Here is an 809,278-nt window from a genome sequence, read left to right as displayed (position 1 = left end):
GGCCTTCATCACTCACGCGGCATTGCTGGATCAGGCTTTCGCCCATTGTCCAATATTCCCCACTGCTGCCTCCCGTAGGAGTCTGGGCCGTGTCTCAGTCCCAGTGTGGCTGATCATCCTCTCAGACCAGCTAAGGATCGTCGCCTTGGTGAGCCTTTACCTCACCAACTAGCTAATCCTACGCGGGCTCATCCCTGGGCGATAAATCTTTGGACCGAAGTCATTATACGGTATTAGCAGTCATTTCTAACTGTTATTCCGTACCCAAGGGCAGATTCCCACGCGTTACGCACCCGTGCGCCACTAGACCCGAAGGTCTCGTTCGACTTGCATGTGTTAGGCATGCCGCCAGCGTTCGTTCTGAGCCAGAATCAAACTCTCAAGTTTATGTCCGACCCAAGCGCCCCGAGGGAAAACCCGGAGCAATTAGGGCCGGCTTTCAAGGAGCCGTTCCTGCACTTCACATATACTGTGGATATGTAACGAGACATGTAAAACCGATCGCTGGAGCAAGCCCCGTACGATCAGTCCATGGAACGGCTTGGCTTTAACCGATCATCCAGCGCCTTGAAGCCGCTGGCGACCGGGGCCGCCGCCCACATGTCCCTTCATCTAAACCTACAATGTCAAAGAGCCGACGCGTTTCCCCTTCCCGTTTTGATCCGGGACACCGGGTTTCGGTTAAGAGAGACGCAAACGGGTCGGGCAGAAGCCCTGCCCCGTCGGTGAACGGCCATATATGGAGGAGGCTTTCCCCCGTCAATGGCTTTTTTTCGAAAAGTTCCCGGCGATATGGCGTGGCCGATTTGGCCCCGACGATCGCCGCGAAAGGATGCGCCGGCGACGAACCCGAAGGTCCAAGGCCGGCCCGTCCGTTCGAGCCTTTCGAAAAGCGAAACCGGCGTGGAAGCCGGCTCCGTCACCAAGCCTATTTGGGGAGGCTTTCGCCGCCCTTCAAGGCTTCGCGGATAGATTTTCAAAGATTCCAATGACTTGCCGCGACGCGGCTTGCCACTGGAGGGCGCCATATGGTCGGCCCGGCGGCGCCCGTCAACCCCTCGAATCGCGCCTCCTCAATGGGGACTTAACGCTTTGCGGCTAACGAGCCGGCACATGGACGCGCTTCCCCAGCAGACGGCCGACGCCGCCGATCCCGCCCCGTCGCAGGCGACGGGCGAGCCCGGCCCCGCGACGCCGGGCGCGGCGGGCTTCTCGGCGCGGGTGCGATCGGGCGTGCTGTGGAAATCGGGCAGCCAGCTGGTCGGCCAGCTGATCGCCTGGACATCGACCTTCCTCGTCATCCGGATGCTGACGCCCGCCGACTACGGCCTGTTGGCGATGACCGGCGTGGTGCTCACCTTCCTCGACCTGTTCAACGGCTGGGGATTCGCAAGCTCGCTGGTGCGCGACGAGCGGACCGACAGGCACAAGATCGGCCAGGCGTTCGGCATGCTGATCCTGATGAACGCCGCACTCGCCGCCGCGCAGCTCGCGGCCGCGCCGTTCGCCGCCGCCTATTTCCACCAGCCGCTGGTGGCGACCCTGCTCAGCGTCCAGGCGCTCTTCTACCTCGCCAACCCGTTCAACGCGCTCGGCCATGCGCTGCTGATGCGCCGGCTCGAGTTCAAGCGCCAGGCGCGGGTCAACCTCACCGCCGCGGTGCTGAGCGCGCTGACCGCGGTCGCCTGCGCGATCGCCGGCCTCGGCGTATGGACGCTGGTGGCGGCGCCCGGAATGCTCTGGTTCGCGCGCGCGGCGGGCTACGTCCACGCGGCGAAGATCTGGGAGATCCGCCCGCGATTCGCCTTCGCGGGCGCGTCCGAGATGCTCGGCTACGGAGCGGCGATGATCGCCGTCCAGGCCTGCTGGTTCGTCCAGAGCCAGGCCGACATATTCATCGCCGGCGGCCGATTCGATCCGCACACGCTCGGAATCTACACGACCGGCCTGTTCGTGACCCAGATCGTCGCCTCCAAGTTCGTGCCGCCGCTGAACGAGGTGGCCTTCGCCGCTTATTCGCGGATCCAGGCGCGGCCGGACATGATCCAGCACGCCTTCCTTAAGTCGATCCGGCTGATCATGCTGGTCGCTTTGCCCTTCTATTTCGGACTTGCGGTGACCGCGGGGCCCTTGGTCGCCGCCTTGCTCGGCTGGAAGTGGACTCAGGCCGCGCCGATCGTCCCCATGCTGTCGATGGCCATGGCGATGATGACCCTTCAGATCCTGTTCGCGCCCGCCTCCAACGCGCTCGGCCATCCGCGCATGGCGGTGAAGACCGGGTTGGTCGGCGCGGTGCTGATGCCGGTCCTCTTCCTGATCGGCGTGCATTGGGGGAGCATGGGGCTGGCCTTCGCCTGGCTCGGCGGGATGACCTTGCTTCTGATCGCCACGGTCGAGCTGTCGCTGCCGGTGATCGGAATCACCCGCTCCGCCCTGCTCGGCGCCGCCGCTCCGGGATTCGCGGCGTCGGGGATCATGGCCGGGATCGTCTGGGCGGTGGACACCCGGCTGCTGCCGGAGCTCGACGCGCTTACCCGCCTGTCGCTGCTCGTCGCGATCGGCGCGGGGGCTTATGCGGCGCTTCTGATCGTCTTCGAGCGAAGGGTGGTCGAGGAGGTGCTGGCCCTCGTCCGCCCGAATCGGACGGCGGCTCAGACGCTCTGAATATAGTTGAGCATCGCCGCCGCCTCGGCCTCGATCTTGTCCATGCGGAACTTGACCAGGTCGCCGATCGACACCAGCCCGACCATCGCCTCGCCCTCGACCACCGGCAGGTGGCGGATTCGCCGGCGGGTCATCAGCGACAGAGCGCTCATGATCTCGGTCGACGGGGTGACGGTGATCGCCGGCGCGGTCATGATTCGCTCGACCGTCCAATCGAGGATTCCCGCCCCGTCGCTCTGCAGCCGGTAAATGATGTCGCGCTCGGACATGATCCCGGCGATCGCGCCGCCTCGGGTCACCGGCAGGGCGCCGATCCGGCGCTCGGCGAGGAGGGCGACCGCGTCGCGCACCGACGTGTCGCCGCTAATGGTCAGCACTTCGCTGCCCTTGCTCTGGAGGATGTCCGCGATCGTCATGATTCTCCCTTTCGGCTCGAAGCGACTCGGGGTCCCTTGATGATCCCAGAAGCGAAGGCCAAAGGGAAGCCATGCCTCGACACGATCCTCTCCCGCTGCGCCGGCCGCCGAATTACGAAGGCGCGGCGGAGGCGTGGAAGCGCTACAAGCGGACGATGCGCTGGATGGCGCTCCTCGCTTTGGTCTGCGTCCTTCTGTCGCTGATCTATCTCAAGAGCTTCGGCGATCCGGTGCCGATCCACATGGTGATCGCAACGATCGCGGGCGTCGGTCTCACCGTGCTCGTCGGCACCGGCCTGATGGGCCTCATTTTTCTCTCCAACCGGACCGGGCACGACGAAGAGGCCGGCCGCAACGACTGGAACGACGATGACCGAAGCGAGAGGTGAGCCGACCCTGAGGGTCGTGCCGGGCCCGTCCGACATCAACGCCAACGGCCACATCTTCGGCGGCTGGGTGCTCAGCCAGATGGACATCGCCGCCGGAATCATCGCCAGCCGCGAGGCGGACGGGCCGGTGGCGACCGTGGCGATCGACGCGATGAACTTCCTCGAGCCGATCCTGCTGCGCGACGTCATCTCCGTCTATGCGCGGGTCGAGCGAATCGGCCGCACCTCGCTCGGCATCCGGATCGACGTGATCGCCAGCCGGGAGCGCGGCACGCGCGAGGTCAAGGTCACCGAAGGCCTGTTCACCTTCGTCGCCCTCGACGAGAATCACCGGCCGAGGCCGGTGAAGCGCGCCTAGGGTCGGTTCGTCGGCCTAAGATCCGGACTCGATTAGAAAATCGAGACGCGGTGGTCTGATTTTGGGAGTCATCCCGGCGAAGACCGGGACCCATGAACACAGGCCATCGAGGATATGCTCGGCTACGGGCTTGCATTTGCCCGTCCGAGTTCATGGGTCCCGGCCTTCGCCGGGATGACTCCAAATTGTGCGCAATCCGTCGAAGCCAATTGAGGCTGCCCGAGAGAAGAGAACCGGGCGAGCCGCGCGCGGCCGGCGATCAGCCCGGATATTTGCCCTTCGTCCACCCGACGCCTTCGTCGAGGCTCCATTCGACGCACTTGCCCTCGAACGAGCAATAGACCCGGACGTGATATCCGTTCTGCTGCCAGCAGGTCGCCGAGACGTGGTCCCCCGGCTGGTTGAACGAGCCGGCGAACCAGCCGCCGGGGCCATCGAGGCACATCTCGGTCACCTTGTAGCCGTCGCTGGAATAGACCCGGATGTGCAGATTGCCCGCCTCGTCGAACCAACTCACCGCAGCCGTCTGGAAACTATTGCTCATGCCTTGTCCTCGCCTGATTGCCGGGCCGCAGTTCGGCTCCGCAACAAGCTGAGGTCATGATCCGGAGGCGAATGCAAACGCCTTCTGTCGACGACGCGCGAGAAAGGTGGCCGGGGCTCGATCAGTTGATACTGAACCGCTCATCCCGAGGAGGGACCGAGCTTGTGCTTCGATACGGCATTGAGCCTGGCGAAGACGCGTATCGAAGGACGCTCATTCCGTGGTGTAGGCGCCCTGATACCAGCCGCCGCCCTGGTCGATGCACCATTCGGCGGTCTTGTCCTGGGCCGTGCAATAGACCCGGATCGACAGGCCCCCGCTTCCCTGCCACGCGGTCGCCGAGACGCTGGCGCCGGGCTGGGCGAAGGAGCCGGTGTACCAGCCGTTGCCGTCCCAGCAGCGCTCGATCACGTTGTAGCCGTCGGTCGAATATACCCGGATGTGAACCTGGCCCTGATTGTCGAGCCAGTTCACCGAAGCGGTCCCGACCGGATAATTCGGATTGTCCTGCGCCATATCATCTCCCCTCGCTGAAGGCCGGCCGCACCCCGACTCGGCCCGTAGGGAGAGATTAGGCGGGGATCGTTACGCCGCCAACATTCGCCTCGCACCCGCCGGCAAGGCGCGCTCGCGAAGCGGATCGCAAAAGCCCTCCCCCTTGATGGGGGAGGGTTGAGTGGGGGTGGAGTTGATGAAGGTCTGTGTCCCTGCGGATAGTCCACCCCTCCTCGGGGCCCCTCCCCCATCGAGGGAAGGGGAACCCGTTCGCGCGCCCCCCAATTTGGCGAACGCAACGGGGCGCCTATTCCTCCTCGGGCATGATCAGGCGATAGCGCAGGCTTACGTTGCCGTTGGCGGGGACCGTGACCGTCCACAGCGGATGCCCGTTGCGCCGGCCGAGGCGCGAGGACGGGCGGAAGCTCGGACCGGAATCCGCGAACTCGGCCTCGAAGCGGACCGCGGCCGAATGATCGTTGGTGACCAGCAACACATAGTCGCGGCGCCCCTTCCCGCGCTCGACGGAGGTGAGCTCAGTCCTGACCCCGCCCATCTCGCCAAGCTCGATGTCGACGTCCTGCCCGACCGCGAGATCCTCCACCGTGCCCTGACCGAGCAGGATCGGGCGGCCCTCGCCGGCCGCGAACAGGACCATCTGGCCGGCCGGCAGCGGCAGCCCGAGCCCCTGCCGCTCCCGGTTGCGGGTGACGAGGACCAGGGTCGCGGGCTGGGGTTCGGCGTCGCTGCCGTCGAAGAACCCGACATGCCGGCGGTAGACGAGATCGGCCTCTACCGAATCGCGGTGGAGCAGAGCGACCTGCTTCTGCCCGTTGGCGGCGACGGTGACCGGCTCCGGAATCCGGTAGAGCTTGACGTCGCCCAAGGCTTCAAGCTCGGCATTCACCACGGTGACCGGAGCCGCGGATTGGAGATTGGCGCGCCGAACCCGCGAACCGGTTACGGTGATCGCTTCGCCGGCGAAGTCCGCCGAAAGCGGGGCCGGAGGCGGGGGTAGACTGTTGAGAATGTCGCTCGTCGTTCCTTGCGGCCAGCATTGCAGGTTGAGCGGGCCGCCTTCGCGCGGCTGGATCCGGATCGGCTCGCGGTTGAGGCGCCCGGCGACGGCCGCGGCATCGGCGTCGGGGAAGCTCGTCTCGTCGTTGCTCGCGAGGGTAAGCCAGGCGAAGAGCTGGAGGTGGCGGCCGTCCTCGTCGAGATTGGCGATATAATTGGCCTGCCAGTCGAAGCCGCTGGCGAGATAGGAGAGCGTGACGGTCGCCGTCACCGAACCGGACGAACGGGCGCGAACCGACAAGGTCGGCCGCGCCGAAAGGCCCTGCGGCACCGAATCGTAGATCAAAGTTTCATTGAGACCGGTGCAGCGCAGCGATTCGAAGCCGTCCGCCGTCTGGAGCACGACCGCTCCGTTCGCGCTGCTTCGGATGATCGCCTCGGTCTCCCTCACCGCGCCGGTCGCCCGCGACGTCCGCCGGATCGTCACGCGCCGGCCGAGCGATCGGTCGAGCAGCGTTGCCGGCGACAGCAGATAAGCGTCGCGGTTGCGCTCGATCAGCCCTTCCGGAAGGCCGGTGACGATCGCGCTTTGCGGGATGATGCCGCCGGCGACGCCTTCGAAGCGGATTTCGGATTCGCCCGGTTCCAGCGTGATCTGTCGGGTCTCGCTGATCAGGGCGTAGCCGTTCAGCCAGTTGAGATTGAAGGCGTCGCCGGGCCCGCGATTCGGATCGCGATAGACGGTGACGGCGACGTGGCCGGGACCGGGGGAAGTCACGACCCGCTGGGCCTCTGCCGCTGCCGGACAGGCAGCGAGCGCGAGCAACAAAGCGTGGGCCAGCCGGCGCATCGGCGGGCTCAGTACCTGGTGTCGAAGGTCGCCGTGACGCTCGCCTCGCCATTGGCCGGGACGGTGACGTGCCACAAAGTATCGTCCGCGGACCCGCGCTGGCTCGGCTGGCTTTCCTGGAGAATGCGCGTGTCGGCCCACAGGCCCGCCTGGATCAGGTCGACGGTCACAGGGACGGGCGTGGCGTTGGTCAGCGTGTAGCGCATCGTCGTTCGGAAGCGAACGTCGGAGACGCGCTCGCGCCGCTCCACGACCGGATGGACCTTGACGTCGAACGCCTGACCCGTGCTGAGCCCGATCGCCGATCCCATCGGGGTGTGGCCGATCGGGCTTTCGCCGACGAATTGCGGATTGCCCCGAGCGTCGCGCTGATAGACGCGGACCGTGCCGGCCGGGAGCGCGTCGCCCAGGCCCTGCTCGCGCGCGCTGGAGAAGCGAAGCACGCTATTGGCGCTTTCCGGCTGGTCGGTCGTGTGCATCCAGGCGTTGCGATATTCGTAGGCCCGGCTCGCCGGCGAATTGTGGACGTCGAGGAAGCTCACCTGCTTGGTCTGCTGGTTGGCGATCGTCGTCCGCTCGGGGAGCGGATAGAGGTAGAAATCGCCCAGCCGCTCGCGGTCCGCGGTCTCAGTGCCCGCCTGCCGGAGCGGCGCGGTCGCGCCGCGCCGCGCCGGGTAGGGCTGCGGCTGGCCCATCACTCCGACGGCGCCGGCGACGAGCAGCACGTTGGCGTTGGTGTAGGGCGTTCCGCTGCTGTTGGTCAGAGTGATCCAGCCCTGGACGTCCATCCGCCCTGCGCCCTCGTCGAACAGGGCGACATAGTCGGCGCTCCAGCCGAGGCCGGGGGTAAGGTAGGTGAGGGTCAGCGGCCGCCGCCCGGCGGCCTCGCTCTGCACGGTGACCGAAAGGGTCGGGCGCGCGCGCAGATTCTCCGGCACCCGGTCGAAGATCACCCGAACCGGCAGCCCGTCGTCGCGAAGCACCTCGATCCGCTCGCCGATCTGGAGGACGACGCCGCCGTTCGCGGCGAGCACCCGGGCGCGCTCGCGGGTCTCGGCGCCGGTCGCGGGATTGACCCGCACCAGCGTGACCGTCTCGCCGACCGCCTTCTGCATCAGCGCCTGGGGCGAGAGCAGGTCGAAATCGAAATTCTGCTCGACGATTCCGATGCCGTCGCCGGTCAGGGTCACCGTCTCCGGGCGGATCTGGGCGGAAACGTCGGGAAATTCCTGGCGCGAGCGGCCCGAGGGGATGGCGAGCTGGCGCCGGTCCTGCACCAAAGCCAGATTGTTGTTGTAGATGGTCACCGCGACCTCGCCCTGCGCGCTCTGCGAAGGCGGCGGAATCTCGGCGCTGATCTGGGCGAGCGCGGAGCTTGCGAAGAGGGCCGACAGCAGAAAGACCGAACGCATCAGGACGCTTCCCTCATTGTTTGAGGGGAAGCGTCCTACAGTGCGGGTTACAGGTCAATGAACAATGCGCCCGGCCTTACGCCGCGGGAGCGATGTCCTCGTCATTGTCGCGCGGTCGGCGCGGACGGCGGACGCGGGGCGCTCGGGGCGCTTCGGCCTCGCCTTCCTCGTTCGCCGGCGAGATGGCCGGCGGGAGCACGTCGAGCGCGATACGCTCCTCGTCGCCTTCCTCGCGCTCCGGCCGGCGCTCGCGCCGCGGGCGCGTTCGATATTCGCCGTTGCGGGCGTCGCGGCGAGGCTCTTCCTGGCGAGGCTCTTCCCGGCGGGGCTCTTCGCGCACCTGAGACTCGTTGTCCTCGTCGTCGCGGTCGGAGGAGTCGCGGGAGCCTTCGGCCTCCTGGTCCTGATCCTCGTCATCGTCCTGATAGTCGTCGCGCGTGCGGCGCTGCTCCTCGAAGCGGGAGCGGCTCTCGTTCAGGACGCGGAAGTAATGATCCGCATATTGAAGGTAATATTCGGTCTGGACGCGATCGCCGCCCATCTGGGCGTCGCGGGCGAGGCCCTTATATTTTTCGAGCAGCTGGGCCGCGTTGCCGCGCTGCCGGTTGTCCTGGCGGTTGCCCGGATTGGGGTTGGCGCCCGGCGGACGACCGCCGCCGCTGCCGCCGCGGCCGCGCCTGCGGCCGCCCTGACGATTGTTGATCAAACGAAAATCCTTACCAAGCGAGTGCTATTGCCCCACGTTGCAGCCGGGCCTGTCCCGGCCTCCTTGTCTTGCGCGACCCGGGAGGCGAGCGCCGCATGCAGCGCCAGCCACCACTTCCGAAACCGCCTCTTCGCAAGCGACCAAGCCATCGGGGGTCGGCGACGTCAGGCCTTCACGCATCCGCTGCTGTGCTTGGCCCCGTCCCTGCGCCCTATGTAGACAGCGAAATACGGAAATCCAAGGAAAAAAGTCTTATTCTGGATCAACGCTCAAGACGAGGCATCGAGCGATCCCTTTAAGGTCCATGCGTGACTCTATCGTGAATCCCTCCGCCGCCATCAGCGCGCTCACCGCGCTTTCCTGCCCGGCGCCGATCTCGAGGCAGACGATTCCGCCGGGCGCGAGAAGGGCGCGAAACTGCGGCGCGAGGAGCCGGTAGCAATCGAGCCCGTCGGGCCCCGCATAGAGCGCGGCATCGGGCTCATAGCGCGCGACATCGGGCGGAAGGTCGGCCCCCGCTTCGACATAAGGCGGGTTGCAGAGGATGAGGTCGAAGCGCTCGGCGATCGCTTCGCCCCAGTCGCCGAGGCGGAATTCCGCGCGCGCATCGCCGTTTCGGCGGGCATAGGCCAGAGCGGCGGGCGACCCGTCGACGCCGAGCCCGCTCGCCTCGGGCCACTGGTCGAGCGCGGCGAGCAGCAACGTGCCCGGCCCGGTGCCGAGATCGAGGATCCGGCGCGGCCCGGCCTTTCCGAACCGCACCACCGCCGCCTCGATCAGGGCCTCGCTGTCCGGGCGCGGGATGAGCACGCCGGGGCCGACCTCCAGCGCGATCGTCCAGAAGGCGCGGCGGCCGGTGATGTAGGCGACCGGTTCGTGGGCGAGGCGGCGGTCGAGGAGCGCGGCGAAGGAGGCAGGGACGGAATCGTCCAGGCGGCGGAGCAGCAGCGTCTCGCGCTCGATTCCCAGTGCGTGGGCCATCAGCAGCTCGGCATCGAGACGGGGCGTGTCACTGACCGCGGCAAGGCGGGCCGCGCCGTCGGCGAGGACGCGGCGGACAAGCCCCTCCCCTTGATGGGGAGGGGTTGGGGTGGGGTGAACGTCAATGAAGGGCGGGGTCTTTCCGGAGACTCCACCCCCACCCAAACCCTCCCCCATCGAGGGGGAGGGCTTCTTGGGCTGCTCAGCTCTCATCCAGGCTCGCCAGCCGCTCGGCCTCGTCCTCGGAGCTCAATGCCGAGATCAGCTCGTCGAGCTGGCCTTCGAGGATTTCGGGGAGGCGGTGGAGGGTGAGGTTGATTCGGTGGTCGGTCACCCGCCCTTGCGGGAAATTGTAGGTGCGGATGCGCTCCGAGCGGTCGCCCGAGCCGACCATCGACTTGCGCGCTCCGGCCCGCTCGCTGGCCAGCCGCTCGCGCTCCAGCTCGTAGAGGCGGGTGCGAAGCACTTTCAGCGCCTTGGCCTTGTTCTTGTGCTGCGATTTCTCGTCCTGCTGGATGACGACGAGGCCCGTGGGCAAATGGGTGATCCGCACCGCGCTGTCGGTGGTGTTGACCGACTGGCCGCCGGGGCCCGACGAGCGGTAAACATCGATCCTGAGGTCCTTGTCGTCGATCTGGACGTCGACATCCTCCGCCTCGGGCAGGACTGCGACGGTCGCCGCGGAGGTATGGATTCGCCCGCCGCTCTCCGTCACCGGCACGCGCTGGACGCGGTGGACTCCGCTTTCGAACTTCAGCCGAGCGAACACCCCCTGGCCGGAGACCGAGGCGATCGCTTCCTTGAAGCCGCCGACCTCGGACTGGCTGGCGGAGATCATCTCGAAGCGCCAGCCGCGATTTTCGGCGTAGCGCTGGTACATGCGCAAAAGGTCGCCGGCGAAGAGGGCCGCCTCGTCTCCGCCGGTACCGGCGCGGATCTCGAGCATCGCCGCGCGCTCGTCGGCGGCGTCGCGCGGAAGCAGCTTCAGCGCCAGCGCGCGCTCGGCCTCGGGCAGCTGCGTCTGGAGCGCCGCCATCTCCTCCTGCGCCATGTCGCGTATCTCGGGGCTCGGATCGGCGAGCATCTCCTGGATCACCTCGATTTCGGCCCGGATCCGCCGGACCTCCCGCGCAGCCTCGGCGACGGGCAAGATCTCGGCATAATCCTTGGACAGGCGCACGAAGGTCTCGGCCGCGAGATCGGGCGCCGACATCGCCTGCTGCAGCTCTTCCTTGCGCGCCTCGATGGCGGCGATCCGTTCGGCCGAGAAAGGAGTCATGACGCGCCGAGAAACGCCGCAAGGCCGGCAAAGGGCACGTCGCGCTGCTCCCCGCTCGCGAGATTCTTGACCGTGGCGCCGCCGCGGGCGAGCTCGTCGTCGCCGATCAGCACCGCGTGCCGGGCGCCGCTGGCGCCGGCCTTCTGCATCCGCCGCTTGAGGTTGCCGCGAAAGGCCATGTCGCAAACCAGCCCGGCGCCGCGCAGCGCGGCGATCAGCGTCGTCGATTCCGCCATGGCCGCCTCGCCCATCGGCACCAAGGCGGCGTCGATCCCCGAGGCCTCGGGCATGTCGAGCAGCATCGCCATCCGCTCGATCCCCGCCGCCCAGCCGACCGCCGGGGTCGACGGGCCGCCCATGCTCTCGATCAGCCCGTCATAGCGGCCGCCGCCGACCACCTGGGCCTGGGCGCCGAGATCGCTCGTGACATATTCGAACGTGGTGTGCCGGTAATAATCGAGGCCGCGCACGAGCCGCGCGTCGCGGGTCCATTTGACCCCGATCCGGTCGAGCCCGGCGGTGACCGCGCCGAACACGTCCGCGGCTTCCTGGGTCAGGAAATCGTCGATCACCGGGGCGCTGTCGACGACCGGGAAATCCTGGTGCTGCTTGGAATCGAGGATCCTCAGCGGGTTCTTCTCGAGCCGCTCGCGGCTTTCGTTGGAAAGATCGGCCTCGCGCGCCGCGAAATGCTCGACCAGGGCCGCGCGCCAGGCCTCGCGAGTCGCCGGATCGCCGAGCGTGTTGATCCTGAGCTCGACGCGATCCGCAAGGCCGAGCTCGCCGAGCAATTGCGCGGCCATGGCGATCAGCTCGACATCGGCGGCGGGCTCGGCGGCGCCGATGATCTCCGCGTCGAGCTGGTGGAACTGGCGGAAGCGGCCCTTTTGCGGGCGCTCGTAGCGGAAGGCCGCGCCCCAGGTGGCGACCTTCATCGGCGTATATTGCTGCCAGCCGTCGGAGATGAAGGCGCGGCAGATTCCGGCGGTGAATTCAGGGCGCAAGGTCAGGCTCTCGCCGCCGCGGTCCAGAAACGTGTACATCTCCTTGGAGACGACGTCGGTGGTCTCGCCGAGCGATCGGGCGAACACCTCGGTCGCCTCGAACACCGGCACCTCGATATGCTGGAAGGCGTAGAGCCGGCGCACCCGATCGAACGCGTCGACGACGCGGTGGAATCGGTCCGCCTCCTCGCCGATCATGTCCTGGGTTCCCCGGACCTTCTGCGGACCCTTGCTCACAAGGCGGCCACTTAGCAGTTTTGGGTCGCTTGGGAACCGCTCAGGATTTGCGCGCGAGCCAGGCCTCTTTCTGCGCCTCGGCATCGGCGTTGGTAATCACCCGCTCGTGGATATGGCCGACCTCCCAGGACAGAGCATGGTCGACATGGACCTTGACCCCGGCGTCGGTCAGCTCGCGGAAGAAGGAGACGTCCTCGCCCATCCGCGCGTTCGTGCCCGGCAGCAATTTGCGGTCGAACGGCGCCCATTGATCCCAGCCGACGCCCTGCTCCACATGCGCCTTCACCTGGTGGAGGACGTTCATGTCCATCAGGCAGAAGGCGAGGCCGACGTGCCAGACCTCCTCGACCTCGCGCGCCGCCGCCTTGGCCTTGGTCGTCCAGACATATTCCATCTCGCCCGCCGCGTTCAGCTTGACCGCGACCGGGCCGGTGGGATCGGCGCGGCGCGGCTGGTTGCAGCCGACGACCGGCAATTTGTGGGCGAGCAGGCGAAGCAGAGCGTCGCGCGGGAACACATGATCGCTGTCGAGCCACAGCAGGTAGCGCGCCTGCCACTGGATCGCGCTTTTGAGCAATTCGGTGCGGCTCAGCGGCAAGTCGGACGACGAGACCGAGAAGATCTCGATCTCCAGCCTCGGGTCCTGCCGGGGCCCCAGGCTGTGGGCGATCATCCGCGCCAGGCTGATCGCGAAATCGCCCTTGGTGTCGCCGTAGCGGGGAATGCAGATCGCTATTTTCATCGCCCCGCCTCATGCAACGCCGCGGCGTGACTCGCAACAGCGGCCAGTGTAGGGCGCGCGCCATCATGAACATCGATCTCATCCCCGCGGGCGACCAGCCGCCCGGGCGAATCAACGTGGTCATCGAAGTGCCGCTCGGCGGCGAGCCGGTGAAATACGAGTTCGACAAGAAATCGGGCGCGATCTTCGTCGACCGCATCCTCCACACCCCGATGCGCTATCCGGCCAATTACGGCTTCGTACCTCACACTTTGGGCGAGGACGGCGACCCGCTCGACGCTCTGGTCATCGCCCGCTCGCCGCTGATCCCCGGCTGCGTGATCCGGGTTCGCCCGGTCGGCGTGCTGCTGATGGACGACGACAAGGGCGGCGACGAGAAACTGATCACCGTGCCGGTCGATTCGACCTTCCCTTATTATTCGGACGTCGACGAGGCGGACGATCTGCCGCCGATCGTCAAGCAGCAGGTCGAGCATTTCTTCACCCACTATAAGGACCTCGAGCCCGGCAAATGGGCCAAGCTCAACGGCTGGGGCGGCCGCGAGGTCGCCGAGCGGTTCATCATGGAGGCGATCGAGCGGGCCAAGGGGTAGGCGCGGTCGCCGTTGAGGGGCTCGGAAGACTCCCTCTCCCTCGTTCCCCGGCGAAGGCCGGGGCCCAGGAGCCGGAGGCTTTTTCTCCACCTTTACGCCCGAGTCCGGCTCGCGCCGGCCTGGACCCCGGCCTTCGCCGGGGAACGGGGGAGAGGTTATGCTCCGCGCGAACCCCCCAACCCTCTGGACGATGGCTCGGCCGAGGTTTTAGAGAGGCCGCGCCTTCTCTCGGAGTCCGCCCCATGCGTCTCGTCCTGCTCGCCGCCGCCGCCTGCATCGCCATGCCCGCCCTCGCCCAGGTCGGCACGGCAATTCCCCAGCCGCTGCCGATGGAAGCCGCCATGCCCGCGCCGCGCGACGTGCCTTATCCCGGTACCTTGCGCCTCGAGGTCGACGCCAGCGACACCAGCCGCGGCATCTACCGGGTCGTCGAAACGATCCCCGTCGCCGGACCGGGGCCGCTGACCCTGCTCTATCCGGAATGGCTTCCGGGCAATCACGGACCGCGCGGACCGATCAACTCGATCGCCGGCCTTCGGATCACCGCCAACGGCCGCCCCGTCGAGTGGCGGCGCGATTCCTCCTACGTCTACGCCTTCCACGTCGACGTGCCCGAGGGCGCCCGATCGCTGCGCGTCGAATTCCAGCATCTCTCGCCGACCGATCCCGGCCAGGGCCGGGTGACGATGACCCCCAACATGCTGAACCTGCAATGGGAGAAGATGTCGCTCTACCCGGCCGGCTATTTCACCCGCGGAATCCCGATCGAGGCGGTCGTCGCCTATCCCGCCGGCTGGAGCGCGGCGACCTCGCTCGACGTCGCCGCCAGAGCCGGCAACCGCCTGACCTATCGCACCGTGCCCTACGAGACCCTGGTCGACTCCCCGGTCTTCGCCGGGCGCTATTACCGGCGCGAGCGGCTGACCGAGAACATCAACCTCAACCTGTTTGCCGACGAACCGGGCGACCTCGCCGCGACTCCCGAGCAGATCGCCATCCACCGCCGCGCCGCCGAGCAGGAAGTCAAATTGTTCGGCACGGTCCATTTCGACGAGTACGAATATCTCGTCGCGCTGACCGACGAGCTCGGCGGGATCGGGCTCGAGCATCTGCGCTCGTCCGAGAACAGCCACCCGCGCGACTATTTCACCGACTGGAATTCGGGCTCGGCGGGACGCGACCTCCTGACCCACGAGTTCACCCATAGCTGGAACGGCAAGTACCGCCGCCCGGCGGACCTGTGGACGCCCAATTACAACGTGCCGATGCGCGACAGCCTGCTCTGGGTCTACGAGGGGCAGACGCAATTCTGGGGCAATATCCTCGCCGCGCGCTCCGGCCTGATGCCGACCGCCGACGTGCTCGACGAGCTCGCGCGCACCGCCGCCTTCTACGACACCCTTCCCGGCCGCTCCTGGCGCCCGCTGATCGACACGACCAACGACCCGATCGTCCAGGCGCGCCGCTCGCAGCCCTGGCCGAGCTGGATGCGCGGCGAGGATTATTATTCGGAAGGCATGCTGATCTGGCTCGAGGTGGATGCCCGGCTTCGACAGCTTAGCGGCGGCCGCCGCTCGATGAACGATTTCGCCCGCGCCTTCTTCGGCGTGAACCCGGGCGATCAGGGCGTCGCCACCTACACTTTCGACGACGTCGTCGCGACCCTCAACGCAATCGCGCCCTTCGACTGGGCGGCCTACCTCCACGAGCGCGTGGACCGGGTCCGCCCGCATGCGCCGCTCGATTGGATCGCCGCCGGCGGCTACCGGCTGGTCTATCGCGACACGCCTTCGGCTTACTTCAAGTCGCGCGAGAAGGACCGCAAGATCCTCGATCTCACCTTCAGCGTCGGAGCGGTGATCGGCGAGGGCGGGCGGATCAGCGGAGTGGCCTGGGATTCGCCGATGTTCGACGTCGGCGCCACCGCGGGGGCGACGATCGTCGCGGTGGGCGGCGAGCAATATTCCAACGACCTGTTCCGCCGCGCCATCGCCGCCGCCCACACCAGCCGCGATCCGATCCGCCTGCTGATCAAGCGCGGCGACCGCTATCGCGAGGTCGCGCTCGATTATCATGACGGGCTTCGCTATCCAGCGCTGGAGCGGGTGGGGACCGGGCCCTCGGGCCTCGACGCGTTGCTCGCGCCGCTGCCATAGGGGGACTTATGCCGCGCATCTTTTTGTTGGCCGCTGCCCTGCTGGCCGGAGTCTCGACCATGTCTTCAGGTCAGCAACCGGACAGCGCCGAGACTCAGACCCGCGAGGCGTTGCGCCGGATCGAGCAACTCAACCCCCGCGTCAACGCGGTGCTGGCTGTCGATCCGACGGCGCTCGATCAGGCGCGCGCGCTCGACCGCAACCGGCGCGCGCGCGGGCCGCTGTTCGGAATGCCGATCCTGATCAAGGACAATATCGAGACTCTGGGGCCGCTTCCGACCACCGCCGGAAGCCTCGCGCTCGCCGGCAACGTCACCGACCGCGACGCGCCTTTGGTCGCCCGGCTGCGCGCGGCGGGGGCGGTGATCCTTGGCAAGACCAACCTTTCGGAATGGGCCAACATCCGCTCCAACAACTCGATCTCCGGCTGGAGCGCGGTCGGCGGCCAGACTCGCAACCCGCACGCGCTCAATCGCAATCCCTGCGGCTCCTCCTCCGGCAGCGGCGCCGCGGTGGCCGCGGGAATGGTGCCGGCGGCGATCGGCACCGAGACCGACGGATCGATCACCTGCCCGTCGGCGATCAACGGCATCGTCGGCTTCAAGCCGACCGTGGGCCTGGTCAGCCGCAGCCGGGTCGTTCCGATCAGCCACAGCCAGGACACGCCGGGGCCGATGACCCGCTATGTGCGCGACGCCGCGCTGGTGCTGAGCGCGATCGCCGGAAGCGACCCGGCCGACCCGGCAACCGTCGAGGCCGACGCCCGGCGGACCGATTACGCCGCCGCCCTCGACGCCCATTCGCTGCGCGGCGCCCGGATCGGGGTGATGCGCTTCGCCTCGGGCTTCGGCACCAACGCCGCCCTCGACGAGGCTCTGGCCGTGCTTCGCGCGCAGGGCGCGGTGCTCGTCGACATCGCCGAATTTCCCGGTCGCCAGGAGATCGGCCGCAACGAGCTCGTCGTCCTGATGGCCGAGCTCAAGGCCGATTTGAACGCCTATCTCGCCACCACCGCGCCGGCCGTTCGCAGCCGAACGCTCGCCGATCTGATCGTCTTCAACCGCGCCCATGCGGAGGAGGAGCTGTCGCTGTTCGGCCAGGAGCTGTTCGAGCAGGCCGAGGCGACCGCGGGCCTCGACGAGGCCTACCGGACCGCCCGGGCGACCAGCCTTCGCCTCACCGGGGCGGAGGGGATCGACCGGGTGTTGCGCGAGCATAACCTCGTTGCCCTCGTCGGCCCGACCATGCCGCCGGCATGGCCGATCGACGCGGTCAACGGCGACCAGATTTCGGGCGGCGGAGCGGGCGCCCTCGCCGCTGTCGCCGGCTATCCGCACCTGACCGTCCCGATGGGCCAGGTCCGCGGCCTTCCCGTCGGCCTGTCCTTCATCGGCGCCAAATGGGACGACGCGCGGATCCTCTCGCTCGGCTATGCCTATGAGCAGGCCTCGCATCGCATCGTCGAGCCGAGATTCCTGCCGTCGATCGAGGAGAGCCCGGAGATCGCCCCGCATTTGCGGCCGCACCGGCCCTAGCGCGGAATCCGATCGGGCTGCACATGCTGTTCCCAGGCGAAGGCCGGGGCCCAGGCCCGGCGCTCGCCGGGCCCGGACGCGACGGCCTTGCGAAAAGCCTCCGGCTCCTGGAGGTCCCATCAAAGTACGACTTTGATGGGGGCCCTTTCGCCGGGGAACGATTCAGGCTGATCGGTTTCGAGGCTAGCGCTTCTTTCGGGTCGAGGCGGCGCGGGTTCCGGCCTCGCGGCCGAGGCTCGCCCAGCGCCGCATCGCCTCCGCGTCGTCATAGACGTCGCTCGGGGCGCTGCGATAGTTCATCGTCTCGGTCCGGCCGTCCTTGGCCCTGAAGGTGAAGCGGCCGCAACCTTCGCCGTCCCAGACCGCGTCTGTCTCGCCATCCGACTTGAACCAGATTTCGCTCTCGTCGAGCACCGCGAAGATTACGCCGTCGAGATAGAGCACGGCAGCGCCCATCATTCTGCGCATGGTGACGGGCCCCATCGGCTCCAGCGCCTCCTCCACCCAGGCGTAGAGGCCCTCGTCCACGCTCAAACGGTGAGCCTCAGCCCGGCGATGCAGGCGACCAGCGCGAAGATCAGCATCACGCGCACCGTCGTCGCCGGCTCGCCGAAGAACCAGATGCCGACGATCACCGTTCCGAGCGCTCCGATCCCGCCCCACACCGCATAGGCCGTCCCCATCGGGATCGTCCGCGCCGCATATTCGAGCAGCCCCATCGAGATCGCCACCGAGACGAGGAAGGCGAGCGTCCAGGGCAGGTTCCGGAAGCCGTCGACGAAGCGCAGCGAAGTGGTGAAGCCGACCTCGAAGCAGCCGCCTATGATGAGGAGAAGCCACGCCATGCGAAAGGATTAGCGGGGGCGGAGCGGCCGCGCTACCGTAACGACATGGCAAAGACGATCGGCAACCGGATTGCTCCGGCCAGGTTCATCCTCTTCGTGCTGGTGCTGCTCGTCGCCGCGCCGCTCGCCGCGGTCGCGCTGGGCGACCTGGTCGACGACCCGCTCCGGCAGGCGGCGGCCAAGGGCCTGATGCTCGGCTTCGACCTTGCCGCCGGCCTCTTCCTCGCCTCCTGCCTGCCGCTGCTCAGGACGGGCGATACCGAGACGATCCGCGCCCATGCGGCGGCCAACGATGCCAACCGGGCGATGCTTCTGGCGATCACCCTCGCCGTGCTCGCGGCCATCCTTGCCGCCGTGGCGGCGGAGACCGCGGGGGCCGAAGGGATAGGCTTCAAGACCAAGCTGCTGATCGTCGGCACGCTGCTCACCGCCTGGCTGTTCGCCAACACGGTCTACGCGCTCCATTACGCCCATCTCGACGTCACCGAGGGCGGGATCGATTTCCCGCCGGCGACTGAGCCGGCGCGCTACCTCGATTACGCCTATTTCGCCTTCACCCTGGGAATGACCTTCCAGACCTCCGACGTGGCGATCAGCTCGCAGCGGGTGCGCGACGTCGTGACCATGCACTGCCTGGGCGCCTTCGTCTTCAACCTCGGAATCCTCGCCTTCACGATCAACGTGCTGGGGGGATAGACTGTATCGACAGTCGGTACGACTAACTCCCTCTCCCATGGGGAGAGGGTCGGGGTGAGGGGATCCGGCGTCCGCGCATAATCAGGAACTCCGTAAACCCCCCACCCTACCCTCCCCCTCAGGGGGAGGGATTGAGAGGCTGATGTCAGCTAGACCCCCGTCGCCGGATCGGTCGCCCGGCTGCGCCGCGCGGCGATCAGGCAGGCGACGACGATCATCGCCGCTCCGAACACCGTCAATGGCCGCACCGGCTCGGCGAAGATCAGCACGCCGAAGGTCGCCGCCCAGATGAAGGCGGTATATTCGACCGGTGCGAGATATTGCGCCTCGGCCCGGGCATAGGCCCAGGAGAGCAGGATCAGCGAGGCGAAGGCCAGCGCCGCGGCGCCTCCGATCGCCGGCAACTCGCTCGCCGGCGGGATTTCCGCGAGTAAGGGCGCCGCGAGCATGAAGCCGCTGGTCATGATCAGGCTCATGAAGAAGGCGATCTCGATCGGGCGGGCGACCTGCGCCTGCTGGCGCATCAGGATGATGTTGTAGGCATAAAGGCCCGCGGAGCAGAGGATCGAGAGCGAGCCCTGAAGCGCCTCCGGCCCCAGCGCCGCCTCGGCCTGGGCCGCGAGGATGACGACCACTCCGGCGAAGCCGAGCATCGAGGCATAGATCGCGCGGCGCTCGATCTTCTCCTTGAGGATCAGGGCGGCAAGAAACAGGGCGATCAGCGGGGCGACGAAGGCGAGCGCCACGCCATGGGCGAGCGGAACCCGCGCGAGGCCCCAGAAGAAGGTCAGCGCCATGACCACCGAAAGCGATCCGCGGATGAGATGGAGTCGAAGCACTGCGCGCGCGGGCCAGGGCGTTCGAGTCGCCAGGAAGACCAATCCGCCGAAGACCGCGCCGGCCATCGTCCGCCACAGCAGCGCGTTGTAGGTCCCGAGCGCGAGCGCGAGATGCTTCATCAGCGCGTCCATCCCCGAGAACAGGGCGATTGCGACGGTGGCCACCGCGAAGGCGACGGGAACGGAGGATTTCTGCGCAGCGCTCAACGTGGCTTCCCGCTCTGGACCTGCCCGCCCACTCGCCTAAAACCGGGCCAGTGCGAAGCGAATTCGTTGGGAGACCGGCAATGACGTTCCTGTTCCTCGCCTTGCTCCTCGCGCCCGAGGTTTCCGCGTCCGTCCTGCCCACCAATATCGAGGATCCGGCCGCCCTCGCCAGGCTGCGCGGCAATAGCGGCATCACGCTGCAATGGATCGGGTGGGAACGGCGCGGCCGCCTGACCGTCACGGAGCGGGGCGGGCGGGTCCACCTCGCGGGCTCCCAGGCCGGCAACGGCGGACGGCTGACCATCGACGGCGACGTGTCGGGCATCGGCCGCGACAGCCTGACCTTCCACGGCCGAATCGTCATCACCGATACGCCCGATCGGGGCCGCGAATGCGTGCGCGACGGGATCTACGAATTCCGGGTCGTCGGCCGCCGCCGCTACTGGCGCCTTCAGCAGATGGAGGAGTGCGACGGGCTGACGGACTATGTCGACATCTACTTCTGAGGGCCGGGATCTTCCGGATCGCCGACCGTCTTGCGGCATTGCCAATATACCCGCGATCCCGGAAGATGCGGCGACCGACTCGTCGGTGATTTTCCAGCAAGGGGAGGCGCGGCATGGAGCATGTGGTCGACGCGAGCGTCAACGTGACCAAGGCGCTGAGTTGCTTCAAGGCAAACGGAATCAACACCGTCATCCGCTATTACAACCGCGACATGACTCGAAAGGTCATCCGGACGGAAGAATTCAATGCCGTCCTTGCCTCGGGTCTTTCCCTGTGCATCGTTCACCAGCGCGGCGGCCGCGATCCCGCCGAATATGGGGCGAAGAACGGGACGCTCGATGCGGCGCATTGCCGCAAATACGGCCATGATCTCGGCCAGCCGGCAGGAAGCGGCATCTATTTCGCGGTCGATTTCGACATATCGAGCGCAGACCTCACCCGGTTTGTCGTGCCCTATTTCGAAGCCGTCCGCGCCGAAATGGCCAACGGCGCGGCGCTCCCATCCTACCGAATCGGCGTCTACGGATCCGGCCTGACGTGCCGAACGATCCTCGACAAGGGCCTTGCCGATTTCACCTGGCTTTCGCAGTCGCGGGGCTTTCGGGAGACGCCGCAGTTCCGCGCATCGAATCGCTGGAACATGCTGCAATTGATGCCCGACACGCTGTGCGGAGTCGGCGTCGATCCCGACATCGTCAACCCGGGCATGAAGGACTTCGGCCAGTTCAGCGCGGCCGGCAACGCCGCTTCCGGCGGGACCGGGCACGCCGGCCTGCCGCGGTTTCGAGTGATCGCGCGCGACGGTCTTCGCCTGCGCAGCGGTCCGGGCGTCGAATTCCCGCAACTGCGCCTGCTCGCGCTCGGCACCCTCCTCACGGAGATCCGGCGGCAGGGCGATTGGTCCTTCGTCGACACCAATGGCGACGGCCCTCTCGACGGGGCGGTGCACAACGGGTTCCTCGAACCGGCTTAGATTGCGGAACGGCTATTCCGCGGCGCGCGCAGCTTCGGGATTGGCGGCCTCGATCTCGGCCGCCTTAGCCTCGACCAAAGCGACGATATGGTCGATCATCTCCGCGTCCTGGACGTGGTGATCGGTGAGGCCCGACAAATAGACCATGTGCTTCCCGTTGCCGCCGCCGGTGATTCCGATGTCGGTCTCGCGCGCCTCGCCTGGCCCGTTGACGACGCAGCCGAGCACGGAGAGCGACATCGGCGTTCGGATATGGCCGAGCCGCTCCTCCAGCTTTTCCACCGTTCGGATCACGTCGAAGCCTTGGCGCGCGCAGGACGGGCAGGAGACGACCCGCACGCCGCGGTTGCGGATTCCGAGGCTCTTGAGGATCTCGAAGCCCGCTCGGACCTCCTCCTCCGGCTCGGCCGAGAGCGAGACCCGGATCGTGTCGCCGATCCCGGCCCAGAGCAGTGAGCCGATGCCGATCGCGCTCTTCACCGTTCCGCCGCGAAGGCCCCCGGCCTCGGTGATTCCGAGGTGCAGGGGGCAATCGACCGCGCCGGCGAGCTGCTGGTAGGCGGCGACCGCGAGGAACACGTCGCTGGCCTTCACCGCCACCTTGTATTCGCGGAAATCGTGGTCCTCGAGGATCCGGATATGGTCGAGCGCGCTCTCGACCAGAGCCTCGGGGCAGGGCTCGCCATATTTTTCGAGCAGGTCGCGCTCGAGGCTCCCGGCATTGACGCCGATGCGCATCGAGCAGCCGTTGGCCTTGGCGGCATTGACCACCTCGCGCACCCGCTCGGCCGAGCCGATATTGCCGGGATTGATCCTCAGGCACGCGGCGCCCGCATCTGCCGCTTCGAGCGCGCGCTTGTAGTGAAAATGGATGTCGGCGACGATCGGCACCCGCGCGGCGCGGACGATTGCCCTAAGCGCCGCGGTGCTCTCGGCATCCGGGCAGGAGACCCGGACGATATCGGCCCCGGCCTCCTCGCAGCGGCGGATCTGGTCGATCGTGCCCTTGACGTCGGCGGTGACCGTGTTGGTCATCGTCTGCACGGTGACGGGCGCGTCGCCGCCGACCGGCACGGCGCCGACCATGATCTGCCGCGACTCGCGCCGCTCAATATCTCTCCAGGGCCTTACGGACATGGCGCGGATATAGGCGCTGGCGGGGCCGAGATCAAAGCTGGGGTCCGTACTTAATTGGAAGTCGCTTCACCGTTGCGATAAAGGGGAGTCATCCCGGCGAAGGCCGGGACCCATGCACTCAGGGCGCGCAGAAAGAGGCTGGCAAGCCTTCACCTCTCCTCACCCGGCCGTGTTCATGGGTCCCGGCCTTCGGGGTCCCCGCAAAGTACTACTTTGCGGGGTGCCCCTTCGCCGGGATGACTCTGAATTGCTCGCCAATCCGGGCAAGCCTATTGCGTACGAAGCCTCAGAGCACGAAGTCGGTCGCCACGAGCGGCACCACCCCGGTCAGCACGATCTCGAAATCGGCGTTGCCGTCGCCGTTGATGTCGGCTTGGATCCAAGTGTCGGTGCCGTCGTCGAACGTGCGCAGCTCCCCGGCGGTGTTGGAGAAGGCGGCGTTGCCGATGAAGGCGAAGGCCTGGTTGCCGGAGGTGGTGATGTCCGCGTCGGCGCCGCCGAGGTCGATCAGGTCCATGCCCTGGGTGAAATCGACGATCCGGTCGGCGCTGGCGCCGAGGCCCGATTCGAACGAGGTGTTCCAGTCGAACGTGTCGGCGCCCGAGCCGCCGGTCATCGTGTCGGTCCCGCTCGATCCGGTCAGCAAATCGTCGCCGTTGCCGCCGTCCAGCGTGTCGCCGCCGGTGCCGCCGACCAGCTCGTCATTGCCGTCGAGGCCGCTCAGGATATCGTTGCCGCTGCCGCCGACGATCTCGTTGTCGAGCGTGTTGCCAGTGCCGGTGAAGCTGCCGCTGGCGCCGTTGAAATAGAGATCCTCGACATTCGCTCCCAGCGTGTAGCTGGCGAGGCTGGAATAGACGGTGTCGAGGCCCTCGCCGGCGGCTTCGACGACGCTGTCGCCGACATTGTCGACGAGATAGACGTCGTCGCCTCCATTGCCCTCGAGATAATCGGCGCCGGTGCCGCCGTCGAGCGTGTCGCCGTCCGCGCCGCCGTAGAGGCTGTCGTCGCCGCCGAGGCCCACCAGATAATCGTAGCCGTCGCCGCCGGTGAGGACGTCGGCCGAGGCGCCGCCGAGGATTTCGTTGTTGAGAGCGTTGCCCGTTCCGGTGAAGCTGCCGACGCCCATGAAGCGGAGCTTCTCGACCTCGGCGCCGAGCGCATAGGCGGCGAGCGTGGTGCGGACCTGATCGGTCCCCTGGCCCGCCGATTCGTTCACGATATCGCCGATGTCGTCGACGAAATAGATGTCGTTGCCGGTGCCGCCGCTCATCGTATCGGCGCCGGTCCCGCCGTCGAGCTGGTCGTTGCCGCCATTGCCGTTGAGGATGTCGTTGCCGGCGAAGCCGAAGATCTGGTCGGCCGCGCTTCCGCCGTTCAGAATGTCGTCGCCCGCAGTGCCGTTGATGATGGTCATGTTGGACTCCCTCGCTCGATTTGGAGCAAGGACTAACAGCCGATCATGATCTTTTCTATGGCGCGACTCGGCGGCGTAACGAGTTTATTTAACGCCGAAAGTAAATCCATTTCGGTTATTGTCGGGTCAGCCGAACGGATCGTCGATCGAGCGCGGCGGAGTCGTGAACCAGCGCGGGCCTTCCGGCGTCATGTGGAAGCAATCTTCGAGGCGGATCCCGAACTGCCCGGGAAGGTAGATTCCCGGCTCGTTGGAAAAGCACATGCCGGCGGCGAGCGGCGTGGTCTCGCCGTGGACGAGGTTGACCGGCTCGTGCCCGTCCATGCCGATTCCGTGGCCGGTTCGGTGCGGGGTGCCGGGGAGCCGGTAGCCCGGCCCGTAGCCCCAGCGTTCATATTGGGCGCGCACCGCATCGTCGACGCTTCCGGCGAGCCGGCCGATCCGCGCCGCGCCCATCGCGATCTGCTGCCCCTGGCGGACCTGGTCCCAGACCCGGCGCTGCGCCGCATTCGGCTCGCCGAAGACGAAGGTGCGCGAGATGTCCGACTGGTAGCCATGGACGCTGCAGCCGCAATCGAGCAGCACGACCTCCCCGGCGCGAACCGCCTGGGGCTGGCCCGAGCCGTGGGGATAGGCGCTGGCCTCGCCGAGCAGGACGAGGCCGCCGTCGGTGCTGGCGCCGAGCGCGCGCACCGCGGCGACGTACAGGGCCTCGATCTGGCCGGGGTTCATGCCCGCCTCGATCCGCGGGTGGATGTGGCGGAAGGCGGCGATGGTGACGTCCGCCGCCTTCTGCATCAGCGCCAGCTCGTGCGCCGACTTGATCATCCGGCAGCCGCGGACGACGCCCGCGCCGGCCCAGAGCTCGATGTCCGACATGACGGGCCCGAGCCCGTCGAAGGCGAAGAAGCGCACCGTCTCCTCGATTCCGATCCGGCCGGAGATTCGGCGGTCGCGGAGGAACCCGGCGACCCGCTCGAACGGATTCTCGTCCTCGTTCCAGGTGCGCACCTCGGCCTCGACCTTGAGGCTCTCGCGAACCGAAGGCTCTTCGAAATGCGGCGTGACGACGCAGGGATCGCCCTCGCGCGGAATGACGAGCGCGGTGAGCCGCTCGCTGCGCCACCATTGCACGCCGCAGAAATAGGTCATGGAAGAGCCGGGCTCGATCAGCAGCGCCTTGAGGTCCTGATCGGCCATCAGCCGCTGGGCCCTGGCGATTCGCTGCCGGTGCTCCTCGCGGGAGATGGGGACGGCGTCGCCGGTCATCGGCCGTAAGGTTGCCCCGGCGTCCTGGGCAAAGGCGCGGAAAAGCGGCGTTGCCGCCAGCCCCGCCGCTGCACCCGCGATCATGAACCCTCGCCTGTCCAGCATGCCGTACCTCCCGTCCGGACGGATGGTTGGACTGCCTCCCCGGCCTTGTCCAGCTAGTCCCGCCTTCCCCAGCGCCATTGCCATCCTCCGCGCGTCTTCTGCGCGCAGATAGCAATAAGCGCGGCGGTCGCCGCCACGATGACGGCGGCGAAGGCGACCACACTGTAGAGAATGAGAAAGCCGGCCGCGGTGACCAGCGCGACATAGCCGATGAGCACGGCCCAGCCCTGCCAGGCGATCGGCAGGCCGGCGCCATAGCCGTAACGCTTCGGCGCGAACCAGGCCTCGTCGTCGTCGTTCATGTCAGCTCTCCTTCTTCGGCCGCCCGCGCTTGCGCTCGGCCGGCAACGCCACCTTCACGCCCCGGCGCCCGAGCGCCTCGCGCAGAAGCACCTCGATCTGGGCGTTGACGCTCCTGAAGTCGGCCGCCGCGCAGCGCTCGAGCGCGCCCCACAGGGCCGGCTCGATGCGCAGCGGGTAGGCCTTCTTCGGGGACTGGGCCACGCGCCCTACTCCTACTGGTACAGCGAGCCCGTGTTGACGATCGGCTGCGTGTCCCGCTCGGAGCAGAGCACGACCATCAGGTTCGAGACCATCGCCGCCCGGCGCTCGTCGTCGAGCTCGACCACGCCCTTTTCGGACAGCAGCTGGAGCGCGTTCTCGACCATCGAGACGGCGCCGATGACGATCTTCTGACGCGCCGCGATCACCGCCTCCGCCTGCTGACGGCGGAGCATCGCCTGGGCGATCTCGGAAGCGTAAGCGAGGTGGGTCAGGCGGCATTCGTCGACGGTGATTCCGGCCCGGGTGACTCGCTCCTGAAGCTCGCGCTCCAGCTCCTCGCTGACCACCTCGGCATCGGCGCGCAGAGTCACCTCCTTATGCTCCAGATCGTCGTAGGGATATTTGCCGGCGATCGCGCGCACCGCGCTTTCGATCTGGATCTCGACGAACTCCATATAATTGGCGACGTCGAACAGGGCCTGGGCGGTGTCGGTCACGCGCCAGACGACGTTGGTGGCGATCTCGATCGGGTTGCCGCGCAGGTCGTTCACCTTGATCTTGTCCGAGGTGATGTTGTGGATTCGGGTCGAGATCTTGGTCCGCGACAGCCAGGGCAGGCGCCAGCGAAGGCCGGCCTTGCGGTCGGTACCGCGATAGTCCCCGAACAGGAGGATGGCCGCCGCCTGGTTCGGCTGGAGCAGGTAGAAGCCGCACAGCACGAACAGGAAGGCGATCGCGATCAGCGCCAGCAGGAAAGCGGGCAAAGCCGGATCCGTCCCGCCCTTGTCGGCGCTGCTCACCAGCCAGCCGAGATCGAAGAAAACGGCGACGAACAGGACGAGCAGGAGCAGCAGCATGGCGAAGCCGCTCTGCGTCGCGGCCGGGCGCTCGTGCGTGTGGCTGAGCGCTGCCGCGGCCGAATCTGCATTGGTGGACATGTCATTCTCCTCCAAGAATGATGATATCATAATTATATGATTCGGTGCGGGCAAGCGAAATCGTTACGGTGCCGCGCACTGGCGGGGCGGGGACGATCTGCTATGGCGTCGCGATGTCCGGCATTGCTCAAGACGGAACCTGGCGCCTGGTGATCCACGGCGGGGCCGGCGTGATCGAGCGGGGGCGCATCTCGGCGGAGGAGGATTCGGCGATCCGCGCCGCGCTGGGCCGGGCGCTCGACGCCGGCAGCGCGATCCTCGAGGACGGCGGCGGAGCGCTCGACGCCGTGGAGGCGAGCGTCCGCGTGCTCGAGGACGACCCCCATTTCAACTCGGGCCGGGGCTCGGTCTTCACCTACGAGGGGCGGATCGAGATGGACGCGGCGATCATGGAGGGGAAGGACCGGCGCGCCGGCGCCGTCTCCGGAGTCACGGCGACCAAGAACCCGATCAGCCTCGCCCGCGCGGTGATGGAAGAGAGCCCGCACGTCTTCCTCGGGCGCGAGGGCGCCGACCGCTTCTCGCTCGATCACGGGCTCGAGCAGGCGTCCGCCGCCTATTTCGAGACCGCCGAGCGCCGCCGCCAGCTCGACGAGCTTCGCGCCCGCCCGAAATCCGAGCATTTCGACGTGCACCTCAAATACGGAACGGTCGGCGCGGTCGCGCGCGACCGGAGCGGCCACGTCGCGGCCGCGACCTCGACCGGCGGGCTCACCGGCAAGCGCTGGGGCCGGATCGGCGATTCGCCGATCATCGGCGCCGGCTGCTTCGCCGACGAGCGCGGCTGCGCGGTCTCTTCGACCGGCGCCGGGGAATATTTCATCCGGGTCGGCGTCGCTCATGAGATTTCGGCGCGAATCCGCCTCGCCGGAGAGAGCGCCCGGGCTGCGGCAGACTCGGTGATGGCCGAGGTCGCGGCGCTCGGCGGCTCGGGCGGGGTCATCGTCGTCACGCCGGCCGGCGACGGCATCTTCGCCTACAATACGCCCGGAATGTATCGCGGCATGGCGTCGCCGGAACGCCGCGCGGTCGCCATCTACGGCGACGATCCGGAATGATCCGCCGGCTTCTCCTCGCCCTCGTCCTGGCGCTCGCGCCCTCGCCTTCGCTCGCCTGGTGGGAATATGGCCATGAGGGCGTGGCGACGATCGCCTATCTGAAGGCGAGCCCGCGCACCCGGGCGGACATCGGCCGGTTGCTTCGGCAGGCGCGGCTGCTCGACACGCCGACCTGCCCGGCGCGGACGATCGAGCAGGCGAGCGTCTGGCCCGACTGCATCAAGACGCTCGGCGACCGCTTCAGCTACGCGGCGACCTGGCATTATCAGAATGTCGACGTCTGCCGGCCATTCGACCAAGCCTCGGCCTGCCGCGACGGCAATTGCGTCTCGGCGCAGATCGAGCGCAACATGCGGCTGCTCGCCAATCGCCAGCTTCCGATGCGCGAGCGGCTGTTCGCTTTGATCTTCGTCGTCCACCTGATGGGCGATCTGCACCAGCCGCTGCATACCGGCGACCGCGGCGACCTCGGCGGCAATCGGTTCGGCGCGAATTACGGCCTCATCGCGGGCCGCACCAACCTCCATACGATCTGGGACGGCTATCTGGCCGACCGCGGCATTTCCGAGCCGCCGGGCGGCCCGCGCGGCATTCTTTCCGCGCTCGGCGAGGCCGACATGGCGGCGATGCGCGCCGGCACGGTGACCGATTGGGCGCGCGAGAGCTGGCAGGCGGCCCACGATTTCGCCTACGCGACGGTGCTCCCCGATCCTTGCGGGCCGATACCGACGGAGCGGCCTGTGGTGACCGAAGAGACCACCCGCCGCCTCGTCCCCGTCGTCCGCCGGCAGATCGCTCGCGGCGGCCTGCGCCTCGCCCGGTTGCTCGACGAGGCGTTCATGGCCGATTCGCGCTGGCTGAGGCCGCCGGAGCGGCCGCGCAGCTAGCCTATTCCGGCACGACCGTCACCGCGCGCCGGTTCTCGGCCCAGGCCTGCTCGTTCGAGGCCGGGTTGGCCGGGCGCTCCTTGCCCCAGCTGATCACCTGCATCCGGGTCGGCGCGATTCCGCGCGACTGGAGATAGTCGCGCGCGGCATTGGCGCGGCGGTCGCCGAGCGCGAGATTATATTCGCGGGTGCCGCGCTCGTCGGCATGGCCCTCGATCGTGACGTGGACGCCCGAATTGCGCTGCAGCCAGGCGGCCTGAGCGTCGAGCGTCGCTCGATCCTCGCCGTCGAGCGAATAGGAATCGAGCTCGAAGAACACGCGGTCCGCGGGCACGCTTTGCAGGAAGTCCGCGCGCGATCCGGGGATTGCGGCGCCGGTGACGTTGCCGCTCTGCTCGCCGAGGTCGCCCTCCGCGGTGCCCGAGCTCGGCGGCTCCGGCGGAAGCTCCGCGGCGGTGCGCCGGTGGGCGCAGCCCGCCGTCAGCGCCATTGCCGCGGCGATCGCCAGCAGGCTGGTTGCTCTGTTCATTCTTCGCTCCTCTAATCGTTCGCTTCTTGAAACTGTTAGGGCCTGAGCGGCGACCAGGCCGGATCCGATCCGCCGAGCGGAGTCGGAACGCGCCGGGTCGCGCCGCTGGCGACGTCGACATACCAGAGCTCGCCGCTGCTCAAGCCCCGGGTGAACATCACCGCGCGGCCGTTGGGCGCCCAGGTCGGGCCCTCGCCGCCCCCGCTGGTCAGGATCCGCTCGGCCCCGCCGTCGGTGTTCATCACGCCGATCCGAAAGCCGCCGGTCTTGGTGAAGGCGATGAGGTCGCCGCGCGGGCTCCACACCGGAGTCGCGTAGCCGCCGCCGCCGAAGCTGATCCGGCGCTGGTTCGATCCGTCGGCGCTCATTACGTAGAGCTGCTGCGAGCCGCCGCGATCGCTTTCGAACACGATCCGGCCGCCGTCGGGCGAGTAGGAGCCGCCGGTGTCGATGCCCGGCGCGTTGGTCAGCCGCTGCGGCGTGCCGCCGGCGACGGGGATGCGGTAGATGTCCGTGTTCCCGTTCACGGCCATCGAGAAGATCACGTAGCGGCTGTCGGGCGAGTAACGCGGCGCGAAGGTCATGTAGGGCTGGCTGACGAGCGGGCGAGTCTGCCCCGAATCGAGCTCGTAGACCATCACCCGGGGACGATCGTCCTGGTAGGTCATGAAGGTGATGGTCTGCTGGTTCGGCGCGAAGCGCGGGGTCAGCACGGTCCACTGGCCGTTGGTCAGGAAGCGGTGGTTGGCGCCGTCATAATCCATGATCGCCAGCCGCTTGATGCGCCGCCGCGCCGGGCCGGTTTCGGAGACGTAGACGATCCGCGTGTCGAAATAGGCGCCCTCGCCGGTGAGGCGCGAATAGACCGAATCGGCGCAGCGGTGGGCGGCGCGGCGCCAGTCGCGCGGCTGGACGACATAGCCCTGGCGGGCGAGCTCGCTCTGGGCGGCGACGTCGTAGAGGTAGCAGCCCACCGTGAGCGAGCCGTTGGGATTGGCCTGGACGAAGCCCTGGACGAGGTTCTGCGCCCCGGTGGTCGAGAAATAGCCGAAATCGGGCGCGGTCACCTGCGGGAAGGAGACGGGCGCGAGGCCGCTCGGACCGATCGGCGTGAACAGGCCGGAATTGCGCAGGTCGGCGGTGACGATCTCCGCGACCTGGCGGCCGAGCGCTCCGGTATTGCCGGCGGCGGTATCCGCCGCTTGCGGCGTCGGCATGTAGGGCACGGCGATCGGCAGAGCGGCGCGCTGGCCGCCGGTGACGTCGACCACCAGCTGGCCCTCATCCTTGCCGCCCTGTCCTTCCGGCGGCGGAGGCGGCGGAGTCTGGGCGAAGGCCGGAGCGGTCAGGCTCCAGGCGGCGGCGATGATGATGGCGATACGCACGTCTCTTGCTCCTATCCGGGCAGCCGGTAGTTCATGGTGAAATTGGCCCAGCCGCGGGGCACGTCGTAAAGCTCCTGCGGCAGGCCGCGCAGCGGCGCGCAGGACGCGAAGGCGTTGATCGCGAGATCGGCGACGCGGCGCGCGTAGCGGCTGTTCTCGTCGTCGAGCCCGCGCTGCTCGCCGACCCGCGGCCGAGTCTTGAGCGACCCGTCGCGGTTGAGGCTGAGGATGATCGGAGTCACGATCCGCTCGGCCCCCGGTCCCGGATTGATCTGGCGGTCGGCGCAGGGCTGGACCTGCCTCGCGATGGCCGAGGCGATATCGGCCGCTGCCCGCGCATTCATCGTGGCCGCGGGCGGCGCGCTGCGCTGCGCGGCGGGATCGCGGCCGAAGCTGCGCGGATCGAGGTCGCCGAGGCCCGAGCGCCGGGTGGTGCGCCCTGTGCCCTCCGGCGCGGGCGGCACGGGGCGCTGCTCGGCCCGGCGCGGGGTCTGGGGCGCCGGGCGCTCGGCGCGGCGCGGAGTCGGCGGCGCGGGAGCCGCTTCCTCGGCGACCGGCTTGGGCGGCTTGACCTCCGCCTCGGGCGGCGCCGGCGCGGGGGCGAGGGGCGCCGCCGGAGCCGCGTCCTCCGTCGGGCCGACGTCAGGCGCCGTCGCCTGGGCGGCCGGCGCCGGCGAAGGCTGCGGCGCGGCCGAGGTCAAGGCGACCTCGTCGACGAACGACACCTCCATCGGCGGCGGCGAGAGGGGTATCCGGCCGGCGGTGACCAAAGCGAGCGACAGCAAGGCGAGGAGCGCGACGTGGCCGGCGATGGAAACGCCGAGCCCGGTGGCCTCCGCGCGGTCCATCAGCGCGGCTCCCCCTGCGCCGTGCTGACGAGGGCGACCCGCCTCAGGCCGGCGCGGTTGATCTCGCCCATCACCTGCATGACCCGGCCGTAATCGAGCCCGCGGTCGGCGCGCAGGAAGATTCGCGGGCCGCCCGCTTCATGGCTCGCCGCGGCGATCTGCTGCAGATGCGCGTCGATCGTGTCGAGCGGCACCGGCGTCTCGTCGATGAAGATGTTGCCGCCGGAATCGATCGAGATCGCCACCGGCTCGTTATTCTGGTCGAGCGACGCCGCCTTGCTCTCCGGAAGATCGACCTGGACTCCGGCGGTGAGCAGGGGCGCGGTGACCATGAAGATGATCAGCAGCACGAGCATGACGTCGACCATCGGCGTGACGTTGATCTCCGCCATCGGGGTACGCCGCCCGCGCCGGCCGGGGCCGAGTATGGGACCCATGGCCATTAATATTCCTCCCCGGAACGGGGAGGGGGACCGGCGAAGCCGGTGGAGGGGTCGGCGGCCTCGGATCGGCCCCACCACCACGGCGCTTCGCGCCGCGGTCCCCCTCCCCGTTCCGGGGAGGATTTGGGAGCAACCACCCTCATCCCTCCACCTCCAGCTCGCGCGACAGGGTGCCGTGGAAGCCGTCGGCGAAGCGCTGGAGGCGCGCCTCGATCCGGTTGATCGAGTAGCTGAAGCGATTGTAGGCGATGACCGCCGGGATCGCCGCGAACAGGCCGAGAGCGGTGGCGAACAAAGCCTCGGCGATGCCAGGGGCGACCACCGCGAGCGAGGTGTTCTGAGCGCCGGCGATGTCGGTGAAGGCGCGCATGATTCCCCAGACGGTGCCGAACAGGCCGACGAACGGCGCGACCGATCCCACGGTGGCGAGGATGTTGAGGCGCGAGGCGAGCTTGTCGGTCTCGGCGATCACCGCCGAGCTCATCGCCACGGCGAGCCGGGCGCGCGTGCCGTCGCGGTCGACCGCCTTGCCCGAGGTCGAGCGCCGCCACTCCGCGACTCCGGCGGCGAGCACCTTGGCCGAGGGGAATTCGTCGCGGCCGCGCGATTCGTAGAAACTGTCGATATCCTCGGCCTTCCAGAACTCGCGCTCGAACCGGTCGTTTTCGCGGGACGCGCGGCGCATTCGCATCCACTGGCCGACGATGATCGTCCAGGTCCAGATGCTGGCCAGGACGAGGCCGATCATCACCACCTTCACGACGATGTCCGCGTGAAGGAACAAAGCGACCGGCGACATCACGTCCGCGCCAAGATTCATTCGTCCCACTCAGTCTTCCTTCTTCAGCCGCTCATATGCTTCGACCCATGCGCGCGGCTGGCGCTTCGGCCGTCCCTCACAGATGAAGGCGGCGGTGATCATCGCCTCGGCGAGAATGTCATCCCTGCGCATGACTCGCTGATGAATGACGCACGAGGCCGCGCGCACCTCGCGAACTTCGCTGAGCACCACGAGCGCGTCGTCGAGCTTCGCCGAGGCGCGGTATTTGATGTTCGCCTCGGCGACGACATAGACTCCGGCGCCCGCCTCGATCGCCTCGCGCTGGTCGACTCCGGCGCAACGCAGCATGTCGGAGCGGGCCCGCTCCATGAATTTGAGGTAATTGGCGTAGTAGACGACGCCGGCGACGTCGGTGTCCTCGAAATAGACGCGCAGCGCGAAATGGTGCGTGCCGCCGACGAAGGCGCCCTCGTAGGGCCGATCGATCTCTCCGCTCACGCTCCGGCGTCTATCGGGCCGGGAGTCGCCCGCAAACCGCAAAAGACGAGCCGAGCCGATTTTGCGCTTGACGCGCGTGTAACGTGTAGGTTACATGTCACCTGTAGGTTACAGGGAAATGCTCATGACCGCTTCCGATATCGAGACCGCCGACCGCCTTTCGCGCCGACGTGCGCGGATGTTTCCAGCGCTTACCGTGATCTTCCTCGCCCAGCAGGCTTCCTATTTCTCCCAGCCCGACACCGGCATGCGCGCGGTGGATCATGTCAAGATCGCCGCCTGGCTGGTGCTCTCGATCGTCCTCCTGCTCGCGGTGGCGACCGGCGGCTTCTGGCTCAAGCCGAAGGCGGTGCGCGCTCTGATGGACGACGAGGTCACCCGCGCAAACCGGGCCGACGCCTTCCGAATCGCCTTTCTCGCGACCATGGCGGGGGCGATCCTGCTCTACTTCGTCAACCTGTTCGAGCCGATGAGCGGGCGCGAGACGATCCACTTGCTGACGACGATCGGAATCGCCGTGGCCCTGATTCGCTTCGCCATGCTCGAGCGGCGCGCCCACAAGGATGGCTGAAGCCCTCGCCAACCGGCTGCTCGACCTTAGGGCCGAGCGGGGCCTCACCCAGGCCGCTTTGGCGGAGATGGTGGGCGTGAGCCGCAAGACGATCAACACGGTCGAGAACGGGGTGTTCGTGCCCTCGACATTGCTGGCGCTGAAGCTCGCCCGAGCGCTGGGAAGGCCGGTCGAGGACATCTTCTTCCTCGAAAGCTGACTCGTCTCCCGCTCATCCTGAGGAGCCCCTTCGACTGCCTGCCAAGGCAGGCGCTCAGGGTAAACTTGCGAGCCTGTCGAAACGGCGTCTCGAAGGACGTACCCGGTCGGTCCTTCGATACGGGCCCTCGACAAGCTCGGTCCCTACTCAGGATGAGCGAATATGGGGTCATCCTAGCGCCGCCGCCTCAGCATCGCGTCGCGCTGCGCCTCGACGGCGCGGATCAGGTCGCCCTGCGCATAGGGAACGTCGCCGAGGTGAAGGCCCCAGCCGGCCTGGCGGCTCGCTCCGAGATAGACGTCGCCCGGTATCTGGTCCGTGCGCGCGTCGGCCGGATCGGCGTTGACGGTGATCGCCAGCCAGCCGGCCTGCCCGTCGTGCCGGCACTCGCCGGAGATCAGTCCGCGGGCGTGGAGGAACGGCGCGGGCGGAGCGCCCGCCGTCGACCAGGTGATGGTCGGGCCGCCGAACTGGCTGGCGGCGGCGTACCAGTAGGAATCGAGCGGCGCGCTGCCGCCGCTTAGCGCGGCCGGATTGACGCAGGCGGCGGTCATGCCCGGACGCGGCGCGCGGCCCATCAGCGATCCGGCCGGCGGAGGGGCGTCGGCCCGGAATGACATGTAGGTGATGACGCAGCCGGTCTGTCCCGCCCGGCTGCAGAGCGGCGTGCGCTGGAGGCTGCCGCCGACGAGCCTTCCTTCCGGCACCTCGACCGCATAGCCGATCAGAAGCGCCGAGAGCATGCGCGCGGCGGCCGGGCCGTTCTCGATCTCCCGCGCCAGCAACTGGGTCAGGTGGATCGTCCCCTGGCTGTGGCCGATCAGGACGAAGGGGCGGCCGTGATTGTAATGTTCGAGATAATAGCGCCAGGCGTTCGCCACGTCGGCATAGGCCATGATGAAGTTGGCGGTGACGTTCTCCCCCGCGAGCGCCCGCGGGATCGCGCCCAGAGTCACCTGCCGGTAGACCGGCGCGTAGGTCTTGCAGACCGAGGCGAAGCGCGCGAGCTGGACCGCGGCGGTGCCCTGCTCCTCGACTCCCGGGCTCATGTCGCTGTTGAGGCCTGGATCGCGCGAGACGGTCGGATAGACGTAGAAGCAGTCGATCGGCGGATCGGCGGCCGGCGTGCTTTGCGTGACCGGGCCGTAGCCGGCGGGAGTCAGGTCGGCGGTCGGCAGCGCGCGTCCGCAGGCGTCCTGGCGGCCCGGAAGGCAGAGCCAGGTCGCGGCGTCCGAATAGTCGATCGCGGCGCGCGCGGCGGCCGCCGGTGCGGGCGGCGCCGGTTGCGCCAGCGCGGGCGCGGCGCAAAGGCCGAGCGCCAGGAACAGCTTCTTCATTTATCCCTCCCTCATTTTCCTTCGAACAGGCCGGCCTGCCCGCCTTTGGGCTGAGGCAGGCCGAGATGGGTCCAGCCGGGGCCGTTGAGGCAGCGTCCGCGCGCGGTGCGGGCGATCAGGCCGAGCTGGATCATATAGGGCTCGATCACCTCCTCGATCGTGTCGCGCGGCTCGGAGAGGCCGGCGGCGAGCGTCTCGACCCCGACCGGCCCGCCGCGATAGATGTCGGCGATCATCGTGAGGTAACGCCGGTCCATCGCGTCGAGGCCGAGCTTGTCGACTTCCATCCGGTTGAGCGCGGCGTCGGCGACCGTCGCGTCCACCTCGGCGTCGCCATCCGAATGGGCGAAGTCGCGCACCCGGCGAAGCAGCCGCCCGGCGATCCGCGGCGTTCCGCGCGAGCGCCTGGCCACCTCTTTCGCCCCGTCCTCCGTCAGCGAAAGGCCGAGCAGCCGGCCGGCGCGGCGGACGACATGCTCTAGCTCCTCGACGCTGTAGAAATTGAGCCGCACCGGGATTCCGAAGCGGTCGCGCAAGGGGGTGGTGATCAGCCCCTGCCGGGTGGTCGCGCCGACCAGGGTGAATTTGGGCAGGTCGATCCGCACCGAGCGCGCCGAGGGCCCCTCGCCGATCATCAGATCGAGAACGCGGTCCTCCATCGCCGGATAGAGGATCTCCTCGACCGCCGGCGCGAGCCGGTGGATCTCGTCGATGAACAAAACGTCGCCGTCCTCGAGGTTGGTGAGCAAGGCGGCGAGATCGCCCGACTTGGCGATCACCGGCCCCGAAGTGGCGCGAAAGCCGACCCCGAGCTCGCGCGCGACGATCTGCGCGAGGGTCGTCTTGCCGAGCCCCGGCGGGCCGAAGAAGAGGACGTGATCGAGCGCGTCGCCGCGGCCCTTCGCGGCCTGGATGAACACCCGCAGATTCTCCCGCGCCGCCTTCTGTCCGACGAACTCGTCGAGCGTCTTGGGCCGCAAGGCGGCGTCGAGATCCTCGGGGCGCCGCTCGGGCGTGGTGAGGCGATCGGGGTCGGTCATTGCCAACCTCTTTCCGTCATTCCCGCGAAAGCGGGAATCCATCTTCCTTCAAATTCTTCCTTCGCGACCTTCGCGCCTTCGCGTGAACCCATACTTTTCCCTTTTTCACGCGAAGGCGCGAAGAGCGCGAAGAAGAAAAGCGGGATTCCCGCTTTCGCGGGAATGACGGGGGAACGGCTCATTTGGCGGCCTTCTTGAGCGCGGTGCGGACGAGCAAATCCAGCGTCGCTTCCGGGCCCACCTCCGCCTCAGCCTTGGCGACCGCGGCGGCGGCCTCGCTCGGGCGGAAACCGAGATTGGCCAGCGCGGAGATGGCGTCCTGGGCATTGCCGCCGCTCGGCGCCGCCGCGCCGCCGGAGCCGAGCGCGATGCCACCCGCCTTGTCCTTGAGCTCGTTGACGATGCGCTGGGCCAGCTTCGGGCCGACGCCCTGGGCCCGGGCGACCATCGCGCTATCGCCGCTGGCCACCGCGCGGTGGACTTCGTCGATCGACAGCGCCGAGAGGATGGCGAGGGCGACCCGGGCGCCGACGCCCTGGACCGAGGTCAAGAGGCGGAACCAGTCGCGCTCGGCGGCGGTGGTGAAGCCGACCAGGCGGATGAAATCCTCGGCGACCAGCATCTCGGTGTGCAGAACCACTTCCTCGCCGATCGCGCCCAGCGACGAAAGCGTTCGCGAGGAGGCGGAAACGAGATAGCCGACGCCGTTGACGTCGATCACCGCATGATCCGCGCCGAACGAATCGAGCAGGCCGCGGAGCCTGGCGATCATGCGCCGGGCCCGCCGGAAGTTTCCGAAGTTTCCGCTTCCATAGGCGAAAAAAACTTCCCCCCGCACAGACCCGTGCCGGGCAGCGGCGAACGGGCGAAAATCGGGCGCAAAACCGTCATGCCCGGTACATAAGCGGAACGATCGCCTGTAGGAAAGCGAAAGTTCAGCCGAAGCGCCGCGCGCTGGCGAGGTGGTGGGCGTGGGTGATCGCCACGGCCAGCGCGTCGGCCGCATCCGCACCCGCGATCTTCGCCGACGGCAACAGCCGCTGGACCATCGCATGGACCTGCGCCTTCTCCGCCGCGCCGGTGCCGACCAGCGCCTTCTTGACCAGCCGCGGCGCATATTCGCCGATCTCGAGCCCACGCTTGGCCAGAGCGAGCAGGACGACGCCGCGCGCCTGGCCGAGCTTCAGGGTCGATTGCGGGTTCTCGTTGAGGAACACCTCCTCGCAGGCGGCCGCTTCCGGCGCGTGGTCCGCGATTACCGCGCCCAGCGCCGCCTCGAGCGCCACCAGCCGCGCCGGCAGCGCCGCCCTGGCGTCAGTGCGCACCTGGCCGTTGGCGATGTGGGAGAGCCGGTTCCCCTCGGCCGCGATCACCCCCCAGCCGGTGCAGGCCAAGCCGGGATCGAGGCCGATGATCAGCACCCGAAATCCTCCCCGGAACGGGGAGGGGGACCAGCCGCAATGGCCAGGTCGCCCTGTCCCCCGGACAGGGCTGGACAGTGCGGGGCACTGTCCACCTGACCATGGTGGAGGGGTCGCGAGCGCAGCGAGCATGGCGAAGCCCCGGCCCCACCACCACCGGCTTCGCCGGCGGTCCCCCTCCCCGTTCCGGGGAGGATTGGGGTCAACCCAATTTCTCCAGCACCGCGTCGGACAGTTCGTAATTGCCCCAGACGGTCTGGACGTCGTCGTCCTCCTCGAGGGTCTCGACCAGCTTCATCAGCTGCTCGGCGTCGCCCTCGGCGACGTCGACATTGGTCTGCGGCCGCCAGGCGAGCTTGACGCTCTCCGCAGCGCCGAGCGCGCCTTCGAGCGCTCGGGCGACGCCGTGCAAATCGTCGACGCCGGTCCAGATCCGGTGGCCGTCCTCGTCCGATTCGACGTCCTCGGCGCCCGCCTCGATCGCCGCTTCGAACACCTGGTCCGAATCCCCCGCGGCGGCCGGATATTCGATCAGGCCGAGCCTTGAGAAGCCGTGGGTCACCGCGCCCGAGGCGCCGAGATTGCCGCCGTTCTTGGAGAAGGCGGTGCGGACGTTGGTCGCGGTGCGGTTGCGGTTGTCGGTCAGCGCCTCGACCACCAGCGACACGCCGCCCGGCCCGAAGCCCTCGTAGCGGATCTCCTCGTAATTCTCGGCGTCGGAGGCCGAGGCCTTGTCGATCGAGCGCTGGATATTGTCCTTGGGCATCGACTGCGCCTTGGCCGCGTTGACGGCGGCGCGAAGGCGCGCGTTCATGTCCGGATCGGGCACGCCCATCTTGGCCGCGACGGTGATCTCGCGGCTGAGCTTGGAGAACATCGCCGAGCGCTTCTTGTCCTGAGCGCCCTTGCGATACATGATGTTCTTATATTTGCTGTGGCCGGCCATTTTCGCTCGTTCTGGCAAGGGGTGGAACGTGGCAGCGCTCCTAGCGCGGACGCGCGCCCCCGCGCAACCTGAGCGCGGGCGGCGCGATGCGCCGGGCCCGGGCGCGCCGCGCCTGGGCGAAGAGCCGCGACGCGGCCGGCCCTCACTGCGTCATTGCGGGCCTGGCGAAGCAATCCCGTGCGACCTCCGAGGGCCGCCGGATTGCCGCCTCGCGATCCGCCCCTTGTATTCCCTTATTGTTCCTGTTAGGTTCGCTCTATGGACAGAGAGGAACCCGAGTCGCCGGAGCTCGAAGATCCGGAAATCGCCGCCCTGCTCGATTTCGAGCCGGTGGTCCGCAAGAACAAGCGTCACGACGGCTGGTCGGACGACAACCAGCGCGCCTTCATCCTCGGCCTCGCCGAGACCGGCAGCATCGTCGAGGCCGCGGCCCGCGTCGGCCGGACGCTCTCCGGCGCCTACACCGTGCGCGGCTCCGCCGGAGCGGCAAGCTTCGCGGCGGCGTGGGACGCGGCGATCGCCCTCCACAGGAAGCGGCGGGGCCGGCACGCCGTGCGCGGACGGCCGCCCCGCGCCCCGGATCGGCGAAAGCCCGGCCCGGGCAAGGCGGCGCTTGCGGCGCGGGCGTCGCTCAGGGTCGCGGCCGAGGATCTGGAGCCCGAGGAGGCGCTGGAGATCTGCACCCTGGCCGATCTGCTGGGACCGTTGACCGCCCAATATCTCGCCAAGCTGAAGGACGAGCGCAATTGCCGGCTCGAGGGGCGGATCGTCGAGGCCGATTATTGCGTTCGCCAGCTGACGGCGATCGAGATCATGCTCGACCTCGCCGGCGGGGCGGACGAGCTGATCGACCGCTGGCGGCTGCCGAACGGGATGCACATGCTCGACGTCGCGGCGACCCCGATGAGCGTATTGCTCGCCGGTATCCGCCGCGATTACTGGGCGGAGAAGGGCGAGCCCGAGCGGCCGCCGCTCGCCCCGCTCGGAATCGTGCGCCACGAACTCGCCCGCGGCGAGGACCTCAACTTCAACGCCGGCCGCGACGGCGACTATAAGCAATGGTGCCGCCGCCAGGACGAAAAGCATCGCAACGCCGCCGAGGCGCAAAAAGCGTGGGAGGAGAAGGCGCGGGCGGATGCGGCGGCTTGGGCGGAGCGGGAGAAGGCGGGGGAGGCTTCCGGCCAGACGTCCCAGCCGATCAAGCGGTCCCGAAAGGGGCCGGGGGCGGCGGATGATGCGCGGGGTGAAGGAAGGGATTCCCAATGAGCCATGAGGCGACGATCCGGGCCCTGCTCGATGCCGTCGGTCATGGGCCCGGCGAGCAGGCGAAGGCGAAAGCGCGGGTGGCGGCGCGCGTCGCCTGGGTGAAGGAGATCATGGCCGCGCTCAAGGCGGCGCAGAACCGCGTCGACGACGCCTGGAGCCGCATCTTCGATGCGCTCCCGGACGATCTCGACGAGGAAGAGCTGGAGGCGATCCCGGAGCCGTCCGAGCAAGCGGAACTGGACGCCATCTTCGCCGAGATCCATGCCGTGCGGGATCATGACCGGTGGCCCCGGCATGTGCATTGGACGGTGTAGACCGGTGGAGGCCGACGCGGAATGGGGCGAGCGGGAGAAGTGGGCTGAGGACGGCGGCGGGGGGCGGAGGATGCGTGGTGACGGTCGGGGTGGCCGGCGCGGCCTCGATGTCTTTGGAGCCTGCCCCGGCGAAGGTTGGGGTGTGCACCTACCGCCACGGCGTGTTCGAGGGGATGCCCTATGCGATTGGGCTCAACGATCGGTGGCGGGTGGTGGATTTCGAGAAGGAGTTGCGCGGGCTGGCGTGACGGCGCGCGACGGCGACCAACGCGACATTTAGAGCAGTCAGAGGGAGAGGCACACAAGGCGTCGAGGAGACGTTGCAAGGCGGGAAATCTATGCCCGCCCTGAACGGGGCTATTCGCTGTCGCCTTCGTCAATCTCATGCTGCACTGTCGAGCGCAATTCCCGAACTCGCCGGCTCAAGTCAGGAACCGGATTTGTGAGGTGGCGCCCCCGAAGCCAGTCCCCGAAGAGTGTTGCGAGTATTCCCAATCTCCCCAAGTGACTGCGCCGGTCATCGGTGGAACGATTGAATGTATCGTATCGCGAATAGACGTAGTCCCTCTCGTCGCTCAGGTTCTCGTCACGCGCCGCACGCGCACGCGCCTCAGCACGCTCTCCTTCAAATTGAACGAGAAATTCTCGAATATAAGAATACAAACTAGGATGGGCTACGCGCACGAACCAGTAATAGACCGGAAAGACACCGGCGGATGCGAGCAGGATATCGCGAGGCAGGAAAACCTGTGTCATCGAGTCGAGATGCGTGAGGCAATGGTTGCCAGCAAGGTCCAGCTTCTCAGCCTCAACACGCCGCAGCTGAGCAAATGCATCCAAGTCTGACTTCTTTGTGCTCGCCGGGGATCCACGGTACTCAAATAACACGATTTTCGCCGCTGCATTGAAATCACCGGCCCGCTTAGTGCTAAATCGAATGTAGTCGGTGAACAACTCATGTTTGGCGACGTTGCGTATCATATCCGGCACAGCGCCAATCATGGCGTTTCGAATCTCAGCGCCGGACAACGGCTTGCTTCTATTTAGACGAACAAAAAGCTCGTTAATGTCTTCAGAATCGTCCGTAACGACGGACATGACATCAAATGTCTCAGTTTCAAAAGCGTCCGCAATATCAGGATAGCTGTTGCGGAGGTCGCGCAGCGACAAACCGCCTAATTTGAGGCTGGGATCTCTCCTCCACACAAAATCTGCGTTTAACGTTAGCGCATGATCAAAAAAATCAAACACAGCTTCGAAACGCTGCTTGCCGTCGATAATGGCATATTCTTTCCCACTTCGATTGAGCGCCATCCCACCCATCTGGAAGTCGGCCATGTATAGCTTCGGTATATCAAACCCGTTTATGATTGAATCGATCAAATAGGCCTTGTCAGAGCGTGACCAAAGTCTGCCCTTCCGCTGATAGGGCGGGTCAAAGTCAATAACATCCCGCTGCTTGTACCACCACAAAAGTGGCTTACTCGGATGCGAAAGTATCCTGAGGCCTTTGTAAATCATTGCTCGAATCCAAACTCTCGCCTTATTTCCTTTGCGAGGCCATCCAGGTCGGGGAAGACCACCGATTCCGTGAATCCCTTCTTTAGAAGGGACGATCTGATGTCAGGGATGTGTTCCTTCTTGACGGTCACCTTCTGTAGGCACTCTGGCGCGAAGCCTCCTGTTTGGTGAATCTGCTCCATGGGATCAGGCAGGTTTCCAAAGAGAGCAAAGCCGCCGCGCTGCGCAACGATACGCGGGCTGTTGTATGTCCCATACATCATGATCGGGTGGTTGGGCACATCATCGACCAGCGCCTCGGGCGAGTATTGCGTCAGAAAACGGGAGCTCTGATCGAGAATTCCCTTTTTACCAGAATAGGAACTCATGACGTGGGAGTTCCACTTTACCGGATCACAAAGCCAGAGGGCGGCGTCTTTGTCTGGCTCGACCCGGAGCGGAGTCATCGCGAAGTATATCGCGACGAACGGATTTTCCGTCCAATCCAGCAGCCGAGTGGGCACCCCGTAGTGCTGCATGAAAAAGAGCTTATCCCACTCATCCATGAACGGCCGTGACACGAAGGGAAGAGACCGCTGCACAAACCGAGAAGCGATCTGCTTCTCCAATTCGTGTATTTCCTTGAAGGGTTTGACGGGCGCGTGCCTCATGATGGAGGGCTGGAGACAGTGGCCAGCGTTGCGGCACCCGCGATACCACGAGGCATCTGACGTGGACTGAAATTCTTCGATAACCTCCAATAGCTCCGAAAAACTTTTTGGCTCAGCTATCGTCGGCAAGTTAAATTCCCCACGCACTCATAAGATGCTGTTCATACCTGAATCTACTGTCCGTGCAACGCGTGCGCGATCTCAAGTCTCCGATGGCTAAACGCGTCCGGGAGAGACGGCCCCGGTACGTTAGGGCGGTGCCACTAACCCCCGGTTTCCCTCGCCCCCGCCCCCTGCTGACGCCCCGCGCGCATGACCGACCTTAGCCGCCTCCGCAACTTCTCGATATCGCCCACATCGACCATGGGAAATCGACGCTCGCCGACCGGCTGACCAGGAGACGGGGGGCTGACGGTGCGCGAGATGACGGGCCAGGGTGCTCTGCGTGAAGATAATCTGCTATAGTTGAGCGATGAGTAGAAACACCAAAACGCCGCCGAAGGGTTCGCCATCCGGGGTCAGCTCAGGGCCGGCCGAGCCGATGGCGCTCGCCGAAAGGATCATGCGCGAGGATCGCGAGATTCTCGGTGCTCTGGCCGACGGTCAGCTCGCGACGGCGCGCGAGGTGATGGTCCGGCGCAGGCGCGCCCTTCGCGATCTCGCCGAATAGGCGCTCTCGGCCGCTGCTTCACTTTGCGCCTTCGCGCCTTCGCGTGAACCGTCTCCTTCAGGGCGCCTGAGCGCCTTTGCCTCCCCGCCCCCCTCTGCTAGGGCGCGCCGAACCTTTCCGAAAATCGCGAAATGACCGACCTCAAAAACCTCCGCAATTTCAGTATCATAGCCCATATCGACCATGGGAAATCGACCCTCGCCGACCGGCTGATCCAGCAGACGGGGGGGCTGACGGCGCGGGAGATGACCAGCCAGGTGCTCGACAATATGGAGCTCGAGCAGGAGCGGGGGATCACGATCAAGGCGCAGACGGTGCGGCTCGATTACCGCAGCCAGGACGGGCAGGACTACGTGCTCAACCTGATGGACACGCCGGGCCATGTCGACTTCGCCTACGAGGTGAGCCGGAGCCTCGCCGCCTGTGAGGGCGCCTTGCTGGTGGTCGACGCGGCGCAGGGGGTGGAGGCGCAGACTCTCGCCAACGTTTACCAGTCGATCGAGCACGACCACGAGATCGTCCCCGTCATCAACAAGATCGACCTGCCCGCGGCCGACGTCGACAAGGTGCGCAGGGAGATCGAGGACATCGTCGGGTTGCCCGCGGACGACGCCGTGCTGACCTCGGCCAAGACGGGGATCGGCATCGACGAGGTGCTGGAGGCGATCGTCGCTCGCATCCCGCCGCCGAGCGGAGACTCCGCGGCGCCGCTGAAGGCGATGCTCGTCGACAGCTGGTACGATCCCTATCTCGGAGTGGTCATCCTGATCCGGGTGATCGACGGCGTCATCAGGAAGGGCCAGCAGATCGCCTTCATGGCCGCCGGCACCACGCACCTCGTCGACCGGGTCGGCGTGTTCCGGCCGAAGATCGAGCAATTGAGCGCGCTCGGGGCGGGCGAGATCGGCTTCATCACCGCGCAGATCAAGGACATCAGCGAGACCCGCGTCGGCGACACGATCACCGACGCGAAGAGACCGACGAAGACGCCGCTGCCGGGGTTCAAGGAGGTCCAGCCGGTCGTCTTCTGCGGCCTGTTCCCGACCGACGCCAACGATTTCGAGAAGCTCCGCGATTCGCTCGCCAAGCTGCGGCTCAACGACGCCAGCTTCTCGTTCGAGATGGAGACCAGCGCGGCGCTCGGCTTCGGCTTCCGCTGCGGCTTCCTCGGCCTGCTCCACCTCGAGATCATCCAGGAGCGGCTGACCCGCGAATACGATCTCGACCTCATCACGACGGCTCCCTCGGTGATCTACGAGGTGCATTTGAACAAGGCCAAGGACGCGGCCGCCTCGGTCGGCTCGCAGCGCCGGATCGGGACGGACGAGGCCGGGCTCGAGGTGATCGAGATCCACAATCCCGCCGACTGGCCGGACCAGAACCGGATCGCCGCGGTCGAGGAGCCGTGGATCGAGGCGGTGATCTACGTGCCCGACGAGCATCTCGGCGCGATCCTCAAGCTCTGCCAGGACCGGCGCGGGATCCAGAAGAATTTGACCTATGTCGCGGGGCGCGCGCAGCTGACCTACGAGCTGCCGCTGAACGAGGTGGTGTTCGATTTCTACGACCGGCTGAAGAGCATCAGCCGCGGCTATGCGAGCTTCGACTACCACCAGACCGGCCACCGCGACGGCGACCTCGTCAAGATGAACATCCTGGTCAACGGCGAGCCGGTCGATGCGCTCAGCATGATCGTCCATCGGGGGGCGGCGGAAGCGCGCGGGCGGCAGCTGTGCGAGCGGCTCAAGGATTTGATCCCGAGGCATTTGTTCAAGATCCCGATCCAGGCCGCGATCGGCGGGAAAGTGATCGCCCGCGAAACCATCGCCGCCCTCCGCAAGGACGTCACCGCCAAATGCTACGGCGGCGACATTTCCCGCAAGAAGAAGCTGCTCGAGAAGCAAAAAGAGGGCAAAAAGCGGATGCGGGAGTACGGCAGCGTCTCGATCCCGCAGGAGGCCTTCATCGCTGCCTTGCGGATGGGCGAGGAATAGAGGCACTTTGCGGAATGGGCTGTTTTGCGGTAAATTAGCGGCATGAACGAGTATTCCCCCATCGTCTCGGAATTCGATACGCCCGAGCAGGAGGCGTCCTATTTGGAGTGGCTGAAGCGCAAGGTCGCCGAGTCCCTCGCTGATCCGAGGCCCCCGGTGCCGCATGATCAGGTGATGGTGGAAATGCGCGAAGTGATTGCCAAGGCCAAGCAAAAGAAGCCGTGCTGAAGCTGATCTGGCGCGACAGCGCCCGAGACGACGCAAGGGGCATATTCCGCTACATCGCCGAACGAAATCCGGCCGCGGCCGAACGGCTGCTGGCGGTGATCGAGGCCTGCGCCGAGGGGCTGACCGACCACCCCTATATGTACCGGCCGGGCCGCGTAGCTGGCACTCGCGAGGCGGTAGTCCATCCCAATTACATCATTGTCTATCGGGTGACGGCGGAGGCGGTGGAGATCGTGAGCGTCGTCCACGCGCGGCAGGAATATCCGTAAGTGACCCCGCCTCGTCGGCCGAAGCTTCAGCGAAGCTGGGAGGAGGCGTTTATTGCGGCGCTGCGGATGGGTGAGGAGTGACGCAGGCTCGTCCGCTGAAGCTTCAGCGAAGCGGAAGGCGTTCATCGCGGCCCTGCGGATGGGGGGAGGAATAGGACTTAGGTGTTGTGTCCCCGAAATTGCCGAAATTGCGAACTCTAATCTCGACTTTTCCCTTGTTCGACACGGCTAGAGACGGGCGATTGCCGATCCGGGGGCGTTTATCCCTGCAAGGGAGAAAAAAAGGCTATTCCACAAAATCAGACCCCAGATCAGCACCTAGGCTTGCAACCATGTCTCCAATATCCTTTCCGTGGCCCGCTCTTCCGCCCACGGAGCGCAATATTGGGATCAGAATGCTCTCATCATCCAGAATTCGCGCGTGATAGGCAATCAGCGCCGCCGCACCGTGTTCACTTCTCCCCGTGTCGCTCGCCTCGCGATCTAGCGCTATCTCCAAGAGTTTGATCTGGGTAAAATCCAGTTTTGGGATCCACCTTTTTCGACGGAACGCGAAAGTAGCTCCGATCGCAAAATCTACTACTGATTCTTCCTTATTTGCTTCTACTTGGAACCATCGCCGCACCAAGATATCTAAGCTGCTAGTCTTCAATCGGTTGAGGTACTTGCTGCTTTCAGAATAAGCATGAAGTAGGGCAAGTGCCCAAGCCATATGTTCCCAAATATGCTCTTTGGTGCTATCTAGCCCAGCCTCAAGTTCTGGCTGCAATTTACCCAAAGCGGCTATAGACTCCTCGGCCCGCGTCCAAATAATCCCACAGATGGTCGCCGCAGTCTGGCCGTGCTGTTCCTGATCCTCGCCGATCAGTCTCCCGCGTAATTCGTCGATCGCAGAGTCACAGACCCACTGGGAAACATCGCGTCGATACACACCCATGAGAGCGGTCGTGTTGCGCATATATGCCTGACGGGGCAGGCCATGTGACGCGTAAAGAACCCAAGCTTTTTCAAATAGCGCTTGCCCAAAGGGACCTCGCATAAGTGCAGGCCAATTCTCGGGGCCTAGGCAGCCGTGCGCGAATGTGGCGACCAAGCGGAGCGCATCATCAATATTGCTAACGGAAAACTCGGCTTCCTCGATTAGACATTGCGTCAATCTGGATACCGGCGCGGGCATCCTATAAGACGGGGAATATGCATGCCTATGCTCGCTCGTATCTGACTCTACAAAGTCCTTTTCAGCTTCCATGCCCAGACTAATTAGCTTTGAGATTAGAGGGTCCGCTTGCTTTTTTGCCAAGACCGCCGCCATCGGGACAATTTCTTTCCATTCGTCGGAAGTTACTGATGATCCAAAGGGTGATAGGATTGACTCGCCCTGCCGATACCCACTGTAATGACCGTCCACGACGGCCACTGCGGCCAAATACTCTTGGAACGTAAGGTGCCTAAATTGATAAAACGGTACCGCTCGCCCGTCTTCTACCATTCTTCCTGCTTCCAGTAGCAAGCTGGAGCGCAACTCGACTCTCTTCAGGAATTCGCTTGGAGTGTCTCGGGCATACAGTCTAACTAAGGGCACGTCCTGCCGCGACTGCTCGATTAGTTCGAGAAGCTCGCGCTCGGTCGCAGTTTGCTTGCCTTGCTGCACAAGGCGGAGAGCGAGAAAAGCAAGCTGTGGAACTGCTTCCCGGGGGTTTAGCGCTGCGTGCCCCTTGATATTCCACGTATCAAGCAGGACTTCCACTGCCCTTTCGTAAAGGCTCACCCTATCCGGAGGCAATCTCCCATATCCGTGTTTAACGACGAGGAGCATAGTTAATAGCAAAGGATTCTCGGCCAGTCTCCTCAGCGCCTCGCTACCTAATATTGTCGTCGTTACTTGGAGCAATTCATCGGCCGCGTCTTTCCCGGATCCCCCCATTAAATTGTGCCAATGTGTGCATAAGGAGACGATGGCCTCTTCACTTAGGGGCGCAATTTTCCACTTCGAGCAAAATCTGGAAAGGGAGGGGGCAACGAGGGCGAAACCTGCTTCCCGACTAGTCACTACCATTCTGATTTTTGGGAACTCCTCCAAAAACTTGTCCAGATTCTCGACAAACGAAGATCGATCACTGTCGCTGTGAATTTCGTCCAGTCCGTCAACGAGGAGTACAATCCGACCGGACTTCAACCGAGCATCGAGAGCTTCAAGTAAACCGGCCAATTCCGGTCGTCCGCTGATCTCCGAAATCCGCCCAATCAATGTGGAGATCGGCAGCTTGATATGGTCTCGCCATTCACGGCATCTAATTAGAATCGGTAGGAGGTCCGTTGCCGGGAGCGCGTCAGCGATCGCCGTTCGCCGTTTTGGTTCTGCATAAGCGACCGCCAAGCGCTTAAGTAGAAGTGTCTTACCTCCTCCCGGCAGTGCTAGGAGAGCTAATCGCGGATGGGTCTTTAAGGCCTGTCCGAATGGTACAGGATCCGCGTACTCTTTCTGCCATCTCTTCAATTTTTCTTCGCGCTTCGGATCGCTTTCGGGAATTTCAGGAGGAATTGCTGCAACTTGCAACGGCACAAATAGTCGTTCAATATCAAACTTCTGCTTCGCAGTATCAGCGTCAGCCCTTACGCCTTCGATAGTCATTTGTCCGCAATCGGACACTAAGAACTCGCGATAGCGGTTGATTACGTCGGAATCCACCTTTGAAGGTCGATTTGTCCGAGCGCCGGCAGCCGGGACTTTTTTCAGGATTTCTCCGCTAATAAATTTAGGTAGATCCGCGTAGGTGTCGCCGTAAGATACGGGATCAATGAAGCCATGCCAGCGCGTGTCGCGGTGCCTAAGATCTACCTCATCACTCTTAATGAGCCCGTAGTGCTGGAGGGCAGCGCCCCCTACCGCTCGCCTGCTCCATTCAATCAGACTAGAGAAATTTGGGTCTTGTAGAGTTTCTCCACAGCCCACGAATAGCAAGCGATTGAACATTGACAGTGAGCGCTGCAGCGCTTCGCGAAATTTGTCGTCAACTGCCTCATTGTAATCTGAAACGCCCAAAACGACGGATTGGGGATTATCCCAGATGCCGTGCAAATGGAGGATTCCTGGAGCTTCTTTCCTCGCCCATTCCATGACCTTCCGTGTGTCGTGAAGGGTTAGGGAGGGCAGGCTTGCCGCCTGTTCGATCAACGTGTCATAGTTCAATGTGCAGATCGGGACGTTGGCGCGAACCAAGGCGGCAACGGCGCCTTCCATTGGTCCTTTGCCCGCTCGAAGTGGACCTAATTCCCCCTCCAACCAGCGCGCGTACAAAAGCCCTGCCCGACCTCCCAATTTTCGGATTATGAATTCGGCCGCCCCGAGTAGCTCGTCCATGTCTGGAGATGACAACGCTTCGGTCCATCTAGCCAACTGAACGTCATTAATTTTGCCTTTTTGCTTCGCGAATCGAAAGGCGCTTTCCAGAAGCCCTGCCCACGTTCGGGCCGGCCTTTTCCCATCGTTAAGGGCCAGGCTCACGCCGGCACCCATTACGACTACTAACTTTCCGGCAGAGGCGGACTCTTGAAGTTCATCGACAGCGTTCATTCATCCCCCCAGATTGTGCTTAAGGTAACAGTGCCATGAATACTTGCAACTCCGCATTGCAAAGAGCTGCTCCGGAAATATGCGGGCCCCACGAGACAGGTTTTTGAACGAGGACCATATTCGGCGGATTCCAGAAGGCTGCTCAACAGCCTCAAATTCTGAAGACATAGGCCTCTGAGGGCCTACGGGGCAGCTTGTCCGCCCATGGCCTTCTCGTAAGGCCGCGTCTAAGCTCGATCGTTGGATCCTCAGTCTACCACGCATCGGCAGCCGTCACGAAGTGTATCCGTGACGTCGGTCCTGTCGCCCGGTGGCGCAGGCTGTCCGGCCCCTTCGGCAAGCTCAGGACATGCTTTCGCGCCGCTCACTAAACGATCCAGTATAAGTGCCTCGGCCACTGGTCATGCTCCTGCACGGCCTCGATCTCGGCCCAGATGGCGTCCAGACACCTCGAAGCTCTTCCCTTGGGGCATTTCCCGGCGAAGCCCGTGCAGCCGTCACGGAGTGAATCCGTGACGTCGGTCCTGTCGCCAAAGGCGCAGGCCGTCCGGCTCGGTGCGGCGCTACGCCTATGAGGGGGCGCCGCTTCGCGTCGGCGTTCATAGGCTCCGCGCACCAGCGCTCGGGCGGCTCCGGGATCGCCCTTCGACTGCGCTCAGGACAGGCTACCAGCTCCTCCTCGTCGCGATCGTCCGTGAGCGCGTCGAAGATCCGATCCCAGGCCTCCTCCACGCGCTTCTGCGCCGCGGCGAGAGCCGCGATGCTCTCGTCCACCGAGGCGACGCGCGCCCGCGCGTTTAGTTTCGGCGGGACCTGGTTTTCCGCCTCTCCGCCTCGGCCTTCGCCTCCACACGCCGCTCCGTTTCCACCGCCGCCACGGCCTCGGCCTTCCGCGCCTCGTAGGCCGCGGCGTCGGGCGCGGTGAAGCGGGGCTTGGGCTGGCGTTTCTTGTAGGGCCCGCGCGGCCTGTGGGTTCGCTTGGGCTTGGGCTCCGGCGTGCTGATTTCCGCTGCCGAAGCGGCTGTGGCGCCACCCCCACCCCAACCCTCCCCCATCGAGGGGGAGGGGGTTCGGCGTTTCCGGGCCTGCGCCGGGACAGGCTCGAGCCCTTCGACAGGCTCGGGACAGGCTTCGCTCGGGACATGCCCAGGAGAGCGCTTTCGCGGGCGGTGGGTTCGTCTTTCGACAGGCTCAGGATGAGCGGAAGACGGCTCAGGCCCCTCGCCTTCGCTCAGTGCTTCCGCCGCCGGCGCGGCGGCCCCTCCACCAGCCGCCGCCGAAGGCTCCGGCTGGTCCCCCTCCCCGTTCCGGGGCGGATTTTGGGGCGACGTGTAGGCGCCTTCCTTCCAGTTCCGCCAATCAAGCATCGGATCGTCCGGATTGAGATCGGGCGCCGGCAAGGCCGGATTCGCGCCGCCGAGATAGCCGGGGAGCGGCCTGTTCTGCTTCTCGTGCTGGTCGCGGGCCATGGCGTCCTCGGCGGCGCGTTGGGCGGCGAGATCGTCGGGCGTCATCGCCGCCTTGCGGGCCTCGATGCCGGCCAGAACCTCGTCGATCTCGGCAGCTTCGCCGCCTTTGCCGAGGCCCTCCCAGGCATGCTCTCCCTCCGGCCTGTATTCGATCCAGTCGCTTTCGGCGCCGCTTTCGAGTTGGCCGAGATAGCCATTGGTCTCGGCCGCGCCGATCCAGATGCGGTCGCGGTCCTGCTCGGGGGTGGCGTCGAGGGCGCGGCGGCGCTCGGCGGCGGATTCGAGGGCGCAGTAGATCTCGGCCTGGGCCTGGGGGTCGAGATCGACGCCGGCGAAGTCGTTGATGAGGTTGGCGGCGGAGGCGTCGTCGATTCCGGGCGGGGTGGGGTTTCCGCTGATGACTGTCTTGACGGTGGTGGTGCTGCTTTCGGCTGCCGCGAGGGCGGCAGCGGCCCCCTCTCCCCGCTCGCCTTCGACGAGTCGACCCTCCCCCGCCAGGGGGGAGGGGCTGGAGGTGGCAGCACCGGCTGTGGCCTTCGTGCTGAAGTAGTTGATCGTCGTTTTGCGGCCCTGGGCGTCCTGGCCGTAGTGGCGCAGGATGAACATCAGGAGGCGGTCGTTCTTCTTTCTGCGGAAGCCCATCAGCTTGCCGGCGACGAAGACCGGGATGAGCTCGCCGTTCATCGCCCGATCGAACGCCTCGTCCTTGGCGCATTGCAGGCCGAGCGTCTGGGCGGCGTCGGCGGCGGCGCGGAAGCTTTCGGCGCCGGGCTGGCGGCGGAGCTGATAATAGCTCGGCTGGCTCATGTTCACCATCCGGCAGGCGATGCTGACGCAGCCGGTGTCGGCGAGGAAGCCGATGAACGCCCGCTGGCGCTCGGGCGTCCAGCCGTCGTGGCGCGGCTGCTTGCGGGGGACCGGGGTGAAGTCCGGCAAAGCGGATTTGGGGACGGCGAGGCGCTCGGCCTTTCTCACGACCATTCGAATCGGGCTCCGTCGAATCAAGGAGCCGATACATAAATAGAACGAAATCCTACATTGCAAGCCCTTCTGGTTCAAAAGACGAAAATTATTGGGCGCGGGTGGCGCGCCAGCCTTCGCCCTCCATGCTGGCGCCGCCGACCACACCCTCGAAGCGGCGATCGCCGGCGGTGAAGGCGAGGGCGGTTCCCGTCAGGGTGCCTTCCACCTCCACCACCCGCCCTTGCCCGCTCATCGTCCCCGTCACGTCCTGGAAGCGCTGGTCGAGATCCAGCGCCCAGGCCGTGCCGTCCGCCTCGCGCAGCGCCCAGCGTCCGCCGGCCACCGCGGGAACCCGCCAGAGCAGGATGCGGCGGCCGTCGTGGCGCTCTTCGGCCTCGGGGCGCCATTCGCCCATGTCGAAGGCGTGGGAGACGATCCGGGCGCCGGGGCGAAGCTCGGTGAGGAGGCGCGGGCGCAAGCGCAGGTTGATGGCCGGCAGGAGGTAGAGGGCGATGACGCTCGCCTCGCGGATCGGGGTGGCGAAGAGGTCCTGGCGGCGGAAGCGGACGTTGGCGCCTTCGAGATTGGCGAGGCTGAGGGCGAGGTTGGCGGCCTCGATGCGCGAGGGATCGATGTCGACTCCGAGGGCGCGGGCGCCGCGGCGGGCGGCGGCGATGGCGATCCTCCCGTCGCCGCAGCCGAGGTCGATGAGATAGTCGCCGCGCGCCACGCCGGCGAGATCGAGCATGGCCTCGACCAGTTCGGGCGGGGTGGGGACGTAGGGGACGTCATAGTCGGGCTCGGCGGCCGCGGCGTAGCTGGGCGTGGGCGCGGCCGGGAGGAGCGGCACAAAGGCGGCGGCGAGCGCTTCGCGGCGGGTCAGCTCCATCGGCGACACCTTAGCTTGCAACCAGGGAACGCCAAGGGCATTGGCTCGGTCATGGCTCCCAACCCGCCGATGAAGGTCGCGATCCTGCCCGTCACGCCGCTGCAGCAGAATTGCTGCCTGATCTGGTGCACCGCGACGATGCGCGGCGCCTTCACCGATCCGGGCGGCGACCTCGACCGGCTCAAGGCGGCGGCGGCGCAGCACCAAGTCACGATCGAGAAGATCCTGCTGACCCACGGCCATATCGACCATTGCGGTTCGGCCAAGATCCTCGCCGACGAGCTCGGCGTGAAGATCGAGGGGCCGCACGAGGACGACCGCTTCTGGATCGCCAGGCTCGAGGATGACGGGCGCAATTACGGGATTACGGGGAAGAGCTTCGAAAGCGACCGCTGGCTGGTCGACGGGGACCGGGTGACGGTCGGCGAGCTCACGCTCGACGTCTATCACTGCCCGGGGCACACGCCGGGGCACGTCGTCTTCCACCACCCGCCGTCCAAGCTGGCGATCGTCGGCGACGTCCTGTTCCAGGGCTCGATCGGGCGGACCGACTTTCCGATGGGCAACCACCAGGATCTGATCGACGCGATCACCTCGCGCCTGTGGCCGCTCGGCGACGACACGGCGTTCGTGCCGGGCCACGGGCCGATGTCGACCTTCGGGCGCGAGCGGCAGACCAACCCGTTCGTCGCCGACCGGGTGCTGGCGCGGGGCTGAGCCTACACCGTCATTGCGAGCGGAGCGAAACAATCCAGTGTTGACTCAGGGGCCCGCTGGATTGCCGCGGCCCCCGGCTTTCGCCGGGGCCCTCGCAATGACGAAAAAGGGGACTAGCGCGACGCCGTCCGGCCGGGGCCGATCCGCATCTCGTGGACCGAGGCCGCGGGCGGCTGGCGGTAGGCGTAGGACAAGGACCAGCCGGCGAGGCCGACGAGGACGAGCGTGCTTCCCGACATGCCGATCACGCGCAGGCGCAGGCGGTGATCGCCGTCCATTCCGAAGGCGTGCAGGATCCGGGAGAGGATGTAGAGGATCGCCGCCGCCCACAGGATCCGCCCGTCGCCGCCGGCAAGCTCGATCAGGCCGACGAGGATGATCGTGAGCGGCATCGTTTCGATATAATTGCCGTGGGCGCGGATTCGGCGAAGGAGCGCCTCGTTGCCGCCGTCGCCGACGCTGACCTTATACTGACGCCGCACGCGCGAGACCCGCGCTGCGAGCCAGATGGTGAGCAATGCGGACGCGCCCGCGAGCGTCATCGTGATCGGCAGGATCATCGGGTCCCTCCCCTCGTGTCCGACGAGCGTTCGCACGGCGCCGCGCCGCTTGCAACCGCGCGCGATTTCGCTATAGGCCGCTCCCTTCACGCGAGAGCAAAGGCCAGAAGGCCAGCGGCCCGGCGGCCGTTGACCCCTTCGCCCTGCGATCGATGATCCGAACTTCGAGAAAATGGAACAGGTGCCACGATGGCCGTCCCCAAGAGAAAAACATCGCCGTCCAAGCGCAACATGCGCCGCAGCCACGACGCTCTCAAAAACCCGCAATTTCAGGAGTGCCCGAATTGCGGCGAGCTTCGCCTGCCGCACAACGTCTGCGCCAGCTGCGGCCATTACAAGGGCCGTGAAATCCTCTCCGAGAAGGCGTAGGACGCTCCGGTCACCTAACGACGGGAGAAGCGGAAAGTGGGGAGCGCGCCGCGGATCGCAATCGACGCGATGGGTGGCGATGCCGGCGCCGCGGTGATGATCGCCGGCGCCGCGCTCGCCCATGAGCGCCGCGACGACCTTTCCTTCCTGCTGTTCGGCGACGAGGCGGCGATTCGCGGCGAGCTCGCGAACCGCCCGGCGCTCGCCGCGGTCTCCGACGTCGTCCACTGCGCCGACGTCATCTCCGGCGACGACAAGCCGAGCCAGGCGATCCGCCGCGCCAAGACGACCTCCATGGGCCGGGCGATCGCCGCGGTGAAGGAGGGCGAGGCCCATGCCTGCGTCTCCGGCGGCAATACCGGGGCGCTGATGGCCATGGCCAAGCTCGCGCTCCGCACCATGCCCGGAATCCACCGCCCGGCGCTCGCCGCCTTGCTTCCGACGCTGGGCGACAACGACGTCGTCATGCTCGATCTCGGCGCCAACACCGAATGCGACGCGGACAACCTCGTCCAGTTCGCGGTGATGGGCGCGGTCTACGCCCAGGTCGTGCTCGAGCTCGATCGGCCGCGGGTGCAGCTTTTGAACATCGGCACCGAGGAATTGAAGGGCACGGACGAGCTCAAGGCGGCCGCGGCGATCCTTCGCGGCTCCGAGCATCTCCACATGCGCTTCGACGGCTTCATCGAGGGCGACAAGCTGTCGCGCGGCGACGTCGACGTGATCGTCACGGACGGCTTCTCCGGCAATATCGCGCTCAAGTCGCTGGAGGGCACGGCGCGCTTCGTGACCGACCTTCTGCGGCGCGCCTTCACCTCCTCGGTGCGCTCGAAGATCGGATTCCTGATCTCGCGCCCGGCGACCGAGCTGCTTCGCCACCATCTCGATCCCAACAACCACAACGGCGCGGTCTTCCTCGGCCTCAACGGGCTCGTCGTGAAGAGCCACGGAAGCGCGACCGACCGCGGCGCGGCCAATGCGATCCGGGTCGCGGCGCGGATGGTGCGCGAGGATCTGACCCGCAAGATCTCCGAGGACCTCGCCAACATCTCCGCCCGAAGCGCCGAGCTGGCAGCCGCGAAATGAGGCGCTCGACGATCGTCGGCACGGGCTCTGCGCTACCGCCGCGCCGGGTGACCAACCAGGAGCTGGTCGAGCGCGTCGACACGACTCACGAATGGATCGTCGAGCGCACCGGAATCGAGGCCCGCCACATCGCCGCCGACGGCGAGACGACCGCGACTTTGGCGACCGAGGCGGCGAAGAAGGCGCTCGCGGCAGCGGGAATCGAGCCGCAACAGATCGGCCTGATCGTGCTGGCCACCGCGACTCCCGACCAGACCTTTCCCGCCAGCGCGACCATCGTCCAGACCGCGCTCGGAATCGACGATTGCATCGCCTTCGACGTCGCCGCCGTCTGCACCGGCTTCCTCTACGCGCTCTCGGTCGCCGACAATATGGTGAAGGGCGGGATGGCCGATTATGCGCTGGTGATCGGATCGGAGACGTTCAGCCGGATCCTCGACTGGGAGGATCGGGCGACCTGCGTCCTCTTCGGCGACGGCGCCGGCGCCGTGGTGCTGAAGGCCGCCGAAGGCGCTGACGTCGGAATCCTCGCGACCAGGCTCCACGCCGACGGGCGGCACAACGACCTGCTCTTCGTCGACGGCGGAGTCTCGACCACCGGAACGGTCGGAAAGCTCCGCATGAAGGGCAAGGAGGTCTTCCGTCACGCGGTCGTCAACCTCGCCGCGGTGCTCGGGGAGACGCTCGAAGCGGCCGGCCACCGGGTCGAGGAGATCGACTGGGTCGTGCCGCACCAGGCGAACAAGCGGATCCTCGACGCCACCGCACGGAAACTGGGGCTCGACCCCGCCAAGGTGGTGGTCACCGTCGACCAGCACGCCAATACCTCCGCGGCCTCGGTACCGCTGGCGCTCGACACCGCGGTCCGCGACGGGCGGATCAGGAAGGGCGACCTCATCATGCTCGAGGCGATGGGCGGCGGCTTCACCTGGGGCGCGGCCTTGGTGCGCTATTAGGATTCGTGCCCGGCCACGAGCCCTTTGGTTGCGGTCCCGCAACAAAGTCGCCACACTCCTGCACGGATGCGGTTGTGCTGGGCCTAAAGGTCGATTAGTGTTCCACTTTCTCGGTTGAGAGGGGGAAAGACTCGATGGCCGACGCAGGTACGATAAGGAAGCCGTCCGTGGGCACACTCACCCGAGCCGACCTCGCCGACATCGTCCATCGCGAGATCGGACTGTCGCGCGCCGAATCGGCGGGCATCGTCGAGGGCATTCTCCACCATATGTGCGCCTCGCTGGCCGATGGGCAGAACGTCAAGATTTCCGGCTTCGGAAGCTTCATCCTGCGCGACAAGGGCGAGCGGGTCGGGCGCAATCCCAAGACCGGGGTCGAGGTGCCGATCGCGCCGCGCCGAGTGCTCACCTTCCGCGCCAGCCAGATCATGCGCGAGCGGATCGCCCGCGCCGGATAAGGGCGGCATGGCGCAGCCCAGCCGCAAGAGCGACCTCGCCTTCCGAACGATCGGGGAGCTTGCGGCCGACCTCGGAGTCCCGCAGCACATATTGCGCTATTGGGAGACCCGCTTTCCCCAACTGAAGCCGCTGCAGCGCGCCGGCAACCGCCGCTACTACCGCCCCGACGACGTCGCGCTGGCCAAGCGAATCCACCGCCTGCTCAACCAGGAAGGCTATACGATCCGCGGCGTGCAGCAGGTGCTGCGCAAGGGGGATGCGGAGGAGGCCCCCGAGGTGATGTCCGCTGCAGCGCTGGCGCCGGCGTCCGCCGCGCAGGTCCCGGCGCTTGCCATCGGGGAGCTGCGCGCCATCCGCGACCTGCTCGTAGACGCGCTGGCGGAGAGCGGCGGCTAGGCGGCCGCACTTCCTATTCTTAATAGACAGACGAAATGGCGCGAGGGGAAAAGCTGTTAGAGCGCATGCGCGCGAATCACCGCGATTGGCGGATCGAGGATGTCATCGCGGTCTGCGCGGCCTTCGGCATTGCTTGCACGGCACCGCGAAAAGGGTCACATTACAAGGTGAAGCATGGAAGCCAGGCGGATATCCTGACCATTCCCGCCCATCGGCCAATCAAGCCGGTCTATGTCGCCGATCTGGTCAGGTTCGTCGACGCCGTCATGGCAAGAGGGAGCGGATGAGCGCGCAGGATTACGAAATTCGCATTCGCCCGTTATCGAATGAAGAGGGCGGCGGTTACCTGGCTACCGTGCCGGAGCTGCCCGGCTGCAAATCCGACGGCGAGACTCCGCAAGAGGCCCTCGAAAACGTCCTCGACGCGATCAGCTGCTGGATCGAGGCAGCGCGGGAGATGGGCAGGACCATTCCGCCGCCGCGGCGGCTCGTCGCCTGAGGGGCGTCGGGCGGGCTCCCCCGCATCCTTGCGGACGTTGCGGCGGGAGTGAGGATTAGCTCGATTTTTCCTCCCCATCGCCTTCGGCTGAATAGGTGGCTGGAGCGCCGATACAGCCCTGAGACTCTACGATGATCTACTCGATCGTTCGATCGCTTGGCGGTGAATTCCTGCCCTCGTCGATCAGTGCTTGAAGCCGGGCGATCGCTTTCGCCGTTTCGCGGTCGCTGCGCATCACCGAAGGTCCCTCGGCCTTAGAAACCGCTCCAGCGTTCCCGCCCCGTCGCCCGCGTCGCGCCAATGCTCGATCGGTAGCGCGATCTCCGCCAGCGCCCCCGTCGGATATCTTTCGGCGACCTCGTCGTGGAGCTTGCCGCCGCGGCTGAGCAGCAAGGCGAGGCGCTCCATGCCCGGATTGTGGCCGACGAGGAGCAGGCTGCGGTGCGGTTCCCCGGCCTCGCGGACGATCTGCAGCAGGGTTTCGGTCGAGGCGAGGTAGATGCGCTCGTCATAATGGACCTGGAGGGAGCCCAGGCTCTCTTCGAGGCCGGCGAGAGTTTCGGTCACCCGGGCGGCGGGGGAGGCGAGGATGCGATCCCAGGCGAGGCCGAGCGTGCGCATCTCGCGCCCCATCCGCCGCGCCGCCTCGCGGCCCCTGCCGTTCAACGGCCGGGCGAAATCGGTCAGCGAGGAATCGTGCCAGTCGGACTTGGCGTGACGCAGCAGGCTGAGCAGCTTCATTCGATTCTTTCGGCAATATCTCCAAGGCTTTCATGCCCGAGCGTGCCGCCGCTGGAAAGCCGGGCGCGCACCCGATCGACCGCTTCGGCGAGCGGCAGGCGGGTCACGCGAACGCCGGGCGGGAAGGCGGTGAGCAGGCGGCTCGGAGTCGCCGCGGAGAGGAGAACGAACAGGCCGCGATCGACCTGCCGGCGGATCAGCCGGCCGAACGCCTGGGCGAGGCGGGCGCGCACCACCCGGTCGTCATAGGCGGTGCCGCCGTTCGCCGCCCGCCGAGCGGCATGAAGCACGTCGGGCCGGGGCCAGGGAACGCCCTCCATCACCACCAGCCGAAGCGAATGGCCGGGCACGTCGACTCCGTCGCGAAGCGCGTCCGTGCCGAGCAGGCTCGCATGCGGATCGTCGCGGAAGATGTCGACCAACGTGCCGGTGTCGATCGGATCGACGTGCTGGGCGTAGAGCGGAAGGCCCGCGCGCGCCAGGCGGTCGGCGATTCGGGCGTTGACGGCCTTGAGCCGCTGGATGGCGGTGAACAGGCCGAGCGTTCCGCCCTCGGCCGCCTCGATCAGCCGGGCATAGGCGCCGGCCAAAGAGGGCAGATCGCCCTTTTTGACGTCGGTGACGACCAGCACCTCCGAATTGGCGGCATAATCGAACGGGCTCGCCGCCTCGAAGCGGCCGGCGGCATTGCCGAGGTGGCGCGCGCCGGTGCGCGCCTCGGCGGCGGCCCAGTCGCTCTCGCCGCCGCGCAGGGTCGCGGAAGTGACGAGCACGCCGTGGGCGGGCTTGAGCACCGCCTCGGCGAGCGGGCGGGTGGGATCGAGCCAATGACGGTGGAGGCCGAGATCATATTCGCGCCCCTCGACCCGCTCGACCGCGAGCCAGTCTACGAAATCGGGATCGGCCGGGCCGCCGATCCGAGCCGTCAGCGCGATCCAGGCCTGGAGCGTCTGAACCCGCCAGGCGAGGCCGCCGATGGCGCCTTCGACCCGGGCGCGGGCCTGCGGATCGAGCCAGTCGGGGGCGTCCTCGATCACCGCCTCGAGCCTCTTGCCGAGCGCGACCAGGGGGCGGAGCAGGGATTCGAGCGCCTCGAGCGCGGGCGCGGCGGCCTCGACCAGAGCGGGATCGGGCTCGGCCAGCTCGGTCTCCAGGCCGTAGCCCGCGTCCTGCGCGGTGGCGCGGGCGTAGACCGAGCCGCGCACCGCCGCGAGCAGGGCCTCGATCGGGCCGAAGGGCTGGCCCTCGGCGATCCGCTGAAGCCAGGAATCGCCGGGGAGCGCTCCGGCCATCTGCACCGCGGTGTCGAGCGCGAGCGATCCGGCCTCGTCATAGGAGGCGACGTCCATCAGGCGGGCCGAGAGGCCCCGGCGGCGGCCTCGGCTCTTCCCTTCCGGGCCGACGATCCAGCGGCGAAGCTCGATCGCCTCCTGGCCGGTGAAGGCGGCGGCGAAGGTCGAATCGGCGGCGTCGAACAGATGATGGCCCTCGTCGAACACGATCCGGGTCGGCGCCCGTCCCTCCTCGCGGCCGCGCGCGGCGTTGACCATGACCAGCGCGTGGTTGGCGATGACCAGGTCGGCGTCCTGGCTCGCCCGCGAGGCGCGCTCGATGAAGCAGCGGCGATAGTGCGGGCAGCCGGCATAGACGCATTCGCCGCGCCGGTCGGTCAGAGCCGTCGCGCCGGCGCGGCGGAAGAGCGAGGTCAGCCAGCCCGGAAGGTCGCCGCCGACCATGTCGCCGTCCTTGCTGTAGGCGGCCCAGCGGGCGACGAGCTGGGCGAGGATCGCCGCGCGGCCGGCGAAGCCGCCCTGAAGCGCGTCCTCCAGATTGAGCAGGCAGAGATAATTCTCGCGGCCCTTGCGCACGACGATCTTCGCCTTGCGCTGGGCGGCGTCGGGGAAGAGGCGGGCGCCCTCGCGGTCGAGCTGGCGCTGGAGCGCCTTGGTGAAGGTCGAGATCCACACCGCGCCGTCGGCCTTCTCGGCCCAGAGCGAGGCGGGGGCGAGATAGCCCAATGTCTTGCCGATCCCGGTGCCGGCTTCGGCGAGGAGGATGTTGGGCCGGTCCTCCTGCGCCCGGGGGGCGAAGACGGCGGCGGCGGCGGCGGCGTAATCGCGCTGGCCCTGACGCGCCTCGGCGCCCTCGCCGACCAGTTGTTCGAGCCGGTCCGAGGTTTCGGCGAGGTCGATTCGAATCGCTCGCGGTTGCGGGCGGCCGCCGCCTTCCTCCCATTCGGGCAATTTCGAGAAGAGCCATGGCTCGTCCCGCTCCGGTCTCTTGAGCCGCGGGGCGACGGCGGCGGCCCACGGCCAGCGCAGGCGATGGAGGGCCTGCGCCGAGGCCCAGGCGCCGGCGCGCTCCGGCCAGTTCGTCTCCAGCGTGGCGAGAAGGGCCGTAGCGGCCCCGCGCAGGAAGTCAGCCGCCTGGTCGTCGCCCTGCGGCTCGGCGAGGCCGAGGGCGTGGGCGATGCCCCGGGGCGTCGGAACCGCGAAGCGCGCCGGGTGGACGAAGGCGTAGAGCTCGAGCAGGTCGAGGCCCGACAGATCGGGATAGCCGAGCCGGCTGCCGACGAGCGGCGCGTTGAGCATGATCATCGGCGTTTCCGCCGCGCGGGCGATCGCCTGGCCGCGGCCGACCGCTTCCGTGCGCCCGTCGCCCCAGGCGATCCAGATGCCGCCATGGGTCGCGTGAAGCGCGGGATAAGGGAGCGAGGCCATGCGCTTGCTTAGGCCGAAATAGAACGAAACGGCAACGGGTTAGATCAGATTGTCGGTCTCAACCGCGAGCCCGGGGATGGTGAGGCTCTCCACCGGGTGGCCAAGAGAGACCTCGCGGCTCTCGCCATATTGCCCAGCCGCCGGCGACCAGAATTGGTGAATGCGCGCGCCACGCAGATCGACCACCCAATATTCGGCCACGTTGTGCCGAGCATAGAGCTGCCTCTTTTTGCCGAGATCATAGCGCAAGGAGGTATCGGAGACTTCGATTACCAGGGAAATGGCCGAGAGCGGCATATATCCGCTGGCGCCCGGTTCGAACCTGCCCACGGCGATATCGGGTTCGGGCGCACTTCGCGGCGGCATCGCCACCGTGCCTTCAACGAGCGGAATCATTTCCGAGCCGAGCGACTCCAGCATCGCATAGAGACGAAAAGCGAGCTTCGTCTTGGCGTAGGCGTGGCGCGTCTGTTGCGGAGTCATCGCGTAGAGCACCCCCTCTATCAGCTCCACCTTGCTGTAGGCATCGAAGGCCCCTGCCTCATGAAGCAGCGCGAAATCGTCGAGCGTCAGCTTGAGCGGACGGGGCACGCTGATGGGCCTGATCTCGGTCATGAGCGCCTCATATCACCTTGCGCCGCATCAACGAAGCGGCGAAGAGGCCGCTCCATGACGATCGATCGGAACCTGCGCGAAGCCGCCGGGGTCAGCAAGGCCTGGCCCTATGAAGAGGCGCGCAAGCTGCTCAAGCGCTATCCGGACGGGCCGGGCGACAAGGCGATCGTGTTCGAGACGGGCTACGGGCCGTCGGGCCTGCCGCACCTCGGCACCTTCCAGGAGGTGGCGCGCACGCTGATGGTCCGCCATGCGCTTTCGGAGATTGTCGACTGGCCGAGCCGGCTGATCGCCTTTTCCGACGACATGGACGGGATGCGCAAGGTGCCGCCCGGCGTTCCGCACCAGGACATGATGCACGAGCATCTCGACCAGCCGCTGTGCGGTGTGCCCGATCCCTTCGGCTGCGGGCACAAGAGCTATGCCGACCACAATAACGGCCTTCTGCGCCAGTTCCTCGACCGCTTCGGCTTCGACTATGAGTTCGTCGCCTCGTCCGACAGCTACCGCTCGGGCCGTTTCGACGAGGCGCTGCGGGGCGTGCTGCGCAATTACCAGGCGATCATGGACGTGATGCTGCCGACTCTGGGCGAGGAGCGGCGCAAGACCTATTCGCCGGTGCTCCCGGTCAGCCCGAAGAGCGGCAAGGTGCTGCAGGTGCCGATCGAGGTGCTCGACGCCGAAAAGGGGTTGGTGGCGTTCGAGGATGAGGGCGAGCGGATCGAGCAATCGATCCTGTCGGGCGGGGCCAAGCTGCAGTGGAAGGTCGACTGGGCGATGCGCTGGGTCGCGCTCGGCGTCGACTACGAGATGTCGGGCAAGGATTTGATCGACAGCGTCACTCAAAGCTCGAAGATCGCGCGCATCCTCGGCGCCCGCCCGCCCGAGGGCTTCAACTACGAGATGTTCCTCGACGAGAATGGCGAGAAGATCTCGAAGACCAAGGGCAACGGCGTGACCATCGACGAATGGCTGGCCTACGCCCCGGAGGAGAGCCTCGCTTTCTACATCTACCGCGACCCGAGGAAGGCGAAGCAGCTGAGCTTCAGCGTAATCCCCAAGGCGGTCGACGAATATTACCAGTTCCTCGCCGCCTATCCGGACCAGGAGTGGGACAAGCGCCTCGGCAACCCGGTCCACCACGTCCATGCCGGCGAGGTGCCGGCGGCCCGGATGCCGATCAGCTTCGCGCTTCTTCTCAACCTCGTCGCCGTCGCCTCGACCGACGACAAGGACCTGCTGTGGGGCTTCGTGAAGCGCTATTGCCCCGAAGCCGCGCCCGAGAGCCATCCCGAGCTCGACCGGCTGCTCGACTTCGCGCTCGCTTATTTTCGCGACTTCATCGCCGATTCGCTGCTTCATCGCCCGCCGAGCGAGATGGAGCGCTCGGCGCTGGCCGATCTCGATTCGCGGCTCGCGGCGCTGCCCGAGGACGCCGACGGCGAGGCGATCCAGTTCGAGGTCTACGAGTGCGGCAAGGCGCACCCGTTCGAGAGCCTGCGGGACTGGTTCAAGGCGCTCTACGAGACCCTGCTCGGCACCAGCCAGGGGCCGCGCATGGGCAGCTTCTTCGCGCTTTACGGGATCGCGAACAGCCGCAAGCTGATCGCCGAGGCGCTGGCGCGCACCCACCCCTAGCCCCTCCCTTTCAGGGAGGGGATCAGGTCAGCGGGCGCCGCTGCTCGGGCGTCACGCCCAACCGCCTCAGCGCCTCGTCGAGCGCCTGATCCGCGGGCACCGGGACGTCGGGCGAGACTCCGACGCCTTCCCAATCCCAATTGTTGTCGGGATCGAAGGTGCGGCCGACGGGCACGAACGCGGCGTAGCCCCCGAAATCGACCATCCGCCCGTAATGGCCGGCGCCGGCGGTGGTCTCGCCGATCAGGGTGGCGCGGTGGGTCCGCTTGAGGGCGAGCGCGAAATGCTCGGCGGCCGAGCCGCTTCGGCGCGAGGTCAGCAGGAAGACCTGCGCGCGCCTGAGCGGCGTGTCGGGCCCGGGAATCGCATAGTGCATGGTGCGGCTGATCCCGTCGGGAGCGGAGGCCCGGCGGATCGTGCCGCTCTCGCCCATCGGGTTGCCGCCCTGCCGCTCGGCGGCGGTGCGCGTGTCCATTCCGAGCAGCAGGGTTTCGCGCGGATAGATGTAGGAGAAGATCGCATCCATGTCGGCGAGGCCGCCGCCATGGTGGCCGCGAATGTCGAAGATGATGGCCCGGGCGTCCTTGTGCGCCTCGAGGAAGGCGCGGAAGCGCTCCACCGTCTCGGGCGTGCCGGGAAAGAGGCCGATATCGATATAAGCCACGCCGTCGGCGATCCAGCCGGACTGGCCGATCGCGCTGGAGGCATCGGGCCTGCGCATCACGCGCCGGGGGGCCGGACCGCCCGGGCCCGGAGGCGGTGCGCCCGCCGCGCCGGGAGCCATCATCACGCGGCGCGGACCTGGGCCCGCGGCATCGGGGCCGCCGGTCGGGCCGAAGCGGACGTGCCGGTCGGCATGGATCGCCTGGAGATCGGCGGTGACCGTCTCGCCGAAGCGATCGCCGAGATCGGCGTAGCCGCCGGCCGCCGCCTTCGTCCGAAGCGCCTGCGCGTAGCGAAGGGCGACGTCCGGGAAGACGTAGTTCCGCTCCAGCGCGTCGGCGAGCGCGCCGACGATCGTCCGCCGGTTCTCCTCGGTGTCGGGCAAGGCGGGCCGCGGCACCTCCCCGCCGGGCGGGCCGTGGCGGCCGACGATCTGGGGCTCGGGCGCCTGGGCACAAGCCACTCCGCCCGCCGCGAGGACGGTCCCGATCAACAAGGCCGAACGATCGATCATGGCATGTCCTCCCGAGCGACTACACATGTAGTCGGCATGCTGTATGGCGGATGAACGACCCTCAGCCCAAGCGCCGGGCTGCGATCCAGTCGTCGATCTTGTGCTCGAGCACGGTCAGCGGGAGGGCGCCGGTCATCAGCACCTGCGCATGGAAATCCTTGAGGTCGAAGCGGGGACCCAGCGCCTGCTCCGCGCGGGCGCGAAGCTCGAGGATCTTGAGCTGGCCGAGCTTGTAGGCGAGCGCCTGGCCGGGAATGGCGATGTAGCGCTCGACCTCGGCGACCACCTCGGTCCGGCTCATGCCGCTATTGTCGAGCATATACTGGATCGCCTGGTCGCGGCTCCAGCCCTTGGCGTGGATGCCGGTGTCGACGACCAGGCGCATCGCCCGAAGCATTTCGTCGTTGAGCCCGCCGAAGCGCTGCATCGGATCGGTTTCCATGCCGAGCTCGTCCCACAGGGTCTCGGCGTAAAGCGCCCAGCCCTCGACGAACGCGGTGTTGCCGCCGAAGCGCATGAAGCTCGGAAGCGCCTCGTTCTCGGCCGCGAGCATGATCTGGAAATGGTGCCCGGGAATGCCCTCGTGGAGATAGAGGGTCTCCATGCCGGTGATGCGGCGCGAGGGGAGGTCGTAGCAGTTGAAGTAGAAGACTCCGGGGCGGGTGCCGTCGGCGGTGCCGTCATTGTAGGAGCCCCCGGCCTCGGTCCGTTCGCGGAACGATTCGACCTGGCGGATGTCGAGATGCGAGCGTGGGATAGTGGAGAAGAGCTCGCGCACCCGCGCATCGACCCGGCGGCCGATCGCGTAATAGCCCTCGCGCAGAGTGTCGCAGCTTCGCGGCTCGAAGCGCGGATCGGTGCGGGTATATTCGAAGAATTGGGCAAGCGTGCCTGCGAAGTGGGTCTGCTGGCGGATAGAATCCATCTCGCCGCGGATTCGGGCGACCTCGCGCAGGCCGAGATTGTGGACCTCGTCGGCGCTGAGCGGGAGGGTCGTATTCTCCTCGATCAGCCGCTGGTAGAGACGGTCGCCGCCGCGCATCGCGCTCAGGCCGACACCTTCGCGCGCACGCGGCAAATAGTCGGTCTGGAGGAAGTCGCGAAGCCGCCGGTAGGCGGGGAAGATCTGATCCCGGACGGCGGCGAGGTAGGCGGCGCGCAGGCGGGCGCGATCGCCCTCCGGAACGCCGTCCGGGAAGGCCAGGACCGGCGCGTAATAAGGCGACGCCTCGGGCGTCTCGCGCAGCTGGGTGTCGAGCTGCTCGATCACGTTGCGGATGGTCAGCTTCGTTTCGACGACGCCCGACTGGAGCCCTTCGCGGAAGCGGCCGATCGCCCTGTCGACGATGACCGCGAACTGCTCGTGGCGCTTGAGGTTGTTCTCGTAATCGAGCGTGTTTCGGAACGGCGCGGCGCCGCGGCCGGAGGCGAAGACCGGGTAGAAGGTCTGGAAGCCGGAGAAATGGTTGATCGGACGGACCGCCGTCAGCGCCAGCATGTCAGGCTGGAGATCGGCCAGATCCTCGCTGCGCTGCCACTGGAAGACGTCGTAGGCGATCCGGTTGGTGGGCGTCAGGGCGTTGCGCGGGATGGCGTGGAGGGCGGCGAGCTCCTGCTCGGCCGCGGCGCGCTCGGCGGCGTAATAAGCGTCGCTGTAAAGGTCGCCGAGGCGGTCCGCGTAGCGGTAATCGCCGCGGAAGGTGGCGGAGAGCGGGTTGCGACGAAGGCTCGCCTCGTCGCTGTCGTGGAAGAGCCGGGCGAGGCGCGCGTCGGCGCCCTGCGGCGCTGCGCTGGCCGCCGCCGGCGCCGGCGAGGAGTGGGGCTGGCTCACGCAGGCGGCAGAAGCGAGCAGCAAGGCGATGGCGATGAGGGGGCGAGCGGCCATGAAGCGATCTTCCGGGGGCTGGAGTCGTGAGGCGAAGTGTATTGCGCCTCTATGTCGCCGACCCCATCGCCGCAAGCGCGATCAATAGGTCTGCACGTCGGAATAGCCCCAGATGTCCTCGCGGTGCCATTTGGTGATGATATATTTGACGCCTTCGGCGACCGGCATGCCCTGGTGAAGCGAATATTCGTTCGGCTCGCCGCGCGCGTCCATGTTGTTCCAGACGAGCAGGTTACCGGTTCTAGGCGTGACCTTGATCGCCGCTTGCGGAAAGGCGGTCTCGCCGCCCGAGTCCGGCTCGTTGAGGAAGGCCATCGCCGTCCAGGTGCGCTGCCCGCCGGTCTTCTGCATCGCCTCCCAATAGGCCTCGTCGCGATAGAAGAAATCGTGGTGCGGCTTGAACTGCTGGCCGACCGCATAGCGCTGGCCCTGGATCGTCTCGCCGAAGAAAGGATCGATTCCGAGCAGGCCGGTCAGCTTGGCCTCAATCGAGCGGATGAAGGCGTTGGTCGGATCGAGATTGCAGCTCTCGCTGGTTCGGAACTCGGGATCGGCGGTGGGGGCGAGAAGCTGCGAGGGGATTCGCGCGGCGTCGATCATCGCGATCAGCCGCTCGCACTCGGCTCTCGTCAGGAAATCGCGGACGATGAAGATGTCGAGCCGGTCCGACGGGATCCGAAGCGCCGCCGGATTGGCGAGCAGGCGGCTTCGGACCTCCGCGCCGATGCGGATCTTGTAATCGGCTTCGCCCATGCTCAGTCCACCGTATGGCCCCGCACCATGACGAAGCCGACGTGCTGGAGAACGCGCACGTCGGCGATCGGATCGCCGTCCACCGCGATCAGATCGGCGGAGAAGCCGGGCGCGATCCGGCCGACCTCGTTGTCGAGGCCGAGCAGGTGGGCCGCGCCGGTGGTGGCCGCGGCGACCGCCTCGGCAGGCGTGAGGCCGGCGCGCTCGACCAGCTCGACGAACTCGCCGGCGTTGCGCCCATGCTCGTAGACCCCGGCGTCGGTGCCGAAGATCACCGGAACGCCGGCATCGTGGGCGAGCCGCGCCGCGCGGCCGACGACCTCGAGGGTCATCCGCACCTTGCTCTCGACGATCGGCGTATAGACGTTGTGGCCCAGCCGCTCGCGGATTCCGACGAAGGCCATCAGCGTCGGCACCAAAGTGGTGCCGCGCTGGCGCATCAGCTGGATCGTGGCCGGGCTCGCGAAGGTGCCGTGTTCGATCGAATCGACCCCGGCGCGCACCGCCGCGGCGATGCCCTCGTCGGCATGGGCGTGGGCCGCGACCTTGAGGCCGAGCGCATGGGCCGTCGAGATGATCGAGCGCATCTCCTCGTCGGTGAAGGACTGGCCGAGGTGGCGATCGCCCTGGCTGAGGACTCCGCCGGTGGCGTGGAACTTGATCACGTCGGCGCCGGCGCGGGCGAGCTCGCGCACCCGGGCGGCGCATTGCTCCGCGCCGGTGCAGGTATTGTGGCCGTCGAGCACGGCCATCACTTCGGGGCGGAAGCCGGCGACGTCGCCATGGCCGCCGATGGTCGAGAGCGGAGCGCCTGAGACGAGCATCCGGGGCCCCGGAACCAGCCCTTCGTCGATCGCCCGCTTGAGCGAGAAGCCGGACGTGCCGCCGGAGCCGAGGTCGCGCACGGTGGTGAAGCCCGCGCGCAGCGTGGTGAGCGCGTTGCGAGCGCCGACCAGGACCAGATAATCGTCGGGATCGACCGCGTCGCGCCAATAGGCGCTGCCGGGGACGCTCATGAAGTGGACGTGGGTGTCGATCAGGCCGGGCATGACGGTGCGGGTCGTAAGGTCGATCAGCCGCGCGCCCTGCGGGGCCGGGCTGAGCCCGGGGGCGACGGCGGTGATTCGGCCGTCGGTGACCGTGATCGTCGAGGGTCCCTGGATCGGCCGCGACGGATCGGTCATCAGGCGGCCGGCGTGGATCACGATCGTCTCGGCGGCCGCGGGGACGCCCGCGAAGAGCATCAGAAGGGCGGCGATGAGGCGTGCGAGCATGGATCGAATCCCCCGTTTTTCAGGGGGCTTCCATGCGACACGTGCCGAGCCCCTGACAAGCGAAAAGCCCGGGGCGACGAGCGCCCCGGGCTTCCCATTCCCCCACCGAGGGGAGTCCTCTGCTACCAGAAGAAGCCGTAGATCACGTCGAGCACCTCGCCGGTGTAGACGTCGACGAGCAGGACGTCGTTGTAATAGCGGACCCACTGCGTGCCCGGGTAGGCGGGCGGCAGGCGATACTGCCAGGGATCGGCGATCCAGTAGTTCCGGCCGTAGAACAAGGGCTCCAGGAAGATGCCGATGTCGAACCGGTTGTAGCCGTAATTCCGGTAGGGCGAATAATAGCGCCCGGCGCGGAAGATGTTGCGGTTGGAATTGCGCCAGTTCTGCCAATCGTAGCGGCGGTCGTTGCGCCAGCTGCGGTTCCAGCTGGTGCGGCTGCCATTGCGGTCGCCGCGCCAATTGCCGTCGCGGTCGCCGCGGCGGTCGCTGCTGTAGCGTTGCTGGTTGCGGCGCTCCGTCTCCTGATAGCGGCGCAGCGCCGGATCGTTGGGATTGCCCTGCCAGGCCTGCGGATAGGCGCTGGTCTGGTTGTTGTTGCCGCGCCAGTTGCGCCGGTTGCCGTCGCCGCTGCGATCGCGGGTGGTGGCGGTGCCGGTGGCGGTGGTACCGGCGGTGCCGTCATTGCCGCGCCAGTTGCGGTTGCCGCCGCGGTCGCCGGTGCGCTCGCGCTGCTGAACCACGGGAGCCTGCTGGACCTGAGGCGCTTCCTGGACCGGGCGGACCTGGGGCGTCTGCTGGGCTTCGCGCTGCTGGCGCCGCTCCGAGCGCTCCTGGCGCTGCTCGCTGACGGTGCCGGACTCGTTCTGCTCGCGGACCCGGTCGCCGCCGCGCCAGCGCTGGGCCTGGGCGGCGACGGGTGACAGCACCGTCGCAGCCAAAATCATTCCGATCAATGCTTTGCGCATCGAATTCACTCCTTGTCGTTGTCCGCAGCGCGCCCCGCCGCGGGATGGACCAGACGTGCACCATTGGGGATGAGCGGTGGCTGAACCGCGCCGTAAGCAAAGGTGCAGAAAGTCAGCGGCGGGGCGGCGGCGCGCGCATCGAAGGAACGGCACGCGCCGCATCCTCGGGCGCGATCCCCGGCGGAGGCGCGGCCGCGACCTGCTCGGCGCCGGTCTTGATCCGCGCAGCGCGGCGAATCGATTCGCGAAGCCGCGGATAGATGCCGCAGCGGCAGATATTGGGGATGGCGGCGTCGATCTGCTCGTCCGTCGGGCTGTCGTTGCGGTCGACCAGGGCGGCGGCGGCCATGATCACGCCGGGTATGCAATAGCCGCACTGGACGACCATGTCGGCGGCGAAGGCCTGCTGCACCGGATGCGAGCGGTCGCGCGACAGGCCCTCGATGGTGGTGACGAAGCTGCCTTCGAGCTGGCCGATCGGCACCCGGCACGAGCACACCGCATTGCCGTCGATATGCACCATGCAGGCGCCGCAATGGCCGGTGCCGCAGCCATATTTGGTCCCCGTGAGGTTGGAGGCGTCGCGCAGCGCCCAGAGCAGGGGAGTCGCCGGGTCCATCCGGTAGTGGACGGGCTGCCCGTTCACGGTAAAGCTGGTCATCGACGCCTTCTAGAGCCGGTTCCGCGGCGGTGGAAGCGGCGCGGCCGCGGCTCAGCGTAACGCCGCGGCCAGCTTCTTGTGATAGGCGTTCACTGCGAAGTCGGAACCATTATAGGCCTTGACGAAAGGCACGCAGCTGGCCGGATCGCCGGCGCGGCAGGCGCGCAGCTCGTCGGCCAGATGGTTGCCCCGGACGAAACGCACGAAGCTCTCGAGATGCGCCTGCTCTCCGGTGGTGAGGGACAGCACCATTTCCAGCGTCGAGCGATAGCCGATCGGCACCGCATTCTCGCCGAGCACCTGAAACGCCCCCCAGGAGCAGGCGCGTAGCGCCGCCTCGGGATCGAGCGCGCAGGCGTCGAGCAGCTTGCCATATTGGGCGGAGAACTTGCCGTAGCCGCCCGACCCGTAAGGACCGCCGGAGATGGCGGGGTGAGCCGCGTTGAAGCGGCCCTTGGGCACCGTGTTGGCGGCGAACTTGTGCCGTTCGAAGAGAATCGTCGGCCGGCCCTTCTCGTCGAACGAGGCCCGCTTGGTTTCGACCTCGCGGACGGCGTCGATCACCTTAGCGCTGACTCCAAGGTCGGCCGCGGCGCGCGCGATGTCGGCCCCGGTGAGCTTGGTCGGGCTGGGGGCGGCGAGGCGCGCGAGCAGTGCCTTTTGCGCCGCGGCGTCGAAGCCTCCCGCGGCGGGAAGGCCGAGGAACGCGCGCAGCCCGCCCACGGTCAGCCGGCCGGCCGGGATCGTCGCCTCGGCCACCGGCGGCGGAGATGATGGGGCGCCCGCGCCGGCGTCGCGCGGGACTCCGGCGCGATCGAGCGCGGCATCGATCGCCGCGACCAGATCGAGAGAAAATTTGCCGCCGGAAAGATGGGGGCGGCAAAGATCGGTGAACGCCTTGCGGAACGGAGGCAAAGGCGGCTTCGCTTTGGGCGTGGCCAGCGCGCCGCCGTCGTCGCGGGGAACGCCGGCGCGATCCAGAATATCGTCGATCCCGCCCACCAGTTCGGGGGAGAACTTGCCGCCGGCAAGATTCGGCCTGATCAGGTCCGTGAGATCCTTTCGAAAGGCGGCCATTTCATCCTCCCCGTGACTTGCAATGCCTCGGACTGCTTAGCATCAACCGACCGGCCGGGCGAATCCCCCGGCAGTAGACGCGACCGCGCCAGCCGATAGAGTGGACATGACGGGAGGCGCTATGGCTGAGGACAGGATCGCGGTCGAAATCCGTGACGGAGTCGCCCATGTCGAGCTGGCGCGGGCGGACAAGCTCAACGCCATGGACAAGGCGATGTTCGAGGGCATCGGCGACACCTTCCGCTCGCTCGGGCGCGACGGGGTCGTTCGGGCGATCGTTCTTTCGGGACGCGGGCGGCACTTCACCGCCGGGCTCGACCTCGACTATGCCGCCGCCCAGTTCGCCCCGGCCACCGACGCCGCCCGCGCGGCCGAGGCGCGCCTTCGGCACATCGAATGGCTTCAGGACTCGTTCGGCGCGATCGAGGCCGCGCGCGCCCCGGTGATCGCCGCGATCCATGGCGGCTGCGTCGGCGCGGGGGTCGACCTCGCCTCGGCCTGCGACCTTCGCGTCGCCAGCGAGGACGCCTTCTTCCAGGTCGCCGAGGTCGACGTGGCGATCACCGCCGATCTCGGAACGCTGCAGCGGCTCGGCTATCTGATCCCGCAGGGCGTGCTTCGCGAGCTCGCCTATACCGGCCGGCGGATGGACTCCGGGGAAGCGGCGCGCCTCGGCCTGGTCAACCGGCTGCTTCCCGACCGCGAGCGAACGATCGAGGCGGCGATGGAGATCGCCCGAACGATCGCCGCCAAATCGCCCCTGGCCGTGGCCGGCGCCAAGCGGAATTTGAACTACAGCCGCGGCCGGCCGGTCGAGGAGGGCCTTCGCGACGTGGCGGCGTGGAACATGGCGACGCTCGCAAGCGCCGACCTCGGCGAGGCGTTTCGGGCGCGGCTGGAGAAAAGGGAGGCCAGGTTCGGGCCACTGGAGGACTGAGCGGCCGGCTCCGATCCGTTCAGCGATCGGGCATTGGAGCTGAATAAGTTTCCGAAGTTTCCGCTTCCTAAGAAGCAAAAAATCCCGAGCCTTCCGCAACGGGCCGGAGCCGGCGGCTCCTCGCTGGCGGAAATGATTCGGTTCCGGGCGCATCCCGCGAATTAGAACACAGCAGGAACAGGAAGGAAAGCCCAAAGGCAAGAAGGCTGGGCTCACGCGGAGACGCGGAGACGCGGAGGTAAGGCAGGGGGAAGGCTCTCGAAGCGAGCCCGTGCCGCTAGGTTGAGGAGAGCGGCTCGACCCGGGCCGCTGGAGGGCTAGCGAGCTCGCTCCACCAGTAAGCGGGCAGGTAGGCGAGCGACAGCAGGGACAGCGGCAGCGCCAGCGGCGTCGGCGCGCCCACCACCCAGGGCAAAGCCGCGTAGAACAAGGCGAAGAAGGCGAGCAAGGGGGCGGGCGAGGACTGGCGCTTTGGCTGCGCCTCGCGGCGCTCGATGACGTCATGAAGGCGGCGGATGGTGCGGCTGGCGGTGTCGGTGAACAAAGCCGGCAGCAGGCCGTGGACGATGCAGGCGAGGCCCGCGGCGACCATCGACCAGCCGACCGTCGAGGCGAAGCGGCGGTGCGCCCGGTAATCCTCCCCCACGGAGTCGAGATGGGCGCGGCAGCGCGCGGCGAAGTTGGAGTGCATCGGGCGTCTCTCCACCGATTCGGTAGATAAAGGCTAACCGACTACTCCCCCCGCGCAAATCGGTGTATCGACGAAATCGTGGTGGAGCGCGCCGAACAGTTCGATTTCTACATGATCAAGCCGTCGCATTATGACGACGACGGCTATCCGATCGTCTGGTGGCGGACGATCCTGCCCTCCAACTCGCTCGCCGCGCTGAACGGCCTCGCCCGCGATGCCGCCGAACGCGGCGTGCTGGGGCCGAACGTCCGCTTCAACCTCCATCCGATCGACGAGTGCAACGAGCATGTCGTTCCGGCGCGCATCGCCCGCGACATCGAGCGGCGCGGCTCCAGGGCGCTGATCGGGCTGGTGGGAGTCCAGTCCAACCAGTTCCCGCACGCGCTCGACCTCGCGCGCGAGTTCCGCGCCGCGGGCCTTCCGGTGGTGATCGGCGGCTTCCACGTCTCGGGATGCCTGTCGATGCTCAAGGAGATTCCTGCCGAAATGCGGGAGGCCCTCGACATCGGCTGCTCCCTGTTCGCCGGGGAGGCCGAGGAGGGGCGGCTCGACGCCTTGTTCCTCGACGCCTGGAAAGGCGAGCTGAAGCCCATCTACAACTACCTCAAGGACCTTCCGAGCATCGCCGGCGTGCCCTTCCCCTGGATGCCGAAGGAATCGCTCGAGCGGAATTCCGGCCAATGGTCGAGCTTCGATCTCGGCCGCGGCTGCCCGTTCCAGTGCAGCTTCTGCACGATCATCAACGTCCAGGGACGCAAGAGCCGCTTCCGCACCGCCGACGACCTCGAGAAGATCGTGCGCGAGAATATCGCCCAAGGAATAAAGGCCTTCTTCGTCACCGACGACAATCTCGCCCGCAACCGCCACTGGGAGGAATTCTTCGACCGCCTCATAAAGCTTCGCGAGGAGGAGGGGCTGAAGGCCAACCTCACCATCCAGGTCGACACCCTGTGCCACCGGATCCCGAACTTCATCGACAAGGCGAAGCGCGCGGGCGTGATGCGCGCCTTCATCGGGCTCGAGAACATCAACCCGGACAACCTTCTCGCCGCCAACAAAAGGCAGAACAAGATCACCGAATACCGCCACATGCTCCAGCAGTGGCACGAGCGCGGCGTGTTCACCCTGGCCGGCTACATCCTCGGCTTCCCCGCCGACACGAAGGAATCGATCCTTCGCGACATCGAGATCATCAAGCGCGAGCTTCCGGTCGACATCCTCGAATTCTTCTTCCTCACGCCCCTGCCGGGCTCCGAGGACCACCAGCGCATGCACCTGGCCGGCGAGTGGATGGACAGCGACCTCAACAAATACGACCTCCACCACCGGGTGTCTCACCATCCGGTCATGTCCGACGCCGAGTGGGAGGAGACCTACAAGGCGGCCTGGGCTGCCTATTTCACCTGGGAGCATATGGAGACGGTGACCCGGCGCCACGCGCGGCTGGAGGGCGGGCGGCCGAAGAAGGCGCTGCAATATCTGAACGAGTTCAGGATGCTCTACGAGAATGAGGGCGTCCACACGCTGGAAGGCGGAGTCGTGCGGCGCAAGCGCCGCCTGTCGCGACGGCCGGGCCTGCCGATCGAGCCGGCCTTTGTCTTCTATCCGAAATTCGCCTGGGAATCGGCGCTCAAGGCCTGGCGCTACTGGCGCGGCTTCCGCCGGGAGAAGGCGCTGCTCAGGAAGGTGGTGAGCGATCCGGCGCGCCACGCTTATACCGACCTCGCCACCCGCCCGCTCGAGGACAATGAGCTCAAGGCGCTCGACCTGTTCCACGAAACCCGCGGCGGCGCCGAAGCGGTCGAGAAGCAGCACAGGCAGGACGTGCTGATCGAGAGCGTGCGAGCGGCGCACGAGGCGGCTTAGGTCCGGACTCAATTAGAAATTGAGATGCGGTCATCTGATCTTGGGAGTCATCCCGGCGGAAGCCGGGATCCATAAACTCGGACGGGCAAAATGCGCGCCCGAAGCTGAGCGTCTCCTCGATGACCTGTGTTCATAGGTCCCGGCTTTCGCCGGGATGACTGTGAAATTGGACGCAAATCCTTCGAAGCCGATTGAGCACGGACCCTAGTGGGACGAAGACCGCTTCCCGATCCCCGTCCTCTACTTACGGCCGCGTACCGCCTTCAGCAGTTCGGCCCAGGATTCCGGCGGATCGCCCTTGTCGAGCATCGCCTTGAACACCGCATAGGCATCCCGCCTGCCGCCATAGGCGCGCAAAGTCTCGGCATCGTTGACCCAGGCGTAGATGATGACTCTTGCCGCGGAGTTGAACTGGAAGAATAGCCGGTAGCGGCCATTGCCGAACTTGGCGCGGAACCAGTGCTTGCGCGCCTTGCCGAGCGTGCCGCCCTGGCGGAATTGCGCGGCGGCGGGATCGGCGGGAATGATCTCCAGCGTCAGCCGGGCGATGGCGGCGAGCAATTTGGCCTCGGCGCTGCCCTGCCAGCCTTGCGGATCCTTGGCGCGCCGTTTCTCGACCGTGTGGAGCAGGCGGTCGCGTTGGTCGGCGAAGAGCGGGTGCTCATAGAGCGTCCAGCCGTTCGCGACAGCCATCTAAAGGCCCGCGCCGTCCCCGAAGTCCGAGTCGAGATCGACATCGATGCCCGCGCTCAGCGCCCGCATCCGCGCCGCCGTCTCGTCGGACAGGACGGACACCGCCTCCGGCCGCTGCTTGATGTCGTCGGAGAGAAAGGCGAGGAAGGCATCGACCGCGGAGTCCTCGCCCGGCGCCTCGTCGCGCGTCAGGCTGACCTTGCCCGCCTGGTCGACGCTGAACGCGATCTTGTCGCCGGGGCGAATGTTCAGCGCTTGGCGCACCGCCTTGGGGACGGTGGTCTGGCCTTTGGCGGTAAGCGTGCTGCGTTCGGTGATGTGCATGGAGACCAAGGTAAGGATTATTCCTTACCAGGTCAAGCTGCGCCTTGACATTGTGCGCCGCAGCATGCATATGGCTTCCAGCGAGGCGTCATGCAGCGTGAACCGGCGGGTTAACCGCCCAGGCTCCGTCTCGTCATTTCCCCAAGGTTTCCCTTTTCACGCGGGTCACCAAAACCCGCCGCGTATCCGCGCGCCATTCCGGCTGCGCGCTGCGCCGCATGATTTGTGAGTTTTATTACCATGTCATTCCCATCGCTCGGGCTTTCGCAGCCCGTCCTTCAGGCGCTCGCGTCGAAGAATTATTCCAGTCCGACGCCGATCCAGCTTCAGGCCATTCCGACCGTGCTGACCGGGCGCGACCTGCTCGGAATCGCCCAGACCGGCACCGGCAAGACGGCGGCGTTCATGCTGCCCTCGATCGACCGGCTCGCCGCCGCCCGGCGCGTGCCGCGTCCCGCCACCTGCCGGATGCTGGTGCTTGCGCCGACGCGCGAGCTGGCCAGCCAGATCGCCGAGAGCGCCGCTTCCTATTCCCAATTCGCCCGCCTCTCGGTCACCACCGCTTTCGGCGGCGTTCCGATCGGCAAGCAGCGCAGGGCGCTCGAGCGCGGAGTCGACGTGCTCGTCGCCACGCCGGGCCGCCTGATCGACCTGATCGAGCAGCGCTATTTGTCGCTGCGCGAGGTCGAGATCCTCGTCCTCGACGAGGCCGACCAGATGATGGATTTGGGCTTCATCCACGCCCTTCGCCAGATCGTGAAGTGGGTTCCGGCCAAGCGCCAGACGCTGTTCTTCTCGGCGACCATGCCCAAGGCGATTCAACAGCTGGCGGGCCAGTTCCTGACCGATCCCGCGACCGTCTCGGTCGCTCCGCAGGCGACCACCGCCGAGCGCGTCGACCAGTATGTCACCTTCTGCCAGCAGAGCGAGAAGCAGTCGCTGCTGACCATGATGCTCCGCTGGGGCTTCGGCGAGAAGGGCAATATGGACCGGGTGCTGATCTTCACCCGCACCAAGCACGGCGCCGACCGGGTCGTGAAGCTGCTCGGCGGAAGCTCCATCCCGGCCAACGCCATCCACGGCAACAAGAGCCAGCCGCAGCGCGAGAAGGCGCTCGCCGAGTTCAAGGCCGGCAAGGTGCGGATCCTCGTCGCCACCGACATCGCGGCGCGCGGAATCGACGTCTCGGGCGTCAGCCACGTGATCAACTTCGAGCTGCCGAACGTCGCCGAGCAATATGTCCACCGGATCGGGCGGACGGCGCGTGCCGGGGCGGCCGGGATCGCGGTCGCCTTCTGCGCCGAGGATGAGCGGGCCTATTTGCGCGACATCGAGAAGCTGACCCGCAACAAGATCGCGATCGAGCCGCTTCCGGCCGGCTTCCTCGCCGAGGCGGCGCGGATCAAGGCGTCGCGCGTCGACAGCGGCCCGAGCTTCGAGGAGCGGCTCGCGCCGCGCCATGACGACCGCGGCCGCCATCGCCCGCAGCGCCGCGCGCGTCATTCCGACGCCGTCAGGCCGATGGGCCAGCCCAAGCGCCGGGCGCGGGGCTGACTTGCGTTAGGGGGGCGCCTCTGTTAGGGGCCTCCCCCTGCGCCGCGGGATTCGTCTCGCGGCAACAATTTTTCCAGCAATCCGGCGTTTTCAGAACAAGGAAGAGTGGCGAGCTTTTATGCAAATCATCGTTCGCGATAACAATGTCGACCAGGCGCTGCGGGCGCTCAAGAAGAAGCTGCAGCGCGAGGGCGTCTATCGCGAGATGAAGCTCCGCCGTCACTATGAGAAGCCGTCCGAGAAGCGCGCCCGCGAGCGGGCCGCGGCGATCCGCCGCGCGCGCAAGCTGGAGCGCAAGCGCGCCGAGCGCGACGGAGTCCGCTAAATCCTGCCCCGGCCAGCGCCGGGGAAGCTTGGCTTCATGAGCGGGCGGCGGTAAACGCCGCCCGTTCTCGTTTGGGGGTCTTTACGCATGTCCGAAGTCACAGCCGTCCCGATTCGCCCCCTGCCGAAGGGGAGCGTGCTCAAGCTCTGGGCGGTTTTCGCGATCCTCGTCGCGCTCGCGGCCGGGCTCGCCTGGTGGACGACCGGCCAGTATCGCGAGGTCGTCCTTCCCTCCGGGGTCCGCTACCGCGTGATCCAGCAGGGGACGGGCCCAACGATCACTCCGGCCGACGCCTTCGCCGTGCGCTACAAGCTCCACGCCAACAGCCGCGGCAATCCGGTGCTTCAGGACAGCGATTCCACCGGCCAGCCGTTCGTCGGCACGGTCGGCGCGGTCTATCCGGGCTTCGGCGAGGGGCTCCAGCATATGCAGGCCGGCGGGCGCTACCTGCTCTCGCTTCCGCCGGGCACGCACGTCACCAGCGCTCCGCCGCCCGAAGCGGGATTCACGCCGGGCGACACTTTGGTGTTCGAGATCCAGGTCCTCCAGATCGCGCCGGGCCAGGCGCAGGCGTTCGAGGCGCAGCAGATGCAGCGGCTCCAGCAGCAATTGCAGGCGCAGATGGAAGCGCAGGGCGGCGGTGCGCAGGGCCAGGGAGCGCCGGGGCAGACCGCTCCGTCGGGCGGCGGGCGGCCGGGGCGCTGAGGCGAATATTTTCAATTTTCTATCGCTCATCCTGAGTAGGGACTGAGCTTGGGAGGGTTCCCATGAAAGTAATACTTTCATGGGGCCCGCGAAGGTCCGTATCGAAGGACGGTCCTTCGAGACGCCGTTTCGACAAGCTCGCAAGTTTACCCTGAGCGCCTGCCTTGCAGGCAGTCGAAGGGGCTCCTCAGGATGAGCGAGCCTGGATTCAAGCGGCGTCCTAGCCCGCCGCCTCCGCCTCCAGCTCGTCGGCTTCCGATTTCTGCTCGAGCGCGGTCTTGAGCATCGCTACCATCGGATCCGCGAGCGCGAGGCCCATGATCCCGAACAACGCGCCGAACAGCAGCTGCGCGCCGAGCACCAGCGCCGGGGCCATGTCGACGGTCTTGCGGGCGACGTAGGGCACGATCAGATAGCCGTCGACGGTCTGAACGATCAGGTAGACGAACACCGCCCACAGCCCGGCGTTGACGCTGACCGAGAAGCCGGCGAGCACGATCAGGACGCCCGAGACGATCGCTCCGATATTGGGCAGGAAGGCGAGCAGGCCGGTGAGGATTCCGAGCAAAGTCGCCATCGGAACGCCGCCGATCAGCAGCAGGAACCAGGTTCCCACCCCTTCCACCGCCATGCCGACGAGGCGCCCGGCCATCAGCCGCCGCATCGTGTGACCCATCCGCTCGGCCGTCTGGTAGAAGCGGTCGCGCCTGTCGAGCGGCAGAAGCCAGGCCACGCCGCGCTGGTAAAGGCGCGGCTCGACCGCAATGAAGATTCCGATGACGAGGATCATCACCATGCTGGTGATCGCACCGAGCGCGCTGCTGACCGCCGAGCCGAGCCGCCCGAGGCTGCCCATGAGTTGGCCGCCGAGCTGCTGGACGTCGACTCCGCCGGAGACCAGCCCCATCTGATTGGCCCAGGCGAGGATCCGGCCGACCTGGATGGTCAGGGTGGCGCTCAGCGCCTCGGCCTGGGCGACCACGGTGGTGCCGGTGAAGACGATCGTCCAGGTGACGAAGGCGACCCCGGAAAGGGTGACGATCGCCAGCCGCCAGCCGCGTCCGATCGGAAGCACCCGGCCGAGCAGCCGGGCGCCGCCGTCGAGCATCGAAGCAAGAACGATCCCGGCGAAGATCAAAAGCAGCGGCTGGGCGAGCACGATCACGCCGACGACGGCGAGGATCAGGCCGACCCATACGCCCGCCCGCTTGAGCTCGTGGCGGACGACCGGATCGCGCAGCTCGACCGGCCCGGCTTCCTCGACATGGGCGTCGAGGGGAGGCGCGGGCCCGTCCTCGCTCATTGCGCGGGCGCTGGAAGCGGAGGCCCGCGCTCGGCGTGGAGCGACGTGCCCGCGCGCCCGCCGCGAAGGGCCGTGAACCAGCTGATCGGGTTCCAGTAGGACGAGCTGCCGTCGAGGCTGAAGGTGAGGAATTCCGCGCGGCCGCCGAGATTCTCCCACGGCACCGGCCCGCCAAGCCCCTGCGCGGCGATCGAGAAGCGGCTGTCGGCGCTTCGGTCGCGATTGTCACCCATCAGGAAGACGTGGCCTTCGGGCACGGTCACCCGCGCGAAATCGTCGCCCTCGGTATGGCCGATGTCGATCGTGTCGTAGGAGCGCGTTCCGCCGTCGGTCAGGGGGATGGTTTCACGGACGATGGGCAGGCGGCAATAAGACCGGCCATCGGGCCCGGCGACGATATAATTGCCGAAGGCGTCGCCGACGCAGGGGGTGTTGGCGTCGACGGGGATCATCGACGGCGCCCGCTGCTGCCGCGGCAAGGGGCGGCCGTTGAGATAGACGGTGCCGTCGATCACCTCGATCGTGTCACCGGGCAGGCCGATCACCCGCTTGATATAATCCGACGTTCCGCCCGGCGGCGTGACGATGACGACGTCGCCGCGCTCGGGCAGGTGACCGAAAAGGCGGCCCTGGAAGTGCGGCAGGACGTGGAAGCTGGGGCTTACCCAGGACCAGCCATAGGGATATTTGGTGACCACCAGCCTGTCGCCGACCAACAGGCCCGGCATCATCGATTCGGAAGGAATGTAGAAGGGCTTGGCGACCAGGCTGTGAAAGGCGAGCACGCCGAGGATCAGCCAGAAGATCGCCTTGATCTCCCCCCACCAGTCGGTGCCCTTCCTGGCCGGAACAGCGGCCGCGTCGCCGGCCGCGGCGGGCGGGGCGACGACTTCGCTGGCGGCTACGGCCGCGCCGGTGCGGTCGGGATCGGTCAAGGCTTGGGCTCCTCGGGCAAGGCTTCGACGATCACGACGGCCATCGCGAAGGGATGATCGTCGGTCATGGTCAGATGTATGTGGGCGAGGTGGCCCGGCGGCACAAGCGCGTCAAGCCTCTCCTTCGCCCCGCCGGTGAGCGCCAGCGTCGGCTGGCCGGAGGGCAGGTTGACCACCCCGATGTCCTTCATGAACACGCCGCGCTTGAAGCCGGTGCCGACGGCCTTGGAGAACGCCTCCTTGGCGGCGAAGCGCTTGGCGTAGGTGCCGGCGCGGGTGAACGGGCGCTTCTCGGCCTTGGCGCGCTCGACGTCGGTGAAGACGCGGTTGACGAACCGCTCGCCGAAGCGATCGAGCGAGTTGGCGATCCGCTCGATGTTGCAGAGGTCCGAGCCCAGGCCGATGATCATCTATTCCTCTCCCATTTAGGGAGAGGGAAGGGGCCCAAATCGAAGATTTGGGAAGGGTGAGGGCAAGAGCGGGCGAGGTTCGTGCCCTCACCCTCCCACCGCTTCGCGGCGGGCCCCTCCCTCTCCCTAAATGGGAGAGGGGCTATCACCGCGCCTCATCCATCAGCGCGCGCATCCGGCGGATGCTCGCGTCGAGGCCGGTGAAGATCGCCTCGCCGATGAGGAAGTGGCCGATGTTGAGCTCGGCGATCTGCGGTATCGCGGCGATCGGCTGGACATTGTCGTAGGTGAGGCCGTGGCCGGCATGGGGCTCGATGCCATTCTTGGCCGCGAGCGCCGCGGCGTCCGCGATTCGCCGGAGCTCCGCCGCGCGCGCCTCGCCTTCGGCATGGGCATAGCGGCCGGTGTGGAACTCGACGACCGGGGCGCCGAGCATCGCCGCGGCCTCGATCTGCCTGGGATCGGGCTCGATGAACAGGCTGACCCGGATTCCGGCGTCGGCGAGCCGGGAGATCAAAGGCTGGAGGTGATTGTGCCGGCCGGCGGCGTCGAGCCCGCCTTCGGTGGTCACCTCCTCGCGCCGCTCGGGGACGATGCAGGCGGCGTGCGGACGGTGGCGAAGGGCGAGCCGAACCATCTCCTCGGTCGCCGCCATCTCGAGGTTCAGCGGCAGAGCGATCGCTCCGATCAGCCGGGCGATGTCGTCGTCGACGATGTGGCGCCGGTCCTCGCGCAGATGGGCGGTGATCCCGTCGGCTCCGGCAGCCTGGGCGATCTCGGCGGCGCGGATCGGATCCGGGTAGATCCCGCCGCGCGCGTTGCGGATCGTCGCGACATGGTCGATGTTGACTCCAAGGCGAAGGGGCCGGGTCACGCGCTCCCTTCGACTTCGCTCAGGATATGCTTGCGGCTCCCGGGTTTCTCCGCGGGGAGAGCGGCCAGCTCGTTCGGCAGCCGATCCGCCTCGTAGCTCGGCACATCGAGACGGATCAGCGGAAAGAAGGGCACGCCGAGCTTGGCGGCGCCGTTCGAGCGGTCGACCAGAGCGGCGGCGGCGATGACCTCGCCGCCTGCCTCGGCGATCGCCTTCATCGCCTCGCGCGAGGACAGGCCGGTGGTGACGACGTCCTCGACCAGCAGCACCTTCTGACCGGGGCGCAGGCCGAAGCCGCGGCGGAGCTCGAACGTGCCCGACGGCCGCTCGACGAACAGCGCCTCGACGCCGAGCGCGCGGCCCATTTCATGGCCGACGATCACTCCGCCCATGGCCGGGGAGACGACGATCTCGATCCGCGCGCGAAGCTCGGCCGGGATCGAAGCCGCGAGCGACGCGGCGAGGCGCGAGGCGCGGGCCGGATCCATCAGCACGCGCGCGCATTGCAGGTAAAGCGGGCTGTGCAGCCCGGAGGAAAGGATGAAATGCCCTTCGAGCAGGGCGCCGGCGGCGCGGAACTCGTCCAGGACCTCCGCTTCCGTCATTCGTCTTCCCCGGGGCCGGAATGGCTCCCCGGTTGATAGGGAGCGCAAGCGCGGGCTTCAAGCGGTCCGAAGGAGCGGTTATCCTGCTTGAGAGACGCAAAACCGCTGCCTATAAGGCGCGCGCAAGCGCCCCCGGGCGCCCGAATCCAGCCGCCCACCGGGCGGGACCCACAGGGGCCTAGATGAAGACCTTTTTGAAGCTCGTTGCCGTCGCCGCCGCCTTCGGGATGGCCCCCACGGCAGCCCTCGCGACAACCGCTCCCGCCGCTCCGGCCGCCACGGCTCCCGCCACCGCCGTCCCCGCGGCGGCGCCGGTCGCGGCGCCGGCGGGCAACAGCGTTGCGGCCCCGGCGGTTACCGCGCCGACCCCCGGCATCGGCCAGCCGACCGACGCGATCGGCCTGCAGCAGCAGTTCAGCCCGATCGGCGAGGAGGCGTCGTGGTTCCACAACATTATCCTCACCCCGCTGATCACGGTCATCTCGCTGTTCGTGCTCGCTTTGCTCGGCTTCGTCATCCTCCGCTTCCGCCGCAGCGCCCATCCGGTGCCGTCGCGCAACACCCACAACACCGTGCTGGAGATCGTCTGGACGCTGGTTCCGGTGCTGATCCTGGTGATGATCGCGGTGCCCTCGATCCGGCTGCTCGCCCACCAATATGATCCGCCGCGCGCGGACGTCACGGTCAAGGCGATCGGCAACCAATGGTATTGGGAATATCAATATCCCGATCTCGGCGTGAACCTCGTGTCCAACATGCTTCCGGACGCGCAGGCCGATGCGGGCCACGAGCCGCGCCAGCTGGCGGTCGACGAGCGTCTCGTCGTGCCCGTAGGCGCGACGGTGAAGGTGATCGTGACCTCCAACGACGTCATCCACGCCTTCGGAGTCCCCGCCTTCTGGACCAAGATCGACGCCGTCCCCGGCCGGCTCAACGAGACCTGGTTCCGCGCCGACCGCACCGGAGTCTTCTACGGCGTCTGCTACGAGCTGTGCGGCGCCCGCCACGGCTACATGCCGATCGCGGTGGAAGTCGTCACCCCGGCGCAATTCCGGGCGTGGATCGCCTCCAAGGGCGGCCACATGGCCGGAGCCGCGCCTTCCGCGGCGTCCCCGCCGGCGCCGGCGACCACCGTCTCGGCGACGGAAGGCACGGCCTCCACCCCAGCACCCGGCAATGTTGTCGCGGCGACCGAGGCACCGGCCGTCACGAACCAAGGCGCGACCAGATAAGGCGGCAGAAGAGAAATGACCGACACCACCGCAAACGCCGTCCATTTCGAAGCCCATCATGGGCACGACGCGCATCACGACGCCGATCACAAGCCGGGCTTCTTCGTCCGCTGGTTCATGTCGACGAACCACAAGGACATCGGCACGCTCTATCTGATCTTCGCGGTCACCGCGGGGATCATCGGCGGCGCGATCTCCGGCCTGATGCGGCTCGAGCTGGCCGAGCCGGGGATCCAGTATCTCGGCACCTGGGCGAACATGCTCCATTCCTTCCTCGGCATGTCCGAGGCGACGTTCGACGAATCGCTTCACATGTGGAACGTGCTGATCAGCGCCCACGGCCTGATCATGGTCTTCTTCATGGTCATGCCGGCGATGATCGGCGGCTTCGGCAACTGGTTCGTTCCGATCATGATCGGGGCCCCCGACATGGCCTTCCCCAGGATGAACAACATTTCGTTCTGGCTGCTTCCGCCCGCCTTCATCCTGCTTCTGTCGAGCTCGTTCGTCTCCGGCGGCACCGGCCTCGGCGCCGGAGTGGGCTGGACGGTCTACGCGCCGCTCTCGACCTCGGGCTCGGTCGGCCCCTCGGTCGATCTCGCCATCTTCGCGCTCCACCTCGCGGGCGCCAGCTCGATCCTCGGCGCGATCAACTTCATCACCACCATCTTCAACATGCGCGCGCCGGGCATGACGCTGCACAAGATGCCGCTCTTCGTCTGGTCGATCCTGGTCACCGCCTTCCTTCTGCTGCTGGCCCTGCCGGTGCTCGCGGGCGCGATCACCATGCTTCTCACCGACCGCAATTTCGGCACGCACTTCTTCGACGCGCCCGGCGGCGGCGATCCGATCCTCTACCAGCATCTGTTCTGGTTTTTCGGCCACCCCGAAGTCTACATCATGATCCTGCCGGGCTTCGGCATGGTCAGCCAGATCGTCGCGACCTTCAGCCGAAAGCCGGTGTTCGGCTATCTCGGAATGGCCTATGCCATGGTCTCGATCGGCGTGATCGGCTTCGTCGTGTGGGCCCACCACATGTTCACCGTCGGCATGGACGTGAACACCAAGATGTATTTCACCGCGGCGACGATGGTCATCGCGGTGCCGACCGGCATCAAGATCTTCTCGTGGATCGCGACGATGTGGGGCGGAAGCCTGACGTTCGAGACCCCGATGGTCTGGGCGCTCGGCTTCATCTTCATGTTCACCGTCGGCGGAGTCACCGGCGTCGTCCTGGCCAATGCCGGGGTCGATACGGTGATGCACGACACCTATTATGTCGTCGCCCACTTCCACTACGTGCTCTCGCTCGGAGCGGTCTTCTCGCTGTTCGCCGGCTGGTATTACTGGTTCGGCAAGATGTGGGGGCGCCAGTATAACGAGCTGCTCGGCCAGCTCCATTTCTGGACCTTCTTCATCGGCGTCAACATCCTGTTCTTCCCGATGCACTTCCTCGGCATGCAGGGGATGCAGCGGCGCGTTCCGAACTACACGCCGGCCTTCCAGCATTGGAACGAGGTGGCCTCGATCGGCTATGCGATCATGGCGATCGGGATGGTGTTCTTCTTCGTGAACATCGTCTGGTCGCTGATCGCCGGCAAGAAGGCGCCCGACAATCCGTGGGGCGAAGGCGCGACGACTCTCGAATGGACCCTGTCGAGCCCGCCGCCCTTCCACCAGTTCGAGACTCTGCCCAGGGTGGATTGACGGCGGTCGTTCGATACGGGCCTTCCTTCGATACGGGCCTTCGCCGGGCTCAGTCCCTCCTCAGGATGAGCGGGTAGGGAAGTGTCGAGGGGAAACCGCTCATCCTGAGTAGCCGTTGAGCCTGGCGAAACGGCGTATCGAAGGACCGTCTCGCCGAGCCTATATGACAACCGTGACCGCCTCGACCGACACCGCTCTCCCCGCCGATTGGCGGGACCTGCTCGCGCTGACCAAGCCGCGGGTGATGAGCCTCGTCGTCTTCACCGCCTTGTGCGGCCTGCTGGTCGCGCCGGTGAACATCCATCCGGTGCTCGGCTTCACCGCGATCCTGTGCATCGCGCTCGGGGCCGGCGCGGCCGCGGCGCTCAACATGTGGTACGAGGCCGATCTCGACGCTTTTATGAAGCGCACCGCCTCGCGCCCGCTCCCGGCGGGGCGGATGGACCGGCAGACCGCGCTCCATTTCGGCGTCGGCCTGTCCTTCTTCTCCGTCATCCTGATGGGCGTCGCGACCAACTGGCTGGCGGCAGCGATCCTCGCCGTCTCGATCCTGTTCTACGTCATCGTCTACACCGTCTGGCTGAAGCGCCGGACGCCGCAGAACATCGTCATCGGCGGCGCGGCCGGCGCCTTTCCGCCGCTGATCGGCTGGGCCGCGGCGACCGGCGACGTCGCGACCCTGCCGATCCTGCTGTTCGCGCTTATCTTCCTGTGGACTCCACCGCATTTCTGGGCGCTGTCGCTGTTCGTCCGCTCGGACTATGCCGCGGCCGGCGTGCCGATGCTCCCCGTCGTCGCCGGGCCCAAGGCGACGCGGCTGCAGATCGTCCTCTACACGCTGCCGATGGCCGCCGCTGCCGTCGCGCCGTGGCCGCTCGGCCTGACCGGCCCGCTCTACGGCGTCGCCGCGGCTGCGCTGAGCCTCGTCTTCCTCGTCCTGTCGCTCCGCGTCCTGGCCAACAAGGCGACCGAGCCCAAGGGCATGAAGCCGGAGAAGCAGCTCTTCGCCTACTCGATCCTCTACCTGTTCACGATCTTCGGCGCGCTCGTCGCCGACCGCTGGCTGCTCTCGTGAGCCGCCCCGATCCGCTCGAGGGGGTCCGGCCCGCGCCGCCGCCCGAGCCGTTCGCCGACCAGGTCCGCCGCCGCCAGCGGCAGCGCGCGCTGATCATGGCCCTGCTGCTCGGCGCGTTCGTGATCCTCGTCTATGCGATCAGCCTCGTGCGCATGGGGATGGGCGAATGATCCGGGCCCTGGACCGCAACGCGCGCACCGGACTGCTCGCCTTCCTGCTGGTCGCGGCGATGGTCGGCGTCGCTTATGCGAGCGTGCCGCTCTACCGCATGTTCTGCCAGGTGACGGGCTTCGCCGGCACTCCGCGGCGCGCCGCGACCGACCAGGCGCCGGGCGATGCCGGCCATATGATCTCGATCCGCTTCGACGCCAACCACAGCTCCTCCCTGCCCTGGCGGTTCGAGCCGGTCGACACCCACCGCAACGTCGCGATCGGCGCGCGCAATATCGCCCTGTTCACCGCCCGCAACCTTTCCGACCACGCGGTCACCGGAACCGCGACGTTCAACGTCACGCCGAGCCAGGCCGGGCAATATTTCACCAAGATCCAGTGCTTCTGCTTCACCGAGCAGACGCTGAGGCCGGGGCAGGAAGTGCAGATGCCGGTGGTCTTCTTCGTCGACCCCAAGATCCTCGACGATCCGGACGCCCGGAACATAAGCGAGATCACCCTTTCCTATACCTTTTACCCAGTGGACCGGCGCCCGAGCGGAAGCTAGAGGACGCCTGCAAAGCCCAAGGACGGACGGAAAATGGCCGGAGCGAAGACCCACCAATATCATATCGTGAATCCGAGCGTGTGGCCGCTGGTGGGCTCCATATCGGCGATGGCCTTCTTCATCGGCATGGTCCGCTGGATGCACGATCTGCCCTATGGCGCGTACATTATCGGCGCCGGCCTGATCGGGATCCTCTTCACCATGCTGTCCTGGTGGATGGACGTGGTGCGCGAGGCGCACACCGGCGATCACACGCCGATCGTCCAGCTCCACCTGCGCTATGGAATGATCCTGTTCATCGCCTCGGAGGTGATGTTCTTCGTCGCCTGGTTCTGGGCGTGGTTCAACGCCTCGCTCTTCCCGTCGACCGCGGAGAGCGTCGGCGGGGTCTGGCCGCCCGAGCATATGCACGTGCTCAACCCGTTCGGCTGGCCGCTGCTCAACACGCTGATCCTGCTCTGCTCCGGCTGCACGGTCACCTGGGCGCACCACGCGCTGATCCACAATCACCGCGACGGGCTGATCAAGGGGCTGTGGTGCACGATCGCCCTTGGCCTGCTGTTCACCTCGATCCAGGCCTATGAATATGCCCACGCGCCGTTCGGGTTTAAGGACAATATCTACACCTCGGCCTTCTTCATGGCGACCGGCTTCCACGGCTTCCACGTCATCGTCGGAACCATCTTCCTCACCGTCTGCCTGATCCGCGCCTACAAGGGCCACTTCACGCCGCGGCAGCATTTCGGCTTCGAGGCGGCCGCCTGGTATTGGCACTTCGTCGATGTCGTGTGGCTGTTCCTGTTCCTGTGCGTCTACGTCTGGGGCGGCTGGGGCGCGGAATATCACTAGGCGTCCTTCGATACGGGCCTTCGCCAAGCTCAGTCCCTACTCGGGATGAGCGGATAGGGTAGGAAACCGCTCATCCTGAGTCGCCCCTTCGACTGCCTGCCAAGGCAGGCGCTCAGGGTAACTTGCGAGCCTGTCGAAACGGCGTATCGAAGGACCCCGATGCCTCCGACCGAACCACCAGCTCCCGCGGCGGCGGCGCTCAAGGGCCTCTGCCCCCGCTGCGGTAACCGCACGCTGTTCGCCGGCCTCGCGACCTTCGCGCCGGCCTGCCGCGCCTGCGGGCTCGATTTCGCCGGCTTCAACGTCGGCGACGGTCCCGCCGCCTTCCTGATCTTCATCGTCGGCGGGATCGTCGTCGCTCTGGCCATCGCGCTCGAGCTCAGCGCCTCCCCGCCCTGGTGGCTTCACGTCGTCCTGTGGCTGCCGCTGACCGCCATCCTCACCGTCGGACTGCTGCGGATCGCCAAGGGATTCCTGCTGGCGCTCGAATACCGGCACCGCGCCCGCGAGGGGCGGATCCAATGAGGCGCGTTCCGATCGTCCCGACGATCGTGGTGCTCGCCGCGGCGGGCATCATGATCGCGCTCGGCGTGTGGCAGCTGCACCGGGCCGAGTGGAAGGAGCGCCTGCTCGCGCAATATGCGCAGGCCGCGACGATGCCCCCGGTCGACCTCGATCCGCTGCTCGACGGACGAACGGCGCTTCCGCCGCTCGGCTTCCGCCGGGCGCTCGTTACCTGCCATGCGCAGGGGCAGGAGCCGGACATCCATGTCGGCCGCAACGGCGCGGACGAGGTCGGGCAGGTCTATGTCGTCCCCTGCCGGCCGGGCGCCGCAGGGCTCGCCGGGCGCCTTCGAGTCAATCTCGGCTGGGCCGCGCGGCCCGACGCCGTGGACCGCCTCACGCTCGAGGGGATCGTCGCCGGCCGGCTCGGCGCGGTCGAGGAGGAGGGACCGATCACGCTGACTGCCGCCACGGCGCGGGCGCCGCTCGTCCCAAGCCAGCCTTCGAGCATGGAGAACATTCCCAACAACCACCTGGCCTACGCCTTGCAGTGGTTCTTCTTCGCCGCCACCGCGCTCGTCATCTATGCGATCGCACTGAGGCGGCGGGGCGCGCCCAAGTTGCCGCCCGAGCCCTGAGCGCCTAAATCCCCGCGTTCATGATGAAGCTTACCACCCTAGACAGCGGCCTCAGGGTCGCCAGCCGGACGATGCCCGGCTTCGAGACCGTGGCCGTCGGCCTTTACGCCGACGCCGGCTCGCGCCACGAGCCGGCGCGGGTCAACGGCATCGCCCACCTGTTCGAGCATATGGTGTTCAAGGGCGCCGGCGGCCGCTCGGCGCGCGAGCTCAGCGAGGCGATCGAGGACGTCGGCGGAGACCTCAACGCCGCGACCGACCGCGAGGGAACGAGCTTCACCGCCAGCCTGCTCGCCGAGCATCTGCCGCTCGGCATCGAGATCCTCGCCGACATGATCCAGCGCCCCCATTTCCGCGACGAGGATCTCGCCCGCGAGAAGGAGGTCGTGCTCCAGGAGCTCGGCGAGGCGCGCGACACGCCGAACGACATCATCTTCGACGATTTGTGGATGGCCGCCTATCCGGACCAGCCGCTCGGCCGCTCGGTGCTCGGTGACGAGGGAAGCATCGCGGCGATCGGAGTCGACGACCTCCACGCCTGGCGGACCGACCAATATCGTACCGGCAACCTCTATCTGGTTGCGGCCGGCAAGGTGGATCACGAGGCTCTGGTGGCGCTCGCGATGCGGCATTTCGCCGGCCTCAGCGCCGGCACGCTCGAAGCGGCGGAGGCGGCCCGGTTCGCCGGGACCGCCCGCACCCGCCGGCCGCGCGCCGACCAGGCCCATCTCACCGGCGCCTATGCCGCCCCGACCATCGGCGCTCCCGATTATCACGCGGCGCGGCTCTTCTCCGACGTGGTGGGATCGGGCGCCTCGTCGCGCCTGTTCCAGGCGGTGCGCGAGGATCGGGGCCTCGCTTATTCGGTCTGGTCGCAGCTCCAGCCCTATCGCGACGGCGCCCTCTTCTATTTCTACGCGGCGACCGCGCCGCGCGAGGCGGCGGCCGCGGCGGCGCTGATCGCCGACGTCATCGCGGAAACTGCGGTCGACGCGACCGAGCGCGAGCTTCAGCGCGCCAAGGCGCAGGCCAAGGCCGGCCTTTTGATGTCGCTCGAAACCGCCTGGGGCCAGGCCAATTACGTCGCTCGCCAGCTCTCGCTCTACGGCCGGCTCGACGAGCCCGACACGGTGGTGCGCGAGATCGAGGCGGTGACCCTCGACCAGCTCCGGGCGGCGGGCGCGAAGTTGATCGCCGGGCCGCTCGCCCGGGCGACGATCGGCGTTCCGGCGGTGCGCGCGGCGTGACGCTCGAAACGCTGATTGCCGAGCCCTGGGCCGATTACGGCCTCGTCGACAGCGGCCACGGCCGAAAGCTCGAGCGCTACGGCCGCTATCGCTTCATCCGGCCCGAGCCGCAGGCGATGTGGGCGCCCGCCTCGGCGGATTGGGCCGCGGACGGCGAGTTCGTCCCCGGCTCGGACGAGGAGGGCGGGGGCCGCTGGCGCTTCGACCGGCCGGTCCCCAAGGACGGCTGGGACCTTAGCTGGGAGGAGGTGCGATTCCGCGCCCAGGCGACGCCGTTCCGCCACCTCGCTTTCTTCCCCGACATGGCGCCGCAATGGACCTGGATGCGCGAGCGATTGGCGCCAGGCGGGGAAGCGCTCAACCTGTTCGGTTATACCGGAGTCGGCACTCTGGCGATGGCCGCGAAGGGCGCTCGGCTGACCCATGTCGACGCCTCGAAGAAGTCGGTCGAATCGGGCAAGGCCAATGCGGTGCTCTCCGGCATGGATGACAAGCCGATCCGCTGGATGGTCGACGACGCCGCCAAGTTCGCCGCGCGCGAGGTGCGGCGGGGCCGGCGCTATGACGGCATCATCCTCGATCCGCCCAAGTTCGGCCGCGGCCCGGCAGGCGAAATCTGGCGGCTCGAAGAAGGGCTGCCCGGGCTGATCGCCGACTGCCGGGCACTGCTCGACTCCGACAGCCGCTTCCTCGTCCTCACCGTCTACGCCGTGCGCATGTCCGCGCTGGCGATCGGCGAGTTGCTGAGCCAGGCGCTGGCCGATCTCGGCGGCAAAATGGAATGCGGCGACATGGCGGTGCGCGAGGAAGCGCGCGGCCTGCTGCTGCCGACCGCGATCTTCGCGCGCTGGAGCCGCTAGTCCCGCAATGCCCGGATTGCCGCGCCCGCCGCGAAGGGCGCGCCGGCGACCAGCAGCAGCGAAACGGCGCCGAGCAATTGCAGCGCGCCGCTCTCGTTGCCGCGCTCGAGATAGCCGGCGCCGAAGATCAGCAGCGGCACGGCGAGCGGCAAAACGAGGAGGCCGGCGAGCGCGCCGCCGCGCCTGAGGCCGGCGGTGAGGGCGGCGACCCCCAAAGTCAGCGCCGCGAGGCCGGGCGTGCCGATGAGCAGCCCGATCTCAAGCCGGACCAGCGCCTGCGCGGGCAGCTTGAGCAGGGCCGCGCCGGGGATGGCGGCGAGCATCAGCGGGGGCGCGAAGCTGAGCCAGTGGCCGGCGAGCTTGGCGAATGCGATTGCCTCTTCGCTGATGCCCGAAAGCGCCAGTTGATCGAGCACGCCGGCCGAGCGGTCCGGCTCGACCAGCCGGTCGATCGGCAGCAGGGCCGCGAGCAGGGCGGCCATCCACAAGGCCCCGCCGCCGGTGCGGGCGAGCAGCGGCCCGTCCGGTCCCACCGCGAACGGGAAGAGCGTCGCCACGAGGAGGAAGAAGACCAGCGGCAGAAGCGCCGCTCCGCCGGTCGCCGACAGGCGCAGCTCGCGAAGGATCAGGCGGGTCATCCGAGCTTCACCTGAGCCGCGCCGGTAAGGGCGAGCGGCTGGTGCGAGGCGGCGAGGATCGCGCCCCCTTGCGATCGGTGCGCCGCCATCGCCGCTTCGAGTCGGGCCAGACCCTCGCCGTCGAGCCCGTTGGCCGGCTCGTCGAGCAGCCAGAGCGGCGCTCCGGACGCCACCGTCCGCGCCAGCGCCGCGCGCTTGCGCTGTCCGGTCGAGAGCATCCGCACCGGCACGCCGGCGAGCGGCCCGAGGCCCATCGCCGCGATGCCGCGTTCGGGATCCGGGACCCAGAAAGCGAGGGCATCGCCGAGCCGTTGGCGCTCGTCGAGCGCGAGCCGCTCGTCGGTCAGCGCGGCTGCGGCCCGGCTCACCCTCCCGGACGAGGCGCGGAGCAAGCCTGCGGCCAGCCGGATCAGGGAGGATTTGCCGGCGCCGTTCGGCCCTGCGACGAGCGCTGCCTCGCCTGCTTCCAACCTGAGGCTGAGGCCTTCGAACAGCAGCCGCCCGCCGCGGACGCAGGCCACGTCCTCCAGGGAAAGCAGGCTCAACCCGCCTGCTCCTCGATCGCGTGCATGTCGGCGTCGGAAAAGCCGAAATGATGGCCCACCTCGTGGACGATGACATGGGTGATCAGCGCCTCGAGGCCGACTCCGGTCTCGGCCCATTCGTCGAGCAGGGGGCGGCGGTAGAGGTGGATCATCGGCGGCAGCTCGCCCGAAGCCCAGGCGCTTTCCTCGCGCATCGAGCGGCCGGAATAGAGGCCCGAAATCTCGAACGCGTCCTCGACGCCGAGCGAATCGAGCACCTCGTCGTCCGCGAATTCCTCGACCCGAAGCACGACGTTGGCGAGGTGGCGCCGGAAGCCCTCGGGCAGCCGGGCGATCGCCGCCTCGGCCAGCCGCTCGATCGCCGCCGCGTCGGGCGCGTAGGTTTGACCGTCGGCCATCGAGCGGGACATAGAGGGAGGACAACGAAGGAGGAAGAGGTGCTGACCGAGACCGAAAGGAACGAGGCGCTTGCGCTCCTGCCCGGCTGGGCCTTCGACGCGGAGCGAGGCGGCATCGCCCGGAGCCTGAAGTTCGCCGATTTCGGCGCGGCCTTCGCCTTCATGACCCGAGTCGCGCTCGAGGCGGAGAAGGCCGATCACCATCCCGATTGGCGCAACGTGTGGAACCGCGTCGACATCCTGCTTTCGACCCACGATGCGGGTGGCGTGACGGCGAAAGACATCGCTCTGGCGCAGAAGATCGACGCGATCTCAGCCAGCTTGCCCTGAGCGCCGGCTCTCCCTAGATGGGGCGCCTTCCAGTGCGAATTGGTTGCGAACCCGATTCACGCCCGCCGCTGCGCGGCGACCGATCGGGTTCGATGCGGAGCGGTGGCCGAGTGGTCGAAGGCGCTCGCCTGGAAAGTGAGTATACGGCAAAACCGTATCGAGGGTTCGAATCCCTCCCGCTCCGCCACCTAGTCTCTCTTTGCAGAGACTGCTCTACGCCCGGATGAGAAAGTCGCGCAGTTCTGCGCCATTTCCCTGTCTGCACGGTACTTCGGAGAGTCGATCGAAGGCGCGAACAGGCCCAGCAATTCCGAGAATTCTCCGACCCGGCCAGCCGCAGTACCGTTTCACACAATTCCCTGCACTGCAGGGAATATGCAGGGAATTTTGCTCCCCACCGACCCGTTTCGCGGCTGCCGGTCGGCACGAACTGGCCGAAAACTGCCAATGCCCAAGCTGAATTCCCTGCCTCGGGCGAGCAGAGTTTTCCCCAACTCGTTGCAGGGACGACGTGGCGAAACGGGCAATCTTGGGCTATGGCGCGCTCGGAGGTTTGAACACGTGCCGCGCCGTCGTCGCAACGATCCTGCCGGTATTTCCGACAATCCCAACGTGGTCACCGATCCGGAACGCGTCGCGAAGCGCGTCGCCGAATTGAGGCGCCGTCTTACCTATCTCGAACAGAGCTATTCGCTCGAAAAGCAGCTCGGTCTCGATATGAAGGGGTTCAACGAATCTCTTTCTCGACTGAAGCGCGCGGTGGCTCGTCCGCGCAAGATCGACGTACCGGAAACGCGGCTCAATCCCTGGTTGGAGCTTGCCATCAACATTCAAGCCCGGAAGCTTGCCGGTCTGGCGCCCGACGCCCTGCTTCTCGCCGATCACGATTGCTTCGTGCAGCAGGCCGCTAGAGAGGTTGCCGAACGGGTCACCGCCTTGCGAGGCAATCCTGGCGACCGCCTGCTTCGTCGCTACGTCGAGGGGCTGATGGCGCTCTGCCAGGAGTTTACGGGCACACCTGTCGTCGCGATGCGGCACAAGGACAGCGTGTATGACCCTCAGATTCCTGGAACGGCGGGCAGAGTGATTCGACTAATCGTGGACCTGCTTGAGCCCGGGATTAGCGAGACCAAGCTAGTTCACTGGATCTGTGCCGCGCGTCGCAAATATGCTGGCAAACCGATGCGGTTTCGCGACCTTTTTCCCGGCTATGGTGCGATCGTCGATGAGAGCACCGGGCTACCAACCCTTCCTGCTCCGTACCGCCTGGAGTTGCGGGCAATCAGCCAGCCTATTTCTTGTCCTTAGCGGACCCTCCCCCATCCCATAAGTGGATTGCTCCCCTGATTCGAAGGAGCAGTCATGGCCGACAATTCCAACCACCTGCAGATCGAGATGGTGCCCCACGGCTCCATCCATCCGAACCCCCAAAATCCCCGCAGGCACAATCGCAAGCAGCGCGGCCAGATGAAGAGCTCGCTGCGCCGCTTCGGCTTCAAGGGCGCGCTCATCGTCGACAAGGAGACCGGCATGATCCTCGCCGGCAACGCCTTGTGGGAGGCGGCAGGCGAACTCGGCATGGACGAGGTCCCGGTGATCCGGGCCAGCTTCGCGACCGAGGCCGATCGCCGCGCCTTCATCCTCGCCCATAACAAGCTGGCGGATCTGAGCAGCTTTGATGCCGAGATCGTGGCCGAGGAACTCAAGTTCCTGTTCGACAGCGGCTATGACTTCGAAGTCACCGGGTTCACCACCAACGATCTCGACTTCTCGATCGTCTCCGAGCCGGAACCCAATGAGATCATTGAGCTGCCGGATCCCAACGCGCGAGCGGTGAGCCGGCTCGGCGATCTTTGGCATGTTGGGCCGCACAGGATCCTATGCGGCAACTCGCTCGACACGGTGAGCTATGAGGCGCTGCTTGCCGACGAGCTTGCCGACATGATCTTCTCCGATCCGCCCTACGGTGTGCGCATCAACGGGCACGTGTCGGGTCTCGGCAAGATCCGGCATCGCGAGTTCGAGATGATGTCGGGCGAGCAGAGCCCGGCGGAGCTGATCGCATTCTTCCGCCGGATCTTCCGCAACTGCGTCCAGTTCTCCCGTGCGGCCTCGATCCACTATCACTGCATAGATTGGCGGCACGCGCGCCAGATGCAGGACGCGGCCGACGGCGTCTACACAGAGTTCAAGCAGCTGGTTGTCTGGGACAAAGGTTCGGGTGCGATGGGCGCCTTCTACCGCAGCCAGCACGAGCTGATCCTCGTGTTCAAGTCCGGCCGCGGTCGACATACCAATAATTTTGAACTCGGCCAGCAGCGCTATCGCACCAATATCTGGCGGTACGACGGTGCTGCCCAGTTCAGAAAGGGCCGACAGGAGGATCTGGAGGCTCATCCCAGCGTGAAGTCGACCGCCATGGTGATCGACGCCATCCGCGACTGCTCGAACACCGGCGATCTGATTCTCGACCCGTTCGCCGGCTCAGGGACGACCGCGGCCGCGGCCCATCACGCCGGCCGGCGCTGCGCCACGGTCGAGATTGATCCACTCTACGTCGACACCGCGCTCAAGCGGCTTTGCAAGGTCACCGGCCGCCCTGCCATTCACGCCGATGGTCGTACCTTCGACGAGGTCGCTGCCGATCGCGCCAGCGAGGAGGCGACCGATGTCTGACGACAACGATGATTATGAGGTCGGCTACGGCAAGCCTCCAAAGCACAGCCGTTGGAAGCCCGGCGAGTCCGGCAATCCGCGTGGCAAGGAGAAGGGTCACAAGGGGCTCAAGACCGATCTTGAGGCTGAGCTCAATGCGACTGCCACGGTCACTGGGAAGGATGGCTGGAGCAAGAAGGGACGTCAGCAGCGCCTTGTCATGGCGACCTTGTGCCGCCGCGCCGCGAACGGGGATATCAAGGCCCAGGCGCTCCTGATTCCAATGATCCTGAACATCTTCGGGGTGGAGGATCGTCGTGCCGGACCGAAGACTCTCTCGGCGCAGGACCAGACACTCCTCGATGAGCTTTTGGCGTCGGAGGCGGAGGAGGAAGACGAAGACGGCCTCGTAGCTGAGAGTGGTGGCGAAGATGGCCACTTGCCTCCTGCGCCTGACCCCACGCCCACCGATGACGAGGGGGACGACAATGCGTAAGCCCGTCGACGATCCCCACGCCTTGCTCCTCGCCTACATGCGTCAGGACTTTGGTGCTTTTCTGCGGAAGGCCTTTGCCTGGGTCAGCGCAGGCGAACCGCTCCTTTGGAACTGGCACTTCGATGCCATCGCCCATGAACTGCACCGCGTTGCGAACCGAAGGTGCCGCCGCCTGCTCGTCTCGCTGCCGCCACGCAACGGCAAGTCCAAGGCGATCTCGATTGCGTGGGTTGCCTGGATGCTGGGCCAGAACCCGAAGCTCAATTTCGTCTGTGTGAGCTACTCGAACGAGCTGTCGGCCAAGCTCGCCCGGGACTGCCTCGCGATCATGCAAGCGCCTTGGTATCGCGAGCTGTTCCCGCGGACGATCATCTCGGCCAAGCGGTCCGCGGCCTACGACTTCGAGACGACCGCAGGCGGCGGACGCCTTGCCACATCAGTCACCGGCACAATCACGGGCCGCGGCGGTGACATCATCGTTCTCGACGACGTCATCAAGCCTGACGAGGCGGATTCCGACACGGTCCGGGAGGCGGTCAACGAGTGGTACAAACGGACGCTGGCGTCGCGGCTCGACGACAAGGCAACCGGTGCCATCATCTGCGTGATGCAGCGTCTCCATCAATATGATCTAGCGGGGACGATGCTGGAGACCGGCAAGTTCAGGCAGCTGTCGCTGCCGGCGATCGCCCAAGCCGATGAGGTGATCCAACTCACGCGCGGGCGAAGCCATATTCGCCGGGTAGGCGATGTGCTCCATCCCCAGCGGGAATCGCTGGAGGTGCTGGAGGAGATCAGGGCGGAAATGGGCTCGCGAGCGTTCGCAGCCCAGTATCAGCAGGATCCGGTCCCCGCACTTGGCAACATCCTGAAGGCTGCCTGGTTCAGATCCTACGGTAAGCTCGAGAACGCGCCCGGCGGGGGCATGGTCGTCCAGTGCTGGGATACGGCGAGCAAGGCCGGGCTCCGGAACGACTGGTCCGTCTGCGTCACTGCAATCGTCGTCGGCAAATACGTCTACATCATCGATGTATTTCGCAAGCGGATGGAGTTCCCGGAGCTGAAGGCTCAGGCGATCCGCCTGGCGCGGCTCTATCGGGCAAGGGTCTTGCTGGTCGAGGACCAGTCGTCAGGCATCGCCTTGATCCACGAGCTGCGGAAATATCCGGAAGCCGGCGTGCCCGTTCCGATCGCGCGCAAGACGGAGGGAGACAAGATTTCGCGCGTGGAGGGAGTCAGCGCGATGGTCGAGGCGGGGCAGTTGCTTCTGCCCGATGACCCGCCATGGCTCGCCGAATTCAAGTCCGAGCTGTTGGGATTTCCGAGCGCGCGGCACGATGATCAGACCGATGCAGTTGCGCAGTTGCTGCACTGGGTCCGCAGCCGACACTCCACCAGCAGTGGACTGGCAGCACCGATCCTGTTCTGGACTGATGAATATGGCGGCAGGCACGTGAGTGGCGGCGAGGCATACTGCTTTGGCGAGGGCTCTTACGACTCGGATTTCGACCCTTGGCTATGATGGATCGGTACCAAGTCGCAGAACGGCAAGGAGTGGCCGAAAGCGGACTGGCAGGTTTCTCGAGCGATTTGCGGAAAAGCTGACATTCGCGACCCGCGATGCCTGGCTGGCTGAGGCTGCAATCTTCATCTTGCTAATCATGGCTATTTCGTCGGGACGCAGCGTCAGCACCGACACGCCGGTAACTGTAACGGCAACGGTGTGCGGAAAGCGATCCAGTCCATGCTGCGCTAAATCATCGTCGCATAGGCGCGCGTACCCCCCGCGTCCTAGCCTGCTTGCCGGCTAGGGTCGGGTGATCGAGCGGGCGGCCCTGGAGCTCTCCTGACAGAGCTTGGAAAGGAGGATTTCGGCAATCCAGCGCCTGCTGCCATGGGTACCGCCGAGGATCAGATAGTGCGCGCGGCGCCCATCGATGCGATAGGTTGATGCAGCATTTTGGAAGTGTGCGATTTTGTTGAGCGCCTCACGGAGGCTGATCGAGCGGTAGTTCGCGTGGGATCGAACGATTCGAGCGGCGGCGACCATCTCGGCCTGCTCTTGCTCGCCTACGCGATCGACCATGAACCCCGACGGAACGTTCATGTAGGCTGCGTCGAGAATTCCCTCGTCCTGGGCATTGCGCAATATCTCGAAAAGACTCGCGAGAGCGGTCCACGCACGCGCGGAGGTCGACTCCATGCGAACCGTATCACGCGCCGCGACCGCTGCCTTGAATCGGCTCGATGACCGGCGGATCGTCCGCAGGATCGGCATAGCGCGCCGGCCCCGCGGGATGATCTGGAAATACCCGGTCGCTCGTGCCATTCGCCTCCACTCCCAGCGCGACGATGGCAGAGCATTACGAGGAATGGCAAGCAAGGGCGAAGGTGGGGACTGACTCTCTCGGCTCTGGTGGCGAAGAAACCTTCTAAGCTTGGGGTCGCAGGTTCGAAGCCTGCCGGGAGCGCCAGTTTTCCGCCATTTCTTTGTTACCTAGCGTGGCGCTAGGTAACGCATAGGTAACATCGGGCAGAGCTTCAGTGGCATCTAGCCAGCGTCCACGACACGTCCGTTAAGCACTCTACACAGTGCGCGTGAAACCAGCCCTCGGTTCAGGAAAGCCCGTACCGTTTGCTCGACCGTTCCCATCTCGCGCATAAGGTCCGCCGGAGGGAACAAAATGCCGTTGTATTGGGACTGGTGCGAGTGCGTCGAAGAAGTGACAGGGCGCAAACGCCTGTGGCTGCTGACCGAACAGGCCGGCGGCCGCGAACAGATCTGGGCGCTGCTGCTCGAGACTGTCAGGAGCCATTACGATCATCTCGACCGGATCGCTGCCGACGCGGCGCGGCTCGGATACGAGAGGGCGGCGGAAATCCTGCGCACGCGCATGCCCACCGAGGAACGGGCGCGGTCGGGCGATCTAGGCGAAATCCTCGCCTCCTTACTAGCCGAAGACACGCTGGGATTCCGCATTCCGGTCAAGCGCCTGCGGTTCAAGGACGGCCGCAACATGGCGCTGAGGGGCGACGACTTTATCGGCGTCGTCGTCGCCCAAGGCGGCCAGCTCCGGCTTCTCAAGGGCGAATCCAAGAGCCGCCAGGAGCTGGCGAAACCCGCGATATCCGAGGCGCGCGAAGCGCTCGACCGCGACGACGGGCGATGCACGCCGGAATCTCTACTTTTCGTAGCCGATCGGTTGCTCGACAGCAACGACGTTGACGATCAGGCGCTCGGCCAGGCGCTACGCGACGAGATCGGCCAGAAGTCGCTGCCGCCGGGGCGGATCGACCACATGCTGTTCACGCTCTCGGGCAATGCGCCGCCGCCGTCGCTGAAGGCGGATCTAGACGGGGCCGGCGGCGATCGAAGCCACTATAGCATCAATCTTCGCGTCCCCGACCATGGTGCGTTTATCGGGAGCGTATTCGTTGAGGCAGGCAAACTTGGAAACGCCTGACGAACTGATCGTCTTTATTGTCGACGCAACCCAGGACGGCGTGTGGGGCGGGCTTCTCAAGCGCGGGGCGGCATGGTCGATTATCCGGCGCGAAGGCGTTCTTCCCGCGGACGCGCCGCCACTCGGCCGCACGATCGAAACCGATCTCGCCGAATATGGCTTCGCGCTGCTGCGGGCCGCGCTAGCGCTCAAGGAGCGCGCGGGCGAAAGCGAGATCGGGCGCAAGGGATTCGAGTTCGCGGCCAATGCGTTCGAGGCGCTGGTGCGGAACGGCACGCCGGATTCGGTGACGCGCAGCTTCTACCGCACGGTCGCTGCGGCCGCCTATCACCTCGCCGGTTTCTCGGCGATCGCCTTCTCGCTGTTCGGCGACCGGGCTGGCGGCTTTAACGAAAGCCCGGCCGAAACAGCGCTGGTCCTGCTGATGCTGCGCGATCTCGACGGGCTGCGGCGCCACGTGCGCGCGCGGCTGACCGATGACAGTCTCAGCGATGACGGCCTGTGGTTCGCGCTCGAACAGCATCATATCGACACCGATCAGGCTATCGCCGAAATTCTCAGTTCGACTGTCTGCCGCGCGCTGGCCTATTATGACTTCGCGCTCCAGACCGGCCAGGCGGCGCTGGTCGTCGAAGCGATAGCGCTGCTTGACGCGGGTCTGGCGCTTGCGGCGAACGCTGGTGTCGTCCCGGCTTGGTGGTTGCTGCGGCTCTGCCGCAACATGATCGACGATCTTTGGGCGCACTCGCTCCACGTCAATCTGCCGCACGATCCTCCCCCGGGCGGCGAAGAGAAGTATCCCGACCTGCGGCGGCTGTTCCTAGGTTCGCTCTATGCGCGTAAGAATGCAGAGGTCGAATTGTGGCCGTCGCAGCGCGAGGCCGCGCGGCGGTCGAGCGACCTGACCGATGATCTTGTCGTGGCGCTGCCGACAAGCGCGGGAAAAACGAGAGTGGCGGAGTTGGCCACCTTGATGACGCTGTCGACCGGCCGGCGCGTACTAATCGTCACGCCGCTGCGCGCATTGTCGGCGCAGACCGAGCGCTCGTTCCGCAATAGCTTTGCCCCGCTCGGTTTCTCCGTGTCTTCGCTATACGGCGCATCGGGCATGTCGCCGGGCGACGAAGATGCGCTACGCACGCACAAGATCATCATCGCGACGCCCGAGAAGCTCGACTTCGCGCTACGCTCCGATCCGAGCATCATCGACGATGTCGGATTGATCGTGCTCGACGAAGGCCATCTGATCGGTCCGACCGAGCGCGAGATCCGTTACGAGATCCTCGTTCAACGGCTGCTGCGCCGCCCGGACAATGCCGACCGCCGGATCGTCTGCCTGTCGGCGATCCTGCCCGGCGGCGACCCGCTCACTGACCTCACCGCCTGGATACGCTCCGATGCACCGGGGGACGCGGTGGAGTCCGACTGGCGGCCGACCCGGCAGCGGTTCGGAACAATCGCGTGGCAAGGCCAGTCGGCCAAACTTTGCTTCGACCTCGAAGCCGATGGCCCGTGGGTCGCGCGGTTCGTCGAATTGGCCGGCCCGATCAAGCCACACAAGAAAGCGCGGCCGACGAGTACCAAGGAGCTGACGCTGTTCGCGGCGTGGGAATTCGCTGAGCAGGACAAGCGCACCCTGATTTTCCAGCCCCAGGCCAACTCGGTCATCGGCTACGGCGCGACGATCGTCGACCTCTGTGCGCGTGGCTATCTTCCCCCCCTCCTCGACGATGAAGCCCCTATTGCCCGCGCTCTAGAGATCGGGCGTGAATGGCTCGGCGAGGATCATCCCGCGGTCGGCTGTCTCAGGCTCGGAGTCGCGATCCACCACGGCAGACTACCCAGTCCCTTCCTGCGTGAGATCGAGCGGCTGCTAGCCGACGGCGTGCTCAAGGTGACGGTGGCGTCCCCAACTCTGTCGCAAGGGCTCAATCTCAACGCGGCCGTGCTGCTTGCCCCCTCGCTCTATCGCGCCGGCGAACTCATCAAGGGTGAGGAGTTCGCTAACGTCGCGGGCCGGGCCGGCCGTGCGTTTATCGACGTCGAGGGTCTCGTGCTCCATGTCATGTTCGAGCCGGATGACTGGCGGCTCGCTACGTGGCGCGGACTGGTCAATTCTGCGCGGCACCGCGAGCTGCGCAGCGGCCTCATTCAGGTCATCAACCTGATCGTCGAGCGCATGGCGGCGCAGGGTGTCTTCGATCGTGCCGACGCCGCGGAATATCTCGCCAACTCCCGCGAAGGCTGGCTGCCTCCCGACGAGGCGCCGGATGACGTCGGCGAGGATGGGGACGCGGACCAGGCCGTCGAGCAAGAACCGCTGTCGCAGCTCGTCGAGAAGCTCGACGCGACTGTCTTCGGGCTGATCGAAGCGCTGGATTCGGACAGCGACGATCTGCCCCGGCTTCTGGACGAGGCGCTGCAGGGCTCACTTTGGGCGCGGCAGGTCGACCGCGAAGGCGATCATGCGCGGAACAACCATCGGTTCATCCTGCAAACGCGCGCCAAGCTGATCTGGAATTCGACGACGCCACTGCAGCGGCAGGGTCATTTCGCAATGGGGGTCGGACTGGAAGCGGGGCTTGCGCTCGATGCGATTGCCGACGAGCTGGCGGCGCTTGTCGACGAAGGCGATCTCGCGGCCTTGCGCGGCGACGCTGAGGCATTGGGTGATGCACTGGTCGCGCTTGCCGAACGGTTGCTCGCCATTCGCCCGTTCACGCCCGACGCCGACCTTCCCGGCAATTGGCGCGACGTACTGCGCGCCTGGGTCGCGGGCGCGGATGTCGGCGTGATCGGCGCGGACAATATGAAGCTGGTCGAGGACGTGTTCACCTACAAGCTGGTCTGGGCGCTCGAGGCGCTGAGAACTCGGCGCCTGACGCAAGGCTGGGAGCCGGACACGATCGTCGGCGGCGCGGCCGCAGCCTTGGAAGCCGGCGTGCCGGATTTCAAGATGTCGATGCTAGTCCGCGCCGGCTTGCCGTCGCGCCGCGCCGCGATGGCGGCGGTTCAGCTCGGCGGGGCGGACTTTCTCGACGGCACCGGAATGCGGGCGTGGCTGGAAAGCGACGCCATTGTCGCATTCGCCGACGCTGGGGATTGGCCCACGCTGGAAACAGCAGCCCTATGGAAGCGGTTCCGGGACGAAACGCTCAGCGCGGCGATTCAGCGCTGGCACTATGTTGGGGCGAACCGCGCCCTTGTCGATCAGGTTGCGATCCCACCGGGACTATATCGTGTCGAGCGCGACGAGGCAGCAGGCGACAACTGGCTTACCACACCCGATTATCGGCGGCTCGCCCGCATCGCCGGAAGCGTCCGCATGACGCGACCCAGCTTGATCGCGGCGCGCGTCACGGAGGGCGTAAACCATCTCCGCATCGAACGGCTTGGCCGCGGCATCCTGATCTGACGGCATGCAAATGGCGCTTGCACCGCGCTTCTTGGCGTCAGTAGTTCGGCGCTCTTGTGCGAAGGGCAACGAACAATCTATCGCTATCGCTTGCCCTATCCGGCGCGCCTAGCGGCGCAAAGGCGAGGGCTTAGGCTGCCGCCTGACATCCAAAAAGCTCCGTCTGGACTTGTGGCTCACATGACCGCTTCGTGTCTCGTGACAGGAGGTGTGATCATGGACGATGCGACTGAGCTGGTGCTGCGGCTTAGCACCGCGGCCGGCATGATCATGGAGGACGCGTGCCCGATGGCCATTTCGGTACCTACACCGGGTGGCATGAACCCAAATCTCGCCGACCTCGAGCAAGCGACACGCGATGCCAATCTGCTCATTCAGGCGGCTCAGGTTCTCGCGCGCCGCAATATCCGCTAGGATTCACCCCGCGGCATCAGGCGCCGCACCTGATCTGTCCAGCCCATGTCCACCGCGCCCGGCGAGGTGAGCGCCCCAGCATCGACTTCGGCCCGCAGGGCTCCGGCCAGGATTGCGTCCACGACCGGAGGGGCGAGGAAGGCCAGCCGCACGACGCGAGTCACGTAGGATCGGCAGATACCCTCGCGGTCTGCCAGCAACGTGACAGTAACGTTCCCGCTCCTGAGCTCTTGCCACCAGCTGCGGCCCCGGACCACCAGCCTTACAAGTGCCGCCTCCGGCAATTGCCCGGGAGATGCGCCATTTCCCTGCACCAGCCGCATCGCCCGTCCGGAGCGGGTCAATCTCACCTCCGATCCGAGTATGAAGGACGGCCGTGCGTTGCCGGCCTGGCCGACGCCAAGTGCGACGCCAACTGCCTTGCTGTCACATTCGATCTCGATGCGTGCGTCGAACACCTGAACCCGAGTTAGCAACGCACGTAGCATCAGGCGATCCCGGCGTTGGAGCTTCGTCGCACATCGCGCCGCGCGCTCCACGAAACCCACATAGTCTGTTGGGGCGACCGCGAGCCACGCCGTGGCGGACAGCCCGACAGGATCCTCGAACGCCCGGGCCAAGCAATCCGCCACGACCGTCTCGATCTCAAGCGCTGGTATCCGCAACGTCGGACTACCAGCCCTATCGACTGGTCGGCTCACATAGTAGCGATACCGTCTGCTGCCCTTGCAGGCATGGGAGGCGATGAGCGGCGCTGCGGATGCGTCGATGATCTTTCCGGCGAGTGGGCTCGGGCTGGCCGCGCGAGCCGCCCGGCGCTCACCCTGGAGATGGTCCGCCAGCATGGCCTGCACCCGGTCCCAGGTTTCGCGATCGATAATCGCCTCGTGCTGGCCGGGATGGATCGCGCCGCGATGTCCGATATTGCCGGCGTAGATGGGGGATTTGAGAATGGTGTAGAGCTGACCCCGCGAAAATGGCCCGCCTCCAAGTGCGCGCCCGGACGCGGTGACGCGAGGGGGTGCAAACAGCCCATCCCGTTCAAGCTGTTCCTTCACCAGCCGCACATTGCCGAGGACAAGGTAGCGACCATAGATGTCCCGGATAAGCCCGGCATGATCGGGGACGATCTTCAGCGTCCGGCCATCGGGCGCATAGCCCAGCGGCGGCACGCCGCCCATCCACATGCCCTTGGCCTTGGAGGCCGCGATCTTGTCTCTGATCCGTTCGGCGGTCACCTCGCGCTCGAACTGGGCGAAGGACAGCAGCATGTTGAGCGTCAGCCGACCCATGCTCGTCGTCGTGTTGAACGACTGGGTGATCGAGACGAACGAGACTCCCGCCCGGTCGAACGCCTCGACCAGCTTCGCGAAGTCCAGCAGCGAACGGGTCAGCCGGTCGACCTTGTAGACAACAATGATGTCGACCTTGCCGGTCGCAACGTCGCTCAGCAGCCGCTGGAGCGCCGGCCGCTCCAGCGAGCCGCCCGACAAACCTCCATCGTCATAAACGTCCGGCAGCTCGGTCCAGCCTTCGCTGGCCTGACTCAACACATAAGCGGCGCAGGCTTCGCGCTGGGCGTCGAGCGAATTGAAGGCCTGTTCGAGGCCCTCCTCGCTCGACTTGCGGGTATAGATGGCACAGCGCACCGTCTTCATGCCGCCAGCCTCTTCTTCAGCCCGAAGAAGGCGGGCCCTGACCAGCGCGTACCGGTGATGGCACGCGCGACCTCGCTCAATGAGCGCCACTCCCGCCCGTCCCAGCGGATCACCTCGTCCTCCCCGACAAGGACGACATGGGCACGCCCGTTCCACTCGCGGACCAGCCGCATGCCGGGCTGCGCCGGGCTGGTGCGGGTCTTGCCGCGCTTCTGCTGGTCCAGCTTCTGCTGCGTGGACCGGGACAGCCCGCCATACGCCTTGGCCTGGGTTTCCCAGGCAAGAGCCAGACGCAGCATCGAGGGGCTGATCCGAGGCAGCGGCCCGCCGGTCAGCCGCTGCCACTCGGAGCGCAACTGCGCCGGCGACATGGTCGCCAGCGCAGCCAGTTGGTCATCAACAGAGGCCATGGTCAGGCTTTGGTGATGCGGTAGCAGGTCGTGTCGCCACGCTTGCACTTGTCGATCACATGGCCCTTTTTCTTGAGCCCTGTGAGCGCGGCACGGGTCGTGTGAGGCAGCCAGCCCGTCGCCTCGACCATCTCGGCGAGCGTGGCGCCTTCTTCCCGCTGCAGCATGGCGACGACTGCGGCGTTCTTGGTCTGGCGCTCGGGTTTGGGCTCAGAAGTCTTTACGGGCTTGCCAGTGGTCGCAGGCCTGGAAGCCTCGTCGGCGTCGACATTGATGGCCAGGCGGCCGGCGTCGGTGATGAACATGCCGAAGCGGTTATCGCCGTCGGTCCGCCAGGTGCTGGCCGCGTCAGTCGCGGGGCATTCCTCGACGAGGCCGCGCTTCGCGAGCGAGGCAATGGCCTTGGTCAGGCGACCCTCCGCGTCGGCGATCGAGGCGGCGGCCGGCAGCAGGCTGCCGTTGTCGCGCGTGGAGGAGTTGGTCAGCAGGATCAGCTGGATGTCGTTCAACTTGGTCATGGTGGTGGTCCTTCTCAGGTGAACGACACCATTGTCGCTCCCACCACCAGAAGCCCGGCCGATCGGATCGGCGGGGCAGGGCGCCCTCATCCGGAGGGGCGATACACCAGACCAGCAATGCTCGGTTCGACGCGCTAGTCCAGCGAAACCTGCACTCTTCAATTGCACTGCCACAGAACGGCGCTTCCGGAGGCAGGGCTATCTTGCGAGCACATTCCTCTAGCATTTTTCTGTGGATAAGTCGGAAGAATAAATGTGGCTAAGCCTGCCGACACGGGATAATAATAAATGCGCCTCGAAGAGTGGGCGGGGACGCTGTATTTTGTCATGCTAGTGATCACAACCTGCACCAATCGGAAGCGTCAGCCGATCGCCGCGAAACTCCACGTCGCCTCGCTCCCGTATGCGGATCGGGACAAGCTCGTTGCCGAATGGACCCGTCGGCTCGCCTCCGAAAAGGCGCTGCGTCCCGTGACAGATCTCTATGCCGGTCGCGGCTTTCAGGAAGCCGTGCTTGCCGCCCGCCGACTCGGTGCCGAACTGTTCGTGGCCTCAGCGGGCTTGGGTCTGGTCCGCGAATCCGCGACCGTGCCGTCGTACGCCTGCACCATCCTTGCCAATGCCCACGACAGCATCGCGGACCGAGTTGGCGAGGGCTTTTCGGCGGCCGCCTGGTGGCGACAGATCAACCAGGCATCGCCATTCGCGGTTTCGTTGGCCGCGTCCGTCGCATCTTCGAGAGGCTTGGTCTGCGCGGCGCTTTCGGAGAGCTATATCGGGATGATCGAGGCCGATCTCGTCGGTCTTGACGACCAGGCGCGCGGCCGATTGCGCCTGTTCACTGGCGCGCCGCTTGAGCGAATCGCGCCGCAATTGCGGGCCTGTGTCATGCCTTATGATGACCGGCTCGAGGGAGCCGACAGTCCGATCCGCGGTACCCGCAGCGACTTTGCCAGCCGTGCCCTCCATCATTTCGCGCAGGCGATCGCGGTGCCGGACGACCGACGCTCGGAGGCGGAGCATGCGGATGCCGTTCGCCGCGCGACCCAAGGCTGGCAAGCGCCGGCGCGCGTTGCGCGCGCGCGGCATGACGACGAGTCATTGCGGGCACTGCTCCATCAGCATTGGGAGGCTGCTGGCGGCAGCTCTTCCCGCCTGCTTCGTCTCTTTCGCGATCAGCTCCATATCGCCTGCGAGCAGGGGCGCTTCGCTACGCTTGCCCGTGAAGTGCGGACCGAACGAGCATGACGCGACGCGAGTATCTTTCGGTGCGCGCGGTGCGCGCCGCGCAGGGAAAGGGGACGGACGTCTTCGCCTTCTTCTTGCTCGGCTCAGACATCACGCGGATTGCCGACATCAGCCGCATTCAGCGCGATGACAAAGAGCTGAAGGGTTTTCAGCGGGGTGAGATCCGCCAGCACGTCAATGCGATCACCGCCTTCCTCGACAGCGGCCCAGTGCTGTTCCCCAATGCGATCATCCTGGCGATGGCGCCCGAGATCGAGTTCGCGTCGGCCCGCGGGCGCAAGCCCGGTAACATCTGCGACGTCGGCGACGCCGGCACGCTGACCATCCCGATCTATCCGGAAGGACGGCGCGCAGCCTGGATCGTCGATGGGCAGCAGCGCTCGCTCGCGCTCGCCCAAGCCAAGGACAGGTCGATCGCCGTCCCGGTCGTCGGCTTTGTCTCGGCGGAACTGGAAACGCAGCGCGAGCAGTTCATATTGGTCAACAAGGCCAAGCCTCTGCCGACAAGGCTGATCAACGAACTGCTCCCAGAGGTTAGCGTTCTGCTGCCCCGCGACCTTGCCGCGCGTCGGCTGCCCAGCGCCTTGTGCGAGGCGCTCAATAACGACCCGGCTTCGCCATTCCATGGCCTTATCCGGCGGGAGTCGAACGCTAAGGCCAAAGGCGGCATCATCACCGATGCGGCTCTGATCGAAATCATGCGTCTCAGCCTACGATCGGCCATGGGGGCTTTGGGCCAATATAGGCGTAACGGTGACGGCGCCGACACTGAGGCGATGTACGAGGCGCTGCTCATTTATTGGCGGGCGGTGCGCGACACTTTTCCCGAGGCCTGGGGCAAGCCTGCGACCCAGAGCCGGCTCATGCACTCGGCGGGTATTCGCGCCATGGGCGCACTCATGGACCAGATCATCCTGCGCGCCGACGCTAGTGCGGACCGGGCTGGTGCCGTCAGTCAGATGCTGAAACGGATTGCTCCGCATTGCCACTGGACCGGCGGTCGCTGGGACGGGCTTGGCCTTGGCTGGAACGAGATCCAGTCGACCTCGCAGCACATCACCAAACTCACCGAACACCTCCTCCACCTAGAACGCGATCTGGCGAAGGCGGCGTCATGAAGTTCATCTTCGCCGACAGCCTCGACTATGTGGATCCCGCGTTCGATTTCCTTGCTGATCGCAGCCCAGCGGGGCGCCAGCCCTATTGGGATGACGCCTATCCGCATGAGATCCTGGGCTATGCGCCCTATGACGGCGTGCTGGTGTCGCGCGGGATTGTTGGGGATCACCGGGTCAAAGGCAAGTATACGGCGAGCCAGGCGCGCCGCTTCGCCCTGGTCGGCGCGCGCAAATTCCTTCGCCTCGACAAACCGGAATTTGCACATCTCGATATCTTCGGAGATTGCGGCGCGTTCACTTACGTCCAGGAGGATCGGCCCCCCTACACGCCCGCGGAAATGGCCGAATTCTACGATGAATGCGGCTTCACCCATGGCTGCTCCGTGGATCATATCATCTTCGACTTCGACCCCGCCGGCGTGGGATTGGAAGGCGGCTCCCAAGACGCCCGACACCGTTTCGAGATCACGCTCGAGAATGCGGACGGGTTCCGCCGTGAGTCGATCGCGATGGACGCCGATTTTACCCCGCTTGGCGTGATCCAGGGCTGGTCTCCGGGTAGCATGGCGGAAGCGGCCCGCCGGCTGGTTGCAATGGGTTATGGCTACCTCGCAATCGGCGGGATGGTTCCGTTGAAATCGCCCGAGATCAAACTATGCTTGGAAGCGATCCGCGGCGCCATCCCGGCCTCGACCCGGATGCATATCCTTGGCTTTGCCAAAGCCGATGATATCGACAGCTTCCATGGTTACGACATCGCGAGCTTCGATACGACATCTCCGCTGATCCGCGCGTTCAAGGACGCCAAGCAAAATTATTATCTGCCGGGGGACGGGCTGGCGTTGCGCTACTTCACCTCGATCCGCGTCCCTCAGGCGATCGAGAACCCCAAGTTGCAGCGATCGGTGAAGAAAGGCGTGTTCAGATCCGAGGATCTGGTGCGCATGGAGAGCGCAGCGCTTGGGTCGCTACGCGCCTTCGACCGGGGCGCAGCCGACCTTGAGGAGACCCTGCACCATGTGCTCGTCTACAGCGCACCGCTCTTCGAAGAGAAGCCTTACGAAGACTGCAGCGATAGTCCGACCCTCGCGCGCCTCGCCCGGCGCTATCGCGAGACTCTCCTTGAACGTCCTTGGCGACAATGTCCGTGCGCAATCTGCGCGGACGCGTCGATCGAGGTCATTATCTTCCGTGGAAGCAACCGCAACAAGCGGCGCGGCATCCACAACCTCGCAATCTACAAAGACCATATCGAACGATTGGACCTGAAGCGTGCTGTCATCCGAACCAATGAAATATCTCGCCCTTTGTGCGCGGCAGAGCAGTGAGCATCAGGTGCTCACCTTCGCGGCGAAAGCTGCGGATGTGTTGCGCTTCGCTGCAATCGACCGAATCGGCCGCGACGCGCATGGCGAGATCAGTGGCTTCCAGCGCCCGCAAGCGGCGGCGCACATCCGCGAAATCCGCGACTATCTCGAGAAGCCGAACGCCGTTCTCCCAAACCCGATTGTGGTGGCCTTCATCGACCACGTCATCGTTGAATATCGTGAAGATGGGTCAGCCATGCTGTCGATTGACGTGAGAGAGGGACCGCCCGGTCTCGTCGTCGACGGGCAACAACGTTTGTCGGCCCTCGTCGACATCGACCGGGATTTTGAAATCTTCATTTCGGCGCTGATTTGCCCCGACGAGGCAGAACTGCGCCGTCAATTCGTCCTCATCAACAATACGAAGCCCTTGCCGAAGTCGCTCATCTACGAACTGCTGCCGATGGTGGACGACCTCCCGCCCCGCCTGAGCCGCCGCTCAACCGCAGCCGACCTGACCGCTCGCCTCAATTTCGAGCACACGGCCCTGAAGGGCTATATCAAGCAGCACACCTGCCCGGACGGCATTGTCGCCGACACCGTGATGCAGAAGATCATCATGGAATCGCTTTCAAACGGCGTCATGCGAGAGCTCGTCAATTTACCCAAGGGAGCGGACAAATGCGTCCGGCTCATCTCCAATTTCTTTGAGGCCGTGAAGCGGGTCTTCCCTGAGGCCTGGTACGGCCAAGAACCATCGTCCTCCCGCCTCCTCCACGGCGCCGGCATTCAGGCCATGGGCGATGTGATGGAGGTCTTGGCACAGCGCGCCGGCGCGCGAAGCACCGACGAATTTCAGATAGGGCTCCAGTGCCTCAAGGGCCGGACCGCCTGGACCGAAGGCGAATGGGAGTTGGGCGGGGAGATTCGCCGCTGGAATGCGCTCCAGAACGTCAATCGCGACGTCGCCCTTCTCAAGCACTATCTGGTGAACCTGGTGAAGTCGGACTTGCGCAAGAAGCGACGAGCCGCGTCGGCCCAGCTTCGAGAAGGCGCGGTGAGCTGAGATGGCATATGCCGTCAAGGAGGTCTTCAAGACCCTACAGGGCGAGGGCGCCCAAGCTGGACGCGCCGCTGTCTTTTGTCGCTTTGCGGGCTGCAATCTTTGGTCAGGTCGCGAGCAGGACCGCGCAACAGCGATATGCACGTTCTGCGACACGGATTTCGTGGGCATGGACGGCACCGGAGGCAGCCGCTTTGCCGACGCCGAGGCACTGGCAGACGCCATTGAAGCCGAGTGGGCCGGATCGCGCGCGAGACGCTACGTCGTCTTGACCGGCGGCGAACCGCTTCTCCAGGTGGATGAGGCGTTGATCGACGCCCTACACGACCGCGAGTTCGAAGTCGGCGTCGAGACGAACGGCACCATTGCGGCTCCGGCCGGCCTCGACTGGATCTGCGTCAGCCCGAAAGCCGATGCTGAGCTCGTGCTGCGCGAAGGCGATGAGCTGAAGCTGGTATACCCGCAGGAAACCGCCCGCCCCGAGCAATTCGAAGGCTTGGCATTCCGTCACTTCTTCCTGCAGCCCATGGATTCACCGACCGCGGTCGCCAATTTGGCGGCAACGATCTCCTATTGCACCGAGAACCCGCGCTGGCGCCTCTCGCTTCAGTCGCACAAGATGATTGGAATTCGCTGATGTTCGAGCTCAGCAAGCAGTTCCTCTTCGACGCTGCCCATACGCTGGAGCGCTCGATCGATTCCGAGTCCAGCCGCCGCATTCACGGCCATTCCTATCGAGCAGAAATCACCGTTCGCGGCCGCCCCGATCCGACGACCGGCATGATCGTCGATCTCGGCCTGCTTGAACAGACCATGGCGGATGCCCGCAATGCCCTCGACCATCGCTTTCTCGACGAAATCAACGACCTCGGGCCTGCCACGATGGAGAATCTCTGCCGCTGGATCTGGGTGCGGCTTCGACCGGAAATCGCCAATCTCGCCAAGGTCAGCGTCTTTCGGGACAGCAGCGGCGAGGCATGTTCATATTGGGGCGAAGAGGTGGAGGCGTGATCGCTGAAGAACGCGCGCTGGTTCTGTTCTCAGGCGGACAGGATTCCGCCACCTGTCTCGCCTGGGCGCTCGATCGGTTCGCCCATGTCGAAACGGTCGGGTTCGACTACAGCCAGCGGCACCGCGTTGAACTCGCGTGCCGCTCCCAGTTTCGAGAGCAAGTGATCGGAATCAGGGCCGAATGGGCCGATCGCCTGGGCCCTGACCACATGCTTGACCTGTCCGTCCTCGGCCAAGTCAGCGAAACGGCACTAACGCGTGATGCCGAGATAGCTCTTCGCGACGACGGATTGCCGAACACCTTCGTGCCTGGACGCAACCTGCTCTTCTTCACACTGGCCGCCGCTTTGGCATCTCGGCGGCAGTTGCGACATTTGATCGGTGGTATGTGCGAGACCGATTATTCGGGCTATCCCGACTGCCGCGATGACACGATCAAGGCTCTGCAGGTGACGCTCAGTCTCGGCATGGGCAATCGCTCGGTGCTACACACGCCGCTCATGTGGCTCGACAAGACAGCGACTTGGCGGCTGGCCGAGGAACTCGGCGGAAATGCACTGGTCGAGTTGATACGCGTGCAGACCCATACATGCTATCGCGGCGATCACGGCGTTCTCCACGATTGGGGTTTTGGGTGCGGAACCTGTCCCGCCTGCGATCTTCGGGCTAAGGGGTGGGACGGTTATCGAGGCGCGAAAGCCGCTTAGCGCGAGTTACCCGCCTAAATGGCCGCCTTCGCCGCCGGGCGCTATGCGGTTAGACTAAGGCTCAAAACGACTCGAAGAATGGCGAGGGCATGGCGAAAGGACTCAGTGGATCCACGATTAAATCGTGGTTCCAATATCGATGTGAGCGCAAGACTCGCTACGAAATCATGGAGCCCTCGGAACTCGCCGCGGTGCCAGTAGCAAAAGACGATCGGGAAAAGCCCTGGGCGGTTCTCGGCGTCGATTATGAAGAAAGGGTGGTCCGGCGTCTTGCCCGCGAGACCGGCGTGTTGCGACCCTCCCTTGGCGATACGGATGGCCTCCGCGACGACGTTGCCGCCGCCTTTCTCCGTGGCAGGGGCGCCGCGGAATATGCAGCCCAGCTAAAGCTTCGGCCACGAACTAGACCCGCATTTCTTTCCGGCAACCTCTCCTTAAGACGCAGTTTCGCGGATCTGGTCCGCCGCGACACCTCGCAGGGCAGTCCGGTCTTCCGCGTGATTGACATAAAGGCGACGCGAAGCGCCCGGGCATTCCATAAGACGCAGGTCGCTTTTTACGCATTGCTGCTCGAGGCTATCCTAAAGGAGAACGGAATCGCGGGGCGGGTCGATGCCTTCGGAGAGATCTGGCGCATTCCCGATGATGGCGATGCTGAAGGGGATCGGTGGCAGACCGACGTCTTCCTGCTTGAGCCCTATTCGAGGCTGGTCGCGGATTTCTGCGGCACTGTCCTCCCGCAGATCGCCGACAAGACTGTCGATCATCAGAAGGACGAAACCTTCTTTCACGTCTACTTCAAATGCGAGCAATGCAGCTATCTTCCGCATTGCATTCAAAAAGTCAGTGCCGATCGTCTGGCGCGGGATCGCGATGTCTCGGCCGTCGCTGGCCTCAGCCATGAAGCGAAACGCAGTCTGCGGCGTGTCGGCGTCTCGACTGTGGCACAGCTGGCCGAAATGGGTGCCGGCATCGGTCAAATGGACGGAGCCGGCTGGTCGCTCGCACGTAGGGCGGAGACGCTGATCGCGCGGGCCAAAGCGCTACGCGACGATGATATCGGGACAGGCCCCGAGCCGCACAGCTTCCTAATGCCTCCGCGCTGCGATGCGTGCCTGTATCTGATTGCCGATCATGATCCTGTCGACGACGGCCTGGTCACCCTGGGCTATCTTTATGTTCGGGGCGAAGAGCGGCGCGAAGTCATCGAGGTGCTCCCGAGCGCTGACCGGCAAGGCGAGGCCGATGCATTGGTACGGATCTTCGCGCAGTTGGTCGCCGATCTTACGGCAATCGATGCGCACAATGCCGCCCTTGCCGCCGATGACCCCGCCGCCCTCTTCGCGCATATCTTCCTGTACGAACCAGCTGAAGCGATGGCCCTGCAAGAAGCGGTAGGTCGACACCTCGATGATCCGCGCGTGCGGACCGGCCTGCTCGATATGGTTCGACTCTTCCCGCCGGACGAAGTCGTGCCGGAGCCCGAATTTCGCGGCATGCAGCATTTGCCGGCAACGGCGCTGCGCAGCGTTGTCGAGCAGTTGTTCGCAGTGCCGGTGACCGTGTCTTACGACCTTCGCCAGGTGTCGGGTGCGCTGGAAAGGGCGGGGAAGATTGCGCGTGCCTACGACCCCGCCGAGGCCTTCATTCGTCCCTTCTCGTCTTTGCTCTCGATCGAAGTGAGCCGCGCCTTGCGCGAGGGACGTCGGGGTAGCGTCGCCATCGACGAGGTCAGAGCCGACGTCTCGGATCGCCTTCGAACGACACATGACATTGCCGAGTGGTTGCGCGCGGAACATCGACGCCGCCTCGAAGCCACCGGCCAGCCCATGTTGCGGTTGAACAAGTCGCCCTTCCGACTGCAGGCGACCTTCAATCCGCTGGCGGCCGACGATCTCGACGTGCTGCGCGCATTCGAGTTGCTCGAAAACCGTTCCGGCTTGCTCGATGCGCTCATCAAGCTGGCCCAGCCCCCACGAGTCCGGCGAGATACGGGCCGGGCGATCGGCGCGATGCGTCTCATTGGCGCTTACCCAAGCCAGCGCAATGTGCTGATGCTATTCAAGATGCCACCCGACGCGATGGACGCCGATCTGTCCGCCGGGGCTTTCGGCCTCGTCCTGAGTGACGGAGAACCCGATTTCGTGCTGGAGCCGCGACAATGGCCCCGCCTCGCCTGCCAGATGCTCGATCCCAAGCCGCAGGACACGCCGGACTTGTTGCGCGTGCGCGTCTTCAAGGGCGTCTTCGATGGGCCGGCCTTCAAGGAGTTGATGCGTCGCGCAGGTAAAGATGACTGGTGGCTGGACCAGACCTTTGTCGATCTCAACTCAGCCAAGGCGGAGAACTACCTGACCTATCTAGCGGCAGGAGTTGCCGCATGAGCATTCGCGACGACATCCTGAGCTTCCTGCGCGATCCGGGCGCTTTCGCGGCCTCAGTCCTGGACAATGCGGTCTGGCTTGAAGGACTCGAGAGTGTCGCCCTGCCTTGGATCGCAGCCAATGGCGATCGAACCCTTCGCCCGGCTCAGGAAGCGGCCTGGCGCGGCCTGGCTGACCAACGTGCCGGGCTCGTCTTGGGCCCGCCTGGCACGGGAAAGACCCATCTTCTATCCTGGCTGATCGCCGCGCACGGGCCGGCGCGCTGCGCGGCGGACCTCTCCTCGCGCATTTTCGTGACGGCATTCACCAAGAATGCCGTCGGCAATGTGCTGGACGCCGTGGCCAAGCGTCAGGCATTACACGAGCCGGACGCGCCGCACCCGATCTACTATGGCGCGCCTCCAGCCAACGGTCTAGCTCCCGGCGTCGATTTGATGGATCGAGGCGACGAAGCCTCCCTGCTGCAGGCCTTGGCTGGTGGCCGCGTGGTCGTGGGAGCCACCATCTGGTCGCTCTATCGGCTGCTGGCGTCCGGGCTCGCCCCCGGTGCGGATGGTCCGACCGCGCCGCTCTTCGACCTCATCTGCATCGATGAAGCGTCGCAAATGGTGCTCGCCCACGGACTGATGGCATTGGGCGGTATGGCGCCGGGCTGCCGCGTCGTGGTGTCGGGAGACGATCAGCAATTGCCGCCAGTGCGCGCATCGCGCGAAATAAAGGTGGCGGACCGCGAGACGGGAGGCTCGCTTTATGCCTTCCTGAAATCGGCCGGGACAGCCGAATTCCCCTTGGAGGAGACTTTTCGGCTGAACGCGCCGCTCGCGGCCTTCCCGGAGCGCAAATTCTATCCAGGCCGTTACGTGTCGGCGGACCCGAAGGCGAAGCTCGCGCTCCGCGAGGATTGGCGAGACGGGCTCGACCTTATCACCCGCTCCGCGCTCGATCCCGCTTTCCCGATCGTCATCTTGCTGCACGACGGCCCGCCGGCGTCGACGGCGAACCCTCTCGAGGCCAATTTGGCGGCCCGACTTGCCCTCGCTTTGTCTGAACGCGTCGTCGACAAGGATGGCGAACCGATTGCGTCTCAGCACTTCTGGACCGAGGTCGCTGCGGTTGTCAGTCCTCACCGCGCGCAAAACGCGGCCATCCGCAATGCGCTGGCGGATCCGCTTAAGGCGGATGCCTTCGTAGAAACCGTCGACCGGATCCAGGGTAAGGAGCGCGATGCGGTCATCCTCTCCTATTGCGTCGCCGATCCGGAATTCGCCCTTGCGGAAGCTGGGTTCATCTTCTCCTCCGAGCGGCTCAACGTCGCCTCGACCCGCGCCCGCTCGAAGCTCGTTCTGATCATCAGCAAGAGGCTGTTGGAGGCCGTCCCGACGGAGCAGGACTTGATGGACAAGGCGGAGATCCTCCGGGAGTTCGTTTTCTCCTGCGAAGAAATGGCCGAAACCGAGATCGACGGGCCCGCAGGCCGCCGCGTTCGAGTCCAAATCCGCGCCCAAGGCTTTGAAGACGAGGCGGCCCAGCTAGACCTGACCGACGAGCCCGCGCCGGTCGAAGCCGACATCGAGATGACTCCCAAATTGCAGGGCGTGCTCGAGGCTATCCGCCGCGTCGCCGGGCAAGGTAGAATGCCGGGCGCCTCGCTTTCGCGCGTGAAACAAGCGCTCGCGCACACTTCCGAACCCTTTGCCGAAGCGCGCATCCTCCATCAGCTCGGCTGGGTTTCGCTTCAGCAGCGCGACGGGCAATATGGGCCATTCTGGCTCGCCATCCCGTTCGATCAGCCCCGCCGGGTCTATTCCATTGACATCGAGACCGTGCGCAGCCGGATCGCCGTCATCGTGCGCGAAGCCAAAACGGGCCGCCACGCTTTTTACGGCACAGTCCGCGACCGCTTCGCCTGGATGACGGCTGACAAGCAAGACGAGCTTCTCCCGGTCCTTCAGCAACTGAGCGAGGAAGGCCTTATCGTCTTCGACATGGCGGGCGGCCACATGACCGTGGCGTTGCCGCAGCAGCCTTCCGAGCCAGTCGAGCCCGACCTACTGGAGCCAGTTCCCGATCTCACCGATGAGGACTTTCATTTGCTCAATCGGCTCGAGGACCTGGAGGCAGCCCGGATCAATTTCGGCGTGGCCGAGACGTGGACCTCGATCGTCGAGTTGGCCCGCAATGTTGACCGCGACGTGGATGACGTTACCGAGGCGCTGGCCCGGTTGGAAGCCGCCGGTCATCTGATGTTGGCGCAAGATGCGCGGGTGCGCAGCCGGATCGCGGAACTGGCGCGCGAGCTTCGCCATGTGAAACAGCGGTTTCGCTCGGACGATGCCGATCGGCGGCCTTATTTGGTTCGCAGTCTCAAGATCGAGCTCAAGGATCGCGACAAGCCGAGCCGCAACCTCGCGCTCGCCAAAGTATTCGGCCGCGCGTCGGCGGAGGCCGACGAGCCACAGCAGGCCGCCCTCGCCGGTCTGGAGCGTGCGCTCCCCAACCTCTGGGGCGATGAGGCAGCATTGGCCGCATTCCAGGAAAAGGGACTGCGCGCGATCCTGGCCGCCTGGCGCGGCGATGGGACCGCAAACCTCGCCATCGCGGCCGATACCGGATCAGGTAAGACCGAAGCGGCTTGCCTGCCGCTGATCGCTGGCGCGCTCGCCGACAGAATAAGCGGGATAAAGGGTGTTCGGGCGATCCTCGCCTATCCGCGCATTCGGCTCGTCGCCAATCAGGCGCAGCGCTTGGCCACCTATCTGGCGGCTTGCGCGCAAGTCGGCGACCTGCCGCTCCTGACCATCGGTCTCCAGGTCAAGGATGTGCCTGACCGCTTTCCGGACATGCACGAGCGTTACGAAGCCATTTGGCCGCTCGCGGGCCCCAACGCTTACCGTTTTCCATTCTTCGCATGCCCGGTTTGCGGGGACCCGCTCAACCTCGCGCCTGGCGAAGGCCAGGACGGCGCCGATGCCTTGATCTGCGTTCGGAAGGACTGGCGCTTCGATGGGTGGATCGGATCTAAAGAAGGCTTGAGTCTAAATCCACCGGCTCTGTTCCTGCCGACCACGGACAGCCTTCATCAGTGGCTGCACGATCCTCGCTATGGCAGGCTTTTTGGCGACGACCCTGATTTCGCACCACCGCGCGCCCTGCTGGCCGACGAAATCCACCTCTACACCCATATCCATGGCGCCCAGGTCGGCTTGGCGCTGCGGCGTTTGGCCGCCCGTGCCAAGCTCAACGATCCCAAATCCCGCGAGATCGTCGCAATCGGCATGAGCGCGACGATTGGAGATCCGGCGCGCGCATGGGGCCGCCTGTTCGGCCGGGACGATGTCGAGGTCATTCGCCCGCGAACCAGTGAAACTGATCCCAATCCGCGCGGCCGCGAATATTTCCTGTTCGCCCAGCCGGAGGTGGAGTCGCGCGGCGCAGATATCGCCGGCGCCTCGACGACCATTCAGAATCTGATGTGCCTCGGTCATGGCATGCGCCGACGCACGGGCTCGGAAGGGGGCTATCGCGCGCTCGTCTTCTTCGATTCGATCGACAAGATGCGTCGGTTGCATGGCGCGTTTCTCGATGCGGAAGAGGGGCGCGAACTCGCCGCCTTCCGAATCACCGCCTTTGGTGACGATGCCCAAGGCGCGCCGCAAGCCGAATGCTGTCGCGAGCCCATCGGCTGCGATCGCTTCCGTGACGGCGAATGTTGGTGGTTCGCGGCTAACGATAAGCGCCAATGTGGCGCGCGCGGTCGCCGCCTAGCAGGTTCGCCGCTGATCGTCGCGCGCACGCCCATCTATTCCGGCACCAGCGGCGATGCGGAAGCCCTGGTGAAAGGCGCCGACATCGTCTTTGCCACGTCCTCTCTCGAGGTCGGCTATGACGATCCCGACATCACCTTGGTCTACCAGCACTACGCGCCGCAGAACTTGGCGAGCTTCATTCAGCGTAAGGGGCGTGGCGGTCGCGGGGTCGACGACCGACCGCTTACCGCGGTGACATTGTCGATCTATTCTCCCCGTGACACGTGGTGGTTCCGCCAGCCCTGGGAGATGGTTTCGCCGACCAACTTCGAGGCGCCGCTCAATCCGGACAACGCTTTTGTCAGGCGGGGCCAGGCGCTCTCGGCGCTGCTCGATGGGTTGGCGCGCCAGGCCTTTTCCGATGGCGACATTTTGGGGCGCGACGGACAGCCTGGCCAATCGGCCTTGGCGCAGGCAAGCCCGCTTGTCGAAGCCGCGCTGGGAACCGGAATCTGGCAAGAACTGGGCTTCAACGACATCCATCAGTTTTGGGCCGAGGCCTACAAAGCACGAACCGATCAGGCCCCCGCCCGCTATTTCAGCCAGCTTCGGCTAAACCTCTCCTGGGCGCCCAATCTGCTCTTTGATACGATCAATCTGCCCGCGCTATCGGTCCGCGGCCCCGACGTGTCGGGTGGGGAGAGGGAAGATATTAGTCTCGCGTTCGCCACGGTCGCGCCGGGCAATGCGACCCGTCGATACGACGCGGCGGTCCTGCACTGGCGCCCGCCGGCGGAAGGCCACGCGCCATGGCTGACAAAGGAGGATTACCGCGTGGCTCAACGCGATCCGCTTCGCGCCACAAGTGCGGAATTGCTTGTCGACTTGCCGTCGGAGGCTCGCGAAGCCCTCGCCGACCTGCACGAAGATCTGTGCCGGCCAACCCAGGTGACCCTCGAACGTATGGGGTGGATGGCAGGCGCGCATTGGACTGGTGAACTGGGTTACACGGCCGGCGAAACCAATCCGATCGCGCCGCTGCGCGACGGTGCGAGCGAAATCAGGCACGATAGCCGCGGCGAGTTGCGCGGTTTCCTTCTGGTTTCGGCGCAGCAAAGTGGGCGCGCATTGGATTGTACGCCGCTCAACGGAGCAGTCACCGAGATCAACGCTTATGCCGGCAGCGGCGCCCAGATGATGGCGACGGGCCTGAATGTCGCGCGTGTCTACTGGGGCGCCGACGCGGAGGTCCGGCTGAATGTGGTCGGCAGTGACCCTGTGCCATTCTCGCAAACATTCGTGGCGCCCACGAGCGGACGCCCGTTGCTCCACGGCTATCAGGTCGAAACCGAGGGCCTGCGCTTTCAGGTCGACAGCGCGGCCCTCGACGCCTGCATCGCCGAAGAGGTGGCGGCAATGGAAGGCGATGAGCGCCTTCGCAAATGGCGCGCCGCCCAATTCACGCGTTATCTTGTCGAGAGCCGCGCGCGAGGACTTGGCCTGAATTCCTATGAGGCCAAGCGGGGCGCCGACCTTCTCGTTACGGCGGCCGGCCAGCCCGAATTGCGTAGCAGGCTCAACCATCTCCTAAAATTCTGGTCGAACGAGGAACTGGCGACTTTGCTCGAAGACACGCGCGCCCGCCTTCTTCATCAGCATCCGTTGATGACCGAGGCGCGCGTGCAAAGAACCGCGCGCACCTTGTCGGGGGAGCCCTTCCAGCGACTGATCCGCGATGCGCTGAAGGAGGTTGGCGATGCGCGGAGCATGGCAGGCTATTTGCGCAGCCTTATCCTTCATAGCTTGGCCGTGCGCGTGAAAGCGTGGGTCGCCCATGTCGGCCAGGGCGACGAGCAGCGCCTATTCGCCCACGTCAAACTGCCTATCCAGTTCGGCGAGGACGCCGAAGACATCATCACGATCTGCGAAGCTGGAGCCCATGGCGACGGCACCATCCGCAGCTTGATCGATCGGTGGACCGAAGCGCTGGCTTTATGGACGCGCGGCTTTGTCGGCGCCTGTCCGAATGCCGAGGAGGACGCGATTGTTCGTCGGTTCTGGACACTCGAGGAGCGCCATGCGGATTGGCGCGCAAGGGATCCGCATGACCCCAAGGCACTTGCCGCCATCGCAGCGGAGTTGATGCCGGACCAGCCGGACCGAGCGGTCCCCGCGCCCTTGCTGCGGATTCTCTATGATGTGGAATCGATCGAAGCGGAGTCTTTCGAACTCTACGACGTGGCGCGGGCCCTCGAGGACGTGCGCGCCGACGCCGAGGCGCGTGCCGGACGAGCGGTGCTCGATTGGGAATTGGCGACCGCGGCCGTTGGCGCGGCGACCGATGGCCAGTCCCCCATCTTGCAGCGCCTGCTCGCCAGCTATGCCGGGGTGGACGCCAATCTGGACGGCTCACTGGCTCCGGAAGCCCGCCTGGCCGAACAGGCTTTCCGGCTCACCGCTCCGCTTTGTATCGACGGTTGCCGCGGCTGCGTTCAGCAGGACAGCGACCTCATGAACGATTCACTCACGGCCTCGAGCGTGAGCCGGCAGTTGCTCCAAGGCTTCCTCGCTAGCGTGGATTGATCCCGAGTCGATCGAGTGCGTGGTGGGCTTCTAGCCATTCGTGCACCTTGACGGTCACCATCGCCAGCGTTGCGCGTTTCTCCGCCAACGCGTTGATGAATTCACCAACCTCGTCGTCTCCGATTTCCGAAGCGCGCTCCGCCTGCAGCATCTCAAGTTCGGAGAGCAATTCGCGCACGCTCTTTAGGAGGTCGGCAACCGAGCCTAGGTTGAGGGCCGCCTGACCCTTGCGTCCGCATTCCGCCAGGCGACCGCCAAGATCGTTGCGCACATTCATCGAGCTCAAGAGCTGGCCGAGGCCGACCAACGGCTGAAACTTGTCCGCAAAGACGGCCCTCCAGCGCTCGCGAAGCTGCCGGTCGAGCGCGGAGATCGCCGGCGGAAGAGTATGCTCATATTCATAGACCGCGGCGCGCAGCGTCTCTTCAGTCTCAGCCGCTTCGAGCTGCTCGCCGACTTCGCACGCCGTTTCAACCATCTCGTCGAGCACCACGCGCTGCTCGGCGGTGGCGCCAAATTCGGTGATGCGGGCCAATTCGACCAGCGCCGCCATCCGCCCGGCTTGATGTTCGGCGTTGCGCAGCGCCAGGACGGCTTGGCTGAGCCGCTCACCCAATTTACGCCGCTGGACGGCATCGGGGAGTTTCTGCAGCAAGCTTTCGGCGTCATCGAGGAGGTCGGTCATGCGACCGTCCCCTCGGTTCGCGCGCCAACGGCGACCTGGAGCGCATTGCCGGCCGCCCTGACTTGCGCCAGTGAGCCGGTGCCGCTCGCTTCGTGCACGCAGTCGCGGGCATGCTCCAGCAAAGCCTCGACGACTTTCTCACCCAGTTGCGCGGCGAAGAGCAGCTCCTCGAGATCGCGCGCCGGCGCGCTCGCCAGCCAGCTGAGCTTGAGCGGCATCTTGGGCGGAACCTCGTCCGCTTCGAGGGCGAGGATCAAATTCTCGGCTCGCCTCCCAGCCCCATCTTCGAGCCGGGCCTGCAGGCTCGTGTAGGTCATCCGCCAATTCGTGACCCGGTCCGCGGCGGCGGTCGGAAGCAGATCGGAGATTCCGATAATACAAAGGTCGAGCCGTTCCAGATGCGCGGCGACGCTCTTGTTGCGCAACAGATCGCCAAGCGCCTGCGCGCGATTGCTGAGTTGGCCAAATTCCGTTCGCTCGATCTGCGAGCGCCTGTCGCGCCACATCTGGGCGAGCTCGCGCGCCCGGCGGAAGGGCTCCGGAAGACGCCCGTCGCTGTCGGGAAACGGGTCGAAACTCGCGGTCTCGCGAAACCGTACGATCGCGCCGGCGAGCTCACTCGAATCGGTAAGCGGGGCACCGCCGCTGCCGTCCGAAATGGCAAGGCCGACCATGGTGCGCAAATGGGTGCGCAGCGGATCTTGGGCTTTGTTGGTCGCGTTGAGCCAATCCTGCCATGGCGTGCTGCGACCGGCGACGTCGCTTTCCGGACCTGTCTCATCGCTCAGCACCGCGCGGATCTGTTCGACGATGGGGGCGTCGGCAGTGGTTGCGCCGCGAAGCCAGGCCCGCGCGAGAAGGATTTGGGCGAACGTTGTGACCGGCGACCAGCGTGCCCCATCGGCAACGGTGGGAACCCGTCGATCGAGATATTGCGCTGCGCTGCGCTGAAGTCCTCGCATCATCGCCGCGAGGTTGCGCCGGTGGAAATCGGCCTCGTCTCCCGACGTGCGGCCGTCCGCGCGCAGTGAGAGATAGGCTTCGAGCCCGTTGCGCACCCAAGGCTCGGCATCGATCACAAGATAGTCGCGTGCGCCGCTCGTGCTCCCCTGGAGCTTGACCATTTCCGACGTGATCACTCGCTTGACCAATGCCGCAGGAGCGCCCAGCCGCCGCGCGTCGATGCCGTCGATGAGCGCATAAAGGAGTTGATTCCAGCGGCTTGGATTGTCGATCGTGCCGCCTGCCGCCCAACTGCGAATCTGCTCGCGCAATTGCTCGAGCTCGCTCTTGTTCGGGGTCAGCCGCTTCGGTTTGGGTGCCCTGGCCAATGGTTGCACCGGTCGGGGCGCGTCCGGCCGACCCGGAACGGGCGTATCCGGCGCCGTCTCTTCTTCCGGGTCCTGCAATTCCGGCAGGACCGGCTGGTTCTCCGCCGGCGGGGGAGCCGTTGCGCTTGTCGCTTCGCTAGTGACTGTGTCGCCTCCCAGCCAAGGGAGGCCGAACGCTTCGTAGAGCCCTCGTCGGGCGCCGGCAAAGGCGAACTCCCCATCAACCAAAGTGGTGTCGGTGCGTTCTGGGTCGGCCCAATAGCTGAGCACGCGGCGCATGCGCGCCTGCTCCGGTCCGCTGTCGATACGATTGGCCACGAATTGCTCGAGGCGATTGGACAGCGCGAAATTGGATCGGCGATCCTGACGAAACACGTCGGGCTCGACCGTCGCGGTTGGATAGGTGCCCGCCGCCAGCGTGTCGGGCCGGATCAGATTGGGATTGAGGATCGCCTGTAGAATGCCACGCGGCGTCTTCCAGGTCTGACCATTGTCGTTCTCCTTCAACGCCTCGAAGAAGCGGTCGAGGGCGTGAGCGGTGAATGGGAACAGTCCGACACCATGTTCGGCGCCGAACGTCGCAAAGCACGCGTCCTGCCTTGGACAGGCGTCGCAAGGGTTGGGCGGCGGCGCATCTTCACCGCTGCGATTGGCAAGGAGCCAAGCTTCGAGCGCTGCTGGCCCCGCGCGCACCGCGGCAAGATAGCGCGTCGCAAACTGCCGCCGGATCTCGCTGTCGCGCAGCGTCGCCACGTCCTGAAGCCCGCCCGTCGAATGGCCGAGCCAAATCTCGTGGGTGATGCGCTGTTTGTAATTGGCGGCGAGCTTTTCATAGTAAGCCGGCGTTACGCCCACGACGGAGATGAGCGGGCACACATCCTTGTCCTGGTCGCCCTTGGCGCCGGCATTGAAGACGAGCACGTCGATGAGGCTGTCGTCTAGGCCCTCCCAGGAGGTGATATCCTCGAGCAGCAACACCAGCCGTCCGCCGCGCTCGGCAAGGGCTTCGCGGACCTGGCGAAACAGCGTCTTGAGCCCTTGCGCCGAAACGCCGAGGACGTTCTGGATCGCGTCATTGCGCCGGCGGTTCAACGCGTCGATCAGCCTGAGGCTCGTCTCGAACCGGTCCGGATATTCTTGCGCGAGCTCATCCGGCAACCAGTCCTGCTCACGAAAGGCTCGGATGTCCTCGGCCTCTCGCACAAGTTTGCGAGCAAGCGCCTGTGAGTGCGCGATCGCGGCCGAGCCATTGAGGGGAGCGGCGAGTGCGGCGAGTTCGTCGATGTCGTAGAGATCGAAGGAGGCCGTGGCCGAATTGCGGTCGCCACCGGCGCCCTCGAGCAGATTGAGGATGCGCGACGGCGCTTTCCAATTGGCGCGGATCGCCGGAGTCCCGAGAAGTTCGGCCGGGTGATATTGCCGGCACCAGCCCTCGTCCGGGAGCGGCTCGTCGAAATGGCCGGGCTCGAGCGTGTTGACCAGCGTGCTCAGGAAGATGTTCGCCCGTCCCTGTGACGACGCACGCTGGCGTTGGCCGAGATTGTCGAATAGCGGCAGAAACTCTTCGGGCAGCCGGTCCTTGAGCTGGCCCAAAGCGCCTTCAAGGCTGCCGTCGACCCGTCGCAGCAGGAGCTTGATGTCGTTGGCGTGTGGCCAATTGACCGACAACCAGCGAATGAGATGCGACTTTCCGGAGCCAGGTTCGCCTTGGACCACGCAAAAGGCGTGTTGGCGGGTCTCGTCCGACAAGGTGTCGAGCACCGCCTGCTCGTCGGATCCGGCAAACTCCCCCGCATCGCGTCCGGCAACATCGAAGCCTTCGATCGGCGTATGCGTCGCAAGAAAGATCGCGTCATTGCCTTCGAGCGCCTCGGTCACGAAGATCGACCGGGCATCGTCGGCGCGCCAACAGGCGGAGACCGGCCCGGTCATGAGCTCGTCTCTGGAAAGATTTTCACTGCGGTGAAGGCCTGCATGGCATGGGCGGGGTCGGGCGCGAGCCGCACATGCGTCGACGCGTCGCCGCTCAAGCGCAGCTTGACGGTGTCGTCGTCATGAAGATCGCGAAGCGCGACGCTGAGCAGCGGAGAGAGTTGGCGCTGCAAGGATTGATGGCCGATGCGCTGACATGCCTGGATGAAAAGGCGGCCACGGTCGAGATAGGGCATTCGGCCCGCTAACAGGGTCAGGAACGCCTCTGCGGTGAGCTCGCTTCCCGGTTCGATCCCCGCGCGCTCGAGTTCGCGCGCAATCCGCACCGTTGGCGTTGGAAAGTCGGGCGTGTTGGTGAGCGGGAGAGTTGCGCCCAGGCCCAGGAAATTGAGCCAGCGGCGCCATGGCACGACCTTGGTCGTGTTCATCAGGCGCCCATCCTCGTCCTCGCCGACCAATGACTTATTGGCCTCATCAGCAAATTGGTCGCGACCCCAGTCGTAAATCCAGCCAAGGCCCTTTTGCCGATCGCTCTCGGCCGCCACCCAGGCATAAGCATCGAGGATCGCGCAATCGCTATTCCCGGACGGCAGCGCGGCCAGCCGGTCATGAACATGGTCGGCAAGCGCCGCATAGTCGGCGATCGCGACACCCTCTCCGAGCACTGCCTTGTCGCGGCCCGACTGGACGAGGCCGAGGCTCGATGCCGCGCCCAGGGCATTGGCCGCGAGCGTGTCCTTGGCGCGGATCTCGGCGCCATCCTTCACATAGCCGGGATTGATCAGTGCATCGAAGGTCGCGCGATCGGTCTCGCCGCCCAAGGCCTGGAGACCGGCGACCAGCGACCAGACGCGCTCGGGCGTCCCTTGGGGGCTCGATAACACGCTCATGCGAGCGCCCGCGGATCGGCAGCGACTTCTCGCAGCGTGGCTTCGGAATAAGGCGCGTGCCGCGACACCGTCTGGTCAAGCCTGCGGCCGCGAACAAGGCGCTCCGGACGGCCCACCACTAGCAGGGGTACCGTCGCCTCGCGCCCGAAGCTGGCCACGCGGTCGAGCATCGTCTCGGCAATCCAATTCTCCTCAGGAAGGAGCACCGCACTCGGCAGATGCGCGAGCTTTGCATCGCCTGACCACTCGCGCATATCCATCACAAGTCCCAGCCGTGCCGATGTGCCGGCCATGAGTTGGGCGGCGGCATGCGCCAGGGTCTGGGGCACGACAATCTGCTCCACCCCTACCGCCGTCAACGTCTCGATCAGCTTTGAAAAGCCGCGCTCGAAATGCGGATCGGTCGGTGTCATCAGCAAAATCTCCGCGGGCAGAGCGGTTCTTGCCGGGCCGGAAGTTTGCCAGACCTTCTCGAGCCCGGCGGAACTAAGCCGTGCTGGCGGAGCGATACCCATCGCGCGGCAGGCAGGACAGCGCCCGCAGGGCGGTGCATAGGAATTCGGTTCGATAAGTTCGAAGGCTGTGCGCGTGATGCACGCCTTCTCGGGGTGGCGCATAGCGTCGACGAAGACGTCAAGACCGGCGCGAACTTCGCCGATCTCCGCATCGCGCACCGCGCTGATCCGATTCCAGATCTCGTCGGCAACGCCCTCCATCAGTCGAGGGTCACGCACCTCGACGTCCCAGACGAACTCGGACTGATCACCTTCGGCCGCGACGGAGAGAACCTGCAGCACGCCCGCACGCTGCATTAAGGTGATCAATGTCATGTTCCAACCGCGATTCCAGTCGCCGGCTTTTGGGCGGAGGCCTTCGCGGAACGCGTCCAGATTCAGCGACATGATGCGGCGGGCGCCCTCCCAACGATGATCGCTCGCGGCCTTCAACAGCCCCAACCAGCGCTCCTCGGCGAGTTCGCGGCTCAGCCAGCCCGAGGTCGCTAGGCTATAAGCCTGCCTCACATCGTCGTCGTCACCGCCTGAGGTGAACAGGCACGCGGCGAGCCCCTGCCCGCCATCCCGCGAGGCACGGCCAATCTCCTGATACCAGCGCGCCGGGCCTTCCGGGAGGCAGGCGTGTACGATCGATCGAACATCGGCCTTGTCGATGCCCATGCCGAACGCCGAGGTCGCCACCACGATGTCATACTCGTCTTCGGCCCAGCCTTCGACGATCTGCTTGCGCTCATGGGCGCCGGTGTCGCCGGTAAACAAGGCGAACCGGCCATAGCCAAGTTCGGTGCGCAAGCGTGCGCATAATGTTGCCGCGTCATCGATCTTGGTCGTGTAGACAATGAGCGGGCGCGGCGCGCGATCGATCACATGGTCGAGCGCGGCCTGGCGCTGTCGATCCCATCCGAATTGTCCGATCACGACATCATGCTCGAAACGTGGCGTGCGGGCATCGACCTCCAGCCAGGCGCCGTCGAACCTCCAGCTGTCGCGCAGTATGCGGCGAGAGGTATCCGACAATGTCGCGGACAGCAGCACCGCGCGCAGATCGGGGTTTATGCCCCGGAGCCTGGCGAGCAAAGCCGGCAGTCGCTGGAAATCCGGGCGGAAGCTGCGTCCCCAAGTCTCGATGATATGCGCTTCGTCGACGAACATATGGGTGAGGCGCGCCTCAAGGCCATATTCGACTGGATGGGGCGCGGCCGCCTCCATCAGGTACGCCTGGGTAGCCGGAGCGAACGCCTTTTCGGGCGAGAGCAGCAGGATGGGCACCTCGCCGCGGCGAAAACCGTTGATGATCGCCTGGGCTTCGGTCGGCGACGTATCGCCCACAAGCGCGCGGCTGCCTTCAAGGCCTGGCAGGCCGGAGAGCGTACGAGCATGATCGAGCGCGAGAGCGATCGTTGGGGTGATGACGATCGCGCAGGCACCCGGCAACGTTTCGCGCTCAAAGGCCGCGGCAATCTGGAAGAGGAGGCTCTTGCCCGAGCCGGTCGGCATACTGACCATGAGACCCGAGCCCGGCGGCTGGGTGAGGAGGGCGCGAACCGCCGCTTTCTGCGTCGCCGTTCGATAGCGCCCATGGTTCGTTAGCCGCAGCAGGACTGCATCGGGAGAGGCGGGTTCGTAGATCTGCCGCGGCCGACTGTCAAAGACGAGTGCGGCGGGCAGTCCCGCGACGGTGGGTAGATCTTCCTCGTTCACAACCCGGATGGCCTTGCTCTCATTGGTCAGCGCGAGACCAAAGCGATCCAACAAGTCCGATTCAGCCTCTGACAGCCCAATATCTCTCGCCTGCAGATCGAGGCGCCCACCCAGCAACCGCGCCAATGAGCGAATAAGTGCGATCCGATCCGCCGGCGCTGTAGCCGCGAGCAGTGCGGTCTCGGTTCGTTGGATGGCCGCGACCACCCAGTCAGTATCACCAGCTGGAGGGCCGAACGGCTCAATGCTGGCGGAAGCGGATTTCAAAGTGACCAAACCCCATCTTCATCATGCCCCCGTCAAACCATAGCTGCCCTTTGCTAGACGTAGAACAATATAAGTTGGGTAGTGGCCGCTTGGTGGGATGGCGCCGCTTCGTTGGCGCTTGGCCTAAGCGGCTTGGGAGAGCGCGCCATGTGCGCGGCCTTCGAACGCGGCCGATGCGAGCATTGTCAGGTCAACTGCGCTCGAGCCCAGGGTGGCCGTACCCGCGTCTGACTTCCCTCACCCTCCCTCCCCTCGGGCGCCCACTGTGCCGAATTCATTCGCCAGGATAGCGATCTGGGTCCCACCAACTCGCTTGAGGGCAGGGAGGGGCACAGCCTCAAAAAATCCGAGACTCAGTACAAAGGTTCCGAAAGTGCTCTGGGCCATCGGCCGCTTCGCCCTATCTCGGGATGGACCAGCGCTTCGTCCTCGACACCCCGCTGATGTGGCGCGACAAGGCGGCGACCTGGGGCCTCGCCGCCCGCCTCGGCGGCGAGCCACTCGTCGAATTGATCGCCGAACACAGCCATACCTGCTATGTAGGCGCTCGCGCGCGGCGAGCATGACTGGGGCTATGGCTGCGATGCCTGTCCGGCCTGTGAATTGCGAGCGAAGGGCTATAGACGGTTTCGAAATCACTTGTGAGGCGGTAGCGCCATGAGCGACGGGCGGCCCCCGACAACCGAGCAACCGCAGCCGAGCGGCGAGGGCAGCGCCACCGGGCTCGGAATCTTCCGGGCCGCCTGGCATGCGCTTTGGAGCCACCCGCTCGACTATCATCCCCGCGTGGCCGCCGGCGGCGGCACCGAGACGCTGACGACAGCCGCGATGCTCGCAGAGATGGGCGTTGCCGCGTCGTCCTGGGAGAAACTCTCCCTCACCGACGAGCACCTGGCGCTGGCACGCCAGTCGCTCGATGAGGTCAAGGCCCAGACCGAGTACCAGGATCAGAAAGCGACCCGCCTGCTGACCGTAACCACCTTCCTTACCGCGCTTTCGGGCGTGTTCTTCACGCGCTTCAGCGATGCCTACCCGCTCGGCAGCGTGTTCGGTCAGGTCTGGTGGCATGCGGCGCTTATTCTCCTCAGCTTCCTCGCCTTCGCGCTGTTCGTGCTGGCGGCCTTGTTCGGGGCGCTGGTCACCTTCCATGCGACCCGCACCCGCTTCAAATATGGGGACATCAAAGAGCCGGCCGCCGACGAGGGCAACCCCAAGTCCCGCCTGTTCTACGGGCCGATCCTCGGCGTCCGCCCCCGCGCCTGGGTCAATTCCTTCGTAACCTGCCCGAACGCCGGTGCCCAAGACGCTCCCGCGGTCCACGCCGCACTTGGGCAGCGCTATTTCCGCGACCTGGTGCTTGAAACCTATCTGATCGCCGCCAAGACGGCCGACAAGCTCCGCTATCTGGGCCCCGCCCAAAGCCTGCTTGCCTTGTCGCTGCGCCTGCTGGTCGCCTGGCTGATCCTTATGACCCTCGTCGGTCTCGCTATTTCCCCAACCCGACCGTCCGAGCAGCCGCAGGTGAGCCTCGAGCAGCCGAAAGATGCGCGCCCGCTCCGGGTCGAAGTGACCCGGCCGACCGCCCCGCGCGCGAGTGGTAACCGGGAGCCACAACCGCGCCCGCCCGCCGGCGCTGAGCGATGAATGGACGTCCCGCCCCACGCGCAACCGTCTTCGTCGATGCCGACAACACCCTTTGGGAGACCGACAGCGTTTTCGCGGCCGCGCAGCTCAATCTGCTCGAGGGAGTTGAGACCCTGCTCAACAGGAAGGCGTCCGCCGCCGACCGGCTCGCCTTCGTGCGGTCAGTGGACCAACGCCTTGCGCAAAAGCACCATGACGGCTTGCGCTATCCACCGAGATTGCTGGTGCGAGGCATCGCCATCGCTTTGGACGGCATGGGCGCCGAACGCGCGGTCAAAGCCGCATGGCTGGGCAGCGCCTCCTCGCCGCTCCCGGAAGCCCGCGAGGCCGAGGTCGAACGGAACTTCTTCGGCGATATCGCGACGCTGCCTGAACCCAGACCGGGCGTGCTCGAGGGGCTCGATGCACTTCAGGATGCCGGCTGCCTGGTCCTCGTCGTGACCGAGGCGGCGAGCCGCAAGACCGAGGAGATCGCGGCGAAGCTGGGAATGGCGGACCATTTCGACCGCGTTGTCGAAGGCCGCAAGCGGCCCGCCCTCTATCAGCGAATCGTTCGGCTCGCCGGGACGCCCGACCGCTCCTTCATGGTCGGGGACCAACTTGACCGCGATATCGCGCCGGCCAAGGCGGCGGGTCTCGAAACAATCTACTATCCGGGCAACTTCAAGCCGCGCTGGCAGTTGGACGAGGACGCGGGCGCTCCTGATCACCGGATTTCGAGCTTCGCCGAGGTTCCGGGCATTGTCCTCGCACCGAGCCGGGTCGCGCGCGTCGCCGGCCGAAGGTGACAGCCGACGGCCCGGTAACATGGAAATCAGCGGCGGGCGGCAAGCTCTGTCGGAGCCTTGTCAGACGAATCTCGCATTCCGGCTGCCCCGCTGTTAGCGGGCGCGAATGACCAAATCCGACAGCCCGTTTCGTTGCTTCAACTCGTCGCCCGAGGTGATCCGCTTGGTGGTGCTGATGTACGTCCGCTTCCCGCTGTCGCTGCGGAACGTGGAGGACCTCCTGTTCGAACGTGGGATCGACATTTGCCACGAGACGGTGCGCTTCTGGTGGAACCGCTTCGGCCCGATGTTCGCCGGCGACATCCGCCGCCAGCGTGTCGGCCGGATGAAGGGCTTCCGCCATTGGCGATGGCGCCCCGACGAGATGTACGTGAAGATCGGTGGCGAGATGCGATAGGGGTGGCGGGCGGGCGAAGTCTTGCATCGCATGGATTTAGCCGCAGGATTTTACATAACATTCCATGCCGGCGTCTCGACGGGTATTTCGGGCGTTTGAATCGCACGAGACCGACCTGCTCGCAGGCTGGTCTAGCTCCGTCCGGATCTGATTGTGACCCGCTCGAACTAGGCGGTCGCTAGGGGAGCGCGCGAGTGTCCGATGACCGCAGCTCTCGAGAGTGAGACGGGATCTGAACCGTTCATGCGTGCGCTCTACCGCGATTCGGCGCGCCATATCATGGCAGTTCTTCGACTTGGGTCACGAAAGATTGCACATTCGGCCGCGATGACATCCCGCAGATGTGCCGGGCAACTCGCGTATTCAATGGCTTCGAATCCGAGCGCTCTATAAAAACCCAGGTTGGACGGCAGGAGTCTGTCCGTAGTGAGGGTAATCCCTTCGAGGGACCGTGTGACGCATTCCTTCTTTGCGGCGTCAATCAATGCGGTGCCCAGTCCTCTGCGCCGAAGGCGGCGCTCTACTGCGACTTCTTCGATGTGCAGGTAATTCCCAGTCTGTGTTGCAGCGAGGTAGGCTTTTGCAGAACCGGGGGCTCCCCCCTCGACGCCGAACAGCAGCCCGGCGCCCGACGACCCCTCAAGGATCTCCTGCAACATTCCTTCAGGGCGCGGCCCCGTCGTCACGCTTCCCCGCTGAGCAAGATCGGCGAGGGCTTGTCCGTCGATCGTGCTCAGCGCCTTGAAGTGCGCGCTGACGAGTTGGCTCACAGGATAGGTTGTCAATCGCAGTCTCCTCCCGCGAGATCTTTGGATGAGCGTTGATGCCCTCGTAGCCTAAGGGCGATGGCTCTGGCGAGGTAGACGCGAGTGACGAGACCCGGGATTGGCCGGCCACATTTGACTCAGGCCCCGCACCAGGACTTCTGCCTCGGCGCGGACCACGCTGGAAAGCCTCTCGATTGATCCCGCGAGCCTTCGTTCGTGTACATTTTCGCCCCTCGCCGTCCGCCCTTCGATTGGAAGGATCCTCTAGGTTGCTCACCGGACGATCGTGTTCCTTCGATAGGGATGCTTGAGTGCCTTGTAGGACGCCGCTAAGCCTTCATTCAGGGGGAGGGTCTCATGATGGACCGATGCTCGTTGAAGGATGACATCATAGACCCACGCACCGTCATACCCCTTGCCAACTTCATGGGGCAGGCCGGCTTCGGATCTTTTGCGCCGGTCGGCGAGCGGCTCCGATCGTCTCCCGTGGGTGGCCCTCGGCACTATCTGGCCGTTGAGATCGGTGAGGCGTGCCAACTCAAATGCAGGCATTGCATTTATCATAGAGAAAAGTCGCGGAACCCTCGTCCGAACTCGCTCGTCCTCGACGAGGTTTACGAAACTACACATGACGGTTTCGATCCGATTTGGCTCACCTTCGCGGGCAAGGAATCGACGATCTACCCGCGCACGCTTGTCGAGGCGGCGACCCGGCTTCGTCGGCCCGACACGCTTAGTATCCTGATGACAAACGGCCTTTTGCTCAATGACGACTTGATTGATTCGCTGGCCAACCAGATCGACTTGTTCGATATCTCGCTGGACGGTCCCAAAGCGGCGCACGACTGGATGCGAGGCGCTGGTACCTACGAAAGAACGTGGGAACGGATCGAGGCTGTGTTGGAAAGGACCACCAGCCGCGTCGGCATCATCGCGACGGCGGTTCGAGGAGAGGTTGCGCCGGGCGTCCAGCAATACGAGCAAATTGGCCAGCTCGCTGCGGAAGTCGTTACAAAATGCGGTACATCCGGACGTGTCGTTCTGACCCTGTCGCTCTATTACGGACCGGTGGGTGATCCGATGTTGCTCCAGCCCGAGGATATCGCGGGACTGGTTCGGACGCTCGCAGCGACCGAATGTCCATCACGCGTGCTGGTAACCGCGAACTACGCTCACCAGTGGCCGGCGGTCGCCAAGCAGCTGGGACTGACGGACCGTAAGGTCGGCTACGATGTCGCGACCGGCTTACCGGTGGTCCGGTTCGGGAGCGTCAATTTGATTTTGTTCAACCTGACCGAGGTTCCGCAGGTCAGCGCCCGCGTGTCCAATGACGGACTGGTCTTCATCGGGTGCAACCACCTCGTCCTTGGCGACGCTGCCGCCGGCCACGCCGTCGGTGATCTTGCGGAGGAATCCTTGCAAGGGGTTTTCGACCGGCTGTCCGACGGGCGTCACACAATCTACGATAACTTCCGCGAACCACCTGCTGCGTGCAACGGGTGCCCGGTGTTCGATTCATGCCGCGCCGGTGATAGATTGTCGGGCCTGCTTTTCGACATGGGGGCGATCGATCCGTACTGCCCCAGGATTCATGGGCCCGCTCCGCGGGCGAACGTCGCACATGAAACGGCGAACCTCGGGACTGTGGAGGTTTCGGACGATGCCCACTAGGAGGTCAGTGATCCTTGGCGGGGCCGCGGCGGTTGGAGCGGCAGCCACGGGCTACTGGTTTCTTGGTAGACCCGGCGAACGACGGCAGGGTCCATTCCGGATAGGGTTGATCGGACGCGGAGAGATCACGAGCCTGGATCCAGCTCAGGCCGGAACCGAGTCCCCAATCAGCATGGTCTGGAACATCTTTGACCGGCTGGTGCAGCAAGGACCAGATGGCAGAGTTGAACCGCGGTTGGCTCGAGAATGGTCGGTTTCGCCTGATCGCCGGGAATGGCGATTCCGAATCCGTCAGGGCGTCACGTTCCATGCTGAAGGCACGAACGCAGCGAAATCGCTGACGCCTGCCGATGTGGCTGATTCATTGACGAGGGCCGTGCGGATCCCAGGGTATGCGCGGACGCTTCTAGTTGACATCCTCCAGGGGGCTGCTGAGCTGGTCGCGGGCCGGGCGCGATCGATCTCAGGCCTTCGCGTCGAAGGCGATACGGTTGTCTTCAGCCTTCTTAAGCCATTCAATTTCCTGCTTGATCGGCTGTCGACCTCATTCTTGAGCATTGTGCCGGCTGGCACTCCCGACGAAGGCGGTGCGGTACGAGGCACGGGCGCGTACGAACTTGTCTCTTTCGACAGAGCCGCCCAGACCGTCACACTCCGTCGCTATCCCGGCCACTGGGCGGAAGTGTCGGGGGATGCACCGGAGACGATCATCGTAAGAGGGATCTCGAGCGAGGCGCTGGGTGCCGCCGAGTTGCGCTCTGGCGGACTCGACTACGCGGAGTTCAACTCGAGTGCGCTTAGCGTCATGCGAGGTCAGGCTGGAGACCGCTACCGGATAGAGGAATATCCGCATACCGAGCTTCGCTTGATAGCTCTCAATCAGACCAGGGCTCCCTTCAACGGTCCTCACGGGCCGGCGTTAGGGAAGGCGCTGAATCTCGGCATCGATCGGAACGCTCTGGTCGCGCGCCTCGGAGGCGGCAGCGCATATGGCGGTCCCGTTCCTGTCCCCGGTTTCGAAGGAAAACAACTTATCTTGGACGGACCCCGCGCCCAGGCGTTGGTCGCGTCGGTTCCCCCTCCCGCTCGCGTCCTAGAGATGCTGGTCGAGCCAGTCGACGAGGCACGCATCATTGCGGAGCTCCTGGTTCGACAATGGGCACAGATCGGCCTTACGGTGACCCCGATATATGGGAGAGGCGACTTCTTCTCTGTGGCTGCCGCCGGCAATTACCAGATGGCTCTAGCATATTATGGGCCCTATGTGCCTTCTCCAGAGCAGTATTTATGGATGTACCGAGCGGCCGCCGCGCCGATTCCTAACGTCATGCGCTTCAACGACCCCGCCTTTGAGGCGGCGTTCGAGGAATATGTCACGGTCGACGGCGCCGGCCTTCAGCAGGCCGCCCTCGGCCGGGCTCTTGATGAGCTTTTGGACCGCGCGCCGACGGTGTGGATCCTGAAGCCACCAAGGCTGCGCGCTTCCACTTCGCCAATGACCCTGCCGCGCAGCGCCGGGTTGCCCATCTACGCGGGATTGCGTTGGAGCTAGGTTGGGGCTTCTTTGGGGGGGCAGAATATGGAAGAACCAGACCCGTTCCGATTTTCGGCTGAAGTTCTTTATCATTTCTCAATTGACCCGAGCGAAGTCAAATATGCATTGCGGGTGAATAAGGAATTTAAAGACGATGATGTTTTAGGGTTCTTCTCAAGCCCGAAGCCAGATTGGGCCACGCCACCCCCCTACATTGTAGGGATAGTTAGCGAGCTTATAAATCAAAGAGAAATTCCAAAGTATTTTCACTTTACTCTTCAATATGTAACTTCTGGTACAGGTTCCTCGAACAGGGATAATGTCGCAATATCTTATGACGTAGTATTCGCGGGGGAGAAGGCCTTGAGGAGCGCCACATTCGAGGTTTTATCTAAAGATGATTGCGAATTATTTTTTGAAAATCAATTACAACCTATTTTTGAAGAGGTATATCCTGACGGGGGAAATAAGGAAGTAAGCCCATGGATGCGAGCCGAATTCCCTTGGCTATACGCCGGGTTTATTGATCACGAAATCGAAATTATTGGCTATGAGAAAAGCCCGACGGGCGGAGTCATTCTAAAGTCTCGCTGCAGGACCACGTTCCGCCGGGCTCCGTACGGTGAATATGCAAGCACCTATATCCTCCCGCGCTTCCCAAAACCGAATGGTAATAAGATGTGGCCGGTAGCGCTCGCTTGCTACGAATTGGAGGTTAAGCCCCCAGAGGGACCTGCGGATAACGGAACTGCTGAGATTACGGATCGAAAGCTCTCGCCTATCATGCAGCAGAATCTCGAAGCGCTTGAACTTGGGATGAGCGTATCCACTCCGAAAATCGTTTTCATCCAAGGTGAGCCCGGGTCGGGCAAGGAGGGCTTTGCAACCGCAATTCACAGCGGCTCGCGAATCGACGAGAGGAAGGGCGGGCCAAAGTTCAGCGCTAGGTCGGTTGCCGGCATGAATTTGGATCAGTTCAAACGCGAGGTCCTAGGAGAGGAGAAGGACGGTGCCGTGATCCAAGGATTAATCGACAAATGCCGTGGTGGTACGATCTTTCTTGATGAATTCGACAAGTTAGGATCTGACGCTGACTCAACTTATGCCGAGCTGTTGCGGGTTTGGGAGTCCGGCGAATTTGTCCCCGTCAACGCACGGAGCGTCCGCGAGACTGACGGGATCAATTGGATCGTCGCTGGGGCGTTCACTTCGACGCGCTCTACATCCGACCTACCGCAGGATATCTGGAGCCGCTTTTCCACGCAGATTGCGATCCAGAACCCGATTTCGTCGCCCCTTGTGTCGGATGATCACTGCCCAAATTACATTCAGGGCCTGATCTTCAGTTTCATGCTCGGCCTTGGTCTTTCTAAGTGTAATCAGAAGGAAGGGTGGGAAAAGTCGCTGCAAGCTCTTTGCAGGCCCCGGTCGCGGATTGACCGTGCAGCGCACGATCTTTTGTTCACTCGGGGTCAAAACGTGAACGGCGAGCGGCTTCAGCCTTCAGCGCTCATGATTTGCGTTTCGGAGGGGCTCTCTCGTTACCTCGGGACATATTCGGTATTCTCGTTGCAGCTTCGAGCGAACGACAGGAATACTAAAGAGGCGAAATTTGAGGAATATTGTTTGCCCGGCCCCGGCCGTCCGTCTCTGGACGGGCCTTCCCCTCTGAACTCGGTCCTTCCCGTGGTGACCACGCCACCATGCAAAGATCGCTATTTGCCTCCGTTTGAGGTTGGGGGCATCGATCGATGCCACGATAGTGTTCGCGCCGTGCGTCAGGCCTGCCGGGTCGTCTTCGACCGCCTTTTCGAACTTCGTATTCAGAGAGCGGACGGCGTGGCCGACATTGGATCGGCACAAATTCGGAAGCTTATGAATGAGGCTTTCACCACGATCGATCTCACCCGGCGCGGCAACGGACTCGAACGGCTGCTGTGCCAAGAGGATCTTGGCAATTTACGATTTGGAGAAAAGGGTGTCTTGCCTGAACGGTTCTTGAGTCAGATCGCCCGGGCGGCGCAAGAAGTTTGACGGGAGACCAATGGGCACAGCTCGCATCTGGTTCACCGTCCTGGCGAGGGCGATCATAACGGCGCTTCTCGTCTATTTGGTCGTGTTCCTAGCCTTTGCAGTGCTACCGCTTAACCCCGCGCGAGCGGTTCTCGGTCCATTAGCCGACGAGAGCGCGGTCGCGGCGCTCAACGCGCGGTTCGGGTTCGACGCTCCCTTGCACGAACGGCTGGTGCTCGTCGCGTCGCGGATGCTGCAAGGCGATTTCGGCGTCTCGATCGTATTCGGCCAGCCGGTTGTGCCCTTGGTCGCCGGTGCGCTTTCCACAACGCTGGCGCGGCTGGCGGTTGCTGTACCCCTTGGATCCTTGGCAGCTTTGTGGCTGGTGCCGCGCATCGTTACCAACGATTGGCGCGCGGGGAGGTTCGGCCTCGTGGCTGCTGCGGCTATGCCAAGCTTTGTGCTGCTTGCTCTGCTGCTGATGGTGTTCGGATCGTTTCTTGCGTTTGCGCCCTCACAGGCGCGGGTGCTTTATGAGGGGCTAGCCATCTTCGTATCTGCGCTGGTGGTTATGGCGTCCGTTTCGCTCATCCTTTTGGATCGCTTGGATTTTCGCGCTGACCGCTCGCGTCAGGCCGACTTTCTGATGCTGATGCGGGCTCCGGCCGACCGAATGGTTTCGATCCTGATGCGCGGTGCAATGCCTTCGGTTCTGGCCGCCACAGCCAATAGCGTGGCGCCGGCCTTGACGGCGTTGACCTTTGCGGAGTTCGTATTCGGGCTTCCCGGTTTCGGCGTCATGTTCATGCGGGCCTGCGACAATGGCGATCTTGCGATCGTCGCATTTGGAAGCCTCGTCCTCGCAGTCATCCTCACCTTTGTGCAGGGTATCGCCGATGCGGTGGCCGCGCGGGCAGATCGGCGGCTCAATTGAGCGGGCGGAGGCTCCGCTCTCGCGCAGCCCTGCTCACTGCGATGGCCGCGATTTGCGCGACCCTGATCGCAGCTGCCTTATGGGTACCGGATCCCGGGACCGGAATTGAGACTATGCCGCTGGCTTCGCCGGGATGGCCGCATCTTCTCGGAACCGACCGGCTCGGACGGGATGTGGCGCACGTCACGTTGTCGGCGGCGGCTTACTCAGTGCTATGGGCCGCGGTCGTGCTGGTGGCCTCACTCCTGCTGGGTCTCCTCGCGGCGGTGATATCTGCAAGTTGGTGGAAGCGGTGGCCGGACACTGTGCTTCTTTCGTTTGCTGATGCGATCCGTAGCTTCCCTTCGCTCGTGCTTGCACTTTTGTTTTTTACCGCCGGAGCGCCGGTGAACCTGATCCTGATCCTCTACTTCTGGATTCCAGTCTGGCGGGTCGTGCGTAGTCAATTAGCAGCGCAGCGTGAGCGGCCTTATGTCTTCGTTGGGCAGTTGTCCGGACACAGTAAATTGCGGATGCTTGCGGTCCATGCGCTCCCCAACGCGCTGCGCGGTTTCAGTGCCATCGTCCTTCTGGTGTTCGTCGAAATCCTGTCGGTTCAGGCCGGACTGGAATTCCTCGGGTTCACGGTTCCTCTGAGCCGCCCGACACTAGGTAACGTGACTTCGGAAGCATTGCGGCTGGGAGGTGGTTTTGCGTGGGTCTGGCTTCCGGCTGCCTTGGTCGCCTCTACCATCGCGATCGGCTTGGTGCTGATTGCCCGGACGCGACTGGGCGGAGATAAGGGGGGGCTCGAATGAGCCGCCTATTCTCCATCCGCTGGCCAGAATTCGATATCGCCATGCGCGGACGCCAACTGGTGGTGCGGTACGAGCCGGGGATGGCCTGTTTCGATCGGTGTCTGGCCGTGGTCGGTCGCTCGGGTGCAGGCAAGTCGCTATTCGCCCGTGCGCTGGCAGGGCTACTCCCGAGCGGTCTTTTTGCGTCCAACGAGCCGACCTCGGAGCGTTGGCTACCGTCGGGCGGTTCCCTTCCGATAGCGCATGACGACATCGCCTATGTTCCTCAGTCGCCGGCTTCCGCTTTACCGTCCGCGATTACTTGCAGTGCGCTTTTGCGGGAAGTGATCAGGTGGAGTCATGGCGATCCATGCTCCCAGCCAGGTCCCGAGGATCACTTGGAAAGAGTGGGCCTCGATCCCGCGACGACGAGCAATCTTCACGCGTCCCAGCTCAGTGGGGGCATGGCGCAGAGATTTGCGATCTGCCTTGCGGTCGCCCGACAGCCGCATCTTCTTGTGGTTGACGAGCCAACTGTCGGCCTCGATGCCGACGCTGCACGGCGGATGCTGGAGCTGATAAGATCACTGCCGAAGGACGGCCAAATGGGAGTTATTCTTGTGACCCATGATAGGCGCGCCACGGGAATCGCGGATGGCCACCTGTTGGTGGAGCGGCACGGCACGACGGTATCGCTAAAGAACGGCGAGAGCGGAAAGCTGGAATGGTAGAGCTGCTGCGACTGGAGTCGTGCAGCATTACTCGGGAGGGCCGTTTGCTCCCTGTGATGCGGGATATTTCCTTGGCGGTGAATGAGGGCGAACGCCTCTTGATCAGTGGTGCCTCCGGCGTCGGAAAAACGACCTTGGCCCTACTGATCGCGGGGCTACTCAAACCGAGCGCTGGGCGAAGGATTCAGCTGCCGCCTATGCACCAACAACCCGCGCCGATCCGAATGATCTTTCAAGATCCGTTCGCCAGCATGAACCCCCGCTGGAAAGTACGCGACTGGCTGAAAGACAATCGCGCTCTCCCGGCCGACCTTAGGCCCGCCCTTGACCTATGCGATCAATTGGAATTGCATCCCGACCTCTTGGAGAAGCGTCCGTTGGAGCTGTCGGGAGGCGAGTGCCAGCGCTTCAATCTGATTGGCGCGATGTTGGGCAATCCGCTGTTGCTGATCCTCGACGAGGCGACGTCGATGGTCGATAAGCAGACCGCCCTGGCCATGCAACGGCTGGTAGAGAAGCGTCGGGCGGATTCTGGGATGGCTGTTGTCGCCATCGAACACGACGCCGTTGTTTCCTCGGGTCAGCTGAATATCCAGGCCGGTTGAATAGCGGGCGCCTGCATCAGGGTCCTTTTCGTCCAACAACAATATCATATTTCCAGTTGGCGGCAGGGCCCTCCATCGCGCGGTAGACCGTGGTCGCGAACCCGGCGACCGCCATTCGGCGGCCGAGTTTCTCGACGGGAAGGGGATAGTAAGGGACCACGGCGGTTTGCGGCATCAGGCCTTCGCCGTGGACCGTAAGAACGATCAGGGCGCGGGGGACCTTTACCGGGAAGGCGGGATCGACGTCGTAGTGGAGCATCGTGTGGAACCGCACGTTGTCCAGCCCGGGGACCTGGCAATGTTCCTCCCGGGCTGTCCGGATTACCCAGTCCGGCGCCAGGTATCGCAGCTCCTTGTAGAGCGGCACGCCCTCGATTTCCCCCGCCCTGATGCACCGCTTGGTGTCGATGATCAGCAACCCGCCCGGCTTTAACAGGGCCCTGAAATTAGCCAACGCCGCGTCCATGTACTCGGCGATGGGCGGGACGTGGCAAAAAGAATTCGCGGTGTTCAACAGGACGTCGAACTCCGCGTTGCCGAAGTGCTTTTCGTAGCCCTCGGAGTCGGTCCAGTTTATCGGGTCACGGACTATCCCGCTCGGGTCTATGCCGTGGCCCTCGCAGTTCCTGGTGGCCTTCGCCAGCATCTTCCCGGAGCCGTCGCATCCCCTGATATCGTAGCCACCCCTCTTGAAGGAGACGTAGGTATTCCCCGTCCCGCACGCGGTATCTAGTATCTTGATGTTCGACGGGTTTGCCTTGGTAGAGTCCGAGTGCTTCGAGACGAGGGCGCGCAGTGTCTCGAACGGCTCCCTGTTGCACCAGTGGTCCTTGTACCAGTGATCGTACCACTCTGCGATGGAATCGTACGCCGACTCCCGGTGCCTCGCCGCGGCTTCCTCCTGGATTTCCTGCCCGCCTTCGCGGACGTCGTAGTCCCCGCCGTAGAGGTCGATCATGATCTTCATCGCGAGGTCGGGTGGCGTTGTGAACCAGGCGGGCGTAACTTGCTCGGCTAGGCGCTGCTTGAACGCGGCGAGGGCGGCGTGGTCTGGACCGACATCGAAGTACCTGGGCGGGATGGGCTGCTCGTCGTCGATGAAATAGGCGTGGACCGGGAGCCCGAGTTCCAGGGCGTGGTTGACCTCGTGTTCGGTGAACGAGATGTCGCTCCCCGGGGGGCGCGACCCGTAGCGGTGCCCGACCAGGCAAACGACGACGTCGGAGGCCTTGACCTGCTGGAGGCAAAAATCGAGGGTCTTTCGGGGAGACGACCCGAAGAACTCCATGCCCTTGTAGACTTCCTCGCACCGGGTGAGGGCGCGCAAGACGTGCTCGCGGTAATCGATCAAGTCGTCGAACGTACTCGACACGAATACCTTCATGGCGCCCCCTCCTTCTTGGTCTCTCGAACGACCCGCGTCTTGGCTTAACACGCGGGGCCTGGCCGTGCACTCGTGGAGTCCTAGGGGGCCGTTCCCGGCACCGGCGCCGGCCTGCCCGGGCGGTGCCCCGGTTTTACATAACGTTCATTCGCGGACCTGCCGGCCGGTCAGGGAGTACGGGCGTGAAGTCTTGTGAGCAGAGCGGCCGCTTGAGGGTTCTCGACAACATAGGCCTCGAAGGGAGTTCGCAACTCAGAGATCAGAACGTCAGTCGGTCGCGGGCCTTCGAAAAAGTCGATGTGCCGTCCTTTTATCGCGCCTCCGGTGTCCACTGCCATAACGTAACCATCGTGAGACGCGATCCGGCCATCCGGCATTGTAATTCGGGCACCTCTCAATCTTGGGATGAAGATCACTTGACCCAATCGCAACGGTGCTGCCGCCGCCAGATCGATGGCAATCGAGCGATAGGGGACTAGGCGATAGGACGATCGTGCGCCAAGCCCATAAGGCGCATCCGCGGGCGTCGGCGCAAACACGGAGTGTTCCACGGCCGAGCGAAGGTCCGGGTTCATGCTCCTGAATACATCGCTACAATCTGCCACGCGCGTGGGTCCCCGGCCGGCATAGGCATAGCCGCGTTGGCCACCGGCACGAACATTGACCGTCAAAGACCCTTCAACCGCCGCGAGACACCAGATGCGGCGCGGAATGCGCAACCCCAGTGACGCGCCACCTCGTCCGAGCAACCACGGGTCTCCAGAATGCACGCTTTCCTCAGCACCTTGCACGATATAGGCGGTCGCATAGAGCTGTATAGAATTTGGCAAGGTCTCGGGTGCCCGAAGGCTAAAGGTGTCTCCATTGTCCGTCTGCGCCGCTGTCGACGACTCAACAATTAGAGAAATTGCCATAAGGGCGATCTTGAGAGCGCTTCGGCTGTTCTGAGTAAACATTTACACTCCAAGTATTTATTCGGGTGATTACGTCGACACTTTCGGAAACGCGATAAGGGACGGGAATAGCTGCATCTAGACCAACTGTTCAGTGGAGCCGCAAACAGTGCAAGTTTGATCGGAGGCGTGCTTGACGTTGGCGAAGCCAAAAAAGGCGACCGGATCTTCACGCACAGTGGTCGCGGCAACCATCAATTCGAGATGGAGATGGTCTTCTATCGCAATCTTCCCTCCGCATTTGTAGGTACGGTGGCATGCGCCGGCGACGCCGGCATTGCCGCTGCAACCGGGATAACCGATCTCGGCACCGGCATTGACCGCCTTTACCCCTTGGAACGCGCTCCTGGCGTCGAGGTGGGCGTAAACTGCGATGTACGTGATGTTATTGCGTTTGAAGTAGAGATAGATGTGGTTGCCCCATCCTTGAGGGTCGTTGATCGGATTGTACTGGATTGACCCGGACGTCACCGCGACGATTCTGGTGCTGCGGTAGCTCCATAGATCGGCGCCCTTGTGCGGGCCATCTGGACGGGGCCCGCCGAACAGGCTCTGCTTCGGGCACCATCGGCTCTGTGCAGTGCCGGAAACATGATACCAGCCGCGATATGCCCGTTCGTCGCCATTCAGCGGAAAGACGTCCGTCGTGGGCGGCGCTTCAGGCTGTGTGTCCAGCGATGCAATGATTTCGCGATCGAAGGACCGACAGAGTTCTTCGCTGGACATCGCGAGCGCGGCACGGAACTTGTCATCGCTCATTGTCATCCTCCCCGTTGCGGCCATGATTACCTCGCCCGAATGTACGTCAAGAATCGACGCAATTCCAGAAAGGCTTCGGTTTCAGCTTGACAGGCTATTTGGCTTCTGGGCCTTCTTATGGTTCCGAATGGAAGGAGCAATGAGTCGGCCGGGCAGCCTTGTCTTCTTTCAGTCAAGCTGTTTCGCATGAAATCATGCGCTGATAAATATTTTCCCGAGTAACTAGTGTAGCCGCGTGACCTCGACAGTCAGGTCCGTTTAGGTCTTGCTGACGGCGTAAGTATTCTCAATTCGGACCAGGACCAGATGGCATGCCAGAAGGTGATCTGCCGACACCAACACTGTCGAACGAGCGCTTGGTCATTCATGCTCGTAACGGTAACGAGTCGCCCGACGAGACGTTCTGGGTTGCGAACGCGAAATGGGGTGATGGCGCGAACGCGGAACTTGGAGTCGTCATCGTTGCGCGCCGCCACACCAGCCTTATCGATCTCAAGCTGAGCCTGATCGGCTACCGATACGCGAAGCCGGACCCGCCGGGCCCGCAGCCGAGCCCCATCCCGCGCACACCAACGCTCGTACGCAAGCCTGGTCGACATATCCTGATCGTCGAGTTCCCGCCGCAACACATCGCCGAACGGATCGAAAGGGATGTCGGCGATGACGAGGTGCATTCGCCGGCTCCCGCACGGCTCTCCGGACCGTCCCGGCTGGTGTTCGAAATTCCCAGGGTGGCCGAGTGGAATCCGGTCATGTTGGAGCTCGCAGCCCTGACGGACTGGTCGAGGCTGACCCCCCTTGTCCATCCTCGGGCGGCGGGCGGCATCGGCACCGAAGTCGACCGGCAGCTTGCCGCTGTCTTCGGATCGGCCAGCGGCGGCGACGCGCTGACGTTCGAGGCCGTGACCGCGAAGATTGCCGAGAAGCTCCTCGCGCCTGCAGCCACCGAAACCGCGCTCGAACTCGCCGGGCGGCTGCTTTTCTCGCCGTCCGAAGGCGGCCGGTGGCTCCGCTCCGAAGTTGGTCCGGCAGAGTGGGCGACCGTCTCGGGCGCGCAGCGGGCGAGCGCCCCGCTCTGGACGGTCCGGCTGAACGACAGCGGCCGCAAGTCGGTCCGCGCGATCTGGTCGACCCAATTTAAGGAAGGAGGCTTCCCCGCCGGGCTCGCCGCCAAGGACAAAGACCATTCCGGGCCGGTCACGACCGAGCATCCCAATGGGACGCCAATGCTTTCGCTGGCGCCGCTGGATCATTGGGAGATCGTCGGCCAGACGTCGGTCTACGCATTGCCGGCCCTGCGCCGCATCGAGCGGGAGGGAACAGGCGCGATACCGGCCGGGCAAGGGCCCGCCGGTCTCGAGGCGGCGCCCAAAGGCAATGTAATTCGGCCTGACCGCGACATCCTCTACCTGCGCCAAATTGATTGCGCGGAAGGCTTCACCGAGCGGGACACCGGGATCGCCATTGCCACCCCGTTCCGCGACGCCAATGTCTCCCTTAGCACACTCGGCGGCATTGTTACCGCTGAATGGAAGGGCGAGCCGGCGCGGCTACTGCCACGCGCGCTCGCGACGTTCCCCGGCGAAGACAAATGCGGCCCTGGATGCGCCAAGCGCCGACCGTGGGAGGGTTTCTCGCTTGAGCGGCTTTTCCAGCAGGGCTGGCTCGGCCGCGACAGCCGGGTGGTCGCGGTCTACAAGGGCTTCCTGTTTCCGCTCGGCATCCGTGCGTCGTACACGATTGTGCATGAGCGTCAGATCCACATCGATCGGACGCGGGGGCCGGTGTCTTTCCTGGTCCGGCGCGAATTCATTGTCTCGCCGCCACGCCGCCGCCCCTATCCTGGACCCTATCATCCTTTCGACGCGCGCGGCTTCCCGGTGGCCGGGATACGTATGAAGACGCTGGTGACTCCGGATCTGGTCTGCGAGGACGTCTCTCAGCCGGCGATCGAACCGGGAAACATTTTCTGGCCGCGCGTCAGGCAGCAGGACGGAAGCATTGCAGACTTCCAGTTCGAATGGGCCACCGACGATGTCGAATCTGTAAAGTCCCCACTGATCTTCGTGCGCAACGATGCGCTCAGCCTGCCCAAAGCGATGGACGATCTCGTCAGGGCCTATTTGCGCGAAGGGACACGCCGCACTGCCAGCTTCGGCGGGGCGCGCCAGCGCTACGGCGTCGCCCTGAAGGCCGGGGACACGAGCTACGACACGGACAGTTGGCTGCTCGGCGTGAGCGGGCGGACCGACGGGTCGGACGACATCGACGAGCGGTTCCGGATCGACGGACGGATGGAAGGCGCCGACCAGCCGCCTTTCTATCCCTTCGTCGATAAAGCGACGGTCGGCATCCAGAGTGTCGATCGGCTGCTGGGGACGCCGCAAGGGCGCTACGACATCCTCTTCGACGAGGATTATCTAAAGCGCGGTTTCGAGGGGCCGGACATCTATCTCCGCCTCGCCGGGGCGGGCGCGGCGATGGACGCGACCAAGAAGACCGAAGCAACCGGCGGTCTTTCCAACCAGAACGTGCAGATTGGCGGCCTCTCGCGACTGACGGGCCCGGTGGGAGGAACCAAGACGACGACGTTGACCGGCGACGCCGTGGTCGACATCAGCGCCGCGAAGCAGGGGCAGTTCGACCCGGCATCGTTTTTCGGCAATCTCAACCTGCTCGGCATTCTCAACCTTGCCAAGATGCTGCCGAAGACGACGAATTTCGCGAACGACGCACCACATCTGCTGGAAACATTCGATTTCGGCGTCGAAGAGGCGGGGCTCGCCCGCCTCAGAGCCGCGGCGCGCGAGGCGAGGCGGGTCTTCTACGAAACAGGGCTCGATCAGCGGCTGCTCGAATGGATCCGCGATCCTCTGCCGGGAACGGACCTCAAGGTCGTTGAACTCTATCCGGTGCTGGTTGGCGCGATACGGGACCTCGTGGCGGGTCTGAAGGCTCAACTTCTGGCGATCGAGGGACTTCCCGATTCGGGCGGCGTCGGCGGCGTGATCTCGCATGCCAAAGCCATCTTGGATCTGGCGCAACCGGCGATCCGGGAGCTCGAGCGGATCCTCGGCGATCCGGTGCCCGAGCAGCTGAAGCTCATCTTCGAGCGCCTGCGCGCCGTCCCCAAGGCGATGCTGGACGAGGTGAGGAATCAGCTGACCGGCCTGGCCCGGGCGTTGGCGGAGGCCGCGAAAACATGGTTCAAGGACGCCTTCTGCACCGCCGTCGAGCAGCAGCAGCTCGGCGGCGTGCTGTTCGGCAAGCCGCTGACCTGCGCCGACCTCGCTAATCCGGCCGCCGCGCTCGACCGCGTCGCCGACAGCCTGCTCGCCAAGGCGATCGCCGAGCCGGTCGCGGAGCTTATCAGCGCGCTGCTGCTCTGGCTCGAGCCCGCCAAGGCGCTGCTGGCCCTGCGCGGCACGCAAGCCGAAGCGCTGATCGTGGCACGGCTGCAGGAGGCGGTGGAGATCGTCGCGGCGCGGCTCAAGGCGCCCGTTTCGGGCGACGACGCCGACATCCGGGATCCGCGACGTCAGCAGCAATTCGTCGAGGCGATCCGCGGCGACTTGGATCGGCTGCTCACGCCTTCGGAGGTCACGATCGAGGCGGTGGCCGCGCATGCGAAGACGCGCAAGGTGGCGCTTGAGGCGTGGGTTGCGGCCGGGCTCCGTGAGCAGGTCGACCGGCTGAAAACGGCGCTCCGGCCGATCGACGCGGGTGAGTTGGATGCGCTGTTCGAGGCCGTGCGGAACTCGCTGCTGGGCGATCTTGAACGCGCGCTCGTCCATCCGCTGATCGCGAAGGTTGAGATATTCAAGTCGGCCGTGGCAATGGTCGCGGAGGCGGTCGCGACCGGCGCAGCGGCCCACGGGCTCCTCGCCTATCTGGTCGATCTTGCCGCCAAGGCGACGGACCTGATCGACAAGGCCGGGACCTTCGCCGCGATTTGCGCGAAACGGACACAAACCTGCCAGTATCTCAACAGCGCCGCGAAGGCGCTGACCGAGGGACTGACCGGGCCGATCGGCGACGCGAGGAACCAAATCGACCTGCTGATCGCCGCCGCGCGAGGTATCGCGCCGTCCGGCACCAATGCCAGCGCGATCGCCAAGGCCCGCGCCGCGGTGATCTTGGAAGCGGAAGCGCTCAAGGCCCGGCTTTACGCCTTCCCCAATGCTGGCGCCTTCGATTTCTGCGCGGACGCATCCGAAGCCTCGATCCTCCAGGTTCAGGCCTATGCCGATTTGCGCCGCGAAGCGGTGGCCGCGCTGGGCCGCATCGCTGGCATGGCCCGCGACCTCGAGGGTTGGCTGGGCGCCAGCGACGCCGCCGTCAAGAAGATCGTCGAAAACAGCGCGAAGCTCTATCTGGGCGCGGCCGGAGTCGCGCTGACCGGCGTAGGCCAGAATTGGTCAGGGACGATCAGGACCGCGCTCGACACGGTCGGTGCGCTGATCGAGCCTATCCGCGCCGACTATACGGCCGATCTCGTGGCTGGATTCAATGAGGCGAAGAGGGCGGCGGACCAAATGCGGTCGCTGCTTTCGGACACGTCGCTGACCGCAGAGACACTGCACCAGGCGGCGGTGAAGGGAAACGGTCTCGTAGCCGCTCTCGATCGCAGTCTCACTGGCCCGCTGCTCCAGTCGGTCGCACTGAGCGAGGCACTGACCGCCACCGTCGGCACCGCCGCATCCAAGCTGGTCAAGAGCTTCGCACTCACCGCCGCCAAGCCGCTTCTGCTCGTCTACGACGCGCTGGCGGACGCGTTCCAGAAGCTGCACGAACTCGTTCCCGATCAGAGCCTGACCGACAAGCTGCTCCGCTTCGCGATGGGGATGACCTCTGGAAGCCCATCTCAGCAATTCGCGGCCATCGAGAGCAAGCTGCGAGCGGAGGCAGCAACGATCCGCGGCCTCGAGACGCTATCCGCCCCGGATGCGCTGGAGGCGATCCGGACGCTGGCCAAGAAGTTCCGGGATAAAGACGATGCCCTTCACGCCGCGGTCCCCGCAATCAATGCGCTGGCCATGGTGAACTTCGGCCAGAGCTTCATCGCCGGCATTCGCGAGGAGCTGGACCGGCTGCTCGAGCAGTTGCAGGGCCTGGTCCGTCAGTTCGTCCCGACCGCGGTGACGACCAGTTACGAGTGGGGCACGCAGGTGCCGCCCTTCCCGAACGCCACCGACCCAATCTTCCAGATGGCCGGGGAGCGGACTCTAAGGCCGGTCGATGCGCCTCCGGATCTGAAACTGAAGGGCACGTTCGGCGCCAATTTCGTAACCAGGCAGTCCTCGGCCCTCATTACCGGCGTCCTGCAGCCGTTCGAGATCATTCTCGTTGGCAAGAAATGGCATATGGCGACGATCACCTTCTCCGAGGCGAGGTTCGTCTCCGAGAATGGCGGGGCGCCGCGGTTCGACCTTACCGTCGATGACGTCGTCATTGGCGACTATCTCAAATTCGTCCAGGCGCTCCAGCAATGGCTGTCGCCGGCAGGCAGCGGTCTTTATGTGAAGCCGATCTTCGGCCCGCCGGGGATCGAGGTCGGCTATGTCTACGATGCCGGCATCATCCAGGTCGGTACGCTGCAGTTCATCAACGTCGCCTTCAAGATCGCAGCCAGGCTTTATTTCGGCGGCAAGAAGGCGGAGTTCAGCTTTGCACTCGGCAGCCCCGAATATCCGGTGCTGGTCGCCAATCCGCCTTATGGCGGCGGAGGCTGGATCGAGCTGACCTGCGACGCCAAGGGCGTCACCGGGATGGACGTCTCGATCGTGTTCGGCGGCGTCGCGGCATTGAAGTTCGGGCCGCTCAACGCCCAGGGCCGCGTCGTCGCCGGCATCCAGGTCACGACCAAGGACGTCGAAGATGTCGGCCCCGAGCCGCATGACACGCGCAAGGCGATGACCTTCGTCGCGATCTTCGAAGCGGTCGGCGAGGGCAGCATCGCCTGCTTCTCCATCTCGGTCAGCATCCGGATCACGCTGACCCAGCGCCTGGGCGGCTCGCTTTATGGGCGCACCGAATACCGCTTCTCGTTCAAGGTCGGCCAGTTCTTTGAGATCAGCTACCGGGTATCGGCCAGCTACCAGCTTTCGAACGGCGGCGGCGGCGGCGGAGGCGAGGTTGGCGTTGTCGCGGGAACGAGCGGCATTGTCCAACGAGCCGACGTCCCGAGAAAGGCCACGGAATGGAAGAAATACCATCCTCGCTTCCGACTTGATCTGGCAGCTTAACTATGCCCGATCAAAAAGTCAGCGCCCGGCTCCTGGCCATTCCCGACGGGATCGACTCCGCGGGGCTCATGATGACTGTTCAGGTCATGCCTTGGCACGACGACGCAATCGCCGGCACGATCGAGCTCGCCGACTGGCCGGCAAGGATCGCCGATTTCGGCGCGCGGATGCGCGTTTCCGTCGTCGACATCAGCGCGGCGCCACCGACAGCTTCGATCCGACATGAGCCGGCCGCCTCGATGCTGACCACTTTTCTCCAAGGCGATCATCCGCAGAATCCCGATTTGCCGTCGATGAAGCGCTTCGAGGCGGTCACGCGGCTGTGGAAGCGCATCTTCGCGACCCCCGGCTTCGCAATCCTCCATAAGGCGCTCCACAAGGACACGAACGCGCTCAACCCCGCCGCGCCGGACAGCGCAACCGGGATCCCGCCCGATCCCGGCTTTCGCACATCGCGCACCTCCGATTTGTCGGTGCTGCTCGATGCCATCGAGGCGATTGGTGCTGGTGTCTCAGCTCCCGGCGGCAGCGCCCGAGCCAAAGAGATCCTGCGCGCGTGGCTGGGGCCGGATCCCGCCGCGGCGGTCGCGGTCGCGCCGGCGCCCGACGCCGACTATTTCGCGGAACATGCCCGGTCTCTGCGCGATATCGAATTGATATCGGCGGGATTGCGGTCCGCGTTCGCTGATCCGGCGGTCCCCCTAGACTTCGGAACCTCACTCGCGGCGACACGGACGATGCTGGCTGAATTCGCTGCCGCAACCGAGCCCGAGGTGCCGCCCTTCCCGGAGACACTGACTGACCCCGACCCGCCGGCGATCCTCGAGATCGAAACCTGCAAGCGCAAGCTGGGCGCGATCGCGGCCATTCCCACCCTGGCTCATTATTTCGGGCTCGCGATTCAGCTCACGATCCCGGTCGGCGCGCTTGGCGGGCGCACGCAAGGCATGCTTCGCGCCGAGTTCGTCGATGCGGGCGGCAACCCGCTCGCAGGCCAAGCCTCGGCATGGACGGCATTTGATTTCCGCCCGGCCGCCAGTCTGTTCGCACCGCTCGACGGGCCGATCTCCGCCACCGAGGATCCCGGCATCCACCCCTATCGTGAAGGCTTCTTGAAGCTGAACGCACAGATCCAGACAAAGGATGGCCACGGCACCACCGTCGACCGCTTCCGCGTCGACAGTTGCGACGTGGTCAATACGTTCCACCGGCTGCAAGCGGCGCTGGCGCGCCCGGAAACTGCGGAGGGCGGAGACTGGCGGGGAATCGACAAGCTCCGGCGCGGCATCGCGCTCTTCGACCGCTATCAAAAGCCGGCTCTGCGTGAAAATTACGAGCGCCGGCGGGCGGCCGAGGCGCAGGCGGCGGCCGGCGCCGAGATCGTCTATCTGCGCGATCTGCTGGTTGGTCTGCGGCCCGATATCGGCGTCGCCCAATCCGGGATCGGCTCCCTGACGCTCGACCAGACGAAGTGGTGCGCGCTCACCTATCGCAAGATCGTCTGCAAGGACGAAGTGGAAAAGCTTCTCGACCCCGTCTTCTACAACGAGCCGGCGATTAAGCGCATCGCTCATCACGACCATGGCATGACCATGGTTCCGGAACGCATCAAGCCGACCAAGGCGGCGGACGGCAGGCCCAACCTCGACCTGATCAAGGAAGAGGAGCTGGTGACCTGGGCGGGGGAATCGCTGGCCCTCGCGCCCGGCAATCCCGACGGCATATCCGTCGATCCGAATCTCCATCTCGGCCTCACCATCGACTACACCTTTCCGGAAGGGGATGAGGCGCTGCTGCCGCCGCTGCGCGAAGATCGCGGCTATGTGTTCGGAGCGCGGCTGGTCTTCCCCAACGGCGTTAGCCGGACCTTCGCCGATGCGAAGTCCAAATACAGCAGCAGCAGCGATGTCGACCTACTGATTGGCAGGAACAAAAAGCCCTATCCATTCCCAGCGGAGACGATCCCGCCGCCGCTCGTCTTGCTGGACGCGCAAGATCCCTTGGTGGTCGCGCCGGACGCCGGCAAGCTGCATGGCGAGACGAGCGACCGACTGGTGGTTCGCGATGCCGGGCCGCTCGCGCGGGAGCGGACGATCAGGCTGATGTTGCCGCCACGGGTGAGTTTCGACCGTGCCGAGAGCGAACGTCAGTTCGACAACCGGATGCAGCGGCGCGAGGACAGGCCCATCGGCGCGTTCATGGACAAGGTCCATATCCGCAGGTCGAAGGACGATGGCGCCTTTCCCGAAGCCAGGCTCGGGTCGATCTGGTATGTCGAGGGCGCGAAGGACAACGTTCCCGGCAACGACGTGTGGACCAACGCCAACGACACAACGCAGCACAAGCCGGTGCCGCTCCCCAAGGACTCCCAGTCGCGCGGCAAGGTCGCATTGCTGTCCGCCCAAGCGTCCGTGAGCGATGGGCGCTATTATGCGAGCCGGCACGCGGGCACCGCCGTTGCCACTTTGCGGCCGGCGACTGTCCCCAAACCGACCGTCGCCGCGGCCGAGGTGGAGACCAGAATTGCCTTCTGGGGCGGGGCGGGCGGGCCCAATGATGCGCTGCCAGTGGTCATTGAACTGGTCCGTTCCGCCACCCCTGGCGCAAGCTTCAATCTGGCGCCCTTCAAACAGGTAAAAGTCGGCAGCGTCCGCCTGCCGCATTTGCGCGTGGACGTCGGCCCGGCCCAAGTGGTCAGTCTGGAGATTCGCGCGGAAGCGGCCCCGCTGGACGCGAAGAGCAGCACGGTCTTGCTCGTCAATGCATGCCGGCAGCCCCTACGGGCGCCGACGATCCGCTATGCGAGCCGCGAACCGCCGATCGACAAGGCACTCGGTTTTAACGCCCTCACAGTCACAGTTCGCGACCCCGATCAGGATGCGCAGCAGACTGGCCTGCCGACCTGGGCCGAGATCGTGGACGGGTATGAGCATCTCAAGCCCCCGCCGGACCCGCCCCCGCCAGCTAAGGATATGCTCGAGTGGCCGAGCAGCGAGGGCGGCAGCGTTACCTTCTTCGTCGGCCGCGTGCTGATCGACCGCAAATCGACTGGCTCGCTCCGCTGTGAGGCGACTTGGGACGAATATGACGAGCAACGCGTGACGCGCCTGAACGACCTGACTTGGACGGAGCGTGCCAAGACCGGGGCAGACGAGTTGTTCTCCTTCGAGGTCGAGGAAGCGGGTCCGCCCAATTGGGTGGACCTCCTGCGCAAGGGTACGGAGACGACGGGAGAGTTGCGCCAACTATTCCGCAAGTTTCCAGGCGACCGCGTGCGGGCTCGACGGCTGCGGCTGAGCCTTGTCGCCACCTCTCGGTTCGCCTCTTTCTTCTACGGAAAGGATGCCACCCTAGCAGAACGCCGCGCCTGCGAAGCTCAGGTCGCGACCGGCGACCGGCCCGAACTGTGGACCGAATGCACCTTCCGGCCACCGCCGCCTAGGATCGATCGCGTGGTTCCCATTTTCGACTGGGAAGCGAAAAGCGATTGGACGAGACGGACTGCGACGAGGCTGCGCCTCTACCTCGACGAAGGCTGGTACGCCTCGGGAGAGGGCGAACAGTTGGCAATCGTGCTGTCGATGGCGCCCCCGATTGACTGGTCGAGCACGTCCTCGCCGCTGCCGGTGAGGATCCTCAGCTCGATCTGGCGCAACTTGAGCAAGTGGATATTCCTGCAGAGGGGGACGAGGATAGCGCCGCCATCGCCTTACGAGAGTTTTCTCTCGCGTTCCGGCGTGGACCCGATTCGGCCAGGGGGCCGAGAACGCTCTTATTTAAAGGCGGAGGATTTTCCGTCCGCCCCGCCGCTGCCCAGCCCCCTACTGCTCTTCCTCAGCGACGATTCCGCCGACGGGATTCGCGCGCGGCAGGGGAAGCTCGCGGACACGAAAGCCGGGCTGCCGGTCACCGTGCTGCCGCTAGTCCCCAAGGCCGACGAAAACGGGGCCCTCTATTGCGAAGTTGAGATCGCGCCGTCGAGCGCCTATACCCCGTTCGTCCAGCTCGGCTTGGCTCGGTACCAGCCGCATGCCGTGGAGCATCTTAAACTGTCGCCGCCGATCCAGTTGGAAGTGCAGTTGCTGCCGTCCCGCGAAATCAATATCGGTGGCTCGGGTACAAATCGCATCTTTAACATGTCGGGCCCCGGATACGGACCAGTGGGAATGGGGCTCGAGGCTAGCCGCTCGACGGTCGACTTGCGACTGGTACAATGGGATGAAGCTGAGAAGGAATGGATTGCATCTCCCATCCTTAGCCCCACCGTCCACCTCGAGGTCGAACCGACCTCTTATGCGTCGAACCAGTTCACTTGGCGCACGCCGATCCGTCTGCCGTTTATTGATGACGCTCGCCGCGTGGCGCTGTTGGTGGAAGAATTCGAGCACCTTCCCGCCGAGAAGCCGACGGCTGAGATCAAGGACGGCTTGGTCGTGTTCCGTCCGACGACACACAAGCGGCTGGTTTTTTCCTATCTCCAGCGAATTCGGCGTCCATGACCGACCGTCTCCGATTCCATTCCCCCGTCAGATTTGTCGATGCTCCATGTGTTTCCGGTGGAGACGAGTTCGCATAAGACTGGTTCCACCGCCACATGCGCCGCAAGGCGCCGCCGCTTACCCGTGTTTCGTCGCAAGCTGGATCTTGTTGGGTCTGCGCAGTGCGCCCGATATCGGATGTGACATCGTCAGTCCGGACATCTCCTACCAGTGCTTTACGCTCGTCGTAGAAACCAATCCAGATCAGTACGTTGAGCCTGGAACCCGTGCTGCCTCTGCGCCGTTTCGGAACGGTCATTTAAAGTCAGGAGATTAGGATGGCGTCCGAGCTTCGCGACGACGCGCCGGCCGCGACGGCGCGAGATCAGGAAGACAAGCCCCTTCCAGACCGGCGCGTCCGGGAGGAAGAGATCGTGAGCCGGTCGGTGACGATCGACCGGCCGCGCGAGGAGGTTTACGCCTTCTGGCGCGATTTCCCCAACCTCGCCACCGTGATGGAGAATGTCGAGCGGATCGACACGATGGATGCGCGGCGCTCGCACTGGGTGGTCAAGGGTCCCGCCGGCAAGACGGTCGAATGGGACAGCGTGGTCACCGACGACGAGCCTGGGCGGCTGATCGCCTGGCAGTCGGTCGAAGGCGCCGACGTCACCAATTCCGGCCGGGTCGAGTTCAGCGACGCGGCGCCTGGGCGCGGAACGATCGTCACCGCGACGATCGCCTACGATGCGCCCGGCGGAGTGATCGGGCAGTGGATCGCCAAGCTCTTCCAGCGCGAGCCCAACGTCCAGACCCGGCGCGATCTCAGGCGGCTCAAGCAGTTTCTGGAGACCGGCGAGATCACCAGCTCCGCCAGCCCCTCGGGCCGCAAATCCGAATCCCCGACCGAGCAAAGCCTCTAGACAAGGAACGCATAGATGCGCGCGATCACCTGGCAGGGCCGCCACAAGGTCCAGGTCGACACCGTCCCCGATCCCGAAATCGTCAACCCCCGCGACGCCATCATCCGCGTCACCTCAACCGCGATCTGCGGTTCCGACCTCCACCTCTACGACGGCTACATCCCGACGATGCGCCAGGGCGATATTCTCGGCCACGAATTCATGGGCGAGGTCGTCGAGGTTGGGCCCAGGAGCACGCTGCAGAAGGGGCAGCGGGTCGTGGTCCCCTTCACCGTCTCGTGCGGCAACTGCTTCTTCTGCGGCAAGGAGCAATATTCGGCCTGCGACAACGCCAATCCGGCAACCACCGGCGATATGTCGGAGACGCTCTACGGCTACCCGATGGGCGGCGTCTTCGGCTACGCCCACCTGACCGGCGGCTATGCCGGCGGCCAGGCCGAATATGTCCGCGTTCCCTATTCCGACGTCGGTCCTATCGTCGTGCCCGAAGGGATGGAGGACGACAAGGTGCTGTTCCTCTCGGACATCCTGCCGACCGGCTGGATGGCCGCCGAGAATGCGATGATCGAGGAGGGCGACACGGTCGCCATCTGGGGCTGCGGGCCGGTCGGCCTGTTCGCGGTCCAGTCGGCGCTGATCCAGGGCGCTCACCGGGTGATCGCCATCGATCATTATCCACGCCGTCTCGAGCTGGCGAGGCAGATGGGCGCCGAGGTGCTCAACTATCGCGAGACCGACGTGCGCGACGCCTTGTTCGAAATGACCGGCGGGATCGGCCCGGACGCCTGCATCGATTGCGTCGGCATGGAGAGCCACGGGCTCGGAATCGACAATCTGGTGGACACGGCGAAGGCCCACACTTTCCTCGGCACCGACCGGCCGGCGGCGCTGCGCCAGGCGGTGCTCGCCTGCCGCAAGGGCGGGCGGCTCTCGATCCCCGGCGTCTATGGCGGCATGGCCGACAAATTCCCCATCGGTGCGCTGATGGAGAAGGGGCTGACGGTCAAATCCGGCCAGACCCACGTTCAGAAATACACCCAGCTCCTGCTCGACCTGATCGCCGAAAACGAGATCGACACCGAGTTCCTGATCTCGCACCGCGCCGGGCTGGAAGAAGGGCCTTCGCTCTACAAGCACTGGCACGACGACCAGAACGAATACACCAAGATCGTTCTGAAGCCCGGGATGGAGACCAGACATGAGCCAGCCTAAGCTCGCAATCGTCACCGGCGCGTCGAGCGGAATCGGCCTCGAGATCGCGAAGCTCGCCGCCAGCGACGGCTATGACCTGGTCGTCGCCGCCGACACCCCGCTCGTCGATGCTTCGGCCGCGCTCCAAGGCCTCGGAGTGGAGGTGCGCTCGATCGAGGCCGACCTCGCGACCGCGGCCGGGGTCGATCAGTTGCTCGACGCGACCGGCGGTCGGCCGATCGACGTGCTCGTCGCCAATGCCGGCCACGGCCTCGGCCGCGCCTTCCTGGAGCAGGAGCCGCGCGAATGGCGGCATGTGATCGAAACCAACATCACCGGCACCCTGTTGCTCGTCCAGCACGTGGCGCGGGACATGGTTGCGCGGGGCGAAGGGAAGATGTTGATCACCGGGTCGATCGCCGGGCATATCGCGGGCAGCTTCCAGGCGGTCTACAACGGCACCAAGGCGTTCATCGACAGCTTCGCCGACGCGCTCGGCAACGAGCTCAAGGACACCGACGTGACCGTCACCTGCCTCAAGCCGGGCGCGACCGACACCGAGTTCTTCGAGCGGGCCGACATGCTCGATACCAAGGTCGGCCAGGGGAAGAAGGACGATCCCGCCGACGTCGCCAGGACCGGCTGGGAGGCGATGAAGGCCGGCAAGCGCAGCGTGGTGCACGGGCTGATGAACAAGATGGAGGTCGCGGCGGCGAAGCTTTTGGGCGGCGGTGTCTCGGCCGAGATGCATCGCAAGGAGGCCGAGCCGGGGACTGCCGAAGCCTGAGCCATCCTATGAGCGGCGGGGCCCTGCCAGTCAGGCGAGAATGCCGCGATCCGCCTGCTCGACCTTCGTGATTCCGGTGAGCGCCATGGCGACGCGCATCTCGGCCTCGACGATGGCGAGCATCTTCGCCACCCCGGGCCCGCCTTGCGCGGCCAGCGCATAGGCCCAGGCCCGGCCGAGCAGCACGCCCTTGGCGCCCAATGCCAGCATCCGCAGCACGTCGAGGCCGGAGCGGATTCCGCCGTCGACGAGGACGGTCAGGTCATCGCCCGCCGCGTCGGCGATCGCCGGCAGCGCCCGGGCGGTGGAGAGCACGCCGTCGAGCTGGCGGCCGCCATGGTTGGAGACGACGAGCCCGTCGGCGCCGAGCTTGACCGCCTCGCGCGCATCCTCGGGGTCGAGCACGCCCTTGACGATCAGCGGCCCCTGCCAGTGCTGGCGGATCCACGCGATGTCCTTCCAGGCGATTCCGGCGTCGAAATTGCGGCCGATCCAGCCGATATAATCGTCGAGCCCGCTCGCCTTGCCCAGCACCGGCTCGAAATTGCCGAGGCTGTGCGGGCGGCCGCGAAGCACCACGTCCCACAGCCAGCGCGGATGGGTCAGCGCCTGGCCGAGGCGCTTGCGGCGCGCGTTGGGGCCGGCGAGGCCGGAATGGACGTCGCGGTAGCGCGCTCCGGGCACGGGCAGGTCGACGGTGAAGACCAGGGCCGAGCAGCCCGTCTCCTTCGCCACGCTCAGCAGCTCGCCCATATAGCCGCGGTCCTTGATCACGTAGAGCTGGAACCAGAGCGGATCGGCCCCCGCCGCGGCGACCTCGCGGAGCGAGCAGACCGAGAGGCTGGAAAGGCAGGCGGGGAGGCCCTTGCGCCCGGCCTCGCGCGCCGCCACCGCCTCGCCGCGCCGCGCGTACATGCCCGAAAGACCGACCGGGCCGAGCCCGACGGGCATCGCGATCTCGCGGCCGAACAAGGTCGTCTTGAGGTCGATCCGCGATACGTCGCGAAGCACGCGCTGGCGCAAGGCGATGTCGGCGAGGTCGTCGACGTTGCGGCGAAGCGTGACCTCGGCATAGGAGCCGCCGTCGATATAATCGAACAGGAAGCGCGGCAGGCGCTTCTTTGCGGCGGTGCGGAAATCGGCAACCGAGGCGACCGCCATCCTAGGGTTCGCCCTCGGGTCCGGAGGTGGCCGTGATCGGCCGGAGAAGTCGGCTGGGTAGGAGGTGGCTGAAGGCCGGGCCGGGCAGCCCGGACGAAGGCGCCGACGCACCCAGCCGGCTTCTCCGGCCGACCGCGAAGCGGCGGGCTGTCCTTTGCCGCCTGGCGGCGTCGCCGCGTCGGTCACGATGAATCTTCATCGCTCCCTCCTTACTCCTTGCCAGACAACAAATGCCAACCCGTCACGACCGCCTCCGGGCCCGAGGGCGGACCCTATAGCTCCTTGAGCGGCACGGCCGCATCGGAGAGCTTGGACCTGTCCGGGGCCGCGCCGTCAAGGATCAGCTTGCGCCCCTGGACATAATCCCTGACCGAATTGACGCAGTCGAGAGCGATCACCCGGCCCTCGCGAAGGTAGACGAGGCTGAAGCTGCGCGTCGCCGGATCGCCCCGGACGAGCAACTCGTCATGCCCGTGCATCAGGCCGACGGTCTGGAGCTTGAGGTCGTACTGGTTCGACCAGAACCAGGGGATCGCGTCGTAGGGCTCGGGCACGCCGACGATCGATTTGGCCGCGACATTCGCCTGGTCGTGGGCGTTCTGAACGGATTCAATCCGAACGCGCGCCCCCCCGGCGAAGCGGCTGACATGCGCGGCGCAGTCGCCGATCGCGTAGATGCCGGGCAGGCTGGTGCGGCAATATTCGTCGACGTCGACTCCGTCCGCGCCTTCGGCACCGGCTTCCCGCAGCGGTTCGACCGCCGGATCGATGCCGATGGCGACGATCGTGAGGTCGGCCGGGACGGTTTCGCCCCCGGCCTCCAGGCGGATGTCGACGCCATGACGCTGGTGCTCCGCCTCGTAGAAGCGCGACAGGGGCTCGCCGGCGACCCGGGCTAGGACCCGGTCCATCGCCTCGAGCAGGACGACGTGCTTGCAGCGCTTGCTCAGCACGGCCGCCGCCTCGAGGCCGATATAGCCGCCCCCGATCACCGCGATCCGCTCGGCGCCGGGAAGCGCGGCGAGCAGCGCATCGGCGTCGGCGCGGCTCCGGATGACGTGGCCGCCTTGGGGCAGCCGGCGCGGAGCCCCGCCCGCGGCCCAGATCAGCTTGCCATAGCCGATCGCGCTGCCGTCGGCGCAGCGCACCCGGCGCGCCTCCGGCTCGAGCTCGATCACCTCCCGCCCCGGCAGCAGGTCGATGCCGCGCTCGGCCCAGAAGGCGGGCGGACGGATCAGGATCCGCTCATAATCCTTCTCGCCGGCAAGATAGTCCTTGGAGAGCGGCGGCCGCTCGTAGGGCGGATCGGGCTCGGCCCCGGCGATGGCGATATTCCCCTCGAACCGAAGCTGGCGAAGGGCGACCGCCGCCTGAGCCCCGCCATGGCCGGCGCCGACGATCAGAACGTCATAGGATAAGGCCCTCGCCATGGGGCCTTGTATCCGGCGCGAAGTCGGTTGACCAAGGGGCGATGCGGCTCGTCTATCCCCTGATGTGGTCGCGGCCCGATCGCAAGGCCGACCGTCAGCAATCGATCGGCACCGCCGCCGCTTTGGCGCGGCTGGGAGTCGATGTGACTCTGCTCATTCCGCGCGGGCCGGACGATCCGATGCTGGCCCCCGCGGAGCTCCAGGATTATTTCGCGGTGACGGGCGCTTTCCGCCTCGTCCAGCGGCCGAGCCGCTGGGCGGGCGAGAGCCTCGCGCGGCAGCTGCTCTGGCTGCGGCAGGTCTTTCGCGATCCCGCGCTGGCCGAGGCGGACCTGCTCTATGCGCGAATCCCGGCCCTGCTCGGAGTCGGCGGCCGCTCGCCTTTGCCCCTCGCGCTCGACCTCTACCGCCCCTGGCCCGACGACTGGCCCGCGATCCGGCCGCTGGTCCGGCGCACCGTGCGCGGGAGGAACTGCCTCGGGCTGGTGCTCCATTCGCATCACGCCGCGGGCGCCTATCGCCGCGCTGGCGTGCCCGAGGCGAAGATGCTCGTCGCCCATAACGGCGCCGATCCTGTCGCCGCGGGGGGAAAGCCCGTCGATCTACCCACAGACCGCCCGATCGCCCTCTATGCCGGACGAATCAACGGCGAAAAGGGCCTGGATCAGATCCTGGCGATGGCCGCGCTTAGGCCCGGCGTGCTCTTCGTGCTCGTCGGCTCCGAGGGCGAAGGGCCGATCGAGGCCGCCGCCGCGCCCCTGGCCAACGTCCACGTCGTCCCGTGGCAGGCGCCCGCCGCGCTGCCCGCCTGGCTCGCCGCGGCCGACGTGCTGCTGATTCCGCCCTCCCGGGCGCCGCTGGAGACGTTCCGCAACTGCGTTCTGCCGCTGAAGCTGTTCGACTATTTGGCCGCTGGCAAGCCGGTCCTCGCCCCGCGCGCGCCCGACACGGCCGAGCTGCTGAAGGACGGCGAGAACGCCCTGCTCGTGCCGGCCGGGGATCCGGCGGCAGCGGCGGCGGCGCTCGACCGGCTGCTCGGCGACAAGGCGCTCGCCAGCCGCCTCGCCGGCGAGGCGCTGGCGCTCTCTCGCGCGCTTACCTGGGATTCGCGGGCGGAGCGGGTCGCGAACTTTCTAGAGCGGCGGCTAAATGCCGCGCGGCGGCGCGGTGCTGGACGATCGAGACGATGAGGATGAGGTTGAGCAGGACGAGGGTCGTCAGGAAATAATAGACCGGGCTGCCGAGCGCGATGGCAGCGGCGATGATCAGGGTCTTGGGATTTCCGGCGAGCGCCTTCTCGAGCAGGAGCGAAGGCCCCGAGGAGCGGCGCACGAGGGCGCGAATGCGCTCCGCCTCCGCCGGGTCCGCCGCCGCGAGCGCCTCGTCGATCGGGTTGGCCGCCGGGCTCATCCGCTCCGAAAGCCAGATATAGGCCTCGGCCCAGAAGCCGAACAGTCGGTTGAACCAGCCCTCTTTGCGGAACACGGCGTCGCCCTCGGCCGCCGCCGTCCGAAGCCACGGCACGCCGTAGGCGCGCCAGAGGTAGAGGCGCCGCTGGGTCTCGCTATGGTTGGTCTGGACGACGTGGCTCGCCCCCGCGCTCAACCCCAGGACCCAGGCCCAGCCGCCGAGCGTGTCGTCGGCCAGGAAACCGAAAGCGAAATACATGACGACGTTGCCGGCATAGTCGCACACGCCGTCGACCAGCTCGCCGGTCGCCGACGCACGGCCCGTCATCCGCGCGAGATCGCCGTCGGCCCCGTCGATGACGTGCCAGAGCATCATGAAGCCGAGGCCGGCCAGGGCGTTGTCCGGCCAGGGCAGCCGAACGAACGCCCAGGTCGCGAAGAGCAGCGCGACCAGGCTGCCGACGGAAACCAGATTGGGAGAGATTCCGGTCGGCACGAGAAGCCGGGCCAGCCGGGCTGCGAGCGGGTGATAGAGATAGTAATTGAGCGGGTCCTCCAGCTCGCGCGGACGCGTGCGAGGCCGAATGTCGCCGGCGCTTGCCGATGCCATGATGCGGCCTCCTTTCTGGTCGAGAACGGCTTCGGATCGTTCCTTGCGGTAAGGAGCCGCTCGATGGGAAGCGAAAAATCCGCGCGGGGGATCGCAGGATTCGCCTCTGCCACGGCTGCCGGCCGCCGGATCGCCGGCGTGAGCGCGATCGGCCGCACGGTCCACCGGCTCGCCTCGGACTCGGACGAGATCGAGATCAGGATCGGCGACGGATCGGCGCTCTCGACGGAGGCGCAGGCGGATGTCGAGCGGCTGCGTGGCGGCGTTCCCGTCTCGATCGTTCAGGGGGAAGCCGATCCGCTTCCCTTGCCGACGTCGTGGGAGATCGTTCGCAAGACCGGAAAGCCGAGCGACGGGCTCGTCTCGCGCTGGCTCAACCGCCCGATCTCGCAGAGGATCAGCTGGGTCATGCTCGCGCTGCCTGCCGCGAGGCCGGTTCACGTCACGATATTCAACGCGTTCCTCGCTCTGGTCATGTTCCCGATCGTGCTCGCGGGCGGCGAGGCCGGGCTCGTCGTCGGGGGAATCCTCTTCCATACCGCCTCGATCCTCGACGGAGTCGACGGGGAGATGGCGCGGGCGACCTATCGCACGTCCCCACAGGGGGCGACGCTCGACAGCGCGGTCGACATCGCCACGAACCTCCTGTTCGTCTCGGCGTTCAGCGTCCACCTGGCGCTTCGCGACCACGACTGGATCGGCTGGGTCGGCGCCTGGGCGGTCGCGGTGTCGCTGTTCGGCGGGTTGGTGATCGCATGGCGAAGCCGAGCCGAAGGCGGGCCGCTCGGCTTCGACCTGCTCAAAAGGTCCGCCCCGGTGCGAAGCGCCGCCGACCTCGCCTATTGGGCGGTGCAGACTCTGACCGGGCGCGACTGCTTCGCCTTCCTCTACATGGTCCTGATCGTCGCCGGCCTCGAGCGGACCGCCTTGTCCATCTACGCCGGAGTGGGCGCGATCTGGTTCCCCTACGTCCTTGTGACGCTCGTTCCCCGCGCGCGTGCCTCCTTTCGCGGCGCGGCATAGCTTCTTGACTTCCCCGGGCATTGTGACGAGCGTATGAAGCCTCGCGGGCGGCTGCAGCCCGCCAGATGAACCGGAGACATATGAACAAGATCAAGGTGGGGCTGGTCGGGGTCGGCAATTGCGCCAGTTCCCTGGTGCAAGGCCGCTATTTCTACGCCGGCAAGAGGGCCCCGGCGGGCCTCATGCACGAGCGGCTCGGCGGCTACGCCATCTCCGATATCGAGCTCGTCGCCGCGTTCGACACCGACGCGCGCAAGGTCGGCAAGGACCTCGGCGAGGCGATCTTCGCCATGCCGAACTGCACGACCGTTTTCCAGGGCGAGATTCCCCACACCGGCGTAACCGTGCGCATGGGCCGGGTGCTCGACGGCATGGCGCAGCACATGCTGGACGCCGGCGAGCGCGGCTTCGTCCGGGCCGACGAGCCCGAGGCGAGCGAGGAGGAGGTGGTCGCTCACCTCCGCGAGACCGGCGTCGAGGTGCTGGTCAACTATCTCCCCGTCGGCTCCGAGGAGGCGACCCGCTTCTACATGGAGTGCGCGCTGAAGGCCGGAGTCGCGGTGGTCAATTGCATGCCGGTATTCATCGCGAGCGATCCCCAGTGGGAGAAGCGCTTCCGCGACAAGGGCCTGCCGATCGTCGGCGACGACATCAAGGCGCAGCTTGGCGCGACCATCGTCCACCGGGTGCTTTCGAGCCTGTTCCGGGCCCGCGGAGTCCAGATGACCCGGACCTATCAGCTCAACACCGGCGGCAATACCGACTTCATGAACATGCTCGACCGGGGCCGGCTCGCGTCGAAGAAGGAGTCCAAGACCGAGGCGGTGCAGTCGGCGCTGGTCGAGCGGCTCGAGGCCGAGGACATCCATATCGGCCCATCCGACTACATCCCGTTCCTCAACGACAACAAGCTGTGCTTCCTGCGCGCCGAGGGCAATTTGTTCGGCGACGTGCCGATGAACCTCGAGCTCCGCCTGTCGGTCGAGGACAGCCCCAATTCGGCCGCCGTGGTGGTCGACGCGATCCGCTGCTGCAAGGTCGCGCTCGACCGCGGGATCGGCGGGGTCCTGACCGGCCCGAGCGCCTTCTTCTGCAAGCATCCGCCGCAGCAGTTCAGCGACGACGTCGCGGCTCAGCTCACGGAGGAGTTCATCGCCGGCGAGGCGCTGGCCGCCGAGTGACCCGGGCGGAATGAACTGCCTGATCATCGCCGCCGGCCATGGCAGCCGGCTGCGCGAGGTCTCGCCTTCCAAGCCGCTGACGATGGTCGCCGGGCGGCCGCTGATCGAGCATGTCGTGCGCGCGGCGCTCGCCGGCGGCGCCACCGCCTTCACCGTGGTCACCGGGCACGAAGCCGAGCGCGTCGAAGCCTTTCTCGCCGGGCTCGCCGAGACGCTCGCGGTGCCGATCGCGCCGGTGCGAACGAAGGATTGGGACCGGCCCAACGGCCATTCGGTCCTCGCGGGCGCCGAGGCGATCGATGGCGATTATCTGCTGACGATGTCCGACCATCTGTTCGATCCGTCGATCGTTCGGCGGCTGATCGCCGCCCCGGCGGCGGCGCTGATTCTGGCGGTCGATCGCGACCTCGCCAACCCGCTGACCGACATGGACGACGCAACCAAGGTCGCACTCGGCGAAGGGGGCGCGATCAGGGCCATCGGCAAGACGCTGGAGCGGTTCGACGCGGTCGATACGGGCCTCTTCCGGGCAACGCCGGCGCTGGCCGCGGCGATCGGGGAGGCGATTTCGGCGGGGGGCGGCGGCAGCCTGTCGGAAGGCGTGCAGCGGCTGGCCGACCAGGGGAAGGCCGCGACCGTCGAGATTGAAGGCGCGCGCTGGCTCGACGTCGACGATCCGGCGGCGCTCGCCAAGGCCGAGGCGCTGTTCGGCTAGGGCCCGGCCGCGCGATGGCCGTAGCTGAACACGCGCGCCAGCCGCCAGCCGTCCGGAGTCAGCGCCCATAATTGGGTGAAGCGGGCGCGGCCGACGAGCCGCTCCGGGCCGTCGCCCTGGCGCTCGTAGAAGACGTGCTCGCCGTCCTCGATCGCGCCGTATCCGGGCACCGGGTGGACGTTCAGCGTCGAAGCGACGAGCGCGCGCCGCGAGCGCCAGGCATTGGGCTCCCGCCTTTGCGTGCACCAGCGCCGATAGTCCGCAACGAAGGCTTCGGCCGATCGCGCGACGACGCCGTCGCGGTCGTGGTACATCTCGACATCGGGGGTGATCATCGTCGCGAGCCGCGCCGGATCGCAGCCCTCGAACATCAGCGCGAACAGTTCGGAGTCGCGGGCGCGGATGGCCTCGGTCAGGGCCGGTCCTTCGGGCAAAGCGGGCGGATCCGCCGCAGCGAGCGATAGCGCGACCAGCAAGAGCATGACGGCCTCCTGTGTATTATGCAACTAATACACGCGAGGCCCTCCAGGTCAAGCCGTCAGGCGGGCGGGGGCGGCGCGCCGGCGGGCCGCAAGGCGAGGACGTCGAGCAGCATCGCGGCGACGAGGGCGAGGATCGTCAGCCAGAAGCCGATTTGGGTCTCGACCCTGATCATCTGCGCCATCTCGGCGGGCGTCGGGCCCATCGACCCCGGACCTCCGCCCGGGATGGAGGCGCCGCTGTGCGCGGCGCCCGGGATCCGCACCAGCACCGTGTAGCAGAGCGCGGCGGCGGCCAGCGCCGAGCCGGCGATTGCGGCGACGAGGCCGTGGCGGCCCTTGAGGACGAAGGTCGCGGCGAGCGCAGCGAGGATCAGCACCGCGCCGAGGACGACGAGCAGGTCGCCGCTTTGGGCGCCGGGCGGGCTCTCCATCTGGTTGGTCATCGGGTTGTGCAGCGTCACATGGCCGGTCGCCAGGTCCACGCCGGTCATCGAAACCAGAGTCTGATCCGCGCAGGAAATTGTCACCCAGGGAAGAAAAAAGAAAAGAAGCGCCAAAACCTTGGCGATCCGCGCAAGATTGGCCTTGGAAAGCAGAGTCTCGGGCATCGGTTCACCCCTTGCCGTCACGGCCTCGGAGTTCCGCACCGATGGCGCGGCAAGTCAAGTTGAAACGCGGGCGAAACATGCGCTCGGGAGCGGCGCCAGGCCGCCCCCGAGCGACACGTCAGTAGCCGTAGCGCCAGCGATAGCCGTCCCAATAGCGGTTGGGCTGGGCGTAGCGGTAGGCGTTGCCGTAGGCGTTTCCGTAATTGTAGCCATAGGCCTGCGCCTGGGCGCGGGCGATCTCCCGCCGGCATTCGCGAAGCTCGCGATTATATTCGCGCCGGCTGTCGGCGCGACGCAGCTCGCGCTGGCATTCGCGCTGCTCGGCGCGGACGCGGTTCTGGCCGCCATAATAGCCGTAGCTGCCGCCGAAATATTGAGCGCTGGCGGCCCCTGCCGGCAGCGCCGTCGCTGCGGCCACAGCCGCAAGGATCAGTTTGCGCATGAGTTTCACTCCTTGTCGTCCGAACCGGGACTCCGGAAATCAGAACGAACGTCATTATGGCGGTGTTGCATGAACCCAGAACTACGTCGGGTTCAGCCGAGGTTTAGGAAGGTTGCGCCCGGAGAACGAAGCTGGGGTAGAAGGTTGCGAACCTCAGCCGATGCCGATCTAGAGCGGCAGCTCCAACTCAACGCCAAGCGGCCAGGCTTTGCGATCGGAAAGGCCCGACAGGGTCAGGCCGAGCAGGCGGATGCTCTTCGGCGGCGGCATCAGGCCGTGGAGGAGGGCGCAACCGATTTCGAGGAACTCCTCACGGCCCGCCACGGCGCGGCCGAGACTGCGCGCGCGGGTGACGATCTGGAAGTCCCGATACTTGACCTTGAGCGTCACCGTCCGTCCCACGATCCCCTTGTCCTCGATCCGCCGCCACACGGTCTGGCTGATGCGGTCGAGCTCGCCGCGGAGCGCGGCCTCGTCGGACAGATCCTCGAGGAAGGTGTCCTCGGCGCCGATCGACTTGTAGGGCCGATCGGGCTTCACCTGGCGGTGGCAGATTCCGCGGGCGAGGTTGTAATAATAGTCGCCCGAGCTACCGAAATTGTGGGTCAGGAAAGCAAGGCTTTGGGCCCGCAGATCGGCGCCGGTGAGAATGCCGAGCGCCGCCATTTTCTCCGCCGTCTTCGGCCCGACCCCGTGGAAGCGCTTGACCGGCAGCGGGCCGACGAACGCCTCGCCCTTGCCCGGGGGGACGACGCACAGGCCGTCCGGCTTGTTCTGGTCGCTGGCGAGCTTGGCGAGGAACTTGTTGTACGAGACCCCCGCGCTCGCGGTGAGCTGCGTCTCGGCGCGGATGCGCGCGCGAATTTCCCCGGCGATCCTTGTGGCGACTCCGATGCCCTTGAGGTCCTCGGTGACGTCGAGATAGGCCTCGTCGAGGCTGAGCGGCTCGACCAGCGGCGTGTAATCGAGGAAGATCGCCCGGATCGTCTGCGAGACGGCGCGGTAGACGTCGAAGCGCGGCTTGACGAAGACCAGCTCCGGGCAGCGGCGCTGGGCGGTGACCGCGGGCATGGCCGAGCGCACCCCGAAGCGCCGCGCCTCGTAGCTCGCCGCCGCGACGACGCCGCGCACCCCGCCGCCGACCGCGAGCGGCCGTCCCCTGAGCGCCGGATCGTCGCGCTGCTCGACCGAGGCGTAGAAGGCATCCATGTCGACATGGATGATCTTGCGCTGGGGCGGGGAGGGCGCGTCGTTCACGCTTTGTCTATAGCGCCTCCAGCGCGCCGCGCAGTCCCAAAATGGGGCTCGTGCGGCGAAAGCGTGGCGCGGCGCCGCAGGATTGCGGTAGGAGCGCCGGATGGCGCGAGGCAGGCGAGACGGAATCCTCATCGCGGGGGGCGGGATGGCGGGCTGCCTCGCGGCGCTGGCCATGGCGCGGACCCGGCCCGAAGTCCCGCTGCTGATCGTCGAGGAACGCGAGACGTTCGGCGGGGAGGGCCATCGCCTGTTCGCACAGGACGAGCTGGGACCGGAAGGGACGGCGCTGATCGACCCGATCGCGCCCGCGCTCTGGCCGGGCTTCTACCTCGCCTTTCCGGACCTCGCGCGCAAGATGAAGGGCGCGTGGGGCGACCTTGACGCGCAGAGCCTTCACCGGGCGATGGTCGCGACCCTCGCTCACGGCCAATACCGGCTGGGCACCAAGGTAGTGGCGGTGCGCGACGACGCTTTGGTCCTCGACGGCGGCGAGACGGTGAAGGCAGAAGGGGCGATCGACGCGCGGGGCGCGGCCAATTTGTCGGCGCTGGAATTGCTCTACGAAGCGCGGCTGGAGCGCGACTATCGCTTCGGAGCGCCGCACGGCGTCGACCGGCCGGTGCTGATCGACGCCACCGTCGATCAGGGCGCGGGCCTCAGATATTTCGAGTGCGTGCCGCTGTCGGAGGACCGGATGGCGATCGCGGACATCTGCATCTCGGAGCGTTCCCAGGGCGACGAGCAAGCCGGCGCTCGGATCGACGCCTATGTGAAGGCGCGCCCCTGGAGCAGGCCGGAGACGCTCGCCGAGCGGGCCGCGGCGAGGCCGCTGCCGTTCGGCGGCGATTTCTCCGCCTTCTGGCGGCTCGGCGGGGCGCGCGTCGCGAAGATCGGCCTTCGCGGCGGCTTCATTCATCCGGTCACGGGCCGCGCCGTCGGCGATGCCGCGCGCACCGCCTTGCTCCTCGCCCGCCACCAGAGCTTCGCCGGCCCCGCGCTCCAAGACGCGTTCGAGGTGGAGGCGAAGCAGCTTTGGAAAAAGCGCGAGCCGGCGCGCTCGATCGTCAGGGCGATCGGCGATGCACCGGCCGAGGCGCGGCCTGCCCTCGCGAAACGGCTCTACGGCCTCGACGGCGCGCTGCTCGACCGGCTGTTCGCCGACCGGCCGGGCCTGCTCGACCGAGGACGTTTGCAGCGGGCGCTGCGCGGGACCTAGGACGGGTCGACGTTCGTTTTCATCGTCATTCCCGCGAAAGCGGGAATCCAGCTTCTTCAATCTCCTAGACAAGAAAACAAGCTGGACCCCCGCTTTCGCGGGGGTGACGGGCAACGGAATATCCGAAGCGAAACAAGCGAATTACGCCGATGTCGATCCGTCCTAGCGAGGTTCATCATCCATTCAGCCGCGCCGATGTGATATTGTCACATCTCTCTTGCGGAGGAGGATGAACATGCGCACGCTCGGCACGATTTCATTGGCCGCCCTCATACTCACCGGTCTTCCCCCTGCCCCGATCTCCCCCGCACCCGCGGCGTTCCAGCGCGGCGAGCGAACCGTGCGCGGCGAAGATCCCGACGCCCGTTGCGCGCCCTTCCTTCGAGCATTCAACGAAGACCGCGACGGCTATTCCTATGGCCGCGGGCGGGGCCGAGCGCAGGGCGTCGCCGGCGCCCCGGTCCCGATGCCCAGCTATGCCCCTCCGCCTCCCCCGCCGCCGCCGCCACCTCCCCCAATGGCTCCGCCGCCCCCCTCGGTCTCGGCCCAAGACCAGATCGCGGTGACCGGATCGCGCGTCCGCCAGCCGAATTTGGGGGGCAATGCGCCGACCGGCTTCGTCGGCGGCGCCGAAAATCGTGAACGCTATGCGGGGCGCGAGGTCGCCGCCGTCCAGTCGGTTGCCGAGACTCCGGTTTCCACCTTCTCGATCGACGTCGATACCGGTTCCTACGCCAATGTCCGGCGCATGCTGACCGCCGGCGAGACGCCGCCCGAAGGCGCGGTGCGGACCGAGGAGATGCTCAACTATTTCCGCTACGATTATCCGCCGCCGACCGACCGTTCGCGGCCGTTCAGCGTCAACGCCGACATGACGACGACTCCGTGGAACGCGGAGACGCGGCTGCTTCGCGTCGGGCTGCGCGGCTACGACCTTCAGCGGCGCGAGCGGCCGGCGGCCAACCTCGTCTTCCTGGTCGACGTCTCAGGCTCGATGAACAGCGCCGACAAGCTGCCGCTGGTGCAATGCTCTTTGGCCTTGCTCGCCGACCGGCTCTCCCCGCGCGACCGGGTGGCGATCGTCGTCTATGCCGGCGCCGCGGGGGTCGTGCTTCAGCCGACGTCGAGCCGCGACGCCGTCGTGGAGGCGCTGAAGAACCTTCAGGCCGGCGGATCGACCGCGGGCGCTCAGGGCATCCAACTCGCCTATGACGTGGCGCGGCGCAACTTCGCCGAGAACGGGATCAACCGGGTGATCCTCGCCACCGACGGCGACTTCAACGTCGGCGTCACCGACAACCAGGCGCTGATCAACCTCGTCGAGCGGCAGCGCGCGGACGGGATCACGCTGACCACGCTCGGCTTCGGCACAGGCAATTACAACGAGGCGATGATGGAGCAGATCGCCGACCACGGGAACGGCAATTACGCCTATATCGATTCCCCGCGCGAGGCCTCGAAGGTGCTCGAGGACGAGCTCGCTTCGACGCTCTTCACCATCGCCCATGACGTGAAAATCCAGGTCGAGTTCAACCCGGCCTATGTCAGCGAGTACCGGCTGATCGGCTACGAGAACCGGGCGCTGCGCGAGGAAGATTTCGACAATGACGCGATCGACGCGGGCGAGATCGGCGCCGGCCACCAGGTGACCGCGCTCTATGAGATCGTCCCCGCCGGAAGGCGCGGCTGGCTGCCTGGACGCCGCTACGAGACCAACCAGCGCCCGGCCGGCGCAGGGCCGGACAATGGGGAGCTCGCCTTCCTTCGCCTTCGCTACAAGCTGCCCGGCGAACAGCAATCGCGGCTGATCGAGCAGCCGGTGAGCGCCGCGCTGGTCGCCTCGGCGCGCGCGCCGCGCGGCGACAGCGCCTTCGCAGCAGCGGTGGCCGGCTACGGCCAGTTGCTGAGGGGCGACGCCAATCTTGGGCGTTTCACCTTCGCCGACGCGCGGCGACTCGCCGAGGCGGGCGCCGGCGACAATTACTGGCGGCGCGAGTTCCTGCGCCTGACCGAGCTTGCCGAGCGGCAGCGCTTCGCCGCCGCCGACGGCGGCAAGTAGCCCCTCGCCTCTCCCGTCCCGGCATGGCAGAACGATCATGCCGGGAAAGGGGCAGGCGAATGGCATTGACGCGTTTCAGGATGGCCGCGGCGGGAATCTGGTCGCGCACCGCGGCCCGCGCCCGCAAGACGGACTGGGCCGCGGTTGCCGGCGAACTTCTGATCGTCGTCCTCGGCATCCTGATCGCCTTCCAGCTCGACCGCTGGGCCGAGCATTGGCGGCGGAATCAGGAGCGGCAGCTCTATTTCGAGCGGCTGGCCGAGGAATCGCGCGGCAACGCCACGGCGCTGGAGGAGCGGCAGGGGGAGTTCATCGAGGACACGGCGCAGGTTCTGGGACTGGCGCGCGCGATCGCCGATCCGGCGCAGCGGACCCGGATCGCGGCACGACCCAATTACGCCTGCGGCGCGCTTCGTCTTCCGGGCGCGCGGCTGCAGACCGCGGCGCTCGAGGAGGCGGGCGATGCCGGCGCGCTCGAACTCTTGCCCGACGCGCAGCTCCGGCAGCTCCTCCATGCCGCGGCGGCCACCGACCGGTTCGCGAACCTTCAGCTCGACTATTTCCGCGACACGTTCCAGCGATTCGGCGAGCATATCGATCCGCACACCATCTGGCGGGTCGATACGGTGAGCGGCAACTTCTCGTGCCACATAGCTCTCGACGCCCTGGCGGCGGACCGGGAGGCGGTTTCGCTGCTCGGCCGTATCTATCGCGACCGCGTCCGCTACGCCGAAATCCGCGCCGAGCAGATCGCCGCCCACCGCGCACTCGCCGCACGGGCGCAGTGCCTGTTCGACGGAAGCTGCTGAATCGCGGCGTCACGATTAAGGGCGGCGCCAGCCCTACGCCCGCCTAGGCGTGTCGGACCGGCAGCCAGCGGTTCGCCATCCACCTGTCGGCGGCCGCAGCCGCCTTTTCGGCGTATCCGGGATAGGTTGGGCCGACGAGGGGAAGGCCGAAGTCGGCGACGGTGGCGGCGATGCCTCGATCGTCAAGCGCGCGACCGGCGGCGCGGGCGTGGCGCGCGATCTCCAGCTCCTGGCCCCAGAAGTGGATCGAGGATGCGCGCACATTGGCCTGCATTGCGCGCACCTGCTCGACGCGATCGTCGCCGACAAGCGTCTGCCAGATGTCAGGGAGGAGCAGATCGACCGGCCTGTCGGCCGTATAGGCCAGCGCATCGCCGGCGACGATACGAAGCTTGGCGCGGGCCTCCGCCGGAAGTTGGGCGAGGATGTCGAGCGCCTCGTGCAGCGCAAGCACGTCCGCATCGCGTTCGACCACGGTGACGGCCGACACCGTCGGCAGCGCCGCGCAGGCCGCGGCGGCCCAGCCAAGGCCGAGGCCCATGAGCAGGACATGGCCGCGCGCGAAGCTGATGCCGACGCCCTGGCTTTCGATCTCGTTCGGCGTGAGCGACATCCAACTGACGCGATCGCGCAGCAGGATCGGCACGTCCCGGACCGGGGCGGGCGGGCTCCAATAGCCCGGCATGATGCCGAGCGGGAGCATCCGGATCTCCCAGGCGCCGCTGACGAGCGGGCGGTAGCGCGGCATGAAGAAGCCGCCCGGCCAGGGCGGCGGCGCGTTGCCGTCAGACGTCAAGATTGGCGACGTTCAGCGCGTTCTCCTGGATGAAGTCGCGGCGCGGCTCGACCACGTCGCCCATCAGGCGGGTGAAGATCTCGTCGGCCACGTCGGCCTGGGCGACCTCGACCCTGAGCAAGGCGCGGTTGGTCGGGTCCAGCGTCGTTTCCCAGAGCTGATCTGCGTTCATCTCGCCGAGGCCCTTGTAGCGCTGCACCGAAAGGCCCTTGCGGCCGGCGGCGAGGATCGCCTCCAGAAGCTCGGTCGGACGGGTGACGATCGCGCCGCGCGGATCGGGGGCCGGGGCTTTGGGCGCGTCGCCCTCATTCTCCCCCGTCTCCTCGGCCGCCTCGGCCTGGACCGGCGAGCCGCGCAGCGAGACGAGGCGCGAGGCGCCGGCATAGGTCGCCGCCTCCGGCACGGCGAGGCCGTGAAGCTTGCGCGCCTCGGCCGAGACGAGGAACTTGTGGTCGATCACGTGGTGATCGGTGACCCCGCGCCAGGCGCGGCGCAGGACATAGTCGCCGTCGGCGCCGATCTCGGCCGACCATTGGCCCTCCTCGTCGACCGCGTTCAGCCACTCCTGGGTGAGCGACAGCGCTCCGGCGCGCTGGGCGGGAGCGAGCTTCGGATCGAGCGCGCCGGTCAGCGCCAGCCCCTCGATGATCGCCGGATCGTAGCGGCGCGGCACATAGGCCATCAACATGCGGACACGGCGGCCGTGCTCGGCCAGCGCGCGCAGGTCGTCGCCCGAGCGCGGGCCCGCGGGAGTCTCCAGTGCGGTGAGGTTGACCCCCGCGTCGATCAGGTAATCGTCGAGCGCGGCATTGTCCTTGAGGTAGACCTCCGAGCGGCCCTTGGCGACCTTGTAGAGCGGCGGCTGGGCGATGAAGAGGTGCCCGCGCTCGATGATCTCCGGCATCTGCCGGTAGAAGAAGGTCAACAGGAGGGTGCGGATGTGGGCGCCGTCGACGTCGGCGTCGGTCATGATGATGATCTTGTGGTAGCGCAATTTCTCGATGTTGAAATCGTCGCGGCCGATTCCGGTGCCCATCGCCTGGATGAGGGTGCCGACCTCTTTCGACGACAGCATGCGGTCGAAGCGGGCGCGCTCGACGTTGAGGATCTTGCCCTTGAGCGGGAGGATCGCCTGGACCTCGCGGTTGCGGCCCTGCTTGGCCGAGCCGCCGGCGCTGTCGCCCTCGACCAGGAACAATTCGGACTTGGCCGGATCGCGCTCCTGGCAATCGGCCAGCTTGCCGGGCAGCGAGGCGATTCCGAGCACCGACTTGCGGCTGGCTTCGCGCGCCTTGCGCGCTGCCTCGCGCGCCGCCGCGGCGTCGATGATCTTCTGGATGATGGTCCGCGCGTGGCCCGGATTCTCCTCGAGCCATTCGGCCATCTTGTCGGCCATCAGGCTCTCGAGCGGCTGGCGCACCTCGGAGGAGACCAATTTGTCCTTGGTCTGCGAGCCGAACTTGGGATCGGGCAGCTTGACCGAGACGATCGCGGTCAGCCCCTCGCGCATGTCCTCGCCGGTGAGGCTGACCTTCTCGCGCTTCATGATGCCCGATTTTTCGGCATAATTGTTGAGCGTTCGGGTCAGCGCCGCACGGAACGCCGCGAGGTGGGTGCCGCCGTCGCGCTGCGGGATGTTGTTGGTGAAGCAGAGGACCTGCTCGTAATAGCTGTCGTTCCATTCGAGCGCGACCTCGATGCCGATATCGTCGCGCTGCCCGGAGACTGAAATGGGCTCCGGAATGAGCGCGGTCTTGGCGCGATCGAGATATTTGACGAAGGCGGCGATTCCGCCCTCGTAATAGAGCTCGTGCTCCACCCTCTCCTCGTGCCGGGCGTCGGCGAGGACCAGGCGCACGCCCGAGTTGAGGAAGGCGAGCTCGCGGAAGCGGTGCTCGAGCCGCTCGAAATCGAACTCGATGATCTTGAACGTCGCCGGCGAGGGCAGGAAGGTGACTCGCGTGCCCTTCTTGCCGCCGGCCGGGCCGACCACCTTGAGCGGGGCGACGGCATCGCCATAAGCGAAGCGCATGTAATGCTCTTCGCCGTCGCGCCAGATGGTGAGATCGAGCCATTCGGAAAGCGCGTTGACCACCGAGACGCCCACGCCGTGAAGCCCGCCCGACACCTTGTAGGCATTGTCGTCCGACGTGTTCTCGAACTTGCCCCCGGCATGGAGCTGGGTCATGATCACTTCGGCCGCCGAGACGCCCTCCTCGGCGTGGATCCCGGTCGGGATTCCGCGGCCATTGTCCTCGACGCTGACCGACCCGTCGGGGTTGAGGGTGATCAGAATACGGTCGCAGTGGCCGGCGAGAGCCTCGTCGATCGCGTTGTCGGAAACCTCGAACACCATGTGGTGGAGGCCCGATCCGTCGTCGGTGTCGCCGATATACATGCCGGGCCGTTTGCGGACCGCATCGAGGCCTTTCAGCACCTTGATGGAATCGGCGCCGTAGCTGTTTTCATTGGGGGTGTCTGTCATGGACAGGATATAGGGAATCGGGCCCCGAAACCCAAGGAAAAAGGGCGGAAATCCGGCACCGCCGAACGCCCGCATTCACCCGGCGTTCAGCGCCCTCCGGCGAGCTTCACCAAAGGCTTGGCAGGGGGCGATGGCTTTGCGAAACTTGAGGATTTGCCTTGCAGGCGCGCTGGCCGCGGCACTCGGCGGCTGTACCGCGGTGATCGACCAGACCAGCTTCTTCCCGCAAGTTGAAGCGCCGCCGCCCGGCGTCGCGCTGGTAGCGCCGGCCGGCTACGCGATCACGGAGGCAATGCTCGATCTGCCGGACCTCGGTACCATCCATGCTGTCCGGCTCGACAACCCGGCCAGCCAGACGGTGATCGTCTACAGCGGAGGCAATGCCAGCTTCGTCTCCGCTTCGAGCCACCTCGCCGCCGCGCTTGCAGCGGCCACCGGGGCCGATCTCATCTTCTACGATTATCCCGGGCGCGGCGGCACGAACGTGCCCGCTACGATCGATGCGTCGATCGCGACCGGGCCCGCGCTGGTCAGCGAATTGCGCAGGCGCGGGTGGATCGGCGGCGGGGCACTGTTCGCCTACGGTCTCTCGTTCGGCGGCAGCCAGGCAGCGGCGATGGCGCGCGCGGGCGGGTTTGACGGGCTGATCCTGGAAGGCACCGCGGCCGACATCGCCGCGGTGGGCCGCAATTTCGTGCCCGGCATCGCCAAGCCGTTCGTCCGGCTGCACGTCGATCCGGAGCTCCAGCGCTTCGACTTCCTGAGCTACGCCGTATCGGCCGGCGCTCCGATCCTGCTGCTCTCCTCGCGCGGCGACGAGGTGGTCCGCCCGCGCAACATGCAGGCCTTCGCCGAGCAGTTACGGGCGCGTGGCGTCGGCGTGAACATGGTGACGGTCGCGGGCACGCACGGCACGGCGCTTCGCGAGGCCGAGGCGCGCGCGGCGCTCCGCGAATTCGTCGCGGCGCATTCGCGCCGCTAAGCTATCCGACCGCCGCCGACCGTCAGGCGCGTGACGGCGCCGGCCTCTGCGGTCGGCGGCGACTCGTTTGAAAGCAGCCATCTGGCCGGGCAGAAATCAATCAGCAGGGTTGCGCGATGTCCGGGTTGGGCCGGATCCTCCAGCCTCACGCCCTCGAGAAAGTGCCCAACTTTCCGGTCGTCCACAACGAAACCGGCACCCACGTCCTTGAGCGTGAAACGTGCGAGCACGCGCGACGGGGCCAGCTCAGAAGGATGGTGGCCCACTCCGTCGAGCATGGTCACGGCGTTCCACCCCCCGATGACGTTACGAACGTCCAGCATGTGAACAAAGGTTGCGAGCTCGCCATCACGGTGGGTGGTATTGGGCGTGATATTGGACTTTTTTTGCCTGCGGGGCTGAAGCTTCTGGATATGCGCTCCGACCAGATACACGGTGCTCTCGGGCAGCACATCGGCGCGGCGAGCGACTCGCCAGTCCGCTTCGATGAGGGCCCGCAGAACCGGCGAGCGAAAGATAGGTTCGGTTAAGGCCCCGAACTCGCGTACCTTTCCACCCAGTTCGGGCTGAAAATCGGCCCCCTGAACGAAATGGGTAACGATCGCGCCAGCCACGTCGACCTCTCGAGCGACCGGAAGCAGGACGCCGAGAGAGGGTATCCAGAGAAACCGGCCATAGCGGCGCCTGCGTTGGCGCGTCGGATCATCGCGGTCCGCCGGCAGGTCGAGCAATGCGAGCTTCGCAAAACGCTCGAACTCGTCCAGCAGCCAAGGAGGGTATGGCAAGTCCGCCAGAGAATACCGGGCCCAGCCAGAGACCCGAAGACGGTCTTCGAGTCGCCCGTAATTCCCATTGAGTCTCGCTGCGAGATCATTGCTCGGAGCCAAGGCCTCCCGCCCAAATTGGTGCAAGTGTTTCATACCGTCCTTCCCTCCGATCCTGGTGGATCGTGATCGACGGCCGGCGCCCTTGGACCCTTCAAGGGCTTTTCGCCGGGAGGCGGCGGCGCTATGAGTCGCTTGTCAGCCGAGACTCGAAGCGCCGGCTTTGGCCGGCTGTCTTGGTGGAGAGGGGTCACGCCTCCCGGTGTGGCCCCTCTTCGCACGGAAGATCGTTTCGGGTCAAGTGCGCATTGAGAAATTTTGTAGTGAAATCAATCATATACGCTTGGGTCGATTTGTGGGAAAGCATGGCATCGAGCTTTTGTTTTTGACAACCTTCGCGTCCTAACCAGCGGGTTTTGGAACTATCGCCTGTACTCGCCTTGGCAGGCATGATTACGCCCTCTCAGGCCTAAGGCGGTTGACATGAAACTACGTGCACCTAAACCCGCAGGGCTTGCTTAAAACAATTACGATCAATCCTATTCAGTGAAAAATTTCTAAAAATTACGTCGGGGGCCCATGGATAGATTTGGAAGGTGGGGGATCGACCAGTCCCTACGCCGAGACATCCGAATCGTCTTTAAGACGGTCAAGGTTCTGGCTGCGGTGCTGCGCATAACTGAACCAACGTGGACGAAGTTGAAGTCCGAACAGGGCGTCCGATACAATACGGCAATAAACGTGGTGAAGCGCTTTTTCGAAGCGCTCCGGGAATTTAGCGAAGGCGACGAGATGCCTCCCGGCAGTTACGACACTTATGCAAAAGACATGCTCAAGAAATATGAGCAGGATATCGCCCAGCACGGGTTTGAGCGTTTCGTACACCCGATTGAGACGTCGGAAGAGTGCGACACGGAGGAAAGAGAGAGGGGCTGACCTAGTCCGTCCGGCGCGCGATCCCTTCCTCAATTGTAATCCAGCAGCCCGTGTCGTTCAGCCCCCGAAAGAGCGCAATCTCGGTTCCCGTCATCCACACCTGCCCTCCGGCCGCCGCCAGCCGTTCGAACAAAGCCGCGCGGCGGCTCGGATCGAGATGGGCGGCGATCTCGTCGAGGAGGAGGATCGGCCGCCGCCCCGTCCGCGCGGCGACGAGATCGGCATGGGCGAGAATGAGGCCGATCAGGAGCGCCTTTTGCTCGCCGGTCGAGCAGAGCGCGGCCGGCTGGTTCTTGCCGAGATGGGTGACGAGCAGATCGGTGCGGTGCGGGCCCACCAAGGCACGCCCGGCGACCGCATCGCGGCTTCGCCCGGCGGCGAGGGCACCCGCCAGGTCGCCGCTCTCTACGCCCTCGAGCGAAAGGTCCGCCCGCGCGAACGGGCCTTCCGGCGCGGCGGCCAGCCTCTCGGCCAGCGCGCCGACCGTCGCGGCGCGCGCTTCGGCGAGGGCCGTGCCGTGCTCATCCATCCGCGCCTCCAGCGCCGTCAGCCAGGAAGCGTCGGGCCGCTCCTCGGCGAGCAGCTTGTTGCGCGCGCGCATCGCCGCTTCGTAGCGCGCGGCGTTGGCGGCGTGATCGGGACGCAGGGCAAGGACGAGACGGTCGAGGAAGCGCCGACGGCCCCCCGCGGCCTCGGCGAACAGGCGGTCCATCGCCGGGGTCAGCCACAGGACCGAGAGCCGTTCGGACATCGAATTGGCCGAGGCCGGAGCGCCGTTGATGCGCACCTGGCGCCGGTCGGGCGCCTCGGCGGTCGTGCCGGTGCCCAAATCCACCCCTTCGACCCGCGCCGCGACGGCGAAGCCGCCCGCCCCGCCACGCCGCGCCATCTCGGCCAGGGCCGCGCCCCTCAGGCCGCGTCCCGGCGACAGCAGCGAGACCGCCTCCAGCAAGTTGGTCTTGCCCGCGCCATTTTCGCCGGTGAGGATGACGAAGCCCGGCCCCGGGGCGACGAGGGCGTCGGGATAGGAGCGGAAGTCGCTGAGCGTGAGGCGTTCGACGGGCACGCGCCGTTCGTAGAACAAGCTTCGCCGCCTTCCCAGCTTGGCGTCATGCGTCTAGGCAGCGCAGCATGAGCGAGGCGGACCCGAAAATCACTGCGCACGAAGTGGCCGGCAACCGGCTAACCCTGCTCGCGGAAGGCCCGGAGCGTCTCGAGGCGCTGATCGCCCTGATCGACGAGGCCCAGACGTCGCTTCGCCTGCTCTACTACATCTGGTGCGCGGACGAGGCGGGGACGCGGGTGCGCGATGCGCTGGTTCGCGCGGCGCAGCGCGGGGTCGATGTCGCGCTGCTGGTCGACGGCTTCGGCGCCGCGGGAGCCAAGGAGGGCTTCTTCGCGCCGCTCGCCGACGAGGGCGCGCGCTTCTGCCGCTTCGTGCCGCGCTACGGACGGCGCTATCTGCTGCGCAACCACCAGAAGCTGGCCCTGGCCGACAGCCGGCGGGTGATCATCGGCGGCTTCAACATCTCGGACGATTATTTCGGCCTGATCGAGGACGGCGCCTGGCGCGACCTCGGCCTGCTCGTCGAGGGCGACAGCGTCGATTGCCTGGTCGGCTATTTCGAGGCTTTGTTCGCCTGGGCGCTTCGCCCCGAGGCGCGCATGCGCGAGCTTCGCCGGCTGCTGAAGCAAAACAGCGTCACGGAAGGCGCGATGCACTGGCTGTTCGGCGGCCCGACCCGGCGGCTGAGCCCCTGGGCACGGGCCGTCCGGGTGGACATGAAGCGGGCGAGCAAGCTCGACATCATCGCCGGCTATTTCTCGCCCGGCCCGGTGCTGATGCGCCGCACGGGCGACGTCGCCCGGCACGGCGACGTGCGGGTCATCACCCCGGCCAAGACGGATCACCAGGCGAGCGTCGGCGCCGCCCGCCACACTTATTGGGCGCTGCTGAAGCGCGGAGCGCGGATCTTCGAATATGCGGCGACCAAGCTTCACACGAAATTGTTCGTGCTCGACGACGTGGTGCACATCGGCTCGGCCAATTTCGACATGCGAAGCCTGTTCCTGAATCTGGAGATGATGCTTCGCGTGGAGGACGCCGCCTTCGCCGCGGCGATGCGCCGCTACGTCGACGGCGAGGTCGCCAATTCGACCGAGATCACCCTGGAGGAGCATCGCAAGCAGCGCACGTTGCTCAACCGGCTGCGCTGGGCGATCGCTTATTTCGTCGTCGCCATCGCCGATTATCGGATCTCGCAACGGCTGAACTTCGCCGGCGAGAAGCCGCTGGATTAGGGCTCGGGGAAATCAACCCACCTCGCTCATCCCGAGTAGCCCCTTCGACTGCCTGCCAAGGCAGGCGCTCAGGGTAAACTTGCGAGCCTGTCGAAACGGCGTATCGAAGGACGGTCCTTCGATACGGGCCTTCGCGGGCCCCATGAAAGTATTACTTTCATGGGAACCCTCCCAAGCTCAGTCCCTACTCAGGATGAGCGGTAGTGTTGACCGGCTCGGCCGCCTAGGCCTTCCAGCCCCAGAACAGGTGGCAGGGCGGGATGTTGACCCATTCGAAGCCCTTGTCGATCCGGTCGAAATGGGGAGCCATGAAGTCGCGCACCCGGGCCTTGAACTGATAGACGAGGAACGCGCCGCCCGGGCGCAGCGCCTCGTAGGTTTCCTTGGCGATTTTGGGGCCGAGGCCGGCGGGCAGGGTCGAGAAGGGCAGGCCCGAGCAGATGTAATCCGCATGGTCGAAGCCGCAATCGGCGATGATCTGCTGGACGTCGGCGGCCGAGCCATGGACGGGCAGGAGCCGGTTGTCGCGGAACTTGCGGGACAGATAGTCGATGAAATCCGGATTGGTGTCGATCGCCAGCAAGGTCGCATCGGGCGCCATGCGCCGAAGGACATGCTCGGTGAACGTGCCAACGCCGGGGCCATATTCGACGAACAATTTGCAATTCGTCCAATCGACCGGCTCCAGCATCTTGTCGATGGTGGCCCTGGACGAAGGGATGATCGAGCCGACCATGACGGGATGCTTGATGAAGCCCTTGAGGAAATGCCACAGCGGGCCGCCACCGCCTCCGCGCGCAAAGGCGCCGTCACTACGTGCTTCGTTCCAGGATGCCGACATGCTGATTCCAACTTTTTGGGGTAAGGCCATGCGTTGGCAAATCGGGACGCGCTTGGCAAGGCGCAAGGGGCCGTCCCCCTCTGCGGAAATCCCGATCCGGGCGCGAGCCGCGCTGAAATGAACGGCTACGGCCTCTCGCGGGAACGATTCGCCCTGCTCTTTTCGGTGATGCTGGTCGCCGCGGCGGGCAACACGGCGATGCAATCGCTGCTCCCGGCGATCGGGCGCGAATTGGGCGTCGCCGACCTGTGGGTGGCGCTCGCCTTCAGCCTGTCCGCGGTGCTCTGGGTGGTGATGGCGCCGGTCTGGGCGCACCGCGCGGACCGCCGCGGACGGCGCGCGCTGATGCGGCTCGGCCTGATCGGCTTCATCGCCTCCAACCTGATCTGCGGCGGAGCGCTCGCCTTCGGCCTCGCCGGATTGGCCGCGCCGACCCTCGTCTTCGCGGTCTTCATGGCCGGGCGCGGGCTCTACGGCGCGTTCGGATCGGCCTCTCCGCCCGCGGTCCAGGCCTATGTCGCCGCCCGGACCGAGGGCGTGGCGCGGACCAGCGCGCTGGCCAGCCTCGCCTCCTCCTTCGGCCTCGGAACGATCATCGGTCCGGCCATCGCGCCGCTGTTTGTCTTCGCCCCCGCGGGCCTCTCGGGGCCGCTGTTCGTCTTCGCCGGAATCGCTGCCTTGGTCCTGCTGATGCTCGCCCTGAGGCTGCCCGACGACACGCCGCGAAGCGCCGCGCGCGGGCCGATCGTCGGCTATCCGTCGATCGGGGGCGGCGGCGACGGCGCGCAGAGCGAGGATGCCGAGCGGGCGCCACTGCGCTGGCGCGATCCGCGCGTGATGCGCTGGCACATCGTCGGAATCGTCGGCGGGCACGGGCAGGCGGCCCTCCTCGGCGTGATCGGTTTCCTCGTCATCGACCGGCTCGACGTTCCGCTCGCCCATGCCCAGGAATCGATCGCCGTCGTGCTGATGTCGGGGGCGGTCGCCTCTTTGCTCGCGCAATGGGGGCTGATCCCGCGCCTCCGGCTCGAGCCGGGCCAGCTCGTCCTGTGGGGCTCGGCGCTTGCGGCGCTGGGCGCGGCGGTGACCGGCCTCGCCGGCTCGGTCTACGGGATCACGATCGGCTTCGCGCTCGCTTCGCTCGGCTTCGGGCTGTTCCGGCCCGGCTTCACCAGCGGCGCCTCGCTGGCGGTGGAGAGGCACGAGCAGAACGCGGTCGCCGGAATGGTCACCTCGGTCAACGGCCTCGCTTACATTGCCGGTGCGCCGCTTGCGGTCGCGCTCTACCAGGGGGCCGCGGTGGCGCCCTTCGCCGCCGTCGCCGCGCTGATGCTGGGGCTTGCCGCCTGGTCGGCCGCGAAGCTCAGGACTTCGAACCCCGCGGCGTGAGCATTCCCGGCTGGACGAAGCCGATTCCGCTCGAGGCGCCGCGCGCGTCCTGCTTCAGGCTGGCCTGGATCTGCTCATACTCGCGCTCCATCTCCGGAGTCACCGAGGCCCGGGTCTCGCCGAGCGCGCGCTCGAACGCGGCCATCGTCACCTCGCTCGCCTCGATCGAGCCGCGAAGCGCGAACAGGCCGGCGCGGCGCACGAGATCCTCGAGGTCCGCGCCGGTGAACCGCTCGCTGCGCTCGGCCATCTCGTCGAGGTCGACATCCTTGGCGAGCGGCATCCCCTTGGTGTGGATGGACAGGATGTGCCGCCGGCCCTCGGCATCGGGCACCGGAACGTAGATCAGCTCGTCGAACCGGCCCGGGCGGAGCAAGGCCGGATCGATCAGGTTCGGCCTGTTTGTGGCGCCGATGACTACTACGGATTGGAGTTCTTCCAGGCCGTCCATCTCGGCGAGGATGGTGTTGACGACGCGCTCGGTGACGTGGGGCTCGCCGAGGCCGCCGCCGCGCGCCGGGACCAGCGAATCCAGCTCGTCGATGAAGATCACCGTCGGAGCGACCTGGCGGGCGCGGGCGAAGAGGCGTGCGATCTGCTGCTCGCTCTCGCCATACCATTTGGAGAGCAGATCGGACGACTTGGTGGCGATGAAATTGGCCTCCGCCTCGCGCGCCGTCGCCTTGGCCAGCAGGGTCTTGCCGGTGCCGGGCGGGCCGTAGAGCAGAAAGCCCTTGGCCGGGCGGATTCCGAGCCGGCGGAAGGCGTCCGGGTGGCGAAGCGGAAGCTCGACGCCCTCGCGAAGCCGCTCGCGGGCGTCGTCGACCCCGCCGATATCCTCCCAGCCGATGTTCGGCGCCTGGACCATCACCTCGCGCATCGCCGAAGGCTGGACCCGCTTCAGCGCCTCCTCGAAATCCTTGCGCGTGACCGAGAGCGTGTCGAGCACCTCGGGCGGGATCGTCCCGGCGCCGTCGGAAAGATCGAGCATCGGCATGATCCGCCGCACCGCCTCGATCGCCGCCTCGCGCACCAGAGCGGCGAGATCGGCGCCGACGAAGCCGTAGGTCTGCTTGGCGAGGCCGGCGACGTCGACCCCCTCGGCGAGCGGCATTCCGCGGGTGTGGATTCCGAGGATCTCGCGCCGCCCGTTCTCGTCGGGAACGCCGATCACGATCTCGCGGTCGAAGCGGCCGGGACGGCGAAGCGCCTCGTCGATCGCCTCGGGCCGGTTGGTCGCGGCGATGACGACCAGGTTCTGCCGCGGCTCGAGGCCGTCGAGCAGGGTCAGGAGCTGGGCGACGAGGCGCTTTTCGGTCTCGCCCTGGACCTGGCCGCGCTTGGGCGCGATCGAATCGATCTCGTCGATGAAGATGATCGAGGGCGCGGCGCCGGCCGCCTCCTCGAACAATTCGCGAAGGCGCTTCTCGCTCTCGCCATAAGCCGAGCCCATGATCTCAGGGCCGGCGATGTGGAAGAAGTTGGCGTCGCTCTCGTTGGCGACGGCGCGGGCGAGCCGCGTCTTGCCGGTGCCCGGGGGGCCGTGGAGAAGCACGCCCTTGGGCGGATCGACCCCGAGCCGCTCGAATATCTCCGGGTAGCGCAACGGGAGCTCGACCATCTCGCGAAGCTGGTCGATCGTCGTTCCGATGCCGCCGAGATCGTCATAGGTGACGTCGGCTCGGCGCTTCTCCTTGGCCTCGGTATATTCGGGCCGGAGCTCGATCTCGGTATTGGCGTCGATATGGACGATGCCCTTGGGCACGGTCGAGACGACGACGAGGCGGATCTCCTGGAGCGCGAAGGCCGGGGCGGAGAGCATCTGGCGAAGCTCGGGCGGGATGTCGCCGCGCGGCATCTGCTGCTGGCCGTGGGTGGCGACGACGTCGCCGGCGGTGACCGGCTTCATCCCGAAGCTTCGCTTCAGCGCGTGGGCCGAGCCGTGAAGCCGCAGATTCTTCTGCGCGGGGGCGAAGACGACCCGGGTGGCGGGCTTGGATTCGGCCTTGCGGATCTCGACGAAATCGCCGGCGCCGAGCTCCGCATTGGCGCGCTGGAGGCCGTCGAGGCGGATGATCTCCAGCCCTTCGTCCTCGGGATAGGGGCCGACCGCGCGCGCCGGAGTGGAGCGCTTGCCGACCAGCTCGATCACGTCGCCCTCGGCGAGGCCCATCTCGGCCATCAGCGAGCGCGGCAGCCGGGCGATGCCGCGCCCCGAATCCTCGGGCCGCATCGTCGCCACCTGAAGGCGCCGCACCCTGCGTTCGTCGTCGGCCATCGGCTCACATCTCCAGGAACGAAGCGCCCCACATAGGACCGGCCAACGGATCGGCCAACGCAAGGTTCAAAAAAGTTGGGGGGCGGAAGGAGCGGGAGCCGATTCCCGGCGGCGGCGGTGTGCAGGCGCCGATTTGACTCACGCAAAGACGCAAAGGCGCAAAGAGACCGAGCGGATGGGGACATCCGCCATTACTATCCAGCATCGGCGCCGAGCCGCTGGGGCCTTCGGCCCCAATTTTCTTCTTTGCGGCTTTGCGTCTTTGCGTGAGATAATTCAGACTTCGAAGGAGGCACGGAAGCGGCAGGTTCATTCAACTGAAAGGGGAAATGGATGGATGTCGAGAGGCTGGCGACGATTGCCGTCGATTGCGGGTTCAAGGTTCACGAGCGGCTGGGGCCGGGTCTGCTCGAATCCGTTTACGAGGCCGTGCTCGCGCATAACCTGATCCAGCGCGGGCTTGTCGTCGAGCGCCAGAAGCCGGTTCCGATCCGGCTGGACGGCATCATTCTCGACGAAGGATTTCGTGCCGACCTTCTGGTCGAGGGGGCGCTGCTGATCGAGCTCAAGTCGGTCGAGCGCACGGCCCCGGTGCATGCCAAGCAGGTGCTGACCTATTTGCGATTGATGGACCTGCCGCTGGGCTTGCTGATGAACTTCGGGGCAGCGACTTTCCGCGAGGGGGTCAGGCGCGTAGCGAACAATCACGATGCGCCTGAGGCGCCGCGCCTTCGTGCGGAGCATATTCCCGGCGCCTGAGCGGCTCGGGCTCGGATTTTATCTCACGCAAAGACGCAAAGGCGCAAAGGGGCTGAGCGGGTCTCGATCGGCGGCCACTGCTGCCGGTCTGCGTATAAAGCATTTCGGGCCTTCGGCCCCTTTCCCTTCTTTGCGGCTTTGCGGCTTTGCGTGAGCCTTTGCGGCGGCCGTGACGGCGAGGAGCATATTCCCGGCGCCTGAGCGGCTCGGGCGCGGGATGTCTCACGCAAAGACGCGAAGGCGCAAAGGGGCCGAGCGGGTCTCTATCGGCAGCGACTGCTGCCAGCCGCCCTAAGCCTTCCGGCCTTCCGCCCGTTTTCTCTTCTTCGCGGCTTTGCGGCCCTTCGACGTCGCTCAGGACAGGCTTTGCGTGAGACCTTGCGGCCGCCGGCCCGAGGGAAGGCGTAGGCGCGACAGCCGGCTGGTCACCGAAGGGCCGTCACGGCACCATTGTGCCGTGACGTCAGTCCTGTCGCCCGTGGGCGCAGGCTGGCCGGCCGGGTCCGGCTCTTCGCCCAAGGGCGGCGCCGCTGCGCGGCGGCGCTTTAGGCTCGGCGGACCTCGGCTAAAAAAAGGGCCGGCGCGGTGGCCGACCCTGGAAAGTTTTTAGGAGAGGATGCCTGAAAGGCAGGGTCTTTTTTGCGCTTGCGCAGGTTTTGTGCAAGTGCGAAGACGGCCTCTACAGGTGCAGAAACTGCACGCAGCGAGTGACGCATTTGCGTCACAAATGAGAGGTCGCCGAAATGTGCGGCGCACAAATAGCAGGCCAAGCGTCATGAAGCGGCTGCCGGCGCTGACGGCGGTCGAGGCGTTCGTCGAGACGGCGCGGCTGGGGTCGGTCAAGGCCGCGGCGGAGGCGCTGGCGCTGTCCTCGCCGGCGCTGTCCCGGCGAATCCAGTCGCTCGAGCGGCACGTCGGCCGGCCGCTGTTCGAGCGGCGCCACCAGGCGGTCGCGCTCAACGACGACGGCGCGCAATTGCTGGCCGAGATCGGGCCGGCGATCGACGCGCTCGGCAAGGCGGTGGAGCGCGCCGCCGGCCACGCCGAGATCATGCGCCTGAAGCTCGCCGTGCTTCCGCTGTTCGCCTCCTACCGGCTGATGCCGCGGCTGGGCGCGCTGAGGGCGCTCCATCCCGAGCTGCACATCGACATCGACACGCGCGGCCACGCTCTGGCCCGGCTCGACGAAGGGCTCGACGCGGCGATCGTCCTCGCCCGCGCGGTCGAGCCGCCGCTCTACAGCATGAAGCTCGGCGCCAACCGGGTGGTGGCGATCGCCGGCGAGGCGCTTGCGCACCTCAGGCACCCCGCCGAGATCGCCGGAGCGACGATCCTGCTCCACCGCGATTTGCCCGACGCGTTCGATTACTGGCGCGAGGCGATGGGGCTGCCGGACCTCGCGCCGGCGGCGATCGACCATTTCGATTCCGGCCAGCTGATCCTCGACGCCGCCGCCCAGGGGCTCGGAATCGCCTTCATGTTCGAGATGCACCTGGAGGGTGCCCACGACCCGCGCCTCCACCGCCTGTTCGACGCCGCGGTGGAGAGCCCCTATTCCTACTGGTTCGCCTGTAGGAAGGCGGCGCTGGGGCGGCGGCCAGTGCGGGTGTTCCACGATTGGCTGGTTGGGGAATTGGGGTAGGCCTTCCTCGTGCATTCTTCCCCGGCGCTTGAGCGGTTCGGGCGTGGATTGTCTCACGCAAAGACGCGAAGGCGCAAAGAGGCTGAGCAAGCTCCGGCCGAAGGCCATTGCTGTCCGTCTCCGTAGGTGGCCATACGGCCTTAGGCCTTTAATTTTCTTCTTTGCGGCTTCGCGGCTTTGCGTGAGATTCAAAGCGGCCGGCGAGGAGCTTCTGAATTAGGCGGATTGGGCGCCGAGGCGGGGCCGAAAATATTTTTGCGCGGAGAAAAATCGGGTTTCTGTCGGATTTCAAATCCAACAAATTTGCGGGCAAGCGATTGAGGGCACTGGCGGATTCCGATATTTTGTAGGACGTTGATTTCATTGACTTTTGTGGTTGACAGAGTGACTCTGCCGTGGCATGATTCAGTCATCGTGGAGACGTGCGAGTCGCGCCCGGGGGCGGCGATTCTCCCGAGCTAAGCCGACAGGAAAGACGGATCGACCCCCGACGGGAGTCGTCCACGGCTCCGGCCTTCGCCGGAGCGCGATGAGGGATCCACCCCCCGACGGGGTTGTCCACGGCTCCGGCCTTCGCCGGAGCGCGATGAGGGATTGGGCCGCAGGCAGGTTTGCCGGCGGCCTTTTTGTTGTCCGAAGGAGAGCGGGATGAATGAGGATGAAGGTGAAGAGATCGTGCCCAATTGCAACCGCAAGCTGCAGAAGCGGCGCAAACGGCACCAGATATTCGGAGTGCGGGCGCGGACGGTGTTTCTCGAGCATCTGGCGGCGACCTGCAACGTGCAGGAATCGACCAAGGCGGCGCGTGTGGCGGTGAGCACCGTCTACGCCAACCGGATGCGCGACGCCGGCTTTCGCGCCGATTGGGACGCGGCGCTGGAGCAGGGCTATGCGCGGCTGGAGGCGGCTCTGATCGAGCGGGCGGCGCGCGGGGCGGAGCGGATCGAGATCAGCGGCGACGCGATCGTGGAGGGGGCGGACGCCCCCGGCGAGATCGACTGGGAAAAGGGGATGGAGCTGCTGCGCCACCACCAGCGCGGCCTGGCGGGGTTCAACGTGCCCAAGCGGAATGTGCCGAAGCGGGTGGAGATCGAGGAGGTGACGGCGAAGCTGATCCGCAAGCTGAAGGCGATCGGAGTGCGGGTGGAGGGGGACGAGGCCTAGGTCCCGGTCCGGGCCTGAAAACCCTCTCCTTTGGGGAGAGGGTAGGGTGGGGGGTTCGGGCGTTTGCGGAAGTCTCCGACTCGGAACCCCCTCACCCCAACCCTCTCCCCACGGGAGAGGGAGCCAGGCAGCGCATTGACCATATCGAGGTTGAAAGATGAAACAGGATGGACGCGCGCTTCGCCGCTGGCTGGCGGCGGCGGGGCGGCAGCTCGACGAGGCGGCGCTGGAGCGGGTGATCCGCAGCCTCAGCCCGGGCGAGCGGATGACGATGAACGAGGATTGGGGCCTTTGGGCGCATGGCGGGCAGCGCGAGCCGGCGGGCGAGTGGCGGGTGTGGACGATCCGGGCCGGTCGCAGCTTCGGCAAGACCCGGGCCGGGGCCGAATGGGTGCTGGCGCGGGCGCGCGAGCATCCCGACGCGCGGATCGCGCTCGTCGCCGCGACGATGGACGAAGCGGTGAAGGTGATGGTCCGCGGCGACAGCGGGCTGATCGCCTCGGCCCGGGCCGACGAGGAATTGCGCTGGGTGGCGAGCCAGCGGATGCTGCTGTTTCCCTCGGGCGCCCGGGCCTTCGCCTATTCCGCCTGCTCGCCCGACTCGCTGCGCGGGCCGCAGCACCATTTCGCCTGGTGCGACGAGCTGGCGAAATGGACCAAGGCGGACGAGACCTGGGACAATCTGATGCTCGGGCTTCGGCTGGGCGAGCGCCCGCGCACGGTGGTGACGACGACGCCGCGGGCGATTCCCCTGGTCAAGCGGATCGCCGCCATGGAGCGGGCCGAGACGACCTTTGGCCGGACCTGCGACAATGTGCATTCGGCCGCAGACTATCGGCAGGCGATGGTAGAGATGTACGGCGGGACCAGGCTCGGGCGGCAGGAGCTGGACGGCGAGCTGATCGAGGATTTCGAAGGGGCGCTGTGGACCCGGGCGATGATCGAGAGGGGACGGGTGCAAATGGGGACAGTTGCCGGCAACTGTCCCCGAATCGTGATCGGGGTCGATCCGCCCGCTTCGGCGGAAGGCGTATGCGGGATCGTGGTGTGCGGGCTTGGCCGCGACGGGACAGGCCCCTCGGCTTCGCTCGGGACAGGCTATGTGCTGGCCGATTGCAGCGCCGGGGGGCTTTCGCCGGACGGCTGGGCGAAGGCGGTGGCCGGCGCGGCGAAGGCCTGGGGCGCCGATCGGGTGGTGGCCGAGGCGAACAATGGCGGAAAGATGATCGAAAGCGTGCTGAGGGCAGCGGATACCGGGCTGCCGCTGCGGCTGGTTCACGCCGCCGAGGGCAAGACGGCGCGCGCCGAGCCGGTCGCGGCCCTGTTCGAAGCCGGCAAGGCGAAGTTCGCCGGAGCCTTTCCGGCGCTGGAGGACCAATTGTGCGGTCTCTTGATCGGCGGCGGCTATGCCGGGCCGGGGCGGTCTCCCGACAGGGCCGACGCGATGGTCTGGGCGATGACCGAATTGATGCTGCGGCGCGTCCGCGAACCGAGCATAAGGTTTCTCTAGACCTTAATCCGCCCGACGATCCGCCGCATCATCGCGCGGGGGAGCAGGCGGCTCATCTGGCTGGTGATCTTGTTGGGCAGGCCGGGAACGACGATCGCCTTGCCTTTGGCGAGGCCGGCGAGGCCGGCGCGGACGACCGGGGCGGCGGGGACCTTCATCCGCTCGAGCGTCGGGCTGCGCGAGTTGGCGACCTCGGAAAACTCGCTCTCGGTCGGGCCCGGGCAGAGGCAGGTGACCCGGACCGGCGTGTCCTCGAGCTCGTGGTGGAGCGCTTCCGTGAAGGACAGGACATAGGCCTTGCTGGCGTAATAGACGGCCATGTTGGGCCCGGGCTGGAAGGCCGCGGTCGAGGCGACGTTGAGGATCGCGCCGCTCCCCCGCTCCAGCATGGCCGGGAGGACGAGCCGGCAGAGCTCGGTCAGAGCGCGGACGTTGAGATCGATCATCTCGCTCTGGCGCCCGGGCGGCAAAGCGGCGACCTTGCCGGCGAGGCCGAAGCCGGCATTGTTGATCAGGGTGGAGACGGTGAGGCCTTCCGCGGCCATTTCGGCGAGCAGGCCGGCGGCGGCGCCTTCGCGGGCGAGATCCGCCTCGAAGATGTGGACCTCGCCGCCGATCTCCCTGGCCAGCGCCTCCATCCGGTCGCGGCGGCGGGCGGCGAGAGCGAGCGGCTCGCCTTTGGCGGCAAGCTGGCGGGCGAATTCCGCGCCGAGACCGGCCGAAGCGCCGGTGACGAGCGTGACGAGGCGGCTCATTGCCTTGGTCGACATTTCCATGCTCCCTCTCCGATGGGCAGAGGGTTGGGGTGAGGGGTTACAGAGTCAACGAATAACCGCTTGCGCCGAACACCCTCACCCTACGCCCTCCCTGAGGGGGAGGGAAAAAGGGGTGGCTCCCGGACCTAATCCCTAAGGCTGGCCTTGACGATCTTGCCCGGATTGCGCGGCGGCTCGCCCTTGGGCAGGGCGTCGACATGCTCCATGCCCTCGGTCACCTCGCCCCAGACGGTGTACTGGCCGTCGAGGAAGCCGCAATCGTCGAGGCAGAGGAAGAACTGGCTGTTGGCGCTGTTGGGATTGTTCGAGCGGGCCATCGAGGCCGTGCCGCGCACGTGCGGCTCGCGGCTGAACTCGGCGGGCAGATCGGGCTTGTCGGAGCCGCCCATGCCCGATCCGGTGGGATCGCCGCCCTGGGCCATGAAGCCGTCGATCACGCGGTGGAAGATCACGCCGTCGTAAAAGCCTTCCTCGACCAGCTCCCTGATCCGATCGACATGCTGCGGGGCGAGATCGGGGCGCAGGCGGATGACGACGTCTCCGCCGGAATCGAGGCTGAGGACGAGATTGTTCTTCTCTTCGGACATAGGGAACTCCTTCGCGCCGCCGCTTAGGCTCCACGTATCGACAGGGCAAGCGCGCCAGCCTAGGAAGCGGCGGGATCAAGCCAAGCGAAGGAGGGCGAGATGAGCGACAGCGACCTCGATACCTCCGCCCCGGAGACGGCCGCCCCACCCGAAAGCCGCCACGACGCGGACGACCGGCTGCGGCCCGAATTCGTCCGCGAGGTGATGGAGCGGGTCGAGGCGGGCGATTCCGAACGCGCCCGCGAGCTGGTCGCGGCGCTCCACCCGGCCGACGTCGCCGACCTGTTCGAGCTGGTCGACAGCGGCGACCGGCGCGCGCTCGCCGCCTCGATCGCCGACGAGCTCGACGGCGACGTGCTCGCCGAGATGAACGACTGGGTGCGCGAGGAACTGCTCGACGCGCTGGAGCCTCACCAGGTCGCCGAGATCGCCGGCGAGCTCGAGACCGACGACGCGGTCGCGATCATCGAGGACATGGAGGAGGAGGAGCAGCGCGCCGTTCTTCGCGCGCTCGACCCCGACGACCGGGCGGCGATCGAGGAAGCGCTGTCCTACCCGGAGGAAACCGCGGGCCGCCTGATGCGGCGCGACACCGTCGCCGTGCCCGAGCATTGGACGGTCGGCCAGGTGATCGATTTCCTTCGCGCGGGCGACGAGATGGCGACCGACTTCTGGGAGGTGTTCGTCGTCGATCCGGCGCACCGGCCGGTCGGCACCTGCCTGCTTTCCTGGATCCTGAGGACTCCGCGGCGGATCGCGGTCGCCGACGTGATGAAGCGCGAGCAGACGCTGATCCCGGTCGACATGGACCAGGAGGAGGTCGCTCTGCGCTTCCAGAAATACGCCCTGATCTCGGCGGCGGTGGTCGATTCGGGCGGTCGGCTGGTGGGCATGATCACCGCCGACGACGTCGTCCACATCGTCCAGGAGGAAGCGAGCGAGGACGCGCTGCTGCTGTCCGGCGCCGGCGTCGAGGGCGACATCAACGAGCCGGTGGCCGACAGCTACAAGGCGCGGGTGCGCTGGCTGATCGCCAATCTCGGCACCGCTTTGGTGGCCTCGATCATCATCAGCATGTTCGAGGGGGCGATCGCCCGGATGGTGGCGCTGGCGACGCTGATGCCGATCGTCGCGGGCGTCGGCGGCAATGCCGGGACCCAGACGCTCGCCGTCACCGTCCGGGCGCTGGCGACCAACCAGCTGACGCAATCCAACCGCTGGCGCGCAGTGTGGCGCGAGCTTCGGGTCGCTCTGCTCAACGGCGCGACCATCGCCGTGGTGATCGGCGTGGGCGTCTCGCTCGTCTTCGCCAATCCGGCGCTCGGCGGGGTGATCGCGGCGGCGATGATGACCAACATCGTCATCGCGGGGCTGGCCGGCGTGCTCGTTCCGCTGACCCTCGAACGGGCCGGCGCCGACCCCGCCGTCGCCTCGTCGGTGTTCGTGACTATGACCACGGATTCGATGGGCTTCCTCGTCTTCCTGGGCCTCGCCGTCGCCACCGGCCTTGCGGGCTAAGTGCCTGAACATTAAGGGCCGACACATGCCCAGCCTCAATTTGTCCAAGGTCGCGGTCCGCTGCACCGGCTTCGACGCGCTCGACAAACGCATGCGCTCGCGCGCGACCGGCGGAACGGTGGCGATCGTGACCCGCTTCATGCCCAAGCGGGCGGACGAGCTGACCGGTGGATCGCTCTACTGGATCGTGAGGCACCGCCTGATCGGGCGCCAGGCGATCCTCGGCTTCGGCACCGCCTCGGACGGGCGGGCGATCATCCGGCTCGACGCGGACCTGGTCCGGGTCCGCGCGGCCTCGAAGCGCGCGCACCAGGGCTGGCGCTATCTCGAAGCGGCCGACGTGCCGGCGGATCTGGAGGGCGAGCCGGACGGGATCGACGCGCTGCCGCCGCGCCTGCTCGGCAAGCTGACGGGGCTGGCGCTGGTCTAGGGGCGGTACTCAATGAGCCCGGGCGGTTTCGTTTAGTTACAGAGTCATCCCGGCGGAAGCCGGGACCCATGAGCTCGGCATTGCCCCCAGAAGCTCCGGACTTTGCGACACTTCTCACTCGTCGGTGTGCATGGGTCCCGGCTTCCGCCGGGATGACTCCATTTGACGATCACGGCCATTGCCCAGCTATCGGTGCAGGCCCTCGCCGCCGCAGGCGACGACGTCGGGGGTCATGCCGCGGATCGTGCAATCCGGACGGCCGAGCACGTGGATCTCGCCGAGGCCGTTCGAGGTCACCGCCGCCGGGCCGTTGACGGTGAGCGTGATCGCCCCGCTATTGGTGGAGACGACCGAGGCGCGCGAGGCGCGCAGGGCGCCGGCGGCGATCTCGCCGGTTCCCTGGAAGTTGCCGGTCAGGGCCCGGGTCGCCCCGGAAATGTCGAGGCCGCCCGAACCGAGCAAAGCGAGCGAGAGATTCTCGACGTCGAGCCCGGCGGCGCGGAGCGAGCCGCTGCCTTCGACGCTGAGCTCGAGGTTCATTCCCCGCGCGCCTTCGAGCGCAAGCTGGGTCGGGCCGATGATCCGCGCCGAGCGAAGGCTTCGCGCGGCGAGCTCGATATGGACGACTCCGCCGGCGGCGACCGGGGTTCCGGCCGCGGCGGTGCGGTTGCGGCGGATGCGCAGCATCTGGCCCTGCTGGTCGAGCGCGAGCAGATCGAGCGCCTGGCGGCTACCGGTCGCGGTCGCCGCGGTCGCCCGGCCGACGACGATGTGGACGACATAGGGGCCCTCGACGATCACCCGGTCGAAATCGGTCAGCGGGTAATGCCGCTCGTCGGCGAGGGCCGGCGACGCGGCGCCGACAGCGAGGAGGAGGGCGAGGGCTATCCTTTTCATGAGGCGGGATGATGCGCCGAAATGGTTAAGGGTCAAGCACTGGCGCACCGGGGGCCTGTCCACTATCTTCGCGCGATGCCGCTTCCCCGCCCCGCATCCCCCCGCGCGCTCTGGTCCGACCTCCGGAATTTCTTCACCGACAAGCCGCGCCACAGCTGGATCGCGGCGGCGCTGGCGGTCGGGATTGCGAGCGGGATCGTGCTCGTCTTCTATCTCGATTCGAAGACCCTGGGGGAGACTCGCGAGCAGGTGATGTTCATCGATTCCTGGCCCGCCAACCGCACCGACGCCGAAATCGTGGCCAAGCAGAAGGCCGACAAGGCGGAGCGCGACGCGGCGATCGAGGAGCATCGCCGCCAGCTCCAGCGGCTCGACGAGAATCTCAACCGGTTGGGCATTTGAGCGACGAGCGCTGGATGGAAGCGGCGGTCGCGCTAGGCGACCGCGGGCGCGGACGGACGGCGCCCAATCCCAATGTCGGCTGCGTGATCGTCAAGGACGAGGTGGTGATCGGGCGCGGCTGGACCCAGCCCGGCGGCCGCCCCCACGCCGAGGCGATGGCGCTGGAACAGGCGGGGGACTCGGCCGAAGGCGCAACCGTCTATATCACGCTCGAGCCCTGCGCCCACCGCAGCGAACGCGGGCCGGCATGCTCGGAGCTGCTGGCCGCGGCCGCGCCGGCGCGGGTGGTGATCGCGCTGGGCGACCCCGATCCCCGAACGAACGGTGCCGGGATCGCCCGGCTTCGGGAGGCGGGCATCGCGGTCGAGACCGGCCCGGGCGCGGAGGAGGCCGGGCGATCGATGGCCGGCTTCCTGACGCGACTGCGCCTCGGCCGCCCCTACGTGACCCTGAAGCTCGCCATGTCGATCGACGGCAGGATCGCTCTGCCCTCGGGCGAGAGCAAGTGGATCACCGGCGAGGACGCTCGGGCGCACGTCCACCTCGAACGGGCGCGCAGCGACATGATCCTGGTCGGGCGCGGCACCTACGAGGCGGACGCGCCGAAGCTCGACGTTCGGCTGCCGGGGCTGGAGGATCGCTCGCCGCGCCGCGCCCTGCTCACGCGCGGCGACGCCGTGGAGGGCTGGAGCCGGATCGGCGCGCCGGAGGAGATTTACGGCCTGAGCGACGTCAACGACCTGCTGGTCGAGGGCGGATCGGCGACCGCGACCGCCTTCCTCGCCGCCGATCTGGTCGACCGCCTGCTGGTCTACCGCGCGCCGATCCTGATCGGCGAGGGCAAATCGTCGGTCGGCTATCTCGGCCTGGAGGCGATCGCCGACGCTCACGAGCGCTGGCGGATGACCGATTCGCGCCAGCTTGGCAGCGACCGGCTCGAAGTCTACGAGCGGCTCAGGGAAAAGCATGCCAAGCCCGCTCATCCTGAGTAGGGACTGAGCCTGGGAGGGTTCCCATGAAAGTATTACTTTCATGGGGCCCGCGAAGGCCCGTATCGAAGGACCATCACTGTGCGTCCTTCGAGACGCCGTTTCGACAAGCTCAACGGCTCCTCAGGATGAGCGGAAAGGGAGCAGACGCGACGAATGTTCACCGGGATCGTCACCGACGTCGGCCGGATCGAGGCGGTCGAGGCGCGCGGGGACCTGAGCGTCAGGATCGCCTGCGGCTACGACACGAGCGCCATCGATCTCGGCGCGTCGATCGCCTGCTCGGGCGTCTGCCTGACGGTGGTCGGCAAGGGAGAGGGCTGGTTCGCGGTCGACGTTTCGGCCGAGACCCGGAGCCGCACCGCCTCCGGCATGTGGGCCGAGGGCACAAGGCTCAACCTCGAGCGCGCGCTGAAGGTCGGCGACGAGCTTGGCGGCCATATCGTCACCGGCCATGTCGACGCCGTCGGCGAGGTGACATCGGCCGATCCATCGGGCGATTCGCTGCAGATCGCGATCGCCGCCCCCGCATCGCTCGCCCCCTACATCGCGGCCAAGGGGTCGATCGCGCTCGACGGGGTGTCGCTGACGGTCAACGAGGTCAGCACGCGGCGCGACGGCAGCGTCGCGTTCGGCGTGAACATCATCCCGCACACGGCGCAGCAGACCAGCTTCGGCAGCGTCGGCGTGGGCCGGCAGATCAATATCGAGATCGACATTCTCGCCCGCTATCTCGGCAGGATGATGGAAGCGCGCAACGCATAATGTGATTTCATATTGGCTGATCACATTGCAGTGTGATAGGCGAATGGCATGAGCACCCTGTTGATCGATCGCCTGTGCGAGCTCGTCGCCGAGGGCGAGATGAGCAGGGCCGGGCTGGCGCGCGCCGCCGGGCTTCATCCCAACTCCCTTCGCAAGCTCGGCGACGAGGACTGGAATCCGACCGCCGACACCCTGCTGAAGCTCGAGAAATTCCTCGCCAGCGGATCGAGCGGGGTGATGGCCAGCGCCGAACAGATCATCGACGAGGCGCGCAACGGGCGGATGTTCATCCTGGTCGACGACGAGGACCGCGAGAATGAGGGCGACCTGGTCGTCCCCGCGCAGATGGCGACTCCGGACGCGATCAACTTCATGGCCAAGCACGGCCGCGGCCTGATCTGCCTCGCGCTGACCCGCGAGCGCGCCGGGCAGCTGGCGCTGGAGCCGATGAGCCGGACCAACGGGACGAGGCTCGGCACCGCCTTCACCACCTCGATCGAGGCGCGCGAAGGAGTCACCACCGGGATCTCCGCCGCCGACCGGGCGCGGACCATTTCGGTCGCGGTCGACGCGGCGAAGGGCCCCGAGCATATCGTCTCGCCGGGCCATGTCTTTCCCCTGGTCGCGCGCGACGGCGGCGTGCTTGTGCGCGCCGGCCATACCGAGGCGGCGGTGGACGTGGCGCGGCTGGCGGGGCTCAATCCGTCGGGCGTGATCTGCGAGATCATGTCCGACGACGGATCGATGGAGCGGATGGACGGCCTCTTCGCCTTCGCCCGGCTCCATGGCCTGAGGATCGGAACGATTCGCGACCTGATCGCCTACCGCCTGCGCAAGGACCGGATCGTCGAGCAGACCGCCGAGGCGCGCTTCGAAAGCCGCTGGGGCGGGACGTGGACCGCGCGGACCTTCCTCAACAAGGCTTCGGGGGTCGAGCAGATCGCGCTGGTGAAGGGGCATGTCGATCCGGGCAAGCCGACCCTCGTTCGGATGCACGCGCTGTCGATCCTGTCCGACGCCTTCGCCGAGGAGGGCGCGCGCGGCGGACTGCTCGAAGGGGCGATGAAGGCGATCGCCGAGGAAGGCGCCGGAGTGATCGTGGTCATCAACCGGCCGATGCCAGGCGCGATGACCGACGCGCTGAGAGTGCGCGCGGGGGCCGCCGGCCCGGCCGAATATGCCGAGCTTCGCGACTATGGCGTCGGCGCGCAGATCCTCGCCGAGCTCGGCGTGCACGACATGATCCTGTTGACCAACAGCCACCATACGCCGGTGGCGCTGGGCGGCTACGGCCTCGCCATCGTCGGCGAGCGGCCGATCGCGATGGAGCGCTAGACCATGGCCCGTATCCTGATCGTCGAGGCGCGCTTCTACGCCCATCTGAACGACCTGTTGCTCGATGGCGCGAAGGCGGCGCTCGCGGGCCACCAAGTCGACGTGGTCACCGTCCCCGGAGCGCTCGAGGTGCCCGGAGCGATCGCTCTGGCCGCCGAGGGATCGGACTATGACGCCTATGTCGCTTTGGGCGCCGTGATCCGCGGCGAGACCTATCATTTCGAGATCGTCGCCGGGGAAAGCGCGCGGGCTTTGATGGCGCTGACTCTCGACGGCCTCGCCATCGGTAACGGAATCCTGACCGTCGAGAACGAGGCCCAGGCGCTGGCCCGGGCGCACCGCGCCGACAAGGACAAAGGCGGGGAGGCGGCGAAAGCGGCGCTGGCGATGCTCGCGCTCAAGGAGCGATTCTCAGCCTAGCTCCTCTCGCGAAAGCGCGGGGAGGCGAGGATTAACCGAGAGCCGGATAATCGACATAGCCTTCGGGGCCCTGGCTGTACCAGGTAGCCATGACGTCGTCGTTGAGCGGGGCGCCGGCGCGCAGCCGTTCGACCAGATCGGGATTGGCGAGGAAGGTGCGGCCGAAGGCGATCGCATCCGCCTCGCCCGAATCGAGCGCTGCCTGGGCGCGCTCGAGCCGGTAATCCGAATTGAGCACCAGCGGGCCGGCGAAGGCCTTGCGGATGTGCGGGTGGACCGGATCGACCTCGGCCTTGCCGAACGTGCCGTCGCGGGCCGGCTCGCGAAGCTCGAGGAAGGCGATGCCGATCTCCGACAGAGCGGCCGCCGCGGCCGGGAAGAGCGCGTAGGGGTCGCTGTCGTTGACGCCCTGCGAATCCCCATTGGGCGAGAGGCGGACGGCGGTTCGGGAGGCGCCGGCCACGTCGGCGACCGCCGCGGTCACCTGGCGCAGAAGGCGGATCCGGTTCTCGATGCTTCCGCCATAATCGTCGCCGCGACGATTGGCGCCGTCGCGCAGGAACTGGTCGATCAGATAGCCATTGGCGGCGTGGATCTGGACCCCGTCGAAGCCCGCCCGCAGCGCGTTGGCGGCGGCCTTTTCATAGTCGCCGAGCAGATCGGGGATCTCGTCGAGCCGCAGCGCGCGGGCCTCCTCGTAGGGCTGGCGGCCGTCATAGGTGTGGGCCTTGTGCGGAGCGGTTGTCGCGGACGAGGAGACCGGCTGGGCACCGCCCATGCTGGAATGGACGACCCGGCCCATGTGCCAGAGCTGGGCGAAGATCCGGCCGCCGGCCTCATGCACGCCCTCGACCACCGGCTTCCAGCCCTCGACCTGCTCGTCGGTCCACAGGCCCGGCGCGTAGGGCCAGCCGAGGCCCTGGCGGCTGATGCCGGTGGCTTCGGAGATGATCAGGCCGGCGGCGGCGCGCTGGGCGTAATAGGTCCGCATCAATTCGGTCGGGACATGCTCGCGGGTGGCGCGGCCGCGGGTCAGCGGCGCCATCAGCACCCGGTTGGGCGCCTCTACGGCGCCGAGCTTGATCGGATCGAACAGCGAGGGCATGGCGGCCTTTCGAAAAAATGCTGCGGTGCGGAAGGATATAAGGGTTGCAAAATGCAATGCACAACCCGCCCCGGCTCGCTTTCCCCGCTTTGATCGTCGCCAATCTCGTGCTGGCGGCGGGGCCGTGGCTGGTGCGGCTGTGCCAGCAGGAGGCGGCGATCGGGCCGGTGGCGGCCGGATTCTGGCGGCTGGCGCTGGCGCTTCCCTTTCTCGCCTTCATCGCCGTCCGCCAGCAGCGCGGGCAGCCTTTCCCGGCCTGGACCCTGGTCGCGGCGGTGGCGATCGGCGGGATCTTCTTCGCCGCCGATCTCGCCGCCTGGCATGCCGGGATCCTTCGCACCAAGCTCGCCAACGCGACCCTGTTCGGCAATTTCGCAAGCTTCATCTTCACCATCTACGGCTTCATCCTGCTTCGCCGGGCGCCGCGGGCGGTCCAGCTAGCGGCGCTCGCGCTGGCCGCGGTCGGCACGGTCCTGCTCATCGGCAACAGCTACGAAATGTCGCGCGCGCATTTCGCCGGCGACCTGCTCGCGCTTCTCGCCGGCCTGTTCTACGCTTTCTACCTCGTCGCGGTGGACAGGGCGCGGCAGACGATGAAGCCCTGGCCGGTGCTGGCCATCGCCACCGCCGGCGGCGCGCTTCCGATCCTGATCTTCGCGCTGGCGATCGGCGAGCCGGTCATGCCGCAGGATTGGGCGCCGGTAATCGCCTTGTCGGTGAGCAGCCAGCTCATCGGCCAGGGGCTGCTGGTCTACGCCATGGGCCATCTCTCGCCGGTCGTCACCGGCCTGTGCTTCCTCACCCAGCCGATCGCCTCGGCCGCGATCGGCTGGATCGCCTTCCAGGAGCGGCTGTCGAGCCAGGACTGGATCGGCGCGCTGCTGATCTGCGCGGCCCTGGTTCTGATCCGCGTTCCCGAGCGCAAGAATGGGGGCGAGGCGGCGGTCCGATATTGACGCTCGCGCGGGCTTGGCCATGATCTCCGCTCGGCCCGAGGGGGGAATGGAATGCGAAAACGGACCTTGTTCGGCCTTGTCGTGGCGACCTGGCTTGCGGCGGCGGCCGCGGCGCAAAACCCGGCCTGGTCTCCCGACCCCTGGCTCGCCGACCTCGCCCAGATGCGCTCGGCGCTCGACGAGAAATATGCCAATCTCGACTGGCTGACGAAGGAGCGCGAGGTCGATCTCGACGCTTTGTTCGATCGCGCCGCTTCCCGCATCCGAGCGGCGCGCGACGACGGCGGGGCGCGGGCGGCATTCGACCGCCTCGTTCAGAGGATCGGCGACGGCCATGTCGCGATCCGCTGGCCGGCGGCGCCCTCGGCGGCCGTGGCGCCAGCCGTGCCTCCTGCCACTGGCCCGGCGGCGCTATGCCGTCGGCTCGGCTATGATTCGGGGCAGAGCTCGCCCGGAGTCGCGCCGGCGCTGGCCGGCTATCGGCCGGTCGAGGGCGGCGAGATGTTCGCCACCGGTATGGTCGCCGCGGGGGGCGAGCGGATCGGAATCATCCGCATCGGCATCTTCCAGCCGCAGGGCGGCCCCGGCTGGTGCGAAGGCGCGATCGCGGCGCTCGCCATCGATCCGGACCGGCCGTGCGACGACGAATGCACCGATCATATTCTCACCTGGGCCTATCGGCGGATGATGGCCGAATTCGAGGCGCGAATCGAGCGGCTGCGCGCGGCCGGCGCGACGGTGCTGATGGTCGACATCAGCGGCAATGGCGGGGGATCGGAGTGGGCGGAGGCGGCGGCGCGAAGCGTGAGCCCGGTGCCGCTGACCTCGGAGCGGCGGGCCTTCGTCCGCGGCGCGCATTGGGCGCGACAGTGGCGCGAGCTCGCCGCACTGTTGCGCGAACAGGCCGCTTCCGCCGGCGCCGCGGATCGCGCGCGGCTGCTCGCCTGGGCGGCGGAAGCGGAGGCGGCGGAGCGCCGAGCGGGACCCTGCTCGCAAGGCGCCGATTGCCCCCGGCTGGTCGAGGCGGGCTATGCGACCGGGCTCGTCGGCGCGGCGCCCGCCGGAGCCTTCGCCGGCCGCCCATGGGCGCCCTATATCTTCAGCCCGGCCCAGCATCCCTACCGCGATCATGTCTGGCAGGGGCCGCTGATCGTTCTCGTCGACCAGGAGACATGGTCGGCCGCGGAGGAGTTCGCGGCGGTGCTTCAGGACAATCGCGCGGCGATCATCCTCGGCGCGCGCACGGGCGGCGCGGGCTGCGGCCATACCAATGGCGGCACGCCCACGGTCCTGAGCAACAGCGGCGCGACCCTGGAGCTTCCCGATTGCGTCAGGCTACGCGCCGACGGATCGAACGAGGTGCGCGGAATCATCCCGGACGAGCTGGTGGGAATGCGGGCGAACGACGGCAACCGGATGAAGGGCGCGATGGTGACGGCGGCGCTCGGGCGGGCGGTTGCGCGGGCGAGAGCATTGCGGCGCGGTGACTAGGACGGATCGGCGTTCGGCGCGATGCTGCTCCCTCTCCCATGGGGAGAGGGTTGGGGTGAGGGGTTCCGGCGTCGGCGGAAAACCACGAACTCCGTAAACCCCCACCCTACCCTCCCCCTCAGGGGGAGGGATCAGCAAAGCTGAACGTCAATACACTCCACGATCATTTTCTTGCATCCTTGGGCGGCGACGATCATTTGGCCTTCATGATCGCGCCCGCCGACATGAATCTGGACGAGCTTCGCGCCGAGCTCGCGCCGCGCCTGCCGGCCCATGCCGCGTTCGACGGATGGAGCGATGCGGCGATCGCCATGGCCGCGGGCGAGATCGGCGTGCCGGCGGACCGCGCGCGGCTTGCCTTTCCGGGCGGCGCGGTCGAGATGATCGACGCCTGGTTCGACTGGATCGACAAGGCGATGCTGCTCGCCTTTCCGCCGGAGCGGATCGCGGCGATGAAGATCCGCGAGAGGATTCGCGAACTGATCCTGTTCAGGCTCGAGGCGACGGCGCCGCACCGCGAGGCGCTGAGGCGCGCGCTCTCGATCCTCGCAATGCCCCAGAATGCGATCGCCGGCGCAAGGCTCGCCTGGCGCGGGGCGGACCGCATCTGGCGCGTGGCCGGCGACATGGCGACCGACTTCAACCATTATTCCAAGCGCGCGATCCTGCTCGGAGTCTATGGAGCGACCAGCCTCGTCTTCCTCGACGACGACAGCGCCGACTACGCCCAGACCCGCCTCTTCCTCGATCGCCGGATCGACGAGGTGATGCGCTTCGAAAAAGCCAAGGCGCGCTGGCGCGGAACGAAGCAGCGGCTGCCGAGCCTAAGCCGCTTCCTCGGAAGGCTCCGCTACCCGGCGGTCTAGCGTCCGCCTGGTTCCGTCCGGAGAGCGCGGATCGTCAATCCTTGCACAGCACCAATTTGAAGCTGTCGCGCATGTCGTAATGGAAAACGACATCGTAGCAGACGCCGAGCAGGTGCACCTCATAATCCCCCGGACGGGCGCCCCGGGTGCGAATGACGAACTCGCGGGAGACGCAGCCGGCGACATCGTCGCGGCAGGGAGGCACGGTGCCGAAGCAGATCGGCCCCAACGGAGCGATCTGCACCGAAGGCGTGCCATCCGGCAGTGTCGGCACGGAGGAGGCGCCGGGACCGGTGACGAGAACCGCCTCGATGGTCAGGTTGCTGAAGGCGACGTTGGAGTAGCAATTGCAGGCCGTGATGCAGACGATTTCAGTATCGTCGGTCTCGAAGCAATCGCAGCGGCTGTCCCCCCAACTGACCGAAAGGCATGGTTCGAGCCTGGGTGTCTCGATCTCTTCGCATCGCGGCAGGCCGCAGGACGCGCAAATGGCCTCGGCGAGCATGTCCTCATATTCGGCGCGCGACGCGGTATCGCTGAAATAGGCGCGCCCGCCGGTCTGGTTGCACAGATCGTTGTAGTTCTGGACGACGGCGGGGCCGCGGTGCTGATTGGTGATATGGTGGGCGAAGACCGCGACCTCGTTCGCCTTGCAGGCGGCAATGGCCTTGCTGACCTGCAGCGCCTCGTTGGCGGCGTCGCCGAGGGGGCTGATGCTGTCGAGCTCCTCATCGCTGATGTAGAAGATCGCCCGGCAGGCATCCGGCCGCCAATCGAAATATTTGGCAAGATCCTCGATCCCGTTGGCCCCCTCCTCGCCGGTATAGCCGTCGGTCGGATTGTCGGTTTCGAAGGCGGGATCGGGATTCAATATCCCCTTGAGATAGGCAAGATAGTCGGTGGTGAAGACTGTCCCGGGCCAGGTCCCCTCAATGCCCATATAATGAATCCTGAGATCGACCTTGCAGCGCGCCTTCGCGCCTTCGACCGCCGCCGCGGCCGCTGCGCTGACGGCCCCCGCTTCGTCGGACATCGATCCGCTGGTGTCGATCAGGACGATCAGATCGGCCATGAAGGGCACGTCGTCCGCCTTGCCGGTGCATTTGCAGCCGCTGTGCGGCTTGTCGAGATGGGGCAACGCGTTGAGCTTCTCCCCGCAGCGCCGCCGCAAAACCTCGCCCACCGCGGCATGAAGACGCTCGCAAGTGGGACGGCTCACCGCCAGCCCGGCCATCGATTCCGCCAGGCGCGTCACGTCGATTGTCGAGTCGGCCGGCTTCTCCGTCTTGTCCTTGTGCGATGCTGACATTTCTTCCTCCGCCGCAAATCGACTCGGCTATAGCCGAATTGTGCCAATAAAGACAGAGATGGTCCACAGTATCGCTAAAGTTGGCCGAATCCAGTTTATTAGCTGTCTTTTTTGGCTCCGTGGCAAATGCCATTTCGGTGATCTTGAACCTGCTTCGCTTTGCTGCGGTTCGCCGGCCGGCCGCGCCTCAGCGACTCCCATCCGGTAGCCGCGGCCCTGGGCCGTCGCTATTGATAATCAGTTGCAGTTTCTCTAATCGTTGGTGCGTCTCATCCTTCGTGCGGGGATTCATGCGCTTTAGTCTTTCGAGCCTGCGAGGGCTCCTGCCACTGCTCCTCCTGTTTCTGCCAGCGCCGCTTTTCGCCCAGGGCCAGGGCGCGCAGGTGGCGTGGCGGCTGCTCGATTACATGGCGGTCGACTATGCCGGCGCGGTCGGGCCGGACGGGCGGGTGCTTAGCGCATCCGAATATGCCGAGATGCGCGAATTCTCATCCAGCGTGACACAGCGGATCGCCGCCTTGCCCGCGCGGCCCGGGCAAGCGGCGCTGACCGCCGAGGCGCGCGGAGTCGAGGCGGCGGTCGCGCGCAAGGCGCCGCCGGCCGAAGTGCAAAGGCTCGCCCAGGCGCTCGGAACCCACCTGCTTGCCGCCTATCCCGTGCCCCGCGCGCCCTCCGCGGCGCCCGATCTCGCCGCCGGCGCCCGGCTCTACGCACAGCGTTGCGCCTCCTGTCACGGCGCCACCGGCGCGGCCGACACGCCCATGGCCCGCCAGCTCGATCCGGCGCCGGTCGCCTTCGCCGATCGCGCCCGGGCGCGCGAGCGGAGCAGCTTCGCGCTTTTCCAGGTGATCGGCCAGGGACTCGAAGGCACGGCCATGCAGAGCTTCGCCGAGCTTCCCGAGCAGGACCGCTGGGCGCTCGCCTTCCAGACCGGCCGCTTCGCCTATCCCGAAGCGCTGGCCGCCGCCGGCCGCCGCTATTGGGAGGCCGATCCGGCGCTGCGCGCCCGAATTCCCAATCTGGAGGCGCTCGTCTCGATCACCCCCGCCGCGCTCTCCCGCGAGGTCGGCGAGGAGAAAGCGAGCGCGGTGATCGCCTATCTCCGCTCCGATCCGGGCGCCGTCGCCCGGCGCGAGGGCGGCCAAACGCTGGGTATCGCCCACGAATTGCTGCGCCAGAGCCTCGCCGCCTACCAGAGCGGCAATCGCGACCGCGCGGCTGAGCTGGCGCTGGCCGCCTATCTCGACGGATTCGAGCCGGTCGAGGCGGTGCTCAATGCGCGCGAAGGCGGGCTGGTCGCCGAGGTCGAGACCGAGATGGGCGGCCTTCGCGCCGCGATCGGCCGCGGCGCGCCGGCTGCCGACGTGGCAGCCCGGGTCGAGCGGCTGCAAGCCCTGTTCTCCCGCGCCGAGACCGCGCTCGCGCCCGAAGCGGGAAGCGCCGCCTCGACCTTCCTCGGCGCGCTCGCCATCCTGCTGCGCGAGGGGCTGGAAGCGTTGCTGATCGTGGTGGCGATGATCGGCTTTTTGAGGAAGGCCGACCGGCGCGACATGCTGCGCTGGGTCCATGGCGGGTGGATCGTCGCGCTCGCCGCCGGAATCGCCACCTGGTGGATCGCGAGCAACCTGATCACCATCAGCGGCGCCGGCCGCGAGCTGACCGAAGGCTTCGGCTCCCTGCTCGCCGCCGCGATCCTGCTCTTCGTCGGCGTGTGGATGCACGGCAAGGCGCAGGCCGGCGCGTGGCAGGCCTATGTCCGCGACAAGCTCGACAAGGCGCTCTCCCGCGGATCGGCCTGGTTCCTGTTCCTGCTGGCCTTCGTCGCCGTCTACCGCGAGGTGTTCGAGACGATCATCTTCTTCGCCGCGATGGGCGGCGAGGGCAACGGAGCGCCGCTCGCGGCCGGAGTCGCCGTCGGCGCGGTGCTGCTCGGCCTGATCGCCTGGGCGATGCTCCGCCTCAGCGCCCGGCTGCCGATCGCCCAATTCTTCGCTTATTCGGCGGCTTTGATCGCGGTGCTTGCGGTGGTGCTCGCCGGCAAGGGCGTCGCCGCGCTCCAGGAAGCCGGGATGATCGGAGTGACGCCGCTCGCCGGCTGGCCGCGAAGCCCGATGCTCGGCCTCTTCCCTACGCTCGAATCGATGCTCGCGCAGGGGGCGATGGCGGCGCTTCTGGCGATCGGCTTCCTCTACATTCACCGCCGGCCGGCCGCCGCCTGAGTCCATTGAGACGCGGGGCGGCTTGGCCTATGCCGGGCGCATATAGCTTCCGGAGGATAGAATGGCGGGCGTGAACAAGGTGATCCTGGTCGGCAATCTCGGCGACGACCCCGAGGCGCGAAGCCTCAACAATGGCGGCGAGGTGGTGAACCTGCGAGTCGCCACGTCGGAGAGCTGGAAGGACCGGGACGGCAACCGCCAGGAGCGGACCGAATGGCACCGGGTCGTCATCTTCAACGAGAATCTCGGCAAGGTCGCCAAGTCCTACCTCAAGAAGGGCTCGAAGGTTTACCTGGAGGGCCAGATCCAGACCCGCAAGTGGACCGACAATAGCGGCCAGGACAAATATTCGACCGAGATCGTGCTCCAGCGCTTCCGCGGCGAACTGGTCCTGCTCGACAGCCGGGGCGGCGGTGGCGGCGGCTATGGCGGCGGCGGCGGCGACTTCGCCGACACCGGCGGCAACGATTTCGGCGGCGGCGCCCGCCCGCAATCCCGCCCCCAGCCCGCCTTCGACAGCGACCTCGACGACGACGTTCCGTTTTAGGGCCTGCCCGTCATTGCGAGCGAAGCGAAGCAATCCAGTTCTGCCTCGGAGGCCAGCTGGATTGCCGCGTCGCTCCGCTCCTCGCAATGACGGGGGTTTGCGTCAGTCCTTCCTGAGCTTGTCCTTGAGCCCGGCCAGCGCGGCGAAGGGGCCGGCCTCCTCCTCGCTCTTCACGCCGGCGGCCCTGAGCGCCTCCTCGGCGCCGGGCGCGCGCGGATAGGGATCGAGGTTCAGCAGCAGGGTTTCCGCCACGGCCTCGCCGGCGTCGACGGCCGCGGCGTCGTAGAAGACGACGTCCAGCTCGGAATCGTCGAGCTCGACCTCCTCCTCGCCGCTCGCAGCCTCGGGCTGGGGGCGGAAGAGGATTTCGAACGGCTCGTCGAGCGCGGCCTCCAGCGGGACGCCGGTGGCGACGCACGACTGGACCACGGCCGCCGAGAGCGCGCCGGCCATCGCCACCTCCTCGCCGCGGCGCCTGAGCGTGAAATCGGCCGCGAGCCGGTCGATCGCCACCAGGCCGAAGCGGCGGGCGAGCGCGGCCCGTTCGCCCTCTTCCGCCTCGATCCGCATGCGACGCTCGCCTTCGCCGAGCGTATCGAGCCGGACGAGGCGGCTGAATTCGGGCTCGCTCACGGCAGCTCTCCCGCGAGCAATGCCTCAAGCCCGGTCCGGTCGAGAGATTCGGCGAAGGTTCGCAGGCGCCCTGCCACCAGCGCCACCGCCTCTTCCGAAGGCGCCGCCTCATGGAAGACGTTGCGCCGCACCGCCTCTTTGAAATCGCGGCCGCCGGCGGCGCGGAAGGCGGCGAGGCGGCCGCCGAGCGCGCTCATCATCCGCCCGACATGCTTGCCCACCACATAGTCGCCGATGCCGATCTGGCGCAAAGTCGCGTCCATGTCGTCGATGAAGATCTCGGTGAGGACGACGGCGGGCCTTTTCCCCGCTTCGCCGAGCGATTCGAAGCGCAGCAGGACGAGCGCCGTCACCGCCGCGACCATGTCGAACCGGCCGTCGAGCGTGTCCGGAACGCCGCCTTCGCGATACCAGAAGGGATCGCGGCCCCGGGCGACGGCCGCGCGGTAGAGCGGCGCCAGCGCGGCGCGCTCTTTCTTCTCGCCGAAGATGTGCTTCAGAAAGGACAATCGCGCCTCTGTCTTACCGCGCGGCTTGCGCCGGTTGGGCGATGTTCATATTGGAATGGCTAGTCAAGCCCGCAGCCCTCGTTCGAGCGGCGGCGGGCGATCAGGAGATGGAATTCAACATGACCTTCCCTCGTGGCTCGCGCGCTCTCGTCGCGGTCGCCTTCGCCGCGGCCCTGCTCGGCGGCTGCACGCGCGTCGTCGACCATCAGGGCTATCTGGTCGACGAGCCTTTGGTCGCCGCGATCCAGCCCGGAGTCGACAATCGCGAATCGGTCCAGGGCACGCTCGGCCGGCCGACCTTCGTCGGCCAGTTCGACCAGAGCGACTGGTATTACGTGTCGCGCACCACCCGCCAGCTCGCCTTCAACATGCCGCGCCCCCACGAGCAGACCGTGCTTCGAGTCCATTTCGACGCCAGCGGCAATGTCGAGAGCGTCACCCGAAGCGGCCTGGAGCTGGTCTCCAACATCGATCCGAGCAACGAGAAGACCCCGACGCTCGGAAGCCACAGCAACCTGCTCCAGGAGCTGTTCGGCAATATCGGCGCGGTCGGCCAGGCCGGCCGAAGCGCGCCGACGTCCGACAATCCCAACGGGCGGTAAGGCGCTAAAGCATGATCGGCCTATGCTGAACCGCTCATCCTGAGGAGGGACCGAGCTTGTCGAGGGCCCGTCTCGAAGGACCGTCCTTCGAGACGCCGTTTCGACAGGCTCAACGGCTCCTCAGGATGAGCGGGGAGAGGCAGTTAACGGCGATCTTCCTCTAGCGCACCACCCGTCCGCCCGCGAGGACCGCCAGGGTCACCAGGTCCGAGGCGGTCGCCGACATCGGGGCGATCTGGACCTGCTTCTCCATTCCGACAAGCATCGGCCCGATCACGGCGTCGCCGCCGAGCTCGCGCATCAGCTTGGCCGATATGTTGGCCGTCTGAAGGCCGGGCATGACGAGCACGTTGGCCGGCCCGGTCAGGCGCATGAACGGGTAGAGCTTCTGAAGCTCCGGATCGAGCGCGGTGTCGGGCGACATCTCGCCTTCATATTCGAAGTCGACGTCGCTTCGCCCGTCCATGATCTTCACCGCGTCGCGGATGCGCTCGAGGAAGCTGCCCTCCGGATTGCCGAAATTGGAATAGGACAGGAAGGCGACTCGCGGCTCGTGGCCCATTCGCCGCGCGATCTGCGCGGTCTGCACGGCGATTTCGGCGAGCTGTTCGCCGGTCGGCCGCTCGGTCACCGTCGTGTCGGCGATGAAGACGGTGTGCGACTGGCCGACCATCAGGTGGATTCCGAACGGGGTCACCCCCTCCTGCGGATCGAGCACGCGGCGGATCTGGCGATAGCTCTGCGCGTAGGGCCGGGTGACTCCGGTGATCATCGCGTCCGCCTCGCCCATCTGCAGCAGCAGCGAGGCGAAGATGTTGCGGTCCTGGTTGACGATCCGCTCGAGCTCGCGGTGCATGTAGCCGCGCCGCTGAAGACGCTGGTAGAGAAAGTCGGACATCTCGCGGACGCGCGGATAGTTGCGGCTGTTGAACACGGTGAAGCTCTGCGGGTCCTCGACCCCGAGCGAGCGGAGCCGATCGTAGACGTCGTCGCGGCCGACCAGCAGCGGGATTCCGTAGCCGCCGTCGCGGAAGGCGATCGCGGCGCGAAGCACCACGTCCTCCTCCCCTTCCGCGAACAGCACGCGGCGCGGATTGGCGCGTGCGGCCTCGTAGGCGAGGGTGAGGACCGAGGTCGTCGGGTTGAGCCTCGAGCGGAGCGCGGTGCGATAGGCGGCCATGTCTTCGATCGGCTTTCGCGCGACTCCCGAATCCATCGCCGCCTGGGCGACCGCGGCCGGCACGATCTCCATCAGCCTGGGATCGAACGGCGCGGGGATGATGTAATCCGGGCCGAAGCTCTGCGCCTTGCCATAGGCCTCGGCGACCTCCTCGGGCACGGCCTCGCGCGCAAGCTCGGCGAGCGCGTTGGCGGCGGCGATCTTCATCGCGTCGTTGATCGTCGTCGCCCGGACGTCGAGCGCGCCGCGGAAGATGAACGGGAAGCCCAGCACGTTGTTGACCTGGTTCGGATAGTCCGAGCGGCCGGTGGCGATGATCGCGTCGGGCCGGGCGGCCTTGGCGTCGGGCGGCGAGATTTCGGGATCGGGATTGGCCATGGCGAAGATGATCGGCTTCTTGGCCATGTCCTTGACCATCTCCGGCTTGAGCGCACCGGCCGCGGACAGGCCGAAAAAGGCGTCGGCGCCCTTCAAGGCCTCCTCGAGCGTTCGCCGGTCGGTCTTCACCGCGTGCGCCGACTTCCACTGGTCCAGCCCCTCGCGGCCCTGGTAGATGACGCCCTTGCGGTCGCACATGATGACATGGTCGTGCGGCACGCCCATCGCCTTGATGAGCTCGGTGCAGGCGATCGCCGCGGCGCCGGCGCCGTTCACCACCAGCCTGATGTCCTTGAGCTTTCGCCCCGTCAGGTGGCAGGCGTTGATAAGGCCGGCGGCGCTGATGATCGCCGTGCCGTGCTGGTCGTCGTGCATCACCGGGATGTTCATCCGCTCGCGAAGCGCCTGCTCGATGATGAAGCATTCCGGCGCGGCGATGTCCTCGAGGTTGATCCCGCCGAAGCTCGGCTCCATCAGCGCCACCGCCTCGATGAACTTGTCGGGATCCTCGGTGTCGAGCTCGATGTCGATCGAATCGACGTCGGCGAAGCGCTTGAACAGGACCGCCTTGCCTTCCATCACCGGCTTCGCCGCGAGCGCTCCGAGATTGCCGAGGCCGAGAATGGCGGTGCCGTTGGAGATGACCGCGACGAGATTGCCCTTGGCGGTGTAATCGTAGGCGAGCCCCGGATTGGCGGCGATCGCGCGCACCGGAACGGCGACTCCGGGCGAGTAAGCGAGGCTGAGGTCGCGCTGCGTCGCCATCGGCTTGGAGGCGACGATCTCGATCTTGCCCGGGCGGCCCATCGAATGGAATTCGAGCGCCTCGGCCTCCGAGAATTTGACGTTGCTGCCTTCGCTCACAGGTCTCTCCCCAGTTTCGTGGCCCCGCTTAGGACTCAAGCCGTGACGGAAGCAAGGCAAAGCCTTAACGGTAGGGCGTGGCCACCAAGGTGAAATCCGAGAACGCACCCACGCCGATGATGGCGCAATATCTCGCGCTCAAGGCGGAGGCCGAGGGCTCTCTGCTGTTCTACCGGATGGGCGATTTCTTCGAATTGTTCTTCGACGACGCACGCGTGGCGGCCCAATGCCTCGACATCGCTCTGACCGCGCGGGGCGAGCATGAGGGCGCGCCGATCCCGATGTGCGGAGTCCCCATCCACGCCGCCGAGGCCTACCTTGCCCGGCTGATCCGGGCCGGCCACCGGGTCGCCATCGCCGAGCAGACCGAAAGCCCCGCGGAGGCGAAGAAGCGCGGCGGCAAATCGGTCGTCAACCGCGCCATCGTGCGAGTCGTCACCGCGGGCACGCTGACCGAGGAGGCCCTGCTCGACGCGCGCGCCGCCAACTGGCTGGCCGCGGTGGCCAAAGTGGGCGAGCGCTACGGCATCGCAGCCGCCGACGTTTCGACCGGCCGGTTCGAGCTGGCCTCGGTCGCCCCGGGCGCGCTCGACGCCGAGCTGGCCAGACTGGGCGCGGCGGAGATCATCGCCAACGAGGCGCTGGACGGCGCCGAGCTATGGGTGCGCGGGTTCGATTCGATCCAGGCCGAGCGGCGGCTGAAGGAACGGTTCGAGGTGGCGACGCTGGACGGCTTCGGCCAGTTCGACCGCGCGGCTCTGTGCGCCGCCGGCGGGCTGCTCGCCTATCTCGACGAGGTCGCGCGCGAATCGTTGCCCTTCCTTCGCCCGCCGGTCGCGCTCTCCTCGGGCGATCACATGATGATCGACGCGGCGACCCGCGAGAGCCTCGAGCTGACCCGGTCCGCCTCGGGCACGCGCGCGGGGAGCCTGCTCGCGGCGCTCGACGCCACCGTCACCGGCGCCGGCGCGCGGCTGCTCGCCGCCGATCTTGGCGCCCCCCTGCTCGATAGGGCGAAGATCGAGGCGCGGCTCGACCTCGTCGCCTTGTTCGAGGGCGATTCGGGCGCGCGCGAGTGGCTCAGGCGGCAGCTTCGCGCTCTTCCCGACATCGGCCGCGCCTTGGGCCGGCTGGTCTCCGGCCGCGGGAGCCCGCGCGATCTCGGGCAGTTGCGCGACGGGCTCGGCGAGGCCCGGCACCTGCACGACCGCCTCGCCATGCTGCCGGAGCCGCCCGCCCTTCTTGCCCGGTTGCTTCCCGCGCTCACCGGCCACGGCGCCCTGGTCGATCATCTGTCGCGCGCTTTGGTGCCCTCGCCGCCGATCGACACCGCTCAGGGCGGCTATATCGCCGAGGGCTATGACGCCGCGCTCGATACCCTGCGCGCGACAGGCGGCGAGGGGCGCCGGGCGATCGCGGCGCTCGAGGCGCGCTACAAGAGCCAGACCGGCATCGCGACTCTCAAGATCCGGCACAACAACGTGCTCGGCTTCCACATCGAGGTTCCGGCGCGCAACGCCGACAGGCTGATGGCCGCGGATTCGGGCTTCACCCACCGCCAGACGCTCGCCGGAGTCGTCCGCTTCAACGCCCCCGATCTGCACGACGAGGCGCAGCGGGTGAACCAGGCGGGGGCCCGTGCGCTCGCCGCCGAGGCCGCGCATTTCGAGGAATTGTGCGAAGCGGCGCTCGCCCGGGCCGAGCCGGTCGCCGCGGCGGCCGACGCGCTCGCCCGGCTCGACGTCGCCGCAGCACTCGCCGAGCGGGCCGCCGAGCGCGGCTGGTGCCGCCCGCGCTTCGAGGACCACGCCTGCTTCGAGGTCGAGGGGGGCCGCCACCCGGTCGTTGAGGACGCCCTGAAGGCCGGCGGGGCGCGCTTCGTCGCCAACGATTGCAAGCTTTCCGAAGACTCGCGCCTGTGGCTCGTCACCGGCCCGAACATGGGCGGCAAATCGACCTTCCTGCGCCAGAACGCCTTGATTATCCTGCTCGCCCAGGCCGGCTCCTACGTGCCGGCGGCGCGGGCGAAGCTGGGCCTCGTCGACCGGCTGTTCAGCCGCGTCGGCGCTTCGGACAATTTGGCCCGCGGCCGTTCGACCTTCATGGTCGAGATGGTCGAGACGGCGGCGATCCTCGCCCAGGCCGGGCCGAACAGCTTCGTCATCCTCGACGAGGTCGGCCGCGGCACATCGACCTATGACGGCCTCGCCATCGCCTGGGCGGTGGTCGAGGCGATCCACGACCGCGCCAAATGCCGCTGCCTGTTCGCCACCCATTATCACGAGCTGACGCGCCTCGCCGAGCGGCTCGACGCGCTGTCGCTCCACCATGTGCGGGCGCGCGAGTGGAAGGGCGATCTCGTCCTCCTCCACGAGGTCGCCGAGGGACCGGCGGATCGCAGCTACGGAATCGCGGTGGCCAAGCTCGCCGGCCTTCCGCCGCCGGTCCTCGCCCGCGCCAAATCTGTGCTCGCCAAGCTGGAGCAGGGCCGCGCCGCCACCGGCGGGATCGCCGCCGGCCTCGACGACCTGCCGCTGTTCGCCGCCGCAGAGGCCGAGCCGCCCGCGGCCGACCCGGTGCGCGAGGCGCTTGCGCAGGCCGACCCCGACAGCCTCGCCCCGCGCGAGGCGCTCGAGCTGGTCTACCGGCTCAAGCGCCTGCTCTCCGCGGACGGCGGATGACTCCGGTCGCCAGCCGCCGCGAGATCATCGACCGGCGGGCGATCGCCGAGCGGCTCGACGGCACCGACCGCAAGGCCGCGGCCGAGATCCTGAAGGAAGCGCTTGTCGCCGGCCGCGAGGAAATCGCTCGGCGGCTTGCGGACAAGCCCTACGCGGGGACGGAGGCCGCCGCCGCCTACGCCTTCCTGACCGACCAGGTCCTTCGCCTCGCCTTCGATCACGTTACGCTCCGGCTCCATCCGCTCGGCAATGCGACGACCTCGGAGCGGCTGCTGATGATGGCCGTCGGCGGCTACGGGCGCGGCGAGATGGCGCTCCATTCCGACGTCGACCTCGCCTTCGTCACGCCGTGGAAGCCGACCCAGTGGACCGAGACGGCGATCGAGGCGATCCTCTATCTGCTGTGGGACCTCGGCCTCAAGATCGGCCATTCCACGCGCGGCGTCGACGAGGTGATCCGCGCTTCGGCCGCCGACCAGACGATCCGCACCGCGACTCTCGAGGCCCGCTACGTGTGGGGCGACGAGGCCCTGTTCGACGAGGTCGTGGCGCGCTTCTGGAAGGAAGTCGTCGCCGGAACGGTCGCGCCCTACGTCAAGGAGAAGCTCGACGAGCGCGACGAGCGCCACAAGAGGATGGGCGACAGCCGCTACGTCGTCGAGCCAAACGTCAAGGAGGGCAAGGGCGGCCTGCGCGATCTCCACGCGCTCTTCTGGATCGGCAAATATGCCTATCGCCTGCACGGCGCCGGCGACCTCGTCGAGGCCGGCCTGTTCTCGGCCGAGGAGCTTCGCCAGTTCCGCCGCGCCGAGCGCTTCTTGTGGGCGGTGCGCTGCCACCTGCACCTGATCGCCGGGCGCGCCGAGGAGCGGCTGACCTTCGACTATCAGCGCGAGATCGCGGCGCGGATGAACTATGCCGACCGGCCCGGCAAATCGCCGGTCGAACGCTTCATGCGGCACTATTTCCTGCACGTGAAGACGGTCGGGGACCTCACCGGCATCTTCCTCGCCCATCTCGACGAACGCTTCGCCGGGCGCGGCCGCCGCTTCGGCTTCCCCGCCTTCCGCCGCAGGCCCGGCAAGCTCGAAGGCTTCATGCTCGACCGCGGGCGGCTGGCCATTCCCGACGACGACTTCCTCAGCCAGGATCCCGTGCGGCTGATCCGGATGTTCGCGCTCGCCGACCGCTACGAGCTCGAAATCCACCCGCTGGCGATGCGCGCCGCCGGGCGCTGCGCCAAGCTGATCGACGCCAAGGTGCGCGAGGACCCGGAGGCCAATTCGCTGTTCCTCGACGTCCTGACCAGCCCACGCGATCCCGAAACGGTGCTGCGCTGGATGAACGAGGCCGGGGTGTTCGGCCGCTTCGTTCCCGACTTCGGCCGCGTCGTCGCCCAGATGCAGTTCGACATGTACCACCATTATACGGTCGACGAGCATTCGATCCGGGCGATCGGCCTCGTTTCGAAGATCGAGCGCGGGCTGCTCAGGGAGGATCATCCGCTGGCGACGACCCTGACCCGGCAGATCGCCTCGCGCCGCACGCTCTATGTCGCGGTTCTGCTTCACGACATCGCCAAGGGGCGGGGCGGCGACCACAGCCTGCTCGGCGCGGAGGTCGCGCTGGCGCTCTGCCCGCGCCTCGGCCTCAGCGCCGCGGAGACCGAGACCGTCGCCTGGCTGGTGCGCCGGCACCTGCTGATGTCGGCAACGGCGTTCAAGCGCGACCTTTCGGACCCCAAGACGATCGAGGATTTCGTCGGCGCCGTGGCGAGCCTCGAGCGGCTTCGGCTGCTCTTCCTGCTGACGGTGGTCGACATCCGAGCGGTCGGGCCGGGCACGTGGAACGGGTGGAAGCGCCAGCTGCTGCGCACCCTGTTCGACGCCGCCGAGGAATTGCTCCGGCTCGGCCACAAGCAGAAGGGCCGCAAGGAGCGCATCGCCGCGGTCCAGGACTCGTTGTTCGAGACGCTCGGCTGGAGCGCGAGCCGCTTCGCCCGCTATATCTTCAACCTGCCTGACAGCTACTGGCTGGCGGAGCCGCCCGAGGCGCTCGAGGCCAATGCGCGGCTGATCGACCGGCTCGAGCGCGAACCCGGCGCCAGGCCCGTCGCGACGACCGTCCGAACCGAACGCTCGGCGACTTTGGTTTCGATATACGGCTCGGACCGGCCCGGCCTGTTCTATCGCCTCGCCGGAGCGATCAGCCTGGCCGGCGGCAACATCATCGACGCGCGAATCCACACCACGACCGACGGCATGGCGCTCGACAATTTCCTCGTTCAGGATTCGCGCGGCGGCCCGTTCGCCGATTCCCACCAGCTCGCGCGGCTCGAAAAGGCGGTGCTCGAGGCGCTTGAGGGACAGGAGCCCTCGGCCGACCGCCTCGCCGCGCGCGCCTTGCCGCTTCGCCGCGCCGAGGCCTTTCCGATCGCGCCCGCGGTGTTCGCCGACGCCCATGCCTCGAACCGCTACACGGTGATCGAGGTCAATGCCCGCGACCGGGCGGCTCTGCTGTTCGAGCTCGCCCGGGCGATCTCCGATTTCGGAGCGACGATCCACAGCGCGCACATCGCCACTTATGGCGAGCGGGCGGTCGACGTCTTCTATCTGACGGAGCTCGACGGCTCGAAGATCGACCGGCCCGAGCGGCTCAAGGCGCTTCAGCAGCGGCTGCTCGCGGCGGCGGGCGGCGGGCCCGCCGAAGGGCGCCGCGCGGCCTGAGACGAAAAAAGGCCCCCGCCGTCACCGGCGAGGGCCCTTTCCTCGATCTCGGGCCGATCAGAAGCGGAAGCGGCCGGTGATTCCGTAGGTCCGCGGCTCGGCGAGGAAGGCCGAGAAGAGCTGGCGCCCGCCCGGGAAGGCCGGATCGACGAAGGGCGCGGCGGTCGTGCCGGCCTGGAACGGGGTGTTGAACGCAACCTGCGCGTAATCGGTGTCGAACAGGTTCTGCGCCCACAGCTCGAGCGACCATTGCTGCCCCGGCCCGCGGATGCCGATGCGGGCGTTGACGATGGTGTAGGCATCCTGCGCCTTTTGCGGGAACAGGTCGGAGCCGGTGTTGTAATTGTCGGTCATCCTGGCGTCCGCATAGAGCAGGCCGGTCCAGCCCGAATTGCCGATCGCCGGAGTCCAGGTGAACGCGCCGGTGCCGACGATGTGGGGCGCGTTGGACAGGCGGTGGCCCGGCAGCATGCGGAGCGCAGGATCGAGCGGAACCCCGCTTTCGTTCCCGACCAGGTCATGCTGATACTTGGTGTCGGCGATGGTCAGGCCGAGATTGAGCGACATGTCGTGCCGCGGGCGGACCGAGGCCTCGACCTCGATGCCCTGCGAGCGAACGCCATAGGTGACGTCGTCGGGAGCGCAAGAGCCGGTGGTGGCCGCGGCGGCGTTGAAGTTCGAGCCGGAGGCGGAGAGGTTCTGATCCTGGTCCGCCAGCGACCCGCCGACGAGATGGCTGCAGCCGTTGATCGTCTGCACCAGGAACACCGTGCCGTTGAACGTATTGAGCTGGAAGTTCCTGAAGTCCTGCCGGAACGCGGCGACGTTGAGAACGAACGGCCCGTGCGAATATTTGACGCCGATCTCGTAGGCGTTGTTGATCTCGGGATCGAACTGCAGGTTGCCGGTCAGCGCCTGGGCGCCGCCCGGAGTCAGCGAGAAGGGAAGGATCGGCGATTTCAGCGCCGAGCGGTCGAGGTTGAAGCCGCCCGCTTTATAGCCGCGCGAATAGCTGGCGTAGAGCATCAGATCGTCGTTGGGCCGATAAGAAAGGATGCCGGTGCCGGTGAACTCGTCCTCGCTTCGGCGGTCGGTGATTCGAACGCCGTTGAGCTCGGCCGTCGAATTGCCCTGGCAGCCGAGGCCGATCAGGGCGCCCGCGAGGGCGCGGGCGGTCGCGATCTGCGTCGGCGTTCCGGCCGTGGTCGTCGTCAGGTCGTCGAGCAGGGAGGCCTGCAGCTGCGGGCAGATCGTGTTGTCGTTGCCGAAGGTGGTGTCGAACCGCTTGCGCTCGTTGGTGTAACGAAGCCCGAGGGTGAAATCCAACCGGTTGGTGATGTGAAGGATGTTGTGCGTGAAGAACGCGTAATTGCGGCTGTTCTGCGTGTAGCGGTCGGTCGTGCTGCCGAGATTGTTGAGGCTGTCCAGCCGGTTGAAGCCAGCGACGATGTCCGGGCCGCTCGCTCCGGTCGCACCCGCGAGCGTAGCCGGACCGACGCCCGGAATGACGCAGCTCGGGCTGCCCGGCGAGTAGAGGCCGGACAGGCCGCCGCCGGAGATGATGCGGCAGGTCGCGAAGCGGCCATATTGATTGCCGAACCGCAGATTGTCGGTCAGCTCCAGATCCTCGTCGGCGAAATAGGCGCCGACCAGCCATTCCAGATGCCCGTTGAAGGTGGTGCCGTTGAATCGGAGCTCCTGGCTGAAGGTCTGGAACTCGCGGACCACGCCGTCGCCGCCGCGGTAGAGGATGTCGACCGTGCCGTAATCGACGTCGCCCGGCTGCCCCGACGAATAGTCGCGATAGGCGGTGATCGAGGTGAGGTTTGCGCCCCCGAGGTCCCAATTGACCTCGACCGAGACTCCGCCATCCTCGGTCTCGCCGTTGAAGGAGCGACCCGGGCTCACGTAGATGTTGCGGCTGTAGGGGTTGCTGAACCCGGCCAGCGGCTGGCCGAGGTCGCGCAACACGTTGATGATGTTGTTGCCCTCCGGATTGGTGATGCCGCCGACGAGGAAGGGCGTGGCCGGGTTGTTGAGGTTGCCGATCTCCGGGGTCGTCTCGCGATCGAGATAAACGGCGCCGCAGCACGATTCGTCGCGCTTGGAATAATCGCCGATCAGGCGGATCGAGAGCGAATCGCTCGGCTCCCACAGCGCCTGGGCGCGGACGAAGAAGCGGTCGCGGTCGTTGACCCGGCTCTCGGTGCCGCCCGTGGGATTGACGACGTGGTAGAAGCCGTCCCGCTGCGCATAGACGGCGTCGATCCGGCCGGCGAAGGTCTCGCCCATCGGAATGTTGATCCCGCCGGCGGCGCGGATCTGGTCGAAATTGCCGTAGGTCAGCTCGGCGAAGCCGCTGAACGCGTCGAATTCCGGGCGGCGGGTGATGATATGGATGAGGCCGGCCGAAGCGTTGCGGCCGAACAGGGTGCCCTGCGGGCCGCGCAGCACCTCGACCCGCTCGACCTCGCCGAGTTCGTTGAGGCCGATGCCGCTGCGCGAGCGGTAGACGCCGTCGATGAACACTGCCACCGAGCTTTCGAGGCCGGGATTGTCGCCGACCGTGCCGATGCCGCGGATTCGGGCCGATCCGTTGGCCTCGGTGCCGGTGGAGGAGACGAGCAGCGACGGCGCGAGCTGGTTGAGCTGGCGGATGTCGTTGGCGCCGCTGTTCTGCATCTGGTCGCCGCCGACGGCGGTCACCGCGATCGGAACGTCCTGAAGGACCTGCCGGCGGCCCTGGGCGGTGATGACGATGTCCGGCTCGTTGGTCATCGGGGGCTGGACCGCGGCATTCTCGGTGCCGCTGTTCGTGGTGGTCGTGGTCTGATCGCTCTGCGCGTAGGCGGGCGCTGCAAAGGCGGTCAGGCCGGCGGACAGCAGCCAGAAGCTCTTCGACATATGATTTCCCTCCCCAAAGGACGTTTTATATTTTGCTGAAGAGCTAACCTGAATGTGGCTCTTTCGCCAGCCGAAAAACCGCAGTTTCCCGTTGGTTTGGACAAGTTCATTGCAAAGGCGCAACAGAATGGTTGCAGTCTGAAACGGGTCGCTGGTCCCTGCCGTTACGGAAAGCGCAGTTTCCGCCTCTAGGCGGCGGCGCGCCGGTTCGCGCCGAGGACGAGTCCGGAGCGGCGTTTCAGGTCCTCCAGGCAGCGCGAAGCGGTGTTTCCGTCCCAATATTCGGGCCGGCGTGGCGTCCCTCGGCCCGAGGCGAGAGCCGCATCGAGCATCGCGGCGGCGTTCTCGGGCGTTGCGAGGCGATTCGTGCCCTGCTCGATCGTGATCGGCCGCTCCGTGCTGTCTCTCAGCGTCAGGCACGGAATGCCGAGATATGTGGTCTCCTCCTGCAGCCCGCCCGAATCCGTGACCACGGCGGCCGCACTGGAGACGAGGCTCATGAAGCGTATGTATGGAAGCGGGGAGACGAGCAGAATGCCGGAGCGCGCGAGAGCCTGGTCGAGGCCGTGCTCGGCGAGCCGCGCCGCGGTTCGCGGATGAACGGGGAACACGACCTGAAGCCGGCGCTGGATCGCGGCAAGGCAGTCAACGAGGCTCTGCAACGCGGCGCGGCTGTCGACGTTGGAGGGCCGGTGGAGCGTCGCCACGCAATAGGATGCACCGCGAAGGCCGAGCGCCTCCGGCACCGCCGCCGCGGCGATCGCCGGCCGGCACCGCTCGAAGCTGTCGAGCATGATGTTGCCGACGCGCGTGATCCGCTCCGCCGGAACGCCCTCGGCGGTCAGATTGCGGTCGGCGTCGGGCGACGGGGTCCAAAGCACGTCGCCGACCGCGTCGGTCGCCATGCGGTTGATCTCTTCCGGCATCGAGCGGTCGCGCGAGCGAAGCCCGGCCTCGAGATGAACGGTGCGAATGCCGAGCTTGGTCCCCACCAGCGCCGCGGCGAGCGTGGAATTGACGTCGCCGACGACGACCAGCCAGTCGGGCCGCATGCTTTCCGCGATCCTGCCATATTCGATCATCACCCGGCCGGTCTGCTCGGCATGGCTGCCCGAGCCGATGCCGAGGTGGACGTCCGGATCCGGCAGGCCGAGATCCTTCAATATCTCGCCCGACATGTTGGCGTCGTAATGCTGGCCGGTATGGACCAGCACGGGGCGGAATTCCGGCGCCGAATCGAGCGCGTGCCACAGCGGCGCCACCTTCATGAAATTGGGGCGTGCGGCGGCGATCAGGTGGACGGTCTGCGGCGGCAATTGCGGCTCCTCGATGGAGCGCGCTTATGCCGAAGCGGAGTTAAAAGGGCCTCAACGTCCTTCGATACGCGGCTTCGACAGGCTCAGCCGCTACTCGGGATGAGCGGACAGAACAATCGTCACCGCTCATCCTGAGTAGGCATTGAGCGAAGTCGAAATGTCGTATCGAAGGACAATCTCACTTGGGCGCCAGCACCATCAGCATCTGGCGGCCTTCCATGCGCGGGTGCTGCTCGACCTTGGCCGTCTCCGCGACGTCCGCCTGGACCCGCTGCAGCAGCCGCATGCCGAGCTCGCCATGGGCCAGCTCGCGGCCGCGGAAGCGCAGGGTGATCTTGACCTTGTCCCCCTCGCCGATGAACGCGACGACCTTCTTCATCTTCACGTCGTAATCGTGGTCGTCGATGTTCGGACGCATCTTGATCTCCTTGATCTCCTGCGTCTTTTGCGATTTGCGGGCAAGATTGGCCTTCTTCTGCGCCTCGTATTTGTATTTGCCGACGTCGAGGAACTTGCAGACGGGCGGATCGGCATTGGGCGAGACCTCGACGAGGTCGAGGCCGACTTCGGCGGCCTGCTCGATCGCCTCGGCGGTCAGCAGAACGCCGATATTTTCGCCATTTTCATCGATCACGCGCACCCTGGGCACGGAGATGAACTCGTTGAAGCGGGGGCCGTGGAGCGGCGGCGCGGTGGGGCGCCGGGTGATGGGGGGACGTATGTTGGCTTCTCCTGATGCCGTTCGGAAGCGCCCCACCTAGTCGATGAGGCGCGCGATTGAAAGATGCGCCCGCCCGAACGGACGGATTTCCGCTCCATCGCCGATATTCAGCCGCGAAGGTCGGGCGCCAGGGCCTCTCCGCGAAGCCGTTCCACCAGCGCGTCGAGACCGATCACCTCCTGCCGCGCGTCGGCGCCGAGCGGGCGAAGCGCGACGGTGCGCTCCTCGGCCTCGCGCTTGCCGACGACGAGCAGATAGGGGGTGTGGGCAAGGCTGTGCTCGCGCACCTTGTAGTTGATCTTCTCGTTCCTGAGGTCGGTCTCGACCCGCAGGCCCGCGGCCTGAAGCGCCACGGCGACCTCGCGGGCATAATCATCGGCGTCGGATACGATCGTCGCCACCGCAGCCTGCACCGGGGCCAGCCACAGCGGGAAGCGGCCGGCATGATGCTCGATCAGCACGCCGATGATCCGCTCGAGCGAGCCGAAGATCGCGCGGTGGAGCATGACCGGCACGTGCTTCTCGCCGTCGTCGCCGATGTAGAAGGCGCCGAGCCGCTCGGGCATGACGTAATCGAGCTGGATCGTGCCCATCTGCCAGGTGCGGCCGATCGCGTCGGTCAGGTGGAATTCGAGCTTGGGCGAATAGAAGGCGCCCTCGCCGGGCAATTCCTCCCATTTGTACTGCTCGGTGGCGCGGCCGGCGGCGCGGACCGCCTCGCGCAGGTCGCCCTCCGCGCGGTCCCACATCTCGTCGCTGCCGAAGCGCTTCTCCGGGCGCAGCGCGAGCTTGATCGCGTAATCGGGGAAGCCGATATCCTTGTAGACCCGGTCGAGCAGGTCGCAGAACAGCCGCACCTCTTCGACGATCTGGTCCTCGCGGCAGAAGATGTGGCCGTCGTCCTGGGTGAATTGGCGCACGCGCAGGATGCCGTGGAGAGCGCCGTGCGGCTCGTTCCTGTGGCAGCAGCCATATTCGGCGAGGCGGATCGGCAGGTCGCGATAGGATTTGATGCCCTGGCGGAAAATGAGGATGTGCCCGGGGCAGTTCATCGGCTTCAGCGCCATGAGATCGGCGTCACCCGACAGGATCGGCGCGTCGTCCTCAGTGCCGGGCGCCTCGTCGGGGACGACGAACATATTTTCGCGATACTTGCCCCAGTGGCCGGACTGCTCCCATTGCCGGGCGTCCATCAGCTGCGGCGTCTTCACTTCGCGATAGTCGGCGGCGTCGAGCCGGCGGCGCAGATAGGCTTCGAGGCTGCGCCAGATGCGGTAGCCCTTGGCATGCCAGAAGACCGAGCCGTGCGCCTCGGCCTGAAGATGGAACAGGTCCATCTCCTGGCCGATCTTGCGGTGGTCGCGCTTGGCCGCCTCCTCGAGGCGCACGAGGTGAGTCTCGAGCTGCTTCCTGTTCAGCCAGCCCGTGCCGTAGATCCGGCTCAGCATCGCGTTCTTCTGGTCGCCGCGCCAATAGGCGCCCGACACGCGCGTCAGCTTGAACGCGTCGGGATCGACCTTGCCGGTCGAGGCGAGATGCGGGCCGCGGCAAAGGTCGAGCCACTTGCCGGTGCGGTACATGGTGATCGTCTCGTCGGCGGGAAGCTCCATCACCCATTCGGCCTTGAACCGCTCGCCCTGCTCCTCGAAGAATTTGCGCACCTCGTCGCGGGCCCAGACCTCGCGGACCAGCTTCTCGTCGGCGCGGATGATCCGCCGCATCTCCTCCTCGATCGCGGGGAGGTCCTCCTCGGTGAACGGCCCGCGCTCGGCAGTCGGCGCGAAATCGTAATAGAAGCCGTCGTCGGTCGCCGGGCCGAAGGTGATCTGGGTGCCGGGAAAGAGGTTCTGCACCGCCTCCGCAAGGATGTGCGCGTAATCGTGCCGGACCAGCTCGAGCGCGTCGGCCTCGTCGCGCGCCGTGATCAAAGCGAGCTCGCTGTCCTCCTCGAACGGCCGGGCAAGGTCGCGCACCTCGCCGTTGACCCGCGCCGCGAGCGCCGCCTTGGCCAGCCCCGGCCCGATCGCCGCGGCGACGTCCGCCGGCGTCGTCCCGCGCACGACCTCGCGGACCGATCCATCGGGCAGCTTGATCGAGAACATTTCGGACATTGGCGGTCGGGCTCCTGAAGATTGGCCTTGCGCCATAGATGGGCGTGCCGGGCGGTTCAAGGAAAGGGGGGTACGCCCCTGCAAAGGTCCCTTGACTCGGCGCGAACCGACCTGTAAAGCGTCCTTTACCAAGAGAGAAGGACCCTTGACATGATCAAGACGCCCGCCTGGAAGCGCTACAATTGGCGCGTCGTCTGGCTGAGCCTCGCTTATGCGACCCTGCTGATCGGTGCGGTGCTTGCGCTCAAATATCACCTCGTCTCCGGCGTCATGACCTACGCCATCGCCATCCTGCCCGCGCTGCCGGTGATCGGCATCATCGGCGCCATCGGCCTCTATCTCGCCGAGGAGCAGGACGAATATGTCCGCATGCTGATGGTCCGCCAGACGCTTTGGGCAAGCGGCTTCGCCCTCAGCGCGGCGACGATCTGGGGGTTCCTCGAAAGCTTCGAGCTGATCGGCCGGGTCGACGGCTATTATGTCGTCATCGTCTGGTTCTTCGGCCTGGGCGTCGGCGGCGTCATCAACAAGCTGACGCTCGGCGATGGGGGCTGCTGATGAAGAACCGCCTCAAGGTGCTCCGCGCCGAGCGCGACTGGAGCCAGGCTGACCTTGCCGGGCGGCTCGACGTGTCGCGCCAGAGCGTCAACGCGATCGAGACCGGCAAATACGATCCGAGCCTTCCGCTGGCGTTCAGGATCGCCACCCTGTTCGGCCTCGCCATCGAGGACATTTTCGAAAATCCCGCCAAGGAGACATTGTGATGAAGCCCGTTCGCCTGCTCGCTTTCGCCGCCTTCGCCTGCCTCGTTCCGCAGGTCGCCCGGTCGGAGCCCGCCGCCACTCCTGCAGCAGCCACCGAAGTCCGCCTGCCGCACATCTCGATCCGCGAGATCGGGCGCGGCGATCCGGTGGTCCTCATCCCCGGCCTCGCCACGCCGCGCGCGGTATGGGACGGCGTGGTGCCCGATCTTGCGCGCAACCACCGAGTGATCTTGGTCCAGGTCAACGGCTTCGGCGGCGACCCGGCCGGAGCGAACGCCGAGCCCGGAATCCTTGCCGGAGCCGTCGCCGACCTCGCCGGCTGGCTCGCCGCCAACCGCATCGGGCATCCGGCGGTGGTCGGCCATTCGATGGGCGGGCTGATGGGCATGATGCTCGCCCGCGACCATCCCGACGCGGTCGGCAAGCTGCTGATCGTCGACGCCCTGCCCTTCTTCGGAGTGATCATGGGGCCGAACGCGACCGTCGAGACGGTGAGCGCGACCGCCGCAAGCCTGCGCGATTCGATCCGCAACGGCCCGCCGGCGGCCGCGGCGCCGCCGAACATGTCCAACAGCGAGGCCGGCAACCGTCAGGTCCTCGAATGGCTGCGCGCGTCCGACCGGAACGTGGCCGCCGAGGCGCTCTACGAGGATCTCGGCACGGATTTGCGCGGCGACGTCGCGGCGATCGGCGATCGGCCAATCACCGTCGCTTATGCGGTGCCCAGCGCGGCTTCCGCGGAGATGATCCACACTCTCTACCGTCAGGCCTATGCCGCCGATCCCGACGCCCGGCTCGTGCCGGTCGAGAGCAGCGCCCATTTCATCATGCTCGATCAGCCGCAGCGTTTCGCGGCGATCCTCGCGGAATTCCTCGGCCGCTGATAAGGGGCCGGCATGACCGGCCTCTCCTATCTGCAACATGACGGGCGCCGCCTCGCCTACCGCCTTCGAGAGGGGCGGGGGCCGGCGCTGGTCTTCCTGCCCGGCTATGCCTCGGACATGGAGGGCGGCAAGGCGAGCGCGCTCGATTCCTGGGCGGAAGCGCAGGGCCGCTCGATGCTGCGCTTCGATTATGGCGGCTGCGGCGCGAGCGACGGCGAATTCGAGGATCAGACGCTGGAAACGTGGCGCGGCGATGCGCTGGCGATGATCGACCAGGTCGCGCCGCCCGGCCCGCTCGTCCTGATCGGTTCGTCGATGGGCGGCTGGCTGATGCTGCTCGCCGCGCTCGCCCGGCCGGAGCGGGTCGAAGCGCTGGTCGGAATCGCCGCCGCGCCCGATTTCACCGACTGGGGCTATAGCGACGAACAGAAGGCGGCGCTCGCGACCAACGGCCGGCTCGAGGAGCCCAATCCCTATGGCGACCAGCCGACGGTGACGACGCGCGCCTTCTGGGAGAACGGCCAGGCGCTTCGGCTGCTCGAGGGTCCGATCGCGATCGACTGCCCCGTCCGCCTGCTCCACGGCCAGGCCGATCCGGACGTGCCCTGGGCGCTGGCGCCGGACCTCGCCGGGCGCCTTCGTTCATCCGACGTGCAGACGATCCTCGTCAAGGACGGCGACCACCGGCTGTCGCGCGAGGGCGACCTCGCCCTGCTCATCGCCACCGTCTCAATCCTGCTGGAGTCGCTGTGATCCTTCTTCCCCTGGCGCTGCTCGCGATTCAGGCCGCCCCCTCGCTCCCGGCCAGCCCCGATCCGATGCCGCCGCGCCGCAATCGCCCCGAAGCGGCGGCGCCCGCCCCGCCCCCTCCGGCGCCCCAGGCGGACGATCCGGCGAGCGCGCGCTACCGCCAGTGCACCGACCAGATCCGCGCCAATGCCGAGGCGGCGGTCGCCGCCGCCAATACGTGGCGTCAGGAGGGTGGCGGGATTGCCGCCCGCCAGTGCCTGGGCCTCGCCCTCGCCGCGCTCGAGCGCTGGCAGGCCGCGGCGACGGCGTTCGAGCAGGCGGCGCGCGAGGCGGAGGGCGCGAACGATCCGCGCCGTCCGGATTTCTGGGCCCAGGCCGGCAATGCCTGGGTCGCCGCCGGCGACGGACGCAAGGCGCTCGCCGCGCTCGACGCCGCCTTGCTCAGCCCGAACCTGACCGACGAGCTTCGCGGCGAGGTCCACCTCGACCGCGCCCGGGCGCGCGTGGCCATGGCCGACAATGACGGAGCGCGGACCGAGCTCGACCGCGCCGCCCAGCTCGTCCCCAACGATCCCTTCGCCTGGTATCTCAGCGCCGCTCTCGCCCGCCGGGTCAACGACCTGCCTCGCGCCGCGGCCGACATCGCCCACGCCCGCCAGCTCGCGCCGGACAGCCCGGACGTGCTTCTGCTGGCCGGCACCATCGCCGGCCTGCAGGGCAATATGGCGGAGGCGGAGCGGCTCTACCGCCAGGTGGCCACTGCGGCTCCCAACAGCGATGCGGGGCGGCAGGCGCAGGAGAGCCTCGCCACGATGCGGGAGGTCGAGGCGCCGGCGGCGACTCCGACTCCGCAGGCACCCCACTAAGAAAAAGCCCCTCCCCTTGATGGGGAGGGGTTGGGGTGGGGTGGAGTCTCCACAGGCTCACTGCCGGGTCGAAGTCCACCCCCACCCAACCCTCCCCCATCAAGGGGGAGGGCTCAGTTCTAGTTCAGGTAGAATTCGATCGTCGTCACCACCCGCACCTTCTGCAGCGGCGAGGCGCCTGCGCCGCCCCCGCCTTCGCCGGTGTCGGCATCGCCGTCGCGCGCGCCGATCGAGAAATAGCCCTGGGTCGCCGAGCGGATCGCGCCGACCGCGGCGCCCGAATCCTGCGCGAACCGCTCCGCGCCGCGCCGCGCGTCCTGGATCGAGGCGCCGATCAGCTCCGGCTTGATCGAGTTGAGCTGGGTGTAGGAATAAACCATGTCCGAGCCTTCCTGGAGCTCGACTCCGCGGCGAATCAGGTCGAACTGGCGGCTGTAGGCGCGCTGCGCCCGCATCACGTCGTTGGTTCGGAATTGCAGGCGGCGGTTGATGGTCACGACATTGGCCTGCCGGTTGTTGTCGTAGAAGCTGTTGATCGAGCCGCCGCCGTCGGTGATCGCGGTGGCGGGAAAGCCGGCGGCGCGGATGAACTCGTTGATGGTGCGCGTATCCTGCTCGATCTCGGCCTGGACGGTCGCCGCGTCGGTGCCCGAGGCGGAGAAGTTCAGCGACCAGCTGGCGAGATTGGCGGTGACGTCGCGCTCGGCAAGGCCGCGCATGGTCACCGCGCGGTCGGCCATCCGAGCGCGCCTGAGGCCGTCGCCGAGCAGATAGCCGCCGGCGATGATCGCCACGCCAAGCACGAGCGCGGCGATGAGGATGATGTTGCGATTACCCGTCGAGCCCTCGGCCATGTTATGGTCTCCCTGACCCCGGCGGCCTCTTGCGGACGCCGGCACGGTTCATCTCGCATGTCGTCGATGAACCGTGCATTTATATCGATGAATTGAGGTCCCGCAAATGAAATATCTGCACACGATGATCCGAATCTCCAACCCTGAGGAAACGCTGCGCTTTTTCGAGCTTCTCGGCCTTCGCGAGATCCGGCGGATGGACAATGAGGCGGGTCGGTTCACCCTCATCTTCCTCGCCGCGCCCGGCGACGAGGATGCGCAGGTCGAGCTGACGCACAATTGGGACGAGGCCGGCTATGGCGAGGGCCGCAATTTCGGCCACCTCGCCTATGAGGTCGACGACGTCTACGAGACCTGCAAGCGGCTGATGGACGGTGGGGTGATCATCAACCGCCCCCCGCGAGAGGGCCGAATGGCCTTCGTCCGAACGCCCGACGGCATTTCGATCGAGCTGCTTCAGAAGGGCGGCAATCTCCCCGTCGCCGAGCCCTGGGCCTCGATGCCCAACGTGGGGCATTGGTGATGCTGGAGGTCGCCCGCATTCCCGCCCTCAGCGACAATTACATCTGGCTGGCGCACGAGCCCGAATCCGGCGAGACGGCGGTGATCGATCCCGCCGAGCCGGAGCCGGTGCTTGCGGAGGCCGCGCGCCGCGGCTGGCAGATCACCCAGATCTGGAACACCCATTGGCACCCGGATCACACGGGCGGCAACGCCGCGATCAAGGCGGCGACCGGCTGCCGGGTCACCGCCCCCGCGGCCGAGGCGGCGCGAATCCCGACGCTGGACCGCGGCGTCGGCGAAGGCGGCCGCGTGACGCTCGGCCAGCTGGAGGCGGAAGTGCTGGATGTGCCCGCCCACACCGCCGGCCACATCGCCTACCATTTTGGCTCCGAGGGCGTGATCTTCGTCGGCGACACCTTGTTCGCCATGGGCTGCGGGCGGCTGTTCGAAGGCAGCGCCGAGCAGATGCACTCCAATCTCCAGCGTCTCGCCCGGCTGCCGGCCGACACTATGGTCTATTGCGCGCACGAATATACGCTCGCCAACGGCCGCTACGCGCTCGTTGCGGAGCCCGACAATGCCGCGCTCGCCGAGCGGATGCGCGAGGTCGAGGCGGCGCGCGCGAAGGGCGTGCCGACCGTCCCGACCACGATCGGGCTGGAACGGGCGACCAATCCGTTCATGCGCGCCGGCTCGGTTTTAGAATTCGCGGAGCGACGGGCGGCGAAGGACGTTTTTAAAGGGTAAAGCCAAAAGGGGGCAATGGAGGTGAAGATGACCAAGCTTCTGACGCTCACCCTGCTCGGCTCCGCGGCGCTCGCCGCCGGCACGATCGTCGCCGCGCGCGCCGGCCCGCCGGCCGATCCGGAGGCCGAGCTGGCGCGAATCCTCGCCGGACGGGTCGAGCGGCCGGCCGTCGCCTGCGTCAACATCCGCAATCTCGGCGGCAACCGCACGGTCGGCGACGCGATCGTCTTCGGCGGCGGGATGCGGCGGATCTACGTCAACCGCCCGGCCGGCGGCTGCCCCGACCTCGAGCCCGGCCGAAGCCTGCACCTGCGGGCGACGACCGGGCAGGTCTGCCGCGGCGACATCGTCACCGTGGTCGATCACGTCTCGGGCACGAATTTCGGCGGCTGCGGCCTGGGCGATTTCACGCCCTACGATCGGGCGAACTGAGCGGCGGCGCGCACGCACTACTCCCCGCTCATCCTGAGGAGGGACTGAGCCTGGCGAAGGCCCGTCTCGAAGGACCGTTCGGCACCTCTGGGGTCCTTCGAGACGCCGTTTCGACAAGCTCAACGGCTCCTCAGGATGAGCGGATAAGGCGGTTGCAGTGCTCTACCTTTTGTAGAGCCCGTCCAGCCGCTCGCCGTATGCCTCCTTGATGACGTGGCGGCGGATCTTGATCGAGGGGGTGAGCATTGCGTTCTCGACCGTGAACGGCTCGTCGGCGACGATGAACCGGCGCACCTTCTCGATCACGCTCAAATCCGCATTGACCCGGTCCACCGCGGCGGAAAGCGCCTTCACATAATCGGGATCGTGGGCAAGCTCGTGGAACGCGCATTTGCGGTGCTGGCGCGCGCACCATTCGGCGGTCCATTCGGGATCGGGCACGATCAGCCCGACCAGATAGGGCCGCTTGTCGCCGGCGACCATCGCCTGGACGATTTCCGGCTGGAGCGTCAGCATCCCCTCGACCTTGGCCGGAGCGACATTGTCGCCCTTGTCGAGGATGATGATGTCTTTCTTCCGGTCGGTAATGACGATCCGGCCCTTGTCGTCGATATGGCCGATGTCGCCGGTGTGAAGCCATCCGTCGACGATCGTCCGCTCGGTCAGCGCCTCGTTGCGCCAATAGCCCATCATGACCAGCTCGCCGCGCACCAGGATCTCGCCGTCGTCGGCGATCCTGATTTCGGTATTCTTCATGGGCGGGCCGACCGTGTCCATCTTAAGCCCGGCGCTGGGCCGGTTACACGACATGACCGGGCCGGATTCGGTCTGGCCGTAGCCCTGAAGCAGGGTGAGGCCGAGCGAGTGGAAGAAAATTCCGACGTCCGGGTTGAGCGGCGCTCCCCCCGAGACCATCGCCTTGATCCGCCCGCCGAACCGGGCGGCGATCTTCCGCCTCAAAGTGCGGCCGAGCAGGAAATCCATCGGCTTGTCCCACAAGGGCACCGCGCCCGCATAATCCTTGGCCCCGATCGAAAGCGCCCGGTCCATCAGATAGTTGGTCAGCTTCCCCTGCTTTTCGACCTGCTTGAGAATGCGCTGGCGGAGCACCTCGAACAGGCGCGGCACGACGACCATGATCGTCGGCTTCACCTCCTCGATGTTCGACGCGAGCTTCTCCAGCCCTTCCGAATAATAGATCTGCGCGGCGAGGCCGATCGGGAAGAGCTGCCCGCCCGTATGCTCGTAGGCGTGGCTCGCGGGCAGGAAGGAGAGGAAAATCTCGTCGTCCCAGCCGAAATCCTCGGCGATCAGCGCCGTGCAGCCCTCGACATTGTGAAGCAGCGCCCCGTGATGCTGCATCACGCCGCGCGGGGCGCCGCCGGTGCCGGAGGTGTAGATGATGCAGGCGAGGTCCGAGCGCCTGAACGCCGCCCCGCGGGCCGTGGCCTCGACGTCGGCCTGCTCCGCGGCGATCAGGGCAGCCCAATCGTGGAAGGCGACGTTGCCGGACTGGCCGACGTTGAGCGGCTCGATTCCGATCGCCGCCTCGCACGAATTGGAGCGCAATGCGGCGGGAAGCAAAGTCTTGGCCAGCTTCGCCGTCGAGACGATCACCGCGCGGGCGCCGCTGTCGTCGAGAATGTGCTGGTGGTCGCGCTCGGTATTGGTGGTGTAGGTCGGCACGGTCACGCAGCCCGCAGCCATGATCGCCAAGTCGGAGATCAGCCATTCCGGGCGGTTCTCGGAGACCAGCATCACGCGATCGCCGGCCGTGAGCCCGATCCGCTTCAGCGCCGCCGCGAGCCCCGCGACCTTTTCCGCGGACTCGCGCCAACTGGTCGAGCGCCATTCGCCTCCCTGCTTGGCCCAGAGAAACGGCGAATCGCCTTTCTCCTTCGCCCGGGCGAAAAACATGGCGACCAGATTTTCGAAATGCTCCAGCTGACGCATCGCCCCTCCCGCACGGTTTGCCCGTGTCGAGCGTCCGTCTTAGCGAGCCGCCGGCCCCTGCGCCACCCAGACGCCCTCGCTGCGCGGGTCCGCCGCACCGACCCAACGGCCGTCCACGCGCTCGATCGCATTGGCCTTGTAGCCGGGCTCGACGATGACTGCGTTCTGGCCGAGCGCCTGGAGCGCCGGGATCATTGCCTCCAGCCTCGTGCCGCGCTCGATCGTCACCCGGTCGCCCATGCCGATGATCTGCGGAAGAGCGATCGCCTCCTCAGCGCTCATGTCCCAGTCGATCACCGCGATCAGCGCCTTGGCGACCTGGGCGATAATCGTCGAGCCGCCGGCGGCGCCGATCGCGATCCGCACGCGGCCGTCGGGGCCATAGACGATCGTCGGCGACATCGAGCTTCGCGGACGCTTCCCGCCCTCGACGCGGTTGGCGGTCGGAACGCCGTTCAGGTCGGGCGCGGAATTGAAGTCGGTCAGCTCGTTGTTGAGGTACAGGCCATTGACCGTCAGCCCCGAGCCGAACGCGCTCTCGATCGTCGACGTATAGGAGGCGACATTGCCCGCCCTGTCGACGGCGACGAAATGCGAGGTCCCCCCTTCGTCAGGCACCGGCGCCGGAGCGCGGGCGTCGGCGCCGGGGGGTGTGCCCGCGGTGACGTGGGCGATCGCGCGCTCGGGCGAGATGAGTCGGGAACGGCCCGCGAGATAGGCCGGGTCCATCAGCCCGGCGACCGGCACGCGCACGAAATCGGCATCGCCCAGATAGGCGTCGCGGTCGGCGTAGGCGAGCCGCATCGATTCGGCGATCAGGTGCCATGACGTCGCATTGTCCCGACCCAGCGCGCGCAGGTCGAAGCGCTCGAGCTGCTTGAGGATGGCGAACACCGTCGTCTCGCCCGAGGAGGGCGGCCCCATCCCGCAGATGCGGTAGCCGCGATAGGTGCCGCAGGGCGAGGCGAGCTCCTGCGCCTGATAGGTGGCGAGATCGTCGCGGGTCATGGTCGAAGGATTGCGCGGCGCGTTGCGCAGCGTATCGACCAGCGCCCGCGCGGCGGCGCCGGTGTAGAAATGCTCCGGCCCGCGCGCGGCGAGGGCCGTCAGGAAGGCGGCGAGCGCGGGATTGCGCACCAGCGTCCCCGCCGCCTTCGGAGTCCCGTCGGCCTGGTAGAAGAGCGCCCGCCCCCCGGGCGAGAAGCCGGCCAGCGAGCCCGGCGAGGCCAAAGCGCGGTAGAGGCGCGGACTGATCTCGAAGCCGTCGCGGGCGAGGCGGATGGCCGGCCGGAACAGCCGCGCCCAGGCGAGCCGCCCGTGCCGCTCGTGCGCCAGCTCCATCAGCCGGACATTGCCCGGAACGCCGACGCTCATCCCGCCCGCCACCACGTCGCGATGGTCGCGCGGGCGGCCATCGGGGCCGAGGAAATAGGAAGGCGTCGCCGCGTGCGGCGCGGTCTCGCGGCCGTTGAAGCTGGAAAGCCGGCCGCTCGCCTGGTCGTGATAGACGAGGAAGCCGCCGCCGCCGATGCCCGAGCTTTGCGGCTCGACCACGGTCAGCGCGAGCATCGTCGCGAAGGCGGCGTCTGCCGCCGTGCCCCCCTCGCGCAAGATCTCGACTCCGGCCCGGGCGGCGCGGGGATCGGCGGCGGACACGCCCTGCGCGATCGCCGCGACGGGGGCGAGGAATAGGGCAAGGGCGAGCAAGAGGCGGTGCAGCATCATTCCGGCTTTTCAGTCCCGATCGCATCCGTCAAGCGCCCGAAGCCGTGGAGCGTCAGCAAGCGCCTCAACTCGCCGATGATTTCCTCGGCCAGGCCGGGCCCATGATAGACGAGCGCCGAATAGAGCTGGACCAGGCTCGCCCCGGCGCGGATGCGGTCGAAGGCGTCCACCCCGTTCTCGATGCCGCCCGCGGCGATCAGCGGCAGCGCCCCGCCCGTCGCGCGCCGAAAGTCGCGCAGCCGCGCCAGCGCCAGCGCCTTGAGCGGAGCCCCCGAAAGCCCGCCCGCCTCGTCTTTGTGGCGCGATCTGAGCATCGGCCGGCTCAGCGTCGTGTTGGCGACGATCAGCGCGTCGACCTTGCGCTCGATCGCCACGGCGGCGATGTCGTCGATCTCGCCGCCCTCCAGATCCGGCGCGACCTTGAGGAACACCGGCGGCCCGGCGCCGCGCGCCTCCATCACGCCGGCGAGCAATTCGCCCAGCGCGCCTTTGTCCTGCAGGCCGCGAAGCCCCGGCGTGTTGGGCGAGGAAATGTTGACGGTGAGATAGTCGGCATGCCCCGTCATCGCCGCAATCCCCGCCGAATAATCCGCGACACGGTCGGCGCTGTCCTTGTTGGCCCCTATGTTGACGCCCACGATCCCGCGTCGCCGGTCGCGTCCCTCGAGCCGCCGCATAGCTGCGGCCTGCCCCTGACTGTTGAAGCCCATCCGGTTGATCACCGCCCGGTCCTCGACCAGGCGGAACAGGCGCGGGCGCTCGTTCCCTGCCTGCGGCCGCGGTGTCACCGTGCCGACCTCGACGAAGCCGAAGCCGAAGCCGAGCATCTGGCGGTAAACCTCGGCATCCTTGTCGAACCCTGCGGCAAGGCCGACCGGATTGGGGAAGTCGAGCCCCGCGACGCTCACCGCGAGCGCGGGATCGCGGTCGGCGGGCCGCCCCGGCGGAAGCAGCTTCAGCGCGGCGATCGTGGCGCGATGCGCCCGCTCCGCGTCGAGCGCGAAGGCGAAAGGCCGGACGAGGGGATAGAGCGCCATCGCCCTCTCCTGTCATTGCGAGCGCAGCGAAGCAATCCAGTCCCGTGCTGGATCGCCGCGTCGCTTCGCTCCTCGCGATGACGGTTGATTTTCGTGCCTAAGACGACCAAAGGTCCAATCGGAACGAATCGATCCGATTGAGCCCGAGCCCATGCGCCTGTCCAGCCTCGCCGATTATGCCGTCGTGATGATGTCGGCCGCCGCGCGCCATTGCGGCCAAGCCGGGCTCGTGCCGGCGTCCAACGGAAAGCGCCCGAAGGTCAACGCGACGACGCTCGCCGCCGAGACCGGCATCCCGCTCCCCACCGCGCAGAAGCTGGTCAGCCGCCTGTCGACCGCCGGCCTGCTCGAATCGAGCCGCGGCACCGGGGGCGGAGTCCGCCTCGCGCGGCCTCCCGCCGCGATCAGCCTCGCCGACATCGTCGAGGCGGTCGAAGGACCCATCGAGATGACCAGCTGCGTCGACTCGGAGCGCCACGATTGTGTCCTCGAAGGGGCCTGCCAGGTCCGCCCCCACATGGGTGTCGTCAACCACGCGGTGCGCGGCGCACTGGCGGGGGTATCGCTGGCACAATTGTCCCGCTCCCCGGCCCAGGCCGGGACGAAGTCCTGGACCCCGACCTTCGCCGGGGAACAAGCGCGATGAGCGAGGTGCGCAACAAGGAAGCCCAGGACGCGGTCGACCGCGCCTCGACCTACGAATGGGGCTTCACCTCCGACATCGAGCAGGAGTTCGCGCCCAAGGGCCTCGATGAGGACACCGTCCGCTTCATCTCCGCCAAGAAGCAGGAGCCGGAGTGGATGCTCGACTGGCGGCTCAAGGCCTATCGCGCCTGGCTGACGATGGAGGAGGTGAGCTGGGCCAAGCTCGACATCCCCGAAATCGATTTCCAGGACGCTTATTATTACGCCGCGCCCAAGGCCAAGCCCAAGCTCGCCAGCCTCGACGAGCTCGATCCCGAGATTTTGCGAGTCTACGAAAAGCTCGGAATCCCGATCGAGGAGCAGAAGGTGCTCGCCGGAGTCGAGGGCGCGCGCAAGGTTGCGGTGGACGCGGTGTTCGACAGCGTCTCGGTCGCCACCACCTTCCGCAAGGAGCTGGAAGCGGCCGGGGTCATCTTCCGCTCCATCTCCGAGGCGATCCGCGACTATCCGGATCTGGTCCGCCAATATCTCGGCTCGGTGGTCCCCCAGCGAGACAATTATTTCGCGTGCCTCAACAGCGCGGTCTTTTCCGACGGCACCTTCGTCTACGTGCCGGAAGGCGTGCGCTGCCCGATGGAGCTCTCCACCTATTTCCGGATCAACGCCGAGAATACCGGCCAGTTCGAGCGCACGCTGATCGTCGCCGACAAGGGCAGCTACGTCTCCTACCTCGAAGGCTGCACCGCGCCGATGCGCGACGAGAACCAGCTCCACGCGGCGGTGGTCGAGATCTACGCCCACGAGGATGCGGAGGTGAAATACTCCACCGTCCAGAACTGGTATCCGGGCGATGCCGAGGGGAAGGGCGGCATCTACAATTTCGTCACCAAGCGGGCGATGTGCGCCGGAGCGCGCTCGAAGGTCTCGTGGACCCAGGTCGAGACCGGAAGCGCGATTACCTGGAAATATCCGTCCTGCATCCTGAAGGGCGAGGGCAGCGTCGGCGAATTCTATTCGGTCGCGGTCACCAACAATCGCCAGCAGGCCGATACCGGCACCAAGATGATCCACATCGGCGCCGGCAGCCGCTCGACGATCGTCTCCAAGGGGATCAGCGCCGGCAAGTCGAACAACACCTATCGCGGCCTCGTCCGGGTCAACGGCGGCGCCGAGAACGTGCGCAACTTCACCCAGTGCGATTCACTGCTGCTCGGCGACCAATGCGGCGCCCACACCGTGCCCTATATCGAGGTTCGCAACCCCACCGCGCAGATCGAGCATGAGGCGACCACCTCGAAGATCAGCGACGACCAGCTCTTCTACGCGATGTCGCGCGGCCTCAGCGCGGAGGATTCGGTCGCCCTGATCGTCAACGGCTTCGCCCGCGAGGTGCTCAAGCAGCTGCCGATGGAGTTCGCGGTCGAGGCGCAGAAATTGCTGGGGATCAGCCTTGAGGGGAGCGTCGGATGATCCTTGTTGCCGCGCTGCTGCTCGCCCAGGCCTCTCCTGCCGTTGCGAGGCCGAACGTTCCTCATGACGGCGTCGAGATCCCCAATCCGATCGCGCCGCCGGTTGAACGTTACATGCTCTGCCTCAGGCGGGAGATGGACCAGCGCGGCGGCATGAGCACGGCCGATCGCCAACGCTACCGGGACGCTGTCGAGGATTCGATTGACGCCTGCGGCCACACGAGGCGGACTACGCTTGCCGAGGCGGACCGGCTGCTCTCCCGAGAGCGTGATTATCGCGAGTCAGCTTATCGCGCCGCCGAGGTTCACCGCGTCTTCCGGGAATCGGAGCAGCAGATGCGCGACATGCCCGAGATTCTGGACGAGGAACGCCGCTATGGCGCTGGAGCCGCGGCGCGGCGCGAAGCGATGGCGCCGATCGACATCCCCTATCAGATCATGCCCGCATTCCAGACTTATGCGGCTTGCGTCAGCGGTCGCCTGAACGGCGATCCGCGCTTCGACGGCGCCGATCCGCAGATGCTCCGCCAGGCAAATCAGGACGCGCTGGCCGGCTGCCGCGAGGTGCGCGCGCAGCAGCTTGCGCGGGCGCTCGAATTGCAGACCGACAACCGGCTGTATGGCGGTCAGGCCAACGCGCAGGCGGCGGTGCGGCGCGCCTTCGATCGGTTCGACAGCGACTATCTGATCGAGGCCACGGTGCCCGCCACGCCCGGCGAAGACGCGGCGCCCAAGGATAAGTGATGCTCCAAATCGAAAACCTCCACGCCAATGTCGACGGCAAGGCGATCCTCAAGGGAATCAGCCTCGCGCTGAATCCTGGCGAGATCCATGCGATCATGGGGCCGAACGGGTCGGGCAAGTCGACTTTGTCCTACGTGCTCGCCGGGCGGCCGGGCTATGAGGTGACCGAAGGCTCGGTGATCTTTACTCCGCCTGCGTGCTCCGGCGAAGGCCGGAGCGTTTCGTCGCAGGCTTCGGGCGCGGGCGAGCAGGGCTCCGGCCTTGGCCGGAGCACAAGTGAGCCTATCGACCTGCTCGCGCTGGAGCCGCACGAGCGAGCGGCCAACGGCATGTTTCTCGGCTTCCAGTACCCGGTCGAGATTCCCGGCGTCTCGGGCGTCCAGTTCCTGCGCACCGCGCTCAACGCCCAGCGCCGCGCGCGCGGCGAGGCGGAATTGTCGGCGGGCGATTTCCTGCGCCTCGCCCGCGCCCAGGCCGACGCGCTCGGGCTCGATTTCGAGATGATGAAGCGTAGCGTCAACGTCGGCTTCTCTGGCGGTGAGAAGAAGCGAAACGAGATGGTCCAGATGGGGATCATCGATCCGAGGCTCGCCATCCTCGACGAGACCGATTCCGGCCTCGACATCGACGCGCTGCGAATCGTCGGCGAAGGGATCAACCGGATCATGCGCAAGCCCGACAAGGCCGTGCTGCTGATCACCCACTACCAGCGCCTGCTCGACATCGTGGAGCCCGATTTCGTCCACGTCCTCGCCGGCGGCCGGATCGTCCGCTCCGGCGGCGCCGAGCTCGCCCACGAGCTCGAGCGCGAAGGCTATGGGGAGATCGCTGCGTGAGCGCGGCCTTCCAATTCCTCCCCGGAACGGGAAGGGGGACCGTGCGAAGCATGGTGGAGGGGTCGGGGCCTTGCCACGCCCGCTTGCGCCGTCGACCCCACCACCACGCCGCTTCGCGTCGCGGTCCCCCTCGCCGTTCCGGGGAGGAGTTTGCGGCCCCTTTCCTACATGCCCCGAATCGTGCTTACATCGCTCCGATGCGCGACCGTCGCCCAGGCCTGCAAACAGGGACTGGCGGCGCGCTCGGGTCCGTGACTTTTTTTGCCCCAGGGAACCGGAAACTTCGGAAACTTCCGTTCAGGTTCGGGCGCGCCTGATGCCCCTCGACCTTCCCTCGAACCGCACGGAAGGCTGGCGCTGGAGCGATCTCTCCGCGCTTCCGGCGCTGGCTGAGGCGGCGCCCTCGGGGAAGGTTCCGGACGCGCTGCCCTGGATCGATTGCGACAAGGGCGTGCGGCTGCTGTTCGTCGACGGCGCTCTGCGCTCCGGCGACGTCGAATTCGCCCCGCTCAACATCGAGACCCGCCATCCGCTCGGCGGCCTCGCGGGCAAGAGCGGCTGGTCGCTGCGTCTCGGGCGGGATCAGGCGGCGCCCGGCCTCGTCCAGATCGTCCACGTCTCGACAGGCGCCGCCGACCATCTCGCGGCCGAGATGGTGCTCGATGCCGACGCGCAATGCTCGGTGGTCGAGACCTTCGTCGGCCAGGGCTGGGCCAACCGCCTGACCGCGATCCGCCTCGGCAAGAGCGCCCGGCTGATGCTGAGCCGGCGGCTGCTTGGGGAAAGCGGCTTCGTCAGCCTCACCGACCAGGCGGAATTGGGCGCGGGCGCGAGCCTGACGACGACCATGCTCGCGGCGGGCGGCGCAGACACCAGGCTCGACGGCGAGATTCTCCTCACTGGGGAGGAGGCCTATGCCGAGGCCGGTGGCGCGCTGCTCGCCCGCGGCCGTCAGCGGCACGATGCCAACCTCGTCATCCGCCACGCGGTGCCGAACGGCGTGAGCCGCCAGGTCTGGCGCTCGGTGGCGGACGACCGTTCCGCCTGCTCGGTCGCTGCCCGGGTCGAGGTCGCGCGCGGTGCGCAGAAGACCGACGCCGAGCAGAGCCTCAAGGGGCTCCTTCTGGCCCGCTCGGCAGTAATCAACGCCAAGCCCGAGCTCGAAATCTTCGCCGACGACGTCAAATGCGCGCACGGCGCGACGGTCGGCGAGCTCGACCGGGGCGCGCTCTTCTACCTCGAAAGCCGCGGCGTCGAGCCCGCCGAAGCGAAGAGCCTCCTGACCCGCGCCTTCGTCGCCGACGCGCTCGACCGGATCGGGGAGGAGGAGGTGCGCGCGACATTCTACGCGGATGCCGAGGAGTGGTTCGGAGGAGCCAAGCCCCTCCCCTTCAGGGGAGGGGTTGGGGTGGGGCCTGTCACGCAGCACGGCGTCTCGTCCACATCCCCCACCCCCGTCTCCTCCCCTGAAGGGGAGGGGTGAAGTGGACATGGCAGCTTCCACCCGCCCGCTCGACTGGCTCGCCGACTTCCCGGCGATCCCCGAAGGCTGGGCCTATCTCGACAGCGCGGCGACCGCGCAGAAGCCCAAAATGGTGATCGACGCGGTCGCCCGCGCCTATGGCGAGACCTACGCGACCGTCCATCGCGGCGTCTATCAGCGCTCGGCGGAGATGACGCTCGCCTTCGAGGCCAGCCGCGCCCGGGTCGCCCGCTTCATCGGCGCCGCCGCGGCGGAGGAGATCGTCTTCGTCCGCGGCGCGACCGAGGGGATCAACCTCGTCGCGCAGAGCTGGGGCCGCGACCACCTCAAGCCCGGCGACCGGATTCTGCTCTCGACGCTCGAGCACCACAGCAACATCGTCCCCTGGCAGATGACGGGAGCGGAGATCGACGTCGTTCCACTGACCGACGATCATCGCATCGACCTCGACGCGATGGCGGCGATGATCCGGCCCGAGCACAAGCTGGTCGCCCTCGCCCACGTCTCCAACGTGCTCGGCTCCACGCTCGACGCGAAGCGCGCCGCGGATATCGCCCATTCGGTCGGCGCGAAGCTGCTGCTCGACGGCTGCCAGGCGGTGCCGCGCATGCCGGTCGACGTCCGCGATCTCGATTGCGATTTCTACGTCTTCTCCGGCCACAAGCTCTACGGCCCCACGGGCATCGGTGTGCTCTGGGCGCGCGCGGAGATCCTCGAGGCCATGCCGCCCTGGCAGGGCGGCGGAGCGATGATCGACAGGGTGACGTTCGATCGCACCACCTACGCCCCGCCGCCGGCCCGGTTCGAGGCGGGGACTCCGCACGTCGTCGGCGTTGTCGGCCTGCACGCGGCGATCGACTATGTCGACGGCATCGGCCTCGGCTCGATCCGCGCCCACGAGGCCGCCCTGGTCCGCGAGACGCGCGACGCCCTGCGCGGCCTCAATTCGGTGCGCCTGTTCGGCCCCGAGAATTCGGCCGGCATCGTCAGCTTCGCGGTCGAGGGGGTTCATCCGCACGACGTCGGCACCATATTGGACGAGGAGCATGTCGCGGTCCGCGCCGGCCATCATTGCGCCCAGCCGCTGATGGCCGCGCTGGGGGTCGACGCGACGGCGCGGGCCAGCTTCGGAGTCTATAACGGGCCGCGCGACATCGAGGCGCTGGTGCGCGGAATCGAACGGGTAACGAGGATCTTCGGGTGAGCATCGTGTGATGGAGCAGGAACGCAAGATCGAGGTCGAGGAGGTCGAAGGCGTCGCGCCGCCGCCCAAGGCGCGCGTCGAGGACGTGCGCGAGGGCTATGAGCGCAAGCGCGACTATCTCGAAGGCTTCCTCTCCAGGCCGCCGCCCTCGGCCGAGCCAACGCCGGCCGAGCCTGGCGGCGACCTCTACGAGCAGGTGATCGCCGCGCTGAAGGACATTTACGACCCCGAAATCCCGGTCAACATCTACGATCTCGGGCTGATCTACGACGTCGAGATCACTCCCGAGCATCACGCCCGGATCAAGATGACTTTGACCACGCCGCACTGCCCCGTCGCCGAGTCCATGCCCGGCGAGGTCGAGCTTCGGGTCGGCGCGGTGCCGGGCATCGGCGATGCCGAGGTCGAATTGGTCTGGCAGCCGCCCTGGGACCCGCAGAAGATGACCGACGAGGCCCGGCTTGAACTGGGGATGTTGTGATGGTGCGACCGCACGCCCTAACCCGTTCGTCCCGAGCGAAGTCGAGGGACCCCGCCGAGCGAAGCCGAGGCTCTTTCTCGCTGCCGCTCGAAGGGGTGTCTCGACTTCGCTCGACACGAACGGATCAGAGGGGCATCGGGAGATGACGGTGCAGCAGAGAGCCCGACCCGCCGCCGTCACCCTCACTCCAGCCGCCGAGGCCCGCGTCGCCGAATTGATGGCGCGCGCGCCCGAGGGCGCGATCGGGGTCAAGCTGTCGACCCCGCGCCGCGGCTGTTCGGGCCTCGCTTACTCGGTCGATTACGTCACCGAGGAGGCGAAGTTCGACGAGAAGATCGAGACGCCGGGCGGCGCCTTCTATATCGACGGCGCGTCGGTCCTCTATCTCGTCGGATCGACGATGGACTGGCGCGAGGACGATTTCGTTGCCGGATTCGTCTTCGAAAATCCCAACGCCAAGGGCGCCTGCGGCTGCGGCGAGAGCTTCACCGTCTAAGCCCAAACCTTCAAGGAGAATTCGACGATGGCAGACGTGCGCGGCCGCACCTTCACTGGCGGCGAACAGGTGCGGGTGGACGATACCGCCTTTTTCGATTGCACCTTCGACGGCGCGCAGCTGCGCTATGGCGGCGGCGGCCTGCCGCGCTTCGAGAATTGCAATTTCGCCGACGCGAACTGGTATTACGACGATGCGGCGCTTCGCACGATCCAGCTGCTCCAGGCCTTCGCCAACGAGGGCGGAGTCGGCCGCGCCTTCATCGAGGATCTCTTCAGGCCCGGAAATTATATCGGCGAATAGCTCAGACGGGGCGCGGCACGCCGGGCCGGCCGGGCGCGCAGTCGAGCGCCGCGCGGTCCCAGCCGGCGAGGTCCGCGGCCGCCGCGTAGGTCGATTCCAGGAAGGCGAGGAGCGCCGAATCGGGGTCGGGTGCGCCGCGGACCTCTTCGTAGTCGAGCACGAACTCGCCCAAAGCGGGGTCGAAACGGGCCTCGCCCGGAGCGACATCGGCCTCCCCGAAGCCGGAGGGCTGCGGATAGGCGTAGGAATAGAAGAACGGCCCGCCCGGAGCGCCCGCTCCGCCGGGCCAGAAGCCGGCGCTGGACACTTCGTGGCTATAGGCCTCGCGGGTCACGTCGTCGGGCAGGTTGGGAATGCCGCCGGGATGGAGCGGCGCCCTCCGGCCCGAGAAGCGGGTGACGGCGAGATCGAAGCTGCCCCAGAAGAAGTGGACCGGGCTCACCTTGCCGAGGAAGGACGAGCGGAACAGCCGGAAGACCCGGTCCGCCTGGAGCAGGGCGCCGTGGAGACGGCGGGCAGTGTCCCGATCGTAGGCGCGAGGCTCCCGGTCGGCAGCGAAGGGAGTGGCAGGTTCGACTTCGTTGGGAACGGCGTAGATACGGACGTCGTGGCCCGCCTCCAACAGCATCGCGAGTCCCCTGGCGTGAAAATCGGCAACCGACATCGGCGCCAGCGGGACTGCCCGGCGTCCCTGCGCGTCCTCCAGCACCAGCGCGTGATCGACGAGATCGAAGCCGAGCGTGAACGTGCCAGCCTTGGAATGGATCGGCTCGGTGATCAGGCCGCGCGGGGTCACGTGAAGAGTCAGGTGCCAGCCATGGTTGCGCCATGGCGACAGCGCCGTCGGCACCTTCCCCACCACCTGAGAGAAGAGGTGCAGCGCGACGATCGTCGGCCGATCGTCGGCGGTAAGGACGGGCCACGCGTTCATGCGCCATCTCTAGCCCAATGCTCGGGGGTTTTCATGCGCTCCCTTTCTCCTCTAGGGGCGAGGCATGGGCAGCGACCTCGACGTTATGAAAGACGACTGGCTCGGCCGGATCGAAGCGGCGGCTGATTTGCCGGCGCTCGAGGCGGCGCGAGTCGCGGCTCTGGGCAAGCAGGGCGCCGTGACGGGACTGCTCAAGACCCTCGGCGCCATGTCGCCCGAGGAGCGCCAGGCCGAGGGGCCGCGAATCCACGGCCTGCGCGAGGCGGTGACCGAGGCGCTTGCGGCGCGGAAGAACGCGCTTGAGGAGGCCGATCTCGAGCGCCGGCTGGCGACCGAGCGGATCGACATGACGCTGCCGGTCGCGCTTTCGGCCGAGGGCAGCGTCCATCCGATCAGCCAGGTGCTCGACGAGCTGGCCGAAATCTTCGCCGATCTCGGCTTCTCGGTCGCGACCGGCCCCGAGATCGAGGACGACTGGCACAATTTCACAGCGCTCAACATCCCCGAAAGCCATCCGGCGCGGGCGATGCACGACACCTTCTACTTCGACCGGGCGGACGAAAGCGGCCGCCCGATGCTTCTGCGCACCCACACCTCGCCGGTGCAGATCCGCGCCATGCAGACGCAGAAGCCGCCGCTCTACCTGATCGCGCCGGGCCGCGTGTACCGCTCCGACAGCGATGCGACCCACACGCCGATGTTCCATCAGGTGGAGGGGCTGGTAATCGATCGCGGAATCACGCTCGGCCATCTCAAATGGACTCTGGAGACCTTCCTCAAGGCCTTTTTCGAGCGCGACGACATCGTCCTTCGGCTGCGACCGTCCTACTTCCCCTTCACCGAGCCCTCGGCCGAGGTGGATATCGGCTACCGCATCGAGAAAGGCCGGCGCGTGCTCGGCGGCAGCGACCATTGGATGGAGCTTCTCGGCTCCGGAATGGTCCACCCGCGCGTGCTCGCCAATTGCGGGCTCGATCCCGACGAATGGCAGGGCTTCGCCTTCGGCTGCGGGATCGACCGGCTGGCGATGCTCAAATACGGAATGGACGACCTGCGCGCCTTCTTCGACGGCGACCTTCGCTGGCTGAAGCATTACGGCTTTGGCGCGCTCGACGTTCCGACCCTCTCGGGAGGCGTCGGCGCATGAAGTTCACCCTTTCGTGGCTGAAGGAGCATCTCGAGACGGATGCGACTTTGGACGAAATCGTCGCGGCGCTCACCCGCGTCGGCCTCGAGGTCGAGGGCGTCGAGAACGCGGCCGAAAAGCTCGCGCCCTTCGTCGTCGCGGAGGTGCTGACCGCGGCACCGCACCCGCAGGCCGACAAGCTCCAGGTGCTCACGGTCGACGCGGGCACCGGCGAGACGATCCAGGTCGTCTGCGGCGCGCCCAATGCGCGCGCCGGCCTCAAAGGCGTGTTCGGCGCCCCCGGCGCCTATGTGCCGGGCAGCGACCTGACGCTGAAGGTGGCGGCAATTCGCGGAGTCGAGAGCCGCGGAATGATGTGCTCGGTGCGCGAGCTTGAGCTCGGCGACGCGCATGAAGGGATCATCGAGCTTCCCGTCGACGCGCCGGTCGGTGCCGCTTATGCCGAGTGGGCCGGGCTCGACGACCCGGCGATCGACGTCTCCGTCACCCCCAACCGGCAGGACGCGATGGGGGTCCAGGGAATCGCCCGCGATCTCGCCGCGGCGGGTCTCGGCACGCTGAAGCCGGTCGAGGCGCCGCCGGTCGCGGGCACTTATCCCTGTCCGATCGAGATCCGCACCGACGACCCGCAAGGCTGCCCCGCTTTCTACGGCCGCGTCATCCGCGGGGTGCGCAACGGCCCCTCGCCCGACTGGCTGCAGCGGCGGCTGAAGGCGGTCGGACAGCGGCCGATCAGCGCCCTGGTCGATCTCACCAACTACATCATGCTGACCTACGGCCGGCCGCTCCACGTCTACGACCTGGCGACCCTGAAAGGCGCGCTCGTCGCCCGCCGCGCGCGCGACGGCGAGGAGGTGCTGGCGCTCAACGGCAAGAGCTACCGGCTCGATCCCTCGATGACCGTGATCGCCGACGATGAAGCCGTCCACGACATCGGCGGGATCATGGGCGGCGAGCATAGCGGAGTCACCGAAGCGACCGCCGACATCCTCATCGAATGCGCCTATTTCGATCCCGAGCATATCGCTCTGACCGGACAAAAGCTGGCCCTCTTCTCGGACGCGCGGAGCCGGTTCGAGCGCGGCGTCGATCCCGCCTTCCTCGAGGATGGGCTGCAGCTGGCGACGGCGATGGCGATCGATCTGGCGGGCGGCGAGCCGTCCCAAGTCGTCCGCGCCGGCGCGCCTCCGCAAGCGGCCAAGGTCATCGCCTACGATCCCGCCCGCTGCGCCGCCCTCGGCGGCCTCGACGTGCCGGACGACCGCCAGCAGGACATCCTTCAGCGGCTCGGCTTCACCGTGACTCGGGGCGATGTCTGGCAAATCGCGGTTCCGAGCTGGCGGCGCGACGTGGACGGCGCGGCCGACCTTGTCGAGGAGGTCGTTCGGATCGAGGGCATCGACAATGTCCCTTCGACCGCGCTGCCGCGCGCGCCCGGCGTCGCCCGCCCGACGGCGACCGCCGAGCAGCTGGTCGAGCGCGACGCGCGGCGGGCCGCTGCCGCGCGCGGGCTCAACGAGGCGGTCACCTGGAGCTTCATTTCCGAAGCCGAGGCCGCGCCCTTCGGTGGCTCCGCCTGGCTGCTCGCCAATCCGATCAGCGAGGAGATGAAGGCGATGCGCCCTTCGCTCCTGCCCGGTCTGCTCGCCGCCGCAGCGCGCAACATCGCCCGCGGCGCCGAAAGCGTGCGCCTGTTCGAGATCGGACGGCGCTACCTGGATGAGGGCGAGCGGCCGACGATCGGCCTGGTCCTCGCAGGCCCACGCGCCGCGCGCCACTGGAGCGGCAAAAGCAGTTCGGTCGACGCCTATGACGCCAAGGCGGAGGCGCTCGCTTTGCTTGCCGCCGCCGGCGCTCCGGTCGACAATCTGCAGGTCGTGGGCGAGGCCTCCCAAGTCTATCACCCCGGCCAGTCCGGCCGCCTGTGCCTCGGCCCGAAGAACGCGCTCGCCGAGTTCGGCGCCTTGCATCCCAGGACCGCCAAGGCGTTCGACCTCGACGGCCCGGTCGTCGCGGCGGAAATCTTCCTCGACGCGATCCCGCAGAAGCGCGGCGGCGCCGGCCATATGCGGAGCGCCTATGCGCCGCCCGCGCTCCAGGCGGTGAAGCGCGACTTCGCCTTCCTCGTCACCGCCGATCTGCCGGCCGACCAGCTGCTGCGCGCCGTGCGCGGCGCGGACAAGACGGCGATTGCCGGCGTGGGCCTGTTCGACGTCTTCACCGGCCAAGGCGTTCCGCAGGGCCGGAAATCGCTGGCGATCGAGGTCACGCTCCAGCCCGGCGAGAAGAGCTTCACCGAAGAGGAGATCAAGGCCATCTCCGAGCGCATCGTCGCCGCCGCTGCAAAGCTCGGGGCGAATTTGCGCGCCTGATGGCGGGCGAAGCGGACATTCGCGCCGCTTTCGCACAGCAGGCCTTTTACTGCGATTCGCTCTTCGCGCCCCTTACCGGACTGGTCTGCGCCTTGCTGGGAGAGCGGCTCGATCGCACCACCCTGATCGGCCGGCGCGTCCTGGAGTGGCCCGGCAATCCCGCCCCGATCGGCGACGCGCTCGCGCTTAGGGTCTACGGCGGCCTCCATTTTCTGGTCCGGAACGGCACGGCGCCCCACCTGGCGGCGCTCTATCCGCCCGCGCCGCTGCCGCATCCGGATCGGCTCTGGGACGCGCTGTCGCGGCTGCTCGACGAGGAAAGGCTCGCCGCCTGGCTCGACGGCCCGCCCCAGACCAACGAAGTCGGCCGCGCCGCGGTGCTGATGAGCGGGCTGCTGGTCGTCGCTCACCGGTTCGGCCTGCCGCTCCGGCTCTATGAGCTCGGCGCCAGCGCCGGCCTCAACCTCAACCTCGACCGCTATCGCTACGACCTCGGCGGCCGCGCGGCGGGCGACGCGGCCTCGCCGCTGTTGCTTAAACCCGATTGGTCGGGCCCGCCCCCGCCCGACGCGCGGATATCCATCGAGGACCGCGCGGGCGTCGATCTCGACCCCGTTCCGCTGCCCGCCGGACGCGAGCGGCTGCTCGCCTATGTCTGGGCCGACCAGACGGAGCGGATCGCCCGCCTCGAGTCCGCGCTGGAGATCGCCGCTATCGCGCCGCCGCGGATCGACCAGGGCGACGCCGCGGAGTGGATCGAGGCCGCGCTCGCGCCGGAGCCCGAGCCCGGCGTCGCGCGCGTCGTGATGCACTCGGTCGCCTACCATTACTTCCCCGTGGACCGACGCGGACGAATCGCCCGGCATATCGAAGCGGTCGGCGCTGCGGCGAGCGCAGGCGCCCCGCTCGCCTGGCTGCGCTACGAGGAGAATGAGGGTGAGGGCCGGTTCAGCCTGCGGCTGCGGACCTGGCCGGGCGAGGATATGCTGCTCGCCTGGACCCATCCTCACGGACAGTCGGTGGAGTGGCTCGCTACTGCGTCTGAACCAGTTCGTCGGTGACATTCCAATAGCCGTCCAGCCACTGCACGATCTCCTGCGCGGCGGGATGGGCGAAGGCCGAATAGCGCAGGTGCAGCGCCGCGCGCCGCTCGCCAAGCCGGTCGAGCCCGCGGTCCTGAAGAGTGAGGACGTCCTTCGCCAAGCGCCCGGCAAGCTCCTCGCCGAGCACCGCTCGGGCCGCGCGGTCGAACGCCGCGCGATATTGATAGGCGTCTCCTTGCGCGTAGCTTTCGGCCAGAGTCAGCAGCGGCACCCGGCTGAGCAAGGGCTGGGAAGCCGGGTTCACGCCGTGCCCCGCAATGTGCGCGCCGATCGCGGCCGGGCGGCCGGTGAAGGCGCGCAGGTGCAGATGCTGCGACATTCGGGCGCCGTCGTTGACCGGGTAATTGTCCCACAGCACGGGCTTTCTCCGAAGCTGCTCGGCGACTCGCGCGAGGTGGCCGGGGCTGAATTCGCGGCTGCACACCTCCTCGCCGGTCCAGAAGATCCGGATCGCGGGATCGAGCAGGCGGCCGAGCTGCTCGAGATAGAGGGGAGGCCTTTGGCCGAAGGCGACGTCGAGGATCGGATCGTCCGAATAATAAGAGGGGCAGCACAGGATCCGGCTCACGCCGCTGCGCTCGGCGGCGAAGTGAACGATCGCCGCCTGGCGCTGGGCGAGGTCGGGAACGTCGCCGCGCATGTCGTCGAACAGGATGGCGAGGTCGTCGGGCTTCAGGTGCGCGAGCGCTGCGAGCTTGGCCGCGAGCCGGTCCTGCCAGCCGCGCTCCGGATGGAGGTGAAGCTCGAACGGGCTGAGGCCGATGCCGAAGCGAACGCCCTCGCGCCGGCACGTCTCGCGCAGCGCGAGCAACAGCGCCAGCTCGGGCTCCGGGTGCGGCTCCTGCCAGCGGCGGCGGAGATAGGCGTCGGCCTTGGGCGCGTAGAGATAGGAGCGATAGCCGTGGGGGCCGAGGAAGCGCACGGCTTCGTCGCGCTGCGCCCACGTCCAGGGGCGGCCGAAAAAGCCTTCGATGATCCCAAGCTCCGGAGTCACGCCCCAGTCTCCAAAGCATTGATGGCGGCGTGGACCCGGGATTCGATCTCGTCGCGCTTGAGGCCGGGCGGAATCGTCTCGCCGAAGCGGAAGGTGACGATTCCCGGCCGCTTGACGAAGCTGTTGCGCGGCGAAAGCCGGCCGCTGTCGAGCGCCACCGGGACGACCGGCAGCTTCAGTGCGCGGTAGAGCCCGGCGAAGCCAGGCTGGAGCGGCGGAGTTTCGCCGGGCGGAACGCGTGTGCCCTCGGGGTAGATCAGGATCGGGCGGCCCTCGGCGCTCGCCTGCTCGGCGGCGCGCATCATCTGCCTGAGCGCCGTCGCGCCGGCCGAGCGATCAACCGGAATGACGCCATAGCGTCGCACCACCCAGCCCCAGAGCGGAATGCCGATGAGCTCGCGCTTCAGCACCATCGCCGGCTCGTTGAGCATCAGCACGATTTCCAGCGTCTCGTACATCGATTGATGCTTGACCGCGACGAGCACCGCCCCGCGCGGCGGATCGCCCTCAACGCGGGTGCGGATGCCGAGAATGTGGCGCGCACACCAGCGGTGGGCTCGCGCCCAGAGATGGGCCCAGGACCGCAGGGCATGAGTCCCCAACAGGCTGACGGGAAAGGAGAGGAGCACCGCCACCACCGTCCAGCCGTAGAAGACCAAAGCGAAGAGGAGCGAGCGCAAGAGCGCCATGCCGAAGCCCTAGATTCCGACGAGATCGGCGGCCCGGCCGAGCAGATATTTGTTATATTCGACGAAGATCGCCCGGAAATCGGCCTGGGTCGGAACCCCGTCGGCAACGATCGAGACCTCGTCGCCGACGCGCTTGCGCAGCTCGTATTTGGCACGGCGCATGTGAAGATCGTTGGTAACCAGCCGGATCGAACGGACGTGGCGCCGGTCGAGCCAGCGGGCGACCTCGTCCGCGTTGGAGCGGGTATCGAACGCTTCGCGCCCAAGCGTGATGCAACAGGCGAAAAGGCGCGGATCGACGCTATAGGCGGCCTCCAGCTCCTCCGGCCGAACGGTGCGGGCGACGCCGGAGATCAGCATCTGGCGCGAAAGCCCGCGTTGCATCAGCTCGAAGCCGCGGTCGAGCCGGCCCGAGCCGCCGGTGAGGACGACGATCGCCTCGGTCCGTTCCTCGCCCGCCGGGCGGGGGAGAAGGATGGCGAACAAGGCGTAGCCGATCAGATAGACCAGCAAGCCGAAAGCGATCAGGCGGAACAGCCAGCGGATCATAGCATCCGCCCCAGGGCTTTGAGAATCGTCAGGCGCGCGACCAGCATGGCGAGGAAAACGCCGAAAGCCGGCAAAGCGACCAAAACGCCCCATGCGGGCGCCGGCACCGCGGCCGAGCCGAGCAGCTCGGAGCCCAGCGCGGAGACTCGCTCGCCGATGCCGATCAGGACCAGCGCCGCGAGGATGAAGCCGAGCAGGCCGCCGAACAAAGCGTCGAGCGCGATCCGCCGCTGGAACAGCCGCGCGACCTGGACGTCGGTCGCGCCCATGAGATGGAGGATCTCGATCGTTCCGCGATGCGTGTCGAGCGCCGCGCGCGCGGCGAGCACCACGGTCGCCGCCGTCGCTCCGACCATCAGCAGGACGAGGCCGACCGCGAGCCATTTGAGCGCGCCGATCAGCGAGGCGAGCGGCGCCAGCCATTGGCCGTTGTCGTCGACCCGAGCGGCGGGCGCGGCGGCGGCGACTGCGCCGCGAAGGCGATCGAGCGAGCGATGGGCCTCTGCAGTCATGTCGACGTCGATCAGTGCCGGTACCGGAATGTCGCTCTCGAGCCCGCCCGCCCCGAGCCAGGGCTCGAGCAGCCGTTGCACCTCCGTCTCGGGCACCGGCCGCACCGCGGTGACTCCGGGAAGGTTCTGAACCGCGCGCGCGGCCGCCGCCGCCTGGGCGCGGCGCAGGTCCGGATTGGCTTCGACGACCTGGATGGTGATCCGGGTCCCGATCTGCGCGTCGAAGCGCGAGGCGGCGCCGGCGAGGCCGAGCCCCGCCGCCGCGGCGAGAACGGTCAGGAACATCATGATCGCGATGACCCACGGCATCGGCCCGGCCACCCGGCCTTCGGGAAGCAGACCCTTTTCGGCCGTTCCGAACTTGCGCGCGTCGGCCCTCATGCCTCGGGCCTCTTGGGCGGATGGCGCAGCGCCCCGGTGGGGTCCGCGACCTGGCCGCGGTCCAGCCGGAGCATCTCCGAACGCGGCACCTCGGTCAGCAGATGGAGATCGTGGGTCGCGACGATGATCGTCGTGCCGAGCTTGTTGAGGCTGTCGAACAGATAGAGCAGGCGCCGCGCCATGTCCGGATCGACGTTGCCCGTCGGCTCGTCGGCGACCAGCAGTTCGGGCCGGCCGATCACCGCGCGGGCGATGGCGACGCGCTGCTGCTCTCCGCCCGACAGGGTCGCCGGGCGAGCACTCGCCCGGTCTGCGAGCCCCACCCAGGCCAGCATCTCGTTGACCGGATTTTCCAAATCCTTGTCCTCGACCCCGGCCACCCGCAGCGGAAGCGCGACATTGTCGAAAGTGGAGAGATGCGGAACGAGGCGGAAATCCTGGAAGACCACGCCGATCCGCCGCCTGAAGCCCGGGAGCCGCCCGCGAGGCATCGTGACGATGTCCTCGCCGAACAGCCGAATCAGCCCGCGGCTCGGCCGGAGCGCGAGATAAAGCAGCTTCAGCAGCGAAGTCTTGCCGGCGCCCGACGGGCCGGTGAGGAAGTAGAACCCGCCTTCGCGAAGGGAAAAGGAGAGATCGGACAGCGTCTCGGCGCCGGTGCCGTAGCGCAGCCCGACATTTTCGAACTGGACGATCGACCCGGCGTTCAGAGCGGCCTCCCCGGCACCTTCATGGCCCCGCAATGGCATGACCGCAGCGCCCCAACAAGCGTCTCGCGCGCCTGTCGCGCCTTCCGGCGCGCTTGCCACGACGGAACCGACCGTGCTTAGAGTCGCTTCCTGCGTTCGGAGTGCTTGACGCCAATGATCCTCTCCTGCCCGTCCTGCAAGACCCGCTACGTCGTGCCGGACAGCGCGATCGGGCCGACCGGCCGCAAGGTGCGCTGCGCGAGCTGCCGCTTTTCCTGGGTGCAGGATCCCGCCCCGCTGGACCTCCAGGACGCCGCTCCGGCTGCGCCGCCTCCCCCCGCTGGGCCGGGGCCGCGGGAGGAGCCGCCGCCCCCGCCCTCCTGGCGCGAGCCCGCTCCCGAGGCGCCGCCGCCCGTCTATCCCCAATCGGGGCGGCCCCGGCGCAACTGGGGACGGATCTGGACGATCGTCGCGGTGGTCGCGGCGGCGCTGATGATCGGTGCCGTGCTCGCGCTCCAATATTTCGGGCTGCCCGGAGTCGGCCGGAGCTTCGGCATCCCGGTGCGCACGGTCAGCAACCTCGACATACGCGGCCAGGCGGACCGGCGGCGGCTGGAGAGCGGCAACGAGCTTCTCGCCGTCCATGGCGAGATCGCCAACCAGACCGACGAGGTGCAGCGAGTCCCGCAGATCCGCGCCGAGCTCAAGGACGGGCAGGGCCGGGTGGTTTACGCCTGGTCGATCGCTCCGCCGGTGCGCGAGCTTCAGGCGCGCGGCCGCGTTCCGTTCGACAGCGCCGAGATGGACGTGCCGCGCGGCGGCCGCACCTTGAGCCTCAGCTTCGGCCCGATATCCTGAGCACGAAGGCCAGCCGGCCGAACTGAAGCGAGGCACAGGCGAGCATTCCCAGGCCCGCCGCATAAGCGAGCCCGTCCGGCCCCCATCCCCGAGCGACCAGCAGCCAGCCGAGGCCGCCGGTGACGACGAAGAAGCCGGCGATCCCGTTGAGCCCCGCCCAGACCTGCTCGCCCAATGAGCGCAAGGCCGCGCCGAACACATATTGAAGCCCGTCGAAGACGAGGAAGGCGGCCATGATCCCCAGCATCGAGGCGGCGAGCGACAGCACCTCGGGATCGTCGGAGAAGGGCAGCACCAGAATTCGAGCGAACAGGACGAGCGCGAGGGACAGGATGCCCAAGGTTCCCAAAGCGAGCCCGCCGGCGATCAGGCTTCGCGACCACGCCCGATCGCGCTCGCCCGCGCCGACCGCGTTGCCGACCCGAACGCCGGCGGCCGAGCCGAAGCCCATCGACAGCGCGAAGACGAGGTTGTGAAGCGAGAGCATCGCCTGGAAGCCGGCCGCGGGCGCGTTGCCGAGCCGTGTGGAGAGCACCATCAGCCAGGCGAAGCCCGCCAGCTCGAGCGACGCGCCGATCGCCGGAACGAGGCCGAACCAGGCAAGCTCCGGAACGCCCTTCAGCGCGCGGCGGAGCGCCGCCGGTCCGAAATCGCGCACGCGGCGCTCCCCGGCGCGCGGCAGCAGCCAGATCAAGGCGAGCATGAAGACGGTGCCGAGCCAGGAGGTGGTGGCGGTTGCGTAAGCGGCGCCCACCGCGCCCAGCGCCGGCAGCCCCAGATGCCCGCCGACCCACGCCCAGGCCAGCACGGCGTTGACCGGCAGCATGCACAGATTGACGGTCATCACCCGCCGCGGCCGGCTGATTCCTTCGAGGAAGTAGGACGAGGCCGCGAGCACCAATTGCGCCGGAAAGGCGAGCGCCATCGCCTGAACGACCGCCGCGCCCGGCCGGAGCAGGCTCGGCTCGACGCCGACCAGGGCGAGAAGATCGTAGGCCCACAGCCCCAGAACGGCGAAGATCATCACGCCGAGGACGAGCCCGAGCGCGAGGCCCGAGCGAAAGATATCGCCCGTCTCCGCGAGCCGGCCGGCACCGTCTGCGCGGGAGGCGTAGACCAGAACCCCGGAAAGCCCGGAAAAGCCCATGACGATGGCGATGAAGGTCAGCGTCCGGCTCGCCGCCAGCGCGGCCAACTCCCCGGTCCCGTAATGGCCAACGACGGCGACGTCGACGATGTGCATCATCGTCCAGTTGAGGCTGGTCAGCATGATCGGCCAGGCGAGCCGCAATATGCGCTTCGCCTCCGCGATTGCAGCAGTCCGGTTGTCGTCCATCGCGCCGGCCGATAGACGGTCCCCATGCGGATCGGAATACTGACCGGCGGCGGCGACGTGCCAGGGCTCAACGCCTGCATCCGTTCGGTCGTGCTTTCGGCCGACGCGCTCGGCTGGGAGGTGACCGGCTTCCGGCGCGGCTGGGAAGGCGTGATGAAGCTCGATCCCGCCGACCCCGAAAGCCTCGCCGCTCACACGACCGCACTGACCCGCGAGGCGGTGCGCGGAATCGACCGCGCCGGCGGCACCATCCTCCACACCTCGCGCCGCGACCCGCGCACCGAGGCGGGCGGCGACCGCACCGGAGACGTTCTCTCGGTGCTCTCCCGTCTCGGCATCGACGCGATGATCACGCTCGGCGGCGATGGGACCTTGCGCTTCTCGGCCCACCTGGCGGCGCAGGGCGTGAAGGTCATCTCCATCCCCAAGACGATGGACAACGACGTCTTCGGCACCGATTATTGCATCGGCTTCTCGACCGCCGTCAGCCGCTCGGTCGAGGCGATCAACGCGCTCCGCACCACGGTTGAAAGCCACGAACGGATCGGAGTGGTCGAATTGTTCGGCCGGCGCAGCGGCGAGACGGCCTTGCTGGCAGGCTTCCTCGCCCAGGTCGACCGGACGGTGATCGCCGAGGTGCCGGCGGATCTCGGCGTCCTGCTGCCGCTGCTCGCCGAGGACAAGGCGTCGAACCCGCATCATTATGCGATGTGCGTCATCTCCGAAGGCGCTCGGATCGCCGGCGACGATGGCGGCGACGGCGACATCGCCAAGCCGGCCGCCCAGCGCGCCGACGCGGGCGTCGGCCAGCGGCTCGGACTCGCGATCCGCGAGAGACTCGGCGACGGCGTGGTCGTCCAGGAGCTCGCCTACCTGATGCGCTCGGGCGAGCCGGACGCAATGGACCGCATGGTCGGCTTCGCCTTCGGCGGCCTCGCCGTCCAGCTGCTCGATCGCGGCGAGGGCGGGCGGATGGTGACACTGTCCGACGGCAAATACGATCACGTGCCGATCGACACCTTACTTCACGGCACCAAGTCGGTCGACGTCAGCGCGCTCTACGATCGCGAAGCCTATCGCGCCCGCCTGATGCGGGTCGAGGGCATGCCGATGTTCCTCTACTGAGGGCGTTGCTTGGGCGGGAAACCGCTGCTAGAGGCCCCGCTCCTACCGGCCCGGGGCGTCCCCGGGATGCATGACGTGCGGTCGTGGCGGAACTGGTAGACGCGCAGCGTTGAGGTCGCTGTGGCCGAAAGGCCGTGGAAGTTCGAGTCTTCTCGACCGCACCAGTTTCGGCATCGCCGAGACTCCCAAGCGAAGCGCCGGGTCGTTGCTAATCCCGAGCGATGAGCGCAATCCTCCCTGAGGGGGGGGCCATTCATGACCGACGATCCATCGCCGCAAGCCGGCCGCGCGCTCGGTTTCTGGCTGGCCCTCGCGCTCATCGTCGGCAATTTCATCGGCTCGGGCATCTTCCTGCTGCCGGCGCAACTCGCGCCTTATGGCTGGAACGGCTTCTTCGGCTGGGTCGTGACCATCGCCGGCGCCCTTTGCCTCGCCTACGTCTTCGGCCGCCTCGCACGCGCAATGCCGCTCGCGCCGGGGCCTTTCGCCTATGTCGAGCGCGCGTTCGGGGCTCTGCCCGCCTTCGTCGTCACCTGGAGCTACTGGATCTCGATCATCGTCGGCAACGCCGCGCTCGGCGCCGCGGCGGTCAGTTATCTTTCGCTGTTCGCGCCGGGCCTGGCGGGCGTGCCCGGCGCCGGCGCCCTTGCCGCGATCTCGATCGTCTGGGCACTGACCGCCGCCAATTGCGTCAGCGTGCGCGCCGGCGGCGGAATCCAGACGGTGACGGTCCTCGCCAAGCTGGTGCCGCTGATCGTGGTGATCGCGGTCACTCTGATCATCCTAGCCGAAGGGCGCCAGGACGCCGCCCCGGCTTTGCGCGGGAGCGACCTCAGCTTGGGCTCGATCAGCGCCGCCGCGACTTTGACTCTCTGGGCGCTGCTCGGCGTCGAATGCGCGTCGGTCGCGGCGCGCAACGTCCGCGATCCCGGCCGCAACATTCCGCGCGCGACGATGATCGGCACACTCGTCGTCGGGCTCATCTACATCAGCGTCTCGTCGGCGGTGGCGATGCTCCTGCCGCAAGGCGAGGTCGCCCAGTCGAACGCGCCGATCGCACTCTTCGTCAGCTATTATTGGAGCGACGGCCTCGCACTCTTCGTCGGCCTGTTCGCGGCGGTGAGCTGCATCGGCGCGCTCAACGGCTTCATCATGCTCCAGGGCGAGATGCCGCTGCTGATGGCGCGAAGCGGCGGCTTTCCCGCCTGGTTCTCGCGAACGACCAGTGACGGCATTCCGGTTCGCGCGCACATCCTGTCGAGCCTGTGCACATCGCTGCTGCTCGCCGCCAATTACAGCAGCTCGCTGGCCGAGCTGTTCCAGTTCATGATCCTGCTCTCCACCTCGTCGACCCTGGTGCTCTACCTCGCCTGCTCGCTGACCGCGCTCCGCCTTCAGCAGGTTCGGGCCATTCCCTTCTCGGGCACATTGGCGCTGATCGCCCTGCTCGGCGCGGTCTATTCGGTCTGGACCCTGGCCGGCGCCGGAAAGGACGCGCTGAAGTGGGGCGCGGTGCTGCTCGTCGTCGGCGGCGCGATCTACGCGATCATGCGACTCACGCGTCCCAGCGAGCCGGCGGCGACTGCTCCCGAGTCTCCGGGATCAGCCGCCTGAGCTTGCCCGCGAAGCTGCGCAGGCAGACCTCGCTCCGCCCCAGCGGCCCGGGCGTGTAGCTGGCGCTCTCCATGCCCTGCTGGACCCGGCGGATGAGCGCCGTGTCCTCGGCGTTCACCCGCCGGTTGATCCGCCAGTTCAGGTAGCGCGCCGCCTTCATCTCGCGGCGCCACTGTTCGGGAATTTTGGCGTCCGGCAACGCATAGCTGATCTCGCGGATCAGGGTTTCGGTCGGCCCGACCGGCACGAAGTGCATGAAATCGACCTGGTCCGGATAGATGTCGATCGCGACGTTGGGCCACAGCTTGTAGTAAAGCCAGCGCCTGTCCGCGCCAGGCAGGAACGCCTGATAGGCGCGCTCGGAAAGGTTGGCAGAGGGCTTTTCGGCGAGGTCGCCCGACATGCGGTCCACATGCTCGCCTGCCTCGATCCGGTAGTCGCCGCCGAACAGCCGGGTTAGCCCGGGATGGGCGACCGTGATGTGCAGACCGTCCGAATAATTGTCGGCGACGTTCTTCCAGTTGACGTCGCGCGAGCGCAAGGTGATCCGTCCGATCGCCTCGAGCTCCTCAAGGCGATAGGGCGCGGCCTCCTCCTCGTATGGCGCCATCATCGCCGCAACGCTCGGCCCGCCGCCCTCGAGCCGGACGAAGAGGAAGCCGTGCCAGCTCTCCATCTCGACAGGGTGGAGTCCGAGCGCCGCCGGATCAAGCGCCGGATAATCCTCGCGCATCGGCACGCCGACCAGCCGCCCGTCGATGGCGTAGGTCCAGGCGTGATAGGGACAGGTCAGCCGCTTCGCGCAGCCGGCTTCGCCGTCGAGGAGGCGCGAGCCGCGATGGCGGCAGACATTGGCGAAGGCGCGAACCTGCCCGTCCTGCCCGCGGATCGCGATCACGCTTTCGCCCAGAAGCTCCAATGTGCGCCAGTCCCCGGCTTCGGGAATGTCGTTCGCATGGCAGACGATCTGCCACGAAGGCCGGATCAGCCGCGCCATCTCGACCCGGAAATAGTCGGCGTCGTGATAGACCCAGCCCGGCAGGCTCATATCGTCGAGCGTATCGGGCTCTGGATGAAGGAGGCGCACGATCTCGGACATGGCGCGGGCCTAGCACAGCCGGGCCCGAAAGTCCCCGTGGCCCGATTGACCGCGGCGGCGGGCGGCTCCACATTCCTATCATGGAAAAGATGGACCTCCCCGAAGAGGAATGGCGCAAGCGCCTGTCGCCCGAGCAATATCGCGTGCTCCGCGAAGGGGGGACGGAACGGGCCTTCGCCGGCCTCCTGTGGGACAATCACGAGAAGGGCGGGTATCGCTGCGCGGCCTGTGGGGAGATGTTGTTCAACAGCGACACCAAGTTCGACAGCGGCAGCGGCTGGCCGAGCTTCACCGGCCCCGAGGCCCGGGACAAAGTGACTTTGCACCAGGATACCGCCCACGGAATGGTCCGCACCGAGGTGCGCTGCGCCAAATGCGGCGGGCATCTCGGCCACGTCTTTCCCGATGGCCCGGGTCCGGAGGGCCTGCGCTACTGCATCAACTCGGCCGCTCTGGATTTCGAGAAGCGGGACGAGGCGAAGTAAGCCGCGGTTAAGGCCCTAAGGCTTCTGCTTGCCGCCATGACTCGCCGACTCTATCCCTGACCGTCGATGGCATCTGCCCCTCCCCAGCGCTCCCGCTTCCGGCGCATCGTCGTCACCGGCCTGAAGGTCGCGGCCTATGGCCTGGTGGTGGCGCTGATCGCGCTCGCAGTGGCGGTCGCGGTCGCGGTCAGCCAGCTGCCGAGCTATGCCGAGCTGACCCGTCGCGACAATCTCGGCCAGATGGTGCGCGTTCGCGCGGCCAACGGGGCGATCATCCAGTCGATGGGGCCGGTGTTCGGCGAATGGCTTGCCTTCGACCGAATCCCCCCGGTGATGCGCGACGCGATGGTCGCGGTCGAGGACCGGCGCTTCCGAAGCCATGTCGGAGTCGATCCGATCGGCATCGTCCGAGCGTTCATGATCCGATTCCAGCAGGGACGCTGGCGGCAGGGCGGATCGACCATCACCCAGCAGCTCGCCCGAAACATCTTCCTCAACAACGACCGCAGCTTCGCGCGCAAGCTTCGCGAGGCGATCCTCGCCATGGCGCTGGAGTGGCGCTTCTCGAAGGACCAGATCCTCGAGCTCTACCTCAACCGCGTCTATTTCGGCGGCGGCGCCTACGGCATCGATGCCGCCTCGCGTCGCTTCTTCGGCCACAGCGCGACCGAAATGAGCGTCGCCGAGGCGGCGATCGTCTCCGGCCTCGTCAAGGCGCCCTCCAACTATTCGCCGACGGCCGACCGCGAGGCGGCGCGCGGGCGCGCTTCGGTGTCGCTCGACCTGATGGTGCAGAACGGGACGATCACTCCGGCCGAGGCGGCCGACGCCCACCCGGAGGACGTCCAGTTCGTCCAAACCGTCGAGCGCCAGGACGAGATGCGCTACTTCACCGACTGGGTGCTGCCGCAGCTCGACACGCTGATCGACGAGAGCATCGCACCGCTCGACGTATGGACCACGCTCGATCCGAACATGCAGCGCACGGCGATGGCGACGATCAACGCCAACGCTCCGGAGGGCGCGCAGGGCGCCCTGGTCTCGCTCGACCGGGACGGGGCGGTGCGCGCGATGGTCGGCGGCCGCGACTATGTCCATTCGAGCTACAACCGCGCGACCCAGGCGATCCGCCAGCCCGGCTCCTCGTTCAAGCTGTTCGTCTACATGACCGCGATCGAAGCCGGCTTCCGGCCGGACACGATCGTCCACGACGATCCGATCACCATCAACGGCTGGACCCCGCGCAACGACAATGGCCGCCATGTCGGCCCCGTGCCGATGCGCGTCGCCTTCGCTTATTCGATCAACACCGTGGCGGTCCGCCTCGCCCAGGAAGTGGGCACGCGCGCGGTCGCCGACATGGCCCAGCGCTTCGGAATCACCAGCCGGATCGATACCAACCCGAGCATGGCGCTCGGCTCCTCGGCCGTGCGGCTGATCGACATGGCCCGAGCCTACGCCTCGGTCGCCCGAGGGGGCGTGGCGGTGACTCCCTACGGCATTCGGCGGGTAACGACCGCCGACGGCACCTTGCTCTACCAGCATCAGGACGATCAATCGCGCGTGCTGGTGGCGCCATGGGTCGCGGCGCAGATGACCGACCTGCTCCAGGGCGTCGTCCTGCACGGCACCGGGCGCGCCGCCGATCTCGGCCGGCCGACGGCGGGCAAGACCGGGACCACGACCTCGAACAAGGACGGCTGGTTCATCGGCTTTTCAAGCGGTCTGACCACGGGCGTGTGGTTCGGCCGCGACGACAATCGCGCGCTCCCGGGCCTCGCCGGCGGGCGCAACCCGGCGCGCGCCTTCCACGATTTCATGATCCGCGCCGTCGCCCGGCGGCCGGTCGAGCCTTTCGCCACAGAGGCGGCGGCGCCCGACTGGCAGAGCGAGGGCGGCAACGAAATCTGGTACGCTCCCCCCGAGGACCAGCCTTTGGTCGATGCCGACGGCAACCCGGTGGAGGCCGCGCCTCCGCCGCCCGAGGAGGAGCCTGCGCCGGACGTGCCCGACGAAGCCGTTCGCCCGAAGGAGGAGCGGCCGGACCGGCTCGACCAGGAATGGCTCGACCGGGCGATCGACCGTCCCCGCCGCCCAGAGCCGCGCCCGCGCGAGCCTCGGCGGAGCGAGCCCCAGGACCGCCGCGAGCCTTACCTCACTTGATTCCGTAGCGGTGCAGGGCTGCGCCTTCGCGCCTCAGCCAGGCGCGGGCCGGCGCGGGATCGGCGCCGAGCAGCTCGGCGACCAAGGCGTGGAACGCAGCGCCATGGTTGAGGTGCACGCGGTGCGCCACTTCGTGCGCGACGGTCGCGCGGCGAACGAATTCGGGCGCGAGGATCAGCCGCCAGCTGTAGCGGATAGCGCCACCGGCAGAGCAGCTCCCCCAGCGCGACACCGGATCCCCCACCCCGACACGGGCCACGGTAACGCCCGCCAGATGGGCGAATTCGGCCGTTTCCCGCCCCAGCAGGTCGAGCGCGTGGCTCTTGAGCCAGCGGATCATTCTCCCCTGCACCCCTTCGATCGGCCCGCCGACGAGCAGCCGCCCTTCGCCGCGCTCTATCCGCCGCGGCCGCTCCGGATCCCAATCGATCCGGTGGGGCAGTCCGTAGAGCGGGACGATGCTTTCGGGAGCGAGCGGCACCGATTGCGGCACCGCCGCGAGCGCGCGCTCGACCCACTCGCGATGGCCCTCGGCCCAGGCCAGAGCGCGGCGATGGGACATGCGCGGGGGAACGGTCAGGGTCACGGCGCCGGTGCGCGGATCGACCCGCAGGCGCAGCCGCCGCGCGCGCGGCGATTCGCGCAGCACGAGCGGCGCGCCGCTGAGCGTCAGCTCAGAGCGGGCGGTCGACGAGGTGATGTTCGAGATCGCCCGCTTCATCTTCCGAAACCGTCCAGCCGCGTACCGACATGCCCGCCTCGTGCACCGTTTCCCGGCTGCCGCTGATCAGATGGTGCCACTCGTATAGCGGTTGGCCCTCCGCCCTCAGGCGGTAGGCGCAGGTCGAGGGCAGCCAGTCGATGCCGGCGACATTGCCGGCGTCGAGCCGGACGCAATCGGGGACGAAGGCGCGCCGAAGCCGGTAGTTGGAGCATCGGCAGCTGCGCCGGTCGAGCAACCGGCAGGCGACGTTGGTCGGCAGAAGCTCGCTGGTCTCCTCGTCCTCGAGCTTGTGGATGCAGCACTTGCCGCAGCCGTCGCAGAGCGCTTCCCACTCCGCCCGATCGAGGGCGCCCAGCGGCAATTCCCAGAAGCGCTCCCTCATCGCACCCAGCGCGCGAGCTCGGCGGCCACCCCGGCCGGCCCCTGGTCGTGAGGAATCATCGCGATCGGCTCGCCCTGCGGACCGTAGAGCACCATCATTCGCGTGTGATTGACCATATAGCCCCCGCCGGCGCCGGGCTCGCCCCGTTCGTAGAAGACCCGGTATCTGCGCGCCGCTTCCGCGATTTCCGCCTCGCTCCCGGTGAGTCCGATCAGCCGCGGGTGGAAATGGGCGACGAAGGCGCGAAGCACGGCGGGCGTGTCGCGCGCCGGATCGACGGTGATGAAGATCGGCTGGACCCTGGCCGCGCGCGCGGAGTCCTCCGCCTCGAACTGCCGGAGACCGGCGCCGACCACCTGCATGTCGACCGGGCAGACGTCGGGACAGAAGGTGTAGCCGAAATAGACCAGTCTATATTTGCCGGCGAAGGCCGAGTCCGAGACTCGCCTACCGTTCTGATCGGTGAGCGTGAACGGCCCGCCCATCGTCGCGCCCTGGAGCGGCGGCGCGGGCGGCGCCCCGGAGCAGCCTCCCAGCGCGAGCGCCATCGCGGCAAGCGGCAAGAGGAAGAGACGCAAGGGCATGCTTTCGTTCATGACAGGCTTAGCCGTGCTTTGCTAAGGTCCGCGCTCAAAGTCGAATGAAATCGGGGTTACGGACAATATGGACAGGACCAACGGGCTGCGGCTCGGCTTCGCCGTGCTGGCGCTGATCGCGGCGCCGCTGGCGGCCCAGGGCTTCTCGGAAGGCTATACCTTCCTCAAGGCGGTGCGCGAACGCGACGGCGCCACCACCGAACGGATCCTTTCCAATCCATCCTCGACTGCGGTCAACGCACGGGATTCGGGCAGCGGGGAGGGCGCGCTCCACATCCTCGTGCGCGGACGCGACCTCACCTGGCTCTCCTTCCTGCTCAGCCGGGGCGCCCGGCCGGACGCACCGAATAACGACGGCGCGACTCCGCTGATCCTCGCGGCGCAGATCGGCTGGACCGACGGCGCTCAGGAGCTGCTGGCGCGCGGCGCCAACGTGAATCTCGGCAACCGCCGCGGCGAGACTCCGCTGATCGTCGCCGCGCAGACTCGGGACGTCGCGATGGTGCGCCTGCTGCTCGCGGCTCGGGCCGATCCGAACCAGAGCGATCACGTGTCGGGCAATACGGCGATCGATTATGCCCGCCAGGATCCGCGCGCGGCGCAAGTGCTCCGCCTGCTCGAGCAATCCGCCGCCCAGCGCCGCCCGGCCAACGCCGCCGGGCCGACCCGCTAGAGTCGGCACTCGATTAGCCTGGGTGGTTTCATTTGATTGCAGAGTCATCCCGGCGAAAGCCGGGACCCATGAACGCGGCCTTCGATGTGAAGCGGGACCGCCGCCGCCAGCCATCGACCGCTTCGGTTCATGGGCCCCGGCTTTCGCCGGGGTGACTCCTGCATTGGCAGCGACACTTCGACTTTCTAATTGAGTCCGGACTCTAGTCGAGCCCCCCGAGCCCCGGATCGAGGCTTCCGGCCAGCCGCCGCGCGGCGCGACGGGCGAAGCGCAGGGTTTCGACCTTGCGGCGCGCGGCCGCGAGCGGGATGCAGGGCGCGGGTCGAATGACCTCGGCGTCGTAGCGGTCGGCCACGATCAGCCCTGCGCAATCAGGCCCATGGCAATCCCCGTCGAACGGCGTCAGGTCGAAACCGACCGGCACGGCCCAGAAGAAATAGTCGCAATAATCGAGATAGTCGGTCCATTTGCCGTCGCCGAGCAGATCGGCCCGCGACACCTTGATCTCGACGATCGTCAGCTTCCCGCCCGGATCGACCGCCATCATGTCCGCGCGCCGCCCATTGGGCAGCGGCACTTCGCACAAAGCATAGCTGTCGCCGCGGAAAAGCAGCCGGCCGACGCCTCGCGCGACGTCCCGCGCAATCAGCGGGGCGTCGGCGAAGCAGGACGAATCGGGCAGGCTGGCCATGCGCCAGCCTAGAATGAAACGGGAACGGTGAAAACCGGCTAGCGGTAGAAGATGTGATTTCCCACCGCGGCGACCCGGGTCAGGCGCCAGCCGGGATGAGCGCGGCGGGCGTGGAAGAACAGGGCGCGGGGTGCCCCGCCGTCGGCAAGGTCGCGCTGCGCGATCTCGGCGATCGCCACCGCGGTGCGCCAGTCGCGCGACGCTTGCGGAGCGGCGGGGATGTGGCCGCCGTGGACGAAGGAGAACTGGCCGCGCTGGCGCACGACTCCGCAGACGGTCGAGGCAAACCGGCCCGAATGGGAGCGGTTGATGATCACCTCGGCGACGGCCAGCTGGCCGGAGAGCGGCTCGCCCTTCGATTCCCAATAGACGGCGCGGGCGAGGCAATCGGTCTGCTCGTCCGAAGCGTCCGAGCTGGCGAGATCCTGAACGAGCTGGCTCAGGCTGCGGCCGTTCCGCTCGGAGGCCTGATCGTCGGATTCGTCCCCGGGGGTGGCTTGCGGAAAGGCAGGGGCTAGGGCGTGGGTAACGACCGGGGCCTGAGCTTCGAAGCCCCCTGCGGGGCGAGGCGAATCGGTCAGGTCGTTGAGGCCGAGATTCTGGGCCGTGAGACCGGCGCTCTGGTGAGCCGTATAAGCGACCGCCGGGGCGGTATCCGCCTGGGAGGCGATCGACGGGCCGGCAAGGCCGCCGGCGGCGCAAAATGTAAGGGCAGCCGCGGTCAATGCCGCAGCGCGGGAAAGGCGTCGCATTGGAACTCTGTTCTTTGCGGTGAGCGGATCGAACACGGTGGGTCACTCAACCACCGCTGATCGCCCCCCGTCTCGCGTGGCCGCCCAGCCCTTCACGTCAGGGAATGGGCGCCCCCCGCTCTACGCTCGAAGTGCTGGGGACGCCTTCGCCCGGCCGCGAAAAGGGGTCAACCTGAGTCGTTCATTTCAGCGGCGAACCGTTCGGCTGATGCGATATCCAGTTCCAAAATCCACAGGTCAGGATCCGATTTTTGGCGCCGCTGAAGGAACTTTTCGAATTCTTCTTCGTTTTCAACATCTTCGCGCGTGCACTGCCAGGCGTAGCCCCCGTTTGCGTGCATGACTCGCTCCAAAAAGCGCGCTTTTCTGCCCTTTTCGGCGAGAATAACGGCGATCGCCCCCGCAGTCGCATCGCCCTTTGCCAGCACCGCGCCGAATCCTCCGGACTGTTCCGCACGCCGCAACAGGGCGGATGCCAGAACGGAGCTCGCGAGGCGCGTCATCAGCCGGGCCGATAGCCTTCGAGGCTGCTGAGCGGAATGTGCGAGCGCATGAAGGTGCCCGTGCCGCGCGCAGCCTCCTCGCCGTCCGCAGAGACCAGCCGCGCCTCGCCGACGAACACCCGCCGCCGGCCGCTGACCCATCTACCTTCGGCGATCATCGGGCCGGGCTTGAGCGGGCGGGTGAAGACGAGGTTGAAGGCGGTCGTCAGGAGGAAGCGGTCGCTGACCATCGAATTGCAGGCGTAGAAGGCGGCGTCGTCCATCATCTTGAAGTAGAGCGTGCCGTGCGCGGCCCCCGCGGCGTGATTGGTGTCCGGGGCGACGTCGAAGCGGATGCGCGCGAAGCCCGCCTCGACGATCTCGATCTCGGACTGGAACAGGCGGTTGATCGCCGCGTGCCGGTAGAGCGATTCGAGCGCTCGGAAATGCGCGGGTGCACCCGCCTCAGGCGGCATCGCGGGCTTCGACGCCGGCGAGAAGAGCGAAGATCGCGTCCCTCGAGCGCGCGCCGCGCAGCTTGGCGACCGTCGCCCGGTCGCGGAACACGCGGCTGACCGAGGCCAGCGCCTTTAGATGGTCGGCGCCGGCGTCGGCCGGCGACAGCAGGAGGAAGACGAGGTCGACCGGCAGCCCGTCGACCGCCTGGAAATCGATCGGCGGAGTCAGCCGCGCGAAATAGCCGAACACCTTGGCGAGCCCTTCGATCTTGCCGTGCGGGATGGCGGTGCCGGCGCCGAAGCCGGTCGAGCCGAGCTTCTCGCGCGCGTTCAGGGCGGCGACGATCTGCTTGGCCGGAACGCCGAGCTGCCGGGCCGCCGCGGCGCCGAGCTGCTGGAGCAGGGCCTTCTTGTTGGCGACCACGAGATCGGCGTCGATCGCCTGGATGGATATCAGATCGGAAAGGTCGGTCATCGTCTCGTGCACCGGTGGGGGAGCCGGCGGCCCCCTTTTGAAGGAATGGATATAGGAACGGGTCCGCTAGGCGCCAGCCCGCGCGGGTTCGACCCAGCCGATCGTGCCGTCGCCGCGGCGATAGACCATGTTGTAGGCGCCCGTCCCGCCGTTGCGGAACAGGAGCGCGTTGGTGTTCCTGAGATCGAGCAGCATCACCGCGTCCGAGACGCTCGCCGTGGGAATATCGACCTTCGTCTCGGCGATTACCGGCGGATTGTCCGCCGGCTCCTCCTCCTCCGGAGGCGGCGCGAAGACCGTATAGCCCGCGTCGGGCTCGGTCTCGGCATGGGCGCTCTGCGCGTGGCGATCCTTCAGCCGCCGCTTGTAACGGCGCAGCTGTGTCTCGATTCGGTCTGCCGCGAGCTCGAAGGCGACCGGCGCGAGCGCTCCGGCGCCCGAGCCCTTGAGAACGACGCCCTGGGGAACGTGAGCGACGATGTCGCAGGTGAAGCTGTGGTCGTAGGGGCCCCGGCCGAAGGTGACCTGGGCGGAGATGGCGCGCGAGAAAAACTTCTCGGCGAGGGCCTGCAGCCGTTCATCGACCTGCGCGCGCAGTGATTCGCCCGTGTCGATCTGATGACCCGAGACCCGGATGTCCATCTCGCTCTCCGATGTGGCTACGGGCGCGGGCCTTAAGCCCGCGTCAGCCATGCCGTCAACCGCGCGGGGCCAGCCGGTTCCAGAGCGGATCCGCGATCCTGCTCATGAACGCGGCGTGCCGCGCGAGTTCTTCCTCGGACGGGCCGTGGGGGCGAGCGGGGCGCACCGTCAAAGTGACGGGGGCTTCAGCCGTGCCCGGCACCTTCTCTATCCTTTCGTCCTCGATCAGCTCGGCGACCAGCGTGAGCCCGATCTGGCGGCCGCCGGTCAGCTCGACATAGACTTGCGCGAGCAGCTGCGCGTCGAGCAGAGCGCCATGCTTGACGCGCTGCGAGCGGTCCACGCCGAAGCGGGTGCAAAGCGCGTCGAGGCTGTGCTTGGCGCCGGGAAACTTTTGCCGGGCGATGGCCAGCGTGTCGACCATCCGCGAGGTGCAGACGAGCGGCCGGCCGCACGATTTGAGCTCGTGGTTGATGAAGCCGAAATCGAAGCTCGCATTGTGCGCGATCATCGGCGACTCGCCGATGAAGGCGAGCAGCTCCTCGCAGCGCTCATGAAAGTTCGGCTTGTCGGAGAGGAAGCGGTCGGAAAGGCCATGAACCGCCTCGGCCTCGCTCGGCATCGGGCGACAAGGATTGAAATAGCTATGGAAGGTACGGCCGGTCTCGACGCGGTTGAACAGCTCGACACAGCCGATCTCGACCATCCGGTCGCCGCCAGCCGGGCTCAGGCCGGTGGTCTCGGTGTCGAAGATGATTTCCCGCATCCCGTTCCTATGAATCCGCCGGGCCCGCAAGGCAAGCCATGATGCGCCGAACCGAAGCCCTTGTTTCTTCGAGAGAACAATCGGTCGGGATGACGAAATCGGCACGCGCGCGCTTTTCCGCGTCGGGCATTTGGTAGGCGAGGATGCGCAGGAATTTCTCGGCGGTCATGCCCGGGCGGGCGAGGGTGCGTAAGCGCTGAGTCTCAGCATCGGCTGAGACCACCGCGATCTTGTCGACCAGCTCTGCAGCGCCCTTCTCGAACAGCAGCGGGATATCGAGCACGACCACCGGAGCCTCGGCATGCGCGGCAAGGAAGGCCTCGCGCTCGCGCGCCACCGCCGGATGGATCAAGGCCTCCAGCCGCTTCAGCTCTTCGGGTTCCCCAAGCACGCGCTCCGCCAGGGCGGTCCGGTTGACCCCCTCGTCACCGGTCGTCCCTGGAAAAGCGGCCTCGATTTCGGCCACGAGCGCACCCTCGGATCCCTGCAGCCGATGCACCGCCGCATCGGCATCGAAAACCGAAACCCCCTCGTCCGCGAACATCTTCGCTACGGTCGACTTGCCCATGCCGATCGAACCGGTGAGACCGAGGACGATCATGATTCCAGCAAGGCCCGCAACTCCTCGCTTCGCCCGGCTGGCGGATAGCGCTTGAAGAAGACCGAGAAAGCCTCGGCCGCCTGGTGAACAAGCATGGTCAGACCATCCACCGCCCGCAATCCGCGGCGCCTGGCTTCGGCCAGCAGGGCTCCTTGGGCCGGATCATAAATCATATCGAACACCACCGCGGCCGGATCCAGGGCGTCCAGCCTGAACGGGGCATAAAGCGGCGCGGCATTGATCACCAGATCCGCCGCCGCAATCCGGGTCTCGTCCGTGGCCCGGCCAGCGAGGTGGAAATCGCGCAACAGCTCTTGCCCGCGTTCGACCGAGCGGTTGATCACCGTGACGTGAGCGGCCGAATAGGTGCGCAGGATATACGCTGCCGCTCTGGCGGCACCGCCAGCGCCGATCACGATGGCGGTGAGGCCCGAAGAAGCGATGTGGTCCAGACAGCGCGCAACGCCGTGAACGTCGGTATTTCTGCCGTGGAGCCGCCCATCCTCGCCCCGCCCGATCGCGTTGACCGCGCCGATCTGTCGCGCTTGGCGATGAACCGTATCCAGCCGGTTCACCACGCATTGCTTGAGCGGCATGGTGAGGTTGCAGCCCCGCCAATCCGGGTCGGCGCGCCGCGCGTCGAGATAATCGTCCAACTCGTTCGCCGTCACCCGAGTCGCGCGATAATCGCCCTCGACGCCGAGCGCCTTCAACCAGAAATTGTGAATCAGCGGCGACTTGCTATGGGCGATCGGATCGCCGATCACCTCGGCATAAGGGACGCCCATCAGCTTTTGAGCACGCCGCGCTCGCGCAGATAGGCGAGCAACGGAAGCAGCGGCAGACCGAGGACGGCGAAGTGGCTGCCGTCGATCTCATCGAACAGCTGCGCCCCAGGCCCCTCGACGCGGTAGCCGCCGACATTCCAGCGGACCGCTTCATATTCCGCGTCCAGATAGGCTTTTAGAAAGGCCTCGCTCAGCGGCCGAACATCGAGCGCGACGCTCTCGGTTTCGCCCCAGACCCGCTCGCCATTCTCGGCAATCGCCGCGGCGCTGTGCAGATAATGGGTAGCGCCGCCGAGGCGCCGCAGTTGCTCGTGCGCTTCTTCGCGCGAGGCGGGCTTGCTCAGCATCGTGCCGTCGTCGAGTTCCAGCACCTGATCGGCGCCGATCACCAGCGCATCGGCCGCCGCGACCACGCTCTTCGCCTTCATCTCGGCGAGCATCTCCGCCATGTCGCGCGGCTCGAAGCCGGCGGCGGCGAGGCCGGCCTTGGCCTCCTCCTCGTCGAGCGGCGCCGCGACGCATTCGAACGGCACGCCGGCCGCCTCCAGCATCTTGCGGCGCGTTTCGCTCTGCGATGCGAGAAGCAGCCTCACGCCCGCGACGCCTCGAGCCGCTCGGTGCATAGCCGAATGATCGCCACCGCGGTTTCTTCGATCGAACGACGGGTGACGTCGATCACCGGCCAGCCCTGATCGGCGAACATCCGGCGGGCGAAGGCGAGCTCGGCGTTGACCGCCTCCATGTCGACATAGTCGGTCTCCGGCGCCTGGTTGAGCGAGAGCAGGCGGTTGCGCCGGATGGCGATCAGCCGCTCGGGGTTGGCCGTGAGCCCGACGACGAGCGGATGCTTGAGCTGGAAGAGGTTCGGGGGGGGCGGCGATGAAGGGACCAAGGGAATGTTCGCCACCTTGTAGCCGCGATTGGCGAGATAGATGCTCGTCGGTGTCTTCGACGTTCGCGACACGCCCGCCAGGACGATGTCCGCTTCCTCCCAATTCTCCGATCCGATGCCGTCGTCATGGGCGATGGTGAACTGGATCGCGTCGACCCGGGCGAAATAAGCGGCGTCGAGCGCGTGCTGGCGGCCGGCGCGCCCTTTCGCAGCCTCCCCACTGACCGCCGCCAGAGCGTCGATCACCGGATCGAGGACGGAGACCGCGTTGATCTTGCGCTGCCGGCATTTGCGCTCGAGCTCGCGCCTGATCGTCGGATTGACGACGGTGTAGAGGACCAGCCCCGGCCGGGTCTCGACATCGTCCAGCACGCGGTCGAGATGGCCCTCGGAGCGCACCATCGGCCACAGGTGGCGCAGCGCCTCGACTCCGTCGAACTGGGCGAGACAGGCCTTGGCGACCATGTCCAGCGTCTCGCCGGTCGAGTCCGAGAGAAGATGCAGGTGAAGCTGCTGCACGCGCCCCGCGCCCCTGTGGAAAAATATGGGGAAATCGCTAGCGGAAGGCTCGGGGCAAACTCAAGGAAAGCTTTGGTCCAGAGTCGCGCATCGATTCGCCCACAGCGGCGCGCACAATGGAAAAAACCCACACGGCGCCTGTGAATTGCGGGGAAGGCGCGCGCGACTCCGCGCAAACCCGCGAGTCTCGCGCCGTCAAGCTGTTGGCAAAATCCGTGGGAGCCAATAAACCCCGCTCATCTCCCTACTATCACCTTCAACAGACTCTCTTAGAATCTAATATAATAGATAAGGGAGCGGAGCTTCCCGCCTTGACGCCCGATATCTCCAAGCCTCTTCTCAACGTCCTAAGGGGCGGAAAACAAAGCGTTCCTCCGATATGGCTGATGCGCCAGGCCGGGCGCTACCTTCCCGAGTATCGGAAGCTGCGGGCGGAAAAGGGGGGCTTCCTCGCGCTGGCATACGATCCGCAAGCTGCGGCGGAGATCACGCTCCAGCCGGTGCGCCGTTTCGGCTTCGACGGGGCGATCCTTTTTTCCGATATCCTGATCGTGCCCCACGCGATCGGCCAGGATTTGCGCTTCGAGGCGGGCGAAGGACCGCGCCTTTCACCGCCGCTGATCGACTCTGCGCTGACCGCGCTGGAGCGCGTTCCCAGGCGACTCGAGCCGATTTATCGGACTGTGGAGAACGTCAAGGCGATGCTGGCGCCCGAAACGACTTTGCTGGGCTTCGCGGGCAGCCCGTGGACGGTCGCGACCTATATGGTGGCGGGACAGGGAAGCCGCGACCAAGCCGAAGCGCGCGGCTATGCCTATGCCGATCCGAATGCCTTCGAAGCCATCATCGAGGCCATCGCCGAGGTCACGATCGACTATCTGTCCGGCCAGATCCGCGCCGGCGCCGATGCCGTTCAGCTGTTCGATTCGTGGTCCGGAAGCCTTGCCCCCGCGCAGTTCGAACAATGGGTGATCGCCCCGACGGCGCGGATCGTCGCGGCGCTCAAGGAGCGCCATCCCGAAACGCCGCTGATCGGCTTCCCCAAGGGCGCCGGGGCCAAGCTCGCCACTTATGCGCGCGAGACCGGCGTCGATGCGCTGGGCCTCGACGAGACGATCGATCCCGAATGGGCGGCCCGAGAATTGCCGCCGGATCTTCCGGTCCAAGGCAATCTCGACCCACTCGCCTTGCTCGCCGGCGGCGCTGCGCTTGAAAGCGCGGTGGATCGCATCCTATCTAGCTTGTCGGGGAGGCCGCACGTCTTCAACCTCGGCCACGGAATCATCAAGGAAACGCCGATCACCCACGTCGAGCAGCTGCTCGCTTTGGTGCGCCGGTGACCTTTCAAGTCGGATCGATCCTGATCGTGACCTACGCATGGCTCAAGGCCGGCCATCTGATCTTCGTGATCTTCTGGATCGCGGGACTGTTCATGCTTCCGCGATTCTACGTCTATCACCAGGAATCGGCCCCCGGCTCGGACGAGGAGCAGCGCTGGATCGAGCGCGAAAAGAAGCTGAGGAAGATCGTCATCACCCCGGCGATGATCCTCGTCTGGACGTTCGGCCTTCTGCTCGCCTGGACGATCCAGGCCTGGACCCAATATTGGTTCCTCGCCAAGTTCGCGATCGTGATCGCTTTATCCGGCTATCACGGCTGGATGATCGATTACGGCAAGAAGCTGGAGCAGGGCCTTCGCCCCGTCAGCGGGCGGGCGCTGAGGATCATGAACGAGGTGCCCGGGATCGCGGTCGTGCTGATCGTCGTGCTGGTGATCGTGAAGCCGTTTTGAGCCTTGCGCTTGCTTGACTCGGCCAAGGGCGGAGCATAGGGCGGCCTCAGTCGTTGCTCCTGCCGTCCGCGCGGGTGTTCAAGCACCACATTTTCCAATCGTTCCGAGCTTCGACGCCCGGAATCCGTATTCCAAGAGTTTCCCAAAATGCATCTGAACGATCTCAAGCAAAAGACCCCGGCGGAGCTGGTGGCGATGGCCGAGGAGCTCGGCATCGAAGGCGCCTCGACGCTGCGCAAGCAGGAGCTGATGTTCTCGATCCTCAAGGTCCGCGCCGACCAAGGCGGCGAGATCATGGGCATGGGCACGATCGAGGTTCTGCAGGACGGCTTCGGCTTCCTGCGCTCGGCCGATTCCAACTATCTGGCCGGCCCGGACGATATCTACGTCTCGCCCAATCAGGTCCGCAAGTTCGGCCTGAGGACCGGCGACACGGTCGAAGGCGAGATCCGCGGTCCCAAGGAGGGCGAGCGCTATTTCAGCCTCGTGCGCGTCTCCCAGGTCAATTACGACGATCCCGACGCCGTCCGCCACAGGGTCAATTTCGACAATCTGACGCCGCTCTACCCGGACGAGAAGCTGACGCTCGATTCGGCCGATCCGACGATCAAGGACAAGTCGGCGCGGGTGATCGACATCATCTCGCCGCAGGGCAAGGGCCAGCGCGCTCTGATCGTGGCGCCGCCGCGCACCGGCAAGACGGTGCTCCTCCAGAACATCGCACGGGCGATCACCGACAACCATCCCGAAGTCTTCCTGATCGTCCTCCTGATCGACGAGCGGCCCGAGGAAGTGACCGACATGCAGCGCTCGGTGAAGGGCGAGGTCATCTCCTCGACCTTCGACGAACCGGCCAGCCGCCACGTCCAGGTCGCCGAGATGGTGATCGAGAAGGCGAAGCGCCTCGTCGAGCACAAGAAGGACGTCGTGATCCTGCTCGATTCCATCACCCGCCTCGGCCGCGCCTACAACACCGTCGTGCCGAGCTCGGGCAAGGTGCTGACCGGCGGCGTCGACGCCAACGCGCTGCAGCGGCCGAAGCGCTTCTTCGGAGCGGCGCGCAACATCGAGGAGGGCGGCTCGCTCTCGATCATCGCCACCGCCCTAATCGACACCGGCTCCAAGATGGACGAGGTCATCTTCGAGGAGTTCAAGGGCACCGGCAATTCGGAGATCGTGCTCGACCGCAAGGTCAGCGACAAGCGCATCTTCCCCTCGCTCGACGTGGGCAAGTCCGGCACCCGCAAGGAGGAATTGCTCGTCGACCAGGCCAAGCTTTCCAAGATGTGGGTGCTGCGCCGGATCCTGATGCAGATGGGAACCGTCGACGCGATGCAGTTCCTGCTCGACAAGATGAAGGATTCCAAGACCAACGAGGATTTCTTCGCCTCGATGAACCAGTAGCGGGGCTCGCGGCGCGATGTTCAATTTCGCCGACATTTTCACCACCGCCGGCCTTGTCACTCTGGGCCAGGTGGTGCTGATCGACCTCACCATGGCCGGCGACAACGTCGTGATCATGGGCACGCTGACCTCTGGGCTTCCCGAGAAAGAGCGCAAGCGGGTGATCATGCTCGGCGTCGGCATGGCGCTGGTCTTCCTAATCGCCTTCGCGCTCATCGCCACAAGGCTGCTCCATTTCACGGGCCTGGTCCTGGCCGGGGGGCTGCTGCTGCTGTGGGTCGCCTACAACATGTACCGCGAGCTCAGGCACGCTCCGCCGCCCGGGGCGGTCGACGATCCCGACACTCCGGCGATCGAGGGCCCGCCCCGCAGCAAGTCCTTCCTCCAAGCGGCGATCCAGGTCACGCTCGCGGATCTGTCGATGAGCCTCGACAACGTGCTGGCGGTGGCTGCGACGGCGCGGGACCATCCCGCGGTCCTGTTCATCGGCCTCGCTTTGTCGGTGAGCCTGATGGGCCTCGCCGCCAACCTCGTCGCCAAGCTCGTCCAGCGCTACCGCTGGATCGCCTGGGGCGGCCTGCTCATGATCCTCTACGTCTCGCTGCGGATGGTCTATGACGGCGTGGTGGACGAGCATTACGGCATCCTGCACCTGTTGATCTGAGACCCTTTCGATGGACCTGGCGGCGCTGCTGACGACTGGCGGTTTCGCCGCTCTCACCGAGGTGTTGCTGATCGATCTCGTCCTCGCCGGCGACAATGCGGTGGTCGTCGGAGCGCTCGCCGCCGGCCTCCCCGACGCTCAGCGCAAGAAGGTCATCCTGATCGGCATCGCCGCGGCGCTGGTCCTGCGCATCCTGTTCGCGCTGCTGGTGACCCAGCTGCTCCAGGTCATCGGCCTCATTCTCGCCGGGGGCCTGCTGCTGCTCTGGGTCGCCTGGAAGATGTTCCGCGAGCTCAGGCACGACGGCCAGTCGTCCGGGGCGGGCGAGATCGAGGGCGACGAGCGTTCCGGCATCCGCAAGGCGAAGAGCTTCGCCGCGGCCGCCTGGGCGGTAGCCCTGGCCGACGTGTCGATGAGTCTCGACAACGTGCTTGCGGTCGCCGGCGCGGCGCGCGAGCACCCCTGGGTGCTCGTTGGCGGCCTGATCATGTCCGTCGCCCTGATGGGCGTCGCGGCCAACTACATCGCCAAATATATCGATCGCTACCGCTGGATTGCCTGGATCGGGCTCGCGGTCATCGTCTGGGTCGCCGGGCGGATGATCTACGACGGCGTCGTCGACCGCGAGGTCGGCGTGCTCCACTATCTTCCAATCTGATCAGGGGATCAGCAGGGTCGATCCCGTGGTCTGGCGCGCCTCGAGCGCGCGGTGCGCTTCGGCGGCATCGGCGAGCGGGAAGCGGGCGCCGATTCGAATCGGCACCGCGCCCGATCCGATCATCGCGAACAGGCGCGCCGCCGAAGCCTGCAACTCCGCCGGATCGGCGACATAGTCGGCCAGCGTCGGCCGGGTCAGGAACAGCGACCCGCCGCGCGCCAGCTCAAGCGGGCTCAGCGGCGGCACCGGGCCCGAGGCATTGCCGAAGCTGATCATCAGTCCGCGCCGTCTCAGGCAAGCCATCGAGGCCGCCCAGCTCGCCGCGCCGATGCCGTCGAAGACGCAGGCGACGCCGTGGGCGCTGACGGCCTTCACCTGGGCCGCGAGCTCGTCGAAAGTACAGGAAAGGGCGTGATCGGCACCCAGATCGGCGGCGATTCGCGCCTTCTCCTGCGACCCGGCATGGGCGATCACGCTGGCGCCGATCGCCTTCAGCCACGGCACAAGGATCGACCCGACTCCGCCGGCGGCGGCGTGGACCAGGACCCAGTCGCCCGGCTGCACCTTGGCGCAACGTTCGATCAGCATCTCGGCCGTGCAGCCCTTCAGCATCGCGGCTGCGGCGATTTCGGCATCGATGCCGTCCGGCAGCCGAACCAGCCGCTCGGCCGCGATCAGGCGGTGCGTGGCGTAGGCACCGGGCGGCGCAAGCGCGTAGGCGACCCGCTCTCCCGGTGCGAATCCGCTCTTGTCGCCGGCCTGCTCGACGATCCCGGCGGCCTCGCTGCCGAGGCCGGAGGGGAGCGCCAGCGGATAGAGGCCGGAGCGGTGGTAGGTGTCGATGAAGTTGAGGCCGATCGCCTCGTGGCGGATCAGCACCTCGCCCGGACCCGGCGTGAGCGCACCGAGCGGCTCGCGATCGATCACCTCGGGCCCGCCGGTGCGGCGAAAGACAAGGCGGTAGCGCTCCATCTAGCCGATATGCTCGGCGAAGAAGGCTTCGGTGCGGCTGTCGGCGAGCATCGCGGCGTTGCCGCTGCGCCTCTTGCCCATCTCGGCGGCGAATCCGTGATCCTCGCCCGGATAATCGTAGAGGGTAACTTTCGGATGGTCGTCCAGACCGTCGTGGATCATCGCCTGCTTGTCGGGAGTCACGAAATGGTCGGCGCCGGCGATGTGGAGCATGAGCGGGCGGGCGATGGCGTGCTTCTCGCTCATCAGCCCCTCGAGGCCGACTCCATAATAGCCGACCGAGGCGTCGATGTCGGTTCGCGCTGACGTCATGAAGGCGAGCCGGCCGCCGAGGCAATAGCCGACGCAGCCCACTTTGCCGCCTTCGGGCAGCCGCGCCCGAGCCGCTCGAATGCTTGCCTCGATATCTCTTATCCCATTGTCCTGATTGAATTTCTGCATCAGGCCGAGCGCCTGCTGAAACTGCTCGGGCTGGTCGGGATCGAGCTCGACGCCCGGCTCGAGCCGCCAGAACAGGTCGGGCGCCAGCGCGACATAGCCGAGGGCCGCCCAATGCTCGCACTTGCGGCGGATGCCCTCGTTGACCCCGAAAATCTCCTGGATGACGACCACGGCGCCGCGCGGGCTTCCTTCAGGCTCGGCCAGCCAGGCGCCGAACGCGCCGTCGCCGCCCAGCGTGTCGATCGCTATGTTGGGCATGTGATCCTCCACTTGCGTGAGCGGCGGCTATAGCCATAGAGCCGTTAGCCCAAAAGGTGCGAGAGGGAGAGAGCCGATGAAAGTCAGCGTCGACGTCGATTGCACACCGGAGGAAGCGCGGCGTTTCCTGGGGCTTCCGGATCTTACGCCCGTGCACGAGGCCTATATCGAGCGAATGAAAGCCGCCCTTGTCGACGGCGCCGCCGCCGACGGCATGGCCGAGATGATGAAGGCGTGGGGGCCGATGAACGAGGCCGGCATGGCGATGTGGCGGCAGATGCTCGGCCAGGCGGGCGCGAAGGGCGACCGCTGAGCGATTGCGGAACCAGCGCGGATACCATCTACGCCCTGTCCTCGGGCGCGCCGCCCGCCGCGGTGGCGGTTGTGCGCATCAGCGGGCCTCGCGCGGATGCAGCGCTCGCCGATTTGGCGGGGGCGCTTCCGGAGCCGCGCAGGACGCGGCTGGCGACGCTCAGGCACAATGGCGAAGTTCTTGATAAGGCGCTGATTATTCGTTTTCCCGGCCCAGCGAGCGCAACCGGCGAAGATGTCGCCGAGCTCCATCTCCACGGCGGACGAGCGGTCGTGACGGGCGTGCTGGCCGCGCTGAAGGAGATTCCCGGCTTGCGGGAGGCTGTCCCGGGAGAGTTCACTCGGCGCGCGTTCGAACATGGGCGAATCGACTTGGCCGAGGCCGAGGGCCTCGCCGATCTGCTCGAGGCGGAAACAGAGACGCAGCGCCGCGCGGCCATGAGGCTTGCGGGGGGAGCGCTTAGCCGGGAGGTCCAGCGCTGGCAGGAGCGCCTGCTTGGATTGGCCGCGGAGGTCGAGGCGGCGCTCGACTTTTCCGACGAGGACGATGTCCGTCCGCTCGCCGCCGATTTCGACGAGCGTCTCGGGACGCTTCGGCAGGAGCTTGCGAACTGGCTGGCGCGCCCGCCGGCGGAGCGGCTGAAGGACGGGATCCGGGTGGTTGTCGCCGGGCCGCCGAATGCCGGAAAATCCAGCTTGCTCAATGCGTTGGTGGCGCGGGACGCGGCCATAGTCACGGCCTTGCCCGGCACGACGCGCGACGTGATCGAAGTGCCGGCGGCCATTCGTGGGGTCGCGTTCCTCTTTATCGACACGGCCGGTCTCCGCGAGCCGGCGGATGCGATCGAGGCCATCGGCATCGACCGCGCGCGCCTGTCGCTCGAGGCCGCCGACATCCTGTTGTGGCTTGGTCCCCCCGCGGAGAGGCCCGTCAACGCGATTCAGATCCATTCCAAGGCCGACCTCGGGGCGGCGGTGCGCGAGCCGGGACTTCGGTTGTCAGCACCGACCGGCGAGGGCTTGGACCGTTTGATCGACGTTCTGGTCGAGGAAGCGCGGGCCTTGCTTCCGAGGGAAGGGGAGATTGCGCTCAACGCCCGGCATCGGACGGCCGTGGAAGACATGCTGGCCGGAATCGCGGATGCGGGCAGCGACGACCTGTTGATCGCGGCCGAGGGGCTGCGCGGCGCCCGCGCGGCAGCCGATCGGATCACTGGCGCGGCCGGCGTGGAAGACATGTTAGACGCGTTATTTGGACGGTTTTGCATCGGCAAGTGAATGTTCCACGTGGAACATCGACAGGCGGTGGATCGCGCCGGCAATTTCTTTTAAGGCGCGGTCGTGAAGTGCGATTTCGACATCATCGTCGTCGGCGGAGGCCATGCCGGCACCGAGGCTGCGGCCGCGGCGGCCCGGATGGGCGCGTCGGTCGGGCTGGTCAGCTTCAGCCGCTCGCAGATCGGCGCCATGTCGTGCAACCCGGCAATGGGCGGCCTCGGCAAGGGCCATCTGATCCGCGAGGTTGACGCGTTCGACGGGCTGATCGCCCGCGCCTCCGATCAGGCGGCAATCCACTATCGGATGCTCAACGCCAGCAAGGGCGCGGCCGTGCGCGGTCCGCGAGTCCAGGCCGACCGCAAGCGCTACAAGGAGGCGATCCACGCTCTGCTCGATGCCCAGGACGGCCTGACGATCGTCGAGGGAGAGGCCGCCGCGCTTCAGCTTCGCGGACGGCGGGTCGAGGGCCTCGCGCTGGCCAACGGCCGAAGTCTTTCCGCGCGAGCGGTCGTTCTGGCGACCGGCACTTTCCTCGGCGGCAAGCTCCATTTCGGAATGTCCGCGCGCGCGGGAGGACGCGTCGGCGAGCGCGCGGCGACCGCGCTGGCGGGGCAGCTTCGGGCGCTCGGCCTGCCGCTCGCCCGGCTGAAGACCGGGACCCCGCCTCGCCTCGACGGCCGGACGATCGACTGGTCGGGCCTAGAGCGGCAGGACTCGGACCGCGAGAGTTGGACGATGTCCCCGGTGAGCGAAGGGCGCGTTCTCCCTCAGCTGTTTTGCGCGATCACCCGCACCAACAGCCGGACCCACGACATCATCCGCGCCAATCTCGATCGCTCTCCGCTCTTCGCCGGCGAGATTAGTGGCGTCGGCCCGCGCTACTGCCCGTCGATCGAGGATAAGGTTCACCGCTTCGCCGATCGCGACGGCCACCAAGTCTTTCTGGAGCCGGAGGGGCTGGACGATCCGGCCATCTACCCAAACGGCATTTCGACCTCGCTGCCCGAGGATGTGCAACTGGCCATGGTCCGAACGATGGCGGGTCTGGAGCAGGCCGAGATCCTGCAGGCGGGCTACGCGGTCGAATATGACTATGTCGACCCGCGCATTCTGGGGCCCGACCTTTCCGTGCGCGACGTGGACGGTCTCTATCTCGCGGGCCAGATCAACGGCACCACCGGCTACGAGGAGGCCGCGGCCCAGGGGCTGGTGGCCGGTCTCAACGCCGCCGCCCGGGCAGGCGATCGTCCGGCGGTGCTGTTCGATCGCGAGGATTCCTACATCGGCGTGATGGTCGACGATCTCGTATTGCAGGGCGTCACCGAACCTTATCGGATGCTCACCGCCCGCGCCGAATACCGGCTGCGCCTCCGCGCCGACAATGCCCCCGCCAGGCTGACTCCCAAGGCGATCGCCGCCGGTTGCGTCTCCCAGACGCGCAGGAGGCATTTCGATGAGTGGCGCGCCGCGCGCACGCGCGTCGAAAATATTCTTTGCCGCAGCCGCGAGAACGGCCGCCTTGCGGACAGGCTGCGTTCTCCCGAGACCGGCGCCGAGACGCTGATCGCTGTAGAGCCGGAGCTCGCCGGAGTGCCGCCGCAGCTCCTGGAGGAAGCGATTCAGGACCATCGCTACGCGCCCTATGTCGCGCGCCAGCAGGCCGAGATCGACCGGGTGCGGGCGGACGATGCGGTGTGCCTGCCTGCCCAGCTGGACTATTCGGCCTTACCCGGCCTTTCCAATGAGATGGTCGAGCGGCTTTCCGCCGCGCGGCCGAGCACTCTTGGGGCGGCTTCGCGCGTCCGCGGGGTCACGCCTGCGGCCCTGGCGGCGATATTGGTCCATGCACGGCGTCGGGCTGCATGAAGAGCGAAGAAGAGGCTCGCGCCTGGGTCGAATCGGCGTTGGATGTTCCACGTGAAACAATGGCGCGCCTCGACCGGTTCGCGGCGCTCGTGCGGGAGGAAAATGAGCGCCAGAACCTCGTTGCCCGAGCCAGCGTTGGCCATATGTGGCTTCGGCACATAGCGGACTCGGCGCAGTTGCTGCGATTCGTTCCCGCCCGGGATTCGACCTGGCTCGATTTGGGCACCGGGGCGGGCTTTCCGGGCATGATTGCCGCCCTGCTGCATCAAGGACCCGTCACCTTGGTGGAGGAACGCCGGCTTCGCGCCGGATTCCTGAGCCGAACCGCCGAAGCGCTGGGCGTCCGAGTCGAGGTGGTCGCGGCGAAGGCGGAACGCATTGCGCCCCGTCCGTTCGACGTCATCAGCGCTCGCGCCTTCGCGCCGCTGGGCCGCCTGCTCGAGTTGGGCACAGGATTTTCCACAAATAAGAGCATCTGGCTGCTTCCAAAGGGCATAAACGCCGAGTCCGAACTGGCGGCGCTCGATCCGTCGTGGCAGGGTAGCTTCCGGCTCGAACCGAGCGTGACCGATGCCGACGCGCAGATCATCATTGCCGAGGGCGTTCGGCGCAAGGCTGGAAGGAAGAAGCCCAAGTGATCCGGATCGCGGTTGCCAATCAGAAGGGCGGCGTGGGGAAGACCACCACGGCGATCAACCTCGCGACTGCGCTGGCAGCGACGGGAAGCCGAGTGCTGCTGATCGATCTCGATCCGCAGGGCAACGCTTCCACCGGCATGGGCATCGGCCAAGCCGAGCGCGGCAGCTCGAGCTACGAATTGCTTACCGGGCGGTGCACGATCGAGCAGGCGGTCGTGCCGACCTCGATCCCCCGTCTGGACGTCATCCCGGCAACCGTCGATCTTTCCGGCGCGGAGATCGAACTCATTGAATTACAAGGAAGAACCCACCGTTTGGACACCGCGCTGGACGGCTCGGCCGACCTGCGCTGGGATGTATGCCTGATCGATTGCCCGCCGTCGCTCGGCCTTCTCACGGTCAACGCCCTGATCGCCGCCAATTCGATCCTCGTCCCGCTCCAGGCCGAATTCTTCGCGCTCGAAGGGCTTAGCCAGTTGCTGCAGACGGTCGAGCGGATCCGCGCACGGTTCAATCCGGAGCTCTCGATCCTTGGAGTGGCGCTGACCATGTACGACAAGCGCAACAACCTTTCCTCACAGGTGGCGGAGGACGTTCGGGCCTGTCTCGGCAAGGTGGTGTTCGACACGGTCATCCCGCGCAACGTCCGGCTCTCCGAAGCGCCGAGCCATGGCGTGCCCGCGCTGATCTACGATCATCGCTGCCCGGGCTCCGAAGCCTATATGGCGCTGGCCCGCGAACTGATCGCCCGCCTGCCCAAGAAGGAGAAGGAAGCGGCATGAGCGACCCCCTGCCTGCGAGAAAGCGCCCCTCGGGCCTCGGGCGCGGCCTCTCTTCGCTGCTCGGGGAGGTCGCCGTGGAGGCGCCCGTGCGCGGCGGCGAGAATGCGCAGGGTTCGGTGCAGATGATCCCGGTGGCGAGCATCGAGCCGCACCCGGGCCAGCCGCGGCGAATCTTCCAGGAAGAGGCGCTCGCCGAGCTCGCCGAATCGATCCAGGCCCGCGGCGTGATCCAGCCGATCGTCGTCCGCCCGCACGGCCACCGCTTCCAGATCGTCGCCGGCGAACGCCGCTGGCGGGCCGCCCAGCGGGCGCAGCTGCACGAGCTTCCGGCGATCGTCCGGGACTTCTCGGACGAAGAAACGCTCGAGATCGCGCTGATCGAGAATATCCAGCGCCAGGACCTCAACGCGATCGAGGAGGCACAGGCCTATCAGCGGCTGGTCGCGGATTACGGGCACACCCAGGAAGAGCTCGGCCGGATCGTCCACAAGTCGCGCAGCCATGTCGCCAACCTGTTGAGATTGCTCGATCTTCCTGCCAGCGTGCAGATCATGGTCGGCACCGGGCAGCTGAGCATGGGCCATGCGCGCGCACTGATCACCGCCAAGAATCCCGAGGCCCTGGCCGAAGAGATCGTGCGCCGCGGCCTTTCCGTGCGCGAGGCGGAGAAGCTGGCCCGCGCCGGCAAGGCGAAGAAGCCGCGCCAAGCGCCGATCGAATATAAGGGCAGCGACACCGACATTGCCGCGCTAGAGCGGCAGCTCGGCGACATGCTCGGCCTCAAGGTCGCGATCCGGCACAGCCCGCAGGGAGGCATAGTCGCGCTCGCCTATTCGAGCCTCGACCAGCTCGACATGATCTGCCAGCGGCTTTCCGGCGACAAGTTTTAGTCGGGGCGCGTGCGGGGCACGTGGCCCGGCGGAACTAGGATCCGGACTCAATCAGGAAGTCGGGTGTCGCTGCAACTCAGGGGGAGTCACCCCGGCGAAAGCCGGGGCCCATGAACCGAAGTGGTCGAGAGGCTCCCGGCGGCGATCGCGCTTCACCTCGAAGACCGTGTTCATGGGTCCCGGCCTTCGGGGTCCCCGCAAAGTACTACTTTGCGGGGTGCGCCTTCGCCGGGATGACTCTGTGAATCAAACGAAAACCGCCCGGGCCAATTGAGTACGGGCTCTACCGCAGCCGAGCCGCCTGTCGGCAGACGGCGAACAATTCCACGTCGGCGGCGATCGGGCCGACTCCGCCGGAGCTCTTCACCTGCCGCTCGGCCTCGGCGAGGCGGGCGATCGCCTTGGCCAGAAGATCGGAGGGCCAGCGCCTGAGCTGCGCCTCGATCCGGTCCTTCTCCTTGAAAAAGATCGACTTGCCCGATGACGCCATGACTGCGCCCGGGCTTCGGCCGGAATCGACTTCGGCCCGGAGGCGCGCCAGCAGCGCCATTCTTCGGAGCAAGGCGCGGATCAGCGTGACGCCCTCCATCCCCATAGTGTGCAGCCGCGCAAGCTCGCTCTCCAACGCCGCCGCGTCGCCGCCGATCGCGCTGTCGGCCAGCCGTCCGAGGTCGCCCTCGTCCGCGGCGGCGCCGAGTGCGTCGATGATGTCGTGGTCGAGCGTGGCGGGAGCCGCCGGCGAGGCGTCGAGATAGAGCGCGAACTTGGCGAGCTCCTGCTCGGCGATCGCGCGGTTGCCGCCGCTCGAATCGAAGATGCGCTGGGCGACGTCGGCGCGCACGGTCAGGCCCTGGACGCGGGCGAGCTCCGGAACCAGCTTCCACGCATGCTCCCCGTCGGGGACGTAGGAGGCGTGGGCCAGCGCATCGGACGAGGCCAGAGCGAGCTTGAGCAGCTTCGAGGCGGGCTTGAGCGGGCCGGCGACGATGGCGACCGGGTTTCCGGCGGCCGGCGCCTCGATCAGCGCCTCCAGCGCCGGGACGATCTCGTCGCCGGCCTGTTCGACGAGGATCCAGCGAGCGCCGCCGAACATCGAGATGGAGGCGGCCTCATCGGCCAATCGCGCCGGATCGGCCCTGAGATCGGCGCCGCTGAGATCGATCCGCTCGGCATCGGCGCCGACGGCGGCGGCCAGCGCCTTGACCATCGCCCGGCTCCCGGCCTCGTCCGGCCCGTGCAGAAGGAAGAAGCGGGTCTCGGCGGGAGCCTTGAGCGCCTTGGCGATCTGGGCGGCGTTCGCCTTCACCGGCCGCCGGCGCCGCCCCGCTGGGCGAAAAGCGCGATCCGGGCGACGATCTGGTCGGCGATCTCGACCGACAGCCGCTCGAGCGCGGTCTGTTCGGCCGCGACCGTGGCATATTCGCTGGAGACGACGTCGATGCCGGCGTCCGAGCCCGCGGTGGCGTCGAGGACCACCGTCCCGCGTTCGGCCTCGACCAGCCGGTAGCGCGCGCGCAAGGTTCGCCGCTCGCGGGTCACGGCATTGTCGGAGCGGATGCCGAAGCCGGTAATGTCGTCGCTGAGCTCGACCTCCAGCCGGTAGACCGGTTGGCCTTCGCCGCGCCCGAGCCGGTCCTCGAGCGCCGTGCGCACCAGCCAGCCGCCGCGCCCGGCGATGGGCGCCACCTGCACGCCGCGCAACGTCTGGACGACGGCGCCGGAAGCGCCGCCCGCGTAGAGCGGGCGGAGCGTGCATCCCGCCAGCGCAAGCAAAAGGAGAGCGAGGGCGGCGCGGCCGTTCACGCGACGAGGTTCACCAGCCGGTCGGGAACGACGATCACCTTGCGCGGCGGCTTGCCCTCGAGGATCCTGGCGACCTTCTCGGAGCCGAGCGCCATCTCCTCGAGCGCCTCCTTCGGCGCGCCCTTGGGGGCGGTCAGCGTGTCGCGCAGCTTCCCGTTGACCTGGATCGCGATCGTCACCTCGTCCTCGACGAGCAGCGCCGGATCGGCCTTCGGCCAGGGCGCGTCGGCGATCAGGCCTACCCGGCCGGCCGCCGCCCAGGCCTCTTCGGCCACATGCGGGACCATCGGCGCGACGAGGCGGATCAATGCCTCGGCAGCGCCGGTTCGCGAGGCGCTGGGGGGCGCCTTTTCGATGGCGTTGGCGAGCTCGTAGATATTGGCGACCGCCTTGTTGAAGGCGAGCGATTCGATGTTCGCGCCGACTGCGGCGATGGTCTGGTGGAGCTTGCGATCGAGCGCCTTGTCCTCGCCTTCGGCGCCCTCGCGCGTTTCGGAAATTCGCCACAGCCTCTGGATGAAGCGCCAGGCGCCCTCGATCCCCGCCTCGCTCCATTCGAGGTCGCGCTCGGGGGGCGAATCGGACAGCATGAACCAGCGCACCGCGTCGGCGCCGTATTGGTCGACGATCGGCTCGGGATCGACCGTGTTGCGCCTGGACTTAGACATCTTCTCGACCCGGCCCGGAGTCACCGCCTTGCCGGCCTGCATCGCCGCCTCGGCTTCCTCGGGCAGAAGCCAGTTTCCGGCCTCGTCCTGATAGGTGCGGTGGGTGACCATGCCCTGGGTGAAAAGGCCGCGGAACGGTTCGGCCACGTCGATCATCCCGATCCGCTGCAAAGCGCGCGTCCAGAAGCGGGCGTAGAGCAAATGCAGGATCGCATGCTCGACGCCCCCGATATACTGATCGACCGGAAGCCAGCGCCCGGCGACGGCCTTGTCGAACGGCCTGTCCTCGGGCTGGCTGGCGAAGCGCATGAAATACCAGGAGGAATCGACGAACGTATCGAGCGTGTCGGTCTCTCGCCGAGCCTCGCCGCCGCAGCTCGGGCAGGCGACTTTCGCCCAGATCGGGTGGCGCTCCAGCGGGTTGCCCGGGATGTCGAAGCTGACGTCATCGGGCAACACGACCGGAAGCTGCCGCTTCGGGACCGGCACGGCGCCGCATTTCGCGCAGTGGACGATCGGGATCGGCGTGCCCCAATAGCGCTGGCGCGAGACGCCCCAGTCGCGCAGCCGCCAGACCGTCGTTCCCTCGCCCCAGCCCTCGGCCTCGGCGCGCTCGATCACCGCCGCCTTGGCGCTCTCCACGGTCCTGCCATCCAGGAAGCGCGAGTTGACCAAAATGCCGTCGCCGCTTTCCGCCTCGCCCACGACCGGCTTGTCTGCCTGCTCGGCGCTCGCCGCAACCACGCGCCGGATCTCCAGGCCGTATTTGGTCGCGAATTCGAAATCGCGCTGGTCGTGCGCGGGCACGCCGAAAATGGCTCCGGTGCCGTAATCCATCAGCACGAAATTGGCGATGAAGACCGGCAGCTCCCAATCCGGATCGAGCGGGTGATAGGCCTCGCCGATCTCCAGGCCGAGCTTTTCCGCCGTCTCCAGCTCGGCCGCCGTCGTTCCGCCCTGCTTGCAACGTTCGATGAAGGCGGCCACCTCGGGCGAGCGGGCGGCATATTCCTGCGCGAGCGGGTGGTCGGGCGAGACGGCGACGAAGCTGGCGCCGAAGATCGTGTCGGGCCGGGTGGTGAACACCTCGACCGACTTGATGGCGCCGCGCTCGGCCGGCTCGACCGCGAACCGGAACTTCATGCCCCGGCTCTTGCCGATCCAATTCTCCTGCATCAGCCGGACCTTGTCCGGCCACTGGTCGAGCGTCGCCAGGCCGTCGAGCAGCTCCTCGGCGAAATCGGTGATCTTCAGGAACCACTGGCTCAATTTGCGCCGCTCCACGAGCGCGCCGGAGCGCCAGCCGCGTCCGTCGATCACCTGTTCGTTGGCGAGCACGGTCATATCGACCGGGTCCCAATTGACCTCGCTTTCCTTGCGATAGACGAGCCCCGCCTCGAACAGATCGACGAACAGCGCCTGCTCATGCCCGTAATAAGCGGGATCGCAGGTCGCGATCTCCCGGCTCCAGTCGAGCGCGAAGCCGAGCCTCTTCAGCTGCGCCTTCATCGTCGCGATGTTCGACCAGGTCCATTCGCCCGGATGAACCTTGCGCTCCATCGCCGCATTTTCGGCCGGCATACCGAAGGCGTCCCAGCCCATCGGGTGGAGCACCTCGAAACCGTTCATTCGCCGATAGCGCGCGAGCACGTCCCCCATCGTGTAATTGCGGACGTGCCCCATGTGGATGCGTCCCGACGGATAGGGGAACATCTCCAGGATATAGGCCTTGGGACGATCGCTCGCGTCGGACGCGCGGAAGCTGCCCGCATCGTCCCACACTTTTTGCCAATGGGCATCGGCTTTGAGAGGATTGAAGCGCGATGCCATCGCGAACGCTTACTCCGGTTGCCTAGCCCGCGATCGCGGCGCGGCGCAGGTCGCGCGCTCTGGTGAGGATGATCTCCTCGATCCGCTGGACGGTCGCCGCGGCCAGCGGAGCGTCGATCCACTGGCCGTTCTGCAGCGTCTGCCGCGCCCCGGTGACCCGAAGCGCGTCGGCGCGCAGGTCGCGGTCGAGGATCACGGCGGTCAGCTTGACCCGCTCGGAGGGGTTTTCGGCGTTGACGTACCAGTCGGTGACGATCACGCCGCCGTTGGAATCGGTCTGCGCGAACGGCGCGAAAGAGAGCGTGTCGAGCGCGGCGCGCCAGAGATAGGCGTTGACGCCGATCGTCGTCACCTGGCTGGCGGCGATGTCGCTGCGCTCGGAAGTCGTGGCGCTTCCGCGCGGCCGGCCGAATTCGAGCGACGAACAGGCCGGCAGGGAGACGGCGACAACGGCGGCCAGGCCGAGGGAAATTAGGCGAGCCATATGGGATCCTTGGAAACGAAAGGGGCGCTTGCCGTTATAGGTATCGCCGCGTCCCCGGCAAGCGCCCTCTTGAGCGCCGCCGGGGGTGGGTCCGGGCAACCGGCGGTTCAGGGGAAACCCTTATTGTGGGAATGTTGCAACAGAGGGAGAGATTCAGGTGCGGGAGGACCGGCTTCGCTGGGATTCGCCACTGACTCATACTAAGTCCCGGTCAAGAGGGGAGAAAGGTCGTTTGAACAAAGTGCGGGCCCTAGGCACGACGGCAAGCGCATCGCTGATCGCGATGGCGCTGCTCATCGCGCCCGCATTCGCGACCACCACCCAGAGAACCAAGGGTAATCGCCCAGCCGCCGTGGCGAGCGCAAGCCGCCCGGTCGGCGCCTTCACGCCGGCCGTTTCCGATCCGCGACTCGCAGCGGCCCTGGCCCGCCGGGGCACCAGCCTGGGCGGCGATTTCCGCCTGACCCCGGCGGCGACCGCGGGGCGCGAGCGCCAGCGCGGCATCCAGGTCGCGATCCGCGGCCAGACGAACAGCATGGCGGCCGCGCAGCGCGACGCGGGGCCGACCTCGGCCTCCGCGGTCACCGCGATCACGCCGAGCTCCTACAATCTCGGGGTTTCCCTGGGGTGGCGGCGCTTCGCCATCACCGGCGACGTGGCCCAGGCCGATGCCGGCCTGATCGCCGGCACCCGCGAATCGGCCGAAGTCGGCATGAGCTACCGCGCCACCCGCCGGATCACCGGCCGAGTCGCGGTCGCCGCCGAACGGGCGGAGGGCACGCAACGCATCCTCTCCGAGGACCAGGCCTATCAGCTCGACGTCGGCGGCGCCTTCTCGATCGCCCGCAACGTCGACGTCACCGCAGGCGCACGCTACCGAATCGCCCGCGACCGGCTCGAGCCGCTGGCCCCGGTCGGCCGCCGCGACAGCCAGGCCGTCTACGTCGGGACCGCGTTCCGCTTCTAGCGCCTCAGGCGCTCCAGGCGTCTATTCCCGCCCAGCCGTAAGCGCCGAACGAGGCGAGCCTTCGTCCGCGCCTTCGATTCATGCCGCCGAGCGCGATCACCGGCAGCGGCGTTCGGCGGGCGAGCCAGGCGAAGCGGGCGAGGCCGAGCGCCTTCGCGTCGGGGTGACTTCGCGTGGGATAGACCGGCGAGAGGAAGACGAGGGCGGCTCCGTCGCGCTCGGCGGCGCGTAGCTCCGCATAATTGTGGACGGGGGCGCTCCTCAGGCCGCGCCCAGGGCCTCGGCCGTGGCTTCCGTCGGCGCCCCAGCTTTCCGCGAGCGTGGCCGGTCCGGCGAGCAACAGCAGGCCGGGATGCGCGGCCCGCACCGCATCGAACAAGTTGCGCCGCGCGACTTCGATAAGACCGTAATGGCGAAAGACGATCCCGCCGTCCTCGGGCAGGCGCTCGACCGCGTCGGCCAGCCGGTCGCCCTGCCGTTCGTCGGTCATCAGCCAGAGGCGCGGCAGAGGGTGGCGGGGGCGCATCGCCCTTCCTATAGCATAGGCCATGGCGCTTTCCCCGCTGGAAGAGATCAGGAGCCGGATCGCCGCCGCGGAGCAGCGCGCCGGGCGCCCGGCGGGCGACGTGACCCTCATCGCCGTATCGAAGACTCAAGGCGCCGAGGCGATCGAGGGGCTCATCGCCGAGGGGCAAAGCGTCTTTGGCGAGAACCGGGTCCAGGAGGCCCAGGAGAAGTGGCCGGCGCTGAGGGCGCGGCGGGGCGATCTGCGCCTCCACCTGATCGGCCGGCTCCAATCGAACAAGGCGGAAGACGCGGCGGCTTTGTTCGACGCGATCCACTCGATCGACCGTCCCTCGCTGGTGGAAGCCTTGGCCAAGGCGGTCGCCAAGCTCGGCCGCGGGCCGGATTGCTTCATCCAGGTCAATATCGGCGACGAGCCGCAAAAGGGCGGTTGCACAGTGGCGGAGCTGCCGGGCCTGCTCGATGCGGCCCGGGGGAAAGGGCTGCGCGTCCTCGGCCTGATGGCGATCCCGCCCGAGGGCGTCGAGGCGGCGCCCTATTTCGCCCTGCTCGCCAAGCTGGCGCGGCGTCATGGCCTCAAAGGCCTGTCCATGGGCATGTCGGCCGATTTCGAGACCGCCATAATGTGCGGCGCGACCCATGTGCGCGTCGGCACGGCTTTGTTCGGCGAGCGTAACGCTTGAAATTCGACGCGCTCATTTTCGATTTCGACGGCGTCCTCCTCGAGAGCGAATGGGCGGGCAACAAGCAGATCGCCGATTACCTGACCGAGCGCGGCTATCCGACCAGCGTCGAGGATTCGATGCGCGAGTTCATGGGGCTGGCGGGCCGCGACTTCCTCGGCGCGATCGAACGCTGGATCGGCGGCGACCTGCCGGGCGACTTTCACGACGCCCGCGCCGAAGAGGATGCCCGGGCCATCGCCGAGGGATTGGAGGAGGTTGCCGGCGCGGTCGCCTTCATCCGGGGCCTGCCCGCCGATCTCCCCAAGGCGATCTGCTCGTCGAGCTCTACCCACTGGATCGAGAGCCACCTCGCCCATCTCGGTCTCGCCGGGGTTTTCGAAGGCAGGATCTTCTCGGGGCGCGAGCATGTCGAGCGCGGCAAGCCGGCGCCCGACCTCTATCTCCACGCGGCCGCGGCGATGGGCGTTCCGATCGAGCGCATCGCGATCATCGAGGATTCGCCGGTCGGAGTCGAAGGCGCGCTTGCGAGCGGGGCGACGGTGATCGGGCTGGTCGCCGGGCGTCATTGCCTGGAGGGCCATGAAGAGCGGCTGCGCGGGCTGGGCGTAACCATGATCGCCCACGACTTCGATGAGGTCGCCCGGCTTCTTCGCTAGAGCTGGTGCCCGCTCCGATCACGCTTGGTGGCGAGGTAGGCGCGGTTGTGCTCGCTCTCGCCGATTCTAAGCGGGACGCGTTCGACGACGGCGATGCCGAGCCGCTCCAGCGCTTCGGCCTTGCGCGGATTGTTGGTGAGCAGGCGGATGCGCGGCTGGCCGAGTTTCTCGAGCATGCGGGCGGCGACCGAGAAATCGCGCTCGTCGTCGGCGAAGCCGAGGCGCAGGTTCGCGTCGACCGTGTCGAAGCCCTGGTCCTGCAGCGCATAGGCGCGCAGCTTGTTGACCAGGCCGATGCTCCGGCCTTCCTGGCGGAGGTAGAGCAGGATGCCCCAGCCCGAAGCGGCGATGGCCTCGAGCGCGGCGCTCAGTTGGGGTCCGCAATCGCATTTCAGGCTGCCGAGCGCGTCGCCGGTGAGGCATTCGGAATGGACCCGGACCAGCGGCGGCTCTCCGGCCGGGTCGCCGACGATGAGCGCGACATGCTCGGCGGTGTCGCCGTCCGAGCGGAAGGCGACGATCTCGGCCTTCTCGGCGAAGCGGCTGGGCAGGCGGGCACGCGAGACGATCCTGAGGTCCGCGCCCGACCCGAACGTCATGACGTCATCCGCCGCGACGCGCATCTCGGCGGGCGCGTCGCGGCGCGTGAACAGCGCGGGGAGCAGGCCGGCGAGGCGGGCAAGGCGCATCGCCGCCTCGGCGGTCGGCGGCGAGCAGAGCGGCGCGGTCTTGAACGGGCCCTTGAGCGGGTATGCGAGGTCGAGCGCCGGATCGGCGACGGCGATTGCGGCGGCGAGATCGATCCAGGGCGCGCGGACGATCAGCACGGGCTCCGTCGGCAGAGCTTCGCGCTGGTTGGTGAGCTTCAGGGTCGCGGCGCGATTGCCGGCGATGAGCAGGCCGGAGGGCGTGTCGCCGTCGAATTCGGCAAGGCCTTCCTCGTCGGCCGTCTCGACGGCGAGGAACGAGATTTCGCCGACCGCCACCGGCCAGCCGCGCCGGAGCGCGTCGATCGCGCGGGCGACATCCCGCGCGCCGCTCAAAGAGCGAATTCCGTCATCAGCGGCACGTGGTCGGACGGCCGCGTCCAGTTGCGGCAGGGTTCGTAGACCTTGTGCGCGGAAGCCAGGGCGGCGACGTCGGCGGTCGCCCACATATGGTCGAGCCGGCGGCCGCGGTCGTTCTTCGTCCAGTCCGGCGAGCGGTAGCTCCACCAGGTATGGAGACGCTGCGGGGCCGGATGGAAGTGGCGGCCCAGGTCGACCCAGTCGTTGCTCGCCTGCAGGCCCGTCAGCGCTTCGACCTCGATCGGCGTGTGGCTGACGACATTGATCAGCTGCTTGTGGCTCCACACGTCGCATTCGAGCGGCGCGACGTTGAAGTCGCCGACGACGATGGTCGGGCAGCGCACGCCCTCGGACCAGCGCGTCATCCGGCCGATGAAATCGAGCTTCTGGCCGAATTTCGGGTTGACCGCGCGGTCCGGAACGTCCCCGCCGGCCGGGATGTAGACGTTTTCCAGCCGGATCCCGCAATCGAGGCGCACGCCGACATGGCGCGCCTCGCCATTGTCCTGCCAGTCGTGCCGGTCGTCCTCGCGCATCGGCAACCTGGAGACGATGGCGACGCCGTGGTGCATCGGCTGGCCGCATATGATGATCTGATCATAGCCGAGGCGGCGGAACAGTCCCTCCGGGAATTCGGAATCGCGGACCTTGGTTTCCTGCAGGCAGAGGATGTCGGGCGCCTCCTGGGTCAGGAACTTCTCGACGATCTCGACGCGCGCGCGGACCGAATTGATGTTCCATGAGGCGATTTTCAGAGAGGAGGACATTGCGGCGGGCTTAGCGGCAGGTTGTTTGGCTGTCGATTCGGCAGGGCGCGAAGGCATGAAGGGCCCCCGCTCCGGGGGCGTGGAGCGGAGGCCCACCAAGCGTTGCTACGCGAGGTCAATTGCGCGGTTGCGACACGAGCAACAGGGGGAAAACCCGCCCCGCAACCGGCAATTGCAGGCTGATTCTATGCCCGGCGACCTGTCGCGCCGATGAACGAGGATTAACCGCGCGGGCCGCGCCGCGTCGGGTTGCGGTAGGTGAAGGCGCTGTCGGCGACCGGCACGTTGAAGCGCTGGTTGGAGAGCCGAACCGTCGTCAGGTGGTTCTGCGCGTCGCGCATGTTCCACCCCTGGAGCATCAGGCCGGCCGGAGCGCTGGCGACCTTGGCAAAGGCGATGCTGATCGTTCCGAACTCGCGGCGCCGCGGATCGCGGGCCTCGATCATCAGCACCTGCGCGTCGTTCTGCACCACATGCGCGTAGCGGGCGAGGTCCTGATTGGGGTTGAGCAGGACGGAGAGCGGGGAATCGTTGATCGGCCAGCGCTGGCGCTGCCCGACGTCATAGTCGATGAAGGTCAGCGCGTTGCCGTCGCCGACGATCAGGATGTTGGCGGTGCGGCCGTAATCGAAGCGGACGCGGCCTGGACGGCGGATGGTCAGCGTGCCCGCGAGGGTCCGGCCCTGGCGGTCGCTCTGGCTGAAGTTGGCGGTCATCGTGTTGACCGCGCGCAAATGGGCCTGGACCTGAGCCAGGCCGGCCGGGGCCGCCTGCGCGTGGAGCGCGACCGGCGCGGCGACGGCGAGGGTCGCGGGAAGGGTCGCGAGGGCGAGGGCGCGAAGACGCAGCATGAACTATCCTTCTCGGGCGGGGATGGCGGGCGATATGTCGCTTGCCGCTTGAATGTCCAGTGAACCCGGCAGTTCCCTCAGACCAGCGGCCGCCCCTCGGGGTCGACCAGCACCTCGCGGCGGCCGACGTGATCGGGCGCGCTGACCACGCCTTCCTTCTCCATCCGCTCGATCAGGCGCGCGGCGTTGTTGTAGCCGACGCGCAGCTGTCGCTGGAGGTAGGAGGTCGACGCCTTCTGGCTCTCGGCGACGATCTGGATCGCGCGGCGGAACAGCTGGGTTTCGGCATCGTCCTCGCCGACCGGCTGGCCCTCGAACATATAGCCGCCGTCCTCGGGCTCCTCGGTCACCGCCTGGACGTAGTCGGGATGGCCCTGGGCGCGCCAGAAATCGGCGACTGCGCGCACCTCCTCGTCGGAGACGAAGGGCCCGTGGACCCGGGCGATCTGCTTGCCGCCGGGCATGTAGAGCATGTCGCCGCGGCCGAGCAGCTGCTCCGCGCCCTGCTCGCCGAGGATCGTACGGCTGTCGATCTTCGAGGTGACCGAGAAGGAGATTCGGGTCGGAAGGTTCGCCTTGATCACGCCGGTGATGACGTCGACCGAGGGCCGCTGGGTGGCCATGATCAGGTGGATTCCGGCGGCACGCGCCTTCTGGGCGAGGCGCTGGATCAGGAACTCGACCTCCTTGCCGGCGGTCATCATCAAATCGGCGAGCTCGTCGACGACGACGACGACCTGGGGTAGCACGTCGTAGTCCAGCTCCTCCATCTCGTAGCGCGGCTGGCCGGTCTCCGGATCGTAGCCGGTCTGAACCCGGCGGCCGAGCGGCTGGCCCTTCATCTTCGCCTCGCGCACCTTGGCGTTGAACGAGGAGAGCTGGCGAACGCCCACCGAGGCCATCATCCGGTAGCGCTCCTCCATCTGCTCGACCGTCCATTTGAGCGCGCGGATCGCCTTGGCGGGCTCGGTGACGACCGGAGCGAGGAGGTGCGGGATGTCGTCGTAGACGCTGAGCTCGAGCATCTTGGGGTCGATCAGGATCAGTTTGCACTGCTCGGGAGTCAGCCGGTAGAGCAACGAGAGGATCATCGCGTTGAGGCCGACCGACTTGCCCGAACCGGTGGTGCCGGCGACGAGCAAATGAGGCATCGGCGCGAGGTCCGCGACGACCGGATCGCCGGCGATGTTCTTGCCGAGGATGATCGGAAGCGAGGCGACCTGATCCTCGAAGGCGGGGCTCGACACCAGCTCGGAGAAGCTCACCATCTCGCGCTTGGCGTTGGGAAGCTCGATGCCGATCACCGACCGGCCCGGAATGGTCGCGACCCGGGCCGAGAGCGCGGACATGTTGCGGGCGATGTCGTCGGCGAGCTGGATCACCCGGCTCGCCTTGATGCCCGATGCGGGCTCGAGCTCGTACATCGTCACCACCGGACCGGGCCGGACCTCGACGATCTCGCCCTTGACCGAGAAATCGTCGAGCACCGATTCGAGCAGACGGGCGTTGCGCTCGAGCGCCGCCTTGTCGAGCACGACGTTGGTCCGCGGCGGCGGCGGCGTGAGCAGGTCGACCGAGGGAAGAGTGTAGCTGTCGCCGAGGGCGAGCGAGGGCTGGCGCTCGCGCAACGGGCGGCGCACCGCGTCGGGCGCGCGATCCGCGATGACCGGACCGCGCGGCTGGGTCGCCGGTACGACCGGAGCCCGCGCCGGGCGCTCGGGAACGGCCGCCGGATCGTCTTCGTCGGCAGCCTCGCGCGCCAGCCGCCGCGTGCTGAGCCAGCGGCGCTCCTCGGCGGTGAGGCCGAGGCCGATCAGGCAGAGCGCCAGGCCGCAAGCGGCGGCGATGGCGATGATCGCGATCCTGAACGGGCCGACGATCCCGGAGTCGCCGAGGAAAGCGAGCCCCCAATCGATCAGACCGGCCAGCGCGAGGCCGAACGCGCCGCCCCAGCCCGCGGGCAGGCCGTTGACCGCGCCGCCCGCGAACAGCCCTGCCCCGGCGCCGATCAGGGCGATTCCGATGGCGGTGACGACCAGCGCGCGCAGCCAGCGGCCGGCATCGCTCCCACGCGTCAGCCTGAGGCCGATGACGAGGATCACCGGCAGCAGCAGCGCCGCCGGCGGCCCGAGCAGCATCAGCATCAAATCGGAAGTCCAGGCGCCGATCGCGCCCATCCAATTCTGAACCGGGCCCGCAGCGTCGGTGTTCAGCGAGGGGTCGCTCGGATGGTAGGTGATCAGGGCGACGGCGCCGCCCAAAGCGCCAAGCGTGAGGGCCAGGCCGCCGAAGAAGCTCCGCGAGCGGCGGACGAGCCGCACCGTGCCGTCGCGCCACTGCGCGATACGGCCCGGCCCATCGCTGTTCGCGGTTGCTGCCGCCATCGGATATGTGCCCCAAATGTTCCCAACAGGCTTAATGCGCCCGCTCGGACTCCCCGGTCAAGCGCTTGGCGTTGCAGCGGGGCAACGGCGGAGCGCTTTTCAGCAAAAGTGGTCCGGTTTTGCGGCCGAAAAGCGCTCCTTTGAATGATCTGGACCGTTTTCGGGAAAACGGTCTAGGGGAAGGAAATGAGCCAAGCGGACGTGATCATCCTCGGCGGCGGCCTGGTGGGACTCAGCCTAGCGCTCGCGCTCGACCGGCATGGGCTGGCGACGATCGTCGTGGATCCCGCCGATCCCGCCACCCAGATCGCCAAAGCCTATGACGGGCGCGCCACCGCCGTCTCGAGCTCCTCCTGGCGGATGCTGGAGGCGCTCGGCGTGGCGGACCGGCTCGAAGACCGAACCTGCGCGATCCGCGCCATCCGAGTCAGCGATGGCCTCGCACCAGGCGGCATCGCCTTCGAGCCCGAGGAGAACGACGATCCGCTCGGCGTGATGGTCGAGAACCGGCTCCTGCGCGGCGCGCTGCAGGAGAGCGCCCGGGCGGCCGAGCTTATCCAGCTCGTTATGCCGGCGCGCCCGGCCGAGACTGTGCGCGACGGCAACGGAGTTCGCGTGGCGCTCGACGACGGCCGCCTGCTCACCGCGCCGCTGCTGGTCGCGGCCGAAGGGCGCAACTCGCCCATGCGCGAGGCCGCCAACCTGCCGCTCGCCCGCTGGAGCTACGATCACGTGGCGATCGTTGCCACGGTCTCGCACGAGCGGCCGCATGACGAGACCGCCTATGAAATTTTCTATCCCGCCGGGCCGTTCGCCATCCTGCCGATGCTGGCGGGCGAGGACGGACGCCCCCGCTCGGCGATCGTCTGGTCGGTCTCCAAGCGGGATGCGTCCGCGATGCTGGCGCTGCCGGAGCGCGCGCTTAGCCATGAGATCGAGAAGAGAATGGGGGGCTTCCTCGGCACGGTGTCGCTGGCCGGGCCCCGCTGGAGCTATCCGCTCGGCTTCCACCACGCAGCGCGGCTCACAGACCTTCGGCTCGCTCTGGTCGGGGACGCCGCTCACGGCATCCATCCGATTGCCGGCCAGGGCCTAAACCTCGGCTTTCGCGACGCCGCCGCGCTCGCCGAGGTGCTTGTCGAAGGCGCCCGGCTCGGCCTCGATCTCGGCGACGCGCAATTGCTCGACCGCTACGAGCGCTGGCGCAGCCTCGACACCTTGATGGTGGCGATGGCGACGGATTCGCTGACCCGGCTCTACGGCGTGCCCGGCAAGACCGCCTCTGCCCTTCGCCGGCTGGGCATGGGCGCGGTGCAGCGGATCGGGCCGCTAAAGGACCGGCTGATGGCCGAGGCGCGCGGCGAATCGGGCGATTTGCCGCTGCTGCTCAGGGGCCTGCCGATCTGATCCTAATCCTCCCCTGCAAATGCAGGAGGATTAGGCTATTGCATCGTCTCCGGCCCGTCCGCTCCGCCGGGCGCCATGCGCTGGAACTGCATGAACTGGACGAGCAGGTCGGCGCGGTCGGCGAGGTCCGTTGCCTCGAGCAACGCCTGCTTCGAACCGACGTCGAGCGGGGCGATCTGCGAAATCCCGTTGACCAGCATTTCGTCGTCGAGCCGGGAGACCTGCTCCCATTCGATCATGTAGCCGAGCGCGTCGGCGTAGCGCCTCGCCTCGCGCTCCACCTCGGCGCGCTGGGCGAGGCCCAGAACCGGGTCCCCCTCCTCGTCGAAAGGCTCGCGATCGGCATCGACCTGGCGGTAGGGCGTGTCGACCTTCGCCTCGCGCGCGACGCGGAAGCGGCTGAGCCCTTCCAGGACGATGTCGAAACATCCATCCTCGCGCTCGTCGCAGGTCCCGATCCGGCCGATGCAGCCGACGTCGAACAGGTCCGGCTGGGCGCCGCCGCCCCCTTCGACTTCGCTTGGGGCAGGCTTCGGCTGGATCATTCCGATCAGGCGGTCGCTCGCCAGCGCGTCGCGGATCATCGCGCGGTATCGCGGCTCGAAAATGTGCAGGGGGAGCTGGCTGCCGGGAAAGAGCAGCGCGCCCGCCAGAGGGAAGACGGGGATGCGCAGGAGGCTGCCTTCCATCAGCCAAACAATATCGACGACAGCCGGCGCCGCTGAGCGCCCGCCCAGGAATCCTCCAGGCCGACCGCCTCGAGGATCTGAAGCAGCTTCTTGCGTGCCGCCCCTTCATCCCAGTCGCGGTCGCGCCGGATGCTTTCGAGCAGATGGTTCGCCGCCGCATCGCGGTCGCCGGCGGCCATCAAAGCGCCGGCGAGATCGATTCGCGCCTGATGATCGTCGGGATCCGCGGCGAGCCTCGCTTCGAGCTCGGCCGTCTCGCCGGCGGGCGCGGCCTCGGCGAGGGCGAGCGCCGAACGGGCCCGGGCGATGGCCGGGTCCTTCTCCACCTTCTCAGGCAGGCCCTCGAGCTTCGCACGCGCTTCGTCCGGCTTCCCCGCCCCGATCAGGGCGCGCGCCAGGCCGGAGACGACCTCGGGATTCTCGGGCGCCATCTCGAAAATCTGCTGGAAGATATTGGCCGCCCGCTCCGCATCGCCTTCCCCGAGCACCTGCTCGCCCATCGCGATCAGCGGTTCGATCTCGGCCTCGATCTGCTGCGCCTCGCCCGCGACGGGAAGCTGGGCGAGGATCTGGTCGAGAGCGCCGGTCAGCTGGCCCTCGGTGCGCGCCGAGGAAAGATCGGCGACCGGCTGGCCCTGGAAGAAGGCGTAGACGGTCGGGATGGACTGGATCCGGAACTGGGCCGCGATCAGCTTCTCCTCGTCGACGTTGACCTTGACCAGGGTGACGCCGCGGTTCGCATAATCGGCGGCGACCTTCTCCAGCAGCGGGGCGAGCTGCTTGCAGGGGCCGCACCATTCGGCCCAGAAATCGAGGATGACGAGGTTCGTCATGCTCGGCTCGATGACATCGCGCCGGAATTTCTCGACCGCCTCGCGCTCGGCTTCGCTCAAACCCAATGTCGCCACTTAAACTCTCCGAAGGACGGCCTGTCTTAGGCCCTATGTGGGAAGGCGGCCCGTCCTGCCAACCCCATTCGTTCGGGGCCCTTCGACTTCGCTCAGGACAGGCCCTTCGACTTCGCTCGGGACAGGGTTGCGGGGCGATCAAGCCCATGCTAGCAGCCGCCGCCTTACCCGGACCGGGCCCTACCGGTTCCGCCAGTCGAGCGGGCGTAGCTCAGGGGTAGAGCACAACCTTGCCAAGGTTGGGGTCGAGGGTTCGAATCCCTTCGCCCGCTCCATTTCTCGGACCCTCGAGGTCGAACTCTGGGAGGGCCGCTTTCTGCGGTGAGCAGGTGGGCCGAACGTTCGAACCGCCATCGTGGGGCCGGTCGGCTGGCCGGATTTTGGACCGTCAAATGAACGAGATAGGAAGCTCAGCTAAGGTCCGACCGGAACGTTTTGGCAATATACGCGCTGCATAAGGTCTGGAATCCGACGTTCAGCATCACAAAATGATCCTCAACGTAGATTGCTCTTGACCTCGAATCGCCGTTGATTCAGGATGTTATTGGAAGGAACTGAAAATGCGAATTCCGTATGGATGGGAAGACGCCAGGGGCACCAAGAAGCTCTAGTCGGTGTGTGTCGAACTGCTTTCGAGTTCCGCGAGGCGCGTGCGTGCGCAATAATCATGATAATCCAAGGCCAACCCTGCGATCCTCTTAACCTGCGCGGGCACATGGCTGTGAATGAAGCCAAGGCGCTCGCGTGCCGAGCGGAGCCGCTCCTCGCTGTTCGAGGTCTGGATCGCGACATAGGCTTCGCTGTCGAGGGCGAAGAAGGCCTCCGCAGCGATCGGTGAGGCCGCAAGCAGTGCGCGGAGATCCGCGTCGGGGGCGTGGATGCCCAGAGTTGGAAATCCGATGGAAGGGTAGAGCGCGATACTGCGCTCCATGTAACTCCGACCGCACGCCACCGCGTTGCGCTTGTCGCCGTCATGCGAGCCGATGATGTCGGCATGGAAATAAGCGAGATTAGAGTTCATTTCGACTGCGATACGATCCAATCGCAGGACATTGGAGACCGCGGCCCGATTGGCCTGCAGCTCTCTCATTAGCTCCGAGGCATTCTCCGCCATATCGATCGCCTCCCCTACATCTCCCGCGGCAAAGGCGGCCAGCGAGCCCTCGAACTTTATTCCCAAGCGGTCCAGCGGATCGGTGCACAGTTGCTCGCGTGCCGAAATCGATTCCTGAGCATGCTCGATGTAGGTTGCCCGCTGAAGCATGGCTGCGAGGAAGCATAACAAGCTCGATGAGGCGACCTCCTGCCCGACAAACACTTGAAGAAGGCGGTTCGCCACCGGTTGGGCGTCCTCGTCTGCCGTGTCGGTGTCCATGGCCGCTATGCACGAGTGCAGGCCAACAAGCTCAAGGCGCAGTTCCGCATCAGCCACGGAGTCGAGCACGCCGGCCGAAAGATCGTGCAGCACGCAGGTCTGGACTCGGCGCCGCTTCGCCTCGCGAACGCTGGCGTTCCGCACGATGCTGGTCTTCAAAGCGTCGCTTTGCTGATCAAGATTGGCGAGACTTGCGCCAAGAAGGTCGAAGCTAGTCAACAACTCGGCGCCGATCCTGCCCGCCGGCTTGTAGGTCAGATCATGGGTCTTCGCGCCCCACGCATCGTGGAGGAGGGTCTTGATTTGGATCTCGCAAATGGGGCGGGCGATCCCGACTCCGGGCAGCCTCACATTGTAGTGACAGGCGAAATATCCGCCTGTTTCTAAGGGGCGGCCATATCTCGTGGTTATTACGGAGCTAGGCGCTGGGGCGCCCATCGCGACTGCCAGGAGTTCTTTGCGGTCGATAGCGTTGTCAAGGACGGCGGCGATCGCCGAAATATCGGACGGATAAGAGACCACGATCCTCAACCCGACAATGTCTGGAACGTCGAACAACGATGCCTGAGCGGACTTCCTCTTTTCATTGAAGTCATTGAATTTCAATCGTATCTTTCGAGCGCTCTTGAGCTCATCTCCGGCTTGAGCTTCTCCCCTGCTATATATTTTGTAGACGTGGCGAAGCGCGCGCTCTTTGCGACGAAGGCCGGAAAGGACGAGCTGAAGGCGCTGCAAATCCTGCTCGTATTTGCGCCGATTGCCGTCGAGAAATCGACGCACGTCATCGGGTGTTGCAGGAACGGATACTATGCCGGTCATTTTTCTGGCCCCGTTTCGACCGGTCATCGCCGGTTTCCGGGAGCAACCTAATCGGGAAGCGTGTTTCGACAATGCTTTTTATGTGGCAGCATCCAAGTACGTCTCGCGACCGGTGCGCCGGCGCGCGACTAGAGAGGCTGGAAGGCTCCCTGACGACTAGTTGCGGCGGAACGACCCGGCAGCCCGCCCGTTCAGCCGCGCGATGAGCACCCAGCTTCCAACACTCGACTCCTCCGCTTTCGAGCCGCCGCCCGAGGCGGTCGACTTCTACGTCGAGAGCCTTCGCCTGCTCGACGAATCCGGCGTGCCGTTCCTGCTGTCGGGCACCTATGCCCTGTCCTGCTACACAGGCATCACCCGGCCGACCAAGGATCTCGACGTCTTCTGCAAGCCGTCCGACGCGCCCAAGATCCTCTCCTTCTTCAAGGAGCGCGGCTACCGCATCGACATTGAGGACGAGCGGTGGATCGGGAAGGTGTGGAGGGGGGAGTTGTTCTTCGACGTGATCTACAACATGTCGACGGCGAGCATTCCGATCACCGACCATTGGTTCGAGCATGCCTACGAATCCGAGGTTTACGGAACCAACGTCAGGATCACGCCGCCGACCCAGTTCGTGCTCTCCAAGCTCTTCCTCCAGGACCGCTACCGCTACGACGGCGCGGACGTCGCGCACGTCATCCTCAAGAAGCATGACGAGATCGACTGGGAGCATCTGCTCGGCGCGCTCGAGCTCTATTGGGAGGTGCTTCTGATCCACGTGCTCAATTTCCGCTTCATCTATCCGACCGAACGGGAGTGCATTCCGCGCTGGCTGTTCGACGAGCTGATCTCGCGGTTGCAGGCCCAGGCCGACATGCCCGCGGCGCGGATGCGGGTCTGCCGCGGCCGGCTCTTCTCGCCGCGCGACTACATCATCGACATCGCCCAGTGGGGCTTCGCCGACGTCGTCGGCAAGGGGATCGAGGAAAAGCATGAGCGGCACTGAGACGCTGACGCTGGCGGCGATCGGCGATCTCCACGTCACCGAGGCCAGCGAGCATCGCTACCGCGACATGTTCGAGGAGATCTCCGAGGTCGCCGACGTGCTCGCCTTGTGCGGCGACCTGACCAATTTCGGCAAGACTCGCGAGGCCGAGATCCTGGCCGAGGACCTGCGCCATTGTACGATTCCCAGCGTCGCAGTGCTCGGCAACCACGATTACGAGTGCGGCCAGCCCGAGGAGGTCGCACGAATCCTCCATGCCGCGGGAGTCACCGTGCTCGGCGAGCAGGCGGTGGTGATCAAGGACGTCGGATTCGCCGGGGTGAAGGGCTTCCTCGGCGGGTTCGGGCGCGGCGAGCTCGGCGCGTTCGGCGAGGCGCCGATCAAGGCGTTCGTCGACGCCGCGCTCGACGAGGCGCGAAAGCTTGAGAACGCCTTGCGCTCGCTCAAGACCGAGCGAAACGTGGCGGTGATGCATTATTCGCCGATCGCCGGGACGCTCGAGGGCGAGCCGCTCGAAATCTACCCATTCCTCGGCTGCTCCCGCCTCGCCGACGCGGTCGACCGCTTCGATCATGTCGCGGCGGTCGTCCACGGCCACGCCCATCGCGGCGCCTTCACCGGAGCGACTCCTCGCGGCACGCCGGTCTACAATTGCGCGCAGATGGTGGTCGAAGCGGCCGAGGGCCGCCCCTACGCGCTCATCGAGGTCTAGCGGGCGCAGGAGCGGCGGGCACCGGCGCGGGCGCGCGCGGTTCGAGCAGGGCGGCGGTCTCGATCGTGTCGAGCGCGGCACGGGCGGCCACGTAGAGCCGGGCCTTGCGGATCCAGTCGGACGCCGTGGCGTTGCCCGGAATCCGCGAAACCTCGGCGAGCGCGACGTCCACCTGGCCCGCGTCGAGCCGCTGAGTCGCCCGGCGCAGCCTTTCCTCGGGCTCGGGCGAAGGCGTGTCGCGGCGGCGAACGGTAATCAGCGCGCCCAGCTCGGCCTGGATCGCCGTCCACCAGGTGGCGTCGGGCGGCGTTCCGACGAGCCGGGGGCCGGCCTCCTGAAGGCCGAGCTGCAGCTCCTGCAGCGTGATGGGGTTGCGCGCGGCGAGAAGGATCATTCCGACCGCGCGCGGCTGGCTGGCGCCGAACCGCTCGCGCAGCAGCGCCTCAAGGAAGCCGAGCGCCACGCCGCGGTCCAGCGCGCGGCGCGCGGCGAAGGCGACCAGCAGGCCCTCGGCGCGGTCGGCATTGCCCACCGCGGCGCGCGACTGGGTGTCGAGCTGGGCGATGCGCTGCTCGAGCGCGGAGACCCGCCGCCCCACTTCGGGGTCGATCAGGATCCGTTCGGGCTCTTCCGCGGGCGTTGCCCCGCTTGCCGGCGGAGCGGCGACGGCCTGCGCGGGGGCGGGGGCCACAGGCGCGGCCAGAGCGGCGGGGGGCGGCGCTGGCTGGACCCCAACCACTCGGGCGGCGGCGTCCCAGCGGGCGAGGATATAGCCCATCGCGCCGAGACCGAGCAGGAACGCGACGAGCGGCAGAATCAGCGGCCCAAACCAGGAGCCGCGCCGGACGGCGGGAGAGTCGAGCGGATCGTAATCGCCGTTCATACGCACCTCATATGGCGGCATCCTGACACAGCTTGGCGGCAAGCTCCAGCAAGGCATGATCGCGGGGGGATTCGGCCACCCGGCGGGAGCGCCACCCCGCACCTGCGGCTTCGGCCGCCGCCGGGCTGATCGCGACGACCTGGACCGCTGAGCGCAACGGACCGGCGAGCTGGGCGAAGAGGGCGGCGGCGCGCGGCGAATGGAGCAGAGCGATCGCGCCCTGAGCAATCGCCGAGGCCGCCGGGTCGGGCAGGTGTTCGGCCGCGTCGGCGGCATAAACAGGGAGCGAAAGGACGTTGTCGAACGCGCGATGCTCCCGCCCGCAGGGATGGAAGGCGGGGCCTGAGCCCTCGGCGGCGATCATGCGCGACAGCGCCTCGCCGTCTCCGGGGCCGGTGCGGATGTCGCGGAACCCGGCCTCGCGCGCGGCGGCGGCGGTGCGCTCGCCGACCGCATAGCAGGGGAGCGAAAGGAACGGCGTCATGCCGCCGCCGGCCAGCCGCGCCGCATTGGCGCTCGTCAGCAGGACCGCGCCGAAGCCGGCGGGAGCGGGCGGCGTCCAGGCGATCGGCCGAATCGTGAACAGCGGAGCGACGACCGGATCGAGCCCCATCGCCCCGGCCCGCGCCGCGGTCTCGCCGGCGCCGGGCTGCGGGCGGAGGATCAGAACCTTCACGGGTGGAACATCGCCCGCAACGCCGGGCTCGCTTCGGCGAGCAGCCGCCGCGCCAGCGCCTCCGGCTCGCCCTCACCCGCGCTGACCTCGCGCCCGTCCGCGCTCAGAAGTTCGGCACGCACCAGGACATCGGAGGCAAGCGCCGCCACCGCCGAATGGCAGTCGCCGCCAAGCGCGGCGAGAAAGGCGCGTTCCGCCGTGACCGCCTCGTGCGTCGGCCGATGATCGATGGCCGCGAGCAAGTCGCGCAAGTCGCCGCGCTCGGCGAGGATTTCGATCCCGATCGCGCCTTGCGCGGGCGCGGGCAGCAGGTCGAGCGGCGCGCCGAGGTCGAGGCCGAGACGCGCGAGGCCCGCCGCGGCGAGCAGGGTCGCGTCGAACTCGCCGCGCTCTATCTTGGCGAGGCGCGTCTGGACGTTGCCGCGGATGGGCGCGACCCTAAGGTCGCTCCGCCGCGCGAGCAACTGCGCCGCCCGGCGGGGCGAGGAGGTGCCGACTAGCGCGCCCCGCGGCAGCGCTTCGATGCTTTCGGCGCCGATCAGCCGGTCGCTCGTGTCGGCGCGCTCCAGCATCGCGGCGATGGCGAAGATGGCGGGGCGAAGCGTCTCCACGTCCTTCATAGAATGGACGGAAAGGTCGGTCCGCCCGTCGGCGAGGCAGGCGTCGAGCTCCTTGGTCCACAAGGCCTTTCCGCCCACTTCGGCGAGCGGGCGGTCCTGGATGATGTCGCCCGAGGTGGTGATCGGGACGATCTCGCTGTCGAAGCCTTGGGCAGCCAAAGCATCGGCGACGAGGCGCGCCTGGACGAGGGCGAGCGGCGAGCCGCGGGTGCCGATGCGAAGGGGGCTGGCCATGGCGCGCTTGTGCTAGACGCGTTCAAGGTGGCAGGGAAGGCCGCGATGAGCCTGATCCTCGGCATCGAATCGAGCTGCGACGAGACGGCGGCGGCGCTGGTCGCCTCCGACCGGCGCATCCTCGCCCACCGCCTCGCCGGGCAGGAAGCGGCGCACCGGCCGTTCGGCGGGGTCGTGCCGGAGATCGCCGCGCGCGCCCATGTCGAGATCCTGCCACGCCTGATCGAGGAGGTGCTTGCGGAAGCGAAGATCGATCTCGCCGAGGTCGATGCGATCGCCGCGACTGCGGGGCCGGGCCTGATCGGCGGCGTGATGGTCGGCCTTCTGACGGCCAAGGGGCTCGCGCTGGCTTGCCGAAAGCCGCTGGTCGCGGTCAATCATCTCGAGGGGCACGCATTGTCGCCGATGCTGAGCGAGCCCGATCTTCAATTCCCCTATCTGCTGCTGCTCGTCTCGGGCGGCCATTGCCAATTGCTGTTCGTCGAAGGGATCGGGCGCTATCGCCGTCTGGCGACGACGATCGACGATGCCGCCGGCGAGGCGTTCGACAAGAGCGCGAAGCTGCTCGGCCTCGGCTTTCCGGGCGGGCCGGCGGTCGAGCAGGCGGCGGCGCGGGGCAATCCCGCCGCCGTACCGCTGCCGCGGCCGCTGGCCGGATCGGGCGAACCCCATTTCTCCTTCGCCGGCCTGAAGAGCGCGGTGCTTCGAGCGCGCGATGCAGAGCTTTACGCGGCCGACGATATCGCCGCCTCGTTCCAGCAGGCGGTGGTGGACTGCCTCGTCGACCGAACGGCGCGGGCGCTCGAGCGGGCGGGCGGGGCGACGGCTTTGGTCGTCGCCGGCGGCGTTGCTGCGAACCAGGCGGTGCGCACCGCACTCGCCGATCTCGCGACGGCCCATGGTCTGCCTTTCGTCGCGCCGCCGCTGTGGCTGTGCACCGACAATGCGGCGATGATTGCCTGGGCTGGTGCGCTGCGCTTCGACGCCGGTTTGGTCGACGGGCTCGACGCGCCCGCCCGCGCGCGCTGGCCGCTCGATCCGGAGGCCGAGAAGGCGCGCGGCGCGGGGGTCAAGGCGTGAGGCTTGGAATCCTCGGCGGCGGCGCCTGGGGAACGGCGCTGGCGCAGGTCGCGGCGGCCGGAGGCGAGGAGGTCTTGCTCTGGGCGCGCGAAGCGGAAGTGGTCGAATCGATCAGCGCAAGGCATGAAAACGAGACGTTTCTCAAAGGCGTGCCGCTTGGGCCGACGATCCGCGCCACCGGCGATCTCGTGGCGCTCGAGGCGTGCGACGCTTTCCTGGTCGTGGCGCCGGCGCAGCATTTGCGATCGGTGCTCGGCGGCATGGATGCTGCCGGCAAGCCGCTCGTCCTTTGCGCCAAGGGGATCGAGGATTCGACCGGCCTTCTCATGCACGAGGTCGCGAGCGAAGCGCAGCCGCGTTCTCCGATCGCCGTGCTTTCCGGGCCGACCTTCGCGCACGAGGTCGCGGCGGGGCTGCCCACGGCCGTGACTCTGGCGGCCGAAGACGAGGCACTCGGGGAGGAGTTGATCGCGCGGATCGCCCGACCCGCCTTCCGTCCCTATCTCTCGGACGACGTCGCCGGGGCCGAGATCGGCGGCGCGGTCAAGAATGTGCTGGCGATCGCCTGCGGCGTGGTCGAGGGCAAAGGCCTCGGGCAGAACGCCCGCGCGGCCCTGATCTCACGCGGCTTCGCCGAAATGACCCGCTTCGGCCTCGCCAAGGGCGCGCGTGCCGAAACGCTGGCGGGGCTCGCCGGCTTGGGCGATCTCGTGCTCACCTGCTCCTCGACCAGCTCGCGCAATTTCAGCCTCGGCAAGGGCATAGGCGAAGGCCGCCGCCCGGCCGATCTGCTCGCGGACCGTCGGACCGTTGCGGAAGGTGCCTCGACCGCCCCGGTACTGGAGCGGGTCGCCGACGCGCTCGGGATCGACATGCCGATCGTCGCGGCGGTCGCCGCGCTCCTGAAGGAGGAGGTGTCGGTCGACGAAGCGGTCGAGCGGCTGCTGGCGCGGCCGCTGAGGAGCGAGGGCGTCTGAACGATGCTGCCGATGTTTCTAGCTTTGCACGTGGCGGCGCAGCCAACATGGGCGCCGGCGGGCGAACATGAATTCCGGGTAGCGCGGGTCGTGCGCTACAATCCCATGCCCACTATCGGATCCGGGATGCTGATGGTGCTGCGGGGCGTGGAGATTGCCACCCGCGACGGCCGCGCCCTCAAGGTCTTTTTCATTCATATGGGCGGCGGCGCGGACCGGTATCCGGAAGTCGGATCGGTTTGCGACTTCACCACGGTTACACATCGCATCGCCAACGAGGCGTTCGGCGACGGCGGCCCTGCTGGGCGCCCAGCCGAGCTGGTTCGATCCGCCGACTGTCCCGCCGAAGCCGTAACGCCTCCTAGAAGTCCCATGCGATCCCCCTGTTCTCCCAGTCGCCGTAACGGGTCGGCTCCAGCCCCTTCGGCCCGCCGCTCTCCGCCTCTTCCTTAACCTCGGCGGGATCGGGCAGTGGCGGGCTCTTGGAGAGATAGGCCGGCGGTTTGAGGTGGGGCGGGCGCTCTGCCATTGCGGATTTCCGTTTGAATTGACTTGGGTCCGCTACCACATCCCGGCGACGGAGAGGCGCGAAATTCGATGAGCAGGGTTCAGACGACGCCTCCCGATCCGCCCGGCACGCCCGCGCGCCGGGCCGCCTTGCGTCTGCTGGACGCCGTGCTGCGCAAGGGCCTGCCGCTGGAATCGGCGATGGACAGCGCAACGCGGGACCTGGAGCGCACCGACGACCGCGCCTTCGCCCATGCCATCGTCGCCGAGACTCTGCGCCGGCTGCCGGATCTCGACGCCCTGATCGACGCCGCCACGCACAAGCGCCTGCCCGACGACGCCAAGGCGCGCTTCGCCCTCAGGATCGCCCTCGTACAGGCGCTTGCGCTGGGCACGCCGCCGCACGCCGCCATCTCCACGGTGCTGCCTTTGGTCGACGGCGGGCCGCGCAAGCTGGTCCACGGGGTGTTCAGCGGCGTGATGCGGACGAAGCCGACGCTTCCCGAAGTGCCGACGCTGCCGGAGCAGCTCGCGACGCGCTGGCGCGAATCCTGGGGTGATCCGGTCGTCGCGGCCGCGGCGCGGCTGATGGCTGAGCCGCCGCCGATCGATCTGTTCGGCGATATTCCCGAAGAGCTGGAAGGCGTCAGCCTGATGCCGGGTCACCTCCGCCTTCCGCGCGGAACGGCGATCGCGTTCGGCGAGGGTGCGTGGTGGGTCCAGGACATCTCCGCCGCCATGCCCGCGCGGCTTCTCGGCGAAGGCGGCGGCCGCAGCGTGCTCGACCTGTGCGCCGCGCCCGGCGGCAAGACGATGCAGCTCGCCGCGGCCGGCTGGGACGTGACCGCGGTCGACATCTCGGAAAGTCGTCTGGCGCGACTTTCGGAGAATCTGGCCCGCACCGGTCTTTCGGCGCGGGTCGTCGCGGCTGATGTGATGAGCTGGTCGCCGCCCGCGCAAGTCGACGCGATCCTGCTCGACGCGCCCTGCTCGGCGACCGGCATCTTCCGCCGCCATCCCGACGTCATCCACCGCGTCCGCCCCCGGGCGATCGCCGAGCTGGCCGAGGCCCAGAAGGCGATGCTGGGACGCGTCGCCGGCTGGCTCAAGCCCGGCGGCGCCCTCGTCTATTCGGTCTGCTCGCTGGAGCGCGAGGAGGGCGAGCGGGTCGCCGCCGACTTCCTCGACACCCGGCCGGATTATGCGATCGAGGAGGAGCAGCGGCTTCTGCCGGGTCTCTACGAGGCCGAGGGCGGGGCGGACAGCTTCTACATCGCGCGATTCTCACGAAATAAAGGGGGATAAGTCGGCCGCTTTCCTTGCCCCGCGACTCGGGGCCATTTAGGCTGAGAGAAGTGCAGCAGCCGGTTCGCATCTCCCCTTCGATCCTCTCCGCCGATTTCGCGCGGCTGGGCGAGGAGGTGCGCGCGATCGACTCGGCCGGGGCCGACTGGATCCATGTCGACGTGATGGACGGCCATTTCGTGCCGAACCTGACGATCGGGCCGGCGGTGGTGAAGGCTCTGAGGCCGCACACGCAAAAGCCGCTCGACGTCCACCTGATGATCTCGCCGGTCGACCCCTTCATCGAGGCCTTCGCCGAGGCCGGGGCGGACATCATCACCGTTCATCCGGAGGCGGGACCGCACCTCCATCGAACGGTCCAGAAGATCAAGGCGCTGGGCAAGCGCGCCGGAGTCTCGCTCAATCCGGCGACTCCGGCCAAGGCGCTCGATTACGTGCTCGACGAGGTCGATCTCGTGCTGGTGATGAGCGTCAATCCGGGCTTCGGCGGGCAGAGCTTCATCGACAGCCAGCTGAAGAAGATCGAAGCGATCCGCAAGCGGATCGACGCGAGCGGCCGGGCGATAGACCTCGAGGTCGACGGCGGTATCGACCAGTCCAACGCGCGGCGCGCGATCGACGCCGGAGCCGACGTGCTGGTCGCGGGGACGGCGACGTTCCGCGGCGGTCCGCAAGCCTATGCGGACAATATCAGGAGTTTGAGAGGGTGAGCCGCCACGCGCGGGTGGAGAGCGATACGGGCGCAGGGGAGATCGAACCGGGCAAGAGGCTGATCCGGGTCGGCGACGACCGCGGCCTCTCGCTGTTCGAGCGGCTCAACCACCGCCTCCACCGCCTCGCCTGGCGGACTCCGCTGCACAAGATGCGCCTGCGGGGCCGAGTGCCGCTGAAGCTGATCGCGGTGCCCAAAGACCCGATCGCCGGCGACAAGGCGGCGGGCGAGGCGCTGCTTGCCGGGCGCTTCTCGCACAACGGCACCGAGGTGCCGATCGCCGAGCTCGATTTCGCGACGATCGGCCTGCCCGAGGATTTCACCGCCTATCTGCACAGCTTCGCCTGGTTGCGCGATCTTTCCGCCGCGGCGACCCGGGAGCGCGGCGCCAAGATCGCCGAAGGGATCGCGCGCAAGTGGCTGGCCGCCTTCGCCGAGCAGATCAGCGAACCGGCCTGGCGCGCCGATTTGTGGGGGCGCCGCGTCCTCTTCTGGACCGCCTATGCGCCCTACATCCTCTCGAGCTCCGACCTCGTCTACCGATCGAGCCTTCTCTACACGCTCGCCCGCGGCGCTCGGCACCTCGAGCGCAGTGCCGACAAGGGACCGCCGGGCCTGGCGCGGATCGCCGCCTGGAGCGGGGTGATCGCCGCGGCGCTCGTCGTGCAGGGCGGCCCCGGGCGCCTGAAGACCGGCGAGGCGGGGCTCGCCCGAGCGATCGGTGCCGCGTTCCACGACGATGGCGGTCTCGTAAGCCGCTCGCCGACCGAGCAGCTCGCCGCGGTGGAGATATTGAGCCAGCTCCGTGCCGCCTATGCCGCCGCCCGGCGCGACACGCCCGAATGGCTGACCGAAGCCCTGGTCGCGGCGGTCGGCGCGCTGCTTTCGGTGACTCTGGGCGACGAAGCGCTGTCGAGCTGGCAGAGCGGCCATATGGCCAGCCGGCGGCGAGTGATCGCCGCGGCGGAGGGTGCGGGAATGGACGCCGCGCCGCTGCGGCAGGCCCGCGGCTGGGGCTATCAGCGCGTCCAGGCCAGGACGACGGTGCTGGTGCTCGACGCAGCGCCCCCGCCGCCGCCGCGCGCGCTCAAGGGCGCCTGCGCCTCGACCCTGGCCTTCGAGCTCAGCGACGGGGGGGACCGGCTGATCGTCAATTGCGGCGGCGCCGGCGAATCCCACGGCGCGCTGCCGCCGGGCCTGGTTCATGCGCTGCGCACCACCGCGGCCCATTCGACGCTGACTCTCGGCGACCGCAACTCGACGGCGATCCACGACGACGGCTCGCTGGGCAAGGGTGTCGGCGAGGTCGAGCTCGTGCGCGACGAGACCGGCGGCCTCGCCCGGATCGAGGCGAGCCATGACGGTTATGTGCGCCGCTACGGCCTGATCCACGAGCGCCGGCTCAACCTCTCCAGCGACGGTCGGCACCTCAGCGGCGAGGACCGGCTGTTCGCCGCCCGCCGCCGCCGCCATTCGGGGCCGATCCCCTTCGCGGTGAGATTCCATCTCGCGCCGGCGATCGAGGTTACCTCCACCGCCGACGGCCAGGGCGCGCTGCTGAGGCTGAAGGGCGGCGTCTGGCAGTTCCGCTGCCGCGGCGGCCAGCTCCAGGCCGAGGACAGCTTGTGGATCGACGGCGTGGCGCGCCCGCACGCGACCCTCCAGCTGGTGATCACCGGGGAATCGCCGGCCGAAGGCATGACCATCTCCTGGGAGCTCAAGCGGGCCTCCTGAAACGAACGGGTTGAAGGATCGAGATGTCGGACGTGAAGATCGCGCGCGCCTTGCTGTCCGTGTCGGACAAAGCGGGGCTCGGGGAGTTGGGCCAGGCGCTGGCGCGCCACGGCGTCGAGCTGATCTCCACCGGCGGGACGGCGAAGGCGCTCCGCGACGCCGGGCTGGTGGTTCGCGACGTTTCCGATCTCACCGGCTTTCCAGAGATGATGGACGGACGGGTCAAGACGCTCCACCCGATGGTCCATGGCGGCCTGCTCGCCGTCCGCGACGATCCCGAGCATGCAGCGGCGATGGCCGCGCACGGCATCGGCGCGATCGATCTCGTCGTGGTCAATCTCTACCCGTTCCTTCAGACGGTGATGAGGGGCGCGGAGCGGGCCGAGATCATCGAGAATATCGATATTGGCGGCCCCTCGATGGTCCGCTCGGCGGCGAAGAATCATGAATATGTGGCGATCGTCACCGATCCCGCCGATTATGGCGCGCTGATCGCCGCGCTCGACCAGAACGGCGGCAAGACGTCGCTCGAACTTCGCAAGCGCCTAGCCGCAAAGGCTTTTTCCGCCACTGCCACGTATGATTCGATGATCGCCAGCTGGTTCGGCTTCGCCGACCAGGGGCAGCTCTTCCCCGAGACCCTGCCGCTGATCCTCGAGCGCGGCGATGAACTACGCTACGGCGAGAACCCGCACCAGAAAGCCGCCTTTTACGCGCCTGCCGGGCCGCACAGCCAGGGCATCGGGCAGGCCGAGCAGGTCCAGGGCAAGGCGCTCAGCTTCAACAATCTGGCCGACGCGGACGCGGCGCTCGAGCTGGTCTCCGAATTTCGCGACGCCGATCCGACCTGCGTCATCGTCAAGCACGCCAATCCCTGCGGCGTGGCGACCGCGGGCACGCTCGCCGAGGCCTATGCCGCCGCCTTCGCCTGCGACACGGTCTCGGCCTTTGGCGGGATCATCGCGGTCAACCGCCCGCTCGACGGTCAGACGGCCGAAGCGATCGCGGCGATCTTCACCGAGGTCGTCGTCGCCCCTGATGCGGACGAAGCGGCGAGAGCGGTATTCGCGGCGAAGAAGAATCTCCGTCTGCTGCTGACCGGCGCGCTGCCGGATCCGGCGCGCGGCGGGCTTGCGGTGCGCTCGATCACCGGCGGCTGGCTGGTCCAGTCGCGCGACAATAGCCGCGTCCAGGCCTCGGACCTCAAGGTGGTGACCAGACGCGCGCCGACCGAGCGCGAGCTGGCCGACTGCCTGTTCGCCTGGACCGTCGCGAAGCACGTCAAGTCGAACGCGATCGTCTACGCCAAGGACGGGGCGACGGCGGGGATCGGCGCGGGGCAGATGAACCGCCTCGAATCCGCGCGAATCGCCGCGTGGAAGGCGAAAGACGCCGCCGAGAAGGCCGGCTGGGGCGAGCCTCGCACGATCGGCTCGGCGGTGGCCTCGGACGCCTTCTTCCCTTTCGCCGACGGTCTGCTCGCGGCGGTCGAGGCGGGGGCGACGGCGGTGATCCAGCCCGGGGGCTCGATCAGGGACGAGGAGGTGATCGCCGCCGCCGACGAAGCGGGATTGGCGATGGTTTTCACGGGAATGCGGCACTTCCGCCACTAGGGCGTCGGCAGGTCCCTCGTCGGCAGGCTGGGCTCCTCCGGCCCCTGCTTGCGGAACAGGGCGCGGTCCTCCTGGGTGAAGCCGCGGTACCAGACGACCAGCCCGAAGGCGAAGAGGATCGCCGGAGCGCCGAGGCCGAGCTCCATCCATTCCGGCAGCTGGATGGCGACGAAGCCGACCACGGTCGCCGCCGCCGCAGCCCAGATCAGCGACCAGCGCCAGCCCTGGACCGGCGCGCCGAGCAGCCGGCAGAGCAGCCGTGCCTTGAGGACCGAGGCCAAGCCGAGCGCAAGCGCCAGAGCGAGCGCGGCCCCGGCCGTCTGATAGGCCTCGGACCAGTGGAGCGCGCGCATGGCAAGGATGATCGACACCGTCAGCACGGCCTGGGCGCCGATCATCAGCGCCGAGATCATCAAATTGCGGTGCCGGGCGACGTAGACGAGCGCGGCCTCCGATACGGCGGCGGTCGCGGCGATGACCTCGGCGGCGAGCAGGAAGCCGAGCGCGGCCGTACCGCCGACGAATTGCGGGCCGACCAGGCCCATCACCGCCTCGCCCGGTATTCCGAGCGCGAGCGCGATCGCCGCCTGCGCGGCGATGATCCAGAAGCCCACCTGGCGCACCTGGCGGGCCACCGCCGGCTTGTCCCCCTCGGCCAGCTTCTGGGTGATGACCGGCGCTAGGATGGGATCGAAGCTGGTCTTCAGCTTTTGCGGCATCGAGGCGACCTGCTGCGCCACATAATAGAGGCCGACATAATAAGGGGCGACGAACAGGCCGAGGATGGCGATGTCGAGCCGGCGCGAGCCCCATTCGATCGCGTCCGCAGCGGCGAGCGGGATGTTGCGCCGGGCGACCGCGTTGACCGCCGCGGGGTTCGGCTTCCAGCCGTAAGCGACCCCGTAGCTTCGGAACAGCCGCCACAAGGCGGCGCCGAGCCCGGCGACGACCGAGACTGCGTAGGAGAGGATCAGGCCGTCGCGCCAGAAGAGGGTGTAGTGAAGCACGCCGGCGGCGATGCTGATCACCCAGGGCTCGACGAGGGCGCGGACGTGGACGGTCGAGGCGACGTCATGGCGGTAGGCCAATGCGGCGAGCGCCACGTCGGCGCCGGCGATGCCGAAGATGACCAGGGGCAGCAGCCACTCCGCGCCCCTGATGTCGCCGGCGGGGAACATCGCCTGGGGAAAGAGCATCAGGATCACGCTGGCGATGGCCGAGGCGATGAAGGCGGCGAGCAGCCCGTCGGCGACGACGCAGGCATGGGGCTGGTCGGTGGTCGACAGCTGCTGGGCGAGGCCGCGCTTCAGCCCGAGCGTGGCGAGCTGCGCCGCAAGCTCGGCGACGATCACCGCATAAGCGAAGCGCCCGAGCAGCTCAGGCCCGTAGAGGCGCCCGGCGATGAACAGGAACGGGATGCGCGCCGCGAGCCGCAGAAGGAAGCCGAAAAAGTTGGTCCGCCCCCCCTTGGCGAGCGCTGCGATATCGTCGTCTGGGCGGGCAGTCGCTTCGCTCAATGCGCGGCGCCCCAGTTCGCGCCGGTGCCGATCTCGACGCCGAGCGGGACGTTGAGCCGAACCGCAGGCTCCGCCGCGCTCTCCATGACCCGCCGGATCACGGTCGTGGCGCTCTCCACCTCGGCTTCGGGCACTTCGAACACCAATTCGTCATGGACCTGCATCAGCATGCGCGTGCCGCCGAGGCCCTCGGCGGCGAGGGCCGGCCCCATCCGCGCCATCGCCCGCTTGATGATGTCGGCCGCGGTACCCTGGATCGGGGCGTTGATCGCCGCCCGCTCCGCGCCCTGGCGCTCGTGCTGGACGTTCGACTTGAGCCGCGGGAAGTGCGTCTTGCGGCCGAACAGGGTGGTGGTGAAGCCGGTTTCGCGGGCGTGGGTCAGCGTGTCGCCGATATAGGCGCGGATGCCGGGGAAGCGCTCGAAATAGCGATCGATCATCGCTTGCGCCTCGTCCGGCGTCAGCTCGAGCCGCTGGGCGAGGCCCCAGCGGGAGATGCCGTAAAGTATAGCGAAGTTGATGGTCTTCGCGCGCGCGCGCGTGTCGCGGTCGACGGTGCCGAACAATTCCTGAGCGGTGCGGTTGTGGATGTCCTCGCCCGCCTCGAACGCCGCCCTCAGCGCCGGAACGTCGCAGATATGGGCGGCGAGGCGAAGCTCGATCTGGCTGTAGTCGGCGGAGAGCATGACGTGGCCGGGCTCGGCGATGAAGGCGTCGCGGATGCGCCGGCCGATCTCCGTGCGTATGGGGATATTCATCAAGTTCGGGTCGGTCGAGGCCAGCCGCCCGGTCTGCGCGCCCGACAGGCTGTAGCTGGTGTGGACCCGTCCAGTGTCGCGGTTGATCTGCTCCTGCAGCGCGTCGGTGTAGGTGGATTTGAGCTTGGTCAGCTGGCGCCATTCGAGCACGAGCCGGGCGATCGGCACGCCCTCGCGCTCCAGCCGCTCGAGCTCGTTCTGGTCGGTCGAATAGACTCCCGACTTGCCCTTGCGGCCGCCGGAGAGCCCCATCTGGTTGAACAAGATGTCGCCGAGCTGCTGGGGCGAGCCGATGGTGAACTTGCAGCCGGCCTCGCCGCAGATCCGCTCCTCCAGAGCGGCGATCTGGACGTTGAACTCGGCCGAGAGGCTCTTCAGCACCTCGCGGTCGACCTTGACCCCGTCCCGCTCCATCGCGCCGACGACCGCCACCATCGGCCGGTCGACCAGCTCGTAGACCCGGGTCACCCGCTCGAACGGCATCCGCGCCTTGAAGCGCAGCCACAGGCGAAGCGCGACGTCGGCATCCTCGGCCGCATATTCGGTCGCCCGGTCGAGCTGGACTCGGTTGAAGGTGATCTGCTTCTGCCCCGTCCCGCACAGCTCCTTGAAGGCGATGCAGACGTGGTCGAGATGCTTCTTCGCGAGATCGTCGAGCGAATGGGAGTTGAGCCCGCCCGCGTCGAGGTTGAAGCTCATCACCAACGTATCGTCATAGGGCGCGACCGAAATGCCGCGCCTGTTCAGCACGACCCAGTCGAACTTCAAATTGTGCCCGATCTTGAGCACCGCCGGGTCCTCGAGCAGCGGCTTCAGCTTGGCGAGCACCAGCTCCGACGGCAATTGGTCCGGCCGCTCGGCGAACATATCGTCGCCGCCATGCTCGAGAGGAATGTAGCAGGCCTTGTTGCAATCCGTGGCGAGGCTGATTCCGACCAGCTTGGCGGAGACGCAGTCGCGCCCGTCGGTCTCTGTGTCGAACGCGACCAAGCCCCTTTCGCGCGCCGCGGCGATCCAATCGTCCAGCGCCCCCTCGGTCGTCACCGTTTCATAGAGCGAGCGGTCGATCCTGGGCTCCGGCCTCACCTCGCGCTGGGTGGTCGTCTCGTCGGCGACCGGGGCGCTTGCCGCCTGGCCCTGCGCGCCGAGCCGGGTGAGCAGGGTGCGGAAGCCGTGATGCTCGAGAAACTCGCGCAGCGGCTCCTCGGGAATCCCCTTCAGCGCAAGCTCGTCGAGCGGCTCGGGCAGCGGCGAGTCGCAGATCAGCCTGACCAGCTCGCGCGACAACCGTGCCTTGTCCTCATGCTCGATCAGATTGTCCCGCATCTTCGAAGGTTTCATAGACGGCGCGGCGGCGAGCACGGCATCGAGGTCGCCAAACTCGTTGATCAGCTTCGATGCCGTCTTCGGCCCGATTCCGGGCACGCCCGGAATATTGTCGACGCTGTCGCCCATGAGGGCGAGGACGTCGCCCAATTTGGCTGGCGGAACGTCGAACTTCTCGACCACCTGATCGGTGCCGATACGCCGGTCCCGCATGGTGTCCAGCATGTCGACGCCGGGCTCGATCAGCTGCATCAGGTCCTTGTCGGAGGAGACGATCGTCACGTCCCATCCCCGCTCGCGGGCCGCCTTCACGTAGCAGGCGATGATGTCGTCGGCCTCCAGCCCCTCCTCCTCGATGCACGGAATGGAGAAGGCGCGAGTGGCGTCGCGGATCAAGGGAAATTGAGGCACCAGCTCCGGCGGCGGCGGCGGCCGGTTCGCCTTGTACTGGTCGTACATCTTGTTGCGGAACGTGCTCTCGGAGGCGTCGAGGATGACGGCGAGATGAGTCGGCCCGTCCTCCTTCTCGAGGTCGCCGGCGAGCTTCCACAGCATCGTCGTGTAGCCGTAGACCGCTCCGACGTTGAGCCCGAACTTGTTGGTGAGCCCGGGCAGGACGTGGAAGGCGCGGAAAATATAGCTCGATCCGTCGACGAGGTAGAGATGCGGGGAAGGCATAGGGGCGATCTCTAACCTACTCCCTCTCCCATGGGGAGAGGGTTGGGGTGAGGGGATTGGCGGCAGTGAATAATCTCGAAGGTCCGAACCCCTCACCCTGCCCTCTCCCCATGGGAGAGGGTATTTGGAAAGGTGGCGTTCAAACATATGGCAATAGGAGGCGGGGGATGAAACGCCGAAGCTTCATTCTCGCCGCGCTAGCCTTCACGCTCCTTGGGGCGCCCGCCGACGCGCAACGCTTCCAGCCGACCCGCTTCTCGGTCGAAGTCGTCGGCCGCGGGCCGGACGTGATCCTGATCCCGGGCCTTACCTCGGGGCGCGAGGTGTGGCGCGGCACGGTCGCCGCCATGCCCGGCTATCGCTATCACCTGATCCAGGTGGCCGGCTTCGCCGGGGAGCCGGCGCGCGGCAACCGCACGGGCGCGATCGTCGCTCCGCTCGCGGAAGAGATCGCCCGCTACATCGCCGATCGGCACCTCGCGCGCCCAGCGATCGTCGGCCATTCGATGGGCGGCACGCTGGCGCTGATGATCGCCGCGCGCAATCCGGCGCTGGCCGGCAAGGTGATGGTGGTCGACATGTTGCCGCAGCCCGCGGGCCTGCTCGGCGGCACCGCGAGCGACTTCGGCCCGCTCGCCCAGATGCTGGACTCGCAAGGCGGCCGCCGGCTTTTCGCCAATCTGATGGGTGCGTTCAGCCCGCCGGGCACGGTCGGACGAAGCGACACTGAAGTGGTCGGCCGGGCGGCGCAGGAGCTGGCGGTCACCGATCTCACCGCGGAGCTGGCGAGAATCCGTATCCCGCTGACGGTTGCCTACGCCTCGCCCGACGCGCGGTCCCGCGCCGCCATCGACCGCCAGTTCGCCCGCGCCTATTCCAGCGCCCGCAACGCGCGGCTCGTCCGGATCGACGGCAGCGGCCATATGGTGATGCTCGATCAGCCGGCGCGGTTTCGCGCGGCGCTCGCGGACTTTCTAGGGCGCTAGAATCGTGTCCACCGCCCTGGCCAGCGTCTTCGGATAATCCAGCGTGTAATGAAGCCCCCGGCTCTCCTTGCGGTGGAGGGCGGAGCGGACGATCAGCTCGGCGCTTTGAAGGAGGTTGCGAAGCTCGATCAGGTCCGGGGTGACCCGGAAATGGCCGTAATAATCCTCGATTTCCTCGGTCAGCAGCGCGATCCGGCGCCTGGCGCGCTCCAGACGCTTGGTGGTGCGAACGATGCCGACGTAATTCCACATGAAGCGGCGGATCTCGGTCCAGTTCTGCTTGATCACCACCTCCTCGTCGGAATGGGTGACGCGGCTCTCATCCCAGGCGCGGATCGGCGGCGGCGGAAGCAGGTCGTCCCAATTGGTGGTGATGTGCGTAGCGGCCGCGTCGCCGAAGACGAAGCATTCGAGCAGCGAGTTGGAAGCGAGCCGGTTGGCGCCGTGAAGGCCGGACTGGCTGACCTCGCCGACCGCGTAGAGGCCGGGAAGGTCCGTCCGCCCGTCGAGGTCGATGACCACGCCGCCGCAGGTGTAGTGCTGCGCCGGGACGACGGGGATCGGCTCCCTGGTCATGTCGATGCCGAGGCCGAGCAATTTCTCGTGGATGTTCGGGAAGTGGCCCTTCACGAAGTCCGGGTCGCGGTGGCTGATGTCGAGATGGACGTAGTCGAGGCCGAGCCGCTTGATCTCATGGTCGATCGCCCGGGCGACGACGTCGCGCGGAGCGAGCTCGGCGCGCTCGTCGAAATCGGGCATGAAACGATGGCCGGTTGCGGGAATCTTGAGCTGCCCGCCCTCGCCGCGCACCGCCTCGGTGATCAGGAAGTTCTTGACCTCCAGATTGTAGAGGCAGGTGGGGTGGAATTGCATGAATTCCATGTTGGAAACTCTGGCGCCCGCCCGCCAGGCCATGGCGATGCCGTCCCCCGTCGCCCCGCGCGGGGCGGTCGAGAACAGGTAGACCCGGCCGGCGCCCCCCGTGGCGAGGATCGTCGCCCGCGCGGTGAAGGTCTCGACCTTGCCGGTCGCCTTGTTGAGCGCATAGGCGCCCCAGACGTGGCCGTCGCCCGAGTAACGCTGGCCGTTGCGGCTGGTGACGAGGTCGATCGCGACCATTTCGGGGACGATCGTGATGTTCGGATTGGCCGCAGCGGCCTTCTCCAGCGCTTGCTGGACCGCCCAGCCGGTCGCGTCGTCGACATGGACGATCCGGCGGTGGCTGTGGCCGCCTTCGCGCGTCAGGTGCCAGCCCTCGCCGTCGCTGTCGCCGGTGAAGGGCACGCCCAGCTCCGCGAGCCGGGCGATCGCCGCCGGCGCATTCCCGACGACGAACTCGACCGTGTCGCGGTTGTTGAGGCCCGCGCCGGCGATCATCGTGTCCTCGACATGCGCCTCGAACGTGTCGCCGGGCTCCAGAACCGCCGCGATCCCGCCCTGCGCCCAGCCGGTTGCGCCCTCGCCCTTGAGGAGGACCGCGACCCTGAATCGCTGGGCGAGGTTCAGCGCCGCCGTCAGCCCGGCCGCGCCGGCGCCGACGATGAGGACGTCGTAATCGCGCGCACTCACAGGCCATTTCCAGTCGGACGGATCACAATGCGGCCGAGACGCGCCTCCGCCCGGCAAAGCACCCCTCGAACGATACAGGCATGGTCGAAATAGGGCTCGCCAGTGTCGGCATAAACCGCCTCATATCCGTCGGCCTCCCAGGGACTCCGGAAATAGATGGGTCGGCCGTTCAATGCGAGGGCGCGGCCAACGCAATCGCTGCAAAGCGCAGGCGGCTGGCCTTTGCTCTTCGCCGCGCCCGCGCCGCATAACGGGCAGCTCTGGTCGCTCAAGCCGCCTCCGTCCGGGTAAGATTGAGGAACACGTCCTCGAGGTCAGCCTCGCGGGTGGATACATCGACGATGCCGAGTCCTTCCCGCTGCAGCGCGGCGAGCACCTCGCCGGCGTTGACCCGGTCCTTGCGGTAGGTGATGGTCAGCGTGCGCTCTCCATTGAACTCGACCTTGTCGAAACAGATTGCGTCGGGCGCCGCGGTGAGATCCCGGTCGACCACGACCTCGACCACCTTCTCCTGGGCCATCCCGACCAGCGTCCGCGTGGTCTCGTTGGCGATCAGCTTGCCGTGATTGATGATCGCGATCCGGTCGCAGAGCTGCTCCGCCTCCTCGAGATAATGGGTGGTGAGGACGATGGTCACGCCCTGCGCGTGGAGCGAGCGGACATAATCCCACAGCTGCTGGCGAAGCTCGACGTCGACCCCGGCGGTCGGCTCGTCGAGCACCAGGATCGGCGGCGAGTGGACCATCGCCTTCGCGACCAGCAGGCGGCGCTTCATGCCGCCGGAGAGCGTGCGCGCATAGGCGTCCTGCTTGTCCTCCAGCCGCACCGCCCGCAGAAGCTCCATCGTCCGCCGGTCGGCCTTCGGAATGCCGTAGAGTCCGGCCTGGATTTCCAGCGCCTCCTTCGGCGTGAAGAAGGGATCGAACAATATCTCCTGCGGCACGACGCCGATCGAGCGCTTGGCGTTGCGCGGATGCTCGTCGATGTCGAAGCCCCAGATCGAGGCGCTGCCGCCGGATTTGGTGACCAGCCCGGCGAGGATGTTGATCAGGGTCGATTTGCCGGCCCCGTTCGGGCCCAGCAGGCCGAATATGCCGCCGCGCGGCACGTCGATCATGATGCCGTCGAGCGCGCGCTTGCCGCCGGCATAGGTCTTCTGCAAATCGCGGATTTCGATCGCGGCTTCGGTCATGGCTCGCGGGAATAGCGGCACTTTCGCGCCTAGCGAAGCAGATTGTCCTTCGCTAAGGCGGCTTCATGGCCACCGATCCCTTCACGCCTGAAATCGCCTACACCGACAAGACCCGCATCGCCTGCGATGGCGCCACCGAAATCTCGCCGGCGCTCGGCCATCCGCGCGTCTGGCTTCAGATTGGTGCCGAGGGCTTCGTCGACTGCGGCTATTGCGACAAGAGATTCATCCTGAGGGGTGGGGTAGCGGACAGCGCGCCGGACGAGCGGATCGACCCCGGCGCCGGAGAGAATAGCGCCGGCAGCCTGCCGAGCGAGCCCGGCGCTTAGACTTCCGTCCTCCGCCTTCCTATATGGCAGGCATGACCTCCGATCCCCGCCGCTTTCTCTACCGCCCCGACGGCCTCGATCCCGACGCCGCTCTCCGCCTCACCGCCGACGCGCTGAAAGGATGCGACGACGGCGAGCTCTACCTGCAATATATCGCCTCGGAGAGCTTCGGCTTCGACGACGGGCGGCTGAAGACCGCCGATTTCAACACCCAGGCCGGCTTCGGCCTGCGCGGCGTCTCGGGCGAGACCACAGCCTTCGCCCAGGCCAACGAGCTCAGCGAGGCCGCGATCCGCCGTGCCGCCGAGACGATGGCGGTGCTCGATCCGGCAAAGGGCGCGCGCCCGGCCCCGCCGCGGCGGACCAACGCCAGCCTCTACACCGATTCCGACCCGCTCAGCCTGATCCCGTTCGCGCGCAAGGTCGCGCTCTGCCAGCAGATCGACGCCGCGGCGCGGGCGCGCGACCCGCGCGTGTCGCAGGTGACGGTATCGCTCGCCGGATCGTGGAGCGTGATCGACATCGTGAGGCCGGACGGCTTCGTCGCGCATGACGTGCGTCCGCTGGTTCGGCTCAACGTCCAGATCGTCGCGGAAGCGAACGGGCGCCGCGAAACCGGTTCCCACGGCCTCGGCGGCCGCTACCTCTACGATGCTTTGTTCGAGGAAGCGGCCTGGAACCGGGCGATCGACATGGCGCTCGCCCAGGCCCTGGTGAACCTGGAATCGGTCGCCGCACCGGCGGGTGAGATGACGGTCGTGCTCGGCCCAGGCTGGCCCGGTGTTCTGCTGCACGAGGCGGTCGGCCACGGTCTCGAGGGCGATTTCAACCGCAAGGGCACGTCGGCTTTCTCCGGCCGGATCGGCGAGCGCGTCGCCGCGCCAGGCGTCACCGTAATCGACGACGGCTCGATCGGAGACCGCCGTGGCTCGCTCACGATCGACGACGAGGGCACGCCGACCCAGCGCAACGTGCTGATCGAGGACGGAATCCTCAAAGGCTATATCCAGGACCGGCTCAACGCCCGGCTGATGGGCGTGGCGCCGACCGGCAACGGCCGCCGCGAGAATTTCTCCCACGCGCCGATGCCGCGGATGACCAACACCTTCATGCTCGGCGGCGCGGACGATCCCGCCGAGATCCTCTCCCGCGCGAAGAACGGCATCTACGCCAAAAGCTTCGGCGGCGGGCAGGTCGACATCACCTCGGGCAAGTTCGTCTTCTCGTGCACCGAGGCCTACCGGATCGAGAACGGCCGGCTTGGGGCGCCGATCAAGGGCGCGACCCTGATCGGCGACGGGCCCAGCGTGCTGACCCGGGTCAAGGCGATCGGGAACGACATGGCGCTCGATGAGGGCGTAGGGGTTTGCGGCAAGGGCGGCCAGTCGGTGCCTGCCGGAGTCGGCCAGCCGACCTTGCTGATCGATGGGATAACGGTGGGCGGAACCGCGGCGTGAACCAGGCGCAGGTCCGCGCGATCCTCGATTTCTGGTTCGCGCTCGGCTGGGACGATTGGTGGAAAGGCGGCCCGGAGCTCGACGCCGATATCCGCAAGCGCTTCGAGGCGCTTCGGGAACAGCAACGCGAGAACGTGCCGGAGCATTTCCTCGGCTCGGCCGACGAGGCGCTGGCGGCGGTGCTGCTGTTCGATCAATTCCCGCGCAACATGTTTCGCGGCCACGCCGATCAATTCTCGACCGATCCGCTCGCGCTCGCAGTGGCCAAAGGGGCGGTGGAGCGGGACTATGACGACGGCATGACGTCAGATCGCCGCGGCTTCCTCTACATGCCGTTCCAGCACAGCGAGGATCTGCGCGACCAGGTCCGCTCGCTGCTGCTGTTCACCGCACTCGGCAATGCCGAGCAGCTGCAATATGCGCGGCTCCATCACGACATGGTCCAGCGCTTCGGCCGCTTCCCGCACCGCAACGCGATGCTGGGGCGCAAGCCGACGGCGATGGAGCAGGCCGCCGGCGACGTGGTGCCCTGGTAATGGCTTTGGTCGAGGCCGCGCGCTTCTACACCTCGTTCGAGGCGCACGTCGCCAAAGGCGCCCTCGATGCCGAGGAGATTCCGGCGATCCTGTTCGACGCGGAGATGAATTGGGGCGGAGTCGATCTCGGCGTCGTTCCGGTGCGGCTGATGGTCGACGAGGGCGATCTGGCGCGGGCTCGGCGGGTACTCGACAAATAATTGAAGTCCCGTCCCGCTCATCCTGAGGAGCCGTTGAGCTTGTCGAAACGGCGTCTCGAAGGAGTGATCAGGTGAAACATGCCCCCGGCATGTTTCAGGATCGTCCGGGGGACGATCCGACCTGATGCACCCTTCGAGACGGGCCTTCACCAAGCTCAGTCCCTCCTCAGGACGAGCGGGCAGAGTTGTCCGGGCGCCTAAAGATAGGGCCTCAACGGCTCCAGATCGTATCCGGCGGCGGCTGCCTGGGCGATCAACGCCGCTCCGCTCGCCCCGCGGCTGGCTTCCGCCATGGCCCAAAGCCAGGTCGATCGCGTGCCGGAGCGGCAGAAGGCGAGTACCGTGTCCTCCTCGTCCAGCACACCGGCCATCCGCTCGACCGCCTCGGACTCGATTCCGCCGGCGATGGGAATGTGGTGGTAAGCGAGGCCCGCCGCGCGCGCCGCCGCCTCGATCTCGGAATCGAGCGGCTGGCCCGGCTCCTCGCGGTCCGGGCGGTTGTTGACGATCACGGTGATTCCCCAGGCGGCCGCTTCGGCGACATCCTCCGGCCCGATCTGGCCCGCGACGAGCACCTGATCGGAGAGCCGCCTGAACATCTCAGCGCTTCAGCGCGGCGAGCGCGGCGAAGGCGTGAGAGGCTTTGTCCGGCCCGCCGCGAGGCGGCTTGCGACGCTCCCGGCCGCGCCAGATCCAGCCGGCCGCCTCTTCGGTCGGCTGGAAGCCAATGTCGCGCATCAGCCTGGCCACCGCCGCCGGTTGAAGGCCGAGCGAGGTGACCAGGTCTGGATCGACCGCCTCGCCTTGCCCGCCTGCCCGCGCCTCGTGCGCCTTGGCGGCAATCCGCTCCGCCATGTCGACCCGGATCATCTGCGGCCCCGCCGCTCGGAAGCCGAGCCGAGTCAGCAGCGCGCGGTCCTCCGGCGTCGGCAGGACGACGCTCGAATGGGGCGGCATGTCCGGCATCGCGGAGTCCGCCGCGGCGGCGCGCAAGGCGGCCCGCCAGCGGCGCGCCTCGGGCTTCAGGACCGCGGGCATGAACAGGTCGAGCGCGCCGATTCGGATGCCGAGCCGGGTCACCGCACGCCTTTGTTCGCGGTCGAGCGCTCCGAGCGGCGCGGCGACGGCCTCGCGCGGGATGATTCCGCCCTCGTCAACCAGCATCGCCAGCAAGGCGCGGACAGCAGGCGCGGCCGCCGGATCCTGCGCGGCGTGGCCGGCGGCGCGGAGCGGCCCGAGCACCTTCTCCGCGCCGGCGCGCACCCAGCTCTTGAGCCGCTCGATGACCGCCTCGCGCCCTTTGTCCGACACCCGGTCGATCCGCCGGTCGAGCAGGACTCGCGGGGAGAGCAGATTCTTGCCGGGGCCGAGCCGCGCCACCTCGTGCCCGCGCCACAGGATGGCGATCGGCTGGCCGGCGTCGGTGCGCAGCGTGAAATGCTCGTCCGTGTCGGCGACGAGCGCGCCCGCGCGGCGCTCATATTCGTGGCCAAGCCGCCGCTCCGCCGTCGCCAGCAGCATCTTGCGGTCGGCGTGGCGCGCTGCCGGATCCACCTCGAAGGCGAAGCCCTGGAGCCGCCCGATCGCATAGGTGCCGACACTCACCTCGCCTTCGGGATCGATGGCCACCGGGAACTCCCCCGCCCCCTTGCGCCCGACGTCGCGCATCAGCACCGCGGTGCGCCGGTCGACGAAGCGCTGGGTCAGCCGCTCGTGCAGCGCGTCGGACAGTTTTTCCTCGACCGCCATCGTCCGCGCCGCCATCCCCTCCGGGTCGGCCAGCCAATCCCGGCGGTGGGCGATATAGGCCCAGGTCCTGATCCCGGCGATTCGGTCCGCGAGCGTGTCGATGTCGCCCTGGACGTTGTCGAGCCGCGCGACCTGCTCGGCATACCAGGCCTGGGGGACGTGGCCCTCGGCGAGATAGGCGAAGAGCCGACCGACCAGCCTCGCGTGATGCTCCGGGCCGGTCTTGCGGAAATCGGGCAGGCCGCACACCGCCCAGAGCCGTTCGACGAGGTGAGGCGTCGTGGCGAGCGTCATGACGTCACTGTCGCCGGCAAGCACCTTCAGCACGGCGAGGTCGATCGCCTCAGGAGCCGCGCGCACCTCGCGCCGCACCGGCCTCCGCTCGAGCGATTTGATCAATGCCCCGACGCTGGCGAAATCCAGCTTGCTCTCGCGCCAGTAGAGGAATTCGAGCGGCTCGAAACGATGCTCCTCGATCCGCTCGATTTCTTCCGGGCGGAATTCGGCTAGGGCATCGCCCTCCAGCGTCAGGGAGCCGAACGTGCCGTCGCGCTGGTGGCGGCCGGCGCGCCCGGCGATCTGCGCCATCTCCGCCGGGGTCAGCCGCCGGCGCCGGTTGCCGTCGAACTTGGAGAGTCCGGCGAAGGCGACATGGTCGACGTCCATGTTGAGGCCCATGCCGATCGCGTCGGTGGCGACGAGATAATCGACCTCGCCCGCCTGATACATCGCCACCTGGGCGTTGCGGGTGCGGGGAGAGAGCGCGCCCATGACCACCGCGGCGCCGCCGCGCATCCGCCGAAGCATCTCGGCGACCGCGTAGACCTGCTCGGCCGAGAAGGCGACGATCGCCGAGCGCGGCGGCAGCCGCGAGAGCTTGGCCGGGCCTACATAGGACAAGGTGGAGAAACGCGGCCGCGTGGTGATCTCGGCCTTGGGCAGCAAGGCGCGAACCATCGGCTTCAGGCTTTCCGAGCCGAGAATCATGGTTTCCTCGCGCCCGCGCGCATGGAGCATGCGGTCGGTGAAGACATGGCCGCGCTCCGGGTCGGCGCCGAGCTGGGCCTCGTCGATCGCGACGAACGCGACGTCGCGATCCGCGGGCATGCTCTCGGCGGTGCAGAGCAGCCAGCGCGCGTCCTTCGGCAGGATCTTCTCCTCGCCGGTGATCAGGGCGACCTGGTTCGCGCCCTTTAGCTTGACCACGCGGTCGTAGACCTCGCGCGCGAGCAGGCGCAGCGGAAAGCCGATCATTCCGGAGGAATGGCCGCACATCCGCTCGACCGCGAGGTGGGTCTTGCCGGTATTGGTGGGGCCGAGGACGGCCTTGAGCTCGGCGTTCATGCGCGCAAGATCGTTAGCCCGAAGGCAAAGCACAAGCATTTCCGCGTGTTGTGGCGCCGGCTCGGCTCATCCGGCGGCTTCGTCGCTTCGCCGCAGGAAGCGTGTCGCACCCGAATCCGTAATTTGACTTTAACCTGTTTTCTTCACAACCCTCGCCACCTGCCGGGCGAACGCGCGGCGGGGGGAACATCAGCGGCGCGCGAGGGGCGAACGCCTTGTATCAGATCGGCGATATCGGCGCGGGATCGGGCAGCGGCACGGCCGCGCTAGCCCTGGACGGCCCCTTCGGCCGCCCGGCGCCGCGCCAGCCTTTCGGCCAAAGGCTCGACGATATCCGAACGCGCACGGGCCGGTTCGATCTCGTCGTCGATCTCGGCCAGCGGATCGGCTCGCGCACCTGGCTGCGCGGCTTCGCCACCTGCTTCGCGCTCTGCTACGGCGCCTGGTCGCTCGGCGCCGGTGTGCAGCCGCTGTGGGGCCGCTCGCCGCCGCCGCTCGCCGACCTGCAGTTCGAGGAGTCGCGGGCGATCGCCATCGCTCCGCTCGCCTACGGAGCCGACACCGGCCGCCGAATGGCTCCGACCGATGCCGTGGAGACGCTTGCCGAGAGCCCGGAACGGCCGATCGTCGACCTTCGCGCCACCTTGGGCCGCGGCGACGGCTTCGCCAGCGTGCTCGAGCGCGCCGGGATCGGCTCCGCGGAGGCGGCACAGGTGGCTTCGCTGATCGGCGGCGTCGTCCCGCTCTCCGACATCCGCGCCGGCACGACGATGGACCTGACGCTTGGCCGCCGGCCGAACCGCAGCGTTGCGCGCCCGCTCGAAAAGCTCACCTTCCGCGCCCGCTTCGATATGCGCGTCGAGCTGGCCCGCGCCGACGGCGCGCTCAAGCTCACCCGGATCCCGATCGCGGTCGACGATACGCCGCTGCGCATCCAGGGGCTGGTCGGACCGAGCCTCTATCGCTCGGCGCGCGCGGCCGGCGTCCCCGCCCGAGCGGTCGAAGCCTATATTCGCGCGCTCAGCACCCAGCTCAGCGTGCCCGGCGGGATCGGCTCCGGCGACAAGTTCGACATCATCATCGAGCATCGCCGGGCGGCGACGGGCGAGGTCGAGACCGGGCCGCTCCTTTATGCCGGCCTCAAGCGGGCCAGCGGGCGCGACCTGCAATTGATGCAATGGGAAAGCGACGGCCGAAGCCAGTGGTTCGAAGCCTCCGGCGTCGGCCGCCAGAGCGGCGGCATGACCCAGCCGGTGCCTGGCCCGATCACGTCCAACTACGGCCTTCGGATGCACCCCATCCTCGGCTATGCGCGGATGCACCGCGGAATCGACATGCGGGCGAGCTATGGCACGCCGATCCTGGCGGTGGCCGACGGCAGCGTCGCTCGGGCAGGCTGGGCGGGCGGCTACGGCCGGCAGGTCCGGCTCAACCACGCGAGCGGCCTTTCCACCTCTTATTCCCACATGAGCCGAATCGCTGTGCAGCCCGGCGCGCACGTCCGCCAGGGCCAGGTGATCGGCTATATCGGAACGAGCGGGCTATCGACCGGCCCGCACCTCCATTTCGAGACCTATCGCAATGGAGCGACGGTCAATCCGCGCTCGGTCCGCTTCGTCGGACGCGCCCAGCTGAGCGGCACCGCGCTCGCCAGCTTCCGCAGCCGCCTGCGCAGCCTGCTCGGAACGCCGCTCGGCGGTGCGCAACAGGCGAGCGGCGGCGCCGGTGCGAGCCGCGCCGCCCGCTGAGTTTCGAAAATAAGGGAGCGTAGGGTCTGATCCGGCAGGATGAAAACCCACTCCGTTCGCCCTGAGCCTGTCGAAGGGCTTTCCTTCTTTTGGAGCAGAGAAGAAGAGGGCTTCGACAGGCTCAGCCCGAACGGGCGAAGAGATTCAGAGCAAGCGAATCCGACTCTAGCGCCCCTGGGCGCGCCAGCGCTTGACGACTCGGGAGACCATCGCCTCTTCCTCGCCGGTCTGTTTCCACAGATGCGAGAACATCGGATCGGACGAGGCCGGGCAGCGGTCGCGCTCGAGATCGTCGAACGCGACCCGGATCGGGATCGAGACGCCCTCGCCGCACACGATGCACTCGCGGTTGCGAAGCGCCGGGATGACGTCGAGGAACCCGCGCGAGCCTTCCGGCATCGCCGACTTCACGAACGCCTGGTCGCGGTCGTTGTTGAGGCGCATGGCGATGATCGTGCCGCATTGCGAAAGCACGCCCTCGGCCAGATCCGACGGGCGCTGGGTGATCAGACCGAGCGAAACGCCGTATTTGCGGCCCTCCTTGGCGATCCGCTCGAGGATCTTGCGCACCGCCTGGCCGGTCGAGGTCTTGTCCGACGGGATGTAGCGGTGCGCCTCCTCGCAGATGAGGAGGACCGGCCGCTGCGCCTCGCTTCGCGACCAGATCGCGTAATCGAAGACGAGGCGCGAGATTATCGCGACGACGACGGAGACGATGTCGGATGGCACGCCCGAGACGTCGATGATCGAGATCGGGCGGCCCTTGGCGGGCAGGCGGAAGATCTTGGACACGAACGATCCCATCGAATCCGCCACCAGCATTCCGGAGAACATGAACTGGTAGCGCGGATCGGACTTGAGCTCGTCGATCTTGCCCCTGAGACGCATGAAGGGCGCGGTGTCGGTCGCCTTGTTGAGCAGGCCCATTTCATGGGTGATCGCCGTCGTCAGGTCCGACAAGGCGTAAGGGATCGGCGAATCGACGGTGAGCTTGGAAAGCCCCTCGGCCGCCCGGTTCTTGGCCCGCGCCTGGAGGAGGCACTTGGCGAGGATGTCCATGTCCTGCTGGCGGTCGGCGCCCTGCGAGGTGACGAAGACCTCGCAATGCTCCTCGAAGTTCATCAGCCAGTAGGGCATTGCGAGATTGTCGACGTTGAACAGCTCGCCATGACCCTTGAACGCGGCCGAATATTCGCCGTGCGGATCGATCATCACGATATGGCCCTCGGGCGATTGATCGCAGATCCGGTGCATGATGAGCGCGGCCGCGGTCGACTTGCCGGTGCCGGTCGATCCCAGGAGCGCGAAATGCTTGCCGAGCAGGGCGTCGATATAGAGCGCGCCGCGAACGTCCTTGGTCGGATAGACGGTGCCGATCTCGATATGCGCGCGCTCGTCGGCGGCGAACATCTGCTTCAGATCCTCGGCGGCGACCGGATAGGCCTTGCTTCCGGGGATCGGATAGGAGGTGATTCCGCGCTTGAAATTGGCGAGCTTGCCAGACGCCGAATCTTCGTCGCCCTCGCCGAGGAAGTCGATCTCCGCGCTGACCCTTCCGGCCTCGGCGTCGATCACCCGCAGCCGGCGAACGTTGGCGAGAAGCCAGCGGCGGCCCGACGCGATCTTGATCTGGCTGCCGACCTGGCCGGACATGGCGATGCTCGGATCGGGATCGTCGGCGAGCTCGACGAGCCGGCGTCCGATGATCTCGACCTGAGCGCCGCTCCCGCCCACCTCGACGACCTGTCCGATCGCCTCATGACTGGCGACCAGCGGCCTTTTGCCACGAGCGGCCGGCTGGATGTTGCCGGTGCCGCCCTCGTTGGCGGGAAAGCTGTGAAGGTTGATTCCGTCGGTCATAAAGGGCCTTGCAGCTGGTCCAGCCGCCCGTCCTAATGGAATAGGGTAAACAAGAGTTTGACAACGAGAACACGCGCTTATCCGTAGCGGCGCTGGAAAAACGCGCTGGCCGCCCAGCCCAGCAGCAGCGAGAGGGACACGGCGACGATTCCGTAGGTCAGCGACCAGCGCTCGGCGGCCTGGGCGATGAAGCCTTCGAAGCCCAGCTTCTCGATCCGGATCTCGCGCGCCGCGCCGGCGATCACCCTTCCGTCGCGGATCAGGAAGGTCTCGGCGGAATAGGTGCCCACCGGAACCCGGGCGGGAATGGCGATGCGGGCGCGGTAGAGCACGCCCTCGCTGATCTCCACGCCACGCGGATATTCGGCGTAGAGCTGGTTGCGCCGCCTGAGATCGATCAGGCCCTGCTCGAAGCGGCGCAGAGTGTCGGGGGAAGCGCCGCCGCCGGGCGAAAGCTGGAGGTTGTCGAGGCCGAGCTCGTAGATCGCCGCGGTCCTCTCGTCGACCAGCCGGGACAGCGGGCGCGAGGAGGCCACGGCGTAGAAAGCGGGGGCCGAGCGGAACCGCACCCGTTCCACGTTCATCCAGATGCCGGCGACCTTCTGCTTCTCGCGCAGCACGATCCGCTCCAGCGGCCCCTTCAGAACCACGGCGATGTCGGGGGTCGCCTGCGGCGTGCGGCCGCCCGGATAGAGGATGGCGCCGAACAGCAGCAGCTCCGCGCCCGAGAAGCTGTAGCGGATCTCGACGTTGCGCTGCGACACGTCGGGCACGAGCCGCGGCTCCGCCTGGCCGAGCGCCAGCGGCGCGATCAACGCGAGGAGCAGGACCTTCGGGCGCCTCACAGCATCTGGACCGTGTAGATTTCCTCTGGGCGGTAACCGAGCTGGAGCGCCATTCGGAACGCGACTCCGAGAACGACGATCGCCAGGATCATGCGCAGAAGCTCCGGCTTCATCTTCTGGGCGAAGCGCGCGCCATATTGCGCGCCGATCACCGATCCCAGCAGAAGCAGGCCGGCGAGCACGATATCGACCGAACGGGTGGTGGTGGCGTGGACCAGGGTGGTGACCGCGGTGACGAACAGGATCTGGAGCAGCGAGGTGCCGACCACGACCTGCGCCGACATGCCGAGCAAATAGATCATCGCCGGGACCATGATGAAGCCGCCGCCGATGCCGAGCAGGACGGTGAGCAGGCCGGAGATGAAGCCGAGCCCAAGCGGGGCGAGCGGCGAGATGTAAAGGCCGGAGCGGTAGAAGCGCCAGCGCATCGGAAGCGCGGCAATGATCGGATTGTGGCGCTTCGCCGGGCGGGCCAGAGCGCGGGCCGACGGCTTCAATATGTCGAGCGCGGTCGCGGCTTCCTTGGCCATCATCAGCCCGACCGCGCTGAGCAGAAGGACGTAGAGGACCGAGATGACGGTATCGATCTGGCCGGAATTTTGCAGCAGACGGAAGATGAAGCCGCCGAGGATCGATCCCAGCACGCCGCCGGCGATGATCACAGCCCCCATCTGAACGTCGACCCCGCGCCGCCGGCGGTGGGCAAGCACCCCTGAGATGCTGGTGCCGGTGATCTGAGTCGTCGCCGAGGCCACGGCCACCGCGGGCGGGATTCCGTAGAAGATCAGGATCGGCGTGGTGAGAAAGCCGCCGCCGACCCCGACCATTCCGGTCAGCAGGCCGACCAGCCCGCCGAGGCCGACGATGACCAGCGCGTTCACCGAAAGGCCCGCGATCGGCAGGTAAATGTCCATTGCCGGCGGACCCTAACCGCGAATGCACCCGCGCGGAAGGCGCGGAAGGCGACAAAGGTTCGGCTTCCCGGCTCAGAAATCGGTGGCGATGACCAAGGCCGGGCCGGAGGCGGGCCGCGCGTCGCCGGCGATTCGAAAGCGCCAATCGGCCTCGATTCGTATCGCGCTGTTCGAAACGGGGAGCCGGTAGGACAGGCTCGGGCCGACATCGAGCCGAGCGGCGCCGGGCTGGGCCGCGCCCCAGGCGCCGCCGCCCGCCTCCAGCCGGCCGAGCGTCGCGACGGCGCGAGCCGAGCCATCGACGAACCCGTCGCGCGAGCGCAGGCCGACGATACCGGCCTGCGCATAGCCATCGATGCGGAAGAGCTTGCCGACGGCGTGGGAGAAGCCGCCATAAAAGGTGATCGAGAAAGCGGATTGCCCTTCGTCTCCAATCGCCTGTCTCCGTTCGGCGAGCAACGACACGGGTATGGAGGCGAAAGGACGCCAATCGACACCGGCGGCAGCCTCCGCTCCCTCCGGACGGCGCAGCGGGAGATAGGCCCGCGCGCTCAGCGACCAGTGCCGGCCGAGACCGTATGTCAGCCGCCCGCCCGCCTGGCTGCCGCCGAGCGTTCCGCCGGGCGCGAGCGAAGGCTGCCCGATATCGCCGCGCGCCAGCAACCAGGCCGATCCGCTCCAACGGCTCGGGCGAGCGGGAGGCGGAGCGGCCATTGCGGCAGCCGGGCCGATCCCGGCCGCTCGCGGCGGCTCCGTGGCGACGACGGGTTCGAGGGGCATTGGGGCGAAAGCGGGCTCGCCCGCCCCGGCCATGGCGACGATCGGTGAGGCAGGCCCGCGTGAGACAGGCGGAGCGGAAGGGGTTGGACTCGCCATTCCCGGCGAAATCCATTCCCGCTGGGCGATGGCGGTCACCGCACGATCGGGCGGCGGCCGCTGCGCCATCGCCGCCGCCGGCACTCCGAAGGCCAGCGAGGAACCGGGAGCAAGGGAAAGAAAGGCCGCGCGGACAACGACCCAGCCGCCAAGCAGCATGCCAAGAAAGCGGAACGGCGCGGCGCGCCTCATTCGCCCTGCCCCGGACCCGGAAAAGCGTGCGCCGTCTTGTCCCACGCCGTTGGCCGCCCGGTCCGCACCATCGTCAGATAATTGCCGGCCGCTCGTCTCGCCGCCATCATCGCGATGATGTTTCCGGTCACGGTCCGCGGCAGCGCGCGGAAGCCCTCGCGCCAGCCATAGGCCGCGGCGACGAAGGCGAAGCGCATGGCCAGCCGCCACAGCAGCAGAACCGAGTTCGTGGCCAGCAGGACCAGCATTGGCCGGGAAAAAGGCTCGGCCGGGCGGCCCACGCTCCACCCCGCCAACGCCAGCGCCGGGCCCAGGATCAGAGCCAAATAGCCGGTGAAGAGCAGCAGCGCGGCGAACACCGACTGCCGGTCGCGCAGCCGCATCCAGAATTCGGCCGGTCCGCCCTCCCAGCCGAGCCGGTCCCAGCCGGCCAGCGCGATCCCTGCCATCCATCGCGCCTTCTGCGTCACCGCGGCGTGGATCGTGCCTGGGAAATATTCGCGCGTGGCGACGACCGCGCGGCCCGTGCCACCCGGCAACCGGACGAACGCGGCCGGGTAGCCGGCGGCCCGCAGCCTTAGGCCGAGCTCGTAATCCTCGGTCAGGCTGCCGGGGTCGAAGGGAAGGCCGTAGCGCCGCGAAAGCGCATCGAGCACCCGGCGCGAAATGGCGCAGCCGACGCCCGCCGCAGGGATGCTTGCCCCCAGCGCCTCGCGAACGACCATCTCCTTGCCATGCGCTTCGGCGAACTCGTCGATATAATGCCCGGCGATCCAGCGCGACCTCTGGTCGACCAGCGGAAGCACCGGAAGCTGGACGAGGTCGAACTGCTCGATCAGCGCGTCGAACAGGCCAAGCTCGTCGGCGTGCACCACATCCTCGGCATCGTGGAGCACGACCGCCTTGAAGCGCACGCGCTCGTCGCGCTCGTCCGCGCGCATCCGCGACCACATGGCGTTGAGGCAATCGGCCTTGGTGGTCGGTCCCGGCGACGGCGTGACGACCAGCCGAACCTTCGGCCCGGCCGCCGAACGCACCGCCGCGATCGTCGCCGGATCGTTCGGGTAGCAGCCGACGTAGAGGCGATAGTCCGAGTCCCCGAACGCCCGCTGCGCGTGGTCGAGCATGGGCGCGATCACCTCCGATTCGTCCCATGCCGGAATGAACACGGCGATTCGGCCCGGTTGCATCGCGGTCGGGGGCGTGGCAGCGGATTGCGGTCCGCCGCCCAGGACGAACCTCTTCAGCCGGAGGGCGAGATAGAGAAGATCGACGCCGAGGTCGCTAACGCCGAGAAAAAGGAAGCCGACGGCGGCGAACAGGATCAGTTCGCGAAGGATCATATCCCCGGCGTCGAGCAGCGTAAAAAGCAAGTTCCGAAACCCACCCTCGATTCGGAGTTCAAAATGGACCAACGTCCGGCGGATTGGCAAGAGGAGAATAGGGGACGCATGAATAGGGACGCCGTCGCCGCAATATTCGGCAAGGACCGGGGCTGATGCGATGCTTTTTCGACTTGCGACAGTCCGCCCACGCGCCGACGCTGGAGCTGCACAATGGCGGCTTCGTGCCGTTCGCCGAGACTCCGGCGCGCGCCGAATCGATCCGCGCCGCGCTCGGCGGGACCGAGCCGGCCCGCGACCATGGCGAGGCGCCGCTGCGCGCCGTGCACGGCGAGGCCTATCTCGCGTTCCTGCGATCGGCGCACCGCGACTGGCGGGCGGCCGGGCGAGAGGGCGATGCCGGCGGCTATGCCTGGCCCGTCGTCCGCCGCCGGCCGCTCGACCTGAACCGGATCGACGCCAGGCTCGGCCTCTACAGCTTCGACGCATCGAGCCCGATCGCGGCCGGGACTTGGGAGGGCGCCTATTGGTCGGTGCAGACGGCGCTCACCGCGCTGGATGCCGTGCTCGACGGCGAGGGGCCGGCGTTCGCGCTCTGCCGTCCGCCCGGCCACCATGCCGGGGCCGACTATCTCGGCGGCTATTGCTACCTGAACAACGCCGCGATCGCCGCCGAGGCCGCGGTAAAGTCCGGCAGGCGGGTGGCGATCCTCGACATCGACTATCACCACGGCAACGGCACGCAGGACATTTTCTACGATCGCGGCGACGTGCTGTTCGTCTCGATCCACGCCGATCCCGTGATGGATTACCCCTATTTCTGGGGCCATGCCGACGAAAGCGGCGAGGGCGACGGGCAAGGCGCGACGCTCAACCTGCCGCTGCCCCGCGGGACCGATCTCGGCGCCTATATCCCGGCCCTCGAGCGGGCGCTGGCACGGATCGACGCCTTCGCGGCGGATCTGCTCGTCATCTCCTACGGCGCCGACACCTTCTCCGGCGATCCGATTTCACACTTCCGGTTGGAGACGGGGGATTATCGCGCCGTCGGGCGCCGTATCGCATCGCTCGGTAAGCAGAGCCTGATCGTCATGGAAGGCGGCTATGCCGTCGACGCGCTCGGCACCAACGTCGCATCGTTCCTGGCGGGATTCCGATAAGCGCCACATGCTCGTCCTCGTCCTGGTCTCGGACGCGTTTCGGGCGGTGCTCTGCGTCCCGGTCAACGCCGGGACTCGCCGGGCCGCTCCGGCGGCGCGGACAAAGGGCAGTGCCAGCTGGGCCCACAGGCTGTTGGCATCGCCGGCGTCGATCTCGTCGAGGCCGTAGCGATGAACGATTTCAGACCCTGGCTCGCGATAGGTCGTGAACAGCCGATCCCAGCAGATCAACAGGCTGCCGAAATTGCTGTCGGTCTGCGCGCGCTCGGCGGAATGATGGAGGTGGTGGACCTCGGGGGTCACGAACAGGAGGCGAAGCCATTGCGCCGCGCGCGGCGGCAGGCGGACATCGAGATGATCCGAATAGCCGGCCGCGATCAACACCGCCTCGACCAGGGCGACCGACCATACCGGCAAGCCGAGCAGCAGGGTGCCTGCCGAGAAGACCAATAGTCCGGGGAGCAGCTCAAGCGGATGATGGCGCAGGCTGAGCGAGATATCGACGTGCGGATCGCAATGGTGAACCTTGTGGAGTCGCCACAGCCAAGGGACGGCATGGCTCAGCCTGTGCACCAGATAGCCGAGGCCGGTCCGCGACAGCATCGCCGCGATCAGTACGATCAGCGCCGGCGCATCGATCTGATGGAACAATCCCCATTGCCGCTGCTCGGCGAAATAGGCCGACGTGGTGACTCCGAAGGGAATGATCAGCGCGATCAGCCCCGATGCGATTGGCAGGCTGAAATTGACGATCAGCCGGCCGTGCGCCGAGGATCCCGGATCGCGCCCCTTGCTGAACGCGGCCTCCAGCCCCGCGAAGGCGACGAAAAAACCGACATAGGCGATGGCAAGGTTGCCGGCGAGCAGCATGCCCAGACGCTCGAGTTGGTTCGCTTCCTGCACGCCCGGCCCTCCCGCTTGCCAAGTAGCCCGTCCGGCTCTAGCCTTCAATCTGAACCGGCACGTGCGCCGCCTGATCGGGAGGATTTCGATGGCCAGACACACTGCGCTTTTCGCCGCTGCGTTCGCCGCCGGCATCTGCCTTGGCGCAGCCCCGGCAATCGCCGGGATCCCGGTCCCGGCCCCGGAGGCGGGGGTCGGAATGGGCGCGATGGCTTTGATCGGAACTGGCTATCTCTACCTCAAGAGGCGGATCGCCCGCCGCTGATCCGCGTCGCGACGTGACGTCGAACGTTGCCGATGTGCGCGGCGGCTGGCCCGCCCGCACCGACCTGTTCGCGCTCCTGCTGGCCCTCGCTTTGCTCAACGGTCTAGCGGCGCGCATATCCGGCGCTCTGGCGACAGGCTATGAGACTGCGCTTTTCTCGCTGCTCGGCGTGGACGCGGTTCTTTGGTTCGCTCTCTATGCGATCATCAAGAGCGCGCTGGGCGACGGCGTCGCCGCACCACTGCGCCGAGCCGACAAATATGTCGCTGCGCTGCTGTTGATCTGTTGCTTGCTCCCGGTGGTGGCCGCTGCATCGGTCGCCCTGTTCTCCACGGCGCTCTATTTGCTGCGGACGACGGAGCCGCGAACCCCGCTGCGCAAGTTGGCGCTGATCGCGCTGGCCGCCACCGGGCCATTGCTCTGGGGGCCTGCCTGCATCAACCTGCTTGGGCCGGAGATCACGCGACTCGAGGCGGTAATCATCGGCGCCGGAACGGGGCTTCCGACCGCAGGCAATGTGTTTCGCTCGTACGACGGCAGCGCGACGTTCATCGTTGCTGGAGGCTGCTCGTCACTGGCGAATGTCTCGATCGCCCTGCTGCTTCTCGTCGTGCTCACCCAGCTGCTCGATATCCCGCTGTCGCGCCGGCTGGTGCCGGTCGCGGCCGCCGCGATCGCTGCGACGATCCTCGCCAATACCGGCCGTCTGGCGGCGCTCGGCCTGTGGCCCGAACATTATCATTATCTGCATGAGGGCGGCGGCCGCCAATTGGCCGCCTGGGCAAGCCTGATCCTGACCGGCGCAGTGATCGGCGTTGGGCTCTATCGTGTCGCGCGCGCTCCGGCTTAGCCTTGTCTTCGCCGTGTTGATCGGCCTCACGATTACACCGAAGCTGATCGGCGTCGGGAGGATCGGGGAGCCGGACGCCGCGCGGCTGGCGCGGGACATGGCGGCGGCGCTGACCGCGCGGGGCTTTCGCACGGCCGTGGTGGCGCACCATCTGTTCGATCATGTCGTGGCACGAAGGGGAAGCTGCACCCTGGTCGCGACGAACGCGCTCACCCAAGGCTATTTGCGCGAACGCTTCACCGAGGAGACGGCCGCCATCGGCCCCACCTATTATCATTATCGCGGCGCGACCGGCCCGAGCTTCCCGCGCTTCATTCCGGTGGTCTCGGAGCGTCTGCAGAATTGGGCCAATCGGGTCGGAATCGCCGTGCCGCGGGCCCCGGTGATCGCGATCGCTGCGTCGCCGGCCTGCCGACTCGATACCGTTGACTGGGCCGCGTTCCGGATCTGGCCGATGCCGCAGCCCGGCCGGCGCTAGAGTTTCTCCGTCAGCTCCGGGACGATCTTGAACAGGTCGCCGACCAGGCCGACGTCGGCGACCTGGAAGATCGGGGCGTCCTCGTCCTTATTGATGGCCACGATGACCTTCGAATCCTTCATGCCCGCGAGGTGCTGGATCGCGCCCGAAATGCCGATCGCGATATAGACTTCGGGGGCGACGATCTTGCCGGTCTGGCCGACCTGATAGTCGTTCGGCGCGTAGCCGGCGTCGACCGCCGCGCGGCTGGCGCCCACTCCGGCCTTGAGCTTGTCGGCGAGCGGATCGAGAAGCGCGTGGAACTGCTCCGAGGAGCCGAAGGCGCGGCCGCCCGAGACGATGATCTTGGCGCTCGTAAGCTCGGGCCGCTCGGACTTGCTGAGCTCTGCGCCGACGAACGAGGACAGGCCCGAATCGCCGCCGCCCGCAAAGGGCTCGACGACGCCGTTGCCGCCCTCTTTCTCGGCCTTCTCGAACGCCGTGCCGCGAACGGTGATCACCTTCTTGGAGTCGGACGATCTAACCGTGGCGATCGCGTTGCCGGCGTAGATCGGCCGGGTGAACGTGTCCGGCCCTTCGACGGAGAGGATCTCGCTGATCTGCATGACGTCGAGCAGGGCGGCGACGCGCGGAGCGACGTTCTTGCCCGTCGTGGTGGCGGCGGCGACGAAATAGTCGCAATGGTCGCGCACCAAAGCGGCGGCGACCGGGGCGACATTCTCGGCCAGCTGGTGGGCGTAAGGGGCGCCGTCGGCGACATGGACCCTGGTCACGCCGGCGATCTTGGCGGCGGCCTCGGCGACGGCGCCGACGCCCTGCCCGGCGACCAGCGCGTGAACCTCGCCGAGCTGCGAGGCGGCGGTGACGGCGGCCAGGGTGGCGTCCCTGATCGCCCCGTCTTCGTGCTCGACCAGAACCAGCGCGACGCTCATGCCACCACTCCCAGAGTCTTCAGCTTGCCGATCAGTTCTTCGACGGACGCGACCTTGACGCCGGCCTGCCGCTTCGACGGCTCCTCGACCTTCAGCGTGGCCAGGCGCGGATTCGTATCGACGCCGAAATCCGCGGGCGTCTTGGTCGCCAGCGGCTTGGATTTGGCCTTCATGATGTTGGGCAGCGAGGCGTAGCGCGGCTCGTTGAGCCTGAGGTCGGTGGTGACCACCGCCGGCACGCTGAGCTTCACCGTCTCCAGCCCGCCGTCGACCTCGCGGGTGACGTCGACCTTGTCGCCCGCGATCTCGACCTTGGAGGCGAAGGTGCCCTGCGGCCAGCCGAGCAGGGCGGCGAGCATCTGGCCGGTCTGGTTCGAATCGTCGTCGATCGCCTGCTTGCCGAGGATGACCAGGCCGGGCTGTTCCTCCTCGGCAACCTTCGCCAGCAGCTTGGCGACGCTAAGCGGCTCGACCTCGTCGTCGGTCTGGATCAGGATCGCCCGGTCGGCGCCCATCGCGAGCGCGGTGCGCAAAGTCTCCTGCGCCTTGGCCGGGCCGATCGAGACGGCGACGATCTCGGTGGCGACGCCCTTCTCCTTCAGGCGGATCGCCTCCTCGACGGCAATTTCGTCGAACGGGTTCATGCTCATCTTGACGTTGGCGAGATCGACTCCCGTGCCGTCGGCCTTGACCCGCGGCTTGACGTTGAAATCGATCACCCGCTTGACGGCGACCAGCAGCTTCATCGCTTCAATCCTTCTCTTCGACCCTCTCCCCTTGTGGGAGAGGGCGACTCACGCGAAGCGTGAGCGGGGTGAGGGGTGCGCTCGCCCAAGCGAGCGCGCGACGCTTCGCGTCGCCACCCCTCATCCAACTTCGCCTAAGCTCGCTTCGCTCGCTAAGGCTTCGTATCCTTCCCCCACAAGGGGGAAGGTTGTTACGCCGTCACCGTGCCCTTCACTTCGGCGACGATCTTCCGCGCCGCATCCCCCAAATCCTCCGCCGGGACGATCGCCAGGCCGCTGTCGGCGAGGATTCGCTTGCCCTCTTCGACGTTGGTGCCCTCGAGGCGGACCACCAGCGGCACCTGGATGTCGATCTCGCGCGCGGCGGCGACGATTCCCTCGGCGATGATGTCGCAGCGCATGATTCCGCCGAAGATGTTGACCAGGATGCCCTCGACCGCGGGATCGGAGAGGATGATCTTGAACGCCGCGGTCACCTTCTCCTTCGAGGCGCCGCCGCCGACGTCGCAGAAATTGGCCGGGAAGGCGCCGTTCAGCTTGATGATGTCCATCGTCGCCATGGCGAGGCCAGCGCCGTTGACCATGCAGCCGATATTGCCATCGAGCTTGATGTAGGCGAGGTCGAATTTCGACGCCTCCAGCTCCATCGGATCCTCCTCGCTCTCGTCGCGCAGCGCTTCGAGATCGGAGTGGCGGAACTCGGCGTTGGAATCGAAGCCGACCTTGGCGTCGAGCACGAGCAGCTTGCCGTCGTCGGTGACGGCGAGCGGGTTGATCTCGATCTGCGCGGCGTCGGTGCCGATGAAGGCGTCGAACAGCAGCTTCGCCACCGTCTGCGCCTGCCTGGCGAGGTCGCCGGAAAGGCCCAGGGCGTGGGCGACCGCGCGGCCGTGATGCGGCATGAAGCCGGTCGCCGGATCGACCGAGAAGCTGTGGATCTTCTCCGGAGTCTCGTGGGCGACATCCTCGATGTTCATGCCGCCCTCGGTCGAGGCGACGAAGGCGATCCGTCCCGTCTTCCGGTCGACCAGAAGCGCGAGGTAGAATTCCTTGTCGATGTCGACTCCGTCGGTGACGTAGAGGCGATTAACCTGCTTGCCCTGCGGCCCGGTCTGGACCGTCACCAGAGTGTTGCCGAGCATGTCGGCCGCAGCGGCGCGGACCTCGTCGGCGGTGCGCGCGAGGCGAACGCCGCCCTTGGCTTCGGGGCCGAGCTCCTTGAACTTGCCCTTGCCGCGCCCGCCGGCATGAATCTGCGCCTTGACCACATAGAGCGGGCCGGGGAGCTTCCCGGCCGCGGCGACGGCCTCCTCGACGCTCATTGCGGCGAAGCCGGCGGGGACCGGGACGCCGAACCTGGCGAGCAAATCCTTCGCCTGATATTCGTGAATGTTCATGGGCCGGGCCTAAGCACAGGGGCGGGCGCGAATCCACCCCCGCGTCTGCACATGCGTGCCTAGACCGTCGCGCCAGGAAGCGTGATCATGAAAAATGACGCCGCGGGTGCCCGGAACGAGAAAAGGGCGCCCCCGCGGGGACGCCCTCTCCTTCATCCGTCGAGCGGATTAATGATTGTCGCTGTTGCGCACCGCGTCGGCAGCATTCTCGCCGGCGTTACGGGTGGCTTCGGCGGCGTTTTCCGCGTTGTCCGTGATGGCTTCGGAGGTATTGGAAGCGTTCGCTTCGATGACGTCCGCAGCGTTCTCGGCGTTCGCCTCGATGGCGTCGGCCTTGTTCTCGGTCGGGCTCTGGTTGCACGCGCCGAGCGCGATGAAACCGGCGGCCGCGGCGATCGTGACGATGACCTTCATATGTATCCCCTCTCAAAAAGAGGGCGCCCAAGCCAAGCCCGGACACCCCGGATGTTGCGTAAGACACCCGCACGCACAATTCGCGGACGCATCTTATGTTCCGGCACCGTTACTCTTTTTCGCTTGCCGGCTCAAGCGGCGCGTCCGAGCGCCTTCTGCCGGCGGCGCTGGACCGACGAGCCGAAGCCGATCGCCTCGCGATATTTGGCAACCGTGCGCCGGGCGATGTCGAATCCCTCCTGCCTCAGCATCTCGACGAGCTGGTCATCGGAGAGGATACGGTCGGCATCCTCGGCCGAGATCAGCGCCTTGATTCGGCTCTTCACCGCTTCCGAGGAAGCCGCGTCGCCGCCGTCGTTGCTCTGGATGCCGCTGGTGAAGAAATATTTGAGCTCGTAGAGGCCGCGGTCGCACGACAGATATTTGTTCGAAGTGACCCGGCTGATCGTCGATTCGTGCATTCCGACGGTCTCGGCGATAGCCCGCAGCGTCAGCGGCTTCAGCTGCGAGACGCCGTGGCGGAAGAAGCCCTCCTGTTGCGTCACGATCTCGCTCGCCACCTTGACGATCGTCCGGGCGCGCTGGTCGAGCGCCTTCATCAGCCAGTTGGCGCTTTGCAGGCATTCGTTGAGCCACGCCTTGGACTGGCGGTCCTGCGGGCCGGACGAGAGCTCGTTATAATAGCTGCGGTTGACGAGCAGGCGCGGAAGCGTGGCGCTGTTGAGCTCGACCCCCCAGCCGCCGCCGCGGCGCGTGACGATTACGTCGGGGACGATCGTGTTGACCCGGTCTGCGGTCATGAACCGGCAGCCGGGCTTGGGATCGTAGGCGCGAAGCTCGCGGATCATGTCCGCCATGTCCTCGTCGTCGACTCCGCAGATTCGCTTCAGCGCGGCGACATTGCCCTTCGCGAGATAATCGAGATTGTCGATCAGCCGCGCCATCGCCGGATCGTAGCGATTGGCATCCCTGGCCTGGAGCGCGAGGCATTCGGCAAGGCTGCGCGCGCCGATGCCCGCGGGATCGAAGGTCTGGACGACGCCAAGCACGCGCTCGACCTCGCTATGGGGGTGGCCGAGGCGTTGGGCGATATCGAGCAAGGGAACGAGCAGGTAGCCGGTCGCCTCGATCTGGTCGATCAGGTGATGGGCGACGATCAGATCGGCGCCCGAAAGAAGCTCGCCGGCCTGGCGCTTGAGGTGGTCGTGAAGCGAAAGCTGCGCGCCCTCGAAGCTGTCGAAATCCGGGCCGTCCTCGAACCCGCCGCCGCCGCCGATGTCGTTGAGGCCGAGCCCCCCCGACGGCCCCTGCATGGTATCGGCCGCGCTGTCCTGGTGAAAGTCCTCGCTGTTGGCGTCGATGTCGAGCGCCGAGTCGCCGCCCCCCGAATCGATCTCGGGGAGCGCCGGCTCGGCATCGAAATCCTCGCCCTCCGCGGCGGATTCCGGCGCCGGCTCGCTTTCGACCGCCCCGGCCTCGAGCAGCGGGTTCTTCTCGATCTCCTCGGCGATGAACGTCTCGACCTCGAGGTTGCTGAGCGCGAGCAGGCGGATCGCCTGCTGCAGCTGCGGAGTCATCACCAGCGACTGGGATTGCCTGAGGTCGAGGCGCGGACCGAGGGCCATGATCCCTACCCCGCCACCCCCGCGGAAGCGGGGGTCCAGCTTACTTCCTCCGGCTCGCACAAGAAGCTGAATTCCCGCTTTCGCGGGAATGACGAAGGACGGGTTGACCGGCTCACAGCTCGAAGCTCTCGCCGAGGTAGAGGCGGCGGACATTCTCGTCGGCGACGAGCGCCTCGGGGCTTCCGGCGAAGAGGACCTGGCCACCGTAGATGATGCAGGCGCGGTCGACGATGTCGAGAGTCTCGCGGACATTGTGATCGGTGATCAGCACGCCGATGTTGCGGGTCTTGAGCTGGACGATGAGGTCGCGGATGTCGGAGATCGAGATCGGGTCGATGCCGGCGAACGGCTCGTCGAGAAGCATGATCGAGGGATTGGCGGCAAGCGCCCGGGCGATCTCGCAGCGCCGCCGCTCGCCGCCCGAAAGAGCCATTGCAGGGGCGTCGCGAAGCCGCTCGATGTGGAATTCGGCGAGCAATTGCTCGAGCCTCTCCTCGCGGGCCCTTCGGTCGGGCTCGGCGACCTCGAGCACGGCCATGATGTTCTGGCTGACGGTGAGGCCGCGGAAGATCGAGGTCTCCTGCGGCAGGTAACCGAGGCCGAGGATCGCGCGGCGATACATGGGGAGGCCGGTAATGTCCTGGCCGTCGAGCAGGATTCGGCCAGAATCCGGCTTCACCAGCCCCATGATCGAATAGAAGCACGTCGTCTTGCCGGCCCCGTTGGGCCCCAGCAGGCCGAGCACCTCGCCGCGGTCGACGCCCAATGAGACGTCGGTCAGCACCGCCTTCTTGTCGTAGGACTTGGCGATCGACACGACCGACAGGCCATGGTCGAGCTCGCCCGCCGCCTCGTGCGGATCGGGCAATTCGATGGCAAGGGTCTCGTTCATGGCGTGTGGCTATCCCCTTGGCCTCGTTAGGCGATCGGGCGCGGGCTCACAACTGGCAAGCTTTGTGCATGGACGGTTTTCGGCGGTCAGTTGCCCTGGCGCCGCGGCACGGTGAAGCGCCCCGTGACCCGGCCGCCGCCGTCGAGCACCGCCCGGTGCGTGTCGAGATCGAGCACGAGGCGGCCGCCCTGGACGTGGTTCGAGCCCTGGTCGAGATTGACCCCCCCGATCATCGTCACGATTCCGCGCGGGAGATCGTAGATCGCATATTGGCTCCGCGCCGTCTCAGTCGGCGTGCGCAAGGTGACGCCGCCGGTCGCCTCGAGCCGCTGGATCTGGACGTCGTCGCCATTGGCGTAGACCACGGTCAGCCGCGACGAGCTCAAGGTCATATTGCCCTGGCGGGCCTGCACGTTGCCCGAGAAGATGGCGCGATTGGCCCGATCCTGCACTTCGATCCGGTCGGCGCCGACGTCGACCGGCGCGGCGCTGTCGTGGCCCTTGAGGGCGGAGCCGCTCTGGCCGAGAGCGGGCGCTACGGCGAGCAAGGGGATAAGAGCGAGTAGGCGTTTCATCGTCCCGATCTGAGGCCCCCCTGGACAATATGCAAGCGCGCGCGCCCGTTGAGGACGACTCGCCGGTCGGGCAGGTTCACCTGCAGCTGGTCGGCGCTGAACTGGCCCATCGGCATCTGTCCCTGGACCCGGCCGCGGCTGACGAGCTGCTGGCGGCGAAGGTCGACGTCCACATCGTGGGTGCCCATCCGGTAGCCGTCGGCGGCGGTCAGCCGGATCGGCCCGACGACCTGCACGTGATCGCTGTCCATATTGTAGCGCGCATGCCCGGCCTCGAGCCGCGCCGGGCCGGTGTCGAGCTGGATCTGGGCGTTCATGTCGGCGATCTCGACCACCGGGTTCGACGACCGCTCCTGAAGCGCCGAGCGCGCGTTGAGAACGAAGGGGCGGCCGGAATCGTCCTGGCCGCGGTACTGGGCGGCGGCGACCCGCAGTCGCTCGGGCGCCTTTTCGACCTCTTCCTTCTTGAGCAGGAAGCTGACCTCCTGCTTGTCCTCCAGCGGAGAGAAGAAGAGGAAGGCGAGAATCACGCCGATCAGGGCCGGAAGGCCGAGCTTCAGCGCCTTGACCACCTTGTCGTGGCTGCCGCCCGGGACCGCCCAGCGGCGCTTTTCCCGCCGCTCCGCCTCGGCGAGCCTAGACATGGGCGAAGATGTCCTGCTCGGCCCAGCCGGCCAGATCGAGCAGGGCGCGGTGGGGCAGGAAATCGAAGCAGGCCTGGGCGATCTGGGTGCGGCCCTCGCGCGCGAGGCGCTCGTCGAGCTTCTCCCTGAGCGCGTGCAGATAGCGGACGTCGGACGCGGCATAGTCCTTCTGGGCGTCGCTAAGCTCCGGCGCGCCCCAGTCGGAGCTCTGCTGCTGCTTGGAAATTTCCTGGCCGAGCACCTCCTTGACGAGGTCCTTGAGCCCGTGCCGGTCGGTATAGGTGCGGATCAGGCGCGAGGCCGTCTTGGTGCAATAGCAAGGCGCGGCCATCACGCCGAGATAGGCGCGGATCGAGGCGAGATCGAAGCGGGCGAAATGGTAGAGTTTGAGCCGCGCCGGATCGGCGAGCACGGCCTTCAGGACCGGCGCGTCATAGGCGCTGCCGGGGCCGAAGCGGACGAGATGCTCGTCGCCGCTTCCGTCGGAGATCTGGACCACGCAGAGCCGGTCGCGGCCGAGCTGAAGGCCCATCGTCTCGGTGTCGACGGCGACGGCGCCCGGGGCGAGCACGCCTTCGGGCAGGTCCTCTTCGTGGAAATGAACGGTCATGGGGACCGCATAGGCGCTGGGGCCTTAACGCTCAATGGCTTCGCCTCCGCTCCCTCGCCCGGCGCGCCCACATGTTGAGGCCCTCGACCACCGCGGAGAAGGCCATCGCGGCGTAGATATAGCCCTTGGGCACGTGGATGCCGAAGCCGTCGGCGATCAGCACGGTGCCGATCATCAACAGGAATCCGAGCGCGAGCATGACCACCGTCGGGTTGCGATTGATGAAGTCGGCGACGGGATTGGCGGCGAGCATCATCACCCCGACCGCGATCAGAACGGCGGCGATCATGATCGGCAGATGCTCGGTCATTCCAACGGCGGTGAGGATCGAATCGATCGAGAAGACGAGATCGAGCGCGAGGATCTGGACGATCGCCGCGCTGAAGCCCATCGTCTTGCGCGACGTGTCGAACAGGTCGTCCTCGGGGCCGGGCGAGACGTTGTGATGGATCTCCTTGGTCGCCTTCCAGATCAGGAACAGCCCGCCGGCCATCAGGATCAGGTCGCGCCAGGAAAAGGCGGTCTCGAAGCCCGGCTCCCCGTGCGCGCCGATCGGCCCGGTGATTCCGAGATCGAACACCGGCGCGGTCAGCCCGACCAGCCAGGCGATTCCCGAAAGGAGGACGAGGCGCATGACCAGGGCCAGGCCGATGCCCAGCCGGCGCGCCTTGGCCCGCATCTTTTCGGGCAGCTTGTTCGACAGGATCGAGACGAAGATCAGGTTGTCGATTCCGAGCACCACTTCGAGCACGACCAGGGTGGCGAGCGCGACCCAGGCTTCGGGGTGGGCGAAAATGGCAAGGGCGTCGATCATGGGTGCTCCCTGTTCATGGCGTCGGAAGCGCATGGCACGAAGGGCGGCGCCGGGGCAATCGCGGCAAAACAATCCACAGCCAAAAGCGCTCGCGGGGCTCGATTTTTTCCGCTATGTGAGTCGCCAGCGCGCCGACAGACGGCGCGAAGGCCGTTGCGCGCTTTGCCCGGCGCGGTGGTTTTAGACAGGGGACGGGCGTACGAAAGTAACTGAACGAGATGGGTTTCGATAAAGGGCGCCGCGGCGAGCGCGGCGGGCGCGGCAGAGACAAGCGCGACGGCTTCGGCGACGACAATTTCAGCGGCGGACAGGAACGAGGCGGCTTTGGCGGCGGCGACCGCTTTGGCGGCGGCGGCGGTTATGGCGGCGGCGGTGATCGCTTCGGCGGCGGCGGCGGCGGTGGCTACCGCGGCGGCGGTGGCGGCGGCTTCGGCGGCGGTGGCGGCGGCGGGTTCCGCGGCGGCGGCGGCGGTGGCGGAGGCATGCCCCCGCAGGTCGTCGGCGAGGCCAAGGGCGTCGTGAAGTTCTTCAACGGCCAGAAAGGCTTCGGCTTCATCGTCCGCGACGATGGCGGCGAGGACGTGTTCGTGCACATCAGCGCTGTCGAGCAGGCGGGCCTGACCGGCCTCGCCGAAGGCCAGCCGCTCGAATTCACCCTCGTCGATCGCGGCGGACGAGTTTCGGCGACGGACCTCAAGATCGAGGGCGATCCGCTCCCGGTCGAGGACCGCGGGCCTCCGCGCGAGCGCGGGCCGCAGCGCGAGCTGACCGGCGAGAAGGCTTCGGGAACGGTCAAGTTCTTCAACGCGACGAAGGGCTTCGGCTTCATCACCCGCGACGACGGCCAGCCCGACGCGTTCGTCCACATCTCGGCGGTCGAGCGCGCCGGAATGATCTCGCTCAACGAGGGCGACCGGATCGAATTCGAGCTCGAGGTCGACCGGCGCGGCAAGACCGCGGCGGTCAACCTGGTCCCGATCCAGTAACCACAGGTTGCCGGTTGAATCGGGCGGCGGCGCCAAGAGCCTGATCGTCTTAAGTGAACCGCTATTCCGCGGTTCACTTGAGGCGTGAATCAGGCTCCAGATATAGCGAGACCATGATTCACGCCTCAGGCCGATCGGCCTGAGACGATCATGGTCTGGGCGCCGCCGCCTTTTTCATGCTTAGCGCGCCGTAAACCAATTCCGGCGAGGAGCCGTCCACCTTTGCCGTTTACCAAGAACGGCATGGAAAGCGTGCTCATCGCGGTTGTTCTCGCAGCCGCCTCGCCCTCCGCACCGGCCGCAGACGCCGCAACGGCGCTCGACCAGAGGTGCTTCGGCCTGATGGCCCAGCTCGCCGAGGAGGACGACCCCCGGGTCCGGTCCCTCGGCCGGGTGGCGGCGCAATATTTCCTCGGCCGGATCGACGCGGCAGCGCCGGGCTTCGACCCGGCCGGGCTCGCCGCGCCGCGGACCTCGGAGCGCGATTCGCTGCTGCGCCGCTGCGGCGATGCCATGCAGGCCGGGGGCCGGGATTTCAGAGCGATCGGCCGGCAACTGGCCCAGCCGCACCGGCGGCCGACGGTCTGACCAAATCTCCGTTCGCGCACTGACATAGCTCTCTCTCCCATGGGGAGAGGGCTGGGGTTAGGGGCTGCGGCGTCGGCACGCACTCACGGAATCCCGATCCCCTCACCCAACCCTCTCCCCATGGGAGAGGGCTTTGCGGGCTCATGACGTCACCATCCGCTTTAGCGTCTCGATCGTGTCGGCCTCCGCCGCCGGCTTGTCCGTCCGGATTCGCGAGATTCGCGGGAAGCGCATGGCGAGGCCGGATTTGTGACGCTTGGACAGGTGGATCGAGTCGAAGGCGACTTCGAGAACCAGCGTCTTCTCCACCTCGCGCACCGGGCCGAAGCGGCCGATCGTGTGGTTGCGCACGAAGCGGTCGAGCCATTTCAGCTCCTCGTCGGTGAAGCCGAAATAGGCCTTGCCCACCGGCAGCAGCTCGCCGCCGCCCTCCCCGGTCCAGCAACCGAACGTGTAATCGGAATAGTAGGACGAGCGCTTGCCGCTGCCGCGCGCCGCGTACATCAGCACGCAATCGGCGACGAGCGGATCGCGCTTCCATTTGTACCACAGGCCCGTCTTGCGGCCGCCGACATAGGGGCTGTCGCGGCGCTTGAGCATGACGCCCTCGATCGAGGCGTCGCGGGCGCCCGCACGGATTTCCTCCAGCGCCTCGAAGCTCTCCGCCCCGATCAGCGCCGAAACGTCGAAACGCTCCGGATCGAGCCGGGCGGCGAACGCTTCCAGCCTCGGCCTTCGCTCGACCAGCGGCAGCGCCCGCAAATCCTCCGCGCCGTCGAACAAGATGTCGTAAAGCCGGACGAAGGCCGGATAGTCGCCGAGCATCTTTGCGGAAACGGCCTTGCGCCCGAGCCTTTGCTGGAGCGCGTTGAAGCTCGCCGCCTCGCCGCCCTGAAACGCGCCCTTCACCAGCAGTTCGCCGTCGAGCACGCCCGGCTCGGCGAAGGCCTCGGCGACGTCGGGGAAGCTTCCGGTAATGTCGTCGCCGGCGCGGCTGTAGAGCCGCGTCTCGCCGCCGGCGTGAACGAGCTGGACGCGTATCCCGTCCCATTTCCACTCCGCGAGATAGTCGTCCATCGAAACTCGCGCCTCATCGAGCGGATGGGCGAGCATGAACGGGCGGAAAACCGGCACGTCCTTCGCCGTCGGCTGGCCGGCGCGGCCCTCGGCCCAGTCGAAGATCGCCGCATAAGGCGGGCCGATGCCGTGCCAGACCTCCTCCACTGCATCGACGTCGAGCCCGAACGCCTCGGCCAGCGCCACCTTGGCGAGCCGGGCGGAGATGCCGATGCGTAGCGCCCCGGTGGCGAGCTTGAGCAGGGCGAAGCGGCCCGAGGCATCGAGATGGTCGAGCATCGAAGCGAGCGCGCCCGGCGCCTCGGCCCGGCCCAGCGAGGCGAGCCGCTCGACCACGTTCGACAGCCTCAGCGTGCCGTCGTCGAGCTCGGCCGTCTCGCTCTCCCGCTTCGGCCAGAGCAGCGACACGGTCTCCGCCATGTCCCCGACATAGTCCCGGCTCATGTGCAGAAGCACGGGATCGACCCGCTCCTCGGCGATGGCGCGGATCGCGGCGGGCTTCACGGCGGGGAGGTTGAGCTCGCCGGTCAGCGCCGCAAGCGCGTAGCCGCGGTCGGGATCGGGCGTTCGGCGCAGATAGTCGCCGATGAGCTTGAGCTTCCCGTTGCGCGAGCGGGTGTAAACGAGCGCATCAAGGAGCTGCGAGAAATCGCGCATGGCAATGCAACGAAGGAGGCGCCAAGCAGTTCGCTGTCAAGCGAAGCCGGTCAGGCGATCTGCAGCGCCTTGACCGCGACGATGAAGCCCGTGACCAGGAACAAGGCCGCGCCGGAATAGCGGATCGCGCGCAGAGGCAGGACTTCCCGGAAGCGCTCGCCAAGCGCCAATGCGGGCAGGCAGGCGGCAAGCATCCCGGCGGTGGCCCCGGCGGCGGCAAGGGGCGCGCTGTCGTAGCGGCCGGCCAGAGCGAAGGTGAGGAACTGGGTGCGGTCGCCCATCTCGGCGGCGAGGCAGAGGATGAAGGCGGCGGGCAGCGCCCAGCGCGGGGCGGCGCTTTCCTTCGCCTTTTTCGGGATCAGGCCGGAAATGCCCGCGACGAGGAGCGCGAGCGCGGTCATCATCGTCATCGCGCGGATGGTCAGGGTTTCGGCGACCCAGATTCCGGCGGCCGCGGCCACCGCATTGCTGAGCAGGGCGGCGAAAGCGAGGCCGAGGAAAACCTGCAGAGGGCGGCGGGTGGTGGCGGCGAGGAGGGCGACGATGAGCTGGGTGCGGTCGCCCCATTCCGCGAGGAAGGCGGCGACGAAGCTTGTGAGGAGGGCCTCCACGCCGGTTGGGGTCAGGCGCTGAGGCGGATCGAGACCGAGGCGAGCAGGGCCTCGCTCGCCGCCTCGTCGCTCCGCTCGCAGCCGATCGCGTCGCGAAGCCGCTCGAAATAGAGCGCGGCCGGGCAGTGACGCGGCTGGGCGCGCACCGTCCGGTCGAGCGCGTCGCAGACGCAGACGACCGGCATCAGCCCGTAGGCGGCGGCCATGGTGCGGATTGTGGCGATGCGCCGCGAGAAATCGCGCCCGTTCATCCTCGCCGCTGAACGCTGAAGGCTGTCGAGCCGGTCGCAAAGCTCGGCCCGCACAACCAGCATTCCGTCACGATCCGCCTGCATGGCTCACCCCATCAGCCTTAGTCTCTGCGGGAGAGGGATGCGCCTTTATGGTTACCGGATGGTTAAGGTGCGCCGGTCTTGACAGAATCGGCGGCGCGGGGCAGAGGGCCACGCGCACGAGGCGGCGGAAAGCGCCGCTTTATTTTTTCGCACCCTTATTTTTTCAGAGAGGCTGTCATGGCCAAGCCGACCACGGTCAAGATCAAGCTCGTCAGCACCGCCGACACCGGCTTCTTCTACGTGACCAAGAAGAATCCGCGGAACATCACCGAGAAGATGACCTTCCGCAAATACGATCCCGTCGCGCGCAAGCACGTCGAGTTCAAGGAAGCCAAGATCAAGTGACGGCGGGCCTTAGGGCGTTCCGCCCTTAGGTCCTGCGTCATCCCGGCGAAGGCCGGGATCCACCTCTTCCACCCCTTCGCCTTCGGCGCCTGGACCCCGGCCTTCGCCGGGGAACGGTTCAGGAGCGGCCTCGCCTTCGGGTTCGGCCGCTTCTTGCGTTTCCGGAGCGTCAGTTGCGATCTCCTCGGCCGTCTCCCGTTCCTCCGGCTCCGCCGCCTCCGCCGCCCGCGCCGCAGCGGCGTCGAGCAGTGCGCGCACCGCCTCGACGAACTTTAGCACCGAGATCGGCTTGGAGACATAGCCCTCGGCGCCCGCGTCGCGGATTCGCTCCTCGTCGCCTTTGGCGGCGTAGGCGGTGACGGCCATGATCGGCGGGCGGCGAAGTTCCTCGTCGCCCTTCATCCGCTCGATCAGCTCGAGACCCGAAATGTGCGGCATCTGGATGTCCATGACGACGAGATCGGGGGCGAAGGCGCGGGCGCGCTCGATCGCCTCGCGGCCGTCGCGCACGGGCTCCGCCTCGTAGCCGTGCGCTCGAAGCAGGTCGCAAAACAGCCTCAGATTGAGCTCGTTGTCCTCGACAACCAGGATTTTTTGTCCCACGCGCGCCGGTGTAAGCGATGCGACGGGATGAGACAAATGACGATGAGGCGCTCGCGCTGGGCGCGCTCGGCTGGACGCTGAGCGACGATTCGCGCGCGCAAAGGCTTCTGGCGCTGACCGGAATGACCGTCGCGGGCCTTCGGGAGCGACTGGAGGAGCGCGCCTTCCTCGCCGCGGTGCTGAGGTTCCTCGAAGGGCACGAGCCTGACCTCATCGCCTGCGCCGACGAACTCGGAGTCTCCCCGGCGCGGCTGGTCGCGGCACGCGAGGCGCTCGACGCATGAGCCGGCCGCTTCTCATCTCCGATTGCGACGACGTGCTGCTCCACTTCGCGCCGCATTTCGCCGAATGGGTGGCGGAGGCGCACGGCCTGACATTCTCGCTCGACGTGCCGGCCTTCGGCGGGGCGCTCAAGGACGCGAAAGGCCGCCGGGTGCCGGCGGAGCAGGTGTGGCCCCTGCTCTCCATCTTCTTCGACCGCGAGATGCACCGCCAGCAACTCGTCGCCGGGGCGCTCGATGCGTTGCGGGCGATCAGCGCCGAGGCGGACATCGTCATCCTCACCAATATCGGCGACCAATATCACGCCAACCGCGTCGCCCAGCTCGAGCGATTCGACATCCGCCACCGCGTGCTCTGCAACCAGGGCGGCAAGGGGCGGCCGGTGCTGGAGCTGGTCGAGAAGATGCGGCCGAGCGCGACGGTGTTCGTCGACGATCTCGCGCCACACCACGAATCGGTCGCGAAGCACGCGCCGGACGTCTGGCGGCTGCACATGATCGCCGAGGCGCGGATCGCCGCGGCGACACCGCCCGCACCGCACGCCCACGCGCGGATCGACGATTGGGAAAGCGCGCTGCCCTGGATAAGGGCGCGGCTCAATGGAGAGAGCGAATGACGAAGACGGCCTTCATCACCGGCGCGACCGCCGGCTTCGGGGCGGCGGCGGCCCGGCTGTTCGCGCAGGGCGGCTGGCGTGTGATCGGCACCGGGCGGCGCGAGGACAGGCTCGAGGCGCTGGTCGCCGAGCTCGGCGATTGCTTCACGCCGCTCATGCTAGACATGCGCGATTTCGCCGCGCTCGAAGCCGCGGGGACGCAGGCCGGCGCGGTCGACCTGCTGCTCAACAATGCCGGGCTCGCCTCGGCCATGGCGCCGCTTCAGGACACCGACTTTCCATCGCTGGAGACGGTGATCGAGACCAACGTCACCGGCCTCGTCGCGCTGACCCGCGCGCTGCTGCCCGGAATCATCGCCCGCAAGGGATCGATCATCAATCTGAGCTCGGTCGCTGCGACCTATCCCTATCGCGGCGGCGCGGTCTATGGCGGAAGCAAGGCCTTCGTCCGCCAATTCTCGCTCGACCTTCGTTGCGACCTCGCCGGGACCGGCGTCCGCGTGACCTCGATCGAGCCGGGAATGGCGGAGACCGAGTTCACGATCGTGCGCACCGGAGGCGACAAGGCGGCCTCCGACGCGCTCTACGCCGACATGGACCCGATGACCGCCGAGGACATCGCCGGAACGATCCACTGGATCGCCACCCTGCCCCCGCACCTCAACATCAACACGATCGAGCTGATGCCCGTCAGCCAGAGCTTCGCCGGCTTCACCGTCAATCGAAATACTTGAAGTTCCTCGCATTTTTCCGTAGCCGAGAGGCTCGCCGAACCGCACGAAAGATCAGCCCGATGAACCTGCGCACTCCCCTGTTCGCCCTGGCCGCGGGGCTTGCGCTCGCCGTGCAGATCCACGCCCAGCCGCCTGCGGCCGCGGAGCCCTGGCCGCAGGCCAAGAGCGACCTGCAGGCCGATCCGGACGTGCGCTTTGGCCAGCTTCCCAATGGCATGCGCTTCGCGATCCGCCGCAACACGACTCCGCCGGGTCAGACCTCGTTGCGCCTGAGGATCGACGCCGGCTCGCTGCAGGAGCAGGACGACCAGCGCGGCCTCGCCCATTTCATCGAGCATATGGCGTTCAACGGAACCACGCACGTGGCCGAGGGCGAGTTCGTCCGGCGGCTCGAGCGGCTCGGCCTGCGTTTCGGCGCGGACACCAACGCCTCCACCGAATTTACCCAGACCGTCTATAAGCTCGACCTGCCCGAGAGCGACGCGGCCAAGCTCGACGAGGGTTTGTTCCTTCTTCGCGAAGTGGCGAGCGAGGCGACCTTCGCGCCGGCGGCGATCGACCGCGAGCGCGGAATCATCCAGTCCGAAGAGCGCACCCGCGCCTCCCCCGCCTACCGCATCTTCGTCGACGAGATCGGTTACCTGCTGCGCGGCCAGCGCGTTCCGCAGCGAATCCCGATCGGCACTCCGGAGGTGATCTCCCAGGCGCAGCGCGACCGCTTCCAGGCTTTCTACGACGCTTATTACCGGCCCGAGCGGGCGACGCTGATCGTCGTCGGCGACGTCGACGTCGATGCGATGGAGGCGCGCATCCGCGCCAAGTTCGGCGACTGGCGCGGCCGCGGGACCGCGGGGCGCGACTCCGATCTCGGCACGGTGGCGCCACGGCGGACCGAAGCGCGGCTGATGGTCGAGCCCGGCGGAACGGCGCGGGTCGAGACGAGCTGGGTCCGCCCGCCCGACTTGAGGCCCGACACGAGCGCTCGCCGCGCCGAGCATCTCGCCGATTCTCTGGCGCTCCAGATCCTCAACCGCCGGCTGGAGCGGATCGCCGCCAACGTCAGCCCCGCGCCCTATGTCGGCGCGCAGGCGGCGCGAAGCGAGGTCGAGGAAAGCGCCGAGATCACGCAGATTTCCGCCGTGGTTCAGCCCGGCGAATGGCGGCCCGCCCTTAACGTGATCGAGGCGGAGCAGCGCAGGCTCCTGGAGCACGGAGTCAGCCAGGCCGAGCTCGACCGGGAGATCGTCCTGTTCCGAACCGCCCTCAACGCCCAGGTGGCGGGCGCCTCGACCCGGCTCTCGCCGGCGCTCGCCGAAGGGCTGGTGTCGACGGTGGACATCGGCAACGTCTTCACCACCCCGGCGGAAAGCCTGCGCCTGTTCGAGGCGGCGGTTCCGGCGATGACCGTGGCGCGCGTCAACCAATCGGCCCGGACGATCTTCGCCGGGGAACCGGTGCTCTACATGACCTCGCCCGCGCCGGTCGAGGGCGCCGACGGCGCGTTGCTCGCCGCCTACCAGGCGGCCCGCGCGGTTCCCGTCGCCGCGGGAACGACCCGCCAGGCGCAGGCCTGGCCCTATACCAGCTTCGGAGCCCCCGGCCGGGTGGCCGAGCGCCGGACGATGCCCGGCGAGATCGACGCCACCATGGTGCGCTTCGCCAACGGCGTTCGCCTGACCGTCAAGAAGACCGATTTCGCGGCCAACCAGGTGATGGTCCAGGTGCGCTTCGGCGAAGGCCAGCTCGCCATGCCCGCCAACCGGCCGTCCCCGGCCTGGGGCCTCTATCCCGGCTACCAGGCCGGCGGTCTCGGCCGGATCGACTTCGAGGACATGCAGGAGGCGCTCAACGATCACGTCTACGCCAGCCAGCTTTCGATCGACGAGGACGATTACCTGCTGAGCGGAGTCACGCGGCCGGGCGACCTCGCCGTGCAGATGCAGGTGCTCGCGGCCTATATGACCGACCCCGCCTGGCGCCCGACCGGCTGGAACCGGGTGCGCTCGCTTTCGGGCTCGATCCACGATCAGCTCGCCTCGACCCCGAGCGGCGTCTTCTCGCGCGAGGCGGCGGTGCTGCTCCACAATGGCGACCGGCGCTGGGCGACCCCGACCCGCGAGCAGATGGCGGCGATGAGCATCGACGACGCGCGCACGGTCCTCGCCGACGCGCTCGCCCATTCGCCGATCGAGGTGGTGATCGTCGGCGACGTCGATATCGAGGAGGCGATCCGGCAGACGGCGGCGACGTTCGGCGCTCTGCCGCCGCGCCCCGATGCCACCCCGAGCGTGCCCGCGATTCGCTTCCCGAGCCCGACGCCCGAGCCGATCCGCCTGACCCACCGGGGGCGCGCCGACCAAGGCCTCGCCTATATCGCCTGGCCCACCCAGGGTTTCTTCGACAGCCCCAGGCAGGCGCGGACTCTCAACCTGCTCTCCTCGGTCTTCCAGCTTCGCCTGATCCAGAAGATCCGCGAGGAGCAGGGCACGACCTACAGCCCGCAGGCTTCGCACAATGCCTCGGAAGCCTATCCGGGCTACGGCGTGTTCAGCGGCCGGATCGAGGCGCGGCCGGAGGCTTTGGCCGGCTTCCTGCGCGACGCCGAAAGCATCGCCGCGGACCTTCGCGACCATCCGATCGGGGCCGACGAGATGGAGCGCGCGCGGCGGCCGCTGATCGACACGATAAGCCGCCAGCGCACCGGCAATGCCTGGTGGGTCGCAAACCTGACGCGCCTCCAGACCGACCCGCGGGTCCCGGCGATGATCTCGAGCCAGCTTTCGGACTATGGAGCGATGACACCCGCGGACCTGCAGGCGGCGGCGCGCGCCTTCCTGGTGCCGGGGCGGGCGTTCAAGCTGATCGTCGTTCCGGAGGCCGGGGCCGCCGCGGCTCCGGCCGCGACGCCGGCCACGACGCCTTGACGCACGCGCGCCGGCGGTGCTTAGCGGCGCGATGACCGACGCCGTTTCCAACCGCCTCGCCGAGCTCGACATCCGCCTGCCGGAGCCCGCCGCCCCCGTCGCCGCTTATGTTCCGGCGGTCGAGATCGCCGGATTGCTCTACATTTCCGGCCAGCTGCCGTTCCGCGAGGACGGCTCGCTGATCACCGGAACGCTCGGCCTCGACCAGGGGCTCGAGCAGGGCCAGGAAGCGGCGAAGCGCTGCGCGGTGATGCTGATCGCCCAGATCAAGAAGGCGCTCGGATCGCTCGACCGGGTCGAGCGAATCGTCAAGCTGGGGGCGTTCGTCGCCTCCGATGCCGGCTTCACCGACCAGCCCAAGGTCGCCAACGGCGCCTCCGAGCTGATGGAGCGGGTGTTCGGCGAGGCCGGGCGGCATGCGCGCAGCGCCGTCGGAGTCCCGGTCCTCCCGCTCGGCGCTGCCGTCGAGATCGATGCCATCGTCGCCGTCAAGGCAGGCTAGGCTCCAAAGCCTGATCGCGAAGCCCTTCGCGCATCGCGGCCTGCACGGGCCCGGGCGCATCGAGAACAGCCGCGCCGCCTTCGAGGCGGCGATCGCCGCGGACCATGGGATCGAGCTCGACGTGCAGGCCAGCGCGGACGGCGAAGCGATCGTTTTCCACGACTCCACCCTTGATCGGCTCACCGGCGACGTCGGTCCGATTTGCGGTCTCGTGGCCGGGGAATTGCAGCGGATTCGGCTGAAGAATTCGGACGAGACGATTCCCACCCTCGAAGAAGCGCTGAACCTCATCGCAGGACGCGCCCCGCTGCTGATCGAGATCAAGAGCGGCAGGCCGCTCTATCACCAGCTCTGCTATTGGGTCGCCGGTGTCCTGCGCTCCTATGGAGGACCGGTCGCCGTGATGTCGTTCAACCCCCGTGTCGGCCATTGGTTCGCGCGCCACCACCCGGACGTTCTGCGCGGCCTGGTGGTCACGGAGAACGGCAAGCCGTCGCGCGGCCGCCTCAAGCGGCGTCTTGCGCGCTGGTGGTCGAATCCCGATTTCCTCGCTTATGACATTCGCGATCTTCCCTCCGCCTCCGCCAGGGGCCTGCCGGTGCTGACCTGGACAGTGCGCAGCGCGGACGACCGCGCGCGGGCCGCGCGGCATGCTGACCAGATAATCTACGAGGCATTGCCGGGATGAGCGGCGAGCCCGTCTTCGCCCGGTTGCGCGACGGCGTGGCGGCTTTCGAAGCGGCGGATTGGGACCGCTGCGCCGGAGCGGACGATCCGTTCCTCAGCCACGCCTTTCTCTCCGCGCTGGAGGATTCGGGGAGCGCGGCGGCGGAGACCGGGTGGCAGCCGCTGCCGATCTCGATCGACGGCACCGACGCGCGGCCGGCGGCGGTGATGCCGGCTTATGTGAAGAGCCATTCGCTCGGCGAATATGTGTTCGATCATGGCTGGGCCGACGCCTATGAGCGGGCCGGCGGGCATTATTATCCCAAGCTTCAGATCGCGGTGCCGTTCACGCCCGTGCCCGGCCGCCGACTGCTGGCGCGCGAGGCGCGGCTTGCTCCGGCGCTGATCGGCGCGGCCGAGCAAGTGGTCGATTCCAACCGCCTCTCCTCCGCCCACGCGACGTTCATTGCGCCGGAGGAGGTCTCCCTGTTCGAGCAGGCCGGCTGGCTGATCCGCGCCGACAGCCAGTATCACTGGCTCAACCAGGGCTTCGGCTCGTTCGACGATTTCCTCGGCGAGCTTTCCTCGCGCAAGCGAAAGCAGATCCGCAAGGAGCGGGCCACCGCGATCGAAGGCCTCGACATCGTCCATCTAACCGGCGCCGGGCTGACCGAGGCGCATTGGGACATATTCTGGGCCTTCTACCAGGACACCGGCGCGCGCAAATGGGGCCAGCCCTATCTGACGCGCCGGTTCTTCTCGTTATTGGGGGAGCGGCTCGGAGAGCGGGTGCTCCTGATCCTCGCGCTTCGCGAGGGGAGCCCGATCGCCGGAGCGCTCAACCTGATCGGCGCCGACGTGCTTTACGGACGCTATTGGGGCTGCGTCGAGGAGGTCCCCAACCTCCATTTCGAGCTTTGCTATTATCAGGCGATCGACGTGGCGATCGTCCGCGGCCTCGCCCGCGTGGAGGCCGGCGCGCAGGGGCAGCACAAGCTCGCCCGCGGCTACCGGCCGGTGCCGACCTGGTCGGCCCATTATATCCGCGACGTGCGCCTTCGCGACGCGGTGGCCGGCTTCCTCGAGGCCGAGCGGCGCGCGGTGGCGCGGGAGATCGCCGCGCTCGATGAAATGACCCCCTTCCGCCGGGCATGAATCCCCCGCCGTCATTGCGAGCGAAGCGAAGCAATCCAGTACGGCGCAGACGCCCGCTGGATTGCCGCGCCGCTTCGCAGCTCGCAATGACGGGGTGGCGGCGGACAAGGAAGCCGATATGATCGCCGTTTCCTCAGGGGAGTGGCGGGCGATGCGGGACTATCTCTGGGCTTGGGCGATCCTTCTGGCCGTGCCGGCTCTGGCCCCCGCGGAGGTGCCCACCGGTCCCGAGCGCAATTTCACCGCGCGCGACCTGTTCGACCTCGAGGCCGCGGCCAATCCGCAGATCAGCCCGGACGGGCGCTGGATCGCCTATGTCCGCCGCTCGGGCGACATCATGACCGACCGCTTCCGCCCCTCGATCTGGCTGATCGACACCCGGACCGGCGACCAGGTGTCGCTCGCATCGGGGGCGAGTCAGCCGCGCTGGTCTCCCGATTCCACCCGCCTCGCCTACATCGCTGCCGGCGAGGGCGGGCGATCGCAGATGTTCGTACGCTGGATGGCGTCGGGCGAATCGGTGCGGATCACCGGCCTTCCCGAGGCGCCTTCGAGCATCGCCTGGTCGCCCGACGGGCGCCGGATCGCCTATGCGATGTTCGTCCCCGACGACGGCGCCCGGCTCGGCGCGCCGCCGCCGGCGCGGCCGGAAGGGGCGCAATGGGCCGATCCGCTGCAGGTGATCACCGCCGTCACCTACCGTTTCGACGGCCAGGGCTATCTGCACGCCGGATACGACCAGCTGTTCCTCGTCTCTTCGGAAGGGGGCGCGCCGCGCCAGCTTTCCTACGGACCCTATAATGACGGCGGCCCGATCTCGTGGACCCCGGACGGGCGGACGATCCTGTTCAGCGGCAACCGCTCGGCGGATTGGGAGCGCGAGGCGGTCAACACCGAGATCTACGCGCTCGACGTCGCCTCGAACGAGATCAGGGCGCTGACCAGCCGGGTCGGGCCGGACGCCGAGCCGGCCGTGTCGCCCGACGGGCGGCTGATCGCCTATACCGGCTTCGACGACCGCGAGCATCGCGGCTACGACAATGCTGTCCTCTACGTGATGAACGCGGACGGGTCGAACCCGCGCGCGCTCACTTCATCGCTCGATCGAAGCGTCGGCTCTCCCGCCTGGTCCGCGGACGGGCGCGCGATCTACGTCCAGTATGACGACCGCGGCGAGACGAAGGTCGCGCGGGTCGGCCTCGACGGCTCGGTGCGCACGGTCGCCGAAGGTCTCAGCGGCTCCGACTTCGACCGGCCCTATACCGGCGGAAGCTTCAGCGTCGCGCGCGACGGATCGCTGGCGATCTCCGCGGGAAGCGCGACTCGGCCGAGCGACGTGGTGATCGTTCGCGGCGCCACCCGGCGGCAGCTCACCCGCCTCAACGGCGAGCTGCTCGACAACAAGCGGCTGGGCGAGGTGCGCCACATCGCCGTCACCTCTTCGGCCGATCAAAGGCCGATCGACGCCTGGATCACGCTTCCGCCCAACTACGTGCAGGGGCAGCGTTACCCGTTGATCCTCGAGATTCACGGCGGGCCGTTCGCCGCCTACGGCCCGCATTTCTCGACCGACGACCAGCTCTACGCGGCGGCCGGCTATGCCGTGCTCTCGGTCAACCCGCGGGGATCGACCTCCTATGGCGAGGCTTTCGCCAACCTCATCCACCACGCTTATCCCGGCCAGGATTACGACGATTTGATGAGCGCGGTCGACTCGGCGATCGCCCAGGGCTTCGCCGACCCGGACCATCTGTTCGTCACCGGCGGCTCCGGGGGCGGGGTGCTCACCGCCTGGATCGTCGGCAAGACCAACCGCTTCCGCGCCGCGGCGACCCAGAAGCCGGTGATCGACTGGGCGAGCTTCGTTCTGACCAGCGATTCGCCGCCCTTCTTCTCGCGCTACTGGTTCGGCAATTATCCGTGGGAAGATCCGCAAGGCTTCTGGGCGCGCTCGCCTTTGTCGCTCGTCGGCAACGTGCAGACCCCGACCTTGGTGGTGGTCGGAAGCGAGGATTACAGAACGCCGGTCAGCGAAGCCGAGCAATATTATACGGCGCTTCAGCTTCGCGGCGTGCCGACGGCTTTGGTGAAGGTGCCCGGCGCGAGCCACGGAAGCATCGCCGCGCGGCCTTCGCAGAGCGGCGCCAAGGCCGGCGCGATCCTCGCCTGGTTCGAGCGCTATCGGGAAGGGGCCCCGCAGCAGGCGGCGGGGGCGGCATCGACCAACCATTGAGTCACCCCGGCGAAGCATGTCCTGAGCGCCTGCCTTGGCAGGCAGTCGAAGGGGCCGGGGCCCATGAACCGAAGAGATCGAAAGTGGGACGAACGGCTGCGCTCGCGAACATGCCGCGGTGTTCATGGGTCCCGGCCTTCGGGGTCCCCGCAAAGTAGTACTTTGCGGGGTGCCCCTTCGCCGGGATGACTCGAAAGATCAGGCGGCGCGGCGCTGGCCGGCGATGGCGCCGAGCCAGGCGCGGGCTTGGCGCTGCGCTTCGGCGATCTCGCAGGCGGTCATGTCCTCGGCGATTTCGGCGCGGCATTCCTGGGCGAGCGTGCTGCCCTTGAGCGCCGCGAGGTTGAACCATTTGTGGGCTTCGATCAGGTCGACGGTGACTCCGCCGGTTCCGGTCGAATAGGCGATGCCGAGCTCGTAGAGCGCTTTGACGTCGCCGGCCGCGGCTTCGATCATCCGGCTTTCGGCCAGGAAGGCGGCGGATTTCAGACTGTGCCCCATAACGTCGTGCCCCTTTTTTGAAGGCTGCGTGTCAGGAGCACTGTCTGGGGCAGCGCGCGTCAACAAATGGTTAACGCCGCGGTTACGATCTCAATCGGGGCTGACCGGCAGATTGTCGATCAGCCGCGTATTGCCGATCCGCGCCGCCGCGAGCAGCCGCGCCGGGCGATCGAGGCGGTCGAGCGGCCGCAAAGTCTCGGCGTCGCACAGGGCGACATAATCTACCGGATCGAAGCCGGCCTCCGCGAGGCGCTGGCGGGCCCGGTCGAGCGCCTCGGCGACCGCGGCGCCGCCCTTGATCGCCCGGGCGGAGTCACCCAGCGCGCGCGGCAAGGCGCGGGCGGAGCGGCGCTCGTCGGGTGTCAGATAGGCGTTGCGCGAGGAGAGGGCGAGGCCGTCGGCGTCGCGCTGGGTCGGAACGCCGGCGATCTCGATCGGCAGGCCCTGTTCGGCGACCATTTGCCGGATCACGGCGAGCTGCTGATAATCCTTCTCGCCGAACAGGGCGACGTCGGGACGCACCTGCCCGAACAGGCGAGCGACCACCGTCGCCACGCCGTCGAAATGACCGGGCCGGGCGTCGCCGTCGAGGCCCTCGCCGGCGCTACCCGCGCGAAGCGAGGCGGCGGGGCCGTCGGGATACATGGTCGAAACGTCCGGAGCCCAGAGGATCGCCACCCCTTCCGCCTCGAGCATCGCCGCATCGCCGGCCTCGCGCCGGGGATAGACGTCGAGATCCTCGCCCTGGGCGAATTGGGTCGGATTGACGAAGATCGAGGCGACGACGTGGTCGGCCCGCGCGCGCGCTTCGGCCACCAGGGCCATATGGCCGGCGTGGAGCGCGCCCATGGTCGGCACGAAGCCGATCCTCGCGCCGCCCTCGCGCAGCTCCGCCAGGGCCTTTTCGAGCGCCTCCGGCTCACGGATGATTTGCACGGCCGGAGGGCCTCCGATAGAGGAAGGAGGCGGGCTGGTAGCGGCTCGCGACCCGCAAGATCAAGTGTCCGGAGTAGCCCGAAGCGTGCCGCATTTCATCACTTTCGCCAACGAGAAGGGCGGCACCGGCAAGTCGACCACCGCGGTTCACGCCGCGGTGGCGCTCGCCGCGCAGGGCAGGAAGGTCGCCGCGCTCGATCTCGACACCCGCCAGCGCACCCTTGGCCGCTATCTCGACAACCGCGCAGCGACGATGCGGCGGCAGAACGTGGACCTGCCGATGCCGGTCCACGCGACGTTCGATCCGGAGGCGGGAGAGCCGCTCGAGGCGGTGATCGAGCGGATCGCCGGCGGCGCCGAGTTCGTGGTGATCGACACGCCGGGACGCGACGACGCGCATAGCCGGGCGGCGATGATCCGCGCGGACACTTTGGTCACCCCGATCAACGACAGCTTCGTCGATCTCGACCTGATCGGCGAGGTCGACGCCGAGACCTACCGCGTGCGGCGGCCGAGCTTCTACGCCGAGCTGGTCTGGAACAGCCGCACGCAGCGCGCCAAGGCCCACGGCGCGAGCGTCGATTGGGTCGTCCTGCGCAACCGGGTCCAGCATATCGAGGCGCGCAACAAGCGCCGGGTCGGCGAGGCTCTGGGCGAATTGTCGCGCCGGGTCGGTTTTCGAATCATCCCCGGCCTCGGCGAGCGGGTCATCTACCGCGAGCTGTTCCCGAAAGGGCTGACCCTGCTCGACCTCAACGAGATCGAGGACGTCGCCATGTCGCATATCGCGGCGCGCCAGGAGCTGCGCGAGATGGTCGCCGGATTCGCCTTGCCGGAGCCGGGCGACGAGGCGCCCCGCCAGGCGATGGCCGGGTGATGGGCAAGCTGATCGTCGGCCTGGTCCTCGCGGGCCTCGTCTATCTCTGGTGGCGGCGGCAGACGGTGCAAAGCGCGCCGATGCGCCCCGCCGAGGCGCGCACTTTGCTTGGATTGACCGAAGGGGCGAGCTCCGACGACATCCGGGCGGCGCACCGCCGGCTGATCGCCAAGGTCCATCCGGACGCGGGCGGGTCGCAGGGCCTCGCCACCCGAGTCAATGCGGCGCGCGATGCGCTGCTCGGCGAACTCAAGAAACGATAAGGACGAAATGAGCCACCAATTCCACGCCAGCTCGCTGCGCGAATACGACATTCGCGGAATCGTCGGAAAGACGCTTGGGGAGGCCGACGCCTACGCGATCGGCCGCGGCTTCGGAACGCTCGTGCGCCGTAGCGGCGGCGCTCGGGTCGCGGTGGGGCGCGACGGGCGCGAAAGCTCGCCGATGCTCGAGCAAGCGCTGGTCCGCGGCCTCACCGAGAGCGGCGCCGATGTCGTGCGGATCGGGCTGGGGCCGACGCCGATGCTCTACTTCGCCGAGGCCGTGCTCGAGGTGGACGGCGGGATCATGATCACCGGCAGCCACAACCCGGCCGATTATAACGGCTTCAAGATGGTGATCCGCGGCCGGCCCTTCTACGGCGAGGCGATCCAGCAGCTCGGCCGCGATGCGCTGGACGCGGACTGGGATGAAGGCACGGGCACGGTGAGCGACGCCGAAATGCTCGACCTCTACGTCGACCGGCTCGTCCAGGGCTTCGACGGCGGCGCCTTCCGGATCGGCTGGGACGCCGGCAACGGCGCGGCCGGGCCGGCGCTGGAGAAGCTCGCCGCCAAGCTGCCGGGCGAGCATCATCTGCTCTACACGGAAGTCGACAGCCGCTTTCCCCACCACCATCCAGATCCGACCGAGGAGGCCAATCTCGCCGACCTCAAGCGGCTGGTCGCCGAAAAGAACCTCGATTTCGGCATTGCCTTCGACGGCGACGGCGACCGGATCGGGGCGGTCGACGGCGAGGGGCGGGTGGTCTGGGGAGACCAGCTGCTTTCGATCCTCGCCGAGCCCGTGCTGGCCGACGTGCCGGGCGCGACGATCATCGCCGACGTCAAGGCGAGCCAGGCGCTCTACGACCGGATCGCCGAGCTCGGCGGAACGCCGCTCATGTGGAAGACCGGGCACAGCCTGATCAAGTCGAAGATGAAGGAGACCGGCGCTCCGCTCGCCGGCGAGATGAGCGGGCACATCTTCTTCGCCCACGATTATTACGGCTTCGACGACGCGCTCTACGCCGCGGTGCGGCTGATCCGCGCGGTGAGCAGGCTCGGCGGCTCGCTGACCGCGCTCAGATCGGCCATGCCGGCGCTGGTGAACACGCCGGAGATGCGTTTCCAGGTCGACGAGACCCGCAAGTTCGCGGTGGTCGATGAAGTGCTCGATCGGCTCGCCGCGTCCGGCGCGGAGGTCAACCGCACCGACGGCGCACGGGTCAACACCGACGACGGCTGGTGGCTTCTTCGCGCCTCCAACACCCAGGACGTGCTCGTCGCGCGGGCCGAGGCGAAGGACCAGGCGGGGCTCGACCGGCTCGTGGCGCAAATCGACGAGCAGCTGGCGCTCTCCGGCGTCGAGCGCGGGCCGCAGGCGGGCCATTGATGCCGCGGCTTCACGCCGAGCCGCTGATCTTCTGCCTGGCCTGGGCCGCGCTGGCGATCGCCGCGGCGATGACCGCCAGCATCTGGATGGGGATATTGTTCTCGGCCGGTCTCGCCTTTGTGCTGATGCCGCTCAGCGCGATCGTCGTCTCGCGCACCGAGAGCATGGAGCTCGAGCGTCAGGTGCGCTGGGGCCTGCTGGTGATTGCCGCCCTGGCGCTGGCGCTATTGCTACAGTTCGCCTGACGTTCGCTCATCGGCCTTACAGCCGCGCGGCATGCCCAAGCTGGGCGCGTCCGTTGGGCCGTCATTGCGAGGAGCGTAGCGACGAAGCAATCCAGCGGGACTCAGAGGCCGCACTGGATTGCTTCGCTACGCTCGCAATGACGAAGAGGCGGTTCCGGCCAAGCGACAATGCTCTACGACTGCCACCCTGCGGCGATCAATCGTCCTCGTCCTCATAGCCGACGAGGTTGAGCTCCCGGGCCTTGATCTGGCGGGTCATGCACCAGTGCATCAGCGCTTCCTCGCGGCCGTGGGTGATCCACACCTCGCGCGGGGCAAGCTCCTGGATGGTCTGGGTCAGCTCGTCCCAATCGGCATGGTCGGAGACGATCAGCGGCATCTCGACGAGGCGCTGGCGGGCGCGCTGGCGAACGCGCATCCAGCCCGAGGCCATGGCGGTGATCGGATCGGGCAGGCGGCGCGACCAGCGGTCGTTGAGGCAGCCCGGCGGCGCCAGCACGATCTTGCCGCGCAGCTCCTCCTTTGACGCGCCCGTGGCGGGGCGAAGCTCGCCCAGCGGCACGCCGAACCGCATGTAGAGCTCGCACAAACGCTCCAGGGCGCCGTGGATGTAGATCGGATCGTGATGGCCGCGGCAGCGCAGCTCGGCGATCAGCCGCTGCGCCTTGCCCAGCGCATAGGCGCCGACGAGGATGCAGCGGTCCGGATTGTCGTGCAGCCGCTGGAGCAGCCGGTCGACCTCGCCGCCCGTCGCGGGATGGCGGAAGACCGGAAGGCCGAACGTCGCCTCGGTGACGAACACGTCGCAGGGGACCGGCTCGAACGGGGCGCAGGTCGGATCCGGCCGGCGCTTGTAGTCGCCGGAGACGACGATCTTTTCGCCCGAATGCTCGAGCACGATCTGGGCGGAGCCGAGGACGTGGCCGGCGGGGACGAAGGAGACGTCCACCTCGCCGAGGCGAATCGTCTCGCCATAAGCGACCTCCGTGCCTTGCTGAGGCCCGTAGCGGCATTCCATGATCGCCAGCGTCTCGGCGGTGGCGAAGACCTGGCCGTGGCCGCCGCGCGCATGATCGCCGTGGCCGTGAGTGACCAGCGCCCGCGGCTTGGGCTGCGAGGGATCGATCCACGCGTCGGCCGGCTTCACGTACATGCCTTCGGGGAAAGGCTTCACCCAGGAACCGAGACGGGGCATGGAAGCTATATGGCTTCGATGCCCGACGGTTCCCAGCTTCTGCCGAATGTTATTACCGACTGGTTCTCCGCCAAGGGCTGGGAGGTTCGGCGGCACCAGCGCGAGATGCTCGAAGCGGCGCGGGCCGGGCGGAGCGCCTTGCTCGTCGCGCCGACCGGGGCGGGCAAGACTCTGGCCGGCTTCCTGCCGACGCTTGCCGAGTTGATCGAGGCCCCGACCGACGGGCTGCACACGCTCTACATCTCGCCGCTCAAGGCGCTGGCGGTGGACGTGCAGCGCAACCTGCTGACGCCGATCGCCGAGATGGGCCTGCCGATCCGGGTCGAGACCCGGACCGGCGACACGCCCGCCGACCGCAAGGCGCGCCAGCGCGTTCGGCCGCCCCAGATCCTTCTGACCACGCCGGAATCGCTGAGCCTGCTGCTCAGCCATCCCGACAGCTTCACCTTGTTCGAGTCGTTGTCCTGCGTCGTCGTCGACGAAATCCACGCCTTCGCGACGGGCAAGCGCGGCGATCTTCTCAGCCTTTCGCTGTCGCGCCTCCAGGCAATCGCGCCGAACCTCAGGCGGGTCGGCCTCTCGGCCACGGTTGCCGATCCCGAGGCGTTCCAGGGCTGGCTCGCGCCGCACGGCGACCCGGAGATGGTCGATCTGGTCCGCGGCGATCCCGGCGCCGAGGCCGAGATCGCGATCATGCTGCCCGAGGACGAGAAGATCCCCTGGTCCGGCCATAGCGGCCGCTGGGCGGCGCAGCAGGTGATGAAGGAGATCGAGCGGCACAAGACCAGCCTCATCTTCTGCAACACGCGAAGCCTCGCCGAGCTGATCTTTCAGGACCTCTGGGCGGTCAACGAGCGGACCCTGCCGATCGGCATCCATCACGGCTCGCTGTCGATCGAGGCTCGGCGCAAGGTCGAGGCGGCGGTCGCCTCCGGGCGGCTGCGCGGCCTGGTCTGCACCGCCAGCCTCGATCTCGGAGTCGACTGGGGCGACGTCGATCTCGTCATCCAGATGGGCGCCCCCAAGGGCTCGTCTCGCCTGCTCCAGCGGATCGGGCGCGCCAACCACCGGCTCGACGAGCCTTCGCAGGCGATCCTCGTGCCCGGCAACCGCTTCGAATATCTCGAGGCGCGCGCCGCCCTCGACGCGATCGACGAGGGCGAGCTCGACGCCGAGCTGTTCCGCCCCGGAGCGCTCGACGTGCTCGCCCAGCACGTCATGGCCTGCGCCTGCGCCGCGCCATTCGGAGAGGCGGCGATGCTCGACGAAGTGCGCGGCGCCGCGCCTTATGCCGGGCTGTCGGAGGAGCTGTTCGGCCAGGTGCTCTCGTTCATCGAAAGCGGCGGCTATTCCCTGCGCGCCTACGACAAGTTCCGGCGATTGACTCGGGAAGCTGACGGAACATGGCGGGTAAGCCACCCGCGGTTTGTCCAGCAGCACCGGATGAACGCCGGCATCATCGTCGACGTCCCGCTCTACGACGTGCGCTTCAAGGGCGGGCGAAAGCTCGGCACGGTCGAGGACAATTTCGCCGCCACGCTTTCTCCTGGCGACACTTTCTTCTTCGCCGGCCTGGTGCTCGAGGTTGAGCGGATCGACGGAATGGACCTGATCGTTCGCGCCTCGTCCAAGTCCGCGCGAATCCCCACCTATCTCGGCGCGCGAATGGCGATGAGCACCAACCTCGCCGAGCGGGTCCGCCACTTCCTCCACGACCGCGAGCAATGGCCGCGCTTCCCGGACGACGTGCGCGATTGGCTGCAGGTCCAGGATTACCGCTCGAAGCTACCGGCTCCGGATGAGCTTCTGGTCGAAACCTTCCCCCACGAGCATCGCCACTACATGGTCGCCTACAGCTTCGAAGGCTGGAACGCGCACCAGTCTCTCGGCATGCTGATCACGCGGCGGATGGAGAGCGCGGGGCTTAGGCCGCTCGGTTTCGTGTCCAACGATTATGCGCTCGCCTGCTACGGGCTCGATCCGATCCCCGATCCCGCCGCCCTCTTCTCGTCGGACATTCTCGAGCACGAATTCGTCGAATGGGTTCAGAATTCGAGCCTCTTGAAGCGCGCCTTCCGCGAGGTGGCAGTGATCGGCGGACTGGTCGAGCGGCACCATCCGGGAAAGCGCAAGTCGGGCCGCCAGGTCAGCTTCTCGACCGACCTCATATACGACGTGCTGCGCCGCTATGAGCCGGACCATCTGCTGCTCAAGGCCGCGTGGAACGACGCGCGGACCCGGATGACCGACGTCGGCCGCCTCGCCTCGCTGCTCGACCGCGCGCAGGGGACGATGGTCCACGTCGCGCTCGACCGCGTGTCGCCGATGGCCGTGCCGGTGCTGGTGATCATCGGCCGCGAGCGGACCGCGACCGGAACGGTCGACGACAGCCTGCTGATCGAGGCGGAAAGCCTCGCCGAGATCGCGATGCGGGTAGACCGGCTTTAGACGAAGATGTCGGTGTGGCCGGTGAGGTCCGCGAGCGGAGAGCCGCCGACGGCGAAGACGTAATCCTCGCCTTCCTGGTAGCCGGCGATTCCGTTGGCGTCGACGACGAGGAAGATCGTTCCGGCGAGATCGCCGCTGTCCGGGGTGAACCAGGCCGCGTTTGCGGCGCCGAGACCGGCCATGGCGCCGGAAAGATCGGCGCCGAAGCTCGCATGCGAGAGAGCGCCGCTGGTGACCGGCGCGCCGAAGCCGGCGACCGAGCCGGGGAGGTCGATCCGATCCTCGGAAGCGTTGAAATCGCCCAGCGTGTCGTAATGATCCCCGGTCGACTGGCTGGCGCCGAAGTAGACGAACGTGTCCGCGCCGCCGCCGCCGGCCAGCGTATCGGCGCCGCCCAAGCCCAGTATCTGGTCGTCGCCGGCTCCGCCGATGAACGTGTCGCCGGCCTGGCCGCCCAGGAAGACGAAGCTTCCGTCGGTCTCGGCGCTGCCGTCGAAGATCACCTGATTGCCGGCGCCGAGCGGCACGCCGTTGATCGTCATCGTCTCGCCGGCGCCGACATTGTCGTCGCTCGAAATCAAATTGTAGTCGTGCCCGGGGCTAAGAAGGACGGCATCGATGTCGCCGGGCTGGGACGGCAGCGCGAAGCCGGCGGAAAAATCGCCGGTCAGCTCGAGCACGTCGTCCGGCCCGCGGCTCAGTTCCGGGAAATTGCCGGGTCCGCCCTCGAGCAGAGTCTTGTTGAGCGTGTTCATGACCAGCGCCGACTGGAAGTCCTCGCTGTACAGGACCGCGAAATTGGCCGCCGGATCGGCGATGATCTGGCTTTGCGCGCCGAACGTCGCCGTCGCGCCCCCGGCGAACGAGACCGTGCCGCTCCGTTGCGGCGCATCGAGGCCTGGCGCGTCGAGCGGGGTATCGGCCGAAAGCGTCGCGGCATGGTCGCTGCGCGCCGAGTCTTCGCGCAGATCGTCGGCGACCGACGGGACCGGGATGAACATCGAAAGGGACGGACGGTCGAGCGTCAGGAACAGCGGCTGGACCGATTCGCCGCGAATCAGCGCCTCGACGGAGGGCTGGGCGCCCTGCGCGGCGAACTGGACGAGGCGGATGCCGGCTTGCCGCTGGGGCAGGCTCGCGGTCCACTCACTCCAGAGGGAATCCCACACATGCTCCAGGCTTGAGCTGGCGCTACGCGAAAAAAAGCTGGCCCAAGAAGGCTTTGCCACCCGATGATCCCCACAGCCAAGAATTAGACAGTCGGGCGCTGGCCTAACATAAGGCGGCGCGCGCGTCCACATTGTCGGGCGGGTTCGAGTCTGCCATGGCCGGACCGGCCCTTGAGGGTTCTTTGGGCTTCGGGAGTCGCGAGATGGACGTTTCGGTCGAAATCCACTGCGAAGCCTGCGGCAGCGCCAATTACAGCCTTCCGCCGGCCGGCGAGCCCTCGGACGCCGATCCGATTCGCTGCAACGACTGCGGCGCTCCTCAGGGCACGATCGGCGAGCTCAAATCCGCACTGCTGCAGCAGGTGCTCGATCATAGCGCGGAGGCCTTGCGGCGGGACCTCGACCGGCTGCTCGCGAAGCCTTAGGGTCGGGCTCGCTAGCCGGAGCCGAACTTATGCGCATGCTGTCATTCCCCGCTTTCGCCATGCTCCTCGCCATTCCCGCCTCGGCGCAGCAGCCAGACATCAGCGCCGCCGACCGCGCCGCTCACCAGCGGATGATGGTTATCGACACGCATCTCGACACGCCGACCTATTTCGAAGTGCGCGGCTGGGATTTCGCTCAAAGGCATCGCTACGAGGAGGACAACAGCCAGATCGATCTGCCGCGGATGGACTCGGGGGGCCTCGATGGCGGCTTCTTCGTCATTTACACGCCGCAGGGGGCGCTGACGAGCGAAGGCTATGCCGAGGCGCGCGACGCGGCGCTGATGCGGGCGATGGCGATCCAACGCACCATGGCCGCCAATGCCGGCCGGATCGGCCTCGCGACGACTCCGGACGAGGCCGAGCGCCTCGTCGCGCAGGGGCGCCACTTCGCGTTCCAGAGCATCGAGAACAGCTGGCCGCTCGGCGAGGATCTGTCGCTTCTCACCACCTTCTACCGGCTCGGCGTGCGCATGGCCGGGCCGGTTCACAGCCGCACCAACCAGCTCGCCGACAGCGCCACCGGCGAGGCGCGCTGGCACGGCCTTTCGCCGCTCGGGCGGCAATGGGTCGCGGAGATGAACCGGCTGGGGATGATTATCGACGGCAGCCACAGCTCGGACGAGACGTTCGATCAGATGCTGGCGCTCTCCCGGGTGCCGATCATCCTCTCCCATTCCGGCCCGCGGGCGATCCACGAACATCGCCGCAATCTCGACGATGCAAGGATGCGGCGGCTCGCCGAGGCCGGCGGGCTGATGATGATCAACAGCGTGTTCCTGGTGGAGAACGACCTGTCCGACGAGCGCGAGGCGCTTCAGGACCGGCAGAAGGAGTGGGGCAATCTCGACGCCGCGCAGCGCCGCCGGCTCACCGCCGATCTCGCCGCGCTGAACGCCCGGCGCCCCTACACCACCGCCGATTTCGACGCCTACATGCGCTCGATGCTGCACGCGATCCGGGTGATGGGAGTCGACCATGTCGGGCTCGGCGCGGACTGGGACGGCGGCGGCGGGGTGATCGGCATGGAAGACATCGCCTCCCTCCCCCGGATCAGCGCCCGGCTGCGCCGCGAGGGTCTGAGCGAGGCCGACATCGCCAAGGTGATGGGCGGCAATCTGCTGCGGGTGATGCGCCAGGTCCAGGCTGGCGCGACGCGCTGACATCTAGGCTGGGCGCCGGAGAAAACCAAAAGAGTCACCCCGGCGGAGGCCGGGGCCCATGAACCGGAGCCTTTTTTGAGGGTTCGCGAAGGTCAGCGGCTCTACCGCCAATACCGTGTTCATAGGTTCCGGCTTTCGCCGGAATGACTCTGAATTGAGAGCAATCCCCTTGAACCGCCAACCTCTTGAACCGCCTTCTGCCCTTCCTAAATTTCCGCTCGGCCGGAAGGCTTCGGCTTCCGGTCATTCACCCGAGGGGCCGGCCCTTCGCGGCGGCCCATCGCAAATGTCGCTTTAAGGAGGACATGAGATGAGAGGCTATGACTTCACCCCCTACCGGCGCTCCACCGTCGGCTTCGACCGCCTGTTCGACTTCCTCGAGGATTCGAGCCGCGCCGAGCAGGACAATTATCCGCCGTTCGACATCGAAAAGCTCGGTGACGACAGCTACCGGATCACCCTCGCCGTAGCCGGGTTCAAGCGCGACGAGATCGAGATCGTCGCCCACCAGAACATGCTGACGATCAGCGGCCGCAAGTCCGAGGAGCGGGGCCGCGACGGCAATTACCTGCACATCGGCATCGCCACCCGGGCGTTCGAGCGGCGCTTCGAGCTCGCCGATTTCGTCCAGGTAACCGGCGCCGACCTCGCCGACGGCCTGCTGCGGATCGAGTTGCAGCGCGAGGTGCCCGAGGCGATGAAGCCGCGCAAGATCGACATCGGCGGCGCCCAGCCGGCGACGATCGAGGCTTCGTCCGATCGCAACGAAAAGGAAGGCGAGCTGGCGACCGCCGCGTAAACCTGGTTCCGGCGCCGGATTCGTTCGGCGCCGGCCCCTCGTCGTGCGAATCGCGCGTCTCGTCGAACCGATTCACAGTCTGTTTATCTTCAGGCCGCGATGGTCGAATTCACGAGGTGCGCCGCGCAGCGTGCCCGATAAGGAGCCGGCCGCCCGAGGGCGGACCGGATGAAGAGCGAGGAAAGACGTGACCAGGTTCTGGAAGAAGCTGCAAAGCCCGTTCGCGCTGGTAGGCCAGGGTTTCCTTGCCGGCGGCCTGCTCTTCTGGACCACCCGGGCGGACGCTTCGTCCTTCCTCTCGCTCATCACCCTGCACTTCTGAACGCTTGAAACCGGCGCCGGAGCGGCCTTATAGCCGGCCGATGGTTCGCTTTTCGTTCTGTGGCCACGAATTGATGGCGCTGTCCCAGGGCGCGCTCTTCTGGCCGGCGCGCCGGGCTTTGCTCGTCGCCGACCTCCATCTCGAGAAAGCGAGCTGGTTCGCCAAAGGAGGGCAGATGCTTCCGCCCTACGATTCGGCGGCGACGCTGGCCGATCTGTCGCTGATCGTCGCGGCGACCGCGGCCGAGGAAATCTGGTGCCTCGGCGACAGCTTCCACGACCGCGAAGGCTGCGATCGCCTGCCCGGGGATGCGCGACGCTCTCTGATCGCGCTCACCTCGACGACTCGCTGGACCTGGATCGTCGGCAATCACGACTCGGGTTTCGTCGACCATTGTGGCGGCGCGCTCGTCGAGGAGGCGGAGGTCGACGGACTGGTGCTTCGGCACGAGGCGGAGCCTTCCGAGACCCGCCCGGAGTTGAGCGGCCATTTCCATCCTAAGCTCAGGATCACGCATCGCGGCCGCCAGGTCTCGCGCCGCTGCTTCGTCGCCACCGCGACCAAGCTGATCCTTCCCGCATTCGGGTCGCTTACCGGGGGGCTCGACGCCCATCATCCGGAGATCGTTCGGGCCGTGGGCACCGGCGCGCAGGCCTTGGTGCCGGTGCAGGACCGGCTGTTGAGATTCCCGATCGCGGCTTGAATATTCCTCCCCGGAACGGGGAGGGGGACCGCGGCGCGAAGCGCCGTGGTGGTGGGGCCGGCTCGGAGTCTGTCGAGCCCTCCACCGTCCTTCGGACGGTTACCCTCCCCGTTCCGGGGAGGATTTTCGCTACGCCGCGCTGAAGATCATAGCATCGCCGTTCATGCAGTAGCGCAGGCCGGTCGGGCGCGGGCCGTCGTTGAAGACGTGGCCGAGATGGCCGCCGCAGCGGGCGCAGAGCACTTCGGTGCGGGCCATGCCGAGCCCGCGATCCTCGCGGGTGACGACCGCTCCGGCGAGCGGCCGGAAGAAGCTCGGCCAGCCGGTGCCGCTGTCGAATTTGGTCGTCGAGGAGAAGAGCGGATGGGCGCAGCCGGCGCAGCGGAAGGTGCCGCGGCGGTGCTCGGCGTTGAGAGCGCTCGATCCCGCCCGCTCGGTCGCCGCCTGACGAAGGACCGCATATTGGCGCGGGCTGAGGCGCCGGCGCCACTCGGCATCGGTCAGGCGGACGGGAAAACGCCCGGCCTGGGCCTCGGCGCCCCGGCCGGGCAAGGTGGCGGCGACGGCCACGGCCATGGCCGCGGCGCCCGAGGCCAGGAACGCGCGTCGATTCATGTTCATCGGCGCTTTCTGGCGCTCACGACCTTAACCGGGCGCGAACGAGGCCGCGCAGCGCGTTGCCGATGAGGAAGCCTTCGGCGAGGTCCGCCGGAACCAGGTCCGCCTCGCGCGCGCGCCCTTCGTCGATCAGCGCCCCGCGAAGCACGCCGGGCAGCAGGCCGCGCGCCAGCGACGGCGTCAGCAGCGCGCCGTCGCGCTCGACGAACAGGCTGGTGAAGCTCCCCTCGGTCAGGAAGCCCTCGCCATCGGTGAACGCCACCTCGAACGTGCCCGCTGCATCGCGTGCGGAATCGTAGAAAGCGCGGTCGCTCGTCTTGTGGCGAAGGCGGAAATCGTCGGGCGACACCGGCAGGGGCACGAGCGCGACCTCGATCGGCTCGGCCGGAGGATCGCCTAGAGGACTGAGCTCGATAGACAGCGCGCCGCTACGCGAAAGCGCCAGCCGGATGCGCCCGGGCGCCGCGCGGAAGGAGGCGGCCTGAAGGTCGTTGCGCGCCTCGTGCCGGTCGAAGCGGAAGCCGAGCGCGTCGGCGCTCGCCTTCATCCGCGCGAGGTGGCGGTCGAGATGGGCGATGCCCTCGCGTGGATCGAAGCGCATCGTCTCGATCAGGTCGAAAGTGCGCGTCGTCGCCACGAACAATCCTTTCGCCAGGCACTCGCGCCACTCGTCGTCCGCAACGCTGTCCGCAACGATTCCCGAGCCGAGTCCGATCCTCGCGGTGCGATCGCCCTCCTTCAGCACCAAGGTGCGAATGGCAACATTGAACGCGCCCGATCCATCCGCGCCGAGGGCGCCGATCGCTCCGCAATAGACCGAGCGCGGCGCCGCCTCGAGCGCGCCGATCACCTCCATCGCGCGGATCTTGGGCGCGCCGGTGATCGAGCCGCAAGGAAAGATCGTCTCGATCACGTCGACCGGGCCGAGGCCGTCGGCGAGCGCGGCGGTCACCGTCGAGGTCATCTGAAGGATGGTCGGATAGGTCTCGACCGCGAACAGCTCGGGCACCGCGACCGTGCCGGGCCGGGCAACGCGCGAAAGATCGTTGCGCAGAAGGTCGACGATCATCAGATTCTCGGCGCGCTGCTTGGGATCGGCGCGGAACGCCTCGACGTCCGCGCCCGCAGGCGCGGTGCCCTTCATCGGCCTGGCGGTGAGGCGGCCTTCATCGAGCGTGAAGAACAATTCGGGCGAGAGGCTGAGGATCCAGTGGGCCCCGGTGAAGGCGATCGCGCCGTAGCCGGCCCGCGCGCGTTCTCTCAGCGCCGCATAGAGCGCCAGCGGATGGCCGGCGAACGGCACCTCGGCGGCGAAGGTGAGATTGGCCTGGTAGACGTCGCCCGCCTCGATATGGGTCTTCACCGCGGCGAAGGCCGTCCGATATTCCGCATTGCTGATCAAAGGGCGGGCCGCGCCGGCCCAGGCGCCGGCCCCATCGGGCAGGAAGGACTCGGGATCGATCGCTTCCTCGCGTTCGAACAGGCCGAACCACAGCAGGGGCGGCGCCTCGTCCGACGGCGGGCGGCGGAGCGGCGCGAGCTTGTCCTCGAGCGCATGGCCGGCCTCATAGGTGATGAACCCCGCCGCGCTCTTGCCGCGCAGGCTCCGCAGGCAATCGCGCACCCGCGCGAAGTCGCGGGTTTCGACCACGTCCTCGAGACCGGAAAAGAGGCGCGTGCGGCCGCCCGGGCGCGCGTCGTCGATCAGGACGAAGGGCGCGCTCACGCTTGCCATGCGCGCGCCACAGGCCCATTTGCCGCCCACAGGAGAGAAATCTTGGTCTGCAGCGTCTTCGACCTCTTCAAGATCGGGGTCGGTCCTTCAAGCTCGCACACGATGGGCCCGATGACCGCTGCCTGCCGCTTTGTCGAGGGGCTGCGTGACGCGGGCCTGATCGAGCGGACGGCGCGGGTCGAGGTCGATCTCTACGGCTCGCTGGCGCTGACCGGCAAGGGCCACGCTACCGACCGGGCGATCCTGCTCGGGTTTACGGGCCATCGGCCGGACCGGATCGATCCCGACGCGGCGGACGAGACGGTGCGCGGGATCCGCGACAGCGGCCGCCTGAAGCTCGGCGGAACCCGCGACATCGCCTTCGACGAGGCCGCCGACGTCCGCTTCCTCCAGCGCGAGCGCCTGCCTCACCATTCGAACGGCATGCGCTTCACGGCCCGCGACAGCGAGGGTGCCGTGCTGGACAGCAGGATCTCCTATTCGGTCGGCGGAGGGGCCGTGGTCGACGAGGCCGCGGTCGCGCGCAACGCGCCGCCGGAAGGGGCGTGGGACGTGCCCTGCCGGTTCAGCTCGGCCGAGCAGCTGCTGGCCTTCGCCGCCGAGCGCGCCATGAGCATCGCCGACGTCGCCCGCGCCAACGAGCGGGCCGGGATGAGCGACACGGAGATCGACGCCCGGCTCGACGAAATCTCCGCCGCAATGTCCGCCTGCATCGACCGCGGTATCGGCCAAGCCGGAATCCTGCCGGGCGGCCTCGGCGTCAAGCGGCGCGCCCCGGGGCTGCACAAGCTGCTGACGGAGCGGGCAGAGCGCGCACTGCAGGACCCGCTGACGGTGATCGACTGGGTCAATTTGTGGGCGCTGGCGGTCAACGAGGAGAATGCAGCCGGCGGCAAGGTCGTCACCGCGCCGACCAACGGCGCCGCCGGGATCGTGCCGGCGGTGCTTCGCTACTACCAGCGCTTCACCCCGCGCGCGACCGACGAGGGCACGCGGATCTTTCTGCTCACCGCCGCGGCGATCGGCTCGCTGTTCAAGGAAAACGCGTCCATTTCCGGCGCCGAGGTGGGCTGCCAGGGCGAGGTCGGAGTGGCCTGCTCGATGGCCGCCGCAGGGCTCACCGCCGCGCTCGGCGGCACGCCCGGACAGGTCGAGAATGCGGCGGAGATCGGCATGGAGCACAATCTCGGCCTCACCTGCGACCCGGTCGGCGGGCTCGTCCAGGTGCCGTGCATCGAGCGCAACGCGGTCGGCGCGGTCAAGGCGATCGAGGCCTCGCGCCTCGCTTTGGTCGGCGACGGCTCTCACCGCGTCAGCCTCGACCAGGTGATCGAGACGATGCGCAAGACCGGCCTCGACATGAACGAGCGCTACAAGGAGACCAGCCTCGGCGGGCTCGCGGTCAACGTGGTGGAGTGCTGAGGCCCTAGAAGACCTCGGTCAGCCAGAAGGTCAGGGCCGCGATCGCCGCTGCCGCGGGAATGGTGATGAACCAGGCGATGATGATGTTGCCGGCGACTCCCCAGCGCACCGCCGAGACCCGCCGCGCCGCGCCGACGCCCATGATGCAGCCGGTGATGGTGTGGGTGGTCGAGACGGGGATTCCGAGCCAGGTCGCTCCGAACAGCATGATCGAGCCGCCGAACTCGGCGCAGGCGCCCTCGCGCGGGGTGATTCGGGTGATCTTGGAGCCCATCGTGTGGACGATCCGCCAGCCGCCCATCAAGGTGCCGAGGCCCATCGCCGCCTGGCAGGCGATCACCACCCAGGGAGGCACGTGGAACTCGCCCTGCAGCAGGCCCTGCGAGTAGAGCAGGACGGCGATGATCCCCATCGTCTTCTGCGCATCGTTGCCGCCGTGGCCGAGCGAGTAGAGCGCCGAAGTGAACAGCTGGGTGCGGCGGAAGACTCGGTCGGCGCGGTTCGCCGCCATCCGCCGGAACAGCCAGGCGACGATGGTCATCAGCAGGACGGCGGTGACCATTCCCAATATCGGGGCCATGAAGATACCGAGCGTCGTCTTGATCACCCCGGACCAGACGACCGCGCCGACGCCCGCCTTGGTCACTCCCGCGCCGAGCAGTCCGCCGATCAAGGCGTGGCTCGACGAGGAGGGAATGCCGAGCAGCCAGGTCATGACGTTCCAGAAGATCGCGCCGATCAGGGCCGCGAAGATCACTCCGGGCGTGACGATGTCGGCCTCGATGATTCCCTTGCCGATCGTCTCGGCGACGTGGAGGCCGAAGAAGAGGAAGGCGATGAAGTTGAAGAAGGCGGCCCAGGCGACGGCGAGCTGCGGAGACAGGACTCGGGTCGAGACCACGGTGGCGATCGAATTGGCGGCGTCGTGAAGGCCGTTCAGGAAATCGAACAGCAAGGCGACGCCGATCAGCGCGACCAGCAGCGGGAAGGCGAGCGTCCCGTCCATCAGGCGTGGTCGATCACGATGCCCTGGATCTCGTCGGCGACGTCCTCGAAGCCGTCGAGCACGCGCTCGAGATGGCGGTAGACCTCGCGGCCGACGAAGAAGGCCATCGGCCGCTCGGCGCCGTGCTGCTGGAACAGCGCCTTCAATCCGGCGCTGTAGAGGCCGTCGGCCTTGCCCTCGAGATGGACGATCGACTCGGTGATCTCGTGAAGCCGGCCGGCATTCTTGCCGATGTTGCGCATCAAGGGGACCGCCTCCAGCACCAGCCGGGCGGCCTCCACCGCGGCGTCGCTCATCTCGCGCATCTGCGGCTCGAAGCTTTCGACCTCGTAGAGCGTGACCGCCTTGGCCGTCTGCCACATCTCGTCGATCGCATCGTCCATCGAGGAGGCGAGCGCGGTGATCGCGCTCCGGTCGAAGGGGGTGATGAACGAGCGGCGCACCGCGACGAGCACGTCGCGAGTGACCTCGTCGGCGGCATTTTCGTGCGCCGCGATATGCTTGCAGGCCTCGGCGATCGGCTCGTTGCCGGAGACCATCTTGGCCAGGGCGTCGGCCCCGGCGACGAGAATATGCGCGTGGCGCTCGAACATGTCGAAGAAGCGGTCCTCCTTCGGCATGATCGTTCGGATGAAGCTCAGCATCCTGTACCCCCAGGAGAATCGGTTGACGCCCATAACAACCAGTGAGGCGCGCGGATAGTGACCCTCTTCCGCGCTGAACGACCGGATCAGCGCCTTGAGCTCCGGCTCCTCGACCGCGTCGGCCGCGTCTTGCGGCTTGAACCAGCGAAGGACGCGCTGGCCGCGCTCGGGCCAGCGATGCGCCTCGCGGGTGACGAGCAAAGGGAAGACGGTGACGCTGGCGCGGGCCGCGCGGCCGCCACGCCTCTTGTCGTAGCGGAAGGCGCCGATCGAATTGACGGCGATCTTGCCTTCCACGCCGGCCTCCTCGAACGCTTCGCGCGCGGCGCATTCGTAGTTGAGGAAGAAGGGGATCGGATTGCCCTTGGGGATCACCCAGCGCATCCGCTCCTTCGACGTGATGAGCAGGATCTCGATCCGCCCCTCCTCGTCGATCCGGTAGGGCAGCGCTCCATATTGGGTGATCAATCCGAACGCTCCGGCCATTGCGGGCGCTGCGCACGCCCCCTATCAACCGAATAACCATCGGGAGAGGAATTTCCATGCGTTTCAGGCTCGCCGCAGCTCTTTTGTTGACTCCGCTGGGAGCGGCCCTGGGCCAGCAGGCCGCCGCCCCTCCGGCCGTGGAAAAGCCGGCGGCGCTGACCGCGGACGGCATTCCTCCCGTCCCGGCCGAGCTCGCCGCGCGCACCCGGCCTTATATGGAATACCGCACCGCCGGCTTTTCCGGCTGGAGCCCGAGCGACCGTTCGATGCTGATCACCACGCGGTTCGGCAGCACCGCCCAGCTTCACCGGGTCGCGATGCCGATGGGCGCGCGCGAGCAATTGAGCTTCGAGGCCGAGCCGGTCGGCGGCAGCTGGTCGCCCGCCGGCGACGTGCTCGCGGTGCAGAAGGATGTCGGCGGGAGCGAATTCTTCCAGCTCTACACGCTTCAGAACGGCCAGCTGAGGCTGCTCACCGACGGCCGCAGCCGCAACGAGATGGGCGCCTGGAGCCATGACGGGCGCTGGATCGGCTACAGCTCGACCCGCCGCAACGGCGCCGATTCCGATCTCTACGTGATCGACCCGCGCGATCCGGCGACCAACCGCCTCGTCGCGGAGGTCCATGGCGGCGGCTGGCAGATCGCCGATTTCGCTCCGGACGGAAGGCGGGCGGCGGTCTTCAACTATATCTCCGTCACCAAATCGAATCTCTATCTGATGGACGTCGCGAGCGGCGTCATGACGCCGATCGGCGATCCCGCTCGCGATATCGCCTATGGCGGCGCGGGCTTCGCGCGCGACGGGACGCTGTGGGTCACCTCCGACGAGGGCTCCGATTTCCAGCGCCTGGGCACGATCGACCCGGCGACCGGCCGGTTCACCGCCGTCGTGGGCGACATCGACTGGGACGTCGAGAATTTCGACATCTCCCCCGACGGGCGCCTGATCGCCTTCACCACCAACGAGGCCGGGATCAGCCGGCTTCGGCTGCTCGACACCGCGACCCGGCGCGCCCGGCTCGTCGGCGCGCTACCGGCCGGGACGATCGGCGGCCTCGAAATCGCTCCCTGGGGCGCGATCGGCTTCAGCCTGAGCTCGGCGCGAAGCCCTTCGGACGCCTATTCGGTCGATCCGCAGACGCTCGCGGTGACCCGCTGGACCAGAAGCGAGACCGGCGGGCTCGATCCGGAGCGCAATGTCGAGCCCGAGCTGGTGCAGGCGCGCAGCTTCGACGGCGAGCGGATTTCGGGCTTCCTCTACCGGCCCGATCCCGCGCGCTTCCCGGGCCGCCGGCCGCTGATCGTCAACATCCACGGCGGCCCCGAGGGCCAGTCGCGCCCGGGCTTCCTCGGCCGCAACAACTATCTGATCAACGAGCTCGGAATCGCCGTCTTCTACCCCAACGTGCGCGGCTCGACCGGCTACGGCAAGCGCTTCGTCAGCCTCGACAACGGCCCGGCGCTGAGGGAGAATTCGGTCAAGGACATCGGCGCCTTCCTCGACCTTCTGCAGGCCGATCCGGCGCTCGACCGGAGCCGCTTCGCGGTCACCGGCGGCTCCTATGGCGGCTATATGTGCTACGCCTCGGCGATCCGCTTCGGCGACCGGCTTCGCGCCGCCAATTGCGTCGTCGCCATTTCGAACTGGGTCACGTTCCTCGAAAACACGCAGGCCTATCGCCGCGACCTTCGCCGGGTCGAATATGGCGACGAGCGCGATCCGGCCCAGCGCGCGGCGCTGACCCGGATCAGCCCGCTGAGCCGGGTCTCCGAGCTTCGAATCCCGCTGATGGTGGTGACCGGCGCCAACGATCCGCGCGTTCCGCAGTCCGAGGCCGACCAGATGGTCGCCGCGGTCCGCGCCGCGGGACGCCCGGCCTGGCATCTGATCGGCCAGAACGAGGGCCACGGCTTCGCCAAGAAGGAGAACCAGGATTATCAATTCTGGGTCGGGTTGCTGTTCTGGCAGGCCAATCTGCTGGGCGGGACGCGGTGACCGGAAAGACTTGCGCGGGAGGGCGTTTGGGCTAGGTCGTATCGATATTCGGCTGTCTAATCCCTCCCCCTGAGGGGGAGGGTAGGGTGGGGGTTTACGGCGTCGGTGATTGTTCGACCACGCCCGAACCCCTCACCCCAGCCCTCTCCCCATGGGAGAGGGAGCGTGTCGATACAGCCCAGGTCCGCACCCTCCCGTCTCCGGAGCCCTTCGATGCGTGTTTTTGCCTTCGCCGCCCTGCTGGTTCTATGCGGAGCCATGAGCCCCGCGACGCCGCCGGCGCGCCAGGTGGCGCCGATCCTGACAACGCCGGAGGCTCGGGACTCGGCGAGCTTCGCGAGGCCCGAGGTGGCGCGGGTCACCCATGTCGCGCTCGACCTCGACGCCGATTTCGAGGCGCATCGCATGGCGGGCACCGCAACGCTCGATATCGCCGCCGCGCCCGGCGCGCGGGAGATCGTCCTCGATTCCAAAGGGCTGGAGATTCAGGGGATCGCCGATCAGCGCGGCCGGGCGCTGCACCACGCGCTGGGCGCCGGCGACGCGCGGCGGGGGCAGCCGCTGACCGTGGAGATCGGAGCGGCGCGGCGGATCGTCATTCGCTATCGCTCCGCCCCCGGGGCCGAAGCGCTGCAATGGCTGACTCCGGAGCAGACCGCCGGGCGCCGCCATCCCTATCTGTTCAGCCAGGGACAGGCGATCCTCAACCGAAGCTGGATCCCGACTCAGGACAGCCCCGGCATCCGCCAGACCTGGGAAGCGCGGATCACCGCTCCCGAGCCGTTGAAGGTGGTGATGTCCGGCGAACGGCTGACTCCGGAGGGCGAGCCGGCGGGCCGCGGCCGCCGCGCCTATCGATTCCGGATGACTCATCCGGTCGCCCCCTATCTGATCGCGATCGCGGCCGGCGACATCGCTTTCCGCGCGCTCGGGCCGCGCACGGGCGTGTGGACCGAGCCGGCGATGCTCGACCGGGCCGCGGCCGAGCTGGTCGACACCGAGCGCATGGTCGAGGCGGCGGAGCGGCTCTACGGCCCCTATCGCTGGGGCCGCTACGACGTGATCGTTCTGCCGCCCTCCTTCCCCTATGGTGGTATGGAGAATCCGACGCTCACCTTCCTGACGCCGACCTTCATCGCCGGCGACCGGAGCCTCGTCGCTCTGGTCGCGCACGAGCTGGCGCACAGCTGGTCGGGCAATCTCGTCACCAACGCGGTCTGGCCCGATTCCTGGCTGAACGAAGGCTTCACCTCCTATTTCGAGAACCGGATCATGGAGGCGCTCTACGGCCGCGCCCGCGCCGGCCAGGAGGAATCGCTTTCGTGGGACGAGATGCAGGCCGCCCTGCGCGAGCTCGGCCCGACCTCTCCGGCGACGGCCCTCCACGCGCCGGACGAGGATCCCGACGGCGGCAGCAGCGGCATCGTCTACGACAAGGGATCGATCTTCCTGCGCACGCTGGAACGGACCGTCGGGCGGGAGCGATGGGATTCCTATCTCCGCTCCTATTTCGACCGCCACGCCTTCGAGCCGATGACTTCGGCGCGCTTCCTCGCCGATCTGCGCGCCAACCTGATCCGCGGCGACTCTGCGCTGGAGCGGCGGCTCGATCTCGACCGCTGGGTCTATCAGCCCGGCCTTCCCGAAAATGCGGCCCGGCCCGATCCCGCGGCTTTCGCCGCGGTCGATGCCGCGGCGAGCGCGTTCAACGCCGGCGGAGCTGCGCGCGCCGTGCCTTATGCCGCCTGGAACTGGGCGGAGCGAGTCCGCTTCCTCAAGGCCCTGCCCCGCCAGCTTCCGGCGGCGCGCCTGGCGGAGATGGATGACGCTTTCCATCTCTCGGAAAGCGGCAACAGCGAGGTGCTTTTCGCCTGGCTTCAGCTCGCGCTCGGCAATCGCTACGAGCCCGCGATCCCGGCCGCGGAGCGGTTTCTGCTCGGCCAGGGGCGGCGCAAGTTCGTCCAGCCGCTGTATCAGACGCTGGTCCGCCAAGGAGGGTGGGGCCGGCCGATCGCCGAGCGGATCTATGCGCGCGCCCGGCCGACCTATCACAGCGTGAGCCAAGGGCCGATCGACCGCCTGTTCGGCCGTTAAGGCTAAGAAAGACCTTGTTTCACGAATGTTTTAGGGGCGGAAACGAAGGGCGATTTCCGCGCCGAATTTAACCTTCCATCAAGCCTATCGGATTAGGGAGATTCCACACCTCTCGAGCCGATGGATTTCAATGTACCACGCGCCTGTTTCCCCGGATCCGGAGCTGCCAGCGGCCGACCATGAGTTGGAGGCGACGGATTCGGTCGCCCTCGACCTCGACAACGAGCAGCTGCGCGACACCCACCTGCGCAACGGGCAGGTCGAGGCGCGCGCCCTGTTCGCCCCCTTCTTCGCCGTTTCGGCCGTGGCCGCGGCGCTGCTCACCGCCTGGGCGATGTACCGCTCGGTCGATCTCAAGCTGATCGTTTGCTGGGCGGCGCTGGTGGCCTTCGTCAACTGGGCCTCGTGCCGCCGGGCGCTGGAAATCGCCGCCTGGGGCAACAGCCGCACGGCCAAGCCCGGCGCGCGATGGTTCGCGATCGGCGAAGCGGTCGGGCTTGCCGGCCTGTGGTCGTCCCTTCCCACCTACGCCTTCGCCACCCAGCCCGCGCATGTGCAGGTGGTCATCGGCGGGGCGATGGCGGCGATGATGGGCGCGGCCGTCGCGCTCGCCGCCTTGCCGGCCGCGGCTTTGGCCTGGATCGCCACTCTGGTCGGCGCCTTCTGCCTCGCTTATTATTTCGGAAGCTGGACCCTCGAGCCCAAGCTCGCGCTCGCCTTCATGCTGGTCGCCGGCACGAGCGCCTTCGGGATCGCCCGGCTGACCCGCTGGATCTTCGGCCAGCTCAAGGTGCTCGCCCGCGCCCGCGCCCAGGCGGAATCGATCCGCCTCCTGCTCAACGAGTACGAGCATCGCGGGGTCGGCTGGCTGTGGCAGGTCGATGCCGAGAACAGGGTGGTCTACATCTCCACCCGGATGACCGCCCTTCTCGGCCGATCGAGCACGCAGATGATCGGCCATTCGCTGCCCGCCTCGCTCGGCGGAACCAGCGCTCTGGGCCGGATCCTCCTTTCCCGCCAGCCCTTCGCCAATCTCGAGATGGAGCTCCAGACCCGCCGCGGCTCGCGCTGGATCAGCCTGTCGGGCGATCCGATCGTCGACATGGCCGGCACCTTCCAGGGCTTTCGCGGAGTCGGCCAGGACGTGACCGACGTCCGCCGCACCCAGGAGCGGCTGACCAACCTCGCCAACATGGACGTGCTCTCGGGCCTGCCCAATCGCGGCCGCGTGCGCCAGCTTCTCGGCGAGGCGCTGTCGGGCTCCGCCGAAGGCGAGGCGCCGTGCGCGATCATGTTCCTCGATCTCGACGGCTTCAAGCCGGTCAACGACACGTTCGGCCATCCCAAGGGCGACATCGTGCTCAAGAGCGTCGCCCAGCGGCTGGTCAAGGAAGCGGGCGGGATCGGCCATGTCGGCCGGATGGGCGGCGACGAGTTCGCCATCGTCATCAAGGACGCCGCCAGCCGCCGCCTGGTGGAAACCTTGGCCGACCGCCTGATCGCGGCGATCGCCGAGCCCTTCCACATCGACAAGGCGGAGATCCGCATCGGCGTCTCGATCGGCTGCGCGTTCGGGCCGGTGGACGGCCAGAGCGTCGACGATTTGATCCAGAAGGCCGATCTCGCGCTCTACCAGGCGAAGAACCAGGGCCGCGGCACCTGCTGCATGTTCAACGCCGACATGCAAAGCGAGGCCGAGGACCGTATCCGGCTCGAGCAGGACATGCGCGCCGGAATCAAGGCCAAGCAGTTCCGCCTGCTCTACCAGCCGCTGATCAGCGCCGCCGACCAGAGCCTGACCGGCTTCGAGGCGCTGATCCGCTGGCACCATCCGACCCGCGGAATCGTGCCGCCCAACATGTTCATCCCGCTCGCCGAGGAATCGGGCCTGATCATGGAGCTCGGCGAATGGGTGGTCGAGGAGGCCTGCCGCGCCGCTTCGAGCTGGCCGGACCACGTCTCGGTGGCGATCAACGTGTCGGCCAAGCAGCTCATCTACCCGGCCTTGCCGAACACGATCCACGAGGCGGTGCGCAAATACCGGCTGAAGCCCGACCGGCTCGAGCTCGAAGTGACGGAATCGATCTTCCTCGGCGATTCGGCCAACGCGGTCGACGTGCTGAAGCGGCTCCGCGCCTTGGGCGTCGGAATTGCGCTCGACGATTTCGGGACCGGCTATTCCTCGCTCGGCTATCTCAACAAGGCCGTCTTCCACAAGCTCAAGATCGACGGCAGCTTCGTCCGCGAATCCGCCGACAACAAGGAAACTGTGGCGATCATCCAGTCGATCGTCCAACTCGCCAAGAGCTTCCGGATGACGGTCACCGCGGAGGGCGTGGAGACCGCCGACGATTTCACCCGCATGCGCGAGCTCGGCTGCCACCAGATCCAGGGCTATCTGTTCGGCCGGCCGATGAACTTCGAGAAGGCCAGCGAGCTGGTCCACGGCCTCCAGCAACGGCTGAGCGCCTAAGGCGCCCAGCCGCCGCGGGTTGTCAGCGGTTGCCGGCGGCGAGCTGGCGGTCGTTTCCGCGCGCGGGATCGAACGAGGCGGCGACGATCCGCCCGGCCCGGTCCGCGGCGCATTCGAACCTGTAGCGCCGGTCCGCATCGACGTAGAAGGTGACCCGCGTGCTTCGCGCGGACCCGGCGATCTCGCCGATCCGGTACGAACGGATCGCGCCTTCGTCGAACCGGCCGAGCAGCTCCGCCCGGCACTGCGCGACGGCGCGGCCGTCGGAGTCCGAAACCGCTGCCGCCGGGACCGATGCCAGGGCGGCCGCGAGCGGCAGCGCCGTGAGAAAAATCGATCTGGTCATTGCAACCTCCTTCTGCTATTTATATACCATACCGTATAGTATACAAATGCGGGCCGCAAGGATTATTTAACGTATGGTACAGAAAGCCGCCGAACGAAGCGCCCCGCCCCGGGGACGGCCGCGCAGCTTCAACACCGACGAGGTGCTGCAGCGGGTGCGCGACACGTTCTGGAAATACGGCTTCACCGGCACTTCGATGGACCAGCTCTCGGCGGCCACGGGCCTTCACAAGCCGAGCCTTTACGGCGCGTTCGGGGACAAGAAGGCGCTCTATCTCGCGGCGCTCGACAATTACCTCGCCGAGGTGCGCGCCGAGTTCGCCGCCGCCTTTGCGATGCCCGGCCTGTTCGAATCGCTCTACGAGGTGACCGAGCGCTCGATCGACAAGTTCCTGCGCGGCAAGGGCGACGGAAGCGGCTGCTTCATGATGTCGACGGCGATGCCCGAAGCTTCGGAATGCCCGGAGATTTCAGCGGTGGTTCGCGGATCGATGGAGTCGCTCGAGCGCGCCTTCCTGCGCCGAATCGAGAAAGGCGCCGAGGATGGCGAAATCCCCGCCACCGTCGATCCTCGGACGCTGGCGATGATCCTCGTCGCCAACCATTACGAGCTGTCGGGCCGGGCGAGAGCCGGCTATTCGCGCGAGGAGCTGCGCAGCCACGCCGACCGGGCGCTGGACCTCGTCAAGGCGCTGGTCGGCCACCCCACCAACGATCGCTGAGCGGATAGAAATATCCGGGAGGGGCGGTTGCGGATCCACCCCTCCCGGCGCCTCACCCTGCCGTGAGGCGATCGGTCAACGGTCCTCGGAACCGTCGTTCTGAAGCAATTCCCATTCGCGCGCCGTCCGGCAGACGCGCCGCGGCATGCGCGACCCGCTCAGCCGCTCCGTCACGCAAACCTGGCGGTTGGGATCGGGCGCCGCCTCGCGAGCGGGCGCTTGCTGGGACGTTGGGGGCGAAGCGCCGGCGGCGTTCGGGCTCGCCGTCCCGGCCCGGGCCGGCACGGCGGCCGGAAGCAGCGCGAAAGCGAGACTGCCGATCAATATCTTACGCATGACCATCCTCTTCTCAAGTGACGTTTCACGTGCGCCGGCCCCCTCGCAACCGCACGCGAACTGTATTATATCACTAAGACGGAAAAGGGATTGATCGGAATTGCTAAATTTGTAGCAGCAATGAATTCAGCGACTTGACGACGATATCAGCTGCCGCGCCGGCGGCTCACGTACCATTCGCGGAGCATTTGCTCGCGGCAGCCGGTCTGGCCGAAGCTGCCGACCGGCGAGCAGCTGCCGGGCCGCGTGGCGCGCGAGACCTCGTCGAGCGTTTCGACCCGGCTGCCCCATGCGTGCTCCGGGTTGCGGCTGCTCCGGCGAAGCGGCGCGGGAATGCGGTAGCGTTCCTCCTCGGGGCGGCGGTGGCAGACCACGATCTCGTCGTCGGACGAGGCCGGGCAGGCATCGGCGCCGTAGACGGTGAGCTCCGAGCGGCGCCCGGCCAACTCCTCCTGCGCCGCCGCCGGCACTGGGGCCGCGACCAAAACGGCGAGAAGAGCGAGGCGAAGCACTCAACCTTGTTGTCCCGCCTTTCCTGAACGCGCCATTGCTTTCTTCGTCTTGAGCGTCGGATCGGCGGCGGCGGGATCGTCGGGCCAGGGATGCTTGGGGTAGCGCCCGCGCATCTCCTTCGCCACCGCCGCCCAGCTGCCGCGCCAGAAGCCGGGCAAATCGCGGGTCGTCTGGATCGGGCGGCCCGCCGGGGACGTAAGCGCGAGCACCAGCGGCACGTCGCCCGCTTTGGGATGGCTATCGAGACCGAACAGCGCCTGCACCCGAACGGTCGCCGTCGGCCCCGCCTCGGCCTCATAGTCGATTTGGTGGCGGCTGCCGGCAGGGGTCTCGAAATGGCTCGGCGCGAGACGGTCGATCGCCCGGCGCTCGCTCCAGCCGAGCGGCAAGTCCACCGCCACGTCCTCGAGACGGCGCTTGCCGGCGAGCAAAGGCGGCAACCATTGATCGAGCGTGGCCAGCAGCGCCTCGTCGGAGAAATCGGGGAGAGAAGGATTGATCCGTCGAGCGAAGGCGGCACGGCGGCGCAGGGATATCGCGGCCTCGCTCCACGGCAGCAAGCGCAGTCCGTGCTCGCGCACCCCCTCGAGCAGCGCCGTCTCGATCGCCTCGGGATCCGCCCGGCTGTCCTGGCCGCCGGACAGCAGCACCGCGCCCAGCCGCCGCCCGTGGGAGGCGCGAACGCCGCCGCTCGCCGGATCGAAGCGCACCTCGGTTCCGGTCGCGATCCGATCCGCGAACAGAGCCTCCACCGTAGCCTGGTCGATCGCGGACGCAGAGAGGATGCGCGCACCGCCGGCGGCTCCGGCGACCTCGGCCACTGCCAGCCAGGCTTCGCGCGCGAGCGGCGAGGCGGGATCGAGCCGGAACGCTCGGCCGCCGACGCTGATCCAGTCCGCGCCGGTGGAATCGCGGCGCTTGGCCAATCTGTCCGGAAACGCCAATGCAATGCACGCCCCCACATCGTGCTCCGGCGAAGGCCGGAGCGTGGCGGGATTATCGGCCGGCGCTCCGGCCTTCGCCGGAGCACGAAGGAGGGAGCGCCAGCGCTTGGCCAACCCTCGCGCCGCCACCGCCCTTTGCCCCTTCTCCCCCCGCCAGCGCCGGAGCCTGAGCTCCAGATCCGCGTCCTGCCCGCCGAGCCCGCGCTCGGAAAGCAGCACCGCGACCTCGGCGGCGGTCTCGGCCCAGCCCCGCTGCGCCGCCTCGATCAGCATGTGCGCCAGCCGCGGCGGCAGGGGCAGGGCGGCGATGGCGCGGCCGTGGGTGGTTGCCCGGCCGTCCTCAAGCGCGCCGAGCGCCGTCAGCCGCTTGCGCGCCTCGTCGAGCGCTGCGACCGGCGGCGGATCGAGCCAGGCCAGAGCGCGCGGGTCGGCAACGCCCCAGATCGCGCAATCGAGCAGCAGGGCCGAGAGGTCCGCCTCGAGGATTTCGGGGGGATCGAAGCGGGGCAGGCTCTGAGTCGCCGCTTCCTCCCACAGCCGATAGACGGCGCCTGGCCCCTGGCGGCCGGCGCGGCCGGCGCGCTGCGCGACCGCCGCCTGGCTCGCGCGCTCGGTCACCAGCCGGGTCAGCCCAGCCGATCGGGCGTAGCGCGGCCGTCGCGCAAGCCCCGAATCGACCACCACCCGGACTCCGTCGAGCGTCAGGCTGGTCTCGGCGATCGAGGTGGCGAGGACCAGCTTGCGCACGCCGGCCGGCGCCGGGGCGATCGCCGCGCGCTGCTCGGCGGGATCGAGCGAGCCGTGCAGGCGATGCAGCGCGACCCCGGACGGGAGCGCGCCGAGACGTTCGGCCGTGCGCTCGATCTCGGCCACTCCGGGAAGAAAGGCGAGAACGCCGCCCTCGGTCTCGCCGAGCGCGCGGCGGATCGCACCGGCCATCTCGTCCTCGATCCGCCGCTCCGCCGCTCGGCCGAGATGAATCAGCGCGATCGGATGCGCCCGGCCTTCGCTCTCGATCGCCGGGGCGCCGCCCATCAACGCAGCGAAGCGCGCTCCGTCGAGCGTCGCCGACATGGCGACGAGGCGCAGATCGGGGCGAAGGCCCGCCTGGGCATCGAGCGCCAAAGCGAGGCCGAAGTCGCTGTCGAGGCTCCGCTCGTGCACCTCGTCGAACAGCACGGCGGATATGCCGCGGAGCTCCGGATCGTCCTGGACGCGCTTGAGGAAGATGCCTTCGGTCAGCACGGTGATCCGCGTGCGGGCGGAGCGCCTCGTGTCGAGACGGGTCGCGTAGCCGATCGTCCCGCCGGGCTTCTCGCCGGCGAGCTCGGCCATTCGCTCGGCGGCCGCGCGCGCGGCCAGGCGGCGCGGCGAGAGGAGCAGGATTTCTCCGGCGCACCACGGCTCGCCGAGCAAGGCGGGGGCGACCGCAGTGGTCTTGCCAGCGCCGGGCGGGGCGACGAGCACGGCGTTGCTGCCCTTGCGGAGCGAGTCGCGCAGCGCCGGCAGCACCGCTTCGATGGGAAGGCCTAGAAGTCGATCCACTCGCTGCCGCCGGGCCAGATCAAGTCCTCGGCCCGGTCGCCGGCCCAGGCCAGCACGGCCAGGATCAGCAGCAGGCCGAGGAGGTCGAGCGCGAGGATCGCCGCGTAGACCAGATAGGGATGGAACGGGCCGATTCGGTCGAGATCGCCTTTCCGCGGCCGGCGCATGGCCATCAATAAGCGCGGGCGATCGCGAATTCGACCGCCTCGGCGAGCGCCGACCGCGCGCGCCCCGCGGGGAAGGAGGCGAGCGCGTCGATCGCCCGCTGGCCGAACATCCGGGCCCGCTCGATCGTGTCGTCCAGCGCGCCGCTGGTCCTCAGGAGGCGGATCGCCTCGACCAGGTCGGAGTCGCTCGCGCGAGCGCCGCTCATCGCGTCGCGCCAGAAGGCGCGCTCGGCGCCGGTGCCGCGCGCGAAGGCGAGGATCACCGGCAGCGTTACCTTGCCGTCGCGAAAATCGTCTCCGACGCCCTTGCCCATGGTCTCGGCATCGGAGGCATAGTCGATCGCGTCGTCGACCAGCTGAAAGGCGATTCCGAGATTGCGGCCATAGGCGTCGAGCGACAGCTCGTCGGCCTCGCCACGCTCGGCGACCACCGCCGCGATCCGGCAGGCGGCGGCGAACAGAGCCGCGGTCTTGGCCGCGATGATCGAAAGATACTGGTCCTCGCTCGTCTCGATCCGCCGCTGGGCGGTGAGCTGGCTGACCTCGCCCTCGGCGATCACGCTCGAGGCCCGGCTGAGGATCTTGAGCACCTTGAGGCTGCCGTCCTCGACCATCAGCTCGAAGCTTCGCGAGAACAGGAAGTCGCCGACCAGGACGGAGGCCGGATTGCCCCAAATGATGTTGGCGGTGCGCCGCCCGCGACGGAGGCCCGAGCCGTCGACGACGTCGTCGTGGAGCAGGGTCGCGGTATGGATGAACTCGACCGCCGCGGCGAGCTTGTGGTGGCGGGCGCCCGGATAATCGAGCAGCCGCGCGCAGGCCAGAGTCAGCATCGGCCGCATCCGCTTGCCGCCGCCGGCGATGAGGTGCCCGGCCAGCTCCGGAATCAGCGCGACCTCGCTCTGCATCCGATCGAGGATCACGGCATTGACGTGATTGAGGTCGGCGGCGACCAGCTGAACCATCGGCTCGAGCGACGGCGCCCGGGCGGCGCCGATCGGGTGGATCGTGGCGCTCATTTCAACAGCTCTACGGGCACTGGCGACTGGATGCCGGCCTCTTTTGGAATTCCAGTGTCGAAGGTCACAAAGGAATCATTGCCGCGAGCCGCAATCAGATGAAGCATGTCGGCCCAATCGGCCCCACGACCATGCCGGTCAAGTGCCCAGGCGAGACGCTCGGGTTGCGCCACCGCGACCATGTCCAACGCCAGCAGCGCCGCGAGCGCATCATTGACTTGCCTTCGGTCCCACCCGGAGCGTCGCCTCAGCGCCCACTCGGTTTCCATAAGGACTCCGTCCGAGACGAAGACGCCCTGCTTTATGCATTTTTCGGCCAAGGGGCTTTGCACCGCATCATCCAACAGGAGGAAGCGGAGAATGACGTTGGCGTCGACTGCCTTCACTTTCCGCGCGACGTCTTGGCGCGATAGCGCGCCGCCGCCTCCTCCAGAACGGCGTCCTCCATGTCATCGAGCGAGATGCGAGGCCCGTTATAAGGAGGGACGCGTTTCCTGAACTCCTCTATGGTGATGCGCTCGCGCTTCCTCTCCGGCCGGCGCAGCAGGACGCCGCTGGCGGTTTCGATGACCTCCAACTCGGCGCCCGCATCCCACTGAAGCCGGTCCCGCACCGCTTTGGGGATGACGACCTGGCCCTTGGCCGACATTTTGGTCTGTGCGTTCATCAGGGTAAGATACGTCTTACTGACGATCATTGCAACGATCACGGCGCCAGCGGGAGCCTCAGCCGCGCCAGGAGGCCGCCCAGATCCTCGCTCTCCTCGAGATGGATCGAACCGCCGTAGATCTGGGCGACGTCGCGGACGATGGCCAGGCCGAGGCCGGTGCCGGGCTTGCCGGTGTCGAGGCGGGCGCCGCGGTCGAAAATCGGCTCCCGCTCGGCCTCCGGAATACCGCGGCCGTCGTCCTCGACCTCGATCTCGACGCAGTCGGGAGTCGTCGCGACGGTGACGAACACCCGTCCGCCGCCATATTTGGCCGCGTTCTCGATCAGATTGCCGAGCATTTCGTCGAGGTCCTGGCGCTCGATCCGGACCATCGCGCCGCGATCGCCGACGAGGTCGATGGTGACGTGCCCGTAGAGTCGAGAGACCGCGCGCTCGACCGCCTCCAGCGACTCCCAGACGGGCGCCCGCGCGTGGGCCGAGGCGCGCCGCCCGATCGCCCGGGCGCGGGCGAGGTGATGGTCAATCTGCCGGCGCATCGTCGTCGCCTCGCGGCAGACCGTGTCGGCGAGATCGGGGCTTCGCGCGGTTGCGGCGTTGGTGATCACCGTCAGCGGCGTCTTGAGCGCGTGGGCGAGATTGCCGGCGTGCCGCCGCGCCTCCTCCGCCTGGGTCTCGTTATGGGCGAGAAGCACGTTCAGCTCCTCGGTCAGCGGCTCGATCTCGCGCGGCAGCCGCTCCTCGATCCGCGATTTCTGCCCGGACCGGATGGCCGCGATCGCCCGGCGCACGCGGCGCAGCGGCCACAGGCCGTAAATCGCCTGAAGCGCGACCAGAACGATCAAGCCGAGGCCGAGAATCCCGAACGAGCGGACCATCGTCCGCCTGAGGATTCCGATCTGCTGGTCGATCACGTCGCGATTCTGCGCGACCTGGAAGCGCCACTTCACGGGCGAGCCCGGAAGGCGAACGTCGCGCTCGATCACGCGCAGCCGTTCGGACGGAAATTCGTCGCTGTCGTAGAAGTGCACTTCGGTGTCGCTGTGCGGTTGAACGACGAGCCGCCGGTCCCACAAGGATCGGGAGAGATAGGGCTCGAAGCCTTCGCCGGTGATCTGGAAATAGAGGCCCGAATAGGCTTCGAGGAAGCGCTGGTCGGCGGGCGCGCGGTTGAACAGGACCTCGCCTTCGGGGCCGATCTCGGAAGAGGAGATCATTGCGGTCAGCACATAATCGAGCTGGGCGTCGAAATTGCTGGTGATCGCCGCGGTCAGCACCCGGTCGAGGCCAAACCCGCCGAGGCCGAGCAGGACCGCGATCCAGACCGTCGAGATGACGATCATCCGCTGGGTCAGCGAGCCTGAGCGCCGCCTGGCCGGCCGATCGGCGGTCCGGCGGGAAAAAAGGCGCGGCAGCTTCATCGGCCGCGCCCCTTAAGCGCGCGGATCCTCGAGGCTGTAGCCGAGGCCGCGGATGGTGGTGATGACGTCGGGGCCGAGCTTCTTGCGGATGCGGGTGACGAACACCTCGATCGTGTTCGAATCGCGGTCGAAATCCTGATCGTAGATATGCTCGATCAGCTCGGTGCGGCTGACCACCTTGCCCTTGTGGTGCATCAGGTAGGAGAGCAATTTATACTCCTGGGCGGTGAGCTTCACCGGCTCGCCGTCGAGCGTGACCTTGCCCGAGCGGGTGTCGAGGCGGACGTCGCCGGCGGTGAGCTCCGAGGAGGCGTTGCCCGAGGCGCGGCGGATGAGCGCGCGCAGCCGGGCGATCAGCTCCTCGGTCTGGAAGGGCTTGGCGAGATAATCGTCGGCGCCGGCGTCCAATCCGGCGACCTTGTCCGACCAGCTGTCGCGCGCGGTGAGCACGAGGACGGGAACCTTGATCCCCTCCTTGCGCCAGCGGTCGAGCACGGTCAGGCCGTCGACCTCGGGAAGGCCGAGATCGAGGATGATGGCGTCATAGGTCTCGGTCGAGCCGAGATAATGGCCGTCCTCGCCGTCGGTGGCGAGATCGATCGCATAGCCGGCGCCTTCCAGAGTCGCGCGCAGCTGGCGGCCCAGATTCGGTTCGTCCTCGACGATCAGGACACGCATTCGAATTCCCTTCGCGCTTTACCGTGCCGCTGAACCCCCGCGGACGGCAGATTGTTTCGTATCTGATATGGGAATAGCAGCCGCGTGACGCCAGCGCCAAGAGTCACATGCCGAAACGGGCGACGATCCGCCCGGTGGCCGCGTCGACGTCGATCCAGATGACGTTGGCCCCGCGCATATATTTGAGCCGATAGACGGTGGGCCCGAGCATCTCGGCGCCGATATATTCGGCGTTCGGCACATGGATTCGGGCGCGGATCTCGGGCAGCGAGAGGATCTGGCCCTGCTGCATGGCGCGATAGGCGTGGTTCTGCTCCCGGCTCAGTCCGCGCGTATTCTGCCCCGCCGCGGGGGCGGACAAAAGGCCAAGCAGGGTCAACCAACGCATCACGTTCACGAACTCGACGTTTCCGTAAGGATAAGCAAGCGGATAGGCCCAACGCATTGAATAGGCCATGAATGCGCGCGCGGGGGTTCGTTAAGCTCCCGCCCCCGCGAAACGGCATCGCCACCCCGGGCGGGGCGGCCCCGTCCCTCAGCCCTCCGGCTCCCACAATTCGATCGGATTGCCTTCCGGATCGTGGATTCGGGCGAAGCGCCCGACGCCTTCCATGGTCTCCTCGCGCTCGATCGCGATGTCCGCCGCGCGCAGACCGGCGAGCAGGCCGTCGAGATCGCTCACGCGAAGGTTGATCATCGCGGTCCGGTCGGCCGCGAAATAATCGCTGTCCTGCTTGAACGGCTCGAACACCATCGGCCCGGCCCCTGTGTGCCAGACCCACTCGTTCGACTCGCCCTTCTCGTCCGTGCCGCACCCTCCCCCGACGCCGAGATGCTCACGATACCAGGCCTTCAGCTTCGGCGGATCCTTCGCCCGGAAGAAATAGCCGCCCATTCCGATTACCGGCATGTCCGTTCCCCTTCGCTTTGACGTTTGGATGCTAATGGAATTGGTGGGCGCCGCCTACCGTCCTGATGGGTGATTTGGCGGAATCCGCGGATGATCGTCAGCGCCTTGCTATACCCGCGCCGGAGCGACCCGCTGTTCTTCCGCTTCGACGAGGCATAAGAAGTCAGACCGGCGGTAAGCGGCCGAGCGGGGGAATCCACAAGAAAAACCTGGCGTTATGTTTTTGCATAGGCTGCCTGTGCTAGGCATAGGCCAGCGTCTCACTCCAGCCCGCGGGTCCGAATGTCCGACCTCGTCCCGATCCTCGATATCCTTGCCTACGGGATGATCGGCGCCGCCGTGCTCGCACTGCTCGAGCGACTTGTGCCCGTGGTGCCCTCCTATGGCCTGTTCATCTTCCTCGGCGGCGCGCTGGCGCAGCGGCCGATCGACCTGCCTTTGCTGATCGTCGTGACCACCCTCGGCTCGACGCTCGGAGCGGTGTGCTGGTACGGGCTGGGCTTCGCGCTCGGAGAGGAGCGGACTCACCGGATGGTCAAGCGCTACGGCCGCTATGTGTGGCTCAAGGAAGATCTCTATCTGTCGCTCGCCCGGCGCTACAGCCGCAACGCCTTCGTCGCGACCTTCATCGGCCAGACCGTCCCGGTGGTCCGCGTCTATCTCTCTTTGCCAGCGGGCATACTGGCGCTGCCGCTGGGGACCTTCGCCCTGGCGGTGTTGGCTGGGAGCCTGATCTGGGTCGGCGGCTTCATCACCCTGGGCTACGGCCTTCACGCTTTCGGCTGGAACCCCTTCGTCGCGACGATCTGCGCGGTCGCAGTCCTTCTCGTCGTCGAGGGCGGCCTGGTGTGGCTGGTGAAGCGGCGTCGGCGTTTGGGTTGAGTTCTGATGTCCCTTCTTCCGCAGGGGCGCGAGATCTGAGGCCGGAGTGGAACTCGACTGGGGTCGCACATGCTGTTCCCCGGCGAAGGCCGGGGTCCAGGCCCGGCGCTCGCCGGGTTTCGTACGCGAAAGCCTCGCGGAAAAGCCTCCGGCTCCTGGGCCCCGGCCTTCGCCGGGGAACGATTCAAGCTGGTCGGGTTGGAGGCTAGTGACGCGGCGTCTCTTCGTCCCTAGATCGCCCGCATCATGGCAGCCCCCGTCCTCGCTTACGAAAATCTCGGCCTGATCCAGGGATCGGGCTGGCTGTTTCGCGGACTCGACATCTTTGTCGGCGCGCGCGACCGGCTGGCTTTGATCGGCCGCAACGGGGCGGGCAAGACCACCCTGCTCAAATGCCTGGCCGACATGATCGAGACCGACGAGGGCCGCCGCACGATCCAGCCCGGCACCAGGGTGGTGCTGCTGGAGCAGGATCCGGACGTTGCCGCTTGTCCGACCTTGCGCGACTTTGCGCTGGCGGGCGGCGCGGCTTTGCACGAGGTCGAGGCGATCGCCGACCAGATCGGGCTCGACCTCGGCCGCGAGGCGGCGACGGCCTCGGGGGGAGAGCGGCGCCGGGCGGCGATCGCGCGGGCGATCGCGGCCGATCCCGACGTGCTTCTGCTCGACGAGCCGACCAACCATCTCGATCTCGCCGGCATCGAATGGCTGGAGGACTGGCTGTCGCGCTACACCGGCGCGTTCATCGTCATCAGCCACGACCGCACGTTCCTCAAGCGCCTCACGCGCTCGTCGCTCTGGCTCGACCGCGGCCAGATCCGCCGCGCCGAGGTCGGCTATGGCGGCTTCGAGGCGTGGACGGAGGCGGTCTATGCCGAGGAGGCGCGGGCGGCGGACAAGCTCGACGCGAAGCTGAAGCTCGAGCTTCACTGGCTGCAGCGCGGGGTCACCGCGCGGCGCAAGCGCAACCAGGGGCGGCTGGCCAAATTGGGAGAGATGCGCGCGGCGCGGGCGGCGATGCTGGGGCCTGCAGGGACGGCGAAGCTCGGCCTCGCCAATGACGAGGTCCGCACCAAGATGGTGATCGAGGCCGATCATGTCGTGAAGCGCTTCGGCGACCGCACGATCGTCAAGGATTTCTCGCTGCGCATCCAGCGCGGCGACCGGATCGGCGTCGTCGGGGCCAACGGCACCGGCAAGACGACCCTGCTCAAATTGCTCACCGGCGACATCGCGCCCGACGAGGGCCGGGTCACGCGGGCGAAGACGCTCTCGGGGATCATGATCGACCAGCAGCGGCGATTGCTGGATCCCGCCAAGAGCGTTCGCGACGTGCTGGCCGATGGCGGCGACTGGATCGAGGTTCGGGGCACGAAGAAGCACGTCCAGGGCTATCTCAAGGAGTTCCTGTTCGAGCCGACTTTGGTCGACGCGAAAATCGGCTCGCTTTCGGGCGGGGAGCGCTCGCGGCTGCTCCTGGCGCGCGAATTCGCCCGGGCCTCCAACCTCCTCGTGCTCGACGAGCCGACCAACGACCTCGACATGGAGACGCTCGACCTGCTTCAGGAGGTGATCGCCGATTATGACGGCACGGTGCTGATCGTCAGCCACGACCGCGACTTCCTCGACCGGACGGTGACCATCACGCTCGGGCTCGACGGGTCGGGCAAGGTCGACATCGTCGCCGGCGGCTACGAGGATTGGGAACGCAAAAGGCGCCCGCACGTCCACAACCCCAAGGTCGCGTCGCCCAGGGCGGCGGCGCGGGACGAGCGCAAGCCGACCAAGCTCACCTACAAGGACCAGCGCGACTACGACCTCTTGCCGGCGCGGATCGACGCGCTCGAGGCGGAGATCGCCCGCGACGAGGACATCCTGTCCGATCCCGATCTCTACGCCCGCGATCCCGGCCGCTTCGCACAGCTCACCGAGGCGATCGACAAGGCCCGGGCGGAGAAGGACGCCGCCGAGATCCGCTGGCTGGAGCTCGCGGAGATGGCCGAGGCGCTGCAAGCTTGACGCCGCCCGCGCCCCGGCCCAGCAATGCGGCGGGCTCGGGAGGCGTTTGAAATGAAGATGATGTTCCGCGCGGCGCTGGTCGTGCTGCTTGGCCTGGCCGCGCCGGCGCTGGCCGAAGACTCCACGTCGGTGCCCGCCCTTCGCTATGTCAGCCGCACCTTGCCCAACGGGCTTCGCGTCTATTCGGTCCGCGATCCAGCGAGCTCGCAGGTCTCGGTGCAGGTCTGGTACGACGTCGGCTCGCGCGACGATCCGCGCGGGCGCTCGGGCTTCGCCCACCTGTTCGAGCACATGATGTTCAAGGCCAGCCGGAACCTCGTGCCCGAGCAGTTCGACCGGCTGACCGAGGATGTCGGCGGCTTCAACAACGCCTCGACCAACGACGACTACACCAATTATTACGAGGTCGTCCCGGCCAACCATCTCGAGCGGCTTCTCTGGGCCGAGGCCGAGCGGATGGGCAGCCTCGTCGTCGAGCAGAGCTACTTCGCCTCCGAGCGCGACGTGGTGAAGGAGGAATATCGCAGCCGCGTCCTCGCCCAGCCCTACGGCAAGATGTTCTACCTCTATTTCCCGCAGATCAGCTACGATGTGTTGCCCTACGGCCGGCCCGGAATCGGGTCGATCGAGGATCTCGACGCGGCGACGATCGACGACGTGCGCGCCTTTCACGCCACCTACTACCGGCCCGACAATGCCGTGCTCGTCGTCGCCGGCAATTTCGATCAGGCCGAGCTCGACCGCTGGGTCGACCGCTATTTCGCCCCGATCGCCCGGCCGGCGGGGACGATCCCGCGCGTGACGGCCGAGGAGCCGGTGCGGACCCAGGCGCGCCATTATACGGTCTACGAGGCGAACACCCCGCTTCCCGCGGTGATGATTTCCTATCCCGTCCCGCCAGCGGCGCATCCGGATTCGGCTGCGATCGAGGTGCTCGACGGCATTCTGTCCACCGGCGAAAGCTCGCGGCTGCACCAGAGCCTCGTCTACCGGGACCAGGTCGCTTCCCAGGCCAGCTCCTATGTCGATTCGAAGCAGGGGCGCGGCAATATCGCGGTCTACGCCATTCTCGCCAGCGGCCGGACGGCCGAGGATGGCGAGGCGGCGCTGCGCCGCGAGGTCGCCCGCTTCCGCGACACGCCGGTCACCGAAGCCGAGCTCACGGAGGCCAAGAACGAGCTGCTCACCGCCGCGATCCGCGAGCGCGAGACGGCCGACGGCCAGGCCTCGGCGATCGCCGAGGCGGTGATCGTCGAGGGCGACGCCGCTGCGGCGGACCGCCGTCTGGCGCAGATCGCGGCGGTCACCCCCGCCGACATCCAGCGCGCGGCGCGGACCTGGCTTCGCGACGAGCGCAGCGCCTCCCTTCGCTATTTGCCCGAGGAATCGCGCGGCACCGCCCGCGGCGACGCCATCGCCACCGCGGCCACCGTCCAGGCGGCGCCGCTGAGCCGGCCCGAGCATATCGCGGTCGTTCAGCCCGCCCCCGAAGCCGAGCGCGCGGCGCCTCCGGCACCCGCGCCGGACGTGGCTCCCGCGGTTCCCGCGCCGGTCACCCAGCGTCTCGCCAACGGGCTGACAGTGATCACCGTCCCCAGCCGTTCGCTGCCGCTGGTGACCATCTCGCTCGTCGCCCCAGGCGGCGCGTCTCGCGATTCGGAAGGCCGGGCCGGCACCGCCTCGCTCGCCGCGTCGGTGATGACCGAGGGCACGGCGAGCCGCTCGGCGACCGAGATCGACGCCCAGGTCGAGGCGCTCGGCTCTTCGCTCGGCGGCGGCGCCGGCTGGGACGGCTCATCGCTCGGCCTCACCGTGCGCACCGCCAATGCCGACCGCGCAACCGCCCTGATGGCCGACGTCGCGCGCAACGCGACCTTGCCCGCCGAGGAGCTCGAGCGGCAGCGGGCGATCGCCGCCGACGCGGTGCGAGTCGTGATGCGCGATCCGGGCGATCTCGCCGGCATGGCGACCGCTCGGGCGCTCTACGGCCTTTCCGATTACGGCCATCCGGCAGGCGGCACCGAAGCCTCGCTCGCGGCGATCACCCGCGCCGACATCGAGGCCGCCTACCGCGCCCAGTGGCGGCCGGACAACGCCACCTTGGTCTTCGCCGGCGACATCGCGCCCGCCGAGGCGCTGCGCCTGGCCGAGCTTCATTTCGGCGGCTGGCGCTCCGGTGGGGCGCCGGCGGCGCACGTCTCTTCGCCGCGCCCCGCGCCGCGCACCGGCGTGCTGGTCGTCGACATGCCCGGCGCAGGCCAGGCGGCGGTGGCCGTCGCCCGCGACGGCATCGCCAGGCGCGACCCGCGCTTCTACCGCGCTTTAGTCGTCAACGCCGTGCTCGGCGGAGGCTACAGCGCCCGGCTCAACCAGGAGATCCGGATCCGCCGGGGCCTTTCCTACGGCTCCGGCAGCAGCATCGACGCACGTCGGGAGGCCGGGCCGTTCGTCGCCTCGACCCAGACCCGCAACGACGCGGCGGCGGAGGTGCTCGGGCTCATACTCGGCGAGATGCGCCGGCTCGGCGCGGAGCCGGTGCCGGCGGCCGAGCTGAACGCCCGGCGCGCCTCGCTGACCGGCGATTTCGGACGCGACGTGGAGACGACCTCGGGCCTTGCCCAGCTGGTCAGCTCCTACGTCATCCGCGGCGTCGATCCGGCCGAGATCCTGCGCTACCAGGCCTCGGTTCTGGCGGTGACTCCGGCCGGGGCGCAGGGCGTGGCCGCCGACCTGCTTCGGCCGGAAGGCGCGACGATCGTCATCGTCGGCGACTCGTCGAAGTTCCTCGAAGCGCTTCGCCGCACCCAGCCGAACGTGACCGTGATACCGCTGACCGAGCTCAATCTGGACCGGGCGGCTCTGCGCTAGCCGGCGCGCGCCTGCGACAAGCGCCGCTGCACGTCCGCGTCGCTCGGGGCGCCGCGCGCCGCGCGTTGCAGGAGCGCAAGGCCTTCGGCGCGGTGGCCGTTCTTGAACAGGAGCCAGCCGAGCGTGTCGGCCGTTGCCGGATTGTCGCGGTCGAGCGCCCAGGCGCGCCGGGCGAGCGGGACCCCGCGAACCGCCTCGCCGCTTTCCGCATAGGCCCAGGCGAGGTTGTTGAGGATCGTCGCGTCGTTGTCGCCGATCCGCCGGCGAAGGCTCTCGTAGACATTGATCGCGAAGGCCCAGTCCTGCCGCTGCATCGCCCGCCCGCCGAGCAGGATGAGGCCGGCGACGCTGCGCGGATTCTGCTCGACGAACAGGTTCAGTACGTTGTCCGCCGCGTCGATCTGCCCGGAGCGCTCGAGCGCGTCGATCAGCCGCAAGGCGACATTCTCGGTGAAGGCCAGATTGGCCGCGAGCCGATACGCCTGCGCGGCCTCTTCGAAATTCCCGCCGATGCCGAGCGCGTCGCCGAGCAGGATGTGGACTTCGGGCACGCCGGGATTGGCGTCCCGCAGGTGCCGGGCGCGGCTGACCGCCTCGCCGATATCGCGCCGCGCGAGGAGCGCGGCGATCAGGCGCACCTGGGCGGGGCCGTTCGTCGGGTTTTCGAGGGCCGCCGAGCGCACGGCGGCGAACTCGCCCTCGCTCAGCGTTTCGAGCGAGGCGAGCGAGCCGGGCTGCGGCCGCGCCGCGCGGGCGAGATAGAGCGCTCCGGCCTGGTTGTCGCCGAGCCGGGTCATCGCCCGGCCCATCAGCGAAAGGCTGTAGCTGTCCGCGTCCGGCATGTCGGCGATCGGGCGGAGCGTGTTCGCCACGCTTTGCGAATCTCCCATCCGCCACTGGGCGGCCGCAAGCAGGCGGCGCGCCCGGCGGTTGCGCGGCTGCTCGTTCACCAAGGCGATGAGGCGGCGCGCCGCCTGCTCCTCGTTGCCGGTCTCGAAGTCGATCGCCGAAAGCAGCAGCCGGCCGGCGGGAATAGTGTCGAACTCGCCGCCGGTGCGGGCCCACAGGCTCTTGGCGAGCTGGAAGTTGCGTGCGCGCGCGGCGAGCACCGCCTCCAGATAATAAGCGGTGCGGTGGCCCCCGGTCAGCCGGTGGACCGCGCGGGCGTCGGCCAGCATCTCGCTCATCCGCCCGAGATCGCCGAGAGTCGCGGCGCGCGCGAGCAAGGCCTCGACATTGCCATGGTCGACCGAAAGGGCCTGGTCGAACCAGGGGATTGCCGCGGCAAGGCCATATTGGCTGCGCGTCAGGGTGCCGTGGAGCACCAGCGCCTCGACGTTTGACGGGCGCGCGGCGACGGCGCGGTCGGCCGCCTCGAGGGCGCCGGCGAGATCGCCGCTGCCGCGCCGGAAGCGGGCGATGTCCGCCCAGACGTCGCTGTCGTTGGGTGCGAGCGCGAGAGCGCGGTCGAATGCCCCGCGAGCATTGTCGTCGTCGCCGGCCGCCATGTAGGCGCGGCCCTCGATTCGCGCGGCATAGGCCTGGTGCGCGGGCGCCGCGAGCGGGGTCTCCGTCAGCGCGGCCTGGGCGTCGCCCTGGAGCAGCTTGGCATGGGCGAGGAGATGGGCGGTCTCGCCGACCGGGGCGCCGGCCTGGCGCGCCCGCGTCACCTCGGATTCGGCGGCGATTCCGTCGCCCAGCGCGAGATCGACCTGCGCCTGCATGATCCGCGCCGCGCGATTGCCGGGATCGGCCTCGATCGCGTTGAGGAACTCGACCCGGGCGGTGCGCACGTCGCCCGCGTTGAACGCCGCGAGGCCGCGCTGATAGGCGTCTCCGCTTTTGCCGGAGCAGGCGGCGAGCAAGGCCAGCGCGACCAACAGAGGAGTCATCCCGGCGGAGGCCGGGACCCATGAACGAAGGCAGGAGAACGAACGCGAAGGCGCCTTCGCCTGATCGATGAAGGCGGTGTTCGTGGGTCCCGGCTTTCGCCGGGATGACTCGGTGGGGCGAAGGCGCCAGGTCATCCCGCTTACCCCTGCAGCCCATATTGCTTGAGGAGGTCGTAGAGGGTGGGCCGGCTGATGCCGAGCAGCTTGGCGGCGGCGGAGATGTTGCCGTCGGCCTGGGCCAGCGCCTTGCGGATCACCTGGCGGTCGGCGCATTCGCGCGCGGCCTTGAGGTTGACCGGCAGAGTCTCGCCGTCCGGCGCCGCGAGATCGAGATCCTCGGCCGTGATCAGCTTGCCCTCGGCCATGATCACCGCGCGCTTGAGCCGGTTCTCGAGCTCGCGCACATTGCCGGGCCAGGCCCAGGTCTCGATCGCCGCCAGCGCCCCGGGCGCGAAGCCTTTCACCTGCGGGTTCATCTCGCGGGCGAAGCGCGACAGGAAATGCTTGGCGAGCAGGGCGGCGTCGCCGTGCCGCTCGGCGAGCGACGGGATCCGCACCACGATTTCGGCGAGCCGGTAGTATAGGTCCTCCCGGAACGTCCCGGCGCGGATCATCTCCTCCAGATTCTGGTGGGTGGCGCAGACGATCCGCGTGTCGACCGGAATCGTCCGCCGGCCGCCGATACGCTCGATCACCCGCTCCTGGAGGAAGCGAAGCAGCTTGACCTGCAAGGGCAGCGGGATGTCGCCGACCTCGTCGAGGAACAGGGTGCCGCCATGGGCGAGCTCGATCTTTCCCTCGGTCGTCTTGATCGCCCCGGTGAACGCGCCCTTTTCGTAGCCGAACAATTCGGCCTCGAGCAGGTTTTCGGGAATCGCCGCGCAGTTGATCGCGACGAAGCCTCCCGCGCGGCGGCGGCTGGTGCGGTGGACGCCCTGGGCGAGCAGCTCCTTGCCGGTGCCCGAGGCGCCGAGCAGCATGACCGAGACGTCGGTGCCGGCCACGCGCTCGATCGTCCGCGCGACCTTCACCATCTCCGGCGCAGCGGTGACCATCGAGCCGAGCACGGTGCGGTCGTCGCCGACCCGGCTTTCAAGCCGGCGGTTCTCGTCCTCCAGCCCGTGAAGCTGGAAGGCGCGCTTCACGATCAGCCCGAGCTGATCGATGTCGACCGGCTTGTGGTAGAAATCATAGGCGCCCGATGCGATCGCCCGAAGAGCGCTTTCCCGAGCGCCGTGGCCCGAGGCGACGATCACCTTGGTCTCCGGCTTCAGGGTCAGGATCGTCTCGAGCGCAGCGAAGCCTTCCGAGACTCCGTCCGGATCGGGCGGCAGGCCGAGGTCGAGCGTGACCACCGCAGGCTCGGCCGAGCGGATCAGCTCGATCGCCGCGTTCCTGTCGGAGGCGACGAGCACCTCGTAATCGTCATAGGCCCAGCGCAACTGGCGCTGCAGCCCCTCGTCGTCCTCGACGATCAGCAGCTTTGGCTTGAAGCTTTTGGGGTCGATCGGGGCATTCATGCGCGCATCCGTTCATAGACAAAGGCGGCCCGATCCTCGGCCGCCGGAAGATAGAGGGTGAAGCAGGTGCCGTGCTGCTCGGCGCTCTCGACGTCGAGGCGGCCGCCCATCGCGTGGATCAGCTCGCGGGCCTCGAAGGCGCCGATTCCGAAGCCCGATTCCTTGGTCGACACGAACGGCTGGAACAGCCGGTCGCGGACGAAGGCGGGAGACATCCCGTGGCCGCGGTCGACGATGTCGATGGCGACATCGCCGCCGCTCTCGTAGAGCCGGATCTCGACCGGCTCCCCGGCCGGGCTGGCTTCGATCCCGTTCTGCACGAGATGACCGATCGCCTGTTCGAGCGCGGCCGCGTCGGTCAGAGCGATCAGCTCCGATTCGCCGGCGAAGCGGACCGGATGGAGCCGGCTCTTCGCCGCGGCGATCGCCTCGATCAAGGGGCGGACGGCAACCGGCCGGGCGGGCTCCGCGCCGCGGGCCGCGCCCGGGGACAAACGGGCGAGCATGTCGTTCATCTTCCTGACGGAGCTTTGCAGCGTGGCGATCATGTCCGCGCGGAATTCGGGGTTCTCCGCGTGCCGCTCTGCGTTGCGGGCGACGAGGCTCAGTTGGCTGACGAGATTCTTGATGTCGTGGAGGATGAAGGCGAATCGGCGATTGAACTCGTCGAAGCGCCGGGCGTCGGCGAGCGCCTGCTGGCTTCGCGCCTCGGCGATGTAGGAGGCCGCCTGGATTCCGGCGTTGCGGAACAGGTCGAAATCCTCCCAGTCGAGCGCCCGGCGCACGGCGGGGCAGGCGAGGATGACGAGCCCGGCGAGCCGCCCGCCGTGGATCAGCGGAACGCCGGCCCATGCGCTCTCGATTCCGGCGAGCCAGGCGGGAACCGGCACGCGCAATTCGCCGTGGGCGAGCCAGCCGCCGCGGATGGACTCGAATTCCAGGACGTAGCCGCTCTTCTCGATGTGACGCAGCAGCGGCTCGGCGTCTTCCGCGGTCGCGACCGGCTGGGTCCAGTTCCAGCTGCCCGCGCTCGACAGGCGATAGCCCTCGTCGCAGGCGATCAGCAGCCCGGCCGGCGCGCCCGCAATGTCCGCGATCGCCTTGACCGCGCGTTCCTCGAGGCTCGCGCCGCTCTGGCGCCCGACCGTGTCGGTGAAGCGCAGCCATTCCTGGCGGTAATCGTAGCGATGCTCGAACAGATGCTTGAGCAGCACGACCCGGGTCCAGGCCCGAAGCTTGGCCGAAGGAAGGAGAACGAGCGCCGTCAGCGTGGTGACGAAGACCACCCCGACCTGGCCGATCCGGACCCAATCTCCGCCGACGATCTCCATCGCCCGGGCGGCGAGCATCATCGCGACGAGGTAGACGAGGATGGCGATCAGCGAGACCGACTGGAAGGTCGCGGCGCGGGAAATCTGGATTTTCCAGGTAGCGTTGCGCGCGGCCATCGCGAACAAAGCCGCGAGGGCGGAAAGGACGATGCCGCGAAGCGCGAAGAGGTCGCCGGCCGGCGAGCGGGAGAAGAAGGCGATGGTGTAGAGGTGGAGATCGTAGGCCCACATGCCCGCCAGCGCGAGCATCGCCAGGCTCAGCGCCGGCCGCGAGCCGGGGGCCGCCTGGCCGTAAAGATTGTGGACGAGTACGAGCGCTCCGGCGGCGATGATCAGCCCGATGGCCTGGCTCGACGAAGCCAGCATCTCGAAGATCAGCGGCGCGCGCTCGAATTCGGGCATCACTCCGCCGACCACGATTTGAAGGCCCACGACTGCGGCCACGGCGGCGAACAGCCCCTTGACCGCCCGCTGCCCGCGATGGTCTTCGGCGGCCGTGAGCAGGCCGTACATGAAGGCCAGGAAGGCGAGGTTTCGGCCGCTCTCGGCGAGCTGGGCGAGATAGGTGTAGGGGCCGAGCAGAGCGAGGAATATCGTCCACACCGCCATGGCCGCGAAGGCGGTGACGAGCGGGCGGCTCAGCGGATCGCCGTGCCAGCGGCGCAGCTGATAGACGGCCAGCGCGCCGTAGAGCGCCGCGGCGAGCAAATGGCTCCACAGGGCGACGAAGCCGGTCATCGCGCGCCCTCCGGCCAGATCACGACGCGCGCGGTCTGGAGCAGGATCAGGAGATCGAGGAAGGGCGAGTAATTCTTGGCGTAATAAAGGTCGAACTCGAGCTTCTCGCGCGCATCCTCGACGCTCGCGCCATAGGGATAGTTGATCTGCGCCCAGCCGGTGATGCCGGGCTTCACCACATGGCGCTCGGCATAATAAGGCAGCCGCGCCTCGAGGTCGGCGACGAACTGGGGCCGCTCGGGGCGGGGCCCGACGAAGCTCATGTCCCCCTTCAGCACCGACCAGGCCTGGGGCAGCTCGTCGATTCGAAGCTTGCGGATGATTCGCCCGACCCGGGTGACCCTGGGATCGTCCTTCTGCGCCCAGACGGCCTTGCCGCCCACTTCGGCGTCCTCGCGCATCGAGCGCAGCTTGATGACGTCGAACGGCTGGCCGTAGAGGCCCACGCGGCGCTGGCGGAAGAAGGCCGGGCCGACGCTCTCGATCTTCACCGCGAGCGCCGTCAGCGCGACGAGCGGCAAGGTGAGCACGAGCAGAAGCCCGCTGGCCACGACGTCGAACAGCCGCTTGGCGATGGTCGACAGGCGCCGCCCGGCCGAGAAGCCGTCGGAGAAGATCAGCCAGGAAGGGTTGAGGCTGTCGAGGTCGACGCGGCCGGTCTCGCGTTCGATGAACGAAGAGAAATCGTGGACCTGGACCCCGGTCGTCTTGATCTTGAGCAGATCGCCGAGCGGCAGGGCATTGCGCCGCTCCTCCAGAGCGAGGACCAGCTCGCCCGCGCTGAGGCGGAGCGCCTGGGCGGGGAGACCTGCGCTGTCGTTCATGTCGACTACGCCGACCACCGCGAAGCCCGCGCCGGTCCGCGCCGCCAGGGCCTCGATCCGCTTGGCGCGCACGCCCGTTCCAAGCACCATCACCCGCCGCTTGAACCGCTCGCTGCCGAGCGTGTCGCGAAGCGCCGTGCGCACGGCGATCATCCCCAGCAGCGCGAAGGCCGTCGCGTAGAGCAGGCTCGATCGCCAGAAGCTGACCGGCGGAAAAAGAAAGAAAAGAACCGAAAGCAGCAAAATGCCGAGCGCGACCGCGACGAGCAGACGCGCCGTCGCGAAGCGCACCGATCGGATCGCCTCGATCCCGTAGACTCCGACGGCGACCATCGCCGTCTGGAGCGCCGCGGCGAAGGCGATCATGCTGGGAAGCGGCGCGGATTGCAGGTCGAACGTCCCCGAAACCTGCCAGAAACGAAGCGCCCACCCGGCCTCCGCGCCGAACAGGAGCAAGGCGAAGTCGATCGCTCCCAGCAGCAGGACCGCGAAGGGCACATAATGCTTGAACAGCCGGATCATCGCCGGCCTGCCCGCCGCAGCCTGGGTGTAAGCCTCTCCGACATGCCGGCACTGTCGGATAAATTGACAAAGTTTCGGTAAAGACCGCTGCGGCCTTGCGGCTGAAGCGCAAGGACGACTTCGTCGTCACCGCGACGATGGACGGCTACCAGCCGGCCGAAGCCGAGGTGCACAGCCGCATGCGCGCCGGCGGCGGCACCGCGCTCGCCGGCAACGCCATCTTCGGCGGGATCGTCGGCGGCGTGGTCGACGCGAGCAACGGCTCGCTCAACGATCTTCGTCCCAATCCGCTACACATCACGATGATTCCGGTCGGCGGCGCGGCTCCGGTCGCGGCATCGCAGACCACGCCGGGCGAAGCGCCCGCGGGCGCTCCGGCAGAGACGGCAGCGGCTCCGAGCGGGGCTCCGCAGTCCGAATAAGCCGTTCGACCGGCTTGCGAAATCGGGAAGGGCAGCCGCGGCAAAATGCGCGCGCCGTCCTTTCCATTGCAACTTCCTCCCGACGACCGGCGTTGATGCGCGCAAGTGGGTTTGGAAGGAGCCGATGTAATGGCGACGAATGTTCTGGAAGCGCGGGGCGGGAGCCTCGTCCCCCCGGTGGCGATGCGCGGGTATCACATCTGCTATCGCGACGATCAGACGAACCATTGCCCGGGTTGCGGGCGTACGCACTGGTATATCGGCCGGATGATGGCCGAATGCGCCTTCTGCGGCACTGCGCTGCCGCTCGAGAGCGCGCCTCTGGTCGCCGGCGGGCAGATCGTTCGCACCGTGCGCCGCCGGTATATCCCGGAATCGCACGCGGCCTGATCAGGCAGGAATCCCTCTCCGCTGCCCGGCCAATGGCGGCGGAAGCGCGCCCCGCCTGCGCTCGAAGTGCCAATCAGCCAGGAGAGGCGTTGGCGCCCGTCGGATAATATCCGGCGGGCGCCGTCTTTTCGCCCGCGTTAACCGGGCATTGGCCGGCCAGGCGCTATGAGCGGGCTATGTCCGCGGGAAGCAATCTGCTCTGGCTCGGAGTCGCCGCGCTCGGCGTCGCGCTGATCGCGCCGAACCTGTCCGGCGAAGCGCCCGAGGCCGAGCCTCGGGGGGCGCTCCAGCCGGCCGCCCCGGCGCCCGCGCCCAGGGCGGGCAATGGTTATGCCCGGCGCGAGATTCTCCGCGCCGCGGACGGCCATTTCTACGTCGACGCCCAGGTCAACGGAGCCTCGGTCCGCTTCCTCGTCGATACCGGCGCCTCGGTCGTCGCCCTGACCGGCGCCGACGCGCGCCGGGCCGGCATCGCCTTGCCCTCGACACGCGCCTCGGCGCGCGGGGCGGGCGGTGTGATCGAGGTGATCCCGGTGACGATCGACCGGGTGGCGATCGGCCCGCTCGAGGCGCGCGACGTGCGCGCCGCGGTGGCCGACCAGCTGCAGGTCTCGCTGCTCGGCCAATCCTATCTCGAGCGCGTCGGCACCGTGGAGATCAGCGGCGACCGGATGGTGCTGCGCTAGGCCGCCGCCGGACCGGCACGTTGACGTTGCAGATGTCGACGCCGCCCGCCGGCACATTGAAGAAGGCCCCGCCCCGGTTGGCCCGGCCGCGGACGTAAGCGGAAAAGGTTTCCGTGTCTGTGCGCATCGCCTCGAATTGCGGGCGCTCCGCGGCCGGCATGTCCGCGGCCACGCGCACCGACCGGATCGGGACCGGAGTCTCTCCGCGCTCGGCCTGGTAGAAGCCGAGATTGCCGGTGCCCCGCTGGCGGGCGGCGAGGGCGGCCATGCCCTCGATCACCCGCCCGACATTGGCGATGTTGCGGTCGAGCGGGCGCGGAGCGTGGCCGATCACCGCGTAGAGCTCGCCGCCCGTGCCGGTGTCGGGCGCCAGGTCTCGGCCGACGCCGACGCTGGCATAGCAATGGGTGAGCCAGGCGCTGGAGCGCTCCGGATCGTAGGCGACCGGCCAGCCGTTAACGTGGCCGGCCGCCGGTGCGTAGCTGTCGGGAAAGCCGAGCGGGCGGATGGCGAGGCCTTCGCTGCCGCGCTCATATTCGGCCGGGGGCCGGGCCACCACGCCCTGGGGCAGCGGCACGCTGGCATCGCCATTGCCCCACTGCGTCACATAATTGTCCTGCACCCGGTAGATCGTCGCTCCGTTCCACCAGCCGCCGCGGGCGTAGCGGCGGATGTTGGCGACGTGGACCGGCGCGAAATCCGGCGCCAACTCGATATAGACCTTGGCCCCGTCGGCCAGCTCCATCACCAGCAGATTCTCGGGATCCACCGGCCGCCAGTCTGTCGCCGCCGAATGCGCGACGACCTCGGACGGCTCGGTCGCCCCGGTGACGGGGGCGGGCCGCCAGGCGCCGGGCTGGGCCGCCGCGGCGGTGGCGAAAAGGACGGCGAGAGCGGCGAAGCGGCGCATGATCGTGACCCCATGTTGCGTTGGCGCGATGGTTCGCCGGAAAGGGCGGCGCGATCAAGCCGGAACAGTCGGCCCGTCCGGGCGGTTCAGCAGGCACACCCAGTTTCGATAAGGAGAAGCGCCATGGCTGCCAGGGACGACATTCGCGAGCATATGGAAGTGATCGGCGCCGACGGCGTCCGCGTCGGCACGGTCGACAAGGTCGATGGCGACCGGATCAAGCTGACCAAGGCCGACAGCGGCCAGGGCAGCCACGAGGGCCACCATCATTACATCTCGCTCGGCCTCGTCGCAGCGGTCGATGGCGATCAGGTGCGCCTTTCCGCCAATGCCGACGTCGCGACCGAATTGTTCGCCGAGGAAGAGAACGACTGACCGCCCGATCCGTCATTGCGAGGAGTGAAGCGACGAAGCAATCCAGTGGAGCGGTGATGCCGCACTGGATCGCTTCGCTTCGCTCGCGATGACGAGGTGCTTGCAATCAGCCTCCCGCTCGCGCTCATTGCGCGCCGGGGAGGAATGCGATGGGCAAGCTCTTTCTGATTCTGGCGGCTCTGATGCTCGCCGCATTCGCGGCCCCGCAACCCGGCGTCGAGGATCCGCGCGCCTTCGTGGCGCAGGTTTACGAAGCTTATCGCGCTCATCCGGATTCGCCGCCGCCCGATTCGTCCTACGCCTATTCGGATCGCCTGCGCGCTTTGTTCGAATCCTACGATTCATGGCAGCGCGGCCACGACGATCTGGTGGGAGCGCTCGATTTCGATTGGTGGGTCAACGCTCAGGATTGGTCGATATCGCGCGTCAGCTTCGTCCAATATGATTTCGGCCCCGATCACCGGGTGATCGAGGCGCACTGGACCAACATCGACCGCGCGGATTCGACGCGCTTCTTCTTCGTGCGCGACGGCGGGCGCTGGTATCTGGACGAGGCGGTCAACGGCCGGGGGCGGGGCCGCGACGGCTGGACTCTTTCGGCCCTCCTGCGCGAGCGGGAATGAAAAAGGCGGGCGCTCCCCGAAGGGAACGCCCGCCCGGCCCCGGGGGACGGGGGGAAGCTTAGCGGCGCGCGGCGATGCGCAGGGCGCCGCCGGCCGAGGCGAGCTGGCCGGAGCGGGCCCGGGCGATCGCCTGGTCCATCTGGCTGCGGGCGTCGCCATAGGCGGCGATCTTGCAGGCGCTGGACTGCGAAGCGGCGTTGAGGTCGATCGCGAAGCCCGCCGGGCAGACATTGTCGACGGCGCTGCGCACGCGGTCCTCGAGGCGGGCCTGGCCGGCCGGGCTCGACAGGTTGAGATCGCCGTAGCGGACCACCTGCACCAGCACATCGGAGGGGAGCGTCGGGGCGAGGATGGTGACGTCGCGGCCCTGGGCGGCGGCGGCGGTGCCGGTGGCGATGGAAGCGACGGCGGCGGCGATCAGGAGGGTCTTGGACTTGATGGTCATGGCGGTTTCCCTTTGATTGGCGTTGAACGGTGAAGCCTTCTTCGCCGCGGCCGCCGGGAGATTCATTTCCGTTTCGGCGGAGGCGCACCGCGCTTAGGCGAACCGCCGCGCCCTTCGATCAACCGCCGCCGCGGATCGACGGAAGGGCGATGCGCCGGACAAAAACAAAGGGGCCGGTTTCCCGGCCCCTTTCGAAAGGTCGCGATTCGCGGGCGGCTACCAGATGTGCACCCGCTGCTCGGGCGGGAGATAGAGCTGGTCGCCGGGCTGGACGTTAAACGCCCGGTACCAAGCGTCGACGTTGCGAACGACTCCGTTGACCCGGAATTGCGGCGGGCTGTGCGGATCGGTCAGCACCTGCTGGCGAAGCGCGCCCTCGCGGACGTTGTTGCGCCAGGCCTGGGCGAAGGCGAGGAAGAAGCGCTGATCGCCGGTCAGGCCGTCGATCACCGGCGCCCGGCCGTGCCGCGCCTGGTAGCGCTGGTAGGCGGCATAGGCCATTTCGAGCCCGCCCAGATCGCCGATATTCTCGCCCATGGTCAGCTGCCCGTTGACGTGCTGGCCGGCCACCTCGAACTGGTTGTACTGCTCGCCGAAGCGGCGGGTCAGCTCGGTGAAGCGCGCGCGGGCGGCGTCCGACCACCAGTTGCGCAGGCGCCCCTGGGGGTCGAAGCGGCTGCCCTGATCGTCGAATCCGTGGCCGATTTCGTGGCCGATCACCGCGCCGATCGCGCCGTAATTGACCGCCGGGTCGGCCGTCGGATTGAAATAAGGCGGCTGCAGGATCGCGGCCGGGAAGGTGATCTGGTTGGTGAGCGGGCTGTAATAGGCGTTGATCGTCTGCGGAGTCATCGCCCACAGCGAACGGTCGACCGGGTTCGGATAGCGCGAGAGCTGCAAATTCCACTGGAATTCGGACGCCCGCAATACGTTACCGAGCAGGTCGTGCGGATCGATCCGGATCGAGGAATAATCGATCCAGCGCACCGGATTGCCGATTCTGGGATCGAAGGCGTCGAGCTTGGCAATGGCGGCGGTGCGGGTCGCCTCGTCCATCCAGCTGTTGGCGCGCAGGCGATCGCCTAGCGCGGCGCGAAGATCGCCGACCAGCTCGGTCATCTGCTGGCGGCTGGTGTCGGGGAAGTGGCGCTCGACATAGATTTTGCCGACCGCCTCGCCGAGCGCTCCGTTGAGCACGCCCAGGCCGCGCTTCCAGCGATCGCGCTGCCGCTCCTGCCCGCGCAGGGTGTGCGAATAGAATTCGAAATCGGCCTCGTCGAACGCGCGCGGCAGATATTGCGCGTAGCTGCGGATGAAGTGGAAGGCGAGCCAGTCCTTCCAGGTCTGCAGCGGCACTTCGGCGAACAGCTGGCCCTCGGCCTGAATCGCCGAAGGCTGGCGAACGATAATCTTCTGGACGTTGGTGAGCCCTTGAGAGGCGAGAGTGACGGGCCAGTTGAACTGCGGCGCGAGCTCCTGGAGCTGGGCCGGAGTCATCGGGTTGATCGACTGGGTGACGTCGCGGTTGCGCTCCGGCGTCCAGTGCGCCTCTGCGATCCGCCGCTCGAGCGCGATGATCGCGTCGGCCTTGGCTTCCGGATCGGGGATTCCGGCGAGCCGCTGCATGGTGATTACATAATTGCGGTAGGCGGCGCGATAGGCGTCGAACTGGGCGCCCTCGCGCAGGTAATAATCGCGGTTCGGCATGCCGAGCCCGCCCTGGCCGGCGCCGACGACATAATGGGTCGGATCGGCCGGATCGGGGGTGATTCCGACTCCGACCGGCGAGGGGAAGCCGGGCTTGGCGAACAGCCGCAGAAGGTCGTCGCGGGTCTGGGCGGCCGCGATCTGGTCGAGATAGGGGCGGAGAACCGCCGCGCCGCGCTGCTCGATCCCCGCCTCGTCCATGTAGCTGGCGTACATCGCGGCGACCTGGCGGCTGGTCGGGTCGGTGCCGCGATTGGCGGTCTCGACGATGTCGCGAAGCTGCGCCTCGACGTCCTCGGACAATACGGTGCCGACGCCCCACGCGGAGCGGTCGGCGGGGATCGGGTTGCCCTGGAACCAGGTGTTGTTGGCGTAGCGCCAGAAATCGTCGCCGGGCTTGATCGAAGGATCGCGCGCGGAAAGGTCGACGCCCCAGGGCGCGTAGCGCGAGGCGGCGCTCGGCCGCTGCGCGGCGTTGGTGGAGCCCTGCGCCAACACCGGCGCGGCGGCCGCGAGCAGGAGCGCCGCGGCCAGCTTCAAGCGATTGCGATTCATGAACGATTCTCCCATGCGGCGTGACGGGGATTGCCCCGCCGCTCCCGAATTGAGTCCCCGCCGCTCCGTTCCGGCTGGCCGCGCTTTTGGCAAGCGCTTTTTGACGAAACGCTTGATCGTTCTTGCGATTTTGCGGGCGCCCGCCGTCATTGCGAGGACCCCGGCGAAAGCCGGGGGCCGAAGCAATCCAGCGGACCTCGGGCCCAGCACTGGATTGCTTCGCTCCGCTCGCAATGACGGGCCGGGCTCAGCTTGGCCGGGCGATGTCGCGCTGGACCTGGTCGAGGTGGAGGTAGATTTCGCTGAAGCCGGCGACCTGGCGGAGCGCCCCCCAATCGGGGATGGCGACGAAGCGGCGGTCGCGCCGGATCAGCCCCTCGCGGTCGAGCGTCTTGAGCACCCGGTTGACGTGGACCGGGGTGAGGCCGGTGCAATCGGCGATCTGCTCCTGGGTCATCGGCAGCTCGTAGCGATATTCGTCGGCGAGGCCCGCCACCTCCATCCGCCGGGCGAACTCGCACAGCAGGTGGGCGATTCGCGAGCGGGCGTCGCGGCGGCCGACATTGACCACCCATTCGCGGAAGATCGAGCTGTCGATCAGGGTATCGATCCACATCGCCATGGCGACTCTCGGATGGGTGAGGATCAAGGCGCGCAGGGCGTCGCGCGGAACGAAGGCCAGCTCGCAGCGGGTCAGCGCCTGGACGTTGTGATCGGCGACGTTGAGCAATGCGCCTTCGAGATCGACGAAATCGCCCGGGACATGGACGCTGACGATCTGCCGCGAACCGTCGACCGTCACCTTGTGGCGATAGGCGAAGCCGGAAAGGATCAGGCAGGCGCGGTCGGGCCGGTCGCCCTCGCGAAGGATGTAGCTCGCGGGCTCGACGGTCTGGACCCTGTGCGGAAGATCGAGCAGGGCCTGGCGGTCCCCCTCGTCGAGGGAGGCCCGGCGCTCGAACTTGCGCAGCATCAGCCTCAATGTTGGATCGGTGGTAATGGCGCATCTCCGCATCGAGCGAGGGCGGGAGCGCGAGCAAGGGGGTCTCTCAGCCGTCGGAGCCCGGAATATCCGCCCGACGATTTTACATCCTTAACACATTTTCGCGCGACAATCTTATCCTATGATGGTTTCGCGTAGCCAATCTGCATCATAAACCGTTGAGCGATCACGGATTTGGGTTTATGAGGCGGCATCGCCGAGCGGGATTTCCAGGCCTCGGCGGCTGAGAGACCGATTTTGCGCTCCCGCCTGGCACGCGAGGAAGCGCATGGCCCATTATTTCTTTCACCTCCGCGACGGCGAGGACATCCTTCTCGATCCGGAAGGCTGCGAGCTGCCCGACATCGCGGCGATCGTCGCCAAGACGTTGGTCGCCGCACGCTCGATCCTCAGCGCCGAAGCGCTCGAGGGACGAATCCCCTTCAACATGCGGTTGGACGTGGAGAATGAGGGGGGCGCGATCGTCCACTCGCTCCCGTTCGCGGACGCGGTGGTGATCGTGCCGGCGCACTGAACAGATCTGACTCCCCCGCTGCGCTCATCCTGAGGAGCCGTTGAGCTTGTCGAAACGGCGTCTCGAAGGACGGTCCTTCGAGACGGGCCTTCGCCAAGCTCAGTCCCTCCTCAGGATGAGCGGTTCAGCATAAGCGAATCCGATCTACGTCCGAACGTCCACCGCCTCGTCGAACGGCACGGTCAGCGCGGGATCGCCGCTGCCTTCCTCGACCACCTCGATCCGGCCGGCCAGATCGATGAATCCGCCGAGCACATCCTCGCTGAGGATCGAGCGAATGCCCTTGATCGCCTCCTGGCGGGCGACGTCCCGGTCGGGCAGATCGCGGCCTTCCTCGTCCTCGACGAAGCCGATGCTGTTGTGAACGTGGAAGTAGTAATGGGGCATCGTGCCTTCCGCGACTCCTTACCGGCCCCGCCGCTCGAGATGGAGATAGGCGGGATCGAATTCGGCCACGCGCTCCAGCCCCGCGAGATCGTGAATGGAAACCCGCCCGCCGCGGAACTCGACGAGACGGCGCTCGCGCAGCTCCTTCAGCGTGCGGTTGATGTGAACGGACGTCAGGCCGAGGCACTCGGCGAGGTCGACCTGGGTCAGGTTGAGCGGATAGCCGTCGTCGTCGGCGAGGCCGACCAGGCCCAGGCGGATGCGCATCTCGCAGAAGAAATGCGCCGTGCGCGACAGCGCCGAGCGGCGGCCGAGCGAGAGCATCCATTCGCGGTGGATCGCGGCGTCGAGGTTGGTCGAAAACCACAGGACGCGGGTGAGGTGGGGGTAATCGGCGGTGATCTTGCGCAGGCCCTCGTGCGGCGCCATCGCCAGGCGGCAGCGAGTCAGGGTCATCACATTGTGGTCGAGCCGCTTCAGCGTGAGGCTGTGGAGGTCGGCGAAATCGCCGGGCACGTGGAGCTCCATGATCTGCCGCTGTCCGTCGCGCAGGTCCTTGTAGCGGCAGAGCAGCCCCTCGATCAGCAGGGTGCTCTCGCTGATCTCGTCGCCGGCGCGGATGATCGTCTTGTCGGGGCCGATTTCGCGGACCTCGCCGATCGCCGCGCGAAGCGCGCGCTCCTCCTCGGCCGAGACGTCGTCCCGAGCCCGCAATTTCATGAGAAAGGCTTCGATCATCGCGCTTTCGTTGCCGCGGCTCGGGGAAGGGAACGCGGCACGCGCCGGATCGCTCCCTCAGGCCGCTTCGCGTTCGAGGTGCAGATAGGCGCGGTTGAAGCCCCCGGCGCGCGCCAGAGAGGCGAAATCTGGGATCGTGAGGCGGCGGCTCTGGAGGGAGATCAGGCCGTCGCGGCGCAATTCCTGAAGCGTCCGGTTGACGTGAACCGAGGTGAGGCCGGTGGCCTCGGCGAGGTCGGACTGGGTCAGCGGCAGGAAGCAGCTTCCCTCCGCGGCGAGCCCGACCGCCTCGAGCTTGACGACCACTTCGCACAAAAGGTGCGCGATCCGCTCATAGGCCGTACGCTGGCCGACATTGGTCGTCCACTCGCGGTGGATGCTGGCGGTGACCAGCTCGTGCCACCAGATGGCACGGGCGATCTGCGGGCTCTGGGCCATCGCCGCCTCGAATTCGGCGGGCGGGATCTCGGCATAGACGAGGTCGGTGATCGCGCCGATCGAATGATCCATTTCGCGAAGGATGAAGACGTTCGCGTCGCCGAGATCGCCGGGGACGAGGAAGGAGACGATCTGGCGCCGTCCGTCCGGCAGCTGCTTGTAGCAGGAGGCCCAGCCCTCGACGATGACGATCACGCCGCGCGGCCGCTCGCCTTCGCGGATGAGGTCGCGCCGCGCCCCGGCCTGCCGGATGTTGTTGCGGACCAACGCATCCAGCAACGCGCGGTCCTGCTCCGAAAGCCGGGTGAACGCTTCCAGATGTCGTTGTAACGCGCCAGCCAATTCCACCGCCCCTGCTTTTCACCACTGGTAACGGCCATCGACGAGCGGATCGCTCATCTATGTTATGCTATAGCTATGTTTTCTCCGGATTCTTCGCAAGATGGCGCGCGCGCAAAAATCAGCGCGGAACCTCTCCGATCCCCTCTGGAGTAACCGCGAACAGGCGCTGGGGATCGCCCGCGACGACGGCCAGCGGATGGCCGATCCAGATCGCCAGGAAGACGTGAATCTCGGTGGGCAGCGGATCGAGCAGGTGGTTGACCGCGATCGGCGCGGGCTGTTGCCCGGCGGCGGGCTCCGCCGCGGCGACGTCGAGGCAGGCATTGGTGAAGCCGCGCGAGGCGACGACGCTGCCGTCGGCGGCGATGGTCGATTTGAAATGGCCGCCGATCGGAAAGTGGCCCCGGCTGGTCTGCGGGCTGATCTGGTAGACGTCGATCGGCGCGTCCGGAGCCGAGGGCGGAACGACGAGCACGTTGAAATCCTGGCCGCCGCAGGCGCGGTGATCGAGCCCCTCGGTGGCCCGGCGCGCCGCCGCCATTCGGGCGAGGTGGCCAGTCAGCGGCGGATGGTTGCCGGCGAGGAAGACCTCGCGCGCCGTCGGCCGCCCGCCGAGGATGGTGACCTTGTAGACCGCGGCCGGCGGCGCTCCGCCGTCGCCGTCGGCATAGAAGGTGACCGTGACGGCATTGCCTTCGGCCTCGGCGAGCCAGCCCGATATGCCGGCGCCCGCGGGGTCGGAGACCCTGCTCAGCATGTCCTGGGTGGCGAGGATCCCGGCGCGGGCGATCGCCCCCAGAAGCCGGCCGCGCCGCACGGCGGCGTCGAGCGTCGCCCGCTGCTCCGGGCTCAGCGGCTCGACGAAGGCGGGCCGGGCGCGCGGCGCAGGTGTCGCCGGAGCGGCCCGTTCCGGAGCGGCCGGCGCCGGCATCGTCGGCACGGGCACCGCGGGAGGCTCCGCTTCACGCGAGGGCGGCGCGGCTGCGGGCTGCTCGTCGCGCAGCTCGCCGACCGTATTCTCGAGCCCGGACAGGCCCGGCTGTGGGCTGGGCTGCGGCGGGGCGTTCTGCGCCGCGGATGTCGCGGCGAGGCCGAGGGCGGCAAGGCCGAGCAGGGGGCGGGTCACGCGCATGGTGGTTCCTTCTTGTCCGTCGCCCCGTCGCAGCCATAAGCGGGGCCGGGCTAGGGGATCAAGGCTTGGCTGTCCTCAGCCGTCATGCTGAAACAAGTTCAGGGTGACGGAAGGGGCGTGCTCAGAGCGCGATCGCCACCTCAGAGCGCGATCGCCACCGTCTTGAGCTCGGTATAGGCCTCGATCCCGTAGCGCCCGCTTTCGCGGCCGAAGCCCGATTGCTTGTAGCCGCCGAAGGGCAGGGTGACGTCGGCGAGCGAGGGGGCGTTGCCCCACACCATTCCGGCGCGAAGCCTGGCGGCGAGCCTGTGCATCGCCGAGACGTCGCGGGTCCAGATCGAGGCGGCGAGGCCGTAGCTGGTGTCGTTGGCCGCCTTGGCGACCTCGTCGAGGTCGTCGTAGCGCTGGGCGGCGAGCACCGGCCCGAAAATCTCCTCGCGAACCACGCTCATCTCCGGCTTCACGTCGACGAGGATCGTCGGATTGACGAAATAGCCCTCGCTCCCCGGCGCGTCGCCGCCGTGGAAGACCGAGGCGCCGGCCTTCCTGCCCTGTTCGATATAATCCATCACCCGCTCCTGCTGCTCGGTCGAGACGAGCGGCCCCATGATCGTGTCGGGGGCGAGGCTTGGGCCGACCTTGAACTGGGCCGCCGCCTTCGCGACCCCCTCGATCAGGGCGTCGAAAATGTCGCGGTGCGCGTAGAGCCGCGAGCCGGCGATGCACACCTGGCCCGAATTGGCGAAGATCGAGCGGGCGGCGCCGGCCGCGGCCCCCGCCACGTCCACGTCGGGCAGGACGATCACCGGCGATTTGCCGCCGAGCTCGAGCGTGACTCGCTTCAGAGTGTCGGTCGCGGCGCGGTTGATGATCTTGCCAACCTCGGTCGATCCGGTGAAGGCGATTTTGTCGACGTCGGGCGAGCGCACCAGCCGGTCGCCCGCCGTCTCGCCCATGCCGGTGACGAGGTTGAACACGCCCGCCGGAATGCCCGCCTCGGCCACCAGATCGGCGAGGCGGAGCGCGGTCAGCGGCGTCTGCTCGGCCGGCTTGAGGACCAAAGTGCAGCCCGCCGCCAGCGCCGGGCCGATCTTCTGCACGGCCATCATCAGCGGGAAGTTCCACGGCACGATCTGAACGCAAACGCCGACCGGCTCGCGCCGGACATAGGCGTGGACCGATCCGGTGGGGAAGGAAGCGGGCTCGACATGCTCGCCCGAAATCCGCGTCGCCCAGCCGGCGCAGTAGCGCAGGGTCTCGACGCACCTCGGCAGATCGTAGCCGCCCGACGCGATCTTCGGCTTGCCGTTGTCGATCGATTCCAGCTCGGCGAGCTCGGCCATGTTGGCCTCGATCAGATCGGCGAGCCGCATGATCGCCCGCTCGCGCTTCGCCGGCGGAAGGCCGGACCAGCGGCCGTCGTCGAACGCGGCGCGCGCCGCCGCCACCGCCCGGTCGCAATCCGCGTCGGAGGCATCGACGATCCGCGCGATCTCGCGGCCCGTCGAGGGGTCGTAGACCGCGATCGTTGCGCCGTGGCTCGAATCGACCCAGGCACCGTCGATGAACAATTGCGGCCTGCGCTTCAGCAAGGCCGCGACCCCGTCGGAATAAGCGGGCTGGGCGGAAATGCCGGTCATCTCGTTCATGGAATCGTCCTTCAGGCGAGCATCGTCCTGGCCTTCTCGACCAGCGCTTCGGCGTCTTGCGGGCGCGGCGGAATCTGGAGCCCGCGCTGGACGGCGGGGCGGACGGCGATCAGGTCGATCCAGCGCTGGAGGTGCGGGAGGCCCTCGATCGACACTCCCGGCCAGTCGTGGGTCTGCGCCCAGCAGAAATTGGCGATGTCGGCGATCGAATAGTCGCCGGCGAGATATTCGTGGCCCGACAGGCGGTGGTCGAGCACCTCCAGCAAGCGCCGGCTCTCGCGCCGGTAGCGCTCGATCGCCGCCGGGATGATTTCGGGGAAGTAGCGCGAGAAGACGTTGGCCTGGCCCATCATCGGGCCGAGACCGCCCATCTGGAACATCAGCCACTGGATCACGCGGCTTCGATCCTTCTCGTCGTGCGGGAGCAGGGCGCCGGCGCGCTCGGCGAGGTAGATCATGATCGCCCCGCTCTCGAACACCGGGAAGTCGCCATTGCCGCGATCGACGATCGCCGGGATCCGGCCGTTGGGGTTGATCTCGGTGAACCAGGGCTCCTTCTGCGCGCCGCTGGAAAGGTCGATCGCGTGGACCGCGTAGGGGAGGCCCAGCTCCTCCATCAGGATCGTGATCTTGTAGCCGTTGGGCGTCGGCGAGGTGTAGAGATCGATCACAGGCGCCTCCTTGCCGGAGGCCCTAGACCTTGCATCCTAGGCGTTCAATGGGCCTCGCCGAGGATCATCTCGCAGCCGAAGTTGAGCCCTAGCCTTCCATCGCGCATCCAGCGGACGAAGGCGTAGATCGGGCTGCAGCCTTCGAAGCGGATCATCACGCTCTCGCCGAGCCGCGGCTCGATCGCGCTTTCGATCATCGCCCCGCGGGTGGAGATGTTGATCACCGGGACCGGGTATTCCGCGCCGCGGAAGACCAGCACCCCATGCTCCACGATCCCCTCGTGGCGGGGAACCGCGCGCTGTTCGACGAACTCTTCGTGCAACTGCAAAGCCAACCTGCGTCTCCCCCCGGAAGCGCTGAAGATTGGACAGTGACAGCAAAGGCTTACTCAAATGCTACCGAAGCCGGCCGGGAGAGTGCGGGGTGCACTGGGAGTCATCCCGGCGAAAGCCGGGACCCATGAACACGATGGTCTGAAACTGTGGCGACGCCGTCAGCCATCCTTTCCGCCGCTTCGGTTCATGGGCCCCGGCTTTCGCCGGGGTGACTCCTTGGCCTCAATCCGCATCCCGCCCGATGGTCACCGGATTCGCCCCAGTGCCGCCGCCGTCGCGCTCCCAGAAATAGGGCTGGCGCACCCTATTGCCGGTGACCGTCTCGTTGAGCGTCGCGGCGTCGTAGAGCCTGCCGTTGAGCATCACCTGGTTGATATGGTCCGAATTGCGGATGTCCTGCGTGGGATCGGCGTCGAGGATGACGAGGTCGGCGAGCTTGCCGGGCTCGAGGCTGCCGATGTCGGTGAAGCCGTACATCCGCGCCGGATCGATCGTTCCGTGGCGAAGCGCCTCGATCGGCGTGGCGCCGCCGCGGACGTGGCTCCAAAGCTCCCAATGGTCGCCGATTCCCGGCTGCTGCCCGTGCCCGCCGATTCCGACGAGAACGCCGCGCTGGTTGAGCCGGCGCGATTCGCGGGCATTGTACTGGTCTGCGAACTGGTCGGCCGGAGCGGTCGTCGCCCGAACGCGCGCGGCGAGCTCGGCCGGAGGGGTGTGGCGGGTCAGCAGGGGATGGCTCCACACCGGAGTCGCCTGGGTCCAATAGGGATCGCCGGCGAGGCCTCCGTAGGAGACGATGAGGGTCGGCGAATAGCCGACCTGGGTCTGCGAGAAGAGACTAACCACGTCTTCGTAGAGCCGCTGCTGCGGTATGTTGTGCTCCAGCGTCGAATTGCCGTCCTGGATCAGCGTGATGTCCATCTGGAACAGCGATCCGCCCTCCGGCACGACGAGGATGTTCTCGGCGCGCGCGGCGGCGACCACCTGCTGGCGCTGGTTGCGGCGCGGCTGGTTGTAGTTCTTGATGGAATGCGCGCCCTCGAGCCGAAGGCGGCGGACGTGGGCCAGCGCGTCGCCGTAATTGTCGATCAGCGCGTAGCGGCCCGGCGAGCGGGCGCCGTAGACGATCTCCGCCGAGGAGAAGGTGCGCGGGGCGACGATGATCCCGGCGCGCTGCATCTCCGACGACGGGAAGATTTCCGAAGCGGTGCTCGACGGGTCGTGGACGGTCGTGACGCCCATGGCGAGGTGCGACATGGCCGACCAGTTCTGCTGGGGGATGAGGTCGTCCTCGCCCTGCGGCCCGTGCGCGTGGCCGTCGATCAGGCCCGGGATGATCGTCTTGCCGCTGACGTCGACCGTCCGCGCTCCGGCGGGGATCGCCACCTGGCCGCGCGGGCCGACCGCGCGGATGCGGTTGCCGTCGATCAGGATCACGCCGTCGTCGATGATCCCGCCGTCCTGGTTGGACATGGTCACGATCCGGGCGCCGACCAAGGCGGTGAGGCCCTGCGGGACGTCCGCGGGGACGGTCATCGACAGCGAAATTCCCGAGGCCGGCGGCGCATAGGCGCCGCCGCCGGGAGCGCTGCGCAGCATGTCAGCCACATTGGCGCCGTAGAGCGTCGGCCCGAGGCTCCACGACAGGCGTCCGTTCGCGGTCCAGGCCGGATAATTGCCGCCATTGGCCGTCACCCGGGTCACCGGCAGCTGCGATCCGCGCGCGCTGACGTCGAGCGCATGGGCCGCGCCCGGGAAGGGCGTGACGAACAGATTGTAATCCTCGCGATAGGCGAGGGTGCGGCCGTCGGGCGACAGCTCGTACTCGGTCACCATCTCGCCCTGGGCGTGCTCGCGCCGAGCGCCGCCGCTCAGGTCGACGCTGATCAGCTTCTGCTTCTGCTGCTCGCTGACCTCGACGAACAGCCGGTCCGAAGCCGCGCCGAATTGCGGATTGCCGCCCTCGGCGAGGATCCGGGTCGACGCGCCGCCATTGGCCGGCACGCGGAAGATGCCGGTCGAGTCGGACCAGCGGTTGGAGGTCAGGCCGCCGCTGCCGCTGGCCTCGTAGACGATTATCTGGCCGTCGGGGGAGAAGCGCGGGCGGCGGTAATGGCCCGGATTCTGGGTGATCGTGCGCAGATTGCCGCCGTCGGCGGAGACGGTGCGGATTTCGCCGAGCCGCTGGTCGTTCCAGGAGACGAACACGATCCGGCTGCCGTCGCGCGACCAGCTCGGAAAGAGCTGGAAGTCGCCGTCCTGCGCGGTCAGCGGCCGCGGCGCGCCCGAGCCCGCAACGTCGCGGACGTAGAGGCGCCCGAGAGTCTCGAACACGATCCGGCGGCCGTCCGGAGAGAGCGAGGCGAAGCGCGGCATACGCGTCGTCACCGTCGGCGGAGCGACCTCGATCAGCGGGCGCGGCGGATCGACGACGACCCGGGTGTCGCTGATCCGGAAGGGGATTTCGGCGGCGCCGGTTCCGTCGCGGTTGACCCGGCGGATCTTGCCGCCGGCCCAGAAGATTATGCTGTTCGAATCCGGGGTCCAGTCCATATCCGGATAGACTCCGTGGACCGCCCAGGTCTCCTGAAGATCGAGGTCGAGATCGGCATAGACCTGCTGCTCCTCGCCGGAGACGAGATCGCGCACGAACAGGCGCGAATGGCCGCCGGTGCGGTGGACGTAGGCGAGGTAGCGGCCGTCGGGCGAGGGCGTCGGGCGGACCGCGCCGCCGGGCCCGCCGGCGATCCTGGTGCGCTCGCCGCTCGCCATGTCGTAGCGCTCGATCGCGAACACTTCCTGGTTCGAATCCTGGGCATATTCGAAGACGTCGCCGGGCGTGGTGTTGCGGCTGAAATAGATGGCTTGGCCGTCGGGCGAGAAGGTGGGCTCGCCGAGCTCCTTCTGGAAGCGCTGGTTGGGCCGCTCGACCAAAGGCACGCCGTCGCCGACGCCCGAGACGTGGTAGAGCCAGATCTCGCCGGTGCCGAGCGAACGCTGGGTGGTGAAATGCTTGCGCGCGGCGATATACTGGCCGTCGGCGCTCCAGGTCGGCGCGTTCAAGAGGCGGAAGGTCTCGCGCGTGATCGCCCGCGCGCCCGATCCGTCCGTGTTCATCACCCAGATATTGTCGCCGCCGCCGCGGTCGGAGGTGAAGGCGATCAGCCGCCCGTCGGGCGAGAAGCGCGGCTGCATGTCGAAGGCGAGGCCGGACGTGATCCGCGTCGGCGTGCCGCCGCCGATCGGCATCGTGTAGATGTCGCCGAGCAGGTCGAACGCGATCGTCCGCCCGTCGGGGCTGACGTCGACGTTCATCCACGTGCCCTCATCGACGTTGATCGGCACCTGCCTCAGACGCGCGCCCGGCGGCGCGTTGACGTCCCACGCATCGGCGTCGCGCGCCGGCCGCTGGGCCAGCGCCGTGGTCGAGACGAGCAGAAGCGAAAGCGCGGCGAAGCTGCGGATCATCTGGGAGCACTCCGGGTGGAATCGGGGTCAGGAAACCCGGAGGTGGTGCACTATTCCGCCAATACGGGCAAGAAGCTAGGAGCGGTGGGCGCGCGCCCGCGCCACCATGCCGGCGATGCCCTGCCGCCAGTGGGTGCGCTGCTGCTGCATCGCCTGGGCCGCCCGCGCGGCGCCGACATGCTGGACGAGCGCGGCGCGGATCGCAGCCTCGCGGCTGGCGCAGCCGGCAAGCGCGCGATCGACGATCTGGGCGCTGGTGAACCGGCCCGGCGCGTCGCGGCGGACGATATTGCCGTGGCAGGCCGCCAGCGCCGCCCCCAGCCGCTGTAGCCGCGCCCGCTCTTGGGCCGAGATTTGCGGCTGCTGGGCGATGGTGGCCGTGGCGGCAACCAAGAGGGTCGCCGCTATCGCTTCTCGAAACATGCTCACTCCTCGAATGCTTGCCTGAGTTCCTCGAGCCATGGGTCGGCATTGCCGTCGCTCGGCGCCCGCCAGTCGCCGCGGGGGCTCAATGCGCCGCCGGCCGAGACCTTGGGCGAGTTGGGGATGCAGCTGCGCTTGTACTGGCTGAGCTGGAAGAAGCGGAAGAGGAACACCTCGAGCCATTTGCGGATCGTGGCGAGGTCGTATTCGCGCTTGAGCGAGTCCGGATAGCCGGCCGGCCAGCCGCCTTCGCCCGAATCCTTCCACGCCTGCCAGGCGAGGAAGGCGACCTTCGACGGCGGCAGGCCGTGGCGAAGGATGTGGAAGAGGAAGAAATCGTGCAGCTCGTAGGGGCCGATCCGGTCCTCGGTCGATTGAATCCCGCCCTTCTCGTCGGCGGGGACGAGCTCTGGGCTGATCTTGGTGTCGAGGATGGCCTGGAGGATGGCGTTGGTGTCGTCATCGAACTGGCCCGAGCCGATCGCCCAGCGGACGAGATATTGCATCAGCGTCTTGGGCACGCCGGCATTGACGCCGTAATGGCTCATCTGGTCGCCGACCCCGTAGGTCGACCAGCCCAAGGCAATCTCGCTCAAATCGCCGGTGCCGACGACGAAGCCGCCATGATGGCCGGCGAGGCGGAAGAGATAGTCGGTGCGAAGGCCAGCCTGGACGTTCTCGAAGGTCACGTCGTAGACCGCCTCGCCCTTGGCGAAGGGATGGCCCATGTCGGCGAGCATCTGCCGGGCGGCCGGCTTGATGTCGATCTCCTCAGCCGCAATGCCGAGCGCGTTCATCAGCTTCCAGGCATTGCCCTTGGTTTCCTCGCCGGTGGCGAAGCCCGGCATGGTGTAGCCGAGGATCGTCGAGCGCGGAGCCCCAAGCATGTCGCAGGCCTTGGCCGCGACGATCAGCGCGTGGGTCGAATCGAGCCCGCCCGAGACGCCGATGATGAGGTGCGTGCCGCTGGTCGCCTTGAAGCGGCGCGCGAGGCCCTGCACCTGGATGTTGAACGCCTCGTAGCAATCCTGATCGAGCTGGTCAGGCCGGTTGGGGACGTAGGGGAAGCGGCGCAGCGTCCGCTCGAAGCCGATGTCGGCGATTTCAGGCTCACGCGCGAAGGCAACCCGGCGGAAGCGCGTTTCGGGATGGCCGGCGGCTCGGGCGCTGTCGTTGAACGTGCCGTTGCGCATCCGCTCGAGCCTCAGGCGCTGGACATCGATATCGGCGACGGCAAGCTCCGATTCCCAGTCGAACCGGCCGGTCTCGGCGAGCAGCTCGCCCATTTCGTGGATCGAGCCCTGCCCGTCCCAGGCGAGGTCGGTGGTGCTCTCCCCCGGTCCCGAAGCGGAAAAGACGTAGGCCGCGACGCAGCGGCTGGAATGGCTGGCGCAGAGCAATTTGCGCTCGTCGGCCTTGCCGATGGTGATGTTCGAGGCGGAGAGATTGGTGAGGATCAGCGCGCCGGCCATCGCGCCCATGGTCGAAGGCGGCAGCGGCGCCCAATAATCTTCGCAAATCTCGATGTGGAAGACGAAGTCGGCCAGGTCTTCGGCGGCGAAGATCAGGTCGGTGCCGAACGGCACGTTCTGCCCCGCGAGCACGATCTTCAGCCCCTCCAGCCCCGTCCCGGAAGCGAACCAGCGCTTCTCATAATATTCGCGGTAATTGGGAAGGTAGGATTTGGGCACTGCGCCCAGGATCACGCCGCGCGCGATCGCCAGCCCGCAATTGTAGAGGCGCCCGTTGCGGCGAATGGGCGCCCCGACGACGAGCACGGTCTTAAGCGCGGCCGTCTCCGCCGCGAGCCGGGCGATGCCCGCCTCGACGGCGTCGAGGAAGGCGTCCTGAAGGAACAGGTCGTCGACCGCGTAGGACGAAAGGTTGAGCTCGGGAAAGACGGCGAGGTCTATGCCGCGCGAATCCGCCTCGCGGGCGACCTTGATCGTCTCCTCGACGTTGAAGGCGACATCGCCGGCCGAGGCGCGCGGGCTGGCCGAGGCGGTGCGGACGAAGCCGTGGCGGTGGATCGCGCCGAAGGCCGGGTTCTTCGCCATCTAGAGCATCTCCGTCATCATCTCGACCGCCACGCCCAAAGCGGCGACGCGCACCGCGCCGCGGCCGATCGCGCCGAAATGGGCCTCGCGATGCGCGGTTATACGGCCCTGGCGCGCGCAAGCGAAGTGGACGAGGCCGGGCTCGTCGCCGCTGTCGGCGAAGCCGGTGATCGCCAGCGCGATATGGGCGCGCGAGCGCTCCAGCGCGCCCTCGGCCATCGCCACCGCGACCTCTTTGGAAACCGCGCCTTTCTCCGCGATCAGCTTGGCCGGGACGCCGATCAATTCGGTCTTCGATTCCGCGCTGTAGGTGACGAATCCGCGGTCGAAGGCGTGGGCGACGCCCTGAACGTCGGTCAGCAGCGAGGCGAGCATTCCCCCGGTGCAGCTTTCCGCGGTGGCCAGCACCAGATCGCGCTCGCAGGCCTTGGCGAGCAGCCGCCTCGTGGCCTGCTCGAGCGCGTCGGGGAGGACTGGCGAGAGGGTCTCCGTTTCGCTCAAAGATTCTTATCCTCATCATTCCCTAGGGCGGGAACCGGCCCAATGGTCCGGTTGTTCCGATGGCGCAATCAAGGAGAACGAGAATGGCCGCAGAAACGCAACCCCGCGACGGTCTTCAGCTGCTCGCCGAAGATCATCGCAAGGTCGAGGAGCTGTTCGCCGCATTCGAGAATGCCAGCGGAGCCTCGGCCAAGCAGAAGCTGGTCAAGCAGATCTGCACCGAGCTCAAGGTGCATACGATGATCGAGGAGGAAATCTATTATCCGGCGATCCGCGGCAAGGTCGAGGAAGACGCGCTCGACGAGGCGTGGGTCGAGCATGACAGCGCCAAGACCCTGGTCAACGAGCTCGAGGCGGCGGATCCCGACGAGGAGTTCTACGACGCCAAGGTCAAGGTGCTCCAGGAGCTGATCGAGCACCACGTCAAGGAAGAGGAGAAGCAGCGCGACAACCTGTTTCAGCAGACCCGCGCGGCTGAGATCGACCTCGAGGCGCTGGGCGAGCAGCTTGCGGCGCGCAAGGCCGAGCTGATGCAGCAGGCCGAGACGAGCGGCCTGCCCCCGGCTCAGCCCGCGACCCTCCAGCACGAAGGGGCCTGAACCATGGCATGGTCTCGCAACCGTACCATCGTCGCCGGAGCGGGCGCCGCCCTCGCGGGCTTCGCGGCGGTCGTCTTCGGCCGCCGCTGGTGGGGCCCGGGAGGCGAGGGGGAACGTCCCGCGCCCGCGCTCGGCAGGGGCAAGGCGGCCCCCGGCCCGGTCGGCCACACGGGCGCGGCGCGCTCGGCGGGGCCCGAGGCGATGCGCGATCCGCCCAAGGATTGGGAGAAGGTCGACCAGGCCTCGGACGAGAGCTTCCCGGCGAGCGACCCGCCCGCGGTGAGCCCGCACGTCGACTAGAGCCTGACTGTTCCCCGGCGAAGGCCGGGGCCCAGGCCCGGCGCTCGCCGGGCTCGGCGCAATGAAAGCCTCCGGCTCCTGGACCCCGGCCTTCGCCGGGGAACAGCCCGGTCGGACTCCCAGCTAATTATTAGCCGACACTAATTGTTCGCCGGGCGTGCGGGCTCGGCCTGAAGCGCCCTCGCGTTCGCCGCGCCCTCGGCGCTCAGGAAGGGCTGGAGACGCGCGAAGGACATGGTGAAATCCTCCTCGCAGGCCTGCACGACGTGCGGCAGCGAGGGGGAGAAGGTGATCCCCTGGCGGGTGAGGCCGATGTTCCAATAGTCCGAATCCCGGACCACCTCCTCGCATTCGCTCGCCTCCGCTCGCCAGCCGGCGAGGATCGCCGCGCGCAGCGCCGGGGTCAGCGTCTTGCTTTCCTCGCCCGTCCCGCGCGGCCCCTCGCGCCGGACCGCGCGCGCGTTCAGCCAGTCGTAGAGATCGGCTTCCCGCCCGCTTTCCAGATCGAACAGGCGGTAGGTGTTGCTCGAATCCGGATGGGCCCCGCCGCAAAAGCCGTCCCAATGGTGGGACACGCTCAGCCAGCGGCGCGACACCATCGCCGGGGCGAGAATCTCCGCGAAGCTACCCTCGAACCCGCCGTCGGAAAGCGAATCCTGGATGCATCCCAGCCATTCCGGCGGGTCGCCGGCGAAGCCGCGGGCGAGCGCGGCGTTGATCTGGCGGATCGCCGCGCCGTCGCCGTCCAGCGCGAAGCTTTCGACCGTGACGTCGAAGCGCCCGCCATGGTCGAGCGCAAGCTTGGTGTAGACCACGCCCTCGGCGGAGGCGCGGGTGCGGGCGACATGCACGCCTTCGAGGCGCGGCTGGTGAAAGGCCATGCTGCCGCACGGGCTGTCCTCGCCCTCCTGCCGGGCGACTCGCCGCAGCCGCACCGGCAGCGTTCGCGCCCCTCCGGTCCAGCGTCCGGCCAGCCGGTCGCCCGCGGCGTTCTCGATCAGCCAGCGAGGCTGGGCGGCGAGCCCTCCATTGCCTTCGTAAAAGGCGCTCGCGCTTCCCTCCACCTCGTTCAGCGCGATCAGCTGGCGCCTGGAAAGATAATAATAAGCGCCGAACGTATAGCTTTCCCGCCCGGTGAAGCAGGCGCGGACCGGCAGGTCGCCGATCGTCCCTTCCCACACGCCGGGAAGCCCCGCGGGCGCCGCTGCGGCGGCGGCTGCGAGAGTGAGCAGCGGGGCGATCACGCGGCCGAGTCCTTGTCCGGCCCGGCGCCGAAGATCGTGTCCCGGGCGATGGTGAGCTCGTGCATCGCTCCCGCCATCGACGAGCCCCAGACGAAGTGGACTCCGATCATCAGCGCGTCGCGGCGAAGCGGGTGGCGGGTCGCGGGCTTGAGCACCGCCAGCGCCGGGATCCAGCCCATATAGCTCGCCAGCCAGACGCCGCCGCCGGCGAGCGCACCGCCGAGCTTGCCAAGGCGCGGGTTGGCGGCGGCGATCAGAGCGCCGCAGCCCGCGCCATAGGCGAAGTGCGCGGCGAGCGTGAGGTCGGGGGAGATTGCCGCGGGCGGCGCCAGGGCCTGGTCGACAATCTCGCGCGGCGGGAGCGGGTAGCGTTCCTTGGCAGGAAGCTTCGCGTGGAGCCGCTTCATCGCCGAGGTCATCGCCATCGTCGCGACGAAGCCGGCGATGCCGCCGATCACCAGCCGCGAGCCGAGCCCGATCGCTGCCTTCTGCTTGCCCATTCCCGCCTCATAGCGGGGAGGCGGGCGCCCGCAAAAGCTAAAGCTCGACGCCGCTGGCGATCGCCTCCAGCTTCTTCAGCCGTTCGCGCACCGACGCCAGCTCGATCCGGGTCCCGATCTCCTCGGTCTCCGCCGGGTCGTCGCCTTTCGCCGCCAGCTCGAGCCGCTTGAGGTCGAGCCAGCCGCGCCAGGCGCGGCCGGCGGCGATGCAGACCATCGCTGCGATCCCAAGCGAAGTGGCGGCAAGAATGAAGGTCGAATCCATCACATATCATCCCACCTGGCGGGGATGACGGCCCTGCGCCGCCCATCCCCTTCTCTTTCGACAGAACGCCCGCTGGCTTCGACGAAGGCCATGATCGGTCTTGCTTTTCTACTCGTAGCGAAGCGCGAGGATCGGGTTGGCCCGCGCCACCTTGAAGGCGTGGCCGGCAATGGTCCCGATGGCGATGACCAGCGCGAGCAGGCCGGCGAGCAGGAACGGAGTCGGCCCGAGGTCGATTCGCGCGTCGAACGTGTTCAGCCAGCTGCGCATCGCCCACCAGGCCACCGGCCAGGCGATCAGGTTGGCGATGATCACCGGCTTCGAGAATTGCCAGGCGAGCAGGCGGATGATGTCGCGGGTGCGCGCGCCGAGCACCTTGCGGATCCCGATCTCCTTCGTCCTGCGCTCGGCGGTGAAGGCGGCAAGGCCGAACAGGCCGAGGCAGGCGACGATCACGGCGAGGATCGCGAAGCCGGCGAACACCTTCGCCCGCGCCTGCTCGATCGTGTAGAGCTCGGCGATCTTGTCCTCGCTGAACACGCCGTCATAGGGCACGTCCGGAGCGAGCCTCTTCCACGCCTCCTCGACGTTGCGCCGGGCGCCGGCCGGGTCGCGCGCATCGTAGCGGACGAGCAGGGTTCCGGCGAAGGTGCGGTCGAGCCGGAACAGGATCGGATCGATCGGCTCTCGGATCGAGCGGAAGCGCGAATCCCGAACGACCCCGATGATGTGGGTCGGAACCAGCCCGATCTCCTCCTCGAAATAACTGACCCCCACCGTCTTGCCGACCGCGTCCGCGGGGTTGCGGAATCCCATGCGGTGGGCGGCGAGCTCGTTGATGACGACGTTGATTCCGCGCGCGGCCATTGCCCGCTGCTGCTCGGGAGTCGAGGGGTAGGGCATGGTCGAATCGTCGCCGGGGCGGTTTTCGTCGAACATGCGTCCGGCGACGAGCTGGATGCCCATCGTCGGCATGAACCCGACGTCGACCGAGTAATTGCCGATATTCGCCGGTTCCGGCTGGCCGGGCACCTGCACTCCGGTATTGTTGTTGTTGTCGGTGGCGACTCCGATTCCGGAGCGGCCGACCGAGATGACGCCCGGAACGTGAGACATCTCCTCGGCGATCGAATCGGCCCGCGTCTCCAGCTGGCGGCGGCCGAGATTCTCGATCTGGATCAGGCCGTCGCGGTGGTAGCCGGGATCGACCGTTCGGGCGTAGACGGTCTGCGCGTAGACCACGGCGGTGCAGATGATCAGGCCGATCGACACCGCGAACTGGGCGACGACGAGCACGTTCCTGAGGATCCCCGAGCCCTGCGCCTCGGCCGAAGACTTGTTGGCTTTGAGGACCACGGCCGGCTGGAAGCGGCTGAGGTAGAAGGCCGGATAGACTCCGCCCGCCGCTCCGACGAGGAGGGTCAGCACCACGATCGGCAGCAGCATGCCGTCCCAGCCGAAATAGTGCATTGCGAGATCGGCATCGAGGAAGTGGGAGAGCGGCGGCAGAAGCAGCTCGACCAGCGCCAGCGCGAGGACCATGGCGATCGCCGCGATCAGCACGGATTCGGCGAGGAACTGGGTGATCAGCTGCTGGCGGTTGGCGCCGAGCACCTTGCGCAGCGCCACCTCGCGGGCGCGCTGACTGGCCCGCGCGGTTGCGAGGTTGGTGAAGTTGACGCAGGCCATGCCGAGGATGAGGAAGGCGATGATCGTGAAGGTGACGATCGTCTGCCGGTCGTTGCCCGGCTTCATCGTTCCGTCCTGGGCGATGCCGAGGTGGACGTCGCGGACGTTGACGAGGCGCCAATCCTCCTCGTCGCCGTCATTGTAGCGCAGCTGGCCGAAATTCTGGGTCGGGATGTTGCGCCGCTCCCAGGCTGGAAGCTGGGCCTGGATCGCCGCCGGATCGGCGCCGGGGCGCAGGGTGAAATAGACCCAGCCCGACTGGCATCCCCAGCAGGTCATGAATTGCGGATTGTCGGCGAACCAGCGGTTGAAATCGATCCGGGCGACGATGGTGAAGCGCACATGGCTGTTGCGCGGAAGATCGCGGGCGACTCCGGTGACCCGATAATCGATCGTGTAGCCGCGCGAGATCATCGTCAGGGTCCGGCCGAGCACGTTCTCGGTGCCGAAGACCCGGCGCGCCTCGCTCTGCGTCAGGACGACCGAATTGGTCTGCGCCAGCGCGGTGCGGGGATCGCCTTGGGCGAGCGGAAACTGGAGCACGTCGAAAAACAGATTGTCCACGAGCAGCGCATTCTCGGTGGGAAGAACGTCGCTGGCGCGCTTGATCACCGGCTCGGCGCCGAGCGCGTAGACCATCCTGTCGACCTGCGGGAAATCGGCCTTCAGCCGCTGTCCGGAGACGTAGGCGGCCATCTGCAGATCGCCTTCCTCGCCGGTCTGCTTGGACTTGTAGTGGGTCTGGAACTGGTAAGTGTTCTCCGCATTGGGGAGCCACTCGTCGTAGCTCGTCTCATAGCGGACGTAGAGGAGCAGCATCAGGCAGGCGGCGAGGCCGATCGCTAGGCCGAAGATGTTGATGAAGGCGTAGGTCCTGTTCTTGATCAGGGCCCTCACGCCGACCGTCATGTAATTGCGCCACATTGGCTCGTGTCCTCTTTCCAATACCTCTCCCCTCCGGGGAGAGGGAAGAGCCGCGTTAGCGGCGACGGGAGAGGGGGTGTCGTAGTCCTGCCCCTCTCCCCGACCCTCTCCCCAAGAGGGGAGAGGAAGGTTGTTCACGCCGCCCTTCGGTGCTCGACCAGGATCCGCCCGTCGAGCATGTTGACCACCCGGCCGGCATAATCGGCGTGGCTCGGCGAGTGGGTGACCATGACGATGGTCGAGCCCTCGGCGTTCAATGCCTGGAGCATCTTCATCACCTCCTCGCCATGGGCGGTGTCGAGGTTGCCGGTCGGCTCGTCGGCGAGGATCAGCTTGGGCGCGGCGACAAGGGCCCGGGCGACGGCGACGCGCTGCTGCTGTCCGCCGGAGAGTTGCGACGGGCGGTGCTTGGCGCGGTGGGCGATACCCACCTTGTCCATCACCTCGTCGACCCGGCTGCGCCGCTCCGCCGCGGGGACATTGTGGTAGAGCAAAGCGAGCTCGATATTCTCGCGGACGGAAAGCTCGTCGACGAGATTGAACGACTGGAAGATGAAGCCGATGTTTCGCTTGCGGAAGTCCGCGAGCTTGGATTCGGAAAGGCCGGCGACCTCGGTGCCGTTGAAGATGTAGGAGCCGCTGGTCGGCGAATCGAGCATCCCGATCACGTTCAGCAGGGTCGATTTGCCGCAGCCCGACGGCCCCATGATCGCGACGAACTCGCCGTCCGCGACGTCGAGGAAGATGCCGTCGAGGGCGGTCGTCTCCACCGTGTCGGTGCGGTAGACCCGCGAGACTTCACGCATGTTCAGCATGTTCGATTCCCTTCATTGCCCACTGATCGAGAGGCGATCCCGCTCGACGAAACCCGTATAAGGCGAGGTGATGACCCGCTCGCCGGGATCGAGCCCTTCGAGCACCTCGATGAAATCGTTGTTGCGCCGGCCCAGGCGGACGTTGCGGCGTACGGCCGAGCCGCCGTCGGGCGCGACGACGAATACCCAGGCGCCGCCGGTGTCGTTGTAGAAGCTGCCGTTGGGGATCATCCGCGCCTGGCTCGGAGCGCCGAGGACGAGGCGGACCTGGATGGTCTGGCCGCGCTGCAGGTCGGCGGGCTCCGCGCCGACGAACTGGAGGTCGATCTCGAACGCGCCGTTGCGCACCTGCGGATAGATTTTGCTGACCCGCATCCGGTAGTGGCGGCCGGCGACCTCGCCGTCGGCGACCTGGTTTACGGCGACCCGGCCGAGATAGAATTCGTCGACCTGGGCGCGAAGCTTGTTGTGGCCGGCGCTGTCGATCTGGCCGAGCCGCTCGCCGCGCTGGAGCGACTGGCCGATCTGGATGTTGAACGAGGTCAGCTGCCCGGCGACCGGAGCGCGCAGGTTGAGCGCGTCGAGGCTTTCGCGGGCGATTTCGAGGCTCTGGTTCATGGCGCTGGTCGAGGAGCGCAATTCGGCCAGCTGGCTCGATTGCAGCCGCTCGTCCTCGCTCTGCTGGCGGCGCACCACTTCGGAGCGGTGGCGGTTCGCCTCATAAGTGTCGCGGCTGTCGGCGAACTGGCGGCCGGAGACGAAGCCGCGCGCCGCGAGCGGGCGCTGCATCTCGTATTGCCGCCGCGCCGTCCCGGTGGCGAGATCGGCCTCGATCCGGGCGCGCTCGTTGGCGAGCCGGGTCTGGTTCAGCGCCAGCTCCTGGCTGCGCATCGAGTTGAGCTGCTGGGTGACCTCGGTCTGGCGGGCGAGAACGTTCAGCTGCAGCTCCGGATTGGTGAGCACGGCGAGCAGCTGGCCCTGCTGAACCATCGTTCCGTCCTCGACGACGACGCGCTCGACCCGCCCGCCCTCGACCGCGTCGAGGAAGACGGTGAGCAGCGGTTCGACCCGCGCGCGAAGCGGCAGGAAATCGTCGAACCGCCCCTGCGTCACAGTCGAGATCGTGAGCCGCGCGGCGGGGACGGTCTGGCTGTTGGCGCTTGGCGAGAACCAGTAGAAGAGGGCGAGTAGCAGGATCGCGGCAACTACGCCCAGAGCGATCTTGGCCTTGGTCGGCAGGCCCTTCTTGACGACGACGCGGTCCATCTGGCCGCCGCTGACGGGCGCTTCATTTTTCGGCATGCGTACGACGCTCATTGATTTCGGCGGTGCTGGCAAGGCTGGGTGGCGGAAGACTGTCCGGAACCGGACATCGCCTGTCCGCCACCGCACACCTTGGCGCGCTTACGCAAGCGGCACCGAGGCGATGAGGGTCAGCACCCCCGTCGCGACGAACCCGAAGGCGAATGCGAACGCTTCGAACTTGTCCATCTTCCTGTCTCCCTGAACTCGGATGAGCCCCTGTGCCGGAAAGGGAGCATGAGCCGTGCCAACCGCCGAAAGCGGCAGAAATCCGCCATTTTCCCGAAATAGGGGTTCGCCCCGATGGCGGCCGGGGCGTTCGCGGGCGGACACTGGCACGATATTTGATTGTCCGTTATCGAACACAGGGAGGGCTCCCCGGTGACCGACCAGACGAAGCGCTTCCGGCGCTGCATCATCATCGACGACGATCCGGACATCCTCCTGTCCGCGCGCCTGTTGCTGCGCGATCTCTTCGCCGACGTCGCCGCATTCCAGGATCCGAACGAGGCGCTCGCCGCGATGGAGCGCGAGCTTCCGGACGTGATCCTCCTCGACGCCAATTTCGGCCGCGGCGCGACCAACGCGGCGGAGGGCTTCCACTGGCTGTCCGAGATCCTCGCGCGCGATCCGCACGCGGTGGTGGTGATGATCACCGCCCATGCGGGGATCGGAGTCGCGGTGGACGCGATGAAGCGCGGCGCGACCGACTTCGTCTCCAAGCCCTGGTCGAACGAGCGGTTGCTCGCCACGGTGCGCACTGCCGCGGCTCTGCGAACCTCGCGCGAGGAGGCGGTGACCGAGCGCAGGCGCACCGCGGCCGTGGTCGCTCCCGCCGCCGGCGGCGAGGCGCCTCTGCTCGGCAACTCGCCGGCCATGGCCAGGGTCTGGTCGCTGATCGAGCGGGCCGGGCCGACCGACGCCAACGTCCTCATCCTCGGCGAGAACGGCACCGGCAAGGAGCTGGTCGCGCGCGAGCTTCACCGCCGCTCGCGCCGCTGCGATCACCTGCTGGTCTCGGTCGATCTGGGCGCGGTCGCCGAGAATTTGTTCGAAAGCGAGCTGTTCGGCCATGTGAAGGGCGCCTTCACCGACGCCCGCGCCGACCGGATCGGGCGGATGCAGGCGGCCGACAAGGGGACATTGTTCCTCGACGAGATCGGCAATCTCCCGCTCCACCTCCAGCCCAAGCTCTTGACCGCTCTGGAGCAGCGCCAGGTGGTCCCCGTCGGCGCCAACAAGCCGGTGCCGATCGACGTTCGGGTCATCGCCGCGACCAATTGCCCGCCGGAGCAGCTCGCCAGCGAGAGCCGCTTCCGTCAGGACCTGCTGTTCCGGCTCAACACGGTCGAGATCGACCTGCCCCCCTTGCGCGAGCGGCGCGAGGACATCGCAGAGCTCGCCGGGCACTTCATCGGCCAATATGCGAAGAAATACGGCAAGCCCTCGCGCGATCTGCCCGCCGACGTCGCCGCCGCTCTGGAAGCTTATGATTGGCCCGGAAACGTCCGCGCGCTTCGCCACGCCTGCGAGCGGGCCGTGATCCTTTCCGACGGCGAGGCCTTCTCCAGGGAGGATTTCTCGCTCTCGCGGGGCCTCGCCCCGTCGCGCTCCGCGCCGGTCCCGGCGCCGGTCGCCCCGCCGCGCGACGATCTCAACCTCGACCGCGCCGAAAAGCAGCTGGTCGAGGAAGCGCTGAAGAAGCACAGCTACAATATCAGCCTCGCCGCAGCCGAGCTCGGCCTCACCCGAGCCTCGCTCTACCGGCGGATGGAGAAGCATGGGTTGTGACCCGCTGGACGCTCCCTGATCCTCCCCTGCATTTGCAGGGGAGGGGGACCGCACGAAGTGCGGTGGAGGGGGTTCTTTCACCGCAAGAGGCCCCCCCACCATCCTGCGCATGGTCCCCCTCCCCTCGAAATCGAGGGGAGGATTTGAGCGCATGACCATCTTCGGCCAGCGCTTCGTTCTCGGGCTGATGTGGCGGCTGGCGCTGCTCGTCGTCACCGCGTTCGTCTTCGCCGCCGCTTTGGGGCGGCCGGATCTCGGCGCTGCGCGGCTCGTTGCCGCTGCCTTCGTCGCGGGCGCTGCGGCCCTGCTCTGGCGCCACGTCCAGCGCACCAACATGGAGCTTTCCCGCTTCATCGATGCGGTGAAGTTCGGCGATTTCAGCCAGGGCTTCTCGCATCGCGGCCAGGGCAGCGGCTTTCGCGAGCTTTCCGGAACGCTCGACGAGGCGATCCGGAAGCTTCGCGACGAGCGCCACAAATTGATCGACGCCAACCGCTTCTACGAGGCGGTGCTCGACGATGCGCCGACCGCCCTTCTCACGGTCGACGCGGAGGGCAAGGTCGAGCTCGCCAACAAGGCCGCGCGGCGCCTCCTCATTCGCCACAAGGGCGTCCGCGTCGAGGATTTCCGCGAATATGGCGATGCCTTCGCCAGGGCGCTCGCCGGCGGAGCGGTCGGCCGGCCGCGGCTCGTTCCGCTGCTCAGCGACGGCGTTCCGCAGACGATGCTGGTCGGCGCGGCGATCGTCCACCGCTTGGGCGGGCTGGTCCGGGTCGTCGCCGTCCAGCCCATCCAGGGCGAGCTGAACGCGATCGAGATCGCCGCCCAGTCGGATCTGATCCGGGTCCTCACCCACGAGATCATGAACTCGATGACTCCGGTCACCAGCCTCGCCCACAGCGCGCTCGACCTGATGCGCACGGCCGATCGCGGGGAGGACGCCGCGGTCTCCGATGCCCGGACCGCGGTCGAGACCCTGGCCCGCCGCGCCGACGGGGTGATGCACTTCGTCGAAAGCTACCGCCAGATCAGCCGGGCGCCCGAAATCCGGATGCGCGCGATCGACGTCGCCGCCTGGGGCCGCGAGCTCGAGGCGCTGTTCCGCGCCAGCGACCGCGCCCAGGGAATCGGCCTCACCCTGACGATCGACGAGACTCTCACCCTCGATGCCGATCCCGACCTGATGAGCCAGGTGCTGATCAACCTGATCCGCAACGCCGCCCAAGCCGCGCGCGCCCACAGCGAAGAGCCGCATGTCTGGATCGGCTTCGAGCGCACCCGATCGGAGAAGGTGCAGATCGAGGTGGCCGACAACGGCCCCGGAGTCCCCGAAGGCCTCAGGCAGGACATCTTCCTTCCCTTCTTCACCACCCGGCAGGAAGGGACCGGAGTCGGCCTAAGCCTCGCCCGCCAGGTCGTCCTCGCCCACCGCGGCTCGATCAGCGTGGCGGACCGTCCGGGGGGCGGCGCGCTGTTCAGGATCGTGATTTGACCTCTTCCTCGTCATTGCGAGGAGCGCAGCGACGAAGCAATCCAGAGGGCGGACGTGCCGTGCTGGATTGCTTCGCTACGCTCGCAATGACGGCTTGGCCGCAATCCGCCCCGCAACCTTCACCGCCTGCGTCCGAATATCCGGCACCGCCACGCTCTCCCAGAAGGTGCCTCGGGTCAGCGGGCCGATCACATAGAGATCGTCGGCGCTGGCGCCGTCCGCGCCGACCGCCCGGCAATCGAGATCGACCTCGACTCCGACCTTGAGCGGATCCGGCCGGATCCGGCCCGCGGCGAGCAGGTTCAGAAGAAGCGGCTCGCCCGAGCGGACGATATCGAGCTCGGGCCCGGTGCAATTGACGATCCTGGCAACCCGCATCGCCTCCACCGCGTCGCTGCCTCGCGCCCGGAACCGCACCAGTGCATGATCCTCCTCGCGCTCGATCGAGACGATCCGGCCGGCGGCCACCGAAAGCCGCGCCGCGCTCTGCATCGTCTCGAGCGTCTCGCCGACCGCGGGGGCGATCTTGTGGCGGTGGACGTCCCACCAGGCGCGCAGGTGACGAAGGAAGCGGCTTTTCTCCCCCTCGCTCGCCGCCACCCACAAATCCTGGGTCACGGTGCGAAGCTCGTGAACCGCGCTTCGCCAGCCGACCTCCGCACTACGCCTGCGCACCCGCCGAAGCATCTTGGTGCAAGACGGCTCCAGCGCCTCGACCGGCGCCACCACCGGCTCGCGCGGGCCGTGGGCGCGGGGCGCGAGGCCGCGGCGCGACAAGGCCACGATTCGCCCCGGAAAGCCGAGCGCCTCCAGCGTCAGCGCGACATCGACTGCGGTCAATCCGGTGCCCAGCAGCAGGACGATGTCGCCTTCGCCGAGGCCTTCGGCGATGCCCTCGGCCCACGGATCGGCGACCCACAGCGGCCCGAGCGCTTCCGGATCGATCCCCGGCGGAGTCGCCGGCTTGAAATTGCCCGGGGCGAGCACGTATCGGTCGGCGGGGATCCGCCTGCCGTCGGCGAGGATCGCCGCGCCCTCCGCGATGTCGACGGCCTCTCCTTCGATCGTCGGAATTTCCGCCTCGTAGAGCAGGCCGGCGATATAGTCGCCGTAGATCATCCGAGGCGCGAAATCCTCGTCGGTCCCGCCGGCCCTTTCGGCATACCATCGGCTGAAATGGTCGAGATCGCCGGCCAGCGCGCTCATCCGCCGGGCGGGGACGTTGAGCAGATGCTCGGCCCGCCGGGTCGAATAAGCGACGCCCCTGCCCGGGATCATCGCCCGCTCGATCAGCACGACGTCCGAAAGGCCTGCGGCCTTGAGGTGAAGCGCCTGGAGCGCGCCCGCGGCCCCGCCGCCGACGATCGCCACCGCGGTCACGCGGTCTCCCGCTCGCCGGCCGCCTCGATCGCCACCGGATCGGCGAGGCTGAGCCCGTCGAGGATCCGCGCGGTCTCGTCGCGCACCTTCAGCATCGCCCGGTGGAGCCGGCACTTGTCCTCCGAGATGCAGTTCTTGCACTGCTCGTAGGCGAGCCGGCTGGCGCAGGGCAAAAGGCCGAGCGAGCCGCGAGTCAGCCGAACGATCTCGCCATAGGTGATCTCGGCCGGCGGGCGGGCAAGCCAATAGCCGCCCTCGCGCCCGCGCATCGTCTCGATCAGGCCGGCGCGGCGCATCTGCGAGAGGATGACGGTGAGGAACTTGGGCGGCAAATTCTGCGCCTGGGCGATCTCGCCGAGCTGCACCGGCCCCTCCCCGTAGCGGTCGGCCAGGTGGAGGAGCGCCCGGATTGTGTACCGCGTGCGTTGAGAAAGCATCGCCTCCCAATGGACCCCCCGGCCCCGAATCGCAACCGGAGGAAAATCAAAGGTGAACCGCGGATAACGAGGCGTTCAGCATGCCGCCAAGCGCCGGCTGGCAAAGGCACCGCGAGCCCGGTTGGCGTCCCTTAGCGCCCCGGGCTCACCTCCATTCTTTCTCACCGATTCCCTCGGGTCGCGTATCGAGGGAAGGGGCCGGCGTCGCGAGGCGCCGGCCCCAATTTCCGCCGCCTCGCCTCGGTTCGCGACTCGTCTCGTCGCAGCCGATTTATGCGACGAAACGAGGCTTTGCCGCGCATTTATCATATTGCATCCCATTGTAGATGAGGCACAATGGGTAGTGGCGCTTCACAGGGGGAAACGCTAAAGGTTGTGGGGATGCCCTGCCGCCGGTCCTTGGCCGCGGAGGGAGAGGCCGAGTCTCTGTGGATATCGGGGACAAGCCGAAATTAGCCCACCGCTCCCCTTCGGATTCGCCTAAGACGGGCGTTGAGCCTATATAGAACGAATTAGGAACGAGGGACTCGAAATGGATCTGTCCGGCAGCAGCGAGGTGAGCGCGAGCGACGTGGCGACGGTGGCGGAAGTGCCGCCGAAGAGAAAGGACGCGAAGGCGGCGACCGATTCGCGATCGATCAAGCCGCAGACGTTCGACGTCCAGATCGACCACGCGCGCGATTCGCTGCTGACCGATTTCGGCAAGGACACGCTTCAGGACCGCTATCTGCTCCCGGGCGAGAGCTTCCAGGACCTGTTCGTCCGGGTCGCCTCGGCTTACGCGGACGATGCCGCGCACGCCCAGCGGCTCTACGATTACATTTCGAAGCTGTGGTTCATGCCCGCTACCCCCGTGCTGTCGAACGGCGGCACCGGGCGGGGCCTTCCGATCTCCTGCTACCTCAACAGCGTCGACGACAGCCTCGAAGGGATTGTCGGCACCTGGAACGAGAATGTCTGGCTCGCCGCGCGCGGCGGCGGCATCGGCACCTATTGGGGCAATGTGCGCGGAATCGGCGAGGCGGTCGGCCTCAACGGCAAGACCAGCGGGATCATCCCGTTCGTGCGCGTCATGGACAGCCTCACGCTGGCGATCAGCCAGGGCTCGCTCCGCCGCGGCTCGGCCGCCTGCTATCTCGACATCTCGCACCCGGAGATCGAGGAGTTTCTCGAGATCAGGAAGCCGTCGGGCGATTTCAACCGCAAGGCGCTCAACCTCCACCACGGCGTGCTGATCACCGACGCCTTCATGGAGGCCGTGCGCGACGGGACCGAGTGGATCCTGCAAAGCCCCAAGGACGGCACCGAGCGCGGCAGCGTCGACGCCCGCGCCCTCTTCCAGAAGCTGGTCGAGACCCGCCTCGCGACCGGCGAGCCCTACATCATATTCATCGACCAGGTGAACCGCTCGATGCCCCGGCACCAGCGCGAGGTCGGCCTCAAGGTCACCACCTCGAACCTGTGCTCGGAGATCACCCTTCCCACCGGCAAGGACCAGCACGGCCAGGACCGCACCGCGGTCTGCTGCCTCTCCTCGCTCAACCTCGACACGTGGGACGAGTGGAACGGCGAGAAGATGTTCATCGAGGACGTGATGCGCTTCCTCGACAACGTGCTTCAGGACTATATCGACCGCGCGCCCGACGAGATGGCGCGGGCCAAGTACAGCGCGGCGCGCGAGCGCAGCGTCGGCCTCGGCGTGATGGGCTTCCACTCCTTCCTCCAGGCCCGCGGCCTGCCGTTCGAAGGGGCCATGGCCAAATCGTGGAACATGAAGATCTTCAAGCATATCCGCCAGCAGGTGGACGAGGCCTCGATGATGCTCGCCCAGGAGCGCGGGCCGTGCCCCGACGCGGCCGATCAGGGCGTGATGGAGCGCTTCAGCTGCAAGATGGCGATCGCTCCGACCGCCTCGATCTCGATCATCGCCGGCGGCACCTCGGCCTGCATCGAGCCGATCCCGGCCAACATCTACACCCACAAGACGCTGTCGGGCTCGACCTCGATCCGCAACCCGCACCTCGAGCGGCTGCTTTCCGAGAAGTCCAAGAACAGCGAGGGCATCTGGTCGACGATCCTCGAGCGCGGCGGATCGGTCCAGCACCTCGATTTCCTGAGCCAGGAAGAAAAGGACGTGTTCAAGACCAGCTTCGAGATCGACCAGCGCTGGCTGATCGAGCTCGCCGCGGACCGCACGCCCTATATCGACCAGGCCCAGTCGCTGAACCTGTTCATCCCGGCCGACGTCGACAAGTGGGACCTCTTGATGCTCCACTATCGCGCCTGGGAGCTCGGCATCAAAAGCCTCTATTATCTGCGCTCGAAGAGCGTCCAGCGCGCGGGCTTCGCCGGCGGAGTCGAGGCCGACAACACGCCCGAGCTTCGCGAGATCAACGTCGAGAGCACGGACTATGACGAGTGCCTGGCGTGCCAATGACCGGACCCCTCGGTGGGGGGAGCCGGCGGGAGGGCGCAGAGTCCTCCCGCCGGCTTGATCGCCATGCATAGCCTTCGCGCGCTCGCCCCGCTCGGCGTCCTGCCGCTGGCCGCCTGCGCGACCCAGAGCGCGGCCGCGGTCGCGCCGGGAGCGCCGGGCTTCCTGCTCGGCCTCTGGCACGGCTTCGTCTTCCCGGTCGCCTGGGTGATCAGCCTGTTCGTGCCCGAGGTCGCGGTTTATGCCGTGCCGAACGAGGGCGGCTGGTACGATTTCGGCTATTTCCTCGGCATCGCCGTGTTCGGAGTCGGCGCGCGCAAGAGCACCAAGGTGGTCTACCGCACCCGCACGGTCCGCGAGACGAGCGTCCCCGGCACCCACCGGATCATCCGCGAGGAGGAGCTATGAGCATCACCTTCGGCCACTTGCTCGCGATCGCCGCTCTTCTCGCCGGCCTTTACGGCCTGTGGCAGCTTTCGATCTGGCTTCGTCACCGCGGCTACGGCCGCGGCACGCCCCAATATGCGATGGGCCGCGACGGCCGCCGCTACGCGCTCGTCTCGCTCGCCTTCGCCTTGCTGTTCGCGGGCCTCTGCCTGACGCCGCTCTGCCGCGTGGCGCTGGGGGGCTCGTGAGGCTGAGGACGACGCCCCATCTCAAGCGCTCCACGCTGGCGCGCGCGCGAACGCTGAGGCGCGAGATGACCGAAGCGGAGCGGGTGTTGTGGAACGGCCTGCGCGAATGCTTTCGCCCGGCTTATTTCCGGCATCAGGTTCCGTTCGGGCCCTATTATGCGGATTTCGCCTCGCACGGCGCCAGGCTGGCGATCGAGGTCGACGGCGGCCAGCATTGCGAGGCGCTGGATTATGACGCCGCGCGCACCAAATTCCTGGAAGGCGAAGGCTATCGCGTGCTTCGCTTCTGGAACAACGAGGTGCTTGAGAATCTCGACGGCGTTCTAACCGTGATCGCCGCCGCAGCGCCTGAAAGCCTCTCCCCCCTTGTGGGGGAGAGGTTGGAGAGGGGGGTGCGGGGCAAAGCCCCGCGCGCGCCTCGCGGCGCGCACCCCCACCCCAGCCCTCCCCACAAGGGGGAGGGAGGAAATGACAACCTCCGGTTGGAGTCTGACTGATGCCCCTCCTTCAAGCCCGCAAGCAGTACAAGCCCTTCGAATATCCCTGGGCGTTCGATTTCTGGAAGCGCCAGCAGCAGATCCACTGGATGCCGGAGGAGGTGCCGCTCGGCGAGGATTGCCGCGATTGGGCGCAGAAGCTGACCGATCACGAGCGCAATCTGCTGACCCAGATCTTCCGCTTCTTCACCCAGGCGGACGTCGAGGTGCAGGATTGCTACCACGAGAAATACGGCCGCGTGTTCAAGCCGACCGAGATCAAGATGATGCTCGCCGCCTTCTCCAACATGGAGACGGTGCACATCGCCGCTTATTCGCACCTGCTCGACACGATCGGCATGCCCGAGAGCGAATATGGCATGTTCCTTCAATATAAGGAGATGAAGGACAAGCACGATTATCTCGCCACCTTCGGGGTCGACACCGACGAGGACATCGCCAAGACCCTGGCCATGTTCGGCGGCTTCACCGAGGGGCTCCAGCTCTTCGCCAGCTTCGCCATGCTGATGAACTTCCCGCGCTTCAACAAGATGAAGGGCATGGGCCAGATCGTCAGCTGGTCCGTGCGCGACGAGAGCCTCCACTGCGAGGGCATCACCCGCCTGTTCCACGCCTTCGTCAAGGAGCGCGATTGCCTGACCAAGTCGGTCCGCGACGACATCCTCGATGTCTGCCAGCGCACCGTCAGGCTCGAGGACGCGTTCATCGACCTGGCGTTCGAGCAGGGCCCGGTCCCCGGAATGACGCCCAAGGAGATCAAGAAATACATCCGCTACATCGCCGACTGGCGGCTCGGCCAATTGGGCTTCTCCCCGATCTACATGATCGACGAGCACCCCCTCCCCTGGCTCGCGCCGCTGCTGAACGGAGTCGAGCACGCCAATTTCTTCGAGCAGCGCGCGACGGAATATTCCAAGGCCGCGACAAGGGGCAATTGGGGCGAGGTCTGGGACAGCTTCGACAAGCGGCAGAACGCCAAGGCGGCGAACGACGGCGGGGGCGAGGTGGCGAAGGCGGATGGGGATGATATGTTCACGCGGGCCGGGGTGGCGGCGGAGTAAAAAGCCAGACGTTACCATGGCGGAAAACATTCAATTATGAGACACAAACTTTCGCGTCATCCACGACACTGAGCGCCACGCAGCATGCGAAAGATCATAAGCCGAGGGTCTTCAAAAGAGGCTGCGTTATTCTTTGACGAAGTTTTCCCGAATGATGTCTTGGTGTTTGCTCTCGCGCACGTGTCTAAAGGTGATGTGAGTGGTGATGGCTGCGTTCCTATGAATGCGGGCGCTCCAGATAAAGACGTTATTGCCAGTCTTTTACCTAAGGATAAAAAGGCTCAGAGGCGGGCCTACCGAGTCGGATTGCTAGAATCTGCGGCATTGATAATTGGGCTTTCAAAGAGCAACCCGCCTTCATCCCCAGAAGAGTTTGACACTTTGAATGAGCCAATCGCGGAGGCTATGAGGCGAGAGTTCAATTTTGATTTTTCATACAGTGCCATTTCAGCCGATGTTGATGGCTGGCTAACGCATCTTTCTAACCTTCAGGACGCAATCTTTCGACAGGCGGGATTTGGGAAAGCCCCGGAATGGGTCTCTGAGAGCTTTTTGGTTGAAAGCGATAGCTCCGACAACAGAAGCGATGAAGCACTTTTTGCGATGAGCTTGAGCAACTTGGCGTTGGTTGATTCGCAAAAACTGACTTGGGATCAGATCATTGAGTTTCGCAAAGATAATAAATCGAGATCTGCATTGAGAGATCTTCGGCTATTTTTTCAGGATGATCTCTCTGGAAAGAGTCCTGCCTATATTAGTGATAAATTGGGGCAACTTGTTGATCGGCAGGAAAAAGCCAGCAAACTTTGGGGATTTGAAACTACCCAGAAGACATTGTCTGTCGCGTTCACGAACCGCAGCATCCTTGCCACGTCTGCGGGGGGTATAGCGGCCGCTGTTGCTGGAGCTCCCCTGTCGGTGGCTGCCGCCGCGGCACTGGCAATTCCACTGGGCGGATGCGTCCTTGAGTTTTCCAAGGCTTGGATCGAGGCTAAGAAATCTCAGATCGAGAGACCGACAAAGTTTCTGACGCAACTAAAGAAACTCGGGATGAGCGCCAACCTAGGAGACTAGGCAATTCCGGGCATTTCGGTGACACTGCACTGATCCGGAGGCAAAGCGTGTCCCGCGCCCACAAGCACACCCTCGCTCCCACCGCCCTACCTCAAGCGCGTCTCGATCGACGAGGCGAAGGTGCCGAACGGCGCGCTCTATCCCTTCTGCCTGCCCTTGTTCCGCGATCCGGGCTTCGAGCTCGCCTTTGATCGAATTACGGAATTCCGGTGACAGCGCACTAATTTGCGCCCGTCGCCTCGAACTCTTCGCCGGCGAGATACAGCGTTTCAGCGCGCCCGCTGCTCAGCGAGAAAATGGTAACGCCGTGGCGCCCGTCTAAACGGGGCGGGGCGTCGCGCAGGCCGATGTCCGCCGCCTCGTCGAGTGGCACGCGCCGCAAGACATAGGTGTCGAGCTTTTCGGTCACGATCGCGGCCGCGACATAGGCCAGTTGCCGCTCCTGATTGAGCAGAATCCGAACCTCGTCGTCCCGGCCGTCGCCGTTCAAATCGGCAGTCAGTGAAAGGAGCCCGTCGGGCGCCGCTCGCCGCTGCGCCTGGCCCGGCGTCCCTTCGAAATCGGCCAGCCGCGCTTCGCGATACCCGATCGAAAGCAGGGCCGTTGGGGGGAAGGGGCCGGCAAGAGCAGCGGTGGAAGCAGCGCAAAGAGCTGTCAGGACAGGCAATATCGATCGCATGGGGCAAGCCTACACGCTGGCTCCTGCCATGCAATCGGCCGCACCGCTCCAGCGGCGATACAGCGGCATTCCCGCCCTCCGGTTCGTCCGCATCGTCCTCGTCATCGTCATCGGAATTACGGCGACAAAGCATTTTGACACCATCGCCTGAGACCCGTTTCCTCACCCGAGTCGGGCCGGATTTTGTAGGATTCGGATTCGCTAAATCCCTCAAAGAAAACAAAAACTTCCACGTTTTCATTTCCCGACAGCCCCCTGAATGAGATAAATGGTTCGCTCCTTTTCGCGACTCGAAGGAGCAATTCCCATGAAGCACGGTGCACGAGACTGGACCCCCGAGGAGTACGACGCCTGGGCCGCGGCGAGCGGCCGCGAGGAGGCGGTGGCCGAGGCCGCGGACGAGGAGGGCGGGCCGCGCCTCTCGCTGGTGCCGCTGACCGAGCGGGAGGAAGCCTGGCCTACTGATTTATTACCTCCGGCGCCCGCATCCGCCGTGGACAGCGAGCGCCACCACGAAGCGCCCGTCGAGCCGCCAATCCCCGCCACCCCCTTCGACGGAGTCCCGCTGGAGGACAGCCGCAAGCGCCTCGCCGGCTGGAGCGCCGAGCGGCAACGCCTGTTCCTCGTCACCCTCGCCGAGACCGGCTCGGTCCACCTCGCCGCCGCAGCCGCGCGTCTCACCGCGCGCTCGGCCTACCGCCTGCGCGCCCGCTCTCCCGCCTTCGCCGCGGGCTGGGACACGGCGGACCAGCTGGCGGTGGGGCGGCTCTCCGCCATCGCCTTCGATCGCGCCATCCATGGCCGCACCGAGCAGGTCTGGCAGGAGGGCAATCTGGTCGCCGAGAAGCGCGTGCCGAGCGACAAGCTGCTGATGTGGCTGCTCGCCCGCCTCGATCCACGCCGCTTCGCCGCCCCGTGGGAGCTTCGCAAGGGGGATTCCGGCGATCCTCAGGCCGAGGCGAGGGAGAGCTTTCCGGCTTTGCTCGACGCGCTCGGGGACGTGGTATCGGAGTAGAAGCGGAGGCCCCATGGCCAGTGCGAACATTGGGACCATTCGCGCCGGAGCGAGGCGCGCAGCGCAGCAGCGCGCCGGTCCCAAAGGGACGCGATCGGCCGGCCGACGGGCCGACGAAGCCGGACCCGATCGACGTCACGCCACGATGGTGGCGTGGCGGACCTTCCGGTCAATCACGGCAGCACAAAACCTAATTCCCGCCCTCCGGCTCATCCCCATCAGGCTCCGGGCGCGCCGGACCCGCAGGCGCCCCCGCGCACCCCTCGGCGCGCGTAACGACGCTCGGCGCCGGCCCCGGCCAGGTCTGCGCGGTTTCGGTCGAGCGGGTGCAGCCGGTCTCGTCCGTGTGGGAGCTGTAGGAATAAGCGGTCGCCGATCCGGCCGCCGCTCCCGCCCCCGGCCCGCCCACCCCGGCAAAGCCGGGTGCGCCCGAGTCGATGGAAAGCTCGCCCCACGCCGGGTCGCCGGTGAACGGCGCGCCGGGGGCGCCCATTCGGCGAAGCTCGGTCATCCGGCGCCGCATCGAATCGGCCACCCGCGCCGCCTCGCGCGGGTCGGCCGGCATGGTCGGCATTCCGAGCACCGGATCGGCGTCGAGGCTGCTCCACATCGGGTCCTCGAGCAATGGATCGAAGGCGAAGGCCCAGGCGGGGTCCATCGGCATCGGCGTTCCCGATACGCGCGGCGTGGCGACGTTCGGATAGGCGCGCTGAGCCTGCGCGGCGCCGCCGGCCAAAGCCAGCGAGGCGAAAGCGGCGGCGGGGAGAATGAAGCTGCGGGTCGGGCGCATGGCATGAGGCCTTTCGCGTCATGGGAACGACGGAGCACGAAGGACGAGGGCGCGCCGCAGGGAGCGGGTCCCATCCCCTGCCGGAAGCGTGCAGCCTCTGCCGGCCGGCGCAGTCTACGCCTTCGCGGCGATTGCGGGAAGTCCGGGGGAATCCGGAGAAGCACGGCCGATCGCGCTTTTTCTCCCCGGCGCCTCAGGCCGGGAACGGCATGATCGCACAAGCCGAAAGCCCCGCCATCGGCGGAGCCTCGGCCTGCGCGGCGGGAGCGCCGTCGCCTGGGCCTTTATCGGGAGAAGAGGGCGCCCCTCTCGGCAACCCTCGACATCCTCAACTTTTCAGCCTTCCGGGCAAGGTCGTCGCCGATGACAGGTGTCATCTTCGTCATCTTCGGCGCTTCGCCCGCGCCTCATTGCGGCGGGGCGACCACCACATATTGGCCGGCCTGCGATTGGTACCAGCTGCTTCCGCAATGATAATAGCTCGCGCCGCCGACCATCACCGCCGGCGGGCAGCCGCCCGGAAGGGCGCGGACCAGGGCGCCGAAGGCCATGGCGTTGCGCACCGGACGGCGGTCGATGTCGCCGTCGCCGTAACGGTAGTTGCCGTTGCCGTTCGCGTTGACGTTGACGTTGCGGTTCACGTTGACGTTGGTGTTGTTCACATTGGTGTTGCGGTTGGTGTTCCGGTTCGCGTTCGTCGTGCTGCGGCTGGCGTTGGTGTTGCGGTTCGCATTGGTGTTGCGGTTGGCGGTGTTGGCGCTTCGGCCGGCAGTGCTCGCGCTGCGGCCGCCGCCGCCGCGTTGCTTGGCGATCGAGTCGGCCTTGGCGAGGCCGGCGGCGGCGGGCGCCGAGGCGAAGGCGAGGGCGCCGGCGAGGGCCAGCAGCGGCAAAGCGTGGGATACTCTCATGGCACGACTCCTCGAAGGCGGGTTGCGGTCGGCGCACTGGTGGGCGCGCAGGCCGGCGCGGCCTATCGGGTGATGTGCTTAGGGTGGCGCAAGGGTTTGCCCCTAAGCCCCGGGCGGGGCTCAGAACGGGATCCTGAAGGTGAACATGATTCGGTTGGCGACGGCGCCCCGGTCGAGCACGACGGTCTCGGCGTCGAGCGACGCGACGGTGCCGCCGCCGATCCCCCTCTGCGCCCGGAGCGGCCCCTGGGGGGGGAAGATCCGATCCCATTCGGCCATCGGATAGTCGCCGGCCGCGCGGCGGCCGCAGACGACGATCGCGCTGCCGTCGCCCCGGTCGCAGGGCCGAAGGGTGATCGGACCGCCGACGTCGTAATGGGGCCGCTCGACATTCGCGAGATCGAAGTCGATCGGCGCTGCCCCGGCCTGCGGGGCAGGCGGGGACGCCGCCTGGAGCGCCAGCCAGAATGCAACCGCCATATGCGCCTCTCCTCGAGCCGCCTCCTCAGTCGCTCCGCAATCGGGCGAAGTTATGGCGGCGGCGGACCTTGTGCGCCGCCGCTCCGGCGGGCATCCTCCAAGGGTTCACGGGAAGGGGAGAATCGCCATGTCGGAGGAGAACGTCGCTTTGGTCCGCGGCATCTACGACGCGTTCGCGGCCGGCAACGTGGCCGGCGTGGTCGGCCGGATGAACCCGGACATCGAGTGGAACGAGGCCGAGAACTTCCCCTATGCCGACAACAATCCTTATCGCGGGCCCGAGGCGATCCTCTCCGGCGTGTTCGCCCGGCTCGGCACCGAATGGGACGGCTTCGCCGCTCTGCCCGAGGAATATCTCGACGCCGGGGATACGGTCGTCGTCCTCGGCCGCTACCGGGGCGCCCACCGCGCCACCGGCCGCGCACTCGACGCACAGCTCGCCCATGTCTGGCGGATCGAGGACGGCAAGGTCGCGCGCTTCCAGCAATATACCGACACGCTCGCCGCCGCGCGGGCGACGGGGCGGGCCTGAATTCCTTTGCGGCAGCCAGGCTCTCGCGAATGGCGTCACTGTTGTTCTCGAGGCCGGGAACCCCCCGCAACGACACCGATCATTTCGATATTTTGCGCCGTCGATTAATCGTGCTCGCGCCCGTCAGCCCCGACATAGAGCTCGCCTCCGGTTTCCCTGAACACCTTGCTCATCTCGGCCATGCCGGCCTCGGCTTCCGCCTCCGGGAGGGGGGTCGCCGCGAGGAACGAGTCCGCCGACTGGTTCTGCTTCGCCGCGAAGTCGCGCACCTCCTGCGTGATCTTCATCGAGCAGAATTTGGGGCCGCACATTGAGCAGAAGTGGGCGGTCTTGGCGCCTTCGGCGGGGAGGGTCTGGTCGTGATATTGTTCGGCGGTGTCCGGGTCCAAGGACAAATGGAACTGGTCGCGCCAGCGGAATTCGAACCTTGCCCTCGAGAGCGCGTCGTCGCGCATCCTTGCCGCCGGGTGGCCTTTCGCCAAATCGGCCGCGTGGGCGGCGAGCTTGTAGGTGACGACGCCCACCTTGACGTCGTCGCGGTCGGGGAGGCCGAGGTGCTCCTTGGGGGTGACGTAGCAGAGCATCGCCGTGCCGAACCAGCCGATCATCGCGGCGCCGATGGCGCTGGTGATGTGGTCGTAGCCCGGCGCGATGTCGGTGGTGAGGGGCCCCAATGTGTAGAAGGGCGCCTCGCCGCAGGCCTCGAGCTGCTTGTCCATGTTCGCCTTGATCTTGTGCATCGGCACGTGGCCGGGGCCTTCGATCATCACCTGGACGTCGTGCTTCCAGGCGATCTGGGTGAGCTCGCCCAGCGTGGCGAGCTCGGCGAACTGGGCTTCGTCGTTGGCGTCGGCGATCGAGCCGGGACGCAGGCCGTCGCCGAGGCTGAAGGCGATGTCGTAGGCCTTCATGATCTCGCAAATCTCTTCGAAACGCGTGTAGAGGAAGCTCTCCTTGTGGTGGGAGAGGCACCATTTCGCCATGATCGAGCCGCCGCGGCTGACGATGCCGGTGACGCGCTTCGCCGTCATCGGGATGTAGGGGAGGCGGACTCCGGCGTGGATGGTGAAATAGTCGACGCCCTGCTCGGCCTGCTCGATCAATGTGTCGCGGTAGATTTCCCAGGTGAGGTCCTCAGCGACCCCGCCGACCTTTTCGAGCGCCTGGTAGATGGGGACGGTGCCGATCGGGACGGGGCTGTTGCGGATGATCCATTCGCGCGTGTCGTGGATGTTGCGGCCTGTGGAGAGGTCCATGACCGTGTCGGCGCCCCAGCGGATCGACCAGACCATCTTGTCGACCTCGGCCGCGACGTCGCTCGCGACGGCGCTGTTGCCGATATTGGCGTTGATCTTGACCAGGAAGTTGCGGCCGATCGCCATCGGTTCGCTCTCCGGGTGGTTGATGTTGGAGGGGATGATCGCGCGGCCCCGGGCGACCTCGTCGCGGACGAATTCGGGGGTGACGTAGTCGGGGATGCTCGCCCCAAAGTCTTGGCCGTCGCGGGCCTGCGCGGCGAGTTGCTCGCGGCCCAGATTCTCGCGGACCGCGACATATTCCATCTCCGGCGTGATGATGCCTTTGCGGGCGTAGTGCATCTGGCTGACGTTGGCGCCGGGGCGGGCCCGCAGGACTTTGCGGCGGATGTTGGGGAAGGGCTGGACTCCGCCCGAGCGGTCGGGGCCGAGTTGGCCGTTGTCCTCCGGGCGGACCTCGCGCTGGTCGACCTCCTCGACGTCGCCTCGGCCGCGGATCCAGTCGCGGCGAAGCTCGGGGAGGCCGGCCATGATGTCGATCCGCGCTTCGGGGTCGGTATAGGGGCCGGAGCAATCGTAGACGCGCAGGGGCGGCTCGCCCGAGGACGACTCGAGGTCGATCTCGCGCATCGCCACCTTGAGCGGGCCGACGTGAATCTTGCGGCTCCCGCGGATCGGGCCGCTGGTGACCTTGAGTTCGGTGCGGGCAGGGGCGTCGGCCATTGTCACTCTCCTATGCGGAGGGAATACGGCCCTTCGACGTCGCTCAGGGGCGCTCCCTCCCTACGCCGGTGTCAGCCGGATCAGGTTCAGCGGGTCGCGCGGTTCGCCGCGCCTCTCAACCGCCCATCAGCGGTCCCCCGGGGAAGGCCTTGCTCTAGCCCGTCGGGGCGGCGGGGGAAAGGGGGCCGCCCGCGGCCACCGCATTTCGCTGGGATGCCGGCCACCGGTGGTCCCTCAACCGACCTCGGTGAATGGATAGGCATCGCGAATGTGCGCGTTGAAGTAACGGCCCTTGCTGAACGCGGCCTGGAATCCGTCGGCCCTGGATTGCGGAACGTCGCGATAGAGATAGCGCCGGCCGGTGGTGAAGACGATGTCGAGGATCTGCCGGTCCGGGTCGTAATGCGCCTTGCGAATCACGCTCGAGGGCATTTTAGCCTCTGTCGCCCGGCCCGACCGAAAGCAGCTCGATAATGGCTCCGCCGTCGAGCTCGACCGTTTCGCCCGGCAGCGCCCCGTCGAGGGCGCGGGCGAGCGGCGAGGTCCAGGAAAGCCGTCCCTGCGCGGGATCCGCCTCGTCCTCGCCGACGATCTCCAGCACCTGGACGGCGCCGCCCCGGCGGATCGTGACCTTGGCGCCGAAGCCCGCCGCCGCGGGATCGGGATTGTGCGGCACGGGATCGGCGGAGGCGCGGCGCTGGGTCCAATAGCGCAGATCGCGGCGAAGGACGGCCTCGTCGGCGGCGTCCTGTCCGGCGGCGAGGGCGGCCTCGAGGCGGTCGATTTCGGCGTCGATCAACCGCATTCCGCGCGGCGTCACCCAGTTCGGCAACGTGCTGACCGGCCGCTCCGGCGGGCCCGGCTCGGGTGCGTCGCTGTCTTCCTTCACGAAGGCTCGGCTCATCTCCACCTTCCTCGCCCTCAAACGCGCGTCCTGCAACAGATTTCCTTGCGATCCATGATAGGCTCTTCACGAAAGCGATGATATAATATAGCATCCAATCATTCGATGGAGGAGCTGAGGAAATGGCACGATCCCCGAGGCGCCGCGCGACAAGCTACATTCCGCCGCAATCGAGCTTCGCCCCGATCGCGGCGATCAACACTACGCCGCTGATCGACATGATGCTCGTAATCCTGATCATGGTGATCGTCGCCATCCCGCTCAGCAACCACAAAGTGCCTTTGGATCTGCCGGTTCCCGGGCCGGGCGCCGCGCCGCCGCCTGTCCATGTGCTGGCGATCGCTCCCACCGGCGCGCTGGCCTGGGACGGCGATCCGCTGGGGGCGAACGAGCTCGGAGCGCGGCTGGCGGCATTTCGGGCCGATCCGTCGCGGCCCGTGCTGCAACTCGATGCCGACGGCGAGGCGCGCTACGAGCGGGTCGACGAGGTGCTCGGCGAGATCGCCCGCGCACGAGTCACCCGGCTCGGTTTCGTGGGCAACCAGCGCTTCGCCGAAACGCTCGATCGCTAGACCATGATCGTTTCAGGCTGAATCGGCCTGAAACGTGAATCATGGTCGCGCTATATCTGGAGCCTAGCGGGGAACTTCGATCGTCGGACCCAGATTCTGGATCACCTGCCGGGCATCGAAGCTCCGGTTGCCCTGAGGCGCGCCGCGCTGCAGCACGATCTCGGCATTCGCCTCGAAGCGCTGGACGGTGCTGATGTCGACGGAATTGGCCCAGAACGGGCCGCCGTACCAGGGATCCCAGGCGCGCCAGCCGTAAGGCCCGCCATAATAGCGCCAGGACGGGCGCCAATAGCCATAGGGTCCAGTCGGGAACGGATCGGGATAGACCCGGGTCTCGACGTTGCGGTCGGTCGCGTGGTCGACGATGGTGAAACTGTCGAAGCCGTTCTCGAGCGTCAGCTCGGCGGCGCGGTAGAGCAGATAGTTCTCGACCCGCTCGCGCGAGGTGAGGCTGTTGCCGGCGAAGAAGACGCGGTAGCGGTTGGCCTCGATCCGCTGGCTGGCATAGCCGCCGGCCGAGCCGGTGAGCGGCTGATAGGGGGTCGGCGTGGCGCAGGCCGCCAGCGCGAGGATCGCCGCCGAGCCGAGGGCGAGAAGGGCGCGGCGGGGCCCTGAAGTCTTTGAGTTCATGACGTTGGTCCTGCCAAGGGGGTGCGTGGCAAGGAACCCGCGCGGGCGCGCGAGGTTCCCGCGCCCTAGCGGCGGCTGCGGTTGGGCGCGTTCGGCTCGGTCTTGATCGCCGGAGGCTCGCCTTCGCCCTGGGCGGCGGCGCCGAACAATTCCCGCGAGCGTGCAACCAGCCGCCTCGACTTGGCGAGGCCGGCCTTGATCGACTCGCGGAGCTCCGCGAGCTTCTCGCTTTCCTTGTCCCGCTTGACCACGCAATCTTCCCGGCTTGACGGCTATTAACCTAGATCAAGGTTAAAGGTTCCGCCCGACGCGAGAATCAACGATGAATCAGCGGCAGGTCATCCGCGCGTGAGCTTCACCAGCGCCTCGTCCAGCGCCTGGAGGAAGCGCGAGCGGTCCGCTTTGGCGAAGGGCGGCGGACCGCCGATCCCCTCGCCCAGGGCCCCGGCGCGCAGATCGGCCATGATCGCCCGGGTGGCGATCGCCGCGCCGATCGAGGCGGTAGTGAACGGCTTTCCGGCCGGGCCGATTACCACCGCGCCGGCCTTGAGGCAGCGGTCGGCGAGAAGGATGTCGGCGGTGATCACCACGGCGCGCGCGTCGGCGGCCTCGGCGATCCAGTCGTCGGCCGCGTCGAAGCCGTCCGAGACGACGACCCGGTCGATCAGCGGATGATCGGGCACGCGCAGCCGGCTGTTGCTGACCACCGCCACCGGCACTTCGTGGCGCCAGGCGACCCGGTAGACCTCGTCCTTTACAGGGCAGGCGTCGGCGTCGACCAGGATGCGCACGGCGATCGCCGCGCCGCCCCGCTTAGCGGCTCGCGTCCTTGACCAGGCCCTTCATCGTCGGCTGCGAAGCGTTCGTCTTGGGCTTCTCCGCCTTGGGCTTGCGGACTTCCTTGTTCGATTTCTTCTGTCCCTTGGCCATCTCATCGGTCCTTCGTTCTGGTGATCCGCGCAGGCATAACGGCTTTCCGCGCCAAAGGCTCACGCAAATCGCGCGGCCAATCAGGCCTCGCTCACGGCATAATCGTCGCCGTAGAATTTGGCCGTGCTCGCGGTGTGGAAGGCGATCGCCTTGACCGGTGGGTATTTGGGCGTCCCGAGGCCAGGCAGAACCTCGAGCAGCTCATCCTCCCACAGATAGACGGCCATCGGGAAGGAGACGCGCGCCAGCGCCCGGTGCGATCCGTCGCGCGGCTTGCCGACGCGGTGGGTGGTCGAGGGGTAGAGGTCGTTGGAGAGGCGCTGCATGTAATCGCCGGTGTTGATGACGATCGATCCCGGCGGCGCGTTCAGCCGCACCCACTTGCCCGTGCGGTGGTTCCACACCTGAAGCCCCTCCATCCGCGAGGCCGGAAGGAGGGTGAACAGGTCGACATCCTCATGGCCGAGCAACCGTCCGGCCCCGGAGCGGTCCTGATCCTCGGTGAGCGGCGGATAATAGTTGAAGCGAAGCCCGAAATTGGTTCCGTCCAGCCTGTCGTCGAGCAGGTGCGGATCGCAGCCGAGCCCCTGGAGCATGGCCTGGGCGATCGGCTTGAACAGCGCTTCGTGGGCGAGGACCAGCGGGCGGATGCCGGGCTCGAGGTCGGCGCTCGGCCAATAATCCTCCGCCCGGAACGGCGCGTCGCGCGGCTGCGCAATGTCGAACGCGCGCCGGCACCAGACCCAGCCCTCGACCAGATCCGGATGGATCTCGCTGGTCTCCTCAATCGGAAAATAGCCCTGGCTGACCGAGCCGTGCCGCGCGGCGCGGAAGCGCATCTTCTCCTCGAGCGGAGTCGCGGTGAAGAGGTCGAGGATTCTTTCCTCCATCGCCTCGTAGAGCGCGGGATCGACGCCGTGCCCGGTCAGCACCGCGAAGCCGATTTCCTTGAGCGCCGCGCCGAACGCCTCGGCGAAGCGCGCCTTGTCCGCCGCATCGCCGCGCAGATACGCGCCGAGATCGAGCGTCGCGATCTCGTAATCCTCGTCGAACGCGTCGCCCTCATGCTCGGCCAGGCGATAGGTGTGCGCCTTGGTCACCTGGTCGTATTTAGCGAAGTCGCGGTTGAGCGCCTGCGTGTCGGTCATGGCAAAGCGACCGCGGCCGTGGCCCCCTCGGCCTTGTGCTCGCGCCGTCCCTTCACCGCGGCGATGATCAGCACGCTCGCCGTGTAGAGCACCACGGCGATCACCATCCAGCGCAGCCAGAAAACCGGCATCTCCTTGACGATGAACGCCGCCACCAGCACCGCCGGAATGCCGCCGATGGCGAGGCCGAGGCAGACCCGAAGGTCGACCTGGCCGATGCCGATATGCTTGACGCTCGCCCCGACGCCCATCAGCGAGGCGCCGGTCGCCATCACCGGGAAGCTGGAGCGCGGGTTCATGCCCATCAGGCCGAACATCACCATCATCGGCGCGTAATTGCCGACCCCGAAGTTCATCAGCACGCCGAGCACGAAATTGACCACGATTGCGATGACCGTCAGCAGCGGCGACACTCCGGTCGCCGTGCCGCCCGCCGGGATCAGGTCGAGATTGGTCATCGCATAGGCGCCGGCGGCGAGCACCAGGCCGACGGCGACGACCAGCTGCACGATCCACACCCGCGCCCTGACCACCAAAGGCGCGCCGAGCAGCCCGCCGAGCACGTTGGCGATGATGCAGCCGACCAGCAGCACCCAATCGACCTCGACGATGCTCATATAGATGATCGACTGGACCATCGCCTGAGCGGTCAGGCCCACGAGCAAAGTCGGCGGGATCAGCCGGTCGGGCACCATCTTGCGGAAGCGAAGCCATGCCGTGGTCGGCGCGAAGCAGCCGATCCCGAGCGTGTCGAAGAAGCTGACGATTGCGCCGAGCGCGAGCGCCTCCGCGGTGGGGGTGGCGCGCTTGGCGAGCGCGGCGCGGCCGAGCGCGAAGCCGTAGAGCAGGATGCCGAGCCCGAGCGGGACGAGGATGGCAATCAGCATCGGCGCGTTTCCCCCGAGCGCGGTGTGAGGTGGGGTTGGGGATACGCCTCAATTGGAGGGCGGGGCAATGGGGCGACTGCTAGGTTCGACCTAAGCTTACCGGCCCTTTACCGGAGCCCCGCCGCCCGCGCCGTGTTGAGCGCCGCCGCCGCCCGGACCAGGGCTTTCAATGCCTCCCCGTCGACCGCCTCGCCCTCTTTCACGTCGATCGCCCGCCGCGTGCCGCCGTCCAGGCTGGCGTTGAACAGGCCCGCCGGATCGTCGAGCACCGCGCCGTGGGCGAAGGTCAGCTTGACCTTGTCCTTGTAGGTCTCGCCCGTGCAGAGGATTCCGTCATGCTCCCACACCGGAACGCCGCCCGGGTTGGAGGGCTTGCGCCACTTCACCGCCTCGACCACCTCCGGATCGGCCTCGCGGATCAGCGCGCGCAGCCGCGCCAGCGTCTCGCCGCGCCAATCGCCCAGCGAAGCGATCTTCGCGTCGATCAGCTCGGATGGGTCTTCCATGGCTCTGCTCCCTCCTCGCTCAATAGCTTCGGAGGAGACGGCGCGCCAGAAGCGCGCGACCGTGGCGCGTCAGGGGCCGCCGACGAACGCCCCGCGCTCGAGCAGCAGCTCGCCCGCATCGCCGCCGTCCCAATAATGCGCCCGCTCGCCATGGACCTTGATCAGCACCAGGCCCGGGGTGTCGATCCCTCGCTCGAACCAGAGGTCGAGCCCCTTCGTCCAATGCTCGGCGAACTGCCCCTTGTCGCGGATCAGCGTCGCCCGGCCCTCGACGGCGAGGAAGAAGGGGCGAAGCCCGAGCATCCCCGCCTTGCCTTGATAGGCCAGGCCGACCTGCGGGTTCGCGGCGATCTCTTCGACCATGCGCGTGTCGTCGCAGGTGAAGAACCAGCTGTCCCCGTCATAATCGACCTCGCGGTTGTTGCTCATCGGCCGCGAGGCGATGGCGCCGCTTTCGGTGCGGGTGGAAAGCATGCAGAAATCCAGGTCGCGCATCTTCTCCGCGATCTCGGCGAGCGTCCTGTCGGCCATGTCCCTCTCCTTCGCCGCCATAACGAGCAAAGGGCGGCGCGGGTTCAGGGAAGGCGGCGCGCGGTCCGGATCGCGACCGGCGCCGCGATCATCTGCCCGCGCATCGCGCCGCTCCCGGCATTAGGAATCGTCGGCGCGGCGAGAATCCGGCGAACCGCCTCCATCCCCTCGGTGACATGACCGAAGGCGGCGAAGCCCTGATCCGATCCGTGCGCGTCCATCTGAGGCATCGCGTCGGTGGTGATGAAGAACTCGCCCATCGCCATGCCTGGCTCGGAACGCGCCATGGAGATGGTGCCCGGCCCGTGGCGGATTCCGGTGTGGCTGGTCGGCTCGTGAGCGATCGGCGGAAGCATCCGGCGGTAGTTGCGGCGGATGCCGCCCTGGATGAAGCCGCGCTCCTCGAAGCCCCGGGTGCGCGCCGCGCGGTAGAAGGTGGTGCCGTCGAAGCGATGCTCGTCGACGTAGCGGACGAAATTCTCGACCGTGACCGGGGCGTGGGCGTGATCGAGCTCCAGCGTGATCGGCCCGGCTTCCGTTTCGAGCCTCACCCTCACGCTATCGCCCAGCGGCGCCCGGACCGCCTCGTGTCCGGCGGCCGCGTTGGCGATACTCTGGTTGGGCGCTTCGCCGCCGCACGCGGCGAGGGCGAGGAGGGCGAGCGGAAGGACGGTGCGAATCATAGCGTGCAGTGTAGAGCGCGGTCTCCTTCGCTTGAACCGTCATTGCGAGGAGCGCAGCGACGAAGCAATCCAGTGAGCGCCGACGCCGCACTAGATTGCTTCGCTTCGCTCGCAATGACGACGATGGGACCATCAGGCGCAGGCGGGAAGGGCCCAGTCGATCGGCGCCAGCCCCCGGCTCTCGAGGAAGGCATTGGCTTTCGAAAAATGGCGGCAGCCGAAGAAGCCGCTATAGGCCGAAAGGGGGCTCGGATGCGGGGCCTTCAGCACCAGATGCCGCCCGCCTTTCTCGATGCTGTCGACGAACGCCGCCTTCTTCTGCGCGTGGCTGCCCCAGAGCATGAACACGACCGGCTCTTCCTTTGCGTTGACCAGCCGGATCACCGCGTCGGTGAAACGCTCCCAGCCCTGCCCCTGGTGGGATGCGGCGCGGCCCATTTCCACCGTCAGCACCGCGTTGAGCAAAAGCACGCCCTGCCGCGCCCAATGTTCGAGGAAGCCGTGCCGCGCGGGCGCGATGCCGAGGTCGCTCTCCAGCTCCTTGTAGATGTTGACCAGGCTCGGCGGCGTTCGGACGCCCTCGCGGACCGAGAAGCACAGGCCGTGGGCCTGGCCCGGCCCGTGATAGGGATCCTGCCCCAGGATGACGACCCGCACCTCTTCCAGCGGAGTCAGGTCGAGCGCCCGGAACCACTCGCCGCCGGCCGGGAAGATGCGCTTGCCCGCCTGCTTCTCGCCGACCAGCCAGCGCCGAAGCGCGCGCATGTAATCGCTGTCGAACTCGCCTTTGAGCGGCTCCAGCCAACTCGGGTGCAGCTTCACCTCGCCCATGCGGGCTTCATTGTCCGAAGGGCGCTTGCGCGCAAGCCTGTGCGAGCGCCCGCACCCGATTTGGAAACGGTGCGCGCGAGCCCAAGAGAGTCACCCCGGCGCAAGCCGGGGCCCATGAGCCGAAGCGGTCGAGGGAGCGCGGCGGCGACTTCGTCCCATCCTCACACGCCGCGTTCATGGGTCCCGGCCCCAACCGGCCAGCAGGAAATCCGTATATGGGGTCGGCCCGGGCTCAGCCCTCCCAGCCGGCGACGACCTCGACGAAGGCGTTGCCGTAGCGCTCCAGCTTGGCCGCGCCGACGCCGGAGACTCGCGACAGAGCGTGGAGCGTGGTCGGCTTCAATTCGGCCATCTCGCGCAAGGTGCTGTCGTGGAAGATGACGTAGGGCGGCACGCCCGCCTCGGCCGCCAGCTCGCGGCGCCGGGCGCGCAGCGCCTCGAACAGCGGATCGTGCGGATAGTCCCTGGCCGTGCGGTCGCGTCGCCGCGACCGCTTCGGCGGCAGCACGACCTCGACCGTCTCCAGGCCCTTGAGGATCGGCCTGGCGGCGGGACCGAAGGAAAGGCCGCCATAATCGTCGGCGCGCAGCGCATCGCGGGCAAGCAGGGCGCGGGAGACCGGCTTGACCAGCGCCAGCTCGCCCTCGTCGGCGATTCCGAACACACTCAGCCGGTGATGGCCGAAGCCCAGCACTTTGTCGGTCTCGCGCCCGGCGAGCACGTCAGTGAGGTGGCCGAGGCCGAAGCGCATCTCGGTTCGGAAGGCGGCGGAAAGCAGCTTCCGCGCGGTCGTCGTCGCGTCGATCGCCTGCGGCGGGCTCAGGCAATTGTCGCAATTGCCGCAAGTCCCCGGCGGATCCTCGCCGAAATGGCGCAGAAGGATGGCGCGCCGGCACCCGGCGCTCTCGACCAAAGCGGCGAGCGCGTTGAGCCGCTCGCGCTCGCCGCCGCGCCGCCCCTCCTCGATCTCGGTCTCGATCCGCCGCCGGGCGCGGGAGAAATCCTCGGCGCCCCAGAACAGCCAGGCCTCGGCCGGCTCGCCGTCGCGGCCGGCGCGGCCGGTCTCCTGATAATAGGACTCGATCGATTTCGGGATTCCGGCATGGGCGACGAAGCGGACGTCGGGCTTGTCGATGCCCATGCCGAAGGCGACGGTGGCGACCATCACCATGTCCTCGGACGACACGAACGCCGCCTGGTTGCGCGCGCGGATCTGCGGCTCGAGCCCGGCATGGTAAGGCAGCGCCGGCCGTCCCGTGGCGGCGAGCTGCTCGGCGAGTTTCTCCGCCTTGTCCCGGCTCTGCACGTAAACGATTCCGGCCCCCGGCTGGTCGGCGAGCAGCGCCTTGAGCTGGGCCGCGACCCCGTCGCGCGGCCGCACGTGATAGCGGATGTTCGGCCGGTCGAAGCCGGCGACGATCAGGCCGTCCTCCGGGATTCCGAGCTGGACGAGGATGTCGGCTTGCGTGCGCTCGTCGGCGGTTGCGGTCAGCGCAAGCCGCGGCACGTCCGGGAAGGCGTCGAGCAGCGGCAGCAGCAGGCGGTAGTCGGGCCGGAAATCGTGCCCCCATTCGGACACGCAATGGGCCTCGTCGATCGCGATCAGCGCCAGCTTCACCTGACCGATCAGCTCGCGGAAAGCGCCCCCCGTCGCCCGCTCCGGCGCGACGTAGAGCAGCTCGAGCTCCCCGCGCTTCAGGCGCTCGATCGTCTCGCCGCGATTGGCGTCGGCCGAGGTCAGCGAAGCGGCACGAAGCCCGAACGCCTCGGCGGCGCGGATCTGGTCGTGCATCAAGGCGATCAGCGGCGAGACGACCAGCACAATCCCGTCGAGCGCCAGCGCAGGAACCTGGTAGCAGAGCGATTTGCCGGCCCCGGTCGGCATTACGGCGAGCGTGCGCCGAGCGGCCATCACCCGCGCGATGACGTCTTCCTGGACGCCGCGGAAATCCGAAAAGCCGAACGTGTTGCGAAGGATCTGGAGGGGCGATGTCACCGCGCCTCCAAAGCCGCCGGGCGAGGCAAAGTCGAGTCGCATCGGCACATTATAGTTCGGAACACATATAGAACAACTATTCGCAGGTCGCCGGATCGCCTTCATTCCAGGGGACAAGCGCGAAATCGGTCAATTCGAGGCGGTCGATCGGGTGGGGCCAGTGCTCGTAGCTGCGATTGGATGGCAGCACGACGCACACGTCTGTGGGCCGCGTCTGGCCGTCGCGGGTCATCCGCGCCCGGTAGAGCAGCGCCGCCCCGTAGCCATTCTCGACGATCAACAGCGAGTGCCGCCCGGCGATGCTCATGAAGCGCAGATGGACCGCGTCGCGCGCCACCGGTGGCGGCGGGGCGCTTGCAGGCGCGCTCGGCAGCGGCGACGCCTCCGGCACCGGCGCATCCGGGATCGGCCGGCCGACGAGATGGCGCGCAGCGGCGAGGTCGTGCGGCGTCCATTCACCCCGCCCGCGTTGAACGACGCGGGCCTCGCCCTTCCCGGCCACGGTCAGCACGGCCGACTGGCCCGGGGTGAGCGCGACGATCGAATCCGCTTGCGCGAAGGCCGGCGCGTAACAGGCAAAGCTGGTTGCCGCGATGATGGCGAGGCCGAACCGCATGTCTCTTCCCTCCCTTGCGCTCTTCAGAAAGCCCTATTCGCAAGGATGATCAAGCCTTTCCGCCCCAATCCCGCCGCAATCGCACGCCAGCTTTTCGCGGGGCGCATTGGTGGGAGATCTGGCGATGATCGGACGGCGCTCGATAGTCTTTGCCTTGGCAATTCTGTTGCTTGGGGCGCGTCGGCCCGAGCAGGAGCTGGTGGTCGCTCCGGACGGCATCGTGCCGGCGACGGTCAACGGCGTGCCGGGCCGGCTGCGGATCGATCCTGCGGTGCCGGCTCTGCCTCTGCTCTCCACGCGATGGGCCAACCAGGCCGGGCTCAACCCCGGTCCCTTCGCCTTCGCTCTCCTGGTCGGGCCCCGGCAGGTCGACGGAGTCACGGCGATCGGGCGGATCGGCGTCGGCGAGGGCGGCGAGATTCGGCGGCGGCGGATTGGCTGGACCCGGATCGACTATACCGAGGCCGCCGACGGTGTGATCGGCCCCGGAGGATTGCCCCAGCGCGTGATCCGTTTCCAGCTGCGGCCTTCGCTGCCGGGCGAGCGCACCGTCGCGCTTCCGCTGGCCGACGAAGGCGGGCTGCTCGGCGGCTGGGGCCATAGCTATGCGGTGATCGATCTTGGCGGCGCGCCGCTTCGGATCGGCTTCAACCCCCATCATCCGCGCACGCTCGCTTCGGCCGGAGCGGGCGTGCGCCTGGCCGCTTCGCACGATGCCCGCGTCGCCGGCGAAACCGAGCAGGTCGAGATCGCCTTCGGCATCGCCCGCCCGGTGAGGACTTTACGTCTCGGCCGTCCGCTTGAGATCGGCCCGCTGTCGATCGGCGCGCTTGGCGTTCGCACGTCGGATTTCGGCAATGCCGGCTCGATCCGCGAGGAGGGCGGCGATCCCGACGAGATCGTCGTCACCGCCGACCGCCACCGCAACAGCGACCGCGATCGGATTTCGATCGGCGCGGATTTCCTCGCGCGCTGCTCGAGCCTCGTGTTCGACAAGCCCGCCCGGCAGGTTCGGCTGACCTGCGCCTGATCTAGGGTCTGTCCCCGATAGCGGTCCTTGCCGCCGCGGCCTACGCCTCGATCGAGGAGGTCGGGGAATGCGCCAGTCTCGCCCGCACGTCGCTCTTGGGTTGCTGATCGCGGTCCTGGCCGCACCGGCCGCCTCGGCGCAGAGCCACGAAGCGTCCGGGCCGCAGTCGCCGATCGACATCGACCGGGCCCATAGCTGCGTCGCGGCGCTGCCGCCCCTCGTCCTCGCCCGGCGTTCGCCGGTCACGGAGGTGTGGCGCAACACCGGTTCGCCCGACCACGAGGCGACGATCCGGGTCAGCGCCGATCCACCCGCCGGAACGCTCGAGCTCGACGGCAAGAGCTACGAGCTGCGCCAATATCATTTCCACACGCCCGCCGAGCACAGGATCGACGGCGCGGTCGCCGCGATGGAAATCCATTATGTCTTCGAGGCGGCCGACGGATCGTTGGCGGTCGTCGCCCGGCTCGTCGACGAAGGCGCCGCCAGTGCCGAGTTCGATCCACTGCTCGCCGCAATGCCCAGCGGGCGTGACATGTCGGTGACGATCCATTCCGCCGATCCGCTCGGCCACGTGCTTCGCCCTTGGCTCGAGCGGCCGCGGACATTCCGCTACCTTGGCTCTCTGACGACGCCGCCCTTCACCACCGGCGTCAACTGGATCGTGCTTGCCGACCGGATCACGTTCAGCGGCGCACAAATGGCGCGGTTCAAAAACATCTTTCCTCACGGCAACATCCGCCCGGTCCAGCCGATCGAGGGCCGCACGGTCAGGACCGACGTGGCGGGATTCTCGAGGCCCTGCTGACTATTCGGCCGCGGCCTGCGCTTCCTCTTCCTCGCGCTCGCTTTGCTGGCGCGTCCACATGTCGGCGTAGAGGCCGCCGCGGCGGAGCAGCTGGGCGTGGGTGCCGCGCTCGGCGACCTGGCCCTCGCTGAGCACGACGATCTGATCGGCATCGACCACGGTCGACAGGCGATGGGCGATGACGATCGAGGTGCGCCGCGCGGCGACGCCCTGCAAGGTTTCCTGGATCGCCGCCTCGGTGCGGCTGTCGAGCGCGCTGGTGGCCTCGTCCAGGATCAGGATCGGCGGGTCCTTGAGCAAGGTGCGGGCGATCGCCACGCGCTGCTTCTCGCCGCCCGAAAGCTTGAGCCCGCGCTCGCCGACCATCGCCTCGTAGCGCTTCGGCAGGCTCATCACGAAATCGTGGATCGCCGCGCCCTTGGCGGCCGCCTCGATCTCGGCCTCGCCCGCGCCTTCGCGGCCGTAGCCGATATTGTAGCCGATCGTGTCGTTGAACAGCACGGTGTCCTGAGGAACGATGCCGAGCGCGGCGCGCAGGCTCGCCTGGGTGACCTTGGAAATATCCTGCCCGTCGATCGTGATCCGGCCCGACATGGGCTCGTAGAAGCGGAACAGCAGGCGCGAGAGGGTGGACTTGCCCGCGCCCGACGGCCCGACGACCGCGGTCATCGTCCCCGGCTTCACCTCGAGGTCGATGCCCTTCAAGATCTCGCGCCCGGGATCGTAGCCGAAATGCACATCCTCGAAGCGGACATGGCCGGCGGCGACGGAGAGCGCGGGCGCCCCCGGCACGTCCACCACCTCCGCCGGCGTGTCGATCAGCGCGAACATCGCGTCCATGTCGATCAGGCCCTGGCGGATCGTGCGGTAGACCATTCCGAGCAGGTCGAGCGGGCGGAAGAGCTGGGCGAGCAACGTGTTGACCACCACCACGTCGCCTGTGGTGAAGCGGCCCTTGCTCCAGCCCCAGACCACGAAGCCCATCGCTCCGGCCATCATCACGTTGGTGATCAGCGATTGGCCGACGTTGAGCCAGGCGAGGCTGGTCTCGTTCTTCACCGCCGCGTCGGCGTAGCGCCGCACCGCCCGGCCGTAGCGCTGCGCCTCGCGATCCTCGGCGCCGAAATATTTGACCGTCTCGTAATTGAGCAGGCTGTCGACCGCGCGCGCCACCGCGCCGGTGTCGAGATCGTTCATCCTGGCGCGAAGCTTGGTCCGCCAGTCGGTGACCATCCGCGTGTAGCGGATATAGGCGGCGACCATCACGCAGGTGGCGACGACGAGGCCGAGGCCGAACTTGATCCAGAACATCGCCAGGACGATGGTCAGCTGAAGCACCGTCGGCGCGATGTTGAACAGCAGGAAATAGAGCATCATGTCGATGCTCTTGGTGCCGCGCTCGACGATCTTGGTGACCGCTCCGGTGCGCCGCTCGAGGTGGAAGCGAAGCGAGAGATCGTGGAGGTGGCGGAAGGTCGTCTCAGCGAGCCGCCGCGTGGCATCCTGCCCGACCCGCTCGAAGATGCCGTTGCGCATATTGTCGAGGAGGACTCCGCCGAAGCGGGCCGCCGCATAGGCCGCGACCAGCGCTATGGCGATCGCCGCCGCGGGCTCCATTCCGGCGGTCATCCGGTTGATCGCCGCGCCGTAAGCGAGCGGCATGACCAGCGTGGTGATGCAGATCGAGACGACGACCAGCAGCAGCGAGAAGACGACGCGCGCTCGCAGCGCCGGCTCGCCCGCTGGCCATAGATAAGGGAGGAAGCGCCTCAGCGCGGCGAAGCCGGGCTCGGCCTTCGTTTCCGTCTGATCCTCGTCCTCGGCCATCCTGTCGTAGATAGGGGCGCTGGGCCCCATCCCCAAATCGGCGGTGAAACGAGTGGAACGTGCGATGGGCTCAAGCATTGAGCGCTCATGGGACCGGCGCTCTACCTGATCGCGATACTCGGCTGCGGCGAAGGCGATGCTTCCTGCCAGGAAGTCCAGATCGCCGAACCGCGCTACGCCAGCGAGGCCGCCTGCGCCGCCGCCACCGCGAGCGTGCTCGAGCGCTACGTGGACCTCGCTTATCCCTCGGTTGTCGCCCAGTGCCGCCCGGCCGGCGCCGTGCCGGCCCAGGTTCGGGGCCGCGACGTGCTTTTGCCGGAGCCGGCCCCCGCACGGCCGCAGCGCTTCGCCGACGCTAGATCGTCCCGGTAATCGTCAGGCTGAAGATCGGGCCGTAGAAGCGGTCCCGCGCCTCGGTGGCCAGCGGGCCGTTGGTCCTGAGGCCGTTGTAGAACGTGCGCGTGAAGCTCTCGTTGGTGTCGAGGAGGTTGTCGACCGCCGCGCGAACGGTCAGCCCGAATACGTCCTTGTGCTCGACGAAGGCGCCGAGGCTCCCCGGCGTGTCGAGGAAGTGCCAGCGCTGGTCGAGCCGGTAGAGCGGCGCCTGCCGATATTGGAAGAAGCCGCCGCCATAGGCCCAGTCGGTACGCGGGATATCGTGGCGGAAGCTGATGTCGATCTGCCGGGTCGTATTCTCGTTGATCGGCCGGCGCTCGCCGGTCAGTGGATCGGTAAGCCGGCTCTGCTGGAATTGCAGGTTCATGTCGATCTTGGCGCCGGGCACCCCGATCGGATCGAGGTTGAACGTGCTGGTCCATTGCACGCCAAGCACCGTGGCCGTCCCCTCCAAATTGCCCGGCGATTGGCCGCCGCCCACCGGAATGATGTCGACGATGTCGCTGATCAGCCGCCCGTAGATCCTCGCGGTCGCCGTGCCCCAGCGCCCAAGGTTGCGGGTCGCCTCGATGCGTGCGTCCCAGCTCTGCGGCGGCACGAGATTGGCGTTGCCGGCGTTCTGCGTTCCGGAGCTGACGTTGCCCGAGGCGACGAAATCGAAGAAGTTGAGCTGGCCGACGACGCGCTCGATGCGGGCGCTGACGTCGAGCCCGGCGCGCGGGCGCCAGGCGAGGTTGAGATAGCCCTTGGGCCGGTAGAAGGTTCGGCTGAGCCCGTTCGGCCCGCTCTGGCTAAGCTGCGAATATTCCCCGCCCAGCGAGGCTTGCAGGCTCAGCTTGGGAGACAGCGGCCGGCCGTAGGTGAGGCCGATCTCGGCCCGCTGTTCCTCGACCGTCGCCGCCGAATCCGGGAAGGGCACGTTGATGAAGTCGCCGCCGGAGTCTCGCGTGTAGAGCGCGTTGACGACGTCGAGCCGGTTGAGCACGCCTTCCAGGCTCACCTGCCAGTCGGCGCCGCCGCCGCGCCAGCGAAACTCGCCGCGCCCGATCGTCTCGCTCTCGTCGGCGAGCTGGGTGAAGCGCTGGCCTTCGGCCGGCGTCGCATCGGCGAACGTCTGGATCAGCGTCTGCCTGAAGTCGGTATGGGTTCCGCGGGTCACTCCGATCAGCTTCAGCCGCCCGCCGATCAGGCCGAGCTCGTAATCGCCGCCAAGCTCGAAATTGTGCTGGCGGTTGCGCTCGACCAGGTTGCGGTTGCGGTCCGGCTGGCCGGGGCCGGAGCGCAGCGAAATCTCCTCGAGGTCCTGCGGCGAAATCCCGAACAGCATGTTGAGGTTGAGCACGGTGTCGTTGCCGAAGGCGCGGTGGAGCGTTCCGCTGAGCCGCACCCGCTCGCCGTTCACGCCGAGCACCTCGTCGCGAACGTCGAGGATGTCGCCGGCGGGGTTGGTGACCAGCTCCGGCCCCGCATTGCCGTTGCGGAAACTGTCGTTGCGCAGGCTGAGCGTATAGTCCGTGCCGCTCAGCGATCCGTTCAGCGAGACTTCGCCGCTGGTCAGCCGCGCCGGGGTGCGGTGGGCGCGGATCTGGGGCCGCCAGATATAGTTGCCGGAAAGGCCGCGCGAGAGCGTGATCACGTTGGCGACCTGCCCGCTGAGGCCGGGAATGTTCAGCGTCGAGCCGTCGACGACCTCGATCCGCGCGACGTTGGCGGCGCTGATCCGGCGAAGCTCGGTGAAGATGTCGGTCGATTTGCCGGAGAAGCGCTCGCCGTTGATCAGCACGTTGCCGGTCGCCTGCCCAAGGCCGCGCCGTTCGGTGTCCGCCTCGTCGATGGCGAAGCCGGGCACGTTGCTCAGCATGTCGAGTGCGTTGCGCGGGTTGAAGCGGGCGAAGTCCGCCGGCGTGTAGGTCCGCGTGCCGCTCGCCGGCGCGGTCTCGCCCGCGGGAGGTGGCGCGTCCGCATTCTGGGCGAAGGCGGCCGATGTCGAGCTCAGCAGCGCCACCAGGAGCAGGTGACGGCGCGCGTGAAAGACAGGCGTGGACATTCGTGACCCCCGGTTGAGCCCGCTACATTTGTAGCATGTAAGATGAACGCGAGCCTAACGAGGCGTGGTGCGCGCGGCGCTCATGGCTGGGAACGCCCTTTCGACCAAGCGGTTTTTCCCTTCGACTACCGATGCGAAGGAAAAACGCGATGAGCGGAGCCGAAACGGAAATTGTCGAAATGGTTCGGGAAGGCGATCTTCCCGGTCACGAAAGCGAGCTCGAGCCCAAGCCGGATTGGGAGCCGCGCTATCCCGGCTCCGGGCGCCTGGCGGGCAAGGTGGCGCTGGTCACCGGCGCCGACAGCGGCATCGGCCGCGCGGTCGCCGCTCTGTTCGCGCGCGAGGGCGCCGACGTTGCCATCCTCTATCTGTGCGAGCATGACGACGCCGCGAAGACGAAGCGGATCGTCGAGGCCGAAGGGCGCAAGGCGGTGACCATCGCCGGCGATCTCGGCGACAAGGATTTTTGCGACCGCGCGGTGAAGGAGGTCGTCGAGAAGCTCGGGGGGCTCGACATCCTCGTCAACAATGCCGGCGAGCAGCATCCCGACAAGGACATCACCGACATCAGCGAAAAGCAGCTGAAGCGGACCTTCCAGACCAACATCTTCTCGATGTTCTTCCTGACCCAGGCCGTTCGCCCGCACCTCAAAAAAGGGTCGGCGATCGTCAACTGCACCTCGATCACCATGTATCAGGGATCGAAGGAGCTGCTCGATTACTCGGCGACCAAGGGCGCGATCACCGCCTTCACCCGCTCGCTCTCGGAAAATCTGGTCGGCGAGGGAATCCGAGTCAACGCAGTCGCCCCAGGGCCGATCTGGACCCCGCTCAATCCGTTCGGAGGCTCGACGCCGGAGAAGATGAAGGATTTCGGCAAGGACACGCCGATGGGCCGGCCGGGTCAGCCGAACGAGGTCGCTCCCGCGTTCCTGTTCCTCGCCTGCGAGGATTCAAGCTACATGTCCGGGCAGGTACTCCACCCCAACGGCGGAACGGTTGTCGGAAGCTGAGCGCCGACCTATAGCTACGGGAACCAATGGGGGAGGGATTGATGCGCGCTGTTCTCGGGATCGTCGCCGGCCTGATCGCCGGCTATCTCGTTCTGATCCTGATCGGCATAGTGGCGGTCGGCGCCACCTATTCGGTTCCGCATGACGTGAACCTCTACAACAGTCGTCAAGTGGTCGAATTGGTGCTGAACATGCCTGCCGGACCGAAGATCGGCCTGCTCGTCGCCATCTTCGGCGGCACGCTCGCTGGGGCCGCGCTCGCCAAGCTTATCTCCCGCCAAGCGTGGCCTGCCTGGACGGTGACAATCGTCTACGCGATCCTCGCAGGACTCGGTGTGATGCCATTTCCGATAGCAGCATGGATGCAGGCGGTTACCGTCGCCGCGCCGCTGCTCGGCGGCCTTATCGGCAACCATCTGGTCAAGACAGCGCCGACTGTCGTCGAGCCCGTCGGAGCGAGCGAGCCCGCGCCGCCCGCGGCCTGATCGGTCAAAGCCCGCCATCGTTCGCAATCGGACGCCAATTCTTGGCGCAATTTGCCGTGAGTTGGGACTCGTAAATCCAAGGTTCATCGGGCGATGCACCGGAAACGGCGAATTTTCGCCGTTTTCCGCACTTGGCACGGCGGATGCATATCTTTTGGCATGACCCCGGGATGGTCCCGAGGTCGACCAAAGGAGACAAGAAATGACCCTTTCCATCCACAGCCTGCAGACGCTGGCTTTCTCGCTCGTCGGCGCGCTGGTCGCTTCGAGCCTGTTCCTTTCCGCCGCGATCGGCCCGGTTCCGGTCATCTGATTGACCGGACCGGACCCGGTCCTGCGGGACCCTCCACACCCACTCATTCGGACTTGAAACGATGAACAGCAGCTACGCCCTCGACAAGAGCAACGCTAAGGCCCTCGGAGTCTGCGCCGGCCTCGCCCGCACCACCGGCTGGGACCCGCTGGTGATCCGCGTCGGCGCGATCGCCGCCACCCTGCTCCTTCTCGGGCCGGTCGCGATCGTCATCTATCTCGCCACCGCCTTGCTGGCCGAGAGCCGTTGAGCCATGGCCCGCCTGTTGCTGATACGCCTCGCCGAGGTCGCGCCGATGATGATCGCGCTCGGCCCCGTCGCCGGCATCGCCTGCCTGGTCACGGCCTTCCTGGCCGACCTGCGCCCGGCGCAAGCCTCTAGCTGATCGGCAGGAACAGGCCGAGGATCGCCAGCGCGAGCGCCATCGCCGAGACGATCAGCGCCACCCGCGCCAGCTGGGCCGCCTGCCCTCCATTCTCATCCATGCGCGCACAAAGCGCATAACCGCCGCAAAGTTCAACCTGACAGCCGCCGCGCGTGCCACTAGGGTTTCGCCCGGGGCGCCGCCGAAGAGCGCCGGGGAGGGGACGATGGCGAAGCCCGCGCGGCCGTTCTGGCGCACGCTCTATTTCTGGGTGCTGGTCGCGATCGCCGCCGGCGCCCTGCTCGGCTGGCTCTCGCCGGAGACCGGGCGGGCGATGAAGCCGCTCGGCGACGGCTTCATCAAGCTGGTCAAGATGATCATCACCCCGGTCATCTTCCTCACCGTCGTCACCGGAATCGCCGGAATGGCCGATCTGAAAGCCTTCGGGCGCGTCGGCGCCAAGGCGATGGGCTATTTCCTCGCCGTCTCCACCTTCGCGCTGGCGGTCGGCCTGATTGTCGCCAACCTCGTCCGGCCCGGGGCGGGACTGAACGTCGCTCCGGCCGGCCTGAACCCGGCCTCGGTCTCGACCTATGTCAGCCAGGCGCACGAACAGAGCGTCACCGGTTTCCTTCTCCACATCATACCCGACACGCTGGCCAGCGCGCTCACCGGCGGCGAGATCCTCCAGGTCCTGCTCGTCGCCATCCTGTTCGGAATCGCCCTCGCGCAGCTGGGCGCGGCCGGCGATCGGCTGCTCGACCTGCTGCGGACGCTGACCGCGGTCGTCTTCAGGATCGTCCACATCCTGATGTACGCGGCGCCGATCGGCGCATTCGGCGCGATGGCCTTCACCATCGGGCAATACGGAATCGGCACGCTCGCCAACCTGGCCGCCCTGGTCGCCACCTTCTACGCGACGGCGCTGCTGTTCGTGATCGTCGTGCTCGGCCTGATCGCCCGAGCCGCCGGTTTCTCGATCTTCGCGCTGGTCGGCTACATCAAGGACGAGCTTCTGCTCGTGCTTGGCACCTCCTCCTCCGAAAGCGCGCTACCGCTCCTGATGGAGAAGCTCGAGCGCGCCGGCTGCCCCAAGCCGATCGTCGGCCTGGTCGTCCCCGCCGGCTATTCGTTCAACCTCGACGGCACCAACATCTACATGTCGCTTGCCGCCTTGTTCATCGCCCAAGCCTGCGGGATCGACTTGTCGCTCGGCGATCAATTGCTGCTGATGGCCGTCGCCATCCTCTCCTCCAAGGGCGCCGCCGGGGTGACCGGCTCGGGCTTCATCGTCCTCGCCGCCACCCTTTCGGTGCTGCCCGCCATCCCCGTCGCCGGCATGGCTTTGATCCTCGGCGTCGACCGGTTCATGAGCGAATGCCGAAGCCTCACCAACTTCATCGGCAATGCGGTGGCGACGATCGTCGTCGCCCGCTGGGAGGGCGCGGTCAGCCCGGCGCAGCTCGCCGCCGCGTTCCATGGTCAGGGAGCGGAGCTCACCGAGGCTGAAAGCGACGCGCTTCAGATCGCGGGAAAGAGCGACGTTCAGCCGCGGCGGTGAGGCATCAGCGCGCGCCGCACGCGGAGCGATCGGACGGCGAGCCGCACCTCCCACAGGAACAGGATCAGGCCGAGGATCAGCAGCAGCATCGTCAGCACGAACAGCCAGGCGACGGGCCGGCCGAAGGCCGCGTCGGCAAGGCTTCCGGTGAACATCAGGGCGACGGTGACGCAGACGAACAGGGCCGCCGCGGTGCAGGCGGAGAGCGAGAGGTTGACCACCGTCATCCGCTGGTCGAGCAGCCTCAGCTCGGCCGTTGCCGCGGCCCGCGTCTCCTCGTCGAACGAGGCGAAGTCGCGCTCGAGCATGCGCGCGCGCTCGACCACCCGCGCCAGCCGCCCGGCGAGAACGTTGAGGATCGAGCCGATGCCGGCAAGCAGGAAGACCGGCGCGACGGCCAGCTGGATCTGGTGAGCGATGGTCGAGACGGCGGGGCCGGGATCCATCGCTCCGGGGTAGCCGCTCGCGGCATTCGTGATCAAGCGATCAAGCTTGTCCGGGCGGCCAAGCCTGCACTATCCTTCGTGCCATGATCCGCGCGCTTGGCATGGGCCTCTGCCTCGGGATGATCGCGGCCGCCGGCGCCGCGCAGGCACCAGCGCCGCGCTTCGACGGCATATGGGATCTGACCTGGCAGACGCGGCATGGCCCCGAACGGCGCGGATATTTCGTGCTGCGCCGGCAGGGTTCGGCCCTGCGTGGCCAAATTCACGGCCAGGGCAGCGTGACGGCGAATGGCAGCATCGAGGGCAATGGCTTCGTCCTGCGCGGCAGCCGGATGCTCGTACCCTACCGGATCGAAGGCCATGTGAGCGGCGATCGGATGGAAGGTGCGCTCAAGGTGATGAGCGTCGACCGCCGCTTCACCGGCGTGCGGCGCCCATGAGGCCTTGGCGCAATTGGAAAAGCGTCCGGCCAACCAGGAGAGTCATCCCGGCGAAGGCCGGGACCCATGAACGCCGCCTTCGAGGTAGAGGCGATGTCGCCGCGGCCTGCTCACAACGGCTTCGGTTCATGGGCCCCGGCCTTCGCCGGGGTGACTCTGAGAATGTCGGGCGGGAATCCGGCCAGCGCGAAGTTCCGACGGAGTATCGACCTACGGCCCCACATCCTCTGCGCTGCAGCCGGCGGCGCCCGGGTTGCGCCAGCAACGCAGCGCGGCCTCGACCGCCTCCTGAGTCGGCGGCGGGCCTCCGGCGAAGGCGAACTCGATGATGAGGGCGCCCGGCTGCTCCTCGGCATCGTCGTAGATGTTGGGCTCGTTGGCGCCCTCGGCGTTGCGCACCAGCAGCCGGCGGTAGCGTGCGAGGTTGGCGGGGCGGACGACTCCCGAGGCGCACAGATGCGAGGCGGCGGAAGCAAAGAGGGCGCCGGTCTGCTGCGCCGAAGCGGCGGCGCCGCTGTGGCCGGCGCCGGCGAAGGTCTCGGAGTCGGGCGATGCCGGGAGCGAAAGGTGGCAGGAAGCCGCCGCGCGCGGCTGGGCCGAGTGCCCCGGGGAGACGGCTACCGCGCCTGCCAGAGCCAAGCCGATTAAGGCGATACGCATGTCCACTCTCCCCAGCCGAAGGGCCAGAGGCAGACTAGCACTGCCGCCGGCGACCGCCAATGGCGGCTGGCGACATCCGGCCTTTGCGCCTATCGTGCCGCCGCATCCAGCCAGGGAGTTTTCCGCCATGCGTTTCGGTTCCGCTCTTGCCGCGCTTTCCCTCGCCCTTCTTCCCGCCGCGGGGCTCGCCGCCCTCGCCGTCGGCACCGCCGCTCCCGATTTCACCACATCCGGCGCGCTTGCCGGCCGTCCGTTCCAGCTGCACCTGCGCGAGCAGCTGCGCCACGGCCCGGTCGTGCTCTATTTCTATCCGCGCTCCTTCACCCAGGGTTGCACGCTCGAGGCGCATGCCTTTTCCGAGGCGGCGCTCGAATTCCGCCAGCTCGGCGCGCGCGTGATCGGCCTGTCCGCCGACGATTACGACACGCTTCGGCGCTTCTCGGTCGAGGCCTGCCGAAACGCCTTCCCGGTCGCCACCGCCACTGCGACGACGATCCGCGCCTATGACGTGCTTCTGCGTCCCGGCCAGCCGATGACCAACCGCACATCCTTCGTCATCGCGCCCGACGGGCACATCATCTACGCTTATTCGGATCTCGATTATCGCAACCACGTGGCCAACACGCTCGCGGCGGTGCGCGAATGGCGCGCCCGGCAGCGGAGGCGCGGCTGACCCGCTAGCGGGCGCAGGCGCGAATGGCCGACGCGCTCCCGAACGGCCGCAGCCGTTCGGCGGCGACGCGCTCGATGAATGCGGGCAATTCCGCGGCGGTCAGCGTGAGCATCGTCGGCTGGTTCGGCAGGCTGCGCCCGCTGTGACGGAAGATGGCGACGCTGTAGTCGCCGGCCACTGCACCGTGGAGTCGTTCGACCGATCGCCCGAAGGCGTTGGTTTCCGGCTGGGTAGGAAGCTGCGAAACGCCGCGTATCCTGGCCAACAGCGCCGCGGAGCCTTCGTCGAGATGGCCACCACCGTCACCGATGATGAAGGCAAACGAATGGCCTTGCGCATCAACGACGAGGCCGACGTCGCCGGGCGTGGCATCCCAAGGCAAATGCCGAAATGCTCCGGGGATTACGAAATAAGGTATCTGGAGAGAATCCAGTTGCCCCTCCTGTCGCCTGGCCCAGTCCGCCGGACGAGGCCCGGATGGTGCCGGGTGAACCGACGTTTCACTAACGAACCAATCTTGCGCCGGCGCGGGCTGGAGCCTCACATTTGGGGTGCCGCACCCGGACCCGCCGAGCCCGATGCTGCACATCACACGGCCGAGATGTTCGGTCTGTCCGTCCCAGCTTCTAAAAGCGGCCTTGCAGAAGCTCGCGCATTCTCCGCGGTTTCGACCTCGGCAGCGCGGCGGCTCCAGGGGTCCTAAGCCATTGCAAATATTTTCTGTGCCCTGATCCTGGACGCCGTAGGCTCGCGGCGACCCGTCAATGTCGAGCTCGATATTGCCAGTCCTGAACAGCAACGTATCGTTCATCAGGAATATGGGCCGGTCGATCTGCTTATCGACGAAGTGCGCAAGAGGACTTCGGCCGGAGCAAGCAGAGTTCTGCGCACCTATTTCCGCAGACGAAGCTATGGTGGCGGCAATAGTCATGAAAAGCAGGAGTGACCGTTTCATGGCACTTACCCTCGAGCGAGTCCGATCGTTTTCTACAGCAGAAGCCTATGCCTGAGAAGTTGAAACGAAAGTTATCGCTCCAAGCATGGGATCGCGATCGCCAGTCGACACCTCATGGCGTAGCGCCCGCCAAGCGCTGCGTTGGTCATCGCTTGTCGTTCGCCGCCTTCAACGGCAATAAGTAGAGGATCGGCAAGCTCGGGGCGACGGGAGACCGAACCATCCGGTTCGCGCGGCACACGGTCTGGATCACGGGCGCCTCGTCAGGCATTGGCGCGGCAGTTGCCGCGGCATTCGCGGCGGAAGGCGCGGCACTGGTCCTCTCCGGCCGTCGGCGTGAGGCGCTCGAAGCAATCGCCGGCGACAGGCTCGTGCTCCCGTTCGAGGCGACCGACTGGGCGGCGCTGCCCGGCGCGGTCGAGACCGCCTGGGGCTGGCGCGGCGGGATCGACATCCTCGTCAACAATGCCGGGATCAGCCAGCGCAGCCTCGCCGTCGACACGGCGCCCGAAGTGTATCGAACGCTGCTCGAGACCGACCTGCTGGCGCCGATCTGGCTGACCCAGCTCGTCCTGCCGCTGATGGCCGGGCGCAGGGCCGGCCATATCGTCGCGATCAGCTCGGTGGCGGGGCGGATCGGGCCTGTGCTTCGAACCGGCTATGCCGCGGCCAAGCACGGCCTGATCGGTTATTGCGACTCCCTGAGGGCCGAGGTCGAGGCTGCCTACGGGATCAAGGTGACGACCGTGCTGCCCGGCTCGGTGCGTACGAACGTCGCCGCCAACGCGCTCCAGGCCGACGGCTCCGCGCGCGGCGAGTCCGACGCCAATATCGAGGCCGGCATGGAGCCCGCCGAATGCGCGCGCCGGATTGTCGACGCGGTCGCGGCGGGGACTCGCGAACTGGTCGTTGCGGAAGGGGCGGAGGCTTTCGCAGCGGGGCTGCGCTGGCAGGACCCCGAGCGATTGTTCGATCTCCTCGCCGTCGAGGGCGCGCGGCTCGCCAGGGCGCGCGAGGAGGGCGAGCGGCCCGATCCGGCGCCGGTCAGGATTCGATGAGCTTCGATCTCGACCGGTTCGTCGCGGCGCAGGAAGGGATTTGCGAGCAGGCGCTCGACGAGCTTCGGCGCGGCCGCAAGCGCAGCCACTGGATGTGGTTCGTCTTCCCCCAGCTCGCCGGGCTCGGCCGCAGCGAGACGGCGCGCTTCTACGGCATCGCCTCGGCGGGCGAGGCGCGGGCCTATCTCGCTCATCCGCTGCTGGGAGGCCGGCTGCACGAATGCGCGGCGGCGCTGCTGCCTCATCGGGGCGCGAGCGCGGAATCGATCCTCGGCCCGGTCGATGCGCTCAAGCTGCGCTCTTCGATGACCCTGTTCGAGGCGGTGGCCGGCGACGGCGCACCCTTCGCCGCGGTTATCGACACCTTTTACGGGGCCGAGCGCGACCCTGCGACGTTATCCTTGCTCGATGGCTGATCACCTCAGGCTCGACAAGTTCCTCTGGTTCGCGCGGATCGTGAAGACCCGCGCGCTCGCCCAATCGCTCGCCGGGGAGGGGCATCTTCGCCTCAACGGCCGCGCCGTCGACAAGGCCCATGCCCCCGTCCGGATCGGCGACGTCCTCACCTTCGCCCGGCGGGGCGAGGTCCGGGTGCTGAGGATCGAGGCGCTGCCGCTCCGCCGCGGCCCGCCGGCCGAGGCGCGCGCCCTCTATTGCGAATTGACGAGCGAAGCCGGCGCAGCCTAGGGAAAGCGCTTCAGGAGAGACATGCGCTTATGACCTACGTCGTCACCGATGCCTGCATCCGCTGCAAATATATGGACTGCGTCGAGGTCTGCCCCGTGGACTGCTTCTACGAGGGCGAGAACATGCTCGTCATCAATCCCAGCGAGTGCATCGATTGCGGCGTGTGCGAGCCGGAATGCCCGGCGGAGGCGATCCTGCCCGATACCGAGAGCGGGCTCGAGAAATGGCTGGAGGTCAACGCAACCTATTCGGCCGAATGGCCCAACATCACGCGCAAGAAGGACAGTCCCGCCGACGCCGACGAGCATAAGGGCGAGGACGGCAAGTTCGACAAATATTTCTCGGCGACGCCGGGCGAGGGCGACTGATGGCCCCGCGGGCCTCGTCCTTCGCCCCGATGGCGCTGAGCCTGCTGCGGATCGTCTCCGGCCTGCTGTTCCTGGAGCACGGAACGCAGAAGTTCCTGAGCTTCCCGGCCGGCCAATATGCCGGGAGCGGCCTCGCGCTCAATTCGATGCCCGCTTATGCCGGAATCTTCGAATTCCTCTGCGGCCTGCTGATCGCGATCGGCCTGTTCACGCGGCCCGCGGCCTTCGTCGCCTCGGGCGTGATGGCCGTGGCCTATTGGATGGCGCATGCGCCGCGGGGCTTCTTCCCGGTCAACAATATGGGCGACGCGGCGATCCTCTATTGCTTCGTGTTTCTCTACCTCGCCGCGGCCGGACCGGGGCCGTGGAGCCTCGATGCGCGGCGCGGCCGATCCTAACTTGCCGCAAGGGTAGATTTCCGGCCGATTTCCTGATATATGGCCTGCCATCGAAGCGGCTGCCTTCGCATCCGCACACGGTGATCAACGTAAGAATTGCCGCACAGCCGGAATCTTAAACTGCGTCTTTTGGGGCGGATGCGGGTTTACACCGGTAATGGCGGCCATTTCCATGGGAAGGTCTCAATTGATGGCAACGAAAGCGTTGAGCTTCGACGTTGGCGATTATGTCGTTTACCCCAAGCACGGCGTTGGCCGCGTGATCGAGCTTCAGAGCACGGACATCGCGGGCATGGCGCTGGAGCTTTATGTGCTCCGCTTCGAAAAGGAGAAGATGACTCTGCGCGTTCCGACCAACAAGGCGGAAAGCGTCGGCATGCGCAAGCTTTCGTCCGACAAGACGATGCAGGAGGCTCTGACCACCCTGAAGGGCAAGCCGAAGGTGAAGCGCACCATGTGGTCGCGCCGCGCCCAAGAATATGAAGCGAAGATCAACTCGGGCGACCTGGTGTCGATCGCCGAGGTGGTCCGCGACCTGTTCCGCCCCGACGACGCGCCCGAGCAGAGCTATTCCGAGCGGCAGATCTTCGAGGCCGCCTCGACCCGCCTCGCGCGCGAATTGGGCGCGATGGAGGAGATCGACGAGCGCGCCGCGCTCGAGAAGCTGCTCGACATCCTCAACAAGGCCGCGGTCGTTCACCACAAGGTGAAGATCGAGGCCTGAACCGGCGCATTGCGCCGAGGCAAAAGGGGCGGTCCGCGCGCGGGCCGCCCTTTTTTGTTGCCGCCTGCGCCGCTCTTCTGTATTAGCATCATAATACAGCTAGGGAGGATAGAATGCGGGCTCCACTGATCATCGGCGCGGCAATGATCGCCAGCGCCTGCCACGCCGGCGGCAATGCCGAGGAGACCCGGCCGACCGCGCAACGCGACTTCCAGGTCGGCGCGTTCGACCGCATTGCGCTGGGCGGCTCGCCGAACGTCATCGTCGCGGTCGGCGGAGCCCCGTCGGTCCATGCCGAGGGCGACGCCGAGCTGATCCAGCGGCTGGAGGTGGCCGTTCAGGACGGCCAGCTGCGCATCGGCTATCGCGAGGGCTCATCCCACTGGTTCTCGTTCCGCAACCACCGCCCGGTCACGATCCACGTCACCGTTCCGAGCCTTGCCGGCGCCCAGATCGGCGGCTCCGGCGACATGCGGATCGACCGCGTCCAGGGGCCAAGCTTCAGCGGGCAGATCGGCGGCTCGGGCGACATGGAGATCGGCACTCTGGCGGTCGGCCAGGCGAACTTCTCGATCGCCGGATCGGGCGGCATTCGCGGCGCCGGCCGCGCCGAAAGCGCCATGGCCTCGATCGCCGGCTCGGGCGACATCGATCTCGGTGCTCTGGAGGTGGGCGACGCGACTCTCAGCATCGTCGGCTCGGGCGGAATCAACATCCGCGCCACCCGCACCGCCGCGGTGGAGATCCGCGGCTCGGGCGACGTCAACGTCGCCGGGCCGGCGCGTTGCACGATCAGCAAGGCGGGCTCCGGCGACGTCCACTGCGGCGGCTAGACCTATCTAGAGGTCGACCAGCCGGAAGTTGAGAGTCATCACCTTGCTGTCCTCCACCGGGCGGCCGTCGAGCGTCGCCGGGCGGAAGCGCCAGTGGTGGCGCGCGTGCTGCTCGGTGACCCGCCAGAAGGCGTCGCTGGTCGCCGATAGCCGCTCGATCGCGACGACCCGGCCGTCCGGCCCGATCGTCACGCGCACCCGGACGAAGCCCTCCCGCTCGGCCCGCTGCTCCGTCGCCGGATAAGGCGGCTGGAGCTCGCTTGCATAGCGCGGGTCGAGCTCGGCGGCGCGGCGGAAGGGGAGCGGAGGCGGCGGAGGCAGGATTCTGTCGCCGGTCCCCGTGTTCTCGGCCAGCTCGGTCGGATGCTGACCGGTGTCGACCACCGTGCCGGCATTGGTATTCGTCTCGATCACCCGCTCCACCTGGTCGATGCGCGACACCGGCTGTTCGGTGCGGTGCCGCGGCGGCGGCGGATCGACGATCGGATCGGGCGGGATCTCGATGGAATCGACCACAAGCGGCGGATCGACCAGGCGCGTGAATTGCGGCGACTTGATCATCACCACGGCGGCGATCAATCCCGCGTGGAGCGCGATCACCAGGGCGAGCGAGCTGGGGCTGTTTCTCTTTTGCGCGAAGAACCCGGCTTCGGTCATGACGATTCTCCTCATCCTTTCCGCCGGCCCGGCCGATTCGGGCCGGCTCCCGAGGATGATACATTATCTCGTCATGTTATACTATACCATTAATGGCGCCCGCCGCTCTCAACCGGGAGACCGCTTCGTCGCGGCCGATCAGCGGCAGTAGCACGGCCATTTCCGGTCCGCTGTCGCGGCCCGTCAGCGCCCGCCGGAGCGGGTGGAACAGCGCCCGGCCGCTGCGCTCGGCCTTGAGCCGCGCGGTGAGCGCCGCCCAGGGCGCATCCGACCAGTCGACTTCGCCGGCGACGCTCGCGGCGAGCGCGAGAAAGGCGCGGTCTTCCTCGGCGGCGGGCGCGGCGACATGGCCGTGCAGGATTTCCCACCAGTCCGCGGCCTCCGCGACGCTGCGCAGATTCGGCCGGATCGCCGCCCAGTCGCCCTCGGTCATCCCCTCGGGCAGCCGGTCCGCGACCGCCGCGAACGGCAGCTGGTGGACGATCCGCGCGTTGAGCCCGGCAAGCTCCTCCATGTCGAACCGCGCCGGCGCGCGGCCGAAGGTGGCGAAGTCGAACGTCTCGATCAGCGGCGCCACCCCCGCCACCGCCTCGACGGGGAGCGAGGTGCCGATCCGCGCCAGCTTGGCGACAAGCGCGAGCGGCTCGATCCCCGCCTCCTTCATCGCCTCCACGCCCAACGAACCGAGCCGCTTGGAAAGCTTGCCCTCGGACCCGACCAGCAGCGCTTCGTGGGCGAAGGCGGGAGGCGCGGGGCCCAGCGCCTCGAACATCTGGATCTGCAAGCCGGTGTTGGTGACATGGTCCTCGCCGCGCACGACATGGGTCACTCCCATGTCGATATCGTCGACGACGCTGGGCAGCATGTAGAGCCAGCTTCCGTCCTCGCGCCGCACCACGGGGTCCGAGAGCAGGGCGGGATCGAGATGCTGATGGCCGCGGATCAGGTCGTGCCACTCGATCGGCGTTTGATGCTCGAGCTTGAACCGCCAGTGCGGCCGCCGTCCCTCGGCCTCGAGCCCCGCCCGGTCCGCCTCGCCCAGCGCGAGCGCGGCGCGGTCGTAGACCGGCGGCAGGCCTCGCCCGAGCTGGACCTTGCGCCTGAGCTCGAGCTCCTGCGCCGTCTCGTAGGCCGGATAGACCCGCCCCGCCGCGTGCAATCGCTCCAGCGCGGCCTCGTAGCGGCCGAACCGGTCCGACTGGCGGTCCTCTTCGTCGGGATCGAGCCCGAGCCAGGCAAGATCCTCGCGGATCGCCGCCACGAACGCCTCTTCGCTCCGTGCCTGATCGGTATCGTCGAGCCGAAGGATGAACTTGCCCCCCGCCTTTCGCGCCCACAGCCAGTTGTGAAGCGCGGTGCGGATGTTGCCGACGTGGAGCCGGCCGGTCGGCGAGGGGGCGAAGCGGGTGACGACGCTCATAAGGGATCCATGCCTTCTCCGCTCATCCTGAGGAGCCGTTGAGCTTGTCGAAACGGCGTCGCGAAGGATCCTTCGAGACGGGCCTTCGCCTTCGCTCGGTCCTCCTCAGGATGAGCGAAATGGGTGGGCGGCCACTCGCGCCTTAGACGATGGCACGCAACTCCGGCAACGGCTCTTGCCTTCGCCCGCCCGGCTCTCCAGAGAAGGGCCATGAAGCTGATGACGGGAAATTCGAACCTGCCGCTCGCCCAGGCGATCGCGCAATATCTCGAAATCCCGATCACCGAGGCCAGCGTCCGGCGCTTCGCCGACGAGGAAATTTTCGTCGAGATCAATGAGAATGTCCGCGGCGAGGACGTATTCGTTGTTCAGTCGACCTCCTACCCGGCCAACGACAATCTGATGGAGCTCTTGATCTCGATCGACGCGCTGAGGCGCGCCTCGGCCAAGAGGATCACCGCCGTCCTCCCCTATTTCGGCTATGCGCGGCAGGACAGGAAGCCGGGGCCGCGCACGCCGATCTCGGCCAAGCTGGTCGCCAATTTGATCACCGTCGCCGGCGCCAACCGGGTCCTTTCGGTCGATCTCCACGCCGGCCAGATCCAGGGCTTCTTCGACATCCCGACCGACAATCTGTTCGGCGCGCCGGCCATGGCCGAGGACATCAAGGCGCGCTTCAAGGGGCGCGCGATCACCGTCGTCTCCCCGGACGTCGGCGGCGTCGTTCGCGCCCGAGCCCTGGCCAAGCGGCTCGACAACGCGCCGCTGGCGATCGTCGACAAGAGGCGCGAACGGGCCGGCGAATCCGAGGTGATGAACATCATCGGCGACGTTTCGGGCCGCTTCTGCATCCTGATCGACGACATCGTCGACAGCGCCGGCACGCTCTGCAACGCCGCCGCCGCGCTCAAGGAGGGCGGAGCGGAGGACGTCGTCGCCTATTGCACTCACGGCGTCCTCTCGGGCGCAGCCGCGGCGCGGGTCGACACTTCGGTGCTTTCCGAACTGGTCATCACCGACACGATCGCCGCCTACGACGCGGCCGACGCGACTCCCAAGATCCGCCTGCTGACCATCGCTCCTCTCCTTGCGGAGGCGATCCGGCGGATCGCCGACGAAAGCTCGGTATCGAGCCTGTTCGACTGATGCGCTGGATCCCGCTTCTTCTTCTGTCGCCCGCGCTCATCGCCTGCGATGGCGCCGGCGCTCAGCCTGGGTCGAGGGATGAAGCCTTCCGCGAGCATGTCGCGCGCCAGTTCGCCGCGGACTGCCGGCGCACGCGCGCGCCGGACGCCGGGCAGACACGGGTTCTGCAACGCCTGTGCTCCTGCTCGGAGCAACGCATCCGGTCGAGCGGCATTGCGTATGGCGAAAGCGAGGATGCGATCACCGCGAAGGTGCAGGGGGTCCAGGAGGTCTGTCTGCGGGAAGTCTATGGGGAGGCGCCCCCTGAAGGCAATGCCGCCCACTGAGGCGCCCGACGGCTTGCCTTTTCCGCCTCCTCCCCATATAGGCCCCGCTCTTCCAGAGTCTGGAAAAACCGAACCGCCCGGCCAAAAGGGCTGCCGTGGCTGTTCAAAGACGTCCGCCGACGTGCGGCAAAAGGAGACGAAAATGCCCAAACTGAAGACCAAGAGCGGCGTGAAGAAGCGCTTCAAGCTCACGGCGACGGGTAAGGTGAAGCACGGCGTCGCCGGCAAGCGCCACCGCCTGATCAGCCACAACGCCAAGTACATCCGCCAGAACCGCGGCACCGACGTGCTCGCCGACGCCGATACGGCGCGCGTGAAGCTCTGGGCGCCCTACGGCCTGAGATAAGGGAGTACTGAGACATGGCACGCATCAAGCGCGGCGTCACCACGCGCGCCAAGCACAAGCGGATCCTCGAATCGGCGAAGGGCTATTACGGCCGCCGCAAGAACACGATCCGGATCGCCCGCCAGGCCGTCGAGAAGGCCGGGCAATATGCCTATCGCGACCGCAAGGTGAAGAAGCGCTCGTTCCGGGCGCTGTGGATCCAGCGCATCAACGCCGCGGTCCGTGCCGAGGGGCTGACCTACGGCCGCTTCATGCACGGCCTCAAGCTCGCCGGAGTCGATCTGGACCGCAAGGTCCTCGCCGACATCGCGATGCACGAGGGCGAGGCGTTCAAGGCGATCATCGCCCAGGCCAAGGGCGCTCTGCCCGCCGAGGCCTGAACCTTCTCGCTTAGAGGCAAGGAAGGCGCGGGGATTCCCGCGCCTTTTTTGTCGCCCTTTTCATTCCGGCTCCGGCACGGCACTCTGAGGCCATGAACCGCGTCCCGATCCTGCTCGCTCTGGCCCTCGCCGCGCCCGCTCTGGCCAATGACAGCGTCGCGGTGACCGCCGCGGGCGGGCTCGTCCTCGTTCCCAATGACGCGATCGATATGCTGTCGGAGGATCTCTACGTCTCCCGGCTCGAAGTCCGCGTGCGCTACGTCTTCCGCAACCGCACGCGCGCGCCGGTTCGGGTCACCGTCGCCTTCCCGATGCCCGACCAGCAGCTGGCCGAGGACGAAGACGGAGACGTCGCCTGGCCGGGCGACTTCCAGACGCGCGTCGCCGGCCGCGAGGTCGCGATGCGGGTCGAGCGCCGCGCAGTCCTCGGCGGAGTCGACCATACGGCGCTGCTGACCCGGCTCGGGATCCCGATCGAAGGGCGCGGGGGCGACCGCATCTGGAGCGCGCTCGCCGCTCTCGCCCCGGCCGATCAGGACCGGCTCGAGCGCCTCGGCCTGGTCCGGCTCTTCGCCGATCCCGGCCTGTCGCGGCGAAGCGCCCAGCCGCTCTGGACGATCCGCGAAACCTGGCACTGGGAGCAGACTTTCCCGCCGGGGCGCAGCCTGGTTGTCGAGCATCGCTACCGGCCCGGCCTCGGCGGCACGGTCGGCACCGGCCTTTACGGTCCGAACCTGCGCGACAGCGACTATGAGCGCGAGGCGATCGCCCGCTATTGCGTCGACGAGGAGCTCCTCGCGGCGATCGCGCGCAACGCGGAGCGCCACGGCGGAACCCCGTCGCTCGCCGAGGATTGGCTGAGCTACATCCTCGTCACCGGCGCCAACTGGCGCTCGCCGATCGGCGATTTCCGCCTCGTCGTCGACAAGGGCGATCCGAACGTCCGGGTCAGCTTCTGCGGGCAGGGCGTCCGCCGGATAAGCCCGACCCGGTTCGAGGTGCGCCACCGAAACTGGCGGCCCACGCGCGACCTCCACGTGCTCTTCCTGCATCCGCTCGGCGACGAAGGGCTTGCGGAATAGGAAATCTTATGTCTTCTGGCAGGCGATGAACATAGCGGAAACGGACTGAAGGGGGCTCTGATCGATCTGGTTGCCCGATGGGCAGGCATCGCGCGGCGAGAAACCATGGTGACTGCGAACATTGGGACCTTTCGCGGCTCAGGCCGCCTTTTGACTCGACCCTCAGTCGACTAGGGCGGCGCCCATGACCCCCGGACTCGCCCATGTCGAAGCCTGGATCTTCGATCTCGACAACAGCCTCTATCCGCACGATTGCAACCTGTTCGAGCTGATCGACGTCAAGATGGGCGCCTATATCCAGCGCCTGCTCGGCGTCGACGCCGCCGAGGCGCGGCGCATCCAGAAGGGATTCTTCCACGCCCACGGCACCACCCTCGCCGGGCTGATGGCCGATCACGGGGTCGATCCGCACCACTTCCTCGATTTCGTCCACGACGTGGATCTCGCGCGGCTCTCCGCCGACCCGGCTCTGGTCTCCGCGCTCGACCGGCTGCCGGGGCGCAAGTTCGTCTTCACCAACGCATCCGAGGATTATGCCCGCCGCGTGCTCGATCGGCTGGGCCTCGCCAACGCCTTCGACGGGATGCACGACATCCACGCCATGAACTATGTGCCGAAGCCCGATCCCTCGGGCTATGAAGCGATCTGCGAACGGCATGCCATCGATCCGGCGCGCGCCCTGTTCGCCGACGACATGGTCCGCAACCTCGCGCCCGCCAAGGCGATAGGAATGACCACGCTTTGGGTCGACAACGGCTCCGAGCAGGGGCCGGACCTCGCCGAGCCCGATTTTGTCGACTACAGGACGGCCGACATCGCCGGCTGGCTCGGCACGGTGCTGGGAGAGGACGTGGAATGACGGGCGATTTGCAGCGGGTGATCGACGCCGCCTGGGAGGATCGCGACCGGCTCGGCCCCGAGGTCCGGGAAGCCGTCGAGGAGGCGCTTGGCCTGCTCGATTCCGGCGCGGCGCGCGTCGCCGAGGAGGGGCCTGACGGGGCCTGGCTGGTCAACCAGTGGCTGAAGAAGGCCGTCCTGCTCTCCTTCCGGCTCAATCCGATGGAAGCGATTTCGGGCGGCCCCGGCGGCGCCTGCTGGTGGGACAAGGTGCCGTCCAAATTCGCCGGCTGGAGCGGCGACGATTTCGCCGCCGCGGGCTTTCGCGCAGTGCCCGGCGCGATCGTCCGACGCGGCGCCTTCGTCGCGCCCGGCGCGGTGCTGATGCCGAGCTTCGTCAATATCGGCGCCCATGTCGGCGAGGGAACGATGGTCGATACCTGGGCGACGGTGGGCAGCTGCGCGCAGATCGGCAAAAACGTCCACATTTCGGGCGGCACCGGCATCGGCGGCGTGCTCGAGCCGCTTCAGGCCGGGCCGGTGATCGTCGAGGACGATTGCTTCATCGGCGCCCGCTCCGAGGTCGCCGAAGGGGTGGTCGTCGAGCAGGGCGCGGTGATCTCGATGGGAGTCTTCCTCGGCGCCTCGACCAAGATCGTCGACCGCTCCACCGGCGAGGTGATGTACGGGCGAGTCCCGGCCTATTCGGTCGTCGTCCCCGGAACGCTTCCCGGCAAGGACGGCGGCCCGGGCCTCGCCTGCGCGGTGATCGTGAAGAGGGTGGATGCCCAGACGCGGTGGAAGACGGGGATCAACGAGCTGCTGCGGGACTAGGGCGTTCCCGACCGTTCGCCCTGAGCCTGTCGAAGCCTGTCCCGAGCGACGCCGCAGGCGTCGTCGAAGGGGGCCTTCCTTTCTTCAACGAGGAGAAAGAAGGAGAGGGCATCGACAAGCTCAGCCCGAACGGAGCAGGAGCTTTCGCGGATAAGCTCTCGCCCCTGGGAGAGGGAGATAGAGGCATTCTTCGCTTGGATCGTTCCCCGGCGAAAGGGCCCCCATCAAAGTAGTACTTTGATGGGACCTAAGGCCGGGGGCCCAGGAGCCGAAGGCTTTTCGCAAGACTATCTCGCCCAAGCCGGGCGAGCGCCGGGCCTGGACCCCGGCCTTTGCCGGGGAACAGCATGGTGTTTGAGAAACAGCTGCGCCAATCGCTTTGGCCGCATGTTTCGTGACGCCGTGGGCCGGCGTTCCGGTATGGCGCTGCCATGCAAGTGAATCAGGCCATGAACCGCCAGGATTGGGCGACCCTTCTGCTGCTCTCCGTCATCTGGGGCGGGTCGTTCTTCTTCATCGAGATCGCGCTTCCGACCACCCGGCCGCTCACTCTGGTGCTGATCCGCGTCGCGCTCGCCGCCGCCTTCCTCTGGGCCTTCCTGCTCGCCCGCCGCCAGCCTCTGCCGATGCCGCCGGGCGCGGCGCTCGCCTTCCTCGTGCTGGCCTTGCTCAACAACGTCGTCCCCTTCGTCCTGTTCGCCTGGGCGCAGGAGGCGATCGACGGCGGGCTCGCCTCGATCCTCAACGCGACGACTCCGATCTGGGGCGTGCTCGCCGCCCATCTCTTCACCGCCGACGAGAAAGCGACGCCCGGCAAGATCGCGGGCGTGCTGCTCGGCTTCGGCGGAGTCGCGCTGATGCTCGGCGGCGACCTGCTCGGCGAGGTCGGCCGCGGCGCGCTCGCGCAAGCGGCCTGCTTGGCCGCGACGCTCTGCTACGCTTTGGCGGGAGTGTGGGCGCGGCGCTTCCGCCGCATAGGCGTGCCGCCGGTGGCGGTCTCGACCGGCCAGCTCACCGCCTCGGCGATCGTCATGTTGCCGCTGGTGCTGATCTTCGAGCCGCCCTGGCTGACGCCCGCGCCGGCGCCCGAAGCCTGGGCGGCCTTGATCGCTCTGGCGCTCGTCTGCACCAGCCTCGCCTACATCCTCTACTTCCGCCTGCTCGCCTCGGCCGGAGCGACCAACTCGCTGCTGGTCACCTTCCTCATCCCGGTCACCGCGATCCTCTTGGGCGCGCTGTTCCTCGGCGAACGGCTCGAGCCGCGCCACTTCCTCGGCATGGCGCTGATCGCGGCGGGGCTGGCGGCGATCGACGGGCGGCTTTTCCAGCTCATAAGGAGTCATTCCGGCGAAGGCCGGGACCCATGAACACCGTCGTCCTGAGGGCGCGCAATCGCGTCTTCGCTTCATTCCTACCACCGGTTCATGGCCCCGGCCTTCGCCGGGGTGACTCATCCCGGCGGAATGTATTGAAACTCGACCAGGTAGACGTTCGTGCCGCTGCCGTGCCTGGCGGTCTTGAGCAGGTCGACGACTCCGAGGAAGCCCGAGCGCCGCGCCAGATCGCCGGTGACGTCCTCGATCGCGATGGGCCGGATCGATTCGACGAGGACGTGGCCCTCCTCCATCGGATAGACGCCGCCGGCCTTGACTCGCGGGCCTCGCCAGATGCGGACGGTGCAGGTGATCCGCCCGTCCTTGATGCCCTGGCGCAGGCGCTTGGCGAAGAGCATCGCGGGCTCAGCCGCCCCCGGCCTCGCGCAGCAGCGCGGCGGCGTCGGCGCCCAGCCAGTCGGCCGCTCCGGTCATCCGCCACACCTCGCGGCCCTCGGCGTCGAACAGGATCGTCGTCGGCAGGGTGTCGACCCGGAGCGCGGCCATCAGCCGGTTCTCGCCGTCGAGATAGGGCTCGATATGCTGGAAAGCGTGCTCGGCGAAGAAGTCCGTCACCTGCTGCCGGCCATTGAGGTCTTCGCTGACGGTGAGAATCGCGAGATTGCCGGTTTCGCGCGCGGCAAGCGCTTCGAGCGACGGCATTTCGACGATGCAGGGGCCGCACCATGTCGCCCAGAAGTTGACCAGCATCGGCCGGCCGCGGAACGCCGAGAGGCGGATCGGCCGCCCTTCGCCGTCCTCGAAGACCTGGTCGGGCGCCGCAGTGCCGCGGTGCGAACGGTCGAGCCGGCCGCTCGGGGCGGGCTCCGCCGGCGCCGCGGCGTTGGCGCTCGCCGCCGCTGCCGCCTCCGGCGCCTTGCCTTGCGGGGCCGGGGCGTTTTGCCTATCGCATCCAGCCAGCGCGAGGGCGCACAGAGCGGCCGGGATGAGGCCGGGGAGACGGGCGATTACGAGCCGCAAGGATCAGCACTCCAACGCCATGTGGGGCGGGCGGTTCGCCGAGGGGCCTTCCGCGCTGATGCGCGAGATAAATGCCTCGATCGGCTTCGACAAGCGATTGTGGCGCGAGGATATCGAGGCCAGCCGGGTCCACGTCGCCATGCTCGCCGCTCAGGGCATCGTCGCGCAGGAGGATGCCGACGCGATCGAGGAGGGGCTCGACAAGATCGAGGACGAATATGAGGCCGGAGGCGTGACCGAGGATGCCGCGCTCGAGGACATCCACATGCATGTCGAGGCGCGGCTCGCCGAACTGATCGGCCCCGCGGCCGGACGGCTTCACACGGCGCGCTCGCGCAACGACCAGGTGGCGACCGATTTCCGCCTGTGGGTTCGCCGGGCGATCGACGAGGCGGACGAGGGATTGGCGGCGCTGCAGCGCGCGCTGGTCATGCGCGCGGAGGAGCATGCCGCCAGCGTGATGCCCGGCTTCACGCACCTGCAGACCGCCCAGCCGGTGACGCTCGGCCATCACCTGATGGCCTATTACGAGATGGTGCGGCGCGACCGCTCGCGCTTCGCCGACGCCCGTGCGCGGATGAACGAATGCCCGCTCGGCGCCGCGGCGCTCGCCGGCACCGGCTTTCCGATCGACCGCGAGGCGACCGCTCTGGCGCTCGGCTTCGAGAGGCCGACCGCCAATTCGCTCGACAGCGTCTCCGACCGCGACTTCGCGATCGACTATCTGATGGCCGCGACCCAATGCGCCCTGCACCTCTCGCGGCTGGCCGAGGAGTTCGTGCTCTGGGCGAGCCAGCCGTTCGGCTTCGTAACGCTCTCCGACGCCTTCTCGACCGGCTCGTCGATCATGCCGCAGAAGCGCAATCCCGACGCCGCCGAGCTGGTCCGGGGACATTCGGGACGGATCGCCGGCGCGATGGTCTCGCTGGTGATGACGATGAAGGGCCTTCCCCTCGCTTATTCGAAGGACATGCAGGACGACAAGCAGCCGGTGTTCGAGGCGCACGACCTTCTCGGCCTGTCGATCGCGGCGATGGCGGGAATGGTCGAAAGCAGCACGTTCGACGCGGAAAGGATGCGCGCCGCGGCCGAGGCCGGCCACGCCACCGCCACCGACCTCGCCGACTGGCTCGTGCGCGAGGCCGATGTGCCGTTCCGCGAGGCGCACCACATTACGGGCCGGGCCGTGCGCCTCGCCGACGAAGCGGGCGTTCCGCTCTGGGCGCTGCCGTTCGAGGCTCTGAAGGGCGTCGACGAACGTATCCAGCCCGCTGTTTTCGATGTGCTTTCGCCCGAGGCCTCGGTTAGAAGCCGGACCAGCCACGGCGGCACCGCGCCCGCCCAGGTGAAGAAGCGGATCGAGACGGCGAAGAGAGTGCTGGGGATGAAGGAATGAAGCGGATCGCGCTCGTCGCTTTGGCTCTCGCGCTTGCCGGCTGCGGCATTCGCGAGCCGCTGCGGCCGGCCGAGGGCCAGGCGATGCCGCCGGCGCCGGCCATGGCCAGCCAGGCGATGACCACCGACGAGCTGCTCGCCCCGCCGCCCGTCGCTCGCCCGGGCCGGGTCGACGAATTGTTGCGCCGGTCCGAGGAGCGGGAGGACGACCGCTTCAACCTGCCGCCCGCCGACATTCCTACCGATTCCAACACCTCCGGCGACAAGCCCCAATGAAGCCCGTTCGCAAGGCCGTCTTTCCCGTCGCGGGCCTTGGGACGCGCTTCCTGCCGGCGACCAAGGCAATCCCCAAGGAGATGCTGACGGTCGTCGACCGCCCGCTGATCCAATATGCGGTCGAGGAGGCGCGCGAGGCCGGGATCGAGCAGATGATCTTCGTCACCGGCCGCGGCAAGGACGCGCTCGAGGATCATTTCGACATATCTTACGAGCTCGAGGCGGTGATGACCGGGCGCGGCAAGCCGCTCGATGCGCTCGCCGGAACGCGTTTCCCCCCCGGCGCGATCGTCTCGGTGCGCCAGCAGCAGCCGCTCGGCCTCGGCCACGCCGTCTGGTGCGCCCGGGAGATCGTCGGCGACGAGCCGTTCGCCGTGTTGCTGCCCGACGACCTCATGGTCGGAAAGCCCGGCTGCCTGGCGCAGATGGTCGAGGCCTATAACAAGGTCGGCGGCAACATCGTCTGCGCGCAGGACGTGCCGCGCGAGCGGACCGCGAGCTACGGAATCATCACGCCGGGTGCGCAGGATGGATCGCTGACCGAGGTCAGGGGGCTGGTCGAGAAGCCGAAGCCCGAAGAGGCGCCGTCCACCCTCGGAGTCGTCGGCCGCTACATTTTGCAGCCGGAGATCATGCCGATCCTGGAAACGATCGGGCAGGGGGCGGGGGGCGAGATCCAGCTCACCGACGGAATGGCCGCCTTGGTCGGCAAGCAGCCGTTCCACGGCGTGACATTCGACGGCGAGCGGCACGATTGCGGCGACAGCAAGGGCTTCGTCATCGCCAATCTGGCACTTGCCCTGCAACGCGATGACCTGGCGGCCGCCGTCCGCGTCTTCCTGGCGGAGCGCTGATGGAAGGGGCGCTGCTCATCGCGGACGGAGAGGTCCGCCGCCTGACCATCGAGGAGGCCGATTCCTATGCGGGGCCGGGCTTCCTCTGGCTCCACCTCGAAGGGCGCGACGAGGAGGATCTCGCCTTCCTTCGCGGATCGGCCGAGATTCCCGACGTCGCCGCGGGCGCGCTCGTGGCGACCGAGACCAGGCCGCGCTGCGACCGGATGGATCACGGCGCGATCCTCAACCTGCGCGGTCCCGGCGATCTCGATCCCAACGATTCGGACCGGCTCGTCTCGATCCGCATGTGGGTCACCGCCCACAAGGTGACGACGGTCAGCCGCCGCCGGCTGGCCGCGACCGACACGGTCCTCGCCAAGATGAACGGCCGGCGGATCCACGATTCCGGCGATCTCGTCGCGGCCTTCGCCTGGGCGATCAGCACCCAGCTCGATCCCGAGGTCGCTGCGCTCGGCGACGCGCTCGACGACGCCGAAAGCGACCTCGAATCGTCCCAGCTCTACCGCCTCCGCCGGACGATCACCAAGGTACGCTCACAGGCGATCGGCTTTCGCCGCTTCGTCGCGCCCGACCGCGACGCGCTTCGAATGCTCGCCGAGCTCGACTTCGACTGGCTGGCCGAGGACGACCGGCTGCACATCATCGAGGCCGCCGACCGCTTCGCCCGCATGGCCGAGGAGCTGGAGGCGGTGCGCGAGCGGGCGGCCCTGCTCCACGAGCAGATCACCGACCTTCGCGCCGAGGAGATCGACCAGCGCTCGCTCTACATCTCGATCGTCGCCTTCATCTTCCTGCCGCTGACCTTCATCACCGGCCTGCTTGGAATGAACGTCGAAGGCATACCCTATGCGCACCATCCGGCTTCGTTCTGGGCGGTGGCCATTTTCTGCGTCGCGGTCGGGATCGTCGTCTTCGCCTGGTTCTACTGGCGGCACTGGATCAAGAGCTGAGCCCTCAGGCCTCCAGCTCGATGTCCCAGTAGAGATAGTCGCGCCAGCTCTCGTGGAGGTAATTGGGCGGGAAGGAGCGGCCGTGCTCCTGCAATTGCCAGCTGGTCGGCCGGAACGGGCGGCGGTGGATGTGCATGTGCGCCTGCTGCGGCGTTCGGCCGCCCTTGCGCAAGTTGCAGGGGGCGCAGGCGGTGGCGACATTCTCCCAGGTCGTCCGCCCGCCCTGGGCGCGCGGGACGACGTGATCGAAGGTCAGCTCCCTCAGGTCGCCGCAATATTGGCACTGGAAGCGGTCGCGAAGGAACAGGTTGAACCGGGTGAAGGCCGGATGCTCGGAGGGGCGGACATATTGGCGAAGCGCGATGACGCTCGGCAGCCGCATCGCGAGGCTCGGGGAATGAACCTCGCGCTCATAGGCGGCGACGATGTCCACCCGCTCCAAAAAGACCGCCTTGACGGCGGTCTGCCACGGCCACAGGCTCAGCGGGTAGTAACTCAGCGGCGTGTAGTCGGCGTTGAGCACGAGGGCTGGGCAGCCTTCGGGGTTTCGGAGAAGGTCGGGATGGTACAAGGCCGCAAAGCTCCCGTTTTTCGAAAGAACATCCGAAAAACGCCGTCCCGAACCTGTCGCACCCAGAAACGGAAGAATGGGCTTCCCGGCCGTCCTCTCCAGTCCCGCCACCGGCTCGCCGAGCCGGGTGACGCCGTCATGACACCATAAGCAGCGACTCGCGGTCAAGACTCCTCATGCAGCCGGTCACCCGATTTGCGCCAAGTCCCACCGGACGGTTGCATCTGGGTCACGCTTATTCGGCGCTGCTCGCGCACGATTATGCGCGCGAGCGGGAAGGATCGTTCCTGCTGAGGATCGAGGACATCGATCCGGGCCGTTCGCGCGCCGAGCATATCGACGGGATCCTGGAGGACCTGCTCTGGCTCGGCCTCGAATGGGACGGGGAGATGATCTACCAGTCGGAGCGCCTCGCGCTCTACGCCGCCGCCCTCGACCGGCTCAAGGCCGAGGGCCTCGTCTATCCCTGCTTCTGCACCCGCGCCGACATCGCCGCGAGCGCGTCGGCGCCGCAGGGGCCGGAGGGCGCGCCAGCCTATCCGGGGACCTGCCGCGGGCTGGCAAAGCCCGATCTCGCCGTGCCGCACGCCTGGCGCCTCGACGTTGCCGAGGCCGCGGCGCGCGCGGGCCCGCTCTACTGGATGGACGGCCACACCGAGGTCCAGGCCGAGCCCGGCCGCTTCGGCGACGTCGTTCTCGCCCGCAAGGACGCTCCGGCGAGCTATCATCTCGCGGTCACGGTCGACGACGCGGACCAGGGAGTCACCGACATCGTCCGCGGGCGCGACCTCTACGCCTGCACCGACATCCACCGCCTGCTCCAGGCCCTGCTCGGCCTGCCGACGCCGGCCTATCACCACCATGCGCTTCTCGCCGACGCGGCCGGCGAGCGCCTCGCCAAGCGCCACAATCCGCCGACGCTGGCGGCGCTCAGGGAGGCGGGGGCGGATCCCGTGGCGCTCGTCGAAGCGCTGCGCCGCGGCGAATTGCCGGCTGGATATTCGCTCGCGCGGAGCTAGAAGGCCGGCATGAAGTGGCCGATCGTCCTCCTGCTGGTCTTCTTCGCCGGCGCCACCTTGTTCATCCTCGTCAAGGGGGTGATCGGAATGGCGCAGCAGAAGGATTTCACTGGCGAGCGCTCGCAGCAGCTGATGCAGAAGCGAATCCTCTTCCAGGCGATCGCCATCGGCCTTGCCGTCCTTCTCCTGCTGATGGCCAGCAGCTAGGAGCGCCGCGCTGGTCCGGCTCAACAAGATCTACACCCGCACCGGCGATTCCGGGGAGACCGGGCTCGTCGACGGCTCGCGGGTCTCTAAGGCCGATCCGCGCCTCGCAGCGATCGGCGACGTGGACGAGGCCAATTGCGCGATCGGCGCCGCCCTGCTCGCGACGAGGAACGACGACGCCAAGGCAATGCTCGGCCGGATCCAGAACGAATTGTTCGATCTCGGGGCGGACCTCGCCACGCCCGCGGGAATCGAGGGCGCGCTGCGGATCGAGCCCGGCCAGGTCGAGCGGCTAGAGCGCGAGATCGACCGGATGAACGAGGATCTCGAGCCGCTGAGGAGCTTCATCCTGCCCGGCGGCGGGCCGGCGGCGGCGCAGCTGCACCTCGCCCGAGCGGTGGCCAGGCGCGCGGAGCGCTCGGCCGTGGCCGCCGCGGGCGCGTTGAACCCGGTCGCGCTCACCTATATCAACCGCCTGTCGGACCATTTGTTCGTTCTTGCACGTTGGGCGGCGAGAGAGGAGGGCGGGGATGTACTCTGGCAGCCCGGAGCGACGCGCTCGGCCTGAGGCGACTTCGTTGTCCGAGCGGTTTCGTGCGGTGCGGCAGCTGAGCCTCGACATCGCCGCACCGCTCTCCGACGCCGACGCAACGATCCAGCCAAATCCCGACGCCTCACCGGCCAAGTGGCACCTCGCGCACACGACATGGTTTTTCGAGACCTTCCTGCTGCGCGACCACGTTCCTGGCCACCGCGTGCACGACGAACGCTGGGCCTATCTCTTCAACTCCTATTACGAGGGGGAAGGCGAGCGCCACGCCCGGCCGCGCCGAGGAATGCTGAGCCGGCCTTCGCTCGACGAAATCCGGGCATGGCGCGAGGCGGTCGATGCGGCGATGCTGAACGCGATCGACGGTCTGCCAGCCGACCTCGTCGAGCTCGGCCTCAACCACGAGCAGCAGCATCAGGAGCTGATGCTGATGGACCTCACCGCCACGTTCTTCGAGAATCCGCTCCATCCGCCGGTGTGGGACGCAGCGCCGCCCCGCGCGCCTGCCTCGGCCCTCGGGGAGCATGAATGGATCGACCATCCGGGAGGCCTGGTCGAGATCGGCCATGATGGCGCCGGCTTCGCCTTCGATTGCGAGCGGCCGCGCCACAAGGTGTGGCTCGAGCCCTTCGCGCTGGCCGACCGGCCGGTGACCAACGCCGAGTGGCGCGCCTTCACCGAGGATGGCGGCTACGCCGATCCGCTGCTCTGGCTGTCCGACGGATGGGCTTGGGTGCAGGAGAACGCAATCGCCGCCCCGCTCTACTGGGTCGGCGAAGGCGAGCGCTTCGGCCTCGACGGGCTTCGGCCGATCGATCTTGCCGAGCCGGTCTGCCATGTCTCCTACTACGAGGCGGACGCCTTCGCCCGCTGGGCCGGGGCGCGGCTGCCGACGGAGGCGGAATGGGAGCACGCCGCCGCCTCGCAGGACCCCAATGGCGGCAACCAGCTCGACGAAGCCGGCCCGGTCCGCCCGAGCGCCCGCGACGGCGGGCTGTTCGGCAACGTCTGGGAATGGACCCGAAGCGCCTATCTCCCCTATCCCGGCTTCCGCCCCGCCGAGGGCGCGGTCGGCGAGTATAACGGCAAGTTCATGTGCTCGCAGATGGTGCTCCGGGGCGGCTGCTGCGCCACCCCGCGCGGCCACCTTCGCGCCAGCTACCGCAACTTCTACTATCCCCATCAGCGGTGGATGTTCTCCGGCCTTCGGCTGGCGCGTGACTCCTGATCCCGCGTTCAGGGCCGACGTGCTGGCCGGGCTCGCGGCGCCGGTTCCGGCGGTGCCCGCGCGCTGGCTCTACGACCGTCGCGGGTCGGAATTGTTCGAGCAGATCACCCGGCTCGCGGAATATTATCCCACCCGGACCGAAACGGCGATGCTGGAGCGGCACAGTGCCGACTTCGCCCGCCTCTCGGCCAAGGGCGCGGCGGTGGTCGAGTTCGGCTCGGGCTCCTCGGCCAAGACTCCCATCCTGCTCCGCGCGATCCGGCCCGCGGCCTATGTGCCGATCGACATCAGTGGCGATTTCCTGCGCGAATCCGCCGACGCGCTCGCCGCCGAATTTCCAGCGATCGCGGTCCACCCGGTCGAGGCCGATTTCACCAAGCCCCTGACGCTTCCGCCGCAGATCGCCGGCTTGCCGCGCCTCGGCTTCTTCCCGGGATCGACGATCGGCAATTTCGTCGCCCGAAGCGCGGTCGATCTCCTTCGGGCGATGAAGGAGACGCTGGGTGACGGCGCGCGCCTGCTGATCGGCATGGACCGGATCAAGGATGTCGACATATTGCTTCGCGCCTATGATGACCCGGCGGGCGTGACTGCGGCGTTCAACCTCAACCTGCTTCACCGGATCAATGCGGAACTCGGCGGCGACATACCGGTCGACGCCTTCCGCCACCGCGCGATATGGAACGATCCGCTGAGCCGGATCGAGATGCACCTCGAGGCGGTGTGCGAGGTTTCCTTCACGGTCGCCGGGCAGCCTTTCTCGTTCGCGCAAGGCGCCACGATCCACACCGAGAACAGCCACAAATACGGCCATCGCGACAGCCGCCTGATGCTCCGCGCCGCCGGCTGGGGCGTGATCGAGGAGTGGGTTGACGAAAAAGAATGGTTCTCGCTCCTCCTCGCCGAAGCCGAGCCGCCCCGCTTCGCGCCTTAGTTCCGCTCGGCGGTCTCTGCCCGTTCGGCCTTGCCAATCCGGTGCCGGCCTCCCCGGCGCTTCGCAGCGCGATTTCGATCCGGCATTCGGCCCGCGGATCGCTCGACGCATCGGTGGAGGTCATGCCGCAACGCCCGTTCGGCCTCGTCGGCGCGCGCCGATGCCGGCTTCCGAACGAGGCGGGCCGGATGAGAAGCCCTCCAGAAGCCGGGGGATGGGCTGCTGGAGGGCTCCGTTCTCGCCCCGGCGCGTCTCTCTCAATCGGCAACCGGTCTGGCATAGGCGTAACGATCCGCGATTCGCCCGGTTCCGCCGGGAGAAAGCCGGACGCCGCTGCGTTGGACCCGACGATGGCAGGATCGAATACCATGAAGGCGTGGGAGGCGCTTCGCGACGAGGCGAGCGGCTGTACGCGCTGCGATCTCTACAAATGCGGAACGCAAACCGTGTTCGGCGAGGGGGCGCTCGACGCTCGGATCATGTTCGTCGGCGAGCAGCCGGGCGACCAGGAGGATTTGGCGGGCCGGCCCTTCGTCGGGCCCGCGGGGCAGCTGTTCGACAAGGCGATCGAAGAGGCCGGGATCGACCGCAAGCGGACCTACGTCACCAACGCGGTCAAGCATTTCAAGTTCGTTCGGCGCGGCAAGCGGCGGATCCACGACAAGCCGAACGGCGGCGAGATCGCCGCCTGCCGCTGGTGGCTGGAGCAGGAGCTGGCGCTGATCCGCCCGCCGCTCACGGTCGCTCTCGGCGCCACCGCGGCGCGCTCGCTTTTCGGCAAGGTGGTGACGATCTCGGCGCTGCGCGGGCGCGGCCATGCCCTGGCCGAAGGCGGCGAGGCCTGGGTCACCGTCCATCCCAGCTTTCTGCTTCGCGTTCGGGACGACCGGGAGGCGCATTACCAGCGCTTCGTCGAGGATCTGCGCCGGATCGGAGAGCGGGCCGCGCGGGCTTAGGCTGGCGGCGGCGCCCATCGCCAAGCCCCCCCAATCTGTTGCGAAGCGGGCTTTTTCGGCTAGCCTTGGCCCGATGAGGGGGCTGGCATGACCGGATTCGAATATGCGCTGGCGCTGCTGTCGGTGCTCATCGGACTGACGCTAAGCGAGATCGCGACCGATTTTCACCGATTGGTCCGCAACGCCGGCACCGTCCGCTGGGACGGGCGGGTGCTGCTGTCGGCGGCGCTGGTGACCGTGGTCGTCGTGCGCATGTGGTTCACCTATTGGCGGATCAAGGACGTCGGCCTTGTACTCGTCTTCCCCTTCTACCTCTCGCTGTTCGCCGGGCTGATGGTCCTCTACATGCTCGGCGCGAGCTGCCTGCCCGAAGACCCGCCGGCCGATTGCGACCTCGGCGCCTTCTATGAGCGCAACCGGCGAAGCCTGTGGACCTTGTTCGCGGTGTTCCAGGCGGACTATTTCGCCCATGGGCTGTATTTCGCCGCGGGGGCCCCGCTCTGGGCGCGGCTGCCGGTGCTCTTGACGCTCGGCCTATATGTCCTGCTCGCCGCGGTGCGCACGAAATGGCTCCATTACGCGCTGCCGGCCGCGTTGCTCGCTTGGGAGCTCTATTACAATTGGGACCGGGTGCTCGGCGCGCCGGCGGGGTGATCCCGAGCAAGGGAGGACTCTTTACTCAATGGAAGACCGCCCATGCCAATCGAAGCCGGTACCCTAAGCCAAGGCTTCGTCCCCACCTTCGAGCGAGACGAATTGCCCGTGCGGGAGCGTCCAGCGGATCGGCTTGAGGGCGAGCAGGGCCGCGACCAGCAAGAGAGCGAGCAGGGACAGCAGCAGGTAACGCAGCGGCGAGAGCATGCGCGGATCGCGCGCCGCCACCAGCGTGAGGAGGAGGAGCAGCGCCCCGCCGCCCATCAGCGCATAGGCCGGATAATATTCGGGCCATGGGGTCTGAACGAATTGGGAGGCGAGGCCCAAGAGCATGGAAAAGGCGGCGATAGTTCCGGAACAGATCAATATATTCCGGTCGGAGAACATGGACATTGAGCGGCCCCGCAAGAAGAACACGACGCAGATAGGCGACATGTCTTTATCAGGACTTAATTTCTGCGCCTGTCAACGGCCTAGGCCAAGTTTTCGCACGATCGGCGGCGCGCAATCCGAGAAAAACCAGTACAAACCCCTAGGGGTCTAGAGACGCACCAGCATCTTGCCCATGTTGCCGCCGCTGAACAGGCCGAGAAAGGCCTCGGGCATGGCTTCGATGCCGTCGTGGATCGTTTCGCGCGAGGTCACCTGTCCGTTCGCGATCCAGCCGCCCATCTCGCGGTAGAACTCGCCCATTTCCGAGAGATAGTCGGTGTAGATGAAGCCCTGAACGCGGATCCGGGCCGCGATCACGCGCATGATGTAGCGAAAGCTCATCGGCGCCCCGGCATTGTAATTCTCGATCATCCCGCAGATCGCGAAGCGCGCATTCTGCCGCGCGGCGGCGAAGGCGGCGTCGAGATGATCGCCGCCGACATTGTCGAAATAAACGTCGATGCCCTTGGGCGCGGCTTCCATGAGCAGCTTCACGATCGGCCCGGATTTGTAGTCGAGCGCGGCGTCCGCGCCGAGCGAGCGCACCCATTCGCACTTCTCCGCGCCGCCCGCAGCGCCGATCACTGTCATCCCTTTAGCCTTGGCGATCTGGACCACGGCGGAGCCGACCGCTCCCGCCGCCGCGGAGACGAACACCGTGTCGCCCTCCTTGGCGCTCGCCGCCCGGAGCAGGCCGAAATAGGCGGTGCCGCCGGTCAGGCCGAGATTGCCGAGCCACTGATGGTCCTCGACCGGCAGCGGCGGCGCCTTGTTGAACGCCTCGGCGGGCCCCGCCGCCTGCTCGCGCCAGCCGGCCATGTGGAAGACGGTGTCGCCGACGCTGAAATTGGGCGAGCGGCTCTCGGCCACCTTCCCGACCGCGCCGCCCTGCATCGGCTCGCCGATCTGGAAGGGCGGGACGTAGCTCTTCACGTCGTTCATCCGCCCGCGCATGTAGGGATCGACCGAAAGCCACTTGTTCTCGACCCGGATCCAGCCGTCCTGAAGCTCCGGAAGCGGGGCCTCCTTGAGGGCGAATTCGTCCATCGTGGGCATGCCCTGCGGGCGCGACATCAGGTGCCAGGCGCGGTTGCTCATCTCGTCGTCTCCTCAGTGCGTGGGTTTCGGGCCAACGGCGCCCGAAGTCAAAAGGAGGTTAAGACTGCGCGCGACCGCTAGCGCCCGAGCATCGTCTCGGGCTTCACCACGCGGCCGAACGTCTCCTCGTCGACGAGGCCGAGCGCCACTCCGGCCTCCTTCAGGGTCAGCCCGTTCTTGTGGGCATGCTTGGCGATCGCCGCGGCATTGTCGTAGCCGATCTCCGGCGCCAGCGCGGTCACCAGCATCAGCGACTTGCCCATCAGCTCGGAGATTCGCCGCTCGTCCGGCTCCATCCCCTCGAGGCAGCGCGCGGTGAAGCTTTCCATTCCGTCGGCCAGCAGGTTGATCGAGCGGATCACATTGGCGCCGATCAGCGGCTTGAAGACGTTGAGCTCCATGTGGCCCTGGAGGCCGCCGATCGTGATCGCGACATGGTTGCCCATCACCTGCGCGGCCACCATCGTCAGGCTCTCGCACTGCGTCGGATTGACCTTGCCGGGCATGATCGAACTTCCCGGCTCGTTTTCGGGCAGCTTGAGCTCCCCGATGCCGCAGCGCGGGCCCGAGCCGAGCAGCCGGATGTCGTTGGCGATCTTGGAAAGCGAGACGGCGAGCACGTTGAGCGCGCCCGACAGCTCGACCAAAGTGTCGTGGGCGGCGAGCGCCTCGAACTTGTTCGGCGCGGTCTCGAACGGGAGGCGGGTCAGCTGCGCGATCTCGGCCGCGAAGCGCTCGCCGAAGCCCTTCGGCGCGTTGATTCCGGTGCCGACAGCGGTCCCGCCCTGGGCGAGCTGGTGGAGCCGAGGCAGCACCGCCTCGACCCGGGCGATCCCGGATTCGATCTGCCAGGCATAGCCCGAAAACTCCTGGCCGAGAGTCAGCGGAGTCGCGTCCTGCAAATGGGTTCGGCCGATCTTGACGATCCGGTCCCAGCTTTCCGCCTGGCCCTTGAGCGTTCGAAGGATCGTGTGCAGCGCGGGCAGCAGCCGAGCATCGACCGCCCGCGCCGCGGCGACGTGCATCGCGGTCGGGAAGCTGTCGTTCGACGATTGCGCCTGGTTGACGTGGTCGTTGGGGTGGACGGGCGACTTGCCCCCGCGCTGGCCGGTCAGGATCTCGTTGGCCCGCCCGGCGATCACCTCGTTGGCGTTCATGTTCGATTGAGTGCCGGATCCGGTCTGCCAGATGACCAGCGGGAACTGGTCGTCATGCTCGCCGCGAGCGACCTCGCCGGCGGCCTGCTGGATCGCCTCGCCGAGGCTCGCGTCCAGTGCTCCGTCGCGCGCATTCACACGGGCCGCGGCCTGCTTGACGAAGCCCAAAGCGTGGACGATCTCGGTCGGCATCCGCTCGCGAGGGCCGAACGGGAAATTCTCGATCGATCGCTGGGTCTGCGCGCCCCAATAAGCGTCGCTCGGGACCTCGATCTCGCCGAAAGAATCGCTTTCCGTACGGATGCCGCCAGCCGTCATGTCATTCCTGCTCGTGAACGCGTCGTGGGGAATCCGCGACGAGGCGGCGCTACTATTTCTTGCGGCTGAAATCCACCGAGACGACGTTGGAGCCGTCTTCGATCGGCTCGGCCGCGGGCGGATCGTTCTCGGCCCGCTCGTGCTCGTCGAGGTCGGTCTCGTCGCCCTGGGCCTGGAACTGAAGCGCGAAGTTGACCGCCGGGTCGACGAAGCCGGTGATCGCCGAGAAGGGAATGGCGAGCCGAGCGGGGGCCTGGTTGAAGCTCAGGCCGACCTCGAAGCCGTCGTCGCGCACCTTCAAATCCCAGAAGCGGTTCTGGATGACGATCGTCATCTCGTCCGGGAAGCGCTCGGTCAGGTGCCTCGGGATGTCGACTCCCGCGGCGCCGGTCTTGAAGGTGATGTAGAAATGGTGCTCGCCCGGCAGGCATCCGGTCGCCTCGACCTCGCCCAGCACCCTTCCGACGACGGCGCGCAACGCTTCCTGCACGATCTCGTCGTAGGGAATCAGGCTGTCTGGCGTCTCTTCGCTCATCTTGGTCGATCTGGTAGCGCTGTGGATAAGGGGGTCAAGCGGGTTGCGCACCCCTAGGGGTGGCGTTTTACGCTCCCGCGCAGGAGAATGCCATGCCGATCGACGCCACCTTGCCCTATGACGAGAGCAACATCTTCGCCCGAATCCTGCGCCGGGAGATTCCGGCGAAGAGGGTCTACGAGGACGAATTCGCGCTCGCCTTCCACGACATCAATCCTCATGCGCCGGTCCACATCCTCGTCATCCCCAAGGGCCCCTACGTCTCGTGGGACGATTTCTCCGAGCGCGGCAGCGAGGCGGAGATCGCGGGCTTCGTCCGCGCCGTCGGAAAGGTCGCCCGCGACTCCGGGCTGGTCGCGCCGGGCTACCGGCTGCTGGCCAATGTCGGCCCGCATTCGGGCCAGGAAGTGCCCCACCTTCACGTCCATCTCTTCGGTGGGCGGGGACTGGGGCCGATGCTCGCGCGGTGACTGACTTGGCCAATTGCGGCTCCCGCCGCGCGGGCGTAATGATCTGGGGCGATGCTGAACCCGCCGCCGAGTGTTGCAGGTCTCGCGCCGCCGCCGGACGCGGCGCGGGCGCAGTCCGGCGCCGCCGGCGTCTCCGTCTTCGTCCTGACCCGCGATGAAGAGGTCAACATCGCTCGCTGCCTCGAATCGGTGCGCTGGTGCGACGACGTGGTCATACTCGATTCGCTGAGCCGGGACCGAACGGTCGCGATCGCCAGTGCTTTTCCCAACGTGCGAGTGTTCGAGCGGCGGTTCGACGATTTCAGCGGCCAGCGAAACCATGGGCTGCACCAGCTCGGCTTCCGCCATTCCTGGGTGCTGGTGGTCGACGCGGACGAGGTGGTCGAGCCACAGCTGGCGGTCGAGGTAACTGAGATCGCCCGGCGCGGCGCGGCAGTCGCCGCCGACGTCTTCCTCGTCCGGCGCAAGGTGTTCATGGATGGGCGCTGGGTGCGGCGCAACATCACGAGCGACTTCTGGATCGCCCGCCTGATGCGGCCCGGCAAGGTCCGCTACGAGGGCGCGGTCCACGAGCGGCTCCGCTTCGACGGCCGATCGGGGCGACTGCAGGCTGCGCTCGAGCATCATCAGTTCAGCAAGGGCGTGGACGATTGGCTGGCGCGCCGCCTCCGCTACGCCCGGCTGGAGGCGGAGGCGCGCGCCGCCGGCCTCTATCCGCGCGGCCGCGCCGGCGATCTGCTCAGCCGCGATCCGCTCGCGCGGCGCGCCGCGCTCAAGGCGCTCTACACCCGCCTGCCCGCGCGCTGGCTCGTCTATCTGGTCTATAATCTGCTGTTCAAGCTCGCCTTCCTCGGGGGCAGGGACAGCTTGCGCTATATCCTGCTCGAGGCGCACAGCCAGCGCTTCGCCGCCCGCCGTCCGGGAGCGGCGGTGGAGGGCCGGGCCAATGCTTGAGCTGCTGAAGCACGTGCCGCCGCTGGTGCTGGAGCACCGGCTGACCGAGCTGACCTATTTCACCACCGACATCTGCAACATGAAGTGCAGGCACTGCTTCGTGAACGACGCGCTGAATCGAAAGCAGCCCCATCTCAGCGTCGAGGAAATCAGCCGGATGTCGGCGCATATCCCGGCGATGCAGCGAGTCCATCTCGGCGGCGGCGAACCTTTCACCCGCGCCGACCTCGGTGAGCTGGCGGTGCGCGTCTCCAACGAATGGCGCGCAGGCGTCGTCTGCGTGCCGACCAACGGCTGGTTCACCGACCGCATTCTGGCGGGCATGACGCATTTCGGCGAGCATGGCCGCGGCAATCTGCGCCTCCATTTCTCGATCAACTCGGCCGATCCGGTAGAGATGGATCGCTTCACCCAGCTCGAGGGCAGCTTCGCGCGCTGGCGGCGCTCGATCGACGCGGCGCTGAACCTTTCCGTTCGTTTCCCGCAGATCACCGTGGTCGCGCTCGCCACGTTCAACGAGCACAACCAGCACAATTTCGAGACGCTGATCGATTTCCTCCACGACGATGTCGGGGTCGAGGATTTCAGCTTCCAGCTGGTCCGCACCCATGGCGATTACGCTCCCGCGCTCGACATCGCGCGCTTCCGCGAGATGAACGCTTATTACTTCCGACGCTGGAACCGGCAGAATCCGGTCCTCGCCAGCTTCCGCGAGGCGACGCGCGAGCGCAGCGCCGACTATTTCCAGGCGCCGCGCTACGTGAAGCGCTGCACCTCGGGCAAGATCCGCGTCGTCATGTCGCCCGCCGGCGACGTCTATCCGTGCGAGAAGCTCGGCTATCCCAATCTCGGCAAGATGGGCGCCTGGCGGATGGGCAATGTGCGCGATTTCGATTACGATGTGAACGCGCTGGTCCGCAGCCCCAAGGCGCGCGCTCTCTATCGCCGGATCGTCGACGGCCATTGTCACTGCGACCACAATATCGATCAGAGCCTCAGCCTGCTTTCGACCGGCGCCTTCCGCGGCCGCGTGCTGAAGCGCGCGGCTCAGCGGCTGGCGGCGGGAGAGCCGGCGGCATGAGGCCCGCGCTTCCGGCCGCCGGCGAGACCGGACCGATCACCCACGCCATGTCGATCGACGTCGAGGACTGGTATCACAGCCTCGATCCCGATCCCGCGAACTGGCCGGCCTACGACCACCGCATCCTTGCCTCGACCCGCAAAATGCTCGACATTTTCGAGCGCACCGGCACACGGGCGACCTTCTTCGTGCTCGGCCCGGTCGCCGAGCGCGAGCCCGGCCTGATCGCCGAAATCCACCGCGCCGGCCACGAAATAGCCAGCCACGGCAGCGAGCACCGCATGGTCTATGCCCAGAGCCCGACCGAGTTCGAGGCGGACGTGCGCCGTTCGGTCGCGGCGCTTGAGGCGGCCACCGGGGTGGCCCCGCGCGGCTATCGGGCGCCCTGCTTCTCGATCACCAAGCGGTCGCTTTGGGCGCTCGAGATACTCAAGGCGCTCGGCTTCAGCTACGATTCCAGCATCCACCCGGTCCACAATCCGCGCTACGGCATCGCCCGCGCGCCGCGGCTGCCGCATCTCGCCGCGCCGGGTCTGATCGAGGTGCCGATCTCGACCTTCCCGCTCGGATCGCTCAACCTGCCCTGCGCCGGGGGAGTCTATTTTCGCACCTTGCCCTGGTTGCTGCTCGAGCGGATGTTCCGCCGGCTGGAGGGGCGCGGGGAGCGGATCGTCTTCTATTTCCACCCGTGGGAGCTCGATCCCGGGCAACCGCGGATCGCCGCGCCCTGGCCGCTCAGGCTCCGCCACTATCATGCACTCGCCGGCTCGGCGGCAAAGTTCGAGCGGCTCTGCCGGACGTTCCGCTTCGGAACCATCTCGGAGGCGGTGGGCGCATGAACTCGCCCGAACTGATGGCCCGCCTGTTCGATGCCAAAGCGGCGGATTTCGACGGCATCTATTCGCGCCGCAAGAATGCTGCGCGCCGCGCCTGGGATCGACTTACCCGGCGCAATATCCACGATCGGCTCGCCTTCGCGCTCGACCGGCTGGAGCCGGTCGCGGGCAAGGCGATCCTCGACGCAGGCTGCGGCTCGGGCCGCTATTGCGTCGAACTGGCGCGGCGCGGCGCTGCGCGGATCGTCGGGCTCGATCTCTCTCCCCGGATGCTGGCCATGGCGCGAACGCTGGCTGACGCGGCCGCCGTCGGGGGCCGTTGTGACTTCGTCGAGGGCGACGTTCTGAGCTTCGCACCGGCCGAGGGGTTCGACGCGGTCGTGGCGATGGGCTTCTTCGACTATGTCGAGGCGCAAGAGGAGATGCTGCGCCGACTGGCCGCGCTGTCGCGCGGGCCGATCGTCGCGTCCTTCCCCTGCCTGTGGGCCTGGCGCATTCCGGCGCGCTGGCTGTGGTGGAAGCGCAAGGGCTGGGCGATCACCCTTTCGACCCGCCGCCAAGTCCTCGCCTTGTGCGCCGCTAGCGGCCTCGACGTGGTCGAGCTGAAGCGCGAAGGGCCGCTCTACCTGCTGGTCGCGACGCCCGCCGATGAGGGCTTGCCCACGGCGAATTAGAGGCTAGGCTCCGCCGCACAACGCAAAAAGCGGAACCAAGGGGACAGTGAATGGCAACGGCAGCACCCAGCGGCTTTCTTGCGCGAATTCTCGCGCGCAAGAGCGTCGCGTTGGTCCAGGAAGAGACGCGGACGAGTGAGCTCAAGCGGTCGCTCGGCCCGTGGAACCTGGTCTTCCTCGGCATCGGCTGCATCATCGGCGCGGGCATTTTCGTGCGCACCGGCAACGCCGCGGCGCTCCACGCCGGGCCGGCCGTCCTAATCTCCTACGCCATCGCCGGAATCGTCTGCGCCTTCGCCGGCCTGTGCTATGCCGAGCTGGCCTCGACCCTGCCGGTCTCAGGATCGGCCTATACCTACAGCTATGCGACGATCGGCGAGTTCGCCGCGTGGATCATGGGCGCCCTGCTGCTGCTCGAATATGGGCTCGCAGCCTCGGTCGTCGCGGTCGGCTGGTCGGGCTATATGGTGAGCCTGCTGGGCGACATCGGAATCCACATCCCCGCGGCGCTCACCGGGCCCGCGGGCCATCATCTTCAGCAGGACGGCGTCGACGTGCTGGTCAACGGCGCTCCGGTGGTCTTCGTCTTCAACCTGCCCGCCTTTCTGGTCTGCGCCGCGCTCGCCATGCTGCTCTGCATCGGCGTCTCGGAAAGCGCGAAGTTCAACAACGCCATCGTGGCCATCAAGGTCACGGTGCTGGTCGCCTTCATCCTCGTCGGCGGCTTCATCATCCTTTCGAATCTGCCCCATTACACGCCGAACTGGGACCCGTTCATTCCCGAGCCCACCGGCAGGGACGGTGAGTTCGGCTGGAGCGGAATCCTTCGCGCCGCTTCGATCGTCTTCTTCGCCTATATCGGCTTCGAGGCGGTCTCGACGGCCGGCCAGGAGGCCAAGGATCCGGGCAAGGACATGCCGTTCGGGATCATCGGCAGCCTCGTCGCCTGCACCGTCATCTACATCCTGGTGTCGATCGTCCTGACCATGATCGTCCCCTACCAGAGCCTGAACGTGCCCGATCCGGTGGCGGTGGCGGTCGACGCCTTCGGGCCGCAATGGGCGTGGTTCGCCAAGACCGTGAAGGTCGGCGCGATCATCGGCCTGACCTCGGTGATCCTCGTGCTGATGTACGGCCAGACCCGAATCTTCTACACCATGGCCCGCGACGGCCTGCTCCCCAAGGTGTTCGCCCGGGTCCACCCGAAGTTCCGCACGCCCTGGATCAACACCCTGCTGGTCGGGATCATCGTCGCCTTCGCCGCCGGCTTCTTCGACATCAACAGCCTCGGCGACATGACCTCGGTCGGAACGCTCGCCGCCTTCGCGGTCGTCTGCCTTTCGGTCATGTGGCTTCGCAAGACCCATCCGGAAATCCCGCGCGGCTATCGGGTCCCGCTCTATCCGGTGGTTCCGATCCTGGGCATCGCCTCCTGCCTTTGGCTGATCACGACCGTTCCCGGATACGTGCTGATGATCTTCCTGTGGTACACGCTGGCGATGATCCTCCTCTACTTCGTCTACGGGATGCACAATTCCGAAGTGCACAAGGGCCGCGCGGTCGCCGCGGACGGCGATTTGCCGATCTTCCCGGAGGACGCGCCGACCGACGCTTCGGGCGAGCCGACCGTCCGGCCGTAAGGGGTCATCGATCCGGAATTCGGGAAAGGGGAGCTTCGGCTCCCCTTTTTCGTTGGCGGCTCATGGCAACGAACCCACCTTCGCCCGCGCCGGCGCAACCGACCCAACCCCAGCCGGAAGTCGCGCCGCCCGGCCCCGACATCGACGTGCCCTCGCCGGCGCCCGCTCCTCCGGAGCAGCCGCGCGTTCCGCCGCCGCCTGGGTGAGGAATTAAGCAGATCGGGCTGATCGTCATTGCGAGGAGCGAAGCGACGAAGCAATCCAGAGTGCGGAGGCGCCGCGCTGGATTGCTTCGCTACGCTCGCAATGACGAGCCAATTCAGACGCGCCCGATAACGCCTTAGCCGAACCGCGCCGCCGCCAGCGCCTTGAGATCCGCTTCCGGCCGGGCGCCATAATGGGAGATCACCTCGGCCGCGGCGATCGCGCCCAGGCGGAGGCTCTCCTGCAGGCCGCGGCCCTGCGCCTGGCCGGCGAGGAAGCCGGCGGCGAACAGGTCGCCGGCGCCGGTCGTGTCGACCACCGCCGCGACTGGTTCGGCGGCGACTTCGGCGCGCACCCCGCGCTGGACGGCGATCGCGCCCTTCTCGCTGCGGGTGACGACCAGGGTCTCGACCTTGTCCTGCACCGACGAAACGGCGCTCTCGAAATGCGGCACGCCGGCCAGCGCCTGGATCTCGGCCTCGTTGGCGAACAGGATGTCGATCTTGCCGCCGTCGATCAGGCCGTTGAAGCCGTCGCGGTGGCGGTCGATGCAGAAGGTGTCGGAAAGGGTGAAGGCGACCTTGCGCCCCGCCCGGCGGGCGACGTCGATCGCCTTGACCATCGCGTAGCGCGGAGTCTGCGGATCCCACAGATAGCCTTCGAGGTAGATCGCCGCGGCGCCTTCGATCTGGGCCTCGTCGAGCGCCTCGACCGGCAGATGCTGGGCGGCGCCGAGGAAGGTGTTCATCGTGCGGTGCCCGTCCGGGGTCACCAGGACCATCGATCGCGCCGTCGGAACGCCGAAATCGGCGGGCGCCGTGGTGAACTCGACGCCGGTGGCGGTGAGGTCGTGGATGTAGAATTCGCCGAGCTGGTCGGGCGCGACCTGGCCGACGAAGCCCGCCCGCCCGCCGAGGGCGGCGATTCCGGCGGCGGTATTGCCCGCCGATCCGCCGCTGACCTCGCGTGCCGGCCCCATATGGTCGTAGAGCCGAACCGCCTCGTCGGCGTCGATCAGCCGCATCATGCCCTTGGTCAGCCCCTCGGAGTCGAGAAAGGCGTCGGTCGCCTCGGCGATGATGTCGACGATGGCGTTGCCGATGCACAGGACATCGAGGCGGGTCTCAGGCATGAACGGCTCCGGCTTTCGGGGAAAGCGCGCCGTTAGCCGCCGGCGCTGGCGGCGGTCAATGGTTGGAGCAAGAGCGCCACATCAACCATGTCCTCATCCTGAGTAGCGGCTGAGCTTGTCGAAGACGCGTATCGAAGGACAGGCTCAGTCCCTCCTCAAGGATGAGCGAGAGAATGATTCGAACGCGGCACCTCAAAAAAGCCTTCCCTACAGCATACCGCTTATGTTCTATCCTGCCGGATGAACTCCCCGCTCGAATCGCCCGCCTGCTTGTCGCTGGGCTTGGCCCCCGTTTCCGCGGCCGTGCGCCCCGCGGGCGGCCCTGCTTCGGCCCGGCCCGTAACCGACTGTTGGCAAGCCTCAACTTCCTCAACTTATTCTCCGTCCGCGAGCGCGCTTGACGGTCCCGGCGGCGCCTCGGTAGCGCCGCGAAAATGAAGGCCCTTCTGCTCTCCCTCCTCGCGGGCCTCGTCTCGGCGCTCGGCTTCGCTCCGCTGGGCCTGTGGCCGCTGACGCTCGCCGCCTTCGCCGCCTTTCTCTGGCTGGTCGGCGAGGCGCCCTCGCTGCGCTCCGCGCTCGCGCGGGGATGGTGGTTCGGAGCCGGGCAGTTCGCGCTGGGGCTCAACTGGATCGCCACCGCCTTCACCTATCAGGCGGCGATGCCGGCCTGGCTCGGCTGGCTCGCGGTGGTGCTGCTCTCGCTCTACCTCGCCGTCTATCCCGCGGCGGCGGCCGGCCTCGCCTGGCGTTGGGGAAGAGGGAGCGCGCCCAAGCTGGTCCTAGTCCTCGCCGCGGCCTGGATCGTCACCGAATGGCTGCGCGGCACCTTGTTCACCGGCTTCGCCTGGAATCCGGTCGGAGTCGCCCTTCTTCCCACCGGCGCATCCTGGCTGGCGCCGATGATCGGAACCTACGGCCTTTCCGCCGTGGCGGTTCTCGCGGCGGGCGCGCTGCGCCTCGCGCTGGGCAATCTCGGCGGCAAGAAGGCGGCCTGCTGGCTGGTCCTCGCGATCTTCGCCGGCTCCGGCCTCGCCTGGGCGCTGAACGCAGCGCCGTCGGGCGAGCGCGGCGCGGCGATCCGAATCGTTCAGCCCAATATCGGCCAGCAGAACAAGTGGGAGCCGGGCTACGAGGAGGAAAATTTCCGGCGGCAGGCGAGCCTTTCGGGCCGCCCCGGCCCCGAGCCGCGGCTGCTGCTCTGGCCGGAAGCGGCGACTCCCGATTTCCTCTCCGTCGAACCGGGCGCGCGACAGCGCCTCGCCGCGCTGCTCGGTCCGCGCGACCTGCTGCTGCTCGGCGGAGTCGAGCCGGTCTTCGGGCCGGACGGCCATGCGGCGGCGGCCTATAACAGCCTCTACGTGTTGACTCCCGGCAGCGAGCTGCGCGGGCGCTACGACAAGGCGCACCTCGTTCCCTATGGCGAATATTTGCCGATGCGGCCGATCCTCTCGGCGATCGGGCTGTCGCGGCTTGCCCCGGGCGATCTCGATTTCCGCGACGGCCCGGGGCCGCGCACGCTCGATCTCGGCGTCTTCGGCCGCGCTGGAATCCAAATCTGCTATGAAATGATCTTCTCCGGAAACGTCGTCGATCAGGCACACCGGCCGGACTTCATCTTCAATCCGTCGAACGATGCCTGGTTCGGCGCCTGGGGCCCGCCCCAGCACCTCGCCCAGGCGCGCCTCAGAGCGATCGAGGAGGGGCTGCCGGTGCTCCGGGCGACGCCGACCGGCATTTCCGCCGTGATCGACGCGCAGGGGCGCCTCCTCCACAGCCTCGCACTCGGCCAGGCGGGCGCGATCGACGCGCGCCTGCCGCTGGCCGCGCCCCCGACGCCGTTCGCGCGGTTCGGCAACCTCCTCTGCTTTGCTTTCGCTCTGCTGCTCGTCGCAGCGGCGATTGCAGTGGAGCGCAAAAGGCGCTAGCGCGCACCGCACATAAAGATATCTTTATATCCGCAATTCCCCTTCACGAAGGACCGAGCCCAGCAATGCGCAGCAATTATCTCTTCACGTCCGAATCGGTGTCCGAGGGCCATCCCGACAAGGTCAGCGACCAGATTTCCGACGCCATCGTCGATCTGTTCCTGTCCAAGGATCCCGAGGCGCGCATCGCCTGCGAGACTCTGACCACGACCCAGCTCGTCGTGCTGGCCGGCGAGATCCGCTGCAAGGGCGTCTACGAGAACGATCGCTGGGCTCCCGGCGCCGAGGAGGAGATCGAGCGGACCGTCCGAGCGACGGTCAAGCGGATCGGCTACGAGCAATCGGGCTTCCACTGGGAGAGCTTCCGCTTCGAGAACAACCTCCACGGCCAGTCGGAGCATATCGCGCAGGGCGTCGACGAGAAGGGCAACAAGGACGAGGGCGCCGGCGATCAGGGGATCATGTTCGGCTTCGCCTGCGACGAGACTCCGGACCTGATGCCGGCCACGCTCTATTACAGCCACAAGATCCTCGAGCGCATGGCCGCCGACCGCCATTCGGGCGCGGCCCCGTTCCTGGAGCCCGACGCCAAGAGCCAGGTGACCCTGAAGTTCGAGGGCGGCAAGCCGGTCGCCGCCACCGTGGTGGTCGTCTCGACCCAGCACGCCAAGGGCTACGACCAGGGCGACAAGGAGGCCGAGCTCCACGCCTATGTGAAAGGCGTCGTCGCAGACGTCATCCCGGCCGACTTGCTCTCGAACGACACCCAGTATCATATCAATCCGACCGGCAGCTTCGAGATCGGCGGGCCGGACGGCGACGCGGGCCTCACCGGGCGCAAGATCATCGTCGACACCTATGGCGGCGCGGCGCCGCACGGCGGGGGCGCGTTCAGCGGCAAGGATCCGACCAAGGTGGACCGCTCGGCCGCCTACGTTACCCGCTACCTCGCCAAGAACGTCGTCGCCGCGGGCCTCGCCAAGCGCTGCACGATCCAGCTCAGCTACGCGATCGGAGTGGCCGAGCCGCTGTCGCTTTACGTCGATCTTCACGGCACCGAGCTCAACGGCGCCACCGCGGAGAAGCTGGAGGCCGTGCTGCCGACCTTGGTCCGCTTGACGCCCAAGGGCATCCGCACCCATCTCGGGCTCAACAAGCCGATCTACCAGAAGACCGCGGCCTACGGCCATTTCGGGCGCAAGGCCGAAGGCGATCTGTTCAGCTGGGAGAAGACCGACCTGGTCGATCGGCTGAAGGCGGCGGTCTGACCGGGAATCTCTACGGCCTGTTTTCCGCGGCCGCCGAGGCGGCGGGGGACAGGCCGGCCTTCATCGAAGGCGACCGGATTCGGCTGACCTATGCCGAGCTGGACCGTGCGGTCGGCGGCTATGCCGCGGCGCTGGCTCGGCTTGGCGCTCGGCCCGGGGAGCGAATCCTCGTCCAGGCGGAAAAGTCGGTCGAAAGCGCCCTGCTCTATCTGGCCAGCCTCAAGGCCGGGCTGGTCTACGTCCCGCTCAACACCGCCTATACAGCCGTCGAGTTGGCTTGGTTCGTCGAGGACTCCGAACCGGCTTTGGTCTTCGCGTCCGGCCACCGCGCCCTTGACGATCTCGAAGGCGAGGCCGCCGAATTCGAGACGGTCCCGCGCGGACCGGACGACCTCGCGGCGATCCTCTACACCTCGGGAACGACCGGGCGCTCCAAGGGGGCGATGCTCTCCCACGACAATCTCGCGTCGAACGCTCTGGTGCTGAAGGATGCCTGGCGTTGGCAGGCGGGCGACGTGCTGATCCACGCGCTTCCCATCTATCACGTCCACGGCCTGTTCGTGGCGCTTCATGGCGCGCTGCTCAACGGCTCGGCGATGCTCTGGCACTCGGCCTTCGAGTCCGACGCGGTGATCGACGACATGGCCCGCGCCACGATCCTGATGGGCGTCCCCACCTTCTACACGCGGCTGCTCGCCAGTCCGCTCCTGACCCGGGAGGCCGCGGCGAACATGCGCCTGTTCGTCAGCGGTTCGGCGCCCCTGCTCGATGCGACCTTCCGCGAATTCGAAACGCGGACCGGCCACCGCATTCTCGAACGCTACGGCATGACCGAGGCCGGGATGATCTGCTCCAACCCCTATGAAGGCGAGCGCATTCCCGGCACGGTAGGCTATCCTCTCCCGGGCGTCGAGGCGCGCATCGTCGATGAGGTGCTTCAGATACGCGGCCCCAATCTGTTCAGGGGCTATTGGCGCCAGCCGGAGACGACGGCCGAGGAGATGCGGCCGGGCGGCTGGTTCGTCACCGGCGACATGGCGACGATGGCGCAGGACGGGCGAGTCTCGATCGTCGGCCGCGCCAAGGATCTGATCATCGCCGGCGGGCTCAATATCTATCCCAAGGAGATCGAGCTGGCGATCGACGCGCTTGCCGGCGTCGGCGAAAGCGCGGTGATCGGCGTGCCCCATCCCGATCTCGGCGAAGCGGTCGTCGCGGTGGTGACCCGGACGGACCCTTCGCTCGACGAAGCTGCGATCCTCGCCGGAATCGCCGATCTCGCCCGCTTCAAGCGGCCCCGCCATATTCTCTTCGCTGACGCGCTGCCTAGGAACGCGATGGGCAAGGTTCAAAAGGCGGCGTTGCGCGAGGCGCACAAGGGCCTGTTCGGAAGTCCCTGACTCTACTTTTTGGCCTTCGCTCGGTGCCGGAGCACACCCCACTCCGTCAGGATGTCCCGAACACGCCTCCCGAGAGGCGTCGGCGAATAGCGAGTGCCTTGATAACGACCCTTGAAAGGACCGTTTGACACCATCACTCGCTGCCTATCGCAGAGGATCTCCAAGGGCGACTCCTGCCAGGGAGCAAACTTGCGCAGCGCTTTTGAAAGTGCGCCGGTCGCATTGCGTAACGCCGGATCAGACTCACCATTCTGATCGAACCACGTGTTACCCCCGTTCAAAACGAACTCAAGTGTTTCGAGGCGCATAGGCTGGTTCGAGCGCGGCCTGATCCATTTTGCGATCGCTTGAGCGCGGTCCTCGAACTCCCTTTCTGCGCTTGGCAAGTCGGGCACCTTTTCAATCTGAAATACCTTAGCGTTTCGGCTCAAGCCCTTCACGGCTTCCAAAATCTCAATGTGCTTCCCGTCCTCGCATTCAAGCTGAACTATCTTCATCTGGCTTCTCCTTTGCATTTTTATATGAGCATGTTTCATATGAAAATGCAAACGGGACGTCGATGTGTCGCTTGCTGACTCGTGTCAAAGCAGGATAGCAGGCCCCGCATTATGAACGATCCCGCTGCCATCCGCCGCCTCTACGGCCGCTCCAAGGGACGGCCGCTGCGCGCCGGCCAGAGCGACTTGGTCGAGCGCCTGCTGCCCCGGCTCAGCGTGCCGGAGGAAGGCCCGCTCGACTCCCGGACCCTGTTCGGCGATGCCCGCCCTCTGCACTTCGAAATCGGCTTCGGCGCGGGCGAGCATCTCGCCTATCGCGCCGACCTGCTTCCCGATCACGGCTTCATCGGCGCGGAGCCCTTCCTCAACGGCGTCGCCGGCGCCTTGATGCACATTCGCGACAAGGCGCTTGGCAATGTACGGCTGCACATGGGCGACGCGCTCGAAGTGTTGGAGAGAGTGCCCGACGCCTCGCTGCGCTTCGTCTACCTGCTCCACCCCGATCCCTGGCCCAAGGCGCGCCACGCCAAGCGGCGCATGATCAATCACGGTCCGCTCGACCTGATCGCCGCCAAGCTCGAACCGGGCGGCGAATTCCGCCTCGGCACCGACGACCGCACTTATTGCCGCTGGGCGATGATGATCATGAACCGGCGCAGCGACTTCGAATGGCTCGCTGAGAGCGCGAAGGATTTTCTGACGCGTCCGGGCGGCTGGCCCGAGACCCGCTACGAGGCCAAGGCCCGGCGCGAGGGCCGCGAGGTCTGGTATTTTCGCTACCGAAGGGTGTAGCCTCCGCTTCGGAGCGGAGGGGATCATGGCCGACATCAGCACCTGCCTGTCACCGGTCTGCAATGCGACGGCCGAAGGCAATGTCGCGAAATGCCCCCGATGCGGGTGGGTGATGCGAAGCTCGCGGAACATCCGCATGCGCGGCGTCCTTCTGCTGCTCTGCGGCGTGCTTCTGCTCGGCCTGATGGGCGCGATCACCTGGAACATGACGCCAGCGCTTCTCCACGCCGGGGAGGAGGTCGACGGATCGACCTTCGAGGCCAAGCCGGAACAGGCGCAAATGGTGCTGACGCTGTTCTGGGCGATCCTCGCCTTCGGGGCGGTCGCAGCGGCGAACGGCACTTATCAGATCGTCAGCGGCCGCAAGAGCCGTGCGATGGTGCTGATCTCGCTTTTGCTTGCCGCGGCCGTGATCGCTTACGCCTGGGTTACCTATCGCGGCCTGAAATAGGCGCGCTTCACCGGCGCGGTGTCAGCCTCAGCATCCGCCCGCCGCTGTCGCCGTCGGTCAACAGGTAGACCGAGCCGTCCGCCGCCTGCTCGACCTCGCGGATGCGCGCGGCCATGGCCCACTGATCGGCCTTGCGCGCGCTCGTGCCGTCGATGTCGACGCGGATCAGCGCCTCGCCCGAGAGCGCGCCGATCAGCGCGTCGCCGCGCCACGCGGGGAACATCGCGCCGCTGTAGATCATCAGGCTCGACGGGGAGATTGACGGGTTCCACCAGACTTTCGGCGGCTCGAAACCGTCGCCCGGGGTGTGATTGGGAATGTCGCGATTGTCGTAATGGCTGCCGTTGGAGGCGCGCGGCCAGCCGTAATTGCGTCCCCGCTGGATCAGGTTGAGCTCGTCGCCGCCTTGGGGCCCCATCTCGACCTCCCAGAGGTTGCCGTCGGGTGCGAAGGCCAACCCGAGCAGGTTGCGGTGGCCAAGCGTCCAGATCTGGTCGGTGACTCCGCCGCGGCCGGCGAAAGGATTGCCCGCGGCAGGGCTGCCGTCGTCGTTGAGGCGCACGACCTTGCCGAGATTGGCGGCCATGTCCTGCGCCGGATCGAATTTCTGCCGCTCGCCCGAGCTGATGTAGAGCAGGCCGTCCGGCCCGAAGGCGATGCGATGCGAGAAATGGCCGCCGCCCTCGACCTTCGGCTGCTGGCGCCAGATCACCGCGAAACCGTAGAGCCGCGCTTCGCCGCCCTCGAACGTGAGGCGCCCCCGGCCGACGGCCGCGCCGCGGATTCCGTTCTCGCCGGCCTCGACGAAGCTCAGATAGACGATGCGATTGGCCGCAAAGCCGGGATGAAGGACGACGTCGCCGAGGCCGCCCTGGCCGCCGTAGGAGACCGCCGGAACGCCGGCCACCGCAATTGCCGTGCGGTCCCGGCGCCACAGCAGCAATCGGCCGCGCCTCTCGGTTACCAGGGCCGAGCCGTCGGGAAGGAAGGTCATCGCCCACGGCTCGTTGAAACGGGCGACGTCCTCGACGAGAAAAGGACGGTCCGCCGTTTGCGCCTGGACGACGGCGTCTCCACTGCTGCAGGCGCCAAGAAGGAGCGGCACGAAAGCGAGGCGAAGCAAGGACATGGGCGCAGCTCTAGCCTCGGGCGCTATCGTATTCAACGCGGCCGGATCGCGCAGTCCATGCCAGCGGACGAAGCTCGCTTCACGTCCGCGCCACCACCGCTTGGGGGTGATTCGCTGCGCAAGCCGGGGAAAGCCCCTAGGGAGCGGCGGCGCTTGGGGCGCTATAGCCGTGGAATGAAGCTCCTCCTGCTTTCCATCTCCGCCGGCCTGCTGGCAATGACCCCCCTCGCGGCCCAGGACCCGGAAACGATAGAGGGGCTGACGAAGATCGAGGGCGCACGCGCCGACGTGCTCTACCTGCTGCCCGACGTCGACTTCCGCGCCTATACGAAGGTGATGCTCGATCCGACCGAGGTCGCATTCCGGCGCAACTTCGTGCGCAACTACAACCGGACGGTCGGCACAGGCCGCCGTATCGGCGACGAAGCCGTCCAGCGCGCGGCCGATCAGTTCCGCACCGGCTTCGGCCAGATCTTCGCCGACGCCTATCGCAACGCCGGCTACGAAGTGGTGACCCAGCCAGGTCCGGACGTGCTTCGGCTCAGGACCGGCGTCCTCAACCTCTACGTCGCGGCGCCGGACCAGATGAGCGCGGGCCGCACGCGCAGCTATTCGGTCGAGGCGGGCGAAGCGACCCTGGTGATCGAAGCGCGCGATTCGCTGAGCGGAGCGCTGCTCGGCCGCGCCTTTGATCAGCGCCTTGCCGGAGACAACATGGCGGCCCTGCGCACCAGCGTCAGCAACCGGGCGGACTTCGAGCAACTCTTCCGCCACTGGGCCCGCGCCAGCGTTCGCGGACTGGAGGAACTGAAGGCCAGCTCCCCCGTCAACGTGGCGGCGCCCAGACGATAACGAAATCGGCGGCGGGCGCTGCGATGCCCACCGAAGCCGCTTGCCGATACGGCTTGCCCCTCCCTCCACTGCCTCCTATATAGCCCCTGCCTTTCTCGACATCGTCAGACGTTGAGGTCGGTCCCGGAGACGGGGCCGGCGGCGGGAAGGCTTTGGTTTTGGAGATCGGATGGCGGACATCGCCGAATTGACGCGGTTGATTGCGCCCGAGGTGGAAGCCGAGGGGCTCGCGCTCGTGCGCGTCAAGATGACCGGTGGCACGTCCGACCCGACGATCCAGATCATGGCCGAGCGCCCCGACACGCGCCAGCTGACGATCGAGGATTGCGAACGACTGCACCGGCGCATCGCCGAGCGGCATGAGCACCTCTCCGAGGATTATCGGCTCGAAGTCTCCTCGCCCGGAATCGACCGGCCACTGACCCGGCGCCAGGACTATGAGGACTGGAAGGGCCATGAGGCGCGGATCGGCCTGGCCGAGAAGGTGAACGGCAGGAAGCAGCTTTCGGGCGCGTTGCTCGGCATCGCGGGCGACGACGTGCTGATCGACGTTCCGGGCGCGGGCGAGACCCGCCTGCCGCTCGACTCCATTCATTCGGCCAAGCTGATCTTGACCGACAGGCTCATCGCGGCGACCGCCCCGCTCAGCGCGGACGGTGCCGACACTATCGAACAGATCGAAGACACAGAAGGACAGGATTGACCGATATGGCTACCGAAGCACCCGCAGCGCCCGGCGCCGTCTCCGCCAACAAGGCCGAGCTGATCGCCATCGCCGACGCCGTCGCGCGCGAGAAGCTGATCGACCGGATGATCGTGATCGAGGCTATGGAGGATGCGATCCAGCGCGCCGCCCGTGCCCGCTACGGCGCCGAGAACGACATCCGCGCCAAGCTCGACCCGACCTCGGGCGACCTTCGCCTGTGGCGGGTCGTCGAAGTGGTCGAGGAGGTCGAGGACTATTTCAAGCAGGTCAGCCTCGAGGACAGCCAGAAGCTTCAGCCCGGAGCGGTGGTCGGCGATTATATCGTCGATCCGCTGCCGCCGATCGAGTTCGGACGGATCGCCGCCCAGGCCGCCAAGCAGGTCATCTTCCAGAAGGTCCGCGATGCCGAGCGCGAGCGGCAATATGAGGAATTCAAGGAGCGGGCCGGAGAGATCATCACCGGAGTCGTCAAGCGCGTCGAGTTTGGCCACGTCGTCGTCGATCTCGGCCGCGCCGAGGGCGTCATCCGCCGCGACCAGCAGATCCCGCGCGAGGTGCTTCGCGTCGGCGACCGCACCCGCTCGATCATCTCCAACGTCCGCCGCGAGAATCGCGGGCCCCAGATCTTCCTCTCCCGAGCCCATCCGGACTTCATGAAGAAGCTGTTCGCTCAGGAGGTCCCGGAGATTTACGACGGCATCATCGAGATCAAGGCCGCGGCCCGCGATCCGGGCAGCCGCGCCAAGATCGGCGTGCTCAGCCACGACAGCTCGATCGATCCGGTCGGCGCCTGCGTCGGAATGAAGGGCAGCCGGGTCCAGGCCGTCGTCCAGGAGCTTCAGGGCGAGAAGATCGACATCATCCCCTGGTCCGAGGACCTCGCCACCTTCGTCGTCAACGCGCTTCAGCCGGCCACGGTCGCGCGCGTCGTCATCGACGAAGAGGAGAGCCGGATCGAGGTGGTCGTCCCCGACGACCAGCTCAGTCTCGCCATCGGCCGCCGCGGCCAGAACGTGCGCCTCGCCAGCCAGCTGACCGGCTCGGCGATTGACATCATGACCGAGGCGGATTCGAGCGAGAAGCGCCAGCGCGAGTTCGTCGAGCGCTCCGAGCTGTTCCAGAAGGAGCTCGACGTCGACGAGACTCTGGCCCAGTTGCTCGTTGCCGAGGGCTTCGGCGCGCTGGAAGAGGTCGCCTATGTCGAGCTCGACGAGCTTTCGGGCATCGAGGGCTTCGACGACGAGCTCGCCACCGAGCTTCAGAACCGCGCCCAGGAAGCGCTGCAGCGCCAGGAGGAGGCGGCCCGCGAGGAGCGCCGCGCGCTCGGCGTCTCCGACGAGCTGGCCGAGATGCCCTATCTCACCGAGGCGATGCTGGTCACTTTGGGCAAGGCCGGGATCAAGACGCTCGACGACCTCGCCGACCTCGCCACCGACGAGCTGGTGCAGAAGAAGCGCCCCGAGCAGCGCCGCCAGCGCGAGAGCAACCGAACCGAGGACAAGGGCGGCGTGCTCGCCGACTACGGCCTCAGTGACGAGCAGGGCAACGAGATCATCATGGCCGCTCGCGCCCATTGGTTCGAGGACGAGGACGAGAAGTCCGGGGAGGACGCGAATGCGGAAACTCCCCAATGAGACGCTAGAGCGGAATCCTAATTCCGTTCGTCCCGAGCGAGGTCGAGGGACCCAGCCGAGCGAAGCCGAGGCTCTTCATCTCGCTTCGCTCGACAGGATGTCTCGACTTCGCTCGACACGAACGGCGGGAGGTGGCCTTGGATAAGGCTGAACCCCACAGCCCCGAGCGCACCTGCATCCTGAGCGGCCGCAAGGCTTCGCGGGACGAACTGGTGCGCCTCGCGCTCGGCCCGAACGGCGAGATCGCGCCCGACGTGCGCGCCCGTGCGCCGGGCCGGGGCGCGTGGATCGGGGTCGACCGTCCGACGCTCGATACGGCTCAGGCCAAGGGCAAGTTGCGCGGCGCCTTGTCGCGGGCGTTCAAGACGGGCGCGCTCGCCATTCCGGAGGATCTCGGCGAACGGACCGAGGCGGCGCTGCGCCAGTCCGCGCTCGACCGGCTCGGCCTCGAAGCGCGCGCCGGGTACCTCATCCTCGGCGCCGAGAAGATCGAAGTCGCGGCGCGCCGGGGCCAGGTCGAGCTGCTGCTCCACGCCGAGGATGCGCGGGAAGAAGGGCGGCGCAAGCTCGATCAGGCCTGGCGGGTCGGCCTCGAAGAGGAAGGCAGCGGCCGTCAGGGGCTGGTTTTGCCGGCGACGAGGGCCATATTGTCATTGGCCCTCGGTCGCGAGAATGTGGTACATATCGCCATCATCGATCGGGCCGCGGCGGCGCGTGTCGGCCACGCGCTCGGCCGGTGGCGCGCTTTTATCGGACGTGAGGTTGGGCTAAGTGCCGCGTCGGCGGAAGCGCCGGATGCTGCGGCTTTGGATGAAAAGAAGGATTTTGAGTGAGCGATACGACTGACAAGCCGAAGCTGGGTGCCCGCGCGCCGCTGGGCCTCAAGCGCACGGTCGAGACCGGCAAGGTGAAGCAGAGCTTCAGCCACGGCCGCTCGAACACCGTCGTCGTCGAGGTCAAGAAGCGCCGCATCCTCGGCCGTCCGGGCGAGGCGGAAGCGCCGAAGCCGGAACCCGTCGAGGCGCCGGCCCCGGTCGCGCGCGCTCCCGAGCCGGCACCCGCGCCGAAGCCCGCGCCGCGTCCCGCCAGCAGCGAGACCGCGCAGGAGCGTTCGGCGCGCCTGATGCGGGAGGCCGAAGAGCAGCGCATGCAGGCGCTCGAGGACGCGCGTCGCCGCGAGGACAAGCAGGCCAAGGCGCAGACCGACGAGGAAAAGCGCCGCGCCGAGGACAATCGCAAGGCCGAGGAAGACGCCGCCGAGGCCGCTCGTCTCGCCGCCGAGGAGGAAGCGCGCAAGGCCGCGGAGCCGCAACCGGCACCGGCCGCGCCGGCCGCGGCCGAGGAGGACGACGATCGTCCCCGTCCGCGCCACGGCCACGGCCACGTTCCCGCCAAGCGCCCAGAGCCCGCGCGCCCGACCCGCGGCCGCGAGGAGCACCGCCGCGAGCGCGGCAAGCTCACCGTCAGCCGGGCGCTCGGCGAGGACGGCGACGCCCGCGCACGCAGCCTCGCCGCGCTCAAGCGCTCGCGAGAGAAGGAAAAGCGCGCCCACATGCAGACCGGCCCGTCGGCCAAGCAGGTCCGCGACGTGGTGGTGCCCGAGGCGATCGCCGTCGGCGAGCTCGCCAACCGGATGGCCGAGCGCGCCGCCGACCTGGTCAAGTCGCTGTTCAAGATGGGCATGCCGGTCACCGTCAACGAGGTCATCGACCAGGACACGGCGGAGCTGCTGGTCACCGAGTTCGGCCACAACATCAAGCGCGTCAGCGAGGCCGACGTCGATATCCAGCACGAAGAGGACGTGGACGCGGCCGAGACTCTGCAATCGCGTCCGCCGGTGGTCACGATCATGGGCCACGTCGACCACGGCAAGACGAGCCTGCTCGACGCGATCCGCGGCGCCAACGTCGTCTCGGGCGAGGCCGGCGGAATCACCCAGCATATCGGCGCCTATCAGGTGGGCCTGCCCGACAAGTCGAAGATCACCTTCCTCGACACGCCGGGCCACGAGGCCTTCACCGAGATGCGGGCGCGCGGCGCCAACGTCACCGACATCGTCATCCTGGTGGTGGCTGCGGACGACGGCCTGAGGCCGCAGACGATCGAGGCGATCAACCATACCAAGGCGGCCGGCGTGCCGATGATCGTGGCGATCAACAAGATGGATAAGCCCGGCGCCAACGCCCAGAAGGTCCGCGAGGAGCTGCTCCAGCACGAGGTGATCGTTGAGGAGATGTCCGGCGACGTTCAGGACGTCGAGGTCTCGGCGCTGAAGAAGACCAATCTCGACAAGCTGCTCGAGGCGATCGCGCTCCAGGCCGAATTGCTCGAGCTCAAGGCCAATCCCGACCGCCCCGCCGAAGGCGCGGTGGTCGAGGCCAAGCTCGACAAGGGCCGCGGCCCGCTCGCCACCGTGCTCATCCAGCGCGGCACGCTCAAGGTCGGCGACATCTTCGTCGCCGGGCCGATCTCGGGCAAGGTCCGGGCGATGATCGACGATCACGGCCGCCAGGTGAAGACGGCCGGTCCGAGCTTCCCGGTCGAGGTGCTCGGCCTTTCGGGCGTGCCCTCCGCCGGCGACGTGCTCAGCGTCGTCGAGAACGAGGCGCGCGCCCGCGAGGTCGCCGCCTACCGCCAGAGCGTGATCGACACCCGGCGCACCACCAACGCGCCGGCCAGCTTCGACACGATGTTCTCGGCGCTCAAGGAGAAGCAGGCGGTCGAGTTCCCGCTGGTCATCAAGGGCGACGTTCAGGGCTCGGTCGAGGCGATCGTCAACGCGGTCAACAAGATCTCCAACGAGGACATCAAGGCCCGCGTGCTCCACGCCGGCGTCGGCGGAATTACCGAAAGCGACGTCACTCTGGCGGGCGCTTCCGGCGCGCCGATCATCGGCTTCAACGTCCGCGCCAACGCCAAGGCGCGCGAGATTGCCGAGCGGCAGGGCGTCGCCATGCAATATTACGACGTCATCTACGATCTGACCGACGCGGTGAAGGCGGCGATGGCCGGCGAGCTTGGTCCGCTGATGATCGAGAACGTCGTCGGCCGCGCCGAGGTCCGCGAGGTCTTCTCGGCGGGCAAGCACGGAAAGGCGGCCGGGCTCCTGGTCACCGAGGGCTTCATCCGCAAGGCGCTCAAGGCCCGAATCACCCGCGACGACGTGATCGTCTACAACGGCTCGATCGCCTCGCTTCGCCGGTTCAAGGACGACGTGGCCGAGGTTCGCGCCGGCCTCGAATGCGGCGTGACCTTCGAAGGCCATACCGACATCAAGGCGGGCGACTTCCTCGAGACCTACGAGGTGGAAGAGCGGGAGCGCACGCTGTAATACCCTCCGCCCCTTTGGGGAGAGGAAAGAGCGGCGAAGCCGCGAAGGGAGAGGGGCAGTCTCCTTAAGATTGATCGGCTGGGGACTCCCCCTCTCCCCGGCCCTCTCCCCAGAGGGGAGAGGGAGTGGAAATGGCGCGTCAAACCGAAACCCCCGAAGGCCGTTCGGTCCGGCTGCTCCGCGTCGGCGAGCAGGTGCGCCATGCTTTGTCCGACATCCTGATGCGCGGCGACGTCCATGACGAGACGCTGGCGAGCCACATGGTCTCGGTCAGCGAGGTGCGCATGTCGCCGGACCTCAGGCACGCCACCGCCTTCGTCATGCCCCTCCTGGGCTCGAATGCGCAAGAAGTGCTCAAGGCGCTCAGGACCCACACCGCCTACCTCCAGAGCGAGGTCGCGCGACGGGTGAACACCAAATATGCCGCGAAGCTGAAATTCCTGCTCGACGAGAGCTTCGACGAGGGAAGCCATATCGACAAGCTGCTGCGCGCGCCCGAAGTGGCGCGGGACCTGGAACGCGATGCGGATTAGGGTCCTGTTCCTCGCCGCGGCCATGCTCGCAGCACCGCTTTCCGCGCAATCCGCTGACGACGCGCGCGCGGTGATCTCCGCAGTACTGGCCCAGGAAGCCAGGGCGCGCGGCCCCGAAAGCGGGGCCCAGACCTGCGTCGCGGCGCCGCTCGCCGGCCTGCCGCCCGCTCCCGGCGAGGAGGACGGGATGGCGCCGGACCGGGCGGTCCGCATTCGCTTCCAGTGGCACGAGCCGCCCGTTCCCGCGGTGCTGCGGCCCGTCCGGCCCCAGCCCGAGCCCGGCGAGCGCCGCCAGCGCCGCCGCGAGCCGCGGCAGGAGCCGGTGCCGCTGCCGGCCGCGCTCGCGCCGGACCTGGCGGCCCAGCTCGACGCTCGCCGCGCCGAGGCCGAAAATGCGGTCGCCGTCAGCCTAAGGCAGGTCGATGCGGCGATGGTCCCGGCCCCGCTCCGGCTCCAGCGGCCGAACGACGATTGCGCGCAGCTTAGCCTTTCAATCCCCGCCATCGTCGGCGACACCGCCTTCGTCGCGGTCGATTTCGCCTGCGGGCCGATCTGCGGCAATGGCGGCATCTATGCTCTGCAGCGCAGCGAAGGCGGCTGGCGCGTGGTGGGCATCGGGGACACCTGGATCCGGTGATCGAGCTTGGCGACGCGATGGCGGCCGGTGAGATACGGCTTGAGCCGCTCGTCGAAACGCACCGCGACGCGTTGAGAGCCGCCTGCGCCGAGGATCCGGAAATCTGGCCGATCTACGCCACATCCTGGGATCCCGACCATTTCGACGAGACCTTCGACAAGGTCATGGGCCTCGAGCGCTGGCGCCGTTTCGCGATCCTCTCGGACGGCGCGCTGGTCGGCATGAGCTGCTACATCAACGTCGATGCCGAGCGCAGGGCGTTGGAGATCGGCAATACCTATTACGTGCCCAAGATGCGCGGCACCGGCTTCAACCGCCGGGTCAAGGACCTGATGATCCGCCGGGCGGTTGGGTGCGGCTTTCGGCGGATCGAGTTCAAGGTCGATTCGCGCAACGGGCGAAGCCAGGCGGCGATGGCCAAGCTCGGCGCGGTGCGCGAAGGCGTGCTCCGCGCCGACCGGATCACCTGGACCGGCCACGTCCGCGACACCGTGCTGTTTTCGATCCTGGCGGGGGAATGGGAAAATGGCCGCGATCGCCCCTGACCATGTCCTGTTCCACGCGGCGACGTGGATCGTTCCGCTGGTCTTCGCGATCGTGCTTCACGAAGTCTCGCACGGCTGGGCCGCGCTTGCGTTCGGCGATCCCACGGCAAAGCGAAAAGGGCGCCTCAGCCTCAATCCGGTGCGTCATGTCGATCCGGTCGGCACCGTCATCCTTCCGCTGGTGCTCGCGGTGAGCGGCGCGCCGGTGTTCGGGTGGGCGAAGCCGGTGCCGGTTGTGGCCCGCCGGATGCGCAGGCCAAGGCTGCACATGATGCTCGTCGCGCTCGCTGGGCCGGGGATGAACCTGCTCCTCGCTTCGGTCGCGGCCTTCGCCCTGGCATTGCTGCGGTGGATCGCTCCGGTGGAGGGGATCGGCTGGATCTTCCTCGAGACGAACCTGATCAATTTTCTGCTGATCAACGTGTTTCTAGCCGTCTTCAACCTTCTGCCGATCCCGCCCTTCGACGGCGGCCATGTGGTCGAAGGCCTGCTGCCGAGATCGCTGGCCCTGCGCTACAGGCGGCTGGGCCGGTTCGGCTTTCCGCTGCTGATCTTTCTCCTGGTGATCGTGCCCTGGATGGCGCCCGAGGCGGACATCGTCGCGCGCCTGGTCGTGCCGCCTGTGCAATGGGTGATCGCCCTGATGGCGTGGCTCGCCGGCCTGGGCTAGACCCGCTCATCAGCCGTTCATGCGCGCGCGGGCACAGGCGCGCGCGAACAATGGGAGGATCGGGATGCTCAAACAGACCTTGATCGCCGCGGCCCTGATCGGCGCCGCCCCGGCCGTGGCCGGCCCGTCGGCCGCCGATGCGCCGCGCGAAACTCGCGTGCCGCGCATGGGCCATTTCCTCGACTGGCGCCCCGACGGCGTTCGCGGCCTCTACATCCAGGCCGACACCGGCCGCTGGTATTACGCCAGGCTGCAGGCCGAATGTCCCCGCCTCGCCCAGCGCTCCAACGTGCGCTTCGAGGCTGCGCCGAACGGCGATTTCGACCGCTACAGCGCGGTTCGCGCCCAGGGATGGCGCTGTCAGGTCGCGAGCGTGACCGATTCGGAGGCGCCTCCGGGCTACCGGCCCTAGCCCAGGCTTCCCAACCGGCGCTGGCGCGCTAAGCTGCCGCGCGTGGCCAAGCTCTATTTCTATTATGCGTCGATGAACGCCGGCAAATCGACGACCCTGCTTCAGGCGGATTTCAACTATCGCGAACGCGGCATGCACACGATGCTCTACACCGCGGCGATCGACGACCGGATCGCGCAAGGCGTGATCGCCTCGCGCATCGGCCTTCAGATCGGCGGCAATCTGTTCGATCGCGAGACCGACATCCGCGCCGAGGTCGAGGAGGAGCTCAAGAAGCGCAAGCTCCACTGCCTGCTGCTCGACGAGGCGCAGTTCCTGACCCGGGCCCAGGTCGTCCAGCTCGCCTCGATCTGCGACGAGCTCGACATTCCCGTGCTCGCTTATGGCCTCAGGACCGATTTCCAAGCCAATCTGTTCGAAGGCAGCGCCCACCTGCTCGCGCTCGCCGACACCCTGGTCGAGCTCAAGGCGGTGTGCGAGTGCGGGCGCAAGGCGACGATGAACCTGCGCGTCGATGCCGGGGGGCGCGCGGTCAGCCAGGGCAAGTCGATCGAGATCGGCGGCAACGACCGCTACATCTCGCTCTGCCGCCGCCATTTCATGGAGCGGATCGCCGAAGTGGAGGGCGAGCAGCTGCGCCTCGCCATCGCCCGCGAAGCGCAGCTTATTGAAGCCGAAAAACCTGTCCCCATATCCACCTGAGGCTCGGGGAGGTTTTTCATGGTCAGTCCGCTTTTCACCGCATTCGCGCTCATCGCGGCCGGCCGGGTCGAGGTGCCGCCCGCGCCGCAGCACCCGCCAATCCCCCAGATCAGAGGCCTGCTTCCCGAGGAGCTCGCGCCCAGAGCCGATAGGACCAGCACGCGCCGGTAAGCGGCGACGTGCACGGCTGGATCATCATCGACAAGCCCGTCGGGGCCGGCTCCACGCAGGTGGTCGGCGCGGTCAAGCGCGCGCTTCGCGAGGGCTGCTATTCCAGGGTAAAGGTCGGCCATGGTGGGACCCTCGATCCGCTGGCCAGCGGTGTCCTTCCGATCGCGCTCGGCGAAGCGACCAAGCTTTCCGGCCGGATGCTCGACGCCGACAAGGTTTACGAATTCACCATCCGCTTCGGCGAGGAGACCGATACGCTGGACCGAGAGGGCGTCGTGGTCGCGACCTCCGACAAGCGCCCGACGCGGGCCGAGATCGAAGCGGTGCTGCCCCGCTTCACCGGCGCCGTCGAGCAGGTTCCGCCGGCTTTCTCCGCGCTGAAGGTGGATGGGAAACGCGCCTACGATCTGGCGCGGGCGGGCGAAGAGGTGGTACTGGCGAGCCGAAGGGTCACGATCCGCGACCTCGAAATCCTCCCCGGAACGGGGAGCGGGACCGCAGGCGAAGCCGGTGGTGGTGGGGTCGCGAGGACGGCGAGCATGGCAAGGACCCGGCCCCTCCACCATGCTGCGCATGGTCCCCCTTCCCGTTCCGGGGAGGAATGCGTCACCCTCGTCGCCCGGGTCTCCAAGGGTACCTACATCCGCTCGCTTGCCCGCGACATCGCCCGGGCCTTGGAAAGCGTCGGCCACGTTACCATGTTGCGGCGGACGAGGGCCGGCCCGTTCGGCCTCGATTCCGCGATTTCGCTGGACAAATTGGCTGAGGCCTCTAAGGGCCGCACCCTTGAACAACACCTCCTGCCGCTGACGGCGGGGCTGGACGACATCCCGGCTCTACCCGTCACGCCCGATCAGGCAGGGGCGCTCCGCCAGGGGCGCGTTTTGATCGGGATCGCCGCACAGCCGGGGCTCCACCTCGCGATCGACCAGGAAAGACCGGTCGCGCTTGTCGAGCTCAGCGAAGGAATGCTTCGCGTGGTGCGCGGCTTCAACCTGTGACTTTCGAAAGGAATTGACGATGTCGGTGACAGCCGAGCGCAAGCAGAAGATCATCAAGGACAACGCCCAGTCGAAGGGCGACACCGGTTCTCCCGAGGTGCAGGTCGCGATCCTCACCGAGCGGATCACCAACCTCACCGAGCATTTCAAGACGCACGCCAAGGACAATCACTCCCGGCGCGGCCTTCTGATGCTCGTCAACAAGCGTCGTTCGCTGCTCGATTATCTGAAGCGCGAGGACAGCGAGCGCTACACCGCACTCATCGCGAAGCTCGGCCTTCGCAAGTAACCAGAAGCGGCCCTAGAGGGGCCGCTTCGCATATCCGGCGCCTGCAATTCGGCGGGCGGCGGGGACGGACCATAGGGGTCCGAGAAGACGCGGGCCATGGAGCCCGCAATAGAGGCCCCCGCCGCATAGGGCGCGCGGGAGTTTAAGGAAATCAGATGTTTGACATGAAGAAAGTTGAAATCGAGTGGGGCGGCAAGACCCTCACTCTCGAAACGGGCCGAGTTGCCCGCCAGGCCGATGGCGCGGTTCTCGCGACCTACGGCGAGACGGTCGTTCTCTGCGCGGTGACCGCCGCCAAGAGCGTCAAGGAAGGACAGGATTTCTTCCCGCTGACCGTTCACTATCAGGAGAAATTCTCGGCCGCCGGGCGAATCCCGGGCGGCTTCTTCAAGCGCGAGCGCGGCGCCACCGAGAAGGAGACTCTCACGAGCCGCCTGATCGACCGGCCGATTCGGCCGTTGTTTCCGGAGGGGTTTTACAACGAGATCAACGTGATCGCTCAGGTGCTCTCCTATGACGGGGAGACCGAGAGCGACATCGTGGCGATGATCGCGGCTTCGGCGGCGCTGACCATTTCGGGCGTTCCCTTCATGGGCCCGATCGCCGCGGCGCGAGTCGGCTACAGCCAAGGCGAGTATCAGCTCAACCCGAGCATGGACCAGGTCAGGGAAGGCCAGCTCGACCTCGTCGTCGCCGGCACCCACGACGCGGTGATGATGGTCGAATCGGAGGCCAAGGAGCTTTCCGAGGACGTCATGCTCGGCGCCGTCATGTTCGCCCACCGCGAGTGCAGGAAGGTGATCGAGGCGATCATCAAGCTCGCCGAGAAGGCGGCCAAGGATCCCTGGGACATGGCCGAGCAGGCCGACCTCAGCGACGCCAAGAAGAAGCTCAAGGACCTGATCGGCAAGGACATCGCCGCGGCCTACAAGCTGACCGACAAGTCGCAGCGCTCGAACGCCCTGAACGAGGCCCGCGCCAAGGCCAAGGCCGCCTTCGCCGACTCAGCGCCGCAGGACCAGATGGCGGCGATGAAGCTCGTCAAGAAGCTCGAGGCCGAGATCGTCCGCACCGCCATCCTCAAGGAAGGCAAGAGGATCGACGGCCGAACGACGACCCAGATCCGCCCGATCGAGGCGGTGGTCGGCTTCCTTCCCCGCACCCACGGCTCGGCCCTGTTCACGCGCGGCGAGACCCAGTCGATCTGCACCACCACGCTCGGCACCAAGGAATCCGAGCAGATGATCGACGGCCTGACCGGCCTCTCCTACGAGCGCTTCATGCTCCACTACAACTTCCCGCCTTATTCGGTCGGCGAAGTGGGCCGCTTCGGCGCCCCGGGGCGGCGCGAGGTCGGGCACGGCAAGCTCGCGTGGCGCGCGCTCAAAGGCGTGCTCCCGACGCATGACGAGTTCCCGTACACGATCCGGATCCTCTCCGACATCACCGAGAGCAACGGCTCCTCGTCGATGGCCACGGTCTGCGGCGGATCCTTGAGCATGATGGACGCGGGCGTTCCGCTCACCCGTCCGGTCGGCGGAATCGCGATGGGCCTGATCCTCGAAGGCAAGGATTTCGCGGTGATCAGCGACATCCTCGGCGACGAGGATCATCTCGGCGACATGGACTTCAAGGTCGCCGGCACGTCCGAGGGCATCACCACGATGCAGATGGACATCAAGATCGCCGGGATCACCGAGGAGATCATGAAGGCCGCGCTCGCCCAGGCGAAGGAGGGACGCACCCACATCCTCGGCGAGATGGCCAAGGCGCTCGACCATACGCGCGAAGAGCTTTCGGCCCACGCGCCGCGGATCGAGACGATGCAGATCGACAAGGCGAAGATCCGCGACGTCATCGGCACCGGCGGCAAGGTGATCCGCGAGATCGTCGCGGAGACCGGCGCCAAGGTCGACATCGACGACGAGGGCGTGATCAAGATCTCGTCGTCCGACCTTTCGCAGATCGAGGCGGCCCGCAAGTGGATCGCCGGGATCGTCGAGGAGGCCGAGGTCGGCAAGATCTACGACGGCAAGGTCGTCAACATCGTCGATTTCGGCGCCTTCGTGAACTTCATGGGCGGCAAGGACGGCCTCGTCCACGTCTCGGAGATCAGGAACGAGCGCGTCGAGAACGTTCGCGACGCCCTGAGCGAGGGCCAGGAGGTCAAGGTCAAGGTCCTCGAGATCGACCCGCGCGGCAAGGTCCGCCTGTCGATGCGCGTCGTCGACCAGGAAACCGGCGCGGAGCTGGAGGACACCCGTCCCCCGCGCGAAGGCGGCGGCGACCGCGGCCCGCGCGGCGATCGCGGCCCGCGCCGTGACGGCGGCGGCGGCGACCGCGGCCGTGGCCCGCGGCGCGATGGCGGCGGCGGTGGCGGCCGCGACCGCGACCGCGGTCCGCGTCGCGAGGGCGGCGGCGAAGGCCGCGGCGGCGAAAGCCGTGGCGACCGCGCCCCGCGCCCCGAGCACGGCGGCGGCGACAACGGGCCGGAGCCCGAGTTCGCGCCGGCGTTTTTGACGCGGGATGACGATTGATCCCATCGAAGTGGGTACTTTGACGGGTACCCATGATTGAAGACAAGGAAAAGGCCCCGCGAGCAATTCGCGGGGCCTTTTCCTTGACATAAGGGCCGCCATTTTCTAGGTTACATGTAACCGAGGAGAGTGACATGGCGACCGGCGCCGCATCGTCCCGCGACAAGGTTCGCGATCACCGCGCCCGGATGCGGGCCAAGGGGATGAAGCTCGTCCAGTTCTGGGTGCCGGACATGAATTCGCCCGAATTCCAGGCCGAGGCGAAGCGGCAATCGCTGGCCGCCGCCAACAGCCCGACCGAGGCCGACGACCAGGCCTTCGTCGATTCGATCTCCGAATTCTGGGACGACGAGGCCTCGTAGCGTCTTGAAACGGGGTGAAGTCTGGAGTGCGGCGGGCGGGCCCGATTATGCGCGCAAGCCGCGGCCGGTGGTGATTGTCCAGGACGACAGCTTTTCCGAAACCGCCTCGATCACCGTCTGCGCGCTCACCACAACCGACATCGGCCCCGCCGAATTCCGTCCGCCGATCGAACCCGACGCGAGCAACGGCCTGCGCCATCCCAGTTGGGCCATGGCCGACAAGATCACCACCCTTCCACGCGGCAAGCTTCGCGAGCGGCTCGGGCGCCTTTCGCCTGCGGACATGGGGCAGCTCAACCGGGCGATGATGGTGTTCCTCGGCTTGGCGAGATTGCCCCGTGGTTAGACATGCGCGGCGGCGTCCTTCGACCCCGGCCTGCGCCGGGGCAGGCAGGCTCAGGATGATCGGAACGGGCCCGAGCCGGGGTTTGCCCCGGCGTTTTTGACGCGGGATGACGACTGATCCCATCGAAGTGATGAGAGCGGATCCAAAGCGGCATCCGGGGGGATGCCGCGCCCCTCTCATTTTTGACGGGTACCCGACGGCTGAAACAAGGAAGGCCCCGCGAGCGATCGCGGGGCCTTTCGTTTGGCGGCAGTTCGCCACCAGCGGTCAATGGCGTCATTTCTAGTACTCAACAATTTCCCCCGACGGACGGGCAGTGTGACCGGGGACTGTGACCAGCTTACCCTGTCTCGCTGTTTCACGCGTCAAATTGCCAAACGATTTCAAAGGTATTCTCTGATCCCAAAAAAGAGATGCAGGGGTACATGTACTCATGTTATTAATAGCGCAGTGTGACAATGGTTATTAATAGCGCAGTGTGACAATGGGTTTTCACCTTGGCCGATCTCGTTGAAAACATTCTCAAGATGCGAGGGCCCGCGCTGTCGAGCGATGTCGCTGCGCATCTGTCGAGGCACGCCAAGATCGCCCCAGCTACGGCGCGAAAGCGGCTCTCACGCGCTTGTGGGAATGTACGACGGCTCGCCGGCGTGTCCTTCCCACGTAATGCACGATTTATGTATCTTGAGGAGCAGTTTGGCTCACCGGCCTATTGGAAAAATCTCGCCGATGCGCTGATGAAGAACAACTCGGCGTTGGGTTACGCGATCGCGGCGCTGCGGCAATGCGACGGCATGGTGCCCGCCCGCCAATTTCCAATCGTTTGCGGCGCGCCCATGCGCCAACTCAAACACCTTTCACCGGAAACGATCCTCCAGCGCTTGGGTGAAGCGGGCCTCGTCAAAACGATTGTCGTGCCCGTGCTGGGTGACTGCGTGGCACTCGTGCAGGAGGATGAATTCTACGCGACACACAGCGTCCAAATGCGCGCGCGCCTCATCACCGAGAACATCCTCCTCGCAGCGGTCCGAGACTGGCTCCGCAAGCTTGGTATCGCAAGCTACAACTTGGTCGCCACGCGCTCGGACATTCCGCTACCGCACGTCGGCACCCATGCGTGGGACCTGAGCGCCCCCTCTTATCTCGGGCCGATGGTCCGGTTCACAAGGGAGGGTGAAACTAAGCCGGGGTTTGTCGTCTGCGACGTCAACCTGACCGCGCGCATGACCTTGGCGGGCGTCATGCCATTCATCCGCAAGTGCATAACGCTGCGCGCCCTGCGCAATGTTGGCTTCTGCCTGCAGATTCTCGTAGCCGAACGCTTCGACAACGACGCCTTCGCTGCGCTCCGCAAGCACGGTATCATCGCAGCTACGCCGGCTTCGTTGTTTGGCACCGAGATAGCGGACGCCCTTCGCGAGCTTACCAGCGTCCTGGTCAATGCGGCCTATTCGCTATTCGATGCCGAAAAACTCGAAGAACTATTTAGCACGCTTGGCAAGATCGAAGGCGCGGCCTACCAGCTTCGCGGCACTCTATTTGAATATATGGTAGCCGACGCCGCTAAGCGAAACGGGCTCGGGGATATCTGGATGAACCGGATATTCAAGGTGCCGGATAGGGGCCAAGCCGAAGTCGATGTGCTCGCGATACGTGCGAACCATTCGGTCACGGCGATCGAGTGTAAGGGATACAGCCCGAGGGCGACCATCCCTGACGAGCTGTTTCAACGCTGGCTCCAGCACAATGTGCCGATCGCCTATAAGGCCATCCGGGAGCATCCCGATTGGAAGCATCTGCCGATTACCTTCGAATTTTGGACTACGGCCCCAATCAGCGAGGACGCGCTCGCGCTATTCGAGAAGGCCAAAGGCCAACTCAAGGAGACCCGCTACGGCATCGCACTGCGCGGCCCGAAGGAGGTGTCACAAGCATGCTGGGAAACCGGAGAGCATACTCTCATCACCGCCTTCGAAAAGCACTTCATGATGCCCGACGGGACAATTCCGCCTCTAGCCCGATCGCCACGACCAAGCCCGGTCAAGCCGGCGCTAGACGACTGGCTCTGACCGGCGACCGCGGCTAATTGCGGCGACTAAAGTGGCCCTTCTAACTCGACTGAAACGAGAAACCCCGCGAGCGGTGGCGGCGTTTCCTTGTTTGTGGCGACATGTGTTCCAACGGTTCGCCGCGCTAGATATTACGCCGGAGCAAAGGTGTGAAGCCCGCCGATGAACGTCAATTTCACCCTCCGTTGCGACACATGCGGCGAAAACACGAACGTTCGGTTCGGCATGTCCAATCGCGCCGTCCAGCCGGTACGCTTCGCGTGCCAAACCTGCGGCTCACCGATTGATATTGTCATCGGGGGCCCGAAGGCTGGTACAATCCCCACGATTACGGGAGCCACGCGAACCAAGGACAGGATGCCGTTCGACGCTGAAACCAATTTCGTCGATCTCCACCTCGATTTTCCCGTTTCTTTCGAGCCTTATCAGATGGGCATGACGCCCTTCATGCGCGCGTCGCAGCGGATCAGCTTTAAGGACATGAGCCTGCATTCCATGAGGCTCCGGCACCTTGACGCCGAGATGGATAAAGCCCGGTATTTCCAGACCCTGCTGAAGCTATACGCGAAAGAGAAATTTGTCCCGTTCAAGCTCAATATCGAGCGCACCTTCGGAATTAAGGTTAAATCCGACCTTCCTCAGGATATCAACGCCGCGCTCTATCTCCTCATCGCGCATATGATGATTGCCTATGAATATCCCCATCAAAGCTTTGAGGCAGCACAATCGTATTACGACATTATTTGTGAGGCAGCGGAAACGCATCAGGCGAAACTCGACGCCTTTGTCGGCGATTTGCTAGCGGGCGGTTTTTTGAAAAACCTGCAACTCGATGTCTTGGAGATTTATCCCAAGATGCTCGATGCAGAACTCGCGATCCGGCCTGCTTTGTTTCTCGATTTCGACGAAGATTATTCGGCCAACCCCATTCCGATGCGAGTCTCGGCCAAGGAGTTTCAAGACTATAAGGATCTCTACAAGGACATCTCGGAGATTATCTCGCGTCAGCTCGTTTTGGTGGCCGGGCTTAATAACGTGTTGAAGCGCGGCGACGCTGATACGTTCAAGCCCAAACTGAACGCTAACGGGAAGAACCTTGCGCCAGCCGATCTTCATGCGTTTGCGGACGTGGCTTTTGGGCAGAAGCAGGATTGGATCGATGACTCTTGGTATGACGTACTGGAAGGCTCCATGAGCAACCGCCTTCGTAATGCTATTGCGCACTATAAGACTGAGTACGACGAGATTACGCAGCTAGTTACCTACTACCCAAAGAAGGAAGGCATGGAGCAGGCGCAGGGGGAGGAAATCTACTTCTTGGAATTCGTGCGGCGACTGCTCATCACTTACCGGGAAATGCACCGTTTACATCACCTGATAAAATCGCTGTTCTACTACAATTACCTAGCTCGCCAGAAAGGAGAGGCAAGCCCAGCCGCTTGAAGTGCCGCTTTCGAGCGTGCCCGCATATTGAGAGCCGAAGGAAGCCGTCATGGACTGAATTCGTGACGTCGAACGCGTCGGCTTCGCCGCACGCCGGCCGAGCTCAAATTGTATCTTCGCGCTGGTGTCAGCGCCGCTCCGCGTCGGCTGCGCTGTGCTCGGCATTTTGTGCTGTCTACAACCGCCGACCTGCATATATGAATGATCTTCGTTTGTTCTCATTCGGAGGCCACATGTCCCGCAGGACCAGCCCACAGCGCCGCGCCGCCTTCCTGAAGGCCCTCGCCGAAACCGGCAACCAGACCATCGCCGCCGAGCGCGCCAAGGTTTCGCGGTCGTGGGTGCAGCTGCACCGCTCCAGCGATCCCGCGTTCGATGCCGATGTGCGCGCGGCCGTTGCGGAGGCGCGTGCCTCTCTCTCGCAACGCTCCGCATCGAGTGCGGAGCACAGTGGACGAAAGCCGCCGCGCGGATGGGGGCATCTCGATGGGGAGGAGCTGGTCGTCAAGGGGACCAATGGGCGGCGGACTCAGGTGGCGCGGGCGCGGCTGAAGCAGTGGACGGCGCGGATCGAGGACCGGTTTCTGGCGGTGCTGGCGGCGACCTGCAACGTCAAGGCGGCCTGCGCCGAAATCGGCATGACGGCGGCCTCCGCCTACGCCCATCGCAAGCGCTGGCCCGCCTTCGAGCGGCGCTGGGACGAGGCGCTCTCGGAAGGGTGCCTGGCGCTGGAGACGGCGCTGCTCGAGGCCGGCGCCAACCTCTTCGCATCGCCCGAATTGCCGCCGGCCGGGGCGGCCGCGCCGCCGGCGCCGGCGATCGCGCATATGGACGCGCACCAGGCGCTTCACCTGCTCTACATGCACAAGCATTATCTGCCGCGGCCCGGCCGGCTTCCCGGGCGCGCGCCGACCCGGGCGACGGAGGGCGAGACAGCGGCGGCGCTCGAGCAGTTGCTGGCGCAGCTGGAACGGCGGGAGAAAAGGAAGGCGAAGGGGAAGGAAGCAAGGAAAGGGCGCCACGGGACCATTGTCCCGTGACGTCGGTCGCCTCTCGCAGCGCGGCCTAGACCGCTCGCTCCGGCGCCGTCCGGACGCGAAATGTCTCTACGCGCAAGTTGACGTTTGCTGCGCAAACGCCCCCTTGCGCTCGGCATTGCGTTTCACTTCGCGTTTGTCGCCGCGTTCTCGATCGCGTCGGCGCGGTTGGCGAACTCGCCCGCCTCGCGCTCGAGCGCGTCGGAGGCGGCGCGGGTGGCGTTTTCGGTCTCCGCCTCGAGCGTGTCGGCGGTGTTCTCGATCGCCTTCTCGGTGCGATCGAAGGAATTGGCGACCGAATCGTCGGCTTTGGGCGAGCAGGCGGCGAGCGCGGCGATGGCGCAGGCGGCGAGGAGGAGGGGGCGGATCATGCAAGTCTCTCCCTGACGAAACGCGGAATCAATCGCGGGGAGGGTAACAGGTTCCGCCGGATTGGGAGAAGTGGGGATGAACAGGTTTCAACGTCCCCCGGACGTTGAAAGCCGCGCGCAAGGCGCCGCGACCTGTTCATTCTGTTGCCCGGCGCGAGTCTTTGAAGGGAAGTGGAGGGTTTCTGTTGCCCGGCACCCTCCAAGCCGCTGGAATCCGCTTCTGTTGCCCGGTGCGGCCCGAACCGCGCTTTTGTCCTAATAACCTAGTCCGTGAGGACTTTGGTTACGCGGCAATCGCGAGCGCCTCGTTGTCGTTGGCACTTGTGGTTGTGAACGGTTTTACGGCGCATTCAGGCCGGGCAAAAATACCGTCTTTCAATACACGTCGATCCTGGTTCGGCCCCGTCAGAAGAAGAACCCGCGTAGCCGACACGCATGAAGCGTGCCGCCACTGCGGACTCAGCTTTTGGTGGAGCCGCCGGGTACTGCCCCCGGGTCCGCTGCATCTATTACACGGCACAATTTATCGCCATAGCCGGGCAAGCCCGGCACCGCCTTATATAGGGAATTGCGGCTTAATGTGAAGTGACCGCGCCGTTCAGCGCTTTCGGAGCTCGTCCCTGATCTCGCGCAGGAGGGCGACCTCGGCCGGATCCGCGGCCGGCGCCTCCTCGGCCTTCCGGTTCAGCTTGTTGGCCGAGCGGACGATCAGGAAGATGACGAAGGCGAGGATCAGGAAGTTGATCACCACCGTGACGAACTGGCCCCAGCCGAGCACCGGCGCTCCGGCGGCCTTCAGCGCGGCATAGTCGGTCGGCGCGCCCGCATAGCCTTCGGGGACCGGGCCGAGCAGCATGAAGTAGCTCGAGAAATCGAGCCCGCCGAACGCCGCGCCGACGAGCGGCATGATCACGTCCTCGGTCAGCGAGGTGGTGATGGTCGCGAAGGCGGCGCCGATGATCACCGCCACCGCGAGATCGAGCACGTTGCCGCGCGCGATGAAATCCCTGAATTCCCCAAGCATGACGCCCTCCCCGTTGCGGAGCCGAAAGAGAATGCTTACGTCGCTATTCGCCCGATTAGAAGGGAGGGGCTCAAAGATGCACCGCAGCCGTAACCGCGTCCTCCTCGCCATGCTGATGCCCGTGGTCCTGTTCCTGGCCGCGTGCGGAGTCAACTCGATCCCCACCGCCGAGGAGAACGCCAAGGCCAGATGGGCCGACGTGCAGGCCTCGTTCCAGCGCCGCGCGAACCTCATCCCGAATTTGGTCGAGACCACCCGGGCGGCGGCGGCTTCGGAACAGGCGATCCTCACCGGAGTCACCGAGGCGCGGGCGAACGCGACCCGGATAACGGTGAGCCCCGAGCAGCTTTCCGACCCCGCCGCGATGGCGCGCTTCTCCGAGGCGCAGAGCCGCCTCTCGGCGGCGATCATCCCGCTGCAGCGGCTGCAGGAGGCCTATCCGAACCTCCAGAGCCAGGAGAATTTCCAGACCCTGATGAGCCAGCTCGAAGGCACCGAGAACCGGATCAACGTCGCCATCCGCGACTATAACGAGGCGGTGCGATCCTATAATACCGAGATCCGCACCTTCCCCTCCGTGATCGGTGCGCGGGTGATCTACGGCTCTCAGCCGATGGTGCCCTACCAGGCGGTGACTCCGGGCGCCGAGGTCGCCCCGACGGTCAATTTCGGCAACCGCCAGTAACGGCGGACGGGCCTTGATCCGCTCCTTCCTGCTGCTCGCCGCCTTCCTCCTCGCCGCCCCCGCGGCGGCGCAGAGCTTCCCGCAGTTGACCGGGCGCGTCGTCGATCAGGCGGACCTGCTCAACCCGCAGCAGGAAGCGGAGCTGACGAACAAGCTGGCGGCGCTCGAGCAGGCATCATCGCGCCAGCTCGTCGTCGTCACCGTCCCGAGCCTGGAAGGCTATGACATCGCCGATTACGGCTACCGGCTCGGCCGCCGCTGGGGGATCGGCCGGCGCGGCGCGAACAACGGCGCGCTGCTCATCGTCGCCGTGAGCGAGCACAAGATCCGGATCGAGGTGGGCTACGGGCTCGAAGGCATCCTGACCGACGCCTTGTCGGACCAGATCATCCGCGAGCAGATGAGGCCCCGGTTCCGCGCCGACGACTATCCGGGCGGGATCAACGCCGGCGCCGACGCGATCATCCAGCAGCTCCAGGCGCCGCCCGAGGCCGCCGAGGCGCGCGCGCGGGCCGCGACGGCCGCGAGCCGGAACGACGACGGCGGCACGATCATCACGATCATCTTCTGGCTGGTCGTGGCCGGCTTCATCCTCATGTCGATGTTCGCCCGCCGAAGGGGCCGCGGGCGCAGATACGGGCGTGGCCGGCGCGGGCCGGTGATCATCTGGGGCCCTGGGCTCGGCGGCGGCTCCAGCAACTGGGGCAGCGGCAGCTCTTGGGGCAGCGGCGGCGGAAGCTCGTGGGGCGGCGGAGGCGGCGGCTTTTCGGGTGGCGGGGGATCGTTCGGCGGCGGCGGCGCTTCGGGAGGATGGTGATGCGGCTCTCAAGGGAGGACCACGACATCGTCACCGCGGCGGTGACCGCGGCGGAACGGATCACCGACGGCGAAATCGTTCCGGTCGTCGCGGCGCGCTCCGACGCCTATCACGACGTCGCTCTCCATTATGCGGTGCTGGCGATGCTGCTCGTGCCCGCGGCGCTCGCGGCCGTACCCCAGCAATGGATCGACTGGTCGGCGGCGATGCTGCTGGGGTGGGACTGGGAGCTGAGCCGAGGCACGGTGATGCTCTATCTGTTCGCCAAGCTCGCCGGCGCATTCCTGATCGTTCGGCTGATCCTCGCCTACCAGCCGCTGCGCATGGCGCTGACTCCGGGCGCGACTCGAAGCCGGCGGGTGCGCCGCCGGGCGATTGAGTTGTTCCGCACCTCATGCGAGCTGAGGACGCGGGGGCGGACCGGCGTTTTGCTCTACGTCAGCCTCGCCGAGCGCCGCGCCGAGATCGTCGCCGACAAGGCGGTCACCGACGAGGTCGGCGCCGAGGCCTGGGGCGAGGCGATGGCCGCGCTGGTGGACGAGATCAAGGCCGGGCGGCCGGGCGAGGGCATGGCCCGGGCGATCGAGCGGATCGGGGCGGTGCTCGCGGGGATATTGCCCCCCAAGAGCGACAATCCCAACGAGCTGCCGGACCGGCTGGTCGAGTTGTGAGCCACGGCGAGGACGAGCCCGAAGAAACGGTCTGGGAAGGCCGCTTCATCGCCGCGAAGCGTCGCGGCAAATGGGAATATGTCTCGCGCACGCGCGGCATCCAGGCGGCGGTCATCCTCGCCATCGACGGGGGGGACGTGATCCTCGTCGAGCAGCATCGCGCCGCCTTGGGCTGTAACTGCCTCGAGCTGCCCGCCGGCCTCGTCGGTGACGATGCCGAGGGCGAGAATCCCGAGGCGGCCGCGATCCGCGAGCTCGAGGAGGAGACCGGCTATCGGGCGCGGCAGATAGTCGATCTCGGGCGTTATTTTTCCTCGCCGGGAATGCTCTCCGAAGGCTTCACCCTGGTCCGCGCCGAGGGGCTGGAGCGCATCGGCGAGGGCGGGGGAGTCGAAGGCGAGGATATCGTCGTCCACCGCGTGCCGCTCGGCGAGGTGCCGGCGTTCGTCGCGATGAAGCGCGCCGAGGGCTGCGCGATCGACGTGAAACTGCTGCTATTGTTGGGTGGCGAACTGCTGGCGTGACACCCCTCCCTGCAAGGGAGGGAAGGATCAGCGGAAATTGTCCGCGTAGGCCTGGAGCTTGAGCTTGGGCTGTGCGGCGGGGATGACATGGGCGTCGATGCCTTCACGGATCGCATAGGCCTGGGCCGCCTCGAGCGTCGGGAAGGTGAGGACGACCTGCTCGACCGTCTCGGCGCCGCCCGACCAGCCGGTCAGCGGATCGGGCCTCTTGGCGCGGGCGGATTCGAATTCGAGGACCCACTGGCCGACGCGCGCCTTGCCCGATTGCATCGCATTCTTGGAGCGCTGGTAGATCCGTGCGGCCATGGCCGCGCCCTGCCCAAGATGGAGTGAGGAATCAAGCACACACCGTCATTGCGAGCGGAGCGAAGTAATCCAGACTGCACTGGATTGCCGCGTCGCTACGCTCCTCGCAATGACGGCTCTGAAGGCTAGCCCCTTGCCTCACGCCCCATTATCAACGCTCGCGATGGCGCGCGCTGTGGACGAGACCAGAGGGATCAGCCGCCGCACGCTGCTGATCGGCGGCGGGGCGGGGATCGGCCTCGTCGTCGCCTGGCGCCTGTGGCCGCGGACCTACCGGCCGAACTGGCGCGCGGCGCCGGGCGAGACCTTGTTCAACGCCTTCCTCAAGATCGGCAGTGACGGCCGCGTCGTCGTCGCCGTGCCGCAGACCGAGCTCGGCCAGGGCGTGTGGACGACACTGCCGCAGGTGCTCGCCGACGAGCTCGGCGCCGACTGGCGCACAGTCTCGGTCGAGCCGGCGCCGCTTTCGCCGCTCTACGCCAATGGGCTGCTCGCCGACGAGGCGGCGGACGACAGCGCCCTGCCCGGCTTCCTCCACGGCATCGCCCGCTGGGCAGCGCAGGATTTCGCCCGGCGGAACGCGCTGATGATGACCGGCGGATCGACCTCGCTCCGCGCGTTCGAAGAGCCGATGCGAGAGGCGGGAGCGGGGGCCCGGGCCCTGCTCAGCATGGCGGCGGCGCGGCGCTGGGGTGCCGGCTGGGAGGATCTCGACACCCATGACGGCTTCGTCTGGCGGGGACGGGACCGAATCCCGTTCGCCGCTTTGGCCGAGGAAGCGGCGGGGCTGGAGCTGCCCGACGACCTGCCGATCCGCGGCGGCGAGGCGAACCGGCTGGCCGGCGCGGCACTGCCTCGGCTCGACGCCCCTTCCAAGATCGACGGCTCGGCACGCTTCGCCGGCGACGTCAGGCTGCCCGGCATGGTTCATGCGGCGGTGCGCGGCGGGCCGGCCGGAAGCACGCTCGCGGGCTTCGACCGGGCCGCCGGCCGCCAGGTGCCGGGCGTGCTGGCGATCCTCGAAAATCCGGCATGGATCGGAGTCGCGGCGACCAACTGGTGGGCCGCGGGGCGCGCGCTCAACGCGATGCGCCCCCGCTTCCACCATCCAGGCGGGGCGGCGACCAATGCGAGCATTTCCGCGGCACTGGCCGCCGCGCTCGAATCCGGAAGCGCCGACCGGATCGTCGCCAGTGGCAACGTCGACGGTCCGTTCGAAGGCGCGAGCCCGATCAATGCGCGCTACGAAGTGCCGCTCGCCCCTTCGGCGCCGATCGAGCCGCTGACGGCGACCGCGCGGATCACCGGCGACCGGCTCGAAGTCTGGGCGCCGACCCAGGCGCCGGGCCTCGCCCGTTCGGCCGCGGCGCGCGCCGTCGGTTTCGCCGAGGACCAGGTCGTGATCTATTCGATGCCCGCCGGCGGCGGTTACGGGCGCAAGCTGGAGACCGATGCGATCGAGCAGGCGGCGATCTTCGCGCTGCGCCTCCAGCGCCCGGTCCAGCTCACCTGGCCGCGAATCCAGGAGATCGCGAACGACCGCTGCCGCCCCGCCGCCGCGGCGCAGATGACGGCCTGGGTGGCGCAGGGGCGGATCCATTCCTGGCAGGCGCGGATCGCGGCGCCCGCGACGAGCAGCGAGGTCGCCGGGCGGCTCGGCGCGAGCGGCCTGCTGGTCCGGCCGGACGGCGCGGCGGTGGCCGGCGCGGCGCCGCCTTATGCGATCCCCAATGTGGCGGTAGACCATGTCCCGGCCGATATCGGCATTGCCACGGGCTATTGGCGTGGGGGCGCGCACAGCTACACCGGCTTCTTCACCGAATGCTTCATCGACGAGATCTGCCGAGCGGCGGGGATGGAGCCGCTGTCGTTCCGGATGCAGATGCTGGAGGGCAATCCGCGGCTCGCCCGGGTCCTCGCCACCGCGACCTCAATCGGCGGCTGGGACGGCGGCGGCCGGGGAAGCGGGATGGGGATCGCCTGCCACGCCGCGTTCGGGTCCTATATCGCCACCCTGGTCGAGGTCGAGGTGACCCGCGAGCAAAGGCTGCGCGTCGTGCGCGCGGTCTGCGCGGTCGATTGCGGGCGGGCGATCAACCCCGAGATCGTCAAGCAGCAGATCGAAGGCGGGCTGATCCACGGCATTTCCGCGGCGATCGGAAAGAAGCTGGAGATCGTCGCCGGCCAACCCGCCGCGCAGACGATCGGCGCCTACGGCCTGCCCGTCTTGCGCGACTCGCCGGACGTCACCGTCGAGCTGGTCGACAGCGACGAGGAGCCGGGCGGGGTGACCGAGCTTGCGGTGCCGACCGCGGCGCCGGGGGTGGCCAACGCCTATTTCTCGCTCAGCGGGCAGCGCGCGCGGACCCTGCCGATCGTCGTCGGGGGGCATGGATGAGCCGGATCGGAATCCTGCTGGTCAATCTCGGCACGCCCGACGCGCCGGAGCCGGCCGCGGTTCGGCGCTATTTGAAGCAGTTCCTCTCCGACCGGCGAGTCGTCGAGATCCCGCAAATCCTGTGGCAGCCGATCCTTCGCGGGCTGGTCCTGACCACGAGGCCGCGCAAGTCGGCGCGCGCTTATCGCGAGGTGTGGACCGAGGAGGGCTCGCCGCTCGCGGCGATCACCGCTCGGCAGGCCAAGGCGCTGGCCGGCGCGTTCGGGCCGGACGCGATCGTCGACCATGCGATGCGCTATGGGACCCCGGCGATCGGGGAGCGGATCGACGCGCTGATGGCTGAGGGGTGCGGGCGGATCCTGATCGCTCCGCTCTACCCGCAATATTGCGCTGCGACGACCGCGACGGTGCTCGACTCCGCCTTCGCCCATCTCTCCGCCAAGCGCCTGCTGCCGGCGGTGCGCACGCTGCCGCCTTATTGCGAGGGTCCGGACTATATCGGCGCGCTGAAGGACAGCCTCGAGGGCGCATTGGCCGCACTCGATTTCGAGCCGCAGGCGATCGTCGCCAGCTTCCACGGAATGCCGGAGCGCACCCGAGCGCTGGGCGATCCCTATTACGACCAGTGCCTGCGCACCGCGGCCTTGCTGGAGAAGGCGCTGGGGCGGCCGCTCAGGCTTGCCTTTCAGTCCCGCTTCGGCCGCGCGAAATGGCTTGAACCGGCGACAGACCGGATGCTCGAGGAATTGCCCGGCCAGGGGGTGACGAAAGTGGCCATCTTCGCCCCGGGCTTCGCCGCCGATTGTCTCGAGACGCTGGAGGAGCTGGCGATTCGCGGGCGCGACTCGTTCGCCGCCGCCGGGGGCAGCGATTTCGCCTATCTGCCCTGCCTCAACGACTCGGCGCCGGGAATGGCGATGCTTCGTACGGTGATCGGGCGCGAGCTTGAAGGTTGGCTCCCCCCGCAATAAGGGCCTTTGCACAACGAAAACGGCAGGAGTGGAGCATGGCACGCGTCGCAATCGTCACCGGCGGATCGAGGGGCATTGGCGAGGCGATCAGCATCGCCCTTCGCGACCAGGGCGTCACCGTCGCCGCCAATTATGCCGGCAACGAGGAAAGAGCGCGCCAGTTCACCGACCGCACGGGCATCAAGGCCTATAAGTGGGACGTTTCCGACCTCGACGCCTGCATCGCCGGCGTGGCCCAGGTCGAAGGCGAATTGGGGCCGGTCGACATCCTCGTCAACAATGCCGGGATCACCCGCGACGGGACGATGAAGCGTGGGCGGCTGCTTCAACATGGCGAAAGCGGTGTGGAACGGCATGAACGAGCGCAAATACGGCCGCATCGTCAACATCGGCTCGATCAACGGCCAGGCCGGGCAATACGGCCAGGTCAATTACGCCGCGGCCAAGTCCGGCATTCACGGCTTCACCAAGGCGCTCGCGCAGGAGGGCGCGCGGGCCGGGATCACCGTCAACGCGATCGCTCCGGGCTATATCGACACCGACATGGTCGCCGCCGTTCCGCCGGAGGTGCTCGAGAAGATCGTCGCCAGGATCCCCGTCGGCCGTCTCGGCAAGGCCGAGGAGATCGCGCGCGGCGTCACCTTCCTCTGCGCCGAGGATGGCGGCTTCGTGACGGGCTCGACGCTGAGCATCAACGGCGGGCAGCATATGTATTGAGCGCCCTGGTGCCGGGGGAGGATTGATGGGGCCGGTGAAGCGCTCGATCATGATCGCGGGGCACGCGACCTCGATCAGCCTGGAGCCGGTTTTCTGGGAGGCGCTGTGTGCGGCGGCGGAGGCGGACGGGCTGCCGCTGAACGCGCTCGTCGCCCGGATCGATGCCGAGCGGATCGGGCAGAGCGACCCGCCCAACCTCGCGAGCGCGATCCGGGTCTGGCTGTTCGAGCGGCGCTAGCGCCCGGCTTCGAGATTGGCTTGGACGAGCGCCTCGGTGGCGTTGGTGGCCGCGGCGGCTTCGGCGCGCTGCCTGGCGGCGGCGACGATCGCCGCCCGACGGTTCTTCTCGGCAACATGCTCAAGCGCGGACGGGGGCGCGGCGGGGGGCGTGCGGTAGCGGTCGAACGACATCAGGGCGGAGACCGCGACGACCACCGCCAAGGCGGCCGCGGCGATCAAGCCGAGCCGCGATCTTCCGGCACGGCGCCTCATTTGCGGATTTTTCTCCACGACGCCGAGCGCTGGGCCGCGGCCTGAGCAGCGGTGAGGATCAGCCCGGCGGGATCGGCCGCGGCGCGGGCGGGGGAGGCGAAAAAGATCGGCATCAACCAGGTAAGCGCTTGAACTCGCGTCCTGTTCCAAGGGGGCTTCGCGGCGGCGATGCAGACGGTTAGGAACGGCGGATGAAGCCGATCATCCCCGTCATCCTTTCCGGCGGCTCGGGCACGCGCCTGTGGCCCCTGTCGCGCGCCGGGCAGCCCAAGCAAATGCTGGATCTCACCGGTGCGGGTTCGATGCTCGGCATGACCGCCGAGCGCGTCGCCGATCCAGGCCTGTTCGCCGCCCCCTGGGTGGTGGCCGGGACGAGCCAGGCGGACGCGATCGAAGGCGCGCTGCCGGCGCTCGGCAGCCTGATCCTCGAGCCCGCCGCGCGCAACACCGCTCCGGCGATCGCGCTCGCCGCGCTGGCCGCCGCGCCCGACGATTTGCTGCTGATCCTCCCCAGCGACCATCTGATCGCCGACGCCGCCGGCTTTCGCGCGGCGGCCGAGCGGGCGGCTCCGTTCGCGCGGGAAGGCTGGATCGTCACCTTCGGGATGAAGCCCGAACGGGCGGAGACCGGCTACGGCTATATCGAGCGCGGAGCGGCGCTGGGCGCGGGCGTCCACCAGGCCGCGCGGTTCGTCGAGAAGCCCGACGCTGCGACCGCCGAGGCTTATGTCGAAAGCGGCCGGCACGACTGGAACGGTGGCATCTTCCTGATGCGCGCCGGGGCCTATCTGGAGGCGCTGGAGGCGCACGCGCCGGATATCGCCAGCGCCGCGCGGGCGGCGATGGACGGTGCCCGGCGCGAGGGCGCGCGAATCTATCCGGAGGAGGCGGCTTTCGCCCGCTCCCCCGCAATCTCCATCGACTATGCGGTGATGGAGAAGGCCGGGAAGGTCGCCGTGGCTCCCGTCGCGGTGGGCTGGTCCGACGTCGGCAGCTGGGAGGCGCTGATGGAGGTTTCCGCCAGCGACGCCGAGGGCAATGCGCTGTCCGGCGACGTCGTCGCGCTCGGCGCGAGCGGCTGCCTGATCCGCTCGGAAGGGCCGCTGGTCGCTGCGATCGGAGTCGAGGACCTGGTCATCGTGGCAACCGCAGACTCGGTGCTGATCGTTCCCAAGGCGCAGAGTCAGCGGGTCAAGGAGGTCGTCGAGGCGCTCAGGGAAAAGGGACGCGACAAATGGATTTGAGACCCCTCGGCGGCAGCGGCCTGGAAACGCCGCGCCTCGTGCTCGGCGGCAACGTGTTCGGCTTCACCGCCAAGGGCGAGGACGCCTATCGAATCCTCGACCGCTTCGCCGATGCCGGAGGGACGATGATCGACACGGCCGACGTCTATTCGAAATGGGTGCCCGGCCATGTCGGCGGCGAATCCGAGACTCTTCTGGGCGAATGGCTGAGGCGGCGCGGCGGCAGCAAAGGCGTGACGATCGCTACCAAGGTCGGCTTCGACGCCGGCCTCTCGGCCGCCGAGATCGAGCGCGCCTGCGAAGGATCGCTTCGCCGGCTCGGGGTCGAGCGGATCGACCTTTATTACGCCCACAAGGACGACGAAGAGACTCCGCTCGAGGAGACGCTGGGCGCGTTCGACCGGCTGGTGAAGGCCGGCAAGGTTCGGGCGCTCGGCGCGTCCAATTACAGCGCCGCGCGGCTCGCCGAGGCTCTCGACCTCTCCGAAAGGGCGGGGCTGGCGCGCTACGAGGTGCTTCAGCCCGAATATAATCTGATGGTCCGCGATTCCTTCGAGGGGCCGCTTCAGCAGGTCTGCATCGAGCGCGGCCTCGGCGTTCTGCCCTATTTCGGACTCGCCTCGGGCTTCCTCACCGGCAAATACCGCTCCGCGGCCGACAAGGCGAAGAGCGTCCGCGGCCCGCGGATGGACGCCTATTTGAACGAACGCGGCTTCGCCGTCCTCGCCGCGCTCGACGAGGTCGCCGCCCAAACCGGCGCGACTCCGGCGCAGGTGGCGCTCGCCTGGCTCGCCGCTCAGCCCGGAGTCACCGCCCCGATCGCCAGCGCGACTTCCGCGGCGCAGCTTGAGGAATTGCTGGGCGTCCTTACCTTGGAGCTGACGGCCGATCAGGTCGCGAGGCTCGACGCATTATGAAGAGGCGCGTTCTTGTTGCTCTGACGCTCGCCGCTGCCGCATGCGGCCAGGGTGCGGACACCGATGCGGCCGCGCAACGCCCGCGCCCTTCCCACACCGAAACTGCGCTGTTCGCCGGCGGCTGCTTCTGGTCGGCGGAGAGCGACATCGAGCATGTGCCGGGCGTGATCGAAGCGGTTTCGGGCTTTGCCGGCGGGACCGTCACCAATCCCAGCTACGAGCAGGTCGTGCGCGGCGGCACCGGGCATGTGGAGGCGGTGCGGGTGACGTTCGATCCGGCGCGGATCGGCTACGGCCAGCTCGTCCGGCGCTTCCTGCGGACGATCGATCCGACCGACCCCGACGGGCAGTTCTGCGACCAGGGGCCGAATTACCGCACGGCGATCTTCGCGCTCAATCCGGCGCAGCGGCGGGCGGCGGAGGCGGCGGTGGCCGAGGCGAACCGGATCCTGCGTGGCCATGTGGTCACTCCGGTCCGCGCCGCGGCGCCTTTCTATCCGGCCGAGGCCTATCACCAGGATTATGCGCGGCGGAACGCGGTCAGCTACGGCCTCTACCGCCGCGGCTGCGGCCGCGACGCCCGGCTGCGCGCGGTGTGGGGCGCCGAGGCCGCGGTGCACTGAGCATGATTCAGGCGGTCAGCGCCGCCGTCTCCGTGCCCGGACGCCGCAATTCCTGCCAGCGGCCGTAGGTCGCGGAGCGCCACAGCCATTCGACCGGACCGAAGCGACAGCGCGCCAGCCACCAGCGGCTGAACGCGATCTGCAACGCGAAGAAGACCAAGGCCACGATCAGCGCCAGGGTGGAACCGAGCCATGGCAGAAGGCCGAAGCCGAAGCCGTAAAGCAGGAACATGTAGAGCAGGCTCTGCATCAGATAGTTGGTCAGCGCCATTTGCCCGACCGCGCCGAGCCCCGACAGCCGTTCGCGCCAGCGCTCCTGCCGGCAGAGAACGACGATCCCCGCCGCATAGCCGAGCGGAAGAATGAATTGCGCCAGGCGGCCGAGCAGCTGCGTCCCGTAATACCAAGGCGGAGGGGCCTTGATGCCCGCAAGGTTCAGCGCCGGCCCAACCAGCGCGATCAGAAGCCCGGCGACAAGCAGGATCGGGGCCCATTTGCGAAAGCCCGCCGAATATCGCTCCGTGTCCTGCATCCAGCCCTGGCGGTAGATCCACGATCCGATCATGAACCGCCCCAGGATCCAGGCGAGGAACACGATCCCGATCGGCTGGCCGTAAAGCTCGGCCCAGGAGGCGTGGAACAGCTCGCGCACATAAGCGGCGTAATCGCTGCCCTGGAACAAGGCGAAGCGGCGCAGGGCGCCGGCATCCTGGATCGCAGCCCAGGGCGGCGGCGCGCCCGGCGCGGAGATGGTGTGCTCGACGACGAAGCGAAGCGCGACGGTGCCGAGCAGGGTCAGCGCCAGCCCGGTGCCGAGCAGGAGCCACCCGGGCCAGCGCCGGGTGAGCATCAGCACGAACCCCATCATCGCATAGGCATTGAGGATGTCGCCGATCCACAAAAGCCACAAATGGGCGAAGCCGAGCACGAGCAGGAAGCCCAGTCGCCGAACGTAGAGCAGATTGCCGTTGGCTCCGCGTCCCTCGGCGCGCTCGAGGAACAGCGCGAAGCCGAGCCCGAACAGGAAGGAGAACAGGGCCTGCGCCTTGCCCGCGGCGAGCCAGGTGGTGAAGAAGGTGACCCACTTGTCGACCGGCGCGCTCGCCAGCGTCGACATGTGCTCCTCCGGAATGACGAGGCCGATATGGCCGAACAGGTTCATCCAGAGCACGCCGAACAAGGCGAGCCCGCGGATGATGTCGAGCTCGGTCAGGCGATCCCGCCCGCTTACCGGCGCACCTTCCTCCGCGGCCATGGCGTCTCCCCCGTTATTCGGCGCGAATAAGCCACGATCCTTGCGGATTCACAAGAGGAAGGCCGGCGCGCACCGGTGCCGCGCCACATCGAGGCCGGGCCAAGGTGAAGTCGTCATTGCGAGCGTAGCGAAGCAATCCAGTGCGGACTTGGAGGTCCACTGGATTGCTTCGTCGCTGCGCTCCTCGCAATGACGGCTAGGCTTGAACGATCCGCCTAATGCCGCCCGAGCACGCCCATCGCCGCCACCGTCATCGCCTCGGTGGCGGTGGCGATCACGGTCTCGGCCTCGGGCGCCCAGAAGGGGCTGTGGAGCGAGGGGAGCTGCGTGACGTCGCCGTGGACGGCGTCCCAGCGCGCCTGGGGAACGCCGCCGACCCAGAAGATCAGGCTCTCGATGCGCGGATCGGCGATGTGGTAGCGCGAGAAATCCTCGCCGCCCATGACCGGCTGGGCCTGCTGCACGCGGGCCTCGCCGAAATGCTCGCGAAAGCGCGCGGCGGTGCTTTGAGTGAGCGCCTCGGTGTTGACCGTCGCGGGCGTGTACTGGGCCTCGACGACGGTGACCACGGGCATCCGGTCCTCAGGGACTCCGGCGGCGAGCGCCTCCCCGCGGGCGATTCGCGCAATCCCTTCGAGCAACTGGCGGCGGACCTCCGGAGTGAAGCTGCGCACGGTCAGCTGGAGCCGCGCGTCGTCGGAGATGATGTTGTGCTTGGTGCCGGAATGGAAGCTTCCAACGGTGACGACTGCGCTGTCGAGCGGGTTGATCTCGCGGCTAACCAGGGTTTGCAAGGTGGTGACGATCCGGCTGGCGAGGACGATGGGATCGCGGGTGGTGTGCGGATAGGCGCCGTGGCCGCCGACTCCGCGAACGTCGATGTCGACCGAATCGACGTTGGCCAGCGCCGGGCCGAGCGAATAGCCGATGATTCCCGCCGGGAGGCTCGCCGAATCGTGGAAGGCGATGGCGTGGGTCGGGTGCGGGAAGCGGGTGAACAGGCCGTCGTCGAGCATCGCCCTGGCGCCGGCGCCGATCTCCTCGCCCGGCTGGGCGATCATCACCAAAGTCCCCGACCATAAAGACCGCATCGCCGCCATCCGCCGGGCGGTGCCGACCCAGGTCGTCATGTGCGTGTCGTGGCCGCAGGCGTGCATCACGCCGCTCTCCACGCCGGTGAGGCTGGTGCCCCGAACGCGGCTGGCGAAAGGAAGGCCGGTCTGCTCCTCGACCGGCAGAGCGTCCATGTCGGCGCGCAGCAGCAGGACCGGGCCGGGGCCGTTCTCCATCACCGCGACGACTCCGGTGCCGCCGACCCCGGTGGTGACGGTGAAGCCGGCGCGGCGCGCCTCCGCGGCCATCCGCGCGGCGCTTCGGGTCTCCTGCATCGACAGTTCGGGATGGGCGTGAAGATCGCGGTAAAGGGTCATCAGGTCGCCCATGTCGCCGGCGATCGCCTGCCTGAGGTCCTGGGCGGAGACCGGGGCGCTCATGGCGCAGGCCAAGAGCATGGCGGCGAAGATCTTGCGTCGCATAGGGAAGGCCTCATCGCTCGGGGGTGAGCTCGATCACGTCGAGCAGGGATTCGAAATGGGGATAGGGCAGGACGAGCCGCCAGCGATTGTCCCCGACGCGCTCGACGATTCCGGCCATGTCGCGCTCGTCGTCGCGGCTGTAGCGAAGCGAGAGGCGCTCGTCGCCGAGCTGGAGCGTGCCGAGGAAGATCTGCCGGCGCGCATTGTCCGGGAAGAGCGCGCCGATCGGGCGCTGCGGACCGTCGAGCCGCGCGAAATGGAGCCGGCCGCGGTCCAGCCCGACCCGGCAGCGATCGGCGGGGAAAGCGGCGAAATCGGCGTTGGCGGGGGCCTTGCCGCCGAGCTTGATCGTCCGGCAGCGGTAATTGCCCGGCGCCAGAGCGGCGCCCGTCAGGGCCGCGTCGGGATCGAGCAACGCGCCTTCGCGGGCGATCTCCTCCCCATGGCCGGCGGCGCGCGCCTTGGCGAGCGCGTCGACCCAGGCGTTGCGCCAATGCCTGATGCGGGCGAGATCCGCATCGGTCACCCGGGCGCGCCAATTCTCGCTCGGCTGCTCGGCGGTCGCCGGAGCGACGACCTCGTGCGAGGTGGTGCAGGCGGCGAGCGCCAGGAGGACAGCAAGGGGCGGGAGCCGCATCGGGCGAGCTTATTGCGCCGTCCAGCCGCCGTCCATGGAGAGATTGGCGCCGGTGATCGCCGAAGCGTCGTCGCGGCAGAGGAAGAGGGCGAGCGCGGCGACCTGCTCGGGGGTGACGAACTGCTTGGTCGGCTGGGCTGCGAGAAGGACGTCGTCGATCACCTGGTCGCGCGTGAGGCCGCGGGTGCGCATCGTGTCCGGAATCTGGTTCTCGACCAGCGTCGTCCAGACGTAGCCGGGGCTGATGCAGTTGACGGTAACGCCGGTGCGCGCGGCCTCGAGCGCGACCGATTTGGTGAGGCCGGCAATGGCGTGCTTGGAGGCGACATAGGGCGCCTTGTTCGGGCTGGCGACGAGGCTGTGGGCCGAGGCGGTGTTGATGATCCGGCCCCAGCCCCTGGCCTTCATCCCCGGAAGCGCGAGGCGGATGGTGTGAAAGGCGGCGGAGAGGTTGAGGGCCAGGATCAGGTCCCACTTTTCCGGCGGGAATTCGTCGATCGGGGCGACGTGCTGCATGCCGGCATTGTTGACGAGGATGTCGACCGCGCCGGCTTCGGCCATCATCGCCTCGATCGCCTCGGGGCGGGTCAGATCGGCGTTGCTATAAGCCGCGCCGAGCTCCTCCTGGAGCCGGGCGATCTCGTCCGGGTCGCCGAAGCCGTTGAGGATCACGCGGGCGCCCTCCGCCTTCAGCGCCCGGGCGATGGCCAGGCCGATGCCGGAGGTGGAGCCGGTGACGAGCGCTGTTTTGCCTTTGAGAAACATGAACCGCCTTTCAGGTTGAGCCGGTCCTTTGAACGCCGAAGCCGGTTGAATGCAACCCGGCGCGCGCTCAAAGGTTCGGCGATGTAACGAGGAGGATCGAGGCATGCGGTTCGGTGATCGCGGGACGAGCGACAATGTGGAGAGCCAGCGCGGCCAGAGCTTCGGCGGCGGCGGCCTGGGTGGCGCCGGCGCGGGCCTGATCTTCTCGCTCGTCGCCAGCCGGTTCGGCATCGGCGGGGTGATCGTCCTGGTCATCGTCATGGCCCTGTTCGGCGGGCTCGGAAGCCTCACCGGCGGCGGCCAGCAGGCGGTGTCGCCGAACGGGCAGGGCCAAGCCGGGCAGCCGGCCTCGAGCGTCTGCGCCTCGGATTCGACGACCCATTTCGCCTGCCAGGTGCTCGGCTCGACCGAACAGCGCTGGGGCGAGCTGTTCAGCGCCGCGGGGCAGCGTTACGAAGCGCCGCGGATGGTGGTCTATACCGGCGGCGGGCGCTCCGGCTGCGGTGCGGCGCAATCGGCGATGGGACCGTTCTACTGCCCGGCCGACCAGCGCATCTATCTCGACACCGCCTTTTTCGACGAGCTTTCCCGGCAGTATGGGGCGCCCGGCGATTTCGCCCAGGCCTATGTCATCGCCCATGAGGTCGGCCACCACGTCCAGACCCTGATCGGCACCGAGGGGCGGATCCGCCAGGCGCAATCGGCGATGGGCGAGAGCGAATCGAACGCGCTTCAGGTGCGGATGGAGCTCCAGGCCGATTGCTATGCCGGAGTGTGGGCCGCCCGCGAGCGCGGCGCGATGGAGCCGGGCGACATCGAGGAAGGGATGCGCGCCGCGGCCGCGATCGGCGACGACACGCTCCAGCGCGCCAACCAGGGCGTGGTCGTTCCCGAAAGCTTCACCCACGGCACCTCGGCCCAGCGGCAGGAAGCGCTGATGCGCGGCTATCGCGGCGGCACGATCGAGTCTTGCGCCGGATTCATGCAGGGGGTTTAGGGTCTGACCAGCTCATAATGAGCCGCTCATCCTGAGGAGGGACCGAGCTTGTCGAGGGCCCGTCTCGAAGGACCGTCCTTCGAGACGCCGCTTCGACTTCGCTCAGCGGCTCCTCAGGATGAGCGGAATGAGCTCAAGACAACTATTATCTAGCGCTTTTCCACCTCCGCCAGGCCCTGCCGCGCCCAAAGGCGGGAATAAGCGAGGGAGCAACCCAGGGCCCAGGCCGCGCCGAACGCCCAGCCGGCGACGACGTCGCTGGGCCAGTGAACGCCGAGATAGACGCGCGAGACGCCGATCAGCAGGACCAGCAGCCCCGCCGCCCCGAGTATGTAGAGACGCAGCGCCCGCTGCGGGACGGTGCGCGCGAGCAAGGCGGCGATGGTCAAATAGACGATCGCCGAATCCGCCGAATGCCCGCTCGGGAAGCTGGCCGTGCTGACGTCGACGAGATGGGGGACGAGGCCCGGCCTCGGGCGGTCGTAGAGGAGCTTGAGAAGCTTGGCGGCCGTGGTGCCGCCGCCGGTGGCGAGGAGGACGAACAAAGCGGTGCGGTGGCGGCGCGAGATGAGCAGAAAGCCGATCACCGCGGACATCACCAGGAGCAGGCCCGTGACGCTGCCGAACGCGGTCGTCTCGGTCATCGCCTCGGTCAGCCAGTGCGGGCCGGCCGGGATCGCCGGGTTCGCCGATGTGCGCAGCCAAAGCAGGATCGCTCCGTCCAGCGCCATCGTCTCGCCTTCGCCGACCTCGGAGGCGAGCTTGAAGAAGGTGAACAGGGCCGCGGCGATCAGCACCAGCGCCAGCAGCAGCGCGCGATCGACCGACAGGAGCCGGCGCCAGGGGATCATGCGCGGCGCTCCGCACCGGGATGCGTTCCCGCCCGCTGGGGGATGATGAGAACGAGGAGCAGGATCGCGACGGCGAGGGCTGCCGTCGCCAGCGGCCGGCTGACGCCGAGACCGCCGTCGTCAAGCGGCTTGTCGAGAAGGTCGCCGACCGTCGCTCCCAGCGGCCGCGTCAGGATGAAGGCGGCCCAGAACAGGAAGACGCGATTGACGCCGGTCCAGAAATAGAGGCCGGCGAGCACCGCCAGCAGCGCGCCGAAGAAGAGCGCTCCGCCGCCGAAGCCGAGCCCGTTCGTGTCGGCCACCCAGTCGCCGAGCGCGGTGCCGAGCGTCTGCGAGAAGGTGATGGTCAGCCAGTAGAAGGCTTCGCTCCCGGGCGTGCTGACGCTTTCGACCCGGATGGTGCCGGTCGCCAGCTTCCACGAGGCCAGCGAGGCGAGCACCAGCGCCAGAAGCAGCGCCGATCCGCCGGCATAGCCGATCCCCAGCGAGCGCGTGGCGAAATCGGCCATCGTCGTTCCCGCGGTGGTCGAGGCGATGATCGTCGCCCAATAGATAAGGGGGTGGAAGCGCCGCGTGCGGATCTGCCAGGCGGCGAGGGCGAGGAAGATGGCGAGAAAGATCGCGGTGCCGACCAGATAGCCGTTGAGGCCCGCCTGGCCGGCTTCGGGCGTCGTCTCGCCGAGCCAGCTCATCGAGACGCTGTCGCCGCCCGTCTCGCCGAGCGTCGTCGCCAGGATCTTGACGATCCAGAAGCCCAGCGTGACCGCGGGTACCTTGCTCAAGGCTGCTTGGTACTCGCGCCCGTCGATCGTCATCCCTCGTCCCTTCCTTCGCCTGCGCAGGAACGAATGGGCGGCGCTTCGGCCTCAAAACGCAAGCCCGCGAAAGCCATGACGACACAGAAGCTAGATGCGACCGCTTCGCAATTGAATTGACACTATTGAGAATGAATTGCAATAGCCGGTGTGCCGACCGGAATGCCGGCGGAGCCAGCCAGGGGTTTTCGAATGCCGTCCCGCCCTCCCGCCGCCAGCGCGCCCGTCTTTCTCGCGCTCGGCTGCGTCGGCTTTTTCTCCTCGCCCGCGCTCGCGTCGGACGTCGTCCCGGTCGCCGCCGACACCCAGAGCGGAGTCGCCCAGCGCACCGACGAGGCCATCGTCGTCACCGGCACGCGCGAGCAACGCGAGCTCGAATCGCCCAAGGCGACCAGCGACCTGCTCGACACACCCCAGACGGTCACGGTGATCTCCGACCAGACGCTGCGGCGGCAGAATCTGCTGACCCTGCGCGACGCGCTCTCGACCATCCCCGGAATCACCTTCGGCGCCGGGGAAGGGGGCGGCGGCTATGGCGATTCGATCAACCTGCGCGGCTACAGCGCGAGCAACGACATCACCCAGGACGGCGTGCGCGATTCCGCCCAATACAGCCGAACCGACCCCTTCAACCTGCAGCAGATCGAGATCTACAACGGCGCCAATTCGGTGTTCAACGGATCGGGAAGCGTCGGCGGCACGATCAACATGGTCTCCAAGGTGCCTCAGGGCGACGACCTGACCATCCTCTCGGCCGCGATCGGCACCGACGATTATTATCGCGGCACTCTCGATACCAACCAGCGCCTCAGCGAGTTCGTCGCCGTGCGGCTCAACGCCATGTGGCACCGCAACGACATTCCGGGCCGTGATTTCGAGGCGTATCGGCGCTGGGGCGTCGCTCCGGCGATCACCTTCGGCATCGGCTCGCCGACCAGCCTGACGCTCGCCTGGGTCCATCAGGAGGACGACAATATTCCCTTCTACGGAGTCCCCTATTTCCTCAATCAGGTGAACGATGGGCCGCTGCCGGAGGCGCATGACAGCGACTATTTCGGCTATCGCAATCTCGACACACAGCGGATCACGGTCGACCGGATCACCGCCACCTTCCGCCACGAGTTCAGCGACAGCCTGCTCTTGCGCAACCTCACCCGCTGGCAACAGGTCGATCAGTATAGCCAGACCAGCTCGGCGGAAGGCACATGGTGCCTCACCGGTACCGGCCTCCAGCCCGTCCCGGCCGGCCCGAACGCGACTGCGGGCGCCGCTTGCCCGGCCGGCCTCGCCCCCGGCTTCTACCGTCCGTCGGGCCCGCGCGGCCGCGTGCGCGACCAATCGAACAGCCTGATCCACAACCAGACCGACCTCAGCTGGACCGCCGGCGAGGCAGGCCGGCTGCGCAACACGATGGTCGTCGGCGCGTCGCTCAGCCGGGAGGATTACGGGATCGAGACGGCCGAATTGGCCCGCAACGCCGACGGCTCCGCCTTCACTCCGCTGCCGATCGACAGCATCTCCAATCCCGCGGCGATCTATGCCGGCCCGATCAACTACACGGTCACCGCGCGCCAGCGCAGCGAGAGCAGCGACGCTGCGGCCTATGCGTTCGACACGCTCGAGATCGGCACGATGTTCGAGCTCAACGGCGGCGTCCGGCTGGAGCGGGCTCGGGGGCGGTTCGTCAACGTCCTTCTCCCCGCTTATCCGCCCGGGGCGGCAATGCCGGGCGCGGCCGATCTGGCGCCGCAGGTCAGCGAGGAAACTTTGTTCTCCTATCGGTTCGGCGCCGTCTTCAAGCCCACCCGCGCCACCAGCCTCTACGTCGCCTTCGGCAATGCCCGCACGCCTTCGTCGGCGACGGTGCGGCTCGGCTGCACCTCGGGCTCCGGGGCCACGCTGGTCAATTTCTGCGACGTCGCTCCGGAGACCGCGGTGAATTACGAGATCGGCGGCAAGGCGGAGCTGTTCAATCGGCGGCTACAGCTGACCGCGGCCCTGTTCCGCAACGAGCGCAGCAACTTCCGCGTGCCTTCAGGCGACCCGGTCAATCCGGCGGTCCAGCTCGTCGACGGCCGCTCGCGGGTCGACGGGATCGCGCTCGGGGCCAGCGGCAACGTCACCCGTGCCTGGTCGGTCTTCGCCAATTACACCTATCTTCGCTCAAAGGTACTTCAGAGCGTCTCCGATTTCTGCCTCGCCAATCCGGGGCCGTCCTGCCTCAACAGCGCGGCGCTGCCCGATCCGCAGGCCGGCGACCGCCTGATCCAGACGCCGGCGCATTCCGCCAGCCTGTTCACCACCTGGCGGGCGCCGTTCGGGCTTCAGGTCGGCTACGGCTTCACCTATCAGGGCGCCGTCGCCACCTATCAGCGCACATTGCTCCAGCGGACCCAATATCTGACCGACGACTGGCTCACCCACCGCCTGTTCCTCTCCTACGAGATCCGCCAGGGCCTGACGGCGCAGCTCAACGTCACCAACGTCACCGGCGAGCGCTATTTCACCAACGTCCGCAACAATGTGAACGCGACGAGCGGCGTGATCACCGGCGGCTGGGCGGCGCCCGGCGAGGCGCGCTCGGCGGTGCTCAGCCTGTTCTACAGCTTCTGATGCCCCCGCCGTCATTCCCGCGAAAGCGGGAATCCAGCCTGCCTCCCGGTCGCGCGAGCGAAAGAAGCTGGACTCCCGCTTTCGCGGGAGTGACGATGATTGAATGAAAGGTCGCGTCCGCCCATGATGCTCGCCATTCCCGATCTGCTCGATGCCGAGGGCGTGGCCCGGGTGCGCTCGATCGTCGACGCGGGGGAGTGGATCGACGGCAACGCGACCTCGGGCCACCAATCGGCGCTGGCCAAGAACAACCGGCAGATCGCCGAGGATTCCCCGGCCGCGAAGGAGGCCGGGCGGATCGTGCTCGAGGCGCTGGGCCGCTCGCCCTTGTTCATCGCTGCCGCGCTGCCGCTCAAGATCTTTCCGCCCCTGTTCAACCGCTACGAGCGCGGCGAGGCGTTCGGGACTCATGTCGACAATGCCGTCCGCATCCACGCGCGAAGCGAGTTCCGCGTCCGAAGCGACCTTTCGGCGACGCTCTTCCTCGAGGATCCGGAGGCCTATGAAGGCGGCGAGCTGGTGGTCGAGGACAATCTGGGCGTCCACGCCACGAAGCTGCCGGCCGGCCACCTGCTCCTCTATCCCGCGTCGAGCCTTCACCGGGTCGAGCCGGTGACGAAGGGCGCGCGGATCGCAAGCTTCTTCTGGATCCAGTCGATGGTCCGCGACGACGCAGCGCGCACGCTTCTCTTCGATCTCGACCGGTCGATCCAGGCGCTGGGTGCCGAGCGCGGCCATGACGACCGCGAGGTGATCCGCCTCACCGGCATTTATCACAATTTGCTGCGGCGGTGGGCGGACAGCTGAGACGGCGGAGACATTCTGCGACAATCCAGCCGTTGCAACCCATTCGCATTAGCTTTTAGGTTTGGCGAAACTTCCGAAGGACTTTTCGTGGCCCAATCGACGATTCTTCGCCTGCGTGGGTTTTGGCTTCAGGTCCACAAGTGGATCGGCCTGCTGCTCGCGGTGCTGATCATCCCGGTCTCGCTGACCGGCTCCGCCTTGGTCTGGCACGACTGGCTCGACGAGGCGATCAACCCGCAACGCTATCTCGTGTCGAGCCCCACGCCGGCGCGCGATCCGGGCGCCTACGCCTCGGCGGCGCAGGCGGCTCTGGCGCCCGGCGAGCGCATCGCCTCGATCCGTTATCCCGAGCATGGAGGCGGGCCGGTCGTCGTCTCGGCGACCCGCGCCTCCGCTCCGGGCGCAGGCGGCGGGCCGCCCGCGCGCACCAGCGTCTGGCTCGATCCCGGCACGGCGCGGGTGCTCGACAAAGCCTCGTCGAACGCCGGGCTCGTCCGAGTCTTCCACATGCTTCATGGAAGCCTGATGGTGCCGGGCTGGGGGCGGACGATCGTCGGCTGGGTCGGGGTGTTCATGTTCTGCTCGTGCCTCACCGGCATCTGGCTGTGGTGGCCGGCGACCGGCAGCGTCAGCCGCGGCTTTCGCTGGCGGCGGCAGAATTCGACCAACGCCAACATCCACCATCTGCTCGGTTTCTGGGTGCTGCTGCCGCTGGCGATGCTCAGCTTTACCGGCTTCTGGATCTCCTTCCCCTCCGTGTTCGGCGCCTTCGAAGCCAGCCAGCCCAGAAGCGGGGCCCAGGGCGACCGCGCCCGCGCCGGCCGGGCGCTGCCGCTCGAGCAGACGGCCACCACCGTCGATTCCGCGCTCGCCGCGAGCCGGCGCCATGCGACGGGCGCTCTCACCGGCATCACCTGGCCGACCGACCAGCAGCCCACATGGAAGATCGCTTATGCCCGTCCCGGTGGGCCGGCGGAGGTCGCGGTCGACGACTCCACCGGGGCGGTCACGCCGCCCCGTCCGCCGCGGCCCGAGACCAACGCCCGGCTGATGCGCCGGCTGCACGACGGCACCGGCATGGGGGCGGTGTGGCAGATCGTGATCTTCGTGGGCGGGATCGTTCCGGCGGCGCTCTCGATCACCGGAATCGTCATGTGGCTGCGCAGCCGCGGCTGGCGCGCGGCGCTGGCGAGGAAGCGAAAGGCGGGCAAGCTCGTGCCTGCGGCGGCGGAATAGGCCGCGCGCCGATCAGGGCGCAGGCGGCGTATCCCCGCTTGAGAAGAGGAAGCGCACGGCTATCGCTCCGAGCGCCACGATCTGGAGGAAGGTTTCCACGGTGACCGCCGTGATGAACCAGTGATATTCGCGAAAATCGAGGCCTCCGAGCCCGACCAGCACGGTCAGCGCGGCGTTGAACATGATCAGGATGCTGATCCACACGATGATCGCGCTCGACCATCGGTTCCGCAGGTCGAAGAAGCCCTTCCGCCCGCCGGTTTCCACCTCTTGCCGTGCCGCATCGACCACCGCATCGGCGATGGCCTGGTCCTTGGTCTCGTCGGTTGGCGACGGCGCCAGCGCCTGGACGTCGGTGCGGCTGATGCTCACGACAGCGGCGGCCCCAATTGGGCGCGGATCACCTCGATCGGCGCGACGAACAGCGAGGCGAGGCTTTCGGGATCCTTGCTCCTGAACCTGTCGAGCAGCTTCCTCGGCACGAGCAGCTCGGCGGCGAAGGCTTCGGCTTCCTTCTCCTCGTTCGATTTGCCGGCGCCGACGAACGTGTTTCGCAGCAACAGCTGATATTTGCTCGATTCCACATAGCTGGGGTGGAGCAGCAAATGGCCCAGCTCATGCGCGATCGCATAATTTTTGTGCTCGGGAGGCTGGTCGCGGTTGACGTAAATGACGCGGTTCGGCTCCGCATAAGCGGACACCTTGTCCTTCACTTCGTCATTGAGGCCGGCGTAGAGCACGCTGACTTTCTCGAGGCGGGCGATCCGCTCGGCATCGACCGGCGGAGACGTGAGCCTGTTCTTGCTGATCAGCTCGGCGGCCTTGCGCCGCGCCGGGTCCAAGTTCGTCAACGATTAGGTCTCCTCTTCGCACCGCCGAAGCGGCGCCGTCCGGCGGGGGAACCGGCTCATCCGGGAGCCAGGATAAGCCATCCGCCTGCCAATGGCGACCCTCTCGCGGACGCTAGCGCGGCCCCAGCATCAGCGGCAGGCCGCCCGCCGGCCTGAGCGTGACCATGCCGGAGGCGCGGACCTCGCGGCCCGGCGCGGGCGCGAACGACCAGTTGCCGAGCCAATGCGCAAGCACGGTCAGCGCCTCGGCGGTGGCGAAGCGCATTCCGACGCACAGGCGCGGCCCGCCGCCGAAGGGGATATACTGGAAGCGGTGGCGGGCGGCTTTGGTCTCGGGCCGCATCCTTTCGGGATCGAAGATATCGGCGTCCTCCCACAGCGCCCGGTGGCGGTGGATCAGCCATGGCCAGATCGAGACGATGTCGCCGGCGCCCACGGGTTGGCCGTCCAGCGCGTCGTCCTGCGCCGCCTGCCGGTCGAAGCGCGGCACCGGCGGATAGAGTCGCATCGATTCCTCGAGGACTCGGCGAAGCAGCGGGAGCCGCTCGGGCAACTCGGCATCCTCCTCGCCCGCCGCCAGCGCGGCCCGCGCTTCCGCCGCCGCCTCGGACTGCAGCTCGGGTTGCTCCGACAGCAGGTAGAGCGTCCAGGTGATCGCGTTGGCGGTGGTCTCGTGACCGGCGAGATAGAAGGTGGCGGCATTGTCGACGGCGAGCGCCAGCGCCTCCTCGCCCGCGAACTTGCCGTGGAGCGCGCGGATCAGGCGGCCGAGGAAATCGTCCGGGCCGCCGTCCGGAAGGCGGTCGCGGACCACCTGCGTCAAAGTCTCGCGCAGGTAGACCTGGCCTTTGTGCGCCCGCCGGCCGCGAAGGCTCCAGGGCATGAGCGGCAGGCCGAGCAATATTTGCAGCCGGGCCTCGCTCACGCCGTCGAGCGCGGCCGTGATATGGTCCATCGCCGCCTGTGTGGTGAGGCGGGGATCCCCCGCGAACAGCGCGTCGGAGATGATCCGCATCGTCGTCTGGGTCGCCTGGGCGGCCATGTCCTCGGCGCCGCTCCATCCCGCCATCGCCCGCCGTGCCGCGCCGGCGAAGACGGGAACGAGCGCCTCGATCGCCGCCGGGGCGAAATTCGCGGCCACGATCTTGCGCTGGTCGCGCCACAGAGCGCCGTCCGAGGACAGGAGGCCGCGGCCGATCGTCGGCTTGAGCAATTTCTTGACCAGATCGGGCTTCACGTAATTGGCCGCGTTGTCGAGCAGCACGCGTTCGATCGCGGCCGGGGTCAGCGGGATGAGGACATTGTGTCCGAACACCCGCCGGCGGAGAAAAGGCTCGGTGAACGCCTGCTCCGACCAGCCGTAGACCGCGGTGCGGGCGCGCTCCCCCATGAACCCGCGCCAGACGGGTACGGGGCTCGCGCCGCGCGCCGGGTAAGGCGGGACGAAACGGATTGTCATTTCCAAGCCCCCGAGTCATCCCGGCGAAGGCCGGGACCCATGAACACCACCGCGCGCGTTTCGGGCAACCGTGCCAATTATCGCCTCTCAGCGTTCCTGGGTCCCGGCCTTCGGGGTCCCCGCAAAGTAGTACTTTGCGGGGTGCCCCTTCGCCGGGATGACTCGCATTATTCCGCCGCCAGCAGGCGCTCCGCTCCGCCGAGATCGACGCTGACCAGCCGCGAGACGCCCTTCTCGATCATCGTGACGCCGAACAGGCGGTGCATTCGGCTCATCGTCACCGCGTTGTGGGTGACGATCAGATAGCGCGTGTCCGTCTCCCCCGTCATCCGGTCGAGCAGGTCGCAGAAGCGCTCGATGTTCGCGTCGTCCAGCGGCGCATCGACCTCGTCCAGGACGCAGATCGGGGCCGGGTTGGTGAGGAAGAGGGCGAAGATCAGGGCGACCGCGGTCAGCGCCTGCTCGCCGCCGGAGAGAAGGGTCAGAGCGGAGAGGCGCTTGCCCGGCGGCTGGGCCATGATCTCGAGGCCCGCCTCGAGCGGATCGTCGGATTCGACCAGTTCCAGATGCGCCTGGCCGCCCTCGAATAAAGTGGTGAACAGGCTCCGGAAGTGGCGGTCCACCTCCTGGAAGGCGGTCAGCAGGCGGGCGCGGCCCTCGCGGTTGAGGCTTCCGATCGAGCCGCGCAGCCGGTGGATCGCCTGGCCCAGCTCCTCGCGCTCGGCCTGGCTGGCGAGGCGGCTTTCCTCGAGCTCGCCAAGCTCGCTCTCCGCGACGAGGTTGACCGGGCCGATCCGCTCGCGCTCCAGCGACTGCCGTTCCAGCCGCGCCGATTCCTCGGCGACGCCCTGGATCTCGTCCTCCCTGAAGCCGGCCTTCTCCGGAAGCAGCGGCGGCGGGCATTCGAACTTCTCGCCCGAGATCCGGGCCATCTCGACGCGGCGTGAGTCCTGCGCCTCGGCGCGAGCGACGGCCCCGGCGCGCGCTTCGCGGGCCGCGGCCTGAGCCTCGCCGGCCTCGGCCAGGCGGCCCTCGGCGACGCGCAACGAATCCTCGCCGGCGCGCTCATGGGCGGCGGCGGCGCGGGCCGCCTCGGCCGCGGCGGAAGCTTCGTCGGTGAGCGCAGCGATCTTGCGCTCGAAATCCTCCGGAGCCTCGGCGAGCGCCTTCGCCTCCGTCTCGGCCTCGGCGGTTCGGCGGCCGAATTCCTGATGGCGTTTGTCGGCGTCGCCGGCCCGGGCGCGCCAATCGGCCTGCTCCAGCCTCGCCGCGTCGGCCCGCTGCTTGTCGGCGCTGACGGCGCGCGCATGGGTCGCCGCCTCGGCGCGGATTTCGGCGAGAGCGGCCTGCGCCTGCTCGGCATGAGCGCGAAGCTCGGCAACCTTCGCCTCGGTCGCTGCGGCGTCGGGCAGAGCGGCGGCGACGGCCTCGGCCTGATCGAGGCTCTTGCCGGCGTCGGCGAGGTCGGCGGCGGCGAGATCGGCGCGCTCGCTTAGGCCCGTGCGCTTCAGCTCGAGCCGTTCCAGCTCGACCGCGGCGCTATCCTCGGCGCGCCCCGCCTCGCGGATCGCCGCGCCGGCCTCGGCCTCGGCCCGCCGCGCCGCTTCGGCGGCATCGCGCGCGGCCTGCATCGCCGTTCGCGCTTCGGCGGCGGCCGTCTCGGCGCTGTCGACCGCCGCGGAGGCGCCCGGAAGCGCGGTCTCGATCTCGGCCAGCCGGTTGACCCGGATCAGCCGCTCGGCGGCGGCGGCGCCCATTCCCGTTGCGACATAGCCGTCCCACCGGCGAAGCTTGCCGCCCGGCGTGACGAGCCGCTGGCCAACGGCCAGCGACCGCCCGTCATCGTCGTCCGCCACCGCGATCTGCCGAAGGCGGCGGAGCAGGGCAGCCGGCGCCTCGACATGATCGGCGAGCGACTGGGTTCCGGATGGGAGCGCGGGATCACCGGGAAGCGGCTCGGCGCCGGCCCAGCGGCGCGGCCCGTCGCCGGTCAGCGCCGCGTCGAGATCCTCGCCCAGCGCCGCGGCGAGCGCGCGCTCATAGCCCGGGGCGGCCTTGATATGATTGATCGCCCGGTCGCCGCCCGACGTCTCGACCGCTTTGATCAAGGCCTCCCGCTCGGACTGGACGGCGGCCAGCGCGGCGCGCGCCGAGGCGGCCTCGCTCTCCGCGGAGTCGCGCGCCGCCGCCGCCTGCTGGCGCTCCGCTTCGGCCCTGGCGATCGCCTCCCCGGCGGCACGGAGCGCGGCTTCCGCCGCCTCGCGCCTGGAGCGCGCCTCGCTCAGCGTGCGCAGCGGACCGGAATCGTCGCCGAGGCCCGACATCTGCTCCGCGATTCGAGCGGCCTCCGCCTCGGCGCGGTCGCGCTTCGCCCGGGCCGCTTCCAAAGCCGCCCGGGCAACCCGCTCCTCGGCCTGCTCGGCGGCCTGGACGGCGCGGGCCTGGCCGAGCGCCGCTTCGGCGGCGCGCGCCTCGTCCTCCCGCTCGACGGAGCGGATGTCGATCGTTCCCCTTGCCTCCTCGGCGGCGGCGAGGCGCCGGGCGATGTCGCTCAATTCCTGCTCGAGCCTGCCGATGGCGGCGGCGGCGTCCTGCCGCAACGCCTCTTCGCGCGCCCGGTCTGCGGCGAGCGTTCGGCGGCGCTCCTCGAGCTCGGCGATCCGGCGCTGGACTCCGTCGCGCTCGGCGCGGAGCGCGGCGAGCTTGTGGCCGAGCTCGGACGCGCGCTCACGCGCCGCCTCGGCGGCCCGGCGCTTGTCGGCGAGGTCGGTCGCGGCCTGGTTCTGGTAGGCGGCGGCGGCGCGCTGCGCCTCGGCGGCGAGGGCCACCGCCTTCTCCGCGGTCTCCGCTTCCGCGCGCGCGGCTTCGGCCGCCTCGGCGGCCTCGCGCCAGCGGGCGAAGATCAGCCGCGCCTCGGCCACTCGGATCTGGTCGGAAAGCTTGCGGTAGCGCTCGGCGGCCTTGGCCTGGCGCCTCAGCGCGAGCCCGCGCATCTCCATGTCGGCGAGGATCTCGTCGAGGCGCACCAGATTGGCCTCGGTCGCGCGAAGCTTCTGCTCGGCGTCCTTGCGGCGGACGTGCAGGCCCGCGATGCCCGCCGCCTCCTCGAGCATCAGCCGCCGCTCGGTCGGCTTGGCGGCGATCACCGCGCTGATCTTGCCCTGGCTGACCAGCGCCGGGCTGTGCGCGCCGGTCGCCGCGTCGGCGAAGAGGAGGGCGACGTCCTTCTGGCGAACGTCGCGGCCGTTGACTCGATAGGCCGAGCCCGCGCCGCGCTCGATCCGGCGGGTGATCTCGACTTCGCCCGCGCCGATCGAACCGTCGCCCCCGATGTCGTGGCTTCCGCGCTCGACCAGCAGGCTGACCTCGGCGAAGTCGCGCGCGGGCCTCAGCGCCGTGCCCGCGAAGATGACGTCGTCCATGCCGGCGCCGCGCATCGACTTGGGCGAGCTTTCGCCCATCACCCAGCGGATCGCCTCGAGCACGTTGGATTTGCCGCAGCCATTGGGGCCGACGACTCCGGTCAGCCCCTCCTCGACGCAAAGCTCGGCAGGCTCGACGAAGCTCTTGAAGCCGGAAAGCTTGAGTCTCTTGACCTGCACCTTGCTCTGACCGCCCCCCCGCCTAGCCGCTACTGCGCGCGCAGCAGCGGCTGAATCCCAGCCCAGTTGTTCTCCTGCACCAACCGGCCGTTGACGAAGAAGGTCGGCGTGCCCGTGACTCCGGCCGTTCCGCCCGCGCTGTGCAGGGCGTCGAGCTGGTCGAGATTGGCCTGAGTCAGGCACTGCGCGCGCACCTGCGGCGTAATCCCGTAGCGCTGGCCGATCGCGTCGAGGCCGAGCATCGAGATCAGCCGCCTGGCCACTTCGAGCGGCGGCAGCGCCTGGAGCTCGGTCCGCTGCGCCGGGGTGATCGCGTTGACCCGGCCCATCCACTGCGGCTGAGTGCCGAGCAAGGCGTGGCTCATCTCGAAATATTGGCGCGGCTGGGCGCAGCGGCTGAGCAGCGCCGCGGCGATGTCGACGCCGTTCAGATAGTAATTGCGATATTCGAGGCTGACTCGGCCGCTGCGGACATAATCGCCGATGAGGACGTCCGCGCTCTCGTGCGCGAAGGTCGCGCAGTGCGGACAGGTGGTCGAGAAATATTCGACCACCTTCACCCGCGCATTCGGATTGCCGATGCGAAAGCCGCCTTCCGGCGTGCGCTCGGCGGTGGTGCGCCAGTCGTGACCTTGCGGGCCGCGAGGACGAGCCCCCCCGAAACCCGGCCCGATTCGATCCTGGGCGAGGGCAGCGGCCGGAAGGGCGACGGTAGCGGCCGCGGCCGCGATGGCGATGACAGCGTGCAGCTTCATGGCTCAGCCTCCCACCGCGTTGCGCAGCAGCGGCTCGAGCTGGGCCCAGGTGCCGGCTTCGGTCTTCTCGCCGTTGATGAAGAAGGAAGGCGTTCCCTGAACATTGTCCTCCTGAGTCGCGCGCCGGGTGATCTCGCCGAGCTGCTGGAGGTTGGATTGATCGGCGAGGCAGGCGTTCATCCGCGCCTCGGGCATACCGCGCTGGCGGAAGAAGGCGTCGAGCCCGGTGGCCCGGATCAGCGCCGCGGCCTGCTGCGGCGGCGGCATGCCCTGCAGCGCCTGGGCCTGTTCGTCGGGCATGCTCTGCAGCCGGGTGGCCCAGTTGCGCTGGTCGGCATAGAGCTGCTCGGAGACGTGGAAGAAGGGCTGCGGGCCGAGGCAGCGAAGAAGCATGAAGATGCCCGGATCGGTCGGGAAGATCATGTAGGGCCGGTATTCCCAGCTGACCTGCCCCGAGCGGACATAGGTGTCGCGCAGGGCCGCGCCGCCCTGTTCGCTGAACTCGGCGCAGTGAGGGCAGGTGATCGAGGCATATTCGAGCAGCTTAACCGGCGCATTGGGATTGCCCATCAGGAAGCCGCCGCGATCGGTCATCGTCACCGTCTCGGTCCAGTCGCCATTGTTCGGCGCGGCGATCTGCTGCAGCGGCGCGGCGTTGGCGCCAGACGCGGACGAGAGGTTGGCCTGGCTCGAATCATTGCCGCCGCCGCAGCCGGCGAGGGCGAGCGCAAACATCGCGGCGCCAAGGGAAAATGCAGCTTTCATAGCTTCTTGCCTCCACCAATCTTGCCGACGACCGGGATCGTCGTGACCACCGGCGTTCCATCGCCCTCGATAAGCCCGCGCGCAAGCGATTCGAGGCAGGCGCGAAGCTCGGGATCGGCCACCTCGCGCAGCGAATCGCCGAGATCGGCGGGGATCGGGCGCAGCGACGGCGGCGCCGGACGGGGCTTCGCCCGCGCCGCCTGAACGATGCCTTGCCGGAAGGCGATGCGATCGACCGCCGGATAGCCGAAGAAAGTGTTGACCCGCTCGACGATGGCCGGAGTGACGTGCTGCATCATCGGCGCATGAGCACCCTCGACGACGAGCGTCAAAGTGCCGCCGCTCTTGCGGCCGGGGGGGAATCGGATCGATTCGGGCGAGGAGACGGCGGCGTAGCGCACTCCGACGATCTCCCTCCAGCGGCTGACGATCGAGGATTGGACGAAGCCGAACTTGCGGAAGGCCGCTCCGCCGGCCTGCCCGAGCAGGTCCGAGACGGGGCGGACGCGCTTCGAGCGCGGCGCCACGACAGCCGCCTTCTTCCCAGTCCCGCCCGCTTTGGTCACGCCACTTTCCACCTTGGCCGCGAGCATGGCATAGGCCGCCCATGCCCGCCAATGCCTCGCGCGCTCTTTTGTGTTGGTATGCTGTGGATAAGCGGCGGCTTCCCTGGCGCGCCGAAGGCGGCGCCGCGCCCGATCCCTATCGCGTGTGGCTTTCGGAGGTGATGCTGCAGCAGACCACGGTCGCGGCGGTTAAGCCTTATTTCGAAGACTTCACCCGCCGCTGGCCGACGATTGAGGCGCTTGCCGCGGCGGAAGACGGCGAGGTGATGACCGCCTGGGCGGGGCTCGGCTATTACGCCCGGGCGCGCAACCTGCTCGCCTGCGCCAGGATCGTCGCGAGCGAGCATGGCGGGCGCTTCCCGGAGGACGAGGCGGCGCTTCGCAAGCTTCCCGGCATCGGCGTCTACACCGCCGCCGCGATCGCCGCGATCGCCTACGGCCGGCGCGCGGTGGCGGTCGACGGCAATGTCGAGCGGGTCGTCGCGCGGCTGTACGCTGTGAAGCAGCCGCTCCCGCCCGCGCGGGCCGAAATCCGCGCGCTGGCCGACGCACTGACCCCGCAGGAAGGCGCGGGCGACTTCGCCCAGGCGATGATGGACCTGGGCTCGGCCATCTGCACGCCGCGCAACCCCGATTGCGGCCGCTGCCCGGTGCAGGATTGGTGTGCGGCTTATGCGGAAGGCGATCCCGCGCGCTATCCGCTGAAGGCCGCGAAGGCGGCCAGGCCGAAGCGCGAAGGCACGGCTTACTGGCTCGAGCGCGAGGGCGAGGTGCTGCTGGTGCGGCGGCCGGCAAAGGGCCTGCTCGGCGGAATGCTCGCTCTGCCGACCGACGCGCCGTCGGACGCGGAATGGCGCGACGCCGGGGCGGTGGATCACGTCTTCACCCATTTCTCGCTCACCATGCGCCTCAAATGCGCACGCGCCGACGCTGGCGAAGGGGGAATCTGGTGGCCGGTCGAGCGCATCGGCGAGGCCGGGCTGCCGACCTTGTTCGCCAAGCTCGCCCGCCGCGGCGTCGCTTGGCGCGAGGCGGCAGCATGAGCGCTCCGGGCTTCACGGGCGCCGGGCTCGACCGCGCCGATCATCTGCGGCTGGACGCCGAGCGGATGGCGCAGCTGATGGCCGACGGCGACGCACGGCTGCTGAGGCTGGCCGAGCTCGATCCGGTGCTCGACGAGGAGGGGCGGCTGGCCTGGGGGCCGCTCGAGGAGGGGGAGCTGCTGTTCCTCGGGCTCGACGAGGGCGCGCCCTTGTTCGCGCCGTTGCTGCGCGAGGCGCCGATCGGGCAGCGCGCCTGGGGCGTGTTTCGCCTGCTGTCGATGATGAGCCCGAGGGACGCAGCGATCTGGGGCGCGGCGCGAAGCCTCAACGAATGGCACGGCCGGCATCGTTTCTGCGGCATTTGCGGGGGCGCGACGCTTCATCATCGCGCCGGCTGGGGGCGCAAGTGCGGCGCCTGCGGCGCCGAGCATTTTCCCCGGGTCGATCCGGTGGTGATCATGCTTGCCGAGCATCAGGGTCGCGTTCTGCTCGCCCGCCAGCACCAATATCCGGCCGGCCGCTATTCGGCGCTCGCCGGCTTCGTCGAGCCGGGCGAATCGATCGAGGAGGCGGTGGCGCGCGAGCTGATGGAGGAGGCCGGCGTCCCGGTCTCCGAGGTACGCTACGTCGCGAGCCAGCCCTGGCCGTTCCCCGGATCGCTGATGATCGCCTGCATCGCGCGTGCCGAAGCCGATGACATCCGCCTCGACACGACGGAGCTCGAGGACGCCTTCTGGGCCAGCCGGGCCGAGGTCGAGGCCGCGCTGGCCGGCGAGCCGGACGCGCGTTTCGGCGCACCGCCGCCTTTTGCCATTGCCAACACGCTGCTGACGCGCTGGAGTGCCGGGGAATGACGAGGGGAAACGGGATGAGGGTTTTGCTGCTCGCGGGGACCGTCCTGCTCGCCGCCGGCTGCGCGAGCCGGCCGCAGAACGAGAATGCCGAGCTTCAGGTTTCGCTGACCGGAATCCAGGAAGTGCCCGGCCCCGGCGATCCCGACGGCAACGGCACCGCCCAGGTCAGGGTCAATCCGCGCAGCGGCGAGGTCTGCTGGAACGTCTACGCGCGGGCCATCGGGCCGGCGACCGCGGCGCATATCCACCGCGGCGAGGCGGGCGCGGCCGGGCCCGTCGTCGTGCCGCTGACGACTCCCGACGCTGCGGGGCACAGCCAGGGCTGCGCGACGGTCGACCCCGCTCTGGCGCATGAGATCGGCTATCGCGGGCACAGCTTCTATCTCAACGTCCACGATTCCGAACACCCGAACGGCGCCATACGCGGGCAGCTGCGCGGCGGGCCGAGGGTGCGCGAACGCGGCTTCACGGTCAGGCCGAGCGCCGGCTAGACTTCTTCCCGCCCTCGTCGCGGCCCTTCATTCCGCGAAGCCCTTCCTCGAAGCCCTCCAGGAAGCGCTGGAGGCCGGCGACCGCGGCGCTGCGGAACGCCTCGCCGATCTCGCCGCCCTCGAAGTGGATTCGCGCTCTCCCGCCGCCTTCCGAACGGCGCGCGGAGCCGCCCGTGCCGGCCGCCTTTCCCGCGGCGGCGCCGATCGCGGCCGCCGCGATCTCGCGAACGACCGGGCTCGCGCCCATCTTGATCGCCTTCTTCGCCCGCTTGCGCACCTTCTTGGGCAGCTTGACGCCGGCGACCGTCTTCGGGATCTTCAAACCTTTCGTCATGGCGTGAGCCTCCTTGTGTATTAATCTAATAATACACTAGCCGAAATTCAAGGGCTCATTCGACCCGGATCTCGGCGCGCATTCCGAGCGCTCGGTGGACGAGGTTGGAGCTCAGCGCGTCGTAGCGGCCGGCTGCGGGGACGAGCAGGACCGAACGGCGCTCGCCCGGGGCGAGCCGGAAGCCCCCTCGCGCCGCGACGTCGCGGTCGCGCTCGCGCAGCCGGGCGGCGCGGAAGAAGCGCGGCGCGGTGAAGGCCATCGTCGCTCGGCTGTTGTTGACGAAGCGGAGCCGCACCGGCTCGCCCGCGGGCAGGCGGATCAGCCGCGGCTCGTAGGCCCAGGCGCGCAGAAGCACGTCATATTCGCTCGCGGCGCGCCATTCGGGCTCGCGCTGCGCCGGAGCGGGCGCGGCGAGAAGCAGGGCGGCGAGCGGCAGAAAAAGGCGCATCTCCTCTCCAATACACCAGGTTCGCAAGCGTTCCCAATCAGAAGCGCAGCGGCTTGACCCGCTTGACGCCGGAAATGGCCGCCAGCCGTTCGACCACCCCGGGCGCGATATGGCCGTCGACCGAAACCAGAGCGACCGCCTCGCCGCCGGCCTCGCGCCGGCCGAGGTGGAAGGTGCCGATGTTGACGCCTTCCTCGCCGAGCGCGGTGCCGAGCCGGCCGATGAAGCCCGGCGCGTCTAAGTTCACGATGAAGATCATCTCCCCACCAAGCTCCGCCTCGATCGCGATTCCGAACATGTCGACGAGGCGCGGCGCCGAATTGCCGAACAGTGTGCCGGCGACCGAGCGCGGACCGGCCGGCGTGTCGACGGTCACGCGAACCAGCGTGTGATAATCGCCCTCGCGGTCGTGGCGGATCTCGCGCAGGTCGAGCCCGCGCTCCTTGGCGAGCCAGGGCGCGTTGACCATGTTCACCGTGTCGGAATAGACCTTCATCAGCCCGGCGAGGACCGCGCCGGTGACCGGTTTCTGGTTGAGCTGGGCCGCGGCGCCCTCGACCTCGACCGAGACTCCGGTGATTCGGGTCCCCTCGATCTGGCCGATCAGCGATCCGAGCTTCTCGGCCAGCTCCATATAGGGGCGAAGCCTCGGCGCCTCCTCGGCGGTCAGCGAGGGCATGTTGAGCGCGTTGGTGACCCCGCCGCGGATCAGGAAGTCCGACATCTGCTCGGCGACCTGGATCGCGACGTTGACCTGCGCCTCGGTGGTCGAGGCGCCGAGGTGCGGCGTCGCCACCAGGCCGGGCGCGCCGAACAAGGGGTTTTCCTTCGCCGGCTCCTCGACGAATACGTCGAGCGCGGCGCCCGCGACATGGCCGCTGTCGAGCGCCGCCTTGAGCGCGGCTTCGTCGATCAGCCCGCCGCGCGCGCAGTTGACGATCCTCACGCCCTTCCTGGTCTTCGCCAGATTCTCGGCGGAAAGGATGTTGCGGGTCTGGTCGGTCAGCGGCGTGTGCAGGGTGATGAAGTCGGCGCGGGCGAGCAATGCGTCGAGCTCGACCTTCTCGACTCCAAGCTCGACGGCGCGCTCCGGGGTGAGAAAGGGATCGTAGGCGACCACCTTCATCCTGAGGCCGAGCGCGCGGTCGGCGACGATCGAGCCGATATTGCCGCAGCCGATCAGGCCGAGCGTCTTCGAGGTCAGCTCGACCCCCATGAAGCGGTTCTTTTCCCACTTGCCGGCCTGAGTCGAGCTGTCGGCCGCCGGAAGCTCGCGGGCGAGCGCGAACATCAAGGCGACCGCATGCTCGGCGGTGGTGATCGAATTGCCGAACGGCGTGTTCATCACCACCACGCCGCGCGCCGTCGCCGCCGGGATGTCGACATTGTCGACTCCGATCCCGGCGCGGCCGACGACCTTGAGGTTCGGCGCCGCGGAGAGCAGGTCGGCGGTGACCCTGGTCGCCGAGCGGATGGCGAGGCCGTCATAATCGCCGACGATCGCCTTCAGCTCGTCCTTCGATAGGCCGGGCTTCTCGTCCACCTCGATCCCGCTCGCTCGGAATATCTCGGCGGCTTTGGGGTCCATGGGATCGGAGATGAGCACTTTGGGCATTGTCGTTCCTTCGTCATTCCCGCGAAAGCGGGAATCCAGTTTGAGTCGGCGGGAGGCAATGAGTCCGTCTGGATTCCCGCTTTCGCGGGAATGACGGGTCAGGTCGATCGCGCCTCCTCGAAGGCCCAATCGAGCCAGGGGCCGAGCGCTTCGATGTCGGCGGTCTCGACCGTCGCCCCGCACCAGATGCGAAGGCCGGGCGGGGCGTCGCGATAGCCGGCGATGTCGTAGGCCGCGCCTTCGTGCTCCAGCGAAGCGGCCATCCGCTTGATGAACGCTTCGTCGGCGCCCTCGACGGTCAGGCAGACGCTGGTCTTCGAGCGGCGGGCGGGATCGGCGGCGAGATGGCCGAGCCAGGGCCGAGCCTCGACGATCCGGTCCAGCGCGGCGGCATTGGCCTCGGTCCGTGCCAACAGGCCCTCCGCGCCGCCGACTTCCACTGCCCATTCCATCGCCCAGATCGCGTCCTCGACGGCGAGCATCGAGGGGGTGTTGATCGTCTCCCCCTTGAACACGCCCTCGCTCAGCGCGCCCTTCGTCGTGAGCCGGAAGATCTTCGGCAGCGGCCAGGACGGCGTGTAGGTCTCCAGCCGCTCGACCGCGCGCGGGCCGAGGATCAGCACTCCGTGGCCGCCCTCGCCGCCGAGCACCTTCTGCCAGGAGAAGGTCGCGACATCGATTCGGTCCCAAGGCAGCTCGTAAGCGAAGACCGCGCTGGTCGCGTCGGCGAAGCTGAGGCCCTCGCGGTCCTGCGCGATCCACTCCCCGTCGGGCACGCGGACGCCCGAGGTCGTGCCGTTCCAGGTAAAGAGGACGTCGTCCGACCAATCGACCTGCGACAGATCGGGAAGCTGCCCGTAATCCGCGCGGATCACCTTCGGCTCGAGCTTCAGCTGCCTGACCGCATCGGTCACCCAGCCTTCCCCGAAGCTCTCCCAGGCGAGGCAGGTCACCGGCCGGGCGCCCAGCATCGTCCACATTGCCATCTCGTAGGCGCCGGTGTCGGAGCCGGGGACGATGCCGATCCGGTGCGTCTCCGGCAGCCGAAGCAGCTCGCGCATCAGATCGATTGCGCGCTGAAGCCGCGCCTTGCCCAGCCTGGCGCGGTGCGACCGTCCCAGCGAAGCGGTGGCCAGCTTTTCGGGGGCCCAGCCCGGCGGCTTCGCGCAGGGGCCGGAAGAGAAATAAGGGCGCGCGGGAAGCGCGTCCGGCTTGATCACATTCATTTACGACTCTCCTCGCAGAGAGCCCGCACCGCGTTGGGGCGGCGTGGCCCGTCGACGGGCTTAGGGGGTGCAGGGGGGCGCGGCAAGCCATCCTCGCCGGCGCGCGGAAGTTTCCGAAGTTTCCGCTTCCACAAGGCGAAAAAAAGTCCGCCCCTGCGCAAAAATAAGTTGAGGAAGTTGAGGGTTGCCGAGAGCCTGCCCGATCCCCGCGCTTCGCGATGGGGCGGGGCCATTTCTTCTCCGCGCGCAAAAAAAGAAGGTCGGTTCGCGCGGAGGCGCGGAGAAGGAAGGGGGGCCGGCTGGTGCGGCCGGCGGCCTGGCGGAGACAATAGCGAATCGTCCTGTCCGGTTCGGAGGAAGCGATGAATTTATCGCATAAGCCATGTATGGGAAAGCCGGTTTGGTTCTTTTTTCAACTTCCGCGTGGGAACCTATTGTATCGAAATCGACCTTCCAATCCCCTCCCCCTGAGGGGGAGGGTAGGGTGGGGGTTTACGGAGTTCGTGGTTATCCTCTTACGGCGGAACCCCTCACCCCAACCCTCTCCCTATGGGAGAGGGAGTCTGGCCTCGAGCCGGCCCCCATCCCGGCGCGCTTGACCGCCGCGCTTGCGATCTGTCAGCGTCGACCGATGGCTCGGGGGGCGATTTTCCTGTTGATGCTGGCGCTGGCGAGCTGCGTTCCGCGCGGGAACGAGCGCGAGCCGCCGCGGGCGCACGTCCCGGAGCAAGCCGAGCGCAACGCGCCCGAGACCCTGCAATGCCATATCGATCTCGCCCGCGAGCGGATCGGCTTTCGCGCCCTGCCGGACCAGCGCTTTTCGGGCGGCTGCTCGGCGCTCGGCGCGGTCCAGCTGCTCGACATCGGCACGCCGGTGACCAATTTGCGCGCGATGACCTGCCCGCTGGCGCGCCAGTTCGCGCGCTGGAGCCGAGAGGCGGTGCAGACCGCCGCCGACCAGTGGCTGGGTGCGCGGGTGATCCGGATCGAGACGTTCGGCACCTATGCCTGCCGAAGCGTCAACAGCCAGCCCGGCGCCCGGCTTTCGGAGCACGCCTTCGCCAATGCGGTCGACGTTTCCGGCTTCGTGCTCGACGACGGGCGGAGGATCACCGTCGAGCAGGGCTGGAACGGTTCCGACGAACGGGTGAGGCGCTTTCTGAGGGCGGTCCACCAGGCGGGGTGCAGAAGGTTCGCGATCGGCCTTTCGCCGGATTCGGACGCCTTCCACTACAACCATATTCATTTCGACATGGGACGCGGGCCCTATTGCCGGTAGGCTTTGCAGGAGAGCGATTGCAGTGCCGTTCCCCCGCGAAGGGGCACCCCGCAAAGTAATACTTTGCGGGGACCCCGAAGGCCGGGGCCCAGGAGCCGCAGGCTTCTCGCGCGTTTACGTCTGAGCCCGGCTTGCGCCGGCCTGGGCCCCGGCCTTCGCCGGGGAACGAGTTGGCGACGTAGGCGCGGTCCTTATTGCCGCCTGCCGCCGCGCTGCTACAAGCTCGCCGATGACAGACCCAGTTCCCCCCAAGCGCGTCTTTCAGGGCGCGCGCGAAGAGGCCGAGACGGCCGCTTCGGCCACGCAGAGCGCGCAGACGCTCGATCCCGCCTATCGGCTCGCCTTCCAGGACATGGACTTCCTGCTTCGCGAGGATTTGCGGCCGGTGCGCTTCCAGCTCGAGCTGCTGAAGCCCGAATTGCTGCTCGACGAAGCCAAGATCGCCTCGACCTTCGTCTTCTACGGCTCGGCGCGGATCCCCGAGCCGGCCAAGGCCGACGCCCTGGTCGCGGCTGCGGCGACCGACAGCCAGCGGCTGATCGCCGAGCGGCTGAAGGAGAAATCCCGCTATTACGACGAATCGCGCAAGCTCGCGCGGCTCGTCAGCAAGGTCGAGCGCGACGAGGAGGGACGGCGCCATTTCGTCGTCTGCTCGGGCGGCGGCCCGTCGATCATGGAGGCGGCCAATCTCGGAGCGCTGGACGAGGGCGAGGAATCGATCGGGCTCAACATCGTCCTTCCGCACGAGCAGCTTCCGAACCCCTACGTCACCCCGAAGCTCAGCTTCCAGTTCCACTATTTCGCGTTGCGCAAGATGCACTTTCTGCTGCGCGCGCGGGCGGTGGCGGTGTTCCCCGGCGGTTTCGGCACGTTCGACGAGGCGTTCGAGCTGCTGACGCTGATCCAGACCGGCAAGGTCAAGCCGATCCCGATCGTCTTCTTCGGCCGCGCATTCTGGGAGCGCGTGATCGACTTCGAGGCGCTCGCCGAGGAGGGCGTGATCTCGCCCGACGACCTCAAGCTGTTCACCTTCTGCGAGACTGCCGAGGAAGCGTGGAGCTACGTCTGCGGGCATTATGCCGGGTCCGAGGACGATCCGGGCTGCGCCTAGACCGGGTTCAAATCACTTCACCGCTCATCCTGAGGAGCCGTTGAGCTTGACGAAACGGCGTCTCGAAGGACGCACGACGCGGGGTCCTTCGAGACGGGCCTTCGCCAGGCTCAGTCCCTCCTCAGGATGAGCGGATAAGGACTCAGTGCCGGTTGCCTTCCTGGCCCGCGCGGCCGCTGACGTCGGGCGCGCCCGGGCCGCCGGTCGAGGCTTCGGTCCGCGCGGTCGGCGCGGCCGCGGCGGCGTTCGCATCGGCGGCGGCAGCGTTGGCCTCGGTGGCGTTGCCGGCGGCGGGCGCGGCTTCGGCCGGGGGCGGCGGGATGGTGAGGGTGCCGCCGTGCTGGTTGAGGAACAGCATCACGTCGGCCCGCTCCTGCGGATCGGAGAGGCCGGCGAAGGTCATCTTGGTGCCCGGGGCGAAGCTGCGCGGGCTGTGCAGCCAGGCGCTCATCGTGTCCCAATCCCAGCGGCCGCCGTGATTCTTGAGCGGGTCCGAATAGGAGAAATCGGCGCGGTGGGCGATGTTGTTGCCGGCCGTGCCCCAAAGGTTGGGGCCTAGGCCGTTGGCGCCGCCATTGTCGGCGTTGTGACAGGCGGCGCACTTGCGGAACACCGCCTCGCCGCGCGCCGCGTCCGCGGTCTGCATGAAATGGGCGATCGGCGGCTCGGCAGCGGTCGCGCCGCCTTCGCCTTCCTCCTGAACGCCGGCGATCGGATAGCCCATCGTTTCCGGCCGCTCGGACTTGTAGACTTCGCCGACGACGAGGGTCGATCCGAGGAGGACGATGCCCGCGCCCAGCACCCATCCCGCAATCGTGTTGAACCGACCGTCCATGCCCGCAAAACCTTTCAAGGGAGCGTTGATTGGCGCTTCCTTTATGCGGGCGGCGCGCAAGGAGCAAGCCGGTGAGTCGGGCGCGCCGCCGTGCGATCGAGGGTAGGTACTTACCCCCATTATCCTCGTTATCCACAGCCGAAAGGCGCGCGAATCCGCTTGGTGCGAATCGGATTCCATGACAGCTTTCGTTCGTGGCCGAGACGATCTCCCGGCAACGGGGGAAAGCCTTCCCAGCCACAGCCAAAGATTAGCCTGCTGCCGCCTTCGGGCGAGAAGCGGGCGAAAGCGGAGGCAGGGCGGCTGACGAAGCCGCCGCCAGGCGGAAGCTGCGGGCTTGCCCTTTAGCGGATGCGAAAGCGGCATGCTTCGTTAAGCGCCCACACGGCGACCAAGCGGCCTTCGGGCACGCTTGCAAGCCACAGGCGGGACCTGAGCCTTCGGGCTCCGGACCGGCCCGGCGGAAGCGGGACTTCGGTTCGCGCGCCGCCACCGGCGAGGAGGAGCTTCGGCTTCGAATTGCCGGGCAGGACCGGGCTTCGGCCCGGGAGCTGCGAAACCCGGCGGGACCCAGGGCTTCGGCCCATGGACCGTCAGGCGGAACCGAGGCTTCGGCCGAGGATCCCGTCTTTTCCGGGATTTTGGCTTCGGCCAGGATGCCGAAAAGGTGGGAGCGGGGCGCAAGCTCCGGTCTGCCGAGCGGCGAACCGCCAGGGCTTCGGCCCTGTCGGGGAGCCGGCGGGGAAACCGGAAAGCGGCTTCGGCCGAAGGAAGGACTCCGGAGAAAGCGGCGCGGGAACCCCCGGTTTCGGCGCCGCGGACTCGAAAACGCCCAGCGCGGGACGCCTCGCCTCCCAGGCAAGGATTTCGCGCCGGGACAGTGGGGGCCGGCAGCGATGCCGGCCCCCATTACTGTTTCAGGGCCTCGCGAAGAGGGTGGCAGCAGCCTTCGTTTTCGGGCATGTCATGACGGGCCCGGTACAAAGAAGCCTTTGTGTTCGGGCTCGGGGGCGCGCGGCATCCGCGCGGGAGCGCAAGGAGCATCAGATGTTCGCGAAGACTCAAGCCGCGGCGGGCATGCCGGCCAAGGGCGCCAAGAGCGGGCCGGGCCTGTCGATCATCGGACCCGAAGTGATCATCAGCGGCGATCTCGCCACCGACGCCCAGATCCACGTCGACGGCCGGATCGACGGCAACGTCCATTGCGCGACCCTGTGCCAGGGGCCGGCCGGAATCATCGCCGGCAACATCATCGCCGACGAGGCGAGGCTGTGCGGAACGGTCGAAGGCACGGTCTCGGCGCGCAACATCGTCGTCGAGGCGACGGCGCGGATCATGGGCGACATCGCCTACGAGACGATCAGCATCGAGGCCGGCGCCGGGATCGAGGGGCGGCTCGCCCGGCGCGCGGCATTGGCCAAGCCCGGCGCGGAGGCGCTGACGGTCACTCCGGTGACCTTCTCGCCCGCCAGGACCGAGACCGAGACGAACGCCCTGTTCCCCCAAATTGGAGCCTCATGAGCCGCCACGTCGCCGAAATAAGCTGGCGCTCGGACGGCGAATTCGCCAGCGGCCGCTACAGCCGCCGGCACGAAATCCGTTTCGACGGCGGCGCGGTCCTCGCCGGCTCCTCCTCGCCCGACGTCGTGCCGGAGCCGATGTCCGATCCCGCCGCGGTCGATCCCGAAGAGGCGCTGGTGGCGGCGGTCGCCTCCTGCCACATGCTCTGGTTCCTCTCGCTGGCGCAGAACGCCGGGCTCGAGGTCGCTTCCTATCGCGACTCGGCGGAAGGGGAGATGGGCCGGATCGGCCCCGGCAGGATGGCGATCGTTCGAATCGCGCTCCGCCCCGACGTCGCCTTCGCCGGCGCCGCGCCCGACGCCGCGACGATCGATCGGCTCCACCGCGAGGCCCACGAGCGCTGCTTCATCGCCAACTCGCTGAACAGTGAGATTGTGATCGAGCCGCCCGCCCGATAGGCTCGCCGGCAAAGGGGAGGGCGCGATGGCGGCGGGCAAGACCGATCACACGCTGGAGCGGCTGATCTTCTTTTCGGACGCCGTCTTCGCGATCGCCATCACCCTGCTGGTGATCGAGATCCATCCGCCGCATCTGGCCCATCATTCGAGCGCCGCCGCGCACCTTCAGGCGCTGGCCGAATTGATCCCATCGTTCGTCGGCTATTTCGTCAGCTTCTGGGTGATCGGCTCCTTCTGGATGGGCCACCACCGCGCCTTCGGCCTGGCCTCGCACTACAGCCCGCAAATCCTCGGCTGGAACATGGCCTTGCTCAATGTCATCGCCTTCATGCCCTTCGCCTCGGCCTATCTCAGCCTCAACGAGGGCGAGGCGGTGCCGACCGTCTTCTACTGCATCGTGATGAGCGCTGCGGCCTTGCTCAACTACAAGGTCAACCGAACCGCGACGAGCCCGCCGATGCTCGACGAGAGCGCCGATCCCGAGGCGGTCCGCTATGTGCGCCTGCGCTCGGTCTCGGTGCTGCTGGGGGCGCTATCGGCGGTGGCGCTCTCGTGCGTGTGGCCGCAATTCGGCCAGCTCGCCCTCATCAGCATTCCGCTGTGGCGCCGGGGCCTGGTGCACTGGGCGGCGCGGCCGCGGCCCGCCTAGCGCCCCCGCGCAAGGCAATTCTTCCTTAAAACCCTCCGCTTATGCTGCGCGAAACGGTGGAGGGACGATGAAAGCGGCTTTTTGCGGACTATCGCTGATGGGCGCGTGCGGCGCCTACATGCTCGCCGGCTCGGCCGGTCCCGATTTCGACCGGGTCGTCGGCCGCGAGCCGATGGCCGTCTATGCGGCCTTCTCGGCGCTCGGGCCGGAGGGCACGATCAGCCTCGGCCCGAGCGCCGATTCGAAGCACCGCGTTACCCAGCGGATCGAGAAGACCCTCGGCGAGGAGATCCACTACGAAATCCTGGTCGACGATCGGCCGGTGATCGACACCAGGCTTCACTTCGAGCCCGGGCCACAGAACAAGGGCACCCGGCTCACCGCCGAGTTCGACCTCGACGCCTACGCTCTCGGCTCCGCCTATGAGACCGAGGCCGGGGTCGCGCTTTCGATGGTCCCGGACGGCTATATCGACCAGCAATTCGCGAGCTTCATGAATCACCGCGTCGCGGACATCGAGGCTGGCCGGCCGCTGCCGCCGCTCGATCTCGACAGCTCGGGGATGCACCAGGCGCGCCAGTCCGGATCGAGCCTCGCCGCGCGCCGGAGCATCGCCGAGGAGGAGCGCCGGGCGGCGGCCGCGCCGATGGTGCGGGCGAGGCCGATGATCGATCCCGACCGCGCCGCCCGCGATCATATCGAGGGGCGGTAGGGCGGTTCGACATTTCAGCGGGCGCCGCTTGTTTGGCTTGGCTTTTTTGTCGTCACCCCCGCGAAAGCGGGGGTCCAGCTTGTTCTTTCTCCGGAGCATTTGAAGAAGCTGGATTCCCGCTTTCGCGGGAATGACGAGGGAAAATCGAATGTCGATGCGCTCCAGCGCTGGACATCCCGGCTGATCGGGGCGCGCGCCGCGGCTGGGCCGATCGGCCGCCCACGATAGCCCCGGAATCAAAATGGGGGCTGATGTCGCCATCAGCCCCCACTTGTCCCGAGTCCGAACTTGCCGCGCCGGTGAGGGCTTGGCGTCTTTCGCGGGCGGGTGGAACTCCATGAGAGCAAGCTCCCTGGGGGTTCGCAGGTTCCGGCCGGGGTCTGACGACCCCGGTCGGTTCCCTACGGGCACCTGTCAGGCGAACCTGCCGGTTGTCCGTCACGGTCCCTTCGGCCGAAGCCTCCGGTCCCGCCGGACCTTCGAAGAAAGTGGGATCGGCTTGCGCCTCACGCTTCTTCTTCTGGGTCCTTCCGCCGCCTCCGTGGCCTGCTTCCCCGAGGGGAAACCGCCCGCTTCCGCGGTGGCCGCGTCTTGGTTCTTTCCTCCGTTGCCGGAGGTCCGTTCCTCATCGCGGACCTACTAGGTGCACCAGCGATCCGAGTCGCGCCAAGCCGATTCTCGCGGAGTCCGCCTGTGGATAACGGGGATATCGTGGATAACAGGCTCACGGCGCGGATTCCCTTTCCCGCCCGCCTGCCCTAGGCTCCTGCCATGCTGACCAGCGCAAGCCTCGTCTGCGGCGTTTCCCGCTCGATCCTCGGCCAGCCGTGGCGCTGGCGGGCCGGCGCTGCGGACGCGACAGACGCGGGCTTCCAGCCCGACGATTTGGTCGACCAGCTTCTGCTCGCCCGCGGAGTCGGCCGCGACGAGCTGGCCCGCCACCGCGCTCCGACCCTGCGCGGCTTCATGCCCGACCCTTCCGTCTTCCGCGACATGGACAAGGCGGCGGAGCGGCTCGCCGGTGCGGTCGAGACCGGCGAAGCGGTCACCATCTTCGGCGATTACGACGTCGACGGCGCGACCTCCGCCGCCTTGCTCGTCCGGCTGCTGCGCGGCCTCGGCCTCGAGCCCCGGGCCTATATCCCGGACCGGCTGATGGAGGGCTACGGCCCCTCGGGCGAGGCTCTGGTGCGGATCGCGGAGGGCGGCGCCCGGCTGATCGTCACCGTCGATTGCGGCGCGCAGGCCTTCGAGGCGCTGGAAATGGCGCGCGGCGCCGGAGTCGACGTGATCGTCGTCGATCACCACAAATGCGCCAGCCGCCTCCCGGACGGCCACGCCATCGTCAACCCGAACCGGCTCGACGAAAGCGACGAGGGCGCCGCCCACGGCCACCTCGCGGCGGTCGGAATGGCCTTCCTGCTCGGGGCGGCATTGCTTCGGGTCCTGCGCGGCCGCGGCTTTTTCGCGAGCCGTGAGGAGCCGCGGCTGATCGACCTGCTCGATCTGGTCGCGCTTGGAACGGTCGCCGACGTCGCCCAACTGAGGGGGCTCAACCGCGCCTTCGTGACCCAGGGGCTGAAGGTCATGGCCGCGCGGCGCAATGTCGGCCTCGCCGCTTTGGCCGACGCTGCCCGGCTCAACCGGGCGCCCGAATGCCGCGATCTCGGCTTCGCTTTGGGGCCGAGGATCAACGCCGGGGGCCGCGTCGGCAAGTCGGACCTCGGCGTTCGCCTGCTGACGACCGAGGACCGCGATGAAGCCGAATCGATTGCCGCCGAGCTCGACCGGCTCAACGAGGAGCGCCGGGCGATCGAGGCGGCGGTGTGCGAGGCGGCCGAGGCGTTGTGCGCAGCGCAGGGGAACCGGGCGGTGGCTGTGGTCTCCGCTCCGGGCTGGCATCCCGGAGTGATCGGCATCGTCGCCGGCCGGCTCAAGGAAAAGCTGCACCGTCCCGCGATCGTCGTCGCCATCGGCGCGGACGGGCTGGGCAAGGGCTCGGGCCGCTCGATATCCGGAGTCGATCTCGGCGCGGCCGTGCTTGCCGCGAAGGAGAGCGGATTGCTGATCGCAGGCGGCGGGCATGCGATGGCCGCCGGGCTGACCGTGGCGGGCGACAGGCTGGAGGCGCTCGTCGAGTTTCTCGACGACCGGCTGAGTGCGGATGTCGCGCGCAGCCGCGACGATCGGGCGCTGCTGCTCGACGCCTTGATCTCCCCGGGCGGGATCAACGCCGCTTATTGCGACGCGCTCGACGCCGGAGGGCCCTATGGCGCCGGCTGGCCCGGCCCGCACGTGGCCGCCGGGCCGGTCGGCATCGTCAAGGCGGATGTCGTGGGCAACGGCCACCTGCGCGTCATCGCCGCCGGCGCGGACGGGCGGCGGGTCAAGGCGATCGCCTTTCGAATGGCCGAAAGCGCGCTGGGCGAGGCGCTGCTCGCCGCGCCTCCGCACCGCAAGCTTTGGCTCGCCGGTCGGCTCAAGCGCGACGATTACAACGGGGGCGGCGCGGCCGAGCTTCACCTCGAGGATGCGGCCTGGGCCGATTAGGGCCGTATCGACGCCTGGCGGGCCGCTTGTTCGGCTTGAGTTCTTCCTTCTGCCGTCACCCCCGCGAAAGCGGGGTCCAGCTTGTTTCTTCTCGTCAAAGAAGCTGGATTCCCGCTTTCGCGGGAATGACGATGAAATGCATTCCGTCCCCCCCGATTTGACTCGACTCGCCCGCCATGGTCCCCTGCCCAAGAAAAGGGGAAGCAGCATGGCCGGGGCGCATCTTTCCATTCCCATCGATCGCAAGAAGCTCGCTCCGCCCCCGGGCGCGGCATTCGCTTTGGCGGGGCCTTCGGAGGACGGCGCCGTCAGGCTCCAGTTCGTCGATTCGGCCGAGCGTCCCATCGGTAAGGCGCGCCTGCTCGCGCGCCCGGAAGCGGTGGCGGTCGAGGTTCCGGGCGGCGCCGGCGGCATGGACTGGCACCAATCGCATCCGCCGCTGAGCCTCCCGGTCTCCCGCATTCCGGCGGCTGCGGCGGCCGTGCACGCCTTTTCCGGTCCCCAACTGGTCGCCGCCATGGCGCTCGGGTCCGCACTCATGCCCGCGCCCAGCGCGCCGGTTTCGCGCAGGATCTTCAATCCGGCCGGCCGCTGGAAGCTGACTTTGGTCTCCGACCTGTTCGCGGTCGAAAAGGACTTTTTCGACGCCGCCGAGGCGCTCGATACGTTCATCCGCGGGCAGCCCCCGTTCGACGAGGCCGCCACCGGCGCGCGACTCCAGATCGAGGCCCTTTTCTGGCCGAGCCCCCCGGGCGGCCTGTTCAACACCAAGGTCGACGGCCGCCTGGTCACCGGGGACAACGCGCTGGTCGGGCGCTACCTCAAGAAGGCCAAGGCGAAGGGGAAGCTGACGGTGGTGCTGGTCAATCTCGCCACGCGCGGCGGCGCCGGCGGAACGAGCGAGCGGCCGGCCTGGGTGACGATCACCAGCGAGCCGACCGAGGTCTGGCAGGCGGTCGCCCTGCACGAGCTCGGCCACAGCTTCGGCCTGGCCGACGAATATGACGATTCGAGCCAGACCGTGCCGGAGGGGAGCAAGCTCGAGCCCAACGTCACCGATAAGCGCGACGCGACGAAGGCGCCCTGGGCGCCGCTCGTGACTCCCGGAATCGCGGTGAACCCGACCTGCCCCGCGGGCGTGATCCCGCCGGCCCCGGCCGGAGTGGTCGGAACGTTCGAAGGCGCGCGCTACAGGAAGACGGGGCGCTACCGGCCGACCGCCGAATGCCTGATGCAACGCACCGACAGGCGCTTCTGCCCGGTCTGCCAGGCCCAGATCCGCAAGCGGCTGGCCGAGGCCTGAGCACAAGGTTGACCGGCGAAGGCGCGGCCCTTAAGGCGCGGCCTCGCTACACGGCCCCATCGTCTAGTGGCCTAGGACGTCGCCCTTTCACGGCGAAAACACGGGTTCGAGTCCCGTTGGGGTCACCAGCCGGCCAATATCCTGGCGAGCTCGGCGCGGTCGATATTGCCGCCCGAGACGATCGCCACCGACCGGTCGATCCCCGCTTTCTCCGCCGCAGCCACCGCCGCCGCGCCGGCGCCTTCGGCGATGACGTGATGCTCGGCGGCGAGGCGTCGGATCACCTCTTCGACCTCGGCGAGGCTGACGACGATCACCTCGTCGACCAGGCGCTTCAGCAAGGACCACATCTCGTCGAGCACGCGGGTGCTGCCCATGCCGTCGACGAAGCTTGGCGTTCGGGGAACCGTCACCGGCTCTCCCGCGTCCAATGCCGCCTTCAGTGGCAACGCGGTTTCGGTTTCGACGGCAATGATGCGGCAGCCCGGCCGCTTGAGGCGCACCGCCTGGGCGATTCCGCTGGCGAGCCCGCCGCCGCCGATCGGGATCAGCACCGCCTCGACGTCGGGCAGGTCCTCGGCGATCTCCGCGCCGATCGTGGCGGCGCCGGCGATCACCTCGCGCTCGGCGACAGGGTGGAAGAAGGTCCCCGCGCCACCGGTCTCGCGGGTCTCCATGATCCGCCACCATAAGGCGAAATCGTGTTCGTGGACGGTGGCGCCGAGCCGCCTGAGGCTCTCCACCTTTACCCGCGCCGCGCCGTCGGGGACGTGGATGGTGACCGGCAGGTGGTGCCGCGCCGCCGCGGCGGCGATCGCCTGGCCGAAATTGCCGGCGCTGGCGCTGACGATGGCCGCGAGCGCGCCCCGCTCCAGCCGAGCCTTCAGCGCGTTTGTCGCGCCGCGGATCTTGTAGGAACCGTAGGGCTGCAGGCATTCGAGCTTCAGGAAGGTCCGTCCGTCGCGCATCGGCGCCAGCGGCGTGCGCATCGCGAAGCCCTGGATCCGCGCCCGCGCCGCGGCGATCTCGGCCTCCGTCAGCGGATCGGCGAGGCTCATCGCCGCCGCGCCGTTTCGAGCGGCTCGGAGGTGACCGGATAACCGATCCCCTCCGGGATGCAGACGTGCGGGGCGCCGTGCCGCTCCTCGACCCAGGGCGTGATCCGGGTCACCGGATGGCGCGCCGCATCCTCCAGCGCCTCGGCGATCGAGCCGAAGCGCGCCAGCCGCTCGAGGTTGCGCCGGGTCGGGAAGATGACGTGCGCGCGGCCGGCATCGACCTCGGCCAGGATCTCCGCCGCGCCGGCCCAGAAGGCGCGGACCGCCTCATGCTCGCTGATCCTCGGCTCGGGCGTATCGGCCGGCGCCTCGGCGAGGAAGAAGAGCGTGTCGAAGCGGCGGGTCTCGCGGAAATTGGGGCACCAGCGCGCGAACGGCGTGAGCGCGGCCGCCTCGATCGTCAGGCCATGCGATTCGAGCAGCGAGGCGAACGGCTCCTCATCCGCGAGTCCGCCGCGAAGCGCATCGACCGTCGCCGGGTCCGGCGAAGGCGAGAGGCCCGGCGCGAGGCCGGTCTCCTCGATCGTCTCGCGGATCGCCGCGATCCTGGCGGAGTCCGTCCCGAGCAGCCCGGCGGTCAGATGATCGTCGGCGTCGATCCGCCCGCCGGGGAAGACCAGCGCCCCCGCGGCGAAGGCCATCGTCCCGGTCCGCTCGGTCACCAGCAGCTCGGGCGGCCCATCGCCATTCGGGCGCATCAGCACCAGGGTCGCGGCGGGGATCGCGTCGGGCAGGTCCGGCATGGCCTGGATGCCTAGGCGGGAAGGCGGAGCGATGCTAGGCCTTGGAAATGGTTCGGGGGTTTCTGGTCGCGTTGCTTCTTTTCGGGTCGGCCGCCGCGCGCGCCGCCGATCCGCCTTACGCGCCGGCGCAGACGGGCCAGCGCGTCGTCTATCGCGGCGCGACGCTGATCGACGGCACCGGCAGCGCGCCCCGGCAGGCGATGGCTGTGATCGCCAATGGAGAGCGGATCGAGGCGGTCCTGCCCGCCGCGCGCCTCACCCGGCGGATGACCGAGGACGCCGAGATCATCGACCTGTCCGGCCGCTACCTCATCCCCGGGCTGATCGACAGCCACCAGCATATCGCCACGCCGCCCAACCGGGCCCGCGCCGAGGCGCTGATGCGGCGCGACCTCTACAGCGGAATCACCGCGACCCGGATCATGGCCGACGATCTGCGCTCGGTGGCGGAGCTGGACCGGGCCGCCCGCGCCGGCGAGATCGCCGGCCCCGACCTTTTCTACGCCGCGCTCGTCGCCGGCCGCTCCTTCTTCTCCGATCCCCGGACGCAGGCCGTGAGCTTCGGCTACACGCCCGGGGAGGCGCCCTGGGCGCAGGCGGTCGATGCCGAGAGCAACCTTCCGCTGCTGATCGCCCGGGCGCGCGGCACCGGCGCGGCGGCGATCAAGATCTATGCAGATCTGCCGCCGGTACTGGTTCGCGCCATCGCCGCCGAGGCCCACAGGCAGGGTTTGCAAGTCTGGGCGCACGCAATGGTCTTCCCGACTCCGCCCGATCAGGTGCTGGCCGCCGGTCCGGACGTCGTCAGCCATAGCTGCTACCTCGCCTATCAGGTCTCGGCCCATCCGCCGCAAACCTATCGCGAGCGAGTCCCGGTCGATCCGGCGCAATTCGCGCAGGGCGACAATCCGGCGATGGAGGGGCTGTTCCGGACGATGCGGGAGCGGGGAATCCTGCTCGACGCCACCTTGCGCGTCTATCGCGAGGGCGAGCGCCGGGCGACTCCCCAGCGGCCCGCCAATTGCAGCCTCGATCTCGCCGCGCGCCTGACCGCCGAGGCCCGGCGCGCAGGCGTCCACGTCTCGGCGGGAACCGACGGCGACACGCCCTACGCAGCGGCCTATCCCGCCCTGTTCGAGGAGATGGAGCTGCTCGTCCAGCGGGCCGGCTTCACCCCGATCGAGGCGATCAGCGCCGCGACTCAGGTCGGAGCGATGGCCATGGGCCAGGGCGAGGCGATGGGCGTCATCGCCCCCGGCCGTCTTGCCGACATGGTCGTGCTCGAGCGCGATCCCGCCGGCGACATCGCCAACCTGCGCTCCGTCCTGTTCACGGTGAAGCGGGGGCGGCGGTTCGAACGGAGCGATTATCGCCCGATCAGCGCACAGGAAGCAGGCGCCGATGACGACTGAGCTCGACCGCCGCAGCTTCCTTGCCCTCGCCGGCGCCGGCGCGCTGGCGCCCGGAGCGGCGCTGGCCCAGCCGGCGGTGCGGGACCCGATCATCGTCAATGCGCTGGGCGGCCTCGACGACCCGAACATGGAAGAGAGCGGCGATCCGCGCGCGACCTCGGACAGGATCGTCCGCGACGCGCGCGCCTCGGGGCTCACCGCGGTCAACGTCACGCTCGGCTATGTCGCGGGCAACGAGGAGCCGTTCGAGCAGAGTGTGCGCGAGATCGCGCGCTGGGACGCGCGGCTTCGAAGCCGGCCGGACGACCTGCTCAAGGTGCTCTACGCGGCGGACATCCTGCGGGCCAAGCGCGAGAGCAAAATCGGAGTCATTTACGGCTTCCAGAACGCGGCGATGATGGGCGCCGACTCCAGCCGGGTCGAGGTCTTCGCCAATCTCGGGGTGCGCGTGTTCCAGCTCACCTATAATCCCGCCAATGCTCTCGGCGACGGATCGATGGCGCCCGAAAATCGCGGTCTCACCCCGTTCGGCCGCGAGGTGGTCGAGCGGATCAACGCGGCGCGCGCGATGGTCGATCTCTCCCACAGCGGCCAGCGGACCTGCCTCGAGGCGACCGAGGCCTCGAAGGCGCCGATCTCGATCAACCACACCGGCTGCCGCGCTCTGGTCGACCTTCCGCGCAACAAGACCGACGAGGAGCTCAGGGCGGTGGCCGGGCGCGGCGGCTTCGTCGGAATCTACTTCATGCCCTTCGTCAACGCTCAGAGCGTGTGCACCGCCGCCGATGTCGTCGCGCATATCGAGCATGCGATCGATGTCTGCGGCGAGGACCATGTCGGGATCGGCACCGACGGCGGGACGACCGGAATCGACGACATGGCCGCCTACCGCATAAACATGCGCAACGAGGTCGCCGCGCGGCGCTCCGCCGGTATCGGCGCCGCGGGCGAGAATCCGGACACCTTGCCCTTCTGCGAGGAACTGTCCGGCCCGGGCCAGTACCGCCGCCTGATCGGCCTGCTCGAGCAGCGCGGCCATTCGACGGGCCGGATCGAGAAGATCATGGGGATGAACTTCGTCACTTTTGCGCGCGAGGTCTGGGGCGCATGAGCGATTCCTGGGTCCAGTTCGTGAACACCGCGGTCGTGCCGATCGGGCTGATGCTGATCATGTTCAGCCTTGGCCTGACTCTGACCCTGCGCGATTTCGCACTGGTCGGGCGGAGGCCCTTGCTGGTCGGCGCAGGCTTCGCGACTCACCTGTTCGTCCTGCCTTTGCTCGGCCTCGTCGCCGGCACGCTGTTCCGGCTTCCGCCGCAGATGGCGCTCGGCCTGTTCATCGTCTCGCTCTGCCCGGCTGGGACGACCTCCAACGCGCTGACCTTCGTCGGCCGCGGCAACGCCGCCCTCGCGGTCGTGCTGACCGCACTGACCAGCCTGGTCACCGTCTTTACCATCCCGATCGTGCTGAGCTGGGCGGTGCCCTGGTTCCTCGGCGGGGAGACGGGGACTGTGCCGACCCTTTCGGTGCCGAAAACCATCGGCCAGCTGGTGAAGATCACATTGGTGCCGATCGTCGCCGGAATGATCGTGCGGCACTTCGCGCCAAATTTCGCCGCCCGGATGGCGAAGTGGCTTCGACCGACGGCCTTCGTCATTCTCGTCGTCGTGATCGGCTTTTCGGTGGTCGTCAGCCTCAGGCTGGTGCTCGACAATCTGCTGCTGGCGACGCCGGCGATCGTCGCCCTCAACCTTTCCGCGATGGGCTTCGGCCTGTTGCTCGGCCGGCTGCTCGGCGTCGGCGCGCGCGACGCGATGACTCTGGCGATCGAGACCGGCGTGCAGAACGTGACGCTGGCGATCTTCCTCACGTTGACGGTGCTCGGCAGCCTGCCGCTGGCGGTGACCCAGAACATCTACGGCGTGGTCATGATCCTCAGCGCGAGCCTTTTGATTCGCTGGTGGCGGCCGCGGATCGAGGCCGAAGGCTGATGCTCTACGTCACCGCCGAGGAGGTGGCGAAGCTGCTTCCCTACGAGGAGTGCATCTCGCTGATGCGCGAGGCGATGATCGCCCTGTCCGCCGGCCGCACCCGCCAGCTGCTGCGAACGATCCTCGATCTGCCGGAGGGCCGAGCCTTCGGATCGATGCTCGGCGCGATGCTCGACGACGGAGTCTTCGGGGCCAAGCTGGTCAGCGTCTATCCGGACAATTTCGATCGTGGCGGCCCCTCGCACCAGGGCGTGGTCGTCCTGTTCGACGCGGCCGACGGCGCGCCCTCGGCGATCCTCGAGGCCGGCGAGATCACCGCGATCCGCACCGCCGCGGCCTCGGCGGCGGCGACCGACGCGCTGGCGCGGCCGGAGGCGGCTTCGCTCGCGATCCTCGGCTATGGCGAGCAGGCGCGCCGCCACGTCGCGGCGATTCGCTGCGTGCGCGACATCGCGCGCCTGACCGTCTGGGGCCGCTCGCCCGAAAAGGCCGCGGCTTTCGCCGAGGCGCATGGCGGCACGGCTTGCGCGAGCGTCGAGGAGGCGGTCGCGGCCGCGGACATCATCTGCACCGTAAGCGCGGCGCGCGACCCGATCCTGATGTCGGATTGGGTTCCCGACGGTGCCCATGTCAACGCGGTCGGATCGTCGCGCGCTGGGCCGAGCGAGATCGACGTGGCGCTGGTCGCGAGGGCCCGCTTCTTCGCCGATCATGAGGAGGGCGTCCGCGCGCAGGGCGCGGAATATCTCTACGCTCTGGATTCGGGCGCGATCGGCGAGGATCACCTTCTGGGAGAGATCGGAGCGGTCATGGCCGGGACGATCGAGGGGCGCCGAGCGGCGAGCGACGTCACGATCTACAAGTCGCTGGGCAGCATCGTCCAGGATCTGGCGTCCGCCCGCCACATCGTCTCCCGGCTCCGGGGCCGCTGACTTCCTCTTGCTGAGATTGAGCAGGCCAGGCCTTTCGCCAGTTGAACCCGCGTCCCCAAATCGATTATAATCTATTGTTTACTAACATAGGTCATATTTCGGTATGAGGGGGTAATGGATCACGGCAGAAAGCGAAAGTCATTGGCGTGGGCGAGCAAGTGTTGGTCGAATTACTACCTGCCGAACGCCGACGCACCGAGCGCTTTCCTTCGATGATTCGCGGCGTGCTTCGCAATTTCAGGCGCGGCGCCGAATTCATCGAGCTCGTCGACATATCCGCTGAAGGCTGCGGCTTCACCTCGCGCTGGCCGTTCGAGGTCGGAGCGCGTGTGCTCCTCGGGCTGCCGGGCCTCGAACCCTGGCCCGGCACCATCGTCTGGCATGAGGCGGGGCAAGGCGGGGTCCAGTTCGACCGGCCGCTTCACCCGGGCGTCGTCAGTCGCTTCGCGGCCCAGATCAAGGATGCAGGCCCGTCCCGCGCCCACCTGACCCCGCCCGAAAAGGATTAGCGGCAACGGGCGGGATGGAATCGCGGCGGTCCGCGCTTCGCCGATGATCGGGCCGGCCGACGAGGCCGCTCCCGCACCCGGCTCAACCCGCGTCACCAAATGACCAGGACCTGGCACGAGAAGTGCCATCGTCCGGAAAGCCGCCGCTAGGCCTGTCCCGAAGCTGGACAGGGAAGGCATATGCGGAAGGCCGCCGATATCGTTACGGGCCTGATACCGTGAGATTTCTACATTCTCGCCTTGACTCTCTACCGTATTGGCCGCAGCGTCAGAGTCGTTGATTCGCAACGCTAAATTAACCGTCTGTTTTGCGAGCTGACGAGTGGGCCGTTGAGGCGCCGTTCGCCTGATTTTGGCTGTCGAGTTCAAGATGATGGTTTCGTCGGCGCGCTGCGCGGCGATCCCTTTCGCTTGTCTCGATCGGTGCCTCCCGGAGGGGCGGGAAGAAGTGCCGAGTAATGGGGAGGCGAGTATTTGCGTAAATCACGGCCGATGAGGTCCATTCCCGGTGAATGGGCCGAAACATCTTTCTCGTGTCCTGAAAAGCGGGCGCGTGAAGCCGTGTCGACCCGTCAGTTCTTCGCGCCCGGTTCGCCGATCAAGCCGCGAAACCATCCATGTCTCCAGCTCGAAAATCGCCGGCCTGATCTCGCGGTGCCGCGGCAGATCGGCCGCAGCCCCTCACCGATACGTGGCGGCTATTCGCCTTTCACGGGGGCGCGCCCCGGTTCGGCCGGGTCGAGGCTCGCCGGATCGGGAGCACCGGGAGCCGGCGCGCCGCCGGGCCGGGCCGCGGCGATCTCGCCATATCCACCGCAATATCGCCTGCCGGCCGAGCCGCCGAGCACCTGCACCCCGCAAAAATCGCCGGGGCGCATGACGACGTCGCGGAGAACGATCGCCCGGCCGTCGCGCAGCTCCACCGTCAGATGCCCATCGGGACCGACCCTGACGAAGGCCGTGGACAAGGTCCGGCGCCCCTCGGCCTCCGCCGGCGAATCTCCCCGTGGATCCGAAGCAGCGTTTTCGGCCGGGCTTGGGTTGCGCATGGTGGCTTCCTTAGGCGGAGGATTGCAGGCGACGAGCGCCGCGATTGAGGGCAGCAAGAACCAGGCCATCACGCCCTTCGCGAGCTTGAACACAGCCTTTGCTACACGAACCGCGCCATCGAGTCACCGGGCGGGGGGCGTCTGCCTCGGCCGCGGCCGGGAAGATGCCGAAGCGGCGATTTCAACCAAGGCCTGCGCCGGAGATCGGTCCGATCTCCAGCTCACGGCCGGCACGCATCGACTTCATATCATGAAATTCCAGAGGGGATACCAATGAGCACTTCCAACCGCGGCAGCAACACGCCCCTCGACGACAATTCATCGGTCGGCGACCAGTTCAACCGGCTCGAGGCCGGCACCGGCACGCCCGCCGGCGACGCGGGAGAGCCCGGCTTCGAGGTCGGCATCGGCGCCCCCGCGGACGCGGTGAGCGACCCCGGTCCGGAGATCGGCATCGTCGCGCCGACGATCGACGATGCCGTTCCCGCCGATGACGCGCCTGCCGGTAACGATACGTCTTCCGGCGGCGTGGACGGCAGCCTGTCGGGTCTCGGGACCTGGGAATCGGTCGAAACACTGGCGGTCGTGGACGACAATGACGAGGCCGCCAACCAGAAAGGCGGCGGCGGAACCTTCGACCCGCGCGCGGCCAACACGCCCGGAAGTCCCGGCCAGCTCCTGACGCTCGGCACCAACCCGGACGGAAGCCACTTCTTCACCGGCATCCGCAACGTCGATGCGGTCCTGATCGGATCCAGGTGGGGCACCACCAACCTCACCTACAGCTTCCCGACCTCGGGCTCGAACTACAACGGCCCGACCTTCGACAGCAACGGCGTCAGCAACTACCATATCGACCTTGGCACTCAGCAGCAGGCGTCGGCGCGCGCCGCCTTCGCCCAGCTCTCCGCTCTGACCGGGCTGACGTTCACCGAAATCACCGACACGGACACCGTCCACGCGAATATCCGCATCTCGCAGACCGCCGACGCCGACGTGCCGTCCGCCTACGGCAACTTCGCCTCCGATACCAAGGCAGTGGCCGGCGACATCTGGTTCGGCCGCAACAACCAGCCTTATTACGATCTCACAGGCAGGGGCACGTGGGGCTTCGCCACCATGATGCACGAGATCGGCCACACCATGGGGCTCAAGCACGGGCACCAGGATTATACGAACAGCGACCTGTCCGGCTTCCTCGGGACCTCGCCGCGTTTCGGCAGCCAGTCCCTGACTCCGGACCGCGACGGCCAGGCCTGGTCGCTGATGACCTATACGCCGGCGCCGTTCACCAACAGCAATTTCGCCGGAGAGAAGATCAGCCAGCCGCAGACGTACATGCAGTACGACGTCGCCGCGCTGCAGTATCTTTATGGGGCCAATTTCAACACCAATTCGGGCGACACCGTCTACACGTTCAGCCAGACGACCGGCGAGATGTTCGTCAACGGCGTCGGCCAGGGCGCGCCGGCGGGCAACAAGATCTTCCTCACCATCTGGGACGGCGGCGGCAACGACACGATCGACGCCAGCAACTACGCGAACGGCGTCACCATCGACCTTCGCCCGGGCGAGTTCTCCACGGTCGACCAGAATCAGCTGGTCAACAATTTGGCCTATCAGAACCTCGTCAACCTGGCGCCCGGCAACATCGCCATGTCGCTGCTCTACAACAATGACGCCCGTTCCCTGATCGAGAACGCCACGGGCGGCGCGGGCAACGACATCTTCATCGGCAACGTCGCGAACAACGTGCTCGACGGCGGCGTCGGCGGCAGCGACACCGTGATCTTCACCAGCGCCACCGGCGTGAACGTCACTCTGAACGACACGAATACCGACGTCATCGTAAACCACGACGGCGAGACCGACACGCTGCGCAGCATCGAGAATATCGGCGGCACCAGCGGCAACGACACGATCACCGGCAACAGCCTGGACAACATCCTGACCGGCGGCTCGGGCGGCACGGACGTGCTCTCGGGCAACGACGGGAACGACCGGCTGGTCGGCGGCGGCTTCACCGTCACCACGAATTTCATCCCCGGCTCCCCGCCCTCGCAGCCGGACATCACCAAGCCGGCGGCCACCAACAACAACAGCATCGCCAACGCGGTGAACACGGCCGGCGCCTACGATATCGACGCCAACCCGAACATCGCGAACGCCACCACGATTCCGCACGCGACGATCAACGCCACGGCGACTGGCGGCTCGCTCGAATATTACCGGATCGACGTGACGGCGGCCGGCGCGCAGGCGATCTTCGACATCGACGGAGCCGGATCGCTCACCGACAGCATCATCGAGCTGGTCGACAGCGCGGGCAATTTGCTGGCCACCAACGACACCGGCCCGGGCGATCCCGGCACCACCGTCAACGACGACGCCTACATCACCTATACCTTCGCCGCGGCGGGGACCTATTACATCCGCGTCGGCCGGTTCATCAGCAACAGCGTCGCCCAGCCGATGCTGGCCGGGCAGACCTATCAGCTGAACATCTCGCTTCAGGGCGCCGCCGGATCGACCACCTTCACTGTCAACAACACCAGCAGCCTCGTGGCCGATGGCGGCGAGGGGAACGACTACCTTCAGGGAACGGTCGCCGACGACACGCTGACCGGCGGCAACGGCAACGACACCGCGTCGTTCGCGACCGCCTATAACGGCGGCGGCGCCGGCACGACCGGCGTCACCGTCGATCTGAACATTCAGGGCGTGGCCCAGAACACGGTCGGTGCGGGCAACGACACGCTGACCGGCATCGAGAATCTGGTCGGTTCGCAGTATAACGACACCCTGACCGGCGACGGCAACGACAATGTCATCGAAGGCGGTCTTGGCGCCGACACTTTGGCCGGCGGCCTCGGCAGCGACACCGCCTCCTATGCCGGCGCCGCAGCCGGCGTGACGGTAAGCCTCGCCCTCCAAGGCGCGGCGCAAAGCACGGTCAATGCGGGCTCGGACACGCTCAGCGGATTCGAGAATCTGGCGGGCTCCGGCTTCAACGACAGCCTCACCGGCGACGCCAACGCGAATATCCTTTCGGGCGGCGCGGGCGACGACACGCTCAATCCCGGTGCGAACGCGGGCGCGGTCGTGGACCTGCTGGACGGCGGGCTCGGGACGGACACCGCGTCCTTCGCGGGCAACGCTTCCGGCGTCACGGCCACGCTGAACGGCGCGCTGGACGGCGCCGCCTCCATCGCCGGCGGGACGATCGCCACCTTGCGCAGCATCGAGAACCTGATCGGCAGCGCGAACGCCGACATCCTGACCGGTGACGGCAACGCCAATGCCATCGAGGGAGGGCTCGGCAACGACACGCTCGACGGCGGCCTGGGCGTGGACACTCTGGTCTTCACCGGCTCGACCGCGACGACGGTCAACCTGGCCACTCTGACGGCCCAGAATACGGGCTGGGGCAGCGACACCATCACCAATTTCGAGAATGTCCGCACCGGCTCCGGCGCCGACAACATCACCGGCGACGTCAACGACAACACCTTCTTCGAAGGCGGCGGCAACGACACCTATAACGGCGCGGGCGGCTTGGGCGACACGGTCGACTATTCCGCCGCCACCTCGACGGTAACGGTCAACCTCAACACCGTCACGGCTCAGGTTACCGGGACGTTCGGCGGCAGCGACACGATTACCAACATCGAAAACGTGGTCGGCGCGGCGGCCTTCGGCAACACGCTGACCGGCAACACCCTGGCCAACCGGCTCACCGGCGGCTCCGCGGCGGACACCATCCAGGGCAACAACGGCGCGGACGTGATCTTCGGCAACGCCGGTAACGACGTCCTGCTGGGCGGCACGACCGGCGCGCTGGACGACGGCAGCGCTGACACTCTCGAGGGCGGCGCGGGCGCCGACTTCCTGGGCGGCGGCCAGGGCAACGACATCCTGCGCGGCGGCGATGGCGACGACGTGCTGGTCGGCGGCATCGTGAATACGATCCAACAATTCTTCACCGGAGTCGACGGCGGCGACGACACCTACGACGGCGGCGATGGGGCCGACCGCGCGATCATGGTCTACGATACCCGCGCCGGCGTCGGCGCGAGCACCGTCGGGGTCGCCTTCGACATCGGCAACCTCGCCGGCAACAGCGCGATCACCTTCAACGGGGTCAATGTCGGTTCGCTGACCAGCATCGAGTTCGTCACCTTCCGCGGCACCAACGTCAACGACGTCGTCAAGGGCGGCGGCTCGCTCGACAGCCTCACCGGCCTCGCCGGCGACGACGTGCTCGATGGCTGGTACGGCAACGACCTGCTGTCGGGCGGGCTCGGCAACGACACCCTGATCGGCGGCGAGGGCCTCGACACGGCGACCTACGTCAATTCGACGGCCGGCGTGAACGTCGATTTGCGGATCGATGGCGTGGCCCAGAACACGGGCGGCGAAGGCATCGATACGCTGTCCGGCATCGAATATCTGGCCGGCTCGAACTTCGGCGACACCCTGCGAGGCAATGACGATTTCAACCTGATCACCGACACCGCGGCGACGGGCCCCGCCGGTCAGACCGACTCGATCTTCGGCTATGGCGGCAACGACACCATCCAGGTGACGCGCGCCGCCGCGGCGCTGGCGACGAACATCAACATGGACGGGGGCGACGGCGACGACTTCATCGAGCTGCGCGGCGGCACGCTGTCGGCGGGCCTGGCGGTAAACCTCGACGGCCTGGTGGCTGCGAGCAACGGGGCCAGCCTCACCTATATGGCGCTGGGCACGACCTCCACCGACCGCAACCTCGATGTCGTGACCGTCGACGGCGGCGCTGGCAACGATCGAATCGTCCTGAGCGGCGTCGCCAGCGCGACGATCAACGCCGGATCCGGCAACGACACCGTCAGCATCTCCATGCGCGGCGCGTCCAGCGTCAACAACTACCAGATCACGCTGGGCGCCGGCGCGGACATCCTCCAGCTCGGCGGGACCACGTCCGACGTGACGACCACCGCCCGCACCAGCCGCGTGACCGACTTCGATCGCGGCGATGCCGGCGACAAGTTCGAGATGTCCACCTACCTGAACAATGGGCTGACCGGCTACACGGCGAACAGCAACGCCTTCGCCAGCGGCCATCTTCGCCTGACCCAGTCCGGTAGCGACCTGCTGGTGCAGGTCGATCGCGATGCCGGCGGCGCGACCAACGGCTTCGTCACCATCTTCGCGATCAGCAACGGCTATACGGGTGGGTTCACGGCCTTCAACTTCGACGGCTTCATCGGCAATTTGACTCTGACCGGCATCGGCGCCCTGGACGAGACGATCACCGGCGCAACCGGCAACGACACTCTCAGCGGCGGGGACGGCAACGACCTCCTGATCGGCCTGGCCGGAACCGACACGCTCAATGGCGGCAACGGCGAAGACGTGCTTCGCGGCGGCACGGGCAACGACGCTCTGAACGGCGGCGCCGGCAACGACACGGCGGATTATGCGGGCCCGCGCGCCGGCTACAGCTTCACCTACACGACCGATCCGGCCACCGGCCGGGCGACGAGCTTCAGCTCGGTCACCGACACCAACGCCGGCAATGGCGACGAGGGTGCCGACACCCTGACCAGCATCGAGAAGCTGACCTTCTCGGATCAGACCATCGACCTCGGCCAGCCGGTCCAGCTGTTCGACGGCAGCAACAACCTCGTCGGCACGTTCGGCACCATCCAGGCGGCGGTCAACGCCTCGTCCAACGGCTATCGCATCTCGGTCGCGGCGGGGACCTTCAACGAGAACGTGACGGTCGACAAGGACGTCACGATCGAGGGCCCGAACGCGGGCATCGCGGGCACCGGCGCGCGCGGCGCGGAAGCGGTCGTCAACGGCCTCTTCTCGATCACCGCCGACGGCGTGACCCTCGATGGGCTGACCATCACCGGCGCTCCGCTGTTCGGGCAGGACATCACCGGCGTGTGGGTCAACAATGACGGGGTCACGCTGACCAATCTCATCCTCGACGGGCCGAACAACGGCTACGGCATCCAGACCACCTACGGGACGACGACCACCGGCCTCGTCCTGAGCAACAGTCTGGTGACCCAGTGGGGCACCGGCGGCTATTTCAACCCGACGACGACCTTCACCGCCAGCGGCAACACGTTCGACGGCAACGGCAACGCGCTTCTCGGCGACGATTTCGGCACCGGCTCGATGATCTCGGGCAACATCTTCTCCAACAGCGCCGGCAGCCACGTCGGCATCGGCTCGTTCGACAGCATCGAGGACGTGCGCGTCTATTTCGGCGCGAACACCTTCAACGGCTCGAACCGCGCGGTCTCGATCTTCGCCTACGGCGACGGCGACGCCGGCGGCCAGGTGCTCACCGGCACCAACGAGGCGAACGGCATCTTCGCCAGCGAGTTCGTCCCCGGCTCCGGCACGGATTCCACCTTCAACGGTCTCGGCGGCAACGACTATCTCTACGGCGGCTCGGGCAACGACACGCTGAACGGCGGCACCGGCATCGACACCGCCGCTTATGACGGAGTCGGGTCGATCAACCAGGTGGGGACCGGCTGGACCGTCAACGACGGCAGCGGCACCGACACCCTCGACCGGATCGAGATCGTCGACGACGTCGCATCGGGCGTGACCAGGCTGGTCGGCAATGGCGGCTATGCGACGATCCAGGCGGCGATCAACGCCTCGAACGACGGCGACGTCATCCGGATCGCCTCGGGCACGTGGAACGAGACGCTGACGGTCGACAAGGACGTCACCATCGAAGGCTTGAACCACGGCATCCCGGGCACCGGCGCGCGCGGCACGGAAACGGTCATCACGGGCGGCATCAACATCACCGCGAGCGGCGTGACCATCGACGGCGTGAAGCTCACCGGAACGATCGACGGCCTCGGCGCGCCCTGGCCTTCGGGCATCTTCGTCGCGGGCAACAATTTCAGCCTGGTCAATTCGGTCATGGCCGGCGCCGGAACCCCGACCAACGGCAGCGGCGACAATTCGGCGATCATCACCCAGTCGGTGAGCGGCCTCAACGTCGGCAACAATCTGATCAACGGCTATGTGATCGGCGCCTATGTCACGGCCGGCTCGACCGGATCGATCCACGACAACCGCTTCCAGGGCGACGGCGGCCCGCACACCGGCATGAGCAACGGGGTCAACAGCGAGACCTCCACCGTCGCCATCTCGGGGAACACGTTCGACGGCCTCTATTCCGGCGTCCTCAACCTCTTCCCCAACGGCCCGGACTCGATCGACCTCGACACCTATGTGATCGGCAACACGTTCACCAACAACGCCTTGGCGCGGCCGATCCAGATCTACCCGACCGACCTCAGCCACAATTTCATCGGCACCGACCATAACGAAGCCTTCAACGGCGATTGGGGCGTGACCGGTCCGCTCAGCTTCGACGGCCAGGGCGGCGACGACCGCGCCTACGGCAGCGCCCAGGGCGACAATCTGCGCGGCGGCGCGGGCGACGACCAGATCAACGGCAATGCCGGCAACGACATTCTGGCGGGCGACGCCAATAACGACGTCGTGAACGGCGGCGACGACAACGACACGCTCGACGGCGGCAGCGGCAACGACATCCTGAACGGCGACAACGGCAACGACTCGCTCCACGGCGGCACCGGCAACGACCAGCTGAACGGCGGATCCGGCACCGACACCGCGGTCTATGACGGGCCGCGCGGCGATTATTCGTTCACCGTGACCACCAATTCGGCGGGCCGGGTGATCGCCTTCACCCAGGTCGGCGACAACGTGTTCGGCAACGGCAACGAAGGCTTCGACTCTCTGAACAGCGTCGAGGTCCTGCAATTCTCGAACCTCACGCTCGACACGAGCAAGAACGTCCAGCTGTTCGATTTCAACAACGCCCTGGTCGGCACCTTCGATACGATCCAGGCGGCGATCGATTCGGCGCAGGACAATTACACGATCCGGGTCGCCGCGGGCGTCTATCACGAAAATCTCGACATCGACGTCGGCGTGCGAATCCTCGGCGCGCGCGGCAACACCTCGATCACCAGCCTGAGCCGCGACGCGGCGAACGGAGTCGGCGAGACGACGATCATCGGCAACGCCCATGTCACCGCGACCGACAACGTGACCCTGAACGGCCTTCGCTTCGTCAACGACGGAAGCATCGGCCACGGCCCGTCCAACGCCCCGCTTTCCTTCACGACCGCCGCCGGGCACCAGGTGATCAACTCGATCTTCTGGTCGACCATCGCCGGCGGCGCCAATGGCGTCGACGACCGCGCGATCTTCGTCTCGCCCAACGCGAGCGGCTCGATCGACATCACCGCCAACCTGATCTCCGGCACGTCGCACGGCCTGTTCGGCACCGCGTCCTGGGGCCGGGGCATCTGGTCAGACGGCGGCGGGGCGACCCTCACCGTGACCGGCAACACCATCGAATGGACCCGCAGCGGCATCAACCTCGACATGTCGGGCTCGTCCTTCGCGAGCGTGGACAACAACCTGTTCCAGCATGTCGGGACCGGGGTCTCGGTCGGAGTCAGCGACGACAACGTCTCGCTGACCAACAACGACTTCACCGACGTCGGCGACGACTTCAACTTCCGCAACCTCACCGACGACGTGAACTTCGACGCCGAGGTCGCTGTCGACCTGCTTACGCCGGTCGTCAGCCCCAACGACCTCGTCGTCGTGCTCGGCGGGTCCGGCAACGACCACATCACCGGCACCTCGGGCGCCGACCTCATCGACGGCAACAACAGCCCGACCAACCCGGGCGCGCTCGATACCGACGTGCTCAACGGCGCCGGCGGCAACGACCTGCTGTTCGGCCGCGGCGGCAACGACACGCTCACCGGCGGAACGGGCGACGATACGATGGACGGCGGCGCCGGCATCGACACCGCGGTCCTCCCCGCCGGAGCGACCTTCGTTTCCAACGGCACCGGCTGGACCGCGACGTCCACCGACGGCACCGACACGCTCATCAGCATCGAGATCGTCCAGACCGGCGGCGCGCACACATTGCTGGTCGGATCGGGGGGCTTCGCCACCATCCAGGCGGCGGTCGACGCCTCCGTCGACGGCGACACGATCCTCGTCGCGGCCGGCACCTATGTCGAGCAGGTCGTGGTCAACGGCCGAAACAACCTCACCATCGTTGCCGAGACCGGCGCGCAGGTGACGATCCAGGCCCCGGCCGACGTTCACGAGACCGTTCGCTCGATCAGCGACCGCGAGATCCACGCGGTCTTCACCGTGATTGGCAGCACCAACGTGACCCTGAGCCACATCGACATCGACGGCGCGGGCGCCGGCAACACGGTCGACGAGGGCGGCGGCGCGGGCCAGGCCAATTTCTACGGCGTGTTCTACCGCAACAGCTCGGGCGGCCTGACCGCGGTCGACGTCGCCCATGTCCGCGACCAGCTGGTCGGCGGCCAGATCAGCGGCGTCCAGCGCGGAGTCGGCGTCGGCGTCGACAATAACAGCCTGATGGCCTTCGCCATGACCGGCGGCTCGATCACCGACTTCCAGAAGAACGCGACGGTGTTCAACGGCGCCGACCTGCTGGTCACCGGAGTGACGATCACCGGCTCGGGCCCGATCACCACCAATGCCCAGAACGGCCTTCAGGTTCTCAACTCGACCGGCACGATCGACGGCAACACGATCACCGGCATCGGCTATGCCGGCGCCGCCAACGCCTATTCGGGCGCGATGCTCCTGTTCGCCAACGAGGACCTCCACGTCACCGGCAACACCATCGTCGGCGCGAACATTTCCAACGCCGCCGCCCGCGTGGTCGGCATCTGGGTCTTCCAGAACGGCGCGCCCAACAACGCGCCCAACAGCGGCGGCGAGATCAGCGGCAACGACATCTCCTATGTCGACGAGGGCATTGACGTCACCGGCGATGTCACGCCCGACGGAATCCTCATCCAGAACAACGACGTCACCAATATCGACGGCTCGGACAACGCTCCGGTGGGCATCTATTTCGAGCCCAATGCGGCGCTGACCACCGCCCACGACGTCGACGGCACGGTCGGCAGCGACTACATCGCCGGCGGCGCCGGGGACGATCACTTCACCGCGCTCGGCGGCAACGACACGCTGCGGGGCAATGGAGGCGACGACGATCTGGAAGGCGACGGCGGCACCGACACCGCGGTCTACGCCGGGGTAATCGGCGATTACACGATCACCACGGTCACCGACGGCAACGGCCACGTCATCGGCTTCAGCGCCGTCAGCGACAACAATGCCGGCGACGGCGACGAGGGCAGCGACACGCTCGACAGCATCGAGGTGCTGCAGTTCAACGGGGTGACTCTCGACCTCGCCCAGCCGGTCCAATTGTTCGACGGCGGCGGCAATCTGGTCGGAACCTTCGCGACCATCCAGGCGGCGGTGAACGCCTCGCAGAACGGCTATTCGGTGAACGTCGCGGCCGGGACCTACAATGAGACGGTCACGGTCAACAAGGACATCACCATCGAGGGACCGAATGCGGGGACTCCGGGCACCGGCGCTCGCGGCACCGAGGCGATCATCGACGGCGGCGTCCACATGAACGCGGCCGGCGCGACGCTCGACGGCCTGACGGTGCTCGGGGGCGGGATGCTCGCCGGCAACCCTGCCGGCATCTACGTCGACGCCGACAATGTCACTCTGACCAACCTCGTCGTCCAGGGCGACGGCACTGCCGGCACCGGCATCCTCACGCCCTATAATGGCGGGGTCACAGGCCTCGAGCTCAGCGACAGCCGGATCGACGACTGGACCAACGGCACCTATTTCAACCCGACCACCCAGTTCACCGCCACCGACAACAGCTTCGACGGCAACGGCGTCGCCCTGACCGGCGACGATTGGGAGGACGGCACCGTCATCTCCGGCAACGACTTCACCAACAGCAGCTTCGGCCATGTCGGCTACGGCGCGCTCGACGCGGTCGAGGATGTCGGCGCGTTCTTCGGGGCGGGCAACGATTTCGACAGCAGCGGCGGCCGTCCGGTCGGCATCTTCGGCTATGGGGCCGGCCAGGAGATCACGGCCACCGACTATGACGATTATATCGCCGACACCACGGTCGGCGGCGCCAGCACTCTCCACGGCGAGGGCGGCAACGATTATATCGACGCCGGCTCGGGCGACGACGCGCTCGAGGGCGGCGCCGGGAACGACATCGTCGTCGGCGGCAGCGGCACCGATACCGCGCTCTTCGCCGACACGATCACCATCGCCGACATCGCCGCGGTGGCGGACGCCGATCCGGAGACCGCAGGCAATCAGGCGGGCTGGACCGTCACCACCGCGACCGAAGGCACCGACAGCCTGACCGGCGTTGAAGCCGTCGACGGCGGAGGGCCCGGCGGCAGCCGGATCCTGCTCGTCGGCTCGGGCGGCTTCGCCACCATCCAGGCGGCGGTCAACGCTTCCGTCAACGGCGACACGATCCTCGTCGCCGCGGGCACCTACAACGAGACGGTCACCGTCGATAAGGACGTGACCATCGTCGGCCCGAACGGAGGGACTCCGGGAACCGGAGCGCGCGGGGCCGAAGCAGTCATCCACGGCGGCGTCTACATGCACGCCGACGGAGCGACTCTCGACGGCTTCACCGTGCTCGGCGGCGGAACGCTCGCCGGCAATCCGGCCGGGATCTATATCGACACCGACAACGTCACCCTGACCAACCTCGTCGTCACCGGCGACGGCACCCACGATCCGGGCCTCTCGACGCCCTATCTGGGCGGAGTGACCGGCCTCGTCATCAGCAACAGCCTGATCCAGGATTGGGGCCAGGGCACCTATTTCAACCCGTCGACCCAGTTCACCGCCACCGGCAACACGTTCGACGACAACGGCAACGCGATCATCGGCGACGATTGGGCGGCGGGAACGTCGATCGACAACAACGTCTTCACCGATTCGACCGGCTCGCACATCGGCTACGGCTCGTTCGACGACACCGAGGACATGCGCGACTATGTCGGCACGAACAACAGCTTCGGCGGCACCAACCGGCAGGTCTCAGTCTTCGCCTATGGCGACGGCACGCCGGGCGGCGTGGCCGGCCAGGTCATCACCGGAACGGAGGGCCGCAACGGCTTCTTCGCCTCTGAGAATGCGGGCTCGGGCACCGACTCCACCTTCAACGGTCTCGGCGGCAACGACGATTTCTTCGCCGGATCGGGCAACGACACGCTGAACGGCGGCACCGGCACCGACACCGCCTTCTACGACGACGACCGCGACGACTACACCGTGGTCACGACCACCGACGCTCATGGCCGAGTCCTCAGCTTCGTTTCGGTCACCGACGACGCCGCGACCGGCGTTGACGAGGGCACCGATGCGCTGAACAGCGTCGAGCTGCTCAGCTTCGGCAACGTTACGCTCAACCTGACGGACCCGATCCAGCTGTTCGACGCGGGCGGCCAGTTCGTCGGCACGTTCACCACCATCCAGGCGGCGATCGACGCGGCTTCGGACGATTATACGATCAGCGTCGCCGCGGGCACCTATGACGAGGATCTGACGATCGACGTCGGCGTGACCATCCTCGGCGCCCAGTCCGGCGTCGGCGGGACCGGCGGCGGCCGCGACGCGGCCGGCGGCACCGGCGAGACGACGATCATCGGCAACGCCCGAGTGACCGCGACCGACAACGTGACCCTCGATGGCCTTCGCTTCGTCAACGACGGGACGATCGGCCACGGCCCGTCCAACGCGGCGCTCTCCTTCACCACCGCGGCCGGCCACATCGTCACCGACTCGGTCTTCTGGTCGACCATCGCCGGCGGCGCCGGCGGAGTCGACGACCGCGCCATCTACCTCTCGCCGAACGCGAGCGGATCGGTCGAGATCAGCGACAACCTCATCTCGGGCACGTCGCACGGCCTGTTCGGCACCGCTTCGTGGGGCCGCGGCATCTGGTCCGACGGCGGCGGGACGGATCTCACCGTCTCGGGCAACACCATCCAGTGGACCCGCAGCGGCATGAACCTCGACATGTCCGGCAATTCGACCGCGACCGTCGACGGCAACGACTTCCAGAATCTCGGCACCGCGATCGCGGTCGGCGTGGATTCGGTCGGGCTGACGGTCACCGACAACGACTTCTTCAACGTCGGCGACGAATTCAGCTTCCGCAACCTCACCACCGACGTCACCTTCGACGCGGGCGCGGCCATCGACACGCTCAATCCGGCCGGCAATTCCAACGACTTCGCGGTGATCCTCGGCGGATCGGGCAACGACACGTTCACCGGCACCGATGGGGCCGACTATATCGACGGCAACAACAGCCCGACCGCCCCCAACGCGACCGACAGCGACTCGATCGACGGCGGCGCCGGGGCCGATCTGCTCTTCGGCCGCGGCGGCGACGACACTCTGACGGGCGGCGGCGACGACGACCAGCTCGACGGCGGCTCGGGCATCGACACGGCGATCGTCGGCGCCGGCGCGACCTATGTCGCGAACGGCACGACCTGGACCGTCACCTCGAGCGACGGCGTCGACACCCTCACCGGGATCGAGATCGTCCAGAGCGGCGCGAACCACACTTTGCTCGTGGGCTCGGGCGGCTTCACCACGATCCAGGCGGCGATCGACGCGGCCTCGGACGGCGACACGATCCTGGTCACGGCCGGCACCTATGCCGAGGATCTCCTCGTCAACAAGGACGTGACGATCTCGGGCGCCAATGCGGGCGTGGCCGGCGACGGCGCGCGCGGGGCGGAGACGATCATCGCGGGGGGCGTCAACATCGTCGTCAACGGCGTGACCATCGACGGCGTCAAGATCACCGGCGATGCCGACGTTCCCGGCTCGATCTGGCCCGCGGGCGTCTACGTGGCCGGCAACGGCCTCAGCCTGGTCAACTCGATCCTCGACGGCTCGGGCGTGGGAACCAATGGCGACGGCAACAATTCGGCGATCCTGACCCAGACCACGACCGGCCTCGACGTCGGCCACAACCTCATCACCGGCTTCGTCATCGGCGCCTACGTCTCCGGCCCGGGCTCCACCGGCTCGATCCACGACAACCTCTTCCAGGGCGACGGCGGCCCCGCCACAGGCCTCGGCAACGGGGTCAACAGCGAGACCTCGCACGTCGACATCACCGACAACACGTTTGACGGGCTCTATGCGGGCGTTCTGAACCTGTTCCCGTCGGGCCCCGATTCGATCGACCTCGACGATTATGTCAGCGGCAATACGTTCACCAACAACGCCGCCGAGCGGCCGATCCAGATCTACCCGACCGATGGCAGCCACAATTTCGTCGGCACCGACGAGAACGAGGCGTTCGTCGGCGATTGGGGCGTTGTCGGGCCCTTGAGCTTCGACGGCCAGGGCGGCGACGACCGCGCCTGGGGCAGCGCACAAGGCGACAGCCTCACCGGCGGCACCGGGAACGATCAGCTCCACGGCAATGCGGGCGCGGACTTCCTCGATGGCGGCACGGGCGACGATTTGCTCGACGGAGGCGCGGGCATCGATATCGCGCTCGTCTCGACCATCACCGGCTTCAGCTACGCCGCGGGGACGTGGACCGTCGCGACCACCAGCGGAACCCAAACCTTGACCGGCGTGGAGATCGTCATCGACACGACCAGCCAGCGCTACCTGCTGATCAGCCCGAACACCTTCGTCACGCTCCAGGATGCGGGCAGCTCGGTCTCGGCGCATGACTTCGATTACATCCGCCTGACTCCCGTCCTCCACAGCGGCACCTTCAGCTATAACCATTCGGGGCTGGTGGTCTTCGGCGAGGGCGCCACGCTCAACGTCACTTTGAACGCGACCGGCAATCAAGGGATCACGCTCAACGCCGGCGACAATAACGACGTGATCACCACCACGGGCGGCGTCGACCATCTGAACGGCGCGGGCGGCAACGACAGGCTCGACGGCGGCGCGGGCTCCGATGTCCTGACCGGCGGGCTTGGCGACGATGCGTTCTACGTCGACACGTTGGGCGATCGGGCCTTGGAGAATTCGGGCGAAGGCTACGATACGGTCTACGCGAGCGTCAGCTTCGCGCTCGAAGCCGGCTCGTCGATCGAAGAGCTTTCGGCCGACCCCCAGGCCGGAACGGCCGCGATCGACTTGACCGGCAATGAGTTCGCGAACACGATCAACGGAAATGCTGGCGTTAACACGCTGGACGGTGGTGTCGGGGCCGACGTCATGCGCGGCTTCGGCGGCAACGACCGCTACTTCGTCGACAATGCCGGCGACCTCGCTCTCGAGGCTGCCGGCGGTGGCCTGGACATCGTCTACGCGACATCGTCCTACGAGCTGGCGGGCGGCTCGGAGATCGAGATCCTCTCGGCCGCCGATCAGGCCGCCACGACGCCCCTGGTCCTGGTCGGAAATACGCTCAATCAATCGATCTACGGCAATGCCGGCGCGAATTTCCTCGAAGGCGGCGGCGGCGCTGATGTGCTGATCGGGCTCAACGGCAGCGATACCTTTGTCGTCGATGGCAATGACGACATCGTTTTGGAGGCCGTCGGCGGCGGCGGTCGCGACGTGGTCCTGGCGAGGTCCAGCTACACCCTGGGGGCCGGGCAGGAGGTGGAAGTACTCTCGACCATCTCGCAATCGGCGACCAACGCAATCAACCTCACTGGCAACGGGTTCGTCAACGAACTCTACGGCAATGCCGGCCTCAATTATCTCGATGGTGCCGGGGGCGGCGATCTCCTGGTCGGCTTTGGCGGCAACGACACCTATGTCGTCGATGATGCCAGCGATGTGATCTACGACTTCGTTGGCGAGGGCACCGACATTCTCTTTGTCCAGGGTGATTACGAGCTGAACATTCAGGCCGAGATCGAGCTCATCACGGCCTACAGCCAGGGATCGACCGCGGCGCAGTCTCTGGTCGGCAACATATTCGGCCAGACGATCTACGGTAGTGCCGGGGCCAATTTCATCGACGGCAATGGCGGGGCCGACGTCCTGATCGGCCTCGGCGGCAACGACACCTACGTCGTCGACGGCGCCGAGGACTATGTCGCGGAAAGCGCGGGCGGCGGGACCGATGTCGTTTACGCCAAGGCGAGCTACACTCTCGCCGCCAGCCAGGAGATCGAAGTTCTGTCGACCTCCTCTCAAGGAAGCACGACGGCGATCGATCTGACAGGCAACGAATTTGCCAACACCATCTATGGCAATGCCGGGGCCAACATCCTGAACGGTGGCGGCGGAGCCGACTTCCTCCAGGGCTTTGGCGGGGCAGATACCTTCGCGTTCACAACGGCTCTCGGCGGAGGCAATGTCGACCAGATCGGCGATTTCCTCTCCGGCACCGACAAGATCGCACTGGACGATGCCGTCTTCAGCGCGATCGGCGGCATGGGCGCTCTCAACGCCAACGCATTCTTCGCTGGCGCCGCGGCGCACGACGCCGACGATCGGATCATCTACGATGCGACGACCGGCAACCTCTTCTACGATGCCGACGGCAACGGCGCAGGCGCGGCGGTGCTGTTCGCCAACGTGGTCAACCACCCGCCGATCATCGCCAGCGACTTCACCGTAATCTAGCGGGAGGGCGGCGGGAGCGGTTCCACATTTGTGGAACCGCTCCCGGCCCGTCGAGGGCGATTTCAGTGCTGCCCGGGGTCACCGCGGGGTGTCGGAAATTTCAGGCCGGCCAATGCGGTGACCGCTCACGCGCTCGCGATGCCGCCCGCGCGGCGCGCGTCTTGCAGAGCCTTGCCGCGCCAGGCGGAGCTTACTTACCGGGTTTCAGCCGCCGCCGCGTACGCCGCGGCTTCGAGTGGATGGGGCACAGGAAGGGTGGCGCTCAAGCTGAGCGGGAACTGCCGTTAGTGCGCCTCGGCGACGAGGGCGGCGGCTTTCTTGGCCTCGGTCTCGGCGCGCATCCGCCCGGTCCGCTCGACCCGCGCGGCCATCTGCTCCCAGGCCTCGGCCGCGCGCAGGCAGCGGTCGCGAACGTTCTGGAGCTGGGTTGCGTCGGCGTCGCGGCGCGCCTCGGCGGCGCGCTCCAGGTAGAATTCGTGATGGGTGGACATGGAGATTCCTGATTCCTAGGGGATTCCCCTAGGCATAGGAGCAAAAGCCCAAAATCGCAAATCAGGGAGCGTCCTGATCCGGCACCAGCGCGGCGAGCTTCTTCGGCGCGACGGCGCGATAGCTCTCGGCGAACCAGCGTTTCATCAGGTCGAGATCGACCGCCTCGCCGGCGGCGAAGCGGCAGCTGATCCAGCCCGAGCGGCCGAGGCCGTAGCCGGCGGGGGACGCGAAATCGAACGTCTCGGCGAAGTCGCGGCTGACCGGCAGCTTGACCGTCAGGCTGAACGTGCCGTCGCTTTCGTCGAGCCAGGCGAAGGTCTTTCCGCGCAGCTTGAGCGCGGTGTGGCCCCAGGGGAAGTCCTCCTCGGCCTCGGGAAAGCCGAGACCATATTCCCGGAGCGTCTCAAACGCCGTCACCGGCTTAAGATCCGAAGAGCAAGCAAAGCGGGGCGGGCGTCAACGCGATTGAAGGCTTCTGGGCGCAGCTAAAGCGCGGGATCAACGGAACGCATATCCACGTCAGCGCGCGAAGCATCTTCCGAAGTATCTCGTGGAGTTCGAGTATCGCTGGAACATGCGTCAAGCCTCACCTGATGCTTGATCGGCTCATGCACTCTTTCGTGCGCTAGGGGCTTCCCCATGCGCCATTGCTTCCAGAAGGCGGTCGAAGCGTTCACCTAACTTGCTCATCCCTCTCTTATACACCACTCTGCCCTAATGGTCAGGGCCTTGATCCTAGCGAGTCTCGCGCTGGCGCTCTTAGGGGTCAGTCCAGCTCCAAAGCAGGAAGGACAGAACCAGCAGGGCAACGCTGCCAGCGAAGTCGGAGACCGCGCTGAGGCGGTGCGGAGCGACGCTCCGCAGGTCCCCCGTAGAGTTGAATCCGTCGAGCCGATCCACCCCCCGGAAATAACCCAAGACTGCCAGCGCACTGAGGATAATCGCAAGTCCGATCTTTGCGCCCAATGGAAGGCTGCGGACTCCGCTTTCGATGCCGCCTTTTGGGCGAAATGGTCGTTCGTCCTGGGAATGATCGGAACGTTCGGCCTGTTTGCCACCCTGTATTACACTCGCGCTGCGGTACGGGTGGCGCAGGAAGCGACGAGGGACGCCGACACGGCCTTGGAAATCGCCGAGCGCAACGCGAACGCGGCGGCGAAGGGCGTCATTGTCGCTCAGGAGACGGCCAAGCACGAATTGCGGGCCTATGTGGGGGTGAAGGAGATCGAACTCTCCCAGCCCGTGCAATCGCCAATCCGCCCACAAATCCTGGCGAGGCGAGGAGGGGAGTTCCTCAACGTAACTCTGAAAAACTATGGAAAGACCCCGGCTGTGCTCACGTTCCACGCTGCCGCCCAACATGGCGGGAAACCGCCGCGCCCCAAGTCCCTTCCCAAGCCCGGAGGCGCTCCGCAAATTCTGCAACCGGGTCGTTCGATTTTCAGATCGTTTCCGGTCAAGGAGATCGAAGGGGAGGATCGTCTCTTTTTTGTGATCCTCCGTATCTTTTACACCGACATTTACGGAGTCGGCTATGGACACCGGTTGGACTACTCCACCAAGAAGCCCGGGAGTTTCGCCCTGCAATGCACACATGAGAAGGAAGGCGTTCATCCGCCCACTCCCCAATAGAAACATGGGGGAGACTGAGTTTGACTTAGCGCACCTGCCCGTCCGGACTCTGATACAAGATTTAGACGTAAATGTCTAAGCGGGATAAACGCCAACTTGTTTCAGGGTCCAGCTCTCCACCCGCCCAGTGGTTCGATGCTGGATCCTGAAACAAGTTCAGCATGACGTGGAAGAAGATGATGCCGGATTCCAATTGGGTACGGATCCTAGCCGAGGTCGGCCATGAAGGGGGGATCGGGGATGATCGCCGCGGCGTCGGACAGCAGATCGCCCCAGCTTGCCGAAAGGTGGTCGAAATAGGCGTCTTCGTCGCCGATCCGCCGGGTCAGCACCTTCGCCTCGGGCGCGGTGGGCATGACCATCACGTCGAGCGGGCGGCCGACGGCGAGGTTGGACCGGATCGCCGCGTCGAACGAGAGGAAGCCGATCTTCATCGCCTCGGCGAGCGATGTGTTGGGGTGCATGATCCGGTCGAGGATCGGCCGACCGTATTTGGTCTCGCCGATCTGGAAGAAGGGCATGTCCGGCTTGCATTCGATGAAATTGCCGGCCGAGTAGATCAGGTAGAGCGAGGGCGGCGAATCGCCGATCCGGCCGCCCAGGAGGAGCGAGGCGGCGCCGCTGATCTTGAGCGTGGAAAGCGCCTTGCCCACCGTCTGGTTGGCGAGCTGCATCGCCTCGCCGACCAGCTGCGCGGCGCGGAACATGCTGGAGGGCTCGGCGATCGTCCGCACCAGCTCCTCGCCTTCGCCCGCCGGAATGCCCTGGCGCAGCAGGCTGATCACCGTCTGGCTGGTCGAAAGATTGCCGGCCGTCGCTGCGTAGATGCAGCGGTCGGGGCCGTCGGCGAGGCAGTGAAGCTTGCGGAACGAGGAGATGTCGTCGACTCCGGCATTGGTGCGCGTGTCGGCGATCATGATCAGGCCGGCGTCGAGCAGCATGCCCAAACAGTAAGTCATGGGGCCTTGGTCTCCATCAACGCTGCCTCAACTCTGCGACTGGAATTGCGCCTGCTGCTGGGTCTGGCTGACCGCGACCTCTACCGCCAGATGCTCCTTGCCGCCACCCGAACGTGTGCCGGCGACCGGCGCCGCGTCGCGATAGTCGAGGCCGCAGGCGATCCGGACATAGGCGTCGTCGGCGGAGATTCCGTTGGCCGGATCGAACGCCACCCAGCCGAGATCGCCGACCCACGCCTCGGCCCAGGCGTGCGACGCCTCTTGGACGTGTGCGCCGTCGCGGCGGAACAGGTGGCCGGAAATGTAACGGGCGGGGATTCGCAGCAGCCGCGCCGCGGCGACGAACATATGCGCGAAATCCTGGCAGACCCCGTGCCCGGCCGCGCAGGCCTGCTCGGCGGTGGTGTCGGGAGCGGTCGCCTCGGTGTCGAATCGCATCGTCTCGTAGAGCCGGGCGTTGAGCGCGTGGAGCCGGCCGAGCGCGGGATCGGGCCCGGCGGCCAGCATCCGGGCAAGCCCGGCGATCGCCGGCCCGGCCTCGGTCAGCGGCGTGGCGCGAAGGAAGACCTGCGGCGGAAGGTCGTAGGGCAGGCCCTGGACGATTCCCGCCCTGTCCTCCGTGAGCACCCGGCCCGAGACCGAGACCGAAAGCCGGCCGACCGGCTTGTCGACGTAGAGCATGTGGGTGACGTTGCCGTAGCCGTCGCGCCCCTCGCGAAGGCGAGCGTCGCAATCGACGTCGATCCGCCAATCGAGCACGTTCAGCCCGGCAAAGCTGACCGGAGTCGCGCGGAGCAGCTGGATCAGCCCGCGCGCCGGGGCCGCATAGCTGTAGGTCGTGACGTGGCGTACCGAGAGCTGCATCAGGTGAACCTGAACTGGTCGGCGATGGCGACGCCGATGGCGTTGTTCTCGCGCACATAGGCCTGCAGCCACTGGTGCAGGCCGCGCTGGAATACGGTGTCGATGTCGAGCGCCTGGAGCTTCGACAGGCGTTGGCGGGCGAGCCTGTCGGCCGGTCCCTGCCGGCCCGAGCGCGCGCCGAACTCGCCGAGCAGCTCGACCGTCTCCTCGGCGGTCCAGGCCAGCGAGCGCGGCAGCTCGCGGCGGAAGATCAGCATGTCGGCGACCAGCCAGGGCTTCAGCGCCTCGCGGTAGAGGTGGCGGTAGGCGGTCTTGGCGGAGACGATCTGGAGGATCGTCGTCCACTGGTCGCGGTCGAGCTTGCCGCCGACCTTCTGGCCTTCGGGCAACAGCAGGAAATATTTGACGTCGAGCAGGCGCGCGCTCGCGTCGCCGCGCTCGATCATCGAGCCGAGGCGGACGAACCAATAGCCCTCGTTGCGCATCATCCGCGCCATCGCGCCTTCGAAGCCGCGAAGCTCGGCCTTCAGCTCCTCGACCAGGTTGAGGGTCGCCTGAACTCCGCCCGGGCTGGTTCTGGCCTGGATCATCAGCCAGGCGCGGTTGATCGCCTCCCACACCTCCCGGGTCAGCGCCGTTCGGCCGGCGCGGGCGTTGTCGCGCGCGCTGACGATGCACGAGCGGATCGAGCTCGGATTGTCCTCGCTCAAGGTGAGATAGCGCCGCGCCATGCTGCCCTCGCGGCTGACGTCGAGCGGCGGTCCGCCGACCACCGAAAGCGCGCTCATCCAGGCCTTGGAGACATGGTCGTGACCGCCCAGAGCGGCGAGCCGGATGGTCGCCTCGACCAGCCGGGTGGTGAACTCGGCCCGCTCCATGTAGCGGCCGATCCAGTAGAGGCTGGAGGCGGTGCGCGAGAGCATCAGCCTTCGCCGGCCGCGGGCGGAGCGAGCACGAAACTGTCCTTGGTGCCGCCGCCCTGGCTGGAATTGACAACCAGCGATCCCTCGCGAAGCGCGACCCGGGTGAGTCCGCCGGGAACGATGGTCACGCCCGAAGCGCCGGTCAGGACGAAGGGGCGGAAATCGACGTGGCGGGGCGCCATGCCCTCCTCGTCCAGCGTCGGAACGGTCGAGAGTGCGAGAGTCGGCTGGGCGATGTAGCGCTCGGGCGTCGCCTTGATCGCCGAGCGAAAGGCCTCGATCTCCTTCTTCGACGCGGTCGGGCCGACCAGCATTCCGTAGCCGCCCGATCCGTCGACCAGCTTGACCACCATCTTGTCGAGATTCTCGAGCACGTGGCGGCAGGCCTTGGGCTCGCGGCAGCGCCAGGTCTCCACATTGGGCAGCTTCGCTTCCTCGCCGGTATAATAGCGCACGATCTCCGGCATGTAGGAATAGATCGCCTTGTCGTCGGCGATGCCCGTGCCCGGCGCGTTCACCAGGGTCACGTTGCCGGCGAGATAGGCGGCCATCAGCCCCGGCACGCCGAGCAGGCTGTCGGGGCGGAAGACGAGCGGATCGAGGAAGGCGTCGTCGACCCGGCGGTAGATCACATCGACCCGAATCCGCCCGTCGATCGTCCGCATCCAGACGATGTCGTCGTCGACCACCAGGTCGCGCCCCTCGACCAGCTCGATGCCCATATTGTCGGCGAGGAAGCTGTGCTCGTAGAAGGCGCTGTTGTGGTGACCGGGGGTGAGCAGCACGCAGCGCGGCTCGCGCGCGCCCTCCGGCGCCACCGAATAGAGCGTCTCGCGAAGAAGCTCCGGGTAGGAATCGACCGGGCGCACCGGGAAGAGATCGAACAATTCGGGGCAGAGGCGAAGCATCGCGTCGCGATTCTCGATCATGTAGGAGACGCCCGAGGGCGTTCGGGCATTGTCCTCGAGCACGAAGAAATCGTCCGCGCCGGTGCGGACCAGGTCGATTCCGCAGATGTGGGCGTAGACACCGTGGGGCGGCCGTGCCCCCGCGACGGCGACGCAGAATTGCGGGTTGGTCAGCACGATGTCGGACGGGATCACGCCGTCCTTCAGGATCTTGCGGGCGCCGTAGACGTCGTCGATGAAGGCGTTGATCGCGCGGACGCGCTGCTCGAGCCCCGCCGACAGCCGCGCCCATTCGGCAGCCGAGAAGATTCGCGGGACGATGTCGAACGGGATGATCCGCTCGGCCGAGGCCTCCTCGCCATAGACCGAGAAGGTGATTCCGAGGCTTCGGAAGGCGGCTTCGGCCGCGTGCTGGCGCTTGACGAGCTCGGCCTGCGGAGTGGTCTCCAGCCACCGCGCGAGCGGCTCGAAGCCGCCGCGCGCCGCGCGGCCGCTCCTGTTTCCCCGAAGCTCGTCGAACGCCCTAGGCTCCGCCATCGCGCCCACAATGCACGAAAGCGCAAAAAGCGCCAATGGACGCGGCGGCTCGGGGAAGTTATCGTTTCGCCATGACAACGGAACTCATCGTCCTCGCCTGGGGCTGCGTGCTGGCCCTGGTCCACATCCTGGCCGCCGCGCAGGTGAAGACCCGGCAATACGGCTCGAAATGGAATGTCGGGCCGCGCGACGAGGAATTGCCGCCGCCAAATCCCCTCGTCGGCCGGCTTTCGCGGGCGCAGGCCAATTTCTTCGAGACGTTTCCGCTGATGGTCGCCGCGGTGCTGATCGTCAGCGTCGCCGCGCTGCGCAACGAGACGACCGCGCTCGGGGCCTGGATCTGGCTCGGCGGCCGGATCGCCTATCTGCCGCTTTACGCGCTCGGCATCCCTTATCTGCGCTCGCTGGCCTGGGCCGCGGCGGCCGCCGGGATGTTCATGGTCATCTGGCCCGCGCTCGGCGCCGCGGTCTAAGGGCCAACGTCGCTTCCCGACCGGCTTTCGTCTGCGGGGGCCGATTGTGCAAGACTAAGCCTATGAAAATGTTGATAACCGAGGCGCGATGAGCCCTGCGCGGCCCCCGCCCAGGCCTTCCGGCGCCCGCCGCCGGCGACTTCACGGTAATATGACCCGAATCCGGACGGGGCGCCTCAGCCATCGCGTTGATCCGATTCGCGAAATCCGTCATGGCTGAAGCGACAGCCACGATGCCGGAGCGCAGAACATGCCGACCTTCACCGGGACGCCAGGCAACGACACGATCGCCGGCACCACAGGCGACGACACCATTTCGGGCCTCGCCGGAGACGACAATCTGACCGGCGGCGCCGGCAACGACAATCTGAACGGCGGCGACGGGAACGACACGCTCGACGGTCAAGCCGGCCACGACACGCTGGAAGGCGGCGCCGGCAACGACACGATCAGCGACACCGGCGGCGGCAACGACGTCCTGGCCGGCGGCGACGGCAACGACGTGCTCACCGATTCGGCGGGCGGCAACGACATTTTGGGTGGGGGCGCGGGCAACGACACGATCACGGCCCGCCGCGCGAGCAGCGCGAACCTGGTGGTCGACGGCGGCGCCGGCAACGACTTCATCACGCTCGAGGGCGTCAACGGCGTCGCCGCCGGCGGCGACGGCAACGACATCATGGTGATCGACACCGCTTCCTCGATGGTCGTCGACGGCGGCAGCGGGGACGACGACATCACGATCACCGACACCGCGACGGTCGTCGGCGGCACCGGCAACGACATCATCCGCTCGCGGGGAGGGACCCAGACGCTCGGCCTGGGCGGCGGCCGTGACGTGGTCCAGGTCCAGCACGTCGCGACGACATTGACCGTGCAGGATTTCCAGGCCGGCGAGGACGGCGACCGGCTCGACCTCGCCGTCTTCGGCGCCAATCCGTTCGGACCCGGCGGCGGCCTGACCATCGCCCAGGTCGGCGCCGACACCCGCATCCGAAGCAGCTCGGGGCTCGTCGACATCCTGCTCAAGAACGTCGCCGCGAGCGATCTTTCGACCTACAATCTCGGCGCTCCCAGCGGCCTCTTCAACCCGGCGGGTCGGACCTTCGTCGGCACTCCGGGCCAGGACGAATATGTGTCCGCCGACGGCGACGACCGGCTGGACGGCCTCGGCGGCAACGACTTTCTGTCCGGCGCGGGCGGCAACGACGTGATCGACGGCGATTCCGGCAACGATGTGCTCCGCGGCGGCAGCGGCAACGATTTCCTCCACGGCGGCTCGGGCACGGATTTGATGATCGGAGGGACGGGCGACGACGTCTACGTCGTCGACGATCTCAGCGACGAGATCCTCGAAAGCGCCGGCGAGGGCCGGGACCTCATCTATGCGCGGGCAAGCTACGTGTTGCGCGCGGGGGTGTCGGTCGAAGTGATCTCGGCGGTGAGTCAAGCGGCCACCACCGAGATGGTGTTGGTCGGCAACGACCTCGACCAGGAGATTTACGGCAATGCCGGTGCCAACTTCCTGTTCGGTGGGGGAGGCAATGATTATCTCGTCGGGTTGGGCGGCGACGACCGCTACGGCGTTTCCGGGCAGGGCGATCACATCATCGAGGGTGTGGGAGGCGGCCGCGACGCCGTCTACGCGCTCGACAGCTACGTGCTCGGAGCGGGCGTCGAGATCGAAATCCTCTCCGCGGCGAGCCAGGACGGGACGACCCCGCTGGCGCTGATCGGCAACGAGTTCGGCCAGGAGATTTACGGCAATGCGGGGGATAACTTCCTGGCGGGCGGCGGCGGCGCCGATTATCTGATCGGGCTCGGCGGCAACGACCGCTATCTGGTTTCCGGCACAGGCGACACCGTGATCGAGAGCGCGGGCGGCGGAACGCGCGACGTCGTCTATGCGGTTGGCGATTATGCGCTGGCCGCGGGCGTCGAGATCGAGATTCTTTCCTCCCTGAGCCAGGCGGGGACCGCCGCACAGAACTTGACCGGCAACGCGCTGGCGCAGGAAATCTACGGCAATGCCGGCGCCAACGTGCTGAACGGCGGCGCGGGAGCGGACTATCTGATGGGCTTCGGGGGCGCGGATACGTTCGCCTTCACCACCGCGCTCGGCGGCGGCAATGTCGACCAGATCGCCGACTTCGTCTCCGGCACCGACAAGATCGCGCTGGACGATGCGGTGTTCACGGGGCTCGGCTTCGGCGCTCTGCCGGCCGGTGCCTTCGTCACGGGCACCGTTGCGGCCGATGCCGACGACCGGATCTTATATGACAATGCCACTGGCAACCTGTTCTTCGACGCCGATGGAAACGGCGCCGGCGCGGCCGTGCAGTTCGCCACGCTGCAGGGCCATCCTACCCTCACGGCCAGCGACTTCACGGTGATTTGAGGCGCCCGCCTCGACCCATGGTATTCACTGGATTGACCCCGATGCGGGTCCCGGCCAACGCCCCCCGAAGATGACGCGAGAACGCGGAGTCGCGAGGGAGCAAAACAAAGTTGACCGTAATCGACCTCTCAACCCTTGGGCCGGATACCGGTTTCGTCGTCCAAGGCGACGAAGCGGGCGATTCCGCGGGTTTCTGCGTTTCTTCAGCGGGTGACGTCAACGGCGATGGTTTTGAGGATTTCATCGTCGGCGCCTTTTCCGGAGACCAGGGCGGAGTCGATGCCGGCGAAGCTTATGTCCTGTTCGGCCACGCCGGCGCCTACGGCACGGTCGACGTCACCGGCCGACGAGTGATCGACCTGACTTCGCTCGCCCCATCCGACGGCTTCGTGCTCCAAGGCGACGCGGCAGGGGACTTCTTCGGCCGCTGGGTCGCCTCGGCCGGCGACTTCAACGGCGATGGCTTCGGTGACATCATCGTCGGTGCTTCGCTCGGCGACGACGGCGGCCTCGATGCCGGCGAAGCCTATGTCCTCTTCGGCCACGCAGGCGACTTCGGCACAATCGATGGCGCAGGCCGCCGGGTTCTGGACATGACTTCGCTGGCTCCCAGTGAGGGATTCGTTATTCAGGGCGACGCCGCGAATGACGAAACGGGCGACAGCGTCGCTTCGGCCGGCGACATAAACAATGATGGCTTCGCCGACCTCGTCATCGGCGCTTATGGCGGTCTCTATGGCACCGGGACCGGCAAGGCCTATGTCCTCTACGGCCACGCCGGGCCCGTCGGCACGATCGACGGCAGCGGCCGCGCGACGATTGACCTCGCCTCCCTCGCGCCTTCCGACGGTTTCGTCGTGCAAGGCGACCAAGCGCTGGATTTCGCCGGTTTTTCGGTCGCTTCGGCCGGAGACATCAATGGCGACGGATTCGCCGATTTCATCGTCGGTGCGGATGGCGGCGACGATGGTGCCCCTGAAGCGGGCGAGGCCTATGTCTTTTTGGGCCGCGCGGGCACCTTCGGTGCGGTCGATGGCACCGGCCGCCTCGTCGTGGACTTGGCTACGTTCGCCCCGAGCGATGGATTCATAGTTCAGGGCGACGCGATGACCGACCTCGCCAGCCGCAGCGTAGCTTCGGCCGGCGACATCAACGGCGACGGCTTCGATGATTTCATCATCAGCGGCCATTTCGGGGACGATGGCGGCCTCGACGCCGGGGAAGCCTATGTCCTGTTCGGCCACGCCGGCGCTTTTGGCACGATCGACGGCACCGGCCGGCGGGTGATTGACCTTGCCTCGCTCGCGCCTGTCGATGGCTTCGTCATACAGGGCGACGAAGCCGGTGATCTCGCTGGCCGCAGCGTTTCGCCGGCCGGGGATGTCGACGGCGATGGCTTCGACGACATCATCGTCGGTGCCCATTTCGGCGACGATGGCGGAGTCGATGCCGGTGAGGCCTATGTCGTGTTCGGCCGCGGCGATGCCTTCGGAACGATCGACGGAACCGGCCGCCGGATCATCGACCTGACTTCGCTCGATCCGACCGACGGCTTCATTATCCAGGGCGATGAAGCGGGCGATCTCGCCGGCAACGTCTCTTCCGCCGATATCAATGGCGATGGCTTTTCCGAGATCATCGTCGGGGCATATCGGGGTGACGACGGCGGCACCGATGCCGGCGAGGCCTATGTCCTGTACGGCATTGCGCCCGCCACCGGAGTCGTCCGCAGGGGCACGATCGCCGGCCAAACGCTCGCAGGCGGCGGCGGCGACGACCAACTCGACGGCCAGGGCGGTGACGATCGATTGTTCGGTAACGACGGCAATGATTTGCTCGAGGGCGGTGGCGGCGCGGACACCATGAAGGGGGGCGCGGGCGACGACGTCTACATCGTGGATGGTGTAACCGACACGGTCCTTGAACGCGCGGGGAAGGCTTCGACGTGGTCTATAGCCGCTCCGACTTCCACTTGGGCGACAAGGCAGAGATCGAAGTCCTGTCCGCCATCAGCCAGGATGCGGCCACCGATTCGGTGCTGGTCGGGAACGGCTTCGACCAGGCCATCTACGGCAATGCCGGCGACAATTTCCTCGAAGGCGGCGGCGGCACCGACTATTTGATCGGGCTTGGCGGCAACGACCGCTATTTCGTCGCCGGCCCGGGCGATCACGTGATCGAGAATGCCGGCGGCGGCGCCCGCGACGTCATCTACACGCCCGGCGATTATACGATGGCCGCGGGCCTCGACATCGAGGTCCTGTCCTCGTCGAACCAGGCCGGCACCGGCGCGCAGACCTTGATCGGCAACGCGCTGGCGCAGGAAATTTACGGCAATGCCGGCGCCAACTTTATCGAGGGCGGCGGTGGGGCCGACTATATGGCCGGCTTCGGGGGCAACGACGTCTACGTAGTGGACAGCGCCGACGATTATGTGGCGGAAGCTGCAGGCGGCGGGCGAGACGTCCTCTATGCGTTGGGCGACTATGTGCTGGCTGCAGGCAATGAGATCGAGATTCTTTCCTCCCTGAGCCAGGCCGGGACCGCCGCGCAGAACTTGACCGGCAACGCGCTGGCGCAGGAAATCTACGGCAATGCCGGCGCCAACGTGCTGAACGGCGGCGCGGGAGCGGACTATCTGATGGGCTTCGGGGGCGCGGATACGTTCGCCTTCACCACCGCGCTCGGCGGCGGCAATGTCGACCAGATCGCCGACTTCGTCTCCGGCACCGACAAGATCGCGCTGGACGATGCGGTGTTCACGGGATTGACGCCGGGCGCGCTCCCCGCCACGGCTTTCGTCGCCGGCACCGCCGGGGGTGACGCGGACGACCGGATCATTTACAACAGCGCCACCGGCCAGATCCTGTTCGATGCGGACGGCACCGGCGCGGGGGCGGCCGTGCTGTTCGCCACCGTGCAGGCTGGAACGGTGCTCGCCGCGAGCGATTTCACGGTGATCTGACCCCTTCTCGAATGTGAGTGAAGACTATGCCCGGCTTTCCCAGTCTGATCGATCTCGGCCTCCTTGGCAGCAACGGCTTCGTCGTCCGTGGCGCGGTCATCACCGACAATGTCGGCTTCTCGGTGGCCTCTGCCGGCGACGTCAACGGCGACGGCTATGACGATTTCCTGTTCGGCTCGCCATCCTCGACGGCCGGCGTCTCGGGCGCCGGATCGACCTGGGTCGTGTTCGGCAAGGCGAGCGGGTTCGGCACGGTCTTCCTCGGCTCGCTGACGCCCGCGGACGGCTTCCGCATCGACGGCGAAGCGCAGGGTGACGCCGCCGGCTACAGCGTCGCTTCGGCCGGCGACGTCAACGGCGACGGCTATGACGACATCATCATCGGCGCGGAGGACGTCGGAACGAACTCCATCGGCGCGGCCTATGTCGTGTTCGGCAAGGCCTCGGGCTTCGGCAACGTCTCGCTCGCCACCCTCACCCCGGCCGACGGATTCGAAATCGGCGGAACCGGACAGATCGGCCGGCTCGGGCACAGCGTGTCCTCGGCGGGCGACATCAACAATGACGGCTTTGACGACATCATCGTCGGCGCGCCGGACGGCAACACGAACAACACCGGCACCGCCTACGTCATCTTCGGCAAGGCCACCGGCTTCGGACCGCTCAACGTCACGACCCTCACCCCCGTGGACGGCTTTTCCATCGTCGGCGCCGCCACCGCCGAGCGGGCCGGCATCAGCGTCTCTTCGGCAGGAGACATCAACAATGACGGTTATGCCGACATCATCGTCGGCGCCTATGCCGCCGACGTCGGCGGGACCAACCGGGGCGCCGCCTACGTCCTGTTCGGCAAGGCCGCGGGCTTCGGCAACGTCAACCTCGCCGCGCTCGCGCCGGCCGACGGCTTCCGCATCCAGGGCGCCGCCAACGGCGCCGAGGCCGGCACGGCGGTCTCGAGCGCGGGCGACTTCAACGGCGACGGCTTCGACGACCTGCTCGTCGGCGCGCCGCGTCAGACCGAGCCGGGCGCCACCTCGGCCGGCGACACCTATCTGATCTTCGGCAAGGCGAGCGGATTCGGTTCGATCGATCTCGCCACGCTGGCGCCCGCGGACGGTTTCAAGCTGGCCAACAACCACCAGTTCGACTTCGCCGGCTCGGCGCTCGGCGCCGGCGACGTCAACGGCGACGGCTATGACGACGTCATCATCGGCGCCAACGGCACCGACGGCTCGGGCAACGATGCCGGCGGCGCCTTCGTCGTGTTCGGCAAAGCGAGCGGCTTCGGCACCGTCGACCTCGCCTCGATGACCGCGAGCGAGGGGTTCAGGATCATCGGCGACAATGGCGGCGACCTCGCCGGCATCAGCGTCTCGGCCGGCGGCGACCTCAACAATGACGGCTATGACGACATCATCGTCGGCGCGCCGGGGGCGCTCGGCTCCGACGAGGGCGCGGGCTATGTCATCTTCGGCCGCTCGACGGCCGGCATTCCCACCCTCGACAACGGCGCGACCGACGCGCGCTTCACCACCAGCTACACCGAGGGCGATCCTCCCGTTCCCATCGTCGCCGGCGGCTTCACCCTGACGTCGAGCGTGCCCATCGGATCGATGACGATCGCCGGCGGCAGCGCCTTGACGCTGGCCGGGCCGATACCGGCGGGGATCGTCGCGAGCGGCGCGGGTACCCCAACCCTCATCCTCAGCGGCAGCGCCTCCGCGGCCGATTATGCCACAGCGCTGTCGATGGTGCGCGTCTCCGTGGGCGGCGATAATATCACGACGGGCACCAGCTCCGGCGTCACGATCACGGTCGATACCGGAATCGGCGCGCAGCTGATCGGAGTCACCACCCTCGCGCTTACCGGCGTCGACGACGCCCCGGTGGCGGTGAACGACTCTTTCGGCCTCCAGGAGAATGCCGTCAGCAGGACCGGAAACGTCTTCTCCAACAATGGCCAGGGCGCCGATGTCGATCCCGACGGAGGCCCGAAGACGGTAACCGCAGTCAACGGATCGCCGGCCAACGTCGGCACGCAGATCATTCTCCCTTCGGGCGCGATCCTCACCCTCCAGGCCAATGGCAGCTTCGTCTACGAGCCCAATCACGCCTTCGACGCGACGCCGGCGCCGGGTTCCGGCGCCACCAACCAGCCCGCGCAGGACTCCTTCACCTACACCCTGAACGGCGGCAGCACGGCGACCGTGACGATGACCATCAACGGCGTCGACAGCGAAGATTTCCTGATCGGCCCGGCCGGCCCGAGCGGAATGGCCGGGGGTAACTTCAACGATATCTACCTCCTCGACCATCCCGACGACGATGTCGTCGAGTTGGCCGCCGGCGGTCTGCGCGACGTCATCTACGCCCAGACCAACTACAAGCTGGATCCGAACGTCTTCGTCGAAGTGCTTTCGGCGGCCAACCAGGCGGACACGGCGCCGCTCGAGCTGGTCGGCAACGAGGTCGGCCAGGAAATTTACGGCAATGCCGGCGATAACTTCCTCGAAGGCGGCGGCGGCACCGACTATTTGATCGGGCTTGGCGGCAACGACCGCTATTTCGTCGCCGGACCCGGCGATCACGTGATCGAGAATGCCGGCGGCGGCGCCCGCGACGTCATCTACACGCCCGGCGATTATACGATGGCCGCGGGCCTCGACATCGAGGTCCTGTCCTCGTCGAACCAGGCCGGCACCGGCGCGCAGACCTTGATCGGCAACGCGCTGGCGCAGGAAATCTACGGCAATTCCGGCGCCAACTTTATCGAGGGCGGCGGTGGGGCCGACTATATGGCCGGCTTCGGGGGCAACGACGTCTACGTAGTGGACAGCGCCGACGATTATGTGGCGGAAGCTGCAGGCGGCGGCCGAGACGTCGTCTATGCGAAGGTAAGCTATGCCCTCGGTGCGGGCCAGGAGATCGAAGTCCTGTCAACCGACAGCCAATCGGGTGTCGCTGCGATCGACCTCACCGGCAACGGACTTGCCAACGAGCTGTACGGCAATGCCGGCGCCAACGTGCTGAACGGTGGCGCGGGAGCGGACTATCTGGCCGGCTATGGCGGGGCGGATACCTTCGCCTTCACCACCGCGCTCGGTGGCGGCAATGTCGACGCGATCGCCGACTTCAACGCCGCCGACGATACGATCGCCCTCGACGACGCAGTGTTCACGGGGCTGACCCCCGGGGCCCTGCCCGCGGGCGCGTTCGTCACGGGCGCCGCCGCCGGCGACGCCGACGACCGGATCATCTACAACAGCGCCAACGGGCAGATCCTGTTCGACGCCGACGGCAATGGCGCAGGTGCAGCGATCCTGTTCGCGACCGTGCAAGCCGGAACGGTGCTCACCGCGAGCGATTTCACGGTGATCTGATAGGCCACAAATGAAGCCGGCGCCCGCGAGGCTCGCGGACGCCGGCCGTGGCACCAATCGGGAATTCGGATCAGGCGACCTGGGCGGTCTCCACGTCCTCCGGCTCGCGAAGCACGTAGCCGCGGCCCCAGACGGTCTCGATATAATTGTCGCCTTCGCAGGCCAGCGCCAGCTTCTTGCGCAGCTTGCAGATGAAGACGTCGATGATCTTGAGCTCCGGCTCGTCCATTCCGCCGTAGAGATGGTTCAAGAACATCTCCTTGGTCAAAGTCGTGCCCTTGCGCAGCGAGAGCAGCTCGAGCATCGCATATTCCTTGCCGGTCAGGTGGACGCGGCTGCCGTCGACCTCGACCGTCTTGGCGTCGAGGTTGACCGAAAGCTTGCCGGTCTTGATCACCGACTGGCTGTGGCCCTTCGAGCGGCGGACGATGGCGTGGATGCGGGCGACCAGCTCGTCGCGGTGGAACGGCTTGGTGACGTAATCGTCGGCGCCGAAGCCCAGCGCCCGAACCTTCGAATCCATCTCGCTGACGCCCGAGAGGATCAGCACCGGAGTGCCGACCTTGGCCGTGCGGAGCTTCTTCAGCACGTCGTAGCCGTGCATGTCCGGAAGGTTCAGATCGAGGCAGATGATGTCGTAATCGTAGAGCTTGCCGAGGTCCAAGCCCTCCTCGCCGAGATCGGTGGTGTAGACGTTGAAGCCCTCGCTGGAGAGCATGAGCTCGATCGCCTTGGCGGTCGTCGGCTCGTCTTCGATCAGCAAAACACGCATTGGGAAGCCCTCCTGTCGCGTGGCGACCCTCGCCCCTCGACCTTCATTAACCTTTAGAGATGTGAAGGCAAAAGGTTAATTTCGTATTAATACGGTGATGCAGCACGCTTTTTTGCGGGCGTTGCGCGCGTGCCACGCGCATGGCAGGGCGGGCCATGAGCTATTGGGAAAGCCGGGTTCTCTTCATCGACGGCGAGGCGATGGTGATCGACAAGCCTGCGGGCCTCGCCGTCCACCCGGGCGGCAGGACCCCCGAGAGCCTGGAAGATTATCTTCACCATCTTCGTTTCGGATTCAAGCGCAGGCCGCTGCCGGTCCACCGGCTCGACCGCGACACGTCCGGCTGCCTCCTGCTCGCGCGCAATCCCAAGGCGCACAAGGCGTTCCAGCGCGCCTTCGAGGACAAAAGGGTGGCGAAAACCTATGTCGCGGTGCTCGACGGCGTGCCGGAGGCCGAGGAAGGCACGGTCGACATGGCGCTGGGCAAGATTTCGACCGCCGAGGAGGGCTGGCGGATGGTCGCGGACGAGGCCGGGCGGCCTTCGGTGACTCACTGGCGCGTCGCCGCAATACGCGATGGCCGCGCCATCCTCGTTTTCTCGCCTGAAACCGGGCGTACCCACCAGATCCGGGTCCACGCCGCCTCGGGAATCGGGATCCCCATCGTCGGCGATCCCGTTTACGGCGCGGGAAAGGGGCCGATGCTGCTCCATGCCCTGTCGCTCAAGGTCGATCGCGGCGCCAAGCCGCCCGTCGAAGCGACGGCGCCGCTGCCGCCCACCTTCGTCAATGCGGGCTACGGCGATGTCCTTTGAGCTTCCGGAAGAGGCGCTGTCGGAGACCTTTCTGGCTTCCACCGGGCCAGGCGGCCAGAACGTCAACAAGGTGGCGAGCGCCTGCCAGCTGCGTTGCGACGTGTTCAGGCTCGGTCTCGCGCCCGACGTCTACCAGCGTCTCAGGTCGCTCGCCGGCAGCCGGATGACTGCGGCGGGCGAGATCGTCATCACCGCCCGATCCTACCGCACGCAGGAAGCCAATCGCGAGGATGCCCGCGCCCGGCTGGCGGAGCTCATCGCCAAGGCCCATGTCCGCCAGGCCAAGCGCAAGCCGACCAGGCCGAGCCGGGCGGCCAAGGCGAAAAGGGTGGATTCGAAGAAGCAGCGCGGCTCGGTGAAGGAAAAGCGGGGCAAGGTGCGGCTGGACTGACCGCCGTCATTGCGAGCGGCGCGAAGCAATCCAGAGCCGCGCCGGACTGGATTGCTTCGTCGCTTCGCTCCTCGCAATGACGGGCTTGGGAGAACGAGATGTACGACTTCAGGATCGAGGCGGGCGACAAGCCGTCTCTCTATCGCGAGCTGATCGAAGCGGCGGACTCGCTGACCGCCGGCGAGCCGGACGGGATCGCCAACATGGCCAACCTCGCCGCCTTGCTCTGGGAGAGCCTGCCCGACCTCAACTGGGCCGGCTTCTACCGCAATGTCGGCGGCGAGCTCGTACTCGGCCCGTTCCAGGGGCGGGCGGCCTGCATCCGCATTCCCTTCGGCAGGGGCGTGTGCGGCGCCGCGGCGGAGACTCGCCTGCCCCAGCTGGTCGAGGACGTTCACGCCTTTCCGGGTCACATCGCCTGCGACGCCGCCTCGCGCTCGGAGCTGGTCGTGCCGATCGTCATCGATGGCGCTCTGGTCGGAGTGCTCGATCTCGACAGCCCGAGCCCAGCGCGCTTCGACAAGGAAGACGAGGCGGGGTGTGTCGAATTGATACAGCGCGTCGGGAGGCGGCTCAGCGGCATGGAAAAGGCCTGATCCAAAGCGTAAAAGATGCGTTCACCGTCCTGCCCGGCCACTTACCGGCCATTGCGAACAGGGGACACGTTATGCGCAAGTTGAGCCTTTCCGTTCTGGCCGCGAGCATCGCGCTCACCCCGTCGGGCGCTTTTGCCCAGGCGATGCCGGCGCCCGGCTACGGCCCGCAAATGGCGCCGCAGATGCAGATGATGCCGCCGCAGATGATGGCCCAGCAAATGGCGCCGCAGATGGCGCAGATGCCGGTCCCGCAGGGCGTTCCCCACCGCCTCGAGCGCGGCGGAATGGTCAATCCCTATTGGATGGGCCCCCAGTTCGGCATTTCCAACTGGCAGGCCTACGGCTTCGCCGATCCCGGCCCCGGCCGCCGCTGGATCCGCTATTATGACGACGCCTACCTGATCGACGGCAGCGGCCGGGTGGTCGATACGAGGGGCGGGCTCGATTGGGATCAATATGGCGAGCAGTGGGACATGGTGAACGGCATTCCCGCCTATCGCGGCTCGCGCGCCTTCCAGCCCGGCGCCCAGGATTATGCCTATTACGCCGCCCACGGCTCCGCGGCCATGCCCTATGGCTACGGCGCGGCGATGCCCGCCGGCTACGGCTACGGCCAGGGATATGGCTATACCCAGGTCTATGGCGGCGGCTACGGTTACGGCGCCTACGCCTACCCCATCGTGATCGAGACGGTGTCGATGAGCGCCGCCTCGGCCGGCTACACGGAAGTCATCACCGAGGAATATCAGACGGTCCACCGCCGCGCGCATCGCCGCCCCCGCTGCGTCTGCCGTCGCCCGGCCCCGCCGCGCCGTCCGCCGCCGGGAGAGCGCGGCTAGGCTGTATCAAGATTCAGCAAGCCTGAAGACTCCCTCTCCCATGGGGAGAGGGTTGGGGTGAGGGGTTCCGGCGTAGGCGGAAAACCGCGAACTCCGTAAACCCCCACCCTCCCCTCCCCCCTCAGGGGGAGGGATTAGAAAGCTGAGTATTGCTTCACCCGAGGCCCTAGACGGCTGCCAGCCGGATCAGGGCCTCGTCGTCGAGGCCGCCGGGGACGATGATCAGGGGACAGGGCAGCGATCCCGCCGCCGCGCCGGAGAAATGGCTTACGAGCGGGCCGGGCCCGTTCTCCGCCGCCGCGCCCAGGACCAAGGCCGCATAATCGGCACGCTCGGCGAGCAGCTCGGCGGCGGCCTTGACCGGATCGCCCTGCCTCACCGTGATCGAGGGCTTGATCCCGGCCTCCTCCATGATCGCGCCGGTCGCCTGGACGAGCATCGCCTCGGCGCGAAGCCGCGCCTCCTCCTCCATCGCCTCCTGGACCGCGCCCCACTGGACGAATTCCTGTTGCGGGATGAGGGCCAGGATCTCGACTCCGCCGCCGGACAGCGCCGCTCGGCGCGCGGCGAAGCGAAGCGCGGAGAGCGCCTCCGCGGTTTCGTCCATGACCACCAGATAGGCGCGCATCGCACTCCCCCTTCGGTGGAACGGTTGCGCCAGATCGATCATTCGCGCAAGCGGGCGCCGCTATAGGCTTGACCATAAGGCCGCCTTTGCTGTTTGGACGCTCCGGCCCTTCGCAAGAGGAAACCCGTTTCGATGCCGATCGAGCTCAAGATGCCCGCTTTGTCCCCGACCATGGAGGAGGGGACGCTCGCCAAATGGCTGGTGAAGGAGGGCGACAGCGTCAAATCGGGCGATATCCTCGCCGAGATCGAGACCGACAAGGCGACGATGGAGTTCGAGGCCGTCGACGAAGGCACGATCGCGCAGATACTGGTTCCCGAGGGCTCGGACGGCGTGAAGGTCGGCACCGTGATCGCGATGATCGCAGGCGAAGGAGAGGACGCCTCCTCCGCCAAGGCCGCTCCCCCTCCAGCCAAGGAACCGGTAGCCAAGGACGGCGGCGAGACGGGCGCCGGCCAACCGGCCAAGGAAACGCCGGCGCCTGCACCACCCCCGCCCGCGCCGGCGCCCGCGCAGCCCGCCGCGAAGTCGGGCGGCGATAGGGTGAAGGCAAGCCCGCTCGCGCGCCGGCTGGCCGAGGCGCAGGGCATCGACCTGGCCTCGCTAACGGGCTCGGGCCCGGGCGGGCGGATCGTCAAGGCCGACGTGGACGGCGCCGCGGGCAAGACCCCGAGGGCAGCCGCCGCCCCGTCCGCCCCGAGCGCGGCGCCGCCGGCGGTCGTCGACACCGACATACCGCACGAGGCGGTCAAGCTGTCCAACATGCGCAAGACGATCGCTCGCCGCCTGACCGAGGCGAAGCAGACGATCCCGCACATCTACCTCACGGTCGACATCCGCCTCGACGCCCTGCTCAAGCTGCGCGGCGAGCTCAACAAGGGCCTCGAGAGCCGTGACATCAAGCTCAGCGTCAACGACATGCTGATCAAGGCGCTCGCCGCGGCGTTGATCGAGGTGCCGGAATGCAACGTCTCGATCTCCGGCGACCAGCTGCTCAAATACAGCCGCGCCGACATCTCGGTCGCGGTGTCGATCCCCGGCGGCCTGATCACGCCGATCGTCGCCGGCGCCGAGGCGAAGTCGATCTCCGCCATCGCCACCGAGATCAAGGAGCTCGCCGGCCGCGCCAAGGAAGGCAAGCTCCAGCCGCACGAATATCAGGGGGGGACCGCGTCGCTCTCGAACATGGGGATGTACGGGATCAAGCAGTTCGAGGCGGTGATCAACCCGCCGCAGGGGATGATCATGGCGATCGGCGCAGGCGAGAAAAGGCCCTATGTGATCGACGATAGTTTGCAGATCGCCACCGTGATGAGCGCCACCGGCAGCTTCGACCACCGCGCCATCGACGGCGCCGACGGGGCGCGGCTGATGCAGGCGTTCAAGCGGCTGGTCGAGGCGCCGCTGGGGATGCTGGCGTAATGGGGGACACCCACTCTAGCCCCTCTCCCCTCGCGGGAGAGGGGTTGGGGAGAGGGGGCGGTGGCGATAGCCGCCAGAAAAGTCTCGCCCGGCTCAGGGCGCGTCACGCGCTGATGCTTCAACGCGCGAAGCACATGCGGACTAACCCAACCGATGCCGAAGCGCGGCTTTGGACTATACTCCGCGCGAAGCGCCTGGGCGCGTTCAAGTGGCGGCACCAAACGGTGTTTGACGACCGTTACATTGCCGATTTCGTTTGCTTCGAACATCGCTTGATCGTGGAGGCAGATGGCGGCCAACACTCGGAGAGCGATCGCGACCTCGAACGCGACGCCTGGTTCATGGAGCAGGGCTTTCGCGTCTTACGCTTCTGGAACAACGATATCCTGGCGAACAGCGACGGCGTGGCCGCAGCGATCATGGCGGTGCTTGAGTCTTCCAGCGCCGCGGACGCGGCGCAACCCCTCTCCCCCGACCCCTCTCCCGCAAGGGGAGAGGGGCTTAGCTGACGGAGCCCCCAATGCCTGACACCTACGATCTCATCGTCCTCGGCTCCGGGCCCGGCGGCTATGTCGCGGCGATCCGCGCCTCGCAGCTTGGGCTCAAGGTGGCGATCGTCGAGCGGGAGAAACTCGGCGGGATCTGCCTCAACTGGGGGTGCATTCCGACCAAGGCGCTGCTGCGCACGAGCGAGATCAACCATTATCTGACGCATGCCTCCGCTTATGGCCTCAGCGCCGAGAAGGTGTCGTTCGACCTCGCCAAGATCGTCGAGCGCAGCCGCAAGGTCGCCGGGCAGCTCAACATGGGCGTCAAGGGGCTGATGAAGAAGAACAAGGTGACGGTCGTCGAGGGGGACGGAATCATCTCGGGCAAGGGCAAGCTGACGGTCACCAAGGATGGCAAGACGACCGAGCTCGCAGCCAGGCACATCATGATCGCCACCGGCGCGCGGGCGCGAGATTTGCCGTTCGCCAAGGCCGACGGGGAGCGCGTCTGGACCTATCGCCATGCGATGGTGCCCAAGGAGATGCCGGGCAAATTGCTGGTCATCGGATCGGGCGCGATCGGGGTCGAGTTCGCCAGCTTCTATTCGGACATGGGCGCCGAGGTGACCATCGTCGAGATGCTGCCGCGGATCCTCCCCGTCGAGGACGAAGACGTCAGCGCGTTCGTCCACAAGGCGCTCACCAAGCAGGGAATGAAGCTCCATGTCGGCTCCGGCGTCGACAAGCTGGAGGTCGGCAAGACCGGCGTCAAGGCGACCATAAAGGGCGCGGGCGTCCAGGACTTCAGCCACGTCATCGTCGCCATCGGCATCGTCCCCAACAGCGAGGAGATCGGGCTCGAGGCGCTCGGCGTGAAGACCGAGCGCGGCCATATCGTCACCGACGGCTACGGGCGCACCAATGTCGAGGGCATCTACGCGATCGGCGACGTCACCGGCCCGCCCTGGCTGGCGCACAAGGCGAGCCACGAGGGCGTGGTCTGCGTCGAGGCGATCGCTCACGAGATGGCGAAGGCGAAAGTGGGGACAGTTACTAGTAACTGTCCCCTGCCGCACCCGTTCGAGACCTGGAACATCCCCGGCTGCACCTATTCGCGCCCGCAGGTGGCGAGCGTCGGCCTGACCGAGGCGAAGGCGAAGGAAGCCGGCCGCGAGGTCAAGGTCGGCAAGTTCCCCTTCATCGGCAACGGCAAGGCGATCGCGCTCGGCGAGGCGGAAGGCTTCGTCAAGACCGTGTTCGACGCCAAGACAGGCGAGCTCTTGGGCGCGCACATGGTCGGGGCCGAGGTCACCGAGCTGATCCAGGGCTATGTCGTCGCGCGCCAGCTCGAGACCACCGAGGCCGAGCTGATGGAAACGGTGTTCCCGCATCCGACGCTCTCCGAGATGATGCACGAGAGCGTGCTCGACGCTTATGGGCGGGCGCTGCATTATTGAGCGAGGGCCTGTCATTTTTATTTGACACTGGAGGGCATGTCAAATACAACTGACACATGTCGCGGATCGAAAAGACCCGAATTTTCATCGCTTGGCAGCGCAAGCTGCGGGATGAAAGGCCGGCGGCTAAGATCGCTATCGCGATCACCCGCCTCAGTTTCGGCCTCGGCGACGTCGGCAGCGTGGGAGACAAGGTCAGCGAAGTTCGGATCGACTATGGCCCGGGCTATCGTCTCTACTTTACGCGGCGCGGCGACGAGTTGATCATCTTGCTCTGCGGCGGCGACAAGTCGTCGCAGGATCGAGACATCAGGAAGGCGAAGGAGATGGCCGCCGCCCTATGAAATTGCGGCATGGACAAATGTAATGCCAAGGAAGGCAATCTAATCATGGAAACGACCCCTAGCCGGGCTACCACCCCCTATGACGCGTCCGAGTTTCTCGGCGGCAGCGAAGCGCAGGCCGAGTTGCTCAACGACGCGCTCGAGTCCGGCAATCCCGCTTATGTCGCGCATGCGCTCGGCGTAATCGCCAAGGCCATCGGCATGTCCGAGATCGCCCGCAGGACGGGGATCAAGCGCCAGTCACTCTATGCAGCGCTCGACGAGGAAGGGAATCCAACTCTGGGAACCTTCTTTTCCGTGCTTCAGGCGCTCGGCATCGTGCTGCAGGCGGAAGGAGCGGCAGCCGCGGCGGGAGCAAGAGTCGAGAAGCGCGAAAAGGTGGCGGCGGCCGGCTAGCATCAACAAGAGATCGCACATGGTCGGCGCCGAGGTCACCGAGCTGATCCAGGGCTATGTCGTCGCGCGCCAGCTCGAGACGACCGAGGCCGAGCTGATGAAACGGTGTTCCCGCATCCGACGCTGAGCGAGATGATGCACGAGAGCGTGCTCGACGCTTATGGGCGGGTGATCCATATGTGATGAGGCAAGTGGCGCGACGGGGGCGTCGGCGCGACCGCCTATACCGCCCGCTCTATCGTGATTTCATTGGCATGGTCGCACCGCTGGCCTTGCTTGGCTTTTGCTTCGCCCTTGTCTTTTCGCATGCGTTTCGCGTGAGGCTCGGCCTCGACCAACTTTCTCTTCATGTCGGCGTTGGCCTGATGACCATATTCGTCCCTCTCTCATGGTCGTATCGCGCTGCGAGCCGATTCTTTGCCGACGCGCCGGTGCTCGCCGTGCAGGGCGGGAAGCTGACGGGCCACTGGAGCATTGGCGGCTTGCCAGTGAAATTGTCGGACATCCTGTCCGTGTCGATCGAACAGAGCTTTTCGCGCGCGACGGGCGACAGCGCGTTTGGTTTTGAGCCCCCGTACTGGCTCCACATCGCTGTAGGCGGGGAGAACCCACGGGCGATCTGCCTTGCCCCCCGACAGGTCCTTGGAGGTCTCCTGGCCCTACGCCGTTTCGCCGAAGCTTTGCGCCGGCGGGCGGAAGAATGGGAGAAAAGGCCCAAGGAGCGTGACATATACGATGAGATTTGGGGCGATGCAGATGAGCCTGCCGCCCCGGTGCGCCCATAGTCGAAATTTTTGGGGACAGTTACTGGTAACTGTCCCCATTTTCATTTAGCCTCGCGTGATGCCGCGGGTTGGACGAACGGTATTGGCGGGCGTCCCGCACCATGTGACCCAGCGCGGGAACCGACGGCAGCCGACCTTCTTTTCAGAGGCCGACTACGCCCTCTATGCCGGGCTCCTGCATTACTGGTGCGTGAGAGCGAACACGGCCATATGGGCCTGGTGCCTGATGCCAAACCATGTCCATCTGGTGCTGGTGCCTTCGCATGAGGACGGGCTGCGCGCGGCGCTGGCGCCAGCCCACCGGCGCTATACTTGGGAAATCAATCAGCGCGAGGGATGGCGCGGACACCTCTGGCAGAGCCGCTTCGCCTCTTTCCCGATGGATGAAGGACATGTTCACGCCTGCTTACGCTACGTCGAGCTCAACCCGGTTCGGGCAAGGCTTGTCGAGCGCCCCGAGGAATGGCGCTGGTCGAGCGCACGGACACATCTTGGGCTCGGCTTTGACGAACTCACCGACATGGCGGCCGCCCGCGAGCGCGTCGACGACTGGCGTGCCTTTCTGGACGCAGGGCTCGACGACGAGGATCGCGATGCGATCCGTGCCGCGGAGGTGAAAGGGCGACTGAAGTTGGGGAAGTAGGGGGACGGTTACCAGTAACTGTCCCCTAAGACGAAGGGCGCGGGAAGAGGGGGACAGTTACTAGTAACTGTCCCCTAAGACGCCCTAAGACGAAGGGCGCGGAAGGCTTTGATCCACAGCATTTTGAGTCCGATCATCGTCCGGATCGCATGGGACCCGGTCAATCTGCTGATCGGCGCGTCCGCGGGTCTCGCCGCGCTCGCCTATATCCTGTTCGCTTCGGTGCAGGGCCGCAGCGGGTCGAGAATGTTCGAGGCGCCGGGGCCCTTGCCGGCAGCCGCGATCCATTACGACTATCCCCATCTGGGCAAGGGGCGCAAATTGCTGCCGGCGTTCGTCGCGGCCGCCTTTTGGCTGATGGACCTGTGGGACATGGAGCGGGGCAGGTTCGATCTGGAAAAGCTGGCCTTGCTCGGCCTGCCGAGCCTCGTCGGCATGCTCCTGATCGAGCGCCGGCGGCTTCGCGCCCGGCCGGCAGTCGCGGTCTATGGGCACGGGATCCTCCTCGATTCCTGGCGCGGCGAGACGTTGGTGCCCTGGAAGGACGTCGACTATGTCGCAACCGATCCGGCGGTCTCGACGGGCTACCAGCCCGGCACGCACCTGCGCCTGCTGATCGGGCGCAAGGACGGCCGCGCCTGGCGCTATTCCGAACGCGACTTCGGCGACGAGGCGACGAGCCGGTTCGATACGATCGTCGAGCGGGCGCAGCGCTATCTTCGCTGAGTCCGCTCCATGCCAGCATGATCGCTTGCATCAGGGGTTCTGCAAGCTTTATATGCTAGCGTGAACAGCAAGCAGAAAAAGACCCTGCGCGCCGTCTTCACCGATCCGGTGTCGCCTTCCATTCCCTGGTCCGACATCGAAAGCCTGCTGGCATCTGCCGGTTGCCGGACGATCGAGGGCAGGGGATCGCGGGTCAGGTTCGAGAAGGACGGGATGGTTCAGACGTTTCACAGGCCGCATCCGGAACCCGCGGCGAAACGCTATCAGGTGCGCGAGGCGCGCGAGTTCCTGATCAGGCTGGGAGCAAGGCCATGACGAGCATTCTGAAGCACAAGGGCTACGCGGCCCGGGTGGAGTTCGACGCGGACGACCGGATCTTTTTCGGCCACATCGCGGGGATCGAGGACGGCGTCGGCTTCCATTCGGACACGGTCGACGGTTTGGTCGCGGCGTTCGAGGAGGCCGTCGAGGACTATCTCGAGACGTGCGCACGTGCCGGCAAGCAGCCCGACAAGCCCTATTCGGGCGTGGTCTATCTGCGCGTCGACCCCGGCACGCACGCGGAAGCCGCTATCGCCGCGCAGCTGGCCGGCATGAGCCTCAATCAGTTCGGCGAGGAGGCGCTCAGGAAAGCCACCAAGGAGCAGATTGCTCCCTGACCGCTCCGAACCAGCGGGGGCGCTGCATCATCGAGCAACCTTGGTGTGCCGCGGCTCCATGCCTTGTCGCCCGAATTGGTGTAAGCCCGGGATAGCGTGCGCAGATAGAAGGGAGGGCGGCGATGCAATATACCGATCAGCAACTGATCGAGCGGGTCGAATCCAAGGCCGGAGGCTTCGAAGGCTGGAAACGCGGGGTCTATCTGGTCGCGGTCCGATCCAATGCCGACAAGATGGATGCGTTCGACGACAAAGCCTATGTGTTCGAATGCAAAGCCGATGGCCAGCGACCCGACTTCGCCATGGTCGCGACATGCACCACCAATGCCGGTTCCTACGGGCTGAAGAAGTTCGACAAGGACGGCCTGCCGGGCTGCGCCGTCCTGAAGGCGGATACGATCGTCTACGACAGCCACCACCGGCTGACGCACAAGGGCTACAAGGCCTATCGGCAGGTCAAGTCCTTCCCCTATTTCCGCGACAGCGACAAGGACGACCGAGCCGAGCAGCTCGGGCCCGAGAAGAGCGGCGTCATCCTCGCCAACATTCACCGCGCCAGCCCGGCGCGCGTTTCGAGCGTGATCTACAATTGGTCTGTCGCCTGCATCGTCCTCAACAATCCGAACCAGTTCAACGCCCTCATGGCCTTCGCCAACGAACGGCCGGTTTCGCTGTGTATCCTCCAGGAATTCTAGGGCGGCGAGCGGCGCCCCACCGGCACGAGAGCCATCCTATTTGGTTTATCGATTTGACAAATAGGAAATGATCTGGCCTTATTCTCGGGGCGAGTCGGAGGACGAGGATGAACGAGAGGGGCGGAGGCAAGAAGCCGCGCCGCCGCAAGGTGAAGCGTTTCACGGCGGAGCGGCGGGCGGATTATCTGGAGCATTTGCGGCGGACCGGGAACGGATCGGCGGCGGCCGCGGCGATCGGGATGCATCGGGACTGCACCGAGAAAAGGCGCCGGCGCGATCCCGCGTTCGCCCGCGATTGCGCGGCGGCCGAGGCGGAGGCGGCGCGGACGCTGGCTGGGGCGCGGGATTGCTTCGACGGGGTCGACGACCCCGCCCGGCAGATCATCAAGCGCGGGCCGAACGGGCGGACGATGATCGTCGCCACGCGTCAGGGCAAATGGAGCAAGAGCGTCGAAACCGTCTTCCTCGACGCGTTGCGCCAGTGCGGCAATATCTCGGCGGCGGCGCGGGCCGCGGGCGTGTCACCCAGGCTGATCTATCGAAGGCGGAGCGAATGGCCGGCCTTTGCCGAGAAGCTGGAGCAGGCGCTCGACGACGCCGAGATCGCGCTCGAGTTTCGGCTGGCGAGAGAGGCCGCCGGGAGCGCGGACAAGGGTGAACCCGATCCCCGCGGGGCCGGATTCGAAACCGGCGGCGAACCGCCCGCACCGCCGCAAAGGTTCGACCCCGATCTAGCGTTTCGATTCCTCAAATGGCGCGAGCAGAAGAGGCGCGGAACGGCGCCGCCGAGAGGCCGTGTGGCCGCGGGACCCTCGATCGAGGAGGCGGGGGACGAGATCGTGAGGCGGGTGGCGGCGATCAGGCGGCACCGGGAGAAGGAGCAGCTCGCCGAGGGCTGGACCAGGGACGAGGAGGGCCGAATGATCCCGCCCGGCTGGGTGCGGGCCGCGCCGGCGGCGGGCGAGGGCGGATCGGGCGATGCGCAGGATTGACCGCCGGCCGCGGCGGCGGCCGCCGGGGCGGCGGTGACGAGCGGGCTGCCGGTTTCCCGGAGCGATGGCTTGGCCAAAGGGAGCCATCCCGGCGGAGGCCGGACCCATATGCTCAGATTTGGGATCCGGGTTCTGCGGCGTCACCTCTCGCAGGATCGGTGTTCATGGGTCCCGGCTTCGCCGGGACGACTCTGGCCGGGGTCTATCCCCCGCTGCGGGCTAACCCTGATTGACGCGGCCCGGTGTTAGGACAAACCCCAAGCATGGACGAATTCGAGCTGTTCCGCCGCGTGGGCCTGGCGATCGCCATCGGGGCGATGATCGGGGTCGAGCGGCACTGGCGCGCGCGCGAGGCGGAGGACGGGACTCGCACCGCGGGGCTCAGGACCTTCACCCTGATCGGCATGTTCGGCGGCCTCGCGGCCTTGATCGAGATCGACCTCGCCGGAGGCGCTCAGCCGAACGGGGCGGTCTTCGCCACCCTGTTCGCGATCCTCGGCCTGGCCCTGACCGCATTCGAATATCGCCAGGCGGTCGCCCGCGAATCGTTCGGAGCGACGACCCTGATCGCCGCTCTGCTGACCTTCGCGCTCGGCGCTCTGGCGGTGGCGGGGGACAGGGCGATCGCCTCGGCCGGCGCCGTCGTTCTGCTCGCCATTCTCGCCAGCCGCGAGATGCTCCACGCCTTCATGCGGCGGATGAGCTGGGCCGAACTGCGCTCCGCGGTGATCCTGCTGGCGCTCGCCTTCGTGCTTCTGCCGGTGATCCCGGACCAGCCCTACGGGCCCTATGGCGGCATTTCGCCGGCGCGGACGGTGACGCTGGTGATCGTGCTCGCGACGATCTCCTACGCCGGCTACATCGCGGTCAAGTTGCTCGGCTCGACCAAGGGCGAGATCGTCGCCGGGGCGGTCGGCGGGCTGGTCTCGTCGACCGCGGTGACGGTGACCAACGCCCGGCGATCGAAGGACGAGGCGGCGCACCGGGCGCTGGCCTCGGGCGCGATCGCCGCCGGGGCGATCTCGTTCGTTCGCACCGCTTTGCTCTCTGCGACCCTCGCCCCACCGCTCGCGCCGGTGCTGCTGCCGGCGTTGGGAGGCGGCGCGGCGGTACTGCTCGTCTACGCCGTGCTGCTGGCAAGGAGCGGCGGGGCGGAGCATGCCGAGCAGGCGCAGAAGAATCCGTTCGATCTCGGCTCGGTGCTCAAGATGGCGGCGATGCTGGTGGTCATCTCCTTCCTCGCCCGGGCGGCGGGGCAGATGTTCGGAAGCAGCGGCGTGCTCGTCGTGTCGGGACTTTCGGGGCTCGCCGACGTCGACGCCGCGGTCGTGGCGGTGACCAGCATGATGGGGAGCATCACGGTCCAGGTCGGCGCGGCGGCCATCGCGCTCGCCGTGCTGGTCAACGCGGTGGCCAAGGCGAGCTACGCCACCGCGCTCGGCGCGCGCGGCTTCTTCGCCCATATGTGGCTGGCGTCGGTGCTGGCGGCGGCGGCGCTCGGCGCGGGTCTGTGGTTCAGCCTGCCGGGATGACCGGCCCCGGCTCGCGAGCCTGCGGGCCGCGGTCGTACCAGAGCAGGGCGACGACTTCCCAGCCGCGCCGGGTCAGCCGGTAGCCGCTGTCGCCGACCGCCGAAGCCCCGCTCGGACCTCGCTCGATCAGGCGGCATCCCTCGAGGGCCGCGAGCTCGCTGTCGCTGAGCAGGTGAACCACGAACGGCTCATGGTCCTGGCAGGCCGCGGCGATCGCCCCCAGGCGCGGCGCGATATCGGAAGGCAGGCGGGCTGCCGTCAGCTCCGCGGTGAGGCTTTTCGAATAAGACACGCGATACCCGCTCTTTCTACCGAACCATTGCTAGTAGCCGGCTTCGGGCCGGGCAGTCGGGCGAATCCCTGGGAGCGGCGGCCCAAAGGCCCTAGGGGCATCCCCCGATTACGCCGGGCGGCCCGGCGTGCTTGCCTGTCCGCCATGAACGTCGAAAAGCACGCCCGCTCGGGCAACGGCAAGTCGCACCCGCCCGCGAGGCTCAAGCCCGGCGCCGGCGCCAAGGCGGACAAGCTGTCGCGCAAGGATTACGAGAAGAAGCTGGAGAAGCTCCAGATCGAGCTCTGCCATTTGCAGGACTGGGTGCGCGAGAAGCAGGCGCGAGTGGTGATCCTGTTCGAGGGGCGCGACACGGCCGGCAAGGGCGGAACGATCCGCGCCATCACCGAGCGCGTCTCCCCGCGCACCTTCCGGATCGCGGCGCTCTCCGCCCCCGTCGGCGAGGAGGGGCGCAAGCTCTTCATGCAGCGCTACATCGAACATTTCCCGCTGGCCGGCGAGGTCGTGATCTTCGACCGCAGCTGGTACAACCGCGCCGGAGTCGAGCGGGTGATGGGCTATGCCGACAGGAAGAAGGTGAAGACCTTCCTCGACGCCGCGCCGCGCTTCGAGCGCTGGATGGTCGAGAACGGCATCATCCTCGTCAAGCTGTGGCTGGAGGTCGGCAAGGACGAGCAGGAGCGCCGCTTCCGCGCCCGGATCGAGGATCCGCTGCGCCAGTGGAAGCTGAGCCCGATGGACCTCAAATCCTATTCGCGCTGGTACGATTATTCGCGCGCCCGCGACGACATGCTGAAGGGCACCGACCATGAGCATGCGCGCTGGCACATCCTGCCCAGCGACGACAAGAAGCGCGCGCGTTTGAACGGCATCGCCCACATCCTCTCGCTAATCCCCTACAAGAAGATCAAGCGCGCCAGGCACAAGCTGCCGAAGCGTTCGGAGAAGGAGCGCTACGACGACCGGCTCGATTTCACGCAGCTGAGCCTGGTGCCGCAGATCTATTGAAGTCGGCCCAGCGCTCGTCATCCGGTCCTCTTGGGTCGACAGCCAAAAAATACCGTAATTCCCGGCCATTGATTCCGCCACCAAATCGTCATCTGATGCGGCCGACTCATCGGCGAGTCGCGAGCCCGATATCGCGTCAAAAGATATTGGCTCGGACAATAGGGGTTCTGTCAAAAGCGTGACATCGCCAAGTCGAGCGCCAGCCGGTTGACTGCCGGGCGCGGGGGCTTGTCTGATGAAGGGGGAGCTGCGCGTGAAAATGAAGCCGGCTTTGCTGCTGGGGACGACGATCGGCGCCGTCATCATCCCGGCCAGTCTCCTCGCCCAGGAAACGGTCGTCTACAAATATGACCCGCTGGGCCGGCTCGTCGAGTCGACAGTCACCGGCGGAACCAGCAACGGACAGTCGACCGGACTTGCCTACGATCCGGCGGGAAATCGCTGCATCTATGCCGTGTCCGGCGTGGGCGGCACCGCTCCTTCGCCGCCCCCGACATCCTGCTCGGGCTCGCCACCGCCACCGCCGCCGCCACCTCCGCCGCCGTCGGGAAACCAGCCGCCGGTCGCGGTCGCCGACAGCGGCGGAATGACCAAATGCGTGGCGACGACGTTCGCGGTGCTGGCCAACGATTACGATCCCGACGGCAACACACCGCTTTCGCTGGTCGGCGTTTCCGGCGGCGGGACCCGGGGCACGCCGTCCATTTCGGGCACGAGCGTGCTGTTCACGCCGAACGAGATCACCGGCACGGCCAACGTCAGCTACGTCGTCCAGGATTCACTCGGCGCCCAGGCGACGGGATCGCTCACCATCACCATCACCAGCGGCACATGCGGCAACAACTAACGCGGGCGGAGTTCGACATGTTCGAAGGGGGCAGAATGGATCGGGCGAAGAGGTGGTGCGGTCGCACTCTACTCGCATTCGCCGCGGCGATCGGGATGGGCGCCGCCGCACAGGCGCAGGACATTCCGCCGACGGTGTCGCCGCTCCGCGTCGAGAGCGACCTCAACGGGGTGAACCTGACCACCGGCAAAACCACGATCGAGCCGCCGGTGCTGTCGGTGCCGGGCGCGCCCAACCTCCGGTTCGACCGGGTCCAGAACGCAGCCCCCTATGTCATCGGCCGCAAATATGGCGGTCCCGGCGAATATCCGACCGGCAACTATACGGTGCACACCGGCACCGGCGGTTCCGAATCCTTCCGCTGCATCGACGTCGCGGACTGCACCAGCGTCACGGGAACGGGATCCTATTTCCGCCCGAACGCCACGTTCCGCCAAGCCGGCACCGCAGCCAACTGGAATTTCACCAATGTGCATGTGAACACGACCGGCAATCCCGGCGTGTTCCAGGCCTATGCGTCGAGCGTCACCCACCCGAACGGCGAATCGATCAGCTACAGCTACGACACCGCCATGCTCGCCGGCGACTTCATCCCCAACCGTCGCTTCTACCGGCCGATCCGGGTGACGAGCAGCTACGGCTACGAGATATCGATCACCTATCAGGGCAACGACTTCAACGGCGATCCCGGTGCATGGGGCACCCCCTCGGTGGTCACGCTCTATTCGCTGTCGGCGCCGACCATCCCGCTCGGCCGGCTGACCTATTCCGGCAGCACGATCACCGACCTTGCCGGCCGGGTCTACACCTGCAGCGGCTGCAACAACGGTCTTGGAGCCGATATCGAGACGACGGCCGGAAGCCTCACCTTGCCCGGCGAGAGCGCGCCGGCCCGGCAGGTGACGGCCGCGACGCAGCCACTCGTCGCCTCGGTCGTCCGCGACGGCGTCACGTACAATTACAGCTACACCTACAATGGCGGCGCGCCCTATTTCCACGCGCAGACGGGCAGCTATTGGTATACCCGCCTTGCCGTCACCGGCCCGAACGGGTTCAACCAGGTCTACACCTTCGCGATCTCCAACCAGCGCGTCGTTCTGACCGGCATGACCGATTCGATCGGCCGGACCACGGCCTATCAGTTCGATGAGGCCTACCGCCCGGTCCGGATCACCTCGCCCGAGGGCAATTACGCGAACGTCCTGTACGACGAGCACGGCAATGTCGTTTCACGGACGACGACGCCGAAGCCTGGCTCGGGCCAGGCCGCGGCCACCGAGACCGCGTCTTTCCCCTCTTGCGACACGATCATCGCCCCCGACGTGTCCTGCTTCCGCCCCACATCGTCACGCGATGCGCTGAACCGGCAGACCGATTATGCCTATAACAGCGGCGGCCAGCTGACCGAGCGGATCGACCCCGCCGACGCCACCGGCGTCCGGCGCCGGACGTCGACGATCTACGACGGCTTCGGCCGGAGAAGCGAGGTTCGCGTCTGCAGCGACACGGGCGCGACCTGTGCGGCCAACGCCCCGATCCGCACCGCTTACGATTATCTCGCGCCCAACCTTCCGGCCGCGGCCCCGCTTCCGAGCGCGATGCGCCAGACCGATGCCGCGACCGGGCTAACCTTGACCACGGCCTACGCCTACGACGCGGCCGGGCGGCTGACGATGACCGACGGACCACTCGATGGAACCGCGGACGCCACCTATGCCCGCTACGACGTCCTGGGCCGCAAGACCTGGGAGATCAGCGCAGCGGCGCCGAACGGCGTCAGGGTGGCGACGCGCATCACCTATCGCGATGCGGACGACAAGCCGCTTTATTCCGAGATCGGCACCATCCCAACCTTCGACAGCGCGAGCCTCACCGTGCTCAACCGCACCGACGTCAGCTATGACAGCCACCGAAACCCGATCCGCGCGGCGGTGTCGTCGGGCGGGACCACCTACGCGGTCACCGACAAGGCTTATGACGACCGGGGCCGGCTGACCTGCACCGCGGTTCGGATGAATCCCGCCGCCTTCGGCCAGATGCCGGGCGCCTGCGCCCATACCACCGCCGGCAGTCAGGGCCCGGACCGGATCACGGTCAACAGCTACGATGCCGCCGGACAGCTGCTCCAGGAGATCCGCGCCTATCTGACGCCGCAGCAGCAGAATTACGCCACCTATACCTACACCGCCAACGGGCAGCGCGATCATCTCTACGACGCCAACACCAACGTCACGACATTCCTCTACGACGGCTTCGATCGTCTGCAATATATGGTGATGCCGAGCCCGACGTCCCCGGGCGGCGTCAATTGGTCCGATTACGAACAATATGGCTACGACGCGGTCGGCAACCGCACGAGCCTGCGCAAGCGCGACGGCTCATACATCAGCTATCAGTACGACAATCTCAACCGGATGATCCTGAAGCTCGTGCCGGAGCGCTCCGGGCTCGACCCGAGCTTCACTCGCGACGTCTATTACGGCTACGATCTGCGCAACGCGCAGACCTACGCCCGGTTCGACAGCACGGCGGGCGAGGGCGTCACCAACGCCTATGACGGCTTCGGCCGGCTCGCCTCGACGACAACCAACATGGGCGGCACCTCGCGGTCGCTAACCTACGCTTACGATGCCGCCAGCCGGCGGGGCAGGATCACCCATCCCGATGGGGTCTTTTTCACCTACGACTACGACGCGCGTTCCAGGCTGAACATCGTGCGGGACCAGGGGACGGGCTGGCTCTCGGGCTTCTCCTACAGCGATCGCGGTCCGGTGACCGAGCAATCCTATGCCGGCGCCCTCGCGGGCAATTCGGGCTATGGTTACGACGCGCTCGACCGGCTGAACTATGTCGGCCACAATATGGGCGGCGCGGGGAGCGTCGGCTACAGCTTCGGCTACAATGCGGCGAGCCAGATCACGTCTCGCTACCGCAACAACAATGCCTATGCCTGGGGCGGCGCCTACAACGTCAACCGCACTTACAGCGTCAACGGGCTCAACCAGTACACCGCCGCCGGCGGCGCGAGCTTCACCTATGACGGCAACGGCAATCTGACCTCGGACGGGACCCGGACTTTCACCTACGACGTCGAGAACCGCCTCGTCACCACCTCGACCGGCGCGACCTTGCGCTACGATCCGCTGGGCCGCCTGTGGACGAGCTCGGCCCCGGGCTTCGAGACGATCCGCTATCTCTACGACGGCGACGCTTTGGTCGGCGAATATGACGGCTCCGGCAACCAGCTCGCCCGCTACGTCCACGGCGCCGATTCAGGGGCCGACGATCCGCTGGTCTGGTATGGCGGCAGCAGCGTCGCCCAGTCCAACGCCCGCTACCTGCGCCGCGACCACCAGGGCACGATCGTCACGGTCACCGACGCGAGCGGCAACCCGCTGGCGATCAACGCCTACGACGAATGGGGCATCCCCGGCGCGAACAACCAGGGGAGATTCCAATATACCGGCCAGGCGTGGATGGGCGAGCTCGGCATGTATTATTACAAGGCCCGCATCTACTCGCCGACGCTGGGACGGTTTTTGCAGGTCGATCCGATCGGGTATGACGATCAGATCAATCTCTACGCCTATGTGGGCAATGATCCGGTGAACGGAGTCGATCCGACCGGGATGGCGACGGATGATGAAATCCGCAGAGCGCGACAGACAATAAGATCTTTGATGGGGGCTATCCGACGCGACATACGAGCGGCCGATCAGCCCGCTGAGGGAAGCAGGTTGCGAGCTGGTTCTGATAACGCCCGTATCGCTACTCTCAGAACCCAGCTCAATTCATTGGGTCGGCTGGACCCTGCGGTTGTCGCTGACATGAGGGTGAATGCCCCCAGTGGGGCAATTGGCACCGGCCTCACGAATGCTATGAGCGGGACAGTGGAACAGGTCTTTACCGCCACGACTTCGAGTGGTGGCGTCGCGATCGGGAGGGCGGACCAGTCTTCGCAAACGGATGATTCGGGCCGGGCAGTTGCACCGAGAGGCCTGTTGGCCATCGGCCACGAACATGGCGCGGGCGCCGGCCGCGAATATCCGGGCGTGGGCGATCCGGGGAACGTGCTGTTGCAGCGAGTTCCGAGCATTTATGCGCAAGGAGGCAATAGTAATGCGATCGGCTGGAATGGCTCGAGATTCACAATGACGAATGTCGCAGGCAGCACGCCCCCTTACGCCTCGGCCCCCCAGTGGATTCGTGATACCTTCGCTCCTTGGTGATTTATGAGACGCATCATGTTCAACCTGACAGCATTGGCCCTGGCATTCCTGTCGCCGGGATGCGCCACAACCGCGGCCCAAACGAGTGGAAATTATCTTTCCGAGGACGAGGTGCTGCATCTGATGGCGCACCCCCGGGACTGGGATGGGCGGACGGTTACCGTGAGGATATGGCCTTACGATAACGGATTCGCAGCGTCCTATCTGGTTTGCTTCGAAGCGTGCGATCGCGAGTACGCGGACAGCAGTCCGTTCATAGTCTATACCCGCGAGAACAGATTCAGAGGCTATCGAGGCGATCGGCCTGTCGTGATAACCGCGCGATATTCCTCCGCGTGCTTTTATAGGTCCACGCTGTGCCCCGACATGAGAGCCGGGCAATTTACCGAGGTTGCGGCTCCATAGGCCGGGGAATTACGGTGACAGTGCACTAATTGCATCCGCGCAGACGCTGCGGTTTTGAGTTCTTTTCCGCATCGACCCCCGGATCGAGCCCGGGACAGGCTAATGCCTTTTCCTGGGGCGGCACCTACAACGTCAACCGCACTTACAGCGTCAACGGGCTCAACCAGTACACCGCCGCCGGCGGCGCGAGCTTCACCTATGACGGCAACGGCAATCTGACCTCAGACGGGACCCGGACTTTCACCTACGACGTCGAGAACCGCCTCGTCACCACCTCGACCGGCGCGACCTTGCGCTACGATCCGCTGGGCCGCCTGTGGACGAACTCGGCCCCGGGCTTCGAGACGATCCGCTATCTCTACGACGGCGACGCCCTGGTCGGCGAATATGACGCTTCGGGCAACCAGCTCGCCCGCTACGTGCACCGCGCGGACGGCGGCGCCGACGATCCGCTGGTCTGTACGGCGGGAGCAGCGTCGCCCAGTCCAACGCGCGCTACCTGCGCCGCGACCACCAGGGCACGATCGTCACGGTCACCGACGCGAGCGGCAACCCGCTCGCGATCAACGCCTATGACGAATGGGGCATCCCCGGCGCGAACAACCAGGGCCGGTTCCAATATACCGGCCAGGCGTGGATGGGCGAGCTTGGCATGTATTATTACAAGGCCCGCATCTACTCGCCGACGCTGGGGCGGTTCCTGCAGGTCGATCCGGTGGGGTATCAGGATCAGATGAACCTGTACGGCTATGTGGGCAATGATCCGGTGAACGGCCTCGATCCGACTGGCCTATGCCGTGATCGCATCGATGGAGAGTGCATCGTTCGCAATCGCGCTGGTGAAAGCGGAAATGAGGCGACTCAGATGCTTCAGGATTCGGTCAGGGTTATCGACCACAAAATTCAGGGACTGGACCCAAATGAGGCTATCCCCGTCCGAGATGCAGAAGGCAATGCCCAAGGGACTGTTAGTGGGGCAAATATACAGAGGGAATGGGCACGAACAAGCTGGGCCGTGATCTCGGATCCCGCGCCCGGCCAGCCTGGACCTGGCCCCAGCGGCGAGGGCGGAAAGACGTCATCGATGGGCAATATCTCAATAACCGTCAGCAGAGTCATGCAGGCCGGCCAGTCGGGTATGAGTAGCAACCTGCATTCTGCGGCGGCCGGAGTAACCACGTTGGCTTTGCACGAGGTTTCGCACAACACCTCCATGGGGCGTCAATTGTTCAATCAGTATTCAACACGAACAAATCGACTGGGGCAGTACGGGCTACGATATTCGTGAGAGAGGAACAAGCCGAATCGGCCAAGCAATTGCTCGTAGTCTTCAGCTTCCTTTTGTATGCAGCGTTTTTTATAACGGATGTTAAACATGGGTTTCAGAGCCATTATCGCGCCATTTATATTCTTTGCCTGCAATTGTGCGTCGACGGTTGCTAAAGTGCCTCATCTGGGCGATGCGTCAGTTGCGGTATTCGTAAATGAACGCGGGAGCATTGAGATAAACTTGACCGACCTGACCATTACGATCGCGTCTCAAGTGCGACCGTTGGAAGATTGTTCGACGTCTATCGTGTATTGCTTCAAGAACGAGGAATTGGGATTCCATATCGCAGTTCCGCGCCTGTGTCGCACTCCCCACAATGTCGAGGGCCTCATGGCCGGAGGACACCGTTTTTATGAGATTTCGATGGTAGAGCACGGGGATCCCCGGCAAGGCCGCTATGTCAGCACCTTGGGTGACGCTTTCGCTTTCAGCTATTTCCTCGATCGGGGTATCTTCGAGATACGGTACGACCCGGCCGGTCAATGGCAGTTTGGACCGAGATCAAACGGGACTTCCATGCCTTCCAGCGAGGTAGAGCGCTACACCTATCAGATGCCGGCAAATCAGGCATTTCTCCGCTGCAGATGACAGGCGCTGAATTAATTTTCCTAATTACGGTTAAATTACGGTGACAGTTTACTAAATGCACTAACGCGCCCGTGATCGAGCTCTCGACGATTCCGGCGACGATTCCGGGGACACGATATCCAATCACCTGACTGGGCTTAGATGCACGGCACGACCGCTCTCGGAACAAAACCCCCCGCAACCAGCTAATCCCCCGCATGAGCGCCGAGGCCCATAACAACCGCACCCTGCTGATCGCCTTCGCCGCGAACCTCGGCATCGCGGTGTCGAAGTTCGTCGCGGCGGGCCTGACCGGCTCGTCGGCGATGCTCACCGAGGGGATCCACTCGGTGGTCGATTCGCTGAACCAGATCCTGCTGATCTGGGGGCGGCGGCAGTCGCGCAAGGCGCCGGACGAGAACCATCCCTTCGGCTACGGGCGCGAGCTCTATTTCTGGAGCTTCGTCGTCGCCGTCCTGGTGTTCGCGCTCGGCGCGGGCGTTTCGATCTATGAGGGCGTGATCCACATCCTCGAGCCGGAGCATGCGGTGTCGCCGCTGGTGGCCTATGGCGTTTTGCTCGTCGCCTTCCTGCTCGAAGGCGGATCGACTCTGGCGGCGTTCAAGGAATTCCGGGCCGCCAAGGGGCCGCTCGGCTGGATCCAGGCGGTGCGGCAATCGAAGGACCCGCCGGCCTTCATCGTCCTCTTGGAGAACGGCGCGGCGATGGCCGGAATCCTCGTCGCCGCTGCGGGCGTGGCGCTTGCCCAGGCGAGCGGCGATCCTTTCTGGGACGGCGCCGCTTCGGTCGTCATCGGCCTCATCCTCGGCCTCACGGCGTTCGTCCTGGCGGTCGAATCCAAGGCCCTGCTGATCGGCGAGGCGGCCGATCCCGAGCTGATCCGCTCGATCCGCGCCTCGGCCGAGCGCCAGCCGGGCGTGGTCGGCGTCGGCCACATCCTCACCGTCCACAGCGCGCCCGACCAGGTGACGGTGGCGATGAGCGCAGACTTCGACGATTCGATCAGCGCCGGCGACGTCGAGCGGATCGTCGCCGCGATCGAGGCCGAGGTCGAGACCCACTGGCCGCACATCAAGCGGCTCTACATCCGGCCCCAGCAGGGCGCGGGCAACGAGAAGCCGTTCGCGTGAACCTCGACGACCAGCTGCGCCAATATTTCGGCACGGCGGACCTCGAAAAGGTGCCGCCTGCCGCGTTCGAGGCGGGGATCGAGCGGATGGGCGTCGACCTCGGCCTCGCCCGCGACCCCGCCCGCCGCTTCGCCCTGTGGGCGCTGATGCACATGATCGATGTCGCGCCCGACGTGGACGTGGCGTTCAAGTCGGCGGACGAGCGCGCGGCGGCGCGGCGCTTCATCGAGGTGGCCGGCGACGCGGAGGCCTGAGGCCTTGCCAAGCGCGAGGGCGCGCTGCACCCTCCGTTCATGGCCCAGCCGATCCACGACAGCGCCTCCGATCCGCGCAACGCGCAGATCCTGATCAGCGTCAACGGCGTGCTGAAGCCGCGGGCCGAAGCGATGGTCTCGGTGTTCGATTCGGGCTTCGTGCTCGGCGACGGGGTGTGGGAGGGGCTTCGGGTCCACAAGGGGCGGATCGCCTTCCTCGATGCGCATCTCGACCGGCTCTACGAGGGCGCCAAGGCGATCGCGCTGGACATCGGGCTCAGCCGCGAGGCGCTGACGAAGCGGCTCTTCGAGACGCTGGCCGCCAACGGGATGGACGGCGATGGAGTCCATATCCGGCTGATGGTCACCCGCGGGCTTCGCTCGACGCCGTACCAAGACCCGCGCGTGGTCGTCTCGGGCGCGACGATCGTCGTCGTCGCCGAATATAAGGAAGCCGCTCCGGAGACGGCGGAGCGCGGGATCACCCTGTTCACCGTCCACGTCCGCCGCGGCTTTCCCGACGTTCAGGATCCCAAGCTCAATTCGCATTCCAAGCTCAACTGCATCACCGCCTGCATCCAGGCGATCGAGGCGGGCGCGGACGAGGCGCTGATGCTCGATCCGCACGGCTTCGTCGCGACCTGCAACTCGACCCATTTCTTCATCGTGCGCAAAGGCGAGGTGTGGACCTCGACCGGCGATTATTGCCTCGGCGGGATCACCCGGGCCAACGTCATCCGCCTTTGCCGAGACAACGGGATTCCGGTGTTCGAAAAAAACTTCTCCCTGACGGACGCCTATGGCGCCGAGGAGGCGTTCGTCACCGGCACCTTCGCCGGGGTCGTGCCGGTGCGGACGATCGACGGGCGGCACATCTCGGGCGGGCGCGGGCCGATGGTCGAGCGGCTCCAGCGCCTCTACCGCGCTCTCATCGAGGCGGAGGTGGCGGGGGGGATAGATGGGGACAGTTACTAGTAACTGTCCCCATCTATCCTGGCCGTGCCGGTCATGACCGTGCGCATCGCCATGTGGTCCGGGCCGCGCAACCTTTCGACGGCGATGATGCGAAGCTTCGGCAACCGCGCCGACACGTTCGTCTCCGACGAGCCCTATTACGGCGCCTTCCTCAAGGCCAGCGGCGCGCCGCATCCGATGGCGGCCGAGGTGATCGCCGCGATGGACTGCGACTGGGCGAGCGTCGCGCGCTCCTTAGCGGGGCCCGTGCCGGACGGCCGCCGGGTCTGGTACCAGAAGCATATGTGGCACCACATGGTCGGTCCCGTGGGTTATGAGGATTTCGCGGCCGGCTTCACCCACGCCTTCCTCATCCGCGCGCCGGAGCTGATGATCGCCTCCTACCTGCGCAAGCGCGAGGCGGCGCGGTTCGAGGATTTCGGCCTCGCCCGCCAGGCGGAGTTCTTCGAGCGCGAGGCGGACCGGCTGGGGAAGCCGCCGCCGGTGGTGGACGCCAACGACGTGCTGGCCGACCCGCAAGGCACGCTCACCGCCCTCTGCGCCGCGCTCGGCATCCCATGGGACTCGGCAATGCTCCGCTGGCCCGCCGGCCGCCGCGCCAGCGACGGCGTGTGGGCGCCGCACTGGTACCAGGCGGTCGAGGCTTCGACCGGCTTCGGCCCGCCCGAGCCCTTGCCGGTGCTGGAGAGCGAGGCGGCGCGGCTCGCCGACCGCTGCCGACCCTATTACGAGCGGCTGGTGCGTCACCGTCTTGAGCCGGCCGCCCTCGATTGAGAGGCCCAAATGGGCCGCTTACCGGCTTGGTTGGAACGGTGATGGGCTCGGTCCCTCAAGCCAGGACAAATAGCGCTCCTCGTCGGCCTCGGCGATCGGTTGCGCGCGCAATATCGGGGCATCGGAAAGGTCGAGAAGCCAGGGTTGCTCTCCGCCCAGGCTGGCGGATCGGTCCTGCTTCGCTTCGCCCGTGACGCGGACCAGGATCATCATGCCCTCGCTCCGAAACCGCTCGCCCAGATCCCCGAGCCGGCGCAGGCCGGGGGTCCGGCCCCCGCGCCATGTCACCCCTATGCCGTAGCCGCAGCGCGGATCACCGACGCTGCTGCCATGCTGGCTGGCCAGAAAATAGCCTTCGATCATGAGCGTTCGGCCGGCATAGTCCGAGCGGTGCTCCGCGAGTTGGCAAAGGGTCGGTTGGTCGGGCAGCCCGGCTGGCCCCGGCAACGGACCGCGCACGAAGACCAGATAGGCGGAGACCAAAACCAAAGGCGCAACGATCCCGACCAGACCGGCCCACGGTAGCCGCCTCCTGCGTCGGTCGAGCTCGCGCCGGACGAGGATCCGTTCACGAGACCCTTCGCCATATCGCTCTCCATGGGCTTTCAGCTCGTCCTGCGTCAGCTTGCGCGCGAAAGCCTCCGGGTCGGGAAGCGGCAGAAAGCGACGATCGGGGCCGCCGGGCCAGCGAAGGGCGCCGGCATCGACGGTCTCGCCGCCCATGCAGCGAACGAAGGCCGCCCGAATCTCCGCTTTGGCCCGCTGCCACATCGCCGAATCCTCCCGGGCGTCGTTTCCCGATGCGCGGAAGACCCATTCCACGAACTGATCGGCGGTGACCTGGCCGCTCTTGGGAATGAAGCGCCTCACGTCCGATGCGTTGCCGCCGCTATCGATGGACTGGCCGAGGCACCACTGCTCGCACACCAACCGCATCAGGGGTTCGAAACCGGTCTTGGGCATCATTGGCGGAGCATGACATTGCGGGCGGCGGCGGACAATGCCGGCGGCACGCTCGAACATGATCGCGCTTGTCAGGCTCGCCAATTTCCCGCTTGAAGTTGACGCAACGTCAAGTGCTACGACGCGCGTCATGGACGATGCGATCGACATCAGGCAGGTGGTGCGGCTGACCGGGCTGACCTCGCGCGCATTGCGCTTCTACGAGGCGCGGGGGCTGGTCGCGCCGCTCCGCACCAACAGCGGCCAGCGGCTCTACGGCGCCGCTTCGCTGGAGCGGATCAACCAGATCGTCGCCCTGAAGCGGGCCGGGCTGACGCTGGCCCAGATCGAGCGCCTGACCGCGCGCGGCCCGCTGGACCTCGCCCGCCTCATCGACGCCCAGCTCGAAGCGCTCGAGGCGCGCCGCGCGGAGATCGCCGAGGCCAGGGCGCTGCTCGTTTCCGTCAAGTCACGCATCGGCCGCGGCGAGCCCGTCGATGTCGCGACCTTCTGCTCGCTGATACGCCAAGGAGAATCGATCATGGAGCCCGAAAACTGGAAGGCGGTCACCGACCGCTACTTCACGCCCGAGGAGAAAGCGCGCTGGTCCGAGCGGATGAGCGCCGTGCCCGGCGACTTCGACCAGGAAGCCTATAGCCGCCAATGGGCCGAGCTTTCGGCGCGAATCGAGGCGGCGCTTCCACTCGATCCGGCGAGCGACGAGGCGCAGGCGCTGCTCGGCGAATGGCAGGCGTTGCTCGCCCCGTTCACGTCGGTGGCCACGCCGGAGATGATGGCCGGAGCGACCAAGCTCTACGACCGCATGGACGAATGGAAGGGCGAGCAGAAGCCGCCTTTCTCGACGGACGTGTGGCGCTTCATCCAGGAGGCGGGGAAGGCGCGGGCCGGTTGAACGAGGGGCGGGGCAGCCTCAAGCGGGCCGTCCCGCCCTTGCCCCGGCGCGCCCACGTCCCAACTTTGCGGCCGGAGGGGAAAGCGAATGGCGGACGACCGCAAGCGCCGCCGCCATCCCCGCCGATCCCGGCCCCAGGCCCGTTTGCCTCGAAAGCAGAACCGAAGCCCCGCTCGATTAGCAATCCTCCCCTCGCGCAGATGGACCCCTATTGCCCGCAGCAGCGCCGACGGGCGGGCGGGGCAGGCTGCACGCCCCCAGCGCTCAGCCGCGGTCCGGGAGGCCCCGGGGTCGGCTTTCGTCGGATCAGATAGAAGACGCCGTGAACAAGGACGAGGACGCCGAACATGACTGTCCCCGCCAGTCCCGCCATGGCGAGCGGGAACAGGGGGATTGTCGTACCCAGCCCATAGACGAGCAGGCCGAGCACGAACCAAGTGGCGCACAGGCCGAAGCAGATCGGACAGGTTCCGACCCTGTCGAAGCCCGGCCTCATAGCTTCAGGCAGTCCTTGAAGAAGTTCGCCGTATATACCGCCATCACCGCGAGCACGACCGTGTAAAGGCTGATATCGATCGTGATGCCGAAGATCACGAAACTGAACAGGGAGAACAGACAACCCGAGGTCGCGCCGATGCCACTCGAGTTGATGTTGATGCCGAGCAACAGGCCGACGAAGACCAGCACGGTCACGTCGATCCAGAGCACGATCTCGCCCCTGAAGCGGCAGTCCGACACGCAGCATTTCTTCTTCCATGCCCTGAGCAGGAGATAGGCGAGAATGACGAGCAGTGCACCGATCAGCACGCTCACCCACTGATAAGCGCATTTGGCCCAGATGGCATAGAGCAGCCCCGCACCGGACAGCACGCGCCATCCGAGCCGCAAGAGCCAGCCGCACGCGCATTTGGTGCAAAAGATGAGGTAGAGGCTTAACATCGCCAGCCCGGCGATCCCGAAGACGTAGAAGGAGTATTGGACGAACACCGGTATGATGAAGGGCAGGCAGGCGACTGTGCATCCCGGCGGCGTGCTGCTGCCGAGGTAGAAGAGCAGGAACAGCACCGCCATCGTCAGCGTCCATGACATGGCGGTGAAGAGGTTCTTGCACCAGCGCGCCCGCGTCTTCTTGCAGCAGGACGGAATTTCCGCCTCGCCATAGCTGCCCGCGCATTCGGACGGCGCCAGGACGTTGAGCGTGGCGGTGGTGCCCTGCTTCGCGTGCTGGCCGGTGTAGGTGTTGGATTCCTTGTAGCTGTAGGATCCTCCGCCCATGGGGATGGTGACCTGCTGGCCCGTGTTGCCGTCGCCGAAATCCATCCGGAAGGTGATCGGCTTGGCCGGGCAGGGCGCGGGCTTGGGCGTGACGCTGATCTCGAATTCGACCGTGCGCTCGGGCCCGTCCACGCAGTCCCGGATGCACGGCGTGATCGTCACGTCGGGACAGCAATCGGGGCATTTCACCTTGATGTTGACGGGCATCTTTCCGCACCCGGGTGGCGAGAGGATGTTGAGCATCGCGACATGCGGGCCGCCGGCGTAGGGCAACGTCTCCTGGAAGGTTCCGGCGCCGGTGTGGAGCTGCCCCAGATGGCCGCCGCCGAAATCATATTGGACCTCGGGGACCGGGCAGTTCGGATCGGCGGCGGGCGTGACGGTGGTGGTGATCGTGACGTCCGCGATCCCGGAGGCGTCGCACGGGCCATAGCTCACCGCGGTGCTGATCTTCGGGCAGCAGGGCGGGGGCGGGCATTGCGCGTGAATTGCGAGCTCCTCGGACTCGCACCCCGGCGGCGTGATCACCTTGACTTCGGCGGTATGATTGCCGGGCGCATAGAGGTGCGGCGGTTCGGTGAAGGTGCCGTTCCCGCTCAGCGTGTGCACCGCGCCCTGGCCGCCATTGCCATAGATCACCACCACATCGGCGGGCGCGCATCCGTCGGGAACGACATAATCGACCTTGAGCGTCGCGGGCACCAGGCCGTCACTGTCGCACGCGCCAAGGGTCACGCTCGGCTCGAGGATCGGGCAGCAGTCAGGGTCGGGGCAGATCACCTCAAAATTGAAGGGCGTCGCCACGCAACCCTGGGGGCTGTCGACGAGGACATAGACGGTGTGCTGGCCGGCGGCGTAGGTCCGGTGTTCGATGAAGGCCCCGCCGGGCGCGGCGAAGGTCTGGAAGCCGCCGAGCGGACCGCTGTCGTTGAAATCCATCCGTACCCGAACGGGCTGACAGACCGCCGCAAGGCTGACCGTCGTGGTCAGGATGACAGTGGCCCTGCCGTCGCTGTCGCAGTCCCCATATTCAGCGCTGGTCGTGATTGCGGGGCAGCAATTCTGCTTGTTGCACGGCGCGGTGATAGGCAGGCTGACGAACATGCACCTGGGTTCGTCGATCACGAAGTGGGCGATATGCGTTCCCGGCGTGTAATTGTGCGCCGGGAATGTGAAGGAGCTCGTCCCAACGAACGTGTGGGGCACACTTTGCGCGCCGTTGCCGTAGACGATCCTCCCGACCACGACGCAATCCGAAAAGGCACCGGCCGCCAGGTTGATCGTGAAGGTCGTCGGCACCATGAAGTTCGGGTCGCACGGGCCATAGCTGACGCTCCACGCGACCTGCGGGCAGCAAGGGTCGTTGCATTGAATCGGAAGCGAACGCTGGTCTTGGCACCCGCATGACGGGCAGGACGCGACGACGTCCACGGTCTCATTGCAGCAACAGCCCATTTCCATGGAAATCTGCCATTCGTGATTGATCAGATAACCCGAAACGACATTGCTGCCGGTCAGCACGCCGTTCTTGTTTACGGTGCAGGTGCTGTGGCAGTTCGCCCCGTTGCAAGGGCAACTGACCGTTACCCCGACTTCGCCACACGGGGAGACTTCATCGAAGGAAAGTGTTCCGAAAACCGTGACGATCATCCGGCACTCATGGGGCGAAACACTCTGATCAACGCCGCCGACCGCCAGGATAGCCATGCTGCAATTGGCCATGGCCCTCTCCGTTTGTTGCTTTGACGTAACGAATGTAACTAGAATTGTGCGGACGCGATAGTTCAATCACCTGGGGATGACTTTCAAACAATCGCCGGGGATCAGTGCGCCGATTCCCCGATTTAAGGCGCGGGATGGGCACGTCGATGCGAGCAAGAGTCGGCGAACCTGGCCCTCGGGGTATTCACAAACGCGCCCTGTTGACCCATATCCCCCTCGCGGTTATAGGCCGCCGCGCCCCGAGGCTGGTGGTGGCTGACAAGCCAGACGCTGCCTGACAGGGCGTTTATTGAGCTGAACACTGCTGCATGTGGAAGCAAGGGCCTGGGGGGCCGTTAGAAGCCCGCCACGGCAATCTTGCGCATTTTGCATTGCAGTAGAGTAACTTAGGTGAAGGGTTCCAATGCCGACGATCAACCAGCTGATCCGCAAGGGTCGCGACCCGCAGAAGGCCAAGTCCAAGGTCCCTGCGATGGAGCAGAACCCGCAAAAGCGCGGAGTCTGCACCCGAGTCTATACGACGACCCCGAAGAAGCCGAACTCGGCTCTGCGCAAGGTGGCCAAGGTCCGCCTGACCAACCAGCGCGAGGTGATCAGCTACATTCCCGGCGAGGGCCACAACCTCCAGGAGCACAGCGTCGTGCTGATCCGCGGCGGCCGTGTGCGCGACCTTCCGGGCGTTCGCTATCACGTGCTTCGCGGCGTGCTCGACACCCAGGGTGTGAAGGACCGCCGCCAGAGCCGTTCGAAATACGGCGCCAAGCGCCCCAAATAAGCAAGCGAGTAAGCCCCGGGCAGGGCTCCCATCAAAATGGCATTTTGATGGGTTCCGCAGGTCCCGGACCAGGCTGAAGAGAAAGGAACGTTCAATGTCCCGTCGCCGCCGCCCAGAGAAGCGCGAGATTCTCCCCGATCCGAAGTTCGGTGATCTCGTCCTGTCGAAGTTCATGAACAACATCATGCTCGACGGCAAGAAATCCACCGCCGAAGGAATCGTCTACGGCGCGTTCGAGACGATCGAGCAGCGCGCCAAGAAGGACCCGCTCGGGATCTTCCACGACGCTCTGAACAACGTCAAGCCGGGCATCGAGGTCCGCAGCCGCCGAGTCGGCGGCGCGACCTACCAGGTCCCGGTCGAGGTGCGCACCGAGCGCGCCCAGGCCCTCGCCATCCGCTGGCTCATCTCCGCCGCCCGCGCGCGCTCGGAGAAGACCATGGCCGGCCGCCTCTCGGGCGAGCTGATGGACGCCGCCTCGAACCGCGGCAACGCGGTGAAGAAGCGCGAGGACACGCACCGGATGGCCGAGGCCAACCGCGCCTTCTCGCACTACCGCTGGTAACAATTTAAAGCCGGGCCGGACGCTCGGCCCTGGAGACAAGTCATGGCCCGCAGCCATCCGCTCGACAAATATCGCAACATCGGCATCATGGCCCACATCGATGCCGGCAAGACGACGACGACCGAGCGAATCCTCTATTATACCGGCAAGTCCTACAAGATCGGCGAGGTCCATGAGGGCACGGCGACGATGGACTGGATGGAGCAGGAGCAGGAGCGCGGGATCACGATCACGTCCGCGGCCACCACCTGTTTCTGGAACGACCACCGCGTCAACATCATCGACACGCCGGGCCACGTCGACTTCACCATCGAGGTCGAGCGCTCGCTTCGCGTCCTCGACGGCGCGGTCGCCTGCTTCGACGGAGTCGCCGGCGTCGAGCCGCAGTCCGAGACGGTGTGGCGCCAGGCCGACAAATACAAAGTGCCGCGGATGTGCTTCGTCAACAAGCTCGACCGCACCGGCGCGAACTTCGACATGTGCGTGGGCATGATCAAGGATCGGCTCGGCGCCCGCCCCGCCGTCCTCTATCTACCGATCGGCCTCGAGGGCGACTTCAAGGGCCTCGTCGACCTGGTCGAGAACCGCGCCATCATCTGGCTCGAGGAGAGCCTCGGCGCGAAGTTCGAATATCAGGACATCCCGGCCGACCTCGCCGACGCCGCCGCGGCAGCCCGGATGGAGCTGATCGAGATGGCCGTCGAGCAGGACGACGACGTGATGGAGGCCTATCTCGGCGGCGACGAGCCCGACGTGGCGACGCTCAAGGGCCTGATCCGCAAGGGCACCCTCAATTTCTCGTTCGTTCCGGTGCTGTGCGGCTCCGCGTTCAAGAACAAGGGCGTCCAGCCTTTGCTCGACGCGGTGGTCGACTATCTCCCGAGCCCGCTCGACGTGCCCGCCATCAAGGGCGTCGGCCTCGACGGCGAGACCGAGGATTCGCGCCCGGCCGACGACAATGCGCCGTTCGCCGCGCTGGCGTTCAAGATCATGAACGATCCCTTCGTCGGCACGCTGACCTTCGCCCGGATCTATTCGGGCAAGCTCGAGACCGCGTCGCAGGTCATGAACTCGGTCAAGGACAAGAAGGAAAAGGTCGGCCGCATGCTGCTGATGCACGCCAACGACCGCGAGGACATCCAGGTGGCCTATGCCGGCGACATCGTCGCCCTGGCGGGCCTCAAGGACACGACCACGGGCGACACGCTCTGCGCATCGAACGCGCCGATCATCCTCGAGCGGATGGAATTCCCGGATCCGGTGATCGAGCTCAGCGTCGAGCCGAAGACCAAGGCCGACCAGGAGAAGATGGGCATCGCGCTCAATCGCCTGTCGCGCGAGGATCCTTCGTTCCGAGTGACCTCGGACGTCGAGAGCGGCCAGACGATCATCAAGGGGATGGGCGAGCTCCACCTCGAGATCCTCGTCGACCGCATGAAGCGCGAGTTCAAGGTCGAGGCCAATGTCGGCGCCCCGCAGGTCGCCTATCGCGAATATCTCAAGAAGCCGGTCGAGCTCACCTACACCCACAAGAAGCAGTCGGGGGGCTCCGGCCAGTTCGCCGAGGTGAAGGTCAAGCTGAACCCGGGCGAGCGCGGCTCCGGCTTCGTCTTCATCGACTCGGTCAAGGGCGGCAACGTGCCGAAGGAATATATTCCGTCGGTCGAGAAGGGCATGCGCGAGACCGCCGAAACGGGATCCCTGATCGGCTTCCCGATCATCGATTTCTCGGTCGAGCTGGTCGACGGCAAGTACCACGACGTCGATTCGTCCGCTCTGGCGTTCGAGATCTGCGCCCGCGGCGCGATGCGCGAAGGCGCGCAGAAGGCCGGCATCACTTTGCTCGAGCCGATCATGAAGGTTGAGATCGTGACCCCGGAGGACTATCTGGGCGACGTGATCGGCGACCTGAACAGCCGGCGCGGCCAGATCCAGGGAACGGACAGCCGCGGCAACGCGCAGGTGGTCGAGGCGATCGTGCCGCTTGCGAACATGTTCGGCTACGTGAACGAGCTTCGCTCGTTCACCCAGGGAAGAGCGCAATATACGATGCAATTTTCCCACTACGACGAAGTGCCAGCCAACGTGGCCGAAGAGGTCAAGGCAAAGCTGGCATAAGCCGGAAATTGCAGTTATGGGCGCGTCCGCACCGGGCGGCAGCGTCTCGGAAAATCTCGTTTGATAAGAAGGTAGGAAGAAAATGGCGAAAGCTAAGTTCGAGCGCAACAAGCCGCACGTGAACATCGGCACCATCGGTCACGTCGACCATGGCAAGACGTCTCTGACGGCCGCGATCACCAAGGTGCTCGCCGAGACCGGCGGCGCGACCTATGTCGACTATGCCAATATCGACAAGGCCCCCGAGGAGCGCGAGCGCGGAATCACCATCTCGACCGCTCACGTCGAGTATGAGACCGAAGCGCGCCACTATGCGCACGTCGATTGCCCGGGCCACGCCGATTATGTGAAGAACATGATCACCGGCGCCGCCCAGATGGACGGAGCGATCCTGGTCGTGTCGGCCGCCGACGGCCCGATGCCGCAGACCAAGGAGCACATCCTGCTCGCCAAGCAGGTCGGCGTTCCGACCATGGTCGTCTTCCTCAACAAGGTCGACCAGGTCGACGATCCCGAGCTGCTCGAGCTGGTCGAGCTGGAGATCCGCGAGGAGCTTTCCAAGCGCGACTTCGACGGCGACAACATTCCGATCATCGCCGGCTCGGCGCTCGCCGCCCTCGAGGACACCAACGAAGAGACCGGCCGCCAGGCGATCCTGAAGCTGATGGCCGCCGTCGACGAGTGGATCCCGATGCCGCAGCGTCCGCTGGATCGGCCGTTCCTGATGCCGATCGAGGACGTGTTCTCGATCTCGGGCCGCGGCACGGTCGTCACCGGCCGCGTCGAGACCGGAATCGTCAAGGTCGGCGAGGAAGTCGAGATCGTCGGCATCAAGGACACACGCAAGACCACGGTCACGGGCGTCGAGATGTTCCGCAAGCTGCTCGATCAGGGCCAGGCGGGCGACAATATCGGCGCACTGATCCGCGGCGTCGGCCGTGAGGAAGTCGAGCGCGGCCAGGTTCTGGCCAAGCCGGGTTCGATCACCCCGCACACCGATTTCTCGGCCGAGGTTTACGTCCTCTCGAAGGACGAGGGCGGCCGTCACACGCCGTTCTTCGCCAACTACCGTCCGCAATTCTACTTCCGCACGACCGACGTGACGGGCGAAGTGGTCCTGCCGGAAGGCACCGAGATGGTCATGCCCGGCGACAACGTCACGCTCGGCGTGAAGCTGATCGCCCCGATCGCCATGGACATGGGCCTGCGCTTCGCGATCCGCGAAGGCGGCCGGACCGTCGGCGCAGGGGTTGTCGGAACGATCACGAAGTAATATAGGGCCGCAGCCGCCCGGCTCTTTGGAGATTCGGGCGGCTTCGGTTTTAGACAGTTTTTGGCCGATCCGGGGCCCCAAGCCCCGGTGAAACCGTGTTGCCCCGCAAGGGGCTGGCTCTTTCGCATCGGTAAGACGGACATGGAAACGCAGAATATCCGCATTCGCCTGAAGGCGTTCGATCATCGTGTGCTCGATCAGGCCACGGGCGACATTGCAGACACGGCACGCCGCACAGGCGCGCTCATTCGCGGTCCCATTCCGCTGCCGACGCGGATCGAGAAGTTCACCGTGAACCGGAGCCCTCACGTCGACAAGAAGTCGCGCGAGCAGTTCGAGGTTCGCACCTACAAGAGGCTGCTCGATATCGTGCAGCCCACGCCGCAGACGGTCGATGCGCTGATGAAGCTCGATCTCGCCGCCGGCGTCGACGTCGAGATCAAGCTGGCCTAAGGCGCCAGCGTCCCTGCGAAAGCAGGGACCCAGTTCTTGGCTCCTGTTTTCGCAGGAGCACGGGGACACGGGAGATACCGCGGGAGCATGCTCCCGGTCTGCGTCCCCGCCGTTCCGCTCTCGCGGAACTCAAGCCCAGGCGGGGCACGCATGGATTTTGGGCTAACGGGGTCCCAGCGAAGCAAATGCTTCGATGGGTGCCCTACACGCCCCCGGCAATGGTGCCGCGGGGCCTCTGTATGAGGAGTTTGGTCATGCGCACCGGCGTGATCGCTAAGAAAGTCGGGATGACCCGCTTGTTCCAGGACGACGGGCGCCACGTGCCCGTCACCGTCCTGGCGCTCGAGAATCTTCAGGTCGTCGCCCGCCGCGAGGAAAGCCGCGACGGCTATACCGCCGTCCAGCTGGGCGCCGGCACGGCCAAGGCGAAGAACCTCAGCAAGCCGCAGCGCGGCCATTTCGGCAAGGCCGAGGTGGAGCCGAAGGCGCGGGTCGTCGAGTTCCGGGTCGCCGAGGATGCCCTCCTCGACGTCGGCTCGGAGATTTCGGCCAACCATTTCGTTCCCGGCCAATTGGTCGACATCCAGGGCGTGACCCAGGGCAAGGGCTTCGCCGGAGCGATGAAGCGCTGGGGCTTCGCCGGCCTTCGCGCCACCCACGGCGTTTCCGTCTCGCACCGTTCGCACGGCTCAACCGGAAACCGCCAGGATCCGGGCCGCGTCTTCAAGAACAAGAAGATGGCCGGCCACATGGGCGCCCGCAACCGCACCCAGCAGAATTTGGAAGTCGTCCTGACCGACATTCCGCGCGGCCTGATCTTCGTCAAGGGCTCGGTGCCCGGATCGAAGGGCGGCTGGCTGATCGTCAAGGACGCCGTGAAGGTCGCCCGTCACGCCGACGCGCCCTACCCCGCGGGCCTCAAGGAGCTGCTGAAGAAGGCGGACCTCGAGGAGCAGCCGATGGCGGGCCTGGTCGACGAGGCCGCGGTCCACGAGATTCCGGCGTTGCCGAGCGACGAGGAAGTCGCCGCCATCGCCGCCGAGCAGGAAGCTGGCGCCGCCGCTGCCGATGCAGCTGCCGCCGAAGAGACTCCCGCTGCCGATCAGGCCGCCCCCGAGGGTGACGCCGGCGCGGCCGACGAGAGCAAGGAAGGCTAATCATGAAGGTCAAGGTTCAGACCCTCGACGGCGGCAAGGCCGGCAGCGACATCGATCTCGACGAGGCCGTGTTCGGCGTCGAGCCGCGCGCCGACATCCTTCACCGCGTCGTCACCTGGCAGCTCGAAAAGCGCCGCGCCACCGCGCGCGGCGCCCGCGAGCGCTCGGATGTCGCCCGCACCGGCAAGAAATACGGCCGTCAGAAGGGCGGCGGCACCGCCCGTCACGGCGATCGCCGCGCCCCGATCTTCGTCGGCGGCGGCAAGGCGCACGGCCCCCGGGTCCGCGATTTCGATCCGTCGCTGAACAAGAAGGTCCGCGCTCTGGGCCTCAGGATGGCGCTTTCGGCCAAGGCCAAGGACGGCAATCTGATCGTTCTCGAGAGCCTCGACCTCAAGGAAGCCAAGACGGCGGCCCTGAAGGCGCAGCTCGGCAAGCTCGGCTTCGGCAAGTCGGCGCTGGTGATCGACGGCGACGCGCTCAACGTCGGCTTCGCCCACGCCTCGTCGAACCTCTCCGAGATCGATCTGCTCCCGGCGGTCGGCGCCAACGTCTACGACATTCTCAATCACGAGACCCTGGTGCTGACCCGCGCCGCGGTCGAGAAGCTGGAGGGCCGCTTCAATGGCTAAGGCTGCGAAGAAGGCGGCCCCGGCGAAGGTCGACGTCAATCATTACGACGTCATCCTCGCCCCGCACATCACCGAGAAGTCGACCCTGCTTTCCGAGCACAACGCCGTTGTGTTCAAAGTCGCGGGCTCGGCCTCCAAGCCGCAGATCAAGGCGGCCGTCGAGGCGCTGTTCAACGTCAGCGTGATCGGCGTCAACACGATGAACGCCAAGGGCAAGACCAAGCGCTGGAAGGGTCGCCCCTACACGCGCTCGGACGTCAAGAAGGCGGTCGTGACTCTGGCCGACGGCCAGTCGATCGACGTCACCACCGGTATCTGAGGCTAGGGCACGATGGCACTCAAGCAATATAATCCGACGACCTCGTCGCAGCGCGGCCTGATCCTCGTCGACAAATCGGCGCTCTGGAAGGGCAAGCCGGTCAAGGCGCTCGTCGAAGGCAAGCGCAAGACCGGCGGCCGCAACAACAAGGGCCATGTGACGTCGCGCGGAATCGCCGGCGGCCACAAGCAGAAGTACCGCTATGTCGACTTCAAGCGTCGCAAGTGGGACCAGCCGGCCACCGTCGAGCGGCTCGAATATGATCCCAACCGCACCGCGTTCATCGCGCTGGTGAAGTATGAGGACGGCGAGCTCGCCTACATCCTGGCGCCGCAGCGTCTCGCCCAGGGCGACAGTGTCGTCGCGGGCAGGAAGACCGACGTGAAGCCGGGCAACGCGATGGAGCTCGGCCAGATGCCGGTCGGAACGATCGTCCACAACGTGGAGATGAAGCCGGGCAAGGGCGGCCAGATCGCCCGCGCCGCCGGCACCTACGTCCAGGTCGTCGGCCGCGACCGCGGGATGGTGATCGTCCGCCTCAATTCGGGCGAGCAGCGTTACATCCGCAGCGATTGCATGGGGACGGTCGGAGCGGTCTCGAACCCCGACAACCAGAACCAGAATTTCGCCAAGGCCGGCCGCACCCGCTGGATGGGCAAGCGCCCGCTGACCCGCGGAGTCGCCAAGAACCCGGTCGACCACCCGCACGGCGGCGGCGAAGGCCGCACCTCGGGCGGCCGTCACCCGGTCACTCCCTGGGGCAAGCCGACCAAGGGCGCCCGCACCCGTTCGAACAAGGCGACGGACAAGATGATCATCCGCTCGCGTCACGCGAAGAAGAAGAGGTAACAATGGCCCGCTCCGTCTGGAAAGGTCCGTTCGTCGAGTTGTCGCTGCTGAAGAAGGCAGAGACGGCGCAGGAGGCCGGTGGCCGCGCTCCGATCAAGACCTGGTCGCGCCGCTCCACCATCCTCCCGCAGTTCGTCGGGCTCACGTTCAACGTCTACAACGGCCGCAAGTTCGTGCCGGTGTCGGTCAACGAGGACATGGTCGGCATGAAGCTCGGCGAGTTCGCGCCCACGCGCTACTTCCCGGGCCATGCGTCCGACAAGAAGGGCAAGAGGTAATGGGCAAGGCAAAGTCCCCCCGCCGAGTCGCCGAGAACGAGGCGCTGTCGGTCGGCACGCAGATCCGCGGATCGGCGCAGAAGCTGAACCTCGTCGCGAGCCTGATCCGCGGCAAGAAGGCCGGCGAGGCGCTGAACATCCTCAGCTTCTCGCCCAAGGCGATGGCGCGCGACGTCCGCAAGGTCCTCGCAAGCGCGATCGCCAATGCCGAGAACAACCACAATCTCGATGTCGACGCGCTCGTCGTCGCCGAGGCCTCGGTCGGCAAGTCGATCTCGATGAAGCGGTTCACGCCGCGCGCCCGCGGCCGCGCCAGCCGCATCGTCAAGCCGTTCAGCCGCGTGCGCATCGTCGTCCGCGAGCAGCAGGAAGCGTAAACATGGGTCAGAAAACCTCCCCGATCGGCCTCCGGCTGCAGATCAACCGGACCTGGGACAGCCGCTGGTACGCGGACGGCGCCGATTACGGCCGCCTGCTCCTCGAGGACCTGAAGATCCGCAAGTTCATCATGAAGTCGCTGCCGCAGGCGGCGATCTCCAAGGTGGTGATCGAGCGTCCGGCGAAGCTCTGCCGAGTCAGCATCTATGCCGCGCGCCCCGGCGTGATCATCGGCAAGAAGGGCTCGGACATCGAGAAGCTGCGCAAGCAGCTCGGCGCGATGACCTCGTCGGACGTGTCCTTGAACATCGTCGAGATCCGCAAGCCGGAGATCGACGCCCGGCTCGTGGCGCAGGGCATCGCCGACCAGCTCGAGCGCCGTATCGCCTTCCGCCGCGCGATGAAGCGCGCGGTGCAGTCCTCGATGCGCCTCGGCGCCGAGGGCATCCGAGTCGTCTGCGGCGGCCGCCTGGGCGGCGCCGAGATCGCCCGGACCGAGGGCTATCGCGAGGGTCGGGTGCCGCTGCACACGCTGCGCGCCCATATCGATTATGCCGAAGCCACCGCGCAGACCACTTACGGCACCTGCGGCGTGAAGGTGTGGATCTTCAAGGGCGAGATTCTCGGCCACGATCCGATGAGCCAGGACCGGCTGATGATGGAGGCTCAAACCTCCGGCGTCCGCCCGGCCCGCTGAAGCCAGGAACCAGGAAAAGACCATGCTGCAACCGAAGCGCACCAAGTTCCGCAAGGCCCACAAGGGCCGAATTCACGGCGACGCCAAGGGCGGCACGCAGCTGAACTTCGGCGCCTACGGCCTGAAGGCGCTGGAGCCGGAGCGGATCACCGCGCGCCAGATCGAGGCGGCCCGCCGCGCGATCACGCGTCACATCAAGCGCCAGGGGCGCTTGTGGATCCGGATCTTCCCGGACGTGCCGGTCTCGTCGAAGCCCGCCGAGGTCCGCATGGGCTCGGGCAAGGGCTCGCCCGAATTCTGGGTCGCCCGGGTGAAGCCCGGCCGGGTCCTGTTCGAGCTCGACGGCGTTCCCGGCCACATCGCCAAGGTCGCTTTCGAGCGCGCGGCGGAGAAGCTGCCGATCAAGACCAAAGTGATCGCCCGACTGGGCGAATCGCTCCTCGAGGACGCGTAAGATGCCGCAGATTGACGATCTCAAGACCAAGACCGACGACCAGCTCGTCGAGCAGCTTAGCGAGCTGAAGCGCGAGGCTTTCAACCTTCGCTTCCAGGCCGCGACCAACCAGATCGAGAAGCCGTCACGGGTTCGCGAGGTCCGTCGCGGCATCGCCCGGATCAAGACGCTTCAGGGCGAGCGCTCGCGCGCCGCCACGAAGGCTTAAGGAGTTTATCGATGCCCAAGCGCGTCATGACCGGCACCGTGGTGTCCGACAAGACCGACAAGACCGTGGTCGTAAAGGTCGAACGGCGGGTGAAGCACCCGCTCTACGGCAAGATCATCAGGCGGTCGAAGAAGTACCACGCCCACGACGAGGGCAACGAGTTCAGGGAAGGCGAGACCGTCCGGATCGAAGAGACCGCGCCGATCTCCAAGCTGAAGACCTGGACCGTGCTCGGCCGGGTCGACACCCACGCCACGCCGGAAACGGCGGGCGAGGGCAAGAAGCCGGCCAAGGCCAAGAAGGCCAAGGACGAAGCGCCCGAGGCCGAGACGGCCGAAGCGTAAAGCGTTTTAACTGATCGCCGGGCGTTCGCGTCCCGGTTGAAGTGAAGAGAAGGAATTGGATCGATGATCCAGATGCAGTCCAACCTTGAGGTCGCCGACAATAGCGGCGCCAAGCGCGTCCAGTGCATCAAGGTGCTGGGCGGTTCCAAGCGGCGCTTCGCCGGAGTCGGCGACATCATCGTCGTCTCCGTCAAGGAAGCGGCGCCGCGCGGCCGCGTGAAGAAGGGTGACGTCCACAAGGCCGTCATCGTGCGCACCGCCAAGGACATCCACCGTCCCGACGGCTCGACCATCCGCTTCGATTCGAACGCGGCCGTGCTCGTCAACAACAACCAGGAGCCGATCGGCACCCGTATCTTCGGCCCGGTCGTCCGCGAGCTGCGCGCGAAGAAGCATATGAAGATCATCAGCCTCGCGCCGGAGGTGCTGTAATGTCCGCTGCGAAGATCAAGAAGGGCGACAAGGTCGTAATCCTGTCCGGAAAGGACAAGGGCCGTCACGGCGAGGTCACCCAGGTGATGCCGAAGGACGGCAAGGTGCTGGTTTCCGGCATTAACGTCCACGCCCGGCACACCAAGCCGACGCAGGCGCGTCCGCAGGGCGGAATCGTCCGCACCGAGGCGCCGCTGCACGTTTCGAAGGTCGCGCTCGAGGATCCCAAGACGGGCAAGGCGACCCGGGTGCGCTTCGAGGAGCGCGATGGAAAGAAGGTCCGGGTTGCAGTCCGGTCCGGGGAGCTGATCAATGGCTGAAGCCAAATATGTGGCGCGCCTGCGCGCCGACTATGACTCGCGGATCGTCCCCGCGATGATCGAGAAGTTCGGTTACAAGAACCGCATGGAGGTCCCGCGCCTCGACAAGATCGTCATCAACATGGGCGTCGGCGAGGCGACCCAGGACAAGAAGAAGGTCGAGACGGCCGCCCAGGAAATGGAGCTGATCGCGGGCCAGAAGCCGGTGGTCACCAAGGCCAAGAAGTCGATCGCCCAGTTCAAGCTGCGCGAAGGCATGCCGATCGGCGTGAAGGTCACGCTTCGCCGCGAGCGGATGTACGAGTTCCTCGACCGGCTGGTCACGATCGCTCTTCCGCGCGTTCGCGACTTTCGCGGGCTGAACCCGAAGTCGTTCGACGGCCGCGGCAATTACGCGATGGGCCTCAAGGAGCAGCTCGTGTTCCCCGAGATCAACTATGACCGCATCGAGAAGGTGCGCGGAATGGACATCATCGTCACCACCACCGCGAAGACGGACGACGAGGCGCGCGAGCTGCTGCGCCTCTTCAACTTCCCGTTCCCGCAGGACCAGGATCAGAAGCAGGCCGCGTAAGCGCGCCCGCCGAGCAAGAGGAAAGAGAACTTAAGTCATGGCGAAACTGAGTTCCATCAACAAGAACGAGCGTCGCAAGAAGCTGGCGAAGAAATATGCCGGCCAATATGCGAAGCTGAAGGCGATCGCGAACGACGAGTCCAAGGACGAGACGGAGCGCCTGATCGCGCGGCTGAAGATGGCCGAGATTCCGCGCAACGGCAATCCGACGCGCGTCCGCAACCGTTGCGAGCTGACCGGGCGTTCGCGCGCCGTCTATCGCAAGTTCCGTCTCTCGCGCGTGATGCTGCGGGAATTGGGCAACAAGGGCCTGATTCCGGGCCTCACGAAGTCGAGCTGGTAAGGGCTAGAAGATGCCGATGACCGATCCACTGGGTGATATGCTCACCCGTATCCGCAATGGCCAGCAGGCGAGGAAGGACTCCGTCCTCACGCCGGCTTCGAAGCTTCGCGCCCGAGTGCTCGATGTGCTTCAGCGCGAAGGCTATATTCGCGGCTACCGCGAAGAGGCGCTGGGCGACCATGCCGGCCTTCGAATCGAGCTGAAATATTTCGAGGGCCAGCCCGCGATCCAGCACGTTTCGCGCGTTTCGCGCCCCGGCCGCCGGGTCTATTCCGGCGCGCAGGAGCTGCCCCGGGTCCGCAACGGCCTGGGAATCACCATCGTTTCGACGCCGAAGGGCGTTCTGTCGGACGCGGAAGCGCGCACGCAGAATGTCGGCGGCGAAGTGCTCGCGGAGGTGTTCTAGAATGTCTCGCATCGGTAAGAGGCCGGTTCCGCTGCCTTCGGGCGTGTCGGCGACCACCGAAGGCCAGATCCTCTCGGTCAAGGGTCCGAAGGGCACCTTGTCGCTGCAGATGCGCGACGAGATCCGCTACGACATCTCCGAGGACGGAATCAGCGTCCAGCCGGGCAACGATACCAAGCAGGCGCGGGCCTTCTGGGGCATGCAGCGCACCTTGGTCCAGAACCTGGTCACCGGAGTCTCCGAGGGCTTCACCAAGGTCCTCGAGATCACCGGCGTCGGCTATCGCGCCGCGGCTCAAGGGCGGAAGCTGAGCATGAAGCTCGGCTACTCGCACGACGTCGACATCGCGGTGCCCGAGGGCCTGGAGGTGAAGACTCCGGATCCGACCACGGTCGAGATCAGCGGCATCGACCGCCAGAAGGTCGGCCAGCTGGCCGCCGAGATCCGCCGCTGGCGCAAGCCCGAGCCCTACAAGGGCAAGGGCATCAAGTATCGCGGCGAGTATATCTTCCGCAAAGAAGGCAAGAAGAAGTAAGCCATGGCGAGATTCAACCCCTTCATCAAACGCGCCCAGCGCGTTCGCACGGCGATCCGGCGCAATGCCGGCGGCCGCGCCCGCCTGTCGGTCCACCGTTCGGGCCGCCACATCTATGCGCAGGTCATCGACGACAAGAACGGCGCGACCGTCGCTTCGGCTTCGACGCTCGAGAAGGACGCCCGCGCCTCGACCGGCGCGACCGTCGCCTCGGCGCAGGACGTCGGCAAGCGGATCGCCGAGCGCGCCAAGGCCGCGGGAGTCACCAAGGTGGTGTTCGACCGCGGAGGCTTCCTGTTTCATGGCCGCGTCAAGGCGCTGGCCGATGCCGCCCGCGAAGGCGGATTGGAGTTCTGATGATGGCTGACGAAACCAACCAGACCGAGGCTCCGGTCGAGGCCCAGGCCGAAGCGCCGGCTTCCACCGATGTCGCCGGCGCTCCTCCCGAGCAGCGCCGCGAGCGCGGCGCCCGTGGCGGGCGCGGCGGCGGCGGTGGCCGTGACAATCGCGGCGGCGGCAATCGCGGCCGGCGCGACGACAATCGCCGTGGCGGCCGTGGCGGCGACGACGAGGGCGGCGAGGAGCTGATCGAGAAGCTGGTTCACATCAACCGAGTCTCCAAGACGGTGAAGGGCGGCAAGCGCTTCGGCTTCGCGGCCCTGGTCGTGGTCGGCGACGGCAAGGGCCGGGTCGGCTTCGGCCACGGCAAGGCCCGCGAGGTGCCCGAGGCGATCTCCAAGGCGACCGCGGCGGCCAAGAAGGCGATGGTCCGCGTTCCGCTGCGCGACGGCCGCACGCTTCACCATGACGGCCTCGGCCATTTCGGCGCCGGCCGCGTCTACGTCCGCTCGGCTCCGGCCGGCACCGGAATCATCGCCGGCGGCCCGATGCGCGCCGTGTTCGAGAGCCTTGGCGTCGCCGACGTGGTGACCAAGTCGATCGGCACGTCGAACCCCTACAACATGATCCGCGCGACCTTCGAGGCGCTCGGCGAGCAGACCTCGCCGAAGAGCGTCGCCCAGCGCCGCGGCAAGAAGATCGCCGACCTGATGGCCCGCCGCGAAGGCGTCGCCAGCCCGGCCGAGGCTTCGGCCGAGGCGGAAGCGGTCGCGGAGTAAGAGAGATGGCCAAGATCAAGATCACCCAGACCGGATCGCCGATCCGCCGCACGGACGATCAGCGCGCGACGCTGAAAGGCCTCGGGCTCAACAAGATGCACAAGACGGTCGAGCTCGAGGACAGCCCCGAGGTTCGCGGAATGATCCGCGCCGTGCGGCATATGGTGTCGGTGGCGGAGTAGCAATCTCCCTCTCCCCTCTGGGGAGAGGGCCGGGGAGAGGGGGAGTCGGCGGAAACGCGCAGGACTCCCCCTCTCCCTTCGCCGCCATTCGGCGGCTCTTCCCTCTCCCCAAAGGGGCGAGGGTTGGCGCGACAAAAGCGAAAGCGAGTGCACGACATGAAACTGAACGAAATCCGCGACAACAAGGGGGCCCGCAAGAGCCGGGTGCGAGTCGGCCGTGGCATCGGCTCCGGGCTCGGCAAGACCGCCGGCCGCGGCCAGAAGGGCCAGAAGAGCCGCTCCGGCGTCTCGGTCTTCGGCTTCGAGGGCGGACAGATGCCGCTCCACATGCGAATCCCGAAGCGCGGCTTCAACAACATCTTCGCCAAGGACTATGCCGAGGTGAATCTGGGCGCGATCCAGAAGCTGGTCGACTCCAAGAAGCTCGACGCCAAAGGCGTGATCGACCATGCGGCGCTCAAGGCCGCCGGTGTCGCGCGCGGCGGCAAGGACGGCGTTCGCCTGCTCGGCAAGGGCGATTTCTCGTCCAAGCTGAGCTTCAAGGTCGCCGGAGTCTCCAAGGGTGCGAAGGAAGCGATCGAGAAGGCCGGCGGCTCCGTCGAGGTCATCGAGCTCGTCTCCGCCGCCGACAAGGCCAAGGCCAAGAAGAACAGCGTGAAGAAGCGCAAGGACGCGCCGGCGGCCTAGCGTCACTGCGAGCGCAGCGAAGCCATCCAGCGGCGCAACTGGATTGCTTCGTCGCTTCGCTCCTCGCAATGACGGGGGAGCGCCTTATATAGCCCCCCATATCCTATCGGGGTGAGGGAAAAATCGAACATGGCATCCGCAGCCGAACAGATGGCCGCCAACATCAGCCTGGCGAACTTCGCCAAGGCGACCGACCTCAAGAAGAGGCTGTGGTTCACGATCGGCGCGCTGATCGTCTTCCGCCTGCTCTCCTTCGTTCCGCTGCCGGGGATCGATCCGGTTTCGCTGAGCTCGCTGTTCCAGCGCACGCAGGGCGGCGTGCTCGACTTCTTCAACATGTTCTCGGGCGGCAGCCTTCAGCGGATGAGCCTGATCGCTCTCGGCGTGATGCCGTACATCACCGCCTCGATCGTGATGCAGCTGGCGACGACCATGTCGCCGCAGCTCGCCGCGCTCAAGAAAGAGGGCGAGAGCGGCCGCAAGAAGATCAACCAATATACCCGCTACGGCACCGTGCTGCTGTGCGCGATCCAGGGCTATTTCATGGCCGTCGGCCTCGAGGGCTGGGGTGCGAGCGACGGACAATCGGCGGTGCTCGATCCGGGCATGCTGTTTCGGATCACCACCGTGATCAGCCTGGTCGGCGGAACGATGTTCCTGATGTGGCTCGGCGAGCAGATCACCACCCGAGGCATCGGAAACGGCGTGTCGCTGATCATCATGGCCGGGATCGTCGCCCAGCTTCCGCAGGCGCTGGCGCAGATGTTCGAGGGCGGCCGTTCGGGCAGCCTCGATCCGATGGTCATCATGATGATCGTCGTGATGGCGCTCGCCCTCATCCTGTTCATCTGCTTCATGGAGCGCGCGCAGCGGCGGGTGCTGATCCAATATCCCAAGCGGCAGACGGCGCGAGGCCAGATCCAGCAGGAGCGCTCGCACCTGCCGCTGAAGGTCAACACCTCGGGCGTGATCCCGCCGATCTTCGCCTCGTCGCTGCTGCTGATGCCGCTGACCATCGCCCAGTTCGCCGGCAACCGCACCGCGGGCCAGAGCACGTGGGACGATTTCATCATCACCATCACCACCGCGCTCCAGCACGGCGCGCCGCTCTATATGTTCCTCTACGGGGCGGGGATCGTCTTCTTCTGCTTCTTCTACACGGCGGTCGTGTTCAACCCCGAGGAGACGGCGGAGAACCTCAAGAAATATGGCGGCTTCATCCCCGGCATCCGCCCCGGCAAGCGCACCGAGGAATATCTCGATTACGTGCTGACGAGGATCACGGTGGTCGGCGCGGCCTATCTCACGATCATCTGCCTTTTGCCCGAGTTCCTGATCGCCCGCGCCGGCATCCCCTTCTACCTCGGGGGCACCTCGCTGCTGATCGTCGTCAACGTGACGATGGACACGGTGACGCAGATCCAGAGCCACCTGATCGCCCACCAATATGGCGACCTGATCAAGAAGGCGAAGCTCAAGGGCGGAATCGCCCGGCGCTAGGGGGCTAGCACATGAACATCATCCTCCTCGGCCCTCCGGGCGCGGGCAAGGGCACCCAGGCGAGCCGGCTGGTCGAGGCGCGGGGCATGGTCCAGCTTTCGACCGGCGACATGCTTCGCGCGGCGGTCGCCGCCGGAACGGAGATCGGGCTCAAGGCCAAGGCGGTGATGGCCGCTGGCGAGCTGGTCTCGGACGAGATCGTCGACGGCATCCTCTCGGCGCGGCTCGACGAGCCGGACATCGCGCGCGGCTTCATCCTCGACGGCTATCCGCGAACCGCGGTCCAGGCCGCCTCGCTCGACCGGCTGCTGGGCGAAAAGGGGCTTAGGCTCGACCATGTCATCGAGCTCGAGGTCGACGAGGACGCTTTGGTCGACCGCATTTCGGGCCGCTTCTCCTGCGCCGTGTGCAACACGCCCTATCACGACCGCTACAAGCTGCCCAAGGCCGAGGGCGTCTGCGACGTCTGCGGCTCCAGGGAGTTCAAGCGCCGGCCCGACGACAACGAAGCCGCGGTCCGCACGCGCATGGCCGAATATCGCGCCAAGACCCAGCCGATCCTGCCCCATTACGAGGCGCAGGGCATCGTCCGGCGGGTCGACGGCATGGCCGAGGTCGAGGCCGTGAGCGCGGCGATCTGCGCCATTCTCGACGGCGGCTGACCCGGCCGGCTTTGGGCATCATCGCCTTAAGCTGAGCCGCTCATCCTGAGGAGGGACCGAGCTTGTCGAGGGCCCGTCTCGAAGGACCGTCCTTCGAGACGCCGTTTCGACGAGCTCGCAAGTTTACCCTGAGCGCCTGCCTTGGCAGGCAGTCGAAGGGGCTCCTCAGGATGAGCGGAGCGGGCAGTCAAAGCCGATCAGGCCTCAGCGGCCGCGGTGGGGCTTCGCGGCCTTGCGGTAGGGCTTGGCCTGGTGCCGGACCGGCGGCGGGCCGCCGCGCCGGTTCTCCCGCTCCGCGTCGCGCGGCTTTCCCTGCACCGCCTCGATGGTGATTCCGCCTTCGCCGTCGGAATCGCCGCCGGCGGTGCGCTTCAGCGCCGCGGCGAACTTGGCGGCGGTGGCGCGCGGCACCTCGAACATCGTCTCGCCCGCGGCGATTCGGATCGCGCCGATCTCGTTCTTGGTGATGTGGCCGCGGCGGCAGAGCAGAGGCAGGATCCAGCGCGGATCGGCATTGTGCCGCCGGCCGATGTCCATCCGGAACCAGATTGTATCCTCGAAGCCGGGGCGCGGCCCTTCCGGACGGCCCTGCGGGGCCGAGCCGGCGTCGGCCAGCTCCTCGGCGGCAGGCATGCGCGCGCGGTGGACCCGGACCAAGGCGGCGGCGATCTCCGCGGGCGTCTTGCGCTCGAGCAGGCGGGCGGCGAGCGCGCGATCCTCCTCCTCGATCTCGATGGGCTCGAGCAAGGCCGCGAGAAGCCGCTCATGGTCGTTTCGACGGATGTCCTCGGGGCTGGGCGGCTTGATCCACTCGGCCTCGATGCGCGCGCCGCGAAGCACCGATTCCACCCGCTTGCGGCGCGGATAGGGGACGACCAGCACCGCGATTCCCTTCTTGCCGGCGCGCCCCGTTCGCCCGGAGCGGTGCTGCAAAGTCTCGGCGTCGCGCGGAAGCTCGACATGGACCACCAAAGAGAGGTTGGGCAGGTCGATGCCGCGCGCGGCGACGTCGGTCGCGACCAGCACCCGGGCGCGGCCGTCGCGCAGGGCCTGAAGCGCCTGGTTGCGCTCGTTCTGGCTGTGCTCGCCGGACAAGGCGACGGCGTTGAAGCCGCGCTCGGTGAGGCTCGAATGGAGCCGCCGCACATTGTCGCGGGTGGCGCAGAAGAGGAGCGCCGATTCCGCCTCGTGCAGTCGAAGCAGGTTGACGACGGCATGCTCGATCTCGGCCGGGGCAACGGTCATCGCCTGATAGGCGATATCGCCATGGCCGCGCTCCTCGCCGACGGTCGAGATGCGCAGGGCGTCGCGCTGGTAGCGCCTGGCGAGCGCGACGATCGGCTTGGGCATGGTGGCCGAGAAAAGCAGCGTGCGCCGCTCGGACGGGGTGGCGTCGAGAATCTCCTCGAGATCCTCGCGGAAGCCCATGTCGAGCATCTCGTCGGCCTCGTCGAGCACGGCGACCTTGAGCTGGGAGAGGTCGAGCGCCCCGCGTTCGAGATGGTCGCGAAGCCGCCCCGGCGTTCCGACCACGATCTGGGCGCCATGCGAGAGGTTGCGCCGCTCCTTCGAGGGATCCATGCCGCCGACGCAGGTCGCGATCCGCGCGCCCGCCTTGCCGTAGAGCCAGATCAGCTCGCGGCTGACCTGAAGCGCAAGCTCGCGGGTCGGCGCGATCACCAGCGCCTGCGGCTTGAGGGAATAGGGCAGGGCACCGTTCGAATCGAGCAGCTGCGGGGCCATGGCCAGGCCGAAGGCCACCGTCTTGCCCGAGCCGGTCTGGGCGGAGACGACGAGGTCGCGCCCTTCGGCGTCGGCTTCGAGGACGGCGGCCTGAACCGGTGTCGGCTTTTCATAGCCGCGCGCGGCGAGCGCTTCGCCGAGAAGCGGCGGAAGGGTTTCGAATGTCATATCAAATCCAGATGGGGCGCGCGATCCGCCCGGCAAGAGCGTGGGGCTAAAGAACCTGCGCAGCGGCCCAGCCACTAGCCCATGCCCACTGAAAATTATAGCCCCCAAGCCAGCCGGTGACGTCGACCGCCTCGCCGATCGCGTAGAGGCCGGGGACCTTGCGGGCCTCCATTGTCCGCGAGGACAGGCCGTCGGTGGCGATTCCGCCCGCCGTCACCTCGGCCTTGGCGAAGCCTTCGCTGCCGCTCGGCCGGAAGCGCCAGTCGGCGAGCCGCGCCGCCGCCGCGCGGAGCTTCGCGTCGGGCAGGTTGGCGAGCTCGCCCCACAGGCCGATCTTCTTCGCCAGCGCCTCGGCCAGCCGGTCGGGCAGCAATTCGCCAAGCAAGGTGTGGAAATGCGTCTTCGGCCGCGCCCGCTTGGCGGCGAGCGCCCAATCCGCGGCCTGATCGGGCAGGAAGTCGATCCCGATCTCCTCGCCGGGGCGCCAGTAGGACGAGATTTGCAGGATCGCCGGGCCCGAAAGGCCGCGATGGGTGAACAGGGCCGCCTCGCGGAACGCCGCCTTGCCGGCCCGCGCGATCACCTCGGCCGAGACGCCGGAAAGCTCGCGGAACAGCAATTCCTCGCCGCTCAGCGTCAGCGGCACGAGAGCGGGCCTCGGCTCCACCACCTTCAGCCCGAACTGCCGCGCCAGATCGTAGGCGAAGCCGGTCGCGCCCATCTTGGGGATCGAAGGGCCGCCGGTGGCGATGACCAGTGCCGGAGCGGCGGCGGTCTCGTCGCCGTAGCGGACTGTAAACCGCCCGTCCGCATGGCTCACGCCGGCGATCGCCTTGCCGAGCGAGAGGCGCACCTGCCCCTTGGCGCATTCGGCCATCAGCAGGCCGACGATCTCGCGCGCCGAACCGTCGCAGAACAATTGGCCGAGCGTCTTTTCGTGCCAGGCGATCTTGTAGCGTTCGACCAGGCCGAGGAAATCCTCCGGCCGGTAGCGGCCGAGCGCCGACTTGGCGAAATGCGGGTTGTCCGAAAGGAAGCGGTCGGGCGCGCTGTGGAGGTTGGTGAAGTTGCAGCGCCCGCCACCCGAAATCAGGATTTTCTTCCCCGGCCGGTCGGAATGGTCGATGACCAGCACGCGCCGTCCGCGCTGCCCCGCCACGGCGGCGCACATCAGCCCAGCGCCGCCCGCGCCGAGGATTATCGTATCGAAGCTGCGGTCCTTGCTTATCATCGCGGCCCCATGCCACGCTGGCCCCGGCAGAGGGAGCGTTGATTTGGCAAGCGCAGCGAACACTGGTGGCGAGCCCAGCGTAATCCTGTTGTGCCGGTTGGCAAGGCGGGCATGGATCGCCGGCAGCTTGTTGGCCCTGCCAGCAATAGTGGCATCTGCGCCGGTGGTAGCCCAAGGCGACGGGTCGCCGCACGGCGCGGGACCGATCCGGATCGAGCTCGATCGAGGCGCCTGCTTCGGCTCGTGCCCGGACTATCGATTGATCATCGAGAGTTCTGGCCTGGTCACTTACGAGGGCAGGGGCAGCGTTCTCGTTCCAGGCAGGCTGCAATGGCGGGTCGATCCTGAGCAGGTGAGCGCGCTCGCCCGCCGGTTCGAGGCCGCCGGCTTCTTCCAACTTCGCGATTCCTACCAAGGCACGTCCTCTGACGGACCGACCCAGACAATCACCTTGACCATGCCGGGCCGATCGAGGCGCGTCGTCGACTATCGTGGAGAAGAAGACGGTATGCCAGCCGCGGTGACCGAGCTCGAGCGGCTGATCGACGAGATCGGGCAATCCCGGCGGGGGACCGAGGGCGATGCGGGGACGGTCGGAGCGATGCGTGCCGCGGGCTGGAACTTCCGGTCACCGGAGGCGGCCGCCGCGATGGTCGTCGCGGCCGCCACGGGCAAGCTGGAGATCGTCAGGGAGTTGCATGCGGCCGGAGTCCCGGCCACGGCCCGCGTCCGCGAATTGACCGCCGTCGAGGCGGCGGCGCGCGGCGGCCGTTCGGACATCTTCCAGTTCCTGGTTTCATCCGGGGCATTGGCGGAGAGTGGAGCAGACCTGCACAGGCGGATCGCGGATGCCGCCGCCGCCGCCGGCAACGTGGATATTCTGCGGGACTTGTTGCCGTTCCGCTTCGACCCGCATGCCGGACGGCGTCCGCTGCTCAGCGAAGCGATGGGGACGGATTGCGAACACCTTTCCCAGTGCGATCGCACAGCCGTGATCCGCCTGCTTCTCGCCAGCGGCGTCGATCCCAATCACCGCGGCAGGTTCGGCTCTACCGCGCTCCACCTTGCGCAGACGGTCGAGGACGCGCGCCTGCTGGTCGCGGCGGGTGCCGACGTCAATGCGCGCAACGACGAAGACGAGACTCCCGCGATGGTGATGTACCAGGATTGGGAGGATATCGTCCTCTACCTGCTGGAGGCGGGCACCGATCCGCGCATCCGCTCGGTTCACGGCGAGACTCTCGCCGACAAGGCGCGCAATAACGGATGGCGCCGGGTCTCGGCCCGGCTCTCCGCGCGCTCACCGTCCTGATTGGCCTCCTCTTCCTGCCCGAGACGTTCCGGCGGCCGATCGAGGATTGAGCCTTCATCCCCCAACTAAATGCGTCAACCAAGGGTTTCACCTGATGGGAGGGCCGGCACGGCGGGGTAACCTGATTCTAGCAATTCGCACTCTATGGCGGGGGCCATGCGCCGCGGCTTATGCAAGATATCGATCACATCCCTGCTCGGCGCGCTGCTTGCCGCATCGCCCTCGGCGCTGCGCGCGCAGACCTCGGGGACGGCGGTCTACGGGGCATCGCCGCGCGAGGTTTCGTTAAGCATCAACGTCACGGCCAGCGTCAGCGCCGCCTGCTCCTTCTCGAGCGGGGCGGTGCCCGGCGGGACCTATTCGGTCGGCAATGTCGAGGGCGCCTATTCGCTCGACGTCGCCTTCTCGCTTCGCTGCAACTCGCCGAGCCGGGTCGGGATCGTCTCGGACAATGGCGGAATGAAGGCCAACGTGCCGACGGTGCCGAACGGCTATTCGCAGCTCGCCCCCTATCAGATCACGCTCAGCCTCGCGGGCAACGCGACCAGCGCGTCGGCGACCTGCCAGTCGGCGACTCTCACCGCCGGGACCGGCGGCTGCGTGTTCCGCGGTCCGGCGACGGCGACGGCGGGCCTGCGCCTCCCCGGCGCCTCGGACAACGCGCCGGGATCGTTCATCCGCATCAGCAGCCAGGGCTATACCGATCCGGCGATCCTGATCGCCTCCAATTCCTACGCAGACCGACTGACGGTCACCATCAGCCCCGCCACCTAGGGTTCATTCGGGCCCTCCGGCGAAAGGAGGTCCCATGAAATATCTGGCGACGGCGGCGGCCTTGCTGGCCCTGCCGCAAATGGCGTTCGCCCAGCAGGTGACGGGCACGATCAACCTCACCGGCTCCGTCGCCGGACGCTGCAGCGTTCTCGGCGGCGGCCAGGCGTTCAGCGAGACGATCAACCTCGGCGAGCTTTCCGGCAATGACGGGCGGCTTCGCACCGATCTCACCGACGCTTCGCCGGACGCCGTCCGAAGCTTCAGCCTGGTCTGCACCAGCGCGACTCCGAGGGTCAGGCTCTCCGCCACCCGCCTGTCGACCGGCACGACGGCGCCGGCCGGATACGCCAACAATATCGATTTCACGGCCCAAGTGGCGGTTCTGCAAGCCTCGGGATCGCCGCCCTCGATTACCTACACGACCGCCAGCTCATTGCCCGCGCCGACCGACGTGCAGCTGACGGCGCCGCTGGCCAACGCCGCCGACAACGTCACGCTGCGGGTCTACAGCTTCGGCACCCCGGCCGGGGCGCTGCTCGTCGCCGGCGCCTATACGAGCGTGATCCTGATCACGATCTCGCCGTCATGATTGGGAAGGAGAGGGGCATGCGCACCATCTTGAAGACGATGCTTGCGATCACCGCGGCGAGCGCCATCGCGATCTCGTCCGCTCCGGCGACCACCGTCCAGCCGATCGTGATCGACCTCAACGCCGTGGGGCAGGGCACCAGCCGCACGATCACCGTGGAAAACACCAACGCGGCGCGGCTTCCGGTCGAGATCCGCGTCGAATCGCTGACCTTCGGCGACGACGGCGTGTCGGTCGAAGGCCCGTCCAGCGATCTTCGGGTCTTTCCAGCCCAGGCGGTGATCGAGCCCGGGCGAACCCAGACCTTCCGCGTGCAATGGGCTGGCGGCGCGATCGACAGGGGCAGATCCTATTACGTCACCGTCGCCCAGGCCCCGGTGACGCTCCCGGCCGGGCAGTCGGCGATCCAGGTGCTCTACAATTTCCAGGTGCTGGTCAGCGTCTCGCCGCCGCGGGCGCAGGCGAATCTGCGGGTGGAATCGGCCTCGATCGGACAGGGAACCGACGGCAATCCGGCGCCGGTCGTGGTGGTCCACAACGATTCGGCCACCCACGCTTATGTTTCGCGCGGCACGTTGAGCCTGGTCGAGCGCGACTCGTCGGGGCGGGCGGTCTTCGAGCGCACCCTCTCGCCGTCGGAAATCCAGCAAACCATCGGCTACGGCCTCGTCGGGCCGGGCCAGCGGCGCAGCCTGATCCTGCCGATCAGCCTGCCTTCGGGATCCGGGTCTCTTGAGGCGCGGTTCCTTCCGGCGACGCGCTAGCGGCTGCGCCATAGGAGCGCTCGCCGCGATCGTCGCCGCTCCCGCCGGCGGCCAGACGCCCGCGCCGGCGAGCGCTCTTGGGGAAAGCCGCGCCGAAGTTGGCATCGTGACCCTGCCGATGACCGACAACGGCCGGCTGATCGGCGAGGTCGACGCCCATAGCTCCCCCTCGGGCGAGCTCAGCCTTCCGTCCGCGCGGCTGATCGAGCTGGTGGGATCGCGCCTCAGCGAGGAGGCGCGCGAGCGGCTCCAGGCGCAGCTCGCCGGGCGCGTCTCGATCGACCTGGCGACCGCCGCCGCGCTCGAGACCCCGATCGCCTACGATTCCGAGCGCCTCGAGCTCAAGCTGACCATTCCGGTGGCGCTTCGCGGCCAGCGCGGAGTGTCGCTGGTCGACAACGATTTCCAGCATCGCGGCCCGGCCGAGACTCCGGCCGGCTTCAGCGCCTTCCTCACCGCCAACGGATCGATCGACTATGTCCACCAGAGCCAGAGCGACGAGACCGGCTTCGGCAACGCCTCGATCGTCCTGACCGGCGCGGTCCGCGCGGGGGGCATCGTCGCGGAGACGCTCGCTCTGTGGCGGCCCGATCAGGCGGGGCCGGACTTCCAGCGCCAGGCCTCCCGCCTCGTCTATGACGACGTGAGCTCGCCGCTCAGGATCATCGCCGGCGACCTGCTCGTCGTGCCGACCTTGTTCCAGAACGCGCCCGACGCCGCCGGCATCGCGATCGTCCGCTCCTACCAATTGCTCCAGCCGATGCGGATCGTTCGCCCGAGCGGGGGGCAGAGCTTCCAGCTCAACACGGCCTCTTCGGTCGACATCCTCGTCAACGGCCGAAGCGCTCGCCGAATCCGGCTTGAGCCCGGCAATTACAACGTGCGCGACTTTCCCTTCGCCCAGGGAGGCAACAATATCCGGGTCCTCGTCGATCAGGGCGCCGGGCCGCGCGAGGTGCTCCGCTACAGCGTCTTCTACGACACCCAGCAGCTCCAGCGCGGGCTGGACGAGTTCGCTTTCTACGCCGGGGTGCGCTCCGAGCTCGGGCCGAGCGGCCCCGAATATTCCGACGACTGGCTGGTCTCGGGCTTCTACCGGCGCGGCTTCAGCGATTCGCTGACCGCCGGAGGCCATTTCCAGGCCGATGCGGACAGCCAGATGGGCGGCCTCAACGGCCTGCTCAGCACCCAGCTCGGCCTGTTCGCCGGGGATTTCGCGCTCTCGAACGCCGACGGCTTCGGCATGGGCTGGGCGGGCTCGCTGACCTTCGAGCGGACCTTTTCCGGCGCCGGCACGATCGACCTGAGGTTCGAGACCCGCTCGCGCGATTTCGCGCCGCTGGGTTCGGTGCCTCCGGCCAACCCGTTCGCATGGGAGGCGAGCGGGGCCATCTCGCACACCTTCAGCGAACGCTTCTACGCCGGGGCGGACGTCTCCTACAGCAAGGGGCGCGGCATCCTTCCCGACCGCTCCTATTACCGCGCCAATGCCGGCTTCCAGATCAGCCGGCGGCTCGAGTTCGAACTCAACGGGACCTACGAGGACTCGCCCGAATATAGCGGCTTCTCGGTCTTCGCGACGCTCACCTTCCGCGCCAGCGAGCGGTCCACGGCGCGGGCCGAATATGACAGCCGCTACCAGCGCGGCCGGCTCGCTTATTCGATGTTCCACGGGCAGGACGTCGGCCAGTGGGACCTGTCGGTCGACGCCAATCACGGCGCGTCGGGCGGCGATTTCAACGTCGTCGGCAATTACACCAGCGAGCGCGCGCTGTTCGGACTCACCCATTTCACCACCTGGGACGAAGGCTTCAGCCAGATCGCCGACCAGCGGACCTCCGCCCGGGCGGCGGCCTCGATCGTCTTCGCCGACGGCCGGCTCGCCCTGGCGCGGCCGATCCTCAACGGCTTCGCGATCATCGAGCCGCACGGCAGCGCCCGGGGCGGCAGGCTGGTGGTCAACCCGATCGGCAACGGCCATCTCGCCGCATCCGGCTGGCTCGGGCCGGCGGTCGTTCCCGACCTCAGCGCCTATTCGGAGCGCGAGGTGTTCGTCGAGCCGGAGGGCATGCCCGCCGGTTACGACATCGGCGCCGGCGCCTATCGCTTCGAGGCGCCTTATCGCGGGGCCTACCGGATCGTCGTCGGCTCCGATTACTGGATGACGGCCTCGGGCCGGCTGCTGCGCGCCGACGGGAGCCCGCTCACCTACGCGGCAGGGGAGGCGTACGAAGTCGGTGGCCCGGAGGATCGCGCGCCGGCGACCTTCTTCACCTCGTCGGACGGGCATTACGACATATCCGGCGTCAAGCCCGGGCGCTGGCGGCTGACCATGACCACCGATCCGCCGACCTTGTACGAGATCAATGTTGGAGAAGCGGCGGACGGCCTCGTTTCCGTCGGCGATGCTTCGCCCGTGGAAGGACCTTGAATGGGTAAGCTCCTACCCCGCCTTGCCGCTTTTGCCCTCCTCGTCTGCTGGTCGGCGACCGTCATGGCCCAGCCGCCAAGGCGACGGATCGGCGACGTGTGCAGCGTCGGCTTCGATCCGGTGTGGATCAGCCAGTCCTACGATCCCATGTCGCCCAACGATTATGTCGTCTCCTTCACCGCCACCGCCCGCCGCGGCGGCCAGAGCTTCGGGACGAACTACAGCGCGCTGTTGCTGAGGGCGGCCAATTACCGGCTGTTCACCCAGGTGTTCCTGATCAGGGACGACGGCAGCGGCAGCGGCGGGAACGTCGTCTACGAGCGGCCGGGGCCGAGTCTCGAGCCCGGCCTAGACGATGCCGGCGAGATCGACCTCACCTTCGCCGCCTCGGGCGGAGCGAGCTCCCGGACGTTCGACATGCAGTTGCGCATTCCGGCCGGCACCGCCATCGAGCCCGGGACCTTCGAGCATGTGTTCGACGTGCGGTACCTGTGCGACTATCTGGACGGGCGGTCGGATCGCGGCACGGTCAACCGCGGCTTCTCGATCTATCTGAGCGTCAACGGCTCGGTCCAGGCGAGCCTCGTCGGCACCGAGCCCGATTTCGGCGAGATCGGCATGCTCAGCGACACCGACGTCGCCGCCGCCGGGCCTTCGGTCAACCTTCGGCGCCACTATCTGCGGGTCGCCGGCACCGGCCCCTACGAGGTCGGAGTCTCCTCCCAGAACGGCTGGCGGATGACGGCGACCGGCGCCCCGACCGGCAACGCCGCCGAGCGGATCGCCTATCGCTACGAGCTGCTCGGCCAGCAGGTCGACAGCAGCCGGCCCAATTTCACGCCCGTGCGCTGCCAGGCCAGCGGCCTCGCCGGCGAGAATATCGCGATGACCGCCATCCTGACCCAGGGCGGGCTCGGCAAGGTCCCGTCGCCCGTCTACCGCGACATCATCACCATCACCATCGCCCCGCTGGCGACCTGGGTGACGGATACGCAGCGGTGTACTTAGGGCGATTGGCGATAGCTTGAATCTCTCCCCCGCTCATCCTGAGGAGCCGTTGAGCTTGTCGAAACGGCGTCTCGAAGGACGGTCCTTCGAGACGGGCCTTCGCCAGGCTCAGTCCCTCCTCAGGATGAGCGGTTCGACGTAAGCTGATCATGCCTGCCTGTGGAAAAGTCCGCTTTGCCCTTCGACTTCGGCGCGCCTGCGCCTTAGGCTCGCGCCCGTGAGCGATTTCGACGACTCCTTCGAGCTGGATTCCGCGCCGACCGCGGAGGCCGACCGGCTGACGCTCGATCTCGACGGCTGGGAAGGCCCGCTCGACCTGCTGCTGACGCTGGCGCGGACCCAGAAGGTCGATCTCGCCAAAATCTCGATCCTCGCTTTGGTCGAGCAATATCTGACGTTCATCGCCGACGCCAAGAAGCTGAAGCTGGAGATCGCCGCCGATTATCTGGTGATGGCCGCCTGGCTCGCCTACCTCAAATCCTGCCTGCTTCTTCCCAAGGACCCGGGCGTCGATCCGAGCCCGGACGAGCTGGCCATGCGGCTGCAATTGCGCCTCCAGCGGCTCCAGGCGATGCGCGAGGCGGGCGCCCGGCTGATCGGGCGCGACCGGGTCGGCCGCGACGTCTTCCTCAGGCGCGCGCCCGAGGGGCTGAAGGTCGTTCGCCGCTCGGCCTGGCAGGCCGACCTCTACGATATCATCTCCGCTTACGGCATCATCCGGGCGCGCACCGAGCCTTCGGTGCACGTCATCGCCCGGCGGCCGGTGATGACGCTCGACGAGGCGATCCACCGGCTGGAGCGGATGATCGGGACCAGGATGGACTGGACGGCGCTCGAGGCCTTCCTGCCGGAGACGCAGGACCGCGAGTTCCGCAAGTCTGCTTTGGCTTCGAGCTTCGTCGCCACGCTCGAGCTCGCCCGGCTCGGCAAGGTCGCTCTGCAGCAGGAGGGGAATTTCACGCCGCTCTACGTGAGGGCGGCGTGAGGGGGTTGAAACCGCCCCTATGCTGTTCCCCGGCGAAGGCCGGGGTCCAGGACTTCGTCCCGGCCTGGGCCCCGGCCTCCGCCGGGGAGCAAGGGGTCGGCCGGGAATGAGGGAGATGGACGACGCCCTGCGCGCGGTTGAGGCCACTTTGTTCGCGGCCGAAGAGCCGATGAGCGCCGCCGATATCGCGCTCTATGTCGGCGATGGAGTGGAGGTGAAGGCCGCATTGGCCGAGCTTCAAAGCCATTATGCCGGGCGCGGCGTCGAGCTGGTCGAGCGCGGCGGACGCTGGCATTTCCAGACCGCCGCCGATCTCGCCCATATCCTTCGGCGTGAGCGCGAGGAGAGCCGCCGTCTCAGCCGCGCCGCGGTCGAGACTCTGGCGATCATCGCCTATCACGAGCCGGTCAGCCGCGCCGAGATCGAGGCCATTCGCGGCGTGCAGATATCGAAAGGCACGCTCGACGTGCTGATGGAGGCCGGCTGGGTCCGCCCCGCGGGCCGGCGCGAGGTTCCGGGGCGGCCGCTCACCTACGCGACGACTCAGGAATTCCTTACCCATTTCGGGCTAGAGAGCCGGCGCGACCTGCCGGGAATCGACGATTTGAAGGCGGCGGGACTGCTCGATCCGGTCGACACCGCGCTGGAGCGGCTGGGCCTCGAACGGGACGAGGACGACGCCGAACTGGAAACCGGCGCCGAAGAGGCCTAGACTGGCCCGGCACGAGGAGATTGAGAGAAAATGGGTGGTTTCAGCATCTGGCATTGGCTGATCGTCGGCATCGTCATCCTGCTCTTGTTCGGCAAGGGCCGCTTTTCCGACATGATGGGCGACGTCGCCAAGGGCCTGAAGAGCTTCAAGAAGGGCATGTCGGACGACGAGGAGGCCGAAGCGCGCCGCCTCACCGCCGAGCGGGCGGTCGAGGCGCGGCCGGTTCCGCCGGTCGAGCCGGTGCCGGTCGAGCCGGTCCGAGCGCCCGAGACGGACCGGCAAGCCTAGCCGGTCCCCGCCGGAAAGGGCGTCATGTTCGGAGTCGATTCCAGCGAGCTGCTGATCATCGCGGTCGTCGCCCTGGTGGTGATCGGCCCGAAGGACCTGCCGCGCGTGATGCGCACGATCGGCCAGTTCGTCGGCCGGGCGCGCGGCATGGCCAAGCATTTCCGAAGCGGCCTCGACACGATGATGCGCGAATCCGAGCTCGAGGAGATGGAGAAGAAGTGGAAGGCCGACAACGAGCGGATCATGCGTGAATTCCCGGCGGTCGCCGCGCCCGAGCCGTGGCCCGCGCCCCTCGCCGCCGATCCGGCCTCGCCCGCGCCGGAGGCTTTGCCCCCTCCGCCCGCGCCGCCCCCGCCTTCGCCTAAAGCCTCGCGGCCCAAGGCCCCGCCGCCACGCGGCGCGGCGCCCGCCCGCGCCGCAGCGCAGCCGCGGCCCAGAACGCCTCCGGCGGACGACTCGCAGTGAGCGAAATGGAGCGCACCGAGGCCGACGAGCTCGAGAAGAGCAAGGCGCCGCTGCTCGACCATCTGATCGAGCTCAGGCGGCGCCTGCTGTGGAGCATCCTGACGCTGGGCGTGACCTTCGCCATCTGCCTCTATTTCGCGCGGCCGATCTACGCCTTCCTGCTCCGGCCGCTGATCGCCGCAGGCCAGAGCAGGCTGATCTACACGGCGGTGTTCGAGGCCTTCTTCGTCGAGATCAAGGTCGCCTTCTTCGCCGCCGGGATGATCTCCTTCCCGATCATCGCCGCGCAGCTGTGGCTGTTCGTGGCGCCGGGACTCTACGCCAAGGAGAAGAAGGCGTTCCTGCCCTTTCTCCTGATGACTCCGGTCCTGTTCCTGTGCGGCGCCTCGCTGGCCTATTTCGTCGCCATGCCGCTCGCGCTGACCTATCTGCTCGGCTACGACGGCAATATCGGCGGGATCGAGCAGATGGCGCTGCCCGGCGTCGGCAATTATCTCGATTTCTCGACCCGCTTCATCTTCGGCTTCGGAGTCGCCTTCCTGCTGCCGGTGCTGCTGATGCTGCTGGAACGGGTCGGGATCGTTAGCCGGGCCCAGCTGAAGCGCGGGCGGCGCTACGCGATCGTCGTCGCTTTCGTCGCCGCCGCGGTCCTCACGCCGCCCGACGTGGTTTCCCAGCTCCTGCTCGCCGTGCCGATGGTTCTGCTCTACGAGCTTTCGCTGGTCGCCATCTGGTTCACCGAGCGCCGGCGCGCCAGGCAGGCCGCATAAAAAAGGGGCGCCCGAAGGCGCCCCGCAAGCAGAAATGCCGCATTCGGCCTCAGGTCGCGTTGTCGACCGCGTTGGCGGCGGATTCGACGTCCTCGCCGGCGCCGCGAACCGTATTGCATGCGGTCGCTGCGACGAGCGTCCCGGCGAGCGCGAAAATCGCGAACAGCTTCTTCATGTGCAGTCTCCTGAACCAGTGGGCTCGGAGCGAGAGGCGCCGGGCCGGTTATGGTCGCTCAATGCCCGCGCGGCCGATTCAGTTCCGCGCGGCAACCAGAGTGGGAAGGGAGAGCGGCCCAAAAAGAAGTTGAGCCCGGATGCGCTACCGGGGGGGGGGAGGTTAGCGCGTCCGGGCCCATGTTCTGGATAGCGAGAGCGGGGGGGCAAAAGGTCACTATCCGAATTGCTAAACGGAGGGGCGGACGGTGGGTTCCACGGTTGGCGAAAATTTTTTGAAAAAAAAGATTCAGGCGTCGGACGGGAGGACGTTGAGCAGGACGGAGTAACGGCCGCGCGCCGAATCCCTCTCCAGCGCCGAGCGGAGCTGGCGGGCGAGGCCGGTGACGATCCGCTCGAACCGGTCGGCAAGCGCCTCGTCGCAATCGACGGTCTGCGACAGCGCATCGACCTCGACCGCGAGGCGGGCCGTCCCACCCTCCTCGGGCTCGATCACCACCGAGACCATGGTCGAGCCGCAGAACATACCGAACTCGACGATCTCGGTGACCAGGAAGGCGACCGAGACGGCAACGTCCTGAGTCACGTAGACGGGTGCGACGTCGAGCCGGATCTGCGTCCCCGAGGCGGAAGACGGGGCCGTGGCGCGCAGATTGGCGGCAAGCTCGGAGATGAGCGGCTTGAGCGCGACGCCGCGATTGGCCTCGAGCTCGGCATAATGGTTGCGGTGGACCACGGCGAGCGCGTCGACCCGGCGCTGGATCGAGGCGTAAGCGGCGGCCACCTGCTCGTTGGTCGAGCCGCGCGAGTGGAGGTTGAGAAGCGAGGCGACGACCTGGAGGTTGTTCTTCACCCGGTGGTGAACCTCCCGAACCAGCCGGGTCTGGCGCGCGACGGCGGCCTCGAGCTCCGCCTCGTGGCGGGCGACCGTTTGCGCCGCCTGGTCGAAGGCCTGGCCCAGAGCGTCGATCTCCTGCGCCGGGCTGCGGACGGCCGGCAGGTCGAAGCTGGTCCCCGGGCGGTAGGCCGAAATCACGCCCTGAAGCCGGCCGAGCGGGCGCAGAAGGAGCCACTGGACGATGATCCAGCCGACCAGCGAGGCCCACAGCCACATCAATACGGGGGTCAGGATGACCAGCAGGTCGGTCGCGGTGACCGGCGGAATCAAGGCGTTGAGCCGTATCGCGTAACCGGCGTTGGAGACCGGAAAATCGACGGTCACGCCGCTTTCGAACGCGCTCGCCGCGGGGCCTGGACGCAGGAGCATCCGGTGGCCTCCTTCGACCAGCGAGACCGCGAAATTGCCGGGCACGACCGGCTTGTTGACGACATCGGCCAGAGTGGCGCGATCGTATTCCGCGACGCCCTCGATCGTTCCGTCCGGCTGGTAGAGAAAGATCGTCAGCCGCTGGCCGTCGGGCGAGATCAGGCCCCGTCCCACCGCTCCCCGGCCCGGAGGCGCGGGCGGGGGAACGAACCCTTCGCTCCGGCAGCGCGGCTCCGGGCCTTCGCCGAACAGGGCGAAGCGGCCGGGCGTGTTTGGCGCGCGCGCCAGGCGCGCCAGCGTTCGAGCGCAGACCCCTTCGGGGTTGTTCGCCTCGATGATTGCGTCGCGGGCCGAGCGAATCGTCGAGCCGTTGCGGGACAGAGCGAGGGTGAAGCGCTGGACGTGCGTGGTCAGCGTCGCGCGCGCCTCGATCTCCGCCTTGTCACGGTTGGCGCGGGCATTGTCGAACGAGGCGGAGACGGCGATCAACCCGAGCGGAAGCAGCCCGATGCTCAGGAAGAAAAACATCTTTAGGCCTGTCGAAAGGGCCGCCCAACGCCCCGCCGCCCAGCTTTGCGTGCGGCCGCTCATTTCGCCTGCGAGCCCTAGCCAAGCTTGCCGAGGAGATCGAGCATTTCGGGCGGAATATCCTCGGCGAGCGCGCGATCGTAGACGCTGCGCAAGGCGCTTCCGACCTCGCCGGTCGCGGGGCGCCTCTTCGCACGCCTGGATGGGTTCGAAATCTCCATGTCTCCGTCAGCGGCGGGCTTGCGCTTGCGCGGTCCGTCCGTGTCCTTTTCAAAGCTCAATGACTATACCCCCGAGCGACGCCCCGCCTGGAATCGAATGTCTGGGCGAGCCAGCTCGTGCTTCCCCGCTTAACAGACGCAAGAATGTCGCGGCACCGAAATAATCGGCCCACGCGACCATTGAAACAAAAAACTCCGACGATTGTTCCATAGGGGCGTACAGCGGGGGCGGCTCGGCATTTCCCCGTTTGGTGCGTGTCGTTGCGCGACCGTCACGGGGTTGCAATCGCGCAGGCGTCCACACATTTAACCCGTGATTGACCGAAGGAGTCGCAAACCCATGTCGCTTGGCCAGGAACTCGCGCCGCATCTTCCCTTTCTCCGCCGCTACGCCCGCGCCCTGACCGGCACTCAGGCCCATGGCGACGCCTTCGTCCGGGCCACGCTGGAAGCGATCGTCGCGGCCCCCGGCGATTTTCCGCGGGACGTCGACCCCCGGCTCGGCCTGTACAAGACGTTCCATGCGATCTGGTCCACCGCCAATGTCGAGGAAGAGCCGGGCCACGCGGGCGCCGAGGCGCCCGAGGACATCGCCCGCGCCCGCCTCTCGCGAATCACCCCGCTGTCGCGCCAGGCGCTGTTGCTGACGGCGATGGAGGGCTTCACGCCCGAGGATGCCGGCTATCTGATCGGCGCGTCGGGCTCCGAGGTCGAAGCGCTGGTCGCCGAGGCGCTGGCCGAGATCGAGCGCCAGACCCGGGCCGACGTGCTGATCATCGAGGACGAGCCGATCATCGCGATGGATATCGAAACGATCGTCCGCGACCTCGGCCACAACGTCACCGGAGTGGCCGTGACCCGCGACGAGGCGGTCAGCCAGGCGCTGGCCAAGCGCCCGGGCCTGGTCCTGGCCGACATCCAGCTCGCCGACGACAGTTCCGGAATCGACGCCGTGAAGGACATCCTGGCCGAATTCGCGGTGCCGGTGATCTTCATTACCGCCTTTCCCGAGCGCCTGTTGACCGGCGAGCGGCCGGAGCCGACCTTCCTGATCACCAAGCCCTTCCAGCGCTCGACCGTGAAAGCGGCGATCGCCCAGGCGCTGTTTTTCGACGCGGCGACGGTTCCGGCCTGAACCCTCCGGTCCGCGCTTCATCGGGCGCGGACCGGAGGGAACCGGTTCCGCGGGCGGGCGTTGCCCGCCTGAAACGAATGGAACCGGCGGACGGCGGAATGGACGGATCTGAGCATATCAATACCGAGGAGGCACGGGCCGGCTCGACCCCCCGGATGACGCGCTACATCCTTGCGTGGAGCATTGCGCTGGTGGTCGTCATCTTCGGGGCGCTGCTGCTTTTCTGGCTATAATCCTTGTCTTGACTTTGGTTGTGGCGGGACCCGTCCGGGAACCGTAGATCGTCGAAATTGAAGCGTGAGGGGCATTTGATGGCGGGCGAACAGCCGGCACAGGTTCAGGCGAATGACGGCGATTGGGCGCCTTTGCCCGACGATGAGTTCAAGCAGCAGCTTGGCCAGGTCATTCCGCATTTGCGCGCGTTCGGCCGCTCGCTTTCGGGCAGCCGCGATCTCGCCGACGATCTGGTACAGGAAACCCTGCTCAAGGCGTGGGCGGCGCGCAAGCGCTTCCAGGCCGGGACCAACATGCGCGCCTGGACCTTCATCATCCTCCGGAACCTGTTCCTCAGCCAGATGCGCCGGGCCCGGTTCAAGGGCGAGTGGGACGAGCTGACGGCCTCGAAGCTGCTCGCCGCCCCGGCCAGCCAGGACCGCCACATCGAGCTTGGCGACATGCAGCGCGCCCTGCTCCACCTGCCGCAGCCGCAGCGCGAGGCGCTGATCCTCGTCGGCGCGGGCGGCTTCGCCTATGAGGAAGCCGCCGAGATCTGCGGCTGCGCGGTAGGGACGATCAAGAGCCGGGTCGCCCGCGGCCGGGTGGCGCTCGAAGCGCTGCTTAGCGAAGGGAAGTTGCCCTCGCGCCGGTCGCACCATACGCCGGACAACCAGACCGCGCTGCAATCGATCATGAGCGAGGTCGACGAGCTGAGCCGGGACCGCGACCCGGATATCGACGAGGCCCCCGAAGCCTAATCGAGGCGGGCGAGGAGCTGTTCGAAGACCGTCAGCGAACGCATCTCGCCGTCCATCCGGAACGCCTGGCGCAGGGCATCGCCCACGCCGGCGTGAACGGTGGGCGGAGCCACCTTCACATATTGGCGTGTCGCGTTGTCGGCACCGGCCTTCATGCTCGAATTCCATTCCTTCACAGCAATGTTAACGTGCGTTGGCCCGCGCAGTTGCAAACATTGCGCAGGCCGAACGGTCATTGGTGGCCGATGTTGCCGGAGAGAGACGATCGGTTTCGTGAATCTTAACAAGGCGATGGAGCGGGCCCGGGCGCATTCGCCGTTCCTCGCCCAGGAGATGGCGCGATTCGGCCCGGTCGTCGATGCGCTCGCGAACGGGGGCGTCGGCGCCGCTCTCGATCTGGCTCGAAGCGAGGGTCGCGCAGAGGAGGCCGGGCGCGCGATCAGGCGCGAGCGCACGGCCTTCGCGCTGGCGCTCGGCCTCGGCGACCTGGCCGGCCTGTGCACGCTCGAACAGGTCACGGGCGACCTCTCGGACCTCGCCGACCGGCTGATCGCGCGCGCCCTTGGGCAGGCGATCGCCGAGCGGACGCCCGACGCGGCGCCGGCGGGCTTCGCGGTAATCGGTCTCGGCAAGCTCGGCGGGCGCGAGCTCAATTATTCGTCCGACGTCGATCTCCTCTTCCTCTACGATCCCAGGACCCTGCCCAGAAAGCCCCGCGAGGAAGCGGACCAGGCCGCCGTGCGGATCGCCCAGCGCCTGACGGAATTGCTGCAAAAGCGGACGGAGGACGGCTACGCCTTCCGGGTCGATCTGCGCCTGCGCCCTTCGCCCGAAGTGACTCCGATCGCGCTGCCGGTCGACGCGGGCATTTCCTACTACGAATCCGCCGCTCTGCCTTGGGAGCGGGCGGCGTTCATCCGCGCCCGCCAGGTCGCGGGGGATGCCGACGTGGGCCGCTATTTCCTGGAGGCGATTCACCCCTTCGTCTGGCGCCGCTCGCTCGATTTCGGCGCGATCGGCGAGATCCGCGCGATCAGCGCCCGGATCCGGGACCATTATGCGCAAGGCCAGGCCTTCGGCCCCGGCTACGACCTCAAGCGCGGCCGCGGGGGAATCCGCGAGGTCGAGTTCTTCATCCAGATCCATCAATTGATCCACGGCGGGCGCGAGCCCGAGCTGCGCACTCCGGCAACTCTCGACGCTCTCGCGGCGCTGGAGAAAAGGGGCCTCGTCGCCGGTGAAAGCGCCGCGCTTTTGAGCGAGGCCTATCCGCTGCTGAGGACGATCGAGCACCGGCTGCAAATGGTCGACGACCGCCAGACGCACGTCCTGCCGGCCGGCAGCGACGCGCTCGACAATGTCGCGAGGCTCCACGGGCTGGAGGGCGGAGCCGCCCTGCTCGATCTGCTCCGCGTTCCGACGTCGCGCGTCGCCGCCCTCTACGACACGCTCGGCGGCGGCAGCACGGCGAGCCTTTCCGCCGATCCCCAGGTGATCGAGGAGCAGCTCGGCGCCGCCGGCTTCGCCGACCGGGCTTCGGCGCGCCTGCGAATCGACGGATGGCGCTCGGGCCGGATCCGTTCGCTGCGCGCGCCCGCGGCGATCCAGGCGTTCGAGGCGATGCTTCCCGGGCTGATCCAGGCGCTGGGCGCGGCGCCCGATCCGATGCGCGCGCTCAACCGTTTCGACGATATCGTCGAGGGTCTTCCCTCGGGGGTCAATTTCTACCGCCTACTCGAGGCGCGGCCGGCGCTGACCCAGCATCTCGCAGCGATCCTCAGCCATGCCCCGGCCCTCGCGGAGCAGCTCGGCCGGCGGCCGGAGCTGCTCGACGGCCTGATCGACGCGAGCGCGTTCGACCCGCCCGGCTCGGTCGAGGAGCTGGCGGCGCGCTTCGGCCAGCCGGACCGGCGCGGCGAGGATTATCAAATGCTGCTCGACCGGGTCCGACGCCGGGTCAACGAGACTCGCTTCGCGCTTGGCGCTCAGCTCGTCTTGGGGCGGACGGATCCGATCGAGGTCGGCGAGGGCTATGCCCGGGTCGCGGAGGCGGCGCTTCAGGTGCTCGCCGCCGCGACCGTCGCCGAATTCGAGAATGCTCATGGGAAGGTGCCGGGTTCGGAGCTCGTCATCCTCGGCCTCGGCCGGCTTGGCGGCGGCGCTTTGACCCATGCCTCGGACCTCGACCTCATCTATCTGTTCAGCGGCAGCCACGAAGCCGAATCCGACGGCCCCAAGCCGCTGCGCGCGACCGACTATTTCAACCGCCTGGCGCCGAGGATCGGCGCCGCGCTCAGCGTTCCGACCGCCGCCGGGCCGCTCTACGAGGTCGATACGAGGCTTCGGCCTTCGGGCACCGACGGGCTGATCGCCATTTCGCTCGAGACCTTCGCCGATTATCAGCGGACCAAGGCCTGGACCTTCGAGCATATGGCGCTGGCCCGCGCCCGGCCGGTCTACGGCTCCTCCGCCGACCGGGCGGAGCTGGCGAGGATCGCGCAAGGCGTCCTGACCATGGAACGCGAGGCGGGCAAGGTCGCGGCCGACGCGGCGAAGATGCGGCTGGAGATCGCCCGCCACAAGCCGCCGCGCGGGGCCTTCGACATCAAGCTCGGCGCCGGCGGGCTGGTCGATCTGGAATTCGCCGTCCACACGTTGCAGCTCGTGCACCGCAAGGGCCTGACGCCCCGGCTGGGCGAGGCGATCGAGGCGCTGGCCGCCGAGGGGCTCGTTGCGCCCGATATCGCCGCGGCGCATGTGCTTCTGACCCGAATGCTGGTCACCTTGCGCCTCGTCGCTCCGGATTCGGCCGAGCCGGCGCCCGCCTCACGCGACCTGGTGGCGCGCGCCTGCGGGATGGACGGGTGGGAGGAACTGCTTGCGGCTCACGAGGATGCGCGGCAAAGCGTAAGCGAGCTGTGGGGCGCGGTGGCAAAGGCGGTGTGATGCTGAGCGAAGGCGATCCGATTCCAGACGTGAGCCTGACCGGAATGGACGGCGCCCCGGTGCGCCCGGCCGATTTCAGGGGCCAGAAGCTCGTCCTCTATTTCTACCCCAAGGACGACACGTCGGGCTGCACCCGCGAGGCCCAGGATTTCACGGCTCTCGCGTCCGAGTTCGAGAAAGCGGGAACATGGATTCTCGGAGTCTCCAAGGACAGCCCGCAAAGCCACGCCAAGTTCACCGGCAAATACGATCTCAAGGTCAAGCTCGCCACCGATCCGGACGGCAGCGTCTGCGAGTCGTTCGGAACCTGGGCGGAGAAGAGCCTCTACGGCCGCAAATATATGGGCATCAGCCGCGACACCTTCCTGATCGACCGCGACGGCACGGTGGCGCGCGTCTGGCGCAAGGTGAAGGTGCCGGGCCACGCCGAGGAAGTTTTGGCCGCGGCGCGCGAGCTTCCCTGAGGCAGCGATGGTCGTCCGCGCCCTCCGGTCACGCCTCGGCGGTCGGCGGCGCGGAACGCGAAGGCCGCGCGCTCGTTGGGCGCGCATGCTGGGACATTCCATCCTGTGGTCCGGACTTGGCGCGGTCGCTCTGGCCGTCGGGATCGGAGTGCAGCTCGGCGAAGGCGCGGTGAACCAGATCGATCCGCTCTACTTCCAGGGCCCGGCGCTCCACCCGCGCGACCGCGGCGCGGCGCTGGATCCGAACAACCTGCCCGGCCCGATCGTCTCTCCCTATCTGCAGGCTTATGGCTGGGCGCAGGGCAATGCGGCGCTGGCAGCCGATGCGACGCCGCGGGTGGATTATCCCTATGCGCCCGATCCCGCGCCCATACAGCGCGTGGCCGAAACGCAATGGGAAATCGTGGAGGCGCCGGCGGCGCAGCCATGGCCGGCCGCACCGGCCGCCGAGAATCCCGAAGTCGAGCGCTATGCGCGCTACGCGATCGAGGAAAAGCCTGAGGCAGCGCCGCAGCCTGCCGCGCAGGAAGAGACTCGCACGCCGGTTCGGGTCGCCGCGCAGCCTGCGGCGGCGCTCACCACCGCCCCCGTCCTGGTCTACGACAAATAGACGATCCTGACGCAGGCCGCGGCTTCGCGGGCGCGTTCCCTGGCCTGATCGACGCTGTCGCCGCGCGCCAGCGCCACACCCATGCGGCGGTTCTTGCGGGTCACCGGCTTGGCGAAGAGGCGCACGTCGCCCCCGAGCGCCAGCGCCTCGTCGAGCCCCTCGTAACGGAATGCGGTGCTCTCCCGGTCGGCCAGAATCACGGCCGAGGCGGAAGGGCCGTAGAGGGCGATCGGCGGGATCGGCAGCCCCATCACGGCGCGGGCGTGGAGATCGAACTCGCTCAGCTCCTGCGAGACGGAGGTGACCATGCCGGTGTCGTGCGGGCGCGGGCTCAGTTCCGAGAAGATCGCCTCGTCGCCGGCGATGAAGAATTCGACTCCGAACACGCCGCGCCCGCCCAGGTCGTCGACGATCCGGCGCGCCATGTCCTGCGCCTGGACCAGCGCGGCTTCCGACATCTCCATCGGCTGCCAGCTCTCGCGATAGTCGCCGAGCTCCTGGCGGTGGCCGATCGGTGGGCAAAACAGGATTCCGTGGGCCGTCCGCACGGTCAGCAGCGTGATCTCGTAATCGAAGGCTATGAATTCCTCGACGATCACCCGCGGCCGGTCCCCGCGCATGTTGGCGACCGCATAGTCCCACGCCGCCTCCAGCTCGGCTTCGTCCCTGACGGTCGACTGCCCCTTGCCCGAGGAGGACATGACGGGCTTGATGACGCAGGGGAGCCCCGTGTGGCATGCGCCTTCGCCGACTTCGTCGAGGCTCTCGGCGAAACGGTAGCGCGAGGTGCGAAGGCCCAAGGTCTCCGCAGCCAAGGCGCGGATCGCGTCGCGGTTCATCGTCATCTGCGCGGCTCGCGCGGTGGGGACGACGTGCCAGCCCTCGGCTTCGAGAGCGACCAGCTCCTCGGTCCGGATCGCCTCGATCTCCGGCACGATGAAATCGGGGCGATGCTTCTCCACCGCCGCCCTCAAAGCTGCGGCGTCGAGCATCGGAAAGACCTCGCAGGCGTCCGCCATCTGCATCGCCGGAGCGCCGGCATAGGAATCGCAGGCGACGACGAAGGCGCCGAGGCGCTTGGCGGAGATGGTGAACTCGCGTCCCAGCTCACCGGAGCCGAGCAGCAGGATTTTGGCGGTGAAACTCATCGCTTCGGCCGGTACAGCGCGGGCCATGGAGAAGGAAGGGGCGACGATCGCCGAAGCCTGCCGAGCGGTGCTGCTCGCTGCCGAGCCGGGCGCCAAGATCAAGGCGGCGCGCGGCGCGGCGCGGGCATGGCGGCTCGGACGGCTGGAGCATCGCTTCGACGTCGCGATGCCCGACCGGCCGGCGCGGCCGTCCGAGCCCGTCCTCATGCCCCCATCGCGCATGCCCAAACGGGGCAAGGCGGGATCGGAGCGCAGCCGAATCGCCATGCTCCACGCGCTCGCCCATATCGAGTTCGGGGCGATCGATCTCGCCTTCGACATGGCCGGCCGGTTCGGCAGTGCCCAGCCGCGGGCGTTCATCGACGACTGGATCGGCGTCGGCGCCGACGAAGCGATTCATTTCGCCCTGCTCGACCGGCGCCTGCGCCCGCTCGGCGCCCGCTACGGCGCGCTGCCCGCCCATGACGGATTGTGGGAGGCGGCCGCGCAGACCGCCGACGATCTGCTGGCCAGGCTCGCCGTGGTGCCGATGGTGCTTGAGGCGCGGGGCCTCGACGTCACGCCGGCGACGGTCGCGGCGTTCGAGCGCGCCGGGGATGCCCGATCGGCGGCGATCCTTTCGCGCATCTACCGCGATGAGATCCGCCACGTCGCGGCCGGCACCTTCTGGTTCAAATCCGGCTGCAAGGCTCGCGGATTCGACCCGGTCCCTTACTGGCAAGAACTGATTCGGTCGCACTTTCGCGGGATGCTTAAGCCACCGTTCAACGACTCGGCGCGGGGTGAAGCCGGTCTGTCCCGGGAATTCTACCTAGGGGTTGCCGGGCAAGAGGTTGTTTAACACTCTGCCGTCAGCAGTCGGGGGGCAATCCGACGCGCAAGCCGGCCGGAAGGCCAAGAATTTTCAAGCGGTCGCCTTAAGCGTGGTCGCGCCGGCCCTTAGGGGCCGACCGGGGAAAACGATGACGACGTACGCCAAAGCAAACGCCGGCTTCACTTCGAAGTTCCGTAATGTCTTCAAGCCGCGTGATATTTTCCTTCACGACGGCAAGAGCCTGCGCCGTTTCACGATCGGCGCTCGAATCCAGTTCGCGGCCGCTTTCGCGGCCTTTGTTTTGCTCGCATGGTCGGCTTTCGCGACCTTCCAGGCGGTCCATGCGATGCGCGGGGACGTGGCGCAGATGGAGCGCCGCCTGAGCCAGATGCAGAACGACGTGGACGCGATCCGCGCCGCCACCGCCCAGCGCGCCGCTTTGCTCGAGCAGCGCCAAGCCTTCCTCTCCGCTATGGTTTCCGGCCGCGCAGACGCCAGCCGGCTCGCGGCGATGCTCCCGGCCTCGGCGCCGCGCTCCGACAACCCCGCGGTCCAGCAGGCGACCGAGACTTTCGGCGCGGTCGAGGGCATGCAGGCGGAGTTCGCCGGTCGAGTTCAGGCCGCGACCCGCCAGCGCTATCGCGAGACCGCCGGCGCGCTCAAGCGGCTCGGCTTCAATCCCGCCCGCTTCCACCGGGTCAGCGGCGCCGTCGGCGGCCCCTACGAGCCGGTCGCCGCCTCCGACAACAGCGATCCGCGCTTCCGCGAATTGTTCACCACCTGGCGCCAGCTCGACCAGCTCGAGCAGGGCGTTGCGGCCATCCCCTCGGCGATGCCGCTCCACAACGCGGCCAACTTCACCTCGGGCTACGGCGTGCGCTCCGATCCCTTCCGCGGGCGCGCCGCGATGCACGCCGGGATCGATCTCGCCGGCCCGATGGGCACCCCGATCTACGCGACCGCAGACGGCGTCGTCGGACGCTCCGAATGGAACAATGGCGGCTACGGCAATCTGGTCGAGATCGACCACGGCCAAGGCATCCAGACCCGCTACGGCCACCTCTCGCAGCGGATCGCCTTGCCCGGCCAGCGCGTCCACCGCGGCGATCTGATCGGCCTGATGGGCTCGACCGGCCGCTCGACCGGCAGCCACCTGCACTACGAGGTCCGGATCGACGGCCGCGCGGTCAATCCCGTGCCCTTCCTCCAGTCGAGCAACACCTTCGTCGCCCTGCAGAACCGCGCCAGCCAGCCGATCGCCATCGGCGGCCCGACCGGCGGTTCGCGGTAAGGCTGAATTTAGCGTTTCAGAGTCATCCCGGCGAAGGCCGGGACCCATGAACTCGGTATGGTAGGGGAGGCGACGTTGTCGTCACACCAGCCCTCACTGGCTTGTGTTCATGGATCCCGGCTTTCGCCGGGATGACTCTTTTGTTTTCGGGATTCCAGCTTTCGCTGGAATGACGGTTCTACTCGCTAATCCTGGGCCTACTTGCCCCGCTTCTGCCTGTGCTCGGCGAGGTCGAGAACGGCGTTGGCTTCGCCCTCGGGCAGCAGGCCGAGCCGGCGGGCGACCTCCTGATAGGCCTCCGCCTCGCCGCCGAGATCGCGGCGGAAGCGGTCCTTGTCGAGCTTCTCGTTGGTCGTCATGTCCCACAATCGGCAGCCGTCCGGGCTGATCTCGTCGGCGAGGATCACGCGGGCGAAATCGTTCTCCCACAGACGGCCGAACTCGAGCTTGAAGTCGACCAGGCGAATTCCGATCGCCGCGAACAGGCCGCAGAGGAAGTCGTTCACGCGGATCGCCATGTCGGCGATCTCGTTCATCTCCTCCTGGCTGGCCCAGCCGAAGCAGGCGATATGCTCGTCGGCGATCATCGGATCGCCGAGCGCGTCGTCCTTGTAATAATATTCGATGATCGTTCGCGGGAGCTGGGTGCCTTCCTCGATTCCAAGCCGGGTGGAGAGCGTGCCGGCGGCGACGTTGCGGACGACCACCTCGATCGGCACGATCTCGACCTGGCGGATCAATTGCTCGCGCATGTTGAGCCGGCGGATGAAGTGGGTCGGGATGCCGATCGTTCCAAGCAGGGTGTAGAGATGCTCGGAGATGCGGTTGTTGAGCACGCCCTTGCCGGCGATGCTGCCGCGCTTCTGCGCGTTGAACGCGGTGGCGTCATCCTTGAAATACTGGATCAAGGTGCCGGGCTCGGGACCCTCGTAGAGGATCTTGGCCTTGCCTTCGTAGATCATCCGGCGGCGGGACATCGGCGCTTGGGGCCTCCGGCTGGGAAAAGGAAGGCGGCTCTATAGGGGAGCGGGCGCGCGAGGGCAAACCGCCGTCACGTGACCTTGCCGCGGACGGCGAACCTCGGCTCGCGCCAGGTCTCGCGCTTCATGATGTCGGCGATACGGTCGACTGCCTGCCAGATGTCCTCGAAGCCCAGATAGAGCGGGGTCAGGCCGAAGCGGACGACATCGGGGGACCGGAAATCGCCGATCACCTGGGCGGCGATCAGCGCCTGGCAGATCTCGAAGGCATTGGGGTGCTGGAAGGAGATGTGGCTGCCGCGCGAATCCGGCCCGCGCGGGCTGATGCAGACGAGCTCGGGGCAGCGCTGCTCCATAAGCCCATGGAACACATCGAACATCGCGCGCGACTTGGCCCACAGCCGCTCGACGGTGACGCCCTCGAAGGCATCGAGGCCGCATTCCAGCGCGGCGAGGCCGAGCACCGTGGGCGTTCCGGCGAGGAAGCGGTCAATGCCCGGCGCCGGCTGATAGTCGTCGGTGAAGGCGAACGGGCGCGCATGGCCCATCCAGCCGCGCACGGGGCTGAGCAGCTTCTCCTGGAGATGCTCGGCGACGTAGAGGAAGGCCGGCGCGCCGGGGCCGCCGTTCAGATATTTGTAGCCGCAGCCGACGGCGAGCTCCGCTCCCGACTCGCCCAGGTGGAGCGGGACCGCGCCGACGCTGTGGCTGAGGTCCCAGACCGTCGTCGCTCCGGCCGCCTTGGCGCGGGCGGTGATCCGGGCCATGTCGAAGCGCGCGGCGCTCTTGTAGTGGACGTGGGTGAGGAGGAGGACATTGGTGTCGGCGCCGATCCGTCCCTCGATCGAGTCGCGCTCGGCGATGTCGAGCGTCAGGCCGAGCAGATCGGCGACTCCGCTGGCGATGTGCAGATCGGTGTGGAAATTGCCGGCCTCGGTCAGCAGCACGGGGCGGTCCGAGAGGCGCGCGGCGGCGACCAGCAGCTTGTAGAGGTTCACCGAGGTCGAATCGGCGACGATCACCTCGTTCGGCCTGGCGCCGATCAAAGGCGCGATCCTGGCCCCGAGGCGCTGCGGCAGGCCGATCCAGTCGCGTGTGTTCCAGGCGCGGACGAGCTCCGCGCCCCATTCCTCGCGAACGACGGCGTCGAGCCGACCGATGGCGGCCTTGGGCAGGACCCCAAGCGAATTGCCGTCGAGGTAGATCAGCCCCTCGGCCAGCTGGAAGCGGTCGCGGAAGGGGCGAAGCGGATCGGCGGCGTCGGCGGCGCGCGCCTCGGCGAGGGTGAAGGTCATTTCAAAACCCGAGTCACCCCGGCGAAGGCCGGGGCCCATGAACATATTGCCACGAATTGAGGCGAAGACGCCATCGCCGATCCTGCAACAAAAAAGGTGTTCATGGGTCCCGACTTTCGTCGGGATGACTCCCGTTGCCGAGCGCCCCTTCGATTTCTTCCACCGCCGCGGCCCAAGCCGCGGTCTCGGGGGCGATCAGTTCGACATGGCCGGTATGGTCGATCATCCGCACCCTCACGTCGTCCCCGGCCGCTCGCATCGGCGCGGCATAGCCTTCGGCATAGGCGGTGGGGATGATCCGGTCCTGCACACCGTTGATCAGCACCTGGGGCAGGCCGAGCGGGGCGAGGCGCGGCACCGAGGTGTCGGCGAAATGGCCCGACGTCAGCCGCCCGATCACTTCGTTGCCGCAGCCATTTTCCGACCGCGCGGCCTCCTCGAGATCGGGCAGGCCCCCGAGGCTGACGACGGCCCGGACCGGGATCGGATAAAGGGTTCGTAGGGGTGAGCCCTCGGGTAGCCGCGCCCGTCCCGCCAGCCAAAGTGCGAGGTGCCCGCCAGCGCTGTGTCCGGTCGCGACCAGATTTCCGACGTCGAGATGATATCGCCCGGCATAGCGCCGCAACGAGTCGGCAGCGGCGGCGACATCTTGGAAAGTGCCAGGATAGCCCCCGCCGGGGCGGTCGACGCCGCGATAGTCGATGTTCCAGACCGCGATTCCGCGGCGGCGCAGGTCGTCGGCGATCCAGTTCATGATCGTGCGGTCGGCGATTTCGGTCTGCCAGCAGCCGCCGTGGATCATCAGGACTGTGGGATGGGGGCCGTCACCTTCGGGCAGCCAGAGGTCGACCACCTGCAGCGCGTCGTCGCCATAGCGGATCGTAGCGCCGGGTTCCGGGCGCGGCCGTTCGAGCAAATCCGGCCAGATCATCAGCCCATCCGGGCGGCGCGGCGGGGTCTGGCTGGTCTGAGGCATCGCGCAGGCGGCTAACGCCAGCGCGAGAGACAAGGCAAGCGGCTTGTGAGGAGGCATGGCGGTCCTTCGCGGGGTCGATCCCGCGAATAGACCGCTACGCTAGGGGATCAAAGCCCCCGGCCGGCGCATCGGCCCGGCCTGGGATTCCACGGAGAGCTGAACTGCATCTCGTTGAGCTTGCACAAAGCGAGGCCGATCGAGGCGGCGACGCGGGCGAGCGCTGCGGCGATGGTGCGAATGGTCATCGATCATCTCCTTTGGATCTGACGCGGTCAGGCGGCGCCGCTGGTCGAGCCGATGCTGAGGCCGGTGAGCGCGAAAGCGGCGATCAGCGCCAGCAACTGGTGCGTGGTCCCGTCCCAACCGGCGAACCGGGCGAGGGCCGAGCGGACGGTGCCGGCCGCGTCCTGCACCCATAGGTTGAACTGATCGTGGTGGTCCGCCCACATACGGCCGTCGAGTTCGTCGCGCATTTCCTGGTTCCTTTCCCTGACATTGCCGAATTGCCTTTCGGCGCGAGCAGGGAAATCGCATCTCCACGAACGTGACGCCAACGAAACTCTCGACAGAGGGCATAAGCGCAGCTTATAGGATTGCGATGGCACGTCTGCCTCCGCTGAGCGCCGTTCGAGTCTTCGAGGCGGCGGCGCGCCGCCAGAACTTCACCCAGGCCGCGGCCGAGCTGGGGATGACGCAGGCGGCGGTCAGCTATCAAATTCGCTTGTTGGAAGAGCGGCTTGGCGTGCCCCTGTTCGCGCGCATCAAGGGCCGGGTCTCGCTGACCGACGCCGGGCGCCGGGTCGCGCCGCTCGTCGCCAGCGCGTTCGAGACCCTGGACGACGCCTTCTCGGGGCTCGTGGCCGAGGACCAGGCGCTGCTTTCGATCAGCACCGCGCAGACCATGGCAACGCAATGGCTGGCGCCCCGGCTCGGCGATTTCCAGGTGCGCCATCCCGCTCTCGCGGTCCGCCTCAGCACCGACAACCGGCTGGTCGATTTCACCACCGGCGAATTCCACGCCGCCATCCGGGTCGGCCGGGGCGATTGGCCGGGGCTCAAATGCCATTTCCTGTTCCGCCTCCACTTCAGCCCCGTGTGCAGCGCCGAGTTCGCCGCCCGCTACAGCCTCTTCCGGCCCGAGCAATTGCTCGACGTCCCGCGCCTGACCGCGACCGACCAGTGGTGGGCCGACTGGTTCGCGGATCTCGGCGTAGAGGCGCGGGAGGGCGTCCCCGATCCCGGCCTGCTGCTCGACAATCAGGTGATGGAGGCGAATGCGGCGTTCGCCGGCGCCGGGATAGCGCTGATGACCCCGATGTTCTGGCGGCGCGAGTTGGCGGAGGGGCGGATGGTCCAGCCCTTCGCCCACGTCCACGTCACCCGAAACAGCCATTGGCTGGTCTATCCCGAAGGCCGCCGCAACCAGCCCAAGATCGCCGCCTTCCGCGACTGGATCCTGGCCGAGGTCGAGCAAGAGCGCGGCCGCGGGCCCGCCGAGGTCTTCCGCCCGCCGGCCTGAGCGTTTAGCGTCGGGCGGTGGCTCACTCCCATTCGCACCCGCACGGCGGCCATCACCATCACGGGCACGCTCATGCGCACGCCCCGGCCGATTTCGGCTGGGCCTTCGCCGTCGGAATCGCGCTCAACCTCGGCTTCGTCGGCGTCGAGGCGGCCTACGGCTTCTGGGCCAATTCGATGGCCCTGCTCGCCGATGCCGGGCACAACCTTTCCGACGTTCTCGGGCTCGCCACCGCCTGGGTCGGCGCGATTCTCGCCAAAAGGCCGCCGTCGCGTCGGTTCAGCTATGGCCTGAGGGCCTCGTCGATCCTGGCGGCGCTCGCCAATTCGGTGCTGCTGCTGATCGCCGTCGCCTTCATCGCCTATCACGCCGTGTTCCGGCTCATCATCCCGGACCTGGTCGAGGGCGGGACGGTGACGGTCGTCGCCGCGATCGGAATTGCGATCAACGGGGCGACCGCCTTGATGTTCGCCCGGGGCCGGCGCAGCGACCTGAACATCCGCGGGGCCTATCTCCACATGGTCGCCGACGCGCTGGTCTCGGCGGGCGTCGTAGTCGCAGGAATCCTCATCGCCACGACCGGCTGGCTGTGGGTCGATCCGATCGCCAGCCTGATCGTCGCCGCCTTGATCTTCCTCGCCGGCGCGGACCTTCTGCGCGAGTCGGTGACGATGGCGCTGGCCGGAGTTCCGCGCGGCATCGATCCCGACAAGGTCGAGGCGCATTTGCTCTCGCTTCCCGGGGTGGCGGCGATCCACGACCTTCATATCTGGCCGATGAGCACGACCGAGTTCGCGCTCACCGCCCATCTCGTCATTCCCGGCGGATTTCCGGGAGACGCCTTCCTCGCCGGCTGCGCCCACGACGTCGCGCATCATTTTGGCATCGGCCACGCGACCTTCCAGGTCGAGACCGGCGAGGATTGCGCGCTCGAGCCGGCCGAGCGGGTTTAAGGCCCGGCTTGGCCGCAAGAGGCCGTCATTGCGAGCGCAGCGAAGCAATCCAGTGCTGAATACGAGGCCCGCTGGATTGCTTCGTCGCTGCGCTCCTCGCAATGACGGTTATCCTGAAGCGATCACTCTATCGAGTTACGCGGCGTGTGTCGCATCGGTCCCCGTCTCCTCGCGGAACCAGCGGCGCCGCACGTAGCGGATGAGGAGCGCGATCAGTCCGAACGCGATCGCCCAGGGCAGCAGGGTGATGATCACGACCAGCAGCATCGTCGCACCGTCGGCGAAATTGTTGCCGGCGCGGTGGAACGCTTGCCCGATGCTCGGCCGCTGCGCCGGCCCGGGGACGAGATTGCCCGAGCCGTAGCGGAAGACCATCGGCGTCGTGGCGAGGCTCTCCTGCCCGGCATGGCCGGCCTCGCGCAAGGGCCGCAACTGCTCGAGCAGCTCCGTCCGGCGCGCCTCCAGCCCGGTCTTCTCGGCGGCCATCGGGCCGAGCCCCCGCAACCGGGTCTCGATCCGGGCGAGCTCGGCTTCGATCTCGGCGCGATCGCGCTGGTTGGCGCGCAGCGGCGTGCCGGCATCCTCGCCGGTGATCTCGCTCTGGGTGACCGTTCCGTCGGCGGCGTTGACTCGCTGGACGGCGTCCCGCGCGAAGGTGCGGGCGATGGCCGGATCGAGGGCGAAGGTCAGGCTCGCCTCGACGTCGTCGGAATTCGCGGCGCGATAGGTCATGCCGGTGATTCGGCAGCGGGCAAGCGTGTAGCGCTCGCAGATCTGCTGGTGCTGATCCTGCACCTCGGCGATCCGATCCGCGGCAAGGCCGAAGCCGTAGCGATAGGCGAAGGCGACGTCGGGGGCCGCAACGGTGCCGATGTTCGGGCCGGCTTCCTGGGTGGCTTCGCCTTCCGGGACGACGATGTCGCCGCTTTCCTGGGCCGTGTTGGCGGCATTGGCAGGTTGGTCCGATCCACCGGGGCCGTTGCGGCCGTTCGGATCGCCGGCTTGGCCGCACGCGGTCGTGGCGAGCAGCATAGCAAGGAAGGGAATCGCACGTTTCATGGCACTTTCCTCTCTTGGTTGACCTTGAGCGAGCGGATAGTCGATCAGATCAGTAGACAATGCAATATAATTCTACCGATACAGTTGAGAAAGGCCGCGCAACCCACTCGCTTCCCCGAATCCCGCCTGCTAACGACTCGCCATGAGTGACATTCCCGATTCCGTCGTCGACGCGCCGTTCGACGACGCCCTTTCCCAGCGCTACCTCGTCTACGCCCTCTCGACGATCACTGCCCGGTCGCTGCCCGACCTGCGCGACGGGTTGAAGCCCGTCCACCGGCGGCTGCTCTGGGCGATGCGGCTGCTTCGGCTCGATCCCGCCGCCGGCTACAAGAAATGCGCCCGCGTCGTCGGCGACGTGATCGGCAAATACCACCCGCACGGCGACCAGTCGGTCTACGACGCGATGGTCCGCCTCGCCCAGGATTTCTCGCTTCGCTATCCGCTCGTCGACGGGCAGGGCAATTTCGGGAATGTCGACGGCGATAACGCCGCGGCGATGCGCTACACCGAGGCGCGGCTGACCGCGGCGGCGGGCGAGCTGATGGCCGGGCTCGACGAGGGCACGGTCGGCTTTCGCCCCACCTATAATGGCGAGGAGGAGGAGCCGGAGGTCTTTCCGGGCCTGTTCCCGAACCTGCTCGCCAACGGCGCCAGCGGGATCGCCGTGGGCATGGCGACGAGCATCCCGCCGCACAACGTCGCCGAGATCGTCGACGCCGCGATCCTGCTGATCGACAGTCCGGGCGCCGACGACGCGGCGCTGATGGAGAAGGTCTCCGGCCCCGATTTCCCCACCGGCGGGCAGATCGTCGACAGCCCCGAGGCGATCGCCCTGGCCTATGCCACGGGCCGCGGGGCGTTTCGCGTTCGGGCGCGCTGGACGGTCGAGAAGGGGCCTCAGGGGTCGTGGACGGCGGTCGTCACCGAAATCCCCTATCAGGTGCCCAAATCCAAGCTGATCGAGCAGATCGCCCAGCTGATCGCCGACAAGAAGCTTCCGATCCTCGCCGACGTGCTCGACGAATCCGCCGAGGAGATCAGGATCGTGATCGAGCCGCGCAGCCGCACGGTCGATCCCGATCTGCTGATGGACAGCCTGTTCCGGCTGACCGACCTCGAGGTGCGGGTGCCCCTGAACCTCAACGTGCTGGACGCGGAGCGCACGCCTCGGGTGATGGGCCTGAGGCAGGTGCTGGGCGAGTGGCTGAAGTTCCAGATCGAGGTCCTGATCAATCGCTCGAACCACCGGCTGGCCAAGATCGCCGACCGGATCGAGCTGCTCGACGGCTATCTGATCGCCTATCTCAACCTCGACCGGGTGATCCAGATCATCCGCGCCGAGGACGAGCCGAAGCCGGTGCTGATCGCCGAATTCGCCTTGAGCGACCGCCAGGCCGAGGCGATCCTCAACATGCGCCTTCGCTCCTTGCGCAAGCTCGAGGAGATGCAGATCCGCGGCGAGCGCGAGAAGCTGGAGGCGGAGAAGGCCGACCTCGAGAAGCTGGTCGCCGACCCGAAGCGGCAGCGCAGGCGCCTGACGAAGGACCTGACCGCGCTCAAGGACCGCTATGGCGGCTGGACCGAGCTCGGCCGGCGCCGGACGTTGATCGAGGCCGCCGGCCCGGCCCGGGAGATCCCGCTCGAAGCGATGATCGAGCGCGAGCCGGTAACCGTGATCCTCTCGAAGCGGGGCTGGATCAGGGCGATGAGGGGCCATGTCGACGCCTCCAACGCCGAGGCGCTGAAGTTCAAGGAGGGCGACGGCCTCGCTTTCCCCTTGCTCCACGCCCACACCACCGACAAGCTGCTGCTCGCCTCCTCGGACGGGCGCTTCTACACGCTCGCCGCCGACAAGCTGCCGGGCGGGCGCGGCTTCGGCGAGCCCGTGAAGCTGATGGTCGACATCGAGGGCGAGGGGAACGTCGTCGCCCTCCTTCGCGCCGCCGGCGCGGACAAGCTGCTCGTCGCCTCCTCGGACGGCCGCGGCTTCGTCACCTCGGCCTCGGGCGCGGTCGCCGAGACCCGCAAGGGCAAGCAGGTCGTCAATTTGCGAGCCGGCGCGACGCTCAAGGTCGTTCGGCCGCTTCGGCCCGAGGACGATTTCGTCGCCGCGATCGGCGACAACCGAAAGCTGGTCGTCTTCTCGCGCGAGGAGCTGCCCGAAATGGGCCGCGGCCAGGGCGTCCAGCTGCAGCGCTACCGCGACGGCGGCCTGTCCGACGCCAAGGGCTTCAACAAGGAGGCGGGCCTCTCCTGGCCGATGGGCGGCGAGGGCAATCGCGTGCGCACCGAGAACATGGATCCGTGGCGAACGGCGCGCGGCGCGGCGGGCCGGATGCCGCCGACCGGCTTCCCGCGCGACAACCGCTTCTGAGCCGCTTTGGGAACGGCCCCTGATTAGTCATTCCGGCGAAGGCCGGAACCCATGAACACGAGATTCGACGTGAAGGGCGCTGCCGTCCCCACTCCGTCCGCTCCGGTTCATGGACCCCGGCTTGCGCCGGGGTGACTCGAAGGGGTGACGTGCCGCCGAAGCCGAATGGTTACCGCGTTAGCCGGGGCCATTCCTCAACGGAGCGTTAACCCTGTTCCTCTATCGCCTGATCCATGCAGGCTGGAGCGGTGCGCAAGAAGGGGAAGGGGTCGGCGTTGGCGGCCGTGCCGGCGTTCGACATCCCCGCCGACTTGCGCGAGCACATCCTCGGCCTGATGGAATCGGTGCGCCAGGGCTATCTCGATGCCCTGCCCATCGCCGCGGCGATCATCACCGTCGACGGCGGGGCGCCGTGGATCGAGTGCGCCAACGATCATTTCCGCTTCATCGCCGAGTGGGACGAAAGGCTCGGCGACCGGCACATCAATCAGGTGCCGCTGCTCCGCTCCGGCCCGGTCGGCACCCGCCTCGCGGCCTTCCTGACCGGCAACGAGAGCGCCCACCAGTTCGACACCGCGGACGGGCGCAGCATCGGCGGGCGCCATTTCACGGTCCGCTTCGCCCAGCTCAAGGTCGTCGGCGGGCAGCCTCCGCGCTACCTCGTCACCCTGATCGACAAGACCGCGCAGATCGAGACCGAGCGGAGCCTGCGCTCGGAGATGCTTCGCGACACGCTGACCGGCCTTCCCAACCGCTTCGCCTTCAACGAACGGGTCGACGCGGTCCTTGCCGATCCCAATTTCCGGGAGGGCAGCTACGCCGTTCTGGCAGTCGACATGACCCGCTTCAGCCGGGTCAACGAATGCATGGGCGCGATGGCCGGCGACGAGCTCCTGATCACCTTCGCCCGCCGTCTCGTCTCCGCGCTGAGGCCGAGCGACGTGCTCGCCCGCACCTCCGGCGACGAGTTCGGCATCCTGATGCGGCTCGACCGCGGACCCGGAGACGCGCTTCGCGCCGCCGAGCGCATCAAGGCCGTGCTGACGCTGCCGTTCCGGCTCTCGGAGCTGGAGATCCGGGTCGACTGCGCGATCGGCTGCGCTTTGCTCAACCAGGGCGTCGCAAGCGCGGACGAGGTGTTCCGCAACGCCCAGTTCGCGCTCAAGAACGCCAAGAAGCTCGGCACCACCCAGGTTTACGAGGCGGTCCAGGCCGCCGAGGTTCGCCGCCGCTTCTCCATGGAAACCGAGCTTCGCGTGGCGATCGAGAGCGACCGGCTGACGCTCGCCTACCAGCCTCTCGTCGAGCTTCGCACCGGGCGGGTCGCCGGCTTCGAAGCTTTGGCGCGCTGGACCGACGATGACGGGCGGGTGATCCCGCCCGCCGATTTCATCCCCGTTGCCGAGGAATCGGGCCTGATCGTCCAGCTCGGCCGCTGGGCGCTCGAAACCGCGATGCGAACGCTCGCCGAGTGGGACCGGGCGACCGGCGTCGAGCTGCCCATCGGAGTCAGCGTCAATATGTCGCCGATTCAGATCAGCCGCGACGACGTCGCCGCCGCCGTCTCGGGCGCGCTCGCGACCAGCGGCATCTCCGGCAAGCGCCTCACCGTCGAGCTGACCGAAAGCGCGATCATCCAGGACCCGGATCGCGCCGCCAAAGCGCTCAACGCGCTCAAGCGGCTCGACGCCCGGGTGGCGATGGACGATTTCGGGACCGGCTATACCAGCCTGGCCTCGATGCAGCTGCTGCCGATCGACGCGCTCAAGATCGACCAGAGGTTCGTCGCGGGAATGATTGAGGACGGCGATTCGGCGGCGATCGTCCATGCCATCCTCAGCCTGGCGAAAGCGCTGGGGATGGAAACGACCGCCGAGGGGATCGAGACGGCCGAGCTCGCCCACGGCCTCGCCGAACTGGGCTGCACCTACGGGCAGGGCTATTATTTCGCCCAGGCGCTGACCGCCGACGAGGCCCTGGCCTACTGGCTCGCGCGCAGCGCCTGATCGACGTGCCGCCGGGCCAGCGCGCGGACCGCCTGCGTATCGCCCGAAAACCCGCCTGCGATCCAGTCGCGCTCGATCGCCTGGAGCGTGGCTGCGACTGCCGGGCCGGCCTCCAGGCCCATCGCGAGGAGGTCGCCGCCGCCGACAGGCAGGCGCGGCCGCTTCCACTGTTCCAGCGCTGCGAGATCGGGTGGGGGCGAATCGGAATGGAGCAGGAAGCGGTCGATCGCCTCCGCCGCGCCGATCCGGTAGGCGAGCACCTCCGGCGCGGCGAGCTCGGCCCGCGCCGCCGAGACAAGTCTTTTGGCCAGCCGCCTGGAAAGGCGCAGCCGCGCCGCGACGTCGGCGGCCGCATCCGGATCGGGGGGGAGCAAGGCCGCCAGCCGCCGGACCGCCTCGGGCGCTATTCCGGCCGTCCGTTCGGCGGCGACCAGAGCGGCGAGCCGCTCGGCCGATTCGATCTCGGGCAAGACCGGCCTGAAGATGCCGCGCGAGACCATCAGCGCCGCGGTCGGCGCCGGATCGGGCAAAGCGAGCAGCTTGAGCAGTTCGTCCGCAATCCGCTCGCGCGACAGCGCCATCAGATCGTTGGCCCGCCCGGCGCAGGCCTCCAGCCCTGCCGGCTCGGGCGCTCCGCTGCCGAAGCGGGCGTGGAAGCGGAAGAAGCGCAAGATGCGCAAATGATCCTCGGCAATGCGCTGCAGCGGCTCACCGATGAAGCGTACCGTGCGCTCCTCAAGGTCTTCCATGCCGCCGAAATAGTCGAACAAGGCGCCGTCAGCCGGGCTCGCCGACAATGCGTTGATGGTGAAGTCGCGCCGGGCGGCGTCCTCGCGCCAATCGTCGGTGAAGGCGACCGTCGCGCGGCGGCCGTCGGTGGTCACGTCGCGGCGCAGGGTGGTCACCTCGACGGGCGCGCCGCCGATCACGGCCGTGATCGTGCCGTGGGCGATGCCGGTCGGCACCGCCTTGATCCTGGCGCGGTCGAGCCTTGCCATCACCTCCTCGGGCGTGAGCCGCGTGGCGAGATCGACGTCGCTGACCTCGAGCCCGAGCAAGGTGTCGCGCACGCAACCGCCGACGAAGCGGGTCTCGCCCGAATCCGCGCCGAGCGTCCGCAGCAACCGGTCCATGCCGTGGCGGCTCCGCCAAGGCGCGTCGGGCAGCTTCATGCCAGCACCAGCCGCCGGCCGAGATTGACGATCATCGCCGCCGTCGCCCCCCAGATCCGGCGCCCTTCATAATCGATCTCATAATAATGACGCTCCCGCCCGCGCCAGATGGCCGAGCGTTCGCGCTGATGCGCCGGATCGAGCAGATAGTGAAGCGGGGCCTCGAACAGGTCCGCGACCTCGCCCGGGTGCGGGGCGAGCGGAAGATCGGGGGCGACGATGCCGACCACCGGCGTGACCTCGAAGCCGGTCACGGTGCGGTAGACGTCGGCGAGGCCGATCACCTCGACCGCCTCCGGCGGCAGCCCGATCTCCTCCTGCGCCTCGCGCAAGGCGGCGCCGATCGGCCCCTCGTCCCCGGGATCGATTCGGCCGCCCGGGAAGCTGATCTGGCCGGGATGCTTGCGCATGGTCTCCGGGCGCAGCGTGAGGATCACGGTCGGCTCCGGCCGGTCGACCACCGCGACGAGCACCGCCGCGGGCGTGATTCCGGCGCCACGCTCCTCCTCGTCGAGCACATCCCCGGCGATCAGCTCGGGCGAGCCCCGGTGGCCGAGCTCGAGCGCGGTCCTCAGGCGCTCCGCGAGGCTCATACGGATGGCTCGAACGGGAAGAAGAGGCCGCCGCTCCAGAGCCCGGCCGGATCGGAGCCTTCCGCCAGGGCGATCTCGGCCAGTTCGTAATAGACCGGTCGCGCCACCAGAGCGTCGAGCCCCGAGCGCACCTCGAGATAGGGATGCGGCCCCTCGTCGAAGCGCAGCCGGTGATCGGGGCCGGCGACCACCAGATCGCCGGTGTTGAGGCGGAAAGCGAGATTGCGCGCCTGGCCTTCGCCCTCGCTTTTCAGCTCCACCGCCACGAACGGTGCGTCCTCGACCGCGATGTCGAGCTTCTCCGCCGGCGTGACGAGCACGAAGCGCCCGTCTTCCTCGCGCCTCAGGATCGTCGAGAACAGCCGCACCATTTCAGGCCGGCCGATCGGGCTGCCCTCGTGAAACCAGGTCCCGTCGCGGGCGATGCGCATGGCGCTGTCGCCGCAATGGCTCGGGTTCCACAGGTGGACCGGCGGAAGCTTGCGCTCCTCCGCCAGCCGGGCGATATCGCCGAGGCTGAGGCCGGCAAGATCGGCAGGGGCGGGAGCCATGGGCATGACCGGGGTTTAGCGGGCCGGCTGGCCATGCGCAAAGCGGAGCGCTAATCGCACCTTCATGGAATTCGAAGGCCCACGGACGGCGATCGTCACCGGCGGCGCGAAGCGGATCGGCGCCGAGATCGTCCGAGCGCTCGCCGCCGACGGCTGGCACGTGCTGATCCACTACAATCGCTCGGCCGCGGAGGCGGAGGCGCTCGCGCGGGAGGTCGGCAACGCTTCGCTGGTCGAAGCCGATCTCGCCGATCCCGGCGCCGCGGAAGCGATCCTCGCGGCCACACGAGCCTTGCCGCCGCTACGATTGCTGGTGAACAACGCCTCGCTCTTCGCTCATGACGACGTGCGCGATTTCACCGTGGAAAGCTGGGCGGCCCACCTCGACGTGAATCTGCGCGCCCCGGCCCTCTTGTCGCGCGCTTTCGCGGTGCGGACCAAGCGGGGCCTGATCGTCAACCTGCTCGACGCCAAGCTCGCCGCGCCCAATCCCGATTTCTTCAGCTACACGATCTCAAAAATGGGCCTCGCGGGGCTGACCGAGCTTTGCGCGCGCGCCTTCGCCCCCGGCATCCGGGTCAACGGCATCGCGCCGTCGGTGACCATGGTCTCCGGCCCGCAGAGCCGGGAAAATTTCGACAAGGTGCATGGATTGAACGCGCTTGGGCGCGGAGTCGACGTCGCCGAGATCATCGCCGCGCTGCGCTTCCTCGTCGCGACGCCGAGCATGACCGGGCAGACGATCCTGCTTGACGGGGGGCAGCGATTCCTCTCCCTGCCGCGCGACGTGCAGTTCCTGGAGCGGATATGAACGACCTCGCGGCCGGCCTCGACGGGCTCGTCCCCGACCGGCTCGCGCCGAAGACGCGCAAGATCGTGCTCGAGGGCTATGAGCTCCCGGTCGACATCGGCTTCCACGATTTCGAGATCGGCGCGCCGCAACGGCTGACTGTGACCGTCGAGGTGTGGGTGGACGAGGCGAGCTTCCCCGCCAGCGACGAGCGCACGGGCGCCTGGGATTATGATTTCCTGCGCACCGAGATCGGCGCTCTCGCCCGAAGCCGCCGGTTCAACCTCCAGGAGACGTTCGTGCGCGAGGTCTACGACGTGATCGCCGCCCGGCGCGGAGTCACCGCCCTTCGAGTCTCCTCGCGCAAGCCGGACATCTATCCCGACTGCGCCGGAGTCGGGGTCGAGCTTTCGTCCTTCTAGCGCCGCGCGCGGGCCCGCACGCAGCGGCCGAGGCCTTCGACGACGACCTGGTAATCCGCCTGGATCGCCCGGGCTTCCTCCGCGCCCGCCTCGCTCAGCGATTGCCTGGGCAGCCGCGCCGGCAGGGTGCAGGCCAGCCGGTACCACAGCAACGTGTCGGGCGCCGGCGGCGCGGCGGCTTCGTCGACGATCTCCGACAAGGCCACCGACCAGCGCGGCCGCTGGCCGGGACGGCGCAGGATGTTGAGCGAGATCGGCCGCTGATCCGCGGTCTGAAGGAAGATCTGCGTTTCCCCTTCGCCCCGAATCGAGCCTTCGACGTGAAAGGCGCGGCCGATGCCGGTGATTCGCGGCGGCGCGTTCGCCGCCGACGATTCGCGAAGGATGGCGCGCAACCGCTCGGCGGTTTCGGGCGCATAGGGAATTTGCGCGTCCGGAGCGGCGAGCCGCAATTCCCCCTCCCGATTCGGGACTCGGCTGGCGAACACCAGCACTTCGGAGCGCCGCTCGACGCGCGCCGGGCGCCCGCGCGAATCGTTCGGCAGATCGACGAGATAGCTGACTCGCGCCGGAAGGCCCCCCGAACCGCGAATCAGGGCGACGACGTCCGCCTCGATCAGGAAACGGCGATGGCCTTGGGGCACGTTCGGAGCCTGCTGCGCGTCGAGCAGGTCGGAGTCGCGAAGGCGAAGGTGAGCGGCGACCGGAGCGCCCAGCGCCAGATCGGCGAGATCGGCGTAGGCCGGCGCTTGCGAACCGGGTGAAAGCAGTTGCGAATCAACGGCTTGGGCGATCAACAGAGCGGCCGCGGCCGCGAATGTCCTGGCCTTCATAATCTTCCTTCGGCTTCGTTCCGCGGGCGGGCTAGGAGGCGGCGGATTAACCGGCGATTGCGGCCGAAATCCGCCGCGGGTGATATGGTAACCAGAAGGATTGCGTCCGCCCAAGTGTCACGATAGAGACCACGACCGCAATTATCCGTTACACGGATGAACCGATGCCTGCCCGCGGCGTTAACGCGGGGTCGGCCTCAGACCGGTTTTGAGAGAGGGAGCGTGGCTGGTTAATGTCATACGTTGATCAGGGAATGACCCAGGGGAGGATATATTCGATCATCGCGGTCGCGGTGTTGCATATCATTCTCGCCTATGTGGTGGTCACCGGTCTCGCCTACAATTTCGTCAAGAACGTAGCCGAGGATCTGAAGACGTTCGACGTTCAGGAAGAGCCGCCGCCCCCCGAGGAGCCGCCGCCCCCCGAGCAGCCGCAGGTTCAGCCGCCGCCCGTCGTGTCGCCGCCGCCGCTGGTGCGCATGCCCTCGCCGGCGCCGCCGATCCAGACCGTGCAGACCGCGCCGCCGCCGCAGATCACCTACACTGCGCCGCCCGCGCCGCCTCCGGCTCCGCCGGCTCCGCCCCGCACGGTCGAGCCGGCACGCGCCCGCGCCAACCTCGCCTCCTACGTTTCGGACGCCGACTATCCGGCCTCCGCGATCCGGGCCGAGGAGCAGGGGACGACCGGCTTCACCTTGAGCATCGGCACCGACGGGCGCGTGACCAATTGTTCGGTCACCTCCTCGAGCGGGTCGTCCGCGCTGGATCAGGCAACGTGCCGGATCATGCGCAGCCGCGCCCGCTTCACCCCGGCGCGCAACAATCTTGGCCAGCCGACCACCGATTCCGTGAGCAGCCGCATCCGCTGGGTGCTGCCGGCTGAATGATCTAAACTCGTTTTCACCGATTTCATTTTTTAGACTGAGAGGGAAATTACAATGGCAGCACCAGCAGCAGGCGGCAGCAACCCCTATGGCCTGATTCCTGCGCTTCAGCAGGGCGGTCTCGTCGCGCAGTTCACCTTCGGTGTCATGGTCATCATGTCCGTCGGATCCTGGTACATCTTCTTCGTCAAGCTGTTCGAGCAGCAGAAGATCATCAAGGAGGGCCGCCGCGCCCGCTCGGTCTTCTGGCAGTCCGCCAATCTGCGCGAGGGCGCCAACAAGCTCGACAAGAACGGCGCCTACCGCCAGATCGTCGACGACGGCCTCCTCGCCGAAGAGCAGCACAACAAGCTGACCGATCCGATCGACCAGCACGACTGGATGACCAACTCGCTGGCCCGCAGCCAGGGTGCGATCACCGCGAAGCTCTCCTCGGGCCTCGCCTTCCTCGCCACGGTCGGCTCGACCGCGCCGTTCGTCGGCCTGTTCGGAACCGTCGTCGGCATCATCCGCGCGCTGATCAAGATCGGCTCGGCCGGCCAGGCGTCGATCGACGCCGTCGCCGGCCCGGTCGGCGAGGCGCTGATCATGACCGCCATCGGCCTGGTCGTCGCCGTTCCGGCGGTGATGCAGTACAACTGGCTGATGCGCCGCAACAAGTCGATCAGCGAGGAGCTCGCCAAGTTCGCGAACGACGTGCACGGCTACATGATGTCGGGCGGCGCCGTTCGCCCGTCGGCCACCGCCGCGCGCCCGGCCGCGAGCCGCCCGGCGGCGACGTCCACCGGCGCAGCGACGACCGCGCCGAAGGCATAAGGAAGCAAGCGGCGGGACGGTTCGTCGTCCCGCCGCGCCCTTCCCGGGGCCGCCCGCAAAGACGGCGCCGAACCAGAATAGGAAGCTACGAACATGGCAATGCAGGTCGGCGAATCCGGAGACTCAGACTCCCCGATGTCCGACATCAACACGACGCCCCTCGTGGACGTCATGCTGGTGATGCTCATCATCTTCCTGATCACCGTGCCCGTCGTGCTGCAGTCGGTGCCGGTGCGTCTCCCGAAGGTCGAATACGAGCCGACGATCACCAAGCCGGAGAACGTCAACCTGACGGTCAAGGCCGGTCCGGGCGGCACGTGCGAGGTCTATTGGGATCTGACGCGGATGAACTCCCAGCAATTGCTGGACCGTGCCGTCTCCACGCTGGAGGAGCAGATCCGCAACGTCGGCGGCGTTCAGAACCTTAACGAGGACAATATGCCCGAGGCGCATATCCGCGCCGACATCGACACGCCCTACCGCTGTGTCGGGGGTGCCATCTTCACCATGCAGCGCGCCGGTTTCGCCCGGATTGGCTTCATTTCCGAGCCGGAGCCGCACGGCGGCACCCGCTTCTGATTGGGACGAGACAGGAGTAAACCCAGATGAGCGCAAGCGTTCTCAATCCCGAATCGTCCGAACCGATGATGGAGATCAACACGACGCCGTTGATCGACGTCATGCTGGTGCTGCTGATCATGATCATCATGACCATCCCGGTACAGTCGCACGCGGTGAAGCTGGACCTTCCGCAGGACCAGCAGAACCGTACGCCGCCTCCGGTCGATCCGGTCAAGAACAAGATCGTGATTACCCCGCAGGGCGCCGTCCTGTGGAACGGCTCGCCGGTCGATCTCGTCACTCTGCGCCAGTATCTCGATCTGACGACGACGATGAATCCGACCCCGGAGCTGCATTTGCAGCCCGACCCTCAGGCGCGCTACGAGCTGGTCGACGAGGTGCTCGCGGTCACCAAGCGCGCGCAGGTCACGGCGATGGGCTTCGTCGGTAACGAGGCGTACGGCAACTTCTAGACGGGTGCTGTCGGCAAGAGATCAGGGCGGTCCTTCGGGGCCGCCCTTTTCCTATCCGGTTCGCATCGTCGCGCGCGGCTTCCGACCTGGGGCTGGCCGCAGGAAGCCAAGGGGCGCCAGTCCAGGGAGTCACCTCGGCGAAAGCCGGGGCCCATGAACCGAAGCGGTCGAGGGTTGGCGGCGGCGATCTCGCTCCACCTCGAAGGCCGTGTTCATGGGTCCCGGCTTTCGCCGGGATGACTCTGTCATCAAACGAAAAACGACCTAGCCGAATCGAGTGGCGGCGGCGCCGGACCTTCTGACGACCTTCTTAATTGAGTGCGGACCCTAAGCCGCGATCCCTTCGAACTGGAGCCGGGCGAGGCGGGCGTAGAGGCCGCCCTCGGCGCTCAGCGTGTCGTGCGTGCCCTCGCCAACGATTCGGCCATGGTCCATGACGATGATCCGGTCGGCGGCGCGCACGGTCGCGAGCCGGTGGGCGATGACGATCGTGGTGCGGCCCTCGACGAGCCGCTCGAGCGAGCCCTGGACGAGCCGCTCGGATTCGGCGTCGAGCGCCGAGGTCGCCTCGTCGAGCAACAGCAGCGGCGCGTCCCTGAGCAGCGCTCGGGCGATGGCGATGCGCTGACGCTGGCCGCCCGAAAGGCGGGCGCCGCCCTCCCCGAGATAGGTGTCGAGCCCCTCCGGAAGACGGCGCAGGAATTCGGCGGCGTTCGCCGCCTCGGCCGTCGCCCAAAGCTCGTCGTCGCTCGCCTCCCATCGGCCGTAGCGCAAATTGTCGCGCGCCGAGGCGGCGAAGATGATCGTTTCCTGCGGCACGACGGCGATCCGGGCGCGGATCTCGGCCGGATCGGCGTCGCGAAGCTCGACTCCGTCCATCGTCACGGAACCCTCGTCCGGATCGTAGAAGCGCTGGGCGAGCTGAAAGATCGTGGTCTTCCCCGCGCCCGACGGGCCGACCAGCGCGAGGCGCTCCCCCCGCCGCACCGAGAGGCTGAACGCGTGTAGCGCGCTGACGTCGCGCCGGGTCGGATAGCGGAAGGTGACTGCGTCGAAGGCGATCAGTCCCTGTGCCGGGGAAGGCAACGGCTTCGGGTTTGCCGGCGCCCTGATCTCGGGAACCTGCCCCATCAGTTCGGCGATCCGCCCGGTCGCCCCGGCGCCGCGCAACAGGTCGCCATAAACTTCGGTCAACGCCCCGAACGCGCCGGCGACGATCGCCCCGGTGACGACGAAGGCGACAACGGTTCCGCCGCTGACCACGCCGTGGGCGACGTCGAGAGCCGCCTGCCGTACCAGCAGGGTGATCGATCCGAACAGCAGAGAGATGACGATCGCGGTCATGATCGCCCGGATCGAGACGCGCCGGCGCGCGGTGAGGAAGGTGCGGCGGACCGCCTCGCGGAAGCGGCTGCTTTCGCGCGCCTCCTGGCCGAAGCCCTGGACGATCTTCATCGCCCCGAGCGTCTCGGCGACGATCGAGCCGAGGTCGGCGATCCGGTCCTGGCTGCTGCGCGAGATGGTCCGCACCCGCCGGCCGAGGACGACGATCGGAATCATGATCGGCGGGATGAAGACGAGCAGCTTGGCGGTGAGCGCAGGCGCGAGGGTGAACAGATAGATGACACCGCCCACGCCCAGTACGATGTTGCGCAGCGCCACGGAAACGGTGGTGCCGACGACGATCTCGACCACCGCGGTGTCGGATGTCACGCGCGAAGCGATTTCCGACGGTCGATTCTCTTCGAAGAAGCGCGGCTCGAGCCGAAGCAGATTCTCGTGCACCGCGATTCGGATGTCGGCGATCACCTTCTCTCCGAGCATCGAGACGAAGTAGAAACGAGAGGCGGTGGCGACGGCGAGAAGGGCGACCATTCCAAGGAGATAGTTGAACTGCCGGTTGATATCGCCGCCCTGGGCAACGAAGCCCTGGTCGATCACCCGCCGGAAGCCGTCGGGGATGGCAAGCGTGGCTCCGGCCGCCAGCAGGAGGGAGGCGGCGGCTGCGGCGATCGTCCATTTGTAGCGGAGCGCGTAGCCCCAGATCAGCAGCAGACTGCCGATTTTTCCCTTGGGAAGATCTTCGCGAACGCGGGCCATGTCGATCGCGTAGCAGCGCACCCCCACCTGCTCAATGCGGAGCCTTTGACCGACCGGTCGGTTTATTCCTGTGGACCCGAGTCGCGGGCGCGCTAAGATGCTCTCCACAACGGGGGCGGAGATTTGATGCTTTACGACGCGTATGAAATGCAGCGCTCGCTGCTCGCCGGTGCCAGCACCCTTGCCAATATCGGCGCCGGCTGGATGACCAACCCCGTCAATCCCTTCGCTTATTCGCAAATGGGCCCGATCGTCGCCTCCGCGCTCGACGTCTTCGCTCATGCCTCGGCGCCGCGCGGCAAGCCCGATTTCGGAATCGAAAGCACGGTCGTCGAGGGGAAGAGGGTCGCCGTGCGCGAGGAAATCGCGCTGCGCAAGCCGTTCGGCCAACTCAAGCACTTCCGCCGCGTCGGCGTCAAGGGCGGACCGAAGCTGCTGATCGTCGCCCCGATGTCGGGCCACTACGCCACCTTGCTTCGCGGCACGGTCGAGCGAATGGTTCCCGGCCACGACGTCTACATCACCGACTGGCGCGACGCGAAGCTCGTCCCGCTTTCCGACGGCGGCTTCGATCTCGACGATTATGTCGACTATCTGATCGCCTTCCTCGAGCATATCGGCCCCGGCGCCCACATGCTCGCGGTCTGCCAGCCCTCGGTGCCCGCTTATGCCGCCGCGGCGCTGATGAGCGCGGACAAGCACCCCTGCCGGCCGAAGACGCTGACATTGATGGGTGGGCCGATCGATACCCGCAAGGCGCCGACGGCGGTCAACACGCTCGCCACCCAGCGCCCGTTCGCCTGGTTCGAGCACAATGTCGTCGCCACCGTGCCCTATCTCTATCCGGGCGCTGGGCGGAAGGTTTACCCCGGCTTCCTCCAGCTCGCCGGCTTCATGGCGATGAACCTCGGCGAGCACCTCACCAGCCATTGGGAGATGTTCAAGCACCTCGTCCAGGGCGACGGGGAGAGCGCCGAGAACAGCAAGGATTTCTATGACGAATATCGATCGGTCTGCGACATGACCGCGGAATTCTATCTTCAGACCGTCGACACCGTCTTCCAGCGGCATTTGCTGCCCAAGGGGCAGATGATGCACCGCGGCCGCCGGGTCGATCCGTCGGCGATCGAGGATGTCGCTTTGCTTGCGATCGAGGGCGAGCGCGACGACATTTCGGGCATCGGCCAGACCAAGGCCGCGCTGACCCTGGCGAGCGCCCTCCCGGCACCGATGAAGCATTATCACATGGCCAAGGGCGTCGGACATTACGGCATCTTCAACGGCTCCAAATGGCGCACGCGGATCGCGCCGGTAGTCGAGCAATGGATCGCCAGGTTCGATTGACGGCCGCTTAGGGCTGCGGCTCCAGCAGGCGCGCAAGCTTTTCCGCATTGGCCGGGTTGAACGGGTTGATCACCGTCATGCCGTCGATTGTCAGGCCGTCCTGGAGATCCTCGGAAACGAAGACTTCCGCGCCGGCGGACTCGGCGACTTGCCAAATCAAGCTGTCCCAGAATTGAAGGCGATACCGGGCGGCAAACGTTGCCGCCGCAGAAACATGGCTCCACTCCGTCGGGACGGAGGGCATGGACTGGGCCCAGCGATCGCCTTGAGCGCGCGCGGCATCGGAATGCGCCGGATATTTTCTCCCGATTACAGTCAAGAATTCCGCGAGCGCCTGAACGGCTAAGACGGCGTCAGCATAAGGGGCGCGCTCCATGAGATCGAGCGCGGTCGCGTGCTTTTGAGAGGTGGCAACGTCGATCGCATAGATGAGGATGTTCGAATCGAGCGTGAACCTCACCCGGCCAGATCGCCATATTTGTCCTCGGCCGTCACCTTGCCGATGCCGAGCGGCAGGCCCTTGCGCATGAACGCCACGCTCTCGTCATAGGCCTTTTGCCAAGCCGCATCGCGCACCGGCCGCTTGGGGCGCAGCTCGGCGATGACCTTGCCGTTGCGGCTGATGTCCAGCACCTCGCCGGCTTCGACGCGCGCGAGGGCCTTCGAAATGTTGGCGTTGAGCTCGCGGACCGAAAGGACGCCCATGGTGCGCTCCATTTGCTAATGTAGCAACAGTAGCAACAGTAGCACCAATGTCAATCCGCGACCGGCGGCGGGGCCGCGCCGCGGCTCTTCTTCAGCAGCAAAAGCAGCGGCGTGGCGAGGAGCGAGATGATCATCATCGCCTTGAAATCGTCGATATAGGCGATCATCAGCGCCTGCCGGTTGATCTCCATGTCGAGCATGGCGAGCACCGTCTGGGTCGCCGCGGGGGCGCCCTCGGTGATGGCCGGCGGCACCGGCGGAATCGAATAGCGGGTGATGTGGGACGCGAGGTCCGAATGGCTCACCTGGACGTTGCGGGCGAGCAGCAGAGTCATGATCGAGATTCCGATAGAGCCGCCGATGCTGCGCGAGAGGTTGAACAAAGCGGCGGCCGTGGTCCGGTATTTCGCGGCGAGCGTGCCGAAGGCGACCGTGTTCAAAGGCACGAAGATGAGGCCGAGGGCCAGGCCCTGAACCGCGCCGCTGACGATCACCGGGCGCGAATCCATCTGCAGGCTGAAGCCCGACATCAGCCACAGCGACAAAGACATGACGAGGATCCCGGTCAGCACCAGCAGGCGGGCGTCGACCTTGCCCACGAGACGGCCGACGACGACCATCGAAACGAGCGTGCCGACCCCGCGCGGCGCCGTCAGGAAACCCGATTGGAGCACCGAATAGCCGAGCAGGGTCTGGAGCAAGGGCGGCAGCAGGGCGAGGCCCGCGAACAGCATCAGCCCCATGATCGCCATGAACAGAAGGCCGGTCGTGAAATTGCTGTCGGCGAACATCTTCCGATCGAACAGCGGGTAGCGCGCGGTCGCCATGTGGACTGCGAACATCCAGATCCCGGCGACCGCCACGGCGAACTCGATCCTGATCTCCCAGCTCGCGAACCAGTCCGCCTGCTCGCCGCGATCGAGCATCAGCTGAAGGCCGGCCAGCGCGAGCGCGAGCATCGCGAAGCCGAACATGTCGAAGCGCCGCCGCGCCCTGGGGATGGCGGGCATGCATCGCGCCATGAGCAGCGCCGCCAGCGCGCCGATCGGAAGGTTGATCAGGAACACCCAGCGCCAATCGAAGCTGTCGGTCAGCCAGCCGCCGAGGACCGGCCCCGCGATGGGGCCGATCATCACTCCGGCGCCGAAGATCGCCATCGCCGTTCCGTGCTTCTCGCGCGGATTGATGTCGAACAACGTGGCTTGGGCGAGCGGGACGATGAACGCCCCGGCGACTCCCTGGACGGCCCGGAACAGCACCATCTCGGTCAGGTTCTGGGCGACGGCGCACAGCAAGGACGCGCCGGTGAAGACGATTACCGACCAGACGAACAACGGCTTGCGCCCGATCCTGTCGGCGAGCCAGCCGGTGATCGGAATGGCGATGGCGGAAGCGACGATATAGGAGGTCAGCACCCAGTTGATCGTCTCGCGCGTCGCGCCGAGGCTCGCCGTCATGTGCGGCAAGGCGACGTTGGCGATGGTCGTGTCGAGGACCTGCATCAGCATTCCGAGGATCACCCCGGCGGTGACCATCGCGTGCCGGCCCGGGCTCAGCTGGTAATGCTGCGCCGCTGCGGGGGCGGAGGCCACGGCCCTAGCGCCGCGAGGCTTGCTGCTGGCGCGGCCGCTCGCCGGTGTCGACGGTGACGCTGGTCGAAAGGCCGGCGATCATCGGCCGGCCGGGATCGCGGTCGATGGCGATCCGGACCGGCACGCGCTGGCGCACCTTGACCCAGTTGCCGCTCGCATTCTGCGCCGGAAGGACCGAGAATTGCGATCCCGTGCCCGCCCCGATGCTGGCGACGCGGCCCCTGACGTCCAGCCCCGGATATGCGTCGACCTCGATCTCGGCGGGCTGGCCGACATACATGTTGGCGAGGTCGGTTTCCTTGTAGTTGGCCTCGACATAGGTCGTGGCGCTTCGAACGAGGGTGACGACCGGAACGCCGATCACCACCGCCGCGCCGACCTGCAGCCGGTCGGTCTGGCTGACCACGCCGTCGGCGGGCGCCCGGACCTCGGTTCGCGACAGGTTGAGCAGGGCCTGCTCGCGGGCGACCCGGGCCGCCTCCACCGCCGGCTGGCTTGCATCCCCGCCGCCGCGCAGGGCGGCTCCGGCGGTCGCCGCCGCGGCGCGGGCATTGGCGAGGCGCTCGCGCGCTTCCTGGAGGTTGTGGAGCGCCTCGTCGTGGCGGCTGCGGGTGATCCAGCCCTGGCGCAGGAGAGCATGAATCCGCGAATATTCGGTTTGCTGATAGGCCAGATTGGCCTGCGCACCCGCGATGTCGGCGCCGGTCCCCGCCGAACGCGCTTCGAGCTGGTTGACCTGCACCTCGGCGGCGGCGATCTGCGCCTCGGCCTGGGCCAGCGCGATGCGGAACGGCCGCGGGTCGATCCGGAAAAGAAGCTGGCCGCGGCGAACCCGCTGATTCTCGTGGACCAGGACCTCCTGAATCACGCCGTTCACTTCAGGGGCGACCGAGACCATGTCCTGCTGGACATAGGCATTGTCGGTCGAGACGTAGCGGCCCGAGGTCAGCCACAGATAGCCGCCAATGGCGAGCAGGATCAGCGGGACCGAAAGCATCAGGATGAGCTTCCACGGCCTCTTCTTGCGCTCAGCCTCGGGCGCCGCTTCGACCGCGGTTTCGGCCTGCACCTTGGGGTCCGCTTCGCTCATGACGCTTCTTCAAGTCCCTGTTCGATCTGGTCGAGATTGCGGCGGATACGGGCGAGAACGCGCAGCGCCGCCTCCCGGTCCGACTCGGTGATGCCGGCGAGGATGTCGGCGTTGAAGCTGAGCCCCATCGCCTCGAGCTTCGCGAGAACCGGCGCGGCCTCTTCGGTGAGGTGGATTCGCCAGGCGCGCCGGTCCGCCTCGTCGCGCCGGCGCTCGACCAGCCCGGCCTCCTCGAGCCGGTCGATCATTCGGCAGAGCGTGATCGGCTCGACGTCGAGCGCCTCGGCCAGCTCCACCTGGCGAATTCCCCCGCCGCCGCGGTGAAGCCGTGCAAGCACTCGCCACTGCGCCTTCGTCGCGCCCAGCACGGCCGCGCGCTTGTTGGCCTCGCGGCGGATGAGCCGCGCCGTCTCGACAATCTCGAACGCGAAATTTTCCATGGCGGCCCGCATATAATAAGCAGGCTTATTAAATCAACCGGGGGGCTTCCGGCTTCCTTGATCAACTGGCGACGCCATCGCCCCGGTTGCCCGCCGGAGTCGCCGACGTGAGGTTGAAGATCCGGGCGATCAGCGCCTCGATCGCCTGGAAGACGGCTTCAACTCCGAAGCCGGCCACGAAGGAAATGGCGGACGCCGAAAGGGTGACCGGGCCGAGGATGTTGTCGCCGTCCCCCTCCCCGCCGGGCGCGGAGACGAACAGCCCGATGCAGGCGCCGATGACCGCGCCGAGCGCGAGCTGCTGGAACGACAGATGCAGGTCGCGCGGGCTCAGCAAGCTCGCCCTGATCTTGCGCGAGAGCGAGCGAATGATCGCCGCGCCGGCGCCGAGCAACCCGTAAAGGAAGGGCAGCACGGCGGTGCCCATGATCGTCGCCATCGCCGCAGCCCGCGAGGTCGCGTCGGCGACCTTGGCCGGGTTGGAGCAATCGCCGAACAGGTCCCAGCACAGCCAGTCGGCGAGGCGGCGCTCGATCCGCTGCTTGTCGGCCAAGGCGTTGTCCCTGGCGTTGCACAACCGGGACTGATCCGCGGTCTGGTAGGGCTTGGTTGCGCAATAGGCGACGAAGGGCCTGGTTGCGGCGGCGGGAGCGCTTGTCGCCGCCTGGCCGGTCGCCAGGCCGGCGGCGGCGCGGGTGGCGCGCTCCCCCCGCGGGGTGGCGGCAGGGGAAGGCGAGACGACGCCCGCTTCGGCTTCGTCCACCCGATCCTGAGCCGTTGCGACCGCGACGCGCGCAGTTTCCAGTTCGGCGAGCGCCGCATTGCCATAGGCGACGTACCAGGAAATGGCGCACGTCAGGAGCAAGGCGAAGACGAGGCTGAGGCTGATCCACAGCATCGCCCGGCGAAACCCGGCTGCCTTGCCGATCAGGTCGGGATAGGCGGTCTCGGCGAGGGACCGGCGGGTCGGGGGGCGATGCTGAGGGGCCTGGTCGCCCTCATGCTGACCCCAAAGGGAGGCCAGCCTGGATCGCTGCGGCGCCGCGTCGCCCTGGGTGACCAGCAGGGTGAAGGCAATGGTCGATCCGCTCGCCGGGGCGGACAAGCGATTGAGATAGTCCTTGGCGCGGATCAGCAGCGCGGCATCGTCGGCCTTTTCTTCGTTGGAGCCGTCCGGCGGCCAGCTGATTTCGCAAATCTTCTCGATCCAATCCGAGTCGAGCCCCTGTTGCTTCAGCTTCTCCTCGGTCGTCCGTTCGGAAACGGTGGTGTTGGGATTGCCCGAGACGTTGTCGAGCAGCAGGTGAACCTCGCTGAGCTCGCGCAACAGGACGAAGACCTTGGGATCGCGGCTGCCGCCCTTGCGGAAGCCTTGCGGGGCCGTCTTGCGGCCACCGGCCTCGTCCAGGCTGTCCCCGACGCCCGCCGCATCCTGGTCAGCCATTTGAGCCTCCCTCGCGCAAGACCCGGTGCAATGGTCGCCGGGTTCGGCCGCGTGAGGCGCAAGATGACACTCCCCACCCTTTGAGGCAAGTTCGGTCGTTACTCCACCGCAATGCCTGAATATTGCGCCGTCAGCCGACCGTTTCGAGCAAGCCTTCGAACAGCCGGCGTCCATCCTGGCCGCCGTGGGCGGCTTCCACCATTCGCTCGGGATGCGGCATCATGCCGAGCACGTTGCCGGCCTCATTGAGGATGCCGGCGATGCCGCGCGCCGATCCGTTGACGTCGGCGCGATAGCGGAAGGCGACTCTCCCTTCGCCCTCGAGCCGGTCGAGCGTCTCGGGATCGGCCTGGTAATTGCCGTCATGATGGGCGACGGGGATGACGATCTCCTCGCCCGCCTGATAGCGGGCGGTGAAGGCGGACTGGCTGTTCTCGACGGTCAGCGCCACGTCGCGGCAGACGAAGCGGATGCCGGCGTTGCGCATCAGCGCGCCGGGCAGAAGGCGCGCCTCGGCCAGCACCTGGAAGCCGTTGCAGACGCCGAGCACGGCGACTCCACGGTCGGCGGCTTCCTTCACCGCGCGCATCACCGGCGACTGCGCGGCCATCGCCCCCGATCGCAGATAGTCGCCATAGGAAAAGCCGCCCGGCACAGCGATCAAATCGAACCGGTCGGGCAGCGCGCTCTCGCGGTGCCAAACCATCGCCGGCTCGGCGCCGCTCACCAGCCGGATCGCCTCGGCCATGTCGCGATCGCAATTGGAGCCCGGGAAGACGATCACGGCGCTCCTCACGCCGCTTTCTCCCCCCGCTCGATCCGGTAATTTTCGATCACCGTGTTGGCGAGCAGCTTGCGGCACATCTCGTCGAGCGCGTCGTCGCCGGTGGAATCGTCGACCTCGAGCTCGATCAGCTTTCCGGCGCGAACGCCCTTCACGCCTTCGAAGCCGAGCCCTTCCAGCGCGTGATGAATCGCCTTGCCCTGCGGGTCGAGAACGCCGTTCTTCAGGGTCACGTAGATGCGGATTTTCATCGTCCGGCCTATGGCCTCAAGCGGGAACGGCCGCAAGCGTTCACCGCTCCTTTACCAGCCTGTGCGATCCTCCTTTGTGCCGGATCTAGGGAGGTCCTCATGCTTGGCGTCGGATTGGTCTGTTTCCTTGGGCTGTTCGCCTTCGGCGGTAAGATGCTCGGCTGGAGCGACCCCGCCGGGCAGGTGCAGATGGGGCTGTTCATGTCCTTCATCTTCGGCATCGTCTGCGGCTACCGCACCAGGAGCTGAGCCGCGGGGCTGGTTTCGCGGCCCCCGACGCCCTATTTTAACGCCATGAGCGAAATCGCCCTTTCCCCGTCCGCCGCCGCCCGGGTGGCGGCGATCGCCGAGCGCCAGAGCAAGCCGGCGATCCTGCGCCTTTCCGTCGACGGCGGCGGCTGCGCCGGCTTCCAGTACCGCTTCGGCCTCGCCGAGGAGATCGACGCGGAAGATGCGCGCGCCGTACAGGACGGCGTAACCCTGGTTGTCGACCCCATCTCGCTCGACCTCGTGCGCGGCTCGGTGGTCGATTTCGTCGAGAGCCTCGGCGGCGCCGCCTTCCAGGTCACCAACCCCAACGCCGCCTCCGGCTGCGGCTGCGGCACCAGCTTCGGAATCTAGGACCAAACGGAGTCACCCCGGCGAAGGCCGGGGCCCATGAACGCGGCCGATAAGAAAGAGGCGAGAACCTCGTCGAATCTTCCCAAGTGGTTCGGTTCATGGGTCCCGGCTTTCGCCGGGATGACTCTCGCTAAGGCCCGTCAGCGAGTCCCGTAGGTCCGGTCTCCGGCGTCGCCGAGGCCGGGGATGATGTAACCGTGATCGTTGAGCTGCTCGTCCATCCCCGCCGCCCAGATCGGAACGTCCGGATGGGCGGCGCGGACGGCCTCGGCGCCCGGCCGCGCGGCGAGCAGGCAGACGAAGCGCATGTCGCACACGCCCGCCTCCTTCAGCCGGTCGATCGCGGCGATCGCCGTGTGTCCGGTCGCGAGCATCGGATCGACGATGATCACCAGCCGCTCCGCGCAATCCTCCGGCGTCTTGAAATAATATTCAACCGCCCCGAGAGACACCGGGTCGCGGTAGAGGCCGACATGGGCGAGGCGAGCGGAGGGCAACAGATCCAGCATGCCCTCCGCCATCTGCAGGCCGGCGCGCAAGATCGGGGCTATGACCAGCTTCTTGCCGGAAATGGCCGGCGAACGGGTTGCCGCGATCGGCGTCTCGATGTCGATCAACTCGGTCGGCAGGTCCCGCGTCACTTCGTAGCAGAGCAGCGCCGCGGTCTCGCGCACAACCGAGCGGAACAATTGGATCGAGCTGTTCCTGTCGCGGAGCAGGGTGAGCTTGTGCTGCACCAAAGGGTGCGAAACGATCGTCAGTCCGTCCATCTAGAATACCGTCCCGTCGCTGATGATGGTGAAAGGGGGGCCCCCGCCCGGGCGTAGCTCGGCCGCGATTCGGCGGCCGGCGAGCCAGGAGCCGCCCTCGAGCATCCGGGCGAGAGGAAATTGGGTCGCCGTGACGCCGAGCCGCTCGCGCACCAGCGGCGCCATCCGGTCGAGCAGGGCGACGGTCATCGCTCGCCAGGCGACGATCAGCGGATCGGAGACGTTGTGCGCTCGCGTCGCCGCGTCCGGATCGGCCAATCGAAGCACGCCGGTGTCCACGAAGAGGCCGCCATTGCGATATTCGGCCAAGCCGGTGAGCCCGTCCACATCGACCACCTCGATGCCCGATTCCTCGAGCGGCTCGATCAGTGAGTAGGACAGCCATTGCGAAAGCTTGTGCAGGGGCACGAGTCCGTCGCTGGCATCGTCGCGGCGGATCGCCGGGTGGCGCCAGCAATCGCCGAGCGGAACGCCGCCGATCGTGAGCCTGTCCGCCCAGATCGGGCCGAGCGCCTCAAGCAGAGTCTCGAGAATGGCCGGTGCGGGGAGGCGGCCGCCCTGCGCGCGCCCCGCGAGCGTATCGTAGAGGCCGCCGGGACGGCCGTTCGGGAACAGGTCGGAGCGGGCGCGCACCTGCTCTCCCAGCCGGCGAAGCAAGGCGGCTCGGCCGTCGAGGCCGAGGAGGGGATTGTCCTCGCCGGCCTGAAAACCCTCGGCGAGAGTCCGGGCGTCGAGCGACGCGGGGTCGTCGAGCGCGCCGGCCTCGAACATGCGCTGGCTGGCGACGGCGAGGCCTTCGGAGCGGGTATAAGTGCCGCCGCCGACCGGATCCACGAAGCGCCAGCCGGGGCCGGTGCCGGCATCAAGCAGCACGGAGAGGATGACGAGATCGAAGGCGGCGCGCGCGCGGCTCGCCGGGTCGCCCTCGGGCAGCTTCGGCCGCCCGGCGACGAAATGGCGGGCGCGGGCGTGGAAGGGAATCTGGAGATCCGGATATTGGTCGCGCGTCGTCGCGGCCGTCAGGTCCGCCGCGGCCGGGAGGCGGTCGAGGTCGACCGCCCATCCCCCGACCCCCCCGACAAGCGCGATCTCCAGCATCTCGTGCGCCCGCTCGCGGACCGCGGCAGCACTCAGCAGAGAGCGCATTGCATCAGTCTGCATGCCTGTATCCGCCGTCACTCAGGCGACCCGTGCTCCGGCGAAGGCCGGAGCGGTGGATAGGGCGCAGTGACCTCCGGGGCTTTGCTCATGGCCAGCGCTCCGGCCTTCGCCGGAGCACGGAAGGCGCAAGAACATCAGAATTTCCCGAGGTCGCGGCCGACGGTGGAGCGCAGCTGGTCCTCGCTCGGCGCTCCTTCGGGCGTGAAATAGCCGGCCGCCTTCTTGGCCTCCATCTCGACGCTGGCGTCGGGCGGAATGAGGTCGTCGGGGATTGGCACACGCTCGCCGATCTCGACTCCGCCGCCGACGAGCGCGTCGTATTTCATGTTGGACATCGAGACGAAGCGGTCGATCCGCTCGATCCCCAGCCAGTGGATGACGTCGGGCATGAGCTGCTGGAAACGCGCGTCCTGCACCCCGGCGACGCACTCGGTCCGCTCGAAATAGGTCGCCGCCTGGTCGCCGCCCGGCTGGCGCTTGCGCGCGTTGTAGACGAGGAACTTGGTCACTTCGCCCAATGCGCGGCCTTCCTTGCGGTTGTAGACGATCAGGCCGACTCCGCCTTCCTGCGCCGCCCGCGTCGCCTCCTCGATGCCGTGGGTCAGGTAGGGCCGGCAGGTGCAGATGTCGGAGCCGAACACGTCCGATCCGTTGCATTCGTCGTGGACCCGGCAGGTCAGCTTCTTCTGCCCCAGCGCTTCGGGATCGCCGAAGATGTAGAGCGTCATGCCCCCGATCGGCGGCAGGAACACGCTGAGATCGGGCCGGGTGACGAGCTCGGGATACATGCCGCCGGTCTGCTCGAACAGGCAGCGGCGGAGCGCGCCCTCGCCGACCCCGAACCTTTCCGCGACGCCGGGCAGCCACCAGACGGGATCGACCGCAATCTTGGTCACCGAGACGTCGCCCGCCTCGTGGACGATCTCGCCGTCCACCGCGAGGCGGCCGTGGGCGATCGCCTCCTTGATCTCGTGCAGAGTCAGCCGCGCCTTTGTGATCGCGATCGAGGGGCGAAGATCGATCTCCTCGGTGATCAGGTCGGCGAAATCGTGAGCGACGCGGTGGCCCCATGGATCGAGCGAGACGATCTTCGTGGCGTCGCCCCATTGCTTGTGCGGCCCGATCTCGCAGACTGGCGACGTATCCTGCAGGTCCGGACGCGCCTGCGGGTCCATCGCCCCCGAGGAGATGGCGAGCGCGCGATAGATCGAATAGGAGCCGCCATGGGCCCCGATCGCGTTGCGCAGGCTGCCGGAATTGACGGTGGCGATCACCGGCCCGCGCTCGGCCGCGCTGGCCGCGCCCCAGTGGAGCGGAAAGCGAACCGGCCCGCGCGACCCGGGGTGGGATGTGAGGCGGATGTGCCCGCTCTTCGCCTCCGGCGTTGAATTCATTCCATTATCCTCCCCCGGGCTCATTGCCCGCTTGCGACCACGCTACGCCGGTAATGCGGCGCGTGCTAGGCTTTGCGTTTCCGCGCGGTTAGAGCGGCCCGATGAAGATCGTCAGCTACAACCTCAACGGCGTCCGCGCCCGCCTGCCGCGGCTGATCGAATATCTGGACGAGCAGAAGCCCGACGCGCTCTGCCTTCAGGAGATCAAGTGCGACGACGATTCCTTTCCGATCATGGATATCCGTGCCGCCGGCTATGACGGCGCATGGCACGGTCAGAAGGGCTTCAACGGAGTCGCCATCCTCGCGCCCGCGGGCAGCCCGGTGGCGCTCCGCCGCACGGGCCTGCCCGGCGACCCCGACGATACGCACAGCCGCTATATCGAGGCGGAGGTGGCGGGGGTGACGATCGGATCGATCTATCTTCCCAACGGTAATCCGGTGGGCACCGAGAAGTTCGCCTACAAGCTGGCCTGGATGGATCGCCTCCGCGCACACGCTTTGGAGCTGCTGGCCGAGGAGCGGCCGACGGTGCTGGCCGGCGATTGGAACGTGATTCCCACCGACGATCCCGACGACGTCTTCTCGGCCAAGGCGATGCGCCACGACGCATTGATGCAGCCTGAAAGCCGCGAGGCCTTCCGCCGGATACTCAACCTCGGCTTCACCGACGCCGTCCGCGCCCGCTATCCCGAAGGCGCGGTCTACACCTTCTGGGACTATACCGCGGGCTGCTGGCAGCGCGACGCGGGCTTCCGCATCGACCACCTGCTGCTCAGCGCCCAGGCCGCCGATCGCCTGCGCGACGCCGGCGTCGACAAGGAGTATCGCGGCCGCGAAAAGGCCAGCGATCACGCGCCGACCTGGGTGGATATCGACTGACTTCGTCCGGTTGACAGGCGCAGCGCCGAGGCTGACAATCCCGGATGGGGGAGACGCGGCCGATGTCGATTGCGCGCGTGCCTATCCTGTTGCTGGCATTGAGCCCGGGCTTGGCCGCCGAGGGCGTCGCTCAGTCGCCTCCACAGCCGCAGCAACAATCGCCCGTATCCCGCGGCGCGATCGTGCAATTGGGGACGGAGTTCGAGTGGACCGACACGCGTATCGATGTCGGCGAAGGCGACCAACTGACCATCACTGCAAGGGGGCTTGCTCGCGAAGCATCTCCGGCCCAGCAAGCGCCCGTCGATCCCGACGCGCTCCAACCCGACGTGCAGGAAGCCGATCCTTCTCCCGCCGATCCGTCTGCGATGGGCTCCGCTACGCCCGCGCCTCCGCCGCTCGACCCAGCGGGGCAACCGGGTTCCGACAATCTGAGCCGGCCGCTTCAAGGCGCTCCGCTTGGTGCCGTCATTGCCCGCATCGGCGGCGGCGAGCCGTTCGTGATCGGAAGATCCTATTCGGCAGTCTCGCGCGCCGCTGGCCGGCTCGAGCTCGGCATCAACATCAATCGCCAGCTGGGAGCGCGGCTCGGCTTCCGCCCGATATTCGAGGTGGTCGTGCAGGACGCCACGCCGCCGCTACCCTCGCCGCCGCCCCCACCTCCGCCTCCGCCGCCGCCACCCCCTCCACCGCCGCCGCCTCGGCCCGAGGAGCCGGACTGGCTCATCCCGCTCTTGCTCGGGGCGGGTGGGATGCTCGTGCTCATGACGGCGGGATGGTCGATCAAGCGCCTCCTCTGGCCTAAGCCGGTCCCGCCGCCCCTGCCGTTGCCGCACGTCACAGTGGATCCGTCGCTAGACCGCAACGCTGGCGCAATCAGGGGTCACGAAATCGGCCTCGCGGGTCCGGACGTCCGGCTCGGCGCGGTCCTGGCGCCCGGCGCCACGATGTTCGAAGGCGGCGAACCCATCGTCGAACGGGAGGAGCGGGAATGACTGAACGGAGGGCGATCAGAATTTCCGATCTCTTGCCGGAGGGGCTCTCGCTCGGGCCGGCGGTCGATCAGGAGATGCGCGACAATCCGAATTCGTGTCCGGCGGGCCTCGCCTGGGATTTCATCGCCGATGAAGCCTCCGGCGTGTTGCGTGGGCTGCTCGACTGCGACCTGATCGCCCTGCTCGCGCAGGGCTGGGCCAAGGCGAACGCGATCCGGGCCTATGCGGATCCGGCGAAGCATCCCCCCGGGGAAACCGCCATCGTCCATCTCGCCGAGCACGAGTTCGTGCGCGAGGTCCACCCGGTACTGAAGGTGAGCGTGGCCGGCTGCCCGCCCTTTTCGATGCGCTTCACGCTCGCGCTCACGGCGAAGGTGCGCGGCCTCGCTCTGTCGATCGAGAGCGGGCACATCCTCGCCGGGTCCGCGGGCGACGCGTCGGTCAGCGCACAGCTCAAATATGGCGCGTGCGATCTGACCGACGCGAAGGAATCCCGGAAGGTCGCCTTGCCCGGGCGCTTCGTGTTCACACCCAGCATTCCGATCCCGCCTCCGGCCAATGGAGCCTAAAAGTCGATCGAGGCGCGCGCGTAGAGGAAGCGGCCGTTGAAGCCGAAGGGCGAGAAGCCCGAATAGGGCAGATAATATTGGTTGATCGGGTAGACGCCGCCCACCGACGCCGGGCGCGCGCCGAACGGCGAGCGATCCGGGTAGACGTCGAAGATGTTGTCTGCGCCGATCGCGAGGTCGAGACGGCCCGCCGCGCGGTAGCGAAGCTCGAGGTCGGTGATCCACTTGGCCCCCAGGAGGATATCGTCGGGTCCGAGCAGGACGAGGCTGTTCGGATCGGCGATCGGCGCCGTAGCCCCCGGCGCGACCACGTCTCCGAACCGGGTCGTCCGAACCGTAAGGCCGAAATCGCCGAGTTCGCCGTCGGCGCTGAGCACGATCTTGTCGCTAGGCTGGCCGTCGGTGAAGCGGATGCCCTCGACCCGGCCAAACAGGACTATCCCGGGAATGGTCGCGAGCGGCCCGAGATTGTTGAGCCGGCGCTCGATCGTCGTGTGGTTGTAATTGTAGGCGGCGGTGAGCGTCCAGGAGCCGACGTCGGACGTGCGGAAGTGGTAGGAGGCGACCGCGTCGACTCCGCGGGTGCGGGTGTCGAGGCCGTTGACGAAGAAGCGCGCGGCGCCGACGCTCTGGAAGCCGTTGGCGTCGAGCACCGCCTTGACCGCCGCGTTGACCGCCGCCGTGCCGCTTCCGGCGGCGCCGAGATTTTCGGTCAGCACGATCCGGTTGTCGATGTCGATGCGGTAGAAATCGACCGTGAGGGTAAGGCCGGGGACCGGATTGGCGGTGCCTCCGAAGCTCAAGTTGAGCGACTTTTCGGGCTCGAGATCGCGCGAGCCGAGCGCGCGCGCCACCGGGCTGTTGACGGCCAGGGTCGAGATGTCGACCGGCAGGCCATTGATGAAGTTGGTCGAGGTCGTGGTGAAGAATTGCTGGTGCAGCGAGGGGGCGCGGAAGCCGTTGGAGATCGATCCGCGAAGCGCGTAGCCGCTGACCGGCTCGTAGCGCACGGCCAGCTTCCCGTTCACGGTGCTTCCGAAGTCGGAGAAATGCTCGAAGCGGCCGGCGAGGACGGCAGTGAAATTCTCGAACAGATCGGCATCGAGCTCGACATAGCCGGCAAAGCTGTGCCGGCCCTCGTCGGTCGTGCTGGCCGTCGGGATGCCGGGGAAGCCCTGGGCGCCGGCCGGGGCGGCGCGGCCGGGGAAGCTGCAAATGCCGGTGCCGGCATTGTAGACGCCCTGCTGGGTCGCGCAATTGGCGGCCGTGGTCGCGAACGAGGCGCGGAACAGCGGGCCGGTCGCGAAGGACTGCGTATCCCCGGGGCGGATCTGGAAATTCTCGCTTCGATATTCGGCGCCGACCGCGACCGAAAGCGGCGTTGCCAGGCCGACGTCGTACTGGCGCGAGAAATCGAGGTTGGCGACCGTCTGCCCGTAGCGAAGGCCGCCCGCGTCGAACACGTTCTGGCTGTTGGTGCCGAACGAGGTGTTGAGCGTGTTCCTGACCGTATAATCGAAGCTGTTATGCCCGTAGCCGATCGAAAAATCCGCGTTCCAGCCCGCCACCTCGCCGCGCACGCCGGCCGTGCCCGCATAATCTTGCAGGTCGGTGTCGATATAGGGGAGGAAGCCATCGGCCGTCAGAGGTACGAAATTGGCGGCATTGGGCGTCTGGTTGGGCAGTAGCGCGCCGAAGTCGCGATTGGCGGCGGCGTTCTGGTTGCGGTAGTTGGCGGCGCTGAGGCCGTCGCGCTCGCCGTAGGAGCCGAAGGCGTAGAGCTCCCAGCCGCCGCCCACTTCCAGGCCTGAATTGACGAACAGGTTGATGTCCTGAGTCTCCGCATCGCCATAGCGGAATTCGAGCCGGTTGAAGCTCAGCTCGCGCGGATCGAAGGCCGGGGGCGCCGGCCGGTTGTAGTTCGGCCTGAGATCGTATCCCGCGCGATTGGTGGGATTTCGGTCGCGATACTCGGCGGTCAGGTTGACGAACCCGTTCGGGCCGATCGGAAGGCCGATATTGGCGCCCAGAGTGTAGGTCTGCCCGTCCCGCGCGTGGCGCTCGCCGTCGGCGGTGGCGGCGAAGACCCGATTGTCGGCGGGGTCGAGCAAGGGCTGGCCGCCGCTGGTCTGCAGGCCGGTGACGTTGGCGACGTCGTTCAAGGTGGTGTGGTAGCGGCCGTAGGTCGCGGTCACGCGCCCACCATGATCGGCGCCGCGCAGCTGGATGTTGATCACCCCGGCAATGGCGTCGGAGCCGTATTGCGAGGAGGCCCCGTCACGAAGCACCTCGATTCGGCTGATCGCCATGCCCGGGATCATGTTGAGATCTACAGCCGCGCTTCCGCGGCCGACCGTGCCGTTGATGTTGAGGAGGGCAGAGACGTGGCGGCGCTTGCCGTTGACCAGCACCAGCGTCTGGTCCGGGCTCAGGCCGCGCAGGGTGGCCGGGCGGAGCGCGTCGGTGCCGTCGGCGATGGAGGGCTGCGGGAAATTGAACGAGGGCACGAGATTGTTGAGGATCTTGTTCGTTTCGGTCTGGCCGCTGTTCTGGATCGCCTCGGCGCCGATCACGTCGACGGGCACCGGGCTGTCGGCCACGGTGCGATCGGTGCGCCGGGTGCCGGTGACGATGATGGCGGCGTCGGGAGCGGGATCCTCGTTCGCGGCGGCCGGCGGCGCCGCGGGCTGCGGGTTCTGCGCAAGCGCCGGCGAAGCGGCCAGGGCGAATGAAGACAAGCTCGAAAAAAGCGCCACGCGCGTCGGATTGATCATGATTGCCCCCCTCGGAAACGAACGTTTCGAAGGTGAGCTTAGAGTGTTTTCGCGTTCTGCAAAGCAAGTTCTTGAGAAAGAGAAAAATTGAGGCTTACGCGCCTCTTGCGAAGCTTCTGCGACGGCAAGAAAATAGTCGCTGCTGAAAGAGTGGCGCGCGGTGGGACTTGCGTTCCCCACGATGCGTTCGGTCGGCCTGAGGGCCGGACCCGTGCTACGGCAGCAAGATTTACCGTGTCACGCGCGCCGCGACTCACATAGCACGGTCGCCGTGGGGCACGAATGCCCCACGGGGCGGTTTTGCGGTGAAGCGAGCCGCTTTGCGCTCAACCGCGTTTCTGGTCGCCGCGATCGCCCTGGCCCGAAGAAACCTTCGTCTTGGCCTTCTGCCGCCGGTCGGCGGCGAGGCTGCGGCCGACATCGTCCGATTCCTTGAATCGTCCCTTGCTGTCGCGGCGGACGTAGCGTTTGTCGGTGCCCGTATCGATCAGTTCGCGTGCGCTGCCCATTTGGTTGCTCCTTCAAAGCATTGGAGCAAGAACGGGCGGATTCCACGCCGGTTCCGGTCGGCGCCGCGGCCCTCGAGCCGCGGCGCCCGCGGGTCAGCAGCGCGTCGAGCGGCCGAGCGAGCCGTCGGCGTTGATGACCGTCATCGTATTCTGGTCGATCGGCGAGAGGCGGATCGTCGCCGTCGCCCGGCCGGTCATCGTCAGCCGGTCGCCGTCCAGGTTCCACAGGCCGCCTGCGCCGTTGGCGGTGATGAAGCGGCCGTCTTGGGTGAACTCGATCACGTCGCTGCAATCGCCGTCGTCCGACCAGCGGCCGACGACGAAGGCGCGGTCGAGAGTGACGGGGCCGGTGCCGGCCGGCGCCGCGCCGCCCGAATCCTTGCCCCCGGAGACGCCGGCGATTTCGTTTGAAGCCGCGCTGTTGCCGTTGGCCGAATCCTTGCCGCCGGACGCATTGCCCGCCGCCGCGTTCGCCGAACTGTCGTTCGCGCCGGCGCCGCGCTGATTGCAGCCCGCCAGAGTGATCAGCACCGCAGCAGAAGCCAGAGCCAAAACCTTCATCTCGATTGCCCCCTTAGTTGCAAAAAAGCGAATCATAATCCGGCGGAAAGAGGAGGGGAAGCTTCGAAAATGCGCCGCCTAGAGCGGCTTTTCGTAGATCCGGTAGCGCCGGTTGTTCCTGCTTTCGATCGCGTCGGCGATGGAGATCATCGGCGTGTTGTCGTCGAGGATCCAGCCGACCTCGGCGCGGACGATTCCGTAATGGCCGTAGCCCGCGCGCCGGATATATTCGATCATCATGAAGGCGAGCTGGCTGGCGAGCCGGGTCGCGTGCAGCTTGCTCACCACGCCCATCAGCGGCACGCGCCCGCCCTTGGGCCGCATCTTTCGAAGGCGCCACAATAGCTTGAACACACCGAACGGAAACAGCTCGCCCTTCAGGTCCTTGATGAACTCGTTGATGTCGGGAAGGCCCATCATGAAGGCGACCGGCTCGCCGTCATATTCGGCGATGAGGATCATGTCCTCGAGCACGATCGGCTTCAGCTTCTTGCCGGCATAGGCGATTTCGCTGTCGGTCAGCGGGATGAAGCCCCAATTGTCGGACCATGCCTCGTTGAGGATCGAGAGGATCAGCGCCGCCTCCTCGTCGAACTTCTTCTTGTTGACCTGGCGGACGCGGATTCGCGGGTTCTTCTCGCCCGAGGCGACGATCCGCTCGATCAGCGGCGGGAAGCCGTGCGAGGACGGCACGTCGTAGGTGAAAAGATCCTTGATGCCGCGATAGCCGGCGCCCTCGACCCAGGCTTCGTAAAGCGGCGAATTGTGGCCCATCATCACCATCGGCGGGTGATCGTGCCCCTCGACCAGCAGCCCCGGCTCGTCCCAGATGCCGAGCGAGAAGGGGCCCATGGAGCGGGTCATGCCCTTGGCGCGGAGCCAGTTCTCGGCCGCGGCGAACAAGGCCTTGGCGATCTCCTCGTCCTCGGCCTCGAACATGCCCCATTGGCCGATCCCGGCGCCCATATGCTCCTGGACGAGGCTGTCGACCTGGGCCGAAATCCGCCCGACGACCTTGCCGGAGCGCCTGGCGAGGAAGAAGGCGGCCTCGGCATGCTCGAACCAGGGATTCTTGCCCGGCGTGATCAGGCCGCGCACCTCGTCCTTGAGGGGCGGCACCCAATTGGGATCGGAAAGATTGAGCCTGTAGGCAAGCTCGACGAAGGCTTTTTTGTCGGCCTTGGACGCGACGGGGACGATGGTGATTTCGCTCATGAGTGGCTGATAGCCGCTCGCTTCGGGCGAGTCACCGCGCGGCGAGCAATGTCCCAAAAGCGCCATATTGCAGCTTTAGGCCGCGCTCCCATATGGAAACGGCAAAGCGCTCGCCCGCCGCGGCTGAGCGCGCTACGACGACAAATGGAAACACATGACGTGAAGACTGCACAGGAAGCCTCGGTCCTTTGGCGCCCCTCCTTCTGGAGACGCGAGCATCATCTCGACAAGATGACTCTGCGCGAGCTGGTGATCGCCTATTTCCAGTATCCGGCGATCATCGCCTATCTCGCCTTCGCGGCCCTTTCGCTCGGCCTCTACGCGTGGCGCCCCGCGCCGGCGGCGCCGACCTTGCTCGCGATTCTCGCGGCGAGCCTCGCCTACCCGCTCTTCTGGTACCTCATCCACCGCTACGTCCTTCACAGCCGCTGGATGTGGCGGCACAAATGGGCGGCGTCGACGTGGAAGCGGATCCACTACGATCATCACCAGGATCCCAACCATCTCGAGGTCCTGTTCGGAGCGCTCCACACCACGCTGCCGACGATCGCGCTGGGCGTCTTCCCGATGGGCTATGCGATCGGCTCCTTCTGGGGCGCCGGCCCCTCGGCTGCGCTCGGGACAGGCTTCATGGCGCTGGCGACGGGCATGGTCACGACCTGCGTCTACGAGTTCGTCCACTGCATCCAGCACCTCGCCTACAAGCCCAAATCGCCGCTGATCGCGGAAATGAAGAAGCGCCACATGGCCCACCATTTCCACGACGAGAACGGCAATTACGGGATCACCACCTTCTTCTGGGACAAGGTTTTCAAGACCTTCTACGACCGCCCCGAGCGGCCGAAGAAGAGCCCGACGGTGTTCAACCTCGGCTATGACGAGGAGGTGGCGCGGGAGTTTCCCTGGGTGGCGGAGCTGAGCGGGGGTGTGGCCACCGGGCATCCACGGCAGCGGGAGAAATCGGCCTGAAGTGGTACTTCAGGCCGAGCGGCGATCGTTAATCGCGCAAGAGCCTTCACTCATGGCGAGCTACCACCAAAGGGAGAACCTCTTTCAGCTCTGGGAGGCCAACGGCCGTCGCCTACCTTTTCGTGCCTGTAAGGAAACCTGGAACCCCTCGGTGTCGCAGGTTGAAGTGGAAACGATCGAGATCAAGAAGTGGCCCTATGGGACAGCGTGGGGCTGTTTCGTTCGAGCTGGCGAAAAGCAGCCCTACGGCAAAATCGCGAACGCTGGCACCTTACATGGTTCAAGGTGGATTGAGTCTCACGGACTTTTATCACCCGGCCAGGCGGTGGCGCGGGAGTTTCCCTGGGTGGCGGAGCTGAGCGGGGGCGTTGCGACGGGGCACCCGCGGCAGCGGGAGGGCATCGCCCGAAAGTAGTATTTTCGGCCGGGCCGATCAGGATTCGAGCGGAAAGCCGGCGGGATCGTCCAGCCACGGATTGAACAAGGCCGCCCCCGAGCGCGCCACATCCTTCGTGTTGCGCGTGGCGAGATAGAGGCCATGCTCGATCGCCGTCGCCGCGAGGAGCGTGTCGATGACCAGCGGAGGGTGGCCGGCCTCGGCCTTCACCCGGGCCGTAATTTCGCCCCAGCGGGCGGCGACCGCTCTCGAAACCGGCAATGTGCGGTCCTTTAACCGCTCTTCCAGCGCATCGCGAAGTCCGGTGAGGCGCGCATGTTTCGGATCGGCCGGATCGAGCAGAAAGAGTCCCTTGTCGAATTCGCCCAGGGTCAGGACGCTCAGAAAGAGCCGCTCTTCGGGCTGAACCCGAAACCATGCCTCCACCCGCGGTGCGCAATTGCGCTTGTTCAGCTCGCTGATGACGTTGGTGTCGAGCAGCCAGCCGATCAAAGATCGACGTCCCGGCCGTAATCGGGCTCGCGCGTGAGATCGAGGCCCTCGAGATCGACGCTGCGCAGGAGCTCGAGCAGGCTGGGCCGCTCCGCCGGGGCGGGGCGCAGCTTTTCGTATTGCTCGCTGCTCAGGACGACCGCCGCCTCGCGCCCGCGCACCGTGACGGTTTGCGGGCCCTCGCTGGCGGCGCGGCGCACGACCTCGCTGAACCGCGCCTTCGCATCCTCGAGCTTCCAGCGGCCCTTGCGTTCCGCGACCATCGCATCCTCATCTGACTAGCTGGTCAGATCATAGCTTCGCGAAGCGGCGTTAGCAAGTTGGATAGGTCGGCGCGCTAGTCTGCTCTGATGGGCAGACGCCGACGACAATTGCCCGCGGACTGGCAGATCTATGTCCGCCGGCGCTCGTGGAACGAGGCCCGGATGATGATCTGGGGCGGGCTCCTGCTCGGCTTGCTCGCCTTTCAGGCCACGCGCTTGTGGCCGCCACCCGAAATCGCCGTCGAGGCCCCGGCGCCGCCTGTTGCCCGTCCCGATCCCTACGCGGAAGCCGAACGCTCGCGCGCCATTCTAAGGGCGCAGGAACGGTCGCCGCAACGGGCGGAACCGGTGGGTCGCGGGCAGGCAGACACCGTGCGCGTCTCGGTTTCCGTGCGGGTGATCGACGGCGATACGTTCGACTATGGTGGTACGCGCGTCCGCGTCGCCGATATCGATACTCCTGAAGTCCATGGCCGCTGCGCCTACGAGAGCGAGCTCGCGGCCCGCGCCACCGTGCGCATGCGAACGCTCCTCGCCGCCGGTCCGTTCGAGCTGCATTGGCTTGCCAGCGGCCGCGACGAGGACAGCTATGGCCGCAAGCTCCGCATTGTCACCCGCGGCGGGCGGTCGCTCGGCGACGTGCTGGTGGGAGAGGGGCTGGCGCGGACCTGGACGGGGCGGCGGGAGCCTTGGTGCTAGGCGATCCCGCGGGGCGTCTGCAGCAGCGGGGATCGCGGCTGAGGATCAAGTCGTCAACAAGCGAACATCGCCGATAAAGCTTTCAAGCGTCTGCAAATGGGGTCTGACTGACTTGGGGAACGACTTCACTAAGCCAGTGGGGACGACCAACCGAACCCCGGCCCCAACCATTTCGGCAAATTGGTTTTCCGAAACTCCCTGCTGCAGCGTGAGGAGGTGCTTGATCGGGATCCGGTCGGCCTCGCTCACCACCTGCCTCCACCGGTCCTTGCAGGTCGTCTTCACCGCCAGCATGCGGAGCCTTCCCGTCGGAAAACTGGCGTCCTTGTATGCGGCTTCCGAGGGAAACAGGAAATCGGGCCATTTGTTTGGCTCGGACTCGGGCTGATGTGAGAAATGCTGGCCTTCCTTGAGCTGTTCCTCAATGAAGATTTGACGGGTATGCAACTCCAGCGACCTGCCTGACCGAGCTTTTCGTCGCTGCAAAATGCTTTGTGCGTGGGCCAGGAAATCATCCACGGTGGAAAATCCTGCCTTTATGGCTGGAAACTCGATCGCACGCTCGACACTCTGGAAAATCTCATATTCGCAGTCGCGTCGTCGCAGGAGGCGTTGATCGGGATCGAGGCTGGAATCAGGTCGCAGCTCAATAGCTTTTCGAACCAGCTCAAGCCCGGTGGGGAATTTCAGGAACCATGACGCGGGAATCTCGTGATCGTCGAGACGGCAGTGCGTGCGGGCCTGAAGCGGTCCCAAGAGCGGCAATTGTGCCGGCGGCCAGACAATGGCCTTGCCAGGCTCGACCGGGCCGATCCGGTCCTCAACAACGTCCTCCTCAGTCTCATGCCGGCAAACCCAGACGTGGCAGTCCCGAGCCAAACCTTGGGCGTCAAGGCCAAAGGCGAAAACGGTCAAAGCGCCGGTGCTTTCCGGGTCCAACAGAGCTGACGCCGAACCGCCCAAATTTGTGATGCGGGTTTCGTTTCGGCCGTTCTTTGGGTTCCCGTGAAATTTGTTGTTGTAGTAGATCACCCGTGCTTCTCGGTGATCCAGGTGCGAGTCCAGATAAAGGTTCAGGTGAGCATCCGGGTTCTTCACCTCTGTTCGATTGATCGATGGAAGAATTTCGAACAGAAATTCCTTCTTGAGATGCGGACCATACTGATGGGTGCCGTTAGCGAGCGTGTCATTGCCCGAGAGCCGTTTGACGTACCATACGAATCCGGCGCCGCCGAATTCATCTAGCCAATCAGTCAGCTCAATCGTCGGCATCGGTCCCCCTGATTTCCCCCGCCTGTTCGCCCGATTTAAGCCACTCGGCGGCTAATTCGACAACTTTCTCAGGTCCCAGTCGGGATCGTCCCTTTAGCGCGCACTCCCATATCTGGAGGATCCTCCATCCCTCGCTTCGAAGAGCAGCAAAATTTTCAATGTCCCGCTCGCGATTCCCGGAAATTTTCTCGCGCCAGAACAAGCCACGACTCTTCGGCCATCTGAATAGATGGCAATCATGAGCGTGCCAGAAACAGCCGTGGATCAGAATGACAGCCGAATGGCGCGGCAAGACCATATCAGGCCTGCCACGCAGCTTTCGGTCGTGAAGTCGGAAGCGATATCCCCGGGCATGCAGCCCGCGTCGGACGATCATTTCCGGCTTCGTATTAGCCCCCCTTATGCCGGACATCATCCGACTCCGGGTCGCAGAATCCACTATGTCATGCGACAAGGGCAAACTTCCGCTCAGGCGAGACCGACTTCGCATCCCGACTGATGAGCCAAGGCTTCATATGCGCCGCGATGGATTTGACGACCGGAACCACGACGGCATTGCCAAACTGCCGATAGGCTTGCGTGTCTGAAACAGGTATCGATATTTCTGTTTTCCCCGGTGCCTCGAAGCCCATCAGTCTCGCGCATTCCCTTGGCGTCAGTCGACGGGGATTTTTCCCAAGCTGTTGCACCAGTATCTCTGAGCCGTCCTTATAGTATCGAGCCGAAAGGGTGCGCGCGACATCATCGGGACCGACCAACCCAAAGCCGAACCCGTTTCCCCGCTCCTGATGCTTGACCGCGTATTTCTGAAGATAGCCCCACAAGTGGTCCGTGAGCGTATATTTTTCGAGAACTCGACCTCGGCTATCCGTGTACGACTTGTCTTCCGGTTCGCTGCCGTCTTCGGGGTGCAAGACGCTCGATAGGCGAGGTCCCGTCATGGGGTCTGGCACTACCAAACTCTCAAAATCGAAACCATCATCGTCCTTGAAGCCGGCAATGAAAATTCGCTCGCGATTTTGTGGCACGAAAGATTTGGCATTAATAACTCTGCAGTGGACCTTATATTTTAACTCGTCCTCAAGAGTTCTGCAAATTACGTCGAAAGTACGCCCTCCATCGTGATTTACCAAGTTCTTTACGTTTTCCAGAAGGAAGGCGCGCGGCTGATGATGCTCGATAATTTCTGCGACGTTGAAAAAGAGTGTGCCTTGGGCCTCGCAGCGAAACCCGTGCGGACGATTTAAGGCATTCTTCTTCGAGACGCCCGCAATCGAAAATGGCTGGCAGGGGAATCCGGCAAGAAGGACATCATGCTTGGGAATCTGAGCCAGAGGGACCTTGGTAATGTCCCCCGCTAGAGGGTGCTCAAAACCAAAGTTGGCTCGATATGTCTTTTGAGAATACCGATCCCACTCGCTGGTGAAAACGCATTCGCCACCGACCGGCTCAAAGCCCCGACGTAGCCCTCCTATTCCCGCGAACAGATCGATAAACGTGAAGCTTGGTTCGGATGCCTGCCCGGAATTCGGCTCCGTCCGCTCCACGGCCTCGTTCCATCGTGATGCGCCCAGCAGTTTTTCAAGCACGAGCGGGGAAGGATCACAGCCCGCCTCGCTAAAATCTTCGTAGCGTCGGGCTTGCCGCGCCGAGACGTACGCCAGCGTGGCAACTTCGTCGAACGAGAGCCCTGCCATCTGCCGCAATCTCTGGAATTCCAGTCGGGCCTGGATGTTCATGCGGCGTCTCCCTGGGTCTGTTTCTGTCATAATGTCATAACGAGTCCCGCCGGAAGAACAAGAAGGAAACAGAGCTGTGGCGGGCTAGTCCCGGCCGGTGTCGCGGTCGCGGGTCAGATCGAAGCCGGACAGATCAACGCTCCGCAGGAGTTCGAGCAGAGAGTCTTGCTTCTTATCGGTCCGATGCTCGCCAGTCTGTGGCGGCTCTTTTGGTTTCTTGGCCATCACATCTTCACCGGACCCCTCAATGGATCACAATCTGTCAGAACACTAGTCCCCGAGATACGTAAAACCAAACCGGTAAAAATATTTTCCCACCCCCTTGCAAAATTGGCTTTCGTTTGCGATCCTCCTTTGTTCCGATTCGCGGGCGAGGCAGGATAACGATGGACCAAAAAGGACAAAAACAGAACAGGAAGAAGCCCTCGGCGCGTCGAACAGGCCCCGGCCAAGGCTGGCGCAAGGGTTTGCGCCTCACTCTCGACGGCCGCCAGATGGCGGCGTTCGTTGCGGCGGTCGAGGGCGGCGCGCTGATTGCCGACGCGGCTCGGGCCGCGGGAGTGGCGCTTTCGACGCTCTATTACCGGCGCGACCGGGATCCGGCGTTCGCGGCGGCCTGGGCCGAGGCGGTGGTGAAGAGCGGCGGGCCGGTGCTGGTGCTGGGCCAGTGCGGGCGGCGTTACCAGAAGCAGCGCAGCCGCCGGATGCGGTTCACCCGCGAGCGCAAGCAAGCCTTTCTGGATCATTTCGCGGGAAGCTGCAACCTCGCGGCGGCGGCCGAGGCGGCGGGCGTCTCGGTGGACTCGGTCTACGATCACCTGATGAACGATCCGGCGTTCGCGCAAGGCTTCGAGGCGGCGCTGCAGACCGGCTACCGGCTGCTCGAGGCCGAGACCCTGCAACAGCAGCGCGCGGCGCAGGAAGCCTATCGGATCCGCCCCAAAAGCGGGGCGGGCTTTGCGCAAAGCTTCGAGCGAAGCCTGCAATTGCTTCGCGAATATAAAAGCGGCGGCGCGGACGGGCGGATCGGGCGGCGCGCGCCGAAGCGCGTGCGCGAGCGCTGGACATTCGAGGAGGCGATGGCGGCGCTGGAGAAGAAGCTGACGGCGTTCGAAAGGAATGAGCGGCGGCGGGGGAAGGCGGCAGCAGAAGAAGGCCCCGCTGCGCGGGGACCCACCCCCGGCCCCTCCCTTAAGGAAGGGAGGGGGGAGTGTGGAGAGTCCGGGGCGGAAGGGGCCCCTCCACCAGCCTGCGGCTGGTCCCCCTCCCCCGGAAATCCGGGGGAGGATTTGCGGTGAGGGAGGAGAAATGGCGCAACTTGTTGCGGCGGGCGATGCAGCTGCGGGCGCACGAGCGGCGGCGGCTGTTCGAACTGCTGCCGCCGCCGGCGATCCGGGCGATCGACGAGGAATGGGGCTGGCAGCGGCTCGACGGGCAGATCGAACCCGAAGGCGAGTGGCGGATCTGGCTGCTGATGGGCGGGCGCGGCTGCGGCAAGACAAGGTGCGGGGCCGAATGGGTGTGGAGCCTCGCGCGCGCGCATCCGGACGCGCGGATCGCGCTGGTCGCGGCGAGCCTGGACGAGGCGAGGCGGGTGATGGTCGAAGGCGAGAGCGGGCTGCTCGCCGCCGCGCGGTCGGACGAGGCGCCTCTCTGGCGGCCGAGCAGGGGGGAGCTTGCCTTCCCCTCCGGAGCGGTCGCTCAGGCTTATTCCGGCGCTCACCCGGCGATGCTGCGCGGGCCGCAGCACCATTTCGCCTGGTGCGACGAACTGGCCAAGTGGCGGCGGGCGGGCGAGGCCTTCATGAACCTTCGCATGGGGCTTCGGCTGGGGACCAGGCCGCGAATCCTCGTGACGACGACGCCGGCGCCGGTGCGGGCGCTCAAGGCGATCGTGGCGGCTCCCGACACGGCGATGACGGGCGGGCGGACGGCTGACAATCCGCACAATGCCGAGGATTATCTGATCGCGATGACCGCCGAATATGGCGGCACGCGGATCGGGCGGCAGGAGCTGGACGGCGTGCTGTTCGAAGACGTGGAAGGGGCCTTGTGGGAGAGAGAGATGGTGGAGAGGCTGAGGTCGCCTGAAATGGGGACAGTTGCCGGCAACTGTCCCCGGCTGATGCGGATCGTGATCGGGGTCGATCCGCCCGCATCGGCGGCGGGCACGTGCGGGATCGTCGCCTGCGGGATGGACGCGGACGGAATGGCCTACGTGCTCGGCGACCACAGCATCGAGGGGGCGACGCCGAACGGGTGGGCGCTGAAGGTCGCGGCGGCGGTGGAGCAGTGGGGCGCCGACCGGGTGATCGCCGAGAAGAACAATGGCGGCGACATGGTGGGGAGCACGCTCGCCGGGGCGGCGCCGCATCTGCCGGTGCGGCTGGTCAGCGCCAGCAGGGGGAAGGTCGCGAGGGCGGAGCCGATCGCCGCGCGCTTCGAGGCCGGGCAGGTGAAGATCGCCGGGCGCTTTCCCGAGCTGGAGGACCAATTGTGCGGGATGACGGCGGGCGGCGGCTATTTCGGGCCGCGGGATTCGCCCGACCGGGCGGACGCGATGGTCTGGGCGCTGACGGAGTTGTTCAGGCCGAAGCGGGAGCCGCGGATCCGGGTGCTTTAGGGATATCCATGCGAGCCTGTCATTGCGAGGAGCGGAGCGACGCGGCAATCCAGCGGGCCTCGAAGCGGCACTGGATTGCTTCGCTATGCTCGCAATGACGGGGTCGCGCTAGGCCGCCGTGCCCTCTCTTGCCTTCACTATTTTATTGGCCAGATCCCAGTCCACCTGGCGGTCGACGTCGATCGGCCCTTCGGCGAAGGGCATCAGCACCGGGGCGGTCCTGAGGCCGAGGGTCCGGGAGAGGGCCTTCATCACCGTTCGAAGCGTGAACAGGCGGCTCTTGTAGAGGAGGAAGGCGAACAGGCCGAAGGCGCCGATCAGGCGCTTCGGCTTCTTGCCGAACTGGCCGCCGGAGTTGAAGATCTTCGCGCCGTCGAGCGATTTGGGGGTGAGCAAAGCGTAGAGGTTGCAGCTCGAAAAGGCGCCGTCGCGAAAGCGGTGGAAGGCGCGGTTTCCTTCGGGATATTTTTCGAGCACGAAGCGCGCCGGCGTGAGGCCGATCGCTCCGTCCTCGTCGAGCCCGTCGAGCGAATCGCAGAAATAGCGGACCATCTCGCCGGTGTGCAGCGCGTTGTCGCCGGTGGTGACGACCAAAGGAAGCATATCGGGGCGAGCGACCGCGGCGACGCTGGCGCCGATATTTTCGCGGGTGGGGACATAGTCGATGGCCCCGGCGCCGGGGAGGCCGGCGAGGAGCGCCTTCGCCTCCGCGATACTCTCCGCCTCGATGCCGACGACGATCCGCCTGAAGCGGCCCGCCGCGATCACCGCCTCGACCACGCGCTCGAGCATCGGCCGGCCGGCGATGTCGATGAAGCATTTGTGGGAGACTCCGCCGGCCTGGGCCAGCGGATCGAGATTGCCGCGGCTCGCGGCGAGGACGAGGGCGGTGTAGCGCGTGTCGCTCATGACAGCGCCTCGTAGAGCGCGGCCGTGAGCGGTTCAATCGTGGGAAGATCGGCGAGGCGCTCGAGCGCGTCCCGCAGGGCGGCGGCGCGGGGCGCGGGGAGGAGACCGGCGGTGCAGCCTTCGAACTTCGCCCAGAGCTCGGCGTCGGTGAACGGGCGGGCGAGGCTTCCGGCGGGCCAGGGGATTGCGGTTTCGAGCGTTCGGCCGTCGGTCAGGCGGACCTCGACCTCGGTCGGGAACTCGCCCTCGGCCTTGTCGACGGGGACGCGGTGGATGCGCGGATAGAGCGCACGGATTTCGGGGCGCATCGCCGCCGCGTCGGTGAAGTCGGCGAGGGTGCAATTGCCGGTGATTGCGAGGCAGGCGAGGCCGTATTCGAGGCTGAACTTGGCCTGCAGAGCGTCTTTGGGATCGGCGTACATCAGATTGTTGAGGTGGGTGACGGGGGCGCGGACGTGGATTTCGGCGATGTCGGCGGGGCCGAAGCCGTGGGCCTGGATCAGCTCCGCGAGGCCGTCCATCGCGCGGTGGGCGCTGCCGCAATTGGGGAAGCGCTTGAGCTTGAGGCCGCTGGAGAGGAGGAGGAGCGGGTCACCGACTCTGGCGGTCTCGAAGCGGAGGTTCTGGCCGTGCTCGACGTGGCTCAGCGTGTCGCGCAGCTGCTCGTAGTCCGGGCCGACCATCAGCCGGTTCATGCCGGTGGGCCCGTCGAGCGTAAAAAGGCCGGCGTCGATCCCGGAGCGGGCGAGGCTCGCGGCGAGGATTCCGGATTTCGCGGCGAGGCCGGCGTGCAGCGGCTTGGCCATGGTTCCGAACTGGCTCATGAAGCCGGCGGCCATGCTGGTCGCGAGCGAGACGGCGTGGGCGGCGGAGCGCGCGTCGAGCCACAACAAACGCGCGCAGGAGGCGGCGGCGCCGATCGCGCCGACCGTTGCGGTGGCGTGCCAGCCGCGGTTGCGGTGCGCGGGGTTCACCCCCTGGCCGACCCGGCCGAGGATCTGGAGGCCCGCGACATAGGCGTCGAGGCATTGGCGGCCCGAGGCGCCTTCCTGCTCCGCGAGGGCGAGGATTGCGGGGACGAGCACGGCGCTGGCATGGGCCTTGGCCGGATCGAAATTGTCGTCGAAATCGAGCGCGTGGGCCGCGGTGCCGTTGACGAGGGCAGCCCACGGGGCGGGGAGTCGGGCGCCCTGGCCGATGGCGGTGGAGCTGCCCGAGCCCCAGCCGGAAACGGCGGCGAAGACCTTGCGGGCGACGGGCTCGACGGCGCCCGGGACGGCGACCGCGATCGTATCGACGAACGCGCGACGCGCCGCCTCCCACGCCTCGGCGGGCCAGTCGGCGGGCGTTTCGGCGAGCCAGGCGCCGTAGGCGAGGATTGGATTGTCGGTCATCGGGGGGCGATTAGCATTGCGGCCGCGGTCGGAACAGAGAGCAGCATCGTTGCCTGCCTCGGAGGGCCCATGCTCTTTCTGACTGAAAGTGGCCGGTTACGGACTGGCAGCTATGGGTAGCGCAAGTGCGAAAGCGGACATCGCCGAGGTCGATCGCCGGGGGCTTGCAACAGGCGGTCTGCAGAATGTCAGGCGTTCAGAATCTCCTGGGATAGCTGCCGTTCAGTGCTGCCCTCGTGATTGACAGGCCGCTATTGATGACTGCCGCTCGCAACCTCTCGCCAAAATCGCTTTGCTAAATCCTCTTGCAGCGTCGACTTCCCACACTAGGCTAATATGCAGGGGGACGAAGTATGGGCTTTCGACGCGCGTGGAAGGGAGATGAGTGGCAGGCGTTCGCGCTGCAACTCGTCCAGCGCCGCCACGGCCCAGAGAACGTCCAGATCGTCCCCGACTCCGTCGGCGGCGACGCCGGTCTGGAATTCTTCACCACCAATGGCTGCCTATACCAATGCTATGCGCCGGAAGAGGTTTCGGACGTCAAGAAGGCCGCCAGCGCGATGAAGGCGAAGGCGGGCCGGGACCTTCCCAAGCTCTCCAAGAACAAGGACAAGATCGAAGCGATCCTGTCGGGCATTTCGGTCAATCGATGGATTTTGCTGTGCCCTTTCCTCGACAACAAGGATGTGGTTGCCGACGTCCGCAATCGCGGAATTGCCCTTAAGGGCCAGAGTCTCAGCTTCCTGGCCGACGACTTCGAAGCTCTGTGCCATTCGCAGGAGGATTTTGCCGGCGAGATCGAACAGCTCAAAGCCTTGTCGCTCGGCCCGCCCTTGAGCATCGACATGCCGACGCCTGTGGATGTCTCGGCCGCGGGTGAGACGTCGATCGGAACGCGGATCGATGAGAAGCTCGGACGAGCTTATGGTTCGGCCGCCACGGCGCGGCAGATCGCCACTCGGCGAGATGCTTATGTGAAAGCGCATCTTTACCGCGAGAATGCGCTCGATCAGCTGCGCCAGAACCATGCGGTGCTTTGGGAGCGCGCCTATCAATCGATCGAGGCGGAAGAGACCCGGCTGATTGCCGTTGGCGCCAGTTCGACCCTCCCCGCCGAGCAATTGCAGAGCAGCACCCAGAAGATCGAGGAATCGCTGGCGAAGGCGCTGCCCACGCTTCAAGCCGGCGTCATCACGCAGATCGCTTTGGGGACCGTCAGCGACTGGCTGATCCGCTGCCCGCTCGATTTTCCGGAAGCGGGCTGATCGTGACGGAGATCGATCTTGCCAACCGGCGTTTCTCATTTCGGCGCCGTCCGGTCCCGGTTCCCGGCGATCTTCGCATTGCATGGCGCGTCGCACTCATCATGGCGATGCTGGGAAGCTCGCGCGCCAATCGCGCTTCCCTGGCCAAACTCCACATCATCAACGACGCCATTCGTTCGGGTCAGCAGGACAAATTGAAGACGATCCTGTCCGGCACACACGCCGCAGTGCCGTGGAATCTGAGGGTTGAACCGGCATTCGCCCGCGCTGTTGATTTTGTCGTTGGCGAGAAACTGGCCATCTGGACGAAGGCGACCGGCCGGGCCGCGCTACAGCTCACCAAGACCGGCGTCGATGCAGCGGCAGCCGTAGTAGGCGTCGAGGATGCGCTGGTCGAGGAGCGGGCCGCCGTCGCCGAGCTGGCCAAGCTGATAACCGAGACTGGGGTCGGCGCGCTCCTTGGCGAGAAGGTGCGGGCATGATCCAGCTACGGCATCTGCGCCTGCGCTCCTTCACGGCGACGCGTGCCTTCGGCGCCGACATACCGTTCGAAGCCGGCCTCAATGTCGTCCAGGCGCCGAATACATCCGGCAAGTCGACCTGCCTGCAGGCTATCATCTATGCGCTCGGTCTGGAGCGGTCGCTTGGCCCGCAGCTCACGGTTCCGCTTCCCTATGCGATGCGCGAGCAAATCCACCAGTTCAAGGAAGATCCTTACGATCTCGTCCTGCAATCCTATGTCGAGCTTGAGATCGCCAACGCGCAGGGCGAGATCGTCGTGCTCCATCGCGATGTGGTCGGCGACAAGAGCACGAAGCTGATCCAAACCTGGAACGGTCCGTCGCTGAGCTCCGAAATTCCGCGCGGCGAACAACGCGATTATTTCGTTCTGGATGGCGGCTCGGCGACGAACGAGAGCGGCTTTCACGCCTTTCTCGCGCAGTTCCTCGACTGGGATCTGCCCATCGTCGCCCGCTACGACGGAACGGAATGCCCTCTGTATCTCGAGGCGATCTTCCCGATGCTCTTCGTCGAGCAGAAGCGAGGATGGTCCTCAATCCAGGGTCCGTTCCCGACCTTCTTGCGCATCCAGGATGTTGCAAGGCGGGTCATGGAATTTCTGCTCGATCTGGAGACTGCGAAAAACCGCCGGCGGCGTGCGGAATTGCGGGCGGCGATCTCAGAGTTGCTGGGGCGCTGGTCGGACCGTCGCAAGGGCATGGAAGAAGCAGCAGCCCGCGTGGGCAGAATCAGGGGTCTTGCCCTCCAACCGAGCGCAGAGTTTGCGGCGGCGCCGACGCTTGACCTGCAGCTCTATTATCAGGGCGAATGGACCCGGCTTGCCGATGTGCTGCAGATCGCCACCGGCAGGGTGGCCGAGCTTGAGGCCAGTCAGGTCGAAACCGTCGAGCAGGCCGCGCCGGACATCCAGGCGCGCGTGACGGACCTTCGGTCACAGCTCGACGCGCTATCGGCGATCCTAGAGGCGGTCCGGGGCGAATATGGCGCCGAAACGCAGGACAATGCGGCGCTCGAAGAGCGGGTGGCCGCGCTTGAGACGGATTTGAAGCGCAATCAGGATGCACAAAAGCTGCAGCGTCTTGGCTCTGAACTTGGACGCGCGGCGTCGGAGCATGTTTGCCCGACGTGTCATCAGGGTGTCTCGAACGAACTGTTGCCGACCGTCGACAGCGTGGGAATGGCACTCGATGAGAACATCGCGTTCGTCAAATCCCAGCTCGAACTTTATCGCTCCGCTCTGCTCAACTCGCGCGAGCGATTGCAGGAGATCGCCGCGCGCTATCGGGGGTCCGAACGGGATCTTCAGGACAGGCAGCAGCAATTGCGGGTGCTTCGTCAGGAATTGACGCGGCCCAGCGCCTCGCCATCTCGCGCAGCGATCGAGGAGATTGTCCGGCTCCAGGCCTTCATCGACCGTTTGGAGAGCATCGACGAGCTTGCGAACTCGCTGTTGGACGAACTCAGGGAGATTGCGTCCGAGTGGGCGCTGGCGACCAGCAGTTTGCGACAGCTTCCGGCTGACGAACTCACCGCGGCCGACAAACGCAAAATCGAGCATCTGCAAACCGGCATCCGCCGTCATCTCGAGCGCTACGGCTTCCGGTCTTTTCAGCCCGGCGAGATTTCTCTGTCATACGATAATTTCCGCCCTCTCGTGCTCCGCAACGACAAGGGTGAGACGGTGGAGAAAGAGATCAATTTCGAGATGTCGGCGAGCGACGCGATCAGGCTCAAATGGGCCTATTACCTGTCCTGCCTGGAGTTGATGCGCGATTTAAGCGTGAACCATCCTGGGCTGGCGATCTTCGACGAACCCGGTCAGCAGGAAGTGGAATCGTCCAGTCTTTTCGAGTTTCTGCGTTCCGCGTCGCAGTCCGCGCAGAATGGACAACAGGTCATTGTCTCCACATCGGAGACCTATGAAGCTGTCAGCGCGACATTAGGCGACACTGCTAACATTGTAAGTTTCCCCGGCTTCATCCTGCAGCCGATCGAGACCGGCTCCCCGACCTGATACACAAACCTCGGGCGCGCGAGCCAGGCACGCTGGCTGGCTGCAATGACCAGCGAACAGGTAGGGTGCATACTGGTCACGCGGCTGCACCGATTAACCGGCGGCTTTCGGGGGAGCGGTCAGAGTGGCCGAAGGTCGGACATGGGCGCAAATCGGACCTTGGTTCCGTCCAACCTGCGGCCCCTCAGCCCATCCGCAGCAACAGGATCAGCAGCACGAGCAGGATCAGTGCCAGCAGGAGCAGGATGAGCCAGTGCCAGGCGTGCCAGCGGTGCCGCGCGGCCGTACCGTGCGCGCCGTCTCCCCCGGACCCGTCTCCCCAGGGCCCACCATCTCCGCCATGCCCCCCGTGGCCGTCTCCGTCGCCAGGCATCGGGAAGATGCCGTCGGGAGTCGCCGGGACGGCGTAAGGATCGCCGCCGAGCGCCCGGACCTTTTCGGCGAGGAGGGCGAGGTAGCGGTGGAAGGTCGCGTGCCAGCGCGCGTTCGGCTTCATCTTCTCGGCCCGCCAGCGCATTATCGAGAGAAGCTGCAGGTGATAGGGCAGCATCGCGCCCTTGACCGAGACCGGGATGCCGAGCTGGAAGGCGCCGACCGTCTCGCGCCAGACGCCGGACTGGGCCGCCGCGGCCGCCACCGCCTGGGCTTCCGGATGCTCGACGATCAGCGCATGATCGCCCTCGTCGTCGAACAGCCTGAGATCGGTGACCAAGGTGCGGTTGCCGCCCAGATCGAACGCGCCGCGCGGGGGCGCGGCCGCCGCCGTTGCGCCGGTCTGCGGCTGAAGGAGGGCAGCCGCCTCTTCCCGCGAAATCTTCGTCACCCTGGGCGGCGGCGGCTCGACCAGCCGCATGCGGTTGGTGATCTGGCGGACGGCGAGATCGAAGCGTTGCCCCCGCTTCACGCCGATCGGGAAATCGGCGATCAGAACGCCAGTCCCGCGCTGCTGGCTCGGCGGCAGCGGCACGTAGCGGGTGCCGCCGCCGGGCAGCGCGATCGTGTGGGCGTCGACCTCGCGGATGTCGTGGCGCGCGTAGAAACGGTCGGCGAGCGCGACCACGTCGGCGGCCTGCCAGCCGGAAACGTAGATGCGCACTTCGGTTCCGTCGGGCACGGACCCGAGCCAGTCGAGCAGCAGCTCGTCCGGCGGGAAGGCCTCGCTGACCGTGTTCGGCGCCGCCTCGATCTCGAACGTGTGGAGCGCCATGCGCGACGCATCGAGGCCGGGATTGGCGATCTCGCTGAAGGCGATGTTGCGCTGGGCGAGCTTGTCGGAGGCGAAGGGCGTGGCGCCGTCCGGAATGGGCGCGCCGGGATATTCGATCTGGGCGACGATGCACTGATGCTCGCCGACCATCAGCTCCGACAGGCTCTTCATCCCGCCGCTGCCGTCGGGATTGGCGCTGAGATAATCGTCGCCCAGATTGTTGTCGATCAGGGCGCCGAAGATGACCGACGCGCCGGCGCCGACGTCCTTCTCGTTATTGCCGTCGGTCTGGGAGGCGTAGGCCGGGTTGCGCGCTTCGGCGACGACCGGGAAGGAGACCCAGTCGGTGTGGGCGCCGTTCCTGCCCGGCGCCGCCCATCCGCCCGCGGTCTTCTCGTAGCTGCCGGTCGCGCCATGAAAGGTGAGCGCCGCCGTGGTTGGCGAGGGGACGATTCGGAAGAAGACGCGAACGTCGTTCGCATCGGCCCCGCCGGGGCTCAGCCGGACCCGGGCAAGCGCGAAATTGTAGACGTTCTTCTTCGGATTTTGGGTGGTCTGCGGGATGGGGCTGAGCGCGGACTGCTGCTGGCCCGAGGGAAGGTGGACGAAGTCGTTGATCGAGATATGGTCGACCACGTTCTTCAGGAAATCGAGCGCGACGGTGCGCGAGGCGTTGGCGGCCAGGCTGTAGCCGGCGATGGACTCGCCCCCGCCGGCGACGACCGGGAAGATCTTGAGATCCGAGCTCAGCCAAACCGTGTCGTTGGCGTTGTCGAGATCGAGGCTGAAGGGATTGGCCGACTTGACCAGCTGGATCCACGCCTTGTCGGTCAGCGGCGCGGGGACGTCGAGAGCGTTCAGCACGGCATCGAGCTCGATCGTGTTGAACATTTCGGCGAAGGCGAAGGCCGAGGCGGCGTTGATCGTGAGCCGGTAGCGGAAGGTGAAGCGCTGGAGCCGGTCCGGCAAGGCGGGGTCGTCGCTGTCGACGCCGATCGCCTCGATCGAAAGGCCTGCGGGCTCGGCGAAGGTCAGCTGCGGCGCCCAGTTGCCGAGGTCGGTCGCCGACGGCGTCAGGTCGTCGAGCGGACCGCCCGGGAACTGGCTCGGCTTCAGCCCGTCGACATAGACCAGGACCGCGCCGTCATATTGCGGCTGGGCATTGGCCTCGTCCTGGCTGAACGTGCTGCGCTCGAGGACGATCGTGATCGCCGGCCGGGGCCGCGCCAGCCAGTCGGCGATGTTCGCGTAGACCGCCTTGATGTCGGCGAAGGCGCCAGGGACGGAGGGCGGATCGTAGGCGAAGCCCTCGTCCTTCACCGAATCCGGGCCGGCCTTGGCCACCTTGTCGGCGTTGTCGACGCTGCTGTCGCCGGCAAGGTTGATGTCGATATAGTGGTGGAAGGTCGAGCCGGTGACGATCCGACCGACCCCCGCCTGCCGCCCGTCATAGACGCTGAACGTGCCGACCTCCTTCATCGCCGAAAGCTCGGTATTCATGTCGAGGATGCCGTCGGTGACAGACTTGTTCGTGTAGCCGGTGGTCTGGCCGCTGGCGACGATCCGGGGCATTTCGCGATTGCCCGCGACCAGCGGGAACTCCACGAAGGATTCGGCGCCGATCGGGATCGAAAGCGTGTAATCGTATTTGTTGCCGACGTCGTCGAGCACCTTGCCTTCGTGCATATGGTCCGGAAAGACCGCGATCACCGTGGCGTCGTCGCGGCGGAGGATCGGGTGGACGGGCGGCTTGGCGGTGATCGTCTGCGGGGTGGAATCGGACTGGTTCTCGAACCAGACGAGGCTCGCGTCCCCATTGTAGTTGCTCAGGCCGCTGCGCTGGGTGGTGTCGGCCCGCCCAGCGCTGCTCCGCGGATAGTTGCGCGGGAAGGTGGGGAAATCGGTTTCCATCGGCGAGGAGCCATCGCCCTCGCCATACCAGGCGCGCATCACCCTGACGCGCGGGATGTGGCCGCACATGATCGAGCCGATGCTGTCGTGGTCGCCGGTCGCGAACACGCCGCCGCCGGCCTGCATGAACCTGGCGATCGCGGCAAGCTGGCCGACCATCACGGGGTCGCCGGGGTCGCCAAGACCCTTGCCGCTGGGGGTAACGGAGTTGAAGCCGTTGCGGCCGTCCTTGCCGATCATCCACAGCACGTCGAAATCGAGCAGGTCGAGGTCGGTCTCGAAATTGAAGTCCTGGTGGGTGGCGCTGGTGTCCGACTGGCGATGCGCCTTGGTCACCTGGTGTCCGGCCTCCTCGAGCGCCGTGACCAGCGTGATATAGGTGAAATCGTCGATGCCGTCGTCTGCCGAAAAGCGGTAGCCGCCGTCGAGCACCATCAAAATCTTCGCCATAGCCCAGCTCCCGCCAATATGAATGCGCCGCCGCAGGCATGGCCGCGGCGCGGATTCCGAATGGAAATCCTGAGATGATCCCGATTGCGGCAAAGATACCGCGACTCGATATTACTACTTCGGGCGAATATTCACAATCGAAGCGATGTGAACTGACTCCGTAATGAAATCCGAACCATCAATTCTTCGATCGATTGACCTCAATGAAGCCCCACCTGGCCGCGCAGGCTCGCGTAGATCGCCTGGGAATCGTAGCCCAGCCCGTTCCTGAACACGATCAGAGGCCGGGTGATGGCGCGGACGTCGCGCGCGAGATCGCCATCCAGAAGAACGATGTCGGCGCGCTTGCCCGCTTCGAGGCTGCCGATCTCGCGCTCTCGGCGGAGATAGATTGCGCCGTTCAGCGTGGCGATTCGGATCGCCTCGGGCACGGTGAAGCCCGCCTCGACGAGCAACTCCACCCCGCGCTGGTCGCCGAGGCCGGCGATGACGTGGCCGTCGCCGGTGGGGTCGGCGCCGGCCATTAAGAGGCCGCCGGCGGCGGCGAAGGCGCGCTCGAACGCCATTTCCTTGCGCAGCATCATGGCGAAGAAGGCCGCGGCGGGACGCTGGGCCGAGTGGCGGCGGACCTGCACGCGCCAGGTGTCCGGCGAAAGCAGGGCCTGGAGGTGCGGCGTCGCCTCGAGATCGGGCCGGTCGCCGCCTTCGAGGACGGCGAGGGTGGAGGTGATCGCGACGCGGCGCTCGACGAGGGTGCGGATCATGCGCTGGACCTCGGGCGCGTCGGGGGCGACGTTCTGGATGATGTGGCGGATCACGGCGCCGGCGCCGAGCGGCGCGTCGGCGCCGGCGCGGCCGCAATGGCCGGCTGCCCGCTGCGGGTCGAGCTCGCCGTCGGGCGCTCCGAACGGTCCGTGCTCGAGATTGTCGATGCCGAGGCGCGCCGCCTCCTCGTAGCCGACCGAGCAGAGGTGGCCGGTGACCCTCATTCCGCGCCGGTGCGCCTCGGCGATCGCCGCGGAGAGCTCGGCGGCCGAGATGTTCATATAGGCCTTGACCGAGGTGAAGCCGAGCGCGGCCCAGTGGCGCACCGCCTCGCGCGCCTCGGCCGGGCCGCGCAGCGGGTAGAGCTGGGCGATCGCCGGCGGCGCGCCTTCGAGATAGGGCGTGGTGAGATCGAGATCCGGGCCGATCAGCCGCCCGGCCTCGATCTCCCGCTTGATGCCGAGATCGCCGTGCGGATCGACCGAGCCGGCGGTGCGCGCCGTGGTCACGCCGCTGGCGAGATAGAGCTGGGGAAAGGTGACCGGCGCCTGGATGACGTTGAACGCCCCGTCGCCGGCGGACGTGCGGAACATGTGCTCGTGCATTCCGACGAGGCCGGGGATGGCGGTCTTGCCGGTCCCGTCGATTCGCGAGGCGCCCGCCGGCAGAGCGAGGGAGCCGTCGGGGCCGATCGCGGCGATTCGGCCATGGTCGATGAGGATCGTCTGGCCCGCGCGCGGCGCGGCGCCGGTGCCGTCGATGACGAGAACGTGCTCGATGGCGACCAGCGGGGAGCGCTCGCGGATCAGGGACGGCGCGGCGGGCGCCGCCTGCGGCCGCGCGCTGCCGGGCAGCAAGGCGGCGAGGGCGGCAAGGACGAAGAGAAACGGACGCATGGGCCGGGCCATCGGATCACTCCCGCTGTTCTTGAGCCTTCATGAAAAACGGTCTGAGCGGCAAAGGCAAGGGTCAGGCGAGCCGAAGACTCCGCGACAGGCCCCCGAGCGCCAGCCTGTCCTCCCGGGTGAGGCCGTAGCGCAGCGTCAGCCAGGAGGTGGCGGCCCACAGGATCGTGCAGGCGGCGAAGCGGGCGGGGCCGTGCAGCGCCTGCTCCGCGCCCCACATCAAGGCGCAGCCGGCGAGCGCGAGGCCGAGGCCCTGGACCAGCTTGTAGTCGAACGGATTGAGGCCGTCGCTCAGCTGGAGCTCGACGGTCGCCGCGTAGGTCGAGACGATCGTCGCGGCGCCGATGGCCACCGCCATGCCGAGCGGCCCCGTCGCCGGCACCAGCCAGAAGGCGATAGCCGCGAAGAGCGCCACGGCGATGAAGGCGTTGAGCGTCGGCAGAACGCGGTGGCCGATCATCTCGACGATCGCCGAGGCAGGGCCGACGATCGCTTCCACCGCGCGCGCGCCGACGAGGATGAAGAGCAAAGGCAGCGCGCCCTGCGCCTCGGGGCGGTAGAGGCTGAGAACGTCGACTCCGGCGAAGACCAGCAGGCCGGAGAGCGGGACGACGAGCGCGGTCGAGACCCGGCTGGCGAAATGGTAGAGCGGCCCGATTTGGCCGCGGTCGACATGGGCCTGGGCCGAGGAGAGCGGGCCGAGCACATATTGGAAGGCCTGGCGGACGATCAGGGGCACGGTCGAGATCTTGCGCGCGATCTCGAACAGGGCCGCGGCCGAGGCGCCGCGAGCGCCGGGAAGCATCAGGTTGAGAACCACCGGCGGCGCGTCGATCAGGGCGCGCCGCGCGAGGTTCGAGGGGAGCAGGCCGAGGCCGGTCGCGACCAGCTTGCCGGCCTCGCCGCGCGGCAGTGGCGCGCGCAGGATCAGGCGCAGATCGTAATAGCGGCCGAGCAGGCGGACGCAGAGCAACGCGGTCACCCCCAGCGAGCAGAGATGGGCGGCGATCAGGCCGAGCGAGCCGGCGCCGGCGGCGAAGAAGCCGAGCGCGAACAGGATGCGCGCGATCTGCTCCCAGAAGATGCGCAGGCGAATCTCGGGCCCGAAGGCGCGCCGCGCCCGGGCGGCGGCGGTGGCGACCTCGATGAAGGTCCACAAAGGCAGCGACCAGGCGAACAGGGCGACGGCCAAAGGCAGGCGGGCGGAATCCTCGGGCGCGGCGGAGAAGATCGCCGCGACGGCGTGGGCGTTCAGAGTGACGGCGAGCGCGATCAGGCTGGAGGGGACGAGGGCGATCAGCAGCGCCAGCCGCACCGCGCCGTGCGCTCCTTCCTCGTCCTCGGCCGGAACCACCCGTTGAAGGGCGAGCGGCATCGACAGGTGAACGATGTTGGTGGCGAGGTTCACCGCGCCCCACAGGACGATGTAGATGCCGTAGGTGGAGAGGCCGAACAGCCAGGTGTAGAGCGGCTGCGCCAGCGCCTCGATCAGCGCCCCAAGCCGCGAGAGGCCCGCGAGGCCGGCGCCGCGCGCGACGTCGCCCCGGGTGACGGCGGGGGCCGGAGGGGCGGGCGGATCGTCCTGCATCGGCCCGCTTATGCCGGATTGGCCCCGGCGACCAACCAATATCCCGCGCCCAGCGCCGCGCACAGGGCGAGCACCGGCAACGCGCCGATCTTGAGCCGGAAGATGGCGATAATGGCGACGGCGGCGAGGACCAGAGCGGGGAGGTTGGCGCTGGCGAGCACCGGCAGGTCGAAATCGAGCGGGCCCGCGGCGAACTGGCGCTGCTGGCGGAACAGGGTGTGGAAGGCGAACCAGAAAGCGAGGTTCAGGATCACGCCGACGATCGCGGCGGTGATCGCGGCGAGCGCCGCGGACAGCGCCTTGTTGCCGCGGAGGCGCTCGACGAACGGGGCGCCGAGGAAGATCCACAGGAAGCAGGGGACGAAGGTGACCCAGGTGGTGAGGATTCCGCCGAGCGTCCCGGCGGCCATCGGCGAAAGGCCCGTCGCCTGGCGGAACGCGCCCATGAAGCCGACGAATTGCGTGACCATGATCAGCGGCCCAGGCGTGGTCTCGGCCATGCCCAGCCCGTCGAGCATCTCGCCCGGCTGGAGCCAGCCGAACCGCTCCACCGCCTCCTGCGCGACCCAGGCGAGCACCGCATAGGCGCCGCCGAAGGTCAGCACCGCGAGCTGCGAGAAGAAGAGCGCGATCCTGCTGAACACGTCGTCGGGGCCGAGCAGGAGCAGCAGCGTCGCCACCGGCCCCAGCCAGAGCAGCAGAAGAATGGCGGAGATGCGCAGCGACCAGCGCAGGTTCGGGCGGGCGTGGTCGGGCACATGGTCGCCGAGCAGGGTGTCCCCGGGCTCGACCGCGGACGAGCCGGCCGGCCCGTGCCCCCCGCCGCCGCCGGCGAAGGCGGACGAGCCGGCCCGGCTGGCGGCATAGCCGATCAGCGCGGCGCCGACGACGATCAGCGGGAAGGGAATTGCGAAAAAGAAAATGGCGAGGAAGGCGGCGGCGGCGAGGGCGCGCATGACGTTGTTCCTGAGCGCCCGCGATCCGATCCGCCGCACGGCGTCGAGGACGATGGCCAGCACCGCCGCCTTAAGGCCGAAAAAAAGCGCCTCGACGGCATCGACGCTGCCCAGCGCCGCGTAGAGCCAGGAGAGGATCATGATCGAGACGAAGCCGGGCAGGATGAACAGCCCGCCGGCGATCAGCCCGCCCTTCGTCCGGTGCATCAGCCAGCCGATATAGGTGGCGAGCTGCTGCGCCTCGGGGCCTGGGAGGAGCATGCAATAGTTGAGCGCGTGGAGGAAGCGCTCCTCCGAGATCCAGCGCTTCTCGTCGACCAGGATGCGGTGCATGACCGCGATCTGCCCGGCGGGCCCGCCGAAGCTGAGCGCCGCGATCCGCGTCCAGACGCGCACCGCCTCGGACAGGGGAAGCGGCGGCGCCGGCACTTCGTCCTTCAAAGCCGGATCCCGAGCCGCGGCCCGAGCAAGGTCATCGTGCCGTAGAGCGCGACGGTCACCAGGCACCCGACGGCGAGCGCGGCCCAGAACGAGGCGCCCTGGCGGAGCATCCAGGGCATCAGCAGGAACATCGGCAGGGTCGGCAGGACGAACCAGAAGGTCGCCTCGGCGTGGGCGGCCATTCGGACCGGATCGTGGGTGTCGCGCCAGAGCCAGATCATGCCGAGGATGGACACCAAAGGAAGCGAGACGATCAGCGCGCCCCAGCCGGGGCTGCGCCGAGCGACCTCGGAGACGATCGCGATGATGATGCCGGAGAGGAGCGCCTTGATCGCCAAATAGAGCATCTCACTCCTCCGTCCGGATCAGCACCGCCTCGCCGACCAGCAGAAACAAAAGGAACGGCCCCCAGGCGGCGAGGAAGGGCGGGTAGGCGCCGAGATTGCCCATCGCGATGGCGAAATTGTCGGCGACGAAATAGGCGAAGCCGAGCGCCATGCCGATCACCGCCCGGACCATCAGGGCGCCCGAGCGGGCGAGGCCGAAGGCGGCGACCGCGGCGAGCAGGGGCATGAGCATCGTCGACATCGGGCCCGCGATCTTGTGCCACATGCTGGAGGAGAGCGTAGCGGTCGGGCGGTTGGCGGCCCGCAGATCGGCGATCGAGCGCCTGAGGCGCCAGAAATCCTGCTCGTCGGGATTGACCCGGGCGAGGGTGAATTCGTCGGGCGTGATGTCGCTGCCGACACGGACCGCGCCCATATGCTCCGTCAGGCCCGTGTCGACCGTGAACAGGGTCGCGTCGCGAAGCACCCACCCGGCTCCGGGCGCCGCGGCTCCGGTTCGCGCGGTGAGGATCCGCCGCAGCGTCCCGCCTTCGCGGCCGTAGATGGTGATTCCGGCGAGACGGACGCCGGAGCCCCGCCCGCTCACCCGGCTGACGAAGATGAGGTCGTTGCCGTGGACCAGCGACAAATTGGTCTGCACGCCGCTTTCGGGCGGGACCGGGCCGAAATCGGCGTCGTCCCACGCGCTCAAGGTGGCCGTCGCGCGGGTGACGAAGCGCTCGTTGAAGCCGAAATGGACGAGAGCGATCATCGCGGAAACGAGGATCAAGGGCGCGACGATCTGGTGCGCCGAAATGCCCGCCGCCTTCATCGAGATGATCTCGCTGTTCTGGTTGAGCCCGGCGAAGGTGATGAGGGTGCCGAGCAATACGGCGAAGGGGAGGAAGCGGGCGAGCAATTGGGGGAGCCTGAGGCCGACATAGCGCCACAGCTCCGCGTCGCCGTTGCCCGGATGGGCGAGGATGTCGCCCGATTTGCCGAGCAGATCGAGCATCATCAGGATTCCGACCAGAGCGACCAGCACCGCCGCGCTGCGCATCAGGAACAGACGCGAGAGGTAGAGCGCGATCCGGCGCGACGGGAAGAAGGACAGGTTGATCACGAGGCCGCCGCGCTCCGCCGCCGGCCGCGCCGGAACAGGCGCGCGACCGCCTTGGTCAGCCTGGCGAACAGCCGCTCGAGAGCGCCGATCGGCTGGCCGCCCGGAATGTGGGCGAGAGTCCAGTACATCCAGACCATCAGGCCGGCGAAGATGAGGAAGGGGGCCCACAGGGCGAAGAAGGGATCGATCCGCCCCTGCGCCCCCATCTGCTCGGCGTACTGGTTGACCTTGTGGTAGGTGACGACGAACACGATCGAGATGAAGATTCCGAGACCCGACGTGCTTCGCTTGGGCGGCACTGCCAGAGCCACCGCGAGCAAAGGCACGAGCAGCATCATCGCCACCTCGACCATCCGGAAGTGGAAATTGGCGCGGATCGCGTTGCGGCGCTCCCGCGGGAGGCTGGCATCGCCGCCGAGCCGCCACAGCTCGGGCACGGTCAGCTCCTTGGTGCCGTCGCCGCGGCCGCGGAAATTGCCGATCGCCGGAAGGTTGATCGGCAAATCGTGCTGGACGAAGCTCAGCACGCGCGGGACCCGATAGCCGGGCTGATCGTGAACCAGCCGGCCGTTGGAGAGGCGGAAGAGGATCGTCTCCGGATCGTCGGTGGCGAGGAAGCGGCCGCGATCGGCGCTGACCGCGACGGTCCGCCCGCCGCGCTCGGCGATGCGCAGGAAGACTCCGTGAAGATCGGTGCCGTGATTCTCGCTGCGCTCGATGCGCAGCGTCATCCGGCGCCCGAGACTGGTGAACTCGCCGACCTTGATCGACGCGCCGAGCGCGCCCGAGCTCAGCTCGTAACGCAAATTCTGGTAGGAATATTGGGCGTAGGGCTGAAGGAAGCCGACGATCCCGAAATTGAGCACGAGCAGGACCAGCGCGTAGCAATAGGGAATCCAGAGCAGGCGCCCGTAGCCGAGCCCCACGGCGCGCAGCGTATCGAGCTCCGAGGACAAAGCGAGCTTCCTGAAGGCGAGCAGGATCCCGAGCGCGAGGCCGACCGGGATCGCGAGGCCCAGATATTCGGGGATCAGATTGGCGAGCATCCGCCACACGACGGTGACGGGCCCTCCCTCGCTGACGACGAAATCGAACAGGCGAAGCATCCGGTCCATCAGCAGCAGCATCGCCGCGAGGCAGAGCGTGCCGACCAGCGGAATGAGGATCAGCCGGGTCAGATAGCGGTCGATTTGGTTCGGAAACTTCAAGCCTCAACGGTCCCCACGCGGCGCCTTGCCCGGCGGCTATAGAGGCAGGTGGGGGCGCGGTCATCGCCTTTTGGCCGGTTCGGACGCTCGGGGTGCGCGGATTTCCAACCTTTCGACGCCCCTTCGCCACTATTTCGCCGCAAGCGGAGACGATCTGGGCGGCCATGGGGGAAAGGCAGACGGCCTTGCCCGCGGCCCTTCATGCGCGCGCGGGCGTTCGGCCCTACCCTGGGAGTTTGGGAAATGAAGTTGAAGATTTTGCGGGCGGGACTTCTGGCGGCGGCGCTCGGCGCGCTGCCCGCGGCCGCCCAGGCCCAGCTCGGCGCGGACGCCGCGGCCTGCCGCTCCGGCCGGCCGTCGATCCTCGTCAATTTGAGCCATTTCAACCAGCGCACCGGCAACATCCGGGTCGCGATCTACAACAGCGCGAACACGTTTCTGCAAAGGGGCCAGACCCTTCGCAAGATCAACGTGCCGGTGACCCCGGGCGGGCCGATGCGGGTGTGCATCGCGGTTCCGCAGCCGGGGACCTATGCGGTCGCGGTGCGCCACGACGTCGACGGCGACAATGCCCGCGGCGACTGGAGCGACGGCGGCGGCTTCTCGCGCAACCCGAGCCTGTCGCTGATGCACCTTCGCCCGCGCTTCGGCGACGTCGCGGTCAATGTCGGCCAGGGCACGCTCGGCGTGAACGTCGTCCTCAACTATCGCTCGGGCCTCTCGATCCGGCCCGGAAACGGATGAGATGAAATCGATCGCGCTCCTTTCCAACCCGCATTCCACCGGCAACCAGTCGCTTCTGCCGGAGGTGAGGAGCTATTGCGCCCAGCACGCCGACATCTTCCACTACGAGGTGGAGCGGGTCGACCAGATCGCCGAGGCGCTGCGCTCGATCGCCCGGGTGAAGCCCAAGGTGCTGGTCATCAACGGCGGCGACGGGACGGTGCAGGCGGCTTTGACGGAGCTCTACCAGGGCGGCCATTTCGGCGACACTCCGCCGCCGGTGGCGGTGCTTCCCAACGGCAAGACCAACCTCATCGCCCACGATCTCGGCGCCGCCGGCGACCCGATCGAGGCGCTCGAGCGGATCCTCGCCGTGGTGCGTACCGACATGGTGCCGCACATCGTCTCGCGCGAGCTGATCGCGCTGACCGGCGGCCGGCTCGACGGCGAGCGCCCGGTGCTCGGCATGTTCCTCGGCGGCGCGGCGCTCGCCGACACGATCCTCTTCTGCCGCCACAAAATCTATCCGCTCGGCCTGCCCAATTGGGCGGCGCACGGGCTGACCTTCCTGATGGGCATCCTTTCGGTGCTGATCGGCCGGCGCTCGCGCCTGCTCCCCGGCAAATGGGCGCCGATCACGGTTTCGGTGACGAAAAGCGGCGAGATGCAGGGGCGCTTCGCTTTGGTCATGGTGACCACGCTCGAGCGGCTTCTGCTCAACGGAACGATGACCGGGACGGGCCCGCGCGCCGGGGCGATGCAGCTGCTGGTGATCGAGCGCAACCTGATCTCGATCCTCGGCGCGCTCTTCGCCGCGATCCGCGGCCGGCTCGGCCTTCACGCCATCCGCGGAGTCCATCTCGAGCGCGGCGACGAGATCCGGATCGCCGGGACGCGCTCGAACATTATCCTCGACGGCGAGATGTTCGAGGCCAATGACGACCGGCCGATCGTGCTGAGGCCGACGGCGCCGGTGCATTTCCTGCGGCTGGCGGCTTAGCGGATCAAAGTGGTACTTTGATCCGGGCGCGCGCGGTTGCGTCGGCTGAGTGAATCACATATATTTGCGTCGTGATCGAATTCGATTCGGCGAAGGATGAAGCCAACCGGATCAAGCACGGCGTGGCGCTCGCCTTCGGTCTGCGCGTGTTCGAGGACGGCGCGCATATCGTCCTGCCTTCCTCCCGGCCGATCGACGGCGAGGATCGCTACAAGGCGGTCGGGACGGTGGAGGGGCGGCTGTGGACCGTCGTCCATGTCTGGCGCGGCGAAACGCTGCGGCTGATTTCGGTGCGAAGGAGCAATGCCGGTGAACAAAGAGACTATGATCGCGATCCCGAAGGATCCGAATGACCCGGAGGATTTCGACGTCAGCGTGGCCGGCGTGGAGCGGGGGCAGATGGGGCGGCGGATCCGGATGCTTCGGAACCGGCTCGGCCTCAGCCAGGAGGCGTTCGCTCGGACCTACGGAATCCCGCTCGCCAACATCCGCCAGTACGAGATTGGCCGCCACATGCCCCCGCCCGCCGTGCGCGCCTATCTGAAGGTGATCGACAAAGAGCCGGAGCTGGTGGCGAGGGCGGTAGCGGACGAGGCGGCCTGAGGCTGGAAAAGGGGGGCTGTCCTGTTTGCGGCGGGAACCGCCCTCTCCCCGGATCGGCCGGGCGCGGCTAAAGGGGGGGCATGACTTCGCTTCACGATCTCGTCGCCGCCGAGCTTTCGCAGGCGGTCGATCCGCGCGTGGCGGCGATGGCGGGGGCGATTGCCGCCGAATATCCGGACGCCGCGCGGGCGGTGTTGTTCTATGGGTCGTGCCTTCGCGAGAAGCAGCTCGACGGGCTGATGCTCGATTTCTACCTGATCGTCTCCGATTACCGCTCGGCTTATGGGCGCGGGTGGCTGGCCTTCGCCAACCGGGTGCTTCCGCCCAACGTCTTTCCGTTCGAGCATGACGGGCTGGCGGCCAAATATGCGGTGCTGAGCGAAGCGGATTTCCGGCGCGAAATCGGCTTCAAGGCCGGGAGCACCTCGGTTTGGGCGAGATTTGCGCAGCCCTCCCGGCTGGTCTGGATTTCGAATGAGGCCATGCGGGAACGCGTAATAGATATCGTCGCCGATGCGGCTCCTACTCTGTTTCAATACACGATCCCGATGATGGAGCCGCACAAGGACGTGACCGTGATCGACCTATGGCGGCGGGGCTTTGAACTGACCTATTCCGCGGAACTTCGGGCCGAGCGCGGGCAGCGGCCGTCGAGCATCATCGAAGCGGATCATGAACGCTATGTTCGGATCGGCGATGCGACCCTCGCGCGCATCGCGGAGCTGACCGGAACCGGCCCAAATGGAGAGGTAGGCTTGGTCGCTTCGTCCGAGGCCATGCGACGCTGGTGGCGCCGAGCGCGGCGCAAGGGCAAGGCGCTGACTCTCCTTCGCCTGGCCAAGGCGACCACCACCTATGCCGGCGGCGCCGACTATCTCGCCTGGAAGATCAACCGCCACGCGGGGACGAGGATCGAGGTCAAGCCGTGGCAGCGGCGCTGGCCGATCCTTGGCGCGCTTACGCTGCTTCCTCGTCTGCTTTGGCGCGGCGCGATCCGCTGACCGGCGAGCGCGCCGAGAGCGCCGCGGCGACGGCGCGGGCGAGGGCGTCGAGAGTGAACGGCTTGCGTAAGAGGTCGCGCCCGGCGAGGTCTCCGGCGTCGCCCGCCTCGCCGACATAGCCGGTGACGAACAGGATCGCGATCCGCGGGTAGAGGCGCTGGACCTGGGCGGCGAGCTGGGTCCCGGTCATCTCCGGCATCATCACGTCGGTGACGACCAGCTCGATATCGCTGTCGCGCTCGAGGATCTCGAGCGCCTCGCGGCCGCTCGCGCATGGGGTGGGGCGGTAGCCGAGCTCCTCCAGAGCGGCGACGGTGGAGCGGCTGACCCTCGGATCGTCCTCGACGACGAGGACCGCGGCCCCGGGATAGGAAGGCGGCGGCTCGGACGAGCGCCGCGCCGCCTTGGCCGGGCGGGCGCTCGCTTCCTCGGCCGCGGCGGCCGAGCGCGGCAGGTAAACCGAGACGCTGGTACCGCGCCCGACCTGCGATTCGATCGTCACCTCGCCGCCCGACTGGCGGGCGAAGGCGAAGATCTGGGAAAGGCCGAGGCCAGTGCCCTTGCCGACCTCCTTGGTGGTGAAGAAGGGCTCGAACACGCGGTCGAGATGCTCGGGCGCGATGCCCTTGCCGGTGTCCGAGACCCGAAGGCGGACATAGTCGCCGGCGGGAAGCTCGGCGATTTCGGCCTCGGCGAGGGCGACATTGTCGACCTGGATGGTGAGGTCGCCGGCCCCCTCCATCGCGTCGCGGGCGTTGACCGCGAGGTTGAGGACGGCGTTTTCGAGCTGGGTGGGGTCGGCCCAGACGTGCCACGGCTCGGAGGCGAAGCCGGTGCGCACGCTGATCCGCTCGCCGATCGCCCGGTCGACCAATTCGAGCATGCCTTCGACCAGCTGCGCCGGGGCGACCGCCTCGGGAAGCAAAGGCTCGGCGCGGGCGAAGGCCAGCAGCCGGCGGGTCAGGGCGGCGGCGCGGGTGGCGCCTTCCATCGCATTGTCGAGGTGGAACTCGACCTCGCGGCGCGACCCGTGGAGCTTGCGCCGCGCGAGATCGAGGCCGCCGACGACGACCGCCAGCATGTTGTTGAAATCGTGGGCGATGCCGCCGGTGAGCTGGCCGACCGCCTCCATCTTCTGCACCTGGCGGAGCTGCGCCTCGGCGGCGGCGCGCTCGCGCGCTTCCTCCTTGAGCGCGGCGTTGGCGTCGGAAAGCTCGCGGGTGCGCGAGCGGACCGCCTCTTCGAGATCGAGCGCGCGCCACGCCTGGGCCTCGGCCTCGCGGCGCGCCGCCACGCCTTCGGCGTAGGAGCGCCAGGCGAGAAGCGCGAGTCCGAGCGCTCCGAAGCCGATCAGGATTGCGAGCCAGCCGAGCCATTCGGTGAAGGTGTCGGCGCGGGTGACGAGCCCCTGGGTCTCGGCCATTCGCCGCTCGAGATTGACGCGCTCGGCCCGGGCGATCTCCTCCAGCTTGCTCCGCAGCTGCCCGAGCGTGTCTCCGCGCGAGGCCTGATAGAGGAAGCGCAGGCCGTCCATCCCCTCCCGGCGCGAGGCGGCGCTCGCAGCGGGCGCGAGCTCGGCGCCGCGCCGCTCGTAGAGGGCGCGCAGCTCGACCGCGCGGGAGAGCTGGTCCGGATCCTCCCTGGCAAGCCTGGTCAGCTGACGGATCTGCCAGCCGGCGGTGCGCCACTCGTTGTAATAGGCGGTAAAGGTGACCGGCTTTTCGTCGAGCACGTAGCGGCCGAGCGCGGCTTCCGAGCGGGCGATGGTCGCGTCGATCGTGCGGGTGAGCAACGTGATCTCGGCGCTTCGCCGCTCCCAGCCGATCGCCTCGTCGCGGGCGCGGTTCGACCAGGTGATCGAGAGGATGAGGACGATCAGCGCCAGCGTGGCGGCGAGCGCTCCCGCGCTGATCCACAGCGCGCGCCACGGCGACGCGCCGCTCTCCGCGCTTCCAGTCTCCGGTCCCACCTCCGCCATGCGGGGAATCTACGGGATGCCGGAACGGATTGTGAAGCGCGCAACAGGCGTTCCGCCCCCCGCGAAGGCTCGGTTCACCGCAGTTTGGCTCTATTCGCAAGCAGGAGCGGCGAGGCGCCAGCGGACCGGGCCTCTGGAAGTCCCGGCATCACTTGACCCAATCCTCCGGCGATCAACCGGGCCCAACCCGTGTCGAGGGCGGATTCGGCGCGGCGACCGCGGCAGGCTCGCCGGCTGGCGCCGGCGGCGCGGCGGCCGCGGCGGCCGGCTCGGGCACGATGGCCGGCGCGCCGGCCAGCTTCCAGGCGGCGGCGACCACCGGCGCGATGAGCAAGACCTGCGAAAGGATCAGCAACAGGCTGATGATGGCCAAGCTCGACGCGCGCTGCTCCTCCATCAGCTGCGCCAGCGTCTCCCGCTGGGTCGACATGCGCAACGCCTCTTCATAGTCGCCACCGAACGGGCGGACGCGGTCGAGGATCGCCTGCGAGGGATTGAGCGGAACGATGAAGTAGCGTTCCGCCTCCGGATTCTCCTCGATCTTGACCGTGTGGCTGTTGGCGAACTGAAAGTAGGTGGTCAGGCTGATCGCGCCGATCGCCACCGCCACCGCGGCAAGCAGCGCGGCGCGCCCGTTGCTCAGATTCAGAATCCACGACCGCAATAGGAAAACGCCCAAGAGGACGATCAGGCTGACTGAAAAGGAGATGATCTTGACCAGATCAATCAGGGTCGGCGGAATGTCGACCAGCCCGAACACGACGGCGACGGCCGGGAAGATGGCGATCAGCGCGCCGAGGCCGCGAAGCAGGTTGGTAACCGAGGTTAGTCCGTCCATCAGTTGCACTCCACATTAACATTTGTGTTGGCCGCGGGGTTGACCGCCGCCTCGACCAGCTGCCACCTTTCGGACTTGATTTCCCGGTTGGGCCCGCAGGCCGGAAATGCCACGTAAGTGGCGCCGGGCTTGGCGCGTCTCGGCGTCCCGATCGGCCAGGGGCCGTAGGGCGAATTCCCACCGATCAGCCGGCGCTGGTCAGCAGCGGTTCGCGCCGTATTGATCATGATGTCCTGCCGGATGATCCAGAATTCCAGCGCGGTGCTCGACTTCACCGTGATCGTGGCAAGCAGCGGCCCTGGCGCCAATAGCGCAAGAAGAATCGCGCAGCAGATCAGTCGGCGCCGATTCATCCAGCCCCCCATGGACAGACGACCTGAATGGACCCGGAAGCATTCCGTTCCAAGAGCCGAAGATATACGCTCCGGCTTTGGGAGTCTCGAAAAAAAGAGCGGCAGCCGCCCCTGTCATGACTCTGCCAGTTGACAAATCATTCGACATCGAACTGGAATTCTTGCGGGAAGAGAATATGAATGGATGATCTCGAGGGCGGGAAGAATTGGCCGGGAGGGGGACAATCATGGCGCGCAGGATCACGGCCATTTTGCTTTGTGCAGGGGCATTGCTGGCGCTGGCAACCGCGGCTCCGGGGAACCAGCCCGTCAGTGGGCAGCCGGCTCCGCAGCCGGCTCCGTCGCCGCCGCTCGCTACGTGCCAGGCTCGTCCCGAGCCGTCGGCTCAAGCGTCGCGCACAATTGCGGTCGGCGAATGCATCCGATCGACGCTCGGGGAAAACGACCCGACAATGGAAGACATGGTCCATTACGAGGACTATCGGCTGACGCTTCGAGCCGGCCAAGGGGTTCGGATCGACATGGACGCAATTCCAGCGAGCGCCGACTCATTCGGCTTCGACACCTATCTCGAACTCAGAGCGCCCGATCAGGACGAGCCGTTGAGGGCCAATGACGACCGGACCGACGGTCAGGGCTCGCTCAATTCGACCGTGACCTTCACCTCAGCCAGCGCCGGCACCTACGTCGTGCGGGCTCGGGGTCTCGGTTCCGGCGTCGGCGATTTCACGCTAAGAGTGACAGAATTGCCGCCGATAAGGGACCTCGCCCTGGGCGGCGAAGCGATCGTCTCCACAATCGGGATCGACGATCCCGAAGCCAACGGCCGGCATTATGAGGAGTTCAATCTGCGCCTGGCTGCTGGCGACACCGTCCAGGTCGATATGGAGAGCACGTCCGGTACGCGACCCGGCGCCGGCGGACTTGATCCGTATCTCGCGATTTCCAGGAGCGAAGGGGAGGAGCCGTTCGTCACCAACGACGATCGCGGCGATTCCTTTGACGCGCGGCTCAGCTTCGTCACACCGGCGGAGGGCGTCTATCGCGTCCGCGCCGAGGGCCTTGCCGGAACGAGGGGAGAGTACCGCCTGAGCGCCACCCGGCTCACGACGCTGCCTGAGATAGAGATGCTGACAGGGGATCATGTCGAAGGGAGATGGGAGGACGGCAGCCCGGCGACCCTGCGCGACGGCACGTCCATCCGCTACCGGGAGTTCCGTTTCAGTGGGACCAGAGGCGAGCGGATTCAAGTCGACTCCGATTCAAACCTGCCATCCCGGCTGATGATCGGCAGGCTCGACCGCTCGTGGCTGGCCGAGCGCGATGAGTCAGGTTCAGGTTCCGAAATCCCTCCCTCGGCCAGCTTCAGCGACCCGCGCGACAAGCATGTGACCGTACTTGCGGTGTTGCCGGAAACCGGGACCTATGTCGTTCGGACCGAAGTTCCGGCGCCCCACCACGGCAGCTTCCAGCTGCGGCTGACGCGGGGCGGTTCGGCGTCGATCAACCCGGAACCGTTCGACCGCGCGCGGCCACTTTCCGGGCGGCTGGGGCCGGATTCCGGTCTCGTCCTCGATCATGACAGTTGGGGCGCCGTCCGCGCCTTCTATCGCCTCTATTCCCTTGAGGTTCACGCCGGTGAGCGAATCGTGATCACGCTCGAGAGCGAGGATTTCGACCCGGTGCTGGAAGCGGGCGGGATGACTGTGATCGGCTTCGCGCAGGCCGCCTATAGCGACGATGCGGACGGGCGTAATTCGCGGCTCGAGCTGGATATCGCGACGGACGGGTTGCTCTATCTTCGCGCGCGATCCTTCGACTCCACAGTCGGGGAGGGGCGTTTCACGATCCGCGTGGCCCCCGCCCCGGCGGCACGGCCTTCGTCCAACTGACGCTGGCCACGCGCATGACGGGCCGATCAGACATACGGGAGTCGCTCTAGCCGATCACCCCGGTCGTCCGGCCCGCCCGCTCGAACATGGCGAGGATCTCCCCCACTTCCGCCTCGCTGTGCTCGGCGCAGAGCGAGCAGCGCAGCAGGGTCATGTTGGCCGGAGTCGCGGGGGGGCGGGCGAGGTTGACGTAGAGGCCCTCGGCGAGCAGCGCCTCCCACATCGCGGCGCCCTGCTCGAGATCGGGCATGATCACCGCGATGATCGCCGATTGCGGCGCCTCGGTGCCGAGCTGGAAGCCGAGCGCCTTCAGGCCCGCGTGCAGGCGGCGGGAATTTTCCCACAAATGCGCGCGCTTGTGCGGGGCCTGCATCAGCTTGCGGATCGAGGTCGCGGCGGTGGCCACGACCGAGGGCGGAAGCGAGGCGGTGAAGACGTAGGGGCGGCAGACCAGCCGCAAGATCTCGAACTTGGGATGGTTGGAGACGCAAAAGCCGCCGACCGTGCCGACGCTCTTGGAGAAGGTGCCGATGACGAAATCGACGTCGCCCAGCACGCCCTGCGCCTCGGCGACTCCGCGCCCGTTCTCGCCGATGAAGCCCATCGAATGCGCCTCATCGACCAGCACCATCGCTCCGGCGGCCCTGGAGACGGCGACCATCTCCTTCAGCGGAGCGACGTCGCCGAGCATCGAATAGACGCCTTCCAGCACGACCAGCTTGCCCGCGTCGGCCGGGATCCGGGCGAGGCGCTTCTCCAGCGCGGAGACGTCGTTGTGGCGGAACGGCACGACCTCGGCATTGCCCATCGCGCAGCCGTCATAGATCGAGGCGTGGCTGTCGATGTCGAGGACGATGTAATCGCCCTTGCCGGCGATGGTCGAGATGATTCCGAGATTGGCCTGGTAGCCGGTCGAGAAGACCATCGCATGGTCCATGGCGTAGAAGGCCTTGAGCGCCTCCTCGCATTCCTTGTGCCCCTGGTAGGTGCCGTTGAGCACCCGGCTTCCGGTCGTGCCCGAGCCATATTCGTCGAGCGCCCGCTTGCCGGCGGCGATCACGTCCTCGTCGAACGTCATGCCCATATAATTGTAGGTGCCGAGGAGAATGGTTTCCTTGCCGTTGCAGACCGCGCGGGTGGGCGAGAGCACCTTTTCCATGACCAGGCTGAAGGGGTCCTTGACGCCGGTCGCGAGCAGCGCCTCGCGCTGGGCGATCAGGGCGTCGAACTTGGAAAAGAGGTCGCGGCCCGAAGGGGCGAGCGGCGCCTCGTCGGCCGGGTTCATTGCGTTGGCGACGGATTCTGTCACCAAATCCTCCCCGGAACGGGGAGGTGGCAGCGCGGAGCGCTGACGGAGGGGTCGACGGGCGCATGACCGGGGCTCGGCCCCACCACCATCCGGCTGCACCGGATGGTCCCCCTCCCCGTTCGGGGGAGGATTTTCATCCTTCCGTCCTCAAGGTCTCGACCGCGTCGACCAGCTGGCCGACGGTCTCGATCTCGGCCTGCATGTTCATCGTGATCAATATGTCGAACTCGTCCTCGACGTTCGCGACGAAGTCCATCACCACCAAGCTGTCCCATTCGAGATCGCCGGCGAAGGTGGTCGTCTCGGCCAGAGCCACGCCCTTCTTGTTGAACGGCGCGATCAGCCTCGCGACCTTGTCGAACGTCTCGTCTCTGTCGGTCATGCCCCGCCCTTTAGGAGTGCAGCAACCGGGTGCCAAGGAAATAGGGCCGGAAGAGGGCGCTTTGGGGGTGGGGCGCCGGCCGCGGCTAGAGGACGAAATCGGCCGCCTGCAGGACGGGGGTCACGGCCATGATCTGGAAGTCCGCGAAGCCGTCCCCGTCCAGATCGCCGCCGATGCGCGCGATGCCGTCCGCGATCTCGAAACGCAGCTCGCCGGCGTGGCCGGAGAAGGCGGCGCTGCCGATGAAGGTGAAAGCGTCGTTGGGCGCCGTATTCCGGACGGCGTCGATCGCGGAAAGATCGATCCGGTCCTCGCCCGAGGTGAAATCCTGAAGGACATCCGGAAGCGTCTTCTTCCCGTCGGAGCGAAGAGCGGAAAAGCTGTCCGACGAGTCGCCGTAGACGAAGACATCGCCGCCCGCGCCTCCGCTCAGGCGATCGCCGCCGGCGCCGCCGACGATGCGGTCGTCGCCCCCCTGGCCGCCGACCGTGTCGTCGCCGGCGCGCGCGAGGATTTCATCGGGCGCGCCGGTGCCGAGCAGGCGATCCGCGCCGGCCGAGCCGTCGACCAGGATCAGGCCGGCCGGCGCGAAGCCGAGATTGGCCTGGGTCAGCCTGCCCGCATCGACGCCGACGAGCTGGCCGAAAAGATGAGCCGCGTCGCTCTCCCCGGGGAGGCGGTAGAGCAGCAGCGTATCGGCGCCGCTTTGCTGCAGCCGAAGAGCATGTTCCGCGAAGGGGTTGGAGCCCGGCTGCCAACTGCCCAGGCTGAAAAGGACGGAGATGAAATCGATCCTGTCGCCGCCGTCGCCCGGCTGGAAATCGAGCACCTTGAAGGCATTGGGCCCGAACGGCACGCCCGACAAAAACACGGAGTCGGCGCCGCTGCCCAAAGCGAGCGTCGTGCTCCGGGCGCTGAAATCGAGCCTGACGAAATCGTCGCCGGCTCCGGCGTCGATGCTGGCCGAACGCGACGTCCGGACGTAGATATCGTCGTTCCCGTCGCCGCCGATCATGACGACGTCGTCGTACAGGGATCGGCCGATGAAGTTCAGGGCGTCGGCGCCCGCGCCGCCGTCGAGCAGAGTCGTCGTCGGACCCGTGAAGAACCATTGCCGGTCGACCGTCAACTGGTCCGAGCCGTCCTCTCCGTAGAGCCGGTCGCTGCCGGTCGCCGCGTCGTGGAGGACGTCGTCGCCGGCGCCGCCGATGAGCAGATCGTCGCCGAACTCGCCGTCGATCAGATCGTCCCCGTCTCCGCCTTCGATCCGGTCGTTGCCCGCGCCGCCGTAAAGGACGTCGGCCCCCGCCAGGCCGCGCACCAGATCATCGCCGCTGGTGGCGCTGAAATTGTCGGCGGCGGCAGTCCCTTCGATCGTTATTCCGGCCGTCGCGGCGCCGGACGGAGCGTAGCCGCCGAGGTTGCGGGCCGTCAGCGCCGCGGCGTCGACATTCTCCAGGACGAGCAAAGCGGTGAACCCCTCGAGGGTCCGAGTGCCGTCGCGGTCGAACTGCACCACGGTGTCCGCGCCTTGCTGGACGAGACGAAGGAAGCCGGTGGCGAAGGGATTGGTGTCCAGATCCCACAGCAGGGCCTGCCAGGACAGATAGGAGATCAGGCTCAGCGAATCGCCATTATCCCCGGCGGCAAAGTCCCGGATTCGCGCGAAGGTGTTCGACGGATGGCCTTGATTGCTTTCGACGACGAGCAGATCGCTGCCGGAGCCCAGGGTGATGTCGTAGCCCGTCTGATAGAGGCGGATATGGACCAGGTCCGAATCGGCGCCCGAGTCGATCTGGACATGGCCGCCCCCCTCGACGAAGATCCGGTCATGCCCGGCGCCGCCGAGCAGGACCGCGATGCTCGCGGCGCCCGGCGACCAATAGTCGATCCGGTCGTCGCCCGATCCGCCGTCCAGCCGCGCGCTGAGCGCAAGGGCGGACATCATCCCCTGGTAGACCAGCCGGTCGTTGCCCTCGTCTCCGAACAGGCTGTCATTTTCGCCGTCCGAGCCTTCGCTCAGATAGTCGTTGCCGGCGCCGCCGTGGACGATGTCGTCGCCGGCGCCGCCGAACAGGGTGTCGTCGTCGTCCCCGCCATCGATATCGTCATTGCCGCCGGCGCCGGAAATGAAATCCCTGCCGGCCAGACCGCGGATGACGTCGGCCTCGGCGGTTCCGATCAGCGAGTCGCTTCCGGCCGTGCCCATGATGGTCGGCAATGCAATTCCCCCCGGTTGCGCCCCAGTGCCGGCGCTGGGCGTATTCACTCCTTTAAGTCGCTGACAATATTAAACAATGGAATTCGCGGCTACAGGAAATTGCTCAAATCGTAGGTCGGCACTCGCGCGACAAGGATGTGCCGGGGCCGTGTCGGGGGGGAAGCGGCGGCGGCTTGGCAAGGCGCGGACCGCCGTGGCATGGCCGAATGGAACGCGGGGAAAAGGATTTTCCATGGCCGATGAAGAGACAAAGCCCGCCGCCTATTCGCCCAACGCCGTCCACATGATGCGCACGACGCAGCACGCGCAGATGCAGCTTTCCGGGATCGCCGACGCCAAGGCCAATATCCTGATGGGCGCGACCTTCGTCATCTTCACCATCACCGTGGGCCAGTCGCGGGGCGGCGTCATCCCGCTGCCGCTTCTGATCCTCGGCGGCGCGGCCTTCCTGTCGGCGATCCTCGCCGTGCTCGCGGTGATTCCGAAGGTTCGCGCGCCCGGCAGGGGCGGCCGGGGGAGCAATCTGCTCTTCTTCGGGCAGTTCACGGCGATGGAGGAGGAAGAGTTCATCGAGGAGGTGCTTACCCGCCTCAGGGACGACGAAACGCTCTACCGGACCATGGCCCGCGATATCTACCAGAACGGCCGCGTGCTCCAGCGCAAGAAATACCGGCTGCTGGGCATGGCCTACCAGGTGTTCATCGCCGGCCTCGTCGCCAGCTGCGCCGCCTTCGTGATCGAGCGCTTCCTAAGCTAGCGCAGCCAGCCTTGGGCGCGGTACCATTCGGCGGTGGCCTTGAGGCCCGTCGGGGTGCGAACGCTTGGGGTCCACAGCTTGGCGGGCGGGCGGGCCTCGGCGGCGACGACCCAGTCGGGGTGGCAATAATAGCGCACCCGGTCGGGCGTCAGCTTGGCCTTTCCGCGGCGGACCAGGCGGTCGACCCGGGCGGCGCCGTGCATCACCGCTTTGGGCATGGCGACCGTCGCGGCGCGCTTGCCGAAGATCCGGCTCAGCGTCCGGGCGAAATGGCGGTGGTCCCAGCCATTTTCGGTGCCGTCGTCGGGCTCGTAGGTCTCGCCGAGCGTGTCGGGCTGGTCGAGCAAGGCGAGGATCAGGCGGCAGAGATCGGCGACGTGGATCACCGAGAAGCGGCCCGATGGGGGCAGCAGGGCGATTCCGCGCCGGGCCATCTTGAACAATTCGAACGTCTCGCGGTCGCCGGGCCCGTAGACCGCGGGCGGGCGGACGATCGTCCAGTCGAGCCCCGAGGCGGCGACGAGCCGCTCCGAGCGGGCCTTGGACCAGCCGTAATCGGACAGGTCCGGCTCGCGCGCGGCGAGCGAGGAGATATGGACGAAGCGGCGAACGCCTTGGGCGCGAGCGGCGTCGATCATCGCCGCGCTGCCGCCGACATTGACCGCCTCGAAGCCGGCGCGCGTGGCGGCGTTGATCAGCCCGGCGACGTGGATCACCGCGTCGGCGCCGTCGCAGAGCTTCTCCAGGCTCGCCGGGCGGTCGAGCGCGCCCTCGATCCAGTCGATCCCCTCCTCGTGAGGCCGCCAGCCGCGGGTGAGCGCGCGAAGCTCGTAGCCGGCGTCGCGTGCGGCGCGGATCAGATGGCCGCCGACGAAGCCGGTCCCGCCGGTGATGGCGAGGGTGCGGATCCGAGGAGCCACGTCAGCATCCCCAACCCGTTCGTGTCGAGCGAAGTCGAGACACCCGTTCGAGCATAGTCGAGAATAGGGCCTCGGCTGCGCTCGGCGGGGTCCCTCGACTTCGCTCGGGACGAACGGTGGAGGAAATCGGGTTTGGCATCACAGCGGGGACCAGTCGGCCTCCTCGGACGCGTCTTTCGCACGCCCGATCCGCTCGACCAGAGCGTCGAGCACCGGATCGACCCCGGCGCCGGTCGCCCCCGAGACGGCGAAAACCGGGGCGCCCGAGGCGGCGCGGAGCTCGCCGGCGAGCGCCTCGGCGAGCTCGGCGTCGATCAGGTCGCACTTGTTGAGCGCGATCACCTCGTCCTTGTCCTCGAGGCCTTCGCCATAGGCTTCGAGCTCGGTGCGGACGGTGCGCCAGGCTTCGGCGACGTCCTCGACATTGGCGTCGACGAGGTGGAGCAGCACCCGGGTGCGCTCGACGTGCCCGAGGAAGCGGTCGCCGATTCCGGCGCCCTCGGCCGCGCCCTCGATCAGGCCGGGAATATCGGCGAGGACGAAATCGACCTGCTTGTGGCGGACGACGCCGAGCTTGGGGTGGAGCGTGGTGAAGGGATAGTCGCCGACCTTGGCCTTGGCATTGGAGACGGCGTTGAGGAAGGTCGACTTGCCGGCATTGGGCAGGCCGACGATGCCGACGTCGGCGATCAGCTTGAGCCGGAGCCAAACCCACAATTCCTCGCCCGGCCAGCCGGTGCCGTGCTGGCGCGGGGCGCGGTTGGTCGAGGTCTTGTAGGAGGCGTTGCCGCGCCCGCCCTCGCCGCCCTTCAGAAGCACGACGCGCTGGCCGACCTCGGTGAAATCGGCGAGGACATGCTCCTTGTCGTCGGAAAGGACCTGGGTGCCGACGGGAACCTTGACCACCAGGTCCTTGCCTCCGGCGCCGGTCTGGTTGCGCCCGGCGCCGCCCTTGCCGCGGGGCGCCTTGAAATGCTGGGTGTAGCGAAAGTCGATCAGCGTATTGAGGCCCTCGACCGCCTCGAAGACGATGTCGCCGCCCTTGCCGCCCTCGCCGCCGTCCGGACCGCCATATTCGATATATTTCTCGCGCCGGAAGCTGACCGCGCCCGGCCCTCCGCTGCCCGAGCGGATGAAGATCTTGGCCTGGTCGAGGAAATGCATGGCGGGGCATGTAGGGGATAACGCCCCTCTCTGAAAGATCAGTCCCCGCGGACCATGCCCCGCATGGTCCTTTGGATCCGGGCTGATGGGAGGGGGCGGGTGCGCGAAGCGCGGCGGGCGATGAAATCGGGGCGGGCTGCGCTCGCCACCCGCCCCTAGCCCCTCCCTTGCAGGGAGGGGAAAGTTCTCAGCCCGTTTCCCCGAGCCTGGTCGTAGCGAGCAGCTGGCGAAGGACGATCTCCCGCGCCTTCCCCCGGTCGAGGCCGAGCGCTTCGGCCATCTCCGCGCCGAGCAGCGAATCGCCCATCGCGACGAGGACGATCCACAAGGTGGTCTCCTGCACCGGCCGGTCCTCGTGGCCGGCGCGCAGGCGGTCGACCAGTTGGTGGATGGCGTCGAGGATCGGATCGAGCGCGTCGCGGTTGCCGGAGAGGATCATCCAGGCGGCGAGCGCCCCGGCGCCCTCGCGGCCGAAGGCGTCGAAGGTGAGGTCGACGATCGAGCGCGGGTCGGCCTCGTGGGCGCGGGCGCGCTCGACGGCGTCGGCGATTCCGGCGCAGACGCGCTCGCCGATCATCTGCGCCAGCGCCGCCTGAAGCCCGGCGGCCGAGCCGAAATGGTGGAGCAGGTTGGCATGGGTCTTTCCGATCGCCGCCGCGACGGCCTTGAGGGTCACCGCCTGCGGCCCGTGCTCGATCAGCAGCGTGCGCGCCGCCTCCAAAGCGGCGGCGCGCGATTCTTCGGGGGACAGGCGTTCGCGAGTTATTGACATAAGTGTAAGTATGTGCTCATGGGAGTCATGCCGGGCGTGATCCGGCACCGATGAACTCGGACGCTGGCGGGAAAAACTCAAGCACCGTGTTCATGGGTCCCGACTTTCGTCGGGATGACTCATGTGAATTGAAGGGTTGGCGAATGAATCGGACACCCCAGGACCTCACGATCACCCCGCGCGACCGCCGCTTCGGGCGCGGTATGGATCAGGCACGCTGGTGGAATGGCGGCGATCCGGTCGCGACCGCCTTCTACAACGCGCTCTCCGCCACCTTCCCCAAGGGCGAGGCCTATTTCGTCGAGAGCGTCCGCGCCTTTCGCGACGGCACGCCGCCGAAGCTCGCCGAGGAGATCAAGGGCTTCGTCACGCAAGAGGTGATGCACAGCCGCGAGCATGTCCAGTTCAACAAGCGCGCTCTGGAGGCCGGCTACGACCTGACCAAGCTCGAGGAGCGGGTGGAGTGGCGCCTGTCGATCACCCGCGCGCGGCCGCCGATCGTCAACCTCGCCGCGACCATGTGCCTCGAGCATTTCACCGCCATCCTCGCCCACCAATTGCTCAAGAATCCGCGCCATCTCGACAGGGCGGATGGCGAATGCGCGGCGCTCTGGCGCTGGCACGCGATCGAGGAGATCGAGCACAAGGCGGTCGCCTACGACACCTGGCTTCACGCGACTCGCGGCATCTCCCGCTGGAAGCGCTGGAAGATCAAGGCCAAGGTGATGCTGTTCGTCACCCGCAACTTCGTCGTCGACCGCACCTTCGGGACGCTCGAGCTGCTGCGCCAGGACGGGATCACCGGGGCGAAGGCCTGGGCGCGGATGTTCTGGTTCGCCTGGGTGCGGCCGGGGATGATGCGCAAGATCCTCGGCGCCTGGGCAGCGATGTTCATGCCCGGCTTCCATCCCTGGAACCAGGACGACCGAGCGCTGATCGCCGGGGCCGAGCGCAACTTCGCGGCGCCCGGGGCCGAAGCCTACGCCTGATCGCCCTCCAGGTCCCGGGTGGGATGAAGCTCGACGAAGACCACCGCCGCGAGCCAAATGCCCAGGGTGACCATCATCCGGGCCGCGTCGGCCGGCGCCAGGCCGGCCGGCCGCTGGTAATATAGGACGTAGGCGATCACGCCCGCGTACGTTGCGAGCAGCGTATAGGCATAGCCCCGCCGTTCGGATGTAGAGAACATCCGAAGCGCGATCACGGTGCATGCGAGGACGAAGATCACGACGCCGTAATCGTAGAGACTGAGTCCTCCGAGCGTCCCCAGGTTCGCTCCGAGCAAGGCGCCGAAGAAGAGGCCGATTCCATCCGCCATCGCGACCTTCTCGCGCGGCGTCTGCGACATCAGGCCTGTCCACCGTCTTGCCATGGCCCGACCCTAAGCAGACGCCCGCACCGCCGCAAGCGGCTCAGGCGGCGATCGCGCGCGGCCCGAACGCCTCCGGCTCCTCGCGCAGGTCGAGCGCGAACTCGCGGCAGGCCACTTCCTCGCCGCGCCCGGCGCTGTAGCGTCGTATCGTCTTGCCGAGCGAACGGAAGCCGAGCTTGCGCAGAACCGCGCCCGAGGCCGGGTTGTCGGTGAAATGGCCGGCGACGAGCCGGTTCAGCCGCAGCGATTCGCGTGCGTTGGCGATCAGCGCCCTGGCCGCCTCGGTGGCGATGCCGTGGCCCCAGAACGGCCGCGCGATCCAATAGCCGAGCTCGGTCTCCCGTTCCCCCGGCTTGCGGGCGAGGCCGACCGCGCCGGCCAGGAGGGGAGCGCCCGCGGTGCGCAGGAAGACGAGGCAGGTCGGCTCGTGCGGCGCGCGCTCGCGCATGAGGAAGCTCTCGGCGTCGGCGAAGCTGTAGGGCCAGGGCGCCTGGGCGAGGTTGCGGACGATCCCCTCGTCGCAGATCGCGCGGAAGAGCGCCGGCGCGTCCTCCCTCCAGCCGGGCCTCAGAAGCAGTCTTGGCGTGATCGCGAACATCTGTCTTCCCCTTCACGAGCCGGCCCCTGGCCCTTTCGGGCTACGGACCGGCGACTCTTCGTGAGGGAGACAAAAGAAAAGGGAGGGGTCTGGCGACCCTCTCCCTCACTTGGTTCTCTACCGAGATCCTTGGGCCGCCCCTCCCGGGACAACCCTTCCTCGGCTGTCCCTATGTGTCCGCGCTAATCGGCATCTCGACGCACACGAACTTGCGGCCGAGCTTGCCGTCGCGAAACGCGACGGTGCCGGCCGTAAGTGCGAACAGGGTATGGTCCTTGCCGATTCCGACATTGGCGCCCGGATAATATTTGGTGCCGCGCTGGCGCACGATGATGTTGCCGCCGACGACATTCTCGCCGCCGAACTTCTTCACGCCGAGGCGCTTGGACTGGGAATCGCGGCCGTTACGCGACGAGCCGCCTGCTTTCTTATGTGCCATGGTGCTTCTCTAACCGTCTTTTCGTTTACTCGGCCTTACCAGCCGCGGGCTTCTTCGTCGAGGCCTTCTTCGCAGGTGCAGCATCGTCGGCCTTCTTGGTGGCGGCGGCCTTCTTAGGCGCCTCCGCCTTCGCCTCGGGGGCCGCTTCGGCGCCGCCCTTGGCTGGAGCCTCCGCCTTCGCCTTAGCGGCCTTGGCCGGCTTCTCGGCGGCGGCCGGAGCGGCCTCGGCCTTCGGTGCCGCTTCCGCCTTCGGGGCGGCCTTCTTCTCGGCCCCCTCGGCCTTGCTCGGGCCAGGCTTCTTGTCGCCGATCGCCGTGATCTTGAGGATCGTCAGCTGCTGGCGGTGGCCCTTCTTGCGGCGGTAATTGTGGCGGCGGCGCTTCTTGAAGACGGTGACCTTGTCGGCCTTCGCCTGGGCGACGATCTCGGCCGAGACCGTGAGGCCGTCGGTGGACTTCGACTCGCCGCCGTCGCCGGCGAAGAGGACGTCGCTCAGGGTGATCGCGTCGCCCGCCTCTCCGGCGAGCTTCTCGACCACGATCTTGTCTCCGGCGGCGACGCGATACTGCTTGCCGCCCGTGCGCACGATAGCGAACATGGGCCTACTTTCATTCAACTCGAAATTGCTTGACGCGCAAAGCCAGGCTCCGCGCGGGACGTGGGCTGCTACAAAGAGAGGGAGCCGCTGTCAACCGAAGCGGGGCGATTAATGACCTAGTGACGCCGCTCCGGGCGTAGCCGATAGCGCCCTTCCGCGAAGCCTTCGAACATGTCGGGGATCGCGGGATGCTCGACCGGGCCGCCGGATTCGTCGCCGAGCAGGTTCTGCTGGCTGACATAGGCGATGTAGCTGCTCTCCGCATTCTCGGCGAGCAGGTGGTAATAAGGCTGGTCCTTGGGCGGGCGCAGGTCCTCGGGAATCGCCTGATACCATTCCTCGCTGTTGGCGAAGACCGGATCGACGTCGAACACCACGCCGCGGAAATCGAACAGCCGGTGGCGCACGACCTCGCCGATCGCGAAGCGGGCGGTGGCGACGGACGGAGCCTTGGGATTGGCGAGGATGTTTTCGCTGTGAGTCACGCCACCATATGTAGTGGAGGAGCGCCGGGCCCACAAGCAAGGGGCGGGGGCCTCGCCGCGATTTCCGCGCCTCCGGGCGATTGCGCTCATGCAAATTTGCCATTAGAGCGCGCGGCTCATCGACCGGGCCGAGTGATCGCGAGGCCAGAAATACCCCATGCGGAGAGGTGCCGGAGTGGTCGATCGGGGCGGTCTCGAAAACCGTTGAGCGCGCAAGCGTTCCGAGGGTTCGAATCCCTCCCTCTCCGCCATTTCAATCTCGATGTGCGGGGAAGCCCGATGATGCGGTTGCGGGAGTCCTGGACGAGCCGGCGGCCGTCGCTCATGCGACCTTTCGTTCGCTAACAGGCGTCGAGACCCGCCGCCGAGAAGGTGCCGATCGCCCGATCGACCGACTCCCTGTCCGGCGGCTCGGCCCCGGCAAGGCTGTAATCAAGCCCGAGGCGCCCCCATTTATGCGCGCCGAGTTGATGGAAAGGCAGGATCTCCGCGCGCTCGACCACGCCGAGCGAAGCGCCGTAGGCCGCGACCTTCGCCATTTCGTCGGGATCGTCGGTCAGGCCGGGCACGAGCACGTAGCGCAGCCACATCGGCCGGCCAAGCGCGGCGAGGCGCCGGCCGAAGGCGAGCACGGGCGAATTGTCGCGGATGCCGCAGACGCGCTCGTGCTGCTCGGGCTCGAACGCCTTCATGTCGAGGATGACGAGGTCGATCAGCTTCAGCTCCTCGTCGCTGAGCCGCTCGGCATAGAAGCCGTTGGTCTCGATCGCGGTGTGGACTCCCATCGCCTTGACCGCGCCGAGCAGCTTGACCGCGAAGCGGTCCTGCATCAGCGCCTCTCCGCCGGACAGGGTGAAGCCGCCCTTCATCACCTTCAGGCCGTTGGCATATTTGCGCACGCCCTCGATCGCCCGGTCGATCGACACCGGAATGCCGTTGGCGAGCGTCCAGGTGTCCGGGTTGTGGCAGTAGCGGCAGCGGAACATGCAGGCCGTCGTCCACGCGACGAGGCGGATTCCGGGGCCGTCGACCGCCGATCCGGTGGTGTAGCTATGGAGGAATCCCATGTCCCCCGTCTTCAGCGCCGAGCGCACGTCGGTCTCGGGCACATCCTTGCCGAGATTGACGCGCATCTCGTAGGGGCTTTTGGCCTCCAGCGGGGGGCGCGGCTGGGCCTGCTCCATCACTCGCCGTGGAAGGTGCGGTTGATGACGTCCATCTGCTGCTCGCGAGTCAGCCGAACGAAGTTCACGGCATAGCCCGAGACGCGGATGGTGAGGCTCGGATATTTCTCCGGATGGTCCATCGCGTCGAGCAGGGTCTCGCGATTGAGGACGTTGATGTTCATGTGATAGCCGGTCGAGCCGAAAAAGGCGTCGAGGATCGAGGTGAGGTTTTCGATCTGGTCGTCCTTGGTGCGCCCGAGCCCGCTCGGAACCAGAGTCTCGGTCAGCGAAATGCCGTCCTCCGCGTCGCGATAGGGGATTTTGGCGACCGATGCCGCGGAGGCGTGGATCCCGTGGCTGTCGCGGCCGTGCATCGGGTTGGCGCCGGGCGCGAAGGGCTCGCCGTGGCGGCGCCCGTCCGGCGTGTTGCCGGTGGCCTTGCCGTAGACGACGTTGGAGGTGATCGTCAGCACCGACTGGGTATGCTGGGCGTGCCGGTAGGTCGGGCATTTGCGAAGCTTGCCCATGAAGGTCGAAACCAGCCAGCTGGCGAGATGATCGACCCGGTTGTCGTTGTTGCCGAACTCGGGATAGTCGCCGCTCGTCTCGTAATCGACGACCAGCCCGGTCTCGTCGCGGACCACCTTCACCTTGCCGTATTTGATCGCCGAGAGGCTGTCGGCGACCACCGAGAGGCCGGCGATTCCGAACGCCATGGTGCGGAACGGCGCGTAATCGTGGAGCGCCATCTCCAGCCGCTCATAGGCATATTTGTCGTGCATATAGTGGATGACGTTCATCGCGCTGACATAGACTCCGGCGAGCCAGTCCATCATCAGCTCGAGCCGTTCGAGCACGTCCTCGAACTCGAGAGTGTCGCCTTCGACCGCGCCGAAATGCGGGCCGACCTGCTTGCCGCTGATCTCGTCGCGCCCGCCGTTGATGGCGTAGAGCAGGCACTTGGCGAGGTTGGCGCGAGCGCCGAAGAACTGCATCTGCTTGCCCATCAGCATCGGCGAGACGCAGCAGGCGATGGCCCCGTCGTCGCCCCAGGCGGAGCGCATGATCTCGTCGCTCTCGAACTGTATAGAGCTGGTGTCGATCGCGACCTTGGCCGAGAAGCGGCGGAACGGATCGGGCAGCCGCGGCGAATACCAGATGGTGAGATTGGGCTCGGGCGCCGGCCCCAGATTGTAGAGGGTCTGGAGGAAGCGGAAGCTGTTCTTGCTCACCAGCGTGCGGCCGTCGTCGCCCATGCCGGCTATCGATTCCGTCACCCAGGTGGGATCGCCCGAGAACAGATCGTCATATTCGGGCGTGCGCAGGAAGCGCACGATCCGGAGCTTGATGACGAACTGGTCGACCAGCTCCTGCGCCTCCTCCTCGGTGATCAGGCCCGCGTCCAGGTCGCGCTCGAAATAGATGTCGAGGAAGGTCGAGACCCGCCCGAGCGACATGGCCGCGCCGTTCTGCTCCTTCACGCCCGCGAGGTAGCCGAAATAGAGCCACTGCACGGCCTCGCGGGCGGTGCGCGCCGGCCCCGAAATGTCGAAGCCGTATTTCGCCGCCATCTCCTTGAGCTCGCCGAGCGCCCGGATCTGCTCGGCCAGCTCCTCGCGGTCGCGGATCGTGCCGTCGCTGCTCCACTTGGCGTCGAGGCCTTTCTTCTCCTTCTGCTTCTGCTCGATCAGGCGGTCGACGCCGTAAAGCGCGACCCGGCGATAGTCGCCGATGATCCGGCCGCGGCCATAGGCGTCGGGAAGGCCGGTCAGGATGTGCGAGCTTCGGCAGCGCTTCACCTCCTCCGTATAGGCGTCGAACACCCCGTCATTGTGGCTCTTGCGGTATTTGGTGAAGGTCTCGACCACCGCCGGGTCGGGCTCGTAGCCGTAGGTCTTGAGCGCGGTCTCGACGAGGCGGAAGCCGCCGTTTGGCATGATCGCGCGCTTCAGCGGCGATTCGGTCTGCAGGCCGAAGATGACCTCGTTGTCGCGGTCGATATAGCCGGCGGCGTGGGCGGTGATCGAGCTGGGGATCTGGGAGACGTCGAGCACGCCCTTCTTGCGCTCCTCGACGAACAAGGCGGTGAGCCTGGCCCAGACCGCCCCGGTCCGCTCGGTGGGGCCGGCGAGGAACTTCTCGTCGCCATAATAAGGCGTGACGTTGCTCTGGATGAAGTCGCGGACGTCGATCTCCTTGTTCCACAGGCCCGAGCGGAAGCCGAACCAGGGCTCGCTGCCGTCGTGGACCGGTGGAATTGCCTGAGTCGCCATGTTCGTCTCCCTTGTTTCAGTCCCTCGCGGTGCCGGTTTCGCGGAGCAGGAACGTGAGCAGGATCGCGAGGGCCACGCCGTAGGCGAGCGGCTCGAACGCCGCCTGATAATGGGTGAGGTCGCGCTGCCCGCCGGCGCTGACCCGAACCAGCAGATTGGCGAAGACCGGGCCGAGCAGGGCCGAAAGCGAGAAGTTGATGAAGTTGATGACGCCTGTCGCCGTGCCGCTGTGCTCGGGGCGATTGGCTTCCTTGATGACCGTATAGGGAATCATCGCCCCGCCCGACGCGATTCCGGTGACGAGGCCGAGGACGAATGGCGGAAAGAGATGGGCAGGGCCGTAGAGAATCATCAGGAAGCAGCCCAGCAGGAGGGCCGCGCTTCCGGCGATGACCGGCTTGCGGCGGCCGATCCGGTCCGAAAGCATGCCGAGCAGCGGACAGCCGATGATCCAGCCGAAAGGAACGGTGGCCGAGCGCATGACGGCCATCGAATAGGGAAGGTCGTGCGCCTCCTGCAGGAAGCGAACCCCCCAGACCATGTCGAAGATCGTCGTCGGCAGGAACATCAGGCCGGCGATCAGGCCGCACAGGAGCGATTGCGGGTTGCGGAAGACGGCAACGATCGCCTTGCCCGCGCGGCCGGCCCAGCCGCCTTTCGCTGCGGCTTGCCTGGGCTCCGGAGCAGGAATGAAGCGCCAGAGGAGGAAGGCGATCGGCAGGCCGGCCGCGCCCATGAGCAGCCAGAACTTGTCCCAGGCGAGCCCGGCCCCGATCGCGGGGCCGACGAGGAACTGGCCCGCGGAGCCGCCGGCCATGCCGAACATCTGTGTCGCCCCGATCAGGGTCGCGGCGCGCGAGGCCGGGAAATGGGTGGTGGCGATATAGACCGCGCCGATCAGGGCGAAGACGCCCGCCGCGCCCTGGAGGAAGCGCCCGGCGCTGGCGATCGTCGGGTCCCCGCTCGCGAAGAGGAGCGCGCCGACTCCGAGCAGCGCCGCGCCGACGGGGACGACCCGGCGCGGCCCGAGCTGGTCCATCGCAACACCGGCGACGAGGCTGAAGGGCGCGTAGCCGAAGTAGAACAGGCCGACCAACGAGGCGAGGCCAACGGCGCTGAGGCCGAAGGCCTGCGTCAGCTCCGGAACCATCACCGCCGGCGCCGACCTCAGCACATATTGGTAGAAATAATAGACCGACGTCAGCAGCCAGGCGATCGCCACCAGGCGGAGCGCTCCATTGCCGCCGCGCTCCTGCGCCGAAGCCGCCATCGCCGGCTCAGCAGAGCACCACCGAGACGGCAAGGCCGCCTTCGGAGGTTTCCTTATATTTGGAGTTCATCTCGCGCGCGGTCAGCGCCATGGCGTTCATCGTCGTGTCGAAATCGAGCCGGCGGTTGGCCGGGATCTCGTTGCTGGCGATGAGATAGCCGGTCCAGGCCTTGACCGCGCCATAGGCGCAGCGCTCGATGCACGGCACCTGGACGAAGCCGGCGACCGGATCGCAGGTCATTCCGAGATGGTGCTCGAGCGCGGATTCGGCGGCGTTGGCGACCACCTGCGGATCGGAATCATAGGCCTGGGCGATCATCGCCGCGCCCATCGAGGAGGCGACTCCGATCTCCGCCTGGCAGCCGCCCTCCGCGCCCGAAAGCGTGGCGTTGTGCTTGCCGAGATAGCCGATCGCCGCCGCGGCGATCAGGCCGGCGCGGATCTTGTCGTCCGGGAGGCGCGCGCCCTGCTCGCCGAGCGAGTAGGCGATCGCCGGGATGACGCCGGCCGAGCCGCCGGTCGGCGCGGTGACGACGAGGTGGCCGCGGGCATTTTCCTCGGAGCCGGCGAGGGCGTAGGCCGTGACCAGCCCGATGGCCTTCTGCGCCTCGGAGCGCCCCTGCTGGGCGCGGCGATAGACGTCGCTGGCCTTGGTCTTCAGCCGGATCGGCCCGGGCAGAACGCCCTGCGGCGCCTCCAGCCCGGTGCGGACGATCGCCCGCATCGCGCCCAGCGTCGTATCGAGGAAGCGGTTGATGTCCGCCTCGCTCTTGCCCGAGACCGCGACCTCGTTGGCCATGGCGACCTGGGCGACCGACAAATTGTTCTGCCGCGCGTGCTGAAGCAGCTCGGCCATCGTCTGGTAGGGATAACGCGGCGCGCCCTTTTGCGGGGGCGTGTAATTCTCCCATTCGATGAAGCCGCCGCCGACGGAATAATATTCCTTCTCCAGCAGCACGCGCTCGCCGGCCATCAGCTTGGCCTTCATCGTGTTCGGATGATGGAAATCGCCCTGCGGCGCGTCGTAGATGATGTCCGCGAGGCTGGCGTTGAAGCGCGCCGGGCCGAGCGTCACCGGGAAGGTCTGGTCGGGATTGGCGGCGAGCCCGTCGAGGAAGGCCGGATCGGTCGTCGCCGGCTCCATGCCGATGATCCCGGCGAGGGCGGCGCGCTCCGTGCCGTGGCCCCGCCCGGTCGAGCTCAGGCTGCCGAACAGGTGGACCTTGAAACCCGTCGCCTGGGCGAGCTGGGCGGCCGGCAACTGGCTCGCGAGCTGGAAGAAATTGTGGGTGATCCGCATCGGCCCGATCGTATGCGACGAGGAAGGGCCGGGGCCGATCTTGTAGAATTCGTCGAGCGTGGTCTGGATCGGACCGCGCGAGCGGCGAACCACGTCCAGCTCCGGAGAGAGCGGCGGCGCGGCGGGCGTCGCGGGCGGCGTCTGGGCGAAGGCGGTCATCGGCCGCCCGGTCAGCACGACCATCGCGCTCGCCAAGGCGCTGCGCATCATGAAGGCCCGCCGGTCCCAGCCCTCGGGCGCTTCCTGATAGTCGATTTCGGTCAGGAACGGCGCGGAATCGCTCTCGTCTTCGGCCCTCATCGGACGTCTCCAGCTTCGGGGAACCCGCTCCCCCGTCGGCGACTATCCGCGCGCCGGGGCGTCCGGCCCATTGGGGGAGATACTCAATAAGGCCGAGGCGAATCCCTAGGGGACGGCCGTATGGGAGCAGCTCGGGGCGCCGGGCATTTCGCGGTGGCCGGATTTCTGCATGCCTCTCTAGAAAGTTGGCTGCCAGCGCCAATCAAAGGGAGTCACCCCGGCGAAGGCCGGGGCCCATGAACCGAAGCGGTTGGGGACCGGCGCCGGCGATCCCGCTTCACCTCAAAGACCGTGTTCATGGGTCCCGGCTTTCGCCGGGATGACTCCGAACTAGATCAGGAGCCTAGCGGGAGAAAAGGGCCCGTCCGTCCGCCTTCTTGAGATCGTGTAAAAGGACGAAGAAGGTGAATGCCGGGTCGGGTCCGCACGACGAAAAAGATGGATCAGACCGCGATCGGCTGCGGCGCCGCCGGATTGCCGAGGGCGAGCAGCGCCGTGGTATGCCGAGCGATCATCTTCTCCTCGTCGGTGGGGACGACCCAGGCCGCCAGGCGGGACTCGCCGGCGCTGATCCGGCCTTCGCCCTCCTCGTTGCGCGCGGCGTCGAGGGTGAGGCCGAGCCAGGCGCAGCCTTTGGCGATTTCTTGCCGGGTGAGCGTGTCGTGCTCGCCGATGCCGCCGGTGAAGACCAGGGCATCGAGGCCGCCCAAGGCGGCGGCGAGCGAGCCGATCTCGCGGACGATGCGGTAGACGAACAGGGCGATCGCCTCGCCGGCTGCGGGGTCTTCCGACGCGCGAAGGGCGCGCATGTCCGACGAGATTCCGGAGACTCCGAGCAGGCCCGACTGGCGGTAGACCAGGTTCTCGATGCCGCGCGCGTCCAGCCCCTCTTCGTCCATCAGGTAGATGAGCACGCCGGGATCGAGCGCTCCGCAGCGCGTGCCCATCATCAGCCCGTCGACGGCGGTGAAGCCCATCGTCGTGGCGACGCTTGCGCCGCCCCGCAGAGCGCAGAGGCTGGCGCCGTTGCCGAGATGGCAGACGATGACCCGCCCCGAATGCAGATCGGGCGCGACTTCCGCGAGGCGCTGGGCGACATATTCGTAGGACAGGCCGTGAAAGCCGTAGCGCCGCACCCCGGCCTCGGTCAGCCGCCGCGGAATGGCGAACATCTGCGCGAGGTCCGGCTGGCGGCGGTGGAAGGCGGTGTCGAAGCAGGCGACCTGGGCGATGTGCGGCGCCGCCTCGGCGATCGCCGCGATGGGCGCGAGATTGTGCGGCTGGTGGAGGGGAGCGAGCGGCTCGAGCTTCCGCAGCGCCGCGAGCACATCGGCGTCGATCCGAACCGGTTCGGCGAAGTCCGTGCCGCCATGGACGACGCGGTGGCCGACGCCGCGGACCTGGGCGCCGGCAAGCAGGTCGCGCGCGGTCTCGAGCACGACCTGCGTCGCCGAGCGATGATCGAAGCCCTTGGCTGGCCAGCTCGCCTCGGCGACCGGATTGCCCGCGGAGTCCTTTGCGCTGAGGTGCGGCGCGATCCCGATCTGCTCCATCTGGCCGCGAAACAGAACGGGCAGATCGGGCGCGTCGGCATAGAGCGCGAACTTGATGCTCGACGAGCCGGCGTTGAGGACCGCGATCGCCGCCTTCGTCATAGGAGGGCCGCGGCCGCATCGCGCCGCCTCGCCGCCGCGACGAGCAAGGCGACCGCGCAGGAGGCCAGGCGGGCGATCAGCGAATCCGCCCTGCTGGTGAGGATGATCGGAACGCGGGCGCCGAGCACGATTCCGGCGGCGTCCGCGCCGGCGAGGAAGGACAGGCTCTTGGCGAGCATGTTGCCGGCCTCCAGATCGGGCACGATCAGCACGTTGGCGCGGCCCGCGACCGGCGAGACGATCTTCTTGATCGACGCCGCCTCGGGGCTGATCGCATTATCGAGAGCGAGCGGCCCGTCGAGCAGGCCGCCAATGATCTGCCCGCGGTCGGCCATCTTGCAGAGCGCCGCAGCCTCGAGCGTCGAGGCGACCTTCGGGTTGACCGTCTCCATCGCGCTGAGGATCGCCACCCGCGCCTCGGGCGCGCCGAGCCAGTGGGCGAGGTCGATCGCGTTCTGGACGATGTGGACCTTGTCCTCGAGGCTGGGGGCGATGTTCACCGCGGCGTCGCTTATGATCAGGGCGTCCTCGTGGCCCGGAACGTCCAGAACGAAGCAATGGCTGATCCGCCGCGCTGTGCGCAGGCCAGTGTCGCGGGCGACCACCGCTCCCATCAGCTCGTCGGTATGGAGGCTGCCCTTCATCAGCGCCTCGGCCCGGCCGGCGCGGACGAGCTCGACGGCCTTGGCGGCGGCCGCGTGGCTGTGCTCCGCGTCGACGATCTCGAACGCGGCGATGTCGAAGCCGCTCTTATCCGCGGCGGCCTGAATGCGGTCTCTGGGGCCGACCAGGATCGGCTCTATCAGCTTCAGCCGCGAGGCCTCGACGGCGCTCTCCAGCGCCGCCTCGTCGCACGGATGGGCGATCGCCGTCGCCGCCGGCGCCTCGCGCTGCGCGCGCTCCACGAGGCGGCGGAACTTGTCGTGGCCTTGCTCCTGCGCGGCGAGATCGACGTCAGCCACCCTATCCTCCTCAGCCCGTCGGCCTCACCCAATTGTCCTGAAGCTGCCAGCCGCCGCCGAGCGCCTTGTAGAGGTTGACGGTCTCGGCGAGCTGGGCTTGCTGGACCTGGGCCAGCTCATCCTCGGCCGGGAACAGCTGCTGCTCGGCCTCGATCACCTCGAAATAGGTGGCGCGGCCGTCGCGGTAGCGTAGGTTGGCGAGCTCGACCGCGGCGCGGCGCGCCGCCACTTCGGCCTCCAGCGCCCGCCGCCGCTCGGCGAGCCGCTGCTGCGCGACCAGAGCATCGGAGGTCTCGCGGAAGGCGACGAGGATCGTCTGGCGATATTGCGCCACCGTCTCGTCCCAGAAGGCGCGTCGCTCGTCGTAGATGGATTCGAGCCGCCCGCCGGTGAACAGCGGCCCGGCGAGATTGCCGAGGATGTTCCACACGCCGAAGCTGCCGCCGATATTGCCGTCGCCGTCGACATGGAACCCGCCGAGCAGGCTCGACAGGCCGATATGCGGGTAGAAATTGGCGACCGCGACCCCGACCTCGGCATTGGCTCGGATCATCTCCTGCTCGGCGCGGCGAATGTCCGGCCGGCGGCGGAGCAGATCGCTGGTCAGGCCGACGGGCGTCTGGGGCAGGTTCTGGGCGGTCAGCGGATTGCCGCGCTGGATGTCGTGCGGGTAGCCGCCGGTGAGCGTGCTCAGCGCGTTTTCCTGCTGGGCGATCTGCTGGTGGACGTCGGCGACTCGCGCGGTGCTCGATTCGTAGGAGGCGCGGGCGCGTTCCGACGGCAGCCGGCTGTCGCGGCCGCCCTGGAAGCGAAGCACGAACAGATCGAGCGTGCGCTTGTGGGTCGCCGAGCTTTCCTCGGCGATGGCCAGCTCGCGGTCGAGCCGGAGAAGGCGGAAATAGCCGGCGGCGACGTCGCTCACCAGGCTCAGCATGATTCCGCGGCGAACCTCCTCCTGGGCGAAGATGTTGGCCTGCGCGGCCTCGTTCCGCCGCCTCACCCGGCCCCAGATGTCGAGCTCCCAGGCGGCGTTGAAGAAGCTTCCGATCGAGGCGTAGCCCACCGTGTCGACGTCGCCCGGCGTAGGGGCGAGGGTCTGCTGGACGCCGCCGTCGGCGCCGTAGCCGATCTGCGGGTAGAGCTCGGAGCGCGAGACTCCGAGCTGGGCGCGCGCCTGCTCGATCCGCGCGGCGGCGATGGCGAGATCGTTGTTGTTGGTCAGCGCCTCGGTGATCAGCGCCTGAAGCGCCGGATCGTTGAACACGTCCCACCAGGGAAGATCGGCGAAAGAGCTCGCCTCCGCGGGCGTGATCTGGGCGCGGAATGCGTCCGGCTGGCTGATCTGCGGCCGCGCGTAATCGGGCCCCATCGTGCAGGCCCCGACGGAAAGGGCCGCGAGCGTGACCGCCATGAGCTTCGTCTTCACCTTCGGGCTCCTCATTGAATGGCCGCCAGCATCTTGCGGAAGCGGGTAAGCGAATAGAGGACGTAGACCATGCCGATCGCGAGCATCTTGAGCATCGCGGGGAGGACCATCGTCACGCTCGCGTTTCGGAACAGCACCGCCTGCGAGAAGGCGACGAAATGCGTCGAGGGGACGAACTGCATCGCCTTCTGGAGGAAGATCGGCATGCTCTCGAGCGGGGTCTGGCCGCCGGACAATAGGCTCATGACGATGAACACCGGGAAGGCGAGCAGGCCGAACTGGGGCATCGAGCGGACGATCGTCGCCAGCATGATTCCGAGCGCGGTGACCGAGAAGAGGTAGATTGCAAGACCCGCGGCGAACAGGGCGATCGAGCCCGAGACCGGAACGCCGATCGCGCCCTTCACCACCAGGAAGAGCGAGGCCATCGCGGCGACCATCACCACCAGCCCGTTGGCCCAGACCTTGGCGAACATCAGCTCGAACGGGCGCAGCGGCATGACGAGGAGGTGCTCGATATTGCCGTGCTCGCGCTCGCGAAGGACGGCCGCGCCGCACAGGAAGATGGCGAGAACCGAGATGTTGTTGATCACCTGGTTGATCGCCACGAACCAGCTTTGCAGCATGTTGGGGTTGAAGCGCGCGCGGGTCTGCATGCCGACGACCGGCCGGTCCTGCGGGCGGGCGCCGACCGACCAGTAAGGCGCCGCGCTGGCGTTGACGATCGTCTGGATATAGCCGGGGCCCCGGCCCGCCTGGCTCATCGCCGTGGCGTCGGTGACGACCTGGACCTCGGGGCGCGCGTCCTCCTCGAGGTCGGCCTGGAAGCGCGGCGGGATCAGCACGACGAAGGTGTAGCGGCCGCGGTCCATCGCCCGGTTGATCTCGCTGAAAGGGATCATCTGGGCGGGCAGGAAGAGCGGGGGGAGCATCGCGTCCTGGACCGAGCGGGATGCCTCGGACCGGTCCTCGTCGACGATCGCGATCGAGGCGTTGACGACGTCCATCACCGCGCTCTTGGCCGGCGTGTAGACCGAGAAGGTGAAGGTGTAGGCGATCAGGAACAGCAGCACCGGATCGCGCCACAGGCTGACCAGCTCCTTTATGCCGAGGTGGAAGATGTGCCAGAAGCCGCGCATCTACTTCTCCTGCTTCTTGAGGAGAGCGGCGGAGACGGTGAAGTAGATCGCGGCGATGATCGCCAGGCCGAGCAGGTTCGGCCAGACCGCGGCGAAGCCGAGATCCTTGGTGAAGGTGCCGACGGCGACCGCCTGGAAATAGGTGCTGGGGAAGATCTGCGAGGCGAACCAGGCGCCGCCGGAGAGCGACGAGGTGGGCACGAACATGCCCGAGAATTGCACCGCGGGCAGGATGGTGATGATCGCCGCGGCGAAGATCGCCGCGGTCTGGGTGCTGGCGAAGACCGAGATCAGCAGGCCGAAGCCGGTGCTCGCGAGGACGTAGATCAGGCCTCCGACGGCGAGCGCGAGAAGGCTGCCCTTGACCGGCACGCCGAACAGGAAGACGGCGAGCGCGACGAGCGTGACGAACTGGATCAGTGCGACGGTGATGTAGGGGAGCTGCTTGCCGAGCAGGAATTCCGACCGGGTCGCCGGCGCCGCGTAGAAATTGGCGATCGATCCCAGCTCCTTCTCGCGCACGACGCTGAGCGCGGTGAGCATCGAGGGGATCAGCATCAGCAGAAGCATGATGTCGCCCGGGACCATCGCGTAAACGCTCTCGAACGACTGGTTGTAGAGAGCGCGGGGCTGCATGACGATCGCCTGGCGGGGCGGCGCGAGCCCGTTGGTCCGGCGAAGCTGCGCCTCGTAGGCGCCGTGCGTGCCTTCGACATAGCCGCGCGCCGTCTCCGCCCGGAAGGGCACGGCGGCGTCGAAATAGGAGGCGATTTCGGGCTGGCGCCCCTGGCGAAGCTCGCGCTCGAAGCCGTTCGGGATCTCGAGCACGAAGCGCAGCTCGCCGTTTCTGAGGCGCCGGTCGAGCTCGGCATCGTTGGTCACCGGATCGTGCTCGTCATAATAGATCGAGCCGCGATAGGCGTCGGCATAGGTGCGGCTCGCGGCGGAGTTGTCGTAGTCGAGCACGGCGTAGGTCAGGTGCTGGACGTCGAGCGAGATGCCGTAGCCGAACACGACCATCAGCAACAGCGGCCCGAACACGGCGAAGGCGAGCCGCACCGAATCGTGCCGAAGCTCGATCGCCTCGCGCCGGGCGAAGGCCCAGACGCGGCTGAAGCTGAACTTGCCGGCCTTGTCGCCGGCGTGGGATTCGACCTCGGCTGCCGGCGGCGGCTCGACCGCTTCGAGCACCGGCGGGGCGTCCTTGGCGAGCTCGTCCTCCAGATAGCCGATGAACGCGGCCTCCAGGTTCGGCGCCCCGCGCGCCTTGACCAGCTCCGCCGGCGGCCCCTGGGCGAGGACCTTGCCGCGGTGCATCATCGACATCCGGTCGCAGCGCGCCGCCTCGTTCATGAAGTGGGTGGAGAGGAAGATCGTCACCCCCTCCTCGCGCGACAGGTTGATCATCAACTCCCAGAAGCCGTCCCGAGCGACCGGATCGACGCCCGAGGTCGGCTCGTCGAGGATCAGCACCTCCGGCTCGTGCAGCACGGCGACGGCGAGCGACAGGCGCTGGCGGATGCCGAGCGGAATGGCCTCGGCGAGCGTGTCGGCGACCGTCTCCAGCTGGAACTTGGTGATCAGCTCCTCGACCCGCTTCTCGCCTGCTTCGGGGGTGAGATCGAACAGGCGGGCGTGCAGGATCAGGTTCTGCCGAACGGTGAGCTCGGTGTAGAGCGAGAAGGCTTGGCTCATGAAGCCGACCCGGCGGCGGGTCTCGATGTCGCCGCCTTTGACCGCCTGGCCGAACAGGAGAGCCGTGCCCTCGGTCGGCGGCAGCAGGCCGGTCAGCATCTTCATCGTCGTCGTCTTGCCGCAGCCGTTGGAGCCTAAGAATCCGAAGATCTCGCCGCGCTCGATCTTGAACTCGACATGGTCGACGGCGGTGAAGGCGCCGAACTTCTGGGTCAGCCCGTGGGCCTCGATCGCCGGCGGCCCGCCGGAGGCCTTGAACGGACCGATGACCGGCTCGTGATGGCCCTCGCGCGCCTCCGGCGGCAAAAGCTTGATGAACGCCTGCTCGAGCGTCTCCGAATCGGTCTTCTCGCGCATCTCGGCGGGCTTGCCGGTGTCGAGCACCTTGCCGGCGTTCATCGCCACCAGCCAGTCGAACCGCTCGGCCTCGTCCATGTAAGCAGTGGCGACGATCACGCTCATCTGCGGGCGGCGCTCGCGGATTCGGTCGATCAGGTCCCAGAACTGGCGCCGGGCGAGCGGATCGACGCCGGTGGTCGGCTCGTCGAGGATGAGCAGATCGGGATCGTGGATCAGCGAGCAGCACAAGCCGAGCTTCTGTTTCATGCCCCCCGAAAGCTTGCCCGCCGGCCGGTCGCGGAAGGGCTGGAGATCGGTGCTGGTGAGGAGGTCGTCGATCCGGTATTCGCGCTCCGCCTTCGATTGGCCGAACAGCCTGCCGAAGAAATCGACATTCTCGAAGATCGAAAGTGTCGGATAGAGATTCTTGCCGAGCCCCTGCGGCAAATAGGCGATGCGCGCAGCGACCGCCGTGCGGAACTTGGGGTCGTCGATATTGCCGCCGAGCGAGGTCGCCTCGCCGCTTTGCAGCTTGCGCACGCCGGCGAGGATTCCGAGCAGCGTGGACTTGCCCACCCCGTCCGGCCCGATCATCCCGATCATCTTGCCGCCCGGAATGTCCAGGCTGATGTCGTCGAGCGCTACCGTCTCACCATAGACCTGGGTGATGTTTCGGACGCTCGCGCAGAATTCATCTGCGGCGAACGCCATCATCGTCCGCCTTGGCGACCGGCGGGTGCGAAGAGGTTCGGCGGAATGCGGGCCGGCGGCTGGAGGTTTGCCGGCCACTGGGCGCTGTTGTCGAAGCGGACATAGCCCATCGCCGGCGCGCCGACGCGCACGAGCTGCTCATATTGGGCGAGCCGGTCGCGCGGGATCTGGAGCTTCACGCGGAAGGTGAGGTTGTGCCGCTCCTCTTCGGTCTCGACCGCCTTGGGCGTGAATTGCGCAGTCGGCGAGATGAAGGAGACGAAGGCGCGGATGGGGTATTGCGGCGCCGCGTCGAGCACGATCCGAGCCTCGGAGCCGTTGGCGATCCGCCCGGTCACCTCCTCGGGCAGGAAGACGTACATATAGACGTCGCGAAGATCGACGATCGAGAAGACCCGGCCGCCGGCGGCGAGCACCTCGCCGACCTCGGCGAGACGGTTCTCCACCCGGCCGCGCATCGGCGCGACGAGCACGGAGTCGCGGATCTGGGCGCGGATTCGATCGGCCTCGGCGCGCGCGGCGGCGATCGTCGACTGGGCACGGATCGCCTGCGCCTGGGCGCCGACCAGATCGTTCTGAGCGGCGGCCATCTGGGCTCGGGTGCCCGCCGCCGTGGCGCGGGTCGAAAGCATGCGGGCGTTGTCGGTCTCGGCTTCCTGCTGGCTGACCGCGCCGGAAGGCACCAGGTTCTGCGAGCGCCTGTGCTGCTGGCCGGCGAAATTGGCTTCGGCCAGGCGAGCGCTCACCTCCGCCCGGCGCGCGCCGACCTGGGAGCCGCGGGCGGCAACTTCGGCATAGGCGATGCGCTGCGCGTCCTCGGCCTCGCGAACCTGCGCCTCGGCCTGGCGAAGCCGCGCCTCGAGCTCGTCGACGTCCATCCGCGCGACGACCTGGCCGCGCTGGACGATGTCGCCTTCGTTGACGAGCACCTCGCGGATCCGCCCCGGATATTTGGCGGCGATATAGACTTCGTTCGCTTCGAGCCGGCCGTTGCCGGAGGCGAAGCCGGCCGGAAGGCTCGATCCCGAGAGTAACCACCAGGCCAGGGCGCCAATGACGACGACGGCCGCGATGACGATGATCATGCGACGGCGGCCTGATCCCGCGACGGCTTCGCCGCCCTTGATGCGCTCGAACTTCATGCCGCCCTCCGCTGATCAGGGGCGAATCTATCGAGCGGCGCCGGGCAACGTCATTGGGGCGAATCCCTAAACGGCTATGCGCAACTCCCTAGTCCGAGGCGCTCAGGCCCCGGAGGGGTGATTAGATCGCGCGCGTAGGCGATAGGTTGTGTAAGCGCGCGGACGCTTTAGACTCGAACGCGGACGTCAGCTGCGCGACGGTGGCGGGGGCGGCAATGGCGATCACCGTCGGCGTGAGGAGTTTGCGATGGATTGGGGGGGACATCTGCCTGAATGAATCTGCGCCACATCGAGATTTTCCACGCCGTCTACGTCAACGGTTCCGTAAGCGCGGCCGCGCGCGCGCTCAACGTGTCGCAGCCGTCGGTGTCGAAGATGCTTCGCCACGCGGAGAGCCTGCTCGGATTCCAGCTCTTCCAGCGCACCAATGGCGGGCTGGTGCCGACCCAGGACGCGCATTTGCTGTTCGTCGAGGTCCGCGAGATCCAGGACCGGGTCCACGCGCTGCGCGAGGCAGGTCGGAACCTTCGCCGCGGGGCCGGCGGAACCTTGCGCATCTCTGCGCTTCCGTCGCTCGCGCTCGACGCCATTCCCACCGCCGTCGCGCGTTTTCTGCGGACGCATGAGAATGTGAAGTTCGATCTGCAGACCGTCCACCACGACGATCTGCTGCGAAAGCTCCACGAACGCGAGACGGACATCGCGATCGCCTATCAGGTGCCGCCGGCAGCCCCGATCGCCCAGCGCTGGGTCGGCGAAGGCGAGCTCGTGGTGCTCTATCGTGAGGAGGACATGCCGGATGCCCCGCCCTGCATCGAGCTGACCAGGCTCCAGGGCAAGCGCTTCATCAGCCTCGCCGCGAGCGGACCGACGGGGCGGCTCTTCACCGAGGAGCTGGAGCGGCTGAACATCGAACTGGACGACGTGATCTCCGCGCGCACCTTCTACATCGCCGGCGCCCTGGTCCGCCACGGCGTGGGAATGACGGTGATCGACAGCTTCACGGCCCAGGCCTGCCTCGCGCCCGGCCTCGCAATGCGGCCGCTGAAGCCGCGGATCACCTTCGACATTCACGCCATGTTCCTGAACAATCGGCCGCTCGGCGCGCTGGCGACCGAGTTCCTCAAGACGCTCAAGCAGGTCCTGGATATTCCATAGCGCGCGGCTATGGCGCGCCGCCGCATGGATATGCGCGGACGCCGGGGGTGCGGGCTAGCCTTGGGGCGATGATCCCGGCGCCATACCTTCTCTATCTGGGGCACACCAGCGATCCGCTCGCGATCAAGACGTCGCGGGGCGTGGCGATGTTTCGCGGCGAGGATTGCGTCGGTGAGTTTCGCCACGACGATTGCCCGCTGACTCTGGATCTGCCGCGGATGGGCATGGAGGAGGCCGTCGCCGCGGGGGCGAGAACACTGGTCCTCGGCATAGCGGGGGCCGGCGGCGAGCTCGGGGCCGATCTCGTCGCCGATGCGGCGGCGGCGCTGAACGCCGGACTGAACGTGGCGTCGGGCCTGCACCAGCGGTTGCGCGACGTGCCGTCTCTCGCCGCGCTCGCGCAGGAGCGGAATCTGCGGCTGTTCGACGTTCGCGATCCGCCTTCGGGCCTGACAGTCGGCAAGGGTCATGAGCGGCTCGGCAACCGCCTTCTGACCGTCGGAACGGATTGCTCGGTCGGCAAGATGGTGACGACGATCGCGCTGACCCGAGCGCTGCGCGCACGCGGCGTAAGAGCGGATTTCAGGGCGACGGGGCAGACCGGGATCCTGATCGCCGGCCAGGGCGTGGCGGTCGATGCCGTCGTGGCGGACTTCATTTCCGGCGCGATCGAGCAGCTGGTACCCGCGCGCGGCGACAACGGATGGGATCTGATCGAGGGGCAGGGCTCTCTCTTCCACCCTTCTTTCGCCGGCGTGTCTCTGGGGCTCCTCCACGGTGCTCAGCCAAAGGCCCTCGTCCTGTGCGACGAGCCCGGCCGGGCCCATATTCGCGGCGTTCCCGGCCGCGCCGTCCCGGATCTTGCGGACTGCCTTGAGGCCAACCTCGCCGCGGCGCGGCTGACCAGCCGCGACGTGCGGGGGGTAGGCATTTGCCTCAACACCTCCGGCATGGAACCCGAAGCCGCCCGCCGGCTGTGCGCATCGTCCGCGGACAAGATGGGCCTTCCCTGTACCGATCCGGTCGCCTTCGGCGTCGATCCCATCATCGAATATCTATGTCCCGTACCCTCCAGGCCCAGCACGATCGCTTCCCTCTGATCCGTCCGTTCCGCATTGCGCGCGGAACGAAGACGGCGGCCGACGTGGTCACGGTGACCATCGGCGAGGGCAGCGCGATCGGGCGCGGCGAGGCCGTGCCCTACCCGCGCTATGGCGAGACGATCGAGGGCGCGCTGGCGGCGATCGACGAGGTCCGCCCGATGATCGAGCAGGGGGGAGGGCGCGCCGCGCTCCTCGACGCTTTGCCCGCCGGGGCCGCGCGCAACGCGATCGATTGCGCCCTGTGGGATCTGGAGGCCAGGCTTTCGCGCCGCGACGTGGCGGCGATGATCGGCGGACCGGCTCTGCGGCCCGTGGCCAGCGCGATGACGGTGGTGATCGACACGCCCGGCGCTATGGCCCGGGCGGCGATGCTGGAGGAGGCGCCGCTGCTGAAGATCAAGGTCGACGCGAACGACCCCGAGGCGCAGATCCGCGCGGTGCGGGCGGCGGCGCCGGGGGCGGAGCTGATCGTCGACCCCAATGAGAGCTGGGACCGGGCGTTGCTGGACAGGATGCAGCCGGTGCTCGTCGAAACGCGGGTCGCCCTGATCGAGCAGCCGGTGCCCGCCGGTTCGGACGACTGGCTGGAAGGCTTCACCCCGGCGGTTCCGATCTGCGCCGACGAATCCGTCCACGTCGCCGCCGATCTGGAGGTCGTCGCGCGACGCTACCAGGCAGTGAACGTGAAGCTCGACAAGGCCGGCGGGCTCACCGCCGCGCTCGCGCTTGCGAAGGCCGCACGGGCGCGGGGGCTCGGGTTGATGACCGGCTGTATGGTGAGCTCGTCACTGTCGATCGCGCCGGCGCTGCATCTCGCGATGATGTCGGATTTCGTCGACCTTGACGGTCCCGTCTGGCTCCTTGAGGATCGCCCCGGCGGCATCGGGATGGACGGCGGCTTCATCCATCCGCCGGAAGCCGGATTTTGGGGGAGCTCGCGGACATGAAATTGTTGGGGCTTCTATTCGCCACGGCGCTCCTCGGCGCGGCCGCGCCGCCGGAGAATGTCGATCTGATCATCCGCGGCGGCACCATTTATACCGGATCGGACGCAGCCTTCGTCGGCGACGTCGCGATTTCCGGCGGGCGCGTCCGCGCCGTTGGCCCGCATCTATCCCTTTCGGCCGCGCGGGTGATCGACGCGCACGGCATGATCGTCGCGCCCGGATTCATCGATCCCCACACCCATGTCGGCGATCAGCTGGCCGATGCCGACGCCCGGACCCGGCTGGTCCCCGCTTTCCTCATGCAGGGGGTGACGACCGCCTTCATCGGCAATGACGGCGGGGGCGATCTGGACGTCGCGGCAGTGCTCGGCAGCGCCCAGGGCCGGCCCGTGGGGATCAACTATGCCGCCTATGTGGGCTTCGGCACGGTCCGCCGCGCGGTGATCGGCGACGCGGACCGGGCGCCCACCGCCGACGAGCTGGCGCGGATGCGGCAGATGGTCGCGGCGGGGATGTGCCAGGGCGCGCTCGGCCTTTCGACCGGCCTGTTCTACGCGCCGCAAAGCTTCGCGACGACCGGGGAAGTGGCCGCGCTGGCGCAGGAAGCGGGTGTGCGGGGCGGCGTTTACGACAGTCACCTGCGCGACGAATCTTCCTATTCGATCGGGCTCGCGGCGGCGGTGGACGAGGCGATCACCATCGGCCGCGAGGGACGGCTGCCGGTCCACATCTCCCATATCAAGGCGCTCGGAGTCGACGTCCAGGGCCAGGCCCCGGCGATCATCGCCCGGATCGAGGCGGCGCGGGCGGCCGGGCAGCGGGTCACCGCCGATCAATATCCTTGGTCGGCGTCGGGAACGAGCCTCGCCGCCGCGCTGGTGCCGCGCTGGGCGCACGACGGCGGCCGGCCGGCGCTGCTCCGCCGCTTCGACGATTCCAGCGTGGCGGAGCGCCTGCGCGCCGACATGACGGAAAATCTTCGCCGGCGGGGCGGCGCGGACTCGCTGCTGATCAGCGAAGGCCAATATCGGGGGCAGCGGCTTTCCCAGGCGGCGCGGACGCTCGGGCTCGATCCGGTTGCCGCAGCGATCGCCGTGATCCGCGTCGACGATACGAGCGTCGCATCGTTCAACCAGACCGAGGAGGATATCGCCGCCTTCATGCGCCGGCCCTGGGTGATGACCGGCTCGGACGCCTCCGGCGGGCATCCGCGCGCGTTCGGCAGCTTCGCGCGCAAATATGCGGAATATGTGCGCAGGCTCCACGTGATCGGCCTGCGCGCGTTCATCGAGCGAAGCACATCGCTGACCGCCGACACGTTCGGGCTCGTTGACCGCGGGCGGCTGCGGGCGGGCGCCTTTGCCGACATCGTCGTCTTCGACCCCGAAACCTATGCGGCACGATCGACCTATGAGGAGCCGACCCTGCTCGCGGCGGGCGTTCGAACGGTGCTCGTCAACGGCGCGCTGGCGGTCGACGATGGCGCGCTGACCGGAGCCGCCGCCGGGCGCGGGCTGGCGCACACGCCGACCGCCGGAACCTGCCCGTGACCCTGCTGCGCCGCTGGTTCGCGATTCCCTTGTGGAAGCGGGTGTTGGCCGCATTGGCGCTCGGCCTCCTCCTCGGCGCCTTCTGGCCCGCGGCGGCGCCCTGGGTGCAGTTTCTCGGCGACCTTTTCGTGCGCGCTATCCGGATGCTGGTCGTGCCGATCGTGCTGGTGACGATCGCCGCGGGGATCACCACGCTCGGCGACCCGAAGCGGCTTGGCGGGATCGGCGGGCGGACGATCGCCCTGTTCGCCTTCACCACCGCCGTCGCCGTGTCCGTCGGGATGGCGGTGGCGAGCCTGATCCGGCCCGGCGAAGGGGCGCCGCTCGGAACCGCCGCGCCGCACGCCATCGGCGCGCCGCCGACGCCCTACGAGCAGCTGATCGGCATCGTCCCCGTCAACATCTTCGACGCGTTGGCGAAGGGCGACATGCTGGCGATCATCTTCGTCGCCATCCTGCTCGGAATCGGCCCCCTGGTGGCGGGGGAGGCGGGCAAGCCGTTCGCGGACCTGCTCCAGTCGGCAACGGCGGTCCTGCTCAAGATCGTCGCCATCGTCATGGAAGCGACTCCGTTCGGCGTGTTCGCGCTGATCGCCGGAGCGGTCGCAGCGAACGGCGCGACCGTCTTCGTCAATGTCGGCTGGCTGGCGCTGGCGGTAGCGCTCGGCTCCCTGATCCAGATCCTGCTGGTTCACACGCTGCTGCTGCGCTTCGCCGCGCGGGTTCCGCTGCGCCCCTTCTTCCGCGGCATCATCGACGCTCTGGCGGTGGCCTTCTCGACCGCTTCCAGCTCGGCGACCCTGCCGGTCGCGATGCGTGTCGCCGAGCGCAACCTCGGCCTCGGCCGGCCGATCTATTCCACCGTGCTTCCGCTCGGGGCAAGCATCGGCAAGGACGGCACGGCCATGTATGTCGGCCTGCTCAGCATGTTCAGCCTGCAGGCGCTGGGAGTGGAGCCGACGCCGGTCGTCTACGGGCTCGTTCTGCTGACGGGCGCGCTGGCGGCATTCGGAACGGCGCCCGTGCCGTCGGCCTCCTTGTTCATGCTGGCGGCGGTTCTCTCCTCGGTCGGCATCGCTCCGGAACAGACCGCTCTGGTGGTCGGTTTCGTCCTCCCGTTCGACCGGCTGCTCGACATGACCCGCACGGTGCCGAGCGCGAGCGCCAATCTCACCGTCGCGACCACCATCGCGCGGTGGGAGGGGGAACTGGACGACGCCGTCCTTCGCTCTTCGGACGATGATTGAACCAGTCGATCCGGCCACCTGGCATCGCGACGGCTACGCGATCGTCCGCGGTTTCTTCAGCTCCCGGGAGATCACCGCGATCGGCGCGGAGATCGACGCCGTCCATGCCGAGGGGGTCGCGCACGGCCGCAGCTTCCGCCACGGCAATCTCTTCTACAAAATCGCGCAAGGGCCCGGCGGACCGCTGGTGCAGATGGTGCAATGGCCCTCCTACCACCGCCCCGCGCTCGACGCGGTGCGCCTCGATCCCCGCTTCGCCGCCTTGCTCGAGCCGCTGATCGGGCGCGACGTCAAGCAGATCATCAACCAGATCCACTGGAAGGCGCCGGGGGCCGTAGGCGACTTCGCCTGGCACCAGGATTCGCGCTTCCGAGTGCCCGCCGACTGCTACCGCAACCTCGGCACCGCCTACGTCCAGACCGGGCTCGCGATCGATCCGCACCGGCCGGAATCCGGGGGCATGTCCTTCGTTCCGCGAAGCCATTTGCAGGGCGACCTCGATCTGGACACGGACAGCGACGTGCTGGGCAATGCGATGTCCGACTCGGCGCTGGAGCGCGTGGGCCTCTCGGCCGCGGAGGCGATCCGGCTCGTGCTCGATCCCGGCGACCTCGTTCTGTGGAACCCCTATCTGGTCCATGGCTCGGGCCCGAACCGCTCGGACCATCTGCGCCGCTTCTACATCAACGGCTACGTCCGCGCCGGCGATTGCGACCGCGGCGAATGGGCCTTCCGCGACGGCCGGCCCGTGCCGCTGGGCCCGGAGCCGGCGCTGGTTCACTATGAGGACCTGCGCGAGCGGGGCGGGCCGCACTACCTGTAGAACGCAATCGTTTTGACCGAACCGTCATTGCGAGGAGCGAAGCGACGCGGCAATCCATCGGCCTCCGAGGCTGCTCTGGATTGCTTCGCTTCGCTCGCAATGACGAGATGAATCGGTCTTGGACGATCATGCTTCAGGGCAGCGGTTGCCGGCGCATCACCGTAAGATCGAGGAACTCCTCCGCGGCGCGCAGCGCGCGGAGCCAGTTGTCGTGGCGGAAGAAGCTGTGGCGCTCGTTGGGGAAGACAAGCTCGCGATAGGGGATGTGCCGGGCGGCCAGCTCGCGCGCCAGGAGCAGCGATTGGGAGAAGTCGACGTTCCGGTCGTCGTCGCCGTGGATCAGCAGCACCGGCGAGCGCCAGCGATCGATCGCGCCGAGCGGCGAGGAGTCCCACTGGACCTGGCGCGCGCGTTCCTGCGCCTGGGGCGACAATGAGTTGGGCACCGGGCGAAGCATGGTGTGGACACCATGAAGATCGACGCCGGCCGCGAACAGGCCGCTGTCGCGCGCCAAAGCGAGCGCGGTGAGATAGCCGCCCCAGCTCCCGCCCCACACGCCGATGCGGGCCGGGTCGACATCGCCCCGCGCCGCAAGCCAGCGCCCGGCGGCGAGGATGTCGCGATATTCCGACGCGCCCTCGCGGCCGGTCTCCGCCGCCTCGCGGAAGGCGAGCCCATAGCCGGTGCCGCTGCGATAATTCACCGACAGCACGTCATAGCCGAGCGCGGCGAGGTGCTGGTTCATGATATACGTCTTCGAATAATAGCCGGATGTGTGGAAGCCGGGCAGCATCTGCCGGCGCGGGCCGCCGTGGACGTAGACCAGCGCCGGATGGCGGCCCGGGCCGCGGGCGCGGAAATATTGGCCGTGAACCTCGACTCCGTCCTCGGCGCGAAACGTCACCACCTCGGGCGCGGCGAAGCCCGAAGCGGTGGGGACGGGCGCGAGCGGCGTCTCGCGCGCGCCGAGGAGGACGGGATGGGCCGGGCTGGACACGCTCGTCGCGATTGCGGCGACCGAATCGCCCGCGATCGTCGGAGCGAACTGCATCGTATCGCCGCCGCCCAATCGCAGCGGCGCGCCGTCGCCCAGCGGCCGGCGCCAGATGTGGCGGCTGTCGATATCGCCGGCATTGGCAGCGTAGAGGAGATCGTCGCGTGCCGGATCGATCAGGAAGGTCTCGACCTCGAAGGCGCCGGCGGTCAGGGCGCGCGGCGTGCCGCCCCGCTGCGCGTCGAGCGCGTAGACGTGAAGCCAGCCGGTCCGCTCCCAGGGAAAGAGGATCAGCCCGCTTCGGCTCCAGAACAGGTTGCGGCTTCGGGTCCCGTAATAGCGCCCACCCGGGCCGGCCGGCGCTGTCCAGAGCGTGCGCGCCTCGCCGGTGGCGAGGTCGACCAGCCGGATCGACCAATAAGGCCCACTGTCGGCCGCCGCTCCGGCGGGCGGCGATACATAGCGGATGAAGGCGATTTGGCGGCCGTCCGGAGAGAAGACAGGCTCGATCGACTGGCCGAGGCCGGGATCGAGATAGCGCAGGCGCTCGCCATCCGCGTCCAGAACGGCGACGAGGCTGTGCTCGCCGCGATCCTCCGAGAACAGCAATCGGGTGCCGTCCGGCGACCAGGTGAGACGGCCGATGCTTCCGCCGACCTTGGCGATGCGCCGCGCCTCGCTCCCGCGCGTCCACAGCCAGATTTCGCCCCGGCGGGTGAAGGCCAGTCGCCCGCCGTCGGGCGAGAAGCTGGGCGAATGGCCCTGGCCGACGGCCAACGCGTCGCCGCCACTGGCGGAGACCACGAACACCTGCTGGGGCGGCGTGAAGGGCGCGGCGCCGGTGTTGGGCAGGTCCTCCTGGTCCGGAAACTCCTCGTCGCCGCCGCGAACGAAAGCGAGGCTCGCGCCGTTGTTGCTAAGGGCGATTTCGGACAGTTCCTGCCCGTCATCCTCGGTGAAGGCGGTCAGGCGCCGCGCCGGCACGCCGCGCGTCGCCACCCAGATGTTGCGAACGCCGGCCTCGTTCACGATCCAGGCGAAGCGCGGCACGTCGCGAGCGCCGGCAAGGCCGCTCGCGACGGGGAGGGCGAGGGCTTCGGCCAACGGGTCGCGCTGGGCGGCGGCGGCCGAGGGCAGGAGCGCAAGGCCGATCGCCATGAGCCACAGTCGTACGAGGAGGTGCTTCTTCATCGCCCTGGATTGAGGCCGGCGCGCCCGCCTGGCAAGTGCCGCCTGGGCTAAATGCCCCGCCGTTATAGCGGCGCGAACGCTCGGAATGAGCGATGCCGTATTGCCCCGGGCCGGATGTGCCCTAGGCTGCCCCGATGCCGGCTCCCCATTCCCCACTGCGCATCGCCTTGCTGGCGGTCGCCATCTCCGCGGTTTCGCCCGCTCACGCTTTGCAGGCGCCGCTGCAGCAACGGGTCGAGGCCGGCCTGGCCGCCGCTCCGGCGGGCACGCGCTTCGGCCTGGTGGTGACGACCGAGGACGGGCGTGAGCTGGTCGCGGTCAATCCGGACGCCCGCTTCATCCCGGCCTCCAACACCAAGATGCTGACCACCGCCGCGGCCTTCGCCAACATGACCGCGCTCGACCGGCCGGACGCCGCCGGCGGCGCTTCGGTGCGGCTCGACGGGAGCCGGCGGTCGCCCGACGTGATCCTCGCCGGCCATGGCGACGCCCGGCTGTCGAGCGCGCCGGATTGCGCCGTGGATTGCCTCGCCGCTTTGGCCGACGCGGTGGCCGCGCGGACCCGGCGCGTGCGCAACGTCGTCGGCGACGACAGCCTGTTCCCGGACCAGCGCTGGAGCCCGGGGATGAGCTGGAACAATATCCAGAGCCGCTACGGCACCGGCGTTTCGGCGCTGACCCTCGACGACAACGAGCTGGCAATTCGGGTCACCCCCGGAGCGGTGGGGGAACGCCCGGCGCTCGACATGCTGCCTTATTACGAGGTGACCAATCTCGCGACGACGGCGGCGGCGGGGACGACCGAGCTGCAGTTCGAGCGGATGCCGAACAGCCGCGTCCTGCGGCTCACCGGAACGATCGCCGTCGGCGCCGAGCCGGAGACGCTTCGGATGGGCATCGACGACCCGGCCCATTTCGCGGCCTGGCGCCTGCGCACGTTGCTCGAAGCGCGGGGCGTTCGGGTCACTGGCGACGCCGAGGCGCGCCACCGGCCCTTCGCGCGCGACGGCGACGATCCGGCGCGCCGGGGCGACCGGCCCGTGACTCGCCCGAGCGAGCCCGAGGCGCTGGCCCGGCTGACTCCGCCGCCTCTTGCCGAGGACCTGATTCTGATCAGCAAAGTCAGCCAGAATCTGCATGCCGAGCTGATGCTCCGCCGCGTCGGCCTGATCGCCGGCTCGGGCTCGATCGAGGACGGCGTGGCGGCGATCGCGGCGATGATGTCGTCAGCGGGCGTGCCCCGGACGGCCTGGGACCTGTCCGACGGCTCGGGCATGTCGACCTACAATCGCCTGTCGCCCCGCGCGGTCGCCACTTTGCTGCGCTGGGCCGCCGCCCAGCCCTGGGGCGCGGCGTGGCGGGCGACCTTCCCGGTCGCCGGGGTCGACGGAACGCTCGCCCGCCGCTTTCGCGGGACCCCGCTGGAGGGGCGCCTGTTCGCCAAGACCGGAACGCTCAACGCGTCCAACGCTCTGTCCGGCTATTTGACCGCCCGAAGCGGCCGGACCCTGATCTTCTCATTCTACGCCAACGACGTGCCGGGCGACGTCAGCGCGACCGGATTCATGGACGCCGCCCTCAACCTGATCGCCGAGGCGAATTAAAGCCTGAACAGCTTATGCTGAACCGCTCATCCTGAGGAGGGACTGAGCCTGGCGAAGGCCCGTCTCGAAGGACCGTCCTTCGAGACGCCGTTTCGACAGGCTCAACGGCTCCTCAGGATGAGCGGAGGGAGGCAGTTAAAGGCAATCCTGCTCTAAGCCGCGTCCCACGCCTCCACGACGGCATCGCCGGTGGCGCGGCGCAGCTCCGCTATGCCGGTCTCGCGATGGCGGGTCGGGTGGACTCGGTTGGTCAGCAAGGTCCAGGCGAGGCCGCGTTCGAAATCGACCCACAGCCCGGTGCCGGTGAAGCCGGTATGGCCGATCGTCCCGCCGGAGCAGGCGTCGCCGCCGTGCCAGCCCGCGAAGCGCCGCTCCCAGCCGCAGGTCCGGTGTTCGTGCACGGGCGTTCGGATCGCCCGAAGCATGAATGGCGAGGCGCCGCTCCCGTCGAGCAGACCGGCGGCGAAGGCGAGCACGCCGGCCACCGTCCCGAACAGGCCGGCATGGCCCGGCGCGCCGCCAAGCGCCCATGCGTTCTCGTCATGGACCTCGCTTTTCATCACGCGGCCGCGCCAGGAGCAGGCCTCGGTGGCGACGGCGGGGCCGGGCGGCGGACCGTAGCTCAGGCCCGGCCCGAGCGGCCAGGCCGACAGCGGCGCGCCGGTGATCCGCTCGATTGCGATGCCGAGGAGGATGAAATTGATGTCGGAATAGACCGGCGGGCCGTGGCGCCACTCCCGCTGCAGCACGAAGGCGCGCAGGCGCTCGGGATCGCTGCCATAGGTGTAGATCGGCTCAACCGCCGGAAGGAAGGTGCGGTGGGCAAGGCAGTCGCGGAAGGTCAGCGACCGTTCGGCGGCGTTGGCGACGTCATATTGGCGAAGGTCGGGGATCGCATCGGTCAGCGGCCGGTCGAGGCCGATCCGGCCCTGCTCCGCCAGCGTCAGGATCATGCTTGTCGTGGCGATGACCTTGGATACCGAGGCGAGGTCGAACCAGTGATTCTCCGTCAGCGCCTCGGGTTCCGGGATCAGCGCGGCCATCCCTGCGAGGCGTACGGCGCGCCGCCCGTCGGCGGCCACGATGCCGAGCGCCGTACCCGGAATCCGGCCTTCGGCGACGGCCTGTGCCGCGGGCGCGAAGGCCCGTTCCGCCACCTCGTCGATCATGGCCTGTCGTCCGCGGGACGGGGGCGGGCCCCTGCGATGAGCGGCAGGAACAGCAGTGCCGCCAGGCTGGCCACGCCGGTGATGACGAAGAAAAGGTCGAAACCCCGATAGCCTGCGCGGTCGAACGCCTCGACGATCGAGCCGCCCGCTCCGGACAGCAGCCGCGGCAGCAGGAAGGCGAATCCGGAGAGGAAGGCATATTGAGCCCCGGGATAGCGGGGGTTCACCAGCAGCGAGAGATAGACCACGAAGATCGCCCCGGACATGCCGTTGCCGAACTGGTCCGCGGCAGTGGCAAAATAGAGGGCGGTCCCGTCCACCGGCTGGTGGGCGAGCCAGACGAAGCCGAAATTGCCGAGCGCGGCGAAGAAGGCTCCGATCGCCAGGGTCCATGTCATCCGCCAGCGCGCCGCCATCCAGCCGCCGAGGCCGACGCCGACGATGCTCGCGATCAGCGCGACATAGGAATCGGCGAGGCCGATCTCGGTCAGCGAATAGCCGAGATCGCGGATCATCGGCTTGGACAGGTTCAGCGCAAGCACGTCGCCCATTCGGTAGACCGAGACGAAGGCCATCAGCGCCAGCGCCATGAAGCCGTAGCGCCAGAAGAAGTCGACATAGGGGCCGACCGCGACGGAGCGCCGCGCCGGGGCCGACGGCGGAAGCTTGCGGATTTTCGGAAGCGCCGCGGCCATGACCAGGAAGGGCACCATACAGACCGCCAGCACGAAGGGGGTGACGTTGGTCTGCCCGCTGATGCCGATGGCCGACGCGGCGCCGAGCAGCAGCCAGCCGACCGCGCCGACGGCGGCGGCGGACACACCCAGGATGATCGCGCTCGCGCCCAGGCCCGTGACGAGCGCGCCGGCGCGGCCGCCGCCGTGGCCCGGATCGGGGCGCATAAGGGCGAGCAGCGGGAAGGGCAGGAAGGCGAAGAAGGCGATTGCGAGATAGGCGCCGGTCCATCCAAAGCCGGGCTGGTCGGCGACGAGCAGAGCGCCGCTGCCCGCGGCGACCATCGCGCTTCGGTAGCCCCACAGATTGGCGGCGGCGAGCGGGCCTTGCTCCGCCTGGGTCGGCGCGAGCTCGATCCGCCAGGCGTCGGCGGCGACTTCCAGGGTCGTCGTCCAGAAGGCGAGCAGCACCGCGAACAGCGCCGTGATGCCCAGATTCCCGTCCGACGAGGTCAGCCCCATCACGGCCATCGAGACGAAGATGCCGAGCTGGGCGAGCATGATCCACCCGCGCCTCTTGCCCCAGAAGCGGCCGAAGCCCGGCACTTCGTAGCGGTCGAGGAGCGGCGCCCAGAGGAACTTGAAGGTCGGCAGCAGCTGCACCCAGGCGAAGAAGCCGATGACGACCAGCCCCACCTCGTGCGCCTGGAGGCGCAGCGAGAGGACGGTCGAGAACATGTAGAAAGGCAGGCCGGCCGAGAAGCCGAGCAGCACGTAGAGCGCCTGGCGGCCAATGCCTCCGGACACGACCGGGCCGGCCGGCGCGGCGCTGCCCTTTGCTTGTGAAGCCATAGCCCTCCCCCGATCCCGACGCGGCCGCTTTTTACGGGCTATCACGCCTGCGACGCTTTCGCCCATAAGATGGCGGCAGGTTATGGCTTGGCCAACAGAAACTATGGCGGCCCGCCTGATTATTGTTACTTAATGCCGATTGGCTGCTGCCAAGGGGGGGATAATTCGATGCGTGCTTCCAAGTCACTGAAATCGGTTCTTTTTTGTGGCGCCGCCTTCACCGCCATGGCTTTCTCCGGCAGCGCCCGGGCTCAGGCTGCGCCGGCCGAAGGCACCGACCCAGCGACGGCCCAGACGGCCGCGGCCCCGGCGGACGACGCGGAGCGCCGGGATATCGTCGTCACGGGCACCCGCGTCGTACGCGACGGCTATCAGGCGCCGACCCCGCTCACCGTGCTGACCGCGGCGGATATCGAGAACACCTCCCCGACCAACAACATCGCCGATTTCGTCAATCAGATCCCGTCGCTCGCCGGCTCGACCCGGCCGTCCAACTCGCGCCTCAACATCAGCAGCGGGCAGGCCGGAATCAACGCGCTCAACCTGCGCAATTTCGGCGAGACCCGCACGCTCATCCTGATCAACGGCCGGCGATCCGTCGCCTCGACGATCACCGGCGTGGTCGACATCAACACGATCCCGCAATCGCTCATCGAGCGGGTCGACATCGTCACCGGCGGCGCGTCGGCTTCCTATGGATCGGACGCCGTCGCCGGCGTCGTCAACTTCATCCTCAATGACGACTTCGAGGGCCTGCATCTCGAAGGCGACACCGGCATCACCTCGCGGGGCGACGGCTTCAACTATTCCTTCAACGCCGCGTGGGGCACGTCCTTCGCCGGAGGCCGCGGCCATTTCATGGTCAGCGGCGAAATCGCGCATAAGGACGGCATCTTCGACGTCTCCGACCGCGACTGGAACCAGAGAGGCTACGTCCGCATCCAGGACCCGACCTGGACGACCGCCAGCGCCAATCCGCAATTCATCACCACCCTGCTCCAGGTCGGCGCGGCGAACTCGACGCCGGGCGGCCTCATCACCAACTCGGCGGGCGGAGTCGCCAACCGGTTGCGCGGCATCTATTTCGGCGGGGGCGGCCGGGTCCTCCAGTATCAATATGGCGCGCTGACATTCCCTGTGCCCACCGGCACGGCCGCCCCGACCCTGACCCAGGGCGGCAGCTGGCGGGTCAACGATTCGGGCCGCCGCATCGGCCTCGACGCCGAGGACGATCGCCACGGCATTTTCGGGCGGCTCAGCTTCGACGTCGCCGACAATGTCACGCTTTTCGCCGAAGCCTCGTACAATTGGCAGGAGGTGTTCTTCAACGCCGGCCCGAACCTGTCGACCGGCCAGGTCCTGAACGCGACCGGCTGCGGCACCGCGGCGACGGCCGCGGCTGCGCCGATCACCTGCAACGCCTTCCTCTACAACGCGCTCGGGCCGACGACCCTGACGGGCATCACCAGCGTCACCCTCGCCACTACCGCCGTCGACCTTCCCTACCGGGTCATCAACAACACGCGCGAGGTGCAGCGTTACGTGCTCGGTGCCCAAGGGGAGTTCGGACTGTTCGACCACCAGGCGCATTGGGACGTCTATGGGCAATATGGGCGCGCCGATCTGCGCGAACAGCTGCGCAACATCATGCACACGCAGCGGCTGGCCAACGCCACCAGCGTTGCCTTCGCCCAGGCCGGCAATCCGGGCAATTACGCCGTCGGCTCGATCCAGTGCGTGGTCAACCTCGACGCGATCGCCACCAACAACGACCCCAATTGCGTGCCCTTGAACCGCCTCGGCGTCGGCGTCGCCAATCCGGCGGCCATCTCCTACGTGCTTGGCGCCCCCTATCGCGATGAGGTGGTGGAACAGTTCGTGACCGGCGCCAACCTGTCGTTCACGCCTTTCGCGACCTGGGCCGGCGACGTCAGCATGGCGATCGGCGCGGAGTATCGCAAGGAGCAGATCCAGGGGTTCGTTCCCGTCGAGTTCCAGCCGATCATCACGCCGACCGGCACCACCAACATCTGGTCGGTCGGCAACTACTTGCCGTCAAACGGCGACTTCAGCGTCAAGGAAGCCTATTTCGAGACGGTGGTGCCGCTGGGCTTCGGCTTCGAGTTCAACGGCGCCGTGCGCGCCACCGACTACTCGACCTCGGGCTACGTCACGACCTGGCGCGCCGGCGCGACCTGGTCGCCGATCGACGACTTCAGGCTCAGGGTCACGCGGTCGCGGGACATCCGCGCGCCCAACCTCAACGAGCTGTTCGCCGCCGGCACGGCGAACACCGACTCGGTCAACAACCCGTTCTTCAATCCCGCGACCGGCACCGCCACGCCGCTGAACGGCGTGGTCTACAACACAGCCAGCATCGGCTATTCCGGGCTCGCCACCGGCAATTTGAACCTGGAGCCCGAAAAGGCCGACAGCTGGAATCTCGGCGGCGTCCTCACGCCCCGATTCATCCCCGGTTTCAGCGCGTCGGTGGATTATTTCCGGATCGACCTCGAGGGCGCGATCGACAGCCTCAGCGCGCAGACCATCATCAATTTCTGCTTCCAGGG

At 67.3% G+C, this 809,278-nt stretch carries 770 protein-coding genes, 5 tRNA genes, 1 rRNA gene, 1 other RNA gene, 10 pseudogenes and 1 riboswitch (1 of these 788 running past the window's edge); of the genes and pseudogenes, 429 read left to right on the top strand and 358 right to left on the bottom strand.

From position 1 onward, the window contains the following. Positions 1-387, bottom strand: a 16S ribosomal RNA gene (locus E6G92_13135); the annotation flags it as partial. A 726-nt stretch (positions 388-1,113) separates the two neighbouring features. Here E6G92_13135 and E6G92_13130 point away from each other — a divergent pair. Then, a complete protein-coding gene (locus E6G92_13130; protein ID TMJ20630.1) occupies positions 1,114-2,664 on the top strand; it encodes a lipopolysaccharide biosynthesis protein in 1,551 nt (516 codons plus the stop codon). Here the strand turns inward: E6G92_13130 and E6G92_13125 are convergent. After that, positions 2,652-3,080: a CBS domain-containing protein gene (locus E6G92_13125; protein ID TMJ20629.1), complete on the bottom strand. Its 429-nt coding sequence runs from the start codon at positions 3,078-3,080 to the stop codon at positions 2,652-2,654. The genes E6G92_13130 and E6G92_13125 overlap by 13 nt on opposite strands. A gap of 71 nt (positions 3,081-3,151) precedes the next feature. Here E6G92_13125 and E6G92_13120 point away from each other — a divergent pair, with 71 nt between their 5' ends. Both E6G92_13120 and E6G92_13115 read left to right on the top strand, forming a co-directional pair. Further along, entirely contained in the window at positions 3,152-3,469 is a 318-nt protein-coding gene (locus E6G92_13120) for a hypothetical protein (GenBank protein ID TMJ20628.1), read from the top strand. After that, a complete protein-coding gene (locus tag E6G92_13115; protein ID TMJ20627.1) occupies positions 3,450-3,827 on the top strand; it encodes an acyl-CoA thioesterase in 378 nt (125 codons plus the stop codon). The genes E6G92_13120 and E6G92_13115 overlap by 20 nt, the downstream gene beginning before the upstream one ends. Positions 3,828-4,086: 259 nt before the next feature. Here E6G92_13115 and E6G92_13110 read toward each other — a convergent pair whose 3' ends face one another. The 9 genes from E6G92_13110 to E6G92_13070 all read right to left on the bottom strand — a co-directional run bounded on the left by E6G92_13110 (position 4,087) and on the right by E6G92_13070 (position 13,094). Beyond that, on the bottom strand, positions 4,087-4,371 hold the full coding sequence (locus E6G92_13110) for a fucose-binding lectin protein (protein TMJ20626.1): 285 nt from the start codon (positions 4,369-4,371) through the stop codon (positions 4,087-4,089). A gap of 213 nt (positions 4,372-4,584) precedes the next feature. Next, positions 4,585-4,887 (bottom strand): fucose-binding lectin protein, encoded by a 303-nt coding sequence (locus tag E6G92_13105; GenBank protein ID TMJ20625.1) that lies wholly within the window; start codon positions 4,885-4,887, stop codon positions 4,585-4,587. A gap of 286 nt (positions 4,888-5,173) precedes the next feature. Further along, positions 5,174-6,733, bottom strand: coding sequence for a hypothetical protein (locus tag E6G92_13100; GenBank protein ID TMJ20624.1), 1,560 nt, complete (start codon positions 6,731-6,733; stop codon positions 5,174-5,176). Between the two features lie 8 nt (positions 6,734-6,741). Further along, positions 6,742-8,145 carry a DUF4139 domain-containing protein gene (locus tag E6G92_13095; protein TMJ20623.1) on the bottom strand — a complete coding sequence of 468 codons (1,404 nt, stop codon included), beginning with the start codon at positions 8,143-8,145 and terminating at the stop codon, positions 6,742-6,744. Positions 8,146-8,221: 76 nt separating this feature from the next. Beyond that, complete coding sequence (locus tag E6G92_13090; protein TMJ20622.1) at positions 8,222-8,851, bottom strand: DUF4167 domain-containing protein; 630 nt, start codon at positions 8,849-8,851, stop codon at positions 8,222-8,224. 252 nt (positions 8,852-9,103) lie between these two features. Further along, positions 9,104-10,009: a peptide chain release factor N(5)-glutamine methyltransferase gene (gene prmC, locus E6G92_13085; GenBank protein ID TMJ20833.1), complete on the bottom strand. Its 906-nt coding sequence runs from the start codon at positions 10,007-10,009 to the stop codon at positions 9,104-9,106. Between the two features lie 25 nt (positions 10,010-10,034). Further along, positions 10,035-11,111, bottom strand: a complete 1,077-nt coding sequence (gene prfA / locus E6G92_13080) for a peptide chain release factor 1 (protein ID TMJ20621.1) — start codon at positions 11,109-11,111, stop codon at positions 10,035-10,037. Beyond that, positions 11,108-12,436, bottom strand: a complete 1,329-nt coding sequence (locus E6G92_13075) for a histidine--tRNA ligase (GenBank protein TMJ20620.1) — start codon at positions 12,434-12,436, stop codon at positions 11,108-11,110. Before E6G92_13075 ends, prfA begins: the two co-directional genes overlap by 4 nt. Continuing rightward, the gene (locus E6G92_13070) at positions 12,393-13,094 is read right to left on the bottom strand and encodes a hypothetical protein (protein TMJ20619.1); all 702 of its coding nucleotides are present in this window, start codon (positions 13,092-13,094) and stop codon (positions 12,393-12,395) included. Before E6G92_13070 ends, E6G92_13075 begins: the two co-directional genes overlap by 44 nt. A gap of 65 nt (positions 13,095-13,159) precedes the next feature. Between E6G92_13070 and E6G92_13065 the strand changes: the two genes are divergently transcribed. From E6G92_13065 to E6G92_13055, 3 genes are all read left to right on the top strand, one after another. After that, positions 13,160-13,687, top strand: a complete 528-nt coding sequence (locus tag E6G92_13065; protein TMJ20618.1) for an inorganic diphosphatase — start codon at positions 13,160-13,162, stop codon at positions 13,685-13,687. Positions 13,688-13,929: 242 nt separating this feature from the next. Then, positions 13,930-15,843, top strand: coding sequence for a M61 family metallopeptidase (locus E6G92_13060; GenBank protein TMJ20617.1), 1,914 nt, complete (start codon positions 13,930-13,932; stop codon positions 15,841-15,843). An 8-nt stretch (positions 15,844-15,851) separates the two neighbouring features. Then, positions 15,852-17,378: an amidase gene (locus E6G92_13055; GenBank protein TMJ20616.1), complete on the top strand. Its 1,527-nt coding sequence runs from the start codon at positions 15,852-15,854 to the stop codon at positions 17,376-17,378. A 183-nt stretch (positions 17,379-17,561) separates the two neighbouring features. Here the strand turns inward: E6G92_13055 and E6G92_13050 are convergent, their stop codons facing one another. Continuing rightward, entirely contained in the window at positions 17,562-17,912 is a 351-nt protein-coding gene (locus E6G92_13050) for a TfoX/Sxy family protein (protein TMJ20615.1), read from the bottom strand. Continuing rightward, positions 17,909-18,223 (bottom strand): multidrug efflux SMR transporter, encoded by a 315-nt coding sequence (locus tag E6G92_13045; protein ID TMJ20614.1) that lies wholly within the window; start codon positions 18,221-18,223, stop codon positions 17,909-17,911. The genes E6G92_13050 and E6G92_13045 overlap by 4 nt, the downstream gene beginning before the upstream one ends. A gap of 45 nt (positions 18,224-18,268) precedes the next feature. On the opposite strand from E6G92_13045, the gene E6G92_13040 reads away from it, so the two are divergent. Then, positions 18,269-18,919 carry a DUF1345 domain-containing protein gene (locus E6G92_13040; GenBank protein ID TMJ20613.1) on the top strand — a complete coding sequence of 217 codons (651 nt, stop codon included), beginning with the start codon at positions 18,269-18,271 and terminating at the stop codon, positions 18,917-18,919. Between the two features lie 149 nt (positions 18,920-19,068). On the opposite strand, the gene E6G92_13035 is transcribed toward E6G92_13040, so the two are convergent. Then, positions 19,069-19,965: a DMT family transporter gene (locus tag E6G92_13035; GenBank protein TMJ20612.1), complete on the bottom strand. Its 897-nt coding sequence runs from the start codon at positions 19,963-19,965 to the stop codon at positions 19,069-19,071. Positions 19,966-20,045: 80 nt separating this feature from the next. Between E6G92_13035 and E6G92_13030 the strand changes: the two genes are divergently transcribed. Next, positions 20,046-20,471 carry a hypothetical protein gene (locus E6G92_13030; GenBank protein ID TMJ20611.1) on the top strand — a complete coding sequence of 142 codons (426 nt, stop codon included), beginning with the start codon at positions 20,046-20,048 and terminating at the stop codon, positions 20,469-20,471. A gap of 113 nt (positions 20,472-20,584) precedes the next feature. Next, positions 20,585-21,445, top strand: a complete 861-nt coding sequence (locus tag E6G92_13025; GenBank protein ID TMJ20610.1) for a DUF1906 domain-containing protein — start codon at positions 20,585-20,587, stop codon at positions 21,443-21,445. A gap of 12 nt (positions 21,446-21,457) precedes the next feature. On the opposite strand, the gene ispG is transcribed toward E6G92_13025, so the two are convergent. The 6 genes from ispG to E6G92_12995 all read right to left on the bottom strand — a co-directional run bounded on the left by ispG (position 21,458) and on the right by E6G92_12995 (position 26,815). Next, complete coding sequence (ispG, locus tag E6G92_13020; GenBank protein TMJ20609.1) at positions 21,458-22,582, bottom strand: flavodoxin-dependent (E)-4-hydroxy-3-methylbut-2-enyl-diphosphate synthase; 1,125 nt, start codon at positions 22,580-22,582, stop codon at positions 21,458-21,460. Positions 22,583-22,868: 286 nt separating this feature from the next. After that, a complete protein-coding gene (locus E6G92_13015) occupies positions 22,869-23,999 on the bottom strand; it encodes a calcium-binding protein (protein ID TMJ20608.1) in 1,131 nt (376 codons plus the stop codon). Between the two features lie 126 nt (positions 24,000-24,125). Beyond that, positions 24,126-25,373, bottom strand: a complete 1,248-nt coding sequence (locus E6G92_13010; GenBank protein ID TMJ20607.1) for an aminopeptidase P family protein — start codon at positions 25,371-25,373, stop codon at positions 24,126-24,128. A gap of 53 nt (positions 25,374-25,426) precedes the next feature. Beyond that, positions 25,427-25,675 (bottom strand): hypothetical protein, encoded by a 249-nt coding sequence (locus tag E6G92_13005; GenBank protein TMJ20606.1) that lies wholly within the window; start codon positions 25,673-25,675, stop codon positions 25,427-25,429. A 1-nt stretch (position 25,676) separates the two neighbouring features. Further along, positions 25,677-25,877 carry a toxin-antitoxin system HicB family antitoxin gene (locus tag E6G92_13000; GenBank protein TMJ20605.1) on the bottom strand — a complete coding sequence of 67 codons (201 nt, stop codon included), beginning with the start codon at positions 25,875-25,877 and terminating at the stop codon, positions 25,677-25,679. A gap of 11 nt (positions 25,878-25,888) precedes the next feature. After that, positions 25,889-26,815, bottom strand: coding sequence for an SPFH domain-containing protein (locus tag E6G92_12995; protein ID TMJ20604.1), 927 nt, complete (start codon positions 26,813-26,815; stop codon positions 25,889-25,891). A gap of 113 nt (positions 26,816-26,928) precedes the next feature. Between E6G92_12995 and E6G92_12990 the strand changes: the two genes are divergently transcribed. Continuing rightward, on the top strand, positions 26,929-27,873 hold the full coding sequence (locus tag E6G92_12990; protein TMJ20832.1) for an isoaspartyl peptidase/L-asparaginase: 945 nt from the start codon (positions 26,929-26,931) through the stop codon (positions 27,871-27,873). Beyond that, positions 27,873-28,760 carry a S1/P1 nuclease gene (locus E6G92_12985; protein ID TMJ20831.1) on the top strand — a complete coding sequence of 296 codons (888 nt, stop codon included), beginning with the start codon at positions 27,873-27,875 and terminating at the stop codon, positions 28,758-28,760. The genes E6G92_12990 and E6G92_12985 overlap by 1 nt, the downstream gene beginning before the upstream one ends. A 1-nt stretch (position 28,761) precedes the next feature. Here E6G92_12985 and pal read toward each other — a convergent pair whose 3' ends face one another. The 6 genes from pal to E6G92_12955 all read right to left on the bottom strand — a co-directional run bounded on the left by pal (position 28,762) and on the right by E6G92_12955 (position 33,244). Continuing rightward, positions 28,762-29,289, bottom strand: a complete 528-nt coding sequence (gene pal, locus E6G92_12980; GenBank protein TMJ20603.1) for a peptidoglycan-associated lipoprotein Pal — start codon at positions 29,287-29,289, stop codon at positions 28,762-28,764. A gap of 35 nt (positions 29,290-29,324) precedes the next feature. Beyond that, the gene (tolB, locus tag E6G92_12975) at positions 29,325-30,674 is read right to left on the bottom strand and encodes a Tol-Pal system protein TolB (protein TMJ20602.1); all 1,350 of its coding nucleotides are present in this window, start codon (positions 30,672-30,674) and stop codon (positions 29,325-29,327) included. Between the two features lie 11 nt (positions 30,675-30,685). Then, the gene (locus tag E6G92_12970; GenBank protein ID TMJ20601.1) at positions 30,686-31,522 is read right to left on the bottom strand and encodes a cell envelope biogenesis protein TolA; all 837 of its coding nucleotides are present in this window, start codon (positions 31,520-31,522) and stop codon (positions 30,686-30,688) included. After that, positions 31,522-31,959 carry a protein TolR gene (tolR, locus tag E6G92_12965; GenBank protein ID TMJ20830.1) on the bottom strand — a complete coding sequence of 146 codons (438 nt, stop codon included), beginning with the start codon at positions 31,957-31,959 and terminating at the stop codon, positions 31,522-31,524. The genes E6G92_12970 and tolR overlap by 1 nt, the downstream gene beginning before the upstream one ends. A gap of 145 nt (positions 31,960-32,104) precedes the next feature. After that, positions 32,105-32,785, bottom strand: a complete 681-nt coding sequence (gene tolQ, locus E6G92_12960; protein ID TMJ20829.1) for a protein TolQ — start codon at positions 32,783-32,785, stop codon at positions 32,105-32,107. A gap of 9 nt (positions 32,786-32,794) precedes the next feature. Beyond that, positions 32,795-33,244 carry a YbgC/FadM family acyl-CoA thioesterase gene (locus E6G92_12955; protein ID TMJ20600.1) on the bottom strand — a complete coding sequence of 150 codons (450 nt, stop codon included), beginning with the start codon at positions 33,242-33,244 and terminating at the stop codon, positions 32,795-32,797. Positions 33,245-33,368: 124 nt separating this feature from the next. Here E6G92_12955 and E6G92_12950 point away from each other — a divergent pair, with 124 nt between their 5' ends. Next, complete coding sequence (locus E6G92_12950; GenBank protein ID TMJ20599.1) at positions 33,369-33,815, top strand: hypothetical protein; 447 nt, start codon at positions 33,369-33,371, stop codon at positions 33,813-33,815. Further along, entirely contained in the window at positions 33,808-34,014 is a 207-nt protein-coding gene (locus tag E6G92_12945) for a helix-turn-helix domain-containing protein (GenBank protein TMJ20598.1), read from the top strand. Before E6G92_12950 ends, E6G92_12945 begins: the two co-directional genes overlap by 8 nt. A gap of 173 nt (positions 34,015-34,187) precedes the next feature. Here the strand turns inward: E6G92_12945 and E6G92_12940 are convergent, their stop codons facing one another. The 6 genes from E6G92_12940 to E6G92_12915 all read right to left on the bottom strand — a co-directional run bounded on the left by E6G92_12940 (position 34,188) and on the right by E6G92_12915 (position 38,758). Further along, on the bottom strand, positions 34,188-35,351 hold the full coding sequence (locus E6G92_12940; GenBank protein ID TMJ20597.1) for a DUF3089 domain-containing protein: 1,164 nt from the start codon (positions 35,349-35,351) through the stop codon (positions 34,188-34,190). Positions 35,352-35,362: 11 nt separating this feature from the next. Continuing rightward, positions 35,363-36,391 carry a Holliday junction branch migration DNA helicase RuvB gene (gene ruvB / locus E6G92_12935; protein ID TMJ20596.1) on the bottom strand — a complete coding sequence of 343 codons (1,029 nt, stop codon included), beginning with the start codon at positions 36,389-36,391 and terminating at the stop codon, positions 35,363-35,365. Further along, on the bottom strand, positions 36,388-36,573 hold the full coding sequence (locus E6G92_12930; protein ID TMJ20595.1) for a hypothetical protein: 186 nt from the start codon (positions 36,571-36,573) through the stop codon (positions 36,388-36,390). Before E6G92_12930 ends, ruvB begins: the two co-directional genes overlap by 4 nt. Continuing rightward, positions 36,570-37,163 (bottom strand): Holliday junction branch migration protein RuvA, encoded by a 594-nt coding sequence (ruvA, locus tag E6G92_12925; protein TMJ20594.1) that lies wholly within the window; start codon positions 37,161-37,163, stop codon positions 36,570-36,572. The genes E6G92_12930 and ruvA overlap by 4 nt, the downstream gene beginning before the upstream one ends. Positions 37,164-37,326: 163 nt before the next feature. Further along, positions 37,327-37,812, bottom strand: coding sequence for a crossover junction endodeoxyribonuclease RuvC (gene ruvC, locus E6G92_12920; protein ID TMJ20593.1), 486 nt, complete (start codon positions 37,810-37,812; stop codon positions 37,327-37,329). Between the two features lie 202 nt (positions 37,813-38,014). Then, positions 38,015-38,758, bottom strand: a complete 744-nt coding sequence (locus E6G92_12915) for a YebC/PmpR family DNA-binding transcriptional regulator (protein ID TMJ20592.1) — start codon at positions 38,756-38,758, stop codon at positions 38,015-38,017. A gap of 258 nt (positions 38,759-39,016) precedes the next feature. Here E6G92_12915 and E6G92_12910 point away from each other — a divergent pair, with 258 nt between their 5' ends. Both E6G92_12910 and E6G92_12905 read left to right on the top strand, forming a co-directional pair. After that, entirely contained in the window at positions 39,017-40,024 is a 1,008-nt protein-coding gene (locus E6G92_12910) for a hypothetical protein (GenBank protein ID TMJ20591.1), read from the top strand. Further along, positions 40,021-40,338 carry a hypothetical protein gene (locus E6G92_12905; GenBank protein ID TMJ20590.1) on the top strand — a complete coding sequence of 106 codons (318 nt, stop codon included), beginning with the start codon at positions 40,021-40,023 and terminating at the stop codon, positions 40,336-40,338. Before E6G92_12910 ends, E6G92_12905 begins: the two co-directional genes overlap by 4 nt. Before the next feature lie 357 nt (positions 40,339-40,695). On the opposite strand, the gene E6G92_12900 is transcribed toward E6G92_12905, so the two are convergent. Both E6G92_12900 and E6G92_12895 read right to left on the bottom strand, forming a co-directional pair. Further along, a complete protein-coding gene (locus E6G92_12900; protein TMJ20589.1) occupies positions 40,696-41,859 on the bottom strand; it encodes a DUF262 domain-containing protein in 1,164 nt (387 codons plus the stop codon). Beyond that, on the bottom strand, positions 41,856-42,656 hold the full coding sequence (locus tag E6G92_12895) for an FRG domain-containing protein (protein ID TMJ20588.1): 801 nt from the start codon (positions 42,654-42,656) through the stop codon (positions 41,856-41,858). The genes E6G92_12900 and E6G92_12895 overlap by 4 nt, the downstream gene beginning before the upstream one ends. Positions 42,657-42,856: 200 nt before the next feature. Between E6G92_12895 and E6G92_12890 the strand changes: the two genes are divergently transcribed. The 5 genes from E6G92_12890 to E6G92_12870 all read left to right on the top strand — a co-directional run bounded on the left by E6G92_12890 (position 42,857) and on the right by E6G92_12870 (position 45,670). Next, positions 42,857-42,958: a hypothetical protein gene (locus E6G92_12890; GenBank protein ID TMJ20828.1), complete on the top strand. Its 102-nt coding sequence runs from the start codon at positions 42,857-42,859 to the stop codon at positions 42,956-42,958. Between the two features lie 23 nt (positions 42,959-42,981). After that, a complete protein-coding gene (locus tag E6G92_12885) occupies positions 42,982-43,179 on the top strand; it encodes a hypothetical protein (GenBank protein TMJ20587.1) in 198 nt (65 codons plus the stop codon). Positions 43,180-43,310: 131 nt separating this feature from the next. Then, complete coding sequence (lepA, locus tag E6G92_12880) at positions 43,311-45,173, top strand: elongation factor 4 (protein TMJ20586.1); 1,863 nt, start codon at positions 43,311-43,313, stop codon at positions 45,171-45,173. A 42-nt stretch (positions 45,174-45,215) separates the two neighbouring features. Continuing rightward, positions 45,216-45,401 carry an antitoxin gene (locus E6G92_12875; protein ID TMJ20585.1) on the top strand — a complete coding sequence of 62 codons (186 nt, stop codon included), beginning with the start codon at positions 45,216-45,218 and terminating at the stop codon, positions 45,399-45,401. Then, the gene (locus tag E6G92_12870; protein ID TMJ20584.1) at positions 45,395-45,670 is read left to right on the top strand and encodes a type II toxin-antitoxin system RelE/ParE family toxin; all 276 of its coding nucleotides are present in this window, start codon (positions 45,395-45,397) and stop codon (positions 45,668-45,670) included. The genes E6G92_12875 and E6G92_12870 overlap by 7 nt, the downstream gene beginning before the upstream one ends. A gap of 286 nt (positions 45,671-45,956) precedes the next feature. Here the strand turns inward: E6G92_12870 and E6G92_12865 are convergent, their stop codons facing one another. The 3 genes from E6G92_12865 to E6G92_12855 all read right to left on the bottom strand — a co-directional run bounded on the left by E6G92_12865 (position 45,957) and on the right by E6G92_12855 (position 52,565). Continuing rightward, complete coding sequence (locus E6G92_12865) at positions 45,957-49,244, bottom strand: NACHT domain-containing protein (protein TMJ20583.1); 3,288 nt, start codon at positions 49,242-49,244, stop codon at positions 45,957-45,959. 797 nt (positions 49,245-50,041) lie between these two features. Further along, positions 50,042-51,694 carry a hypothetical protein gene (locus E6G92_12860; GenBank protein TMJ20582.1) on the bottom strand — a complete coding sequence of 551 codons (1,653 nt, stop codon included), beginning with the start codon at positions 51,692-51,694 and terminating at the stop codon, positions 50,042-50,044. 88 nt (positions 51,695-51,782) lie between these two features. Beyond that, positions 51,783-52,565, bottom strand: coding sequence for a class I SAM-dependent methyltransferase (locus E6G92_12855; GenBank protein ID TMJ20581.1), 783 nt, complete (start codon positions 52,563-52,565; stop codon positions 51,783-51,785). Between the two features lie 51 nt (positions 52,566-52,616). Between E6G92_12855 and E6G92_12850 the strand changes: the two genes are divergently transcribed. Further along, the gene (locus E6G92_12850; GenBank protein TMJ20580.1) at positions 52,617-53,282 is read left to right on the top strand and encodes an MBL fold metallo-hydrolase; all 666 of its coding nucleotides are present in this window, start codon (positions 52,617-52,619) and stop codon (positions 53,280-53,282) included. Between the two features lie 113 nt (positions 53,283-53,395). On the opposite strand, the gene E6G92_12845 is transcribed toward E6G92_12850, so the two are convergent. Continuing rightward, on the bottom strand, positions 53,396-53,842 hold the full coding sequence (locus E6G92_12845; GenBank protein TMJ20579.1) for an MAPEG family protein: 447 nt from the start codon (positions 53,840-53,842) through the stop codon (positions 53,396-53,398). Positions 53,843-54,031: 189 nt separating this feature from the next. Between E6G92_12845 and rpmF the strand changes: the two genes are divergently transcribed. The 7 genes from rpmF (at position 54,032) to E6G92_12810 (ending at position 57,607) form a co-directional block, all read left to right on the top strand. After that, the gene (gene rpmF / locus E6G92_12840) at positions 54,032-54,211 is read left to right on the top strand and encodes a 50S ribosomal protein L32 (GenBank protein TMJ20578.1); all 180 of its coding nucleotides are present in this window, start codon (positions 54,032-54,034) and stop codon (positions 54,209-54,211) included. Positions 54,212-54,247: 36 nt separating this feature from the next. Further along, positions 54,248-55,297, top strand: a complete 1,050-nt coding sequence (gene plsX / locus E6G92_12835) for a phosphate acyltransferase PlsX (protein TMJ20577.1) — start codon at positions 54,248-54,250, stop codon at positions 55,295-55,297. After that, complete coding sequence (locus E6G92_12830) at positions 55,294-56,253, top strand: ketoacyl-ACP synthase III (GenBank protein ID TMJ20576.1); 960 nt, start codon at positions 55,294-55,296, stop codon at positions 56,251-56,253. The genes plsX and E6G92_12830 overlap by 4 nt, the downstream gene beginning before the upstream one ends. Before the next feature lie 134 nt (positions 56,254-56,387). Beyond that, a complete protein-coding gene (locus tag E6G92_12825) occupies positions 56,388-56,711 on the top strand; it encodes an integration host factor subunit alpha (protein ID TMJ20575.1) in 324 nt (107 codons plus the stop codon). A 7-nt stretch (positions 56,712-56,718) separates the two neighbouring features. Beyond that, positions 56,719-57,108, top strand: a complete 390-nt coding sequence (locus E6G92_12820; GenBank protein TMJ20574.1) for a MerR family transcriptional regulator — start codon at positions 56,719-56,721, stop codon at positions 57,106-57,108. Positions 57,109-57,143: 35 nt separating this feature from the next. Next, positions 57,144-57,395 carry an addiction module toxin, HicA family gene (locus tag E6G92_12815; protein TMJ20573.1) on the top strand — a complete coding sequence of 84 codons (252 nt, stop codon included), beginning with the start codon at positions 57,144-57,146 and terminating at the stop codon, positions 57,393-57,395. Next, positions 57,392-57,607, top strand: a complete 216-nt coding sequence (locus E6G92_12810) for a type II toxin-antitoxin system HicB family antitoxin (GenBank protein ID TMJ20572.1) — start codon at positions 57,392-57,394, stop codon at positions 57,605-57,607. Before E6G92_12815 ends, E6G92_12810 begins: the two co-directional genes overlap by 4 nt. A 234-nt stretch (positions 57,608-57,841) precedes the next feature. On the opposite strand, the gene E6G92_12805 is transcribed toward E6G92_12810, so the two are convergent. From E6G92_12805 to E6G92_12795, 3 genes are read right to left on the bottom strand one after another with little or no spacing between them, the layout of a single operon-like run. Further along, positions 57,842-58,348 (bottom strand): histidine phosphatase family protein, encoded by a 507-nt coding sequence (locus E6G92_12805; GenBank protein TMJ20571.1) that lies wholly within the window; start codon positions 58,346-58,348, stop codon positions 57,842-57,844. Beyond that, entirely contained in the window at positions 58,345-61,068 is a 2,724-nt protein-coding gene (locus tag E6G92_12800) for an ATP-dependent DNA helicase (protein ID TMJ20570.1), read from the bottom strand. The genes E6G92_12805 and E6G92_12800 overlap by 4 nt, the downstream gene beginning before the upstream one ends. 39 nt (positions 61,069-61,107) lie before the next feature. Beyond that, positions 61,108-61,683 carry a Uma2 family endonuclease gene (locus E6G92_12795; protein ID TMJ20569.1) on the bottom strand — a complete coding sequence of 192 codons (576 nt, stop codon included), beginning with the start codon at positions 61,681-61,683 and terminating at the stop codon, positions 61,108-61,110. Positions 61,684-61,737: 54 nt separating this feature from the next. On the opposite strand from E6G92_12795, the gene E6G92_12790 reads away from it, so the two are divergent. Next, on the top strand, positions 61,738-63,321 hold the full coding sequence (locus tag E6G92_12790) for a lysine--tRNA ligase (GenBank protein ID TMJ20568.1): 1,584 nt from the start codon (positions 61,738-61,740) through the stop codon (positions 63,319-63,321). Positions 63,322-63,343: 22 nt separating this feature from the next. Here E6G92_12790 and E6G92_12785 read toward each other — a convergent pair whose 3' ends face one another. The 7 genes from E6G92_12785 to E6G92_12755 all read right to left on the bottom strand — a co-directional run bounded on the left by E6G92_12785 (position 63,344) and on the right by E6G92_12755 (position 71,116). Next, positions 63,344-64,525 carry a S41 family peptidase gene (locus E6G92_12785; protein TMJ20567.1) on the bottom strand — a complete coding sequence of 394 codons (1,182 nt, stop codon included), beginning with the start codon at positions 64,523-64,525 and terminating at the stop codon, positions 63,344-63,346. Positions 64,526-64,559: 34 nt separating this feature from the next. Beyond that, a complete protein-coding gene (locus E6G92_12780) occupies positions 64,560-66,383 on the bottom strand; it encodes a DUF885 domain-containing protein (protein TMJ20566.1) in 1,824 nt (607 codons plus the stop codon). Positions 66,384-66,464: 81 nt separating this feature from the next. Further along, positions 66,465-67,136, bottom strand: coding sequence for a 2OG-Fe(II) oxygenase (locus tag E6G92_12775; GenBank protein TMJ20565.1), 672 nt, complete (start codon positions 67,134-67,136; stop codon positions 66,465-66,467). 2 nt (positions 67,137-67,138) lie between these two features. Next, entirely contained in the window at positions 67,139-68,410 is a 1,272-nt protein-coding gene (locus E6G92_12770) for an amidohydrolase family protein (GenBank protein ID TMJ20564.1), read from the bottom strand. A gap of 122 nt (positions 68,411-68,532) precedes the next feature. Next, positions 68,533-69,540, bottom strand: a complete 1,008-nt coding sequence (locus E6G92_12765; protein TMJ20563.1) for a hypothetical protein — start codon at positions 69,538-69,540, stop codon at positions 68,533-68,535. Further along, complete coding sequence (locus tag E6G92_12760; protein ID TMJ20562.1) at positions 69,491-70,039, bottom strand: (2Fe-2S)-binding protein; 549 nt, start codon at positions 70,037-70,039, stop codon at positions 69,491-69,493. Before E6G92_12760 ends, E6G92_12765 begins: the two co-directional genes overlap by 50 nt. 51 nt (positions 70,040-70,090) lie before the next feature. Beyond that, positions 70,091-71,116, bottom strand: a complete 1,026-nt coding sequence (locus E6G92_12755; protein ID TMJ20561.1) for an N-acetylmuramidase family protein — start codon at positions 71,114-71,116, stop codon at positions 70,091-70,093. 121 nt (positions 71,117-71,237) lie between these two features. On the opposite strand from E6G92_12755, the gene E6G92_12750 reads away from it, so the two are divergent. Next, positions 71,238-72,053, top strand: a complete 816-nt coding sequence (locus E6G92_12750; GenBank protein TMJ20560.1) for a crotonase/enoyl-CoA hydratase family protein — start codon at positions 71,238-71,240, stop codon at positions 72,051-72,053. 499 nt (positions 72,054-72,552) lie between these two features. On the opposite strand, the pseudogene E6G92_12745 reads toward E6G92_12750, so the two are convergent. Then, a pseudogene (locus tag E6G92_12745) lies at positions 72,553-72,645 on the bottom strand (DUF2065 family protein). A 210-nt stretch (positions 72,646-72,855) separates the two neighbouring features. Between E6G92_12745 and E6G92_12740 the strand changes: the two are divergent. Next, entirely contained in the window at positions 72,856-74,610 is a 1,755-nt protein-coding gene (locus E6G92_12740; protein TMJ20827.1) for a radical SAM protein, read from the top strand. Between the two features lie 240 nt (positions 74,611-74,850). On the opposite strand, the gene E6G92_12735 is transcribed toward E6G92_12740, so the two are convergent. Beyond that, complete coding sequence (locus tag E6G92_12735) at positions 74,851-75,303, bottom strand: type II toxin-antitoxin system YhaV family toxin (GenBank protein ID TMJ20559.1); 453 nt, start codon at positions 75,301-75,303, stop codon at positions 74,851-74,853. Next, positions 75,304-75,627, bottom strand: a complete 324-nt coding sequence (locus E6G92_12730; protein TMJ20558.1) for an AbrB/MazE/SpoVT family DNA-binding domain-containing protein — start codon at positions 75,625-75,627, stop codon at positions 75,304-75,306. 240 nt (positions 75,628-75,867) lie between these two features. On the opposite strand from E6G92_12730, the gene E6G92_12725 reads away from it, so the two are divergent. The 3 genes from E6G92_12725 (at position 75,868) to E6G92_12715 (ending at position 78,211) form a co-directional block, all read left to right on the top strand. Further along, positions 75,868-77,181 carry a DEAD/DEAH box helicase gene (locus E6G92_12725; protein ID TMJ20557.1) on the top strand — a complete coding sequence of 438 codons (1,314 nt, stop codon included), beginning with the start codon at positions 75,868-75,870 and terminating at the stop codon, positions 77,179-77,181. Between the two features lie 118 nt (positions 77,182-77,299). Further along, entirely contained in the window at positions 77,300-77,506 is a 207-nt protein-coding gene (gene rpsU / locus E6G92_12720; GenBank protein ID TMJ20556.1) for a 30S ribosomal protein S21, read from the top strand. Positions 77,507-77,593: 87 nt separating this feature from the next. Next, a complete protein-coding gene (locus E6G92_12715; GenBank protein TMJ20555.1) occupies positions 77,594-78,211 on the top strand; it encodes a hypothetical protein in 618 nt (205 codons plus the stop codon). Between the two features lie 220 nt (positions 78,212-78,431). Here the strand turns inward: E6G92_12715 and E6G92_12710 are convergent, their stop codons facing one another. From E6G92_12710 to E6G92_12690, 5 genes are all read right to left on the bottom strand, one after another. After that, the gene (locus E6G92_12710; GenBank protein TMJ20554.1) at positions 78,432-79,514 is read right to left on the bottom strand and encodes an AI-2E family transporter; all 1,083 of its coding nucleotides are present in this window, start codon (positions 79,512-79,514) and stop codon (positions 78,432-78,434) included. Beyond that, a complete protein-coding gene (lepB, locus tag E6G92_12705) occupies positions 79,511-80,449 on the bottom strand; it encodes a signal peptidase I (protein ID TMJ20553.1) in 939 nt (312 codons plus the stop codon). Before lepB ends, E6G92_12710 begins: the two co-directional genes overlap by 4 nt. Further along, complete coding sequence (locus E6G92_12700) at positions 80,446-80,859, bottom strand: holo-ACP synthase (protein TMJ20552.1); 414 nt, start codon at positions 80,857-80,859, stop codon at positions 80,446-80,448. Before E6G92_12700 ends, lepB begins: the two co-directional genes overlap by 4 nt. 145 nt (positions 80,860-81,004) lie before the next feature. After that, positions 81,005-81,733 (bottom strand): pyridoxine 5'-phosphate synthase, encoded by a 729-nt coding sequence (locus E6G92_12695; GenBank protein TMJ20551.1) that lies wholly within the window; start codon positions 81,731-81,733, stop codon positions 81,005-81,007. Continuing rightward, on the bottom strand, positions 81,730-82,338 hold the full coding sequence (locus tag E6G92_12690) for an orotate phosphoribosyltransferase (protein ID TMJ20550.1): 609 nt from the start codon (positions 82,336-82,338) through the stop codon (positions 81,730-81,732). The genes E6G92_12695 and E6G92_12690 overlap by 4 nt, the downstream gene beginning before the upstream one ends. Before the next feature lie 182 nt (positions 82,339-82,520). Between E6G92_12690 and coxB the strand changes: the two genes are divergently transcribed. The 9 genes from coxB (at position 82,521) to E6G92_12645 (ending at position 91,168) form a co-directional block, all read left to right on the top strand. Beyond that, entirely contained in the window at positions 82,521-83,570 is a 1,050-nt protein-coding gene (gene coxB, locus E6G92_12685) for a cytochrome c oxidase subunit II (protein ID TMJ20549.1), read from the top strand. A 15-nt stretch (positions 83,571-83,585) separates the two neighbouring features. Further along, entirely contained in the window at positions 83,586-85,277 is a 1,692-nt protein-coding gene (gene ctaD / locus E6G92_12680) for a cytochrome c oxidase subunit I (protein TMJ20548.1), read from the top strand. Between the two features lie 163 nt (positions 85,278-85,440). Continuing rightward, complete coding sequence (locus E6G92_12675; protein TMJ20547.1) at positions 85,441-86,352, top strand: protoheme IX farnesyltransferase; 912 nt, start codon at positions 85,441-85,443, stop codon at positions 86,350-86,352. A gap of 166 nt (positions 86,353-86,518) precedes the next feature. Next, a complete protein-coding gene (locus E6G92_12670) occupies positions 86,519-87,070 on the top strand; it encodes a cytochrome c oxidase assembly protein (GenBank protein ID TMJ20546.1) in 552 nt (183 codons plus the stop codon). A gap of 33 nt (positions 87,071-87,103) precedes the next feature. Then, positions 87,104-87,919 (top strand): cytochrome c oxidase subunit 3, encoded by an 816-nt coding sequence (locus E6G92_12665; protein TMJ20545.1) that lies wholly within the window; start codon positions 87,104-87,106, stop codon positions 87,917-87,919. Between the two features lie 159 nt (positions 87,920-88,078). After that, positions 88,079-88,444 (top strand): DUF983 domain-containing protein, encoded by a 366-nt coding sequence (locus E6G92_12660; GenBank protein ID TMJ20544.1) that lies wholly within the window; start codon positions 88,079-88,081, stop codon positions 88,442-88,444. Beyond that, on the top strand, positions 88,441-89,061 hold the full coding sequence (locus tag E6G92_12655) for an SURF1 family protein (GenBank protein TMJ20543.1): 621 nt from the start codon (positions 88,441-88,443) through the stop codon (positions 89,059-89,061). The genes E6G92_12660 and E6G92_12655 overlap by 4 nt, the downstream gene beginning before the upstream one ends. Before the next feature lie 20 nt (positions 89,062-89,081). Further along, positions 89,082-90,308, top strand: coding sequence for an insulinase family protein (locus tag E6G92_12650; GenBank protein ID TMJ20542.1), 1,227 nt, complete (start codon positions 89,082-89,084; stop codon positions 90,306-90,308). Next, complete coding sequence (locus E6G92_12645; GenBank protein ID TMJ20541.1) at positions 90,305-91,168, top strand: class I SAM-dependent rRNA methyltransferase; 864 nt, start codon at positions 90,305-90,307, stop codon at positions 91,166-91,168. Before E6G92_12650 ends, E6G92_12645 begins: the two co-directional genes overlap by 4 nt. Here the strand turns inward: E6G92_12645 and E6G92_12640 are convergent. Genes E6G92_12640 through E6G92_12630 form a run of 3 tightly spaced genes read right to left on the bottom strand, consistent with a single transcriptional unit; the run spans position 91,165 to position 92,749 of the window. Further along, on the bottom strand, positions 91,165-91,806 hold the full coding sequence (locus E6G92_12640; protein ID TMJ20540.1) for a heme ABC transporter permease CcmB: 642 nt from the start codon (positions 91,804-91,806) through the stop codon (positions 91,165-91,167). The two genes, E6G92_12645 and E6G92_12640, sit on opposite strands and share 4 nt — an antisense overlap. Continuing rightward, the gene (locus E6G92_12635; GenBank protein ID TMJ20539.1) at positions 91,803-92,468 is read right to left on the bottom strand and encodes an ATP-binding cassette domain-containing protein; all 666 of its coding nucleotides are present in this window, start codon (positions 92,466-92,468) and stop codon (positions 91,803-91,805) included. Before E6G92_12635 ends, E6G92_12640 begins: the two co-directional genes overlap by 4 nt. Continuing rightward, the gene (locus E6G92_12630) at positions 92,348-92,749 is read right to left on the bottom strand and encodes a metallopeptidase family protein (GenBank protein ID TMJ20538.1); all 402 of its coding nucleotides are present in this window, start codon (positions 92,747-92,749) and stop codon (positions 92,348-92,350) included. Before E6G92_12630 ends, E6G92_12635 begins: the two co-directional genes overlap by 121 nt. Here E6G92_12630 and E6G92_12625 point away from each other — a divergent pair. The 6 genes from E6G92_12625 (at position 92,735) to E6G92_12600 (ending at position 97,752) form a co-directional block, all read left to right on the top strand. Beyond that, positions 92,735-93,079: a 4a-hydroxytetrahydrobiopterin dehydratase gene (locus E6G92_12625; protein ID TMJ20537.1), complete on the top strand. Its 345-nt coding sequence runs from the start codon at positions 92,735-92,737 to the stop codon at positions 93,077-93,079. The genes E6G92_12630 and E6G92_12625 overlap by 15 nt on opposite strands. A gap of 96 nt (positions 93,080-93,175) precedes the next feature. Further along, positions 93,176-93,266, top strand: a tRNA-Ser gene (locus tag E6G92_12620). A 260-nt stretch (positions 93,267-93,526) separates the two neighbouring features. Continuing rightward, complete coding sequence (locus E6G92_12615; GenBank protein TMJ20536.1) at positions 93,527-94,387, top strand: hypothetical protein; 861 nt, start codon at positions 93,527-93,529, stop codon at positions 94,385-94,387. Positions 94,388-94,441: 54 nt separating this feature from the next. Next, positions 94,442-95,755 (top strand): DNA methylase N-4, encoded by a 1,314-nt coding sequence (locus E6G92_12610; GenBank protein TMJ20535.1) that lies wholly within the window; start codon positions 94,442-94,444, stop codon positions 95,753-95,755. Next, complete coding sequence (locus E6G92_12605; protein ID TMJ20534.1) at positions 95,748-96,230, top strand: hypothetical protein; 483 nt, start codon at positions 95,748-95,750, stop codon at positions 96,228-96,230. Before E6G92_12610 ends, E6G92_12605 begins: the two co-directional genes overlap by 8 nt. Further along, entirely contained in the window at positions 96,157-97,752 is a 1,596-nt protein-coding gene (locus tag E6G92_12600; protein ID TMJ20533.1) for a terminase, read from the top strand. Before E6G92_12605 ends, E6G92_12600 begins: the two co-directional genes overlap by 74 nt. A 132-nt stretch (positions 97,753-97,884) precedes the next feature. Here the strand turns inward: E6G92_12600 and E6G92_12595 are convergent. After that, positions 97,885-97,965 (bottom strand): annotated as a pseudogene (locus E6G92_12595) (type I methionyl aminopeptidase). A gap of 72 nt (positions 97,966-98,037) precedes the next feature. Beyond that, entirely contained in the window at positions 98,038-98,559 is a 522-nt protein-coding gene (locus E6G92_12590; protein TMJ20532.1) for a hypothetical protein, read from the bottom strand. 355 nt (positions 98,560-98,914) lie between these two features. On the opposite strand from E6G92_12590, the gene E6G92_12585 reads away from it, so the two are divergent. The 3 genes from E6G92_12585 to E6G92_12575 all read left to right on the top strand — a co-directional run bounded on the left by E6G92_12585 (position 98,915) and on the right by E6G92_12575 (position 103,523). Then, the gene (locus E6G92_12585) at positions 98,915-99,694 is read left to right on the top strand and encodes a DUF1837 domain-containing protein (protein TMJ20531.1); all 780 of its coding nucleotides are present in this window, start codon (positions 98,915-98,917) and stop codon (positions 99,692-99,694) included. After that, the gene (locus E6G92_12580; GenBank protein TMJ20530.1) at positions 99,681-103,109 is read left to right on the top strand and encodes a DEAD/DEAH box helicase; all 3,429 of its coding nucleotides are present in this window, start codon (positions 99,681-99,683) and stop codon (positions 103,107-103,109) included. Before E6G92_12585 ends, E6G92_12580 begins: the two co-directional genes overlap by 14 nt. Positions 103,110-103,325: 216 nt before the next feature. Next, positions 103,326-103,523, top strand: a complete 198-nt coding sequence (locus E6G92_12575; GenBank protein ID TMJ20529.1) for a hypothetical protein — start codon at positions 103,326-103,328, stop codon at positions 103,521-103,523. Here the strand turns inward: E6G92_12575 and E6G92_12570 are convergent. From E6G92_12570 to E6G92_12560, 3 genes are read right to left on the bottom strand one after another with little or no spacing between them, the layout of a single operon-like run. After that, a complete protein-coding gene (locus E6G92_12570) occupies positions 103,520-105,181 on the bottom strand; it encodes a recombinase family protein (protein TMJ20528.1) in 1,662 nt (553 codons plus the stop codon). The genes E6G92_12575 and E6G92_12570 overlap by 4 nt on opposite strands. Continuing rightward, entirely contained in the window at positions 105,178-105,591 is a 414-nt protein-coding gene (locus tag E6G92_12565) for a DUF2924 domain-containing protein (GenBank protein ID TMJ20527.1), read from the bottom strand. Before E6G92_12565 ends, E6G92_12570 begins: the two co-directional genes overlap by 4 nt. Positions 105,592-105,593: 2 nt before the next feature. Continuing rightward, positions 105,594-105,896, bottom strand: a complete 303-nt coding sequence (locus E6G92_12560; protein TMJ20826.1) for a DUF3489 domain-containing protein — start codon at positions 105,894-105,896, stop codon at positions 105,594-105,596. A 501-nt stretch (positions 105,897-106,397) separates the two neighbouring features. Between E6G92_12560 and E6G92_12555 the strand changes: the two genes are divergently transcribed. The 9 genes from E6G92_12555 to E6G92_12515 all read left to right on the top strand — a co-directional run bounded on the left by E6G92_12555 (position 106,398) and on the right by E6G92_12515 (position 121,276). Next, positions 106,398-107,357: a hypothetical protein gene (locus tag E6G92_12555; protein ID TMJ20526.1), complete on the top strand. Its 960-nt coding sequence runs from the start codon at positions 106,398-106,400 to the stop codon at positions 107,355-107,357. Next, the gene (locus E6G92_12550; protein TMJ20525.1) at positions 107,354-108,475 is read left to right on the top strand and encodes a DGQHR domain-containing protein; all 1,122 of its coding nucleotides are present in this window, start codon (positions 107,354-107,356) and stop codon (positions 108,473-108,475) included. Before E6G92_12555 ends, E6G92_12550 begins: the two co-directional genes overlap by 4 nt. After that, positions 108,472-109,803, top strand: a complete 1,332-nt coding sequence (locus E6G92_12545) for a hypothetical protein (protein ID TMJ20524.1) — start codon at positions 108,472-108,474, stop codon at positions 109,801-109,803. Before E6G92_12550 ends, E6G92_12545 begins: the two co-directional genes overlap by 4 nt. Before the next feature lie 7 nt (positions 109,804-109,810). Next, positions 109,811-110,848: a DGQHR domain-containing protein gene (locus E6G92_12540; protein TMJ20825.1), complete on the top strand. Its 1,038-nt coding sequence runs from the start codon at positions 109,811-109,813 to the stop codon at positions 110,846-110,848. 1 nt (position 110,849) lies between these two features. Then, a complete protein-coding gene (gene queE, locus E6G92_12535) occupies positions 110,850-111,482 on the top strand; it encodes a 7-carboxy-7-deazaguanine synthase (GenBank protein TMJ20523.1) in 633 nt (210 codons plus the stop codon). Continuing rightward, positions 111,482-111,856: a 6-carboxytetrahydropterin synthase gene (locus E6G92_12530; protein ID TMJ20522.1), complete on the top strand. Its 375-nt coding sequence runs from the start codon at positions 111,482-111,484 to the stop codon at positions 111,854-111,856. The genes queE and E6G92_12530 overlap by 1 nt, the downstream gene beginning before the upstream one ends. Then, positions 111,823-112,563, top strand: a complete 741-nt coding sequence (gene queC, locus E6G92_12525) for a 7-cyano-7-deazaguanine synthase QueC (GenBank protein ID TMJ20521.1) — start codon at positions 111,823-111,825, stop codon at positions 112,561-112,563. The genes E6G92_12530 and queC overlap by 34 nt, the downstream gene beginning before the upstream one ends. Before the next feature lie 89 nt (positions 112,564-112,652). Further along, positions 112,653-114,947 (top strand): hypothetical protein, encoded by a 2,295-nt coding sequence (locus E6G92_12520; GenBank protein ID TMJ20520.1) that lies wholly within the window; start codon positions 112,653-112,655, stop codon positions 114,945-114,947. After that, complete coding sequence (locus E6G92_12515; GenBank protein TMJ20519.1) at positions 114,944-121,276, top strand: DEAD/DEAH box helicase; 6,333 nt, start codon at positions 114,944-114,946, stop codon at positions 121,274-121,276. Before E6G92_12520 ends, E6G92_12515 begins: the two co-directional genes overlap by 4 nt. Here the strand turns inward: E6G92_12515 and E6G92_12510 are convergent. From E6G92_12510 to E6G92_12495, 4 genes are all read right to left on the bottom strand, one after another. After that, complete coding sequence (locus tag E6G92_12510; GenBank protein ID TMJ20518.1) at positions 121,263-121,961, bottom strand: hypothetical protein; 699 nt, start codon at positions 121,959-121,961, stop codon at positions 121,263-121,265. The genes E6G92_12515 and E6G92_12510 overlap by 14 nt on opposite strands. Further along, the gene (locus E6G92_12505) at positions 121,958-125,224 is read right to left on the bottom strand and encodes a hypothetical protein (protein ID TMJ20517.1); all 3,267 of its coding nucleotides are present in this window, start codon (positions 125,222-125,224) and stop codon (positions 121,958-121,960) included. Before E6G92_12505 ends, E6G92_12510 begins: the two co-directional genes overlap by 4 nt. Beyond that, positions 125,221-126,045, bottom strand: coding sequence for a hypothetical protein (locus E6G92_12500; GenBank protein TMJ20516.1), 825 nt, complete (start codon positions 126,043-126,045; stop codon positions 125,221-125,223). The genes E6G92_12505 and E6G92_12500 overlap by 4 nt, the downstream gene beginning before the upstream one ends. A 65-nt stretch (positions 126,046-126,110) precedes the next feature. Next, on the bottom strand, positions 126,111-128,606 hold the full coding sequence (locus E6G92_12495; protein ID TMJ20515.1) for an ATP-dependent DNA helicase RecQ: 2,496 nt from the start codon (positions 128,604-128,606) through the stop codon (positions 126,111-126,113). 401 nt (positions 128,607-129,007) lie between these two features. On the opposite strand from E6G92_12495, the pseudogene E6G92_12490 reads away from it, so the two are divergent. The 4 genes and pseudogenes from E6G92_12490 (at position 129,008) to E6G92_12475 (ending at position 131,417) form a co-directional block, all read left to right on the top strand. Then, positions 129,008-129,242 (top strand): annotated as a pseudogene (locus E6G92_12490) (hypothetical protein). A 12-nt stretch (positions 129,243-129,254) separates the two neighbouring features. Then, positions 129,255-130,241 (top strand): hypothetical protein, encoded by a 987-nt coding sequence (locus E6G92_12485; protein ID TMJ20514.1) that lies wholly within the window; start codon positions 129,255-129,257, stop codon positions 130,239-130,241. Beyond that, on the top strand, positions 130,238-131,029 hold the full coding sequence (locus tag E6G92_12480; GenBank protein ID TMJ20513.1) for an HAD family hydrolase: 792 nt from the start codon (positions 130,238-130,240) through the stop codon (positions 131,027-131,029). Before E6G92_12485 ends, E6G92_12480 begins: the two co-directional genes overlap by 4 nt. Positions 131,030-131,135: 106 nt before the next feature. Next, positions 131,136-131,417: pseudogene (locus tag E6G92_12475) on the top strand (IS6 family transposase). Positions 131,418-131,680: 263 nt separating this feature from the next. On the opposite strand, the gene E6G92_12470 reads toward E6G92_12475, so the two are convergent. After that, a complete protein-coding gene (locus tag E6G92_12470) occupies positions 131,681-132,211 on the bottom strand; it encodes a GNAT family N-acetyltransferase (protein TMJ20512.1) in 531 nt (176 codons plus the stop codon). 339 nt (positions 132,212-132,550) lie between these two features. Between E6G92_12470 and E6G92_12465 the strand changes: the two genes are divergently transcribed. From E6G92_12465 to E6G92_12435, 7 genes are read left to right on the top strand one after another with little or no spacing between them, the layout of a single operon-like run. Next, complete coding sequence (locus tag E6G92_12465; GenBank protein ID TMJ20511.1) at positions 132,551-133,864, top strand: radical SAM protein; 1,314 nt, start codon at positions 132,551-132,553, stop codon at positions 133,862-133,864. Continuing rightward, the gene (locus E6G92_12460; GenBank protein ID TMJ20510.1) at positions 133,521-135,416 is read left to right on the top strand and encodes an ABC transporter substrate-binding protein; all 1,896 of its coding nucleotides are present in this window, start codon (positions 133,521-133,523) and stop codon (positions 135,414-135,416) included. The genes E6G92_12465 and E6G92_12460 overlap by 344 nt, the downstream gene beginning before the upstream one ends. 27 nt (positions 135,417-135,443) lie before the next feature. After that, a complete protein-coding gene (locus E6G92_12455; protein TMJ20509.1) occupies positions 135,444-137,432 on the top strand; it encodes a sigma-54 factor interaction domain-containing protein in 1,989 nt (662 codons plus the stop codon). A gap of 10 nt (positions 137,433-137,442) precedes the next feature. Further along, the gene (locus E6G92_12450) at positions 137,443-138,345 is read left to right on the top strand and encodes an ABC transporter permease (protein ID TMJ20508.1); all 903 of its coding nucleotides are present in this window, start codon (positions 137,443-137,445) and stop codon (positions 138,343-138,345) included. A gap of 41 nt (positions 138,346-138,386) precedes the next feature. Beyond that, a complete protein-coding gene (locus tag E6G92_12445; GenBank protein TMJ20507.1) occupies positions 138,387-139,142 on the top strand; it encodes an ABC transporter permease subunit in 756 nt (251 codons plus the stop codon). Beyond that, complete coding sequence (locus E6G92_12440) at positions 139,139-139,852, top strand: ATP-binding cassette domain-containing protein (protein TMJ20506.1); 714 nt, start codon at positions 139,139-139,141, stop codon at positions 139,850-139,852. The genes E6G92_12445 and E6G92_12440 overlap by 4 nt, the downstream gene beginning before the upstream one ends. Then, on the top strand, positions 139,846-140,457 hold the full coding sequence (locus E6G92_12435; protein ID TMJ20505.1) for an ATP-binding cassette domain-containing protein: 612 nt from the start codon (positions 139,846-139,848) through the stop codon (positions 140,455-140,457). Before E6G92_12440 ends, E6G92_12435 begins: the two co-directional genes overlap by 7 nt. A 16-nt stretch (positions 140,458-140,473) precedes the next feature. Here the strand turns inward: E6G92_12435 and E6G92_12430 are convergent, their stop codons facing one another. From E6G92_12430 to E6G92_12420, 3 genes are all read right to left on the bottom strand, one after another. Continuing rightward, on the bottom strand, positions 140,474-141,841 hold the full coding sequence (locus tag E6G92_12430) for a DUF4062 domain-containing protein (GenBank protein TMJ20504.1): 1,368 nt from the start codon (positions 141,839-141,841) through the stop codon (positions 140,474-140,476). Between the two features lie 167 nt (positions 141,842-142,008). Further along, positions 142,009-142,797, bottom strand: a complete 789-nt coding sequence (locus E6G92_12425) for a hypothetical protein (protein ID TMJ20503.1) — start codon at positions 142,795-142,797, stop codon at positions 142,009-142,011. Between the two features lie 75 nt (positions 142,798-142,872). Continuing rightward, positions 142,873-143,577, bottom strand: coding sequence for a hypothetical protein (locus E6G92_12420; GenBank protein TMJ20502.1), 705 nt, complete (start codon positions 143,575-143,577; stop codon positions 142,873-142,875). Positions 143,578-143,864: 287 nt separating this feature from the next. On the opposite strand from E6G92_12420, the gene E6G92_12415 reads away from it, so the two are divergent. From E6G92_12415 to E6G92_12395, 5 genes are all read left to right on the top strand, one after another. Continuing rightward, on the top strand, positions 143,865-149,798 hold the full coding sequence (locus E6G92_12415) for a hypothetical protein (GenBank protein ID TMJ20501.1): 5,934 nt from the start codon (positions 143,865-143,867) through the stop codon (positions 149,796-149,798). 2 nt (positions 149,799-149,800) lie between these two features. Then, positions 149,801-154,297 (top strand): hypothetical protein, encoded by a 4,497-nt coding sequence (locus tag E6G92_12410; GenBank protein ID TMJ20500.1) that lies wholly within the window; start codon positions 149,801-149,803, stop codon positions 154,295-154,297. 317 nt (positions 154,298-154,614) lie between these two features. Then, positions 154,615-155,199, top strand: coding sequence for an SRPBCC family protein (locus E6G92_12405; GenBank protein ID TMJ20499.1), 585 nt, complete (start codon positions 154,615-154,617; stop codon positions 155,197-155,199). A gap of 15 nt (positions 155,200-155,214) precedes the next feature. Next, positions 155,215-156,411, top strand: a complete 1,197-nt coding sequence (locus E6G92_12400; protein TMJ20498.1) for a glutathione-dependent formaldehyde dehydrogenase — start codon at positions 155,215-155,217, stop codon at positions 156,409-156,411. Further along, a complete protein-coding gene (locus E6G92_12395) occupies positions 156,398-157,177 on the top strand; it encodes an SDR family NAD(P)-dependent oxidoreductase (GenBank protein TMJ20497.1) in 780 nt (259 codons plus the stop codon). Before E6G92_12400 ends, E6G92_12395 begins: the two co-directional genes overlap by 14 nt. Before the next feature lie 30 nt (positions 157,178-157,207). Here the strand turns inward: E6G92_12395 and E6G92_12390 are convergent, their stop codons facing one another. Continuing rightward, positions 157,208-158,338 carry an alpha-hydroxy-acid oxidizing protein gene (locus E6G92_12390; GenBank protein ID TMJ20496.1) on the bottom strand — a complete coding sequence of 377 codons (1,131 nt, stop codon included), beginning with the start codon at positions 158,336-158,338 and terminating at the stop codon, positions 157,208-157,210. Between the two features lie 272 nt (positions 158,339-158,610). Further along, a complete protein-coding gene (locus tag E6G92_12385; GenBank protein ID TMJ20495.1) occupies positions 158,611-159,768 on the bottom strand; it encodes an NAD(P)/FAD-dependent oxidoreductase in 1,158 nt (385 codons plus the stop codon). A 41-nt stretch (positions 159,769-159,809) separates the two neighbouring features. Here E6G92_12385 and E6G92_12380 point away from each other — a divergent pair, with 41 nt between their 5' ends. Next, positions 159,810-160,958, top strand: a complete 1,149-nt coding sequence (locus E6G92_12380; protein TMJ20494.1) for a glycosyltransferase family 4 protein — start codon at positions 159,810-159,812, stop codon at positions 160,956-160,958. 496 nt (positions 160,959-161,454) lie between these two features. On the opposite strand, the pseudogene E6G92_12375 reads toward E6G92_12380, so the two are convergent. Continuing rightward, positions 161,455-162,324: pseudogene (locus E6G92_12375) on the bottom strand (CDP-alcohol phosphatidyltransferase family protein). Here E6G92_12375 and E6G92_12370 point away from each other — a divergent pair. The 3 genes from E6G92_12370 (at position 161,851) to E6G92_12360 (ending at position 164,706) form a co-directional block, all read left to right on the top strand. Beyond that, positions 161,851-162,810 (top strand): CDP-alcohol phosphatidyltransferase family protein, encoded by a 960-nt coding sequence (locus tag E6G92_12370; GenBank protein ID TMJ20493.1) that lies wholly within the window; start codon positions 161,851-161,853, stop codon positions 162,808-162,810. The pseudogene E6G92_12375 and the gene E6G92_12370 overlap by 474 nt on opposite strands. A gap of 80 nt (positions 162,811-162,890) precedes the next feature. Further along, complete coding sequence (locus E6G92_12365) at positions 162,891-163,991, top strand: inositol-3-phosphate synthase (protein TMJ20492.1); 1,101 nt, start codon at positions 162,891-162,893, stop codon at positions 163,989-163,991. A gap of 10 nt (positions 163,992-164,001) precedes the next feature. Then, positions 164,002-164,706 carry a nucleotidyl transferase gene (locus tag E6G92_12360; protein ID TMJ20491.1) on the top strand — a complete coding sequence of 235 codons (705 nt, stop codon included), beginning with the start codon at positions 164,002-164,004 and terminating at the stop codon, positions 164,704-164,706. Here E6G92_12360 and E6G92_12355 read toward each other — a convergent pair. The 4 genes from E6G92_12355 to dinB form a co-directional block, all read right to left on the bottom strand. After that, complete coding sequence (locus tag E6G92_12355; GenBank protein TMJ20490.1) at positions 164,703-165,188, bottom strand: nuclear transport factor 2 family protein; 486 nt, start codon at positions 165,186-165,188, stop codon at positions 164,703-164,705. The genes E6G92_12360 and E6G92_12355 overlap by 4 nt on opposite strands. A 56-nt stretch (positions 165,189-165,244) precedes the next feature. Beyond that, complete coding sequence (locus E6G92_12350; protein TMJ20489.1) at positions 165,245-165,796, bottom strand: hypothetical protein; 552 nt, start codon at positions 165,794-165,796, stop codon at positions 165,245-165,247. A gap of 118 nt (positions 165,797-165,914) precedes the next feature. Beyond that, positions 165,915-166,238, bottom strand: coding sequence for a hypothetical protein (locus tag E6G92_12345; GenBank protein TMJ20488.1), 324 nt, complete (start codon positions 166,236-166,238; stop codon positions 165,915-165,917). A 168-nt stretch (positions 166,239-166,406) separates the two neighbouring features. After that, complete coding sequence (gene dinB, locus E6G92_12340) at positions 166,407-167,627, bottom strand: DNA polymerase IV (GenBank protein TMJ20487.1); 1,221 nt, start codon at positions 167,625-167,627, stop codon at positions 166,407-166,409. Between dinB and crtY the strand changes: the two genes are divergently transcribed. From crtY to E6G92_12325, 3 genes are all read left to right on the top strand, one after another. Then, on the top strand, positions 167,596-168,711 hold the full coding sequence (gene crtY / locus E6G92_12335; protein ID TMJ20486.1) for a lycopene beta-cyclase CrtY: 1,116 nt from the start codon (positions 167,596-167,598) through the stop codon (positions 168,709-168,711). The genes dinB and crtY overlap by 32 nt on opposite strands. A gap of 466 nt (positions 168,712-169,177) precedes the next feature. After that, positions 169,178-170,770, top strand: coding sequence for a VWA domain-containing protein (locus E6G92_12330; GenBank protein TMJ20824.1), 1,593 nt, complete (start codon positions 169,178-169,180; stop codon positions 170,768-170,770). Positions 170,771-170,829: 59 nt separating this feature from the next. Beyond that, positions 170,830-171,579: a hypothetical protein gene (locus tag E6G92_12325; GenBank protein TMJ20485.1), complete on the top strand. Its 750-nt coding sequence runs from the start codon at positions 170,830-170,832 to the stop codon at positions 171,577-171,579. Positions 171,580-171,622: 43 nt separating this feature from the next. Here the strand turns inward: E6G92_12325 and E6G92_12320 are convergent, their stop codons facing one another. Beyond that, the gene (locus E6G92_12320) at positions 171,623-172,375 is read right to left on the bottom strand and encodes a hypothetical protein (GenBank protein TMJ20484.1); all 753 of its coding nucleotides are present in this window, start codon (positions 172,373-172,375) and stop codon (positions 171,623-171,625) included. Further along, positions 172,365-174,860 carry a DNA topoisomerase (ATP-hydrolyzing) subunit B gene (gene gyrB / locus E6G92_12315; protein TMJ20483.1) on the bottom strand — a complete coding sequence of 832 codons (2,496 nt, stop codon included), beginning with the start codon at positions 174,858-174,860 and terminating at the stop codon, positions 172,365-172,367. The genes E6G92_12320 and gyrB overlap by 11 nt, the downstream gene beginning before the upstream one ends. A gap of 130 nt (positions 174,861-174,990) precedes the next feature. Between gyrB and E6G92_12310 the strand changes: the two genes are divergently transcribed. After that, the gene (locus E6G92_12310; GenBank protein TMJ20482.1) at positions 174,991-175,842 is read left to right on the top strand and encodes a hypothetical protein; all 852 of its coding nucleotides are present in this window, start codon (positions 174,991-174,993) and stop codon (positions 175,840-175,842) included. On the opposite strand, the gene E6G92_12305 is transcribed toward E6G92_12310, so the two are convergent. After that, a complete protein-coding gene (locus E6G92_12305; protein TMJ20481.1) occupies positions 175,839-176,762 on the bottom strand; it encodes a hypothetical protein in 924 nt (307 codons plus the stop codon). The two genes, E6G92_12310 and E6G92_12305, sit on opposite strands and share 4 nt — an antisense overlap. A gap of 648 nt (positions 176,763-177,410) precedes the next feature. Between E6G92_12305 and E6G92_12300 the strand changes: the two genes are divergently transcribed. Then, the gene (locus tag E6G92_12300) at positions 177,411-177,602 is read left to right on the top strand and encodes a hypothetical protein (GenBank protein TMJ20480.1); all 192 of its coding nucleotides are present in this window, start codon (positions 177,411-177,413) and stop codon (positions 177,600-177,602) included. A gap of 1 nt (position 177,603) precedes the next feature. Here E6G92_12300 and recF read toward each other — a convergent pair whose 3' ends face one another. Further along, a complete protein-coding gene (recF, locus tag E6G92_12295; GenBank protein TMJ20479.1) occupies positions 177,604-178,668 on the bottom strand; it encodes a DNA replication/repair protein RecF in 1,065 nt (354 codons plus the stop codon). A 65-nt stretch (positions 178,669-178,733) separates the two neighbouring features. Here recF and E6G92_12290 point away from each other — a divergent pair, with 65 nt between their 5' ends. After that, positions 178,734-179,903: a phosphatidylserine/phosphatidylglycerophosphate/cardiolipin synthase family protein gene (locus E6G92_12290; protein ID TMJ20478.1), complete on the top strand. Its 1,170-nt coding sequence runs from the start codon at positions 178,734-178,736 to the stop codon at positions 179,901-179,903. 223 nt (positions 179,904-180,126) lie between these two features. Here the strand turns inward: E6G92_12290 and E6G92_12285 are convergent, their stop codons facing one another. Then, complete coding sequence (locus E6G92_12285; protein TMJ20477.1) at positions 180,127-180,744, bottom strand: methyltransferase domain-containing protein; 618 nt, start codon at positions 180,742-180,744, stop codon at positions 180,127-180,129. Between the two features lie 117 nt (positions 180,745-180,861). On the opposite strand from E6G92_12285, the gene E6G92_12280 reads away from it, so the two are divergent. Beyond that, the gene (locus E6G92_12280) at positions 180,862-182,133 is read left to right on the top strand and encodes an MFS transporter (protein TMJ20476.1); all 1,272 of its coding nucleotides are present in this window, start codon (positions 180,862-180,864) and stop codon (positions 182,131-182,133) included. Here E6G92_12280 and E6G92_12275 read toward each other — a convergent pair. Further along, a complete protein-coding gene (locus E6G92_12275) occupies positions 182,108-184,411 on the bottom strand; it encodes a CDC48 family AAA ATPase (GenBank protein ID TMJ20475.1) in 2,304 nt (767 codons plus the stop codon). The genes E6G92_12280 and E6G92_12275 overlap by 26 nt on opposite strands. 333 nt (positions 184,412-184,744) lie before the next feature. Here E6G92_12275 and E6G92_12270 point away from each other — a divergent pair, with 333 nt between their 5' ends. The 4 genes from E6G92_12270 to E6G92_12255 all read left to right on the top strand — a co-directional run bounded on the left by E6G92_12270 (position 184,745) and on the right by E6G92_12255 (position 189,486). Next, entirely contained in the window at positions 184,745-185,170 is a 426-nt protein-coding gene (locus E6G92_12270; protein TMJ20474.1) for a GxxExxY protein, read from the top strand. Between the two features lie 784 nt (positions 185,171-185,954). Continuing rightward, positions 185,955-186,812, top strand: a complete 858-nt coding sequence (locus tag E6G92_12265) for a LysR family transcriptional regulator (GenBank protein ID TMJ20823.1) — start codon at positions 185,955-185,957, stop codon at positions 186,810-186,812. 648 nt (positions 186,813-187,460) lie between these two features. After that, positions 187,461-187,976 (top strand): hypothetical protein, encoded by a 516-nt coding sequence (locus E6G92_12260; protein TMJ20473.1) that lies wholly within the window; start codon positions 187,461-187,463, stop codon positions 187,974-187,976. A 157-nt stretch (positions 187,977-188,133) separates the two neighbouring features. Beyond that, complete coding sequence (locus E6G92_12255; protein ID TMJ20472.1) at positions 188,134-189,486, top strand: ATP-binding protein; 1,353 nt, start codon at positions 188,134-188,136, stop codon at positions 189,484-189,486. Here the strand turns inward: E6G92_12255 and E6G92_12250 are convergent. Both E6G92_12250 and E6G92_12245 read right to left on the bottom strand, forming a co-directional pair. Beyond that, a complete protein-coding gene (locus tag E6G92_12250; GenBank protein TMJ20471.1) occupies positions 189,483-190,256 on the bottom strand; it encodes an SDR family oxidoreductase in 774 nt (257 codons plus the stop codon). The genes E6G92_12255 and E6G92_12250 overlap by 4 nt on opposite strands. Positions 190,257-190,387: 131 nt before the next feature. After that, the gene (locus E6G92_12245) at positions 190,388-190,849 is read right to left on the bottom strand and encodes a peptidylprolyl isomerase (GenBank protein ID TMJ20470.1); all 462 of its coding nucleotides are present in this window, start codon (positions 190,847-190,849) and stop codon (positions 190,388-190,390) included. 99 nt (positions 190,850-190,948) lie between these two features. Between E6G92_12245 and mgtE the strand changes: the two genes are divergently transcribed. Both mgtE and E6G92_12235 read left to right on the top strand, forming a co-directional pair. Beyond that, complete coding sequence (gene mgtE / locus E6G92_12240) at positions 190,949-192,367, top strand: magnesium transporter (GenBank protein ID TMJ20469.1); 1,419 nt, start codon at positions 190,949-190,951, stop codon at positions 192,365-192,367. 25 nt (positions 192,368-192,392) lie between these two features. Beyond that, the gene (locus E6G92_12235; GenBank protein ID TMJ20468.1) at positions 192,393-192,797 is read left to right on the top strand and encodes a DUF1489 family protein; all 405 of its coding nucleotides are present in this window, start codon (positions 192,393-192,395) and stop codon (positions 192,795-192,797) included. A gap of 186 nt (positions 192,798-192,983) precedes the next feature. On the opposite strand, the gene E6G92_12230 is transcribed toward E6G92_12235, so the two are convergent. Further along, entirely contained in the window at positions 192,984-194,045 is a 1,062-nt protein-coding gene (locus E6G92_12230) for a hypothetical protein (GenBank protein TMJ20467.1), read from the bottom strand. 65 nt (positions 194,046-194,110) lie between these two features. Here E6G92_12230 and ribD point away from each other — a divergent pair, with 65 nt between their 5' ends. The 4 genes from ribD to E6G92_12210 all read left to right on the top strand — a co-directional run bounded on the left by ribD (position 194,111) and on the right by E6G92_12210 (position 197,605). Then, on the top strand, positions 194,111-195,088 hold the full coding sequence (ribD, locus tag E6G92_12225) for a bifunctional diaminohydroxyphosphoribosylaminopyrimidine deaminase/5-amino-6-(5-phosphoribosylamino)uracil reductase RibD (GenBank protein ID TMJ20822.1): 978 nt from the start codon (positions 194,111-194,113) through the stop codon (positions 195,086-195,088). A 153-nt stretch (positions 195,089-195,241) separates the two neighbouring features. Continuing rightward, positions 195,242-195,850 carry a riboflavin synthase gene (locus tag E6G92_12220; protein TMJ20466.1) on the top strand — a complete coding sequence of 203 codons (609 nt, stop codon included), beginning with the start codon at positions 195,242-195,244 and terminating at the stop codon, positions 195,848-195,850. A 48-nt stretch (positions 195,851-195,898) separates the two neighbouring features. Continuing rightward, a complete protein-coding gene (gene ribB, locus E6G92_12215) occupies positions 195,899-197,185 on the top strand; it encodes a 3,4-dihydroxy-2-butanone-4-phosphate synthase (GenBank protein ID TMJ20465.1) in 1,287 nt (428 codons plus the stop codon). Between the two features lie 3 nt (positions 197,186-197,188). Further along, positions 197,189-197,605, top strand: coding sequence for a 6,7-dimethyl-8-ribityllumazine synthase (locus E6G92_12210; GenBank protein ID TMJ20464.1), 417 nt, complete (start codon positions 197,189-197,191; stop codon positions 197,603-197,605). Positions 197,606-197,636: 31 nt separating this feature from the next. On the opposite strand, the gene E6G92_12205 is transcribed toward E6G92_12210, so the two are convergent. Continuing rightward, on the bottom strand, positions 197,637-198,710 hold the full coding sequence (locus E6G92_12205) for an alkene reductase (GenBank protein TMJ20463.1): 1,074 nt from the start codon (positions 198,708-198,710) through the stop codon (positions 197,637-197,639). A 56-nt stretch (positions 198,711-198,766) separates the two neighbouring features. On the opposite strand from E6G92_12205, the gene E6G92_12200 reads away from it, so the two are divergent. The 3 genes from E6G92_12200 (at position 198,767) to E6G92_12190 (ending at position 202,023) form a co-directional block, all read left to right on the top strand. Next, positions 198,767-199,666, top strand: coding sequence for a DMT family transporter (locus E6G92_12200; protein TMJ20462.1), 900 nt, complete (start codon positions 198,767-198,769; stop codon positions 199,664-199,666). Positions 199,667-199,717: 51 nt separating this feature from the next. Beyond that, complete coding sequence (locus E6G92_12195) at positions 199,718-201,157, top strand: hypothetical protein (GenBank protein ID TMJ20461.1); 1,440 nt, start codon at positions 199,718-199,720, stop codon at positions 201,155-201,157. Between the two features lie 224 nt (positions 201,158-201,381). After that, the gene (locus tag E6G92_12190) at positions 201,382-202,023 is read left to right on the top strand and encodes a COQ9 family protein (protein ID TMJ20821.1); all 642 of its coding nucleotides are present in this window, start codon (positions 201,382-201,384) and stop codon (positions 202,021-202,023) included. A gap of 34 nt (positions 202,024-202,057) precedes the next feature. Here E6G92_12190 and E6G92_12185 read toward each other — a convergent pair whose 3' ends face one another. After that, complete coding sequence (locus E6G92_12185; protein ID TMJ20460.1) at positions 202,058-203,332, bottom strand: hypothetical protein; 1,275 nt, start codon at positions 203,330-203,332, stop codon at positions 202,058-202,060. 290 nt (positions 203,333-203,622) lie between these two features. Between E6G92_12185 and E6G92_12180 the strand changes: the two genes are divergently transcribed. Then, complete coding sequence (locus tag E6G92_12180; GenBank protein ID TMJ20459.1) at positions 203,623-205,551, top strand: c-type cytochrome; 1,929 nt, start codon at positions 203,623-203,625, stop codon at positions 205,549-205,551. 61 nt (positions 205,552-205,612) lie between these two features. Continuing rightward, positions 205,613-206,098, top strand: coding sequence for a single-stranded DNA-binding protein (gene ssb, locus E6G92_12175; GenBank protein TMJ20458.1), 486 nt, complete (start codon positions 205,613-205,615; stop codon positions 206,096-206,098). A 102-nt stretch (positions 206,099-206,200) separates the two neighbouring features. Here ssb and E6G92_12170 read toward each other — a convergent pair whose 3' ends face one another. Further along, positions 206,201-206,731 carry a DUF177 domain-containing protein gene (locus E6G92_12170; protein ID TMJ20457.1) on the bottom strand — a complete coding sequence of 177 codons (531 nt, stop codon included), beginning with the start codon at positions 206,729-206,731 and terminating at the stop codon, positions 206,201-206,203. After that, positions 206,728-207,240, bottom strand: a complete 513-nt coding sequence (locus tag E6G92_12165) for a ubiquinol-cytochrome C chaperone (GenBank protein ID TMJ20456.1) — start codon at positions 207,238-207,240, stop codon at positions 206,728-206,730. The genes E6G92_12170 and E6G92_12165 overlap by 4 nt, the downstream gene beginning before the upstream one ends. A 107-nt stretch (positions 207,241-207,347) precedes the next feature. On the opposite strand from E6G92_12165, the gene E6G92_12160 reads away from it, so the two are divergent. Beyond that, the gene (locus tag E6G92_12160; protein ID TMJ20455.1) at positions 207,348-207,842 is read left to right on the top strand and encodes an outer membrane protein assembly factor BamE; all 495 of its coding nucleotides are present in this window, start codon (positions 207,348-207,350) and stop codon (positions 207,840-207,842) included. 160 nt (positions 207,843-208,002) lie between these two features. On the opposite strand, the gene E6G92_12155 is transcribed toward E6G92_12160, so the two are convergent. Beyond that, a complete protein-coding gene (locus tag E6G92_12155) occupies positions 208,003-210,207 on the bottom strand; it encodes an NADP-dependent malic enzyme (protein TMJ20820.1) in 2,205 nt (734 codons plus the stop codon). A 173-nt stretch (positions 210,208-210,380) separates the two neighbouring features. On the opposite strand from E6G92_12155, the gene mutS reads away from it, so the two are divergent. Then, complete coding sequence (gene mutS / locus E6G92_12150; GenBank protein ID TMJ20819.1) at positions 210,381-212,945, top strand: DNA mismatch repair protein MutS; 2,565 nt, start codon at positions 210,381-210,383, stop codon at positions 212,943-212,945. Further along, the gene (locus tag E6G92_12145) at positions 212,942-215,671 is read left to right on the top strand and encodes a [protein-PII] uridylyltransferase (protein ID TMJ20454.1); all 2,730 of its coding nucleotides are present in this window, start codon (positions 212,942-212,944) and stop codon (positions 215,669-215,671) included. Before mutS ends, E6G92_12145 begins: the two co-directional genes overlap by 4 nt. 57 nt (positions 215,672-215,728) lie before the next feature. Here the strand turns inward: E6G92_12145 and E6G92_12140 are convergent, their stop codons facing one another. The 4 genes from E6G92_12140 to thrS all read right to left on the bottom strand — a co-directional run bounded on the left by E6G92_12140 (position 215,729) and on the right by thrS (position 222,714). Further along, positions 215,729-218,575 carry a TonB-dependent receptor gene (locus E6G92_12140; GenBank protein ID TMJ20453.1) on the bottom strand — a complete coding sequence of 949 codons (2,847 nt, stop codon included), beginning with the start codon at positions 218,573-218,575 and terminating at the stop codon, positions 215,729-215,731. A 188-nt stretch (positions 218,576-218,763) separates the two neighbouring features. Beyond that, the gene (locus E6G92_12135) at positions 218,764-219,891 is read right to left on the bottom strand and encodes a UDP-N-acetylglucosamine 2-epimerase (non-hydrolyzing) (GenBank protein ID TMJ20452.1); all 1,128 of its coding nucleotides are present in this window, start codon (positions 219,889-219,891) and stop codon (positions 218,764-218,766) included. Between the two features lie 178 nt (positions 219,892-220,069). Then, positions 220,070-220,600 (bottom strand): translation initiation factor IF-3, encoded by a 531-nt coding sequence (locus E6G92_12130; GenBank protein TMJ20818.1) that lies wholly within the window; start codon positions 220,598-220,600, stop codon positions 220,070-220,072. Positions 220,601-220,719: 119 nt separating this feature from the next. After that, on the bottom strand, positions 220,720-222,714 hold the full coding sequence (gene thrS / locus E6G92_12125) for a threonine--tRNA ligase (GenBank protein ID TMJ20817.1): 1,995 nt from the start codon (positions 222,712-222,714) through the stop codon (positions 220,720-220,722). A gap of 159 nt (positions 222,715-222,873) precedes the next feature. Here thrS and E6G92_12120 point away from each other — a divergent pair, with 159 nt between their 5' ends. Genes E6G92_12120 through E6G92_12100 form a run of 5 tightly spaced genes read left to right on the top strand, consistent with a single transcriptional unit; the run spans position 222,874 to position 225,987 of the window. Next, positions 222,874-223,281, top strand: a complete 408-nt coding sequence (locus E6G92_12120; GenBank protein TMJ20451.1) for a hypothetical protein — start codon at positions 222,874-222,876, stop codon at positions 223,279-223,281. After that, entirely contained in the window at positions 223,281-223,487 is a 207-nt protein-coding gene (locus tag E6G92_12115) for a helix-turn-helix transcriptional regulator (protein ID TMJ20450.1), read from the top strand. Before E6G92_12120 ends, E6G92_12115 begins: the two co-directional genes overlap by 1 nt. After that, complete coding sequence (locus tag E6G92_12110) at positions 223,487-224,371, top strand: alpha/beta hydrolase (protein ID TMJ20449.1); 885 nt, start codon at positions 223,487-223,489, stop codon at positions 224,369-224,371. The genes E6G92_12115 and E6G92_12110 overlap by 1 nt, the downstream gene beginning before the upstream one ends. 12 nt (positions 224,372-224,383) lie before the next feature. Next, positions 224,384-225,124 (top strand): alpha/beta hydrolase, encoded by a 741-nt coding sequence (locus E6G92_12105; protein ID TMJ20448.1) that lies wholly within the window; start codon positions 224,384-224,386, stop codon positions 225,122-225,124. After that, positions 225,121-225,987, top strand: coding sequence for a hypothetical protein (locus E6G92_12100; protein ID TMJ20447.1), 867 nt, complete (start codon positions 225,121-225,123; stop codon positions 225,985-225,987). The genes E6G92_12105 and E6G92_12100 overlap by 4 nt, the downstream gene beginning before the upstream one ends. Positions 225,988-226,106: 119 nt before the next feature. Here E6G92_12100 and E6G92_12095 read toward each other — a convergent pair whose 3' ends face one another. After that, positions 226,107-226,841 carry an SIMPL domain-containing protein gene (locus E6G92_12095; protein TMJ20446.1) on the bottom strand — a complete coding sequence of 245 codons (735 nt, stop codon included), beginning with the start codon at positions 226,839-226,841 and terminating at the stop codon, positions 226,107-226,109. A 106-nt stretch (positions 226,842-226,947) separates the two neighbouring features. On the opposite strand from E6G92_12095, the gene E6G92_12090 reads away from it, so the two are divergent. From E6G92_12090 to E6G92_12080, 3 genes and pseudogenes are all read left to right on the top strand, one after another. Then, positions 226,948-227,364, top strand: a complete 417-nt coding sequence (locus E6G92_12090; GenBank protein ID TMJ20445.1) for a lactoylglutathione lyase — start codon at positions 226,948-226,950, stop codon at positions 227,362-227,364. Then, positions 227,312-228,092 (top strand): annotated as a pseudogene (gene gloB / locus E6G92_12085) (hydroxyacylglutathione hydrolase). The gene E6G92_12090 and the pseudogene gloB overlap by 53 nt, the downstream one beginning before the upstream one ends. A 27-nt stretch (positions 228,093-228,119) precedes the next feature. Then, entirely contained in the window at positions 228,120-228,524 is a 405-nt protein-coding gene (locus E6G92_12080; protein TMJ20444.1) for a DUF1203 domain-containing protein, read from the top strand. A 162-nt stretch (positions 228,525-228,686) separates the two neighbouring features. On the opposite strand, the gene E6G92_12075 is transcribed toward E6G92_12080, so the two are convergent. From E6G92_12075 to E6G92_12065, 3 genes are read right to left on the bottom strand one after another with little or no spacing between them, the layout of a single operon-like run. Further along, positions 228,687-230,477: a long-chain fatty acid--CoA ligase gene (locus E6G92_12075; protein ID TMJ20443.1), complete on the bottom strand. Its 1,791-nt coding sequence runs from the start codon at positions 230,475-230,477 to the stop codon at positions 228,687-228,689. Between the two features lie 39 nt (positions 230,478-230,516). Further along, positions 230,517-232,199, bottom strand: coding sequence for a gamma-glutamyltransferase (gene ggt, locus E6G92_12070; protein ID TMJ20816.1), 1,683 nt, complete (start codon positions 232,197-232,199; stop codon positions 230,517-230,519). Continuing rightward, positions 232,199-233,239: a quinone-dependent dihydroorotate dehydrogenase gene (locus E6G92_12065; GenBank protein ID TMJ20442.1), complete on the bottom strand. Its 1,041-nt coding sequence runs from the start codon at positions 233,237-233,239 to the stop codon at positions 232,199-232,201. Before E6G92_12065 ends, ggt begins: the two co-directional genes overlap by 1 nt. A 151-nt stretch (positions 233,240-233,390) precedes the next feature. On the opposite strand from E6G92_12065, the gene E6G92_12060 reads away from it, so the two are divergent. The 4 genes from E6G92_12060 to sufC are packed head-to-tail and all read left to right on the top strand — an operon-like array spanning position 233,391 to position 236,933. Next, the gene (locus E6G92_12060; protein ID TMJ20441.1) at positions 233,391-233,885 is read left to right on the top strand and encodes an Rrf2 family transcriptional regulator; all 495 of its coding nucleotides are present in this window, start codon (positions 233,391-233,393) and stop codon (positions 233,883-233,885) included. Beyond that, positions 233,882-235,354 (top strand): Fe-S cluster assembly protein SufB, encoded by a 1,473-nt coding sequence (sufB, locus tag E6G92_12055; GenBank protein ID TMJ20440.1) that lies wholly within the window; start codon positions 233,882-233,884, stop codon positions 235,352-235,354. Before E6G92_12060 ends, sufB begins: the two co-directional genes overlap by 4 nt. Continuing rightward, positions 235,351-236,097: a hypothetical protein gene (locus E6G92_12050; GenBank protein ID TMJ20439.1), complete on the top strand. Its 747-nt coding sequence runs from the start codon at positions 235,351-235,353 to the stop codon at positions 236,095-236,097. The genes sufB and E6G92_12050 overlap by 4 nt, the downstream gene beginning before the upstream one ends. Then, complete coding sequence (gene sufC / locus E6G92_12045; protein ID TMJ20438.1) at positions 236,097-236,933, top strand: Fe-S cluster assembly ATPase SufC; 837 nt, start codon at positions 236,097-236,099, stop codon at positions 236,931-236,933. Before E6G92_12050 ends, sufC begins: the two co-directional genes overlap by 1 nt. A 16-nt stretch (positions 236,934-236,949) precedes the next feature. Here sufC and E6G92_12040 read toward each other — a convergent pair. Next, positions 236,950-237,149 (bottom strand): annotated as a pseudogene (locus tag E6G92_12040) (hypothetical protein). A 100-nt stretch (positions 237,150-237,249) separates the two neighbouring features. Here E6G92_12040 and E6G92_12035 point away from each other — a divergent pair. The 5 genes from E6G92_12035 to E6G92_12015 all read left to right on the top strand — a co-directional run bounded on the left by E6G92_12035 (position 237,250) and on the right by E6G92_12015 (position 240,900). Beyond that, positions 237,250-238,416, top strand: a complete 1,167-nt coding sequence (locus tag E6G92_12035; GenBank protein ID TMJ20437.1) for a SufD family Fe-S cluster assembly protein — start codon at positions 237,250-237,252, stop codon at positions 238,414-238,416. 7 nt (positions 238,417-238,423) lie between these two features. Further along, positions 238,424-239,620, top strand: coding sequence for a cysteine desulfurase (locus tag E6G92_12030; protein TMJ20436.1), 1,197 nt, complete (start codon positions 238,424-238,426; stop codon positions 239,618-239,620). A 10-nt stretch (positions 239,621-239,630) separates the two neighbouring features. Next, entirely contained in the window at positions 239,631-240,101 is a 471-nt protein-coding gene (locus E6G92_12025) for an SUF system Fe-S cluster assembly protein (protein ID TMJ20435.1), read from the top strand. A 142-nt stretch (positions 240,102-240,243) separates the two neighbouring features. Further along, a complete protein-coding gene (locus tag E6G92_12020; GenBank protein TMJ20434.1) occupies positions 240,244-240,597 on the top strand; it encodes an iron-sulfur cluster assembly accessory protein in 354 nt (117 codons plus the stop codon). Between the two features lie 27 nt (positions 240,598-240,624). Then, positions 240,625-240,900, top strand: coding sequence for a hypothetical protein (locus E6G92_12015; GenBank protein TMJ20433.1), 276 nt, complete (start codon positions 240,625-240,627; stop codon positions 240,898-240,900). 1 nt (position 240,901) lies between these two features. On the opposite strand, the gene E6G92_12010 is transcribed toward E6G92_12015, so the two are convergent. Continuing rightward, positions 240,902-241,831 (bottom strand): hypothetical protein, encoded by a 930-nt coding sequence (locus E6G92_12010; protein TMJ20432.1) that lies wholly within the window; start codon positions 241,829-241,831, stop codon positions 240,902-240,904. A 64-nt stretch (positions 241,832-241,895) separates the two neighbouring features. On the opposite strand from E6G92_12010, the gene pheS reads away from it, so the two are divergent. The 3 genes from pheS to E6G92_11995 are packed head-to-tail and all read left to right on the top strand — an operon-like array spanning position 241,896 to position 246,411. Next, positions 241,896-242,978 (top strand): phenylalanine--tRNA ligase subunit alpha, encoded by a 1,083-nt coding sequence (gene pheS, locus E6G92_12005; protein ID TMJ20431.1) that lies wholly within the window; start codon positions 241,896-241,898, stop codon positions 242,976-242,978. Next, the gene (locus E6G92_12000; protein TMJ20430.1) at positions 242,975-245,350 is read left to right on the top strand and encodes a phenylalanine--tRNA ligase subunit beta; all 2,376 of its coding nucleotides are present in this window, start codon (positions 242,975-242,977) and stop codon (positions 245,348-245,350) included. The genes pheS and E6G92_12000 overlap by 4 nt, the downstream gene beginning before the upstream one ends. Next, positions 245,350-246,411: a DUF2332 family protein gene (locus E6G92_11995; protein TMJ20429.1), complete on the top strand. Its 1,062-nt coding sequence runs from the start codon at positions 245,350-245,352 to the stop codon at positions 246,409-246,411. Before E6G92_12000 ends, E6G92_11995 begins: the two co-directional genes overlap by 1 nt. Here E6G92_11995 and E6G92_11990 read toward each other — a convergent pair. Genes E6G92_11990 through ftsE form a run of 5 tightly spaced genes read right to left on the bottom strand, consistent with a single transcriptional unit; the run spans position 246,383 to position 250,327 of the window. Further along, on the bottom strand, positions 246,383-247,447 hold the full coding sequence (locus E6G92_11990) for a hyaluronidase (GenBank protein TMJ20428.1): 1,065 nt from the start codon (positions 247,445-247,447) through the stop codon (positions 246,383-246,385). The genes E6G92_11995 and E6G92_11990 overlap by 29 nt on opposite strands. Then, on the bottom strand, positions 247,444-248,136 hold the full coding sequence (locus E6G92_11985; protein TMJ20427.1) for a 1-acyl-sn-glycerol-3-phosphate acyltransferase: 693 nt from the start codon (positions 248,134-248,136) through the stop codon (positions 247,444-247,446). The genes E6G92_11990 and E6G92_11985 overlap by 4 nt, the downstream gene beginning before the upstream one ends. A 9-nt stretch (positions 248,137-248,145) precedes the next feature. Next, positions 248,146-248,685 carry a YdcF family protein gene (locus E6G92_11980; protein TMJ20426.1) on the bottom strand — a complete coding sequence of 180 codons (540 nt, stop codon included), beginning with the start codon at positions 248,683-248,685 and terminating at the stop codon, positions 248,146-248,148. Then, positions 248,682-249,578, bottom strand: coding sequence for an FtsX-like permease family protein (locus tag E6G92_11975; protein ID TMJ20425.1), 897 nt, complete (start codon positions 249,576-249,578; stop codon positions 248,682-248,684). The genes E6G92_11980 and E6G92_11975 overlap by 4 nt, the downstream gene beginning before the upstream one ends. After that, positions 249,575-250,327 (bottom strand): cell division ATP-binding protein FtsE, encoded by a 753-nt coding sequence (ftsE, locus tag E6G92_11970; protein TMJ20424.1) that lies wholly within the window; start codon positions 250,325-250,327, stop codon positions 249,575-249,577. The genes E6G92_11975 and ftsE overlap by 4 nt, the downstream gene beginning before the upstream one ends. Positions 250,328-250,441: 114 nt before the next feature. On the opposite strand from ftsE, the gene E6G92_11965 reads away from it, so the two are divergent. Then, positions 250,442-251,125 carry a hypothetical protein gene (locus E6G92_11965; protein ID TMJ20423.1) on the top strand — a complete coding sequence of 228 codons (684 nt, stop codon included), beginning with the start codon at positions 250,442-250,444 and terminating at the stop codon, positions 251,123-251,125. Here the strand turns inward: E6G92_11965 and E6G92_11960 are convergent. Beyond that, complete coding sequence (locus tag E6G92_11960) at positions 251,103-252,395, bottom strand: MATE family efflux transporter (GenBank protein ID TMJ20815.1); 1,293 nt, start codon at positions 252,393-252,395, stop codon at positions 251,103-251,105. The two genes, E6G92_11965 and E6G92_11960, sit on opposite strands and share 23 nt — an antisense overlap. 90 nt (positions 252,396-252,485) lie before the next feature. Here E6G92_11960 and E6G92_11955 point away from each other — a divergent pair, with 90 nt between their 5' ends. From E6G92_11955 to E6G92_11945, 3 genes are all read left to right on the top strand, one after another. Continuing rightward, on the top strand, positions 252,486-253,586 hold the full coding sequence (locus E6G92_11955; protein TMJ20422.1) for an ATP-dependent 6-phosphofructokinase: 1,101 nt from the start codon (positions 252,486-252,488) through the stop codon (positions 253,584-253,586). A gap of 77 nt (positions 253,587-253,663) precedes the next feature. Then, positions 253,664-253,750 (top strand) — tRNA-Leu (locus E6G92_11950). A gap of 91 nt (positions 253,751-253,841) precedes the next feature. Then, positions 253,842-255,200, top strand: a complete 1,359-nt coding sequence (locus E6G92_11945; GenBank protein TMJ20421.1) for an amino acid permease — start codon at positions 253,842-253,844, stop codon at positions 255,198-255,200. Here E6G92_11945 and E6G92_11940 read toward each other — a convergent pair. Then, entirely contained in the window at positions 255,142-256,299 is a 1,158-nt protein-coding gene (locus tag E6G92_11940) for an aromatic ring-hydroxylating dioxygenase subunit alpha (protein TMJ20420.1), read from the bottom strand. The two genes, E6G92_11945 and E6G92_11940, sit on opposite strands and share 59 nt — an antisense overlap. 80 nt (positions 256,300-256,379) lie before the next feature. Here E6G92_11940 and msrB (E6G92_11935) point away from each other — a divergent pair, with 80 nt between their 5' ends. Both msrB (E6G92_11935) and E6G92_11930 read left to right on the top strand, forming a co-directional pair. Further along, positions 256,380-256,784 carry a peptide-methionine (R)-S-oxide reductase MsrB gene (gene msrB, locus E6G92_11935; protein TMJ20419.1) on the top strand — a complete coding sequence of 135 codons (405 nt, stop codon included), beginning with the start codon at positions 256,380-256,382 and terminating at the stop codon, positions 256,782-256,784. Positions 256,785-256,850: 66 nt separating this feature from the next. Beyond that, complete coding sequence (locus E6G92_11930; protein TMJ20418.1) at positions 256,851-258,947, top strand: PBP1A family penicillin-binding protein; 2,097 nt, start codon at positions 256,851-256,853, stop codon at positions 258,945-258,947. Here the strand turns inward: E6G92_11930 and E6G92_11925 are convergent. Genes E6G92_11925 through E6G92_11915 form a run of 3 tightly spaced genes read right to left on the bottom strand, consistent with a single transcriptional unit; the run spans position 258,940 to position 260,649 of the window. Then, on the bottom strand, positions 258,940-259,668 hold the full coding sequence (locus E6G92_11925) for a M48 family metallopeptidase (protein TMJ20417.1): 729 nt from the start codon (positions 259,666-259,668) through the stop codon (positions 258,940-258,942). The genes E6G92_11930 and E6G92_11925 overlap by 8 nt on opposite strands. After that, entirely contained in the window at positions 259,622-260,053 is a 432-nt protein-coding gene (locus tag E6G92_11920; GenBank protein ID TMJ20416.1) for a YcgN family cysteine cluster protein, read from the bottom strand. The genes E6G92_11925 and E6G92_11920 overlap by 47 nt, the downstream gene beginning before the upstream one ends. After that, positions 260,050-260,649 carry an SCO family protein gene (locus E6G92_11915; protein ID TMJ20415.1) on the bottom strand — a complete coding sequence of 200 codons (600 nt, stop codon included), beginning with the start codon at positions 260,647-260,649 and terminating at the stop codon, positions 260,050-260,052. The genes E6G92_11920 and E6G92_11915 overlap by 4 nt, the downstream gene beginning before the upstream one ends. A 67-nt stretch (positions 260,650-260,716) precedes the next feature. Between E6G92_11915 and E6G92_11910 the strand changes: the two genes are divergently transcribed. After that, the gene (locus E6G92_11910; protein ID TMJ20414.1) at positions 260,717-261,322 is read left to right on the top strand and encodes an ankyrin repeat domain-containing protein; all 606 of its coding nucleotides are present in this window, start codon (positions 260,717-260,719) and stop codon (positions 261,320-261,322) included. 202 nt (positions 261,323-261,524) lie between these two features. On the opposite strand, the gene E6G92_11905 is transcribed toward E6G92_11910, so the two are convergent. The 11 genes from E6G92_11905 to E6G92_11855 all read right to left on the bottom strand — a co-directional run bounded on the left by E6G92_11905 (position 261,525) and on the right by E6G92_11855 (position 268,388). Further along, positions 261,525-262,013, bottom strand: a complete 489-nt coding sequence (locus tag E6G92_11905) for an MmcB family DNA repair protein (protein TMJ20413.1) — start codon at positions 262,011-262,013, stop codon at positions 261,525-261,527. Between the two features lie 38 nt (positions 262,014-262,051). Further along, entirely contained in the window at positions 262,052-262,765 is a 714-nt protein-coding gene (locus tag E6G92_11900; GenBank protein ID TMJ20412.1) for a cell wall hydrolase, read from the bottom strand. A 167-nt stretch (positions 262,766-262,932) separates the two neighbouring features. After that, on the bottom strand, positions 262,933-263,271 hold the full coding sequence (locus E6G92_11895) for a DUF1491 family protein (protein TMJ20814.1): 339 nt from the start codon (positions 263,269-263,271) through the stop codon (positions 262,933-262,935). Beyond that, positions 263,268-263,723, bottom strand: coding sequence for a PaaI family thioesterase (locus E6G92_11890; protein ID TMJ20411.1), 456 nt, complete (start codon positions 263,721-263,723; stop codon positions 263,268-263,270). The genes E6G92_11895 and E6G92_11890 overlap by 4 nt, the downstream gene beginning before the upstream one ends. Continuing rightward, positions 263,713-264,180, bottom strand: a complete 468-nt coding sequence (locus tag E6G92_11885; protein ID TMJ20410.1) for a PTS lactose transporter subunit IIC — start codon at positions 264,178-264,180, stop codon at positions 263,713-263,715. The genes E6G92_11890 and E6G92_11885 overlap by 11 nt, the downstream gene beginning before the upstream one ends. Before the next feature lie 66 nt (positions 264,181-264,246). Further along, positions 264,247-264,822: a ribosome-associated translation inhibitor RaiA gene (gene raiA, locus E6G92_11880; GenBank protein ID TMJ20409.1), complete on the bottom strand. Its 576-nt coding sequence runs from the start codon at positions 264,820-264,822 to the stop codon at positions 264,247-264,249. Between the two features lie 55 nt (positions 264,823-264,877). Further along, on the bottom strand, positions 264,878-265,588 hold the full coding sequence (dnaQ, locus tag E6G92_11875; GenBank protein ID TMJ20408.1) for a DNA polymerase III subunit epsilon: 711 nt from the start codon (positions 265,586-265,588) through the stop codon (positions 264,878-264,880). 7 nt (positions 265,589-265,595) lie between these two features. After that, positions 265,596-266,189, bottom strand: a complete 594-nt coding sequence (locus E6G92_11870) for a dephospho-CoA kinase (protein ID TMJ20407.1) — start codon at positions 266,187-266,189, stop codon at positions 265,596-265,598. Then, entirely contained in the window at positions 266,186-266,977 is a 792-nt protein-coding gene (gene aroE, locus E6G92_11865; protein TMJ20406.1) for a shikimate dehydrogenase, read from the bottom strand. The genes E6G92_11870 and aroE overlap by 4 nt, the downstream gene beginning before the upstream one ends. Beyond that, positions 266,977-267,600, bottom strand: a complete 624-nt coding sequence (locus E6G92_11860; GenBank protein ID TMJ20405.1) for a Maf-like protein — start codon at positions 267,598-267,600, stop codon at positions 266,977-266,979. Before E6G92_11860 ends, aroE begins: the two co-directional genes overlap by 1 nt. Then, the gene (locus tag E6G92_11855) at positions 267,567-268,388 is read right to left on the bottom strand and encodes a kinase/pyrophosphorylase (protein TMJ20404.1); all 822 of its coding nucleotides are present in this window, start codon (positions 268,386-268,388) and stop codon (positions 267,567-267,569) included. The genes E6G92_11860 and E6G92_11855 overlap by 34 nt, the downstream gene beginning before the upstream one ends. A 116-nt stretch (positions 268,389-268,504) precedes the next feature. Between E6G92_11855 and E6G92_11850 the strand changes: the two genes are divergently transcribed. The 5 genes from E6G92_11850 (at position 268,505) to E6G92_11830 (ending at position 272,906) form a co-directional block, all read left to right on the top strand. Beyond that, on the top strand, positions 268,505-269,728 hold the full coding sequence (locus E6G92_11850) for a uroporphyrinogen decarboxylase (GenBank protein TMJ20403.1): 1,224 nt from the start codon (positions 268,505-268,507) through the stop codon (positions 269,726-269,728). Between the two features lie 17 nt (positions 269,729-269,745). Then, a complete protein-coding gene (locus tag E6G92_11845) occupies positions 269,746-270,180 on the top strand; it encodes a CopD family protein (GenBank protein TMJ20813.1) in 435 nt (144 codons plus the stop codon). Positions 270,181-270,327: 147 nt separating this feature from the next. Beyond that, the gene (gene rho, locus E6G92_11840) at positions 270,328-271,584 is read left to right on the top strand and encodes a transcription termination factor Rho (GenBank protein ID TMJ20402.1); all 1,257 of its coding nucleotides are present in this window, start codon (positions 270,328-270,330) and stop codon (positions 271,582-271,584) included. A gap of 16 nt (positions 271,585-271,600) precedes the next feature. Continuing rightward, a complete protein-coding gene (locus E6G92_11835; protein ID TMJ20401.1) occupies positions 271,601-272,248 on the top strand; it encodes a YjbE family putative metal transport protein in 648 nt (215 codons plus the stop codon). 10 nt (positions 272,249-272,258) lie between these two features. Continuing rightward, on the top strand, positions 272,259-272,906 hold the full coding sequence (locus tag E6G92_11830) for a YjbE family putative metal transport protein (GenBank protein TMJ20400.1): 648 nt from the start codon (positions 272,259-272,261) through the stop codon (positions 272,904-272,906). Here the strand turns inward: E6G92_11830 and E6G92_11825 are convergent, their stop codons facing one another. Both E6G92_11825 and E6G92_11820 read right to left on the bottom strand, forming a co-directional pair. Then, a complete protein-coding gene (locus E6G92_11825; GenBank protein ID TMJ20399.1) occupies positions 272,907-273,878 on the bottom strand; it encodes a quinone oxidoreductase in 972 nt (323 codons plus the stop codon). It abuts the gene before it with no gap. Next, entirely contained in the window at positions 273,879-274,577 is a 699-nt protein-coding gene (locus E6G92_11820; GenBank protein ID TMJ20398.1) for a dienelactone hydrolase family protein, read from the bottom strand. A gap of 76 nt (positions 274,578-274,653) precedes the next feature. On the opposite strand from E6G92_11820, the gene E6G92_11815 reads away from it, so the two are divergent. From E6G92_11815 to E6G92_11790, 6 genes are all read left to right on the top strand, one after another. After that, entirely contained in the window at positions 274,654-274,890 is a 237-nt protein-coding gene (locus E6G92_11815) for a hypothetical protein (protein ID TMJ20397.1), read from the top strand. Next, a complete protein-coding gene (mnmE, locus tag E6G92_11810) occupies positions 274,887-276,167 on the top strand; it encodes a tRNA uridine-5-carboxymethylaminomethyl(34) synthesis GTPase MnmE (protein ID TMJ20812.1) in 1,281 nt (426 codons plus the stop codon). Before E6G92_11815 ends, mnmE begins: the two co-directional genes overlap by 4 nt. 63 nt (positions 276,168-276,230) lie before the next feature. After that, positions 276,231-278,033, top strand: a complete 1,803-nt coding sequence (mnmG, locus tag E6G92_11805; GenBank protein ID TMJ20396.1) for a tRNA uridine-5-carboxymethylaminomethyl(34) synthesis enzyme MnmG — start codon at positions 276,231-276,233, stop codon at positions 278,031-278,033. Beyond that, positions 278,030-278,671, top strand: a complete 642-nt coding sequence (locus tag E6G92_11800) for a 16S rRNA (guanine(527)-N(7))-methyltransferase RsmG (protein TMJ20395.1) — start codon at positions 278,030-278,032, stop codon at positions 278,669-278,671. Before mnmG ends, E6G92_11800 begins: the two co-directional genes overlap by 4 nt. Beyond that, positions 278,668-279,453, top strand: coding sequence for a ParA family protein (locus tag E6G92_11795; GenBank protein ID TMJ20394.1), 786 nt, complete (start codon positions 278,668-278,670; stop codon positions 279,451-279,453). Before E6G92_11800 ends, E6G92_11795 begins: the two co-directional genes overlap by 4 nt. Continuing rightward, positions 279,450-280,343 carry a ParB/RepB/Spo0J family partition protein gene (locus tag E6G92_11790; GenBank protein TMJ20393.1) on the top strand — a complete coding sequence of 298 codons (894 nt, stop codon included), beginning with the start codon at positions 279,450-279,452 and terminating at the stop codon, positions 280,341-280,343. The genes E6G92_11795 and E6G92_11790 overlap by 4 nt, the downstream gene beginning before the upstream one ends. Positions 280,344-280,626: 283 nt before the next feature. On the opposite strand, the gene holA is transcribed toward E6G92_11790, so the two are convergent. Genes holA through E6G92_11770 form a run of 4 tightly spaced genes read right to left on the bottom strand, consistent with a single transcriptional unit; the run spans position 280,627 to position 285,128 of the window. Then, positions 280,627-281,649 (bottom strand): DNA polymerase III subunit delta, encoded by a 1,023-nt coding sequence (gene holA, locus E6G92_11785; GenBank protein TMJ20392.1) that lies wholly within the window; start codon positions 281,647-281,649, stop codon positions 280,627-280,629. Beyond that, positions 281,646-282,146, bottom strand: a complete 501-nt coding sequence (locus tag E6G92_11780; protein ID TMJ20391.1) for a hypothetical protein — start codon at positions 282,144-282,146, stop codon at positions 281,646-281,648. The genes holA and E6G92_11780 overlap by 4 nt, the downstream gene beginning before the upstream one ends. Beyond that, positions 282,143-284,644, bottom strand: a complete 2,502-nt coding sequence (locus tag E6G92_11775; GenBank protein TMJ20390.1) for a leucine--tRNA ligase — start codon at positions 284,642-284,644, stop codon at positions 282,143-282,145. The genes E6G92_11780 and E6G92_11775 overlap by 4 nt, the downstream gene beginning before the upstream one ends. Positions 284,645-284,666: 22 nt before the next feature. Continuing rightward, entirely contained in the window at positions 284,667-285,128 is a 462-nt protein-coding gene (locus E6G92_11770) for a DUF3576 domain-containing protein (GenBank protein ID TMJ20389.1), read from the bottom strand. Positions 285,129-285,411: 283 nt separating this feature from the next. Here E6G92_11770 and E6G92_11765 point away from each other — a divergent pair, with 283 nt between their 5' ends. Then, positions 285,412-286,095 carry a hypothetical protein gene (locus E6G92_11765; protein ID TMJ20388.1) on the top strand — a complete coding sequence of 228 codons (684 nt, stop codon included), beginning with the start codon at positions 285,412-285,414 and terminating at the stop codon, positions 286,093-286,095. A gap of 4 nt (positions 286,096-286,099) precedes the next feature. On the opposite strand, the gene E6G92_11760 is transcribed toward E6G92_11765, so the two are convergent. Beyond that, complete coding sequence (locus E6G92_11760) at positions 286,100-286,621, bottom strand: thiamine phosphate synthase (GenBank protein TMJ20387.1); 522 nt, start codon at positions 286,619-286,621, stop codon at positions 286,100-286,102. 22 nt (positions 286,622-286,643) lie between these two features. Here E6G92_11760 and E6G92_11755 point away from each other — a divergent pair, with 22 nt between their 5' ends. Then, positions 286,644-287,303 (top strand): YggS family pyridoxal phosphate-dependent enzyme, encoded by a 660-nt coding sequence (locus tag E6G92_11755; GenBank protein TMJ20386.1) that lies wholly within the window; start codon positions 286,644-286,646, stop codon positions 287,301-287,303. Further along, positions 287,300-287,962: an HAD family phosphatase gene (locus E6G92_11750; protein TMJ20385.1), complete on the top strand. Its 663-nt coding sequence runs from the start codon at positions 287,300-287,302 to the stop codon at positions 287,960-287,962. Before E6G92_11755 ends, E6G92_11750 begins: the two co-directional genes overlap by 4 nt. On the opposite strand, the gene ribA is transcribed toward E6G92_11750, so the two are convergent. The 4 genes from ribA to E6G92_11730 form a co-directional block, all read right to left on the bottom strand. After that, positions 287,959-289,005, bottom strand: a complete 1,047-nt coding sequence (gene ribA, locus E6G92_11745; protein TMJ20384.1) for a GTP cyclohydrolase II — start codon at positions 289,003-289,005, stop codon at positions 287,959-287,961. The genes E6G92_11750 and ribA overlap by 4 nt on opposite strands. Beyond that, positions 289,002-289,796 carry an exodeoxyribonuclease III gene (locus tag E6G92_11740; GenBank protein TMJ20383.1) on the bottom strand — a complete coding sequence of 265 codons (795 nt, stop codon included), beginning with the start codon at positions 289,794-289,796 and terminating at the stop codon, positions 289,002-289,004. The genes ribA and E6G92_11740 overlap by 4 nt, the downstream gene beginning before the upstream one ends. A gap of 221 nt (positions 289,797-290,017) precedes the next feature. Continuing rightward, positions 290,018-290,647 (bottom strand): outer membrane lipoprotein carrier protein LolA, encoded by a 630-nt coding sequence (locus E6G92_11735; protein TMJ20382.1) that lies wholly within the window; start codon positions 290,645-290,647, stop codon positions 290,018-290,020. A 77-nt stretch (positions 290,648-290,724) separates the two neighbouring features. Beyond that, positions 290,725-293,031 carry a DNA translocase FtsK gene (locus E6G92_11730; protein ID TMJ20381.1) on the bottom strand — a complete coding sequence of 769 codons (2,307 nt, stop codon included), beginning with the start codon at positions 293,029-293,031 and terminating at the stop codon, positions 290,725-290,727. Positions 293,032-293,217: 186 nt separating this feature from the next. Between E6G92_11730 and E6G92_11725 the strand changes: the two genes are divergently transcribed. Further along, the gene (locus tag E6G92_11725) at positions 293,218-294,438 is read left to right on the top strand and encodes an FAD-dependent oxidoreductase (GenBank protein TMJ20380.1); all 1,221 of its coding nucleotides are present in this window, start codon (positions 293,218-293,220) and stop codon (positions 294,436-294,438) included. Between the two features lie 35 nt (positions 294,439-294,473). Here the strand turns inward: E6G92_11725 and E6G92_11720 are convergent, their stop codons facing one another. Both E6G92_11720 and E6G92_11715 read right to left on the bottom strand, forming a co-directional pair. Next, positions 294,474-295,127 (bottom strand): ATP-dependent protease, encoded by a 654-nt coding sequence (locus E6G92_11720; GenBank protein TMJ20379.1) that lies wholly within the window; start codon positions 295,125-295,127, stop codon positions 294,474-294,476. After that, positions 295,127-296,035, bottom strand: coding sequence for a tetratricopeptide repeat protein (locus E6G92_11715; GenBank protein TMJ20378.1), 909 nt, complete (start codon positions 296,033-296,035; stop codon positions 295,127-295,129). The genes E6G92_11720 and E6G92_11715 overlap by 1 nt, the downstream gene beginning before the upstream one ends. Before the next feature lie 200 nt (positions 296,036-296,235). Here E6G92_11715 and E6G92_11710 point away from each other — a divergent pair. Further along, a tRNA-Gly gene (locus E6G92_11710) sits at positions 296,236-296,310 on the top strand. Between the two features lie 332 nt (positions 296,311-296,642). Here the strand turns inward: E6G92_11710 and E6G92_11705 are convergent. Further along, the gene (locus E6G92_11705; protein TMJ20377.1) at positions 296,643-298,256 is read right to left on the bottom strand and encodes a hypothetical protein; all 1,614 of its coding nucleotides are present in this window, start codon (positions 298,254-298,256) and stop codon (positions 296,643-296,645) included. A 175-nt stretch (positions 298,257-298,431) separates the two neighbouring features. Between E6G92_11705 and E6G92_11700 the strand changes: the two genes are divergently transcribed. Continuing rightward, the gene (locus tag E6G92_11700; GenBank protein TMJ20376.1) at positions 298,432-299,217 is read left to right on the top strand and encodes a nucleotidyltransferase family protein; all 786 of its coding nucleotides are present in this window, start codon (positions 298,432-298,434) and stop codon (positions 299,215-299,217) included. Next, positions 299,204-299,929, top strand: a complete 726-nt coding sequence (locus tag E6G92_11695; GenBank protein ID TMJ20375.1) for a metallophosphoesterase — start codon at positions 299,204-299,206, stop codon at positions 299,927-299,929. Before E6G92_11700 ends, E6G92_11695 begins: the two co-directional genes overlap by 14 nt. Here the strand turns inward: E6G92_11695 and E6G92_11690 are convergent. The 3 genes from E6G92_11690 to hemC are packed head-to-tail and all read right to left on the bottom strand — an operon-like array spanning position 299,916 to position 302,342. Beyond that, positions 299,916-300,812, bottom strand: coding sequence for a hypothetical protein (locus tag E6G92_11690; GenBank protein TMJ20374.1), 897 nt, complete (start codon positions 300,810-300,812; stop codon positions 299,916-299,918). The two genes, E6G92_11695 and E6G92_11690, sit on opposite strands and share 14 nt — an antisense overlap. A 7-nt stretch (positions 300,813-300,819) precedes the next feature. After that, positions 300,820-301,425 (bottom strand): uroporphyrinogen III synthase HEM4, encoded by a 606-nt coding sequence (locus tag E6G92_11685; GenBank protein TMJ20811.1) that lies wholly within the window; start codon positions 301,423-301,425, stop codon positions 300,820-300,822. A gap of 59 nt (positions 301,426-301,484) precedes the next feature. Then, complete coding sequence (gene hemC, locus E6G92_11680) at positions 301,485-302,342, bottom strand: hydroxymethylbilane synthase (protein TMJ20373.1); 858 nt, start codon at positions 302,340-302,342, stop codon at positions 301,485-301,487. Between the two features lie 45 nt (positions 302,343-302,387). On the opposite strand from hemC, the gene tsaD reads away from it, so the two are divergent. Together tsaD and E6G92_11670 are read left to right on the top strand one after the other, a co-directional pair. Beyond that, entirely contained in the window at positions 302,388-303,422 is a 1,035-nt protein-coding gene (gene tsaD / locus E6G92_11675; GenBank protein ID TMJ20372.1) for a tRNA (adenosine(37)-N6)-threonylcarbamoyltransferase complex transferase subunit TsaD, read from the top strand. After that, entirely contained in the window at positions 303,419-304,399 is a 981-nt protein-coding gene (locus E6G92_11670) for an NAD(P)-dependent glycerol-3-phosphate dehydrogenase (GenBank protein TMJ20371.1), read from the top strand. Before tsaD ends, E6G92_11670 begins: the two co-directional genes overlap by 4 nt. Before the next feature lie 361 nt (positions 304,400-304,760). Here E6G92_11670 and E6G92_11665 read toward each other — a convergent pair whose 3' ends face one another. Continuing rightward, on the bottom strand, positions 304,761-304,928 hold the full coding sequence (locus E6G92_11665) for a DUF1674 domain-containing protein (GenBank protein ID TMJ20370.1): 168 nt from the start codon (positions 304,926-304,928) through the stop codon (positions 304,761-304,763). Positions 304,929-304,996: 68 nt separating this feature from the next. On the opposite strand from E6G92_11665, the gene E6G92_11660 reads away from it, so the two are divergent. Genes E6G92_11660 through purH form a run of 4 tightly spaced genes read left to right on the top strand, consistent with a single transcriptional unit; the run spans position 304,997 to position 310,270 of the window. After that, positions 304,997-306,211, top strand: coding sequence for a methyltransferase domain-containing protein (locus E6G92_11660; GenBank protein ID TMJ20369.1), 1,215 nt, complete (start codon positions 304,997-304,999; stop codon positions 306,209-306,211). A gap of 50 nt (positions 306,212-306,261) precedes the next feature. Then, positions 306,262-306,921 (top strand): ribulose-phosphate 3-epimerase, encoded by a 660-nt coding sequence (locus E6G92_11655; protein TMJ20368.1) that lies wholly within the window; start codon positions 306,262-306,264, stop codon positions 306,919-306,921. Beyond that, the gene (locus E6G92_11650) at positions 306,918-308,657 is read left to right on the top strand and encodes a heparinase (GenBank protein ID TMJ20367.1); all 1,740 of its coding nucleotides are present in this window, start codon (positions 306,918-306,920) and stop codon (positions 308,655-308,657) included. The genes E6G92_11655 and E6G92_11650 overlap by 4 nt, the downstream gene beginning before the upstream one ends. 23 nt (positions 308,658-308,680) lie before the next feature. Further along, positions 308,681-310,270 carry a bifunctional phosphoribosylaminoimidazolecarboxamide formyltransferase/IMP cyclohydrolase gene (purH, locus tag E6G92_11645; protein ID TMJ20366.1) on the top strand — a complete coding sequence of 530 codons (1,590 nt, stop codon included), beginning with the start codon at positions 308,681-308,683 and terminating at the stop codon, positions 310,268-310,270. Here purH and E6G92_11640 read toward each other — a convergent pair. Then, entirely contained in the window at positions 310,267-311,787 is a 1,521-nt protein-coding gene (locus tag E6G92_11640; GenBank protein TMJ20365.1) for a lipopolysaccharide biosynthesis protein, read from the bottom strand. The genes purH and E6G92_11640 overlap by 4 nt on opposite strands. Beyond that, complete coding sequence (gene polA / locus E6G92_11635) at positions 311,784-314,549, bottom strand: DNA polymerase I (protein ID TMJ20364.1); 2,766 nt, start codon at positions 314,547-314,549, stop codon at positions 311,784-311,786. Before polA ends, E6G92_11640 begins: the two co-directional genes overlap by 4 nt. Positions 314,550-314,716: 167 nt before the next feature. Here polA and E6G92_11630 point away from each other — a divergent pair, with 167 nt between their 5' ends. Further along, a complete protein-coding gene (locus tag E6G92_11630; protein TMJ20363.1) occupies positions 314,717-315,535 on the top strand; it encodes an alpha/beta hydrolase in 819 nt (272 codons plus the stop codon). Here the strand turns inward: E6G92_11630 and nadB are convergent. From nadB to E6G92_11615, 3 genes are read right to left on the bottom strand one after another with little or no spacing between them, the layout of a single operon-like run. Next, positions 315,524-317,104, bottom strand: a complete 1,581-nt coding sequence (gene nadB / locus E6G92_11625) for an L-aspartate oxidase (protein TMJ20362.1) — start codon at positions 317,102-317,104, stop codon at positions 315,524-315,526. The two genes, E6G92_11630 and nadB, sit on opposite strands and share 12 nt — an antisense overlap. Beyond that, entirely contained in the window at positions 317,101-317,376 is a 276-nt protein-coding gene (locus E6G92_11620) for a hypothetical protein (protein TMJ20361.1), read from the bottom strand. The genes nadB and E6G92_11620 overlap by 4 nt, the downstream gene beginning before the upstream one ends. Then, positions 317,373-318,296 carry an ABC transporter ATP-binding protein gene (locus tag E6G92_11615; GenBank protein ID TMJ20360.1) on the bottom strand — a complete coding sequence of 308 codons (924 nt, stop codon included), beginning with the start codon at positions 318,294-318,296 and terminating at the stop codon, positions 317,373-317,375. Before E6G92_11615 ends, E6G92_11620 begins: the two co-directional genes overlap by 4 nt. Positions 318,297-318,361: 65 nt before the next feature. On the opposite strand from E6G92_11615, the gene E6G92_11610 reads away from it, so the two are divergent. Genes E6G92_11610 through E6G92_11595 form a run of 4 tightly spaced genes read left to right on the top strand, consistent with a single transcriptional unit; the run spans position 318,362 to position 320,818 of the window. Beyond that, positions 318,362-318,625: a zinc-finger domain-containing protein gene (locus E6G92_11610; protein ID TMJ20359.1), complete on the top strand. Its 264-nt coding sequence runs from the start codon at positions 318,362-318,364 to the stop codon at positions 318,623-318,625. Between the two features lie 32 nt (positions 318,626-318,657). After that, positions 318,658-320,082, top strand: coding sequence for a metalloprotease TldD (gene tldD / locus E6G92_11605; protein TMJ20358.1), 1,425 nt, complete (start codon positions 318,658-318,660; stop codon positions 320,080-320,082). After that, entirely contained in the window at positions 320,079-320,618 is a 540-nt protein-coding gene (locus tag E6G92_11600; protein ID TMJ20357.1) for a DUF924 domain-containing protein, read from the top strand. The genes tldD and E6G92_11600 overlap by 4 nt, the downstream gene beginning before the upstream one ends. Next, positions 320,618-320,818, top strand: a complete 201-nt coding sequence (locus tag E6G92_11595; protein TMJ20356.1) for a DUF2007 domain-containing protein — start codon at positions 320,618-320,620, stop codon at positions 320,816-320,818. The genes E6G92_11600 and E6G92_11595 overlap by 1 nt, the downstream gene beginning before the upstream one ends. A gap of 197 nt (positions 320,819-321,015) precedes the next feature. On the opposite strand, the gene E6G92_11590 is transcribed toward E6G92_11595, so the two are convergent. Both E6G92_11590 and E6G92_11585 read right to left on the bottom strand, forming a co-directional pair. Further along, positions 321,016-321,417: a TIGR01244 family phosphatase gene (locus E6G92_11590; protein ID TMJ20355.1), complete on the bottom strand. Its 402-nt coding sequence runs from the start codon at positions 321,415-321,417 to the stop codon at positions 321,016-321,018. Position 321,418: 1 nt separating this feature from the next. Further along, positions 321,419-323,950 (bottom strand): helicase, encoded by a 2,532-nt coding sequence (locus tag E6G92_11585; GenBank protein ID TMJ20354.1) that lies wholly within the window; start codon positions 323,948-323,950, stop codon positions 321,419-321,421. Positions 323,951-324,126: 176 nt separating this feature from the next. On the opposite strand from E6G92_11585, the gene E6G92_11580 reads away from it, so the two are divergent. Continuing rightward, complete coding sequence (locus tag E6G92_11580) at positions 324,127-325,659, top strand: M23 family peptidase (protein ID TMJ20353.1); 1,533 nt, start codon at positions 324,127-324,129, stop codon at positions 325,657-325,659. A gap of 165 nt (positions 325,660-325,824) precedes the next feature. Here E6G92_11580 and E6G92_11575 read toward each other — a convergent pair whose 3' ends face one another. The 3 genes from E6G92_11575 to E6G92_11565 form a co-directional block, all read right to left on the bottom strand. Further along, the gene (locus tag E6G92_11575) at positions 325,825-327,519 is read right to left on the bottom strand and encodes a DUF87 domain-containing protein (GenBank protein TMJ20352.1); all 1,695 of its coding nucleotides are present in this window, start codon (positions 327,517-327,519) and stop codon (positions 325,825-325,827) included. Between the two features lie 77 nt (positions 327,520-327,596). Continuing rightward, positions 327,597-328,364, bottom strand: coding sequence for a hypothetical protein (locus E6G92_11570; protein ID TMJ20351.1), 768 nt, complete (start codon positions 328,362-328,364; stop codon positions 327,597-327,599). Continuing rightward, complete coding sequence (locus tag E6G92_11565) at positions 328,361-329,278, bottom strand: sulfite exporter TauE/SafE family protein (protein ID TMJ20350.1); 918 nt, start codon at positions 329,276-329,278, stop codon at positions 328,361-328,363. The genes E6G92_11570 and E6G92_11565 overlap by 4 nt, the downstream gene beginning before the upstream one ends. Positions 329,279-329,499: 221 nt before the next feature. Between E6G92_11565 and E6G92_11560 the strand changes: the two are divergent. Then, a pseudogene (locus E6G92_11560) lies at positions 329,500-329,682 on the top strand (hypothetical protein). Between the two features lie 660 nt (positions 329,683-330,342). Here E6G92_11560 and E6G92_11555 read toward each other — a convergent pair. Then, positions 330,343-331,689, bottom strand: coding sequence for a glycosyl transferase family protein (locus E6G92_11555; protein TMJ20349.1), 1,347 nt, complete (start codon positions 331,687-331,689; stop codon positions 330,343-330,345). Between the two features lie 155 nt (positions 331,690-331,844). Between E6G92_11555 and E6G92_11550 the strand changes: the two genes are divergently transcribed. Further along, complete coding sequence (locus E6G92_11550) at positions 331,845-332,849, top strand: histone deacetylase family protein (GenBank protein TMJ20348.1); 1,005 nt, start codon at positions 331,845-331,847, stop codon at positions 332,847-332,849. Here the strand turns inward: E6G92_11550 and E6G92_11545 are convergent. Beyond that, on the bottom strand, positions 332,700-333,887 hold the full coding sequence (locus tag E6G92_11545; GenBank protein ID TMJ20347.1) for a sterol desaturase family protein: 1,188 nt from the start codon (positions 333,885-333,887) through the stop codon (positions 332,700-332,702). The genes E6G92_11550 and E6G92_11545 overlap by 150 nt on opposite strands. Positions 333,888-333,976: 89 nt before the next feature. Between E6G92_11545 and E6G92_11540 the strand changes: the two genes are divergently transcribed. Continuing rightward, positions 333,977-334,867, top strand: a complete 891-nt coding sequence (locus E6G92_11540) for a hypothetical protein (protein ID TMJ20346.1) — start codon at positions 333,977-333,979, stop codon at positions 334,865-334,867. Further along, positions 334,845-335,345 carry a hypothetical protein gene (locus E6G92_11535; GenBank protein ID TMJ20345.1) on the top strand — a complete coding sequence of 167 codons (501 nt, stop codon included), beginning with the start codon at positions 334,845-334,847 and terminating at the stop codon, positions 335,343-335,345. Before E6G92_11540 ends, E6G92_11535 begins: the two co-directional genes overlap by 23 nt. Here E6G92_11535 and E6G92_11530 read toward each other — a convergent pair. From E6G92_11530 to E6G92_11485, 10 genes are all read right to left on the bottom strand, one after another. Then, complete coding sequence (locus E6G92_11530; protein ID TMJ20344.1) at positions 335,342-336,277, bottom strand: electron transfer flavoprotein subunit alpha/FixB family protein; 936 nt, start codon at positions 336,275-336,277, stop codon at positions 335,342-335,344. The two genes, E6G92_11535 and E6G92_11530, sit on opposite strands and share 4 nt — an antisense overlap. Further along, entirely contained in the window at positions 336,274-337,023 is a 750-nt protein-coding gene (locus E6G92_11525) for an electron transfer flavoprotein subunit beta/FixA family protein (GenBank protein ID TMJ20343.1), read from the bottom strand. Before E6G92_11525 ends, E6G92_11530 begins: the two co-directional genes overlap by 4 nt. Before the next feature lie 191 nt (positions 337,024-337,214). Next, positions 337,215-338,420 carry an ADP-forming succinate--CoA ligase subunit beta gene (gene sucC / locus E6G92_11520; protein ID TMJ20342.1) on the bottom strand — a complete coding sequence of 402 codons (1,206 nt, stop codon included), beginning with the start codon at positions 338,418-338,420 and terminating at the stop codon, positions 337,215-337,217. 168 nt (positions 338,421-338,588) lie between these two features. Then, positions 338,589-338,834 carry a hypothetical protein gene (locus E6G92_11515; GenBank protein TMJ20341.1) on the bottom strand — a complete coding sequence of 82 codons (246 nt, stop codon included), beginning with the start codon at positions 338,832-338,834 and terminating at the stop codon, positions 338,589-338,591. A 131-nt stretch (positions 338,835-338,965) separates the two neighbouring features. Further along, positions 338,966-340,459, bottom strand: a complete 1,494-nt coding sequence (rpoN, locus tag E6G92_11510) for an RNA polymerase factor sigma-54 (GenBank protein TMJ20340.1) — start codon at positions 340,457-340,459, stop codon at positions 338,966-338,968. A gap of 112 nt (positions 340,460-340,571) precedes the next feature. Next, on the bottom strand, positions 340,572-341,351 hold the full coding sequence (gene lptB, locus E6G92_11505; GenBank protein TMJ20339.1) for an LPS export ABC transporter ATP-binding protein: 780 nt from the start codon (positions 341,349-341,351) through the stop codon (positions 340,572-340,574). 86 nt (positions 341,352-341,437) lie between these two features. Continuing rightward, positions 341,438-341,926: an OstA family protein gene (locus E6G92_11500; GenBank protein TMJ20338.1), complete on the bottom strand. Its 489-nt coding sequence runs from the start codon at positions 341,924-341,926 to the stop codon at positions 341,438-341,440. Continuing rightward, positions 341,923-342,570: an LPS export ABC transporter periplasmic protein LptC gene (locus tag E6G92_11495; protein ID TMJ20337.1), complete on the bottom strand. Its 648-nt coding sequence runs from the start codon at positions 342,568-342,570 to the stop codon at positions 341,923-341,925. The genes E6G92_11500 and E6G92_11495 overlap by 4 nt, the downstream gene beginning before the upstream one ends. Then, the gene (locus E6G92_11490) at positions 342,563-343,180 is read right to left on the bottom strand and encodes a ribonuclease D (GenBank protein ID TMJ20336.1); all 618 of its coding nucleotides are present in this window, start codon (positions 343,178-343,180) and stop codon (positions 342,563-342,565) included. The genes E6G92_11495 and E6G92_11490 overlap by 8 nt, the downstream gene beginning before the upstream one ends. Before the next feature lie 31 nt (positions 343,181-343,211). Continuing rightward, positions 343,212-343,994 (bottom strand): TerC family protein, encoded by a 783-nt coding sequence (locus tag E6G92_11485; GenBank protein TMJ20335.1) that lies wholly within the window; start codon positions 343,992-343,994, stop codon positions 343,212-343,214. A 218-nt stretch (positions 343,995-344,212) separates the two neighbouring features. Between E6G92_11485 and E6G92_11480 the strand changes: the two genes are divergently transcribed. Beyond that, positions 344,213-344,980, top strand: a complete 768-nt coding sequence (locus tag E6G92_11480; GenBank protein TMJ20334.1) for a cold-shock protein — start codon at positions 344,213-344,215, stop codon at positions 344,978-344,980. 243 nt (positions 344,981-345,223) lie between these two features. Further along, positions 345,224-345,568 carry a hypothetical protein gene (locus E6G92_11475; GenBank protein ID TMJ20333.1) on the top strand — a complete coding sequence of 115 codons (345 nt, stop codon included), beginning with the start codon at positions 345,224-345,226 and terminating at the stop codon, positions 345,566-345,568. Positions 345,569-345,709: 141 nt separating this feature from the next. On the opposite strand, the gene E6G92_11470 is transcribed toward E6G92_11475, so the two are convergent. Both E6G92_11470 and E6G92_11465 read right to left on the bottom strand, forming a co-directional pair. Beyond that, entirely contained in the window at positions 345,710-347,302 is a 1,593-nt protein-coding gene (locus tag E6G92_11470) for a cisplatin damage response ATP-dependent DNA ligase (protein TMJ20332.1), read from the bottom strand. 50 nt (positions 347,303-347,352) lie between these two features. Next, the gene (locus E6G92_11465; protein ID TMJ20331.1) at positions 347,353-348,204 is read right to left on the bottom strand and encodes a TMEM165/GDT1 family protein; all 852 of its coding nucleotides are present in this window, start codon (positions 348,202-348,204) and stop codon (positions 347,353-347,355) included. 221 nt (positions 348,205-348,425) lie between these two features. On the opposite strand from E6G92_11465, the gene rpmG reads away from it, so the two are divergent. After that, on the top strand, positions 348,426-348,593 hold the full coding sequence (rpmG, locus tag E6G92_11460; GenBank protein ID TMJ20330.1) for a 50S ribosomal protein L33: 168 nt from the start codon (positions 348,426-348,428) through the stop codon (positions 348,591-348,593). Positions 348,594-348,602: 9 nt separating this feature from the next. Here the strand turns inward: rpmG and E6G92_11455 are convergent, their stop codons facing one another. Further along, complete coding sequence (locus E6G92_11455) at positions 348,603-349,196, bottom strand: response regulator (protein ID TMJ20329.1); 594 nt, start codon at positions 349,194-349,196, stop codon at positions 348,603-348,605. A 17-nt stretch (positions 349,197-349,213) separates the two neighbouring features. Between E6G92_11455 and E6G92_11450 the strand changes: the two genes are divergently transcribed. From E6G92_11450 to E6G92_11415, 8 genes are all read left to right on the top strand, one after another. Beyond that, positions 349,214-349,480: a DUF3572 family protein gene (locus E6G92_11450; protein TMJ20328.1), complete on the top strand. Its 267-nt coding sequence runs from the start codon at positions 349,214-349,216 to the stop codon at positions 349,478-349,480. Further along, entirely contained in the window at positions 349,477-350,094 is a 618-nt protein-coding gene (locus E6G92_11445; GenBank protein TMJ20327.1) for an HAD family hydrolase, read from the top strand. The genes E6G92_11450 and E6G92_11445 overlap by 4 nt, the downstream gene beginning before the upstream one ends. Beyond that, positions 350,091-350,828, top strand: a complete 738-nt coding sequence (locus E6G92_11440) for an SDR family NAD(P)-dependent oxidoreductase (GenBank protein TMJ20326.1) — start codon at positions 350,091-350,093, stop codon at positions 350,826-350,828. The genes E6G92_11445 and E6G92_11440 overlap by 4 nt, the downstream gene beginning before the upstream one ends. Before the next feature lie 59 nt (positions 350,829-350,887). Beyond that, a complete protein-coding gene (locus E6G92_11435; GenBank protein ID TMJ20325.1) occupies positions 350,888-353,752 on the top strand; it encodes an insulinase family protein in 2,865 nt (954 codons plus the stop codon). A 31-nt stretch (positions 353,753-353,783) separates the two neighbouring features. Further along, positions 353,784-354,254, top strand: coding sequence for a RidA family protein (locus E6G92_11430; protein ID TMJ20324.1), 471 nt, complete (start codon positions 353,784-353,786; stop codon positions 354,252-354,254). Further along, positions 354,226-354,942 (top strand): glycerophosphodiester phosphodiesterase, encoded by a 717-nt coding sequence (locus E6G92_11425; protein ID TMJ20323.1) that lies wholly within the window; start codon positions 354,226-354,228, stop codon positions 354,940-354,942. The genes E6G92_11430 and E6G92_11425 overlap by 29 nt, the downstream gene beginning before the upstream one ends. Then, on the top strand, positions 354,939-356,075 hold the full coding sequence (locus E6G92_11420; protein ID TMJ20322.1) for an N-acetyltransferase: 1,137 nt from the start codon (positions 354,939-354,941) through the stop codon (positions 356,073-356,075). Before E6G92_11425 ends, E6G92_11420 begins: the two co-directional genes overlap by 4 nt. A gap of 151 nt (positions 356,076-356,226) precedes the next feature. Next, entirely contained in the window at positions 356,227-358,308 is a 2,082-nt protein-coding gene (locus E6G92_11415) for a S9 family peptidase (protein TMJ20810.1), read from the top strand. A gap of 198 nt (positions 358,309-358,506) precedes the next feature. On the opposite strand, the gene E6G92_11410 is transcribed toward E6G92_11415, so the two are convergent. Together E6G92_11410 and E6G92_11405 are read right to left on the bottom strand one after the other, a co-directional pair. Beyond that, entirely contained in the window at positions 358,507-358,809 is a 303-nt protein-coding gene (locus E6G92_11410; protein TMJ20321.1) for a hypothetical protein, read from the bottom strand. 90 nt (positions 358,810-358,899) lie between these two features. Continuing rightward, on the bottom strand, positions 358,900-359,745 hold the full coding sequence (locus E6G92_11405) for a pantoate--beta-alanine ligase (GenBank protein TMJ20320.1): 846 nt from the start codon (positions 359,743-359,745) through the stop codon (positions 358,900-358,902). On the opposite strand from E6G92_11405, the gene E6G92_11400 reads away from it, so the two are divergent. The 4 genes from E6G92_11400 to E6G92_11385 are packed head-to-tail and all read left to right on the top strand — an operon-like array spanning position 359,735 to position 362,520. Next, positions 359,735-360,622: an ATPase gene (locus E6G92_11400; GenBank protein ID TMJ20319.1), complete on the top strand. Its 888-nt coding sequence runs from the start codon at positions 359,735-359,737 to the stop codon at positions 360,620-360,622. The genes E6G92_11405 and E6G92_11400 overlap by 11 nt on opposite strands. Positions 360,623-360,633: 11 nt before the next feature. Continuing rightward, entirely contained in the window at positions 360,634-360,885 is a 252-nt protein-coding gene (locus E6G92_11395) for a J domain-containing protein (GenBank protein ID TMJ20809.1), read from the top strand. A gap of 7 nt (positions 360,886-360,892) precedes the next feature. Then, a complete protein-coding gene (locus tag E6G92_11390; GenBank protein TMJ20318.1) occupies positions 360,893-362,275 on the top strand; it encodes a phosphomannomutase/phosphoglucomutase in 1,383 nt (460 codons plus the stop codon). Beyond that, a complete protein-coding gene (locus E6G92_11385) occupies positions 362,275-362,520 on the top strand; it encodes a hypothetical protein (protein TMJ20317.1) in 246 nt (81 codons plus the stop codon). The genes E6G92_11390 and E6G92_11385 overlap by 1 nt, the downstream gene beginning before the upstream one ends. Before the next feature lie 196 nt (positions 362,521-362,716). On the opposite strand, the gene E6G92_11380 is transcribed toward E6G92_11385, so the two are convergent. Beyond that, complete coding sequence (locus E6G92_11380) at positions 362,717-363,715, bottom strand: ligase-associated DNA damage response exonuclease (protein ID TMJ20316.1); 999 nt, start codon at positions 363,713-363,715, stop codon at positions 362,717-362,719. An 18-nt stretch (positions 363,716-363,733) separates the two neighbouring features. On the opposite strand from E6G92_11380, the gene E6G92_11375 reads away from it, so the two are divergent. Next, the gene (locus tag E6G92_11375; protein TMJ20315.1) at positions 363,734-366,163 is read left to right on the top strand and encodes a ligase-associated DNA damage response DEXH box helicase; all 2,430 of its coding nucleotides are present in this window, start codon (positions 363,734-363,736) and stop codon (positions 366,161-366,163) included. On the opposite strand, the gene E6G92_11370 is transcribed toward E6G92_11375, so the two are convergent. After that, complete coding sequence (locus E6G92_11370; protein TMJ20314.1) at positions 366,160-367,332, bottom strand: calcium-binding protein; 1,173 nt, start codon at positions 367,330-367,332, stop codon at positions 366,160-366,162. The two genes, E6G92_11375 and E6G92_11370, sit on opposite strands and share 4 nt — an antisense overlap. 203 nt (positions 367,333-367,535) lie before the next feature. Here E6G92_11370 and E6G92_11365 point away from each other — a divergent pair, with 203 nt between their 5' ends. The 4 genes from E6G92_11365 to pdeM all read left to right on the top strand — a co-directional run bounded on the left by E6G92_11365 (position 367,536) and on the right by pdeM (position 370,804). After that, entirely contained in the window at positions 367,536-367,757 is a 222-nt protein-coding gene (locus E6G92_11365; protein TMJ20313.1) for a hypothetical protein, read from the top strand. A gap of 29 nt (positions 367,758-367,786) precedes the next feature. Continuing rightward, positions 367,787-368,980, top strand: coding sequence for a membrane dipeptidase (locus tag E6G92_11360; GenBank protein ID TMJ20312.1), 1,194 nt, complete (start codon positions 367,787-367,789; stop codon positions 368,978-368,980). A gap of 310 nt (positions 368,981-369,290) precedes the next feature. Further along, positions 369,291-369,779, top strand: coding sequence for an Hsp20 family protein (locus tag E6G92_11355; protein ID TMJ20311.1), 489 nt, complete (start codon positions 369,291-369,293; stop codon positions 369,777-369,779). Between the two features lie 362 nt (positions 369,780-370,141). Continuing rightward, positions 370,142-370,804: a ligase-associated DNA damage response endonuclease PdeM gene (pdeM, locus tag E6G92_11350; protein ID TMJ20310.1), complete on the top strand. Its 663-nt coding sequence runs from the start codon at positions 370,142-370,144 to the stop codon at positions 370,802-370,804. Between the two features lie 129 nt (positions 370,805-370,933). Here pdeM and msrB (E6G92_11345) read toward each other — a convergent pair whose 3' ends face one another. Together msrB (E6G92_11345) and pabB are read right to left on the bottom strand one after the other, a co-directional pair. Next, positions 370,934-371,425, bottom strand: a complete 492-nt coding sequence (gene msrB / locus E6G92_11345) for a peptide-methionine (R)-S-oxide reductase MsrB (GenBank protein ID TMJ20309.1) — start codon at positions 371,423-371,425, stop codon at positions 370,934-370,936. 16 nt (positions 371,426-371,441) lie between these two features. Then, positions 371,442-373,130 carry an aminodeoxychorismate synthase component I gene (gene pabB / locus E6G92_11340; protein ID TMJ20808.1) on the bottom strand — a complete coding sequence of 563 codons (1,689 nt, stop codon included), beginning with the start codon at positions 373,128-373,130 and terminating at the stop codon, positions 371,442-371,444. 69 nt (positions 373,131-373,199) lie between these two features. Here pabB and E6G92_11335 point away from each other — a divergent pair, with 69 nt between their 5' ends. Further along, the gene (locus tag E6G92_11335; GenBank protein TMJ20308.1) at positions 373,200-374,579 is read left to right on the top strand and encodes an L-serine ammonia-lyase; all 1,380 of its coding nucleotides are present in this window, start codon (positions 373,200-373,202) and stop codon (positions 374,577-374,579) included. Between the two features lie 4 nt (positions 374,580-374,583). Here the strand turns inward: E6G92_11335 and E6G92_11330 are convergent, their stop codons facing one another. Beyond that, complete coding sequence (locus tag E6G92_11330) at positions 374,584-375,585, bottom strand: inorganic phosphate transporter (GenBank protein TMJ20307.1); 1,002 nt, start codon at positions 375,583-375,585, stop codon at positions 374,584-374,586. Continuing rightward, positions 375,585-376,694, bottom strand: a complete 1,110-nt coding sequence (locus E6G92_11325) for a DUF47 family protein (protein TMJ20807.1) — start codon at positions 376,692-376,694, stop codon at positions 375,585-375,587. Before E6G92_11325 ends, E6G92_11330 begins: the two co-directional genes overlap by 1 nt. 77 nt (positions 376,695-376,771) lie before the next feature. Between E6G92_11325 and E6G92_11320 the strand changes: the two genes are divergently transcribed. The 3 genes from E6G92_11320 (at position 376,772) to E6G92_11310 (ending at position 383,279) form a co-directional block, all read left to right on the top strand. Continuing rightward, positions 376,772-378,712 carry a S9 family peptidase gene (locus E6G92_11320; GenBank protein ID TMJ20306.1) on the top strand — a complete coding sequence of 647 codons (1,941 nt, stop codon included), beginning with the start codon at positions 376,772-376,774 and terminating at the stop codon, positions 378,710-378,712. A 213-nt stretch (positions 378,713-378,925) separates the two neighbouring features. Further along, positions 378,926-380,806 carry a M1 family metallopeptidase gene (locus E6G92_11315; GenBank protein ID TMJ20305.1) on the top strand — a complete coding sequence of 627 codons (1,881 nt, stop codon included), beginning with the start codon at positions 378,926-378,928 and terminating at the stop codon, positions 380,804-380,806. Positions 380,807-380,936: 130 nt separating this feature from the next. Beyond that, positions 380,937-383,279, top strand: a complete 2,343-nt coding sequence (locus tag E6G92_11310; protein TMJ20304.1) for an EAL domain-containing protein — start codon at positions 380,937-380,939, stop codon at positions 383,277-383,279. Between the two features lie 22 nt (positions 383,280-383,301). Here E6G92_11310 and E6G92_11305 read toward each other — a convergent pair whose 3' ends face one another. Further along, positions 383,302-383,625: a hypothetical protein gene (locus tag E6G92_11305; GenBank protein TMJ20303.1), complete on the bottom strand. Its 324-nt coding sequence runs from the start codon at positions 383,623-383,625 to the stop codon at positions 383,302-383,304. A gap of 73 nt (positions 383,626-383,698) precedes the next feature. Here E6G92_11305 and E6G92_11300 point away from each other — a divergent pair, with 73 nt between their 5' ends. Beyond that, positions 383,699-384,346, top strand: coding sequence for a TetR/AcrR family transcriptional regulator (locus E6G92_11300; GenBank protein TMJ20302.1), 648 nt, complete (start codon positions 383,699-383,701; stop codon positions 384,344-384,346). 75 nt (positions 384,347-384,421) lie between these two features. On the opposite strand, the gene E6G92_11295 is transcribed toward E6G92_11300, so the two are convergent. The 11 genes from E6G92_11295 to E6G92_11245 form a co-directional block, all read right to left on the bottom strand. Then, positions 384,422-384,682 carry a hypothetical protein gene (locus E6G92_11295; GenBank protein ID TMJ20301.1) on the bottom strand — a complete coding sequence of 87 codons (261 nt, stop codon included), beginning with the start codon at positions 384,680-384,682 and terminating at the stop codon, positions 384,422-384,424. A 146-nt stretch (positions 384,683-384,828) separates the two neighbouring features. Continuing rightward, complete coding sequence (locus E6G92_11290; GenBank protein ID TMJ20300.1) at positions 384,829-385,194, bottom strand: hypothetical protein; 366 nt, start codon at positions 385,192-385,194, stop codon at positions 384,829-384,831. Next, complete coding sequence (gene hrpB / locus E6G92_11285) at positions 385,195-387,684, bottom strand: ATP-dependent helicase HrpB (protein ID TMJ20299.1); 2,490 nt, start codon at positions 387,682-387,684, stop codon at positions 385,195-385,197. Then, on the bottom strand, positions 387,669-387,851 hold the full coding sequence (locus tag E6G92_11280; GenBank protein TMJ20298.1) for a hypothetical protein: 183 nt from the start codon (positions 387,849-387,851) through the stop codon (positions 387,669-387,671). The genes hrpB and E6G92_11280 overlap by 16 nt, the downstream gene beginning before the upstream one ends. Positions 387,852-387,856: 5 nt before the next feature. After that, positions 387,857-388,870: a polyprenyl synthetase family protein gene (locus tag E6G92_11275; GenBank protein TMJ20297.1), complete on the bottom strand. Its 1,014-nt coding sequence runs from the start codon at positions 388,868-388,870 to the stop codon at positions 387,857-387,859. Next, a complete protein-coding gene (locus E6G92_11270) occupies positions 388,867-389,256 on the bottom strand; it encodes a type II toxin-antitoxin system VapC family toxin (GenBank protein TMJ20296.1) in 390 nt (129 codons plus the stop codon). The genes E6G92_11275 and E6G92_11270 overlap by 4 nt, the downstream gene beginning before the upstream one ends. After that, entirely contained in the window at positions 389,253-389,537 is a 285-nt protein-coding gene (locus tag E6G92_11265) for an AbrB/MazE/SpoVT family DNA-binding domain-containing protein (protein ID TMJ20295.1), read from the bottom strand. Before E6G92_11265 ends, E6G92_11270 begins: the two co-directional genes overlap by 4 nt. Before the next feature lie 38 nt (positions 389,538-389,575). Beyond that, positions 389,576-390,880, bottom strand: coding sequence for a HAMP domain-containing histidine kinase (locus E6G92_11260; protein TMJ20806.1), 1,305 nt, complete (start codon positions 390,878-390,880; stop codon positions 389,576-389,578). 90 nt (positions 390,881-390,970) lie between these two features. Then, a complete protein-coding gene (locus tag E6G92_11255) occupies positions 390,971-391,636 on the bottom strand; it encodes a response regulator transcription factor (GenBank protein TMJ20294.1) in 666 nt (221 codons plus the stop codon). Positions 391,637-391,739: 103 nt separating this feature from the next. After that, positions 391,740-392,027 (bottom strand): hypothetical protein, encoded by a 288-nt coding sequence (locus tag E6G92_11250; GenBank protein ID TMJ20293.1) that lies wholly within the window; start codon positions 392,025-392,027, stop codon positions 391,740-391,742. A gap of 144 nt (positions 392,028-392,171) precedes the next feature. Then, entirely contained in the window at positions 392,172-392,546 is a 375-nt protein-coding gene (locus E6G92_11245; GenBank protein ID TMJ20292.1) for a VOC family protein, read from the bottom strand. Between the two features lie 282 nt (positions 392,547-392,828). On the opposite strand from E6G92_11245, the gene E6G92_11240 reads away from it, so the two are divergent. The 3 genes from E6G92_11240 to E6G92_11230 all read left to right on the top strand — a co-directional run bounded on the left by E6G92_11240 (position 392,829) and on the right by E6G92_11230 (position 398,315). Continuing rightward, positions 392,829-393,428, top strand: a complete 600-nt coding sequence (locus tag E6G92_11240; GenBank protein ID TMJ20291.1) for a DedA family protein — start codon at positions 392,829-392,831, stop codon at positions 393,426-393,428. Between the two features lie 246 nt (positions 393,429-393,674). Beyond that, positions 393,675-395,447, top strand: coding sequence for an ATP-binding cassette domain-containing protein (locus E6G92_11235; protein ID TMJ20290.1), 1,773 nt, complete (start codon positions 393,675-393,677; stop codon positions 395,445-395,447). 57 nt (positions 395,448-395,504) lie between these two features. Continuing rightward, positions 395,505-398,315 carry an insulinase family protein gene (locus E6G92_11230; protein ID TMJ20805.1) on the top strand — a complete coding sequence of 937 codons (2,811 nt, stop codon included), beginning with the start codon at positions 395,505-395,507 and terminating at the stop codon, positions 398,313-398,315. On the opposite strand, the gene E6G92_11225 is transcribed toward E6G92_11230, so the two are convergent. The 4 genes from E6G92_11225 to E6G92_11210 all read right to left on the bottom strand — a co-directional run bounded on the left by E6G92_11225 (position 398,312) and on the right by E6G92_11210 (position 405,142). Then, positions 398,312-400,207 (bottom strand): tetratricopeptide repeat protein, encoded by a 1,896-nt coding sequence (locus tag E6G92_11225; GenBank protein TMJ20289.1) that lies wholly within the window; start codon positions 400,205-400,207, stop codon positions 398,312-398,314. The genes E6G92_11230 and E6G92_11225 overlap by 4 nt on opposite strands. Positions 400,208-400,347: 140 nt before the next feature. After that, positions 400,348-401,727, bottom strand: coding sequence for a PEP-CTERM-box response regulator transcription factor (gene prsR, locus E6G92_11220; GenBank protein ID TMJ20288.1), 1,380 nt, complete (start codon positions 401,725-401,727; stop codon positions 400,348-400,350). After that, the gene (prsK, locus tag E6G92_11215; protein ID TMJ20287.1) at positions 401,724-403,796 is read right to left on the bottom strand and encodes a PEP-CTERM system histidine kinase PrsK; all 2,073 of its coding nucleotides are present in this window, start codon (positions 403,794-403,796) and stop codon (positions 401,724-401,726) included. Before prsK ends, prsR begins: the two co-directional genes overlap by 4 nt. Then, on the bottom strand, positions 403,793-405,142 hold the full coding sequence (locus E6G92_11210; protein ID TMJ20286.1) for a TIGR03013 family PEP-CTERM/XrtA system glycosyltransferase: 1,350 nt from the start codon (positions 405,140-405,142) through the stop codon (positions 403,793-403,795). The genes prsK and E6G92_11210 overlap by 4 nt, the downstream gene beginning before the upstream one ends. A 95-nt stretch (positions 405,143-405,237) precedes the next feature. Here E6G92_11210 and E6G92_11205 point away from each other — a divergent pair, with 95 nt between their 5' ends. From E6G92_11205 to E6G92_11195, 3 genes are all read left to right on the top strand, one after another. After that, on the top strand, positions 405,238-405,564 hold the full coding sequence (locus E6G92_11205) for a hypothetical protein (GenBank protein TMJ20285.1): 327 nt from the start codon (positions 405,238-405,240) through the stop codon (positions 405,562-405,564). A 129-nt stretch (positions 405,565-405,693) separates the two neighbouring features. Next, positions 405,694-405,954: a hypothetical protein gene (locus E6G92_11200; GenBank protein TMJ20284.1), complete on the top strand. Its 261-nt coding sequence runs from the start codon at positions 405,694-405,696 to the stop codon at positions 405,952-405,954. Positions 405,955-406,130: 176 nt separating this feature from the next. Beyond that, entirely contained in the window at positions 406,131-406,640 is a 510-nt protein-coding gene (locus E6G92_11195) for a TIGR02281 family clan AA aspartic protease (protein ID TMJ20283.1), read from the top strand. Here the strand turns inward: E6G92_11195 and E6G92_11190 are convergent. Continuing rightward, a complete protein-coding gene (locus E6G92_11190) occupies positions 406,612-407,550 on the bottom strand; it encodes a peptidylprolyl isomerase (GenBank protein TMJ20282.1) in 939 nt (312 codons plus the stop codon). The two genes, E6G92_11195 and E6G92_11190, sit on opposite strands and share 29 nt — an antisense overlap. A 123-nt stretch (positions 407,551-407,673) precedes the next feature. On the opposite strand from E6G92_11190, the gene E6G92_11185 reads away from it, so the two are divergent. Then, complete coding sequence (locus E6G92_11185; GenBank protein TMJ20281.1) at positions 407,674-407,925, top strand: DUF2171 domain-containing protein; 252 nt, start codon at positions 407,674-407,676, stop codon at positions 407,923-407,925. A gap of 149 nt (positions 407,926-408,074) precedes the next feature. After that, entirely contained in the window at positions 408,075-408,548 is a 474-nt protein-coding gene (locus E6G92_11180) for a hypothetical protein (protein TMJ20280.1), read from the top strand. 58 nt (positions 408,549-408,606) lie between these two features. Here E6G92_11180 and E6G92_11175 read toward each other — a convergent pair whose 3' ends face one another. The 3 genes from E6G92_11175 to E6G92_11165 form a co-directional block, all read right to left on the bottom strand. Continuing rightward, positions 408,607-409,059 (bottom strand): UrcA family protein, encoded by a 453-nt coding sequence (locus E6G92_11175; protein ID TMJ20279.1) that lies wholly within the window; start codon positions 409,057-409,059, stop codon positions 408,607-408,609. Between the two features lie 150 nt (positions 409,060-409,209). Further along, the gene (locus tag E6G92_11170; protein TMJ20278.1) at positions 409,210-411,270 is read right to left on the bottom strand and encodes a M13 family metallopeptidase; all 2,061 of its coding nucleotides are present in this window, start codon (positions 411,268-411,270) and stop codon (positions 409,210-409,212) included. 232 nt (positions 411,271-411,502) lie between these two features. Continuing rightward, positions 411,503-412,228, bottom strand: coding sequence for a Crp/Fnr family transcriptional regulator (locus tag E6G92_11165; GenBank protein ID TMJ20277.1), 726 nt, complete (start codon positions 412,226-412,228; stop codon positions 411,503-411,505). 298 nt (positions 412,229-412,526) lie between these two features. On the opposite strand from E6G92_11165, the gene E6G92_11160 reads away from it, so the two are divergent. Continuing rightward, complete coding sequence (locus E6G92_11160) at positions 412,527-412,772, top strand: hypothetical protein (GenBank protein ID TMJ20276.1); 246 nt, start codon at positions 412,527-412,529, stop codon at positions 412,770-412,772. Between the two features lie 144 nt (positions 412,773-412,916). Here the strand turns inward: E6G92_11160 and E6G92_11155 are convergent, their stop codons facing one another. From E6G92_11155 to E6G92_11105, 11 genes are all read right to left on the bottom strand, one after another. Further along, entirely contained in the window at positions 412,917-413,159 is a 243-nt protein-coding gene (locus E6G92_11155; GenBank protein TMJ20275.1) for a hypothetical protein, read from the bottom strand. A gap of 18 nt (positions 413,160-413,177) precedes the next feature. Next, positions 413,178-413,897: a Crp/Fnr family transcriptional regulator gene (locus tag E6G92_11150; GenBank protein TMJ20274.1), complete on the bottom strand. Its 720-nt coding sequence runs from the start codon at positions 413,895-413,897 to the stop codon at positions 413,178-413,180. A gap of 57 nt (positions 413,898-413,954) precedes the next feature. Then, positions 413,955-414,677 (bottom strand): Crp/Fnr family transcriptional regulator, encoded by a 723-nt coding sequence (locus E6G92_11145; protein TMJ20804.1) that lies wholly within the window; start codon positions 414,675-414,677, stop codon positions 413,955-413,957. Positions 414,678-414,795: 118 nt separating this feature from the next. Next, positions 414,796-415,809 (bottom strand): hypothetical protein, encoded by a 1,014-nt coding sequence (locus tag E6G92_11140; GenBank protein ID TMJ20273.1) that lies wholly within the window; start codon positions 415,807-415,809, stop codon positions 414,796-414,798. Between the two features lie 140 nt (positions 415,810-415,949). Then, positions 415,950-417,458: an aldehyde dehydrogenase family protein gene (locus E6G92_11135; GenBank protein ID TMJ20272.1), complete on the bottom strand. Its 1,509-nt coding sequence runs from the start codon at positions 417,456-417,458 to the stop codon at positions 415,950-415,952. Positions 417,459-417,469: 11 nt separating this feature from the next. After that, entirely contained in the window at positions 417,470-418,129 is a 660-nt protein-coding gene (locus E6G92_11130; GenBank protein ID TMJ20271.1) for a glutathione S-transferase, read from the bottom strand. 44 nt (positions 418,130-418,173) lie between these two features. After that, a complete protein-coding gene (locus tag E6G92_11125; protein ID TMJ20270.1) occupies positions 418,174-418,494 on the bottom strand; it encodes a PilZ domain-containing protein in 321 nt (106 codons plus the stop codon). A 193-nt stretch (positions 418,495-418,687) separates the two neighbouring features. After that, positions 418,688-421,933 (bottom strand): amidohydrolase, encoded by a 3,246-nt coding sequence (locus E6G92_11120; protein TMJ20269.1) that lies wholly within the window; start codon positions 421,931-421,933, stop codon positions 418,688-418,690. Positions 421,934-422,008: 75 nt separating this feature from the next. After that, positions 422,009-422,356 carry a hypothetical protein gene (locus E6G92_11115; GenBank protein ID TMJ20268.1) on the bottom strand — a complete coding sequence of 116 codons (348 nt, stop codon included), beginning with the start codon at positions 422,354-422,356 and terminating at the stop codon, positions 422,009-422,011. Positions 422,357-422,358: 2 nt separating this feature from the next. After that, positions 422,359-424,413 carry an NAD(+) synthase gene (locus tag E6G92_11110; GenBank protein TMJ20267.1) on the bottom strand — a complete coding sequence of 685 codons (2,055 nt, stop codon included), beginning with the start codon at positions 424,411-424,413 and terminating at the stop codon, positions 422,359-422,361. Next, positions 424,414-424,914, bottom strand: coding sequence for a CinA family protein (locus tag E6G92_11105; GenBank protein TMJ20266.1), 501 nt, complete (start codon positions 424,912-424,914; stop codon positions 424,414-424,416). Between the two features lie 83 nt (positions 424,915-424,997). Here E6G92_11105 and E6G92_11100 point away from each other — a divergent pair, with 83 nt between their 5' ends. Together E6G92_11100 and E6G92_11095 are read left to right on the top strand one after the other, a co-directional pair. Continuing rightward, a complete protein-coding gene (locus tag E6G92_11100; protein ID TMJ20265.1) occupies positions 424,998-425,513 on the top strand; it encodes a hemerythrin domain-containing protein in 516 nt (171 codons plus the stop codon). 3 nt (positions 425,514-425,516) lie between these two features. Continuing rightward, a complete protein-coding gene (locus tag E6G92_11095) occupies positions 425,517-425,813 on the top strand; it encodes a hypothetical protein (GenBank protein TMJ20264.1) in 297 nt (98 codons plus the stop codon). Positions 425,814-425,953: 140 nt separating this feature from the next. Here the strand turns inward: E6G92_11095 and E6G92_11090 are convergent, their stop codons facing one another. The 7 genes from E6G92_11090 to E6G92_11060 form a co-directional block, all read right to left on the bottom strand. Continuing rightward, on the bottom strand, positions 425,954-427,057 hold the full coding sequence (locus tag E6G92_11090) for a hypothetical protein (GenBank protein TMJ20263.1): 1,104 nt from the start codon (positions 427,055-427,057) through the stop codon (positions 425,954-425,956). Beyond that, positions 427,054-427,557 carry a hypothetical protein gene (locus tag E6G92_11085; GenBank protein TMJ20262.1) on the bottom strand — a complete coding sequence of 168 codons (504 nt, stop codon included), beginning with the start codon at positions 427,555-427,557 and terminating at the stop codon, positions 427,054-427,056. Before E6G92_11085 ends, E6G92_11090 begins: the two co-directional genes overlap by 4 nt. A gap of 37 nt (positions 427,558-427,594) precedes the next feature. Beyond that, positions 427,595-427,822, bottom strand: coding sequence for a hypothetical protein (locus tag E6G92_11080; protein TMJ20261.1), 228 nt, complete (start codon positions 427,820-427,822; stop codon positions 427,595-427,597). A 108-nt stretch (positions 427,823-427,930) separates the two neighbouring features. Next, positions 427,931-430,435 carry an FtsX-like permease family protein gene (locus tag E6G92_11075; protein ID TMJ20260.1) on the bottom strand — a complete coding sequence of 835 codons (2,505 nt, stop codon included), beginning with the start codon at positions 430,433-430,435 and terminating at the stop codon, positions 427,931-427,933. A gap of 134 nt (positions 430,436-430,569) precedes the next feature. Further along, entirely contained in the window at positions 430,570-431,250 is a 681-nt protein-coding gene (locus E6G92_11070) for an ABC transporter ATP-binding protein (protein TMJ20259.1), read from the bottom strand. A 12-nt stretch (positions 431,251-431,262) separates the two neighbouring features. Then, positions 431,263-432,567 (bottom strand): HlyD family efflux transporter periplasmic adaptor subunit, encoded by a 1,305-nt coding sequence (locus E6G92_11065; GenBank protein TMJ20258.1) that lies wholly within the window; start codon positions 432,565-432,567, stop codon positions 431,263-431,265. Positions 432,568-432,654: 87 nt separating this feature from the next. Continuing rightward, on the bottom strand, positions 432,655-432,885 hold the full coding sequence (locus tag E6G92_11060) for a hypothetical protein (GenBank protein TMJ20257.1): 231 nt from the start codon (positions 432,883-432,885) through the stop codon (positions 432,655-432,657). Between the two features lie 48 nt (positions 432,886-432,933). Here E6G92_11060 and E6G92_11055 point away from each other — a divergent pair, with 48 nt between their 5' ends. Both E6G92_11055 and E6G92_11050 read left to right on the top strand, forming a co-directional pair. Further along, positions 432,934-434,343, top strand: a complete 1,410-nt coding sequence (locus E6G92_11055) for a sigma-54-dependent Fis family transcriptional regulator (protein ID TMJ20256.1) — start codon at positions 432,934-432,936, stop codon at positions 434,341-434,343. A gap of 151 nt (positions 434,344-434,494) precedes the next feature. Continuing rightward, positions 434,495-435,835: a sensor histidine kinase gene (locus E6G92_11050; protein TMJ20255.1), complete on the top strand. Its 1,341-nt coding sequence runs from the start codon at positions 434,495-434,497 to the stop codon at positions 435,833-435,835. Between the two features lie 75 nt (positions 435,836-435,910). On the opposite strand, the gene E6G92_11045 is transcribed toward E6G92_11050, so the two are convergent. Together E6G92_11045 and E6G92_11040 are read right to left on the bottom strand one after the other, a co-directional pair. Continuing rightward, the gene (locus E6G92_11045) at positions 435,911-437,215 is read right to left on the bottom strand and encodes an FAD-dependent oxidoreductase (GenBank protein ID TMJ20254.1); all 1,305 of its coding nucleotides are present in this window, start codon (positions 437,213-437,215) and stop codon (positions 435,911-435,913) included. Then, on the bottom strand, positions 437,212-437,652 hold the full coding sequence (locus E6G92_11040) for an Rrf2 family transcriptional regulator (protein ID TMJ20253.1): 441 nt from the start codon (positions 437,650-437,652) through the stop codon (positions 437,212-437,214). The genes E6G92_11045 and E6G92_11040 overlap by 4 nt, the downstream gene beginning before the upstream one ends. Positions 437,653-438,184: 532 nt before the next feature. On the opposite strand from E6G92_11040, the gene E6G92_11035 reads away from it, so the two are divergent. From E6G92_11035 to E6G92_11015, 5 genes are all read left to right on the top strand, one after another. Continuing rightward, on the top strand, positions 438,185-440,089 hold the full coding sequence (locus E6G92_11035) for a ribonucleoside-diphosphate reductase subunit alpha (protein ID TMJ20252.1): 1,905 nt from the start codon (positions 438,185-438,187) through the stop codon (positions 440,087-440,089). 57 nt (positions 440,090-440,146) lie between these two features. Further along, entirely contained in the window at positions 440,147-440,494 is a 348-nt protein-coding gene (locus E6G92_11030) for a hypothetical protein (GenBank protein ID TMJ20803.1), read from the top strand. Further along, entirely contained in the window at positions 440,328-441,218 is an 891-nt protein-coding gene (locus E6G92_11025; GenBank protein ID TMJ20802.1) for an endonuclease domain-containing protein, read from the top strand. Before E6G92_11030 ends, E6G92_11025 begins: the two co-directional genes overlap by 167 nt. Then, entirely contained in the window at positions 441,218-442,279 is a 1,062-nt protein-coding gene (locus tag E6G92_11020; GenBank protein ID TMJ20251.1) for a ribonucleotide-diphosphate reductase subunit beta, read from the top strand. Before E6G92_11025 ends, E6G92_11020 begins: the two co-directional genes overlap by 1 nt. An 84-nt stretch (positions 442,280-442,363) precedes the next feature. After that, positions 442,364-443,353, top strand: a complete 990-nt coding sequence (locus E6G92_11015; GenBank protein ID TMJ20250.1) for a hypothetical protein — start codon at positions 442,364-442,366, stop codon at positions 443,351-443,353. Positions 443,354-443,573: 220 nt separating this feature from the next. Here the strand turns inward: E6G92_11015 and E6G92_11010 are convergent, their stop codons facing one another. Continuing rightward, positions 443,574-444,032, bottom strand: a complete 459-nt coding sequence (locus E6G92_11010; GenBank protein TMJ20249.1) for a hypothetical protein — start codon at positions 444,030-444,032, stop codon at positions 443,574-443,576. A gap of 307 nt (positions 444,033-444,339) precedes the next feature. Between E6G92_11010 and E6G92_11005 the strand changes: the two genes are divergently transcribed. Further along, entirely contained in the window at positions 444,340-445,047 is a 708-nt protein-coding gene (locus E6G92_11005) for a hypothetical protein (protein ID TMJ20248.1), read from the top strand. A gap of 190 nt (positions 445,048-445,237) precedes the next feature. Here the strand turns inward: E6G92_11005 and E6G92_11000 are convergent, their stop codons facing one another. From E6G92_11000 to E6G92_10990, 3 genes are all read right to left on the bottom strand, one after another. After that, entirely contained in the window at positions 445,238-445,837 is a 600-nt protein-coding gene (locus tag E6G92_11000; protein ID TMJ20247.1) for a hypothetical protein, read from the bottom strand. Between the two features lie 407 nt (positions 445,838-446,244). Then, complete coding sequence (locus E6G92_10995) at positions 446,245-446,745, bottom strand: hypothetical protein (GenBank protein ID TMJ20246.1); 501 nt, start codon at positions 446,743-446,745, stop codon at positions 446,245-446,247. Between the two features lie 120 nt (positions 446,746-446,865). Further along, the gene (locus E6G92_10990; protein TMJ20245.1) at positions 446,866-447,225 is read right to left on the bottom strand and encodes a hypothetical protein; all 360 of its coding nucleotides are present in this window, start codon (positions 447,223-447,225) and stop codon (positions 446,866-446,868) included. Between the two features lie 127 nt (positions 447,226-447,352). Between E6G92_10990 and E6G92_10985 the strand changes: the two genes are divergently transcribed. Beyond that, positions 447,353-447,757, top strand: a complete 405-nt coding sequence (locus E6G92_10985; GenBank protein TMJ20244.1) for a nuclear transport factor 2 family protein — start codon at positions 447,353-447,355, stop codon at positions 447,755-447,757. A gap of 104 nt (positions 447,758-447,861) precedes the next feature. Here E6G92_10985 and thiC read toward each other — a convergent pair whose 3' ends face one another. From thiC to E6G92_10970, 3 genes are all read right to left on the bottom strand, one after another. Next, entirely contained in the window at positions 447,862-449,736 is a 1,875-nt protein-coding gene (thiC, locus tag E6G92_10980; protein TMJ20243.1) for a phosphomethylpyrimidine synthase ThiC, read from the bottom strand. A 40-nt stretch (positions 449,737-449,776) separates the two neighbouring features. Beyond that, positions 449,777-449,886, bottom strand: a riboswitch (TPP riboswitch). Positions 449,887-449,970: 84 nt separating this feature from the next. Further along, positions 449,971-450,168 carry a KTSC domain-containing protein gene (locus tag E6G92_10975; GenBank protein TMJ20242.1) on the bottom strand — a complete coding sequence of 66 codons (198 nt, stop codon included), beginning with the start codon at positions 450,166-450,168 and terminating at the stop codon, positions 449,971-449,973. A gap of 1 nt (position 450,169) precedes the next feature. Beyond that, positions 450,170-450,640, bottom strand: a complete 471-nt coding sequence (locus E6G92_10970) for a nucleoside-diphosphate kinase (protein ID TMJ20241.1) — start codon at positions 450,638-450,640, stop codon at positions 450,170-450,172. Between the two features lie 122 nt (positions 450,641-450,762). Between E6G92_10970 and E6G92_10965 the strand changes: the two genes are divergently transcribed. After that, positions 450,763-451,212, top strand: a complete 450-nt coding sequence (locus E6G92_10965; protein ID TMJ20240.1) for a biopolymer transporter ExbD — start codon at positions 450,763-450,765, stop codon at positions 451,210-451,212. A 63-nt stretch (positions 451,213-451,275) separates the two neighbouring features. Here E6G92_10965 and E6G92_10960 read toward each other — a convergent pair whose 3' ends face one another. The 10 genes from E6G92_10960 to E6G92_10915 form a co-directional block, all read right to left on the bottom strand. Then, the gene (locus E6G92_10960; protein TMJ20801.1) at positions 451,276-451,785 is read right to left on the bottom strand and encodes a hypothetical protein; all 510 of its coding nucleotides are present in this window, start codon (positions 451,783-451,785) and stop codon (positions 451,276-451,278) included. A gap of 122 nt (positions 451,786-451,907) precedes the next feature. Then, positions 451,908-452,093: a hypothetical protein gene (locus E6G92_10955; protein TMJ20239.1), complete on the bottom strand. Its 186-nt coding sequence runs from the start codon at positions 452,091-452,093 to the stop codon at positions 451,908-451,910. An 87-nt stretch (positions 452,094-452,180) separates the two neighbouring features. Next, positions 452,181-452,633: a YaiI/YqxD family protein gene (locus E6G92_10950; GenBank protein ID TMJ20238.1), complete on the bottom strand. Its 453-nt coding sequence runs from the start codon at positions 452,631-452,633 to the stop codon at positions 452,181-452,183. Positions 452,634-452,852: 219 nt separating this feature from the next. Further along, complete coding sequence (locus tag E6G92_10945; GenBank protein ID TMJ20237.1) at positions 452,853-454,634, bottom strand: isopenicillin N synthase family oxygenase; 1,782 nt, start codon at positions 454,632-454,634, stop codon at positions 452,853-452,855. Positions 454,635-454,914: 280 nt separating this feature from the next. Continuing rightward, entirely contained in the window at positions 454,915-455,313 is a 399-nt protein-coding gene (locus E6G92_10940) for a DUF1801 domain-containing protein (protein ID TMJ20236.1), read from the bottom strand. Between the two features lie 69 nt (positions 455,314-455,382). Then, on the bottom strand, positions 455,383-455,844 hold the full coding sequence (locus E6G92_10935; GenBank protein ID TMJ20235.1) for a pyridoxamine 5'-phosphate oxidase: 462 nt from the start codon (positions 455,842-455,844) through the stop codon (positions 455,383-455,385). Positions 455,845-455,888: 44 nt separating this feature from the next. Next, the gene (locus E6G92_10930; GenBank protein ID TMJ20234.1) at positions 455,889-456,527 is read right to left on the bottom strand and encodes a peptidylprolyl isomerase; all 639 of its coding nucleotides are present in this window, start codon (positions 456,525-456,527) and stop codon (positions 455,889-455,891) included. A gap of 132 nt (positions 456,528-456,659) precedes the next feature. Continuing rightward, a complete protein-coding gene (locus E6G92_10925; GenBank protein TMJ20233.1) occupies positions 456,660-457,358 on the bottom strand; it encodes a uracil-DNA glycosylase in 699 nt (232 codons plus the stop codon). A gap of 232 nt (positions 457,359-457,590) precedes the next feature. Continuing rightward, positions 457,591-459,354, bottom strand: coding sequence for a DNA helicase RecQ (gene recQ / locus E6G92_10920; protein TMJ20800.1), 1,764 nt, complete (start codon positions 459,352-459,354; stop codon positions 457,591-457,593). 76 nt (positions 459,355-459,430) lie between these two features. Continuing rightward, complete coding sequence (locus E6G92_10915; GenBank protein ID TMJ20232.1) at positions 459,431-459,970, bottom strand: hypothetical protein; 540 nt, start codon at positions 459,968-459,970, stop codon at positions 459,431-459,433. A gap of 154 nt (positions 459,971-460,124) precedes the next feature. Here E6G92_10915 and E6G92_10910 point away from each other — a divergent pair, with 154 nt between their 5' ends. After that, positions 460,125-461,000: a hypothetical protein gene (locus E6G92_10910; GenBank protein TMJ20231.1), complete on the top strand. Its 876-nt coding sequence runs from the start codon at positions 460,125-460,127 to the stop codon at positions 460,998-461,000. A 67-nt stretch (positions 461,001-461,067) separates the two neighbouring features. Further along, the gene (locus E6G92_10905; protein TMJ20230.1) at positions 461,068-461,808 is read left to right on the top strand and encodes a carbonic anhydrase family protein; all 741 of its coding nucleotides are present in this window, start codon (positions 461,068-461,070) and stop codon (positions 461,806-461,808) included. On the opposite strand, the gene E6G92_10900 is transcribed toward E6G92_10905, so the two are convergent. Beyond that, positions 461,809-463,635 carry an ABC transporter ATP-binding protein/permease gene (locus E6G92_10900; protein ID TMJ20229.1) on the bottom strand — a complete coding sequence of 609 codons (1,827 nt, stop codon included), beginning with the start codon at positions 463,633-463,635 and terminating at the stop codon, positions 461,809-461,811. 87 nt (positions 463,636-463,722) lie between these two features. Here E6G92_10900 and E6G92_10895 point away from each other — a divergent pair, with 87 nt between their 5' ends. Beyond that, complete coding sequence (locus E6G92_10895; GenBank protein TMJ20228.1) at positions 463,723-464,007, top strand: hypothetical protein; 285 nt, start codon at positions 463,723-463,725, stop codon at positions 464,005-464,007. Here the strand turns inward: E6G92_10895 and E6G92_10890 are convergent. Further along, entirely contained in the window at positions 463,991-466,078 is a 2,088-nt protein-coding gene (locus tag E6G92_10890; protein ID TMJ20227.1) for a TonB-dependent receptor, read from the bottom strand. The two genes, E6G92_10895 and E6G92_10890, sit on opposite strands and share 17 nt — an antisense overlap. Positions 466,079-466,257: 179 nt before the next feature. On the opposite strand from E6G92_10890, the gene E6G92_10885 reads away from it, so the two are divergent. From E6G92_10885 to E6G92_10870, 4 genes are all read left to right on the top strand, one after another. Further along, positions 466,258-467,091: an SDR family oxidoreductase gene (locus E6G92_10885; GenBank protein TMJ20799.1), complete on the top strand. Its 834-nt coding sequence runs from the start codon at positions 466,258-466,260 to the stop codon at positions 467,089-467,091. Between the two features lie 41 nt (positions 467,092-467,132). Then, entirely contained in the window at positions 467,133-467,576 is a 444-nt protein-coding gene (locus E6G92_10880; protein ID TMJ20226.1) for a hypothetical protein, read from the top strand. Positions 467,577-467,950: 374 nt separating this feature from the next. Next, a complete protein-coding gene (locus tag E6G92_10875) occupies positions 467,951-468,139 on the top strand; it encodes a PspC domain-containing protein (GenBank protein TMJ20225.1) in 189 nt (62 codons plus the stop codon). 340 nt (positions 468,140-468,479) lie between these two features. Beyond that, entirely contained in the window at positions 468,480-469,814 is a 1,335-nt protein-coding gene (locus E6G92_10870) for a dicarboxylate/amino acid:cation symporter (GenBank protein TMJ20224.1), read from the top strand. Here the strand turns inward: E6G92_10870 and E6G92_10865 are convergent. Next, entirely contained in the window at positions 469,799-470,260 is a 462-nt protein-coding gene (locus tag E6G92_10865) for a DUF2721 domain-containing protein (GenBank protein TMJ20798.1), read from the bottom strand. The genes E6G92_10870 and E6G92_10865 overlap by 16 nt on opposite strands. An 83-nt stretch (positions 470,261-470,343) precedes the next feature. On the opposite strand from E6G92_10865, the gene E6G92_10860 reads away from it, so the two are divergent. Beyond that, entirely contained in the window at positions 470,344-470,700 is a 357-nt protein-coding gene (locus E6G92_10860; protein ID TMJ20223.1) for a hypothetical protein, read from the top strand. A 210-nt stretch (positions 470,701-470,910) separates the two neighbouring features. On the opposite strand, the gene E6G92_10855 is transcribed toward E6G92_10860, so the two are convergent. Further along, positions 470,911-471,360 (bottom strand): hypothetical protein, encoded by a 450-nt coding sequence (locus tag E6G92_10855; GenBank protein ID TMJ20222.1) that lies wholly within the window; start codon positions 471,358-471,360, stop codon positions 470,911-470,913. A 127-nt stretch (positions 471,361-471,487) separates the two neighbouring features. Here E6G92_10855 and E6G92_10850 point away from each other — a divergent pair, with 127 nt between their 5' ends. Then, on the top strand, positions 471,488-472,033 hold the full coding sequence (locus E6G92_10850; GenBank protein TMJ20221.1) for a peroxiredoxin: 546 nt from the start codon (positions 471,488-471,490) through the stop codon (positions 472,031-472,033). 4 nt (positions 472,034-472,037) lie between these two features. On the opposite strand, the gene E6G92_10845 is transcribed toward E6G92_10850, so the two are convergent. Next, positions 472,038-472,988, bottom strand: a complete 951-nt coding sequence (locus tag E6G92_10845) for a hypothetical protein (GenBank protein TMJ20220.1) — start codon at positions 472,986-472,988, stop codon at positions 472,038-472,040. Between the two features lie 221 nt (positions 472,989-473,209). Here E6G92_10845 and E6G92_10840 point away from each other — a divergent pair, with 221 nt between their 5' ends. From E6G92_10840 to E6G92_10810, 7 genes are all read left to right on the top strand, one after another. Continuing rightward, positions 473,210-474,046 carry an SDR family NAD(P)-dependent oxidoreductase gene (locus tag E6G92_10840; GenBank protein ID TMJ20219.1) on the top strand — a complete coding sequence of 279 codons (837 nt, stop codon included), beginning with the start codon at positions 473,210-473,212 and terminating at the stop codon, positions 474,044-474,046. Then, positions 474,043-474,462 carry a DUF1810 domain-containing protein gene (locus E6G92_10835; GenBank protein ID TMJ20218.1) on the top strand — a complete coding sequence of 140 codons (420 nt, stop codon included), beginning with the start codon at positions 474,043-474,045 and terminating at the stop codon, positions 474,460-474,462. The genes E6G92_10840 and E6G92_10835 overlap by 4 nt, the downstream gene beginning before the upstream one ends. Further along, positions 474,455-474,733 carry an RNA-binding S4 domain-containing protein gene (locus E6G92_10830; protein ID TMJ20217.1) on the top strand — a complete coding sequence of 93 codons (279 nt, stop codon included), beginning with the start codon at positions 474,455-474,457 and terminating at the stop codon, positions 474,731-474,733. Before E6G92_10835 ends, E6G92_10830 begins: the two co-directional genes overlap by 8 nt. Positions 474,734-474,762: 29 nt before the next feature. Further along, positions 474,763-475,101 (top strand): ferredoxin family protein, encoded by a 339-nt coding sequence (locus E6G92_10825; protein TMJ20216.1) that lies wholly within the window; start codon positions 474,763-474,765, stop codon positions 475,099-475,101. Beyond that, positions 475,101-475,499 (top strand): DoxX family protein, encoded by a 399-nt coding sequence (locus E6G92_10820; protein ID TMJ20215.1) that lies wholly within the window; start codon positions 475,101-475,103, stop codon positions 475,497-475,499. The genes E6G92_10825 and E6G92_10820 overlap by 1 nt, the downstream gene beginning before the upstream one ends. A 190-nt stretch (positions 475,500-475,689) precedes the next feature. After that, entirely contained in the window at positions 475,690-476,223 is a 534-nt protein-coding gene (locus E6G92_10815) for a CarD family transcriptional regulator (GenBank protein ID TMJ20214.1), read from the top strand. 113 nt (positions 476,224-476,336) lie between these two features. After that, entirely contained in the window at positions 476,337-477,056 is a 720-nt protein-coding gene (locus tag E6G92_10810) for a DUF2807 domain-containing protein (protein TMJ20213.1), read from the top strand. Positions 477,057-477,062: 6 nt separating this feature from the next. On the opposite strand, the gene E6G92_10805 is transcribed toward E6G92_10810, so the two are convergent. Then, positions 477,063-477,728: an energy transducer TonB gene (locus tag E6G92_10805; GenBank protein ID TMJ20212.1), complete on the bottom strand. Its 666-nt coding sequence runs from the start codon at positions 477,726-477,728 to the stop codon at positions 477,063-477,065. A gap of 61 nt (positions 477,729-477,789) precedes the next feature. Further along, on the bottom strand, positions 477,790-479,133 hold the full coding sequence (locus tag E6G92_10800) for a glutamate--tRNA ligase (protein ID TMJ20211.1): 1,344 nt from the start codon (positions 479,131-479,133) through the stop codon (positions 477,790-477,792). Positions 479,134-479,343: 210 nt separating this feature from the next. Between E6G92_10800 and E6G92_10795 the strand changes: the two genes are divergently transcribed. The 8 genes from E6G92_10795 (at position 479,344) to E6G92_10760 (ending at position 485,451) form a co-directional block, all read left to right on the top strand. Then, complete coding sequence (locus E6G92_10795) at positions 479,344-480,279, top strand: ribose-phosphate pyrophosphokinase (protein ID TMJ20210.1); 936 nt, start codon at positions 479,344-479,346, stop codon at positions 480,277-480,279. Continuing rightward, entirely contained in the window at positions 480,279-480,605 is a 327-nt protein-coding gene (locus tag E6G92_10790) for a hypothetical protein (protein ID TMJ20209.1), read from the top strand. The genes E6G92_10795 and E6G92_10790 overlap by 1 nt, the downstream gene beginning before the upstream one ends. Before the next feature lie 142 nt (positions 480,606-480,747). Next, positions 480,748-480,951 (top strand): 50S ribosomal protein L35, encoded by a 204-nt coding sequence (gene rpmI, locus E6G92_10785; GenBank protein ID TMJ20208.1) that lies wholly within the window; start codon positions 480,748-480,750, stop codon positions 480,949-480,951. 14 nt (positions 480,952-480,965) lie between these two features. Next, entirely contained in the window at positions 480,966-481,331 is a 366-nt protein-coding gene (gene rplT, locus E6G92_10780) for a 50S ribosomal protein L20 (protein ID TMJ20207.1), read from the top strand. Positions 481,332-481,423: 92 nt separating this feature from the next. Then, complete coding sequence (locus tag E6G92_10775) at positions 481,424-482,413, top strand: DUF4424 domain-containing protein (GenBank protein ID TMJ20206.1); 990 nt, start codon at positions 481,424-481,426, stop codon at positions 482,411-482,413. A gap of 184 nt (positions 482,414-482,597) precedes the next feature. Next, positions 482,598-483,272, top strand: coding sequence for a pyrimidine 5'-nucleotidase (locus tag E6G92_10770; protein ID TMJ20205.1), 675 nt, complete (start codon positions 482,598-482,600; stop codon positions 483,270-483,272). Continuing rightward, positions 483,269-484,084 (top strand): 2,3,4,5-tetrahydropyridine-2,6-dicarboxylate N-succinyltransferase, encoded by an 816-nt coding sequence (gene dapD, locus E6G92_10765; protein TMJ20204.1) that lies wholly within the window; start codon positions 483,269-483,271, stop codon positions 484,082-484,084. The genes E6G92_10770 and dapD overlap by 4 nt, the downstream gene beginning before the upstream one ends. A gap of 449 nt (positions 484,085-484,533) precedes the next feature. Continuing rightward, the gene (locus tag E6G92_10760) at positions 484,534-485,451 is read left to right on the top strand and encodes a DMT family transporter (protein ID TMJ20203.1); all 918 of its coding nucleotides are present in this window, start codon (positions 484,534-484,536) and stop codon (positions 485,449-485,451) included. A gap of 83 nt (positions 485,452-485,534) precedes the next feature. Here the strand turns inward: E6G92_10760 and E6G92_10755 are convergent, their stop codons facing one another. Together E6G92_10755 and E6G92_10750 are read right to left on the bottom strand one after the other, a co-directional pair. After that, a complete protein-coding gene (locus E6G92_10755; GenBank protein TMJ20202.1) occupies positions 485,535-485,816 on the bottom strand; it encodes an ASCH domain-containing protein in 282 nt (93 codons plus the stop codon). Positions 485,817-485,823: 7 nt separating this feature from the next. Then, positions 485,824-486,393, bottom strand: a complete 570-nt coding sequence (locus tag E6G92_10750) for a TlpA family protein disulfide reductase (GenBank protein TMJ20796.1) — start codon at positions 486,391-486,393, stop codon at positions 485,824-485,826. 64 nt (positions 486,394-486,457) lie between these two features. On the opposite strand from E6G92_10750, the gene argH reads away from it, so the two are divergent. Genes argH through E6G92_10730 form a run of 4 tightly spaced genes read left to right on the top strand, consistent with a single transcriptional unit; the run spans position 486,458 to position 489,916 of the window. Then, entirely contained in the window at positions 486,458-487,834 is a 1,377-nt protein-coding gene (argH, locus tag E6G92_10745; GenBank protein ID TMJ20797.1) for an argininosuccinate lyase, read from the top strand. Next, positions 487,831-488,109 (top strand): hypothetical protein, encoded by a 279-nt coding sequence (locus E6G92_10740; protein ID TMJ20201.1) that lies wholly within the window; start codon positions 487,831-487,833, stop codon positions 488,107-488,109. Before argH ends, E6G92_10740 begins: the two co-directional genes overlap by 4 nt. Beyond that, positions 488,106-488,963: a UTP--glucose-1-phosphate uridylyltransferase GalU gene (gene galU, locus E6G92_10735; protein ID TMJ20200.1), complete on the top strand. Its 858-nt coding sequence runs from the start codon at positions 488,106-488,108 to the stop codon at positions 488,961-488,963. The genes E6G92_10740 and galU overlap by 4 nt, the downstream gene beginning before the upstream one ends. Continuing rightward, positions 488,963-489,916 (top strand): zinc transporter ZntB, encoded by a 954-nt coding sequence (locus E6G92_10730; GenBank protein ID TMJ20199.1) that lies wholly within the window; start codon positions 488,963-488,965, stop codon positions 489,914-489,916. The genes galU and E6G92_10730 overlap by 1 nt, the downstream gene beginning before the upstream one ends. A 4-nt stretch (positions 489,917-489,920) precedes the next feature. Here E6G92_10730 and E6G92_10725 read toward each other — a convergent pair whose 3' ends face one another. After that, the gene (locus E6G92_10725; protein TMJ20198.1) at positions 489,921-490,487 is read right to left on the bottom strand and encodes an HNH endonuclease; all 567 of its coding nucleotides are present in this window, start codon (positions 490,485-490,487) and stop codon (positions 489,921-489,923) included. A 176-nt stretch (positions 490,488-490,663) separates the two neighbouring features. On the opposite strand from E6G92_10725, the gene E6G92_10720 reads away from it, so the two are divergent. The 7 genes from E6G92_10720 to E6G92_10690 all read left to right on the top strand — a co-directional run bounded on the left by E6G92_10720 (position 490,664) and on the right by E6G92_10690 (position 496,035). Then, positions 490,664-491,506: a tRNA glutamyl-Q(34) synthetase GluQRS gene (locus E6G92_10720; protein TMJ20197.1), complete on the top strand. Its 843-nt coding sequence runs from the start codon at positions 490,664-490,666 to the stop codon at positions 491,504-491,506. A gap of 9 nt (positions 491,507-491,515) precedes the next feature. After that, positions 491,516-491,713, top strand: coding sequence for a hypothetical protein (locus E6G92_10715; protein TMJ20196.1), 198 nt, complete (start codon positions 491,516-491,518; stop codon positions 491,711-491,713). Between the two features lie 10 nt (positions 491,714-491,723). After that, positions 491,724-492,281, top strand: a complete 558-nt coding sequence (locus tag E6G92_10710) for a cob(I)yrinic acid a,c-diamide adenosyltransferase (protein TMJ20195.1) — start codon at positions 491,724-491,726, stop codon at positions 492,279-492,281. Beyond that, positions 492,244-493,491, top strand: coding sequence for an ergothioneine biosynthesis protein EgtB (locus E6G92_10705; protein TMJ20194.1), 1,248 nt, complete (start codon positions 492,244-492,246; stop codon positions 493,489-493,491). Before E6G92_10710 ends, E6G92_10705 begins: the two co-directional genes overlap by 38 nt. Continuing rightward, on the top strand, positions 493,481-494,425 hold the full coding sequence (gene egtD / locus E6G92_10700; protein TMJ20193.1) for an L-histidine N(alpha)-methyltransferase: 945 nt from the start codon (positions 493,481-493,483) through the stop codon (positions 494,423-494,425). The genes E6G92_10705 and egtD overlap by 11 nt, the downstream gene beginning before the upstream one ends. Next, a complete protein-coding gene (locus E6G92_10695; protein TMJ20192.1) occupies positions 494,374-495,381 on the top strand; it encodes a UdgX family uracil-DNA binding protein in 1,008 nt (335 codons plus the stop codon). Before egtD ends, E6G92_10695 begins: the two co-directional genes overlap by 52 nt. Before the next feature lie 87 nt (positions 495,382-495,468). Then, the gene (locus tag E6G92_10690; GenBank protein ID TMJ20191.1) at positions 495,469-496,035 is read left to right on the top strand and encodes a hypothetical protein; all 567 of its coding nucleotides are present in this window, start codon (positions 495,469-495,471) and stop codon (positions 496,033-496,035) included. Positions 496,036-496,098: 63 nt separating this feature from the next. Here the strand turns inward: E6G92_10690 and E6G92_10685 are convergent, their stop codons facing one another. The 4 genes from E6G92_10685 to E6G92_10670 all read right to left on the bottom strand — a co-directional run bounded on the left by E6G92_10685 (position 496,099) and on the right by E6G92_10670 (position 499,575). After that, positions 496,099-496,368, bottom strand: coding sequence for a hypothetical protein (locus E6G92_10685; GenBank protein ID TMJ20190.1), 270 nt, complete (start codon positions 496,366-496,368; stop codon positions 496,099-496,101). Positions 496,369-496,575: 207 nt separating this feature from the next. Further along, on the bottom strand, positions 496,576-497,565 hold the full coding sequence (locus E6G92_10680; protein TMJ20189.1) for an NADP-dependent oxidoreductase: 990 nt from the start codon (positions 497,563-497,565) through the stop codon (positions 496,576-496,578). 77 nt (positions 497,566-497,642) lie between these two features. Then, entirely contained in the window at positions 497,643-499,040 is a 1,398-nt protein-coding gene (fumC, locus tag E6G92_10675; protein ID TMJ20188.1) for a class II fumarate hydratase, read from the bottom strand. Between the two features lie 52 nt (positions 499,041-499,092). Continuing rightward, positions 499,093-499,575: a hypothetical protein gene (locus E6G92_10670; GenBank protein TMJ20187.1), complete on the bottom strand. Its 483-nt coding sequence runs from the start codon at positions 499,573-499,575 to the stop codon at positions 499,093-499,095. Between the two features lie 92 nt (positions 499,576-499,667). Here E6G92_10670 and E6G92_10665 point away from each other — a divergent pair, with 92 nt between their 5' ends. Genes E6G92_10665 through E6G92_10640 form a run of 6 tightly spaced genes read left to right on the top strand, consistent with a single transcriptional unit; the run spans position 499,668 to position 505,230 of the window. Further along, entirely contained in the window at positions 499,668-500,045 is a 378-nt protein-coding gene (locus E6G92_10665) for a histidine triad nucleotide-binding protein (GenBank protein TMJ20186.1), read from the top strand. Between the two features lie 51 nt (positions 500,046-500,096). Further along, positions 500,097-500,999, top strand: coding sequence for a glycosyltransferase family 2 protein (locus tag E6G92_10660; protein ID TMJ20185.1), 903 nt, complete (start codon positions 500,097-500,099; stop codon positions 500,997-500,999). Next, positions 500,992-502,080 (top strand): radical SAM protein, encoded by a 1,089-nt coding sequence (locus tag E6G92_10655; protein TMJ20184.1) that lies wholly within the window; start codon positions 500,992-500,994, stop codon positions 502,078-502,080. The genes E6G92_10660 and E6G92_10655 overlap by 8 nt, the downstream gene beginning before the upstream one ends. Positions 502,081-502,115: 35 nt before the next feature. Then, positions 502,116-502,919 (top strand): DUF3473 domain-containing protein, encoded by an 804-nt coding sequence (locus tag E6G92_10650; protein ID TMJ20795.1) that lies wholly within the window; start codon positions 502,116-502,118, stop codon positions 502,917-502,919. Continuing rightward, entirely contained in the window at positions 502,916-503,590 is a 675-nt protein-coding gene (locus E6G92_10645) for a methyltransferase domain-containing protein (protein TMJ20183.1), read from the top strand. Before E6G92_10650 ends, E6G92_10645 begins: the two co-directional genes overlap by 4 nt. A 50-nt stretch (positions 503,591-503,640) precedes the next feature. Then, the gene (locus E6G92_10640) at positions 503,641-505,230 is read left to right on the top strand and encodes an amino acid permease (GenBank protein TMJ20182.1); all 1,590 of its coding nucleotides are present in this window, start codon (positions 503,641-503,643) and stop codon (positions 505,228-505,230) included. Positions 505,231-505,570: 340 nt separating this feature from the next. Here E6G92_10640 and E6G92_10635 read toward each other — a convergent pair whose 3' ends face one another. Beyond that, positions 505,571-506,566 (bottom strand): adenosine kinase, encoded by a 996-nt coding sequence (locus E6G92_10635; GenBank protein ID TMJ20181.1) that lies wholly within the window; start codon positions 506,564-506,566, stop codon positions 505,571-505,573. Between the two features lie 434 nt (positions 506,567-507,000). On the opposite strand from E6G92_10635, the gene lnt reads away from it, so the two are divergent. The 3 genes from lnt (at position 507,001) to E6G92_10620 (ending at position 511,159) form a co-directional block, all read left to right on the top strand. Then, the gene (gene lnt / locus E6G92_10630) at positions 507,001-508,491 is read left to right on the top strand and encodes an apolipoprotein N-acyltransferase (GenBank protein ID TMJ20180.1); all 1,491 of its coding nucleotides are present in this window, start codon (positions 507,001-507,003) and stop codon (positions 508,489-508,491) included. A gap of 65 nt (positions 508,492-508,556) precedes the next feature. After that, a complete protein-coding gene (locus E6G92_10625; GenBank protein TMJ20179.1) occupies positions 508,557-509,759 on the top strand; it encodes a methionine adenosyltransferase in 1,203 nt (400 codons plus the stop codon). Beyond that, a complete protein-coding gene (locus E6G92_10620) occupies positions 509,756-511,159 on the top strand; it encodes a malonyl-CoA synthase (GenBank protein ID TMJ20178.1) in 1,404 nt (467 codons plus the stop codon). The genes E6G92_10625 and E6G92_10620 overlap by 4 nt, the downstream gene beginning before the upstream one ends. 2 nt (positions 511,160-511,161) lie before the next feature. Here the strand turns inward: E6G92_10620 and E6G92_10615 are convergent, their stop codons facing one another. After that, positions 511,162-511,656: a hypothetical protein gene (locus E6G92_10615; protein TMJ20177.1), complete on the bottom strand. Its 495-nt coding sequence runs from the start codon at positions 511,654-511,656 to the stop codon at positions 511,162-511,164. Positions 511,657-511,767: 111 nt separating this feature from the next. Between E6G92_10615 and trmB the strand changes: the two genes are divergently transcribed. Then, the gene (gene trmB, locus E6G92_10610; protein ID TMJ20176.1) at positions 511,768-512,448 is read left to right on the top strand and encodes a tRNA (guanosine(46)-N7)-methyltransferase TrmB; all 681 of its coding nucleotides are present in this window, start codon (positions 511,768-511,770) and stop codon (positions 512,446-512,448) included. A gap of 25 nt (positions 512,449-512,473) precedes the next feature. Then, positions 512,474-512,899 (top strand): hypothetical protein, encoded by a 426-nt coding sequence (locus E6G92_10605; GenBank protein TMJ20175.1) that lies wholly within the window; start codon positions 512,474-512,476, stop codon positions 512,897-512,899. Between the two features lie 7 nt (positions 512,900-512,906). Here the strand turns inward: E6G92_10605 and E6G92_10600 are convergent, their stop codons facing one another. After that, positions 512,907-514,028: a PQQ-dependent sugar dehydrogenase gene (locus E6G92_10600; protein ID TMJ20174.1), complete on the bottom strand. Its 1,122-nt coding sequence runs from the start codon at positions 514,026-514,028 to the stop codon at positions 512,907-512,909. Between the two features lie 174 nt (positions 514,029-514,202). Here E6G92_10600 and E6G92_10595 point away from each other — a divergent pair, with 174 nt between their 5' ends. From E6G92_10595 to E6G92_10505, 19 genes are all read left to right on the top strand, one after another. Next, complete coding sequence (locus E6G92_10595; GenBank protein ID TMJ20173.1) at positions 514,203-514,880, top strand: DUF3313 domain-containing protein; 678 nt, start codon at positions 514,203-514,205, stop codon at positions 514,878-514,880. 169 nt (positions 514,881-515,049) lie between these two features. After that, a complete protein-coding gene (rimP, locus tag E6G92_10590; protein ID TMJ20172.1) occupies positions 515,050-515,583 on the top strand; it encodes a ribosome maturation protein RimP in 534 nt (177 codons plus the stop codon). Positions 515,584-515,588: 5 nt separating this feature from the next. Beyond that, a complete protein-coding gene (gene nusA / locus E6G92_10585; protein ID TMJ20171.1) occupies positions 515,589-517,220 on the top strand; it encodes a transcription termination/antitermination protein NusA in 1,632 nt (543 codons plus the stop codon). Between the two features lie 137 nt (positions 517,221-517,357). Continuing rightward, entirely contained in the window at positions 517,358-518,053 is a 696-nt protein-coding gene (locus tag E6G92_10580) for a DUF448 domain-containing protein (protein ID TMJ20170.1), read from the top strand. Then, positions 518,050-520,551 carry a translation initiation factor IF-2 gene (gene infB, locus E6G92_10575; protein ID TMJ20169.1) on the top strand — a complete coding sequence of 834 codons (2,502 nt, stop codon included), beginning with the start codon at positions 518,050-518,052 and terminating at the stop codon, positions 520,549-520,551. The genes E6G92_10580 and infB overlap by 4 nt, the downstream gene beginning before the upstream one ends. Positions 520,552-520,682: 131 nt before the next feature. Continuing rightward, positions 520,683-521,084 carry a 30S ribosome-binding factor RbfA gene (rbfA, locus tag E6G92_10570; protein ID TMJ20168.1) on the top strand — a complete coding sequence of 134 codons (402 nt, stop codon included), beginning with the start codon at positions 520,683-520,685 and terminating at the stop codon, positions 521,082-521,084. Beyond that, positions 521,074-521,721, top strand: coding sequence for a hypothetical protein (locus tag E6G92_10565; GenBank protein ID TMJ20167.1), 648 nt, complete (start codon positions 521,074-521,076; stop codon positions 521,719-521,721). The genes rbfA and E6G92_10565 overlap by 11 nt, the downstream gene beginning before the upstream one ends. Positions 521,722-521,738: 17 nt before the next feature. Then, positions 521,739-522,266: a GNAT family N-acetyltransferase gene (locus E6G92_10560; protein ID TMJ20793.1), complete on the top strand. Its 528-nt coding sequence runs from the start codon at positions 521,739-521,741 to the stop codon at positions 522,264-522,266. Next, positions 522,256-522,936, top strand: a complete 681-nt coding sequence (locus E6G92_10555) for a site-2 protease family protein (GenBank protein TMJ20794.1) — start codon at positions 522,256-522,258, stop codon at positions 522,934-522,936. Before E6G92_10560 ends, E6G92_10555 begins: the two co-directional genes overlap by 11 nt. Before the next feature lie 64 nt (positions 522,937-523,000). Beyond that, complete coding sequence (locus E6G92_10550) at positions 523,001-523,348, top strand: hypothetical protein (protein TMJ20166.1); 348 nt, start codon at positions 523,001-523,003, stop codon at positions 523,346-523,348. 42 nt (positions 523,349-523,390) lie between these two features. Beyond that, the gene (locus E6G92_10545) at positions 523,391-524,050 is read left to right on the top strand and encodes a thymidine kinase (protein ID TMJ20165.1); all 660 of its coding nucleotides are present in this window, start codon (positions 523,391-523,393) and stop codon (positions 524,048-524,050) included. A 179-nt stretch (positions 524,051-524,229) separates the two neighbouring features. After that, positions 524,230-525,222: a tRNA pseudouridine(55) synthase TruB gene (gene truB, locus E6G92_10540; protein TMJ20164.1), complete on the top strand. Its 993-nt coding sequence runs from the start codon at positions 524,230-524,232 to the stop codon at positions 525,220-525,222. A 19-nt stretch (positions 525,223-525,241) separates the two neighbouring features. Beyond that, a complete protein-coding gene (rpsO, locus tag E6G92_10535; protein ID TMJ20163.1) occupies positions 525,242-525,511 on the top strand; it encodes a 30S ribosomal protein S15 in 270 nt (89 codons plus the stop codon). A 155-nt stretch (positions 525,512-525,666) separates the two neighbouring features. Then, positions 525,667-528,048 (top strand): polyribonucleotide nucleotidyltransferase, encoded by a 2,382-nt coding sequence (gene pnp, locus E6G92_10530; GenBank protein TMJ20162.1) that lies wholly within the window; start codon positions 525,667-525,669, stop codon positions 528,046-528,048. A gap of 134 nt (positions 528,049-528,182) precedes the next feature. Then, complete coding sequence (locus tag E6G92_10525) at positions 528,183-528,410, top strand: DUF3018 family protein (GenBank protein ID TMJ20161.1); 228 nt, start codon at positions 528,183-528,185, stop codon at positions 528,408-528,410. Positions 528,411-528,414: 4 nt separating this feature from the next. Further along, positions 528,415-528,756, top strand: a complete 342-nt coding sequence (locus tag E6G92_10520; protein TMJ20160.1) for a type II toxin-antitoxin system PemK/MazF family toxin — start codon at positions 528,415-528,417, stop codon at positions 528,754-528,756. Between the two features lie 497 nt (positions 528,757-529,253). Continuing rightward, complete coding sequence (locus E6G92_10515) at positions 529,254-530,825, top strand: NERD domain-containing protein (GenBank protein TMJ20159.1); 1,572 nt, start codon at positions 529,254-529,256, stop codon at positions 530,823-530,825. Between the two features lie 162 nt (positions 530,826-530,987). Next, on the top strand, positions 530,988-532,268 hold the full coding sequence (locus E6G92_10510) for a hypothetical protein (GenBank protein TMJ20158.1): 1,281 nt from the start codon (positions 530,988-530,990) through the stop codon (positions 532,266-532,268). Between the two features lie 233 nt (positions 532,269-532,501). After that, positions 532,502-533,308, top strand: a complete 807-nt coding sequence (locus E6G92_10505) for a hypothetical protein (GenBank protein TMJ20157.1) — start codon at positions 532,502-532,504, stop codon at positions 533,306-533,308. 122 nt (positions 533,309-533,430) lie between these two features. Here the strand turns inward: E6G92_10505 and E6G92_10500 are convergent, their stop codons facing one another. The 3 genes from E6G92_10500 to mscL form a co-directional block, all read right to left on the bottom strand. Next, positions 533,431-533,676 carry a hypothetical protein gene (locus E6G92_10500; GenBank protein TMJ20156.1) on the bottom strand — a complete coding sequence of 82 codons (246 nt, stop codon included), beginning with the start codon at positions 533,674-533,676 and terminating at the stop codon, positions 533,431-533,433. Between the two features lie 170 nt (positions 533,677-533,846). Further along, positions 533,847-534,265, bottom strand: a transfer-messenger RNA (tmRNA) gene (gene ssrA / locus E6G92_10495). Between the two features lie 9 nt (positions 534,266-534,274). Next, on the bottom strand, positions 534,275-534,700 hold the full coding sequence (gene mscL, locus E6G92_10490) for a large conductance mechanosensitive channel protein MscL (GenBank protein ID TMJ20155.1): 426 nt from the start codon (positions 534,698-534,700) through the stop codon (positions 534,275-534,277). A gap of 76 nt (positions 534,701-534,776) precedes the next feature. On the opposite strand from mscL, the gene E6G92_10485 reads away from it, so the two are divergent. From E6G92_10485 to E6G92_10470, 4 genes are read left to right on the top strand one after another with little or no spacing between them, the layout of a single operon-like run. After that, on the top strand, positions 534,777-535,385 hold the full coding sequence (locus tag E6G92_10485; GenBank protein TMJ20154.1) for a LemA family protein: 609 nt from the start codon (positions 534,777-534,779) through the stop codon (positions 535,383-535,385). Between the two features lie 13 nt (positions 535,386-535,398). Continuing rightward, complete coding sequence (locus tag E6G92_10480; GenBank protein ID TMJ20153.1) at positions 535,399-536,202, top strand: TPM domain-containing protein; 804 nt, start codon at positions 535,399-535,401, stop codon at positions 536,200-536,202. Further along, positions 536,196-536,873, top strand: coding sequence for a hypothetical protein (locus tag E6G92_10475; protein ID TMJ20152.1), 678 nt, complete (start codon positions 536,196-536,198; stop codon positions 536,871-536,873). Before E6G92_10480 ends, E6G92_10475 begins: the two co-directional genes overlap by 7 nt. Next, a complete protein-coding gene (locus E6G92_10470; protein TMJ20151.1) occupies positions 536,870-537,397 on the top strand; it encodes an NUDIX hydrolase in 528 nt (175 codons plus the stop codon). The genes E6G92_10475 and E6G92_10470 overlap by 4 nt, the downstream gene beginning before the upstream one ends. 27 nt (positions 537,398-537,424) lie before the next feature. Here E6G92_10470 and E6G92_10465 read toward each other — a convergent pair whose 3' ends face one another. Further along, the gene (locus E6G92_10465) at positions 537,425-537,703 is read right to left on the bottom strand and encodes an ETC complex I subunit (protein ID TMJ20150.1); all 279 of its coding nucleotides are present in this window, start codon (positions 537,701-537,703) and stop codon (positions 537,425-537,427) included. Between the two features lie 163 nt (positions 537,704-537,866). Here E6G92_10465 and E6G92_10460 point away from each other — a divergent pair, with 163 nt between their 5' ends. From E6G92_10460 to E6G92_10445, 4 genes and pseudogenes are all read left to right on the top strand, one after another. Next, positions 537,867-540,101, top strand: coding sequence for a xanthine dehydrogenase family protein molybdopterin-binding subunit (locus E6G92_10460; protein TMJ20149.1), 2,235 nt, complete (start codon positions 537,867-537,869; stop codon positions 540,099-540,101). Beyond that, positions 540,098-541,072, top strand: coding sequence for a ferrochelatase (locus E6G92_10455; GenBank protein TMJ20148.1), 975 nt, complete (start codon positions 540,098-540,100; stop codon positions 541,070-541,072). The genes E6G92_10460 and E6G92_10455 overlap by 4 nt, the downstream gene beginning before the upstream one ends. A 35-nt stretch (positions 541,073-541,107) precedes the next feature. Continuing rightward, positions 541,108-541,789: pseudogene (locus E6G92_10450) on the top strand (SDR family oxidoreductase). A 25-nt stretch (positions 541,790-541,814) separates the two neighbouring features. Beyond that, complete coding sequence (locus tag E6G92_10445) at positions 541,815-542,027, top strand: ribbon-helix-helix domain-containing protein (GenBank protein ID TMJ20147.1); 213 nt, start codon at positions 541,815-541,817, stop codon at positions 542,025-542,027. Here the strand turns inward: E6G92_10445 and E6G92_10440 are convergent. Then, entirely contained in the window at positions 542,024-542,281 is a 258-nt protein-coding gene (locus E6G92_10440) for a hypothetical protein (GenBank protein ID TMJ20146.1), read from the bottom strand. The two genes, E6G92_10445 and E6G92_10440, sit on opposite strands and share 4 nt — an antisense overlap. A gap of 191 nt (positions 542,282-542,472) precedes the next feature. Here E6G92_10440 and E6G92_10435 point away from each other — a divergent pair, with 191 nt between their 5' ends. From E6G92_10435 to msrA, 3 genes are read left to right on the top strand one after another with little or no spacing between them, the layout of a single operon-like run. Continuing rightward, a complete protein-coding gene (locus tag E6G92_10435) occupies positions 542,473-543,525 on the top strand; it encodes a mannose-1-phosphate guanylyltransferase/mannose-6-phosphate isomerase (GenBank protein ID TMJ20145.1) in 1,053 nt (350 codons plus the stop codon). Beyond that, positions 543,516-544,442, top strand: coding sequence for an aldo/keto reductase (locus E6G92_10430; protein ID TMJ20144.1), 927 nt, complete (start codon positions 543,516-543,518; stop codon positions 544,440-544,442). Before E6G92_10435 ends, E6G92_10430 begins: the two co-directional genes overlap by 10 nt. Further along, a complete protein-coding gene (msrA, locus tag E6G92_10425; GenBank protein TMJ20143.1) occupies positions 544,439-545,065 on the top strand; it encodes a peptide-methionine (S)-S-oxide reductase MsrA in 627 nt (208 codons plus the stop codon). The genes E6G92_10430 and msrA overlap by 4 nt, the downstream gene beginning before the upstream one ends. A gap of 7 nt (positions 545,066-545,072) precedes the next feature. Here the strand turns inward: msrA and E6G92_10420 are convergent, their stop codons facing one another. The 4 genes from E6G92_10420 to E6G92_10405 form a co-directional block, all read right to left on the bottom strand. Continuing rightward, positions 545,073-546,320: a DUF418 domain-containing protein gene (locus tag E6G92_10420; protein TMJ20142.1), complete on the bottom strand. Its 1,248-nt coding sequence runs from the start codon at positions 546,318-546,320 to the stop codon at positions 545,073-545,075. A gap of 215 nt (positions 546,321-546,535) precedes the next feature. Beyond that, the gene (locus tag E6G92_10415) at positions 546,536-547,855 is read right to left on the bottom strand and encodes an amidohydrolase (protein ID TMJ20141.1); all 1,320 of its coding nucleotides are present in this window, start codon (positions 547,853-547,855) and stop codon (positions 546,536-546,538) included. 10 nt (positions 547,856-547,865) lie between these two features. Beyond that, on the bottom strand, positions 547,866-548,492 hold the full coding sequence (locus E6G92_10410) for a DUF4893 domain-containing protein (protein TMJ20140.1): 627 nt from the start codon (positions 548,490-548,492) through the stop codon (positions 547,866-547,868). A gap of 9 nt (positions 548,493-548,501) precedes the next feature. Further along, positions 548,502-549,257 (bottom strand): 3-hydroxybutyrate dehydrogenase, encoded by a 756-nt coding sequence (locus E6G92_10405; protein TMJ20139.1) that lies wholly within the window; start codon positions 549,255-549,257, stop codon positions 548,502-548,504. 103 nt (positions 549,258-549,360) lie between these two features. Here E6G92_10405 and E6G92_10400 point away from each other — a divergent pair, with 103 nt between their 5' ends. Continuing rightward, positions 549,361-550,254 carry a zinc metalloprotease gene (locus E6G92_10400; protein TMJ20138.1) on the top strand — a complete coding sequence of 298 codons (894 nt, stop codon included), beginning with the start codon at positions 549,361-549,363 and terminating at the stop codon, positions 550,252-550,254. A 149-nt stretch (positions 550,255-550,403) separates the two neighbouring features. Here the strand turns inward: E6G92_10400 and E6G92_10395 are convergent, their stop codons facing one another. Then, positions 550,404-551,105 carry a phosphatase PAP2 family protein gene (locus E6G92_10395; GenBank protein TMJ20137.1) on the bottom strand — a complete coding sequence of 234 codons (702 nt, stop codon included), beginning with the start codon at positions 551,103-551,105 and terminating at the stop codon, positions 550,404-550,406. After that, complete coding sequence (locus E6G92_10390) at positions 551,102-551,920, bottom strand: hypothetical protein (GenBank protein ID TMJ20136.1); 819 nt, start codon at positions 551,918-551,920, stop codon at positions 551,102-551,104. Before E6G92_10390 ends, E6G92_10395 begins: the two co-directional genes overlap by 4 nt. Before the next feature lie 192 nt (positions 551,921-552,112). Between E6G92_10390 and E6G92_10385 the strand changes: the two genes are divergently transcribed. The 3 genes from E6G92_10385 to E6G92_10375 all read left to right on the top strand — a co-directional run bounded on the left by E6G92_10385 (position 552,113) and on the right by E6G92_10375 (position 556,576). Beyond that, a complete protein-coding gene (locus E6G92_10385; GenBank protein TMJ20135.1) occupies positions 552,113-554,533 on the top strand; it encodes a TonB-dependent siderophore receptor in 2,421 nt (806 codons plus the stop codon). A 123-nt stretch (positions 554,534-554,656) separates the two neighbouring features. Continuing rightward, the gene (locus E6G92_10380) at positions 554,657-555,340 is read left to right on the top strand and encodes a Fe2+-dependent dioxygenase (protein ID TMJ20134.1); all 684 of its coding nucleotides are present in this window, start codon (positions 554,657-554,659) and stop codon (positions 555,338-555,340) included. Between the two features lie 102 nt (positions 555,341-555,442). Further along, entirely contained in the window at positions 555,443-556,576 is a 1,134-nt protein-coding gene (locus tag E6G92_10375; protein TMJ20792.1) for a PepSY domain-containing protein, read from the top strand. A 12-nt stretch (positions 556,577-556,588) separates the two neighbouring features. On the opposite strand, the gene E6G92_10370 is transcribed toward E6G92_10375, so the two are convergent. The 7 genes from E6G92_10370 to E6G92_10340 all read right to left on the bottom strand — a co-directional run bounded on the left by E6G92_10370 (position 556,589) and on the right by E6G92_10340 (position 564,601). Then, entirely contained in the window at positions 556,589-556,948 is a 360-nt protein-coding gene (locus tag E6G92_10370) for a hypothetical protein (protein TMJ20133.1), read from the bottom strand. Beyond that, positions 556,945-557,427 carry an ImmA/IrrE family metallo-endopeptidase gene (locus E6G92_10365; protein ID TMJ20132.1) on the bottom strand — a complete coding sequence of 161 codons (483 nt, stop codon included), beginning with the start codon at positions 557,425-557,427 and terminating at the stop codon, positions 556,945-556,947. Before E6G92_10365 ends, E6G92_10370 begins: the two co-directional genes overlap by 4 nt. Positions 557,428-557,539: 112 nt before the next feature. Further along, positions 557,540-558,886 (bottom strand): cytochrome P450, encoded by a 1,347-nt coding sequence (locus tag E6G92_10360; GenBank protein ID TMJ20131.1) that lies wholly within the window; start codon positions 558,884-558,886, stop codon positions 557,540-557,542. 167 nt (positions 558,887-559,053) lie between these two features. Beyond that, on the bottom strand, positions 559,054-562,488 hold the full coding sequence (gene smc / locus E6G92_10355; protein ID TMJ20130.1) for a chromosome segregation protein SMC: 3,435 nt from the start codon (positions 562,486-562,488) through the stop codon (positions 559,054-559,056). Positions 562,489-562,517: 29 nt separating this feature from the next. Further along, the gene (locus E6G92_10350) at positions 562,518-563,243 is read right to left on the bottom strand and encodes a protein-disulfide isomerase (GenBank protein TMJ20129.1); all 726 of its coding nucleotides are present in this window, start codon (positions 563,241-563,243) and stop codon (positions 562,518-562,520) included. A 3-nt stretch (positions 563,244-563,246) separates the two neighbouring features. Next, positions 563,247-564,008: a protein-disulfide isomerase gene (locus E6G92_10345; protein ID TMJ20128.1), complete on the bottom strand. Its 762-nt coding sequence runs from the start codon at positions 564,006-564,008 to the stop codon at positions 563,247-563,249. Beyond that, the gene (locus E6G92_10340; protein ID TMJ20127.1) at positions 564,005-564,601 is read right to left on the bottom strand and encodes a DUF721 domain-containing protein; all 597 of its coding nucleotides are present in this window, start codon (positions 564,599-564,601) and stop codon (positions 564,005-564,007) included. The genes E6G92_10345 and E6G92_10340 overlap by 4 nt, the downstream gene beginning before the upstream one ends. Positions 564,602-564,615: 14 nt before the next feature. On the opposite strand from E6G92_10340, the gene mutY reads away from it, so the two are divergent. The 3 genes from mutY to E6G92_10325 are packed head-to-tail and all read left to right on the top strand — an operon-like array spanning position 564,616 to position 566,962. Next, positions 564,616-565,617 carry an A/G-specific adenine glycosylase gene (gene mutY / locus E6G92_10335; GenBank protein TMJ20126.1) on the top strand — a complete coding sequence of 334 codons (1,002 nt, stop codon included), beginning with the start codon at positions 564,616-564,618 and terminating at the stop codon, positions 565,615-565,617. Further along, entirely contained in the window at positions 565,614-566,471 is an 858-nt protein-coding gene (nudC, locus tag E6G92_10330) for an NAD(+) diphosphatase (protein TMJ20125.1), read from the top strand. Before mutY ends, nudC begins: the two co-directional genes overlap by 4 nt. Beyond that, a complete protein-coding gene (locus E6G92_10325) occupies positions 566,468-566,962 on the top strand; it encodes a CHRD domain-containing protein (GenBank protein TMJ20124.1) in 495 nt (164 codons plus the stop codon). The genes nudC and E6G92_10325 overlap by 4 nt, the downstream gene beginning before the upstream one ends. Here E6G92_10325 and E6G92_10320 read toward each other — a convergent pair. The 4 genes from E6G92_10320 to E6G92_10305 all read right to left on the bottom strand — a co-directional run bounded on the left by E6G92_10320 (position 566,943) and on the right by E6G92_10305 (position 570,585). Continuing rightward, the gene (locus tag E6G92_10320) at positions 566,943-567,296 is read right to left on the bottom strand and encodes a hypothetical protein (GenBank protein TMJ20123.1); all 354 of its coding nucleotides are present in this window, start codon (positions 567,294-567,296) and stop codon (positions 566,943-566,945) included. The genes E6G92_10325 and E6G92_10320 overlap by 20 nt on opposite strands. Before the next feature lie 55 nt (positions 567,297-567,351). Next, on the bottom strand, positions 567,352-567,744 hold the full coding sequence (locus tag E6G92_10315; GenBank protein ID TMJ20122.1) for a hypothetical protein: 393 nt from the start codon (positions 567,742-567,744) through the stop codon (positions 567,352-567,354). Between the two features lie 37 nt (positions 567,745-567,781). After that, a complete protein-coding gene (locus E6G92_10310; GenBank protein ID TMJ20121.1) occupies positions 567,782-569,359 on the bottom strand; it encodes a phosphoglycerate dehydrogenase in 1,578 nt (525 codons plus the stop codon). 98 nt (positions 569,360-569,457) lie between these two features. Then, a complete protein-coding gene (locus tag E6G92_10305; GenBank protein ID TMJ20120.1) occupies positions 569,458-570,585 on the bottom strand; it encodes a phosphoserine transaminase in 1,128 nt (375 codons plus the stop codon). Between the two features lie 631 nt (positions 570,586-571,216). Between E6G92_10305 and E6G92_10300 the strand changes: the two genes are divergently transcribed. Both E6G92_10300 and E6G92_10295 read left to right on the top strand, forming a co-directional pair. Continuing rightward, the gene (locus E6G92_10300) at positions 571,217-571,864 is read left to right on the top strand and encodes an extensin family protein (protein ID TMJ20119.1); all 648 of its coding nucleotides are present in this window, start codon (positions 571,217-571,219) and stop codon (positions 571,862-571,864) included. A gap of 229 nt (positions 571,865-572,093) precedes the next feature. Then, positions 572,094-572,975, top strand: coding sequence for an LOG family protein (locus E6G92_10295; GenBank protein TMJ20118.1), 882 nt, complete (start codon positions 572,094-572,096; stop codon positions 572,973-572,975). A gap of 142 nt (positions 572,976-573,117) precedes the next feature. Here the strand turns inward: E6G92_10295 and E6G92_10290 are convergent, their stop codons facing one another. Beyond that, entirely contained in the window at positions 573,118-573,810 is a 693-nt protein-coding gene (locus tag E6G92_10290; GenBank protein TMJ20117.1) for a cytochrome c family protein, read from the bottom strand. 1,077 nt (positions 573,811-574,887) lie between these two features. Between E6G92_10290 and E6G92_10285 the strand changes: the two genes are divergently transcribed. From E6G92_10285 to E6G92_10255, 7 genes are all read left to right on the top strand, one after another. Beyond that, positions 574,888-575,331 carry a polymer-forming cytoskeletal protein gene (locus tag E6G92_10285; protein ID TMJ20791.1) on the top strand — a complete coding sequence of 148 codons (444 nt, stop codon included), beginning with the start codon at positions 574,888-574,890 and terminating at the stop codon, positions 575,329-575,331. After that, the gene (locus tag E6G92_10280) at positions 575,328-575,789 is read left to right on the top strand and encodes an OsmC family protein (protein ID TMJ20116.1); all 462 of its coding nucleotides are present in this window, start codon (positions 575,328-575,330) and stop codon (positions 575,787-575,789) included. Before E6G92_10285 ends, E6G92_10280 begins: the two co-directional genes overlap by 4 nt. Positions 575,790-575,814: 25 nt before the next feature. Next, the gene (locus E6G92_10275; protein ID TMJ20115.1) at positions 575,815-576,438 is read left to right on the top strand and encodes a DUF1211 domain-containing protein; all 624 of its coding nucleotides are present in this window, start codon (positions 575,815-575,817) and stop codon (positions 576,436-576,438) included. 67 nt (positions 576,439-576,505) lie between these two features. Then, positions 576,506-577,150 (top strand): hypothetical protein, encoded by a 645-nt coding sequence (locus tag E6G92_10270; protein ID TMJ20114.1) that lies wholly within the window; start codon positions 576,506-576,508, stop codon positions 577,148-577,150. A gap of 771 nt (positions 577,151-577,921) precedes the next feature. After that, on the top strand, positions 577,922-579,700 hold the full coding sequence (gene recJ, locus E6G92_10265; protein TMJ20113.1) for a single-stranded-DNA-specific exonuclease RecJ: 1,779 nt from the start codon (positions 577,922-577,924) through the stop codon (positions 579,698-579,700). Continuing rightward, positions 579,681-581,003 carry a hypothetical protein gene (locus tag E6G92_10260; protein TMJ20112.1) on the top strand — a complete coding sequence of 441 codons (1,323 nt, stop codon included), beginning with the start codon at positions 579,681-579,683 and terminating at the stop codon, positions 581,001-581,003. Before recJ ends, E6G92_10260 begins: the two co-directional genes overlap by 20 nt. Positions 581,004-581,055: 52 nt before the next feature. Next, a tRNA-Glu gene (locus E6G92_10255) sits at positions 581,056-581,131 on the top strand. Here the strand turns inward: E6G92_10255 and E6G92_10250 are convergent. Both E6G92_10250 and E6G92_10245 read right to left on the bottom strand, forming a co-directional pair. Beyond that, a complete protein-coding gene (locus E6G92_10250) occupies positions 581,126-582,061 on the bottom strand; it encodes a pyridoxal-phosphate dependent enzyme (protein ID TMJ20111.1) in 936 nt (311 codons plus the stop codon). The two genes, E6G92_10255 and E6G92_10250, sit on opposite strands and share 6 nt — an antisense overlap. Then, a complete protein-coding gene (locus E6G92_10245) occupies positions 582,058-582,804 on the bottom strand; it encodes an NUDIX domain-containing protein (GenBank protein ID TMJ20110.1) in 747 nt (248 codons plus the stop codon). Before E6G92_10245 ends, E6G92_10250 begins: the two co-directional genes overlap by 4 nt. Positions 582,805-582,851: 47 nt before the next feature. Here E6G92_10245 and E6G92_10240 point away from each other — a divergent pair, with 47 nt between their 5' ends. The 5 genes from E6G92_10240 to E6G92_10220 all read left to right on the top strand — a co-directional run bounded on the left by E6G92_10240 (position 582,852) and on the right by E6G92_10220 (position 587,649). Then, complete coding sequence (locus E6G92_10240; GenBank protein TMJ20109.1) at positions 582,852-584,216, top strand: hydrolase; 1,365 nt, start codon at positions 582,852-582,854, stop codon at positions 584,214-584,216. After that, positions 584,206-585,327: a peptidase M19 gene (locus tag E6G92_10235; GenBank protein TMJ20108.1), complete on the top strand. Its 1,122-nt coding sequence runs from the start codon at positions 584,206-584,208 to the stop codon at positions 585,325-585,327. The genes E6G92_10240 and E6G92_10235 overlap by 11 nt, the downstream gene beginning before the upstream one ends. Continuing rightward, positions 585,324-586,208 (top strand): bile acid:sodium symporter family protein, encoded by an 885-nt coding sequence (locus tag E6G92_10230; GenBank protein ID TMJ20107.1) that lies wholly within the window; start codon positions 585,324-585,326, stop codon positions 586,206-586,208. Before E6G92_10235 ends, E6G92_10230 begins: the two co-directional genes overlap by 4 nt. Continuing rightward, positions 586,208-587,140, top strand: coding sequence for an ornithine cyclodeaminase family protein (locus E6G92_10225; protein ID TMJ20790.1), 933 nt, complete (start codon positions 586,208-586,210; stop codon positions 587,138-587,140). The genes E6G92_10230 and E6G92_10225 overlap by 1 nt, the downstream gene beginning before the upstream one ends. 212 nt (positions 587,141-587,352) lie before the next feature. Then, positions 587,353-587,649, top strand: coding sequence for a PilZ domain-containing protein (locus E6G92_10220; GenBank protein ID TMJ20106.1), 297 nt, complete (start codon positions 587,353-587,355; stop codon positions 587,647-587,649). Between the two features lie 698 nt (positions 587,650-588,347). Here E6G92_10220 and E6G92_10215 read toward each other — a convergent pair. Next, positions 588,348-588,617 (bottom strand): hypothetical protein, encoded by a 270-nt coding sequence (locus E6G92_10215; protein ID TMJ20105.1) that lies wholly within the window; start codon positions 588,615-588,617, stop codon positions 588,348-588,350. Between the two features lie 354 nt (positions 588,618-588,971). On the opposite strand from E6G92_10215, the gene E6G92_10210 reads away from it, so the two are divergent. Further along, positions 588,972-605,249, top strand: coding sequence for a hypothetical protein (locus E6G92_10210; GenBank protein TMJ20104.1), 16,278 nt, complete (start codon positions 588,972-588,974; stop codon positions 605,247-605,249). A gap of 284 nt (positions 605,250-605,533) precedes the next feature. Here the strand turns inward: E6G92_10210 and E6G92_10205 are convergent, their stop codons facing one another. Beyond that, positions 605,534-605,740, bottom strand: a complete 207-nt coding sequence (locus E6G92_10205; protein ID TMJ20103.1) for a hypothetical protein — start codon at positions 605,738-605,740, stop codon at positions 605,534-605,536. 61 nt (positions 605,741-605,801) lie between these two features. Continuing rightward, on the bottom strand, positions 605,802-606,158 hold the full coding sequence (locus tag E6G92_10200; protein TMJ20102.1) for an MmcQ/YjbR family DNA-binding protein: 357 nt from the start codon (positions 606,156-606,158) through the stop codon (positions 605,802-605,804). A gap of 300 nt (positions 606,159-606,458) precedes the next feature. On the opposite strand from E6G92_10200, the gene E6G92_10195 reads away from it, so the two are divergent. Further along, on the top strand, positions 606,459-607,373 hold the full coding sequence (locus E6G92_10195) for a hypothetical protein (protein ID TMJ20101.1): 915 nt from the start codon (positions 606,459-606,461) through the stop codon (positions 607,371-607,373). A 206-nt stretch (positions 607,374-607,579) separates the two neighbouring features. On the opposite strand, the gene E6G92_10190 is transcribed toward E6G92_10195, so the two are convergent. The 4 genes from E6G92_10190 to E6G92_10175 are packed head-to-tail and all read right to left on the bottom strand — an operon-like array spanning position 607,580 to position 611,564. Further along, positions 607,580-608,332 (bottom strand): peptidase, encoded by a 753-nt coding sequence (locus E6G92_10190; protein TMJ20100.1) that lies wholly within the window; start codon positions 608,330-608,332, stop codon positions 607,580-607,582. A gap of 27 nt (positions 608,333-608,359) precedes the next feature. Further along, complete coding sequence (locus E6G92_10185) at positions 608,360-609,196, bottom strand: transglutaminase family protein (GenBank protein TMJ20099.1); 837 nt, start codon at positions 609,194-609,196, stop codon at positions 608,360-608,362. Next, positions 609,196-610,119 (bottom strand): alpha-E domain-containing protein, encoded by a 924-nt coding sequence (locus tag E6G92_10180; protein ID TMJ20098.1) that lies wholly within the window; start codon positions 610,117-610,119, stop codon positions 609,196-609,198. Before E6G92_10180 ends, E6G92_10185 begins: the two co-directional genes overlap by 1 nt. After that, entirely contained in the window at positions 610,119-611,564 is a 1,446-nt protein-coding gene (locus tag E6G92_10175; protein TMJ20097.1) for a circularly permuted type 2 ATP-grasp protein, read from the bottom strand. The genes E6G92_10180 and E6G92_10175 overlap by 1 nt, the downstream gene beginning before the upstream one ends. 71 nt (positions 611,565-611,635) lie before the next feature. On the opposite strand from E6G92_10175, the gene E6G92_10170 reads away from it, so the two are divergent. The 4 genes from E6G92_10170 to E6G92_10155 all read left to right on the top strand — a co-directional run bounded on the left by E6G92_10170 (position 611,636) and on the right by E6G92_10155 (position 620,780). Next, complete coding sequence (locus E6G92_10170; protein TMJ20096.1) at positions 611,636-612,037, top strand: hypothetical protein; 402 nt, start codon at positions 611,636-611,638, stop codon at positions 612,035-612,037. Positions 612,038-612,287: 250 nt separating this feature from the next. Then, a complete protein-coding gene (locus tag E6G92_10165) occupies positions 612,288-614,435 on the top strand; it encodes a calcium-binding protein (protein TMJ20095.1) in 2,148 nt (715 codons plus the stop codon). Between the two features lie 110 nt (positions 614,436-614,545). Further along, positions 614,546-616,558, top strand: a complete 2,013-nt coding sequence (locus tag E6G92_10160) for a hypothetical protein (protein TMJ20094.1) — start codon at positions 614,546-614,548, stop codon at positions 616,556-616,558. Between the two features lie 859 nt (positions 616,559-617,417). Next, entirely contained in the window at positions 617,418-620,780 is a 3,363-nt protein-coding gene (locus E6G92_10155; GenBank protein ID TMJ20093.1) for a hypothetical protein, read from the top strand. Between the two features lie 70 nt (positions 620,781-620,850). On the opposite strand, the gene E6G92_10150 is transcribed toward E6G92_10155, so the two are convergent. Next, positions 620,851-621,552 (bottom strand): response regulator transcription factor, encoded by a 702-nt coding sequence (locus E6G92_10150; GenBank protein ID TMJ20092.1) that lies wholly within the window; start codon positions 621,550-621,552, stop codon positions 620,851-620,853. Between the two features lie 155 nt (positions 621,553-621,707). Here E6G92_10150 and E6G92_10145 point away from each other — a divergent pair, with 155 nt between their 5' ends. The 4 genes from E6G92_10145 (at position 621,708) to E6G92_10130 (ending at position 624,193) form a co-directional block, all read left to right on the top strand. Further along, the gene (locus E6G92_10145) at positions 621,708-622,367 is read left to right on the top strand and encodes an RluA family pseudouridine synthase (GenBank protein TMJ20091.1); all 660 of its coding nucleotides are present in this window, start codon (positions 621,708-621,710) and stop codon (positions 622,365-622,367) included. Beyond that, complete coding sequence (locus E6G92_10140) at positions 622,357-622,758, top strand: aminoacyl-tRNA hydrolase (protein ID TMJ20090.1); 402 nt, start codon at positions 622,357-622,359, stop codon at positions 622,756-622,758. The genes E6G92_10145 and E6G92_10140 overlap by 11 nt, the downstream gene beginning before the upstream one ends. A 98-nt stretch (positions 622,759-622,856) precedes the next feature. Next, a complete protein-coding gene (locus E6G92_10135; GenBank protein TMJ20089.1) occupies positions 622,857-623,354 on the top strand; it encodes a GAF domain-containing protein in 498 nt (165 codons plus the stop codon). A gap of 71 nt (positions 623,355-623,425) precedes the next feature. Next, positions 623,426-624,193, top strand: a complete 768-nt coding sequence (locus E6G92_10130) for a hypothetical protein (protein ID TMJ20088.1) — start codon at positions 623,426-623,428, stop codon at positions 624,191-624,193. A 166-nt stretch (positions 624,194-624,359) separates the two neighbouring features. Here the strand turns inward: E6G92_10130 and E6G92_10125 are convergent, their stop codons facing one another. Then, on the bottom strand, positions 624,360-624,821 hold the full coding sequence (locus E6G92_10125) for a universal stress protein (GenBank protein TMJ20087.1): 462 nt from the start codon (positions 624,819-624,821) through the stop codon (positions 624,360-624,362). Positions 624,822-624,953: 132 nt separating this feature from the next. Here E6G92_10125 and E6G92_10120 point away from each other — a divergent pair, with 132 nt between their 5' ends. The 14 genes and pseudogenes from E6G92_10120 (at position 624,954) to E6G92_10055 (ending at position 634,960) form a co-directional block, all read left to right on the top strand. Further along, entirely contained in the window at positions 624,954-626,243 is a 1,290-nt protein-coding gene (locus E6G92_10120; protein TMJ20086.1) for a pyruvate dehydrogenase complex dihydrolipoamide acetyltransferase, read from the top strand. A 113-nt stretch (positions 626,244-626,356) separates the two neighbouring features. Further along, positions 626,357-626,752, top strand: coding sequence for an endonuclease domain-containing protein (locus E6G92_10115; GenBank protein TMJ20085.1), 396 nt, complete (start codon positions 626,357-626,359; stop codon positions 626,750-626,752). Between the two features lie 11 nt (positions 626,753-626,763). Next, a complete protein-coding gene (lpdA, locus tag E6G92_10110) occupies positions 626,764-628,188 on the top strand; it encodes a dihydrolipoyl dehydrogenase (protein ID TMJ20084.1) in 1,425 nt (474 codons plus the stop codon). A 56-nt stretch (positions 628,189-628,244) separates the two neighbouring features. Next, positions 628,245-628,532 (top strand): type II toxin-antitoxin system RelE/ParE family toxin, encoded by a 288-nt coding sequence (locus tag E6G92_10105; GenBank protein ID TMJ20083.1) that lies wholly within the window; start codon positions 628,245-628,247, stop codon positions 628,530-628,532. Between the two features lie 45 nt (positions 628,533-628,577). After that, entirely contained in the window at positions 628,578-628,928 is a 351-nt protein-coding gene (locus E6G92_10100) for a putative addiction module antidote protein (protein ID TMJ20082.1), read from the top strand. Between the two features lie 13 nt (positions 628,929-628,941). Next, positions 628,942-629,111, top strand: a pseudogene (locus E6G92_10095) (dihydrolipoyl dehydrogenase). A 71-nt stretch (positions 629,112-629,182) separates the two neighbouring features. Next, complete coding sequence (locus E6G92_10090; GenBank protein ID TMJ20081.1) at positions 629,183-629,713, top strand: hypothetical protein; 531 nt, start codon at positions 629,183-629,185, stop codon at positions 629,711-629,713. Positions 629,714-629,771: 58 nt separating this feature from the next. After that, the gene (locus E6G92_10085; protein ID TMJ20080.1) at positions 629,772-630,356 is read left to right on the top strand and encodes a transposase; all 585 of its coding nucleotides are present in this window, start codon (positions 629,772-629,774) and stop codon (positions 630,354-630,356) included. Positions 630,357-630,479: 123 nt separating this feature from the next. After that, positions 630,480-631,082, top strand: a complete 603-nt coding sequence (locus tag E6G92_10080; protein ID TMJ20079.1) for a hypothetical protein — start codon at positions 630,480-630,482, stop codon at positions 631,080-631,082. Positions 631,083-631,142: 60 nt separating this feature from the next. After that, positions 631,143-631,397 (top strand): type II toxin-antitoxin system HicA family toxin, encoded by a 255-nt coding sequence (locus E6G92_10075; protein ID TMJ20078.1) that lies wholly within the window; start codon positions 631,143-631,145, stop codon positions 631,395-631,397. Continuing rightward, entirely contained in the window at positions 631,394-631,741 is a 348-nt protein-coding gene (locus E6G92_10070; protein TMJ20077.1) for a type II toxin-antitoxin system HicB family antitoxin, read from the top strand. Before E6G92_10075 ends, E6G92_10070 begins: the two co-directional genes overlap by 4 nt. A gap of 122 nt (positions 631,742-631,863) precedes the next feature. After that, complete coding sequence (locus E6G92_10065; GenBank protein TMJ20076.1) at positions 631,864-632,436, top strand: hypothetical protein; 573 nt, start codon at positions 631,864-631,866, stop codon at positions 632,434-632,436. Between the two features lie 107 nt (positions 632,437-632,543). Continuing rightward, complete coding sequence (locus tag E6G92_10060; protein ID TMJ20075.1) at positions 632,544-633,428, top strand: hypothetical protein; 885 nt, start codon at positions 632,544-632,546, stop codon at positions 633,426-633,428. A gap of 263 nt (positions 633,429-633,691) precedes the next feature. Beyond that, positions 633,692-634,960: a DUF4010 domain-containing protein gene (locus E6G92_10055; protein TMJ20074.1), complete on the top strand. Its 1,269-nt coding sequence runs from the start codon at positions 633,692-633,694 to the stop codon at positions 634,958-634,960. Here E6G92_10055 and E6G92_10050 read toward each other — a convergent pair. Beyond that, positions 634,944-635,252: a hypothetical protein gene (locus E6G92_10050; protein TMJ20073.1), complete on the bottom strand. Its 309-nt coding sequence runs from the start codon at positions 635,250-635,252 to the stop codon at positions 634,944-634,946. The genes E6G92_10055 and E6G92_10050 overlap by 17 nt on opposite strands. Positions 635,253-635,396: 144 nt before the next feature. On the opposite strand from E6G92_10050, the gene ppk2 reads away from it, so the two are divergent. The 8 genes from ppk2 to E6G92_10010 all read left to right on the top strand — a co-directional run bounded on the left by ppk2 (position 635,397) and on the right by E6G92_10010 (position 646,792). Next, entirely contained in the window at positions 635,397-636,260 is an 864-nt protein-coding gene (ppk2, locus tag E6G92_10045) for a polyphosphate kinase 2 (GenBank protein TMJ20072.1), read from the top strand. A 594-nt stretch (positions 636,261-636,854) separates the two neighbouring features. Further along, complete coding sequence (locus E6G92_10040) at positions 636,855-641,336, top strand: RHS repeat-associated core domain-containing protein (protein TMJ20071.1); 4,482 nt, start codon at positions 636,855-636,857, stop codon at positions 641,334-641,336. Positions 641,337-642,264: 928 nt separating this feature from the next. Next, positions 642,265-643,029 carry an RHS repeat-associated core domain-containing protein gene (locus tag E6G92_10035; protein TMJ20070.1) on the top strand — a complete coding sequence of 255 codons (765 nt, stop codon included), beginning with the start codon at positions 642,265-642,267 and terminating at the stop codon, positions 643,027-643,029. Positions 643,030-643,116: 87 nt separating this feature from the next. After that, positions 643,117-643,659, top strand: coding sequence for a hypothetical protein (locus tag E6G92_10030; protein TMJ20069.1), 543 nt, complete (start codon positions 643,117-643,119; stop codon positions 643,657-643,659). Between the two features lie 197 nt (positions 643,660-643,856). Then, positions 643,857-644,789 (top strand): cation transporter, encoded by a 933-nt coding sequence (locus E6G92_10025; protein TMJ20068.1) that lies wholly within the window; start codon positions 643,857-643,859, stop codon positions 644,787-644,789. Next, a complete protein-coding gene (locus E6G92_10020; GenBank protein ID TMJ20067.1) occupies positions 644,786-645,043 on the top strand; it encodes a hypothetical protein in 258 nt (85 codons plus the stop codon). Before E6G92_10025 ends, E6G92_10020 begins: the two co-directional genes overlap by 4 nt. Before the next feature lie 39 nt (positions 645,044-645,082). Beyond that, a complete protein-coding gene (locus tag E6G92_10015) occupies positions 645,083-646,018 on the top strand; it encodes an aminotransferase class IV (protein TMJ20066.1) in 936 nt (311 codons plus the stop codon). A gap of 33 nt (positions 646,019-646,051) precedes the next feature. Further along, complete coding sequence (locus E6G92_10010) at positions 646,052-646,792, top strand: sulfotransferase (GenBank protein TMJ20065.1); 741 nt, start codon at positions 646,052-646,054, stop codon at positions 646,790-646,792. Positions 646,793-646,810: 18 nt separating this feature from the next. Here the strand turns inward: E6G92_10010 and E6G92_10005 are convergent, their stop codons facing one another. Continuing rightward, complete coding sequence (locus E6G92_10005) at positions 646,811-647,887, bottom strand: hypothetical protein (GenBank protein ID TMJ20064.1); 1,077 nt, start codon at positions 647,885-647,887, stop codon at positions 646,811-646,813. On the opposite strand from E6G92_10005, the gene E6G92_10000 reads away from it, so the two are divergent. Continuing rightward, a complete protein-coding gene (locus E6G92_10000; GenBank protein ID TMJ20063.1) occupies positions 647,886-648,647 on the top strand; it encodes a MerR family transcriptional regulator in 762 nt (253 codons plus the stop codon). The two genes, E6G92_10005 and E6G92_10000, sit on opposite strands and share 2 nt — an antisense overlap. 492 nt (positions 648,648-649,139) lie before the next feature. Here the strand turns inward: E6G92_10000 and E6G92_09995 are convergent, their stop codons facing one another. Next, complete coding sequence (locus E6G92_09995) at positions 649,140-651,224, bottom strand: hypothetical protein (protein TMJ20062.1); 2,085 nt, start codon at positions 651,222-651,224, stop codon at positions 649,140-649,142. A 174-nt stretch (positions 651,225-651,398) separates the two neighbouring features. Between E6G92_09995 and E6G92_09990 the strand changes: the two genes are divergently transcribed. From E6G92_09990 to E6G92_09855, 28 genes are all read left to right on the top strand, one after another. Further along, the gene (locus E6G92_09990; GenBank protein ID TMJ20061.1) at positions 651,399-651,668 is read left to right on the top strand and encodes a hypothetical protein; all 270 of its coding nucleotides are present in this window, start codon (positions 651,399-651,401) and stop codon (positions 651,666-651,668) included. Between the two features lie 379 nt (positions 651,669-652,047). After that, positions 652,048-652,419 carry a 30S ribosomal protein S12 gene (rpsL, locus tag E6G92_09985; GenBank protein ID TMJ20060.1) on the top strand — a complete coding sequence of 124 codons (372 nt, stop codon included), beginning with the start codon at positions 652,048-652,050 and terminating at the stop codon, positions 652,417-652,419. A 94-nt stretch (positions 652,420-652,513) separates the two neighbouring features. Then, positions 652,514-652,984, top strand: coding sequence for a 30S ribosomal protein S7 (gene rpsG / locus E6G92_09980; GenBank protein ID TMJ20059.1), 471 nt, complete (start codon positions 652,514-652,516; stop codon positions 652,982-652,984). 42 nt (positions 652,985-653,026) lie between these two features. After that, entirely contained in the window at positions 653,027-655,102 is a 2,076-nt protein-coding gene (fusA, locus tag E6G92_09975) for an elongation factor G (GenBank protein TMJ20058.1), read from the top strand. A gap of 82 nt (positions 655,103-655,184) precedes the next feature. Beyond that, positions 655,185-656,375 (top strand): elongation factor Tu, encoded by a 1,191-nt coding sequence (gene tuf / locus E6G92_09970; protein ID TMJ20057.1) that lies wholly within the window; start codon positions 655,185-655,187, stop codon positions 656,373-656,375. A 141-nt stretch (positions 656,376-656,516) separates the two neighbouring features. Beyond that, on the top strand, positions 656,517-656,828 hold the full coding sequence (rpsJ, locus tag E6G92_09965) for a 30S ribosomal protein S10 (GenBank protein ID TMJ20056.1): 312 nt from the start codon (positions 656,517-656,519) through the stop codon (positions 656,826-656,828). Between the two features lie 254 nt (positions 656,829-657,082). After that, positions 657,083-657,985, top strand: a complete 903-nt coding sequence (locus E6G92_09960; GenBank protein TMJ20055.1) for a 50S ribosomal protein L3 — start codon at positions 657,083-657,085, stop codon at positions 657,983-657,985. Between the two features lie 2 nt (positions 657,986-657,987). Beyond that, positions 657,988-658,617: a 50S ribosomal protein L4 gene (gene rplD / locus E6G92_09955; protein ID TMJ20054.1), complete on the top strand. Its 630-nt coding sequence runs from the start codon at positions 657,988-657,990 to the stop codon at positions 658,615-658,617. Beyond that, positions 658,610-658,936, top strand: coding sequence for a 50S ribosomal protein L23 (locus tag E6G92_09950; GenBank protein ID TMJ20053.1), 327 nt, complete (start codon positions 658,610-658,612; stop codon positions 658,934-658,936). Before rplD ends, E6G92_09950 begins: the two co-directional genes overlap by 8 nt. 12 nt (positions 658,937-658,948) lie before the next feature. Beyond that, a complete protein-coding gene (rplB, locus tag E6G92_09945; protein TMJ20052.1) occupies positions 658,949-659,785 on the top strand; it encodes a 50S ribosomal protein L2 in 837 nt (278 codons plus the stop codon). Between the two features lie 2 nt (positions 659,786-659,787). Next, positions 659,788-660,063 carry a 30S ribosomal protein S19 gene (gene rpsS, locus E6G92_09940; GenBank protein TMJ20051.1) on the top strand — a complete coding sequence of 92 codons (276 nt, stop codon included), beginning with the start codon at positions 659,788-659,790 and terminating at the stop codon, positions 660,061-660,063. Further along, a complete protein-coding gene (locus E6G92_09935; GenBank protein TMJ20050.1) occupies positions 660,063-660,440 on the top strand; it encodes a 50S ribosomal protein L22 in 378 nt (125 codons plus the stop codon). The genes rpsS and E6G92_09935 overlap by 1 nt, the downstream gene beginning before the upstream one ends. A gap of 2 nt (positions 660,441-660,442) precedes the next feature. Continuing rightward, the gene (rpsC, locus tag E6G92_09930; GenBank protein ID TMJ20049.1) at positions 660,443-661,138 is read left to right on the top strand and encodes a 30S ribosomal protein S3; all 696 of its coding nucleotides are present in this window, start codon (positions 660,443-660,445) and stop codon (positions 661,136-661,138) included. A 22-nt stretch (positions 661,139-661,160) separates the two neighbouring features. After that, entirely contained in the window at positions 661,161-661,592 is a 432-nt protein-coding gene (rplP, locus tag E6G92_09925) for a 50S ribosomal protein L16 (GenBank protein ID TMJ20048.1), read from the top strand. A 1-nt stretch (position 661,593) separates the two neighbouring features. Next, positions 661,594-661,800 carry a 50S ribosomal protein L29 gene (locus tag E6G92_09920; protein ID TMJ20047.1) on the top strand — a complete coding sequence of 69 codons (207 nt, stop codon included), beginning with the start codon at positions 661,594-661,596 and terminating at the stop codon, positions 661,798-661,800. 11 nt (positions 661,801-661,811) lie between these two features. Then, positions 661,812-662,144 (top strand): 30S ribosomal protein S17, encoded by a 333-nt coding sequence (gene rpsQ, locus E6G92_09915; GenBank protein ID TMJ20046.1) that lies wholly within the window; start codon positions 661,812-661,814, stop codon positions 662,142-662,144. A 63-nt stretch (positions 662,145-662,207) separates the two neighbouring features. Further along, positions 662,208-662,576 carry a 50S ribosomal protein L14 gene (gene rplN / locus E6G92_09910; protein ID TMJ20045.1) on the top strand — a complete coding sequence of 123 codons (369 nt, stop codon included), beginning with the start codon at positions 662,208-662,210 and terminating at the stop codon, positions 662,574-662,576. Next, complete coding sequence (locus tag E6G92_09905; GenBank protein TMJ20044.1) at positions 662,576-662,896, top strand: 50S ribosomal protein L24; 321 nt, start codon at positions 662,576-662,578, stop codon at positions 662,894-662,896. Before rplN ends, E6G92_09905 begins: the two co-directional genes overlap by 1 nt. Continuing rightward, entirely contained in the window at positions 662,889-663,470 is a 582-nt protein-coding gene (rplE, locus tag E6G92_09900) for a 50S ribosomal protein L5 (protein ID TMJ20043.1), read from the top strand. The genes E6G92_09905 and rplE overlap by 8 nt, the downstream gene beginning before the upstream one ends. 37 nt (positions 663,471-663,507) lie before the next feature. Next, positions 663,508-663,813 (top strand): 30S ribosomal protein S14, encoded by a 306-nt coding sequence (gene rpsN, locus E6G92_09895; GenBank protein TMJ20042.1) that lies wholly within the window; start codon positions 663,508-663,510, stop codon positions 663,811-663,813. A 10-nt stretch (positions 663,814-663,823) separates the two neighbouring features. Beyond that, positions 663,824-664,219, top strand: coding sequence for a 30S ribosomal protein S8 (gene rpsH, locus E6G92_09890; protein ID TMJ20041.1), 396 nt, complete (start codon positions 663,824-663,826; stop codon positions 664,217-664,219). Between the two features lies 1 nt (position 664,220). Further along, entirely contained in the window at positions 664,221-664,754 is a 534-nt protein-coding gene (locus tag E6G92_09885; GenBank protein ID TMJ20040.1) for a 50S ribosomal protein L6, read from the top strand. A gap of 3 nt (positions 664,755-664,757) precedes the next feature. Continuing rightward, positions 664,758-665,111 (top strand): 50S ribosomal protein L18, encoded by a 354-nt coding sequence (locus E6G92_09880; GenBank protein TMJ20039.1) that lies wholly within the window; start codon positions 664,758-664,760, stop codon positions 665,109-665,111. 2 nt (positions 665,112-665,113) lie between these two features. Then, a complete protein-coding gene (locus E6G92_09875) occupies positions 665,114-665,872 on the top strand; it encodes a 30S ribosomal protein S5 (protein ID TMJ20789.1) in 759 nt (252 codons plus the stop codon). Between the two features lie 5 nt (positions 665,873-665,877). Beyond that, positions 665,878-666,054 (top strand): 50S ribosomal protein L30, encoded by a 177-nt coding sequence (rpmD, locus tag E6G92_09870; GenBank protein TMJ20038.1) that lies wholly within the window; start codon positions 665,878-665,880, stop codon positions 666,052-666,054. 156 nt (positions 666,055-666,210) lie between these two features. Continuing rightward, positions 666,211-666,741 carry a 50S ribosomal protein L15 gene (locus tag E6G92_09865; GenBank protein ID TMJ20037.1) on the top strand — a complete coding sequence of 177 codons (531 nt, stop codon included), beginning with the start codon at positions 666,211-666,213 and terminating at the stop codon, positions 666,739-666,741. Positions 666,742-666,870: 129 nt separating this feature from the next. Then, positions 666,871-668,241, top strand: coding sequence for a preprotein translocase subunit SecY (gene secY / locus E6G92_09860; protein TMJ20036.1), 1,371 nt, complete (start codon positions 666,871-666,873; stop codon positions 668,239-668,241). An 11-nt stretch (positions 668,242-668,252) separates the two neighbouring features. After that, complete coding sequence (locus E6G92_09855; protein ID TMJ20035.1) at positions 668,253-668,903, top strand: adenylate kinase; 651 nt, start codon at positions 668,253-668,255, stop codon at positions 668,901-668,903. Between the two features lie 204 nt (positions 668,904-669,107). Here E6G92_09855 and E6G92_09850 read toward each other — a convergent pair whose 3' ends face one another. Both E6G92_09850 and E6G92_09845 read right to left on the bottom strand, forming a co-directional pair. Beyond that, positions 669,108-670,814: a DEAD/DEAH box helicase gene (locus tag E6G92_09850; GenBank protein TMJ20034.1), complete on the bottom strand. Its 1,707-nt coding sequence runs from the start codon at positions 670,812-670,814 to the stop codon at positions 669,108-669,110. A gap of 46 nt (positions 670,815-670,860) precedes the next feature. Beyond that, complete coding sequence (locus E6G92_09845; protein ID TMJ20033.1) at positions 670,861-672,045, bottom strand: NAD(P)/FAD-dependent oxidoreductase; 1,185 nt, start codon at positions 672,043-672,045, stop codon at positions 670,861-670,863. Positions 672,046-672,208: 163 nt separating this feature from the next. On the opposite strand from E6G92_09845, the gene E6G92_09840 reads away from it, so the two are divergent. From E6G92_09840 to tatC, 11 genes are all read left to right on the top strand, one after another. Further along, positions 672,209-673,357 carry a hypothetical protein gene (locus E6G92_09840; GenBank protein TMJ20032.1) on the top strand — a complete coding sequence of 383 codons (1,149 nt, stop codon included), beginning with the start codon at positions 672,209-672,211 and terminating at the stop codon, positions 673,355-673,357. Positions 673,358-673,513: 156 nt separating this feature from the next. Further along, on the top strand, positions 673,514-674,131 hold the full coding sequence (locus E6G92_09835) for a hypothetical protein (GenBank protein ID TMJ20031.1): 618 nt from the start codon (positions 673,514-673,516) through the stop codon (positions 674,129-674,131). Between the two features lie 34 nt (positions 674,132-674,165). After that, positions 674,166-674,720 (top strand): hypothetical protein, encoded by a 555-nt coding sequence (locus tag E6G92_09830; GenBank protein TMJ20030.1) that lies wholly within the window; start codon positions 674,166-674,168, stop codon positions 674,718-674,720. A 17-nt stretch (positions 674,721-674,737) separates the two neighbouring features. Continuing rightward, a complete protein-coding gene (locus tag E6G92_09825; protein TMJ20029.1) occupies positions 674,738-675,484 on the top strand; it encodes a molecular chaperone in 747 nt (248 codons plus the stop codon). A 106-nt stretch (positions 675,485-675,590) separates the two neighbouring features. Continuing rightward, positions 675,591-677,915, top strand: coding sequence for a fimbrial biogenesis outer membrane usher protein (locus E6G92_09820; GenBank protein ID TMJ20028.1), 2,325 nt, complete (start codon positions 675,591-675,593; stop codon positions 677,913-677,915). Then, positions 677,916-678,923, top strand: a complete 1,008-nt coding sequence (locus E6G92_09815) for a hypothetical protein (protein ID TMJ20027.1) — start codon at positions 677,916-677,918, stop codon at positions 678,921-678,923. 217 nt (positions 678,924-679,140) lie between these two features. Next, positions 679,141-679,908: a segregation/condensation protein A gene (locus E6G92_09810; GenBank protein ID TMJ20026.1), complete on the top strand. Its 768-nt coding sequence runs from the start codon at positions 679,141-679,143 to the stop codon at positions 679,906-679,908. A 115-nt stretch (positions 679,909-680,023) separates the two neighbouring features. Beyond that, on the top strand, positions 680,024-680,620 hold the full coding sequence (scpB, locus tag E6G92_09805) for an SMC-Scp complex subunit ScpB (protein TMJ20025.1): 597 nt from the start codon (positions 680,024-680,026) through the stop codon (positions 680,618-680,620). A gap of 30 nt (positions 680,621-680,650) precedes the next feature. Then, positions 680,651-680,908, top strand: a complete 258-nt coding sequence (locus tag E6G92_09800) for a twin-arginine translocase TatA/TatE family subunit (protein TMJ20024.1) — start codon at positions 680,651-680,653, stop codon at positions 680,906-680,908. A gap of 24 nt (positions 680,909-680,932) precedes the next feature. Next, on the top strand, positions 680,933-681,373 hold the full coding sequence (tatB, locus tag E6G92_09795) for a twin-arginine translocase subunit TatB (GenBank protein TMJ20023.1): 441 nt from the start codon (positions 680,933-680,935) through the stop codon (positions 681,371-681,373). Positions 681,374-681,378: 5 nt separating this feature from the next. Further along, positions 681,379-682,143 carry a twin-arginine translocase subunit TatC gene (tatC, locus tag E6G92_09790; protein TMJ20022.1) on the top strand — a complete coding sequence of 255 codons (765 nt, stop codon included), beginning with the start codon at positions 681,379-681,381 and terminating at the stop codon, positions 682,141-682,143. Between the two features lie 49 nt (positions 682,144-682,192). On the opposite strand, the gene E6G92_09785 is transcribed toward tatC, so the two are convergent. From E6G92_09785 to E6G92_09775, 3 genes are all read right to left on the bottom strand, one after another. Beyond that, on the bottom strand, positions 682,193-682,318 hold the full coding sequence (locus E6G92_09785) for an entericidin A/B family lipoprotein (protein TMJ20021.1): 126 nt from the start codon (positions 682,316-682,318) through the stop codon (positions 682,193-682,195). A 288-nt stretch (positions 682,319-682,606) separates the two neighbouring features. Beyond that, a complete protein-coding gene (locus E6G92_09780; GenBank protein TMJ20020.1) occupies positions 682,607-684,175 on the bottom strand; it encodes a HAMP domain-containing protein in 1,569 nt (522 codons plus the stop codon). Between the two features lie 14 nt (positions 684,176-684,189). Then, positions 684,190-684,393 (bottom strand): hypothetical protein, encoded by a 204-nt coding sequence (locus E6G92_09775; protein ID TMJ20019.1) that lies wholly within the window; start codon positions 684,391-684,393, stop codon positions 684,190-684,192. Between the two features lie 280 nt (positions 684,394-684,673). Between E6G92_09775 and E6G92_09770 the strand changes: the two genes are divergently transcribed. The 5 genes from E6G92_09770 (at position 684,674) to E6G92_09750 (ending at position 690,462) form a co-directional block, all read left to right on the top strand. Beyond that, positions 684,674-685,468, top strand: a complete 795-nt coding sequence (locus E6G92_09770; GenBank protein ID TMJ20018.1) for a response regulator — start codon at positions 684,674-684,676, stop codon at positions 685,466-685,468. Between the two features lie 311 nt (positions 685,469-685,779). Beyond that, entirely contained in the window at positions 685,780-686,442 is a 663-nt protein-coding gene (locus tag E6G92_09765) for a sigma-70 family RNA polymerase sigma factor (GenBank protein TMJ20017.1), read from the top strand. A 291-nt stretch (positions 686,443-686,733) separates the two neighbouring features. Further along, positions 686,734-689,388 carry a bifunctional [glutamate--ammonia ligase]-adenylyl-L-tyrosine phosphorylase/[glutamate--ammonia-ligase] adenylyltransferase gene (gene glnE, locus E6G92_09760; GenBank protein TMJ20788.1) on the top strand — a complete coding sequence of 885 codons (2,655 nt, stop codon included), beginning with the start codon at positions 686,734-686,736 and terminating at the stop codon, positions 689,386-689,388. After that, complete coding sequence (locus E6G92_09755; protein ID TMJ20016.1) at positions 689,388-689,852, top strand: peroxiredoxin; 465 nt, start codon at positions 689,388-689,390, stop codon at positions 689,850-689,852. Before glnE ends, E6G92_09755 begins: the two co-directional genes overlap by 1 nt. 85 nt (positions 689,853-689,937) lie before the next feature. Further along, positions 689,938-690,462, top strand: coding sequence for a hypothetical protein (locus E6G92_09750; protein ID TMJ20015.1), 525 nt, complete (start codon positions 689,938-689,940; stop codon positions 690,460-690,462). Here E6G92_09750 and purT read toward each other — a convergent pair. Next, on the bottom strand, positions 690,450-691,610 hold the full coding sequence (gene purT / locus E6G92_09745; protein ID TMJ20014.1) for a formate-dependent phosphoribosylglycinamide formyltransferase: 1,161 nt from the start codon (positions 691,608-691,610) through the stop codon (positions 690,450-690,452). The genes E6G92_09750 and purT overlap by 13 nt on opposite strands. Positions 691,611-691,635: 25 nt before the next feature. Here purT and E6G92_09740 point away from each other — a divergent pair, with 25 nt between their 5' ends. Together E6G92_09740 and E6G92_09735 are read left to right on the top strand one after the other, a co-directional pair. Next, positions 691,636-692,451, top strand: a complete 816-nt coding sequence (locus E6G92_09740) for a ferritin-like domain-containing protein (GenBank protein ID TMJ20787.1) — start codon at positions 691,636-691,638, stop codon at positions 692,449-692,451. Between the two features lie 121 nt (positions 692,452-692,572). Further along, on the top strand, positions 692,573-693,715 hold the full coding sequence (locus E6G92_09735; protein TMJ20013.1) for a M23 family metallopeptidase: 1,143 nt from the start codon (positions 692,573-692,575) through the stop codon (positions 693,713-693,715). A 197-nt stretch (positions 693,716-693,912) separates the two neighbouring features. Here the strand turns inward: E6G92_09735 and E6G92_09730 are convergent, their stop codons facing one another. The 4 genes from E6G92_09730 to E6G92_09715 all read right to left on the bottom strand — a co-directional run bounded on the left by E6G92_09730 (position 693,913) and on the right by E6G92_09715 (position 697,439). Then, positions 693,913-694,692: a phosphoribosylaminoimidazolesuccinocarboxamide synthase gene (locus E6G92_09730; protein TMJ20012.1), complete on the bottom strand. Its 780-nt coding sequence runs from the start codon at positions 694,690-694,692 to the stop codon at positions 693,913-693,915. A 74-nt stretch (positions 694,693-694,766) separates the two neighbouring features. Next, positions 694,767-695,990, bottom strand: a complete 1,224-nt coding sequence (gene kynU, locus E6G92_09725) for a kynureninase (GenBank protein ID TMJ20011.1) — start codon at positions 695,988-695,990, stop codon at positions 694,767-694,769. Between the two features lie 100 nt (positions 695,991-696,090). After that, entirely contained in the window at positions 696,091-696,966 is an 876-nt protein-coding gene (locus E6G92_09720; GenBank protein ID TMJ20010.1) for an alpha/beta hydrolase, read from the bottom strand. Positions 696,967-697,238: 272 nt separating this feature from the next. Beyond that, complete coding sequence (locus E6G92_09715) at positions 697,239-697,439, bottom strand: hypothetical protein (protein ID TMJ20009.1); 201 nt, start codon at positions 697,437-697,439, stop codon at positions 697,239-697,241. A gap of 125 nt (positions 697,440-697,564) precedes the next feature. On the opposite strand from E6G92_09715, the gene E6G92_09710 reads away from it, so the two are divergent. Both E6G92_09710 and E6G92_09705 read left to right on the top strand, forming a co-directional pair. Beyond that, on the top strand, positions 697,565-698,485 hold the full coding sequence (locus tag E6G92_09710; GenBank protein ID TMJ20008.1) for a LysR family transcriptional regulator: 921 nt from the start codon (positions 697,565-697,567) through the stop codon (positions 698,483-698,485). A gap of 17 nt (positions 698,486-698,502) precedes the next feature. Continuing rightward, positions 698,503-699,438: a cation transporter gene (locus tag E6G92_09705; GenBank protein TMJ20007.1), complete on the top strand. Its 936-nt coding sequence runs from the start codon at positions 698,503-698,505 to the stop codon at positions 699,436-699,438. A 135-nt stretch (positions 699,439-699,573) separates the two neighbouring features. Here the strand turns inward: E6G92_09705 and E6G92_09700 are convergent, their stop codons facing one another. Continuing rightward, positions 699,574-700,497, bottom strand: coding sequence for a hypothetical protein (locus tag E6G92_09700; GenBank protein TMJ20006.1), 924 nt, complete (start codon positions 700,495-700,497; stop codon positions 699,574-699,576). A gap of 142 nt (positions 700,498-700,639) precedes the next feature. On the opposite strand from E6G92_09700, the gene parC reads away from it, so the two are divergent. Then, a complete protein-coding gene (gene parC / locus E6G92_09695) occupies positions 700,640-702,874 on the top strand; it encodes a DNA topoisomerase IV subunit A (protein ID TMJ20005.1) in 2,235 nt (744 codons plus the stop codon). Positions 702,875-703,107: 233 nt separating this feature from the next. Next, on the top strand, positions 703,108-704,880 hold the full coding sequence (locus E6G92_09690) for a bifunctional diguanylate cyclase/phosphodiesterase (protein ID TMJ20004.1): 1,773 nt from the start codon (positions 703,108-703,110) through the stop codon (positions 704,878-704,880). Here the strand turns inward: E6G92_09690 and E6G92_09685 are convergent. The 3 genes from E6G92_09685 to E6G92_09675 are packed head-to-tail and all read right to left on the bottom strand — an operon-like array spanning position 704,856 to position 707,202. Next, positions 704,856-706,052 carry a CCA tRNA nucleotidyltransferase gene (locus E6G92_09685; protein ID TMJ20003.1) on the bottom strand — a complete coding sequence of 399 codons (1,197 nt, stop codon included), beginning with the start codon at positions 706,050-706,052 and terminating at the stop codon, positions 704,856-704,858. The genes E6G92_09690 and E6G92_09685 overlap by 25 nt on opposite strands. After that, positions 706,049-706,645, bottom strand: coding sequence for a CoA pyrophosphatase (locus tag E6G92_09680; protein ID TMJ20002.1), 597 nt, complete (start codon positions 706,643-706,645; stop codon positions 706,049-706,051). Before E6G92_09680 ends, E6G92_09685 begins: the two co-directional genes overlap by 4 nt. Then, entirely contained in the window at positions 706,642-707,202 is a 561-nt protein-coding gene (locus E6G92_09675) for a DUF1285 domain-containing protein (GenBank protein TMJ20001.1), read from the bottom strand. Before E6G92_09675 ends, E6G92_09680 begins: the two co-directional genes overlap by 4 nt. A 58-nt stretch (positions 707,203-707,260) precedes the next feature. Between E6G92_09675 and E6G92_09670 the strand changes: the two genes are divergently transcribed. Together E6G92_09670 and E6G92_09665 are read left to right on the top strand one after the other, a co-directional pair. Then, a complete protein-coding gene (locus tag E6G92_09670) occupies positions 707,261-708,007 on the top strand; it encodes an SDR family oxidoreductase (protein TMJ20000.1) in 747 nt (248 codons plus the stop codon). Continuing rightward, positions 708,004-708,408: a dihydroneopterin aldolase gene (locus E6G92_09665; protein ID TMJ19999.1), complete on the top strand. Its 405-nt coding sequence runs from the start codon at positions 708,004-708,006 to the stop codon at positions 708,406-708,408. Before E6G92_09670 ends, E6G92_09665 begins: the two co-directional genes overlap by 4 nt. Here E6G92_09665 and E6G92_09660 read toward each other — a convergent pair. After that, positions 708,405-709,178, bottom strand: coding sequence for a hypothetical protein (locus E6G92_09660; GenBank protein ID TMJ20786.1), 774 nt, complete (start codon positions 709,176-709,178; stop codon positions 708,405-708,407). The genes E6G92_09665 and E6G92_09660 overlap by 4 nt on opposite strands. Before the next feature lie 296 nt (positions 709,179-709,474). On the opposite strand from E6G92_09660, the gene E6G92_09655 reads away from it, so the two are divergent. From E6G92_09655 to E6G92_09640, 4 genes are all read left to right on the top strand, one after another. Further along, on the top strand, positions 709,475-710,128 hold the full coding sequence (locus E6G92_09655; GenBank protein TMJ19998.1) for a TonB family protein: 654 nt from the start codon (positions 709,475-709,477) through the stop codon (positions 710,126-710,128). Between the two features lie 51 nt (positions 710,129-710,179). Continuing rightward, positions 710,180-710,941 (top strand): MotA/TolQ/ExbB proton channel family protein, encoded by a 762-nt coding sequence (locus E6G92_09650; protein TMJ19997.1) that lies wholly within the window; start codon positions 710,180-710,182, stop codon positions 710,939-710,941. A gap of 93 nt (positions 710,942-711,034) precedes the next feature. Further along, positions 711,035-711,520, top strand: coding sequence for a biopolymer transporter ExbD (locus tag E6G92_09645; protein TMJ19996.1), 486 nt, complete (start codon positions 711,035-711,037; stop codon positions 711,518-711,520). A gap of 26 nt (positions 711,521-711,546) precedes the next feature. Next, positions 711,547-711,975 (top strand): biopolymer transporter ExbD, encoded by a 429-nt coding sequence (locus E6G92_09640; protein ID TMJ19995.1) that lies wholly within the window; start codon positions 711,547-711,549, stop codon positions 711,973-711,975. A 327-nt stretch (positions 711,976-712,302) separates the two neighbouring features. Here the strand turns inward: E6G92_09640 and E6G92_09635 are convergent, their stop codons facing one another. Further along, a complete protein-coding gene (locus E6G92_09635) occupies positions 712,303-714,075 on the bottom strand; it encodes an ATP-binding cassette domain-containing protein (protein TMJ20785.1) in 1,773 nt (590 codons plus the stop codon). Between the two features lie 126 nt (positions 714,076-714,201). Between E6G92_09635 and E6G92_09630 the strand changes: the two genes are divergently transcribed. Further along, positions 714,202-715,419, top strand: coding sequence for a polyhydroxyalkanoate depolymerase (locus E6G92_09630; protein TMJ19994.1), 1,218 nt, complete (start codon positions 714,202-714,204; stop codon positions 715,417-715,419). 7 nt (positions 715,420-715,426) lie between these two features. On the opposite strand, the gene E6G92_09625 is transcribed toward E6G92_09630, so the two are convergent. From E6G92_09625 to purS, 8 genes are all read right to left on the bottom strand, one after another. After that, a complete protein-coding gene (locus tag E6G92_09625) occupies positions 715,427-715,897 on the bottom strand; it encodes a PIN domain-containing protein (GenBank protein TMJ19993.1) in 471 nt (156 codons plus the stop codon). Then, positions 715,876-716,124, bottom strand: a complete 249-nt coding sequence (locus E6G92_09620; protein ID TMJ19992.1) for a hypothetical protein — start codon at positions 716,122-716,124, stop codon at positions 715,876-715,878. The genes E6G92_09625 and E6G92_09620 overlap by 22 nt, the downstream gene beginning before the upstream one ends. Positions 716,125-716,174: 50 nt before the next feature. After that, on the bottom strand, positions 716,175-717,659 hold the full coding sequence (locus E6G92_09615; protein ID TMJ20784.1) for a DHA2 family efflux MFS transporter permease subunit: 1,485 nt from the start codon (positions 717,657-717,659) through the stop codon (positions 716,175-716,177). Positions 717,660-717,720: 61 nt separating this feature from the next. Further along, complete coding sequence (locus E6G92_09610) at positions 717,721-718,806, bottom strand: HlyD family secretion protein (GenBank protein ID TMJ19991.1); 1,086 nt, start codon at positions 718,804-718,806, stop codon at positions 717,721-717,723. Further along, complete coding sequence (locus E6G92_09605; GenBank protein ID TMJ19990.1) at positions 718,803-719,246, bottom strand: MarR family transcriptional regulator; 444 nt, start codon at positions 719,244-719,246, stop codon at positions 718,803-718,805. The genes E6G92_09610 and E6G92_09605 overlap by 4 nt, the downstream gene beginning before the upstream one ends. Positions 719,247-719,307: 61 nt before the next feature. Continuing rightward, entirely contained in the window at positions 719,308-720,690 is a 1,383-nt protein-coding gene (locus E6G92_09600; protein ID TMJ19989.1) for a hypothetical protein, read from the bottom strand. A gap of 130 nt (positions 720,691-720,820) precedes the next feature. After that, positions 720,821-721,486, bottom strand: a complete 666-nt coding sequence (gene purQ, locus E6G92_09595) for a phosphoribosylformylglycinamidine synthase subunit PurQ (GenBank protein ID TMJ19988.1) — start codon at positions 721,484-721,486, stop codon at positions 720,821-720,823. Then, on the bottom strand, positions 721,483-721,725 hold the full coding sequence (gene purS / locus E6G92_09590; GenBank protein ID TMJ19987.1) for a phosphoribosylformylglycinamidine synthase subunit PurS: 243 nt from the start codon (positions 721,723-721,725) through the stop codon (positions 721,483-721,485). Before purS ends, purQ begins: the two co-directional genes overlap by 4 nt. A gap of 294 nt (positions 721,726-722,019) precedes the next feature. Here purS and E6G92_09585 point away from each other — a divergent pair, with 294 nt between their 5' ends. Continuing rightward, positions 722,020-722,346, top strand: a complete 327-nt coding sequence (locus tag E6G92_09585; protein ID TMJ19986.1) for an iron-sulfur cluster assembly accessory protein — start codon at positions 722,020-722,022, stop codon at positions 722,344-722,346. Positions 722,347-722,486: 140 nt separating this feature from the next. Here the strand turns inward: E6G92_09585 and E6G92_09580 are convergent, their stop codons facing one another. The 3 genes from E6G92_09580 to E6G92_09570 all read right to left on the bottom strand — a co-directional run bounded on the left by E6G92_09580 (position 722,487) and on the right by E6G92_09570 (position 725,671). After that, a complete protein-coding gene (locus E6G92_09580; protein ID TMJ19985.1) occupies positions 722,487-723,116 on the bottom strand; it encodes a uracil phosphoribosyltransferase in 630 nt (209 codons plus the stop codon). Then, on the bottom strand, positions 723,117-724,262 hold the full coding sequence (locus E6G92_09575) for a DUF1688 family protein (protein ID TMJ20783.1): 1,146 nt from the start codon (positions 724,260-724,262) through the stop codon (positions 723,117-723,119). A 149-nt stretch (positions 724,263-724,411) separates the two neighbouring features. After that, complete coding sequence (locus tag E6G92_09570) at positions 724,412-725,671, bottom strand: GTP cyclohydrolase II (GenBank protein ID TMJ19984.1); 1,260 nt, start codon at positions 725,669-725,671, stop codon at positions 724,412-724,414. 101 nt (positions 725,672-725,772) lie between these two features. Here E6G92_09570 and xth point away from each other — a divergent pair, with 101 nt between their 5' ends. The 3 genes from xth (at position 725,773) to E6G92_09555 (ending at position 728,116) form a co-directional block, all read left to right on the top strand. Continuing rightward, positions 725,773-726,552 (top strand): exodeoxyribonuclease III, encoded by a 780-nt coding sequence (gene xth / locus E6G92_09565; protein TMJ19983.1) that lies wholly within the window; start codon positions 725,773-725,775, stop codon positions 726,550-726,552. 62 nt (positions 726,553-726,614) lie between these two features. Beyond that, positions 726,615-727,547: a hypothetical protein gene (locus tag E6G92_09560; protein ID TMJ19982.1), complete on the top strand. Its 933-nt coding sequence runs from the start codon at positions 726,615-726,617 to the stop codon at positions 727,545-727,547. Further along, entirely contained in the window at positions 727,544-728,116 is a 573-nt protein-coding gene (locus tag E6G92_09555) for a hypothetical protein (GenBank protein TMJ19981.1), read from the top strand. The genes E6G92_09560 and E6G92_09555 overlap by 4 nt, the downstream gene beginning before the upstream one ends. On the opposite strand, the gene E6G92_09550 is transcribed toward E6G92_09555, so the two are convergent. The 4 genes from E6G92_09550 to E6G92_09535 form a co-directional block, all read right to left on the bottom strand. Further along, positions 728,113-730,890: a TonB-dependent receptor gene (locus tag E6G92_09550; GenBank protein TMJ19980.1), complete on the bottom strand. Its 2,778-nt coding sequence runs from the start codon at positions 730,888-730,890 to the stop codon at positions 728,113-728,115. The genes E6G92_09555 and E6G92_09550 overlap by 4 nt on opposite strands. A 326-nt stretch (positions 730,891-731,216) precedes the next feature. Then, the gene (locus tag E6G92_09545; protein ID TMJ19979.1) at positions 731,217-731,399 is read right to left on the bottom strand and encodes a hypothetical protein; all 183 of its coding nucleotides are present in this window, start codon (positions 731,397-731,399) and stop codon (positions 731,217-731,219) included. A 93-nt stretch (positions 731,400-731,492) separates the two neighbouring features. Then, on the bottom strand, positions 731,493-731,960 hold the full coding sequence (locus E6G92_09540) for a hypothetical protein (GenBank protein ID TMJ19978.1): 468 nt from the start codon (positions 731,958-731,960) through the stop codon (positions 731,493-731,495). Positions 731,961-732,038: 78 nt separating this feature from the next. Next, entirely contained in the window at positions 732,039-733,175 is a 1,137-nt protein-coding gene (locus E6G92_09535) for an N-acetyltransferase (protein TMJ19977.1), read from the bottom strand. 144 nt (positions 733,176-733,319) lie between these two features. Here E6G92_09535 and E6G92_09530 point away from each other — a divergent pair, with 144 nt between their 5' ends. Together E6G92_09530 and E6G92_09525 are read left to right on the top strand one after the other, a co-directional pair. Next, positions 733,320-734,144 carry a sterol desaturase family protein gene (locus E6G92_09530; GenBank protein ID TMJ19976.1) on the top strand — a complete coding sequence of 275 codons (825 nt, stop codon included), beginning with the start codon at positions 733,320-733,322 and terminating at the stop codon, positions 734,142-734,144. Positions 734,145-734,196: 52 nt separating this feature from the next. Next, positions 734,197-734,559, top strand: a complete 363-nt coding sequence (locus E6G92_09525) for a hypothetical protein (protein TMJ19975.1) — start codon at positions 734,197-734,199, stop codon at positions 734,557-734,559. Positions 734,560-734,577: 18 nt separating this feature from the next. Here the strand turns inward: E6G92_09525 and E6G92_09520 are convergent, their stop codons facing one another. Together E6G92_09520 and E6G92_09515 are read right to left on the bottom strand one after the other, a co-directional pair. Then, positions 734,578-735,033 (bottom strand): type II toxin-antitoxin system VapC family toxin, encoded by a 456-nt coding sequence (locus tag E6G92_09520; protein TMJ19974.1) that lies wholly within the window; start codon positions 735,031-735,033, stop codon positions 734,578-734,580. Then, positions 735,030-735,296, bottom strand: coding sequence for a type II toxin-antitoxin system Phd/YefM family antitoxin (locus tag E6G92_09515; GenBank protein TMJ19973.1), 267 nt, complete (start codon positions 735,294-735,296; stop codon positions 735,030-735,032). The genes E6G92_09520 and E6G92_09515 overlap by 4 nt, the downstream gene beginning before the upstream one ends. An 87-nt stretch (positions 735,297-735,383) precedes the next feature. On the opposite strand from E6G92_09515, the gene E6G92_09510 reads away from it, so the two are divergent. Further along, complete coding sequence (locus E6G92_09510) at positions 735,384-735,995, top strand: thermonuclease family protein (protein ID TMJ19972.1); 612 nt, start codon at positions 735,384-735,386, stop codon at positions 735,993-735,995. A 45-nt stretch (positions 735,996-736,040) separates the two neighbouring features. Here the strand turns inward: E6G92_09510 and E6G92_09505 are convergent, their stop codons facing one another. Genes E6G92_09505 through dcm form a run of 3 tightly spaced genes read right to left on the bottom strand, consistent with a single transcriptional unit; the run spans position 736,041 to position 738,964 of the window. Next, positions 736,041-737,267: a type II restriction endonuclease gene (locus E6G92_09505; protein TMJ19971.1), complete on the bottom strand. Its 1,227-nt coding sequence runs from the start codon at positions 737,265-737,267 to the stop codon at positions 736,041-736,043. Continuing rightward, on the bottom strand, positions 737,254-737,757 hold the full coding sequence (vsr, locus tag E6G92_09500) for a DNA mismatch endonuclease Vsr (protein ID TMJ19970.1): 504 nt from the start codon (positions 737,755-737,757) through the stop codon (positions 737,254-737,256). Before vsr ends, E6G92_09505 begins: the two co-directional genes overlap by 14 nt. Beyond that, positions 737,711-738,964, bottom strand: coding sequence for a DNA (cytosine-5-)-methyltransferase (gene dcm, locus E6G92_09495; GenBank protein TMJ20782.1), 1,254 nt, complete (start codon positions 738,962-738,964; stop codon positions 737,711-737,713). Before dcm ends, vsr begins: the two co-directional genes overlap by 47 nt. A gap of 536 nt (positions 738,965-739,500) precedes the next feature. Between dcm and E6G92_09490 the strand changes: the two genes are divergently transcribed. Beyond that, positions 739,501-740,304 carry a hypothetical protein gene (locus tag E6G92_09490; protein ID TMJ19969.1) on the top strand — a complete coding sequence of 268 codons (804 nt, stop codon included), beginning with the start codon at positions 739,501-739,503 and terminating at the stop codon, positions 740,302-740,304. Then, positions 740,301-741,629, top strand: a complete 1,329-nt coding sequence (locus E6G92_09485; protein ID TMJ19968.1) for an ATP-binding protein — start codon at positions 740,301-740,303, stop codon at positions 741,627-741,629. The genes E6G92_09490 and E6G92_09485 overlap by 4 nt, the downstream gene beginning before the upstream one ends. A 108-nt stretch (positions 741,630-741,737) precedes the next feature. On the opposite strand, the gene E6G92_09480 is transcribed toward E6G92_09485, so the two are convergent. Both E6G92_09480 and E6G92_09475 read right to left on the bottom strand, forming a co-directional pair. Beyond that, positions 741,738-742,538: a hypothetical protein gene (locus E6G92_09480; protein ID TMJ19967.1), complete on the bottom strand. Its 801-nt coding sequence runs from the start codon at positions 742,536-742,538 to the stop codon at positions 741,738-741,740. Then, positions 742,535-743,932, bottom strand: a complete 1,398-nt coding sequence (locus tag E6G92_09475; GenBank protein TMJ19966.1) for an MmgE/PrpD family protein — start codon at positions 743,930-743,932, stop codon at positions 742,535-742,537. The genes E6G92_09480 and E6G92_09475 overlap by 4 nt, the downstream gene beginning before the upstream one ends. Before the next feature lie 353 nt (positions 743,933-744,285). Here E6G92_09475 and E6G92_09470 point away from each other — a divergent pair, with 353 nt between their 5' ends. The 3 genes from E6G92_09470 to E6G92_09460 are packed head-to-tail and all read left to right on the top strand — an operon-like array spanning position 744,286 to position 747,733. Continuing rightward, positions 744,286-745,197 carry a hypothetical protein gene (locus E6G92_09470; protein TMJ19965.1) on the top strand — a complete coding sequence of 304 codons (912 nt, stop codon included), beginning with the start codon at positions 744,286-744,288 and terminating at the stop codon, positions 745,195-745,197. Between the two features lie 2 nt (positions 745,198-745,199). Continuing rightward, on the top strand, positions 745,200-745,679 hold the full coding sequence (locus tag E6G92_09465; protein ID TMJ19964.1) for a hypothetical protein: 480 nt from the start codon (positions 745,200-745,202) through the stop codon (positions 745,677-745,679). Continuing rightward, on the top strand, positions 745,676-747,733 hold the full coding sequence (locus tag E6G92_09460) for a hypothetical protein (protein ID TMJ19963.1): 2,058 nt from the start codon (positions 745,676-745,678) through the stop codon (positions 747,731-747,733). Before E6G92_09465 ends, E6G92_09460 begins: the two co-directional genes overlap by 4 nt. Before the next feature lie 184 nt (positions 747,734-747,917). On the opposite strand, the gene E6G92_09455 is transcribed toward E6G92_09460, so the two are convergent. The 7 genes from E6G92_09455 to lptF all read right to left on the bottom strand — a co-directional run bounded on the left by E6G92_09455 (position 747,918) and on the right by lptF (position 758,613). Beyond that, entirely contained in the window at positions 747,918-751,301 is a 3,384-nt protein-coding gene (locus tag E6G92_09455; GenBank protein ID TMJ19962.1) for a hypothetical protein, read from the bottom strand. 200 nt (positions 751,302-751,501) lie between these two features. Further along, positions 751,502-752,974: an amidohydrolase gene (locus tag E6G92_09450; protein ID TMJ19961.1), complete on the bottom strand. Its 1,473-nt coding sequence runs from the start codon at positions 752,972-752,974 to the stop codon at positions 751,502-751,504. 61 nt (positions 752,975-753,035) lie between these two features. Further along, complete coding sequence (locus E6G92_09445; protein ID TMJ19960.1) at positions 753,036-754,559, bottom strand: lipopolysaccharide biosynthesis protein; 1,524 nt, start codon at positions 754,557-754,559, stop codon at positions 753,036-753,038. Positions 754,560-754,567: 8 nt separating this feature from the next. Beyond that, positions 754,568-755,956, bottom strand: coding sequence for a chromate efflux transporter (gene chrA / locus E6G92_09440; protein ID TMJ19959.1), 1,389 nt, complete (start codon positions 755,954-755,956; stop codon positions 754,568-754,570). After that, positions 755,953-756,303, bottom strand: a complete 351-nt coding sequence (locus tag E6G92_09435; protein ID TMJ19958.1) for a DUF3147 family protein — start codon at positions 756,301-756,303, stop codon at positions 755,953-755,955. Before E6G92_09435 ends, chrA begins: the two co-directional genes overlap by 4 nt. 1 nt (position 756,304) lies before the next feature. Beyond that, the gene (gene lptG, locus E6G92_09430; GenBank protein TMJ20781.1) at positions 756,305-757,402 is read right to left on the bottom strand and encodes an LPS export ABC transporter permease LptG; all 1,098 of its coding nucleotides are present in this window, start codon (positions 757,400-757,402) and stop codon (positions 756,305-756,307) included. Then, positions 757,402-758,613 carry an LPS export ABC transporter permease LptF gene (lptF, locus tag E6G92_09425; protein TMJ19957.1) on the bottom strand — a complete coding sequence of 404 codons (1,212 nt, stop codon included), beginning with the start codon at positions 758,611-758,613 and terminating at the stop codon, positions 757,402-757,404. Before lptF ends, lptG begins: the two co-directional genes overlap by 1 nt. 243 nt (positions 758,614-758,856) lie before the next feature. On the opposite strand from lptF, the gene E6G92_09420 reads away from it, so the two are divergent. The 5 genes from E6G92_09420 to E6G92_09400 all read left to right on the top strand — a co-directional run bounded on the left by E6G92_09420 (position 758,857) and on the right by E6G92_09400 (position 761,940). Beyond that, positions 758,857-759,357 carry a DUF2141 domain-containing protein gene (locus E6G92_09420; protein ID TMJ19956.1) on the top strand — a complete coding sequence of 167 codons (501 nt, stop codon included), beginning with the start codon at positions 758,857-758,859 and terminating at the stop codon, positions 759,355-759,357. Position 759,358: 1 nt separating this feature from the next. Continuing rightward, positions 759,359-760,336 carry a diacylglycerol kinase gene (locus E6G92_09415; GenBank protein TMJ19955.1) on the top strand — a complete coding sequence of 326 codons (978 nt, stop codon included), beginning with the start codon at positions 759,359-759,361 and terminating at the stop codon, positions 760,334-760,336. 62 nt (positions 760,337-760,398) lie between these two features. Next, positions 760,399-760,689 carry a BrnT family toxin gene (locus E6G92_09410; protein ID TMJ19954.1) on the top strand — a complete coding sequence of 97 codons (291 nt, stop codon included), beginning with the start codon at positions 760,399-760,401 and terminating at the stop codon, positions 760,687-760,689. Continuing rightward, positions 760,640-760,939: a helix-turn-helix domain-containing protein gene (locus E6G92_09405; GenBank protein ID TMJ19953.1), complete on the top strand. Its 300-nt coding sequence runs from the start codon at positions 760,640-760,642 to the stop codon at positions 760,937-760,939. Before E6G92_09410 ends, E6G92_09405 begins: the two co-directional genes overlap by 50 nt. Positions 760,940-761,019: 80 nt before the next feature. Beyond that, on the top strand, positions 761,020-761,940 hold the full coding sequence (locus tag E6G92_09400; GenBank protein ID TMJ19952.1) for a hypothetical protein: 921 nt from the start codon (positions 761,020-761,022) through the stop codon (positions 761,938-761,940). Here E6G92_09400 and E6G92_09395 read toward each other — a convergent pair. The 3 genes from E6G92_09395 to E6G92_09385 all read right to left on the bottom strand — a co-directional run bounded on the left by E6G92_09395 (position 761,897) and on the right by E6G92_09385 (position 765,109). Further along, complete coding sequence (locus E6G92_09395) at positions 761,897-763,918, bottom strand: response regulator (protein ID TMJ19951.1); 2,022 nt, start codon at positions 763,916-763,918, stop codon at positions 761,897-761,899. The genes E6G92_09400 and E6G92_09395 overlap by 44 nt on opposite strands. A gap of 172 nt (positions 763,919-764,090) precedes the next feature. Continuing rightward, positions 764,091-764,756, bottom strand: coding sequence for a hypothetical protein (locus tag E6G92_09390; protein TMJ19950.1), 666 nt, complete (start codon positions 764,754-764,756; stop codon positions 764,091-764,093). After that, positions 764,756-765,109 carry a hypothetical protein gene (locus E6G92_09385; GenBank protein ID TMJ19949.1) on the bottom strand — a complete coding sequence of 118 codons (354 nt, stop codon included), beginning with the start codon at positions 765,107-765,109 and terminating at the stop codon, positions 764,756-764,758. The genes E6G92_09390 and E6G92_09385 overlap by 1 nt, the downstream gene beginning before the upstream one ends. 227 nt (positions 765,110-765,336) lie before the next feature. Between E6G92_09385 and E6G92_09380 the strand changes: the two genes are divergently transcribed. Then, positions 765,337-767,001: a hypothetical protein gene (locus E6G92_09380; protein TMJ19948.1), complete on the top strand. Its 1,665-nt coding sequence runs from the start codon at positions 765,337-765,339 to the stop codon at positions 766,999-767,001. Positions 767,002-767,047: 46 nt separating this feature from the next. On the opposite strand, the gene E6G92_09375 is transcribed toward E6G92_09380, so the two are convergent. The 3 genes from E6G92_09375 to E6G92_09365 all read right to left on the bottom strand — a co-directional run bounded on the left by E6G92_09375 (position 767,048) and on the right by E6G92_09365 (position 770,913). Beyond that, positions 767,048-768,286, bottom strand: coding sequence for an aminotransferase class I/II-fold pyridoxal phosphate-dependent enzyme (locus E6G92_09375; protein ID TMJ20780.1), 1,239 nt, complete (start codon positions 768,284-768,286; stop codon positions 767,048-767,050). Between the two features lie 157 nt (positions 768,287-768,443). Then, positions 768,444-768,692: an acyl carrier protein gene (locus E6G92_09370; protein ID TMJ19947.1), complete on the bottom strand. Its 249-nt coding sequence runs from the start codon at positions 768,690-768,692 to the stop codon at positions 768,444-768,446. Positions 768,693-768,777: 85 nt separating this feature from the next. Then, positions 768,778-770,913, bottom strand: coding sequence for a calcium-binding protein (locus tag E6G92_09365; protein ID TMJ19946.1), 2,136 nt, complete (start codon positions 770,911-770,913; stop codon positions 768,778-768,780). Between the two features lie 232 nt (positions 770,914-771,145). Between E6G92_09365 and E6G92_09360 the strand changes: the two genes are divergently transcribed. Beyond that, positions 771,146-771,670, top strand: a complete 525-nt coding sequence (locus tag E6G92_09360; protein TMJ19945.1) for a hypothetical protein — start codon at positions 771,146-771,148, stop codon at positions 771,668-771,670. On the opposite strand, the gene E6G92_09355 is transcribed toward E6G92_09360, so the two are convergent. The 3 genes from E6G92_09355 to E6G92_09345 all read right to left on the bottom strand — a co-directional run bounded on the left by E6G92_09355 (position 771,667) and on the right by E6G92_09345 (position 774,526). Next, a complete protein-coding gene (locus E6G92_09355; GenBank protein ID TMJ20779.1) occupies positions 771,667-772,578 on the bottom strand; it encodes an NAD-dependent epimerase/dehydratase family protein in 912 nt (303 codons plus the stop codon). The two genes, E6G92_09360 and E6G92_09355, sit on opposite strands and share 4 nt — an antisense overlap. 150 nt (positions 772,579-772,728) lie before the next feature. Next, complete coding sequence (gene obgE, locus E6G92_09350) at positions 772,729-773,754, bottom strand: GTPase ObgE (protein ID TMJ19944.1); 1,026 nt, start codon at positions 773,752-773,754, stop codon at positions 772,729-772,731. Positions 773,755-773,941: 187 nt separating this feature from the next. Continuing rightward, positions 773,942-774,526, bottom strand: a complete 585-nt coding sequence (locus tag E6G92_09345) for a helix-turn-helix transcriptional regulator (protein TMJ19943.1) — start codon at positions 774,524-774,526, stop codon at positions 773,942-773,944. 143 nt (positions 774,527-774,669) lie between these two features. Between E6G92_09345 and E6G92_09340 the strand changes: the two genes are divergently transcribed. Further along, entirely contained in the window at positions 774,670-775,515 is an 846-nt protein-coding gene (locus E6G92_09340) for a metal-dependent hydrolase (protein ID TMJ19942.1), read from the top strand. On the opposite strand, the gene E6G92_09335 is transcribed toward E6G92_09340, so the two are convergent. The 5 genes from E6G92_09335 to hspQ form a co-directional block, all read right to left on the bottom strand. Further along, positions 775,506-775,874: a hypothetical protein gene (locus E6G92_09335; protein TMJ19941.1), complete on the bottom strand. Its 369-nt coding sequence runs from the start codon at positions 775,872-775,874 to the stop codon at positions 775,506-775,508. The genes E6G92_09340 and E6G92_09335 overlap by 10 nt on opposite strands. A gap of 64 nt (positions 775,875-775,938) precedes the next feature. Then, positions 775,939-776,496: a GNAT family N-acetyltransferase gene (locus E6G92_09330; protein TMJ19940.1), complete on the bottom strand. Its 558-nt coding sequence runs from the start codon at positions 776,494-776,496 to the stop codon at positions 775,939-775,941. A 169-nt stretch (positions 776,497-776,665) separates the two neighbouring features. After that, positions 776,666-776,935: a 50S ribosomal protein L27 gene (locus tag E6G92_09325; protein ID TMJ19939.1), complete on the bottom strand. Its 270-nt coding sequence runs from the start codon at positions 776,933-776,935 to the stop codon at positions 776,666-776,668. 25 nt (positions 776,936-776,960) lie between these two features. Next, entirely contained in the window at positions 776,961-777,533 is a 573-nt protein-coding gene (rplU, locus tag E6G92_09320; GenBank protein TMJ19938.1) for a 50S ribosomal protein L21, read from the bottom strand. A gap of 116 nt (positions 777,534-777,649) precedes the next feature. Then, the gene (gene hspQ / locus E6G92_09315) at positions 777,650-778,108 is read right to left on the bottom strand and encodes a heat shock protein HspQ (protein ID TMJ19937.1); all 459 of its coding nucleotides are present in this window, start codon (positions 778,106-778,108) and stop codon (positions 777,650-777,652) included. Positions 778,109-778,179: 71 nt separating this feature from the next. On the opposite strand from hspQ, the gene E6G92_09310 reads away from it, so the two are divergent. Beyond that, a tRNA-Ser gene (locus tag E6G92_09310) sits at positions 778,180-778,269 on the top strand. Between the two features lie 90 nt (positions 778,270-778,359). Here E6G92_09310 and pflA read toward each other — a convergent pair. The 10 genes from pflA to E6G92_09260 form a co-directional block, all read right to left on the bottom strand. After that, positions 778,360-779,202, bottom strand: a complete 843-nt coding sequence (pflA, locus tag E6G92_09305; protein ID TMJ19936.1) for a pyruvate formate lyase-activating protein — start codon at positions 779,200-779,202, stop codon at positions 778,360-778,362. Then, positions 779,202-781,457 carry a formate C-acetyltransferase gene (gene pflB, locus E6G92_09300; protein ID TMJ19935.1) on the bottom strand — a complete coding sequence of 752 codons (2,256 nt, stop codon included), beginning with the start codon at positions 781,455-781,457 and terminating at the stop codon, positions 779,202-779,204. Before pflB ends, pflA begins: the two co-directional genes overlap by 1 nt. A 16-nt stretch (positions 781,458-781,473) precedes the next feature. After that, positions 781,474-782,727 carry an MFS transporter gene (locus tag E6G92_09295; GenBank protein TMJ19934.1) on the bottom strand — a complete coding sequence of 418 codons (1,254 nt, stop codon included), beginning with the start codon at positions 782,725-782,727 and terminating at the stop codon, positions 781,474-781,476. Between the two features lie 7 nt (positions 782,728-782,734). After that, positions 782,735-784,327 carry an L-serine ammonia-lyase gene (locus E6G92_09290; GenBank protein TMJ19933.1) on the bottom strand — a complete coding sequence of 531 codons (1,593 nt, stop codon included), beginning with the start codon at positions 784,325-784,327 and terminating at the stop codon, positions 782,735-782,737. Positions 784,328-784,770: 443 nt separating this feature from the next. Further along, positions 784,771-785,982 carry an acetate/propionate family kinase gene (locus tag E6G92_09285; protein TMJ19932.1) on the bottom strand — a complete coding sequence of 404 codons (1,212 nt, stop codon included), beginning with the start codon at positions 785,980-785,982 and terminating at the stop codon, positions 784,771-784,773. After that, positions 785,979-786,944 carry a phosphate acetyltransferase gene (locus tag E6G92_09280; protein TMJ19931.1) on the bottom strand — a complete coding sequence of 322 codons (966 nt, stop codon included), beginning with the start codon at positions 786,942-786,944 and terminating at the stop codon, positions 785,979-785,981. The genes E6G92_09285 and E6G92_09280 overlap by 4 nt, the downstream gene beginning before the upstream one ends. Positions 786,945-786,954: 10 nt before the next feature. Beyond that, the gene (locus E6G92_09275; GenBank protein ID TMJ19930.1) at positions 786,955-788,385 is read right to left on the bottom strand and encodes an efflux transporter outer membrane subunit; all 1,431 of its coding nucleotides are present in this window, start codon (positions 788,383-788,385) and stop codon (positions 786,955-786,957) included. Beyond that, on the bottom strand, positions 788,382-789,509 hold the full coding sequence (locus E6G92_09270; GenBank protein ID TMJ19929.1) for an ABC transporter permease: 1,128 nt from the start codon (positions 789,507-789,509) through the stop codon (positions 788,382-788,384). Before E6G92_09270 ends, E6G92_09275 begins: the two co-directional genes overlap by 4 nt. Further along, on the bottom strand, positions 789,510-792,254 hold the full coding sequence (locus E6G92_09265) for an ABC transporter ATP-binding protein/permease (GenBank protein TMJ19928.1): 2,745 nt from the start codon (positions 792,252-792,254) through the stop codon (positions 789,510-789,512). Next, the gene (locus tag E6G92_09260; GenBank protein ID TMJ20778.1) at positions 792,254-793,339 is read right to left on the bottom strand and encodes an HlyD family efflux transporter periplasmic adaptor subunit; all 1,086 of its coding nucleotides are present in this window, start codon (positions 793,337-793,339) and stop codon (positions 792,254-792,256) included. The genes E6G92_09265 and E6G92_09260 overlap by 1 nt, the downstream gene beginning before the upstream one ends. Positions 793,340-793,669: 330 nt before the next feature. Between E6G92_09260 and E6G92_09255 the strand changes: the two genes are divergently transcribed. The 6 genes from E6G92_09255 (at position 793,670) to E6G92_09230 (ending at position 800,224) form a co-directional block, all read left to right on the top strand. Continuing rightward, a complete protein-coding gene (locus tag E6G92_09255; protein ID TMJ19927.1) occupies positions 793,670-794,554 on the top strand; it encodes a LysR family transcriptional regulator in 885 nt (294 codons plus the stop codon). Positions 794,555-794,622: 68 nt separating this feature from the next. Further along, entirely contained in the window at positions 794,623-795,654 is a 1,032-nt protein-coding gene (locus tag E6G92_09250; GenBank protein TMJ19926.1) for a DUF1611 domain-containing protein, read from the top strand. Continuing rightward, positions 795,606-796,604: a dipeptide epimerase gene (locus tag E6G92_09245; protein ID TMJ20777.1), complete on the top strand. Its 999-nt coding sequence runs from the start codon at positions 795,606-795,608 to the stop codon at positions 796,602-796,604. The genes E6G92_09250 and E6G92_09245 overlap by 49 nt, the downstream gene beginning before the upstream one ends. Then, positions 796,601-798,154 (top strand): D-aminoacylase, encoded by a 1,554-nt coding sequence (locus tag E6G92_09240; protein ID TMJ19925.1) that lies wholly within the window; start codon positions 796,601-796,603, stop codon positions 798,152-798,154. Before E6G92_09245 ends, E6G92_09240 begins: the two co-directional genes overlap by 4 nt. Continuing rightward, the gene (locus E6G92_09235; protein ID TMJ19924.1) at positions 798,151-799,401 is read left to right on the top strand and encodes a dicarboxylate/amino acid:cation symporter; all 1,251 of its coding nucleotides are present in this window, start codon (positions 798,151-798,153) and stop codon (positions 799,399-799,401) included. The genes E6G92_09240 and E6G92_09235 overlap by 4 nt, the downstream gene beginning before the upstream one ends. Continuing rightward, positions 799,394-800,224, top strand: coding sequence for a phytanoyl-CoA dioxygenase family protein (locus E6G92_09230; protein TMJ19923.1), 831 nt, complete (start codon positions 799,394-799,396; stop codon positions 800,222-800,224). Before E6G92_09235 ends, E6G92_09230 begins: the two co-directional genes overlap by 8 nt. A gap of 133 nt (positions 800,225-800,357) precedes the next feature. On the opposite strand, the gene E6G92_09225 is transcribed toward E6G92_09230, so the two are convergent. Beyond that, the gene (locus E6G92_09225) at positions 800,358-802,376 is read right to left on the bottom strand and encodes a S9 family peptidase (GenBank protein TMJ20776.1); all 2,019 of its coding nucleotides are present in this window, start codon (positions 802,374-802,376) and stop codon (positions 800,358-800,360) included. A 167-nt stretch (positions 802,377-802,543) separates the two neighbouring features. Between E6G92_09225 and dacB the strand changes: the two genes are divergently transcribed. Then, positions 802,544-804,013 (top strand): D-alanyl-D-alanine carboxypeptidase/D-alanyl-D-alanine-endopeptidase, encoded by a 1,470-nt coding sequence (gene dacB, locus E6G92_09220; GenBank protein TMJ19922.1) that lies wholly within the window; start codon positions 802,544-802,546, stop codon positions 804,011-804,013. 152 nt (positions 804,014-804,165) lie between these two features. Here the strand turns inward: dacB and E6G92_09215 are convergent, their stop codons facing one another. Both E6G92_09215 and E6G92_09210 read right to left on the bottom strand, forming a co-directional pair. After that, positions 804,166-805,182, bottom strand: coding sequence for a beta-lactamase family protein (locus E6G92_09215; GenBank protein TMJ19921.1), 1,017 nt, complete (start codon positions 805,180-805,182; stop codon positions 804,166-804,168). Continuing rightward, on the bottom strand, positions 805,179-806,708 hold the full coding sequence (locus tag E6G92_09210) for an AmpG family muropeptide MFS transporter (protein TMJ19920.1): 1,530 nt from the start codon (positions 806,706-806,708) through the stop codon (positions 805,179-805,181). The genes E6G92_09215 and E6G92_09210 overlap by 4 nt, the downstream gene beginning before the upstream one ends. Before the next feature lie 225 nt (positions 806,709-806,933). Here E6G92_09210 and E6G92_09205 point away from each other — a divergent pair, with 225 nt between their 5' ends. Beyond that, a protein-coding gene (locus E6G92_09205; protein ID TMJ20775.1) for a TonB-dependent receptor crosses the window boundary here: on the top strand, positions 806,934-809,278 show its 5' portion. Its footprint extends 667 nt past the window's final position; only the first 2,345 of its 3,012 coding nucleotides appear in the window; the start codon lies at positions 806,934-806,936; the stop codon falls past the right edge of the window.

The organism is Alphaproteobacteria bacterium (assembly GCA_005883305.1).
In the GTDB taxonomy this organism is placed as follows: domain Bacteria; phylum Pseudomonadota; class Alphaproteobacteria; order Sphingomonadales; family Sphingomonadaceae; genus Allosphingosinicella.
Note: the sequence above shows the minus strand (reverse complement) of the source record. Positions and strands in the feature narration are given on the sequence as shown.

Coding starts and splice junctions, on each gene's coding strand:
- E6G92_13130 (TMJ20630.1), top strand. CDS start 1,114: ATGGACGCGCTTCCCCAGCAGACGGCCGACGCCGCCGATCCCGCCCCG.
- E6G92_13125 (TMJ20629.1), bottom strand. CDS start 3,080: ATGACGATCGCGGACATCCTCCAGAGCAAGGGCAGCGAAGTGCTGACC.
- E6G92_13120 (TMJ20628.1), top strand. CDS start 3,152: ATGCCTCGACACGATCCTCTCCCGCTGCGCCGGCCGCCGAATTACGAA.
- E6G92_13115 (TMJ20627.1), top strand. CDS start 3,450: ATGACCGAAGCGAGAGGTGAGCCGACCCTGAGGGTCGTGCCGGGCCCG.
- E6G92_13110 (TMJ20626.1), bottom strand. CDS start 4,371: ATGAGCAATAGTTTCCAGACGGCTGCGGTGAGTTGGTTCGACGAGGCG.
- E6G92_13105 (TMJ20625.1), bottom strand. CDS start 4,887: ATGGCGCAGGACAATCCGAATTATCCGGTCGGGACCGCTTCGGTGAAC.
- E6G92_13100 (TMJ20624.1), bottom strand. CDS start 6,733: ATGCGCCGGCTGGCCCACGCTTTGTTGCTCGCGCTCGCTGCCTGTCCG.
- E6G92_13095 (TMJ20623.1), bottom strand. CDS start 8,145: ATGCGTTCGGTCTTTCTGCTGTCGGCCCTCTTCGCAAGCTCCGCGCTC.
- prmC (TMJ20833.1), bottom strand. CDS start 10,009: ATGGGGGAGGGTTTGGGTGGGGGTGGAGTCTCCGGAAAGACCCCGCCC.
- prfA (TMJ20621.1), bottom strand. CDS start 11,111: ATGACTCCTTTCTCGGCCGAACGGATCGCCGCCATCGAGGCGCGCAAG.
- E6G92_13075 (TMJ20620.1), bottom strand. CDS start 12,436: ATGCCGAGGCGCAGAAAGAGGCCTGGCTCGCGCGCAAATCCTGAGCGG.
- E6G92_13070 (TMJ20619.1), bottom strand. CDS start 13,094: ATGAAAATAGCGATCTGCATTCCCCGCTACGGCGACACCAAGGGCGAT.
- E6G92_13065 (TMJ20618.1), top strand. CDS start 13,160: ATGAACATCGATCTCATCCCCGCGGGCGACCAGCCGCCCGGGCGAATC.
- E6G92_13060 (TMJ20617.1), top strand. CDS start 13,930: ATGCGTCTCGTCCTGCTCGCCGCCGCCGCCTGCATCGCCATGCCCGCC.
- E6G92_13055 (TMJ20616.1), top strand. CDS start 15,852: ATGCCGCGCATCTTTTTGTTGGCCGCTGCCCTGCTGGCCGGAGTCTCG.
- E6G92_13045 (TMJ20614.1), bottom strand. CDS start 18,223: ATGGCGTGGCTTCTCCTCATCATAGGCGGCTGCTTCGAGGTCGGCTTC.
- E6G92_13040 (TMJ20613.1), top strand. CDS start 18,269: ATGGCAAAGACGATCGGCAACCGGATTGCTCCGGCCAGGTTCATCCTC.
- E6G92_13030 (TMJ20611.1), top strand. CDS start 20,046: ATGACGTTCCTGTTCCTCGCCTTGCTCCTCGCGCCCGAGGTTTCCGCG.
- E6G92_13025 (TMJ20610.1), top strand. CDS start 20,585: ATGGAGCATGTGGTCGACGCGAGCGTCAACGTGACCAAGGCGCTGAGT.
- ispG (TMJ20609.1), bottom strand. CDS start 22,582: ATGTCCGTAAGGCCCTGGAGAGATATTGAGCGGCGCGAGTCGCGGCAG.
- E6G92_13015 (TMJ20608.1), bottom strand. CDS start 23,999: ATGACCATCATCAACGGCACTGCGGGCGACGACATTCTGAACGGCGGA.
- E6G92_13010 (TMJ20607.1), bottom strand. CDS start 25,373: ATGCTGGACAGGCGAGGGTTCATGATCGCGGGTGCAGCGGCGGGGCTG.
- E6G92_13005 (TMJ20606.1), bottom strand. CDS start 25,675: ATGAACGACGACGACGAGGCCTGGTTCGCGCCGAAGCGTTACGGCTAT.
- E6G92_12995 (TMJ20604.1), bottom strand. CDS start 26,815: ATGTCCACCAATGCAGATTCGGCCGCGGCAGCGCTCAGCCACACGCAC.
- E6G92_12990 (TMJ20832.1), top strand. CDS start 26,929: ATGTCCGGCATTGCTCAAGACGGAACCTGGCGCCTGGTGATCCACGGC.
- pal (TMJ20603.1), bottom strand. CDS start 29,289: ATGAACAGAGCAACCAGCCTGCTGGCGATCGCCGCGGCAATGGCGCTG.
- E6G92_12970 (TMJ20601.1), bottom strand. CDS start 31,522: ATGGACCGCGCGGAGGCCACCGGGCTCGGCGTTTCCATCGCCGGCCAC.
- tolR (TMJ20830.1), bottom strand. CDS start 31,959: ATGGGTCCCATACTCGGCCCCGGCCGGCGCGGGCGGCGTACCCCGATG.
- tolQ (TMJ20829.1), bottom strand. CDS start 32,785: ATGAATCTTGGCGCGGACGTGATGTCGCCGGTCGCTTTGTTCCTTCAC.
- E6G92_12950 (TMJ20599.1), top strand. CDS start 33,369: ATGACCGCTTCCGATATCGAGACCGCCGACCGCCTTTCGCGCCGACGT.
- E6G92_12945 (TMJ20598.1), top strand. CDS start 33,808: ATGGCTGAAGCCCTCGCCAACCGGCTGCTCGACCTTAGGGCCGAGCGG.
- E6G92_12940 (TMJ20597.1), bottom strand. CDS start 35,351: ATGAAGAAGCTGTTCCTGGCGCTCGGCCTTTGCGCCGCGCCCGCGCTG.
- ruvB (TMJ20596.1), bottom strand. CDS start 36,391: ATGACCGACCCCGATCGCCTCACCACGCCCGAGCGGCGCCCCGAGGAT.
- E6G92_12930 (TMJ20595.1), bottom strand. CDS start 36,573: ATGAGCCGTTCCCCCGTCATTCCCGCGAAAGCGGGAATCCCGCTTTTC.
- ruvA (TMJ20594.1), bottom strand. CDS start 37,163: ATGATCGCCAGGCTCCGCGGCCTGCTCGATTCGTTCGGCGCGGATCAT.
- E6G92_12915 (TMJ20592.1), bottom strand. CDS start 38,758: ATGGCCGGCCACAGCAAATATAAGAACATCATGTATCGCAAGGGCGCT.
- E6G92_12910 (TMJ20591.1), top strand. CDS start 39,017: ATGGACAGAGAGGAACCCGAGTCGCCGGAGCTCGAAGATCCGGAAATC.
- E6G92_12905 (TMJ20590.1), top strand. CDS start 40,021: ATGAGCCATGAGGCGACGATCCGGGCCCTGCTCGATGCCGTCGGTCAT.
- E6G92_12900 (TMJ20589.1), bottom strand. CDS start 41,859: ATGATTTACAAAGGCCTCAGGATACTTTCGCATCCGAGTAAGCCACTT.
- E6G92_12885 (TMJ20587.1), top strand. CDS start 42,982: ATGAGTAGAAACACCAAAACGCCGCCGAAGGGTTCGCCATCCGGGGTC.
- lepA (TMJ20586.1), top strand. CDS start 43,311: ATGACCGACCTCAAAAACCTCCGCAATTTCAGTATCATAGCCCATATC.
- E6G92_12875 (TMJ20585.1), top strand. CDS start 45,216: ATGAACGAGTATTCCCCCATCGTCTCGGAATTCGATACGCCCGAGCAG.
- E6G92_12865 (TMJ20583.1), bottom strand. CDS start 49,244: ATGAACGCTGTCGATGAACTTCAAGAGTCCGCCTCTGCCGGAAAGTTA.
- E6G92_12860 (TMJ20582.1), bottom strand. CDS start 51,694: ATGGTCGTGAGAAAGGCCGAGCGCCTCGCCGTCCCCAAATCCGCTTTG.
- E6G92_12855 (TMJ20581.1), bottom strand. CDS start 52,565: ATGGAGCTGACCCGCCGCGAAGCGCTCGCCGCCGCCTTTGTGCCGCTC.
- E6G92_12850 (TMJ20580.1), top strand. CDS start 52,617: ATGGCTCCCAACCCGCCGATGAAGGTCGCGATCCTGCCCGTCACGCCG.
- E6G92_12845 (TMJ20579.1), bottom strand. CDS start 53,842: ATGATCCTGCCGATCACGATGACGCTCGCGGGCGCGTCCGCATTGCTC.
- rpmF (TMJ20578.1), top strand. CDS start 54,032: ATGGCCGTCCCCAAGAGAAAAACATCGCCGTCCAAGCGCAACATGCGC.
- E6G92_12830 (TMJ20576.1), top strand. CDS start 55,294: ATGAGGCGCTCGACGATCGTCGGCACGGGCTCTGCGCTACCGCCGCGC.
- E6G92_12825 (TMJ20575.1), top strand. CDS start 56,388: ATGGCCGACGCAGGTACGATAAGGAAGCCGTCCGTGGGCACACTCACC.
- E6G92_12820 (TMJ20574.1), top strand. CDS start 56,719: ATGGCGCAGCCCAGCCGCAAGAGCGACCTCGCCTTCCGAACGATCGGG.
- E6G92_12815 (TMJ20573.1), top strand. CDS start 57,144: ATGGCGCGAGGGGAAAAGCTGTTAGAGCGCATGCGCGCGAATCACCGC.
- E6G92_12810 (TMJ20572.1), top strand. CDS start 57,392: ATGAGCGCGCAGGATTACGAAATTCGCATTCGCCCGTTATCGAATGAA.
- E6G92_12805 (TMJ20571.1), bottom strand. CDS start 58,348: ATGAAGCTGCTCAGCCTGCTGCGTCACGCCAAGTCCGACTGGCACGAT.
- E6G92_12800 (TMJ20570.1), bottom strand. CDS start 61,068: ATGGCCTCGCTCCCTTATCCCGCGCTTCACGCGACCCATGGCGGCATC.
- E6G92_12795 (TMJ20569.1), bottom strand. CDS start 61,683: ATGACCGAGATCAGGCCCATCAGCGTGCCCCGTCCGCTCAAGCTGACG.
- E6G92_12790 (TMJ20568.1), top strand. CDS start 61,738: ATGACGATCGATCGGAACCTGCGCGAAGCCGCCGGGGTCAGCAAGGCC.
- E6G92_12785 (TMJ20567.1), bottom strand. CDS start 64,525: ATGTGTAGTCGCTCGGGAGGACATGCCATGATCGATCGTTCGGCCTTG.
- E6G92_12780 (TMJ20566.1), bottom strand. CDS start 66,383: ATGGCCGCTCGCCCCCTCATCGCCATCGCCTTGCTGCTCGCTTCTGCC.
- E6G92_12775 (TMJ20565.1), bottom strand. CDS start 67,136: ATGGGCGAAGCCGATTACAAGATCCGCATCGGCGCGGAGGTCCGAAGC.
- E6G92_12770 (TMJ20564.1), bottom strand. CDS start 68,410: ATGCTCGCACGCCTCATCGCCGCCCTTCTGATGCTCTTCGCGGGCGTC.
- E6G92_12765 (TMJ20563.1), bottom strand. CDS start 69,540: ATGCGGCGCGTGCCGTTCCTTCGATGCGCGCGCCGCCGCCCCGCCGCT.
- E6G92_12760 (TMJ20562.1), bottom strand. CDS start 70,039: ATGACCAGCTTTACCGTGAACGGGCAGCCCGTCCACTACCGGATGGAC.
- E6G92_12755 (TMJ20561.1), bottom strand. CDS start 71,116: ATGGCCGCCTTTCGAAAGGATCTCACGGACCTGATCAGGCCGAATCTT.
- E6G92_12750 (TMJ20560.1), top strand. CDS start 71,238: ATGGCTGAGGACAGGATCGCGGTCGAAATCCGTGACGGAGTCGCCCAT.
- E6G92_12740 (TMJ20827.1), top strand. CDS start 72,856: ATGATCAAGCCGTCGCATTATGACGACGACGGCTATCCGATCGTCTGG.
- E6G92_12735 (TMJ20559.1), bottom strand. CDS start 75,303: ATGGCTGTCGCGAACGGCTGGACGCTCTATGAGCACCCGCTCTTCGCC.
- E6G92_12730 (TMJ20558.1), bottom strand. CDS start 75,627: ATGCACATCACCGAACGCAGCACGCTTACCGCCAAAGGCCAGACCACC.
- E6G92_12725 (TMJ20557.1), top strand. CDS start 75,868: ATGTCATTCCCATCGCTCGGGCTTTCGCAGCCCGTCCTTCAGGCGCTC.
- rpsU (TMJ20556.1), top strand. CDS start 77,300: ATGCAAATCATCGTTCGCGATAACAATGTCGACCAGGCGCTGCGGGCG.
- E6G92_12715 (TMJ20555.1), top strand. CDS start 77,594: ATGTCCGAAGTCACAGCCGTCCCGATTCGCCCCCTGCCGAAGGGGAGC.
- E6G92_12710 (TMJ20554.1), bottom strand. CDS start 79,514: ATGAGCGAGGACGGGCCCGCGCCTCCCCTCGACGCCCATGTCGAGGAA.
- E6G92_12700 (TMJ20552.1), bottom strand. CDS start 80,859: ATGATCATCGGCCTGGGCTCGGACCTCTGCAACATCGAGCGGATCGCC.
- E6G92_12690 (TMJ20550.1), bottom strand. CDS start 82,338: ATGACGGAAGCGGAGGTCCTGGACGAGTTCCGCGCCGCCGGCGCCCTG.
- coxB (TMJ20549.1), top strand. CDS start 82,521: ATGAAGACCTTTTTGAAGCTCGTTGCCGTCGCCGCCGCCTTCGGGATG.
- ctaD (TMJ20548.1), top strand. CDS start 83,586: ATGACCGACACCACCGCAAACGCCGTCCATTTCGAAGCCCATCATGGG.
- E6G92_12675 (TMJ20547.1), top strand. CDS start 85,441: ATGACAACCGTGACCGCCTCGACCGACACCGCTCTCCCCGCCGATTGG.
- E6G92_12670 (TMJ20546.1), top strand. CDS start 86,519: ATGATCCGGGCCCTGGACCGCAACGCGCGCACCGGACTGCTCGCCTTC.
- E6G92_12665 (TMJ20545.1), top strand. CDS start 87,104: ATGGCCGGAGCGAAGACCCACCAATATCATATCGTGAATCCGAGCGTG.
- E6G92_12660 (TMJ20544.1), top strand. CDS start 88,079: ATGCCTCCGACCGAACCACCAGCTCCCGCGGCGGCGGCGCTCAAGGGC.
- E6G92_12655 (TMJ20543.1), top strand. CDS start 88,441: ATGAGGCGCGTTCCGATCGTCCCGACGATCGTGGTGCTCGCCGCGGCG.
- E6G92_12650 (TMJ20542.1), top strand. CDS start 89,082: ATGATGAAGCTTACCACCCTAGACAGCGGCCTCAGGGTCGCCAGCCGG.
- E6G92_12640 (TMJ20540.1), bottom strand. CDS start 91,806: ATGACCCGCCTGATCCTTCGCGAGCTGCGCCTGTCGGCGACCGGCGGA.
- E6G92_12635 (TMJ20539.1), bottom strand. CDS start 92,468: ATGGGCCGAGACCGGAGTCGGCCTCGAGGCGCTGATCACCCATGTCAT.
- E6G92_12630 (TMJ20538.1), bottom strand. CDS start 92,749: ATGGCCGACGGTCAAACCTACGCGCCCGACGCGGCGGCGATCGAGCGG.
- E6G92_12615 (TMJ20536.1), top strand. CDS start 93,527: ATGCCCAAGCTGAATTCCCTGCCTCGGGCGAGCAGAGTTTTCCCCAAC.
- E6G92_12610 (TMJ20535.1), top strand. CDS start 94,442: ATGGCCGACAATTCCAACCACCTGCAGATCGAGATGGTGCCCCACGGC.
- E6G92_12605 (TMJ20534.1), top strand. CDS start 95,748: ATGTCTGACGACAACGATGATTATGAGGTCGGCTACGGCAAGCCTCCA.
- E6G92_12590 (TMJ20532.1), bottom strand. CDS start 98,559: ATGGCACGAGCGACCGGGTATTTCCAGATCATCCCGCGGGGCCGGCGC.
- E6G92_12585 (TMJ20531.1), top strand. CDS start 98,915: ATGCCGTTGTATTGGGACTGGTGCGAGTGCGTCGAAGAAGTGACAGGG.
- E6G92_12575 (TMJ20529.1), top strand. CDS start 103,326: ATGGACGATGCGACTGAGCTGGTGCTGCGGCTTAGCACCGCGGCCGGC.
- E6G92_12570 (TMJ20528.1), bottom strand. CDS start 105,181: ATGAAGACGGTGCGCTGTGCCATCTATACCCGCAAGTCGAGCGAGGAG.
- E6G92_12565 (TMJ20527.1), bottom strand. CDS start 105,591: ATGGCCTCTGTTGATGACCAACTGGCTGCGCTGGCGACCATGTCGCCG.
- E6G92_12560 (TMJ20826.1), bottom strand. CDS start 105,896: ATGTTCATCACCGACGCCGGCCGCCTGGCCATCAATGTCGACGCCGAC.
- E6G92_12555 (TMJ20526.1), top strand. CDS start 106,398: ATGCGCCTCGAAGAGTGGGCGGGGACGCTGTATTTTGTCATGCTAGTG.
- E6G92_12550 (TMJ20525.1), top strand. CDS start 107,354: ATGACGCGACGCGAGTATCTTTCGGTGCGCGCGGTGCGCGCCGCGCAG.
- E6G92_12545 (TMJ20524.1), top strand. CDS start 108,472: ATGAAGTTCATCTTCGCCGACAGCCTCGACTATGTGGATCCCGCGTTC.
- queE (TMJ20523.1), top strand. CDS start 110,850: ATGGCATATGCCGTCAAGGAGGTCTTCAAGACCCTACAGGGCGAGGGC.
- E6G92_12530 (TMJ20522.1), top strand. CDS start 111,482: ATGTTCGAGCTCAGCAAGCAGTTCCTCTTCGACGCTGCCCATACGCTG.
- queC (TMJ20521.1), top strand. CDS start 111,823: ATGTTCATATTGGGGCGAAGAGGTGGAGGCGTGATCGCTGAAGAACGC.
- E6G92_12520 (TMJ20520.1), top strand. CDS start 112,653: ATGGCGAAAGGACTCAGTGGATCCACGATTAAATCGTGGTTCCAATAT.
- E6G92_12515 (TMJ20519.1), top strand. CDS start 114,944: ATGAGCATTCGCGACGACATCCTGAGCTTCCTGCGCGATCCGGGCGCT.
- E6G92_12510 (TMJ20518.1), bottom strand. CDS start 121,961: ATGACCGACCTCCTCGATGACGCCGAAAGCTTGCTGCAGAAACTCCCC.
- E6G92_12505 (TMJ20517.1), bottom strand. CDS start 125,224: ATGACCGGGCCGGTCTCCGCCTGTTGGCGCGCCGACGATGCCCGGTCG.
- E6G92_12485 (TMJ20514.1), top strand. CDS start 129,255: ATGAGCGACGGGCGGCCCCCGACAACCGAGCAACCGCAGCCGAGCGGC.
- E6G92_12480 (TMJ20513.1), top strand. CDS start 130,238: ATGAATGGACGTCCCGCCCCACGCGCAACCGTCTTCGTCGATGCCGAC.
- E6G92_12465 (TMJ20511.1), top strand. CDS start 132,551: ATGATGGACCGATGCTCGTTGAAGGATGACATCATAGACCCACGCACC.
- E6G92_12460 (TMJ20510.1), top strand. CDS start 133,521: ATGACGGACTGGTCTTCATCGGGTGCAACCACCTCGTCCTTGGCGACG.
- E6G92_12455 (TMJ20509.1), top strand. CDS start 135,444: ATGGAAGAACCAGACCCGTTCCGATTTTCGGCTGAAGTTCTTTATCAT.
- E6G92_12450 (TMJ20508.1), top strand. CDS start 137,443: ATGGGCACAGCTCGCATCTGGTTCACCGTCCTGGCGAGGGCGATCATA.
- E6G92_12445 (TMJ20507.1), top strand. CDS start 138,387: ATGGCCGCGATTTGCGCGACCCTGATCGCAGCTGCCTTATGGGTACCG.
- E6G92_12440 (TMJ20506.1), top strand. CDS start 139,139: ATGAGCCGCCTATTCTCCATCCGCTGGCCAGAATTCGATATCGCCATG.
- E6G92_12435 (TMJ20505.1), top strand. CDS start 139,846: ATGGTAGAGCTGCTGCGACTGGAGTCGTGCAGCATTACTCGGGAGGGC.
- E6G92_12430 (TMJ20504.1), bottom strand. CDS start 141,841: ATGAAGGTATTCGTGTCGAGTACGTTCGACGACTTGATCGATTACCGC.
- E6G92_12425 (TMJ20503.1), bottom strand. CDS start 142,797: ATGTTTACTCAGAACAGCCGAAGCGCTCTCAAGATCGCCCTTATGGCA.
- E6G92_12420 (TMJ20502.1), bottom strand. CDS start 143,577: ATGGCCGCAACGGGGAGGATGACAATGAGCGATGACAAGTTCCGTGCC.
- E6G92_12415 (TMJ20501.1), top strand. CDS start 143,865: ATGCCAGAAGGTGATCTGCCGACACCAACACTGTCGAACGAGCGCTTG.
- E6G92_12410 (TMJ20500.1), top strand. CDS start 149,801: ATGCCCGATCAAAAAGTCAGCGCCCGGCTCCTGGCCATTCCCGACGGG.
- E6G92_12405 (TMJ20499.1), top strand. CDS start 154,615: ATGGCGTCCGAGCTTCGCGACGACGCGCCGGCCGCGACGGCGCGAGAT.
- E6G92_12400 (TMJ20498.1), top strand. CDS start 155,215: ATGCGCGCGATCACCTGGCAGGGCCGCCACAAGGTCCAGGTCGACACC.
- E6G92_12395 (TMJ20497.1), top strand. CDS start 156,398: ATGAGCCAGCCTAAGCTCGCAATCGTCACCGGCGCGTCGAGCGGAATC.
- E6G92_12390 (TMJ20496.1), bottom strand. CDS start 158,338: ATGGCGGTCGCCTCGGTTGCCGATTTCCGCACCGCCGCAAAGAAGCGC.
- E6G92_12385 (TMJ20495.1), bottom strand. CDS start 159,768: ATGGCGAGGGCCTTATCCTATGACGTTCTGATCGTCGGCGCCGGCCAT.
- E6G92_12380 (TMJ20494.1), top strand. CDS start 159,810: ATGCGGCTCGTCTATCCCCTGATGTGGTCGCGGCCCGATCGCAAGGCC.
- E6G92_12370 (TMJ20493.1), top strand. CDS start 161,851: ATGGGAAGCGAAAAATCCGCGCGGGGGATCGCAGGATTCGCCTCTGCC.
- E6G92_12365 (TMJ20492.1), top strand. CDS start 162,891: ATGAACAAGATCAAGGTGGGGCTGGTCGGGGTCGGCAATTGCGCCAGT.
- E6G92_12360 (TMJ20491.1), top strand. CDS start 164,002: ATGAACTGCCTGATCATCGCCGCCGGCCATGGCAGCCGGCTGCGCGAG.
- E6G92_12355 (TMJ20490.1), bottom strand. CDS start 165,188: ATGCTCTTGCTGGTCGCGCTATCGCTCGCTGCGGCGGATCCGCCCGCT.
- E6G92_12350 (TMJ20489.1), bottom strand. CDS start 165,796: ATGCCCGAGACTCTGCTTTCCAAGGCCAATCTTGCGCGGATCGCCAAG.
- E6G92_12345 (TMJ20488.1), bottom strand. CDS start 166,238: ATGCGCAAACTGATCCTTGCGGCTGTGGCCGCAGCGACGGCGCTGCCG.
- crtY (TMJ20486.1), top strand. CDS start 167,596: ATGGCGCGAGGCAGGCGAGACGGAATCCTCATCGCGGGGGGCGGGATG.
- dinB (TMJ20487.1), bottom strand. CDS start 167,627: ATGAGGATTCCGTCTCGCCTGCCTCGCGCCATCCGGCGCTCCTACCGC.
- E6G92_12330 (TMJ20824.1), top strand. CDS start 169,178: ATGCCCAGCTATGCCCCTCCGCCTCCCCCGCCGCCGCCGCCACCTCCC.
- E6G92_12325 (TMJ20485.1), top strand. CDS start 170,830: ATGGCATTGACGCGTTTCAGGATGGCCGCGGCGGGAATCTGGTCGCGC.
- gyrB (TMJ20483.1), bottom strand. CDS start 174,860: ATGACAGACACCCCCAATGAAAACAGCTACGGCGCCGATTCCATCAAG.
- E6G92_12310 (TMJ20482.1), top strand. CDS start 174,991: ATGGCTTTGCGAAACTTGAGGATTTGCCTTGCAGGCGCGCTGGCCGCG.
- E6G92_12305 (TMJ20481.1), bottom strand. CDS start 176,762: ATGAAACACTTGCACCAATTTGGGCGGGAGGCCTTGGCTCCGAGCAAT.
- E6G92_12290 (TMJ20478.1), top strand. CDS start 178,734: ATGAGCGAGGCGGACCCGAAAATCACTGCGCACGAAGTGGCCGGCAAC.
- E6G92_12285 (TMJ20477.1), bottom strand. CDS start 180,744: ATGTCGGCATCCTGGAACGAAGCACGTAGTGACGGCGCCTTTGCGCGC.
- E6G92_12280 (TMJ20476.1), top strand. CDS start 180,862: ATGAACGGCTACGGCCTCTCGCGGGAACGATTCGCCCTGCTCTTTTCG.
- E6G92_12275 (TMJ20475.1), bottom strand. CDS start 184,411: ATGGCCGACGACGAACGCAGGGTGCGGCGCCTTCAGGTGGCGACGATG.
- E6G92_12270 (TMJ20474.1), top strand. CDS start 184,745: ATGGATGTCGAGAGGCTGGCGACGATTGCCGTCGATTGCGGGTTCAAG.
- E6G92_12260 (TMJ20473.1), top strand. CDS start 187,461: ATGAATGAGGATGAAGGTGAAGAGATCGTGCCCAATTGCAACCGCAAG.
- E6G92_12255 (TMJ20472.1), top strand. CDS start 188,134: ATGAAACAGGATGGACGCGCGCTTCGCCGCTGGCTGGCGGCGGCGGGG.
- E6G92_12250 (TMJ20471.1), bottom strand. CDS start 190,256: ATGTCGACCAAGGCAATGAGCCGCCTCGTCACGCTCGTCACCGGCGCT.
- E6G92_12245 (TMJ20470.1), bottom strand. CDS start 190,849: ATGTCCGAAGAGAAGAACAATCTCGTCCTCAGCCTCGATTCCGGCGGA.
- mgtE (TMJ20469.1), top strand. CDS start 190,949: ATGAGCGACAGCGACCTCGATACCTCCGCCCCGGAGACGGCCGCCCCA.
- E6G92_12235 (TMJ20468.1), top strand. CDS start 192,393: ATGCCCAGCCTCAATTTGTCCAAGGTCGCGGTCCGCTGCACCGGCTTC.
- E6G92_12230 (TMJ20467.1), bottom strand. CDS start 194,045: ATGCTCCTCGATCGCCGCGTCGCGCTCCGCCTTGTCGGCCTTCTGCTT.
- ribD (TMJ20822.1), top strand. CDS start 194,111: ATGGAAGCGGCGGTCGCGCTAGGCGACCGCGGGCGCGGACGGACGGCG.
- E6G92_12220 (TMJ20466.1), top strand. CDS start 195,242: ATGTTCACCGGGATCGTCACCGACGTCGGCCGGATCGAGGCGGTCGAG.
- ribB (TMJ20465.1), top strand. CDS start 195,899: ATGAGCACCCTGTTGATCGATCGCCTGTGCGAGCTCGTCGCCGAGGGC.
- E6G92_12210 (TMJ20464.1), top strand. CDS start 197,189: ATGGCCCGTATCCTGATCGTCGAGGCGCGCTTCTACGCCCATCTGAAC.
- E6G92_12205 (TMJ20463.1), bottom strand. CDS start 198,710: ATGCCCTCGCTGTTCGATCCGATCAAGCTCGGCGCCGTAGAGGCGCCC.
- E6G92_12200 (TMJ20462.1), top strand. CDS start 198,767: ATGCACAACCCGCCCCGGCTCGCTTTCCCCGCTTTGATCGTCGCCAAT.
- E6G92_12195 (TMJ20461.1), top strand. CDS start 199,718: ATGCGAAAACGGACCTTGTTCGGCCTTGTCGTGGCGACCTGGCTTGCG.
- E6G92_12190 (TMJ20821.1), top strand. CDS start 201,382: ATGAATCTGGACGAGCTTCGCGCCGAGCTCGCGCCGCGCCTGCCGGCC.
- E6G92_12185 (TMJ20460.1), bottom strand. CDS start 203,332: ATGTCAGCATCGCACAAGGACAAGACGGAGAAGCCGGCCGACTCGACA.
- E6G92_12180 (TMJ20459.1), top strand. CDS start 203,623: ATGCGCTTTAGTCTTTCGAGCCTGCGAGGGCTCCTGCCACTGCTCCTC.
- ssb (TMJ20458.1), top strand. CDS start 205,613: ATGGCGGGCGTGAACAAGGTGATCCTGGTCGGCAATCTCGGCGACGAC.
- E6G92_12160 (TMJ20455.1), top strand. CDS start 207,348: ATGGAATTCAACATGACCTTCCCTCGTGGCTCGCGCGCTCTCGTCGCG.
- E6G92_12155 (TMJ20820.1), bottom strand. CDS start 210,207: ATGGGCCGCCCGGGCAAGATCGAGATCGTCGCCTCCAAGCCGATGGCG.
- mutS (TMJ20819.1), top strand. CDS start 210,381: ATGATGGCGCAATATCTCGCGCTCAAGGCGGAGGCCGAGGGCTCTCTG.
- E6G92_12145 (TMJ20454.1), top strand. CDS start 212,942: ATGACTCCGGTCGCCAGCCGCCGCGAGATCATCGACCGGCGGGCGATC.
- E6G92_12140 (TMJ20453.1), bottom strand. CDS start 218,575: ATGTCGAAGAGCTTCTGGCTGCTGTCCGCCGGCCTGACCGCCTTTGCA.
- thrS (TMJ20817.1), bottom strand. CDS start 222,714: ATGTTCTCGATCAAGCTGCCCGATGGATCGGTCCGCGAGGTCGTGCGC.
- E6G92_12120 (TMJ20451.1), top strand. CDS start 222,874: ATGATCAAGACGCCCGCCTGGAAGCGCTACAATTGGCGCGTCGTCTGG.
- E6G92_12115 (TMJ20450.1), top strand. CDS start 223,281: ATGAAGAACCGCCTCAAGGTGCTCCGCGCCGAGCGCGACTGGAGCCAG.
- E6G92_12110 (TMJ20449.1), top strand. CDS start 223,487: ATGAAGCCCGTTCGCCTGCTCGCTTTCGCCGCCTTCGCCTGCCTCGTT.
- E6G92_12105 (TMJ20448.1), top strand. CDS start 224,384: ATGACCGGCCTCTCCTATCTGCAACATGACGGGCGCCGCCTCGCCTAC.
- E6G92_12095 (TMJ20446.1), bottom strand. CDS start 226,841: ATGGCCGAGGGCTCGACGGGTAATCGCAACATCATCCTCATCGCCGCG.
- E6G92_12090 (TMJ20445.1), top strand. CDS start 226,948: ATGAAATATCTGCACACGATGATCCGAATCTCCAACCCTGAGGAAACG.
- E6G92_12080 (TMJ20444.1), top strand. CDS start 228,120: ATGACCAAGCTTCTGACGCTCACCCTGCTCGGCTCCGCGGCGCTCGCC.
- E6G92_12075 (TMJ20443.1), bottom strand. CDS start 230,477: ATGCGTCAGCTGGAGCATTTCGAAAATCTGGTCGCCATGTTTTTCGCC.
- ggt (TMJ20816.1), bottom strand. CDS start 232,199: ATGCTGCACCGCCTCTTGCTCGCCCTTGCCCTATTCCTCGCCCCCGTC.
- E6G92_12065 (TMJ20442.1), bottom strand. CDS start 233,239: ATGGCGCTCTATCCCCTCGTCCGGCCTTTCGCCTTCGCGCTCGACGCG.
- E6G92_12060 (TMJ20441.1), top strand. CDS start 233,391: ATGCGCCTGTCCAGCCTCGCCGATTATGCCGTCGTGATGATGTCGGCC.
- sufB (TMJ20440.1), top strand. CDS start 233,882: ATGAGCGAGGTGCGCAACAAGGAAGCCCAGGACGCGGTCGACCGCGCC.
- E6G92_12050 (TMJ20439.1), top strand. CDS start 235,351: ATGATCCTTGTTGCCGCGCTGCTGCTCGCCCAGGCCTCTCCTGCCGTT.
- sufC (TMJ20438.1), top strand. CDS start 236,097: ATGCTCCAAATCGAAAACCTCCACGCCAATGTCGACGGCAAGGCGATC.
- E6G92_12035 (TMJ20437.1), top strand. CDS start 237,250: ATGCCCCTCGACCTTCCCTCGAACCGCACGGAAGGCTGGCGCTGGAGC.
- E6G92_12030 (TMJ20436.1), top strand. CDS start 238,424: ATGGCAGCTTCCACCCGCCCGCTCGACTGGCTCGCCGACTTCCCGGCG.
- E6G92_12025 (TMJ20435.1), top strand. CDS start 239,631: ATGGAGCAGGAACGCAAGATCGAGGTCGAGGAGGTCGAAGGCGTCGCG.
- E6G92_12020 (TMJ20434.1), top strand. CDS start 240,244: ATGACGGTGCAGCAGAGAGCCCGACCCGCCGCCGTCACCCTCACTCCA.
- E6G92_12015 (TMJ20433.1), top strand. CDS start 240,625: ATGGCAGACGTGCGCGGCCGCACCTTCACTGGCGGCGAACAGGTGCGG.
- E6G92_12010 (TMJ20432.1), bottom strand. CDS start 241,831: ATGAACGCGTGGCCCGTCCTTACCGCCGACGATCGGCCGACGATCGTC.
- pheS (TMJ20431.1), top strand. CDS start 241,896: ATGGGCAGCGACCTCGACGTTATGAAAGACGACTGGCTCGGCCGGATC.
- E6G92_12000 (TMJ20430.1), top strand. CDS start 242,975: ATGAAGTTCACCCTTTCGTGGCTGAAGGAGCATCTCGAGACGGATGCG.
- E6G92_11995 (TMJ20429.1), top strand. CDS start 245,350: ATGGCGGGCGAAGCGGACATTCGCGCCGCTTTCGCACAGCAGGCCTTT.
- E6G92_11985 (TMJ20427.1), bottom strand. CDS start 248,136: ATGGCGCTCTTGCGCTCGCTCCTCTTCGCTTTGGTCTTCTACGGCTGG.
- E6G92_11980 (TMJ20426.1), bottom strand. CDS start 248,685: ATGATCCGCTGGCTGTTCCGCCTGATCGCTTTCGGCTTGCTGGTCTAT.
- E6G92_11975 (TMJ20425.1), bottom strand. CDS start 249,578: ATGAGGGCCGACGCGCGCAAGTTCGGAACGGCCGAAAAGGGTCTGCTT.
- ftsE (TMJ20424.1), bottom strand. CDS start 250,327: ATGCCATTGCGGGGCCATGAAGGTGCCGGGGAGGCCGCTCTGAACGCC.
- E6G92_11965 (TMJ20423.1), top strand. CDS start 250,442: ATGATCCTCTCCTGCCCGTCCTGCAAGACCCGCTACGTCGTGCCGGAC.
- E6G92_11960 (TMJ20815.1), bottom strand. CDS start 252,395: ATGCTGACCAGCCTCAACTGGACGATGATGCACATCGTCGACGTCGCC.
- E6G92_11955 (TMJ20422.1), top strand. CDS start 252,486: ATGCGGATCGGAATACTGACCGGCGGCGGCGACGTGCCAGGGCTCAAC.
- E6G92_11945 (TMJ20421.1), top strand. CDS start 253,842: ATGACCGACGATCCATCGCCGCAAGCCGGCCGCGCGCTCGGTTTCTGG.
- E6G92_11940 (TMJ20420.1), bottom strand. CDS start 256,299: ATGTCCGAGATCGTGCGCCTCCTTCATCCAGAGCCCGATACGCTCGAC.
- msrB (TMJ20419.1), top strand. CDS start 256,380: ATGGAAAAGATGGACCTCCCCGAAGAGGAATGGCGCAAGCGCCTGTCG.
- E6G92_11930 (TMJ20418.1), top strand. CDS start 256,851: ATGGCATCTGCCCCTCCCCAGCGCTCCCGCTTCCGGCGCATCGTCGTC.
- E6G92_11925 (TMJ20417.1), bottom strand. CDS start 259,668: ATGAAGCGGGCGATCTCGAACATCACCTCGTCGACCGCCCGCTCTGAG.
- E6G92_11920 (TMJ20416.1), bottom strand. CDS start 260,053: ATGAGGGAGCGCTTCTGGGAATTGCCGCTGGGCGCCCTCGATCGGGCG.
- E6G92_11915 (TMJ20415.1), bottom strand. CDS start 260,649: ATGAACGAAAGCATGCCCTTGCGTCTCTTCCTCTTGCCGCTTGCCGCG.
- E6G92_11910 (TMJ20414.1), top strand. CDS start 260,717: ATGGACAGGACCAACGGGCTGCGGCTCGGCTTCGCCGTGCTGGCGCTG.
- E6G92_11905 (TMJ20413.1), bottom strand. CDS start 262,013: ATGGCCAGCCTGCCCGATTCGTCCTGCTTCGCCGACGCCCCGCTGATT.
- E6G92_11900 (TMJ20412.1), bottom strand. CDS start 262,765: ATGCGACGCCTTTCCCGCGCTGCGGCATTGACCGCGGCTGCCCTTACA.
- E6G92_11890 (TMJ20411.1), bottom strand. CDS start 263,723: ATGCCGCCTGAGGCGGGTGCACCCGCGCATTTCCGAGCGCTCGAATCG.
- E6G92_11885 (TMJ20410.1), bottom strand. CDS start 264,180: ATGACCGACCTTTCCGATCTGATATCCATCCAGGCGATCGACGCCGAT.
- raiA (TMJ20409.1), bottom strand. CDS start 264,822: ATGGACATCCGGGTCTCGGGTCATCAGATCGACACGGGCGAATCACTG.
- dnaQ (TMJ20408.1), bottom strand. CDS start 265,588: ATGCGGGAAATCATCTTCGACACCGAGACCACCGGCCTGAGCCCGGCT.
- E6G92_11870 (TMJ20407.1), bottom strand. CDS start 266,189: ATGATCGTCCTCGGTCTCACCGGTTCGATCGGCATGGGCAAGTCGACC.
- aroE (TMJ20406.1), bottom strand. CDS start 266,977: ATGGGCGTCCCTTATGCCGAGGTGATCGGCGATCCGATCGCCCATAGC.
- E6G92_11860 (TMJ20405.1), bottom strand. CDS start 267,600: ATGCACCGAGCGGCTCGAGGCGTCGCGGGCGTGAGGCTGCTTCTCGCA.
- E6G92_11850 (TMJ20403.1), top strand. CDS start 268,505: ATGGAAAAAACCCACACGGCGCCTGTGAATTGCGGGGAAGGCGCGCGC.
- rho (TMJ20402.1), top strand. CDS start 270,328: ATGCATCTGAACGATCTCAAGCAAAAGACCCCGGCGGAGCTGGTGGCG.
- E6G92_11835 (TMJ20401.1), top strand. CDS start 271,601: ATGTTCAATTTCGCCGACATTTTCACCACCGCCGGCCTTGTCACTCTG.
- E6G92_11830 (TMJ20400.1), top strand. CDS start 272,259: ATGGACCTGGCGGCGCTGCTGACGACTGGCGGTTTCGCCGCTCTCACC.
- E6G92_11825 (TMJ20399.1), bottom strand. CDS start 273,878: ATGGAGCGCTACCGCCTTGTCTTTCGCCGCACCGGCGGGCCCGAGGTG.
- E6G92_11820 (TMJ20398.1), bottom strand. CDS start 274,577: ATGCCCAACATAGCGATCGACACGCTGGGCGGCGACGGCGCGTTCGGC.
- E6G92_11815 (TMJ20397.1), top strand. CDS start 274,654: ATGAAAGTCAGCGTCGACGTCGATTGCACACCGGAGGAAGCGCGGCGT.
- E6G92_11800 (TMJ20395.1), top strand. CDS start 278,030: ATGAAGAGCGAAGAAGAGGCTCGCGCCTGGGTCGAATCGGCGTTGGAT.
- E6G92_11790 (TMJ20393.1), top strand. CDS start 279,450: ATGAGCGACCCCCTGCCTGCGAGAAAGCGCCCCTCGGGCCTCGGGCGC.
- E6G92_11775 (TMJ20390.1), bottom strand. CDS start 284,644: ATGGCATCGCGCTTCAATCCTCTCAAAGCCGATGCCCATTGGCAAAAA.
- E6G92_11770 (TMJ20389.1), bottom strand. CDS start 285,128: ATGGCTCGCCTAATTTCCCTCGGCCTGGCCGCCGTTGTCGCCGTCTCC.
- E6G92_11765 (TMJ20388.1), top strand. CDS start 285,412: ATGGCGCTGCTCATCGCGCCCGCATTCGCGACCACCACCCAGAGAACC.
- E6G92_11760 (TMJ20387.1), bottom strand. CDS start 286,621: ATGCGCCCCCGCCACCCTCTGCCGCGCCTCTGGCTGATGACCGACGAA.
- E6G92_11755 (TMJ20386.1), top strand. CDS start 286,644: ATGGCGCTTTCCCCGCTGGAAGAGATCAGGAGCCGGATCGCCGCCGCG.
- E6G92_11740 (TMJ20383.1), bottom strand. CDS start 289,796: ATGTCCTCCTCTCTGAAAATCGCCTCATGGAACATCAATTCGGTCCGC.
- E6G92_11735 (TMJ20382.1), bottom strand. CDS start 290,647: ATGCTGCGTCTTCGCGCCCTCGCCCTCGCGACCCTTCCCGCGACCCTC.
- E6G92_11730 (TMJ20381.1), bottom strand. CDS start 293,031: ATGGCGGCAGCAACCGCGAACAGCGATGGGCCGGGCCGTATCGCGCAG.
- E6G92_11725 (TMJ20380.1), top strand. CDS start 293,218: ATGAGCCAAGCGGACGTGATCATCCTCGGCGGCGGCCTGGTGGGACTC.
- E6G92_11720 (TMJ20379.1), bottom strand. CDS start 295,127: ATGGAAGGCAGCCTCCTGCGCATCCCCGTCTTCCCTCTGGCGGGCGCG.
- E6G92_11705 (TMJ20377.1), bottom strand. CDS start 298,256: ATGACCGGTCGAAACGGGGCCAGAAAAATGACCGGCATAGTATCCGTT.
- E6G92_11700 (TMJ20376.1), top strand. CDS start 298,432: ATGAGCACCCAGCTTCCAACACTCGACTCCTCCGCTTTCGAGCCGCCG.
- E6G92_11695 (TMJ20375.1), top strand. CDS start 299,204: ATGAGCGGCACTGAGACGCTGACGCTGGCGGCGATCGGCGATCTCCAC.
- E6G92_11690 (TMJ20374.1), bottom strand. CDS start 300,812: ATGAACGGCGATTACGATCCGCTCGACTCTCCCGCCGTCCGGCGCGGC.
- E6G92_11685 (TMJ20811.1), bottom strand. CDS start 301,425: ATGGGGCTCGATCCGGTCGTCGCTCCGCTGTTCACGATTCGGCCGATC.
- hemC (TMJ20373.1), bottom strand. CDS start 302,342: ATGGCCAGCCCCCTTCGCATCGGCACCCGCGGCTCGCCGCTCGCCCTC.
- tsaD (TMJ20372.1), top strand. CDS start 302,388: ATGAGCCTGATCCTCGGCATCGAATCGAGCTGCGACGAGACGGCGGCG.
- E6G92_11665 (TMJ20370.1), bottom strand. CDS start 304,928: ATGGCAGAGCGCCCGCCCCACCTCAAACCGCCGGCCTATCTCTCCAAG.
- E6G92_11660 (TMJ20369.1), top strand. CDS start 304,997: ATGAGCAGGGTTCAGACGACGCCTCCCGATCCGCCCGGCACGCCCGCG.
- purH (TMJ20366.1), top strand. CDS start 308,681: ATGTCGGACGTGAAGATCGCGCGCGCCTTGCTGTCCGTGTCGGACAAA.
- polA (TMJ20364.1), bottom strand. CDS start 314,549: ATGCCTTCCCCGCATCTCTACCTCGTCGACGGATCGAGCTATATTTTC.
- E6G92_11630 (TMJ20363.1), top strand. CDS start 314,717: ATGAAACGCCGAAGCTTCATTCTCGCCGCGCTAGCCTTCACGCTCCTT.
- E6G92_11615 (TMJ20360.1), bottom strand. CDS start 318,296: ATGACCGAAGCCGCGATCGAAATCCGCGATTTGCAGAAGACCTATGCC.
- E6G92_11610 (TMJ20359.1), top strand. CDS start 318,362: ATGGCCACCGATCCCTTCACGCCTGAAATCGCCTACACCGACAAGACC.
- tldD (TMJ20358.1), top strand. CDS start 318,658: ATGACCTCCGATCCCCGCCGCTTTCTCTACCGCCCCGACGGCCTCGAT.
- E6G92_11595 (TMJ20356.1), top strand. CDS start 320,618: ATGGCTTTGGTCGAGGCCGCGCGCTTCTACACCTCGTTCGAGGCGCAC.
- E6G92_11590 (TMJ20355.1), bottom strand. CDS start 321,417: ATGTTCAGGCGGCTCTCCGATCAGGTGCTCGTCGCGGGCCAGATCGGG.
- E6G92_11585 (TMJ20354.1), bottom strand. CDS start 323,950: ATGCTTGTGCTTTGCCTTCGGGCTAACGATCTTGCGCGCATGAACGCC.
- E6G92_11575 (TMJ20352.1), bottom strand. CDS start 327,519: ATGACCGACGGAATCAACCTTCACAGCTTTCCCGCCAACGAGGGCGGC.
- E6G92_11565 (TMJ20350.1), bottom strand. CDS start 329,278: ATGGACATTTACCTGCCGATCGCGGGCCTTTCGGTGAACGCGCTGGTC.
- E6G92_11555 (TMJ20349.1), bottom strand. CDS start 331,689: ATGATCCTTCGCGAACTGATCCTGTTCGCCGCCGTCGGCTTCCTTTTT.
- E6G92_11550 (TMJ20348.1), top strand. CDS start 331,845: ATGCGATGCTTTTTCGACTTGCGACAGTCCGCCCACGCGCCGACGCTG.
- E6G92_11545 (TMJ20347.1), bottom strand. CDS start 333,887: ATGCCGGCGGCGAACGCAGCGGCGAAAAGCGCAGTGTGTCTGGCCATC.
- E6G92_11530 (TMJ20344.1), bottom strand. CDS start 336,277: ATGAGCGTCGCGCTGGTTCTGGTCGAGCACGAAGACGGGGCGATCAGG.
- E6G92_11525 (TMJ20343.1), bottom strand. CDS start 337,023: ATGAAGCTGCTGGTCGCCGTCAAGCGGGTGATCGATTTCAACGTCAAG.
- sucC (TMJ20342.1), bottom strand. CDS start 338,420: ATGAACATTCACGAATATCAGGCGAAGGATTTGCTCGCCAGGTTCGGC.
- E6G92_11515 (TMJ20341.1), bottom strand. CDS start 338,834: ATGAAGGTCATCGTCACGATCGCCGCGGCCGCCGGTTTCATCGCGCTC.
- rpoN (TMJ20340.1), bottom strand. CDS start 340,459: ATGGCCCTCGGTCCGCGCCTCGACCTCAGGCAATCCCAGTCGCTGGTG.
- lptB (TMJ20339.1), bottom strand. CDS start 341,351: ATGAACGAGACCCTTGCCATCGAATTGCCCGATCCGCACGAGGCGGCG.
- E6G92_11500 (TMJ20338.1), bottom strand. CDS start 341,926: ATGAAACGCCTACTCGCTCTTATCCCCTTGCTCGCCGTAGCGCCCGCT.
- E6G92_11495 (TMJ20337.1), bottom strand. CDS start 342,570: ATGTCTAGGCTCGCCGAGGCGGAGCGGCGGGAAAAGCGCCGCTGGGCG.
- E6G92_11490 (TMJ20336.1), bottom strand. CDS start 343,180: ATGACCGTTCATTTCCACGAAGAGGACCTGCCCGAAGGCGTGCTCGCC.
- E6G92_11485 (TMJ20335.1), bottom strand. CDS start 343,994: ATGATCGACGCCCTTGCCATTTTCGCCCACCCCGAAGCCTGGGTCGCG.
- E6G92_11480 (TMJ20334.1), top strand. CDS start 344,213: ATGGGTTTCGATAAAGGGCGCCGCGGCGAGCGCGGCGGGCGCGGCAGA.
- E6G92_11475 (TMJ20333.1), top strand. CDS start 345,224: ATGGAAAGCGTGCTCATCGCGGTTGTTCTCGCAGCCGCCTCGCCCTCC.
- E6G92_11470 (TMJ20332.1), bottom strand. CDS start 347,302: ATGCGCGATTTCTCGCAGCTCCTTGATGCGCTCGTTTACACCCGCTCG.
- rpmG (TMJ20330.1), top strand. CDS start 348,426: ATGGCCAAGCCGACCACGGTCAAGATCAAGCTCGTCAGCACCGCCGAC.
- E6G92_11450 (TMJ20328.1), top strand. CDS start 349,214: ATGCGACGGGATGAGACAAATGACGATGAGGCGCTCGCGCTGGGCGCG.
- E6G92_11445 (TMJ20327.1), top strand. CDS start 349,477: ATGAGCCGGCCGCTTCTCATCTCCGATTGCGACGACGTGCTGCTCCAC.
- E6G92_11440 (TMJ20326.1), top strand. CDS start 350,091: ATGACGAAGACGGCCTTCATCACCGGCGCGACCGCCGGCTTCGGGGCG.
- E6G92_11435 (TMJ20325.1), top strand. CDS start 350,888: ATGAACCTGCGCACTCCCCTGTTCGCCCTGGCCGCGGGGCTTGCGCTC.
- E6G92_11430 (TMJ20324.1), top strand. CDS start 353,784: ATGACCGACGCCGTTTCCAACCGCCTCGCCGAGCTCGACATCCGCCTG.
- E6G92_11425 (TMJ20323.1), top strand. CDS start 354,226: ATGCCATCGTCGCCGTCAAGGCAGGCTAGGCTCCAAAGCCTGATCGCG.
- E6G92_11420 (TMJ20322.1), top strand. CDS start 354,939: ATGAGCGGCGAGCCCGTCTTCGCCCGGTTGCGCGACGGCGTGGCGGCT.
- E6G92_11415 (TMJ20810.1), top strand. CDS start 356,227: ATGCGGGACTATCTCTGGGCTTGGGCGATCCTTCTGGCCGTGCCGGCT.
- E6G92_11410 (TMJ20321.1), bottom strand. CDS start 358,809: ATGGGGCACAGTCTGAAATCCGCCGCCTTCCTGGCCGAAAGCCGGATG.
- E6G92_11400 (TMJ20319.1), top strand. CDS start 359,735: ATGATTTGCACGGCCGGAGGGCCTCCGATAGAGGAAGGAGGCGGGCTG.
- E6G92_11390 (TMJ20318.1), top strand. CDS start 360,893: ATGAGCCACCAATTCCACGCCAGCTCGCTGCGCGAATACGACATTCGC.
- E6G92_11385 (TMJ20317.1), top strand. CDS start 362,275: ATGCCGCGGCTTCACGCCGAGCCGCTGATCTTCTGCCTGGCCTGGGCC.
- E6G92_11380 (TMJ20316.1), bottom strand. CDS start 363,715: ATGCCCCGTCTCGGTTCCTGGGTGAAGCCTTTCCCCGAAGGCATGTAC.
- E6G92_11375 (TMJ20315.1), top strand. CDS start 363,734: ATGCCCGACGGTTCCCAGCTTCTGCCGAATGTTATTACCGACTGGTTC.
- E6G92_11365 (TMJ20313.1), top strand. CDS start 367,536: ATGGACGTTTCGGTCGAAATCCACTGCGAAGCCTGCGGCAGCGCCAAT.
- E6G92_11360 (TMJ20312.1), top strand. CDS start 367,787: ATGCGCATGCTGTCATTCCCCGCTTTCGCCATGCTCCTCGCCATTCCC.
- E6G92_11355 (TMJ20311.1), top strand. CDS start 369,291: ATGAGAGGCTATGACTTCACCCCCTACCGGCGCTCCACCGTCGGCTTC.
- pdeM (TMJ20310.1), top strand. CDS start 370,142: ATGGTTCGCTTTTCGTTCTGTGGCCACGAATTGATGGCGCTGTCCCAG.
- msrB (TMJ20309.1), bottom strand. CDS start 371,425: ATGAACATGAATCGACGCGCGTTCCTGGCCTCGGGCGCCGCGGCCATG.
- E6G92_11330 (TMJ20307.1), bottom strand. CDS start 375,585: ATGGACGGGACGCTCGCCTTCCCGCTGCTGGTCGCGCTGATCGGCGTC.
- E6G92_11320 (TMJ20306.1), top strand. CDS start 376,772: ATGCGTTTCAGGCTCGCCGCAGCTCTTTTGTTGACTCCGCTGGGAGCG.
- E6G92_11315 (TMJ20305.1), top strand. CDS start 378,926: ATGCGTGTTTTTGCCTTCGCCGCCCTGCTGGTTCTATGCGGAGCCATG.
- E6G92_11310 (TMJ20304.1), top strand. CDS start 380,937: ATGTACCACGCGCCTGTTTCCCCGGATCCGGAGCTGCCAGCGGCCGAC.
- E6G92_11305 (TMJ20303.1), bottom strand. CDS start 383,625: ATGACCAGATCGATTTTTCTCACGGCGCTGCCGCTCGCGGCCGCCCTG.
- E6G92_11300 (TMJ20302.1), top strand. CDS start 383,699: ATGGTACAGAAAGCCGCCGAACGAAGCGCCCCGCCCCGGGGACGGCCG.
- E6G92_11295 (TMJ20301.1), bottom strand. CDS start 384,682: ATGCGTAAGATATTGATCGGCAGTCTCGCTTTCGCGCTGCTTCCGGCC.
- E6G92_11280 (TMJ20298.1), bottom strand. CDS start 387,851: ATGCGCCGGCCGCGGAAAGGCGATCTCGACCGAATCGGCCCGTTCCAT.
- E6G92_11275 (TMJ20297.1), bottom strand. CDS start 388,870: ATGAGCGCCACGATCCACCCGATCGGCGCCGCCCGGGCGCCGTCGCTC.
- E6G92_11265 (TMJ20295.1), bottom strand. CDS start 389,537: ATGAACGCACAGACCAAAATGTCGGCCAAGGGCCAGGTCGTCATCCCC.
- E6G92_11260 (TMJ20806.1), bottom strand. CDS start 390,880: ATGATCGTCATCTCGACGGTCTGGATCGCGGTCCTGCTCGGCCTCGGC.
- E6G92_11255 (TMJ20294.1), bottom strand. CDS start 391,636: ATGCGTGTCCTGATCGTCGAGGACGAACCGAATCTGGGCCGCCAGCTG.
- E6G92_11245 (TMJ20292.1), bottom strand. CDS start 392,546: ATGCCGGTAATCGGAATGGGCGGCTATTTCTTCCGGGCGAAGGATCCG.
- E6G92_11240 (TMJ20291.1), top strand. CDS start 392,829: ATGTCCGACCTCGTCCCGATCCTCGATATCCTTGCCTACGGGATGATC.
- E6G92_11235 (TMJ20290.1), top strand. CDS start 393,675: ATGGCAGCCCCCGTCCTCGCTTACGAAAATCTCGGCCTGATCCAGGGA.
- E6G92_11230 (TMJ20805.1), top strand. CDS start 395,505: ATGATGTTCCGCGCGGCGCTGGTCGTGCTGCTTGGCCTGGCCGCGCCG.
- E6G92_11225 (TMJ20289.1), bottom strand. CDS start 400,207: ATGACTCCTCTGTTGGTCGCGCTGGCCTTGCTCGCCGCCTGCTCCGGC.
- prsR (TMJ20288.1), bottom strand. CDS start 401,727: ATGAATGCCCCGATCGACCCCAAAAGCTTCAAGCCAAAGCTGCTGATC.
- prsK (TMJ20287.1), bottom strand. CDS start 403,796: ATGACCGGCTTCGTCGCCCTGTGGAGCCATTTGCTCGCCGCGGCGCTC.
- E6G92_11210 (TMJ20286.1), bottom strand. CDS start 405,142: ATGATCCGGCTGTTCAAGCATTATGTGCCCTTCGCGGTCCTGCTGCTG.
- E6G92_11200 (TMJ20284.1), top strand. CDS start 405,694: ATGGCGACGAATGTTCTGGAAGCGCGGGGCGGGAGCCTCGTCCCCCCG.
- E6G92_11195 (TMJ20283.1), top strand. CDS start 406,131: ATGTCCGCGGGAAGCAATCTGCTCTGGCTCGGAGTCGCCGCGCTCGGC.
- E6G92_11190 (TMJ20282.1), bottom strand. CDS start 407,550: ATGCGCCGCTTCGCCGCTCTCGCCGTCCTTTTCGCCACCGCCGCGGCG.
- E6G92_11185 (TMJ20281.1), top strand. CDS start 407,674: ATGGCTGCCAGGGACGACATTCGCGAGCATATGGAAGTGATCGGCGCC.
- E6G92_11180 (TMJ20280.1), top strand. CDS start 408,075: ATGGGCAAGCTCTTTCTGATTCTGGCGGCTCTGATGCTCGCCGCATTC.
- E6G92_11175 (TMJ20279.1), bottom strand. CDS start 409,059: ATGAATCTCCCGGCGGCCGCGGCGAAGAAGGCTTCACCGTTCAACGCC.
- E6G92_11170 (TMJ20278.1), bottom strand. CDS start 411,270: ATGGGAGAATCGTTCATGAATCGCAATCGCTTGAAGCTGGCCGCGGCG.
- E6G92_11165 (TMJ20277.1), bottom strand. CDS start 412,228: ATGCTGCGCAAGTTCGAGCGCCGGGCCTCCCTCGACGAGGGGGACCGC.
- E6G92_11160 (TMJ20276.1), top strand. CDS start 412,527: ATGGCCCATTATTTCTTTCACCTCCGCGACGGCGAGGACATCCTTCTC.
- E6G92_11155 (TMJ20275.1), bottom strand. CDS start 413,159: ATGCCCCATTACTACTTCCACGTTCACAACAGCATCGGCTTCGTCGAG.
- E6G92_11150 (TMJ20274.1), bottom strand. CDS start 413,897: ATGATCGAAGCCTTTCTCATGAAATTGCGGGCTCGGGACGACGTCTCG.
- E6G92_11140 (TMJ20273.1), bottom strand. CDS start 415,809: ATGCGCGTGACCCGCCCCCTGCTCGGCCTTGCCGCCCTCGGCCTCGCC.
- E6G92_11135 (TMJ20272.1), bottom strand. CDS start 417,458: ATGAACGAGATGACCGGCATTTCCGCCCAGCCCGCTTATTCCGACGGG.
- E6G92_11120 (TMJ20269.1), bottom strand. CDS start 421,933: ATGATCCGCAGCTTCGCCGCGCTTTCGCTTCTGCTCGTCTCGACCACG.
- E6G92_11115 (TMJ20268.1), bottom strand. CDS start 422,356: ATGTTTCGAGAAGCGATAGCGGCGACCCTCTTGGTTGCCGCCACGGCC.
- E6G92_11110 (TMJ20267.1), bottom strand. CDS start 424,413: ATGGCGAAGAACCCGGCCTTCGGCGCGATCCACCGCCACGGCTTCGTC.
- E6G92_11100 (TMJ20265.1), top strand. CDS start 424,998: ATGGCCGCAGAAACGCAACCCCGCGACGGTCTTCAGCTGCTCGCCGAA.
- E6G92_11095 (TMJ20264.1), top strand. CDS start 425,517: ATGGCATGGTCTCGCAACCGTACCATCGTCGCCGGAGCGGGCGCCGCC.
- E6G92_11085 (TMJ20262.1), bottom strand. CDS start 427,557: ATGGGCAAGCAGAAGGCAGCGATCGGGCTCGGCTCGCGGCTGGTGATC.
- E6G92_11080 (TMJ20261.1), bottom strand. CDS start 427,822: ATGGATTCGACCTTCATTCTTGCCGCCACTTCGCTTGGGATCGCAGCG.
- E6G92_11075 (TMJ20260.1), bottom strand. CDS start 430,435: ATGTGGCGCAATTACATGACGGTCGGCGTGAGGGCCCTGATCAAGAAC.
- E6G92_11070 (TMJ20259.1), bottom strand. CDS start 431,250: ATGCTGAACATGCGTGAAGTCTCGCGGGTCTACCGCACCGACACGGTG.
- E6G92_11065 (TMJ20258.1), bottom strand. CDS start 432,567: ATGAGCGTCGTACGCATGCCGAAAAATGAAGCGCCCGTCAGCGGCGGC.
- E6G92_11050 (TMJ20255.1), top strand. CDS start 434,495: ATGACCATCTTCGGCCAGCGCTTCGTTCTCGGGCTGATGTGGCGGCTG.
- E6G92_11040 (TMJ20253.1), bottom strand. CDS start 437,652: ATGCTTTCTCAACGCACGCGGTACACAATCCGGGCGCTCCTCCACCTG.
- E6G92_11035 (TMJ20252.1), top strand. CDS start 438,185: ATGGATCTGTCCGGCAGCAGCGAGGTGAGCGCGAGCGACGTGGCGACG.
- E6G92_11025 (TMJ20802.1), top strand. CDS start 440,328: ATGCCGTGCCGAACGAGGGCGGCTGGTACGATTTCGGCTATTTCCTCG.
- E6G92_11020 (TMJ20251.1), top strand. CDS start 441,218: ATGCCCCTCCTTCAAGCCCGCAAGCAGTACAAGCCCTTCGAATATCCC.
- E6G92_11015 (TMJ20250.1), top strand. CDS start 442,364: ATGCGAAAGATCATAAGCCGAGGGTCTTCAAAAGAGGCTGCGTTATTC.
- E6G92_11010 (TMJ20249.1), bottom strand. CDS start 444,032: ATGCGATCGATATTGCCTGTCCTGACAGCTCTTTGCGCTGCTTCCACC.
- E6G92_11005 (TMJ20248.1), top strand. CDS start 444,340: ATGAAGCACGGTGCACGAGACTGGACCCCCGAGGAGTACGACGCCTGG.
- E6G92_11000 (TMJ20247.1), bottom strand. CDS start 445,837: ATGCGCCCGACCCGCAGCTTCATTCTCCCCGCCGCCGCTTTCGCCTCG.
- E6G92_10995 (TMJ20246.1), bottom strand. CDS start 446,745: ATGAGAGTATCCCACGCTTTGCCGCTGCTGGCCCTCGCCGGCGCCCTC.
- E6G92_10990 (TMJ20245.1), bottom strand. CDS start 447,225: ATGGCGGTTGCATTCTGGCTGGCGCTCCAGGCGGCGTCCCCGCCTGCC.
- E6G92_10985 (TMJ20244.1), top strand. CDS start 447,353: ATGTCGGAGGAGAACGTCGCTTTGGTCCGCGGCATCTACGACGCGTTC.
- thiC (TMJ20243.1), bottom strand. CDS start 449,736: ATGGCCGACGCCCCTGCCCGCACCGAACTCAAGGTCACCAGCGGCCCG.
- E6G92_10975 (TMJ20242.1), bottom strand. CDS start 450,168: ATGCCCTCGAGCGTGATTCGCAAGGCGCATTACGACCCGGACCGGCAG.
- E6G92_10970 (TMJ20241.1), bottom strand. CDS start 450,640: ATGAGCCGAGCCTTCGTGAAGGAAGACAGCGACGCACCCGAGCCGGGC.
- E6G92_10965 (TMJ20240.1), top strand. CDS start 450,763: ATGGCACGATCCCCGAGGCGCCGCGCGACAAGCTACATTCCGCCGCAA.
- E6G92_10945 (TMJ20237.1), bottom strand. CDS start 454,634: ATGGCTTCGCTTCCGCAAGATGGTGCCCGACCGGCTGATCCCGCCGAC.
- E6G92_10940 (TMJ20236.1), bottom strand. CDS start 455,313: ATGGAAGACCCATCCGAGCTGATCGACGCGAAGATCGCTTCGCTGGGC.
- E6G92_10935 (TMJ20235.1), bottom strand. CDS start 455,844: ATGGCCGACAGGACGCTCGCCGAGATCGCGGAGAAGATGCGCGACCTG.
- E6G92_10930 (TMJ20234.1), bottom strand. CDS start 456,527: ATGATTCGCACCGTCCTTCCGCTCGCCCTCCTCGCCCTCGCCGCGTGC.
- E6G92_10925 (TMJ20233.1), bottom strand. CDS start 457,358: ATGGGCGAGGTGAAGCTGCACCCGAGTTGGCTGGAGCCGCTCAAAGGC.
- E6G92_10915 (TMJ20232.1), bottom strand. CDS start 459,970: ATGCGGTTCGGCCTCGCCATCATCGCGGCAACCAGCTTTGCCTGTTAC.
- E6G92_10905 (TMJ20230.1), top strand. CDS start 461,068: ATGCGCCAGTCTCGCCCGCACGTCGCTCTTGGGTTGCTGATCGCGGTC.
- E6G92_10900 (TMJ20229.1), bottom strand. CDS start 463,635: ATGGCCGAGGACGAGGATCAGACGGAAACGAAGGCCGAGCCCGGCTTC.
- E6G92_10895 (TMJ20228.1), top strand. CDS start 463,723: ATGGGACCGGCGCTCTACCTGATCGCGATACTCGGCTGCGGCGAAGGC.
- E6G92_10890 (TMJ20227.1), bottom strand. CDS start 466,078: ATGTCCACGCCTGTCTTTCACGCGCGCCGTCACCTGCTCCTGGTGGCG.
- E6G92_10885 (TMJ20799.1), top strand. CDS start 466,258: ATGGTTCGGGAAGGCGATCTTCCCGGTCACGAAAGCGAGCTCGAGCCC.
- E6G92_10880 (TMJ20226.1), top strand. CDS start 467,133: ATGCGCGCTGTTCTCGGGATCGTCGCCGGCCTGATCGCCGGCTATCTC.
- E6G92_10875 (TMJ20225.1), top strand. CDS start 467,951: ATGAACAGCAGCTACGCCCTCGACAAGAGCAACGCTAAGGCCCTCGGA.
- E6G92_10870 (TMJ20224.1), top strand. CDS start 468,480: ATGGCGAAGCCCGCGCGGCCGTTCTGGCGCACGCTCTATTTCTGGGTG.
- E6G92_10865 (TMJ20798.1), bottom strand. CDS start 470,260: ATGGATCCCGGCCCCGCCGTCTCGACCATCGCTCACCAGATCCAGCTG.
- E6G92_10860 (TMJ20223.1), top strand. CDS start 470,344: ATGATCCGCGCGCTTGGCATGGGCCTCTGCCTCGGGATGATCGCGGCC.
- E6G92_10855 (TMJ20222.1), bottom strand. CDS start 471,360: ATGCGTATCGCCTTAATCGGCTTGGCTCTGGCAGGCGCGGTAGCCGTC.
- E6G92_10850 (TMJ20221.1), top strand. CDS start 471,488: ATGCGTTTCGGTTCCGCTCTTGCCGCGCTTTCCCTCGCCCTTCTTCCC.
- E6G92_10845 (TMJ20220.1), bottom strand. CDS start 472,988: ATGAAACGGTCACTCCTGCTTTTCATGACTATTGCCGCCACCATAGCT.
- E6G92_10835 (TMJ20218.1), top strand. CDS start 474,043: ATGAGCTTCGATCTCGACCGGTTCGTCGCGGCGCAGGAAGGGATTTGC.
- E6G92_10830 (TMJ20217.1), top strand. CDS start 474,455: ATGGCTGATCACCTCAGGCTCGACAAGTTCCTCTGGTTCGCGCGGATC.
- E6G92_10825 (TMJ20216.1), top strand. CDS start 474,763: ATGACCTACGTCGTCACCGATGCCTGCATCCGCTGCAAATATATGGAC.
- E6G92_10820 (TMJ20215.1), top strand. CDS start 475,101: ATGGCCCCGCGGGCCTCGTCCTTCGCCCCGATGGCGCTGAGCCTGCTG.
- E6G92_10815 (TMJ20214.1), top strand. CDS start 475,690: ATGGCAACGAAAGCGTTGAGCTTCGACGTTGGCGATTATGTCGTTTAC.
- E6G92_10810 (TMJ20213.1), top strand. CDS start 476,337: ATGCGGGCTCCACTGATCATCGGCGCGGCAATGATCGCCAGCGCCTGC.
- E6G92_10805 (TMJ20212.1), bottom strand. CDS start 477,728: ATGAGGAGAATCGTCATGACCGAAGCCGGGTTCTTCGCGCAAAAGAGA.
- E6G92_10800 (TMJ20211.1), bottom strand. CDS start 479,133: ATGAGCGTCGTCACCCGCTTCGCCCCCTCGCCGACCGGCCGGCTCCAC.
- E6G92_10795 (TMJ20210.1), top strand. CDS start 479,344: ATGAAGCTGATGACGGGAAATTCGAACCTGCCGCTCGCCCAGGCGATC.
- E6G92_10790 (TMJ20209.1), top strand. CDS start 480,279: ATGCGCTGGATCCCGCTTCTTCTTCTGTCGCCCGCGCTCATCGCCTGC.
- rpmI (TMJ20208.1), top strand. CDS start 480,748: ATGCCCAAACTGAAGACCAAGAGCGGCGTGAAGAAGCGCTTCAAGCTC.
- rplT (TMJ20207.1), top strand. CDS start 480,966: ATGGCACGCATCAAGCGCGGCGTCACCACGCGCGCCAAGCACAAGCGG.
- E6G92_10775 (TMJ20206.1), top strand. CDS start 481,424: ATGAACCGCGTCCCGATCCTGCTCGCTCTGGCCCTCGCCGCGCCCGCT.
- E6G92_10770 (TMJ20205.1), top strand. CDS start 482,598: ATGACCCCCGGACTCGCCCATGTCGAAGCCTGGATCTTCGATCTCGAC.
- dapD (TMJ20204.1), top strand. CDS start 483,269: ATGACGGGCGATTTGCAGCGGGTGATCGACGCCGCCTGGGAGGATCGC.
- E6G92_10760 (TMJ20203.1), top strand. CDS start 484,534: ATGAACCGCCAGGATTGGGCGACCCTTCTGCTGCTCTCCGTCATCTGG.
- E6G92_10755 (TMJ20202.1), bottom strand. CDS start 485,816: ATGCTCTTCGCCAAGCGCCTGCGCCAGGGCATCAAGGACGGGCGGATC.
- argH (TMJ20797.1), top strand. CDS start 486,458: ATGTGGGGCGGGCGGTTCGCCGAGGGGCCTTCCGCGCTGATGCGCGAG.
- E6G92_10740 (TMJ20201.1), top strand. CDS start 487,831: ATGAAGCGGATCGCGCTCGTCGCTTTGGCTCTCGCGCTTGCCGGCTGC.
- galU (TMJ20200.1), top strand. CDS start 488,106: ATGAAGCCCGTTCGCAAGGCCGTCTTTCCCGTCGCGGGCCTTGGGACG.
- E6G92_10730 (TMJ20199.1), top strand. CDS start 488,963: ATGGAAGGGGCGCTGCTCATCGCGGACGGAGAGGTCCGCCGCCTGACC.
- E6G92_10720 (TMJ20197.1), top strand. CDS start 490,664: ATGCAGCCGGTCACCCGATTTGCGCCAAGTCCCACCGGACGGTTGCAT.
- E6G92_10715 (TMJ20196.1), top strand. CDS start 491,516: ATGAAGTGGCCGATCGTCCTCCTGCTGGTCTTCTTCGCCGGCGCCACC.
- E6G92_10705 (TMJ20194.1), top strand. CDS start 492,244: ATGTACTCTGGCAGCCCGGAGCGACGCGCTCGGCCTGAGGCGACTTCG.
- E6G92_10695 (TMJ20192.1), top strand. CDS start 494,374: ATGGTTCTCGCTCCTCCTCGCCGAAGCCGAGCCGCCCCGCTTCGCGCC.
- E6G92_10690 (TMJ20191.1), top strand. CDS start 495,469: ATGACCGGATTCGAATATGCGCTGGCGCTGCTGTCGGTGCTCATCGGA.
- E6G92_10685 (TMJ20190.1), bottom strand. CDS start 496,368: ATGCTCTTGGGCCTCGCCTCCCAATTCGTTCAGACCCCATGGCCCGAA.
- E6G92_10680 (TMJ20189.1), bottom strand. CDS start 497,565: ATGAGCAACCGCGCCTGGCACCTGATGTCGCGCCCGCAGGGCATGCCC.
- fumC (TMJ20188.1), bottom strand. CDS start 499,040: ATGACGGCTGGCGGCATCCGTACGGAAAGCGATTCTTTCGGCGAGATC.
- E6G92_10670 (TMJ20187.1), bottom strand. CDS start 499,575: ATGAGCGAAGAGACGCCAGACAGCCTGATTCCCTACGACGAGATCGTG.
- E6G92_10665 (TMJ20186.1), top strand. CDS start 499,668: ATGCCGATCGACGCCACCTTGCCCTATGACGAGAGCAACATCTTCGCC.
- E6G92_10660 (TMJ20185.1), top strand. CDS start 500,097: ATGCTGAACCCGCCGCCGAGTGTTGCAGGTCTCGCGCCGCCGCCGGAC.
- E6G92_10655 (TMJ20184.1), top strand. CDS start 500,992: ATGCTTGAGCTGCTGAAGCACGTGCCGCCGCTGGTGCTGGAGCACCGG.
- E6G92_10645 (TMJ20183.1), top strand. CDS start 502,916: ATGAACTCGCCCGAACTGATGGCCCGCCTGTTCGATGCCAAAGCGGCG.
- E6G92_10640 (TMJ20182.1), top strand. CDS start 503,641: ATGGCAACGGCAGCACCCAGCGGCTTTCTTGCGCGAATTCTCGCGCGC.
- E6G92_10635 (TMJ20181.1), bottom strand. CDS start 506,566: ATGCCTGAGACCCGCCTCGATGTCCTGTGCATCGGCAACGCCATCGTC.
- lnt (TMJ20180.1), top strand. CDS start 507,001: ATGAAGGCCCTTCTGCTCTCCCTCCTCGCGGGCCTCGTCTCGGCGCTC.
- E6G92_10625 (TMJ20179.1), top strand. CDS start 508,557: ATGCGCAGCAATTATCTCTTCACGTCCGAATCGGTGTCCGAGGGCCAT.
- E6G92_10615 (TMJ20177.1), bottom strand. CDS start 511,656: ATGAAGATAGTTCAGCTTGAATGCGAGGACGGGAAGCACATTGAGATT.
- trmB (TMJ20176.1), top strand. CDS start 511,768: ATGAACGATCCCGCTGCCATCCGCCGCCTCTACGGCCGCTCCAAGGGA.
- E6G92_10605 (TMJ20175.1), top strand. CDS start 512,474: ATGGCCGACATCAGCACCTGCCTGTCACCGGTCTGCAATGCGACGGCC.
- E6G92_10600 (TMJ20174.1), bottom strand. CDS start 514,028: ATGTCCTTGCTTCGCCTCGCTTTCGTGCCGCTCCTTCTTGGCGCCTGC.
- E6G92_10595 (TMJ20173.1), top strand. CDS start 514,203: ATGAAGCTCCTCCTGCTTTCCATCTCCGCCGGCCTGCTGGCAATGACC.
- rimP (TMJ20172.1), top strand. CDS start 515,050: ATGGCGGACATCGCCGAATTGACGCGGTTGATTGCGCCCGAGGTGGAA.
- nusA (TMJ20171.1), top strand. CDS start 515,589: ATGGCTACCGAAGCACCCGCAGCGCCCGGCGCCGTCTCCGCCAACAAG.
- rbfA (TMJ20168.1), top strand. CDS start 520,683: ATGGCGCGTCAAACCGAAACCCCCGAAGGCCGTTCGGTCCGGCTGCTC.
- E6G92_10565 (TMJ20167.1), top strand. CDS start 521,074: ATGCGGATTAGGGTCCTGTTCCTCGCCGCGGCCATGCTCGCAGCACCG.
- E6G92_10560 (TMJ20793.1), top strand. CDS start 521,739: ATGGCGGCCGGTGAGATACGGCTTGAGCCGCTCGTCGAAACGCACCGC.
- E6G92_10550 (TMJ20166.1), top strand. CDS start 523,001: ATGCTCAAACAGACCTTGATCGCCGCGGCCCTGATCGGCGCCGCCCCG.
- rpsO (TMJ20163.1), top strand. CDS start 525,242: ATGTCGGTGACAGCCGAGCGCAAGCAGAAGATCATCAAGGACAACGCC.
- pnp (TMJ20162.1), top strand. CDS start 525,667: ATGTTTGACATGAAGAAAGTTGAAATCGAGTGGGGCGGCAAGACCCTC.
- E6G92_10525 (TMJ20161.1), top strand. CDS start 528,183: ATGGCGACCGGCGCCGCATCGTCCCGCGACAAGGTTCGCGATCACCGC.
- E6G92_10510 (TMJ20158.1), top strand. CDS start 530,988: ATGAACGTCAATTTCACCCTCCGTTGCGACACATGCGGCGAAAACACG.
- E6G92_10505 (TMJ20157.1), top strand. CDS start 532,502: ATGTCCCGCAGGACCAGCCCACAGCGCCGCGCCGCCTTCCTGAAGGCC.
- E6G92_10500 (TMJ20156.1), bottom strand. CDS start 533,676: ATGATCCGCCCCCTCCTCCTCGCCGCCTGCGCCATCGCCGCGCTCGCC.
- mscL (TMJ20155.1), bottom strand. CDS start 534,700: ATGCTTGGGGAATTCAGGGATTTCATCGCGCGCGGCAACGTGCTCGAT.
- E6G92_10485 (TMJ20154.1), top strand. CDS start 534,777: ATGCACCGCAGCCGTAACCGCGTCCTCCTCGCCATGCTGATGCCCGTG.
- E6G92_10475 (TMJ20152.1), top strand. CDS start 536,196: ATGGTGATGCGGCTCTCAAGGGAGGACCACGACATCGTCACCGCGGCG.
- E6G92_10465 (TMJ20150.1), bottom strand. CDS start 537,703: ATGGCCGCACGGATCTACCAGCGCTCCAAGAATGCGATGCAATCGGGC.
- E6G92_10460 (TMJ20149.1), top strand. CDS start 537,867: ATGGCGCGCGCTGTGGACGAGACCAGAGGGATCAGCCGCCGCACGCTG.
- E6G92_10455 (TMJ20148.1), top strand. CDS start 540,098: ATGAGCCGGATCGGAATCCTGCTGGTCAATCTCGGCACGCCCGACGCG.
- E6G92_10445 (TMJ20147.1), top strand. CDS start 541,815: ATGGGGCCGGTGAAGCGCTCGATCATGATCGCGGGGCACGCGACCTCG.
- E6G92_10440 (TMJ20146.1), bottom strand. CDS start 542,281: ATGAGGCGCCGTGCCGGAAGATCGCGGCTCGGCTTGATCGCCGCGGCC.
- E6G92_10435 (TMJ20145.1), top strand. CDS start 542,473: ATGAAGCCGATCATCCCCGTCATCCTTTCCGGCGGCTCGGGCACGCGC.
- E6G92_10430 (TMJ20144.1), top strand. CDS start 543,516: ATGGATTTGAGACCCCTCGGCGGCAGCGGCCTGGAAACGCCGCGCCTC.
- msrA (TMJ20143.1), top strand. CDS start 544,439: ATGAAGAGGCGCGTTCTTGTTGCTCTGACGCTCGCCGCTGCCGCATGC.
- E6G92_10420 (TMJ20142.1), bottom strand. CDS start 546,320: ATGGCCGCGGAGGAAGGTGCGCCGGTAAGCGGGCGGGATCGCCTGACC.
- E6G92_10415 (TMJ20141.1), bottom strand. CDS start 547,855: ATGCGACGCAAGATCTTCGCCGCCATGCTCTTGGCCTGCGCCATGAGC.
- E6G92_10410 (TMJ20140.1), bottom strand. CDS start 548,492: ATGCGGCTCCCGCCCCTTGCTGTCCTCCTGGCGCTCGCCGCCTGCACC.
- E6G92_10405 (TMJ20139.1), bottom strand. CDS start 549,257: ATGTTTCTCAAAGGCAAAACAGCGCTCGTCACCGGCTCCACCTCCGGC.
- E6G92_10400 (TMJ20138.1), top strand. CDS start 549,361: ATGCGGTTCGGTGATCGCGGGACGAGCGACAATGTGGAGAGCCAGCGC.
- E6G92_10395 (TMJ20137.1), bottom strand. CDS start 551,105: ATGATCCCCTGGCGCCGGCTCCTGTCGGTCGATCGCGCGCTGCTGCTG.
- E6G92_10390 (TMJ20136.1), bottom strand. CDS start 551,920: ATGACGATCGACGGGCGCGAGTACCAAGCAGCCTTGAGCAAGGTACCC.
- E6G92_10385 (TMJ20135.1), top strand. CDS start 552,113: ATGCCGTCCCGCCCTCCCGCCGCCAGCGCGCCCGTCTTTCTCGCGCTC.
- E6G92_10380 (TMJ20134.1), top strand. CDS start 554,657: ATGATGCTCGCCATTCCCGATCTGCTCGATGCCGAGGGCGTGGCCCGG.
- E6G92_10360 (TMJ20131.1), bottom strand. CDS start 558,886: ATGACAATCCGTTTCGTCCCGCCTTACCCGGCGCGCGGCGCGAGCCCC.
- E6G92_10350 (TMJ20129.1), bottom strand. CDS start 563,243: ATGAAGCTGCACGCTGTCATCGCCATCGCGGCCGCGGCCGCTACCGTC.
- E6G92_10345 (TMJ20128.1), bottom strand. CDS start 564,008: ATGAAAGCTGCATTTTCCCTTGGCGCCGCGATGTTTGCGCTCGCCCTC.
- E6G92_10340 (TMJ20127.1), bottom strand. CDS start 564,601: ATGCTCGCGGCCAAGGTGGAAAGTGGCGTGACCAAAGCGGGCGGGACT.
- mutY (TMJ20126.1), top strand. CDS start 564,616: ATGCCCGCCAATGCCTCGCGCGCTCTTTTGTGTTGGTATGCTGTGGAT.
- nudC (TMJ20125.1), top strand. CDS start 565,614: ATGAGCGCTCCGGGCTTCACGGGCGCCGGGCTCGACCGCGCCGATCAT.
- E6G92_10325 (TMJ20124.1), top strand. CDS start 566,468: ATGACGAGGGGAAACGGGATGAGGGTTTTGCTGCTCGCGGGGACCGTC.
- E6G92_10320 (TMJ20123.1), bottom strand. CDS start 567,296: ATGACGAAAGGTTTGAAGATCCCGAAGACGGTCGCCGGCGTCAAGCTG.
- E6G92_10315 (TMJ20122.1), bottom strand. CDS start 567,744: ATGCGCCTTTTTCTGCCGCTCGCCGCCCTGCTTCTCGCCGCGCCCGCT.
- E6G92_10310 (TMJ20121.1), bottom strand. CDS start 569,359: ATGCCCAAAGTGCTCATCTCCGATCCCATGGACCCCAAAGCCGCCGAG.
- E6G92_10305 (TMJ20120.1), bottom strand. CDS start 570,585: ATGAATGTGATCAAGCCGGACGCGCTTCCCGCGCGCCCTTATTTCTCT.
- E6G92_10300 (TMJ20119.1), top strand. CDS start 571,217: ATGGCTCGGGGGGCGATTTTCCTGTTGATGCTGGCGCTGGCGAGCTGC.
- E6G92_10295 (TMJ20118.1), top strand. CDS start 572,094: ATGACAGACCCAGTTCCCCCCAAGCGCGTCTTTCAGGGCGCGCGCGAA.
- E6G92_10290 (TMJ20117.1), bottom strand. CDS start 573,810: ATGGACGGTCGGTTCAACACGATTGCGGGATGGGTGCTGGGCGCGGGC.
- E6G92_10285 (TMJ20791.1), top strand. CDS start 574,888: ATGCCGGCCAAGGGCGCCAAGAGCGGGCCGGGCCTGTCGATCATCGGA.
- E6G92_10280 (TMJ20116.1), top strand. CDS start 575,328: ATGAGCCGCCACGTCGCCGAAATAAGCTGGCGCTCGGACGGCGAATTC.
- E6G92_10275 (TMJ20115.1), top strand. CDS start 575,815: ATGGCGGCGGGCAAGACCGATCACACGCTGGAGCGGCTGATCTTCTTT.
- E6G92_10270 (TMJ20114.1), top strand. CDS start 576,506: ATGAAAGCGGCTTTTTGCGGACTATCGCTGATGGGCGCGTGCGGCGCC.
- recJ (TMJ20113.1), top strand. CDS start 577,922: ATGCTGACCAGCGCAAGCCTCGTCTGCGGCGTTTCCCGCTCGATCCTC.
- E6G92_10260 (TMJ20112.1), top strand. CDS start 579,681: ATGCGGCCTGGGCCGATTAGGGCCGTATCGACGCCTGGCGGGCCGCTT.
- E6G92_10250 (TMJ20111.1), bottom strand. CDS start 582,061: ATGAGCCTCGCCGATCCGCTGACGGAGGCCGAGATCGCCGCGGCGCGG.
- E6G92_10245 (TMJ20110.1), bottom strand. CDS start 582,804: ATGCCGGACCTGCCCGACGCGATCCCCGCCGCGACCCTGGTGCTGATG.
- E6G92_10240 (TMJ20109.1), top strand. CDS start 582,852: ATGGTTCGGGGGTTTCTGGTCGCGTTGCTTCTTTTCGGGTCGGCCGCC.
- E6G92_10235 (TMJ20108.1), top strand. CDS start 584,206: ATGACGACTGAGCTCGACCGCCGCAGCTTCCTTGCCCTCGCCGGCGCC.
- E6G92_10230 (TMJ20107.1), top strand. CDS start 585,324: ATGAGCGATTCCTGGGTCCAGTTCGTGAACACCGCGGTCGTGCCGATC.
- E6G92_10225 (TMJ20790.1), top strand. CDS start 586,208: ATGCTCTACGTCACCGCCGAGGAGGTGGCGAAGCTGCTTCCCTACGAG.
- E6G92_10220 (TMJ20106.1), top strand. CDS start 587,353: ATGATTCGCGGCGTGCTTCGCAATTTCAGGCGCGGCGCCGAATTCATC.
- E6G92_10210 (TMJ20104.1), top strand. CDS start 588,972: ATGAGCACTTCCAACCGCGGCAGCAACACGCCCCTCGACGACAATTCA.
- E6G92_10205 (TMJ20103.1), bottom strand. CDS start 605,740: ATGTCCACCCATCACGAATTCTACCTGGAGCGCGCCGCCGAGGCGCGC.
- E6G92_10195 (TMJ20101.1), top strand. CDS start 606,459: ATGGTCAGGGCCTTGATCCTAGCGAGTCTCGCGCTGGCGCTCTTAGGG.
- E6G92_10190 (TMJ20100.1), bottom strand. CDS start 608,332: ATGACTTACTGTTTGGGCATGCTGCTCGACGCCGGCCTGATCATGATC.
- E6G92_10185 (TMJ20099.1), bottom strand. CDS start 609,196: ATGCAGCTCTCGGTACGCCACGTCACGACCTACAGCTATGCGGCCCCG.
- E6G92_10180 (TMJ20098.1), bottom strand. CDS start 610,119: ATGCTCTCGCGCACCGCCTCCAGCCTCTACTGGATCGGCCGCTACATG.
- E6G92_10175 (TMJ20097.1), bottom strand. CDS start 611,564: ATGGCGGAGCCTAGGGCGTTCGACGAGCTTCGGGGAAACAGGAGCGGC.
- E6G92_10170 (TMJ20096.1), top strand. CDS start 611,636: ATGACAACGGAACTCATCGTCCTCGCCTGGGGCTGCGTGCTGGCCCTG.
- E6G92_10165 (TMJ20095.1), top strand. CDS start 612,288: ATGCCGACCTTCACCGGGACGCCAGGCAACGACACGATCGCCGGCACC.
- E6G92_10150 (TMJ20092.1), bottom strand. CDS start 621,552: ATGCGTGTTTTGCTGATCGAAGACGAGCCGACGACCGCCAAGGCGATC.
- E6G92_10145 (TMJ20091.1), top strand. CDS start 621,708: ATGAGCTATTGGGAAAGCCGGGTTCTCTTCATCGACGGCGAGGCGATG.
- E6G92_10140 (TMJ20090.1), top strand. CDS start 622,357: ATGTCCTTTGAGCTTCCGGAAGAGGCGCTGTCGGAGACCTTTCTGGCT.
- E6G92_10135 (TMJ20089.1), top strand. CDS start 622,857: ATGTACGACTTCAGGATCGAGGCGGGCGACAAGCCGTCTCTCTATCGC.
- E6G92_10130 (TMJ20088.1), top strand. CDS start 623,426: ATGCGCAAGTTGAGCCTTTCCGTTCTGGCCGCGAGCATCGCGCTCACC.
- E6G92_10125 (TMJ20087.1), bottom strand. CDS start 624,821: ATGCGCGCCTATCTGGTGGTCATGGACGAAACCGCGGAGGCGCTCTCC.
- E6G92_10120 (TMJ20086.1), top strand. CDS start 624,954: ATGCCGATCGAGCTCAAGATGCCCGCTTTGTCCCCGACCATGGAGGAG.
- E6G92_10115 (TMJ20085.1), top strand. CDS start 626,357: ATGCTTCAACGCGCGAAGCACATGCGGACTAACCCAACCGATGCCGAA.
- lpdA (TMJ20084.1), top strand. CDS start 626,764: ATGCCTGACACCTACGATCTCATCGTCCTCGGCTCCGGGCCCGGCGGC.
- E6G92_10105 (TMJ20083.1), top strand. CDS start 628,245: ATGTCGCGGATCGAAAAGACCCGAATTTTCATCGCTTGGCAGCGCAAG.
- E6G92_10100 (TMJ20082.1), top strand. CDS start 628,578: ATGGAAACGACCCCTAGCCGGGCTACCACCCCCTATGACGCGTCCGAG.
- E6G92_10090 (TMJ20081.1), top strand. CDS start 629,183: ATGGTCGCACCGCTGGCCTTGCTTGGCTTTTGCTTCGCCCTTGTCTTT.
- E6G92_10085 (TMJ20080.1), top strand. CDS start 629,772: ATGCCGCGGGTTGGACGAACGGTATTGGCGGGCGTCCCGCACCATGTG.
- E6G92_10070 (TMJ20077.1), top strand. CDS start 631,394: ATGACGAGCATTCTGAAGCACAAGGGCTACGCGGCCCGGGTGGAGTTC.
- E6G92_10065 (TMJ20076.1), top strand. CDS start 631,864: ATGCAATATACCGATCAGCAACTGATCGAGCGGGTCGAATCCAAGGCC.
- E6G92_10060 (TMJ20075.1), top strand. CDS start 632,544: ATGAACGAGAGGGGCGGAGGCAAGAAGCCGCGCCGCCGCAAGGTGAAG.
- E6G92_10055 (TMJ20074.1), top strand. CDS start 633,692: ATGGACGAATTCGAGCTGTTCCGCCGCGTGGGCCTGGCGATCGCCATC.
- ppk2 (TMJ20072.1), top strand. CDS start 635,397: ATGAACGTCGAAAAGCACGCCCGCTCGGGCAACGGCAAGTCGCACCCG.
- E6G92_10040 (TMJ20071.1), top strand. CDS start 636,855: ATGCGTGGCGACGACGTTCGCGGTGCTGGCCAACGATTACGATCCCGA.
- E6G92_10030 (TMJ20069.1), top strand. CDS start 643,117: ATGGGTTTCAGAGCCATTATCGCGCCATTTATATTCTTTGCCTGCAAT.
- E6G92_10025 (TMJ20068.1), top strand. CDS start 643,857: ATGAGCGCCGAGGCCCATAACAACCGCACCCTGCTGATCGCCTTCGCC.
- E6G92_10015 (TMJ20066.1), top strand. CDS start 645,083: ATGGCCCAGCCGATCCACGACAGCGCCTCCGATCCGCGCAACGCGCAG.
- E6G92_10010 (TMJ20065.1), top strand. CDS start 646,052: ATGACCGTGCGCATCGCCATGTGGTCCGGGCCGCGCAACCTTTCGACG.
- E6G92_10000 (TMJ20063.1), top strand. CDS start 647,886: ATGGACGATGCGATCGACATCAGGCAGGTGGTGCGGCTGACCGGGCTG.
- E6G92_10005 (TMJ20064.1), bottom strand. CDS start 647,887: ATGACGCGCGTCGTAGCACTTGACGTTGCGTCAACTTCAAGCGGGAAA.
- E6G92_09995 (TMJ20062.1), bottom strand. CDS start 651,224: ATGGTGCCGACGACCTTCACGATCAACCTGGCGGCCGGTGCCTTTTCG.
- rpsL (TMJ20060.1), top strand. CDS start 652,048: ATGCCGACGATCAACCAGCTGATCCGCAAGGGTCGCGACCCGCAGAAG.
- rpsG (TMJ20059.1), top strand. CDS start 652,514: ATGTCCCGTCGCCGCCGCCCAGAGAAGCGCGAGATTCTCCCCGATCCG.
- fusA (TMJ20058.1), top strand. CDS start 653,027: ATGGCCCGCAGCCATCCGCTCGACAAATATCGCAACATCGGCATCATG.
- tuf (TMJ20057.1), top strand. CDS start 655,185: ATGGCGAAAGCTAAGTTCGAGCGCAACAAGCCGCACGTGAACATCGGC.
- rpsJ (TMJ20056.1), top strand. CDS start 656,517: ATGGAAACGCAGAATATCCGCATTCGCCTGAAGGCGTTCGATCATCGT.
- E6G92_09960 (TMJ20055.1), top strand. CDS start 657,083: ATGCGCACCGGCGTGATCGCTAAGAAAGTCGGGATGACCCGCTTGTTC.
- rplD (TMJ20054.1), top strand. CDS start 657,988: ATGAAGGTCAAGGTTCAGACCCTCGACGGCGGCAAGGCCGGCAGCGAC.
- E6G92_09950 (TMJ20053.1), top strand. CDS start 658,610: ATGGCTAAGGCTGCGAAGAAGGCGGCCCCGGCGAAGGTCGACGTCAAT.
- rplB (TMJ20052.1), top strand. CDS start 658,949: ATGGCACTCAAGCAATATAATCCGACGACCTCGTCGCAGCGCGGCCTG.
- rpsS (TMJ20051.1), top strand. CDS start 659,788: ATGGCCCGCTCCGTCTGGAAAGGTCCGTTCGTCGAGTTGTCGCTGCTG.
- E6G92_09935 (TMJ20050.1), top strand. CDS start 660,063: ATGGGCAAGGCAAAGTCCCCCCGCCGAGTCGCCGAGAACGAGGCGCTG.
- rpsC (TMJ20049.1), top strand. CDS start 660,443: ATGGGTCAGAAAACCTCCCCGATCGGCCTCCGGCTGCAGATCAACCGG.
- rplP (TMJ20048.1), top strand. CDS start 661,161: ATGCTGCAACCGAAGCGCACCAAGTTCCGCAAGGCCCACAAGGGCCGA.
- E6G92_09920 (TMJ20047.1), top strand. CDS start 661,594: ATGCCGCAGATTGACGATCTCAAGACCAAGACCGACGACCAGCTCGTC.
- rpsQ (TMJ20046.1), top strand. CDS start 661,812: ATGCCCAAGCGCGTCATGACCGGCACCGTGGTGTCCGACAAGACCGAC.
- rplN (TMJ20045.1), top strand. CDS start 662,208: ATGATCCAGATGCAGTCCAACCTTGAGGTCGCCGACAATAGCGGCGCC.
- E6G92_09905 (TMJ20044.1), top strand. CDS start 662,576: ATGTCCGCTGCGAAGATCAAGAAGGGCGACAAGGTCGTAATCCTGTCC.
- rplE (TMJ20043.1), top strand. CDS start 662,889: ATGGCTGAAGCCAAATATGTGGCGCGCCTGCGCGCCGACTATGACTCG.
- rpsN (TMJ20042.1), top strand. CDS start 663,508: ATGGCGAAACTGAGTTCCATCAACAAGAACGAGCGTCGCAAGAAGCTG.
- rpsH (TMJ20041.1), top strand. CDS start 663,824: ATGCCGATGACCGATCCACTGGGTGATATGCTCACCCGTATCCGCAAT.
- E6G92_09885 (TMJ20040.1), top strand. CDS start 664,221: ATGTCTCGCATCGGTAAGAGGCCGGTTCCGCTGCCTTCGGGCGTGTCG.
- E6G92_09880 (TMJ20039.1), top strand. CDS start 664,758: ATGGCGAGATTCAACCCCTTCATCAAACGCGCCCAGCGCGTTCGCACG.
- E6G92_09875 (TMJ20789.1), top strand. CDS start 665,114: ATGGCTGACGAAACCAACCAGACCGAGGCTCCGGTCGAGGCCCAGGCC.
- rpmD (TMJ20038.1), top strand. CDS start 665,878: ATGGCCAAGATCAAGATCACCCAGACCGGATCGCCGATCCGCCGCACG.
- E6G92_09865 (TMJ20037.1), top strand. CDS start 666,211: ATGAAACTGAACGAAATCCGCGACAACAAGGGGGCCCGCAAGAGCCGG.
- secY (TMJ20036.1), top strand. CDS start 666,871: ATGGCATCCGCAGCCGAACAGATGGCCGCCAACATCAGCCTGGCGAAC.
- E6G92_09855 (TMJ20035.1), top strand. CDS start 668,253: ATGAACATCATCCTCCTCGGCCCTCCGGGCGCGGGCAAGGGCACCCAG.
- E6G92_09850 (TMJ20034.1), bottom strand. CDS start 670,814: ATGACATTCGAAACCCTTCCGCCGCTTCTCGGCGAAGCGCTCGCCGCG.
- E6G92_09845 (TMJ20033.1), bottom strand. CDS start 672,045: ATGATAAGCAAGGACCGCAGCTTCGATACGATAATCCTCGGCGCGGGC.
- E6G92_09835 (TMJ20031.1), top strand. CDS start 673,514: ATGCGCCGCGGCTTATGCAAGATATCGATCACATCCCTGCTCGGCGCG.
- E6G92_09830 (TMJ20030.1), top strand. CDS start 674,166: ATGAAATATCTGGCGACGGCGGCGGCCTTGCTGGCCCTGCCGCAAATG.
- E6G92_09825 (TMJ20029.1), top strand. CDS start 674,738: ATGCGCACCATCTTGAAGACGATGCTTGCGATCACCGCGGCGAGCGCC.
- E6G92_09815 (TMJ20027.1), top strand. CDS start 677,916: ATGGGTAAGCTCCTACCCCGCCTTGCCGCTTTTGCCCTCCTCGTCTGC.
- scpB (TMJ20025.1), top strand. CDS start 680,024: ATGGACGACGCCCTGCGCGCGGTTGAGGCCACTTTGTTCGCGGCCGAA.
- E6G92_09800 (TMJ20024.1), top strand. CDS start 680,651: ATGGGTGGTTTCAGCATCTGGCATTGGCTGATCGTCGGCATCGTCATC.
- tatB (TMJ20023.1), top strand. CDS start 680,933: ATGTTCGGAGTCGATTCCAGCGAGCTGCTGATCATCGCGGTCGTCGCC.
- tatC (TMJ20022.1), top strand. CDS start 681,379: ATGGAGCGCACCGAGGCCGACGAGCTCGAGAAGAGCAAGGCGCCGCTG.
- E6G92_09785 (TMJ20021.1), bottom strand. CDS start 682,318: ATGAAGAAGCTGTTCGCGATTTTCGCGCTCGCCGGGACGCTCGTCGCA.
- E6G92_09780 (TMJ20020.1), bottom strand. CDS start 684,175: ATGAGCGGCCGCACGCAAAGCTGGGCGGCGGGGCGTTGGGCGGCCCTT.
- E6G92_09770 (TMJ20018.1), top strand. CDS start 684,674: ATGTCGCTTGGCCAGGAACTCGCGCCGCATCTTCCCTTTCTCCGCCGC.
- E6G92_09765 (TMJ20017.1), top strand. CDS start 685,780: ATGGCGGGCGAACAGCCGGCACAGGTTCAGGCGAATGACGGCGATTGG.
- glnE (TMJ20788.1), top strand. CDS start 686,734: ATGGAGCGGGCCCGGGCGCATTCGCCGTTCCTCGCCCAGGAGATGGCG.
- E6G92_09755 (TMJ20016.1), top strand. CDS start 689,388: ATGCTGAGCGAAGGCGATCCGATTCCAGACGTGAGCCTGACCGGAATG.
- E6G92_09750 (TMJ20015.1), top strand. CDS start 689,938: ATGCTGGGACATTCCATCCTGTGGTCCGGACTTGGCGCGGTCGCTCTG.
- purT (TMJ20014.1), bottom strand. CDS start 691,610: ATGAGTTTCACCGCCAAAATCCTGCTGCTCGGCTCCGGTGAGCTGGGA.
- E6G92_09740 (TMJ20787.1), top strand. CDS start 691,636: ATGGAGAAGGAAGGGGCGACGATCGCCGAAGCCTGCCGAGCGGTGCTG.
- E6G92_09735 (TMJ20013.1), top strand. CDS start 692,573: ATGACGACGTACGCCAAAGCAAACGCCGGCTTCACTTCGAAGTTCCGT.
- E6G92_09730 (TMJ20012.1), bottom strand. CDS start 694,692: ATGTCCCGCCGCCGGATGATCTACGAAGGCAAGGCCAAGATCCTCTAC.
- kynU (TMJ20011.1), bottom strand. CDS start 695,990: ATGACCTTCACCCTCGCCGAGGCGCGCGCCGCCGACGCCGCCGATCCG.
- E6G92_09720 (TMJ20010.1), bottom strand. CDS start 696,966: ATGCCTCAGACCAGCCAGACCCCGCCGCGCCGCCCGGATGGGCTGATG.
- E6G92_09715 (TMJ20009.1), bottom strand. CDS start 697,439: ATGCGCGACGAACTCGACGGCCGTATGTGGGCGGACCACCACGATCAG.
- E6G92_09710 (TMJ20008.1), top strand. CDS start 697,565: ATGGCACGTCTGCCTCCGCTGAGCGCCGTTCGAGTCTTCGAGGCGGCG.
- E6G92_09700 (TMJ20006.1), bottom strand. CDS start 700,497: ATGAAACGTGCGATTCCCTTCCTTGCTATGCTGCTCGCCACGACCGCG.
- parC (TMJ20005.1), top strand. CDS start 700,640: ATGAGTGACATTCCCGATTCCGTCGTCGACGCGCCGTTCGACGACGCC.
- E6G92_09690 (TMJ20004.1), top strand. CDS start 703,108: ATGCAGGCTGGAGCGGTGCGCAAGAAGGGGAAGGGGTCGGCGTTGGCG.
- E6G92_09685 (TMJ20003.1), bottom strand. CDS start 706,052: ATGAAGCTGCCCGACGCGCCTTGGCGGAGCCGCCACGGCATGGACCGG.
- E6G92_09680 (TMJ20002.1), bottom strand. CDS start 706,645: ATGAGCCTCGCGGAGCGCCTGAGGACCGCGCTCGAGCTCGGCCACCGG.
- E6G92_09675 (TMJ20001.1), bottom strand. CDS start 707,202: ATGCCCATGGCTCCCGCCCCTGCCGATCTTGCCGGCCTCAGCCTCGGC.
- E6G92_09670 (TMJ20000.1), top strand. CDS start 707,261: ATGGAATTCGAAGGCCCACGGACGGCGATCGTCACCGGCGGCGCGAAG.
- E6G92_09665 (TMJ19999.1), top strand. CDS start 708,004: ATGAACGACCTCGCGGCCGGCCTCGACGGGCTCGTCCCCGACCGGCTC.
- E6G92_09655 (TMJ19998.1), top strand. CDS start 709,475: ATGTCATACGTTGATCAGGGAATGACCCAGGGGAGGATATATTCGATC.
- E6G92_09650 (TMJ19997.1), top strand. CDS start 710,180: ATGGCAGCACCAGCAGCAGGCGGCAGCAACCCCTATGGCCTGATTCCT.
- E6G92_09645 (TMJ19996.1), top strand. CDS start 711,035: ATGGCAATGCAGGTCGGCGAATCCGGAGACTCAGACTCCCCGATGTCC.
- E6G92_09640 (TMJ19995.1), top strand. CDS start 711,547: ATGAGCGCAAGCGTTCTCAATCCCGAATCGTCCGAACCGATGATGGAG.
- E6G92_09635 (TMJ20785.1), bottom strand. CDS start 714,075: ATGGCCCGCGTTCGCGAAGATCTTCCCAAGGGAAAAATCGGCAGTCTG.
- E6G92_09630 (TMJ19994.1), top strand. CDS start 714,202: ATGCTTTACGACGCGTATGAAATGCAGCGCTCGCTGCTCGCCGGTGCC.
- E6G92_09620 (TMJ19992.1), bottom strand. CDS start 716,124: ATGGGCGTCCTTTCGGTCCGCGAGCTCAACGCCAACATTTCGAAGGCC.
- E6G92_09615 (TMJ20784.1), bottom strand. CDS start 717,659: ATGGTCACCGCCGGGGTGATCCTCGGAATGCTGATGCAGGTCCTCGAC.
- E6G92_09610 (TMJ19991.1), bottom strand. CDS start 718,806: ATGAGCGAAGCGGACCCCAAGGTGCAGGCCGAAACCGCGGTCGAAGCG.
- E6G92_09605 (TMJ19990.1), bottom strand. CDS start 719,246: ATGGAAAATTTCGCGTTCGAGATTGTCGAGACGGCGCGGCTCATCCGC.
- E6G92_09600 (TMJ19989.1), bottom strand. CDS start 720,690: ATGGCTGACCAGGATGCGGCGGGCGTCGGGGACAGCCTGGACGAGGCC.
- purS (TMJ19987.1), bottom strand. CDS start 721,725: ATGAAAATCCGCATCTACGTGACCCTGAAGAACGGCGTTCTCGACCCG.
- E6G92_09585 (TMJ19986.1), top strand. CDS start 722,020: ATGAGCGAAATCGCCCTTTCCCCGTCCGCCGCCGCCCGGGTGGCGGCG.
- E6G92_09580 (TMJ19985.1), bottom strand. CDS start 723,116: ATGGACGGACTGACGATCGTTTCGCACCCTTTGGTGCAGCACAAGCTC.
- E6G92_09575 (TMJ20783.1), bottom strand. CDS start 724,262: ATGCGCTCTCTGCTGAGTGCTGCCGCGGTCCGCGAGCGGGCGCACGAG.
- E6G92_09570 (TMJ19984.1), bottom strand. CDS start 725,671: ATGAATTCAACGCCGGAGGCGAAGAGCGGGCACATCCGCCTCACATCC.
- xth (TMJ19983.1), top strand. CDS start 725,773: ATGAAGATCGTCAGCTACAACCTCAACGGCGTCCGCGCCCGCCTGCCG.
- E6G92_09560 (TMJ19982.1), top strand. CDS start 726,615: ATGTCGATTGCGCGCGTGCCTATCCTGTTGCTGGCATTGAGCCCGGGC.
- E6G92_09555 (TMJ19981.1), top strand. CDS start 727,544: ATGACTGAACGGAGGGCGATCAGAATTTCCGATCTCTTGCCGGAGGGG.
- E6G92_09550 (TMJ19980.1), bottom strand. CDS start 730,890: ATGATCAATCCGACGCGCGTGGCGCTTTTTTCGAGCTTGTCTTCATTC.
- E6G92_09545 (TMJ19979.1), bottom strand. CDS start 731,399: ATGGGCAGCGCACGCGAACTGATCGATACGGGCACCGACAAACGCTAC.
- E6G92_09540 (TMJ19978.1), bottom strand. CDS start 731,960: ATGAAGGTTTTGGCTCTGGCTTCTGCTGCGGTGCTGATCACTCTGGCG.
- E6G92_09535 (TMJ19977.1), bottom strand. CDS start 733,175: ATGAGCGAAATCACCATCGTCCCCGTCGCGTCCAAGGCCGACAAAAAA.
- E6G92_09530 (TMJ19976.1), top strand. CDS start 733,320: ATGGAAACACATGACGTGAAGACTGCACAGGAAGCCTCGGTCCTTTGG.
- E6G92_09525 (TMJ19975.1), top strand. CDS start 734,197: ATGGCGAGCTACCACCAAAGGGAGAACCTCTTTCAGCTCTGGGAGGCC.
- E6G92_09515 (TMJ19973.1), bottom strand. CDS start 735,296: ATGGTCGCGGAACGCAAGGGCCGCTGGAAGCTCGAGGATGCGAAGGCG.
- E6G92_09510 (TMJ19972.1), top strand. CDS start 735,384: ATGGGCAGACGCCGACGACAATTGCCCGCGGACTGGCAGATCTATGTC.
- E6G92_09505 (TMJ19971.1), bottom strand. CDS start 737,267: ATGCCGACGATTGAGCTGACTGATTGGCTAGATGAATTCGGCGGCGCC.
- vsr (TMJ19970.1), bottom strand. CDS start 737,757: ATGCGAAGTCGGTCTCGCCTGAGCGGAAGTTTGCCCTTGTCGCATGAC.
- dcm (TMJ20782.1), bottom strand. CDS start 738,964: ATGGCAGGGCTCTCGTTCGACGAAGTTGCCACGCTGGCGTACGTCTCG.
- E6G92_09490 (TMJ19969.1), top strand. CDS start 739,501: ATGGCGGCGTTCGTTGCGGCGGTCGAGGGCGGCGCGCTGATTGCCGAC.
- E6G92_09480 (TMJ19967.1), bottom strand. CDS start 742,538: ATGAGCGACACGCGCTACACCGCCCTCGTCCTCGCCGCGAGCCGCGGC.
- E6G92_09475 (TMJ19966.1), bottom strand. CDS start 743,932: ATGACCGACAATCCAATCCTCGCCTACGGCGCCTGGCTCGCCGAAACG.
- E6G92_09470 (TMJ19965.1), top strand. CDS start 744,286: ATGGGCTTTCGACGCGCGTGGAAGGGAGATGAGTGGCAGGCGTTCGCG.
- E6G92_09460 (TMJ19963.1), top strand. CDS start 745,676: ATGATCCAGCTACGGCATCTGCGCCTGCGCTCCTTCACGGCGACGCGT.
- E6G92_09455 (TMJ19962.1), bottom strand. CDS start 751,301: ATGGCGAAGATTTTGATGGTGCTCGACGGCGGCTACCGCTTTTCGGCA.
- E6G92_09450 (TMJ19961.1), bottom strand. CDS start 752,974: ATGGCCCGGCCCATGCGTCCGTTTCTCTTCGTCCTTGCCGCCCTCGCC.
- E6G92_09445 (TMJ19960.1), bottom strand. CDS start 754,559: ATGCAGGACGATCCGCCCGCCCCTCCGGCCCCCGCCGTCACCCGGGGC.
- E6G92_09435 (TMJ19958.1), bottom strand. CDS start 756,303: ATGCTCTATTTGGCGATCAAGGCGCTCCTCTCCGGCATCATCATCGCG.
- E6G92_09420 (TMJ19956.1), top strand. CDS start 758,857: ATGAAGTTGAAGATTTTGCGGGCGGGACTTCTGGCGGCGGCGCTCGGC.
- E6G92_09415 (TMJ19955.1), top strand. CDS start 759,359: ATGAAATCGATCGCGCTCCTTTCCAACCCGCATTCCACCGGCAACCAG.
- E6G92_09405 (TMJ19953.1), top strand. CDS start 760,640: ATGCCGGTGAACAAAGAGACTATGATCGCGATCCCGAAGGATCCGAAT.
- E6G92_09400 (TMJ19952.1), top strand. CDS start 761,020: ATGACTTCGCTTCACGATCTCGTCGCCGCCGAGCTTTCGCAGGCGGTC.
- E6G92_09395 (TMJ19951.1), bottom strand. CDS start 763,918: ATGGCGGAGGTGGGACCGGAGACTGGAAGCGCGGAGAGCGGCGCGTCG.
- E6G92_09390 (TMJ19950.1), bottom strand. CDS start 764,756: ATGGACGGACTAACCTCGGTTACCAACCTGCTTCGCGGCCTCGGCGCG.
- E6G92_09385 (TMJ19949.1), bottom strand. CDS start 765,109: ATGAATCGGCGCCGACTGATCTGCTGCGCGATTCTTCTTGCGCTATTG.
- E6G92_09380 (TMJ19948.1), top strand. CDS start 765,337: ATGGCGCGCAGGATCACGGCCATTTTGCTTTGTGCAGGGGCATTGCTG.
- E6G92_09375 (TMJ20780.1), bottom strand. CDS start 768,286: ATGAACCCGGCCGACGAGGCGCCGCTCGCCCCTTCGGGCCGCGACCTC.
- E6G92_09370 (TMJ19947.1), bottom strand. CDS start 768,692: ATGACCGACAGAGACGAGACGTTCGACAAGGTCGCGAGGCTGATCGCG.
- E6G92_09360 (TMJ19945.1), top strand. CDS start 771,146: ATGGCCGATGAAGAGACAAAGCCCGCCGCCTATTCGCCCAACGCCGTC.
- obgE (TMJ19944.1), bottom strand. CDS start 773,754: ATGCATTTCCTCGACCAGGCCAAGATCTTCATCCGCTCGGGCAGCGGA.
- E6G92_09345 (TMJ19943.1), bottom strand. CDS start 774,526: ATGTCAATAACTCGCGAACGCCTGTCCCCCGAAGAATCGCGCGCCGCC.
- E6G92_09340 (TMJ19942.1), top strand. CDS start 774,670: ATGAATCGGACACCCCAGGACCTCACGATCACCCCGCGCGACCGCCGC.
- E6G92_09335 (TMJ19941.1), bottom strand. CDS start 775,874: ATGTCGCAGACGCCGCGCGAGAAGGTCGCGATGGCGGATGGAATCGGC.
- E6G92_09330 (TMJ19940.1), bottom strand. CDS start 776,496: ATGTTCGCGATCACGCCAAGACTGCTTCTGAGGCCCGGCTGGAGGGAG.
- E6G92_09325 (TMJ19939.1), bottom strand. CDS start 776,935: ATGGCACATAAGAAAGCAGGCGGCTCGTCGCGTAACGGCCGCGATTCC.
- rplU (TMJ19938.1), bottom strand. CDS start 777,533: ATGTTCGCTATCGTGCGCACGGGCGGCAAGCAGTATCGCGTCGCCGCC.
- hspQ (TMJ19937.1), bottom strand. CDS start 778,108: ATGAGCGCAATCGCCCGGAGGCGCGGAAATCGCGGCGAGGCCCCCGCC.
- pflA (TMJ19936.1), bottom strand. CDS start 779,202: ATGGAGCAGGCCCAGCCGCGCCCCCCGCTGGAGGCCAAAAGCCCCTAC.
- pflB (TMJ19935.1), bottom strand. CDS start 781,457: ATGGCGACTCAGGCAATTCCACCGGTCCACGACGGCAGCGAGCCCTGG.
- E6G92_09295 (TMJ19934.1), bottom strand. CDS start 782,727: ATGGCGGCTTCGGCGCAGGAGCGCGGCGGCAATGGAGCGCTCCGCCTG.
- E6G92_09290 (TMJ19933.1), bottom strand. CDS start 784,327: ATGAGGGCCGAAGACGAGAGCGATTCCGCGCCGTTCCTGACCGAAATC.
- E6G92_09285 (TMJ19932.1), bottom strand. CDS start 785,982: ATGACGAAGGCGGCGATCGCGGTCCTCAACGCCGGCTCGTCGAGCATC.
- E6G92_09275 (TMJ19930.1), bottom strand. CDS start 788,385: ATGAGGAGCCCGAAGGTGAAGACGAAGCTCATGGCGGTCACGCTCGCG.
- E6G92_09270 (TMJ19929.1), bottom strand. CDS start 789,509: ATGCGCGGCTTCTGGCACATCTTCCACCTCGGCATAAAGGAGCTGGTC.
- E6G92_09265 (TMJ19928.1), bottom strand. CDS start 792,254: ATGGCGTTCGCCGCAGATGAATTCTGCGCGAGCGTCCGAAACATCACC.
- E6G92_09260 (TMJ20778.1), bottom strand. CDS start 793,339: ATGATCATCGTCATCGCGGCCGTCGTCGTCATTGGCGCCCTGGCCTGG.
- E6G92_09255 (TMJ19927.1), top strand. CDS start 793,670: ATGAATCTGCGCCACATCGAGATTTTCCACGCCGTCTACGTCAACGGT.
- E6G92_09250 (TMJ19926.1), top strand. CDS start 794,623: ATGATCCCGGCGCCATACCTTCTCTATCTGGGGCACACCAGCGATCCG.
- E6G92_09240 (TMJ19925.1), top strand. CDS start 796,601: ATGAAATTGTTGGGGCTTCTATTCGCCACGGCGCTCCTCGGCGCGGCC.
- E6G92_09230 (TMJ19923.1), top strand. CDS start 799,394: ATGATTGAACCAGTCGATCCGGCCACCTGGCATCGCGACGGCTACGCG.
- E6G92_09225 (TMJ20776.1), bottom strand. CDS start 802,376: ATGGCGATCGGCCTTGCGCTCCTGCCCTCGGCCGCCGCCGCCCAGCGC.
- dacB (TMJ19922.1), top strand. CDS start 802,544: ATGCCGGCTCCCCATTCCCCACTGCGCATCGCCTTGCTGGCGGTCGCC.
- E6G92_09215 (TMJ19921.1), bottom strand. CDS start 805,182: ATGATCGACGAGGTGGCGGAACGGGCCTTCGCGCCCGCGGCACAGGCC.
- E6G92_09210 (TMJ19920.1), bottom strand. CDS start 806,708: ATGGCTTCACAAGCAAAGGGCAGCGCCGCGCCGGCCGGCCCGGTCGTG.